This is a genomic window from Nocardia neocaledoniensis, assembly GCF_003182135.1.
Classification (GTDB): domain Bacteria; phylum Actinomycetota; class Actinomycetes; order Mycobacteriales; family Mycobacteriaceae; genus Nocardia; species Nocardia neocaledoniensis.
Genome location: NZ_QGTL01000001.1, coordinates 113,488 through 948,687, shown reverse-complemented (window position 1 = coordinate 948,687; position 835,200 = coordinate 113,488). Strand labels below are relative to the sequence as shown.

The following is an 835,200-nucleotide window of genomic DNA, read 5'->3' as shown; positions in this document are numbered from 1 at the left end:
TTCGGTTGTGGCCCCGGGGTTTCGGGGCCGCTTCGTTCGATGAACACACTCTGTCCGGCCGTGCTGACACGGACCTGACGTCACGCTGACAGCCGTGCTGACACGGTCACGCGGTGCCGGAGTGCCACTCGCGGGAGCGTGATCTGGGTCTCGGGGGCGTGAGGTCCGTGGGAGGTCGGTGTCTTCCTCGTACAAGGTGTCACAGCTGGTAACGAGGAGAACGATGACGAGCAGGGTGCGAGTGGCGGCGGTGCAGGCCGAGCCCCGGTGGCTGGACCTGTCGGCCGGAGTGGACCAGGTCATCGCGTTGATCGAGGCCGCGTCGGATCAGGGAGCTCGGCTCGTCGCCTTCCCCGAGACCTTCGTGCCCGGTTTCCCGTGGTGGATGTGGCTGCCCGCGGTCCAGTGGGACGGCGACATCCTGGCCAGGTACCACGCCAATTCGATGGCCGCCGACGGCCCGGAACTCCGGGCGATCCGCTATGCCGCGCGTCGGCGCCGCATCCACGTCGGACTCGGCTTCTCCGAGCGCGCCGACAAGGGCGCGTACATGTCCCAGGCGTTGATCGACGACGAGGGCGCCATGGCGGTCTCCCGCAAGGCCCTGCCCACGGCACTGGAACGCACCGTCTTCGGCACGGCCGTGCGGCGGCCGCTGGTGCGCGACACCGCCCTCGGCCGGATCGGCGTTCTCGGCGGCACCGATCATTTCCTGCCCGGGGTGTGCGAGGCCATGCACCAGGCGGGCGAACACATCCACGTGGCCTCCTGGCCGGGGTTCACCGTTGCCCGCGGCGGCACCGAAACCGATGTGGAGCAGCTCAGTACCGCCGCCTGCCGCCGGTACGCGCGGGCGAGCCGCAGCTATCTGATCGCGCCGACGGCGGTGGTTCCGCTGCCCGGATGGCAGGCCGCCGACGCGGGCCGCCCGGATGTGCTGCACGGCCGCAGCGGCGTCGCCCGGATCCTCGGTCCCGACGGCCGCGACCTCGCCACGCCGCTGGCTCCCGACGAGGAGGGCCTGCTCGTCGCCGACCTCATCGTCGCCACCGCCGCCGACCGCCCCGCCGCCGACCGCCCCGCCTCGCCCGGCACCGACCGCGCCCTCGCTTGACCCGACCGATGCTGAGCGTGCCTAGCGCTCCGGTGTGGCCTCGTGCCCGGGCCGCCCGTGCGTACGGCGATCTTCCTTCATCTCGGCCTCGTACAGATGCGTGCGGCCGTCGACGAGCGCGTCCCTGATCTCGCGCTCCAGCTCCCGGAACCGCGCGTAGTAGCCCTCGTCGTACTCCTCCACGATCTGGAAGGTCCACCGCCCCGGCAGCACATTGCGCCCGACCAACTCGGTGGCGAGCCGGTCGGCGAGCTCACCGTGCCCGGCGTCGCGCAGCATGTCCACCGCCTCACCGAGCGCGAGATCGGCGCCCCCGGTGAGCTGATGAAAGCTGTAGAGGTGCCCCCGCGCACGCTCGGTGGTCTCCAACGCCTCGGACAGCTTCCCCACCGCGGCCACGGTCGCCGTGTCGACCCCCGCCGGCCGCTGATGCCGCCCCGCGGGCTGCTCGTTGTCGGTCATGACAAAAGGCTATCGCCGTCCGTCCCCGCCTGTCGCCGACGGGCTCGCGCAGGATCGATGTAGAGCCGAACACCCCAGCAGTATCAAGTCCCCACCCACTTCCGCGAGCGTACCGGCGAATCCGCGCGAAGCTGGATCCTTCACTGTTGCCGGAGCAATGAGCCCGGAGGTCGCGGGCCCTGGTCGCGTGCGACGGCAGGCGGCTCGGTAGCGGGTCGCGATCGATGCCGGTCCGCCGCGGACATGGCCCGCCACCGGCTGGGGCTGTGCCCGAACCGGGTGCGGAACCAGCGGGAGAAGTTGCCCGGTGAGGAAAAGGCCAACAGGTCGGCGATCTCGGTGAGAGCGTGGCGACGGCTGGCGACCATGTGCTCGGCGAGCTCGGCCCGGGTGGAGTCGACGAGCGAGGTGAACGTCGCGCCCTCGGCGGCGAGGCGCCGGTGAACGGTCCGACGGTCGACGCCGAGGCTGCGGGCGATCTGGTCGACCGAGCAACGTCCGGTCGGCAGCAGCAGTTCGATGAGTTCGCGGACGCGTTCGGAGGTCGTCGTCGCCGGGGCGGCCCGCGGCGCGTTGACGATCTGCTGTGCGTACGTGCGCAGCTGAGGGTCCGCCATCGCATTGGGCGCGTCGAGATCCGCGGTGTAGACGAGTATTCCGTTGAAGTCCTGATCGAAGCCGACATGCGGCCCCAGCACGCGGTGGTGGGTGCTGCGGTCGCGCGGCGCGGGGTGGGTGAAGCGGACTTCCAGCGGCTGCCAGGTGGGCCCGAGGAATCCGCGCATGAGGCCGTGCAGGATGCCGACCGCGAGCTCGATGGCCTGCCGGCTTTCGCCCGGAACGCCGAGATCGAGACTGAGCCGCAGGGTGGCGATGTCGTTGTGCTCGGTGATCCCGGTGTGCAGGGATTCGTTGAACATGTGCTCGTAGCGGGTCATGATCCGCAGCGCGCTGCGCACGTCGGGTTCCTCGCGGATCACCATGCTGAGCGGCCCGAGATTGGCGAAGCGGCGCCGCTCGGCCAGCCGCAGACCGATGTCCTCGTGCCCGGACGCGGCGGCCGATCGTTCGAGCAGGTCGGCGATCGCGGCGGCGGGCACCCAGCGGTCCTGCACGCTGAGACCGGCGGGGTCGAGTCCGCCCGCCCGGAGCAGGGCTACCGGATCGAGCCCGAGCGATCGACCGAGGTCGACGAAACCATGGATGGCCGCGTAGCGGGCGAGCGGCTTCACGCGATCTCCTATGTCCCGAAATGAATAGAAACTCGTCCCCACAGGATAAGCATCGGGGCGTGAGCCGAAATACAGTGGTTCCCATCACAGTGCTGGTGATCGGCGAATAAGGCGAGATCGCGCCCCCGAATTCGGCACACCAACGTCGACCGCACCCACGCCCGTGCGCTCGACCGACGAGGAGATCTGTTGTGGCACAAGCTGTTCGCTTCTACGAGGTCGGTGGCCCCGAGGTACTGCGCTGGGAGGACGTCGAGGTGGGGCACCCCGGCCCCGGCGAGGTGCGGGTCCGGCACGAGGCCGTCGGGCTGAATTTCGCCGACACCTACTTCCGCACCGGTCTCTACCCGGCCCCGCTGCCCGCGGGCATGGGCGTCGAGGCGGCTGGGGTGATCGAGGAGGTCGGCCCGGACGTCACCGGCTTCGCGGCGGGGGACCGGGTCACCTACACCGGCAGCCCGCTCGGGGCGTACAGCACCGAACGGGTGATGCCCGCCGAGCACCTGATCGCCCTGCCCGACGGGATCGCCTTCGACACCGCCGCGTCGATGACGATGCGTGGCCTGACCACCGCCTACCTGCTGCGCCGGATCCATCCGCTGCGCGCGGGCGACACGGTCCTGCTGCACGCCGCGGCAGGCGGCGTCGGGCTCCTGTTCGTCCAGTGGGCGAAACTGCTGGGGCTCACCGTGATCGGCACGGTCTCGACCGAGGAGAAGGCCGAGGTCGCCCGCGCGCACGGATGCGATCACGTCATCCTCTACACCCGCGAGGACGTCGCGGCACGGGTGCGGCAGATCACCGGCGGGGCCGGCGTGCCGGTCGTCTACGACAGCATCGGCGCGACCACCTTCGCGACGTCGCTGGATTCGCTGGCGCGGCGCGGACTGCTCGTCTGCTTCGGCACCGCCTCAGGTCCCATCCCGCCGATCAACGCCATGCAGCTGGCGGTGAAGGGCTCGCTGTTCGTCACGCGCCCCGCGCTGGCCGATTACATCGCCGATCCCGCCGAGCGCGCCGAGCTGGCCGGTGAGCTGTTCGCGCATGTCGCGGCCGGGCGCATCCGTGTCGAAATCAACCAGCGCTACAAGCTTTCCGACGCCGAACAGGCCCACCGCGACCTGGAGTCGGGCCGCAGCGTCGGCTCCTCGGTCTTCACCCTCTGATCCCGGCGACACCACTGGAGGACAACGATGACAACCTTTGCCGGATCCATCACCGCGACGCCACTCACCTGTTCCATCGGTGCCGAATTGGTGGACGTGGATCTCGCACGAGTCGCCGCCGACGATTCCCTCTTCGCCGAATTGCGCGCGCTGCTCCTCGAATACAAGGTGCTGTTCGTCCGCGATCAGAACATCAGCCGCGCCGACCATGTCGCGCTGGCGCGGCGATTCGGTCCGCTGGAGGACCACCCCGTCCTCGGCAGCGACCCCGATCACCCCGGGCTCGTGCGCATCTACAAGGATCTCGACAGCCCGCCCGAGCATTTCGAGAATTCCTTCCACTGCGACGCCACGTGGCGGGAGAACCCGTCGATGGGTTCGGTCCTGCGGTGCGTGCAGGCGCCGCCGGTCGGTGGCGACACCATCTGGGTGAACATGGCCGAGGCGTACCGGTGCCTGCCCGAGTGGGTGAAGACGCGGATCGAGGGCCTGCGGGCCCGGCACAGCATCGAATCGAGTTTCGGCGCGGCGATGCCGCAGGACCGGCGGCGCGATCTCGCCCGGCGGTATCCCGATGCCGAGCACCCGGTGGTGCGCACCCATCCCGAAACCGGGGAGCGCGTGCTGTTCGTCAATTCCTTCACCACGCATCTGGTCAATTACCACACCCCGGACAATGTGCGTTTCGGCGCGGATTACGCCCCCGGTGCCGCCGAATTGCTGCATTACCTGATGCGGCAGGCCACCGTTCCGGAATTCCAGGTGCGCTGGCGCTGGACGGAGAACAGCTTCGCCATCTGGGACAACCGCTGCACGCAGCATTACGCCGTTCAGGACTACTGGCCCGGGGTCCGCAAGATGGAGCGCGCGGGCATCGTCGGCGACAAGCCGTTCTGAGCTTCCTTTCGCACACCTCTCGACTGTTTCGATACCGATCGGAGAAAATCTTGCATTTCCACGACGATGCGCTGTTCCCGGAAAACCAGGACAGGCTGGTCATCACCTGCGCGCCGTACGGCCCGGAATGGGAGCCCGACGATTTCCGCGAGGACCTGCCGCTGACCATGGAGCAGCACATCCAGCAGGCAGTGGACTGCTACGAGGCGGGCGCGTCGGTCCTGCACATCCACGTCCGCGAGCTGGACGGCAAGGGTTCCAAGCGACTGTCGAAGTTCAACGAACTGCTCGCCGGGCTGCGCGAGGCGGTGCCGGACATGATCCTGCAGGTCGGCGGATCCATCTCGTTCGCGCCGGAAGGCGAAGGCGCCGACGCGAAGTGGCTCTCCGACGACACCAGGCACATGCTCGCCGAGCTGGACCCGAAGCCGGACCAGGTGACCATCGCGATCAACACCAGCCAGATGAACATCGTCGAGCTGATGACCGAAGACGACATCGCCGGCACCTCGATCCAGCGTCCCGAACTGTACGAGACGTATCGCGAGATGACGGTGCCCGCGGGCCCGGCGTGGGTCGAGGAGCACCTGCGCCGGCTGACCGCCAACGGCATCCAGCCGCACTTCCAGCTCTCCAGCATTCCGCAGCTCGAGACCGTCGAACGGTTGATCCGGCGCGGCAAGTACCTGGGCCCGCTCAACCTCACCTGGGTGGGCATCGGCGGCGGCTTCGACGGCCCCAACCCCTACAACATCATGAACTTCATCCAGCGGGTGCCCGACGGGGCGTGCCTGACCCTCGAGACCCTGATGCGCAGCGTGCTCCCGGTCAACGCCATGGCCATCGCGCTGGGCCTGCACCCCCGCTGCGGCAACGAGGACACCCTGTGGGGTCGCAGGGGCGAGAAGATGAAGTCGGTGGATCAGGTGCGGCAGCTGGTGCGCATCGCCCAGGAACTGGGTCGCGAGGTCGCCGACGGCAAGCAGGCGCGCGACATCTACCGGATCGGCGAGCAGTACGCGAGCGTCGACGAGACCCTCGCCAAGCTCGGCTACGCCCCCAACCGCAGGCCCGGCCAGGTCGGCTTCACCCAGCACGCCTGAGCATCTGTCTGTTCACCAGCTCCGGTGCGTCTCCACCGTCTCGACGCACCGGGTTCGTAGGAGCACCGATGAAGTTGCACACTACCGCCGCCGGAGCGGCAGACGACACCGTCGCCGCCCCGGTCGAGGCGATTCGACACCCCGGACCACGTCGGCGCTATCCGTGGGTCGTCTTCCTGCTGGCCTTCGGCCTGCTGCTGGCCGACTACATGTCCAGACAGGTGCTGAGCGCCGTCTTTCCCTTCCTGAAAACCGAATGGGCGCTGTCCGATTCGCAGCTGGCCTCGCTCACCAGCGTGGTCGCGCTCATGGTCGGCATTCTCACGCTGCCGTTGTCGGTCCTGGCCGACCGGTGGGGCCGGGTGCGCAGCCTGGTGCTGATGGCGGTGCTGTGGAGCGCCGCGACCCTGTTGTGCGCCGTCGCGGCGAACTACGAGCAGATGCTGGCCGCTCGCTTCCTGGTCGGTGTCGGTGAGGCCGCCTACGGCAGTGTCGGGATCGCCGTCGTGCTCAGCGTTTTCGCGCCCCGGATGCACGCCGCGCTCAGCGGTGCGTTCATGGCGGGCGGTTCGTTCGGGTCCGTCCTCGGTGTGGGGGTGGGTGGGGTCGTCGCCGTCCAGTTCGGGTGGCGCTGGTCGTTCGCCCTCATGGCGGTGTTCGGTTTGCTGCTGGCCGCGCTGTTCAGCGTGGTCGTCAGCGAGCCGCGGCTCGCCAGGAACGCGGCCGACCAGCCCACCGACGCCGCGCCGCTCGGCACCGGCTTCCGAGCTCCGGTCTCGACGCTGTTCACCAATCCCGCGGTGCTGTGCGCCTACGTCGGCAGCGGTTTCCAGATCTTCACCGCCGCGGTGCTGCTGTCGTGGATGCCGAGCTTCTTCAACCGCACCTACGATCTGGCGCCGGACCGGGCCGGCGTGGTCGCCTCGGTGTTCGTGCTGCTCGTCGGCTCGGGAATGGTGTGCTGCGGCATGATCACCGACCGGGTCGGTCGCGACGACATGTCCAGGAAGTGGTCCGCGGCGATCGTGTTCTGCACCCTCTCGCTGGTCTGCCTCGGCATCGGCTTCGGCCTCGGCGACGGTCCGGCACAGCTGCTGCTGATCGGAGTCGGCGCCTTCTTCTCGGGCGGCTCGTCGGGCCCGACCGCGGCGATGGTCGCCAATCTGACGCACAAATCGGTCCGCGCCTCCGCGTTCGGCACCTTGACGCTGGCCAACAGCCTGCTCGGGCTCGCCCTCGGTCCGTTCGTCGTCGGCGTGCTCGCCGACCACATCGGCCTCGGCGCCGCGCTGCGCCTGACTCCGCTGGCCTACCTGCTCGCCATCGCGGCGCTGCTCCTCGGCAGACGGGTCTATCCGGCCGGGCTGCGCGCACTGGCCGCCGTCGAACCGGCACCCGGGCACTGAACTCGAAAGGAACCACCGCACACCATGAAAGACTCCGCTGACCACACCGTCGTGATCGTGCCGGGACTGCGTGACCATGTGCCCGAGCACTGGCAGACGCTGCTCGCCGAACGCCTGGACCGGGTCCGCACGGTCCCGCCGCTCGAGCGCGACAAGCTCAGCCTCGCCGCGCGGGTCGCCGCGCTCGACGTGGTCGTCACCGCGATCGACGGTCCCGTGGTGCTGGTCGCGCACAGCGCCGGGGTACTGATCACCGTGCACTGGGCGCAGCGGCACCGGCGACCGGTGCGCGCGGCTCTGCTGGTCACCCCGGCCGACCTGGAATCCGCACTGCCGAAGGGGTATCCGACCGCCGACGACCTGGCGGCGGGTGGCTGGAATCCGATCCCCAGGGGACGGCTGCCCTTCCCCAGCATCGTCGCCGCGTCCACCACCGACCCGCTCGCGTCGTCGCGGCGGGTGGCGGGCATGGCCGAGGCCTGGGGCAGCCGCCTGGTGGATCTCGGCGATGTCGGTCATCTCAATCCGGCTTCCGGCTACGGCGAATGGCCACGGGCGCAGGAACTGCTCCGCGAGCTGATCGCCTCGACCGCGCCCGACACGGCGGCCGCGCGATGAGCGAAGTCGTCGCCTCGGCGGCAGCGGCGGTGGCCGACATCGCCTCCGGTTCCCGCGTGGCCGTCGGCGGGTTCGGGGTGTGCGGCATTCCCGACGCGCTCATCGCGGCGTTGGCGGCCAGCGCCGTCACCGACCTCGAGATCATCTCCAACAACTGCGGCACCGACCGGATCGGGTTGGGAATCCTGTTGCGGAACAAGCAGATACGGCGGGTGATCGCCTCGTACGTAGGGGAGAACGCGGAGTTCGCCCGGCAGTACCTGGCCGGCGAGATCGAAGTCGAGCTGACGCCGCAGGGCACCCTCGCCGAGAAGCTCCGAGCGGGCGGCGCGGGTCTGCCCGCCTTCTTCACCCCGGCCGGTATCGGCACGCCCGTCGCCGACGGCGGCCTGCCCTGGCGGTACGCGCCCGACGGCTCGGTCGCGATCTCATCGCCGCCCAAAGAGGTGCGCACGTTCGGCGGCCGCTGGGGCGAGCGGCGGTACGTGCTCGAGGAGGCGATCACGACGGACTACGCCCTGGTGCACGCGCTCGTCGGGGACACCGACGGCAACCTCGTCTTCGACAAGGCGGCCCGCAATTTCAATCCGGACGCCGCGATGGCGGGCCGCGTCTGCATCGCGCAGGTCGAACATCTCGTGCCCGCGGGCGCGATCGACCCGGCCGGGGTCCACCTGCCGGGCATCTTCGTCGACCGCATCGTGCACACCGGCGTGCAGACAAAGCACATCGAGAAGCGCACCGTCGCCAAGGAGAAATGACATGACCACTGCCGCAACAGTTGTCGGCTGGACGCGGACCCACATGGCGGCCAGGGCCGCCCGCGAGCTGCGGTCGGGGGAGTACGTCAATCTGGGTATCGGGTTGCCGACGCTGATCCCCGATCATCTGCCCGCGGGCGTGCGCGTCACCCTGCATTCGGAGAACGGCATCCTCGGCACCGGGCCGTACCCGGACGCGTCGGAGGTCGATGCCGATCTGATCAACGCGGGCAAGGAAACCGTGACGGTGCTCGCCGGGGCGTCGTTCTTCGGCTCCGCGACCAGCTTCGGGATGATCCGCGGCGGCCACATCGACACCGCCGTCCTCGGCGGCATGCAGGTCTCGGCGGCAGGCGACCTGGCCAACTGGATGGTCCCGGGCCACATGGTCAAGGGCATGGGCGGGGCGATGGACCTGGTCCACGGCGCGCGGCGGGTGATCGTGCTCATGGAGCACACCGACAAGAACGGCGGGCCGAAGATCGTGCCGCGCTGCACGCTTCCGCTCACCGGCGAGCGGGTGGTGCATCGGATCATCACCAACCTCGCCGTCATCGACGTCCTCCCGCGCGGGCTGGCGCTGCGGGAATGCGCGCCCGGCGTCACCGAAGCCGAGGTGAGGGCGGCCACCGCCGCCCCGCTGTGCGCCTGACCGGTACCGACCCTTCCCCGAAAGGCTGATCTGTGTTCAATCTCGCTGCCCTGCTGGAGGACACGGCCTTCCGCCAACCCGCCGACGAGGCGGTGGTGCTCGGCGCCGAGCGGTTGACCTACGCCGAGCTGAACGCGCGCGCAGGCCAGGTCGCGTGCCTGCTGACGGCGCGCGGGCTCGAACCCGGCGACAAGGTGGCGCTCTCGTGCCCGAACCTGCCCGAGTTCGTCGTCATCTACTACGGCATCCTCAAAGCGGGCGGGGTCGTCGTCCCACAAGTACCCGCGCTCGATCGAGTTCACCACCGAACTGCCGATGACCGCCGGCGGCAAGATCCTCAAACGCGAGCTCGCCGAGCGGAACCCGGCCACCGTCCCGGCCGGATGACGCCGCGCACGGACCGTCGATGCCATCGACCGCGAGGCCGCGCCGCCCACGGTCGCTCCTACCGAAACACGGGACACCTCGAATCATGCTCCAGCCCCCTGCGTCCGACCTGTCGAGCCGGGCGTCCGCGCCGGCCGAACCGGCACCTCTCTCGCGTGCGGTGCGCGCGCGCCGATGGGCCGGCGAGTACGCGCCCGGGTTGCTGCTCGCCGCCGCTGTCGTCACGGCGATCCTGCTGTTCACCAGCCGGTACTCCGTCATCAGCCCGCTGCTGGCGGCCATCCTGGTCGGGGCGATCGCCGCGAATGTCGTCGATATCCCGCAACGTCTGCGGCCCGGACTGCAGTTCTGCGCCAAACGGCTGCTCCGGATCGGCGTCGCGCTGCTCGGCGTGCAAGTGACCTTCACCGACATCCTCGGCCTCGGCCCCGCGACCCTGGTCGCCGTGCTCGTCGTGGTGGTCGGGGGCATCGGCGGCACCATGGTGCTCGGCCGTGCGCTCGGCATCGGATGGACCCAGCGACTGCTGATCGCCTGCGGGTTCTCCATCTGTGGCGCTGCCGCCGTGGCTGCCGCCGACGGCGTCGTCGACGCCGACGAGGAAGAAGTGCTGACCTCGATCGCGCTGGTCGTGGTGTTCGGGACGCTGTTGATCGCGATCCTGCCACCCGCGGCGCACGTCCTCGGGCTGGACGCGGCGACCAGCGGGGTATGGGCGGGCGCCGCCGTCCACGAGGTCGCCCAGGTGGTGGCCGTCGGCGGGGCACTCGGGGGGACCGCGCTGACCGTCGCGGTGGTGGTCAAGCTCGCCCGCGTCGTCCTGCTCGCCCCGGTGCTGGCGGCCGTCAGCTGGCACATGCGGCGCGGCCGGACCGACGAAACGGTGGATGCGGGCCACCGGCCACCGCTGGTGCCGATGTTCGTGCTGGCCTTCCTGGCCTGCGCCGCGGTGCGCTCGACCGGTGTGATCCCGGCGGGCCTGCTGGAGATGGCCCGCGACGCGCAGACCCTGCTGCTCACCGCGGCCATGTTCGCGCTCGGCACCGGTGTGAAGGTGCGGTCGCTGGCGCGGATCGGGCCCCGCCCGATCCTGCTCGCCGCCGGATCGACCGTGTGGGTGAGCTCGCTGGCATTGGCAGGCGCGCTGATCGCGACCCACTGACCTTCGTCCCTCGGCCGTCCGGGATCAATCCGGTCACGACCGCTGCCCGACTCGTTCCGACGTGGTCAGATGGAGCTATCGGTCGGCTCTAGACACCAGGTCCGGCCGTGCAATGTCGAGGCGTGCTGACTGCTTCGAGATGGTGAGTTGCCGTCTGATGAAGTCTCGTCCCCACAGCGTGGAACTCGTCCTCCCCGACACCGGCGAAACCGAAGACCTCGGCCGGCGGCTGCAGGCCGACCTCGACCTGCGCGCCGACGCGGTGATCTTGCACGTCTACGGTGAGGCCGATGCCTACACCCGGCCGCGCTGGCGGGCCATCCTCGACGCCGCCGTCGGCGCGGCGACACCACGGGGCCGCCTGGTGGTGGATGTGAGCGCGATCCAGTTCATCGGCTGCCGCCCCATCCTCGACCTGGCCGAGCGCGCCCAGCAGGCCTCGACCGGCGGTGTGCGGGTCGTGATGTTCAACCCGTACGCTGGCGTGGTCGATCGTGTGATCGCCATCGCCGGGCTCTCGGCCTGGCTACCGATCTACCCCACCCTGGCCGAAGCGCTGAACCCTCCGGTACCGGTGCGACCGGTCGTGCCGACGCCCGGATCCGGGTAGCGCCCCACAGTTGTCGGCTGACCGAGCATGTCAGGCGTGCGCGGCGACTCGGCGATCGAGGACAGTCAGCGCGAAATCGGCCCAGCGAATGTTCTCCTGCTCGAAGGAGATTCCGCGCATCAGCGTCAGGTAGGGCCCCACGCGCTCGACTTCCTCGAGGTAGGCCTGCTCGGTGCGACCCGCCAGCATGCGGGTGCGCAGACGTTCGTAGCGGGCGAGTTTGGCGACGCTCCAGTCCCGCCGTTCGGCGATCGCGGCACGCACCGCGGGCGCGGTCTCGGACTCGACCGCCTGGACCTTGACCATCATCTCGTCGCGGATGGCCGTCGGCTTCGACGCGGCCTCGAGGAATTCGACCAGGGCGGCGTGACCGGCCTCGGTGATGGAGTGCAGGCGCTTGTTCGGCCGGCGTTCCTGCTGGACGACACGGGTCGCGAGGAGCCCGTCGGCCGACATCCGGTCCAGCTCGCGGTACAGCTGCTGGGGTGTGGCGATCCAGAAGTTGGCCAGCGACGCGTCGAAACCCTTGGCCAGGTCGTAGCCGGAGGCCTCGCCGTCGAGCAGGGCGGCCAGGATCGCGTTGCGTAGTGCCATGCCCGAACTCTATCACTTCGGGTTATTCAACTTGGTGACCATTCCACTGTGGACATCGGTGATTGAGCTCGTTACTGTTCGAGTTACTTAGTCAATAAATTTCTTATGAGAGGAAGTCATGCATCCCTTCCGAGCGGCCGTGGAAGCCCGTGACGAGGCCGCCATCGAGGCCCTGCTGGCCGAGAATGTCGTGTTCACCAGCCCGGTCGCCTTCACGCCCTACCCGGGCAAGGCGATCACCGCCGCGATCCTGCGGGCCGTCATCCGGGTGTTCGAGGACTTCCGCTACGTCCGCGAGATCGGCGGCGACCGCGACCACGCGTTCATCTTCGAAGCGACGGTGGACGGCAAGAAGCTCACCGGCTGCGACTTCCTGCACTTCGACGAGCAGGGACGCATCGATGACTTCATGGTGATGGTGCGCCCGCTGTCGGCCGCCCAGGCCCTGGCCGAACGGATGGGCGAGCAGTTCGAACGGATCAAGGCCGAGGCCACCGCCGAGATCCAGCGGCAGGCGGCCGGGGCGTGACGACTGCCTTCCACCCCGGCGGCTGCCTGACCGCGGCGTCGACCTGCGCGAACGCGCTGACCAGGGGCTGCCTGCCGGGCACGGTCGTGGCCCGTTCTGACACGATGGCTGGGTGATCGAGGCACTGCACTCCGCGCGAGACAAGGCACGGCGGCTGCCGGGTGCTGTCTGGTATCTGGCGGTCGGCGGTGTCACCTCGCTGCTCGCGTTGTTCGCGGTGGTCGGGCTGCTGATCGTCGGCGCGTTCTGCCTGATCGGGGTGGGGATTCCGGCGCTGCCCGAGGCCGTTCGGCTGGTGCGGCCGCTGGTGTCGTTCGACCGGCGCAGGGCGGCGGGGTATCTCGGCGAGCAGGCGGTGCGGGCGTATCAGCCGTTGACCGGCGGCTTGCGGCAACGGGTGGCGACAGTGTTCACCGATCCGGCGAACCGCCGGGACTTCGGCTGGCTGGTCGCGCACGCGCTGACCGGCATCTACCTGGCGGTGTTCGCCATCGCGCTGCCGCTGAGCACCCTGGCACAGCTGGCGATCCCGGCGTTCTGGCAGCGGATGCCGCCGGGGCAGGAGTTCGCCAGTTTCGGTTTCGCGGTCGACTCCTGGCCGAAGGCGATCCTGAGCGTCTTCCTCGCGATCCCGGTGGCCCTGGTGACCCTGCAGCTTCCGGTGGCCGCGCGCTGGCAGGCGCTGGCCACCCGGGCGATGCTGAAACCCACCGAGGACGCCCTGCTGGCCGACCGGGTCGCGGCCCTCACCGCGACCAGGGCCGCGGCGCTCGACGCACACGGCGCCGAACTGCGCCGGATCGAGCGCGACCTGCACGACGGCGCGCAGGCCCGGCTCGCGGCGGTGATCATGCAGCTCGGGATGGCCGACCAGCTGCGCGACCAGGACCCGGACACCGCGCGGGAACTCGTGCGCAAGGCACAGGACACCGCGACGGCCGCCCTGGCCGAGCTGCGCGATGTGGTGCGCAACGTCTATCCGCCGGTGCTCGCCGATCGTGGCCTGGCCAGTGCGGTCGCGGCGGTGGCAGCCCGCAACCCCATCCCCTGTGTGCTCGATCTCGGCGAGGTGGGCAGACTCCCCGCCGCCGCGGAGGCGGCCGCGTACTTCGTCATCACCGAGGCGCTCACCAACGCCACCAAACACTCCGGCGCCACGGCGATCTCCCTGGCGCTCGGCGGGACGCCCGAGCTGCTCACCGTCGAGATCCGCGACGACGGAGTCGGCGGCGCCGTGGAGATCTACGACGGTGGGCTGGCCGGTATCCGGCGCAGGGCCGAGGCGCTCGACGGCCGGATGGTGCTGACCAGTCCGCCCGGTGGCCCTACTGTGGTGCGGGTGGAGTTGCCGTGCGGATCATGATCGCCGAGGACGATGCCCTGCTGCGGGAGGGTCTGGTCCTGCTGTTGAGCACGGCGGGCATCGAGGTGGTCGCCGCCGTGGACAATGCCGACGACTTCCTCGCCGCCGTGGCCGCGCAGCGCCCGGACGCGGTCGTCGTCGATGTGCGCCTGCCGCCGACCTTCACCGACGACGGGTTGCGCGCGGCCGTCAAGGCGCGGGAGCTGCACCCCGGACTGCCCGTGCTGGTGCTGTCGTCCTGGGTGGAGGACAGCTACGCCGCGGAACTGCTCGGTGACGGCATGGGCGGCGTCGGCTATCTCCTCAAGGAGCGGGTCGGCAAGGTGGATCGCTTCCTCGATTCGCTGCGCCGGGTCGCCGCGGGCGGCACCGCGATGGACCCCGAGGTGATCTCGCAACTGCTGGTGCGGCGCAAGGCCGACGACCCGATGGCCGCGCTCACCGCCCGCGAGCGCGAGGTGCTCGCGCTGATGGCGGAGGGGCACAACAACGCGACCATCGCCGAGCGCCTGGTGGTCAGCGAAGGCGCTGTGCACAAACACATCCGGAGCATCTTCGCCAAGCTCGGGCTCGCCGCCGACGAGGTCGGGCACCGCCGGGTGCTGGCCGTCCTCGCCTATCTGAACGCGTGAAGCCCTGAACCACTGGGGGTTCAGGGCCGCACCTGGTCCCGGTCAGTCGGCCCGGCAGGTCAGGTCGCCGGCGGGCAGGGTGCCGTCGCGGAAGTAGGTGTTCACCGCCGAGTACACGCAGGAGTTCGGGTAGCGCCCGAAGATCCAGTGGATCGGCACATCCTGGAGGGTGACCATGCGCGAGGCGCTCAGGTCCTCGTGCAGGGCGACCGCGCCGTCGTAGGCGGTCCTGGTGTCACCGGTGGACTGCACGATCAGTGCGGGCACCTGGTTGTGGACCACCGTGGCCGGTTCGGCGGGCTCGGCCCAGAACGCGCACGGGGTGATGTTGTTGGCGAACCCGGCGAACACCGGCTGGGTGGCCCTGGCGGCGTCGATATTGCGCTGGTAGAAGGCCGGATCCCGGGGCGCGGCGACGTCACCGCACATGATCGCCATCTGGGCCGAATTGTCGTTCGGCCGCGCCTTCATCGCGAATCCTAGTGTGGCGTCCAGTGTCTCGTCCGGCTGGACCGAGGCGCCTGCCGCCGCGTCGGCGATGGTGCGGAGTTGACCCGCGAGCATCCCGTACTGTTCCGGGCTGTCGAGCCCGACGAACAGCACCACCGGCAGCCAGTGTTCGTCGATCTCGTACTCGCCCACCCGGATCGGCGAGGCCGCGGCCTGTTCGATCAGGTTCTCGACCACGCCCCGAACCTCGGACCGGCTCGTGCCGAAGTGATATTCCCCGTCACGCGCGGCGACCCAGTCCGCCCACAAATCGAGCGCGGCCTCGTTGGCCGGGCCCATCGCCCGCATCATCTCGACCGTGCCGTAGGCCTCCGGATCGGCCGCGCTGTCGAGCACCATCCGGTCGCTGCGGTCGGGGAACAGCTGCGTGTACACCGCGCCGAGGTAGGTGCCGTACGAGGTCCCGAAGTAGCTGATCTTCTCCGCGCCGAGAACCTCGCGGATGAGGTCCATGTCGCGCGCGGTGTTGCGGGTGGTGATGTGGGGCAGGCGATCTCCTTCGGTGGCGGCGCAGCGGTCGGCGAGATCGCGGTGTGTCGCCGCCGATTCCGCGAAGCCGTTCGCGTCGAGGCCCGCCGACTGCAGCCCGAAGCCGATCGGCCACCGGCAGTCGACGGCCGAGGAGCGTCCGACGCCGCGCGGATCCATGCCGATCAGGTCGTAGCGGGCCCGTACCTCCGGCGTCATCGCCTTGCCGACGTCGACCATGAAGTCGAGTCCCTCGCCGCCGGGGCCGCCGGAGTTCGACAGCATCACACCACGCTGCGGGTCGGTGCCGGCGATCCGGGAGATCGCCACCGTGAGCGTGGCGCCCTCCGGGTCCGCGTAGTTCACCGGCACGGTGACCTCGGCGCACTGCGCTCCGGCCTCGTCCAATTTCGGTGTACCGCAGGCTTTCCATGCCAGCTGCTGACCGGTGAGCCGATCCGGGATCGCGGTGTCCGGTTTCGCTCCGGCCTCGGGGCCGGCGCAACCGATCAGACCGGCACAGACCGCCAGGGCGGTCGCCGTGGCCGCCAGACCTTTCACGCGTTTCACAGTTTCTCCTCGGAAGTTGTTCGGCCGCACCCTGTTCGGGGGCCGGTGGCACCACGTGGTCACGAGGCGCACAGGGCGGCATCCAGCAGCTTGTCGACCGCGTCGGCCTGTGCCTCGGTGCTCGGCAGCTGGTTGACCGTGACGGTCACCGCAGTGCCCTCGGCGGTCACGGCGTTGCGCGTCGCGAAGCCGACGATGCTGCCGCCGTGGCCCCACACCTGCGTGCCACACGATGTGGTCCGCTCGATCAGCGCCAGGCCGTACCCCGCGCCCGGCATGCGGTCGAACGGCACGGTGCGCTGCATCTCGGCCAACTGCGCCGGCGGGAGCAGTTCTCCGGACAGCAGGGCGGTGAAGAACCGGTTCAGGTCGGTCGCGGTGGCGACCATGTCGCCCGCGGTCGCGGCCCACGACGGGTCGAAGTCGGTGAAATCGACCGGTGCGCCGTCGATCTGGTGGTACCCGCGGGCGTGCGGGCCGCGGATGCCGGTTTCGCGGGCCGCGGGCACATAGGTGTCGCGCAGGCCGAGCGGTTCGAGGATCCGGCGCCCGATCTCGTCGGCGGCCGCATTGCCCGTGACCCGCTCGATCAGCAGACCGGCCAGCAGGTAATTGGTGTTCGTGTACACAGATTTCGCACCCGGCTCGAACTGCGGCGGCATCGTCATCGCCCGGCGGACCAGGTCGGCCATCTCGAAGTGCTGCCACCGCAGCGCTTCGTCGTCCGGGTCGAGCTGTTCGGAGCTCTGGGTGGTGATGTCCGCACCGGAGCCGACGTAGTCCGGCACTCCGCTGGTGTGCTGCAACATCTGTCGCACCGTGATCCGGTTGCCGTCGTTGCCGTTGCCCCGCACCACCCCGGGCAGGTAGCGCTCGATCGGTGCGTCGAGATCGATCTCGCCCTCGGCGACCAGCTGCATGATCACCGTCGCCACGTAGGTCTTGGTGTTGCTGCCGATCCGGACGCGCGCGTCGTCCGGGAAGGGCGCACGCGTGCCGAGGTCGCCGACGCCCGCGGTGAACGTGCGATGGCCGGCGGGGCCGTCGATCACCACCTGCACACCGGGGAACCCTTGGCCCACCACCGTGTCCATCGCGGTGGCCACGGCGGGCGGTGGCGTCTTCGCCTCGGTCACCGCGTCCACCGACGTCTCACCGCACGCGGCCACGGCGAGCACCGCGCCGGTCACGACGACCGCGAGTACCGCTCTACCGGAGTTGCGCCGAAATGGGTTCATGAGCAGTGTCTTCCTCCTGTTCGAGTCGCGGAAGCCATTGCGTTCCCGACGATTCGAGCCTAGGAATCCCCAGGTCGCGCGCCCATGCCGCGCGCACCCGAAAACCGGGTAGCGCCTGCCGGGCCCGCGTGGTGGTGCCAGCACCACCACGCCGGTGAACATCACGGCGTGAGCGACGCACCCGACCGGCACCGGAACCCACACTGGCGTGTGCCGTGGAATCGCCGCGACATATCCGACGCGGCGCCCCGTCGCCCTCGAAAGCGTGTGGGGTCCGGCGGTGTGGGACGGCAACACCGCGACCAGCTACCTGACGCTTCGGCAAGCACTTCGACCTCGGCACTTGCGCTCATCTTGGTCTGTTGCTAAATAATATCTATGCCGGATGGCAGAGATAATCTGAAGACTGATGGCTGGTTTCGATCAGCCCGGTAGCGACGAGGAGGTGATGTGTATCGAGCGAAGGACTCTTCCGATGAGTTCGACTCCCCTCGAGTCCGGTGGCCGAACCCTGGCGGGGGCTCGGCCACCGGCTCCGACACCGTCCGACAGCGAAATTCGAGGAGGATCCGATGACCGTCTTACCGACCGCCACCCAGGCCGACCACGCCGACCAGGAGACCTTCGTCTTCGACGCCGACCGCGAGTCGGGCCTCGATGTGGCCGCGGTGCGGGCCGGTGAGTCCGCGCACGGGCTCGCCGCCGCTGATCTGTCCGACCGTATCGACCAAGCATGGAGCGTTTCCTGTGTCGACGACGACCTCTCTTGCCTCGCCTACTGACCCGCACCGCCACGCCGGTACCGACTCCGTCGCCTGGCAGCCCGGCCGGGTCGACTGGTTCGACGCCGAGAAAGGCTTCGGGTTCCTGGCACCCGACCGCGGTGGGTCCGCGGTGTTCTGCGACTTCACGGCCATCGACTCGCCCGGCTACAAGACCCTCCGTGCCGGGCAGCGCGTGGTCTTCACCGTGACCGACACCGGCCGTGGGCCCGAAGCCGTCCGAATCCTGACCTACGACGAATCCGCCATCGACGCCTCGTCCGCTCGGCTGTCGAGGGCGAGCAGGCGCTCGTTGTCACGTCGGACCCGACGAGCACTGGCTGCCTGACCCGGCGGCCGATGCCGCGACCACCAAGGTGATCGTCCCGCCGGCAGCTGCGCGAGCAGGCCGGATCCGCACCCCACTCGAGGATGGAGCTGTGACCGAATCCGATTCCGCGCAGGCGGGCCACGACGACGAGCGGTTCGCGCGCGCCTACCGGCCCGCGCACGTCGGGACGTTCACCTTCTGGTTCACCACCGGCCGCTGGGAATGGTCGCCGGAGGTCTACCGGATGCACGGTTACGTCCCCGGCGAGATCGAGCCGACCACCGAACTGCTGCTCTCCCACAAACATCCCGACGACCGCGACGTCGTGGCCGGCCTGATCGACCGCACCATCGCCGAAGGCGCTCCGTTCTCGAGCAGGCACCGCTTCCTCGACACCGCCGGTCGCGTGCACGCGGTGATGGTGCTCGCCGATCGTGTCCTCGACGACCACGGCGAACCGGTGGCCACCACCGGCTACTACCTGGACCTGTCCGACACCGTCGACGCCGCGGCCGCCACCGCCGCGGGCGAGGCGGTCGGCGAGGCGATGACCGGCGTCGTGGCCGCCCGCGCGGTGATCGAGCAAGCCAAAGGCGTGCTGATGCGCATGTACCGCATCGACGCCGACCAGGCATTCAAGGTGCTGGTGTGGCGATCCCAGGAAGCCAACATCAAACTCCGCGACATCGCCGCCCAGGTGATCGCGGACCTGAAACTGGTCCCACCCCCGCCACCGGAAACCCTGACCGCCTTCGACCACCTGCTGTTGACCAGCCACGAACGCATCGACCCCGACCGCAACACCTGAGCGCCCCGATGACCGGATCCCGGACACGGACCCGGCCATCGGTGGAGCCCCGAGATCTTGCCGTCGGCGAGACGGCGAATCCCGGCTGACGACTACGCCGAGCTGGTCGCGAGTTCCGCGTTCGCGGCGGGGCGGCCATCGGTGGCATCTCGTGAATCCGGCCGCACCAGCCACAATCCGGTGCACAGAGCGGCGACGAGGGTGACGGCGCCTGCCACCACGAAGGCGTTGTCGAGTGCGGTCTCGAAGGACGCGCCGCCTGCTTGCCGCGTGCGGACGACGGCTCCGAGGACCGCGACGCCGAGCACCGCGCCGATCTGCCGGGCGGTGCTGCTGATGCCGGAGGCGAGGCCGCCCTCGTGTGGGCTGACCGCCTGGATCGCGGCCCCGGTCAGTGGGGACATGGTCAGCGCGAAGCCGATGCCGATGACTCCCAGTCGCCACCAGACATTGCCGTAGCCGGTGTCGGCGTGCACCGTACCCAGCGTCACCAGGCCACCACCGGCCAGCGCCAGACCGGTGGTGGTCACGACGCGGAAGCCGTACCGGGCGGCGAGCCGACCCGCGTACGGGCTGACGATCACCATGGCGAGCGACAGCGGCAGGGTCTGCAGGCCGGCCCGCAGGATCGAGCTGCCCTGGACGTACACGAAGAACTGGGAGAAGAAGAACGACGAGCCCATCAGCGCGAACCCCACCACGATCATGGCGGCGTTGGACACGGTGAACAGCTGCTCCCGGAACAGCCGCAGCGGCAGCATCGGTGCGCGGCGGCGCGCTTCCACGACGAGGAACGCGGCGAGAAAGACCGCGGCGACGGCGAAGGCGCCCAGGATCGGTGGTGAGGTCCAGCCGCGGGCACCGCCCTCGATCAGTCCGTACGTCATCGCCCCGACCCCCAGGGCGGACAGCGCTGTGCCCGGGATGTCGATCGCGGGCGAGTTCGGATTGCTGGTCTCGTCGAGAGTGCGCAGACCGACCACGAGCAGGACCGCGCCGATGGGCAGATTGACCAGGAAGATGGCGGGCCAACCGAAGGCGTCGGTCAGTATGCCGCCCGCGACGGGGCCCGCGGCCAGGCCGATTCCGCTGAGTCCGGCCCACAGCCCGATCGCCTTCACGCGTTCCTGCGGCACCGGATAGGCGGCCGCGACCAGTGCCAGCGAGGCAGGGCTCAGCGCGGCGGCCCCGACGCCCTGCAGCACCCGGCCGGCGAGCAGCCAGCCGAGCGAGGGCGCGAACGCGCACAACGCCGACGCGAGGGTGAACACCGCGACGCCGGTCAGATATACCCGTTTGCGGCCGAACCGGTCGGCGAAGACCCCGCCGGACAGCAGCAGCATCGCGACCACCAGCACGTACGCGTCGACGATCCACTGCAGGCCGGTCAATTGAGTGTGCAGTCGGTGCTGCATATCGGGCAGCGCCGCCCCCACGATGGTGTTGTCGAGCAGCACCATGAACTGGCCGAGGCAAGCCACCGTGAGCAGCACTGCTCGCTGCGCTCGGCCGTGTACGGCCTTCGCCGTTTCACCCATCCGGGTATCTCCCATCGCTCGACGCATCGGGCCGCCCGCGAGGCGGCCGACACTAATGCAGTTGTGACTGCGTTAGTGGACGGTAGCGGGCAGTGCGCACAAACGCAAGGCCGACTGCGTTAAGGTGTCGGCATGACTGATCGACAGCGGGCCGCACGACCCGGCGGTCGCAGCGCTCGCGTCGGCGCCCAGGTACACGAGGCGGCCACCGCCCTGATCCGTGAGCGCGGCTACGGCAACTTCACGGTCGGTGAGGTCGCGGCACGTGCCGGCGTGGCCGACAGCAGCATCTACCGCCGATGGGGCAGCTTGGAGGCACTGCTCGCCGACGTGACGCTGACCAGGCTCAACACGCAGTCGCCGATGCCCGACACCGGCAGCCTCGAGGGTGATCTGCGCGCCTACGCGGCGAATGTGGCACGCGAGATCACCGGACCCGACGGCTTGGCGGTCGTTCGCCTGGCCGTCGCGCTGTCCAGCAACGGTCTCGACGGTCAGCAGCCTTTCGCCGAGCTCGGCGCCGAGCGGATGCGGCAGCTGCAGACCATGCTGGATCGTGCCCGCGATCGGGGCGAGCGAGCCCCCGACGCGACGGGCGTGCTCGACCACATCCTGGCCCCGATGTACATCCGCGTCCTGTTCGGCATGGTCCCGCTCACCCCGGACTACCTCGACGGGCTGGTCGACCGACTACTGCTGTGACGCAAGCCTTTCCGCCACCGGAGGCGGAAACGGCCCCGTTGCCTCCGGGGCCGGCGTGCGGTGGCTGGGTGGGGAGACCCCTATTCCGGAAGGATGACCGCCGCGGCACCGGAGTCACCCTTCGGGTCGACGCCGCCGTGTGTCGCGCGCTCTAGGGTGTGTCCATGCTGGACGAACGCCTGGTGCGATGGTGGGCGTGCCACCCCGTACGGGCCGACGCTGTCATGGTGTCGGTACTGGTCGTGCTGTGCGTGGGCGCCGGTCTGCTGGTGGACGCCGACCTCGACTACTACGTGTTCTCGGTGGCGCTGCTCGGCCCCCTCGCGGTGCGGCGCCGGTGGCCCGAGGCGTCGGCGGCGATCATCGCCGTGGTGGCCTTCGCCCAGTGGGCGAGTGTGCGCGCCACCACCGGCGCGTTGCCCGCCGATGTCGCGGTGCCGCTGGCGATCTTCACCCTCGCGGCCCACGGCGCGCGATGGGCAGGCCGCGCCGGTCTGCTGGCGGGTCTGCTCGGGGCGGCGCTCGGCGGCTGGAGCTGGCCGCAGCTGCCGATGCCCCCGCTCGCGCATGTCCTGGTGGGCGTCGCGCTGGCCGGGATCGTGGTCGCGGCCTGGCTGGCGGGATCCTGGCAGCGGTCCCGGCGCGGGGAAATCGCGGCGCTGACCCGGCACGCGGTCCTGGAAGAACGCACCCGCATCGCCCGCGACCTGCACGACATCCTCGCCCACTCGCTGGCTGTGGTCATCGCCCAGGCTGACGGCGGCCGCTACGCCGCCCGCGCCGACCCCGGGCAGGCGATCGAGGCGCTGGCCGCCATCGGTGATCAGGGACGGGCCGCCCTCGCCGAAACCCGCCGCGCCATCGGGGTCCTGCGCGAAGAGCCGCACACCGACCCCGATCCGGCCCCCGCGCGCGGTGTCGCTGACCTGTCCACCCTCGCCGCCGACCTGCGCGCCGCGGGCTTGCCGGTGGACCTGACCATCGACCTCGCCGGGCCGCCACTGGATGCCGGGCTCGGTTTGCTCGTCTACCGCATCGTGCAGGAAGGACTCACCAACGTGGCCAAACACGCGGGACCCGGTGCGCGAGCGGAGGTCTCGGTCCGCGGCGACGGGTCGCGGCTGCGCATCGAGGTCACCGACGACGGGCGAGCGGGCGAACACGGCACGCGCCCCGGCTTCGGGCTGATCGGCATGCGCGAGCGCGTCGGCGCCTACGGGGGCAGCGTGCGGCTGCGGAGCCGGGCGCAGGGCGGGCACCGGCTGACCGTGACCGTTCCCGTCGGGCGCCGATCATGATCAGCGTGCTGCTGGTCGAGGACCAGGGCCTGGTGCGGGCGGGCTTCCGGATGGTGGTCGACTCGCAACCCGACATGCGGGTGATCGGTGAAGCGGGCGACGGCGCGACCGGGGTGGACGCGGCGGCGCGACTCACCCCGGACGTGGTCGTGATGGACATCCGGATGCCCGGCGTCGACGGCGTCGAGGCGACCCGCCGGATCATGGCGGCACCGGACCCGCCCCGGGTGCTCGTACTCACGACCTACGACGTCGACGACTACGCGATGGCCGCCGTGCGCGCCGGGGCCGGCGGCTTCCTGCTCAAAGACGCTCCGGCCGAACACTTCTTGGCCGCCATTCGCTCGGTGCACGCCGGCGACGCCGTGCTGGCCCCCTCGACCACCCGGCGTTTGCTGCACCTGCTCGCCCCGGCGGTCGACCCAGCGGCCCGCGAGCTGGTGTCCACGTTGACCCACCGCGAGACCGAGGTGCTGCGGATCCTGGCCACCGGAGCGTCCAATGCCGAGATCGCCATCGCCCTCGGGGTGGGGGAGGGAACGGTGAAAACCCATGTCCGCCATATCTTGACCAAGTTGGCCGCCCGCGATCGAGTACGGGCGGTCATCGTGGCGCACGAAGCGGGGCTCGGCTAGTCCTCGTCGCGCGTGCAGGTGACGTCGGCCGCGGGCACTGCGCCGTCCAGGAGATAGGCGGTCACCGCCGAGTCCACACAGGCCGAACGATCGAAGAGGTACACGCCGTGCCGAAACGCCTGCCGCAGCGTGACGGAACGGGCGGCGGGCATGGCCGCTGCGAGCGCGTGCCTTCCCGCCGCGGGCGCCACCGGATCGCCCTCGGCGCCGACGAGCAGCGCTGGCGTGTCGTTCGCGATCACGGTCGCGGGTTCGGCGGGTGGGACCGGCCAGAACGCGCACGGGCCCGGGTGCCTGGCGAGGGCGCCGAACAGCGGCTCCGCGTCCCGGTGGTTCGTGATGTCGACGGCGTAGTCGGCGGCCGGCCGGGCCGCGCGGTCGGCGCACTGATTGGCCACGGTGGCGCTGAAACCGAACTCGGGTGTCACGCCGGTGTCGGCGTAGAGCGCGAGTTTGGCCGCCAGGGCGGGTGGCGGGTCGATCGGCAGGCCGTCGGCCGCGTCGGACAATGCCCGGAACTGGTCGGTGAAGGCGGTGTAGGACTCGGTGGAATCGTCCACGGTGAGCAGCAGTCCGGGCACGAGTTCCGCGGTGACCGTGACCCCGCCGAGGACGATCGGCTCGACGGCGATCCGCGCGATCAGAGCGTCGACGGCACCCAGCACCGCTGCCGTGGTCGCGCCGAGTCCCAGGTCGGCGTCCCGCTCGGCGGCCCAGCGCGCCCAGTCCGCCAGCGCCGCGGCATCGGCGGCGGCGGTGTGGCGGGTGAGATCGGGACCGGCGGCATTCGGATCGAGGGGGCTGTCGAGGACCATCCGGTCGACGCGGTCACCGAACAGCTGTGCGTAGACAGCGCCCAGGTAGGTGCCCCACGACCAGCCCAGGTACGACAGCGAGGACTCACCGAGCAGGGTCCGCAACATGTCCAGGTCGCGGGCCGCGGCGCGGGTCGAGGCGTGCGGCAGCAGGTGGCGCCAGGGGACGCAGCGGTCGGCGAGGCCGCGGGCGGTGTCGAGCGCGCGCCCGACACCGGCGCCGTCGGTCGGCGCCGCCTGCGCGAGGCCGAGGTATTCGCCGGTCGGCCAGCCACATTCGAGGGGCGAGCTCGCGCCGAAGAAGCGCGGGTCCATGCCGACCAGGTCGTAGCGTTCGGCCAGCTCCGGTGCGGCGGCACGGCCGCCCTCGGGGCCGTCGAGCAGCAGGGCGACCCCGTCACGGGACGGCCCGGGACCGCCGGTCTCCACGACGAGCGTTCCGAGCCGACGGGCGGGATCGGTCGCGGGCCGTCGCGCCACGGCGATCGTGATCGTCGCCCCAGCTGGGTCCGAATAGTCCACGGGCACAAAGAATTCACCGCACCGGGCGCCGACAGCGGCCAGCCGGGCACCGACCGGATCGTCGTCGCCGACGGCGCAGTCGTGCCAGGTGACGCGTTGGTCGCGGATCGACGTCGGCAGCCCGGACGACTGTTGCTCCACCGGTGCGCACGCGAGCGACGCCGCTCCGCACAACACCATCGCCACCGCCGCCGACCCGAGCTCATATCTGGAGAAAGTCACAGGTCGACGGTATTTTCCGGCCGGGCACCGGGTCGTCTACCCGGAGAACGAGATCCGTGGGGACCAGCCTCGTCCGCAAGGCAGAGGAGCGGTCGTCCGGGCTGGTCGGCTAGCTGGAACCGGGCAGCAGTCCCGCCGAGCCGCTGCCGAGCCGCGCGTCGCCGGTGATCTCGACGACGAGGGTCTTCGTGGACGAACCCTGGGTGGCCACGATCGTGTACGTCCCCTTGGCCGGCGGACGCCAGGTGCCGCGGACCGCGCTGCGCTCCCGGTCCGGATAGTCCAGGCGCTCAGGCGAACTGAGCTCGCGCCCGTTGATCGTCACCGTCGCGGGCAGCGCGTAGTCGGCGCCGAACATCCGGGCCATGATGCTGCAGTTGGCGCCCACGTAATCGCAGGCGACGGGTACTTCGCCGCTGTCCCAGGCATAGATGGTGATGTCCTCCACCTCGGCCGAGGCCGCCGGAGCCAGGGTGGCCGGGATCAGCGCGCCCGCGAGGAGGGCTGTCAGTCCTGCGATTCGCATGGTTCGGAGTCCTTCGCATCGGTGAACGCAGCTCCGGCGCTCGACCGGGAACTGCTTGAAGCGGTAGCGTTCCACACTTGCCGAAGGGCGGGTACCCCGAAAACCCAGGGCTGGACAGCACGGAGAAACGGGTCCGGGGGCGACCCGAACCCGCTTCTCCGGAAACCCGGTTACTTGCCGAAGGCCTTCTTGACCTTGTCCGCGGCATTGCCGACAGCGTCCTTGACGTCTTCGACCGCCTCCTTGACGGCCGACTCGGCCTGATCGGCCTTGCCTTCGGCGCGCAACTGGTCGTCACCGGTGACCGCGCCTGCCGCCTCCTTGGCCTTGCCGCCGAGGTCGTCGGCCTTGTTGCTGATCTTGTCGCTCAGAGACATCGGAACCGTCCTTCGAGTTGGTTGCGTCGTTGTGTACCGACGTAATGGATGGACACCCCACAACTCGGGATCGCACGCTCACCGGACCGAGACGCTGCTCACAGCCGCCGGTCTACGGTCTCCGGCGGATCACTGGCCGGGTTCCCAGACCGATGGCCAGTCGCGGCCACGGAACGCCGCGTCGACGCCGCCGTCGACGAACACCACCGACCCGACGAAATAGCTGGATTCCGGTCCGAGCAGGAAAGCGACCAGTGCGGCGACTTCCTGTGCGGTGCCGCCTCGCCCGGCGGGCACCGTGGCCAAAAAGCCCTCCATGGCAGCGCCGATGAGCGGGTCCTTGCGGCCTTCCTGGGTCATCGGGGTGTCGATGATGCCCGGTGCGACGGCGTTGAGCCGAATGCCTTCCTTGATGTAGCTCGCCGACTGTGCCCGCGCGTAGTAGGCCAGCGCCGCCTTGGTGGCGGGATAGGCCTGGATGGCCGCCAGCTCACCGAACGACGCGGCGACCTCGTTCGCTTTCGCCTCGTCGTGATCGAGGCAGGCATCGGCGAGTGCGACGGGCCAATTCGGTTGTGTCGTCGTCGAATTCGAGCTGACCAACACGACGGAGGGGTTCTCGCCGGCGGCGAGCAACGGCCGCAGACCTTCCAGGAGGTCGATGGCGCCGAAGTAGTTGACCCCGATCATCCGCTCGGCCGACCTGCCGGTGGCGGCCGCGAGACCGGCGAAGGGGACGAACCCGTCGAGGCGGCCGTCGAGCAGGTCGGTGGCCTGTGTCACCGCCTCGGCCCGGCCCTGCGCGGTGCTCAGATCGACGGTGATGTCGGCGTTGCGAAGGTCGATACCGATCACGCGGTGACCGTCGGCCTCCAAGCGTTCCTTGGTGGCGGCGCCGATGCCGGACGCTGCTCCGGTGATGACGTAGGTGCTCAACGGCTTCCTCTCGGAGGCGGGGTCGGGGTAGAAGCCCAGGCTATCGGCGCGCGACCGCCCCACCCGTGATTCCTCCCACTGGGAGGGAGGAAGTCGTGACGGTGTACACCGCCGCTTTCCACGATGCCGCCGGTCGCCCTCGCCGGATGGCGATCGCACCGCAGAACATTCCTCCCACTGCGTGGACACGCCGGTGTCCGGCCGCCCGGCTCAGGAATAGCGTTTCGGCGGCTGCCACCAGCGACCTCGCGCGCACATGCTTCCTCGTCGACCTCGCCGAGGGGACCGAACAACGATGGGATTTCGATGACAACCAATGAATCCGTGGTCGGCTCCGGTGCTCTGTCGACCGGCGTCGTCATTACCGGTGGCGCCTCCGGAATCGGCCTGGCTACCGCGCGGGCCCTCGCCCAGGCCGGGCGCCCGGTCGCGCTCTGGGATATCAACCAGGCCAAGGCGGTTTCCGAAGCGGCCCGAATCGCGGACGAGTTCGGATGTGCGGCAGTGGGGGTGGGGGTCGATCTGAGCGATCCCAGCCTTTACGCCGCGGCGCTGCGCACGACCCGATCGGCGCTCACCGATATCGGCGGCCTGGTGCACGCGGCGGGCGTGGTCGATACGGGGTCGCTCGACGGCGTGACGGTGGATGTGTGGGACCTCGGGATCAATACGCACCTGCGCCCGCTGATCCTCCTGATCAAGGAACTGCTCCCGGACTTCGAGGCCAACCCCGGTTCGGCGATCGTCGGTATCGCTTCGATCAACGCCACGCTCGGCAACGCGGTCAACCCGGTCTACTCCGCGGCCAAGGGCGGCATGCTGTCGATGGTTCGTTCCCTCGCCGACCGCCTCGGACCGGCCGGGATCCGCATCAACTGCGTCTCCCCGGGCCAGATCCTCACTCCGATGCTGCAGCCCACCGTGGACGCTCTCCCGGCGGGTGCCTTCGAACGCCGCATCCTTCTCGGCCGCCTCGGCCACCCCGACGAAGTGGCGCGGGCAGTCCGCTTCCTGTTGTCCGCGGAGGCGAGCTACATCACCGCCGCCGAACTCGTCGTCGACGGTGGCAACATCTCGTCGCAGCGAATGTGATAATCCCGCGGGCAACCGGGAACAGCTCGGGCTCGGTGCGGGCGGCGACCAGCAGTTCGAGCCAGACGGTGTTGATGTCGCTGCGAATCTGCTTGCGGATCAGGTGCATCAGCGTCGCGAGACCGACCGGGTGGGTGATGCTCTCGGGCACGCGCAGCTCGGTGACGACGGCCAGGTGGCGGCGGCTGACCTCGCCCGCCGCCGCCACCAGGTCCATGCGCGAGTCGAAGTGCCGGAAGACGGCCGCCTTGGAAACGCCCGCGCGACTGCTGATCTCACCGAGCGGGCCGGACATCCAGAATCCGCCGCGGCTCGACAACCACCGATTACCGGGACAGAGTATTTCGTGGACCTGAGCCGCATGATCGGCGCACGGTGACGACATTCCCGCCGCTCTCGATGTCTGGGAGGCGAGGTTGCTGCCCGAGGTGGCCAAGCGACAGGCGTTGGCGCGGAAGGGAATCAGCCGTTTCGCCCCGCCGTCACGTGCACAGGTGTGGGCGGGCGAGATGATGCTGCGCGCCATCCAGCTCCCCGGCGTCCGCGGCCTGGTCCGACCAACAACTAGCCACCGTCCGCTCCGGCGGGGTTCAGCGGACCTACAAGCTTCGCGGCCGGGTGCGGGCGCTGGGAGGGGAGCCGCAGGCGCCGCGGTTGGTGACGGCCCTCGACCCCACGACTTTTGGGGCGACCTCGCGTCCGTGCGCTGCGGTATCTTCCATGCGATCGCCGTACCCTCGTCGGCGCGTGAAGAAAGCACACATCACATGGTCAACAAGTCCATTGCGGCCGCGACACTCTCGTTGAGCGCCGCCACCCTCTTCGCGGCACCGCAGGCCGCCGCCGAACCGGGCAGCTGGGGCGCTGTTTCCCTGAGCTCGTGGGGCAACGTCTACGCGATCTCGGTCAACCATCCCACGGAAGCCGACGCCATTCGAGCCGCCGACCGAGCGTGCAAGGGGCAAGGCATCATCGACTGCCGCATGATGGTGACGTTCGCGAACGGCTGCGGTGCGGTCGTGACGAGTCCGCTCGCCATCGTGGCGGGATTCCCGATCCTGGGCTTCGGTAAAGGGGCCACCCCGGCGGAGGCCTACGCGGACGCCACCCGCAACCTCCCCACCGGCACCGGAAGCGCCGGCTCGTTCGATGGCGACCACGCCTGCACCCAGCCCTGATCCAGTTCCGAGGGTCTTCGACCGCTCGGGGCGTCTACCGCGGATCGTGGTGGCGGCAGCGGCCGGCGAATACGCGCGCGAGGCTGTGTTCGAGGACCGCTCGGCCTGGCGCGGATTCGCCGCCGAGGAGCTGAGTCGTTGCCAGGCCCTGGACCGTTGCGAGGAGTTCGCACGCCGTCAGGTGCTCGTCGGTGGCCGGGTCCACCTCACCACATGCCTTTCCGTTTTCGATGACCCTGCTGAGCCGGTTCTGCATCGGTGGCCAAGCCGGTCGCCGCGACGGTCACCGTCGAACTGGCCCGGCAGGGTGTGCTGCGGCTCGACGATCCCGTTCGGGCTCACTTGCCGGGGTTCGACCTGGCGGATCGGAACTCCGCCGCCGGGATCACCATCCGCGACCTGCTGCAGCACACCAGCGGCTTGCCGTTCGGTGCGCCGCTGCTCGACCGCGCCGACGCGGGGCGACGGCCTGCGGACGTTCTCCCGGCCCTCGCGTCGATCAAGCCGCAGTCGCCGCCAGGAACGGAGCATCTCTACAGCAGCCTCAACTACCTCGTCCTCGCCGCCGTCATCGAGGCGACGACCCGACGCTCCTACGCCGAGGTGCTCGCCGCCACCGTGGGCCGCCCCCTGCGCAACGGGATCGTCGCCACCGCCGCGCAGGCGGCGACAGTACCCAGCGGACACCGATTCGTCGCGGGCAGGCCGGTCAGGATGAATACCGGGTACGACCCGGCAGGTGCCGCCTACGGATACCTCGGCGGTTCGCTGACAGACCTCACCAGGTTCGCCACAGACCAGTTGCGCCCGAAGGATCCCGCGATCACCGCCCAGTTGCACGCGCCAGGCAGGCCGACCGGACTCGGCGAGCACTACGGATTGGGTTGGCGGATCAGTGATCTGCCCGATACCGGCCAGGCCGTGGTCATGTTGCAGAACGTCTCCGGGTTCTTTCACGAGTCGGCACTGCTCGCCACTGCCCAGGGCGTCGCGGGTCTGCTCGCGAACGAGGAGCCGTCCGCTGTCGCTGTCGACCCGATGTACCTGCCGGCGGTCGGCGTGCTCGCGGCTCTCGCGCTGACCTTGGCTCGCACCGGTCGAACCCGATCCTGTCCGCCCGAGCGTCGGCCGCTCGTGATGATCGGGTTCCGTGCCGACCGGGACGCCAACGGGTTGGCCGATCAGATTGCCGGGAGAAACCAGGTTCGCAGCGCCGCCGCGATGGCCTGCCGGTCCGCGGAATCGAGCCGTGTCGACGCGCTCGCCCACGCTACGTAGCCATCGGGCCGCAGGAGTAGCGCGGTCGGCGAATCACCATGCGGGAGCGCAGTCACGATGTCGAGGTGATCGCGCCATCGCGACAGCGTGCGCGCCAGGTCGTGATCGTCGGTCAGGTCCAGGACGAGCGGCCGCGCGGTCCTGGTCAGTTCGGCCAATCGGACGGTCTCGTCGGCAGTGGTGGTCAGTGTCAGGTCGGGAGCGAATCGGCCGATCATGGGGTGGCTGGCAGGTACACCCATGTTGTAGCGGACGTCCGTGCCCGCCGTGAGTTCGGCGAGTCGCGCGACGGTGTCGGGGTCGCGCAGCAGTTCGGTGAACAGTTCGCGCAGTGCCGTGACGTCACTGCCGGGCGCGATCAGCGCGGCTTGGGCTTGGGCGTAGGTGACCATGCGGGACGCGGCTGCTCGGCGTTCGGTGTCGTAGGTCGCGAGCAGCCCGCTCGGCGCGTCGCCACGGATCTCGGCGGCGAGCTTCCAGCCGAGGTTGGCCGCGTCCTGCAGGCCGAGGTTGAGGCCGGGACCGCCTCCCGAGGTGTAGATGTGCGCGGCGTCGCCGATGAGGAACAGCCGGCGGTGGTCGTGGAATCGGCCGGCGAGCCGGGTGTTACCCCCGCTGAGCCTGCGCAGCACGTGTGGTCCGGTGCCGGCGGGTGGGTCAAGGGGCAGATCGGCGGCGAGGACCCGCCGGACACTGGCTCGCAGCTCCGCCAGGCTCATCGGCGCGTCGGTGGCGGCCTGGTCCCATTCCATAGTGCTGATCAGCGGGGGCCGGCCGGGGAGCGGCGCGTAGGAGAAACCGCCGTGTTCGGTGCGAATCGGCAGGAACGGAGCGATGGCGCCGTAGCCGGGCACGGTCAGCACCCCGGTCAACGCGTCAACCCATTCGCTGGGGACGGTGGCGTTGGCCGCGCGGCTGGTCGTCCGGTCGTAGGTGACTCCCGGAAATTCGATCCCGGCGAGGGCGCGGGTGCGACTGTGCGCCCCGTCGGCGCCGACGAGGAAGCTGGCCCGGAGCTGGTAATCCCCGTCCGGCCCACTCACCTGGGCGGTCACGGCGGCGTCGTCCTGCGCGAGCCCGACGAGTTCGTGCCCGCGTCGGATGTCGGCGCCGAGTTCGATCGCGCGTTGCTCCAGCACTTGGGCGATGTGATGTTGCGGCGCCGCGAGCGCGTGGATCGGGCTGTCGTCGAGCAAGCTCAGGTCCAGTGCCATCCCGGCGAACATGAAGTAGGCGGAGTTCGGTTGTGGCGGAGCCGGACTGCCGCTGAGTCCCTCGAAGAGACCCCGGTTGTCCATGAGCCGCACGACCTGCCCCAGTAGTCCGTTGGCTTTCGGCTCATCGCTCGCCGCGGACTGGCGCTCGAGGACAACCGCTGTGATCCCCGCCAGGCCCAATTCGCAGGCCAGCATGAGCCCCGTTGGGCCACCTCCGGTGATGACCACGTCGACGGTCATGGGGTTTCTCCTTTGTGAGTGGGATGTCGTCAGACTAGGAACAAAACTTGCGTGCACGCAAGTTTGCGTGCACGCAGATTGCATGGAATGCTGGTCACGTGGCAACACGACGGACCGGTCTGCGCGAGCAGCGGAAGCAGGCCACCAGGGCGGCGCTGGGGATGGCCGCGCTGCGGCTGGCGCACGAGCGTGGCCCGGACAACGTCCGCGTGGACGACATCGCCGAGGCGGCAGGCGTCTCCGCGCGGACCTACAACAACTATTTCTCCAGTCGCGAGCAGGCGATCGTCTCCGCCGTCACCGCCGAACGCGAAACACGTATCGCCGCAGCCATTTCCGCCAGGCCCGGGGTCGGTCTCGCCGACGCGGTCATCGACGCGATCACCGACCAATACACCACCCATGGCGCGTCGGATCGCGATCTACTCCTGATCACCACCCATCCCGCGCTGCGCGAGGCGTTCGTGCGCGTCGCGACCGCGATCGAAGCCCCCATCGCCGACGCGATCGCCGAACGCATCGGCGACGCCGACTCGACCACCGCCCGCGTGCTGGCGGCCAGCGTGACCGCCGCGGTGCGCATCGCCATCCAGCAGTGGCTGCGACCGGCACCCGCCGCCAGCAGCCTTGTCGTACCGACCGGCGAGTTGTCCGACCTGCTCCGCGCCGCGCTCGCGCCGCTGGCTCCCGCGCTCGACATCGCCGAGGAACGAACTCGCCGATGAGCACCCCGATGAACCCGCACCCACTGGTCGGTGCCGGAGGCCACCTGGATCACGTGCGATCTGGTTGGCCGAGCGCGGGTTGGGATTTCGCGACACCAGCGGTCGCGAGGCCGGGGGTGTCGATGATCGGATATCGCGATGTGGTCGGCGGCAGGGTTGACCTTCGAGTCGCCGCCACTACGGCCGTTGCCATCGTGATCGAGTTCGGGGGAGGCGATCTGATCGTTGACGACACCGGCGGACGACAGGCGTTGGGGGCATTCGTTGTCGGCCTTCCCATGGATACCGCGCGGGTTCGCGCCGAACGCGCGCAATGCGTTGAGGTACGACTGTCGCCCGTTCTCGCGTATCGCCTATTGGACACCGCACCAAAGGATTTGGGTGCAGGAGTGATCTCGGCGGAGGCACTGTGGGGCGGCCGGGTTCGGCGACTTCGTGAGCAACTCACGCTAGCCGACACCTGGGGTCAGCGGTTCGCGCTCACGAACGCGTTTCTCGCCCAGGGTACGCACGCGCGGCGGGCGATCGACCCCGAAGTGATCGCCGCGTGGCGTCTCGTACTCGACTCCGGCGGCCAGGTGCGAGTCGACGCGCTCGCCGCGTCCCTCGGCTGGAGTCGCAAACGACTGTGGTCGCGGTTCGAAGCCCAGATCGGCCTGACGCCCAAGCGGGCGGCGATGCTGGTCCGATTCCGCCGGGCGGTCGACGGTCTGCTCGCCGGTCGGCCCGCCGCCGACGTCGCCGCGGCGTGCGGGTACACCGACCAGGCCCACCTGAGCCGGGATGTCGCGATCTTCGCCGACCGCACGCCTGGCGCGCTCCAGACCGGCAAGCTGCCCGCTGTCGCGGTGGGTCGTCATCGGGCATGGGGAACATTCTTCCAATCCTCAGCCGGTCCCCTCGGTCGATAGTGGGATCACCTCGGGCGTGAGTCGCCGGCGAGGTGATCACTCGAGATCGACGAGAGGACAATGCCGTGACCGATACCCTTGGCCATCAGCGACCATCGACCACTTCACCTGGCGCACCGAACTCAGTGGGCACCCGTGTTCTGCTCGCCTGCGGCATCGCGGCTCCGGTACTCAACATCGTTGTGCTGCTGGTCCTTGGCGCGATCCGCCCCGATTACAACCCGTTGGTGGTCCCCGACAGCAACCTCGAACTGGGACCCGGCGGATGGATGCAGATCACGAATTACATTGTGACCGGGTTGCTTCTGCTCGCGTTCGGCGCGGGGCTGCGGCGGGTGGTGCCGACCGGGCGCGGCGCGACCTGGCTATCGATCCTGCTGTGCGCGTATGCCCTCACCTTCGTCGCCATCGGCCCGGTCCTGCCCGACCCGTCGCTTGGCTACCCGGTCGGCGAACCGGAGACGCTGACGGTGCACGGTGCGGTGCACAGTCTCCTCGGCATAGTCCAGTTCGGGTCGCTCACCGCAGCGTGCTTTGTACTCGCCGGCCGCGACAAGGCGCGGGGAAATCATGGTTTGGCCAGGTATTCGACCGTCAACGGGATGCTGGTCGCCGGCACCTACATCGCGTTCGCCCTGGTCGCCAAGCTGGTCGAGGGCGGCCCGGCGGGTCTTATCGAGCGGCTCGGGCTGGTCGCCTGCGGAAGCTGGATCGCCGTGTTGGCCATCCGCATGATGAGGCGGCCCACGGGAGATCAGAATGGACCCTCCACATTCGTTGGATCCCAAAGCCCGCCTGCTTCGCCGCGGGCGAGATGGTCGGCATAAACGCCGACCTTCCAGGTGATGACGGAACGGCAGTCCTCCAGCGCCTTGATCTGAGCATCGACGCGCTGCCGGTGGGTGTCGAGGAGTCGCAGGCGTTCAGCCTCATTGCCCGGACCCTGACGGACCAGCTCGGCGAACCGTTTCAGGTCCGCCAGGGGCATCCCGGATTCTCGGAGCTTGACGCAGATCAGCAGCCAGTCGACATCGAGGTGGGTGTAGCGCCGCCGTCCGCCGGTGGTGCGCCCGACCGGACCGACCAGCAGACCTTCGCGCTCGTACAAGCGCAGCGCATGCACACTGAGCCCGGTCCGCGCCGCCACCTCACCGATCCCCAGCGAATTCTTCTCATGCGGCGCGGTCGTCGTCACACCGAGCAGTCTACGACTTGATCTAGACCTCGCTCTAGATCGTAGCGTCGGCGCCATGACCGTTATTGATCAGCAGCCACTCGCCTCCCCCTTTTCGGCCACCAGCACAACAGAAGACGTCATGGCCGGTCTCGACCTGTCCGGCAGGACCGCCGTCGTGACCGGCGGCTATTCCGGGCTCGGTCTCGAAACCACCCGCAGCCTGGCCGCAGCAGGAACACATGTCCTCATTCCGGCACGCCGACCCGACATCGCCCGCGCCGCGCTCGCGGATGTGCCGGGCTGCGAGGTCATTCCGCTGGATCTGGCCGATTCCGAGAGTGTGCGGGCCGCCGCCGCGCGCATCCGGGAGTCCCTCGACCGGCTCGACCTCCTGATGGCTGTCGCGGGCATCATGGCGACCCCGGAAACCCGCGTGGGTCCCGGCTGGGAAAGCCAACTCGCTACCAACCACCTCGGGCATTTCCTGTTCACCTGCGAGCTCTACCCCCTGCTGGCCGCCGCCGACGGCGCGCGTGTCGTGGTCAACAGCTCCGCCGGGCATGCACTGACCGGCATGCGATGGCACGACCCACACTTCCGTACCGGCTACGACAAATGGCTCGCCTACGGCCAAGCCAAGACCGCCAACGTCCTGTTCGCGGTCCATCTCGACGCACTCGGTCACCATGACGGAGTGCGGGCGTTCGCCCTGCACCCGGGCAAGATCATCACCGGCCTCCAGCGCGAGATGACCCGGCAAGAACAGATCGACCGCGGATGGGTGGACGAACACGGCACCGTGATCGGAGCGGATTTCAAAACGCCCTCGCAAGGTGCCGCCACGGGTCTGTGGGCTGCCACGTCCGCGCTCCTGGACGGCCGGGGCGGACTGTACCTCGAAGACTGTGACATCGCTCGTATCGCCGATCCCGACCAGGACATGGACGACGGGGGCGTTCGTGAGTACGCCATCGACCCGGACGCGGCCGGCCGGCTGTGGGACCTGTCCATCGCGGCCACCGGGGCCACGCCCATCACCCGGTCGCGTCGCCGTGTCAGGAATACAGATAGGTGATACACGTGTTGAGAATCCTGGGTAAATCGTAGAAAAATCGTAGAGAGCAGGGGTGGACCCGAAAGATGCCCAGGTCAGCGGTGGGATAGGCTTTGTCGGTCATGAAGTCGGCTTTTACGGGTCCGGTCAACGGTGCGCCCACTACGGTCTACCTCGATCACGCGGCGACCACTCCGATGGTGCCCGCCGCGGTCGAGGCGATGACGGCTGCGCTGGGGACGGTGGGTAATGCCTCGTCGTTGCACGGATCCGGGCGGGCGGCGCGACGGGCGCTGGAGGAGGCGCGCGAGTCGATCGCGGCCGATCTGGGGGCGCGGCCGTCGGAGGTGATCTTCACCTCCGGGGGGACCGAGAGCGACAATCTGGCCGTCAAGGGCATCTACTGGGGGCGCAGGGCGGCCGATCCGCGGCGCACCAGGATCGTCACCAGCGCGGTCGAGCATCACGCGGTGCTCGACGCGGTCGAGTGGCTGGAGAAGCACGAGGGCGCGCGGGTCAGCTGGCTGCCAGTCGACGCCGAGGGGGTCGTGTCGGCGCAGGCGCTGCGCGCGGAACTGGCCGAGCACGCCGACGAGGTGGCGCTGGTCAGCGTGATGTGGGCCAACAACGAGGTCGGCACCATTCAGCCGATCGCCGAGTTGGCCGCTGTCGCACAGGAATTCGACGTCCCGATGCACAGCGACGCGATCCAGGCGGTGACCCAGCTCCCGATCGATTTCGGCGCGAGCGGGCTGGCCGCGCTGAGCGTGGCCGGGCACAAGGCGGGCGGTCCGCACGGCATCGGCGTGCTGCTGCTGGGCAGGCAGGTCCCGTGTGTGCCGCTGGTCCACGGCGGCGGGCACGAGCGCGACCTGCGCTCGGGCACCTCCGACGTGGCCGCCGCGGCCGGGATGGCCGCCGCGCTGCGCGAGGCCGCCGGCGACCTGCCCGAGCGGACCGAACGGCTGCGTGAGCTGCGTGATCGGCTGATCGCGGGGGTGCGGGACGTGGTGCCCGACGCGGTGCTCAACGGTCCCCTGGACGAGCGCAGGCTGCCCGGCAACACCCACTTCACCTTCCCCGGCTGCGAGGGCGACTCGCTGCTCATGCTGCTCGACGCCGCCGGTGTCGAGTGCTCCACCGGGTCGGCCTGCAACGCGGGCGTGGCCTCGCCGAGTCATGTGCTCATCGCGATGGGGGTGGAGCCGTGGCAGGCGCGCAGTTCGCTGCGCTTCTCGCTCGGCCACACCTCGGCCGGGACCGATGTCGACACGCTGGTGGCCGTTCTTCCGCAGGTCATCGAACGGGCCAGGGCCGCGGGCCTGGCCGGCGCTAGAGGAGGTGCCTGATGCGAGTACTCGCCGCGATGAGTGGTGGCGTCGATTCGGCGGTGGCCGCGGCGCGGGCCGTCGACGCCGGTCACGAGGTGGTCGGGGTGCACCTGGCGCTGTCGGCGTCACCGGGCACGCTGCGCACCGGATCGCGCGGTTGCTGCTCCAAGGAGGACGCCGGTGACGCGCGGCGAGCCGCCGACGTGCTCGGCATCCCGTTCTACGTCTGGGACTTCGCCGACCGCTTCAAGGAAGACGTGATCGACGATTTCGTCGCCGCCTACGCCGCGGGCGAGACGCCGAATCCGTGCCTGCGCTGCAACGAGAAGATCAAGTTCTCCGCCCTGGCCGACCGGGCTCAGGCGCTGGGCTTCGACGCCGTGGTCACCGGTCACTACGCCCGGCTCGAGGACGGTGTGCTGCGCCGCGCCGTCGACGCCGACAAGGATCAGTCCTACGTGCTCGCGGTGCTCACCGCCGAGCAGCTCTCCCGTGCCATGTTCCCGGTGGGCGACACCCCCAAGCCGCGCATCCGTGAGGAAGCGGCGGAGCGGGGCCTCGCCGTGGCGAACAAGCCCGACAGCCACGACATCTGCTTCATCCCCTCCGGCGACACCCGCGCCTTCCTCGGCGCCAAGATCGGCATCCGGCCCGGCGCGCTGGTCGACTCGGACGGCACCGTGCTCGGCGAGCACGAGGGCGTGCACGGGTTCACCGTCGGCCAGCGCAAAGGCCTCGGCCTCACCCACACCGCCGCCGACGGCAAGCCGCGCTACGTCACCGGGATCGATCCCGATTCCGGCACGGTCAAGGTCGGCTCGGTGGAGGACCTGCAGGTCGACGTGATCACCGCCGATCGCGCCGTCTGGACCTCCGGCGTGCGTCCGGCCGAGCCGGTCGAGTGCGTCGTCCAGGTGCGCGCCCACGGCGGCACGGCGCCCGCCGTGGTGACCCCCGAGGGCGAGGGCTTCGTCGCCCGACTGTGCGAACCGCTCACCGGCGTCGCCAAGGGACAGGCCATCGTGCTGTATCTGCCGGATGCCGAGGGCGGCGACACCGTGGTCGGCAGTGGCACCATCAACGGCACCGACCGTGCCGGCGCGTCGGCGGAGCCGGTCGACGCGTCGGCCTGACCGTCGTCCGAGCCGAACCTCTCGCCACACCCGCTGTAACGATGACACGAAAGGTGTTGAGCGCGTGACCCTCTGGCGCAGCGAGCACAGCCCGGAGACCGCCGCACCGGAACCCGTCGACCCGCTCGTGGGTGGGATCGCCACCGGGATCGGTTCCTGGCCCGGCACCGACCCGCGCGAAGCCGCCGCGACCGTCATCGGCGAGCTCGGCGATCTTCCGCACCTGGTCGAACTGCCCGCTCGCGGTGTCGGCGCCGACATGATCGGGCGGGTTTCGGCGCTGCTGGTGGACCTGCGTTTCGATTCGACGACCCGCGGCTACCGGCTGGCCGATCGTCCGGGCGCGGTCTCGCGGCGGGCTCGCGATCTGCTGCGCGTCGACCTCGATGCCCTCGAAGAGGCTTGGGAGACAGCGGGTCTGGCTGGTTCGGGCCGGGCGCTCAAGGTGCAGGCCGCCGGTCCGCTGACGTTGGCGGCCGAGGTGGAGCTGCCAGGGGGACACCGCGTGCTCAGCGATCCGGGCGCGGTTCGTGACCTCTCGGAGTCGCTCGCCGAGGGCCTGGCCCAGCATGTCGCGGAGATCCGCAGGCGGCTCGGTGCCGAGGTCGTCGTGCAGCTCGACGAACCCCGCCTCACCGCCGTCCTAGACGGGTCGCTGCGTGGTCCGAGCATCCTGAACACCATCAGCGCGCTGCCCGAACCGGAGGCGCTGCACATCCTCGACACCGTGATCGGCGGAGCATCGGCTCCCGTAGTGCTGCACAGCTGCGCGACCCGCCCGGCCATCGGCACCCTGCGCCGCACGGCCGCCGCGGCGATCGCCCTCGACGCGGCCGCCATCGTCACCGCCGATCTCGACAGCCTCGGCGAAACCCTGGACGCCGGAAAGAAACTCGTCCTCGGACTGGTTCCCACGGAAGCTCCGGCCACGCCGCCGACCTGGCGCACCATCACCGAACCCGGCGCCCGCCTGATCGACCGCCTCGGCTTCCCCCGCCGCGTTCTCGCCGAGCAGATCCTGGTGACCCCGTCCTGTGGCCTGGCCGGCGCACCCCTGTCCTGGGCCCGTCAGGCACTCACCCTCGGCACCGAGGCGGCCCGCGCCTTCGCCGAGGACCCGGAGTCGATCAGCGGCGAATAGGGGCGCGGACCCACGACGACGTCGTGGGCGCGGCCCCGAATAGCCCCTGCGACGTGCGGTTACGGTCGTCGGAAGTGTCGGTGCCCTCGACTAGTCTTCGACAGGTGAGTGACAGCGAGAGCGTGGTTTCCGTGAGTCCCGAGGGCGCGACCTCCGAGCAGCGGGTGCGCTGGCAGCAGCTGGCGGACGAGGTGCGCGAGCACCAGTTCCGCTACTACGTGCGCGACGCGCCGATCATCTCCGACGGCGAGTTCGACACCCTGTTGCGCGAGCTGCAAGCACTCGAGGACGCCCATCCCGACCTGCGGACCCCGGACTCGCCGACCCAGCTGGTCGGCGGCGGGTTCGCCACCGAGTTCACCGCCGTCGACCATCTCGAGCGGATGTTGTCGCTGGACAACGTGTTCGACTACGACGAACTGCGCGCCTGGGCGGCTCGTGTCGAGGCCGAGGCGGGCTCGAATCCGCACTATCTGTGCGAGGTGAAGATCGACGGCGTCGCGCTGAACCTGGTGTACGAGAACGGCAAACTCACCCGCGGCGCCACTCGCGGAGACGGGCGCACCGGCGAGGACGTCACCCTCAACGCCCGCACCATCGAGGACATCCCGGCCGAACTCACCCCCCATCCGGACTTCCCGATCCCGGAGCTGCTCGAGGTGCGCGGCGAGGTGTACTTCCGGCTCGAGGACTTCGAGACGCTCAACGCTCAGATCGTCGCCGAGGGCAAACCGCCGTACGCGAACCCGCGCAACACCGCCGCCGGCTCGCTGCGCCAGAAGAACCCGGCCGTCACCGCCCAGCGCAGGCTGCGGATGATCTGCCACGGTTTCGGCCGGATGGAGGGCTACCGGCCGCAGTCCCAGCACGAGGCCTACCAGGCGCTCGCGGCGTGGGGTCTGCCGGTCTCCGAGCACACCCGGCTGGTCGAGGGCATCGACGCCGTCATCGAGCGGGTCGCCTACTGGGGCGAGCACCGCCACGACATCGAGCACGAGATCGACGGTCAGGTGATCAAGGTCGACGAGATGGCGCTGCAACGCCGCCTCGGCTCCACCTCTCGCGCGCCGCGCTGGGCGATCGCCTACAAGTATCCGCCGGAGGAGGCCACGACCACCCTGCTCAACATCGAGGTCAATGTCGGCCGCACCGGCCGGGTCACCCCGTTCGCCGTGATGGCGCCGGTCTCGATCGCCGGGTCGACCGTGTCGATGGCGACCCTGCACAACGCCTCGGAGGTCAAGCGCAAGGGCGTGCTGATCGGCGACACCGTCACCATCCGCAAGGCGGGCGATGTGATCCCGGAGGTCCTCGGGCCCGTCGTCGACGCCCGCACCGGCGACGAACGCGAATTCGTCATGCCGACGCACTGCCCCAACTGCGGCACCGAACTGGCGCCGGAGAAGGAGGGCGACGCCGACATCCGGTGCCCCAACCAGCAGTTCTGCCCGGCCCAGCTGCGCGAACGGGTGTTCCACCTCGCCGGCCGCGGCGCCTTCGACATCGAGGCGCTCGGCGACAAGGCCGCCGACGCGCTGCTGCGTTCCGGCGCCATCATCGACGAGGGCGACCTGTTCGACCTCGACGAAGAACGCCTGCTGTCGGTGCCGCTGTTCACCAATCAGAAGGGGCAGCTCACCCAGAACGGGCACCGCCTGCTGGAGAATCTGCGCACAGTGAAGGAGCGGCCGCTGTGGCGGGTGCTGGTCGCGCTGTCGATCCGGCACGTCGGCCCGACCGCGGCCAGGGCGCTGGCCGCCGAATTCGGCAGCCTCGAGCGCATCGAGGCCGCGACGGTCGAGGAGCTCGCCGCCACCGACGGCGTCGGACCCACCATCGCCGCGGCGGTCGGGGAGTGGTTCACCGTCGACTGGCACCGCGCCATCGTCGACAAGTGGCGCGCGGCGGGTGTGCGGATGGAGGACGAGCGCGACGAGTCCATCGAACGCACTCTCGAGGGGCTGTCCATCGTCGTCACCGGCTCGCTGCAGACCTTCACCCGCGACGGCGCCAAGGAGGCGATCCTGGTGCGCGGCGGCAAGGCGGCGGGCTCGGTGTCGAAGAAGACCGCGTTCGTGGTGATCGGCGACGCGCCCGGATCGAAGGCGGCCAAGGCCGAGGAACTCGGCGTGCCGATCCTCGACGAGGACGGCTTCCGGCGGCTGCTCGACGAGGGCCCGGCGGTGACGCCCGACCGGGACGCCACCGACGAGGCGTGAACCCTAGTTCGGGGTGACGGTGACCGTCGCGGAGGTCTGCCCGCGCAGCTGGAACTGGGCGCACTGCCCGTTGCTGATCTCCACGTGACGGCGCAGCTTCTTGCTCTCGCTGTCGATGTCGATCGTCACGTCGGTGCTGGTCATCGAGCACACCTTCGAGACACCGGCCAGCACGTAGGTCTGCGTGCCCGCGCCCTGACAGACGTTCGTCTCGTCGCCGAGGAACACCCGGGCGGTCCCGTTCGGGCACGGGTCGGCGGCCGCGTTCGGGGCGCCCAGCAACACCACCGGCACCGCCGCGCCCGCGGTCACCGCCGCGACGACCACGCCGCGCACCATCATCCGAGCAGTCATCACGCGCACCCATCCTCGTCATCGTTCGACACCTGGCGGCCGGTGTGACCGCGGTTGTCCAGCATGCTAGTAGCTCGCGGGAGAACACGCCCGGTCATCGCCGGAGGGGGCGCACGCCCCTAGACTTCGCACGGACGCGGGCGATTCGCCGGGTTCGGGCCGATGCGGTCCGCGGCGGCGTCCCCCAGGCCGGCAAGTTCCGAGAGGCGGTACGACCCCTTGCTGCGTAGTTTTCAGGTGACCAATCACGGATCGCTGGCCGAGGCGCAACAACTGCGGCTGAGCAAGGCGGCCGGGAGCTCGGTGGCCGTGCCGGTGACGGCGGTGCACGGGGTGGCGGCTTCGGGGAAGACGAGCCTGGTCGACGCGCTCGCCCAGATGCGCGACGCGGTGCTGCACTCGGTGAGCGGCTGGGACCCCTACGCCGGGCCGGTGCGCAGGCCGCACCTCGGATTCGCCGACCGCCCCACGGAATTCGTGGCGGGCTTCGTCGCCGAAGGGGTGCCCTACACCTACGGCTTCCGCCTCGACAACGCCGATGTGATCGCGGAGTGGCTCTACACGCATCCGCGCTCGCGCAAGCGGATCGTGTTCGAGCGCACCGGCGATCAGGTCAAGATCGGGCCCATGTTCGAGGCCGCCCGCTACGGTGTCGCGGCGCTGGTCCCGCTGGTGCGGCCCAACGCGTTGCTGCTGAGCTTGGCCGGACAGCTCTACGCCGAGGCCCTGGTGCCGGCGTATCGGTGGTTCGCCGCGAACCTACGCGTGCAGCAGGGCGAGGCCGACACCGACGCGCTCGCCCACGATCTCGGTAGCCACATCTCGCGCTCACCCGACAACGCCGCCCGCCTGCTGATGCTGCTGCGCACGGCCGACCTGGGCATCGAGGACCTGCTCGTCGCCGAACACGATCCGATGTACGCCGACTATCTGCGTGACCTCGACGCCGAGATCGCAGGGCTGACGGGGCAATTCGAGCACGGCGGCGCCGACCCGATCCTGGTGGAGCGGGAGCTGAGCACCCTGCGGGCGGCGCGCGACGCGCTGTATCGCCGGATGGTGGATCGCCGCGGCGCCGGGCTCAGCCTGGTCCACGAGGGTGTCGACGTGCCGTTCGAACTGGCCGACGAGTCCACCGCGACCAGGTCCCTGCTGCGGGTGCTGCCTGCGATGCTCGAGGCCCTCGACACCGGTCAGGTCCTCGCCGTCGACGACCTCGGCGCGGGGCTGCCGGTGGAGGAGACCGACCGGCTCGTGCAGCTGTTCCAGAACCCGGAGACGAATGCCCGTGGGGCGCAACTGATCTACACCACCGCCAACCGCGCGCTGATCGACCGCAACAACGGCCGCTCGCAGCGCACCCGCACCGCAGTGTGGCAGTTGCGCCGGGAGCGGGGCGTCAGCGAACTCACGCCGCTGTGACGCCGCCCCGTGGCGGCGCCGTCCGCGCAGGTCGGGGCCTACCATGGGAACCATGCTCGAAGTGGTGATGGCGGCGGCCATGGTGACGATGTTGCTCGTGACGCTCGGCGCCGTGTTCGCGCATCGGTTCGGCCGCGGCGGCGGGCAGGCGGTCGAACAGGGTTCGCTGATCATCACCGGGGTCAGCCCGCTGCCCGCGATGACGGGTGAGCACTACGTGACGATCACCGGCGCCCTCGTGGGCCCCTCGGTGCCGGAGCGGGTGGTGTACCGGCGCTTCGCGTGGGACGCCACCCAGTGGCCGTCGATCGGTGAGCACCTCGTCGTCGTGTACCCGCCGCGCAATCCGGACAGGTGGGTCGCCCAGCATCCCGGGTTGCGTTCCTACCTCGGGTCGTGACCGCGCCATTCGAGTCAGACATGGGTGAGTTTCAGATCACAGGCGCCGGGGTGGGATCATGCCTGTATGCAGGGTAACCACCATCGAACCCCCGGCGACGGCCTCCTCATCCGGACCGCCAGAGCCGACGAATTCGCCGCTGTCGCCGCGCTGACCGTGCAGGTGTACGTGGGCGACGGTTACGTCGACCAGGACGACAGCTACGTCACGGAGCTGGCCGATGTCGGACATCGCGCCGCCGAGGCCGAAGTGCTCGTCGCCGTGCACGAGGGCAAGGTCGCCGGTTCGCTCACCGTGGCCGCGCCCGGCACGCGCTACGCGGAGATCGCCCTGCCGGGCGAACTGGAGTTCCGCATGCTCGCGGTGGCCAAGGAGGCGCGCGGTCTCGGTGTCGGCACGGCGCTGGTGCGCGCGGTGATCGACGAGGCGAAGGCGGGTGGCTATTCGGCCGTGGCGTTGACCACCATGGGCACGATGGTCGACGCGCACCGCATCTACAAGCGGCTCGGCTTCGTCGGTGTGCCGGAACGCAATTGGTCCACCGGCGACGGGCTTCCGCTGTACGTGATGCGGCTGGCGCTCAGCTGAGCACGGTGGCGACGATCCCGGCCAGATAGCCGAGCCGCGCCACCTCCGAGGGCCGGAAGTCCGGCCCGCCCGGGCGCCCGAGCAGCAGTGACTTACCGGTGTTGCCCAGCGGCGCGGCCGCGAGCTTGGTGTCCATGTCGCGCCAGATCTGCGGCACCCACTCGGCCTCGCCGTCGAGCCACGACGGCTTCTCCAGCGGCATCCACGGCGCCGAACCCGCTTGCGTCTCAGGCGCACTCGGACTCCCGACGACCCGGTACGCGCCCGCGGGGCCCATGCCGATGATCGTCGACCAGCCCACCCGCAGCACGCGCGGCACCCCGTCGACGAGCACCTGCATCCGATCGTCGCGGGCGCTCGCGACCTGGTCGATCAGCTCGAGTTCGCGATGGGTGTCGAGCACCCCGGAGTAGGGCCGGATCGAGTCGACGCTCACATCGTGCACGGATTCCGCGGCGGTGATGAGGGTGTCGGGCAGGGCGCCGGTGGGGACTTCCACCACGAGGTCGTCGACGGCGAACCCGGCGCCGCGCTCCACGACGTCGAGCGAGAGGATGTCCGCGCCGACCCCGCCGAGGGCGAGTGCGAGGGAACCGAGGCTTCCCGGTCGATCCGGAAGTTGCACGCGGAGCAGGAATGACACGTGCGTTCCTTTCCTAGGGCCGGGTGGTCCGAGACGAATACCCGGTGACGCAATACTTACACCCCCGAACGCGGGTTCTCGACTCGAAGTATGCGCCCATCCGCACGACATGCGCGAACTTTCGAGGGAGGTGGTGGTGCGGGGGCCGGCCCGGTCGGCGCGGGACGGGTGCGTCCGGAGCCCCCGGACCCGCTGACTAGGCTGTACCCACTACTGCCTAAACCGAAGCCGAAAGGGGTCCCGCGGTGCCCGCAATCTCCCGCGACGAGGTCGCTCACCTCGCCCGGCTGTCCCGGCTGGCGTTGACCGACGCCGAACTCGACCAGTTCGCCGGTCAGCTGGATTCGATCCTCAGCCACGTGCGGACCATCTCCGAGGTCGCCGCCGACGTCCCCGCCACCGCGTCGCCGAATCCGACGACCAATGTGACCAGGCCCGACGTGGTCGTGCCCGGTCTGACTCCCGAGCAGGCGCTGGATCAGGCGCCCGCCGTGGAAGAGCAGCGTTTCCTGGTCCCGCAGATCCTGGGAGAGGGCGAATGACCGAGTTGACCCAGCTGTCGGCGGCCGAGCTGGCAGCCAAGATCCACGGTGGCGAGGTGTCCTCGACCGAGGTCACCCAGGCGCACCTGGATCGCATCGCCGCGGTCGACGGTGAGCTCAACGCCTTCCTGCACGTCGCCGGGGACCAGGCGCTGGCCGCGGCCGCGGTCGTCGACTCCGCGCTGGCCGCGGGCGAGACCCCGGCCTCGCCGCTGGCGGGAGTTCCGTTGGCGCTCAAGGACGTTTTCACCACCACCGACATGCCGACCACGTGCGCGTCGAAGGTGCTCGAGGGCTGGATGTCGCCGTACGACGCGACGGTCACCACGCGGCTGCGCGCCGCGGGCATCCCGATCCTCGGCAAGACCAACATGGACGAGTTCGCGATGGGCTCCTCCACGGAGAACTCCGCCTACGGCCCCACCCGCAACCCGTGGGACACCACCCGCATCCCCGGCGGCTCCGGCGGCGGTTCGGCGGCGGCGCTGGCCTCGTTCCAGGCGCCGCTCGCCATCGGCACCGACACCGGCGGCTCCATCCGGCAGCCCGCCGCGGTCACCGCGACGGTCGGCGTGAAGCCCACCTACGGCACCGTCTCGCGCTACGGGCTCGTCGCCTGCGCGTCGTCGCTGGACCAGGGCGGCCCGTGCGGTCGCACGGTGCTCGACACCGCGTTGCTGCACGAGGTGATCGCCGGACACGATCCGCGCGACTCCACCTCCCGCGACGTGCCGGTGGCCCCGGTGGTCGCCGCCGCGAAGCAGGGCGCCAACGGTGACCTCAGCGGCGTGCGCGTCGGCGTGGTGCGCGAATTGCATTCCGACAGTTACCAGCCCGGCGTGCTGGCCTCCTTCGACGCCGCCGTCGCGGTGCTGAAGGATCTCGGCGCCGAGGTGATCGAGGTGTCGTGCCCGAACTTCGAGTACGCGCTGTCCTCGTACTACCTGGTGATGCCCTCGGAGGTGTCGTCGAACCTGGCGCGCTTCGACGCCATGCGCTACGGCCTGCGCGTCGGTGACGACGGCAGCCACAGCGCCGACCAGGTGATGTCGCTGACCCGTGAGGCCGGTTTCGGCCCCGAGGTCAAGCGCCGCATCATCATCGGCACCTACGCGCTCTCGGCCGGGTACTACGACGCCTACTACGGTCAGGCGCTCAAGGTGCGCACGATGATCGCGCAGGACTTCGACCGGGCCTACGAGCAGGTCGACGTGCTGGTCTCGCCGACGAGCCCGTTCACCCCGTGGAAGCTCGGCGAGAAGGTCGACGACCCGCTGGCCATGTACCTGTCCGACCTGTGCACGCTGCCGACCAACCTGGCCGGGCACTGCGGCATGTCGGTACCCTCGGGGCTGTCGGCCGACGACAACCTGCCGGTGGGCCTGCAGATCATGGCGCCCGCGCTGGCCGACGACCGGCTGTACCGGGTGGGCGCGGCCTACGAGCTCGCGCGCGGCGCACTGCCGGTGCCCGCGGCGGTCTGACCGACGAAGACGAACGGGGTGCGCGGGGCCGGATCGGCCTGGCGCACCCCGTTTCTCAGATCTCGGTGGTCCGCTTCGCGACGCCGGCGGTCATCGCGGTGAAGCCGGCGCGCAGGTGCTTGCCCAGGGCCAGGGTCACCACCGGGCTCAGCCAGCCGGCCAGCGTGAACCGCGATTCGTAGCGGCAGCGGTCGGCGCCGAGCGGCACCACGGTGTGCGAGCGCAGGCTGTGCAGCGCGCCCGCCGGCACCGGCTTCATCGTGTAGCTGAACTCGGAGCCGGGGGTGTGGCTGCGGATCCATTCGCGCTGGGGTCGCTTGTTGCCGCCGAGGTTCACCTTCATGTCGATCGGCTCGCCCGGGACCAGGGTGCTCGCGGCCTCGTAGCAGAAGGTGTTCCATTCGCCGTAGCGACCGAAATCGGTGAGGACCTGCCACACCTTCTCGGCGGGGGCGTCGATCTCGATCGTTTCGTCGATAGTCAGGGCCATGCGTGAAAACTAGGACATGTTCTAATTTTCGGCAAGCGGATCAGATCAGGCGACGGCGTCGTTTCCGCAGCGCATCGATGATCACCGCCGAGGCGGCTGTCGCCGCGAACAGCCCGAGCACCGTGCGCGCCAGTGGCCACAGGTTCGGCCGGTCGGCCGGGTCGGTCTCGGCGAAGACGTTCTCCACCACCGGGGCGCCGTACTCCTGGCGCCGCGAGTTCACATCGACCGCGGTGAACGCGATGTCGGCCATCACCCCGCAGCGGGCCCGGGAGAACTCGTCGTCGCGCAGCTCGCAGGCGGCGTGGATGCGGCGGTTCAGCGCCGCGTCCACCGACCGACGGGCCCACGGACCCAGCGGCTCGTCGACCCGCTCGGCGTAGCGAAGCATGTCGTAGCCGAGGTCGTGCGCCTTGCAGGCCGCGGCGAACTCGGCGGGCAACGTCACCGGCGAAGAGCAGCTGCCGTTCGGGTTCAGCAGCAGACCGTCCTGCTGGGCCGGGTCGTAGCCGAACTTGTAGCCGAAGTCGCGCGGGATCAGCGAGGTGGCGTCGGGATCGTCGTCGGTGAGCGCGCGGACCACCGCGGCCGCCGCGGCGTTCTCGGTGCCGCCGGGGGTGGTGCCCATCGCGCCGGGCGCCGACATGACGACCGCGGCGGCCATGGCCACGCCCGCGGTGCACAGGGCGACCCCGCTACGGCGGCGGTGCGTGGTGTCGGACGCGGAGGCGGCGGAGACTGCGGTACGGGCACGGCGGGCGGCGGGTACCGGGCGAAGCGGGGTGTTCATGGCCTCCGACGGTAAGGAGCGGGGCGCGCGGCGGGCATCCCGCTGCGGACCGGTTCTCGGGACGCGCGGGCGGGTGACCCGGCGCCGGGGTCACACCAGGGTAGGGGGTCCGATTTGGCACGTGGGTATGAGGTCCGCCGACCGGGCGGTTCGTAGGCTCGTGCCATGCCTGGACAACTGCGCCCCGCCGCGCGCCGAATCGCCGCGCGCACCTGGTTCGATATCGGGACCGTCGCGGTCGCGCTGATCCTCTACAGCATCGCCTGGCCGACCCTGTTCGTCACCCACGAGGTGCCCGCGCCGCTCGCGCCGCTGCTCGCGGCGCTCGCGGTGTTCCCGATCCTGTTCGTGCGGATCAACCCGGCGCTCGGTTGGGCCATCTCGGCCGGGGCGGCGCTGCTGATCTCGCTGGCGTTGTCGTCCACCCCCGGTAACGACGTGCCGTTCCAGGTGGTGCACATCATCGTGCTGTTCGTGTTGCTGTTCGCGGTGGCGCTGCGGGCCGCGGTGCCGATCGTCGTGGTCGCCTGGGCGGCGCAGTCGATGCTGTTCGCCACCACCATGCCGGGCTCGGCCGCCGGACCGCTGTGGGGCTGGCCGATCGGGTTCGGCGCGCTGGCGCTGTTCGGGTATCTGGTGCGGACGCTGCTCGCCTCGCGGCGCAAACTCGAGTGGCAGGAGGAGGTCACCGAGGTCGAACGCGCGCGGCGGGCCATTCTCGAGGAGAAGGCGCGCATCGCGCGTGACCTGCACGATGTCGTCGCCCACCACATGTCGATGGTGGTGGTGCAGGCCCAGACCGCGCCGTACCGGATCGCCGATCTCGATCCGGCGGCGCGGACCGAGTTCGAGTCCATCGGCGCCACCGCGCGCACCGCGCTCAACGAGATCCGCGGCATGCTCGGGGTGCTGCGCAGTGACGGGCAGCTGCCCGAGCACGCGCCCCAGCCGCGCGCGGTCGACGTGCCCGAGCTGTGCGCCTCGGCCCAGCGAGCCGGGATGCCGGTCGAGTGGACGGTCACCGGTGCGCTGGAGTCGGTCCCGGAGACCACCGGGCTCACCGTGTACCGCGTGGTGCAGGAATCGCTGGCCAACGCGGCCAGGCACGCGCCCGGCGCCCCGGTCCTGGTCGCGCTCGCCGTCGGGCCCGGCGCGGTGACGGTGACCGTCCGCAACGCGCCCTCGGCCACCGTGGCGCGACCCGGCCTCGGCGGCGGACACGGTATCGAGGGCATGCGTACCAGGGTCGAGGCGGTCGGCGGCGAACTCGCCGCGGCGCCCACCGCGGACGGCGGCTTCGAGGTCGCCGCGAAACTGCCCACCCCGTAGGCGTACTCGTCCGCGCGCGGGCCGAGGATCCCGCGCGCCTACTAGGGTGGTCGAGTGGCTATTACCGTTTTGATCGCCGACGACCAGGCGATGGTGCGGCAGGGTTTCGGCGCGCTGCTGGCCGCCCAGCCCGACATCAGCGTCATCGGTGACGCGGCCGACGGGCGGATCGCCGTGGCCGAGGCCAAGCGGTTGCGTCCCGACGTCGTCCTCATGGACGTGCGCATGCCCGAGATGAACGGGCTGGAGGCGGCCCGCGCGATCCTCGCCGCCGGCTTCGATCCGCCGGTGCGCGTGCTGATGCTCACCACCTTCGACATCGACGACTACGTCTACGAGGCGCTGAGCCTCGGTGCGAGCGGGTTCCTGCTCAAGGACGCGCCCGCCGAGGAACTGGTGCGGGCGGTGCGGGTGGTCGCCGACGGCGAGGCGCTGCTGGCGCCGACCATCACGCGCCGGTTGATCGCCGACGTCACCCGGCGCCGCAGCACGGCGCGTACCCCCGCCGCGCCCGCGCTGGCCTCGCTCACCCCGCGCGAACGCGAGGTGCTCGAACTGGTCGCCAAGGGGCTGTCGAACACCGAGATCGCGGCCGCGCTGTTCGTCGCCGAGCAGACGGTGAAAACCCATGTCTCCAAGGTCTTCTCGAAGCTCGGCCTGCGCGACCGGGCCCAAGCCGTGGTGCTGGCCTATGAATCCGGCCTGGTCGTCCCCGGCTGAGCCGGTGGGCTCAGCGCGGGCAGACGCCGCCGCGCAGCTCCGGCAGGTGCCGGGCCAGCAGCAGGGCCATCCGGTCCAGCAGCGCGGTGGTGTCGTCGAAGGTGCCCGAATCCGCCTGCGCGGCAAGGGCGACCGCCAGCTGACCGCTGCCCACCGGCACCAGCCCGAACTGGCGCACCGTGTACACGCCGGTGTAGTCGTCGGGGCCCCAGCCGCCCTTGAACTCGGTGTTGTCGAGCAGGCCGAGACCCCAGCCCTGCTCGGGGGTGATCTCGCCCATCAGCTTGGTGACGACCTCGGTCTGTGGCAGACAGGGCAGCCGCGAGGCGAAGCGCACCTGATTGGCCAGCGACCACTCGGTGCCGCCGAAGGAGGTGTAGTCGAGCTCGGTGCGCACGCTCTGCTTGCCCGCCGGGATGTCGCCCGCCTCGTCGAGCACCTGCTGCACGGCCGCCGCCGCCTCCTCGCCGTCACCGAGGGATTCCCACAGCCCGTAGGCGGCGTCGTTGTCCGACACGGTGATCGCGGCCTGCACCATCTCGAAGATCGACTGGTCCTGATCGTGGCGCAGCGCGGCGACGGCCAGCGGCACCTTCATGGTGGACCAGGCGATGCCGGTGGTCCAGTCGCCGTAGATCGTCATCCGGCCGCCGCCGACCGGCATCAGCGCCATCCCGACCTGGCCGGGCAACTGGGCCTGCAACTGGGTGAACTCCGCGGTCAGCGAGTCGGGCCGCATGATCGACAGGCCGGGATTCCCGGCGTCCTCGCTGCGCACCGCGACCGTCGGGGCACGCACCGCGGCCGGGGCGTCCGGCAACGCGCACGAGGCGCTCAGCGCGGCCGACACGAGCACCACACTGTGCAGCAGCCTGCGAACGACCGCTGCCCTCCCTATGGAATTCACCACCGGATCCTCCCCACCACCCACTGCGCGTCGGCGCTGATCTCCGGCGGTGCAAACTACTCGTCGAGCGCGTCCGGACGATCCCGGACGACTGATGGCAAGTTTCACCGATTTTCGGCGAGAATTCGAATGAACGTGGTCACACGCGGTCGCGGGTGCCATGCTGGTCCGCCACGGAGGCCGGAAGGGGGTCGCAGTGCTCGAGATCGGTGAGGTGTTCGCCGGGTTCACCGTCGAGCGGATGCTCGGCCAGGGCGGCATGGGCACGGTGTACCTGGCCCGGCACCCGCGGCTGGACCGGTTGACCGCGCTCAAGCTGCTCAATCGGGACCTGTTCGCCGACGCCCGCATTCGCGCGCGGTTCGAGCGGGAGGCCGACCTGGCCGCCGGGCTCGACCATCCCGGCATCGTCACCGTCTTCGACCGTGGCGCCGAGGGCGAACAGCTGTGGATCAGCATGCAGTACGTCGACGGGATCGACGCGGCCACCGTCGACCCGATGACCTTGCCGCCAGAACGGGCCGTGCAGATCATCGAAGGGGTCGCCGACGCCCTGGACTACGCGCACGGCAGGGGAGTGCTGCACCGCGACGTGAAGCCCGCCAACATCCTGCTGGCCCGCTCCAGTGGCGGCCAGGGCGAGCGGGTGTTCCTCACCGACTTCGGGATCGCCCGGCTGCGCGCCGATTCCACCCACCTGACCCAGCAGGGCATGTTCACCGCGACGCTGGCCTACGCCTCGCCCGAACAGATGACCGGCGCCGAGCTGGACCACCGGTCCGACCAGTATTCCCTGGCCTGTGCCCTGTACTGGCTGTTCACCGGCATCGCCCCCTTCGATTCCCCGGATCCGAACGAGATCATCCGCGGCACCCTGCACCTGCCCCCGCAGCCCTTGGCCCTGCGCCGCCACGGCCTACCGCCGGCCCTCGACGCGGTCCTGGCCGCCGCCATGGCGAAACACCCCGCCGCCCGCTTCGACTCCTGCACCGCCTTCGCCAAGGCGGCCCGCAAGGCCCTCACCTCCAACACCCCACCCGTCCTGCCCCGGCCCACCGCGTACTACCCACCCCCATCGGCCGCCGGTCCGTATCCACCGGCCGCGCCCGGATATGCCTCCCCGCCGGTCCAGCCGAGGCAGGCTGCCCCGCCACCGAATTGGGGACCTGTCGCGCCACCGGCACCCGCCGCCCCACCACGCGTGCCCGCCGCACCGGCACCGCCGCACCCTGGCCCCGCTTCGCCCGCACCGCCGCCCCCGGGTCCCGGTTCGCCTTCGCCTCACCCGAGTTCCGCTGCGCCGGGGCCGCAACCGGGCTCCGGTTCGCCTGTGCCGCAGCCTGGATCGGGTTCGCCTGTGCCCCAACCGGGTCCCGCTGTGCCAGGTCCGCAGCCTGGGTCGGGTTCGCCTGTGTCGCAGTCGGGTTCCGTTGCGCCGGGGCCGCATCCGAGTCCCGGTTCGTCTGCGCAGGTTCCGAGCTCACAGCGGCCTGCACTGGTCGCCGACCACCCTGAATCCGGACACCCTGGGGCGTACAACTCCCAGGCGCCGGTCGCGCCGGCTGGGGCGCATCAGCCCCCGACGCAGCCGCCACCGGTGCCGCCTGTGGGGCACCCACAGGCCGACGCGCAGGTGGCGGCGATACCTGCTGTGGGGCAGCGGCATTCGTCCGCGCCCGCGGGTGACGCGCCGTCGGTCGCCGCCGCTCCGTCGCAACGGGATGGTCGGGAAGGGGCGGCGTCGGTCGATGGCGGAACCGGTGCCGTCGGTGATCGCGGCGGGCGGGCCGAATCGGATCCGTCTGCCGCGAGCGGCGGACCGGCAGCTGGTCGGCTGGGCACTGCGGCCGACGAGCCGGCCGAGACTCCCGAACCGGCGCGGGCCGGCGACGGTCGAGAGGTGGCAGGCGATCACTCCGCGGCGGCCCGCCCCGACGGATCCGAGTCGGCGGTCACCGATGTCGTGCCGATGCCGGACTCCGCACGGTTGGCCGCGAATGCGAACGCGCCGACCACAGTCACCACGATCGCGGCCTCGGCCGGTACGCCGCATCAGGCCGACAAGTCCGGTGCCCCTGCGGTTTCCGGAGCCGACGCGAAGCTCGCCGACGCGGGTGGCGGCACTGGCACGGCCGCTGATTCGGGCGCTTCGCCCGGCTCGACGCCGGGCTCGATCGCGGATGCGGGCGGTGCTTCGTCCGAGGAGTTACCAGATTTCGGGGAGCCGGACGCGGCTTCCGATTCGGCAGGCGGCGACGGTTCCGGGGTAGCAGGGCGTGGTGCGACCTCCGGTGCGCCGGGTTCTGGGTCCGCCGGGGTGGTCGTCCCGGGATCCGGGGGCGACACCACGGACGGTATGCCGGCTGATTCTTCCGGAGCTCCGGCGACAGACCACCGCCAGGAGGTCGGTGGTGCCGCCGCAGTCGTCGACGGCCCTCCGAGCGGCAGTGTCGACGTGGGTGGCGGTGCCGACTCAGGCGACAGAACTGCCACGGTCGTAGGCGGCGACGGTGCCGATGGCGGCATCGGCGAAGGGCGTGGCGCGGCTGGCGGCGGTAGTGGCGTGGACCGCCCAGACAAGCCGTTCGACATGGGTGATGACGCCGCCCGGCAAGAACATCAGCGAAGCCCCGTCGATGCCCTGGGTGGCGCGGACGTTCCGGCCGACGCTCGTCGCGGTACCGGGGGGCCGGGGCGCGGCGCGCACCCGTACCCCGCGCCTCCTCCGCCCATGGGCCGGGCTCGGCCCGGTCCGCGGCTGCCCGTGCCGAAGCGGATGTCGGGCCTGCACCGGCTGGGATGGTTGGCGCTCGTCGGCCTCGTCGTGGCGTTGGTGGCGCTGCTGGTGGCGCTGGTCGCCGTCGTGGTCGGTGGGAACGACGAAGACCAGGCGCCCGATGCGGCCGCGGCCGGCCCGCCGTCGAGCTCCGCGACGACAGTGGGGGATTCGTTCGCCAAGAGCCGGCGGGTGTTTCCCACTCTGGTCCCGCAGGGCGTCACGGGAGAGGGGCCGGGCTATCGCGGTGCGCGCTGCTTCGCGGTGCGGTCCGTGAGTGAGCTGGAGTGGAAGGAACCGGCGCTGCAGTGGAATCCGATCAGCGCGGGCTGGCAGTGTGAACGCACCGACAACAACGCGGGGTCGGTGAGCTACCTCGTGCTCGAGTACCCGTCCGCCGCGCACGCCAGGTCGGTGGTCGAGGCGCTGCCCGCCGCGGTCCGCTATCCCGGCGACAAGGACGGCGTCGAGTTCGACCTGCGCCGGTGGGTGGTCCCCGATCCCTCCAGCGCTCGCATGATCACCGCGCACCAGGTGATCGGTTTCCCCGAAGACGACCTGCGCGCGAACTACCTCATCGCCGTGAGCCGCCGCGGCAGCAGCGGCACCGCCGGCGCCCCGCGCCCCTCCGCCCAGGACGAGATCATCGCCTGGTGGGAGGACGTTCCACTCTGACCATCGTCCGCTAGAACCCGAGGAGAGCCGTGAAACTGCTCGTCACCGGCGGCGCCGGATACATCGGCGGCGTGACCGCGCACCGACTCGTCGACGCCGGGCACGATGTCCACGTGCTCGACAACCTGGCCACCGGCTTCCGGGAGAACGTTCCCGGCGCGGCGACGTTCCACGAGATGCCGGTCCACGAGGTCGCCGAGATCCTCACGCCCGCGGCAGGATTCGACGGCGTGCTGCATTTCGCCGCGTCCATCGAGGTCGCCGAATCGGTGCGGAATCCGGAGAAGTACTGGCACAACAACATCGAGGGGTCCTTGGCCCTGCTGCGCGCGATCCGGCGCGCCGCGGTGCCGCGGCTGATCTTCTCCAGCACCGGCAGCATGTACACCGGCGACGGCCGGACACCCTTCGACGAGGACGCCGAGGTGCGGCCCAACAACCCCTACGCCGCCACGAAATTCGCCGTCGATCAGATGATCGCGGGGGAGTGCGGCGCCTCGACCACGCTGGGTGCCGCGTCACTGCGGTACTTCAACGCCTCGGGCGCGGTCCGCACGGCCGACGGCGTCGCGCTGGGCGAACGGCACGATCCCGAATCGCATCTGATCCCGATCCTGCTGCAGGCCGCCGACGGCCAACGAGCCCGGTTCACCCTCTTCGGCACCGACTATCCCACCGAGGACGGCACCTGCGTGCGTGACTACATCCACGTCGCCGATCTCGCCGACGCGCACCTGCTCGCGCTCGACGCGGTCCGGCCCGGCGAGCACGAGGTGTTCAATCTGGGCAACGGCCGCGGGTTCTCCAATCGCGAGATCATCGACGCCGTGCTCGCTGTGACCGGCGCCGACTTCCCGATCGATGTCGAGGACCGGCGACCCGGTGACCCGGCGGTCTGCGTCGCCTCCTCGGCGAAAGCGCACCAGCGGCTCGGCTGGGCGCCGCGCCGGACGGACGTCGCGGAGATCATCAGCGATGCTTGGGAATTCCATCGCGCCATGCTGACGGGCGCCACGCGCTAGCCCCTCGTCGCGGTGCCACCGGCCGGACCGGTGACACCGCGACAACCGTCAGTCCACGGCCAGCGCGGCGACGATCGGCATCCGCGCCGCGCGGAAGGCGGGCGGAATCGACCCGAGCAGCGCGAGTCCCAGGGCGACGATGCCGTACACCAGTAACAGGGGGCTCGGCCGGTAGACGATGTCGATCGTCATGGCGTGGCCGATGGCGACGGTGCCGAGATACTGCACCCCCACGCCGATCACAAGACCGATGGCGGCGCCGATGAATCCGATGCCCGCCGCCTCGGCGAGCACCGAGCGCAACAGGAACTTGCGGTTGGTGCCCATGGCGCGCAGCACGCCGAGTTCCCTGCGCCGCTCCAGGACCGACAGCATCAGGGTGTTGAGCAGGGCCACCGTCGCCACCAGCACCACGATCCACAGGATCATGTTGCTCATCGCCGCGCCCTGCTGCACGCCCGAGGAAATGGCGTTCACCATGTCGGCGCCGGTCGCGACGTAGTACTCCTCGGGGACCAGTGCGCGCACCGCCGCCTGGGCCGTCGCGGGGTCGGCGCCCGGGGCGTACTCCACCGACAGGATGGTCTCGCCGGGGCGCTGATACCACTCCCGCATCTGATCCAGGTTCATCATCACCACGCCCGACACTGCGGTGAAGTACGGAATCACCTGCAGGACAGGCACGGTCCGTGCACCCGACGGCGTGGGCATGGTGATCTCGTCTCCGGCGGCCACGTGCATCGACCGGGCGACATCGCGCGTCACGACCACACCCTCGCGGCGCTCCATCCGTTCGACCACGGCCGGGTCGACCGCGCTCAGCCTGCTCTCGTCGGCCGTCGGCGGGTAGCCCTGCACCATCACCCGCCCGGTGCCGACGGTCGCGAACGCCATCTGCGCGGGTCGCACCGACGCGACGCCGGGCACCGCGGCCACCTTCTCGCGCAGTTCGGGCGGCAGGATCGGGCCGGTCGGGAACTGCTCGACGGGGCTGCCGCTCACATAGAGATCGGTGTCGGCCAGGCTCTCGAACGATTCGGTCGCCGAGTCGACCATGTTGCCCGACGCGCCACCGAGCGCCACCACGGCCGCGACGCCGATCATCACGGTCATCGCGGTCGCCCACACCCGGCGGGGCGCGCGTTCGAGCGTGGTGGCGCCGAGTGCGCCGGGTGCGCCGAACCAGCGGGCGATTCCGGCGGCGCCGCGCACGATCGGGCCGGTGGCGGCGAAGCAGAGCAAGACCGCCGCGGCGAACGAGGTCGAGATGGCGCCCAGCGAGATCCGTCCGAGGTCCAGGAAGGCCAGCGCGACGGCCACGCCGACGAGGCCGAGCCCGCCGGCCAGCGCCGCCCAGCGCAGCACCGCGTTGTCGGCGGCCGAATCACTGGCCTCCACCGGCGCCAGCGCCTCCACCGGCGCCACCTTGTACACCTGACGCGCCGCGATCGCCGCTGCCAGCACGGTCGCCACCACGCAGGCCACGATCGCCGCGGGCACCGCGTAGTTCGGCACCATGAACTCGGTCCGCGACTCCACCGACTGCACGATCGCCGCAGGCAGTCGCTCGATCGCGAACCGGCCCATCACGGCCCCGATCGCCGAGCCGATGGCGCCGCCGATGAGCCCGAGCAGCGCCGCCTCGACCAGCAGGTCGCGCACCATCGGCCCGCGCTGCCCGCCGATCGCCCGCAGCAGCGACAGCGTCGGCCTGCGCTGGGCCACCGCCATGCTCATCGCGTTGTAGATCAGGAACGCCGAAACCATCAGCGCCGCCGCCGAAGACATCAGCGTGGAGTACCGCAGGATCTGGATCGCGCCGCCGGCCTGCGCCGTCCGCAGGCTGGGCTCGGCGACCACGGCGCGCCCGTCCACGGCGGCCGTGAGATCGGCCCGCAGCTGCCCGATGTCGGTGCCCGGCTTCGGCAGGATCTGCACGGAGTCGAGCCGATCGACCCGGTTGGTGAGCAACTGCGCGAGCGGCAGCGGGGCCGCGATCAGGTGACCACCGTTGAGCCGGTTGGTCGCCTCGTCGTCGAGCACGCCCGCCACCGTGCCGGTGCCCCAGCCGATCGGGATGCTGTCGCCCACCTGGTAGCCCATGGCGGCGCCGACCAGGACCCCGCGCGGCGTGCTGACCAGCTTGGCCGTGTGCTCGGCCATCGGACCGGCCAGATCTCCGCCCAGCGCGGCGACATTCGCGTCGGCGCCGACCAGCATGGCCCGGTCGGGACCGGCGCCGAGCGTCGTGCGCAGCATCGGCACCGCTGTCGCGACGCCGGGCGTGGCGCTGATCCGGGTGAGCAGGGACTGCTCGAAGCCGGCGTCGGTGATGCCGGTGATCTCGAGTTCGGCCGCGCCGGCCAGGCCCTGGGTGAGCCGGTCCACCGAGCCGGTGACCGAGCCGGAGATGCTCAGCACGGCGACCAGCAGCGAGGCCGACACCGCCATCACCGCCGTCGACATGACGGTGCGGCCAGGATGGCGGATCAGTTCACCGATGTTGAACAGCCGCAACCGATCCCACATCGCCGCGATCATGCGTCGACCCGCGCTGCCACGACGTCGTCGGCGTCGATGCGGCCGTCGTGCAGGGTGATCACCCGATCGCAGTAGGCGACGGCGCCCATGTCATGGGTCACCATCACGACCGAATTGCCCTGCGCGGTGATCTCACCCAGCAGTTCCAGGATGGACGCGCCGGTCTTGGAGTCCAGGTTTCCGGTGGGCTCGTCGGCCAGGATCAGCGGCGGATCCATGATCAGCGACCGCGCCACCGCGACGCGCTGCATCTGCCCACCGGAGAGCTCGGCGGGCCGGTGCTGGGCCCGATCGCCGAGACCGACCAGTTCGAGCAGCTCCAGCGCGCGCGGCTTGGCCTTGCGTAATCCGGTGCCGTCCAGCAACTTCGGCACCGCGACGTTCTCCCAGGCCGACAGCGTGGGCAACAGGTTGAAGAACTGGAAGACGAAACCGACCTGTTGCAGACGGAACGCGGCCTGGGCGTCTTCGTCGAGACCGCCGATCTCGGTGCCGCGGAAGCGGATCGAGCCCTCGTCCGGCTTGTCCAGCGCGCCGAGCAGATGCAGCAGGGTGCTCTTGCCGGAACCGGAAGGCCCGATGATCGAGGTGAACTGGCCCGCCTCGATGCGCATGCTCACCTCGTCGAGCGCGCGTACCCGCTGTTCGCCGACGCGGTACTGCTTGACCACTCGCGTCAGCTCCAGCATCGGCGAATCGTTGTCCGGCATGTTCTTGGCCCCCAGGGGTTTTCGGTCGGATGGGAATGGTCAGCGCGCGAACGCGCGGGTACGGGTAGTCTGCCCGGTCGAGGCGTGCGCGTCGAGAAGAGCGCGCAGCGCGGGCTGCTCGGCGGCCAGTTCCAGATAGGCCTCCACCGCCGAATGTCCTTCGATCTCGGCTTGTTCGAGTTTGGCGCGCAGGTGGTTGTTCCAGCGGTAGGCCAGGGCTTGCAGGAGGCCGTCGATCCCGCCGAAGAGTTCGTCCAGCCCCGCCAGGCCGGTGAACAGCTGGGGGTCGCGCGGGTCGATCGAGGCCCTGGCGAGCACGGTGTGCACGATCTCGGTGCGGCGGTGCTGATCGGTCCAGGTCATGGGCTTCACCTTCCGTGAGCGGTGTCACTCACGCTACGGCCGCGCCGGGCCGGAATCGTCGTGCCCGGGACCCGACTTCTCCTCCTACCCGGGTAGGAGACCGCGCCCGTTCGCGGGACGATGACGACCGCCCGGCCCGGCGGCTAGCCTTACCCCATGGAGGTGAGTCACGCCCTTCCCGCGAGCACGGCGGGCCCGCACGGCCGCTGGCGGCGGCTCGCGGACCGGCCGCGGGAGGGGATGCGACGGCTGCTCGACGTCGTTCGTGAGCGCATCGAGTCCCTGCCCTACGACTACCCGCCCGCCGTGATCATCGGGGCCGACCTCGCCCTGCTGGTGATCACCGGCGCGGCCGTGATCCAGCGGCACTCCTACTTCCCGAGCCCGCTGCCGCTGGTGGCGATGGCCACCGCCTTCCTGCCGATCCCGCTGTTCGCGATCTTCGGGGTGAAGCCGCATCCGGCGCTGTTGAAAGGGTCGGCGCTGCTCTCCTGCGGGCTGTTCCTGCTGCAGCCGGTCAGCGCCGATTTCGCGCCGTTCGTGCTGGTGATCGTCGCTGGAGAGGTGGCGGCGGTCGCCTCGCGCGGGATCACCGTAGGGTTCGCGCTGCTCGCGATCCTCGAGCTGGTCGCCTTCGACCTCGCGGGCCACGTCCAGTGGGGGAACGCGGGGCAGCGGTTGCAGGGGCTGCCGATGTACGTGCTCGGCATCGTGCTCGGTGTCTTCGTCGGGGTGTTGCTGCAGTATCAGCGCCGGTTCCTCTATCAAGAGCGCGAGAACCAGGCGATTCGCGCCGTACAGGCCGCCGACGAGGAACGGCGCCGGATCGCCCGCGAGGTGCACGACGTCATCGCGCATTCGCTGTCGATCACGCTGCTGCATCTGACCGCGGCCCGGCGCGCGCTGCAGACCGACGACGACGTCACCGAGGCGGTGGACGCGCTCGTCGACGCCGAACGCCTCGGCCGACAGGCGATGGCCGACATCCGCCGCACCGTCGGCATGCTCGACACCAGCCCCGCGCTGCTGCCCCCGGAACCGAGTGCGGCCGACATCGACGAACTCGTCGGCGACTTCCGGCGGGCCGGACTCGACGTCGAATACACCCGCACCGGCGACCTGACCGTGGTCGAGGGCACCGTCGGGCACGCGCTGTACCGGATCGGGCAGGAGTCGCTGGCCAACGTGGCCAAGCACGCGCCCGGCGCCGCCGCGACCGTTCGGCTCGACGTCGCCCCCGAGCTGGCGACGCTGGTGGTGACCAACCCGATGCCCGTCGGTCCGCCGCCCCGACGCGATGTCGGCATGGGCCTGCGCGGCATGCGCAAACGCACCGAACTGCTCGGCGGCCGCATCAGCGCGGGCGTCGCCGACGACGGGTGGACGGTGCGGGCGAGCTTCCCGCTGAAATCCGGGGCGTGCTCGACCATCACCGCGCTGCTGCCCGGCCTGCTCAAGACCAAGCCCCAGGAGGACACGTGACGGCCGCCGCGCCGATCGACAACCCGGTGACGGTGCTCGTCGTCGACGATCAGGAACTCGTTCGGGGAGGTCTGCGCCGCATCCTGCGCCGCCGCGACGGCTTCACCGTCACCGAATGCGCCGACGGCGACGAGGTGGTGGCCGCGGTCGCGGCCGAGCGCCCCGACGTGGTGCTGATGGATCTGCGGATGAAACGGGTCGGCGGCATCGATGCGACGCGGTTGCTGCGCGCGCGTCCCGACGCGCCGCCGGTGCTCGTGCTCACCACCTTCGACGATGATCAGCTCCTCTCGGGTGCGCTGCGCGCGGGCGCGGCCGGCTTCCTGCTCAAGGACTCGCCCGCCGAGGACCTGATCCGCGCGGTGCGCACCGTCGCCGCGGGCGGCGCGTGGCTCGACCCGTCGGTGACCGGTCGCGTGCTCACCGCGTACCGCACGGTGCGACCGACCGGTACGCGCAGCGATCACCGGCTCGGCGACCTCACCGCGCGCGAGTACGAAGTGCTCGAACTGATCGGGCGCGGGCGGGTCAACAGCGAGATCGCCGCCGAACTCGGCATCTCCGAAGTCACCGTGAAAAGCCACGTAGGACACATTTTCGGCAAGCTGGACCTGCGTGACCGAGCCGCCGCCATCGTGTTCGCGTTTGACCACGGCGTGGTGACACCGGGAGAATCCTCCTTCTGACGAGCAGGTCTTCGGGCATGCCAGAAGTGGGAGGCGGACGCTGGTGCAGGCACCTGGGTCACGGACGGGGAGCAGATTCGGCCCGTACGAGTTGCGGTCGATGCTGGGCAAAGGCGGAATGGGCGAGGTCTACGAGGCCTACGACACCGGCAAGGACCGGGTGGTCGCCCTGAAGTTGCTGGCACCCGAGCTCGCCCAGGATCCCGCCTATCAGGTCCGGTTCCGGCGCGAGTCCCAGGCGGCGGCGAAACTGGCCGAACCGCACGTCATCCCGATTCACGACTGGGGCGTGATCGATGGGGTGCTGTTCATCGACATGCGCCTGGTTCCCGGCACCGATCTGCGGACCGTCCTGCGCGCCGGCGGGCCGCTCAGCCCCGACCGGGCGGTCGCGGTGGTCGAGCAGATCGCGGCCGCGCTCGACGCGGCGCACGCGGGCGGGCTGGTGCACCGTGACGTGAAACCCGCCAACATCCTGGTGACGCCCGCCGATTTCGCGTATCTCGCCGATTTCGGCATCGCCCACACCGAGGGCGACAGCGCGGTGACCCAGGCCGGGATGGCCATGGGCTCCTACATCTACATGGCGCCGGAACGCTTCGACGTCGGCCCCATCTCGGGCCGCGCCGACGTCTACTCGCTGGCCTGTGTCCTGCACGAATGCCTCACCGGCGCCGCACCGTTCCCCGCCGCCAGCATGAGCGTGCTCATCCGCGCCCATCTCTCCGAAGCCCCGCCCAAGCCGAGCACCCTGCTGCCCGGCCTGCCGTCGAGCCTCGACGAGGTGATCGCGATCGGCATGGCCAAGGACCCCGCCGACCGCTACGCCAGCGCGGGCGAACTCGCGGTCGCGGCCAGGGAAGCGCTGGTCGCCGCGATCCAGGACGGCCTGCCGATGCGTGGTCCGCAGGGCGCCGGGGCGATGGGTGTGCCCAGCCCGGGTACCGGCGCCGCGGCGGGGGCGGCGGCCTTCGGCGCGGCCGGTGCGCGGAACCCGGTGCCGGGCAAGGCGCCCGAGGGCTGGAATCTGCCCGGCGGCGTGGGGACCGGTGGTCATCCGGTTCCCGGTGGTCAGGGTGCGCCCGGCGGTGGTGGGACCGGCGGGCGGGGTGTGCCCGGTGGTGCCGACGCTGGACAGGCCGGGCCCGTGGGTGGGGGCAGCGGTAGTCATGAGGTCCCGGGTGGTCGGAAGCTCGGTGGCGCGGATGCTGGTGGTCGCACTGTGTCCGGTGGGCGGAAGGTGCCCGGCGAGGGTCGTGGGACTGCCGGTTCCGATGACGACAACGCCGACGCCGTGCCGACGCCGACCGGGGAGTTCCGCGTCGTCGGCGCGGTCACCGCGACCGGCGGCATCGAGACCTCGCGCAGCCAGACCCAGGCGACCGGCGCGCAGCCGACGCTGATCATCCGGCCGCCCGCGAACCCGGAGACCGCCGGCTTCCAGCGTGTCCCGGCCGAGGGCACCGGCGAGGTGTCGATCCCCGCGGTGATCCAGCCGACGGGCCCCGCCGAGATCCGTCCCGACGACACCTACTTCACGCCGCTCCCGCCCGCGGACGCCCCGGTCGCGCCGGAGCCGCCGCCCGCCTACACCCCGGATCAGGGCCTGCCCAAGATGCGCCCGTTCCCCGACGCCCACCTCTACGAAGGCGCCCAGCCCGGCGCCACTTCGGGCCCGGTGCCGCAGACCCCGTACCCAGCCCCGGCCGGCTTCGCCGACGCGACCCCTTCGGGCCCGGTTCCCCAGCGCGCGGCCCCCACCCAGCGCTACGCGGGCCCCCCGCCGGAGTACGTCGACACGGGCCGCTCCAACCCCAACCCGCGCTTCGGCCCCAACGCCGACGCGACAGCCGCAGGCGGTCCGGGTGCGGGCAGTCCCTTCGGCGCACCCGATCCCGTGCGTCCCCCGCTCGACGGCGCTTCCGGCCCCATCCCGCAACGATCGGCGCCTACCCAGCGCTACCAGGGCGGTCCACAGGGCTCGGCCGAATTCGGCGACAACCCCGAGGCCCCCTTCGGCTCGGATCCCGCCGCGCCGAACCCGTTCCCGGACAACCGCTTCGGTGCCGCGAACGGCCGGGGCGGCCCGTTCGAGTCGGATCCTGATGCGCTGAACTCAGCCGCGGGCAACCGATTCGGCGCCGCGAGTGGTCCGGGCGGTTCGTTCGGTTCGGATCCTGATGCGCCGAATCCGGTCTCGGGCAACCGCTTCGGAGCCGCGAGTGCGCCGGGTGGCCCGTTCGGGGCTGATCCCGGTGCGCCGGGGGCGGCTCCGGGCGGACCGTTCGGCGCCGGACCCGAGGGGCATTCCGGTCCCGTGCCACAGCGATCGGCGCCCACGCAGCGCTACTCGGGTGACCCCCGGGTCGGGGAGTACGTCGACTCCGGGCGTTCCAACCCGAACCCGCGATTCGGCCCCGGTGGTCCCGAATCCGAGTCTCCGGCAGGCGGGTTCGCTGACGAGGAGCCGCCGTTCGGGGAGGCCGGCGCCCCGGACGCACGCTTCCGCGCGCCCGACTCCAGCTCCGACGCCCGATTCGCGGCTCCTGCGGGGATGTTCGGGGAAGAGGATTCGCCGCACCGCTTCGGCCCGACAGAGAAGTTCGGCGGCGAAGACGATCGCTTCGGTTCCGCGCCGGACGGTTTCGATGACGACCGCACCGCACAGCCCGCGCGGTTCGCGTCCGGCCAGGACCGGTTCGATGACGACCACGACCGGCCCGGCCCGGACTCCCGCTTCGGCGCACCGGCCGGTGGCTTCGGTGACCCGGATCGATTCGGCGAGCCGCAGTCCGGCGCGCCCGACCGGTTCGGCGCCCCGACCGAGCAGTACCGCGGCGTGCCGGGCCAGGGGGAGGACCCGCGCAGGGTCGCGGCGACCAGGCAGTACGGCGGCCAGGAGGGCCCGGCCACCGAGCAGTACGACCCGGCCGCGTTCGACGCGCAGCGATCGGCGCCGACGCAGCACTACCAGGGCGCCTCGCCCAGCGGTGAGCCGTTCGGCGCGCCGGATCCGCAACGCGCCCAGGCCACGCAGCAGTATCGCGGTGGCGCCGCGCCGTTCCCCGCGCACCAGGCCCCGTCGGACGAACCGTACGGCGGGCAGGAAGCGTACGCGCAGTACGACGAGAACAATGCCTACGGTGATCACGCCTACCGCGACCCCGCCTACGGCGCCGACCCGTACGGCCCGGACCCCGGGTACGCGGAACCCGCCTGGCAGCAGCGGGATTCGGGCCGGAACAAGGCCCTGCTGCCCATCCTGGTCGGTGTGCTCACCGTCGCGGTGCTGGTCATCGGCGGCGCGATCGGCTGGCGGCTGATGTCGGGCGGCGATTCGGCCACCGACACCGCCGCCGCGCCCAGCTCGGCGGCGCCGATCGGTGGCGGGGGAGCGGCCACCACGGCCCCGCGCGCCACCACGGCGGCGCCGACCACTTCGGCCGGGCCGGTCACCCTGCCCGCCGGCGCGCAACCGTGCGAATCCGGCTCCACCGGTGGCGCTTTCGGCAAGGCCGCGATCGGCAGCACGGTCACCAGCTGTGGTTTCGCCGAGGCGGTCCGCGCGGCGTACGCCAGCGGCGGCAGCGCGGCCGGTCCGCGGTCCGTCGTCGCCACCAGCCCGGTGACGGGGCGTACCTACACGATGGACTGCACGCCGGCGGGCAAGCTCGTCACCTGCACCGGCGGCGAGAACGCGGTCGTCTACGTCTACTGACACGCCTCGGCCGCGGCCCCGTAGGGAGCCGCGGCCGGTCACCGCTCAGCTGGACCGCGTCACAGTGACTTTCACGCTCTTCATCAAGGGCTGGTCGCTCTCGGTGCTGTAGTCGCCGATCGCGCACAGTGCGTTCATCTCCGGCATGTACCCGGCGGCGCAGCCCGCCGGGATGTCGTAGGGAATCACCTTGTACCGGTGCAGGGTCCGGGTCGATCCGTCGCGGGCGGTGCTGGTGATGTCGACCTCGTCGAACTCGCGCAGGCCACGTTCGCGCATGTCCTCGGTGTTCATGAAGATCAGCGTGCGCAGATTCTTCACGCCGCGGTAGCGGTCGTTGTCGGAGTAGATGCTGGTGTTCCACTGATCGTGGGAACGCTGGGTGGCCAGCGTCAGCACGCCCGGCGGGTTGGTGATGTCGGGCAGAGTCGCCGTGGAGAACTCGGCCTTGCCCGAGGGCGTGAGGAAGATCAGTTCGCGGGCGGGCTGGCGGATGCGGAAGCCCAGCGGCAGCCGGACCCGGCGGTTGTAGTCCTCGAAACCGGGCAGCACCTTCGACATGGTGTCGCGGATGCGGTCGTAGTCCTCGATGTAGTACTCCCACGGCGTCTTCGTCTCGGGCAGTGCGGCTTTCGCGATGCCGGCCAGGATCGCCGGCTCCGACAGCAGATGCGGTGACGCGGGCTTCTTCATGCCGCGCGACATGTGCACCACCGCCATGCCGTTCTCCATCGAGGTGATCTGTGGCCCGCCGCGCTGGATGTCGCGTTCGGTGCGACCGATGCAGGGCAGGATCAGCGCGCGCTTGCCGTGGATGACGTGACTGCGATTGAGCTTGGTACTCACATTGACCGTGAACCCGCACTTCTGGAACGCCGCGAAGGTGTAGGCCGCGTCCGGGGCCGCGGCCACGAAGTTACCGCCCATGCTGAGGAAGAATTCGAGCTTGCCCGCCCGCATCGCCTGGATCGTGGCGACGGTGTCGTAGCCGTTCGCGCGCGGCGGGTCGATCCCGCACACCTGCGCGAGCCGGTCGAGGAACTCCGCGGTGGGGTTGTTGTCGATGCCGCACGTCCGGTTGCCCTGCACATTGCTGTGCCCACGCACCGGTGACGGCCCCGCGCCCTCACGGCCCAGATTGCCGCGCAGGAGCAGCACGTTGACGATCTCGCGAATCGTGTCGACGCCGTGTTCGTGCTGGGTGATCCCGAGGCACCAGCTCATCACGGTGCGGTCGGCGTCGCAGTAGATCCCGGCGGCCTTGCGGATCTCCTGTTCGCTCAGCCCGGACTGGCGCTGGATCTCGGCCCAGGTGGTGGCCTCGACCTCGCGCACATAGGCGTCGAAGCCGACGGTGTAGCGCTCGATGAACTCGTGATCGAGCGCCTTCGGGTCCGTCTTCGCTTCCTCCAGTACGTGTTTGGCGATGCCGCGCAGCAGCGCGAAGTCGCCGCCGATGCGCACCTGCAGGGTCATGGTGCTGGTGTCGGTGGCGCGGAAGGTGGCCATCGCGGCGAAGTCGTGCGGGATGATCGTGTTGCGCGCGCCCGCCTCGACCAGCGGGTTGACGTGCACGATCTGCGCGCCGCGCTTGTGCGCCTCGGCCAGCGCGGTCAGCATGCGCGGCGCGTTGGAGGCCGCGTTGATGCCCATCACGAACAGCGCGTCGGCCTTGTCCCAGTCGTCGATGTCGCAGGTGCCCTTGCCGGTGCCGAGCGCCGCCTGCAACGCGCGCCCGCTCGCCTCGTGACACATGTTGGAGCAGTCGGGCAGATTGTTGGTGCCGAATTCGCGCACCATCAGCTGGTAGAGGAAGGTGGCCTCGTTGCCCAACCGGCCCGAGGTGTAGAAGGACGCCAGATTCGGATCGGGGAGTTCGCGCAGCGCCTTGCCCGCCATTTCGAACGCGTCGGGCCAGCTGATCGGCACGTAGTGATCGGTCGCGGCGTCGTAGACCATCGGGTGGGTGAGCCTGCCCTGGTCCTCCAGATCGTGGTCGCTCCAGGTGGCCAGCTCGCTGACGGTGTGCTCGGCGAAGAACTCGGGGGTGCAGCGCTTGTGCGTCATCTCCCAGGTCACGTGCTTGATGCCGTTCTCGCACACGTCGAGCATCAGGCCGTCGGTGGCGTCCGGCCAGGCGCAGCCGGGACAGTCGAAGCCATGTTTGGGGTGGTTCATCTTGAGCACGGCCTTGGTGCCGAGCAGGGGCTCGTGTTCGTCGAGCACCATGAACTTGCCGACCGACAGCGCGGCGCCCCACCCGGCCGCCGGATGATGGTAGGGCTTGAACTTCGGCACCGCGGCGCGGTCGGCGTCGCCGCTCGGCCCGCTGTCGGGGTCATACGGGGTGTACGGACCGTCAGCCATGACATCTTCCCTTCGACGTTTCAGCGGTGCTGCGGGTCGAGATTCTTCGAAGCCTGTCGGTGTTCCGTCTGGGATTCTCGCCGCCCGAGGTCACGGGACGGCGTAGGTCCGGGCTCGACCCACCGCCATCGCGCGTGTCGCGGTTCGATTGTCGGCCCGCGCGACCCGGCAGGTCCAAGACCGATTTCCGAGCACTCGATAGGTTCGGGTTATCACCGCAGGTCCGTTCCGAAAAATAGACTCTGACCTGCGCAGAAGCGGTTTGACGACGGTGTGGTCAGTCGGTGACGATGCGATTCCAGACCCCCTGAACCGATGCCGGAGGACCCCTTGCCCACCACCCGAACCCGGGCGCGCCCGCTGATTCGGCGGACCGGCATCGACATCGACCATCTGCCCGCCGCCCGGGTGTTCGTCGGCCTGGCGATCCCCGGCCTGCTGCTCACCGCGGCGGGCCGCACCGACCTGCTCATCTACGCCGTGTTCGGCTCCTTCACCGGCATGTACGGATTCGCCGAGGCGCAGCGGCAACGCCTGATCCACCAGAGCGAGGCGGCGGTCATGCTGGTCGGGGCGGTCGGCGCGGGCATCGCGCTGGCGCGCTGGCACGCGCCGCCGGTCGTCCTGGTCTCGGCGGTCGCGGTGTTCGCCGCGGTCGCCTCGCCGGTCACCGACCGGCTCGGGCTGCGCCCCGAGGGGCCCTTCTTCGGCATCTTCGCCTTCGGCGCGATCGCGATGGTCGCCGGCCAGCAGCCCGATCCGCTCGCGGCGCTGCTGATCTGCGCGATCACGGCGGCGCTGTGCGTGGCGGTCGGCTATCTCGACTGCACCCGCCGCGCGCGCCGCGCGGGGGCCTGCGTGCTGCCGGTGAGCATCGCACCGCACCGCACCGGTCGGGTCTCGCTGGTCCAGTCCGGCCGCTACGCGCTGGCGATCTCGATCTCCGGCGGCATCGGGCTGCTGCTCGGTGTCGGCCACGCCAACTGGGCGATGGCGGGCGCCGCCGTCCCGCTGGCCGCCGCGACCTCGCGCGACCGGATCTCGCGCGGCCTGCACCGGGTGCTCGGCACCTTCCTCGGCCTGGCGGTCACCGCTCCGCTGCTGCTGCCGGGGCCGAATCCGACGGTGCTCGCGCTGGCGATCATCGCGCTGCTGTACCCGACCGAGCTGTTCATGGCCCGCCACTACGCGCTCGCGCTCGGGTTCTTCACGCCGCTGATCATGTCGATGACCGAACTCGCCGCGCCGACCGATCCGCGCACCATGCTCACCGAGCGCGCCGTCGACACGGTGATCGGTGTCGCGGTGGGAATCGCTGTGGCGCTCCTGATCCGCGAACCGGCGCCCGGGTTCCCGCCGCAGGTATGCGAACCGATGCATACTGGCGTCATGGCTGACGACAACCAGTGGTACTACTGCCTCAAGCACCGCACCGCCGAGCAGGGCAAGACCTGCTGGTACGGCGACCGGATGGGCCCCTACCCCGATCAGGCGACGGCCGAGCGCGCGCTCGAGATCGCCAAGGCGCGCAACAAGGCCGCCGACGACGAGGACGACTGACCCGGGGGCGCATGTTCCGGCAACTCGAGTACTTCGTCGCCCTCGCCAGGGAACGCCATTTCGCGCGCGCGGCCGCGGCCTGCTACGTCTCCCAGCCCGCGCTCTCGGAGGCCATCCGCAAGCTCGAACGCGAGCTGGGCGTGCCGCTTGTGCGGCGGGGGCGAACCTTCGAAGGACTCACGCCCGAGGGCGAGCGGCTCGTCCTGTGGGCCCGCCGGATCCTCGCCGACCGTGACGCCCTCGAACACGAGGTCACCGCGCTGCGCACCGGTCTCACCGGTGACCTGCGCATCGGGGTGATCCCGGCGGCGTCGGGCACCGTCACCCAACTGACCGACCCGTTCTGCGCCGCGCATCCGCTGGTGCGGGTGCGCGTCGAGACGAGCCTGCGCTCGCGCGACATCGTCGAGCGGATCCGCCGCTTCGAGCTCGACGCGGGGATCGTCTACGCCGACGGCGTCGACACCGAGGGCCTCACCGGCCTGTCGCTCTACGAGGAACGCCACGTCCTCGTCGCCGGGGCCGAGCTGCTCACCGGCCGCGCCGACACGATCAGCTGGACCGAGGCACTGCAACTGCGGATGTGCCTGCTGCCCAAGGGAATGCGTGGCCGCCAGCTCATCGACAGCGCGCTGGCCGGGCGCGGACTCGTCGCGTCGCCGCAGCTGGAGAGCGACTCGGTGGCCACCCTGCTCGAGCACGCGCGCACCGGTCGCTGGGCCTGTATCGTCCCGCAACCCTGGGTCTCGACCCTCGGGCCCACCGCGCGGGTGCGGGTCTTCGAGCTCGCCGACCCCGCCGTCACCGCGCGGATCGCGCTGGTCACGACGGCCGTGGAGCCCGCGTCGGTGCTCACCACCGCCCTCGCCGACACCGCTCGCGAAACCGACTTCACTCCCGGCGATCGAATTCAGCTATGAGACGGCAATCCTTCGGTAGGGTCCACGGACATGAGCGCCCGATTGCCGCAATCCGCTCTCACCCGCCTGGTCGTGGCGGTGCTCATCGGCCTGTCGGCCGGCCTGATCGTCGGGATCTGGGCCGAGCCACCGCTGGGCGTGCTCGCCGGAATCGTCTTGGCCGCCACGGCTTTCGTGGTCTCGGGCTGGCTGGTGTTGTGGCCGATGAGTGCGCTGCGCACCAGGGAACTCGCCCGTGCGGAGGACTTCCAGCCGTTCGTCGAGGAGCTGTCGGTGGTCGCGGCCGCGCTCAGCGGGCTCGTCGGCATCGTGGTGGTCCTGGTGTTGCGCAATTCCGGCTCCGGCGACATCGCCGCGGCGGCCGCGCTCGCCGGGGTGTTCATGTCCTGGGCCGCGGTGCATCTGATGTACGCGGCGCGCTACGCCTTCATCTACTACCAGGAGCCGACGGGCGGGATCGACTTCAACATCGAGGCCGAGCCCAGCTACCGCGACTTCTTCTACTTCAGCTACAACCTCGGCATGACCTACCAGGTCTCCGACACCAACGTCACCGACGAGACCATCCGTGCCGTCGCGCTGCGGCACTGCCTGCTGTCGTACGCTTTCGGCACGGTCATCCTCGCGACGACGATCAACCTCGTCGCCGGTTTCGCGACCGGCTGAGGCGAGACCGCCACCGAACCGATCGGCAGCCCAGATGAGCAGAGTCACCGCACGGCGCAAGACCACCCGGCTGTCGCCGACCGGCCGCATCCAGCGACCCGACACCCTCGCCGTGGAGGAACCGCTGGAGATCCGCGTCGACGGGCAGTCGCTCACGGTCACCATGCGCACCCCTGGCGACGACATCGATCTGGTGCACGGATTCCTGTTCGGCGAGAACATCATCGGCTCGGCCGACGATCTCGTCACCGCTCGCTACTGCGCCGGGACCGACGAGAACGGCCGCAACACCTACAACGTGCTCGACGTGCGCCTGCGCGCGCCGGTGCCGCTGCACACCCGCAACTTCCTCACCACCGGCGCCTGCGGACTCTGTGGCAAGACCGCGCTCGACGAGGTGCGCACCCACACCCGCTACCCGATCCGGCCCGACTCCGGCACGGTCGCGATCGACACCCTGGCCGAGCTGCCGGGGAAGCTGCGCGCGGGCCAGAAGCTGTTCGAGGCCACCGGCGGCCTGCACGCCGCGGGCCTGTTCACCACCGACGGCGCCCTGCTCGCCCTGCGCGAGGACATCGGCAGGCACAACGCGGTCGACAAGGTGATCGGCTGGGCGGTCCGCGAGAACCGGATCCCCGCTGCCGAGCTGATGCTCGTGGTGAGCAGCCGGGCCTCCTTCGAGCTCGCGCAGAAGGCCGTCATGGCGGGCATCCCGATCCTGGCCGCGGTTTCGGCGCCGAGCTCGCTCGCGGTCGATCTGGCGGCCGACTCCGGGCTCACCCTGGTGGGATTCCTGCGCGGGGAAACGATGAACATCTACTCGGGTGAACACCGTCTGACCTGAGCGTTTCGTACCCGCGGTGGGCGATCGGCAATACTGCCCAGTACGGTGTCGGGATCGCCAACCCGGCGCCGAAGCCCGGGGGAGTCTAGAAACGAAGATGCTTCACATGATGACGAAAGATCGGCGTCCGGTCCGGACCGCGCTCGCCGCGCTGCTGGGGACCGTCGCCCTGCTCACCGCGAGCTGTGGCGACGATCCGAAGCCCGCGCCGACCCAGCCCACCAGGACGAGCGCCGCCGCGGTGGATCCGGGCGGGGGCGCCGGAAGCTTCTCGATCGCGCTCCCGGGCAGTCTGGCCGCCGATTTCGCCACCCTGCAGCAGGGTTTCCGCGGGGGTGTCGGGCTGGCGATCATGCCGGTCGGCGGCGACAAGATGGTCACCTTCGGCAGCTGGACCTCCGGACCCGCTTGGTCGACGATCAAGGTGCCGCTGGCCATCGCCGCGCTGCGCAACAACGCTTCCTACAGCGCCACCGCGAGCTCGGCCATCACCGCCTCCGACAACGGCGCCGCCGACACGCTGTGGCAGTCGCTGGGGTCCGGCGCCGACGCGGCCGCGGCCGTGGAGGGGGTACTGCGCGAGGGCGGCGACACCAAGACCACCGTGCCCACCCAGCGCACCCGCGCCGACGCCTCGATCTACGGCCAGGCCGAATGGACGCTGGCCGACCAGGTGCGCTTCGCCTCGCGACTGCCCTGCATCGCGCAGAGCCAGCGCGTGGTGGGGCTGATGCAGCAGATCGTGCCGAGCCACCGGTGGGGGCTCGGCGCCTTCACCAGCGCCGAATTCAAGGGCGGCTGGGGTCCGGACCCGTCGGGCAAATACCTGGTCCGCCAGTTCGGGCTCATCGATTCGCCCTCGGGCCGGATCGCGATCGCCTTCGCCGCGCAACCGGATTCGGGTTCGTTCAACGACGGCATGACCATGCTCGACAAGATGGCGACGCTGGTCTCGGGGCACCTGGACGAACTGGCCGGAGGTCACTGCGCCTGATGGCCGCCGGTGCGGCAAGATGAACGCCATGCGCATCGGAGTCTTGACCGGAGGCGGAGACTGTCCAGGGCTGAACGCGGTGATCCGGGCGGTGGTCCGGACCGCGAACGGCCGCTACGGCGACGCGATCGTCGGCTTCGAGGACGGCTGGCGCGGCCTACTCGAGGATCGCAAGATCCGCATCCACAACGACGACCGCACCGACCGGCTGCTGGCCAAGGGCGGCACCATGCTCGGCACCGCGCGCACCAATCCGGATGTGTTGCGCGCCGGGCTCGGCCGCATCCAGCAGACCCTCGACGACAACGGGATCGACGCGCTCATCCCGATCGGCGGCGAGGGCACGCTGACCGCGGCGAGCTGGCTCTCCGACGAGGGCGTGCCGGTGGTCGGCGTGCCCAAGACCATCGACAACGACATCGACTGCACCGACGTCACCTTCGGCCACGACACGGCCCTCTCGATCGCCACCGAGGCCATCGACCGCCTGCACACCACGGCCGAATCGCATCAGCGTGTGATGCTGGTCGAGGTGATGGGCCGCCACGCCGGTTGGATCGCGCTCAACTCCGGCATCGCCGCCGGCGCGCACCTGACCCTGGTGCCCGAGGAGCCCTTCGACGTCGCCGAGGTGTGCGCGATGATCAAGAGCCGCTTCCAGCGCGGCGACAAGCACTTCATCTGCGTGGTCGCCGAGGGCGCCCATCCCGCACCCGATTCCGGGTTCGCGCTGCGCGAGGGCGGCATCGACGAATTCGGGCACGAACGGTTCACCGGCGTCGCCCAGCAGCTCGGGTCCGAGATCGAACGCCGCATCGGCAAGGAGGTCCGCACCACGGTCCTCGGCCACGTGCAACGCGGCGGCAGCCCCACGCCCTACGACCGCATCCTGGCCACCCGCTTCGGCGTGCACGCCGCGGAGGCCGTGCACGCCGGGCACTTCGGCCAGATGGTCGCCCTGCACGGCACGTCCATCGGGCTGGTGCCGCTCTCGGAGGCCACCAAGCAGCTCAAGCGGGTGCCGGCGGAACGACTCAGCGAGGCGCAGGCCTTCTTCGGCTGAGATGTCGGTGCGCGTCGGTACCGTGGCGGTATGCGCCCCGGTCGAGTGATCGTCACGGTTCTGTTCGTTGTCGCCGCGCTGGTGGCGGGCTGCTCGGGATCCTCGAACGAGCAGGCCGGTCCCTCGGTCCTCGGGCCGTGGCACGGCGACCTCGTCGCGGGCGGTCAGTCCGTCTCGATCGGGGTGAGCTTCGCCGCGGACGGCTCGGCCACCATCGACATCCCGGTCCAGGGTGTCCGCGCCGCGCCGTTGAAAGACGTGCGCACCGATCCGGATCGCGTCGAGTTCACCATGCCCGACGTGCCGGGCGACCCGAAGTTCCACGGCAAGCTCGCGGACGAGCAGCTCACCGGTGAGTGGGTGCAGTCCGGGCAGAGCGCGCCGCTGGTGTTCACCCGCGGGCCGGTCGCGGGTACCAGCAAGCCGCAGGACCCGGTGCCGCCGTACCCGTATCGCAGCGAGGACGTCAGCTACTCCAGCGGAGACGTCACGATCGCGGGCACCCTCACCGAACCCGAAGGCACGGGCCCGTTCCCGGCGATGCTGCTGATCACCGGCAGCGGCCCGCAGAACCGCGACGAGGACCTGATGGGCCATCGCCCGTTCCTGCTGCTGGCCGACACCTTCACCCGCGCCGGCTACGCGGTGCTGCGCGTCGACGACCGCGGCGTCGGCGGGACCAGCGGAAACCTCGACCAGTCCACCTACGACGACCTCGCCGACGATGCCGCCGCCGGCGTGGCCTTCCTGCGCGCCCGCCCCGAGATCGACCCGGCGAAGGTGGGTCTGTTCGGGCACAGCGAGGGCGGGTATCTGGCGCCGCTGGTCGCCGCGCGTCCCGACAGCAACGTGGCCTTCACCGTGCTGATGGCCGGTCCGTCCGTGGTGGGCGGTGACGTGCTGATCGAGCAGAACAAGATCATCATGGCAGCCGAGGGCGCGCCCCGGTCCGACATCGACGCCCAGATCGACTACCTCACCCGCTGGACCGGCCTGCTGCGCGCCGGCGACACCGCGGGCGCGAAGGCCTACGCCGAGCAACACAACCAGGCCCAGCCCGAGGACAAGCGCGCGCCGCAGGAAGCCATCGATTCCTTCAGCACCCCGTACATGACCTCGTTCGTCACCTACGACCCGAAGCCGGCGCTGGAGGCACTGCGGATCCCGGTGCTCGCCTTCTTCGGCGGCAAGGACCTCCAGGTGCCCGCGGCCCAGAACGAGGGGCCGATGCGGGCGAATCTGGCCGGCGCCCCCGACCCGACCGTGCACACCTTCCCCGACGTCAACCACCTGATGCAGCCCACCCAGACCGGCAAGCCCAGCGAATACGCCACCATCGAGACCACCATCGACCCGGCCGTGCTGACCTACGTCACCGACTGGCTCACCCAGCACATCCCGGTCCGGTAGGGCTTACATAGACTGCTAGGCATGAGCGCACCCACGGTCGAGTTGATGGATTACGCCGATGTCATCTCCCGGTACGAGCCGGTGCTCGGCATGGAGGTCCACGTCGAGTTGTCCACGGCGACCAAGATGTTCTGCGGTTGCCCCACCGAATTCGGCGCCGAACCCAATACCCAGGTGTGCCCGGTGTGCCTCGGCCTGCCCGGCTCGCTGCCGGTCGTCAACGAGAAGGCCGTCGAGTCGGCCATCCGGATCGGCCTCGCGCTGAACTGTTCGATCACCCCGTGGGGGCGCTTCGCGCGCAAGAACTACTTCTACCCCGATCAGCCCAAGAACTACCAGATCAGCCAGTACGACGAGCCGATCGCCACCGAGGGCTACCTCGACGTCGTGCTCGACGACGGCTCCACCTTCCGGGTGGAGATCGAGCGCGCGCACATGGAGGAGGACACCGGCAAGTCGCTGCACGTGGGCGGCGCGACCGGGCGCATCCACGGCGCCAGCCACTCGCTGCTCGACTTCAACCGGGCCGGGGTGCCGCTGATCGAGATCGTCACCAAGCCGATCACCGGCGCCGGCGAACGCGCGCCCGAGGTGGCCCGCGCCTACGTCACCGCGCTGCGCGAGGTGCTGCGCTCGCTCAACGTCTCCGACGTGAAGATGGAGCAGGGCTCGCTGCGCTGCGACGCCAACGTCTCGCTGATGCCGATCGGCGCCGAGGAGTTCGGCACCCGCACCGAGACCAAGAACGTGAACTCGCTCAAGAGCGTCGAGGTGGCCGTGCGCTACGAGATGCGCAGGCAGGCGGCCGTGCTCACCGCGGGCGGCGAGATCGTGCAGGAGACCCGCCACTTCAACGAGGCCGACGGCTCCACCTCCGCGGGCCGCCGCAAGGAGACCGCCGAGGACTACCGCTACTTCCCCGAGCCCGACCTCGAGCCCGTCGCCCCGTCCGCGGACTGGGTCGACGAGCTGCGTGCCACCATCCCCGAGTACCCGTGGCTGGTCCGCGCGCGCATCCAGGCCGAGTGGGGTCTGTCCGACGAGGTGATGCGCGACCTGGTCAACGCGGGCGCGCTCGACCTGATCATCGCCACCGTCGAGGCGGGCGCCCCGGCCAACGAGGCCCGCTCCTGGTGGGTCGCCTACCTGACCGAGAAGGCCAAGGAGCGCGAGGTCGCCCTCGCCGACCTGCCGATCACGCCCGCCCAGGTGGCCGCGGTGATCGGGCTGGTCGAGGCGAAGACCGTCAACAACAAGGTCGCCAAGCAGGTCGTCGACTTCGTCCTCGCGGGCGAGGGCGAGCCGGCCGCCATCGTCGAGGCCAAGGGCCTGGGCATGGTCAGCGACGACTCGGCCCTGCAGGCCGAGGTCGACAAGGCCCTGGCCGCCAACCCCGACATCGCCGAGAAGATCCGCTCCGGCAAGGTCCAGGCCGCCGGCAAGATCGTCGGTGACGTCATGAAGGCCACCCGCGGTCAAGCCGACGCCGCCAAGGTCCGCGAACTGGTCCTGGCCGCCTGCGCGTAGCTGGATGCGACAACGCCCCCACCGGAATCCGGTGGGGGCGTTCGCTTTCCTAGTCCGGTCCGCCGGCGCCGCCCTGCGGGGGCGGGATGCGGACGACGCGGTCGTCGAATTCGCCGGGCTCGCCGTCGGTCTTGTTGATCGTGGTCACCCAGACGCTGCCGTCGGCGCCTGCCGTGGCGCCGAGGAGCTTGCCGTACTTGTCCTGGGCGATCAGGGTGGGGGCGGTGGTCACGGCGAAGGTGTTGGCATCGGCGCCGACCGCGGCCAGGGCCTTGCCCTCGCTCAGGGCGACCGCGACGCCGTCGCCGGTGGCGGTGCACCCGCCGACGCCCGGCCGATCGGGCCAGGTCCAGGAGACGGTCAGCGCGCCGTCGGTACCCAGGTGCTGGAGCCGGTCCTCGGCGGCCGTGCGATCGGTGACCCACATGCCGTTCTTGCCGTCGCGGCAGATGTCGCCCGCCGTGCCGATACCCGAGGCCACCACCTGCGGGGTGTTGGTCCCTGACGAAGGTGATTCCAGCCGAAGCAGTTTGCCGCCGAGCGAGCCGGGATCGGCTGCGGCGCCGGGGTTTCCGGCATCGCCGGTGAGCACCATCAGCTGGGTCGGGGTCGCCCACTCGATGGCGCCCCGATTGCCGGTGGCGCCCTTGGGAATTCCGGTGAGGATCTCCTTGGGCGCGCCGCCGTTCTTCGACAACCGGACGACCCGGTTGTCGCTGCCGGTGGTGATGTAGGCGTACATCAGCCCGTCCTCGCCGAAGGTGGGCGAGAGCGCGATGTCGGAGATGCCGCCGTCGCCGGACCCGTCGACCGCCACGCTGGCAACCTCCACCGGCGCGGGCTGCGGCGTGCTCGCGTCGACCGGGGTGACCTGCAGGATGCGGCCCGTCTTGCGCTCGGCGACGAGCGCGCCGTCGCCGAGCGGGATCAGCCCGGCGCCGGAATCCAGACAGGTGGCGATCACATTCGGGTCGGGGTCGATGCACGGCCCGGTCGGGCGCGGCACCTGGGAGGGGGAGTCCTCGGGTTTCTTCGGCTGCGCGTCGGACCCACCCAGCGACGGTTCGGTGGTGAACGGACTCGACGCCGACTCGTCGAACCGTGCGCACCCGGCGACCAGCACGGCGCCCAGCGTCAAGCCGACTACCACGCGTCCCGCGAAAACCGAACTCATGGGACAGACGTTACCGGCACCCGTGGGGGCCGGACACGCCTGATCCGGGGAAGGGCAGCACTCGGCGGCGGCACGTCCTATGGTGAGTCGGTGAGCGCGAAGCCGAATGACACACCCGACGCCGACGGGTCGTCGCAGCCCGGACCCGCAGCGTCGTCGGCGGGCCAGCCGGTGACCAGCCCGTACGACTCGCCGACCACGCAGATGCCGAAACCGGACCTGCACAAGGACATTCCACGCACCGACGAGGACCTCGGCCTCGACCCCGGCGACGAGGTGCCCCTCGCGGGCGACGCGGACGACGACGCCGGCTACGGCTACGCGTCGATCCCGCCCGCGGCCGCCGCCTCGGCGGGCTCGGTGCGGCTGCAGCGCCGCAATCGAGAAGCGCGCCGCGGCACCCTCGATCTCGGCCTGTTCGTGCTACGCCTGGTCGTCGGCTACACCTTCATCTACCACGGCCTGCAGAAGCTGACCGGCTGGTTCCACGGCCCCGGCCTCGACGGCACCAAGACGATGATGGAGAGCGGCGGCTGGGATTACCCGACGCTGTCGGCGGCCCTGGTGATCGCGGGCGAACTGGGCGGCGGCATCCTGCTGGTCCTCGGACTGGCCACCCCGCTCGCCGCGGGCGCCGTGCTCGCGACGATCCTCACCGCGTGGATGTGGAAGCAGGGCATGGTCCCCGGCTTCCAGTACAACGCCGCGACCCCCACCGGCGTCGAGATCGACACCATCCTGGTCGGCGCCGCGGCCGCGATCATCCTCACCGGTCCTGGCCGCTGGTCCTTCGACCGCGGCCGCGGCTGGGCGACCCGCCCCGCCTACGGCTCGTTCACCGTGATCCTGCTGTCGATCGCCGCGGCGATCGCGGCCTACTGGTTCCTCCACGGCGGCAACCCGTTGACAGGCATCGGCCCGTTCAACTGAGCCCCGACGGCTGCGGCGGCGCGGGTTCGGCCAGGTGCGCTGTCATCGTGGTGCGCATATCGGCCAGGAACGCTTCGAACCGCCGCAGTTCCTCGGGGGAGTATTGGCCCATCACCTCGTCGACGACCCGCGCGCCGAGCGGCCCGAAGAACTCGTCGGCGAGTTCCTGAATGCGGGCGGTGCTGCGCAGCGTGATGACGCGGCGGTCGTCGTGTTCCCGGCTGCGCACGATATGACCCGCGTGCTCGAGCCGGTTCAGCAGCGCCGTCGTCGCGCTGTTGGACAACGAGATCCGTTCGCTGAGCCGGGCTGGTGACAGCGTCCCGCCGCGCTCCTCGGCGGTGAGAATCTCGATGAGCGCCTCGGCGTCGGTGGCGTGCAACCCGAGCCAGGCCGCGAACCGCCGGGTGAATTCGCGATAGTTCGCACCGTAGGCCCGCAGGCCCTCGTGGAGTCGTTCGTGCTGGGCGCGGGCGTCCGAGCGGCTCATGGGTTCCTTTCGCATCGTTTGACATCCTATTGCCCGGAATCTACTTTGACCATGGAATTATTCCACCATGGAAATAGGAGTATGCGATGAGTCCGGGTGTCTCCGTGCGCCGATGGCTGGGTTTGATCGCGATCGCCCTCGGCGTCGCGCTGATCGTGGTCGACACCACGATCGTGAACGTGATCATCCCGTCGATCATCGAAGACCTGCAGACGGGTTCGACCGAAGCGCAATGGATTCAGGAGTCCTACGCGATCGTGTTCGCGGCACTGCTGCTGGTGGTGGGGCGGATCGCCGACATCGTCGGCGCGCGCAGGGTGTTCGTCGCCGGTGTCGTAGTGTTCGGCGCGACCAGCATCTTGGCCGGGCTCGCTCCCGGCGGCGGGCTGCTCGTCGTCGCGCGGTTCCTGCAGGGCGCGGGAGCCGCGATGATTCTGCCGACCTCGCTGGCCCTGCTCAACGCCACCTTCACCGGCAAAGCGCGTGGTCAGGCGTTCGCGGTGTGGGGATCGACGATCGGCGCCGCGGCCGCGCTCGGACCGCTGCTCGGCGGCTGGCTGGCCGAACACGTGTCGTGGCGCTGGGCGTTTGGCATCAATGTGCCGCTGGCGGTGCTGATCGTGATCGGGGTGCTGGCGTGCCTCGCGCCCTCGCCGAAGGTGGCGGGCCGGCTCGACGTGCTGGGAGCGGTCCTGTCGGTGGCCGGGCTCGGCCTGCTCGCCTTCGGCCTGGTCGAAGGCCGCACCTACGGCTGGATCAGCACAGTCCATCCGCTCGGGATCGGCGGCCTCACCTGGGGCAGCGGGCCTTCGCCGGTGCTCGTCGCGCTCGTGCTGAGCGTCCTCGCGCTGGCCGGGTTCGTGGTGCGGCAGGTGCTGCTACGGCGCGGTGCCGACGCAGACAAGGCGCTGATGGACCTGAGCCTGTTCCGGCTGACTTCGTTCCGCAACGGCAATGTCGCCACGCTGATCATCGGGCTCGGCGAGTTCGGCATCGTCGCGGTCATGCCGCTGTGGCTGCAGTTCACCCTCGGTTACAGCGCAGTGCAATCCGGGCTGGCGCTGGTGCCCATCGCCATCGGGAGCTTCATCGCCAGTGGCGCCAGCTTCGGGATGGCGGGCAAGGCCTCGCCGCTGAACATGGTGCGGCTCGGGCTGGCGCTCGAGGTCGTCGGCCTGGCCGCGCTCGCCTTCTTCGCCGCCACCGACAGTTCCTGGTGGGCGATCTCGCTGATCCTGTGTGTGTACGGCATCGGCGTCGGCTTCGCGACGGCTCAGGTCACCAATGTGGTGCTGGCCGAGATCCCGGAGAACGACAACGGGCAGGCCTCCGGTATTCAGAGTGCCTTCCGTCAGCTCGGTTCCGCGCTCGGCATCGCGGTGCTCACCACGGTTTTCTTCACCACGCTGAGCTCCCAGGTCGACGACGACCTCACCACCACGGGCCTGCCACCGGCGCAGGCGCAGCAGTACGCGCACGCGGTCACCAGCAGCGCGGGCGCGGCGATCGAAGGGTTCGCCGCGCAGCCGCAGACGCGCGAGGTGGCCGAGGCCGGCCGCACCGCGATGACCGCCGGCATCACCCTGGGCGGCTACCTGGCCGCGGGCTTCGTCCTGATCGGTCTGCTCGCGACCGCGCTCATCCCGGCGCGGACGGCCACGGACGACCCATCGAGCAGCCCGCACCCCGTGCACGTGTGACGAAAGCGGAAATCCCCGGCCTCGCGCAGTGCGGGACCGGGGATTTCGGCGTTGTGGGCTACGGCACCTGGCGGACGGCGCCCTTGTCGGCCGACGTCGCCAGGGCGGCGTAGGCGCGCAGGGCCGTGGTGACCGGGCGCTCGCGATGCAGCGGCTGCCACGGGCGCTCGGAGGCGTCCATCTTCGAGCGGCGCTCGGCGAGCACCTCGTCCGACACCAGCACCTCGAGGGCGCGGGTGTGCACGTCGATGCGGATGCGGTCGCCGTTCTCGATCAGGCCGATCACGCCACCCTGGGCGGCCTCGGGGGAGATGTGCCCGATCGACAGGCCCGAGGTGCCGCCGGAGAAGCGGCCGTCGGTGATCAGCGCGCACACCTTGCCCAGCCCGGCGCCCTTGAGGAAGGCGGTGGGGTGCAGCATCTCCTGCATGCCGGGACCACCCGAGGGGCCCTCGTAGCGGACGACGATCACGTCACCGGGCTGGATCTTCTTGCCCAGGATCATCGACACCGCCTCCTCCTGCGACTCGACCACCACGGCCGGGCCCTCGAAGGTGAACAGGTCCTCGTCGATGCCGGCGGTCTTGAGGATCGCGCCGTCGGGCGCGATGTTGCCGCGCAGCACGCACAGCCCGCCCTCGACGGTGTAGGCGTGCTCGAGGTCGCGGATGCAGCCACCCACGGCGTCGGTGTCCAGCGAGGACCAGCGGTTGCTGGTGGAGAACGGCTCGACGGTGCGCACGCCACCGGGCGCGGCGTGGAACAGCTCGAGCGCCTCGTCGGAGGCCTTGCCCGAGCGGATGTCCCAGGTGTCGAGGAATTCCGCGTAGTCGGCGGTGTGCACGGTGGAGACGTCCATCTCGAGCAGGCCGGCGCGGCGCAGCTCACCGAGGATGGCGGGGATGCCGCCGGCGCGATGCACGTCTTCCATGTGGTAGTCCGAGTTCGGCGACACCTTCGACAGGCACGGCACCCGGCGGCTGATCTCGTCGATGGTGGCCAGATCGAAGTCGATCTCGCCCTCCTGCGCGGCGGCGAGGGTGTGCAGGACGGTGTTGGTGGAGCCGCCCATGGCCACGTCGAGGGCCATCGCGTTGCGGAAGGCCTTGGCGTTGGCGATGTTGCGGGGCAGCACGGAGGCGTCGTCGTCGCGGTACCAGCGCGTGGCGATGTCGACGATGACGGTGCCCGCCTTCTCGAACAGCGCGCGGCGCGCCGAGTGCGTGGCCAGCGTGGAGCCGTTGCCGGGCAGGGCCAGGCCGAGCGCCTCGGTCAGGCAGTTCATCGAGTTGGCGGTGAACATGCCCGAACACGAACCACAGGTCGGGCAGGCCGAGCGCTCGACCTCGTCGAGGCCGTCCTCGGACACCGCCTGGTTCGCGCTCGCCGAGATCGCGCTGACGAGGTCCAGCGGCGCGTGTGCGACGCCGTCGACGACCACGGCCTTGCCGGCTTCCATCGGACCGCCGGAGACGAACACGGCCGGGATGTTGAGCCGCATGGCGGCATTGAGCATGCCCGGGGTGATCTTGTCGCAGTTGGAGATGCAGACCAGGGCGTCGGCGGTGTGCGCGTTGGCCATGTACTCGACCGAGTCGGCGATGATCTCGCGCGAGGGCAGCGAGTACAGCATGCCGCCGTGGCCCATGGCGATGCCGTCGTCGACGGCGATGGTGTGGAATTCGCGCGGGACGCCGCCCGCGGCGCGCACGGCCTCGGCGACGATGTCGCCCATGTTCTTGAGGTGCACGTGGCCCGGCACGAACTGCGTGTAGGAGTTCGCGATCGCGACGATCGGCTTACCGAAATCGGAGTCGGTCATCCCGGTGGCGCGCCAGAGGGAGCGGGCGCCCGCGGCATTGCGGCCGATGGTGGTGGTGCGTGAACGAAGCGGTGGCATGGGGGAGTCCTCGTAGTTTCGCTGGGTGCGTCCAAGCGTGCGCGCAGGGGGCTGACCTGCGCCGCACAGTGCGAGTGCGCGGTGCGTCCGGCAACCTTCCACGTTACTCCGGCGCGCGGTGGTCGCGTCGCGCCGGTGGGGCGTGCAAGGGCGATGGAACCGGGCTCGAGGCGGGAGTGTCGCTCCGGAGGGTGTCGCCGCGGTGGTGCCGTCGGCGCGGGGTGCCCGGGTGCCGTCAGCTTACCGGTACAACAGCGCCGCGCACCGTGCCGATTCCCACAGTGACCGAGCCGACGCTCAGTCCTGCTCGCCGGTCTCCTCGGTCTTCGCCTCGGCTTCGGCCCGCTCGGCCGCGCGTTCGGCCGCGATCCGCTCGGTCTCGGCCTGCTCGGCGGCGCCGAACACATCGGGCAGGCGGCCGCCCGAGGCGTCGATGAGCTCACGCAGCCGGTCGTAGCCCACGGCGGGCAGCTTCACCTCGGAATCGTCGGCCAGGCGGGCGCGCACGTAGCCGCGCTTGGGGATGCTGATGCCCTTGACCTGCGCCCAGTCCAGGTGCTTGGAACCGAACATCGAGCTCAGGTCGAGACCGGCGTCGGAGATCGTGGTGTGCGTCCTGATCACCCAGACGATCGCGATCACGGGGAACAGCAGCAGCCACCACAGGCCGACCGGCCAACCGACGAACGGGAAGAACACGCAGAACGCCAGCACCAGCACGCCGATGTAGGCCAGTTTGGGCACGCCGATCACGCGCACGCCGGGCGTCGGGGTGCTCGGCTTGCGCGGCACCAGCAGCCAGACGATCACCGCGGCGGGCACGATCAGCCCGATCCGCAGCCCGAGCGACCAGCCCTGGACGGTGCCGACGACGACGAAGGCGAGGTAGGCGAGCACCACCGCGCCGATCGCCGCGAGGCGCCCCGGTCCGGCGCCGCGCAGACCGCCGGGCCGCGTCGGGCGACCCGTATCGGTTCCCGCGTCGGTGGTGTGGGACGATTTAGCCGGTGGCACGGACTGATGCGGTGATGACACCCTCCTATCCTCGCATCCTGGTACACGGACCCACGCAACCACTCGCATCCCACATAATGGGATGCAGAGAGTAGTCTGTTTGACTCTTCGGTTCACGCGCGCATAACGTCGTGTGCGTGATCAGAAACGAGTTGCTCGTAATCGGCCGGCGCGTCCAGCGTTGAGCCTGACTATCTGAGTCGAATACGTCAGCTCGCGTTGCGACGCGCCACCCTCGAACAGCCCTGTGCTGGTCGGGGGATTTTTTATGTCAAGGCACCGCGTGTTCAGGCACACCAGTGTTGTCCGGGGTCAGAACGACAAAGTTAGGAACGAAGACGGTGAGTGCACCAACCGCACGACCCGGGCCATCGGCCCGCAGGTCAGCGCCTTCGGCCGGCCAGCCCTCCGCTGGCGGCCCGGCGACCAACCCCACCCGCCGCCAGGTCGCGCCCGAGCGCGTCACCGGCGCGCAGTCGGTGGTCCGGTCCCTCGAAGAGCTCGACGTCGACACCGTATTCGGCATTCCCGGCGGCGCGGTCCTTCCCGTCTACGACCCGCTGTTCGACTCCACCAAGGTCCGCCACGTGCTCGTGCGCCACGAGCAGGGCGCCGGTCACGCGGCGACCGGCTACGCGCAGGCCTCCGGCAAGGTCGGGGTGTGCATGGCCACCTCCGGCCCCGGCGCCACCAACCTGGTGACCCCGCTGGCCGACGCGCAGATGGACTCGGTCCCGATCGTGGCGATCACCGGTCAGGTGGCCTCCAGCCTGGTCGGCACCGACGCGTTCCAGGAAGCCGACATCTCCGGCATCACCATGCCGATCACCAAGCACAACTTCCTGGTCAAGGACCCGATCGACATCCCGCGCATCCTGGCCGAGGCGTTCTACCTCGCCGCCTCGGGTCGCCCGGGCGCGATCCTGGTCGACATCACCAAGGACGCGCTGCAGGCCCAGACCACCTTCTCCTGGCCGCCGGAGATGCGCCTGCCCGGCTACCGCCCGGTGACCAAGCCGCACGGCAAGCAGGTGCGCGAGGCCGCCAGGATGATCCTCGAGGCCAAGGCGCCGGTGCTCTACGTCGGTGGCGGCGTCATCAAGTCCGACGCCTCGGCCGAGCTGCTCGAGCTCGCCGAGCTGACCGGCATCCCGGTCGTCACCACCCTGATGGCGCGCGGCGCGTTCCCCGACAGCCACCGGCTGAACATGGGCATGCCCGGCATGCACGGCACCGTGGGCGCCGTCGCGGCCCTGCAGAAGTCGGACCTGCTGATCACCCTCGGCGCCCGCTTCGACGACCGCGTCACCGGCCAGCTGGACTCCTTCGCGCCCGCCGCGCGGGTCATCCACGCCGACATCGACCCGGCCGAGATCGGCAAGAACCGTCACGCCGACGTCCCGATCGTGGGCGACGCGCGCGAGGTGATCGTCGAGCTCATCGAGACCCTCAAGGCCGATCCGCAGGCAGGCGCCGCGCCGCTGCTGAACCTCACCGAGTGGTGGGCCTACCTCAGCGGCATCCGCGACAACTACCCGCTGGGCTGGAAGACCCCGACCGACGGTTCGCTGTCGCCGGAGTTCGTCATCGACGCGCTGGGCCGGCTGGCCGGTCCCGAGGCCGTGTACTGCGCCGGCGTCGGCCAGCACCAGATGTGGGCCGCGCAGTTCATCAAGTACGAGAACCCGCGCACCTGGCTCAACTCCGGCGGCCTCGGCACCATGGGCTACGCCGTCCCGGCCGCCATGGGCGCCAAGATGGGCACGCCGGAGAAGGAGGTCTGGGCGGTCGATGGTGACGGCTGCTTCCAGATGACCAACCAGGAGCTGGCCACCTGTGCCGTCGAGGGCGTGCCGATCAAGGTCGCGCTGATCAACAACGGCAACCTCGGCATGGTCCGCCAGTGGCAGACCCTGTTCTACGAGGAGCGCTACTCCAACACCGATCTGGGCACGCACACCCTGCGTATCCCCGACTTCGTCAAGCTGGCCGAGGCACTCGGTTGCGTCGGCATCCGCGTGGAGAAGGAAGAGGACGTCGAGCCCGCGATCCGGCAGGCGCAGGCGATCAACGACCGTCCGGTCGTGATCGACTTCATCGTCGGCAAGGACGCCCAGGTGTGGCCGATGGTCGCCGCGGGCACCAGCAACGACGAGATCATGTTCGCCCGCGGCATCCGCCCGCTCTTCGACGAGGACGAGGCGGTCGCCGAACCGGCCGTCATCCACGAGGCGATGGAGCGCGAGCAGGCGGCATTCGAGAAGGGCAACCAGGAATGAGCACAACCCACACCCTGAGCGTTCTCGTCGAGGACAAGCCGGGCGTGCTGGCGCGTGTCGCGAGCCTGTTCTCGCGCCGCGGCTTCAACATCGAGTCGCTGGCCGTCGGTGGCACCGAGATCCCGGAGATCTCGCGCATGACCATCGTCGTCACCGTCGACGATCTGCCGCTCGAGCAGGTCACCAAGCAGCTCAACAAGCTGATCAACGTCATCAAGATCGTGGAGCAGGACGCCGACGCCTCGGTGGCCCGCGAGCTGATCCTGGTGAAGGTGCGCGCCGACGCCTCGGTGCGCACGCAGGTGATCGAGGCCGTGCAGTTGTTCCGCGCCAAGGTGATCGACGTCTCGCCCGACGCGCTGACCATCGAAGCGACCGGCACCCGCTCCAAGCTGGACGCGCTGCTGCGGATGGTCGAGCCGTACGGCATCCGCGAGATCGTGCAGTCGGGTGTCGTGGCCGTCGGCCGCGGGCCCAAGTCGATCACCGCGACCCGCTGACCAGCGGGCCGCAACCCCCGCGATAAATTCTTCTCATCGAATTCACCAGAAGGGACCAACCAAGTGGCAGTCGAGATGTTCTACGACGACGACGCTGACCTGTCGATCATCCAGGGCCGCAAGGTCGCCGTGATCGGCTACGGCAGCCAGGGCCACGCGCACTCGCTGAGCCTGCGCGACTCCGGTGTCGACGTCCGCGTCGGCCTGGCCGAGGGTTCGAAGTCGCGCCCGAAGGCCGAAGAGGCCGGGCTGACCGTCGGCACCCCCGCCGAGGTCTCCGAGTGGGCCGACGTGATCATGGTGCTGGCGCCCGACACCGCGCAGGCGTCGATCTTCACCAACGACATCGAGCCGAACCTCAAGGACGGCGACGCGCTGTTCTTCGGCCACGGCCTCAACATCCACTTCGGTCTGATCAAGGCTCCGGCCAACGTCACCGTCGCGATGGTCGCCCCGAAGGGCCCCGGCCACCTGGTGCGTCGTCAGTTCGCCGACGGCAAGGGCGTTCCGGCCCTGATCGCCGTCGACCAGGACCCGACCGGCGAGGGCCAGGCGCTGGCGCTGTCCTACGCCAAGGGCATCGGCGGCACCCGCGCCGGCGTCATCAAGACCACCTTCAAGGAAGAGACCGAGACCGACCTCTTCGGTGAGCAGGCCGTGCTCTGCGGTGGCACCGAGGAACTGGTCAAGACCGGTTTCGAGGTCATGGTCGAGGCCGGCTACGCGCCGGAGATGGCCTACTTCGAGGTCCTGCACGAGCTCAAGCTGATCGTCGACCTCATGTACGAGGGCGGCATCGCGCGCATGAACTACTCGGTGTCCGACACCGCGGAGTTCGGCGGCTACCTGTCCGGTCCGCGCGTCATCGACGCCGACACCAAGGAGCGCATGAAGGCGATCCTCAAGGACATCCAGGACGGCACCTTCGTCAAGCGCCTCGTCGCCAACGTCGAGGGCGGCAACAAGGAGCTCGAGGGCCTGCGCAAGGAGAACGCCGAGCACCCGATCGAGGTCACCGGCGCCAAGCTGCGCGGCCTGATGAGCTGGGTCGATCGCCCGATCACCGAGACCGCGTAAGTTCCGCGTCTTCCCCCGAGGGGCCCGTTCGCCGTTGGTGCGAGCGGGCCCCTCGGGCGTTTGCCTGGGGCGGGTTCGGCGCGGATCCTTGCTGTTGGGCGGCGGTAGCGCGAGACTTGCTCGATGACGAACCGGACGGTGGCGGATTTCGCGGGCGAGGCGGCGGAGCAGGGGAAGGCGGCGCGGAAGCGAGTCTCGCGGTCGCGGCTGGGGGAGTGGGGCGCTGGGCCGGATCGGGAGGATCCGGTGGCGATCCTGGAGCGGCAGGCCGCGACCAGGGTGCCCGAACTCGTGCCGATCCGGTACGCGCGCATGCGGCAGTCGCCGTTCACCTTTCTGCGCGGGGCGCCCGCGATCATGGCCGCCGACCTGGCACAGGGCCCCAACACCGGGCTGACCGTGCAGCTGTGCGGCGACGCCCACCTGTCGAACTTCGGCCTCTACGCCTCCCCCGAACGGCGGCTGATCTTCGACGTCAACGATTTCGACGAGACGCTGCCGGGACCGTTCGAATGGGACGTCAAACGACTGGCCGCCAGCGTGGCCGTCGCCGCCCGCGACAACGGCTGCGACGACGAGCGCGCGCGCACGGCGGTCGAAGCCGCCGCCCGCGGCTACCGCGAGACGATGCGCCAGCTCGCCGAGACCGACAGCCTGACCGTCTGGTACGAACTCGTCGATGTCGACGACGTCGCCGAGCTCGTCCAGAAGACCAAGGCGCGCAAGAAGTTCGACAGGACGGTGACCTCCGCGCGCAACAAGACCAGCCTGCAGGCGCTGAACAAACTCACCGAACCGGACGCGGAGGGCGTCCCGCGCATCAAGAACCAGCCGCCGCTGCTGGTGCCGATCGAGTTGGCCACCGAGAAGGAGGTCAACGACGTCTTCGGCGACTACCGGCGCAGCCTGCCCGACGAGCGGCGTGCCCTCATCGACCGCTACCGGCTGGTGGATCAGGCGATGAAGGTGGTCGGCGTCGGCAGCGTCGGCACCAGGTGCTTCATCGTCCTGCTGATGGACAAGGAGTCGGGCAGCCCGCTGTTCCTGCAGGTGAAGGAGGCCGAGACCTCGGTGCTCGCGCCGCATCTGAAGCCGAGCAAGTATCACCATCAGGGCCACCGGGTGGTGGTGGGCCAGCGGTTGATGCAGTCGGCCAGCGATGTCTTCCTCGGCTGGGCGACCGGTCCGGCCGGGCGCTTCTTCTATTGGCGTCAGCTGCGCGACATGAAGGGGTCGGCCGATGTCGCCGGGATGACCCACGGTGAGCTGGCGCAATACGCGGCGCTGTGCGGTTCGGTCCTGGCTCGCGCGCACGCCCGCTCCGGCGACCGCGTTGCCATCGCCGCCTATCTCGGCGGTGGCGACGGATTCGACCGGGCGATGGGCGAATTCGGCCTGGCCTACGGCGACCAGACCGTCACCGATCGACTCTCGTTGCTGGCGGCGATCGACTCGGGCCGGATCACCGCGGCGCAGCACGCCTACTGACGGGGCTGTCACCGACGCCGCGGTCCGCCGTATCCGGGCCCCACCTACACTGGTTACCGATGAGTAAGTTCTTTTCCTCGGTGGACCAGGTGACCGACCGGCTGAGCGCGGCCGGGTACCTGCCGTCCCTCGACATCGCGACCGCGGTGTTCCTGGCCGACCAGCTCGGCAAGCCGCTGTTGATCGAGGGTCCGGCCGGTGTCGGCAAGACCGAGCTCGCCAAGGCCGTCGCCGCCGCGGTCTCGGCCGAGCTGATCCGGCTGCAGTGCTACGAGGGCATCGACGAGGCGCGCGCGCTCTACGAGTGGAACCACGCCAAGCAGCTGCTGCGCATCACGGCCACCTCCGGTGAGGGCTGGGAGGGCACCCGCGAGCACGTGTTCACCGAGGAATTCCTGCTGTCGCGGCCGCTGCTGGCGGCGATCCGCAATCCGGACCCGACGGTGCTGCTGATCGATGAGCTCGACAAGGCCGACGTGGAGATCGAGGGCCTGCTGCTCGAGGTGCTCAGCGACTACCAGGTGAGCATCCCGGAGCTCGGCACCGTCACCGCCGTGCGCAAGCCGTTCGTGCTGCTCACCTCCAACGCGCATCGGGAGCTGTCCGAGGCGCTCAAGCGGCGCTGCCTGTACCTGCACATCGACTATCCGACGGCCGAGCTGGAGAAGGCGATCGTCCGGCTGAAGGTGCCGGAGCTGGACGCGGCGCTCGCCGAACCGGTGGTGACCACGGTGAGCGCGCTGCGGCAGCTGTCGCTGCGCAAGGCGCCCTCGATCGCCGAAACGGTGGACTGGGCCAGGACGCTGGTGGCGCTGGGCACGCGGACACTCTCGGCGGGCGTGGTGCGCTCGACGCTGGGTGTGCTGCTGAAGTACCAGTCCGACCATCGGCTCGCTGTCGAGCGTCTCGCACTGGATGGGCCCGATGACGGTCCGCGTTGAGTTCGGCGGCGATGTGCCCACCGCGGACCGGCTGGTCGACTTCGTCGGCCTGGTCCGCGAACACGGCATCCACGCGGGACCCAGCGAAACCGTCGACGCGGCCGCCGCGATCGTGGTTCTCGGCACCGCCGACCTGGCGCTGCTGCGCTCCGGCCTGGCCGCGTGCCTGCTGCGCCGCAACGGCCAGCGCTCGGTCTTCGACCAGCTCTTCGACCTGTTCTTCGGCGGTGGCAGGCCGGCGCCGCGGCCGGGCGCCGATCCCGATTCGCTGCGGGAGCGGGTGACTGCCGCGCTGGTGGCGGGCGAGGACAACGCCGAGCTGGCCAGGGAAGCGCTCGACACCTTCGGCGCCTACGGCGGCGCGGGGGAGACCGCGGGTCGGGTGAGCGGGGCTTCCGGCGCGGGCTGGTCGTCGTATCTGACGATGAAATCGCTGCGCCCCGACGAGATTTCCGAAGAGGTCGCGCAAACCCTCGGCGGCGCGGGACAATTCGACGCCGCCGTGCACACGATCGAAGCGCGTCGACGGGTCGACCGGTTCCGCGCGGCCGTGCAGGCCGAGGCCAGACTGCGGTCGGCCGAGCTGCGCGGTGTCGAGAACATCGCGCGTCGCGGTGTCGAAAGTGCCGGGGACAGCGTCGATTTCCTCGGTGCGCGCTCGCAGGACCTGGCCGAGATGCGCCGGCTCGTGCATCCGCTGGCCCGCAAGCTCGCGACCCGCCTGGCGGTACGGCGCAAGAAGGCGGTTCGCGGCCAGATCGACCTGCGCCGAACGTTGCGCCGCTCGATGGGGACCGGCGGCGTGCCGATCGATCCGGTGCTCCGCGCGCGCCGCCACGGTCGCCCGGATCTCGTTGTGCTGGCGGATGTCTCGGGCTCGGTCAGTGGTTTCGCCGAGTTCACGCTGCAGCTGGTGCAGGCGCTCCAGGACCAGTTCAGCCGGGTCCGCAGCTTCGGCTTCGTCGACACCTGTGCCGAGATCACCGGCTATTTCACGCCGGGCGAGCCACCGGCTCCGGGTTTCGCGCAGGACATCGTGCGCGAGGCGGGTGTCACCCGGTTCGGCTCCAGCAACTACGGCGAGGCGTTCCAGGGTTTCGTCGACCGATATCTCGACGCGGTCGGCCCGCGCACCTGCGTGCTGATCCTCGGCGACGCCCGCACGAACCGCACCGACCCGAATCTGGCTGCGCTGGAAGCGATCTCCGAGCGCGCGAAGGCGGTGTACTGGCTCAATCCGGAGCCGTCGCGATCATGGAACACCGGCGATTCCGCGGCGCAGGCCTACACCGAGGTCGTCACGATGCACGAGTGCCGCAATGTGCGTCAGCTGGCCGAGGTGATCGGCAGACTCCTGCCCGCCTGAGCGGGCTCCGGCGATGCGGTGAGCTGCCCCGGGCCGGGCAGCTCACCGTGGCCGGTGGTCATCGCGACGACAGTCGCACGACCGCGTACTCGTGCTCGCTCTTGGCCTGGTACTTGCCGTAGCGCGGCTGCTCGGCGGTGATCGCGTCCCAGGCTTTCGCCCGTTCCGCGCCGGTGAGCACCTGGGGCACGACCTGTCGCGGGGACTCGCCCGGCAGTTCGATGCTGGCCTGTTCGGGGTGCGCCAGCAGATTGCGCTGCCAGTCCGGGTCGCCGTTCTTGCCGCCGGAGGCGACCAGCAGCCAGGTGTCCTCGCCGCCGGGGAACCAGGAGATCGGGGTCTGGCGCGGTGTGCCGGTGCGGCGCCCGACGGTGTTGAGGATCAGCACGTTCATCCCCATGAAGGTGCCTTTGCCGTTGCGGATCTTGCGGTTCATCCTGGCGTTCATCTTGTGCTGCATCCACCGGGAGAAGCCCCCGTGCGAGGTGTCGGCCATCGGTCTGTCCTTTCTGGTGAAGGGGGCGTCAGCCCCAGGCGCCCGCGATCTGGCGGGTGGTGGCGTTGAGCCGGTTGAACATGTTGGTGACGCCGATCATCAGCACGATAGAAGCGAGCTGACGTTCGTCGAAGTAGCTGGCGGCCGCGTCCCAGACCTCGTCGGTGACCGCGTTGGGGCGATCGGCCATGCGGGTGGCGGCCTCGGCCAGTTCCAGCGCGGCGCGCTCCTCGTCGGTGAAGTACGGCGTCTCGCGCCAGGCCACGACGGTGGCCAGCCGCTCCTCGGACACTCCCGCCTTGCGGGCGGTCTTGGTGCCGCCGTCGACGCAGGCGCTGCAGCCGTTGATCTGGCTGACCCGCAGGTGCACCAGCTCGAGGATCTCGCCGTCGACGCCGCCGGTCTGCACCGCCTTCAGGACCTGCTGGATCGGGCCCATGGCGTCGGTGAGGACCATGGCGGGGTTCTGCATCCGGGACTGCATGATGTTCTCCTTCGTCGTGTCGTCTCCGCTGTTCGCGGTGTGTCTCAATAACAGCCCGAGCGGCACGGGAACACGATGCCTGTGGGACACTGTGGGACAGTGAAAAACGGCCCTGACCTCCCACTTGTCCGTGGGAAATCAGTCGTACCGGGCTGGGACGATGGAGTGGGAACGGTGGTTGTGCAACAGCAGGCGCGGGCGTATCCGCAGGACGAACTCGCCGCGCGCCTGCGCATGATCCAGGAGTTGTCGGGCCGGGGCGTGCGCGCGCTCGCCCGCGACACCGGGCTGAGCTCGTCATCGCTGTCGCGCTACCTCAGCGGTCAGACGGTGCCGCCGTGGCCCGCCGTGCTGGAACTGTGCCGCCTGGTCAAACGCGACCCGCGGCCGCTGCGCCCGTTGTGGGAGCGGGCCGCCAACCCGCTGCCCGCGCCGCCGAAGACGAGCCGCCAGGTGCAGCCGCCCAGCCCGCCCGCCGACGCGCCGCGGCCCCCGCGCAACGATCTGCCCCGCGACATCCCCGACTTCACCGGCCGGGCCGAGGCCCTCGACGCGGTCCTCGCGGCCGTGCGCACCGATCGCGTGGTCGCCATCGACGGGATGGCCGGGGTCGGCAAGACCTCGCTGGCCGTGCACGCCGCGCACCGCCTGGCCGCCGACTATCCCGATGCCCAGCTCTACCTCGACCTGCACGGCTTCACTGACGGCCGGCAACCGCTCGACCCCGATGCCGCGCTGCGCTCGCTGCTGGCCGCGTTGCAGGTGCCCTCGGAGAAGATCCCGCAGGGCGAGGACGTGGAACAGCGGGCCGCGTGCTGGCGCTCGGAGCTGGCTCAGCTCAAAGCCGTTGTGGTGCTGGACAATGTCGTCGACGCCGACCAGGTGCGGCTGCTGCTGCCCGGCGCCGGCGACTCGGTCGCGCTGATCACCAGCCGCAACCGGCTGCTCGGGCTCGACGAGGTGCCGCCGGTGACCCTCGACGTGCTGTCCGCGGCCGAGAGCGCCGAACTGCTGGCCCGCGCCAGTGGCGACGGGCCCGACGGACGCCTGGCCAAGGACCCCGACGCCGCCGCCGAAGTACTGCGGCTGTGCGGACATCTGCCGCTGGCATTGCGCCTGGCCGCCGCCCGGTTGCGGCATCGGCCCGGCTGGTCGGTCGGCATCCTGGTGGAGCGCATGGCGGAGGGCCCCAGCGAATTCGACACCGCCTTCGGCATGTCGGTGCGTCAGCTCAACCGCGACCAGCGCAGGCTGTTCCGGTTGCTCGGCCTGCTGCCCGGCTCCTCGTTCACCGACTACGTGGCCGCCGCGCTGGCCGACATCCCGCTGCGCACCGCGCGGATGATGCTCGAGGAACTGCTCGACGCGCACCTCGTCCAGCAGCCCGCCGAGGACCGCTACCGCCTGCACGACCTGGTGCACCAGCACGCCCGCCGCGCGACCCTCGACCAGGACTCGCAGGCCGATCGGGACCGGGCGCTGCTGCGCGTGCTCGACTACTACGTGCACACCGCGGCCGCCGCCGACGCCGCCATGCCGTTCCTGTCACCGGGCCGCCCGGTCTCGGCCGGATCACCGCCGGCCGAACTGCCCCGCTTCGCCGACAAGAACACCGCGTTCCTGTGGTTCGTCTCCGAGTACACGAACCTGATGTCGGCGTTCTACGCGGCGGTCGCGGCCAGGGCCGACACGCACGTCTGCGAGCTGCCGCGCTTCATGCGCGCCTATTTCGCCCGCCGCTGCGGCACCACCCATCTCAACGCGCTGTTCGAGCAATCCCTGTCCGCCGCACAGCATCTCGGCGATCCGCTGCAGCTGGCCGAGGCGCACAGCGATCTCGGCTTCGCCCGCTACAACGCGGGCCGCATGGCCGAGGCCGCCGAGGCGTACGCCGCCGCCGAACCGCTGGTGAGCGCGGCGGGCGACACGCTCACCGAAGCCGAGCTGACGATGCGTCGCGCCCAACTCCATTGGGACGAGGGCGATGTCGAACGTCCGCTGACCCTGTTCCGGCGCGCGAGCGAGCTCTACACCGCCGCCGACTGTCCGATGGGTGCCGCGCACGCGATCGCCAGCGAGGCGTGGGCGATGCTGCAACTCGGTCAGCGCGAGCAGGCCGCCCAGCTGGCCCGCCGCGCGCTCGACATCCCGCACGCCGACCCCGCGTGGCCGCCGTCGCTGCCCGCACGGATCACCCTCGGCGTGTCCATCGCCGCCGACGAACCCGAAGCGGCGCTGGAACATCTGGCCGAGGCGCTGACGCTGGCCCGCGAGGACGGCCACAAGCACAACGAGGCCTGGTGTCTGAACTGCCGGGGCGTCGCGCTGCGTCAGATGGGCCGCTACGACGAGGCCCTGGACAGTCACCGCGCCGCCTTCGCCCTGCTCGACGAACTGTTCGAGGAGCACTGGAAGATCCACTTCCTCAACGGCTATGCCGAAACCTGCCGTCTCGCAGGGCTTCCCGATGAATCGGCGCGCCTGTATCGCGAAACTCTCGACCTGGCACCGCGACTGGGCTACCGCTTCGAGGAGGCGATGGCGCACCAGGGAATCGCCGAGGTGCTCGACGACCCCGCCGCCGCGGCCGATCACCGCGCGGCGGCCGAGGCCATCCTGTCCGAGCTCAGCCCATCGACTTCGCCCCGTCCAGCGCTTCGCGAATGATGTCGGCGTGGCCGGTGTGCTGCGCGGTCTCGGACATGATGTGCATGAACGTGCGCCGGGCACTCCAGCGCGCGCCGGGTTCGAACCACGGCGCCTCCGGCAGCGGCTGACTCGCGTTCAGGTCGGGCAGGGTGCGCACGAGCTCGTCGGTCCGCGCGGCCACCCGCTCGTACTCGGCGAGCAGGCCCGCGAGGGTCTCGCCGGGCAGCATGCGGAAGGCGTCGGACCAGGCGGCGAGCTGTTCCTCGGTCATCGAGTCGAAATCGGGGGTGGCCGCCGGGCCTTCGACGATGAACTTCGCCCAGTTGGCCTCGACCGCGGCCACGTGCTTGATCAGCCCGCCCAGGCACAGCTCGCTGACGGTGGTGCGCAGCGCGGCCTGCTCGTCGGTCAGGTCGCGAGTGGTGTTGCGCAGGAAGAAGCGGTGCTTGCCCAGCATCTCCAGCAGGTCGGTGCGTTCGGTGTCGAGAAGCGTCTCTGAAGTCATGAACCCAAGGTAGAAACCATTGCGGCCAGTTTCTGTCCGCAATGGCGGCGATACTGGAAAACATGGCCGACACGAGCGCACGCACCCTCCGTCTGCTGTCGTTGCTGCAGACCCACCGCTACTGGCCCGGCACGGAACTGTCCGAGCGCCTGGGTGTTTCGGCGCGCACGCTGCGCCGCGACATCGACCGGCTGCGCGAGCTCGGCTATCCCGTGCACGCGCGCCCCGGCGTCGACGGCGGCTATCAGCTGGCCGCCGGCGCCGCGCTGCCGCCCCTGGTCCTCGACGACGACGAGGCCGTCGCCATCACCGTCTGCCTGCAGGCGGGTTCGCAGGGCGCGGCCGACGGCCTGGCCGAACCGTCGGTGCGGGCCCTGGCCAAGCTCGTCACCGTGCTGCCCACCCGCCTGCGCCGCCGCGTCGACGCCCTGCGCGCCATGACCATCTCCACCGCCTGGAACGCCGTCCCGCTCGCCGACCTCGACCCGGCCGTCCTCACCGACCTGGCCATGAGCTGCCGCGTGGAGGAACGCCTCACCTTCACCTACACCGCCGCCGACGGCCGCACCAGCACCCGCGAGGTCGAGCCCCACCGCCTGGTCTCCCTCGGCCGCCGCTGGTACCTGGTCGCCTACGACCTCACCCGCCACGACTGGCGCACCTTCCGCGTCGACCGCCTCTCCGACTCCCACACCACCGGCGTCCGCTTCCGCCCCCGCGACCTCCCCGCCGCCGACGCCGCCACCTTCGTCCGCGACGGCATAGGTTTCGGCCGCACCCTCTACACCGTCCACGCCGACCTCGAGGCCCCCGCCCCCGACATCACCACCCGCGTCGGCCGCTGGTGCACCGTCACCCCCCTCACCGCCACCCGCACCCACATCGAGATGACCGTCGACAACCTCGACTGGCCCCTCCTCGTCCTCGGCCGAGCCGAAGCCCCCTTCACCATCCACGAGCCCCCGGAACTCCTCGCCCGCGTAGCGGAATGGGGCGCCCGCTTCACCGCGTCGGCCTAGCGGTACTACTCCGACATCGTGTCCACAGCCTTGCCGATCCGATCGAGGCTGGTGGCGTAGCGTTCGTCGACGGAGACACGTGCCGACACGATCTCGACGATCTTCTGACCGATGCTCTCCAGTTCGTCGAGACTCGCGAGGATGTCGCGCTTCCGCAGGAACGCCAGATCGATCAGCGCCGGCCCGGTCTTCCATCCGTCATTGGCCTCGGCGGCGGGGGCGATCTCGTCGAATTGTGTCTCGACGCGGGCCCTGGACTCGCTGCTGTTCGTCGAGATCGCGCTACCCGCCTGCGAGGCGGTCGCGGGGTCGATGCAGATGTCGCCCATGGTTGTTCCTCTCAGATCCTGGCTGCGCAGGGGTGATACCCGGGTGACGCGGGTTCGTTCGGTCCTGGAGAAACAGTCGCGAAGGTGACCAGTGCCGCGTACAGGCCGACGACGATGAAGGCGATGCCGGCAGCCAGCAGGCCGACCGGCTTCCATCGGGATGTACTGCGCGCGACCGACACGGCAACTGCGATGAGCAGTACGGCCGTGCCGATGAGCAGACCCGCGCCGAGCGCGTTGAGCAGCACCGCGCCGCCGGGCACGTCGACGGTCTTCGCGCAGCGAGTGGCAAGCAGTTCACGTTTGCGGTCGTCGAGCATCGCATCCGCCGCGACCAGCGCGCCGATCGCGCCGAGGAATGCGGCCGCTGCGGCACCGAGGGTGATCTTCGGCTGACGCGCCACTACCAGGTCTCCTTGGGTCGAATGACGCGGATGTTCTGGGTGCCGCCGTCTTGGTTCGCGAAGCCGACGCGATCGGTGAGACTGAAGTCTTTCCCATTCGTCGTGTGCTGGGTGTAGAGAACGTCGCCATTCGGCAGAACTCCGGTGACGATCGCCGTGTGGTGAGCTTCGCCAGGGGAGTAGCTGCCCACGTTCTGTGTGTGCTCCCAATAGATCACGTCGCCTGGCTTCGCGCCTTGGACGCCGACGTCCTGTGCACCGTTGTCCAGGAAGAACTTCTTCTGCGCCTCGGCGTTGTACCACGTGTCGGTATAGCTGAGCCCCTGTAGCGATCCCGGGCCCGGCGGATCGAAATCCATCCCAGCCGTCCGGCTGTAGTTCCAGCCGTCGTCGTCGGTGGTGAGCGAGCCCTTCGAATCCAACCCGGCCGCCGACATCGTCGTGGAGACGAAGTTCGCGCAGTTGTTCTCGAAGATATCGATCGAGGTGTCGTTCGCGTGCGCGCGAGCGAATTCGACCGCCTTCACCGCGTTGTAGCCGTTGGATCCCTCGAGCTCCTTCTTGACGTTCTCCGGTATGCCATCGAGATTGTGCAGTTCGACAGGGACCGCCAGCATCAGGTCCTGCCGCCGGTCCACCGGTAGCGAGTTCCACCACTGTGCGACGACATCGGGGGACTGCCCGGCGGGAAGCGTCTCGCGGATGGCGTCGAGCGCGTCGGTCACCGCGGCTGATTGCTGCTTGATCGCTTCGTCGAGCGAGCTGCTATCGACACTGATGGCGAGTTTCCGCAGCGCGCCCGCCACCTCTTCGTCGGCTCGCGTCGCGGCATCGACGGCATCTTTGATCAGCGCGTTGCAGCGCGTGCGATCGTCTTCGGCAGCATCGGGATCATGATGATCGGCGGGGACGACGAATGCTTCGCCTTCCAACTGCAGTCCGGCGACGGTCCCCGCCGAGATCGCCGAACTCGCTTGGGACTGCGCGATACGTGCCGCGTCCTCCAGCGTGTCGAGCGCGGTGACAGCTCCGCGTAGGAGGACGCCGATCTCCTCGAGCTTGCCGGTGACTCCAACGATTCGGCCGCGCACGATCTCACCGAGATAGTCCGGCCACGATTCTTCCAATCGGCGGGTGCCGTTGGCGTGGATCTCGGCTACCGCCTCTTCGCAGTCTTTCGCCGCCGCGAGGAGGTCGTTCGCCGCCGCCTGCCACTTCCCGGGGTCCGCGTAGCGTAGTTGGTGCAGATTCATTGCGTTCGTTCATATCAGACGCCGTGTGCTTTCGTGGACCAGGCGCCGATGCCTGCCCAGCAAGGCGAGCAGGCCACGAGTCATTCAGTCGACGCTGCCGAACGCGCCGTGGGGCAGCAGGTGATGCAGCCACTTGCGCAGCGGATTCTGGCCGAGGTGCAGGCCGTTGTCGTCGTGCCGGCCGCGGTCGACGAATTCGGTGGAGGTGGGCGCGGAGGACGGCTGCGCGGAGGCCTGACCGGCCACTCCGGCGACGCGCCGGCTTTGCCGGCGTCTACCTCGGGCCGTATTGCGGCGGATGGCCCGGATGCCCCTTAGGCGCGCCATAACCCGGCACAGCCTGCGGTTGGGCCTGGTAAGGAGAGTTGCCCGGGTGGTACGCCCCGGGAGGCATTCCGTACGGCTGCGCCCCCTGAACAGGCCACCCTGGACGAGTTCCCTTGCACCACCGACGAGTCGACGGCAACACCGCGAGAGTGAACGTGACCAGCGGGAACACCATCACCAACAGCGAAATCGCCCAGGGAATCTCGACATAGGCCCCGAGCATGCTGTCCACACTCGTGTTCCCGAAGATCGAACTCTGCCCGCTGATGATCGGAAGGTCGTACTCCAGACTCAGCACGAGCCCCGTGAACGCCCCGAGCAGATACGCCACGATCACCCCGAAACAACCCAGCGCCACCAGCGTCGGCCCCGACCCACGCCGCCCGAACACCTGCGCCGCCCCTACGAGCAGCATGACAGCGGCCACGAGATCGATCACGAACGACACCGCGACCACGATCGATACCCATCCGGGCATGAACCCCCACCCGAACACCGGACTGTCGAAGCGCACCGTGTTCACCACGTACATGAGAACCCCACCGAGCCCGGCCAGGCCACCAACAGTCGCCAGTATCGCCGCGGTCACCGCCGTCCCTCCGGTGGCGGGACGCTGGGCGGGAGCGGGATACATGGTTCCTCCTGGAATCGACAGCCGCTGTCCCGAGTACCCACTTTCCCGACATCCATGTCGCGCCGGCGATCAACCCTGCCGATACCGCTGCTTGCGCCGACGATGGAAGAACAGCTGATCGACAGCCACCGGCGCGACCATCGCGGTGATCTCGGCCAGCCGCGTGTCGTACTGATGCTCGGTGATGCACCGATGCAGATGTGCCCGCCGTTCCGGCCCCAGCCCCGCCCACACGGCGCCGAACCGAGCGCGCGCGTCGTGCCCGGCGACGGCGACCACATCGAGTAGCGCGGGCCAGCAACCGGTTTCGGTCGCCCGCGCGGGCAACTCGGCGACCGCGGCGTCGGACAACGCGGCGAGCGAACAGCCGACGATCGTCTTGAATCGCTCGTCCATGCGGGTGGTCAGTGTGAACAGTCCCCGCCAGCACCCCGCGTCGTCACGACCGTCCAGTGTCCGGACCATCCCCGCCGCGACCCCGGCATTCTCGAACACCGGGTTCCCGACCAGCGTCCACAACCCCAGCGGCGTGAGATGCCCTGCCATGGTGAGGAATTCCGGCACCGCGCCGACCCGCAGCGCGTTCATGACCAGCAGGGCGACATCCCGCGGCCGGGCGTTGCCGAACAGCACATCACCCACCCGGCTGATCACGTCGGTGTCGCACCGCGAGAACACCGACAGCGCCGCGTGCTGCAGCGCCGGCGTCCCCGAAAGGACCGTCTGCGCCATCCGCGGCACCCGCCGATACGGCCCGTCGAGCAACTGCCGGACGACGGCGCTGAGAATCGCCACGTCGTACGCGTACGCCGCCGAATGGATCAGCCCCGCGTCATCGTGCACCCCCGCCTCGACCGCCGCGATCAATTCCGGTGTCGCGCACGACAAGAACGGCCCCGCCGTCACATAGTCCCGCCGCCGCAGCAACTCGTTGACGATCTCGACCACGGGTTGCGTCGGCGCCATGTCCGCGATCTGCTCGATCGCCCGCGGATCCAGATACGGCGCGCAATCGGCCGCGTACCGCGGATCCAGCATCGTCAACGTCTCCGCCGCCTTCACCGGATGCTCCACACCCACCGCGCCCGCCGCCCGCCCGGTCGTCATCGGCGGAACGAGCTTCTGCACCAACGGAATCGAGATCGACAGCGGAATGAACGGCACCAGCGCGCTGATCCGCCGAAACGTCTCGGTGTGCTGATCGAACAGCACCCCCGAGATCTGCTGCTGCAACTCGTGCAACCGATCCGCCCCCAGATAGCGCAGATGGTGCACCCGCTGCGGATGCACATGCAGCGTGCGGGCCAGCAGAATCAACTGCGCCCGCGTCGTCAGATCCGTCATCGCCCCCCGAACATGATCTTCTTCGTCACCGCGCGCAACGGCCGCGGCAACGCCCCCATGATCGAGTCGATCGACTTGTCCAACGCCTTGGCCTCGAACGTCACCGCCGACCGCATCAATTCGAACAGATCCCGCGCCTCCTCAGCGGGCAGCCCCTGCAACGCGGGCAACGTCTCCGGCGCGCCATCACCCCGGTCACCTCGAACAACCATGTGACTCCTGAACAACGCGCGACTCTCCCCCCGAGCATGCCGCCCCACCTGGCCCCTGGCCAGTACTTCACCAATATCTGTGCGTTACAACGAAAATTCCGGCACAGATACATGTGAACCGACGTCCCACCGACGATTGTGCTAAGCAATACCTCGCGTGCTGCCACCTTGCTTCCCGGATGTCTGGTTGCCGATGTCGGTACCGTGCACCGAGCTACGGTCGCCCACATCCGACCCACCGACCTGGAAAGCCCCATCAACACATTTTCTGATCGTGGCTACAGAGTGCAGCGGGCCATACATCAGTAATACTCGGCCAGCGCTTTATCGTGCGGCAGGTCGGAACGGCCGGGCCGAACTGCCGAACCTGGCGGTCCGCCCGAGGATGTCCCGAGCCAAGGTTCGTACGGCCGCACTACGTTCCAACGTCGCCGAACTGCAGGGGACTGTTGAGCTTTCAGAGACGCCCGCCGAACTACGCACAGTGCAACCGTTCGGCTGAACGGTTCTTCCGATTCACGTGGCAGCGGTCAGCGCCTGCCCAATCCGCTTCGCCATCAGGGGCGGCACCGCGTTGCCGACCTGTCGTGCCTTCGATGTCAGGGTCCCCGCAAACCGGAAGTCTCGGGGAAAGGTCTGGAGGCATGCAGCTTCCCGGACGCTGATCGCCCGATGCTGCTCTGGGTGTCCGAATCGTCCGTTGGAGTAGGAAATGCACCGGGTCGTGAGTCCCGAAGCAGCGCGGTCCCACCACATACGGCCATACGTATCGGTGTGGCCACCGTGTCCGGTATGGCACGGAAGGACGAGCTCTTTGGTCCAGTTGCGGCGATCTCCGCCTTCCGGTGTTGACCGGATGCGCAGCTTATTGATCTCGGACAGCCGCATAGTCGCATGGTCTGGGTCGTCGGGATGCACGTCTCCGTCGAGAATCGGAGGCAACGTCTCGATCGCCTGCCGCACCGTGGCCATCGGCTTCCCTCCTGCAATGACGTGGGTGGGCTTCGGTAGAGCAGAGCTGCCGATACGTGAAGCGACGATTACGAGTCGCTTGCGTTCCTGTGGGACACCGAATTCCAGTGCGCGGAGAATGCTATATTCCGCAATGTAGCCCGCCTCAGTGAGGGCTGTCATGAAATCCTCAAGTGGTCCTGACTTCTTGGGGTTCTGCAGCCCTGGAACATTCTCTACTACTACAAACTCTGGGCGTAACGTAGTCACAAATCGGCTAAATTCATAGAGTAGATTTCGGCGAGGGTCCTGGTCGGTAGTCGTCCTATTCTGTCGAGAGAACGGTTGGCATGGTGCACATCCAGCAAATAGTGTCGGACCTTCCGGCATAAGGTCTCTAATTTGATCGATCTCAACCTTGCGAATATCAGACTCAATGAAAGTGGAGCCTTCGAAATTGTGTCGGAATGTGGCCGCAGAATCTGGATCAAAGTCTATGCCTGCAGTGATGTTCATGCCGGCGTCTTTGAATCCCTGGCTAGTTCCGCCGCAACCGGAAAAGAAATCGATGACCGAAACATTTTTCGGATCCATTATAAACTCCCAATGAAGTCGTCGACCGTGCGGCGGATTTCGCTCATTGTCGCACAGTCGCCGGGGACACGCCGAAGGGCCTGCAGCTGGAAGGTGTGAATCGTGGTGCCGTCCGACTTGCCGGTCTGGGCCACTGTGTAGTCGCGCCACGAAGCCTTGCCGTTCGCGCTGGGCGTGGTCTCTGTCTGGTTGCCTGGGTCTAGGACACGGTAGTCCCAGAGGAATGCCTCCGGGGTCCAGCACGGGAGGAACGCCACGAAGCGCCGTCTCCACTCCAGCGTGCATTTGACCGACTCGGCGCGGTGCACAGCGCTCGTAGGATCGGACGCACTGAACGGTAGCTGTGGCCCGCCCTTACATTTGAAGGTCTTACCGATCTCCGCCTCTAGCTCGCCCGGAGGGATCTCGTCGACTGGCCTGGGCGGATCTATGGCCTGGTCACCGTCTAGTAGCAGAAGGAGGTCGGTTCGCTTCTCGTGTGCCCACATCGGCACGTAGTAGCTCCACAGCGTGTCGGCGCCGCCCGGCAGGAACTTGATCTGAACCGCGTCTCGGCGGGGATGGCCTTCAAGTGCCTGCTCCACCAGTTCGGCCGCCAGTCTATCTTCGACGACGATCGTCGGGTGCTCGTAATGCGCGCCGATTGCGTCGAAAGCGAACTGAGGAGCCGAATTTTGAACCGGGATATCAACCTTCCCGTCGACCGCGCGGACTGTTAGTACTTTGACTGCAGTCGGAGGCAACTCGCGAATCATCTCTGAAGAATGTGTTGCGAAAATGATCTGATGCTTGTGTACTTTGGCAGCTTCGATAAGATAGTTCACCACCTGACGTTGAGCGTAAGGGTGGAGCGAAACTTCCGGTTCGTCAAGCAAAATTAGCGACTTCTCTTTGGCGCTACTGATGCGGTGGACCAACAGTGCCACCGCATATTCTCCGCTTCCTGCAAAAGCTTCGGTATATTTCAACCCATCGGGTGACTCCAGGATAATTGTCCAACCACCTGGGCGTCCGAAATACCGATGGCGAATGAGTCGAATTCGGGAGTACTTTCTGCCAAGAATTCTCTCGACCCACACTCGCTGTTCTTCAGGCATGTCCAGAAGGGGCTGCATGATTCGCTCAACCTTGAACCAGACGTCGGACTCAAGCGAATTCTGTAGTGCTTTTGAAAGTCGGGACGTTCTGTTGCGTACGGACTTCTTTCGTGCATTTATGAGGTTCAGCTCTTCTTGCGTAGATCCGATATCAAATGGTATGTCGGCATGGTTCATGGCCCAGTCGAAAGCGGAGAGTTGAGATCGGAAGTCGAGGTAGAGAACGTCCTTCGAGATTGTAGCCCAGCGGGTTTTTGAGGCGTCCCCGTCGATCATCGGTATTGTCGGATCGAATCGTTCCATATTATCCGGCGCTGTGGTTAGTGGCCGGCTGGGTTCGAAAAGGTCAGGGTCTGCGACCGGTCCCGAACGGGAGTCTCGGCGCCGGCCGATGCGCGTCTTGATTACCTCTACAATTCCGTTGGAGCTCTTCGAGTAGCGGCCGTAAATGAATCGGTGCCTTTGGCTCGGCGGAATCTCGTCGACGGCTGTACCAAACCAGTAGCGGCCGAGGTCATTGCCGCGTGGGCATCCCTGTAGCGCCCGCAGAATTGCAGATTTGTTCGATCCGTTCGGTCCGGTTATAGCCGTGATGGGGTGGTTGAACTCAATCAGGAGGTTGGTCGACAAATTTCTAAACAATGGGAATCTGATATGGCGGATGGCTGGCTCGAAAGCCGAGCCCTGCCACATCTTTGCGAGAGTTTCATGCTCGGCTCCGTGCATCGTTGCCCCCTGGTGTCCTGTGTCGAGTCAACCCCTGCGCAACATGAAAGCTGCGGCGTCACGAAGCAACTTACACCCCCAGCCGTCGTAGGCAACAGCGGAATGCGGCACTCCCATCGAAGCGAAAGTTCCTCTCCGGTCGGTAGTTCCAGCCGGTTAGGCACTGCTGGGGGCGGGTGAGCTCAGGTTACGCCCGTACTCTGTGCCGGCAAAGATGAATGCCTCCGGACGCACGGTCAGTCCCGGTCGTTTTGGTCGTACTCATTCCGCCGCGCGGCGCCCCTCGGTCGGGGCAGGGCTGTGCGGTAACAGATCCGGAACATCAGCGGTGCTGACCTGGTGCCAATACTGCCAGCCGCGATGGCGCTCGTCTGAGTCCGCTCCGACCGTTAGTTCCTGAGGACCCGGTCGGCGGCGCGCAGCCTGCGGCCGAGGCCGCCGGTACTCCTGGCGGCTATGGCTGGCGCCGCGTTCCGGCAAGCGAATCATGTTCTCGGTCTAGCCGGGCGCTCAGCGGCAGCAGGTGGGATCGGCGGAGACTCACGCTCATCGGCAGACACATGGTCCGGTCTGCTGGTGCCATCTGTGGACCCGTCCATCGGTGTCTGCCCAGCTGCATAGAGGATCATTGCATGCTGTGTCAGCGCCGAATCGCGCACGGCCTCAAGTGGAGGTCCGGCGAGACCGCCAACTCGGCGTCGAACGCTACTCTTGGGCAGGTCGCAGACATTGTGGCAGTTAGGGGTGGCGATGGGGATCGAATCGGATCGTCTTGCGCACAGTTTGCTTCATACGAATCGGCTTGCCTCGATCGAGCTGTGCGCGGGCGCGGGTGGGCTGGCGCTCGGGTTGGAGCAAGCCGGATTCGACCCTGTGCTGTTGCTCGACAATCGAGACGTGGCGTGCGAAACATTGCGGGCGAATCGCCCTCGATGGAATGTTCTCCACAAGGACCTGCTCCGCTTCGAACCCAGAGTCGATCTGCCGGGGCGCCCGGAGATCGACCTCCTCGCCGCCGGATTACCGCGCGTGAAGTCCGCGGCTACCGCGTCGCGACCCCGGGGGAGTGGCTGGGAGCTGGAGCTTTTCGAGACCACCGCGCGGTTGACAGTGGAACTGCGCCCACGCGCGCTGCTGCTCGAAAATGTTCCTGATCTGCTGAAACGGGAGGAATACGCGTCGAGTCGCCGTCGGGTCGCCAAGCATCTCGAAGACGCCGGATACGAGTATTGCTGGCTGCTGGTGGATGCCTGCGATTTCGGCGTACCGCAGCACCGTGAGTACGCGGTCATGGTGGCCCTTCGTGAGGGCGGTGTCGACAATTTCGCGGCGAATCTTCGGCCGATCCCACCCGCTCCGGGACTGACCGTCGGAGCGGTCCTTCGTGGGTCGATGAGTGCGCGGGGGTGGAAGCAGGCTACCGAGTGGGCGGCTGGCGCCGACGGGATCGCGCCGACGATCGTCGGAGGGTCATGGGATCGTGGGGGCGGTGACCTCGGCCCGCAAGGCTCGGTCCGCGCCTGGGCGAAGTACGGCGTCAACGGGCGCGCGCTCGCCGATGACGTGCCCTCGGCATCGTTCGTCTGGGACCCTTCGCAGGGGGCGGACCACAAGGTGAAGCTCACTGTCGATCAGGTGGCCGCACTGCAAGGGTTCCCGCCGTACTGGACCTTCGAAGGTCGAAAAACGGCCAGGTATCGGCAGGTGGGCAACGCGACTCCGCCACCGTTCGCGCATGCCCTCGGCCTGTCCCTGAGATCGATCCTGTCCGGTAGCTGACTGTCGGTGTCGCCGGCCTGCCGCGCGGCTAAGATCTCGTGTCATGCCCACCGACCATCGCGAGCCGACGCTGCCACGCCGAGCCGACATGGTCGATCTGTTCGCGGGACCCGGCGGTCTCGATGTCGCCGCCCGGTGGCTGGGCCTGGACGTCTACGGATTCGAGTGGGACCGCAATGCCTGTGCTACGAGAGGCGCCGCCGGCCTGAACGATCGCTCTCACGATGTCCGGGACTTCGGTCCTGAGGACGTGCCGGGGGCGTGGATCCTCGCGGGCGGGCCGCCTTGCCAGACCTTCACGGTCGCTGGTTCCGGGGCGGGCCGCAAGGCACTGGACGAAGTCCTGAGCTACGTCGACCGCATGGGTGCAAACGACGACGTGTCCGATGATCTCGCCAGGCTCGAGGACGAGCGGACCGGTCTGGTGCTGGAGCCCCTGCGGTGGGCTTTGGAGGCGTACGGACGCGGGGACCCCTACAAAGTTATTGTGCTGGAGCAGGTTCCGGCCGTGCTGCCGATTTGGCGACGCATGGGAGATGTCCTGAAGGGGATCGGCTATCAAGCTACTGCTGAAGTCTTGCGCACCGAACAGTTCGGTGTCCCGCAGACGCGCAGGCGGGCCATTCTCGTAGCGAGCCGCGTCGGCGAACCCGAACTACCGAAGCCCACCCATCGGCCATACCGAAAGGGCATCGATCGCGCCCAGGGCGAGGTGGAGCAACTGCCCTGGGAGACGATGGGTTCTGCCTTGAATCGTGGCTACGATTTCCAGGTCATCTCCAACTACGGCACCGGTGGGGACCCGAAGGTACGGGGGCGCCGCACGTCCCGGGAACCCTCGGCGACCGTCACGGGCAAGATTTCGCGAAACCAGATCGTCGACAGCACAGGTTTTCCGTGTCCACGGTTCAGTCTGGCCGAGGCCGGTCGGCTCCAGACCTTCCCGATCGACTACCCGTGGTCGGGGAACGACATCGCGCAGCAGATCGGGAACGCCATCCCGCCGGTTCTGGCCTTGCATGTGTTGTCGGCGGCGCTGGGCAGTCAGGTGAGCCACGAGGAAGCGGCGAAGGTCGTCGATCGTCCCTGGCTGGACACCCGCGACTCGGCTCCGCTCGATCATCTGCAGCGGATGGGCCTGCTGTTCAACTGAGGGTGTAGCGAACCGCCTTTGCCCACCGATAGCCCCCATCGACCGGGTAACAACTCTCGAACTCGCTTCCAACTGGTCGTACCGAGCCGATACTGTTACCCATAACACGGGGGATTCAAACCTCCCATCGTCTACTGAGGGTAAATGCGCAGGTGGGAGTCCGATGACTGATGTGATCGATGGGCAGTACGACTTGTACAAGGCCCTCTTGGACAAGTACTCCCCGGCCGAAGCGATCAAGCAGCTGCGGCTGTTCGCTCCTTCGGAAGACATCATCAAGCGGATCATGGAGCGCTACGACGAGGACATGGTTCGGATCAAGGAGATGCGAGAGCCGCACTCCGTGGTGATCGACAACTACGAAACCTGGTACCCGGGTCCGCATCCGGGTGACAAGCTGTGGCCTGCGATCGAGGAGCATCTCCTCGAGCAGGGCTGGCCGAGAGATCCCGCCATCAACAGTCTGGACGACTCGTCCACACGAATCGTGTCGTTGTTGCAGCATCCACGCAAGAACGAGTTCTCCACGCGCGGGCTCGTGGTCGGTTACGTGCAGTCCGGCAAGACCACCAACTTCACGGCCGTGATGGCGAAGGCCGCGGACCGTGGCTACAAATTGTTCATCGTCCTGGCCGGTATCCACAACGGGTTGCGTCGTCAGACGCAGGCGCGTCTCATTCAGCAGCTGGTGCAGCCGAACCCTACGCTGTGGACGCAGATCACGGACCTCGATCGGGACTTTTCGCCGACCGCCAATCCCGCGAGTTTCTTCGGCAAATCGAACAAGACCCATGTCTTGTGCGTGGTCAAGAAGAACGCCTCGGTGTTGCGCAAGCTCGTCAAGTGGCTCGGCGATGCCTCGGAGTACCTGGCCGACTGTCCCGCGTTGATCATCGATGACGAGGCCGACCAGGCGACTGTGGCGACGAAATCCATCAACCCACTGATTCGAGGAATCCTCAACACGCTGCCCAAGTCGGCCTACGTGGGATACACGGCTTCGCCGTTCGCGAACCTGCTCATCGATCCTTCCGCCGATGATCTCTACCCTGAGCACTTCATCGTGAACCTGCCCAAGCCGCACGGACATTTCGGCACGGAGGTCCTGTTCGGCCGCTACGCCCTCGACGGAGAGGACCCGACAGAAGTCGATGACGGGTGGGACATGATCCGTACGGTTCCCGACGATGACGTGGAATTCGTCAGGCCCAAGTCCCGGGCAGACGCCGACGAGTTCTACCCGGTGATCACCGACACTCTCCGTCGGGCAGTGCTGTACTTCTGGCTGACCACAGCTGCCCGCAGAGTCCGCGGAACGGGAAATCCCCACTCCACCATGCTGATTCATACCAGCGTGCGCACTTCCGTGCACAACAGCTTCCGTGATCCACTGTTGCTGTTGCGTTCCAAGGTCGGGAACAACCTCGCGGATTCTTCCCTTCGCGCCGAGCTGCGCGAACTGTGGAAGGAGGAGACCTCGCGGGTCCCTGCCGACGAATTCGGAGAGAAGCCTGTCGCATTCGAAGAACTCGAGGCCGAACTTTCTGGCGTACTGCGCGATTGTCGCATCGTCATGGACAACTCCGAGAGTACGGACAGGCTCGACTACGAGAACGGTCCGATTGTGGCTATTGCGGTGGGCGGCAACACCTTGTCGCGTGGCCTCACGCTGGAGGGGCTCTCGGTGAGCTACTTCGTTCGTGCGGTGTCCACCTACGACACGCTTCTTCAGATGGGTCGCTGGTTCGGTTACCGTTCCGGGTACGCGGACTTGCCACGAATCTGGATGACCGAAGAGCTGGAAGATTGGTTCCGACACCTCGCGACGGTCGAGACAGAGATGCGGCGGGACATCGACGTCTATATGACCGAGGGCAAGACGCCGATGACCTTCGCGGTGCGACTGCGAACACACCCATCACTGCGGGTGACCGCTGCTGCCAAGATGAAGGATGCGGTAGCCGCGATGGCGTCGTACGGTGGCCAGCGGGTGCAGACCCGCTATTTCCGTATGGACGCGGACTGGCTACTCGGCAACCAAGCAGCGGCGAAGAACCTCGTGAAGTCCGCGCTGGGGGCCAGTCAGGCGGAAGGAAATGGTGCCGACGGCCGTTATCTGCTTCGCGACGTGCCGAGCGAGTACGTTCTGGACTTCCTGCGCGACTATCAGTTCCACGAAAAGTCGCAGGAGTGTGACGCGAAGCTGATGAGTGGATACATCGAAAAGCGCATCCGCAACGCAGGCACGTTGCGGCGATGGAACATCGCTGTGGTCGGCAAACCTGCTGCGGCGGAGCAGGATATGTTCGACTTCGCTCCAGGAGTCAGCGTGGGTCGGATCGTTCGTTCTCGGTTTGCTTCCGGCGTGGACCACGCGGACATCAAGACACTGATGAGTCGCCGGGATGCGGGTCTGGATCTGGACGGGATCACCTCCGCCACACAGGAAGGCGACATCAACAAGGCGCGTAAAGCGCAGCAGCCGGATGTCGGTCTTCTCGTGTTGTATCCGATCGACAAGGTTTCCGAGCCGGAGCCGGCCAAGAACAAGCGCGAGCCGTTGAACGCGCCGGAGCATGTGATCGGCGTCGGTCTGGTGTTCCCCTCGCCCGCCAACGACGACAGCACTGTCGCGTGGGAATCCGACTACATCTCCGCTGACCTGTCCGGCGTCGAGATCGAAGAGGAGGACTTCAGCGCCCTCGACTCCGAGGACCTCTGATGATGAACGATCTGACGAGTGTTCTCGATGATCAGTGGCGTCGCCTCGAACGGCGCCCGAAAGTCGAAGCAGCTGTCGTCGCGGTGTCCGAGTTGCCGGTCCTGACGGCGAACGGATCGCTGGCGGCGGGACTGGACAGGGACGGGAACCGACATCTTCTCGTGCCTATCGGTGCGCACCAAATCGTCCGCAAGGGCTTGAACGGTCCGGTGTTGCGGCTCACCAAAAGGGCGTTGGAGCATGACAGGCGGCTGCAGGACTATGCCGACCTCGTGTGCCTTCGGCGGGATCTGGACGATATCTTCGCGACCCTGTGCGCTGACATCCTCATCGCCACCGAAACCTCGCCTGAGAATCCGGTGAAGGTACTGCATCGCGTGCTGGATCGTTGGCGGGCGTTGTTCCTCAACCCTGGTCCACCGCTGGGAGCCCAGCAACTCGCCGGACTTTTCGGCGAGCTGGTCGTTCTGGAACTCCTGCTCGAACACGACAGCGGCGCGATCCGATCGTGGAAGGGGCCTTCCGGCTACCAGCACGACTTCGCGACAGCCGCGGGCGCGCTGGAGGTGAAGACCTCCACGAACGCGAATGGGCGATCCGTGCGTATTCACGGGCTCGAACAGTTGGAACCACCGCTGGACGGTGTGTTGGGGCTTGTCTGGCTCCGGCTGGAAGCCGACGCTCACGGCGGTATCAGCTTCCTCGAACTGATCAAGCGCGTGCTCGACCTGTCGGACGACGAGAGTGAGATTCTCGCCCGGCTGGCGGCCGCCGGGTACCGCGCAGCGGACAATGACCACTACGCGCACACGCGATACTCGATCAGCGAACAGCGTTGGTACAACGTCGATATCGCGTTTCCGCGACTGACAACGGTTGACCTGGCCGCCGCGGCGATCTCCACCAACGTGCGCAACGTCGACTACACGATCGACCTCTCCGGAGATTCGCCCGCACCGATGGAAACCCACGATGTCGAGAGGCACATCAAGACGATGCTCGAGGAAACCCGATGACGGCACCCGCATGGCTGTCCCAGGCGTTTCCGCCGGAAGGTGCGAGCGCCGCAGAAGGCATCAGAAACCAGTTGGGCAAGCCCGAATTGGACCACCTGACGATCCTGGTCCGCGAGTCCGCACAGAACAGCTGGGACGCTCGCCGAGGCGACGGCATCTCTGTCGACTATCGAATCGACCTGCAGACGGTCAGTGCGGCGGACGCTCCCGCCTGGCGCGACAACCTGTTGCGCAACGCGCCATCGAAGCAGCGCCTCCCGCTCCGTGATGCGCTGCAGCAGCCCACGATCCGTGTGCTGTCGATCTCCGACCGGGGAACGCGTGGGCTCGGTGGGCCGACACGGGCTGACGCGGTCACCGATCAGGGCCGCGACTTCGTGGCCTTCCTGCGCAACATCGGTGAGCCTCGTGACCGGGCCTTGGGCGGAGGCACTTACGGGTTCGGCAAAGGCATCCTCTATCTCGCCTCCGGATCGGGCACGATCCTCGTTCACACGCGCTGTCAGTACGAGGGGCGATACGAGACTCGGCTGATGGCCGCGGCCCTGTGGAAGAGCTACGACGCGAAGGAAGGCGATCGCGAACGGCGCTACACGGGTCGCCATTGGTGGGGAGACGTCTCCGGCGATGTCATCGAGCCACTGGTGGGTGCCGAGGCCGACGCGATGGCGCGCAAGCTGGGCCTCAGACCGTTCGGAGCCACCGAAACCGGAACGACGATCTCGATCCTCGATCCGAACCTCGACGGCAGTGAACCCGCCGATATCGCGCGGTACCTGGCGGAGACCATCGCCTATCAGCTCTGGCCGAAGATGCTGCCAGACAACAACGGTGTTGCGCCGATGCGGTTCACGGTGACCTGTGACGGCATCGACTATCCCGTTCCCGATCCCGCTCGGATGCCGACGTTGAGTTTGTTCGTAGAGGCGTACCGGAAGATGGTCGGAAGTGGTGCCGAAGAGCTTTTTTGCCGGCGCCCGAAACGGCTTCTGGGGCGCTTCGGTCTGCATCAGACTGTCGCGCTTCGGTTCGAACCCAGCGATGCCGAACACATGGCAGGCTTCGAGAGCGGCATGGTCCATCACGTGTGTCTCATGCGCCCGGCGGAGCTGGTGGTCACCTATTGGCCGGGGCCGAAGCCTGCGAGTGAAATCGCCGCGTACGCAGGTGTCTTCCGGGCGGATCACGAACTCGATGAAGCGTATGCGAAGGCTGAACCGCCGACGCACGACAATTGGAACTATCAGTCCCTCGATCACCCTGAGTATTCGTTCGTGAAGATGACGTTCACACGGATGAAAGAAGAGATCGACAAGGTCATCGGTCCTCGGGGGAGCAGCGGTGTCGAGGTGGCGCAGGTGTCGCTTGGCGCCGCCAGCGATCGTCTGTCGCCGTTGGTCGGCGGGGCATGGGGGATCGGCTCGGCCACCGCCTATGGGAGGCCCGGCGACATCGCGCCGCAGCGGCAGGTGCCGAAGCGGCGTCCTAGCGGCAGACGAGTCGATCCCGTCGATTCCGATGATTTCGAGGCTGCCTCGGGGGCCGAGTTCGGGGGCACTGATTCGTCGGGGCCGAGTACCCACGCGGGTTTCGATGCCGGCAACTCAGCGGAGTCGGCTTCGCGGCAGCCATCCGCACGGCGGCGTCGCCCGAAGATCGAATATGTCGGCGATCCCGAGCCGGACGAGCTATGGGGGCACGGCGTGGTGATCCAGCGGTTCAAACTCCCCGTACCAGTTCCGCAGCGGGTGAGCGCTGACGTCGCTGTTGCATTGACCAGTGACGGCTCCCTCGAGATGGAGCCGCCCACCGGAGCCGACATGCCGGGGCTTGTCGGCTGGGAAGATCCGTCCGGTGCGGTGCATGAGACCCCCACCTACGTAATAGAAGGCGGGGATGGCAGCGTGTGGAAAGCGATCGTGAAGCCTGCCGCGGATACGATGACCGACATCGTCCTCTTCACCGAGGCGGTTGTCTGATGCCCAATCGTGTTCTGTCTTACAAGAAGCCGTCCGCTGCGGTCGTTCAGGCCGGCGACTGGTTGTTGACTGTCGGTGTGAACGAGATGTCCTTGCCGGACCACCTTCCCCACTGGGACTACCAGACGAACTTGTCTCTACGGCGGGTCGTCAAGGTCGATCTCGAGCGAGCATTGGCGGAATCGACGCTCGCTCCTGGCACCGAGCTGGCGTTGGCCGCGGTGTGGACATCGACCGGGTCCAAGTTGCGCGGAACCCTGTCTCGCGTGATCGTGCCCGCCGACGGAGAGGTGGAGTTGCGTGCCGACCTCGTCGGCGCGGATCTGGGTGGTGTTCTTCTTCTCGACACCGCGCTTGTGCTCGCCCGCCGCAGACGGGGCGCCGACAGGCCGGTCGCGCCTCGTCGTGGCGGCTCGGTGCTGTGGAACGACAGCAGCCATATCCGTCTACAGGGCGACGCTCCCCAATTCCCCATCGCGATAGTCGATTTCGACCGCACCAACTATCCGGGCGACGCGGCCTGGCATCTCGAGATCGGCACAGACCTCGACGTCGCGACAATGGGTTCGCTGCTGCTCCTGGTCAATGAGAAGAAGACCCTCATCGCGGAAGCGCTGCAACGCGCGGGCAATCCGCGGCTGCAAGACAAGATGGCATTGTCGATGCTGTATTCGGATGTTGCACGAACCATGGTCGACCACGCGCTGCGGATCAGTGAGTTCGACGACGAGGCCAACTACCTCGAAGAGACCTTGGGCGCCACCCTCCAGGAACTTTTCGGTCGCCTGTTTCCCGGTCGCTCCATCACCGATGTGCGCCTGGCGGCGCAAGAATCGCCCAACCTGTTCGCGTCGCAACTGCAGGCCGCGGTGAAGATCTTCGAGGGGGTCGTATGAGCCTGTTGTATCCGCGGCTGCTTCGGCACCGTGCCAAACTTCTTGCGGGCGAGTACAAAGAACTCGGACCGAACGAACTGAACAGTCGGTGGTCTCTCGCCGACAGTTCCGCGGTATTCGTCGCGACCGGCGGAACCCGGATTGATCAGGGCAAGCTCCAGGTGCTCCGCGAGATTGTGGTCGATCTGGCCAAACAGTCCGGGTTCCCGCTCCCACCGGACGGCCGACAGAAAACCACCTTCGACTTGGCGCTCGCCGTCGCACTGCACCGCGAGATGCGCATTTCGCCCGCCGAGGCGGCATCCGGCGATGTCTGGGCATTTCTGGCACTGGTCGTGCTGCCTGATGTCGCTCATTGGCGCTACCCCAAGCCGCCTGGCGACCGCGTCCTCGGCACCGACCTCACCCGCCATGTCCTGGGCCGGATGTGGTGGCGTGCTCAGCTCGTCTACGACCCCGCCGCACCCGAGCCATACAGCGCCCTGCATGTCCTCGGCGAAGCCGCCTTCGACCAGATCTACGCTCGGCGTGCCGCCCTCGGTGGTAGCCCTCGTCTTATTCAGTCGATCCTGCGTACCTGGAAGCAGATGAACTTCGCCGGGACAGATATCACGGAACGGGACGTCCTGCGCGACTTCCTCAAAAGGTTGCTGCGACTGGCCCCGTTCGTCGTCTTCGAGGCGCTGGATGACCAAGCCTTGGACGAGGAGTTGCACGAGATCGCGCAGGAAACTGTTGTCGGCTATCTGTCCGCGGTCGGACAACTGACTGGAGATGAGCTCAGGTCCCGCGTAGGGCGGGTCTTCGTCGACGCTGCATTGCCGGTCGCTAGGTAGGCGGACTCCGCAGGTATGGGCCCTGATAGCGGATCCGCTATCATAGGGGAATGAATGAGGCCGGTAGCCCTCCGCAGACAACCGCCGGGCGGTTGGTGCACGAGGCGCGGCGGCGTAGGCGGTTGTCGCAGCGTGAGCTGGCCAAGCGTGCGGGGGTTGCGCAGTCGACGGTGGCCACGGTTGAGGCGGGGCGGCGGCAGCCGTCGTTTGCGATGGTCGAGCAGTTGCTGGCGGCCGCGGGGTTCCGGCTGGGGACATCGTTGGTGAACGCTGTTCGTCCGAGCGTGCTGCTCGAAGAGCACCGGGCGGAATTCGAAGCCGTGCTGGCCCGCTACCCGGTCGCCAATGTGTGGTTGTTCGGGTCGGTCGCCCGTGGCGAGGACCGGCCGGATTCGGATGTGGATCTGCTCGTGGAGTTGGCGGCTGGGGCCTCGGTGCTGGACATTCTCGAGCTGGACGCCGAGCTCGGTGAACTTCTCGGTTGCCCGGTCGATGTCGTGACGACGGTGGATCTGAAGTCCAACGAGCTGCTTCGTCATGGCGTCGAGCGCGGTCCGAAGCGGCTCGCCTTCGCCGCATGAGTGACGAACGGACAGATCAGCGACTGCTCTATGTCGAGGCCACGCTGAAGGAGATCGCCGAACTCGCCGCGCGGGGTCGCGCCGCCTTCGATGCCGATATCGCGGTGGCCCGAGCATGCCAGTACAGCGTGATTCGACTTGCCGCCGATCTGGACCGGCTCGGAGAAGAGTGGCTGGCGGACCATCCAGATGTTCCATGGCGGCTCATCAAGGGGATGCGCAATCGGATCGCGCACAGCTATTGGCTCGTAGACGACGACATCGTGTGGGCGGTCGTCGATGTGCATGCTTCCGAACTCCACCGGTCCTTGGCGGCGGAGATCGACGTGGCGCGTGCTCGATGGGCGGCAGAGTAGGGACGAGCAGTCTCACGAACTCTGGCGCACCTTGATCGCATCCCTCGAGATGAGGACGTCGTATTCGCCGGGGGTGGCGATGACGGCGTTGCCGTAGGCGGACTTGACGAAGGGGGAGGTGTACCAGGATCCGGAGTTCATGTCTTCGAAGAAGTCTCGGTCGCCGCCGTTGAGGAAGAGGTGGTCCTGGGTGGGGGACTTGCCGTCGAGGCGTTGGCCGTAGAGGCGGGAGATCTTGTAGCCGGAGTGGAAGCCTAGGGCGTTGACCCAGGGGTGGAGTTCGACGATGTTGGCTTGGAGGACCCAGAGGTTGCCTTCGACGCGGTGGGTCGAGGTGGTGTCGGGAGCGCCGTCCTCGCTGAACAGGGTGAGTTCGATGTCGAGTTGGGCGTCTTGTCCGGCAACGGGTTTCGCGATGACGTGGGCGGCCTTGATCTCGCCGGTGAGGCCGAGGTAGGTCTGGAGGAGGGTGGCGATCCAGAGCAGGAGGACGGCCACCAGGAGTAGTGCCAGACCGGGGAGGCCACGGGCGGCGACGGCTTTCGGGCCGCGGTGGCGCCGGGCCGCGAGCACCGCGGCGACCAGCAGGGCGAGGGCGAGGGCGATCAGGAGGAGCAGGCCGATCTGGGCGAGCCCGAAGGTCACCGGGAAACTCATGCACTGGGTATACCCCGAAATCGGCTGTGATAGGGGCGCTCTGGCGGTTCTCGGTAGGCTGTCACAGTGGCGAAGTATCGGGTGCTCGTCGGGGTTCATCTGGTGTTGCTCGACGCGGACGGCCGGGTGCTGTTGGGGCGCAGACTCGGGACCGGGTTCGGTGACGGGTTGTTCCACGTGCCCGCGGGTCATCTCGAGGCGGGGGAGACGGCGGTCGCGGGGCTGATCCGGGAGGCGGGCGAAGAGGTCGGGGTCGAGATCGCCGCGGGGGACGTGAAATTCGCGCATGTGCTGCACAGTCACGAACGGGTGCAGATGTTCTTCGTCGTGCGGCGATGGCGGGGCGAGGTGAGCAATCGTGAGCCGGACAAGTGTTCGGAACTGCGCTGGTTCGCCGTCGGTGAATTGCCCGCGGACATGGTGGAGTACTGCCGTGTCGCGCTCGACGCCGTGGTGGCCGGGCGGACGTTCGCCGAATTCGGGTGGCAGGACGCCTGATCAGCTCGGTTCGGGGCGGTGGCGGAGGAGCAGGGCGATGACGACGGCGCAGCAGCAGGCCATCACCAGGGCGATGACCGCCGGCGTCGCGTCGCGATGGACGTCGGCGGTGCGGTACCAGGTCGACGAGTAGGCCAGGTGGCCGAAGCGGTTGTCGCTCAGGGCGACACCGAGGGACGGGACGAACAGGATCGAGAGGCCGACGGTGGCCGAGGCCGGGCTCGCGGGGACGGCGCAGCCGACGCAGTAGCCGCAGACCGCGCCGAGAGCGAGGCAACCGAGCGCGGCGATCCAGTTCGCCGGTGGCTCGATCACATCGGTGGCGAGGACGAACACGGCCAGCGCGACGACGGCGGCCGCGGCGAACAGGGGACGCGGACCGCGCCGGCCCGCCAGCAGTCCGGCACCGACCGCGACCACGGTGCCCATGTCGATCCACCCCGAGCGCGGCAGGGTGATGACGAGACTGCCCGTGACGGCGAAGCCGGTCATCAACAACACCAGCACGCCGTCGCGCTCGGGCAAGATCAGCGCCGCCACGGTGGCCGCCGCGACGACCACCACGGCGCCGAGAAGCAGGGGCAGCACGTGAGGTTTGCTGTCGGCCAACGCCAGTGACGTCGTCAGAATGGTCGAGAACGCGATGACCGCGGCGAACACCGGCGCCAGCGGGATCGCGGTGTCGAGGAGGCGGTGCGGTCGGGTCTCGGCCGTGATCGCGAAGTAGCCGAGCGCGAGCACGCTGGCGCCGATGAACCACAGCGGCAGCGTGCCCGCGAGGACGCCGGCGAATCCCGCCGAGGACTTGTCGGTGGGCGTCTCGGTGAGATCGCCGAGGACGGTCGCGCTCGGCACGGCGAACAGGAAGACGGTCCGCAGCGGCGGCTCGTCCCAGACCGCGACCGCCAGCGCGCCGAGCGCCGCGCCGGCCAACAGGGCGTCGACGAAATTCAGGGTGGCCAGCGAGAGCCCGGTGACCTGGGTGGGATCACTGTTCGGGGCGAGCGCCAGGTGGCTCAGCAGAATCCCGGACAGCGCGATCAGCGCCGTCCACCTTGCCGTGCGGGCACTGCCGACCGCCACGGTGATCGCCGCGGTGATGACCGCGACGAATGCGCCACCGGTCATCGCGCGAGGGATGTTGAACACCAGCAGGTCCAGTCGGCGCGAGGACGCCAGTGCGGCGAAACTGATCGGCAGCATGATGGCCAGCACCGCGACCGACGCCGCGACGAACACCGTCAGCGCTTCGGCGGTGGTGCGGACCTCGCCGCGGGTGGGGAACTTCATGGGATGCCCGCCGCGGCGCGCGGCCGGGTGTCGCGGTTCGTCGCGCGCCGCTGCTCGTCTGTGTGCACGAATCTCCGATCCGGCCGAGGCGTCAGTCCAGGAGAGACCATGCGGGAGTCTATCGAGGTCGCGGGCCCGCGATCGGCTCCTCGGCGCGGCCAACGAACGTGTCGCGACGGCACCCGGTCACCCGGCGCGCGGGGCGGGCGGCCCGGGCATGCGACCATGGACGAATCAGCATGTCAGGCAAATGATTCGGAAGGCTGGTCGATGGCGAGCGGCGTGGTGAGCTGGTTCGACAGCGGCAAGGGATTCGGGTTCATCACCCCGGACGCGGGCGGGGCCGAGATCTTCGTCGAGTACACCGACCTCGTCGGTGCGGGTTTCCGCACCCTGCGAGCCGGTCAGCGGGTGGAATTCGATGTCAGGGAGACCCGGCGTGGTCCGGAAGCGCACCACGTCCGGGTCCTCTAGCGGTCAGTAGACGGCGACGGCGTAGATCGCGAACCCGGTCGCGGCCAGCGCAGCGACCGCGCACACGGCCAACAGCCGGGTGCTGAGCCGATGCAACCGGTCGTGGCGGGCCCGCAGGACGAAGAAGCTGCCCGTGGGGTTGCCGTCGCCGATGAAATGCGACGCGGTGTGCGAGGCGGTCAGGGCGTCGGTCGCGCGGGATTCGGCGATCGAGGCGGCGAGCAGGGCGACAGCGCCGATCCCGGCACAGAGCGCGGCCACGATGATGAGATTCAGCAAGTTGACCCCCGGTGAGACTCGGCCGAGCCCGGGCTCGGCCGGTGATTCGCTACCTCCTGATTGTCCCAGCGGGGTACGACAAGTTCGGGCGTCAGTTCTGGCCGCTCGGCCAGAAGCGACTGGCGCGCTGGCCGTGGACGGGCCTGGTCAGGTTGGGGTCCTCCGCCTCGGTGATGCCGACCTGCATCAGCAGGATCATGGTGACCATGCTGATGCTGACGATCAGCGGAGTGAGCAGCTGGGACGCGGTCGCGCCCGCGGCGTGGGCGACATGGGCGCTGGTGTGCGCGCTCATCGAGAACATGCCGGTGTAGTGCATGCCGGTGACCGCCACGCCCATGAGCAGGGCGGCGCCGATCGTCGCCATGATGCCGTGGATGTGCAGGGCGAACCACAGCGCGGCCGTCGCGGCGACCACCGCGATCACCATCGACAACGCCACCACCAGCGGGTCGTAGACGATCTCGATGTCGGTCTTCATCGCGTACATGCCGGCGTAGTGCATCGCGCCGACTCCGAGACCGGTGATCGTGCCGCCGACCGGCAGCGCGGCGCTGTCCCAGCTGCGGCGCACCACGATCGACAGGCCCAGCCACACCACCGCCATCGCGACCGCGGCACTGAACAGGGTGATCGGCACGTTGTATCGGATGGTCGCGCCGTGCACGGAGAAACCGAGCATCGCGATGAAATGCATGACCCAGATTCCGGTACCGCCGAGTGCGATGGCGGCCGCCGTCAGCCAGCCGCCGTGGTTACCGGAGGCGCGCGAGCGAACCATGCAACGTAGCGCCAGCATCGACCCGAGGACGGACATGAGATAGGCCAGCAGCGGGGTGATCCAGCCGTAAGTGAAATGGTTGATGTCCAGCACTATCTGCTCCCTTGCGCGCTACTCCGCGAGGTGTTCACTGCCTCACGAACACGGAAAATACGCTGGTAGAAAATTTGCCGTACTGGGTTTCGTCAAATTTCTAGGGGCGGTGACGCCGTGCCGCTCGCGGGGCATAGAGGAATCGATGGTGAAGCGGGGCGGTCGGTTTCACCGGATGCGCGCGGAGAATGTGGCATCCGCGCCGCTACCACCTCGGCATACGCCGAGCATCCGGCATGGAGTGTGTGAGCGTCCCAGCCTTCGGCGGGTCGGCGTTGGGTTCCTCACAGTCGACCGAGACGGGTGTGGCTGAATTCGTCGGATCATGGCATTGTTGTTGGGGAGACCGGGACCGGACTATTAGGACCTGGCTCGTCTACAGAAGGTTTAGAAATGGCTCAGGGCATTGTGAAGTGGTTCAACAGCGAGAAGGGCTTCGGCTTCATCGCGCAGGACGGCGGCGGACCCGACGTCTTCGTGCACTACTCGGCTGTTAGCGGCTCGGGCTTCCGCTCCCTCGACGAGGGTCAGCGTGTGGAGTTCGAGATCGGTCAGGGCCAGAAGGGCCCGCAGGCGCAGGACGTTCGCGTCATCTAGTTCCTGCGCTGACCAGCGTATGAGTTGAAGCTCCGCACCGGACCGGTGCGGAGTTTCTGCGTTCCGGGGGTCTCGTCAGCCCGCCGCGAGGGCCTCCGCGCGGAAGAACTCGTCGGTGATCGCCCGCGCCGCGGTCAGGTCGCGGGGGTCGCGGGAGGCGAACACCGCTGTCGCCGTGTCGAATTCGGCACGGATGAAGGCCGCGATCGGAGCCGGGACCGCGCCGGTGCCCATTTCCCTGGTCCGCGACTTCAGATCCGTCAGCTCGGTGACCGCGGCGACGAAGTCGGCGGGCAGTTCGCACTCGGCCAGCAGCGTGGGCAGATGCATCGGCGCCACCGCAGCGCCGGGATGCTCGCGCAACCAGCGCAGCGCCATCGCGGGCCGCAGCGCGTAGAACACCTTCTTCAAGCCGCCGTTGCGCTCGAACAGCGCGTACTGACGCGCGCCCAGGTGCAGGTAGTGCCGCGCCACCCGGTCGCGATCGGCCACCTCGGCCGCCACCTCGCGCAGCCGGGCGCGAAACGCCGCGTCGCCGCGATAGACGATGGGTGACATCAGCCACTCGATCAGCACCGCGTTGCCCTGCACGAGCAGGCGCAACGCCTTGGCCAGATCCCAGCCGTTCACATCGAGCAGCCCCACCAGCGGGGTCTCGATCACGTCCCGCGTGCGCCACGGCGACAGATAGGTTTCCAGGCCCGCCACGTAGACGAAGCGACAGTCGTAGTCGGAGTCCGGCGAGGGGAAACCCCAAGCACGGCTGCCGCTTTCGATGGCCAGGCGGATGGTGACACCGTGCTCGGCCGCCACCCGGTCGAGCTCGGTGTCGACGGCGGCCACCACGGCCGGATCCATCGAGGCGGGGACGGTGCGCAGGGACATGGCGTGATGGTAGGCGGCGCGACGCCCAGGGTTCACCCGGTTTTCGGCAGGGGGGTAAGGGCAACCGAACCTCGCCGACTATCCTGGTCGGCGGTAACTGCCGACCCCTTTCTTCCCCAGGAGTACCCCACAGTGAGCCAAGCAGGCCGTCCTGTAGTTCTGATCGCCGACAAGCTCGCCCAGTCGACCGTCGACGCGCTCGGTGACGGTGTCGAGGTTCGCTGGGTCGACGGCCCCGACCGCCCGGCCCTGCTCGCCGCGGTGCCCGAGGCCGACGCGCTGCTCGTGCGTTCCGCGACCACCGTCGACGCCGAGGTGCTCGAGGCGGGCAAGAAGCTCCAGATCGTCGCCCGTGCCGGCGTCGGCCTCGACAACGTCGACGTGCCCGCCGCCACCGAGCGTGGCGTGATGGTCGTCAACGCCCCGACCTCCAACATCCACACCGCCGCCGAGCACGCCGTCACCCTGCTGCTCGCCGCCGCGCGCCAGATCCCGGCCGCCGACGCCACCCTGCGCGAGAAGACCTGGAAGCGCAGCAAGTTCAACGGTGTCGAGATCCTCGGCAAGACCGTCGGCGTCATCGGCCTCGGCCGCATCGGCCAGCTGTTCGCGCAGCGTCTCGCCGCGTTCGAGACCAAGATCGTCGCCTACGACCCCTACACCTCGCCCGCGCGCGCCGCCCAGCTGGGCATCGAGCTGCTGAGCCTGGAAGAGGTGCTCGAGCGCGCCGACTTCATCTCGATCCACCTGCCCAAGACCCCCGAGACCAAGGGCATGCTCAACGCCGAGACCCTGGCCAAGACCAAGCCGGGCGTCATCATCGTCAACGCCGCGCGCGGTGGCCTGATCGACGAGCAGGCGCTGGCCGACGCGATCAAGTCCGGCCACGTGCGTGCCGCCGGCCTGGACGTGTTCGAGACCGAGCCGTGCACCGACAGCCCGCTGTTCGAGCTGCCCGAGGTCGTCGTGACCCCGCACCTGGGCGCCTCCACCGCCGAGGCCCAGGACCGCGCGGGCACCGATGTCGCCAAGTCGGTGCTGCTGGCGCTGGCCGGTGAGTTCGTGCCGGGCGCCGTGAACGTCACCGGTGGCGCCGTCAACGACGTCGTCGCGCCGTGGCTGGACGTGGTCCGCAAGCAGGGCGCGCTGCTGGGTGCCATCGCCAACGAGCTGCCCGTCAGCGTCGAGGTGCAGGTCCGTGGTGAGCTGGCCTCGCAGGACGTGGCCGTGCTGGAGCTGTCCGCACTGCGCGGTGTGTTCTCGGCGCTGGTCGAGGATCAGGTCACCTTCGTCAACGCCCCGGCGCTGGCCAAGGAGCGCGGCATCACCGCCGAGGTCACCACCGCCACCGAGAGCCCGAACCACCGCAGCGTCGTCGACCTGCGCGCCGTGTTCGGCGACGGCTCGACCCTGAACGTGGCAGGCACCCTGACCGAGCCGAACCTGGTCGAGAAGATCGTCAACATCAACGGTCGCAACTACGACATGCGTGCCGAGGGCCTGAACCTGGCCGTGCTGAACTACAGCGACAAGCCGGGCGCGCTGGGCAAGATCGGCACCAAGCTGGGCGAGGCCGAGATCGACATCCTGGCCGCGCAGCTGAGCCAGGACGTGGACGCCGAGGGCGCCACCGTGGTGCTGCGCGTCAACCGCGAGGTGCCCGCCGAGGTGCAGACCGCGATCGCCGAGGCCGTCGGCGCCGCCAAGGTCGTCCTGGTCGACCTGGCCTGAGTTGTGACGTCCCGGTCTCCGGGACATCGGCAGCTGCGCGCCGTCACCCCACGGTGACGGCGCGCTCCTGTATCCGCGGCGCGGCTCGATCCGCCCCGACTTCGAACGGAGCTTGTTCATGAAACTCGCAGTCATCGCCGGTGACGGCATCGGCCCCGAGGTCATCGCCGAGGCGCTCAAGGTGCTCGACGTGGTCTCGCCGGGCGTCGAGAAGACCGAATACGACCTGGGCGCGGCCCGCTACCACCGCACCGGCGAGATCCTGCCGGAGTCGGTGCTGCCCGAGCTCAAGCAGCACGACGCCATCCTGCTCGGCGCGATCGGCGATCCGTCGGTGCCCAGCGGCGTGCTCGAGCGCGGCCTGCTGCTCAAGACCCGCTTCGCGCTGGATCACCACGTGAACCTGCGTCCGTCGAAGCTGCACGCCGGCGTCACCAGCCCGCTCTCGGGCAACCCGGACATCGACTTCGTCGTCGTGCGTGAGGGCACCGAGGGCCCCTACACCGGCACCGGTGGCGCGATCCGCGTCGGCACGCCGCACGAGGTGGCCACCGAGGTCTCCAACAACACCCGCTTCGGCATCGAGCGTGTGGTCCGCTACGCCTTCGCCACCGCCCAGGCGCGCCGCAAGCACCTGACCCTGGTGCACAAGAACAACGTGCTCGCCTTCGCCGGTTCGCTGTGGCAGCGCACCGTCGACGAGGTCGCCGCCGAGTTCCCCGACGTGCAGACCGCCTACCAGCACATCGACGCCGCCACGATCCACATGGTGACCGATCCGGGCCGCTTCGACGTGATCGTCACCGACAACCTGTTCGGCGACATCATCACCGACCTCGCCGCCGCCGTCAGTGGTGGCATCGGCCTGGCCGCCTCGGGCAACATCGATGCCTCGGGCACCAACCCGTCGATGTTCGAGCCGGTGCACGGCAGCGCCCCCGACATCGCGGGCCAGTCCAAGGCCGACCCGACCGCCGCGATCCTGTCGGTTTCGCTGTTGCTCAACCACCTCGGCAACACCGAGGGCGCCGCGCGCATCGAGTCCGCCGTCGCCAAGGACCTGGCCTCGCGCACCGGCACCGCCTCCACCGTCGAGGTGGGCGACCGGATCGCCGCCATCGTCTGAGGACGCTGAGAGCGCGATCGGCCCGTGTCGTCATGTGACGACACGGGCCGATCTGTTTCCTGGTGAATCCTCAGCGGTGCAGCGTGTTTCGGCTTCGTGGCGAAACGCGCGGCGGTGGCGTCAGTGTCGTCGGTCGCGGGGGACCAGGGGGACCGCGGCGACGGCCGCCACGGCGGCGAACGCGAACGCGGTGGGGTAGTTCGTCGCGGTGATCAGAGCGCCGAAAACCGGAGGGATGGCGGCGATGACGAGGTTCTGGCCGGTGTTCTGGATGCCGAGCCCACGGCCCGACCAGAACGGACCGGCGATCTCGGCGACGGCGGTGAAGGCCAGCCCGTTGTCAGACACCGAGACGACCGAGGCGATGACCATCAGCGGCACCGCCACCCACCACCAGCCGGTCCACGCGGTCACCGCCAGCGCCGCCATCGACACGACCGCGGCGATCGCCACCTGCCGCAGCGGCGTCAGCCTGCTGCCGACCCGATCCGACCAGGCGCCCGCGCCGATCCGGCCTGCGGCGCCGAGGAATTGGGTCACCGTCATCAGCGTGCCCGCGGCGGCCAGCGACCAGCCCAGGTCGCGGTGCAGCCAGATCAGCGCGAAGGTCCACAGGGTCGCCTGTGGGAAGACCAGCAGAATCGACACACCGTGGATGCGCCACAGGGTGGAGTCGCCGCGATAGGGGTTGGCGCGGTCGGCGGCCTTGGTGGGTGGACGGGGCGGGTCGACGATCCCGACCAGGCAGCCGACCGCCGCGATGCCGGCCAGGAGCGCGGGGACCAGCAGCGCGGCCGGGATGCCGTACTGCGCGGCGACCCACGGAATACTCAGTGCGCCCAGGCCGACGCCCAGCGGCTGCGCCGTCTGCCGGATGCCCATCGCCAGGCCGCGGCGCTCCGGCGGGAACCAGCCGACGATCACCCGCCCGCTGGCCCCGTTGGAACTGGCCGCGCCCACGCCGCCGAGCAACAGCAGCGCGCCGAACGCGTACGGATTGTCGACCAGCGCGGCGCCGACACCGGCGGCGCACATCAGCGCCGTGCCCGCCACCAGCACGACGCGTTCGCCGATCCGGTCGACGACATAGCCCCACGCGATCAGCGTGCACACCAGGCCGACGGTCGGCAGCGCCACCAGCGCGCCCGCGGCGGCCAGCGAATCACCGCGCGCGGTGAGCGCGGGCAGCAGGAACGGGGTGCCGTGGATGAACATCGAACTCGCGGTCTGCGCGAAGACGCCGAGGGCGAGCATGAGCCAGCGTCTGCCGTCGCCGATTTGGGGCACCTCGACCGTCGGCCGCACCTCTGTCACGATTCTCACCTCGCCCGGATTGCACGATTGCATCTCATTATTTGAGATAGATGTCTCAAGGCTTGAACATCAGTGCTCACGCTACACCGGTGACCGCTGAATCGTGCCCTCGATTTCGGTGTCTGACAGATCACAGCCCGCCGGCGTCGCGCCGACGGCGAATCCCGCACGCGGGCAGCGCCTTCGAATCACAACCGTGTGAGTTCTCGCACGGCGATACGGGTCGGCTGTCGTCGCGTGCGCGCCGCGTCACGGGCGCGTTCGGGCAGGTGAGCCCTCCTCGATAGACTCCGGGGCATGCGCTTAGGTCGAGTTGCCAGTCCGGATGGAGTCGCGTTCGTCAGTATCGAAGGCGAGGGAAGCGATGCCACCGCCAAGGAGATCGCAGAACATCCGTTCGGCAATCCGACGTTCACCGGGCGGAGCTGGCCGCTGGCCGATGTGCGCCTGCTGGCGCCGATCCTGGCCAGCAAGGTGATCTGCATCGGCAAGAACTACGCCGCCCACGCGGCCGAGATGGGCGGCGAGGCGCCGGTCGACCCGGTGATCTTCATCAAACCGAACACCTCGATCGTCGGCCCGAACGCGCCGATCATCATGCCGCCCAGCTCTTCCCAGGTCGACTTCGAGGGCGAGCTGGCCGTGGTCATCGGCCGTCCGTGCAAGGACGTGCCCGCGGCCAAGGCCGCCGAGGTCATCCTCGGCTACACCGTCGCCAACGACGTCACCGCGCGGGACCAGCAGCGCCACGACGGGCAGTGGACCAGGGCCAAGGGCTACGACACGTTCTGCCCGCTCGGCCCGTGGATCGAAACCGCGCTGGACCCGGCCGATCTGGAGCTGGTCACCGAGGTCGACGGTGAGGTCCGCCAGCGCAGCCGCACCTCGCTGTTCCTGCACGACATCCCGAAGATCATCGAGTGGGTGTCGGCCGTGATGACCCTGCTGCCCGGCGACGTGATCCTCACCGGCACACCGGAAGGCGTCGGCCCGCTGCAGGCCGGGCAGAACGTGTCGGTCACCGTCGAGGGCATCGGCACCCTCACCAATCCCGTTGCCACCAAGCGCTGATACCGCGGAGAGAGAGTCATGACTGAAGTACGGGTCCGTTTCTGCCCGTCGCCGACCGGGACGCCGCACGTCGGCCTGATCCGCACGGCACTGTTCAACTGGGCGTACGCCCGCCATCACGGCGGCACGTTCGTGTTCCGCATCGAAGACACCGACGCCGCACGCGATTCCGAGGATTCCTACCAGGCGATCCTCGACGCGCTGCGCTGGCTCGGGCTGAGCTGGGACGAGGGGCCCGAGGTCGGTGGGCCGTACGAGCCCTACCGGCAGTCGCAGCGGCGCGATCTTCATCTCGACGTCGTGCGCAAGCTGGTCGAGGCGGGGGAGGCCTACGAGTCCTTCTCCACGCCGGAAGAGGTGGAGGCGCGCCATCGTGCCGCGGGCCGCGACCCGAAACTCGGTTACGACAATTTCGACCGCGATCTGACGGCCGAGCAGATCATGGCCTACAAAGCCGAGGGGCGACCCGCGGTGATCCGGTTGCGGATGCCCGAAACCGATCTCAGCTGGAACGATCTGGTGCGTGGGGAAACGACCTTCAAGGCCGGGACCGTGCCCGATTTCGCACTCACCCGCGGCAGCGGCGATCCGCTCTACACGCTGGTGAATCCGGTCGACGACGCGTTGATGAAGATCACGCACGTGCTGCGCGGTGAGGACCTGTTGTCCTCGACACCGCGTCAGCTCGCCCTGTACGCGGCGCTGCAGCGTATCGGGGTCGCCGAGTTCACCCCCGAGTTCGGTCATCTGCCATTCGTGATGGGTCAGGGCAACAAGAAGCTGTCCAAGCGCGACCCGGAATCGAATCTGTTCGTCCACCGGGATCGCGGATTCATCCCCGAGGGTTTGCTGAATTACCTCGCGCTGCTCGGCTGGAGTATCGCCGAGGACCGCGACGTGTTCTCGATGGCGGAGATGGTCGCCGCGTTCGACATTTCGACCGTGAATTCGAATCCGGCCCGCTTCGATCAGAAGAAAGCCGACGCCATCAACGCCGAGCAGATTCGATTGCTCGAGCCGGGTGATTTCGGCCACCGGCTGCGGGAGTACCTCACCGCGCAGGGGCATATCGGCGCCGAAATCGACGAGAAGACCTTCCTGGCGGCGGCCGAACTGGTGCAGACCCGCATCGTGGTGCTCGGCGACGCGTGGGATCTGCTGAAGTTCCTGTTCGTGGCGCCGGCGGAGTTCGCCGTCGACCAGGCCGCCGGGAGCAAGAACCTCGGCGCCGAGGCCGATCCGGTGCTCGACGCCGCGATCGCCGCGGTGGAGCCGCTGACCGAGTGGACCACCCCGGCCCTGGAAGAGGCGCTGAAGAAGGCGCTGATCGAGGATCTGGGGCTCAAGCCGCGCAAGGCGTTCGCGCCGGTGCGGGTGGCGGTGACGGGCTCGCACATCAGCCCGCCGCTCTACGAATCGATGGAGCTGCTCGGCCGCGAGATCTCCCTCGACCGGCTGCGCGCGGCGCGGGGTTGGGTGCCCACGCCGGAGTGAGTGCCTCCGGGGCGGGGTCCGGCCCCGCCCCGGAGCCGGAAAACAGCCAAAAATAGGCTTCTGACCAGGCGATTTGTAGTTTACCCCACTGTGTTTGGTAATCTTCTTCTCGCCGCGGAACACGGCCTCGCAACACCGACAACCACTCGGTGAGATGGGGGCCGAGCGTTTCCATCCTTGGGGTATGGTGTAATTGGCAACACAGCTGATTCTGGTTCAGCCATTCTAGGTTCGAGTCCTGGTACCCCAGCAAGGTTTCACTTCGGTGAGATCGTCCTGGCCCCGTCGTCTAGCGGCCTAGGACGCCGCCCTCTCAAGGCGGTAGCGCGGGTTCAAATCCCGTCGGGGCTACGAAGAAAGACCCCCGGTCGATATTCGATCGGGGGTCTTTCTCGTTCACAGCCTCTTGTGCAGTGCCTCGGCGGCGGCGACCAGATCCGCGGCCCAGCGCGCGCCGGGCCTGCGTCCCATCCGATCGATCGGACCCGACACCGAGACCGCGGCCACGACGGCGCCGGCCGCGTCGCGCACCGGGGCGGAGACGCTGGCCACACCTTGCGCGCGTTCCGCGGCGCTCTGCGCCCAGCCGCGCTTGCGGACCTCGGCGAGCGCCCGGTCGCCGAACACCGCGTCGGCCAGGACGGTGCGCTGTAACTCCGGATCGGCCCACGCCATCAGCACCTTCGCCGCCGAGCCCGCGGTGAGCGGTAGCCGCGAGCCGACGGGCACCGTGTCGCGCAGGCCAACGGGCGGCTCCAGGGCGGCCACGCAGACGCGCGCGTTGCCGTCGCGGCAGTACAGCTGCACGCTCTCGCCGGTGATCTCGCGCAGGCGGGGCAGAATGGCCCCTGCCGCCTCCACCAGTGGATCGGTGGCCCCCGCCGACAACTCGGTGAGGGCGGGGCCGGGCCGCCACAGCCCGTTGCCGTCCCTGGCCAGTAGCCGGTGCGTCTCCAGCCCGACCGCCAGCCGGTGCGCCGTGGCGCGGGGCAGGCCGGTGCGGGTGCACAGGTCGTTGAGACCACATGGCTCGTCCGCGACGGCGTAGAGCACCGCCACGGCTTTGTCGAGAACACCGATACCGCTATGCTGTCTCATAGAACGATACTAACGTCTCATATCTTGAGATACCAAGTATGTCCGTCGAAAGGTGATCAAGCAATGGCCGAGCGCGCCCGCACACTGGCCGAGAAGGTGTGGGAACAGCACGTCGTCGTCCCTGGCGAAGGCGATGGTTCCTCCCGTGAACCCGACCTGATCTACATCGATCTCCACCTCGTGCACGAGGTGACCAGTCCGCAGGCCTTCGACGGGCTACGGGCGGCGGGCAGGCCGGTGCGCCGTCCCGATCTCACCATCGCGACCGAGGACCACAACGTCCCCACCGTCGACATCGACAAGCCGATCGCCGATCCGATCTCGCGCACCCAGGTGGAGACGCTGCGCCGCAACTGCGCCGAGTTCGGTGTGCGCCTGCACCCGATGGGCGACACCGAGCAGGGCATCGTGCACGTCGTCGGCCCGCAGCTGGGCCTGACCCAGCCGGGCATGACGGTGGTGTGCGGCGACAGCCACACCTCCACCCATGGCGCGTTCGGCGCGCTGGCCATGGGCATCGGCACCAGCGAGGTCGAGCACGTGCTGGCCACCCAGACGCTGTCGCTGCGGCCCTTCAAGACGATGGCCATCACCGTCGACGGCGAATTGGCGCCCGGGGTCACGAGCAAGGACCTGATCCTGGCCGTGATCGCGCAGATCGGCACCGGCGGCGGCCAGGGCTATGTGCTGGAGTACCGGGGCGAGGCGATCCGCAAGCTGTCGATGGAAGCGCGGATGACGATCTGCAACATGTCCATCGAGGCGGGCGCCCGCGCAGGCATGATCGCCCCCGACGAGGTGACCTACGAATTCCTGAAGGGCCGCCCGCACGCGCCGCAGGGCGCCGACTGGGACGCCGCGGTGGCCGCCTGGGAGGCGCTGAAGACCGACGAGGGCGCGGTTTTCGACGCCGAGGTGCACATCGACGCCGACGCGCTGACCCCGTTCGTCACCTGGGGCACCAACCCGGGCCAGGGCCTGCCGCTGGGCGCGAACGTCCCGGATCCGGCCCAGATCGCCGACGAGAGCGAGCGCGACGCCGCCGAGAAGGCGTTGCGCTACATGGACCTGACGCCGGGAACGCCGCTGCGTGAGGTCAGCGTCGACACCGTTTTCGTCGGTTCCTGCACCAACGGGCGGATCGAGGATTTGCGCGCGGTGGCCGATGTTTTGAAGGGACGCCACGTCGCCGACGGCGTGCGAATGCTGGTCGTACCCGGGTCGATGAAGGTCAGGGCGCAGGCGGAAAAAGAAGGACTCGGCGAGATTTTCACCGCCGCCGGTGCGGAATGGCGCCAGGCGGGCTGCTCGATGTGCCTCGGCATGAATCCCGATCAGCTCGAGCCCGGCCAGCGCTGCGCCTCCACCTCGAACCGTAATTTCGAAGGCAGGCAGGGCAAGGGTGGCCGCACCCACCTGGTCTCGCCGCTGGTGGCCGCCGCGACCGCCGTCCGCGGAACCCTGTCCTCGCCCGCCGATCTGGCCTGAGCGCCCGACCTCCACGATCGAAGGAGAATCGTTATGGAAGCCTTCACTGTTCACAAAGGCATCGGGGTGCCGCTGCGCCGGTCCAATGTCGACACCGACCAGATCATCCCGGCCGTTTACCTGAAGCGGGTGACCCGTACGGGTTTCGAGGACGGCTTGTTCGCCGGTTGGCGGGCGGATCCGGACTTCATTCTGAACACCGAGCCGTACTCCCGCGGCAGCGTCTTGGTCGCCGGACCGGATTTCGGCACCGGGTCCTCCCGGGAGCACGCGGTGTGGGCGCTGTCGGACTACGGCTTTCGGGTCGTCATCTCCTCGCGTTTCGCCGACATCTTCCGGGGGAATGCGGGGAAGGGCGGCCTGTTGGCCGCGCAGATGTCACAGAACGATGTCGAAATGCTGTGGAAGCTGATCGAGGAACAGCCCGGTCTCGAATTGGTTGTCGACCTCTCCGCGCGCACCGTGACGGCGGGAACCGTCGTGTTGCCGTTCGATATTGACGACTACACCAGGTGGCGTCTGCTGGAGGGTTTGGACGACATCGGGCTCACGCTGCGGCAGGCCGCGACGATCGGCGAGTTCGAAAAGGCTAGGCCGTCATGGAAACCCGTGACGCTGCCGGAGCCTATTTCGCAAGCGTAATCACCACCGACGATTGGCGGCGCATCCCCTGGGGGCGGTAGCTGGACGTGTGCTAAACCACATGAATTTTGGCGTGGCACATAGACTCTTGCCCAAACTGGGTTTACCGTGGTACCTAGTCGGTCCGACGACGGGCCATTAGTCTGCGGAGGATTCAATGAACAAGGCGGAACTGATCGACGTTCTGACCGAAAAGTTGGGTACGGACAGGCGCACGGCTACTGCGGCTGTCGAGAACGTGGTCGACACCATCGTTCGCGCCGTGCACAAAGGTCAAAGCGTCACGATCACCGGATTCGGTGTGTTCGAACAGCGCAAGCGTGCCCCCAGGGTTGCCCGCAACCCGCGTACCGGGGAAACCGTGAAGGTGAAGGCGACTTCGGTCCCTGCCTTCCGGCCCGGTGCTCAGTTCAAGGCGGTGATCGCGGGCAAGCAGAAGCTGGCCGCGTCGGGACCCGCCGTGAAGCGGGGCGTGAACGCCCCCGTGGCGGCGAAGAAGGCGGCAGCCAAGAAGACGGCGGCCAAGAAGACCGCCGCCAAGAAGGCGACGCCGTCGAAGGGCCCCGCCAAGACCACCGCCCGTAAGGCAGCCACCAAGGCCCCCGCCGCCAAGAAGACCACGACGACGACGGCCGCCGCCAAGAAGACCGCCGCCGCCAAGAAGACCACGGCGGCAAAGAAAGTGACCGCGGCCAAGAAGGCGCCCGCGAAGAAGGTGACGGCGGCCAAGAAGACCACCACCGCCGCCGCCAAGAAGACCACGGCCGCCAAGAAGGCCCCCGCCAAGAAGACAGCTGCGAAGAAGACTGCCGCCCGTCGTGCTCGTTGATGTTGATCCCGCCGCAGCGGGATCAGGTCGGGGAATGTGCACGTAGGCCGCATCACCCACCACTGGACCGAGAACGGCCCCGGGGATTCCGGGGCCGTTTCGGCTGTTTCGGGGCGGGCCGCTCAGGCTTTGACGAATCCGGTCGTGAGTGCGCGGTCCAGATGGTCGGCCGCGACCAATCGGTCGTCGGTGAACGACAATGCCCAGACGCTGCCCTTGCGATTGCGCGCGGGCGGCAAGCTGAGCTCACCCCGCTCGGCGAGCCATTGCACGAGATCGGGAATCACCCCGCCCTGACTGCACACCACCGGTACGCCGTGATCGGTGATCAACGACAGAAATCGTTGCCGCGCCGCGTCTTTCGCTGAATCGTAACCTTGCTCGGAAAACATTGGCTCGCAATTGATTTCGACGTTCAGCGCTTCGGCCAACGGGGTCACGGTTTGCACGCAGCGCAGCGGATCGGCCGAGTGGATCTCGGATGCCCCGAACGCCAGCAGATTCGGCGTCAACGCCTTCGCTTGGGCGGCGCCGGCCGGTTCCAGCGGGCGCTCGGCATCGGGTCCGTCGAACTTGCCGCGCTTGCCCGCCTTCGCGTGGCGAACCAGCAGCACCGTCGCGGTGCGCGCGGGCAGCCGGGCGAACATCCGCACGACCTGACGGTCCATCGGATACGACAGCTGGTCCATCACCCGGTCCAGCGGGTACCAGCGCAACTGGTCGACCTCGGCGTTGACGGTGAACTCGCCCGCCTTCGCCTCGGCCGCCCAGTAATAGACCCGTTTGAGCTGGCGGTGGCCAGGGATCGGATAGGTGACGTGCCCGAGGAACCGGCCGAGGGAGCACGGCAGGCCGGTCTCCTCACCGACCTCTCGTACCGCGGCGACGATCGGCGTCTCCCCGGGATCGAGTTTGCCCTTGGGCAGCGACCAGTCCCCGTACTTCGGGCGGTGGATCACCGCGATCTCCGGGCCCTTGTCGCCCGCGCGCCACACCAGCGCGCCCGCCGCGTGGATATTGGCCCGCACACGGGGGTCCCGCATGGACAGCCCTGTGCCGTCGCTCACTGCTGATCGGGGCGTCGCAGGCGCATGAGGAACTGCTGATGATCGCGGACCTGCTCGCCGTCGGCATCGCTCGGGCTGGCCTGCCATCGACCGTCCGGGCGTAGCACCCAGCAGCGGGTCATCGGGTCCAGCGCCGAATCGAAGACCACCGAGAGCTGTTCGGCGAGGCGGGGGTCCTTCACCTGGACCATCACCTCGACCCGGCGGTCGAGATTGCGGTGCATCATGTCGGCGCTGCCGATCCAGGTCTGGGCCTGCGCGCCGAACTCGATCACCCGGGAGTGCTCGAGGAACCGGCCCAGGATCGAGCGCACCTCGATGTTCTCGCTCAGCCCCGGGACGCCGGGGCGCAGGCCGCAGATGCCGCGCACCACGATCTGGACCGGCACACCGGCCAGCGAGGCCCGGTACAGCGCGTCGATGATCTGCTCGTCGACGATGGCATTGGCCTTCAGCCGGATTCGGGCGGCGGTATCGCCCTGCTCGGCCAGTTCGATCTCGCGGTCGATCCGCTCGATGATGCCGTCGCGCACACCGAGCGGGGCGACCATCAGATTGCGGTAGTCCTCCTTGCGGGAGTACCCGGTCAGCGAGTTGAACAGGTCGGTCAGATCGGCGCCGATCTCCGGTGCGGCCGTGAACAACCCGAAGTCCTCGTAGAGCCGGGCCGTCTTCGGGTTGTAGTTGCCGGTGCCGATGTGGCAGTAGCGCCGGATGGTGGACCCCTCCCTGCGCACCACCAGGCAGGTCTTGCAGTGGGTCTTGAGGCCGATCAGGCCGTACACCACGTGCACACCCGCCTGTTCCAGCGCGCGCGCCCACTTGATGTTGGCCTGTTCGTCGAAGCGGGCCTTGATCTCCACCAGCGCGACGACCTGCTTGCCCGCCTCGGCGGCCTCGATCAGCGCGTTGATGATCGGCGAGTCACCGGAGGTGCGGTACAGGGTCTGCTTGATCGCCAGCACCTGCGGGTCGGCGGCGGCCTGCTCGATGAAGCGCTGCACGCTCGTGGAGAACGAGTCGTACGGGTGGTTCACCAGCACATCGCCCTCGCGCAGCGCCGAGAAGACATTGCGCGGGGTCTCGCGTTCGCCGAAGGCGGCGGGGGTGGCCGGAACATAGGGCGCGTCTTTGAGATCGGGCCGGTCGACGCCGTACACCTGCATCAGGCACGACAGGTCGAGCAGGCCGGGCACCTGGATCACGTCGGCCGGGTCGACCTCGAGTTCGCGCAGCAGCAGTTCGAGCATGTGCTCGGTCATGTCGTCGGAGACCTCGAGCCGCACCGGCTTGCCGAAACGGCGCCGTGCCAGCTCGCGTTCCATCGCCTGCAGCAGATCCTCGTCGCGGTCCTCGTCGACCTCGAAGTCGGCGTTGCGGGTGATCCGGAACGAATGGGTCTCCACCACGGTCAGCCCGGGGAAGAGCAGGTCCAGGTGGGCGGCGATGAGCTCTTCCATCGGCAGGAACGCCGCGATCGCCGAGGGCGCCGCGGTGCGCCGCACGCGCACGAAGCGATCGACGTTGTCGGGCACCTTCACGCGGGCGAAATGCTCACCGCCGGTGTCGGCGTCCTTCACCGTCACGGCCAGATTCAGGCTCAGGCCCGAGATATAGGGGAACGGGTGGGCCGGGTCGACGGCCAGCGGGGTGAGCACGGGGAACACCTGGTCGGTGAAATAGCCCGAGAGGCGCTGGCGTTCGTCGTCGTCGAGGTCGGCCCAGCCGATCAGGTCGATGCCGTGGGCATCCAGTGCCGGATCGACGTCGTCGATGAACACGCGGGCGTGCCGCGCGGCCAGTTCCTGGGCGCGCGCCGCGATCATCTCGAGCTGTTCCGACGGTGAGCGGCCGTCGGCGGAGCGGACCGACAGTCCGGTCTCGGCGCGACGTTTCAGTCCGGCGACGCGGACCATGTAGAACTCGTCGAGATTCGAGGCGAAGATCGCCAGGAATTTCGCGCGTTCGAGCAGCGGCAGGGAGGCGTCCTCGGCGAGCGCGAGCACGCGGGCGTTGAAGTCCAGCCAGCTGAGTTCCCGGTTGAGGTAGCGATCCCGGGGCAATCGCTGGGTGGTGGTGTCGGAGCCCGCGCCGTTGGCGGCCGCGGGTGGCGGGGAAATCGGGGCCTGCTGCTTGATGGTTTCCGTATCGCTCACGCCGTCAATCATCCCCTACATACCGAGCAGTTCGCAGTACGACATCGGCGGACTCACACCGTGGACTCGGCCGTGGCGACCGGCTAGCACACCGTCCGCACGGGATCGCCGCTGTGCGCGGGCAATCCGAACGCGCGCAAGGTGGCCGCGGTGTGGGTCCCGACTCCGATCCTACGGACCGCGTCGAGGTCCGCGGGGGTGTCGACATCGCAGCGCAGCCCTGGCCAGTGCCCGGTGAGCGCGTGCGCCCCCGCCGCGCGGTGGGCGCGGGCCGAATCGGCGCCGAAACGCGGCGCCAGTTCGGCGGCGGTGTCGCGCACGAGCAGGGCCGCGGTCCCGGTGCCGGTGTGGTCGACGACGACCGAACGCACGCCGTGCGGCGCCACGGTGAGCAGATCGGCCAGTTCGGCGGGGCGCAGCGCGGGCAGATCGGCCTGCAGGGCCAGCAGATGGGCCGGACCGTGCCGATCCCGCACGTCGGCGGCGCCGGCGGCCAGCGCGGAGTTGAGCGGGTCCGGTGCGCCCGCGGGCTCGTCGATGACGTGCGCGCCCAGCGCGGCGGCACGGGCGGCGACCAGCGGATCGGGCGTGACCACGGTCAGCGACAGCACCTCGGGCACCGCCGTCGCGGCGACCACCGTGTCGGCGAACATGGCGAGCACGAGCCGCTCCCGCTGTTCGGGACTCAGCATGTCGGCCAGCCTGCTCTTGGCCCGATCGATGTGCTTGACCGCCATCACGGCGTGCACGGTGTGCGGACGCATGTCCTCAATCCTTGCATGGCATATTGAGCAGATGACGAGGGCGGCGGTTATGGGCGCGGGGTCGTGGGGCACCGCGTTCGCGAAGGTGTTGGCGGAGGCGGGGACCGAGGTCACGATCTGGGCCAGACGCGACGAGGTGGCCGAGGCGCTGAACAGCGAACATCGCAACCCGTTCTATCTGCCCGGCGTGCAGTTGCCGCCGGTGCGCGCCACCGCCGACGCCGGGGCCGCGCTCGACGGCGTCGACCTGGTGGTGCTCGCCGTGCCGTCGCAGTCGCTGCGCGCGAACCTGGACCGCTGGAAGGGCGACATCGGACCCGACGCCACCCTGCTCAGCCTGGCCAAGGGCATCGAGACCGGCACGCTGCTGCGGATGAGCCAGGTGATCGAGGAGGTCACCGGCGCCGACCCCGGTCGCGTCGCGGTGCTGTCCGGGCCGAACCTGGCCGGCGAGATCGTGCAGTGCCAGCCGACGGCCACGGTGATCGCCTGCATCGACCCCGAGCGGGCCGAGGTGGCGCAGCGGGCGTGTGCCACCGGCTACTTCCGGCCGTACACCAACACCGACGTGATCGGCTGCGAGATCGGCGGCGCGTGCAAGAACGTCATCGCACTGGCCTGCGGGATCGCCGCCGGAATGGGGCTCGGCGACAACACCATCGCGAGCCTGATCACCCGTGGTCTCGCCGAGGTGATCCGGCTCGGCGTGGCGCTCGGCGCGCAGCCGGTCACCCTGGCCGGGCTCGCCGGCGTGGGCGATCTGGTGGCCACCTGCACCTCGCCGCTGTCGCGCAATCGCTCCTTCGGCGCGGTGCTCGGCGCGGGCGGGTCGATGCAGGCCGCCCAGGAGGCGACCAATGGCCAGGTCGCCGAGGGTGTGAAGTCGTGCACATCGGTGCGCGCGCTGGCCGCGGCGCATCAGGTGGAGATGCCGCTGACCGACGCGGTGCACCGGGTGTGCCACGAGGGACTTTCGGTGAGCGAGGCCGTCGGCAGTCTGCTGGGCCGCCGGATCAAACCCGAGTAGGGCGATAGCGCCCCACGCCGGTCAAACCGTTACGGTGACGTTCATGACGAACCGGATCAAGGTGGCCGTGGTGTTCGGCGGACGCAGCAGCGAGCACGCCGTCTCGTGTGTGTCGGCGAGCAGCGTGCTGCGCAACCTCGATCCCGCGCGCTACGAAGCGGTACCCATCGGCATCACCGCCGAGGGTGGCTGGGTGCTCGCCGACGGCATCGGCGAGCTCGCGCTCAGTCACGGTTCGCTGCCCGCCGTCGACGCCACGGGCACCGCCCTCACCCTGGCGGCCGACCCGAGCCGCTCCGGCACCCTGGTGGCGCTCGACGACGCCTCCGCCGCGCTCGGCCGCGTCGACGTGGTGTTCCCGATCCTGCACGGCCCGTTCGGCGAGGACGGCACGCTGCAGGGCATGCTCGAACTGGCGGGTGTGCCGTACGTCGGCGCCGGTGTGCTGGCCAGCGCCGCGGGCATGGACAAGGAATTCACCAAGAAGTTGCTCGCCGCCGAGGGGCTGCCGGTGGGCGTGCAGGTCGTGCTGCGGCCCGGCACCGCCACCATGACCGCCGCCGAACGCGAGCGGATCGGGCTGCCCGCGTTCGTGAAGCCGGCGCGCGGCGGGTCGTCGATCGGCATCACCAAGATCACCGACTGGGCCGAGCTGGACGCGGCCGTCGCCGCGGCGCGCGAACACGACCCGAAGGTGATCGTCGAATCGGGCATCATCGGCCGCGAAGTCGAGTGTGGCGTCCTGGAATTCGCCGACGGGCAGGTCCGCGCGAGCGTGGTCTCCGAGATCCGGATGCCCGACGCCGACGCCGCCGCCCCCGAGTTCTACGACTTCGCCACCAAATACCTCGACGACGTCTGCGAATTCGACGTGCCCGCCAAGCTCGACGACGACGTGGCCGACCAGATCCGCGAGCTGTCCATCCGTGCGTTCCGCGCGCTGGACTGCCAGGGACTGGCCCGCGTCGACTTCTTCGTCACCGCGGACGGGCCGGTGATCAACGAGATCAACACCATGCCGGGCTTCACCCCGATCTCGCAGTACCCGCGGATGTGGGAGGCGACCGGGATCGACTACCCGGCGCTGGTGTCCACGCTGATCGAGACCGCCATCGCCCGCGGCACCGGCCTGCGCTGAGTTGTCGGCGGCCGGCGCCGCGCTCGAACTACAGCTCGCCGGGAGTCGGTTCGCGGGCGGGGAGCTGGGCGCTGATGATGTCGGAGATGTTCTGGATGGCGCCCGCGCCCGAGCCGTCGGGGACGGTCAGGGCGATGTAGGTTTCGCGGTCGACGGCGAACCAGGTGCCGACCTTGCCCACCTCGTCGCGCACCTGGAACCACTGCACGCCGTTGACGACCTGTAGCGGGGACGCGCGGTTGAATTCCAGGGGCCGGTCCAGGCCGCAGCGCAGCACGATCGGCTCGCCGCCGTCGGGGTGCTGCCAGGCGCGGGTGGCGGGCGGGGCCGGCTCGACGAGGGTCGACTTGGTGTAGTCGCCGAGGTCGGCCGGGAGGGCGGGCAGCAGGGCCTGGCAGGCCGGACCGTCGGCCGCGGGGGCCGGGACGGGGCCGAGGGCGAGCGGTTCGCGCTCGACGGGAGCGCGCAGGGCGATGACGGCGGCGACCAGGACGCCGACGATCAGCACCACCGGCAAGGCGACCGCCGTCGCGATCAGCGCGGGGGAGTACGACGGCGACGAATCGGTTTCCGCGTCGGTCTTCACGTCCGTGTCCGGCGCCTTACCGTCCGTGTCGTCCGCCGCTGCCGGGTCCGACGAATCCGCCGCCATAACCGCCTGGTCCTCTCCGTTGTGTCCGATCGCCTCCGAAAGGGTACCGTCGTGGCGATTTCGTCGGTCGTCAGGACAGTGGGAAGGGGCCGGTCATCAGCGAGGACAGCCGTCCACGGACGGTGCGTGAGCTGGGCGAGTTCGCGGTGATCGACCTGATCAACGCGGGCAGGGAGCAGGCCGCGCACGTGCTGCTCGGGCCGGGCGACGACGCCGCGGTGATCGCCGCGCCCGACGGCCGCTTCGTGGTGAGCACCGACATGCTCGTCGAGGGCAGGCACTTCCGGCTCGACTGGTCGAGCCCCGTCGAGATCGGTCGCAAGGCCATCGCGCAGAACGCCGCCGACATCGTCGCCATGGGGGCGCGTCCCACGGCGTTCGTCGTCGCGCTCGGCTGCCCGGCCGACACGGCCGTGCCGGTGATCACCGGTCTCGCCGACGGGCTCTGGACCGAGGCGAGCCGGGCCGGTGGGTCCGTCGCGGGCGGCGACCTGGTGCACAGTGAACAGCTGGTGATCTCGGTGACCGCGTTCGGCGATCTCGGTGGGCAGGCCGCCGTCACCCGCTCGGGCGCCCGCGCGGGCGATGTCGTCGCCGTCGCGGGCGAGCTCGGCTGGTCGGCCGCCGGCCTGGCCGTGTTGTCCAGCGGCGCCGACCTTTCCGCGCCCGCCTTCGCGCATGCCCTTGCCACGCACCGTGTTCCGCGGCCGCCCTACGCCGCCGTGCTCGACCTGACCGGCGAGGTCGGGCCGACCGCCCTCACCGACGTCTCCGACGGACTGCTCGCCGACCTGGGACATCTCGCCGCCGCCTCCGGCGTCGCCGTCGACGTGCACAGCGCCGCGCTGGCCGATCCCGACCTGGCGGCGGTGGCGCGGAGCCTGGATGCCGATGCGGCGCAATGGATTCTGGCCGGTGGTGAGGATCACGCCTTCGCCGGAACCTGGGCCGCCGGTACCTCGCTGCCGCCGGGCTGGCGGCCGATCGGCGTGGTCGGCGCGGGCAGCGGCGTCACCGTGGACGGCACCGAGCCCGCCGGCGGCACCGGCTGGGAATCGTTCCGTGGGGCGGACGTCACACCCACCGGCCGGAAACGATAGGTTGTGCGGTCATGGGTGCCAAACCACTGTCGGAGATCATCGATCCGGGCTGGGCCCGGGCTCTGGAGCCGGTCGCCGACCGCATCACCGAGATGGGCGAATTCCTGCGCGCCGAGAACGCGGCGGGCCGGGGCTATCTGCCCGCGGGAGAGAACGTGCTGCGCGCGTTCCGTCGTCCCTTCGACGCGGTCCGCGTGCTGATCGTCGGCCAGGACCCCTACCCGACACCGGGACACGCGATGGGGCTGAGTTTCTCTGTCGCGCCCGATGTCTCGCCGGTGCCGCGCAGCCTGTCCAACATCTTCGCCGAGTACACCAAGGACCTCGGCTTCGATACGCCGAGCTGCGGTGACCTGAGCCCGTGGTCGGATCAGGGTGTGCTGCTGCTGAACCGGGTGCTCACCGTCACCCCGGGCACCCCGGCCTCGCATCGCGGCAAAGGCTGGGAAGCGGTCACCGAGCAGGCCATCCGCGCCCTGGTCGCCCGGGACGAGCCGCTGGTCGCCGTGCTGTGGGGCCGCGACGCGGGCTCCCTCAAACCCACGCTCACCGCCGCCGAGATCCCCTACATCGAATCGGCGCACCCCTCACCACTGTCGGCCTCGCGGGGATTCTTCGGTTCGCGGCCCTTCTCGCGGGTCAACGAACTGCTCGATGAACTCGGTGCCGAGCCCGTCGATTGGCGGCTGCCCTGACCCGGGGCGTCGTCCGCACGAAAGAAAAATGATGAAGGAGCACAACCCGATGCACATCACCACCGTTCGCGCCGCCGTCGCGACCGCCGCCGTCGCCGCCGCCCTCACCGCGGGCGCCGCCTCGGCCAACGCGGCCGGCCTGGCGCTCGAGCCCTACAACGAGCAGGCCGCGCCGGTCGCCACCACCCAGATCGGTGAGGAGTGGACCTCCACCGGCACCTCCACCATCTCCTCCGGCGTGAACGCGAAGGTGACCTGCCTGCTGCAGAACACCTTCAGCGCCCTCGGCGCGGCCTGCTGACGCGCAGTCAGTTCAGCCCGAGGTAATCGGGCTTGCGCTTGGCGACGAAGGCGTCGACGCCTTCCTTGCCGGTGCTGTTGTTCGCGGCGGCGGCGATGCTGTCGCGTTCGGCGTCCAGCTGCTGGTCCAGTGTCGCGGAAGGCGACTGGGCCAGCAGCTTTTTCATGGCCGCGTACGTGGCGCGCGGACCGGCGACGAAGCTCTGGGCCACGCGCAGGGCCTCGGCGCGGACCTCGTCGTCGGCGACGGTGCGGCTCAGGATGCCAAGGCGCACGGCCTCGTCGGCGTCGAGTACCGCGTCGGTGAGCAGGATCTCGGCCGCGCGACTCGCGCCGACGATGCGGGGCAGCAGCCACGACATGCCACCGTCCGGGCTCAGGCCGATGCCGGGGTAGGCGGGGCGCAGCTTGGTCGAGGGGCCGCCGATGGCGATGTCGGCGGCGCACACCAGGCTCATGCCGGCGCCCGCGGCCCAGCCGTGCACCGACGCGACGACCGGCACCGGGGTGGCGGCCAGCGCGCGCACGAAGTCGTGCAGTTCCGATGCCAGCTGGTGCAGGTAGGCGCCACGATCCTCGGCGCCGGCGAAGTGGTGCACGTTGCCGCCCGCGCAGAAGTTGGCGCCGGAACCGGTCAGCAGCACGGCGCCGACGTCGGGGTCGAGCGTGCGCAGTGCCTCGGTGCCCTGGTTGATCAGGTCGAAGTTCATCGAGGTGCCCGCGGCGGCGGTGGCGATGGTCAGCTGCAGCACGCCGTCGACGAGGGTGACGGCGGTAACCGGTTCGGTGGTACTCATGGCTGCACCCTAGCGAGGGCCGCGCCGCCACAATTGTTCGGGCAGCAGGGTGAACGGGTCGACGCGGCGGACGCCGGTGTCGGTGAAGCCGTGCCTGCGGTAGAAGGCGTGGGCGCGCGGATAGTCCGCGAAGACCCACAGTGTGCACGGCGAGTCCGGGGCCGCGGCGTCGATCAGGGCGTCCGCGACGCCGCTGCCGTGCCAGGCGGCGCGGACATAGAGCGCTTCGAGTTCGGTGGCCGTGGCGGCGGCGAAGCCGATGAGGTCGTCACCGGACAGCGCGATCGGCAGTCGATGGGCGCCGTCGGTGCGGCGCCGTTCCCACGTCTGCGCGGAGCGATCGAGATCGAATCCGGTGAGCACGTGGCCGGGCACGAGGGTGTCGTAGGCCTCACGCCAGGTCGCGATGTGGCAGGCGGCGAGTGCGGTGACCCGGTCGGCGGTCAGCGACGTGATCCGCCAGTCGGACATCGGGCTACCCGCCGACGACAAAGCCCCGGATCACCCACGCGGGGTGCCGGGGCACTGTCGGCAGAATGTACGGGCTGAGAATCAGCCGCGGACGACCTTGCCCGCCTTCAGGCAGGAGGTGCACACGTTCATCCGGCGGGTGTTGCCAGGGGCAACCTGCGCACGCACGGTCTGGATGTTCGGGTTCCAGCGACGGTTGGTGCGCCGGTGCGAGTGCGAGACCGACTTCCCGAAACCGGGGCCCTTGGCGCAGACGTCGCAAACGGCAGCCATGTCGCGAGCTCCTTCATGTCATAAGCGGTCAGCGCGCACGGATGCCCGCTGTACCGGAAACTGATGTCGTCAATGCCTTGCCGACTCGCGTCGGCCAGCGCAGACCGGGATCGGCCGCGCGAGGCAACCCTGCAAGGGTAGCTGGCCGGGCCGTGATCTTCCAAACCGGGTGTCCCGGTCGACACGCCGGGCACGGCCCGGATGACGGGCCCGTCCGCGCTCAGCATACCGCTGTCGGCCGCTGCCGCTAACCTGGCGTGCGTGCTCGGCGGGCGGGCACGTGGAACGGGGAGTGAGGTGGCGGTGTCGCACGTGCGGGAGGCGCTCGACGGCGCCGAGCTGCTGGCCTGGGCCCGAACCTGCCGCACCGACCTGGAACTGCGCCGCGCCGAGATCAACGCCCTCAACGTGTTCCCCATCGCCGACTCCGACACCGGCACCAATCTCCTCGCCACCATGCGGGCGGCGGTCGCGGCGGCTGAAGCGGCCTTCGACGCGGCGGCGGAATCGGCCTGCGACGCGGCGCCGACGGCCTGCGACGCGGCGCCGACGGCTGGCGGTGCCGTGCCGGTGGCTGGCGGTGCCGTGCCGGTGGCTGGCGGTGCCGTGCCGGTGGCTGGTGATGCCGGAGCGCGGAGCGGCTCCGACCCTGCGCTGTCGGCGCACGAGGTCGCCAAGGCGCTTGCCCGCGGTGCGACGACCGGCGCTCGCGGCAACTCCGGCATCATCCTCTCGCAGGTCATGCGTGGGATCGCGGAAGCGGTCGGTGACGGCCCGCTGACCGGAGACCGGCTGCGCACGGCTCTGCGCCGGGCGGCGGTGCTCGTGCGCACCGGGCTCAGTTCCCCCGTCGAGGGAACGATCCTGACCGTCCTCGACCGCGCCGCGGTCGCCGCGGCCGAGTCGACGGACCCGGTCCTGGCGGCCGTGGCCCGGTCGGCGGCCGAAGGCGCAGCCCGCGCGCTGAACGAGACGCCCACGCAACTGGGCGTGCTCCGCGCGGCGGGCGTCGTCGACGCCGGAGCCCGCGGCCTCCTCGTACTCCTCGACTGTCTCGTCGGCCAGATCTGCGGCGAAGCACCGACCCGCGACCCCTATACCCGTGCCGGATCCGGCGACCGTCGGGCCCCCGGTGCCGATGACCGTCCCCGCCAGGCCGACGGACCGCACACCCCCGGCACGGCGAGCGCCGATCCGCCCACGGTCGTCGCGGCGCCGGCGACGACAGCGCGCGGTGCGGCTCCGGGAACGACAGCGGACGGCGTGGTGGCTGCGACCGGCACTGCTGGGCGGTCTGCGACGGGTGGGGCCGATGCAGACGCGGGGTTTGCGACGCGGGCGAGTGGGACCGAAGCAAGCGGGCGGTCCGCGATGGGTGGGGCCGACATTGGCGGGCGGCCTGCGGCGGAGGAGGCCGATGCTGCCGCGCGGCTTGCGGCGAGTGGGACCGACGCCGGCGGGCGGGTGGCGGCGGGTGGGATCGTTACTGCCGCGCAGATTGCGGCCGGTGTAGACGCTGCGTCGTCACGTGCCGCCGATCTCTGGGACGAGCAGGAACGGTCCGACGACGCCGACCCGCATTTCGAGGTCATGTATGTGATCTCCGGGACCGATGAGGTGGCGGCTGGTGGGTTGCGAGATCGGCTCGCCGTGCTCGGTGATTCGGTCGTCGTGGTGGGGGATGGGGACAGCACCTGGTCGGCGCATGTGCACTGCCGGGACGCGGGGGCCGCGATCGAGGCGGGGTTGGCGATCGGCACGCTGACCGGCATCCGGATCGAGAGCTTCGCCGTGACGGCGCCGCACGGAGGCGCGCATCACGACATCGCCTCGCCGTCCTCCTGTGACGGCGACGGCGCGCACGGCTCCGTCGACGGGGCCAGGCACGCCACTCACGGAGAGGCGGACGGCCGTCCGCTCGGCGCAGCGGACCTCGCCGCGCCTGTCCCCGGCGGGTTCGCGGCCGACACGGACTCCGTCGGGACCGCCGTCCAGATACCGGGCAACACTGGAGCCCACCCGGCGGACGGCGGGCACGCGGCCACGAACCACCTCGCCGACCGCGGCATCCTCGCCGTGGCCTCGGGTGCCGCCGCCGCGAGCCTGTTCGAGGACGCGGGCGCGGTGGTGCTGCGCGGCGACCGGCAACTCGACACGACCGCGCTGCTCACCGCGATCCGCGCCATGCCCCATCGCGAAGTCCTCGTTCTGCCGAACGGGGCGTTGCCCGCGCAGGAACTCGTCGCCGCCGGTGTCGCCGCCCGTGACGGGTCACGTGACGTCTTGCTGCTGCCGAGCGCGTCGATGGTGCAGGGGCTGGCCGCGCTCGCGGTGCACGATCGGGGACGGATCGCGGTGGACGACGCGTTCGCGATGTCGGAGGCGGCCGCGACCACCCGGTGGGGCGCGCTGCGGGCGGCCCGGGTGCGCGCGCTGACCATGGTCGGAATGTGTTCGCCCGGTGACGGTCTCGGCCTCGTCGGCCACGACGTGGTGGTGATCGACCCCGATGTGGTCGGCGCAGGCCGCATCCTGCTGGACCGGATGCTCGGTCTCGGTGGCGAATTGGTGACTCTGCTGATGGGCGCCGACGCCGGCCCCGAATTGGGCGCGGTCCTGGCCGAACATGTGACGGCCGGTTTCCCGGGTGTCGAGGTCGTGGTGTATTCCGGTGGGCAGCAAGCGGATCTGGTGCAGATAGGGGTCGAGTAGATGGCGACGTTGAGTGACCGGCTCGATCACGTCCTCGGGGTGAAGGCCGCCGACCGGCTGACCGAGGCGTTCGACATGACCACGGTCGAGGACCTGCTGCGCCACTATCCGGTGCGCTACGCCACCCAGGGGCAGCCGCTCACCGAGGAGGAACCGGAGGAGAGCGCGCACATCACCGTGATCGGCCGGATCACCAAAACCGAACTGCGCCCGATGAAGAACCGCCGCGGCTCCCTGCTGAAGGTGCAGCTCGACACCGGTGCCGCCCGCCCGATCGAGGCCACCTTCTTCAACGGCGACAAGGTGCGCTACCTGGTGAAAGAGGGTGTGCGGGCGATGATGTCGGGCACCGTGCACTGGTGGCGGCCCGACCGCTGGAACCTCTCGCACCCCGACTACCTGATCCTGCCCGACAAGGCCGAGGCCGGCGTCGAGGAGCTCACCTCGGTGCGCGGCAGCGGGGCGCTGCGCGGGCTCGCGCAGAGCGCGAAAGGCGCGGGGGGAGTGGACGCGGCGTTCTTCGAGCGGGAGTTCGTCCCCGTGTACCCGGCGACGGCGAAGGTACAGAGCTGGGACCTGCTCGCCTGCATCCGCCAGGTCCTCGACCAGCTCGACCCCATCGAGGACCCGCTGCCCACCGAGCTGCGCGAGGACCGCGGGCTGCTCGAGGTCTCCGACGCGCTGCGCCTGATCCACCTGCCCGAACACAAGCTCGACATCGAGAAGGCCAGGGACCGGCTGCGTTTCGACGAGGCGCTGGCCCTGCAGCTGGTGCTCGCCGAGCGCAGGCACGAGGTGGAGGGCCGCACCGCGCCCGCCTGTCCGCCCGCCACCGACGGGATCGCGGCCGCCTTCGACGAGCGGCTGCCCTTCGAACTCACCGAGGGCCAGCAGCAGGTGATCGACGAGATCTCCGCCGACCTGTCCCGTACCCGGCCGATGCATCGCCTGCTGCAGGGCGAGGTGGGCTCGGGCAAGACGATCGTCGCGCTGCACGCCATGCTCCAGGTGGTCGATTCCGGTCGGCAGTGCGCCCTGCTTGCACCGACGGAAGTCCTCGCCGCCCAGCACTATCGCTCACTGCGGGCGATGCTGGGCGAGCTCGGCACCGCGGGTGAACTCGGCGCGGCCGAACACTCGACCAAGGTGGTGCTGCTCACCGGATCGATGTCGACGGCGGCCAAGAAGGCGGCCCTGCTCGACGCGGTGACCGGCGAGGCGGGCCTGGTCATCGGGACCCACGCCCTCATCCAGGACGCCGTGGAGTTCTTCGACCTCGGCCTCGTCGTCGTCGACGAACAGCACCGCTTCGGCGTCGAGCAGCGCGATGCGTTGCGGGCCAAGGCCAAGAACGGCATCAGCCCGCACCTGCTGGTGATGACCGCGACGCCGATTCCCCGCACCATCGCCATGACGACCCTGGGCGACCTGGAGACCTCCACCCTCACCCAGCTGCCGCGCGGCCGCTCCCCGATCGTGTCGAGAGTCGTTCCGCGCAAACTGCATCCGGGCTGGGTGGATCGCGCGTGGGAACGGATTCTCGAGGAAGTCGGCCAGGGCAGGCAGGCGTATGTGGTGTGCTCGCGGATCGGCGAGGATCCCGACGCGCCGCCGGCCAAGGGCAAGAAGTCGGCGGAAGAAAAGGAAGGGCCGACCACGCAGGCCGCCGTCGACATGTACGAGACGCTGCGCGCCGGGCCGCTGGCCGGGGTCCGGGTGGGGCTGCTGCACGGCAGGCTGCCGTCCGACGAGAAGGACCACGTCATGCGGCAGTTCAACGACGCCGCCATCGATGTCCTGGTGTGTACGACGGTCGTCGAGGTCGGCGTCGACGTGCCGAACGCGACGGTGATGGTGATCGTCGACGCGGACCGGTTCGGCGTGAGTCAGCTGCACCAGCTGCGCGGGCGCATCGGGCGTGGCGAGCATCCCGGTCTGTGCCTGCTCGTCACCGACGCCGCGCCCGGCGGCACCGCGATGGCGCGGCTCGAGGCCGTCGCGGCGACCACCGACGGTTTCGAACTCTCGGTACTCGACCTGCGTCAGCGCCGCGAGGGCGACGTGCTCGGCGCGGCCCAGTCCGGTACCGCGCGTTCGCTGCGCCTGCTGTCACTGCTCGACGACCTCGAAGTGATCACCGCCGCCCAGGAGCTGGCGCGCCAGGTGGTCGCCGAGGATCCCGGACTGGTGCGCCATCCCGGTCTGGCCGGGATGATGCACGCGGCCGTCGACGGCGAACGCATCGAATACCTCGCCAAGTCCTGAACGCTCAGCGCGGCAGGCGCGGATACGGCAGATCGGTGCTGGTGTGTTCGGCCACGGCGAGCGGCCGCCCGATCTGCGGGAAGGCGCGCTGCGGGCACGCGGCGCGCTCGCACACCTTGCACCCGGCGCCGATCGGCACCGCCACCTGCGGGTCGTCGAGTTGCAGACCCTGTGAGTACACCAGCCGGTCCGCGTATTCGATATCGCAGCCGAGCCCGATGACGAAGTTCTTCGCCGCCGCGCCGAAGCCCTGCGCGGTGGTCGGGGTGGTGCGGGCGATCCACAGGTAGCGGCGGCCGTCGGGCATCTCCGAGATCTGGGTGAGGATGCGACCGGGATGCGCGAACGCCTCGTGGGTGACCCACAGCGGGCAGCTGCCGCCGACCCGGGAGAAATGGAACGCCGTGGCGGACTGCCGTTTCGAGATGTTGCCCGCCCGGTCGGTGCGGACCAGGAAGAACGGCACCCCGCGCTGACCCTGCCGCTGCAGGGTGCTGAGCCGGTGGCAGACGGTCTCGAAGCCGACCTCGAACCGCAGCGAGAGCAGGTCGACGTCGTAGCGCAGTTCCTCGGCCGAGCGCAGGAAGCGGCCGTAGGGCAGGATCAGCGCGCCAGCGAAGTAGTTGGCCAGCCCGACCCTGGCCAGCGTGCGGGATTCGCCGGTGAGCGCCCGTGATTCGGCCAGCACGTTGTCGATCTCGCGGCCGTAGAGCAGCAGTCCGAGGGTGCCCGCGATCTGGAAGGCGCGCTGACCGGGACGCAGCCGCCGGGCCAGGGTCAGCGTGCGGGTGTCGGGGTCGTAGTGGCGTTTCGGGATGCTCGGGTCGGCGCCGTCGCCGCGCACGAGCACCGTGACGCCGGCGCGCTCCTCGGCGACTCTGGCCAGTTGCCGGTCCAGCGAGCCGATGCTCAGGCCGGATTCCTCGAACAGCTGCTCGGCGGCGTGATCGAGCGTCGCGATGTGATTGCGGTGGTCGTAGAAGAAGTCGCGCACGTCCTCGTACGGCATCGGGGCGCCGGGCGCGCCCGCGTTGCTGTCCACCCGCGAGGACAGCAGATCGAGCTGATCGGTGGCCGCGCGCAGGCGGCGGTGCATCGCGATGACGATCCGCGCCACCTCGGGCAATCTGGTCGCGAGCTCCTCGACCTCGGTGATCGGCGCGGTGTCGCCGCCGCCCGCCGCCTCGACCAGGACCTCGTGCAGGTCCGAGACCAGCCGTGCGTCGGAGTCGGCAGCGAAGAACTGCACGTCGAGATCGAAGGTCGAGTTCAGTTTCAGCAGAACCGGAATGGTGAGCGGGCGTTGATCGCGCTCGAGCTGATTGAGATAACTGGGCGAGAGATCCAGCGATTTCGCCAACGCCGCCTGAGTCATCCTTCGTTCTTCACGCAGCCGTCGAAGCCGGGCCCCCGCGTACATCTTCCGCACGTCGGAGATCCTAACGCTCCGAGTTCGCAATGTTCGCTCTAATGGACGATCGCGTGCGGAGAAGTCCAGTCCTGCAAGGGATTTTACCTGTGTCTACCCGTGCGTAACGTGCGAAGCGCCGAATCGGGGCATGCGGGGCGGGGCCCGCCGGTCGATGCGGGCCTGTCTCGGGTGTCGGGGCAGCCGGTCCGGTGCGTGCCGCGCGGTTGCCGAGGGAGTACCCAGAGCGAACGGGTATCACCGTATCAACTTCGGCCCGAGCACCGCCCCGGACGGCGGAGGTCCGTCCGGGGCGGTTCGGCTCAGCGCAGCGCCACGGCCGCCGTCACCAGGTTGCGCAGGGCGGCCTCGACCTCGAACGGCCCGCGCGTCTTGAGCCCGCAGTCGGGATTCACCCAGAGCCGTTCGGCGGGAACGGCGTCGAGAGCCGCGCGCAGCGAGGCGGTGATCTCCTCGACCGACGGGACGCGCGGGGAATGGATGTCGTAGACACCGGGGCCGACCCCGAGCGCGAAGCCGGCCGCGTTGAGATCGTCGAGCACCTCCATGTGCGAGCGGGCGGCCTCGATCGAGGTCACATCCGCGTCCAGACCCGCGATCGCCGAGATCACCTCGCCGAACTCCGAATAGCACAGGTGGGTGTGCACCTGGGTGGTGTCGGCGACGCCCGCGGTGGCCAGCCGGAACGCGTCCACCGACCAGCGCAGGTAGGCGGGCTGGTCGCTCACGCGCGGCGGCAGGAGCTCGCGCAGGGCGGGCTCGTCGACCTGGATGATCCGCGCGCCCTGGGCTTCCAGGTCGACGGTCTCGTCGCGGATGGCGAGGGCGACCTGCCTGGCGGTCTCGGCCAGTGGCTGATCGTCGCGGACGAACGACCAGGCCAGGATGGTCACCGGTCCGGTGAGCATGCCCTTGACCGGCTTGTCGGTGAGCGACTGGGCGTAGCCGATCCACGACAGTGTCATCGGCGTCGGCCGCGAGACGTCGCCGAACAGGATCGGCGGGCGCACGCAGCGGGTGCCGTAGGACTGCACCCAGCCGTTCTCGGTGGCGGCGAAACCGTCGAGGAGCTCGGCGAAGTACTGGACCATGTCGTTGCGTTCGGGCTCGCCGTGCACCAGCACGTCCAGACCGAGCCGCTCCTGCAGGGTGATCACCGCGGCGATCTCGGCGCGCATCCGGCGCACGTACTCGGTCTCGTCGATCTCGCCCTTGCGCACGGCGGCACGGGCCCGCCGGATGGCCGCGGTCTGCGGGTAGGAGCCGATGGTGGTGGTCGGCAGGAGCGGCAGGTCGAGGTGGTCGCGCTGGCGCGCGCGTCGCTCGTCGGCGGGTGCGCGGGTCAGGTCGCCGTCGTCGAGCGCCGCGATCCGGCCACGCACGCGCGGGTCGTGCAGGCGCGGGTCGGCGCGGCGCGACTCGGCGGCCGCGCGAGCGGCGGCCAGCTCGGTGGCGACCGCGGGCGTGCCCTGGGTGATCGCGGTCGCGAGAACCCTGATCTCATCGACCTTTTCGGCGCCGAAGGCGAGCCAGGAGCGCAACCGCTCGTCGAGTCCGGTCTCCGGGGCGAGCGAGTACGGCACGTGCAGCAGCGAGCACGAACTCGCCACGGCCACCGCGCCCGCGCTGCCGAGCAGGGTGCCCAGCGTGGCGAGCGCCGCGTCGAGGTCGGTGCGCCAGATGTTGCGGCCGTCGACCACCCCGGCGACGACGAGGGTGCGCGCGAGGGCGGGCAGGGCGGCCACCGCGGCGAGGTCGGTGCCCGCCGTGAAATCGAGGGCCACACCGTCGATCCCGGTGTCGGCGAGCGCGGCCAGAGCGGCGTCGGGATGCCCGAAGTAGGTCGCCACCAGGATCGCGGGGCGGTCGGTCGCGGCCGCGAGTTCGGTGTAGGTCTCTCGCAGGAGCGCGATCTCGGCCGCGGTCAGGTCGGTGACCAGCGCCGGCTCGTCGAGCTGGACCCAGTGCGCGCCCGCCGCACCCAGCCGGGCCAGCAGCTCGCGATACAGCGGCAGCAGTTCCGGCAGCCGGTCCAGGGCCGGGCCGTCGGCGGACTTGGCCAGCTTCAGGAAGGTCAGCGGTCCGATCACCACCGGACGGGCGGGTACGCCGAGCTCGATCGCCTCGGCCAGCTCGGCGAGCAGCTTGTCCGGGTGCAGAGTGAAGGTGGTGCTCGCGTCGATCTCGGGGACCAGATAGTGGTAGTTGGTGTCGAACCACTTGGTCATCTCCAGCGGCGCGACCGTCTCGGTGCCGCGGGCCGCGGCGAAATACCGGTCCAGCGGATCGGTGATCGCGTCGACGCGCGGCGGGAGCGCGCCGAGCAGGACGGCGGTGTCGAGCATCTGGTCGTAGTAGGAGAAGGTGCCGACGGGAATCGAATCCAGTCCGGCCGAGCGCAGTTCGGCGTACTGCGCGGCGCGCAGCGTGCGGGCGACAGCGTGCAGCTGCTCGGCGTCGGCGCGGCCCGCCCAGTAGGACTCGATGGCGCGCTTGAGTTCCCGGTTCGGGCCGATCCTCGGCAGGCCGAGAACCGTTGCGGTGAAGGGAGAGTGCGAAACAGTCACGGAGATTCTCCAGTGTCTCGTGCGGGAGCCGCCGCCGTACTCAGGGCGCACGTCGACACCTCCGGGACCCGTCGCGCGGGCGCGGCGGGTCGGCACAGGTGGTCCGCGCGCCCGATCCACGAGGCGGTGGCCGCCGGATACGGCGTATCCGGCACAGTCGGCAGGTCTTCGGACTCGCCGGCACCGGTCGTGTGATCGACCGACCTACTGACCGTCGCTTCCCAGGTGTCGTGCCCAGTGCTGATGACGGTGGTCGTTCCGGCATACCGCTGCGGGACAGTCCCGGATTCCCACCGGGTTCCCTCTCCGCCCGGCGCGATCGTGCGTGTCCGGGCGTCGACGCCCGCGCGGGAGGTCGGGGCTCCGACTCTTCCACCGCGCCGGCGAACCAGCTGCGTCACCCAGCATAGGCCGCGCGGACGCCCGCGGCGAGCGCCCGGCCCCTCGCCTGGGTGCTGACCTGCGCGGACCGCCCGCACCGCCGACCGGTCGGCACGGTGAGATGTGACGGCCGGGTGAACGCAACTTCGCAGGTGGGCCGGTGTGCGGTGTGAAGATTGCTGCGAAGCCACCTTGCGTGCCGGTGGTCCGGTCACGTCCGGGTACCGTGGTCCAATGTTCTCGAAAGTCTTGGTCGCCAATCGTGGTGAGATCGCCATTCGCGCCTTCCGCGCGGCATACGAGCTAGGCATCGGAACGGTCGCGGTGTTCCCGCACGAGGACCGCAATTCCGTGCACCGGTTGAAGGCGGCCGAGTCCTACCAGATCGGCGAGGAAGGACACCCGGTCCGGGCGTACCTGTCGATCGAGGCGATCATCGACGCCGCCAAGAGCGCCGGTGCCGACGCCATCTACCCCGGCTACGGCTTCCTCTCGGAGAACCCCGACCTCGCCGCCGCCTGTGAGCGCGAGGGCATCACCTTCATCGGCCCCTCGGCCGCCGTGCTCGAGATGGCGGGCAACAAGGCCACCGCCATCGCCACCGCCAAGGCGGCCGGTCTGCCGGTGCTGAAGTCCAGCGAGCCGAGCGCCGACATCGACGCCCTGCTGGCCGCGGCCGAGGAGTTCGAGTACCCGATCTTCGTCAAGGCCGTCGCCGGCGGCGGTGGCCGCGGCATGCGCCGGGTGGCCGCGCCCGAACAGCTGCGCGAGTCGATCGAGGCGGCCTCGCGCGAGGCCGAGTCGGCCTTCGGCGACCCGACCGTGTTCCTCGAGCAGGCCGTGGTGAACCCGCGCCACATCGAGGTGCAGATCCTGGCCGACCAGCACGGCAACGTCATGCACCTGTTCGAGCGCGACTGCTCGCTGCAGCGCCGCCACCAGAAGGTGATCGAGCTCGCGCCCGCGCCGAACCTGGATCCCGCACTGCGCGAACGCATCTGCGCCGACGCGGTGGCCTTCGCCCGCCAGATCGGCTACAGCAACGCGGGCACCGTGGAGTTCCTGCTCGACGAGCGCGGCAACCACGTGTTCATCGAGATGAACCCGCGCATCCAGGTCGAGCACACGGTCACCGAGGAGATCACCGACGTCGACCTCGTGCAGTCGCAGCTGCGGATCGCGGCGGGAGAGACCCTGGCCGACCTGGGTCTGAGCCAGGACGCGGTGGCCATCCGCGGCGCCGCGCTGCAGTGCCGCATCACCACCGAGGACCCGGCCAACGGCTTCCGCCCCGACACCGGCCGCATCACCGCCTACCGCACGCCGGGCGGTGCGGGCATCCGCCTCGACGGCGGCGCGAACCTGGGCGCCGAGATCGGCGCCTACTTCGACTCGATGCTGGTCAAGCTGACCTGCCGCGGTCGCGACCTGCCCGCCGCGGCTGCCCGCGCCCGGCGCGCGCTGGCCGAGTTCCGCATCCGTGGCGTCACGACCAACATCCCGTTCCTGCTGGCGGTGCTCGACGATCCCGACTTCCAGGCGGGCCGGGTCACCACCTCGTTCATCGACGAGCGCCCCGAGTTGCTCACCTCGCGCGGCTCGGCCGACCGCGGCACCAAGATCCTGAGCTACCTGGCCGACGTCACCGTCAACAAGCCGCACGGCGAGCGCCCGACCACGGTGTACCCGTACGACAAGCTGCCCGCCATCGACATGACCGTCGAGCCGCCCGCCGGTTCCCGTCAGCGCCTGCTCGCGCTCGGCCCGGAGGGCTTCGCGAAGGCGCTGCGCGAGCAGAAGGCGCTCGGCGTCACCGACACCACCTTCCGCGACGCGCACCAGTCGCTGCTGGCGACCCGCGTGCGCACCAACGGCTTGCTCGGCGTCGCGGGCCACGTGGCCCGGCTGACCCCGGAACTGCTCTCGATCGAGGCATGGGGCGGCGCGACCTACGATGTGGCGCTGCGGTTCCTGCACGAGGACCCGTGGGAGCGCCTGGCCGCGCTACGCGAGGCCGTCCCCAACATCTGCCTGCAGATGCTGCTGCGCGGACGCAACACGGTCGGCTACACGCCCTACCCCGAGCAGGTGACCCGCGCCTTCGTCCAGGAGGCCACCGACACCGGCATCGACATCTTCCGCATCTTCGACGCGCTCAACAACGTCGACCAGATGCGGCCGGCGATCGCCGCCGTCCGCGAAACCGGAACGGCCGTGGCCGAAGTCGCGCTGTCCTACACCGGCGACCTGCTCGACCCGAACGAGTCGCTCTACACACTGGACTACTACCTGAAGCTGGCCGAGCAGATCGTCGACGCGGGCGCCCACGTGCTCGCGATCAAGGACATGGCCGGCCTGCTGCGCGCGCCCTCGGCGGCCAAGCTGGTCACCGCGCTGCGCTCGAACTTCGACCTGCCGGTGCACGTGCACACCCACGACACCCCCGGCGGCCAGCTCGCCACCTACCTCGCCGCCTGGCAGGCCGGCGCCGACGCGGTCGACGGCGCGTCGGCGGCGATGGCGGGCACCACCTCCCAGCCCGCCCTCTCGGCGATCGTGGCCGCGGCCGCGCACACCGAGCACGACACCGGCCTGAACCTGCAGCACGTGTGCGACCTCGAGCCGTACTGGGAAGCGCTGCGCAAGGTGTACGCGCCGTTCGAGTCGGGCCTTCCCGCGCCGACCGGCCGCGTCTACACCCACGAGATCCCCGGCGGTCAGCTGTCGAACCTGCGTCAGCAGGCCATCGCGCTCGGGCTCGGTGATCGTTTCGAGGAGGTCGAGGCCAAGTACGCGGCCGCCGACCGGCTGCTCGGCCGCCTGATCAAGGTGACCCCGTCGTCGAAGGTCGTCGGCGACCTGGCCCTGGCCCTGGTCGGCAGCGGCGTCGACATCGAGGACTTCGCCGCCGACCCGGGCCGCTACGACATCCCGGACTCGGTCATCGGGTTCCTGCGCGGCGAACTCGGCACCCCCGCGGGCGGCTGGCCGGAGCCCTTCCGCAGCAAGGCGCTGGCCGGGCGCAGCGAGCCCAAGCCGGAGACCCCACTCACCGCGGCGGATCAGGCCGGGCTCGACGGCACCTCGCAGGAACGCCGCGACACCCTCAACCGGCTGCTCTTCCCCGGCCCGACCGCCGAATTCCAGGCGCACCGCGACAAGTACGGCGACACCACCGGCCTGTCGGAGAACCAGTTCTTCTACGGCCTGCGGCGCGGCGAGGAACATCGCGTGCAGCTGGAGAAGGGCGTCACCCTGCTCATCGGCCTCGAGGCGATCTCCGAGCCCGACGAGAAGGGCATGCGCACCGTCATGTGCATCATGAACGGGCAGCTGCGCCCGGTCGCGGTGCGTGACCGGTCCATCGCGTCCGAGGTGCCCGCGGTGGAGAAGGCCGACAAGAACAACCCCGGCCACATCGCGGCGCCGTTCGCCGGCGTCGTCACGCTGGCGGTGTCGGAGGGCGAGGAGATCCACGCGGGCGACACCATCGGCACCATCGAGGCCATGAAGATGGAGGCCGCCATCACCGCGCCGCGCGGCGGCATCGTCGGCCGGATCGCCACGGCCAAGGTGCAGCAGGTCGAGGGCGGCGATCTGCTGGTGGAACTGGCTGCGCGCGAGTCGGAATGACGCGCATCGTCGCCGGGACGGCGGGCGGGCGGCGCCTGAAGGTGCCGCCCGCCGGTACCCGGCCCACCTCGGACCGGGTGCGCGAAGCCCTGTTCAGCGCGATCGACGCACGCCTGGACCTCGACGGCGCGCGGGTCGTCGACCTGTACGCGGGGTCCGGCGCGCTCGGCCTGGAGGCGCTCTCGCGCGGCGCCGCGCACGCCCTGTTGATCGAGTCCGATCGCAAGGCGGCGGCGGTGGTGCGCGCCAACATCGCCGAACTCGGCCTGCCCGGCGCCGAACTGCGCCTCGGCGCGGTCGGCTCAGTGCTCGCCCACGCCGCGCCCGCCGCGTACGACCTGGTCTTCTCGGACCCGCCGTACGAGGTGAGCACCGAGGACGTGGTCGCCGACCTGGTCGCGCTGGCGAGCAACGGCTGGCTCGCGCCCGACGCGCTGGTGATCGTGGAACGGTCCATCCGCTCACCCGAAATCACCTGGCCCGCAGGCTATGCGGCGCTGAAGCCGCGCAGATACGGGGAGACCAGAATCGAGCTCGCCGAGTTCGGTGCTAGCGTCTGAGCCATGGCTGCTGCACTGTGCCCCGGCTCCTTCGATCCGGTGACCAACGGTCACCTCGACGTGTTCACCCGCGCGGCCGCGCAGTTCGACGAGGTGATCATCACCGTCATGGTGAACCCCAAGAAACAGGGCATGTTCACCGTCGACGAGCGGATGGACCTGCTGCGCGAAGCGGTCGCTCACCTGCCCAACGTGCGCGTCGCCTCGTGGCAGGGCCTGCTGGTCGACTTCGCCAAGCAGGAAGGCGTCGGCGCGATCGTCAAGGGCCTGCGCGACGCGGGTGACTTCGGCTACGAGCTGCAGATGGCGCAGATGAACCACAAGCTCGCGGGCGTCGACACCTTCTTCATCGCCACCAACCCCTCGCTGAGCTTCCTGTCCAGCTCGCTGGTGAAGGAGGTCGCGGCCTACGGCGGTGAGGTCAGCGACATGCTGCCGCCCGCCGTCCACAAGCGGCTGCTCGACCGCCTGGCCGAGCGGCGCGGCTAGAAGACCAGGCCGCGCAGGGCCAGGAAGCGCATCCCGCCGACGGCCGCGGTGATGGCGAGGACGGCCAGCGCCTGGACGGTGTCGCCCAGGCCGGGTGCCCAGACGCCGAGCGCGGCCAGGCCCGCCGTGGTGATGCCGAGACCGAGCAGCGCCAGGCCGCCGCCCTCCCACTGCGCCGTGAACCAGGTGACCCGGTCGGCGGCGTGGAAGGTGAGCTGGCGGTGCAGTTCGTTGGCGATGACCGTGCTCACGACCGAGCCCGCGACATTCGCGATCAGCGGGCCGACGCCGTGCATGGCGAAGAACAGCAGCACATAGGCGATGTTGCTGGACCCACCGACCAGGGCGAACCGGATGAGCTGGGGGAGGGCACGGTCGCCGCGCAGGTAGGTCAGCGTCCGGTCGACGCGCGGGCGCACCACGGGTTTGGTGGGGGCGAGCGCGGGGAATGGACCGACCCAGGGTGTGACCATGCCCGGAAGGTGCGACACCGAGATTCTCGGTGTTTCCAGAACGGTCATGGTCGACTCCGATCGCAATGAACGAGCGTCGAGGAGTACAACAGCAGAAAACGTGTAGTGCTTCCCGGCGGACGGCGTTGTCGTGCCTCCCGATGGTAGCGGAAGTGGAGGGCTGCACTCCACTTGATATCGGTGCGATCTAGGACACTGTCGCGACACACCGCGACGACATTCGGAACACGCGCGTCGGCCGGGCAGACTGGGCCGGGACGGCAGCGGTTTCGCCGGGATTCAGCAGGAGGGTAGTGAGCATGTATCGCGTATTCGAAGCACTCGACGAACTGGTCGCCATCGTCGAAGAGGCGCGCGGCATCCCGCCGACCCGCAGCTGCATCGTGCCGCGCGGTGACGTCCTCGAACTGCTCGACGATGTCCGCGACGCCCTGCCCGGCGAACTCGACGACGCCCAGGACGTGCTCGACCACCGCGACAAGATCGTCGGCGACGCCCGCACGGGCGCCGAGGCCACCGTCACCTCGGCCAACGAGCAGGCCCGCACCACCATCGAGTCCGCGCGCGCCGAGGCCGACCGCATCCTCGCCGAGGCCAAGGCGCACGCCGACCGCATGGTCGCCGAGGCCACCACGCACGCCGACCGGCTGGTCGCCGAAGCGCAGGCCGAGGCCGAGCAGGTGATCGCCGACGGCAACGCCGAATACGACGAGCTCACCGGCCGCGCCCAGGTCGACGCCGACCGGGCGATCCAGGCGGGCAAGGACTCCTATGAGCGTTCGGTCGCCGACGGCAAGGCCGAGCAGGCCAGGCTGGTCGCGCAGACCGAGGTGGTGCGCGCGGCCCACGCCGAGTCGGCCCGCCTGATCGACACCGCCCAGGCCGAGGCCGACCGGGTGCGTGCCGAATGCGACGACTACGTCGACGAGCGCATGGCCGATTTCGGCGGCAGGCTCGCCGAAATCGAGGAGACGCTCAACACCACCCGGCGCACGATCACCCGCGGTCGGCAGCAGATGCGCGGCGCTCCGGCGCCGGAATATCCCGAGTACGCGGCTGACCACCGGCGCTGAGCCCGTCGCGCGTTTTGAGTTCGGGCGGGGTCCTGCCGTACTGTTGAGTGGTTGCCCAAATCCCCTCAGAAGTGAGTGAGTCAGTGATGTCCGCCGGTTCCGGTTCGCCGTCGCGTCCGCACAAGACCCATGGTCCTGTGTCCGACGCGGGCTTCGTGCTGGATGTCCGCAGTCTCGGCCGCAGGCCGGGAACCATGCGGGAGCTGCGGCGCACGGTCACCGACCACGAGCGGCTGGGTCTCGACCTGATCGCCATCCCGGCCGACGCCGCGGTGGAACTCGACCTGCAGTTGCAGGCCGTCTCGGAGGGTGTGCTGGTCACCGGCACGGTGTCCGGGCCGACGGTCGGGGAGTGCTCGCGCTGCCTCGAACCGTTCGACGACCAGGTCGAGATTCGTCTGACGGAGCTGTTCGCGTATCCGGACAGCACCACCGAGCAGACGACCGAGGACGACGAGGTCTACCGCATGGAAGACGACCTCATCGACCTCGAGCCGGTGATCCTCGACGCCATCGGGCTGGAGCTTCCGCTGCAGCCGCTGTGCACCACGGACTGCGCGGGCCTGTGCCCCGAGTGCGGTGTGCGGATGGCGATTGCGGGTCCTGATCATGGGCATGAGATACTGGACCCTCGCTGGGCCAAGTTGGCGAATTTCGCCGCAGAGGCGCCCGGCACCGGCGACCCCGCTGAGGGTTCCACCACCCCAGACCGATCCGCACCCGTGGCAAACGATGCCCACGTGGCCAGCGAAAACACAGAGGAGAAGTAGCCGTGGCTGTTCCCAAGCGCCGGATGTCCCGTTCCAACACCCGGTCGCGGCGCAGCCAGTGGAAGGCCGCCGCGCCGACCCTGGTCACCTGCCCGAACCGTGCCTGCGGTGAGAAGACCCTCCCGCACATCGCGTGCCCGTCCTGCGGCACCTACAAGGGCCGCCAGGTCACCGCTGCTGTCTGATTGTGACAGCCAGCAAAGACAACGCGGGTTCGGTCGATCACGCCGACCTGCTCACCGCCCTCGGTGTCGACGTACGACCGGAGCTGCTGCGCCTCGCGCTGACGCACCGGTCGTACGCGTACGAGAACGGCGGTCTGCCGACGAACGAGCGCCTCGAGTTCCTCGGCGACTCGGTCCTCGGCCTCAGCATCACCGAGCGGCTCTACACCGAGCACCCGGAGAAGTCCGAGGGTGAGCTCGCCAAGCTGCGCGCCAGCGTGGTGAACATGCACGCGCTCGCCGAGGTCGCTCGCGGTCTCGGCGACGGCGGACTCGGCAAGCACCTGCTGCTCGGCAAGGGCGAAGAGCTCACCGGCGGCCGCGACAAGCCGAGCATCCTCGCCGACGGCATGGAATCGCTGCTCGGCGCCGTGCACCTCGAGCACGGCATCGAGGTGGCGCGTGGTGTCGTGCTGCGCCTGTTCGCCGAACTGCTCGAGCGCGGGCCCCGCATGGGCGCCGGCCTCGACTGGAAGACCAGCCTGCAGGAGCTCACCGCCGAACGTGGCCTCGGTGTGCCCAATTACGAGATCACCTCCACCGGCCCGGACCACAACAAGGAGTTCACCGCCACCACGGTGATCGCCGGTCGTCCGTACGGGCAGGGTGTCGGCCGCTCCAAGAAGGAAGCCGAGCAGAAGGCCGCCGGGACCGCCTACAAGGCGCTCACCGACGAATCCGTTTCCGAGGCGTGACCACGCGGGCCCGCACGGGCATGCCCGGCAAGGTGGCGTGAACCGTGCCCGAACTCCCTGAAGTCGAGGTGGTCCGGCGCGGTCTGGCCGAGCACGCCGTCGGTCGCGTGATCGAGAGCGTCGCCGTCACCCACCCGCGTTCCGTGCGCAGGCATATCGCGGGCAGCGCCGATCTGGCCGCCCGTCTCACCGGTCTGACCATCGAGAGCGCGCGCAGGCGCGGCAAGTACCTGTGGCTCACCTTCGACGAGCCCGACACCGCCCTGGTGGTCCATCTGGGCATGAGCGGGCAGATGCTGGTCCAGCCCGCGGGGGCGCCCGTCGAGAAGCACGCCCACATCCGTGCGACCCTCGACGACGGCAGTGAACTGCGTTTCGTCGATCAGCGCACCTTCGGCGGCTGGGCGCTGGCCGAGCTCGTCGAGGTCGACGGCACGATCGTGCCCGACCCGGTCGCCCACATCGCCCGCGATCCGCTCGATCCGCTGTTCGACACCGAGGCCGTGGTCGCGGCGATCCGCGCCAAGAACACCGAGATCAAGCGGGTCCTGCTGGACCAGACGGTGGTCTCCGGCATCGGCAACATCTACGCCGACGAGGCGCTGTGGCGCGCCGGTCTGCACGGCACCCGCGTCGCCGCCGAGCTCACCAGGCCCGTCGTGCGCAAGCTCCTGGCCGCCGTGACCGCGGTGATGACCGAGGCACTGGCCGTCGGCGGCACCTCCTTCGACGCGCTGTATGTGAACGTCAACGGGGAATCGGGGTATTTCTCCCGGTCACTGGCCGCTTACGGCCGCGTGAACGAGCCGTGTGACCGCTGCGGCACGCTGCTGATCCGCGAACAATTCATGAATCGTTCGTCGTTTTCCTGCCCGAAGTGTCAGCGGAAGCCGCGCCGCCGCTGATCCGGGCGCGCTACGGTTTCTCCTGACGGGTCGTACCGGACCGGGTCCGTGCAGGAGGACGTTATGCGCAAGCTGACTTATTTCGTGGCATCGACGATCGACGGGTTCATCGCCGCCGAGGACGGCACCGTGGACTTCTTCCCGGTCGGCGGTGACCACGTGCCCGCCATCACCGCGCAGTATCCCGAGACGCTGCCCACCAAGGTGCGGGAGGCGCGCGGCATCGCGGCGGGCAACATCTACTTCGACACCGTGATCATGGGCCGCAAGACCCACGACTTCGGTGTCCGTACCGGCACGGCGAGCCCGTACGAGCATCTGCGCCAGTACGTGGTGTCGACGACGATGCCGGAATCGCCCGCCCCCGGTGTCGAGGTGATCGCCGAGGACCCGATCGGCGCCGTGCGCGCGCTGAAACGGGAAGCGGGACTGGGCATCTGGCTCTGCGGCGGCGGCGAACTGGCGCAGACCCTGCTGCCCGAGATCGACCAGGTGTTCCTGAAACTGTTCCCGGTGGTGCTCGGCACGGGGCGGCCGCTGTTCGGCGGCGGCGCGAGCCTGCCGACGCCGGAACGGTTCCGGGTGATCACCAGCCGGGTGTACGCCGACGGCGTCGCCTTCCTCAAGTACGGCCGGATCGCCTAGGCCATGACGGCGGCGGCGGGCCCCGGCCCGGTGGCGGCGCTGCGCGAGATCGGGTTCTGGCTCGAGCGCTCGCGGGCGGAGACCCACCGGGTGAAGGCCTACCGGCGCGCGGCCGATGTCGTCGCGGGCCTGACCGAGGACGAACGGGCCGAGCGCGAACGGGCGCACAGCTGGCGCGACCTGCCCGGCATCGGCCCCAAGACCGCCGCCGTCATCGAACAGGCCTGCGCCGGAGCGGTTCCCGACTATCTGGCCGACCTGCGTGGCGCCGCGAAACCTATCGGGCCCGCCGGTGCGGCGCTGCGCGCCCAGCTGCGCGGCGACCTGCACACCCACTCGGACTGGTCCGACGGCGGCAGCCCGATCGGCGAGATGATGAGGGTGGCCGCCGCGCTCGGCCACGAGTACTGCGCGCTGACCGACCACTCGCCGCGCCTCAAGGTCGCCAACGGCCTGTCGGCCGAGCGCCTGCTGCGCCAGCTCGACGTGATCGCCGAACTCAACGACGAACTTGCGCCGTTTCGCATCCTCACCGGCATCGAGGTCGACATCCTCGACGACGGCACCCTCGACCAGCGCGCCGATCTGCTCGAGCGCCTCGATGTCGTTGTCGCCAGCGTGCATTCGCACCTGCGCGACGACAGCGCCACCATGACCAACCGCATGGTCTACGCCGTGGCCAACCCGCACGTCGACATCCTCGGCCACTGCACCGGCCGCCTCGTCGAAGGCGGCCGAGGCACCCGCCCCGAATCCGTCTTCGACGCCGAACTGGTCTTCGAGGCCTGCCGAAAATACGGCACCGCCGTCGAGATCAACAGCCGTCCCGAGCGCCGCGATCCGCCGGGGCGCCTGATCGAGCTGGCCGTCGAGATGGACTGCTACTTCAGCATCGACACCGATGCCCACGCGCCGGGCCAATTGGATTGGCAGGGTTACGGATGCGAGCGCGCGCTCGCCCACGGCGTGCGGGCCGAGCGGGTGATCGACACGTGGCCGGTCGAGGACCTGCTCGCGTGGTGCGCGTCGACGTCGGGGTGAAGACTCGCCGAACACCTGGCGTCGTGCGGCGCCATCGCGGATTCTCCTGATAGACAGTCGGATACAGGTATCCGGGGTGAGGGGGAGTGCGTGGGTGGGTTCCCGGTCGAGATCGTGCTGTCGCTGCTCGGTCTCGTCGTGGCGACGGCGACGTTCCTGCGGGAGTTCGTGTTCGTCGGGCGCAAGCGGCTCGGCTACCGCGTGCAGATGAACACCCCCGCCAGCCGCGTCCAGCTCACCGACGCCAACGGCGCGGCACCGGTGGCCGATCCGGCCGCGCAGGCGGCGGTTCCCGCGGCGACGCCGGATCCCGCGGCCCCCGACGCCGCGACACCGACCCCCGATCCGGTGTCGGTGGTGCTGATCCGGATCGAGAACTACGGCACCGCGGTGATCGAGAGTGGCGACTACGACGTCGACGACACCCCACGACTGCTGTTCTCCCGCCACAAGATCCGGGCACTGGAGGTCACCGAGCGGATCTCGCGCCGCGGCGAATCGCTCGCGGTGCTCAACGACGGGTTGCGCGAGCTCGCGCCCAGCGTCGGCGCGGACAACACCTCACGCATCGTGCTGCCCAAGGAACGGCTCGAGCGCGGTGAGCACTACAAGCTGCTGGTGGTACTCGAGGGGCCTGCCCCGGATCCACTCGACGCCAACGCGAAGAAGGTCGTCGACCGAGCGGGCAGCCTGAAGGGCGGCCAGTTCGTGGTGACGACCAGCCGCTCCCGGCGCGAACCCGCGTTGCTCGGGCTCAGCGTGTTCCTGGCGCTGGTGGTGATGGTGCAGTTGCTGGCGACCGTGCTGCGCGGCGACCCGCCGCCACGTGACTGCGCGGCGGGCTCGCTGACCGTGGTCGGCTCCACCGCCATGGCCCCGATGATCCGCAAGGCCGCCCAGAACTACGAGAAGACCTGCACCGACGCACATTTCACCTTCGCGTTCAACGGCACCGAACCGGGCTTGCGCACGCTGACCACAGCGGGGCCGACACAGGAGACGCTCGCCATCGGCGACGGCTCCAAGGGCACCTCGTTCGCGGCGCTCACCGAGATCCCGCTCGCCCGCGCGTCGTTCTCGATCGTGACCCATCCCGGCGTCGGGCTCAAAGACCTGACCACCCAGCAGATCCGCGACCTGTACCGGGGAAACATCAGGAACTGGAACGAGATCGGCGGGCCAGACCTGCCGGTGGTGCTGATCGACCGCACCGCGGGCTCGGGCACCCGCCGCGCGCTCGAGGCCCGGCTGCTCGAGGACAACCGGAAGGTCTTCCGCTACGCCAGCTGCGTCGGCATGGCTCCCGGTGGCGAGCAGTGCGAGGTCGACGTGACCGAGGAAGTGGTTACCTTCGTTGCCAAAATCCCCGGCGCGGTGGGCTATCTGGAGACCTCGGCCGCCACCGACGCGGTCGCGCCGGTCTCGATCGACGGCGTCCAGCCGACCCAGGACACGATCCGGCTCGGGTACTACCGCTTCACCGGTATCGAATACGCCTACACCCACGGGCCGGTCGCCGGTGATTCGCTGGTCGCGCAGTTCCTCGACTACCTGATTCGGGGTAAGGCCAGGCTCACCATGATCGAGTTCGGCAACATACCGTGCGTAGACCCGGTGGAACCGAAATTCTGTACGCCGTAGACCGGCTCTGACGGCGGAATCTCCTGTCCCGGCTGCCATTCCCCGCCACGAATTCTCAGCAACCGACTGGTTTACTCCGCGGTAGCGGGGTACTTTTCTCTACGGCCCCTCTGATCAGGCGGGCGCCCCAGCGGCGCGCTCCACGTCTGGCCAGGCCAACCATGCCCCATGGACGGCGGTGCAGCTCTCGTCTCCACCTCCGCCGAGGCGGCCATCTCTTGTTCGCGCAAGTGTTGCGAGGTTGTGTCCCTGGAAGGAAGGTCATGAGTGCAGACATGTCGGCAATGTCGCCGGCCGGGTTCTCCACGTCCGATCTCTACTCGATCGAGCACAACGGTGGCCCACTGCGGATCGCGATGGTGGTTCCACCGTATTTCGATGTTCCCCCCAAGGCCTACGGCGGCGTCGAGGCCGTAGTCGCCGATCTGGTCGATTCGCTCTGTGAGCGCGGCCATCACGTCACCCTGTTCGGTGCGGGCGAGCCGGGTACCAAGGCGAACTTCGTCCCGCTGTGGGACCGGATCGTCCCGGAACGACTCGGTGATCCGTTCCCCGAAGTGGTCCACGCGCTGCGGGTGCGCCGCGCGATCGAACGCCTGGCCGAGACCGAGGGCATCGACCTGGTCCACGACCACACGTTCGCCGGCCCGCTCAACGCGCCCGCCTACGCCGATCTCGGGCTGCCGACGGTGGTCACCGTGCACGGTCCCGTGCAGGACGACTGCTACCGGTACTACCGGGAACTCGGCAAGGAGTGCTCGCTCGTCGCGATCAGCGACCGGCAGCGCGAACTGGCGCCGGACCTGCGGTGGGTGGGGCGCGTGCACAACGCGCTGCGGCCCGAGCTGTGGCCGTACCGGGAGCAGAAGAAGGATTACGCGCTGTTCCTCGGCCGCTTCACGATGGACAAGGGTCCACATCTGGCGCTGGACGCCGCCCACGAGGCCGGAATACCGCTCATCCTGGCGGGCAAGTGCTCCGAGGCGCCCGAGAAGGCGTACTTCGAGGAGTACGTGCGCCCACGGCTGACCGCCGATGATCACGTGTTCGGGCTCGCCGACGCGACCGACAAGCGTAAACTCTTGTCCGAAGCGCGGTGTCTGCTGTTCCCGATCCGGTGGGAGGAGCCCTTCGGCATGGTGATGATCGAGGCAATGGTCACCGGTACCCCGGTGGTCGCGTTGCGTGGGGGCGCGGTGAGCGAGGTCCTGGTCGACGGTGTCACCGGACGGATCTGCGACGATCCGGCCGAGCTGCCCGGCGCCATCGCCGAGGTCGCCTCCTACGACCCGGCCGCCTGCCGGGCCTACGTGGAAGCCAATTTCGGCGCCGACACCCTCGGCGGTGGCTACGAACAGGTCTACCGGCAACTGTTGGCCGAGACCACGATCGGGTACGGCGACGCCTTCGCGCTGCCGCTGCCCGTCGGGGCGGCGATCAGCGGGCGCGCATGACCCTGAACAGCGAGTCGCCGAGCCCGCTCAACGCGGGGGAACCCGCCGGGCTCGGCGGCAACGGAGGCAATGTCACCCTGGTCGAAGGCGGCACCTTCAGCCTGTCCGATCGGCTCGGCGACATCGAGCCGGGCAAGCCGCAGGGGTTGTTCTTCCGTGACGCCAGGGTGATTTCGCGCTGGGAGCTCATGATCGACGGCAAGCGGCCCGAGCCGCTGTCGGTCCTGAGCCCCGAGGCCTTCGCGGCCCGGTTCGTGCTGCGGCGACCGCCGCAGCAGGGCCGGGCTGACAGCACACTGCTCGTGGTGCGCGACCGGCTCGTCGCCGAGGGCATGCACGAGCTGATCACGTTGGAGAACATGAGCCGCGAGGCCACCGCCGTGGTGCTCGAGCTGCACGTCGACGCCGATTTCGTCGACCTGTTCTCGGTGAAGGAAGGCCGGATGGGCGGGCACCGGGCGGAGATGACGACCTCCGACGGTGAACTGCTGCTGCACGACCGGGCCGACCTGTCGCGCGGGCTCGCGCTCACCTCCACGATCGAGCCGATGGTGTTGCCCGGCACCATGATCTGGCGGGTGGTCGTGCCCGCCGGTGGTCGCTGGCAGACCGAGATCACGGCCCAGCCCGCGGGGGCGGCGCAGCGCCCGCAGATGCAGGGCACGCCGGGCGAGCGGTACCGGGCCAGCGAGCCGGTGCGCAAGATCCAGGCGTGGCGGGCCACCGCCACCGACATCACCGCCGATTCGGCCCTGCTCAACCGGATACTGCGCCGCAGCGAGAGCGATCTCGGCGCGTTGCAGATCCATACCGATACCGGCACCGGCAGGCCGTTCGTCGCGGCGGGCGCGCCATGGTTCATGACGTTGTTCGGCCGCGACTCGCTGCTCACCGCCTGGATGTCGCTGCCGCTGGAAACCGATCTCGCGCTCGGTACCCTGCAGCAGCTGGCCGAGTTGCAGGGCCAGACAGTGGATCCGCTGGTGGAGGAGGAGCCGGGCCGGATCATGCACGAGATGCGGCGTGGTCCCGCGGTCGGGCAGGTGCTCGGCGGCCAGATCTACTACGGAACCGTCGACGCCACACCGCTGTTCGTGATGCTGCTCGCCGAATGTCTGCGCTGGGGCGCCGAACCGGCCTCCATCGCGACGCTGCTGCCCGCGGCCGACGCGGCGATCGGCTGGATCACCGACTTCGGTGATCGCGACGACGACGGCTTCGTCGAATACGTGCGCGCCACCGACCGCGGCCTGATCAACCAGGGCTGGAAGGACAGCTTCGACGGGATCAACGACGCGGCGGGCCACATCGCGCAGGCGCCGATCGCCCTGTGCGAGGTCCAGGGCTACGTGTACGCGGCCTACCTGGCGCGGGCCGAACTGGCCGACGCCTTCGACGATCCCGCGCTGGCCACGCGGATGCGCGAACGGGCCGCCGAGTTGCGGACCAAGTTCGCCGAACAGTTCTGGCTACCCCAGTGCGGCTGGTACGCCGTGGCACTGGACGGCAGCAAGCGCCAGATCGATGCCTTGACCAGCAATGCCGCCCACTGCCTGTGGTCGGGCATCGCGACCGACGAGCACGCCGAGATCCTCATCGCGAATCTGGCCAAGGCGGAGATGGATTCGGGTTTCGGGCTGCGCACCCTGGCCTCGAATATGGGCGCCTACAACCCGATGAGCTACCACTGCGGGTCGGTGTGGCCGCACGACACGGCGATCGCGGTCGCCGGGCTCATGCGGTATCAGCACGTGCCCGGCGCGGTGGAGCTGGCGACCAAGCTGGCGGGCGGTCTGCTCGACGCCGCCGCCGCGTTCGACGGCCGCCTGCCCGAATTGTTCTGTGGTTTCCCGCGCGCCAGGTTCGCGGCGCCGGTGCCGTATCCGACCTCGTGCTCGCCGCAGGCGTGGGCGAGCGCGGCGCCGTTGCTGCTGGTGCGCTCGTTCCTCGGGCTCGATCCCGATGTGCCCGCCAAGACGCTCACCCTGCGGCCGCAGATCCCCGAGGCGTGGGGCTGCGTCCGGATGTCGGAGTTCCGGCTCGGTGACGCCACCGTCGGGCTCGAGGTGTGCGGGTCGGCGGTGACGGTGACCGGACTGCCCGACGGCTGGGCGCTGATCACCGACGAAGACCAGTAGCGACTCGGGGCCGGATCCGTGCCGGGTCCGGCCCCGAGTCGGTGCGTCAGCCCTGGAACGGGAAGCGCTCGTCCAGTGCGAGATTGAGCTCGACGACGTTCACGCGCGGCTCACCGAGGAAACCCAGGGTGCGTCCGGCGGTGTGCGCCGCGACCAGCTCGCTGACCTGCTCCGCGGTGATCCCGCGGACCCGCGCCACCCGGGCGACCTGGATGGCCGCGTACTCGGGGGAGATGTGCGGATCGAGCCCGCTGCCGCTGGCGGTGACCGCGTCCGCGGGAACGGCGGCGTCGACCGGTGCGTCGCCGAGGATCGGGATGATCCGCCCGACCGAGTAGTCCTCGCCCTCCTTCGCGCATTCCACCGCCGCGCCGCGGAAGGTGCTCAGGAACGGCCGCGCCGGGCACAGCTCGTTGACGCTGACGACCTGCGCCGGCCGCGACACGTCGCCGTCGTCGTCACGCGGGCCGATCACCGAGAGCACCGCTCCCACACCGTCTTTCGTGCAGAACTGCCGGGCGCCGTCGACCCCCTCACGGTCGCCGACCTCCTTCGAGCGGGTGCACACGGTGGTGAGCAGACTCTTGCGGGCGGGCGTGTCGACGATGTCCTCCGGGCCGAGGTTGCTCGCGGCGGTGGACAGCGGGTCGTAGCCGTCGCCCGCGGCCGACGGGCGGCTCTGGAAGTACTGCGTCATGGCGTTGCCGTCGGCGTCGGTGAACGACTGCCCGATCAGGCTGGAGCCCACCAGTTTTCCGTCCCGCTCGATGAGCGAGCCGTCGGCCTTGTCGTTCAGCCCGGGCAGCTGCGCCACCGCGAACACCGCGACGGGATACACGATTCCGGTGATCACGGTCAGCACGAGCAGAGCGCGCAGGGCGGCCAGGTGCTGGCGGATCCAGGTTGACATACGCATTTCAGGACATCCCGGGGAGGAGTTGGACGAGCAGGTCGATGATCTTGATGCCGAGGAACGGCGCGATGATGCCGCCCAGGCCGTAGATCGTCAGATTGCGGCTCAACAACGTCGAGGCGTTGCTCGGCCGGTAGTCGACACCGCGCAGCGCCAGCGGAATCAGCGCCACGATGATGATCGCGTTGAAGACGACCGCGGACAGGATCGCCGACTGCGGGCTGGCCAGGCGCATGATGTTGAGCGCGTCCAGGCCGGGGAACAGTGCCACGAACAACGCCGGAATGATCGCGAAGTACTTGGCGATGTCGTTGGCGATGGAGAACGTGGTGAGCGCGCCACGAGTGATCAGCAGCTGCTTGCCGATCTCGACGATCTCGATCAGTTTGGTCGGGTCCGAGTCCAGATCGACCATGTTGCCCGCCTCTTTGGCGGCCGAGGTGCCGGTGTTCATCGCCACGCCCACGTCGGCCTGGGCCAGGGCGGGCGCGTCGTTGGTGCCGTCGCCGGTCATGGCGACCAGCCGGCCGCCGTCCTGCTCCTTCTTGATGAGGGCGAGTTTGTCCTCCGGCGTGGCCTCGGCGAGGAAATCGTCCACGCCCGCCTCGTCGGCGATCGCCTTGGCGGTCAACGGATTGTCACCGGTGATCATGACGGTGCGGATGCCCATCCGGCGCATCTCGTCGAAGCGTTCGCGCATGCCCTGCTTGACGACGTCCTTGAGGTGGATGACGCCGAGCAGACGCGGGGTGCCGTCCTTGACCTCACCGACCACCAGTGGCGTGCCGCCCGAGGCGGAGATGCCGTCGACGATCTCAGTGGCCTGCGCCGGCACCGAACCGCCTTGGGCGCGAACCCATTCGGTGACCGCACCCGCTGCCCCCTTGCGCAGCTGGTGCCCGTCGGCGAGATCGACACCGGACATGCGGGTCTGCGCGGTGAACTCCACCCAGGTGGCCCCTGGCAGTTCGCCCGCCGAGCGTTCCCGCTTGTTGAACGCCTGCTTGGCGAACACGACGATCGAGCGCCCCTCCGGCGTCTCGTCGGCGAGGCTGGACAGCTGTGCCGCGTCGGCCAGCTCGTCGTCGGGAATGCCCGGCATCGGCACGAATTCGGCGGCCTGGCGGTTGCCGAGGGTGATGGTTCCGGTCTTGTCCAGCAGCAGGGTGTTCACGTCACCGGCGGCCTCGACCGCGCGGCCCGACATGGCCAGCACATTGCGCTGCACGAGGCGGTCCATGCCGGCGATGCCGATGGCCGAGAGCAGCGCGCCGATGGTGGTCGGGATGAGGCAGACCAGCAGCGAGACCAGCACGATGCCGGTGATGCCGTGTGCGTCCAACGCCGAGGTGTCCGGCACCCCGGGGTTGTTCGACTTGGCGAAGATCGCCAGCGGCTGCAACGTGGTCACCGCGAACACGAAGATGATCGTCAGCGCGGCCAGCAGGATGTTGAGCGCGATCTCGTTCGGCGTCTTCTGGCGGCTGGCGCCTTCGACGAGGGCGATCATCTTGTCGATGAAGCTGGCGCCCGGCTCCTGGGTGATCCGCACGACGATCCGGTCCGAGAGCACCGTGGTGCCACCGGTGACCGCCGAGCGGTCGCCGCCGGATTCGCGGATCACCGGCGCGGATTCGCCGGTGATGGCCGATTCGTCGACCGAGGCGATGCCTTCGACGACGTCGCCGTCACCGGGGATGACCTGTCCGGCTTCGACCACGACGTAGTCGCCGCGGCGCAGTTCGGGAGCGGCGACGCGCTCCTCGACGATGCGGCCGCCGGGGGTCCAGTCGGCCAGCCGGCGGGCGACGGTGTCGGTCTTGGCCTTGCGCAGGGTGTCGGCCTGCGCCTTGCCGCGTCCTTCGGCGACGGCCTCGGCCAGGTTGGCGAACACGACGGTCAGCCACAGCCAGACCACGATCGCCCAGGCGAAGAAGCTCGGATCGGCGATCGCGAGGATGGTCGACCACACCGCGCCGACCTCGACGATCAGCATGACGGGGTTCTTCCACAGCGTGCGCGGATCGAGTTTGCGCAGTGCGTCGGGCAGCGAAGTGAGCAGCAGCTTCGGCTCGAGGACGCCCTTCTGCACGCCCTTGGTCCGGTGCTCGGGCCGCGGCGCGGCCGGTGTTTCGAGGGTGGGACTGGTCATTTCAGTGAATTCCTTCGGCGAGCGGCCCGAGCGCGAGGGCGGGCAGGAAGGTGAGCGCGACCAGGATCACGGTCACGCCGACGACCATGCCGACGAACTGCGGCCGGTGCGTCGGCAGCGTGCCGATCGACGCGGGAGTGGAGCCCTGCTGGGCCAGCGAACCGGCCAGCGCCAGCACGAAGATGATCGGCAGGAACCGGCCGAACGCCATCGCGAGGCCGAGGGCGGTGTTGAACCACTCGGTGTTGCCGGTGAGACCGGCGAAGGCGGAACCGTTGTTGTTGGCCGCGGAGGTGAAGGCGTACAGCACTTCTGAGAGACCGTGCGGCCCGCTGTTGAGCATGCTCGCACGCTGGCCGGGCATGGCCATCGCGATGGCCGTGCCGATCAGCACGATCAGCGGGCTCACCAGGAAGTAGGAGGCGGCCAGCTTGATCTCGCGCGGAGTGATCTTCTTGCCGAGATACTCCGGCGTGCGGCCGACCATCAGGCCCGCCACGAACACCGTGATCACGGCGAGGATCAGCATGCCGTACAGGCCGGAGCCGACGCCGCCGGGCGCCACCTCGCCCAGCTGCATGTTGAACATCGTCATCAGGCCGCCGAGGCTGGTGTAGGAATCGTGGAACGAATCCACCGCGCCGGTCGAGGTGAGCGTGGTCGAGGCCGCGAAGGTGGCCGAGTTCGCCACGCCGAAGCGGGTTTCCACGCCCTCCATGGACGCGCCGATCGCGGTCGGCACCGTGCCGTGGTGCTGCAGCTGGAACAGGTTGGTCAGCCCGACGCTGATCAGCGCGATCGTGCCCATCACCGCGACGATCGCGAAACCCTGCTTGCTGCTGCCGACCATCCGGCCGAAGGTGCGCGGCAGCGAGAACGAGATCACCAGGAGCAGGAAGATCTCCAGGAAGTTCGTCCAGGTGCTCGCGTTCTCGAACGGATGCGCCGAGTTGGCGTTGTAGAAGCCGCCACCGTTGGTGCCGAGTTCCTTGATGACCTCCTGGCTGGCCACGGGGCCGCCGGTCAGCATCTGCTCGGTGCCGCCGATGGTCTGGGCGAGCTGATCGTGCAGGTGGAAGTTCTGGATGAGGCCGCCGGCGACCAGCACGATCGCGAAGACGAACGCGATCGGCAGCAGGATCCGCAGGGTGCCGCGCACCAGGTCGACCCAGAAGTTGCCGAGGTCACCGGTGTGGCGGCGCGCGAAGCCGCGCACCAGCGCCACCGCCACCGCCATGCCGACGGCCGCGGAGACGAAGTTCTGCACCGCCAGGCCGGCCATCTGCACCAGGTGGCCCTGGGTGGACTCACCGGAGTAGTTCTGCCAGTTCGTGTTCGTCACGAAGCTGACGGCGGTGTTCCAGGCCAGCGCCGGCGTCAGCTCGGTGCCGGGGTCGTTCAGGTGCAGCGGCAGCGCACCCTGCGCCAGCTGGAAGAAGAACAGGAACAGGATGCCGACCGCCGAGAACGCCAGCACGCTGCGGGCGTAGACCGGCCAGGTCTGCTCGACCTCCGGTTTCGCGCCGATGGCGCGGTAGATCAGCCGCTCGGCGCGGGAGTGCTTGTCACTGCTGTAGACGCGGTACATGTAGTCGCCGAGCGGCACGTGGACCAGGGCCAGCGTGATGACCAGGGCCGCGACGAACGCGATCCCCGCTGTTGTCGTGTTCACCTAGAACCTCTCGGGGAAGAGCAGCGCCGCGACCATGTACACGGCGACGAGAACGGCCAGAGCCAGACCGACAAGGTTCGCGATCACAGCTTCTCCACCCCTCGCTGGATCACGCCCAGCAGCGCGAAGATCGCCACGGTGAGCACCGTGAACACCACGACAGACATTTCCAACCTCCTTGCGCTCCGACGTGGAGCGCCTAGTGAGTGAAACTCCGGAAGGGGGCTCGGCGTGGTTTCCTTACGACTCCTTAGCGCCGGGCGGCACGGCCTTTGCGGAATGTTGACGCCGACGGCCGCGGCCGGTGTGAGGATCCCGTCAAGGCGGGCCGGTTAGCCGTCAACACGCCGTAAAGATCGAGGTCGGAGCCGGTGCGCGGCGGTAGAAAGTGAGGCGCCGGTCCCGCGATCGTCGCGGCCGGTCCCGTTCACGGAAAGAAGGATCGCGGTGTCTGCAGTGACCATTGCGGTGATCGTCGGTTTCGTCGCCGCGCTGCTGGTGATCAGGGCGCTCGGGCGGTGGAACGCCGCGCACGCCCCGATGACGGTGATCGATGTGTTGCCGGTCCGGCCGACGGCCGCGGCCCCGCGACACGCGATGATGGACAGGTGAAACGCGGACAACTGCGCATCTACCTCGGTGCCGCGCCGGGCGTCGGCAAGACCTACGCCATGCTCGGCGAGGCGCACCGGCGGCTGGAACGCGGACGCGATGTGGTGGCGGCCGTGGTGGAGACCCACGGCCGGAAGAAGACCGCCGAACTGCTCGAGGGCATCGAGCGGATTCCGCCCAAGCTGATCGCCTACCGGGGCACAGAGCTGCCGGAACTCGACGTCGACGCCGTGCTGGCGCGCAAGCCCGCCGTCGTGCTCGTCGACGAGCTGGCGCACACGAACGCGCCGGGCAGTGTGCACGAGAAGCGCTGGCAGGACGTCGAGCAGTTGCTCGCCGCCGGCATCGACGTCATCTCGACGGTCAACGTGCAGCACCTGGAGAGTCTCAACGACGTCGTCCAGCAGATCACCGGGATCGAGCAGCGCGAGACCGTCCCCGACGCGGTGGTCCGCGGCGCCGATCAGGTCGAGCTGGTCGACCTCACGCCGGAAGCGTTGCGGCGCAGGCTCTCCCACGGCAACGTCTACGCCGCCGACAAGATCGACGCGGCCCTGCGCAATTATTTCCGCCCAGGCAACCTGACCGCGCTGCGCGAACTGGCGCTGTTGTGGCTGGCCGATCAGGTCGATGCCGCGCTGGCGAAGTACCGGGCCGATCACAAGATCACCGAGCTCTGGGAGGCGCGCGAACGCGTGGTCGTCGCGGTCACCGGTGGGCCCGAATCGGAGACGATCGTGCGCAGGGCGGGCCGGATCGCCTCGAAGTCCAGCGCCGATCTGGTGGTCGTGCACGTGGTGCGCGGGGACGGGCTGGCCGGGGTCTCCACCGCGCGGATGGCCAAACTCCGCGAGCTGGCCACCGGCCTCGGCGCCTCGCTGCACACGGTGACCGGTGACGACGTCCCCACCGCGCTGCTCGACTTCGCGCGCGAGGTCAACGCCACCCAACTCGTGCTCGGCACCTCGCGGCGCTCGCGGTGGGCCAGGATGCTCGACGAGGGCATCGGCTCCACGGTCGTGCAGCGCTCGGGCAAGATCGACGTGCACATGGTGACCCACGAGCAGGCCCACCGCGGCCTGCGGATGCACTGGCTGCGCCCGCGCCGACCGGTCGCGTCCTGGCTGGCGGCGATCGTCGTGCCCGTCGTGGTCAGCGTGCTGTGCGGGTGGCTGCTCGACGGCACCCTGCAGCTCGGTGGGCTCAGCGCGATCTTCGTCGTCGGCGTCGTCGCGGTGGCGCTGTTCGGCGGTGTCGTGCCCGCCGGGCTGTCGGCGCTGCTCTCGGGGCTGCTGCTGAACTGGTTCTACACCGCGCCGCGCTACAGCCTCACCGTGGCCGAGCCGGACAATGCCGTGACGGTGGTCGTGCTGCTCATCGTCGCGGTGGCGGTCGCGGCCCTGGTGGACATGGCGGCCAAGCGAACGATGCAGGCGCGCAAGGCCTCCCGCGAGGCCGAGCTGCTGACCATGTTCGCGGGCTCGGTGCTGCACGGCGCCGATCTGCCGAAGCTGCTCGAGCAGGTGCGCGAGACCTACGGACTCCGCGCGGTGAGCCTGCGGTGCGGCGACCAGGTCGTCGCCTCCGTCGGGCCGACGGCGCCGACGAGCGGATCGGAGGCCGACACCGTCATCGAGGCGGGCGACGCGCGCAGTCAGCTGCTGCTGGCAGGCCGCTCGCTCAGCGCCGCCGACCGGCCGGTGCTCAACGCGGTCGCCAATCAGGCGGTCGGGCTGGTGCGGCAGGCGAGGCTGGCCGAGGAGGCGGGAGCCGCGGCCGCGCTGCTCGAGGCCGACCGGCTGCGCCGGGCGCTGCTCTCCGCGGTCAGCCACGATCTGCGCACGCCGCTGGCCGGGGCCAAGGCCGCCGTGTCGAGTCTGCGCAGCGACGACATCGAGTTCTCGGCCGAGGACACCGGCGAGCTGCTGGAGGCCATCGAGGAATCGGTCGACCAGCTCACCGCGCTGGTGGGCAACCTGCTCGACTCCTCGCGGCTCGCGGTCGGCGTGGTCACGCCGCAGCTGCGGCAGGTGTACATGGACGAGGCGGTGCATCGCGCGCTGGTGAGTGTCGGGATGGGCACGCGTGGCCTCCGTCGGGCCGCGATGGACCGGGTGAAGGTGGACGTGGGCGAGGTCTCCGTGCTCGCCGACAGCGGACTGCTCGAACGCGTCCTGGCCAATCTGATCGACAACGCGCTACGGCACGCCGGGCGCGACACGCCTGTCCGGGTGACCGCCGAGCACGACGGCGACCGGGTGTCGATCGCCGTCGTCGACGTGGGCCCCGGGGTCCCCGCCGGAACCGAGGAGCAGCTGTTCGAGCCCTTCCAGCGGCTGGGTGACCGCGACAACACCACCGGCGTCGGACTCGGCCTCTCGGTCGTGCGCGGATTCGTCGAGGCGATGGGCGGCACCGTCCGCGCCGAACCGACGCCGGGTGGCGGGCTGACCATGCTGGTGGACCTGCCCGCGGGCGCCCCGGCTCCGGTCGAGGATGTGGGCGGTCCCGATGGCGCCGCGCAGTGACATACGAGGAAAGTGAGGACATGGGCAACACATCGGGGACCGACGCTGCGCCGCCGGGATCGGGGCCCGGCCGTCGGCGCGACACGCCGGCACACCAGGGCCAGGCCCGCGATCGCGCGGACACGGAGCCGGCTCCGGTCAAGGTACTGGTGATCGACGACGAACCGCAGATCGTGCGCGCGCTGCGGATCAACCTGTCGGTACGCGGGTACGAGGTCATCACCGCGGGCAACGGGGCCGCCGGGCTGCGCGCCGCCGCCGAGAAACACCCCGACGTGGTGATTCTCGACCTCGGTCTGCCCGATATCGACGGTATCGAGGTGCTCGCCGGGCTGCGCGGCTGGACCTCGGCGCCGGTGATCGTGCTCTCGGCACGCACCGACTCCGCCGACAAGGTCGAAGCGCTCGACGCGGGCGCCGACGACTACGTCACCAAGCCGTTCGGCATGGACGAGCTGCTGGCCCGGCTGCGGGCGGCGGTCCGGCGCGGGGCGACGGAGGTCGAGGCCGCCGATCCGGTGGTCGTCACCGACGCCTTCACCGTCGATCTGGTCGCCAAGAAGGTGACAAAGCGGGGCGAGCCGGTCCATCTGACGCCCACCGAGTGGGGCATGCTCGAGATGCTGGTGCGTCATCGGGGAAAGCTGGTGGGGCGCAAGGAACTCCTGCGCGAGGTGTGGGGCCCTGCCTACGCCACCGAAACGCACTACCTGCGTGTCTATCTCGCCCAGCTGCGGCGCAAGCTCGAGGACGACCCGGCCCACCCCAAGCACTTACTGACCGAAGCGGGGATGGGGTACCGGTTCCAGGAATGAGACCGGTCGCGGGATTTCGTGAGTACATGGGTAACTCCATGTACTCGCATCGGGTAGCTTGCGGTTGGTGTTGTTGTCAAGAGCAAACGGGGTTGGGTGAGCATGACGCCGTGACCCCCTGACCTGCGGATATGCTGCACGTTCGCGGCTCATGTGGGCGACATTGATTGGTAGTGTTGGCGTCAGTGAACGTCGTTGGTCGACATCAGACATTAAATGGCAGGTTTGATGACAAGCGACGACGGTTCGGCGGCAACCGCTCCGTGCGCGGGTTGAATGGCTGGGACGATCTAATGGGCGTCGGCCCATGACGGCGCTCACTGCGGCCTACTAGCGTTACAACCAAATCCTCCGCCGCTGGGCCGACGCCACCGGCGCGTCCCGCGCCGACATCATCGAACGATGGCTGTTCGAATCCGCCGCCCGCCACGCACATCCTGACTAGAGCCACCGACCACGCTGCGACGGAACGGAACACAAATAAGCTCACAGACCGAATCAGAGAATGTCCAAACATCCTCGTCGGCCGACATTTGATGGAGCGCGTGTGTAGCCTTGCCCTACAACATTTTTGGAAGGGGATGGGGATGGATCCGCTGACGATTATCGTGACCGCGTTGATCGCTGGTGCTGCTGCGGGTGGGCAGGACGCGGCGTCTGCGTTGGTGCGGGATGCGTATGTGGCGTTGCGGCGTCGGGTGGTCGGGGACGGCCACGACGAGTCAGTACTGACCGCGATCGAGGCGAACGAATCGGCTGCAGGCGCCGATCGTGCGGCCGTCGAGGCCGCAGTGGTGCGGGCCGAGGTCGTCGAGGACGCCGAAGTTCGGACGTTGGCGCAGCGTGTACTGGACGTAGCACCGACCAAGCAGGTGTACAACGATCTGCGGCACGCTCAGGGTGTGCACGCTGGTGACAGCGGCACGATGAACGTCACCTTCCACAACCACACCACTGAATAGATTTCACGGCTCGATACCGTAAGTGTCGCCGAATCTTTCGTGGATTCGAGCGGGTCGAGACTGTGGTGTCGGCGCGCAAGCCAGTACGGCCGCTGAAGGGGAACGATGGATCTGGAACCTGCCGATGGGCTTGACGACCCGGGGATATCGGTAGGAGGCGCGCAATCAGTCGATGCCCGTCACAGCCAAGGCGTGGTAATCGGTGACCACACCACCGCGAACGTCACGATCTACAACAACTACCAGGGCGTGCTGGATCGGCCCGCGCCTGGCCCCATGATCACCTCTGGCGGCCGTGTCGAGTTCCCATATCGCGGTCTGAGCTGGTTCGACGAGCACGACGCACCCCTGTTCTTTGGTCGCGAGCACGCCATCGCCGAGGTGATGGACCAGTTGGAGGCCGCACTGACCGAGCCGCGGATCGTGGCGGTGGGCGGGGTCTCCGGTTCCGGAAAGACCTCGCTAGTCCGTGCCGGGGTCTTACCCCGTATCCGTGCCGGCACCCCGACTGGCCTACCGGGTGCGCAAGAGTGGCCGCGGTCGGTGGTGTTTAGCCCTGGCAGCTCCCCGGTCAAGGATCTCGCGTTGGCGACGGCCCGCGCGACCACCGGACTCAGTGCGGTGTCGCTGCAACAGGAACTCGAACGAGATCCTAGGTCGTTCGCGGTCACCGCCGCCCAAATTGCAACGACCGGCACGGCATCGGGAGCGTCGCAGAATCCGAGTCGTCGATTGTTGGTGGTGATCGATCAGTTCGAACGGATCTATACCCAGTGCACCGACCACGCCGAACGGGAACGATTCGTCGCTGCCTTACATGCGGCAGCCACCTGCCCGGATACCGAGACCGGGGCACCGGCGGCGTTGGTGCTGATCGTGGTACGTGCTGATTTCGAGGCCCGTTGCGCCGAGCTCGACGGCTTGGCCGACACGATCCAGAGTCGTTGCCTGCTCACCTCGATGACCGAGCTCCAACTCCGCCTGGCCATCACCGAACCCGCCAAAGCAGCCAAATCACGAGTCGAAGACGAACTCACCGACCACCTCATCCGCGAGGTCCGCGCTGCCTCTCGCACCGCCGACAACACCACCAGCGGACCGATATCCGGCGCCAGAGTACTGCCATTGGTATCCGACGCTCTCGACCGAGCCTGGCGTCAACACAGTGGCGACACCCTTACTCTGGCCGACTACGAAGCAGTCGGTGGCATCGACACCGCCGTCGCCCGAGCCGCCGACGCCGTCTACACCGATCTCACCCCGCGACAGCAACTGATCGCACGCAAGGTGTTCACGCGGCTGACCGTCGTCGGCGCGGACGGCACCGACACTGCCGACCGTGTCACACGCACCGAGCTCACCACCACCACCGGAGACGACGCGCGGGATGTAGAAGCGGTGCTGGAGGCATTCGCTGACCAGCGTCTGATCACGCTGGGTATTGGCACCGTCGAGATCAGCCACGAAGTCCTCCTCGCGACCTGGCCTCGGCTGCGCGACGAATGGCTCGCCGATACCCGCGCCGACCGTACGGTCCTTACTCGCCTACACACCGCCGCCATCACCTGGAACAGTGACGCCCGGGACAAGGCCCACCTCTACACTGGCAGCGTTCTGGAGACCGCCACCGCAACTACCACTCGCACGAACAACGACCCACGCCACCACCACCGGCTCTCGGACCTCGAGCAGGAATTCCTTGCCGCTTCGACTCACGCTGACCGGCGCCGGACCCTGCAGCGACGCGCCTTCACGGCTGTGCTGCTGTTCCTCGTTGTCGCCCTCACCATCGTCGCAGGAGTCGCGGTCCAACGAAGCCGAGAAGCGGACCTGCAGACCCGGATCGCTGTCGCTCGTGACCTGATCGGCCAAAGTCAACTCCTCGCCAACACCAAACCCACCGCCTCCCGCCTCGCCGCCCTGACCGCATGGCGCGTCCACGCCAGCGACGAAGCCCGCGCCGCCATGCGAGCTGCGGCGCTCAACCCACTGCCAACCGGGCGCGAGCTCCTCGGCACCACCGGCAACAGCCTGGTATTCCACCCCGACAGGGAGATCGCCGCCACCTACAGCGATGCGGGCCACCTGGTCCAGCTGTGGAATACCGCCACCGGTACCCGAATCGCCGAACTACCCGGCACCACCGGCAACAGGCTGGTATTCCACCCCGACAGGGAGATCGCCGCCACCTACAACTCCTCCAGCGACGGCGGCGCCCTGGTCCAGCTGTGGAATACCGCCACCGGTACCCGAATCGCCGAACTACCCGGCACCAACGGCAACAGCCTGGAATTTCAACCTGACAGGGAAATCGTCGCCACCTACAGCAGGCAGGGCCTAGTCCAGCTGTGGAATACCGCCACCGGTACCCGAATCGCCGAACTACCTGGCACCAACGGCAACGACCTGAAATTCCACACAGACAGGGAGGTCGTCGCCACCTACAGCGACGCAAACCTGGTCCAGTTGTGGAATACCGCCACCGGCATCCGAATCGCCGAACTGCCCGGCACCACTGGCGACGACCTGGAATTTCAACCCGACAGGGAGGTCGTCGCCACCTACGACTCCTCCGGCGACGGAGGCGCCCTGGTCCAGCTGTGGAATACCACCACCGGCATCCGAATCGCCGAACTACCCGGCACCAACGACAACAGCCTGGAATTCCAACCTGACAGGGAAATCGCCGCCACCTACAGCCCCTCCAGTGACGGAGTGGTCCAGCTGTGGAATACCACCACCGGTACCCGAATCGCCGAACTACCCGGCACCACCGGCAACTACCTGGAGTTCCACCCCAACAGGGAGGTCGCCGCCACCTCCGGCGGGCGGGGCCTGGTCCAGTTGTGGAATACCGCCACCGGTACCCGAATCGCCGAACTACCCGGCACCAACGACAACAGCCTCGTATTCCACCCCGGCAGTGAGGTCGCCGCCACCTCCAGCCGCTCCAGTCACGGAAGAGGCCTGGTCCAGCTGTGGAATACCGTCACCGGTACCCGAATCGCCGAACTACCTGGCACCAACGGCAACGACCTGGAATTCCACCCCGGCAGTGAGGTCGCCGCCACCTCCAACACCTCCAGCGACGGAGGCCCGGTCCAGCTGTGGAATACCGTCACCGGCATCCGAATCGCCGAACTACCTGGCACCAACGGCAACGACCTGGAATTCCACCCCGGCAGTGAGGTCGCCGCCACCTCCAACACCTCCAGCGACGGAGGCCCGGTCCAGCTGTGGAATACCGTCACCGGTACCCGAATCGCCGAACTACCCGGCACCAACGGCAACAGCCTCGTATTGCGGCCCAACGGCAAGATCGCCGCCACCTACAACTCCGGCAAAGAGAGCCTGGTCCAGCTGTGGGACCTTTCAATAAATCGAAGTGTGGAAAAACTGCCGCCCGGGCGCTATCCGAGATCAGTCAGCTCCGGCGGTGAGGTCGTCGCCACCTCCAGCGACGCAGGCCTGGTCCAGCTGTGGAATACCGCCACCGGCATCCGAATCGCCGAACTACCCGGCACCAACGGCAGCCGCCTGGAATTCCACCCCGACAGGGAAATCGCCGCCACCTACAGCGATGCGGGCCACCTGGTCCAGCTGTGGAATACCGCCACCGGCATCCGAATCGCCGAACTACCCGGCACCAACGACAACAGCCTCGTATTCCACCCCGACAGGGAGGTCGCCGCCACCTCCAGCGACGTAGGTCTGGTCCAGCTGTGGAATACCGCCACCGGTACCCGAATCGCCGAACTACCCGGCACCAACGGCAACAGCCTGGAATTTCAACCTGACAGGGAAATCGTCGCCACCTACAGCAGGCAGGGCCTAGTCCAGCTGTGGAATACCGCCACCGGTACCCGAATCGCCGAACTACCTGGCACCACCGGCGACGACCTGATATTCCAACCCGACGGAGAGGTCGTCGCCACCTACAGCCGCTATATCGACGGAGTCTCCCTGGTCCAGCTGTGGAATACCGCCACCGGTACCCGAATCGCCGAACTACCTGGCACCACCGGCAACGACCTGATATTCCAACCCGACGGAGAGGTCGTCGCCACCTACGACTCCTCCGGCGACGCAGGCGCCCTGGTCCAGTTGTGGAATACCGCCACCGGCATCCGAATCGCCGAACTACCCGGCACAATCGGCAACGGCCTGGAATTCCACTCCAAAGGGGAGGTCGTCGCTACTTACAAATCCTCCAGCGACGGAGTCTCCCTGGTCCAGCTGTGGAATACCGCCACCGGTACCCGAATCGCCGAACTACCCGGCACCACCGGCAACTACCTGGAGTTCCACCCCAACAGGGAGGTCGCCGCCACCTCCGGCGGGCGGGGCCTGGTCCAGTTGTGGAATACCGCCACCGGTACCCGAATCGCCGAACTACCCGGCACCACCGGCAACGACCTGAAATTCCACACAGACAGGGAGGTCGCCGCCACCTACAGCGACGCAAACTTGGTTCAGTTGTGGAATACCACCACCGGCATCCGAATCGCCGAACTACCCGGCACCACCGGCAACTACCTGGAATTCCACCCCGATCGCGCCGATATCATCGCTACCGAGGACTTACGTAAAGGCTTCACGATATGGGATGTCGCCGCCGAGCGCGCAATCCTGCAAATCAACGACGACGACACTATTTTATTCAGTGAAGACGGCACCACTCTCATCGCTATCGCACCCGGCAGTCCCGCCAGAATATGGGATATCAGTGTCACCGCCGAGAATGATGCACTCGTCAAGTATCTATGCGCATGGCGCGCACAGATCTCCGCACCGGACCAGTGGGACCAAACCGTTCCCCCGAACCTGAGGGCTGGACTTTGTGAGTAGTCCCGTAACCGATGGATGAGTCTCATCACTAAACGTCAACCGGAAACGGACGGCCCGACAGAATAGGGGCTATGACCAGCGGCGGCACCTCAGGCAAGTACATCGGTAACTCGCCGGGCACGCCCAGAGCTTTTGTGCCGGCGAACCGCCGGCCCGGTGTCCGAGTCTCGCGGATTTCACGACCGGCCAGAGTCGCGGGGAGGCGGACATGCCAGGATCAGGGTTATGGCTGAGCAGAATGTGACCACCGCGCCCACCGAACTGTGGGTGGAGCGCACCGGGACCAGGGCGTACACCGGACGCAGCAATCGTGGCGCCGAGGTCCTGATCGCCTCGCAGGGCGTGGAGGGCGCGTTCACCCCGGGTGAGCTGCTCAAGATCGCGCTGGCCGCCTGCACGGGCCTCAGCTCCGACCTGCCGCTCTCGCGCCGTCTCGGCGACGACTTCGACGCCACCATCCGCGTCTCCGGCGACGCCGACCGCGAGAACGAGCTGTACCCGCAGCTCGACGAGGTCTTCGAGCTGGACCTGTCCGAACTCGACGAGGCCGCGCGCGAGCGGTTGCTGGTCACCGTGCAGCGCGCCGTCGACAAGGTGTGCACCGTGGGCCGCACCCTCAAGGCGGGTACGAAGGTGACGCTGAACTTCGCCATCGACGCATGAGCGAGGGCCCGGTCCGGTTGAGTGCCTGGGTGCACGGGATGGTGCAGGGCGTGGGGTTCCGGTGGTGGACCCGCTCGCGCGCACTCGAACTCGGGCTCACCGGCTACGCGCGCAATCACAGCGACGGTCGCGTGCACGTCGTCGCGGAGGGACCACGAACGGTGGGCGAGAAACTTCTCGAACTGCTACGGTCCGGCCATGCGCCTGGTCGGGTCGACCTGGTTGTGGAAAGCTGGGAGCCCGCGCGGGGCGATACGACGGGATTCGAGGAGCGCTAGTGGTGACTTCGGGGGCTAGGGGGCGGCAGCGGTGAGCACACAGAACCCTGGTCCGCCCGATCAACCGGAACAGCCGCCCAGCGGTGGCACCGGACGATCACCGCACCAGCCGCCGGATCCCGGCGCGGGCTGGACACCGCCCGATCCCGGCGCCGGCTGGCCGCCGATGCCGCAGCAGCCGCCCGCCGCACCGCAGCCGCCCGAGGGCGCGCGGCCCGGGCGCGTGTCGCGGCAGGAGCCCGGCGTCACCGAACCCCGGCCGCCGACCGTCGCCGAGGCGCGGGCCAGGGACAAGGCGCGCAAACAGGCCGAGCAGGCCCAGCGCGCGGCCGCCGAGGCCGCGGAGGCCAAGCGCCGCACCAGGAAACGCGTGATGATCGGCGGCGTGGCCGTCGTCGGTGTCGCCGCCCTGGTCGGCGGCGGCTACCTCGCCTATCGCGCGGTCACCGCCCCGGACCAGGTGACGGCCTCGTGTGTGCAGATCGACCAGAACGGCAACGAGGTCGTCGTCCCCGACGACAACTGCGGTGACGGTAAGACCAACTTCCGCAGCGACTCCAGCCACGGTGGCGCGGGCAGCCTGATCCTGCTCGGCTGGCCGCAGTACCGGTACCACTACGGCGGCACGCCGACCATCGGCAAGCCGCCCGTCGGTGGCAGCTCGGTGAAACCACGCAACGCGACCATCACGACCAAGAGCGGCACCACGATCCAGCGCGGTGGCCTCGGCAGCAAATCGACCGGCGGGAGTGGGTCCTAGTGCGACGGGTGGCGAGTACGCCGCGACCGGGCTGGCAACAGATCATCGAGAGCCAGGGACTCGTCTACGGCGCGCCCGGCCGCGATGCCAGCGGGCAGCCGCGCCCGTACTGGGACGAATCGGTGCACTACGAGTTCTCGATGGACGAGATCCTCGCGCTGGAGGCCGATGTCGAACTGCTGCAGTCGATGTGCCTGCACGCGGTCGAGCAGGTGGTGCTCACCGAGCGGTTCGCCGACTTCGGTCTGCCCGACTGGAGCTGGGGCCCGATCACCGAATCCTGGCGCCGCAGCGACCCGTACGTGTACGGGCGCTTCGACCTGCGCTACGACGCGCGCCGCCCGGCCAAGCTGCTCGAGTACAACGCCGACACGCCCACTTCGCTGCTCGAGGCCGCGATCATCCAGTGGCACTGGCTGCAGCAGGTGTATCCCGGTGGCGACCAATGGAATTCGCTGCACGAGAAGCTGGTGGAGCGCTGGACCGAGCTGCGCGACGTGCTGCCCGGCACCGAACTGCACTTCACCTGGTCGGGCGCCGACGCCACCGGCGAGGACAACGTGACCACCGCCTACATGCAGGAGACCGCCGCCGAGGCGGGCTTCGACACGGTCGCGCTGCCGATCGAGGAGGTCGGTTTCGACATCGAGCTGAACCGGTTCGTCGATCTGGCCGAGGCGCCGATGGAAGCGGTGTTCAAGCTGTATCCGTGGGAGTGGATCCTCGACGACGACTTCGGCAAGCGCGTCGTCGCGAGCATCCCCGAGACCACCTGGATCGAGCCGCTGTGGACCACGCTGCTCAGCAACAAGGCGATCCTGGCGATCCTGTGGGAGATGTACCCGGGACATCCGAACCTGCTGCCCGCCTACCTGGACACCCCCAACGAGCTCACCGAATACATCCGCAAGCCCAAGCTCGGCCGCGAGGGCGCCAACATGACGATCGTCGGTCCGGGCATGGAGACCGCGACCGGCGGCGTGTACGGCGCCGAGGGCTACGTCTACCAATTGCTGGACCCGCTCCCGGAATTCGACGGCATGCGGCCCGTGCTCGGCGCGTGGGTCGTGGGTGACACCGCCGCCGGTCTCGGCATCCGCGAGACCGCCGGGCTCATCACCGACGACGGCGCCGCCTTCGTTCCCCATCGCATCGTCGACTGACACCTGACCCCCGCACACACTGTTCGAAAGGACCACCATGACCGCCCTCGCCCTGGAATCGGGTTATTGGAGCGCGCTCGGTGAAGGCGTCGGCGCCATCATCCTGTACTGCCTGATCGGCCTGGCGCTGATGCTGATCGGCTTCTTCGCCATCGACCTGACCACCCCGGGCAAGCTGCGCGACCTGGTCGTCGCGGGCAAGCCCAACGCGCTGATCGTCTCGGCGGCGGGCATGGTGAGCATGGCGTTCATCGTCGTGTTCGCCGTGCTGGCCACCGGCGGGGTGAACAAGCTGTCGGAGGGGCTGATCGCGGCGGTCGTGTACGGCCTGGTCGGCATCGTCGCGCAGGTGGTCTCGGTGCGGGTCATCGAGAAGGTCACCGGCATCGACATCGGCCGCACCCTGCACGCCGACACCTACACGCCGGAGGTGCTGGTGGTCGCCGCCGCGCACTTCGCGCTCGGCCTCGTGGTGGCCTTCGCCATTCTGTGACCCGTTACCGGGGTTGACATCACACAGTGGAGGGTGGACGCTGGTTTCAGCAGTCCACGCAGGTCGGTGAACGAGAGGATCTCGGCATGGACATCACCCCCGGTACCCGCGCGTCCGATGCCGAACGCAACGCGATCGTCGCCCAGCTGGGCACCCACCTCGCCGACGGCAGGCTCGACCTGGCCGAGTACGACCAGCGCGTCGCCAAGGTCTACGCGACCGCCACGCGCGACGAACTCGCCGTCGTCCTGTCCGACCTCCCCGAGCTGACCAAGCAGCAGGGCGCCACCTCGGTACCCGCCAAGCCCCCGCGCGTCCCCGTCTGGCAGCGCATCGAGGCGGGCAGCTGGCTCGGCGTGAGCGTGATCGTGCTGGTCATCTGGGGCCTGATCTCGCTCACGGCGGGGGAGCTCACCTACTTCTGGCCGATGTGGGTGATCGGACCGTGGGGCGCGGTGCTGCTGTTCCGCGTCATCACCGGCTGGGAGGCCACGCCGGGCACCCAGACGCACCTGCGTCAGCTGCAGAAGCAGATGAAGCACGCCCAGCACATGGATCCACACAACCCACACCGCCCGCACTGAGCCGGTTCGCCATCGGGCACGTGCCGGTGGCGCGACGCGTCACCCCCGCACCTACCGAGGCCATCGGCGCCGTCCGATAGTCTGACGCGAGTACATGGGTAACTCGTCGGGACGGGCTACCTCGACCCGATACACGACCGCCAGCCGCGTGCACAAGCCTCCCCGCACCTGAGTCTGGCCCGAATCGCGGAGAGGCGGGGGAGCTCTTGCATCTGAAGAGCTTGACGTTGAAGGGCTTCAAGTCCTTCGCGTCCGCGACGACGCTGCGCTTCGAACCCGGGATCACCTGCGTCGTCGGGCCCAACGGCTCCGGCAAGTCCAATGTCGTCGACGCGCTCACCTGGGTGATGGGCGAACAGGGCGCCAAGGCGTTGCGGGGCGGCAAGATGCAGGACGTCATCTTCGCCGGCACCAGCGGCCGCGCGCCGCTCGGGCGCGCCGAGGTGACGCTCACGATCGACAATTCCGACGGCGCGTTGCCCATCGACTACGCCGAGGTCTCGATCACCCGCCGGATGTTCCGCGACGGCGCGGGCGAGTACGAGATCAACGGCAGCAGCTGCCGCCTGATGGACGTGCAGGAACTGCTGTCGGACTCCGGCATCGGCCGCGAGATGCACGTCATCGTCGGCCAGGGCCAGCTCTCGGCGATCCTCGAATCGCGCCCGGAGGACCGGCGCGCGTTCGTCGAGGAGGCCGCGGGCGTGCTCAAGCACCGCAGGCGCAAGGAGAAGGCGGTCCGCAAGCTCGACGCGATGCAGGCCAACCTCGCCCGGCTCACCGACCTCACCACCGAGCTGCGCCGCCAGCTCAAGCCGCTCGGCCGCCAGGCCGAGGTGGCGCGGCGCGCGCAGACCGTGCAGGCCGACCTGCGCGACGCCAGGCTCCGGCTGGCCGCCGACGATCTGGTCACCCGGCGCGGCGAGCTGGAATCCCAGCTCAGCAAGGAGGCCTACGCCCGCGAGCAGCAGATCAACGTGCAGTCCGAGCTCGACGCCGCCAATGCCGCGCTCGCCCAGCAGGAGTTCCAGCTCTCGCGGTTGAGCCCGAGCGCCGAGGCGGCGGCCCAGACCTGGTTCCAGCTCTCGGCGCTGGCCGAACGGGTTAACGCCACCATCCGCATCGCCGGTGACCGGGCCAGGCACCTGCACACCGAGACGCCCATCGGCACCGGCCGCGACCCCGACCAGCTCGAGGCCGAGGCCGACCGGATCGAGGCCGAGGAAGCCGAACTGCGCTACGCGGTCGAGATGGCCGCCGAGACCCTCGAGGCCGCCCGCGAGGCGCTGGCCGACCGCGAACACGCCGCCAAGGCCGCCGAACAGGCCCACCTGGCGGCCGTGCGCGCCATCGCCGACCGGCGCGAGGGCCTGGCCCGGCTGACCGGCCAGGTGGAGACGCTGCGCACCCGCGCGCAGTCGGTGGACGCGGAGATCGCCCGGCTCTCGGTCGCGATCGCCGACGCCAGGCACCGCGGCGAGGCCGCGCAGGTCGAATACGACTTCGTGCAGGACGAACTCGGCGAGCTCGACGCGGGGGAGAAGGGTCTCGACGCCCAGCACGAGCACGCCGTCGCCGCCCTCGACCTGGCCGACGAGCGCGTGCGCGAGCTGCGCGAACAGGACCGGGAGGCGAGCAAGCTGGTCGCCCGGCTCGGTGCCCGCATCGAGGCGCTCGGGATGAACCTGGCCCGCAAGGACGGCGCGGCCTGGCTGCTCGAACACGGCGTGAGCGGGCTCGGCGACCGGCTCTCGGCCCGGCTGCGGGCCGAGAGCGGCTACGAGGCCGCGGTGGCCGCGCTGCTCGGCCCGCTGGCCGACGCGATCACCGCCGAAACCGCCACCGCCGCCGACGCGGCCGTGCGGGAACTGCGTTCGGGTGACGGTGGGCGCGTGGCGTTCGTCTTCGCCACCGACGGCTTGGTGCCCGGTGAGCGCGACAGCCTGCCCGCCGGCGCGCGCTGGCTGGCCGAACTGGTCGACGGGGCCGAGGCGGTGCGGCCCGCGCTGGCCGCGCTCACCGCGGGCGTGGCGGTCGTCGACGATCTGGCCACCGCCACCGAACTGGTCGCCCTGCGCCCGGAGCTGCGGGTGGTCACCCGCGACGGCGATCTGGCCGGCTCGGGATGGCTCGTCGGCGGCTCCGAGCGGATGCCGAGCCAGCTCGAGGTGCAGGCCGAGATCGATGCCGCCACTGCCGAATTGGCGGCCGCGCAGCGCCGCGCCGAGGAGCTGGAGGCGGCGCTGGCCGGCGCGCTGGCCGAGCAGACCGACCGCAAGGAGTCGGCCGACCACGCGCTGATGGCGCTGCACGAATCCGACCAGGCCCTGCTCGCGATCTACGACCGGCTGGCCCGCGTCGGCCAGACCGCCCGGGCCGCCCAGACCGAGGGCGAGCGGCTGGCCACCCAGCGCGCCGAAGCCGAAGCGGCCAGGGAGAAGTCGCTGGCCTCCCTCGCCGAACTCGAGGACCGGCTGCGTCACGCCGAGAGCGAACACGACGGCGGCGACGAGGATTACGGGTCGGCGGGCACCGAGACCGCGGGCCGCGCGCGCGAGGAGGCCGCCGCCGCGCTCGCCGAGGCCCGCACCATGGAGGTCGAGGCCAGGCTCGCCGTGCGCACCGCCGAGGAACGCGCGGAATCGGTGCGCGGCAAAGCGGATTCGCTGCGCCGGGCCGCCCGCGCCGAACGCGACGCCAGGGCCCGCGCCGAACGCGCGCAGGCCGCGCGCCGCCAGGCCGCCGCCGTCGCCGCCGCGGTCGCCGAATCCGGCGCCAAGGTCGCGCGGGAGCTCGAACAGGTCGTGGCGGCCGCCGCGGCCCGGCGCGACGAGCTGGTGCGCAGGCGTGGGGAATGCGCCGCCGCGCTGGAACAGGTCAAGGAACGCGCGCGGGCGCTGACCACCCAGCTGGCCCAGCTCACCGACGCCGTGCACCGCGACGAAGTGGCCAAAGCCCAAGCGGCGCTGCGCATCGAGCAGCTCGAGACCACCATCTCCGAACAGTTCGGCATCGCGCTGGGCGATCTGGTCGCCGAGTACGGCCCCGATGTCCCGCTGCCGCCCTCGGCGCTGGAGATGCAGGAGTACGAGGCCGCCAAGGAACGCGGCGAGCAGGTCAGCGCGCCGCAGCCGATGCCCTACGACCGCGCCTCCCAGGAACGTCGCGCCAAGCGTGCCGAGAAGGACCTCAGCACGCTGGGCAAGGTGAATCCACTGGCGCTCGAGGAGTTCGCGGCGCTCGAGGAACGCTACAACTTCCTCGCCACCCAGCTCGAGGACGTCAAGAACGCGCGCAAGGACCTCCTCGACGTGGTGGCCGAGGTCGACGCCCGCATCCTGCAGGTGTTCACCGAGGCCTACGCCGATGTGGAACGCGAGTTCGTCGGGGTGTTCGCGAAGCTGTTCCCCGGCGGCGAGGGCAGGCTGGTGCTCACCGACCCCTCCGACATGCTCACCACCGGCATCGAGGTGGAGGCCAGGCCGCCGGGCAAGAAGGTCAAGCGGCTGTCGCTGCTCTCCGGTGGCGAGAAGTCGCTGACCGCGGTCGCGTTGCTGGTCAGCATCTTCCGTGCGCGGCCCTCCCCGTTCTATGTGATGGACGAGGTCGAGGCGGCGCTGGACGACACCAATCTGCGCAGGCTCATCGGCCTGTTCGAGCAGCTGCGGGAGAAGAGCCAGCTGATCGTCATCACCCACCAGAAGCCGACCATGGAGATCGCCGACGCGCTCTACGGCGTGAGCATGCGCGGCGACGGCATCACCCAGGTGATCTCGCAGCGTCTCAACCGGGCCGACGTCGCGGACGCCGATCCGGTCGGCGCGCCCGCCTAGTCCCACTGACCGAGATTGTGAAATTGCAACACATCTGACCCTTCGGCGGCGCTGTTAGCGTCCCGCAGATGAAACGTGTTACAGCATTCGTCGTCGCCGGGCTGGCCTCGGCGCTCCTCGCGCCCCTGCCCGGCGCCGCCGCCGACACCGGGTCCTCGTCGTTGTCGGGCGGTGGGTCGTCCAACGGGTCGTCCTCGCTGTCGGGCGACAAGTCGGAGTTGCCGCCCTACTCGCAGTGGATCAGCGAGATCACGCCTGTCGTCGCGGAGGCCAAGTCCTATTTGACCACTCGTCTGCCCGGCGCGGTGAAGCCCGCGATCGTATTGGACATCGACAACACCAGCCTGGAGACCACCTACAACACGGGCCTGATCATTCCGGCCATCCAGCCGGTGCTCGGCCTGGCGACCTGGGCGAAGCAGCAGGGCGCGGCGATCATCTTCGTCACCGGTCGTCCCGCCCTGGTCAACGCCTACTCCGAAGCCAACCTGACCTCGGTGGGCTACCCGGTCGACGGGCTGTACGGCAGCGCGCCGACCACGCTGTCGGCGGGCAATGCCGGGCTGGCCGAGTACAAGACGGCCAGCCGGGCCGACATCGAGAGCCAGGGCTACACGATCGTCGCCAATATCGGCAACAGTCCCTCGGATCTGTCCGGCGGTCACGCCGAACGCACCTTCAAGTTCCCGGACTACGACGGTGCGCTGAACTGATCAACGCGGGGAATTCTCGTCGCGTCCCTCGGTACTCGGTGCTTCGGGGTCGCCGGCCATCCGGCGTCCGTCGCCTGTCGGGCGCCGGTCGATCGCGACGACGGCGGCCGCGATCGCGGTGGCGAGTGCCGCGATCGCGGCCGTCGCGGTCCAGCCGAACCACGTCACCGCGGCCGCGCCGAAGGCCGTGCCGAGGCTGCCGCCCACGAAGTACGTCACCATGTACGCGCTGTTGTAGCGGGCGGGCGAGGCCGGGTCGATGGCCAGCACCGTGCTCTGGTTCGCGACCTGGGCGGCGAACAGGCCGGCATCGAACAGGGCGAGGCAGACGAGCGTCACCACGGTGTCGGTGAGGCCGACGCCCAGGCCGAGCGCCGCGGCTCCCGCCACCGCGAGGCCGAGCAGGATCACGCGGCGCGGACCCACCCGGTCGGTCCACGTGCCGGCGATCCGCGTCGCCGCGATGCCCGACAGCCCGGCCAGGGCGTACAGGCCGATCCGTTCCGCGGAGTAGGAGAAGGGCGGCTCGGCGAGCGCGACCGCGAGTCCGCTCCACACCGCGCAGAACGCGAAGAACCACAACGCGCCGCGAACCGATGCGCGCCGCAGCGTGGCGTCACGCACCAGCAGCCCGGGTAGGGAGCGCAGCGTCGCGAGGTAGCCGCGCTCGGTCGCGCGCCGCGCGGTCGGCACCACGGCCAGGCACCCGAGCGCGACAGCGGCACAAGCGGCGGCGAAGGCCAATTGAGTTCCCCGCCAGCCGATCTCGTCGGCGAGCCACCCACCGACGATCCGTCCCGCCAGAATTCCCGCCGAGATCCCCGCGGTCACGATCCCGAGAATCGTCGCGCGCCGCTCCGGCGGGGCGAGCCGGGCCGCCACGGAGCTGAGCCCCGCGCCCACCGCCGAACACGCGCCGATGATCCCCATCAGCAGCCCGAGCTGCCACGCGTCGGCGACCCACGCGCACACCACCGACGCGACGGCGAGCACCCCGAACTGGCCGGCGAGCACCCGCGCGGGCTGGAACCGATCGACCAGCGGAACCAGGAGCGCGAGCCCGATCAGATACCCGACCGGCCCACCGGCCAGTGCGATCCCCACGGTGGCGATCGAAGCCTCCACCGAGCCAGCCACCTGCGCGATCGCGGGTTGCAAGGGATAGATGGCCGCGGTCCCCAACGCCGCGGCCAGCGACAGGAAGAGCACCACGGGGGTACCGAGCGGAGTTCGGGGACACGTCGTCGCGACGAGTTCGGTCTTCATGTCGACCGACGCTAGAAATCCACCGCCCCGACCGCTGGCGGAATCCCGACGTCACCGTCGCGCTGCCCGCTCCCGGTTGTCCTCGACCTACCTCGGGTGGCTGGGGTGAACAGCGGCGGGCCGGGTCGGCGTCAAGGGGCGGGGGTCGGGGTGTTCAGCCGGGCCAGGATTGCGGTCGCGCCAACGGAGTTCAGCCAGTCGGGCAGGGTCGTGAGGCCTGGGTACAGCTGTCGGAGCGCCGGCAGGTCGGCTTGCCAGCCGCCGGATTCGCGGATCAGGCGCCAGGTGTTGCCCAGTTGGGGGCCGATGGCTTCGGCTTCGGCCTCGCTGATCTCCCGGTAGCGGATCTCGCGACCGGTTGCGGCGCTGATCGCGGCCGCCGCGGCGACGGGGGTGACGGCGTCGCTCGCGAGTTCCAGCGCGCGGCCGTGCCAGGCTTCGGGATCGGCCAGGGCGAGGGCGGCGAAGGCGGCGATGTCGGCGAGGGCAATCATCTGCAGCGGGCGGTCGGCGGGGAACAGGTGCGGGTGCTCGCCGTTCGCGCGGACGCCGTCGACAGGGGAGCCCTCGAGCAGGTAGTTCTCCATGAACCGGACCGGTCGCAGCAGGGTGTGGCGCAGGCCGGAGGCGTGGATCGCGTCCTCGATCCGCCGCTTGCCGTCCTGGCCCCACGAGTCGGCGGCGCCCATGGTGGCTATACCGGAGAAGACGATCTGCTCGACACCCGCCGCGCGGGCGGCCTCGACCATGGCGATGCCGCGCCGGGCCTCGTCCCCGGCGGTCCAGCCGGCGGACCGGTATTCGGCTGGTGGGATGAGGAATACGGCCCGGGTGCCCGCGGCGGCGGTGCGCAGCGACGCCGGGTCGTCGAAATCGCCGATCGTCAGCCGCGCACCCGCCTCGGCGAGCGCGCGAGCCGCGGGCGCGGCCGGATCGCGGACGAGGGCGCGGACCGGGTGACCGTCGGCGAGAAGTTTGCGGGCGGTGGCCCCGCCCTGCTTGCCGGTGGCGCCGGTGATCAGGACGGGCAGTGCGGATGACATGCGGACGAACTCCGTTTCGTTCCCTACAATCGGGTCGGTCGACCCGTATTCCGGACGGTACGGGCGGGCCGCCCCGGTCGACCAGGTGTGGTGCAGGAAGGCGTAACGAAATGACCGCCGACAGTCGCGTCGAACCCGCGCTCAGGGCCGACGCCCGGCGCAACCGGGCCCTCGTGCTCGCCGCCGCGCAGCGGGCGCTCGCCGAGCGCGGCGCCGCCGTCTCACTCGCGGAGGTGGCCCGCAGGGCCGGGGTGGGTGCGGGCACCGTCCACCGGCACTTCCCGACGAAAACCGATCTCCTGGAAGCGGTGATGCAGCAGCGGGTCGACCGTCTCGCCGCGCTGGCCGGCGAGCACCTCGCCGATCCGGACCCCGGAGCCGCCTTCTTCGCGCTGTGCACGCACGTCATCGTGACCACTCCGGGCAACAAAGACCTGTGTGACCTGGTGCAGTCCGACGACGGCTGGCCCCGCGCATTGCTGCGCGGGGCGGGCAACCGCTTCCAGCGCGCCCTCGGCGCACTGCTCTCGGCCGCCCAGCGTCAAGGATCGGTGCGCCCCGATGTGACCGTCGCCGAGGTGCTCGAGCTGTTCACCGGATGTGTTGCGATCCAACGACTCCGGCCCGTCGGCAGTCCGCCCGCGCCGAGCGTCGTCCTCGTGCTCGAAGCCCTGCGCGCGCATCCACGATCCGTGACGGAACCCGCCCGCGCCGACCGTGACGAAACCCCTCGCCGTGACGAAAGTCCGGCTGTGCCGACCTGTCCCGTCTGCGCCGGACCGGTGCGCCGATCCGGCACCGGCCGACCCGCGCGCTACTGCTCACCGGCCTGTCGGCAGAAGGCCCACCGGCGACGGCACCCCGCGCCTACAGCAGATCGCTGACGTCGTCCGGGACGTCGACCGCGTATTTGCGGAGGATGTCCATGGAGATGACCTCCAGCGCGTTCTCGTGGGTCGCGGCCAGCACGACCGGGGCGGCGACGCCGTCCTCGTGGGCGTGCAGCCAGCGCACGGCGACCACGCACCAGCGATCACCCGGTTGCAGGCCGGGGAAATTGTTCTCGGGTCGCGGAGTACTGAGGTCGTTGCCGATGGATGCCTGATGCTCCAGGAATTCCGCCGTCACGACGGTGCACACGGTGTGGCTGCCGAGATCCTCCGGACCGGTGCTGCAGCAGCCGTCCCGGTAGAAGCCCGTGAGAGGATCGGTGCCGCACTCTTCCAGCGGCCCCCCAAGCACGTTTCGATCGGTCACGTCGCCGATCCTATGGGTCGAGCGCCAGAAGTTCCGCAGGACAACGAATCTGTAGTGTTTCCCCGGCGCGGCGAGTCGCCGCCGATTCGCCGCTCGACCCGCCGCGCCGACGCCGCCGACGTGCCGTGATGCGCTGACCAAATAGACTCGGCCGGGTGAGTTCGCAAGCGTGGATCCTGATCGCCGCGATCGCCGCCGTTGTGCTGGTGGCGCTCGTCGCGGGTTTCGTCCTGTACAAGCGGCGCCAGATCTCCTTGGCGCCGCCGGAGCCGGACAAGGAGCTGACGGACCGGTCCGGCGGATACACCGCCTCCGGTGGTTTCAGTTTCAGTCAGGGTGGGTCGGCGGCCACGGTGCCGCGCCCCGATCCGGTCGTCGAGCGCACCGATGACGAGGGCCAGCCGCATGTCGGCGACGACGCCGCCGTCCCGCGCGACGCCCCGCGCCGCGGCATCACCGACGTGCCGCTGCCCGAAGCCGACGTGCAGGGCGCCGAGCCCCTGGTCGTCCCCGACGACCTGAGCTCCCTCGACACCACCGAGACCGCGCCGACCGATACCGCGCCCACCGACACCGCGCCGACCGACACCGCTCCGGAACCGGCGCCGACCGACACGGCTCCGGCCGACACCGCCCCGACAGAGCCCGCCCCCGCCGACACCGCTCCGGCCGAGACCGCGCCCACCGAGGCCGACGCGGTCGCCACCGAGATCGAGCACATCGATCCCACCACCGGCCGCCTCGAGCGCCTGCGCGGCCGCCTGTCCCGCTCCCAGAACGCCGTCGGCAAGAGCCTGCTCGGCCTGCTCGGCGGCGGTGACCTCGACGAGGACTCGTGGGAGGAGATCGAGGACACCCTCGTCCTCGCCGACATCGGCACCGCCAGCACCGCCAAGATCGTCGGACGCCTGCGCGAGGAGATGGCCTCGCGCAGCGTCCGCACCCCGGAGCAGGCCCGCACCACCCTGCGTGACGTGCTGATCGAGGCGCTGCGCCCCGAACTGGATCGCTCGATCCACGCCCTGCCGCACGCCGATCACCCGGCGATCCTGCTGGTCGTCGGCGTGAACGGCACCGGCAAGACCACCACCACCGGCAAGCTGGCCCGCGTGCTCGTCGCCGACGGGCGCCGGGTGCTGCTCGGCGCGGCCGACACCTTCCGCGCCGCGGCCGCCGATCAGCTGCAGACCTGGGGTGAGCGCGTCGGCGCCGAGACCGTGCGCGGCAAGGAGGCCGCCGATCCGGCCGCCGTCGCCTTCGACGCCGTCACCGCGGGTATCGATCGCGGCGTCGACGCCGTCCTCATCGACACCGCGGGCCGGCTGCACACCAAGACCGGCCTGATGGACGAGCTGGGCAAGGTCAAGCGCGTCGTGGAGAAGAAGGCCGAGGTCGACGAGGTCCTGCTGGTCCTGGACTCCACCGTCGGCCAGAACGGCCTGATGCAGGCCAGGGTGTTCGCCGACGTCGTCGACATCACCGGCGTGGTGTTGACGAAGCTGGACGGCACGGCCAAGGGCGGCATCGTCTTCCAGGTGCAGCACGAACTCGGCGTGCCGGTGAAGCTGGTCGGCCTCGGCGAGGGCGCCGACGACCTCGCGCCGTTCGAGCCTGGCGCGTTCGTCGACGCGCTGCTCGGCGGCACGCAACAGTAGAACCGCCTACGGTGCCCGTCCGATCCCCGCGATCGGGCGGGCACCGCTTGTTTTCCCGGCGAAAGCCCACGTCGGCGCGCACATCCGCACCGACCTCACGGTGAGCACATACCTGCTGGTCTACCGCCTGAAACGTGGAAGCAACACAACAGCGCCATCCGTTCACGCAGGTGAAACACCACAGCTCAACGGATGAAACACCGAGTGGCGACCCTTCTGTACAGGTCCTTTTGCCGGAATCGGCGGGGCCCGAGATGAGGAGGAACACAAGGTGGCATTTCCCGTAATCGGCGCGCCCGACGCCGGTGACACCGCATGGATGCTGACGGCGTCAGCACTCGTGCTGTTGATGACGCCGGGCCTGGCCTTCTTCTACGGCGGTATGGTCCGTGGCAAGAATGTGCTGAACATGATCATGATGAGCATCTCCGCGATGGGTCTGGTGACCATCCTGTGGTGTCTCTACGGCTTCTCGGTGACCTTCGGCGACGACAAGAGCAATCTGCTCGGTGACCCGCTGCAGTACTTCGGCCTGAAGGGCGTCTTCGGTGGCCAGTACCTGGCCACCACCGATCCGGAAGCCCCCGCGGGCATCCCGCTGGCGGGCACCATCCCGCTGTCGGTGTTCGTGGCCTTCCAGCTCATGTTCGCGATCATCACCGTCGCACTCATCTCGGGCGCGGTCGCCGACCGCCTGAAGTTCGGTTCGTGGCTCCTGTTTGCCGGAATCTGGGCCACCGTCGTCTACTTCCCCGTCGCGCACTGGGTCTTCGCCTTCGACGGCATCACCGCCGAGAGCGGCGGCTGGATCGCCAACAACCTCAAGGCGATCGACTTCGCCGGTGGTACCGCGGTGCACATCAACGCCGGCGCGGCCGGTCTGGTCCTGTGCCTGATCCTCGGCAAGCGCAAGGGCTGGCCCAAGACTCCGTTCCGTCCGCACAACCTGCCGTTCGTCATGCTCGGCGCCGGTCTGCTGTGGTTCGGCTGGTACGGCTTCAACGCCGGTTCGGCGGTCGGCTCCAACGGCATCGCCGGTGCCACCTTCCTCACCACCACCATCGCCACCGCGGCCGCGATGCTCGCCTGGCTGCTGGTGGAGAAGGTCCGTGACGGTCACCCGACCTCCCTGGGCGCGGCCTCGGGCATCGTCGCCGGCCTGGTCGCGATCACCCCGGCCTGTTCCTCGGTGAACGTCGTCGGCGCGCTGGTCATCGGTGTGGTCTCGGGTGCGCTGTGCGCCCTGGCCGTCGGCCTGAAGTTCCGCTTCGGCTTCGACGACTCGCTCGACGTGGTCGGCGTCCACCTCGTCGGTGGTCTGGTCGGCACCCTGCTGGTCGGCCTGGTCGCGACCGCCGAAGCTCCGGCGGCCGTCGACGGTCTGTTCTACGGTGGTGGGGTCGAGCAGTTGAAGCTGCAGGCCGTCGGTGCCTTCACCGTTCTCGCCTACTCGCTGATCGCGACGGCCGTCATCGCGTACGCGATCAAGTTCACCCTCGGCCTGCGCGCGAGCGAAGAGGGCGAGTCGGCGGGCCTGGACGAGTCCGAGCACGCGGAAACCGCATACGATTTCACTGCTGTGGGTGGCACGGCACGCTCGCTCGTCAAGGAGGCATGACGAACATGAAACTGGTTACGGCAATCGTCAAACCGTTCACGCTCGAAGATGTGAAGACCGGGCTGGAACAGGCCGGTGTGCTCGGCATGACCGTCAGCGAGGTCCAGGGCTACGGCCGCCAGAAGGGCCACACCGAGGTCTACCGCGGCGCGGAGTACTCGGTGGACTTCGTCCCGAAGGTACGCGTCGAGGTCGTCGTCGACGACGCGTCGGTCGAGAAGGTCGTCGAGGTGATCGTGGAGGCCTCGCGCACCGGCAAGATCGGTGACGGCAAGGTGTGGGTGACCCCGGTGGACACCATCATCCGCGTCCGCACCGGCGAACGCGGAAGCGACGCACTGTAATTCGGGAGCGCCATCCGGCGACAACGATCGAGCGGCGGCCCCGCTCCCACCGGAAACGACCGGTCGGGGCGGGGCCGCCCGCATGAATGGCGGTGGGACTGTGGCACAACAGAACGGCGGTATTCAGCACAACGGGGCGGCCGACCTGGTCAAGGCCAGGGCGCAGCTGCTCGAGGGGGCGGGCACCCGCAATCCGCGGCTCGATCCGGAATCCCTGCGCTCGGCCCTGGTCGATCTGTTCGAACTGTGGCTCACGAGCAAGGGCAACGAACTGGGCATCACCGCCGACAGCGGCCTCGCCGTCGTCGCGGTGGGTGGCCTCGGCCGGCGCGAGATGCTGCCGTACTCCGACCTGGACCTGGTGCTGTTGCACGACGACGTCGACCCGGCGGTGGTCTCGGAGGTCGCCGACCAGCTCTGGTACCCGCTCTGGGACGCCCACATCAAGCTCGACCACAGCGTGCGCACCGTGCCGCAGGCGCTGCGGGTCGCCGCCGACGACCTGATCGCGGGGCTCGGCCTGCTCGAGGCCAGGCACATCGTCGGTGACGAGGACCTGTCCAACCTGCTCATCGGCGGCGTGCGCCGGGAATGGCGGACCGGCATCCGGTCCCGTTTCGACGAACTCATCGCCCAGACCAAGGCCCGCTGGCAGCGCAGCGGCGAGATAGCCCACCGCGCCGAACCCGACCTGAAGAACGGGCGCGGCGGCCTGCGCGACATCCAGCTGCTCGACGCGCTCGCCATCGCCCAGCTCACCGACGCCATGCCGGGCCTGGGTCCCGAGGTCCCCGGCGGGGGACTGAAGCAGGCCCATCGCAGACTGCTGGACGTGCGGACCGAACTGCACCGCGTCGCCGGGCGCGCCCGCGACCAGCTGCGCGCCCAGGACGCCGACGAGATCGGCGCCGCGCTGCGCATCGGCGACCGCTTCGATCTGGCCCGCACGCTGAGCGATTCGGCCCGCACGGTGAGCTACTCCACCGATGTCGGCCTGCGGACCGCGGCCAACGCGCTGCCGCGCCGCGGCCTGGCCAGGCTGCGCCGCATGCCGGTGCGCCGACCACTCGATGAGGGGGTGGTCGAGCACGCCGGCGAGGTGGTGCTGGCCAGGGACGCCCGTCCGCAGCGCGACCCCGGCCTGATCCCGCGCGTCGCGGCGGCCTCGGCGCAGACCGGCCTGCCGATGTCGGCGACCACGCTCAACCGGCTCTCCGAGGACGCCCCCGAACTGCGCGAGCCGTGGCCCAAGGACGCGCTCAACGACCTGCTCGTGCTGCTCGGCGCGGGCCGGGGCAGCATCGACGCCGTCGAGGCGCTGGACCGTACGGGTCTGTGGGGCAGGCTCTTCCCCGAGTGGGGCGCGGTCCGTGACCTGCCGCCGCGCGACGCGCTGCACACCTGGACCGTGGACCGGCACCTGATGGAGACGGTGGCCTACGCGAGCGGCCTGAGCACCCGGGTCGCCCGCCCCGACCTGCTCATCCTCGGCGCGCTGCTGCACGACATCGGCAAGGGCAGGGCGGGCGACCACAGCGTCGTCGGCGCGGAACTGGCCACCCACATCGGGCGCAGGCTCGGCCTGTGGCCCTCGGACGTGCGCACGCTCAGCGCGATCGTGCGCCACCACCTGCTGCTGCCCGACACCGCGACCCGGCGCGACCTCGCCGATCCGGAGACCGTCCGCTTCGTCGCCGACGCCCTCGACGGCGACGTCGGCCTGCTCGAGCTGCTGCACGCGCTGGCCGAGGCCGATTCGATGGCGACCGGGCCCGGCGTGTGGGGTGAATGGAAGGCCGCGCTGATCGGCGATCTCGTGCGGCGCTGCAAGCTCGTCATGGCGGGCGAGCCTCTGCCGCAGCCGGAACCGATCGACCCGGCCCTGCTGGACAAGGCCCGCGCGGGCGGCGTGCACGTCACCCTGACGCCGGGCGAGAGCAAGCACACCTACGTCGTCACCGTCATCGCGCCCGACGAACCCGGCCTGCTCTCCGACGCGGCGGGCGTGCTGGCCCTGCACGCGCTGCGGGTGCTCTCGGCCGACCTCGGCGGGGCGGGGGACTCGGCGGTCAACACCTTCGTCGTGACACCGAAGTTCGGCGATCCGCCCGACGCGGGCCTGCTGCGCCAGGAACTGATCCGGGCGACCTCGGGTGCGCTCGACCTGTCCTCGACACTGGCCAAACGCGAAGGTGAGGCGGTAGGCGCCGGTCCCGGACCCTACGCGCAGGCCGCCCCGCGCTTGATCTGGTTCGACACGAGCGTGCCGGGCCAGGTGATCCTGGAACTGCGCGCCGAGGACCGGGTGGGCCTGCTCAGCAGGCTGGCCGGGGTCTTCGCCACGGCGGGCGCGAATGTGCGGTGGGCCAAGGTGGTGACGATGGGTTCGGCCGTGGTCGACGCCTTCTGCCTCGATCTCGGCGACGCCGACAGTCCTCAGCTACGCGCCCGCATCGAGAAGGCCGTCCTGGATGTGGTGCCCCGACCGGCGCCAACGCCGCCACCGGCGGAGAACGCAGCCGACTGAGCGGTAGGACACATTTTCACCACCGATTGCTATCAGGTTGCCCCGCAATGAGTCCGCGTTGCCCGATAAGTCGCGGATGGACCTATAGCATTCGAAAGGTCTGGCTGTCACCCGTCCAGAGGGGAGCAGATCCGTGGCTATCGAAGTCGTGTCCGCATCGATGATGACCAGCGACGCCACCGCGCACATCGCGCGGTGCGTCGGCGGTGACCTGTGGGTTGTTTCGTGGCTACCGGGACGCACCCTCACCGGGGCGCAGGCACTGGCGGCGATGACCATCGCCTCCACGACCTCCCACCACGAGGACAGCCCCGACGCCGAATGGCAGCGCATCGAGACACTCGCCCGCGAACTCGGCCTCACCGGCAGGGAAGCGGTGTATCTGGTGAACATCGAGAATCACGAGTTGCGCCGCAGCATGCCACCGCACGTGCGCCACCGGGAATAACACCCATTACCCTGGGAGGGCAATAGAGGTCCCTTTCAGATCAGGAGCGCGATCGGTGTTCGAATCCCTGTCCGACCGGCTTACCGGTGCACTGCAGGATCTGCGCGGTAAGGGGCGGCTGTCACCGGCCGACATCGACGCCACCGCGCGCGAGATCCGCCTCGCTCTCCTCGAAGCCGATGTCGCGCTGCCCGTGGTGCGCGGCTTCATCACCAACGTCAAGGAACGCGCCAAGGGCGCCGAGGTCTCCGCGGCGCTGAACCCGGCGCAGCAGGTCGTCAAGATCGTCAACGAGGAGCTCGTCGGCATCCTCGGCGGCGAGACCCGCAGGCTCAACCTCGCCAAGAACCCGCCGACGGTCATCATGCTGGCCGGTCTGCAGGGCGCCGGTAAGACCACCCTGGCCGGCAAGCTCGCCAAATGGCTGAAGGGCCAGGGGCATCAGCCGCTGCTGGTCGCGTGTGACCTCCAGCGCCCCGGCGCGGTCACCCAGCTGCAGGTCGTCGGTGAGCGCGCGGGCGTGCCCGTGTTCGCTCCGCATCCCGGCACCTCCGTCGGCGGCGGCGAGAATCCGCTCGGTATCACCGCGGCCGACCCCGTCGGCGTGGCCAGGGCCGGTGTCGAAGAGGCCAAGTCCAAGCAGTACGACGTCGTGATCGTCGACACCGCGGGCCGCCTCGGTATCGACGCCGAGCTCATGCGCCAGGCCGCGGGCATCCGCGACGCCGTGCAGCCCGACGAGACGCTGTTCGTCCTCGACGCGATGATCGGTCAGGACGCGGTCAGCACCGCCGAGGCCTTCCGCGACGGCGTCGGCTTCACCGGTGTCGTGCTCACCAAGCTCGACGGCGACGCCCGCGGTGGCGCGGCGCTGTCGGTGCGCAATGTGACCGGCGCGCCGATCATGTTCGCCTCCACCGGTGAGAAGCTCGAGGACTTCGACGTCTTCCACCCCGACCGGATGGCCTCGCGCATCCTCGGCATGGGCGACGTGCTCACCCTCATCGAGCAGGCCGAGCAGGTCTACGACGCCGAGCAGGCCGAGGCGACCGCCCGCAAGATCGGCAGCGGCGAGCTCACCCTCGAGGACTTCCTCGATCAGATGCTGGCGATCCGCAAGATGGGTCCGATCGGCAATCTGCTCGGCATGCTGCCCGGCGCCGGTCAGATGAAGGACGCCCTCGCCGCGGTCGACGACAAGCAGCTCGACCGGGTGCAGGCCATCATCCGCGGCATGACCCCCGCCGAGCGCGACAACCCGAAGATCATCAACGCCTCCCGCCGCCTGCGCATCGCCAACGGTTCGGGCGTGCAGGTCTCCGAGGTGAACCAGCTCGTCGACCGCTTCTTCGAGGCCAAGAAGATGATGGCCATGATGGGCAGGCAGATGGGTCTGCCCGGCGCGCGGCGCGGCAACAACAAGAAGGGCAAGAAGGGCAAGAAGGGTGGCCGCGGGCCGACCCCGCCCAAGAACCGCGGTGGTTTCCCCGGCATGCCCGCCGGGATGCCGGGCCTGCCTCCGGGCATGGACCTGTCGAAGATGCCGCCCGGACTGGACCAGATGCCGCCCGGCCTCGAGGGCATCGACCTCTCCCAGCTGAAGTTCCCGAAGAACTGATAGACAGACAACGCCCGCGACCGAATTCCGGTCGCGGGCGTTGGCGTGTTCCGGCTCAGATCACGCCGGGGATCAACGCCTTTCGGTTCGCCGGGTAGTCGGCGAACTTCTCGCGGTACCAGCGATGGGTCGCGAACGCGCGGGGCACCAGGTTGCCCGCGGTGATCAGGAAGATCGCCACGCCGGCCAGCGACCAGGTGAGCAGCGCGAACCCGGCCCACGCGATCAGCTCGCCGAGATAGGCCGGGCTGCTGACGAAGCGGAAGCCCCCGCCGTGCGGAACGCGGTACTCGGCGGCGCCGGGGTCGTCCTTGTCGCGCAGGTTCCGCACGATCGATTCCGACCGCACCAGCAGCGCGAACCCGCCCAGATACACCACCAGCCCGATCAGGAACCGCGGGTCGGTGAGCCACGCGGTGCTGTACTGGTTCTTGTAGTCGTTGCTGAAGAAGGCGCCGTTGAGGTACCCGTGCAGGGCCGTCACGAACACGCCCGCCCCGACGACCGACACGTTGAAGGTGCTCTTCTTGCCCGGCACCTGCCGAATCGAGAGCGGGAAGAACCAGCCGCGATTGCCGTAGTGCAGCACCCAGATCGCGGCCAACACCAGCGGAACGGGCTCGAAGCGGTCGGGGCCGCTCAGGTAGAAGACCGCGAACACGACGGTCGCGGGCAACTCCATCAGCCACCAGCCCAGCTTGGGATTGAGATTGAAGCCCACCGCGTTCGAGGCGAAGCGGCCGTACGGGCTCTGCGCGAACAACCCACCCACGATGACGAACGCGGCGAAGGCGAAGGCGATGGCCAGCACCGTGTCGTAGGTCGTGTTCCCGGTGTACCAGTCCATCGAGATCCTCTGTCCAACAGGCGCCTGCCACGATCGGCGACGCAAAACTAGAACACGTTCTATCATGGATGGCGCAGGGGGCGAGCGATAATGGAGGACGCACATGCCGGTCGACCGGACCGCTGAAGACCTGCTGGCGGCGGTGCTGGCATCCCCGCGTGCCGTGGCGGCGCACGACAAGGCCGCCTGGGTCGGTCTGTTCGCCGACCAGGCCGCCGTGCACGACCCCTACGGTTCCCGCGAGCACATCGGCCCCGAGGCCATCTCGCGTTTCTATAACGTGTTCATCGCGCCCAACGACATCGCCTTCCGGGTCGAGCGCGACATCGTCGCCGGGCACACGGTCGTGCGCGACCTGCACATCGAGACGACCATGTCGACGGGCGCCACCGTCTCGGTGCCCATGCACCTGCGCTACGACCTGGTGGCGACCGACGGCGGCTGGCGGATCGCGCGGCTCGCCGCGCACTGGGAACTCGGCGTGATGATCGGACGGCTGGTGCGCACCGGCCCCTCGGGGATGCTCGCGGGCGCGAAGCTCGGGCCACAGCTGATCGGTGAGCTCGGCGTCGGCGGCGCGCTGGGCATGATGCGCGCGCTGCGCGGCATCGGCGGCCGGGGCAAGCGGGCGGTCGCGGCGCTGTTCGCGGCGGCCGCGTCCGGTGACGTCGACGGCGTGCGGGCGCTGCTCGACGAGCGCACCGTGCTCGAGCTTCCCGCCGGGAACCCGCTCTCAATCGCGGACTTCGCCGACCGGGCGCGCGGGATGACGTGGGACAAACTGATCGCCGCGGGCCGCACGGTGAGCGCGAGCGTGCGCATCGGCTCCGCGCGGGGCATCGCTTTCGTCGACTTCGCGGCGGACAGCCCACGCATCACGGCCGTGCGGGTCTTTCTCGACAGCAGCCCGAGCGCCGAGTAGCGGCCGCTCCGCGCGGTCGCGAAAGCTGTGTGTTGCCGATCTCGAGCGCGTCCGGTGCGGAGCGTGGAGTCCACTGGTCGCGCGGCTCGCATCGGCGGTGAGGCCTGCGGCGGGAGACCCGCATCGGGTGGTGACGCGATCGGATGGCGCCCGTGTGCGTACGCGGATCGGGCGCGGTAGGTTCGGATCCAGGCCGACGTCTGGAGGTTCGTGTGCATCTGCGTGGTGTGGTTCTCCCCGGTGATTCCGAACGTGACCTCTGGGTCGTCGACGGCGCCGTGACCTTCGAGCCGGTGCCCGGAGCCGAAACGCTGTGCCGCACAGGGTGGATCGTCCCGGGTCTGGTCGACGCGCACTGCCACGTCGGCATCCGCTACGGCGGCGGGGACGAGACCCACGACGGCGCGATCGAGCAGGCCGAGACCGAACGCGACGCGGGCGCGCTGCTGCTGCGCGACGCGGGCTCGCCGATCGACACCCGCTTCATCGACGAGCACGCCGAACTCCCGCGCATCATCCGCGCGGGCCGCCACATCGCCCGCCCGAAGCGCTACATCCGCGAACTCGGCATCGAACTCGACGACGAGCGCGACCTGCCCGAGATCGTGGCCGAGCAGGCCCGCTTCGGCGACGGCTGGGTCAAGATCGTCGGCGACTGGATCGACCGGTCGGTCGGCGATCTGCGCCCGCTGTGGAGCGACGACATCCTGAAGCAGGCGATCGACGCCGCCCACGCCAACGGCGCCCGCGTCACCGCGCACGTCTTCGGCGAGGACGCCCTGCCGGGCCTGATCAACGCGGGCATCGACTGCCTCGAACACGGCACCGGCCTCACCGACGACACCATCGAACTCATGGTCGCCCACGGCACCGCGCTGGTCCCGACCCTGATCAACATCGACACCTTCCCCGGCATCGCCGACAGCGCCACCAAGTTCCCGGTCTACGCCGCCCACATGCGCGACCTGCACCGCCGCGTCCGAGACACCGTCGGCAAGGCCCACGAGGCCGGTGTGCCGATCTACGCGGGCACCGACGCCGGCGGCTCCATCCGCCACGGCCGCATCGCCGACGAGATCGCCGCCCTCTCCGGCGCAGGCCTCTCGCCCCACGACGCCCTCGGCGCCGCCTCCTGGAACGCCCGCACCTGGCTGGGCCGCGAGAGCATCGAAGAGGGCGCTCCCGCCGACTTCGTCGTCTACGCGGAAGACCCGCGCGCCCGCCCCGCCGCTCTCACCGACCCTCAATGGGTGGTCCTGCGCGGCCTGGTCGTCAAAACCCCCAACCCGGTCACCGGCCACCGCTGAGCGCGCGGGTCGCACCGGGCTTCGGGCGCGGGTCCAGCACCGCGAACCCGGCGGGCGATTTCGGGTGGACGGTGCCGGTCTGGCACAATGGTCAACCGTCCTTCCTGGACAGTGTCAGCCCGTCTCCGGTTACGTACCGCGCGGCGGTCACGCACTCCATGCGCGAAACCGGACCCGCAGACCATGTGGGTCGCCGAATCGCGTGGTGACCAAAACTATCGAAAGAGGCAGATCAGCATGGCTGTTCGCATCAAACTCACCCGCCTGGGCAAGATCCGCAACCCGCAGTACCGCGTCGTCGTCGCGGACGCCCGCACCCGTCGTGACGGCCGGGCCATCGAGTCCATCGGCAAGTACCACCCGAAGGAAGAGCCGTCGCTGATCGAGATCGATGCCGATCGCGTCGCGTACTGGCTGTCCGTCGGCGCGCAGCCGACCGAGTCGGTGCAGCGCCTGCTGGAGATCACCGGCGACTGGCAGAAGTTCAAGGGCCTGCCGGGCACCGAGGGCACCCTCAAGGTGAAGGCCGCCAAGCCGTCCAAGCTGGACCTGTTCAACGCCGCGCTGGCCGCCGCCGACAACGAGCCCGTCGCCGAGGCCGTCACCCCCAAGAAGAAGGCCGCCAAGAAGGACGAGGAAGCCGCTGAGGCTCCCGCCGCCGAGGCTGCCGAGTAATGACTGCCGTTGTTGCCGATGCCGTCGAACATCTGGTTCGCGGCATCGTCGCCAACCCCGATGACGTCCGCGTCGAGCTGATCACAGGCCGCCGCGGACGCACGGTCGAGGTGCACGTCCACCCTGAGGACCTGGGCAAGGTGATCGGACGCGGTGGCCGCACCGCGACCGCGCTGCGCACCCTGGTCGCCGGTATCGGCGGCCGCGGTATCCGGGTCGACGTGGTCGACACCGACGCCTAGATGGAACTCGTCGTAGGTCGGGTCGCCAAGTCGCACGGTGTGCGCGGCGAACTCGTCGTGGAAGTGCGCACCGACGAGCCGGAACTCCGGTTCGCGCCGGGCGCCACCCTGCACGGCAGGATGCCGAAAGCGAAAGCGACCCGCGACTACACCGTGAAGTCGGCCCGAGAGCACTCGGGCCGGCTTCTGGTGTTCGTCGAGGGCGTCGACGATCGCACCGCCGCCGACGCGCTGCGCGGGATGCTGTTCGTCGTCGACAGTGAGTCGCTGCCGCCGTCGGACGACGACTCCTATTACGACCACGAACTCGAGGGCCTCGAGGTCCGGCTCACCGACGGCGCCGTGGTCGGCGAGGTCACCGAGGTGCTGCATTCGGCCGCGGGCGAACTGCTGTCGGTGCGCGCCGCCGACGACGGCCGCGAGATCCTCATTCCCTTTGTCACCGCCATCGTGCCGACCGTGTCGATCGCCGCCGGACTGGTGGTCATCGATCCGCCCGAGGGCCTGCTCGATCCGGAGTAATTCGTGCAACTCGACGTCGTCACGATCTTTCCGGAGTACCTGGAGCCGCTGCGCACCGCGCTGCTCGGCAAGGCCGTCGACAAGGGCCTGATCTCGATCGGTGTGCACGATCTGCGTCGCTGGACCCACGACGTGCACAAGTCCGTCGACGATTCGCCCTACGGCGGCGGCCCCGGCATGGTCATGAAGCCGACCGTCTGGGGCGACGCGCTCGACGAGGTGTGCCCCGACGACGCCCTGCTCGTCGTCCCCACGCCTGCGGGGGTTCCGTTCACCCAGGCCACCGCCCAGCGCTGGTCCACCGAGCGGCATCTCGTGTTCGCGTGCGGCCGCTACGAGGGCATCGACCAGCGCGTCTTCGACGACGCCGCCCGCCGCGTCCGGGTGGAGGAGGTGAGCATCGGCGACTACGTGCTCATCGGCGGCGAGGCCGCGGTGCTGGTGATGACCGAGGCCGTGGTGCGGCTGATCCCCGGTGTCCTCGGCAATCAGCAATCCCACCAGGAGGATTCGTTCTCCGACGGCCTGCTAGAGGGCCCGAGCTACACGCGTCCGGTCTCCTGGCGCGGTCTGGACGTGCCGCCGGTCCTGCTCTCCGGTGACCACGCCAAGGTGGCCGCCTGGCGGCACGAGCAGGCGCTGGAACGCACACGCGCGCGGCGGCCCGATCTGTTGCCGGAGTAGCGGTCGTCAGGTCGTGGCGGACCTGGTGGTGATGCAGAACGGGTGACCGGCCGGGTCGAGCAGCACCCGCCAGCGCGGATCCTGTTGCACCGGAGCGGGTTTGGCCCCGATCGCGAGGGCGTGCTGTTCGCACAGGGCCAGGTCGGCATCGGCGGCGAGTTCCAGCTGCACGGCGGCGCTGCCCGGCCACTGCGGCGGGTAGTAGTTCTCGACGCGTTGCGCGGCCAGGGTGAGCCCGGACGGAATGCGGATGCCCACGCTGTGCGCGTCGTTCCACAACACGCGGCCGCCGAGCAAACCCAGATAGAAGCGGGCGAGGGTCTCGGGGTCGTCACAGTCGAGCGAGACACCGGCCAGGTGGAAAGGCTCCGTCATCGGACCGACGGTACCGGTCCGAACGGGCATCGAGATTGTTTTGTCGCAAAGACAATTGGGTATTCACCTGGGTTGTTCGCTGTGTAGGAGTCCACGATGGGGATTGCTCATTCCATCCGGAACGGGTTCGGCGATCGCTGTGCACCACCTGTCGGCGATCAGGTCGTCGATGCGCGCAGTTCAGACCTTGTGTCCCTTGCGAATTCGCGGCGAGGCGGCATGGTCGCGGTGCGGATGCCGTCGGCGAACCCGGGCATACGGGACATCACGGCGACGGCCGATCCGCGCGGCCCTGTCGCCGGAGCGCTCGATCGGCGCGTGACGGATCCCACATCAGGGCAGCAGCCGGTGCCGCCGGGCGAGCGCGACCGCTTCGTGTCTGGTGCGCGCGTCGAGCTTGCTCATCGCCTGCCGCAGATAGCTCTTGACCGTTTCGGGCCCGAGTGAGAGCCGCAGCGCCGCTTCCTGATTCGTACAGCCCAGTGCGATCTGAGCGAGCACGTCGAGTTCGCGGCGCGACAACCGCGGCACCGCCTCGCTGGACTCGCCGACGAGCACGCCGGTGAGCCGGTCGCAGAGACCGGCGAGCCGATCGCGCAGCGCCGCGTCGCCCGCGTCGGCGGCCAGGGCGCGCAGGTCCGCGTGGATCCCGCGCAGCTCCTCGGTGACCTCCGGGGTCGCCGACGGCGCCGGTGCGGTGAGCTCGAGCAGCCGCACCCGCCGATCCACCTCGTCGCGGATCGCGATCTCGGCCGCGAGCCGCCTGCCCGCCTGCACGATCACCTCGGTCGTCCGATCACCCAGCGGGCTCGTGCCGCGGGTCGCCGCGTAGAGCACGGCGCGCGGCCGGTCGGCCACCACGACCGGCACAGCGACCACCGAGCGCAGGCCCTCGCCGACGACCGGCCCGTCGTAGTGGTGGGTGATCGAGGAGGCGCCGCGATAGTCGGCCACCGCCGCGGGCCGGTGATGCTCCATGACCTGGCCGCCCAGCCCGGAGGTGCGCAGCACCGTGAGCCCGCGCAGCCCGGTGGTGACGGTGCCGACGAACTCCGTGAGCAGCAACGCGTCGTCGTGGACGGGCCCGCCGAAGACCACCGGGACATTCGCCCGGCGCGCCACCCAGCGGATCTCGGCGCGCAGCGCATCGCCGTCGCGGGGACGCAGCAGGGAAGTGGCCGACATGGTCACCCCTTTTCGGGGGTAGTAGCGAACGTGAGGTGTGCCACATTCTAAGGGAGACCTGGCGGCCCGGCCCAGGGTGTTGAGGAGAACTGCGATGACTACCGACCTGGACGCGCGCGTACGCGACCTGCTCACCCGCTACGACGCACCGGAGGCCTGCGCGGCCCAGCTGCTGTGTGATCGGCATCCGGCCGAGGGGATCGCCTTCACCGTCGTCGAGTCGGACCTGAGCGCGCACGACCTGACCTACGGCGAACTGCGCGAGCGGTCGGCGCGCTTCGCAGCCGCCCTCGCCGAACTCGGCGTCGGCCCCGGCGATCGGGTGGCCACGCTGATGGCCAAGTCCGCCGACCTGGTGGTGGCGCTGCTGGGGATCTGGCGGCGCGGGGCGGTCCACGTGCCGCTGTTCACCGCGTTCGCCCCGCCCGCCATCGGCTTCCGGCTCGCCGCGAGCCGTGCCGCGGTCGTGATCGCCGACGCCGACCAGGCCCCGAAGCTCGCGAGCGAGGACATCCCGGCCGACCCGCGGCGCCGGACGATCGTCGTCGGTGGGGACGCGGTGCCCGGCACGCTCTCGTTCGCGGATCTGCTCGCCGCGCACGAGCCCGACGACCCGCGCGCCGAACCGGTGGCGGTCGGCGGTGACGGCCTGCTCGTCCAGCTGTTCACCAGCGGCACCACCGGCACGCCGAAGGGCGTGCCGATCCCGGTGCGCGCGCTCGCCTCGTTCCACGCCTACCAGGAGTTCGCCCTGGACGTGCGCCCGGAAGACGTCTACTGGAACGCCGCCGACCCGGGCTGGGCCTACGGCCTCTACTACGCGATCCTGGCGCCGCTGGCCTCGGGCGGGCGCAGCCTGCTGCTGCACGCCGGGTTCTCCGCGCCGCTCACCCTGGAGGTGCTGCGCCGCTTCGGCGTCACCAACTTCGCGGCGGCGCCGACGGTGTACCGGGCGCTGCGGGCGGGCGCCGCGCCCGAGGGGATCACGCTGCGGCGGGCGTCCTCGGCGGGCGAACCGCTCACCCCCGACGTGGTGGCCTGGTCGGCGCAGTCGCTGGGCGTCGCCGTGCGCGACCACTACGGCCAGACCGAGCACGGCATGGTCATCTGCCACGCCTGGCATCCGGAGCTGGACCGGCCTGCCCCGCTCGGGTCGATGGGCGCCGAGCTGCCCGGCTGGCGCTGCGCGGTCCTGTCCGACGACGCCGATGTCGAGGCGGCGCCGGGCGAGATCGGCCGCGTCGCCATCGACACCCACCACAGCCCGCTGCTATGGTTCCTCGGCTACCTCGACGCCCCCGAGCGCACGGCCGACCGCTTCACCGCCGACGGTCGCTGGTACCTGACCGGCGACGTGGGCTCCCGGGACGCCGACGGCTTCTTCCGCTTCAGCTCCCGCGACGACGACGTGATCATCATGGCCGGCTACCGGATCGGCCCCTTCGAGGTCGAGAGCGTGCTCGTGCTGCACGACGAGGTCGTGGAGGCGGCCGTGGTCGGCATGCCCGACGAACTGCGCGGCGAGGTGCTCGAGGCGTTCGTGGTGACCCGTGACGGCGTCGGGGGGAGCCCTGAGCTGGCGGCGCAGCTGCAACAGCTGGTCAAAGACAAGTTCGCGGCCCACGCCTACCCGCGAACCGTGCACTTCGTGGCGAGTCTGCCCAAGACTCCCAGTGGAAAAGTGCAGCGATTCCTGCTGCGCGGCAAGGAGAACCGCTGATGTCCGAACTGAGCTACACCCATGGACTCGCCGATGTCGCGCTGCTCGGCGACACCATCGGCGCCAATCTGGATCGCACGGTCGCGGCGTTCCCCGGCAACGACGCGCTGGTGGACCGTCCCACCGGCCGCCGCTGGACCTACCGCGAGCTGGGCACGGCGGTCGACGCCGTCGCGACCGGGCTGGCCGCGCGCGGCATCGTCGCGGGTGACCGGGTCGGGATCTGGGCGCCGAACTGCGCGGAGTGGTTCCTGGTGCAGTACGCGACGGCCAAGCTCGGGGCGATCCTGGTCAACATCAATCCGGCCTACCGGACCAGCGAACTCGAGTACGTCCTCGGGCAGTCGGGCGTGCGCATGCTGGTCGCCGCGCCCGAGTTCAAGACGTCGAACTACGTGGCCATGATCGAGCAGGTGCGGCCGACCTGCGCGGCGCTGGAACAGGTGCTGATCCTGGGCACCGACGAGTGGCGGGAGGTGGCCGACACCGCGCCCGACACCGACCGGCTCGCCGCGATCGCGGCGACCCTGTCCGCCGACGACCCCATCAATATCCAATACACCTCGGGGACAACCGGTTTCCCGAAGGGCGCGACGCTGAGTCACCACAACATCCTCAACAACGGCTTCTTCGTCGGCGAACTCTGCGGGTACACCGAGGCCGACCGGATCTGTGTGCCGGTGCCGTACTACCACTGTTTCGGCATGGTCATGGGTAATCTCGCGGCGACCTCGCACGGCGCGGCCGTCGTGATCCCGGCCCCGTCCTTCGACCCGGCCGCCACCCTGGCCGCCGTCGCCGCCGAACGCTGCACCTCGCTCTACGGTGTGCCGACCATGTTCATCGCCATGCTCGCCGAACTCGACGCCGGGGCGACCCCGGACCTGTCGAGCCTGCGCACCGGCATCATGGCGGGCTCGCCGTGCCCGGTCGAGGTGATGAAGCGGGTGATCGATCGGATGGGCATGGCCGAGGTCTCCATCTGCTACGGCATGACCGAGACCTCCCCGGTGTCCACCCAGACCCGCCGCGACGACAGCATCGACCGACGCACCGCCACCGTCGGCCGGGTCGGGCCGCACCTCGAGGTCAAGGTCGTCGACCCTGGCACCGGCCGCACGCTGCCGCGCGGCGAGGCGGGGGAGCTGTGCACCCGCGGCTATTCGGTGATGCTCGGCTACTGGGACCAGCCCGACAAGACCGCCGAGGCCATCGATGCCGCCCGCTGGATGCACACCGGCGACATCGGCGTGATGGACGACGACGGCTACCTCTCGGTCACCGGCCGGATCAAGGACATGGTGATCCGCGGCGGCGAGAACATCTACCCGCGCGAGATCGAGGAGTTCCTCTACACCCATCCCGACATCGTCGACGCCCAGGTGATCGGCGTCCCCGACCCGAAATACGGTGAGGAACTGATGGTCTGGCTGCGTCTGCGCGAGGGCGCCACCCCGCTCGACGCCGGCGCGATCCGCGATTTCTGCACCGGCCGCCTGGCCCACTACAAGATCCCTCGCTACGTCCACGTCGTCGACGAGTTCCCGATGACGGTCACCGGAAAGGTCCGCAAGGCCGAAATGCGCGAACTCGCCAGGGAGCTCCTGAGCTGACCTGGGAGTCCACCGGGTGTCGGGGGAGAGCTGTAGTCTCTGCGGACGTGACGACAGCGCCCGAGACCGACACCACGACCATCCTCGCCAGCGTGGGCAGGCGGATCGCCGACGAACTGGGGGTGCGCGAGACCCAGGTCCGTGCCGCCGTCGAACTGCTCGACGGCGGCTCCACGGTGCCGTTCATCGCGCGCTACCGCAAGGAGGTCACCGGTGGCCTCGACGACGCCCAGTTGCGTCAGCTCGAGGAGCGCCTCGGGTACCTGCGCGAACTCGACGAGCGGCGCGGCGCGATCATCGAATCCATCCGTGGCCAAGGCAAACTCGACCCGGCGCTGCACCAGCAGATCATGCTCGCCGAGACCAAGGCCCGGCTCGAGGACATCTACCTGCCGTACAAGCCCAAGCGCCGCACCAAGGCCCAGATCGCGCGGGAGGCCGGGCACGAGCCGGTGGCCGACGCGCTGATCGGCGATCCGACCACCGACCCGGCCGGCTACACCGCCGAACAGCTCGAGGGCGCCCGCGCCATCCTGGTCGAACGTTTCGCCGAAGACGCCGATCTCGTCGGCGAGCTGCGTGAACTCATGTGGAACCGCGGCCAGGTCACCTCGACGGTGCGCGCGGGCAAGGAGGAGGCCGGCGCCAAGTTCGCCGACTACTTCGAGTTCAGCGAGCCCTTCCACAAGCTGCCCTCCCATCGCATCCTGGCGCTGCTGCGCGGTGAGAAGGAAGAGGTGCTCACCCTGCACCTCGAACCCGACACCGAGGAGCCCGAGCCCGGCGCGCGCACCATTTACGAGGGCCGCATCGCGGTCGCCTTCGGCATCGCCGACCAGGGCCGCCCCGCCGACTCCTGGCTGCTCGACACCGTGCGCTGGGCCTGGCGCACCAAACTCCAGGTGAGCCTGGGCATCGACACCCGCATGCGGTTGCGCCAGGCGGCGGAGAAGGACGCGGTCGACGTGTTCGCCGCCAACCTGCGCGACCTGCTGCTGGCCGCCCCGGCGGGCACCCGCACCACCATGGGCCTCGATCCGGGCTACCGCACCGGTGTGAAAGTCGCCGTCGTCGACGCCACCGGCAAGGCTGTCGCGACCGAGGTCATCTATCCGCACAAGCCCCAGGGCCAGACCGAGAAGTCCCTCGCTGTGCTGGCCGCGCTGGTGGCGCGCTTCAACGTCGAGCTCATCGCGATCGGCAACGGCACGGCCTCGCGCGAGACCGATGCCCTTGCCGCCGAACTGATCTCGCGCATCCCCGAGAACAAGCCGACCAAGATCGTGGTCTCCGAGGCGGGCGCGTCGGTGTACTCGGCCTCGGCCTACGCCTCGGCCGAACTGCCCGACATGGACGTCTCGCTGCGCGGCGCGGTCTCCATCGCCCGCCGTCTGCAGGACCCGCTGGCCGAGCTGGTGAAGATCGATCCGAAGTCCATCGGCGTCGGCCAGTACCAGCACGACGTGTCCGAAACGCTGCTGGCCCGCTCGCTGGGCGCCGTCGTCGAGGACGCGGTGAACGCGGTCGGCGTCGACGTGAACACGGCCTCGGTGCCGCTGCTGTCCCGCGTCTCCGGCGTGTCCGGTTCGGTGGCGGAAAGCATTGTGGCGCACCGCGATCAGAACGGCCCCTTCCGCAGCCGCACGGCGCTGCTCGAGGTGCCTCGGCTCGGGCCCAAGGCGTTCGAGCAGTGCGCGGGCTTCCTGCGGATCCGCGGCGGTGACGACCCGCTCGACACGTCGGCGGTGCATCCGGAGGCCTATCCCGTCGTGCGCCGGATCCTCGAGCACACCGGCCGTCCGGTGGCCGAGGTCATCGGCAACACCAGCACGCTGCGCGCGTTGCGGCCCGCCGACTTCACCGACGAGAAGTTCGGTGTGCCGACCGTCAGCGACATCATCGCCGAGCTCGAGAAGCCGGGGCGCGACCCGCGTCCGGAGTTCAAGACCGCCGAATTCGCGGCGGGCGTGGAGAAGGTCGCCGACCTCGAGCCCGGCATGGTGCTCGAGGGCGTCGTGACCAATGTGGCAGCCTTCGGCGCGTTCGTCGACGTCGGCGTGCACCAGGACGGTCTCGTGCACGTGTCGGCCATGTCGCACACCTTCGTCAAGGATCCGCGCGAGGTGGTCAAGTCCGGTGACGTCGTGAAGGTGAAGGTGCTCGAGGTCGACGTGGCCCGGCAGCGGATCGGTTTGAGTTTGCGACTCGACGACGAGCCCGGCAAGCCCGCGCAGGGGGACAATCGTGGTGGCGGCGCACCGCGCGGCCAGGGCCGGGGCCAGGGCCGTCCGCAGGGCGGGCGTGGTCAGGGCTCGGATCGTGGACAGGCGCAGGGACGCGGCCAGGCTCAGGGGCGTGGCGGCAACCAGCGCAGGCAGGCGGCCGAGCCGAGCGGATCGATGGCCGACGCGCTGCGCCGGGCGGGATTCGGCGGCAAGTAACTCGACGGCAGGCGGGCGGCATGCGACGGTGGCTCGAAGACGACGTGATCGCGCACGGCCGCCTGCCCCTGCTGTGCTTTCTGCTCGGGTTCATCCTGGGGTTCCTGGTCATCCGGCTCAGCGTCCGGATGATCAGGGCGAATGTGCGGTGGTGGCCGGGCAACATCAAGGCCGGCGACACCCACATCCACCACATGGTGTTCGGCGTCATCACGGTGCTGCTGTCGGGCATCGGGCTGATCGCGACCGCCGAGGACTCCACCCAGGTCACCTCGAGCGTGCTGTCCGCCCTGTTCGGCATCGGCGCCGCGCTGGTGCTCGACGAATTCGCGCTCATCTTCTACCTGCGTGACGTCTACTGGGAGGAGCAGGGCCGCACCTCGGTGGACGCGGTCTTCGTCGCCGTCGCCGTCACCGGCCTGCTGCTGCTCGGCGTCCAGCCGGCGACCTTCCTCGACTACGACGACTTCCGCGAGTCGCGTGGCATCTGGATCCGCATCGCACTGCTGGCGTCGCTGGTGCTGAACCTGGTGCTGGCCGCCGTCGTCATCGCCAAGGGCAAGATCTGGACCGGTCTGTTCGGGATGTTCTTCGCCCCGCTGCTGCTCATCGGCGCCGTCCGGCTGAGCAGGCCGGGCGCCCCGTGGGCGCGCTGGCGCTACGGTGACCGGCCGCGCACCATGGCCAGGGCGCTCGCCAGGGAACGCCGCTACCGGCGGCCCGCCATCCGGGCCAAGATCTTCATCCAGGACCTGATCGCGGGCACACCCGACGTCGAACACGCCAAGACGGCGGCCGAGGCCGAACTGCAGCGCACGGTTGTCGCGGCACCGCCGGCGCCGCCGCCGCACCCGCATCTGCCGCATCGCAAGCGGGTCGACGAGCCCGTCGACCCGTGACGGGGACCGCCCGATTTCAGCCGCGGCCCCCCGGTCTGGCACAATGAACCGGTTGCCTTGGACGGGTCATGTCCGAGAGCACTCCTGTTCTGAGCATGAACCGGTCGAGCGCGCGAGTGCCGCCAGGTTCCTCTGTTCGCGCAAAGAATCCGAAAAGGTGGAAAATGAACACCCTTGATTTCGTCGACGAGAAGTCGCTGCGTAGCGATGTCCCCGACTTCCGTCCGGGCGACACCCTGAACGTGCACGTGAAGGTCATCGAAGGCTCGAAGGAGCGCATCCAGGTCTTCAAGGGCGTCGTGATCCGGCGTCAGGGCGGCGGCATCGGCGAGACCTTCACGGTCCGCAAGGTGTCCTTCGGCGTGGGTGTCGAGCGCACCTTCCCGGTGCACAGCCCCAACATCGACCACATCGATGTCGTGACCCGTGGTGACGTGCGTCGCGCCAAGCTGTACTACCTGCGCGATCTGCGCGGCAAGGCCGCCAAGATCAAGGAAAAGCGCTGATATTGCGGTAGCTGATTCCAGCACACAGTTTTCCGGTAGCCCGGCGCTCCGACTTCGGTCGGGGCGCCGGGCTACTCTGTTCGGCGTGGCAGACGAAAGTGGGTCGGTGTCGGTGTCCGATTCGGGCGACGAAGGTGGACGGCGCAAACGAGCGCGCGGCGCGAAGAAGCAGCGGCCGTTCTGGCAGGAGTTGCCGATCCTGATCGTGATCGCCGCGGTGATCGCCGCGCTGATGGTCACTTTCGTGGGGCGGCCCTACGTGATCCCGTCGCAGTCGATGGAGAACACGCTGCTGATCGGCGACCGCATCTATGTCGAGAAGATCAGCTACTACGGGTCCGAACCCGGTCCCGGCGATGTCGTGGTCTTCGTCGGCCCGCCGTCGTGGAACGGGCACTACAAGTCGGTGCGTTCCGACAACACCGTCATCCGCGGTGTGCAGAACTTCCTCTCCTACTTCGGCCTGGTGCCGCCGGACGAGAACGACCTCGTCAAGCGCGTCATCGCCGTCGGTGGGCAGACCGTGCAGTGCTGTGATCCGCAGGGCCGGGTCATGGTCGACGGCAAACCGCTCGACGAGCCCTACATCAAGAAGGACTACCCCTGGTTCACCGACCGCCCGAACGCGGTCTACCCGGCCGGGCGCGTGTTCGGCCCGGTGAAGGTGCCCGAGGGCAACCTCTGGGTGATGGGCGACAACCGCAACGAGTCGGCCGATTCCCGCGCCCACGTCAGCGATGATCTGCAGGGCACGGTGCCAGTGGACAATGTGCGCGGCAAGACCGTCTTCAAGATCTGGCCGCCGGGCCGGATGGGTCCGGTCAAGAGCCAGAACGCGCAGGAAAACTGAGACACGGGGACAATCGAACTGTGGGGCAGGATCGGACCAACTGGCCGCCGCGGGTGGTGATGCGCCGGGCCGGGGGACTACGCACACTCGAGGCGGCCCTCATCCGCGGTGGGCTCGGCCCGGTGGCCGGCGTCGACGAGGCGGGTCGCGGCCCGTGCGCGGGGCCGCTGGTGATCGCCGCGTGCCTGCTGGCGCCCAAGGCCTACGACAAGCTGTCCGGGCTCGACGACTCCAAGAAACTCACCGAGGCGGCCCGTGAGGAGCTGTTTCCGGTCGTCCAGCGGTTGGCGCTGGCGTGGAGCGTCGTGGTGGTGCCCGCGTGGGAGATCGACTCGATCGGCATCCACGTGGCCAATATCGAGGGCATGCGCCGGGCCGTGGCGGGTCTGGGGCGTACCCCGGGCTACATCCTCACCGACGGTTTCAAGGTCCCCGGGCTGCCCGCTCCGTCGTTGCCGGTGATCGGCGGCGACGGTACCGCGGCCTGTATCGCCGCGGCCAGTATCCTGGCCAAGGTGACCAGGGACCGGATGATGGTCGATCTCGACGCGCGGCACCCCGGATACGGCTTCGCCACGCACAAGGGCTACAACACGCCCGAGCACACGGCGGCGCTGCGCGCACTCGGACCGAGCACCGAACACCGCCGTTCTTGGCGGAATGTGCGCGACCTCGAGGTGCCGGACGGTAGCCGAGTGGCTCCCCGCGCCGCGCATGCGCGATGATGTCAGCTATGAACGCGGCGCTGCTAGAAGGAGGACTTCCCACCCGATGAGTGCTGAGGACCTCGAGAAGTACGAAACCGAGATGGAACTGTCCCTGTACCGCGAGTACAAGGACATCGTCGGCCAGTTCTCGTACGTGGTGGAGACCGAACGTCGCTTCTACCTGGCCAATTCTGTCGAATTGCGGCCGCAGAACGCCGACGGCGAGGTCTACTTCGAAGTGCGGATGAGCGATGCCTGGGTGTGGGACATGTACCGTCCCGCGCGCTTCGTCAAGCACGTACGGGTGATCACGTTCAAGGACGTGAACATCGAGGAGCTGGAGAAGCCGGACCTGCGGCTGCCCGAGTGATGCCGTCCCGCCCGCCCGTGGTTGTCCACAGGCGGGCGGTTGTCCACAGGTTTGTCGTTCGCCCAGGTCGGCGGACCGATGCCGACGGCGCCGGGCGGCACGCTGGCAGCCATGGCAGACAAGCAGGCGCTCGGCGCATACGGGGAGAAGCTGGCCGCGCAGTATCTGCGTGAGTCGGGCATGGAGATCGTCGCCCGCAACTGGCGATGCCGCTACGGCGAACTGGACCTGATCGTCCAGGATCCGCAGATCACGGCATTCGTCGAGGTGAAGACCCGCTCGGGGCTCGGTTTCGGCGTGCCCGCCGAGTCGGTCACCTTCAGCAAGCAGCAGCGGATCCGGCGGCTGGCGCTGTTGTGGCTGGCCGAGCAGGAAGGGCCGTGGCGCCGGATCCGGTTCGACGTGGTGTCGGTGCTGGTCCCGCGCGGGCACCGGCCCGTCATCGACCACCTGACCGCCGCGTTCTGATGGCTCTCGGACGGGCGCTGTCGGTGGCGGTCACCGGGGTCGACGGCCAGCTGGTGGAGATCGAGGCCGATATCGGCCAGGGCCTGCCCTCGGTGAATCTGGTCGGGCTGCCCGACACCGCGCTGCAGGAGTCGCGCAACCGGGTCAGATCGGCGGTCGCGAACACGGGCGAGAAGTGGCCGGACGGGCGGGTGATCCTGGCCCTGTCGCCCGCGACGCTGCCGAAGGTGGGCAGCGTGTACGACCTGGCCCTGGCGGTCTCGGTGCTCGACGCCTCCGGCGCGGTGCCGGGCGAGCGGCTGGCGAAGACGGTGCTGCTCGGTGAACTCGCGCTGGACGGTCGCGTGCGCCGGGTGCGCGGCGTGCTCCCCGCGGTGATCGCGGCACGTACGGCGGGCTTGCCGACCGTGGTGGTGCCCGCCGAAGCGGTGGCAGAGGCCGGCTTGGTCGAGGGCATCGAGGTGCTCGGGGCGACCAGCCTGCGCGCCGTCGTCGCCTGGCTGCGTGGTGAGGGTGCCCTGCTGGAGCCGGACGGGGTCGTCCCCGGCGCGGTGGTGCCCACCGGGGATCTGAGCGATGTGGTCGGCCAGGACGAGGCGCGCTGGGCACTGGAGGTCGCCGCGGCAGGCGGGCACCATCTGCTGCTGACCGGTCCGCCCGGCATCGGCAAAACCATGCTGGCGCAACGTCTTCCTGGTCTGCTGCCGCCACTGTCGGAGCCCGAGTCGCTCGAGGTGACGGCGATCCATTCGATGGCCGGGTCCCTGTCGGCCGAGCAGCCGCTGATGACCCTCGCCCCGTTCGTTGCCCCGCACCACTCCACCTCGGTGACCGCGATGATCGGCGGCGGGTCCGGCATGGCCAGGCCGGGCGCGGTGAGCAGGGCGCATCGGGGCGTGCTTTTCCTCGACGAGTGCGCCGAGATCGGGACGAAAGTCCTGGAGGCGCTGCGTACTCCGCTCGAGGAGGGCGAGGTGCGCATCGCCCGCCGCGACGGCGTCGCGCGCTATCCGGCCCGGTTCCAGCTGGTCCTGGCCGCCAATCCCTGCCCGTGCGCGCCGGCCCGCGACGTCGACTGCATCTGCGCGCCCCTGGCCCGGCGCCGCTACCTCGGCAAACTGTCCGGGCCCCTGCTCGACCGCATCGACATCTGGGTGCAGATGCACGGCCAGGCGGGCGCTACTTTCGGCGACACGAGGGCGGAGACCAGCGCCACCGTCGCCGCACGGGTGGCCGAAGCTCGCGCGCGGGCCGCGCAGCGCTGGAGCGCCGACGGCTGGGCGACCAATGCCGAAGTGCCAGGCCATATCCTGCGGCAACGGTTCCGGTTGCCCCGCGAGTCGATCGCGCCGATCGATACGGCGTTGCGGCTCGGCCGCATGTCGGCTCGTGGCGCCGATCGCGCGATCCGCGTGGCCTGGACCATCTGTGATCTGCGCGGCGGTGAGGTGCCGAGTGTGCAGGATGTGCTGTCGGCGTTGAACTTTCGTCAGCGTGGTGCGCAGTGAGCGGCGCGTCGGCGAGGGTGTGCCGGTGCCAGCCGCTCCGGGGCAGCGACGATCGGGCGCCGCTCACCTCCACCGGTGACTTCGCCACCATCGGCCGTCCGGCCCGGGCGGCATGCTCGCCGTCGCCGTCGCCGTCGCCGTCGCCGTCGCCGTCGCCGTCGCCGTCGCCGTCGCCGTCGCCGTCGCCGTCGCCGTCGCCGTCGCCGTCGCCGTCGCCGTCGTCGTCGGCTGGGCGGCCCTACGCGGCTACTCACCGCGAAAGACGGTGCGCACAGCTGTGTGGCTGGTCGGCACTAGGAAACGAGCGGTGCGGGTGTGGGTCCTTGTCGCCGTCGCCGATTCGGGATCGAGGGGTGTGGTCGAGGTTGTTGCCGCCGTGGTCGGACACCGAGGCACCCGCCCTGGCGATGCAGCGCACCTCGGCTGGCACCGCGGTGAGCGCGGTGGCGAGGTGACCGGGGTGGTCGATCTCGATGGCGGGGCGGATGATCGGCGATTGGCGTGGGTGTACCTGTCGCGCGTGGTGCAAGGGCCCTGTGCGCCGCTGTCGGCGTTGATCGCGTCGGTCGGCGTGTGTGAGGCCGCCCGTGCGGTCCGCGAATGCGAGCTGCCGGAAGCCTTGCGTCGGCCGACAGCCGCACGCCGCGAACTGGATTCGGCGGAGGCGGATCTGGAGATGATGGCCCGGCTCGGAGGCCGGGTGATCACACCCGACGACGCGGAGTGGCCGCAGTGGCGGATGCTCGGGCTGAACCAACTCGACACCGATCGGGATCGCGAGGGAGCGGTGCCGCTCGTGCTGTGGGCGCGGGGCCCGCTGTCACTACAGGGGGCTTCCGAGCGTGCTGTGGCGATGGTCGGTTCACGTTGCAGCACTGGCTACGGCCTGCAAGTGGCCGGCGAGATCGCTTGCGACCTGGCCGGTCGCGGCTGGACGATCGTCTCGGGCGCGGCCTTCGGTATCGACGCGGCCGCGCACCGGGCGGCACTGGCCGTCGGTGGCTCCACGGTCGCGGTCCTGGCCTGCGGCGTCGACCGCCCCTACCCGGCCCAGCACGACCGCCTGCTCACCGCCATCGCCGACTCCGGGCTCGTCGTCAGTGAATACCCGCCGGGCACCAGTGCGCAGAAGCACCGTTTCCTCGCGCGCAACCGGCTGATCGCGACGTTGGGTGACGGCGTCCTCGTCGTCGAGGCCGGGCTGCGCAGCGGCGCCCGCAACACCGTGAAATGGGCGCGCCGCCTCGGCAGGCCGGCCATGGCGGTGCCGGGCCCGGTCGGGTCCGCGTCCTCGGCAGGCTGCCACCGCATGATCAGGGAGGGCGAGGCACTGCTCGTCACCCGCGCCGAGGACGTCATCGACGAAGCGGGCCCCTTGCGCTTGCCCGCCGCCGACAACGAGGCACCGGACCCCGCCGCGCACCTCCGCGGTGTCGAGGCGGATGTGTACGCTGCCCTCCCTGCGGTCGGCGCCCGCCTACCCGGCGACCTGGCCCAACAGTCCGGACATGACCTCGCCACTGTCCGAGCTGTCCTCGTCAGCTTGGAGCTGGCCGAACTGGTCGGCTGCGATTCCGACGGATGGTTCCGCCTCCGATCCCGGCGTGCCGACAGCCGGTGAGACGTGCCCGAGCCTGTCCATGTGGTCAGGGCGGGTGCGTGCGGGACCGTCGCCGTGGATGGCGGCAGGACGGCTCTCCTCCACGCGGCTTCCGCATCCGCTGAGAACGCCGCGGTGGGACAGGGATGGCGTTGTCTCGGCTGGTCCCACGGCGCCCGGTAGCGCTCGTCGTACCGGGCCACGACTCGAGGGTGGTCAGACCGGGCGACCGATCAGGCAGTGCAGTGTCGACAGCCAGGTGCACGTTCGCGTGGCGGGTGCGTCGTCGACCGTCACGGCCCCGTTCGGGCACAGACAGGACCGTGACCGATCGGCGTTGGCCGGTTTGTTCGCCCTCAGCATGCCTGCGCCACGCCGGCAGGTGTTTCTCGACACCGCCGGGACATCGCTGCCGCCGACCGCGGTGAACGGCGGGTGGGTCTTGTCGCAAGCGAGAAGTGGTGGGGCTGGGCGGTGCTGTTGGCTGCGGCGTGGTGGGTTGCGTGGGGGCGGGGGAGGGGCGACCGTGGGGGGATGGATGTGTTGCCCGATGATCTGACCGCGCTGCTCACCGAGTTCGGGCGGCATCTGCGGCTGGGGCGGAATCGGTCGGCGCACACGGTTCGGGCGTACCTCGGGGACGTGCGATCGCTGCTGGAACACCTGTACGCGCGGTCGCCGGATTCGGCCGTGCGCGAGCTGGACCTGCCGTTGCTGCGGTCGTGGCTGGCAGAGCTCGCGGCAACCGGAGCGGCGCGCACAACTCTGTCCCGGCGAGCCTCGGCCGCAAAGACTTTCACCGCCTGGCTCACCGACACCGGACGGCTCGGTATCGACCCCGGCCTCCGGCTGCAGGCGCCGAGGGCGCACCGGGTGCTGCCCGCGGTGCTGGCGCGTGGCCAGGCCGTCCAGGCGATGGACGCGGCGGAATCCGGGGCGGCTCAACAGGATCCGATGGCGCTGCGCGACCGGCTGATCGTCGAACTGCTGTATGCCACCGGCATTCGCGTGAGCGAACTGTGCGGCCTCGACATCGACGACATCGACCGGGAACGCCGCCTCGTCCGGGTCCTCGGCAAGGGGAACAAGGAACGCTCGGTGCCGTTCGGCGGGCCAGCCGACACGGCACTCGATGCCTGGCTGCGCGCCGGCCGGCCTTCCCTCGTCAACGACCACTCCGGCCGCGCGCTCCTGCTCGGGCAACGCGGCCGCCGCCTCGACCAGCGCCAAGCCAGAACCGTCGTCCACGACACCGTCGCCGCCATCCCCGGCGCCCCCGACATGGGCCCGCACGGCCTGCGCCACACCGCCGCCACCCATCTCCTGGAGGGCGGGGCCGACCTGCGCGTCGTGCAGGAACTCCTCGGCCACGCCAGCATGGCCACCACCCAGCTCTACACCCACGTCTCGGTCGAACGCCTCAAACGCGTTCACGACCAGGCCCACCCGCGCGCCTGAACGCCGACCGGGACGGCCTTGTGCGGTCGGCGCCAAACCTTCCGCCGTCTGCTGCAGAGCGGGGACGGACCCACCGTTACAGCAGAGCCGCCAGGGTATCGGCCTGTGCGCTCAGGTCCGCACTGCGGTCGGTGGCGCCGAGGCGCTCGTATTCGAGTGCGGTGGCGCGTCTTTCGTCGATCTCGCGGCGCACGATGGCTTCGATGTCGGCTTCGGTGAGGTGGCGGCGGCTGACTTCGGCGGCACCGAGACCGATGGCGCTGACTTCCAGCGCACCGGCCTTCACATCCGTGGCGTCGACGGCTTCGGCGTTGTCGATGGCTCCCAGCGCCGAGCGCAGTGCCGAGACCGCGCTGCGGTCACGCGCCTTCATGGCGGGCTTCAGGGCAGCGCGCAGCCGGTCCCGCAGGGCGGGGGCGAGCTGATCCGACGCTTCGGGAGTCATGCTCGTCGAGGGTAATCGGGGTGATCGAGGGGGTCGAGCGAATTCTGAGGCCGGAACTCGGACGGTCAGCCGGTCAACCGATCGAGTACGACACCCCCGACGGCGATGAGTGCCATCACGGCCACCGCCGTCGTCGTGATCGCCACAAGCCGCGCACCCGCCGTCACCCGCCCCTGATGCAGCGAACGACCGCGCGACCACCCGAGCAGACTCAGAAGCAGCGCGGCCGCGGCAGCGACCAGCGGAAGCGCCAGCGTCGGCCAGCCGTCTGCTGTCACTTCATGCGCGAACAGGAGCGCACAGCCCGCCGCCCCGAGCGACGTCCGCCGCCAAGCCAGCGCCGTGCGCTCCGAAGCCAGGGTCGGCGCTGTCACGACAGCACCACCGCACGAGCGCAGGGGACGCCACGTCGCAGAGATGCACGACGGTCAGCCTGCCGTCGGAGGTGACATCGCGGGTGGATATGAGCGCACGATCCGCCGCCTCGATGCCGTGCTCGCGCACCATCGCGAGCGCGGTCGCGTCCGCCGCCGGCCGAATTGTCGGCGATGTGCACCGCCGCGCGGGCACCGTGCGTTCCGAGTCCGGCGTCGGCGGCACGGTCACGACAACGCCACCGGGCCCTCGGGGAGCACAGCGACTCGTGGTCGGGAGCTCGTCGCGCGTGAGCGACCTCCGGCCGCCGCATCCATCCCCCAGGCCAGGTCCCCGGAGACCCGAGCGCATCGGTCGGCCATCCGTCGCCGGCCACCGCGTAGGCGGGGACGAGTGTGCGACCCGGCATGTCGAGCGAGGTATCTCGCCATGCCGGCGCTGTACCGGCCGCGGCCGCCGGAGTCTGCGCGGTCATGACAGCAGCACCGCCAGGCAGGCGAGGACCGCCACGACCGCCACGCCGACGGACAGCACGGGCACCAGGATCGTCCCCGGTAACGGCGCGCCTCCGCGCATGGCGACGTTCACCCGCTGCCAGTGCCGAAATGCCCCCAGCGCCACCGCGAACGACATGATCAAGCAGCTGACGGCGATGATTCCGCCGAAACCCGCGAGCCGGAGTGGCTGCACCAGCGTGTGCACCGCGACGCCACCCGCCAGCAGACCCAGGGCGGTCCGGATCCATGCCAGGAACGTCCGCTCGTTGGCGAGCGTGAACCGGTAGTCGACCTCCCCTTCCCCGTCCTCGGACTCGCCCCCGACCTCGGGCAACACCATCACCACCACCTCCGAAGGTCCATCTTGCCGCCCGCCGGCCCTGCCGAGCCGCAACCGCGCCGACCCGCGCGCGGTGCCGACCGGTCCGGAATCGATCGCAGCCCGAGTGGTGGTGTGCGCTCAACTCGGGCGAGATGTCGGCCTCGGATGATCGACGGGAGAAGGCGAACCCGCGGTCTCGTCAGTGCGATGCGGCTGGTTGTCGATCTCGCGACGTGCTCGCGCCCGAAGGTCGAAAGTATTGCAGCACATCATTTTCCGATTGTGACGATGCGATTCTCGGTAGCGGTCCGGCCAGGCAGCGCGATGGCGAGATCGGTCGCCGGCTCTGCCGCGCCGATGGCGCCGACTTCGCGATGCCGGTCGCTGTCGACGACGGCGACCGACAACAGCGACCTGACCGACGTCGCCACGGGCAGTCGGCGGAGTCCTCGAGTCCGGTCCAGCGCTGCCCCTGCCGGGTGACCAGCCACCGTCCCGCGCGGCGACGGCGTTCTTGCGCAGCTGCTCGACTGGTATGTCTGCGAGCGGCACACCGGATGCCCGCGGCCGGGTGACCCGGCCGCCGCACGACGGAGTACAGGTGAGGCGGCGGACCTGTTGGGCTGACGGAGCCGCCTGCCGAAACAGAGGAACCCACGCCGCTGGGCAATCCGTAGGTGATCCTGCCGATCGGTTCAGTGACTGTTGGGCAGCGTCTTCAAGTAGCGGTGGGCGAACCAGCGCTGGAACCCACGGGGGATCGGTCCGCCGAGCCGGGTGTACCACGCGCCGGGGCGCGAGAACGCGGTGACCAGGCCGTGGACGGACTCGTCGGTGGGGTCGTATTCGACGGCGAACAGTTCCTCGCCGATCTCCGGGTGGCCGGGCAGCGTGCCGTAGGCGAACCCACGACGGTTCGGCTCGTGTAGCACATAGACGATGCGGCAGGGGGCGGTGATCCCGATCGGGCCGATGCCGAGCCGCACCGTCAATGCCGTACCCGCTTCGGCGGTTTCGGTGTCGGCATGCTGGAAGATGCCGACTCCCTTCTGCATTCCGAAGTCGAAGATGTGCGCCGCCGCCCGTTCGAACAGGTCCCGGCCGTGGCCGATCAACCGCCGATGCCGGAGCTGTTGATATCCGGCCGGGAAGGACGTGCGCGTCGCGCCCACGTCGGGATAGGTGAACGGCACTCCGTTGTCGGCCATGGTCCGATTGTCGCCTCGGCGCCGCCGACGACGCCACCAACTCGTGCGAGCGCTTCGTCACGTCACCCGGCCCGGTTCCACGGCGTTCCGATCTTGCCCGCCGTGCGGACGGCTGTCTCCCGCGCCGCACGCGTGGTTCCTGCGGCGCTCCCCTGCGTCTCGCCCCGGCCGAGTGTGAGCGGTTCACAGAGTGGTGGCCAGCGTGTTCAGGTAGCGGTGGGCGAACCAGCGTTGGACGAGGCGGACCAGCGGCTGCCCCAGGCCCACGTACCAGGTGCCCGGCCGCGAGAACGCGGTGATCAGGCCGTACACCGTGTCATCGGTCGGGTCGAATTCGACGGCGAACAATTCCTCGCCGATCAGCGGATGGCCGGGCAGTGTGCCGTAGGCGAATCCGCGTCGGTGCGGTTCGTCGAGGACATAGACGACGCGGCAGGGGGCGGTGACGCCGATCGGCCCGAATCCGATCCGCACCGTCAACTCCGTACCGGCCTGCGCCTTTTCGCTGTCGGCGCCGCGGAAGGCGCCGACATCGCGCTGGATGCCGAACGCGAGGACGTGCTCGGCACTCCGGTCGAAGAGGTCGCGGCCGCGGCCGATCGCGCGCCGAAGCCGGAACACGTGGTAGCCCGTGGGCATCTGCGCGCGGGTGGCACCTGTTTCCGAGTAGGTGAAGGGTGCTGAGGACGCTGCCATGTCCCGATTGTGGTCCCGGTACCGCGGCTTCGGACGAGCAGTGCCTCAGGTCACCATCGGTTTCAACCGCACCGGCACCTCGTGCAGCAGGCCGAGCGGGTCGACGTACTCGCGTCTGCCGTGCTCGGACGCTTCCCGGCGCGCGCCCCAGTGCAGGCAGGCGGCGGCCGGACACCCCTCGTGCCCGGCCACCAGCGTGCCGATCGGAGTTCCCCTGGTGACCCGCGCGCCGACCGAGACCTGGGGCTCGACCGGCTCGTACGTGGTCCTGAGTCCGCCCGCGTGATCGATCGACACCACTGATTTGTCCGCCACGACGCCGGCGAACACCACGATGCCGTCGCCGGCCGCCAGTACCGCCTGGCCTGCGGAACCCGCCAGATCCACGCCGCGATGTCCCGGCAGCCAGTTCCGTTCCGGCTTGTCGAACCGTCGCTCCACGGTCGGCCGCGGCCGCAGCGGCCACCCGAACGCTCCCGGTTCCGCCGCCTCGGCGACGGCCGTCCCGGCGAGCAGAACCAGGACCAGCGCCAGCATCGCGACAGCGGCGCGCACCAGCGCCACCACCGTTCGGCCGCTGCCCGAGGAAGAAGTCTGGGCCACCACGCTCCTGAAGCGCCGGCCGCTGGCCCACGCCGTTGATGGCGGGCGGCCAGGGCGGCGGCGGGGATCGAGCGGCTGACCGCCGGCGGTGCCGCAGCGGTGATGACCGCGCCGCGAGCGGCGGCGCCGGTGCTTGCCCATGCCTGGACTCAGCGGTGCGGGCGCGGTGTCGGTACACGCTGCGGCGTGGCCAGCGCGCGCACCAGGTCACGCAGCACCGCGGGCAACCCCGCCGCCGAGCCGGTACCACCGCCGCGCACGACGATCTCGACCTCGACCGGTGCGGCCTCGCCGCGTGCCGAGGCGGGCGGCGCGGTGGCCAGGTCGTGGACGGTGATCCGGACCGGCACGGGTCGCGGTGTCGGCTTCGGCGTGGGAGCCGTCGTCGACGGACCACCGGAACAGATCGGTGCGTGTCGTGGACGCTCGACGGGGCCGGGGACCGCCTCCGATGGGGTGCCGGAGCACACCGGTGCAGCGGCAGCCGATTGCGCCGTGGCGGGCGCAGCCAGCGCTCCCAGAGCGCATACCAGCGAAAACGTCGAGATCAGGGTGCGTGCGAAGATGTTCATGCCCCAACTCTCGACGGCGAACGACCTCGCCGGGCGACGCGTTCGCCGATTGGGGACAACTTCACCGGATGTGGATATCGCGCACTTCACCGCGGCGGACGGCGGGCGATGCGCGGGGGCGATTTCTGCCCTGGCCACGGTCCGCGTAGACTGATCAACGCGGTTTGTGCTCAGCAGCATGTGCACGGCACGGACCGACTTCGCGCGCCACCTGTGCTCGTCCATCCGGTCGTCGCTCGCAACGCAGACGTCCGAGAGGGCTGATCCGCGCGAGTTCTCCAGCGGATGAACAGTGGAATCGTCGGCTGGTCCCGGTTTTCCGATCGGGTCCGGCGGTTTCGGTGGCGCCAGGGCAGTCGATCGCCGATCGACTGCGGCAACCGGCAACGAAAGAGAGATACGGGAGCTATGGCTGTCGTAACCATGAAGCAGCTGCTCGACAGCGGCGCGCACTTCGGGCACCAGACTCGTCGGTGGAACCCGAAGATGAAGCGGTTCATCTTCACCGACCGCAACGGCATCTACATCATCGACCTGCAGCAGACGCTGACCTACATCGACAAGGCCTACGAGTTCGTCAAGGAGACCGTCGCCCACGGTGGCACCGTCCTCTTCGTCGGTACCAAGAAGCAGGCCCAGGAGTCGATCGCGGCCGAGGCGACTCGCGTCGGGATGCCCTACGTCAACCAGCGCTGGCTGGGTGGCATGCTCACCAACTTCTCGACCGTCCACAAGCGCCTGCAGCGCCTGAAGGAGCTCGAGGCCATGGAGCAGACCGGTGGCTTCGAGGGTCGCACCAAGAAGGAAATCCTCATGCTCACGCGTGAGATGACCAAGCTGGACCGCACCCTCGGTGGTATCCGCGACATGGCCAAGGTGCCCTCGGCCATCTGGGTCGTCGACACCAACAAGGAGCACATCGCCGTCGGCGAGGCCCGCAAGCTGAACATCCCGGTCATCGCGATCCTGGACACCAACTGCGATCCCGACCTGGTCGACTACCCGATCCCGGGTAACGACGACGCGATCCGTTCCGCCGCTCTGCTCACCAAGGTCGTCGCCTCCGCGGTGGCCGAGGGCGTGCAGGCCCGCGCCGGCCAGGCTTCCGGCGACGCGAAGCCCGAGGCCGGCGCCGGTGAGCCGCTCGCCGAGTGGGAGCAGGAGCTGCTGGCTCAGGCGACCCCGGCCGCCGAGGCCGCCGTCGAGACGCCCGCCGAGGCCGCGGCCGAGGTCAAGGCCGACCCGGCGCAGCACACCCCGGCCGACTTCTGAGCTGATCGGTAGCTCTACGTTCACCTTGCCGGCCCTTCTGAATTCAGAAGCGGTCGGCAAGGTGGTGTAAACCCCCAAGCACCCCACACACGAGGAGGCTCGCCCCCGATGGCGAACTACACCGCTGCTGACGTGAAGCGGCTCCGCGAGCTCACCGGCTCCGGCATGATGGACTGCAAGAACGCGCTGGCCGAGTCCGACGGCGATTTCGACAAGGCCGTCGAGGTGCTGCGCATCAAGGGCGCCAAGGACGTCGGCAAGCGCGCCGAGCGCGCGACCGCCGAGGGTCTGGTCATCGCCAAGGACGGCGTCATGGTCGAGATCAACTCCGAGACCGACTTCGTCGCCAAGAACGCGGAGTTCCAGGAGCTGGCCGACGCCGTCGTCACCGCGGCCGCCGCCGCCAAGCCCGCCGACCTGGACGCGCTGAAGGCCCTCAAGCTGGCCGACAGCACCGTCGACGAGGCCGTGCAGGCGCTGGCCGCCAAGATCGGCGAGAAGCTGGAACTGCGTCGCGTCGTCTCCTTCGACGGCCCGGTCGCCACCTACCTGCACAAGCGTGCCTCGGACCTGCCGCCCGCCGTCGGCGTGCTGGTCGAGTACGAGGGTGAGGGCGACGCCGCCGCCGAGGCCGCGCGTGCCGCCGGCATGCAGGTCGCCGCGCTCAAGGCCAAGTACCTGACCCGCGAGGAGGTGCCGGCCGACATCGTCGAGAACGAGCGCCGCATCGCCGAGCAGACCGCGCGTGAGGAGGGCAAGCCCGAGGCCGCCCTCCCGAAGATCACCGAGGGCCGCGTCAACGGCTTCTTCAAGGACGTCGTTCTGCTCGAGCAGGCCGCCGTCACCGACTCCAAGAAGACCGTCAAGGCCCTGCTGGAGGATGCCGGCGTCACCGTGAAGCGCTTCGCCCGCTTCGAGGTCGGCCAGGCCTGATCCGGCCCGACGAGAGCCCCTCGGGAGCAGCGCACGTCTGCACCCGAGGGGCTCTCGCCGATTCCCGGCGGCGGCCGAGGGGGTCTTGTGCGGTGAACAGAACCGGATAAGGCAGGATGGATGCCGCTTCGCCTTGCTGTGCGGCCGATTCGCGTGCCCGCAGTTCGACCGATCTCGACCTCGCCGAAGGAGACGACCACCCATGACCGACCCGGGTAACGACCGCCCTGGATACCGCCGGGTGCTGCTCAAACTGGGTGGGGAGATGTTCGGCGGCGGTGGGGTCGGCCTCGATCCCGATGTCGTGCAGACCGTGGCCGAGCAGATCGCCGAGATCGTCGAGACCGGCGTGCAGGTGGCCGTGGTGATCGGCGGCGGCAACTTCTTCCGCGGCGCCGAGCTCGAGGAGCGCGGCATGGAACGCGCCCGCTCCGACTACATGGGCATGCTCGGCACCGTCATGAACAGCCTTGCGCTGCAGGACTTCCTGCAGAAGCAGGGGGTCGACACGCGCGTGCAGACCGCCATCACGATGGGCCAGGTCGCCGAGCCGTACCTCCCGCTGCGCGCCAAGCGGCACCTCGAGAAGGGCCGCGTCGTGATCTTCGGCGCCGGTATGGGCATGCCGTACTTCTCCACCGACACCACGGCCGCCCAGCGCGCGCTCGAGATCGGCGCCGACGTGGTGCTGATGGCCAAGGCGGTCGACGGCGTGTTCGACGCCGACCCCCGCGTGGAGAAGAACGCGAGCATGTACACCGAGATCACGTACAAGGAAGTGCTCGAAAAGGGCCTGAAGGTGGCCGATGCCACGTGCTTCAGTCTCTGCATGGACAACCAGATGCCGATTCTGGTGTTCAATTTGCTGACCAAGGGCAACATTGCCCGGGCGGTCGCCGGTGAACACATCGGCACCCTGGTTCGGTCCTGATCCCGTCCCGCGACAGGACGACGATGACGACGCTGTGGAGGAATCGGTCGTGATTGATGAAGCGCTCTTCGATGCCGAGGAGAAGATGGAGAAGGCCGTCTCGGTGGCGAAGGACGATCTGGGAACCATTCGGACCGGCCGCGCCAACCCCGGCATGTTCTCGCGCGTGGTGGTCGACTACTACGGCTCGCCGACGCCGATCACGCAGATGGCGAGCATCACCGTGCCCGAGCCGCGCATGGTGGTGATCAAGCCCTACGAGCAGAGCCAGCTCGGCCCGATCGAGAACGCGATCCGCAACTCCGACCTGGGCGTGAACCCCACGAACAACGGTGACATCCTGCGGATCACGGTGCCGCAGCTCACCGAGGAACGCCGCCGCGAGATGGTCAAGATGGCCAAGGGCAAGGGCGAGGACGCCAAGGTCTCGATCCGCAACGTCCGCCGCAAGGCGATGGACGAACTCGGCCGGATCCAGAAAGATGGCGAGGCGGGTGAGGACGAGGTCGGGCGCGCCGAGAAGGAGCTCGACAAGACCACCGCCAAGTACGTGGGCCAGATCGATGAGCTGGTCAAGCACAAGGAAGCCGAACTGCTCGAGGTCTGAGCGCAGATCTCGCCAGTCCCGCTCGTGCGGGGGATGAACGGAACGACGAGTTGAGCGACGGGACAATCGTGGCCGAAGACGCCGCCGCCACGGGAGCGGCACCGGAGCCGATGCCGGATCAGGTCGACCCGACCGACGCGGCGACGCCGACACCACAGGTCGACGAGCCTGCCGAACCGCAGGCGCCGGCGTCGCGGGCGGGCCGCAACCTGCCCGCGGCGCTGGCGGTCGGCCTCGGCCTCGGGCTCTCGCTCATCGCGATCCTGCTGTTCGTCCCCAAGGTCTTCATCGGCGTGGCGGGTGCCGCGGTCGGTGTGGCGACCTGGGAGGTCGCCAAGCGGCTGCGTGAGGCCGATGTGCTGGTGCCGCGGATCCCGCTGCTGGTGGGCGGTCAGGCGGTGTTCTGGCTCGGCTGGCCGTGGGGTGCGCGCGGGGTGGTCGGCGCGTTCGCCGCGACGGCACTGGTCTGCATGGTGTGGCGGCTGTTCGATCACGGCCTCAACACCGCGCCGAAGAACTTCCTGCGCGACACCTCGATCGCGCTGTTCACCCTCACCTGGATCCCGCTGCTCGCGGCGTTCTCCACGCTGCTGCTGCTCGAGCCCGACGGCAACCTGCGGGTGCTGACGTTCATGATCCTGGTGGTGTGCTCCGACGTCGGCGGCTATGTCGCCGGGGTGCTGTTCGGCAGGCATCCGATGGTGCCCGCGATCAGCCCGAAGAAGTCGTGGGAGGGATTCTGCGGTTCGCTGGTGTTCAGCGTGATCGGCGGTCTGCTGACCGTCACCCTGCTGCTCGAGGCGAACTCGATGATCGGTGTGGTGCTCGGTGTCGGCCTGGTGGTCGTGGCGACCTGCGGCGACCTGATCGAGTCCCAGATCAAGCGGGAGCTCGGCATCAAGGACATGGGCACGATGCTGCCCGGCCACGGCGGCATCATGGACCGGCTCGACTCGATGCTGCCCTCGGCCTTCGTGTCCTGGCTCGTGCTCAGCGCCCTGCTGTAAGCTCAGGGCTTCTTGGCGGCGTGGCGCAGCTGCAGGATCCGGACGCCGCCGACCAGGCCCATCACCAGCGCCCCCGCGATCACCGACAGCAGCACCGTGATGCCGAGCGGCAGCGAGAAATCCCAGAAGAACAGGGTGACCTTCGCCTGGTCCAGGTTCTGGATGATGAACACCAGCAGGACGATGCCGATGATCGCCGCCGCGAGCAGCCCGGTCCAGGTGTAGCCGGTCCGCGATCCGTGGACGCCCTTCGGCGTGACGCGCTTGACCGGGACCTGCTCGTCCCTGCGATGCTTGGCCGGTGGCTCGGCTTTCGGCGTCGTCGGCTCGTGCGCCGCGGCTGACGCACCGGATTCTGCGTTGGTGGACATGGTTCGATCATCGCCGACGGCTATCACCGGTGCACGCATCTTCTCGATAACGGCGTTCGGCGTGGCGGCCCGGCCATCGGGCGCCCGTCGCCGTTTGGGACAATGGTGAAATTATGGCCACCTCCCTGCCCCTCGTGTTCGATGCCCCGCGTCGCGGTATGCCGCCGCGCCACCTCGCCGATCTGGACGCGGACGAGCGCAAGGTCGCGGTGCAGGAGCTCGGCCTGCCCAAGTTCCGCGCCGACCAGCTGGCCCGCCAGTACTACGGCCGCCTGCAGGCCGATGCCGCGCAGATGACCGATCTGCCCGCCGACGTGCGCGAGAAGGTCGGTGCGACGCTGTTCCCACCGCTGCTGTCGGTGGTCCGCCACCTGGCCTGCGACGAGGGCGACACCCGCAAGACGCTGTGGCGCGCCCACGACGGCACGCTGTTGGAGAGCGTGCTCATGCGCTACCCCGACCGCAACACCCTGTGCATCTCCAGCCAGGCGGGCTGCGGCATGGCGTGCCCGTTCTGTGCGACCGGTCAGGCCGGTCTGAACCGCAATCTGTCGACGGCCGAGATCGTCGACCAGGTGCGGGCGGCCGCCGCGGCGCTGCGCGACGGTGAGGTGCACGGCGGCCCCGGCCGGCTGTCCAACATCGTCTTCATGGGCATGGGGGAGCCGCTGGCCAACTACAAGCGGGTGGTCAACGCGGTCCGGCGGATCACCTCGCCCGCGCCGGACGGTCTCGGCATCTCGCAGCGCTCGGTGACGGTCTCGACCGTCGGCCTCGCGCCCGCGATCCGCAAGCTGGCCGACGAGGACATGTCGGTGCGCTTGGCCGTCTCGCTGCACACGCCCGACGACGAACTGCGCGACACTCTGGTGCCGGTGAACAACCGCTGGTCGATCGCCGAGGTGCTCGACGCCGCGCGGTATTACGCGGACAAGTCGGGGCGGCGCGTCTCGATCGAGTACGCGCTGATCCGCGACGTCAACGACCAGCCGTGGCGGGCGGACATGCTCGGCAAGAAGCTGCACAAGGCTTTGGGTCCGTTGGTGCACGTGAACCTGATCCCGCTCAACCCGACCCCGGGCAGCGAGTGGGACGCCAGCCCGAAGCCGGTCGAGCGTGAGTTCGTCCGCCGCGTGATCGCCCAGGGCGTCTCGTGCACGGTGCGCGACACCCGCGGCCAGGAGATCGCCGCGGCCTGTGGTCAGCTGGCGGCCGAGGGCTGAGTCGAACAGCCGCCCAGGGGATCAGTGGCTGGCGGTGACGGGCAACCGTGACAGCGCGGCCGCGGTGGCGGCGATCACGCCGACGGGCGTGTCGACGAAACCGTCGATCATGACCAGCGATGACAGGTAGGTCTTCCTGTTCATCCGGCACAGCCGCGCTTCCCAGGCGGGGAGCTGCCGCAGGTAGTGCTCGTCGTCGTGAAGGATGAACGCGATGACCTGACGCTGGTCGCTCGCCGTCGCGCGCAGCGGGAAAACCCTGATCTCGCGCACCGATTCCCATGCCACCTGGGCGCGGCGATGTGGGTAGTGCAGTCCGTGCGCGTCGAGGATTATGCCTCGATCGGTCGTCGTCCCGGTCAGCAGATAGCCCGTGTAGGCGAGCACCGGCACCGCGGCCAGCCCGGCGCCGACGGCCAACCACGGCATCGACCACACCGCGCCGGCGATCAGCAAGGCGACGATCACGATCAGGTAGGGCGCCATCATTCTCAGCGCGCCTGCCCGGGAGACTCTGATCGCCAACGCCTCGGACGACGTGCCCGGCACGGGTTCTCGCGGAGTTCCGTGACTGACGTTGAGTATCCGGGTCAGCGCGAGTTTGCGGCGGGCGGCCAGGACCACGTAACCGACGGCCGCGAGCACGAGAAAGGGTGCGAGGTCGGAGACGGACCAACCGGTGACGGAGCGAGTCGCCGCCAGTCCGATGCCTCCGATCACCCCGAGCGGCACCGCGTACACGACCTGGCGGGCGATCGGGGCTCTGAGTTCGCCTTCCGCATAGGCTCGCGCGATCCGATCGACCTCGGGATCGGTGGCGGGTTCGCCGCGCAGCAGTGACCTTCTGGTGGCGGCGTCCAGCTCGCGCCAAGTGTTCATGAACTCCCTCTTCCAGCGGAGGAACCCTACCTGCTGCCGACGGCACGTGCCGGTCGAGGACCTGATTCGGTGCGGCCGTCAGGTGATGATGCTGGGGGTGGCGAAGTCGTCGTAGGGGAGTGGGCCGTCGACGAAGGCGTTGACGGTCATCGATCGGAGGGTGATGTCGCCGCCGTGGTTGTCCAGGAAGGCGATGTCGGCGGCGTCGCGGCCGGTGGCGATGCGGACCAGGCTCGAGCGGGGCGCGAGGCAGGTCGGGTCGAGGGTGAGCCAAGCGCCGCCGACCCAGGCCTCGGCCACCGCGTGGAAATCCATCGGCACGCACCCGGGTGCGTAGACCGCGGCCACCCGGGCTGGCACGCCGACCGCGCGCAGCAGCGCCACCACCAGGTGGGAGAAGTCGCGGCAGACGCCGGTGCCCGACAGCAGGGTCTCCACCGCGCCGTCGATCGGCGCGCTGCTGCCCGCCACGTATGAGATCCGCCTGCCCACCCAGGCCGCCACCCGGGCGGCGACATCCGGATCGACGATGCCGTAACCGAATTCGGCGGCGGCGAAGCCGAGCAGCTTGTCGGACTCGGCGTAGCGGCTGGGACGGCGATACAGGGCCACGTCGTAGTCGCTGGCCACGTCGGGGACGGCGGTGCCGAACACGGTCGCCTGATAGTCCAGGCGCAGGGTGCCCGCGCCGACCTCGAGGACGTGCAGCCGGGAGTGATGCGGACCGATCAGCTCGCGCGGGACGAGGAGCTCGCCGTCGAGCACGCAGGTCAGGGATTCGACCAGGTCGATGCCCGGTTGCCGGGCGACGGCGATCTGCCATTGCAGGATCGTGTCGGCGTGCACCGCGATCTCCAGGGCGGCGGAAACGTCACGTTTCACCGCCACAGCCTGACAGGTGAACGCGACCGCGGCGACTCGAACACGCAGCGGGCGCACCTTGCCGCCGAGGCGTTACCCGCGCGGGACCGGAACGAGGCCCGCATCCGAGATCGTTGACTATGGCGCGCGAAACAGCCTCTGTCACAGTCACTCTCGAGCTCGAAGCGGGCAATGCCTCGCTCATGATCCTCGGCAAGATGCTCGGCCCCACCGGTGTCCCGCCGTTCGAGGTCAAACGCCGCTACGACGCGGCGACGGCCGATCGGCGCGGGGAGATCATCCCCGCGGTCATCACCATCGATGCCCGCAAACGCTGGACCATGCGGCTCAAGACCCCGCCGACGGCATCGCTGATCCGCACGGCGCTCGGCACCGGCGGGTCACCGCAGCCCGGGCACAAGCGGGTCGGCGCGCTCTCCCGAGAACAATTGCGCCGCATTGCCCTTCGCAAACTCCCCGACCTCAACACCACCGATGTGGAGGCGGCGATGCGGATCGTCGCAGGCACCGCTCGATCGATGGGCGTCCGCATCGAGGAGTGACGGTCGGGTCGGCCGCGCTAAGTTGGTGACTGCCGAGTCGACGGGCATCCGTCCTCGGCCCGGCACCGATCGGCGAGAACAACGGGGGAGACATGCTTGCGACGGGGGACGTCTTCGCCGGCTACGCGATCGAACGGCAACTGGGGCGCGGCGGGATGGGCTCGGTGTACCTGGCCAGGCATCCCCGGCTGCCGCGCCAGATCGCCCTCAAACTGCTGAACCCGGAGCTGTTCTCGGACAACGAGATCCGCGCCCGCTTCGAGCGCGAGGCGGATCTCGCGGCCCGCCTGGAGCACCCGAACATCGTCACGGTGTACGACCGCGGTGTCGACGACGGTCGTCTGTGGATCAGCATGCAGTTCGTCGACGGGGTGGACGCGGCGGCCATCGACCATCCCGTCCCGGCGGAGCGGGCCCTGCGCATCATCGAGGGCACCGCGGCGGCGCTCGACCACGCGCACGGCAACGGCGTCCTGCATCGGGACGTGAAGCCCGCCAACATCCTCCTCACGGGCACCGACGGCCAGGAACGGGTGTTGCTGACCGATTTCGGGATCGCTCGGCCCCGTGACGACGTGCATCACCTGACGCAGACGGGCACCTTCACCGCCACCCTCACTTACGCCTCACCCGAGCAACTCACCGGCGCCTATCTGGACCATCGTGCCGACCAGTACTCCCTGGCCTGCACGCTGTACTCGCTGCTCACTGGGGTCACCCCCTTTGAGGCGACGAATCCGGTCCTGGTGATCCAGGGACATCTGCAGGCACCGCCACCATCGCCGCGCGCTCATCGGCCCGACCTCCCAGTGGCCCTCGACGCGGTGCTCGCGCGCGCCCTGTCGAAGCGGCCGGCTGATCGTTTCGATTCGTGTGCGGAATTCGCCGCCGCCGCGCGATGGGCCTCGAGCCGCAACGATCCAACCGCTGACCGCGCGGACGCACTCCCGCCCACGGCTGCCTCCGTCTCCGGTGCGCGGGCGCGGAGCGGGCTCCCCACGCCGCCCCGGCACCTCACCGCGGCGCCTCGGCCCGCAGTCTCCGGCCGTAAGTCGAGGCGGTTCGCGACGATCGTCGTAGCAGTGGCTGTCTGTGTGACAGCGATCGCCGGCGCGGTGTGGTTCTGGCCGCTCGGGGGCGCACAGGATCCCAAGCCCTACGAGCGCGACATTCCACGCGGTCACCAGGATCTCGCCGCTCTGGTTGCGGCGTTCCCCGGCATGCTGCCCGCAGAAGCCGTCCAAACCAGCTCTGCGGCTGCGGGCGGTCAAACCCGCGACGCGGAGATCCTCCGGGTGGGTCCGGGTCGTGGCACCGACTGCACCGGAATTCCTGGCTGGTTGCCCAGTCCGCGCAGTGAGGGAGCGCTCCGCGCGCTCGATGGCTGGCTGGCACGTTGGCAGTGTCTGAGTCCCGACGACGACGCGTTCGCCTTTCGCTTCTACAGTTTCGAGTCGGCTGCGGCGGCGAAGGCGGCGGTGGACGGCTTCGTGGCCCAGTCGACCGATCGTGGCTCCGTGACTGTCGGTACGCGGCAGGAACGCCGCTTGTTCTATGTCGACCAATACAACGACGAGAAATCGGCCGTTCTCGCTACTTTCACCGGTTCGGATCGCGAGCGATTCGTGCTCTTCGCGTTGCCTATGAAGTACGGCAACAAAGGGCAGAACCAGCCAGGGCTCGACGATCTGGTTACTCGGCTTGCCAAGGCCCCGCTGTGAGAACTGATACGGTCCTCAGCCGGAGGACAGGCGTGATGCGGGGGAAGCGTGGTTTCTGACGGAACGGTCTTCGCCGGGTACACGATCGACCGCCAACTCGGCCGTGGCGGAATGGGATCGGTGTATCTGGCCCGGCACCCGCGCCTGCCGCGGCGGATCGCGCTCAAGCTGCTGAATCCGGAGCTGTTCTCCGACAGCGAGAGTCGTGCGCGGTTCGAGCGTGAGGCGGATCTGGCCGCGCAGTTGGAGCATCCGAACATCGTCACGGTGTACGACCGAGGGATCGACGGTGGGCACCTGTGGATCAGCATGCAGTTCGTCGACGGGGTGGATGCGGCGACCATCGAACATCCGGTCCCCGTCGAGCGGGCTCTGCGCATCATCGAGGGGACCGCGGCCGCGCTCGACCACGCGCACCGCAACGGGGTCCTGCATCGGGATGTGAAACCGGCCAATATCCTGCTCGCCGACAACGACGGCAACGAACGCGTGCTGCTGACCGACTTCGGCATCGCGCGGCCGCGCGACGACGTGCATCACCTGACGCAGACGGGAACCTTCACCGCCACCCTGGCCTACGCCTCGCCCGAGCAGCTCACCGGTACCCACCTGGATCACCGCTCCGATCAGTACTCCCTGGCGTGCACGCTGTACGCGCTGCTCACGGGGACGACGCCGTTCGAGGCGACCAACCCGGTCCTGGTGATCCAGGGCCATCTGCAATCGCCACCGCCCCTGCTGCGGACCCATCGGCCCGACCTCCCCGAGGCTCTGGACGGCGTGCTCGCACGAGCGTTGGCGAAGCGGCCGGCCGATCGGTTCGACTCGTGCGCGGAATTCGCGGCCGCTGCGCGCCGCGCGGTGCAGGCCGGCGTTCGTCCGGGGAACGCCCCACACCCGGTGAGCCCGGCACCGCACCCGGTACCGCCGCGGCATCCCGGATTCGCGTCGCCCGCGCACCGGCCGACACCGGGCCGGTCCACGGGCCGGCACGTCGCCGTGACGGTGGCGGCGGTGATCGTGTGTGCGCTGACGGTGGGTGTTGGAATCTGGGCTTGGCAGGACGAGGACACCTTCGTCGCGGAGATCCTGGGACGGACGCCCGGCCACAAGGAACTCGCCGCACTGAGCGACGCCTACCCCGCGCTGCTGCCCGGCGGATCGGATGACGGCGACGGGTACGAGGGCCGTTCGTGCACGGCCGCGCGGGGATACGAGCGCTACGAACAACAGTGGATGCGCAGATTCGACGGCTTCTCGGCGAAGTGGCATTGCACGATCAGCCCGCTCGACGGCACGCACTACGCCGTCCTCGCCTATCCCACCGCGGAGAAGGCGGCCGAAGTGGTCGGCCGCTTCCTGGCCGAGACCGACGACCGCGGCCAATCGATGAGCGGCACACGGACCGATCGCCTCCGTGCCCGCAAAACGGTCGAAATGGGCATCTACGAGGGCTCGGCGATACTCGCCACCGATTCGGCGCCCGGACGCGAGCGCTGGGTCCTGCTCTTCTACTACGACGCGACCGGTCCCAACCAGGCCACGCTGCGCGACACGATCGAGCCGAAACTGCGTGGTGATGTCGCCCGCTTCCCGTTGACCTGAGCGCAGCGACGGTCCGGTGTTCGACCGGCGCGGCTTTGATAAGGTCCAGCGCGTCGGACGACGAGCGAGATTCGGGGATCTGGGTGGTTTCGGAGGGGGCGGTCTTCGCCGGGTACACGATCGACCGCCAACTCGGCCGTGGCGGGATGGGGTCGGTGTTCCTGGCTCGGCATCCGCGCCTGCCGCGCCGGATCGCGCTCAAGTTGTTGAATCCGGAGTTGTTCTCCGACAACGAGATCCGTGCGCGGTTCGAACGCGAAGCGGATCTGGCCGCGCGGTTGGAGCATCCGAACATCGTGGCGGTGTACGACCGCGGTGTCGAGGACGGTCATCTGTGGATCAGCATGCAGTTCGTCGACGGTGTCGACGCGGCCACCATCGAGCATCCGGTCCCCGCCGAGCGGGCGTTGCGCATCATCGAGGGAACGGCGGCGGCGCTCGATCACGCGCACCGCAACGGGGTGTTGCATCGGGACGTGAAGCCGGCCAACATTCTCCTGGCCGAGGCCGACGGCAAGGAACGGGTTCTGCTGACAGACTTCGGGATCGCGCGCCCCCGGGACGACAGTCATCAGCTGACGCAGACCGGGACCTTCACCGCCACGCTGGCCTATGCCTCGCCCGAGCAGCTCACGGGCGCGCACCTCGATCATCGCTCCGATCAGTATTCCCTGGCGTGCTCCCTGTTCGCCCTGCTCACCGGGGTCGCGCCGTTCGAGGCGACGAATCCGGTGCACGTCATCCAGGGGCATCTGCAGGCACCGCCGCCCTCGCCGCGTGCGCGCCAGCCCGATCTGCCTGCCGAACTGGACGTGGTACTGGCCCGAGCGTTGGCGAAGCGGCCGGCCGACCGGTTCGACTCGTGCGCGGAATTCGCCGCCGCCGCGCGTCGGGCGCTGAGCGGAGCCGGCGCGCAGCCGACGGTGTTCGCGGCACCGTCGATGCCGCAGTTCCCGCAAGTGCCGGGGGCGTATCGGGCGCCCTATCCTCCCGCACCGCAACATTACTCAGCGCACCCGCCGCATGTGGATCCTCGGCGGCCGAATCCGGGACGTCCGGCGCCGCGCAAGGGCGGCCGCCTCGCGCTCGCGCTGGTCATCGCCGTCGTTGTCGTGCTCGGTGCGGCCTACCTGGTCGCGCGGGCGGGCGGCACCTCGCTGCTCGGGCTGACCGAGTCGCAGGCCCGCCGCGACCTCGCCGCGATGTCGTCGGCGTTTCCCCAGCTGCTGCCGCCCGCGGAGCCCGGCAGCAGTTCGTCGTCGAGCTCGTACGCGCAAGGTAACGGCTACGGCGACCGCGCGTGTGATGCCTACGCCGACACGAAGTATCGCGCCGAGGTCATGTGGGAACTGACCTTCCAGGCGGCCGAGGCCAAATGGGCGTGCGAACCCAGCGACGTCACCGCTACGGCGTACTCACTCTACGGTTTTCCCACGGTGGAGTCGGCGAAAGCCGCGATCGCGCAGTTCCAGCGGGAGACCACGAGCGTGGGGAGGGCGACCTCCGGGACACGCACCGACGATCATCGCGCGATGTACTACAACGGCCAGTACTCGATGTCGGTGGTGGTGTCGACCTTCAGCGATCCGGGGCGGGAGCGCTGGGTCCTCGTGTTCAATCACGGGTGGGCGATGTCGACGCTGGACAAGGACATGCCGGTGTTGCTCGCGGACATCGCGTCGTTCCCGCTCGGCTGAGTCGCGCGGGCAATGCCCGCGACGCCGCGAACGCCGTTTTGGTAGGGTCCAGCGCGTCGGACGACGAGCGAGATTCGGGGGTCAGAGTGGTTTCTGACGGGACGGTGTTCGCCGGATACACGATCGACCGGCAGCTGGGCCGTGGCGGGATGGGGTCGGTGTATCTGGCCAGGCACCCGCGGCTGCCGCGGTGGACCGCGCTGAAACTGCTGAATCAGGAGCTGTACTCCGACGCCGAGATCAGGGCCAGATTCGAGCGGGAAGCCGATCTGGTGGCCCAGCTCGACCACCCGAACATCGTGACCGTGTTCGACCGCGGCGTCGAGGACGATCAGCTGTGGATCAGCATGCAGTACATCGACGGCGTCGACGCCTCGGCACTGGACCCGCGAACATTGCCGCCGGACAGGGCCGTGCAGATCATCGGCGAGACGGCCGCCGCGCTGGACTACGCGCACCGGGCCGGCGTGCTGCACCGCGATGTGAAGCCGGGCAACATCCTGCTGGCGCGCTCCAACAGCCAGGAGCGGGTCTACCTCACCGACTTCGGCATCGCCCGGCTCCGCGACGATTCCGGGCACCTGACCGAGACCGGCTCGTTCACGGCCACCCTCGCCTACGCCGCGCCGGAGCAGCTCACCGGCGCCGCCCTCGATCACCGCGCCGACCAGTACTCGCTGGCCTGCACCCTGTATGTGCTGCTGACCGGCACCGCGCCCTACGAGGGGACCAGCCCGGCGGCCGTCATCACCGGTCATCTGCAGGCGCCGCCGCCGCCGATCAGCCCCCGCCGCGGCGGGCTGCCGCCGGTCCTGGACTCGGTGATGGCCCGCGCGCTCGCCAAACGGCCCGCCGACCGGTTCTCCTCGTGCGAGGAATTCGTCGACGCCGTGCGCCGGGCGATGCGCACGCCGACCACCGGCGCCAGGCCGCTCGCCCAGCCCACGTCGGGCGCGCACGTGCAGCCGTTCGTCGGGATGGCGCCGATGCGCCCGGTGAGCGCGCCGGGGATGCCGGTGGCCCCGCGACCTACGCCCGGTCCGCAGCCGATCTATCAGCCACCGCGTCAGCCGGTCCCGCCGCGCCCCGTGACGCCGGCCGCCTGGCAGGCGCCCGCGATGCGTCCCCCGGTTCCACCGCCCGCGCCGTCGAGCAGCGGATGGGGCTCGATCCTCGGCACCCTGCTGATCGTGGCCGCGATCGTGGGGTGTGTGCTCGGCGTGGTGTGGTTGCTGACGAGCCTGTGAGCGGTGCGCGGCGGCGCGCGCAGGGTGCCATATCCTGGTCAGAATGAGCGACTTCGATGTCACCGCCGCCGACTCCATCGACCTCGCGCGGCTGCGTCGCTTCGTCGCCGTCGCCGAGGAACTGCATTTCGCGCGGGCGGCCAAGGGCCTGCGGATCTCCCGGCAGAGTCTGAGCGCGACCGTCATCGAGTTGGAGAAAGAGCTCGGCACAAGGGTTTTCGTGCCTGGCGCGTCGCCGACCCAGCTCACCGAGGACGGCGCCGCACTGCTCACGCACGCCAGGGATTTGATCAGCGCGCGGGAGCAGGCCGAACGCGAGCAGAAGCCGAGCGCGCCGGCGAGCCTGCGGGTCGGGTTCGTGCCGGGCGTGACGGTGACGAAGTGGGCGCGCGTCTGGGGCGAGCGGCTGCCCGATCATCCGCTCGAGGTCGTCGGGATCGCACAGGCCGAACAGGCGGACGCGCTGCGCGAGGGCCGGGTCGACCTGTGCTTCGTCCGGCTGCCGATCGACACGGCCGCGCTGCACACGATCGCGCTGTGGCGCGAGACGCCGGTCGCCGTCGTGCAGAAGGACGACGCGCTCTCGCTGCTGGACACCATCAGCCCGGCCGACCTGGCCGACGAGCGGATCCAGGACGGCGCCGAGATCGACAAGGCCGCCGACACCCTGGCCCTGGTCGCCGCGGTGGGCGGCGCGACGGTCGTGCCGCAGTCGATCGCCCGGCTGCACCACCGGCGCGACCTGGTGTACCGCCCGATCAGCGACACCGAGTTCACCGAGATCGCGCTCGCCTGGCCCGCCGGGGCCGACAACGCGCTGATCGAGGAGTTCGTCGGGATCGTCCGCGGCCGCTCGGCCAACAGTTCGCGCGGGGCGGTGGCCGCCGAACCGGCGCGGCGCGCACCGGCGAAACCGGCGCGCAAGCAGACCGCGCGCAAGCCGGTCGCCAAGCAGCAGGGCAGGGGCAGGAAGCCGAACGCCCGGCGCGGTCGCTGAGACACGAAAACGCCTGCGGCGCCGGGGCGCTCGCAGGCGTGGTCGAGGGGACCGAGGACTACCTCGGAACGCGCTTGGTGAGCGAGTCGACGACCATGATCGCGGCCAGCAGGGCGGCCAGGCCGATGAGGAAGATGTCCTCGACGTGGCCCTGGTGGTTGCCGATGGTCATGCCGAGCAGGGCGACCACGACGATCCAGCCCGCGATGCGGAAGGTCTTGTGCGACTCGCCGCTCCAGCCCCATGCGGCCGAGGGCACCTCGGCGGGGTCGACGCTGGTGGCGACGGCGCGCTCGGTGCTGGCTTTTTCGAGGTCCGTGGCGGCCACGATCGCTCCTTAGGGCTCGAGTTCTGGTTGGGCGAGTGAGCATATCGTGGCATACGACCGTTCGTCGTAGCCAGCAGCCCTGCCACAATGGGCCCGTGTCCCACCCAGCAACGCGTGCCGCACAAGGCCACTCCACGTCCACCGATCGGGTGAAGGTGCTGCTCCTCGGCAGTACCGGGTCGATCGGGACCCAGGCGCTCGAGGTGATCGCCGCCAATCCCGACCGCTTCGAGGTCGTCGGCCTGGCCGCGCGCGGCGGGAACCCCGCCCTGCTCGCCGAGCAGATGGCCGCCACCGGTACCCGCAATGTCGCCGTCGCCGATCCCGCCACCGCGCAGGCGCTCGACCTCGACCTCGGCGGCCCCGACGCCGCGACCGAACTCGTGCGCCGCACCGAGGCCGATGTCGTGCTCAACGCCCTGGTCGGCTCGCTGGGCCTGGAACCCACCCTCGCGACGCTCGCGGCGGGCACCCGGCTGGCGCTGGCCAACAAGGAATCGCTGGTCGCCGGCGGGTCGCTGGTGACCCGCGCGGCCGCGCCGGGCCAGATCGTGCCGGTGGACTCCGAGCACTCCGCGCTCGCGCAGTGCCTGCGCGGCGGGCGGGCCGAGGAGGTCGACCGGCTGATCCTCACCGCCTCGGGCGGCCCGTTCCGCGGCTGGACCACCGAGATGCTCGAGGCGGTGAACCCCGCCGAGGCCAAGACCCATCCGACCTGGTCCATGGGCCCGATGAACACCCTCAACTCGGCCTCGCTGGTGAACAAGGGCCTCGAGCTCATCGAGACGCATCTGCTGTTCGGCGTGCCCTACGACCGCATCGACGTCACCGTGCACCCGCAGTCGATCGTGCACTCGATGGTCACCTTCACCGACGGCTCCACCCTGGCCCAGGCCAGCCCGCCGGACATGAAGCTGCCGATCGCGCTGGCGCTGGGCTGGCCCGACCGCATCGCCGGCGCGGCCGCCGCCTGCGATTTCGGCACGGCCGCCACCTGGACGTTTGAGCCGGTCGACGACAAGGTCTTCCCCGCGGTGCGGCTGGCCAGGCAGGCGGGAGAGGCGGGCGGCAGCGTCACCGCGGTCTACAACGCCGCCAACGAGGTGGCTGTCCAGGCCTTCCTCGACGGCGAGATCACCTTCCCCGCCATCGTGCGCACGGTCACCCAGGCGGTGGAGGCCGCCGATCGCTGGCACGCCGAACCCGATACCCTGGACGACGTCCTCGCGGCCGACCGCTGGGCACGGGAGTACGCCGCGGATGTGATCGCCGGGGCCGCTACGCCCTGACCCGGCGGACACGACGGGACCACCACGTTTTCGGCCGCCTCGCGTCCGAGGAGCGAGACGGAACGCCGAAGGCGCAGTCTCGCGCCTCGGACGCGAGGTCACGAGGCCGAAAACCGCGGCGCCAGCCGCCAAAGACTCAGGAGCCTGATGGTATTCGCGCTGGGGTTCGCACTGTTCGCCCTCGGTATCACGATCTCGATCGCGCTGCACGAGTGCGGGCACATGTGGGCTGCGCAGGCCACCGGCATGAAGGTGCGCCGCTACTTCATCGGATTCGGGCCGAAGGTGTTCTCCTTCCGGCGCGGTGAGACCGAGTACGGCCTCAAGGCGCTGCCGCTGGGCGGGTTCTGCGACATCGCGGGCATGACGGCGCTCGACGAGCTCGAGCCGGAGGACGTCGACCGGGCGATGTACCGGCAGGCGACCTGGAAGCGCCTGGTGGTGATGTTCGGCGGCATCGCGATGAACTTCCTGCTCGGCTTCATCCTGCTGGTGGTCCTGGCGATCGGATGGGGGCTGCCGCAGCTCGAGCAGCCCCCGGCCACGGCGCTGGGAAACATGAGCTGTGTCGCGCAGGAGACGCCGGAGAAGACCCTGGCGCCCTGCACCGGTGACGGGCCCGCCCAACGCGCCGGGCTCCGGCGTGGTGACGTGGTGAAGGCCGTCAACGGTGTCGAGGTGACCACCTGGGCCCAGTTCCAGGCCGAGACCCAGAAGCAGACCGGCACCTTCACCTACACGATCGAGCGAGCGGGCGAGACCCTCACCGTCCCGGTCACCCCGGAGCGGGTCATGCGGTCCCCGAAGGAGGGCCCGGCCCGTGAGGTGAGCGCCGTCGGCGTCGGCCCCGACACAGTCGCTCCTCCCGAGCAGTACGGACCGATCGCCGCGATTCCGGCAACCATCTCGTTCACGGGCGACTTCTTCGTCGAGACCGTGAAGTCGTTGGCCAAGATGCCGCAGAAAGTGACAGCGCTGTGGGAGGCGGTCACGGGCGGCGAGCGCGATCCGGAAACTCCGGTCAGCGTCTACGGCGCCAGCCGTATCGGAGGCGAGACCGCCGAGCGTGGTCTGTGGGGTGTGTTCATCCTCGTGCTGGCCAGCCTCAACTTCTTCCTGGGGGCGTTCAACTTGTTGCCCCTGCTGCCGCTCGACGGTGGGCATATCGCGGTCGTGCTATATGAGAAGGTTCGCGACACCATCCGATCGTGGCGTGGCAAGGCGCCAGCCGGACCAGTTGATTACTTGAAACTTCTCCCGGTGACCTATGTCGCGGTGGTGATCGGTGGCGCGTTCATGCTGCTGACGCTCGCGGCCGACATCGTCAATCCGATCACGCTCGGTCCCTGATCATCGTCGCCAGGGGATTCCAACCGTGTCGTGAAGCGGTAGTTCTGACTCCCTCCTTCCGGGGTTCATGCCCGCAGCCAACGCCAAGGCCTCCGCCAGCGTTGGCTTACCACTGCTGTTCTCACCGACCAGGAAGATGAGCCCCTGTCCCCACTGTGGTCGTGGGGCGAACTGCTCATCGGTCAGCCGACAGCGACCTTGCTACCGTGTAGGCGCGGTTGAGTGCTGGTCGGTGGGTCGAGTTGGTCTGCTGTCGTGCCCCTCACAGGGCGGTGGGTCACCCCGCGCGACTAAGCTCGGCAGCGAGACCACCGCCTCACACCGACACGTACACGAAAGAAGGCAGCCGACCGTGACCAGCACCATCGGATTGGGGATGCCCGCCGCTCCCGCTGCTGTTCTCGCACCCCGGCGCAAGACCCGCCAGCTGAAGGTGGGCAATGTCGGTGTGGGAAGTGACTCGCCGATCTCCGTGCAGTCGATGACGACCACCAAGACCCACGACGTGAACGCGACGCTGCAGCAGATCGCCGAGCTCACCGCGTCCGGCTGCGACATCGTCCGGGTGGCGTGTCCGCGCCAGGAGGACGCCGACGCGCTCGCCACGATCGCCAAGAAGTCGCAGATACCGGTGATCGCCGACATCCACTTCCAGCCGCGCTACATCTTCGCCGCGATCGACGCGGGCTGCGCCGCGGTCCGCGTGAACCCGGGCAACATCAAGGAGTTCGACGGCCGGGTCGGCGAGGTCGCCAAGGCCGCGGGCGCGGCGGGCATCCCGATCCGCATCGGCGTGAACGCCGGTTCGCTGGACAAGCGGATGCTGGAGAAGTACGGCAAGGCCACCCCGGAGGCGCTGGTCGAGTCGGCGCTGTGGGAGGCGAGCCTGTTCGAGGACCACGGCTTCGGCGACATCAAGATCTCGGTCAAGCACAACGACCCGGTGATCATGGTGGAGGCCTACCGGCAGCTGGCCGCGCAGAGCGACTACCCGCTGCACCTGGGCGTCACCGAGGCAGGCCCGGCGTTCCAGGGCACGATCAAGTCGGCGGTCGCGTTCGGCGCGCTGCTCAGCGAGGGCATCGGTGACACGATCCGCGTCTCGCTCTCGGCCCCGCCCGCCGAGGAGGTGAAGGTCGGCGGCCAGATCCTGCAGTCGCTGAACCTGCGCCCGCGCAAGCTCGAGATCGTCTCCTGCCCGTCGTGCGGACGCGCCCAGGTGGACGTGTACACGCTGGCCGACGCCGTCTCCGCCGGCCTGGACGGCCTCGAGGTGCCGTTGCGGGTGGCCGTGATGGGCTGCGTCGTGAACGGTCCCGGCGAGGCCCGCGAGGCCGATCTCGGTGTCGCTTCCGGCAACGGCAAGGGCCAGATCTTCGTCAAGGGTGAGGTCATCAAGACCGTGCCGGAGGCGCAGATCGTGGAGACGCTGATCGAAGAGGCGATGCGCATCGCCGAGGAGATGGGTGAGCAGCCGGGCGCCGAGCCCGTCGTCACCGTCGGCTGACCTTCGGGCCGGATTCGGCGGTCCCGTACCGTTCGGCGCGTATTCGTGGCAGGCTGGTGCCGTGCGGAGTCTGCTGGAGCCGACGCGACGGTCCAAGACCACCCCCGCGCGCCCGGTGTCCGTGCGAGACCTGGGCGAGGTGCTCCGCGTCCTCGACTCCGACCCCGTGGCGTCGTGCATGATCGCGGCGCGCGTGCAGGAGTTCGGTCTCGACGCGCGCTCGGGGCTCGGTGAACTCTGGAGCCGCGGCGGTCCGGCGGATTCGCTGTGCTTCTCCGGCGCGAACCTGGTGCCGCTGCGCGGTGACCAGCAGGCGCTGCGCGCGTTCGCCGACCGCGCGGCGCGGTGGCCCCGTGTGTGCTCCTCGCTGGTCGGCCGCCAGGAACTCGCGTTGCCGATGTGGGAGATGCTCGCCCCCAAATGGGGACCTGCCCGGGACCTGCGCGCCGAGCAGCCGCTGCTCGCGCTGGCGGCGCCCGCCCTGGCCGACCCGGACAAGGGCGTGCGCCGGGTCAGGCCCGACGAGATCGACCGCTACCTGACCGCCGCGATCGCCATGTTCATCGAGGAGGTCGGGGTCGACCCGCGCGCGGGCGACGGCGGCCGCGGCTATCGGCGCCGGATCCAGAGCCTGATCGAATCCGGCAGGGCCTGGGCGCGTTTCGAGGACGGCGTGGTGGTCTACAAGGCCGAGATCGGCGCGCTCTCGCGGCGCACCGGCCAGATCCAGGGCGTCTGGGTGCATCCGGACTTCCGTGGTTCCGGCGTCGGCACGGCGGGCACCGCGACGGTCGCCAATGCCGTTGTGGCGACAGGTCGTACGGCGAGCCTGTACGTCAACGACTACAACCGCATCGCCCGACGTGCTTACAGCCGTGTGGGATTCCGCCAGATCGCCACCTTCGCGACGGTGCTCGTCGACTGATCGGCGGGCGTGTACGGCGCCGTCATCCGGGGTTTGCCGCCCGGTCGCCGCTACCATCGGTGCCGATGAGGACACCGATGGTAACCACATTCGCGGTGGCCGCCCTCGCGGTGGCGGCGACCGCCTGCTCGGCCGGCCCGCAGGGACCGGTCCCCGCCGCGGAAGCCTTCGCCGAGGCGTTCGCCGAGCGCGACCTCACCGCCGCTGCCGGCTTGACCACCGCGCCCGAGAAGGCCACGGCCGCACTGACTTCGACCTGGCAGGCGCTGCAGGCCGAGAAACTCGAGATCCGCACCGGCGACGCCCGCGTGCAGGGGGACACCGCGACCGTCGACTACACCTACGCCTGGACCCTGCCCAAGGGCCGCCAGTGGACCTACACCGGCGAACTGCAGATGGGACGCAGCGGCGGTCGCTGGCTGGTGCGCTGGACCTCGGCCGACATCCACCCCAAGCTCGGCGACACCCAGAGCATGGAGCTGCGCACCGCACCCGCGCCCCGGGCCAGGGTCAACGAGTCGGCGGGCAGCGATGTGCTGGTGCCAGGCAAGGTGTCGCGGGTGCGCTTCGACGTGGCGGCCGCGCCGGAGCCTGATCGGGTCGCCGGTGCGCTCGCCGCGGCTCTGAGCCGCATCGATCCCGTCGCCTACACCCCACAGTCGATCCTGGACGCGGCGCGCCGGTCCGGCGGAGCGTCCACGGTGATCCTGCTCAGCGAGTACGAGGCGGAGACCATCGGCAGCGAGCTGATCGGCCTGCCCGGCGTCACGCTGACCCAGGAGTGGGACATGGTGCCCACCGACCGCAAGTTCGCGCCCGACCTGCTCACCCAGGTCCGCAAGACGGTGATCGCCGAGGTCGACGGCAAGGCGGGCTGGAGCGTGGTCACCCGCAATGCCAACGGCGCCGATCTCGATGTCCTGCACGAGGTTCCGGCCCAGCCCGCGCCCTCGTTCGCGCTCAGCATCGATCGGTTCGTGCAGAACTCCGCGCAGCACGCGGTGGATCTGCGCACCGAGCAGACGATGATGGTGGTGATCCGTCCGTCGACCGGGGCGATCCTGGCGGTCGCGCAGAACAAGGCGGCCGACCGCGACGGACCCGTCGCCACCAGCGGCCAGTACCCGCCGGGCTCGATCTTCAAGACGGTGACGGCGTCGGCCGCGATGGCCGCCGGCATCGCGACGCCGGAGACGGTGCTGCCCTGCCCGAGCCGGATCACCATCGGGGAGCGCACGATCCCCAACTACAACCTCTTCACCGTCGGCGAGGTGCCGATGGCCAACGCCTACGAGCGCTCGTGCAACACCACCTTCGCGCGCCTGGCCAGCAGGCTCGAACCGACCGCACTCACCGAGGCCGCCGCCCGGCTGGGCGTCGGACAGGACTACGCGGTGGAAGGGCTGCCGACCATGTCGGGCTCGGTGCCCCCCGCCGAAGATCTCGTGCAGCGCGCCGAGGACGGCATCGGGCAGGGCCGGGTGGTGGTGAGCCCGTTCGGGATGGCGGTGATGGCGGCCGCGGTCGCGCACGGCTCGGCGCCGGTGCCGTATCTGATCGCGGGCCGCCCCACCGAGGTCACCGGTGACCGGCCCGCGATCGACCAGGACGTGGTCGAGGGCTTGCGCGCGATGATGCGCATGGTGGTCACCGGCGGCACCGCCGAACGGATCAGGGACCAGGGCGAGGTGTACGGCAAGACCGGTGAGGCCGAGGTCGACGGTGGATCACACTCGTGGTTCGTCGGCTACCGGGGCGACATGGCGTTCGCGACCCTGCTGGTGAAGGGCGGCAGCTCGGACAACGCCGTCGCCGTGACGAGGGACATGTTCGCCGCGCTGCCACCCGGCTACTGAATGGCCGCCCACACCACCGCGAGGGAGCCGCTGTCGGAGTGGTCGGTGGCCGCTTCGTGCAGGACCCCGTAACTGGCGACGGGCTCGGGCGCGGCGCTGGTACTCGCGCGGTCGAGCAGGTCGATGGCGGCCGCGCCGCCGAGGATCATTCCGGCAGTGGTCAGAATCAGAGTGGAACGCCTCATGTTTCGTCTCCCTCGTCCAGGGTATCGACGTGCTTTCCCGGGCAGCCTTTCGTCTGTGTTCTGGAGGTTTGCTGTGGGTAGAACCGTAGAGCGGTCGGCGCCGGTGCGACAGACGGCAGCGGCAAGCGTCACGCAATTGTTGCGTTATGTGCGGGCGCGTTCGAACACAATCGCTATCCGCCCGTGATGAAAAGGTGAATGATCGGTATCGATCACGCGAACGCGCAGCTCAGTGGCTCTGTGTGGGTAATTAACCGAATTCGGCCGCGGTCACGAACGTTGCAGAGTCGCGGCCAGATGGTGTTGAAGTGTTTCGCCGACGGCGGCCATGCGCAACGTGTAGTCGATGGTTTCGCCGGTGACGTGGAATGAGCGTCCCACGGCGGTAACCTGTTTCGCCGATCCGCTCAGCCCGATATTCGTCGAGTTCAGTTCGAGCCGAATTCCGTCGACCGTTTCGGTGATCGTGCCCTCGCAGATCTCGGTGATCCCGGTGGGGTGCGCGAGCAGCAGTTCGACGCGGCCGGGCGCCGGGCAGCGCAGGTAGCCGGTCTCGGCGTGCAGCGGCCTGCCGTCGTCGGCGGCCTTCGTGCGCTGCCGGTAGGTCAGGAACGGCCTGCCGAGGTGCCCGAAGGTGATCTCCTCGAGGTAGTCGAACGGCGCGATGGTCGGGTACTCACCGTGACCGCGACCGCGCCAGCTGCCGAGCAGCGGGGCGAGGGCGGCGATATCGGGATGCGGGGCGACGGGCGGAGCTGGTTCGACCACGGCGACAGCCTAGACCTGCCCCCGAGGTGACGGTCACGCCACGCCGACGCCACGGTCAGGCTAAGGTCAGCGTCGCCTGAAACGCCGTCCGGCGCAGGGTGAAAGGGAGAAGGAACGTGAACGGACATGTGCGGGGTACTCGCGGAGTGCGGTCCGGGCTGATGCGCGGTGTGGTGGTCGGCGCGGTGCTGGTGCTCGCCACCGCGTGCTCGGGGAACGAGTCCGGCGGCGACGGGGTCACCGCGGTCGAGGGCAACCGCTACAGCCAGACGAACCTGGCGGCGAACAAGGACTCCTATCACGCCCAGTTCACGTTCCCCGAGATGGTCAACGCATGGGGGCTGGCCGACCGGCCCAAGGGCGCGGGCGGTCACTTCTGGGTCGGCGCGGGCGGCAAGTCGTTCCAGTTCGTCGGTGACGTGCACACCTCCTCGGAGCAGAAGCTGCAGAAGCTCGCCCAGGACCAGTTCAAGCTCGTCGGGGTGCCCGGCGCCGACGCCGACACCTCCGACAAGAGCGCGGGCAAGGTCACCGGTGTGGTGTTCAACCCGGCCCCGATCAACTCCGACCTGTTCGGCGTGCGCGACCAGTGGGTCGACGTCGACGGTATGCCCGTGCCCCTCGGCGGCTCCGCGCGGTTCATCCTCGCCACCGACTCCGGCAAGCTCTCGGCCTGGACCGAACAGGCGCCCGACGGGGTGACCGTGCGCCGTGACGGCGGCGCCAACCAGGTCTTCGACGGCTCGGCGCAGGGCATGTCGTTCTTCGGCATCGCGCTCGCCCCCGCCGGCGACAAGTTGCTGGCCGCCGACTTCGGCGCCGACCCGCAGATCCGCACCTTCGACAAGTTCTGGCAGCCGGTGGCCACCACCGGTTTCGCCAACCCCTTCGCCACCGGCGAGGTGATCGATCCGGCCACTCCGGAGAAGGGCAAGAAGGTGGTGCCCGGTGATCCGGCGCCGTTCAACGTCACCACCGTGGGCAGCCGCGTCTTCGTCTCCTACGCCGTGACCGAGCCCGACGGCAAGGACCCGAAGAAGTTCGCGAAGGGGGAGGCGGCCCTGCTCGACGCCGCGGCCGACAAGTCCGCGAGCGGCAAGCCGGACCGGGGCAAGCTCGCCGAGTTCGACGCGGCGGGCAAGCTCGTGCGCATCATCGACGACGGCGGCAGGCTCAATGCGCCGTGGGGCGTGGCGATCGCGCCGTCGAACTTCGGCGCGCTCTCGGGCAAGCTGCTCGTCGGCAACTTCGGCGGCCTCGGCCGCGTGCTCGCCTACGACGACACCACCGGCACCTTCGTGGACTACCTGCGCGACGACGAGGCGAAGCCCGTCGAGATCCCCGGCCTGCTGGCGCTGCGCTTCGGCAACGGCGACACCCTCGGCGACGCGAACGCGCTCTACTTCACGGCGGGGCCCGCGGACGCGAAGGACGGCCTGTTCGGCAGCCTGCGCGTGCAGTGATCGGCCAGGCGGAATGACCGATTTCGTTCCGCCTGGCAACGATGTACGGGACAGTGGTGGCGGGATGATTGCCCGAGGCGCGTGACCCGCGCGGCGACGGCGTCGTTCCGCCGCACGCGAGGACACCCGCACCCGTGGTGTCGTGCCCGATCGGAGGTAGCCGGATGAAGGTTTCGAGCGATGACGTCGTCGGTTCGGCGGGCAGCGGTGCGACGCGGCGCGCGGAACCGGCGAGGCTGCTGCCCGGACGCGATCTGATCCTGGCGGCCGTGCGTGGTTTGCCACACGATGACCACCCCCTGCTCGACGCCGCGGGCGAGCTGGCCGTGCTGCACGAACTACGGGAGCGGACGCCGCTGAGCGAGGCGGCCGCCCTCGAGCGACGGCGGACCCGGCTCATGCGTGCCATCGACCGCTGGGCCATCCTGGCGGCGCCGGTGCCCCACGCCGCGGCCGACGAGCACTGTGAGACCCTCGGCGGGCTGGTGGACCGGATGGCCGGGCACAGTGCCCAGGCCTTCGGCGCGCTGTCCGGTGCGCCCGAGGCGGTCTACTACGACGAGTGGGTGCGCCTCGACGATCTCGCCGACAGCTATCAGCGGCTGGTCGACGATCTGTGCGCCGGCGTTTGCCGCCTGCCCGCGCATACCTACTGATGCCCCGGAAAGTGTTGGCACGTTCCCTGTTTCGGCCGACGTATCCTGTGGTGTGAGCACGCACGGCGACACGGACGGTTCCCCGGGGGACCCGGCGTGCGCGTGGCCGCGCCGACGCGACTGTGCGGCCGAGCCCGCCGGCGACGGGCGCGCAGGCGCCGCGGCGCTGTCGGTCGTGTTGCCTCTGCGCCCACGCGGCGGGCCGGTCGTCGGCACGCCCCTGTTCTGTCTGGCGGGGGAGGCGGTGCTCGCCTGGAGCTTCGCCGCACTGCTCGGGCACCTCGACCCGGCCGTTCCGGTCTACGGATTGCAGCCGCCCCTCGCGGCGTCCGACGGCCCGCCACCGCGCACGGTGCGCGATGGCGCCGCCCGGTATGTCGCCGAGATCCGGCGGGTCGCGCCGCACGGTCCGTATCAGCTGGTCGGCTGGTCCGCGGGCGGGTTCGTCGCGCACGAGATCGCGCGGGTGCTGCGTGCCTCGGGCGAAGAGCTCCGGCTCGTCGTGCTCGGCGCCGATCCCGGAAGGCCGGGCGTCGTCGCGGAATCCGGCCCGACCGCGGGGGAGTTCGTGGCCGGATTCGGTTCGGTGTTGGGCACGGGCCCGGAGACCGGCGGCCACACCACCGAGGAGACGGCCGCTCTCGTGGTGTCCGCGCTCGCCGGAACCATCGAACTCACCGGCGCCGACCTCGACCGCATCGCCGCGGCGGCCGGGGCGGCGGCGCGGCTGACGGCCGGGCACGAACCGGCGATCCTGCCCGGCGACATGACGGTCGTCGTCGCGGGCCGCACGCCCGCGGTGGATCCCGCCGCGGTACGGCGGAACTGGCGGCCCTATGCCGACGGCACCGTCACCGCGATCGTGCTCGACGCCACCCACGACGAACTGCTCGACCCGGTCTGCATGCCGGCGATCGCCGAGGCGCTCGCGATGGCCGAGCCGCCGGTGCGATCGGCCCGCTGACCGCTATTTCTGCTGCTCGGCGCGCGCGGCGATGTCGTCGCGGGCCTGCTGGATCAGCGCGGCCGAGTCGCGCGGGCTCAGCGCCATGGCGCGCAGCTGGTCGAAGATCACGCCGAACCGGCGGATCTCGGAGTGGCCTTCCACCAGATCGTGCACCGACATGCTCTCCACGTACACCAGCTCGGGGTCGACCGGGTTGCGGAAATCGAGCAGGGTGAACGAACCGGCCATGCCGGGGTGCGCGCCCGCGTCGAAGGGCAGCACCTGCAGGATCACGTTCTTGCGCTTGGTCTCGAGCAGCAGCCGGTCGAGCTGGCCGATCATCGTCGCCGGGCCGCCGACGACCCTGCGGATCGCCGCCTCGTCCATCACCACCCACAGCTCCAGCGGGTCGTCCTTGGTCAGGTTGACCGCGCGGTCCATCCTGGCCTTGGCCCTGCTCTCCATCACCGACGCGTCGAGGCGCGGCATCGAGGTGTCGATCACCGCGGCGGCGTAGTCGAAGGTCTGCAGCAGGCCGGGCACAGTCGAGGTCTGGTACTGGCGCGCGGAGAGTGCTTCCGCCTCGAAGTTGATGTAGGTGGCGTACACATCGGAGAGCGCGCCTTCGTAGGCGTGTGACATCCCCGGTTTGAGTGCGTCGGTGAGCAGGCTCAGCGCTTCTTCGCGTGTTTTGTCGGTGACCTGATACAGGTCGAGCATCGCGCCGAGAGTGCGGCGCTGCGGGCGGGCCTGAGCCATTTCGATGCGATAGAGCGTGGTCACGTTGATGCCGGTACGAGCGCTGACATCTTCCTTGGTGAGCCCGGCGCTTTCGCGCAACTCGCGGAGCATCGCGGCGAGCCGACGGAGCCGGACGGTCAGTGTCGTGCGCTTGCCTGCCATGGTTCCCCTTCGCCTCTGGCGCGCTTGGTGATTCGCATTATTGCGCTGTGCGGCCCGGATGTCACGCGAACGGCCCTGATGGGCTCGATGTGACCACAGCTTCTGTCAGGGTGGCTTTACTGCAGGAGTGACAACGCAATCTTGCGTTTCGCCATGGGAGCGAGCATGATCCAGATAGCCTGGTTGCGAGCAATCCGAACAGAAGACCGGGATAACCGAATCGAGAGCCAATCATGTTGGTACACAAATCTTGGGTGTCGGGTGAATTCGGGGCGTTGCGATGAGCGCGCCGGTGATGGGGGTACTGCCGACTGCGCCGCAATTGTTGTGCGCATTCCAGGGCAGGCGTTTTCAGGATCGTGAATTGTTGCGCTCGGCGCATGCGCTCGCCGAGCTGCACGAGCGGCGGGCACAGGTGCGTGACGCCGCGTTGATCGCCGAGATCGACTGCCGCCGCAGCGAACTCGTCGACGACATCAACGACTGGATCGTGCAGGAGATCCCGCTGCACCGCAGCGGAGCGTCACTGCACACGGAGAGCCTGGGCGCCGTGGTCGACCGGATGGCGCGCAGCTGGGTCGACGCCAACCAGGCCATCGATCTGGACGGGGTGCGCAGCGACAGCACGCATAAGCACTGGTACCACCTCGCCGAACTGGTCGACGGCTACACCGACCTCGTCACCGATGTGGCGGGCGGCAGGCGAAGGCTGCCCGAGCAGTAGTTCCGTCACGTGTGCTCGGGTGACAGCAGCGCCTCGAAGGCGATCCTGTCACCCCGGTACAGCGAGCGCACCCGTTCGATGGGCGCTCCCTCCGCATCGACGCTGCGCCGGTGCAGCAGCAGCATCGGCAGCGCCGTCGTGCATTCCAGCAGACCGGCCTCGCGCGGCGCGGCGAGTACCGTCTCGATCCGTTCGCGCGCGCCGGCGAATTCGACGCCGGTCGCCCGGATCGCCGCGTACAGCGAGGTCGTCGGGTCATAGCCGCCGCGCAGGTCGGCGAAGCGGTGCAGGGGCAGGTAGGTGCTCTCCAGCCCGATGCGCTCACCGTCGGCGAGCAGTACGCGTTCCAGATGCATGACCAGGGTGCCGGGTTCCAGCTCCAGGTCGGTGGCGGTCTCCGCGTCGGCGGGGACGTCCTCCCAGGCGACCACGATGCGGCCCGGTGTGCGGCCGAGGCTGAGCGCGCCCTCGGTGTAGGAGCGCAGCGACAGCGGCTGGGTGAGCTTCGGCCTGGAGACGACCGTACCCCGGCCCTGTCGGCGAATCCTGCCCTCCACCAGCAGCTCTCGCAGTGCTTGGCGCACCGTCTCGCGGGCGACGCCGAACCTGGCGGCGAGGTCGCGTTCGGAGGGCACCGGATCGCCTTCGGCGAGTTCGGCCAGGATGGCGTCGATCTCGGTGCGAACGAGGAAGACCTTGGGAACTCGGGTCGTCGTGGCCGGTGCGTCCATGGTCCCAGCCTACCCGTATTGGTCTATACCAATTGTTAACCCAGCGTTCGCTCCCGCCACACCCATCGGTCTAGACCATTTGTCACGATCGGTGGCATGCGATTGGTCATCATCGGAGGCGGGATCCTCGGCACCGCACACGCCTGGGCGGCGATCGCCCGAGGACACGAGGTCGTCCAGCTCGAACGCGAGCGGGAGGCCCGTGGTGCGACGGTCCGCAATTTCGGTCTGGTCTGGGTGTCCGGGCGGGCCGCGGGTGAGCTCGCACTGACCCTGCGGTCGCGCGAGCTGTGGGAGGAGATCGGCGGCCGCGTCGCCGGTGTCGGCTTCCGCCCGGCCGGCTCGATCACGCTGGCCCGCACGCCCGCCGAACTCGCGGTCGCCGAAGCCGCCGCCGCGGGAGCGACCGCGACCGATCGTGGCTTCACCCTGCTCGAGCCCGACCAGGTGCGCGCGCTCAACCCCGCGCTGCGCGGCAAATACCTCGCGGGACTGCACTGTTCCACCGACGCCGCGGTCGAGTCGCGTCAGGCGCTGCCCGCCCTGCGTGCCCACATGGCCGCGAGCGGGCGCTACACCTTCCATGAGGGCACCGAGGCCAGGTCGGTGCTCGACACCGGGTCGGGCGCCGTCGTCGTCGACGACCAGGGCCGCAGGCACGAGGCCGACCTCGTCGTGCACTGCCCCGGCGCCGCGCACTCGGGGCTCACCCGCGAACTCGCCGGCGAGCTGCCGGTGCGCCGGGTGCGCCTGCAGATGATGCAGACCGCGCCGCTGGACGAACCGCTGACCACCGCGATCGCCGACGGCGACAGCTTCCGCTACTACCCGGGTTTCGCGGGCGCCGAGGTGGATTCGCTCGCCGCCGAACAGTCCCAGACCGCCACCGCCGCCGAGCACAAGATGCAGCTGCTGTGTGTCCAGCGCCTGCACGGCGGCCTGACCATCGGCGATACGCACGAGTACACCGAGCCGTTCGCCTTCGACGTCGACGAGGCGCCCTACGAGCACCTCACCGAGGTCACCGAGGAGTTGCTCGGCCGCAAGCTGCCGCCCGTCGTGCGGCGCTGGGCCGGCGTCTACAGCCAGAGCGTCGATCCCGACGCTCTCGTCACCCGGGTGCGCGCCGACACCAACGTCTGGGTCGTCACCGGCCCCGGTGGGCGCGGCATGACGCTCGGACCCGCCCTCGGCGAGCAAACCGCCGACCAGCTCGGACTGTGAGGAAGACCATGCCCGACAACACGATTCAGCTCGCGGTGCTCGACATGGCCGGGACCACCGTGGCCGACGGCGGCCTGGTGCTGCGTGCCTTCGAGGAGGCGGCCACCGCCGCCGGGATCGAGACCGAGGGTCCGCGCCGCGAGGCGGCCCGCCGCTACGTCGTCGACACGATGGGCCAGTCCAAGATCGAGGTGTTCCGCGCCCTGCTCGGTGCCGAGGACGCCGCCCGCACGGCCAACCTGGCCTTCGAGGCGGCCTACGACAGCCTGGTCGACGAGGCCGACATCGCGCCGATTCCCGGTGCGGTCGAGGCGATCACGGCGTTGCGCGCCGCGGGGGTGCGGGTGGCGCTGACCACCGGCTTCAGCCGGACCACCCAGGACAAGCTGCTCGCCGCGCTCGGCTGGGCCGACCTGGTCGACCTCACCCTCGCGCCGTCGGACGCGGGCCGTGGCCGCCCGTACCCGGACATGGTGCTCACCGCGGCGCTGCGCCTCGGCGTCGACGCCGTCGACCGGATCGCCGTGCTCGGCGACACGACCAGCGACATCGCGACCGGCCTGGCCGCGGGCGCGGGCATCGTCGCGGGCACCCTCACCGGCGCGCACACCGAGGAGCAGCTGCGCGCGGCGGGTGCGACCCATGTCGTCGCCTCGGTCGCCGACTTCCCCGCGCTGGTGCTGGCCTCCTGATCTTCCGTCCCGGCAGTCCGCCGCGGCGTCACTCCTGCGATCCACCGTCCCTGCGATTCCCCTCGACAACGAGACGAAAGTTGCTGTAATCGTGCGTACTTCCTTCACCGCGCGCCGCCTGTCCAGGGCCGCGCTGCTGCTGGCCGGCGTCACCGCCGTCGCGTTCACCGCGGCCTGTGGTGGCACCGGCACCGAATCCGCGGACGGCAAGACCGTCACCGTGTACTCCGCCGACGGCGTCGGCGGTTGGTACAAGAACCGCTTCGACGAGTTCACCAAGGAGACCGGTATCGCGGTCAACCTGGTCGAGGCGGGCTCGGGCGAGGTGGTCAACCGGGTCGACAAGGAACAGTCCAACCCGCAGGCCGACGTGGTGGTGACCCTGCCGCCGTTCATCCAGAAGGCCAAGCAATCGGGCCTGCTGCAGCCCAGCGGCATCGACACCGCCGCCGTCCCGGCCACCGACAAGGACGCCGACGGCACCTACGTCACCATGGCCAACAACTACCTGTGCTTCATCGCCAACCCCGCGGTCGACGCCTCGGCGCTGACCTGGGACGACCTGCTGAAGCCGGAGTACAAGGGCAAGCTGCAGTACTCCACGCCCGGCCAGGCCGGTGACGGCACCGCGGTGCTGGTGCTGCTGCAGCAGCTGCGCGGCAAGCAGGGCGCGCTGGACTACCTGACCGCGTTGCAGGCCAACAATGTCGGCCCGTCCTCGTCCACCGGCAAGCTGCAGGCCAAGGTCGACAAGGGTGAGCTGCTGATCGCCAACGGTGACGTGCAGATGAACCTGACCACGGTCAAGGAGAAGGGCTCGAAGTTCTCGGTGTTCTTCCCCGCCGCCGACGGCAAACGCTCCACCGTGTCGGTGCCGTACATGATGGGCCTGGCCAAGGGCGCGCCGCACAAGGACGACGCCGCCAAGCTGATGAGCTTCCTGCTCGCCCCCGACGCGCAGAGCAAGCTCGGCCCCGAGGCCTTCGCGGTGTCGGCGCGCACCGATGTCGCCGCGCCCGCCGAGGGCGGCCCGGCGGCCACGATCAAGGGAGTCGAGGTCGTTCCGGTCGACTGGAACAAGGTGCTGAGCGAGCTGGACGCCGATCTCGCGGCGTACCAGAAGGCCACCGGTAGCTGATACCGGCGCTGCGACAAGGGAGTTGACGATGTCCGACGGCGAGGTCCGCATGAAGTCCGCTACCGCCGCCCAGATCGGGTCGGCCACGACGAACGAGCCCGCGATCGTGTTCGACCGGGTCGGGGTCAGCTACGGCAGGGGCCGCAAGGCCGCCGTCGCACTGGCCGATTTCACGCTGCGCGTCGTCGTCGGCGAGACCGTCGCGCTGCTCGGGCCGAGCGGGTCGGGCAAGTCGACCGCGCTCAAGGCGCTGGCCGGCTTCGTCCGGCCCACCTCGGGCGCGGTCCGGCTCGGCGGCCGCGACGTCACCGATCTCTCGCCCGCCAAGCGCGGCATCGGTGTCGTCGTCCAGTCCTACGCGCTGTTCCCGCACATGACCGTGCACAGCAATGTCGCGTTCGGGTTGAAGTCGCACCGGGTGCCGCGCGGTGAGATCGACGCGCGGGTCACCGAGGCGCTCGAGATGGTCGGGATGGCCGGGTACGCGAAGCGGCTGCCCCGCGAGCTGTCCGGCGGGCAGCAGCAGCGCGTGGCGATCGCCCGCGCGCTGGCCATCCGGCCCAGGGTGTTGCTACTCGACGAACCCCTCGCCGCGCTCGACGCACAGCTGCGCCATTCGATGCTCGGGGAACTGCAGCAACTGCGTAAGGCGTTGCCGGACACGGCGATGCTGTACGTCACCCACGACCAGGCCGAGGCGCTGGCCCTGGCCGACCGGATCGCGGTCATGCGCGATGCCCGGCTGGTCGACATCGACACCGCCGAGAACCTGTGGCAGCGTCCGCCCACCGACTTCACGGCCGCGTTCCTCGGTGGCGCGAATCTGGTGCCGTGCACGGTGAACCACATCACGGGCACCGCCGCGCTGGTCACCGCGGGCACCCGCACCCTGCGCGCGGAGGCGCCCCGGCCCGGCGTCGGGCGCGCCGACTGGGCGCCCGACGATCCCGCGCTGCTCTGCATCCGGCCGCACACCGTGTCGGTCGGCGCCGTGGGGGAGCGGGATGCGCTGCGCGCCACCGTCTCCAGTGTGGTCTGGCGTGGCGCGTCGACGCGAGTCCTGCTCGCGGTCGAGGGCCTGTCCGAGGAGCTGGCCGCCGATGTGCCGGGACATTTCCAGGCCGAGGTGGGGCGCGTCGTCGGAGTGCGATTGCCGGACTCGGCAGGCGTGCTGATTCCCCGCGCCGTCGGAGCACCGTCATGAACTACCCGGTGGGACGGCAGGATCTGACGATTCGATCGCCGCGGCTCGGCGCGGTGCCGGGCCGGATTCGGCGGGCACCGCTGACATCGGCCGTGGGACACGCAGCGGCTCAGGTGGGCCGTGAGAACACCGGCGGTTCCGAAGCGCTGTCCCGCCCGGTTCCCGCTAACGGTCGTCCTGTCGCCCCGGAGGTGACGCGATGACTGTCGCCGCGGTCTCCGCCCCCCAGGTCGAGCCGGAAGGCCGTGTGCCGCAACGCTCCTGGCTGCCGATCCTGTGGACTCTGCCGCCGGTGCTGGTGGTGCTCGGCATCGCCGGATACCCGATCGTGCGGGTCCTCACCGAGTCGACGCAGACGCCGACCGGTCGTGGCACCGCGCTGTGGTCGGACGTGCTCGGCTCGGCGGCATTCCGGGACGCGTTGTGGCGCACGGTGTCCATCGCGGTCTGCTCCACCGTGGGCTGCCTGGTGCTCGGCACATTCCTGGCCATCGTGCTCGCGTTCGTGCCGTTCCCCGGATCCGGGGTGGTCGGCAGGTTGATCGACACGATTCTGACCCTGCCCTCGTTCCTGATCACCCTCGCCTTCACGTTCCTCTACGGCACGGCGGGCGCGGTCAACGCCCTCCTCGCCGAATTCACCGGCGCCACCACGCCGGTGATCGACTTCCTCACCACCCCACTCGGCGTGATCCTGGCCGAGATCACCTACTTCACCCCGTTCGTGGTGCGGCCGGTGCTGGCCGCGTTCGCGCAGATGCCCCGCGAACAGCTCGACGTGGCCGCCAGTCTCGGCGCCTCGCCGTGGCGGGTGCTGCGGCAGGTGGTGCTGCCCGAGGCCTGGCCCGCGCTCGCGGCCGGCGGCAGCCTGGTGTTGCTGCTGACGCTCAACGAGTTCGGCATCGTCCTGTTCACCGGAGCCAAGGGCGTGATCACCCTGCCCGCGCTCATCTACACCCGCGGCATCGTCACCTTCGACCTGCCCGGCGCCGCCGTGCTCGCCTCGGTGCAGGTGCTGCTCTCGCTGACCCTGTACCTGACCTACCGAATCGTCTTCGCGCGATTCACCCGTTCGAAGGGGGAATGATCGTGCTCCTCTGGACTCCCCGGGGCAAGGCCCTCGTACTCGCCGTGTTCGCGGTGGTGGTGACCGTGGTGTTCGTCGCGCCGATCGCCACCGTGGTCGCCGCTGCCCTGGCGGGCAGCTGGACCGGTCCGCTGCCCTCGGACCTCGGCTTCACCAACCTGGGCAACGCCCTCAGCGGGGAGCAGGCCGCGAGCCTGTCGGTCAGCCTGCAGACGGCGCTGTTGGCGAGTGCGGTATCGCTGGTCGTCGGTACCTGGGCGGCGCTGGCCTCCCGGGAAGCGCCCGGCTGGCTGCGCAAGGTCACCGACGCGGTGTTCCACCTGCCGGTCGCGGTGCCGTCGGTCGCCGTCGGGCTCGGCGTGCTCATCGCGTTCAACGAACAGCCGCTGCTGCTCGGCGGCACGAAGTGGATCGTGATTCTCGCGCACACGGTGCTGGTGCTCGCCTACGCGTTCAGCGCGGTCTCGGCGGCCCTGGACCGCCTCGACCCCGCCTACCGCCAGGCCGCCGAGTCCCTCGGCGCGGGCCCGGTGCGCGTGCTGTGCCAGATCACCCTGCCCCTGCTCCTGCCCGCCCTCGGCGCCGCGGCCGGATTGGCTGTCGCCCTGTCGATGGGCGAACTCGGAGCCACCATCATGGTGTACCCCGCCACCTGGAAGACCTTGCCGGTCAGCATCTTCGCGCAGACCGACCGCGGCGAGGTGTTCGACGCGGCGGCGGGGACGACAGTGCTCGTCGCGGTGACGCTGGTGGTGCTGGTCGTGCTCGGGAGGGTGCGCGGACGCGCGGCACTGCGCTAGGAGCATGCCGCGCCGATGGGAATGCCATGCGGCCCGGCGTGTTTGTCGACCTGGTGTCGCCGGGCCGAGCCGGTCGCGGCGGAAGTCCGTTTCCCGGTGGACGACCCGGCCCGGTTCGCGGCGGCGGCGAAGTCTCCGGTCACAGCAGCGCTGCCGCGTCGACGGCAGTGAGGCCGCCGTCGACGCGCAGGTCGTGGCCGTTGACGTAGGCGGCGTCGGCGGAGGCCAGGAAGGCGACCGCGGCGGCGACCTCGTCGGCGGTGCCGACGCGACCGGCGGGGGACAGGCTCGCCGCACCCTGCTGGGCGGCGTCGGAGAGTTCGGCGCGGAACGCCGGGGTGTCGATGTAGCCGGGGCTCACCGAGTTGACCCGGATGCGGCGCGGCGCCAATTCGGCGGCGAGCGTGCGGGCCAGGTTGTGGACGGCGGCCTTGCTCGCCGAATACAGGGCCGCGCCCGGCACCCCGCGGTGCAGGCCGAACGAGGCGTTGATGACGATCGCCGCGTGGTCGGGCATGATCGGCAGTGCCTTCTGGATGGTGAAGAAGGCGGCCTTCAGGTTGGCGCCGATGACCTCGTCGAACAGCGCGCCCGTGACCTGGTCGATCGGCTGGAACGCGCCGATCCCCGCGTTGGCGAACAGCACGTCCAGCCGCCCGAACCGCTCCGCCACGGCGCCGACGAGATCGTCCACGGCGGCGAGGTCGGTGATGTCGCCCGCCACTCCGTGCGCGTCGCCGCCGAGTTCGGTGAGTGCCTGGTCGAGGCGATCCTTGTCGCGGCCGGTGACCACGACCCGAGCCCCCTCGGCGAGCAGCCGCCGCGCGGTCGCCAATCCCATTCCGCTGCTGCCGCCGGTGATGAGTGCTGTCTTCCCGTCAAATCGAGAAATGTTGTGCGTCATGCCTTCAGCGTGATCCGTGCGGGCTCCTGGAGGCAGTGCGCAGTTATCGGGGGAGTACCACCACCAGGCTTCCACGCCGATCGCCTCCTCCGGCGTATCGGCGACCGGTGCGTCCGCTCTCAGCCGCCGACCAGCGCGGTCCGTCGAGGACCACACGTGGTCGTCGCTCTCGGTCCGTCGCGGACCACACGTCTCGTCGCTCGGTCCGTCGCGGACCGCGCATAGTTGTCGCTCTGGGTCCGGCGCGGCTCGCGGGCGTCCGTCGACCTCGGCACCTTGCCGACCATGTGCAGGGTTCGCCGACCCGTCAGGCCGACTCGCTCAGGTGTAGATGCGGGCTGCCGATGAGGCGTTCGGCCGTGTCGGTACCGGGCCTCGGGTTGTACAGCACCAGAGACCAATTCGGGTTGTCGGCGACGGTCAATGTGGTCGCGTCGAAGTGCAGCTCACCGAGCTCGGGATGGCGCAGGGCATTGACCGCCTGCACGGGAACGTCGACCTCGTGGCGGTCCCACAGCGCGGCGAACTCCTGATCGACAGCGGCGAGTTCGCGTGCCACCCGGTGGAATTCGTCATCGTGTGGGGCGAGCGCGGCGTCGGCGCGGTAGGCGGCCACGACACCGGGCGCCGCGGCCTCCCACAGGTCGGGCAGACCGCGATAGCGGGGACTGGTGAAGAAGGTGACCAGGCAGTTGTGCGGTTCCCCGTCCGCGCACCCGAAGACGCGTCCCGCAAGGGCGTTGAACGCGAGAATGTTCCAGTACCGATCCCGCACCACGGCAGGCCCCCGCTCCCACCCGTCGAGCAGTTGCCGGATCTCCGCGGTCACCTCCGCCCCGACAGTCCCGCCGGCGGGCGGCGGATTGAGCCCGGCCAGCAGATACAGATGCCCCCGCTCCGGCTCGCTCAACCGCAACACCCGTGCCACCGCGTCGAGCACATCCCCCGACACGGTGATATCCCGCCCCTGCTCCAGCCACGTGTACCAGGACACCCCCACCCCGGCCAGCATCGCGACTTCCTCCCGCCGCAGCCCAGGCGTCCGCCGACGTCCCGCTACGGGCAATCCCACCTCACCCGGCCCGATCCGCTCCCGCCGCGACCGCAGGAAATCGCGCAGTTCCGCGCGCCGCCGAGCTGATGCAGTGCTGACCATGCCCTCAACGGTAAGTCACCACGCCCTTCGCTGATCGCGCTCGGCTGGGGGCGTCTGCCGCATCCGGTCGTGGTCGGCCTGGTCGGTGCGGACGAGGAAGCCGGGACTGGGCGGATACTCGTCGGTCGGTGGCGCCGGCAGGTGACAACGGCGCGTCCGGGGCAGTTCGACCTCGACCAGCTTGCCCTCCTCGAGCATCCACAGGCCGAAGCAGTCGTCTTCCTCGTCGTGGATCAGCACCTGAACGCTCTCCGGGCGCGGCCAGGGCAGTGCCTCGAGGTGCGCGAAAAGTCCTGTCCGGGGCCGCATCCGCTCGAACTCGACGGCCCAGCCGATCCCGAAGGAGCCGGGCCACTGGCTCTCGATCGGTACGAAACGCCCTTTCCAGCTGCGGCGTTCGTCGTCCCGGGTGAGTGGCTCCATGACATCCTGAGCGTCGAGCGCCAGGACGATGACCTCCGCGAATCTGCTCATGCCCGCGATTGGATCACGCATCGCGCCTGTCTCCCAACGAATTACCGGTCGGTGGTGCGGCTGGTGAAGTCGAAGGAGTCGCCGTCTATGCCCCAGGAGATGATGCGGTCGGGGTGGATGCGGATGAGGGCGCGTTCCTGGTGGGGGAAGGGTGGGTCCTGGTCGTCCAGGGTTTCGGCGGTGCCGCGGATTTCGATGCCGCGGATCACGTAGGGGTCCAGGGAGACCTGTTCGTCGACGACGAAGGAGACACGGCTGCCTGCCTCGACATTGCGGTACTTGCGGCTGGTGCGCATGCGCATGCCGCCGATGTCGATGGTGCCGTCGGGGTTCACCCGGTAGCCGGTCGGATTGTTCTGGACGGCGCCGTCCGGTGCGACCGTGGCCAGGCGGCCGAGGCCGGCCGTGGCGAGGAACTGCTGCTCGTTGCTGGTGAAGGACATGTCGGTACTCCTCGGTGGGTTCGATCTCAGAACAGGATGAGCGCGGCGCACAGGCCGGCCAGGGCGACCGCTTGCAGGGTGACGCGGTACTTCAGGATGCTGTCCCACTTGTCCTGCAGCGCACGGGCATCGGCGGGAACGACGCCGCTGCGCGCGGCGGCGGTCTGCCTGGTGTTGATCGGCTTGGCGACGCGGACATAGAGGGCGAGCCAGGCCAGCAGGGCCACGACCGTGATCCCCGCCGCGACCGCGGCGCCGAACTGCTCGGCCCACACCGCGATCAGCAGCGTGAGCACCGCGGTGACGACGCCGCCCGCGCCGAACACCGGCATCCGGCGATCGCCGTAGTAGTGACCCCACCCCGCGCTCATGGTCACGGTCGCGTCGTCGAGACGGCGGTAGACGGACCTGGTGATCAGCGCGCAGCTGATGTCGGTGCCGTAGACGACGGCATTGGCGAGAACGGCGACGGCGGCGATGACCTGGCCGGTGACAACGAGCATTTCGGCTTCCCTCTCCCGTGTTCTAGCATCGCTAGAAACTGGAGCAACGGTAGCACCGTGATCGCGAATCTGTCTAGCGTTGCTAGATTTCGGGGTCGGCGGCGGCTACGGCGCGATGTCGGCCCGCGGGCTTAGGCTGAGCGCGTGTCGGTACTGCCTCTGATCTTCACCGCGGGCTGGGCCAGCGGGATCAACGCGTACGCGGTGGTGTTCCTGCTCGGGCTGTTCGGCCGGATCGGGTGGACCGACGACGTGCCGCCCGGGCTCCAGCGCACCGATGTGCTCGTCGCGGCCGGGGTGTTGTTCCTGATCGAAGCAGTCGCGGACAAGATCCCGTATCTCGACTCGTTCTGGGACGCCGTGCACACCGTGGTGCGGCCCGCCTCGGGCGCGGTGGTCTCGGCCTTGATCGCGGGACAGGACGATTCGCTGCCCACGCTGTTCGCCGCGGCGGTCGGCGGCACCACGGCCCTGGCCAGTCACATCGTCAAGGCCGGGACCAGGATGGCGATCAACACCTCGCCGGAACCGGCCTCCAATATCGTCGTGAGCACCGTCGAGGACCTGGGCGTCGGCGGTGTCCTCACGCTCGCGGTGTTCTTCCCGGTCCTGGCGGCGGCGATCGCCGCGATCCTCCTGGCGGTCGGCTTGTGGGTGGTCTACCTGTGCGCCAGCAGGATCCGGCGCTATCTGCGCCGTCGACGGGAGCGCCGGGCCGCCCGGCGGGGCGATCCGGCGCTCGAATAGTCAGCTCAGGTGCGGCGCGATCTTCGTGCCCAGCAGATCGATCGAGTGCAGCACCTGGTCGGGCGGCAGCGTGCCGACGCTGGTGTGCAGCATGAATCGGTCGAGGCCGAGGGTGTCGCGGATATCGGCGATCTTGCCGCCCACGTAGTCGGGGGTGCCGACGAACAGGGAACCGCTCTGTGAGCGCAGGGCGTCGAATTGTTCGCGCGTCATCGGGCCCCAGCCGCGCTCGCGACCGATCGTCGACATCGCCAGCGCGTACGGTGCGTAGAAGTCCGCGACCGCCTGCTCGTCGGTATCGGCGACGTAGCCGTGGGCGTGCACCGCGACGGGCTGCTTCTCGTGCCCGCCCTCGGCGAGCGCCCGGTGGTACAGCTCGACCAGCGGCTTGAACCGGTCGGGCTGGCCGCCGATGATCGCGAGCGCGAGCGGAAGTCCGAGCAGGCCCGCGCGGATCACCGACTCGGGGCTGCCGCCGACGGCGATCCACACCGGCAGGGGGCGACCCTCGGTGCGCGGGTACACGGTGGCCTCGCGCAGGGGTGGACGGAACCGGCCCGACCAGGTCACCGGGTCGTCCTCGCGCAACCGCAGCAGCAGGGCGAGCTTCTCCTCGAACAGGTCGTCGTAGTCGGCGAGGTCGTAGCCGAACAGCGGGAACGACTCGGTGAAGGACCCGCGTCCGGCCATCAGCTCGGCGCGACCGCCCGACAGGCCGTCCAGCGTCGCGAAGTCCTGATACACCCGCACCGGGTCGTCGGAACTCAGCACGGTCACCGCGCTGGTCAGCTGGATGCGCTCGGTGCGCGCCGCGGCGGCCGCGAGGACGACGGCGGGTGCGGAGGCCGCGAAATCCTTGCGGTGGTGTTCGCCGACGCCGTAGACGTCCAGGCCGGCGGCTTCGGTCGCGACCGCCTCGTCCACCACCTGCCGCAGACGTTCGGCGGCGGTCGGCGCGGGCCGGTCGCCGGTGGGGTACAGCTCGGCGAAGGTGGTCAGCCCCAGTTCCATGTGAACCTCTTTCGGGTCGCGGTTGGCTACCGGATCAAACGGACCGTGGTCCGCAATGATTCCCGGGCGGAAATAGGGGTGGATGCGGATTATCTATGACAAAACTATAGTGGCCGGTATGACCGCCCTGGCGCCCACGCGCACCGAACCCGACCTGTCCTTCCTGCTCGATCGCACCAGTCACGTCCTGCGCACGCAGATGGCCGCCGCGCTCGCTGAGATCGGGCTGACGGCGCGCATGCACTGCGTGCTCGTGCACGCGCTGGAGGCGGAGCGCACGCAGGCGCAGCTCGCCGAGCTCGGTGACATGGACAAGACGACGATGGTCGTCACCGTCGACGCGCTGGAGAAGGCGGGTCTCGCCGAGCGCAAGCCGTCGAGCGTCGATCGGCGCGCCCGCATCATCGCGGTGACGCCCGCGGGCGCCGAACTGGCCGCGCGCAGTGCCGAGATCGTCGACGGCGTGCATCGCGCCGCCCTGGACTCGCTGCCGAAGACGGAGCGTGACACGCTGCTGCGCGCGCTGAACCACCTGGTCGAGGGCCATTTGTCGACGGCGGTGGAGGCCGCGCCCGCGCGCCGTGCCCGCCAATAGTCCGTTATAGATTGTCTGCAACGAAACTATCTAGTACGGTCATTTCTATGACCAGTACGCAACGCGTCGCGCTCGCGGTCCTGTCGGCCGCCACACTGATGACCATCCTCGACGGCAGCATCGTCACCGTCGCCATGCCCGCGATCCAGGACGACCTCGGCTTCACGCCCGCCGGTCTGAGCTGGACGGTGAACGCCTACCTGATCGCCTTCGGCGGTCTGCTCCTGCTCGCGGGTCGCCTGGGTGACCTCGTCGGCCGCAAGCGGATGTTCCTCACCGGCACAATCGTTTTCACCCTCGCCTCACTGCTGGCCGGCGCGGCGACGAGCCCGGCCGTGCTGGTCGCCGCGCGCTTCCTGCAGGGCGTCGGCAGCGCCATCGCCACCGCGGTCGTGCTCGGCATCCTGGTGACGATGTTCCCCGGACCGCGCGAACGCGCCACGGCCATCGGCGTTTTCAGCTTCACCGGCGCGGCGGGCGCCTCGATCGGGCAGGTGCTCGGCGGAGTGCTCACCGACGCGCTGAACTGGCACTGGATCTTCCTGATCAACGGGCCGATCGGGGTACTGACCCTCGTGGTGGCGGTCAAGGCGCTGCCCGACGACAAGGGGCTGGGCTGGGCGGCGGGCGCCGATGTGCTCGGGGCGGTGCTGGTCACCGCCGGATTGATGCTCGGCATCTACACCGTGGTCGAAGTCGAACGCTACGGCTGGCTCTCCGCGCACACCCTGGGGCTCGGCGCCGTGGCCGTCGCGCTGCTCGCCGCCTTCGTCGCCCGGCAGGCCACGGCGCGCCATCCGCTCTTGCCACTGCGTATCTTCCGCTCCCGCACCGTGTCCGGCGCGAACGTGGTGCAGATGCTGACCCTGGGCGCCATGTTCGCCTTCCAGATCATCGTCGCGCTCTATCTGCAGAAGGTGCTGGGCTACAACGCCTCCCAGACCGGGCTGGCCATGCTGCCCGCCGCGGTCGCGATCGGCGGGGTGTCGCTGTTCGTCTCGGCCCGGCTCATCACCCGCTTCGGCGGCCGCGCCGTCCTGGTCACCGGGCTGGTGCTGCTGCTGGCCGGAATGCTCTGGCTCACCCGGCTTCCGGTGCGGGCCGACTACGTCGTCGACGTGCTGCCGATGATGGTCGCGATCGCCGGCGGCGGTCTGGTGCTGCCCGCCCTCACCGGCCTCGGCATGTCGGGCGCCGCCGCCGACGCCGCGGGCCTGGCCTCGGGGCTGTTCAACACCAGCCAGCAGGTCGGGATGGCGATCGGGGTGGCGGTGCTGTCCACCCTCGCCGCGTCGCGGACCACCGCCGAGCTCGCCGCGGGCGCGTCGGAGGCGACCGCACTGACCAGCGGGTACCGGCTGGCGTTCACCGTGGCGGCCGGACTGCTCGCGGCCGCCCTGCTGGTGAGCCTCACCGTGCTGCGCCGCCCGCGAGCCGTCGCCGCCCCGGCGCCGGAGGCCGCGGTGGTGGCCTGAGCTTGGACATCGGCGGTGCGCGCGGCAAGCTGGTGGTGACGACGCGCACCGCACCACGGAAGAGGCGACCATGACCTCGATCGACGACCCACACGACGACCTGACGGTCACCCCGCCCAAGACCTGGGCGGCGGGGGTTCCCGGTGTGGCACACGCGCTCGAGTACGCCCTGGCGCAGACCTCGCCCGCGCGGACCGCGCTGACCCTGCTGAACATCAACCAGACCAAGGGGTTCGACTGCCCAGGCTGCGCCTGGCCCGAGCCGAAGCACCGGCACAAGAACGAGTACTGCGAGAACGGCGCCAAGCACATCGCCGACGAGGCGACCACCCGGCGCGTCACCGCGGACTTCTTCGCCGAACACAGCGTGGCCGAGCTCGACGGCAAATCCGACTACTGGCTCAATCAGCAGGGCAGGCTCACCGAGCCGATGGTGAAGCGCCCCGGCGCGACCCACTACGCGCCGATCGGCTGGGACGAGGCCTTCGACCTCATGGCCACCACGTTGAACGGCCTCGAATCGCCCGACGAGGCGCTGTTCTACACCTCCGGACGGGTCAGCAACGAGGCCGCGTTCCTGCTGCAGCTGTTCGCCCGCGCGTTCGGCACCAACAACCTGCCCGACTGCTCGAACATGTGCCACGAGTCGAGCGGCTCGGCGCTCAACGAGACGCTGGGGGTCGGCAAGGGCACGGTCTCGCTCGACGACATCCACCAGGCCGACCTGATCTTCGTCGTCGGCCAGAACCCGGGCACCAACCACCCGCGCATGCTGACCGCGCTCGAACAGACCAAACGCAACGGCGGCGCGGTGATCGCGGTCAACCCGCTGCCCGAGGCGGGGCTGATCCGGTTCAAGAATCCGCAGGTGCCGCGCGGCGTGATCGGCCGCGGCACCGAGATCGCCGATCAGTTCCTGCAGATCAGGCCCGGTGGTGACCTCGCGCTGTTCCGGATGCTCAACCGGCTGCTGCTCGACGCCGAGGACGCGGCGCCGGGCACCGTGCTCGACCACGAATTCCTCCGCACCCAGACCAACGGCTTCGACGCCTTCGCGGCGCACGCCCGCGCGATCACCTGGGACGAGGCGCTCGCCGCCACCGGCCTCACCCGCGCCGAGATCGAGCAGGCGCACCGGCGGGTGCTCGGGGCGAAGAAGATCATCGTGTGCTGGGCGATGGGTCTCACCCAGCACAAGCACGGCGTGCCGACCATCCGCGAGATCGTCGACTTCCTGCTGCTGCGCGGCAATCTCGGCCGCCCCGGCGCCGGGGTGTGCCCGGTCCGTGGCCACAGCAATGTCCAGGGCGACCGGACGATGGGCATCTGGGAGCGGATGCCGCAGTCGTTCCTCGACGCGCTCGGCGCCGAATTCTCCTTCACCCCACCCGCCGAGCACGGCCTGGACTCGGTCGGCGCGATCCGCGCCATGCGCGACGGCCGGGCGAAGGTGTTCTTCGGTGTGGCGGGCAATTTCGTGCGCGCCACCCCCGACAGCGCGGTCACCGAAGCCGCGCTGCGGCGCTGCGCGCTCACCGTGCAGATCTCCACCAAACTCAACCGCTCGCACACCGTCTGCGGGGAGACGGCGCTGATCCTGCCGACCCTGGGCCGCAGTGACCGCGACATCCAGGCCGGCGTCGAACAGTTCGTCACCGTCGAGGATTCGATGAGCGAGGTCCACGCCTCGCGCGGGCGCCTCGATCCGGCCTCGCCGCACCTGCTCAGCGAGGTCGCGATCCTCGCGCGGCTGGCGCGGCGGACGCTGGGGGAGAACCCGGCGATCCCGTGGGCGGAGTTCGAGAACGACTACGACTCCATCCGCGACCGGATCTCCCGCGTGGTGCCCGGCTTCGAGAACTTCACCGAACGGGTCGCCCGGCCGGGCGGACTGCGGCTGGTCAACCCGGTCAACACCGGCGTGTACCGGACCGCGAGCGGCAAGGCCGAGTTCACCTGCAACGAGCTGACCTCGCTCGAGGTGCCGCCCGGGCATCTGCTGCTGCAGTCGCTGCGCTCGCACGACCAGTGGAACACCATCCCGTACGCGGCGAACGACCGCTATCGCGGCATCCACAACGCGCGCCGGGTGGTGATGGTCAATCCGGCCGATCTGGCCGAACTCGGCCTGGCCGACCGCGACACCGTCGATCTGATCAGCGTCTGGCACGACGGCGTCGAGCGGCGGGCGGAGAACTTCGTCGTCGTGGCGTACCCGGCCAGTCGCGGTTCGGCCGCCGCGTACTACCCGGAGACCAATGTGCTCGTGCCGCTCGACAGCGTCGCCGACATCAGCAACACCCCCACCTCGAAGGGGATCGTCGTCCGGCTGGAGCGGGTGACGGCGCGCGCCTGACGGACATGGATACACTCGCTGCTATGTCCGTGCGCACCCGTCAGCCCCTCGTTCCCGGCATCCAGACGCCGATCCGGGACGTCCCGCGTTCCATCGAGCGTCCCGAGTACGTGGGGAAGAAGACCGCCGTGGAGGGCAACGAGCCCTGGGTGCAGACGGCCGAGACCATCGAGAAGATGCGGATCGCGAGCAAGATCGCCGCCCAGGCCCTCGCCGAGGCGGGCAAGGCGGTCGCGCCGGGTGTCACGACCGACGAACTGGACCGGATCGCGCACGAGTACATGTGCGACCACGGCGCCTACCCGTCGACCCTCGAATACAAGGGCTTCCCCAAGTCCTGCTGCACCTCGCTCAACGAGGTGATCTGCCACGGCATCCCCGACTCGACCGTGATCGAGGACGGCGACATCGTCAACATCGACGTCACCGCCTACATCCACGGCGTGCACGGCGACACCAACCGCACCTTCCTCGCCGGTGACGTCGACGAGGAGGTGCGCCTGCTGGTCGAGCGCACCGAGGAGGCCACCAACCGTGCGATCAAGGCGGTCAAGCCGGGCCGCGCGCTCAATGTGATCGGCCGCGTGATCGAGGCCTACGCCAACCGCTTCGGCTACGGCGTCGTCCGCGACTTCACCGGCCACGGCGTCGGCCCCACCTTCCACAACGGCCTGGTGGTACTGCACTACGACCAGCCCAACATCGACACCGTCATCGAGCCCGGCATGACCTTCACCATCGAGCCGATGATCAACCTCGGCGGCATCGACTACGACATCTGGGACGACGGCTGGACCGTGGTCACCAAGGACCGCTCCTGGACCGCCCAGTTCGAACACACCCTGGTGGTCACCGAGACCGGCGCGGAAATCCTGACCTTGCCGTGAGCCCCCTGCGCGGCGCCCTGCTGATCGCCGGCACCACCTCCGACGCCGGGAAAAGCGTGGTGGTGGCGGGGATCTGCCGCCTGCTGGCGCGCCGCGGCGTCCGCGTCGCGCCGTTCAAGGCGCAGAACATGTCGAACAACTCCGTCGTCACCCTCGACGGCGGGGAGATCGGGCGCGCGCAGGCGTTGCAAGCCCGCGCCTGTGGGCTGGAGCCGAGTGTGCGGTTCAATCCGGTGCTGCTCAAGCCGGGCAGTGATCGGCGCTCACAGCTCGTGGTGCGGGGCAAGGCGATCGGCACGGTCGGCGCGCGGGACTATTTCACCCGCCGCCGGCAGTTGCGGGAGGTCGTCGCGCACGAACTCGCCTCGTTGCGTAGCGAATTCGAGGTGGTGATCTGCGAGGGCGCCGGGTCGCCCGCCGAGATCAATCTGCGTGCCACCGATCTGGCGAACATGGGTCTGGCGCGCGCGGCGAACCTGCCGGTTCTCGTGGTCGGCGACATCGATCGCGGGGGCGTACTGGCGCATCTGTTCGGCACCGTCGCGGTGCTGGAACCCGAAGATCAGCAGCTCATCTCGGGATTTCTCGTCAACAAGTTCCGTGGCGACGTCGCGCTGCTTCAGCCCGGCCTGGACCAGCTGACCGCGCTGACCGGCCGCCCCACGCTCGGCGTGCTGCCCTTCGCCGAAGGCCTGTGGCTCGACGCCGAGGACTCGCTCGGCACCGTCGCGGGCACCCCGGTCGGCCGCCCCGGCCCGCCGCACGGCACCGAGTGGCTCACCGTCGCCGCCGTGCGGCTGCCCCGCATCTCCAACTCCACCGATATCGAAGCGCTGGCCTGTGAGCCCGGTGTGGCGGTGCGCTGGGCCGACGGTCCCGACCAGCTGGTCACCGCCGACCTGGTCGTCCTGCCGGGCTCCAAAGCCACGATCTCGGATCTGGAATGGTTGCGCGCCAAGGGGATCGACGAGGCCCTGCGCGCCCGCGCCGCCGCGGGCCGCCCGATCCTCGGCATCTGCGGCGGCTATCAGATGCTCGGCCGTCGCATCGTCGACGGGATCGAGCACCAGCCACCGACCGCGCCCGGGCTCGGCCCCGCCGCGGTCCCCGCCCGCATCGAGGATGCCGGGGCGGACCCTGCTCCCCACTCACACACCTGCTGCCGCGAGGGAGGCGACCCCGACTTCGACGTTGCGGCTGTCGGCAGCGCCAGCACGGCCCAGATCGGCGCCGGCCCAGCGTTTCCCGATGGCGGCGCGGCGACCGTCACCGAACCCTGCCTCGCAGCGGGTCTCGGATTGCTCGACCTGGAGATCGAATTCGCCGACCCGAAGATCGCCCGGCAGGTCACCGGACACTCCGGCCCGATGCCGGTGGGTGGCTACGAGATTCATCACGGCCGGGTCCAGCACAGCGGGGACACTCCCTGGTTGACCATCGACGGACAACCCGAAGGCAGTGTTCGCGAAGCGATCTGGGGCACGCACGTGCACGGGCTGCTGGAGTCCGACACCTTCCGCCGCGCCTGGCTCACCGAGGTGGCCGCCCGCGCGGGCCGCACCGGGTTCCGCCCGGCCCCGGACACCTCCGTGGCCGCCGTCCGCACCGCGCAACTCGATCTGCTGGCCGACCTGATCGAACAGCACGTCGATCTCGACGCTCTGGACGCCCTGATCGCGCGCGGCGCGCCCACCGACCTGCCGGTGATCCGGACCGAATCGGCGGGCGTCGTCACCGGCTGAGCCTCAGCGGGTCGTGTAGCCACCGTTGGCGAAGATCGTCTGGCCGGTGATCCAACCACCCTCGGACACCAGGAATTCGACCAGCGGCGCGATGTCGTCGATTCTGGTCAGCCTGCCGCCGAGGGCCTGGGACTTGTGGAACTCCACGCGCTCCGGGGTCTCCTGCGGATAGAAGAACGGGGTGTCCATCGGGCCGGGGGCCACGCTGTTGACCGTGATGCCCCGGTCCGCGAACTCCTTGGCCGCGGCGCGGGTGAAGTGTTCCACGGGGCTCTTGGCGCCGGCGTAGGTGGCGTAGCCGTCGGTGAACGCCGCGAGCAGCGAGGTCACAATGGTGACGATGCGACCGCCCTCGTTCAGCCGCCTGCCCGCCTCCCGCAGGAAGAAGAACGCGGCCTTGGAATTGATGTCGAACATCGCGTCGTATTCGTCTTCAGTGGTGTCCAGGATCGGCTTGCGCAGCACCTTGCCCACCGTGTTCACGGCGATGTCGACGCGGCCGAACGCGTCGTACGCGGTGTCGAACATGCGCGCCACATTCGCGGGGTCGGTCAGGTCGGCCTGGAACTTCACCGCCTCCACCCCGGCGGCCCGCGCGGCCGCCACCGTCTTGTCGGCGTCGTCGGCGCTGGCGTCGCTGTTGTAGTGGACGAGGATGTTCGCGCCGTCCTCGGCGAGGGTGGTGCTGATGAGCCCGCCCAGGTTCTTCGCGCCCGCGGCCACCACGGCGACATTTCCGGTCAGCACGCCTGTCATCGGTCGAATCCTCTCGTCGGTGTCTGTGTTCTCGACGCTAGGGATCCAGCTGACAAAGGGGAAACAGTAGTTTTCGATCTTTCGACAAATCTGATTTGTGGGTAACGTGGCGGTATGTCCACTCCGATGTCCGGCGGCCGACCGTTGGACCTGTACCGCCTGCAACAGTTCCTCGCCGTCGCCGACCATGCCGGATTCACCAGTGCCGCAACGGAACTGCACCTGACGCAGCAGGCCGTCAGCGCCGCGATCGGTCAGCTCGAGCGGCAGCTGGGGGTGAGCCTGTTCGACCGGAGCGGCCGCAAGCTGCGCACGACCGAGGCGGGCGCCGTGCTGCGCGAGGGCGCCCGCGTCCTGCTCGCCGCGGCCGCGAGCCTGGCCGAGCGCACCCACGAGGCGGGGACGGCGGCGCCGCGGCCGTTCGTCATCGGGCATACCCCGGCCGTCACCGCCGAGGAGGTGTACCTGCTGCTCGAGCCGGTGCGCGCCCAGCTCCCCGAGGTCTCGGTGACGGCGCGGGAGGTGTTCCCCGACGCCCTGGCCCGGGCTCTCTACGACGGCGAGATCGACCTGGCCCTGCGGCGCGGCGTGGCGATGCCACCGGACCTGGCCTCGGCCGTCATCGCCTACGACCCGGTGCGGGTCGCCGTGGCCGCCGGCCACCGCCTCGCCGATCGCGAGCGGGTGTGGATCGACGACCTGCGCGCGGAATCGATCATCGTCTGGGCGCCGCCGGGCAGCTCGTTCTACACCGATTTCCTGCTGAGCACCTGCCGCAGAGCGGGTTTCGAGCCCACCTTCGTCGTCAACCGTGTGCAGGGCACCCCGCCGGTCACCGCCGTCGCCGACAACGACCACATCGCCTTCGTCACCGCGCCTGCCGGTCCGGCGCTCGGCGGCCGCGTCACCGTGGTCGACCTGGTCGACCCGCCGCTGGCGCCCACCCAGGCGCTCTGGCTGCCGCACACCGTCTCGCCGATCCGCGACCTGCTGACTGTGCGGCGCCCCACCCGCTCGCCCGCGCTGTGACAGGGTCGGCAATTTCGCCGCCAGGAGCGGGGAAACCGCAGGACACGCGGCGAAACCGACGGGCCGCGGGAAGCGGAACGAGCTGCCGCGTTCAGGCGAGCCGTGTACCGTACACCGGCATGAAATCTCGGCGGATCACGGTCGGTGACCGAGCTTGGACGGTGCGGGTCGACGGCCCCCAATCACGGCACAATGTGCTGCTGCTGCCCGACGCGGACGACCCCGCCGACGTGTTCGATCAGGTGTGCGCGCGGCTGCACGAATCCGACCTGCAGACGGTCGTCCCGGAGTCGGTCGAGGGGCTCGACCCGGCGGCGATCCACGCCATCCTCGACGAGCTCGAACTGCCCTACGTCAACGTCGCGGGCCGTGGGGCAGGCGCGGAGCTGGCCTGGCGGTTGTGCGCGGGCCGGTTCGGGCGGTTCATGAGCCTCGTCGTCGCCGATCACGGCCATCCGGCGGTGGCCGACGCCGAGGGCAACGCACCCGACGCGGCCTGTCCGCCACTGGAGTTGCCGGTCACCATGCTCGTCACCAAGAGCCTGCCCCGCGCGACCGCCGACGCGTCGGGCCGCTTCGTCTACGGCGAATTCCGGGTGGTCCCGCTCGAAGTCGACAACATCGCCACCGAGGGTGCCCACGAGCTGGCCACCGAGATCGTGCTGCGCACCAGCCTCTGGTAGCCGGAGCGCGCCGCGCGGGATCGCCCGCGCGGCGCCTGCCCGGCTAGGACTTGCGGTAGGTCGCCAGCCAGTCGAGCCAGTTGTCGGTCTCCTGGAAAGCGTTGGCGCGCACCGCTTCCGAGGACAGGAACACGTCGTGGCGGGCGCCGTCGATCGGGACGATCGTGGTGCGCTCGCCCAGGCAGCCTGCCCAGCGCTGGATCTGCTTGACGTCGAGCACGGCGTCGGCCACGTCCACCGCGGCGCTGTGTTCGCGGGCGAACTTGGTCAGCCGCGAGCGCAGGATCAGCGCGGGCACGCCGATCGCCAGGCCCTGGTGCAGCCGCGCCTGGCCCCGCCGGATGGCGCGCAGCCAGCCAAGCCGCACCGGCTCACCGGTGAGCGGCTTCCAGTCCAGGTTGTAGTCCCACTCGCCCGCGCGGGTGTGGTGCAGGCTGTCGCCGTAGGCGGTGCTCACGCCCATGCCGGGCAGCTGGGCGAAGGCCCGCACGCGGCCGACGGCGTTGATGATCGGAGTGCCGACGGTGCGGTAGAACGACGGGCCCTGCAGATCGAACCAGGGGCTGTTGAGCACGAGGCCCGCGACGCCCGCCGCCGCGCTGCCGCCCGCGGCCTCGAGCCGGTCCAGCCACAGCGCGGCCACCAGCCCGCCGGTCGAGTGCCCGACGACGAGCACGTCGTTGCCGGTCTCGGCGCGCGCGATCCGCAGCGCCTCGTTCAGCTCGACGTCGTAGAGCGCCAGATCGCTGACGAAGTGCGCGCTCTGCCCCTCGCGCCGCGAACGGCCGCATTTGCGCAGGTCCAGCGCGTAGAAGCGATGCCCGCGGGCCGCGAAGTGCTGGGCCAGGTGCTCCTGGAAGAAGTAGTCGGTGAAGCCGTGCAGGTACAGCACGGTGGGTTCGGTGGACGGCGCGTCGGCATCGGGCAGATAGCGCACCAGCGTGGCCACCACCTCGCCCTCACCGTCGGGATCGGTGCCGAGGGGCAGCGTGCGCTGTTGGTAGTCGGTGCCGAGGACATCGGGTTGCCACTGCTCATCGGTCCGCGCGGTGCCGCCGACGGGATCGAGTGAGGTTTCGTTCGTCACACCGCTCAATCTATCGCGCGGTCATCGCGACGTGCAGTGTTGGTTTACATCACATTCGGTAGGTCGGTTGCGGTACTCCGAACGCCTGAGGTGCACAATTGGCTTCAGGTGAACGACGGGTAACCTACCCCCGGCGGTTCACCGCGAGTCGCCCCGAACACCAAAGCGCCCGCGCCAAGCGAACCCACCGCGAGGTGGGTGGCTGAGAAGGACAAGGAAGTCGATCTACCCGTGCCGAACGCTGCGAAGACTGAAAAGACCGATGTAGTTCTCATCGGCGCTGGCATCATGAGCGCCACGCTGGGCGCGCTGCTGCGGCAGCTGCAGCCGGAGTGGACGATCTCGGTGTTCGAGCGGCTCGACGCCGCCGCCGCGGAGAGCAGCGACCCGTGGAACAACGCGGGCACCGGCCACTCGGCGCTGTGCGAGCTCAACTACAGCCCGCAGAACGCCGACGGTTCGGTCGACGTGAGCAAGGCCGTCGACATCAACGAGCGCTTCCAGGTCTCGCGTCAGTTCTGGGCCTCGGCCGTCGACAACGGCGTCCTCGGCGACCCGAGCCGCTTCATCAACCCCATCCCGCACGTCAGCTTCGTGCACGGTGCCGACAACGTCGACTACCTGCGCAAGCGCTACGAGGCGCTGGCGCCGCACCCGCTGTTCCGCGGCATGGAGTACATCGACAGCCCCGACGAGTTCAGCGCGCGCCTGCCGCTGATGGCCAAGGGCCGCGACTTCAGCGACCCGATCGCGCTGAACTGGACCGACGGCGGCACCGACATCGACTTCGGCGCGCTCACCAAGCAGCTGCTGGCCTACATCGGCTACTCCGGCGGCGAGATCGCCTTCGGCACCGAGGTCCGCGACCTCGCCAAGCAGTCCGACGGCTCCTGGAACGTCACCGTGCGCAACCTGCGCACGTTCCGGTCCCGCACGCTCAACGCGAAGTTCGTCTTCGTCGGCGCCGGCGGCGGTGCGCTGCCGCTGCTGCAGAAGTCGGGCATCAAGGAGGCCAAGGGCTTCGGTGGGTTCCCGATCTCGGGCCAGTTCCTGCGCTGCACCAACCCCGCGCTGATCGACCAGCACGAGGCCAAGGTGTACGGCAAGGCCGCCGTCGGCGCGCCGCCGATGTCTGTGCCGCACCTGGACACCCGCGTGATCAACGGCACCCAGGGCCTGCTGTTCGGCCCCTACGCCGGCTGGACCCCGAAGTTCCTCAAGGACGGCTCCAACGCCGATCTGTTCAAGTCGATCAAGCCGAACAACATCGGTTCGCTCGTCGGCGTCGGCCTGACCGAGATGGGTCTCACCAAGTACCTGATCAGTGAGCTGCTCAAGTCGCAGACCGGCAAGGTCGGCGTGCTCGAGGAGTTCATGCCGCGCGCCGAGGGCCGCGACTGGGAGCTGATCACGGCCGGTCAGCGCGTGCAGGTCATCCGGCGCAAGGGCGCGGGCGGCGTGCTCGAGTTCGGCACCGCCGTGATCTCGGCCGAGGACGGCACCATCGCCGGTCTGCTCGGTGCCTCGCCAGGCGCCTCGACCTGCGTCACCGCGATGCTCGACGTCATGCAGCGCTGCTTCCCGCGCGAGTACGCCGACTGGACCCCGCAGCTCAAGCAGATGATCCCCTCGCTGGGTGTGAAGCTGTCGGAGAACCAGGCCTTGTTCCAGGAAGTGTGGGACTGGACCTCCAAGTCGCTGAAGCTGGATCGCGCCGCCGCCCCGGCGCCCGAGGGCGCCGCGCACTACGCGCAGGTCTGACGGCGGGTCGCCGATGTCGACGGTCGTGCTGAAGCGGGCATGGGCGGCGGATCTGGACACCGCCACCCTGTACGAGCTGCTGCGACTGCGCGTCGACGTGTTCGTCGTCGAGCAGGAGTGCGCCTACCCCGAGCTGGACGGTCTCGACCTGCTGGCCGAGACAAGGCATCTCTGGCTCGAGGACGAGGGCGCGATCGTCGCCACGCTGCGCTTGCTCGAGGAGCGCGTCGACGGGGAGCGCGGCTTCCGCATCGGCCGGGTGTGCGCGGCGAAGACCGCGCGCGGGCGCGGCTACAGCACCCGGCTGCTGCGGGCGGCCCTGGCGGAGACCGGCTCGGCCACGGTCCGGCTGAACGCGCAGTCGCACCTGGTGGACATGTACGGCAAGTTCGGTTTCGGCACCGATGGTCCGGAATTCCTCGACGACGGGATCCCGCACGTGCCGATGCGGCGCGGGTAGCGACTGTCCGCACCGGGCCGAGAGCGCGCGCACGTGCGGACTCTGTGCTACGCGCTCAGCCGTGGTCACGCCGCGCGTTCTGTGCGGACGATGCCCGCGCGTCGGCGGTGACCGGGCCGCGAATACAGTGGGGTCCGTGCCTGGTTTTGCTGATGTCGCCGCTGGTCCGCACGCTGCCGCTCGTTCGGCGGGCGAGGCGGGGTTCCCGTTCTCGGCGGTCGTCGGGCAGGAACGGCTGCAGCTGGCGTTGATCTTGTCGGCGGTACACCCCGGGATCGGCGGCGTGCTCGTGCGCGGCGAGAAGGGAACGGCCAAGTCCACCGTGGTGCGCGCGCTCGCGCAGTTGCTGCCGCCGGTGGTCGACGAGAGCGGCGCCCGGCCCGCGCGGCTGGTGGAACTGCCGGTCGGCGCCACCGAGGACCGCGTGGTCGGCTCGCTCGACCTCGAGCGCGTGCTGCGCGACGGCGAACAGGCTTTCCGGCCCGGTCTGCTGGCCGCCGCCCATCACGGCGTGCTCTACGTCGACGAGGTGAACCTGCTCCACGATCATCTCGTCGACGTGCTGCTCGACGCGGCCGCGATGGGCCGGGTCCACGTCGAGCGCGACGGCGTCTCGCATTCGCATCCCGCGCGCTTCGTGCTCGTCGGCACGATGAACCCCGAGGAAGGCGAACTGCGCCCGCAGCTGCTCGACCGCTTCGGGCTCACCGTCGATGTGGCCGCCTCCCGCGAGGTCGACGTGCGCATGGCCGTGGTGCGCAGGCGCCTGGACTACGAGGCCGACCCGGCCGGGTTCGCGGCCCGCTACGCCGCCGCGGATCAGGATGTCGCCGAACGGATTCTGAACGCGCGCGACCGGCTGCCCGAGGTGGCCCTGGACGACGCCGAGCTGCGCCGGATCGCGGCGCTGTGCGCGGCGTTCGACGTCGACGGGATGCGTGCCGACCTGGTCGTCGCCCGTACCGCGGCCGCGCACGCGGCGTGGCGCGGCGCCGACCGGGTGAGTGAGGACGATGTGCGGGTCGCCGCCGAGCTGGCGCTGCCGCATCGGCGCAGGCGTGATCCGTTCGACGAGCCGGGGATCAGCGAGGAACAGCTCGATGACGCGATGCGGCAGGCGGCCGACGAGGTCGAGAAGGCCGCGGAGAACGAGGGATTCGACGCGTCGTCCACGGAGGACCAGGCGGGGGCAGGTCCGGACACTGATCCGAGGCAGGGAGACGGTGCGTCCGGCGATCGCGGTACCGCTTCGGACGGCGGCCCCGCCGACCGCGCCGACTACGGGCCCGCGAACACTCCGGATCGTGATCTCCGCGACGATGGCGGTCCGGAGGACGGCCGCTCGGAGCGCGGTCCCGATCCCGACGACAACGGCCCCGACGACGGCGGCCCCGACGACGACGGCCCTGACGGCAGCGGTCCCGACGGCGGCGGCCCGAACGGCGGCGGTGGCGCCCGGCCCATGGCCGAAGGTGTCTCCGGCGCACCGACTTCGGCCGCCAGGCCGGCGCCCCGCTGGGAGGTGCCCGGCATCGGTGAGGGCGCGCCCGGCCGCCGCTCCCGGGCCCAGACCCGCTCCGGCCGGGCGGTGCGCCCCGACACCGACACCTCGACCGGCCTGCACCTGCTCGGCACCGTGTTCGCCGCCGCCCCACGGCAATTCGAGCGCGGCAGGCTCAGTGGTCCGCTGGCGCTGACCGTGGAGGATCTGCGCGGGGCGTATCGCGAAGGGCGGGAAGGGAATCTGGTCGTCTTCGTGGTCGACGCCTCCGGGTCGATGGCCGCCCGCGACCGGCTCACCGCCGTCACCGGCGCCATCGTCACCCTGCTGCGCGACGCCTATCAGCGGCGCGACAAGGTGGCCGTGATCAGCGTGCGCGGCAGCGAGGCCGAACTCGTGCTGCCGCCGACGTCCTCGGTCGACATCGCCGTACGCAGGCTGGCCGGCCTGCGCACCGGGGGCAAGACGCCGCTGGCAGCCGGCCTGCTGAAGGCGCGCGAGGTGATCGCCCGCGAACACGTGCGCGACCCGCGCCGCCGTCCGATGCTGGTGCTGCTCACCGACGGCCGCGCCACCGGCGGCACCGACCCGCTGCCGCGCGCCCGCGCTGCCGCCCGCCTGCTGGCGGGCGAGGGCCACACCGCCATGGTGATCGACTGCGAACGCGGCATGGTTCGCCTCGGTCTCGCCGCCGAACTCGCCCGCGACCTGCGCGCCCGCTACCTGCGCCTGGAAGAACTCACCGGTGACACCGTGGCGGACGCGGTCCGGGGCCGCTCCCCGGTCGGTCGCGCCGCCTGACGGCGCGGCGGGAAGGGTCCGGGTCCGCTTCCGGGTCGGTCGCGCGGCCTGACGCCGCAGCGCGGCGGGAACACCCGGCGCTCTCGTCGGATCTGTCCGATGCCTGCCGCCTCGAACGCCGGAACGTCCGCGGTCCGGCTGGCGGTGCGCGACTGCCGTCGTTCGCGGCTCGTCGTGCCGAAGGTGCGGCGAACGAGCGCGGCCTCGACGGCTGACCGGTGGGTCGCGTCGGCGCCGGGGCGATCAGGCGGGCGAAGCGGGCCCTGATAGAACAGTGGGCAGGCTCGGCCGATGGGTGCCGGGACACCGAACGGAGGAGATGTCGTGCCCAAGGGTGTTCCCGAGGTGGTGCCGGAAGACGGTCTGACGACGCGTCAACGCCGCAATCAGCCGGTGCTGGCCGTGCACACCGGGCCGGGCAAGGGCAAGTCGACGGCCGCGTTCGGGATGGCGTTGCGCGCCTGGAACCAGGGCTTCGACATCGCGGTGTTCCAGTTCGTGAAGAGCGCGAAGTGGAAGGTGGGGGAGGAGGCCGCGTTCCGCACGCTCGGCACCCTGCACGAGCAGACCGGCGCCGGCGGCGCGGTCGAGTGGCACAAGATGGGCGAGGGCTGGTCCTGGACCCGCAAGCACGGCACCGAGGAGGACCACGCGGCCGCCGCCCTCGCGGGCTGGCAGGAGATCTCGCGCCGCCTCGCCGCCGAGCAGCACCGCTTCTACGTGCTCGACGAATTCACCTACCCCCTGAAGTGGGGCTGGGTCGACATCGACGAGGTCGTCGAGACCTTGACCAACCGGCCAGGCAACCAGCACGTGGTGATCACCGGCCGGGACGCGCCGCAGGCGCTGATGGACGCGGCCGACCTGGTCACCGAGATGACCAAGGTGAAGCACCCCATGGACGCGGGCCGCAAGGGCCAGCGCGGCATCGAATGGTGAGTGCCGTCGTCATCGCCGCCCCGGCGTCCGGCAGCGGTAAGACCACGCTGGCCACTGGACTCATCGGTGCGCTGCGGCGGGCCGGGCATCGGGTGGCGCCGTTCAAAGTCGGCCCCGACTACATCGATCCCGGCTATCACGGACTGGCGGCAGGGCGGCCCGGCCGCAATCTGGATCCTGTGCTGGTGGGCGAGGAGCGCGTGGTGCCGCTCTACCGGCACGGCGCGCACGGCTGCGACATCGCGGTCGTCGAAGGCGTGATGGGCCTGTTCGACGGGCGCATCGACGAGAACCGCGCCGCCGCCGTGGCCGAGGGCTCCACCGCGCAGGTCGCCAGCCTGCTCGGCGCGCCCGTCGTGCTGGTGGTCGACGCGCGCGGCCACTCCCAGAGCCTGGCCGCGCTCCTGCACGGCTTCGCCACCTACGACTCCTCGGTGCGCCTCGGCGGGGTGATCCTCAACCGCGTCGGCAGCGAACGGCACGAACAGGTCCTGCGCGCCGCCTGCGACCGCGTCGGCCTCCCGGTCCTCGGCGCCCTCCCGCGCCTGGCCGAATTGGAAGTCCCCTCACGGCATCTGGGCCTGATCCCCGCCGTCGAACACGGCTCGGCGGCAACCATCGCCGTGGCCGCGATGACCGACCTCGTCGCCGCGCACATCGACCTGCGCGCCGTGGTGGCGCTCGCCGCAGCGAACACTCGAGGCCCCGCCTGGGACGCCGCCACCGAAGTCGCCGAGTTCCTCGGTGCGGCAACATTTTCGACTTCTGCCGCGACCCGACCCGCTGCTGCAGCGACCCGACCTGCTGCTGCAGCGACCCGACCCGCTGCTGGCGCAATCCCGTCGGCTGCTGGCGCGACCCCGTCGGCTGCCTCCGGAGGTGCGACGGGTTCGCAAGGGCGTGCCGCGAACGACGCCGCTGCCGAACCCGCGGACTCGGGACCGCGGGCGGGCACTGGGGCGGTGCCGTCCGCCGCGAACGTTGAGCCTGTCGGTGCGGCGGACGAGCCGGCACGCCGACCGGGGCCGAGCAGCCTCGGCCCCGGGCCGATCATCGCGATGGCCGGGGGTCCGGCGTTCACCTTCGGGTACGCCGAGCACCGTGAGCTGCTGACGGCGGCGGGTGCGCGGGTGGTGGTCTTCGATCCGCTGACCGACGAATTGCCCGAGGGCACAGCGGGTGTCGTGTTGCCGGGCGGATTCCCGGAGGAGCACGCGGCAGAGCTGTCCGCCAATGCCGGCCTCCGGTCGGCGATCGCCGAGGGCGCGCGCCACGGGCTGCCGATCCACGCCGAATGCGCGGGCCTGCTGTACCTGACCCGCTTCCTCGACGGCCACCCGATGGCAGGCGTCCTCGACGCCGACGCCGAATTCGGCCCCCGCCTGACCCTCGGCTACCGCGACGCCGTGGCCCTGCACGATTCGGTCCTGTGGCGCGCCGGCACCCGCGTCCGCGGCCACGAATTCCACCGCACCCGCCTCGTCAGCGCCCCCACCACCCCCGCGGCCTGGGGCTGGCGCCTCACCGAATCCACGACGGAGGGCGCCGTCATCGCCCAGGTCCACGCCTCCTACCTACACACCCACCCCGCCGGCAACCCCGAAGCCATCACCCGTTTCGTCACCGCCGCAAGCCGATTCGGCCGAGCATGACGAAGCCGGCCCGGTCGCTCCACACGGCGACCCGAGGTGGCGAGCCGCGCGGACCGGCCGGGTGGAACCGTGATGTGCACGGTTGACCCGGCCGCGCCGAAGGTCCGAGGTCCGGTCGCCGCGAATGCGGGTGCCGTAGCCCCATCCAGCCGCGTCGTCGAATCGGGTGAGCCGGCCACGGCCGCAGTCGTGACGACCGCGGATGACCCCGCTGCGGGCGCGGTCGTGGCGATCGCGGACGATCCCGCCGCGACAACCGCGGCCGACTCCGCCGTGACAGCCGTAGGCAGCCGCGCCGCGACAACCGGGAGCCGTCCGGTCGCGACGACCGCGGGCGGCCCCGCCGTGGCGATCGCGGGCGCTCCCGCCGTGGCGCCCGCGGCCGACCCCGCCGTGACAACCGCGGGCGATCCTGCCGCGACAACCGCGAGCCGTCCGAGCGGGACCTGCGCTGCCGACCCGAGTGTGGGCGACCGGCCGAGCGGCCCGCCGGGTGCCGCCACTGAGGCAGACGGTTCGCGCGTGCCCGGTGGCCCGGTGCGCGTGGCCGTCGGCGTCGGGGCGCGACCCCGCGCCGCGGCGGAGTCGATTCTGGCCGCGGTACGCGCGGTAGCGGGCACGACCGTTGTCGGGTGCCTGGCGACGATCGATCGACGCGCCGGTGATCCCGGAATCCTCGCTGCCGCACGGGAACTCGGAGTCGTGGTCCGTGGTTTCACCGCCGCTGAACTCGCCCGGGTCGAGGTCGGCCACACGTCGGAACGCACTGCCGCGGCGGTGGGGACGCCGAGTGTCGCCGAGGCGGCCGCTCTGCTGGCAGGTGGGGGTGAACTCGCCCGTGCGCGCACCGTGGTCGGCGGGGTCGTCGTCGCGGCGGCGTACCTCGAGGTGTCGGATCACGCGAAACCGCCGTGGTAGTCGCGGGTTCCTCGGTGAGCCGGCGGGGAGCGCGGAGGTGCGCGAATTAATTCGGTGGGCAAGCGCGTTCGCGCTCGCTAATCTCATTTCCAGCAGTCGCACGGCGGACCGGATTCGGTCGGTTACCACTTCGGATGGAGATGTCGCAGGTTCGAATCCTGCCCGGCCCACGAGGGTCGGTAGCTCAGCCTGGTAGAGCACTACGTCGGTCGAAAACACACGCCCGCTGTGCGATTGCGACGTAGAGGAACAGGGCGGACCGGATTCGGTCGGTTATCGGTAACGACCTTCGGGTCCAGCGGGTTCAATTCCCGCGGCGGAAAGAGATTTCCGTTTTCCCGGCCGTCACCACACGTCCGCCCGTTCCCCTCGTCCACCCATGCCCCGGCGGGTCCCGGGGCCGAAACGTCAATGCCTATCCCAGTATCGGAGGGGGGAAACCATGGACATCCTGTCGCGCTTCTCTCGTCGCGCCACGCCGCAGAACGAGCCCGCCGATCGTGGCCAGGTCGTGAACAACGCCGGCGGCTACGTCTTCGAGATCACGCCGCAGGCCCGCGTCCGGCGCTTCCTCACCCTCGGTACGGAGGGCGGAACCTATTACGTGCGTGCCGCGGCACTGACCGCCGACAACGCCGAGTTCCTCGTCGAGTACGCGGCCGAGCACACCGCGGAGCTGGTGCGTGAGGTCGTCGAGATCTCGACGAGTGGCCGGGCGCCGCGCCCGAACCCGGCGCTGTTCGCGCTCGCCGCGGCCGCCGCGCTCGGCGATCTCGAGGGCCGCCGGGCCGCGCTCGCGGCACTGCCGCTGGTCGCCCGCACCGGCACCCACCTGTTCCTGTTCGCCGGCTACGCCGAGCAGTTCCGCGGCTGGGGCCGCGGCCTGTCGCGCGCGGTGGCGAACTGGTACCTGGACAAGCCGGTCGACGACCTGGCCTACCAGGTGGTCAAGTACCGCCAGCGGGAAGGCTGGACGCACCGCGACCTGCTGCGCCTGGCACACCCGGCCGCCACCGACGACGCCCGGCGCCGCCTGTTCGACTGGATCTGCGGCCGCACCCCGGATCTCGACGGCCTCTCCCTGGTCGACGGTTTCCAGCGCGCCCAGACCGCACCGGTCGAGCGGGTCCCGGAGCTCGTGCGCGAGTACCGCCTCAGCTGGGAGATGCTGCCCGACGCGGCGCTGAACACGCCCGCGGTGTGGGAGGCCCTGCTGGACAACGGTATTCCGCAGACGGCGCTGCTGCGTCAGCTGCCGCGCCTGACCCGGCTCGGCCTGCTCGATCCGCTCGGCGCCCGCACCGCGGCGATCTGCGCGCAGCTCACCGACCCGGCGCGGCTGCGCAAGGCGCGCGTGCACCCGGTGTCGGTGCTGATCGCGCTGCGCACCTACGCCGCGGGGCGTTCGGCGCGCGGCGCGGGCGAGTGGACGCCGTCGGCGCCGGTGGTCGACGCGCTCGACGCCGCGTTCTACGCGGCGTTCGAGACCGTGCGGCCGACCGGACTGCGGCACCTGCTCGCGCTCGACGTGTCCGGCTCCATGACGAGTCCGATCGCGGGCCTGCCGCTCTCGGCGCGGGAAGCGTCGGCGGCGCTGGCCCTGGTCAGCGCGCGGACCGAACCGCGGCACGAGATCGTCGGGTTCACCTCAGCGAGCGGTTGGCACGGCGAGTCCCGGCTGTCCCCGCTGTCGATCTCGCCGCGGCAGCGGCTCGACGACGCGGTGCGCGCGGTCTCGGACCTGCCGTTCGGCGGGACGGACTGCTCGCTGCCGATCCTGCACGCGCTCGAGCAGGGCATCGAGGTCGACGTGTTCTCGGTGTACACCGACAACGAGACGTGGGCGGGCTCGGTGCACCCGCACCAGGCGCTGGCCCGGTACCGGCGCGAGGTGAACCCGCGCGCCAAGCTGGTGGTCGTCGGCATGACGGCGACGCGGTTCAGCATCGCCGACCCGGCCGACGCGGGCATGCTCGACGTGGCCGGTTTCGACGCGGCCGTCCCGTCGCTGCTGGCCGACTTCGCCACGGCCGCCTAGGAAATCGGAGCCGCCGCGACCTCGTTGTCGCGGCGGCGCCTCTCCTCTCGCGCGAGAGGTCTCGGCGCTCAGGGCGCGACCGAGGACCAATCGGCGAAACCGGTGGGGTTGTGGCGGCCCATCGAGGCGTGCTCGAACAGGCCCCAGCCCTCCGCGTCGCCGCAGCGGGCGTAGCCGATGTGGTCGATCACGCCGTAGGGGGTGCGGGCCACGACCGCCGGGTCGGTGAGGTCGTAGGCGCTCGACAGCGACCAGTCCCGGCCCATCCAGCGGCCGTGGGTCCAGTCCGGGTCGGGCCCGTACCCGCAGCCGACGTGCAGGGCGATGCCGGGACGCGATTCGACGAACACCTCCAGCGGCTTGCCGTCGGGTGTGGTCATGTCCAAGCGCACCGACACCGGATGCCGGGTGCCCGATTCGTACACGAAATGCATTCGGGGCCAGCCCAACTGCTCCTTGCGGCCGTCGTGCCAGATGCGCACCGCGTTGTTGAGCGTGCGGGTACCGTCCGGTTCCTCCTGCACGATCACCACGATCGCGAACTCCTCGAACCGCAGCGGCGCGTACAGCCACCAGAAGCCGCCCGCGCCCTCGGACGCGGCGCGTCCCGGCGGTTCGGGTTCGCCGGAGGGCCGGATTCCCCAGGAACGGTCCCGGCTGCCCGTCCAGGACGCCGGATCGACGGTGTAGTCGGTGCCGTCGACGGCGAGCGTGCCTTCCCACGACCCCAGCTGGGCGAAGCGGGAGGCCTCGATGATCGGGCGCGTCCCCGACAGGATCAGGTGCGGCTGCTCCTGCACGGCCGGATGCGCGCCGGTCCAGGTGAGATCGAAGCCGAGATCGGGATGCTCGCAGATCACCCGCAGCTTGCGCAGCGGCTCGATCACCTCGATCCGGTAGCCGCCGACGGCGGTGGTCAGATCGCGCTCGACGAGCGCGTCGGAGAAGCGCACGGCCCGCTGGCTGGTGCCGTGACGCACCGTGGCGAAGGCGTCGACCACGCCGAGGTTCGGGTACACGCCGAACCCGGTGATCAGCATGGTGTCACCGGCCGGGTCGAAGGCGTTGAAGTAGTAGCGGTCGTAGAAGTTGCGGTCGCTGGTGGCCACCCTGGCCAGCGACAGTGGGGTCTGATGGACGGGGTATTCGTCCAGCGGGACGGGCATGATCGCGGTCATCGTCTCTCCAGTCAGTCCCACTCGTAGGTGCCGTCGAGCAAGGCCTCGAGGCTGAGCCGGTGCATCACGTAGTCGTCCGGGTCGTCGGGCACGGTGTCCTCGCCGAAGTGGATCATCCGGCACTTGATCCTGGCCATCACGATCGCGTGCCGCAGCGCCGCGTAGACGATGTAGAAATCCAGGTTCCGAACCGAATGTCCGGACAGCTCCTCGTATTTCGCGACCACCGCGTCCCGGCGCAGGAAGTCGGGCAGGCCCGGCTGGTCGAAGCGGGTGGCGATGTCCTGGAAGAAGCGGTGGATGAAGATGATCCAGCCCAGGTCCAGCTCGCGCGGGCCGAGCGTGGCCATCTCCCAGTCGAGTACCGCGGCAGGGGTGAACCCGTCGAACAGGATGTTGCCCGGCCGGGCGTCACCCCAGTTCAGGACCTCGGGGCCGGGGTCGGCGGGCCAGTGGGCCTCGAGCCAGTCGAAGCTGCGCTCGATGAGCGGCACCCGGACCCCGTGGTCGGTCAGCGCCCACGCGTACCAGGCGCGCTGGGCCTGGAAGTGCCTGCGCAGCGCCGAACCCTCGCCGTCGAGCAGCGGGAAACGCCGGGCGGCGTCGTCGATGGCGTGCACCTGGGTGATCACCTCGACCGTCGCGTCGGCGATGCGGGCCCGCTCCTGCGCGGTGGCGTCGAACAGCCAGCCGAAGAACACGTAGGGCGGATTGTCCGAGGGCGCCCTGCCCTCCACCTTCTCCATCACGAGAAACGGGGAGCCGAACACGGATTCGTCGGTCTCGAGCCAGCGCAGCGGCGGCACGGCGACCGTCGAGGCCGCGGCGACGCCGGACATCACCTGGTACTGCATCGGCAGGTCGTAGGACTCGAAGACGGGGAACGAGCCGTCCTCGGGCGCCATCCGCAGCACGAACGACCCGCTCTCGGCCGTCTCGCCGGTCTGCCATCGCGCGTCGAAGAGAATCGTGGTGCTCGACATGCCGCCCGCCGACGGCTTGCTCAGGTTCTCCACCGTCACGGGCGCGCCGACCTGGCCTGTCAGCCAGCGCGCCAACTGCCCGGACAATTCGTCCAGATCGCGCGCGCTGACAGTGAGCGACACCCGCGCGGCCGGGTCCTGATCTTCGGACATGTGTGCGGTACCCCTGTCGCCGAACTGTAACGTGTGTCACTTCTGGGTACCGGACAAGATACCGGAATGTAAGGGCCGCGTCGGTGATCGAGACTCGGGGTTGACACCGCCGAAGATCAGGGTTTCCCCGGACGCGCCCCACCGCCCTCACCGATTAGCTTGAGTAACAAGATAACTCGATGAGGAGGCGTGGGTGACCGCAGCGACGACAGAGCGTGCGACCAGCGACGACGTGAGCCCCGCCGCGCCGCCGCCCGCCTGGCATCCGATCACCCGGATCGCGTTCCGGTTCACCGTCGCCTACCTGGGACTGTTCTGCCTGTGGATGGCGCAGATCACCTTCGTCTTCCTGGGCGCCCTCGCGCGGCAGTTGCCCGAGGACGCCATCGCGTGGCAGATGATGTCGCTCGCGCCGGTGAGTCGCTGGATCGGTGAGCACGTGTTCGGGGTCGAGGCCGAGCTCACGATGAACGGCAGCGGCGACCAGGCGGCGATCTGGATCCAGTGCGGCCTGGTGCTGCTGGTCGCCCTGCTGGTCACGGTCGTGTGGTCGGTGCTCGACCGCGGTCGCGTGGCCTACCCCCGATCGCTCAGCTGGTTCATGACCGCGCTGCGGCTCTGCGTGGGCGGCCAGATGCTGTTCTACGGCTTCGCCAAGCTGATCCCCACCCAGATGCCCGAGCCCGCGCTCACCACGCTGCTCACCCGCGTCGGCGACCTGAGCCCGATGTCGATGCTGTGGACCCAGGTCGGTTCCTCGCCGGTCTACGAGATGTCGCTCGGACTCGCCGAGGTGCTCGCCGGCCTGTTGCTGTTCTGGCCGCGCACCGCGACCCTGGGCGCGCTGCTGAGCGTGGTGAGCATGGCGCAGGTGTTCCTGCTCAACCTCACCTTCGACGTGCCGGTGAAGATGCTGTCCGGGCACCTGCTGCTGATGAGCCTGGTCCTGCTCGCTCCGCAGGCGCGCCGGCTGGCGAATGTGCTCGTGCTGGAACGTGCTTCGGGGCCGGCGACCCAGCCGCCGCTGTTCGGCTCGGCCCGGGCGAATCGGTGGGCGAGCCTGGCGCAGGTCGCACTCGGCCTGTGGATCGTGGGCGGCTGCGTGTACCTGGGCATGGATTCCTGGCGCGAGTACGGCGGCGGCGCACCGAAACCGGAGCTGTACGGCATCTGGGAGGTCGCCGAGTACACCGTCGACGGTGACCAGGTGCCCGCGCTGCGCACCGACGAGACGCGCTGGCAGCGCCTGATCATCGACACCGGCGGCGCCGCGTACCAGCGGATGGACGACACCCTCGTCCCCGCGACGGCCACCACCGACCCGGCCGCGCCCACATTGACCCTGACTCTGCCCGCGTCGCCGCCGGATTCGGCGCCCGCGCCGTACGCCACCCTCACCGTCGAACGACCCACCGAGGACCGGCTCGTGCTGCGCGGCGACGTCGGCGGCAGGGCCACGACGGTCACGCTGAGCCGCACGGACCTCGACAGGTTCCCGCTCCGCGGCACCGGGTTCCGCTGGGTCCAGAACAACCCGTACGTGGGCTGAGCCGCCGCCGGCACAGTCGCGGTGTGTCGGCGGCCGAATTCGGCGGCGTCCACGGCACGAACTAGGCTCGTCCACTGTGCCGAACACGTCAGACGCCGTAGAGAACCAGCCCGCCGGGGACCCGAACTACCTGGTCGGGCTCGATCTGCGCGGACGCAGGGTCGTCGTGGTCGGCGGCGGGACGGTCGCCCAGCGCAGGCTCGGTCTGCTCGTGGCCTCGGGCGCCGACGTCCACGTGATCAGCAGGGCGGTTACGCCCGCGGTCGAGGGCATGGCGACCGCCGGGCAACTCACCGTCACCCTGCGCGCCTACGCCGACGGCGATCTCGACGACGCCTGGTACGCGATGGCCTGCACGGACGAACCCGAGACCAACGCGGCAGTCGTCGCCGAGGCCACGGCGAAGCGGATCTTCTGCGTCCGCGCCGACATCGCCCGCGACGGCACCGCCGTCACCCCGGCCACCGCCCGCTACGACGGCCTGACCCTCGGCGTGCTCGCCGGTGGCGCGCACCGCCGCTCGGCCGCCGTGCGCAACGGCCTGCTCGAAGCGCTGCAATCCGGCGTGGTGACCGACGATTCGGAACCGGTGACCCCCGGCGTCGCCCTGGTCGGCGGCGGACCCGGCGATCCCGACCTGATCACCGTGCGCGGCCGCCGCCTGCTCGCCCGTGCCGACCTGGTCGTGGCCGACCGGCTGGCCCCGCCGGAACTGCTCGCCGAACTGGGCCCGCACGTCGAGGTGATCGACGCCGCGAAGATCCCCTACGGCCGCTCGATGGCACAGGAGGCGATCAACCTCGCCCTCGTCGAGGGCGCCAAGGCGGGCAAGTTCGTCGTCCGGCTCAAGGGCGGCGACCCGTACGTGTTCGGCCGCGGCTACGAGGAACTCGAGGCCTGCGCCGAGGCGGGCATCCCGGTGACGGTCGTGCCCGGCATCACCAGCCCGATCTCGGTCCCCGGCGCCGCGGGCATCCCGGTGACCCATCGCGGCGTGACCCACGAGTTCGTCGTGGTGAGCGGGCACGTGGCGCCCGATCACCCGGATTCGCTCGTCGACTGGTCGGCGCTGGCCAAGCTGCGCGGCACCCTCGTGTTGATGATGGCGGTCGAGCGGATCGACAAGTTCGCCGCGGCCCTGCTCGACGGCGGCCGCGCGGCCGACACCCCGGCCGCGGTCATCCAGGAGGGCACGCTGCGCACCCAGCGCGTGGTGCGCGCCGACCTGGCGACCGTCGCGGAGAAGGTCAGGTCCGAGGGCATCCGACCGCCCGCGATCATCGTCATCGGGCCGACTGCCGGTTTCGGGCTGGACTAGCTTCGCGGCCCGCGCACCGGTGCGTTGCCGCGGTGCCAATTACACTGCCACGTTGTGCTCGATAAACCCGCTGCGACGATGCAGTATCCGGTGACGAAGCGGGCCTTCGGCCTCGCCATCCTCGTACTGAGCGGCCTGCAGCTCATGGTGGTGCTCGACGGCACCGTCGTGATCTTCGCCCTGCCACGGCTGCAGGAGGAGATGGGGCTGTCCAGCTCCGGCAGCGCGTGGACGGTGACCTCCTACGGCCTGACCTTCGCGGGCCTGATGCTGCTCGGCGGCAGGCTCGGCGACGCCTTCGGCCGCAAGCGGATGCTCATCTACGGCGTCGGCCTGTTCACCGCCGCCTCGCTGGCCTGCGGGCTGGCCACCGGCGAGGCGATGCTGCTGATCGCGCGCGCCTTCCAGGGTGCGGGCGCCGCCATCGCGGCGCCGACCGCGTTCGCGCTGGTCGCCACCACGTTCGCACCAGGACCCGCCAGGAACCAGGCGATCGCGATCGTCGGGTCGATGGCAGGCATCGGCTCGGTCGGCGGCCTGGTCGTCGGCGGTGCGCTCACCGAGTTCTCGTGGCGCTGGATCTTCCTGATCAACGTGCCGATCGGCGCGCTGATCGTGCTCGGGGCCGTCTACAAGCTCACCGACACCGTGCACCAGCGCACCCCGCTCGACATCAAGGGCGCGATCCTGGGCACCCTCGCGTGCGCGACCATCGTGTTCGGCGCGACCGAGGGCCCGGCGATGGGCTGGACCAGCCCGATCATCCTCGGCTCGCTGATCGGCGGGTTCGCGCTGCTGGTGATCTTCGTGCTCACCGAGCGCCGCGAGGCCGATCCGCTACTGCCCTGGTCGCTGTTCGACAGCCGCGACCGGGTCGCCACCTTCGCCCTGATCTTCCTGGCCGGCGCGGTGCTCGGCGCGATGACGTTCTTCGTCGCCCAGCTGCTGCAGAACGTGCTCGGCTACAGCCCGCTGCAGGCCGGTCTCGCCTCGATCCCGTTCACCATCGGCATCGGCGTCGGTGGCGCGGTGGCCTCCAAGGCGGCGCTGGTGATCGCGCCGCGCTGGCTGCTCGCGGCCGCGGCAGCCGTGCTGGCCTGCGGCCTGTTCTTCGGCTCGACCCTGGACCGGCACGTGCAGTACCTGCCCACGCTGCTCGCGCTGCTGCTGGTGATCGGCTTCGGCGTCGGCGTGGCCATGGTGCTGGCGCCGCTGTGTGTGCTGGTCGGGGTGCCGCCCTCGAACATCGGCCCGCTCTCGGCGGTCGGCCAGATGTTCATGAACCTGGCGACCCCGATCGCGATCGGCCTGCTCAGCCCGATCGCGGCCTCGCGGACGCTGTCACTGGGCGGCCGCGACGGGCTGGCGGCGCAGATGAACCCCACCGAGATCGACGCGCTCAACAGCGGCTACACGCTGGTGCTGCTGGTGTGTGCCGGGCTGGCGGTCCTGGCCGGACTCGTCGCGCTGACGCTGCGCTACACGCCCGCGCAGCTGGTGCAGGCCCAGCACGCCCAGGAAGAGGCCCAGCGCAGCTGAGCGCGCCGGGCCTCGCGGTCAGAGGCGGCCCGCGACCCGGCGCGGGGTGACGCGCACGATCACGCGCTCGCCGTCGTGCACGGAGGCGGGGTTGAACTCGCGGTAGGGCTTGCCGGTGTACTTCAGCGACATCTCGTCGGGCAGCGCCCGCTCGGGATCGGGGACGGTGGTCGCGGTGCCGCGGATCTCGGCGTAGAGGAACGGGCGCTCCGGCGGGTTCACCATCACCGTGATGCGCGGATCACGGGCCAGGTTCTTGGCCTGCTGCCGGTCGACGGTGGTGGAGAACACCAGCTCGTCGCCCTCGCGCTTGATCCAGACCACGGTCAGATGGGGGTGCCCGTTGGCGCCGACCGTGGCGACGGTCGCGTACACCTTCTCCTCGTCCAGATACGATTTCAGGTCCTCGGACAGCACTGCGGTATCAGTCACATTCCAGACGAACGCTTTTCGGTTCCCGGCCATTCCGGTGAACGGGGTTGTCGGCCCGCGCCGGTCCGCCGACACTGGAGTGATGTCGTCGCCGTCGCTGGATCTGCTCGACCGTTGGACCGCGCTGGCCGGGGTGGACTCCGCCGCGCTCGGTGCGGGGATCATCGCCCGCTACGCCGAACCCCACCGGCACTACCACACCCTGGAACATCTGCGCGCGATGCTGACGGCCATCGACGAATTGGCCGAGCACGCAACGGATATCGACGCGGTCCGGTACGCGGCCTTCTTCCACGACGCCATCTACGCCGTCGACCGCGCCGACAACGAGGAACGCAGCGCCGACCTGGCTCGCGACGTCCTCGAATCCCTCGACGCCGCACCGGAACTCGTCGACGAGGTGGTGCGGCTGGTGCTGCTCACCCGCGGCCACGACTCCGAAGCCGGCGACGCCAACGGCGCCGTGCTCTGCGACGCCGACCTGGTCGTGCTCGGCGGTGACGCCGCGAGCTACGCCGCCTACGCCACGGCCGTGCGTACCGAATACGCCCACGTCCCCGACGACCTGTTCCGCGCGGGCCGCGCGGGCGTGCTGCGGGCGCTGGCGAATCAGCCGGTGCTGTACCGCACCGCGACCGCCCGCGCCCGCTACGAGGAGCGGGCGCGGGTCAATCTCGCCGCCGAACTGGCTCAGCTCACCGAATGAGCTCCCGCGCTCACAGCGCGGCGAGCATCTTCGCGGCGAGGTCAGCCGAGGACGCCGGGTTCTGGCCGGTGTAGAGGTTGCGATCGATCTCGATGTGGGGCGCCCACGGCTCGCCCTCGCGGTAGTCGACGCCGAGGGCGACGAGGCGGTCCTGCAGCAGCCACTTCGCCTTGTCGGCCAGACCGGCCTGGGTCTCCTCGGCATTGCTGAAACCGGTCAGCCGGTAGCCGGCGAAGGGGGAGTGGCCCGCGGGATCGGCGGTGGCGAGCAGCGCGGCCGGTCCGTGGCAGACGACGCCGAGCGGCTTGCCCGAGACCAGCGCGGCGGACAGCAGCGCACCGGAGGCGGGGTCGACGGCGAGGTCTTCCATCGGGCCGTGGCCGCCGGGGTAGAAGACCGCGTCGTAGTCGGACAGGCTGACCTCGTCGAGCGAAACGGGGTGGCGCAGTGCGGGTTCGGCGGCCGACAGGGCGTCGGCGACCGCGGCCGCGCCGTCGGGGCCGCCGTTCACGTCGGGGGCCAGGCTCGCCTTGTCGACGGTCGGGACGACGCCGCCGGGAGTGGCGACGGTGACGGTGTGACCGGCGCGGGTGAACGCCTCGTAGGGTGCGGCGAACTCCTCGGCCCAGTACCCGGTGGGGTGCGCGGTGCCGTCGGCCAGGGTCCAGTGGTCGGCACCGGTCAGGACGAACAGGATGTGTGCCATCGGATTCCTACTCCATTCGACAGGGGGTCGGCGGCCGGGTCACCGACCGCCGAAATCCACGCTAGGTCCGGTGGAATCCGCTGACCAATAGGATGGCCGATATGAGACATAGGCAAGCCGATGGCTCGATGGATCTGGTGCAGCTACGGACGTTTCTCGCCGTGTATCGCACCGGATCGCTGACGGCGGGCGCCGCCCAGATCGGCCTGTCTCAGCCCACGGTCACCGCCCAGCTCCAGGCGCTCGAGCGGCACCTGGACAGGCCGCTGTTCGAGCGGCTTCCGCGCGGGGTGGCCGCCACCGCCGCCGGCCACGAGCTGGCGGCGCGGGTGAGCGCACCGCTCGAGGAACTGGAGGCGGTGGTCAGCGGCACGGTCACCGAGCGCGCCGCGCCCGATCCGCCGGTGCTGCTCGGCGGTCCGGCCGAGATGATCGCGGCGCGGGTGGTGCCCGCGCTCGCGCCCCTGCTCGCCGACGGGGTGCGGCTCGTGGTCCAGCCCGGCCTCACCGACGACCTGCTGGCCGAATTGCGTTCGGGCACCCTGGATCTGGTCATTTCCACGGTGCGCCCGCGTGGGCGCGCGGTGCTTGCCGAGCCGCTGGTCGACGAGGAATTCGTGCTCGTCGCGGCGCCCACGGTGGCCGCCCGGATCGATCTCGGGCGGCTGCGTGCCGAGGGGCCCGGTGTCCTCGCCGGGATCCCGGTCCTCAGCTACGCCACCGATCTGCCGATCCTGCGCCGGTACTGGCGGCACGTCTTCCAGACGCGGCTCGAGGTGGAACCGACGCTGGTCGTCGCCGACCTGCGCGCGGTGCTGTCGGCAGTGCTCGCAGGGGCCGGGCTGAGCGTGCTGCCGCGTTACCTGTGCGAACGGGAGCTCGCCGAGGCGAGTCTGGTGACGCTGCTCGACCCCGACGATCCGCCGATCAACACCGGATTCCTCGCCCGCCGGGTCGGCGCACCGCCGCGGCCACACGTCGACCTGGTGCGCACCCAGCTGCTGACCGCCGCCCGCGCCTGGCGAATCCAGGGCTGACGGCGTCCACCTGGGTCGATACTTGACATGCAAGCTGGGGCTTGCCTATCGTTCGCAGGGAGACGACGGGAGGAGCGCGCACCGTGACCGATATCTTCACCGCGCTCGCGGACTCGACACGCCGCGCGCTCCTGGACGAACTGGCGGAACGGGACGGGCAGACTCTGTTCGAACTCTGCGCCAAGCTCGCCACCAAGCACGGGATCAGTTCCTCGCGGCAGGCGATCACCCAGCACCTGGGGATGCTCGAGGCCGTGGGGCTGGTCACCACCCGTCGTGCCGGCCGATACAAGTTCCATCACGCCGACTTCGCGCCGCTGCGCGCGGTGTCGCGACGATGGCCCATCCCCCAGGAGGACACATGATCCGCATCGGAGTGACCAGCGTCTTCGTCGACGACCAGGACAAAGCCGAGAAGTTCTACACCGACGTGCTCGGTTTCCAGGTCAAGGACCGGGTCCCGCTCGGCGAGTTCGACTGGCTCACGCTGGTCTCGCCCGCCGACGTCGACGGCACCCAACTGCTGCTCGAACCCGACCAGAACCCGATCGCCCAGAACTACAAGACCGCGCTCACCGCCGACGGCATCCCGTGCATCGTCTTCACCGTCGACGACCTCGAGGCCGAATACCGCCGCCTGCTCGACCTCGGCGTCCTGTTCACCCAGCCGCCCCAGCCGATGGGCGCGGTCACCACCGCCGTCTTCGACGACACCTGCGGCAACCTCATCCAGCTCATGGGCGCCCCGGCCACGGCGTAGGCGCCCCTGATTCTCCGGTCTGGCACCGGGAGTCGATGGACGGCAGTGTCCTCCTTCGGGTCGGTTCGATCGGAGGAGACAGATGAAAGACGCGTTGACACGAGGACTGGTGGCCGGTGCCGCCCTCGCCCTGCTCGGTGCGGCCGTGGCCGGGCCGGCGACGGCGCAGTCGCCGGTGCGGTCGGCGGAGGTGGTCGTCGATTCCGGCAGCGCGAATTCGTTCGGGCAACTGCTGTATTCGGTGCTGAGCGTGACCGGTTCGGCCGAACTGGGCCGGGCGATCTTCGATCCGCGTATCGGGTGCGATATCGCGGGCTGCGAACCGATCTGGTTCGGGTCGGCGGGCTGACGACAGCCGTTCGAGGGTCGGCCGACCGTGATCGGCCGGCCCTCGAACGCAATTAGGTGATGACGAGAAGTTCGGTGGGCGAGGCGATTTCGACGCGGAGGCCGGACTTGGCAGCCACCCGGGCGACACCGCGGATGTCGGTCGGCTCGGCGCGGGTGAGGACCAGTGCGCGGGCCAGCAGGCCCTTGTGATGCTTGTTGAAATGGCTCACCACGGTGCGGGAACCGTCGGGGTGCTCGGTGAGCACGTTGGCGGTGATCGCGTCGGGCACCCGGCCCAGTTGCTGATAGGTGCCCGACCGCAGGTCCACGACCAGTTCGCCGGCGGCCTCGGTGTAGAGGGCATCGGGCAGGGCCTCGCGCCACAGCGCCGACAGCGTCGGCAGCCCGGGCAGTTTGGTGCCGCCGGACAGGCGATAGGCCGGGATCGGATCACCCGCGCGCACCGCCCCGAACAGTGCCGAGCCGATGCCGAGGCGCGCGTATGCCTTGGCCCGCTGGGCCTTGGTGAAGGACTTCGCGTCCAGCGCGTCGTAGAGCACGCCGGTGTAGCGCTCCAGCGCGGGCCGCGTCGCCGACGTGCGCAGGCTCGCGTTGCGGGCGACCTCGGCGTCGGCGCCCTTGCCCAGACCGAGGACCTGCGCCGAGCGGGCCGGGTCGGCGGCCAGCTGCACCACCTCGGTGATCAGCTTGTCGCGCACCGCGCCGAGCTGCGGCATCGCCAGGTCGGCGAGGTCGAGCGGGGCGCCCGAGCCGCCGTCGGACTTGGTTTCGGAGGGAGGTAGCAGCACCAGCACGAGCGTCAACGGTAATCGCCGCCGCGCGAGCGACCGCGTCCCGCCCCGGCGCGGCGGTGGCTCAGCGCACCGCTTCCAGGAACTTGCGGGTCCGCTCGTTCGTCGGCGCCTCGAAGATCTGCTCGGGTGGGCCCTGCTCCACGATGCGGCCCGAGTCGAACATCAGCACCCGATCCGACACCTCGCGCGCGAAGCGCATCTCGTGGGTCACGATCAGCATGGTGATGTCGGTGGTCTCGGCGATGGTGCGCAGAACGTCGAGCACGTCGCCGACCAGTTCCGGGTCCAGCGCCGAGGTCACCTCGTCGAGCAGCATCACCTTCGGATCCATCGCGCAGCAGCGCGCGATCGCTACCCGCTGCTGCTGACCGCCCGAGAGCTGCGAGGGATGCGCGCGCGCCTTGTCGGCCAGCCCGACGACCTCGAGCAGGTGCATCGCCCGGTCCCTGGCCTCGGCCTTCGACTTGCCGAGCACGTGCACCGGCGCCTCGGTGATGTTCTCCAGCACCGTCATGTTCGGGAACAGGTTGAACTGCTGGAAGACCATGCCGATCTTGGTGCGCACCGCGCGCAGATGCTTCTCCTTGGCGGGCACCAGTTTTCCGCCGCGTTCGGTGTGCGTGAGCGGTTCGCCGTCGACCCAGATCACCCCGTCGGTGATCGTCTCCAGCGTCATCAGCAGGCGCAGGATGGTGGTCTTGCCCGACCCGGAGGGTCCGATCAGCGTCACCTTCTCCCCGCGCCGCACGCTGAAATCGAGTTCGTCGAGCACGACGAGGTCGCCGAAACGCTTGACCACCCGATCGAATCGGATCATCTCGTCAGTAGTAGGCAAGGCGCTTCTCCAGTCTTCTGATCAGCACGGAGGTCGGGTAGCTGGCGACGAGGAAGAACACGCCGGCCAGGGTGATCGCCTCCAGATAGGCGAAGTTGCGCGCTCCGAACTGCTGTGCGGCGGTGACCAGTTCGACCACCGAGATGGCGAACAGGAACGGGGTGTCCTTGAACATCGAGACGGCGTTGGTGCCCAGCGCGGGCAGACTGGCCCGGATCGCCTGCGGCAGCACCACCGCCCGCCAGGTGCGCAGCGGCGGCAGCGACAGGGCCCGCGCCGCCTCCCACTGCCCCTTCGGTACCGCCTCGATCCCGGCCCGGTACACCTCGGCCAGATAGCTCGAATAGTGGATGCCCAGCACCGTGATGCCGATCTGCAGCGCCGAGAACTGGGTGAGCAGCGTGTAGGCGAACAGTAGCTGCACCACCAGCGGGGTGAGCCGGACGAACTCGCTCGCCGCGTGCACCGGCGCGGCGATCCAGCGCGGCGTCGACTGCCGGACGATCGCGATCAGCAGGCCGAGCACCGCGGCCAGCGCGAACCCGAGCAGCGTGGCCAGCAGGGTGATCTGGAATCCGTCCCAGAGCACCGGCAGGGCCTCGCGGGCGCGCTCCCAACTCCATTCCGCGGTCATGGCGCCACCTTCGCGTGCGCGTCGTCGGGCGCCAGGCTCAACACTTCCTTGAGCGTGGCGCCCCGGCCCAGCTTCCGTTTGGCCCGCGTCTCGAGCATGTTCATGCCGAGTGTGAGCAGATAGGCGAGGACGAAGTAGATCAGCAGGCCGATCCCGAACGAGAACAGGGTGTCACCGGTGGTCTTGCGCAGCGTGCCGATCTCGTAGGTGAGATCGTGCAGGGTGATGTAGGAGGCCAGCGCCGTGCCCTTGAGCAGGTGCACCAGCAGATTGGTCAGCGACGGCAGCATCAGTGCCCAGGCCTGCGGGAACAGCACCCGTCGCATCCGTTGCCACGGACTGAAGTTCAGTGCCACCGCCGCCTCGAACTGCGCGCGCGGCACCGCGTTCAGCGCGCCGCGCACCACCTCGGCACCGTAGGCGCCGTAATTCAATCCGAGCGCCAGGATGCCGCAGAACACCGGGTCCAGCTTGTAGCCCAGCAGCGGCAGCACATAGAACAGCCAGAAGATCTGCACCAGCAGCGAGGTGCCGCGAAAGAACTCGATCAGGACCCTGGCGCCGCCGCGGACCGCGAGATTGCGGAACCTGGCGGCGATGCCGAGGACCAGGGCGAGGACGAACGCGAGCAGCGCACCGCCGACGGTCAGCTCCAGCGTGACCACGACGCCCTCCCGGATCGCCGGGAGAGCATCGCGCAACGCGTCGAGATTGCTCATCGCTCAGGTCAGATCTCGCCCTTGCACAGCTTGGCCGTCGTGTACTTCGGGTCGGGCAGCTCTCGCTCGGTGAACCCGAACTCGCCCACGATCGACAGGTACTTGTCCTTGTCGGAGGTGATCTTGGCCAGCTCGGCGTTGTAGGCCGCCAGCAGGTCGGGGTCGGAGGTGCGGAACACCGTGCCGCCCGCGCCGATCTGCGGCTTGCCGTCGATGACGGCCACGAACGACGGTGTCACGTCGACGGCCGCGTTCGGCGTGTGGCTCTTCAGCCAGTTCAGCGAGATCGCGGTGAGGGCGAACACGTCCGCGCGTCCCGAGGTCACGGCGTCCATGCCGTCCTGCGGGGTGGCGACCTGGGTGGCGTCGATGCCGAGTGAGGCGGCGTAGTCGGACTCGATGGCGCCGGTCATCGCGGCCATCTTCGCGCCGCTCGCCTTGATCGATTGCATATCCGACAAATTCATCGGATTACCGGGCTTCACCATGAGTGCGGTGGTGTACATGAATTCCGGTTCGCTGAACGCGGCCTGTTCACAGCGTTTCGGCAAGATCGACATTCCGGCGCTGACGGCATCGAATCGATTCGCCTGCAGACCGGGAATGAGGGCGCCGAATTCGGTCTGCACGCCGTCGACGGTCTTGATGCCGAGGTTGGCGAAGATCGCCCGGTGCAGGGCGACGGTGGCGCCGGTCAGCTGGCCGTTCTGGTCGAACGAGTAGGGTGCTTCCCCGGCGAAACCCACGGTGATCGCGCCCTTGTCGCGCAGGGACTGGAGTAGCTGACCGCTCTCGGTGGTCTCGGTCTTGGTGCACCCGGCGAGCGCCGCCGCCACGAGCGCGGCGCCTGCGAACACCGCTGTACAGCGCCGGCGCAGTGGCTTGTTCTCGGCCATATCGGACCTCCCGCAAGGGTAGCCTTCGTCGTGCAGGTCAGCTACCGTTTTCATTTATGAAATGTGAATTCACACGCAAATTAATCTAGTCGCCGAATATCGGATCGAGCGCGCTACGTTATCGCTTTGTTATCTGCTGATTAGGCGATGAAACAATTGGGTAGTCTGATGTGCCGCGCGGTGTGCCGACCTGGCGCGGCGGCCCGGTGGTAATCCGCTGTGAGCTTCGCCGGACCAGGGGCTACGCTGTGGAGCCGTGATCACCCGCCTCTCCCGACTGTTCCTGCGCACCCTGCGAGACGATCCCGCGGACGCCGAGGTGCCAAGCCACAAACTGCTCGTCCGCGCCGGCTACGTCCGCCGGATCGCGCCGGGCGTGTACTCGTGGCTGCCGCTGGGCCTGCGCACACTGCGTCGCATCGAGGACGTGGTGCGCCAGGAGATGGACGCCACCGGCGCCCAGGAGATCTCGCTGCCCGCCCTGCTACCGCGCGAGCCCTACGAGACCACCAACCGGTGGACCGAATACGGCGACGCCCTGTTCCGGCTGCAGGACCGCAAGGGCGGCGACTACCTGCTCGGTCCCACCCATGAGGAACTGTTCGCGCTCACCGTCAAGGGTGAGTACAACTCGTACAAGGACCTGCCGGTCACGCTGTACCAGATCCAGAACAAGTACCGCGACGAGGAACGGCCCCGCGCCGGCATCCTGCGCGGACGCGAGTTCGTGATGAAGGACTCCTACTCCTTCGATCTCGACGACGACGGCCTCGCCACCAGCTACGCCACCCACCGCGCCGCCTACCAGCGCATCTTCGAACGCCTCGGCGTGAAGTACGTGATCGTGGCGGCCACCTCCGGTGCCATGGGCGGCAGCGCGTCCGAGGAGTTCCTCGCCGAGAGCCCCGTGGGTGAGGACACCTACGTGCGCTGCGTCGAGTCCGGCTACGCCGCCAACGTCGAAGCCGTGGTCACCCCGGCGCCCGCGCCGCTGCCCATCGAGGGGCAGCCCGCCGCGGTCGAATACGACACCCCGAACACGCCCACCATCGCGACGCTGGTCGACTGGGCCAACGAGGCGAAGGTGCTCGATCGCGCCGTCACCGCCGCCGACACGTTGAAGAACGTGATGGTCAAGCTGCGCCACCCCGACGGCAAGACCGAGATCCTCGGCATCGGCATCCCCGGCGACCGCGAGGTCGACGACAAGCGCCTCGAGGCCGCCGTCGAGCCCGCCGAGGTGGAGCTGCTCACCGAGGCCGATTTCGCCGCCAACCCCTTCCTGGTGAAGGGTTACATCGGCCCGAAGTCGCTGCAGGCCAACGGGGTTCGCTACCTCGTCGACCCGCGTGTCGTCGAGGGCACCGCGTGGATCACCGGCGCGGACGTGTCCGGCAAGCACGTCGTCGGGCTCGTCGTGGGCCGTGACTTCACCCCCGACGGCACCATCGAGGCCGCCGAGGTCCGCGACGGCGATCCCTCGCCCGACGGCGCGGGCCCGCTGGTGGCCGCGCGCGGCATCGAGATCGCGCACATCTTCCAGCTCGGCCGCAAGTACACCGACGCCTTCGACGTAGACGTGCTCGGCGAGAACGGCAAGCCGGTCCGGCTCACCATGGGTTCCTACGGCGTGGGCGTCTCGCGTCTGGTCGCGGTCATCGCCGAGCAGCAGCACGACGAGAAGGGCCTGCGCTGGCCCGCCGAGGTCGCCCCGTTCGACGTGCACGTGGTGATCGCCAACAAGGACGCCGCCGCGCGCGAGGGCGCCGAGCAGGTCGTGGCCGGACTGGACAAGCAGGGCCTCGAGGTCCTCTTCGACGACCGCACCGCCTCGCCCGGCGTCAAGTTCAAGGACGCCGAGCTGCTCGGCATGCCCTGGATCCTGGTGATCGGCCGCGGCTGGGCCGACGGCAAGGTCGAACTGCGCAACCGGTTGACCGGTGAGGCCGAGGAGATCCCGGCCGAGGACGCCGTGGCCGCGGTCACCGCGAAGATCCGCGGCTGACCCTCGACTCGACGAACGCGCCGTCCCGGCCCGGGGCGGCGCGTTCGCGTCTGCGGCGAACTTACGCTTACGTAGGGGAAACGTGCAGGTAGGGCCGGTGTGGTGACGCGGCGGCGCTGCTAAGTTACCGGCATGACAAGTTCGCCCAGCCTGCTGTTCAACCCCGCCACCTACGACCCTCAGCATTTCGATGCCGAGACCCGGCGGCTGCTGCGAGCCACCATCGAGTGGTTCGAATCCAAGGGGAAGGCGCAGCTGCTGGCCGAGGACCGGGCCGCGGTGTGGGTCCAGGAGTTCCTCGACTTCGTCGCGAAGGAGAAGCTGTTCGCGACCTTCCTGACCCCGGCCGCCTACGCCGACGGCGACCCGAACAAGCGCTGGGACGCCGCCCGCAACGCGGCGCTCTCGGAGATCTTCGGCTTCTACGGCTTGGCCTACTGGTACGCCGAGCAGGTCACCATCCTCGGCCTCGGCCCGATCTGGCAGAGCGACAACGAGATCGCCAAGCGCAAGGCCGCCGCGGACCTCGACGAGGGTCAGGTCATGGCGTTCGCGCTGTCCGAGCGTGAGCACGGCGCCGACATCTACAACACCGACCTGATCCTCACCCCGAGCGAGCCGGGCAGCGCCGACGCCGAGGCGGGCATCCTGTTCCGGGCCGACGGCGAGAAGTACTACATCGGCAACGGCAACGTCGCCTCGATGGTCTCGGTGTTCTCCCGCCGCGCCGACGTCGAGGGCGCCGAGGGCTACGTCTGGTTCGCCGCCGACAGCCGCCACGAGAACTACCACCTGATCGACAGCGTCATCCACGGGCAGATGTACGTCAGCCACTTCCGGCTGGAGAACTACCCGGTGACCGCCGCCGACCTGCTGCACGAGGGGCCCGAGGCGTTCTCGGCCGCGCTCAACACCGTCAACGTGGGCAAGTTCAACCTCTGCCACGGCGGCATCGGCATGGTCGAGCACTCGTTCTTCGAGGCCATCACCCACGCCAACAACCGCATCCTCTACGGCAACCCGGTCACCGACTTCGCCCACGTGCGCGGCAATTTCGTCGAGGCCTACGCCCGGCTGATCGCGATGAAGCTGTTCAGCGACCGCGCGGTGGACTACTTCCGCAGCGCTTCGCTCGAGGATCGTCGCTACCTGCTGTTCAACCCGATGACCAAGTCCAAGGTCACCTCCGAGGGCGAGGTCGCGATGACCCTGCTGCTGGATGTGCTGGCGGCCAAGGGCTTCGAGAAGGCCACCTACTTCGCGCAGGCCTCGCGCTACATCAACCACCTGCCCCGGCTCGAGGGCACGGTGCACGTGAACGTGGGCCAGATCCTGAAGTTCATGCCCAACTACTTGCTCAACCCGAAGGAGTACCCGGCGATCGGCACCGACCTGGCGCCCGGCGACCAGGAGTTCTTCTGGCGGCAGGGCCCGGCGCGCGGCGCGGGCAAGGTGCAGTTCGCCGACTGGACCCCGGCCTACGAGCAGGCCGCCCAGGTGCCCAACGTGGCCCGGTTCTACGAGCAGGCCCAGGCGCTGCGCACCCTGCTGCTCACCGCCGCGCCCGACGCCGCGCAGCAGAAGGACCTGGACTTCATGCTGACCATCGGTCACCTGTTCTCGACGGTGGTCTACGGCCAGCTGATCCTCGAACAGGCCGAGCTCACCGGCCTGGATCGCGATGTCGTCGACCAGATCTTCGACTTCCAGATCCGTGACTTCAACACCCACGCGACCGCCCTGCTCGGCAAGCCGTCAGTCACCGAGGACCAGCGCGCCTGGGCTGTCGGCGCCCTGCACAGCCCGGTCGCCGACGCCGAGCGGTTCGACCGCGTGTGGCAGCAGGTGGAGTCCTACGACGGCGCGTACGCGATGCGCCCGTAGTCGGCCGGGGTCGCCGGCGCCGCGGCCCACCGCCGGCGGCGCTGACCGGGCCGACAGGCCACCGTCGGTTCGCGGCCCGGTCGCATCGGGCGCCGGACCGCTCACGTGGCCTGTCGGCGGTCGGCGCCGGGCCCCTGTCGAGCCGCGTGACCACGTCGGCGGAGCGGCCGAGCGTCGATCACACCGCGGCGCGGCCGGGGAACGTCGTCGTCACGGGGGTCGCGCCGAGGATGGCCTGCCAGCGCGCGCGGCGTACCGCGGCTTCGGTGAGCGCTTCGGTCGCGGCGGCGCGCACCGATTCGTCGGAAGCCCACTCGACCACCGTGTACCACGCTGCCGCACAATCGGATTCGACCGCCACGGCCAGGTGGGCCGCCGGGATCGGGTCGTCGACGGGGAACGGCGGAGTGTACGCCGCGCCGGGGGCGGCGGGCGCCGTGCCGCTCGCCTCGAGCAGTTCGATGGTGGCGTCGCGGCGGGCGCGATGCGCGGCGCCGAACTCGGCGACCAGGCGGGCCCGGTCGGCGTTGGCGTAAGCCGCGATCACGCCGTAGGAGTAGACGGCCGCGTACTCGCGGTCCAGCGCGGCCTGCAGGGCCTGGCGTTGCTCGGTCATGTCAGCAGGACTCCCGCCTGGGTGGCGCAGGCCGCGCTGATCGAGGCCAGCAGTCCTGCGCGGTAACCGGATTGGGTGCGCGCCGCCGTGGCCGCCGACTGCTGCGAGCGGACCAGCTGATCGCGCAACTGGGCGAGCGTGAGCGGCTGGGTGGGTGTCGCGGCGACCGAGGCGGGCACCGACCGCCCGTCGGGGCCGGGCACGAGCACCTCGCCGGTGCGATGCACGGGCGTGGTGCCGTCGCCGTACACGCCGATCACGCGGTCGATCTCGGTGCGCAAGGCGTCGGCGTGCGCACCGCGCTCGGTCGCGATGGTGGTGAGCGCGGCCTGCGACTGGGGGGCCAGCGCGATCGCCGCCTGTGCGGCCGCGGCGTCGGCACGGGCCAGAACCTCTTGCGCGGCAAGTGGATCGGGGGCGTGCACGGTGTCGTCCTCGGCGCAGGCCGTGAGAACGGCGAGCGCCGGAATCGTCGCGGCGCTGCCGCCGAGGACACGCAGCATCGCGCGCCGCGGCCAGACGGCGGGCCGGATCGGGGGCCTCGGGGCAAGGGCAGCGTCGTGGTGTGCGGTCTCGGCGGGAACCCGACCCACCGCACGGCGATCCGTTGTCGAACCCGTGGTGGGGTGCGGCGCGGTGCGCCGGTACGCCGCGTGGGTGGACACCGCCGCCGCGGCCGAATCCCGGTGTGCCGGTACGGTCGACGCCGAGGTCGGCGGAGCGGGCGGTGGCGTCGGTCCGGGGTGCTGCTCGGCGACCAGGCGCGACGACTCGCTCGTCATCGGGCGGGATTCGTGCCGGTCGGAGCGCATGCCGGAAGGTCGCCCGGCGCTCGGCGGGGCGGTATGGCGGAAGGGCACGAGCACCATCGTGCCAGATCCGCGGCGGCGCACTCGCCGGTGTCGCGACACGATGGGCACGCCGACCCGGACCGGTGCGCGACGGCCGTCCGCTGGTCCTTTACACTCTCGGAGCGCGTTACGCTAGACCTTCGGCGTAGAAATTTCCGATCGCGTCACAACTGAACCAGGAGCCGCCCATATGCCGATGCCCACCGAGGAAAGGGTGAGCCAGCTCGTCGCTGAGCTCGTCGCACGCCGGGGATTCGACCTCGAGGGCGTCGCGATCACGTCCGCGGGCAAAGACGAATTGGCGCCGGTTCGGTTGAAGGTCACCGTCGACAGCGACGGTCCGGCCGATCTGGACGCCATCGCCGAGCTCAGCCGGGAGATGTCGGCGCTGCTCGACGAGGCCGCCGACTCCGGCGACGCCGCCTACCTGCTCGAAGTCACCACCCCCGGGGTCGACCGGCCGCTGACCGCCGAGCGGCACTGGCGCCGGGCCCAGGGTCGCAAGGTGAAGGTGACGCTGCGCGAGGGCGCCGAACCGGTCGAGGGCAAGGCGCGCTTCGAGGCGCGCGCCGGGGTGCTCGCCGACGACGGGACCATCGCCCTCGTGCTCGGCGGCAAGAACAAGCCGCACCGCGTGCACGTGCCGCTCGCCGACATCGCCACCGGCGTCGTGCAGGTGGAGTTCAACCCACCCGGCGCCGCCGAACTCGAACTGGCCGGCGGCATCGCCGCGGGCCGACCCGTGCCGGGCGAAGAGCCCGCCGACCTCGCCGCTGCAGGCCAACACAGTGACTCTCCCACCGAAGGGGTTGCGGAATGAACATCGAAATCGAAGCTCTGCGGGCGATCGTCGCCGACAAGGGCATCCCGATCGAGACCGTGATCTCGGCGATCGAGTCGGCGCTGCTGACCGCCTACCGGCACACCGAGGGCCATCAGCCCAACGCCTACATCGACATCAACCAGAAGACCGGCGTGGTCCGGGTGATGGCGCGCGAACTCGACGCCGACGGCAACCTGGTCTCCGAATGGGACGACACGCCTGAGGGTTTCGGCCGCATCGCGGCGACCACCGCCCGCCAGGTGGTGCTGCAGCGGCTGCGCGACGCCGAGAACGAGAAGTCCTTCGGCGAGTTCTCCACCCACGAGGGCGACATCGTGGGCGGTGTCGTCCAGCGTGACGCCAGGGCCAACGCCCGCGGCATCGTGGTGGTCCGCATCGGCAGCGAGGCCAACGGCGCCGAGGGCCTGATCCCGCCCGCCGAACAGGTGCCCGGCGAGACCTACGAGCACGGCGACCGGATCAAGTGCTACGTCTACGGCGTCTCGCGCGGTCCGCGCGGTCCGCAGATCCAGCTCTCGCGGACCCACCCGAACCTGGTGCGCCGGCTGTTCTCGCTCGAGGTGCCCGAGATCGCCGACGGGTCGGTGGAGATCGTCGCGGTGGCGCGCGAGTCCGGGCACCGCTCCAAGATCGCGGTGCGCTCGACCGTGCCCGGCGTGAACGCCAAGGGCGCGTGCATCGGCCCGATGGGCCAGCGCGTGCGCAACGTGATGAGCGAGCTGGCGGGAGAGAAGATCGATATCATCGATTACGCCGAGGACCCGGCGACCTTCGTCGGCAACGCGCTCTCGCCGTCGAAGGTGGTTTCGGTCACCGTCGTCGATCCGGAGGCCAGGGCGGCCAGGGTGATCGTGCCCGACTTCCAGCTGTCGCTGGCGATCGGCAAGGAGGGCCAGAATGCCCGCCTGGCCGCGCGTCTGACGGGTTGGCGCATCGATATCCGCAGCGACGCGGCCCCGGAGCAGGGCGGCAGCATGCGGCCGGAGGCGCACCGTAGTTGACGAAAACGCGGGAATCCCGGCCCCCGGATGACATGTTCGTAACTTCGAGAGGGGAGGGGTTCGTCGTTATGACCGGGTCACCGGTAGAGTGGGGGGAAGACCGGCCCGCGCAATCCGTGCGAACCTGTATCGGATGCCGTCAGCGCGAGCCGTCTGCCGACCTGTTGCGGATCGTGGCGCGGCATCGGGACACCGGTTCGACCGGGGTCGCGATCGTTCCCGACCCGCGGCGCAGACTTCCCGGACGGGGTGCCTGGCTGCACCCCGTTTCAGCTTGTCTGCGTTCCGCAGAGCGGCGCCGAGCATTCGGCAGAGCCCTACGAGTGTCCGGAAATCTGGATATCTCAGCCCTGGAGCAGTACCTCGAGAACAGGCACGAGCACTCATGAGCACACCGTGAAGCACCAACGATGAACGTCCATCGGAGATAACCCGAGGTCGTGCGGGCCGCCGTCCCCTTACACGGTGGCGCTGCTCGGCCTCTCAGTGAGGAGAGCAGTGGCAGGCAAGGCCCGCGTGCACGAGTTGGCCAAAGAACTCGGTGTCACGTCCAAAGAACTACTCGCGAAGCTCAAGGAGCAAGGCGAGTTCGTGAAGTCGGCGTCCTCGACGGTGGAAGCACCCGTCGCGCGTCGTCTGCGGGAATCGCTCGCGTCGAAGTCCGCCCCGGCGGGCGACGCGAAGCCGGCGGCCCGTCCCGGACCGTCCCAGGCGGCCCGTCCGGGCGCCAAGCCCACCCCGGGCGGTCCTCGTCCGGGCCCGCGTCCCACCCCGGCTCCGGCCGCGGCGGCGACCCCCGCGGCACCGGCCACCCCGGCGCCCGCCGAATCGGCCCCGGCCGAGCCGAAGCCGGCTCCGGCCGCCAAGCCCGCCCCGGCCGCCGCGCAGCAGTCGGCTCCGGCCGCCAAGCCCGGCACCCCCGGCCCGCGTCCCGCCCCCGGCGCCCCGCGCCCGGGTCAGCCGCGTCCGGGTCAGCCCGCGCCGGGCGCCCAGGCGCCGCGTCCCGCCGGTCCCGGCCCCAAGCCGGGTCCGAAGACTCCGCGCGTCGGCAACAACCCGTTCAGCTCCGCGCCCGATCGTGAGCGTCCCGCGCCGCGTCCGGCCCCGCAGGGCGGCCCGCGTCCGACGCCGGGTCAGGGCGGTCCCCGTCCCACGCCCGGTCAGGGCGGTCCCCGTCCCGGTCAGGGCCAGGGTGGCCCGCGTCCGGCCGCCGCGCAGGGCGGTGCCCCGCGTCCCGGTGGTCCGCGTCCCACCCCGGGTTCGATGCCCCCGCGGCCGAACCCCGGTGCCATGCCCCAGCGCTCCGCGCGTCCGGGTCCGGCGGCCGGTGGCCGTCCGGGTCGTCCGGGCGGTGCGCCCGGTGGCGCCGGTCGTCCCGGTGGCGGCGGTGGCGGCTACCGCGGTGGCGGTGGCGGTGCCCCCGGTGCCGGCCAGGGTGCCGGTGCGCCCGCGGCCGGTGGTTTCCGTGGTCGTCCCGGTGGCGGCGGCGGTCGTCCGGGTGGTCCCGGTGGCCGTGGTGGCGCGGCAGGCGCGTTCGGTCGTCCCGGTGGCGCTCCGCGTCGTGGCCGTAAGTCGAAGCGGGCGAAGCGCGCCGAATACGAGAACATGCAGGCGCCCGCCGTCGGTGGCGTGCGGCTGCCCCGCGGCAACGGCGAGATCATCCGTCTCGCCCGTGGCGCGTCGCTGTCGGACTTCGCCGAGAAGATCGACGCGAACCCGGCCGCTCTCGTGCAGGCGCTGTTCAACCTCGGCGAGATGGTCACCGCGACCCAGTCGGTGAACGACGAGACCCTCGAGCTGCTCGGCAGCGAGATGAACTACGTCGTCCACGTCGTCAGCCCCGAGGACGAGGACCGCGAGCTGCTGGAATCGTTCGATCTCACCTACGGCGAGGACGCCGGCGGCGAGGACGACCTCGAGCAGCGTCCGCCGGTCGTGACCGTTATGGGTCACGTCGACCACGGTAAGACCCGACTGCTGGACACGATCCGCAAGGCCAACGTCCGTGAGGGCGAGGCCGGTGGCATCACCCAGCACATCGGCGCCTACCAGGTGCTGACGAACCTGAACGACGAAGAGCGCCTGATCACCTTCATCGACACCCCGGGTCACGAGGCGTTCACCGCCATGCGTGCCCGTGGCGCGAAGGCCACCGACATCGCGATCCTCGTGGTCGCGGCCGACGACGGCGTCATGCCGCAGACGGTGGAAGCGATCAACCACGCCCAGGCGGCCGACGTGCCGATCGTGGTGGCGGTCAACAAGATCGACAAGGAAGGCGCGAACCCGGACAAGATCCGGCAGCAGCTGACCGAGTACGGCCTGGTGACCGAGGAGTACGGCGGCGACACCATGTTCGTCGACATCTCCGCCAAGCAGGGCACCAACATCGACGCGCTGCTGGAAGCGGTCCTGCTGACCGCCGACGCCTCGCTCGACCTGCGGGCCAACCCGGACATGGACGCCCAGGGTGTCGCCATCGAGGCGCACCTCGACCGCGGCCGTGGCCCGGTGGCCACCGTGCTCATCCAGCGCGGCACGCTGCGTGTCGGCGACTCGATCGTGGCGGGCGACGCCTACGGTCGCGTGCGCCGCATGGTCGACGAGCACGGCGACGACGTCGAGGCGGCCCTGCCGTCGCGGCCCGTCCAGGTCGTCGGTTTCACCTCGGTGCCCGGCGCCGGTGACAACCTGCTCGTCGTCGACGAGGACCGGATCGCTCGCCAGATCGCCGACCGCCGCAACGCGCGCAAGCGCAACGCGCTGGCCGCGCGCAGCCGCAAGCGGATCAGCCTGGAAGATCTGGATGCCGCCCTGAAGGAGACTTCGGAGCTCAACCTGATCCTCAAGGGCGACAACTCCGGTACGGTCGAGGCCCTCGAAGAGGCCCTGCTCGGCATCGAGATCGACGACGAGGTGCGGCTGCGCGTCATCGACCGCGGTGTCGGTGGCGTCACCGAGACCAACGTCAACCTGGCGTCGGCCTCGAACGCGATCATCATCGGCTTCAACGTCCGTGCGGAGGGCAAGGCCACCGAGCTGGCCAACCGCGAGGGCGTCGACATCCGGTACTACTCGGTGATCTACCAGGCCATCGACGAGATCGAGAAGGCCCTCAAGGGCATGCTCAAGCCGATCTACGAAGAGGTCGAGCTGGGCCGGGCGGAGATCCGCGCGATCTTCCGTTCGTCGAAGGTCGGCAACATCGCCGGTTGCATGGTGCTGTCGGGTTCGGTCAAGCGCAACGCCAAGGCGCGCCTGATCCGCGACGGCCGGGTGATCGCCGAGACGATGACCATCTCCTCGCTCAAGCGGGAGAAGGACGACGCCACCGAGGTGCGCGAAGGTTACGAGTGCGGTATGACCGTGACCTACAACGACATCAAGGACGGCGACATCATCGAGGCCTACGAGCTGCGCGAGAAGCCGCGCGACTGATATCGCACACCGTTCCGCACGCCGCATCCGAGGTCTTCGGGTGCGGCGTGCGGTCATGCGGGCGAATCCCATCTACCAGGAGGTGAGCACCGCTGTACATCGGTGCGCTCGAATTCGATCTACTGCTCGGTGACGTGCACTCGCTCAAGGAGAAGCGGTCGGTGATCCGCCCGATCCTGGCCGAGCTGCAGAAGCGTTTCGCGGTGAACGCCGCCGAGGCCGGAGATCAGGACCTGCACCGCCGGGCACTGCTCGGCGTGGCCATGGTCAGTGCGGAAACCGGGCACCTGAACGAGGTGCTCGACAAGTGTGAGCGGCACGTCGCCGCCCGTCCGGAGTTACAGTTGCTGGCAGTACGCCGCCGGATCTTCGGACCCGAAGACTAGAGGGAGGTACCGCCATGGTGGATCAAGCCAGGGCACGCCGACTCGCCAAGCGGATTTCCTCGATCGTGGCCACCGCGATCGAGTACGAGATCAAGGATCCGCGGCTGCGGTTCGTCACCGTCACCGACGCCAAGGTGACCGGCGACCTGCGGGAGGCGACGGTGTTCTACACGGTGATGGGCGAGACGCTCGACACCGAACCCGACTACGCGGCCGCGGCCGCCGGTCTGGACGCGGCCAAGGGCGTGCTGCGATCCAAGGTGGGTGCCGGAACCGGGGTGAAGTTCACCCCGATCCTGTCGTTCACGCTGGACAGGGTCCCCGACGCGGCCCGCGAGATGGAGGAGCTGCTGGCCAGGGCCCGCGCCATCGACGACGAGGTCGCCAAGGTCGCGGCCAACGCCACCCACGCCGGTGACGCCGACCCGTACAAGTCCGATCGCGACGACGACGGCGACGAGTAGCCCGGCATGGACGGTCAGGGCCCGGCGCCGGTGGTCGGCGTGGCTGCGCGGTGTGCCCGGGCACACCGCGGTGCGTGGCCGGTAGCTCGCGTGGCTGTGCGAGCTCGCCGAATCGACCCGGCATGACGAGCGTGCGCGACGCGACCGTGCTGGACGCGGCCGTCGCCGTGCTGGCGGCGGCGCGTTCGGTGACGGTGCTGTGCCACGTGCAACCCGACGCCGACACCATCGGGTCAGGGCTGGCACTGGCGCTGGCGCTGGATCGCCGGGGCGTGCCGGTGACCGTGTCGTTCGCCGAGCCCGCCGAACTGCCCGCGTCGCTGCGCACCCTGCCCGGCATCGAACACCTGGTGCCGCCCACGGAGGTGCCGCGCGAGGTCGACCTGCTGATCGTGGTCGACTGCGGTGCGCGCAGCAGGCTCGGCGCGCTCGCCGACCGTTTGCCCGGTGCGTCGGCCACGCTGGTGATCGACCACCACCGCGCCAACGAGGGGTTCGGCACCGTCGACCTGATCGACGAGACCGCCGCCTCGACCACCGAGCTCGTCACGCGGCTGCTCGACGCGTGGGGCGTGCCGATCGACGCCGAGATCGCGCACTGCCTGTTCGCGGGCCTGGTCACCGATACCGGGTCGTTCCGGTGGGCCCGTCCCGGTTCGCACGGCCTGGCCGAGCGGCTGCTCGCCACCGGTATCGACGGCACCGAGATCACCCGCGTCCTGCTCGACACCCATCCGTTCTCCTGGTTGCCGATGCTGTCGAAGGTCCTCGCCTCCGCCGTGGTCGTGCCGTCGGCCGCCGGGGTGGGGCTGGTGTACGCGCTCGTGCGCGCCGCCGACACCCACGAGGTGGGGCCGGAGGAGGTGGAGAGCGTGATCGACGTCGTCCGCACCACCTCGGAGGCGGGGATCGCCGCCGTCTTCAAGGAATCGCGCGGGCAGAACGACCGCTGGACGGTCTCACTGCGGTCCCGCGATTCGGCGCCGGGGACCGCCGACGGCGTCGATGTCGCGGCGGTCGCGAGCACGTTCGGTGGTGGCGGCCACCGCTTCGCCGCGGGCTACACCACGTACGGGAGCGCGGGCGATGTGGTGCGCGCGCTGATCGCCGCACTCGGCTGAGCGCTGGATTCGCTGGTCGCGAGCCGGATTGCTCGCGGCATGGTTCACCAGCGGCGGAGGGCGGGTGGTGTCCTCGGGATCCGCACGACCCGGCACCACCACCGTCGCGGTCAGCTACCGCATTGTGCGCCGGTCTCGGCCGGTGTGCGGGCCCGGGTCAGGGCGTGCCGATCAGCCGACCGGTTCCGGCCGCAGTCGCCGAACCAGCGGCACGCCGAGAATCGTTGCCGCCCCGCACAATCCGAACGCCAGTGCCGGTAGGTCGACCAGCAGGCCGGTGACACCGGCGACGAGGAGACCGCCGAGGTTGCCCGACATCCAGATCAGCCCCGCCGCGGTGCCCTCGGCCGTTCCGGTGTGTCGTTCGGCCATGGCGAGCACGATCGGCAGCGCGGGCAGCAGGGTGAGTCCGATCAGGACGAAGGCCAGAAACCCCGTGGCCAGACCGGGCGCGACGGCGACGAGCAGACAGGCGAAGGCGCTGGCCGTGAGTCCGACCATGACCGCGGGCAGTTCGACGCCGCGCCGCAGCACGGCCACCGGCACGACCGCGCACCCGATCACACCCGCCACGACATTGATCAGCAGCGCGACACTGGCGGCGTCGGCGCTCACCCCGGCGGGTTCGAGCAGCGCCTGGCCGTAGGTGGCCAGGGCGACGAAGGTGCCGAAGGGGAAGAACACCGCGGCGCACAGCCGACGCACGTAGCGGTCGCGCAGGGTCGTTCGCAGGACCGTCAGCGGGGAGCCGGTGCCGTTCGGCGAACGGGCGAACGCGCCCGCGACGGGGCCCTGCTCGGCAGGTGTTTCCCGGCCGGGGACGGAACCGGTTGCGTCGTCACCGCCTGCGCTGGTACTGGTTGTGCTGGAATCGGCGGCGATGGACCCGTCCGCGCTGGAACCCGCTGAGGCGCAATCCTCTACACGGTCGTCACCGGCGGCGTGAGCGGAATCCGCCGCGGAGACCGCAGTCGTGGCGAAAGGCGACCGGGTGGCCGCGTCGGTGCTCGAGGGAGGAAGCCCGGCCCTGCCGCGGACTTGGCCGGCGGGGATCGTTGATGTGGCGGCCTCGGCGGAGCTCGGGGGCAGGCTCTCGGTGGCGCGCCCCAGTTCGGCGGTGAGGAGCACAGCCGCCGCGGTGGCGAATCCGGCGCCGAGGGCGGTCAGCGTCCACAGCTGATGCTCGGCGGGGAAGGCCGCGCCGAGGACGAAGGCCGCGGCCATGCCGGCGAAGGTGCTGGCGGTGCCGACCGCGATGCCGGTCGCCCGGTCCTTCTCGGCCAGATAGTGCCCGGCGATGCCGGTGATCGCGTTGAGGACGAGCGGCTGGGCCACCGCGACGATCGTCTGGCCGAGCAGCGCCACGAGGAATCCGTCGTGGAGCAGGCGCAGGTCGGCGCCGAGCGCGGTGAGCGCCGCGCCCGCGATCAGGGCGGGCCGGAACCAGCGATCGAGCAGGATGCCCGCCGGTATCGCCAGGACCACGTAGAGCAGCGGGAACATGTTCGCCAGCCAGCCGACGGCGGATTCGGAGACGCCGAAGTGCTCGGCCGCGACCGTCGTCACCGGCGCGTAGGTGAGCCACACCAGCTGGGTGGCCGCGCCGACCAGGGCGAACGCCGTGATCAGGCGCCATCGGTTCGTCATCGCGATGTCCTCGGTACTCCGATGCGGGTCAGGTCGCTCAGTGGACCGGACAGACCAAAGCTGGGCGAGTGACCAATAGTGCCGCGTCGAGGGCAGGCGCGCACGATTTCACCGAATCCGGCAGTGGTCCGCCGAGCGTCGGGTCGCGGGGGCTCGACCGGCCACAGGTTGTTCGGGCAGTCACTCCGGGCTGCCGCCCAATGGTTTGCCACCCGCGCTCAGAGGCGAACCGGTCCGGCGGTCACGTCGCTCCATTCGCGTCGGTGCCGTGTGCGACCATCGGCGGACGCGGCGCGGGAGGCGCCCCGGGACGGGAGGGACGGGCGTGAGTTCCACGGTGGAGCGGGAGGCCGAGGTCGGGCCGCGGCGGATTCTCGGAATCGCGCTACCCACCCTCGGCGTGCTGGTGGCCGAACCGCTGTATCTGCTGTTCGACATGGCGATCATCGGCCGGTTGGGGGCGCTGGCGCTGGCCGGGCTCGCGGTCGGCGGCGTGATCGTCGGGACGGTGAGCACGCAGCTCACCTTCCTGTCCTACGGCACGACGGCCAGGGCGGCGCGCAGGCACGGCGCCGGGGACCGGGCGGGCGCGGTCGAGGAGGGCATTCAGGCCAGCTGGGTGGGTCTCGCGATCGGTGTGCTGATCCTGGTGGTGGTGCAGGTGTTCGCCGGGCCGTTGTGCGCGGCGATCGCCGGTGGCGGTGAGATCGCCGGCGAAGCGCTGATCTGGGTGCGGATCGCCCTGTTCGGGGTGCCGCTGATCCTGCTGTCGATGGCGGGCAACGGCTGGATGCGCGGTGTGCAGGACGTGCGCCGCCCGCTCATGTATGTCGTCGCGGGGCTGGCGCTCTCGGCCGTGCTGTGTCCGGTGCTGGTGTACGGCCTGCTCGGCGCGCCGCGGCTGGAGCTCGCGGGTTCGGCGGTGGCCAACGTCGCCGGTCAGCTCGTTTCGGGCGGATTGTTCGTGTACGCGCTGCTGCGGGAACGGGTTTCGCTGCGGCCGCGGCCCTCGGTGATGCGTGCGCAGTTGGTGCTCGGCCGCGATCTCATCGTGCGCAGCCTCTCGTTCCAGGTGTGCTTCGTCTCTGCGGCGGCGGTGGCCGCGCGCTTCGGCGCGGCCTCGGTCGCCGCCCATCAGCTGGTACTGCAGTTGTGGAACTTCCTCGCGCTCACGCTCGATTCACTGGCCATCGCCGCGCAGACGCTCGTCGGCGCGGCGCTCGGCGCGGGCAACGCGCGCGGTGCCAAGGGAATCGCGCGCCGGGTCACCGGCTGGTCGGAGATCTTCGCGCTCCTGCTGGCCGCCGCCTTCGCCGCGGGTGCCGGCGTGATTCCGCTGCTGTTCACCGACGACGCCCAGGTCCTCGATCGCACCCACGTCATCTGGTGGTTCTTCGTCGCCATGATCCCCGTCGCCGGTGCGGTCTTCGCGCTCGACGGTGTGCTGCTCGGCGCAGGCGACGCCGCGTTCTTGCGCACCGCCACCCTCGCGGCCGCCCTGGTCGGCTTCCTGCCGCTGATCTGGCTCTCGCTCGTGTTCGACTGGGGCGTGGCGGGCATCTGGTCCGGGCTGGTCGCGTTCATGCTGCTGCGCCTGCTCGCGGTGGTCGCCAGGGCCCGCTCCGGCCGCTGGGCCAGGGTGGGCGCCGACGTCCCGCGCGGCGCGGCCTAGAGAGTGGCGCTCGTCACACCTGGGGCCGCGATCGTCCGGGCGCACTACCGTCGAAACGGTCGACTTCGAGCCGGTGATGGAGGCGGAGCAGTGCGTGGCGTGATGTCCAGGGGTATCGGTCTGCGGTTGGTGACGGGCGCCGCGGTCCTGCTGGCGGGGGCCGGGCTCGGCGTTCCCACCGCGCAGGCGGCGCCGGAAGGCGCGGGCGCGCTGCTCGGGCACCTCGAACAGCCCGCGGGCTGGGGTGACTGGTCGCGCGCGGCGATCGTCGACTACCGCACCGAGGGGCCCACCGGCGGACTCATCAACGGCGCCGGTCTCGTCCTGCTGCCTGATACGCCCGCACCCGCGGGCGGCTATCCGATCGTCGCGTGGGACCACGGCACCAGCGGCCTCGGCCCACAATGCGGCATCACCACGAACAAGGCGGTGCACGAGCGCCCGCTGCTGCAATCGTTCCTGGATCGGGGCTGGGCCGTGGTCGCGCCGGACTACCTCGGACTGTCCGCCGGATCCGACACCGTGCACCCGTACCTGCACACCCGCACCGAGGCGACGGCCACGATCGACCTCGTGCGCGCCGCCCGCGCGGCGGAGCCGGGCCTGTCGAAGACCTGGGCCGTGGTCGGCGGCTCGCAGGGCGGGCACGCCGCGCTCGGCACCGGCAACCTCGCCGGGGACTACGCGCCGGAACTGGACTTCCGCGGCACCGTCGCCCTGGCGCCGGAATCGAACTTCGAGCAGATCCTGTCCCGGCTCGACCCGCGCGTGCCGAATCTGCCGATCGTCGACGAGCTGGTCGGCCCGTTCGCGGGCATTCTCGCCGGACTGCGCGCGACCCGTCCCGATCTGGACGTGAACGGCCTGCTCAGCCCGCGCGGCCGCGAGGTGGTCGACGCGATCGCCACCAGCTGTGTCGAGGACTTCGGTGACGTGGTGGACGGCGCGTCGATCGGTTCGTTGCTGGCGCGCCCGGTGGAGGCCGAGGGCGTCGGCGCGGCTCTGCGCGACTACATGGTGGTGCCCACCGTCGGCTACCGGCAGCCGATCCTCATCGTGCACGGCGCCGCCGACACGGTGGTCCCGCTGCCGATGAGCTACGCCCTGCTCGCCCAGATGCGGGCCTCGGGGACGGCGGTGGAGTTCGGCCAGTACCCCGGCGGTCATCCCGAGATCGACGCGCAGGCGCGGCCGCGCGTGCTGTCGTTCGTCGCGGGCCTGTTCGACGCCTGAACGGCCTCAGCGCGGATACGGGCTGAGCATGTCGATGAACCGGATGTCGAGGTCGCGGCTCAGGTAGTCCATGCGCGAGTCCCAGAACTCGCGCATGTGCGGCAGCGCCAGGTGCTTGTCCAGATCCTCGCGGCTGCGCCACACCTCGTAGAACGCGAACACCGACGGATCGGCGCTGTCGACATGGAAGTGGTACTCGAGGCAGCCCTCCTCGGCGCGAGTGGGTTCGACGAAGGAGAGCAGCAGCTCGCGGAGTTCGTCGCGGCGCTCGGGCTTGGGGTGGGCGAAGCCCATCAGGGCGAAGGTCTCGGTCACGCGGCTCTCCTGGGTATGGTCGTTTCCGTACCTTCGTGACCGTAAGCGGGCAGTAGGTACGATGCAAGTCGTACCTAACGGAGGTGTCATGGCGGAGGCCGAAGAACTCGAACTGGGTGCGGTGCTGGCCGCGCTCGCCGACCCGCTGCGCCGCCGGGTGATCACGCTGCTGGCCCTCGACCCGGACGACGGCGACCGCAGCTGCTCGTCCTTCGAACTCCCGGTGACCAAAGCGACGCGCACCCACCATTTCCGCGTGCTGCGCCAGGCCGGCCTGGTCCGGCAGATCGACTACGGCAATCGCAGCACCGTCGCCCTGCGCCGCGCCGATCTCGACGCGCGCTTCCCCGGACTGCTCGACCTACTCGTCGCCGAAGGCCCGTGACACGGCCGCAACGGCGGCCCCCAGGCGGCCCCGCGCGCGGGTGTGCCACTGTGGACAGGTGATTCCGAAGTTGATGGCGGTCAGTGATGTGCACGTGGGACATCAGGGCAACAAGCCGATCGTGGAACAGATCCAGCCGGATTCGCCGGAGGACTGGCTGATCGTCGCCGGCGACGTGGGCGAGAAGGCCGACGAGGTCCGGTGGGCGCTGGACCTGCTGCGGCAGCGCTTCGCCAAGGTCATCTGGGTGCCGGGCAATCACGAGCTGTGGACCACGCCGAAGGACCCGGTGCAGATGCACGGGGCCGCCCGCTACGAGTACCTCGTGGCGATGTGCCGCGACCTCGACGTCGTCACCCCCGAGGACCCGTTCCCGGTGTGGACCGGCTCCGGCGCCGAGCGGTACGGCGGCCGCGTCACCATCGCGCCGATGTTCCTGCTCTACGACTACTCGTGGCTGCCCGAGGGCACCTCGACCAAGGCCGAGGGGCTGGCTGTGGCGCGCGAGCGCAATGTGGTCGCCACCGACGAGTTCCTGCTGGCCCCTGACCCGTACCTGACCCGCGACGCCTGGTGCCACGCTCGCGTGCAGTACACCCAGCGCCGCCTCGACGCGCTGGACCCGGAGACCCCGCTGGTGATGGTGAACCACTTCCCGCTGGTCCGTCAGCCCACCGACATCCTGTTCTACCCCGAGTTCTCGCTGTGGTGCGGCACCGATCTCACCGCCGACTGGCACACCAGCTACAACGTGGTGTGCTCGGTCTACGGGCACCTGCACATCCCGCGCACGACGTACTACGACGGCGTCCGCTTCGAGGAGGTCTCCCTCGGCTATCCGCGCGAATGGAAGCGGCGCGGCATGCCCGAGCCCCTGCTGCGCCAGATCCTGCCCGAACCGGTCTACGCCGAGGGCGAGCTCAACTCCTGGGGCGGGCATTTCCGGGTGACCCCGGAGATGGAGGCCGCCGCCGCGGAGATGCGCGCCAAGGCGGATCGGAGGCGCGGCATATGACAGCGATTTGCCTCGGGCATCGACGACTGATTTGGTGATGAACATGGGTAACTCACCGGGTACGGGCGAACTGTCCGCCTTCCGTACCGCCAGCCGCCGAACTCGCCGGTCGAGCACTCGAGTCCGGCCATGAGTCGCGGGGAGGCGGGCTTGCTCGAGAACATTCTGCCTGCCGGGGTGGCCGCCGCTGAACTGCTGGCGTACCCCGAGGACCTGAAGGCGCACCCGGCCGAAGAGCACCTCATCGCGAAGTCGGTCGAGAAGCGCCGTCGCGATTTCATCGGCGCCAGGCACTGCGCCCGGCTCGCGCTCGAACAGCTCGGCGAGCCGCCGGTGGCGATCGGCAAGGGGGAGCGCGGGATGCCGCTGTTCCCCCGCGGTGTCGTCGGCAGCCTCACGCACTGCGACGGCTACCGCGCCGCCGCGATGGCGCACGCGCTGCGCTTCCGTTCGGTCGGCATCGACGCCGAACCGCACGGCGAACTCCCCGAGGGCGTGCTCGATTCGGTGAGCCTGCCCGCCGAGCGCGACTGGCTGGCGAGCGCGCCCGCCGACGGCCTGCACCTGGACCGGCTGCTGTTCTGTGCCAAGGAGGCCACCTACAAGGCGTGGTTCCCGCTGACGCTGCGCTGGCTCGGTTTCGAGGACGCCCACATCACCTTCGAGATCGATTCCCGCACCGCCGATTCCGGCTCGGGCACTTTCCACACCGAACTGCTCGTGCCCGGCACGACGAACGACGGCGGCGCCCCGCTCACCGGGTTCGACGGCCGCTGGCTGATCGCCGACGGGCTGATCCTGACCGCGATCGCGCACGGCTGATGGCGGCGCGTACCTCGGCGGTGGGCCAGCTGGGCGGCCTGGTGATCGTCGACAAGGACGGCGGCTGGACCAGCCACGACGTGGTGGCACGCAGCCGGAAGCTGTTGCGCACCAAGAAGGTCGGGCACGCGGGCACCCTGGACCCGATGGCGACCGGCGTGCTCGTGCTCGGCGTCGAACGGGCCACGAAGCTGCTCGGTCAGCTGATCCTCACCAGCAAGGCCTACACCGCGACGATCCGGCTCGGCCAGTCCACGATCACCGATGACGCCGAAGGCGAGGTCGTCGCGACCACGCCCGCGGGCCACGTCACCGACGAGCGGATCGCGGCCGGGGTCGCGGCGCTGACCGGCGACATCGAGCAGGTGCCTGCCACCGTCAGTGCCATCAAGATCGATGGGGAACGCGCCTATGCCCGCGCCCGCGCCGGCGAGGACGTCCAGCTGGCCGCCCGCCCGGTCACGGTGTCGCGCTTCGAGGTGCTGGCCCGCCGCGACGTCGACGACTTCGTCGATCTGGACGTCGAGGTCGACTGTTCCTCGGGCACCTACATCCGCGCGCTGGCCCGCGACCTGGGCGCCGCGCTCGGCGTCGGCGGCCACCTGACCGCGTTGCGTCGCACCAGGGTCGGCCCCTTCACCCTCGAACACGCCCGCACCCTCGACGAACTCGCCGCCGCCGCCGAAGCCGAAAAACCCCTGCTCAGCCTCGACATCGACGCCGCCGTCCGCACCGCCTTCCCGCACCGCGACATCGACGCCACCCAGGCCGACGACCTGCGCAACGGCCGCTGGCTCGACCCCGTCGGCATCAAGGGCGTCTACGCCGCCATCGACCCCGCGGGCCGCGCCATCGCCCTCCTCGAGGAAAGCGGCAAACGCGCCTCCTCGGTCATGGTGGTCCGTCCCCAGGGCATCGGCGACTGACCTCGCGGATGCTCGTGTGCGCCACCGTCTTCGAGTGGTCGCCCGAGCGCGATGCGGGACCGCTCGCCCGGAAATCATTGCGCGGGAAGGAAAGAACCACTCCCGGCAGCCGGAAACGTAGAGTGGTGGCACGGTCGTTGGTGCGGACTTCGCCGACCGTGGGGAAGGGGAGAACGCGATGAGTGCGGAATCGGTGGACACGTTCGCGCTGTGGGACCGGGACGGGGACGGGCAGGTGTCGGTGGACGACATCGTGGCCGGCATCCACGCCGCGGGCATCGAGGTGGATCGCGACGCGGTGGAGCGGATGGTCGCGGCGGCCGACACCGACGGTGACTTCCTGGTCTCGCGGGCCGAATTCGACGCCGCGGTGGTCGCGGGGCGGATCGAGGTCACCGATGCCGACGCCGCGTTCCGGGTGTTCGACGTGAACGGCGACGGGCGCATCTCGGTGACCGAACTGGACTCGCTGATCCGTCATGTGGGCGGCGGCCTGATCGAGGAATCGGCCGGTGCGCTGCTCGCCGCCGCCGATCAGGACGGTGACGGGTATCTCTCGCTGCCGGAATTCCGGGTGCTGCTGGACTTCCTGTCCCGCTGAGCAGGCCGGCTCGCCGCGACCGGTCCTGTCCAGCGGGAATGCCTGTCAGGGCCACTGGACCAGGGCTAACGGCGGCCGCGCGGGCGGCGATAGCTCGGACATATGGCTGTCGTGTCCGAGGGGTGAGCCATGGTCGCTGCGCGCAAGGTCTGGATCGGGATCGTCGCCGGGGTGGTGACGCTGCTCGTGGGCTGCTCGGCCGGGAACGAGGCGTCGCCGGGCTCGACGAGCCGACCGGTCACCACGTCGGTGGTGACGGTGCCGCTGGCCGCACCGCCCACCGACGATCCCACCGTCGCGCCGGTGGATCCGGTCACGCCCACGCGCGTCACCACCCCGGCCCCTCCCGGACCGCCGCCGACGCCCGCGACCGGCACCATCGCGCTGCGCACCGAGACGCTCTCGGGCGCACCCGTCCCGAACGTGCCCGTGTGGATCGGCCTGCGTCAACCGTGCGATCCGGCCGGCCACGACATCCCCGTCGGCGAGACCACCGAGACCCAGCGCCAGGACGCGGTCACCGGCGCCGACGGCCGAGCCGTCTTCACCGCACCGGTCGGCTGCTACCACTACGGCATGACCGCCCCCGCGGGCACGAACCCGGTCCCGGAGGGCATGCACGCGGCCTTCCTCACCACGGGCGGGCAGACCGTCGACGGAAAGCTGCGCTTCCAGGACGCGGCGGGCCCCTGCCACCCCGACGGCATCTCCGCCGACCTCGGCCTGCTCGACAACGCCACCGTCGGCTGGTGCGACGGCACCTGGGCGGTGATCTCCTTCGACACCCCCGGCGACAACCAGCGCATCGTGCGCCGCGCCGGCGGCACCTGGACCACCTATGTGCTCTTCCCGCACGAGGTCTGCTGGAGCACCGCCGAAGCCGACGGCGTCCCGGCCGCGCTGCGCGACTACTTCACCTGCTGATCGCGGCTAGGCGGTCAGCCAGATCGCCTCCGCCGCCAGGGTTCCCAGCTCGGTGGGCGCCTCGGCCGCGCCGATGCGCACCGCGATGGTGCCCGCGAAATCGCGACGCTCCTCGACCGCGATGGTCGTGTCCAGGGCGATGCCGACCGAGTCGAAGTAGCGCAGCATCTCGGGGTCGGAATCGGAGATGCGCGCGACCCGGCCCGACTCGCCCGCCGCGAAATCCGACAGCCTGCGGGCCGGGGGAGTGGGGACGGCGCCGTCGACCGAGGGGATCGGGTCGCCGTGCGGATCACGGTCGGGGTGGCCGAGTTTCGCGTCGATGCGCGACATCAGCAGCTCCGAGACGGCGTGCTCGAGCACCTCGGCCTCGTCGTGCACCTCGTCCCAGCCGTAGCCGAGTTCGTTCACCAGGAAGGTCTCGATCAGGCGGTGCCTGCGCACCATCGCCACGGCGGCGCGGCGGCCGTGCTCGGTGAGGGTGATCGCGCCGTAGCGCGCGTGCTCGACCAGCCCCTGATCCGAGAGCTTGCGGACCGCCTCGGACACGGTCGAGGCCGACACGCCGATGCGCTCGGCGAGCAATTTGGTCGACACCTTCTCCTGCGACCACTCCTGCGCGGTCCAGATGACCTTCAGATAGTCCTGTGCGACGGCGGACAATTCGGGCGCGAGTGTGGCGGTGGCGGCGAGTTCGGCCTGTTCACCGGGCTGTGTCGACGCTCGGCGGGTGGCGACCTCTCGTTTACCTGGCACATCATTGATGTTAGGCATCCCTGGCCCGAATCACACATCGGCGAACCGGCACGGCGTGGCCGAAACGCTTTGCGTAGGCTTCGCTCTGTGCAGAGATGGCGAAGTCTCGACGATGTGCCCGCCGACTGGGGGCGCTGCGTCCTCACGATCGGCGTGTTCGACGGCGTGCATCGCGGACACGCGCAGCTGATCAGCCGCGCGGTGGCCGCGGCGCGGCGCCGCGGTGTCCCCTCGGTTCTGATGACCTTCGATCCGCATCCGATGGAAGTGGTGCGGCCGGGGTCGCATCCCGCGCAGCTCACCACCCTCACCCGGCGGGCCGAGCTCGCCGAGGAACTGGGCATCGATGTGTTCTGCGTGATGCCGTTCACCCACGAGTTCATGAAGCTCACCCCCTCGGGGTACGTGCACGATCTGCTGGTCGAGCGGTTGCACGTGAGCGAGGTCGTGGTCGGGGACAACTTCACCTTCGGCAAGAAGGCCGCGGGCACCGTCGACACCATGCGTGAGCTCGGGCAGCGGTTCGGCTTCTCGGTCGACGGCGTCACGCTGCTCGGCGAACACGCCGTCACCTTCTCCTCCACCTACATCCGAGCCTGCGTCGACGCGGGCGACATGGCCGCCGCGGCCGAGGCGCTGGGCCGCCCGCATCGGGTCGAAGGCGTGGTCGTGCACGGCGACGGCCGTGGTCGCGGCCTCGGCTTCCCGACCGCCAACGTCGCGCCGCCGATGCACGCCGCCATCCCCGCCGACGGCGTGTACGCGGGCTGGTTCACCGTGCTCGGGCCCGGCCCGGCCATCGGCACGGTGGCGCCGGGCGAGCGGGCCATGGCGGCGATCTCGGTGGGCACCAACCCGACCTTCTCCGGCCGTTCGCGCACGGTGGAGGCGTTCGTGCTCGACGGCGAGGCCGACCTGTACGGCCAGCACGTGGCGGTGGACTTCGTCGAGCAGTTGCGCGGGATGCGCAAGTTCGACACCGTCGACGACCTGGTCGAGGCCATGGGCCGCGACGTGGAGAGCGCGCGCAAGGTGCTCACCGCCGCCGACGCCTGAGGGCCGGTTCGAGGCGTCGATCCGGGTCGCGTACAGTGGATCCTCGGGTTTGCTGCGGTCCGCGGTGGCGCCCACCCCGGGTAACCGGATCTTCGAGCGCGGAACTGAGAATAGGAGTCGATGCCGCATGGCGCTGACCACTGAGCAGAAGTCGGCCATCCTGGCCGAGTACGGCCTGCACGAAAAGGACACCGGCTCGCCGGAGGCGCAGATCGCGCTGCTGTCGAAGCGGATCTCGGATCTCACCGAGCACCTCAAGAAGCACAAGCACGATCACCACACCCGGCACGGCCTGCTGGCCCTGATCGGTCGTCGTCGCCGCCTGTCGAAGTACCTGCAGGCCAAGGACATCGAGCGTTACCGCTCGCTGATCGAGCGTCTCGGCCTGCGCCGCTGACCTGGATCGACACGCCTCCCCGCTGAGGCGGTGACTCGATAGCCGACGAGAAGACGTACACTCTTCTCGTTGGCTATTCGTGTATTCGGCGACCATGGGGTTTCCGCGTGCACTACAACATGTGACAGCCGTGTGCATCCGTCCGCGTGGCGTCGGTCTTCGGTAGTGGCCTTTCGGCAGGCATTTCCCGCCGCCGTCGGGCTTCGATCGATGATCGCCTCCGCGTCGCCTCTTCTGGAATGTTCCAGCCAGGGGGATACGGCCGGGTGCTGCGCGTGGCAGCCAGGAGGGTTCCCACGTGTCCGTGTCCGGTACGGCTGACGAATAGCTGGTTCGCGCCCACATGGTGCTGCGCTCCGGCGAGACGAGAGGTCGAGAGAAGAAATATGACGCAGACAACTGAACGTACTTCGACCGCGGTCGAGGTCGAGCCCGGTGTTTTCGAGTCGGTCGCGCTGATCGACAACGGCACCTTCGGCACCCGCACCATCCGCTTCGAGACGGGCCGCCTGGCCAAGCAGGCCGCGGGCTCCGTGGTCGCCTACCTGGACGACGAGACCATGCTGCTGTCGGCGACCACCGCCGGTAAGCACCCCAAGGACCAGTTCGACTTCTTCCCGTTGACGGTCGACGTCGAAGAGCGCATGTACGCCGCGGGCCGCATCCCCGGCTCGTTCTTCCGTCGCGAGGGCCGCCCCTCCACCGACGCGATCCTGACCTGCCGCCTGATCGACCGCCCGCTGCGCCCGTCGTTCGTCGACGGCCTGCGCAACGAGATCCAGGTCGTGGTGACCGTGCTGAGCCTGGACCCGCAGGACCTCTACGACGTGGTGGCCATCAACGCCGCCTCGGCGTCCACCCAGATCTCCGGCCTGCCGTTCTCCGGCCCGGTCGGCGGCGTGCGCGTCGCCCTGATCGGTGGCCAGTGGGTCGCGTTCCCGACCGTGGAGCAGCTCGAGGGCGCCGTGTTCGACATGGTCGTCGCGGGTCGTGTCACCGAGACCGGTGACGTCGCCATCATGATGGTCGAGGCCGAGGCCACCGACAAGGTCATCGCCCTGATCGAGGACGGCGCGCAGGCGCCCACCGAGGCCGTCGTGGCCGAGGGTCTCGAGGCCGCCAAGCCGTTCATCGCCCGCCTGTGCCGCGCGCAGTCGGACCTGGCGACCCTGGCCGCCAAGCCCACCGAGGAGTTCCCGCTCTTCCCGCCGTACGCCGCCGACGTGTTCGAGGCCGTCGAGGGCACCGCCAAGCGCGAGCTGAACGAGGCGCTCTCGATCGCCGACAAGCAGGCCCGCGAGGCCAAGATCGACGAGATCAAGCTGGACGTGCTCTCGCGTCTGGGCGAAGACTTCACCGGTCGCGAGAAGGAACTGGGCGCGGCGTTCCGCTCGGTCACCAAGAAGCTGGTGCGTCAGCGCATCCTCACCGACGGCTTCCGCATCGACGGCCGCGGTCTGGCCGACATCCGCGCCCTGAGCGCCGAGGTCGCCGTGATCCCGCGCGCCCACGGTTCGGCGCTGTTCGAGCGTGGCGAGACCCAGATCATGGGCGTCACCACCCTCGACATGGTGAAGATGGCCCAGCAGGTCGACTCGCTCGGCCCGGAGACCACCAAGCGCTACATGCACCACTACAACTTCCCGCCGTTCTCCACCGGTGAGACCGGCCGCGTGGGTTCGCCGAAGCGCCGCGAGATCGGCCACGGCGCGCTCGCCGAGCGTGCGCTGATGCCGGTGCTGCCCTCGCAGGAGGAGTTTCCCTACGCCATCCGTCAGGTCTCGGAGGCGCTGGGCTCCAACGGCTCCACCTCGATGGGTTCGGTGTGTGCCTCCACCCTGTCCCTGCTGAACGCCGGTGTGCCGCTCAAGGCGCCGGTCGCCGGTATCGCCATGGGCCTGGTGTCGGACACCGTCACCAACGACAAGGGTGAGGACGAGGTCCGCTACGTGGCGCTGACCGACATCCTCGGCGCCGAGGACGCCTTCGGCGACATGGACTTCAAGGTCGCCGGTACCCGCGACTTCGTCACCGCCCTGCAGCTGGACACCAAGCTGGACGGCATCCCCTCGCAGGTGCTGGCCGGCGCGCTGAACCAGGCGCACGACGCCCGCACCACCATCCTGGACGTGATGGCCGAGGCCATCGCCACCCCGGACGAGATGAGCCCGTACGCCCCGCGCGTCACCGCGATCAAGATCCCGGTCGACAAGATCGGCGAGGTCATCGGCCCCAAGGGCAAGATGATCAACCAGATCACCGAGGACACCGGCGCCAACATCTCCATCGAGGACGACGGCACCGTGTTCGTCGGTGCGACCGACGGCCCGTCGGCGCAGGCCGCGATCGACGCGATCAACGCGATCGCCAACCCGCAGCTGCCGAAGGTCGGCGAGCGCTTCCTCGGCACGGTCGTCAAGACCACCGCCTTCGGCGCGTTCGTCTCGCTGCTGCCGGGCCGTGACGGCCTGGTGCACATCTCCAAGCTGGGTCAGGGCAAGCGCGTGGCCAAGGTCGAGGACGTGGTCAACGTCGGCGACAAGCTGCGCGTGGAGATCGCCGACATCGACAACCGCGGCAAGATCTCGCTGATCCCGGTCGAGGACGAGGCCGCCGCGGCCGACGCTCCGGCCGCCGAGGCCGAGGACGCCGCCGCCGAGTAAGGCTCCGGTAGCTCCACCCTTCGCGAAACCCCTCGCCGTCTCGCACGGCGGGGGGTTTCGTGCTGTTCGGGGCCAGAGGGCGAAAGTGTCCTGAATCACTGGGATGCAACGTTGATGCAACGTTGTTTCACATAGTGTTGCCGGACACAGTGCGCCGCCGGGTGGACGGCCGCCGCGACACCTCGGACTCTCGGCTTACGCCGAGCCGGATGCGGACGGTTTGCTGGTCCCCGCGCGAAGCCGCCGAATTTCCCTCCCTCCAAGATTTTAGTGGAATCTGGTCCGGTTTATTACTGAACCGAATACGCTTCAGTCGTCTGCGGGCATGGGTGCCGGGTGGTGTGGTCGACGATGGAGGTCGGAGAGATAGCCGAGTCATAGCTGTCGGGAATGTATCCCCACGGCGGCGAGCCGGAGCGTGCTGATCGTGTCAGAGCCGATCGCACGGGATACCGGTGTGAGAGGGCGGATTTCGGGCAGGGTGCCCGAGGTTGGCCGCCCGCGCCGATTCTGTTACCCCGGTGGGCCCGGGGAGTTCGAGAGTTGTTTCGCGGCCGCGCGGCCTCCCCCTGCGGTCGGTAGATGGAAGGCAGTCCAGATGACCAACACCACTCCGGCGCGCGCGGGAACAGAGCAGTTGGCGGCGCTGGTGGCGGCGGTCGCTGTGCTGGAGCCGACGCGGATCGCGGTGGAGTTCGGTGCGACGTCGGTGTCGTTCGCCGACCTGGACGCGCAGCTCACGACCATGGCCGAGCTGACCGGTGGCGCGCTGGACCCCGAGACCCTCGTGCAGGTGGTGCTGGCCGAACTGTTCCCCGGTGTGGTCGACGCGGCCGACGGGACCTTCGGCGCCCTGCTGGTCGCGCTCGCCGACGAGGCGATGGCGGTCCTGGGTCTGACGGTGCCGACCGCGCCGACGCTGGTCGACCGATTCACCGAGCAGGTGGACCGCACCCCGGACGCCGTCGCGGTGCGCTTCGGCGACACCACGCTGACCTATGCCGAATTCGATACCAGGGTGCGGGCATTGGCCGCCCGGCTGGTGGACCTCGGCGTCGGTCCGGAGGCGCTGGTCGGGCTGGCGATGCGGCGCGGTGTCGAGCTGATCGTCGCCGTGCACGCGATCGTGCGCGCGGGCGGCGCGTACGTGCCGCTGGATCCGGATCACCCGGCGGAGCGGCTGCGCTACGTGCTCGAGGTGGCGCGGCCGGTCGTGGTGGTGACGCGCGCCTGCGACGAGCCGGAGCTCACCGGGTGCGCGGTCCTGCGCACCGACGACGTCGACTGGTCCGCGGCGCCCGAAGTGGTCGACGGCGGCGCCGTCGCGGGCAACACCGCCTACGTCATCTTCACGTCGGGGTCCACGGGCCGGCCCAAGGGCGTCGCCGTCACCCACGGCGCCATCGTGGCGAATCTGGACTGGCGCCAGCGCCGGTACCCGCTGTCGGCGGCCGACGTGGTGCTGCAGAAGACGCCGTACACCTTCGACGTGTCGGTGTGGGAGCTGTTCTGGCCCTTGCAGATCGGCGCCGAACTGGTGGTGGCCGAGCCCGGCCGCCACGGTGACCCGGCCTATCTGGCCGCGCTGATCGCCGAGCGCCGGGTGAGCGTGACGCACTTCGTGCCGTCGATGCTGGCGGCGTTCGTGGGTGAGCTCGCCGAGTCGCCGGTGGATCTGTCGTCGATGCGGCTGGTCTTCGCCTCCGGTGAGGCGTTGCCCGCCGCCACCGCCGCCCGCCTGCGCGCGCTGTCGGGGGCCGCGCTGCACAATCTGTACGGACCGACCGAGGCGGCGGTCGACGTCACCGCACACGAGGTGACCGCCGCCGACGAGGTGTCGGTGCCGATCGGCGGTCCGGCCGACGACACCGGTCTGCTGGTGCTCGACGAGAACCTCGACCGGGTGCCCGCCGGGGTGGTCGGCGAGCTGTATCTGTCGGGTGTGCAGCTGGCGCGCGGCTATGTCGCGCGGCCGGGGCTGACCGCCGACCGGTTCGTGGCCAACCCGTTCGGTGCGCCCGGCGAACGGATGTACCGCACCGGTGACCTCGTGCGTGAGCTGGGTGGTGAGCTGGAGTACCTGGGGCGCACCGACTTCCAGGTGAAGCTGCGCGGCCTGCGGATCGAGCTCGGGGAGATCGAGGCGGTGGTGGCCGCGCATCCGCGCGTCGGCAATGCCGCGGTGATCCTGCACCGGCACGCGGCGGGGGAGGCGCTGGTCGGCTATGTGGTCAGTGTCGACGGGGCGGAGCTCGACGAGGCAGAGCTGGCCGCGCACGCGAAGGCGTCGATGCCGGAGTACATGGTGCCGTCGCTGTTCGTCCAGCTGCCCGCCATGCCGATCAATGCCAGCGGCAAGCTCGACCGCAAGGCCCTGCCGGAGCCGGACTTCCGGGCGGCGGCGGCCGAGTTCCGTGCGCCGGAGACCGCGACCGAACGCGCGGTGGCCGAGCTGTTCGCCGAGTTGCTCGGCGTCGAGGCCGTCGGCGCGGACGACGACTTCTTCCGCCTCGGCGGCAACTCGCTCATCGCGACGCGCGCCATCGCCCGGTTGCAGGCGGGTTTCGGTGTGCGCGTGGATGTCCGGGACTTCTTCGACAGCCCGACCGTCGCCGTGCTGGCCCAGCTGATCGACGACGGGCAGGTGGACGACCGCCCGGCGCTGGTGGCCGGACCCCGTCCCGAGGTGCTGCCGCTCTCGCCCGCGCAGCAGCGGATGTGGTTCCTGAACCGCTTCGATCCGGACTCCGGCGCCTACAACATCCCGATCGCGGTGCGCCTGTCCGGCGCGCTGGACCTGGCGGCGTTGCGCGCGGCGGTGGGCGATTTGCTCGCCCGGCACGAAGTCCTGCGCACGGTGTATCCCGAGATCGACGGGGTGGGCACGCAGCACGTCCTCACGCCGGAGGAGGCCTTGGCCGCGCTCGCCGCCGAGGCGCGCTCGGTGGGAGCTCCGGAAGTCGTGGACCACGGTGGCCGCCGCCGCGCCGCGAACGGCACCGCGACGTCGACCGGAGCGACGGCGCAGGACGACTCGATCGGCGCACGTACCGAGGCCGGTGCTGATTCCGCCGCCGAGCGGGGTACGTCGTACCGGAGAGCCGAGCACGCCGGCGTGTCCGGGGACGACGGTCTCGGCGGGTGGCCGGGATCGGGCGTCGCGGTCGGCCTCGAGGGCCCGGTGGAGACCGGCTGGCCCGACGCGGGGGTGGCGATCGGCATCGAGGCCGCGTCCGTCCTCGGGAGTGCGACGGCGGACCTCGGTTTGCTCACCCCGATTCGCGTTGCCGCCGAGGATCTTCCGGCGGAGCTGGCGGCCGTGGTCGAGCGCGGATTCGATGTGACGGTCGCGCCGCCGCTGCGGGTGCGGCTGTTCGAGGTCGACGGTGACCAGGTGCTCGTGCTGGTGGTGCATCACATCGCCGCCGACGGCTGGTCGGCCGGGCCACTGGTGCGCGACACCATGGCGGCCTATCAGGCCCGGACGGGTGGCGTCGCCCCTGCGTGGGCGCCGCTGCCGGTGCAGTACGCCGACTACGCGCTGTGGCAGCGCGCGCTGCTCGGCGCGGAGGACGACCCCGACTCGCGCGCGGGCCGCGACATCGCCTACTGGCGAGAGACACTCGCGGACCTGCCGGACGAGACGAGCCTGCCGACCGACCGGTCCAGGCCCGCTGTGGCGTCGATGCGGGGCAGGCGGATCGAGTTCGAGCTCGACGCCGACCTGGTCGCCGCGCTGAATTCCCTTGCCGCCGAGCAGGGCGCGACCTTGTTCATGGTCCTGCACGCGACGCTGTCGGTGCTCCTCGCGCGCCTGTCGGGCAGCGCCGATGTCGCGATCGGCACGCCGGTCGCCGGTCGTGGCGCCGCCGAACTCGACGACGTGATCGGCATGTTCGTCAACACGGCGGTTCTGCGGACCCGGGTGGACGGCGCGGAATCCTTCGCCGAGCTGCTCGGCCGCGTCCGCGCCGACGATGTCGCGGCGTTCGCGCACACCACCCTGCCGTTCGAGCGGCTCGTCGAGGTGCTCGCCCCCGCGCGCTCGGCCGGGCGGCATCCGCTGTTCCAGGTGGCGCTGTCGCTGCTGAACCTGCCGCCCGCCACCTTCGAGCTGCCCGGCCTGCGCGCCGCCGCCGTCGACCTGCCCTACGACATCGAGAAGTTCGACCTCTCGGTGACCCTGCGCGACACCGCCACCGGTCTGTCCGGCGAGTTCTCCTATGCCACAGATCTGTTCGACGAGCCGACGGTCGCCGCCATGGTGCGCCGCTTCACCGGCCTGCTCGCCGGGATCGCCGCCGCGCCGACCACGGCGGTCGCCGACCTGCCGCTGCTGCTCGACGGTGAACTCGCCGCCCTCACCACCCGGCACGGCGGAACCGTCACGCCCGCACCGCTTCTCCCCGAGCTGCTGACGCGCGCCGCCACAGACCCCGCCGCGATCGCCCTCCGCGACGGCGACCGCACCCTGACCTACGGCGAACTCGACGCCACCGCGACCCGGCTCGCGGCCCGGTTGAGCGCGCGCGGCATCGGCCCCGGCGACATCGTCGCGGTGAGCATTCCCCGTTCGGCCGCCTCGGTGAGCGCTGTCTGGGCCGTGGTGAAGTCCGGCGCCGCCTTCCTACCCGTCGACCCGAACTACCCCGCCGACCGGATCGCCCACATGCTGTCGGATTCCGGTGCGGCAGCGGGCATCACGGTCACCGAGCTGCTAGACGGCCTGCCGGGCACGGTCGACTGGCTCACCCTCGCCGCCGACGATCACGCCACCCACGGCGTAGCGGACGACCCCGCCGTGGGTGACGCGGCCGTCGATGCCCGGCGCGGCGACTCGGTTCACCCCGGGATGTACAGCCGCGCCCTGGATCCGCGCGATCCCGCCTATGTCATCTACACCTCCGGCACCACCGGTCTGCCCAAGGGTGTGGTGATCCCGCACGGCGCGGTGAGCACCTATGTGTCCGTGCAGGCCGGGCGGTACCTGGCGGCGGCGGACGCGCGCGTGCTGCATGTGGCCTCGCCGTCGTTCGACATCTCGGTCGCGGAGCTGCTGCTCACCGTCAGCGCCGGCGCGACCATGGTGGTCGCGCCGCCCGGTGTGTTCGGTGGGGCGGAGCTGGGTGACCTGTTGCGTGCCGAGCGGGTGACCCATGTGATCATCACACCGTCCGCGCTCGCGACGGTCGACCCGACCGGGCTCGACGCGCTGCGCGTGGTGGTCGTCGGTGGTGAGGCGTGCCCGGCGGAGCTGGTCGCGCGGTGGACCGCCGCGATCCCGGGCCTCGTCTTCCGCAACGGATACGGCCCGACCGAGACGACCATCGTCACCAACATCAGCGAACCTCTCACCGCGACAACGCCGATCACCCTCGGCGCGCCGGTGGAGGGGACCACCGAATTGGTGCTCGACGAGCGGCTGCGACCGGTGCCCGTCGGCGTGGTCGGTGAGCTGTACATCGCCGGCGCACAGCTGGCGAACGGCTATCACCGCAGGCCCGTGCTGACGGCGGGACGGTTCGTCGCCAACCCGCACGGCGCGCCGGGGGAGCGGATGTACCGCACCGGCGACACCGTGCGCTGGGTGCGGCGCGACAGTGGCCACGATCTGGAGTACTTGGGCCGCAACGATTTCCAGGTGAAGGTGCGCGGCTTCCGGATCGAGCTCGGTGAGATCGACGCCGTCCTCGCCCGGCACGCCGCCGTGGATTTCGCGGCCACCCTCGGCCACCGCACCGAGGCCGGGGCGACCGTGTTGGTGTCGTACGTGGTCCCGGCCGCGGGCGCCGCCGTGGACACCGGCGCGCTCGTGGCGCACGTCGCCGCCCATCTGCCCGCCCACATGGTGCCCGCCGCGATCGTCGCGCTGGACGCCGTGCCGTTGACGCCCGTCGGCAAGCTGGATCGGTCCGCGTTGCCCGCACCCGTCTTCGAGACCGCGGTCTACCGTGCGCCCGAGACGCCCGCGGAGCAGGTGGTCGCCGCCGCGTTCGCCGAGGTCCTCGGTGTGGCGCGGGTCGGTCGCGACGACGACTTCTTCGATCTCGGCGGCACCTCGCTGCTCGCGACCCGGCTGACGGCGCGCCTCGGCGCCGACCTCGACCTGCGGGTTCCGGTCCGCCAGCTCTTCGACACATCGACGGTGCGAGCTCTCGCCGGCACCGTGGATCGCCTGCGCGGCACCGGCTCCGGACCCGCGCTCGTCGCCGGGCCGCGGCCCGAGGTGCTACCGCTCTCGCCCGCGCAGCAGCGCATGTGGTTCCTCAACCGATTCGACCCCGGTTCGGCCACCGACAACATCCCCCTGGCCGTGCGCCTCACCGGCGACCTCGACCTGAACGCGCTGCACGCCGCCCTCGTCGACGTCCTGCACCGCCACGAGGTCCTGCGCACCCGCTACCCGGAGCGCGACGGCCACCCGATCGCCGAGATCATGGCCGCCGACGGCCTGCTACCGGAGGTCCTCCCGCGCGTCGTCACCCCGGACGCACTCCCCGATGCCGTCCGCGACGCTGCCACCACCGGCTTCGACCTGACGATCGACGCCCCGATCCGCGCCACCCTCCTGCGCGTCGCCCCCGGGCCGACAGCAGCGGCAGGTCTGGCGACTGCCGACCCGGACGGCGGGGCGGTCGGCGCCGGCAGCGCGGCCGACGCGCCGGTCAGCGAACCGACGGATGCGGCGGGACTCGCGACTGCCGACGCGGAGCACGGGGCGGTCGGTTCCGGACTGGCGAAGGCTGTGGTCGGTGGTGTCGTGCCGACCGCCGACGCCGAATACGTGCTGGTTATCGTGCTGCATCACATTGCCGCGGACGGCTTTTCGTTCGGGCCGCTCGTGCGGGACGTGCTCGTCGCGTACGGCGCGCGGGCGGCGAAGGAGGCGCCGCGGTGGGCGCCGCTGCCGGTGCAGTACGCCGACTACGCGCTGTGGCAGCACGCGGTCCTGGGTGACGCGGCCGACCCGGAGTCGGAAGTGGCTCGGCAGCTGGCGTTCTGGACGCGGACGCTCGCCGGTGTGCCGGAGCAGCTGGAACTGCCCACGGACCGGATCCGGCCCGCCGTGGCCTCGCGTCGCGGCGACACCCACCCGGTCACGATCGATGCCGGCACGCACCGCGCGCTGGCCGAGCTCGCCAGGGCGCACGGTGTCACCGTGTTCATGGCGGCCCACGCTCTGTTCGCGGTGCTGTTGGCGCGGCTGTCGGCGACCACCGACATCGCGATCGGCACGCCGGTGGCGGGGCGTGGTGACCGGGCGCTCGACGATCTCATCGGCATGTTCGTCAACACCCTCGTGCTGCGCACGGACGTCGCGCCGGGCCTGCCATTCGCCGAGCTGATCGCGCGCGTGCGCGAGACCGACCTCGCCGCCTTCGGGCACGCCGAGGTGCCGTTCGAGCGGCTCGTCGAGGTGCTCGACCCGGTGCGCTCGACCGCCCGCAATCCGTTGTTCCAGGTGATGTTGTCCCTCAACGAGGACACCCCGCGCGCCGCCTCGCTGCCCGGCCTCGCGGTGAGCGGATTCGAGCTCCCCACCGGTGTCGCCAAGTTCGACCTGGAACTCGCGCTCACCGAGCATCGGGACGAATCCGGTGCCCCCGCCGGGATTTCCGGTGCGTTCGTCTATGCCACCGACCTGTTCGACCCCGCCACGGTGGCCGGGTTCGCGGCCCGCCTGCACCGGCTCCTCGACGCCGTCCTGATCGACCCGGCCCGCCCGGTCGGCGACATCGACCTGCTCGACGCGAGCGAGTCCGCCGAGATCCTCACCGCATGGAACGACACCGGCGCGGCCTTCGATCGGACCGCGACGCTGCCCGCCCTGTTGGCGGCCCGCGCGGCCGAGACGCCGCACGCTATCGCCGTGGTCGTCGATGCCGACCCGGCGGAGCGCCGGGCCGGGAGTGCGGGGCTCGGCGCCCCGGGTCGGTCGGCAGCAGCGACCGTGTCGCAGACGATGGAGTCGCTCGGTTCCGCCGCGGAGTCCCATGACGCGGCGGCCGATCCCCGTGGCGAAGGCGCGGACGGCCAGCTCCCGCCCGGGAGGCGCGGCGCGGTCGAGCGTGCAGGCCGAGGGCGACAGCACGGCGTCGAGGAACGTGCCGAAGGTGGTGAGTCCGACTCCGGCGCAGCGGAATACCTCACGCTGACCTACGCCGAGTTCGCCGCGCGGGTAGCGCGATTGGCGCGGCATCTGATCAGCCTCGGCGCGGGCCCGGGCGCGGTGGTCGCGATCGCGCTGCCTCGCGGAATCGACCAGCTGGTGGCCGTGCACGCGGTGCTCGCGGCGGGCGCCGCGTACGTCCCGGTGGACCCCGGTCATCCGGCCGACCGGATCACGTACGTCCTCGAGACCACGGCACCGGTCTGTGTCCTGACGGCCACCGAACAGGCCGCGCCCCTGGGTGATTCGGCCCTCGCGCTCGACACGCTCGACCTCTCGGACCTGCCCGACCACCCCATCGCCGACGACGAACGGCTCACCCCGCTGCGTCCCGACCACCTCGCCTACGTCCTGTTCACCTCCGGCTCCACCGGCAGGCCGAAGGGCGTGGCGGTGCCGCACCGGGCTGTGGTGAACCAACTGCTCTGGCTGCAAACGGAATACACGCTCACGGCGGACGATGTCGTCCTGCAGAAGACCCCGTTCACCTTCGACGCCTCGGTGTGGGAGCTGCTGTGGCCGTTGCAGGCCGGCGCGCGCCTGGTGCTCGCCACCGCCGACGGTCATCGTGACCCCGCCTACCTGGCCGAGGCCACCGCCCGGCACCGCGCGACCGTCGTGCAGTACGTGCCGTCCGTCCTGGCGGCCGTCGTCGCGGAACCGGCGCCGCGGGATTCGCTGCGCCTGGTCTTCGCGGGCGGCGAAGCGCTCACCGCCGACCTGGCGCGGCGGGTGCGTGATGCCTCCGGGGCGCGGGTCGTCAACCTGTACGGCCCGACCGAGACCGCCATCCAGGTCACCACACACGAGGTGGGCGCCGAGCCGAGCGCGTCCGTGCCGATCGGCTCTCCCGTCGCCAATACCCGTGTGTACGTGCTGGATTCGCGATTGCGTCCGGTCCCGGCCGGCGTTCCCGGCGAACTCTATGTGGCAGGCGCCCAGCTCGCCGACGGCTACCACGCGCGCTGCGACCTCACCGCTGAACGCTTCGTCGCCGACCCCTTCGGCACCGGCGAACGCCTCTATCGCACCGGCGATCTCGTCACCTGGCGCACCGGTCCCGAGGGGCCCGCCCTGCACTACCTGGGCCGCACCGACTTCCAGGTCAAACTGCGCGGCCTGCGCATCGAACCCGCCGAGATCGAGGCGGCGCTGTCCGCGGTCCCCGGCGTGCGCCGCGCCGCCGTCCTCGTCCGCTCGGACGCGGGCCGGCCCGACCAGCTGGTCGCCTACGTCGTCCCGGCCGGCGCACGCTTCCACGCCGACGCGGAAGGTGCGGCGGATCCGCGGCACGACCCCGCCGCCACGCGCCTGGCCGGTGCCGCGGGCTCGCTCGCAGACGGACACGGTGCTGCGGACTCGCTGGTCGGTCCTGCCGGTGGTGCGGGGGCTCAGCTCACGAGCAGCGCGGCGGCGAGCCCGGCACCGACTGCCACGGAACTGGACGCGGCAGTGGCCGCTGTCCTGCCCTCGTACATGGTGCCCGGGGCCTACGTCTTCCTCGACGAACTGCCGGTCAACTCCTCGGGCAAGCTCGATGTCCGGGCACTGCCCGCGCCCGACCTGCCCGAACGCGAATACCGCGAGCCGGTGACCACCACCGAGCGGATCGTGGCGGACGCCTTCGCCGGGGTGCTCGGCGCGCAGCGAGTGGGCGCCACCGACGATTTCTTCGCCCTCGGCGGCAACTCACTGGTCGCCACCCAGGTCGCGGCCCGGCTCGGCACCGCGCTGGACGCGCGGGTGCCCGTGCGTGAACTGTTCGAGGCGAGCACGGTCGAGGCTCTCGCGGCCCGGCTGGACACCCTGTCCGGGACCGGCAGCAGGCGTGGTCCGGTGGCGGGCCAACGCCCGCAACGGATTCCGCTCTCTCCGGCCCAGCAGCGGATGTGGTTCCTGCACCGCTTCGACCCGGAGTCGACCGCCTACCTCATCCCGGTCGCGATCCGGCTCAGCGGTGACCTCGACAGCGCGGCCCTGCGCGGCGCGCTGGGCGACCTGGTGGCCCGGCACGAGACGCTGCGGACGACCTACCCCGAATTCGACGGGCAGGCCACCCAGCACGTCGGCGCGCCGTTCGTGCCCGACCTGCCCGTCACCGAGCTCACCGCCGACGCGGTACCGGCCGCGGTCGCCGCCGCGCTGACCGGTGGCTTCGACATCACCACCGAGGTGCCGGTGCGCGCCCGCCTGCTGCGGGTGACCCCGACCGAGCACGTGCTGGTCCTCGTCGTGCACCACATCGCCGCCGACGGCTGGTCGATGGCCCCGCTGACCCGTGACCTGGTGACCGCCTATGCCGCCAGGGCCGCCGGCGCCACCCCGCGGCTGCCCGCGCTGCGCGTGCACTACGCCGACTACGCGCTGTGGCAGGTCGAAGGACTCGGCAGCGCGGACGATCCCGACGCGCCGCTGGCGCGCCAGCTCGCCTATTGGACCGATCGGCTCGCCGGTCTCCCCGACGTGCTCACCCTGCCCGCCGACCGCCGCAGGCCGCTGATCGCTTCCCAGCGCGGCGGCACCTTCACCGCCGGTTTCGACGCCGAGCTGCACCGCGGGATCGACCAGCTGGCCCGGTCCCGGCGCGCGACCCCGTTCATGGTGCTGCACGCCGCCCTCGCGGTCCTGCTCGCGCGCCTGTCCGCGGGTTCCGACATCGTGGTCGGCACGCCGGTCGCGGGCCGTGGACATCGGGAACTCGACGAGATCGTCGGCATGTTCGTCAACACGCTGGTGCTGCGTGCCCAGGTCCCCACCGACGCGCCCTTCGCTGCCGTGCTCGACCAGATCCGGGCGAATGACCTCGATGCCTTCGAGCACGCCGACGTGCCGTTCGAGAGCCTGGTCGACGCCATCAATCCGGCCCGCTCGCAGGGCTATTCGCCGCTGTATCAGGTGTCGTTGGCGCTGCAGAACCAGCGCGTCGGCGACTTCGAACTGCCCGGCCTGACCCTCTCGGGAGTCGAGCTGCCGGACGCGCCGATCGCCGTCGACCTCGACTTCACCTTCGTCGACCACTACGCCACCGACGGCGCCGCCGCCGGCCTCGACCTCGAACTGCGCTACGCCACCGACCTCTTCGACGCGGGCACCATCGCCGACCTGGTCGCGATGCTCGAACGGGTGCTGCGCGCCGCGGTCACCGCACCGGGCACCGCTGTGGGCGATCTGCCCCTGCTCGACGGCGCCGAGCGCGCCGCACTGCTGGCAGGCCCGCACGGCGACCTCGTCCCGCTCGACCGGCCGCTCGCCGAACTCGGCGTGCGCGCGCCACTGGCCGCGCTGCTGCTCGACGCCGCCGCCGCGCGTGACCCGCACGCCGTCGCCGCCGTGGCCGACGGCACCGAGATCACCTACGGCGCGCTGGCCGCGCGCGCCAACCGCCTCGCCCGCAGGCTGATCGAATGCGGCGTCGGACCCGAGACCGCTGTGGCCGTCGCGGTGCCCCGCGGCATCGAGCTGCTGGTCGTCCTGCACGGCGTGCTCGCCGCGGGCGGCGTCTACGTGCCGATCGATCCGGCCCAGCCCGCCGACCGCATCGGGCATGTCCTGGCCACCGCCGCGCCGCGCCTGGTCGTCACCGCGCATGCGGGCGACCTCGACCATGTCGACAGCGGCATCCGATCCGCCACCGCCTCCGTGCATTTCGCCGCGGCCTCCCGCTCCGGCTTCGCGGTGCTGACCGTCGCGCAGCTCGAGGACCCGGCCCGGCCGCCCGCCCACGGCGGTCCGGTCACCGACGCCGAACGGCTCGCACCACTGCACCCGGACCACCCGGCCTACGCGCTGTTCACCTCCGGGTCCACCGGTCTGCCCAAGGGCGTGCTGGTCTCGCACCGCGCGGTGGTCAACGAATTGTGCTGGCTACGCGGCGAATACGAGCTCACCTCGGCGGATCGGCTGCTCCAGCGCGCGCCGCTGACCTTCGACGTCTCGCTCTGGGAACTGCTCTGCCCCGCGCTGCTCGGCGCCACCCTGGTCCTGCTGCGGCCCGGCGGTCACCTCGACCTGGCCTATCAGGCCGCGGTGATCCGCGAACAGCGGGTCACCGTGGTCGAAATCGTGCCGTCGGTGCTCGCCGCCATGCTCGCCGAGGGGCTCGCCGAGGACCTGCGCGGGCTGCGGATGCTGCACGTGGGCGGCGAGGAACTGCCCGCCGCGCTGGCCTCGACCGTGCTCGCGACCCTGCCCGGCGAGCTGCACAACACCTACGGCCCGACCGAGGTGGCGATCACCAGCACCTTCCAGCGGATCACCGCGCCGGTCGAGCGGACCGAGCTGCCGATCGGCAGGCCCACCTGGAACGTGCGCGCCTACGTCCTCGACGAGCGGCTGCATCCGGTGCCCGCCGGGGTCACGGGTGAGCTGTATCTGGCGGGCGACCAACTCGCGCGCGGCTACCTGGGCAGGCCGGAGCTGACCGCGGATCGGTTCGTCGCCGACCCGTTCGCCCCCGAGGACGCGGCGGGCACGCGCATGTACCGCACCGGTGACCTCGTGCGCCGCGATCGCGACGGCGCGCTGGTGTACCTGGGCCGCAACGACTTCCAGGTCAAGATCCGGGGCTTGCGGATCGAACTGGGGGAGATCGAGGCCGCTCTCGGCGACGCCCCCGGCGTCACCCACGCGACCGTGGTCCCGGCCACCAACGACGCAGGCCGCCAGTGCCTGGTGGCCTATGTCGCCGGCGCCGTCGACGTCACCGTGGTGCGCGCGCACGTCGCCGCCAGGGTGCCCGCCTACATGGTCCCCGCGCACCTGGTGGTGCTCGACACCGTCCCGCTCAACGCCGCGGGCAAGCTCGATCGGGCCGCCCTGCCCGCCGCCGATCTGTCCACCACGACCGCCTACGTGGCGCCGCGACCCGGCCCGCAGACCGTGCTGGCCGGTGTGATCGCCGATCTGCTCGGGCAGTCGCGCATCGGCGCCGACGACGACTTCTTCGCCGTCGGCGGCAACTCCCTGCTCGCCATGCGCCTGGTCGCCCGCGCCAACGCCGCGCTGGGCAGCGCCCTGGACGTGCGCGATGTGTTCGACGCGCCGACCGTCGCCGGCCTGGCCGAACGCGCCGTCGGCAGCGCTGAGCAGCTGCCGCCCTTGGTGGCCGCCGACCCGCGCCCGGACCGGATCCCGTTGTCGCCGGCGCAGACCCGGCTCTGGCTACTGAACCGCATCGACCCCGGCTCGGCCGTCTACACCCTGCCGATCGCGTTGCGCCTGACCGGCGACCTGGACACCGAGGCGCTGTGGGCGGCACTGCGCGACGTGCTCGCCCGGCACGAATCGCTGCGCACCGTCTTCCCCGAGGACGGCGAAGGGCCGACCCAGGTCGTCCTCCCGGTCGAGAAGGTGCTCCCCGACGCCACCGTCCGCCACGTCGCCGATCCGGCCCTGGCGGACACGGTCCGCGAGATCGTCGGAGCGGGCTACGACCTGACCACGCAGCCACCGGTGCGGGTCGCACTGCTGCGCACGAGCCGCGCCGGTGCTCCCGGGCCGTCGGCGGTCGCGCGAGCCGACCACGGCGCCAGCGTGCGGAACGACGTCGCGGGCGCGCAAGCAAGGCGCACCGGTGCCGCGGTCGAGACCGTCGTGCGAGATGGTGCGATGGTCGTGGGCACCCCGCGCACCGGCGCGGTCGCCGACGGTGCCGGGCGAGGCTGGCGCAACGGAGCGGCGACAACGCACGGCACCGCCGACGGCGGGGGCGGCCACCATGACGAGGCGCGGGCAGCCGAACACGTGCTGGTGCTCGCGGTGCACCACATCGCCGCCGACGGTGTCTCGACGGTGCCGTTGGCGCGGGACCTGATCACGGCGTACGCGGCCCGCAGCACCGGGACGGCGCCCGGGTGGGACCCGCTGCCGGTGCAATACCCCGACTTCGCGCTGTGGCAGCACGCGGTGCTCGGCGACGCGGCAGACCCGTCGTCGCGGCTGGGGCTGCAGCTGTCGCACTGGCGCGACGAATTGGCCGGGCTCGCACCGGTGCTCGAGCTCGCCACGGACCGGCCGCGGCCCGCGGTGCGCGGCGGCGCGGGTGCGGCGGTCGGCTTCGAGGTGCCCCCCGGCGTCGTCGCCGGGATCGAGGAACTGGCGCGTCGGCACGGCGTGTCCACGTTCATGGTGGCGCACGCGGCGTTCGCGGTGCTGCTGTCGCGCCACGGCGCAGGCTCCGACATCGTGGTGGGCACGCCGGTGGCGGGCCGGGCCGACGCCGCGCTCGACGACCTCGTCGGCATGTTCGTCAACACGCTGGTGCTGCGGACCACGGTCGACGGCGACGCGGGCTTCGCCGAGCTGCTCGCCGCGGTGCGCGCCGCCGACCTGCGCGCCTTCGCCCACGCCGACCTGCCGTTCGAGCGGCTCGTCGACGAGCTGAATCCGGTGCGCTCCACGGCCTATTCGCCCCTCGTGCAGGTGATGCTGGCGTTCGAGCACCGCGACGACACCGTGATCGACCTGCCGGGGCTGCGGGTCGAGGCCTACGACCTGCCCGCCGCGACAACACAGTTCGACCTGTCCCTGGCGCTCACCGAGACCGGTGCGGCGGGCGAGCCCGGCCTGCGCGGCTGGCTGCGCTATGCCACCGACCTGTTCGACGCCGACACGGTCACCGCCTTCGGCGACCGCTTCGTGCGCGTGCTGGCGGCGGTCGTCGCCGACGACACCGCGCCCGTCGGGGAGATCGACCTGCTCGCTCCCGCCGAGCTCGCCCAGCTGGCGACCTGGAACGACACCGCGGCGCCCCTGGACACCGCGGCGACACTCGACGCCCTGTTCACCGCGCAGGCGCGTCGCACACCCGACGCCGTCGCGCTCGAGTTCGAGGGTGAACGCCTCGGCTACGGCGAGTTCGCCGCACGCGTCGCCCGGCTCGCCCGCTGGCTGATCGGCGCGGGCGTCGGTCCCGGCGCGATCGTCGGTGTCGGCCTGCCGCGCGGCCTCGACCTGCTCGTCGCGATCTACGCGGCGCAGGCCGCGGGCGCCGCCTACCTGCCGCTGGACCCCGACCACCCGGCCGATCGCACCGCGCACGTCCTCGCCACGGCGGCACCGGTTCTCGTGCTCGCGGGCGCGGACTTCGCGGCCCCGGTCCCCGTGGTGGATCCGGCGGGCATCGACCTGGCCGGGTACTCGGCGGAGCCGGTCACCGACGCCGACCGGCTCCGGCCGCTGCGCGGCGCCGACCTGGCGTACGTGCTGTTCACCTCGGGCTCCACGGGAATGCCGAAGGGCGTCGCGGTCACCCACACCGCGATCGTCAACCGGCTGCGGTGGATGCAGGACACCTACCGGCTCGACGCCACGGCCACCGTGCTGCAGAAGACCCCCATCACCTTCGACGTCTCGGTCTGGGAACTGTTCTGGCCCTTGCAGATCGGTGCCACGCTGGTGATCGCCCGGCCCGACGGGCACCGCGATCCCGCCTACCTGGCCGAGGTGATCACCCGCACCGGTGTGGACGTCGCGCACTTCGTGCCGTCGATGCTGGCCGCCTTCCTCGCCGAACCGGCTGCCGCGCACTGTGTCTCGCTGCGCCAGGTGTTCGCCTCCGGCGAGGCGCTGCCCGCCGCCGACGCGCAGCGGCTGCGCGCCCTGCTCCCCGGCGTGGCCGTGCACAACCTGTACGGGCCGACCGAGGCCGCTGTCGACGTCACCTTCCACGAGGTCACCGACGCCGACACCGTCACCGTGCCGATCGGCGCGCCGGTCGCCAACACCGCCCTGCACGTGCTCGACGCGCGCCTGCGCCCGGTGCCGATCGGTGTGCCGGGCGAGCTGTACCTGGCCGGCGTCCAGCTGGCCCGTGGCTACCTGAACCGCCCCGACCTGTCCGCCGACCGCTTCGTGGCCAACCCGTACGGCGAGCCGGGGGCCCGCATGTACCGCACCGGCGACCTCGTCGTCCGCACCCGGAGCGGGGAACTGGAATACCTGGGCCGCACCGACTTCCAGGTGAAGCTGCGCGGCCTGCGCATCGAACTCGGCGAGATCGAGGCCGCGCTCGCCGGGCTGGAGGCCGTCGACCGGGCCGTGGTCACCGTGCGCGACGACGGCACCGGCGACTACCTCACCGCCTACCTCGTCCCGGCGAACGACGACGCGGACGCAGACCGGAGCCGTGTGGCAGACCAGGGCAGCGACGCGGCGACCGCGGGCGTCGTCGATGGGACCACCGGCCAAGCGGGAGGTTCCGCCGGTCGAGACGGCCGCGTGGGCGCCGGCGACGTGGCCGGCCTCCGCGTCCCCGTGGAGAACTCCACCGGCACCGGGCGCTCGATCGACCTCGACGGCGTGAAGGCCGCCCTGCAGCGGATTCTTCCGGCCTACATGGTGCCCAGCGCCTTCGTGGTGCTGGCGGAGCTGCCGGTCAACTCCTCGGGCAAGCTGGACCGGCGGGCACTGCCAGCGCCGGAGCTGGTCGCCCGCGAGTTCCGTGCGCCGGCAACGTCTTCGGAGCAGGTCGTGGCCGCGGTGTTCGCCGAGGTGCTCGGCCTCGAGCGGGTCGGCGCCGACGACGACTTCTTCGACCTCGGCGGCAATTCGCTCCTCGCGACCAGGGTTGCCGCGCGGCTCGGTGCCGCGCTGGATCGGCAGGTGCCGGTGGCCCGGATCTTCGAGGCGCCCGCGGTGTCCGCGTTGGCTGCGGTGCTCGAGACCACCGCGGCGACCGGTCGACGGGCGCTGGTCGCCGGGGAGCGGCCTGCGCGGATCCCGCTCTCGCCCGCGCAGCAGCGCATGTGGTTCCTCAACCGGTTCGATCCGGAATCGGCCGGATACAACGTGCCGATCGCGGTGCGGTTGACCGGCGCGGTCGACCTCGCGGCGGTGGCCGCGGCCGTCGACGATCTCGTCGAGCGCCACGAGGTGCTGCGCACCTACTACCCCGAGACCGCCGACGGGCCGGTGCAGCACATCCTGCCCGCCGCCGAAGCCGGTGTCGCCCTGCGTGTTCAGCCGATCGCCGCCGACGACGTCGTCGACGCGGTGACCGCGCTGGCCGCCACCACGTTCGACGTCACCGCCGGCGTGCCGTGGCAGGTCGTGCTGTACCGGATCAGCGACGACACCGCCGTCCTGGCCGTGGTCGTGCACCACATCAGCGCCGACGGGTCCTCCGTCCCACCGCTGGTGCGCGACCTGATGACCGCCTATCTCGCCCGCAGCGAGGGCCGCGCGCCGCGGTGGACGCCGCTGCCCGTGCAGTACGCCGACTACGCGCTCTGGCAGCGCGCGGTCCTCGGCGAGGAGACCGACCCCACCTCCGTCGCCGCGCGTCAGCTCGAGTTCTGGCGCGGTGAACTCGCCGATCTCCCCGACGAACTCGCCCTGCCGCTGGACCGGCCGCGGCCCGCGGTGCGCACCCTCGCCGGCGGCACGGTGCCGGTCACGGTCGACGCCGCGACCCACGCCCGCCTGAACGAGCTCGCCAAGGCGGCGGGCGCCACACTGTTCATGGTCGTGCACACCGCGTTCGCGGCCCTGCTCGGCCGGCTCTCGGGTAGCGGCGACATCACCGTCGGCACCCCGGTCGCCGGACGCGGCGAGGCCGCGCTGGAAGACCTGATCGGCATGTTCGTCAACACGCTGGTGTTCCGCACCCGCCTGCGGGCGGGGGAGACGTTCGGCGAGCTGCTGTCCCGGCAGCGCGGCACCGACCTCGCGGTGTTCGCCAACGCCGACGTGCCGTTCGAACGCCTCGTCGAGGTGCTCGATCCGGCGCGCTCCACCGCCAGGCATCCGCTGTTCCAGGTCGGGTTCTCGTTCCAGAACTTCGAGCGCGCCGAGCTGGCCCTGCCCGGGATCACCGTGTCCGCGGTCGACACCGACAGCGCGCTGTCCCAGTTCGACCTGCACCTCATCGTCAGCGACGAGCACACCGCCGACGGTGCGGCCGCCGGCATCACCGGCGTCCTGACCTACGCCGACGACGTGTTCGACACCGAGACCGCGGCCTCGATCGCGGGCCGCCTGCAGCGCCTGCTCAGCGCGGTGGCCGCGGCGCCGGACACCGAGCTCGACGCGCTCGACGTGCTGGAACCGGCCGAGCGCACCCGCATCCTCACCGCGTGGAACGCCACCGCGCACGAGGTCGACCGCGCGGCGACGCTGCTCACGCCCTTCCGGGCACGGGCGCGCGCCAATCCGGAGGCGACCGCGCTGGTGTCCGAGGACATCACGATCACCTACGGCGAGCTGGACGCTCGCGTCAACCGCCTCGCCCGGTACCTCACGGCTACGGGCGTCGGCCCCGACGCGCTTGTCGCACTGGCGATCCGACGTTCCGTCGACCTGGTCGTCGCGATGTACGCGGTGGTCACCGCGGGCGGCGCCTATGTGCCGATCGACCCCGATCATCCGGCCGACCGCATCGCCCAGGTCCTCGACACCGCGCGCCCACAGCTGGTGCTGACCACCGCACGAGACGAGTTCGACAGTCCGGCCGCGGAGCTCGCGACCGGCGGCTCACGTGTCGTGGTCCTCGATGACATCGATCTCGCCGGGCTGCCGGACCACCCGGTCGCCGACACCGAACTCCGTGCACCCCTGCGGGATTCGAACCTCGCCTACGTCCTGTTCACCTCCGGCTCGACCGGCAGGCCCAAGGGCGTGGCCATGAGTCACGCGGGCATCCGCAATCAGCTCGCCTGGCTGCTCGAGCGGTACGAACTCGACAGCGGTGACGTGTATCTGCAGAAGTCCGCCGCCACCTTCGACCTGTCGGTCTGGGGCTACTTCGCCCCGCTCGGCGCGGGCGCGACCCTGGTGCTGGCCTCCCCGGACGGACACCGCGACCCGCTGTATCTCGCGGAGCTCGTCGCGGCGCGGCGGGTCACCGTCGTCGATTCCGTCCCGTCGATGCTGTCGCTGCTCGCCGCCCACGCCACCGCCGAGCACCTGGCGAGCCTGCGGCTGGTCCTGGCCATCGGTGAAGCGCTCACCCCGGACACGGTAACCGCGCTGCGGGCGAAAACCGCGGCGGCCGTGCACAACCTGTACGGCCCGACCGAGGCGGCCGTCTCGGTCACCGCCTGGCCCGCCGACGCGGCGACCGGGCCGACCGTCCCGATCGGGGTGCCCGGGTGGAACACCCGCGTGTACGTCCTCGACGAACGGCTGCGTCCGGTCGCGCCGGGTGTCGCCGGCGAGCTGTACCTCGCGGGCGAGCAGCTGGCGCGCGGCTACCTCGGTCGCCCGGATCTGTCCGCCGACCGCTTCGTCGCCGACCCGTTCCCCGCTGTGCCCGGCGGCGGCCCCGCATCCGGCGCGCGCATGTACCGCACCGGCGATCTGGTGCGCTGGACCCGCGACGGCGTGCTGATCTACCTGGACCGCATCGACTTCCAGGTGAAGTTCCGCGGGCAGCGCATCGAACTCGGCGAGATCGAGACCGCCCTGCGGTCGCTGCCCGGGGTGAGCCAGGCCGCGGCGGTGGTGTCGGCGAGCCCGACGGGCGACCGCCTCGTCGGCTACGCCGTGCCGACGCCCGACGCCGAGCTCGACCCGGCGCGGCTGCGGGCGGGGGTGGCGGCGGTGCTGCCGTCGTACATGGTGCCGTCGGTGATCGTGGTGCTCGACGCCTTCCCGCTCAACACCTCCGGCAAACTCGACCGGAAAGCCCTGCCCACACCGGAATTCGTCGCCAGACCGTTCCGCGCGCCGGTCACCGCCGCGCAGCGGGCCGTCGCCGAGGTCTTCGGCGCCGTCCTCGGGCGTGCGCACGTCGGCCTCGACGACGACTTCTTCGACCTCGGCGGCAACTCCCTCGTCGCCACCAGGGTGGCGGCCCGCCTCGGCACCGCCCTGTCGACCAGGGTGCCGGTGCGGACCCTGTTCGAGGCGAGCACCGTCGCCGACCTGGCCGCCGTGCTGGCCCACCGCGCCGGCTCGGGGGCGGGCCTCGCGCTGACGGCCGGCCCACGCCCGCACCGGGTTCCGCTGTCGGCGGCCCAGCAGCGGATGTGGCTGCTCAACCGCCTCGATCCCGACTCGGCGGCCTACAACATCCCCATCGCGGTGCGCCTGCGCGGCGACGTCGACGCCGGCGCGCTGGCGGCGGCCGTCACCGACGTGCTCGACCGCCACGAGGTGCTGCGCACCGCGTACCCCGCCGTCGACGGCATCGGCCACCAGGCAGTGTGGCAGTTCGTGCCCACCCCGGTGGTCGAGACCGTCGACCCGATCGCGGTACCCGCCGTCGTGGCCGCCGAGATCGGCCGCGGCTTCGACGTCACCGCCGCCCCGCCCGTACGGGTGCGCGTGCTGCGGTGCGCCCCCGACGAGGTGGTGCTGGTCGTGGTGATCCACCACATCAGCGCCGACGGCTTCTCCGCCGGGCCGCTGCTGCGCGACACCACCGCCGCCTACCTGGCCCGCCGGGCCGGGATCGAACCGGGCTGGGCGCCACTGGAAGTCCAGTACGCCGACTACACGCTGTGGCAGCGCGCGGTGCTCGGCGACGAGCGCGATCCCGCCTCGCTCGCCGCCCGGCAGGTGCGCTTCTGGCGCGCCGAACTCGACGGTCTGCCCGGACTGCTCGAACTCCCCACCGATCGGCCGCGTCCGGCGCTCGCGTCGCATCGCGGCGCGAGCGTGGACGCCGTGGTGGCACCGGAGATCTGGCAGCGCGCCGGGCAGCTCGCCCGGCGGGCGGAGGCCAGCCCGTTCATGGTCGCGCACGCCGCCCTGGCCGCGCTGCTGGCCCGGCTCAGCGGCAGCGCCGACATCGCGATCGGCACCCCCGTCGCCGGTCGCGGCGACGCGGCGCTCGACGACCTGGTCGGCATGTTCGTCAACACCCTCGTGCTGCGCACCGCGGTCGACCCGGCCGCGTCGTTCACCGATCTGCTCGGCCGGGCCCGGCGCGTCGACCTCGACGCCTTCGAGAACGCCGACGTGCCGTTCGAGCGCCTCGTCGACGTGCTCGACCCGGTGCGCTCCACCGGCCACAGCCCGCTGTTCCAGGTGATGCTCGCGTTCCAGAACCTGGACGCGACACCGGCCGAGGTGGCCCTACCCGACCTCACCGTCACCGGCCTCGACACCGCGACCGCGGTCGCCAAGTTCGACCTGGACCTGGTCCTCACCGACACGGCCGAGGGCGGCTGCGCCCTGAGCCTCACCTACGCCACGGACCTCTTCGACGCCGCCACCGCGGACCGGATCGCCGCGAGTTTCGTGCGGCTGCTCGACGCCGTCACCGCCGATCCGGACGGGGCGATCGGCGAGGTCGACCTGCTCACCGAGGCCGATCGGGCGATGCTCGACACCTGGTGCGACACCGTCGTTCCGGTGTCCGGCGCGGTGTTGCCGACCGCGTTCGACCGTCAGGTCGCCGCGACGCCCGACGCCGTCGCCCTCACCGACGGCGACGCCGATCTCACCTACGCGGAGTTCGGCGCCAGGGTCAACCGGCTCGCCCGCCACCTCGTCGCGCAGGGTGTCGGCCCCGACACCGCGGTGGCGGTGGCCGCGCGGCGCTCACCCGATCTGCTGGTCGCGGTGCACGCGGTACTGGCGGCCGGCGGCGCCTACGTGCCGATCGATCCCGACCATCCGGCCGAGCGGATCACCCGGATCCTGCGGATCGCCCAGCCGATCTGCGTGCTCACCACCAGCCGCGACGCCGCCGACCTGCCCGCCTTCGACGCGGACCGCAGCGGCGGACTGCCCTGGCTGGACGTCGTCGAACTCGACGCCCTCGACCTCACGGCACTGCCGAGCGGCCCGCTCACCGATGCCGAACGGACGCAACCGCTGCGCCCGGAACACACGGCCTACGTGATCTTCACCTCCGGCTCCACCGGCCTGCCGAAGGGCGTCGGCGTACCGCACCGCGCGATCGTCGGCCACCTCGACTGGATGGCCACGGAATTCGGCTTCGCGCCCGGTGACACCGTCCTGCACAAGACCCCGATCACCTTCGACGCGTCGATCTGGGAACTGCTCCTGCCGCCGCGCGTCGGCGCCCGCACGGTCATCGCCCGCCCCGGCGGCCACGGCGACCCCGCTTACCTGGCCGCGCTCATCGCGCGGCACGGGGTGGACACCGCGCAGTTCGCGCCCACGCTGCTGGCCGCGTTCCTCGCCGAACCCGCCGTCGACGCGGGCGCCCAAGGCGGGGAGTGGCTCTCCGACGACGCGCCGGAGCACTCGGGATCGCGAGGCCGTCCGGCGTCGCTGCGCAGGGTGTTCGCCGGTGGCGAGGCCCTGCCCGCCGCCTCGGCGCAGCGCGCCCGGGCGATCCTCGGTGCGGACGTGATCAATCTCTACGGTCCGACCGAGACCACCGTGCAGGTCAGCACCCACGTCGTCGGCGACGACGATCAGCTGACGGTCCCGATCGGCGGCCCGGTCGCGGGCACCACCCTGTACGTCCTCGACGCGCGGCTGCGGCGGGTGCCGCCGGGTGTGGTCGGCGAACTGTACGTCGGCGGCGGCCAACTCGCGCACGGCTATGTCGGCGCACCCGAGCTCACCGCGGAGCGGTTCGTGCCCGACCCGTACGCGGGACCCGGCGCCAGGATGTACCGCACCGGCGACCTGGTGCGGCTGCGGATCGGCGAGAACGGTTCCCCCGCACTCGACTACGTCGGGCGCGGCGACCGCCAGGTCAAACTCAACGGACAGCGCGTCGAACTCGGCGAGGTCGAGGCCGCGCTGCTGCGGCAGGCCGGAGTGGCTCAGGCCGCGGCAGCGGTGGTGTCCGGGGTCGGCGCCGACCGGCTGGTCGGCTACGTCGTGATCGGCGCGGATTCGCCAGGGGCGCAGGCTGATCCGGCCGGCCTGCGGGCCGCACTGGCCGCCGAACTGCCCGGCTACCTGGTACCCGCCACGGTGCTCGTCCTCGACGAGTTCCCCGTCAACACCTCGGGCAAGCTCGACCGCGCCGCCCTGCCGCTCCCGCACCTGCGGCAGGCGGCCTACCGTGGCCCGATCACCGAGACCGAACGCCTTGTCGCGACGGAATTCGCCCGGGTCCTCGACCTGGACCGAATCGGCATGGACGACAACTTCTTCGACCTCGGCGGCAACTCGCTGACCGCGGTCCAGCTGTCCGCGCGGCTGAGCGACGCGCTCGGCGTCGCGGTGCCGGTGGCGTGGTTCTTCACCGACCCGACCCCCGGCGTCGTCGTGGAACGCCTGCGCGCCGCCGACGAGACGGCCGACGACGCGTTCGCGGTCCTGCTGCCGCTGCGCGCGGGCGGCCGCGGCGCCCCGCTGTTCTGCATCCACCCCGTCGGTGGCGTGTCCTGGTCCTTCGCCGGGCTGACCCGTCATCTCGACCCCGAACGGCCCGTCTACGGCCTGCAGTCCCCGGCCCTCACCGCCGCCGAACCGCTGCCGGAGACGATCGAGGACTGGGCGCGCCGCTACATCGAGGCCATCCGCACGGTGCAGCCCGAAGGGCCGTACCACCTGCTCGGCTGGTCGCTGGGCGGGCTGCTCGCACACGCCGTCGCCACCGGGCTCCAAGCCGACGGCGAGCAGGTCGCGAGCTTGGCCATGATGGACAGCTGGCTCGGCGCCGAACCGGCCCAGACCCCCGCGCCGACCATCGGTGACCTGCTCGGCGGCCTGGCCGGCGACGACCTCGACATCGGCTGGGACGAGCTCGTCGCGACCGACCTCGGCGGCCCGCTGGCCGGGCTCGACCGTGCCCGGCTCACCCGCGTCATCGACGCGGCCACGGCGTCCATGGCGATGGTCGACGAATACCGGCCGCGCCGCTTCGACGGTGACCTCGTCTACTTCGCGGCGACCGTCGACGATCCCACCGGCGCGCGCGGCGCGGCCACCTGGACGCACGCCGTCACCGGCACGGTGCACCGGCACGGCATCGACGCCACCCACTGGGCGATGGCCGGGGAGCGGGCGCTCGCGCGGATCGCGGCGGTCCTCGACGGCGCCGAATCCGCTCTCGCCCAGCGCGACCAGGACGAACCGGTGAACGGCGCGGACCGGACCGCGAGGGCCGATGCGCGGGCGGGGGCGATGGGCGCCTAGAATCGCTGAGCCAGGCCGTCGTGCCTGCTGCCTGACACCGAGGCATCCGCGCACGTCGCCCGCACCTGTTTTCGAGAGGTTGAGAACCCATGCCAGCACAGCCGTCCGGTGGGATCGGGTGACGAAGCCACAGTTGACCGAGTCGAATTCCGAATCCGCCGACAGCATCGGCACCGACGGGGGCGTGCGGCGCACCGTGCTCCCCGGCGGGCTGCGCGTGGTCACCGAGCACGTGCCCGGTGTGCGCTCGGCCTCCATCGGCGTCTGGGTCGGTGTCGGCTCCCGCGACGAGGGTCCGACGGTCGCCGGCGCGGCGCACTTCCTCGAACACCTGCTGTTCAAGGCGACACCCACCCGCTCGGCCCTCGACATCGCGCAGGCCATGGACGCCGTCGGCGGCGAACTCAACGCCTTCACCGCCAAGGAACAGACCTGCTACTACGCCCACGTCATCGACGAGGATCTGCCGCTGGCGGTCGAACTCGTCTCCGACGTGGTGCTCAACGGGCTGTGCCGGAGCGTCGACGTCGACGTCGAACGCCAGGTGGTGCTCGAGGAGATCGCCATGCGTGACGACGATCCCGAGGATCTCGTCGCCGACTCCTTCCTCACCGCCCTGTTCGGCGACCACCCCATCGGGCGGCCCGTCATCGGCACCGTCGAATCCATCGAGGGCATGCGCGCGAGTCAGCTGCGCGGATTCCATCAGCGCCGCTACCGGCCCGACCGGATGGTCGTGGCCGTGGCGGGCAACGTCGGGCACGAGCGCACCGTCGAACTGGTGCACCGCGCGTTCGCGTCCCGGCTCGACACCGCCGCCGAACCGGCCCCGCGCCGTGAGGGCTCGTTCCGGGCGCAGGCCGCGCCCGGCCTGATCCGCATCAACCGCGACAGCGAACAGACCCACCTGGTGTTCGGCGTGCGCGCGTTCGGACGACACGAGGGACAGCAGCGCTGGCCGCTGTCGGTCCTCAACACCATCATCGGCGGCGGCCTGAGTTCCCGTCTGTTTCAACGCATCCGGGAGGAGCGCGGCCTGGCGTACTCGGTGTACTCGAGCGTGGACACCTTCGCCGACACCGGCGCCTTCTCGGTATATCTGGGCTGCCAGCCCGAGAACCTCGCCCAGGTCGCGACCCTGGCGCGCGACGTGCTCGCCGACGTGGCGGTCAACGGGGTCACCGACGCCGAATGCGCCCGCGCCAAGGGGTCGTTGCGCGGCGGGCTCGTGCTCGGGCTCGAGGATTCCGCCTCGCGGATGAACCGGATCGGCCGCAGCGAACTCAGCTACGGCAACCACCGCAGCGTCTCGGCGACGCTGGCCCGCATCGACGCCGTCACCACCGACGAGGTCAGCGCCATCGCGCGCACCCTGCTCGCCCGGCCCTTCGGCGCCGCGGTGGCCGGACCCTATCAGCGCACCCGCGATCTGCCCGCCTCGGTCCGTAAACTCGTGGAGCGCTGAGGAATTCGCGCTCAGTCCGCGGTGGCGCGGTTCGCGGCCTCGACGACCGCGGGCAGCAGGCCGGGGAGCGCGCGCGTCAATTCCTCGGTGCGCAAGCGCTGATAGGTCTGACCGTCGATGGTCATCCGCTCGATCAGCCCCGCCTCGCGCAGGATCTTGAAGTGGTGGGTCGCGGTGGATTTGTTGATCGCGTCGTAGAGCGCCGCGCACCGGACCGGGCCGCCCGCGTTGGCCATCCGGCGCACCATCTCCAGGCGCACCGGATCGTGCAGGGCACTCAGCACGGCGGGCAGCCCGGCGACCGGTGCGGTCGGCGCCGGGGGAAGACCGTTAGCCTGAGTCATGATCTACCTCACTCGGGGGTTTGATACTCATCATACTCGGCGTACGCTCGACACCGTTCGATGGTTATCAAACTCACCTGATGGGGGCTGCGATGGCGGCGACAACGATGGCTCCGGCCGAGTCGGGACAGCGCTGGGCGTACGGGCTCGTGCTGGCGGCCACCGGCGTCGCGCTCGGGGTCTCGGGAGCGCCCGCGCCGCTCTACGGCATCTATCAGACCGAATGGCACCTCTCGCCGCTCACCACGACCATGGTGTTCGCCGTGTACGCGGTGGCCGCGCTGGGCGCGGTGCTGGTCTCGGGCCGGATCTCCGACGTCGTCGGGCGCAAGCCGGTGATGGTCGGCGCGTTCGCCACGATGATCCTCGGCCTGGTGGTCTTCCTGCTCGCCGACTCGGTCCCCATGCTGCTGCTGGCCAGGGCGCTGCACGGCGCCGCGGTCGGCGCGACCGTGGTGGCCGGCGCGGCCGCGTTGCTCGACCTGCGACCCGAGCGCGGCGCGCGGTCGGGACAGCTCAGCGGGGTGGCGTTCAATGTCGGCATCGCGATCGCGGTACTCGGCACCGCCGTGCTCGCCCAGTACGCGCCCTCGCCGCTGCGCACGCCGTATGTGGTCATCGCGGTGATCTGCCTGGCCGCGGGCGCCGGGATCCTCGCCGTCACCGAGCCGCACACCGCCCGGGTGAAGGCACGGATCACGATCGCGAAACCGGCCGTGCCGCAAGAGATCAGGGGTGACTTCTGGTTCTCGGCCATCGGCGTGATGGCGGCCTGGTCGGTGCTGGGTGTGCTGCTGTCGCTGTACCCGTCGCTGGCCGCGGCCAAGACCGGCGTGCACAACCTGGTCTTCGGTGGCGTCGTCGTCGCCGGGACCGCGCTCGCCGGCGCGGCGGCGCAGCTGTTCGCCACGCGGATTCAGGCCAGGCGCGCCGCGATCTTCGGTGATCTCGGCATGGCCGCCGCGCTGCTGGCCACGATTCCCGCGCTGGCCAGCGCGCAACCCGTCGTCGTCGTGCTGGCCGGACTGGCGCTGGGTGCCACCTTCGGCCTCGGTTTCGGTGGGTCGCTGCGGCATCTTTCGGAGGTCGTGCCCCCGCATCGCCGGGGTGAGACCATGTCGGCCTACTACCTGCTGGCCTATTCGGCCCTGGCGTTGCCGACGCTGGCGGCGGGCTGGGCGGCCACCACCTGGGGCCTGACGACCGTGTTCCCGTGGTTCATCGGCCTGGTCTCGGTGGCCTGTGTCGTCGCCGCGCTGCTCGGGCTCCGGGGAACCCGAGCAGCGTCCGGGGACTAGGCGGGCCAGCCGCCGTAGGGCACGGTGATCAATTCCATGAAGTGGCCGTTGGGGTCGAGGAAATAGACCCCGCGGCCACCGTCATTGTGATTGATCTCGTTGACCCCGTGTTGTTGCGGATCCGCCCAGTGATCCAGCTTGTAGCGCTGGATCTTGGCGTAGGCGGCATCGAATTCCGCCTCCGAGACGAGAAACGCGTAGTGCTGCGGCTGGATTTCGGAAACATGCGGAGGCACCTTCGCGAGATCGAAGGTGACGCCGTTGGCGACGGGGATCGGAATGAACGGACCCCACGCTGTTCCTATGTCCAACCCGAGGATGTCCGCCCAGAATTCGGCGGTCTCCCGATTATCGCGACATCCGACAATGGTGTGATTGAACTGAACTGGCAGTGGATTTCTCCTTGTTCGTGATGGCGCCGACCCTGGGCACGGTACGAGGCGGCCGACAGGAGCACCATCACCACGGCCGAGGTTAGCGCCCGGATCCCGGATCGCGCAACGGCGGCGCGGGGTAGCGTCGCGCACATGAGGATTCGTGGAGCCGTCCTGGAGACCATCGCCGCGCCTGCGCCGTTCGCCGAATCACGGCCGATCACCGTGTGCGACCTCGATCTGGCCGCGCCGGGGCCCGGTGAACTGCTGGTGCGGATCGAAGCGGCGGGGCTGTGCCATTCGGATCTGTCCGTCGTCGACGGCAACCGGGTGCGGCCGGTGCCCATGCTGCTCGGGCACGAGGCCGCGGGCGTGATCGAGACCGTCGGCGAGGGCGTCACCGATGTCGCGGTGGGGCAGCGGGTCGTGATGACCTTCCTGCCGCGCTGCGGCGACTGCGCGGGCTGCGCGAGCGGCGGTCGCACCCCGTGCGTGCCCGGCAGCGTCGCCAACAACGCGGGCGAACTGCTCGGCGGTGGGCGCAGGCTGCATCGCGACGGCGCCGAGGTGCATCATCACCTCGGGGTGTCCGGTTTCGCGACGTACGCCGTGGTGGACCGGCGCTCGGTCGTCCCGGTCGACGACGACGTGCCGCCCGAGGTCGCGGCGGTCCTCGGCTGCGCGGTGCTGACCGGTGGCGGCGCGCTGCTCAACGCGGCGAAGCCGGGCGAGGGCGACCGGATCATGGTCGTCGGGCTCGGCGGCGTGGGGATGGCCGCGGTGCTCGTCGCCGTCTCGCTCGGGCTGGGCGAGGTGATCGCCGTCGACACCGTGCCCGAAAAACTGCGGCTGGCAAAGGAATTCGGCGCGAGCGCCGCGTACACACCCGCCGAGGTCGCGGATCAGGGCGTCCTGGCCGACGTGGTGGTCGAGGCGGCGGGGAACGTGCGCGCGTTCGAAACGGCCGTCGCCGCCACCGCGGCCGGTGGCGTCACCGTGACGGTCGGACTGCCCGCCCCCAGCGCGACCGCCACGATCTCGCCGCTGGCGCTGGTCGCGCAGGGACGCACCATCATCGGCAGCTACCTCGGCTCGGCGGTGCCCGAGCGCGACATCCCCGAGTACGTCCGCCGCTGGCGGGCCGGCACCCTGCCGCTGGAACGGCTCGTCTCGGCGCGGATCGGGCTCGACCAGGTCAACGAGGCGATGGACGACCTGGCGGCCGGCGCGGCGCTGCGCCAGGTGATCGTGTTCGGCTGACCTCGGCGCCGGGGCACCCGCCGCTGCTCGATAGGCTTGACCACAAGCGAGGACGAGGCGAGGAGAAGCGGGTGACCATTCGGGTCGGAGTGCTCGGAGCACGCGGCAAGGTCGGACAGGCGATCTGCGCGGCCGTGGAGGCGGCGGCCGATCTGGAGCTGGTCGCCCAGGTCGACAAGGACGACGCGCTGGCGACGTTCACCGAGACCGGTACCCAGGTCGTCGTCGACTTCACCCACCCCGACGTGGTGATGGGCAACCTGAAGTTCCTCATCGAGAACGGCATCCACGCCGTCGTCGGCACCACCGGGTTCGACGAAGTCCGCCTCGCCGAGGTGCGCGGCCAGCTGGCCCAGCGCCCCGAGGTGGGCGTGCTGATCGCGCCGAACTTCGCCATCGGCGCGGTGCTGTCGATGCGGTTCGCCGAGCAGGCGGCCCGGTTCTTCGAGTCGGTGGAGGTCATCGAACTGCACCATCCGAACAAGGCCGACGCGCCCTCGGGCACCGCCTACCGCACCGCGGGCCTGATCGCCGCGGCTCGCGCCGAGGCGGGCGTCGGCGCGAGCCCCGATGCCACCAGCACCGAGCTCGAGGGCGCGCGTGGCGCCGACGTCGACGGTGTGCGGGTGCACTCGGTGCGCCTGGCCGGCCTCGTCGCGCACCAGGAGGTGCTGTTCGGCACCCAGGGCGAGACCCTCACCATCCGCCACGACTCCATCGACCGGAACTCCTTCGCGCCCGGTGTGCTGCTCGGCGTGCGCGAGATCGCCGGCCGCCCCGGGCTGACCGTCGGGCTCGACCCGTTCCTGGATCTGTGAACGCCGCCGAACCCGCCGCGCGACGACCCGACCGCCAGGTCGTGAAGATCCTCGCGCTGGTGGCGTTCCTGGTGCTGGCGCTGGCCTACTACTTCATCCGGCTCGGCAGCCTGGCGATCGCCTACATCGCCGGCGGCGAGTTCGCCGGTGTGGCCCTCGGTATCGGGATGCTGCTGCTGCCGATCGTCGGGATCTGGATCGTGTGGGCGACGCTGCAGGCCGCGTTCGCCCACCAGCGCCTGGCCCGCCGGATCGATGAGGAGGGCCTCGAGGTCGACACCTCGCAGCTGCCGCGCCGCCCCTCCGGCCGCATCGAACGTGCCGCCGCCGACGAGCTGTTCGCCCGCATCAAGACCGAATGGGAGGGCGACCCGGACAACTGGCGCTCCTCCTACCGCCTCGCCCGTGCCTACGACTACGCCGGTGACCGCACCCGCGCCCGCGAGACCATGCGCCGCGCGGTCGCGCTGGAGAAGCTGGAACGCGAGGCGTAGTGGCCCGGCTGCTGCTCATCCACCACACTCCGTCGCCGCACACGCAGGCGATGTTCGAGGCGGTGCTCGCGGGCGCCACCGATCCGGAGATCGAGGGCGTGGAGGTGGTGCGCCGCGCGGCCCTGGCCGTCACCGCCGTCGACGTCCTCGAGGCCGACGGTTACCTACTCGGCACCCCGGCCAACCTCGGCTACATGAGCGGCGCCCTCAAACACGCCTTCGACACGTTCTACTACCCCTGTCTGGACTCCACCCGCGGCCGTCCCTACGCGCTGTACCTGCACGGCAACGAGGGGACCGAGGGCGCGGAGGCGAGTGTCGAGCGGATCACCACCGGCCTGGGCTGGCAGCGGGTGGCGGCCGCGGTCGCCGTCTCCGGACCGCCGGGCAAGGCGGATCTGGAACGGTGCTGGGAGCTCGGCGCGACCGTCGCCGCCGGGCTGATGGGGTAGCCGCCCCGAATGCTGGTGGGCTGACACACGCTGGGCCGATGCGGTACAACTCGACTCCTACGTGTCGTGGATGGTGTTTCAGGATGGGGAGTGGTTGGTGAGCGAGTTGGAGCGGACTCCGCGGGTGCGCCGGATCGGTCTGGTCGAGGACCATGAATCCGTCGCGATCGGGCTCGCCGCCATGCTCGGTCCCGAACCCGACCTGGACCTGGTCGCCACCGCCGACAGCGTGAGCGGGCTGCTCGCGAGCACCGACGCGCTCGACCTGGTGGTGCTCGATCTGCGCCTGCCCGACGGTTCCTCGCCCGAGGACAATGTCACCGCGCTGCGTGAACGCGGCATCGAGGTGCTCGTGTTCACCGGCGCCGACAACGCGTTCCTGGTGCGCTCGGCCGCCAAGGCGGGCGTGCTCGGCGTGCTGCGCAAGTCCGAGAGCGTGGCCACCGTGGTCGCCGCGGTACGCAGGGCCGCCTCCGGCGAACAGGTCGTCACCACCGACTGGGCCGCCGCCATCGACGGCGACCCGCAGCTGTCCGACGTGGGCCTGAGCCCGCGCCAGGAGGAAGTGCTCATGCTGTACGCCTCGGGGGAGAAGGCGTCGCGGGTGGCCCGGCTGACCGGGTTGTCCGAGCAGACCGTCAACGACTACCTCGGCCGCATCCGGCAGAAGTACGCCGACGCGGGCCGCCCGGCGCCGACCAAGACCGACCTGTACAAGCGCGCCGTCGAGGACGGCTGGCTGCCGGTGCCGGAACGACAGCAGCGCACGTGACCACCACGGTCCCGGCGCCCGCCGCCGTGGGCACCGAACTCTCCCGGGCGGCGACCGACCAGATCCTGCGCAGGCTCGGCATGGTGATCGGGGTCGGCGCGATGATCGTGATGACCCTGGAACTGCCCGCCGTGCTGATCCAGCCGCTGAACCGGTCGCTGTGGCCCGAGGTGCATCTGGTCGGGGCGTACCTGCCGTTCGCGCCGCTGGCCCTGGTGTCGGCGCTCGGACCGGTCGCCGCGATCCGGCGCGTCGCCGCCGCGGCCGCCGGCTGCTATCTCCTGGCGACGGTGCTGACCCCGCTGGTGTACTCGGTCGTCTCGATCGGCTCGTTCGCGTCCTGGCCGTATCGCGGTCTCGCGCTCGGCGTGATGGCGGGTGGGCTGGCCTGGTCGGGGCGGGCCGCGACGGCCTTCGCCGCCCTGCTCGCGGTGGCCACGAGCGTGTCCAATGCCGCTGTGGTGCCAGACAGTTCGGCCTGGGCGCTGTTCGGTGACATCACCAGGGGACTCGGCGTGGGCGCGCTGTTCCTGTGGTGCGTGGTCTACGCGCGCACCGCCGCCGACCGGGTCGACCGGGAAGCGGTGCGCCAGCGCAGCAAGGCCGCGACCGTGGCCGCCACGGCGGCCAGGGAACGCGAGGGCGCCCGCTTCGCCGCCCTGATCCACGACGGGGTGCTGTCCACCCTGCTCGAGGCCTCGCGCGCGCACGAGTCGTCGACGGTGCTGCGCGCACAGGCCGCGCGCACCCTCGACCAGCTCGAACAGGCGCGCAGCGCCCCGGAGATCGACCATCTCGACGCCACCGCGGCCGTCGAGTTCCTGCGGGCGGCGGTGCGCGAGGTCGACCCCGACGTGCCGGTGCGTGCGGCCCGGCGCGGCGCCGATCTGCGCCTGCCGCTGGAGGCGGCCCAAGTGCTGGGCGCTGCGTTGAGCGAGGCGGTGCGCAACAGCCTGCGCCATGCCGGGGTGCCGGGGCGTCCGGTACGGCGCACGGTGGCCGTCACCATCGCCACCGGCGGTATCCGGGTGGTGCTCACCGACGACGGCGCCGGTTTCGATCCGGCGCGCGTGCCCGTCGACCGGATGGGGATCGCGGGCAGCATCCTCGGCCGCATGCGGACCCTGGCGGGCGGCGCCGCCTTCGTCGAATCGTCGCCGGGCAACGGGACCGTGGTGACGCTGGTCTGGGGCAGCCATGGCTGACCGGGACCGTCCCTTCGGCATGCGCGACCTGTTCGGCCTCAGCGACAGCATGGCCTGGCTGTTCGTGCTGATCTTCGAAGCCACCATCGTGCTGTACCTGCGGGTGAACTTCGACATCGCGCCGCCGGTCCCGGCCGCGGCGGCGCTGGCGTTCATGGCGGTGGCGGCGCTGGTCGTGCTGGTGGTGCCCACCGACCCGCTGCCGTGGCCCGCCACCGTCTACGTGGTGTGCGCAGGCCCGGCGGCCATGGCGCTGACGGTGCCCTGGATCGAGAATCCCTCCGGGTTCTCCCATCAGCTGTGGACGGCCTACCCGACCTCGTATCTGCTGGCGATGCTGGTGCTGCGCGGACGGATCCTGGCGGCTTGGGTGGGCGTGGCCGCGGCCGCCACGGTGCTCATCACCATGGGTGTGTTCACCACCTGGCACCCCGAGACCGTGGTGCGCGCGCTGACCCCGATCGCCACGGTCGGGGCGGTGACGGTGTTCATGGCGATCCTGCGACCCACCCAGCGCTCACTGCGCGCCCTGCGTCAGCAGGCCACCGAGCGCGCGGCGACCGAGGCGGCGCTGGCCGCGGCCACGGCCGAGCGCGACCGGCAGCTGGCCCGGCTCGACCGGGTCGCGCGGCCGATGCTGGCCCGGATCGCCGAGGGCGCCCAGCTCACCGCCGCCGAACGCGAACAGTGCCGGTTGCTCGAAGCCGAGCTGCGCGACGGATTGCGGGCCCCCGACCTCGCCACCGAACGCCTCAGCACCGCCGCGCGCCGGGCCCGCGCCCGCGGCGTGGAGGTGACGCTGCTCGACGACGGCGGCTTCCGCGATGTCCCCAGCTCGGTGCGCCACCAGGTGCTCGACGCCGCGGTCGGCGAACTGGAGACCGCGACCGGCGGCAGCGTCACCGTGCGGGTGCTGCCGGTCGGTCGCCGCTGGGTGGCGACGGTGCTGGCCGCGGCGCCGACGGGGGACCGGCGCACCGAGATCGACACCGCGGGCGAGATCCGGGTCTCCACCTGAGCCGCGCCGACCTGTCGGACCCCTGTGCCAGGCTGGACCCATGCAGCGGATGAATGCGGCGGCGGCGCGGCGGATCGCCCTGGCCGCACAGGGTTTCGGAAAACGCCGACCGGCCAACCCGAACCGGCGGGCCGTGCTCGACGTGGTCGCCAGAACCCGTCTGCTGCAACTGGATTCGGTGTCGGCGGTGGTCCGCGCGCACTACGCGCCGATCTTCAGCCGGATCGGCCCCTACGACCGCACCCTGCTCGAGCGGGCTGCCTGGAGCGACAGTCCGCGCGCCCGGCGCGGGCTGGTCGAATACTGGGCGCACGAGGCGGCGCTCATCCCGGTCGCCGACTGGCCGCTGCTGCGCTGGCGGATGGCCGAATACCGCCACGGCCGCTGGTCGGGGATGCGCAAGGTCGTCGAACGCAATCCCACCCTGGGCAAGGACATCCTCGACGTCGTCACCGAGGTCGGCGCGGCCAGCGCGGGCGAGATCGAACGCCACCTGGAACTGGACAAGCCGCGCCCCAAGGGCACGTGGTGGAACCTGTCGGACACGAAGATGATCTGCGAGCAGCTCTTCGCCGCGGGCGAGCTGTCCATCGCCCGCCGCGCCGGCTTCACCCGCCACTACGACCTCACCGAACGCGTCGTCCCCGCCGACGTCCGCGAGCGCGAGATCGCCGAGCCCGACGCGGTGCGTGAGCTGATCCGCCGCTCCAGCCGCGCCCTCGGCATCGGCACCGAGACCGATCTGCGCGACTACTACCGGCTCAACCGCCGCCAGAGCGCCCCGGCCATCGCCGAACTCGTCGACGCGGGCGAACTCCTCCCGGTCGAGGTGGCGGGCTGGGACGCCCCGGCCTACCTGCACCCCGAGGCGAGCACGCCGCGCCGCGTCGCCGGCGCCGCTCTGCTGTGCCCGTTCGACCCGCTCATCTTCTTCCGGCCGCGCACCCAGCGGATCTTCGACTTCCACTACCGGATCGAGATCTACACGCCCGAACCCAAACGGGTGCACGGCTATTACGTCTTCCCGTTCCTGCTCGACGGGCAGCTCGTCGGCCGGGTCGACCTGCGCGCCGAGCGGGGCAGCGGCAGGCTGCTCGTCCCCGGCGCCTTCGCCGAACCCGGCCACGCCACCGCCGGGACCGCGCACGCGCTGCGTGGCGCGCTCCGGGAGATGGCCGACTGGCTCGAGCTCGACGAGGTGGTCATCGGCGAGCGCGGTGACCTGGCGCCGCTGCTGTGAGCGCGCCGCTCACCAGCCCTTGGGGCCCCCGCCGCGCATCTGGTCCCGCAGCGCGCCGCTGACAGCGCCCGAGAGCCACGAGTTCAGCGACTGCCCGTTCTGCGCCGCCGCCTCCTCGGCCTTGGACTTGAGCTGCTCGACCAGCCGCAGGGTGACCCGGCTGATATCGCCGGTCATCTCCTCGAAGGTCGGTGGTTCGTCGGAACCCGACGGCGTGTTCTTGCGCACGTCGGCCACCGCCTCGGTGCCCTCGAGCCGGACGTGCACCATGCGGTCACCGAGCTCGGTGCTGATCTCGGCGGCCAGCTCCGACAGTGCCGACAGCAGCACCAGCCGGCTCGAACTCTCCACCGCCGCGGCCAGCGCGGCGGCGGTGGCCTGCGTTTTCTCGTCGCCGAGAGCCGCGGCGGCGATCAGTTCCTCGCGCAGCCGCGCGGTATGAGCGTTCAGATCCATGACATCAGTGTGATGTCGAAAGTGACATCACGCAAGGGTGGTCATGATGTCATCGATAAGGCGTATGGTGTCGAAAGGCGGGCACCGGCAGCCGCTTCGGCCGCTAGGGTGTCGAGGCGCATCCGGGGACCGGGTAGCCTTTCTGACCATGACGAACGGTGAATCGACGCCAACGGAGCTGCACGCGTCCGGCACGGTAGGTGTCGCGATGGTGACCCCCTTCAGCGCCGCGGGCAAGGTCGATGTCGACGCCGGGGTGGCGTTGGCCGCGCGCCTGGTCGACCGGGGCGTCGATCTGCTGGCCATCTCCGGCACCACCGGTGAGTCGCCGACCACCACCGAATCGGAGAAGTCCGATCTGCTGCGCGCCGTCGTCGACGCCGTCGGCGACCGGGCCACCGTCATCGCCGGCGCGGGCACCTACGACACCGCGCACTCGCTGGAGTTGGCGCGCGCCGCCGAGGACGCGGGCGCGCACGGCCTGCTCGTCGTCACCCCGTACTACTCGCGTCCCACGCAGGAGGGGCTGATCGCGCACTTCACCGCGGTCGCCGACGCCACCTCGCTGCCGGTGACGCTCTACGACATTCCGCCGCGGTCGGTGGTGCCCATCGCCATCGACACGATCCGCCGCCTCGCCGACCACCCGAACATCGTCGCCGTCAAGGACGCCAAGGGCGATCTGGTCTCCGGTGCCGATCTCATCGCGACCACCGGCCTCGCCTTCTACTCCGGAGACGACGGGCTCAACCTGCCCTGGCTCTCGGTCGGCGCCACCGGTTTCATCAGCGTGATCGGGCACCTGGTGCCCGATCGCCTGCGCGAGATCCACCAGGCCTACACCGCCGGTGACGTGGTCCGCGCCAAGGAGATCAACGCGACACTGTTGCCGCTGTTCGCGGCCATGACCCGCCTGGGAGGTGTGGCGATGTGCAAGGGAGCTCTCCGATTGCTCGGTGTCGAGGTGGGTGAACCCCGGCTGCCGCAGCTGATGCCGACCCCGGCGCAGCTCGACGCGCTGGCCCTGGACCTGCAGGCCGCGGGGGTGTCGGCATGACCGAACCGCGCAGGCCCCGTCGTCGTTCCGCCAGCCGCGCCGCGGGCGCGCCCGAGCCGGCTCCCGTCGCACCGGCCGCCGAGCGGCCCGCGGCGGCCGAGGTCGTCCCCCCGACCCAGCCGGCCCCCGAACCGGTCGCCGAGATCGCGGCCGAGGCCGAGCTCGTCGTGGCCGCCGAGGACGGCACCGACCTGATCAGCGTGCCCGCCGAACAGGCCACCGCGCCGAAGAAGACGAGTTCGCGCCGCGCCAAGAGCAAGCCGGCCGCCGAGCAGGCGCCGCAGCAGCAGTCCCGCGGCGGCGGCCGCGGGCGCCAGGGCGGCGGTCGCGGTCGTGGCGCCGCGCCCTCGGCCGAACCGCGGGAGAAGGCGCCGCAGGACCGCCTCGGCGCCCCGCCGAAGCTGGCCAAGAACGGCCTGCGCGTGTTCGCCCTCGGCGGCATCGGCGAGATCGGCCGCAACATGACCGTTTTCGAGTACAACGGCAAGCTGCTGATCGTGGACTGCGGTGTGCTGTTCCCCGAGGACCAGCAGCCCGGCGTCGACCTGATCCTGCCCGACTTCCGGCCCATCGAGGACCGGATGGACGACATCGTCGCCATCGTGCTCACCCACGGTCACGAGGACCACATCGGCGCGGTGCCGTTCCTGCTGCGCAACCGCCCCGACATCCCCGTGATCGGCGCCAAGTTCACCCTCGCGCTGGTCGCCGCCAAGTGCCGCGAGCACCGGCTGCAGCCCAAGCTGATCGAGGTCGCCGAGGGCGAGACCACCGTGCACGGCCCGTTCGAGTGCGAGTACTTCGCGGTCAACCACTCGATCCCCGACGCGATCGCCGTCGCCATCCGCACCGGCGCGGGCGTGGTGCTGCACACCGGTGACATCAAGCTCGACCAGCTGCCGCTCGACGGCCGTCTCACCGACCTGGCCGGCTTCTCCCGCCTGGGCGACGAGGGCGTCGACCTGTTCCTGGTCGACTCGACCAACGCCGAGGTCCCCGGGTTCGTCACCCCCGAGCGCGAGATCGGCGGGGTGCTCGACAACGTCATCGGCAAGGCGCGCAACCGCGTCATCGTCGCCTCCTTCGCCAGCCACGTGCACCGCATCCAGCAGGTCGTCGACGTGGCGCAGAAGTACAACCGCAAGATCTGCTTCGTCGGCCGCTCGATGGTCCGCAACATGCAGATCGCGCAGGACCTGGGCTACCTGACCGTGCCCGACAACGTCGTCGTCGATCTCGACGCGGCGGCGAACCTGCCCGGCAACCGTCTGGTGCTGATCTCCACCGGTTCCCAGGGCGAGCCGCTCTCGGCGCTGGCGCGGATGGCCCGCGGCGACCACCGCCAGATCAACATCCGCGCCGACGACCTGATCGTGCTGGCGTCCTCGCTGATCCCGGGCAACGAGAACTCGGTGTTCGCGGTCGTCAACGGCCTGGCCCGGCTCGGCGCGACGGTCATCACCCAGCAGAACGCGAAGGTGCACGTCTCGGGCCACGCCTCCGCCGGTGAGCTGCTGTACCTGTACAACGCGGTGCGTCCCACCAACGCGATGCCGGTGCACGGCGAGTGGCGGCACCTGCGCGCCAACGCCGCGCTCGCCGTGGCGACGGGTGTGCCCGAGGAGCGGGTCGTGCTGGCCGAGGACGGCGTGGTGGTCGACCTGGTCGACGGCATCGCCTCGATCGTCGGCCGGGTGCCGGTCGGACACGTCTACGTCGACGGTCTGTCCGTCGGCGACGTCGGTGAGTCGACGCTGTCGGATCGCCTGGTGCTCGGCGAGGGCGGATTCATCTCGATCACCGTCGTCATCGACGCGACCACCGGCAAGGCGGTCAGCACCGAACTCAACGGCCGGGGCTTCTCCGACGACCCGACCGCGCTCAGCGGCGCGAACGAACTCGTCGAGGCCGAGCTGCTGCGCCTGGCCGGTGAGGGCATCACCGACACCCACCGCATCGCCCAGGGCGTGCGCCGGGTCGTCGGCCGCTGGGTGGCCGACACCTACCGCCGTCGCCCGATGATCGTGCCGACGGTCATCGGCGTCTGATCCGAAGACACGAGAACCGCCGGGCGACGATGTCGTCCGGCGGTTCTCGTTGGGTGGCGTCAGGCCTGGCAGGCCGCGGAGTCGAGCTTGGCCGACTTCACGATGTTGCAGGTGAACACGTGCGACACGCGCCAGCCGCCCTCGGACGCGACGAATTCCACGGTCGCGCCCTGCACCGGGGTGCCGTCGATGGTGACGTCGGCGGGCGCCTTCACCTTGCCGTCGGCGGGCGAGCCGACACTGGTGATCTTGGCCGTGACGTTGTTCTTCTTGGCCGCCTCGACGAACTTGTCGACGAGGTTCGGGTCGCGCTCGGCGTCCTCGATGAGCGTGGCCTTCTCCTCGGCGCTCAGCTGACCGGCCATCGCCTTGTCCAGGCGCGCGTTGAGCTCCTCGACCGTCGGCGCGGGCAGGTTCGGCACCGGCGTGGTCATCGGGGCGTCACCCTCCTGGGTGCCCTCGACCTTCTTGCCGTCCTCGAAACCCGCGCCGGCGGCGGTGGTCGTCGCGGCCGCGGTGCTCGACGGCTCGTCGCTGCTGCACGCGGTCAGGCCGAGCACGGCGACGGCCAGCGTCGCGGCGGCCGCCACGGTGATCATGCGGTTGTTCACTGGTCTCCCCAAATGAGATGTGCGCCGGAGGATCGCTCCGGCGGGGCGGTGGCGGCTCAGACCTCGTAGCCGGAGGTGCAGTTCCAGTTGATGATGGTGGCCGCGCCGCGGTTGGCGTTGATCGCGTTGCGCTTGGCCGCCCGCAGCGAGGGCGCCGAGGCCCAGCTGTAGGACCGGCTCGACTCGGCGAGCGCGCCGCAGCCGTTGCGCCACGACACCTTCACATCGCAGCCTGCGCCCCCGCCGCTGCGCTGGCAGCCCGCGATGGCGGCCGACTCGGCCGCGGCGTAGCTGCCGTAATTCGCGGTGATGCTGGAGGCGCCGTTGCGCGAGAGCGCGAGCGCGCCGTAGTTGTCGGCCTGCGCCTGCGCGGGCGCGATGTGGCCGGCCAGCAACGCACCGACCGTCGCGGTCATGACCGCCGCGCCGGTGAGAACTTTCTTCACGTGATTCCCCTCGTATTCCGTCCACACCCGGTGGACCAGGTGTCAACGTACAGACCCGGCGGTCCCCGGCGCCAGCGCTCGCGCGCGGATTCGGGCCCATCACAAGGGAACTGAAAGGATTCCCTTGGCGGGACGCGGCGAACGGCGCGCGAAACGCGGTCGCCGCGCGAGATTTCCCCGCGCTGACCGGGGCCCCGCGACCTGCGCGTCCGGGTGAGATCAACGTCGCAACCGGGGTGGGACCAGTGTTGCGGATGGTCCGGACGGTGCCTGAGCGGCTAGCCTGATGGTCATGGCAGGTAAGTCCCGCAGCACCACGACCTCTCGGGCGCGGGCGGGATCGAGCAGGGGGCAGACGCCGTCCGCGCGATCTCGTTCGACGACTCCGCGAGCGTCCGCGGCGCCGCGCGGACGCGCGACGCCCGCCCGCAGGCCCGCGCGGCGCGCGTCGAACACCGCGCCGCTGGCGGTGATCGGGCGCGGTGTCGGCAGCGGCTGGACCATGCTGGCGCGCGGTGTCGGCGCCACCACCCGCACGTTGAGCCGTGCCGGCGAGATCGAACACGGACATCGGCGCGACGGCATCGGTCTGGCGCTCATCGCGGTGAGCGCGATCATCGCGGCGGCCATGTGGTTGTCGGCCGGTGGTCCGGTCGGACGCTTCCTCGAAGACATCGTGCGCGCCGTCGCGGGCACCGCGGGCGGCCTGGCCCCGCTGCTGTTCGTCGCCCTCGCCGTGGTGCTCATGCGCACCGAACCGCATCCGGAGATCCGGCCGCGGCTGGTCCTCGGCGGACTGCTCGTCGTGCTGCCCGCGCTCGGGATCTGGCATCTGGCCGCCGGATCGCCCACCGACGCGCAGGGCCGCTCGCGGGCGGCCGGTGCGCTCGGCTACGCCATCGGCGGCCCGCTCGGCCAGGGGCTCACCCCCTGGCTGGCCCTGCCGATCCTGTTGCTGGCCATGGTGTTCGGCGTGCTGCTGCTCACCGGGACCACGGTCCGCGAGGTGCCCTCGGCCCTGCGTGACTACTTCGGCCTCGGCGAGCACCACGCCGACGAGGACCCCTACGATCCGGCCAACTACGACGCCGACGGATTCCCGGTGCACCGCAACCGAACCCGCCGCCGCGGCCGGACCCCCGACGACAACTACCCGCCCGACGAATTCGGCGGCTCCGACGCGCTCACCGAAACGATCGGCGAGCCACCGCTGCGCGATGCCAAACAGTTGCGCCTGGACGAGGAACCACCGGCGCCCGACCCCGCGCCCAAACCGGCGCGCCGCAAGCCCGCGCCCGCCAAGGTCGTCGACCAGACCCCGCCCCCGCCGCCGGAGCCGGAGTTCGTCACCGACCGCGTCGTCGACGGCGACTACACCCTGCCCCCGCTGACGCTGCTGCTCGACGGCGATCCGCCCAAGAAGCGTTCGGCCGCCAACGAATCGATGATCGAGGCGATCACCGAGGTCCTCGTGCAGTTCAAGATCGACGCCGCCGTCACCGGTTTCGTGCGCGGCCCGACGGTCACCCGCTACGAGGTCGAGCTCGGTCCCGGCGTGAAGGTCGAGAAGATCACCGCCCTGCATCGCAACCTGGCCTACGCGGTGGCGACCGAGAACGTGCGCCTGCTCGCGCCGATCCCGGGCAAATCCGCCGTCGGCATCGAGGTGCCCAACTCCGACCGCGAGCTGGTGCGCCTGGCCGACGTGCTCAAGTCGCCGCACACCCGCAACGACCACCATCCGCTGGTGATCGGCCTCGGCAAGAACATCGAGGGCGAATTCGTCTCGGCGAACCTGGCCAAGATGCCGCACCTGCTGGTGGCGGGCTCCACCGGTTCCGGTAAGTCGAGCTTCGTGAACTCGATGCTGGTCTCGCTGCTGCACCGGGCCACCCCGGAGGAGGTCAGGATGATCCTGATCGACCCGAAGATGGTGGAACTCACCCCGTACGAGGGCATTCCGCACCTGATCACGCCCATCATCACCCAGCCGAAGAAGGCCGCCGCCGCGCTGGCCTGGCTGGTGGAGGAGATGGAGCAGCGCTATCAGGACATGCAGGCCAACAAGGTCCGCCACATCGACGACTTCAACAAGAAGGTCAAGTCGGGCCAGATCACCGCGCCGCTGGGCAGCGAGCGGGTGTACCGGCCGTACCCGTACATCCTGGCGATCGTCGACGAGCTCGCCGATCTGATGATGACCGCGCCGCGCGATGTCGAGGACGCGATCGTGCGGATCACGCAGAAGGCACGTGCCGCGGGCATCCACCTGGTCCTGGCCACGCAGCGGCCCTCGGTGGACGTGGTCACCGGCCTGATCAAGACCAATGTGCCCTCGCGCCTGGCCTTCGCGACGTCCTCGCTCACCGACTCGCGCGTCATCCTGGACCAGCCGGGCGCGGAGAAGCTGATCGGTATGGGCGACGGCCTGTTCCTGCCGATGGGCGCGGGCAAGCCCACCCGTCTGCAGGGCGCCTTCATCTCCGACGAGGAGATCCAGGCGGTCGTCGAATTCAGCAAGACCCAGGCCGAACCCGAGTACCAGGAGGGCGTCACCGCCGCCAAGGCGGGCGAGGCCAAGGACGTCGACCCCGATATCGGCGACGATATGGACGTGCTGCTGCAGGCGGTGGAGCTGGTGGTCACCTCCCAGTTCGGGTCCACCTCCATGCTGCAGCGCAAGCTGCGCGTCGGCTTCGCCAAGGCGGGCCGGTTGATGGACCTGATGGAGACGCGCGGCGTCGTCGGACCCAGCGAGGGGTCCAAGGCCCGCGACGTCCTCATCAAGCCCGACGAACTCGACGGGTTGCTCTACTCGATCCGTGGTGGCGACCCCGGCGGCGCCGAGGACGACTGAGTCCGCGCGCCGGTCGGCACGCGTCGCTGGTTTGCTCTGACCGTGCCGGGGCGAGCCGGCGACGAACGAGGAGGGACCGTGGCTCACCGCGGAGTCGAACCGCGCGCACGGGCCTTATGAGAGCCCGTCGGCGCCTGCGTGAGCCGGAAAGAGGGACGTGTGATCGCCCCTGGCCGTGGGGATGTCAGGGGTCGTCGAACGCCCGCGCGAGTCAGCGCGCGAGCGGTGCGGTGGGGGAGCCTGGGTCAGGCCGGGACGAAGCCGGTCAGGAGGCGACGCGCACGCACGAAGGGCGATGCGGCAGCGCGGCATCCGGAGCCGGCCGGGACATGTCGACACGGCGTTCGTACTGCGCGGTGGATCCGATCACGGGAGGCTCCTCTCGGGATGCCGGGGTGGGTGGGACGATGCGTCGACGGTAGCAGCGCGGCGCGCTCGGCGACATCGAATTTTCGACGCGCCGACCGGGCCGTGCGCAGGTCAGCACCCGTGTGTGTGAAATCATGGCGGGCAAGCGTTCCGCAAAGCCGACTGAAACGGACATTTCGGGCATGATGGACGGCATGAACTCTATCGATCGGACCACCACATGCAGGTGACCACGCTCGAGTGGGTGATCACCGGCCTGGTGATCCTCGGCTTGTTCGTCTTCGACTTCTTCGCCCACGTGCGCACACCGCACGAACCCACGTTCAAGGAATCCGGCTTCTGGTCGGCGGTCTACATCGGCCTGGCCCTGGTGTTCGGCCTGTACGTGGCCTGGAAATGGGGCGGCACCTACGCGGGGGAGTACTACGCGGGCTTCGTCACCGAGAAGGCGCTCTCGGTGGACAACCTGTTCATCTTCCTCATCATCATGAGCACCTTCGCCGTGCCGCGGATCTACCAGCAGAAGGTGCTGCTCATCGGCATCGTGCTGGCCCTGGTGATGCGCGGTGTCTTCATCGCCGTCGGCGCGGCCGCGATCAGCGCGTTCAGCTGGGTGTTCTACCTGTTCGGCGCGTTCCTGATCTACACCGCGATCAAGCTGCTGCGTGAGAGCGGGCACGAGGTCGAGCACGAGGAACAACGCGACAGCCGCATCGTCGCGCTGGCCAAGCGGGTCCTGCCCACCACCGACAAGTACGACGGCGACAAACTCGTCACCACGATCGACGGCAAACGGGTGGTGACCCCGCTGCTGCTGGCGCTGCTGGCCATCGGCTTCGCCGACCTGCTGTTCGCGCTGGACTCGATTCCCGCCATCTACGGCCTCACCGAACAGCCGTATCTGGTGTTCACCGCCAACGCCTTCGCCCTGATGGGCCTGCGGCAGCTGTACTTCCTCATCGGCGGCCTGCTCGACCGCCTGGTGTACCTGTCCTACGGCCTGGCCGCCATCCTGGCGTTCATCGGCATCAAGCTGGTGCTGCACGCGCTGCACGAGAACACGCTGCCGTTCGTCAACGGCGGTGAGCACGTGAGCGTGCCGGAGATCTCGACCCCGCTCTCGCTGAGCGTGATCATCGGCATCCTGGTGATCGCCACGGTGGCGAGCCTGCTGAAGACCCGCCGCACCACGTCCTCCTGACCGCACGCTGCCCCGGAACCGCGACGGTTCCGGGGCAGCGCTGTGTCAGCGGGGCCTCACTCGCTGAAGGCGCCCATCACCGGCAGCCATTCGACCGCGCGCACGGCCTCGATCAGGCCCAGCTTCGCGAACGGGTCCTCGGCCAGCAGCGCGGTCAGCGACGGCTGGTCCTCGGCGCGGAAGATCAGCAGCGCGCCCGTCCCGTCCGGGTAGGGACCACTGGTGAGCACGGTGCCCGCGTCGACCAGCGCGTTGAGGAAGGCCCGGTGCTCGGGACGGTGCGTGGCGCGGTCGGCGGCGGTGGCCTCGGTGTAGGTGTAGTGCACGGCGAAGATCGGCACGGCGGTATCGCTTCCTGGTGAGTGCGGGATTCAGAGGGTCAGCAGCATGCGGGTGTTGCCGAGGGTGTTCGGCTTCACGTAGCTCAGGTCGAGGAACTCGGCGACACCGGTGTCGTAGGACCGGCACATCTCGGCGTACACCTCGGCGGTGACGGGCGTGCCGTCGATCTCGACGAAACCGTGCCTGCCGAAGAAGTCCACCTCGAAGGTCAGCACGAACAACCGCTGCAACTGCAGCTCGCGCGCGACCGCGACCAGCCGGTCGACCACCGCGCCGCCCACCCCGCGCCCCTTCACCACCGGATCGACGGCGACCGTGCGAACCTCGCCCAGATCGGCCCACAACACGTGCAGCGCGCCGCAGCCGACGACCGCGCCGTCGAGTTCGGCGACCCAGAACTCCTGGACGGATTCGTACAGCGTCACCAGGTTCTTCTCGAGCAGGATGCGGCCCGCGTACTCGTCGACCAGACGCTTGATCTCCGGGACGTCGCTGGTTCGCGCTCGTCGGACGACCACACCGGAAACAGGCGCCGCAGTGGGCGCGACGGGATGCGCGTCGCTTGTCGAACCACCCAGTGGTCCCCGTGAGGTCATGGGGTGCACAGTAGTCGGCCGGGTTACCGATAGTCTGAACGTGTGCCGCACATCCTGTCGATCCGCTCACCGCATCGCGCCGGGCTCGTCGACCGGATCGCGTGGTGCGGCCCGCGCGAGCAAACCGCGCGCGAAACGTGTGGATTTCGGCGCAGTGCCGGTGAATGCCGAGAGGGCAGGGCATGAGAGGTCAGCGCCTGGAGGCGGCAGCGTGTGTAACCACGGAAGGCGCCCGAGCATGCCGAATGTGCGCAGCATGAGCGTGCGACCCGAAGAGATCGATCGCGGGTGGGAGGCGGCGCCACCACGTCCCGGGCACGAGCGTGCCGACGGGCAGGTTCCGCTGCTCAACATCGCGAACGTGCTGACCATCGCGCGGATCGTGCTGGTGCCGTTGTTCGTGCTCGCGCTGTTCGCCGAGGGGGGTCACGACACCCGCTGGCGGGTCATCGCCGCGGCCGTGTTCGGCCTGGCCGCCATCACCGACCGCTTCGACGGGCAACTGGCTCGCAAATACGGTCTGGTCACCGATTTCGGCAAGCTCGCCGACCCCATCGCGGACAAGGCGCTGATCGGTTCGGCACTGATCGGCCTGTCCGTTCTGGGCGATCTGCCCTGGTGGATCACCCTGGTCATCGTCGGCCGCGAACTCGGCATCACGTTGCTGCGGCTGGTGGTGGTCCGGCGCGGAGTCATCCCGGCCGGGCGGGGCGGCAAGCTCAAGACCCTGGTGCAGTCGTTCGCCATCGCGCTGTTGTTGCTGCCGCTGTCGGGGGCGTTCGAGACCGCGGGGATGTGGCTGATGTACGCCGCCGTCGCGCTCACGGTGCTCACCGGTCTGGATTATGTCGGCCAGGCGGCCCGGCTGTGGTTCGCCGGGGGCCGCGCGCGCGGCGAGTCCCGCGGATGAGCGATCCGCTCGTCGACGGCGCGCCGGTCGCGGAACTGGTCAGGGCCATGAACACGGCCGGGCAGACGGTCGCCACCGCGGAATCGCTGACCGCGGGTCTGCTCGCCGCCACGATGGCCGGGATACCGGGCGCCAGCGCGGTGCTGCGCGGCGGTCTGATCGTCTACGCGACCGACCTCAAGAGCCGCCTGGCCTGCGTCGACGCCGACACGCTGCGCCTGGACGGACCCGTCGCCGCCTCCACCGCCGAGCAGCTCGCGGTCGGGGCGCGGCAGTGCTGCGGCGCCGACTGGGGCGTCGGTCTGACCGGGGTCGCCGGACCCGATTCCCAGGACGGGCACCCCGTCGGGACGGTATACCTCGGATTGGCCGGTCCGCGGCACAGCGAGGTGGTCCGGTTGAAACTGCACGGCGACCGGTGGACGATCAGAATCGGTGCGGTACACAGCGCCGTGCGGGAGTTGCTGCGCTGTGTGACGACGAACTAGCCGCGGCCGGGAACCACCGGCCGATGCTCGACGTTGTGCCAGAAAGAGGTGAACACCGCTACGGCGGTGACACGAGGTGGAGGAGAACGAGATGACGCTGCTGCGGGAGGCAATCGGGGACAGTCTGCGGCGTGCACGTCTCGCCCAGCATCGAACGCTGCGCGAGGTGTCCACCTCGGCGCGCGTGAGCCTCGGCTATCTGTCGGAAGTGGAGCGCGGCCGCAAGGAAGCCTCCAGCGAGCTGCTCGCCGCCATCTGCGAGGCACTGGACGTGCCGCTGTCGCGGGTGCTGTGGGACGTGAGCACCATCATGGCGGGCGCCGACGGCTCGGCGCCGCGCGAACCCGCCCTGACCGGCCCGGCCACCGAGCGCGAGGCCGAACCGGCCCCCACCGAACCCGCCGCGGCGCCGGAGACGGCCTCGGCGAGCCTGTCGGCCGAGGGCCCCCGGATCGGCATCGCCGAAGACACCCGCATCGTCATCCCGGCGCCCAGGGCCGAGATGCTGGTACTGGTGAAGGGAATGTGACGCGGCGAACCACGTGCCGGACGCGCGAGACGCTGCACACCGCTGGTGAGAACGGATAGATTCTCATCAGGCGTCGAGTGGGCCGGTCACACCGGCCCGGGTGCCGCATGGTGAAGGATAAGCACATATCTGGTGCGTGACGGTCGCGCACCACCAGTCGCACGAGCGACGCACAGATGGAGGCGGGATCAATCGATGGCTAATCCGTTCGTGAAGGCCTGGAAGTACATGATGGCCCTCTTCGACTCCAAGATCGAAGAGCATGCGGATCCGAAGGTCCAGATTCAGCAGGCTATCGAGGAGGCGCAGCGTCAGCACCAGGCGCTGTCGCAGCAGGCGGCATCGGTGATCGGTAACCAGCGCCAGCTGGAGATGAAGCTGAACCGTCAGCTCGACGAGGTCGAGAAGCTCAACGCCAACGCCCGCCAGGCCGTCACGCTGGCCGATCAGGCGTCCGCCGCGGGCGACACCGAGAAGGCGATCCAGTACACCAACGCCGCCGAGGCGTTCGCCGCCCAGCTGGTCACCGCCGAGCAGTCGGTGGAAGACCTCAAGGTGCTGCACGACCAGTCCCTGCAGGCCGCCGCGCAGGCCAAGAAGGCGGTCGAGCAGAACGCGATGATGTTGCAGCAGAAGGTCGCCGAGCGCACCAAGCTGCTCAGCCAGCTCGAGCAGGCCAAGATGCAGGAGCAGGTCTCGGCCTCGCTGCAGCAGATGGACTCCACCCTGGCCGCGCCGGGCTCCACGCCCAGCCTGGACGCGGTGCGGGACAAGATCGAGCGCCGCTACGCCAACGCGCTCGGTTCGGCCGAGCTGGCGCAGAACTCGGTGCAGGGTCGCATGCTGGAGGTTCAGCAGGCCAGCATCCAGATGGCAGGCCACAGCAAGCTCGAGCAGATCCGCGCCTCCATGCGCGGTGACGCGCTGCCCACCGGGAACAACGCCGCGGCGATCGATCCGGCCAAGCAGCAGCAGCCCGCCCAGGCCCCGCAGATCAACAAGGGTCAGGCCGCGCAGCAGTAATTTCGGAGCGCCGGCGCGCTCGAGTTCGCGGCCCTCCAGTCCCGTCGATCAGGCACCGGTGCTCGCTCGTTCGTCGCCTACGCATCGGCACCTGATCGACGGGACGGGCCGCGAAGCGCCGCTGACGCGGGAACCCCCCTCGGGGTCGGGTTGTCCGGGGCTGGGTTCGGTGGCGAGCGTGGCGTCCGGCGGATACAGGTCGTGCCTGGCTTCGAGGCCATCCGGTCCAGCCGGCGGTGCTTGTCAGGGGTCGGTGGTAAACCTGGGGGCGCTGCGGGTGTTTCGAAGCGGCGGAAGGATGAGGACATGAGCGGGAGAACACGGCGCGAGCGGGCCGAGATCGTCGATCCGGCGGCGCTCGCGCGGTCGACCGCGTCCGGCGGGGTCCCCGCGACACTGCGGGAGGTCGGCGAGCAGGCGATGGTCGCGGTGCGCCGCTGGGCCGACCCGCGCGAGCGGGAACTGCGCCGCAGGCGCCGGGTGCGCAGGCGCAGCTTCCAGCTCGGTACGGCCTCGGGTATCACCACCGTCGGCGCCGTGGGGCTGGCCGTGGTGTCGGCGCCCGCGTGGGCCGTCGTCGTGATCGGCGGCGGCGCCGTCGCTTTCGTCACCGGAACCGCCCTGAGCGCCCGCCGGTATCTGCAATTGCGCGGGCAGCCGCTGCCGCAGGCGGCGTTCGTGGCCCGCAAGTCGCCCGGCCTCCGCTCGGCCGCCCGTGGCCCGATCCAGCGCCTGATCAGGGCCGAACGGGCACTGCACGGCCTCGGCGCCCAGATCGCGGCCACCCGGCGCCTGCCCGAGGACGAACTGCGCGACCTGCTCGACACCGCACGCTCCGGCGCGGCCGCCCTGCACGCCCTGGCCACCGACATCGTCGCGATGGAACAGGCCGCCGACACCGTCGGCCGGGCCAACCCGGAGACCGTCACGGCGCTGAAGACCACGATCACCGGGGTCCTCGCCCGGCTCGAGACCGGGGTCGTCGAATACGAACAGCTGGTCGCCGCCGCGGCCCGGATCCTGGCCGTCCCCGAGGACACCGTGGTCGCCTACCAGTTCCACGGCATCGTCGCCGACCTGCGCGAAGCCGCCGACCGGCTCGACGGCTGGGCACAGGCCCTGACCGATCTCGCCGATCGCCCTGTCGGCCCGCGATAGCGCCACGCGCGCACCGGCATCCGGCCCCGCCGCCCGCGCGACGGGGCCGGCGTCGTGTCAGGCGATCGTCTGGCGCAGGGCGTCGAGTTCGGCCGCCCGCGGATCGGCGACCGTCGAGGACTCCGGGGTGTCGAACAGGCGCACCAGCTTGGTGTCGGGCTCGAACGCGGGCCACCCGGGATCGCCGTCGGTCGCGAAACGCACCCAGGCCGTGTGGATCTCGTCCGCCAGCGCCTGCGGCGGGTTCGGCCCGGTGATCGAGTGCGCGTCGGCGAGGACGTCGAAGACGAACGGCACCTCGAGCACATGGCAGGCGCCCAGGTCGGGAAGCCCGGTGGGCCAGGCGAATTCGTACATGTGCGTCGGTGCGGCGGCGGCGTTGGCGGTGGCGAAGTCGACCGTGCCCGCCCGGAAGCACCAGTCGGTGAGGATCGCGTTGAAGATCTCCGCCGGAGTGGCGTCGGGCCGGTGCGTCGAATACGTCCGCGCCACCGCGGGATCGATGCCGTAGCGGGTGAGGACCAGCGGCAGCGTGTCGGCGGTGACGGCCGCGGTGATGCCGGTCGGCACCGTGAAGAAGCGGAACTCGTCGGCCGTGGTGCCCGCGATGAGCGGGACCGCCCGTTCGGGATGGGCGGCCAGGACCTCGGTCGGCGCGCCGGGCACGATGTCGTCGTCGATCACCGGGAACAGGCTCATGATGCCCATGCCCTGCTGGATCACCGAGGCGCCCCAGCGGCGCGGGTCGGGGTCGGTCATCATCGCCAGCGCCACCGCGTTCTGCGTGGTCCGCAGCTGATCGGGGCCGAGTTCGCCGAAGGCGGCGGCGGTCGGCGCGATGTCCAGCTCCGCGGCCAGCGCGGCCGCGACCAGGCGCGCGTCCTGCGGGTCGGCGCCGACAGCGCCGTTGCCGCTCTGCATGATCGCCCGGCGGAACAGCCCGGTGGCGCGTGGCGCGGCGATCAGCGCCGCCACGCTCATCCCGCCCGCCGACTCGCCGAAGACGGTCACATTGTCCGGGTCGCCGCCGAACGCGGCGACGTTGTCGCGCACCCATTCCAACGCGAAGATCTGGTCGTGCAGACCGCGGTTGAGCGGGGCGCCGTCGAGCGCGGCGAACCCCGAGATCCCGAGCCGGTAGTTGACCGACACCAGCACCACGCCGTCGCGCGCGAACGCCGAACCGTCGTAGATCGCCCTGGCGTTTGAACCGCGCACGAACGCGCCGCCGTGGATCCACACCAGCACCGGCAGGCCGCTCGCCGTCGGGTCGGGTGTCCAGACGTTCGCGTTGAGGTACTCGTCGCCGGGAATCCCGTCGCTGCCGATCAGCGCGTGGATCGGCGCCGGATAGGGCGACTGCGCACAGGTCGCGCCCATTTCCGTGGCCTCGCGGACTCCGGTCCAGGCCGGAGCGGGTTCGGGCAACCGGAAGCGCCGCGCGCCGACCGGTGCCGCCGCGTACGGCACGCCGAGAAAGCGGGTGACGCCCGCCTCGGTGCGGCCCCGGATCGCGCCGCCCGCGATCGTGACGATGGGTTCCATGGACTCCTCCTCGCGCTGTGGCCCTGATTATGGGTGCGGAGCCGGTCCGCGGGTGCGGTTTCGGCCACGACCCCGCCCGCGGTCTCGGGGTGAACCCTGATCTCCACCCGGATATCGCTGCTGACCTGGTGATTTATCACTCCGGTGCTGGCAGCATCGGAGATGTCGGATCGCCGGACGGCGGCCGGGGAGTACAGGCGAGGAGCACATCATGGTCTTCAAAGTCATCGGCATCGTCGTGGTCGGTCTGATCGCGTTCTGGATCGTCAGCGCGCTGATCAAGGCGCTGCTGCCGGTCCTGGTCATCGCCGCGATCGGTACCGGGGTGTACCTGCTGTACAAGGCGATCTCCGGCAGCAACGACAGCGGTCCGCTCACCAAGGTGTGAGCAGCGCCCTAGCATGGGGCGGGTGGAGCAGCTACCCGAGGACTGGCAGCGCGGACTGGTGATCGTCGCGCATCCCGACGACATCGAATACGGCGCGGCCGCGGCCGTCGCCCGGTGGACCGGACAGGGCAAGGACATCCGCTATCTGCTCGCCACCAGGGGCGAGGCCGGGATCGCGGGAATGCCGCCCGCCCAGGCGGGTCCGCTACGGGAGGTCGAGGAGCTCTCGGGCGCACGCGAAGTCGGCGTGCACACCGTCGAATTCCTGGATCATCCGGACGGCCGGGTCGAGGCGGGGCTCGCCCTGCGCCGCGACATCGCCGCCGCCATCCGCAGGCACCGCCCGGAGATGGTGGTGCTGTTCAACTTCGGCGACACGTGGGCGCCCGGCTTCGTCAACAGCGCCGATCATCGGGCGGTGGGCCGCTCGGCGATGGACGCGATCTCGGACGCGGGCAACGAGTGGATCTTTCCCGAGATCGCCCAGCTCGAACCGTGGTCGGCAAGGTGGGCCGCGGTGATCGGTCCGGTCGCCACCCACGCCGTCGACGTGGGCGGACAGCTGGACAAGGCGCGGGCCTCCCTGGCCGCGCACCGGCGATACCTGCAGGTGCTGAGCTCGGTGCCCGTCGAGCAGCAGGTCGACGAAATCGTCGCCATGGCAACGGGTCCCAAGGAGGGTTTCCCGGCCGCGCACGCCGTCGGCTTCGAGTTGTTCACCTTCGCCGGGTGAGATCGTGACCGGTCGGGCCGGGGCGGGATCGGCATGTGGCAGGCTGGCCGCATGCGAGTAGCTGTGGTGGCAGGGCCCGATCCAGGGCATGCGTTTCCCGCGATCGCGCTGTGCCTGCGATTGCTGGCGGCCGGGGACGATCCGGTGCTGTTCACCGGTCCCCGCTGGATGGACGCGGCCAGGGCCGCGGGGATCAGCGTGCGCAGACTCAAGGGCCTGGCTCCGCGCCCGACCGACGACGACACCGACGCGGGCGCGCGGATTCACGAGCGTGCCGCGCACATCGCCACCGAGAACCTGCCCGAGCTCAGCGCCATGCTGCCGGACCTGATCGTCTCGGACGTGCTCACCGCGGGCGGCGGCATGGCGGCCGAACGACTGAGCCTGCCCTGGGTCGAACTCTCCCCGCATCCGCTGTATCTGCCGTCGAAAGCGTTGCCGCCCATCGGCAGTGGCCTCGCGCCCGGAGAAGGGGTGCGCGGCCGGGTCAGGGACGGCGTGCTCCGTACGATGACCGCCCGCGCCGTCAAGGCGGGCAACCGACAGCGCGGCGCCGCCCGCGAATCCATCGGCCTGCCCGCCGAAGACCCAGGTCCCGCGGCGCGGCTGGTCGCCACGCTGCCCGCGCTGGAAGTCGACCGGCCGGACTGGCCCGCCGATACGCACGTCATCGGGCCGCTGGTCTGGGAACCGACCGACGAGATCCTGCCGCTCCCGCCGGGCACCGAGCCGCTGGTGATGGTGGCGCCCTCGACGGCGCACACCGGCGTCGCGGGTATGGCCGAAACCGTTCTGGAGGGCCTGGCCGGCCTCGGCGTCCGCGCCGCCGTCTCGACGCTCGACACCCCGCCCGCCGAGTTGCCGGACTGGGCCACCGCCGGACTCGGACGCCAGGACGCCCTGCTCGATCAGGCCGCGGTGGTCGTCGGCGGCGGCGGGCACGGTCTGCTCGCCAAGTCGCTCTCGGCCGGCGTGCCCGTCGTGACGGTGCCCGGTGGCGGCGACCAATGGGAACTCGCCAATCGTGCTGCCCGCCAAGGTAGTTCGCTGTTGGTGCGGCCACTGACCGCCGCCGCCGTCGGCGAGGCCGTCGCGCGGATCCTGGCCGAACCCCACTTCACCGCGGCGGCGCGGGCCGCGGCGCGCGGGGCCTCGGACGTGGCCGACCCGGTGGCCGTCTGCCACGCGGCGGCCGCGACCCGCGCCGCTCAGGACCTCGGCAACCCCAGCTGAGCGCAGGCGAGCAGGGCGACCTCGATGTCGAGCCTGCGCTCGGTGAGCGGGTGCCCGAGCACCTCCTCGGCCTTGCGCACCCGGTAGTGCACCGTGTTCTTGTGCACGTGCAGGCGGGCGGCGGCGTCGGTGTAGCTGCCGCGCGCGTCGAGGAACACCCGCACGGTCTCGCGCAGCCGGGCGGCCGCCTCGTCCGCGCTCATCAGCCCGCCGAGCACGCGCCGCGCCCAGTGCTCCACGTCCGGGACGCGGTCGGCGAACAGCCCGGACAGCGCGACATCGGCGTGGCGGGTCACACCGCGCGCGCGGGCGGCCACCGCCACCGCGCGGGCGGCCTGCGCGTCGCGGAAGCTCTGCCGGAACCCGTCGAGGCCGGCGGCCGGATCGCCCACGGCCATGGACAGGCTCGGTAGCGCCCGCAGGTCCCTGGCCAGGCGTTCGGTGTCCAGGGTGGGCCGTGCGGTCGAGGCCAGCCAGATCCAGCGCGTGTGCTCGTCGACCTCGACCGCCATCTGCGCCCGGCCCCACACCGTGGCCAGCACGCCGGTCCCGGCCCGCAGCGCGCCACGGGGATCGGCGGTGCCCGGCGGGGTCCAGAGCAACACGAACTGGTGCCAGTTGCGCAGGGAGGCCGACAGCATCTGTTCGGCGGAGGCCAGATCGAGGTCGTCGGCGTCGAGGACAGCGCGGACCTGCGCGGCGCGCGCGGCGTCGGTGCGCGCGTCCCAACGGCGGCGCTCGCTCTCGAAGATGTCGATCAGCCCCTCGATCACCTGGTCGATGTAGCCGTTGACCACGCCCGCGACCCGCGCGGCGGTCGCCAGCGCGACCTGGGTCGGCGGCGCCAGCTCGGTCAGCAGCGTGATGACCCACTGCACGAACATGTGCTCACCGAGCCGGTAGGCGCGCAGCAGCGCCTCGAGTGAGAGGTCCTGCTGGGCGAACAGGCGGGCGTACTCGGCCGCGGCGGGCGGCACGGTGATGTCGTCGGGCCCGATGGCGAGGGTGAGCATGTCCAGGATCGCGGCGAGGTTGGCCTCGGTACTGGCGACCATGAGCCGATGGATCTCGTCGTCGTGCCGGAACTCGGGGATCATCTCGGCGAACATCGAGGTCATCACGGGGGTGCGCCGGTCCAGGTCGCCCTTGATCCGCCCCGCCACCTCGCGGACGAGAGCGTCGTTGTCGTGGGCCATGGGCGCCGACAGTACCCCCTCGGACGGCGCGCACCACCGAGTTTGTACCCGTGGCACAACACCGGCCGACAACGCTGGTCTCCCGGCCCGTAGCCGGTGCCAGGCCCGGACCCTACCGTGAATTCTGTAACCCAGATCACAACCTCTCCGGTGAGGAATCATGCGACACATCGCCGAATTACCCGATGCCCGAGCGGCTTTCGCCCCCGACGCGCCGTGCGTGGCCGACGAGCACACCGCGCTGTCGAACGCGGGGTTCCGCGATCGGGTGCACGCCGCGGCCGCCGTGCTGCACCGGGCGGGCGTGCGGCCCGGCGACGTGGTGGCGATCGTCCTGCCCAACCAGGTGGACCTCGTGGTCGCGTTGTTCGCCGCCTGGCGCCTCGGCGCCGCGGTGACCCCGGTGAACCCGGGCCTGACCGACGACGACATCCGCTACCAGCTCGACGATTCCGGCGCCGCGGTGGTCGTCGGCGCGCCGGAGCGGGCCGGGGTCACCCTGGACGTCGCCGCCCTCGCGACCCCCGCCGGTCCCGTCGCCGCGGCCACCCCCGCGGACGGGCTCGCTCTGATCATCTACACCAGCGGCACCACGGGGCGGCCCAAGGGCGTGCTGCTCGGTCACGACAATCTCGCCGCGATGTGCGCGATGATCATCGAGGCCGTCGGCCTCGACGAGACCGAGCACAGCCTGCTGGTGCTGCCACTGTTCCACGTCAACGGGATCGTGGTCAGCGTGCTGTCGCCGCTGCTGGCCGGCGGGCGCACCACGATCGCCGGGAAGTTCTCGGCCACCCAGTTCCTCGGCCTGGTCGAACGGGTGCGCCCCACCTACTTCTCCGGTGTCCCGGCCATCTACGCCATGCTCGTGGCCCAGCCCGCCGAGCCGCGGCCCGATCTGTCGTCGCTACGGCGGGTGATCTGCGGTGCGGCGCCCCATGCCCGCCGAGTTGATCGCCCGCTTCGAGGACCGCTTCGGCGTGCCGATCGTGGAGGGCTACGGGCTGTCGGAGGGCACGTGCGCGTCGACGCTCAATCCCGTCGCCGGCCCACGCAAGCCCGGCACGGTCGGCCTGCCGTTGCCCGGTCAGACGATCACCATCGTCGACATCGACGGTGATCCGGTCCCGGACGGCACCCCGGGCGAGGTGGTGATCAGCGGCCCGAACATCATGCGCGGCTACCTGGGCAAGCCCGAGGAGACAGCGAAGACGGTGCGTGCGGGCCGCCTGCACACCGGCGACGTGGGCTACCTCGACGCCGACGGCTACCTGGTCCTGGTCGACCGGATCAAGGACATGATCATCCGCGGCAGGGAGAACCTCTACCCCAAGGAGATCGAGAACGCCCTCTACCGGCATCCCGCCGTGCACGAGGCCGCGGTGGTCGGCCGGCCGGATCCGGTGCTGGGCGAGGTACCCGTCGCGCACGTGGTTGCCGCGCCCGAAGCACGAGTCAGCGCCGAGGAATTGACCGCGCACTGCCGGGACCTGCTGGCGGCGTTCAAGATTCCCGCCGCGATCGTGCTCACGCCGGAACTGCCGCGCAATCCGGTCGGCAAGATCGACAAGAAGCGGCTGCGGGCGCTCGCCGAGTAATTCACCGAACGACACACACATTTCGGTTGCGGTCGAGCGCGCCCGCGATCGGTCGAGGAAAGGAACGGACAATGGGGTTCAAGACACCTGATTTCCCGCCGGTGGACACGGCGACATTTCTGGATCTGCCGCTGCGGGAACGAATGCGGACACTGGCGCTGCACTGGGTCGAATACGGCTTCGGTTCACCGAAGATGATCCACACGGTCTACGTGCTGAAATTGTTGGTGCTGTATATCTTCGGCGGTGTTCTCATCGCGACGGCGACCTCAGGGGCCGGGCCGTTCTGGGATATCGGCGCCTGGTGGAACGAGCCGATCGTCTACCAGAAACTGGTGCTGTGGACGGTGCTCCTCGAGGCGATCGGCGTCGCCGGATCCTGGGGGCCGCTCGCGGGCAAGTTCAAGCCGATGACCGGTGGCCTGCTGTTCTTCGCGCGCCCCGGCACCATCCGGCTGCGGCCCTGGCACCGGGTGCCGTTCACCAACGGTGACACCCGCACCGCGCTGGACGTGCTCCTCTACGCCGGTTTCCTCGCCACCCTTTCCCTGGCACTTCTCGCGCCCGGCCGAACCACTGCGGCACTGCTGGAACGACTGCCCGACAACACCTCCGGGCTGGTTCGCCCCGCCCTGCTGATCGCCCCGGTCGTGCTGTACATCCTGTGCGGGCTGCGGGACAAGACGATCTTCCTGGCCGCGCGGGGCGAGCAGTACCTGCCCGCGCTGGTGTTCTTCGCGGTCCTGCCGTTCACCGATATGATCGTCGCGGCCAAATTGCTGATCGTGATCGTGTGGGTCGGCGCCGGGGTGTCGAAATTCGGCAAGCATTTCACCAATGTGGTGCCGCCGATGATCTCCAACAGCCCCTCGATGCCGTTCACCTCGATCAAGCGCGCGCACTACCGGGATTTCCCGCGTGATATCCGCCCGTCCGGGGTGGCCTCGTTCATGGCGCATGTCGGCGGCACCACCGTCGAGGTGATCACCCCGATCGTGCTGCTCTTCTCGACGAACCACTGGCTGACCTTGGCCGGGGCGGCGATGATGGTGGTGTTCCACCTGTTCATCACCTCCACCTTCCCGCTGGCGGTTCCGCTGGAATGGAACATCCTGTTCGCCTACCTGACGGTGTTCCTGTTCCTCGGTTTCCCGAACGCCGACGGCTACGGCGTCTTCGACATGTCCTCCCCGTGGCTGACCTTGGCGATCGCCGCCGCGCTGGCCTTCTTCCCCGTGCTGGGCAACCTGCGTCCCGACCTGGTCTCATTCCTGCCGTCCATGCGCCAATACGCCGGTAACTGGGCCTCGGCGCTGTGGGCCTTCGCGCCGGGCGCCGAAGCCAAGCTCAACACCCTCGAGCATCGCCCGACCGTGAATCAGCTCGATCAGCTCATGGCCATGGGCTATGAACCCGCGGTCGCCGAGATCACCATGCAGCAGACCATCGGCTGGCGCTCCATGCACAGCCAGGGGCGCGGCCTGTTCTCGCTGCTGTACAAGCACATTCCCGACCTCGACCGCTGGACCGTGCGCGAGGCGGAGTTCGCCTGCAACTCGCTGATCGGGTTCAACTTCGGCGACGGGCACCTGCACAACCTCGACCTCATCACCGCCGTCCAATCGCGCGTCGGCTTCGAGCCCGGCGAGTGGATCGTGGTCTGGGTGGAGTCGCAGCCCATCCACAAGGGCACCCAGGAATACATGGTGGTCGATGCCGCGCTGGGGGTGATCGAACGCGGCACCTGGAACGTCGCCGACGCGCTCGAGGCACAGCCGTGGTTGCCCGACGGTCCGATCCCGCTGCGGGTCACCTGGCGCCGTGAAGACGTGGCCGACACGGCCGCGCCGGTGACGCGCCCCGCGGTCCAGCCCGCCGAATAGCCTGGTATCACCCCGGACCCGACGAACGAAGGACGAGTCGATGACAACGGCGACAGTGGTCGGCAGCGGACCCAACGGGCTCGCGGCGGCGATCACCCTGGCCAGGGCCGGGCTGACGGTGACGGTGCTCGAGGCGGCCGACACCATCGGCGGCGGCACCCGATCCAGCGAGGCGATCGTGCCCGGCCTGCTGCACGACCACTGCTCGGCCATCCATCCGATGGCGGTCGGCTCGCCCTTCCTGCGCGGGATCGATCCGGGGCGCTACGGATTGCGGTGGGCGCACGCCGAACTCGACTGCGTGCACCCGCTCGACGACGGCAGCGCCGGCGTACTGCACCGCTCGGTCGCCGCGACCGCCGACGGCCTCGGCGCCGACGGCGGGTTGTGGCGGCGCCTGTTCGAGGGGCCGGTCGCCGGGTACGAGCAGACCGGCGCCGACATCATGCGGCCGCTGCTGCGGATCCCGCGCCATCCGGTGCGACTGGCGCGCTTCGGGATTCCCGCGACCGCGCCGGCCACCTGGCTGGCGGCGGCCTTCCGGGGCGAGCCGGGGAGGGCCCTGTTCGGCGGTGTCGCCGCCCACGCCTTCCATCCGCTGAACCGGCCGTTGAGTGCCAGCATCGGCCTCGGCATCCTCACCGCCGGGCATCGGTACGGGTGGGCGGTGGCCGAGGGGGGATCGCAGCGAATCGCCGACGCCATGGCGGCGGCACTGGGCGAGCACGGGGGCAAGATCGAGACCGGCGTGCGGGTGGACTCGCTCGCCGACCTGCCGCCCTCGGAGATCGTCGTCTGGGATCTCGCGCCGACCGCCGTCGCGCGGATTCTGGGCGACCGGCTGCCCGCCCGCGTCGCGCGGGCCTACCGCCGGTTCCGCTACGGGCCCGGTGCCTTCAAGGTGGACTTCGCCGTGCAGGGCGGGGTGCCGTGGACGGCGGCGGCGGCGCGGCGCGCGGGCACCGTCCACCTGGGCGGCACGTTCGCCGAGATCGCGGCGGGGGAGCGGGACATCCATGCCGGGCGGATGCCGGAGCGGCCCTTCGTCCTGGTCGGCCAGCAATACCTCGCCGACCCGGCCCGCTCGGTCGGTGACGTGCACCCCGTCTGGACCTATGCCCATGTGCCCCACGGCTACACCGGCGACGCCACCGGCGCGATCATCGCCCAGCTCGAACGGTTCGCGCCGGGCTTCCGCGAGCGGGTGGTCGGCATGTCCACGTGTTCCACGGCCGAATTCGCCACGGGCAACCCGAATTACGTCGGCGGCAACATCATGACCGGCGCCAAGGATATTCCGCAGCTGGTCTTCGGTCCGCGAAAGACCCTGCAGCCCTACGACATCGGCGTGCCCGGTCACTACCTGTGTTCGGCGGCGACACCGCCGGGACCCGGCGCGCACGGCATGTGCGGAGCCAACGCCGCCGAGCGGGCACTGCGGCGGTTGCGCTGATCCAGCGCGATCGGCCTGGTCGCGGGACCGGGCCGCGGGGCGGGGCATTGCGCCGAGTGCGCTGACACCGCGCGATCGGCTTGGTCGCAAGACCGTGCTGGGGGTGTGCGCAGCGCTGAGTACGCGCGACACAGCCCGGTGGGTATGGTCGCCGGGGCGAGGCATTGCACCGAGTGCGCTGACACAGCCAGGTCGCGGGACTGTGCCGCGGGGTGCCGTGACATTGGGCTATTCCGGTGGCGTGGCCGTGGGGGGCAAGCCACCGGATGCCGCGCCCCTCGCCAGCTGATCCGCCGCCGGTGCGGTGGGCCGCGGTCGATGGCAGGGCTACCGGGAGTCCACGCCGCGCGGGCCGGTAGGACGTCTCGGGCGCGGTGGCGGGCGATCGCCGCGCGGTGACGCGGGTCGCCGGGCGCGAGTATCTTGGGAATCGTGCGATTGACCGAGTTCCACGAGCTGATGCACACCGAGTTCGGCGTTCACCGGGCCGACGCGATGCTCGCCGATCATGTCCTTCCGGCCCTGGGGCGCACCGGCGCCGATGCCATCGAGGCAGGTGTCGATCCCCGCGACGTGTGGCGCGCGCTCTGCGCCGAATTCGATGTTCCCCGATCACGATGGTGAGCAGGACATGGCCGTGACAGCAAACCCGGGCACCGAGCGGCCCTATCGCTTCGACGAACGGCTGCGGATGATCCCGGCCGACCCCGAGACCCTCGCGGCCAGGGTCGCCGTCGCCGATCCCGGCGATTTCGGCGGGCTGCGCAGGCTCGGCATCGCGCTGATGCTGCTCGGCCGCCACGAGGAGGCACTGGACCGGCTCGACCAGGCGCTGGCGCTGGCCGACACCGAGGGCAGACGGATCACCGTCTGGATCAACCTCGCCGACGTGTACCGCTACCAGGGTGAGGCCACCCGCGCCGAGCTCCTGTACCGGCGCGCGCTCGAGGCCAGTCGCGCCCTCGACGATCCCGAACTCGTCTCCTTCGCCGCCCACCACCTGGGCAAGTCGCTGGCCGAACAGCACCGGCCGAACGAGGCGCGTGACCTGCTCAATGTCGCCATGCGGCTGCGGGTGGCCGAGGGCGATTCCGAACTCATCGAGTCCACCCGCGCGGCCCTCGACCACCTCGCGGAGCTGGCACTGCCGCTGCCGCCGCCGATCGCCGCCCTGCTCGGCGAGACGCCGGCCTGGTCCGACGACCACGAAGGCCGTGGCGGCAATCTCGTCCGCGCCGGGGGCTACTGGATCAAGCGCGGCCCGCGTGCCGTGGCCGAATACGAGCGCCTGAACTGGTTGCGGGACAACGGCATCGCCGTGCCCGAGGTCGCCGCGTTCGCCGAGGACGTCCTGGTGCTCGCCGACACGGGCACGCGATCACTCGCCGAGGCCACCGGCGACCCGGCCGAGGTGGGCGCCCTGCTCGGCCGGACCCTGCGCGCGCTGCACGAGCTGCCCGTCGCGGACTGCCCGTTCGACGCCCGCCTCGAGGTGACCCTCGCCCAGGCGCGGCGCAATGTCGTGGAGGGTTTCGTCGACAACGCCGACTTCGACGGCGACCACCGCGAGCTCACGCCCGAGACCGTCCACGAGCGCCTGGTCACCCAGCGTCCGGACGGGGAGGATCTGGTCGTCACCCACGGCGACTTCACCCCGGGCAATGTGCTGGCGGGCGGGACCGTGATCGATGTCGGCGCCCTGGGCAGGGCCGATCGCTACCGCGATCTCGCGCTGGCCGAACGCGACCTGTCCGGTGACTTCGGCGTCGAGGCGGTGGTGGCCTTCTTCACCGCCTACGGGCTCACCGCGCCCGAGCGCGCGAAACTCGACTACTACCGGCTGCTCGACGAACTGTTCTGAGCACCGCTCAGCTGGTCTTGGCGTAGTGCCGGGCGGCTTTGGTGCGATTGCCGCAGGTCGCCATGGAGTGCCAGCGGCGGGTGCCGTTCTTGGAGGTGTCGTAGAAGAACAGCACGCAGTCGGGGTGGGCGCACTGGCGGATCCGGTGCGGCGCCTCGGCGATCAGGTGCAGCAGGTTGTCGGCGGCCAGCCAGCCGGGCAACCAGGCCGGATCGGTGACCTCGGGAACCGAGCGCGGGCCCTCGTCGGTGAGTTCGCGGCGCAGTCGCCCATGTTCCAGCACGCGGTTCAGCGCGGCGTACTCGCCGCTGGTCACCGCCGCGTGCACGGCGTCGCGCGCGGCGTGCAGGGCGTTGAGCGTGTGTTCGTCGACGGGGACGCGGTCGGCGAGATCGGTGAGTTCGAGCCACAACCGCAGCCCGTCGAGATCGGTGAGCAGATCGCCCGGCGCCGCGCCCGCCCACCGGGTGTTGAGCAGGTCCAGCGCCGGCGGTTCGCCGGTGTGCGGACGGGGATCGCGCATGCCTGAGGCTACCAACTCGACTCCTGACCACTGTCGTGTCCGCACGGGTTGACGGCCGTGCCCGGTCACCCTACTGTCTAACCTGTAAACAACGGTTAGATAGTTAAGATTCCGGGAGGGTTCCCCGTGCGACCGCCACTGCCCCCGTTCGACCTCGACTCCGCGCGCGCCAAGGTGCTGGCCGCCGAAAACGCCTGGAACACCAGGGATCCCGAACGGGTCGCCGCCGCGTACACCGAGGACTCGGTCTGGCGCAATCGCGACGAGTTCTTCACCGGCCACGCCGCCATCGTCGAGTTCCTCACCCGCAAGTGGTCGGTCGAGAACGGCTACGCGCTGCGCAAGGACCTGTGGGCCTTCCACGACAACCACATCGCCGTGCGCTTCCAGTACGAATGGCACGACGAGGCCGGGCAGTGGTGGCGCAGCTACGGCAACGAGCAGTGGGAGTTCGCGCCCGACGGCCGGATGGCCCGCCGCGAGGCCAGCATCAACGACGTCCGCATCGCGGAATCGGAGCGCCGGATCTTCGGCCCCCGTGCCGAGGGTGACGACTCGGTCCTGCCCCAGCGGTAGGCGCCGGCCGTTGATCGGCGTCGCGACAGGCCGCCTGCTCCGCAACGCTCGACCGGCGCGCTGTCTGTGGCGCGGCCGGTGACGAAGACGCGCTCCGCGATCTCAGTCGACGGGCGGACCACCCGGTGGCGACCCTGACGCCAACTCCTGCGGTCGGGCTCGGCCCGCGTTGAACGCGAGACGGGTGGCGAGTGCGGTGACGAGATCGCGACCGGCCGGAGTGGGCCACGATCCCATGGGCGTGCACTGTGCGCTCGCTGTGTCGTCCGTGGCGGTCCGTGTAGCGGATCGAGATCGGTCGGTGGTGACGCACCGCGTCGGCGATGGTGAGCAGCATCCCCGCCGCCGGTGTGCCGAACTCGCCGGGGCGGTCCGTGAAGGCGAGCACGTCGAGGAGTGTGACGAGCCGTTCGGCGAGGCGCTTGGGCAACACTCGCCGGATCTTTCCCGAGGCTGTCTCGTTCGCGGTGTGTTGTGCCGTCGTCAATCCGGCTCGGCGGCCGAGGATCAGGCCGAGCAGGACGGCCAGTGCTTCGTCGTCGCTGAACATGAGCGGCGGCAGTCGGTATCCGGGCGCGAGGCGGTAGCCGCCGTATCGGCCACGCACTGATTCCACGGGCACGTCCAGGGCGGTCAGATGATCCACGTATCGCCGCACGGTACGTGGGTCGACGCCGAGGCGGCCCCCGTCACCGCCGCGGCCATCGACAGGGCGGCACGCGCCGACGGCGACGACTCGGTCCCGCCTCCGCGATAGGCGCTGGGCTGTCAATCGCTGGGTCGTGGTGGGTGTCGTGCGTGTCCCCGGGCGCGTCGCTTGACTCGAATGGGTGTTCGACTAATCTGGGCGCCAGAACTTGTCGGTGCCGGCCTCTACTGTGGGCGCCAACCAGAGAGACACTCACCTCGAGAAGGGGACCACATCATGGCACCGCAGGCCTACGATCGCGACAAAGCGCTGGAGCTGGCACTGGCGCAGGTGGAGAAGAGCTTCGGCAAGGGCGCGGTCATGCGCCTGGGCGAGGAGGCCCGCCAGCCCATCTCCGTCATCCCGACCGGCTCCATCGCGCTCGACGTCGCGCTCGGCATCGGCGGTCTGCCGCGTGGTCGCGTCGTCGAGATCTACGGCCCGGAATCCTCGGGTAAGACCACCGTCGCCCTGCACGCGGTGGCCAACGCCCAGGCCGCGGGCGGCGTCGCCGCCTTCATCGACGCCGAGCACGCGCTCGACCCCGACTACGCCCGCAAGCTGGGCGTCGACACCGACGCGCTGCTGGTCTCCCAGCCGGACACCGGTGAGCAGGCGCTCGAGATCGCCGACATGCTGGTGCGCTCCGGCGCCATCGACATCATCGTCATCGACTCCGTCGCCGCCCTGGTGCCGCGCGCCGAGATCGAGGGCGAGATGGGCGACAGCCACGTCGGCCTGCAGGCCCGCCTCATGAGTCAGGCGCTGCGCAAGATGACCGGTGCGCTCAACAGCTCGGGCACCACCGCCATCTTCATCAACCAACTACGCGAGAAGATCGGCGTGATGTTCGGCTCGCCCGAGACCACCACCGGTGGTAAGGCGCTGAAGTTCTACGCCTCCGTGCGCCTGGACGTGCGCCGCATCGAGACCCTCAAGGACGGCAGCGACGCGGTCGGCAACCGCACCCGTGTGAAGGTCGTCAAGAACAAGGTGAGCCCGCCGTTCAAGCAGGCCGAGTTCGACATCCTCTACGGCCAGGGCATCTCCAAGGAGGGCTCGCTCATCGACATGGGCGTCGAGCACGGCTTCATCCGCAAGTCGGGCTCCTGGTACACCTACGAGGGCGATCAGCTGGGCCAGGGCAAGGAGAACGCCCGGAAGTTCCTGCTGGAGAACACCGATGTGCGCGACGAGATCGAGAAGAAGATCAAGGAGAAGCTGGGCATCGGCGCCGATCTGACCGCCGAGGCCGACGCACCTGCCGACTTCTGAGTCGATGCGCACGCCGAACTCCGGCCGCGCGCCCCGCGACTCGGCCGATCCGGTCGAGGACATGCGACGACAGCTGGCCCGCCTCGGAATCGAGGTGCCGCCGCCGTCGCTCGCGGAGCCGCGCGGGCGGGAGCCGGCTTCCGAACTCGTCCGTTCGGCTCGTGACGAACGAGCCGTCCCGGACGCGAAGGGAATTCGGTCGGGTGCGGGCGATCCGCAGCGCGCGCACCCGACCGGATTCGCCGAAGGTGATCATTCACCCCATTCCGCTGCGCGGACTGTGGATGATCATGAAGAGTGGGGGAGCGAGGCACGACCTCGCCGTGCCCGCCGCGGACGCAGATCCGCGCGGCGCGAGGAAGACTCCCTGTCGACCGGCGTCGGTGGTGACAATGGACGACAGGTGGATCCGGTGGCGGCCGGATCCCAGCCGGGAGAGCCCGACCGGCGAGCCGGCACACGCCGGCTCGCCCCGGGCGACCGGCCCGCGGCGACCGTCGACCAGGCCAAAGACGCCTGCCTGAACCTGCTGGCCGTGCGTGCGCGCAGTCGTGCCGAGCTGGCGAAACGGCTCGGGGAGAAGGGCTTCCGGGTCGAGGTGACCGAGGCGGCGCTCGATCGGCTCGCCGAGGTCGGCCTCGTCGACGACAGTTCCTTCGCCGAACAGTGGGTACACGAACGGCACACGTACTCCGGTCGGGGCAAACGCGCGCTGCAGCGCGAACTCCGCGACAAGGGCGTCGCCCCGGCCGACGCCGAGAACGCGCTGGCGGTCGTCACCGACGACGCCGAACGCGCCCGCGCGACCGACCTCGTCCGCCGCAAGGTGCCGACCCTGCCGCGGGATCTGGACCGCGACAAGGCGGTTCGCCGACTCGTCGGCATGCTCGCCCGCCGTGGCTACGACCAGTCGACCGCCTTCGCCGTGGTCTCCGCCGAACTCGCCGAGGCGGGTTTCGTCCGGGCGCCGTCGGAAGCCCGCCGACCAGGTTCGGGGCAGCCGGAGGTTCCGGCGCCGGGAGACGCCGATGCCGAGGGCAGTGGGGACGACGGGATGCACGCCGAGGACGACGGCGTCGACGGACGTCGGGAGGAGGATGTGCGTCAGGGCGCCGGACCGGCCCGTCGGCAGGCCGGGGGCTGGTCGCGCGGCGGGGGTGGGTTCCGCGCCGCGACGCCGACCGCCGACGTGGGCCCGGACGACGCCGAGCCCGACGACACCGCGCGCCGTCACCGCGCACGCCCTGTCCCCGGGGACGAACAGGACGCCGTGGACCTGGTCCGCCGCAAACTCCGCGCCATGCCTGCCGACCTCGGCCGCGCGAAGGCCACCCGCCGCCTGGTCGACATGCTCGCGCGGCGCGGCTACGACCCGTCCACCGCGTATGCGGTCGTGAAAGCCGAACTGGCCGAACAGGGTCGCTGAGTTCGACGCGTGCGGTCGGGCCGCACCCGATGACTCCGGTCGACCGGGCGGGGGAGTGTCAATCGATCGGCGGCTCGAGCGTGATCCAGTAGCGCCGGGCGGGGCCCAGCGCGGTGTCGCGGATCCCTTCGAGGACGCCGCCCTGGCGCTGGATCGTCGTGGCGGACGCGATGTTGTCCGCGGCGCAGACGAGCAGGAGCCGGTCGATGCCCAGTTGCCGGGCGTGGTCGATCATGCGCTCCAACGCCCAGCCCGCGAGTCCGCGGCGACGGGCCGACGGGCGGATGCCGAAGCCGATGTGGCCTACGGACCGTACGTGGTCGTCGAGGTCGTGGCGCAGCGCGATGCCACCGAGCACCCGGTGGTCGTCGACGATCCAGCGGTAGGTCGTCCGCCTCGACTCGTCGGCCAGCCGGTGCACCCAGGTGGCGAAGCCGACGGGGGAGACGACGTCGTCGGCCGGGGTCAGCCCGAACCCGTCCTCGTGAGGGCCGGGACCCCATTCGGCGTGTGCGTCGAGCCAGGCGCGGCGCAGCCGCGTGGTCGGTGCGATCAGGTCGGGCACCTCGCGACTGTAGCCAGTCGGCCCGGCCCACGACGGGGAACGTGGACGATGCGGCCGAGGGAACTGTGGAGCGGGAGAAGTGAACCGCCGCGCGGGGGAGGAACGCGGCGTAGGATGGCTCGGCGCCGATGAAACCTGGTTGTGCGCAGGCGGATTGGGCGCCGCACGGTGTGGCGGGGTGTGGGGACGGGGTGTTTCACCCGTGGATGGGGTGGGCATTCCGGGACAGGGCCGCGTGCGGCCGCCGGACGACGGGGAGGTGGACCCTGGACGCGTTGTGGACGTTCGTGGTGAACCGGCGGGAACAGTTGCTGGTCGATTCGTATCTGCACGTGTCGGCCGTGGTGCAGTCGCTGGTGCTGGCCACGCTCATCGCGGTCCTCGTCGGCGTGCTGGTGTACCGGAGCCCGCTCGGGTCCGCCGCCGCGACCGCCACCGCGGGTGCCATCCTCACGGTCCCGTCGTTCGCGCTGCTCGGTCTGCTGATCCCGTTCCTGGGGCTCGGTGTCGGGCCGACGATCGTGGCGCTGGTGCTCTACGCCCTGCTGCCGATCCTGCGCAACACGGTGCTCGGGCTCTCCGCCGTCGACCCGGCTGTCGTCGACGCGGCGCGCGGCGTCGGGATGAACCGGCTGCGGTTGCTCACCGCCGTCGAGCTGCCGCTGGCCTGGCCCTCGATCCTGGCAGGCATGCGGGTCAGCACCCAGATGATCATGGGCATCCTGGCCCTGGCGGCCTACGCGAAAGGCCCCGGGCTCGGAAACCTGATCTTCTCGGGGCTCTCGCGCCTCGGCAGTCCCAACGCGGTGCCGCAGGCACTCACCGGCACCGTCCTCATCGTCGTGCTCGCACTCGCGCTCGACGGCGTCTTGCTTCTGCTCGGACGGCTCACCATCTCGAGGGGAATCCGTGACTGACACCGAAACCACCATCGCGAGCGGGACCGGCGCGGTCTCCGGCGTCGAGATCGTCCTGGACCGCGTCACCAAACGCTATCCGGAACAAGCAGATCCGGCGGTCGACGAGGTCTCCCTGACCATCCCCGCCGGCGAGATCGTCGTCCTGGTCGGTCCCTCGGGCTGCGGCAAGACCACCACGATGCGGATGATCAACCGGCTGATCGAGCCGACGTCGGGCACCGTCACCATCGGTGGACGCGACGCCGCCTCGATCGACGCCGACGACCTGCGCCGTGGCATCGGCTACTCCATCCAGCAGGCCGGGTTGTTCCCGCACCTGACCGTGGCCAAGAACATCGCCACGGTGCCCGGGCTGCTCGGCTGGGATCGTCGGCGCACCACCGCCCGTGTCGACGAGATGCTCGAGCTGGTCGGACTCGACCCGGGCGTGTACCGGAACCGCTACCCGCGCCAGCTCTCCGGCGGTCAGCAGCAGCGCGTCGGCGTCGCGCGCGCGTTGGCCGCCGACCCGCCGGTGCTGCTGATGGACGAACCGTTCGGCGCCGTCGACCCGATCACCCGCGCGCTGCTGCAGGACGAATTGCTGCGCCTGCAGGGCGAACTCGGCAAGACCATCGTCTTCGTCACCCACGACTTCGGCGAAGCCGTCAAACTCGGCGACCGGATCGCCGTCCTCGGCGACCGCTCCCGCATCCTGCAATACGACACCCCGGCCGCGATCCTGGCCGCGCCCGCCGACGACACCGTCGCCGGCTTCGTCGGCGCCACCGCCACCATCGACCGGCTCGGCCTCGCCGTCCTGGCCGACCTCGAGCTGGCCCAGGGCGTCGCCGTCGAGGCGGACACCGCCCCGGCCGAGCTGGCCGCGACCCTACGCGCGAGCGAGCACGACTGGGCCGTCGTCCTCGACGAGCACCGCCGCCCGCTGCGCCGCGTCACCGAAGCCGAACTCGCCCACGCGGATTCGCTCCACGATCGCGGCACCCCGATCAGCGCGACGGTACCCGCCGACGCGACACTGCAGGACGCCCTCGCGATCCTGCTCACCGAACGCACGGCGTCCGCCCTCGTCGTCGACGGCGGCGGCGCCTACGCGGGACTGGTCACGACCGACACATTGATCCAGCACCTCGCGGCCGCGAGCACCACCGAAACGGCGTCGGCATGACGGCCGCGACCGCTCAGCCGAAGCCGCTCGTTGACCGCCCCGCCGCCGTCGCCGCACCGGCGGCCCAGCGCCGCGCCGAATTCCTGCGCCTGCTGGTGCAGCCGGTGATCGTGCTGATCCTCACCGTCGGCGTGCTGGTGTGGGCGTTCCGGCGCGACCTCACGCTCACCCAGCAGGCCAGCGTGAACCCGGGCAACATCGCCACCGTCACCTGGCAGCACGTGCTGATCACCGCGGCCGTGGTGCTGATCGTGGTCGCCGTGGCGGTGCCGCTGGGCACGCTGCTCACCCGGCCCCGATTCCGCCGTCTCGCCCCGATCTTCGTCGGCATCGCCAATATCGGGGCCTCGGCGCCCGCCATCGGCCTGATCGTGCTGTGCTACCTGATCACCCGGACCACTGGCTTCTGGGTGGGGGTGGCGCCCATCGCCTTCTGCTCGCTGCTGCCGGTGCTGCGCAACACGATCCTCGGCTATCAGGAAGTGGATCCCGCGCTCGTCGACGCCGGGCGCGGGCAGGGCATGTCGGCGGCACAGGTCCTGCGGCGCATCGAGTTCCCCCTCGCCGTGCCCTACATCCTGGCCGGTTTGCGCACCGCGCTGGTGCTGGCGGTCGGCACCGCGACACTGTCGTTCCTGGTGAGCGCGGGCGGGCTCGGCATCCTGATCGACACCGGCTACAAACTGCGCGACACCGTGACGCTCACGCTGGGCGCGGTGCTCGCCGTCGCGCTGGCGCTGTTCGTCGACTGGCTCGGCGCGCTGGCCGAACAGTTCCTCGGACCGAGGGGGTTGCGGTGAGGATCACCCGATGGGTACGCGGGCTGGTCCCGGTAATCGGTGTCGTGCTACTGGCGAGTTGTGGCCTGCAGTCCGGTGGTTCGGTGCCGCTGCCGGTGGGGCCAGGCAGCATCCGGCCGGTCCCCGAACTCGACGGCGTCGCGGTGACGGTGGGCTCCAAGGACTTCACCGAGGCCAACATCCACGGCTACCTGATCGAATTCGCCCTCACCGCCGCCGGCGCGAACGTGCGCGACCTGACCAACATCCAGGGCTCCAACAGCCTGCGGGACGCCCAGCTGCTCGGCCAGGTCGACATCGCCTACGACTACACCGGCACCGGCTGGATCAACTACCTGGGCAACGAGACACCCGAACCGGACGAGCGCCGCCAGTTCGAACTCGTGCGCGACGCCGACCTCGCCCAGCACAACATGGTGTGGACGGCCATGGCGCCGATGAACAACACCTACGCCCTCGTCACCAGCCGTCGCACCGCCGAGGAGACCGGGGTTCGCACCCTCTCGGACTACGCGGCGCTGATCGCGAAGGATCCCGCCATGGCCGCCACCTGTGTGGGGACCGAGTTCAACGTGCGCCAGGACGGCTACCCGGGGATGGCCCGCAAATACGGTATCGACGTGCCCAGGGTCCAGAAGCAGATCGTCCAGGATGCGCTGGTCTACCAGGCCACGGCCGACGCGAATCAGTGCCGCTTCGGCTCGGTCGCGGCCACCGACGGGCGCATCCCCGCCCTCGACCTGGTATTGCTGGTCGACGATCGCGGCTTCTTCCCGAAGTACAACGCCGCGGTGGTGATGCACGGCGACTTCGCCGCCGCGCATCCGCAGGTCGCCCAGATCATGGCGCCGATCTCGGCGCGCCTGACCAACGAGGTGATCACCGAACTCAACCGCCAGGTCGACATCGAGGGCCGCGAACCCGCCGACGTCGCCCGCGACTGGATGGTCGCCGAGGGGCTCGTCACCCCGGGCTGAGGGACTCCACGCCCGGGGCCGGTGGCCGAACTGTGACCGCCGCACCGTCGAGCGCGGCGGCACCGCAGGGCCATGATGGACAGCGGTGGCCGGGACCGGCCGCCGCTGGCGCGGAGCGGTACGGGGGATCCGCTTCCCGAACGGGAGGAGACGCATGGCCAACGAATTCCGCAAGGTGACGGTCCTCGGCACGGGAGTGCTCGGTTCCCAGATCGCCTTCCAGACCGCGTTCCACGGGTTCGACGTCACCGCCTACGACATCGACGACGAGGCCCTCACGGCCGCCAGGAAACGCTTCGACGGCCTGGCCCAGGTGTATCAGCAGGACGTGGACGGCGCCGACGCGGACAACACGGCGGCGACCACGGCCGGGATCACCCTCACCGCCGATCTCGCGACCGCCGCGGCCGAGGCCGACCTGATCATCGAGGCCGTCCCGGAGGTCCTCGAGATCAAACGCGACCTCTACGAGAAGCTCGGCACGCTCGCCCCCGAGCGGACCGTGTTCGCCACCAACTCCTCGACGCTGCTGCCCAGCGACATCGCCGACTACACCGGACGGCCCGATCGCTTCCTGGCGCTGCACTTCGCCAACCACGTGTGGAAGTTCAACACGGCGGAGGTGATGGGCACCGAGCGGACCGATCCGGCGGTGTTCACTGCGGTGGCGGCGTTCGCGAAAGCCATCGGCATGGTGCCGATCGAACTGCACAAGGAGAAGGCGGGGTACGTCCTCAACTCGCTGCTGGTGCCGTTCCTCAACTCCGGCATCGAACTCGCCGCGGGCGGCTACGCTGAACCGGCTGCGGTCGACGAGACCTGGCGCATCGCGACCGGCGCGCCGATGGGTCCGTTCCAGATCCTCGACATCGTCGGGTTGACCACCCCGTACAACATCCTGATCAACGGCAGCGACGCCCACAAGAAACTCGCCGCCTGGCTCAAGGAGAACTACATCGACAAGGGCAAGCTCGGCGCTGCCACCGGGGAGGGGTTCTACACCTACCCGAAGTAGCCCGGCGCGGACACGACAGTGGCCCGGTCCGTGCGGACCGGGCCACTGTTCGCTTCGTGCTACTTCTTGCCGATGTCGACGCCGGGCGCTGCGTCGGTGACGATCGAATCGGCGGCCAGGACGGCGCCGCCCTTCTTGCGCCGCGACCGCAGCCGCTTCTCCAACGTGGTGGCCAGGAAGGTCAGCGCGATGTTGAGCGAGATCATGATCAGCGCGACAACCATCAGCGCGGGGATCGTGTTCTGCTGCGACGCGCCCTCCTGCTGCGCCGAACGAACCAGCTCCACATAGGTGATCTGGTAGCCGAGCGCGGTGTCCTTGAGGACGACCACCATCTGCGAGACCAGCGCGGGCAACATCGCCGTGACGGCCTGCGGCAGCAGGATCAGCCGCATCAGCTGCGACTTGCGCAGACCCAGCGCCACCGCGGCCTCGGTCTGCCCCTTGGGCAGCGAGCGGATACCCGCCCGGACGATCTCCGCGATGACCGAGGCGTTGTAGATGATCAGCGCGATGACCACGGCCGCCAGGGCCAGATCATCGGAGCGGAACACCTTGTAGTCGCCGAACACCGCGAACAGGAAGATCATCAGGATCAGCACCGGGATCGCACGCGCCAGTTCGACGATCGCGCCCGCGGTCCAGCGCACCCACCGGTGATCCGACAGCCGCAGGATGCCGAAGATCATGCCGAAGATCAGCGCGCCGACGATCGAGATCGCCGCCGCCGTCAACGTGCCCTGCAGACCGGGCAGCAGATAGGTCTCCCAGACACCCGAGTCCAGGAACGGTTCCCATTTGGCCGCGGTGAACTGGCCCTTCTCGTCGAACGCGTCGAACAGCACCCAGCCGAAGGCGACCAGCGCGAGCAGGACCAGCACCGAGTAGATGCCGTGCCTGACCCGGGCCTTGGGGCCGGGCGCGTCGAAGAGAACCGAAGCGCTCGCACTCATCGGGCCACCTCGTATCGCTTGGCCAGCCAGCCGAAGAACAAGCCGGTCGGCAGGGTGAGAATGACGAAGCCGAGCGCGAAGATCGCACCGATCGCGAGCACCGCGGCCTCGTTCTCGTTCATCGTGCTCATCAACAGGGCGGCCTCGCCGACACCGATCGCCGAGGCGATCGTGGAGTTCTTCGTCAGCGCGATCAGGACGCTGCCCAGCGGCGCGATGACCGCGCGGAACGCCTGCGGCAGCACCACCAGGCGCAGGTTCTGGGCGAACCCGAAGCCCAGCGAGCGCCCGGCCTCGGACTGGCCCAGCGGCACGGTGTTGATGCCCGAGCGCAGCGATTCGCAGACGAAGGCCGCGGTGTAGACGCTGAGGCCGACGATCGCCCAGCGGTAGTTGTTGTCCGCCAGCGAATCACCGGCCAGCTTCCAGCCGAGCGTGGTGTAGAGGCCCAGCGAGCAGAACACGATGATCAGGGTCAGCGGGGTGTTGCGGAAGATCGACACGTAGGCGGTGCCGATCCAGCGGGCCACCGGAATCGGGGACACGCGCATGGCCGCGACGAGGGTGCCGATGACCAGGGCGCCGATCGCCGAGAAGAACGTCAGCTTGATGGTCACCCAGAAGGCGTCGAGGATTTCGGAGTCATACCTCGAGATCAGGTCGAACACGGACGCGCGTCCTCCGATCGATGTGAAAGGGCAAGCGGGAGTTCACCGCCGCGGTGGCTTCCGGGCCACCGCGGCGGTGTCGATCAGTAGCGGTCGACGGTCGGCGGCTGCGGGATCGCGAAACCGGTTCCGGCGAAGGACTTCTCCAGCGCCGCCTTCCAGGCGCCGTCGGCGATCATCGCCTCGATCGCGTCGTTGATCTTGCCCCGGCCCTCCGAATCGCCCTTCTTCAGGCCGATGCCGTAGTTCTCGGTGGTGAAGGTCTTGTTCACCAGCTTGTAGGTGCCCGGCGCCTGCGCGGCGTAACCGGCCAGGATCACGTTGTCGGTGGTGACCGCGTCGATCGCGCCGCCACGCAGCGCCTCGATGCACAGCGAGTACGTGTCGTAGGTCTGCAGTTGCGCCTGCGGGTAGTTCTTCTGGATGTTCTGGGCCGGGGTGGAACCCTTCACCGAGCACACCTTCTTGCCCGCCAGCGAGTCCGGGCCGGTGATGTCGGTGTTGTCGGCCCGCACCAGCAGGTCCTGACCCGCGACGTAGTACGGACCGGCGAAATCGACCTTCTGCTTACGCGAATCGGTGATCGAGTAGGTGGCGACGATGAAGTCGACCTGACCGTTCTCGATCAGCGTCTCGCGCTGGCCCGAGGGCGCTTCCTTGAATTCGATGTTCTCCGGCTTGACGCCCAGCTTCTCGGCGACGTACTTGGAGACCTCGACATCGAGGCCGCTGTAGGTGCCGTCGGTGTTGCGCAGGCCGAGACCGGGCTGGTCGAACTTGATGCCGACGGTCAGCTTGCCTTCCTTGGCGTGGTCGAGCACCGAGCCCTCGTCGCCGCCGCCGCAAGCGGTGAGCGTGGCCGCCAATGCCAGTGCCGCGGCGCCGATTCCGACCCGCATCGCACGATTGATCCTCATCGAGTGTCCTTCTCCTGGTGATGGTGTGAGTGGGCTCAGTGACTGAGAATTTTGCCGAGGAAGTCCTTGGCGCGGTCCGAGGTGGGCGCGGTGAAGAAGGTCTCCGGCGCGGTGTCCTCGACGACCTCACCGTCGGCCATGAACAACACCCGGTCACCCGCCCGGCGGGCGAAGCCCATCTCGTGGGTGACGACGAGCATGGTCATGCCCTCCTTGGCCAGGGAGACCATCACTTCGAGCACCTCGTTGACCATCTCCGGGTCCAGCGCCGAGGTCGGCTCGTCGAACAGCATCACCTTGGGGTCCATCGCCAGCGAGCGGGCGATGGCGACACGCTGCTGCTGGCCACCGGACAGCTGCGCGGGGTACTTGTCGGCCTGGTTGGCGATGCCGACGCGGTCGAGCAGGGCGAGGGCCTTCTTGCGCGCCTCGTCCTTCTTGACGCCGCGCACCTTCAGCGGCGCGAGCATCACGTTCTCGAGAATCGTCTTGTGCGCGAAGAGATTGAACGACTGGAACACCATGCCCACCTCGGCACGCAGCGCGGCCAGCGCCTTGCCCTCGGCGGGCAGCGCGACGCCGTCGATGGCGATGTCACCGGAGTCGATCGGTTCGAGTCTGTTGATGGTGCGGCACAGCGTGGACTTCCCCGAGCCCGAGGGGCCGAGGACGATCACGACCTGCCCGCGGGGCACGTCCAGGTTGATGTCGCGCAGAACGTGGAGCTCACCGAAGTGTTTGTCCACGTTGCGCATCGAGATCATCGGCGGCGCGCCGGCAGTGGCTGCGGCGTCGGCCTTCCCGGTCGCGGGTGCGGCGTCGTCGGTCATGGTCAGAAACCTTAGGCGTTCTTCGGAGATTTGCCCCGCTTTCCGTGACTCGCCGTCGCGGCACGCCGAGATGACACCCGCCGGTAACCTGGGCGCCGCTTGCTTGCCGCGCAGGCCACAGCGGTGCGACGGTGACCGCGCCGCAGGCCCGTGCGCTGGTGGCCGTACCCTGTACGGGTGGATTCGAACGGACAGGACGCGACGGAGCGCACGGTGACCCAGGCGCGCAGTTACGAGGTCCGCACCTTCGGCTGCCAGATGAACGTGCACGATTCCGAGCGCTTGTCCGGCCTGCTCGAGGACGCGGGCTATGTGAAGGCCGACCCCGACCAGACCCCCGATCTGGTGGTCTTCAACACCTGCGCGGTGCGCGAGAACGCCGACAACAAGCTCTACGGCACCCTCGGTCACCTGGCTCCGGTCAAGCAGGGCCGCCCCGGCATGCAGATCGCCGTCGGCGGCTGCCTGGCGCAGAAGGACCGCGAGACGGTCGTGCGCAAGGCACCGTGGGTCGACGTGGTGTTCGGCACCCACAACATCGGCTCGCTGCCGGTGCTGCTGGAGCGGGCCAGGCACAACGAACAGGCCCAGGTCGAGATCCTCGAGTCGCTCGAGGCCTTCCCGTCGACGCTGCCCGCCAAGCGCGAATCGGCCTACGCGGGCTGGGTGTCGATCTCGGTGGGCTGCAACAACACCTGCACCTTCTGCATCGTGCCCGCCCTGCGCGGCAAGGAGGTCGACCGCCGCCCCGGTGATGTGCTCGCCGAGGTGCAGGCGCTCGTCGACCAGGGCGTGCTCGAGGTGACGCTGCTCGGCCAGAACGTGAACTCCTACGGCGTGAACTTCGTCGACCCCGACCAGCCGCGCGATCGCGGCGCCTTCGCTCAGCTGCTGCGAGCGGCGGGGCGGATCGAGGGACTCGAACGCGTGCGCTTCACGTCCCCGCATCCGGCCGAGTTCACCGACGACGTCATCGAGGCGATGGCGCAGACCCCCAATGTCTGCCCGCAGCTGCACATGCCGTTGCAGTCCGGCTCGGACCGCGTGCTCAAGGCGATGCGCCGCTCCTACCGCAAGGAGCGCTTCCTCGGCATCATCGACAAGGTGCGGGCCGCCATGCCGCACGCCTCGATCACCACCGACATCATCGTCGGCTTCCCCGGCGAGACCGAGGAGGACTTCCAGGAGACGCTGGACGTGGTGCGCCGGGCGCGCTTCACCAGCGCCTACACCTTCCAGTACTCCAAGCGGCCCGGCACGCCCGCCGCCGAACTGCCCGATCAGCTGCCCAAGGCGGTCGTGCAGGAGCGCTACGACCGGCTGATCGCCCTGCAGGAGCAGGTGTCGCTGGAGGCGAACCAGGCCCTGATCGGCACCGAGGTCGAACTGCTGGTGGCCGAGGGCGCGGGCAAGAAGAACGCCGCCACCGCCCGGATGAGCGGCCGGGCCCGCGACGGCAGGCTGGTGCACTTCCGGCCCGGCGACGCGGCGGGCATTCGGCCCGGCGACCTCGTCACCGTCGACATCACCGCGGCGGCGCCGCACCACCTCATCGCCGACGGCGTGGTCAAGTCGCACCGGCGCACCAGGGCAGGCGACGCGCACGAACGCGGCGTGACGCCCAAGACCGAACCGATCGGCGTCGGCCTCGGGCTGCCGAAGATCGGCGCGCCGGTCACCGTCGAGCCTGCCGTCAGCGGCTGCTCCACGGGATGCTCGGCGTGAACCCTCCCGCCGAGGAGCCCGAATCTACTACCGGGAGTAGTGGGTCGGACGCGAGCGCGGTTCCCGGTGATGGCACAGTGGAACCCGGCGCGCCCGCGCCCAGCGACGACCAGCCTGCCGACAGGAGTGACAACGCGGTGAACCGGGTGGACGAGGACCAGGAATTCGAACAGTTCCGCGGCGAACTCGACGCGGTGGAACGCCGCATCGCCGGGGAGATCGACCCCGGCGCGCGGGCGCTGGTGGTGGCGGGCGCGGTGTTCGCGCTGCTGATCTCGCTGGTGCTGCCGACCGCGGGCACCGCGCGTGGCTTCGACGTGCTGCTCAACACCGACGCCGCGCGGCTCGAGCACATCGGGCTGCCCTCGCGGATCTTCGTGTGGCTGGTGATCGTCTTCGGTGTCGGCTTCTCGCTGCTCGCCCTGACCACCCGACGCTGGGTGCTGGCCTGGCTGGCCTGCGCGGGTTCGGCCGTCGGCAGCGTCTTCGGCGTGCTCTCGATCTGGCACCGGCAGACCCCCGGCCTGGGCAACTACGAGGGCGCGGGCCCCGGGATCGGCCTGATCCTCGGCACGATCGCGATCATGGTGCTCACCTTCCACTGGGTGCGCGTGGTGTGGAGCCGCACCGCGGTTCAGCTGGCGGCCGAGGAACAGCGCCGCAATGCCGCGCGTGCGGCCGAGGAACGCGACCGCAAGCGCCTGACCGGCGAATAGGTCCCCGAGAACGACGAAACCCCCGACCGGATCGGTCGGGGGTTTCGTGTCTGTCGGCTACCTGTTGCTGACGGCGCCCTCGGCGGCCTCGGCCCATTCCCGCCACTGCTTGGCCTGCTCGAGCGCCTTCTCCGCGTCGCGCTTCTTGCCCGCCGCGGTGGCCTTGGCGGCCTGCTCCTCGAACTGGGCGACCCGCTCCCGGAACTGCGCCGCGCGGGCCACGGCCTCCGGATCGGTGCGCCGCCACTGCTGGTCGGCGGCATCGCGCACGCGCTTCTCGATCGCGCGCAGCTTGCCCTCGAGCTCCTGCATCCGCTCGCGCGGCACCTTGCCGATCGCGTCCCACTTGTCCTGCAGTTCGCGCAGCGCGGCACGCGCGGCGTCGAGCCCGGTAGCCGGGTCGATGTGCTCGTAGGCGCGCAGCAGCTCTTCCTTGGCGGTGGCGTTGTGCTCGAACTCGGCGTCGCGTTCGGACACCGCCGCGTTGCGGGCGGCGAAGAACACGTCCTGCGCGCTCTTGAACCGGCGCCACAGCGCCTCGTCGGCCTCACGCGGGGCGCGTCCGGCGGCCTTCCACTCGGTGAGCAGATCGCGGAACACCGCGGCGGTGCCGGACCAGTCGGTGGAGCCGGACAGCTCCTCGGCGCGCACGCACAGCTCTTCCTTGCGGGTCTTCGCCGAGGCGCGTTCCCGGTCGAGCTCGGCGAAGTGGGCGCCGCGGCGGCGGTTGAACGCCTCACGGGCCTTGGAGTAGCGCTTCCACAGCGCGTCGTCGACCTTGCGATCCACGCCGCGGATGGACTTCCACTCGTCGAGGATCTCGCGCAGCCGATCGCCCGCCGCCTTCCACTGGGTGGACTCGGCGGCGATCTGCTCGGCCTCGGCGGCGAGCGCCTCCTTGCGCTCGGTGTGCTCGTGCCTGGCGCGTTCCTTCTCCTCCTTGGCGTGCGCGGCGGCTTCCTCGGAGTGCTCGGTGATCGCCTGCAGCCGGGCGGCCAGGCCCTCGATGTCGCCGATCACGGCCGCGGTGGGCAACGACTCGGCCAGCGCGAGCGCGGCGGCCTTGGTCTTGCGCGCGTCGGCGCCGGCGGCGAGCCGGGCCTCGAGCAGGGCGACCTCGGTGGCCAGGTCGTCGAAGCGGCGGCCGAAGTGCTGCAGCCCCTCGGCGGCGTCGCCGGCCTGCCAGGATCCGACGACGCGCTCGCCGTCGGCGGTCTTCACCCAGGCGGTGCCGTCCTCGTCGACGCGGCCCCATTTGCTCGGGTCGGTGACGGTCGGCACGACGACGGGGTGCGGGTGCGGTTGGTCGGGGCCCGGCGCCGGTTTCACGGCGTGCGGCTTCGGCGCGCGTGCGGGCTTGCCGCCGGGCTTGGGGGTACCGGACGGTCGCGGGCCCGGACCGGGGGTGGGCTTCGCGGTTCCGTTGCTGTCGGTCATTGCTCTCCGTCCCTGCCGCGCGTCACGGCTGCCTGGTTACGCCCTAGCACATCCCATTGAACCCGGTCCGGGCCGAGGAAACCATCGATCCGAGGGATCGGATGCCGGATTTCCTGGGATTTCGTCCCGAACGGCGGGGGTGGTCGCACCAGAAAACACTAGCAATCTCGGCGGGCATCGCCGCGCCGGACACTCGCGGAGCGCACCCCCGCCGGAGTGCGGTGGATGCCGGACGATGCCCGCGCTACGGCTACGGTTACGGCGTGTTCTCGATAGCGGCCCTGGTCCCGTCGCCGCCGTTGCTGGTGCCCGAACTGTGTGGGCGTCCCGGCGCGCCGGGCGGCGATCCCGACGACCCCGTCGCGGTGCTGCGCGCCGCCGCCTTGGACGCGGCCACCGCGCTCGCCGCGTCGGCCGCGCGCTGGACCGTCCTCGGCGTCGGCGCGCACGACCAGAACTTCCCGTCCACGACCAGAGGGACCTTCCGCGGCTTCGGCGCCGACGTCGTCGTCGGGCTCGGCCCCGCGCCGCGCGAGCCGGCGCCGGCAGACGCCCAGCTTCCGCTGCCGGTCCTGATCGCCGGATGGTTGCGGGAGCAGGTCGCGCCCGGGGTCGAGGTCACCGCGCGGCTGCTCGCCGCCGACACCGCGCCCGCCGAATGCGCCAGGATCGGCACCGCGCTGCGCGCCGAACTCGACGCCGACCCGGCCCCGCACGCGGTGCTCGTCGTCGGGGACGGCGCGGCCACCCTCACGGTGCAGGCGCCCGGCTACCTCGACGAGCGCGCGGCCCCGGAGCAGCAACGCGTCGACGCCGCGTTGCGTGCCGGTGCGCGGGCCGGGCTCGCCGCGCTCGACCCGGCGCTGTGCGCGGATCTGCTGATCGAGGGCAGGGCCGCCTATCAGGCGCTGGCCGGACTGTTCGCCGCCGATCCGGCCGATCCGCGGGTGCGTACCCTCTATCAGGCCGCGCCCTTCGGGGTCGGCTACGACGTGAGCGTGTGGCAACCGGGTGGACGGGAAGGGATCGAGCTGTGACGAGCCGGCAGGTGCGTCCCGTCGCGGTCGTCGGACCGACGGCCACCGGGAAGTCCGATCTGGCGCTGGATCTGGCGCAGCGGCTCGACGGCGAGATCGTCAACATCGACGCGATGCAGCTCTACCGCGGCATGGACGTGGGCACCGCGAAGCTGCCGGTCGCGCAGCGGCGCGGGATCACCCACCACCTGCTCGACGTCCTCGACGTCACCGAGACCGCGACCGTCGCCGCGTATCAGAGCGCCGCGAGCGCGATCGTCGAAGACCTCCTGGGCCGCGACCGCACGCCGGTCATCGTGGGCGGCTCGATGATGTACGTCCAGGCGCTGCTGGACCAGTGGGACTTCCCCGCGACCGATCCGGAGGTCAGGGCGCGCTGGGAGGCGGTGCTCGCCGAGGGCGGCGTGCACGCGGTCCACGCGGCGCTGAAGCAGGCCGACCCGGTCGCCGCGGCCACCATCCTGCCCACCGACGGCCGACGGATGGTGCGCGCGCTCGAGGTGGTCGAACTGACCGGACAGCCCTTCGCGGCCTCGGCCCCGACCATCGGCCCGCCGCGCTGGGACACCGTCATCCTCGGCGTCGACCGCGAGACCGCCGAGCTGGACGCCCGCATCGAGCGGCGCACCGCGCTGATGTTCGACACCGGCCTGGTCGAGGAGGTGCGCGGCCTGCTCGAGATCGGGCTGCGCGACGGCCAGACCGCCCGCCGCGCGATCGGCTACGCCCAGGTGCTGGCCCATCTCGACGGCGAGTACGACCTCGCCCACGCCCGCGAGCGCACCCTGATCGGCACCCGCCGGTACGTGCGCAGGCAGCGGTCGTGGTTCCGCCGCGATCCCCGGGTGACCTGGGTCGACGGCGCCGATCCCGAGCTCGCCGCGACCGCGCTGGCACTGCTCGACGACCAGATGGGACAGACAGCGCAGTGACGCGACGAGTGAGCACCCGCAACGCCTCGGTGCAGGTGTGGCAGGCCTACCTGAGCAACCGGACCAAGCGGCATCGCGACGGCCGGTTCCTCGTGCAGGGCGTGCGCCCGATCACCCAGGCGCTGGCCAACGACTGGCCGCTGGAAACGCTGCTCTACCGGCTCGGCGGGCCCGACCTGTCGAGCTGGGCGCGCGAGGTCCTCGACACCGCCGAGGTGCCGCAGGTCGGGCTGGTGCCCGAACTCATGGCCGAGCTGGGGGAGAAGTCGGCCAGTGCACCGGAGATCGTCGCGGTCGCGGTCTCGCGGCAGCCGGAGCTGGCCGACTACGCGCCGGGCGAGCCGGGCGAGGACGCCCCCGTCGTCGTGGTGTTCGACCGCCCCAACTCGCCGGGCAACCTCGGCACGCTGATCCGCTCGGCCGACGCCTTCGGCGCCTCCGGGGTGATCGTCACCGGGCACGGCGCCGACCAGTTCGACCCGCAGGCGGTGCGGGCCTCCACCGGCTCCCTCTTCGCAGTACCCGTCCTGCGCGCCCCGGGACCCGCCCAGGTGCTCGAGTTCCGGGACCGACAGGTCGCGCGCGGCATCCCCACCCGCATCGTCGGCACCGACGAGCACGCGCCGAGCACCATCTACGACTACGACTTCACCGAGGCCACGATCCTGGTGGTCGGCAACGAGACCTCCGGGATGAGCACGGCCTGGGCCGAGGCCTGCGACGACCTGGTGACCATTCCGATGGGCGGCACCGCCAGCTCGCTCGGCGCGCCCTCGGCCGGGGCGATCAGCCTCTACGAGATCGCCAGGCAGCGGCGCACCTTCGCCCGGTAGCGCGCCGCTCGACGGCGGGGAGGACAATGGTCGGCGTGTCCGACATCGAATTCAGCAAGGGCCACGGCACCGAGAACGACTTCGTCGTGCTGCCCGACCCGCAGGTCCAGCTCGACCTGACCGTCGATCGCGTCGCCGCCCTGTGTGATCGGCGCCGCGGGCTCGGTGCCGACGGTGTGCTGCGCGTGGCCCGCGCGGGCGCCCTGCGCACCGCGGGCGTGCTCGAGGCGCTGCCCGAGGGCGTCGGTGCCGACGACTGGTTCATGGACTACCGCAATGCCGACGGCTCGATCGCAGAGATGTGCGGCAACGGCGTGCGGGTCTTCGCGCACTACCTGGTGGCGTCGGGGATGGAGTCGCGCACCGAGTTCGTCGTCGGCAGCCGCGCGGGCGCCCGGCCGGTGGTGGTGCACGCCGCGGGACCGGTCGACGGCGAGGTGACCGTCGACATGGGCGTGGTCCGCGAACTCGGCCCCTCCACCGCGACGCTGGGCGGCTGGGCACTGGCGGGCATCGGCATCGACGTCGGCAATCCGCACCTGGCCTGCGTCGACGACACGCTCACCGCCGAGGCGCTGGCGAAGCTGGATCTCACCGCCGCGCCCGGCTTCGATCCGGATCTGTTCCCGCACGGGGTCAACGTCGAGATCCTCACCCCGCTCGACGCGGGCAACGCCGTCGACATGCGCGTCTACGAACGCGGGGTCGGCGAGACCCGCTCCTGCGGAACAGGCACCGTCGCGGCCGCGGCCGCCGCCCTCACCGCCGCGGGCGTCGCGGTGGGCACCGGGTCGGGCGAGGTGACGGTGCGCGTGCCCGGCGGGCAGGTGCTGGTCGGCATCGCCGCGGGACGGGCGAGCCTGCGCGGCCCGTCGGTGCTGGTGGCGGCCGGTGCGATCGGCCGGGAGTGGTGGGACGCGCGGTAGCGGGATAACCGGATGCGTCCTGTCACCGTGACGTGGCAGCATGGAGGTTGTATGACGACATCTGAGAACCCCACAGAACCCACCTCGACCGAGTACACCGACCCGGCCGAGCCTGACGTGACCGCCGATCGCGGCGACGTCGACGACGCGCTGGCGCGGCACGCGGCCCGCATGCAGCGCCCCGGCTGGTCGGCCGAACCGACCGTCGGCGAGATGCAGCTCGACGAGCGTTCCTCGCTGCGCCGCGTCGCCGGTCTGTCCACCGAACTCACCGACATCACCGAGGTCGAATACCGCCAGCTGCGCCTGGAACGGGTCGTGCTGGTGGGTGTCTGGACCACCGGCAGCGCCGCCCAGGCCGACGCGAGCATGGTCGAGCTGGCCGCGCTCGCCGAAACCGCGGGCTCGGAGGTCCTCGAGGGCCTGATCCAGCGCCGCGACAAGCCCGACCCGGCCACCTACATCGGTTCCGGCAAGGCCGAGGAACTGCGCACGATCGTGCTCGAGACCGGCGCCGACACGGTCATCTGCGACGGTGAGCTCACCCCGGCGCAGCTCACCGCGCTGGAGAAGGTCGTGAAGGTGAAGGTCATCGACCGCACCGCGCTGATCCTCGACATCTTCGCCCAGCACGCCACCTCCCGCGAGGGCAAGGCCCAGGTCGCCCTCGCGCAGATGGAGTACATGCTGCCGCGGCTGCGCGGCTGGGGTGAGTCCATGTCCCGGCAGGCCGGTGGTCGCGCGGGTAGCAACGGCGGTGTGGGTCTGCGTGGTCCCGGTGAGACCAAGATCGAGACCGATCGCCGCCGCATCCGCGAGCGCATGGCCAAACTGCGCCGCGAGATCCGCGAGATGAAGACCGCCCGCGACACCATGCGCGCCAAGCGCGCGGGCAGCGGCGTGCCCGCGGTCGCGATCGTCGGCTACACCAACGCGGGCAAGTCCAGCCTGATGAACGCCCTCACCGGCGCCGGCCTGCTGGTGCAGGACGCGCTGTTCGCCACCCTGGATCCGACCACTCGCAGGGCCGCCCTCGACGACGGCCGCGAGATGGTGTTCACCGACACCGTCGGTTTCGTCCGGCACCTGCCGACCCAGCTGGTCGAGGCGTTCCGCTCGACGCTGGAGGAGGTCACCGGCGCCGACCTGCTGCTGCACGTCGTCGACGGGTCCGATCCGCTGCCGCTGGAGCAGATCAGGGCCGTGCGCGAGGTGATCACCGATGTGATCAAGGAGCAGGGCACCGCGGCGCCGCCGGAACTGCTGGTGATCAACAAGATCGACGCGGCCGACCCGAACGAGCTCACCCGCCTGCGCGGGCTGCTGCCGGAGGCGGCGTTCGTCTCCGCGCACACCGGCGCGGGCGTGGAGCAGCTGCGCGAGCGGCTGTCCGAGGTGCTCGGCGGACTCGACGTCGAGATCAGTGTGCTGCTGCCCTACAGCCGCGGCGATCTACTCGCGCGCATCCACGCCGACGGCCGGATCATCTCCTCCGACCACGAGGAAGGCGGCACCAGGGTCCGCGCGCGGGTACCGCACGCGCTGGCCGCCGCGCTGTCGGAGTACGCGCACGCAGGCCCGGCGGAGGTCGTCCCGAACTGAGCCGACCAGTGGGATTTGCCACATGGTCGCGGTCAAGATCGATGCGACACAGTCATTTTCCGGCGCTATGGTCGATTGTCGACAGCAGGAGGGTGTTATGTCGAACGACCAGCGGGGTGCACAGACAGTGAGTGGGAACAACAGCGGGGGATCGGTCGGGCAGGGCGACCGGATCCTCTCCGACAACGCACCGCTGAATCCGTCGCCGAGCGAATGGGAGATCCGGGCGTTCGAGGCGGTGTTCGCGCCGGTGCGGGCCTGGGCGAGCCCGCGCTTCTACGGCCTGGAGAACATTCCGGCCGAGGGGCCGGTGCTGATCGTGGCCAACCACAATCTGCTCGGCGGGATCGACGCGCCGCTGCTCATGCCGGAGATCCTGCGGGCCAGGGGCAGGCTGGTCCGCGGCCTGGCCGAGCACGTGCTGATGGTGCCCGGCGTCCGGCACCTGCTGCACCGCTTCGGCGCGGTGCGCGGGACCAGGTCGAACTGCCTGGCACTGCTCGAGCGTGGCGAGGCGGTGGTGGTGTTCCCCGGCGGCGGCAGGGAGGCGATCCGGCGCAAGGGCGAGAAGTACGCGCTCAAGTGGGACAACCGCACCGGCTTCGCGCGGATGGCCATCCAGGCGGGCGTGCCGATCGTGCCGCTGGCGATGATCGGCGTGGACGACGCGTTCGACATCGTCTTCGACGGGCAGCATCCGGTGATGCGCCCGCTGCGCTGGACGTGCAGCCTGCTCGGCATCAACCCCGAGCTCAATCCGCCGATGGTCAAGGGCATCGGCCCGACTCCGCTGCCGCGGCCGGAACGCTTCTACTACTCGGCGGGCACGCCGATCGACCCGACGCCGTGGCTCGAGGCCGAGGATCTCGACACCGCGGCCGCCGACCTGCGCGATGTCGTGCGCAAGAGCCTGGAGGAGGAACTGCAGTTCCTGTTCTCCGAGCGCGAGCGCGATTCCGGCCGCACCCTGGTCGGGCGACTGCGCGGGGCACTGCCCTTCTGAGCGTCGCCGGGCCGGAATGCCGCCGGTCCGGCCTGCGTTACCCGCTATACGGACTCGAGTCCGGATAGCGGGAAGGTGGACGACGATGACGACGGCGCAGGTACGGGTGATACCGGGTGGCGATCGGGCGCACTGGTGGAACGCCTGGCTCGACTCCCGGCAGTCGTTTCCAGCGACCGGCAACTTCGTCCTGGAGGACAACGCGCACGGGCTGCTGCTGGTGCACAACGAGGACGTCGTCGCACCGGGCGAGGGCTTCGACACCCATCAGCACCGCGACACCGAGATTCTCACCTGGGTCCTGGAAGGCACCGTGGTGCACCAGGATTCGGCGGGCCACTCCGGCGTGATCCGGCCCGGACTGGCCCAGCGGATGAGCGCGGGCACCGGCATCCGGCACTCCGAGCGCAACGGGGCGGGCTACCGCGAACGCGACAGCCTGCACGTGGTGCAGATGTGGATCCCACCGGACACGCAGGGCGTCTCGCCGAGCTATCGGGAGCTCGACATCGACGGCGACCTGCGCGGCAACGAACTGGTGCCGGTGGCCTCCGGCATGCCGCGCCACCGCGGCGCCGCCGCGATCGGACTGGGCAACCGGCACGCCACCTTCCATGTGGCGCGCCTGGAACCGGGCCGCGCGATCACCGTGCCGGACGCGCCCTACGGGCACGTGTTCGTGGCCCGCGGCAGTGTCGACTTCGAGGACCACGGAACCCTGACCCAGGGCGACGCGGTGCGCCTGACCGCGGCGGGCGGCCATCGCGTCACCGCGGTGACCCCCGCCGAACTCCTGATCTGGGAGATGGACGCCGGCGTGCGCTGACCGGTCAGACCTTGCGGATGACGGTGACGACCTTGCCCAGGATTTGCGCGTCGTTGCCCGGGATCGGTTCGAAATGCGGGTTGTGCGGCATCAGCCACACGTCCTTGCCGCTGCGCTTGAACGTCTTGACGGTGGCCTCGCCGTCGATCATCGCCGCCACGATGTCGCCACCCTCGGCCACATTCTGCTGGCGGACCACGACCCAGTCGCCGTCGCAGATGGCCGCGTCGACCATCGACTGGCCGACGACCTTGAGCAGGAACAGCGATCCGTCGCCGACCAGCTCGCGCGGCAGCGGGAACACGTCCTCCACGGCCTGTTCCGCCAGGATCGGCCCGCCGGCGGCGATGCGGCCGAGGACGGGGACGAAGGTGGGGGTCGGCCGATTCGCGTCGACCTCGTCGACGGACTCCACCGGGAGCGCGGTCACGGAGCGGACCGCCTCGTCCAGGCCGCGGACGTTCACCGCGCGTGGCCGGTTCGGATCGCGGCGTAGGTAGCCCTTGCGTTCGAGTGCCCGCAGCTGATGTGCCACCGAGGAGGTGGAGGTGAGGCCGACCGCGTCGCCGATCTCGCGGATGCTGGGCGGGTAGCCGCGCTCGGTGACCGAGGTCCGGATGACCTCGAGGACCGTGCGCTGACGCACGGTGAGATCCGCTCCGGATCCCGATGTGACGGTGCCGGTAGCGCTTTCGTCACCCGTGTCGTCTGTGTGGGTCACCGTGTCCCGCCCTTTCGCTGGTCGAATTCGCTGTTCCGAGGTTAGTCGCGCCACGCCGAACTATCAAACATCTGTTCGAGCATGTCGGGCGTTTCGTGCTGACATCGCCGTTCTCGCGTGGTAGAAATCGAACATCAGTTCGTCGCACAGATGTTCGAATGGCACACCACCCCGGAGGTTCTTCCGATGAGCACAGCGACCGGCGCCCTGCAGTCCTACGACCACACCGCCTACCCCGAGCCCGCCGTCCGGCGGCGCCGTTCGGCCCGTGCGCGGCGACCCTTCTCGCTCGTGCGCGGCGGCGATGCCGTCGCGCGCCGCGCGCCGCGGGAGCTCCCGCGTCCCGCACGGGAATCGCGGCCCGAGCGGCCCCGCCCCGAGATCTCGCGTGGTCCCGCCGCCGAGGTGTTCGCCGGCTACGGCACCGCGGGTCCGGCCGCCGCGCGCGCGGTCCTCGTCGAAGCCTCGCGCAGGCCCGCCGACGCGGCGCTGGACATCGCGTTCGCCACGGTGCCGCGCACGGATTCGCCCGCGCCCCGGGTCGCGCGCCCGGCGCGCGCCGATCGTGGCCCGCGCGTGGCCGGGCGGCCCGCGGCGGGCGCCCTGTACGGCCGGGTCGCGGGTGTCGGCCCCACGCGCGGCGCGCATCCGGTACGCCGGGTCGAGCGCGCGCAGATCGGGTTCGCCACCCTGGCGGTGGTCGCGCTGGCGACCGCGTTGGTGGTCATGGCCTTCCTCGGTCTCGCGCACGTGCGAGCGGGGAGTTTCAGTGATCGCGTCGAGCCGATGGGGTCGTCGATCTCGCAGTCGGAGGGCGCTTCGTCGGCAGTGCTGTCCGAGACAGTTCGATAACGTCAAAAAGCCTGCGCAGGACCGGTTTTCGCGCCGTTTTCGGCAGCCGATCTACGATCGAACTGATCGAAAAGCGCCCACAGAACTAGAACACGTTGCTAAGTTGACGAGCATTCTGAGCCGGGGCAGGTAGGGCCCGCGGCCGAACTGGATGCGAGGTCACGGTGCGCCGCTGCTCTATCGCCCTGTTGCTCAGCCTGATCCTCGGCGCGCTGCTCGCGCCCGCTGCTCGCGCCGTCCCCGCGTACGCGGACTACCTCGACCTCCCCGCGGTCAATGCCGAGGGCGAGTTCGGTGGAGGTCTGCACCCGGCGCTGCCGCTGAGCGCCCCGCCGCTGCTCGCCGCCCTGGAGGAGGCCAGGGCCGACGGGATCGCACCGGCCCGGTACGGCACACTGCTGCACCAGTATTGGCTCGTCGTCGCCACCGACAACGCGGGCATCGACCTCGCGAGCTGGGAGCCCTATCGCGGCGTCGCCGCCAATGCCGCGACTTTCCCGCAGGTGTATGTGAACTACTTCCGCATCGCCGCCGCGCGCCCGGACTTCTACTGGGCCGGGCTGGCCGGGCTGGCGGGCGGTTCCTTCGCCTCCGGATTCTTCGATCTCGGCGACATCGGCGGTCTGCTGTCGGTCGGCGGTACCCACGAACTAGGCAGCACGGTCGCCGACCTGCTGCGCGTCACCCCGCCCGAACTCGTCGCCGCGCTCCCGGCCGACATCGGCGGGCTGGCCACGCTCGGCCCCCGGCTGAGCGCCGCCGATCTGGCCTGGTACCAGACCAGGTTGATGATCATGCAGAAACACATCTTCCTCGACCTGGTGCCGATGCATGAGGCGTACCTCGCCGACGGAATGGCCGGGATCGACGAGATGCGCGCCGCGGGGGTGATCAACGACCACGTCCGCACCGCGTGGGTCGGCATCGACAGCGGAACCGACGAGGGCCGCGCCGACGCGCTGGTCCGGATGGCCGACCGTGAACAGAACGAGATCATCGCCGACCAGTGGGACGTGACCGCCGCCGGACGCGACGGCATGGGCAGGGTCATGACGTATGTGACCACCGTCGGCGGCAAGGCCGCGGTGCCCGGCACCCGCGCGCCGGGGCAGTACGACCCGGTGACGGTGCGCGCCGGTGCGCTCGGCCTGCGGGTGCCGCTGCCCGACTTCAACTGGGCCGACCGCGACACCCGCTGGGCCTACATCGTCGACGACCTGCTGCCCCGCCATCTCGAGCTCTGTCTCGACCGGGCGCGGGCGCTGTCGGTGTTCCGCGAACCGTTCCAGGCCAAGCTCGACCGGGGGCGGATGGTCGCGCGGCTACCGGAGTTGATCACCGATCTCACCACGCAGTGGCAGGTGGTGCAGTAGTGACAGGTATTCTGTCAAGTGCCATGGAGTAGCGTCGCATCGACGAAGGAACCCTCGGATGCATTGCCCGTATTGCCGACACCCTGACTCGCGAGTCGTCGACTCGCGGGAAGTCGAGGAGGGCACGGCCATCCGCCGTCGGCGGTCGTGTCCGTCCTGCGGTCGCCGGTTCACCACCGTCGAGACCGCGATCCTGTCGGTGGTCAAGCGCAGTGGCGTCACCGAGCCGTTCAGCCGGGAGAAGGTGATCGTCGGCGTGCGGCGCGCCTGCCAGGGCCGCGAGGTCGACGACGACGCCCTGAACCTGCTGGCCCAGCAGGTCGAGGACGCGGTCCGCGCCAAGGGTTCCCCCGAGGTGCCCAGCCACGAGGTGGGCCTGGCCATCCTCGGCCCGCTGCGCGATCTCGACGAGGTGGCTTACCTGCGCTTCGCCTCGGTGTACCGATCCTTCACCAGCGCAGCCGATTTCGAACGCGAGATCACCGAGATGCGCAAGGCGCGCACCGCCGCCGTCGCGGACTGAGCCGGGCGCTCAGCGGCGGATCGCGCTGATCGCCTTCTCGATCCGCTTGGTGGAGACCGGATACGGCGTGCCCAGCTTCTGCGCGAACAGGCTCACCCGCAATTCCTCGATCATCCACCAGATCTCGGTGACGTCGCGGGCGTGGCGGCGACCCTCCGGCAGACTCCGGACCAGCTTGTCGTAGGCGGCGAGCATGCGATCGACCTCGACCATGCCCTGTCGATCGCGGACCGCGGAGCCGGGCAGTGATTCGAGGCGTTGCGCGGCGGCGAGCAGGTAGCGGGGGAGCTCGCGCAACCGGACCCGGCCCCATTCGGCGACGAAACCGGGGAACAGCAGGTCGTCGAGCTGGTGGCGGGCGTCGTCGGCGATGTCGGATTCGACGGTGTCGGCCAGGGCGGCGCGGGCCCGGTGCGCCGCCGCCAGGACGGGCACGACCGTGCGGATCAGGGCGGTGACGGCGCCGGTGAGCTGGGGTCGCACGGTGGCGACGAGCCGGTCGAACTCCTCGGGCGTGTGGACCGGCCCGCCCGCGGCGGCGATGAGCTCGTCGGCGGCCGCGACCCGGCAGTCCTCGACCAGCTTGTCCAGTGACCCGTCGGGATTCTGGCTCAGCGACAGCCGGTCGGCCGCGGGGAGCCCGGCGGTGACGGCTTTGGTGGAGGTCGGCACGGCGGCCAGCAGCAGGGTGCGCACCCCAGCCCGCATGGCGGCGGCCTGGGCGGCGGGGGAGCTGAGCACCCGCACGGCCACGCCCTCGCCTTCGGGGACCAGCGCCGGGTATCCGGTCACCGTCTGCCCGGCGACCTCGCGACGCACGGTAGGGGCCACCGATCCCAGCGACTCCGAGGTCCACACGGTCGCGGGCGCGCGTTCGGCGCCTGCGGTCGCGCGGGCAACCGAAGCCGAAACCTGTTCGGCCAGCAGCGTTTTGAGCTGGGCGAGATTCTTGCTCTTGGCGAGCACCTTGCCGTGCCGGTCGACGGCGGCGAAGGTCATGCGCAGGTGGTCCGGCAGTGCCGTCGGGGCGAGGTCCTCGGCGGTGATGGTGACCGAGCCGAGACGCGAGAGCTCCCTGGCCAGGCCGGTGCGCAGCGGCTCGGCCCGGGGTGTGAGCTCGCGCAGGGCGGCCGCGGCGAAGTCGGGGGCGGGAACGACGGTGCGGCGCAAGGCCTTCGGCAGGGTCTTGATGAAGGCGGCGGCCAGTTCCTCGCGCATGCCGGGCACCAGCCAGTCGAAACCGACGGCGCGCACGTGCGCGAGCTGTTCGACCGGAATCCGCACGGTCACGCCGTCGTCGTCCTGGCCCGGCTCGAACTGGTAGGTCAGCGGGAAGCTCAGTTCGCCCTGGCGCCAGGCGTCGGGGAAATCGGTGGGATCCAGCGCCGCCGCCCCGGCGTTGACCACGGTCTCGGTCGAGAAGTCCAGCAGCGCGGGATCCTGGCGCTCGGCCTTGCGCCACCAGCTGTCGAAATGGCGGACCGAGACGATGTCGGCGGGGATGCGCCGGTCGTAGAACTCGAACAGCACCTCGTCGTCGACGAGGATGTCGCGGCGGCGGGCCCGGTGCTCGAGATCGGCGACGTCGTCGATCAGGGCGCGGTTGCGGGCGAAGAAGCCGTGCCGGGTCTGCCATTCGCCCTGCACCAGCGCGTGCCGCAGGAACAGCTCGCGGGACAGTTCCGGGTCGATGCGCCCGAAATCGACCGGGCGGCCGGTCACCAGCGGCACACCGTAGAGCGTGGCGCGCTCGTAGGCACGCGCCGCGCCCCGCTTGGCCGACCAATGTGGTTCGGAGTAGGTGCGTTTCACCAGATCGCCCGCGAGCCGCTCGGCCCATTCCGGCTCGATCTTCGCGGTGATCCGGCCCCACAGCCGCGAGGTCTCCACCAGTTCGGCGGCCATCACCCAACGCGGCGGCTTCTTGGCCAGCGAGGACCCGGGAAAGATCATGAACTTGGCGTTGCGCGCACCGAGGAACTCGCGCGACTCGGCCTCCCGCACGCCGATGTGCGACAGCATCCCGGCCAGCAGCGCCTGATGGATCTGCGCGCTGGGCCACGGCATCGCCTCGTCGGCGGCCTCGGCGGGCTGTCCCGCACGGGCACCGTCGCGGCCCTGTCCATCGCGGTCCGCACGGCCACCACGCCTGCCGCGACCGGCCTCCGCCCCCTGTGCCGAGCGCGATGCGTTGTCGCGCGCACCGGATCGGCCGGAGCGCGAAGACCTCTCGGACGATCCGCTCGTGGACGCCGCGTCCGACGGAGCGCCCGCGCTCGCCGAATCCGCAGGCGCGCGTTGCGGTTTCGCGGAGCCGCGCCCGCGCCGGGAGCGAGTCGCCCGCTGGTCGTGCTCTGCCGGGGAACCCCCGGGCTCGTTCCAGCCCAGGCCGCGGGTGATGGTGCGCAGCTGACCGTGCAGGTCCTGCCACTCCCTGATCCGCAGGTAGTGCAAGAACTCGTCGCGGCACATGCGCCGGAACTGGTTGGACGACAGCGACTTGCGCTGTTCCGTCAGGTAGTCCCACAGACGCAGGTAGGCCAGGAAGTCCGAGCCGTCGACGGTGAACCGCGCGTGCTGGGTGTCGGCGGCCTGCTGATGTTCGACCGGGCGTTCGCGCACGTCCTGGATCGACAGCGCCGCGACGATCACCAGTACCTCGTCCAGGCAGCCGTTGCGGTGCGCTTCGACCAGCATGCGCGCCATGCGGGGGTCCACCGGCAGCTGCGCCATCTCCCGGCCGATGGCGGTGAGCGAGAGATGTCCCCGCGAGTCCGCTTCGGCGTCCACGGTTTTCGAACTCCCGTGGGCGAGGGCACCGAGTTCCTCCAGCAGGGCGATGCCGTCGCGGATGGCGCGGCGATCGGGGGCCTCGACGAACGGGAAGCTCTCGATGTCGCCCAGGCCGAGCGCGGTCATCTGCAGGATGACCGCGGCCAGATTCGTGCGCAGGATCTCCGGTTCGGTGAACGCGGGCCGCGACTCGAAATCGTCCTCCGAGTAGAGGCGGATGCAGATGCCGTCGGCCACACGGCCGCAGCGGCCGGAGCGCTGCCGCGCCGAGGCCTGCGAGATCGGCTCGATGGGCAGACGCTGCACCTTGGTGCGCATCGAATAGCGGGAGATCCTGGCGGTGCCGGGATCGACGACGTAGCGGATGCCCGGCACGGTCAGCGAGGTCTCGGCGACATTGGTGGCCAGCACCACGCGGCGGCCGGTGTGCGGCGCGAACACCTTGTGCTGCTCGGCGGCCGACAGGCGCGCGTAGAGCGGGACGATCTCGGTGCGCGCGAGTCTCAGGTCCCGCAGCGCGTCGGCGGTGTCGCGGATCTCGCGCTCGCCCGACAGGAACACCAGCACGTCGCCGTCGCCCTCGGCGAACAGCTCGGTGACCGCGTCGGCGATGGCGTCGGTGGGGTCACGGTCGACGACGCGGGTCTCGTCCTCGTCGTCCCCGTCGGAGCCGGGCAGCTCCAACGACAGTGGGCGATAACGCAGTTCGACCGGATACGACCGGCCCGACACCTCGACGATCGGGGCGGGCGTGCCCTGCGCGTCGGCGAAGTGACGGGCGAACAGCTCCGGATCGATGGTGGCCGAGGTGATGATCACCTTGAGATCGGGGCGCTGGGGCAGCAGCTGTTTGAGATAGCCGAGCAGGAAATCGATGTTGAGGCTGCGCTCGTGGGCCTCGTCGATGATGATCGTGTCGTAGCGGCGCAGCAGCCGGTCGCGCTGGATCTCGGCGAGCAGGATGCCGTCGGTCATCAGCTTGACCAGGGTGCGGTCCGAGGCCTGATCGGTGAAGCGGACGGTGTAGCCCACCACATCGCCCAGCTCGGTGCCCAGTTCCTCGGCGATGCGCTCGGCGACGGTGCGCGCGGCCAGCCTGCGCGGCTGGGTGTGCCCGATGGTGCCGCGGATCCCGCGCCCGAGCTCGAGGCAGATCTTGGGGATCTGGGTGGTCTTGCCCGATCCGGTCTCACCGGCGACGATCACCACCTGGTGCGCGGCGATGGCCTCGGCGATGTCGTCGCGGCGCGCGGAGACCGGCAGTTGCTCGGGGTAGCGGATGGCCGGAACCGCCGCGCGGCGAGTGGCCACGCGGGTCTCGGCGGCGGCGATCTCGGCGTCCAGCGCGGGCAGATCATCGGGGCGCGCCCGGTCGAGCTTGCGCCGGAGCCGGTGTTCGTCGCGCAGCGAGACCTCCGCCAGGCGGGTGCGCAGCGCGCGGGTTCCGGTGCTAGCTGTCCTGGTCATTGCGTGTACCAGCGTAGCGAAGGCCGCCACCGGTTTTTCCCGCGCGCGGTCGATGCGCGCCTCGCCGAGACCAACGACACACCGCGTCCCGGCTCGGATATCTCGCGCGCGTCGGCCCCGCGGGCGCGACGCGGGCGCGAAGCGACGCCCGACCTGCCCGGCGACGGCCCCGGGACGTGCGAAGATCCCGGCACAGGTGGTCGAGCCGGAGCCACCGCGCGTGAGCGGTGAGCGCCGACCGGCGAGAACGGAGGCAGCATGAGCGCATCGACCGGTACGCCGCCGTGGGTCCGGGCCTATCGGCTCGGATTCGCCGTCCTCGGGCTCGTCGCGCTGCTGTGGATCCCGCTGCGCAACATGGACTCGGCCACGTTCTCGCTCACGAACTTCCTGAGCTACTTCACCATCGAGTCCAACGTCCTCGCCGTGATCGTCCTGGCGATCGGGGGCGTGCGGGCGCCGCAGAGCGAACGCTGGCAGATCGTTCGCGGCGCGGTGACCCTCTACATGCTCATCACGATGGTGGTGTACGCCGTGCTGCTGGCCAACATCGACGTGATGCTCACCGACAAGTGGATCAACGACATCATGCACCGCTACCTGCCGCTGGTGCTCGTGCTCGACTGGCTGCTGGTCGCGATGCCGCGGCGGTTGCGGGTGAGTCCCGCGCTGATCGGCCAGTGGTTGATCTTCCCGTTGGTCTACGGGATCTACACGCTGATCCGCGGTCCGATCGCCGACTGGTATCCGTATCCGTTCATCGACCCGCGCGGGCAGGGGTACCTGTCGATGGCCCTCGGCCTGGTCGTGCTGACACTGGTGTTCGCGATTCTCGCGGTTGCCGTGGCGTCGCTGGGGGATCTGCGCGCGTGGTGGCGGGATCGCCGGTCCGCGGACTGAGACATCGGTGGGTACGGCGAGCGCGCCAGGAGCAGTTCGGGTAAGTGTGGAGCCATGAATGCGCTCTGGCATGGATTCGCCGATATGGGTGCCGTCAACCGTGACGGCGCGTTCGTCGTCGCCCGTGGTGACGGTGCCTACGTCTACGACACCGCGGGCACGCGGTACCTCGACGCCACCGCCGGGCTCTGGTTCGCCAACGTCGGCCACGGCCGCGCCGAGATCGCCGACGCGGTCGCCGCGCAGTTGCGCACCATCGCCCACTACTCCAACTTCGGTGACCTCACCGAGCCGGCGACCCAGGAACTCGCCGAGAAGCTGTCGACGATCGCGCCGGTGCCGGGCAGCAAGATCTTCTTCACCTCCGGCGGCTCGGACTCGGTGGAGACCGCCGCCAAGCTGGCCCGCCGGTACTGGCACGAGCTCGGCCGTCCGTCCAAGAAGATCCTCGTCGGCCGTCGGCTGGCCTATCACGGCATGCACTACGCGGGCACCTCGATCGGCGGCCTGGCCGGTAACCGCGAGGGCTACGGCGAGCTGGTCGCCGACACCCGCACCGTCGAATGGGACGACGCGAAATCGCTGCTCGCCCTGATCGAGGAGATCGGCGCCGAGCAGATCGCGGCCTTCTTCTGCGAGCCGATCATCGGCGCGGGCGGGGTGTACCTCCCGCCGGAGGGCTATCTGGCCGAGGTCAGGCAGATCTGCCGCGACAACGACATCCTCTTCGTCGCCGACGAGGTCGTCACCGGGTTCGGCCGGATCGGCGGCTCCTGGTTCGCCTCCACCCGGTTCGGTCTCGAACCCGACCTCGTCACCACCGCCAAGGGCTTGACCTCGGGCTATGTCCCGATGGGCGCGGTGTTCATCGCGCCGCGCCTGGCGGAGCCGTTCTTCGCGGGCGGGGTCTGGTGGCGGCACGGCTACACCTACGGCGGGCACGCGGGCGCGGCCGCCGCGGCGCTGGCCAACCTCGCCATCGTGGAGCGGGAGGGGCTGCTGGAAGAGGCTGCGCGCCTGGAGAACACGCTGCACGTGGCGCTGGCACCGCTGGCCGAGCACCCGCGGGTGGCAGAGGTCCGCAGCGGTCTCGGCGCCGTCGCCGCCGTGCAGCTGGCGGACCCGACCGAAGGGCCCGCCCTGGTGAAGACCCTGCGCGAGCACGGCATCTCGGGCCGCGCGGCCGGGCAGGGCGCCATGCAGATCTCGCCCTCGTTCGTGATGACCGACGCGCAGGTCGCCGACCTCGTCGAGGGCTTCACCCGGGCACTGGGCTGAGCCGATCCGGGGTCAGTCGCCGTGCGTCGGGCCCCGGTGCAGACGGGCCGCACGCGCGTTGAGATAGCGCTGTTCGGGCACACTCGCGGTGAGTTGGGCGGCGCGCCGGTAACTCTCGAGCGCCCGCTGGGCGTCTCCGGTCATCTCCAGCAGATGCGCGCGCACGGCATGGGTGCGGTGGTGCCGGGCCATCGCGGGATCGTCGAGCAGGGGCGTCACCAGCGCCAGACCGCGGTCGGGACCCTCCGCCATACCGACCGCGACCGCGCGATTGAGGGTGACGATCGGACTCGGCGCCACGCGGTCCAGCATCGCGTACAGCACGGCGATCTGCGCCCAGTCCGTCTCCGCCCAGGTCGCCGCCTCGGCGTGGACCGCCGCGATCGCGGCCTGCAGCTGGTATCGGCCGACGGGTCCGCGCGGTAGCACCCGCTCCAGGATCGCCACGCCCTCGGCGATTGCCGCCCGGTCCCACTGCTCGCGATCCTGCTCGGCCAGCGGAACCAGCTCGCCCGCGCGCAGCCGCGTCGCCGACCTGGCGTGGGTGAGCAGCATCAGCGCCAGCGCCCCTGCCGCCTCGTCGTGTTCGGGGATCGCGGCGTGCAGACTCCGGGTCAGCCGGATCGCTTCGGCCGAGAGCTCCCGGTCCACCAGCGCGTCACCGGCCGAGCGGGTGTGGCCCGCGACGAACAGCAGGTGGCACACGTCGAGCACGGCCGCGATCCGCTCCGGCAGCTCGGCGCGTGCCGGCAGGGTGAACCGGGCGCCCGCGGCGCGCAGTGTCGCCCGCGCCCTGGTCAGCCGCTGGGTCATCGTCCGTTCCGGGACGAGGTAGGCCGCCGCGATCCGGGCGGTCGACAGCCCGCCGACGGCGTGCAGGGTCAGCGCCACCTGCGACGGACGGCTCAGGCTCGGATGACAGCACAGCAGAAGCAGTCGCAGCGTGTCGTCGGCCTCCGCGCGCTCCGCGTCGGCGGCCGGGGCCAGGTACGCGTCGGCGGGGTTCGCCGTCGCCACCGCCTCCTCGCGACCCGACCGCGCCCGGTCGGCCCGCACGCGGTCGATCAGCCGTCGCGAGGCGACGGTGATCAGCCAGCCCCGTGGGTCGGCCGGGGTTCCGTCGCGGTCCCACTGCGCGAGCGCGGCCGCCGCTGCCTCCTGCGCGGCGTCCTCGCAGTCGCCGAGATCGCCGTGCCTGCGCAGCAGGGCGGCCAGGACGTACGGCGCCTCGTGCCGCCACACGTCCGCGACCACCCGCGCCGTCACTGCTCCTCGCCGCCCGGCCACATCATCGGCCGCAGTTCCACCGTCTCGCCGGGGCCGGCGAACCGCGCCACGATCTGTTCGGCCCGCGCCGAGCTCTCCACGTCGATCAGGAAGAACCCGGCCAGATGCTCCTTGGCCTCCGAATAGGGCCCGTCGCTGACCAGCGGTTTGCCGTCGGCCCAGCGGTAGAGCCGCGCCGACTCGGGCGCGGCCAGCGCCTCCCCACCGAGCAGTTCGCCCCGCTCCTGCAACTCGCCGAGCAACTGCTCGAAGTCGGCGCCGACGCGGTCCCGCTCCGCCTGGGACATCGTCTCGTACTCGGGCAGGTAGTCGGAGGTGGGATGCCCCCACGGGCGGGGGTTGGAGTGGATCAGGATCACGTACTTCATCACGGCTCCTTCGCTTTCGCGGATGCGTCCGGTCGACCCATCCTCACCCAGAACGTCGGAGCCGAGGCGGCGATGTCGACATCGCCGGCGGGCTCAGGCCGGATCGAGTTCGCGGGTGAAGAACCGGCTGTACGGATCGAGCACGTAGTCCGCGAACGGACCACACTCGACGAAGCCGTGCCGCAGATACAGCCGCCGCGCCGGCGCGAAGAAGTCCTCGGCGCCGGTCTCGAGGCTCAGCCGGGTGTAGCCACGGGCGCGCGCCTCGCCGACGATCTCGGCCAGGACGGCGGCCGCGACCCCGCGCCCGGTGAATCCCTCGGCGGTACGCATGGACTTCACCTCGCCGTGCCCGGCGTCGAGCGCTTTCAGCGCCCCGCACCCGGCGAGGTCCTCGCCCACCCAGGCGCTCCAGACGGTGATCGCCGGATGGCGCAGGGCGGTCAGGTCGAGGGCGTGCATGCTGCAGGCGGGGGAGTTGGCGGCCATCTCGGTGTGATGACCGGCCAGCAGGTCGCGGATCGCGGCACCGGCGAGATCGTCGACGGTGACGCGCACCGCGGCACGGGTGGGGGTGTCGGGCATCGCTCCATGATCCGACACGACGGCCGCGACCGCGCGCTGGGGGAAACGCCACCCGCGGACGCGCCCTCGGTGCGAGCATGGAGGGGCTCGGGTGGGCGAGTCGAAGGTGGTGGGGTGTGGCCGAATTCGTGCAGCAGTACGCAGTCGTGCGCTGGCCGGTCGTCGCGGCGTTCCTGCTCGCGCTGGGCATCGTCGCGGTCCGGCTCGCTCGCGGGCGCACCGACCACCGGGCCGACGCCGCGGCCGACAGCGCGCATCTGCTCATGTGCCTGGTGATGCTGGCGATGCTGGTCTTCCCCGCCGCCACCCACCCGCACGCCGTGCGCGGCCTGCTCACCGCGCTCACCGTCGCGTTCGCGATGCTGCTGGCCGAACGCGTCCTCGGCCTGCGGGCGGGAACCGCCACCGGCGACGGCGTCGCGGCCCTGGGCTATCACACCCTGGCCGCGGCGGCCATGCTCTACGCGATGGCCGGGCACGACACCGGGCACACGGCCGAGGGGCCGAGCTGGCCCGCCGTCACACTGGCCGTTCTGTTCACGCTGGACGCGGTGCTCGCCCTGGGCACCGCGCGTCACGGCGGGCGCTGGCACCGGTTCGCGCACCCCGCCGGCGCCCACCCGCTGACCTCGGCGCTGGTGCCGCACGTGGTCATGGATATCGGTACCGCGTTCATGCTGATCGCCGCGATCGGGCGGTGAATACCGATCCACAACCGCCCGGGCTGCGAATTGCCGTTGTGCGGACAGGAATTCGACGATGAACCGGCACCGCCGACCCGGCCCGGTGTCGCGCGCCGCGCAGCCCGCCGTCGAGTCGTCCTGCGGCGCCGAGGATCGCGACGCGGTGCGCGAGCTCTACCGCGCCACCGGCGCCGCGGCCTTCGGGCTCGCGCTGCGCGTGCTGCACCGCCGCGGCTCCGCCGAAGACGTTGTCCGCGAGGCCTATCGGTGTCTGCGCGCGGCGCCGCGCCACGTCGACGGGAAGAACGCCGCGCCCGCGTCGTCGTCCGCCGCGCCCGCACCCGCCCCTGATCTCGGAACGCCCTGGGGCCGTTCGGCATTCGTGGCCGGTCTCGGCACGACCGCGCATCGGGGGCCGGACGACCTCGACCCGCCGGTGGCCGAGGACGCGGTCGACAGCGAGCACTGCTGGCTGCTCGCGCAGGTCCACCGGCTCGCGGTGCGGCGGCTGCGACTGGACCGGAACGACACCGACGACCTGCCCTGGCTCGCGGCCGCGGCCCGGCTCGGTTTCGCCGATCCGCTCGACAGTCACTGCGAGGTGTTCGTGCTCGCCTATTACGGTGGCCGCACCTACCGGGCGATCGGCCGGGAACTAGGGCTGCGCGTTCCGGTGGTCACCCGGCTGCTGGCCGACGGTATCGAGCGCCTTGCCGAACAACGCGCCGCCGAGCTCGCGGTGCCGCAACCGGCAGCCCCGCCCGGCTCGCTGCTCGCGCTCGCCGACGCCTACGCCCTCGACGCGGTCGCCGAACTCGAACATCACCACATCGAGAACAAGCTCGCCGCGACGCCCGCGCACCGCCTCGACCGCTTCGCGGCGAGGGTCAACGGCGTGCACGAGGTCCTCGCCCGGCTGGCCGTCGACGACCAGCGGACACCGCCACGGCAACTCGAGGCGCGGATCCTCGCCGACCTCGGCACCGAGCCGCCCCGGCGTGGCCACTGGCCGAACCGGCCGCCCTGGTTGCGCAGGCTCGGCGGCGCGGGGGAGTGAACGTCAGAGCACGACGGTGTGGTCCTCGGCGACCCTGCCGCCGAGCCGAACCCAGCCGTCGGAATCCCACTCGGTGTAGAGCTGCGAACCCTGGCCCTGGGTCACCACCAGTCCGCGGCGCAGCTGTCCGGTGAGCGCGACCGCCGCGGCGCCGGTCGCCTCGTCCTCGGCGATGCCCATGGCGGGGGCGAACATCCGCGAGCGCAGGGCACCGCGGGTCTCGTCGGTCCAGGTCCAGAAGTAGTGCTGGCCCTCGCTGAAGTCGTCCGGGCGCAACAGCGCCAGTTCCTCGGGCGTCTCCAGCTGGTGGAAGGCGAACTCCGGCGCCCATTCCGCGCGGGCGGTGATCCAGGTGATCCCGTCGGTCTGGTCGACCGCGACCGGCCCCGCGGGCACCTGCAACGTGTGCACCGGCATGCGCTGCGCCGCGAGCCACCAGGCGGTGCCGACGCTCGGATGTCCGGCGAAGGGCAGTTCCACGGCGGGGGTGTAGATGCGGACGCGGGCCACCCCGTCGACGGGGTCCTCGACGACGGTCGTCTCGCTGAATCCCAGCCGCGCGGCCAGTTCCTGCTTGTCGAGCGCGACGACGTCGCCGGCGCGCGCGATGCCGAGCGCGTTGCCGAGCCCGCCGGCGGCATCGGTGAACACCCGGACGACCTCGACCTGCACATCGGGGGCTTCTGGCGCATCGTGTGCGTTCATGATCACGAGCGTACCGGCCGGGTCTCGGCCCCGGCGGCAGCGTTTTCGCGCGGGTCGTGACTGTGGGAAACGATCTCGGCCCCGACCGGTGGGACCGGTCGGGGCCGAGTGGAGCGGGTGGATCAGACGGCGGCCGCGGCCAGCGCCTCGGTGGACTGCACCGCCTGGCCGACACCGGCGACGATCGCCGCGGCGCGCAGCGACTCGAAGATCACCTCGCGCGACACACCGGCGTCGCGCAGCGTCTTCTCGTGCGCCTCGAGGCAGTGCGCGCAGCCGTTGATCGAGGACACGGCGAACGACCACAGCTCGAAGTCGGCCTTGTCGACCCCCGGGTTGCCGATGATGTTCATCCGCAGCCCGGCGCGCAGGTCGTCGTAGCGACCCTCCAGGAACGCCTTGCCCCGGTAGAACACGTTGTTCATGCCCATGATCGAGGCCGCGCCCAGCGCCGCGTCGTACGCCTCGGCCGAGAGCGTGTCGGCCGCCTCCTCGGCGATCTCGCGCAGCGTGGTGGCCGAGCGGGTGGCCGCGGCCGACGCGAGCAAGGTGCCCCACAGCTGCTGCTCGGTGAGCACCGTGGTGCGCGCGAGCGAGGACAGGTTGAGCTTGAGGTCCTTGGCGTACTCGGGCAGCGAGTTCTTCAGGTTCTCGATGCTCATGTGGGGACTACCTCCGGGATCTGAGATGTGATGGGGGAGAAGCGAACCTGATCAGACGCTGGCGGAGAGCAGCTCGCCGGCGTTGATGGTCGGGTCGCCCTTCTTCCAGTTGCAGGCGCACAGCTCGTCGGACTGCAGGGCGTCGAGCACGCGCAGCACCTCGTCGACATTGCGGCCGACCGAGCCCGCGGTCACGGAGACGAACTGCACCTCGTTGTTCGGGTCGACGATGAAGGTGGCGCGGTCGGCGACGCCGTCGGCGTTGAGAACGCCGGTGGCGGTGGCCAGTTCACGCTTGAGGTCCGACAGCATCGGGAAGGGCAGGGTCTTGAGATCCTCGTGCTGGGCCCGCCACTGGAAGTGCACGAACTCGTTGTCCACCGAGGCGCCGAGGACCTGGGTGTCGCGGTCGGCGAACTCGTCGTTCAGCTTGCCGAACGCCGCGATCTCGGTGGGGCACACGAAGGTGAAGTCCTTGGGCCAGAAGAACACGACGCGCCACTTGCCCGCGTGGTCGTCGCTGGTGATCTGGGTGAAGTAATCGTCGGGCTGCTGCGCGTCGACCTTCGACAGGTCACCTCCGATGACGGCCTTGAGGTTGTATGCCGGGAACTGGTCGCCGATGGTCAGCAGAGCCATTACGCGTCTCCTCATTCGTGGTGTTGGCGCTCATCGTGTGAGCTCGTGGTGATCTTGCCGAAAGCGTACTGAAAGGTAAAGCCGATCGCTCGTCGTACACTGATAGGCGTGACTGATCAGACTTATCAGCCAACCCTCTCGCAGCTGCGTGCGTTCGTCGCCGTCGCCGAATACCGGCATTTCGGCACCGCCGCAGCGCGTTTGACTGTGAGCCAACCCACGTTATCGCAGGCCCTGGCATCACTGGAAAACGGACTCGGGCTGCAGCTGATCGAGCGCAGCACGCGGCGGGTGCTCGTCACCGCGGCGGGGATGCGGCTGCTGCCGCAGGCGATGGCGACCCTCGAGGCAGCCGACCGATTCGTCGCCTCGGCCACGGGCGACGGGCTGGGCGGCGTGCTGCGCCTCGGCATCATCCCCACCGTCGCGCCGTACGTGTTACCCGAGCTGCTGCCCGAGTTACGCCGCAAGCTACCGAGCCTGGTGCCCCAGGTCGTCGAGGACCAGACCGCCCGGCTGCTCGACGCGCTGCGCACCGGCGTCCTCGACGTCGCGCTGCTCGCGCTGCCCACCGACGCGCCCGGCCTGGTCGAGATCCCGCTCTACTCCGAGGAATTCGTACTCGTCACCCCGCGCGGACACGAATTGGCCGGGCGCACCGACCTGTCCGTCCCCGCCCTGGCCGACCTGCCGCTGCTGCTGCTCGACGAAGGCCACTGCCTGCGTGATCAGACGTTGGAGGTGTGCCGTACCGCCGAGGTGCATCCGGGCGCCGTCGGCGACACCAGGGCCGCCTCGCTCACGACGGTGGTCCAGTGTGTCGCGGGTGGACTCGGCGTCACGCTGGTGCCGGAGATGGCCGTGGCCGCCGAGACCGCGCGCGGCACCCTCGACACCGCGCGCTTCGCCGATCCGGCGCCGGGCCGCACGATCGGGCTGGCCTATCGCGCTTCCTCCGCGCGCGCCGAGGATTACGAATATCTGGCCGCGGTCATTCGTTCGAAGCGGCCGTTCTAGATATCATCTGTTCGCACGACGCCATTCCTGGCCCCGAGTGCTTTGGTGAATACGGTGACGGTCCCGCCATGGGGCCGGCACGTCGAAAAAGTTCATCTGTAAGGAATGGCCATGTACAAGTTCCGTTCAACCATCGCGGTGCTCGCTTGTGCGCCGTTGATCGCTCTCGGTGCCGGCGTAGCCGGCGCAGCACCCGCGGCGGACCCTGCCCCCGTCCCCGTCGCACCGGTGCCCGTGCAGGTCGAGCCCGCCGTGTTGTCGCCGTTCATCACCATCCCCGGCGCGCTGCTGACCTGTGTCCCGCTGCTGGTGACACTGCCCATCCTCTACCCGGTGTGCGTGGTCTGACACGCCGATGATCAAGTCAAGGAGTAATCGAGGCACTCCCGCACCCTCGTGCGAGAGTGCCCCGAGGGCATGGGCTCGCGGGTGGCTCCTCGCAGCCGCGCTGATGCTGGTATGGGCGAGCGCCGGGACCGCGCACGCGGCCGCGCCGGTGACGCTCGGTGGTGGTTCGGGCATCGTCTTCGACGGTGGCGCGACATGCACACTCACCACGATCGGCTACGACGGCGCAGGTCAGCTCGTCGGCTTCACCGCGGCACACTGCGCGGAGGCCGGCACGGGAGTCGCGGCGGAGGCTGATCAGGAGGCCGGGAACGTCGGCACGGTCGCCTTCGTCAACAGCGATCTCGACTACGCCGTCATCGGGTTCGACGCGGGCCTGGTGAATCCGGTGAACCGGGTCGGCTCGACCTCGATCACCGGGATCGGGCTGCCCGCGCAGTTCCCGGTCGTCGCCTGCAAGGAGGGGCGGACGACGGGACAGACGTGCGGTCTGGTCTACGGCGACGTCTTCGGCGGCGCCACCTGGACGCTGACCCAGATCTGCGTGGCGGTCGGTGACTCCGGCGGTCCGGTGGTCGTCGGCTCGACGCTGGTGGCGATCGTCAACGGCTACCTCGCGGTGCCGTGCCTCGGCCCCCATGTGGGCGCAAATTTCACTCGAATAATGGATGACGTCAATGCGCGCGGTGGGCCGGGAGTAGGTTTCCATCCCATTTGATCCGCCGATTTCAGGGCGCGGAAACAGCGGTGGTCAACAACAAACGAACCAATTCGGCCTGCCGATGCGTTTTCGTTTTCGCGAAGATATGTTGCAGATGCGTGCGGGCCGTGAATACCGAGACCGAGAGCTGATCGGCGACGGCCGGTAATCCGTCGCCACGCAGCACGCCGAGGGCGACCAGCGTCTCCGCCTCGGTGAGGCCGTACAGGTCGTGCAAGGCTTCCGGCTGCGGCTCCGGATCGAGTTCGGGGTCGACGATCAGCAGCAACGCCGCGCGATGCCACGGACTGTCGCCGGACAGCCCGTCCAGTGGCGAGACCCGCACGGCCAGCGGCCGCCGGCCGGACGGACGGGCGAGCGCCACATTGCCGCCGTCCTCCTCCGCAGCAGCCTGTTCGATCAATCGGCGCAATCGCTTGTGCACCGCGGCCGGGGTCGCGTGCAGGCGTCCGGCCGCGTCGACGGTCAGTCCGTTGCCGCTGTGGATGAGCCGTTCGGCCATGGAATTGGCGAAGACCAGGGCCGCGTCGGCGGTGACGATCAGGACCCCGTAGTGCGCTTTCTCCAGGGTCGCGAGCGCGAAGGCGCGCTCGCGCGACAGCTCGACCAGCCTCGACTGGGTGCGCAGCGCCCCGCGCAGGTGCGGCACGAGCGCGCGCAACAGCGTGAGCTCCGCGGGATGACCGGCGATGGCGGCGTGATCGGGCATGGTGAGACAGATCCACGAGGACGGCTGCTCGTCGCTGAGCCGGGCCAGGAAACTGTTCGCCAGCCCGTTCGCCTCGGGACCGAGCAGAAGGTCGCTGGTGGTGGCCGTGCCGGCGGGGAGCCGGTGCAGGTGATCGGCGACCAGGTCCAGCGGCGCGGGAAGGTCGGCCGCGCCGTTGCCCGCGGTCCGGACCGCCCACCGGCGGGTCTCGGGGTCGGCGAGGACGAGGATGCCGCGCGCCGCGCCGAAGGTGTCGGTGATCTCCCGGATCACCGCGTCCCAGCGATCCGGGTCGCCTCCCGCGCCGTAGATCGCGGCGATCAAGTTCGAAAAACGTTGTAGCGCAATCGACATGATGGCCCTTCCGGCCACGGGTAGTCGGCGCGTCGCCCTTGTGCGGCGACGGCTGGACGTGCGGAACCCAACTCAGAATCCTAATCGATCTTCCGGTACGGCGGAATGGCCGAGGGCCGCTCCGGGTGCGCCCGCGAGCGCCTCACCTGCTAACTTTGAACGTCGTTCAAGTCAGTGTGTAGAGGATGTTCGTCGTGCCCGAAGTCGAGAAGTCCCCGAAGCCCGCGGCCGGATTCGCCGCGCGTGAGTTGGCGCAGGTCGCGGTATTCGCGGCGCTGATCGCCGCGCTGGGGCTGCCGGGCGCCATCACCGTCGGGTTCAGCGGTGTGCCCATCACCCTGCAGACCCTCGGCGTGATCCTCACCGGCGCGATCCTCGGCCCGCGCAAGGGCGCCGCCGCCGTCGCGGTCTTCATCGCGCTGACGATGATCGGCCTGCCCCTGCTCTCGGGCGGCCGCACGGGGCTGACCGCGCTGGCCTCGCCGACCGCCGGCTATCTGATCGGCTGGATTCCCGCGACGCTGGTCATCGGATGGCTGACCACGCTGATCCTGCCGAAGTACCCGCTCGTGCCCGGCCTGCTGATCAACGCGCTCGGCGGGATCGTGGTCATCTACCTGTTCGGCACCGCGGGTCTGCTGGTGCGCACCGATCTGGGTGTGTGGGCGGCGATCTCGTCGAACTTCGCGTTCGTGCCCGGCGATCTGGCGAAGGTCGTCCTCGCGACGGTCGTGGCCAAGGGCGTGCACCGCGCCTATCCCGGGCTGATCGCACGGTGAGGCCGGCCCGATGAGCGAGATCGTGCTGACGGGCGTCGGTCATCGCTTCGGTGAGCGGGTCGTGTTGCGCGAGATCGACCTGCGGATCACCGAACGCCGCGTCGGTCTGATCGGCGCCAACGGCTCGGGGAAGTCGACGCTGGCGCGCATGCTCAACGGCCTGCTGAAGCCCACCGAGGGCACCGTGACCGTCGACGGCGTCGACGCCGCGCGCAAGGGCGCGCAGGTGCGCCGCAAGGTGGGCTTCGTCTTCACCGATCCCGACACCCAGATCGTGATGCCGACCGTCGCCGAGGACCTCGCGTTCTCGCTGCGCCGCAGCGGGCTGGGCCGGGCCGCGGTCGCGGAGCGGGTGGCGCGGATGCTGGAACGGTTCGGGCTCACCGCGCACGCCGACCATCCGGCGCACCTGCTCTCGGGCGGGCAGAAGCAGCTGCTCGCGATCGGCTCCGCGCTGATCCGCGAGCCCGAGGTGATCGTGGCCGACGAGCCGACCACGTTGCTCGATCTGCGCAATGCCCGGCGCGTGTCGGAGGCGCTGAACTCGCTGGACCAGCAGGTCGTCGTGGTGACCCATCAGCTGGCGCTGCTCGACGGCTTCGATCGGGTCGTGGTGCTGGACAACGGTTCCGTCGCCTTCGACGGCGCCCCGGCCGACGCGGTTGGCGCCTACCGGGCCCTGGTCGAATGATCGGCCTCTATCACCCCGGCGACTCGCTGCTGCACCGCGCGCCCGCCGGGGTGAAGCTGGCGCTGCTGGTCGCCACGATCGTCGCGATGACGGTGTGGGTGCGCGGGCTGCTCGGCATGGCCTGCGTCGTACTGGTCGTCGCGGGACTGTTCGCGCTGGCGCGCATTCCCTGGCGGGTGGCCGTGGCCCAGGTGCGCCCGGTGCTGTGGATGACGGCGATCATCGGCGTCTTCCAGCTGCTGACCACCACGCCGGTGCGGGCCGTGGTCGTGTGCGGCGTGCTGCTCGTCTCGGTCGCGCTGGCCGCGCTGGTCACGGTGACGACCCGGGTCACCGATCTCCTCGACGCCCTGCTGCGCGCGCTGGCCCCGCTGCGTCACGTCGGGGTGAACCCGGAACGGGTCGGTCTGCTGCTCGCGCTGGCGATCCGGTGCGTGCCCCTGCTCGCCCAGATCGTGCACGACGTGGCCGAGGCACGCCGGGCCCGTGGGGTGTCGTGGTCGGCGACGGCCCTGGTCACGCCGGTGTTGGTGCGTGCCTTGCGGACCGCCGACGCGATGGGCGAGGCGCTGGCCGCGCGCGGTGTCGACGACGACTGACCCTGCACTCTTGCCATTCCTAGACGACCGGTCGTATAGTTCCTCGCATGGCACGACCACGGCGTAGCGACGACACGCGAGCGCTCCTCATCGAGGAGGGCGCGATCGGGCTGCTGGCCAACGGCTATCACGGCACCGGCATCAAGCAGGTGCTCGACAAGGTCGGGGTGCCCAAGGGCTCGTTCTACAACTACTTCGACAGCAAGGAGGGCTTCGCGCGCGCGGTGATCGAGCACCACTCGCTGTGCGTGCAGCGCTCGCTCGCCGAGGCGTTCGCCGGGGCGCCGGACGCGCTCACCGGCCTGCGCCGCTTCTTCGCCGCGCTGACCGAGGATTTCGTCGCCGCCGATTACACCGGCGGCTGCCTGATCGGCAATCTCGGCGGCGAGCTGGAAGGCAGTGATCTGCTGCGGACCGCGCTGTCGAGCGCGTGGGCCCGCTGGCGCGATGGCGTCGCCGAGGCGCTGCGGACCGCCCAGGCCGAGGGCACCGTCCGGGCCGACATCGACCCGGTCGAGCTGGCCGACCTGCTGCTCGAATCCTGGGAGGGCGCGGTCATCCGGATGAAGATCGACCGCACCGTCGAGCCGCTGGAGAAGTGTCTGCGGCGGCTGCTCGACGACTACTTCCGTCCCTGACCGACCGCTCCCGCGTTCGGTACCTCCCCACTGTCGGTCGCCCATTCAAAGACGACCGGTCGTATTCATTTCGAAAGGATCAGGCGAATGTCCACTCCGAAGACGGTCATCGTGACCGGGGCATCCAGTGGGATCGGTCGTGACGTCGCCCGCGCCTTCGTCGACCGCGGTGACGCGGTCGTGCTCGGCGGCCGCGACGCGGCCAAGCTCGCCGAGGTCGCCGCCGACCTCGCGGCCCCGGACCGGGTGGCCACGGTGGTCGGCGACATCGGTTCGCCCGCAACGGGTTCGGCGTACGTGGCAACCGCGCTCGACCGGTTCGGCCGGGTCGACGCGCTGATCAACAGCGCCGGTGTCTTCGGGGCGACCCCGTTCGTCGACGTCACCGAGGCCGAGCTCGACCGCTACCTGGGCGGCAATCTCAAGGGCACCTACTTCACCACCCAGGCGGTGGTGCGCCACCTGCTGGCCCAGGGCGAGGGCGGCAGCGTCGTCAACATCGGCACCGTCCTCATCGATCACGCGATGACCGGGCTGCCCGCCTCGGCCGCGCTGATCAGCAAGGGCGGCGTGCACGCGCTGACCACCAGCCTGGCCGCCGAACTGGCGCCCGCGCGGATCCGGGTGAACGCGGTCGCCCCCGGGATCATCCGTACCCCGCTGTTCGGCGACGGCGACGAGCGCGCCGCCGCGGGCGCCGCGCTGCTCGGCCGGATCGGCGAGGTCGCCGACACCACCGCGGCCGTGCTGTATCTGACCGACGCCGAGTTCGTCACCGGCCACATCCTCCCCGTCGACGGCGGGTTCATCTCAGGTAGAGCGGCGTAGAAAGGACAACCACCATGCCGTACGTGAATATCAAGGTCACCGACGAAGGGGTCACCCCGGAGCAGAAGGGGCAGCTGATCAAGGGCGTCACCGATCTGCTGTTCGAGGTGCTCGGCAAGGCCCCCGACAGCACCTACGTGGTGATCGACGAAGTGCCGCTGACGGATTGGGGCGTCGGCGGGGTGAACGTCGCCGAGTACCGGGCACAGCGCGCCGCGCGCGACTGAGTGCCACGGTGCGCCGGGCGCGGGTCTGCCGCGCCCGGCACACCGTCGTTTCAGGCCGGTTCGTCGAATGGCACCGAGGCGTCGAGGGCGAACCAGCCCATCGGGATCCGCTGCGCGCGGGTGCGGAAGTAGCTCGGGCCAAGCCACAGATCGGGCTCGACCTCGCGCAGTTCGTCGTAGATCCGCCGGGCGGGCCGGCGCGAGCCGACGCGCGGATCGTCGTAGTCGAACAGCACCGCCGCGCGCCCGTCGAGCACGGAAGCACCCACCGTCGCCACGAAATTCAGTGCCCGCATTCCTCCGAGCAGACGGAAGACGTTGTGGCCGAAGGCCACTCCGCCGTCCACGTGACGAAACGATTTCGCCACCCAGAAATACGACGGCCGCGCCATCACCGGCCCGAGTACCCGCTCGGCGGACCCGGGGAACGACCGCATCGTCACATCACCGTCGAGCCGCGCGAAGTCCTTTGCGGTCACCTCGGGCGCCTTGTCGAACAGGGCGCGGAACTCGGTGAGTCCGGCCCGTGAGAGGGCGTCGAGGCGGGGGCGATGGCCCGACGGCGAGCGGACCGGCATCAGGCCGTCGGCGGACAACGGTGTCGGCGTCATGGGCGGACTCGATTCTGTCGAAGCTGTGCATCTTGCATACCAACCTTCGACCTCCCGCCGCATCGGAATCGGCGGCCCGGTCCGTCGAGACGACGAAGGCGGCGACCCGGGATCCGGGTCACCGCCTTCGTCGTCTGTCGCGAGCGAGCTCAGCCGCGCAGGGAGTACGGCTCGATCGCGCCGCGCTCGAGTGCGCGGGCGTCGATGGTCTCGGCCCGGTAGGGGAGCAGCGCCAAGCGGTCGGCCATGCCGCGCACCGGGTTCTCGATCTTCTCGTTCAGGCCGAACAGGAAGGTCCACTCGTGCTCGTCGCTGCCGTAGGGCACCACGGTCGCGAACTGTTCCTTGAACCGGCCCCACGAACGCTTGAGCGTCTCGTTGCGCCACATCGTCGCGCAGCCGGCCTGGGCGGTCAGCACGCCGCCGGGCGCGAGCAGTGCCTTACATCGCGACAGGAACTCCGCCTCGTAGAGCCGGTTGTGCTGGGCGTCCTCGACGCGCTCGTCGGGCAGATCGATGACGATCACGTCGTAGCGGGTGCCCGCCTCCTGTGCCTTGGCCAGGAAGTCCCAGCCGTCGGCGTAGTGCACATGGATCGGGCCCTCGCCCGCCACGGCCGCGGCCAGCTCCTCGCTGGTGTAGCCGTAGGGCAGGTGCTGCGCGCACAGCTCGACCTCGCGCTGGTCGATGTCGACGTGGTCCACCAGCGTCGCCCCCGCCGCCACCGACATCTGCGAGGCCACACCCTCGCCGGAGCCGATGATCAGTACCCGGTCCAGCTTCTCGGCCAGCACGAACGCCGGGACCATCATGGCCTCGTGGTAGGTGAGCTGAGAGAACTCGGTGGACTGGCGATCGTCGTCGGAGAACAGGGAGATGCCCTGATCGGTCCGCGCGATCACCATGTGCTGGAAGGGGGTGTGGGTGTCGACGATCACCTCGTGCAGATCCCAGATCCGGGTCAGGCCGTCGCCCACCGGTTCGTAGATCTTCTCGGCGCCGTGGCCGCGCTGTACGACCTGCATCCGAACATCCTTGGGAGACAACTTGTCTCGCAGGAGTTCGACCGCCTTCGTCGCACCCGCGCCGATGCTGCCGCAGGTGAAGACGTCGACGAAGATGTCGCCGGACTCCGGATAGGTGTGAATCGAGGCGTGGGACTCCGACAACAGGGCGAGGACGGTCACCCCCTGCGGTTCGAACTTCTTGTGAACGACATCGCAGATGGTGACGCCCGCCGCGATCAGAGACTCACGCAACGCCGATTCGAGTCGTTCGAGATCGTCACACAGGTCTGTGTCGACACCACCGAACTCGGCCAGCACATGCCAGCCGGTGAATTCCGCCGTCATGGGCAAACTCACTCTCGCTCAGCGCCCGAGACATGAACGGTCAAGGGCGGAAAACCATTGAAGGACACCGACGAATAACTCGCGGTATAGGCGCCGGTGTCGAGGATCTGGATCTGATCACCGGCTCGCAACGTGGTCGGCAGAAGGACCTTCGTGCGTTGATACAGTACATCGTCGCCGTCGCAGGTCGGACCCGCGACCACCGCCTCGGCCACCGGATCGCCGTCGCGATCGGTGACGAAACGGTAGGCGATGTACTCGTTCTCGGTCTCGGCCATGCCGTTGTAGCGGCCGATGTCGAGATACACCCAGCGCCGGCCGTCCGGCGCGACACGCACCCCGACGACCTCGGCGTGAATCGTGCCCGCGTTGCCCACCAGCGCGCGGCCGGGCTCGACGACCAGGCCGGTGGACTCGGGCAGGAACTCCGCGGCGGCCGCGGTCATGGCGGCGGCGATCGCGTCGAGTTCGGGGGCCGCGTCGACGTAGGAGATCGGCAGACCGCCGCCCACATTGACCGCGGCGACCTGAATGTCCTTGTCCGCCAGAGCTGTCACGATCTCTCCCGCCTGCCGGATACCGATCCGCCATGCGGTGGGATCCAGCTGCTGGGAGCCGACGTGGAAGTACGGGCCGCCGACGACCAGGCCCAGATCACGAGCCCGCACCAGCAGCCGCAGCGCCTCGTCCGGCGCGCAGCCGAACTTGGTGCCGAACGGGGTCAGCGACTGCGGCGCCGCGGACAGGAACCGGCACTCGACCTCGCTGCCCGGGGCGTGTTCGGCGATGCGCAGCAGGTCGTCCTCGGTGTCGAAGGCGTAGCGGCGCACGCCGAGGGCGAAGGCGCGCGCGATGTGGGCGCTCTTCTTGATCGGATTGCCGTAGCAGAGCTTCGCCGGGTCGACGCCCAGTCGCAGCGCCTGGTCGATCTCGCCGATGCTGGCCACGTCGAACTCCGCGCCCTCGGCGTCGAGCAGGGTGAGCAACTCGTCGACCGGTGCCGCCTTCACCGCGTACCTGATCCGGGTGCCCTGGCTGCGTCGTGCCGACACGGCGGCGGCGAGGGCTCGGTAATTGGCACGTACCCGCTCGGGGTAGATGACAAGGTACGGGGATTCGGGCATAGTTGAACTTTCGGTCGGCGGCCGGGAGAGAGTATCAGCGGCGCCTACCCAACAACGAATCCGTCAAACATTCGTCATAGTCACCCCGCCGTGACTGTGACCTCGTCGAACACCACCTCGCCCGCGGCATCGGACTCCTCGAGATCCACGATCGCCGTCAGCGCCCAGCCGTGGTCGCCCGCCGGGTCGTCGAGCACCTGCCGCACGTGCCAGAATCCCGGCCGCTTCTCCACCTGGAACAGCTGCGGGCCGCGCGCGTCCGGGCCGGTGCCGATCGCGGTGTACTCCGCGAAGTAGGGGGCCAGTTCCTCGGCCCAGTCGGGGCCGGTGCCGAGGTCGTCGAGCTCGTCCCAGCGCTGCCGGGCCGCGAGCTCGACCCGCCGGAACATCGCGTTGCGCACCATCACCTTGAAGGCGCGCTCGTTGGCCGAGATGGGGCGCACCGACTCCGCGCCGAAGGCGAGCTGCTCGGCGTCGTTCTCCGCGCCGGGGTTGGTCAGCTGCTCCCACTCGTCGAGCAGGCTCGAGTCCACCTGGCGGATCAGCTCGCCCAGCCACTCGGTGAGATCGTCGAGCTCCTCGGTGCGCGCCGCGTCGGGCACGGTGCGGCGCAGCGCCCGGTAGGCGTCGGCCAGGTACCGCAGCACCACGCCCTCCGAGCGGGCCAGCTCGTAGAAGGAGATGAGCTCGGCGAAGGTCATGGCGCGCTCGATCATGTCGCGCACCACCGACTTCGGTGACGGGGCGAACTCCGAGACCCACGGATGCCCGGCCCGGTAGGTCTCGAACGCGGGCTCGATCAGCTCGGCCAGCGGCTTGGGCCAGGTGACCTCTTCCAGGAGCTCCATCCGCTCCTCGTACTCGATGCCGTCGGCCTTCATCTCGGCGACGGCGGCGCCGCGCGCCTTGTGCTGCTGGGCCATCAGCAACTGGCGCGGGTCCTCGAGGGTCGCCTCGATCAGTGAGACGACATCGAGGGTGTAGGTGGGGCTTTCGCGGTCGAGCAGTTCGAACGCGGCCAGCGCGAACGGCGACAGCGGCTGATCGAGGGCGAAATCGCGTTGCAGGTCGACCGTCAGCCGGGCCATCCGGCCCTTGGCGTCGGGTTCGGAGAGCTGTTGCACCACACCGGCATCGCGCAACGCGCGGTAGAGCCGGATCGCGCGCAGGATGTGCTTGCGCTGGGCGGCGCGCGGCTCGTGGTTGTCCTCGAGCAGGTGCCGCATCGCGTGGAAGCAGTTGCCCGGACGGGCGATCACGTTGAGCAGCATCGCGTTGGTCACCGAGAAACGGGAGACCATCGGCTCCGGCTGGGCCGCCACGAGCCGGTCGAAGGTCTCCTCGCTCCAGGACACGAAACCTTCGGGCGGCTTGCGGCGCTGCACCTTTCGCTGCTTCTTCGGATCGTCGCCCGCCTTGGCGAGCAGGCGCGCGTTCTCCACCTCGTGCTCGGGCGCCTGCACCACGACGGTGCCCATGGTGTCGAAGCCGGCGCGGCCCGCCCGGCCCGCGATCTGATGGAATTCGCGAGCCTTGAGCCTGCGGGTGCGCACGCCGTCGTACTTGGTGAGCCCGGTCAGCAGCACCGTCCGGATCGGCACGTTGATGCCGACGCCGAGGGTGTCGGTGCCGCACACCACCTTCAGCAGCCCGTCCTGGGCGAGCTTCTCCACCAGCCTGCGGTACTTGGGCAGCATCCCCGCGTGGTGCACGCCGATGCCGTGCCGGATCAGCCGCGAGAGCGTCTTGCCGAAACCCGAGGCGAACCGGAACTCGCCGATCGCGGCGGCGATCGCGTCCTTCTCGGCGCGGCTGGCGAAGTTGACGCTGGTCAGCGCCTGCGCGCGCTCGAGCGCGGCGGCCTGGGTGAAGTGCACGACATAGACCGGCGCCTGGTGGGTGGTCACCAGTTCCTCGATGGTCTCGGTGATCGGGGTGCGCACGTAGGAGAAGGTCAGCGGGACGGGGCGCTCGCTGCCCGCCACGACGGCGGTGGGGCGGCCGGTGCGGCGTTCGAGATCGGTGGCGAAGAAGTCGACCTCGCCCAGCGTCGCCGACATCAGCAGGAACTGCGCGCGCGGCAGTTCGATGATCGGCACCTGCCAGGCCCAGCCGCGATCGGGATCGGCGTAGAAGTGGAACTCGTCCATCACCACCTGGCCGACCTCGGCATCGGCGCCCTCGCGCAGCGCCAGATTCGCCAGGATCTCGGCGGTGGCGCAGATGATCGGGGCGTCGGCGTTCACGGCCGCGTCGCCGGTGACCATCCCGACGTTCTCGGCGCCGAACACCTCGCACAGCGCGAAGAACTTCTCGCTCACCAGCGCCTTGATCGGCGCGGTGTAGTAGCTGCGCTGCCCGTTGGTCATCGCGAACAGGTGCGCGCCGACCGCGACGAGCGACTTGCCCGATCCGGTCGGCGTGGCCAGGATGACGTTGGACCCCGAGGCCAGCTCCATCAGCGCCTCGTCCTGCGCCGGATACAGGGGAGTGCCCTGCTCGGCGGCCCACGCCGCGAACGACTCGTAGAGCGCGTCGGCGTCGGTCCCTGGTATCTCGAGCAGGTCGGTCAGATCCACTCCGACCACCCTAGTGGGTCGGTGGTTCAGTCCTCGCCGTCGGCGGAGGTGTCGCCGTAACCGCCCTGTTCGGCCAGGAAACGCTCGAATTCGGCGCCGAGCTCGTCGCCGCTGGGCAGCTCGCCGTCGCCCGCGAGCAGGCTCGACTGGCGCTCCTGGGCGGTGACGAAGCTGTCGTACTGGCGTTCCAGCGCCGTGACGACCGTCTCGACCTCCTCGTTGCCCGCGATGTGCTCGGCCACCTGCTCGCGCACCCGCGCCGCCGCCTCACCCAGCGCCGCGAGCGGCAGCTCGAGGCCGGTGTTGTCGGCCACGTTCTCCAGCAGCGTCTGGGCCGCCTCGGGGTAGTCGGTCTGGGCCAGGTAGTGCGGCACGTGCACGGAGAACCCGAGCGATTCGTGCCCGTGCTGGGCCATCCGGAACTCGAGCAGCGAGGACGCGCTGCCCGGCACCTGCAGTTCGCCCGGCCAGCGCTGGTGCTCGCCGATCAGCGTCCGATCCGAGGAATGCGCGGTGACGCCGAGCGGACGGGTGTGCGGGATCGCCATCGGGATCGCCGAGAGCCCGATCGTGCGGCGCACGCCCAACTGCTCGGCCAGCAACCGCACCGCGGTGGTGAACTTCTCCCAGCGCAGATCCGGTTCCAGACCGGCCAGCAGCAGGAACGGGGTGCCCGCGGTGTCGCGCAGGGCCCACAGGTTGAGCTCCGGCTCGGCGTAGTCGGAGAAGTGATCGGTCTTGAACGTCATCAGCGGGCGGCGCGAGCGGTAGTCGAGCAGCTCGTCGACGTCGAACGAGGCGACGAGCTCGGATTCCAGGCTCTCGCGCAGGTGCGTGGTGGCCAGGCGCACGGCGTGCCCGGCATCGGTGAAGCCCTCGAGCCCGTGCACCAGCACGGGACCGGCGCCGTCGTCCGCCGACAGCTGCGGTGCCGGGAACTCCAGCTCGTACATGTGCGACTGATCGTCCATCGCGTACTCCTTCCTGCGCGGTCCACCAACGCTCGCGGCGGGGGAAGCGGCCTCCATTGTCCCCCACGCGAGCAGACGCCACGCACACGGCCGGAGGACGGCTCGTCCTGTTGCACAACAGCTCCGCCTGCCTCGGCATTCCCGCGCGGCGTGGCGGTCACGCGCGCCCCGCTCCGGTGCGGCACAGTGGGTGGGGTGAACGTGGCGGAATCGGCACCGCCCGGGGCGACGGCCCGGGCGCTCGTCGGCGTGGTGGCGCTGTCTCTCCTGGCGCTGACCGGCTGTGGGGAGCGGATCAGCGGGACGCCGGTCGCCCAGAGTGTGACGGCCGTGCGACACGTCGACGGCGCGCTGGCCGATCTGCTGCCCACCCCGCAGCGCTTCCCGGCCAGGTACCCCGCCGTCGTGCTGCCCCCGCAGGCCGCGGCCGCCGCCGCGGGTGATCTGGACGGGGTCGGGGCGGGCGCCACCGTCGACCCGGCGAACTGCACGCCGCCCGAGACCGACGCCGAGGGCGAACCGGCCTCGGTCGCCGTCGGCAACGACGACACGCACCGGGCCACACTGACCGTCGAACTGGCCAGAACCACCGAACAGCTGGCCCGGCTGCGCGATCGGCTCGCCGGCTGCGAACGGATCAGGGTCGACCGCGCCGGCGCCTCCGCCACCGTCACGACCGCCGTCGACACCGTGGTCCCGGCCGGCGCCGACGACGCGATCTCGTTGCGGCGCACCGTGACTCCCGACATCGGCGGCGCCGGGCTGACCCAGACGATGCAGACCTCGGTCGGCCAGATCGGGGACGTGCGGATCACGGTGACCTCGATGACCTTCGGCGCCGGCGAGCCCGACCGGGCCGCGGTCGACGAGCTGTTCGCGACGGCGGTGCGCGGGGTTCGCGGCGGCTGAGGCGCCTACCACGCGGCGGTGACATCATCGCCGCGGCCGCCGCGCCGCGACCGGGATCGCTCCACAGGTCACGCGGTGTCAACAGGGCGGGGAAAAGCCCAGGTCGCCGCCGCGGCGCGGGAGCGGCCGCCGGGCACCGTGGAGCCATGACGCCCTCGACGAACTCGCCCCGCCGCACCCACCGCACCGGACTGTTCCCCCGCGCGCTCGCCTGCGCCGAATCCACCCCCGCCTACCCGGCCGAGCGACCGCGGCGACCGCTGCGGGTGGACGATCCCGGCGAGCTCATCGCCGCCCTGCCCGCGATGCTCGGGTTCGTTCCCGAACGCTCCCTGGTGGTCGCCGTGCTGCACGAGCCGGGCCGCACCGGCGCGGCCGCGATCGAGGCGATCGTGCGGTTCGACCTGGACGGGGTCGGCGATCCGCGGCGCGTCGAGCAGTTCACGGCGTGCGTCGGTTCGATCTGCGTGCGCGAGCGGGCGAACACGGTGCTCGCGATGTTCATCGACGAGCGCGTCGAGGCCAGGGCGGTCCAGGCCCTGCGCGCCGCGTCCCTGCTCGAGGCGTTCGGTGACGCGGGGATCGCGGTACGCGGCGCCTGGACGGTGCCCGGGATCGTGGCGGGCGCGCGGTTCCACAGCCTGTTCGACCGGACGGCGGGCGGTGTGGTGGGCGATCCGGCGGCCTCACCGGTCGCGCTGTCCCACGTGCTCGACGGCAGACAGATCCGTCGTTCCCGCGGTGAGCTGACCGCGCTCGTCGGGCCCGACCCCGCGCTGTGCGCGCGGGTGAACACCTGGCTGCGCCCGGCGGTGACGCGGTATCGCCGCGGGCTGGCGGCCGCCGAACGGGCCGGACGCGGCCCGGTGTTCCAGCGGCGCGCGCTGGAGTGGGTGTTGTGGCAGATCGCCGACACCGAATCCGGCGTGCCGCGCGCCGACCGGGAACTGGCGCGGCTGGCCGCGACCCTGCGCGATCGCCCGATCCGCGACGCCATGTACGGCCTGGCGCTGGGCGATCACGCCGAGGCCGCCGAACAGCTGTGGGTCCAGCTCGTCCGGGCGACGCAGGGCAGCGATCGCGCCGAGGCCGCGGCGCTGCTCGGCTTCAGCGCCTACGTCCGCGGTGACGGCCCGTTCGCCGGGATCGCCCTCGCGGCCGGCATCGACGCCGACGCCGACCATGCGATGGCGGTGCTGCTGGAGACCTCGTTGCAGAGCGGCCTGCGCCCGGAACGGTTGCACACCCTGGCGCTGTGCGGCCGTCAGGTGGCGGCCGATCTCGGCGTCGACCTGGGCCCGATCGACCTGTGAGAGAGTCGATCCGGGCCGGGGTCAGCGGGCGCTGTGGGCCTTGTCGCCCAGGGAACGCAGGAATTCCCAGGCGTCGGTGACGATCTCGTCGAGGTCGTTGTGCTCGGGGCGCCAGCCCAGTTCGCTGATCGCCCGTTCACTCGAGGCGATGAGCACGGCCGGGTCGCCCGCGCGGCGCGGCGCGTCGATCGCCTCGACCGGCAGCCCGGTGACGCGCTCGCAGGCCGAGATGACCTCGCGCACCGAGAAACCCGTGCCCGAACCCAGATTCAGGATGCGGTGGGTGCCCGGCTGCGCAGAGGACAGCGCCAGCAGATGCGCCTGCGCCAGATCGCGGATGTGGATGTAGTCACGCACGCACGTTCCGTCCGGCGTCGGCCAGTCGGTGCCGTACACGGAGATGGCCTTGCGGTGGCCCAGCGCCACCTGCAACACGAGGGGGATCAGATGCGTTTCCACCACGCGGTTCTCGCCGAGACCGGCGTAGGCGCCCGCCACGTTGAAGTAGCGCAGGCTGGTCGCGGCCAGGCCGTGCGCGACCGCGTAGGAGGTGATCGCGTGGTCGATGGCCAGCTTGCTCGCGCCGTAGGGATTGGTGGGGCGGGCGGGGGAGTCCTCGGTGATCGGCACCTGCTCGGGCTCGCCGTAGACGGCCGCGGTGGAGGAGAACACCAGTCGCGGCGTCCCGGTCTCGCGAATCGCCTCGAGCAGGGTGAGGGTCTTCACCACGTTGCCGTGCCAGTACTTCTCCGGCTTCTCCACCGACTCGCCGACCAGCGACTGCGCCGCGAAATGCAGGACGCCGTCGAAGGATTCGGCCCGCAGCAGGGCAGGCGCCGCCTCGGCGATGTCGCCGTCGACGAAACGCGCGCCCGCCGGGACGCCGTCGGCGTTACCGGTGGAGAGATCGTCGACGACGACGACCTCGTGACCCTGTTCGAGCAGGACGGCGGCGCACACGCCACCCACGTACCCGGCGCCGCCGGTGACCAGAAGCTTCACGACTCAGACCAGCCTCACCTGGACGGCGTGCGCCATCTCCTCGGACAGTTCGAACCCGCCGGCGTGCCCGGGCACCGTGATCAGCACCGCACCCGGCTTGGTCTCCACGCTGACGCGCGCGTCGGGCACCACGCCGGCCTCGCGCAGCCGTCCGATGACCTCGGGATCGGTCTGGATGTGCTCGGCGAGCCTGCGCACCACCACGGCGTGCAGCGTGCCGTTGGGCAGATCGGAGAGCCGGACGAGCTTCTCCTCGGCGGCGGGGACCTCGCCGAGACCGAGTTCGTCCAGGCCGGGGATGGGGTTGCCGTAGGGCGAGGTGGTCGGGTGGTTGAGCACCTCGATCAGGCGCCGCTCCACCTCCTCGCTCATCACGTGCTCCCAGCGACACGCCTCGGCGTGCACGTTCTGCCAGTCGAGGCCGATGATGTCGACCAGCAAGCGCTCGGCGAGCCGGTGCTTGCGCATGACCGCGACCGCCATCGCGCGGCCCTTGTCGGTCAGCTCGAGGTGGCGGTCGCCGGCGACGAGGAGCAAGCCGTCGCGTTCCATCCGGGCGACCGTCTGGCTCACGGTCGGACCACTCTGCTCGAGCCGCTCGGCGATGCGCGCCCGCAGCGGCACCACGCCCTCCTCCTCGAGGTCGTAGATGGTACGGAGATACATCTCCGTGGTGTCGACCAGATCCTTCACCTGTTACCCCTTCGTCGGCATGATTCTACCCACGCGCGAACGCCGGTCCGCCCGTCGGACCAGCGGCCCTATTTCTACTGCATGTCAACGCCACACGGGGCCCGCTGCTTCCGGCTAGCGTGGCGACCATGGTCACGCCGCCGCGCAGCACTGAGCCGGGCACCGTCGTGTGGACCGAGCGATTCCTCGGTTACACCTGGACGCCGGAGCATCCGATGAAACCGGCGCGCTTGAAGTTCACCATGTCGCTGGCCGAAAGTCTGGGTGTACTCGACGGTGTCGAGCGGCTCTCGCCGGAATCGGCCACCGAGACCGACCTGCTGCGCGTGCACAGCGGGGCCTATATCGAGGCGGTGCGTCGCGTGGGTGACGGTCCGCCGACGCCGGAGGACACCGCGTACGGCCTGGGGACGGCCGACAACCCGGTCTTCCCGCACATGCACGAGGCGGCCTCGGTCATCGTCGGCGGAACCCTGGCCGCGGCGCGCGAGATCGCCGCGGGCCGCACCAGGCGGGCGGTGAGCATCGGCGGCGGGATGCATCACGCCATGCCGGATTCGGCGGCGGGGTTCTGCGTCTACAACGATGCCGCGATCGCGATCTCCTGGCTGCTCGACCACGGCTTCGACCGCATCGCCTACCTCGACGTCGACGTCCACCACGGCGACGGCGTGCAGCGCGCCTTCTACGCCGATCCGCGCGTGCTCACCGTCTCGCTGCACCAGCATCCGGCGACCCTGTGGCCCAACACCGGCTGGCCGACCGAGACCGGGCACGGCGCGGCCGAGGGCACCTCGATCAACCTGCCGCTGCTGCCCGGCACCCGGGATGCGCAGTGGCTGCGGGCCTTCCACGCCGTGGTGCCCGGCGCGGTGGCCGCGTTCCGGCCACAGATCATCGTCAGCCAGTGCGGGGTGGACACCCATCGCGAGGACCCGCTCGCCGATCTGGAACTCACGGTCGACGGTCAGCGCGCCGCGTTCCTGGCCATGCGCGAGCTCGCCGACCGCCATGCCGAGGGCCGGTGGCTGGCCGTCGGCGGCGGCGGGTACGGCGTGGTGCGGGTGGTGCCCCGTGCCTGGACCCACCTGATCGCGGCGGCCCTGGACCGCCCATTGCCGCCCGAGACGCCGGTCCCGGCCGACTGGATCGACCAGGTGCGCGCCGCGTCGCCGCGCGTGCAGCCACCGGCCAGCATGAGCGACGGCGGGGACACCGCCTACCGGCCGTGGGACGGTCCCGGCGGCACACCGGAGATCGGCGACGCCGGCCAGATCCGCGCCCAGCGGGCCGTCGACACCGCCATCACGGCCACCCGGCGGGCGAGTTTCGGCCTGCTCGGCCTCGACCCGGAGGACCCTCGTGACTGAGCCGCTGCTGCCCGACACCCCCGACACCCCGGCGAATCCGCCTGCGCCGCCGCAGCATTGGAACGCCGACGTGCTCGCTGCCGACGGTGGCGTGGTACGGGTGCGTCCGATCATGCCCACCGACGACGCGGCCCTGGCCACCTTCCATACCGGGCTCTCCGATCGGACGCGGTATCTGCGCTATTTCGGTCCGTACCCACGGATCTCGGCGAAAGACATGTACCGCACGACCCATGTCGACTACCACGACCGGGTCGGGCTGGTCGCCCTGCTCGGCGACGCGATCATCGGGGTGGCCCGCTACGAGTTGCTGGATCGGGAGGGCCCGCGCGCCGCCGAGGTCGCCTTCGTCGTCGCCGACGAGCACCAGGGACGGGGGCTGGGCTCGATTCTGCTCGAGCACCTCGCCGGGGCGGCGGCCGAGAACGAGGTGGTGGCGTTCGTCGCCGAGGTGCTCGCCGAGAACGAGGCGATGGTGACGGTGTTCCGGGAAGCGGGCTATCAGCTCCAGCGCAGCCGCGACGGCGCCGAGGTCCACCTGGAATTCGCCATCGACCCCACCGAAGCGCTGCGCACGGTGCGGGATTCGCGGGAGGCCGCCTCCGAGGCGCGCAGTGTCGGAAATCTGCTGGCGCCCGGTTCGGTGGCGGTGATCGGCGCGTCACCGGAGCGGACCAGGGTGGGCGGCGCGGTGCTGGCGAACCTGCTCGCAGGCGGCTTCAGCGGACCGGTGTTCCCGGTCAATCCGCATCGGCGCTCGGTGCGCGGGGTGCGCGCCTACGCGACCGTGCGCGAGATCCCCGACGAAGTGGATCTGGCAGTGGTGGCCGTGCCGCCCGCGGCGATCGGCTCGGTGCTCGACGACTGTATGGCCAAGGGCGTCAAAGGCCTGGTGGTGCTGACCGCGGGCTTCGGCGAGACGGGACCGGCGGGTCTGGCCGCCGAGCACGACCTCGTCGTCGCCGCCCGGGGCCACGGCATGCGCGTGGTCGGGCCGAGCGCGCTCGGCATCGCCAACACCGACCCGGCCGTCGGCCTGAACGCCACGCTCGCGCCCGTGCTGCCCGAGCGCGGCCGGATCGGCTTCTTCTGCCAGTCCGGGCCGCTGGGCGCGGCGATTCTCGGCGAGGCCGCCGCCCGCAATCTCGGCCTGTCGACCTTCGTCTCGGCGGGCAATCGCGCCGATGTCTCCGGCAACGATCTGCTGCAGTTCTGGGACACCGCGGCCGACACCGAGGTGATCCTGCTCTACCTGGAGAGCTTCGGTAATCCGCGCAAGTTCTCCCGGCTGGCCAGGCGGGTGGCACGTGGCAAGCCGATCGTGGCCGTGAGCAGCGGCAGGCTCGCCGCCGGGACCGACATGGACCGCACCGTGGTGCGCGATCTGTTCACCCAGGCCGGGGTGATCCAGGTCGACTCCATCTCCGAGCTGTTCGACTGCGCCGCGCTGCTGGCTTGTCAGCCGCTGCCGCGCGGCCCCCGGGTCGCGGTGGTCGGCAACAGCGCCGCGCTGAACTGGCTGGCCATCGACGCCGCGCAGAGCGAGGGCCTGCTGGTGCACCGGCCCGTCACCGCCGTCGACCGCGGCCCCGGCGCCCGCCCGACCGAGCGCGGCCCGCTCGGCGCCACGGCGGGTGGTCCGGTGGACCTGGGACCGGAGGCCACCCCGGCCGACTACCGCGAGGCCGTGCTGGCCGCGCTGCGCAGCGACGAGGTCGACGCGGTGATCGTCGTCGTCGCGCCGCCGGTGCCGGTCCCGATGGGCGGTTTCGCCGACGCGCTGCGGGCGGCCTCGGCGGCCGCGCCCGATCGCGACAAGCCCGTGCTCACCACCTTCGTCGCCGAATCGGGCATTCCGAAGCTGCTGGCGGTGCGCACCACCGGCGGTGCGCCTGCCCGTGGATCGATCCCGTCCTATCCCGATCCCGAGCGCGCGGCCAGGGCGCTCGCGCGCGTCGAGCGGTACGCGCGCTGGCGGGACCGGCCGGTCTCGCCGGTGGTCCGGCCGCCCGGCATCGACACCGCGGCCGCCGCGGCGCTGGTGCAGGGCTGGCTCACCGAGTCGGGTGGCCGCTGGCTCACCGACGAGGAGACGGTGCGGTTGCTCGGCTGCTACGGCATCGAGGTCGTCGAGTTCCGGGCGGTGCGCGACGCGGAGCAGGCCGTGGCGGCCGCGGCGGAGCTCGGCTATCCGGTCGCGGCGAAGGCGACCGGGGAGTTGTGGCGACGCCGCCCCGACCTGATCGGGGTGCGGCTGGACCTGTGGGGGCCCGACGCGGTCCGCCAGGCCTACACCGATCTGGTGACGATCTGCGGTGATCCACTGCTGCACGTGCAGAAGATGGCGACCAAGGGCGTGGGCTGCGTGCTGCGGGTGACCGACGACCCCTCGTTCGGTTCGGTGATCGAGTTCGGCCTGTCCGGCCTGATCATCGACCTGCTGGGCGACCGCGCCTACCGTGCGCTGCCGCTGACCGAGGCAGAGGCGAACGCCCTGATCGACGCGCCGCGCGCCGCACCGCTGCTCTCGGGCGGGCCGGCCGGACCCGCCGTCGACAAGGCGGCACTGGCCGAACTGGCGCAACGCATTTCGGCGCTGTTCGACGATCTACCGGAGATGCGGGAACTCTCGTGCGATCCGGTGCTCGCCGCGCCCGCCTCGGCGGAGATCATCTACGCCCGGGCCCGGATCGGTCCGGAGCCGAGCCGGTTCGACACCGGTCCGCGCCGGCTGGCGTGAGCAGGCCGGACGGACGAACAACGCCGACCGGCTCGCGACCCCGGAGGGGAGGGGGCGCGGACACCGGTCGGCGTTTCGGAAGACGACCCCCGTACAAGGGCCGTCGGGTCTGCGGGATCAGCTGGCGTAGGCGCGCAGCCGATCGGCGCGCTCACCCTTGCGCAGCTTGGACATGACCTCGCGCTCGATCTGGCGGACCCGCTCGCGGGACAGGCCGAACAGCTTGCCGATCTGGTCGAGGGTGCGCGGCTGGCCGTCGTCGAGGCCGAAGCGCAGGCGGATGACCTGCTGCTCGCGCTCGTCGAGGGTGGCCAGGACGCTGCGCACGTCGTGGTGCAGCAGGCCGGCGATCACGGCGCTCTCGGCGGAGGTGGCCTCGGAATCCTCGATGAAGTCGCCCAGCGGGGCTTCCTCGTCGTTGCCGACGGGCATGTCCAGGCTCACCGGGTCGCGGCTGTGATCGAGCAGATCGGCGATCTTCTCGACCGGGATGCCCGACTCGGCGGCCAGCTCGGCGTCGGTGGCCTCGCGGCCGAGCTGCTGGTGCAGTTCACGCTTGATCCTGGCGAGCTTGTTGACCTGCTCGACCAGGTGCACGGGCAGCCGGATGGTGCGGCTCTGGTCGGCCATACCGCGGGTGATGGCCTGGCGGATCCACCAGGTGGCGTAGGTGGAGAACTTGAAGCCCTTGGCGTAGTCGAACTTCTCCATCGCGCGGATGAGTCCGAGGTTGCCCTCCTGGATCAGATCGAGCAACGGCATGCCGCGGCCGGTGTAGCGCTTGGCCAGCGACACGACCAGGCGCAGGTTGGCCTCGAGCAGATGCGAGCGGGCGGACTGCCCCTCGCGGACCAGAATCGCCAGGTCACGCTTGCGGGTCGCGGATAACCGCTTGCCGGTCTCGAGCAGGTGCTGGGCATACAGGCCCGCCTCGATACGCTTGGCCAGTTCGACCTCGTCGGCCGCCGTGAGCAGTGCCGTGCGGCCGATTCCGTTCAGGTACACGCGTACCAGGTCGGCGGCCGGGCTCTGGGCGTCGATATCGGACTCGCTGGGGCGCACACGAGTAGTGGCGGGGCTTGTCATGACTTGCCTCCTGTCGGTGGTGTCTCACTCCGATCAACGGACCCGACTTAGAGAAAGTTCCCGATCCGATCGGCGATAAACCGCTCTGAGCTGCGGGTTCCCACCTAGACGGCTGAGAAGTTCCTGAGAAGCTCGCCGTCTCGGAACCGGCCACCACCGACGTCGCGGCTCAGACGGGTCGCACCAGTCCGTGGCGGACCAACCCGGCCACCACGCCCAGCGCCTCGGCGGCGAATTCGGGGGTGACCTGCTCCGCACCGTCGGCGAGGGCCAGCAGTTCGAGCAGTTCGTACAACGGCAGACCATCCGGTCGCATTCCCGCGACCAGGGCCGCGGTGGCGTCGTCGACCTCGTGTTGCCAGCGGGGTCCGTCGCCGCGATGCAGCCGCGTCACCCGCTCGTCCCAGCCGTTCTCGCCGGGCAGGTAGATCCGTTCCAGCGCGGTGGCCGGGCTCGGCGCGAACCGGGAACTCCAGGCGAGGTTCTCGTCGGCGGCGACGGCGCGCAGCCAGGCCGAGCGGGCGAAGTAGGGCGCCACCTCGCCGCCGAGCGGGTCGTCGAAGCCGTGCGTGAGGTCCTCGGCCATCAGCTCCGTGGGGCCGTCGATGGCGTGCAGGTAGACGAACCCGAAGCCGATGCCTTCGACGTCGGCGGCTTCGAAGGCCGCCAGCCACTGGTCGGCGCGTTCCTGGGCCGCGGGATCGCGGGGGTCCAGGCCCGCGTCGCGCAGCCAGGTACCCACGTAGAGGGCGGGATCGGCGACGTCGCGCTGCACGACCCAGGCGTCGACGCCGTGGGCGGGGAGCCAGGAGGACACCCGCTGTCGCCAGTCCTGCCCGTCGACGTGCACCCACGCCGCGAGCATGGCCGCGGTGCCGCCGGGCGCGAGCAGTTCGGGGGCCTGGCCGATGACGAGTTCGCTGGCGCCGTCGAGCGCGAGCCCGGAGTCGCGATAGGTGTGCTCGATGCGGGCGGGGCCGACCACGAACGGGGGATTGGCCACGATCTGATCGAACCGGCGTCCGGCCACCGGTTCGAACCAGGAGCCTTCGAGCAGTTCGATGTCGAGCTCGTTGAGCGCGGCGGTGGCCTCGGCCAGCCACAGTGCCCGCGCGTTGACGTCGGTCGCGGTGACGCGCCCCGCGTAACCCGCCGCGTGCACGGCCTGGACGCCGCAGCCGGTGCCGAGATCGAGCACCGTGCCGACGGGCTCGGTCGGGGTGGCCCGCAGCAGCGACAGGGACGCGTGGCCGACGCCGAGCACGTGGTCCTCGGTGAGGGTGCGCCTGCGCATCGAGTCGTCGAGGTCGGACAGGATCCAGCGGGTGCCCGACCCGGCGTCGAGCGGGCGCAGGTCCAGGGCGGCCCTGACCTCGTCGCCGTCGCGCACCAGCAGGCCGGCCGCGACCGCGTCGTCGATCCGCACCGGCGCCAGCGCCGCCGCCACCGCCCGTTCGGGCAGCGCGTCACCGAGCAGCAGCAGCCGGACCAGGGTGCCCAGCTCGCCCGCCGCGCGTGCCGCCCTGCGCACCGGCACCGGCTCCGACCGGCCCAGCGCGGCGTGCGCGTCGGCGCCGAGCGCGTCCAGCAGGGTGTCGGCGTCGTAGCCGACCCGGGTCAGCGCGGTGCGCAGGTCGGGGCACAGTGCGGTGAGCAGGGAACCGGTGGCGGTGGGCTTCGTAGGCACCCGATCACTCTGCCAGGGCGCGTCCGCGCCGGAACCACCAGCTGGGCCGGCGCGTCGGGGGCTCAGGCGCGCGGGGTGAAAAGGCCGGTGTAGGGATCGCGGGCGGTCACGCAGTAGACGCTGTCGCCGGGGTCACGCAGGACGATCCAGTGCTGTTCGGTGGCGACGCGGGTGGCGCCCAGGGACTCGTGCCAGGCGGCGGTGGCGGCGATGTCGGCGGAGGCCACGTCGACGTGCGCGCTCGCGGGCCGTGGATCGTCGAGCCGTTGCAGCAGGAACTGCAGAGGCTTGCCGTCGCCGCGCAGGCGGCTGAATTCGGGACTGCGGGTCTGCAGCGCGCTCCAATCGGTGACGGCCCGCCAGAAGGCGGTGTCGACGGCCACGTCGGCGGCCGCCAGGTCGAGGCAGATCTGATCGAGCCGGGTGACGGTGCCGTCGGGCGCGGTCGAGACCGTGACCGGCCCGTCCCCGTCGCGCCGGTAGGGGGTGAAGCAGAAGGTCTGTCCCGCGGGCGTTTCGAGCACGGTGTAGTCCTGCGCCGTGGTGACCACGCGGGCGCCGAGCGCGGTCGCGCCGATGACGGCGGCGGAGACGTCGTCGACATCGAGGTCGAGATGGATGCCGCCCGCGTCGCCGACGGCCTGCATCTTCACCCACGCCGGGCCGGTTTCGGGCAGCAGCGTGACGAATTCGCCGTGCGCGCCGCGTGGCGGGGAGACCGCCGATCCGGTGACGGTCGCCCAGAATCGCACACTGTCGTCGAACGACGCGGCGGGCCGATCCAGGAACGCCCACATCCAGCGAATCATCGTGCCTCCCATACCTCCGCCGAGCCGGTCACGGTCGTTCCGGCACGTCCTCGCCCGAATAATGCCTGGGCACAGCGCTTTTCGCGCACCAGCCGCAGGGTTGGGCGCGCGGGATGCGCGAGGACGTGCCCCAACCGAACGCTAGGTCACCGGGGCACGCGCTGTCGACCCGATTCCCGGGCGTCGAGCGTGGGCGGCGCCGGCTGGCAGGATATCGATGAAAGATGGCATCACGGCCACTCGATCGGGCGATGGCGATCCGGCACGCTACTCGGATGACCGACTTGCGCGCCCCCTCGAGCCCGGCCGGTGACGACCCGGTCGATCCCGGCACCGCGACGCCGGAGCCCGCGGGCGGGTTCGCGACCGACGATCGGACCCGCCTGCACCCCGCCTGGATCGTCGCCGGAGTCGGCTTCGTCGCGCTGCTGGGCGCCGCCGCGTTCCGCTCCGTGCCCAGCGTGCTCATCGACCCGCTGCACGCCGAGTTCGGCTGGTCGCATGCCACCATCTCGACGGCCGTCTCGCTGAACATGCTGCTGTACGGCCTGATCTCGCCGTTCGCGGCGGCCCTGATGGATCGTTTCGGAATCCGCCGGGTGGTCTGCGCCGCGCTGGCGCTGATCGCCGCGGGCAGCGGGCTCACGGTGTTCATGACCCAGGCCTGGCAGCTGGTGGCGACCTGGGGACTGCTCGTCGGGGTGGGCGTCGGGTCGATGTCGATGCCGTTCGTCGCGACCATCACCGGGCGCTGGTTCGTGCGCAGCCGCGGCCTGGTCACCGGCGTGCTCACCGCGGCGGGCGCCACGGGCCAGCTGATCTTCCTGCCGCTGGTGTCGATGCTGGCGCACGAGCACGGCTGGCGGGTGCCGTCGCTGATAGTGTCCGGTGTCGCGCTGGCCGTCGTGCCGCTGGTGTGGTTGTTCGTGCGCGACTACCCCAGCGACGCCGGGGTCAGGGCCTACGGCGCAAAGCCCGGATCCGCGGACGGCCTGCGCGTGCCGAGCACCGGCGGTGCGGGCCGGGCGCTGCGGGTGCTGGCCGAGGCGGCGCGCAAGCCGGGGTTCTGGCTGTTGGCAGGCGGTTTCGCGGTGTGCGGCGCGTCGACCAACGGACTGGTCGGCACCCATTTCGTCAGCGCGTCCCATGATCACGGGATGCCGCCGACCACGGCCGCCGGGCTGCTGGCCCTGATCGGGGTCTTCGACGTGGCGGGCACGATCGCCTCCGGCTGGCTCTCCGACCGCGTCGACCCGCGCTACCTGCTGCTCGGCTACTACTCGCTGCGCGGCCTGTCGCTGCTGATCCTGCCCTCGCTGCTCGCCCCGCACGTCGAGCCGAGCATGTGGGTGTTCATCATCTTCTACGGCCTGGACTGGATCGCGACGGTGCCGCCGACGGTGCTGCTGTGCCGGGAACTGTTCGGCGCCGACGGGCCCATCGCGTTCGGCTGGGTCTTCGCCGCGCACCAGGTGGGCGCGGCGATCGCGGCCACCGGCGCGGGGCTGGTCCGCGATCTGCAGGGCTCCTACGACCTGGCCTGGTACCTGGCCGGCGGGCTGTGTGGGATCGCGGCGGTGATGTCGGTGCTGGTGCGCAGGCCGGACCGGTCAGCCGTCGATGGCCCGGTGCGGGCGTGAATCGAGGGCGGCCTGATTGCGACGGCCGTCCCAGCGGCTCGGTTCGTCCTTGGTGCGCGGGGGCCGGTCGTTGGCGATGAGCACCGCGATCCACGGCAGCGGCACCGAGGCCACGATGATCAGGATCGACAGCAGCGGATTCTCGAACATGCTGTAGGCGACCGCGGCCAGGATCAGGCACGGAATGCGGAAGGCCATGATGAACGTGTAGCGGCGCACCCGGGCGCGATGCTGCTCGTCGAGCGAGGGCGCCGCCTCGGTGATCAGCACGGGGTGCTTGGCGTCGGCGCCGGGGAAATAGCCGCGCGAGGAGGGCGCGGCGGGCATCGTCACCTCCGGGTCCGGTGTCGGCTCGTCGGCGCCGGAGGGCTCGCCGTAGGACTGCATACCCCGAGTCTTCCACTCGCCGCCGACGAGCGCACACGCGGCTGGTCAGCGACGCACCCGCCGGATGCGGCATCATGGAAGGCGTGAGTACAGACACTCTGGTACGCCCGGACACCACGACCGACGAGACGACCGGCGACGACGTCCCCAAGTTCTTCCACTACGTGAAGAAGGACCGGATCGCCGAGAGTGCCGTGATGGGCACGATGGTCGTCGCGCTGTGCGGTGAGGTCTTCCCGGTGACGCGCTCGCCCAAGCCCGGCTCGCCCGTGTGCCCGGACTGCAAGAAGATCTACGACGGTTTGCGCAAGGGCGACTGAGCCGCCTCGGTGACCGGCGCCGCCCCGGCGGCGTCGGCGGTGTCCGCACGCTCGTCGTCACCGCGCACCTGGTTGCTCAGCCACTCCTTCACCTGCTCCATCCTGGTGGCCCGCGCGGGCCAGAACTCCTGCACCGCGGCGTTGAACTCCGCGCCGAGGATGAGCGCGAAGCCCAGGAAATAGGTGAACAGCAGAAACGCGATCGGGGTGGCGAGCGCGCCGTAGCTGACGCCGGTCGCGGTGATCCAGGACAGATACCGCCGCAGCAGGTCGCTGGCGCCCATGAAGAACACGCCGGCCACCAGCGCGCCCCCGAACAGCCGATGCCACGGCAGCGACTTGTGCAACGCCAGCTTGTAGAGCGTGGTGAGCCCGACGATCAGCAGCAGACCGACGATCGGGTAGTAGAAGGTGTCGATCAGGCGCAGTCCCGGCTCGCGCCAGGCCTCGGGCAGCACCCGGCCGATGCGGGTGGGACCCAGCGCGATCACCGGCAGGATCAGCACCGCCGCCACCAGGAACTGCACGTACAGCAGCAGCGCGAAGATCCGCTGCCACACCGGGTGCCGGGCGTCCTGCTGGTCGTGGGCCTCGGTGATCGCGTCGACGAAGGTCGCCATCGCCGAGGAACCCGCCCACAGCGACAGCACGAAACCGACCGAGACCACCGCGCCACGCCCGCGGCCGAGCACGTCGTCGACGGTCGGTTCGATCAGGTCGGTGACCACCGAGGGACTGAAGAAGTCGCGGCTGAAGGCGATGATCTTCGCCTCCACGATCTGCACCGTGTCCGGCCCGAACAGCCCGCCCACATAGCCGAGACTGCCGAGCAGTCCCAGCAGCAGCGGCGCCAGCGACAGGGTCTGCCAGAACGCGGCCGCCGCCGACTTGGCGAAGATCGAGTCGTTCCAGGCCTTGACCGACACGCGCGCCACGAGTCGCCACGCCGTGACCACCCAGCGCACCCACCAGCGATGTTCGCGGGGGCGTTGCCCGGTGGTCCCGGCTCCGTCGAGGGGCAGCGCTGTCGCACCGCCGGACTCGTGCGTCCGCGGTGGGTGCGCCGCATCGGCTGCCCGGACCTGGTCATTGCTCATGTCGTGTCCAGCATCCCGCACGAAACGCGACGATGGGGGACGGGCCGGGCATCGTGTCGGCGGGTAACAGGTAAATGGCCGGTGACCTCGCACGCGGTTGTGATGCCTGTCGCGCACCCCGCGTCGGTTTGGCGACACGCCGTACCGGGCGGCTAGGGTCGTGTGCGTGACTGGGTCGGGTGGCGCCGCTGCGGCGAAGGATGCGGGTACACCGGGCGATTCGGCGACGGGGGGTGTATCGGGGGGAACCCTGCGCGCCTGGCAGCGCCGAGCCCTGACGAAATACCTGGCCACCAAGCCACGCGACTTCCTCGCGGTCGCGACGCCCGGCGCCGGTAAGACCACCTTCGCCCTGCGCGTTGCCGCGGAGTTGCTGGCCGACCGCACGGTCGACCAGATCACCGTCGTCGCGCCCACCGAGCACCTCAAGCACCAGTGGGCCGCCTCGGCCGCCCGCTCGGGCATCCAGCTCGACTCGCGCTTCTCCAACTCCACCGGCGGCACCTCGGGCGACTACCACGGCGTGGTGGTGACCTACGCGCAGGTCGCGGCCCACCCCACCCGGCATCGGGTGCGCACCGAGAACCGCCGCACCCTGGTGATCCTCGACGAGATCCACCACGCGGGCGACGCGAAGAGCTGGGGCGAGGCCACCGAGGAAGCCTTCGGTGACGCCACCCGCCGCCTCGCGCTCACCGGAACCCCGTTCCGCAGCGACGATTCCAAGATCCCGTTCGTCACCTACGAACCCGACGAGGCGGGCTTCCCGCGCTCGCGCGCCGATCACTCCTACGGCTACGCCGACGCCCTCGCCGACGGCGTCGTGCGCCCGGTGGTCTTCCTGGCCTATTCCGGTGACGCGCACTGGCGCGACAGCGCGGGCGAAGAGCACACCGCCCGCCTCGGCGAGCCGCTCAACGCCGAACAGACCGCGCGCGCCTGGCGCACCGCGCTCGACCCGGCCGGCGACTGGATCTCCGCGGTGCTGCGCGCCGCCGACGTCCGGCTGCGGCAGCTGCGCGCCTCCGGCATTCCCGACGCGGGCGGCCTGGTGATCGCCACCGACCAGGAACGTGCCCGCGACTACGCCGAACTGCTGGAACACATCTCGGGGGAGAAGCCCGCCGTGGTGCTCTCCGACGATCCGCAGTCCTCGAGCCGGATCGGCGAGTTCGCCGAGGGCACCCAGCCGTGGATGGTCGCGGTGCGCATGGTGTCCGAGGGTGTCGACGTGCCGCGCCTCGCGGTCGGCGTGTACGCGACGAGCGCGTCGACGCCGCTGTACTTCGCCCAGGCCATCGGCCGTTTCGTGCGTGCGCGCAGGCCCGGCGAGACCGCGAGTGTGTTCCTGCCCTCGGTGCCGGTGCTGCTCGATCTGGCCGCCCAGCTGGAACTGCAGCGCGATCACGTCATCGGCAAGCCGCACCGGGAGAAGAACGCGCTCGACGACGAGCTCCTGATCGACGCGAACAAGACCAAGGACGAACCGGGCGAGGAGGAGAAGTCCTTCGTCGCGCTGGCGGCCGACGCCGAGCTCGACCAGGTGATCTACGACGGATCCTCCTTCGGCACCGCCACCTTCGCCGGCAGCGACGAGGAGGCCGACTACCTGGGCATCCCCGGCCTGCTCGACGCCGACCAGATGCGGGCGCTGCTGCGGGAACGGCAGACCCGTCAGCTCGCCGACCGCAGCGCCCAGGAGGCTGCGCCCGCGCCCGCCGCGGTCGCCGAACGCATCGCCACCTCCGACAAGCTCGGTGAGCTGCGCCGCGAGCTCAACAGCCTGGTCGCCATGCATCACCACCGCACGGGCAAGCCGCACGGCGTGATCCACGGTGAGCTGCGCCGGGAGTGCGGTGGTCCGCCGACCGCCTTGGCGACCGCCGACCAGCTGAGCGAGCGCATCGCCGCCCTGCGCCGCCAGTAGCGGCGCGCACCGCGGTCCGATCCGCCCGCGGCAGCGTGCGGTCGGGAGCGCGGACCCGCGGTCGCGACGCGTGATCCGAGCACTCCGGCCGGAGCGTGGCCGCGCGGTTCGCCGTCAGTCGTGGGAAACGTGCGCGCTCTGCGCTGTCACCGCGGGCGCGAGAACCTCCAGCGCGCTGTCGACGGCGGCGCTGAGTTCGGCGTGGCCGACGCCGTCCCTGGCCTGGATCGACAGGCCGAACAGCACCGTGCTGAACAGCGCGGCCAGCGCCGCGGTATCGGTGCCGGGTCGCAGATCGCCCTCGCGGACACCGCGGTCCAGTCGGACCTGGATGTCGGCGGTGGTGTGGCGCCGGGCCTCGACGAGGAAGTCGCGGACCGAGGCCGTCCTGGTCGTGTAGGTCGCACCGGCCAGCACGACCATGCAGCCGTGCGGCAGATCGGGGTCGGTGTAGGTGGTGATGTTGTCGCGCAGCATCGCCGCGATCGCGGCGTAGGCCGTGGGTTCCTCGCGCAGGGCGCGGGCGGTGCGGGAGCCCTCGGTGCGGCCGTAGAGCTCGATGGCGGCCCGGAACAGGGCCTCCTTGTCGCCGAAGGCCGCGTAGAGGCTGGGGGAGTTGATGCCCATGGCGGTGGTGAGATCGCTCATCGACGCGCCGTCGTAGCCGCGTTCCCAGAACACCTCCATCGCGCGCCGCAGGGCGACGTCACGGTCGAAGCCGCGCGGGCGGCCACGGTCTGCCATGAGCTCCCTTTCCGTATCGATCGTCGAATATACCCCGCTCAGATATTTCTGTATCGATCGGTAAGAAACTCTTGACGCCAGGCCGGGCGATGCGCTTGGCTCTTTGTGTATCGATCACTACAGAATTGGAGCGTGCAGATGACGAGCAACACCGTCGCCCTGGTGACCGGCGGCAGCAGGGGGATCGGCGCCGCCATCGTCCGCAAACTGGCCGGCGCGGGCGCCGACGTGGCGTTCACCTACCAGCGCGACGAGGTCGCGGCGAAGGCGGTGGCCGCCGAGGTCGAGGCGCTGGGTCGGCGGGCGCTGCCGTTGCGCGCCGACAGCGCCGACGCCGCCGAGGTGGTGGCGGCCGTCGAGCGGACCGCGCGCGAGCTCGGACGGCTCGACGTGCTGGTCAACAACGCGGGTATCTTCCCGGCCAAACCGTACGAGGAGTTCGGCGTGGAGGAGATCGACCGCGCGCTGAACATCCACGCCCGTGCCCCGTTCGTCGCGGGCCAGGCCGCGCTCGCGTACCTGGGCGAGGGCGGGCGGATCATCTCGATCGGCTCGAACCTGACCGATAGGGCGTTGTTCGGTGGGATCGCGCTGTACAACCTGAGCAAGTCGGCGCTCAACGGCTACACCAAGGCGCTGGCCAGGGAACTCGGGCCGCGTGGGATCACCGTCAACCTCGTGCAGCCCGGTCCCACCGACACCGACATGAATCCCGCCGCCGGCGACCACGCGGCCGGTCAGCGGGAGTTCAACGCGCTCGGGCGTTTCGGCGCGCCCGAGGACGTGGCCGATCTGGTCGCGTTCCTGGCCGGGCCGTCCGGGCGCAGCGTCACCGGCGCGATCATCACCGTCGACGGCGGCACCAACGCCTGATCATGCCCCGGTCAGGGCGTCCGCACGAAGAACTGGCTCGGGTCGAGGCTGTTGACGGCGGTCCACCGGGGTGCCTGCGCAGGCGCCCCGTCCTCGGCGGTCGCGTCGAAGAAACCCTGCAGTTCCAGTGCGAGACGCGGGTTCTCGTCGACCTGCCGGGCGATCGTGTACAGCACGGCGAGCACGTGCACGCAGCGCGCGGTCCGCGCCGAACAGGAACAGTCGGTGCTCACCAGCGTCGGGGCGGGTGAGTGCCCGGCATCGACCAGGGCACGGTGCATCTCGTCGGTGAGCACCGACGGGTCCGGGATCACCGCGGCGATCGCGGTGACCGCCGCGCGGCTCAGCGGCGCCACCTCGACGTGGGCGACCGAAGCCTGGCCGCCGCGATGCAGGTGCGCGCGAACCGTGCGCGCCTCGATCTCGGTGCGCACGCCGTCGTTGCGGGCGATGCTGCGGGCGCGGGGGAGCAGCGGTTCGGGGCGGGTCTGGCGCAGCGGTTCGGCCAGGCGCACCCAGTCCTTGCCCCAGGGGGTGTAGCCGAATTCGTTGTCCGGCATCAGTTCTCTCGCTTCCGTCGCAGGATGTCGACGAGGGCGTCGTCGTCGAGCCGGGCCAGTTCGGCGATGCCCGCCGCATCGGACAGGTCGGTCAGCGCCGACTTGCGGGTGTGCATCGCCGCGATGTGTTCCTCGACGGTGGTGGCGCTGGTGAGCGTGGTGACGGTGACGGTGCGGGTCTGCCCGATCCGGTGGGCCCGGTCGGAGGCCTGCGCCTCGACCGCCGGATTCCACCAGCGGTCGAAGTGGATCACGTCGGCGGCGCGGGTGAGCGTGAGCCCGGTGCCCGCGGCGCGCAGGCTCAGCACGAGAACCGGTGGGCCGTCGGGTGCTTGGAACGCGGTGACGATCCCGGCGCGCTGGTCGGCGTCGAGCCCGCCGTGGAAGAACGGCGCCTCGATCCCGAACTGCTCGGCGAGGTGGCGCACCAGCAGCTCGCCGGTCTGCCGGTACTGGGTGAAGATCAGCGTCGGGTCGCCGGTGTCGAGATTCGTGCCGACGATGTCGGCGCACAGGTCGAGTTTGCCGGAGCGGCCCGCGAGCTCGCCCAGGTCACCGGAGACCAGGCCGGGGTGGTTGCACACCTGTTTGAGGTGGGTGAGCGCGGCGAGCACCCGGCCCTGCCGTTGCAGACCGGAACCGAAGCCCTCGTCGAGCGCCTCGGCCAGCACGGCGTCGTACACCCGTTCCTGCTCGGCGGTCAGATCGCAGAGCAGATCGCTGTGGATCTTGGCGGGCAGCGAGGCCGCCACGTGGATCTTCTTGCGGCCGAGCACGACCGGCTCCACCGCGTCGCGCAGCCGGGCGGCCGCGCTGGCCGACCCCTCCTCGATCGGTTTGACGAACCGGCGCCGGAACTGGGTCCGGTGCGCGAACAGCCGCGGCACCGTGAGATTCAGCAGTGCGAACAGCTCGTCGAGATGGTTCTCCACCGGTGTGCCGGTGAGGGCCACCTTGGCCGCGGCGGGCAGGGCGCGCGCGGCCTTCGAGACCTGGGTGCGCGGGTTCTTCAGCGCCTGCGCCTCGTCGAACACCACGGTCGCCCACTGCTGTTCGGTCAGTGCCGCGCCGTGTAGCCGCAGCGTCGGATACCCGGTGACGACAACGGCTCCCGCTGTCGCGGGCACGTCGCCACCCCGCCAGGACACCGCCTTCAGTCCGGGCGCGAAGCGCGTGATCTCGTGGACCCAGTTGCCCACCAGCGAGGTCGGGCACACCACGAGCTGTGGGCCGTCCACCGCGCGTCCGGTGAGGAACCCGATGGTCTGCACGGTCTTGCCCAGGCCCATCTCGTCGGCCAGGACCGCGCCGCCGTACGCGTCCACCGTCTCGCGCAGCCAGCTCACTCCGCGCACCTGATAGGGCCGCAGCGTGGCATCGAGCACCTCGGCCACCTCCGCGCCGACCACCTCGGTGTCGCGGAGCACGCGCACCGCCCGCTCGGCCGACACGATCGCGCCGCCGACCGCGTCGGGCACGGCGTGCGCCGCGATCGGCAGCGTTGACGCGCCGACGGTGGCCGACAGCGCGGTCGCGCGATCGATCCCACGTGGATCGGTCCCGGCGGCGGGGCCGTGGTCCGGCGCGCGCGTCGCGGACGCGTCGGCCGGCCGGCCGGTGGACTCGTCCGTGGCCGCGAGCAGAGCGCGCCAGGCGTGCGCCGACGGCGCGAGGTCGGCGTCGGGCACGGTGGCCAGTTCGGTCGGGGTCACCACCGCGGCCGCGATCTCGATCGGCGCGATCGCGCCGCGGTCGCCGACCGGCAGCGCCAGGGTCAGCAGTTCGGGATCGCCGACGTCATCGGGTGCGGGCCCGGCGCCGTGGCCGGTCCAGGTCCACAGCGCGAACAGGTGACGGTCGGGGAGGTAGGTGGCCTGGGTGGCGGGCAGGGCGTTCTCCTCTGAACGGGCAACACGAACAACCGAACAACGTACACTGTACTGAGTTTGTTCCCGAGTGCCAGAAAGGACGGGACCGGTGCCCACCCACGGCGAGGAGAATCCCACCGCGCAGGCCACCCGGATCGTCGAGCTGCTGTGGCGGCACGCGCTGCCCGCCAAGCCCGGCGCGCGCGGCCCGAAACCCACCCTCTCGGTCGACGCCGTGGTCGCCGCGGGCATCGCACTGGCCGACCGCGACGGCATCGAGAAACTGACCATCCGCGCGGTCGCCGCCGAACTCGGCCTGCGCGCGATGAGCCTCTACACCTATGTGCCGAGCAAGGACGCGCTGGTCGTGCTCATGGTCGACGCCGTCGCCGCGGGCGACCCGCCGATCCCGGACACGCTGCCGGTCCGGGATCGGATGATCGCGATCGCCGCGGGCGTGCGCGCCGAGCTGCTCGCGCATCCGTGGCTGCTCGAGGTGTCGCCGTGGCGGCAGGTGCTCGGTCCGGCGAGGATGCGCCGCTACGAGAACCAGCTGCGCGCGATCGAGGACACCGGCCTGTCCGACCTCGCGATGGACCGGGCGATCGCGGTGCTCACCGACTTCGCCACCGGCAACGCCCGCCTCGCCGTGGCGGCGGCGGGCGCGGCCGCTCAGCTCAGCGACGCCGACTGGTGGCAGGTCCACGGTCCGCTGTTGGCGCGGGTGATGCCCGCCGAGGACTTCCCGCTGGCCGGGCGGGTCGGCACCGCCGTCGGCGAGCACCACCAGGCGCCGGCCGACCCCGACGGCGCCTTCGAGTACGGGGTGGCCACCCTGGTCGACGGCATCCTGGCCGACGCGCGCGCCTGAACGAGGCGGCCCCGGACACACGAACAGCGGGCGCCGGAATCCGGTCGCCCGCTGTCGGGATGTTCTGTTGTCAGATGTTGTTGTTTCGGACGCGAGGAGTGGTCAGAGAGCGGGGGCTGATTCCGTGTCGATCACGGCTTCGAGCTCGCGCAAACGGTCCATGTGTTCATTCGCGTGGTGCTGGCAGAAGAGCAACTCGCCACCCGCGGGAAGAACGGCACGCACTCGGGCAGCCGCCCCGCAACGATCGCAACGATCGACCGCGGTCAGTGGGGTGCTGGTCAGGGTTCCTGGCATGACTCCTCCGTCCCGGCTCCCGGCGCTGCGTGGCCGTTCGCCTAGGTGTGGGCCCCGTGGTCACTCCACGTGGCTCGCGTCCGCTACTTCCCAGCAGTGGTACGACTACTTTGTCAGACGATCGGGGTTCAGGCTTTGTTCCCGGAAGTGAATCTTTGTGTTTTCGATAACACGACCTGCGGTTTCGCGGAAAGCGAACAGTCGCTGGTCACCGTCTCGAGCACTCGCCGATCACCCGTGGCGCCGTCTGTCCCACCTCCTAGTCACTCCTGCCACTCATGGGTGTGATCGCTCGCTGCGGTGTTGCTCGTTACGCGCGATCTTGTGACAGGGTCTTCGTCGTCCGAACCTGTTGTCTACCGGGAGATTACCCGTGATATCCGACACCCACACGCTTGTTCATCTGTGTTCTTCCCAAGAATGGGAGCAGGCCCGCGCCGCCGGGGAACGCAGGCCGCCGTCGCTGGCCGAGAGCGGCTTCGTCCACCTGTCCACGCCGGCCCAGGTCCATCTGCCCGCCAACCGGCTCTACGCCGGACGCACCGACATGATGGTGCTGTGGCTCGACCCCGACCGGCTCGCCGGCGAGGTGAGATGGGAGCCGGGCGTGCCGAGCGCTCCCGCGTCGATGCTCTTCCCGCACCTGTACGGACCGCTCCCGGTCGCCGCGGTGCTCGCGGCCGAGCCGTACGCGCCGGGACCCGGCGGCGCGTTCACCACGCCCCGGCGTGGCGAGGTGTCGTAGATCACGATCGGCGGACCGCTCGGGACTACCCTGGGCAGGGTGAACGTCGACGTCACAGCGCTACCGGGGATCGGAGTGCGCAAGGATTTCGAAGTCAGGTCGGGCCGCCGCGTCGGCGTGGTGGCCCACCGCGACGGCGACATCGATCTGATCGTGTCCAAGTCCGACGACCCGGACGCGATCGCCGCGCAGATCCCGCTCTCGACCGACGAGGCGTCGGTGCTGGCGAATCTGCTCGGCGCGCCGCAACTGGTCGCCAAGCTCAACGACGACCATCGCGACCTCCCCGGGATCACCACCCGCCAGCTCGCCGTCCTCGACGATTCCCCCTACGCGGGCCGCACACTCGGCGAGACCGCCATGCGCACCCGTACCAAGACCTCGATCGTCGCGGTGATGCGCGCCGGTCAGCTGCACCCGTCGCCGGGCCCGGACTTCACCTTCACCGAGGGTGATCTGCTCGTGGTCGTCGGCACCCCGGACGGCCTCGACGCGGCCGCGAAGATCCTCACGCACGGCTGACCGCCGTGACCTCGCAGGCGCTCGCTCTGCTCGAACTCGGCGTGATCTTGTTCGCGCTCGGGATCTGCGCGCGGGTGGCCGGCCGGTTCGGCATGTCGCCGATCCCGCTGTATCTGCTGGGCGGGCTGGCGTTCGGGCGCGGTGGATTCTTCGAGCTCGAGGTGGCCACCGAGTTCGGGCACCTGGCCGGGGAGATCGGCGTGGTCCTGCTGCTGTTGCTGCTCGGGCTGGAGTACACCGCGCCCGAGCTGATGACGGGTCTGCGGCGGTCCTGGGCGGCGGGCGTGCTCGACCTGGTCGCCAACGCGCTGCCCGGCGCGGCGGTGGCGCTGATCCTCGGCTGGGGGACGGTCGGGGCCGTCGTGCTCGGCGGCGTCACCTACATCTCGTCCTCGGGAATTGTCGCCAAGGTGCTCGACGACCTGGGCCGCCTCGGTAACCGCGAGACGCCCGTGGTGCTGTCGATCCTGGTGTTCGAGGATCTGGCGATGGCGGTGTACCTGCCGATCCTGACGATGATGCTGGCCGGGCTGAGCCTGCTCAGCGGACTGGTGTCGCTGGCGATCGCGCTCGCCACCATCTCGGCGGTGCTGATCGTGGCGCTGCGGTTCGGTCGATTCGTCTCGGCGGTGGTCGACAGCGTCGACCGCGAGGTGTTCCTGCTGCAGCTGCTCGGCGCCGCGTTGCTGGTCGCCGGTGCCGCGTCCGCGCTGAACGTCTCCGCCGCGGTCGGTGCGTTCCTGCTCGGCATCGCGATCTCCGGATCCACCGCGCACGAGGCCGCCCGGCTGCTGGAACCGCTGCGCGATCTGTTCGCCGCGATCTTCTTCGTCGCCTTCGGCCTGTCCATCGACCCGGCCGCCGTGCCGCCGGTGTTCGGCTGGGCCGTGGCGCTGGCCGTGGTCACCACCGGCACCAAGATCGCCGTCGGCTGGTGGGCGGCGAGCAGGCAGGGGATCCGGCCACTGGGCCGGGCCAGGGCGGGCGCCGCGCTGGTGGCCCGCGGCGAGTTCTCCATCGTCATCGCCGGTCTCGCGGTCGCCTACGGCAAGGCCGACGCGCGCCTGGCCGCCCTCGCCTCGGCCTATGTGCTGCTGATGGCGATTCTCGGGCCGATCGCGGCCAGGATCGTCGAGCCGGTCGTCGAGTTCGGCAGGGGCCGAACCGGACTGGCCGCGAACTGATCAGTCGACGATGCGCCGCGGCCAGGCGCCGACACCCTCGTAGGCCAGCTGCTCGGTGCGGTACTCGATCCGCTCGCCCGGAAGCGGAACGGGCATCGGCGCGCCGTGCGTCGGCTGCCCCGCGGGCAGCGGCGGCGCGGGCGGCGGCACCGGCATCGGCGCGACGGCCTGCGGCGCGGGCGGGTTCGGCCGGGTGCGCGGTTTCGGCTGGTGCCGGGAGGTCAGCCACATCCGCGGCAGCGCCTCCTCGTTCTCGATCTCGGTGAGGCTCACGCTGATCAGCACCAGCATGGTGACGATGCTGCTCACACCGATCAGCGGCGCCAGCAGATCCATCGCGCCCGAGCCGGAGGGCGGCGCGGCATGGTGGTTGGCATGGGCGTGCATGGCGGCCATGCCGGTGTAGTGCATGCCGGTGACGGCGACGCCCATGATGATGGCCGCGCCGACGGTGGCGAGAAAACCCTTGACGCGCAAGGTGAACCAGAGCGCCACGACCGAGGCCACCACCGCGATCACCAGCGACAGCGTGACCAGGCCCGCGTCGTAGGAGACCGTCGCCGTCGACTTCATCGCGTACATGCCGGTGTAGTGCATGGTGCCGACGCCGAGGCCGGTGATGGTGCCGCCCGCCAGCAGCGAACGCAGCGTGGGCTGGGGCTTGTTGACCATGAACAAGCCGATCCCGACGACCACCATCGCGGTGATCGCGCTGAAGAGCGTGAGCGGGATGTCGTAGCGGATCTCGCTGCCGCGGATGGTGAATCCGAGCATCGCGATGAAATGCATGACCCAGATGCCGGTTCCGCCGATCGCGATCGCCGCGCCGATCAGCCAGCCCACGCGGCCCTCGACCGCGTTGCGGCCGCGGGCGGCGCACTGCAGACCCAGCAGACAGCCCGTGACGGACATGAAATACGCGAGAACAGGGGTGATCCAGCCGTAGCTGAAGTGATAGATGTCGAGCACGCCGCGAAACCCTCAATGCCGATTACCGCAGCCGGGCGGCGGTAGAACGAAAAGCTTGGTGCCCGACGATACGGGCCGAATCGTGAATCCGGAGTGTTCACAGGGCGATTCGGCGGTGTGGGTTTGATCACGAAACGGTTACCGTGTTCGGTTTATTGGGAATACCAACCGCTCGGAATTCTCATTCGGAAACAAAAAGAGGCCCGCTTCCATCCGGGGGACGGAAACGGGCCTCCTGCGCTGTGCGCTAGTCGAGGTAGTCGCGCAGGACCTGCGAACGGCTCGGGTGGCGCAGCTTGCTCATCGTCTTCGACTCGATCTGGCGGATGCGCTCACGCGTCACGCCGTAGACCTGGCCGATCTCGTCGAGGGTGCGCGGCTGACCGTCGGTCAGGCCGAACCGCAGTCGGACCACGCCCGCCTCGCGCTCGGACAGGGTCTCCAGCACCGACTGCAGCTGATCCTGCAGCAGGGTGAAGCTCACCGCGTCGACCGCGACGACGGCCTCGGAGTCCTCGATGAAGTCGCCGAGCTGGCTGTCGCCCTCGTCGCCGATGGTCTGGTCCAGCGAGATGGGCTCACGCGCGTACTGCTGGATCTCCAGCACCTTCTCCGGCGTGATGTCCATTTCCTTGGCCAGCTCCTCCGGCGTGGGCTCGCGGCCCAGATCCTGGAGCAGCTCGCGCTGGATGCGACCGAGCTTGTTGATGACCTCGACCATGTGCACCGGGATACGGATGGTGCGGGCCTGGTCGGCCATCGCGCGGGTGATGGCCTGGCGGATCCACCACGTGGCGTAGGTCGAGAACTTGTAGCCCTTGGTGTAGTCGAACTTCTCGACCGCGCGGATCAGACCCAGGTTGCCCTCCTGGATCAGGTCCAGGAACGCCATGCCGCGACCGGTGTAGCGCTTGGCCAGCGAGACGACCAGGCGCAGGTTGGCCTCGAGCAGATGGTTCTTGGCCCGGTTGCCGTCGCGCACGATCCAGTTGAAATCGCGGCGGGTGGTCACCGAGAGCTTCTCGCCCGCCTCGGCGAACTCGCGCATCTTCTCCGCGGCGAACAGGCCGGCCTCGATCCGCTTGGCGAGTTCGACCTCCTCCTCCGCGTTGAGCAGCGCGACCTTGCCGATCTGCTTGAGGTAGGCGCGCACCGAGTCTGCGGAGGCGGTGAGCTCGGCGTCCTTGCGGGCCTGCCGCAGCGCCTCGGACTCCTCCTCGTCCCATACGAAATCGCCGGAGGCCTTGTCCTTCTCGGAGGGCTCCTCGGTCTCGGCTTCCTCGGCGGTGTCCTCGGCCACCTCTTCGACGAGCGCGTCGCCGTCGGTGAGTTCGTCCTCGGAGACCTCGAGATCACCGAGATCGTCGAGTTCGATCGACTCGTCGTCGAGCTGCTCGGCGCCACCCTCGGCCGCGGTCGCCTTCTTGGCGGCGGTCTTCTTGGCCGGAGCCTTCTTGGCGGCAGCCTTCTTCGCCGGAGCCTTCTTGGCAGCGGCCTTCTTCGCCGGGGCCTTCTTGGCGGCGGCCTTCTTGGCCGGAGCCTTCTTGGCCGGGGTGGTGGCGTCGGCGTCGGCGTCGGCCGAGTCGGCGGTCTGACGGGTATTCGTGGCTACCACGTACGCCCTTTCGTGACGGTCTCGTGCGGCGTCACGCCAGAGTGATGTTCCGGCGGAGCGGTCGGTCGGGTTGCACCGGCGGTGCGTCGGTCGGCGGGCGACCGGCTGCGGCCGGAAGGTTTCACCGGCTCACCGCCGGACGTGTTCCATTGTAACGATCCAACCAGGGTACTCATGGCACGATGCCACCGAGGCGTTGCGTCGCCCCGCGCGCCGGGCTACGGTGCGATGCCGCCCTCGATGGCCATCGCCGCGCCGACGATACCCGCGGTGTTCTTCAGAACGGCCGGAATCACCGGAGTTCGGTTGGTGAGCAACGGAATCCACTGCTCGTGATCACGGCTGATGCCGCCGCCCGCGACGATCACCTTCGGCCAGAACAGGTCCTCCATGTGGCGCAGGACCGTGCTCACGCGCTGCGCCCACTGCGGGTAGCTCAGCGCCTCGCGGTCCTTCACCGAGGCGGCGGCCTGGTGCTCGGCCTCGGCGCCCTCGACCACCAGGTGACCCAGTTCGGAGTTCGGCACCAGGGTGCCGTTGTAGAGCAGCGCCGAGCCGATGCCGGTGCCGAAGGTGAGCAGCAGGGTGAGGCCGTCGAGGTCGCGGGCGGCGCCGTAGGTGTCCTCGGCCAGGCCCGCCGCGTCGGCGTCGTTGAGCACCGTCACCTCGCGCCCGCCCAGCGCCTCGGCGAACAGGGCGCGCGCGTCGGTGCCGATCCAGCCCGGATCGATGTTGGCGGCGGTCATGGCGTGGCCGTCGAGGACCACGCAGGGCATGGTCAGGCCGACCGGCCCGTCCCAGCCCGCCTGGGCGACCAGTTCGGCGACCGCGCCTGCGACGGCGTCCGGGGTCGACGGCTGCGGTGTGGCGATCTTGATCCGGTCGTGGGTCAGCAGGCCGGTGGCCAGATCCACCTGCGCGCCCTTGACGCCGCTACCGCCGATATCGATGCCGAAGGCGTGCCCTCGAGCAGACATGGTTCAACCCCTCGCTGGTCCGGTCGATGTGCCTGACAAAGAGTAGCGGGTGTCACGTTCCGGGCGAGTCGACCCGGCATGTGATGGCATGGAGTGGTGCCCGAACACACGAGCTCCGAGACCATCGCCCCCACCGTCGCCGCCGATCACGACGAATTGCGTTCGCTCGCCGTGGAACTCGCCGAAGCTGCGGCCGCGCACGTGCGTGCCCGCAGACCGCAGGTGTTCGCCGCGGACGGTCCCGCCGCGGGCGCGGTCGCGACCAAGGGACACGTCACCGACCCGGTCACCGTCGTCGACACCGAGTCCGAACAGCTCATCCGCGCGCTGCTGGCCGAGCGCAGGCCCGCCGACCCGATCCTGGGGGAGGAGGGCGGTGGTGACGTCGGCGCGAGCGCGGCGGGGGCCGTCACGTGGGTCGTCGACCCGATCGACGGCACCGTCAACTTCCTCTACGGACTGCCCGGCTACGCCGTGTCGGTGGCCGCGGTGCGCGACGGCAGCCCGGTGGCGGGCGCGGTCGTCGACGTGGCCACCGCGACGACCTACAGCGCCGCGCTCGGCGGTGGCGCCCACGCCGTGCGCGCCGACGGCACCCGCACCAGACTGCGGTGCGCGCGCGAGGATTCACTCGCGGTGGCGCTGATCGGCACCGGCTTCGCCTACGGGGCCGCGCGCCGCGCGAAGCAGGCCGAACTCCTGGCGGCGGTGCTGCCGGAGATCCGCGACATCCGCAGGCTCGGCGCGGCGGCCATGGACCTGTGTCATGTCGCGGCGGGCGAACTCGACGGCTATTACGAACACGGGCTCAACGCCTGGGACTGGGCCGCGGGCGCGCTGATCGCCGCCGAGGCGGGCGCGGTGGTGCGCGTCCCCGATGTCACCGTGGGCGGCGCCGCCGGGGAGCTGACGGTCGTGGCGGCGCCGGGGGTGGCCGCCGATCTGTCCGCGCTGTTGACGCGGGTCGGCGCGACCACCGCGTTGCCCGACTAGGACCGGCGGGCCGTCAGCACTGGACGGTGCGGGCGGCCTCGAGCAGATCGGGATCGATCGAGGACGAGCTCGCCCCCGGCGCGAGATTCTTCAGTGCCCGCAGCACGGCCTCCGCGTCGGCGCCGGGGCGCAGCGACTCGCCGAAGCCGAGGCCGAGGACCAGGTCGACGCTGTCGTCGGTGCGCGGATCCTCGATCAGCTCGGCGCACGGCGCGGCCAGTTGCACCGAGGCCGCGGCCGGCCGGCCGTTCACGCCGAAGCGGATCTGGCCGGTGCAGTTGAGGTCGCCGTTGACGTAGACCGGATCGTTACCGACTTGTGTCCCCGGCGCGCTAGCGAAGCCGAGGTCGCCCAGTGCGGTGGCGATGTTGCCCGCCTGCCCGCTCTTGCCGTTGGCGTTGAAGACGCGCACCTTGGACTCCGACAGGGCCGCCGGGTCCACCTCGTCGAGGCGGGAGGGGCCCACTCGGGTACCGAGCGGCGCGGGCTGGGCCGCGTTGGTGGCCGTCGGGGTGCTCGGCGCGTTGCAGGCCATGGGCTCGTTGCTGTCGTCATGGGTGCGAAACGCCGTGATCCAGACGAACAGGCTCACCAGAGCCAGCACGAGGACGAGCGCGAGCCAGAGCTCGGGCCGCCGCCGCGGATAAGGGTTGCCGTCGCGATCGGTCGCGCTGCCTTCGGTGATCAGTGAAACCACGCGCTCACTCTACGAGTTCGGCGGCCACACGCCCGCGCCGGAGGTCTCGGCGAGTTTCCCGCCAGGTGAAGATTCGTCGTCGGTTTCGACTCGGCCGGGATTTGATTGCGACATTTGTCCGTAGGTCCGCTATTGTCTGCCCGCCCAGATCGAATAAACACCGGTGAAACGGTGCACGGTCGCGGGAACAACCAGGGCATGTCCTGCGTTAACCGAACGCTGTCGGAGTAGATCTTCGCCGATCGACCCTGATAGGCGAGTCGGTGTACGTGTGAGGTGCACCACCGGCGGGGCGGGACGAAGGCCGAATCCCTACGGGGTCTCGGTCGGCGAACCGATCCGGGATATACGGAGTAAGGACTGAGGGGAAGACGACATGGCAACCGACTATGACGCACCGCGGCGTACCGAATCCGACGAAGTGTCGGAGGATTCGCTCGAGGAGCTGAAGGCCCGCCGCAACGAGGCGCAGTCCGCCGTCGTGGACATCGACGAGTCCGATACGGCGGAATCGTTCGAGCTTCCCGGCGCGGACCTGTCCGAGGAAGTACTCAGCGTTCGGGTGATCCCGAAGCAGGCGGACGAATTCACCTGTTCGAGCTGCTTCCTCGTGCACCATCGCAGCCGCTTGGCCAGCGAGAAGGGCGGCCAGCTGATCTGCATGGATTGCGCCGCATAACGAGAAGAGACGAGGGTCAGCCCGCGCTCGGGAGTCCGAGCGCGGCCAGGACCCGTTCGGGCCTGCGCGTGCTGATCAACCAGTACGGCGTCGGGTCGTCCGGGTCGTCGAGCACCAGCAGGGCCATCGGCCCGATCCAGGCGCGGTGCTGGACATAGGCGGCGGGGTCGAGCTGACGACCCAGCGCCGCACTCTTGGCCGTCGGTGCGACGGCCGCCGCGCGCGCGACGAAGCTCACCGGCAGGTGGGCACGGTCGACGCGCAGTTCCGCGGCACCGTCGGGCGCGACGGTGACCTCCAGCCGATGCCTGCTCATCCACAGCAGGATCCAGACCGGCACCGGCGCGAGCAGCACATAGGGCAGCCACGCGCGCAGACCGGGCGCGCCCATGTGGATCTCGGCGGCCAGCAGGCCCGCGATGGCGAAGCCGATCGGCCACCACCACAGCGGCACCCACAGCCGCTCGCGGTAGGGCGAGGCGGCGCGTGTCACCGGCTCGCGGTGGTCGGTGTCGGTGGTGTCGGCGGTCGTCGAACGGGGCTGGTCGGGCACCTGTCCAGAGTAGGCCACCGAGCCGGGGCGGTGACCGCAAGGTCGGGCCCTCGAGCGCGTAGGCTCGACCGATGTGAACGCACTTGCACCGATTCCGCTGCGGCGGCTCGATCCCGGCATCCCTGTGCCGACGCGTGCCCATGAAGGCGACGCGGGCGTCGATCTCTGTACCACCGAGGACGTGATCATCGAACCGGGCGAGCGGGTGCTGGTCGGCACCGGGATCGCGATCGCGCTGCCCGTGGGGACCGTCGGATTGATCCATCCCCGGTCCGGGCTGGCCGCGAAGGCGGGACTGTCGGTGGTGAACACCCCCGGCACGGTCGACGCGGGCTATCGCGGCGAGATCAAGGTGTGCCTGATCAACCACGACCCGCGCACCGCGATCGAACTGCGCCGTGGCGACCGGATCGCCCAGCTGCTGGTGCAGCGGGTGGAACTGGTGGAGTTCGCCGAGGTCGACGATCTCGACGACACCGCACGCGGAACCGGTGGATACGGGTCGAGCGGCGGGCACGCGAGCCTGGCCGGCGAGGAGGCGTAATGGGTCTGTTCGGCAAGAAGAAGCAGCGCCGTCACGACGAGGAGGTCGTCGACTTCGACGAACCCCGCTACGACGACGCCGAGGACTTCGACGAGCTCGACGGCTACGACGAGGACGAGTACGACACCGACGAGTTCCCGCGCCCCGACTTCGCGCGCCTCGACTTCGACGACGCCCCCACCGACGAGCGGATCTACGGCAACTTCGATCACCAGCCCGACGCCGCCGCCGGACCCTACGACATCAGCGAGGTCTCCGACGAGGTCATCGCCCAGCGACTCGACCTCGGCTCGGTCGTGATCCCGCTGCCGCCGGGCGGCCAGCTGCAGGTGGAGATGAGCCCGGACGGCACCCCGCAGGCGGTGCACCTGGCCACCGAGCACGGCAGGCTCACGGTCTCCGCCTACGCCGCGCCGAAATCGGCGGGGCAGTGGCGCACCGTGGCCGCCGACCTGGCCGAGTCGCTGCGCGCCGACGGCGCGAGCGTCGCGGTGGAGAAGGGCCCGTGGGGTCGCGAGGTGAAGGCCATCACCGAGGGCGCCGACCTGCGCTTCATCGGTGTCGACGGGCCGCGCTGGATGATCCGGCTCGTCGCCGCGGGCCCCTCGGGCGCGGTCGACGATCGCAGCCCGCTGATCACCGCGGCGCGCGCGGTTCTCGCCGACGCCGTGGTGCGCCGCGGCTCCGAGCCGCTGCCGGTGCGTGATCCGCTGCCGGTGGTGCTGCCGCAGGAACTGGCCGAGCAACTCGCGGCCGCGCACCAGCAGCAGGTGCAGGCGCAGCAGCAGGCCATCGCCGCGCAGGCCGCGGCCGCGCAGGCGGCGCCCACCTCGGCACTGCCGCCGAAGCTGCCCGACGAGCCGCGCCGCGGCGCCGACGGCTCGGCCATGCAGCAGCTCGGCCTGAACTAGAAACGCCCGCGGCCGGTTCCGCCTACCAGGCGCCGCCGGCCGCGGCGAGCTCGGCGAATCCGGCCCGGCCGAGCACCGCGGGATCGGCGCCGAGTTCGGCCAGCGTCACCTTGTGCAGCCGGGCCTGCGGCAGTGTGGCCGCCCACTGTTCGGCCACCGCGATCGGGTGCACCGGGTCGTCGCTCGCGCCGACCACGGCCACCGGCGTCTCGACGCGCGCGAGCAGTTCCGGGGTCGGCCAGGCGTAGGCCGCCGCCTCCTCGAGCGCGTCGGGCAGGTGCGGCCACTGCCCGCGCCAGGACTGGGTGAGCGCCTCGGCCAGCCAGGGCGGGCTCGACGCGCGCATGCGGGCGATCACCGCCTCCAGACCGTCGGCGCGCAATTGCCCGGCGGTAACCGAGGCGCTCGACGCCGCTGGGCAGTCGGCGGTTTCGGCGCCGGTCCACGCGGGTAATGCTGTGATGACACCGACCACCGCGGTGCGGTGCTCGGCAGCCCAGTCGAGCGCGATCGCGGCACCGAGTGAAATGCCTGCGGCCAGGACCGGACCGCGTGCCGCCACGGCGTCCAAAGCCGCGGTACAGCTCGCGATCACGGCCCGCGGATCCGGCTCGACGGCCTGGAACGCCAGACCGGCGGCGGCGGCCGCGGGACCGAAAGCCCGTGCGGCGAAATCGGCATCGGAGCCGGTTCCGGGCAGGGCGACCACGGTGACCTGGGGTGGGGTGTACATCACGGACCGAGCGTAGCGGCCGAGGTGTTTGCCCAACTACAGTGGCGGTGTACGGCCAACTAGCGGGAGAAGCGTGCCATGTCGTCATCCACGGGCGGACGCAAGTCGGGATCGGGTCCGGACTCGGGATATTTTCGTCGACTCGGTCGCCGTCTGACCGCCGACATCGATCAGCTCGACGCCGAGGAACTGGCGGAGACCGCCGACGCCTCCGGCGCCCGGCGCGCCGCCGACTGTTGTCGCGGCGAGGAAGCCACCATCCTGGGCAGGCTCCGCAGTGTCGAGGCCTGTCCGAAGTCGGCAGGTGCCACCGTGCAGGCCGAGTTCTTCGACGGCACCGACGCCATCACACTCGTCTGGATCGGGCGCAGGCGCATCCCCGGGATCGAGCCGGGCAGGCGCATCATGGTCCGTGGCCGCGTGGGTGACCGCGACGGCCGCAAGGTGATCTTCAACCCCTACTACGAATTGCGCGGGAACAGCTGACGTATGCCCACCAGCGACGAGTACCACCCCGCCGCGGACTCCGAACCCACCGTGGTGCTCCCGGTGGCGACCGACCTCCCGGCCGACCCCGTCGACCCCGCCGTCGACGGTGAGGTGGCCCGCACCGAGCAGACCCTGCTCGAGCAGATGGGCGGCTTCAGCGGCCTGATCTACTCCACCCTGCCCGTGCTGGTGTTCGTGCCCGTGAACACGGTCGCCGGGCTCACCGCGGCCATCTGGGCGGCACTGGGGGTGGCCGCCGGCGTACTCGTGTGGCGCCTGTACCGGCGCAGCCCCGTGCAGCCCGCGATCTCCGGTTTCCTCGGGGTCGGCGTGTGCGCGTTCATCGCCTACCGGATGGGGGAGGCCAAGGGCTTCTTCCTGTTCGGCATCTACACCAGCCTGGTGTACGCGGGGGTGTTCGCGCTGTCGATCCTGTTCCGGTGGCCCCTGGTCGGGGTCATCTGGGGCGCGCTCAACGGGCACGGCACCGGCTGGCGCGCCGATCGGCGCATCCGCAAGCTCTACGACCTGGCCACCGTGGTGTGGGTGGTCGTGTTCGGCGCGCGCTACCTGGTCCAGTCCCAGCTCTACGACACCGACCACACCACCTGGCTGGCGGTGGCCAGGATCGGCATGGGCTGGCCGCTGACGGCGGTGGCCCTGGTGATCACCGTGTGGGCGGTGCGCCGGGCCGGCCACCTGCCCGTCGAGAAGAGTGATTCCGCCGCTGCCGGAACGGATTCCGCGCGCGCCTGAAGGGTGGGCGCGGGGGCGCCGGAGGTGGGGAAGTACCCACCCTGGGGTGCCTGGTCGCCCGGTCCGGATCGTCGCACGATCAATGCGTAACAGAAATCGCAGTGATCGTGAGAGGACCGGCGACCATGATGGCTACCGAGCATCGCCCCCGCGGCGCATCGAAGAACACGACCGCCGCCGTGCTGTCGGAGAGCAAGCGCATCGGAGCCGAACTCGACGCTCTCATCGCGCCCGCCGCGGCCGGTGACCGCGAGGCCATCGCCGAGATCGTGCGCCTGGTGCACCCGCTGGTGCGGCGCTACTGCTCGTCCCGGATGGGCGCCACCGGTCATCTGACCGTCACCGCCGACGATGTCACCCAGGAAGTGCTGATGGCCACGGTCACCGCCATCCCGCGCTACCGGGACCAGGGCAAGTCGTTCCTGGCCTTCGTCTACGGCATCGCCGCCAACAAGGTCTCCGACGCGTTCCGGCGCGCCAAGCACACCGCCTACCCGGTGGCCGACGTGCCCGACACCGCTTCCGGCGCCGCGGGACCGGAGGACTGGGCGCTGGCCATGGAACGGCGCGCGGCCACCCACGAACTGATGTCGGGGCTGGCCCCGAACCATCGCGAGGTGCTGGTCATGCGGATCGTGCTCGGCTGGAGCGCGGCGCAGACCGCCGAGGCCATCGGCACCAGCCCCGGCGTGGTGCGGGTGATGCAGCACCGCGCGCTGAACAAGCTGCGCGCGCAGCTGAAAGTGGCCTGAGCTACGGCTTGATCCCGTGGGTGGCCAGCGTCAGGCGCAGGTCTTCCTCGGCTTCCACCGAGGTGACGAACAGCAGCTCGTCCTCGCCCTCGAACGGGTCGTCGGGCTGCGGCACGATCACCCGCCCGCCGCGCAGGATCGTCACCAGCGCGGTGTCACGCGGCATCACCAGCGTGCGCACGGGTTTGCCCGCGAGCTGGGTGTCCGAAGGCAGGGTGATCTCCACCAGGTTGGCCTGGCCCTGCCGCAGCGTCATCAGCCGGACCAGATCGCCCACCGAGACGGCCTCCTCGACCAGTGAGGCCAGCAGGCGCGGCGTGGAGACCGCCACGTCGACGCCCCAGGAGTCGTCGAAGAGCCATTCGTTGCGCGGATCGTTGACCCGCGCGACCACCCGGCGCACGCCGAACTCGGTCTTGGCGAGCAGGCTGTGCACGAGGTTGGCCTTGTCGTCGCCGGTGGCCGCGATGACCACCTCGTAGGTCTCGAGCTCGGCGTTCTCCAGCAGCGACAGCTCGCAGGCGTCGGCGTGCACCCAGACCGCGTCGGGGATCGCGGCGGGGTCGATGTGATCGAGCTGACGCTCGAGCAGCATCACCCGATGCCCACCCCGCAACAGTTCCCTGGCGATCGAGCGCCCGACGGCGCCCGCTCCGGCGATGGCAACCTTCATCTCGCTCAGTCCTCGCTCGCCGGGGGCTTGACGGCCAGCGCGACCGCCTCACCGACACTGCCCGATGTCGCCGCGACGTACACCACGTCCTCGGCCTGGACGATGGTCTTGGCCTCGGGCAGCAGGCCCTGGCCGAAGCGCAGCACGAACGCCACCCGCACCCCGAGCGCCCGCTCCAGGTCCCGGACCGTGCGACCGGACCAGTCCTCGTGCAGGGTGAGCTGGGTGATCGCCACCGCGCCCGTCGGGTCGCGCCAGGTGGTGGTGGAGTTGTCGCCGATGAGGCTGCGCAGGAAGCGGTCGGTGGTCCACGGCACGGTCGCGATGGTCGGGATGCCGAGGCGCTCGTACACCTCGGCGCGCTTGGCGTCGTAGATCCGCGCGACCACGCGCTCGACGCCGAACATCTCCCTGGCCACCCTGGCCGAGATGATGTTGGAGTTGTCGCCGGAGCTCACGGCGGCGAAGGCGTCGGCGCGCTCGATTCCCGCGCGGGTCAACACATCCCGGTCGAATCCGACGCCCACCACTTCCTGCCCGGTGAAACCCTCACCCAACCGGCGGAACGCGCTGGGATCGCGGTCGATCACCGTGACCTCGTGGCCGACCCGGACCAGGGCGCGCGCCAGCGACGAGCCCACTCGTCCGCACCCCATGATCACTACGTACACCGTGCACCCTCGTTCCTGGCCGTGGCATCCCGGCATGGACCGTACCCGCCGGATGTCCCCTCGGCCATTTTCCCCTCGCCGAGCCCCGGCAAACAATCACGACACCCGCGCCGATGCGCCGAACGTGGGCGCGAACCGGCCGATGAACTCCTCTATGCTCAGCCCGGTGTCCAAGTTGACGACGGCAGCGAAGCGTTTGCTGCTCGGCAGGCCGTTCCGCAGCGATTCGCTCGGCCATACCCTGCTGCCCAAGCGGATCGCCTTGCCGGTGTTCGCCTCCGACGCGATGTCCTCGGTCGCCTACGCGCCGGAGGAAATCTTCCTGGTGCTGTCCGCGGCGGGCATCTCGGCCTACCTGTACGCCCCGTGGGTCGGCCTGGCCGTGGCGTTCGTGATGGCGGTCGTGGTCGCCAGCTACCGGCAGAACGTGCACGCCTACCCGTCGGGCGGCGGTGACTACGAGGTCGCGACGAAGAACCTCGGTCCCACCGCGGGCCTGACCGTCGGCAGCGCGCTGCTGGTCGACTACGTGCTCACGGTGGCGGTGTCGATCTCCTCGGCGGCCTCCAACATCGGCTCGGCCGTGCCGTTCGTCGCCACGCACAAGGTGTTGTTCGCGGTGGTGGCGATCGCGGTGCTCACCGCCATCAACCTGCGCGGTGTGCGCGAGTCGGGAACCGCCTTCGCGATCCCGACCTACGCGTTCATCATCGGCATGGCGGTGATGCTCGGCTGGGGCCTGTTCCGGACGTATGTGCTCGGCGACGACATCCAGGCGGCCTCGGCCGGATTCGGGCTCGAAGCCGAGGACGAACACCTCTACGGCATCGCGTTCGCCTTCCTCATCGCGCGGGCCTTCTCCTCCGGCTGCGCGGCCCTGACCGGTGTCGAGGCGATCAGCAACGGCGTGCCCGCCTTCCGTAAGCCCAAGTCCCGCAATGCCGCGACCACGCTGTTGCTGCTGGGCAGCATCGCGATCGTGCTGCTGATGGGCATCATCATCCTGGCGCAGAAGATCGGCGTCGTGTACGCCCACGACGAGTCGAATCTGATCGGCGCGCCCGCGGACTATCACCAGAAGACGCTGATCGCGCAGATCGCCGAGACCGTCTTCCACGGCTTCCCGATCGGCTTCTTCTTCATCACCATCGTCACCGCGCTGATCCTGGTGCTGGCCGCCAACACCGCGTTCAACGGTTTCCCGGTGCTCGGCTCGATCCTGGCGCAGGACCGGTACCTGCCGCGTCAGCTGCACACCCGCGGCGACCGGCTGGCCTTCTCCAACGGCATCCTGTTCCTGTCCGGCGCGGCCATCGCGTTCGTGGTGCTGTTCGGCGCCGAGGTGACCAAGCTCATCCAGCTCTACATCGTCGGCGTGTTCGTCTCGTTCGTGCTGAGCCAGACCGGCATGCTGCGGCACTGGACGCGCCTGCTGCGCACCGAGACCGATCCGGCGCAGCGCGCGAAGATGAAGCGCTCGCGGGTGATCAACGCCATCGGCCTCACCGCGACCGGCACCGTGCTGATCATCGTGCTGATCACCAAGTTCTTCGCCGGCGCCTGGATCGCGATCCTGACGATGGTGGCGATCTTCGTCGTGATGAAGCTCATCCGCAAGCACTACGACTCGGTCTCGCGCGAGCTCGACGAATCCGATTGGGACGGCGTGCTGCCCAGCCGCACCCATTCCATCGTGCTCGTCTCCAAGCTGCACCTGCCGACCCGGCGCGCGCTGGCCTACGCCCGCGCGACCCGGCCCGACACGCTCGAGGCGGTGACGGTCAACGTCGACGACGCCGACACCCGCAAGCTGGTGCGCGAGTGGGAGAACAGCGAGATCAACGTGCCGCTGAAGGTGGTCGAATCGCCGTACCGCGAGATCACCAAGCCGGTGCTCGAATACGTCAAGCGGGTGCGCAAGGACGCTCCACGCGACGTCGTCACCGTGTTCATCCCCGAGTACGTGGTCGGCCACTGGTGGGAGCAGGTGCTGCACAACCAGTCGGCGCTGCGGCTCAAGGGCAGGCTGCTCTTCGAGCCCGGAGTGATGGTGACCAGCGTGCCGTGGCAGCTGAGTTCCTCGACGCGGGCCAAGCAGCCCGCGGACGTGAACGCGCCCGGCTCGGTGCGGCGCGGCTTCGAACAACCGGGACGCCGGCGATGAGCGAGTGGCGCGGACAGGAGTTCGAGATCCGGCTCGGGCCACCCGGGCACGGCGGGTTCTGCGTCGGTCGCCACGAGGGCCGCGTCGTGTTCGTGCGGCACGGATTGCCCGGCGAGCTGGTGCGCGCGCTGGTCACCGAGGACCGGGGCGGCTCGTTCTGCCGGGCCGACGCCGTCGAGATCATCGAGGCGTCCCCGGATCGGGTGCCCGCGACCTGTCCGGTCTCCGGGCCCGGTGGCGCGGGTTGCTGTGACTTCTCCTTCGCCACGCCCGCCGCGCAGCGGGCGCTGAAGGCCACGGTGGTGGCCGAGCAGCTGCGCAGGCTGGCCGGCGTGGAGCGCGAGGTGACGGTCGAACCGATCGGCGACCCCGAGGAGACCGGCGGCTGGCGCACGCGGATACGGCTGGTGGTCGACGGCGACGGCCACGCCGGGGTGCACCGCTACCGCAGCACCGCCGTGCTCCCGGATCTGCGCTGCCCGCAGCCGGTGGCCGGCGCGCTCGACGGTGTCGCCGATCGGCGCTGGACTCCCGGCGCCGACCTGGTCGTCGCGGTCGACGGTGACGGCGTGCGCCACCTCGTGGAACTGGCGGCTGTGCCCGACACGGCGCAGGCGGGCGGCAGGCCGGACACCCCGCGCGGCGCCGGTCGTGGGCGTGGTCATCGCCCGGCGGGCCGGCGTGGTCCGGCCGCCGACGAACGCGGCGCCGTCCGCGATCGGGCGGCCGCGCGCAAGTCGGCCACCAACGCGCCCCGCGAGGAATGGGTGCTCGCCGGGTCGGGACGGGCGGTGGAATACGTCGCCGGGCGGCGCTGGGAACTGGCGGCGACCGGCTTCTGGCAAGCGCATCGCGGTGCGGCGCAACGCTATTCGGACCTCGTCGCCGAGTGGTCCGGGCTCACGCCCGGCGGTTCCGGCTGGGATCTCTACAGCGGGGTCGGGGTGTTCGCGGCGCGCCTGGCCGAGCAGACGGGGCAGACCGGGGCGGTGGCCGCCGTCGAATCCGCGCGCTCGGCCGTCGCCGACGGCACCGCCGCCCTGCGTGATCTGCCCTGGCTCGACCTCAGCGCCGACCGCGTCGAACGCTGGGTCCGCAAGGCCACGGGCACCCCGGATGTCGTCGTCCTCGACCCGCCCCGCGCGGGTGCGGGCAAGGAGGTCGTGGCCGCGGTGACCGATGCCGATCCTCGCCGCATCGTCCACATCGGTTGCGATCCGGCCGCGTTCGCCCGCGACCTCGGCCTCTACCTGGACGCGGGCTACCACCTCGCCGACCTGCGCGCCTTCGACGCCTTCCCCGCCACGCACCACGTCGAATGCGTGGCCCTGCTCGACCGCTGATCCGACCGCCCGACCGTATCCGCTCACCGGACCGGGTGGCCCCGATCGACCGCTGGTCCCGGCGGCCGACGGGCCCGCGATGTTCGCGAGTGACGGCCATCGCCGGCGCCCCGCTCGCCGACCTGTGCCGCCAGAGGTCAGTTCAGTGCCCAGGTGACCCGGACCACCGCGGCGATCTCGGTCTCGCCGGGCACCACCGGCACCGGCGAACTCGCCTTGGCCATCAGCAGCGGTGCGCCGTCCATCTCGGCGCTGATGTCGTAGCCGCGCGGCAGCGGGGACGCGACGTCCTCGGTGATCTGGACGATCTGCCCCAGGGTGACGCCGGCGCGGGCGGCGTACTGCTCGGCCTTGGCCTTCGCGTCGTCGAACGCCGCGTCGCGGGCCTCGCGCACCAGCGGCTCCGGGTCGGCGATGCCGCGGGTCAGGCCGCCGAGACGGACGTCGTCGCCGCCCGCGGTGACCGCGGCCGCGACCGTCTCGGCGGGCTCGGTGCCGGTGCCCTCGCGCAGCGACACGCTCAGTCCGGTGGAGGCGAGGTAGCCGGCGATCTCGCTGCGGCCGTTGTCGGTGTAGACGGTCTCGGTGCGCACGCTCAGCCCGCTGGTGGCCATGTCGGCGTCGCTCACCCCGGCCGCGCGCAGGGCGGTGACCACGGCGGTGACCCGCTCACCCGCGCGTCCGTAGGCGGCCGCGACGGTGTCGGCCCGCGATTCCACCGACAGCGTGACCCGGATCAGGTCGGGGACGGCGCGCACGCTGCCGCGCCCGATCATCGTGGTGCTCGCCTGCCAGGACTTCTTGCCCACCGCGGTACTCCTGTCCGTCGAAGGATGCTGTGCTGCCCAACGTCTCGGGGCGGGCCGGGGTTCCCGCGCTCAGTAGTTGCCCGCGCTGCCGGAGATGGTGCGCACCGCCGCGTCCATCTGCGCGTAGGCGCCCGCGGCGAGTCGTTGCAGCAGGGCCAGTTTCAGCTGCGGATGTCCCTGGGTGAGCTCGTCGAACACCTCGGGGCGCATCACCGCCACCCGCACCGGCGTCTCGGCGACGATCTCGTTGACGAACGGTTCCCCCAGCAGCATCGGGATCTCGCCGAACGTCATGCCCGCCGACAGCGTCACCAGCCGGTGCACCCGCCCGTCGGTCCCGGGGAAGGTGACCCGGACGCGGCCGTCGAGGATCAGGAACAGGCCGCAGCGCGGATCGCCCCGGTCGGCGATCACCTCCCCGCGCGCGAAGGTGCGTGGCTGGAAGTCGGCGGCCAGGCGATCGCGGTCGGCGGGGTCGAGCCCACGCAGCAGCGGATGGTCGGCCAGATCGATCGAGGTGCGCGCGATCGTGCCCGGTGGGCGGTGCCGGGCCAGGACGATGTCCTCGCACCATTCGGTGGCGGTGTCGCGGTCGATGAACACCCGCCCGCGCGGATCGTCGGGGTCGAGGCTCGACGCCTCGTGCCCGAGCTTGGCCTCGGGGTCGACCAGCGCCACCCGGCTCCCGCGTTTCACCAGTTCGGCCTGCAGCGCGTCGAGCATCTCGCGGGCGACCGCGCTCACCTCGCCGACCCGGCGCAGATCGATCACCAGCGCGTCGAGCGCGCCGACATTGCCCTCGATGGCGCGCACCGCCCGTTCGGCGCCCGCGAACAGCAGGTCGCCATGCAGTTCGTAGACCCGGGCCCGCTCGCCGTGCGCCGCCAGCACCTCGGCGTCGGCGGGGGAGCGGCGCAGCCGCGACGGCACCTGCGCCACCGTGTACTCGGCACGGATGGCGGTGCGCGCCGAGCGGGTCACGTGACAGAAATGCAGTTCCAGCCGCCGCGACAGCTCCCGGCAGGCCGCGACCCCGCGCACGCTGTTGCCGTGGCCGTCCAGCCGCGGCGAGTACACCGAGATCCCCAGCTGGCCCGGCAGCACCGCGATGATCCCACCGCCGACCCCGCTCTTGGCGGGCAACCCGACCGTGGTCACCCAGTCACCGGCGGCGTTGTACATGCCGCAGGTCGTCATCACGCTGAGCACCCGCTCGGTGAGCGCGGCCGAGAGCGCCCGCTCCCGCGTCCGCGGGTTCACCCCGTTGTCGGCCAGGGTCGCCGCCATCACGGCCAGGTCGGCGCAGGTGACCTCGATCGAGCACTGCCGGAAGTACCGGTCGACGGCATCGTCGGGGTCCACGTCGATGATGCCGACCGAGCGCAGCATGTAGCCGATCGCGCGGTTGCGGAACCCGGTGCGCGCCTCCGAGATGTAGACCGCCTCGTCCATCTGCAGCTCCCGGCCCGCGAAGCGGGAGTAGCAGCGGCGGACCCGTTCGAACTTGTCGGCGGCGTCGCGTCCGGCGATCAGCGAGGCCGCGGTGATCGCCCCGGAGTTGATCATCGGGTTGCTGGGGCGCTGGGTGTCGGGCTCGAGGCTGATCTCGTTGAACGGTTCGCCCGACGGCTCGACATCGATGTGCGCCGCGACGCCGTCGAGGCCGCGATCGGCCAGTGCCAGCGCGTAGGTGAACGGCTTGGAGATGGACTGGATGGTGAATCCGGTCGCGGTGTCGCCGACCTCGTAGACCAGCCCGTCGGCGGTGGCCAGGCACAGCCCGAACGAGTCGGGCGGCACGGCGGCGAGTTCGGGGATGTAGTCGGCGGGCGCGCCGGAGGTGTCCTCGCGCAGCGCCGCGTACACCTCGTCGAGCATGCTCGCCACGACACCGGGATCGACACCATCGGGTTGCGCCACAGCGTCACTGTAGGGCGCGGTGCGGACCGCTCGGCGGGGACGCGCGGGGAGATAGTCCTCACAGCCGCCACGGTGCCGCGCCGCGCCCGGATCGCCCAGTTCAGCGGGCCTGCGACGGGGTGTGCGGGGCGAGGAAGGCACACCGGTGCGCGGGGCACGGGAGGGGCCGCGAGCCGGAGCCGCTCGCCCGGCCAAATACACTGGGCGGATCACACTGTAGTCCGGAGGGAGCGAGTTCAGGTGGGAGTGCTGTCGCGGGTGGATTCACCCGAAGATCTGCGCCGGCTGAGCGTGCCGCAACTGCGCGACCTGGCGGACGAGATCCGCGAGTTCCTGGTGCGCAAGGTCGCCGCCACCGGTGGTCATCTCGGCCCGAACCTGGGCGTGGTCGAACTGACCATCGCCCTGCACCGGATCTTCGACTCTCCGGCCGATCCGCTGATCTTCGACACCGGTCACCAGGCCTACGTGCACAAAATCCTCACCGGCCGCAAGGACCGGTTCGACTCGCTGCGCATGCGCGACGGCCTGTCTGGCTACCCGAGTCGCGCCGAGAGCGAACACGACTGGGTGGAGTCCTCGCACGCCTCGGCCGCGCTGTCCTACGCCGACGGCCTCGCCAAGGCGTTCGCGCTCACCGAGCAGGACCGCACCGTCGTCGCGGTCGTCGGTGACGGCGCGCTCACCGGCGGTATGTGCTGGGAGGCGCTCAACAACATCGCGGGCGCGCCCGACCGCCCGGTGGTGGTCGTGGTCAACGACAACGGCCGCTCCTACGCGCCGACCATCGGCGGCCTGGCCGACCGGCTCACCGCGCTGCGCACCCAGCCCGCCTACGAGCACGCGCTGGACGCGGGCAAGCGCATTCTCAAAAGCATTCCCGCCGTGGGGGATTCGGCCTACTCGATGGTGCACGCGCTCAAGGCGGGCATCAAGGACGCGGTGAGCCCGCAGGAGCTCTTCGGCGATCTGGGCATGAAGTACGTCGGCCCGGTCGACGGCCACGATCTCGTCGCGCTGGAGGCGGCGATGCGGCGCGCCAAGGACTTCGGCGGTCCGGTCGTGGTGCACGTGGTGACCCGCAAGGGCAACGGCTACGAGCACGCCGAGAACCACGTCGCCGATCAGATGCACGCCTGCGATCCGATCGACCCGCTCACCGGTCGCCCGCTGGCGGGCAAGAAGGCCAAGGGCTGGACGGCGGTGTTCTCCGAGGAACTGGTCGAGCACGCGGCGCGGCGCGAGGACATCGTCGCCATCACCGCCGCCATGCCCGGCCCCACCGGTCTGGCCGCGTTCGGGGAGCGCTTCCCGGAGCGCATGTTCGACGTCGGCATCGCCGAACAACACGCGATGGCCTCGGCCGCGGGTCTGGCGCTGGGCGGCATGCACCCGGTGGTGGCGATCTACTCCACGTTCCTCAACCGTGCCTTCGATCAGCTGCTGATGGATGTGGCGCTGCTGAAGCAGCCGGTCACAGTCGTGCTCGATCGCGCCGGCATCACCGGCCCCGACGGCGCCAGCCACAACGGCATGTGGGACCTGTCGCTGCTCGGCATCATCCCCGGCATCCGCGTCGCCGCCCCGCGCGACGGCGCCACCCTGCGGGAGGAACTGGGCGAGGCGCTGGCCGTCACCGACGGTCCGACCGTGCTGCGCTTTCCGAAAGGCAGTGTCGCCGAGGACATCACGGCCGTCGAGCGGCTCGACGGGGTCGACGTCCTGCGCCTGGCGGTGCCCGGGGCCGGTTCGGCCCAGTCCCAGCACGGCGACGTGCTGATCGTGGCGGTGGGCTCGTTCGCCGAGACCGCGATGCGGGTCGCCGAACTGCTGGACCCGCAGGGCATCTCGGTCACCGTGATCGATCCGCGCTGGGTCATCCCGGTCTCGGACACCCTGGTCAAGCTGGCCGAGAACTACCGGCTCGTGGTCACCGTCGAGGACGGTGGCCTGCACGGGGGCATCGGCGCCACGCTCTCGGCGCGTCTGCGCGAGGCCGGCCTCGATGTGCCGACCCGCGATCTCGGTGTGCCGCAGCAGTTCCTGGACCACGCCGCGCGCGGGGAGATCCTCGAGGACCTCGGCCTCACGCCCGACGCCATCGCCCAGCGCATCGGCGGCTGGCTCCGCTCCCGCTGACGTCCTGACTCGCCCGGTGGCCGCACCGGGCGAGCACACGCTACGGGCGGCGGGCGACGACCGCGAAGTTCAGCGGGATCCGCGGCTTCCCCGCGGCCAGGGTCCAGCCCTGCTCGCAGGCGACGAGATCGGGAAACGCGGGCCAGTCCATGTACGGCAGCTCGTGCAGCGCCTCGATGATCAACCCGGCCGAGAGCAGCGCGCCGACGATCTCACCGAGGTCGTGCCGCCATTCGTGATTGGTGGTGTGCGCGATCGTCCCGTCGGAATCCTCGGTGTAGGTGCCGCTGTCGGAGTAGGTGCGCACCCCGCCGCCCGCCAGGTAGTCGTCGTTGATCTCCCACGGTTGGTGATCCATGGCGCCCAGGACCGGGTGGTCGTCGCGGAGGACGAACAGGCCGCCGGGTGCGAGCAGGTCGTGGATCGAGCGGGCCCACGCGGTGAGTTCCGGCAGCCAGACGATCGTTCCCGCGCTCGTCACGATCGTGTCGAAGCGGCGGTCGATCAGCGTCGAGGCGCGCCGCGCGTCGCCCTCGACCCAGGTGATGTCGCGTCCGGCGGCGGCGGCGATGCGTGCGGCGTGCCGCAGCGAGTTCGGGGAGAGATCGAGCCCGTGTACCTCGACGGCGCCCAGCCGCGCCCACGACACCGTGTCGGTCCCGATGTGGCATTGCAGATGCAGCAGCGACCGGCCCGCGATCCCGCTCTCCGACAGGTGCGGCGCCAGGACCGCGAGGTCGTTGCGGACAACCGTCGAGACCGCGGCCGGGTCGGCCAGGAAGGCGTCGACGTCGTACATCCGCGAGCGCGCGTGCACGTCCGCGCGGTCGTCCCAGTTGGCACGATTGGCGGCGATCTCGGCTTCGAGCACGGCGGTCCTCTCGACAGGTGGCGGCGGGCGTGCCGACGCTACCGTCGAGGAGGTGCCGTGGTCGACCGGTTTTCGGGCCAGGCCCCCGGCCTGCGGTGGGCCAGCCACCGCCCGGTGGCGGGCAGGAAGGTGCGATCGAGGTGATGACCGAAAGCACGAGGGTGCCCAAGCCGCTCAGCGCGATCAGGACGCGGGAGATCTTCTTGCGCGCCGGCATCAGGATGCCGCCGATCAGCATGACCAGCGAGCACAGCGCCGAGATGCTGTACTCCAAACCGTCTGGGACGTAACCCGTCGCGCGGAGGTCCGGCTCAGGCGGTGCCGTGGACCGGTGAGAACTCCTGCTCGGGCCGCCCGGTCGTGCCGTAACGCAGCCGCATGCGCAGGTCACCGGCGGTCACCAGAGCCGCGAGGTAGCGCTGGGCGGTGGCCCGGGAGATCCCGATGGCGGTGGCGATCTCGCCCGCCGACATCGGCTCGGCCGCGCTCTGTACGGCCCGGAGCACGAGATCGCGGGTGGGGGAGGGCGCGGTGGCCGCCCGGTCGGCGGCGGGCGTGGCCGGCCGCAGCGCCTCCCACGCGGCGTCGACATCACGGGCACCGATCTCCGGCGCGGCCAGGATGCGGCGGTAGCGCGCGTAACCGGCCAGCCGGGCGGCCAGGACGGTGTGATCGAACGGCTTCACCAGATAGGCCAGCGCGCCCGCCGCCGCGGCCGCGCGGACCGTCGCCGACTCGGTCGCGGCGGTCAACATCATGGCGTCGCAACGCAAGTCGCGAACCAGCTCGAGCCCCGACCCGTCCGGGAGGTACACGTCCACCAGTGCGAGGTCGAACGCGTCGGCGGCGAGCGCCCGCCCCGCCTCGGCCACGGTGTTGACCACGGCCCCGACCGTGAATCCCGGGAGCGCGCCGACGATGCCGGCGTGCATGTTCGCCACCCGGAAGTCGTCGTCGACGACGAGCACGCGGAACTCGGTCACGAGGATTCTCCTTCGCTCAGCACACCCGGCAGGCGCGCGATGAACTCCGCTCCGGTCAGTTCCCGGTCGGGCGATCCGGCCGAGGCCAGCCACACCGCCCCGCCCAGCGCGGTCGCCACCTGCCGCGACAGTGCCAGCCCCACCCCACGCCCACCCGGCACCCCGGCGCCGGTCTTGGTCGACATCCCGTCGGCGAACAGCGCGTGCGCCAAGCCGGGCGCCACCCCGCGCCCGTTGTCCGCGACCGTGATGTGCAGGGTCGAACCCTCTTGGACGAGTTCGACTTCCACCAGCCCCGCGCCAGCACGCACCGGGCTGGTCGCCGGCTCGGCGCGCCGTGCCAGCGGAGGGTGCGCGGCCGCCGCGCCGGGGACGAGCCGACCGCTCGGCACCGGATCGTTCGGCCGGGTGGTCGCGTCGCCGGCCGCGCTCCCGGCATCGGGAGCGCCCGCCGGCTGGGGCGCCGTGCTTGGCGCGCCGGTGGCGATCCGCACCGGGCGATGCGCATCGCGCACCGCGTCGATCGCGTTGTCGAGCAGATTGCCCAGCACGGTCGTGACATCCACGGGGGCGAGCAGATTCGCGTCCACCCAGGTACTCGGGCCGAGCCGCAGCCGCACGCCGCGCTCCCTGGCGTGGGCGGCTTTGGCGGCGAGGAAGGCCTGCAGGTAGGGGTCGCGGACGGCGTCGATGCCAGGCATGGCGGCGCCGAGCGGGCCGGAACCGAGCAGTTCGTCGATGTGGCGCGCGGCCTCCTCTGGCCGGTCGCCGTGCAGGAGCCCGCTGAGCAGGTGCAGCCGGTTGGCGAACTCGTGGCGCTGGGCGCGCAGCACGGTGCTCATCGAGCGGACCGCGTCGAGTTGCCTGGTCAGCGATTCCACGTCGGTGCGGTCCCGTACGTCGAGTACCGCGCCCAGCGCGCGCCCGTCCCGGCTGACGGTGCGCGCGGTGACCACCACGATCCGGTCACCCACCGCCGCCTGCACCGGCTGACCGTCCGCGGCGCGGAACACCTCGAGCACGCGCGGGGTCAAGCCGATCGCCTCGACCGGCACCCCGGACGCGCCGCCGATGCCGAGCAGGCTCCTGGCCTCGTCGTTGATCACCGTCGTCCGCCACCGCGCGTCCACCGCGACCACGCCGATCCCGATCCCGTGCAGCACCACGTCTTGTTCGCGGACCAGCTCGGCCAGTTCCGCCGGTTGCAGACCGAGGGTGAGTCCGTGCCAGCGCCTGGCCAGCAGCACCGAGCCCGCGACGCCCGCGAGCAGCGCGCCGAGCACCAGCAGCCCGGCCCGGCTCAGGTCCCTGGTCAGCTGCTCGCCCACGGCCGCGGTGGAGATGCCGACGCTCACCTCTCCGACCACCCGTTCCGAGCCCGGTTCGCGCACCGGCACTTTCGCGCGCACCGAATCCCCGAGCGTGCCGTGCTCGCTGATCACCACCTCGGCCCCGCCCAGCGCCTGGGACGGATCGGTGCTGACCTGCTCGCCCAGCCGGGCCGGGTCGGGGTGGGCCAGCCGCAACCCCACGTCGTCGGTGATCACCACGAACAGCGCGGCCGTGCGCTGCCGTGCCGCCTCGGCGGTCCGTTCGAGCTCGCCGGCCGCGAGTTCGGCGCGCAGGGCCGCGTCGCCCGCGAGCGGCAGCGCCGCGTACCGGGCCACCTCCGCGCGCACCATCGGGTCGCCGGCGACGGTCCGCGCGATCGCCAGCGCCCGCTGCCCGTACTCGGCGGTGAGCCGCTGATCGCTGAGGTAGGCGAACACCCCGAAGGCCAGCCCCAGGGTCAACGCGACCAGCGCGACCTGCAGCAACACGATCTGCGTCCGCAGCCGGACGCCCCGGGGGAACAGCCTCACCGGCTCAGTGTAGGCATCGGCCGTGACCGTGAGCACAATGCGCACAACCCGCGAATCGCCGCTTGCGCCGGTTGTGCGCACAAGCGCGCGCCTTGTGACCCAGCCCACTTATCTTTCGACTGCGGCCGCAGATCACCTCCGAGCGGCGACGGACACAGGAGCAGCAATGAGCAATCCACTCATCGAACTGCGGGGGGCGACCAAACGCTTCCCCGGGACCGACGGTGGCATCCACACCGCGGTGAAGAACATCGACTTCACCGTCGCGGCAGGCGAATTCGTCGCCGTGGTCGGCCCGACCGGATGCGGCAAGTCCACCACCCTCTCGCTGGTGTCGGGGCTCGAGCCCACCTCGGCGGGCCGGACCCTGGTGCGCGGCAAGGATGTCGAGGGCATCCCCGACGGCATCGGCTACATGTTCCAGCAGGACGCGGTGCTGCCCTGGCGCAGCGTCCTGGACAACGTCGCGCTCGGTCCACGCTTCCGCGGCGAGTCGAAGGCTGCCGCCAAGGCGAAGGCCGCCGAGTGGGTGCGCATCGTCGGCCTGGCCGGGTTCGAGGACTACTACCCGCACCAGCTCTCCGGTGGCATGCGCAAACGCGTCGCACTGGCCCAGACGCTGGTGAACGAGCCCGAGATCCTGCTCATGGACGAGCCGTTCAGCGCGCTCGACGTGCAGACCCGCCAGCTCATGCAGGACGAACTGCTGCGGGTGTGGGCGGGCACCGATGCCGCGGTGATCTTCGTGACCCACGACCTCGAGGAGGCGATCGCCCTCGCCGACCGCGTCGTGGTGATGACCGCGGGCCCCGCGACGGTGTGCGGCGACTTCCGCGTCACCCTCGAACGCCCGCGCGATGTCGAAGAGGTGCGCCTCACCGAGGAATTCCGCGACCTCTATCGGGAAATCTGGGAAACGCTGCGCGACCAGGTCGAGGCGGCTCGCACGAAGGGAGCGACCCGTGTCGCTTGAGACGATGGACAAGATCGCCGTCACCGCGCCGGAGGTCGAGGCGGAGTCCGAGGACCAGATCCTGGCCAGGGTCAAGGCGAACCAGCGCAGGTCGAAGCTGCGGGTGTGGGGCCTGCGGGCCGCGCTGGTGGCGCTGTGGCTGGGGTCGTGGGAACTGGTCGCCAGCGTGTGGATCGACCCGTTCTTCTACTCCAAGCCCTCGCTCATCTTCGACCGCCTGGTCGAATGGTTCACCGAGGGCACCCAGTTCGGGTCGATCTGGCTGCAGATCTTCACCACGGTGCAGGAGGCCGTGCTCGGCTTCGCGATCGGTACCGTCGCCGGCATCGTGCTCGGCACCCTGCTCGGCCGCAGCCGCTACTGGGCCGACGTGCTCGCCCCGTTCATCAAGGCGCTCAACGCCGTTCCGCGCATCGTGCTCGCCTCGCTGTTCATCATCTGGTTCGGCCTCGGGCTCTCGTCCAAGGTCGCGACCGTGGTGGTGCTGGTGTTCTTCGCGGTGTTCTTCAACGCGTTCACCGGTGCGAGGGAGGTCGACGGCAATGTCATCAACAACGCCCGCATCCTCGGCGCGAGCAGGCGCCAGATCCTCGGGTCGATCGTGCTGCCCAGCGCCACCACCTGGATCCTGTCGAGCCTGCACACCGCGTTCGGGTTCGCGCTGATCGGCGCGGTCGTCGGTGAATACGCCGGTGCCAGCAAGGGTCTGGGTCTGCTGATCTCCAACGCGCAGGGCACCTTCGACGCGGCAGGCATCTACGCGGGCATGATCATCATCACCGTGGTCGCGCTGATGGCCGAATGGCTGATCGGCTTCGCGGAGAACCGCCTGCTGAAATGGCGCCCCTCGCAGGCACAGTCGGGACACGGGGTGTAGACGATGAGATACCGCAAGCCAATCGCGGTGGCCCTGCTCGCGATCAGCTCGCTGCTGCTGGCCACCGGCTGCCGCGACTCGCGCTCGATCCCGATGTCGGACGGCAGGCCACAGATCACCATCATGGTCGGCGGCCTGGAGAAGGTGATCTACCTGCCCGCCATGCTGGCCCAGCAACTCGGCGCCTTCGCGGCCAATGACATCGACGTGAAGCTGCTCGGCGAGCAGTCCGGCGCCAGCGCCGAGACCGCGCTGCTCACCGGGGACGTGCAGGCGGTGGTCGGCTTCTACGACCACACCATCGACCTGCAGGCCAAGGACCAGTGCCTGCAGACGGTCGTCCAGTTCGCCGACGTGCCCGGCGAGGTCGAGCTGGTCTCGACCGCCGACGCCGCCGAGATCCGCTCACCCGCCGATTTCCGCGGCCGCAAGCTGGGCGTCACCTCGCTCGGCTCCTCGACCGACTTCCTCACCCAGGCCCTGGCCGGGCAGGCGGGCCTGAGCACGTCGGACTACACGCGGGTGAAGGTCGGCGCCGGCCAGACCTTCATCGCCGGCATGAACCACGACGGGATCGACGCGGGCATGACCACCGACCCCACGGTGGCGAAGATGGTCGAGTCCGGTGACGCGCGCATCCTCACCGATATGCGCAACGAGGAGGGGACGCGGGCGGCGCTCGGCGGCCTGTATCCCGCGTCCTCGCTGTACATGAAGTGCGACACCGTCGCGGCGCATCCGGAGATCGTGCAGAAGCTGGCGGCCGCCTTCGTGCAGACCCTGCGCTGGATCGACACGCACACCCCGGAGGAGATCGCCGCGAAGATGCCCGCGCAGTACGCGGGCAGCGATCCGGCGCTCTACGTGCGGTCGATCCGCGACTCGATCGGCATGTTCAACGGCGACGGTCTGATGAAACCCGAAGGCGCCCAGAATGTTCTGCGCATCCTCGGTCAGTACTCCCGCAATGTGGCGCCGGTTCGCGAGCGCATCGATCTCGCGGCCACCTACACCAACCGGTTCGTGGAACAGGCCAACCGGACCGCGCAGTAGTCACCTCTCGACCCTGCCGCCACGTTCCGGCGGTGGGGTCGAGGCGTGCGCTCAGCTGTTGGCGGGCGTGAGCGCCTTGGTCAGCGCGGGCACCGCCAGACGCCGCTGCCACGGCCGCGCGCCACCGGCGCGCAGGAAGGTCTCGATCGTGGCCGAGAGCTGATCCGGCTCACCGACGTCGGCGTAGTCGGGCAGCCCGTCCCAGCACAGGCGGCGGACGAGATCGGGGGAGAGCAGGTTCTCCACCGGGATGGCGTACTCGGTGGACAGTTCCCCCATGGCCGCGCGGGCGGTCGACAGCCGCGCCGCGGCCGCCGGATCGCGGCGTTCCCAGCGGTTGGCCGGGGGTGGACCGTCGAAGGGCAGCGTGAGCGGCGGCAGTTCCTTGTCCGGCAGGGTGCGGCCCCGCTCGACCGCGGCGAGCCAGTCGCGCGAGTAGCGGCGCTGCCGTGGCCCGCCGAAGACCGGCAGGGTGCGCAGCTGGGCGATGCTGCGCGGCTCGCCGGTCGCGGCGGCGACGATGGCGGAGTCGGGCAGGATGCGCGCGGGCGCCACGTCGCGGGCGCGGGCGAGCTCGTCGCGGGTGGTCCACAGCTCCCGCACGATGGCCAGCTGACGCGGGCGGCGCAGAGTGTGGATCCCGGAGGTGCGCCGCCACCGGTCGGCCTTCGGCGCAGGCGGGTCCATGGTCCGGACGTGCTCGAATTCCTCGGCGGCCCAGTCGATCTTGCCCTGCTCGGTGAGGTCGGCGGCGACGGTGTCGCGCAGTTCCAGCAGCAGTTCCACATCGAGCGCGGCGTAGTTGAGCCACTCGTCGGGCAGCGGACGCGTCGACCAGTCGGCGGCGCCGTGGCCCTTGCGCAGGGAGCGTCCGAGCAGGTTCTCCACCATGGCCGCCAGCCCGACGCGCTCGTAGCCGGCCAGGCGACCGCCCAGTTCGGTGTCGAACAGGCGGGCCGGGCGCAGGCCCAGCTCGGCCAGACCGGGCAGGTCCTGGTCGGCGGAGTGCAGCACCCACTCCAGCTCGTTGATCACCTCGGCCAGCGGGGTGAGCGCGTCGGTGACCGGGATCGGGTCGATGAGGAAGGAACCGGCGCCCGCGCGCCGCAGCTGGATCAGGTAGGCCCGGGCCGAGTAGCGGAAACCGGACGCGCGTTCGGCGTCGACGGCCAGCGGGCCGGTGCCCGCGGCGATCGCGGCGGCGGCCGCGGCGACCTCGTCGGCGGTCGCCAGCACAGGTGGAACCCCCTCGGCGGGGGCGAGCAGGGGCTCTGCTGCGGTGGGTTCCTCGGCGACCGGCATAACCGTGAACTCTACGTGGCGGTCAGGGTCGATCGGTGCGGGTATACGACTCCGGTCGCAAATGGGTGATCCCGGCGGGCGGCAATCCGGCGGCGAACGCCAGCACCTCACAGAACGCTTCCACATGGCGGCGCATCTCGGTGTTCATGGCCGTCCACGACGCGCGCAGCTCGAGCTGATGCGCCCGCGGCGGGCCGGCGATGTCGCCGTAGCGGACCGAGCTGGTCGCGGTGACCGTGCCGCCGAGCGCGGTGAACGGCTCGCCGCGCGACTCCAGCGAGTCGACCAGCCAGCTCCACGCCACCTCGGGCAGCAGCGGGTCGGCGGCGAGGGCGGCGTCGATGTCGGCCTGGATGTAGGCCACGAGCCGGAAGACGCCGTGCCAGGCCTCGTCGCCGTCGGGGTCGTGCAGCAAGATCAGCCGGCCGAAGGCGTCGCCTTCGGAATCGATCGGTACCACGGCGCTGTCGGGGTGCGTGACCTCCGCTCCGAGCGCATAGGAGAACGGCGCCAACCGTTGCGGGGGACGGATAGGCGCCAGCTCGATTCGAGGGTGCACTGTTGCGGTGCCCATCGCATCGACCGCCGCCCGGAAAGAAGCAGGCTCGCGGGGCGTTCCCCCGGTCGGTGCGGCGCCGTCGCGGATGTCGAGCGGTGTCACGAGGAGCAACGGTAGACCGTTGCCCTCCGGCGCGGGCGGAGGCGCGCCGCCAACCGCGTCCGCGTGCGGGCTGCGTTGCGCAGCGCGCATTCTCGGCGTCGACGTGATGCACGATGTGCGACGGCGGCGGGTGTCTGTCGTCATCGGGCTGATTCGTCCGGGTTCGGCTCCGCAGGGGACGACGGGACCGGCCCGACGCTTCCCGGAGCCGTCGTCGCGCGCTCGCCGGGCCGGCCGCGATCCGCGGACGGGGATACCGACCCGCCGCGCGATGCTCGCGTGCCCGGTGGATGACCAGGTGCGCGCCCGGGGCCGTGCCGCTGTCCGCTTAGGATGAACGCGATGAGCACTTACACCCGCCGCCGGTTGACCGATGCCCCCTTCCTGGCCGCCGCCACCGGCGCGACGCCGACCAGGCGGCCGGTCTGGTTCATGCGCCAGGCGGGCCGGTCGCTGCCGGAGTACCGGGAGCTGCGCAAGGGCATCGGCATGCTCGAGTCGTGCTTCGACCCGGAGCTGGTCTGTGAGATCACCATGCAGCCGATCCGCAGGCACGGCGTCGACGCGGCGATCCTGTTCTCCGACATCGTCGTTCCGCTCAAGGCGGCCGGGATCGACCTCGACATCGTGCCCGGCGTCGGCCCCGTGGTCGCCTCGCCCGTGCGGACCGAGGCCGATGTCCGCGCCCTGCCGCGGTTGCGGCCGGAGGAGGTCGGCGCGGTCACCGAGGGCGTGCGCCTGCTCACTGCCGCACTCGGCGACACCCCGCTCATCGGTTTCGCCGGCGCCCCCTTCACCCTGGCCTCCTATCTCGTGGAGGGCGGGCCGAGCAAGCATCACGAGCGCACCAAGGCGATGATGCACGCCGACCCGAAGACCTGGCACGCCCTGCTCGGCGCGCTCACCGACATCACCATCGCCTTCCTGCAGGCCCAGCTGGCCGCCGGGGTCGACGCGGTGCAGCTGTTCGACTCGTGGGCGGGCGCGCTGTCGCTGGCCGACTACCGCGAGTACGTGCTGCCGCACTCGGAGCGCGTCTTCGCCGAGGTGGCCGCGGCCGGCGTGCCGCGCATCCACTTCGGCGTCGGCACCGGGGAACTGCTCGGCGCGATGGGCGAGGCGGGCGCCGACGTGGTCGGTGTGGACTGGCGGGTGCCGCTCACCGAGGCCGTGCGCAGGGTCGGCGCGGGGAAGGGCCTGCAGGGCAACCTCGATCCCGCGATCCTGTTCGCCGGATTCGACGCGGTCGAGGCCGAGACCCGCCGCATCGTGCGCGAGGCCGACGAGGCGATCACCCTCGGCGCGAGCGGCCACATCTTCAACCTGGGCCACGGCGTGCTGCCCGACACCGATCCCGGTGTGCTGACCGCTCTCGTGGAACTGGTGCACTCGCTGTAGTTCGCACGTACTCCCGGGCGGGCCGCGTGGGACGTGGTGTCGCGACGGCGACGTCGGCGGGTGACCACGGCGCCTCGTCCTGCGGACCGGTCCGGCCGGGACCCAGGCGGCGGTTCCGGCTGACCCGTGGTCGACCGTGGTGATCCCGGCGACATCGCACAGGCGCGTGGGTCCGCCGGGGCGATCACGACTACGGTCGAGGCATGCGGATCGCGGTCATCGGTGGTGGTATCAGCGGACTCGTCGCGGCGTATCGGCTGCGGCAGCGGCTCGGCGCCGAGACCGACATCGTGGTGCTGGAACAGGGGCCGCGCCTCGGCGGGGTGTTGCACACCGGCGAATTGGCCGGGGAGCCAATGGATCTCGGCGCCGAAGCTTTCGTCGGGCGCAGGCCCGAGGTCATCGAGCTGATGGCCGAACTCGGCCTGGACGATCAGCTGGTACGTCCCGCGGGCAAGCGGCCGCTGGTGTGGGCTCAGGGCGCGGCGCACCCGCTGCCGGGGCGCACCCTGATGGGCATCCCGACCGATGCCGAATCGCTGCGCGGGCTCGTCGACGAGGCCACCCTCGCGCAGGTCGCCGCCGAGCCGGAGCGGCCGCTGCGCTGGGAGCCGGGCGCCGACGTCGACGTGCAGAGCCTGGTCGCCGACCGCTTCGGCCGCCAGGTCGTCGAGCGCAGTGTCGACCCGCTGCTGGGTGGGGTGTACGCGGGCATCAGCGCGTCGATCGGGGTCAGGGCCGCGCTGCCCGCCCTCGCCGCGGCCCTGGATCGTGGCGCGACGAGCCTCACCGAGGCCGTGCGCGCGGCCATGCCCGCGCCGAGCACCGAGCCGGTCTTCGGCGGCCTGCGCGACGGCTACGGCGCCCTGCTTGCGGCGCTGACCGAGGCGGCCGCGCCCCGCGTGATCACCACCGTGGCGGGTACCCGGGTCGCGCGCGCCCCGCGTGGCTGGGTGGTCGACCCGCTCGGCCTCGTCGACGCTGTCGTCGTAGCCACCCCGGCGCCGGTGACCGCGCGCCTGCTGCACCACGCGGTCCCGGCCGCCGCCGAGGCCGCGGCGGGCATCGCCCTGTCGTCCTCGGCGTTGGTCGCCATGGCCCTGCCGCGCGACACGGCCCTGCCCGACAACTCCGGCATCCTCGTCGCCACCGGAGAACCCTTGCGCGCCAAGGCTTTCACTCTCTCGAGCCGCAAGTGGCCGCATCTCGCCGCGCGTGACGTCGCGCTGGTGCGCGCCTCCTTCGGTCGCTTCGGTGACGACTCGCCGCTGACCTGGTCCGACGACGACCTAGTCGCGGCCGCCGTCGCCGACCTGTCCACGGTGACCGGCCTCGCGATCACCCCGGTCCAGTCGATCGTCCAGCGCTGGCCGGGCGGCCTGCCCCAATACGCCCCCGGCCACGCCGACCGCGTCGCCGCGATCGAAGCGGCCGTAGAGCCGCTGGACGGCCTTGCCGTGGCGGGTGCCTACCTGCACGGCGTCGGCGTTCCCGCCTGCGTCGCCACCGGCACCGCCGCGGCCGAGCGCATCGCCGGCGCGGTGGGCGCCCGCGTCGACTGACGCCGCCAGGTCGCCCACGCCGCACCGCGTGACGCGCCGCGTTCACCCGGTTGCGGAGGATTCGCGGTGACCGAAAATACGCACGCGCGGACGTAATAGATCGCACCACGTCACGGCATCGGAATCCCGTGTTCGCGCCGATAGTCTCGACGTCATGCAGCTCTCGCCCTCGACCGACATCGCGTTGCGGGCGGTCATGCGGCTGGCCGCCGGTGACGACACGGGCGGCCGGATCACGACCGGGATCATCGCCCGTCAGGTCGGCGCCTCGCCACGGCACACCTCCAAGGCGATCGCCCGCTTGGTGGCGATGGGGCTGGTCGAGGCCCAGCGGGGCCGGACGGGCGGCTTGACGCTCACCACCGCGGGCCGCGAGATCGGACTCGGCACGCTGGTGCGCGACCTCGAGGGCGACCGCGAGATCGTCGAGTGCACCGGCGAGCACCCGTGCCCGCTCATCGCGGCCTGCCGGTTGCGCAGGCTCCTCGCCGAGGCGAAGGCGGCGTTCTACGCCGAACTCGACCGCTACGTCGTCGCCGACCTGGTCGCCGGGCCCGCCGGACGTTTGCTGCAGCTGCTCGCGCATCCGCGCGCGGGCATCGGTGATTCCCAGGAGTGAACCATGACCACACCCGCCCACCGCGGCGCCCCCGAGCTCACCCCGGCCGAGGCCGAGACCGTGCGCGCGACCCTGCCGCTGATCGGCGCGAACATCGACCGGATCACCGGCACGTTCTACGCGACCCTGTTCGAACACCACCCGGCGCTGCGCCGCGACCTGTTCAACCGCGGCAACCAGGCCCAGGGCAGCCAGCAGCGTGCGCTCGCGGCCTCGATCGCCACCTTCGCGGGCTACCTGGTCGACCCCGCGCTGCCACATCCCACCGAGTTGCTGGCCCGGATCGGCCACAAGCACGCCTCCCTCGGCATCACGCCCGACCAGTACCAGGTGGTGCACGACAACCTGTTCGCCGCGATCGTGGCGGTGCTCGGCGCCGACGTCGTCACCCCGCCGGTCGCCGCGGCGTGGGACAGGGTCTACTGGATGATGGCCGACGCGCTCATCGACCTGGAGAAACAGCTCTATGTCGGCGCGGGCGTCGAGCCCGGCGACGTGTTCCGCCGGGTCACGGTGACCGAGCGCGCCGACGATGCCGCGGGCACCGCCGTCTTCACCGTCGTCGCCCCTGACGGCGCCGACCCGCTCCCGTATTTCCTGCCGGGACAATACCTTTCGGTCGGCGTGCGGCTGCCCGACGGCGCGCGTCAGCTGCGGCAGTACAGCCTGGTCAACGCGCCGGGCGGGGGAGTACTCGAATTCGCCGTCAAGCGGGTGCGGTCCGCGGCCGGGTGCCCGGCGGGCGAGGTGTCGAACCACTTGCACGACACCGTCCACGCCGGCGACGAGCTCGAGATCACCCTGCCCTTCGGCGATCTCGCCGTCGACCCCGACGCCGCCACCCCGCTCGTGCTGATCTCGGCGGGCATCGGCGCCACCCCGATGATCGGCGTCCTGGAACACCTCGCGGCCCGGAATCCGGACCGCCCGGTGCGGGTGCTGCACGCCGATCAGGCGTCCGGCACCCATCCCCTGCGCGATCGCATGCGCGCGCTGATCGGACGGCTGAACGCCGCGAGCCTCGATCTCTGGTACACCGAACCCACCCCGGGCGCGCACCGCGGACTGCTCGACCTCGGCGGGATCACCTTCGCGCCCGACACCGAGTTCTACCTGTGCGGCGCAACGGGTTTCCTGGACGCGGTCCGCGCCCAGCTCGCCGCCGCAGGCGTGCCGGCGCGGCGCATCCACCTCGAACAGTTCACCCCCACCGACTGGCAGGCGCTGAGCTGTCCGGTGTGAATCCGGCGTGTCCGGAGGTCGCGGTGATAGCGATCGGGCATGATCGCTCGCTGTGACCTCCGCCGACGCGAAATCGCACCGCTTCCTCTACCTCGACCCCGACCTCGGTCCGGTCGAATACCAGGCCGATCGGGTCAGCGCTGTCGTCTCGATCTTCGGCACCGACGAGCACCGGCCGTGGCGAACGGACCGGCCCACCACGAGCTGACCGGCACGACAGTGGCACGATAGGAACCATGGCGCGACTCGACTATCAGGCTCTCAACTCCACCATCCGCTACCTGATGTTCTCGGTGTTCCAGGTGCAGCCGGGTGTGCTCGGCGACGACCGGGCAGCGGCGATCAAGGAGGCGCAGGCCTTCTTCGACGGTCTCGCCGACAAGGGCATCGTGCTGCGCGGCATCTACGACGTGGCCGGGCTGCGCGCCGACGCCGACTTCATGCTGTGGACCCACGCCGAACGCGTCGAGGACCTGCAGGCCGCCTACGCCGACTTCCGCCGCACCACCGAGCTCGGCCGGGCCAGCGCGCCGGTGTGGAGCAACGTGGCGGTGCACCGCCCCGCCGAGTTCAACAAGAGCCACATCCCGGCGTTCCTCGCCGGGGAGGACCCGGGCGACTACATCTGCGTGTACCCGTTCGTGCGCTCCTACGAGTGGTACCTGCTGCCCGACGAGGAGCGTCGCAAGATGCTCGCCGACCACGGCAAGGCCGCGCGCGGCTACCCCGACGTGCGCGCCAACACCGTCAGCTCGATGGCGCTGGGCGACTACGAGTGGATCCTCGCCTTCGAGGCGCCCGAACTGCACCGCATCGTCGACCTGATGCGTGACCTGCGCGCCACCGAGGCCCGCCTGCACGTGCGCGAGGAGATCCCGTTCTTCACCGGTCCCCGGGTGGAGATCGACAAGCTGATCACCGCACTGCCGTGACGAAAGAAGGCCCGGTCGCCGACCGGGCCTTCGCTCATTCCGCCTTGGGCTGCAGGCGCAGGGCGATCGAGTTGATGCAGTACCGCTGGTCGGTGGGGGTGGGGTAGCCCTCGCCCTCGAAGACGTGGCCGAGGTGGCTGTGGCAGTTCGCGCAGAGCACCTCCACCCGGCGCATGCCGAGGGAGTCGTCGGCGCGCAGGATCACCGCGTCGGAGTCGGCGGGGTCGAAGAACGACGGCCACCCGCAGTGCGAGTCGAATTTCTCGGTGCTGCGGAACAATTCGGCGTCGCAGGCGCGGCAGGTGTACACGCCTTCGGTCTTGGTGTCGGTGTACTCCCCGACGAACGGCCGCTCGGTGGCGGCCTCGCGGAGCACGGCGTATTCCTGCGGATCCAGTTTCGCCCGCCACTGCTGCGGCGTCAGCTGGATGCGCGGCGTGGGCAACGAAGTATCGGAACTCATCACTCCACGCTAATAGGTTCGGCCGGTGCGCGCCGCGAGGATCGCGTCACGCACCGGCCGACGCCTATTTCAGCGCGGGTTCGCGGTCCCCGGCGGGCTCCTCCGGGGTCACCGGGTCGTCGTCGGAGTCCGGCGCGGCCACGGTCCCGGCGACCGGCTTCGGCTCGTCGGCGCCGTCGCGGGAGTCGGGCGCCGCGGCCATCCACGCCGGGTCGATTCCGAAACGCAGCCTGCCCTCGCGGCGCGCGGCCAGGTACCGGTCACCCAGCACACAGAACACGACGACCAGCAGCAGACCCCAGCCGAAGGTCACCCGCAGGTACTCCAGCGAACGGCCGATGCTCTGCCAGCGATCCGAGAGCCACTTGTCGTAGGTCATGAACCCGAAGATCGCCAGCCAGGCGGGCCAGTTGCGCAGCACCGAATTGCGCAGCACCACCGACATCAGGAACGGGAACAGCATCATCGAGTAGTACATCTGGCCCAGCGAGAGCAGCAGGAACGACGCGGTGAGCAGCACACCCGAGGAGGTGGTGACGAAGAACAGCTCGTCGTCGCGGTAGTAGCGCCACAGCAGCCACAGCGTCACCAGCACCAGCGCGGCCATCACGGCCTGGGTCACCAGGATCAGCCAGTGCGGCAGCCCGTAGTAGGCGCCGTTGCCGCCGATCGAGCTGTTGAAGTAGTCGCGCGTCTCGGCCAGGTAGGGCACGACCCGGGTGAAGAACTTCTCCGGATCCGCCGACAGCGGCCAGGCGATCGCGGTGAGCGTCAGCGGTACGCCGAACGCGGTGATGAAGACCTTCCACTGGCCGCGCGCCGCGGCGACCAGCAGCAACGGCGCCAGCGTCGGTTTCACCGCGATGCTCAGGCCGAGGGCGACACCGGCCCACAGATCCCGCCGCCGCAGCAGCAGGTGGATGAACGCCATCTCGGCCAGCAACAGGCAGCCGTTGACGTTGGTGAACACCAGCGTGTTGGTCACCGTCTCGGAGGCGAACATCGCCAGCAGCAGCGCGGGTGCGGCGACCGAGCCGATCCCGAACTTGAACAGCCGCAGCAGCAGGTACCAGGCGATGAGGATCGCGAGCGCGTTGAGCCCGATGAACAGCCATCGGGACAGTTCGTACTCGATGACCGCGACGGGCGCGATCAGCAGCGTTCCGCTCGGGTAGTAGAGGTAGTGCGGGTCGACCGACGAGAAATCGGCCGTGTACAGCGGCCTGCCGTTCAGGAACTCGAACGAGGCGTTGTAGACCGGTCGGTAGTCGTCGGTGACGAAGCCGTTGATCGCCTTGATGAACACACGGTTCAGCACCGTCATGACCGCGAACGGCCAGAGCGCGAACTTGATCACCTCGGCGGAGGTGCGAGCGGTACGAGGCTCGAGCTGTCGGAACAACACTGGGGCACGGTACACCGGATCGGGTAGCGATGGTGTCGCCGGACCCGTCCGACGCGCCGGAACGGGGGCTGCGCGCGCGCCCGGTCAGGCCGGGCAGGCGCCGCCGTCGGCGGGCAATTTCGCCTCGGCGAGGTAGTCGGTGACCGCCTTCTGCGCGCACCCGGAGTGCGCGATCACCGGATGCCCCCAGCCCTGCCAGGTCATCGTGGCGTGCCGGGCTCCCGCCGAGCCGAGCGCGCCGGTCACCGAGCCGGCGGCACTGCCGACGACCGGGTCGGCCGCGCCGGCGAACACCAGGACGGGCAGGTCGAGTTCGGACGGCAGCGGCGGCGCGGTCGAGACCGGCCAGGCCGAGCAGACCATCAGTTCGATGGCGGCGGTCCGGCCGAAAACCGGATATTTGCCGGCCCAGGTCTCGGTGAGCTCACGGGCCTTGTCCGGGGTGGGCGGTTGCTGGCTGTCGGTGCAGCGGTTCACGAACTCGCCGTCGGAGGCGATCGCCGCGGATTCGCGGGTGACCAGGGCGGCCAGCGGCGCGCGATCGCCGCGGTCGGCGGCGGCGAGGATGTCGGCCAACGCCGTCACCCGGGTGGCCTGGTCGCCGCGCGGGCTGGACAGGAAGCCGGTGAGCGCGGTCGAGAGGTCGGCGGCGGAGATGTCGCCCAGCTCGCCTGCGGTCGCCTTGGTCATCAGGCCGGTCACCGTCGCGCGCGGGTCGGCGCCGAGCGCGCAGGCGGCGGCCTTGCAGCGTTGCGCGAAGGCGGTGAGGGCGGCTTCGGCGCCGGTGACGGCAGCCTCGGCCATCGTGGTCGCGTCCGCGCCGACCGGTTCGGGGGAGTCGAGTACGAGCCGGGCGAGATGGTCGCCGTAGCGACGGGCGTAGCTGAGCGCGACCTTGCCGCCGTTGCCGGTGCCGACCAGGTTGATCTTGTCGACCTGCCACTGCTTGCGCAGCTGCTCGATGTCGTCGGCGGCGTGCGGTGCGTCGAAGGTGCCCTCGTAGGGCTGCAGGAAGTCGCGGCAGGCGATGGTGGCGTCCTGGCTGTAGCCGGCGACCGCGCCGACCTGGTCCTTGCTGCCGACACCGAACTGGCCGAGATCGGTCATCACGGCGCGCAGCTGAGCGGGGATGCAGTCGATCGGCTGGGAGGCGCCGATCCCGCGCCGGTCGACGGCCACGATCGGCTGGGCCGCCAGCAGTGCGCTGTTGGGGCCGACGGCGAGCCCGGCGAGCGTCGCGGCCGAGGAGCGGTCGGCGCCGGAGGTGAGCACCAGCGGCGCGGCGTCGGCGGGCGTCTGCGGCAGCCGGGCGCGCAGGGCGCCCGCCCGGAACGTGCCGAGCACGGTGCCCGCGGTGTCGATCGGGGTGGAGAAGTCGGCGCACTCGAGCACCAGCCCCGCGGGCCCGGGACCCAGATCCAGCGAACCCAGGGTGGAGGCGGTGCAGTCCTTCCAGGCGAGATCGGTCTTGGGCGCCTCGGCCTTGGCGAGTTCGGGCGCCGCGGGCGCCTCGGTCTGCGCGCCACCGGCGCCGGGACGCTCGACGGCGACGACGGGCCGATCCGACGGTCCCGCCCCGCACCCCGCGAGCATGATCGACAGTGTCGCGGCCGTCACCGCGGCCCGAGTCCAGCGCATGGGCTACACACTGCCAGGTTCGGCGGCAGGTTTCATCGACGGGCCCATCGGGCCAGGATCGTTCCGTCCTCGGCCAGCACCAGCTGCTTGCGGCTCATCGGGGTGTCGAAACCGCTCGCCGACAGCGAGATTCGCCCGCCCGCGCCGCCGACCAGCCGGGGCGAGGTGGTCAGGCACAACTCGTCGACCAGGTCCGCCTCGGCCAGCTGCCCGAACAGATGGGGGCCGCCCTCGCACAGCACCCGCTGCAGGCCGCGCTCGGCGAGCACGCGCGGGATCGCGGCGGGCATGATCGCGGCCTCCCCGGCCACCACCACCTCGGCCCCGGCCCGCGCCAGCGCGGCGACCGCGTCGGCGTCGGCGTGGGCGGTGGTGATGATCAGCGGCGCCACCTCGGCGTCGGTGAACAGCTTCGCCGCCGGATCCAGCCGGGCCGAGGCGGTGACCACCGCGATCGGTGGGGGCGTGCCGTCGGCCGACCCGCCGATGCCGTGCTGGAAGTGCGCGCGGCGCCGCGCCGGATCCGGGTGCGCGCCACCGTAGTTCTCCGCGCGCACCGTGCCGGCCCCGACGACGATCACCTCCGCCAGCTCGCGCAGCAGCGTGAACACCCGGTGATCGGCCTCGGTACCGAGCCCGGCCGAGACACCGTCCACCGTGAACGACCCGTCGACACTGTTCACGAAGTTGGCCCGCACCCAGGGCCGATCCAGCTGCCGCGGATAGGCGTAGCACCTGGCCAGTGCGTCGTCGTCGAGGTCTGCGAGCTGGGTCACATTGTGGATACGCTGCATAGGGACTGATGCAACCACGTCCGTACGATTCGTTCATGCAAGAACGCCTCGTCGATCGCCATCCGGAGGTCCCGGCCGACCAGCTCGTCGCGCAGATGGTGCCACCGCCCATGTTCGACGAGGTCAGCTTCGCCTCCTACATTCCCGACCCGAAGGAACCGAGTCAGGCGGCGGCGGTCCGCAAGGCCGAGGAATTCGCCGGTCAGGTCGCCAAGATCCACAAGGCCGGGTCGAAGAAGAGCCTGTTCGGCAAGAAGAAGGCCGTTACCGGCGCCGGGCTCTACCTCGACGGTGGCTTCGGCGTGGGCAAGACCCACCTGCTGGCCTCGATCTTCCACAGCGCGCCCGCGCCCAAGTCGTTCGGCACCTTCGGCGAGCTGACCAACCTGGTCGGCGCGCTGGGCTTCGTCAACGCCGTGGAGCGTCTCTCCGGCAACAGCCTGCTGTGCATCGACGAGTTCGAACTCGACGATCCGGGCGACACCACCATGGTCTCGCGCCTGCTCACCGAGCTCTCCGCCGCGGGCGTCTCCATCGCCGCCACCTCGAACACGCTGCCCAGCCAGCTCGGCGAGGGCCGCTTCGCCGCCCAGGACTTCCTGCGCGAGATCAAGAAGCTCGGCTCGATCTTCGAGCCGGTGCGCGTCGACGGTCCCGACTACCGGCACCGCGATCTGCCGCCCGCCCCCGAGCCGACCTCGCCCGAGGTGCTGGCCGAACGGGCCGCCGCCACACCGGGTTCCACCCTCGACGACTACGACGCGCTGCTGAAGCACCTGAGCACGCTGCACCCGTCGAAGTACGGCGCGCTCATCCACGGCGTGAGCTCGGTGTTCATCTCCGGTGTGCACCCGGTGACCGACCAGGCCGTCGCGCTGCGCATCGTGGTGCTGGCCGACCGGCTCTACGACGCCAGCATCCCGGTGACGGTCTCGGGCGCCAAGCTCGACGAGATCTTCTCGCAGGAGATGCTCGACGGCGGCTACCGCAAGAAGTACCTGCGCGCGATCTCGCGTCTGCTGGCGCTCTCGCGATTCGAGGCCGCCGCGGCCTGAGCGGCGCGCACGGAGTATTTTCTGAGACCGACCGTGTCCCGGTGTCGTCGAAGGAGTTCCCCGTGACCCGCAACCGTCGTACCGTCCGGGCGGGCCTGGCCGCCGCGACCGCCGTGGCCGTGGTGTTCGGTCCGGTCGCCGGCCAGGCGCTGGCCGAGCCCGCGGGCACCGAGTCCGCGGTCGTCGACCGCTCGCTCGGCCTGTCCGCGGTGCAGAACGCCAGGGACGCGGGCGGTTACGTCACCACCGACGGTCATCGGGTGCGCACCGGCCTGGTGTTCCGCACGGGCGCGCTGGACAAGGCGACCCCGGAGGACCTGGCCCGGCTGAGCGCACTCGGCGTGCGGGTGGTCGACGATCTGCGCACCGGCTACGAGCGCGCTCTCGGCCCCGACAAGCTGCCCGCGGGTGCCGTCGGCCACTCCTACGACGTGATCGGCCAGGCGTCGCCGCTGATCCTGGCGGGCGCCCTGGTGGGCGGTGAGGGCATGTACCGCGCCTTCATCACCGCGCCCGGCGCGAACGAGGCCTTCGCCGCGGTGCTGCGCGACATCATCGCCGCCGACGGCGCCGGGGTGCTGTTCCACTGCAGCGCCGGCAAGGACCGCACCGGCTGGGCCTCGGCGGTGCTGCTCACCGTGCTCGGCGTCGACCGGGCCACCGTCACCGCCGACTACCTCGCCTCCAACACCTATCGCAACGCGGCGCCCACCGACCCGCTCAACGGCGTGCAGCAGAGCTGGCTCGACGGCGCCTTCGACCAGGTGGACCAGTCCTACGGCAGCTTCGACAACTACGTGCGCGCCGGTCTCGGCCTGACCGAGGACGAGGTCGCCGCGCTGCGGTCGGCGCTGCTCAGCTGAGCGCGCGCTCGAACACGAAGTCGGCGTGCACCTGGTTGCCGACGGTGAACGTCTTGGTGCCCACCCGCGCGAAACCATGCTTGCCGTAGAACTTCTGGGCGCGCTCGTTGCTCTGGTTCACTCCGAGCCAGATCGCCACGGCGCCTGCCTCGCGCGCGGTGGCGACCGCGGCCGTCATCAGCGCGCCGGCCACGCCGCTGCCGTGATGGCCGGGCAGCACGTACATCTTGCTCAGCTCGACCACCGCGCCCGGCCGCACCTGCGCGGCGACCTCGGGATCCTCCGGCCTGCCCGCGAGGAGCATGGCGTAACCGACGATCTCGTCGCCCTCGACGGCCTTGAGCACGGTGCGCCGCGGATCGGACAGGTATTCGCCGAACCGCTCCCCGGAGAGCATCTGCTCGAGGAAGATCTCGATATCGCCCTGAGTGGCCTCGGGCGGACAGGCCAGTGGGAAGGTCGCGGCGGCGACATCGCTGAGCTCCTCGGCATCCCAGAGCCCGGCCCGATCGACGACGACGGAACTGTTGGTCATAGTTCCAGTACAGCACGGGTCGCCCCCGCGGCGGTGGCATCGCGACCGCCGTCCCGAGTACTCTCCTCGCCATGACGAGCGGTAGCCGCATCGGGATCGTCGGTGCGGGAGTTGCGGGTTTGGCCTGCGCGAAAGTGTTGAGTCGGGCGGGGTTCCCGGTCGAGGTGTTCGACCGTGCCCCTGACGTCGGAGGTGTGTGGAGCGCCACCCGTCGGTATCCGGGCCTGCGCGCGCAGAACAGCAAGTTCACGTACCACTTCAGCGATCACCCGATGCCGGAGGACTATCCGCGCTGGCCCGACGGCCAGCAGATGCAGGCCTACCTCGCCGGCTACGTCCAGCACTTCGGCCTCGCCGGGCAGTTGCGCCTGGGCACCGAGGTGGTCGCGGCCGATCCGGTGGACAGCGGCTGGCTGCTCGAGGTCCGTGACGCCGACGGTGTGCACCGGGCGTCCTGCGATCACCTGATCGTGGCCAACGGCGTCTTCAGCGATCCGGTGCTGCCCGAGCTACCCGGCGCCGACGCGTTCCGGGCCGCGGGCGGGCGCATCTGCCACGTCTCGGACTTCCACGACGCCGAGTGGGCGCGGGACCGGTCGGTGGTCGTCATCGGCTACGGCAAGTCGGCCACCGACGTGGCCGAGGCCGTCAGCCACCTCGCCGACGAGACCAGTGTGATCGCCCGCAGACTCACATGGAAGATGCCGCGCAAGTTCGGCGGCGGCCTCGACTACGAGCGCCTGCTGTTGACCCGTTTCGGCGAGGCGCACTTCGCCTCCCGCGAACCCCGCCGCGCCGAACGGCTGATCGACTCGCTGAGCCTGCGCGAGGCCAACATGGACCTGCTGCAGGAGCGGGTGACCCGCAGGCTGAAGCTGCGCGAACTCGGACTGCTGCCCGAGGGGCGGTTCGAGCAGATCGCCACCAGCAGTGCCGCGCTGGCGACCGAGGGCTTCGCCGAGCAGGTCGAGGCGGGCCGGATCGCGGTGCACCGCGACACCGAGGTCACCGATCTCATCGGCGGTCAGCACGGCCCGGCGGTGCGGTTGTCCGACGGCACCCTGAAACTGGCCGAGATCGTCATCTGCGCCACCGGATACCGGCAGGAGGTGCCGTTCCTCACCCCGTACGTGCGCCGGGCCCTCACCGACGACGTGGGCGCCTTCCGGCTCTACCGCAACATCCTGCCCGTCGACGTGCCGAACCTGACCTTCGCGGGCTACAACAGCTCGCAGGTGAGCGCGCTGGGCGCCGAGGTCGGCGCGCACTGGATCGCCGGGCTGCTCACCGGAAAGTTCGTGCCGCCCATGGCCGAACAGATGAACTCCGAGATCGACGAACGGCTGGCGTGGTCGCACGAGCGCAGCGAGGGCAGGCACGCCCAGGGCGCCTCGGTGAGCCCGTTCTCGCTGGCCAACATCGACGAGATGCTCGACGATCTGCGCACCCCACTGCCGCTGAGCAGCAGGCTGGCGCAGTGGGTACGCCCGGTGCGGCCCGCGACCTACCGCCGGGTCCTGCGCGAGCGCGCGGTGCCGGTGCCCGCGCCGCCCGCACCGGCGCCGATTGCCGAGCGGTAGCCGACACGCCGGATCGGCGGCGCCGCGACACTTGGTGGCGACCGTCGCGTTGGTGATAATCCTCGCGTGGACGCGCTGGATCTGAACTTGCTGCTCGCTCTCGACGCACTGCTCGACACCAACAGCGTCACCGAGGCGGCCCGGCGTCTGCACACCTCGACCTCGGCGATGAGCCGCACCCTCACCCGATTGCGCGCGGTCCTCGGCGATCCGCTGCTGGTGCGGTCGGGACGCCAGCTGGTGCCGACGCCGCGGGCACTGGAACTGCGCCAGGACGTGGCGGGCCTGGTCGAGCGGGCACGGTTGCTGCTGACCACCCGCGACGGTGACGAGCCCGGCCGCACCAGGGATTTCGTCGTCCGCGTCGCCGATCCGGTGGCCGTGCGGCTGGCCGGGCCGCTGCTCGCCGCGGTCCGCGCCGAACTGCCGGGGGTGACGGTGCGGCTCCTCGCCGCCGACCCCGCCGACGCCGCCGTCGCCCTGCGGGACGGCCGGGTCGACGTCGAGGTCGGCATGATCGGCCGGACCGACCCGGAGACCGTCGTCAAACGCCTGTTCGCCGACCGCTGGGTGGGTATCGCCGCCGCCGGTCACCCGTTCGGCGCCGAGCGGCCCACGGTCGCCGCCTACGCCTCGGCGCCGCACCTCGAGGTGTCACCCACCGGCCGCACGCACAGCCCCATCGACGACCGCCTGGCCCTGCACGGTCGCACCCGCCGCGTGGTCGCCACCGTCCCCGATTTGTCCACCGCGCTGCTCACGGTCGGGTCCACCGAACTGGTCTGTCCCGCACCGGAACTGCTGTCGCGTCCCGCCCGCGCGAGCCTGGGCCTGTCCATGTTCGAGATCCCCCTCCCGCTGCCCGCCCCGGTGATCGCCATGGCGTGGCATCCGCGCAACACCGCCGACGCGGGCCACCGCGCCCTGCGCGAGCTCATCGACGCCGTCCTGCGCGAGTCGACGACACCGGACCTGGTCGCGGTCGAAGCGGTCTGAGCCGCCGGTCAGGGGAACGACGAGCTTCGCCAGGTCAGGACGAACAGCGCCATGCGGGCCACGAGGAGAAACGTCATCACGAGCCCCGCGGCCGCGACGAAGCGCGCGGCCGACGCCCAGTGCCGGCCTCGCGCGGAGTCGACGCGGGTCGTTCCCACGGCGCCGAGCGCGAGCGCCGTCCCGCCCGGAATCGCGGGCAGGAGCGTATAGATCAGCGGCCCGGTGAGGGTGGTTTCGAGCGGATCCCACGGACAGGGGATCTGGGCTGTGACGACAGCCGCCGCCACGGCGGCAGCCGCGAGACCGAACGCGAGGTAGCCCACCCACTCGGACCTGAGCCACGCGCGCAGCGCCGGAAGAGACGGCGGCACAGGCTCGGTCATTCCGTGCTCGCGATCGTGGTCGCCATCGACAGGAGTAGTTCGAGCGCGTAGCGCACGGATTGATCGAGGACTTCGGCCGGGTCGCCGTCGAACTGGCGGTGGCTCGTCTCGACGTGGTCGCGCGAGCACACGCAGAACCACACCGAGCCCTCGGGCTCACCGTCCTGGGGTCCGGGACCGCCGACGCCGGTGGTGGCGACGGCGAGGTCGGCGTCCAGCAGAGAGCGGACGCCCTCGGCCATGGCCCGCGCCGCGACCTCGGAGACCACCGGCACATCGGGGACGTCGAGGACGCGTCGCTTGACCTCCGTGGAGTAGGCGATGACCGCGCCGCGGAACCACACCGCGGAATCCGGGGCGGCGCCGAGGGCCGCGGCCACATTGCCCGCTGTCAACGATTCGGCGACGGCGACCGTCAGCTCCTGGCGTTCGGCCAGCTCGGCGAGTTGCTCGGCGATCGTGGTCATGGTCTCCTCCGGCGGTCGGGGACCCGTTTCGGACGGGAACGCGCGGGTATGTTCGCCGTGGATCCAATCACAGACTGCCACCGGGGACGGGATGTCCGAGCTCCCGACCGGCGGGCGGGCGGTTGCCGGGTCCAGTGCGCCGGTGGCGCTGCGTGTCGACGACGGACCGGCAACCGCCATCCAAACCTCCGATCGCGCCGCGGGCGCGGCCGGTCAGCCGGCGTCCGTCGTCGGCGGGCCGAAGACGTCGCGACGCCCCGGTGGCAGCCCCGCCGAGCGCTTCAGCTCATCGAGCATCGCCTGCAGCTTGTCGACGTGCGCCCGCTCGATGTCGAAGGCACGATACGTCCCGGTCACCGTGATTCCGGCGGCGTCGGTCGCCGTCGGCGGGGCGGGGTCATTCGACACCCGATCGAACGGGCTGGTCTGCGCGCCGCCCGCCGCGACCGGTGCCCCGAAGTCGGCCGTCCCCGGCTGATCCGCCACCGAGCCCGTGTCGTTCGTGAACGATGGCCCGTCGGCGAGTCCGCGGCTGTCGGATGACGGGGTGTGGCCGGTATACGCGCGCTCGTCCGCTGGGGCCTGGAAACTGGCCGGCGCGGTGTATCCCGAGGGCCCGGCACTGTCCGCCGCGCTGGTGAGCGAGCCCGGAGTGAACCCTGCGGGTGCGCCGGAAAGCCCGGTTCCCTGGCTCGCCGCGGCCTCGGAACGCGTATCAGCCGACGGGTTCCGCGAGGGGGCGGTGAGATCGGCAGACAGCGGGATCCCCGTCGGGGAGGTCTCGCCGAGGGACCCGCGTCCGGTCGACATGTCACCGGTGGACTCGGACCGCGCTGTCATCGAACGGCGCTCAGCCGCTTCGTCCGCCGCGCCGGAACCTGGCGCGCGGTCGCCCACGGAGAACCGCGCCGGTGCCGTGAAGTCGGCGGTGAGGGGCAGCGCGCCGTCGGCGGAGGCGGCGTGATCCGGTGCGGATGTCCGCGAATCCGGGCCGGTCCCGATACCGGAGTTCGCGCCGCGGACGGACTCGAGCGGTCCGCTCCCGGGTTGCGTGAGCTCCACGGTGGCGGAGAAGCCGGACAGTGCGGTGCCGGCGCCGTTGTTCTGGCCGTTGACCAGCGAATCGGCCGGGCCGCGGTCGGCCGCACGGGTGTCGGCAGGCACGGTGGAGTCCGCGGCCTGAGGGAAAGCGGAGTTGCGCTCCGGCGAACCGACGGTCGACGCCGTGATCCCCGTGGGGACCGGGGGCGCGGCCGGGTCCGTGATCTCGGCGGGCGTCGGCCGGGTCTTCGGCACGGAGAGCCGTGCCGGGGGTGCCGCGGGCGATGCGGTGGAGGGGGCCGAGGGTAGCTGGCTGCGTGCGTCCCCGCCGGTGAAGCCGTTGCGGTCGTGGCCGTTCCGGACCGGAGGTGTGGCGGTCAGGGTGTCGTCGTCGGCGAACGTCCAGTGGATGCCATTGGCGGAGCCACCCGGCCCGAGCTCCGTGCCCCGCGTTTCGGCTGGTCCGTGCGCATGGCCGTTCACCCGCTGTGCCGGCCCACCAGCCTGCGCGGAGCTGTGAGCTGACGCCTCAGTTCTCCGATCGGGCGAACCGGCCGACCGAGGCGACGCACCCACCGCCTGTGCGGATCCGCTCATCTGCTGTGCGGGCGCACTCACCAAGCCGTCACCGAGCCCAGCCGATCCGGTCCGGCGCGGTGAGGATTCGGCGTCCGCAGCGATCCTGCCCGCCGGCCTGGCCCGCTCCACCGCGATCTCCGCCGACCGATGCCCACCGGTGCGCCCGTCAGAGTCGGCCTCCGCCGTATCCGGAATCTCGGTGGCCTCGGCCGAGGCAGCAGCGCCGACGGTCTCGGGAACAGCGGCCTCGACCGGCGCAATCGGCCGGTGCCCACCACCGTCGCGCCCGTCGGCGGCAGTTCGCATCTCGCGTGGGGTCGCGGTGTCGCTCGATTCCGCGGGTTCGAGTCCACGGACGGAGTCTCCGAACACGCCGGCCGCGGGCTGCGGGTCGTGCAGCGTGACGCCGCCGACCGTGGTCGTCCCTGCGGTGTCGAAATCGTCAGCGGTCGTCCCCGCGGTCTCGAATCCGACTTGGCGACCGCTGTCCGACTTCGCGGTAGGAAGCGCCGCCTTCTCTGCAGCCGCGACCCCGTTCAGCACCACAGTGCCGTTTGGGCTCGGTTCCTCCGCCACGACCTGGCCGCCGCTCGGGACGCGCTGGGAATGGCCTGTCCCCGCGCCGTTGAGCTCCCGCCCGGCGTCGAGCGCCACGCCGCCCCCCAGCGCGGCGCCGTTTCGGCCCTCCTCCCGCGCACCGTGCGCGGCGGCGCCGTTGCGCCGGGCAGCGCCGTTGCGCCGCTCGGCGGAGGCGGCGTCGCGGGCCGCGCCCATGTCGTGCGCGAGCGTCGTCGACACTCCGCCGGACTCTCCGGACTGCTCGGATCGCGCGTCGCCGCCGGGCGCCGAGAACGGTGACCAGGACCCAGCTTCCGCCGACGAGGCATCCCCGGCGGCTCGCGGAATCGGGGCGACCGTGAGCGGCCATGTCGGATCACCGAGGTGATCGGTGCGCGGGGACCGCCGTTCCAGCGGTGGCCGCGCCGCTTCGTCGGCGTGCTCCGCCTCGGCAGCCGCGCGTTCGGCAGCCTCCCTGACCTCGCGGCGACTCGGGGTGCTGCGCCCCGTGCGCGGCGGCGTGTCACCGCCGTCGAGGGCGTCGAGCCGGGAGCTCAACCGCGAAATGTCCTGTGACGCATGGAATGCCCAGGATTCGAGCCGGTGGATCCTGGTCTTCTCGGGAAGATCGTCGTCGGCGGGGAAGGTCGGCACCTCGTGCTGCACCCGGGCGGCGACGATATCGAGCTTGTCACTGACCTCACGCAGTGCCGCGGCGATACTCGCCAGCATCGACCCGATGGACTCGTCGTGCTCAGCGTGGTTCATGCACACCCTACTTCCCGTGCTCGGCGAGCGTGCCCGCCCCGGCCGCAGCGATCATATCCACCGTCGGCCCGCTCCGTCCGGGCGCGATGGCCGCCGGACGGATTCGGCGACGCGCCGAACCGATTCGTAATCCGGACGAAAAGGACCAGCAACAGGCCGGGTATGTGTATCGAAATGATCAAGATCTCGGCGTCGTTCTGCGACGTTGGCACAATGAAATGGCTTGATATACAAGCGGAGTCGCGTATGTGATGTCGATCACCGATCGGTGACGCACCCGAGCGCGGGTCAAGGGGGCTGGCGGCGTGTCGGCTGCTGCGGGAACCTGGACACACGACGTGGGCGCTGGCACACGTCAGGGTCCCGGGTGAGGGAGTGATGGTGTGAGGACGAAGCGGCGGAGCGACACCAAAGTCGCGTGTGGACGACGGGCGCTGCTGGACGAACTCGGCATCTCCGAGGGCACCCGGCGCGCGGCCCCGGAGCGGACCGGCTACGGCTGCGGCTGCCCCGAATGCGTGGCCAGGCAGTGGAATACACAGCGCCTCGAGCACTGGATCTGTGGTCGTCTCACGGCGGCGGGCGCCGACGAGGCCCAGGTCGACGCCCGCGTCGACGACATCCCCGTCGATGTCTACTGGCGTCGCGGCGAGCGCCGCTGCGTGGTGGAGGTGCGCACCGGCCCGCTCGACATCACCGCCGCGCGCGCCCACCGTGAGCGGCTGCGGGCCGCCGGGATCGACGACGTGCTGTGGGTCTGCCCGCGCGGCTACTGGGTGCCGCTGGTGCCCGCGGTCGGCATCGCCGACTTCGCGCCCGCGTCCGCCGACTACCGCATCGACCAGGGCATGTTGGCGGCGGGGGAGTCCGGGTTCGCGACGGCGTCGCGGGCGAGCTGGGAACTGCGCGATGTCCTCGCGGGCTGGGTGAACGGTGAGATCCACTGGGGACACGTGGATCTGATGACAGGAGGGTGGGCCGAGGTGGGCACCTGGGAACGGCATACCGGGGCGCAGGCCGCCCTGATCGAACAGCAGCGCAAGCAACTGCGCGACCAGCGGGTGGAGCTCGCGGTGTCGCGGCAGACGGTGCGGGACAAGCAGAAGCTGGTCTCCCGCCTGCATCACCGGATCGATCGGGCGGGCGTGAACGCCGACGCCGAGGCCATCACGCTGGCGGGCGTGCGCAGCGAGCTCGTCGCCCAGCAGCGGATCGCGGCCGGTCTGCGGGCGACGATCGCGCGGATGGACCGCACGATCAATCAGTGGCAGTGGCTCACCTGCTGCGCGATGCTGCTGTGCGTGACGCTGATGGCGGGCGCGATGGTGATGCGCTGAGCCGCATCGGCGTTCGTTCCCACCGCCAGTCGTTGCGCAACACCAGCCCGGCCAGATCGAGCAGCTCGAGACCGGTCTCGGCGCGCAGCGCGTCGAGACCGCGGCGGTCGTAGGGGCCGTGCGCCAGCTCGGCCGTGAGGCGCGCCTCGACGGCGGGATCGGTCGGGCGGGCGCGCAGCGCGGCTTCGTCGAGGGCGCTGCCGGTCCAGACGTGCCAGCCCCAGCCGTTGGCGTGGGCGTGGGCGCGGCCGAGCTCGCACTGGACTCGGGTGTGGTGGAAGGCGATCCGGCCCAGCGGGACGACGTCGATCAGCGCGATCCGCCCGTCGGTGAATTGCGCGGCGACGGCCGGATAGTGCACCTGGTCCTGCTCGCCGAACCGGTAGGTGAGCGCGGCCGGTTCCTCCTGGAAGGCGGTCACCCTCGGATCGGCGTCGAGGCTGCGCAGGAGGCGGGCGGTGAGCGCGGAGTCGTAGGCCACGTCGCGGCCGATCGAGGCCAGATAGAACCGGCCGCGGCCGTCGTCGTCGCCGTCGGCCACCCGGGCAGAGGCGGTGGGCAGCGGTGCGGACGGGCCGCTGCCCCAGCCGATGCCGTCGAGCAGCGCGTGGAGGTCGTCGGTCTCGTCCAGCGGTTGTAGTTTGGCCAGGATGCTGGCGGTTTTCTTCTGCCACCCCAGGATTCGCTGCATCACGTACCCGGCGACCCGCTTGGCATCGGTCTGGTCGTGCCCGGCCAGGCGCAGCTTGAGGTAGGACCACTCCATCGCCACGAGATCGGTGTCGGTGGCGTAGGTCTCGGCGAGCAACGCCCGGACCAGCCGCAGATCGCCGTGTTCGCGCGGGTAGCGGCGGGCGAACACCGCGGCGCTGCGATGCCCGGAGCGGGCGGCTTCGCGCAGGAGCTGGCCCACGGCCTTGGCGTAGAGCTGACGGACCCGGTCGCGGGCCAGGTCGTAGCGGGCACCGATGCGGGTGAGGGTTTCCGGGCGCTGCCCGCCGATGCCCAGCCGCAGGGCGATGATCCTGGCGTCCCTGGCGGCGCGCTCGGCATGCTCGACCAGCAGTTCGGCGACCAGTTCGTCGAGCTCCTCCAGCTCGAAGGACACCTCGGCGGCGATGTCGTGGTCGAGTTCGCGCCCGCTCCCGGCTCTCACTGGCCATCCTCCCGCTCGGCTCGCTGTGTCGGGTCAGCGTAGCCGGGGCCACCGACACCGCCCGTTCAGATCGCGGTGATGTATTCGCCGTAGAACAGGCACAATCCGATCGCCGACGCGATGCCCGCGAGCACCCAGAACCGGATGATCACCGCGGTCTCCGGCCAGTTGTTGAGTTCGAAGTGATGGTGGAACGGCGCCATCCGGAACAGCCGGGTGTGCGTCGTGCGGAACACCACGATCTGCAGCAGCACCGACAGGATCTCCGCGACGAACAGCGCGCCCAGCACCACCGCGAGCAGTTCGGTGCGGCTGGTGATCGACAGCCCCGCCACCAGCCCGCCGAGCCCGAGCGACCCGGTGTCGCCCATGAAGATCTTGGCCGGCGCCGCGTTCCACCACAGGAAGCCGATGCACGCGCCCGCTGCCGCGGCACTGACCACCGCGAGATCGAGCGGGTCGCGCACGTTGTAGCAGCCGCGGCCCGGGTCGAGCTCGCACGAGTTCTCGAACTGCCACAGTGTGATCACCACGTACGCGCCGAGGGTCAGGCTCATCGAACCGGCGGCCAGCCCGTCCAGGCCGTCGGTGATGTTGACCGCGTTCGACCACGCCACCACCAGCAGGCAGATGAACGCGACGAAGATCAGCGAGGTGAAGGCGATGGTGTTGATGTCACGGACATAGGAGAGGTTGTTGCTCGCCGGGGTGAGGCCGGTGGCGCCGGGGAAGCGCACCACCAGCACGGCGAACACCACGGCCGCTCCGATCTGACCCAGGTACTTGCCCGCCGCCGTCAACCCCAGGTTGCGGTGTTTGCGCAGCTTGATGGAGTCGTCGAGGAATCCGACCATGCCGAGCGCCGAGGCCAGCAGCAGCACGAGGATGCCGGAGGCGCTGGGTCCGGGCGCGTCCCAGAGCAGCCCGATCAGATGCGAGCCGAGAAAGCCCACCCATACGCCCGCGCCGATCGCGAGTCCGCCCATCGTCGGGGTGCCGCGTCTGGTCTGGTGACTGGCGGGTCCGTCGATCCGGATCTCCTGCCCGAACCCGCGCCGGGCGAACACCCGGATGAGTACCGGGGTGAGGGTGATGGTCACGAACAGGGCGATCCCCGCCGACAACAGGATCTGCCTCAACTGCTCGCCTCTCCCTGCCGCCGTCCACCGCGCCACCACCGGCCGGGCGACGCCGAGTGCCGATCCTAGGGGAGTGCGGTCCCGGTCCGGCAAAGGAGTGACCTGGGTTACATCGGGCGACCTGCCCCGGAACAGCAAGAAGGCCCCGGTCGAAACCGGGGCCTTCTTGTGGTGCGCGATACTGGGATTGAACCAGTGACCTCTTCCGTGTCAGGGAAGCGCTCTCCCGCTGAGCTAATCGCGCGAGGTGGAGACGGGAATCGAACCCGTGTGCACGGCTTTGCAGGCCGTTGCCTCACCACTCGGCCACTCCACCGCGCAAAGGAGGATGGCATAATGCCTAACCTACCTCTCGAGCGGATGACGGGATTCGAACCCGCGACCCTCACCTTGGCAAGGTGATGCGCTACCAGCTGCGCTACATCCGCATTCACACTCCGGAGTGGCCGGCCTGGCGGCTGGCTGCTCTCCGTGGTGCGAGAGAAACATTAGCCGACGGTCGGCGCAGACTACAAATCGGCTGGTAGATGGGCCTAAATGTGAATTACAGGCCTGTTGTTCGCCCCTCCGGTCGACCATCCGGTGTCGAGAACGTGAACCCGCGCCGACGCATCGTCTCCGCCGAGCCCCCGCGCGGCCCGAACCTCCCGTTCACGAGGCGATTTGGTGTCACCAGGGTGCACCGTGCTAATGTTCCATCTCGTTCGAGAGGCGCCCCCGAAGCCCCTCGCGCACAGTTCGGTCCCATAGCTCAGCGGGAGAGCGTCCGCCTCACACGCGGAAGGTCGCTGGTTCGAAACCAGCTGGGACCACCACCGAAAAGCAGGCCATGATCATGGCCTGCTTTTCGCGTTGGTGGAGTCTTTCAGGCCGAGTACCGGTAGGTCGAGTAGGTCAGATAGCCGTCGTCTCCGCCCTGGTAGTAGGTCGATTCGTCGTCGGGCGCGAGTGGTAGGTGGTTGCGCAGGCGTTCGACGAGGTCGGGGTTGGCCAGGAAGGCGCGGCCGAAGCTGATGAGGTCGGCGCCGAGTCCGAGCCAGTGTTCGGCCTCTGCCAGGCCGGTCTGTTTCGGTCCCATCGGCAGGACCGGGTTCATGATGAGGGTGCCCGGCCACGCGCGCCGCAACTCCAGCAGGACCTCCTCCTCGGCAGTCGCCTCGAGGTGGATGTAGGCGGGTTCGAGCCGGACGAGCTCGGTGAGCAGTTCCCGGTAGAGCGCGGTCACCTCGGTTTCCTCGACGCCCCAGAACACTCCGCCGGGGGACAGGCGGATGCCGGTCCTGGACGCGCCGATCGCGTCCACGGTGGCGGCGACCGCCTCGACGGCGAACCGGACGCGGTTGCGGACCGGACCGCCGTACCGGTCGGTGCGCAGATTGGCGTTGCTGGAGAGGAACTGCGAGATGAGATATCCATTGGCCCCGTGCAATTCGACCCCGTCGAAGCCGGCGTCGACGGCCCGGCGCGCGGCCACGGCATAAGAATCGATCTGTTCGGGGATCTCGGTGAGATCGAGCGCGCGCGGGACCGGGGTGGGCTGCGGGCCGGTAGGGGTGAACACCTCGCCGGTGGCGGGGACCGCGGACGGGCCCACCGGCCGCAGTCCGGTGGTGTCGGGGTGGGAGACCCGGCCGCCGTGCATGATCTGGGCGAAGAGGCGCCCGCCGTTGACGTGCACCGCATCGGTCACCTGCCGCCACGCCGCGACCTGCGCGTCGGTGTGCAGCCCCGGTGTGCCCGGGTTCGAGCGCCCGACCGCGTTCGGGTGGGTGCCCTCGCCCACGATCAATCCCGCGCTCGCCCGCTGGGCGTAGTAGCTGGCCATCGACGGTGTCGCCAGGCCGTCCGCGGTGGCACGCACCCGGCTCATCGGCGCCATCACCACGCGGTTGGGTAGTACCAGGTCACCGAGCCGTGCGGGCTCGAAGAGGGAGGTCATATCGCTTCTCCAGTAGTCCGGGTCGCCGTGCGTCGACGACGCGATCTACGCTAAAAGCTGACATGGATGTGAGAGGCAACCGTCTGTGTCGTGGATCACGAGGAGGTGGCTGTGCGGATCGGTGAGTTGTCCACACGGACCGGGGCGAGCGTCCGATCGCTGCGCTACTACGAGGAACAGGGCCTGCTGACCAGTGCCCGAAGCTCCAGCGGGCAACGGCATTACACCGCCGACCACGTCGACCGCGTACACCTGCTGCGCCGCCTGTACGCGGCGGGCCTGTCGAGTCGCACGATCCTCCAGCTGGTGGTCTGTGTCGACGCGCCCAGCGAGGAGAATTCGGACGCCGCCTACGAGCGGATGGGGCACGAACGCGACCGGCTGACCGAACACATCGCCGAATTGGCCCGCGCCCGCGACGCTCTCGACGAACTCATGGACGTCAACCGAGCTCACCACGCGCGCGTGACCGCGGAGTCCAGGGCGGACGCGGTGATGCGCGCCCGCTGCGACGCTACCCGCCTGGCCGAAACCGGCTGAGCCACACCGTGGTGCCCTGCTGCGTGGAAGCGCGGGTGGGCGTCACTTCGAAGCGTCGCCAGACCGTGAAGCGGAGTCGGTGGTTGTCGGGTGGCGTGGTGTTGTGCATACTGGGCGACATGACTTCCAGTCGAAAGGGCGTCGAGCGCCCAGGCCGTTGAGCCGCACGCCGGTCCTCGCACCGGCTTCCTCGCTCGATCGAGCGGAATTCCTGACTGCTTCGCCGCGTGTCCGCGCGTCCACCACCTGTCGTGACGATGCCCGGCTGCGCCTGTGGGCGCGGGTGCGTGATTTCGCCGTGCCGTGGTCGATGATCGAAACTGCCACTGCCAGAAGGCGAGTCGGCGATTGGGTCGGTGCCTGTGCCGCGGCCGGGGTGGATGTCGACCTCGACCTGCGCGCCGTGGCGCGGACGCACGGCCGTGACCTGGCGGCGCGCGTGCGCGACGATCTGCGGCATCTGGCGCCGGATCTGCTGCGCTGGCATCTGCCCCGGGTGGCGCCCGACGGCCTGGTGCGGCCGGGCCTCACGATCTCGCTGGCCAGGTACGGCGGAAGCTGTTCGGAGCGAACGGAACCCGTCCACCTGGTGGTGCGGACCGCGCCCGCGTGGGCGGACGCCGGACAGCGGATCGCGCTGACGTTGTGGGACGGGACCAACCCGGGTCTGCACCCGCATCCCCGCCCGGATCGGCGGTATCGGCTCGATCTGCACCGTCACCTGTGGGACGCGCGCCGCGCCCCTGAGCTGCGAAGCCGTTGCGGCACAGGCTGTTGCGACGAGGAGTGGACGGCGTCGGTGCCGGACGGCTGCGCTGTCGACCGCTGGGCCGCCGAAGCGGAGATCCTGCTGCGCGCCGAGCGGCGCACCGGCCCGTTCCTGGTCCGGCTCGGTGGACGGCACCGCGTGGTGCTCGAACACCACGGTGGGGGACTGCGGCGCGCGACGAACCATCCGCGCGCCGAAACCTCCGCGCTCCCGGTGCTTCCGGACGCCGCGACCCGCGTTCTTCCCGACCTGGCACTGCTCGGATCGGGTGCGATCACCCTGGACCGGCTGCATCCGCTGGTCGCCGAGGCGCTCGAACCCGGCTACACCAGGGCTGGACGCCCTCGTGACGACCAGGCGAACGGGCAGCAGACCGTGGTGGTCTGCCGGGGCGAGCGCCACCGTATCGGCCTGGTAGACGGGGTGCTGTCCGCGCTGGACCACGACCCGGCCGAGCTCCGGCGGGAGGAGCTGCTGGTCGCGTTGACCGGTACGCCGCTGCCGTGTCTGCGGGTCATCGACGCGGCGCACCGGCACCCGTACTGGCTCACGGGCGTCCGCGAGCGACTCGACCACGGCGACACCGCGGGCGCGCTGGCCGTGGTCGAAGGCCTGCTCGGGACGGAAGCGGTCCTGCGCGACGGACCCCTGCGCGACGCGCTCGAGTCCAGCGCGCGCCGCCGCGTCACCTACGGCCTGTTCCGCGCCGGCCTCCCCGCCCCCGGCCGCGCGGCTCCACCGCAACGGCGTCGCCGCGGCGACCGTCGCACACGACCACGCCACGCGTCGGAGCGCTGACGCTGGGTCGCACCGGGCGCACCGCATTGCGGCGAGCTCTGTGCCTCCGAAGCAGCGGCGGACGTCGCACGCGGCCGCTCCACGCGTCGGAGCGCTGACGCCGGGGCGACTGGGCGCACCGCACCGCATCGAGCTCCGTGCGCTCCATCGCAACGGCGTCGACGCGGCGACTGTTTCGAGCGGCCGCGCCATCCGTCGGAGCGCAGACGCTGGGCTGCGCTGCACGCACCGCTCAGCGGCGAGCTGCGCTCCACCGCAACGGCGCCGACGTGGCGACTATTGCACGCCGCGCCACGCGTCGGGGCGCTGACGCGCCGCACCGGACGTACCGCACTGCGGTCAGCCGCGTGTCCGCGGCAACCGTGGTCGGGCGGTTGCTGCGAGCCACATGGTGGCCGGAGCCGCACCGCCACCGACTCGCTCGTGGACCTGAGCACTCTGATTTCCGGCCCGCGCGTAGCCGCTTCCGTCTCCGACTCTCCCACCTCTCTCCCACTGAAACCCCACAACCCCAAGGTGATTGACACATGAACGCACACACCCCCGCCCCCGCCGGCCAGCTCCGCATCGCCGACGAACTGCTCACCCTGCTCGCCGAGGTCCGCACCGAACCGCGCGCCGACACCCGGCTCGACGCCTTGACCCTCGCGGTCGCCGCCGACCTGCCGGTGCTGTTGTGGGGCGAGCCGGGCATCGGTAAGACCGCCGCGCTCACCCAGCTCGCCGAGTCGCTCGACCTGCCGCTCACGACCGTGATCGCGAGTGTCCATGAGCCGTCGGACTTCTCGGGGCTGCCTATCATCGGTGACGATCCCGCGGCCAACGGTGTCCCCATGGCGCCGCCGGACTGGGCGGTGCGCCTGGTGCGGGCCGGGCGCGGGCTGCTGTTCCTCGACGAGCTGTCCACCGCACCGCCGGCGGTCCAGGCCGCGTTGCTGCGCCTGGTTCTGGAACGGCGGGTCGGCGCGCTGCGCCTGCCGCCGGGCGTGCGCATCATCGCCGCCGCCAACCCGCGCTCGTCCGCGGCCGACGGCTGGGAACTGAGCGCCCCGCTGGCGAACCGCTTCGTGCACCTGCCCTGGGCCCACGATCACGATGTGGTCGTGCGCGGGCTCGGCGGCACCTGGCCGCGCGCGACCCTGCCCCGGCTGGATCAGGAAAAGCTCGGGGAGTCAGTCGTTTTCGCGCGTCGCGCGGTGTGCGGGCTGCTAGCGGCCCGGCCCAAGCTCGTGCACCAGATGCCGACCAGCGAGACCCGCAGGGGCGGGGCGTGGGCGTCACCGCGCAGCTGGGACATGACCGTGCGGCTGGTCGCCTTCGCCACCGCGGCCGGTGCGAGCCGGGACGTGCTGTCGCTGCTGGTCCGCGGCGCGGTCGGCGACGGCCCCGGCTTCGAACTGCTCACCAGCATCGACCGGATGGACCTGCCCGACCCCGAGGACGTCCTCGCCGACCCGGCCGGTGCGGACCTGCCCGAACGCGGTGACCTGCGCCAAGCCGTGCTCGACGGTGTCGTGGCCGCGGTGCGCAAGCGTCCGGACCGGTCCCGCTGGAACGCGGCCTGGCGGGTGCTCGTCCGGGCCGTCGAGACCGGGCCGCCGGACCTGGTGGTCGTCCCGGCGACGACGCTGGCGACCCTGCGCCGCGACGACTGGGTGGTGCCCGCCGCGATCGAACAGCTCGCCGGGGTGGTGGCCGTCTCCCGGTCCGCCGACGACGCCGCCCGGGTCGGGGCGGGGGTGGGCCGGTGATCGAACTCGACCTCGAACGCCTCTACGCCGCCCGGCTGCACGCGGTCCGGGCCAGGCCGTACCTGGCGAGCGCCCTGTACGCGCTGCACATCGTCGAATCCCACCGGGTGCCGACGATGGGTGTCGACCGCCACTGGCGCTGCTACGTCTCGCCCGCCTATGTGGCGCGAAAGACCGTGGCGGAACTGGCTTCCGTTCTGGTGCACGAGGTGTCGCATCTGCTGCGCGATCACCACGGCCGCAGCGACCGGTACGCCCGCGCGCACGACCTCACCGGCCGGGCCGAACGACTGCGGATGAACATCGCCGCCGACGCCGAGATCAACGACGACGTGTTCGGTGACGGCCTGGTGGTGCCCGAGGGCATCGTCACCCCGGCGCTGCTGCGTCTCGACGCCGGCAAGTTGATGGAGGACTACCTGCGCGAGTTCACTCTCGGCCACCTCACCCAGGACTTCGCCTGGCTCGACTGCGGCAGCGGCGCCGACGGCATGGACCGAGAGTGGGACCTCGGCCCCGACGGGGCCGACGGCCTCAGCGAACAGGAGTGCGAGGCGGTGAGATTCCGGGTGGCCCAGGGCATCAGCGGCCGGCGCGGCGACGCGCCGAAGAGCTGGCGGCGCTGGGCCGAGGACACCCTGCACCCGCCGCAGCCGTGGCGCGACCTGCTCGGCGCGGCCATCCGGTCGGCCGCGGCCAGCTCTGGCCGCGGCGCCGACTACACCTACGGCCGTCCGGCCCGGCGCTCGGCCGCCCTGCCCGGCACGGTCCTGCCGAGCCTGCGCCGCAACCCGCCACGGGTCAGCGTGGTCATCGACACCTCGGCCTCGGTCAGCGACACCGAATTGGGCAGCGCCCTGCTGGAAGTGGCGGCCATCTCGCGCGCGGTCGGCGGCCGACGTGACCTGCTGTCGGTCCTGTCCTGCGACGCCGCGGCGCAGGTCGCCTACCCGCTGTGCCGGGCCGAGCAGATCCCCCTGATCGGTGGCGGCGGCACCGATCTGCGCGCCGGCTTCACCAAGGCCCTGCGCACGCGGCCCGACGTGATCGTGGCACTGACCGACGGCTATACGCCCTGGCCGAACCGGCCGCCCTGTCGCACCGTGGTCGGGCTGTTCCGCCGCGCGGACCATGGCGACGAGGACGACCCGAATCACGTCCCGCGCACGCCGCCCGCCTGGGCGCGCGTGGTCGACATCGGCTGAGGCCTACGCCCCGGCGACCTGCCGCCGGGCCCGCAGCCGCGGCGCCGCCAGCATCGCCAGGCCGGAGAACAGGAGCCCGGCCAGCGGAATCAGCGGCAGGTAGGACACCCAGACGATCGGCTCGGGCAGCGACAGCGCCACGACCGTCGCCAGCACGGTGACCAGGAAGACGATCCCCGACCAGCGATGCACCAGGCGGACGCGCCCGGCGCCGGTGGCGGGTGTCGCACGCCCGCGGCGGAAGACCTGCACCAGCATGACCAGCCCCGACAGGGCCAGCGCCGCCAGCGGGATCAGCGGCAGGTAGGAGAACCACTGCGGTCCGCTCAGCGCCAGCGCGAGCACGGTGACGACCAGGATCGCGGTGAAGACGATCGCCGACCAGCGATGCGTCGGTCGAACCCAGGAGGTGTTCATCGAGAGACCCTTTCGTGTATTCCGTCGAGGACAATGTTTCCTGCGGGCCGCGGGCCCGCGCTTCTCGATTCCTGACCGTTCCGGTGTCCGTCCACCCTGACGTATTGCGTGTGGTGCACGTCACGGTTGGATCGCGATTCGCCCCATTCGCCTCGAGGACTTTCCCAAGGCTTGGGTAGTTCTTTACTATTGACGCGACCCTGTGTCCTGGGTCAGATCTCGCAGCTCAGCATCAATTGCCAGTGCATGTTCGACCGATGAACCGGGCGCCGACGCGGCCCCGGCGAAGGAGAATGATGACCGACAATGATCCGGGCCCATCGCTGAAATCTGTTCTCCAGCACGATCTTCCAGCATCCGTTGTGGTCTTTCTGGTCGCGTTGCCGTTGTCGCTCGGTGTCGCGCTGGCGTCGGGGGCGCCGGTCGTCGCCGGGTTGATCGCCGCGGCCGTCGGGGGAGTGGTGGCCGGATTACTCGGGGGTTCGGCGATCCAGGTGAGCGGGCCGACCGCCAGTCTCGCCGTCGTCGTGGCCGGGGCGGTGCAGCAATTCGGCTGGGCCACCATGTGTTTCATCACCATCGGAGCGGGACTGCTGCAGATCCTGTTCGGGCTCAGCCGGATCGCGCGGGCCGCGCTCGGTATCGCCCCGGTGGTCGTGCACGCCATGCTGGCCGGCATCGGCGTGATCATCGCCCTGCAGCAGGTGCATGTGCTCCTCGGCGGTACCACCGTCAGCTCGCCGTGGGCGAGCATCGTCGCGCTGCCGCGCCAGGTGATGTCGGTGCAGAAGGGCGACCTGTTCGTCGGCCTGCTCGTCATCGCGGTGCTGGTCGGCTGGCAGTACCTGCCGCGCCGGGTGCGGGTCGTGCCCGGTCCGCTGGTCGCGGTGGTCGCGGCCACGGGGGTCTCGCTGGTCCTGCCGCTCACGGTCGAACGGGTGCGCCTGGACGGCTCGCTGCTCGACGGCATCGGCCTGCCCGGGCTGCCACACGGTGGGTGGGCGCCGATCGCGCTCACCATGCTCACCGTCGCGCTCATCGCCAGCGTGGAAACCCTGCTGTCGGCGGTCGCGGTCGACAAGATGCGCCCTGGTCAGCGCACCGATTTCGATCGCGAGCTGCTCGGTCAGGGCGCGGCCAACATGGCCTCGGGCGCGCTGGGCGGCCTGCCGATCGCGGCGGTGATCGTGCGCAGCATCACCAACGCCAACGCCGGCGCGCGCAGCAGGGCCGCGACCGTGCTGCACGGCTGCTGGATCCTGGTGTTCGCGATCGCCCTGGTCGGGCTCGTGCGCCAGATCCCGACCGCCGCGCTGGCCGGGCTGCTGGTGCTGATCGGCGTGCAGCTGGTGAAGCTGGCCCACATCAAGCGGGCCCGCCGCACCGGCGACCTCTACGTGTACCTGGTGACCGTGGTCGCGGTGGTGTCGCTGAACCTGTTGCAGGGCATGGTGATCGGCCTCATCGCCTCGTTCGCGCTGCTGCTGTGGCGGGTCGTGAAGTTCACCATCGCGGCGGTGCCGCGCCCGGACGGCACCTGGCTGGTGCGCATCGACGGCACCTGCACCTTCCTGGCCGCGCCCAAACTCACCGGCGAGCTGGCCAAGGTGCCCGCCGGTGTGGACGTGACGGTGGAGCTGAGTGTGGACTTCCTCGACCACGCGGCCTGTGAGCTGCTCTCCGAATGGGCCGACGCTCGCGAAGCCGCCGGTGGCGCAGTCGATTTCGTCGAACTCGGCACCGCGCGGATGGCCCGCGCGCAGGACGGACCACCCGAACACGGCCATGCCCGCAAGGCGGTCGACGAGGCGATCCGGCCGTGGCGGCGCAGCGGCGGCGTCGACCCGATCGCGGCAGGCATCGCGGCCTACCATCGCGGCCACGCGCACCTCATGCGCCCGCACCTGGACGGGCTGCGGCATCGGCCCGACGCCGACACCTTCTTCCTGACCTGCGCCGACGCCCGCGTCGTACCCAACGTCATCACCAGCAGCGGCCCCGGTGACCTGTTCACCGTCCGCAATGTCGGCAACCTCGTCCCGGTCGGTGGGAGCGATGTCTCGGTGGAGGCGGCGCTGATCTACGCCCTGGACAAACTCGACGTGCGCTCGGTGGTGGTCTGTGGGCACAGCGGCTGCGGCGCCATGGAAGCGCTGTACGGGAAGGTGCAGGCCGGGCCGGGGCTCGACGACTGGCTCGCCCACGCTCAGCCCACACTGGCGGCGTTCCAGCAGGGTCACCCGGTCGCCGAGGCGGCGCGGCTGGCCGGGTTCGGTCCGGTCGACCAGCTGGGCATGGTGAACGTGGCGCGGCAGGTGCAGACGCTGGCCGACTATCCAGCGGTGCGCGCGGGCATCGAGGAGCGCGGCGTCGCGGTGTCCGGGCTGTTCTTCGACCTCGCCACCGCCAGGGTGATCGAGGTGACCGTCGACGGGATCACCGAATTCGGTGCTGCCAGAAGCGGAGTCGCGGCCGAGCCGGTGTAGGCGCACTGATGTGTGTCACACCACAGCGGCCCCGCCGTTATGGCGGCACCCACTCTTCTTCCGGCACACTGGCTTTGCCAAGTCTTTACCAATACTGTGGTGACACCTCGACCCGGTCCGCCGTCGCACCGGGATTCGCGTGCTTCATCGCTGGAGAAGCTGTTCCGCGGTCACTCGACCGCACATGACACGTAGATCGTCCATCGACCACGGCTGTGCCGCGTCGCCGAAGGAGAACCATGTCAGTAGCGAACGACCTAGCTCCCCCGCTCCACCCGGCGCCACCGCCGGCACCCGCGCCACCTTCGTACTGGCGCGACACCGTGCTCCGCCATGATCTGCCCGCCTCGATCGTGGTCTTCCTCGTGGCCTTGCCGCTCTCGCTCGGCATCGCCGTCGCCTCCGGCGCGCCGGTCGCCGCGGGCCTGGTCGCCGCCGTGATCGGCGGCATCGTCGTCGGCCTGTTCGGCGGCTCGGTGCTGCAGGTCAGCGGTCCCGCGGCCGGGCTCACCGTCGTCGTCGCCGAATCCATCGCGCAATTCGGCTGGCGCGTCACCTGTTTGATCGTCGTCGGCGCCGGACTGTTACAGATCCTGTTCGGCCTGAGCCGGATCGCGCGCGCCGCACTGGCCGTGGCGCCGGTGGTGGTGCACGCGATGCTCGCCGGCATCGGTATCACCATCGCGCTGCAGCAGATCCATGTGCTGCTCGGCGGGTCCTCGCACAGTTCGGCCTGGCGCAACATCGTCGAGCTGCCCGGTCAGCTGATGTCGCTGCACGGCGGCGGCGTCCTCGTCGGCGCCGTCGTGATCACGGTGATGCTCGGCTGGAAGTACATGCCGCCCAAGCTGCGCGCCGTGCCGGGACCCCTGGTCGCCGTCGTCCTCGGCACCCTGCTGTCGCTGGTCCTGCCCGGCGGTGTGGAGCGGATCGTATTGAGCGGCTCGCTGTTCGACGCGCTGCAACTGCCCGAACTGCCCTCGGGGAACTGGTCGGCGGTCGCCATGATGGTGCTCACCATCGCCCTCATCGCGAGCGTCGAGAGCCTGCTCTCCGCCGTCGCGGTGGACAAGATGCACACCGGACCGCGGACCGGGTTCGACCGCGAGCTCATCGGTCAGGGCTCGGCCAACGTGCTCTCCGGCCTGGTCGGCGGCCTGCCGGTCACCGGCGTCATCGTGCGCAGCGCCACCAATGTGCAGGCAGGTGCGCGCAGCCGGGCCTCGGCTGTCCTGCACGGCTGCTGGATCCTGCTGTTCTCCGTGGCGCTGGTCGGCCTGGTCGAGCAGATCCCGATGGCCGCGCTGGCCGGGCTGCTCATCGTCATCGGCATCCAGCTCGTGAAACTGGCCCACATCCGGCTGGCCCGGCGCACCGGCGACCTGCTGGTGTACGTGGTCACCGTGGGCTCGGTGGTGTTCCTCAACCTGCTCGAGGGCGTGATCATCGGTCTGGCACTGGCTTTCGGTCTGCTGCTGTGGCGGGTCGTGCGCGTGCAGGTCTCGGCCGAACCGCTGCCGGGGGACGCCCGCTGGCTGGTCCGGATCGACGGATCGTGCACCTTCCTCGCCCTGCCGAAGCTGTCGGCCGAGCTGGCGAAGGTCCCCGCGGGCGCCGCGGTGACGGTGGAGATGACGGTCGACTTCCTCGACCACGCCGCGTTCGAAGCCATCGAGTCCTGGCAGCACCAGCAGGAAAGCGGCGGCGGCCGGGTCGATTTCGTGGAGATCGGCAGCGCCAAGATGGCCGACACCCCCGCCGCGCCGCCCGCGCGCGGCTTCGGCCGCGAGACCTGGGACCAGCTGCTCGGCCCGTGGCGGCACCAGAAGTCCGGCAGCGACGCGCTCGCCGCGGGCGTGTCGGCCTTCCACCGCAGCCACGCGCACGTGGTCCGGCCGCACCTGGACGAGCTGCGCGACCGGCAGGACCCGGATTCGTTCTTCCTCACCTGCTCGGACTCGCGGATCGTGCCCAATGTGATCACCTCGAGCGGGCCCGGCGACCTGTTCACCGTCCGCAATGTCGGCAATCTGGTGCCCACCACCGCCGACGATTCCGTCGAGGCCGCCCTGGTCTTCGCGCTGGAGGAACTCGCGGTGCGCTCGGTCGTGGTGTGCGGGCACTCCGCCTGCGGGGCGATGAAAGCCGTGTACACCGGGGCCGAGGGCGAGGGCGGGCTGAGCTCGTGGCTGCGCCACGCCGCCCCCAGCCTGGAGCGGTTCCGCGCCGAGCACCCGGTCGCGCTGGCGGCACGGGCGGCCGGCTTCGACGAGGTCGACCAGCTGAGCATGGTCAACGTCGCCGTGCAGCTCGAGACGCTGCACCGGCATCCGGCCGTGCGCCGGGCGGTCGCCGAGCGCGGGGTGGCGGTGTCGGGATTGTTCTTCGACATCGCCGGCGCACGCGTCATCGAGGTGACCGCCGACAGCGTGCGCACCCTCGACGACCGCGCCGAGGAGCCCGTCACGGCGTGATCCGCGGTGCCGTCGGCTCGTACTCTGGAACGATGACGAGCAAGCCGACCGCCGACCCCACCGACGCCCCGGCGGACTCGACCGCCGGGGCGCCGGGCTTCAAGGAGCGCTGGCGCGCCTTCCGCGCCGGGATCGAACACCGCCCTACCCTGAACCTCGGCTACCGGATCGCCGTCGGCGTGGTCGGTGGGCTGGTATTGCTGGTCGGGATCGTCACGATCCCGTACCCGGGACCCGGCTGGGCGCTGGTGTTCGCCGGATTCGGCATCCTGGCCACCGAGTTCGTCTGGGCTCACCACACCCTCACCTGGGTACGGGGCAAGTACCGGATCGTCATGGACTGGTACACCTCCCGTGGCTGGACGATCCGGATTCTCGGCGCGGTGGCCACCTTCGCCCTCGTCGTCGTGACGCTGTGGCTGCTCGGCACATTTTCGATGGTCGCAGGGTGGATCGGAGTCGATTGGCCATGGTTGCGCAGTCCCCTGATGTCGTGAGCACCGTCCCCGGACGCCTGCTCATCGATCCCGCCTGGATCTCGGCCCGGATCGGTGAGATGAGCCGCGCCTGGGGCACCGACGCGGCCCGCGTCGGCGGCACGCTGTGGTGGTGCATGGTCGCCTCCGCGCTGGTCGACCAGATCACGCGCGCCCACGCGGTGGGCGCACCGGCCCCGGTCGCCGCGCTCGACGAGCTCGACTGCGAGGTCAGGCCCGACGGCGGCGTCGAGCACGTGTGCTTCCGGTCGACCGGCGACACCGAGACCGTGGCCGCCGCGCTGCGCGAGACCCTGAACGCCGTGATCCCCCAGGTGGCCGCCGTGTCCGGGGCGGGCGTGCCCGCGCTGTGGGCCGTCGTCGCCGACGCGATCGGCAACCGGGCGCTCGACGCGGGCGCGGGCGAGGCCGGGTCCCGGCTGGCCGCCGAGGTCGGCGGGCGCCTGCCCGCGCCGCGCTTCGTCACCGTCGGCGAGCGCACCTTCGTCAAGCGGATCTCCTGCTGCCTGGTCTACGAGGTCCCCGGCTGCCAGATGTGCACCAGCTGCCCGAAGCGTCCGGCCGCCGAGCGCGCGGCCCTGCTCGCCGAAGCCTGATCCGCGCGACCGGAAATCGCGCGGTGGCGGGCCGCCAGTAGGATCGTGCACGCGTGGGAAGACCCACGCCCACCGACGTCAAGGAGAGCATTCCCGTGACCACCTCTGCACCCATCAGTCCAGTCGCCCTCGTCCGGGTGCCGGCGGGGACTACCGCGGGCGCGGCGGTGCGGGACGCGGGGCTGCCGACCAAGGGCCCGGACACGATCGTCGTGGTCCGCGACGCCGAGGGCGCGCTGAAGGATCTGTCCTGGATTCCGGAGGTCGACGCCGAGGTCGAGCCGGTCGCCGCGAACACCGAGGACGGTCGCAGCGTGATCCGCCACTCGGCCGCGCACGTGCTGGCCCAGGCCGTGCAGCAGGAGTTCCCCGACGCCAAGCTCGGCATCGGCCCGCCGATCAAGGACGGCTTCTACTACGACTTCCGCGTCGACCGGCCGTTCACCCCCGAGGATCTGGCCAAGCTGGAATCGCGGATGAAGAAGATCGTCAAAGGCGCGCAGCGCTTCTCGCGGCGCGTGGTGGAGATCGACGAGGCACGGGTGGAACTGGCCAAGGAGCCGTTCAAGCTCGAGCTGATCAGCGACAAGTCCGGCATCGACGACCCGGAGATCATGGAGGTCGGCGGCAACGAGCTGACCATCTACGACAACCTGGACCCGCGCACCGGCGAGAAGATCTGGGGCGATCTGTGCCGTGGCCCGCACATCCCCACCACCAAGTTCATCCCCGCCTTCAAGCTGACCCGCAGCTCGGCCGCCTACTGGCGCGGTGACCAGGACCGCGAGGACCTGCAGCGCATCTACGGCACCGCATGGGAGTCCACCGAGGCGATGGAGGAGTACCTGCATCTGCTGGCCGAGGCCGAGCGCCGCGACCACCGCAAGCTGGGGCTCGAACTCGACCTGTTCAGCTTCCCCGACGAGCTCGGCTCGGGTCTGCCGGTGTTCCACCCCAAGGGCGGCATCATCCGCAAGGAGCTCGAGGAGTACTCGCGCAGGCGCCACATCGACGCCGGCTACGAGTTCGTCAACACCCCGCACATCACCAAGGGCCACCTGTTCGAGGTCTCCGGACACCTCGACTGGTACCGCGACGGCATGTTCCCGGCCATGCACCTCGACGCCGAACTCAACGAGGACGGCACCGTGCGCAAGCCCGGCCAGGACTACTACGTCAAGCCGATGAACTGCCCGATGCACAACCTGATCTTCCGTGCGCGCGGCCGCTCCTACCGTGAGCTGCCGCTGCGGCTGTTCGAGTTCGGCTCGGTGTACCGCTACGAGAAGTCCGGCGTGATCCACGGCCTGACCCGCGTGCGCGGCATGACCCAGGACGACGCGCACATCTACTGCACCAAGGAGCAGATGCACGCGGAGCTCACCACCACCCTGCAGTTCGTGCTGTCGCTGCTCAAGGACTACGGCCTCGACGACTTCTACCTCGAGCTCTCCACCAAGGACCCGAAGAAGTTCGTCGGCTCCGACGAGCTGTGGGAAGAGGCCACCGAGACGCTGGCCAAGGTGGCCGAAGCCTCGGGCCTCGACCTGGTGCCCGATCCGGGCGGCGCCGCGTTCTACGGCCCGAAGATCTCCGTGCAGGCCAAGGACGCGCTGGGCCGCACCTGGCAGATGTCGACCATCCAGCTCGACTTCAACCTGCCCGAGCGCTTCGACCTGGAATACACCTCCTCCGACGGCACCAAGCAGCGCCCGGTGATGATCCACCGCGCCCTGTTCGGCTCGATCGAGCGGTTCTTCGGTGTGCTCACCGAGCACTACGCCGGCGCCTTCCCGGCCTGGCTCGCACCGGTGCAGGTCGTCGGCATCCCGGTGGCGGAGAACTTCGCCCCGCACCTGGACGCGGTGATCGAGCGCCTGCGCGACGCGGGCGTGCGCGCCCAGGTCGACCGCAGCGACGACCGGATGCAGAAGAAGATCTTCAACCAGACCGCGCAGAAGGTGCCGTTCATGCTGCTCGCCGGCGCGCGCGACGTGGAGGCGGGCGCGGTGAGCTTCCGCTTCCGCGACGGCAGCCAGGTCAACGGCGTGCCGGTCGACGACGCCGTCGCCACGATCCTGGCCTGGATCGGCAACCGGGAGAACACCTCGCCGACCGCCGACGGGTTCGACGTGGTCTCCGCGGCGGTTCCCTCATGAGCGACAGCTTCGCCCCGGAGGCCGGGTCGATCGTCGACACCGGGGCGGGCCAGCCGGACCGGCTGCAGCGGCTCTGGACGCCGTACCGGATGTCCTACATCACCGGCGAGGTGAAGCCGAAGGACGCCACCGGTCATCCGTTCACCGACATCCCGAAGATGTCGGACGAGGACGGGCTGATCATCGCCCGCGGCGAACTGGTCTACGCGGTGCTCAACTTGTACCCGTACAACCCCGGGCACATGATGGTGGTGCCGTACCGCCGGGTCGCCGACCTGGAGGACCTGACGACCGCGGAGAGCGCGGAGCTGATGGCCTACACCCAGCAGGCCATCCGGGTGATGAAGCGGGTCTCGCGGCCCGCCGGGTTCAACGTCGGGCTCAACCTCGGTGGTGTGGCCGGTGGTTCGCTGGCCGACCACCTGCACCAGCACATCGTGCCGCGCTGGGGCGGGGACGCGAACTTCATCACCGTGGTCGGTGGGGTGAAGGTGATGCCGCAGTTGTTGCGCGAGACGCGTCAGCTGCTGGCGGAGGCGTGGGAGGAATAACAACCGTGCTCAGCTTCTTCGGCCGCCAGACGTTTGCGAAAGCGACTGCGCCGCTGGGCAAAGCGCTCGTCGGGACGGGGCTCACCCCGGACGCGATGACACTGATCGGCACCACCGCGACGATCGCGGCCGCGGTGACCCTGTTCCCCTCCGGACACCTGTTCTGGGGAACGATGGTCATCTGGCTGTTCGTCATGTTCGACATGCTCGACGGCGCCATGGCGCGGGCGCGCGGCGGCGGCACGAAGTACGGCGCCGTTCTCGACGCCACCTGTGACCGGGTGGCCGACGGCGCGATCTTCGGCGGGCTGGCCTGGTGGGCGGTCTACCACGAGCACAGCAAGTCGCTGTTCGCGGCGACGCTGGTCGTGCTGGTCACCTCGCAGGTGATCTCCTACGCCAAGGCGCGCGCCGAGGCCAGCGGGCTCTCGGCCGACGGCGGGCTGATCGAACGACCGGACCGGCTCGTCATCGTGCTGGTCGGCGCCGGATTCGCCGGCATCGGCGGGCACTGGGGCGTCGAGTGGCTCACCTGGGCCGTGTACGTGGCCATGTGGGTGCTGGCGGTGCTCAGCATCGTCACGGTGTTCCAGCGGGTGCTCGCGGTGCGCAACTCGCCGGGCGCGCGGGTGGTCATCCCGCCCGCGCCTGCGCCCGATTCGGCGGAAGGGTCGGCGCCGTGACATTCACCGAACGGCTGAGCGACTGGGGGTACGCCGCAGGCTGGCGGGTCGTGCGTTCGGCGCCGGAAGGTCTGGTGCGCAAGGCGTTCGACCTCGGCGCCGACCGCGCCGTCAAGGGCGGCGGCCCGGTGCAGTTGCGGCGCAACCTGGCTCGCGTGCTCGGGGTGCCGCCCGAGCAGGTGCCCGAGGACCTGTTGCGCGCCAGCATGCGCTCCTATGCCCGGTATTGGCGCGAGGCGTTCCGGCTGCCGAGCATGGACCACACCGCCATCGACTATCACGTCGGCGGTCTCGAGCACCTCGACGCGGCCCTCGACGACGGCCGCGGCGTGATTCTGGTGCTGCCGCACTCGGGAAACTGGGACATGGCCGGGGTGTGGCTGGTGCAGCACTACGACACCTTCACCACCGTGGCCGAGCGGCTGAAGCCGGAGTCGCTGTTCGAACGGTTCGTCGCCTACCGGGAAAGTCTCGGTTTCGAGGTGTTCCCGTTGACCGGCGGCGAGCAGCCCCCGTTCGAGGCGCTCGCCGAGCGCCTGCGGCAGAACCGGATCGTCTGTCTGATGGGCGAGCGCGACCTGACCGGCAAGGGGGTGCCCGTCGACTTCTTCGGCGAGCGCACCTGGCTGCCCGCGGGCGCGGCGAAACTGGCCATCGAGACCGGCGCGTCGCTGCAGCCGGTGCACGCCTGGTTCACCACCGAGGCCGACGGCACCGAGGGGTGGGGCCTGAAAACAAGTGCGCCACTGGATGTCTCCGGTGGCGTCGCGGCGACGACGCAGTTGCTGGCCGACCGGTTCGCGGCGAACATCGCCGAGCATCCGGCCGACTGGCACATGCTGCAACCGCTGTGGGAGGCGGATCTGTCCCCGGAGCGGTTGGCGCGCATCGCGGCGTACCAGGGCGGTGGCGCGCGGTGAAGATCGGCATGGTCTGTCCGTACTCGTTCGACGTGCCCGGCGGCGTGCAGGCCCACGTGGTCGAGCTGGCCAGGGTCTTCCTCGAACGCGGGCACAAGGTGAGCGTGCTCGCCCCCGCCTCCGACGACACCCCGCTGCCCGATTTCGTGGTGTCGGCCGGTCGTGCGGTGGCCATTCCCTACAACGGGTCGGTGGCGCGGCTCTCGTTCGGTCCCATGGCCTACACCCGGATCCGGCGCTGGATCGACAGCAACGACTTCGACGTGCTGCACATCCACGAGCCGAACGCGCCGAGCCTGTCCATGCTCGCCCTCAAGATCGCCGAGGGCCCGATCGTGGCGACCTTCCACACCTCGACCACGAAGTCGTTGGTGCTGAGCACTTTCCAGGGTGTGCTGCGGCCGTACCACGAGAAGATCAGCGGCCGGATCGCCGTGTCGGAACTGGCGCGACGCTGGCAGGTCGAGGCGCTGGGGTCCGACGCGGTGGAGATTCCCAACGGCGTCGACGTCTCGGCCTTCGCGCGCGGTCCGCTGCTCGACGGGTATCCCCGTGCGGGCAAGACGGTGCTGTTCCTCGGCCGCTACGACGAACCGCGCAAGGGCATGGAGGTACTGCTCGGCGCCCTGCCCACCCTGGTCGCCCGCTATCCCGACGTCGAGATCCTCATCGTCGGGCGCGGTGACGAGGACCGGTTGCGCCGAGAGGCCGGTGTGCACGCCGGGCACCTGCGGTTCCTCGGCCAGGTCTCCGACAGCGAGAAGGCCGCCGCGCTGCGCAGCGCCGACGTGTACGTGGCGCCGAACCTCGGCGGGGAGAGCTTCGGCATCATCCTGATCGAGGCCATGGCCGCGGGGACGCCGGTGGTCGCCAGCGAACTCGACGCCTTCCGCCGCGTGCTGCGCGACGGGACCGCGGGCCTGCTCACCCCGATCGGTGACTCCGCCGCGCTGGCCGCCGCGATCGATACCCTGCTCACCGACGACGACACCCGCGAGCAGCTGGTCCGCACCGCGACCCAGGTCGTCGCCGAGTACGACTGGCCGGTGGTGGCCGAGCAGATCCTGCGGGTCTACGAGACCGTCACCGTGGGCGACAACCGGGTCAGGGCCGCCGGATGATCACCTTCTCCGCGACGACGGTCCTCGTCCTCGGCCTGATCGCGCTGCTCGTGCTCGCCCTCGGCGTGTGGGCCTACTCCACCGCCAACCGGCTCGACCGCCTGCACGTGCGCTCCGACCAGTCCTGGCAGGCCCTCGACGCCGCGCTGGCCCGCCGCGCCGTGGTGGCGCGGGCGGTGGCGATGGCCATCGGTGGTCCGGTGAGCACCGATCCGCACCGCGCCGAGAAGGCCGCCCAGCTGGCCTCGCTCGCCGATCGGGCCGAGCGCGCCGACCGGCGCGAGCGCGAGACCGTGGAGAACCAGCTCTCCGCGACGCTGTCGCTGGTCGACATCGATCAGCTGCGCCCGCAGCTCGTCGCCGAACTCGCCGACGCCGAGGCCAGGGTGCTGATCGCGCGCCGCTTCCACAACGACGCCGTGCGCGACACCCTCGCCCTGCGCACCCGCAGGCCGGTCCGCGTCCTGCACCTGGGCGGTACCGCGCCGCTGCCGGAATACTTCGAGATCACCGAGCGGGCCACGCCCGCCGCGTCGACCGGTCTCGAGGTGCACACCACCCGCACCTCCGCGCGCGTGGTGCTGCTCGACGAACAGGACCGGGTGCTGCTGCTGCGCGGCCACGATCCGGTGCTGCCCGAGGTGGCGTTCTGGTTCACCGTCGGCGGCGGCGTGGAGCCGGGGGAGAGCCTGCGCGAGGCCGCCGTGCGCGAGGTGTACGAGGAGACCGGCCAGCGCGTCGACCCGGCCACGCTGCGTGGCCCGGTGTGGCGGCGGGTGGCGGTGTTCCCGTTCAACGGCGAGATCATCCGCTCCGAGGAACTGTTCTTCGTCCTGCGCGCGCCCCGCTTCGAATGGCGCCCGGCTGACCTCAACGCGCTCGAGCGGCGCACGATCACCGACCACCGCTGGTGCGCTCCCGCCGACATCCGCGCGCTCGACGCGCAGGACGAGGCGGTCTACCCGTACCACCTCGACGAACTGCTCGCCGAGGCCGTGTCGGCGGCTGCCGACGACACCGAACCCGTCGTACGCTCGATCCGCTGAGTTTCCTCGCGGCGGTGGAGCCACTCCGCCAGGGCGGCCGTCCGCTGTCGCTCTGGATGCGTGGCGCTACCCCACGGGGGTGGTGCGATCGTTCGGATTCCGGGAGCGGTGCCGGGACGTCGGCCACGGTGGTCGAGGGCCGAATGGGTAATGCGGGTACGCAGCGACGATCGGGAGGCGGTCGGTGGCTGGACGGGCCAGGATGGCGGTGTCGACCGGTGAGGTGCTGGGGTTTCGGCTCCGCGCGCATCACCTCGCTACGCGGTGTCACGATCTCCTCGCGGCCGCCGGTGCGTGCGCGGTGCAGAACAGTCCGCCGGGGTCGGCGCTGCTCGCCCTGCACGCCCGGGTCGATGACGTCACCCCGGAAGGCTTCGATCGGCTGGTGGCTGACGAGAAATCGCTGCTGCAGACCTGGAGTCTGCGCGGCGCGCCGTTCTTCTTCCCGACCGTCGACGCGCCCGTCTTCACCGCCGGCGTCCTCCCGCCGACCGAGGCCGGGCGGCTGCACCTGATCAACGGGGTCGAGCAGGCGCTGCGCACCCTGGACCTCGGCCTGGACGAGGCGGTCGACCGCACCGCCGACGCGATCGGCCCGGTGCTGTCCGGTCGCGCCATGGCGATCACCGAACTCGGCGAGGAGGTGGCCGCGCGGATCGCGGAAACGTTGACGAAGGCCCGCCGTGAGGCCTGGCGGGAGCCGGGACCATACAGCGCGAACCAGCCGCTGGGGGAGGCGGTGGTCCACTTCTGCGTGCGGATCCTGACCTTGCGCGGGACCGTCTGCCTGGCGCCGCGCAGCAAGAACACGGCGCCCTTCGTCCTGCTCGACGAATGGCTGGGCGAACCGCTGCCCCGGACCGAACCGGGTGAAGCCCGCGCCGCGCTGCTGCGCCGGTACCTGCGCTGCTACGGACCGTCGACCCGCGAGGATTTCGCCGCCTGGCTGGGGATCGACACCACGGACGCGGATCCGTGGTGGGAGTCGATCGCCGATGAGCTCACGCCGGTCGACTTCGACGGACGTCAGACCTGGATCCTCGCCGAGCACGTCGACGATCTGCGATCCGCTGACGCCCGCGGGGTACGGCTGTTGCCGCCCGGCGATCCGTACACCCAGATGCGTGATCGCGCCACCATCGTCGACCTGAAACATCAACGGGCCGTGTGGAAATCGGTGGGCGCGCCCGGTACGGTCCTGGCCGACGGCGCCATCGCGGGAATCTGGCGGCCCCGCAAGCGCGGCCGCGTCCTGACCGTCACCGTCACGCTGTTCGCACCGCTCCGCCCCGCGCTCCGCGCCCAGCTGCGCGAGGAAGCGCGACGCGTGGCACAGCTGCGCGGCGCCGACCGGGAGGACGTCGAGTTCGACGACATGCCGGACTGACCGGCGACGGAGCTGATCGATGCGCGCCCGCTGCGAGGAGCGGCGTCCGCCCCGGGTGGGATGTGCCCCCGGCCGTGTGGGTGGTCAGGCGTTGAACGGGTTCAGGAGCCGCCGGGCGCGGAGTCGTAGAGGGCGCGCAGGGTGGTCGCGGTGTGGTCGTCGAGGGGATAGAAGAGTTCGACGGCGAGTTCGGCGAGGGTGACGTCGGCCGGAGCGCCGAAGGTGACCATGGTGCTGAACAGGCGGAGTTCCCCGGCTGGGGTGTCGATACGCAAGGGGACCGCGAAGGGGCCGACCGGGATCGGGGCGGGGCTGGGAGCGTCGTCCACGGGGAAGGGATAGGCGCTGACCTCGTCGTAGAGGGCGCGCAGGACCGGGTCGCCGGTGGCGCGGACCTGCCGCAGCAACCGTTCGAGCAGGTAGGTGCGGACCTCGAGGAAATTGACCATGCGGACCGTCGCGTCCGGCGGGTCGGGGGTCAGGGCGAGACGGTAGACATTGGCCGGCCTGCCGGTGGGTGCGGTGGGCGCGGCCTCGCTGAACAGGCCCATCGCCCGATTGGTGGTGACCACGTTCCAGTGCCGATCCACCGCCACCGCGGGATACGGTTCGTGCGCGGCCAGCACGGTCTCCAGGGCGGTCCGGGCGCCGTCGGCATCGGTGTCGTCGAGCCCGGTCTCGCGGTACTCCGGGGCGAAACCGCCCGCGAGCAGCACCGTGTTCCGTTCGCGCAGTGGCACATCCAGCGTCTCGCACAACTTCAGGACCATCGCTCGGCTCGGCTTGGCCCGGCCGGTCTCCACGCACGACAGGTGGCGCGCCGAGCTGTCGGCGGCCAGGGCGAGGTCGAGCTGACTCATCCGCCTGTGCTGTCGCCACTCGCGCAGCAGCGCACCGACGGGACTGTCGCGAGCCGGACTGTTCACCGTGCCAGGGTAGGCCCGCCGCATCATCCGCTCCATGACCCAGGAGGTCATTGAGCCGATGACCCACCGCTGACAGCGTGGTCGGCATGACGATCGAGAGCACACCCGACCACACCGCGACCGCCGAGCAGGCGGTGCTCGACCTGCTCCACCGCCAGATGGACGCCTGGGCCGCCGGCGACGGCGCCGCCTTCGCGGCGACGTTCACCGAGGACTGCGACTTCGTCTCCGTCATCGGCGAATTCCTGCGAGGCCGTGTGGAATTGGCGATCGAGATGCAGCGCGGGTTCGACGGGTTCATGCGCGGCACCCGCCTGGCCGAACCGCTGCGGCGCACTCTGCGGTTCCCCGCTCCCGACACCGCCGTCCTGATCACCCTGACGCCACGCCCGGCACCGCCGGACGCGCCGGCCGGCCCCGAACGATCGATCCAGACCAGGGTCGCGGTGTGCGCGGCGGGACGGTGGCTGTTCACCAGCTTCCACAACACCCATGTCCGGGTCTGAGGCGACCGCGAAGGTCGCGGGGGCGTCCCATAATCCGCTGGATCGCGGTGCCCATCGCCGTTAGAGTGGCGGCGTGAATTCTCCGGAGGCGTCCAGAAGGTAGCCGTCCGGCCTGCGGGCCGGGCGGCGTTGTGCGCGTACGTGTCCCACCGCGCCGGTGCGGCACGTCTCGTTCGCGACGCCGGACAGCCGATTTCCTCGCGGCAGGGTCTCCCGGCCCGCCGCGTCCTCTCGGACGTCTCGCGTGCGGGGCGTCCCGAAGTCCGGAGAATGGATCACTCATGCCCATCGGGGTTTTCGTGCTCGCTGTCGCGGTGTTCGCGCAGGGCACCTCGGAATTCATGATGTCGGGATTGCTGGCGGCCACGGCCGCCGACTTCGATGTTTCGCTCGGGACCGTAGGGTTGCTGACCTCGGTGTACGCCGTCGGCATGGTGCTGGGCGCGCCGACGATGGCGGCCACCGCGGGCCGGTGGCCGCTACGGCGTTCGGCCACCACGTTTCTCGCGCTGTTCGCTCTCGCGCATGTCGCCGCCGCCGTCACGACCGACTTCCCGGTTCTCGTGGGGACGCGGGTGCTCGCCGCGGTCGCGAACGCGGGATTCCTCGCGACCGTGCTGGCCGCGCTGCCGGGACTCGTCGGCCCGGCGCTGATCGGCCGGGCCACCGCCGTCGTCGTGTCCGGGGTGACCGTGGCCTGCGTCGCGGGTGTCCCGGCGGGAACGCTGCTCGGCCAGGAGTGGGGCTGGCGATCGGCCTTCTGGGCTGTCGCCGTGGTGAGCGCCGTCGTGCTGGTTCCGGTGGCCGTGCTGGTGCCCCGTGACGGTGCAGGCGACCGGACGCGAGGTCGGTCGATGCGGTCGGAGTGGGCCGTGCTCGGCCTGCGCGAGGTGCGGGTGGCCGTCCTGGCCGGGGTGCTGGTCAATGCCGCGACCTTCGCCGCGTTCACCTATCTCGGCGCCGTCACCGCGCGGACCACGGGCGCCGAGAGCCGCTGGATCCCGGCGGTGCTCGCGCTGTTCGGGCTCGGCTCGTTCGCCGGGGTCACGCTGTCGGGCCGCTACGGCGACCGCCACGGCCGCGCGATCATCGCCGCCGGGACCGCCGGATCGGTCGGCGCCTGGGCGCTGGCCGCTGTGACCGCGCACACGATCGCGGGGCTCGCGACCATGACCCTCGTCACCGGCGCCGTCGCGTTCGGCGTCGGCTCCGCCCTCATCGCCACGATCGTCCGGACCGCCGCACCGACCGCGCCGCGCCTGGCCGGCGCCCTGGCGACCACCGCGCTCAACATCGGCGCGGTCCTCGGCCCGATCGCGGCCGGTGTGGTCGTCGACGCGGCCGGAACCCCGGTCGCGGCGCTGTGGTGCGCGAGCGCGGCGGCCGCGCTCGCCGCCGCGGTCGTGCTCGGCGACCGCGTCCGGCACGGCCGCGCGGACGTCACCGTGCGGGTCGAGGCGCACTGAGATCCGGGCCACTCGAGCAGGCCAGCGGCGGTCCGGGATCGGATCGCCGCTGGTCGTGGCAAGGCCAGTGGACTTCAACTGGCTATGAAGGCCGATTCCGGGCGGCTCTAGAATCGACGTGTCCATCCCGAGCGACCTGATTGGCGCACATGACACAGGAGACAGCCGTGACTACGCCTGAGACCACCACCACCGTCGGCACCGCCCGCGTGAAGCGCGGCATGGCCGAGATGCTCAAGGGCGGCGTGATCATGGACGTGGTCACCCCGGAGCAGGCCAAGATCGCCGAGGACGCCGGCGCGGTGGCCGTCATGGCGCTCGAGCGGGTCCCGGCCGACATCCGCGCCCAGGGCGGCGTCTCCCGGATGAGCGACCCGGACATGATCGACGGCATCATCTCCGCCGTGTCCATCCCCGTGATGGCCAAGGCCCGCATCGGCCACTTCGTCGAGGCGCAGATCCTGCAGAGCCTGGGCGTCGACTACATCGACGAGTCCGAGGTCCTCACCCCCGCCGACTACGCCAACCACATCGACAAGTGGAACTTCACCGTCCCCTTCGTCTGTGGCGCCACCAACCTGGGCGAGGCCCTGCGCCGCATCACCGAGGGCGCGGCCATGATCCGCTCGAAGGGTGAGGCCGGCACCGGCGACGTCTCCAACGCCACCACCCACATGCGCACCATCCGCGCCGAGATCCGCCGCCTGACCTCGCTGTCGGAGGACGAGCTGTTCGTCGCCGCCAAGGAGCTGCAGGCGCCCTACGAGCTGGTCCGCGAGGTCGCCCAGACCGGCAAGCTGCCGGTCGTCATGTTCACCGCCGGTGGCATCGCCACCCCCGCCGACGCCGCCATGATGATGCAGCTGGGCGCCGAGGGCGTGTTCGTCGGCTCCGGCATCTTCAAGTCCGGCAACCCCGAGCAGCGCGCCGCCGCCATCGTCAAGGCCACCACCTTCTACGACGACCCGGACGTCCTGGCCAAGGTCTCCCGCGGCCTGGGCGAGGCCATGGTCGGCATCAACGTCGAGGAGATCCCCCAGCCCCACCGCCTCGCCGAGCGCGGCTGGTGAGCTGAGACCACCGACCATCCAGGTCCTCCGGCGGGCGTCGTGCGTGTGCACGGCGCCCGCCGCCGTCTCGCGCTTCGCTCGGTGATCGGCACCCCCGGCGGTCACCGCCGAGCGCACCCGCGCACTGGCCGCCCGGATGGTCACCGCACTCACCTGAGGCCCGCAAAGATGCCGAATGGGCGTACCGTACAGTCGGTCTGTGACCGCGCTCGACTTCTTCTTGCTGGTCGTCGCGGGATTCTTCACCGGGCTGGTGGGTTTCGTCACCGGGATGGCTTCGATCGTGTCGTATCCGGCGTTGCTGGCCGTCGGGCTGGCGCCGGTCGCGGCCAATGTCACCAACACCGTCGCCATGGTGGCGGTCGGGGTGGGTGCGACCGCGAACTCGGGGCGTGAACTCGCCGACCGGGGGAGCACTCTGGTGCGGTGGGCCGTGCTCGCGGCGCTCGGCGGGTTGCTGGGCGCGCTCGCGCTGCTGGTGGCGCCCGCGGGCGCGTTCGAGGTCGTCGTCCCGTTCCTGGTCGCGGCCGCCTCGCTCGCGCTGCTGGTGCAGCCGATCGTGCGCCGCCATGTGGGTGAGCTCCAGTCGCCGTGGATCGTGCCCGTCGGCATCCTGCTCATCTCCGTCTACGGCGGCTACTTCGGCGCGGGGGCCGGGGTGATCTACCTGTCGATGATGCTGCTGTGTACCTCCGAATCCCTGTGGAGCGCTTCGGTGCTCAAGAGCTTCCTGCTCGGCATCGCCAATCTGGTCGCCGCCGTCGGTTTCGCGGCGTTCGGTCCGGTGCACTGGGGTGCGGCGCTGGCGCTCGGGGCGGGCGCCTTCGTGGGTGGCTGGTGTGGGCCGCCGGTGGTGCGGGTGATCCCGCCGAACGTCTTGCGGGTCGCGGTCGGCATCTGTGGGCTCGGCTTGGCTGTCTATCTCGCGCGGTAGCGGACCGTCACCTGTCGCGCCGGTCGGGTGATGTGTCACGTTTCGTGATGTGATCGGTGCCGGAGACGACCGCTCGGCGACCCCGCCGGACGTACCGTGACAACGGTGCACCACACTGACGTCGAAATCGCTGTCCGCGCAACAGAAGTCGCCTCGGAACTGATCCGTTCCGCGTACCTGGCTCCCGTCACCCGCTACGCCAAGGAGGGTGACGACTTCGCCACCCAGACCGACCTGGCCGCCGAGCGGGCCATCCTCGGCGTCCTCGCCGAGGCGCGCCCCGGTGACCGGTTCCTCGGCGAGGAATCGGGGTTCACCGGCGCGGCGGGCGCCGACCGCACCTGGCTGATCGATCCGCTCTGCGGCACCCGCAATTTCGCGGTCGGCACGCCGTCGGTCGCGGTGAACGTCGCGCTGCGGACCGGATCGGCCGTCACCGCCGCCGCCGTCGGCGCCCCCTTCGCCGACGAGGTGTTGTGGACCGACGGCGAGGGCGCTTTCGCCCGCCGCGACGGCGTCGACCAGCGATTACGCCCGGAGGCCGACAACCGCCTCGTGGACGTCGATCTCGACGGTCCCTTTCCCTGGTCGACTCCGGCCCGGCTGCTCGACGCTCCCGCATTCGCCGAGGCGTTCCATCCGCGTGTGCTGTCCACCTCGCTGGCCCTGGTCTGGGTCGCGGCGGGTCGCCGCGCCGCCTACGTGACCGGCGGCGACGTCAGCGACAGCGTCCATTTCGCCGCCGGGATCGCCGTGTGCCGGGCCGCGGGCTGCGTGGTTACCGGTCTGGCCGGACAACCCCTGGACACCGCGCCGCACGGGCTGATCGCCGCCGCCGACGCCGAGACCCACGCCCGGCTGCTCGCCGCGATCGCCGCCCTGCGCTGACACCACGCCGGCCGCGAATCCCTGTGCGGTGCCGGAGCGATCGGCCGGCGGGATCACAGAGCATCGTGGCCCCGTTCTCAGAGTTTCCACACCATCGCTGGGTAGCGTCCGGGCTGTGGCATCGAGGCCTGCGTCGTGTGGCGCGGGTCCGTGCCGTCGCCCACCGGGCGAGAACGCCGACCCGACGTAAGGACGAGTGGATGAAGTTTGGGAAGACCGGACGTGTCGCGATCGCCGGCCTGGCCGTGGTCGCCGCCCTGGGCCTGAGCGCCTGCAGCGACGACAAGGGCGACAAGCCCGCCGCCAAGACCACCACGAGCGCCAAGACCACCGCCGCCGCGGCCGCGAACCTGCCCGCCGTGCCGACCGTGGAAGAGCTGAACCAGCAGCTCACCACCGCGCTGGACCCGTCGATCCCGAACGAGCAGAAGCTCGACTTCGTGCAGGGCGGCTCCGCCGACCCGGAGCTGCCGAACCGCCTCGCCCAGGCCGCCCAGGACGCGGGGGCCCAGGTGCAGGTCACCGAGGTGACCTCCTTCGGTGACAGCGTGAACGCCAAGGCCAACTTCACCCTCAACGGTCAGACCAACGTGGTCGACGTGCCGTTCGTGGCCGAGGACGGCAAGTGGAAGGTCCAGAAGTCGTGGGCCTGCACCATGCTGACCAACCTGGGCCAGCAGTCGGTCGCCTGCGCCTGACCCACCCCGCGACGCCCCGGCCGGATTCCGGTCGGGGCGTTCGTGTGTCCGGGCCCGGCCGTTCAGCCGACGCGTAGCGCCGCCCGGTCCGGATGATCCCAGCGCACCGTCCAGGTGGCGGTCTCCGGGTTCTCGGCGGCGTGCGCGCGCAGGGCGGGCAGTGTCCAGTGCTGATCCGGCGGCGTGCGCCGCAGCCCCGCCTGCTCGCTCAGCTCGAGCCGGAGGGTGAGATCGACGTCGAGGCCGCGCCCGAGCAGCATCGGCCCGGCCAGCACCACGACGAGGTCGGCCTCGGCGTCGCGCACCGCGGCCCGCGCGGAGCGGTCGCGCTGCTCGTCCCACAGCGCGGGCAGCCAGCGCCCCGCCGAGCGTAGCGGGTCGAGGATCTCGCGGCGCACCGCGGCGTAGTCGAACCACGCTGTGCGATAAGACCATTCGTCGTCGCGACCGTACTCCATCCGCAACGACGCGGGCCGCACGAACGCGTGCAGCGAGACCACCGCCGCCGAGCGGCCACGCGTGTGGAGCGCTCCCGCGATCAGGTCGGCCAGCTCGGCCGGCGCGGCCGCGTCGGCGCCGTCGACGGCGAGTACGCGGTGCCCCGGCAGCTCGGTCAGCCGGTCGGCGACGAGACCCGCCATCGTCGCGGGCGAGGTGGGGGTGAACGACGGCATAGACCTATCACAGCAAATTCCGGGCCGCCGCGCCGAGCCGGGCAGACCGGACAGTCGGCGACGGGATAATCTCGAGCGCATGGCGACTATCGAAGAGGCGCTCGAGATCGAGCAGCTGGAACGGGACATCTTCCGTGGTGCGGCCACCGAGTCCCAGCTGACGCGCACCTTCGGCGGTCAGGTCGCGGGCCGGGCCCTGGTCTCGGCGGTGCGCACCGTCGACCCCGCCTTCCAGGTGCACTCGCTGCACGGCTACTTCCTGCGGCCGGGCAACCCGGAGGAACCGACCGTCTACCTGGTCGAACGCATCCGGGACGGCCGCTCCTTCTGCACCCGCCGGGTCACCGGCGTGCAGGACGGACAGGCGATCTTCACCATGTCGGCCTCGTTCCACCGCGGCGACGAGGGACCCGAGCACCAGGACGTGATGCCGCCGGTCGACGGGCCGGAGGGCCTGCCCGACGCCAGCGTCAGCATGAGCCCCGAACGGCTCTGGGCGATGCGCGAATGGGAGCACTGGGACATCCGCGTGGTCCCGGCCGAGCAGGTCACCTCCCGCGACGGCGTCGTCTCCCAGCAGCAGGTGTGGTTCCGGTACCGGCATCCGCTGCCCGACGACCCGATGTTCCACGTCTGCACCCTCGCCTACATGAGCGACATGACCCTGCTCGGCTCCTCCAAGGTCGCCCACCCGGGCGAACCCACCCAGGACGCCTCCCTCGACCACGCCATGTGGTTCCTGCGCCCGTTCCGCGCCGACGAATGGCTGCTCTACGACCAGTCCTCGCCCTCGGCCGGCTTCGGCCGCGCGCTGACCGGCGGCAAGATCTGGGACCGCGAGGGCAACCTGGTCGCCGCGGTCGTCCAGGAGGGCCTGATCCGCACCCCGCGCCACAAGTAGGCGTGGGCCGGAACCGATGCGGGTGGCCCGCCGCACCGGTCCGGCATTCCCGGCCGGCCGGCCGGGGTCTCAGCTCACCTGGACGCGCAGGTGGCACACCACGGTGTCGGGCATCTTGCGCAGGACACGTTCGAGCTCGTCGCTGCGATGGCTCGGCAGGATACGCGCCCAGCCCGACGGCGGATCGATCTCCGCGATGACGACCACCTTGCGTCGGCCCGCGAAATGCGCACGGACGTAGGCGGCCACGGGTCCGCCGACGGTCGCGTCGCTGTTTTCGAGCATGACCAGGGGGACTTCGGGATGCCACGCCTCCCACGCCTTGGCGAACGCCGTCGCCGACTCCGTGGGCAGACAGACGTGCACCGCGGTGACGTCGTCACCGATCGACATGGCCGCCGACAGCGCCTCCCGGCTCAGCTCGCAGACCTCGGCGATCGGCACGATGATGGCGGTGCCGGTGCGGCGCGGTTGCGCCGGCAGCACGCCGGCGATGCCACGGTGATGTCCGATTCTGATGTAGGCGTTGCGGATTCGCTCCATCCCGACCATGAGCGCTGGCAGGACCAGCACGATCAGCCAGGCGCCTTCGGTGAACTTCATCGCGGAGGTGACGATCGCGGCGACGAAAGTCAGCACGGCGCCGAAGCCGTTGAGCGCGATCCGCCACCGCCAGCCTTCGCTCCTGGCCTGCCACCAGTGCCGGACCATGCCGGTCTGCGCGATGGTGAAACCGACGAACACGCCGATGGCGAACAGCGGGACCAGGACGTTCATCGTGCCCGCGGCCGCCACCAGCAAGACCGCGGCGCTCACGCCGAGAGCGAGCACGCCGTAGCGATACACCTGGCGCGGCGTCGCGACGGCGAAGCGGTGCGGCAGGCAGTTGTCGTCGGCGAGCAGCCGGGTCAGCGTCGGCAGGCCGCCGTAGGAGGTGTTGGCCGCCAGCGCCAGCAGCACGACCGTCGCGAACTGCACGACGTAGTAGCCGACCCCGTGACCCAGCGCGGCCTCGGTCAGCTGCGAGAGCACGGTGGTGCCCTCGATCGGCTGCAGTGAGAACTTCTCGATCAGGACCGCCAGCCCGATCAGCATCGTGCCGAGCAGCAGCCCCAGCGCGACCTCGGCCCGCTGCGCACGCTCGACTCGGGGTTCCTGGAAACCGGGCACCGCGTTGGCGATCGCCTCCACGCCGGTCAGCGCCGCGCACCCGCTGGAGAATGCCTTGAGCAGCAGCAGGACGCCCACGGTGTGGATATCGCTCACCGCCGCGGTCCCGGTGGTGACGGCGGCTGGCTCCGAGCGCAGCAACCCGCCGATGATCACCACGAAGATCCCCGCCACGAACACCGCCGTCGGCACCATGAACGCACGGGCGCTCTCGGTGATGCCGAGCAGGTTCAGCGCTGTGATGCCGACCAGCACCGCCGGGCAGATCCAGATCGTGTAGTCGTGCAACGCGGGGAACGCCGAGGTCAGGGCCGCGACACCGGCGGCGATCGACACCGCCACGTTCAGCACGTAGTCCACGATCAGCGAGGCCGCCGCCAGCAGGCTGGTGCGGTGCCCGAGGTGACGCTTGGCCACCGCGTAGGCGCCACCGCCGTTCGGGAACGCCGCGATGACCTGGCGATAGGAAGCGATGAGGACCGCCAGCAGCGCGGCGATGGCCAGCGTCACCGGGAGGGTCATCCCGAGGCCCAGACCGCCCGCGGTGGCCAGCACCAGGACGATCGCCTCGGGGCCGTAGGAAACCGACGCCATCGCGTCCAGGGACAGACCGGCCAAACCGGTCGAGACGGTGAGCCCGCGACGGTGTGCGACGATCGGCGCTGGTCCGGAGCTCCTGCGCGGCAGAAGTGCAATCACACACCGAGTGTCGACCGATCCGGGTGAACGCACCCCGGCGTTGACGGAATGTTGACGAAGACCGTGAGCGGGCGCACACTAGCCCGCCTCGTAAGCTCAGCGGCTGTGAACGCAACCTCGCCTGCCGTCCGGCCGACCATCGGTGTCCTCGCGCTCCAGGGTGACGTGCGCGAACACGTTGCCGCGCTGGACCACTGCGGTGCCGACGCGGTGCTGGTGCGGCGCGAAGCCGAGCTGGCCGCCGTCGACGGCCTGGTGCTGCCCGGCGGCGAGTCCACCGCCATCTCCAAGCTGCTGCAGGCCTTCGAGCTGCTCGAGCCGCTGCGCGCGCGGCTGCGCGACGGGATGCCCGCCTTCGGTTCCTGCGCGGGCATGATCCTGCTGGCCTCGGAGGTCCTCGACACCAGGCCCGACGCCCAGCACCTGTCGGGCATCGATATGACGGTGCGCCGCAACGCCTTCGGGCGCCAGGTCGATTCCTTCGAGACCGACCTGGAGTTCACCGGTCTCGACACGCCCGTGCGGGCGGTGTTCATCCGCGCGCCGTGGGTCGAGCGGGTCGGTGACGGCGTCGAGGTGCTGGCGCGGGTGCCGCACGGTCCGGCGCAGGGTCGCATCGTCGCCGCCCGGCAGGGCAATGTCGTGGCGACCTCCTTCCACCCCGAGGTGACCGGCGATCTGCGGGTGCACGAACTGTTCGTCGACCTCGTTCGTTCGGCACGGTAACGCCCGCGTCCACGGGCGCGCGTGGTCCGAGTAGGCTGGATCGAGCTTGTCCGCCCGGGCAGACGCGCAACCGACCTGAAGGAAGTAGGGCATGAGCGGCCACTCCAAATGGGCCACCACCAAGCACAAGAAGGCGGGAATCGACGCCAAGCGCGGCAAACTCTTCGCCAAGCTGATCAAGAACATCGAGGTGGCGGCCCGCACCGGTGGTAGTGACCCTGCGGGTAACCCGACGCTGTACGACGCCATCCAGAAGGCGAAGAAGTCGTCGGTCCCCAACGACAACATCGAGCGCGCCCGCAAGCGCGGCGGCGGCGAGGAAGCCGGCGGCGCCGACTGGCAGACCATCATGTACGAGGGCTACGGCCCCAACGGTGTCGCCGTGCTGATCGAGTGCCTCACCGACAACCGCAACCGCGCCGCGGGCGAGGTGCGCGTCGCCATGACCCGCAACGGCGGCAACATGGCCGACCCCGGCTCGGTGGCCTACCTGTTCGGCCGCAAGGGCGTGGTGACCCTCGACAAGAACGGCCTGTCCGAGGACGACATCCTCGAGCACGTGCTCGACGCGGGCGCCGAAGAGGTCAACGACCTCGGCGAGTCCTTCGAGATCATCAGCGAGCCCGGCGATCTGATCGCCGTGCGCAGCGCGCTGCAGGCCGCGGGCATCGACTACGACTCGGCCGAGTCGGGCTTCCAGGCCTCGGTCTCGGTGGCCGTCGACGTCGAGGGCGCGCGCAAGGTGTTCAAGCTGGTCGACGCGCTCGAGGACAGCGACGACGTGCAGAACGTCTACACCAATGTCGAGATCTCCGACGAGGTGGCCGCGCAGCTCGACGACGAGTGAGTTTTCGCGAACAACGCGCAGCCCCGGCCGGGAACGGCCGGGGCTGCGCGCGTTTCGGCTAGGCCGCGCGGTAGTACTCGGCCATGGCCGGGTAGTAGTCGGCGAAATCCGGGCGCGCGGTGTTGGTGCAGGCGGCGACGAACATGTCGGCGTAGTACTCCCACCCCGGCCCGATCCGCGGGATCTCCGCCAGCTGGTACTCCGAGGTGAGGTGGTGCACCAGGCGCACCTCGGTGGCCGCGCCGGTGTCGAGCAGCGCCACCTCCAGCCGCCACACGCCGATCTGATCGGTCGAGGACAGGCCGAGCCGCAGGGGTGGGGTGCAGTCGTCGATGTGCATGGCGGTCCACGGCCGGCCCTCCTCGAAGCGCATCCGCACCTGGATGGTGTTGCCCGCGCCGGGCTCGCCCTCCCAGGTGCCGTACCAGCCCTCGGTGAGATCCGGGTCGGTCAGCCGTCCCCAGACCTCCTCGATGGGCAACCCCAGCGAACGGGCGATCACCAGATCCCGGCCCTCGGGCGTCGACACGATCTCGCCGGTGGGTGTGGGCATGCGCGGTCCTCCTCGACTCGGTGGCGCGTCGATCTGCGACGAGGTCGACGGTACGCCGACCGGCGATGCTCGCGCGTCCGGCGCGGCCAGCACAATGGACCCATGACGCGAATCGAGGCAGTGCGCGGGGACATCACCGAACAGCGGGTCGACGCGGTGGTCAACGCCGCGAACTCCTCGCTGCTCGGCGGCGGCGGCGTCGACGGCGCGATCCATCGCAAGGGCGGCCCCGAGATCCTGTCGGCCTGCCGCGACCTGCGCGCCTCCCACTACGGCAAGGGCCTGCCGACGGGGCAGGCGGTGGCCACCACCGCGGGCCGCCTGCACGCGCGCTGGGTGATCCACACGGTCGGCCCGGTCTGGTCGGCCACCGAGGACCGCTCGGCCCTGCTGGCCTCCTGCTACCGCGAATCCCTGCGCGTGGCAAGCGAACTCGGCGCCCGCACGGTGGCCTTCCCCGCCATCTCGACCGGCATCTACGGCTGGCCGATGGACGACGGCGCCCGCATCGCCGTCGAGACGGTGCGCGCGGCCGAGGCGACCGTCGACGAGGTGCGGTTCGTCCTGTTCGACGACCGCGCGCTGGCGGTGTTCACCGCGGCGCTGGGCTGAGCCCCTACCGCGGCGAACTGATCTCCCTGACCTCGCGCAGGTGCTGTTCCATCGCCGCGGCCGCGGCCGGGCCGTCGTGGGCGTCGACCGCGCGCAGGATCTCGGTGTGCCCGTGTACGGAGATCCGGCGGCCGAGGCGGGTGCGGTGCGAGAGCACGCGGGTGTGTCGCGTCCATTCCGTGGTCATCGTGCACAGCGTCACCAGCAGGGGATTCTGGGCCGAATGGGCGAGCAGCGAATGGAATTCGATGTCGAGCGCCATCGACTCCTCGGGGCCGAGCGACTCGTGGGAGCGCTCGAGGACTTCGTGGAGCGACAGCAGATTCGATTCCACGGCCCGCTGGGCGGCGAGCTGGGCGATCCGTGGTTCGACCAGCTCGCGCAGCTCGGTCGCGTAACCGAGTTCGGTGTCCAGGTCGGCGAGATTGTCGTGGAGTTCGGCCGCGCCCCGGGCGAGTTCGGTGACGGTGCTGCCGCGCCCCTGCCTGCGCTCGACCAGTTTCTTGGACTCGAGTTCGAACATCGCCTCGCGCAGCGAGGATCGGGAGACCTCGAGCGTGGCGGCCAGTTCCCGCTCCGGCGGCAGGCGATCGCCCGCGCTCAGTGTGCCGTCGATGATCAGCCGTTCGAGGTGCGCCGCCACTTCGGCGCTCACGCTGCCGGTGCGGCGCCGGAGCGGGGGGATGGACGCGGCGTTCACGAACGGACTCCCTCATCAGGCGACATTGGTCCGGCCAATCCTATCCGAGCGGTGTCACGCGAGCCCGTATTGCGGGGGCGTAAAGGCTCTGTTACTTGAGTTTCTCCCGGTAGCAAGGCGTTTCGTAGTGGCATACCGTTATCGCATCAGATGGTCGGACCAATGTTCGGCATCGCGCGTAGACAGCGGAGGGGACCACTGTGACCGCAATGGCAGGCGACCAGATCGCGGCAGCATTCCCGGTTCTGCAACAGGGGGTCGGCCTCGCCCCGGGGACGACCTATGTGCCCGCGGACCCGGCGCGGGTGCTCTGGGGCAGGCTCCCGAGGCGTGGTGACATCCCGGTGACGACGGTGGCGCCGGGCACGAGCGTCGTGATCGACACGATCAGCCACGAGGGCCTGCTCGAGGACCAGGGGTCCGACCCCGTCGGCTACTTCGGCGGTCACGGCGTGGCCAGGGACCAGGTGCTCGAGGACGCGGTCGAGGTGGTCTCGCGGCGTAGGCGCGACACCGGCGCGGGCCCGCACGTGGTGACGGGGCCGATCGCGGTCGACGGGGCCCGACCGGGCGACCTGCTCGCCGTCCGGGTCGAGCACCTGGCCCTGCGCGCGCCCTACGGCGTGATCTCCACGCGGCACGGCCGCGGCATGCTGGCCGGCACCGCCCACGACGGCTCCTACGGACAGTTCTGCGCGGTGACCGGCACGGCCGACGCGTGGTTCGGCACCATGCCGATCGCGCCGGACAGTCCGCACCTGGCGCGGTTCCCGTTGGCGCCGTTCCTCGGCATCATGGGCGTGGCCACCGACACCGAGGACCGCGCGCACTCGGTACCGCCCGGCGCTCACGGCGGCAACATCGACATCAAGCTCCTCACGCCCGGCGCGACACTGTTCCTGCCGGTGCAGGTGCCCGACGCGCTGTTCTACGTCGGTGACCCGCATTTCGCCCAGGGTGACGGGGAGGTGGCGCTCACCGCGCTGGAGGCGCCGCTGCGGGCGACCGTCCGGCTGGATCTGATCCCGGCCGAGCAGGTCGCCGATCTCGGGGTCGGCCCGTTCGCGGCGGGTCACGGCCTGGTGATCCCGACCGGGCTCGATCCCGATCTCGACACCGCGCTGTCGCTGTGCGTCGGCCACGCCGTCGACTTGCTGGGCACGCTGTTCGAGACCGATCCCCGCCGCGCCTACCTCTATCTCAGTGCCGCCACCGATTTCACCGTGTCCCAGGCGGTCGACCTGACCCGGGGCGTGCACGGCAAGATCCGGATCGCCGACTTCGCGCACACCGCGCGCACCGAGCTGGCCCGCTACGTCCTGGAGCGGGCCCGGTGAGCGCGCCGGCACGCGACGAGGTCGACACCACGGTGTGGCGCGAGGTCGGCGCGCCGCTGGTCGCCGCGACAGCCACCGGCCCACTGACCGGGCACACCGTGGCGGTGAAAGACCTGTTCGCGGTCGCCGGCCATGCCCGCGGTGCGGGGGTCGGGGACTACCTCGCCGAGCGCGCACCCGAACCCAGGCACGCCACCGTCGTGGCCGTCCTCCTCGCGGCGGGCGCCGATGTCACCGGCATCGCCACGACCGACGAATTCGCCTACAGCATCACCGGCGGCAACGGGCGCACCGGGATGCCGGTGAATCCCGCTGTCCCACAGCGAGTTCCGGGTGGATCGTCGAGCGGACCGGCGGTCGCCGTCGCCCGGGGCGAGGCGAGTATCGGGCTCGGCACCGACACCGCGGGCTCCATCCGGGTGCCCGGCGCGTACCAGGGCCTCTGGGGAATCCGGACCACCCACGGCAGTCTGGACACCACCGGCCTGCTGCCGCTGGCGCCGTCGTTCGACACCATCGGCTGGCTCGCTCGCGACGCCGCCACTCTCGCCGCCGTCGCCGACGCGGTGTATGCCGCGCGGCCTGCTGCAGCCGACACGGGCCGACTCGTGGTCGATCCGGCATTGTGCGCCGCCGCGCCGTCGTCGGCCGAGCAGTGCCTGTGGGCCGCACGCGAACTCGGTGCCGTACCGGTCGCTCTCGGCGCCGAGCTGGACCGCTGGTTCGGTGCCTTCCGGACCGTGCAGGCGTACGAGGCGTGGGCCGCGCACGGCGACTGGATCGTCGCCCATCCCGGCGCCCTCGAGCCCGAAGTGGCCGACAGGTTCGGCTGGGCGGCAACGGTCACCGCTGAGGGTGCCGCCGCCGCACGGAATCTCCTGGCCCGCGCGTCGGCGCGGATCACCGATGTCGTGGGCGACGGGGTGCTGCTGCTGCCGACCACGGCCGGCCCGCCCCCGTATCGCGACGCCGACGCCCGCACTCGCGATGCCGCGCGTACCGCCACCCTGCGCCTGACCTGCCTCGCCGCGATCGCGGGCCTGCCCGCGGTCACCGTGCCGCTGCCGCGCCGCGACGGGCTGCCCGTCGGGTTGTGCCTGCTCGGCGCGGCCCATACCGACCGCGCGCTGATCGGGCTGGCCGCCCGGTGCGCCCCGGCCCTCACCGGTTCCGCCTGACCGCCCGTTCCCACGACCCCGCCACCCCGTCGGCGTGGTCCCGGCATCGCGGGCGGCGGCGCCGGACTTCCGAGAGGAATCATCATGAAACACCCATCGCGCCACCTTCTCTCGGCGCTGTTCACCGCGCTGACGCTGGTGCTCGGACTGACGGCGTGCATCGCCACACCCGACAGCGCCGGCGCGGGAGACACGATCAAGATCGGCACCCTGCGCGGCCAACCCCACCTCTACGCGCCCTACTTCATGCAGCGGTTCGCGCCCGCGGGCACCACCTACGAGATCGTGCTGTTCGAGAACTCGCCCGACATCAAGAACGCGCTCGCCTCGGGCGCCGTCGACTTCGGTGTCCTCGGCGCGCCGTCGATGCTGGCGGGCAGCGCGGCGGGTCAGGACGTGCGGATCGTGGCCTCGGCGGCCAACGGCGGTTCGGCGTTCGTCGGCAAACCCGAGATCGCGACGCCGAACGACCTGCGCGGCAAGAAGATCGGCTTCCCACCCGGATCTTCGCAGGAGATCGTGCTGAAGCTGACCCTGCGCGCGCACGGCCTCGACCCGGCCACCGACGTCCAGCTCGTGAATCTGGCCTACTCCGACATGGCCAACGCCTACAAATCCGGCCAGATCGACGCGTTTCTCAGCGCCGAGACCGCGCCCTCGATCGTCAAACAGCTCGGCGCGCACTCGATCGTCTCGCCCTACGACACCCCGATCGGCGGAGTGAACATCGTGTTCGGGACCAGGGGCGCGCTCATCGAGCAGGACCGCGACCGCGTCCAGCAGACCGTGCGCAGCTTCGTCCAGGCCATCGAGTTCATGAAGGGCGATCACCAGGCATGGGTCGACGGGCTGGTCGACACCTTCGGCCTGGACCGCGCGATCGTCGAGACCGCGACCGGAAACGTCTGGCTGCGCTGGGAACTCGACGACGAGTATCGCGGCCGGGTGGGCGCGCTCGCCGAGCAGATGCTGGCCTTCGACCAGCTGTCCGAAGCGCCCGACATGACGAAGGTCTTCGACACCGGGTTCCTCGCCTCGGCGGGCGTCGGACGATGACCGCCCTCGACGCCCCACCGACGGCGCGACCGACCGAGCGGACGACCCTGGCGACCGGCCGCAGGCGCGTGATGCGGCTACCCAGCCGGGTGGTCACGGCGCTGTGGGCGCTGCCGGTCCCGCTGCTGCTGGGGCTGCTGTGGGACTGCGGCGTAGCCGGCGGCTGGACCCTGCCCTTCGGCATCCAGATGCGGTTCCTGCCCACGCCGTACGAGGTGGCTCGGCGGCTGGCCGACCTCGCCGTCGGCGGCATCGTCGACGACACCTACAGCGGCACCCTCTGGCTGCACCTCTACGCCAGCACCCTGCGGGTCACGCAGGGCTTCGCACTCGCCGCCGCCGTCGCGATCCCACTCGGCATCGTCATGGGCCGCTCCCGGCTGGTGTACCGGATGCTCGAGCCCACCATCAACCTCGTGCGCCCGATCCCGGTCACCGCCTGGGCGCCGCTGTCGCTGCTGATCATCGGCTTCGGCGACCGCTCGACCATCTTCCTGGTGTTCCTGGCTGCGGTGTTCTCGATCCTGCTCAACACCATCGCCGGGGTGCGGGCCGTCCCGGAACGGCTGCTCGAAGCCGCCGCGATGCTGGGCACCCCGCCCGCGCACACGCTGTACAAGGTGGTGCTGCCCGCCGCGGTGCCCGGCGTCGTCGCCGGACTGCGGATCGCCCTCGGACTGTCCTGGGTGATCCTGGTCGTCGGCGAGACGGTGGGCATCCGGGTGGGCCTCGGCGCCCTGATCACCCAGGCCAGGGAGCAGTCGCGGACCGATCTGATCATCGCGGTGATGATCGTGATCGGCCTGGCCGGATTCCTCGCCGACCGGCTGCTGATGCTGCTGGTGCGGCTCCTCGCGCGCCGCAGGCCCCTGCTTCCGTGACGACACAGACAGGAACAGCATGAAGATCTACTCCACGCGCCGTCGCCCGCATCGCCCGGCGCGGATCGCCGTCGCCGGACTCGGCAAGCGCTACCCCGGGGCGTCCGGCTTCGCCGTCGACGGTGTCGACCTCGACATCGCGGCGGGTGAATTCGTCTGCGTGGTCGGGGCGAGCGGGTGCGGCAAGTCGACGCTGCTGCGCATCCTGGCGGGCTTCGAGGAGACCTCCACCGGCACCGTCACCGTCGGCGACGAGCCGATCAGCGGGCCGGGGCCCGAGCGCGGGGTGGTCTTCCAGGACTACGGGCTCTTCCCCTGGCTGACCGTCGCCGAGAACATCGCCTACGGACCGAAGCAGGCCAGGATGACCCGCCCCGACATCCGTGAGATCACCGACCGCTGGCTCGACACCGTCGGCTTGACCAGGGTGCGCACATCGTTTCCGCACCAGCTCTCCGGCGGTATGCAGCAGCGGGTGGCGATCGCGCGGGTCCTGGCCAACAGTCCCGCGGTGCTGCTGATGGACGAACCGTTCGGCGCCCTGGACGCGCTCACCCGCACGGATATGCAGGCGGAACTCAAACGCATCCACCGGGAGACCGCGGTGACCGTCGTCTTCGTCACCCACGGCATCGACGAGGCGGTGTACCTCGCCGATCGCGTGGTGGTGATGGCCGGTGGCGCGGCGCACGGCAACGCGGGGCACGTGCGGGAGATCGTCGAGATCGACCTGCCCGCTGAACGGGACTCCACCACACCGGAATTCAACGCCTACAAGCGGCGTATCGACGCGCTCGTCCATCAGGGAAACCACACCACGGTCTGATCGCGGGTAGTCGCGGCCGAGCGTGTCCGTGGGGCCTGGGTCGGTCACCGCACCGGCGCCGGCCGCAGGATCTCGGTCGTGCGGGTGGTGCGGGCGACGATCCGGCCCGCCTTCACGACGTAGCAGCGGTCGGGGCGATCCAGCAGGGCGTCGGCCACGCGGTGGGTGCCGAGGACGACGAGGTCGGCCCGCGCGCCGACCCGGATGCCGTGCCGATCGCCGATGCCGAGCAGGGCCGCGGCCTCGGTGGTGGCCATCGCCAGTACACGGCGCAGATCCGCCGGGCTGCCGAGGTGACCGGTCTGGGCGAGGAACAGGCCGATGTCGAGCAGGTCGGCGTTGCCGTAGGGGGTGAAGGCATTGCGAATGTTGTTGGAGGAGTAGGCGGTCGTGACCCCGGCCGCCCAGAGTTCACGGACCGGTGCGATCCCGCGGCGCACCGCGGTCTCGTCCGCGCGGCCACCCAGATGCATGTCGGTGGCGGGCAGCGGGACCACCGCGACCCCGGCCTCGGCCAGGCGCGCCATCGTCGCCCGTCGCTCCCCGGGCGGGCGGCCCGCGAGGGAGGTGACGTGGCCGATCGCGACCCGGCCACCGAGGCCGGCGCGCTCGGTGGCCGTGGCGATGTAGTCGGCCATGGCGAAGCGCGGATCGGTCGCGTCGTCGGCGAAATCGGCGTGGATGTCCACGGGGACATCGAATTCGGCCGCCAGCTCGAAGACCAGGTCGACGTGCCGCTCGCAGTCGGCGACATCGGCTTCGTTGTAGGAGCACCCGCCGATCACGTCCGCGCCGCGCCGCAGCGCCGCGCGCAACAGCTCCAGCGTGCCGGGCGCGCGCAGGATGCCCTCCTGCGGGAACGCCACGATCTGCAGATCGATCAGGCCGCGGTACTCCGCGCGCAGATCGACCAGCACGTCCACCCCGAGCAGCCCGACGATCGGATCGACATCGGGGTGCGCCCGGAGCGCGGTGGTGCCGTGGACGATCGCTTGGTCGAGCACCCGCCTGGCGCGCGCCGCCACATCGGTGGCGGTGAAACCACGCTTGAGCTCCCCGGTGACCGCGATGGCGCCCGCCAGGGTGTCGTCCGGTGCGACGGCCTGGGTGGCCAGCAGCGCCTTGTCCAGGTGCACATGCGGTTCGATCAAGCCGGGAATGACAACCCTTGCGGCGCAGTCGATCTCGGCCGCCGACCGGCACCGCAGCGCCGGCTCGACAGCGGTGATGATCCCGTCGGAGACGGCGATGTCGACGGGCTCGGCGTCGTCGGCGACGCGGGCGCGGCGCAGCACCAGATCGGCCACGAGAACCTCCTGAAACGCGGGGACCATCTTTGTATACGACGGCTGTGTTTCCGGGGGAGGCGGCGGATGCTGCGGGTGTGTTACGCGTCCGTGGAACGGCCGCGCAGGCGATAGGCGGATTCGGCGTGCGCGATGTGCTCGGCGACCACCGCGCGGGCCCGCTCGGCGTCGCCCGCCGCCAGCGCGGCGCAGATCTGTTCGTGCTCGTGCCAGGAATCCTCGGCCCGGCGTGGCAGCTCGACCGCGTACACCCAGGCGATCTTCCAGCTGAGCTGGGTGATCAGCTGGGTCAGCAGCGCGCTGCCCGACGCCTCGGCCAGCACCTCGTGGAACCGGCTGTTGAGCCGGGCCAGCTCGTCGAGCCTGCCGTCGCGCACCGCCTCCTGGCCCAGCGAGGTGAGTTCTTTGAGCCTGCCCAGCTGTTCGGGGCTGCGCCGGGTGGCCGCGCGGCTCGCGCACAGCGGTTCGAGCAGCGCGCGGATCTCGAGCAGATCGGCCGCCTCGGCCTCGGTCAGCTCGGCGACGAAGGTGCCCGCGTACGGCCGGGACGAGGCGAAACCCTCGGCTTCGAGGGTGCGCAGCGCCTCACGCACCGGGACCCGCGAGACGCCGTAGCGCTCGGCGAGGGTGTCCTCGGTCAGGCGCTGACCGGAGACGAAGTCGCCGCGAATGATGTCGTCGCGGATGGCCCGGCAGACCTGCTGCGGCGTCATCCGGCGCACGGTGCTGCTCACATCGCCTCCAGGGTCGATCGCGGAAGAGTGCCGCGCTGTTCGTCTACGATCCGCGGCCGTTCTCCCTCGAATCTACGGCACGACACGGCCTGAGCGGCTGGTGGCACGGCTCACCAGCGCTCGCGGAGACCTGGCAGGCGTGGTCGTATACGATCGCGACACGCTCTTCGGAAAGGTTGTCATGGATCCCGTGCACATGGCCCTGCTGCTGGCCGCGGGTGTCGGGGCAGGTTTCTGCAACGCCATCGCCGGTGGCGGCAGCCTGCTGTCGTTTCCCGCCCTGCTGGCCTTCGGGCTGTCGCCGGTGACCGCGACCGTCACCAATGCCGTCGCGGTCTGGCCCGGCTACCTGGGCGGTGCCGCGGCGCTGCGTAAGCGGACGGAAGAGTACCGGGAGCTGCTGCCCCGCCTGGTGGTCACCGGGACCGCGGGCGCGCTGGGCGGTGTCCTCGTGCTGCTCGCCGCGCCGCCCGCGGTGTTCGCGGCGCTGGTGCCGTACCTGGTGCTCGGGGCGACCGCCCTGTTCGCCGCGCAGCCGTGGCTGTCCCGCAAACTGGCCGTCCGGCAGTCCGATTCGCGGCTCATGCTGTTCGCTGGATTGTTCCTCGGTGGTGCTTACGGCGCGTATTTCAACGGCGGGATGGGGATCGTCCTGCTGACCGCGCTGGCGCTCGGGCTCGACGCCTCGGCGCAGCTGCTCAACGGACTGAAGAGCGTGCTCACGGTGGCGGTGTCGACGACCGCCATGGTCGCGGTCGCGCTGTTCGGGCCGGTGCACTGGCTCGCCGTCGCGATCCTGGCGCCCGCCTGTCTCGCCGGTGGTGTGCTGGGCGCCCGGTTCGCCGATCGCCTGCGGCCCACGGTGTTCCGCGGTGTCGTGATCGTCTTCGGTGCCGGGGCGGGCACCGCCATGTTGCTCACCGCCTGATCAGGGCGACCGTTCCCGAGGAGGAGCCGAGATGACCGAATTGCTGTTGCGTGGCGGCAGGCCGTGGAACCCGGGCGTCGCGCCCGAGCTCGCCGACATCCACGTGGTCGACGGCCGGATCGCCGCCATCGGCGCCGACCTGGCCGCGCCGGCCGCCGAGGTGATCGACCTCGACGGCGCGCTGGTGTTGCCCGGCCTGGTCGACACCCACTGCCACCTGGACAAGACCTTGTGGAGCGGGCCGTGGGTGCCGAACACCGGCGGCCGCACCCTGGCCGGGCGCATCGCCAACGGGGAGAGCCGCCGCGCCGAGCTCGGCCTCCCGAATGTCGACTACGCGGGAAACCTGCTCGCCGCCATGATCGCCGCCGGGACGACGCATGTCCGCAGTCATGTCGACGTCGACCCCGAGATCGGGCTCGCCGGGGTGGAGGTGGTTCGCGCCGCCGCCGAACGGCACCGTGACCGCGTCGACGTGGAGCTGGTCGCCTTCCCGCAGGGCGGTCTGCTCCGCCGCCCCGGCACCGCGAAGCTGCTCGAAGCGGCGCTGGCGGACGGTGTGGAGGTCATCGGCGGGCTCGATCCCGCCGGTTACGACGACGACGCCGCAGGCCACCTCGACCTCGTCTTCGGTCTGGCCGAGCGCTACGGCGCGAAGATCGACATCCACCTGCACGACGGCGGTTCGCTCGGCGCCTGGCAGTTCGGCCTGATCGTCGAGCGCACCCGCGCGCTCGGTCTCGCGGGCCGGGTCACCATCAGTCACGCCTACGCCATGGGGCAACAGGAGCCCGATGAGCAGCGCCGCATCGCGGAGGAGCTCGCGGCCGCCGGTGTCGCGATGGTGACCTGCGCGGTCGGCGAGGCCCCGGTGGTCCCGGTGCGGGTGATGGCCGGTGCCGGAGCGACGCTGGCGCTGGGCAACGACGGCATCCGTGATCTGTGGACGCCCTACGGCGACGGTGACATGCTGCGCCGGATCAGCACCGTCGCCTACCGGGACCGCCTGGTCGCCGACACGGAGATCGAGCTGGCGCTGCGTGCCGGAACCCACGGTGGCGCAGCGGTTCTTGGCCTCACCGAGTACGGGCTGACGCCCGGCGCGCCCGCCGACCTGTGCGTCGTGGACGGCCCCACCCCGGCCGCCGCCGTGGTCGCGCTGCCCCCGCGCAGGCTGGTGTTCAAGCGCGGCCGGATGGTCGCCGCGAACGGTGCGCTGCTCGCCGCCGATTGATCGTATACGAAACAAGCGTGTAATCCGCCGGACCGCGATCGGCAATGACCGGCCACTACAAATAGTCCATGAGCGCATCGGCTTCCACCGCGTCGCCCGCCGCCGACTCGTATACGAGAATCGACCGCGGTCGCGACCCCGAACCGGCCCTGGCCTTCGACGGCGTCTCCCTCGTCTTCGGTGACGGCACCCGGGCACTGTCCGATATCGACCTGCGGGTCAGGCCCGGCGAGTTCGTCTCGCTGGTCGGCCCGTCCGGCTGTGGGAAATCGACGCTGCTGCGTCTGGCGGCCGGCTTCGAACAGCCGACCACGGGTGCCGTCGCGGTCGGCACCACCAGGCTGGGCTACGTCTTCCAGGAATCGACCCTGCTGGCCTGGCGCAGCGTCGCCGCCAACGTCGAGCTGCCCGCCGAACTGGCCGGAGTCGACCGGGCCACCCGCCGCGCGGACGCGCGGGACGCGATCGCACGGGTCGGCCTGGCCGGATTCGAGAAGCACAAGCCCGCGCAGCTGTCCGGCGGCATGCGGATGCGGGCCTCCATCGCCAGGGCGCTGACCCTGCGGCCGGAGCTGTTCCTGTTCGACGAACCGTTCGGCGCGCTCGACGAGATCACCCGGCAGCGACTCAACGAGGAGGTCGGCGCGCTGTTCCGGCGCGACGCCTTCGCCGGTGTCTTCGTCACCCACTCGGTGAGCGAGGCGGTGTTCATGTCGACCAGGGTCGTGGTCCTCACCGGCCGGCCGGGGCGGGTGGCCGCCGAGATCGCGGTGCCCTTCGACTTCCCCCGCCTGCCGCAGCTGCGCTACACCCCGGAATTCGCGGCGATCTCGGCCGAGGTGTCGGGCGCGCTGCGCGGCGCCGAACAGGAGGTCGCCGCATGACCGCCGTCGTGGTGTCCGGTGCCGGACTCGACGCGGCGACACCGAAGCTCCGCCGCCGCTGGCCGTTTCGGATCTCGCCGATCCGGGTGCTCGCCCCGATCGTGGTGTTCGTCGCCGTGCTGGCGTGCTGGTCGCTGGTGAGTCACGTCCTGCTCGACCCGCAGTCGCGGTTCCTGCTGCCCGCCCCGGAACAGGTGATCGCGAAGGGACTGCTCGATCCGGTCGCGCGGACCGCGATCGTGGCCGCGCTGTGGTCGACCGTGCAGGTGGCGCTGGTCGGGCTGGTCGTGGCGATCGTGCTCGGGGTGAGCTTCGCGGTGGTGATGAGCCAGGCGCGCTGGGCCGAGTACTCGCTGTATCCGTACGCGGTGGTGCTGCAGACGATTCCGATCCTCGCGGTGGTCCCGCTGTTCGGGTTCTGGTTCGGCTACGAGTTCTCCAGCCGGGTGATCGTCTGCGTGATGGTCTCGTTGTTCCCGGTCGTCACCAACACACTGTTCGGCCTGAAATCGGTGGCGCCCGCCGAGCACGACCTGTTCACCCTGCACGGGGCGAGCCGATGGCAGCGCCTGGTGAAACTGCAGCTGCCCACCGCGCTGCCCGCGATGATCTCCGGCTTCAAGATCTCCGGCGGCATGGCGATCATCGGATCCATCGTCGCCGACTTCTTCTTCCGGCAGGGCGAACCCGGCATCGGCCGGATGATCGACGTCTACCGCCAGCAGCTGGCCACCGAGGAACTGCTCACCGCGCTGCTGCTGTCCTCGCTCGTCGGCCTGATCCTGTTCTGGCTCTTCGACTTCCTGGCCCGGCGCGTCGACAGAGCGCAGGGCCTGCGCCGCGACGCCTGACCCCGACCGCCCCACCCTCCTCATCGCTCGACCCCGAAGGAACTCCCGGTGCAGAAACATCTCCTCGCCACGGCCGTCCTGGCCTGCGCCACCGCGCTGACCGCCTGTACGAGCGCGACCTCCGTACCGGCACCGACCGGCCAGGGCGCACTTGCCGGGATCTGCCCGGCGACCGTCGTCATCCAGACCGACTGGTACGCCACCCCCGAGCGGGCCGCCGCCTATCAGCTGGTCGGGCCGGACGGCACCGTCGACGTGGCGAAGGGCGCGTACTCCGGTCCGCTCGGTGACACCGGCGTGAATGTCGAAGTGCGCCTGGGTGGTCCGTTCCTGGGTGGGCAGCCGGTGCCCGCCCAGATGTATCAGGATCAGAGCATCACCCTCGGCTTCGTCCCGACCGACGACGCGGTGCGCGCCGCCGCCAAGTTCCCCGTCACCGGGGTGTTCGCCTCCCTCGATGTGAACCCGCAGATCGTGCTGTTCGACCCGGCGACCTATCCGCAGGTCAGTTCGTGGAAGGACGTGCCGGGCACGGGTGCCCCGGTGGTCTACAGCGAGGGCAAGCTGTTCATGGACTACCTGATCGCGCACGGCGACGTGTCCGCCGCCCAGGCCGACGCCTCCTTCGACGGCACCCCGAGCCGCTTCGTCGCCGAGCGGGGCAGGGCGATGCAGCAGGGCTATGTCTCCAACGAGCCCTACCGCTGGGAGCACGATGTGAAAGGCTGGCTCAAGCCGGTGAAATCGCTGCTGGTGCACGAATCCGGCTACGAGATCTATCCGCACGCGTGGTCGGTGCGCAGCGGCGAACTGGACGCGCTGGCACCGTGCCTGAGCAAGCTCGTGCCGCTGCTGCAGCAGGCGCAGGTCGACTATGTCCGGAATCCGGAGCCGGTCAACCAGGCGTTGCTGCGCATCGCCCGGACGATTCCGGACGGCCCGCCGATGACCGAGGGTGGCAACACCGATTCGGTGCGAGTGCAGCTGGCGCAGAAGATCGTCGGCAACGGGCCGGACGCCACCCTGGGCGATTTCGACACCGGCCGCGTCGACCGGGTGATCAGCGCGGTGACACCCATCCTGCGCAAGCGCGGGCTCGAAGTACCCGACGGCGTAACCGCCGCCACGATCGTCACCAACCGGTTCGTCGACCCCGCGATCGGATTGCCGACCACGCCGTGAGGCCGCCGGCCTGCTCGACCTGAACGAGCGTAAGCTCGTCGCCGATCCAGCGCGGGTCTGGGGCGAATTCGCGAAGGATCGCGCGCTGCTCGGCCTGGCGTGATCAGGGAGGGGTGCCCGTGTCGCTGGCCGGGGCCGGCGGGCGGATGCTCTAGACTTTCGAACAATTGTTCGCGTCTTCGAAGGGGCTGCCGGTGCGGGTGATGGGCGTCGATCCGGGGCTCACCCGGTGCGGGCTCAGCATGGTCGACAGTGGGCCGGGGCGCAAGGTCGTCGCGCTCGACGTGGGGGTGGTGCGCACACCGGTCGACGCGGAGCTGGCGCTGCGGCTGATGGCCGTCGCCGACGCCGCCGAGCACTGGATGGACACCCATCAGCCCGAGGCGGTCGCCATCGAACGGGTCTTCGCGCAGCACAATGTGCGCACCGCGATGGGCACCGCGCAGGCGGGCGGCGTGATCGCGCTGGCCGCGGCCCGGCGGGGAATCCGGGTCGCCTTCCACACGCCCAGTGAAGTGAAGGCCGCCGTCACCGGCAACGGCACCGCCGACAAGGCCCAGGTCACCGCGATGGTCACCCGGATCCTCGGACTCCAGGTCGCGCCGAAACCGGCCGACGCCGCCGACGCGCTCGCGCTGGCGATCTGTCATTGTTGGCGGGCGCCGCTGCTGGACCGCATGGCGGCCGCGCAGGCACAGGCCGACGAGGTCCGCCGCCGCTACGAGCAGCGGCTGGCCGAACAACGAAAGGTGGTGCGCCGGTGATCGCGTCGGTACGCGGCGAGGTGCTCGAGATCGCGCTCGACCATGTGGTGATCGAGGCCGCGGGGGTCGGCTACCGGCTCAATGTCACCCCGGCGACGCTGGCCGGCCTCACCCGGGGTGAGGAGGCCAGGCTCTACACCGCGATGATCGTGCGCGAGGACTCGATGACGCTGTTCGGCTTCGCCGACACCGAGGCCCGCGATCTGTTCGGCCTGCTGCAGACCGTCTCCGGGGTCGGCCCGCGCCTGGCCATGGCCGTGCTGGCCGTGCTGGAACCCGAGGCGCTGCGCAAGGCGTTGGCGGAGAGCAACGTCGCCGCGCTGACCCGGGTGCCCGGCATCGGTAAGCGCGGCGCCGAGCGCATGGTCGTCGAACTGCGCGACAAGGTGAATCTGGTGCCGGTGCCGGCGGGCCCGCCCGGAGCGCAGGCGGCGCTCACGCCGGTGCGCGAACAGGTCGCCGAAGCGCTTGTCGGCCTGGGCTTTCCGGCCAAGCAAGCCGAACAGGCCGTCGACACGGTCCTGGCCGATCAGCCCGCCGCCACCACCTCCGTGGCCCTGCGTGCCGCCCTCGGCCTGCTCGGCAAGAACAGGTAGGTCATGGACGACGACTTCGCGCCCGAGTCCTTCGACACCGACGACCCCGCGCTCACCGCGCAGTTCCTGCAGTCCGACGGCGAGACCGAGACCGGCCTGCGCCCCACCTCGCTCGACGATTTCATCGGCCAGCCCCGCGTCCGCGAACAACTGGCCCTCGTCCTGCGCGGTGCCAGGCAGCGCGGCGCCACCCCCGACCACGTGCTGCTGTCCGGCCCGCCCGGACTCGGCAAGACCAGCATGGCGATGATCATCGCCGCCGAACTCGGCACCGCCCTGCGCATCACCTCGGGTCCCGCGCTGGAACGCGCGGGCGACCTGGCCGCCATGCTGTCCAACCTCGTCGAGGGCGATGTGCTGTTCATCGACGAGATCCACCGGATGGCCAGGCCCGCCGAGGAGATGCTGTACCTGGCGATGGAGGACTTCCGGGTCGACGTGGTCGTCGGCAAGGGGCCGGGCGCGACCTCGATCCCGCTCGACATCGCGCCGTTCACGCTGGTCGGGGCCACCACCAGGTCCGGCGCGCTTACCGGCCCGCTGCGCGACCGCTTCGGCTTCACCGGCCACATGGACTTCTACGACCCCGGGGAACTGCTGCGCATCCTGCAGCGCTCGGCCCGCATCCTCGGCGTCCGGATCGACCAGGACGCCGCCGCCGAGGTGGCGGGCCGGTCCAGGGGCACCCCGCGCATCGCCAACCGGCTGCTGCGCCGTGTGCGCGACTTCGCCGAGGTACGCGCCGACGGCGTGATCACCCACCCGATCGCCATGGCGGCGCTCGAGGTCTACGACGTGGACGCGCTCGGCCTGGACCGGCTCGACCGGGCCGTGCTCGGCGCGCTGGTGCGCGGCTTCGGTGGGGGACCGGTGGGCGTGTCCACCCTCGCCGTCGCCGTCGGGGAGGAAGCGGCCACCGTGGAAGAGGTGTGCGAACCGTTCCTCGTGCGCGCCGGGCTGGTCGCCCGCACGCCGCGCGGCCGGGTCGCGACCGCCACGGCCTGGGAGCATCTCGGGCTGGTGCCGCCGCCGGATCTGGTCATCGGCGCGATCGAAGTGCGTGGGCGCGAACCGCACCCGTCGATGGACCTGCTGGACTGAACCCGGTGGGCAGGTCGCCGCGAGGTCGTCTACTGTCGGCCGGGTGGCAGTCCAAGCGGTGGTGCAGCGCCTCCCCGAGCCGTTGCGTTCCCTGCTCCTGAAACATCGGGAGCTGTTGAAGTTCGCGGTCGTCGGTGGAATCACCTGGTTCATCGACACCGGGGTCGTGTACGCGGTGAAGCTGACCGTGCTCGGCGAGAAGCCGCTCACCGCGCGCCTGCTCGGCGCGCTGATCGCGACCATCGCCTCCTACATCCTCAACCGCGAATGGTCCTTCCGCACCCGTGGGGGCAGGCAGCGCAGCCACGAGGCAGCCCTGTTCTTCACCGTGAGCGCGCTCGGAATCGGCGTCACCATGATCCCGCAGGCCGTCTCGCTGTACGTGCTGAACCTGCGTGTGCCGCACGTGGATCCGGTGGTGCAGGCGGTCGCGAACTTCGTCTCCGGGCAGATCCTCGGCGTGCTGCTGGCGATGGCGTTCCGGTTCTGGGCGTTCCGGCGCTACGTGTTCCCCGACGACCTGCGCGAGGCCGAACTGCACAGCATCCAGGGCTGATCAGTGCCGCCGCTCGGCGTGCTCGAGCGCGGTGATCACCAGGTCGACGAACGCGTCGACCTCCTCGCGGGCGTAGCCGCGGGTGCCGAGACGGGTGTCGGTGAAGCGCACCCCGCGCACGTCCTCGGCGGTGAGACTGCCCGGACCGTTGTGGGCCAGCGTCGCCGCGACCAGATCCAGGAACGCGTCGACCTCTTCCTCGTGGTAGCCGCGCCGCCCGACGGCCGAGAGGCTGAACTGCATGCGGTGCACGTCGTCGGGGGAGAGCATCTCGGCGACGTCGTCGCCCGGGCGCGCGGCGGGGACCGGGGCGCCGCCCTTCTGCCGGTGCTCGAGTTCGGTGCGGACCCGGTCGAGGAAGTCGTCGACCTGATCGGCCTGGTAGCCGCGCCCGCCGAAGCGCGGCGCCCCGAAATGCACGTGGCGGATGTCGTCGGCGGTGAGAACGCCCTGTCCGTCGAGCGTCGCCGAGACCAGTTCCAGGAACGCGTCGACCTCGTCGGCGTGGTAGCCACGGTGGCCGAGGGTGGGCATGGCGAAGTGGGTACGGCTCACATCGTCGGGCGTCACAGCGGTCATTGTGTCAGGATTGCCCTTCTATCCCATGGCTTTTCGTCATGGCTCGCCCATCGCGAACGCCCCCGATGAACAGCCCTCTGACGGCGTGACTGTACACCGCCGTCAGGCACTGTCGCCGTGGACTGAATAATGTGTCATCCTGTAACAGACACAATGTCGCACGTGGAGGTTCGTCGTGGCACCTCAGTTGGACGCGATCGTGGTCGGGGCGGGTTTCGGCGGCATGGGAGCCGCCATCGAACTCGACCGGCTCGGGTTGCGGAATTTCGTCATCCTCGAGCGCGAGGACGACCTCGGCGGGACCTGGCATGTGAACCGGTACCCCGGGCTGGCCGTCGACATCGCCTCGGTCACCTACTCGTATTCCTTCGAGCCCAATCCGTACTGGTCGCGCCTGTTCGCCCCGGGCGCCGAGCTCGAGAAATACGCCCACCACGTCGCGCGCAAATACGACCTGAGCCGCCGCATGCGCTTCGGCACCGTCGTCGACGGCGCGCGCTGGGACGACGAGAACCAGCAGTGGACGGTCTCCGTCGCCGGGGGCGAGACGCTCACCGCCCGCTATCTGCTCACCGCGACCGGGTTCCTCTCCCAGCCCTACACCCCGCCGTTCCCCGGGATCGAATCCTTCGCGGGCAAGATCATCCACACCACCGCCTGGGACGACGACTACGACCTCACCGACCGCAGGGCCGCGATCATCGGCACCGGTGCCACCGCCGTGCAGCTGGTCCCCGAGGTGGCCAAGCGGGTCGCCGCGCTCACTGTCTTCCAGCGCACTCCCATCTGGGTGGTGCCCAAGGTCGACGCGCCGATCCCCGGCGTGGTGCAGGAACTCTTCGCCAAGGTGCCGCTCACCCAGAAGGCGGCCCGGCTGGCCAACACGGCCATGCTCGAAGCGCTGATGGTCGTCGGCGTGCTGCACTACGCGCAGGCCAAACCGCTCAACTCCGCGGCGGCGGCGCTGGCCAAGGCGCACCTGTTCGCCCAGGTGCGTGACAAGAAGACCAGGGCCGAGCTCACCCCGCACTACGACTTCGGCTGCAAGCGCCCGACGTTCTCCAACACCTACTTCAAGACGTTCAACCAGCCGCACGTGCGCCTCGAGACCAACTCGATCGATCACGTCGAACCCGACGGCATCGTCACCGCCGACGGCCGCAAGACCGCGATCGACACCCTGCTGCTGGCCACCGGCTTCAACCTGTGGGACGTGAACTTCCCGGCCATCGAGATCATCGGCCGCGACGGGGTGAACCTCGGAAAGTTCTGGCGCGACAGCCGCTTCCAGGCCTACGAGGGCATCACGGTGCCCAAGTTCCCCAACTTCCTCAGCCTCAACAGCCCCTATTCCTACAGCGGGCTGTCCTACTTCACCACCATCGAGGCCCAGATGAAGCACATGGGCAGGCTGTTCACCGAGTTGTTCCGGCGCGGCGAACAGACCTTCGAGGTCACCGAGCGGGCCAACGCCGAGTTCCTCGACCGGGTGACCGACAAGCTGGGATCCTCGGTCTTCTACGGCGGCGACTGCTCGACCGCGCGCAGCTACTACTTCAACCAGCACGGTGAGGCGGCGCTGCTGCGCCCGACCAGCACCCTCAACGCTCACCGCGAGGCGGTCGCCTTCCCGCTCGACGACTACGCCTTCGGCCGCACCGCGTGAGCGGCGCGCGGACGCGCTGATCGGTGTCCGGTGTGTCGCCGGCGCGCGGAACTGGCAGACTGTCAGGCGTACTTGCACGTCCACCACTGACTAGGGACTGACTTCGACGATGGACTTCCTGTTTCCGCTGCTGATCCTCGCCCTGCTCGTGCCGATGTTCTTCGGCATCCGCAAACAGAAGCGGGAGGCCGAGAAGGTCGCGTCCATGCAGGAGAGCCTGAAGGTCGGTGACCAGGTGGTCACCACGTCGGGCCTGTACGGCACCGTCGTCGACCTGGACGACACCACCGTCGACCTCGAGATCGCCGAGGAGGTCGTCACCACCTGGCTGCGCCAGGCGATCCGCGAGGTGCGCGCCGACGAGTCGGTGGTCGAGGAGACCGCCGCGACCGACACCGCGGCCGAGGCCGTCGTCGAGGAGTCCGCGGAGCAGACCGAGACCCGGCTGACCAAGGACTGATCCACTCCCTCTCGCCGGTGCCGGCGCGCCGCCGTGGCGCGCACCCGGTGCGGGCATCGTCGTGCCCACCCGTTCCGACCTCGACTTCCGCCTAGGAGATGACCTGCTGTGCCACCTTCCCAAGGATCGGCGCATCCGTTCCGGCTGCTCGGCGTCTACGCCGCGCTGCTGGCCGTGATCTACGCGCTGGTGTTCTTCACCGGTGACCATTCCCCCACGCCCAAGCTCGGTATCGATCTGCAGGGCGGCACCCGCGTCACCCTGACCGCGCGCACCCCCGACGGCAGCAGGCCGAGCCAGGACAGCCTGAAGAAGGCGCAGGAGATCATCGAGAACCGTGTCAACGGCCTCGGCGTCTCCGGCTCCGAGGTGGTCATCGACGGCGACAACCTCGTCATCACGGTGCCCGGTGAGGACAGCCAGCAGGCTCGCGCGCTGGCCACCACCGCCAAGCTCTACATCCGCCCCGTGCTGGCGGCCACGCAGCCGCAGGCCGGTGGCGCCGCGCCGCAGGTCCCGCCGGCCCAGGGCGGCACCCCGCAGGCCCCGGCCACCGACGCGCCCGCGCCCGCCGAGTCGACCGCGCCGACGCCCGGCGAGGCCCCGGCCCAGGGCGAGCCGACCACGCCCGCTCCACAGTCGCGGGTGTTCCCGGCGCAGGCGCCGCCGACGCCCACCCCCGCGCCCGGTGGTGACCTGACGCCCCAGCAGCAGCAGGCCAAGGAGATCGCCGACGCCAAGGCGCTGCGCCAGAGCACCGACCAGTCCGTGCAGCAGGTCGCCGCGGCGAGCCTGGACTGCACCAAGCCGGACCCGCTGGCGGGCAACGACGACCCGGCGCTGCCGCTGGTCACCTGCTCGCAGGACGGCACCGAGGTGTTCCTGCTCGGCCCCAGCCGCATCGACGGCCAGGAGATCGCCGACGCGACCTCCGGCCTGAACTCCCAGCAGGCGCGCCACGAGGTGAACCTGGAGTTCAAGGGCAGCGGCACCGACGCCTGGGCCGATCTGACCGGCGAATACGTCAACAAGCGGGTCGCGTTCGTGCTCGACTCGAAGGTCGTGAGCGCGCCGCAGGTGCAGCAGGGCCCGCAGCTGGGCGGCCGCACCTCCATCTCCGGCAGCTTCACCGCCGACAGCGCGGCCGAGCTGGCCAACACGCTGAAGTACGGCTCGCTGCCGCTGTCGTTCCAGACCTCCGAGGCCGAGACGGTCTCGGCGACGCTGGGCCTGTCCTCGCTCAAGGCGGGCCTGCTCGCCGGCGCGGTCGGTCTGATCGCGGTGCTGCTGTACTGCCTGTTCGTGTACCGGATGCTCGGGCTCATCGCCGGGTTCTCGCTGATCGCGGCCGGCGTCGCCGTCTACGGCATCATCGTGCTGCTCGGGCGCTGGATCGGCTTCACCCTCGACCTGGCCGGTATCGCCGGTCTGATCATCGGTATCGGTCTGACCGCCGACTCGTTCGTCGTGTTCTTCGAACGCATCAAGGACGAGATGCGTGAGGGCCGCAGCTTCCGCTCGGCCGTGCCGCGCGGCTGGGCCAGGGCCCAGCGCACCAACCTCTCCGGCAAGACCGTCAGCCTCATCGCCTCGGTCGTGCTGTACCTGCTCGCCGCCGGACAGGTGAAGGGCTTCGCCTTCACCCTCGGTATCACCACCGTCCTCGACGTGATCGTGCTCTACCTGGTCACCGCACCGCTGATGATGCTCGCCGCGCGCTCGCCGTTCTGGGCGAAGCCGTCGGTGAACGGTCTCGGTTCGATGCAGCAGATCGCCAGGGAACGCGGCGCGGGCCAGGTCCGGCCGAAGGAGATGTCACGATGAGCAACGACCGACCCACCGAGGAATCGGTGTACCTGGACAAGGCCGAGCCGTCGCAGAGCCCGAAGCACGGCTTCTTCGAGCGCCTCTACACCGGCACCGGCGGCTTCCCGATCGTCAGCCGCCGCAAGCTGTTCTATTCGCTGGCGGCGATCCTGCTGCTGATCTCGGTCCTGAGCATCGCGGTGCGCGGCTTCACCCTCGGCATCGATTTCGCCGGTGGTTCGCGGATCCAGCTGCCCGCCGCGGGCGATGTCACCAGCCAGCAGGTCGAAGACGTCTACTCCCGCACCCTCGGCCACGGGCCGGTGTCGGTGCAGGAAGTCGGCTCCGGCGGCTCCGCGACCATCCAGGTGCGCTCGGAGACCCTCGACGCGGCGCAGACCGAGCAGTTGCAGAACGCGCTGTTCGAGGAGTTCCAGCCCAAGGACTCCACCGGGCAGGTCACCCGCAACGCGATCAGCATCGCCGAGATCAGTGAGACCTGGGGTGGCCAGATCACCCAGAAGGCGCTGATCGCGCTGGTGGTGTTCGTCGCGTTGACGATGATCTACATCGCCATCCGCTTCGAGCGCGACATGTCGATCGCGGCGATCGTGTCCCTGTTCTTCAACCTGATCGTGACGGCGGGCATCTATTCGCTGGTCGGCTTCGAGGTGACGCCCGCCGCGGTGATCGGTCTGCTCACGATTCTGGGTTACGTGCTGTACGACAACGTGGTGGTCTTCGACAAGGTCGAGGAGAACACCCGCGGCGTGCTGCACCTGAACAAACGCACCTACGCCGAACAGGCGAACCTGGCCGCCAACCAGACCCTGATGCGCTCGATCAGCACCACCGTCATCGGCATCCTGCCGATCATCGGCATGCTGGTGATCGCGGTGTGGCTGCTCGGCGTCGGCACGCTCAAGGACCTCGCGCTCGTGCAGCTGGTCGGCATGATCGTCGGCGCCTACTCCTCGATCTTCCTCGCCGTGCCGGTGCTGGTCTCGATCAAGGAGCGCTGGGGCCCGGTGGCCGCGCACACCAAGAAGGTGCTCGCCAAGCGGGCCGGGGGCGACGTCGGGCACCGGGTGCCGGTCGGCGCCGGGGCAGGCGCCACCCGTGGCCCCCGGCCGAGCGACGCGTCCGCGCCGCGCGCGGGCGCGCGGCCGAGCGGGAAGCGCCACAAGAGGAGGAACTGACGGCGAGAGCAGGGGGTCTCATCATGCGACGCGGCACGATTCGACTGATCACCGTGGCGGCCACCGCGGCCGTCGCCACCGGCCTGATGGCCGGGTGCTCGAGCAAGAACCAGGTGCCCTCCATCGGGTACGCCGTCGACGCGGCGGTCGCCAGCTACAACGGCGGCAGCACGCTCGGGGCGAGCAGCGGGTCCACCGCGGTGTTCGGCCGGGTGCTGACCGGGTTCTTCTACACCGGCCCGGACGGCCAGCAGGTCGCCGACACCGACGCGGGCACCGCCAAGGAGGTGCCCGGCGAGACACAGACCGTGCAGTACCGGCTCAACCCGGACGGGGTCTACTCCGACGGGGTCGCGACGTCCTGTGACGATCTGGTGCTGGCCTGGGCGGCCCGCTCCGGCCGCTTCACCCGCCCCGGCGACCGCGGCCCCGTGCCGCTGTTCGACGCGGCGAGCACCGCGGGCTACGAGGACATCGAACGGGTCGACTGCCAGCCGGGCTCCAAGGACGCCACCGTGGTGTTCCGCCCCGGCAGGCACTACCTGCCGTGGCGGACGCTGTTCACCGCCGCCGAACTGATGCCGGCCCATGTGGTGGCGCAGGCGGTCGGGCTGCCGAACGTGGTGAACGCGCTGCAGACCGGTGACGGCGCGGTGCTCGGGCGGATCGCCGACTTCTGGAACTCCGGCTGGACCATGAAGCCGGGTTCGCTGGAGCTGACGAAGTTCCCGTCCTCGGGGCCGTACCGGATCGAATCGTTCAGCGCGAGCGACGGTCTGGTGCTGGTGGCCAACGAGAAGTGGTGGGGCGCCGCCCCAGCGACGAGCCGGATCGTGGTGTGGCCCAAGGGCACCGACTACGCGGCCAAGGCGAAGGAGAACGCGCTCGGCGTCGTCGACGTGGGCGCCGGGTCGGTCGCCGACCTGTCGCTCGACGGCTTCGACGAGCAGACGATCGCGAGCCGTGGTGCCGAACAGCTGGTTCTCGGCACCGCGGGGGTCTTCGGGCCGCTGGAAGTGCGCCGGGCGTTCGCCCAGTGTGTGCCGAGGCAGGCGCTGTTCGACACCCTCGGCAAGGCGGGGGAGCCGCCGAAGTCGGGGCTGGGCGCCGGCCCGTTGAACGCTCATGTGGTGCAGCAGGATTCGCTGTACTATCCGGCCGTCATCGGCGCCGCCGACCAGTACAAGGGCGCCGACGTCGCCGCCGCCACCGCCACCCTGGCCTCGGCCAAGGCCGCGCAGCCGACCATTCGCATCGGTTACCAGGCGCCCGACGCACGGCGCGCGAAGACCGTGGCCATGATCGCCGAGTCCTGCCGGGGCGCGGGGATCACCGTGGTCGACGCGGGCGCACCGGATTTCACCCCGGCCAAGCTGGCCGAGGGTGCGGTCGACGCCGTCCTCGGCGGCACCGCGTCGGTGCCGGGCCCGGCCGGGTCGGCCACGGGAGTGGCCGCGTTCTCGGCGTTGCGGGCCGGTAGCGGACTCGATGTCGGCGGCTTCGCCAACGGTCGCTACGATGCCATCACCGATCAGCTTGCGGGAGAGGCCGACTCGACCGCGACGCTGAATCTGCTCACCGAGGCCGAGAACCTGCTGTGGGCGCAGCTACCGAGCATCCCGCTGTTCGCCACGCCGCGCACCATCGCGTTCGGCGCCGGCATGCAGAACGGGATCGCCGGGCCGACCCAGGCCGGAACCGGATGGAACATGGATCGCTGGGTGTTGCAGCGATGAGCAGTGGTGGCAGGCACGCGGAGCGTGGCCGTGACGGAGAGGTGTCGATGAGCAAGCACGCGGTGGTCGAGTCCGACGACCAGGTCAGCGAGCGGAGCGGCAAGGCCGCGGACGCGGTGCATCGGCTGACCCGCTGGCACGATGACTTCCCCACGCCGGGTGTGCGTTTCGCGGATCTGACCCCGGTCTTCGCCGACGCCGAGGGCTTCCGCGCCGTCATCGACTGCCTGGCGGCCGTGGCCCCCGACGTCGACCTCGTCGCCGGCGTCGACGCGCGGGGCTTCCTGCTCGGCGCCGGTGTCGCGGCCACGCTCGGCACCGGGGTGCTCGCCATCCGCAAGGGCGGCAAGCTGCCGCCGCCGGTGGTCTCGCGCGAGTACCAGCTCGAATACGGCTCGGCCGCCCTGGAGATCCCGGCCAACGGCGTCGAACTCACCGGCAAGCGCATCCTGCTGCTGGATGACGTCCTCGCCACCGGCGGCACCCTGGCCGCCGCGGCCGCGCTGTTCACCGAGGTGGGCGCCGAGGTCGTGGCCGCCGCCGTCGTCCTGGAACTCGGTTTCCTGAAGGGCCGCGAACACCAGGGCGACTACCCGCTCACCTCGATCATCGAGCTCTAGCGGCTCAGCGGAGCGGCCCGGCGCGGAGTAGCCGGGCCGCTGTGGCGGAAAAGACCTTGGCATCGCGTGGCGGCTGATGTTAGAAATGATGGGTCTTGTTCCCGGCGATCGGAGTCGTGCGTTGATTTCTTGAGGTAGCGCTTCCGGACGGTCCGCATTACGCGCACCGTGTATCCGTCGCACCTCCAGGGGATCCGCATGGCAACTCTCTCTTTTTCCGATCTCACTTTTCATTGGCCGGACGGCACCGTCGTCTTCGACGGCCTCGACGCCGTCCTCGGGCCGGGCCAGATCGGGCTCGTCGGCAGCAACGGGGCGGGCAAATCCACCCTGATGCGGCTGATCGCCGGGGAACTGCGCCCGCTGCGCGGGTCGATCACCGTGCCGGGACGCCTCGGCTACCTGCGCCAGGACCTCGGCATGCGGACCGGGCAGCGGGTCGAGACCGTGCTCGGCATCGCCGAGGTCAGGGCCGCGATCCAGCGCATCGAGCGCGGTGCGGGCGAACCGGAGGACTTCGACACCGTCGGGGTGCAGTGGCAGATCGAGGACGAGGCGATCGCGCTGCTGGGCAAGCTCGGCCTCGACTACGTCGCCGGATCGGTCGCCGACCTCGACCGCACCCTCGACACGCTCTCCGGCGGCGAGACCGTGCTGCTCGGACTCGTCGCGGAACTGCTGCGCGAACCCGACGTGCTGCTGCTCGATGAACCCACCAACAACCTCGACGTGGTCGCGCGCACCCGCCTCTACGACGTGATCCGCCAGTTCGGCGGCACCGTGATCGTGGTCAGCCACGACCGGGAACTGCTGGACCGGATGGACGGCATCGCCGAGCTGCGGTCCGGCGAGATCCGGTCCTTCGGCGGCAATTTCAGCGCCTACGAACGGATTGTCGAACAGGAACAGGAGGCGGCGCGGGCAGCGGTGCGCGATGCCCGCAGCGACGTCCGCAAGCAGGCCCGCGAGTTGGTCGAGGCGCGCACGAAACTGGATCGCAGGCAGCGGTTCGCGCAGAAGGCGCAGGAGTCCAAGCGGGTGCCCAAGATCGTGGCCGGGTTGCGCAAGAACGCGGCCGAGGTGTCGGCGGGCAAACTGCGCACCAGCCACATCGAGAAGCTCGAGAGCGCGCGCGAAACCCTCGACCAGGCCGCGGAATCGGTGCGCGCGGACCGTGAGATCCGCATCGACCTGCCCGACACCAGGCTGTATCCGGGCCAGGACGTCGTGACGCTCGAGCGGGTCCGGCTGGCCAACGGGCCGGTGGTGGATCTGCGGGTGAGCGGACCGGAACGGATCGCGCTCACCGGACGCAACGGCGCGGGCAAGACCACTCTGCTGCGCCGGATCGTCGAGGAGGGGCCCAAGGTCCCGTGGCGGTTGCTGCCGCAGCGCCTCGACGTGTTCGACGAACAGCGCAGTGTCTTCGACAATGTCGCCGACGCGGCGCCGCACGCGTCCCCGGAACGGATCAGGGGACAGTTGGCGCGCTTCCTGTTCCGCGGCGCCGATGCCGACGTCGCGGCCGCGGCCCTCTCGGGCGGTGAGCGGCTGCGGGCGGCGCTGGCCACGCTGCTGCTGGCCGAACCCGCGCCGCGCCTGCTGATGCTCGACGAGCCGACCAACAATCTCGATCTGCCCAGCCTCACCCATCTCACCCAGGCGCTGGCAGGCTTCGAGGGCGCGTTGATCGTGGTGAGCCACGATCAGCGTTTCCTCGACGACATCGGGATCACCCGCACCCTCGAGCTCACCCCGGACGGCCTGGTCGAGGCGGGCTCCTAGAACCCGGCGGCGCGGCGCACGACCGCCGGGTGCCTGGCCATGGCGGGTCCGAGCCACAGGGTGAAGGCGAGGATCGCGCCCAGGGGGCGCAGGTGTGGGCGCAGCCGTCGGATGCGCCCGTCCGGCGCGAGCTCGAGCACCAGCGCCTCCGTCAGCGGGAAGGGTCCGAACCGGGCCTCGCCCAACAGGACTCGCGTGTCGCCGGTGCCGACGGTATCGGCCCAGCGCAGGTCGCGCAGTGTGCGGTAGATGATCGTCAGCAGCGGAGTGAGGTCGGCGCGTCCGCGAAACACCATGCGGCCCGAGATCGGCGAGACGAGCTCGGCGTCCTCGGTCATGGTGTCGAGCATCGCCGGAATGTCGTTGTCGACGGTGGCCCGTCGAAACCGGGCGACGTACTCGCCCGCAGGGTCCTCGGTCATGGGCGCATCAGGTCCTCTCCCTCGAGTACAGCCGTCCCCACGACCGTAAACAGCTAGCTTGCAAAAAGCAATGGACTACGATGTCGGGTATGGCCAAGGTGGAACTCGCGGATATCGCGTGCTCGATCGCCCGCACGGTGGGCATCGTGGGGGAGCGGTGGACCCCGCTGATCCTGCGCGACCTGTTCGTGGGCATCACCCGCTTCGAGGACCTGCGCCGTGATCTCGGCATTGCCTCGAACGTCCTGGCGGACCGGCTTCGTACGCTGCGCGAGCATGACATCGTGGAAACCCGCGTCTATCAGGACAACCCGACCCGCACCGAGTACGTGCTCACCGAACGCGGCCGTGACCTCTACCCTGTCCTGGCCATGCTCGTGGCCTGGGGGGATCGCTGGCTCGCCACCCCGGACGGCCCACCCGTCACCGTCGTCCACCGCGACTGCGGCCACACCACGGAGGGTGTCGTCGTCTGCCGCCACTGTGCCGGCCCCCTCACCGCCGCCAACGTCACCTGGCACCCCGGCCCCGGCGGCCGCCCCGGCCCCGGCGCCTCCCTCGTCGGTGGATACCTGACACCCCTACCCGAGGCGCTGTCTCGGGACGCGGAGTGAGGTCAGTCCAGGAGGTCGGTGGCCCGGTTGACTTCGAGTGCCAGGCGGAGCCACTTCTGGAGTTGATCGAGGTCGTCGCAGCTCAGGATGCGATGCAGGAACATGCTGCCAAACCCCGCAGTCGCGGACCTCGGTGGGTACGGCGATGCCGCGGGCGTCGAGGACTGTCAGAACTGATTTGGCCTCGCCTCGCGCTCTTGACGTTCGTTGTTTTGGTTGAATAGACTAAAAGTACGACGAGTTGAGAGGGAGTGATTCTGGTGGGGTACGGGAATTGGGATGACAGGGCGTATCGGGCGGGGAAGACGTTTCGGGCGCGGGCGGGGGAGGACGACTTCGGGTATACCGCGCGGATGCGGGAGCGGGCGTATGACACCTGGTGTGCGCATCCGGCGCTGGATCCGTTCGGGGTGGGGGTTCGCGAGTGCCGGGATTCGGCGGAGCACGGGAACTCGCTGCCGGTGGCGGTGCTGTTCGACGTCACCGGGTCGATGGGGCGGGTGCCGCGGATCATGCAGGACAAGCTCGGGAAGCTGCACGGGCTGCTGAAAAGCAAAGGCTACGCGCAGGATCCGCAGGTGCTGTTCGGCGCGATCGGCGACGCCGACACCGACCGGGTGCCACTGCAGGTGGGGCAGTTCGAATCGGACAACCGGATGGACGAGCAGCTGCGCTCGATCCTGCTCGAGGGCGGCGGAGGCGGGCAGAAGTCCGAAAGCTACGAGCTGGCAGCCTATTTCATGGCCCAGCACGTCGCGACCGACGCGTGGGAGAAGCGGGGCAAGCGCGGCTATCTGTTCGTGATCGGCGACGAGCTGAACAAGCCGCGCCTGGCCGCCCGGCACATCAGGTCGGTCATCGGCGATCACGTGCGCCGCGATGTGTCGGTCGAGTCGATCTACCGGGAGCTGGCCGAACGCTGGCACGTCTACTACATCCTGCCGAATCAGTCTGCGTACTACCGCGATCCGGAGATCGCCGAGCACTGGGCGGGCCTGCTGGGCCAGAACTTCCTGAAGCTCGACGACCCCGGCGCGGTCTGCGAACTGATCGCGCTGACCATCGGGCTGGGCGAGGACCGCGTCGACGTCGACACCGGCCTGGCCGATCTGCGCGATGTCGGCTCGGTCGACGAGGCGGACGCGGTGGGCCGCGCGCTCGGGGCGAAGCCGGTCAGCAGCGTCCGCGCGCTGCCGCCCGGCAAGTGATCGATGAGAAGCGAAGGAGCACAGCCATGTTCGACAGGGAGCACCTGGTCGTCGTCGACCTCGGCTTCGGTGACGCGGGCAAGGGCGCGACGGTCGACTGGCTGTGCGCTCCCGAGGCCGATCTCGGGGTGGCGGCGGTCGTGCGGTTCAACGGCGGCGCGCAGGCCGCGCACAATGTCGTCGCCGACGGCCGGCACCACACCTTCGCCCAGTTCGGTGCGGGCACCTTCCACAGCGTGCCGACGCTGCTGTCGCGGCACATGCTGGTGGAGCCGATGTCGCTGGCCGCGGAGTCCGAGCGGCTCGCGGCGCTCGGCGTGCGCGATCCGCTGGGGCTGCTCACCGTCGACGGGCGGGCCCTGCTGACCACGCCGATCCACATCGCGGCCAACCGTGCCCGCGAGGACGCGAGGGGTTCCTCGCGGCACGGTTCCTGCGGCCGTGGCATCGGCGAAACCGCGTGGTACGCCCTGGCGCACGAGGCGCCGACGGTCGCCGACTGCCGCACGCCCGCCGTCCTGCGGGCCAAGCTGGACCGGCTGGCCGCGCACTACGAGGCGCTGATCGGGCCGAGCGCGCACCACTACGAACCGATCGAGGAGCTGGTGCGGATGTACCGCGACTTCGCCCGGGCGGTGCGGATCACCGAGGGCGGTGCGCTCGCGCGGGCGGCGGCGCGGGGCAGGCTCGTCTTCGAGGGCGCGCAGGGCGTGCTGCTCGACGAGTGGCGTGGGCTGCACCCGCACACGACCTGGTCGACGGTGGAACCCCGCAACGCCCGCGCCATGATCGCCGGAATCGGCGGTACCGCACGGGTTCTCGGTGTCACCCGCACCTACATGACCCGGCACGGCGCCGGTCCGCTGCCGACCGAAGCGCCGCTGGGCATTCCGGAACCGCACAACGGCGCCGGGCCCTACCAGGGCGCGTTCCGGCAGGGGCACCTCGATCCGATCCTGTTGCGCTACGCCGTCGAGGTGTGCGGCGGGATCGACGGGTTGGTGGTGAATCATCTCGACGTGAGCGGAAACGACTGTGCGGCAGCGGCATACGAGACGCGAGCGGGAAGGATCACCGAACTCGTCCCGGGCCGGTGGCGTGATCTCGAGCACCAGGAACGCCTCACCGGCCTGCTGTCGGCGGCGACCCCGGTGCTCGAACCCGTCGACGGTGATCCGGCGGACTGGCTCGCCCGCCGGCTCGGCGCGCCGGTCGTCCTCACCGGTCACGGACCGGAACGCCGGGATCGTGTGCCGCGCGGGCCGGTACTCGGCCCTGCCCCGGTGGCCGCGGGCGCGCGCACGGCGTGAACGCGGTCGCGTGCCCGACACCGTGTGCCGGAGGAGATCCGCGCGGCGGACCCATGGGATGGGAGGTTCCCATTCGGCGCGCGCATCCGGCAGGATGGCACGACGTGGAGCAATCCGTCGTATCGATCGATGTCGTCACGTTGCGGTGCTGGGAGGCCGACAGCGCGGTGCGCATCGGGATCGCCGCCCGCGAGTTCGAGCCGTTCACCGGTGAACTCGCCCTGCCCGGCGTGCTGCTCGGCCGGGGCGAACGGCTGGCCGACGCCGCGCGGCGGGCCGTGCACACCAAACTCGGTGTGCCGGTCGAGGCGATCGGCGCGGTCGGTCAGCTCGTCACCTTCGACGAGCCGCACCGCGATCCGCGCGGCCCGACGCTGTCCATCGCGATGTGGGCCGTGGTCGCCGAACACGAGGGCCCGGCCGACTGGGTCGAGTTCGACGCGGTGCCCCCGCTGGCCTTCGACCACAACCGCATCGTCGACACCAGCCGCGGCCTGCTCGCCGCGCTGCTGTGGAAGGACCAGAACCTGACGCGCGCCCTGGCCGGCGCCGAATTCCCCGCCACCCGCGCGGTCGACCTGAGTACCTCGCTGCACGGCGCCCGCCCCGATCCGGCCAACCTCAACCGGACGCTCGCGGCGATCCCGGGACTCGAGCGCACCGGCGAACGGCGACGGGTGAAGGCCACCGGCAGGCCCGCGGTCGTCTGGGCCTTCACGGACTCGGCGGCCTGACACGACGTGCGTCCACCGCGAGGTCGTAGACCGCGTAGGTGCGGCGCAGTACCGGGTAGGAGACATTGCGGACGGGGACACCGCCCTCGGTGCGTCCGCACTCGCTGCCCGCGTGCGCGTGGCCGTGCAGGGCGAGGGTGGCGCGGCCGGCGTCGATCGCCTCGCCCAGGGCATGACAGCCCAATCCGGGATAGATGGACTCGCGCTCACCCGCGAGTGTCTCGACCACGGGGGCGAAATGGGTCAGTGCGACCCGGGTGGCGCAGTCCAGGCCGTCCAGCGCCTGCCGCAGACGCCGCGCGTCCACCGGACCCCGGCGCATCCGGGCCCGATGCTCGGCCGACCCCCGCTCCGGATCGCCGGGATGCCCAGGGAATCCGCCCGAGCCGCCCATCACACCGGCGATCCCGATCCGGTGCCCGCACAGCGTCAGGACCGTCGAATCACCGTCGAGGACAACGACTCCGGTGTCGGTAAGGCGTCGCGTGATGAACTCGCCGCGGTTCTCGTCGTGGTCGTGATTGCCGAGGACGGCGACCACCGGAACGGGGAGATCGGCGAGTTCGGCGCACAGCAGCTCGGTGTTGGCCACGGTGCCGCCCTCGGTGAGATCGCCGGCGAGCAGCAGCAGGTCGGCGTGCCGGTCGAGGTCGAGGAAGCCGGGCCGGAACTTTCCGGCGACGGCGGGTCGCAGGTGCAGATCGGCGGTGGCGGCGAGACGGAGCGAAGCGGTGGTCCCCACCCGCCAAGGAGGCCACAGCGGCCCGCGGCTGTCAACGCGATTGCCGGTCCACCACAGGGGGTGGGCGGACCCACCCTGAGGGTTCGACAGCCCGGCCCTGAGGGCACTTCCGGGCCGCCGCGGGGGCGCGCAGAGTAATAGCCAGCCCCGAAGAACCCGCCGCGGAAGGACGCCATGCAGGCCAGCTACGTACACCACGTCCGGCAGCAGTTCGAGCGCTACGGGGACGATCGCCGCTACGTCTACCTGCGGGAATCCGGCCGCGAGCTGGTCGAGGACGCCGTCACCTACCGCGCGCTCGACCGCGACGCCCGCGCGTTCGCCCAGTGGTTGTCGCAGCGCCCCGAGGCCACGCGCCCGGTCGTGCTGCTCTACCTGGACGGCATGGCCTTCCTGCGCGCTTTCCTCGGTTGCCTCTACGCCGGCGTCGTCGCGGTTCCCGCGCCGCTGCCGCACGAGGAGCGGGCCGCGCACCGGGTGCGTGGCATCGTCGCCGACTCCGGCGCCGAGCTCGTGCTCACCACCGCCGACTTCGCCGCACTCGTCGAGACCGCCACCACCGCGACCGTGGTCGCGACCGACCAGCCGCTCGGCGACGCCGACGCCTGGCGGCTGCCCGACCTGGACCCGGGCACGATCGCGTTCCTGCAGTACACCTCGGGGTCCACCGGGACGCCCAAGGGCGTCGTCGTCACGCACCGCAATCTGCTGCACAACGAGGCGGCGATCGCCGCGCGGGGGATCACCGCCGACTCGACGGGCGTCAGCTGGATTCCGCAGTTCCACGACATGGGCCTGATCGGCATGCTGCTGGGCGCCGCCTACGCGGGCGCGAACCTGGTGTTCATGGCGCCGACGACGTTCATCAAGCGCCCGGTGCGCTGGCTGCAGGCCATCGACCGTTACCGCGCGACCTACACCGCCGCCCCCGACTTCGCCTACGACCTGATCCTGCGCCGGGTCGACGACGAGCAACTCGCCGCGCTCGACCTGAGCAGCCTGGAAGCCGCGCTGAGCGGCGCCGAGCCGGTGCGGGCTCGCACGATCGAGGCCGTCCTCGCGCGGTTCGCGCCCGCCGGGCTGCGGCCCACCGCGTTCCTGCCCGCCTACGGCCTGGCCGAGGTGACCCTGCTGGCCGCTTCCACGCGGATCGGGTCGACCCCGGCGTACTACGACCGGGCGGGCGACGCGCCGTTGGTCAGCTGCGGTCACGCGGCCGACGGCATCGAGATCCGGATCGTCGATCCCGCGACCGGCGCCGAACTTCCGGACGGCGCGACCGGCGAGATCTGGGTGCGCGGGGACAGCGTCGCCGCCGGGTATTGGAACCGGCCTGCCGAGACCCGCGCGGTCTTCGACGCCCACCTCGGTGCTGACGGGCCGTACCTGCGGACCGGTGATCTCGGCCTGCTGCGCGGCGGCGAGCTGTTCGTCGCGGGCAGGCTCAAGGACCTGCTGATCGTCAACGGCCGCAACATCCATCCCGCCGATGTCGAGGAACTCGTCCAGGATCTGCACCCCGCCCTCGCGGGCAACGCGGGCGCGGTGGTCTCGGTCGACGTGCGCGGCCGCGAGCGCCTGGTCGTGATGCAGGGCGCGCGCCCGGAACTGCTCGGCGACAGCACCCTCGCCGACCTGAGCGCGACCATCAAGCGCGCGGTGGCCCGCGGATTCGACGTTCCCGCACCGAACGTCGTGCTCCTCGCCGCCCGCTCGGCTCGCGCGGTGCATCGCACCACCAGCGGCAAGGTTCAGCGCGGCTCGATGCGCGCGGCCTTCCTCGCGCACGGCCTCGAACGGGTGCTGCACGAGGACCTCGAACCGGCGCTCGACCGCGCGCTGACCGTCTGATCGCCTCGAATCATCCAGGAGCCCAGCATGTTCCGCACCACCGCACACCCCCCGTCGACCATCCAGGACTGGCTCGTGGAGCGTGTCGCCGACTACACCGACCGCGCCACGCACCAGGTGGATCCGTCCGTGCCGCTGGCCGAACTCGGCATGGACTCCGTCTCGGCGGTGTCCCTGTGCGGCGAGATCGAGGACCGCTGGTACGTGGAGATCGACCCGACGCTGGTCTTCGACTACCCGACCATCGTCGCGATCGCCGGCTTCCTCGCCGACGAGTTCGCGGTCGCGGCATGACCGACATCGCGATCGTCGGCATGGACTGCCGCTTTCCCCAGGCGGCCGATCCCGCGGCGCTGTGGCAGTTGCTGCTCGACGGCCGCGACGCGATCTCGACGGTCCCGGCGAACCGCTGGCACGCCGAGGACTTCCACGATCCGGCGGGTGGGCCGGGCACCATCAACACCCACCGCGGCGGATTCATCGCCGACGCCGACGCCTTCGACCACGAGTTCTTCGGCATCACCCCGCACGAGGCCGAGACGATGGACCCGCAGCAGCGGCTGTTGCTGCAGGCGAGCTGGCGCGCGTTCGAGGACGCCACCCTCGATCCCCGGGCCCAATCCGGTTCGCGCACCGGCGTGTACATCGGCGTGATGGCCAACGAATGGGCCAACCTGCGGATGTCGGACTACGCGGCGATCACCCCGCAGCACGGCTCGGGCAACGGCTACTTCATGACGGCCAACCGGCTGTCTTATCAGCTGGATCTGCGCGGACCGAGCCTGGCGGTCGATACGGCCTGCTCGTCGTCGCTGGTCGCGGTCCATCTCGCCTGTGCCGCACTGGCTTCCGGCGAGTGTGAGCAGGCACTCGCCGGTGGCGTGAACCTCGTGCTCACGCCCGCGGTCGGGGTGTTCTACACCCAGGCCGGACTCTCGGCGCCCGACGCGCGCTGCAAACCCTTCAGCGCCGACGCCGACGGGATCGTGCGCGGCGAGGGCGTGGCGGTACTGGTGCTGCGCCGCCTGGCCGACGCTCAGTCGGAAGGGTTGCCGATCTACGCGGTGATCAAGGGCAGCGCCGTGAACTCCGACGGGCGCAGCAACGGCATCACCGCGCCGAGCCGATGGGCCCAGCAGCAGGTGATCGCCGAGGCGTCGCGCCGGGCGGGCGTCGAGGCCGGGGCGGTGGACTTCCTCGAGGCGCACGGCACCGGGACCGTCCTCGGCGACATGATCGAGGTCAAGGCTCTGGGCGCGCTGCACGGGCGCGACCGCGCGCGGCCCTGCGGAATCGGTTCCATCAAAGGCAATCTCGGCCATACCGAAGGCGCGGCGGGGGTCGCCGGACTCATCAAGGTCGCGCTGAGCCTGCACCACGGCGTCGTCGCGCCGACCCGATTCGCCGACCGGGAGAATCCGCGCCTGCAGCTGGCCCGGCACGGACTGCGCCTGCTCGCCGAGCCGATGCCGCTGGCGGGGCCCGCGGTGGCCGGGGTCAGCGGCTTCGGCATCGGTGGCACCAACGCGCACCTCGTGCTGGCCAGTGCCCCGGTCGACGAGGCGTCGGCGCCGGGTGGCGGCGGGGTGCTCACGCTGTCGGCCGACAGCGCGAAAGGTCTGGAGCGCAATGCCGTTCGCTTCGCGGCAGCACTGCGGTCGATGCCGGCGGATCGGTTCGCACAGGTGTGCTGGACGAGCAATCGGGTCAAGTCGACCGGTCGTCATCGGCTCGCGATCGTCGCCGCCGACCGCGACGCGGCGCTCGCTCGCCTGCGCGCCGGCGCGGAAACGGGTGTGGCGGGGCAGGTTCGGGTCGGTTGGCTGTTCACCGGGCAGGGTTCGCAGTTCGCGGGGATGGCCAGGCGCCTCGACGCGGACAGCGGCGCGTTCCGGCGCGCGCTGCGCACCGTCGACGCCGCGATGGCGGGCCCGCTCGGCCGTTCGGTACGGGCGCTGCTGCTCGACGACACCGCCCACGTCGACCGCACCGAACTCGCGCAACCGGCCGTCTTCGCCATGGAATACGCCCTGGCGCAGGCACTCGCCGACGCCGGCGTGCGCCCCGCCTGGGTGCTCGGCCACAGCATCGGCGAGTTCACTGCCGCGGTGGTGGCGGGTGTGCTCGACCTCGCCGACGCCTGCCGGCTGGTCGTCGCCCGTGGCCGCGCGATGCAGCGGTTGCCCGAGGGCGGCGGGATGCTGGCGGTCCGCGCGCCGCGCGATCGCGTCGCCGATCTCCTCGCCGGGGAACCCGAGATCGCCGTGGCCGCCGAGAACGGGCCGCGGGATCTGGTGCTCGCCGGCGCCTCGTCCGCGCTGGGCCGGATCAGGACCGCGCTCGGTGAGCGCGCGGTGATCTCCAAGCCGCTGACCGTGTCACACGCCTTCCACAGTCCGCTGATGACGCCCATGCTGGCGGAATTCGCGGTCGTCGCCGCCGAATGCGACTATCGGGCACCCGCGCTGCCGGTCTATTCGACCGTGCGGGGAAGGCGCCTCGCGGCGGAGGAGACGATGGACGCCGAGTACTGGGTCGAACACGTCGGCGCCACTGTCCTTTTCGGTGACGCGCTGGCCGCGGCCGTCGCCACCGACCCCACCCACCTCGTCGAGATCGGCCCGCGGCGCATGCTCACCCCGCTGGTCGGGCGCGACCTGCTGCCGCGCTGCCTGGCGCCCAGCCCCGGACCCACCGCGACCGGCCGCGAACTCGCCGAGACCGTCGCCGCGCTGTACCGCGACGGCCTCGATCCCGACTGGGATCACCTCTACGAGCCCGCGCAGCGCGTGCGCCGCCGGCTGCCGGGCTACGACTTCTCGACCGAACATCGCTTCTGGATCGAACCCACCACCCTCACCCCACCCGCCACCCCGGCCGAGGACACCACCATGGACCAGATGATCGCGCTCTTCCGCGAACAGAACGCGCTGCTGGCGAGCCTGGCCGCGGGCGCCACGACCGAGGCGTCGGCCGTCCCCGCTCCCGTCGCCCCGGCGCGGAGCGCAGCGACCCCGGGGCAGCGGGGGACCGGGGCCACTGCCACCGACATCGCGCCGGGCGGCGCCCTGGACGGCCCCGCCGCCGCCGACGTCGTTCGCGCGGAATGCGGACGGGTCAGCGGATATTCCGTCGAGCGGCTGCGCGACACCGAAACTCTCACCGGCGCACTCGGATTCGACTCCATGATGCTGGCCGATCTGTTCGGCGGGCTGATGCGCAAGCTTCCCGGCGTGCGGATCGACCCGTCGTGGCCGAGCGCCGCGACGACGCTGGGTGACGTCGTCGCGTACGTCACCGCGCAGGTAGCCGGCGAACCCGGTGAGGGCCAGCGCATTTCCGCGACCTTGCCGGCCACCGCCGGACACGTCGTGCCCGAACCGGCTGCCGGCATCGCCGCGACACGCCGCGCACCGTCCGAACCGGAGGCCGGCGCCGTCACCCCGGAGTACCGGATCGCCGACTTCCCGGAGGTGCGGGCGATCGAGGACCGCCTCACCGGCGCGGCCGCGCTGGGCCTGGACAATCCGTACTTCCTGGTCAACGACGGCGTCACCCGCGACACCTCGATGATCGACGGCGTCCCGGTGCTGAACTTCTCCAGCTACAACTATCTCGGCCTCTCCGGTCACCCGGCCGTCGTCGCGGCCGTGCAGGACGCCGTCGCCCGCTACGGCAGCTCCTGCTCGGCCAGCCGGGTGCTCTCCGGCGAGAAGCCGGTGCATCGGGAACTCGAGGCCGAACTCGCGGCGCTGCTCGGCACCGAGGACGCCATCGCGCTGGTCGGCGGCCATTCCACCAACGTCACCATCATCGGGCACCTCGTCGGCCCCGACGACCTGGTGATCCACGACAGTCTCGCGCACGACAGCATCCTGCAGGGCTGTGTGCTCTCGGGCGCCACGCGACGGCCGTTCCCACACAACGACCACGCTGCCCTGGACCGGCTGCTCGACGAACTCCGCCCCCGCTACCGCCGGGTCCTGATCCTCATCGAGGGCGTCTACAGCCAGGACGGCGACATCCCCGACCTGCCCGCGATCATCGAGATCAAGAAGCGGCACCGGGCGCTGCTCATGATCGACGAGGCGCACAGCATCGGCGTGCTCGGCGCGCACGGCGGCGGCATCGGCGAGCACTTCGGCGTGGACCGCGGCGATGTCGAACTCTGGTCGGGCACCATGTCGAAGGCGCTGGCAGGCTGCGGGGGATACGTCGCGGGCAGCGCGGAGCTGATCCGCTTCCTGAAATACACCACGCCGGGATTCGTCTACAGCGTCGGCATGACACCGATGAACGCCGCCGCCTCCGCCGCGGCGATCCGGCAACTGCGCGCCGACCCGACCCCGCTGCGGCGGCTGCGCGACAACGCGCGACTGTTCCTGCGCCTGGCCCGGGCGGCGGGCATCGACACCGGCGACAGCGCCGACACTCCCATCATCCCGTGCATCGTCGGCGACTCGCTGCGCACGATGCGGCTGTCGAACACGCTGCTGCGCCGGGGCGTCAACGTCAATCCGATCATCTATCCGGCGGTGCCCGAGGACCTCGCGCGACTGCGCTTCTTCGTCACCGCCTGCCACACCGAGGCGCAGATCCGCGAGACCGTCGCCGTGCTCGCCGAGGAACTCGCCGCGTGACGACGCGACGCAAGGCGCCGTTGGCCTCTCGTTCAGGCGGACGACCGGGGCGCGCGGAGCCGATGAAACGTCGATGAACACGGCCGCGCGCGCCCGGCGGGTCGAGCGCGCGCGGCGCATGGTGAGGACATGCGCGAGCTGTCGGCCCCCGCGAAGGTCCTGGTGGCCGCGGCCACCGCCCTGCTGACCATTCCACTGCTGTGCTCGGCGGCGGGCTCCGACACCGCCTTCGACGACCCCGTTGCGCCCGTCGTCGGCGCCGCCGCGTTCGGGGTGCCCCTGGCGGGCAGGCCCGGCGCGGTCGCGAAGGTCGTCGTCATCGGGATCGACGGCCTGCTCTACGACAAGGCCGCTCACACCCAGGCCCCGCGCCTGCGTCACCTCGCCGCCCAGGGCCTGCTCTCGCGCGGGCACATCGACGGCCACCTCACGATCTCCGGGCCCTCCTGGGCGAGCGTGCTCACCGGGGTGTGGGACACCGCGCACGGCATCACCGACAACACCTTCGACGCGCGCCCGTTCCTGGCCCATCCCAGTGTCTTCACCCGGATCGAACGCGCCGACCCCGCCCGGCACACCGTGTCCATCGGCACCTGGCACCAGATCGCGACCATCGCCGCCAGCGGTGAGCGGCGCGCCGACCTCGCCCTCACCACCGCGCCGGACCCCCGCGACACCGACGAGTCGCGCACCGACGCCGCCACCGCGACCGAGGTCGTCACCGCCATCGACCGCACCGGGCCCGACCTGGTGTTCACCCACCTCGACCAGATCGACCTGGCCGGACACCGGCACGGCGCGGCCTCGCGCGCCTACCTCGCGGCCATCCGCCGCACCGACGAGCTGGTCGGGCGGATCGTGGCGGCCGTCGACCGGCGCGCCGCCGCGCACCCGGACGAACAGTGGACCGTGCTCGTCACCACCGACCACGGCCACCTGCCCACCGGCGGACACGGCGGCCAGCGGCCCGAGGAGACCGCGAACTTCGTCATCGCCCGTGGTGCGGACTTCACCCCCGGCACCACGACCGGCGCGCACACCCTCGTCGACATCACCCCGACCGTGCTCGATCTGCTGGGCGTGGCGGCGGGACCGCTGGACGGGCACAGCCTGCGCACCCCGCCCGCGCCCGCCGACGAACGCTGACGATCCGCAGGTCGGCGGCCGATTTCCGGTCGCGTCCCGACCGTCTCACGCTTGTGACCGCGGGGAATCGAACACCAGGTCGGTGCGGGGACTAAAGTTGGTGGTCCGGGCGGTTGCAGCACTCGGCCGACGTGGTCCGAATGCAGCGTGAGAGGCGGTGGCATGACTCGACAACTCGGCGAGGCGAAGGTTGGGCAGGAGTCCACCGGAGCCCCGCGGACCAACGGCACCCCGGCGACCCCCGAGCCACCCAAGCAATCCCCGACCGCGTCGGTGCCGAGTTCGGCCTCGCGGCGCGTGCGCGCCCGCCTCGCCCGCCGGATGACCGGTCAGCGCGGCATCGCGGCGGTCAAGCCGGTGCTCGAACCGCTGGCCACCGTGCACCGCGAGCTGTACCCGAAGGCGAATCTGGCGCTGCTGCAGCGCGCCTTCGACGTCGCCGATGAGCGCCACGCCAAGCAGTTCCGCAAGTCCGGCGACCCGTACATCACGCACCCGCTGGCCGTGGCCAACATCCTCGCCGAGCTCGGCATGGACACGACCACGCTGGTCGCGGCGCTGCTGCACGACACCGTCGAGGACACCGGCTACTCGCTCGACCAGCTCAAGGAGGAGTTCGGGCAGGAGGTCGCGCACCTCGTCGACGGCGTCACCAAGCTCGACAAGGTCAATCTGGGCGCGGCCGCCGAGGCCGAGACGATCCGCAAGATGATCATCGCGATGGCCCGCGATCCGCGCGTGCTGGTGATCAAGGTCGCCGACCGGCTGCACAACATGCGCACCATGCGCTTCCTGCCGCCGGAGAAGCAGGCCAAGAAGGCCAAGGAGACCCTCGAGGTGATCGCGCCGCTGGCGCACCGCCTCGGCATGGCCACCGTCAAATGGGAGCTCGAGGACCTCGCGTTCGCGATCCTGCACCCCAAGAAGTACGACGAGATCGTGCGCCTGGTCGCCGACCGCGCGCCCTCGCGCGACACCTACCTGGCGAAGGTGCGCGCCGAGATCGTCAACACGCTGGCCGCGTCGCGGATCAACGCCGTCGTCGAGGGCAGGCCCAAGCACTACTGGTCGATCTACCAGAAGATGATCGTCAAGGGCAAGGACTTCGACGACATCCACGACCTGGTCGGCATGCGCATCCTGTGCGAGGAGGTCCGCGACTGCTACGCCGCCGTCGGTGTCGTGCACTCGCTGTGGCAGCCGATGGCGGGCCGGTTCAAGGATTACATCGCCCAGCCGCGCTACGGCGTCTACCAGTCGCTGCACACCACCGTCGTCGGGCCGGACGGCAAGCCGCTCGAGGTGCAGATCCGCACCCACGACATGCACCGCACCGCGGAGTTCGGCATCGCGGCGCACTGGCGCTACAAGGAGACCAAGGGCAAGCACTCCGGGGACGCCGCCGAGGTCGACGACATGGCCTGGATGCGGCAGCTGCTCGACTGGCAGCGGGAGGCCGCCGACCCGGCCGAGTTCCTGGAATCGCTGCGCTTCGACCTCAAGTCACCGGAGATCTTCGTGTTCACGCCCAAGGGCGATGTGATCACGCTGCCGCAGAAGTCCACGCCGGTCGACTTCGCCTACGCGGTGCACACCGAGGTGGGGCACAAGTGCATCGGCGCCAGGGTCAACGGGCGGCTCGTCGCGCTGGAACGCCAGCTCGAGAACGGCGAGGTCGTGGAGGTCTTCACCTCCAAGGCGCAGAACGCGGGACCGAGCCGGGACTGGCAGAACTTCGTCGTCTCGCCACGCGCGAAGGCCAAGATTCGCCAGTGGTTTGCCAAGGAGCGGCGCGAGGAAGCCCTCGAAAGCGGCAAGGAGCAGATCTCCAAGGAGGTGCGCCGGGTCGGGCTGCCGCTGCAGCGGCTGATGAGCGTCGACGCCATGACCGCGGTCGCGCACGAACTGCACTACTCCGACATCTCCGCGCTCTACACCGCCGTCGGCGAACACCAGGTCTCGGCCCATCACGTGGTGCAGCGGCTCATGGCCCAGCTCGGCGGCATCGGTGACGTCGAGAACGAGCTGGCCGAGCGGTCGACGCCGTCCACCACGCCGGCCAGGCAGCGGGTCACCGGTGACGCGGGCGTGCTCATTCCCGGTGCGCCGGGGACCGTGGCCAAGCTGGCCAAATGCTGCACGCCGGTGCCGGGCGACGAGATCATGGGTTTCGTCACCCGCGGCGGCGCGGTGAGCGTGCACCGCACCGACTGCACCAATGCCGGGTCGCTGCAGGCGCAGTCGGAGCGGATCATCGAGGTGGAGTGGGCGCCCTCGCCGTCCTCGGTGTTCCTGGTCGCCATCCAGATCGAGGCGCTCGACCGCACCCGCCTGCTCTCCGACGTGACCAAGGTGCTCGCCGACGAGAAGGTCAACATCCTCTCGGCGTCGGTGGCCACCCACGGCGACCGCGTCGCGATCAGCAAGTTCACCTTCGAGATGGGTGATCCCAAGCATCTGGGGCACCTGCTCAACGTCGTGCGCAATGTCGAAGGCGTGTACGACGTCTACCGGGTCACCTCCGCGGCCTGACCCACGTTCACCGGCCCGGGCACCAGCGAATGTGCCCGGGCCGCTTCGTGTCATCGCGCGGCATCACTTCGCCAGGAAGTTGCTGGCTCTCAGCGGGTTTGCTGGGGCAGTGAAAGGGCCAGTTAGGGCAGCGGTTCGATAGGCCGGAATCTGTTACGGTTTAGTGCGTTTCAACGCTCCACTGGTCAGCCTGAAATGGACTGTGATGCGGATCGATATGGCTCGGTGCTCGGCACGGCTCGCGGGGACGATGATCGCGTCCACCGTCGCCTTCGCGTCCGTATCGACAGGTGTCGCCCACGCGGACGAGAAGTCGACCGACGCGCCGTCCACGCACGTTTCGATCTCGGCGTGTCCCGCACTGTACGCCTTGGGGATTCAGGGCACGGGAGAATCGTCTCCCGACGCGGCGACCAGTACCGACACCGGCATGCTGTCCACGGTGTTCCGCCCGATGCTGGCCGCGGCCGCCGATCCGGGCCTGGTCGACCGCGCCTACGTGCCCTACGAGGCGGGTTTCGGCGGCGCCGTCCCCGGTGGGGTGGTGCCCTACAGCGAATCCGTCGCGGGCGGGCTCGAACGTCTGCGGTCGATGGCGACCCAGGTGATCGAGCGCTGCCCGCAGTCACGGATCGGTGTGGTCGGCTATTCGCAAGGCGCCCACGTTGCCTCGCTGTTCGCCCAGGAGGTCGGCGCGAACCAGGGCGCGGTGCCCGCCGACAAGGTCGCCGCGGTCGCCCTGTTCGCCGACCCGACCCGTGGCGCGAACGCCCCGCTCTTCCCCGGCGCGCCCGACCGCACCGCCCCGATCGCCGCGCCGGGCACCTCCGGTGACGCCCTCGACGACATCGCCGCCGTCCGCCAGGCGCCCGCACCCGGCGGCGGGCTGGGTAACCAGACCGAGCAACCCGCCGACTTCGGCACGCTCACGGGCCGGGTCGCGAGCTTCTGCGCCACAGGCGATCTCGCGTGCGACGCGCCGCAGGGCGCACCGCTGCTGCGCGCGGTGACCAACCTGGTGAGCCAGGTGAAACTCTCCGGCGGTGATCCAATCGGCTCGCTGGTCTCGATCGCGCAGGCGCTGGCCTTCACCTCCATCAAGACCGCGACGACGGTGGTGAACGAGGACATCTCCGGCAGCACGCTCGCCGATGTGTCGCTCTCGCCGAAGAAGTCGATCTCCGAGCGTCTCGCCGACGCGGCCGACCCGCGCAGCACGCTCGACGTCAACGGCGCGCTGCAGGCGCTGCTGAAGGTCGGCATGATCGGGCTCAACGCGGTGCACACCGTGGTCAAGAGCGTGCTCAACCCGGCGAGCATCGCCGAATTGGCCACGGCCACATTGTCGAACCCGCTGGTCGGGCTCACTGTGCTCGGTACCAAGCTGGCCGGCGCCGTCCCGCAGCTGGTGCCGCCGACCACCGGTGTGCGGCTGGTCAACGAGGCGTTCACGGCCGTCACCCAGAACATCACCGACAACCAGGAACTCCTGGACGTCTCCACCTGGGTGCGCTATTGGGACACCACCCAGCGCCACGACGCGTACTCCCGCATGGGCGTGGGCGCCGACGGCGCGACCCCGACCAGGTACGTGGCCGACTGGTTCGCCGCCCTGGCCCGCGACGCGGCGGGCACCTCGGGCAGCGGCGCGGTGCCGCTCGGTGGCTCGGACCAGCGCGGTGGCGGAATCTTCACTTCCCCGACCGGCGCGTCTACGACACCCGAACCCTCCGGTGGGGGACAATTTCCGTTCGGGACAGGAGCCGATGGCGCCTCATCCGGCGGCGCGTCGACTCCGCCTGCCGCGTTACCCGGAACCACCGCTCCCACCACCCGCCCGTTCTCTGTGAACTGATCACCGAGAGGTCTGACATGCGAATCCTTGTGCCCGGCGTCGCGGAAAGGGGGAAATGTTGAAGTCGTACAACGAACTGTCGCGCTGGTATTCGGCGCTCGAACCCGAGACCGACGCAGCCGACCCTGCGCGCCAGGCCACCGCCGAGGCGGCGGGCGAGGACGACGGTCCCGACCGATATTCGCAGCGCCCCGAGCGCGCCCCGTCCGCCGCACCGGCCGCCGAGCTCCCCGAGCCGGCGCCGGAGATCGTGGCGGGCGGTCCGCCGGAGCAGAAGATCGCCCTCGATCCCCGTGCCTTCGCGGACGCCGAGCCGCTCCACCCGGCCGCGCCCGCGTACCCCGGCGAATTCGAGCAGGCGCCCGAACCGGCGCCGGCGCCGCCCGCCGAACTGGCCGCGCGCCGCAGTGAATTCACCGGCGGCTGGTCGGACTGGGTCGCCGAACCGGCGCCGGGCCCCGACGACGACTACGACGCCGAGCTGGTCCAGTTCCCCTGGCCCGACGCCGCCGACGACGACTACGACGAGGCCAGGGTGCTCGAGCCCTCGGGCGCGCTGCGCGACAACCGCAGGGCTCAACGGGCCTGGATCGTGCTCGCGGTATCGGTGCTCGTGCTCGTCCTCGCCGCCACCGGGGTGTTCTTCCTGCTGTTCGGCCGCGACACCGCCAAGCACGCGGCGCCGCTGCACTTCACCGCGGGCAACCTGACGGCCGACACCCCGGGCGCGTGCCCCACCGAACGCACCGAGACGGTGCTGCGCAGCAACGAGGCGGGCGGCACCGCGTCCGGCCCCGACGCCGTGCTCGCCTTCCAGCACGCCTACTACGTCGCTCGCTCCGGCGAGCTGGCCAGGTCGGTCGTCACTCCCGACGCCGCGGTCTCGCCCGCCGCCGTGATCCAGCGCGGCATCGATTCCATCCCGATGGGGACCACCCACTGCGTGCGGATCACCACGGTCGCCGAGAACCGGTACACCGTGGAGGTGACCGAGTTCCGGCCCGCCGGGGCGCCGGCCACGTACACCAAGCAGTCGGTGCGGACCGCGCAGGTCGGCGATCGCACGCTCATCACGGGCATCGCGGCAGGGTAAGGAGCAGAGGCGATGACAGACGACTGGAGCCGATGGCTCGACGACGCCCCCGAGGGGGAGTCGTGGGGCGAGGGGGCGGGTGATCCGGCGCCGGTCGTGCGGCTGCGGCGCAAGAACCGCGACCGCGCGGGCGGTGGACACCGACCGATCCTGGTGGTCGGCGGGTGCGGCGGCGCGGGCACCACCACCACGGCGCTCGGGCTGGCCGCCGAGCTGGTCACCGAGGGCGCGGCGACGGTGGCGGTCGACGCCACCGCGGCGGGCAGCGATCTCGCGCTGCGCGGGGCCGACAAGCACCTGCACCCGGTGAACCTGCAGTCCTGGGTCTACGGGCGCGGCGACGACGAACCGGCGCCGCTCGAGGAATGCCTGTCGCGCTCGACCTCCGGGTTCGGGCTGCTCTGGCGCGATGCCACGCCGCTGCGCAGGCGCGCGACATATCTCACTGTCGCCAGGGCTTTGGACGCCGGGGGGTACACCGCGGTCTACGACGGCGGCAACCCGATTGCCGGACGGCAACTGCGTCCCCTGCTCGACGACGCCGACATCGCGCTGGTGCTGGCGATTCCGGCCAGGGTCGACGCGGCCAACCGCCTGCGGGTGACGCTGGAATGGCTCGACGACCACTACGGCGACGACGGCGCCGGCGTCGTCGCCGACACCACCATCGTTGTCTCGCACCAGTATTCGCACGACGACTCGCGCGTTGCCGAGCATTTGCGCGAGCATCTGTCCGGCTGGGTGCGCGAGGTCGTGGAGATCCCCTACGATCCGCATCTGGCCCGCGGTGAGCTGGTTCGGCACGCCGAGCTGGCCGAGACCACGCGTGCGGCATATGGGCGGTTGCTCGCCGGGGTGGCATCATGACGGCCGCTATGAATCTTCGTCGTCGTCGTGAACCGGCGCCCGCCGGTATCGGGGTCGTCGCGCCGCCGGAATCGTTGCGCGCGCCGATCTGGGAACGTCCGGTGCCCGGGGTGGGCCGGGCGCCGCTGGTGTGGCTGCTCGGGGTGCACGGCGGTTCCGGCGCCACCACCCTCGCGCATGTGCTCGCCCCCGCTGCCGACGCCCGTGGCCGCTGGCCCGGCGTGTTCGAGCGCGAATCCCCCTATGTCGTCCTGGTCGCGCGCGAGACCATCTCCGGTCTCACCCGCGCGCACGATCTGCTGCGCCAGCACCACGCCGGGCTCGCAGGCCCGTCGCTGGTGCTCGGCCTGATCACGGTCGCGGCGCGGCCGGGACGGGTGCCGCCGGAGATCCGGCGGTACCGGGACGTGGTCGGCTCGCTGGCCGGACACGTCTGGCAGGTGCCGTGGATCGAGGAATGGACCCTGGTGGAGTCGGAGGCGTTGCCGGTGTGGTCACCGGGCGACGAGATCGCGCCGCGCAAACGCCGGGTCGATCCGCTCGACGAGGTGCCCGCCGAGATCGGCGAGCTCGGTACCGATCTGGTCGCCGCCATCCGTGCGAGTATCGATACGTCCGCGCCGGGGGAGGGTCGATCATGACCGCCGGGCGCTCGGGCCGCCGGTGGTGTACAAACGTGTGTCGGCGTCGAAGTGTTTGTGGCACAACACCTTTACAGTGGGAGAAAGGCACCCGATGAGCATGATCCTCCTCGCCGTGCAGGACACGTACGGCACTGTCCTGGCCCAGGTGGGTAATCCGACACCGGAAGCTCCTCCCGGCTCGGAGAAGATCCTGCAGCTGGTGCGGTACCTCACCTGGTTCGTGCTGCTGTCGGGCATCTGCGGCATCACCTACGCCGGCGGCAAGTTCGCCTGGGAGCGCTGGACCGGCGGCGGCCTCGAGTCGCCGAAGATGGTCGCGGGCGCCATGATCGGTGGCGTCGTGGCGACCAGCGCGGGCACCATCATGAACGCGGTCATCGGTACGTGATCACTGTGCTCGCCTACAAGCAGATCCCGGCCGACGTGCTGGCGCCGATGATGCAGCTGCTCAACTGGCTGCTCTGGTTCGTCCTGCTGTCGTGCCTGGCCTGGATGATCCTGTCCGCGGGCCGGTTGTGGATCGCGTTCCGTTCCGATCTGGCCGTCAACGACGCCTCGCACGGTGTGCTGATGAGCCTGATCGGCGCCGCGGTGGCCAGTACCGCGTCCGGCATCGCGCTGGCGTTCCTGCCGGCGTGAGGAGTGGTGCCATGACGCGCCCGGTCGCGGTCGGTATCGCGCTGCTGGCCGCGGCGGTGGGCTGCGGCCGGGGCGGCGAGACCGGCCCCGACCTGTCCGCCACGCCGACCGGGGTGCGGTGGCAGGACTACCAGGGCATCCCGCTGCCGCGCACCGAACAGGGTCCGGCCAGCGAGACAGGCGGCGCCGCAACGGGTTTCGAGCATTCCCCGCGCGGGGCCGGACTGGCCGCCCTGACCCACACCATCCGGTTGTCGGTGGCGCCCGACAACCAGTGGGCGGCGGTGGTCAACCAGGAACTGGTGCCGGGCCCGGCCAGGGACGAGTGGGCGATCAACCGGGTGCAGCTGTCCATCACCGGGCCGGCCGCGCCCGAGTACGCGCCGAGATTGTTGGGTTACAAAATCACGGAATATCGTGACGAACAGTCCAGGGTAGAGGTGTACACGGAGTATTCGGACCGCTCGCGGGCGGTCAACCACACCACGGTGAGCTGGTACGGCGGGGACTGGCGACTGCGGTTACCCGATCCGCTGTCCACCGACCGACCCGTCGACGCCATCGACGAATTACCCACCGACATCGTGACATTGGAGGCACCGAGGTGAGCGAGAAGGAGCCGGGCGCGCGCGACCGCGCTTCCTTCGGCATGATCGCCTCGGGTGCCCTGCTCGCCCTGATCCTGGTCGTCGGCGCGGTCGTCTACTTCACCAGCGGCGGCGACGCGGCCACCGACGCCGCCCCGCCGCCCGCGCAGGCCGCAGGCGGAACGGGTTTCGCCGATCCGGAGATCGATGTGCTCGGCCGCCGGGTCGACATCCCGAACAATCCGGCGGGCCAGCCGCTCGAGCAGGTGCCGGGAACCCAGCGCACGCCCGTGGATTCGGACTGGCTCACCGCCGCGCCGGTGGGCACCAACCGACCGCACGGCTGGCAGCGGGTCTACGGCGCCTCGGTGCCGTTCTCCACCTCCGACGGGCCGACCAGGATCCAGAACGGAATGGCCGTCGGCTACGCGCGGACCCCGCAGGGCGCCGCGCTGGCCGCGGCCCAGATCACCTACCGGCTCAACGCGCGGCCCGCCGACCGCGCGCTGTACGTCACGCAGGTGCGGGCCAGCACCGCGCAGCTGGCGGCCTACGATTCGGCGCTGTCGAGCGACCGGCTGCCGGAACAACAGCCGGAGAAGGTGACCCGCTACTTCGTGGCTTCCGACGCGTTCAAGATCGATGACTACGCCGACGACATGGCGATCGTGCGACTCGCCTCCCGCGGCCCGGTGATCGACGGTAAGCAGTTGTACGCCGCCATGCGGATGATCGTGGTGTGGGACGACGGGGACTGGCGGCTCAAGCCGTCGACCACGACCAACACCCAGACCGAATACGTGGAATCGCTGGCGGGGTGGACGAAATGGTGAGCATCGGTGTACAGCACAGCCCGGATCGATTCCCTGCGGACCATCGAGGGGTGCCAACAATGCTGAGGCGGATCGTCACTATTTTCGCGGTGATCTTCACCGTGATGCTCGCGACGCCGACCGTGGCCTACGGCCAGCAGTACGGCTTCGACCAAGCGTGCAACGAACTGCACGACACGCTCGACAGCGTCGCCATTCCCGGTGTCTCCCTCGGTGACGCGGCCTCGGCGGTGTGCAAGGCGGGCAACGCCGCCACGCACCCCGGCGACGCGGCGACCGCGGTGAAGGACAAGGCATGGGACTCCACCTTCGGCAAGGTGGTCGACTCGCTGATGAAGGGCCTCGGCGAGGCGCTGATCCTGGCGTTGACCTTCTGGATGAAGGTGCCCAACGAGGCGGTGAGCGATTCGGGCGCCCTGTTCACCAAGATCAACGACTACACGTATCAGATCCAGATGCTGTTGTTGATCGCCTCGGTGATCATCACCGGCGGCAGATTGGCCGAGGCCAGACGCGGGGCGGCCGTCAGCGAGGCCGCCGAGTCGTTCCGCCTGTTCGCCCGCGTGGTGTTCAGCTCGTGGATGCTCGGCGCGGTGATCGTCGCGGGCACGCGCGCCTCGGACAAGTTCTCCGAGTGGATCATCCAGGACGCCACCGGCGGCAATGCCAAGAACATGGCCGAGCTGATGGTGAAAACCAGTAAGTTGCAGGCCTTCTCGCCGGGTCTGGTGCTGATCATCGCGATCGTCGGCCTGCTCGGCGCGCTCGCCCAGATCGTGCTCGCCATCGTGCGGCAGGGCCTGCTCGTGGTGGCCGCCGGCGTGCTGCCGCTGGCCGCGGCCGCGTCGGCGACCGGGACCGGAAAGCAGTCCTACCAGAAGCTGATCGGCTGGATCATCGCCTTCATGCTGTTCAAACCCGTCGCGGCGATCGTGTACATGATCGCGTTCACCACCGCGGGCCACGTCGACGAGACCACCACCTCGGGCGGTCTGCCGGAAGGCGAACAGGCCCAGCGGATGCTGGTGGCGCTGGTGCTGCTGTGCAGCGTCGCGTTCGTGCTGCCCGCGCTGATGCGCCTGGTCGCGCCCGCCGTCGCCACGGTCGGCACCGGTGGCTCCGGTCTGATGGTGGCCGGTGGCACCGCGGTCGGCGCGATGGCGCTCGGCGCGATCGGTACGAAAGCGGTGGCCTCGCGACCGGCCGCGGCGCCCGGTTCGGCGGGCTACTTCGGCAGCGCGGCGGGCGGTACCCGGCCCGGCGGTGCGGGCGGCACCGCGGGCGGACGATCGCCGCGCGGCCCCGCGCCCACGCCGCCACCCCGGGGTGGCGGTGGCGCGGCGGCGCCGCAGCCCACGTCCGGTTCGGTGCCCTCGGGGGCCGCGCGCGGCGTGGTCGCCGCCAGGGCCGCGGCGGGCAGCGCCCAGCGCGCCGACCAGTCGGCGGGCGACCTCGCCGGTGACCGCTGGGCGAATCGTTCACCCGACCTCGGCAGGAGCACGATTCCGCGATGACGACCACCTCGACCGACACCTACGAGCGGCGCTCGTACGGGCTGTGGCAGAAGCCGCGCAGCGCGGGCCTCTTCGGCCTGCGCTGGGAAGAGACCGTGATCGGTTTCGTCGTGGTGATCGCGGCCCTGATCAGCGCCATGGTCGGTGGGTTCAAGTGGGGCTTCGTCGTCGGCGGCCTCGGCGCGCTGGTGATGGTGCCCCTGGTGTGGCGGACGGGGGGCCGTTCGGGCTATGAGACGGGACTGATGATGTTCAACTGGATGCGCTCGCGCAAGAACGGCGAGCACGTGTACCGCGGCGGCCGGTTCTCCCGGATCCCGGGCGGTGTCACCAAGCTGCCCGGTCTGCTCGCGCCCTCGAAGCTCTATGAGGGCATCGATGCGGGCGGCTACCACTTCGGGATGATCCACCTGCCCGCGTTCGCGCAGTACACGGTGGTGCTGCGGGCCTGGCCGCAGGGTCACGAGGCGGTCGACCAGCCGGTCATCGACCGCTGGGTCGCCGCGTGGGGCACCTTCCTCGCCTCGGTCGGCCAGACCAGCGACATCGTCGCGGTGGTACCGGTGATCGACACCGTGCCCGAGACCGGCAACCGCCTGCTCAACGAGGTCTCCACGATCACCCGTCCGGAGGCGCCCGACCTGGCCCAGCAGGTGATGTACGAGCTGGCCACCGAACTGCCGCAGGAGCGGGTGCAACTGCTGCCGCGCGTGGCGATCACGTTCAAGGCCACCACCGCGGAGCGCCGCAAGAACCCGGCCGAGGAGGCCGTGGAGATCGGGCGCAGGCTGCCCGGCATCTGCGCCGCGCTGGCCGAGGCGGGCGTGCGCGCGCAGCCGATGTCGGCCGAGGAGGTCATCTCCTTCATCCGGCGCAGCTACGACCCCGCCGCACAGGCCGACCTCGAGGTCGCCGCGGCCGATCCGGGCGGGCACGGCCTCGGCTGGGACGACGCCGGTCCGGTCTCGCACGACGAGAAATGGGACCACCTCATCCACGACGGTGGCCGCTCGGTCACCTGGGAGATGGACGCGGCGCCCGAGGGCGCGGTCGACGAGCGGGTGCTGCAGCGGCTGCTCGCGCCGAATCCCGAAGTGCCGCGCAAGCGCATCGCGATCGTCTACCGGCCGCACTCGGCCGCCGACGCCGCGGAGATCGTCGACGACGACTTCAAGAACGCGCTCGTCGCGCAGCAGAGCGAACGCGGTGTGGTCTCGGCCGCCGCGACACTGCGGGTCGGCGCGACCCAGCAGGCTCGTGAGGAACAGGCCCGCGGACACGGCGTCACCCGCTTCGGCGCGCTGGTGACGATCACCGAGCCGCTGCGCGGTGACCTGCCGCGCATCGAGGCCATCACCCGCGACCTCTCGACGCAGGCCCGGCTCAAGATCCGGCGCTGCTACCGCTACCAGGCCGCGGCGTTCGCGGCCTCGCTGGGTTGCGGCGTCATCCTGCCCGAGCACGCGACCATTCCGAAGGCATTGGCGGGGTGAGGCGATCATGGGACGCGACTTCGACGACATCGCGCTACGGCCCGTCCACCGGCCGCCCCGCATCCGCGGGGAACGCGAGCCACGACCGGTCGGGAGTTCTTCGCGCGTGAGCGACGATGTGCTCGGCCTCGAGGAGCGCACCGAACGCGCCGACCGCGAGTCGGCGCGCGGGACGTCCACGGCCGACGAGCACGAACGTCGCCCGCGCGCCGCGGAATCGGGCGGCCGCTCCCGTGCCGACGAGGCACGCCGGACCGCCGAACGCGGCGAACCGGCCGGCCGGCCGAGGGAGAACCGCAGGCCACCCGAGGACGCGCCGCGCGGGCGGCGCGGCGACGCGGGCCGCGGTGACCGTCCCGGCGCGGGGGAGCGGCGGCCACGGCCACGCCCCGAGGCCGAGCGTGCCCGCCGCGACCGCGGCCTGCGGCCCGAGGACCACGGCCCGCGTCTCGATCACGAACGGGCCATGAACCCCCGGCGCAAGCAGCGCCCGGCCGAGCCGGCGAAGCCGGTCAAGCCTGTCCGCCAGCCCAAGGCCGACCGTCCCGACGACCTCGCCGACCGCGCCATGGGCGCGGGCCGGTCCAAGGCGAAGGGCAAGCCGGAGCGGCGCAAGCAGTCCGGTCCGCCGCTGCTCGACGACGCCACCCGCGCCCGCTACGAGATGATCGCCCGCGAGCAGTCGGGCCTGCGCGCGGCCTGGGCGACCTTCCGCATCCACACCGACGACCTGCGCCGCAACAACGCCCAGGCCCGCAGCGAGGCCGTCGTCAGCGACGGATTCGACCGCACCACCGCCGAATTGACCGACCGCGGCTACTCCGGTCCCGGCGGCGGCAAGATGAACGTCGTCGGCCGCCCGGTCGAATACCGGGCCACCACGGCGCAGATCGCCGGGCTGTGGCCCTGGTCGGTGGGCGCGGGCGCGCCGCTGATCGGCACCCCGCTCGGCTCGCACCTGCACACCGGCGCACCGGTCTGCTTCGACCCGATGAACTGGTTCATGCGCGGCAGCTTCATCACCGCGCCCAGCCTGTTCGTGCTCGGCCTCAACGGTTTCGGCAAGTCCTCGCTGGTGCGCCGGATCGTGCTCGGCGGGATCGCCCAGGGCATCACGCCGCTGATCCTGGCCGACGTCAAACCCGACTACCGCAAGATGGTCGAACTCGTCGGCGGCCAGGTCATCGACCTCGGCTACGGCCACGGCAAGCTCAACCCGCTGGCCGCGGGCGTGCTCGGCTCGGTGGTGCCCCGGCTCGACGAGTTCCCCGCGCTGCAACGGCAGGTGCTGCAGGACCTGCGGGCCAGGCAGGTCACCCTGATCGCCGGTCTGGTCGAGCTGGTGCGCGGCGCCAGGGTCGCCGACTTCGAGGAAACGCTCATCGCGACCTCGCTGCGCATCCTGTACCAGCCGGGCAGCGGCTACACCCCGGACAAGCCGCCGATCATGGAGAACCTGCTGGAGGTGATCGTCGGCGGCGGCGCCGAACTGATGCTCGACGCGGGCGCCGACAACGACGACGAGTACCAGAACGCGATCAAGAACCTGCGCCGCTCGTTGCGCGCGCTCACCCAGGGTCCGTTCGGCGCGATCTTCAACGGCCAGACCTCGGTGCCGATCGACACCGGCGCCGTGGCGGTCTGCATCGACGTCTCGCACATCCCCACCGGCGACAAGAAACTCAAGGCCGCGGTCATGCTGGCCTGCTGGGCCGACGGGTTCGCCTCGGTCGAGGCCGCGCACGTGCTCGCCGACGCGAAACTCGGCCCGCAGCGCTACTTCCAGGTCGTGATGGACGAGTTGTGGCAGGTGCTCGGCCTCGGCGACTTCATGGTCGACCGCGTCGACGAGCTCACCCGTCTGCAGCGCGGCCTGGCCACCGCGCTGATCATGATCAGCCACACCATCAAGGACCTGCAGGCCCTCGGCTCGGACGCCGCGATCGCCAAGGCGATCGGCTTCCTGGAACGCGCGCGCGCCAAGATCTTCGGCGCCCTGCCCGCGGAAGAGATCAGCAGGCTCGATTCCACTGTGCCGTTCACCTCCGCCGAGCAGGAGATGGTCACCGGCTGGTCGGCGCCCCAGGCCCTCACCGGCGAGGCGCTGCGCCCCGGCCAGCAGCGTCCCTCACCGCCGGGCACCGGCAAGTTCCTGCTCAAGATCGGTGAGGACCGCCGCCCCGGTATCCCCTTCCACATGGAGTTCACGGTGTCGGAGAAGGAAAGCGGAATCCACGACACGAATCAGCGGTTCAGCGAATTCGGCGACGCCCCGCGCGCCGCGGGCGAACCGTCGACGAACGGAGGCCGGCAATGATGCCGCACCGGTCCTACCGCAGGGTCTCGCCCGAGGTCCGCACCGCCGCGGTCGAGCAGGTCATGGCCCTGACCGACAAGTTGCGCAGCGAGTCCGAGGCCTGCCGGGTGGTGGCCGAACAGATCGGCGTGCACGCGAATTCGGTGCGCAACTGGGTGCGCGCCGCCGAGGGCCCGAGCCTGGAGCGGATGGACGCCACCGCGCTGCGCCGCAAAGTGGTGCTGCTGCAACAGCAGCTGGCCGCCGCGGCCGAGATGAACCGCACCCTGGCCGACACCCTCAACGAAACCCGGCGCCGGACGTGAAGATCGCCGCGGCGGCCCCGGATCCCGGCGCCCGGCGCGGAACGCCAGGAGGCGGCCGGTGAACCTGCGCACCATGACGATGTCGGCGTTCGGCGCCGTCATCGGGCTGATCGCGCTCGTGCTGGTCATCGTGCTGCCCGCCTCGGACGAGACCTGCGAGACCGGCGACGTGCTCGACGGGTCCTCGGCACCCACCCTGCCCCAACTCGGCGGCGACCTCCCCGGCGATGTGCGCGCCGGCGCCTCGACGACGACCAACCCCGCGGTCACCGGCACACCGTCGCTGGCGGCGGGCGTCGGCCCGCTGCGGCGCACCCTGCCGCTGGAGACCGGGACCTTCACCGTCTCCGACGTTTTCGGCTCCCGCGGCGGCGATCACAAGGGCATCGACATGGCCGCCGCCGACGGGACCACCATCTACTCGGTCTCCGACGGCCGGGTCGTCGCCGCCGGGCCCGCGTCGGGATTCGGCAACTGGATCGTCGTCGATTCCGTCGACACCAACGGGCGCGCCTTCTCCGCCGTCTACGGCCACATGTGGGACCACGGCGTGAAGGTGCGCACCGGTCAGACGGTCACCGCGGGGCAGCCGATCGGGATGGTCGGCTCGGCGGGCGAATCCTCCGGCCCGCACCTGCATTTCGAGATCGTGCCCGGCGGCCGTTTCACCGGCGGCCGCCAGATCGACCCGATGCCGTGGCTCGACGGCGCCCCGACCCCCGATGTCGGTGGGGCGCGGGCCTTCTCGATCGATCCCAGTTGCGTGCGCGGATTCGGCAGCGCCGGTGGCGCGCTCGCCGACGGCAAGGTGCCCGCCGAACTCGAGATCTGGTACCGCAGGGCGGGCGCGGTCTGCCCCGAGATCTCCTCCTCGCTGCTGGCCGCCCAGGCCAAGCAGGAGTCGGGCTTCCGGCGCGGTCTCACCTCGCCCGCCGGCGCGCAGGGTCTGGCCCAGTTCCTGCCCGGCACCGCGGTGAGCATCAATCCCGACGACGGCAAACCGTATGTCCTCGACGCCGACGGCAACGGGACGGCCAGCGTCTGGGACGACGGTGACGCGATCATCGGCCAGGCGCGCTACATGTGCGCCCTCGCGCACAAGATCTCGGGCTGGATGGCCGAGGGCCGGGTCTCCGGCGATCTGGCCGCGCTGACGCTGGCCGGCTACAACGCCGGTGAGGGCGCCGTGCTCGCCTCCGGCGGCATGCCGAATCAGTATGCGGCGCACTACTCCGAGACTCGGCCCTACGTCACCAACATCCTGGCGATGGAACCGCAATATCGCGCGCCCGGCGCCCAGGGCCGGTTCACTCCCGAACCAGGCGGTGGCGGCGCGCAGATCGTCGAGGCCGCGCACGACTGGCTCGGCACCCCGTACGTGTGGGGCGGCGGTGGCGTACAGGGGCCCACCGGCGGCGGTTTCGACGGGCCGGGCCTGACGGCCGCGGCGGTGTTCGCGGCGTCGGCGGGCGAGGTGACCCTGCCGGGAACGGCCGAGCAGCAATGGGAGTCGGGCCGCGAGGTCCCGATCGCCAAGGTGGCGGCCGGTGACCTGGTCTTCAGCGGATTCGGGCCGAGGGGCCCGTCGAAGGTCGGGATCTACGCGGGCAACGGCCAGATGATCCAGGCGGTGCCCGCGTCGAGCGGTGGCGGCGGTGGTGGCGTCGTCGAGGTGGCGGTGCCGGGTGACGCGCGGGCGAGGAGGGTGTTGTGACCACACGGCGGCGCGCACCGGAGATAACCTGGTGGGAGAGAACACGAATCCGCACGATCCCGGCGGTGATGCTCGTGGCGGTCCTCAGCACGGTCGCCGCATGTGGCGGTGACGCCGATACCGCGCGCTCCGACGGCGCCACCTCGACGACTCGGCTGCTCGATGCCGCCGCGCCGGTCGACCCGACGACGCCCGACGGCGTCGCGGTCGTCGCCCTGCGGGAGATCTACACCTGGAACCCCACCACCGAGGAACCGGGCGACTCGGTGCAGCGTGCGCGAAAATGGCTGGGGCCCAGCATGATCCGTATGCTGGACAGCTCGGACGGGGTAGCCGGGACACCGAAACCCTCGCTGCAGTGGGCCGACTGGGGCAAGGCGAAGGCGCACGTCGAGGCGTTCACCTTCGCCTCGGGCGAGCCGGCGCCGACCGGCGCGGATCCGGCCGTGGCGCAGTACAAGATCGGCATCGAGCAGACGGTCGTCTATCCGAACGGGCGGTCCGAGGAACTACCGCCGAGCACGGTCATCGCGACCGTGGTGCAGACGCCGCAGGGCTGGCGCCTCGACGCGTTCCGCTGAGCACCCACCACCATCCGACAAGGTCCACAAGGAGGCACACGTGGCGAAGAAGAAGGTGACGGATCCGGCCGCGGTCGGACCCGACACGACGCTGATCCTGATCGTGTTCGGCTTTGCGACGCTGATCACCCTCGCCGTCGCGCTGCACCTGGGCAACGCGCTCTCCGTGGTGCCGCAGAACATCCCGGTGAACCCGATCGCCGTGGTCGCCGACCTGGCCCGCGGCAAGTTGCAGTGGCCGCGCGCCTCGACGGTGATCGTGATCTTGGTCGTGCTCGCGGTGATCGCGTACGTGGTGATCCGCAAGCAGCTCAAGAAGCGGGCGGTGAAGGGCAGGCTCTCGATCGACGACAAGGCCGACCACATGGGCACCGGCAGCGCCATCGCCTCGATCACCGAGGCGGGCGTGCGGGAGAAGGCCAAGGACCTCGGCGTGCGTCTGGGCACCAACGACGCCCCCGGCGTGCCGATCGGGGTCGCCGTCGCCGACGGCACCCCGCTCTACGGCTCCTACGAGGACCTGCACCTCGACATCTGGGGCCCGCGCCAGGGCAAGTCGACCTCCCGGGTGATCCCGGCGATCCTGTCGGCCATCGGCCCGGTGCTCACCACCTCCAACAAGCGCGACGTGGTCGACGCGACCCGCAACGTGCGCGAGGCCAAGGGCAGCGCGACCTTCGTCTTCGACCCGCAGGGCGTGGCCGGGGAGCGGCCCGGCTGGTTCTGGGATCCGCTGGCCTGGGTCGACCACCGGCGGGAAGGGTGCGAGATGCGCGCGGCCCGCCTGGCCGGGCACTTCGCCGACGCCGAGAGCGGTGGCGCCGACACCACCGACAGCTTCTTCGACCCCGAGGCCGAGGACCTGCTCGCCGGGCTCTTCCTGGCGGCCGCGATCGCGGGCAAGCCGATCACCCAGGTGTGGGAATGGGTGACCAACCCGCAGAACAGCGAGCCGATCGAGCACCTGCGTGGCGAGGGGCACGACTTCACCGCGTCCGGCCTGGCCATGCAGTACAACGCCGAACAGCGCACCAAGAGCGGCATCTTCGGCACGGCCAAGAAGATGGTGCGCTGCCTGCAGATGTCGAACGTGCACCCGTGGATCACCCGCGGCGCCGGTGACCGCCTGCAGTTCGACGAGCTCGAGTTCGTCGAACGCAACGGCACCCTCTACTGCCTCTCGCTGGAGGGTCGCGGCTCGGCCGCGCCGCTGGTGAGCGCGCTCACCGAGGCCGTCATCGACGTCGCGATGCGCAAGGCGGCGATGTCGTCGGGCGGCAGGCTGCCGATCCCGCTGCTGGCGGTGCTCGACGAGGCGGCCAACGTGGTGCGCTGGAAGGACCTGCCCAAGCAGTACAGCCACTTCGGCTCGCGCGGCATCGTGGTGATGACGGTGCTGCAGTCGTGGGCGCAGGGCGCGCGCTGCTGGGGCGACGCCGGCATGAGCGCGCTGTGGTCGGCGGCCAACATCAAGGTGCTCGGCAGCGGCGTCGACGACATGGCGTTCCTGCGCGACCGCTCCGAGGCCATCGGCGAATACGACTCGATCTCGTCGTCGATGTCGCAGTCGGGCAGCAGCAAGAGCTACTCGCGTTCGCTCAGTTCCTCGGTGACCTTCACCGCGCAGGGGCTGGCGACGCTGCCCCGCGGCCGCGCGGTGGTGTTCACCTCCGGTCAGCCCGCCGTGCTGGTCCGTACCGTGCCGTGGTGGGAGTCGGAGTACGCCGAGGCGGTGAAGCAGTCGATCGAGTACAACGATCCGACCCGCAAGACCCGCATCGACGATCTCATCGGCACCCCCGTGCTGTCCCAGTCCACCCCGCCCGATCAGATCGGTGACATCGAGGAGGTCAAGCCCCTGTGAACGACCAGACGCAAGCCGCGCGCGACATCACGAACGGGTACGACACCGTCTTCGAGTTCGTCAACGAGTACCTCAGCAAGGTGTACAGCAGGCAGGTCACCGACATCAGCGACACGGTGTGGTGCCCGGAATGGTGGCGTCACCCCGAGGCGGCCGTGCGTCTGCACGCGCTGTGGCAGGCGTGGGAGCATTTCCGCCTGCAGGGCGGACCGGGGATCAGTGTCTGGTTCCTCGACCACGCCGACCCGCACATGACGAAACTGTTCGATCCGCGCGGACCGTTCAAATACTGCAGTGTGCGCAACGGGCACAAGAAGATGCTCGATCCGCTGCCCTTCGAGGAGCCGGTGGGCGGGGATCGGGATCAGTTCACCGATCCCGATGTGCAGCGCACGATGGGCAAGACCAAGCCGTTCTAGCGGCGGACCGATCGGGGGCCGCTGTGACCGCCCCCGATCGGTGGCTCAGCGCCCGCGTTCGAGGCCGCGCGGGTCGATGGCGCGTTCCATCCCGGCACGGCGGGCGCCGGCGTTGGTGCGGCGGATCGCCTCCTCCGGCGAAATGCCCTGGCCCATCTCGACCAGCATTCGCACCTCCGCCAATTCCGGTGCGACACCGGCCCGTTGGAGATGGGCGGCGATGGCTGCGCGCCGCTCGACCGAGTCGTAGCCCACCTGCGGCACATTCGCGCCGACCGACGCCGCGGTGCTGGTAGCGGTGCTGGCGAACGGGGAGGACGGGTCCTTCTCCAGGCTGAGCCCGCGTGCCTGCGTCGCCTTGTTGCCGACCGACATCATCTGGACCAGCTCGATGTTGCGGGGGTCCTTGGCCTTCAGATCGCGCGCCTCGCGGACCTGGAGTTCCCTGGCTTCCTTCATCTTCGCCTCGACCGCCTTCGCGCGGGCCTCGGCTTCCTTCTGCCCGTGTTCGCGTGACTTGAGCGCGACGAGAGTGGCCATCTGCAGCATGGTGCGCATCATCGCCGCAGTTTCGCTACCGATGTCGTCGAGTTCCGCCATGACTGCTCCCCGATGCGGCTGTGGAAGTGGACATCTGAGACTACCGCGCGAAGGACACGACCGAAACACGACGGGCCGGACGCCGAGGTGGCGTCCGGCCCGTCGTGGGTCTGGCGGTGGTCTCAGGCCACCTTGACGCTGGTGAACGAGATCGGCATGGCCGGTGCGCCGTCCTCGGCCCCGCCCTTCACGCCGGCGCCCGCGACCTTGTCGAGGGTGGCCAGGCCGGCCTCGTCGATGGTGCCGAAGATCGTGTAGTTCGGGGGCAGCTGGGTGTCACCGAAGACCAGGAAGAACTGGCTGCCGTTGGTGCCCTTGCCGTCGGGCGTGGTGCCCGCGTTGGCCATCGCGACCACGCCGCGCTTGTAGTTCACCGGCTGCTCGAGCGCCGGGTCGCCCGCGGGGAACACGTCGGTCGGGTATTCGTTGTCGAAGGTGTAGCCGGGGCCGCCCATGCCGCTGGCCTGCGGGTCACCGCACTGCAGGATGCCGAAGCCGGGGCTGGCCACGATGCGGTGGCAGCTGGTCTTGTCGAAGTAACCCTGGTTCGCCAGGCTCACCAGCGAGTTGACCGTGCACGGCGCCTGCGCGCTGTTGAGCGTCAGCCCGATCGGGCCCTGGGTGGAGTCGATGGCGACCTTGACCTCGGGACCGTCGGTGGCGACCGAGGTCGTGGCCGGCGCGTTGACCGGCTTGGCGGCGGGCTCGGTGCTCGCCGGGTAGGCGCAGTCGACGGTGGCGGGCTTGGCGGCCGGGGGCGGCGGGCCGGGCAGGTCGAGCGGGGTGTTGACGAACGTCGTCGTCGGCACCTGCGACGAGGATTCGGCAGTCGTGTCGGCGTCCTCGCTCTTGGTGAGGAAGTACACGCCGGTCACGGCGGCCGCGACCACGATGACACCGAGGACCGAGCCCGCGATCATGAGGCGCTTGCGCTTCTTCTCCTGCTCGGCCCGTCGTACCAGCTGACGCTCCAGCTTGCGCTTGGCCGCCGCCCGTCGCTGTTCATTGCTCGGCACTACCGCGTTCCTCCCGTGTCGTCGAATTCGTCTAGAGGGTAACCGGTTGGACTCCGGGGGCGCCCGTGGGGAAAACTGGGTGATCGTGACCAAGACCAGCAGCTTCACCGCCCCGAAGGGGGTCCCGGATTACGTGCCGCCCGGATCGGCCGAGTTCGTCGCCGTGCGCGACGGCTTGATCGATGCCGCCCGACTGGCCGGGTACGGACATATCGAGCTGCCGATCTTCGAACAGACCGCCCTGTTCGCCCGGGGTGTCGGCGAGTCGACCGACGTGGTCAGCAAGGAGATGTGGACCTTCGCCGACCGCAACGGCGAGAGCTTCACCCTGCGGCCCGAAGGCACCGCGGGCGTGATGCGCGCGGTCATCCAGCACGGGCTCGACAAGAGCGGTCAGCTGCCGCTCAAGCTCTGCTACGCCGGACCGTTCTTCCGCTACGAACGCCCGCAGGCGGGCCGGTACCGGCAGCTGCAGCAGGTGGGGATCGAGGCGATCGGCGTCGACGATCCCGCGCTCGACGCCGAGGTCATCGCGGTGGCCGACGCCGGTTTCCGCGGCCTGGGCCTGGACGGTTTCCGGCTCGAGATCACCTCGCTCGGCGACGAGACCTGCCGGCCGCAGTACCGCGAGCTGCTGCAGGAGTTCCTGTTCGGTCTCCCGCTCGACGAGGAGACCCGCCGCCGCGCCCAGATCAACCCGCTGCGCGTGCTCGACGACAAGCGACCCGAGGTCCGCGAGCTCACCGCGAACGCGCCGCTGATGATCGACCACCTCTCGGAATCGGCGAAGACCCACTTCGAGCAGGTGCTCGCGCACCTCGACGCGCTCGGCGTGCCGTACGTGGTGAACCCGCGCATGGTCCGCGGTCTGGACTACTACACCAAGACCACCTTCGAGTTCGTGCACGACCAGCTCGGCGCGCAGTCCGGCATCGGCGGCGGCGGCCGCTACGACGGGCTGATGGCCGAACTCGGCGGGCAGCCGCTGTCGGGCATCGGCTTCGGCATCGGCGTCGACCGCACGGTGCTGGCGCTGGCGGCCGAGGGCAAGACGGCCGCCGACCCGGCGCGCTGCCAGGTGTACGGCATCGCCCTGGGCGACGCCGCCAAGGCGCGGCTGGTCGCGCTCGCCGGGGAGCTGCGCGGCGCGGGCATCAGCGTCGACCTCGCCTACGGCGGACGCGGCATGAAGGGCGCCATGAAGGGCGCCGACCGCTCCGGCGCGAAGTACACGCTGGTCCTGGGCGATCGCGATCTCGAGGAGCACGCGATCGGAGTCAAGGAGATGGGCACCGGCGAGCAGCGTCAGGTGCCGCTCGGCGAGGTCGTCGGGGTGCTGCGCACCGCGCTCGGGCACTGAGCCCACCGGTCCACGGCGCGGTACTCTGACCGCGCCGCGGACCGGACGGGCCGGGGTGGAGAGGGACAGGGTGGACGGGAAGTCCGCGGCGGCGCCGGTCGGCATCGACCTGGTGGCGCCGGAGGTGTTCGCGCCGATGCTGCGCAGGCTCGCGCTGGGCGCGCTCGCCGTCGGCATCGTGGTGACGCTGGTGTCGGCGATCTGGTTGAGCTGGCCGTACGCGATCGTCCTCGGGCTGGTCGTGGCCGTGCCGACCATCGGGTACGTCGTCGCGTTCCGGCGTCGGCGGATGTGGTTGAGCGGCACCGTGATCCGCGCGCATCGGCTGTTCGGGGAGCGTCGGGTCGACCTCGCCGACGCGACCGGTGTGCAACTGCTGGTCTTCCCCGGCCGGCTGAGCCGGATCGTGCTGAAGGTGACCGTGGGATCCGAGATCCAGCTGATCCCGCTGGCGATGTACACCGACGCGGGCAGCGGCCGCGAACTGCACCTGCTCGGCCTGCGCTCGCTCGCCGACGCCCTCGCCGCGAGCGAACTCGCCGCGGCGGTGTCGATCTCCGACGTGCTGGTGCAGCAGTTGCGCGCCGAGGCCAGGGACGCCGCGCTGGGCGAGCGTCCGCTCTATCGCGGTGTGCGCCTGGTCCGGGACAAGGACGCCGTCGCCACGGTCGTGCTCACCGACGCCGAGGTCGCCTCGCTCGTCTGAGCATCGCGTCCGGGTGGCGCTCGGCGCGCCGGGATCGTCGCACGGCGCCGCGTCCGACGGCGGGCGCCCTTCGTCCTCATCCGAACAGGGCGAGTTGGGGGTCCGCCGGAGTGGGCGTCGGCGCCGCCGGTGTCGTACGGCCCTGCGGACGTCGCAGATCGTAGGCGTCGAGCAGGGGATTCACGCGCTCCCGTAACCAGGTGGCGTAGGCAGGGGTGACATTGGCGCCGCGGCCGTAGAGCTGGCGGTAGCGGCGGATCAGGGCGGGATGCTCGGTGCCCAGCCACTCGAGGAACCAGTCGCGAGTGCTGCCGCGCAGATGCATGGGGAAGGCGACGGCGCTGGTGGCGCCCGCCTCGGCGATCGCGGCGAACAGGGCCTCCAGGTGCGCGGTGCTGTCGGTGAGGCAGGGGATCACCGGCGCCACCATCACGTGCACCGCGAACCCCGCGTCGGCGAGCGCGCGCACCAGCTCCAGGCGCGCGCGTGGTGCCGGCGTGCCGGGTTCGAGCCCACGGTGCAGATCCATGTCGAGGATCGCGATCGAGACCGCGACGCTGACCTCCACCCGCCGGGCCGCCTCGGTGAGCAGCGGCAGATCGCGGCGCAGCAGCGGGCCCTTGGTGAGGATCGAGAACGGCGTGCCGGCGTCGGTGAGGGCGCGAATGATGCCCGGCATCAACCGGTATCGGCCCTCGGCCCGTTGATACGGATCGGTGTTGGTGCCCAGCGCGACCGCCTCGCGCCGCCAGGACCGGCGGCCGAGCTCGCGGCGCAGGACCGCCGCCACGTTGGTCTTCACCACGATCTGGGAGTCGAAGTCACGCCCCGCGTCGAGATCGAGGTACTCGTGGCTGCTGCGGGCGAAGCAGTAGCGGCAGGCGTGTGTGCACCCGCGCATCGGATTGATCGTCCAGCGGAACGGCAGCGACGAGCTCTCCGGCATCTTGTTCAGCGCGCTCTTGCACAGCACCTCGTGGAAGGTGACCCCGTCGAATTCGGGCGTGCGGACCGAACGGACCAGCCCTGCCCGGGTCAACCCGGGCAGGGCGCCGTCCTCGACGTCCAGAGTCTGCGCTTGCCACCGCACCCCTCGAGTCGAACACGCGTTCGAAACGATGTCAAGCTTCCGGCCTCGGCGGCGGTGACGGCCGCGGCGTGGGGGCTGTGGTCAGACGGTGCGCGGTGCGCGCAGGAAATCGACCAGGTCGGCGACGGTTTCCGCGGTGGGGCGCGGATGGTAGCCGAGTTCGCGTTCGGCCTTGCCGTGGTCGACGATCGGGGCCGACAGGATGGCGCCGAGGGCGGCCTTGGACAGGATGTCGGAGCCGAAGCGCTTGCCGATCGGCTCCACGATCGGCAGGACGGCGCCGAGGGCCTTGGCGGGAATCGCGAAGCGCGGCCCCTTGGCGCCGGTGCGCGCGGCGGCCATCCGGCACAGGTCGAGCAGCGATGTCATGTAGCCGCCGAGCAGGTAGTTCTCGCCGGTGCGGCCCTTCTCGCCCGCCAGGATCAGGCCGTGCGCCACATCGCGCACGTCCACCAGGTCGAAGCCGCCGCCGATCATCACCGGCGTCCGGCCGCGCATCGCCTCGGCGGTGACGGTGTTGAGGCGCGAGAGCCGGTCGGGATGGTCGACCGGGCCGTAGACGCCCGTCGGGTTCACGATCACCGCGTCGAGACCGCGCTCGATCACCGTGCGCAGCTCCTGCTCACCCGCCCACTTGGACCGGTCGTACACCGGCAGGCCTGGATCCGTGGAGCGGACGGTGGTCTCGTCGATGTGCCCCGCCCGGTACTGGTCGAACGCGTGGATGGAGCTGGTGTGCACGAAACGGCGCACCCCGACCTCGAGCGCCGCCTCGGCGGTGACCCGCACGCCCTCGGTGTTCACCCGCCACGCCAGATCGTTCTTCTCCGCGAGCGTGATCAGCGCGACCAGGTGGTAGACGACCTCGGCGCCCGCCAGGGCCGTGCGCATCGACGCCGGATCGAGCACGTCACCGGAGACCCAGGTGACGGCGGGATCGGAGATGGTCGGCGCGGCACGGTCGATGGCCACCACTTCGTGGCCTCGCTCGAGGAGCTGCGGGATCAGGTTGGAACCGAGGTAGCCGGCTGCGCCGGTCACTGCGACCTTCATTCCGCCGAGGATATAGAACATGTTCTAGTTTTGAAAGTGAATGCCGCAGATCGGAGCCGACACGGGTCGATCCGGGTCGGGGTATTCGGCTATATTTGGCGCACTGCGCCCTCGGGCGGCCGCGTCGGGAGTTTCGCGGCCTCCGATCGCGGTCTCAGAGCAGCCTTTTCACGACGAGTTGGGGGATTCGCATGACCGATCTCTCGGTGCAGACCGATGCCGTCGCCGCCTTCGCGGGGACGAATGCCGCGGTAGCGGGAGACATCGCCGCCGCGGGCATCAACGACGCGGCGGCCAACGTCGCCGCGATGACCCCGGTGTTCGGGCTCATCGGCGCCGACTACCTGGCGATGTTCGCGGTCGCGCAGGCCTTGCAGGCCAAGGACATCAACGACCTGTCCGCGAAGTTCTCCAAGCTGTCCGACGCGGCGTTCACCTCCTCGGTGCAGTTCGACGCGACCGACGTGGCCAACGCCGCCGATCTCGCGCGCCAGGCCGCCGGGATCGGAGGCGCGGCATGAAGCCGCTGAGCACCGGCGATTCGGGCGTCATCACGCCCGACACCGCGATGGCCACCGCCGACGCCGCGACGCAGTCGGCGCTGGGCGCCGTCCCGGTCGACTACACCGATCAGGCCATCCTCGACGTGCCGCTGATGCAGCTGCCCGAGGACGTGGTCACCGCCGAGGATCCGGTCTTCACCCTCGCGCAGAAGATCACCGAGGAGACCCAGCAGGCCGCCGTCTCGCCGGCGGGCCTGTCCGGGCTGTCCGGTCTCGGCACGGGGGACGTCGACGCGCAGGACATCCTCTCCGGCGTCTCCGCCGACGCGTCGGCGGCGCTGAGCGGCGCCCAGACCGCCGTCGGCCAGGCCGCCGGACCCGCGCTGGCCGCCGCGCAGACGGCGTTCGATCAGGCCAAGAGCGCCTTCACCGGCGCCTCGACCGGGGGCACCGGCACCTCCGGCGGCGCCGCGAACTCCGCCGCCGCGACCACCCTGACCGAGGACCCTGTCGCCGCGCTCATGAACGGGATCTCGATCCCCGCGTTGCCGGGCATCGACACGCTGTTCGACCCGATCCTGCAGCTGCTCAACAGCTTCGGCACCGGCGTGTTCGGCTCGCTCGACCCCACCAGCATCCTGAGCCAGTCGTCCTCGCTGATCGAATCGGCGATGACCGTGGCCCAGGGCGGTCTCAAGACCGTGCAGCAGCTGTGGGAGGGCGAGTCCGCCGACGCGGCGACCACCGCCAGCCAGCAGGCGCAGGTCGAGGGCCAGGAGACCAGCCAGCGCGGCTTCGACATCGCCGCGCTCACCGAGCAGGCCGCCGCCGTCGTCCAGTCGGGCAACGCGCAGCTCTCGGCGATCGCCACCACCTTCGCCGCGCAGGCCACCGCGCTGGCGCCGACGATCATGCTGCCGCCCACCCAGGCCACGCTGATCGGCTTGGCCACCGAGCATCTCGGCTCGGCGGTCACCGTCGTCAACACCACCCGCGGACAGCTGGCCGGACACACCGCCCAGCTCAACGGCGCGGTGTCGCAGCTCGCGGCGCAGAGCGGCCTGCCCTCGCCCGAGGAAGCGCTGTCGGCGGTCTCGGAGAACATCGGCGAACCGCTGCTCACCCAGGCCGAGAGCGCGCTCAGCGGCACCGGTGACGACACCACCGCCGCGGCCGCGACCGGCACCGGTTCGCCCACGACCACCCCGGGCTCCACCTCGGCCGCCGGCCTCGGCACCGGGGGTACGGGCGGCTCCGGCGGTGGCAGCGGCGCCGCACTCGGCGCGCTCGGCACCGCGCGGGGCGGCTCGGGTGGCAGCGCGGGCGGCGGCGGTACGCCGAGCACGGGCACACCCAAGGCGACCACGGCCGTGCCGGGCGCCACCGTGCCCGGCGGGCGCGTGATGACCGCGGGCATGGGCACCGGCACCGGCCTCGGCACCACCACGGGCACCGGCACCGGCGGCTCTGGCTTCATGGGCGGCGGCGCGGGCGCGGGCGCCGGCCAGCGCAACAACGACGACGAACACGGCCGCACCGTGCAGCCCTACCAGAGCCGCACCGGCAACGACGACCTCACCGGCCCCCTCGGCGAATCCACGCCCGAGGTCATCGGCGCGGTCCACGAGGACGAACGCGACGCCGACGAAGACCGGTTCTGAGCGAACACGACGCCGCCCCGGGAACCGGAGGGTTCCCGGGGCGGCGTCGCTGTACGGTCAGCTCTTCTTGAAGGCGTCGACCAGCTTCTTGGTGAGGTCGGCGAAGCGCTTGCGCGCCGCCTGCTGGTCAGGGTTGAGGCCGTCGGTGGAGTCGGGGGAGTAGACGACCAGGTGCGCCTCGCCGTCGGCGTCCGCCGGCATGAGATCGATGATCTGGGTGCCCTTGCCCTCGCCGGCCGGAATGCCGAAGTCGACCTCCTCGAGCGCCTCGATCTCCGCGCGTGCGGCCGAGAGCACGTCGGCGGGCACGGTGCCGGTCACCTGCTTGGCCGCGGTCTCGGGCTTGCGGTCCTTGCTCACCGCGTCCGGGGAGTGCACGGCCTTGCCGTCGGGGAAGACCTGCAGGACCGGCCGCAGGTCGGTGCGCTGGGACCAGCCGTCGGGGATCGTGGTGACGCTGATCAGGGGTAGCGGCGCCGGATCGGCATGGGCGACGGCGCTCACGCCCGGCAGGGCGAGAGCGCAGACGAGCAGTCCGGTCATGGTCAGGCGCATGGGTTCCCCTCGATGAAAGTCGGTGCGACGGCGTCGCGTTCGGGGGTCAGCGTAGCCCGGGCGGGTTGTTCAGGTCACCCGCGGAATAGGTGTCGCACGCCTTCACCGAGCCGGTCTTGTATCCGGCGAGGAACCACTTCTGGCGCTGCTCGGACGAACCATGGGTCCACGACTCGGGATTCACCCCGCGACCGGCCGCACGCTGGATGCGGTCGTCGCCGACGGCGTTGGCGGCCGAGAGCGCGTCGCGGATGTCGGTGTCGGACAAGGGCTTCAGGAACGGCTGGCTGCCGCCGGGCGCGTTCTGCTTGTCGGCGTAGTAGGCCCAGATCCCGGCGTAGCAGTCGGCCTGCAGTTCGGTGCGCACCGCGCCGGATTCGGCGCCCTTGGGATCACGCTGGGCGCGGCCGATGTCGCCGAGCTGGTTCTGGATGTGGTGGCCGACCTCGTGCGCCACCACGTACTCCTGGGCCAGCGGTCCCGCGCTCGCGCCGAAGCGGTCGGTGAGTTCCTGGAAGAAGCTGGTGTCGAAGTAGGCGGTCTGGTCGGCCGGGCAGTAGAACGGGCCGACGTCACTGGTGGCGTTGCCGCAGCCGGTGGCCACCGCGCCGGAGAAGAGCACCAGCTTCGGCTCGACGTAGCGCTTGCCGGTCTGCTTCGGTAGTTCCTGCGACCACACCGCGTCCAGGCTCTGCGCGGTGAGCACCACCCGGCAGTCGACGTACTTGTTGGCGTCGGCGCCGGTCTTGCAGTGCGCGGGCGTGCCCGCGGTGCCCTGCTGACCCGCCTGCTGTTCGTTCTGAGCGCCGGTGAAGTTGCCGAGCACCGAGCCCGGATCGCCGCCGAGGAGCAGGGTGAGCACGACCAGGATCAAGCCGCCGGCGCCACCGCCGAGCGCGAGCTTGCCGCCCATGCCCGGACCGCCGCCGGAGGAGGCCCGACCTGGGTCGATCTGCATACCTTCGTTGAAGGTCATCGCCGTACTCGCCTTCGCTAGGTTGACCAGCTGTCCTGCAGCATGATTCACCGCCCCGGACGCGACTGACGGCGGGCATGCGTCACAAGCTTGACACGGCGACCGCGATATCGGTTTCCACTCGGGGATCGTGTCTCACTACGATGGCAGTGCACCTGGTCGTCTCCGCCGGTGCGACGACTCGTCGAAAGGAATACCGTGCTGCGCACCCACTTGGCTGGTTCGCTGCGAAGCGAGCACGCCGGTCAGACCGTCACCCTCACCGGCTGGGTGGCCCGGCGTCGTGACCACGGTGGGGTGACCTTCATCGATCTGCGCGACGCGTCCGGCGTCGCGCAGGTGGTCTTCCGCGAGGGCGAGGCGGCCGAGCAGGCCCACAAGCTCCGTGCGGAATTCTGCGTGCAGGTCACCGGTGTGGTGGAGCTGCGGCCCGACGGCAACGAGAACCCGGAGCTGCCGACCGGTCAGATCGAGGTCAGCGCCTCGGAGCTGATCGTGCTCAACGAGAGCGCCCCGCTGCCGTTCCAGCTCGACGAGACCCCTGGCGACGAGGCCCGCCTCAAGTACCGCTACCTCGACCTGCGTCGCGAGGGCCCCGGCCACGCCATCCGGCTGCGGTCCAAGGTCAACGCCGCCGCCCGCGAGGTGCTGGGCCGCCACGAGTTCATCGAGGTGGAAACTCCGACCCTGACGCGCTCGACTCCCGAGGGCGCCCGCGACTTCCTGGTCCCCGCCCGCCTGCAGCCGGGCAGCTTCTACGCCCTGCCGCAGAGCCCGCAGCTGTTCAAGCAGCTGCTCATGGTCGGCGGCATCGAGCGCTACTACCAGATCGCGCGCTGCTACCGCGACGAGGACTTCCGCGCCGACCGTCAGCCGGAGTTCACCCAGCTCGACATCGAGATGAGCTTCGTGCGCCAGGAGGACGTGATCCTGCTGGCCGAGGACATCCTGGTCGCGCTGTGGAAGCTGGTCGGCCACGACATCACCACGCCGATCCCGCACATGACCTACGCCGAGGCCATGCGCCGCTTCGGGTCGGACAAGCCCGACCTGCGCTTCGGCGTCGAGATCACCGAGCTCACCGACTACTTCGCCGACACCCCGTTCCGGGTGTTCCAGTCCGAGTACGTGGGCGCGGTCGTCATGCCGGGCGGCGCGAGCCAGCCGCGGCGCCAGCTCGACGCCTGGCAGGAGTGGGCCAAGCAGCGCGGCGCCAAGGGCCTGGCCTACATCCTGATCAACGAGGACGGCACCCTGGGCGGCCCGGTCGCCAAGAACCTGTCCGACGCCGAGCGCGAGGGCCTGGCCAAGCAGGTCGGCGCCGAGCCCGGCGACTGCGTGTTCTTCGCCGCGGGTCAGACCAAGTCGAGCCGGGCCCTGCTGGGCGCCGCGCGCGGCGAGATCGCCCGCAAGTGCGACCTCATCGACCCGAACGCCTGGGCCTTCGTCTGGATCGTCGACGCCCCGATGTTCGAGCCGACCGCCGACGCCACCGCCAGCGGCGATGTGGCCCTGGGCTACTCGGCCTGGACCGCCGTGCACCACGCGTTCACCTCGCCCAAGCCGGAGTCGATCGACACCTTCGACACCGACCCGGGTTCGGCGCTGGCCTACGCCTACGACATCGTCTGCAACGGCAACGAGATCGGCGGCGGCTCGATTCGTATCCACCGCCGTGACGTGCAGGAACGCGTGTTCAAGGTGATGGGCATCGACCACGACGAGGCCCAGGAGAAGTTCGGCTTCCTGCTCGACGCCTTCTCCTACGGCGCCCCGCCCATGGGCGGCATCGCCTTCGGCTGGGATCGCATCACCGCGCTGCTGGCGGGCGAGGACTCCATCCGCGAGGTGATCGCCTTCCCGAAGACCGGTGGCGGCGTCGACCCGCTCACCGAGGCGCCCGCGCCGATCACCGCGCAGCAGCGCAAGGAGGCGGGCATCGACGCCAAGCCCGAAGCCAAGGGTGAGGCCAAGCCCGCGGCCGACGCGAAAGCTGTTGCTGCGGAGAAATAGCGCGCACCACGGGGACCCGGTACCTTCTGGTCTGTTCACGCGCCGCGCCGCGGTGCCGACCGGAAGGGCCACTCGTGCTCCACCTGCGTGTGATCTCACCGCCCGAGCGGACCGACGCCCTGATGGAGGTGCTCGCGGCCGATCCCGGCGTCACCCACGTGACGCTCGCGCGCGGCGTCGCCGTCGAGCCCGCCGGTGATCTGGTGCAGGCCGACGTCGCCCGGGAGGCCGCCAACGCCGTGCTCGCCGACATCAAGAAGCTCGGCCTCGTGCACAGCGGCGGCATCACGCTCGGCCCGGTCGAGACCGTGTTGTCCGACGCCGCCGAGCACGCCGTGCACGAGGCGCCCGGCGACCCGGACGACGCGGTGGTGTGGGAACAGCTCCAGGCAGAGACGCACGAGGAGTCCTCGCTCAACGCCACGTTCCTGGCCTTTCTGACGATCGCCTGCCTGCTGTCCTCGATCGGCGTGGCGACCAACTCGGCGGTCACCATCGTCGGCGCCATGGTCGTGGGCCCGGAGTTCGGGCCGCTGGCGGCGCTGTCGGTGGCGCTGGTGCGGCGGGAGTGGCGGCTGGCCCGGCGTTCGCTCATCGCGCTGGTCTTCGCGTTCCCGTTCGCCATGGCGGTCACCGCGCTGGCCACGATGATCTGGGAGAAGATCGGCTGGATCACCACCGCGGGCGTGCTGGACGCGCACAATGTCGACTTCATCTACCAGGTGGGACCGTTCTCCCTGGTGGTGGCCCTGCTGGCGGGCGCGGCCGGCATGCTCTCGCTGGTCACCTCGAAGTCGGCGGCGCTGGTCGGCGTGTTCATCTCGGTGACCACGGTGCCCGCCGCCGGATACGCGGTGGTGGCGGCGACGATCGGGGAGTGGCAGCGCGCGTTCATGTCGGTCGGTCAGATCGCGGTGAACCTGCTCGGCATCGTCGTCGCCGGGGTGCTGGTGCTGTGGCTGCGTCCGCGCGCGGGCAACGAGGACGGGCCGTTCGAACGGTTCAAACGCGCGATCGGCATGCGCACCCTGCCCGGGCGCTGAGACCCGCGCTCAGATCCGGGCGACAGGTCCGGCGGTGAGCACCCGGTAGCCGTAGGTGACCGCGATCGCGCACACCGGACCGGCGACGAACAACCCGAGCCCGCACAGCACCAGGCCGACGGCGGTGACCAGCGAGATCGTCAGCGCCAGCAGCAGCGCGGCCCACAGGTTGTTCACCACCAGGATCGCGCTCGCCTTGATCGCTTCCAGCGGACCGTAGTCCTGATCGATGACGAAGTGCAGCGAGAACATGCACAGGAACCCGACCACCAGCCCGGGCAGCAGGCACAGCGAGGACGCGAGCAGCGTCGCCGCGAAGGCCAGCAGGGCCGTGAGCAGGACATTGCCCGCGTTCACGAAGCGGAAGAACGATCCGAAAGCCGGTGGGTATCCGTCGGTTTCGTAGAGCGCGCCACGGATCATCACCGCCTGCAGCAGCCACAGGGCGACCGCGACGAGCAGGAACAGGAACAGCACCGTGAACAGCGAAGTGGGATCGAAGATCTGGACGATCGCGAGGACGGCCAGATAGATGAGCACCCCCACCGCCGTCACGCCGAGCCACGGGCCCGGATTGGCGCGGAAGCGCTCCCAGCCGTAGCTCAGCGACCGCCCGACATCGAGGGTCTGTGTTTCCGGCTGGTAGTAACCCTGCGGCTGCCCGCCGCCGGTACCCGACACGCCGGGCGCGGGGGTGACCGGATAGCCCCCGGTGTCCGGTTTCGCCTGCGGCGCGGGGTAACCGGGACCGGTGCCGGCCGGACCGTACTGCGGGGTCGCCGGACCGTACTGCGGGGCCGCGTGGCCGGTGCCGGCAACCGGCGGGGCGGGCTCGAGCGGCTCGTCGCCGTACTGCGCGGCGCCGGGGCCCTCGAATTGCGGATACCCTGCGCCACCGGCCATTCCGTGCCTGCTCGGGCCCTGGCCCGTGGCGGGCGGCTGACCCGGTCCCTCGTGGCGGCCCGTGCCCTCGGCGAACTGTCCGCCACCCCCGGATCGCGGTGGCCCACCCGGTGAATCGCTCGATGCGGCGTACGGTGTGTCGGTCACTGTGGTAGACCTTTCGACTCAACCGGTTTGCGGTGTGGCGCACAGCAGTTGACGATGAGAAAACCCGACGGCGCACTGGTGTGTCAAGCGAACAGGCACACCCGGCGCAACCCTGGCTCCAACACGCCGAGCGACGCGGAAAGGTTGTGTAACCGCTCGCTAGAAGTGACCAGGTACGAGTAGCTTGAGAGGCGATGACCGCACTATTGGCCGAACGCGCCGCCGACGTCGTGTCCGCAGCACAACAGTTGCTCACAAAGCGAATGGGTGCTCCGGTGAAGCTGAGTGATCCGATGGAGCTCAGTGGCAGTGGCAGGACGACAGTCCTGCGGGTGCGTGTCGCGGAGAACGCTTTCTCGTTGCCGCGCACGCTGATCGTGAAACAGGTGCGCGGTACCGCCTCGGACCGCGTCACCGGTGGCATGGCGCCCGGAGTCGCCAGCATCGATGCCGCGTTCCTGCGCGAGGCGGTGTCCTACCAGTTCACCACCGCGCTCAGTCGCGAACAGCGCCCCGGCGCCTACCTGATCGCGCACAGCGTGCCGGACCGGCTGCTGGTGCTCTCGGACCTGGGCGAGAACGCGCTGCTCACCTCCGTGCTGCAGACCCGCGCCGAGCCGGGCACTCGGAACTCGCTGATGGCGTTCGCGCAGGCGCTGGGCCGGATGCACGCGGCGACCGTCGGGCGCGAGCCGGACTTCGTCGCGCTGATGCGGCGGGTCGACTCGGCGCATCGCGTCGACGGCATCGCCCAGCAGGCCCAGGCCGCGATCGCCGATGTGCCCGGTCTGCTGCAGACCGAACTCGGCATCGAGGTCCCCGGCGAGATCGCCGAGCGCATCGTGCACGGCAATCGGTTGTTCACCGGCGGCCGCTACCGCGCGTTCAGCCCGTCGGACCTGTGCCCCGACAACGTGATCATGAACGACGAGGGCGCCCGCTTCCTCGACTACGAGTGGGGCGGATTCCGCGACGCCACGCTCGACATCGCCTACGCGCTGGTCTCGTTCCCCGGCTGCCTGTGCGATTTCGAGTTGTCGCGCAGCCGCGCCCGGGAGATGGTGGAGGCGTGGCGCTCGGCCGTGGTCGGGGTGTGGCCGTCGCTGGCCGACGACACGGTGCTCGCCGAACGGATCCTGGAGGCACGCCTGATCTGGGTGTGGCTGTCCACGTACTGGTTCCTGCCCGCCGACCACACGCGCATCGCCACCGCCCGCGAACACGGCCTGTCCGTGCCGCGCTCGGAGGCGCTGATCAACCGCTGGTCGGCGCTGGCCGAGGATGCCAGGGTCACCGGGGACGACGCGGTCGGCGACTTCGCCGAACAGGTGTCGGCGATGCTCGAGGAACGCTGGGCCGAGTAGCGAGCTCCCCACTTCCCGGCGCGACGGGAGTACCGTCGCGGTGGTCCGAGGAAGTAGGGAGCAGCAGTGCCGAATCCGGTCAGCGTCACCGTCGTCCGCAAGCAGTGGCTGACTCCGCACCTGGTGCGGATCGTCGGCGCCGTCGGGCCGGAGTTCACTCCGAACGCCTTCACCGACGCCTACGTGAAGCTCGTCTTCCCGCCGCCGGGCGTCGAGTATCCGGAACCGTTCGACCTCGACGCCGTGCGCGCGACACTGGGCCCGGAGAGCCAGCCGGTGCTGCGCACCTACACCGTGCGGTCCTTCGACGCCGCACGACGCGAGATCAGCATCGACTTCGTGGTGCACGGTGACGACGGCATCGCGGGGCCGTGGGCGCGTGCGGTCGAGCCGGGCGCGCGCTTCTGGTTGAACGGACCCGGCGGCGCCTTCGCGCCCGACCCGGCGGCCGACTGGTACCTGTTCGCCGGGGACGAGTCGGCGCTGCCCGCGATCGCGGCGGCGCTCGAGGCGGTGCCTGCCGGCGCGCCCGCGCTCGTGTTCGTCGAGGTGGGCGGCGCCGAGGACGAGATTGCGCTCACCTCACCCGGTGACCTGCGCCTGTCGTGGGTGCATCGCGGCGTGTCCTCGGACCTGATCCCGGACGACCTCGCCGGCGAGCACGCGCCGCTGGTGGCCGCCGTCCGCGCGGCCGAGTGGCTGCCCGGCCAGGTCCACGCGTTCGTGCACGGGGAGGCGGAGGCCGTGATGCGGCACATCCGCCCCTACCTGCGCAAGGAACGCGACGTGGCGCCGAAGTGGTTCTCGATCTCCGGGTACTGGCGGCGCGGGCGCTCCGAGGAGGGTTTCCGCGAGTGGAAGCGCGCGTTCGCCGCTGAGGGGCCTGAGGCGGGCTGAATCGCGGTTTCACCCGGTCAGCGCCGAGCGCTTGCGTAGCAGGTGGGCGCGTTCGACGGTGTTGTCGGTGAGCAGCAGCGCGGCCTCGTAGGCGACGATCGCCTCCTCGGTGCGTCCCACCTCCGCCAGGAAGGCGGCGCGGGCGGCGTCGAGGTAGCCGTAGGTCGCCAGCGCGGGCTCGTCGCCGATCGGGCGCAACAGGGTCAGCGCCTGGGCGGGATCGCCGGACAGGCCGACGGCGATCGCGTGGTTGAGCCGGGTGACCGGCGAGGGCCACACGCGCAGCAGCAGCCGGTAGAGCCCGATGATCTCCGCCCAGTCGGTGTCGGCCCAGGTGGGCGCCTCGTCGTGGACGGCGGCGATGGCCGCCTGCAGCGTGTACCGATCCGTGTGCGGCAGCGCCTGTTTCACGAGGGCGATGCCCTCGGCGATGGCCGCGTGGTCCCAGCGGGCGCGGTCCTGGAATTCGAGGGTGATCAGCTCGCCCGTCGCGTCCACCCTGGCCGCGCGGCGGGCGTCGGTGAGCAGGATCAGCGCGAGCAGCCCGGTGACGGCGGGGTCGTCGGGTACCAGCGCGTGCATCATCCGCGCGAGCTGGCGGGCGCGGCCCACCAGATCGGTGCGGACGAGCTGCTCGCCGACGGGCGCGGTGTGGCCGGTGGTGAACAGCAGATGGATGACCGCGCAGATCGCGTCGAGCCGGTGCGGCAGCTCGCGCACCGACGGCACCCGGTACGGGATCGCGGCGACCGCGATCTTCTTCTTCGCCCTGGTGATCCGCGCGGCCATGGTCGTCTCGCTCACCAGGAACGCCCGGGCGACCTCGGCGGTGGTCACGCCGCAGACCAGCCGCAGCGTCAGCGCCACCTGCGCCGGGCGGGCCAGCGCCGGATGACAGCAGGTGCTGATCAGCCGGAGCCGGTCGTCGGGGATCGCGGGGCCGTCGAGGTCGGCCATGGCCAGGTCGGCGGGGTCGGCGACCGGTTCGTCGACGACGAGTCGCGGCAGCGTGCGGCGCAGGGTGCTGTCGCGCCGCAGCAGGTCCAGGCCGCGCCGCCGGGCCACGGTGGTCAGCCACGCGCCCGGTCTGGCCGGCACGCCGTCGCTCGCCCAGGCGGTCAGCGCCGCGGCATAGGCGTCCTGTACGCATTCCTCGGCCAGGTCGAAATCGCGGACCAGCCGCACCGTCGCGGCGAGCACGAAGGCCCATTCGCGACGGTGCGCCTGCTCGACGGCCGCGGCCGCCGCCGTTGTCACGGCTGCGGGAAGACCTTGATCGGGCGCACTTCGACGCCGCCGGTCGGGGCGGGCACCTGCGCGGCGAGCGCGATCGCCGCGTCCAGGTCCGGCGCCTCGATCAGGTAGTAGCCGCCGAGGGCTTCCTTCGCCTCGGCGAAGGGGCCGTCGGTGATGACGACCTCGCCGTCGGCCTCGTGCCGCAGCGACGTCGCGGTGCCGGTGGGCTGCAGGGCGTGGCCGCCGAGGTTGGCGTCGCCGGCGAGCTGCTGGAAGGCGCGGTGCGCGGTGAGCATGTCACCGAGCTCGGCGGGGGACATGGCGGCGTAGGTGGCTTCGTCGCCGTAGATCAGGACCAGGTACTGGCTCATGAGGGCACTCCTTCGGATCTTCGGCTGCCCGCTCGTCGGGTGGCCGTACAGTTCCGACGGGCGAGTGCGGCCGCGATCGACAGCCGCTGCGAGAAATTCTGCGCCGATTTCCGTGGAGCCGGGAGGGTCCCGCGCTCAGTGCACCGGTCGCGGCTCCACGCGACCGCCGGACGGCACCGCGAAGGAGACGGCGTGGCGCACGCCGGTGGCCGGATCGTTGACGTCGAAGACGTAGAACCAGTCCATCTTCGCCTGCTCCGGCGTCACCTCCAGCACGCCGTAGCCGTGCGAGTCCAGCTCCACGTAGCGCAGATGATGGTTGGCGGTCTTGATGGCCTCCTCGGCGGGGACCGAGGCGGTGCGTGGCGGCACCTTCAGCAGGTCGCCGACACTAGAGGAGGTGATCGACGGGACGACGAATTCCGCGCCGACGGTAGGTCCGCCGGGGTAGTTCGCGGCGTCGAGGGGCAGGTCGGCGGCCCAGGAGGTGTGGATGTCGCCGGTCAGGAACACCACGTCGCCGATCTCGTTGTCGGCGATCGCGCGATACAGGGTGGCGCGGTCGGCGGTGTAGCCGTCCCATTGGTCGCCGTTGACGGTCAGACCGCCCTGCGGCAAACCGAGCAGCGAGGTGATGGCGTCGGTGGTCGCCGGCTCGAGCGGCGGAAACACCACGGGGGCGACCATCACGGAGTTGCCGATCAGCTTCCATCGGGTGGGCGCGGACACCAGACCCGCGGTGAGCCACTCCATCTGGGCCCGGCCGGTGATCGTGCGGGCGGGATCGTCGGCGCGGCGCCAGCCCGCGCCCGGGCCCGCCTCCTTGTCGCGGTATGTCCGCAGGTCCAGCATCGACAGCTCGGCGAGGGTGCCGAACCGCAACCGGCGGTAGATCCGCAGGCCGCCGTCGGCGCGGTCGGCGCGCACCGGCATCCACTCGAGGTAGGCCTGCGTGGAGGCGGCCTTGCGGTCCTGCCACGGGCCGCTGACGGCGGGATCGTGGTGGGAGGAACCGTCGCGCCAGGAGTTGTCGGCGGATTCGTGGTCGTCCCAGGTGCACACGAACGGCACCGCCGCGTGCAGGGCCAGCAGATCGGGATCGGTCTTGTACTGGCCGTGCCGGATCCGGTAGTCGGCCAGGCTGACGATCTCGTGCACCGGATCGTGCGCGCGGACCGCACCGCCGCGCCCGGTGTACTCGCCGCGCCCGTACTCGTAGAGGTAGTCGCCCAGGTGCACGACGGCGTCGAGGTCGCCGCGCGCGGCCAGATGACGGTAGGAGGCGAACCAGCCCGCCTCCCAGTTCGAGCACGACACCACGCCGAGACGCAGTCGCTCGACGTCGGTGTCGTCGGCCGGGGCGGTGCGGGTGTGGCCGACGGGGGAGGTCTCGCCCAGGGCCGTGAAGCGGTAGACGTAGTCGGTGCCCGCGGCCAGCCCGGTCGCGTCGACCTTCACCGTGTGGTCGCTGTCCGCGGTGGCGGTGGCCGTCCCGGAAGCGGCGATCCGGGTGAACGACTCGTCGGTCGCGATCTCCCAGCGGACGGTGGCCGCGTCGCCCAGCCCGGAACCCGGGGTCGCGTCCTCGGCCACGGTGACCCGGGTCCACAGGATCACCGCGCCCGGCAGCGGATCGCCCGAGGCAACACCGTGCCGGAACACCGTGCCCGACGCGTGGGCGGGCGCGGCGGTGAGCAGCGCGGCCGCCGCTGCCGCGGTGCCGCCTTTGAACAGGGTGCGACGAGCGAACTGTCCCACGACGACCTCGGTGTTTTCGACCACGATCAGCGATCTCATCCCAGCGCGGCCCGCCGCGCAAGTCGGACACGCAAGAATTGGTCAGCCGTTCAACTCGCGGACCTGTCCGAGGGCATCGGTACCCTGCTCGACGTGAGTGACAGCCTGTTCGACGTGCCCGGTGCCGACCCCGCGCCCGCGCAGGGGCTCGACGCGGTGGTCCGGCGCGACCCCGGGGCGCCCCTGGCGGTCCGGATGCGGCCGCGCTCGCTCGACGAGGTGATCGGCCAGCAGCACCTGCTCGGTCCCGGCTCGCCGCTGCGGCGCCTGGTGGAGGGCTCCGGCGCGGCGTCGGTGCTGCTCTACGGCCCGCCGGGGACCGGGAAGACCACCCTGGCCTCGCTGTTGTCGCAGGCCACCGGCCGCCGGTTCGAGGCGCTGTCGGCGCTGTCGGCCGGGGTGAAGGAGGTCCGCGCGGTCATCGATGTGGCCCGGCGCAGGCTGACGGTGGGGGAGCAGACAGTCCTGTTCATCGACGAGGTGCACCGCTTCTCCAAGACCCAGCAGGACGCGCTGCTGGCCGCGGTCGAGAACCGGATCGTGCTGCTGGTCGGCGCGACGACCGAGAATCCGTCGTTCTCGGTGGTCTCGCCGCTGCTGTCGCGCTCGCTGGTGCTGCAGCTGCAATCGCTCACCCCGGCCGACATCCGGTCCGTGCTCGACCGCGCGATCGCCGACGAGCGCGGCCTGGCGGGGGAGTACACGGTCACCGACGAGGCGCTCGACCACATCGTGCGCATCGCGGGCGGTGACGCGCGGCGCGCGCTCACCGCCCTGGAGGCCTCGGCCGAGTCCTCCCTCGACGGTGTCGTCGACGTCGCCTTGGTCGAGGCCAGCGTCGACAAGGCGGCGGTGCGCTACGACCGCGCGGGCGACCAGCACTACGACGTGATCAGCGCCTTCATCAAGTCCATCCGCGGTTCCGATGTCGACGCCGCCCTGCACTACCTGGCCCGCATGCTCACCGCGGGCGAGGACCCCCGCTTCATCGCCCGCCGCCTGATGATCCACGCCAGCGAGGACATCGGCATGGCCGACCCGATGGCCCTGCAGACCGCCACCGCCGCCGCCCAGGTGGTGCAGCTCGTCGGCCTCCCCGAGGCCAGGCTCGCGCTGGCCCAGGCCACGATCCACCTGGCCACCGCCCCGAAGTCCGGCGCGGTGACCTCGGCGCTCGGCGCGGCGATGGCCGATGTCGCCGCGGGCAAGGCCGGCGCCGTGCCGCCGCACCTGCGCGACGGCCACTACGCGGGCGCCGCCGCGCTGGGCAACGCGCAGGGCTACCGGTTCCCGCACAACGCGCGCGAGGGTGTGCTGGCCCAGCAGTACCCGCCCGACGACCTGGTCGGCACCGACTACTACGAGCCGACCGACCACGGCTTCGAACGGGAGGTCGGCGGCAGGCTGGGCAAGCTGCGCCGCATCGTGCGGGGGAAGTAGGCGGGTGTCGCCGAGACCACCGACTCCGGCGCAAAACCGGTGGAATGCAGGCGGTAGGCTGGACTGCTGTGCAGACCCACGAGATTAGACGGCGTTTCCTGGACCATTTCGTCCGTGCCGGACACACCGAGGTGCCCAGTGCCTCGCTGATCCTGGCCGACCCCAACCTGCTGTTCGTCAATGCGGGCATGGTCCAGTTCAAGCCGTATTTCCTGGGCCAGGAGGCGCCGCCGTACTCGCGCGCGACCAGCGTGCAGAAGTGCGTGCGCACCGGTGACATCGACGAGGTGGGCGTCACCACCCGGCACAACACGTTCTTCCAGATGGCGGGCAACTTCTCCTTCGGCGACTACTTCAAGGAAGGCGCCATCACGCTGGCCTGGGAGCTGATCTCCAAGCCGCAGGAGGAAGGCGGCTTCGGTTTCGATCCCGAACGCATCTGGGTCACCGCCTACGAGTCGGACCCGGAGGCGGCCGAGATCTGGCATCGTGTCGCGGGAATCCCGAAGGAGCGCATCCAGTTCCGCGACGGCAAGGACAACTACTGGGACATGGGCGTGCCCGGTCCCGGCGGCCCCTGCTCGGAGATCTATTACGACCGCGGCCCCGCCTACGGCAAGGAAGGCGGCCCGGTCGCCGACGAGGACCGCTACCTCGAGATCTGGAATCTCGTCTTCATGCAGGACATCCGCGGCGAACTGAGCCCCAAGCAGGGCCACCCGCCGGTCGGCTCGCTGCCGCGCAAGAACATCGACACCGGCATGGGCGTCGAGCGCGTCGCCATGCTGCTGCAGGGCGTGGAGAACGTCTACGAGACCGACCTGCTGCGCCCGATCATCGACAAGGCCGAACAGCTCACCGGCCGCTCCTACGGCGTCGAACACGCCGACGACGTGCGCTTCCGCGTGATCGCCGACCACGTCCGCAGCTCCGCGATGCTGATCGCCGACGGCGTGAACCCCGGCAACGACGGCCGCGGCTACGTGCTGCGCCGCCTGCTGCGCCGCATCGTGCGCTCGGCCCGCCTGCTCGGCGCCGAGAAGCCGGTGATGGGCGAGCTGATGAAGGTCGTCTCCGACCTGATGTCGCCGTCCTACCCGGAGCTGGCCACCGATTTCGGCCGCATCGAGACCGTCGCGGTCGGCGAGGAGACCGCCTTCCTCAAGACGCTCAACACCGGCGAGACCCTCTTCGACAACGCCGCCACCGCGGTGAAGTCCAAGGGCGGCAAGCAGATCGCCGGCGCCGACGCCTTCGCGCTGCACGACACCTACGGCTTCCCGATCGACCTCACCCTCGAAATGGCCGCCGAGGCGGGCCTTTCGGTGGACGAGGAGGGCTTCCGCTCGCTCATGGCCGAGCAGCGTCAGCGCGCCAAGGACGACGCCCAGGCCCGCAAGCACGCGCACGCCGACCTGACCGTCTACAAGGAACTGGTCGACCGCGGCGCCACCGAGTTCACCGGCTTCGACGAGCTCACCTCCGAGGCGAACGTGCTGGCCCTGATCGCCGACGGCGTGCGGGTGCCCGCCGCGCAGGCAGGCCAGGACGTCGAGGTCATCCTCGACCGCAGCCCGCTCTACGCCGAGTCCGGTGGTCAGATCGCCGACCGCGGCACCATCACCGCCTCGGGCCTGAAGCTGCGCGTGAACGATGTGCAGAAGATCGCCAAGAAGCTGTGGGTGCACAAGTCCACGGTCGAGCAGGGCCAGATCACCGAGGGCGATGTGGTGCTCGCGCAGGCCGACCCGGCCTGGCGCCGCGGTGCCACCCAGGGCCACACCGGCACCCACATGGTGCACGCCGCGCTGCGGCAGGTGCTCGGCCCCAACGCCGTGCAGGCCGGTTCGCTGAACAAGCCCGGCTACCTGCGCTTCGACTTCAACTGGCAGGGCGCGCTCACCGAGCAGCAGAAGGCCGACATCGAGGCCGTCTCCAACGACGCGGTCGGCGCCGACTTCCAGGTCAACACCTTCGTCACCGATCTGCCCAAGGCCAAGGAGATGGGCGCGATGGCGCTCTTCGGCGAGAACTACGGCGACGAGGTGCGCGTCGTGGAGATCGGCGGCCCGTTCTCGATGGAGCTGTGCGGCGGCACCCACGTCGAGCATTCCTCGCAGATCGGCCCGATCACCGTGCTCGGCGAGTCGTCGGTCGGCTCGGGTGTGCGTCGCGTGGAGGCCTTCGTCGGCCTGGACTCCTACAAGTACCTGGCCAAGGAGCGCGCGCTGCTGGCCGGTGTGGCGTCCTCGCTGAAGGTGCCCTCCGACGAGGTGCCCGGACGCGTCGAGCAGCTCGTGGAGCGGCTCAAGGTCGCCGAGAAGGAACTCGAGCGCACCAAGATCGCCGCGGTGCTGTCCTCGGCGGGCACGTTCGTCGAGCAGGCCGAGCGGGTCGGCTCGGTGCTGCTGGTGGCCGCGGCGGCGCCGGAAGGCGTCAACGCCGGTGACCTGCGCACCCTGGCCACCGACATCCGCGGCCGGTTCGGCAGCGATCCGGCGGTGGTCGTGCTGCTCGGCAATGCCGACGGCAAGGCCCCGTTCGTGGTGTCGGTGAACAAGGGCGCCCAGGATCTCGGGTTCAAGGCGGGTGACCTGGTCGCCAGCTTCGGGCCGAGCATCGCCGGTCGCGGTGGCGGCAAGCCGGAGATGGCGCAGGGCTCGGGGTCGGATCCGTCGGGTATCCCGGCCGGTCTGGCCGCGGTCCGTGCCCGGGTGGCCGAACTGGCCGCCTGATGGCCGCCGACACCGGCGCCACCGACCAGGACGCGGCCGACCGCCCCGACGCGGCGACCGATCCCGGTCGCGGGCGCCGGATCGCGATCGATGTCGGCAGCGTCCGGATCGGTGTCGCCTCGAGCGATCCCGACGGCATCCTCGCCACGCCCGTGGAGACCGTGCCGCGCGCCAAACCGGCGAAATCCGGTGGGCGCGCGGCGGGCCCACCCGCCGACATCGCAAGAATTGCCGAGATCGTGTCGGAGTACGAAGCGGTCGAGGTGATCATCGGTCTCCCGCGCACGTTGCGTGGTGAAAACGGCACGGCGGCGACCATCGCGCGTCGGTTTGCCCGGGAGTTGCGCAGGGTGATAGACCCGATTCCGATACGCCTTTCCGACGAACGTTTGACTACGGTGTCTGCTGCACGTGCGCTGCGCGACAGCGGGGTTCGCGCACGTGGCCAGCGGCAGGTGATCGACCAGGCGGCAGCGGTGTCGATTCTGCAAGGATGGTTGGACGAGCGGAGTTCGGTGTTGAAGGACGCGACAGACACGGCACACGGGGTCGGAGACGACGCATGACCGACCGATGGGCCAGGGCCGAGGAACGCTACCGGGCGCGGGAGGCCGATCGGCGCTACCCCCGGCGCGACGACTGGGGTCTGGACGCCCGCACGGCACGTGCGGAGCCCGAACCGGATCCGGCGCACTGGGACGACGATGACGACACCAATGTCATCCCGCGCTACGAGGACGAGGTCTACGACGAGCCGGAGCCCGAGCCCGAGCCGGTCGCTCCGGCGCGCAGGCGGCCACCGGCGGGCCGTGCGCCCGCAGGCGGCAGGGCGGCTCCAGCGCGTGGTCGCGGCCCGTCCGCACGTGGCCGGGAAGGCGCTGGGCGCGGCAAGGAACCGGCGGGCCGCGGCAAAGCCGCCTCGGGCCGGAGCAAGCGGTCGCGGATCGCCTCGCGCAAGGCGGCCGAGCGTAAACGACGCCGCCGCAACCTGTGGGCGGTCGGCGCGGTGCTCGTCGTGCTGTTCGTCGCGGCGGCCGGCTTCGCCGGGTACAAGCTGATGAGCGGCTTCACCCCGCCCGAGGACTTCGCGGGACCGCCCGGCGCGCCCGTCGTGGTCCAGGTGCACTCCGGCGACACCGCGACGCAGATCGCCGAGTCCATGAAGGAGAAGGGCGTCGTCGCCAGCGCCGAGGCGTTCTACGAAGCGGCCGTGCGCAATTCGAACATGAACGGCGTGCAGCCCGGCTTCTACGCCGTCCAGCAGAACAGTCCCGCCGAGCACGCGGTGACCACGCTGGTGTCCAAGTCCTCGCGCGTGGGCAACCTCGTCGTCTCCGAGGGCCGCCAGCTCCACGACCAGCACGACGTGAACACCGGCGCCCGCAAGGAAGGCATCTACACCAAGATCGCCGCCGCCAGCTGCATCGGCACCGCCCCGGCCGCGAAGTGTGTCACCTACGAACAGCTCGACGCCGCGGGCGCGAGCACCGACCTCGCCGCACTCGGGGTGCCGGACTGGGCCAAGCAGTCCGTCGCCGCCGCGCCGGACCGGCGCAGGCAGCTCGACGGCCTGATCGCCGCGGGCACCCTGGATTTCGATCCCAGCGGTGGCCCGGTCGACATCCTGCGCCAGCTCATCACCACCAGCGCGGCGCAATACGAATCCACCGGCCTGCTGCGTTCGGGCGCCACGAACCAGCTCGACCCGTACCAGACGCTGATCGCGGCCTCGCTGGTCGAGCGCGAGGCGCTGCCGCCGGACATGCCCAAGGTCGCGCGGGTGATCGTCAACCGGCTGCGCATCGATCAGCCGCTGCAGTTCGACTCCACGGTCAACTACTCGCTCGACAAGACCGAGGTCGCCACGACCGACGCCGACCGCGCCGAGGTCACGCCGTGGAACACCTATGCCATGTCCGGGCTGCCCGCCAATCCGATCGCCGCGCCGTCGCTGAAAGCGCTGGAGGCGATGGAGAATCCGGAGCCGGGCACCTGGCTGTACTTCGTCACGATCGATCAGAAGGGCACCACCCTGTTCACCGAGAGCTACGCCGAGCACCTGCGCAACATCCAGAAGGCGCATCAGAGCGGCATTCTCGACAGCGGGCGATGAGCGTGGCCGAGGCGATGACGGTGCGCAGAGCCGCGGTGCTCGGTCAGCCCATCGCGCATTCGCGATCACCGCAGCTGCACCTGGCCGCCTACCGCGCGCTGGGTCTGGACTGGACCTACGAGCGGATCGAATGCGATGCCGCGATGCTGCCGGGGCTGGTCGGGGGCCTCGGACCGGAGTGGGTCGGGCTGTCGGTGACCATGCCGGGCAAGGAGGCGGCGCTGGCCGTCGCCGACGAGCGCACCGAGCGGGCCGTGCTGGTCGGTTCGGCCAACACCCTGGTCCGGACCGAGGCGGGCTGGCGGGCCGACTGCACCGATGTCGACGGCGTGCTCGGCGCGTTGCGTGGCGGCGGCGTCACCACGCTGGACGAGGCCGTGGTGCTCGGTGCGGGCGGCACGGCGAGGCCCGCGCTGTTGGCGCTGGCGGACCTGGGCGCGAAGGCGGTGACCGTCATCGCGCGCGACGCGGGCCGGGCGCGCGGCGCGCTCGACCTGGCCGAGCGGCTGGGGATGCGGCCCACGGTGGTCCCGCTCGACGCCGACCGTGTGCGGGCGGCGTGCGCGTCGGCGGGAGCCGTGGTGAGCACCGTGCCCGCCGAGGCCGCTGCGCCGATCGCCGAGGCCGTCGCCGTCGCGCCGGTGGTCCTCGACGCCATCTACAACCCGTGGCCGACCCCGCTGGCCCACGCGGTCGACGCGGCCGGGCACACGGTGGTCAGCGGGCTGCAGATGCTGCTGAATCAGGCCTACGGGCAGGTCGAGCAGTTCACCGGTCAGCCGGCCCCGCGGGCGGCGATGGCCGCGGCGCTCGACAGCTGATCCACGGAATTGATACCTGTTCTAGTTTTGACCGGCTAGGGTGTTGCACATGACCGCTTGGGTGTTGCGTGCGACCGTCCTCGGCGCGTTGGTCGTCGGGCTACGGCTGCTGCTCGGATTCGCGATGGCGTTCGCGCCGACCTTCGGCCTCGTCTGGCGGGTCGCGTGCCTGATCGTGATCGTGGGCGTCGCCGCGGTGTGGGGCATGCGGGACGGCCGTTCGGCCGCCGCCGTCGACCTCACCGTGCGCTGGATGGCCGCGGGCGCCGTCGCGGGGCTGGCCAGTGGCGCGGTGTGCCTGGTCCTGGATCAGATCCCGGGCGTCGAACTCGGCGACTCCGGCGCGCTCTTCGAGCTGACCTCGTCGGCGGCGTTCATCATGCTGCTGATCTTCCTGCCCGCGCTGGCCGGCGTCGCCTTCGGCCGCCGCCGGGCCCGGCGGGCTCCCGAATCCGCCGCGCCGGTTACTCAGCCCGAGTTCGCCACGGCCTGAGCGTTATCCGTGTCGAGTGCCCGGCAGGCCGTCCTGCCGGGCACTTCGCCGTCTCAGAGCAGGATCGGGCCGCCGGTGGACGCCTCGCGGGCGATCGCCGAGTAGGCGGCGGCCAGCAGCGACGGGTCGGGACCCTCGAGACGGCCCGGCTTGGCCAGCCCGTCCAGCACCACGAACCGCAGCACACCCGACCGGGTCTTCTTGTCGGTCTGCATCGCGTCCATCAGCTGGGGCAGCGCGTCGGCGTCGTAGCTCACCGGCAGGCCGACGCTCTCCAGGATGGTGCGGTGCCGGTCGGCGGTGGCGTCGTCGAGGCGCCCGGCCAGCCTGCCCAGTTCGGCCGCGAAGACCAGGCCGACCGACACGGCCGCGCCGTGGCGCCAGCGGTAGCGCTCGCGGCGCTCCACGGCGTGGCCGAGGGTGTGCCCGTAGTTCAGGATCTCGCGCAGGCTCGACTCCTTGAGGTCGGCCGCGACGACATCGGCCTTGACCTGGATGGCGCGCCGGATGAGCTCGGGCAGCACGTCGCCGGTGGGGTCGAGGGCGGCCTCGGGGTCGGCTTCGATGAGGTCGAGGATCACCGGGTCGGCGATGAATCCGGCCTTGATGATCTCGGCCATGCCCGCCACGATCTCGTTGCGCGGCACCGTCTCCAGGGTCGCCAGGTCGACCAGCACGGCGCTCGGCTCGTGGAAGCTGCCGACGAGATTCTTGCCCGCCTCGGTGTTGATGCCCGTCTTGCCGCCGACCGCCGCGTCGACCATCGCCAGCAGGGTGGTCGGCACGTGCACGATGCGCACCCCGCGCATCCAGGTGGCGGCCACGAACCCGGCCAGGTCGGTGGCGGCGCCGCCACCGAGGCTGACCACGGCGTCGTTGCGGGTCAGGCCGATCCGGCCGAGGACCTCCCAGCAGAAGCCGGCCACGGCCAGGTCCTTGCCGTCCTCGGCGTCGGGGATCTCGATCCGGTGCGCGTCGATCCCGGTGTCGGCCAGCGCCTTGCGCACCACCTCGGCGGTCTCGGCCAGCGGCGGCTGATGGAAGATCGCCACGGTCCGCACGGCATTGCCGGCGGAGACGGCCTCGACGAGATCGCCGAGCAGTCCGCGGCCGATGATCACCGGATACGGGTCGGCGGTGCGTACCTGAATGGTCGTCGGCTCTGTCACGTGCGCTGCTCCGATTCTTTCTGGTCGTTGGTCTCGCTTCGCCCCCGTCGGCGCGGCCGCTTCCGGCGCGCCCGCTCCCCGGCCTGGTTCGCCGAGCGATCCGCGTCCCCGGCCTGCCCCACCGCCCCGCGGCGACCGCTGGTGGTGCCGCCGGTCTCGTTCCCCGCGCCGCCGACACCGGATGCGCTCCCTGCACCTCGTGTGCCACCGGAGCCCTGGGTACCGGTGGTGCCGGACGCGCCGCCGGAATTCCGCGCGCCGCCGGAGCTCTGCGTATCGGTGACACCGGGTGCGCTGCCGGAACCCTGTGGGCCGCCGGAGCTCTGAGTGCCGGTAGTACGGGGTGCGTTGCCGGAACCCTGTGGGCCACCGGAGCCCTGAGTGCGCAAGGCTCCGGACGTGTTGCCGGAATTCCGCGCGCCGCTGGAGCTCTGCGTACCGGCGGTGCCGGATGTGCTGGAGGAACCCTGGGCGTTGGCGGCCGCGGACCGCAGTCGCCCACCCCGTCGCGAGCGGGCGCGGCGGGGGCGGCGGCTGCCCGTCGCGCGCGTGCCCGGCTCGCCCGGCTGGGCACCGGTTCGCTCACCGGCCGTGCTCGCGGCCGTGTTCGCCTCGGCACTGCCGTCGGCCGCCGCCTTGCTTGCGGGCGCGGAGGTTCCGGACCGGTCGACCGTGCCCGGCTGAGCGGTGGCCGCGCGGCGCGCGGCCGCGGCACGGGCCCTGGCGCGTCGGCGCGCACGAGACCGGTTGCTGCCGACGCCGGGCCTGCTGGTGACCGAACCCGTTGCCGCCGTAGCGGTTCCGGTGCCGCGCTGGGCGTCGAGATCGGTCCGCACCGATTCGAGGCCGAGCTTGGCCAGGATCATCCGCACGACCCGGCCGGGACTGCGGCCGTCGGTGCGCACGCGGACGGTGGCGACCTCGCGGTACAGCGGGCGCCGGATCCGCATCAGCTCCCGGTACTTGGCCGCGGGGTCCGTGCCGTTGAGCAGCGGACGGGCATTGCTGGATCCGGTGCGCCGAAGTCCTTCGCCCACACTGATTTCCAGGTAGACCACCGTGGCCCCGCGCAGCACTTCCCTGGTGCGCGCCGACAGCACGGAACCGCCGCCGAGAGAGACGACGCCGTCGTGCTCGAGCACCGCGCGGCGCACCACGTCTTCCTCGATCCGCCGGAACGCCGGCTCCCCGTCGGTCGCGAAGATCTCCGGAATCCCGCGCCCGGTCTCGGCCTCGATCCCCGCGTCGGTGTCGAAGAGCTCCACCCCGAGCTCACGCGCGAGCTTCCGCCCGATCGTCGACTTCCCCGACCCCGGCGGCCCCACCAGCACGATCCGGGCCCGTGGGCTGTCCCCGGCAGGTTCGACGGTGCCCGCTTCGGCGTCGAGGTCCGAGGCGCTGTGTGCTTCGGCGTCGGCGGGAGCGTCGATGGTGGTGGCGCTGCCGGCATCGGCCTCCAGGGGCATACCGACGGCGCTGTCCCCGCCGGCGTCGATGCCGGCGGTCGTGTCCATGTCCGCGGAGTCACCGTCGGTGTCGTTCGTTCCCGGGTTCGCGGCGATGTCGTTCGCTCGGGCTTCCGCGCGAGGACCAGCGGCGGTGTGACTGTCCGCGACGGCACTCGCCGTGGAGTCGCCGGTGGCCGGGGCGCGCGTGGGAGTGCCTGCGGTGCGGTCATTTTCAGCCCCCGCGAGCACGCCCGGGGACGTGCCGTCCTCGGAGGCGCCGGCTTCCGCGCCGGGAGCGGGCTCGTCCACGACCCGGTCGGCTGCCGGGTCCGCGTGGGCGGTCGGGTGCGGTGCGGTGTCGGGTCGGGGAGCGCCGACGTTCGGTGAGGGGCCCGCGTCGGTGTCCTCCGCGGCCCCCTGCTGCCCCTGCCCGGTCACGGGATACGGCTGTCCGCGGGCACGTGTGGGCGGTTGCCGATCCGCTTGACGTAGCTGGTGATGTTGTCGACGGTCTCGGCCAGCGAGTCGCCGCCGAACTTCTCCAGCGCGGCCTGGGCGAGCACCAGCGCCACCATCGATTCGGCGACCACGGCGGCCGCGGGCACCGCGCACACGTCGGAGCGCTGGTGGATGGCGACGGCTTCCTCGCCGCTGGACATGTCGACGGTCGCCAGCGCGCGGGGCACGGTGGAGATCGGCTTCATCGCGGCGCGCACCCGCAGGGCCTCGCCGTTGGTCATGCCGCCCTCGAGCCCGCCTGCCCGATTGGTGGAGCGCAGCACGCCGTCGGGACCGGGCCGCATCTCGTCGTGTGCCTGGCTGCCGCGCCGGCGCGCGGTCTCGAAACCGTCGCCCACCTCGACACCCTTGATGGCCTGAATGCCCATGAGCGCGGCGGCCAGTCGCGAGTCGAGCCGCTGCTCGCCGCTGGTGAAGGAGCCGAGTCCGATCGGCAGGCCGTCGACGATCACCTCGACGACGCCACCGAGGGTGTCGCCGTCCTTCTTGGCCGCTTCGATCTCGGCGATCATCGCCGCCTCGGCGTCGGCGTCGAACGCGCGCACCGGGCTGGCGTCGATGGCGTCGAGGTCGTGCGCGCCCGGCGTGACGCCGGTGGTGTTGGCCGCGGTGCCGATCGAGACCACGTGCGAGATCACCTCGACGCCGAAGGCCTGGCGCAGGAAGTTACGCGCCACGGTGCCCGCGGCGACGCGCGCCGCGGTCTCCCGCGCGCTGGCCCGCTCGAGCACCGGCCTGGCGTCGTCGAAGTTGTACTTGAGCATGCCCGAGTAGTCGGCGTGGCCGGGACGCGGACGGGTGAGCGGCGCGTTGCGCGCCATGCCGGCGAGCGCGGTCTCGTCGACCGGGTCGGCCGACATCACTTCGGTCCACTTCGGCCACTCGGAATTGGCGATCTCGATCGCGACCGGACCACCCATGGTCCGGCCGTGGCGCACGCCGCCGACCAGCGTGACCTTGTCGGCCTCGAACTTCATGCGGGCGCCGCGCCCGTAGCCGAGCCTGCGGCGCGCGAGCTGTGCGGAGACGTCGTCCGATGTCACCTCGACTCCGGCGACCATCCCTTCCAGGAGGGCGACGAGAGCGGGACCATGGGATTCTCCGGCAGTTATCCAGCGCAACACGCCGACCATCTTCCCATGTCGGCGCGCGTGGTCGGGCACGCGGTCCGACGTGACGAGCGGCACGCTGGTGGCGCGGCGGGCCGCGCGGTGGCGACCACCGCCCCGATCGTGGTGCATCGGCTCGCTCCGCGCGGCTCGCGGGTCAGCGGTGTGCGGCACCGCCCGGCGCGTCGGCGCGGCGTTCGGGGCGTCGTCGGCGCCCGATTCCCGCCCCACCGATGCGGACATCTCGAACGGCTGCGCGCTCATGCCAGCGCCATCGCGGTGACCGTCGCCAGGCACATGGCCGGCCCGTGGGGCACCACCCGCCCGGCGACCCGCCGACGGCACTCGTCGCCGTGGCCCCGGGCGGCCCGCAGCCGATCCCGTCCGAGGACGAGGACCGCGGCGAGGGCCGTGAGCAGCGGTGCGGCCAGCGCGGCCCACACCCAGGCGGTCGCGCCCGCGAGCGCGGCGGCGCCGCCCAGCGAGACCGCCAGCTTCACATCCCCGGCGCCCAGCGCGGCGGGGGAGAGCAGGTGCGTGACGAGATACGGCATGGTCAGCAGCGCGGCGCCGATCACCGCGGTGGCCGGTTGCCCTGTGTACAGGGCGTACAGGAACACCGCGGCGGCCCCGACGCCGGTGAGGGCGTTGGGGAGCCGCCTGGCATGGACATCGATGACGCCCAGCAGCACACACCAGGCGATGAGCAGGCAGAACGCGGCAGTGGTCATGTGTCGATCGTGCTGGGCGCAGCCCGCCCGATCCAGGTCGCGATCGCGAATGTGGACAACTCCGGCCCCTGTGAATATCCACATGGTCAATTTCGGGTCGACCGACGCGCCCACCGCGCGGAACGCGCCGCCGACGTGTCGTCGGTTCAGCGGTAGCGTTGACCCATGTGTGCTGACTACACGGGCCCAGACCACGCGGCACGGCGTGGCGCCCTGCGGAGCCTGCTGGTGGAGAACGGCGTCGACGCGCTGCTGGTGACCGATCTGGTCAACATCCGCTACCTGACCGGCTTCACCGGCTCGAACGCGGTCCTGCTGGTGCACTCGTGGGACATGCGCGGCGCCGAGGAGCGCACCGTCATCGGCACCGACGGCCGCTACTCCGCGCAGGTCGCGGCGCAGGTCCCGGACCTGCGGGCCGAGATCGCCCGCGCCACCGCGCGCCGCATCCTGGAGCTGGCCGGTGAGTGGCAGCTCGGCCGCGTCGGCTTCGAGAGCCATGTGGTGACCGTCGCCGAGCACCAGTCGTTCGTGGAACAGCGGACCGGCCTGCAGCTGGTTCCGACGAACGGCCTGGTCGAGCAGCTGCGCATGGTCAAGGACGCCTACGAGATCGCGCAGCTGCGCGCGGCGTGCGCGGCGGCCGACGCGGGCCTGGCGAGCCTGCTCGAGCGCGGGCTGCTGCGCCCGGGACGCACCGAACGGCAGGTCGCCCGTGATCTCGAGTGGGCGATGTTCGAGCACGGCGCGGAGGCCGTCTCGTTCGAGACCATCGTCGCCACCGGGGTGAACTCCGCCGTCCCGCACCACCGCCCGACCGGCGCCGTGCTGGCCACCGGCGACTTCGTGAAACTCGACTTCGGCGCGGTCGTCGACGGCTACCACTCCGATATGACCCGCACCCTGGTGCTCGGCCGCCCCGCGGACTGGCAGCGCGAGATCTACGACCTGGTCGCCCGCTCACAACGGGCCGGCAGGGAAGCGCTGAAGCCGGGGGCCGGGACCTCGGAGGTGGACGCGGCGGCGCGGGTCGTCATCGAGGAGGCCGGGTACGGGCCGCAGTTCGTGCACGGCCTCGGACACGGCGTCGGCCTGCAGATCCACGAAGCGCCGGGAGTCGCGAAAACGAGTACCGGTACACTTCTTGCTGGCGTGGCGGTGACCGTCGAACCTGGTGTGTACCTTCCCGGCCGCGGCGGGGTCCGGATCGAGGACACGCTCGTGGTCCGCGAGGCGGGCCCGGACCTGCTCACCCTCACCAGCAAAGACCTGACCGTCGTCGAGTGACGCCGGTCCCAGAGACCGCAGTAACGAACGAGGAGATCCGAGGACAGTGGCGGACACCAGCGACTTCAAGAACGGCCTTGTGCTGAAGATCGACGGTCAGCTCCAGCAGATCGTCGAATTCCAGCACGTGAAGCCGGGTAAGGGCCCCGCCTTCGTGCGGACCAAGCTGAAGAACGTCGTGTCCGGCAAGGTCGTCGACAAGACCTTCAACGCGGGCGTCAAGGTGGAGACCGCGACCGTCGACCGTCGCGACATGACCTACCTGTACCACGACGGTACCGACTACATCTTCATGGACGGCGAGACCTACGACCAGATCTCCATCCCGGAGGCCACCATCGGTCAGGGCGCGCGTTTCCTGCTGGAGAACATGGGTGTGCAGGTCGCCGTGCACGAGGACGCGCCGCTGTTCGTCGAGCTCCCCGTCACCATCGAGCTGCTCGTGCAGCACACCGACATCGGCCTGCAGGGCGATCGGTCCACCGGTGGCACCAAGCCCGCCACCCTGGAAACCGGCGCCGAGGTGCAGGTCCCGCTGTTCATCAACACCGGTGACAAGCTGAAGATCGACTCGCGCGACGGCAGCTACCTCGGCCGCGTCAACGCCTGATCGTGACGGACTCCCCGGCAGACAAGAAGGGCTCGTTCAAGAAGCTCGGCGCGCGCCACAAGGCGCGCCGCCGGGCCGTGGACCTGCTGTTCGAGGCGGAGGCGCGCGACGTCGACGTCTCGGACCTGCTCGCCGAACGCGCGGAACTGGCCACCCGTGACCAGAGCGTGGCGCCGGTGCACGCCTACACGGGCGTGCTCGTCGAGGGCGTCGCCGACGACCTGGACCGGGTCGACGGCACCATCGAGGGCTACCTGCAGGACTGGACGCTGGCGCGCCTGCCCGCCGTCGACCGGGCGATTCTGCGGATCGCGGTGTGGGAGTTGTTCCACGCCACCGACGTTCCGCCGGTGGTCGCGGTCGACGAGGCCGTCGAGCTGGCCAAGGAGCTGTCCACCGACGACTCGCCGTCGTTCGTGAACGGTGTGCTCGGCCAGGTCGTCCAGGTGGCGCCGCAGGTGCGCGCCGCCGCGGCGGCCACCCGTGCCGCGCGGCCCGCCCCGGAGGACCGGGCGTGAGCAACAAGTACCTCGTGATGGTCATGCGCACACCGGCTTTCGAAGAGTCCGTGGTCGAACCGCACCGCGAGTTCCTGCAGCGTCTCCTCGCCGAGGGGCAGCTGGTGGAGAGCGGGAAGTTCACCGACGGGACGGGCGGCGCGTACGTCGTGTCGGCCGAAAGCCTGGACGCCGCAACGGCGCTCGCGCACACCGATCCGCTGCACACCACCGGTGCGTCGGATCTGACGATCTTCGAATGGGAGATCACGCTCTCGGCCTGATCCCCGAACCGCGACAGCCGCATGCCCTTTCGGGTGTGCGGCTGTCGTCGTTCCCGACGGCCTCCGCCGGTGGGTGTACGGGAAACCGGCGGAGGCGCGACCGTCGCCGGGTAGCGCCGGTGTCGGGCGTGCGCGAGGCACCCGGTGATCTTGCTACCTCGAGTGCGCTCGAGGTCAAGCGCGTCAGCGGTCGGCGTGGACCAGCGGCGCGAGGAAGCCCGTGACCTGAGCGGTAGACGGCTGACCGAGCCTGCGGCCGAGATAGTCCGGCGCGTCGGCCGCGCCACGGCAGCGATCCGGGTCGGTGTTGGCGGGGTCGGCCGAATAGCGTTCGCCGGCCATGGTCGCGCGCGCGACCTCCCGCCCCGTGCGCAACTCGTAGACGGTGACCTCGTAGGTCGCCCGGAACAGGTTGACGGTGCGCCCGATGGGTTCGCCGGGCGCGGGCGGATACTGGCAGGTCACCACGAGGTCGCCCAGACTCACCTGCTGCATGCAGGCGATGAGCTGCACCGAGGAGGTGTCGCTGGGCCGCCACGCGCTGGACTCGCTCGTCGCCACCATGGTGGCCAGCTCGCCGGACAGATAGATCGGCCGCGCGCCGTCGCGCTGATACTCCGCGGCATTGGGGAACGGTTTGCGGTCGCCACACATCCGGTCGTAGTCCGACATCTCGAACCGGCTCGCGTTGACCGCCGTGATGGCGAAGAACCCGGCCCCGAACAGGACGATGAACAGGATCAGTCCCACGCCGGGACCGATCCGCACCCACGCCCGGCGCCGCGGACGCCGCTCGCGGACCGGCGTGTTGCGCCACCGGTCGAGCAGGGAGGGCCCGCTCGACCGTCCGCCGACGCGTTCCCGCACCCGGCTCGACAGGGACTGCCGTGGGGCGCGCCGATCCTGCTCGACCCACTGCGACCAGTGTTCCGAGCTGTCGTACTGCTCGCCGGACTCGTACTGCTCACCGGTCCCGTACTGCTGGGCGGGGCGAGGGTCGCTCGACGACTGCGCCGACCAAGCTGCGGCGCTCGCGGCACCGGCCGCTGCCCCGAGCCCGGCCGCTGTCGCGGTCGCAGCGGACGATCGCCCGCGATGGGAGGGTTCCGCCGGCTGTTGCCACGAGGCGTCCTCGCCGTCGCGGTCCGGTTCCCGGCCGTCTTCGCGCGCGGTGTCGTGCGTGGTGGCGATCTCCGATGGTGCCGGGAGGTCCGGCTCGCCCGATCGCCCGGCCGTCGGCGACTTGATGAGCGAAACGACGTCGGGCTCGGACTCTGCGGTCCGTGGGCCGAGACTGCTCGCGACCGAGGGCTCGGTGGATTCACGTGATGCGACGGATTCGCTCGGAACCGCACCGTGGCCGGCGGTTTCGCCCGCTGTCGCGCCATCGGTGCCCGCGCCACCGGTCCCGTCCGGATCATGATGCGAGTCAGGCGTTTCCGTGGACGAGGGTCCCGCTCCCGGGTCATGGTGCGAGGCTGGGGTTTCCACGGTCGAGGATCCTGTCGCGCTGCCCTCGCGTGCCTCGTCTTCTGCTTTCTGACGGGTGGCATGGGGCCCTTCCGCGTCCGCTGCCGCCACTACACCGGCGGCCGCATCTGCTGTTACCGCGGCTGGCCCCGCACCTTCTGCCGCAGTCGCGTCGGGATTTGCCGGACCCGCAGCGTTGCTGCCGGCTTCGCCTACAGGGCCCGCAGTCGAGACCGGGGCCGGGGGAGTGGGTACGCCATCAACCGGCTTGGTGGCTCCTGCTGTCGCCTCCGCCGCCTCTCTGCCTGGTGGGACGTCTGCTCGGGTCGTATCGGTCTCCGGCGAAGCAGGTTCCGCGGATCCCTCGGCCTGTGGGGTGGAGGTTTCCTCCGCGCTCTTCCGGGCGGCGGATGCGCCTGCTGCTGCCACGATCGCGCCGCCCGTCGCCGTGGCAGCGGCGGCTTGGCCGGCGGACGTTCCGAGGAACCGACTGCCGCTCTCGGCAGTCTGCGAACCATCGGTCGTCTCGCGGTGGTCATCCGCGGGAGCGGTGTCTGCGGGCGCTACTTTCCCGGCCGCGTTCCCCTGACCACCGGGACCGGCTGAGGCGGGCTCGGCATCCACGGTGCCCGTCGCCGACTCCGCGCCATGGCTCCGGCCGTCCGCGTCGGCTCCGGATGTGGCGTGGCCCTTCGCGGGTTCTTGCCGCGCTGTGTTGACGCCGTGGGTCTCCCCGGCAGAACCAGCGACCCGCGAGCGGTCATCGACGGCGGCCTCAGCCGCAGCGGCCCCGTTCACCGACCCCGACGCACCCGCATCAACCGCTGACCGGTCGTCGGCACCGGTACCCGCTTCGGGGTCCTGGATTCGCTGTTCCCTGTCCGGCTCGCCCGACCTGCGGGGCCGATGCGCGAGTCGATCGATCGCGGCGAGGAACGCCGGCGCGCTCGCCCGGATACTCAGCGGCGACGTGGCGCCCGCGTCGGCGCGAACCGCCGAGGTGTCCTTCTTCTCCTCCTGCTCGGGGGCGGTCGGGGCGGGGCGGCTGCTGGTGGTCGGCGCGAGGCGGGCGGGGAATCCCTGATCCGCCAGCTCGACCCGGCTCGGCAGCAGGTGGGCGAGGTTCAATGCGTCGAAGACCCGGCGCACGTCGTTGACGCTGAGCCGGACCGTGCGTCCGGTCTCAGCGTGGAAGTAGTCGTGCAGCGCGGACGCATCGTCGCGGTCGATCAGCACCGCGCGGTAGCCGTCGGCGATGCGCGATTCCTCGAGGGTGATCCGCGAACCGGGCTGGGGGACCAGCACCACCACCGCGTTCACCCAGCCGAAGATGCCGGACTGTTGCAGCAGGTTCTTGGCGGCGAACACCTGCCGCCGCACCTGGACGAACGGATTGGGCACCCGGACGGCGTGATAGAGCGCGGCCTCCGTGCCGTCGACCGTCCACGGGCCGTTCGGCGGGGTGGCGAGCGTGCCGTCCTGGCGGGCGGTGAACCCCTTCACCTCGATGACGGTGGCGCCCTGCGGCGTGCACACGAGCGCGTCGACCTCGACGGATCCGCCGCGGCTCTCCGGCACATGGCAGCGGAAAACCGCGATACCACCCGCCTCGGACGTCCAGTCCCGGATCGCCGCCGCGACGACCTCTTCTGCGCCTTCGAGCTCGGATTCGTCCGCGACAACGACGATCACCACGACCCCCTGTGCAACCGAATGCGGACCCTACCAGGATACGACCTGGATCAGCCACACCGAAACCGAATCCTGTTGCCGAGCAACGAGATCGGCAACCCCGATTTCCGCTCTCGCCGCGCGACCTCGCCGTCGGCCCGCTCATCCGCCCCGGACCACGCCCAACCAGACGAAATCGCGGGCCCTGGTCACCGCCACGAACTGCCGCCGCATGGTCAGTTCGTGACGCTCACGCTCCGCGTCGGTCGTCGGGGGCGCGGGTTCGGCGAACGGGTGGATGACGGCGCGGAAATCCAGGCCCTTGGCGCGGTAGACGTTGCCGACCTTCACGCCCGCTTCGTCGTCGGCCCCGTGGAACTGTTCCATGTTCTGGGTGGGGATGCCGCCTCTTTTGAGCGCGAGCAGCAGCCGGTCGGCCTCGAGCGTGGTCATGGTGATGATCGCGATGTCCTCGTCGGCGACCCCCTCGGCACGCAGCCTTGCGATCTGGGCGATCACGGCGCTGGGGAGGTCGTCGGAAGGTCCCGCCCAGTGGTCGACGCGGCCACCGGGCAGCGCGGTTTCGGCTCTCGCGAGGAGGTGGCCTTCCTCTGGCTCCAGATCCCGGATCGACGCGGCACCGGGCAGCGCGGCGGCGAATTCGACGATGGCCCTGCGATTGCGGTAGTTCTTCGTCAGGATCTCGCTGCGGCCGACGACGCGGATACCGGCGTCGATCAGCCGCCAGCCACCGGCATAGATCCGCTGCTGTCCGTCGCCCACCAGCAGCAGCGCGTCGGCCGCGTTCCCGGTGAGTTCGCGCACCAGCCGCAGACTCTGAACGGTGATGTCCTGGACCTCGTCGACGACCACCATGGCGTACGGCCGCTCGAGCGGTTCGGCGCGAAGCTGATTCAGCGCGAGGGCGATCACATCATTGGCGTCGTGGAACCGGGCTTCCAGGCGGAGACGCTCATACTGCCGGTAGAGGTCCCACACCAGCTCACGGCTGCCTTCGTGCAGTGCCACCCTTCTGCCGCGGCGCAGCAGACCGGCATAGTGGGCGAAGTCGTCGAGGCCGAGCCCGCGACCCTTGATCACGCGGTCGATCTCTTCCCGCCAGTATCGAATGTCGACGGAGATCTCGGCGAGCGGTCCGTGGGCACCCGCCCGCGACCAGGCCTTGGCGAACGCGTTGTCCGCCTGATCCATGTCCATGGTGACGGGGATTCGCCGACGCACGAGCAGCTCCCGCGCCCACGCGTGCAGGTTCGTGAACTCCGCACGGTGGGCCGTGTGTGGCGAGAGCCGCGCGAAAGCGGTCTTCTGGTACGGCGGCAGATTCTTGACCAGCGTGGTGTACAGCAGCGGCCCCGTCGAGCGCCGCGACCGATACGCCATCCGATGCAGGGCGAGAACGGTCTTCCCCGTCCCCGCCGGCCCCACGATCCGCGCCGGACCGTTGTAGTTGCGCGAAACCAGCGCGTTCTGCGCGGGATCGAGAAATGCCAACCACGACGGGAACGGTTTCGACAGCGCCTGGGTGACCTGGTCGGCGCGCAGATCGGCGGCCGCGAGCAGACCGTCGGTCTCGGCGGCCCGCGCGGGGACGACAGTCGGGATCAGCTGATAGTCGGTGCTGCGGCGGCCGGTGTGCTCGGCGAGCGCGTCGACCGCCGCGGCCGTCATGACCCGGTCGCGGGTGAGCAGGGAACGCAGGGTCGCGTCCGTGGTGACGACGAAACGGCCGTCGGTCGCCGGCTGCCGCCCGACCGGCAGGACGAAGACCAACTCGACCGTCTCGCAGACGAATTCGTTGCCGTGCGGCGCGATGGTGACCCCGGCGAACAGCTGTTCGGCCTGGGCGCGGAGCCTGCGGATCTGCGCCGCACCGGGCAACTCGTCGACGATGTTCAGGGCGAACACGCCGCGCGGACCGAGGAACAGCCCGTCGCATCGGCTCGCGGGCGCGGGCTGGGAGCGGTGCAGCAGCAGTCGCCACTGCCTGCGGCCGTCCAGCAGCAGGGCGGTGTAGACGTTCTTCGACCGGCCCGGCAGTTCGCCGACGGCGTCGGAGATCTCGGATTCGATCCGCAGGCGCAGGATTTCTCGATCATTGCTGGATGTCATCTCGGCCACCCCCACCCGGTCCGCACCGCTCCGCCATATCGATTATGGTCGAATCGCCAAGTAACAGAGAGGGTTTCAGCCGGACCGGCCTCGATCGGCTACGGGCGCAACAGCACCGCGCCGAACGCCGCGCGGTCCTCCAGCTTGCGATGCGCCTCGGCCGCGGCATCCAGCGGCAGCGTCGCATCGATGTCGACACTCAGCAGGCCACGTGCCGCGGCGTCGAGCGCGGCCGAGCGCTGGGCGGCGACGGTGCCGAGCCACGCCGCTCCGGCGCAGCCGGTGAGGGTGAGCCCGCGCAGAATCAGGTCGGCGGCGCCGAGCTGCGCGGGGGCGCCGGCGAGCCAGCCATAACTGAGGATGCGCCCGCGCAGCGGGGTGACATGGTCGAGCAGCGGTGTCAGGGACTCCCCGCCGATCGAGTCGAACACCACGTCGACGGTGCCGCCGGACAACACCTCGCCGAGGCGATCCGCCCAGTCCGGCGTGGCATGGTCGAGCACCGCCGCCGCGCCGTGTGCGCGCGCCAGCGTGGCCTTCTCCGGGCCACCGGCGGTCGCGATCACCCGGACCCCGCGCGCCGCGCAGAGCTGGACGAGGCAGCTGCCGACGCCGGTCGCGCCCGCCTCGACCAGCACGGTCTCACCGGGTGTGAGGGCGGCGGTCGCGATCAGGGCCAGGGCGACCGATCCCGGCATCTGGATGGCGGCCGCGGCCTCCGTGCCGAGGCCGTCCGGAATGAGCGTCACCGAATCCTGATCGGCGGCAACAAGTTCGGCGTACGCGCCGAAACCGCTGGTGGCGGCGACGACCCGCGCGCCGAGCAGCGCGGGGTCGACCCCGGCACCGAGATCGACGATCGTGCCCGCCGCTTGGAAACCGAACACCGCGGGCAGCGGCGCGGGGAACGGAAACGCGCCCGCGCGCACCTTGGTCTCGGGGTAGAGCACGGGCACGGCCGACGCGCGGACGAGGACCTGCCCCGCCGCGGGTGCCGGGTCGTCGAGGTCACGAGGCGCCAGCACCTCGGGTGCGCCGGTCGTGGTCATTACGATTGCTCGCATCAGAACTCCATAAGTTGACTAGCGGTCCAGATATCCGAACGATATGGACCGTCGGTCAACTTGTCAACGGATCGGCTGTGCCGAGGAAGCGATATCGATGACCGAGCCGCGCCCCACCGAACGCGCCGACGCTGCGCGCAACCGCCGAGCGATCCTCGACGCCACCGCCGCGCTGCTGGCCGAACACGGCGCGGCGGGAGTCACCATGGACCGGGTCGCCGCGGCCGCCGGCGTCGGCAAGGGGACGATCTTCCACCGGTTCGGCAGCCGGGCCGGCCTGCTGTACGAGCTCGTGGCCGAGGGTGCGATCGCGCTGATGACCGCGGTGTCCGACGGGCCGCCACCACTCGGCCCCGGCGCGCCGGCCACCGACCGGCTACTGGCCTTCTTCGACGCCATGACCCGGATGGTCACCGACGATGTGGAGCTGATCGCCGCCTACCAGGCCATGCCGCCGCATCCCCGCAGTGCCGAGTTCCACGCGTTCTGGGCCGAGCACGTCACCACGCTGTTGCGTGAGGTGCGCCCGGACATCGATGCCGAGACCGTCGGCGCGCTGCTCCTGTCGACCCTCGGTGGGGAACTCGCCCAACAGCTGGCGAGGGCGGGCGAGGTCGACCGGCTGCGGGCGGGCGTGCGTGAACTCGTGCGCTCGGTGCTCGAGGCCGCGTGATCGGTCGAGTGGAACCCGGTGTGGCCGAACGCTGTTCCGGTCAGCGCACCCCGCGTGGACGGAACTGGATGCTGATGCGCGGGCCGACCGGGCGGGCGGTTTTCGGCACCGCGTGTTCCCAGGTGCGCTGACACGCGCCGCCCATCACCAGCAGATCGCCGTGTCCGGCGGTGAACCGCACGCTCGATCCACCGCCGCGCGGGCGCAGCAGCAGGGCGCGCGGCGCGCCGACCGAGACGATCGCGACCATCGTGTCGTCGGTGGCTCCCCGCCCGATCGTGTCGCCGTGCCAGGCGACGCTGTCGCGCCCGTCGCGGTAGAAGCACAGGCCCGCCGTGCGGAACGGCTCGCCGAGTTCCTCGGCGTAATGGCGGGTGAGCGTGTCCCGCGCGGTGACGAGGATGCGGTCGGGGAGCGGGTCGTGTTCGCCGAAGAACGACACCAGGCGCGGCACGTCCACCACGCGGTCGTACATCGGCCTGCGTTCGGCGTGCCACGGCACCCGCTCGGCCAGTCGCTCGAACACCTCGCTCGCGCCGCTGAGCCAGCCGGGGAGGAGGTCCACCCAGGCCGTCGCGTCGAGCTGGGTGCGCTGGATCGTCTCGATCGGACCCAACGCAACCGCCTCACCGTCGAACAGTGAACCTTGCAGGGGCAGCGACATGGCCGTCAGTCTACCCCGTGTTCGAAAATGTGTTCGAATAGCTCACCAATAGTCGTGCCGTCGTCCGTCGGTGTCGGCGACGAACACGACCGCGTCTGCGCCCGCCAGGTCGGCGGGCTCCAGCGGGATGTGGCCCGGCAGGATCGGCGCGTCCGCGGTGGTCGACGCGGGGAGCGCGGCGCGCAGCGCGGGTGCGGGGAACAGGGTGCGGCCCGTGGTGGCCGCGGCGAGCAGTCCCTGCAGTGTGTCGGGCGTGCTCTGCGGCTTGGCATCGGACGCGAGGAAGGCGTACCGGTCGCCGAGAACGCCCGCGACGAGAGCGCCGGCACTGCACCAGCGGACCGCCGTGTCACCCATGGCCATGGTGGAGACCGCGCGCTGCAGGTGCACATTGTGGGCGAACACCAGGCTCGGGCCGCGTTCCTGTTCGGCCGCGCGCACGGCCAGCAGGTTGTCGGCCATCATCTCCGTGCGCAGGCTGAGCAGGGTGGCGAACCGATCGGGGCCGAGGTCGGCCATGGCCGTGTGGAAGCGCAGCAGGCCCTGTGCGGTGCGCGCGTGCGCGACGGCCGAGGCGTGATCGGCCGGGTCGAGGAGCGGCGCCGCGCGGCGCAGCGCGCTGGCGACGTCGTCGGCGACCAGGCGCAGGGCGGGCACCCGGTCGGAGTCGCCGATCGAGGCCGACGGGTCGTAGATGCCCGCCGGGTTCGTCCAGTCGGCGTCCTCGCCGAGCAGTGTGTCCAGGTCCTGGGCGGAGGCGGGGCGCAGGGCCACGGGCAGGAGGTTCACGGCCGAGGTGAGGGAGTGTCGCGGGCTCGGCACGTCGGTCTGCTCGAGCGGCGCGTCGAACCCGTGGAACCGCACGCGGTCCCGCGGCGCGCGCTCGGCGTTGTGGGTGCGCAACCACGTGACGAGCTCCCGGTTGCCCGGGACCGCGCCGAAGCGGTGGCTGAACCCGGTCGCCAGCACCGTGTCCAGGTCGGCCGCGCCGCCGTTGACGTAGTCGTCGACCACGGACGCGGTGAAGTAGTCGGTCTCGAGCACGATCGAGCGAAACCCCCTGGCGACGAGATGGGCGAGAAGTTCGTTGCGCAGCAAGGGAAACGCGGCGATGCCGTGGGTCGGCTCGCCGAGCGCGAGGATGTCGAGCGGTCCGGGGCGGGCGGCCAGGAATTCGTCGATCGTGCGGCCGAGCGCGGCCTGATCGTGGAGCGGGTGACCGAGCGATGTGCAGGCAGACATGTTCTCCTCTTTCGGAAGGTCCTGCCCTTGAACAGTATCGTTGAAGGTTCGATTGAAACTTTCCCCGAGAAGTACCAGGTGGTGGATGGTAAACCTTCAAACGGAGGTCGGGACCCTGCGGCCGGTTGATCTCGCCCGCGAACACGGACTGTCGGCGCAGGCCGTCCGCAACTACGACGACGCGGGCGTGCTGCCCCCGGCCGACCGCACCGCCGCCGGCTATCGGCGGTACACGCCGCTGCACGCCCAGGCACTGCGGGCCTTCCTCGCCCTGCGCGCCGGGCACGGCCATCAGGCGGCGACGGCGATCATGCGCGCGATCCATCGCGACGATCCGGAGACGGCGTTCCGGCGGATCGACGCGGCGCACGCCGATCTGCTCGACGAACGCGCGACCCGCGCCGACGTCGCGAGCGCGCTGGGCGCCCTGTCCGGTTCCCCACCTGCCCCGCTCACCGGCCCCGCGCTGACCGTCGGGGAACTCGCGCGCCGCATCGGCGTGCACCCGGCAACTCTGCGGACGTGGGAAGCGGCGGACATCCTGCACCCGGACCGCGACCCCTCGACCGGCTACCGGCACTACGGACCCGACGCCGTGCGGGATGCCGAGATCGCGCGGCAACTGCGTCGCGGGGGATACCGCCTGCCTCAGGTCGCGCAGTTCGTGGCACGGTTGCGCGCGGCGGGCGGACCGGAGGCGCTGACCGCGTTCCTGGACGCCTGGCAGCACCGCTTGGTCACGCGGAGCCGGAATCTGCTGGCCGGTGCGGCCCAGCTCGACAGGTATCTGACGGCGCGCGATGCGGATCGACTACCGGAATGAGAACTCCCCCCGCCCCTTCCAAGGTATAGCCGACCCGGGGGCTTGCCGCAAGGCCCCGGGTGTCCTGCACAATCGCTCGTCGACAGTTCGGACCAGTGGATATGGGAGTTACACGAGTGCGTGAGATGAAGACCGACGTGATCGTCGTCGGCGCTGGACCTGCCGGACTGATGCTCGCGGGAGAACTGTCCCTGGCCGGAGTGCGGCCGATCGTGCTGGAACGCCGCGCCGTACCCGGTACCGCGCACAAGGCCAGTGGCCTGGGCGGACGGATTCTCGACATGCTGCGCTACCGCGGCCTGCTCGACCGGTTCGCGGCGGTGGGCACCCCGATCGCGGCGCCGATCTTCCCCTTCGGTGGGATGCACATCGATTTCACGAGCCTCGCCGACGGGCCGATGGACGCGATGGGAATCCCGCAGGCGCGGGTCGAGGAACTGCTGGCCGAGCGGGCGGGCGAGCTCGGTGCCGAGATCCGTCGCGGGCACGAGGTGGTCGCGCTGGACCAGGACGAGGAGCGCGTCACCGTCCGGATCGAGGGGCCGGAGGGTGCCTACACGCTGACGGCGCGGTATCTCGTGGGTTGCGACGGCGGCCGCAGCCGGATCCGTGAGCTCGCCGGGATCGCCTTCCCTGGCAACACCTTTCCCGAGGTCAACCGACTCGGCATGGTGAGGGTGCCGGACACGGTGCCCGTCCGCGACGACGGCGGCCTCGACCTGCCCGGCTACGGCCCGATCTCGCCGGGCTTCACCCGCACCGAACGCGGCGTGTTCGCCATCGGCCCGGTCGATCCCGCGCAGCGGACGATGTTCTTCCAGACCACCGAGGAAGACCGCACCGAATACGACAACGACGACCCGCTGACCCTGGCCGAACTCGCCGCCAGCGCCCACCGGGTCCTCGGCGCCGAGCTGCCCCTCGGCGATCCGATCCGCTTGTCGCGCTATCAGTTCCAGGCCCGGCGCGCCGAGCGCTTCCGGTCCGGCCGCGTGCTGCTGGCCGGCGACGCCGCACACCTGCTGCCCGCCACCGGCACGGCCCTCAACGTGGGCATGCTCGACGCGGTCAACCTGGGCTGGAAGCTCGCGGCCACCGTGCAGGGCTGGGCGCCGGCCGGGCTGCTCGACAGCTACCACGAGGAACGGCACGCCGCGGCGGGCCGGGCACTGCAGCAGACCCGCGCCCAGGCGGCGCTGCGCCGCGGCCAGGACGAGGCGGCCGACGCGTTGCGCGCGGTGTTCCAGGAACTGTTCGCCGACGAACCCGCCCTGCGCAGGCTCGCAGGCATGATCTCCGCCAACGACGTGCGATACCCGGTGCCCGGCGCCGACGCGCACCCGCTGGCAGGCACGTTCGCGCCCGATCTGCCGCTGCTCACCGATCAGGGCGAGACGAGTGTCGCCGAGCTGCTGCACGCGGGCCGTCCTGTCCTGCTCGACCTCGCCGACCGCGCGGAACTGCGTGAACAGGTGCGTGGTCGCGAGCCGCGGATCGTGATCGTCACCGCCAAGACCGAGGAACGGCCCGCCGACGCGATCCTCCTCCGCCCTGACGCCTTCGTCGGGTGGGCCGCCGCCGTCGACGAACCCGCCGACACCGCGGCCACGGGATTGCGCGACGCGTTGGACCGGTGGGTCGGGCAGCCCTGACCGTCGGCGGGGAACACGCGTTGATTTCGGGCGAGAGCTGTGGATTACTCCTGGGATGAATGCGATATCGACGTCTGAGCGGTCGCGTCGGACCGCCCTCCCGGGCTGGTCCGTGCCGCTGGTGTTCGTCGTCGCGGCGACCTCCCAGTACGTCGGCGCCGCGCTGGGCGTCTTCCTGTTCGACACGACCGAACCGGCGACCGTCGCGTGGTTGCGCGCGGCGGCGGCCGGCGTCGCCCTGCTGGCCTGGCGGCAGCCGTGGCGCGCCCGCTGGACGCGGCGGGGGATCGCCGTCGCGGCCGGGTTCGGCGTCGTCACGGTGGCGATGAACATCGTGTTCTACGAGGCGATCGCGCGGATACCGCTCGGCACCGCGGTGGCCATCGAATTCCTCGGCCCGGTGGCCGTGGCCACGCTGGGGTCCCGGCGGGTCAGGGATGTGCTCGCGGTGCTGCTCGTCGCCGTCGGCGTGGTGTTGCTGGCCGGGGTGCAGTTGGATGTCGAGCCCGTCGGGGTCGGTTTCGCGCTGGCCTCGGCCGTGCTGTGGGCCGGCTACATCATGGTCGGCAAGCGGGTCGCCGACACGGGCGACGGCCAGGACTCCCTGGCCGTCGGCATGGCCGCCGCCGCGGTGCTGCTCGCGCCGTTCGTCCTCGTCCCGCAGGTGGCGATCGACGCGTCCGTCTTCGCCGATCCCCGCACCTGGCTGCTCGGGCTCGGTGTCGGCGTCCTGTCGAGCGCGATCCCGTACGCCCTGGACCAGGTGGTGCTCACGGCGGTCGGCCGCGCCCGCTTCGCCCTGCTCCTGGCGCTGCTGCCCGCCACGGCCGCCGTCGTCGGCGCGATCGCGCTGAGTCAGCGCCTGTCGGTCGCCGAACTGGCGGGGATCGCGCTGGTCATGCTCGCGCTGACGATCACCGCCCTGCCCACCCGTCAGGCGACCCCGGAACCACCGGCGCCGCTGTAGCGGAGCGCTACCGGATCCACGCGAGGATGTCGACGGCGATGTCGGTTGCGGCCGAATGCATCTCGTCGTCGGACAGGTCGAGGTCGCCCATCATCGACAGGCTCCAGCTGATCGCCAGCAGCGCCTGCCTCGCGTGATAGACATCCAGTGGCACGTGCTCGGGAGCGGTCATGAGGTCCGCCAGCACCCGGAACTGATAGCGCAGGCCCGCCCCGAATCCGAGGTCGCGGAAGGCGGGTTGGTTCTCATGCCAGAAGCGCACCATGTCGCGACCCAGGCTGTGCAGCAGCGTGCTGTAGCGGCGCAGAATCTGTTCGGCCCGTTCGGGTCCCGGCGGGGCCTGCTCGGCCCAGCTGACGATGTCGTCGATCCCGCGCCGCAGATCGTCGGACAGGCTGACGACGATGTCTTCCTTGGTGCGGAAGTGGTAGTACAGCGCCGCCTTGGTGACGCCGAGACGCTCGGCGATCTCACGCAACGAGGTCTTCTCGTAGCCGCGCTCGGAGAACAACTCCATCGCCACCGCGCGAATGCGCTCTCTGGTGTCGCTACGACGTCCGTCCACCTGGTTCCTTCTGCTTGACGACCGGCTAGGAGAAGCCTACCGTCAGGACACGACCGAGATACCTAGCCGGTCGGCTAGTTAGTTGGGAGGGTTCATGGCACACGCACCCCCTGCGGGAGTGGCGCTGACGGCAATCGGTGTCGCGCTGATCAGGGAGCGGGAGTCCCGCAGACCGGACCGGCTCTACGACGACCCGCTGGCCGCGGCGTTCGTGGCCGCGGCGCGCGAGGACTTCCACCGCACGGTCGACGGCGCGGCCAGGTGGTCGAGGGTGGAGTCGCTGGCCGAGCAGTTCTTCGCCGGACGATCGGTCGGTGTGCGGCTCGTCGACGACCGGGTGGCGGATGCCGTGGCCGCGGGATGCCGCCAGATCGTCCTGCTCGGCGCGGGATTGGACACCCGCGCCTTCCGGATGGATCTGCCCGCCGAGGTCACCGTCTTCGAACTCGACCTGCCGGAACTCTTCGCCTTCAAGGAACCGGTGCTGCGCGCGGCAGGGGCCCGGCCGACGGCTCGACGGCACGTCCTGCCGATCGATCTGCGCGCCGAATGGTCGACCGCATTGCGCGCGAAGGGTTTTCGTGCCGATCTGGCGACCCACTGGATCGACGAGGGCGCGCTCGGCTATCTGCCCGTCGCGGAGCATCGCCGGGTCCTCGCCGACCTGACGGCGCTGTCGGCGCCGCGCAGCCGCTTCGGCCTGAGCCGTTTCGTGGTCGACCACGACGCGCCGCCCTATGCCGAGCTGCGCCGGCTGGTCGCCGGCGGCACCGGGGCGGGGGATGTCGAGCGCCCGGGCGAGCGGTGGCTCGCCGAGCACGGCTGGCGCACCGAGTTCGTGGCCTGGGACGACATGATCGTGCCGCTCGGCCGGGACGTGGCAGTCGGCGATCCCGACGTGGGGGTGGTGCTCGCGGTGCGTGGCCACGCTTGACCCTGACGTAGCGTGAGGGTCCACGCTGCTCTCATGAACGCACCTCATCCCGCTTTCGAGATCAGTCCCGTCCCTGTTCCCGGCCCCGATGCCGTCGCGCCGGAGCCGTCTCGCGGCATCTACGGCATGCCGATGTTCGTCACCGTGCCGACCGCCGACCTCGCGGCGTCGTCGGATCTGTGGATCAACGGACTCGGGTTCATCGAGTTGTTCGCCGCGCCCGGGCACGTGATCCACCTGCGCCGCTGGGCGTTTCAGGACGTCCTGTTGGTCCCGGGGGAGCGGCCGGCGCACGCGCCCGCGATGACCGTCAGCTTCTCGTGTGTCCTGTACGAGCTCGAGGAGATCGCGGCGGCCTGCGAGCGGGTGTCGCCGGGGTGCACGACCGGTCCTCGGACGATGCCCTGGAATTCGGTCGAGCTGGAGGTCAGCACGCCGGAGAACATCCGGGTGATCATGACCGCGGCGCGGCCCTACGATCCCGACAGTCCCGAGGCCGAGCACCTGCGGTCGATCGGGATCCAGGCGCCGGAGTGATCACGACGGTCCGGCACGGCACACTGGATGACGTGTCGGAACCGCTCACCGTCGGCGCCGCGGCGGAACTGCTCGGCGTGACGACGCGTACGCTGCACCACTGGGACGCGGTCGGGCTGGTGCACCCGTCCGACCGCACGCCCGCCGGCTATCGCCTCTACACCGCGGCCGACCTGGTGCGCGCCCAGCGTGTCACCGTCTACCGCGAACTCGGTGTCCCCTCGACGAGATCGGCGACCTACTGGACGCACCCACCGCCGACGCCCTCGCCACCCTGCGCCGCCAACGCGACGACCTGCGCGCCAAGACCCGGCAGCTGCGACGGATGACCGCCGCGGTCGACCGGATGATCGCGGCGCGGGAGTCGGGGCTGCTGCTCTCCGCCGAGGACCAGATCGCGATCTTCGGCGCGGACTGGCAACCCACCTGGGTCGACGAGGCCCGCGATCGGTGGGGCGACACACCGCAGTGGGCCCAGTACGCCGAACGTGCGGCGGAACGGTCCGCGCAGGACTGGCAGCGCATCGCCGACGACACCGCCGCGCTACACGCCGACCTCGCCGCTGCCCTGCGCGCCGGCGTCGGCCCCGGCAGCATCACGGCCGACCGGCTGGCCGAACGGCATCGCGCGTCGATCGCCGTCTATTTCGACTGCACCCACGCGATGCACGTCTGTCTCGGTCGCCGCTATGTCGGTGACCCCGAGTACCGGGCGTTCTACGACGCCATCGAGCCCGGCCTGACCGGCTGGCTGAGCGCCGTCATCGACGCCAACGCGCGGGCACACGGCGTCGATCCGGAGACGGCGACCTGGGCCGAGGGTGGCCCGAACCAGCTGTCACAGTGATGATCCGGCGGCTACTTCCGCCGTGTGCCTCCGCCGGAATCCGCCTGTGCCGCTGGATATCCGACCTCACCCGACGAACCCGTACACCAGCGCGGTGAGTACCAGCGCGGCGAGCGCGCCGACATCAATTCGTGCCACCTGCAGCGTCCGCGCGTTCAGCTCACCGGCACCGATCGTCGCGACGAGGACGAGAAACGAACCGGTACTGACGATCCCGGTCGCGATCATCGCCACCCGGATCGACGGCACGAACGCCCCGACGATCAGCCCGATCCCCACCAGCGCGAGCAGGACCGCCCGATGCCGCAGCAACAACTCGAGATCCCGGTTCGGCACGTCGGTGCCGTAGGCCGTCGCGGCCCGCGCCGGTGCCACCGCGACCACCCCGGGCAGCACATGCACCGTCCCCACCACCACGAGCAACACCGCACCGATGACCTCGCCGACCATGCGTCCACCCTTTCCTCCGACACCGTTCGTGCCAGGATGGCGGATATGGGCGCAGCGCCACTTCCGGAAACGTGCCGAACCTCGGCGACGGTGTGGCTGTGGGCCGGGCACGCGCTCTACCGGGGCCCGTCGCTGCGGCTGGACCGCCACGCCGGGGCGGTGGCCTGTCTGGCGGTCGGGCTCGACGCGTCGTTCACGATCGAGGCCGACGCGATCGGCGCGCGCACGGTGCGCAGCGTCCTGGTTCCACCGCGTACGCCGCACCGGATCGTCGCCGACGGGCGCATGCTGTTCTGCTACCTCGACCCCGGCTCACCCCGTGCGGCGGCCTGCCGGGCCCGGATGCGCGAGGACATCGGCGGATTCGGTGTCGCCCATGTCGAAGAATCCGCATTGATCCGGCGCGCCGACACCGCGCCCGCCGACCTGCTCACCCTGGCGTCCGGCACGGAACGTACCGCCCTCGATCCTCGGATCGCCGCCGCGACCGCCCTCCTGTGCGCCGACCCGGCCGCGTCGATCTCCGCCGCCGACCTCGCCGCCGCGGTCCATCTGTCGAAATCCCGGCTGCTGCATCTGTTCTCCGCCCAGGCCGGCACCACCTTCCGCCGCTACCGGGTCTGGGCCCGCATGCTCGCCGTCGGCCGGGCGGTGGCCGTCGGCGCCGACCTCACCACTGCCGCGGCGGCCGCCGGTTTCGCCAGCCCCTCCCATTTCAGCGACACCTTCCATGCCCTGTTCGGCCTGACCGCCGCCGACCTGTTGGGATCCGGCGCCCGCATCGTCGTCGAGGAAACCGGTTTGCTTCTCCCCCAAGGGGAGGCGGCACGCTGAGCGCCATGGACGACGACACACTGTGCACGATCGGGCAGGCGGCGGCGCGAACCGGGCTGACGGTCAAGGCGATTCGCTTCTACGCCGATCGTGAGGTCGTGGCGCCGACCATGATCGACCGGGCGGGTCACCGCCGCTACGACGCCGCCGCTCTCGCCCGTCTGGAACTGGTGCGCACGCTGCGCGCTCTCGGGATCGATCTCGCCACCGTGCGCCGGGTGCTGGCCCGCGAAGCCTCGATGGCCGAGGTGGCGGGGGCCCACGCCGACGCGCTCGACGTGGAGATCCGGACCCTGCGGGTGCGACGAGCGGTCTTGCGGGCGGTGGCCGCCAAGGAACCGACTACCTTGGAGATGGATCTCATGCACCGACTCGCCGCTTTGTCCGCCGCCGAACGACACCGGCTCATCCAGGAATTCGTCGATGACACCTTCGGCCGCCACGCGGGCAACCCCGCCATGGCCGACCTGGTCCGCGCGGCGGTACCCGAACTGCCCGACGATCCGACGCCGGACCAGCTCGCCGCCTGGATGGAGCTGGCCGAATTGGTTCGGGACGAGGAGTTCCGTGAAGCGGTCCGCGGCATGGCCGAATATCAGGCACGCGAACGCGCCGCCGGTGACGCCACCGGCCTGCATCACGAACTCACCACCGAGGTCCTGGCGCGGGTCGGCGCGGCCGTCGAGGCCGGAATCGCCCCGGACTCGGCCGCCGCGGCCACCGTGGTGGACGCGCTCACCAACCGTTATGCGATCACCTTCGGCCGTCCCGACGACCTGACGCTGCGCCGCTGGATCCTCGAACGGCTCGAAGTCGCCGACGACCCACGCGTGCACCGCTATTGGCGTCTGCTCGGCACTGTCAACGGCTGGCCCGAGCAACCGGACCCCGCTCCGGTCTTCACCTGGTTCGCGCGAGCCCTGCGCGCGGCCACGCCGTGACGACAGTTCAACCACCCTGGGTCGGACAGTTCTGGCCTCTGGCGCCCGACAAGCATTCTCACCAGCGGGAACGCCGGAATCCGCCTTCGGAGTCGAGTACTTGTCCGACGATCCAGCGGGCCTCGTCGGAGGCCAGCCAGGCGATCAGGCGGGCGGGGTCGTCGGGTGTGCCTGCCCGGCCGCGGGGGAAGGCCGCGTGGACGGCGTCGACGACGGCGAGATCGCGGTCGGCGGTGGCGGCGGAGAGGTAGCCGGTGTCGACGGGGCCCGGGTTGACCGTGTTGAGCAGGATGCCGTGGTCGATCAATTCGTCGGCGACCGTCGGGGTGAGCCCGGCCAGCACCGATTTCGCCGCGGCGTAGGCGATTTCGCCGCGCATCGGGCCGAGGTGCTGACCGGAGGTGAGCCAGAGGACGCGGCCGCGATCGTGGACCGGATCGGCGTCGGCCCGATAGTGCCGGGCGAACGCCTGGGTGAGCAGCAGGACCGAGCGCGCGTCGACGGCCCAATGGTCGTCGAGCATGGCGGCGTCGACGTCGAGCAGGGAGCCGTCGCCGCCGCTGCGCGCGTGGTTGGCGACCAGGATGTCGACCCGGCCGAACGCCGACATCGCCGCGTCGAGCACCCGCTGCGGCGCCTCGCGGTCCGCCAGGTCGACCGCGAGATCGGCCACCTCGGTGAGCGCGGCGAGCTCCCGGCACAGTTCTGCGGTGTCCTCCGCGCCCCACGGCTGGTCCACGTCGTGGGGCGCCCAATGCGTGAGATACAGCGATGCGCCCCGTTCGGCCAGCCGGCGGGCGACCGCGAACCCGATCCCCGCCCGGCGGCTCGCGCCCGTCACGATCGCCACCCGGCCGTTCAACCCCTGCGATTCCACAGCGGGATTGCACCCCGGCTCCGCGCCGGCCCGCAAGCACTTATCGCGCGTCCCGCGTCCCCGGGGCCGGAAATCGCTGTGATCACCGCAGTTTCGCGCGGCGTGTGATCACAGCCGCACGCCGACGCGCGGCACGCGGTCCGTGTCGGCGCTCACAGGTGGGCCTACCTGGTCAAAGAGGTGTCGCGACGCTGATAGGGTGGAGCGCGAGTTAGACATCCTTTAACGGACCGTCCGGTGAGGCGGGGAAGGAGGTCGGCATGGCTGTGCCCGAACGGGCGGCCAAAACCGGCGCGGGCGAAACATCGCAGCGGCACACTCCGGAGTGGGTGGCAGCCGGCCGCGAACTGTTGTCGCCGTCGGACGTGCAACGCACCGTCGCGCGCATCGCGCATCAGATCATCGAGAAGACCGCCCTGGATTCCGGCGACGCCGACGCTCCCCGGGTGGTTCTCATGGGCATCCCGACCCGCGGCACCACGCTGGCGAACCGGCTGGCCGCCAAGATCGAGGAATTCTCCGGCGTGCGCCCCGCGCTGGGCTCGCTCGACATCACCCTCTACCGCGACGACCTGCGCACCCGTCCGCACCGCCCGCTCGAGCGCACCTCCGTGCCCGACGGCGGCATCGAGAACGCGCTGGTCGTCCTCGTCGACGACGTGCTGTTCTCCGGCCGCACCGTCCGCTCGGCCCTCGACGGCCTGCGCGACCTCGGCCGCCCCCGCGCCGTCCAGCTGGCGGTGCTGATCGACCGCGGGCACCGCGAGCTGCCGATCCGCGCCGACTACGTGGGTAAGAACGTGCCGACCTCGCGCGCCGAGGACATCTCGGTCCTGCTGACCGAACACGACGGACACGACGGTGTGTACCTGCACCAGGAGGGGCAGCAGTGAAGCATTTGTTGACGGTCGCCGACCTGGACCGCGGCACCGCCACCGAACTCCTCGACGAGGCCGAGCGCTTCGAACAGGCCCTGCTCGGCCGCGAGGTGAAGAAGCTGCCGACCCTGCGCGGCCGCACCGTGATGACGGTGTTCTACGAGAACTCCACCCGCACCCGGGTCTCGTTCGAGGTCGCCGGCAAGTGGATGAGCGCCGACGTGATCAACGTGAGCGCCTCGAGTTCCTCGGTCTCCAAGGGCGAATCGCTGCGCGACACCGCGCTCACCCTGCACGCGGCGGGCGCCGACGCGCTCATCGTGCGGCACCCGGCCTCCGGCGCCGCGCACCAGATCGCGCGCTGGATGGAACAGTGGGCGCGCGAGGAGAACCGCGCCGCCCCCTCGATCATCAACGCGGGCGACGGCACCCATCAGCACCCCACCCAGGCGCTGCTCGACGCGCTGACCCTGCGTCAGCGCCTCGGTGACATCGAGGGCAAGCGGATCGTGCTGGTCGGCGACATCCTGCACAGCCGGGTCGCCCGCTCCAACGTGCTGCTGCTGAACACCCTCGGCGCCGAGGTGGTGCTGGTGGCGCCACGCACCCTGCTGCCGGTGGGCGTCGAGAGCTGGCCGTGCCGGGTCGCGACCTCGCTGGACGCGGAACTGCCCGGCGCCGACGCGGTGATGATGCTGCGCGTGCAGGCCGAGCGGATGAACGGCGGCTTCTTCCCGTCGGCCCGCGAATACTCGATCAACTACGGACTGTCCGAGCGGCGGATGGGCCTGCTCGACGACGCAGCGGTGGTGCTGCACCCCGGTCCCATGCTGCGCGGCATGGAGATCGCGTCGGCGGTCGCCGATTCCCCGAAAGCGGCAGTCCTGCAACAGGTGACGAACGGAGTGCACATGCGAATGGCCGTGTTGTTCCGGCTGCTCGTCGGCACCCAGGAGGTAGTGGCGTGAGTGAGCTGCTGATCAAGAATGTGCGGCCCTACGGTGAGGGCGAGCCAGTGGACGTGCTGGTGCGCGGCACCGTCATCGCCGAGATCGCCGCGGGCATCGAGGCACCGGCAGGCGCCGAGGTGATCGAGGGCGAGGGCCAGATCCTGTTGCCCGGCTTCGTCGACCTGCACACCCACTTGCGCGAGCCCGGCCGCGAGGACACCGAGACCATCGAAACCGGTTCGGCCGCAGCGGCGCTGGGCGGCTACACCGCGGTGTTCGCGATGGCCAACACCAGCCCGGTCGCCGACTCGCACGTCATCACCGATCACGTGTGGCGGCGCGGCCAGGAGGTGGGCCTGGTCGACGTGTTCCCGGTCGGCGCGGTCACCGTCGGGCTCGAGGGCAAGCAGCTCGCCGAGATGGGCACCATGGCGGCGGGCGTCGGCCAGGTGCGGATGTTCTCCGACGACGGCCACTGCGTCTACGACCCGCTGATCATGCGCCGTGCCCTCGAATACGCGAACTCCCTCGGCGTGCTCATCGCCCAGCACGCGGAGGAGCCGCGCCTGACCAAGGGCGCCGTCGCGCACGAGGGCCCCAACGCCGCGCGGCTCGGCCTGGCCGGCTGGCCGCGCGCCGCCGAGGAGTCGATCGTCGCCCGCGACGCGCTGCTGGCCCGCGACGCAGGCGCCCGCGTGCACATCTGCCACGCGTCCACGGCGGGCACCGTCGAGCTGGTGAAATGGGCCAAGTCCCAGGGCATCTCGATCACCGCCGAGGTCACCCCGCACCACCTGCTGCTCGACGACTCGCGCCTGGAGACCTACGACGCGGTCAACAAGGTGAACCCGCCGCTGCGCGAGTCCGCCGACGTCACCGCCCTGCGCCAGGCGCTGGCCGAGGGCGTCATCGACTGCGTCGCCACCGACCACGCCCCGCACGCCGAGCAGGACAAGTGCTGCGAGTTCGCCGCCGCCCGCCCCGGCATGCTGGGGCTGGAGACCGCGCTGTCGATCATCGTGCAGACGATGGTCGCGCCCGGCCTGCTGGACTGGCGCGGCGTCGCGCGGGTGATGAGCGAGAAGCCCGCCGCGATCGTCGGCCTCGACGACCACGGCCGCCCGATCGCGGTCGGCGAACCGGCCAACCTGACGCTGGTCGACCCCGACGCCGAGTGGACGGTGCGCGGCGCCGAACTGGCGAGCATCTCGAACAACACCCCGTTCGAGGACATGACGTTCCCGGCGCAGGTGTCAGCCACCGTGCTGCGCGGCCGGGTAACTGCCCGCGAGGGCAAGGCGGCCGGGATCTAGGAGGCCAGGAACGTGGAGAGAATTCTGTGGGTACTGGGGTGTCTGGTCTTCTTCCTGGTGTGCCTGTGGCTGATGTACCGGGCCTGGCAGAAGAAGGCCGCGCGCCAGGCGGGGCGGATCGGCGAACTGCCGACGGTGCCCGCCGAACTGGGCGCTCAACTGCTGGAACCGACCACCGGCCTCTACCTGGGCAGCACCCTCGCGCCCAGCTGGCAGGACCGGATCGCGGTCGGTGACCTGGGATTCCGGGCGACCGCGGAACTGACGCGGTTCGAACGCGGAATCCTGCTCGAACGCGACGGGGCGACGCCGATCTGGATTCCGCAGGAATCCCTGACGGCCGTGCGCACCGAACGCGGACACGCGGGCAAAGTGATGACAGAGAATGGTGTGCTGGTCATTCGCTGGACGCTGCCGACCGGAACCGAGATCGACACCGGATTCCGGGGCGACGACAAGACGGTGTACCCGGCGTGGACAGCGGATGCGACCAGGGTGACGACGGGAGACGACGAATGAGCAAAGTGAAGGCAGCTCTCGTGCTGGAGGACGGCCGCGTGTTCCGCGGTACCGCCTTCGGCGCCGAGGGTCAGACCCTGGGCGAGGCGGTGTTCTGCACCGCGATGACCGGGTACCAGGAGACCCTGACCGACCCCAGCTACGACCGCCAGATCGTGGTGGCCACCGCCCCGCAGATCGGCAACACCGGCTGGAACGACGAGGACGACGAGTCCGGCAAGATCTGGGTCGCCGGCTACGCCGTGCGCGACCCCTCGCCGATCTCGTCCAACTGGCGCGCCACCGGCACCCTGCAGGACCAGCTCGACAAGCAGAACGTGGTCGGCATCGCCGGCATCGACACCCGCGCTGTCGTGCGCCACCTGCGCACCCGCGGGTCGATGAAGGCGGGTATCTTCTCCGGCGCCGCCCTCGCCGCCGACGACGAGCTGCTGGCCCGGGTCAACGGCCAGCCCTCCATGCTCGGCGCGGATCTGGCCGAAGAGGTCAGCACCGACGGCATGTACACGATCGAGCCGGTCGGTGACCACCGGTTCACCGTCGTCGCGGTCGACCTCGGCATCAAGACCAACACCCCGCGGATGTTCGCCGAGCGCGGCGTGCGCACGCACGTGGTGCCGTCGAACACCTCCCTCGACGACATCCTGGCGCTGAACCCGAACGGCGTGTTCCTGTCCAACGGTCCCGGCGACCCGGCCACCCAGACCGGCGCGATCGCACTGACCCAGGGTGTGCTCGAGCGCGGGATCCCGCTGTTCGGCATCTGCTTCGGCAACCAGATCCTGGGCCGGGCGCTGGGCCGGAACACCTACAAGATGAAGTTCGGCCACCGCGGCATCAACATCCCGGTCGTCGAGGCGGGCACCGGCCGCATCTCCATCACCGCGCAGAACCACGGCTTCGCCCTCGAGGGCGAGCAGGGCGAGGTGTTCGACACCCCGTTCGGCAAGGCCGAGGTCTCCCACATCTGCGCCAACGACGGCACCGTCGAGGGTGTGCGACTGATCGACGGTCGCGCCTTCTCGGTGCAGTACCACCCCGAGGCCGCCGCAGGCCCGCACGACGCCGCATACCTGTTCGACCGTTTCGCCGGTCTCATGGAAGGAGCCTGATGCCTCGCCGCGAGGATCTGAAGCACATCCTGGTGATCGGCTCTGGCCCGATCGTCATCGGCCAGGCGTGCGAATTCGACTACTCGGGTACCCAGGCGTGCCGGGTGCTGCGGTCCGAGGGACTGCGCGTGTCGCTGGTGAACTCCAACCCGGCGACGATCATGACCGACCCCGAGTTCGCCGACTCCACCTACGTGGAGCCGATCACCCCGGAGTTCGTCGAGAAGGTCATCGAGAAGGAGCGCCCCGACGCCATTCTCGCCACCCTCGGTGGGCAGACCGCGCTCAACACCGCGGTCGCGCTGCACGAGCGGGGGGTGCTGGAGAAGTACAACGTCGAGCTGATCGGCGCCGACTTCGACGCCATCCAGCGCGGTGAGGACCGGCAGAAGTTCAAGGACATCGTCGCCAAGGTCGGCGGCGAGAGCGCCCGCTCGAAGGTCTGTTTCACCATGGACGAGGTCCGCGAGACGGTCGCCGAGCTTGGCTTCCCGGTCGTCGTGCGCCCGTCGTTCACCATGGGCGGCCTCGGCTCGGGCATGGCCTACAACCACGAGGACCTCGACCGCATCGCCGGCGGCGGCCTGGCCGCCTCGCCGACCGCGAACGTCCTGATCGAGGAGTCCATCCTCGGTTGGAAGGAATACGAGCTCGAGCTGATGCGCGACGGCCGCGACAACGTGGTCATCGTCTGCTCCATCGAGAACGTCGACCCGATGGGCGTGCACACCGGCGACTCGATGACCGTGGCCCCGGCCATGACCCTCACCGACCGCGAGTACCAGAAGATGCGCGATCTCGGCATCGCGATCCTGCGCGAGGTCGGCGTCGACACCGGTGGCTGCAACATCCAGTTCGCGGTCGATCCGAAGGACGGTCGCCTGATCGTCATCGAGATGAACCCGCGCGTCTCGCGCTCCTCGGCGCTGGCGTCCAAGGCCACCGGCTTCCCGATCGCCAAGATCGCGGCCAAGCTGGCCATCGGCTACACGCTCGACGAGATCGTCAACGACATCACCAAGGAGACCCCGGCCTGCTTCGAGCCCACGCTCGACTACGTCGTGGTCAAGGCGCCGCGGTTCGCCTTCGAGAAGTTCCCCGGCGCCGACGGCACCCTCACCACCACCATGAAGTCCGTCGGTGAGGCCATGTCGCTGGGCCGCAACTTCACCGAGGCCCTCGGCAAGGTGCTGCGCTCGCTCGAGACCAAGGCCGCGAGCTTCTGGACCGCCGAGGACGGCACGTGGGCCCCGGCCGACGCGAACGACCCGGCGTCGGTGCGCGAGGCCGTCGAGGCCATCCTCGCCGACCTGCGCGTGCCGATCGAAGGCCGTATCTACCAGGTCGAGCGGGCGCTGCGCTTCGGCGCGAGCGTCGAGGAGACCGCCGCCGCCTCCGGCATCGACCCCTGGTTCGTCGCCGAGGTCGCTGGTCTGGTCGCGCTGCGCCAGGAGATCCTGGACGCGCCGGTCCTCGACGAGGACCTGCTGCGCCAGGCCAAGCACTACGGCCTGTCCGACCGTCAGCTCGCCGCCCTGCGCCCCGAGCTCGCCGGCGAAGCGGGCGTGCGCTCGCTGCGCCACCGCCTCGGCGTGCGGCCGGTCTACAAGACCGTCGACACCTGCGCCGCCGAGTTCGAGGCCAAGACGCCGTACCACTACAGCTCCTACGAGCTGGATCCCGGCGCCGAGTCCGAGGTCGCGCCGCAGACCGAACGCGACAAGGTGATCATCCTCGGCTCGGGCCCCAACCGCATCGGTCAGGGCATCGAGTTCGACTACTCGTGCGTGCACGCCGCGCAGACGCTGTCGGCCGCGGGCTACGAGACCGTCATGGTCAACTGCAACCCCGAGACCGTGTCGACCGACTACGACACCGCCGACCGCCTCTACTTCGAGCCGCTGACCTTCGAGGACGTCCTCGAGGTGTACCACGCGGAATCGGAGTCGGGCACCGTCGCAGGCGTGATCGTGCAGCTCGGCGGCCAGACCCCGCTGAGCCTGGCGCAGCGGCTCACCGACGCCGGTGTGCCGGTGGTCGGCACCTCCGCGGCCGCCATCGACCTGGCCGAGGACCGCGGCGAGTTCGGTGACGTGCTGGTCGCGGCCGGCCTGCCCGCGCCCAAGTACGGCACCGCCACCACCGTCGAGCAGGCGAAGAAGATCGCCGCCGAGATCGGCTACCCGGTGCTGGTCCGCCCGTCCTACGTGCTGGGCGGGCGCGGCATGGAGATCGTCTACGACGAGACCTCGCTCGAGGGCTACATCTCCCGCGCCACCGAGCTCAACCCGGAACACCCGGTGCTGGTCGACCGCTTCCTGGAAGACGCCATCGAGATCGACGTCGACGCCCTGTGCGACGGCGAGGAGGTCTTCCTCGGCGGCGTCATGGAACACATCGAGGAAGCCGGCATCCACTCCGGTGACTCCGCCTGCGCGCTGCCCCCGATCACCCTGGGCCGCAGCGACATCGAGGCCGTGCGTCGCTCCACCATCGCGCTGGCCAAGGGCATCGGCGTGAAGGGCCTGCTCAACGTGCAGTACGCCCTCAAGGACGACGTGCTCTACGTGCTCGAGGCCAACCCGCGCGCCAGCCGCACGGTGCCGTTCGTCTCCAAGGCGACCGCGGTGCCGCTGGCCAAGGCCTGTGCCCGGGTGATGCTCGGCGCCACCATCGCCGACCTGCGCAAGGAAGGCATGCTGCCGCCCGAGGGCGACGGCGGCCACGTCCCGCTGGACGCGCCGGTCGCGGTGAAGGAAGCCGTGCTGCCCTTCCACCGGTTCCGTCGCGCCGACGGCTCCGGCATCGACTCGCTGCTCTCGCCGGAGATGAAGTCCACCGGTGAGGTCATGGGCATCGACGCCGATTTCGGCACCGCCTTCGCCAAGAGTCAGGCCGCGGCCTACGGCTCGCTGCCGACCGAGGGCACCGTGTTCGTCTCGGTCGCCAACCGCGACAAGCGCGCCATGGTGTTCCCGATCAAGCGCCTGCACGACCTGGGCTTCCGCATCCTCGCCACCGCGGGTACCGCGGAGACGCTGCGCCGCAACGGCATTCCGTGCGAACAGGTGCGCAAGCACTCCGACCCGGAGGCCACCGATCCGGCCACCGGCATGCCGGAGGCCTCGATCGTCGAGCAGATCCGCGACGGCGAGATCGACATCGTGTTCAACACCCCCTACGGCAACTCGGGCCCCCGCGTGGACGGCTACGAGATCCGCACCGCCGCGGTGGGCGCGAACATCCCGTGCATCACCACGGTGCAGGGCGCGGCCGCGGCCGTGCAGGGCATCGAAGCCGGCATCAACGGCGGCATCGGGGTGCGGTCCCTGCAGGAACTGCACTCGGTGCTGCGTGGCTGACATGCACAGCTTCGGTCATCGGTTGCGGCACGCGATGCGGCAGTTCGGCCCGCTGTGCGTCGGCATCGACCCCCACCCCGGGCTGCTCCGGGCGTGGGGGCTGTCCGAGGACGTCGACGGGCTCGAGGCGTTCGCCGAGATCTGCGTCGAGGCCTTCGACGGCCGGGTCGCCCTGGTCAAGCCGCAGGTCGCGTTCTTCGAGACCTACGGTTCGGGCGGTCTCGCGGTGCTCGAACGCACGATCGAGGTGCTGCGCGCCTCGGGCACCCTGGTGCTGGCCGACGCCAAGCGCGGCGACATCGGCTCCACTATGGACGCCTACGCCAACGCCTGGCTCGGGAACGGGCCACTCGGCTCGGATGCCGTCACGGTCTCGCCGTACCTCGGTTTCGGGTCACTCGAGCCGGCGCTGAGCCTGGCGCAGGCCAATCATCGCGGCGTGTTCGTCCTGGCGGCGACCTCGAATCCCGAAGGGGCGCAACTGCAGCGGATCACCGCCGCGGACGGGCGCACGATCGCGCAGACGATGGTCGACGAGGCCGCGGCCCGCAACACCGGGCACGGCTTCGGTTCCGTCGGCGTCGTCGTCGGCGCGACGCTCACCGAGGCGCCGGACCTGTCGAACCTCAACGGGCCCATCCTGATGCCCGGTGTCGGCGCGCAGGGCGGGGGAGCGGACTCCATCCGCGCCCTGGTCCCCGCGGCGAATCTGGCGGCCGTCGTGCCCAACGTCTCGCGCGAGGTCCTCGGCGCGGGCCCGTCGGTGACGGCCCTGTGCGACAAGACCGCGCGCCTGCAGGAGGAGTTCGCCTTCCTGCAGTCCTGATACCACGAGCCACGGAGCCGCCGGTGCCACGAACACCGGCGGCTCCGTCGTCGTGCCCTGACCCGACCGCGCCGTGTCGCGAAGCCGCCGAGCGCGCGCCGCGCTCAGGCACCCCTGGGCTCGGGCACGCCGGCCCGCGCCCGCCACCAGCCCAGCGCGCCGACGCCGAGCGGCACAAGGAGGGTGAGGAACCCCGACACCGGCATGTAGGCCAAGCCGGCGCCGGTGGTGACGGCCAGGGCGGCCAGTACTGGGAGCGGGACGAAGCCCCGCGCCCGTTCCAGTTCGATCATGGCGAGCCCGAGACCCACCCCGATCACCCCGAACAGGGTGAACCAGAACGACAGTTCGGAGTCCTGGCCGCCGCGCACCCAATCAGCGATACCCAGGACGGTGTGGACCCCGGCGATGAACACGACCGCGGCCCCGGCGAGGGGGAATCTAGTTCTTGAATTCATATTCATAAACTGTGCCACTAGGCTGACCCGGTGGCAAGACCCCGTCTCTTCACCGACGACCAGGTGCTCGACGCGGCGCGCGATCTCCTCGCCGATCCGGCGATCACCCGGCCCGCGATCACCGCCATCGGCAAGGCCGCCGGCGTGCACACGGGGTCGATCTATGTGCGTTTCGCCTCACGTGACGAACTCCTCGCGCGGCTGTGGCTGCGCTCGATCCAGCGCTTCCACGTGGGTCTGCTCGACGCGCTGGCGGGGCCGTCGCCGCTGCTGGCCGCGGCGACCTATCTACCGCGCTACTGCCGCGACCACCCGACCGAGGCCAGGGCGATGAAGATGTTCCACCGCGAGGAACTCCTCGAGGTCGGGCCCGATGACCTGCGGTCCGCGATCGCCACCGTCAACGACGCCATGAACGCCGCGCTGCTGGCGGCGGTGGTGACCGAATTCGGCGCCGCCGACGAGCATGCGACGGCCGTCGCCGAGGTCGCGGTGAAGGCCATCCCGTACGGCCTCGTGCGTGATTACATCGCCCGCGCGGCGCCGATTCCGGACTGGATCGACGAGGTCACCGCGACCGCCACCGGCGCGGTTCTGGACCGGTTTCGTTCCCGATCGTGACGACACGCGGTACGAATTCGCGCGACACGCGGGGAAATTCAGGAAACCCCCTGGTCGCGACGCGCCCGGTTTGCGGGGCCGGTGGGGACCGCTCGCGCTATCCGATGGCTAACATCGCCCATATCGGTAAAACCGCAGGTGGAGATGTATTTTTCGGATTCGGCGGTACGATCGGTGCGGAGGAATCGGTGGTCACCGCATCGGGCCCGCGCGCCCCATACGGCATGCGTATTCGTGCCCTGACCTGGGGGTCGGGTTCGCAATCGGCGCGCACCGTGGGTACGGTCGCACAGACCGTCCGGGTAACCGGCGGTAGATCTAGCAATGAACGATGAGACGGAGGAACCCGTGGCCCTTCCCCAGCTGACTGACGAGCAGCGCGCCGCTGCTCTGGAGAAGGCGGCTGCCGCTCGCCGCGCTCGGGCAGAGCTCAAGGAGCGCCTGAAGCGTGGTGGCACCAACCTGAAGCAGGTCCTCACCGACGCCGAGTCCGACGAGATTCTCGGCAAGATGAAGGTGTCGGCGCTGCTCGAGGCTCTGCCGAAGGTGGGCAAGGTCAAGGCTGCCGAGATCATGACCGAGCTGGAGATCGCCCCCACCCGGCGGCTCCGTGGCCTGGGCGACCGTCAGCGCAAGGCGCTGCTGGCTCGCTTCGACTTCGACGCCTGATTCAGGTGGTCGAACACACGCGGAAGGGTCGGCTGGTTGTACTGGTCGGCCCCTCGGCCGTGGGTAAGTCCACGGTCGTGCGGTGCGTGCGGGAACGCCTGCCCGAACTGGTTTTCAGCGTGTCCGCGACGACCCGGGCCCCTCGGCCCGGGGAAGTCGACGGCCGTGACTACCGTTTCGTTTCCCGAGCCGACTTCGACGCCATGATCGCGGCGGACGAACTGCTCGAATGGGCGGACATCCATGGGGGGCTGCAGCGCTCTGGCACCCCCGCGGCCCCGGTGCGGGAAGCACTGGCGGCCGGACACCATGTGTTGCTCGAGGTCGATCTGGCCGGCGCGCGCTCGGTCCGGCAGGCGATGCCGGAGGCACTGCTGGTGTTCCTCGCGCCGCCGAGCTGGGAGGAACTGGTCTCGCGCCTGCGTTCGCGCGGCACCGAGACGCCCGAGGTGATCGAGCGCCGACTCGAGACCGCCCGGGTCGAATTGGCGGCCTGTGACGAGTTCGACACGGTCATCGTGAACAGCGAGGTGACGACCGCCTGCGAGCAGTTGGTATCGTTGTTCGTTAGCACAAATTCGAGTTCTTGACCCACTAACCCCGCAGGAGCCTCCCCTAGTGAGTACGGACATCGCAGCCGCGCCCGCGTACGACACCCCGATCGGCCTGACCAACCCGCCGATCGACGAGCTGCTCGAGCGCACGTCGTCCAAGTACGCCCTGGTGATCTACGCGGCCAAGCGCGCGCGTCAGATCAACGACTACTACAACCAGCTCGGCGACGGCATCCTGGAGTACGTCGGCCCGCTCGTCGAGCCCGGCCTGCAGGAGAAGCCGCTGTCGGTCGCCATGCGTGAAATCCACTCCGACCTGCTCGAACACACCGAGGGCGAGTGACAATCTCTTTTCCGGAGGCGTAGAGACCATGCGGATCGTCGTCGGGGTCGGCGGGGGCATCGCCGCCTACAAGGCGTGTGCCCTCGTTCGCCGGTTCACCGAGACCGGCCATCAGGTGCGGGTGATTCCCACCGAGTCGGCTCTGCAGTTCGTCGGTAAGGCGACCTTCGAGGCGCTGTCGGGACATCCGGTCAACACCGGTGTGTTCGCCGACGTGCCCGAGGTGCCGCATGTCCGGATCGGCCAGGAGGCCGATCTCGTCGTCATCGCCCCCGCCACCGCGGATCTGATGGCGCGCGCCGCACAGGGACGCGCCGACGATCTGCTCACCGCCACCCTGCTGACGGCCCGATGTCCGGTGCTGTTCGCGCCCGCGATGCACACCGAGATGTGGGAGCATCCGGCGACGGTGGCCAATGTCGCGACGCTGCGCGCGCACGGTGCCAATGTCATGGAGCCCGCGTCGGGCCGCCTCACCGGCACCGACACCGGCCCGGGCCGCCTGCCCGAGCCGGAGGAGATCTTCGGACTGGCCTCGCTGCTGCTCGAGCGCGCCGACGCGCTGCCCCGCGATCTGACCGGCCGCCGCCTGGTGATCACCGCGGGCGGTACCAGGGAGCCCCTCGACCCGGTGCGTTTCCTCGGCAATCGCAGCTCCGGCAAGCAGGGCTACGCCCTGGCCAGGGTCGCCGCTCAGCGCGGCGCCCAGGTGACCCTCATCGCGGGCAACACCATCGAACTCGCGCCCCCCGCGGCCGTCGAACTCGTCCACATCACCACCGCCGACCAGCTCAAGACCGCGGTCGACAAGCACGCGCTCGGCGCCGACGCGGTGATCATGGCGGCGGCGGTGGCCGATTTCCGGCCCACCCACGTCGCCGCGGCGAAGATCAAGAAGGGCGTGGACGAGCCCGACGTGATCCCGTTGACCAAGAACGAGGACATCCTCGCCGGCCTGGTCGACGCCCGCACCGACGGCAGGCTCGCCGGTACCGCGATCGTCGGCTTCGCGGCCGAGACCGGGGACGAGAACGGCGACGTGCTCACCCACGCCCGCGCCAAGCTGGCCCGCAAGGGCTGCGACCTGCTCGTGGTCAACGCGGTCGGGGAGGGCAAGGCCTTCGAGGTGGACACCAACGACGGCTGGCTGCTCGGCGCCGACGGCACCGAACAGGCCCTCGACCACGGGTCCAAGGCGCTGCTGGCCAGCCGGGTGCTCGACGCGCTCGTTCCGCTGTTGCGCTGACCGATCACGCACGAGAATTGTTGTGCGGCAACGATTTGCCGCGCAGTCTAGTGCGAACGGACGAGATCGGTGGGCGGGTTCGCCGGTTCGGTGAACAGTCCGGGTCAGTCTGTGTGCACTCCGCCACCTCGTCGGTGGTTTGGAATAGTCTGGATACAAGGGTTGTGCGGTAGCACCCGAGAGTTACCGTCACAAGCCGATACGAGTAACCCGTTGAGGGAGAGGGAATAACTGTGCGTACGACAGGTAGTCGGCTATTCACCAGTGAGTCCGTAACCGAAGGTCATCCGGACAAGATCTGTGACGCGATCAGCGATTCCATCCTCGACGCCTTGCTCGCGGAGGATCCGGGCAGCCGGGTCGCGGTGGAAACCCTGGTGACCACGGGTCAGGTCCACGTGGCGGGCGAGGTCACCACCTCGGCCTACGCCGACATCCCGCGGATCGTGCGGGAAAAGGTTCTCGAGATCGGATACGACTCCTCCGCAAAGGGATTCGACGGCAACTCCTGCGGTGTCAACATCGCGATCGGTGCCCAGTCGCCCGATATCGCCCAGGGCGTCGACACCTCGCACGAGGCTCGCGTCGGCGGCTCCGACGACGAGATCGAGCGTCAGGGCGCCGGTGACCAGGGCCTGATGTTCGGATACGCGACCACCGACACCCCGGAGCTGATGCCGCTGCCGATCGCGCTTGCGCACCGGCTCTCGCGCAAGCTCACCGAGGTGCGCAAGTCCGGCGTGCTGCCGTACCTGCGGCCCGACGGCAAGACCCAGGTCACCATCGAGTACGACGGTGACAAGCCGGTCCGCCTGGACACGGTCGTCATCTCCACCCAGCACGCCGCCGACATCGACCTGGACAACCTGCTCGCGCCCGACATCCGCGCGAAGGTCGTCGACGCCGTCATCGGTGACCTGGAGCTGCCGTCGCTGGACACCTCCGACATCCGCCTGCTCGTGAACCCGACCGGCAAGTTCGTGCTCGGCGGCCCGATGGGCGACGCGGGCCTGACCGGCCGCAAGATCATCGTCGACACCTACGGCGGCATGGCCCGCCACGGCGGCGGCGCGTTCTCCGGCAAGGACCCGTCGAAGGTGGACCGCTCGGCCGCCTACGCCATGCGCTGGGTCGCCAAGAACGTCGTGGCCGCGGGCCTGGCGGAGCGCGTCGAGGTGCAGGTCGCGTACGCGATCGGCAAGGCGGCGCCGGTCGGCCTGTTCGTCGAGACGTTCGGCACCGAGAAGGTCGACCCGGCCCGTATCTCCACCGCCATCTCCGAGGTCTTCGACCTGCGTCCGGGCGCGATCATCCGCGACCTGGACCTGCTGCGCCCGATCTACGCGCCGACCGCGGCCTACGGCCACTTCGGCCGCACCGATGTCGACCTGCCCTGGGAGCACACGGACCGCGCCGACAAGCTGCGCGCGGCCGTCGGCCTGTAGTTCCCACGGCCCGCGTGGCAGCGGACGAGACACAGACAGCAGCGGGACACCCGATCGCTCGGGTGCTCCCGCTGCTGTCGCCTGCGCACCTCGACCGCGATTTCGACTATCTCGTCCCGCCCGAACTCGACGAGATCGCGCAGCCCGGCGTGCGGGTCCGCGTCCGTTTCGCTGGCCGCCTCGTCGACGGCTACCTGCTCGAACGGCTCCCGCGTACCGACCACACCGGCAAGATGATGACGCTGGAACGGGTCGTCTCCGCCGAGCGCGTGCTGACCCCCGAGATCCTGCGCCTGGCGACCACCGTCGCGGCTCGCTACGCGGGCACCCGCGCCGACGTCCTCCGCCTGGCCATCCCGCCGCGCCACGCCCGCACCGAGAACGGCCCGGCCACGCCCCGCCGATCCCGTTCCGCGGCAACGAAATCCGCCGTGTCAGCGGAGCAGGAGCCCGGACCCGATGAAGCGCCGAGTGCGCACCCGGCCGACAGCGCGAGGGCGGCCGAAGGCGACGCGGCGGGAGATGGCGACGAATCCCGGGAGGGTGAGTCGACCATCGCGCCAGGACAGTCTGCCGCTGAGGAATCGGTGGCCGGCCGCGCGGCGGCGCAATCGGCAGCGGGTGATGTCGCGGCAGGGCCGGTGGTGGCCGGCGTGGCCGCGGTGGGCGGTGCCGCCGCTGGGGCGGCGGGAAAAAGTGGCGGCGCGGCGGAGGTCGATACGTCGGCGTGGGGGCGGTATGTGCACGGTGGGGCGTTCGTCGCGGCGTTGCGGGACGGGCGGGGGCCGCGGGCGGCCTGGCAGGCGCTGCCGGGGGAGGACTGGGCGGCGCGGCTGGCCGAGCTGGCGGCGACGGTGGCCGCAGGTGGGCGCGGCGTGGTGCTCATGGTGCCGGACCAACGGGACCTGGACCGGTTGCTCGCCGAATGTGTTCGGCTGGTGGGGGATTCGGCGGTCGGGCTGTCGGCGGGGTTGGGGCCCGCGGCGCGGTATCGGCGATGGCTGTCGGTGTTGCGTGGGCAGGCGCGGATCGTGGTCGGTACGCGGGCCGCGGTGTTCGCGCCCGTGCGTGACCTCGGCTTGATCGCCCTCTGGGACGACGGCGACGACACCTACGCCGAGCCGAGGGCGCCGTATCCGCACGCCCGCGAGGTCGCGATGCTGCGCGCCCACGAGACCGGCGCCGCCTTCGTCGCGGCCGGCTTCGCGCGGACGGCCGAGATCCAGGCCGTCGTCGAATCCGGATGGGCGCGTGATCTTCTCGCCGAGCGGCAGGTCCTGCGCGAGGTGATGCCGCGGATCAGCGCCCCCGGTGACACCGACTTCGCGTTGGAGCGCGACGCCCTGGCCCGCTCGGTGCGGATGCCCGGTGTCGCCTTCGCGGCCGCGCGCGCGGCGCTGCGGGAGAACGCGGCGGTGCTCGTACAGGTGCCGCGGCGCGGGTACGTGCCGTCGCTGGCGTGCGCGAAGTGCCGCACCCCGGCGCGCTGCAGGCACTGTCACGGTCCGCTGGCCCTGCCGCAGTCGACCACCGGGGAGGCGGCGAGCCCGCAGTGCAAGTGGTGCGGCATCACCGAGGCGGCCTACCGCTGCCAGGCGTGTGGCGCCCGCGCGCTCCGGGCGACCGTCATCGGCGCGGCCCGGACCGCCGAGGAACTCGGCCGGGCCTTCCCCGGCGTCCCGATCCGCGGCTCCGGCGGCGGGGAGGTGCTCGACACGGTCGAGCCGGGCGCCCAGGTGGTGGTCGCGACCGTCGGCGCCGAACCCCTCGTGCCGGGCGGGTACGGGGTGGCGCTGCTGCTCGACGGCTGGGCCCTCCTCGGCCGCGCCGACCTGCGCGCCACCGAGGACACCCTGCGGCGCTGGCTGGGCGCGGCGGCGCTGGTCCGGCCGCGCGGCCAGGTGATCGTGATGGCGGAGCCGTCGCTGCCGACGGTGCAGGCCCTGGTGCGCTGGGACCCGGTCCACCACGCCGCCGCCGAACTCGCGGCCCGCGCCGAGGTCGGCTTCCCGCCCGCGGTCCGGCTGGCCGCCATCGACGGCACCGCGGCCTCCATCGCCGAATTGCTCGACGTCGCCCAGCTTCCCGAGCACGTCGAGGTGCTCGGCCCGGTCCCGCTGCCCCCGACCGCGCGCAAACCGTTCTCCGGCGCCGAAGAGCCCGCCGACGTCGAGCGCATGCTGCTGCGCGTCGGCCGCACCGAGGGCGCCCCGCTCGCCCGCGCGCTCACCGCCGCCCGCGCCGTCCGCAGCTCCCACCGCTCCGACGCCCCGTTGCGCGTCCAGATGGATCCGGTCGACATCGGCTGACGTGACCGTGCACGGGCTTCACCGGCACCGGCTTCGGGTGCGGCTTCTGCCCCGACTGCGATTTCGGCGCCTGCTCCGGCTCGGGGCACCACTGATGGGGTTACCGCTCGATGGTCGGGTCCGGGGACGGCGATGTTCGTGGTGGCGTATGGCCTGTCCGAGTGCTGTTTGACACGTGTTCTAATCGACGTTCGCGAGGAGAGAGGCGAGCGGTGGAGTTCTTCACGGTACGCGACGGTTCGTATGTGGCGAGTGAGCTGGCGATCAGCCGGTGGTCGTCGAAGCAGCTGAACGGGGTGGGGGTGTGCGGTCTACTGGCGAAGGAGGCCGAGAAGCACAGTCCCGGAGAGGGATTCGTGCCGGCCCGGTTCACCGTCGACCTGTTCCGCCCGGTGCTGAACGAGCCGATCACACTGCGCAGCGAGGTGGTGCGGGCGGGCAATCGGGTGCGGGTGGTCGATTCCTGGATCATGCAGCACGGTCAGGTGCGGGCCAGGGCGACGGTGCTGTATCTGGCCGCCACGGACAACCCGCCCGGCGAGGTCTGGGAACCCATGCTCTCGCTACCCGTCCCGGAACGCGTGCTGGACGACCCCGAGGGCGCCCCGCCGCTGCTCAAGTGCGGTGACGAGGACTGGACCACCGATTTCTCGGCCGTCCAGAACGCCGGACGCAAGGTCGCCTGGCACAACCTGCCGCCGCTGGTGGCGGGCGAACCGTTCTCGCCGTTCCAGCGGGCGGCCGCGATCGGTGACGTCACCAACCTGGTCTGCCACTGGGGCTCCGAGGGCGTGGGCTACATCAACACCGATGTCACCCTGACCCTGTCGCGCCTGCCCGTGGGCGCGGAACTGGGCCTGCAGGCGCTCGATCATGTCGCGTCGGCGGGTGTCGCGGTCAGCACCGCCACGCTCTACGACCGGGCCGGGCGGCTCGGCACGTGCGTGATCACCGCGCTCGCCAACGCCCGCCGCCAGGTCGACCTGGCCGAACTGGGCGATCAGGCCGCGGCCCTGCAGAGCTGAGCCGCCGGGTCGCGCCGATGAATCCGGGCGGCTGGTGCCGTCTGCATTGTCGACACCCCGCGCGGGGTGGTCGACCGCCCCTGTCCGGCGGCCGGAACCCAGCGCGTGTTCCACCCGAACGGAGGCGGCCGTGACCGAAACGCTGCAGCGCGAACAACTCTGGGCCCTCGCCCATGCCGAGCGGGCGGCGCTCGCCGCCGACCTGACCGGGCTGCCGGCCGAGCGGTGGGCAGTCCGCTCGCTGTGCGGGGACTGGACCGTCGAAGAGGTGCTCGCGCACCTCACGGCGGGCGCGAGCATCGGCCGGTTCCGCTGGCTGGCCAGCGTGCTGCGCGCCCGCTTCGACTTCGACCTGCACAATGCCCGGCAGGTTGCCGCCCATCGCGGCGCGACACCCGCCGAGACCCTCGACCGCTTCCGGGCGATCGTCGACACCTCGACGGGAGCGTCCGGACATACCGCGGCCTGGCTGGGCGAGGTCGTCGTCCACGGCCAGGACATCCGCCGCCCCCTAGGTCTGCCCACCGCGCCCTCGATCGAAGCCGCCACCGCCGTGGCCGAGTTCTTCGCGAGCCGCGACTTCACCGTCGCCAGTCGCAGCGCGATCGACGGCCTGCGCGTCGAAGCCACCGACGGCCCCTTCGCCACGGGCACGGGCCCCTTGGTCAGCGGCCCGACCATCGCGCTGGTCATGGCCATGGCCGGGCGCTCGGCCTACTGCGACGACCTCACCGGCCCCGGCCTGCCCACGCTGCGTGATCGCGTGTCGCACTAGCGGGCCCGCACACCGGCACCGGGGTGCCGGTGTGCCCGAACCCCTCAGGCGAACATCGCTCGATGACGCAGCGCCCACTCGGCGTACGAGGTCGCCTGCCGGCCGAGCACCCGTTCGATATCGCCACTGACCTGCTGCTCATCGGCGGTGGGTGAGCCGAGGATGTCGAGCGTGTGGTCGGCGACGGGTTCCGGCATGAACCGCAGCATGTTCTGCTTGGCCTGCTCGCGGGTGAGTTCGACGAAGGTGACCGGTGCCTCGACGGCCGCGGCGAGCGCCGCCGCCTGGTCGCGCGGGGTCACCAGGGCAGGCCCGGTCAACGTGTACGCCTGACCGGCGTGGTCATCGGAGGTCAGGGCCGCCGCGGCGACCGCGGCGATGTCACCCGGATCCACGGCGGGCAGGCCGACCTCGCTGAACGGCGCGGCCACCTGGCGCTGCGTGCGCACGGATTCGATCCAGGCGAACGTGTTGGAGAAGAACCCGCCGGGCCGCAGCGCGGTCCACGCCAGGTCGGACTCGGCCAGCGCCTGCTCGAAGGCCCGCGTGCGGGCATATCCGGCCGACTCCGGCCTGGTCACCGCCCCCTGCGACGACACGAACACCACGCGGCGAACCCCGGCGGCGGCCGCGGTCTTCAGCAGCTGGGCCGGCTCGGGTCCGGTCATCAGCTGTTCACCGGTGATGAGCAGGAACAGCGCCTCCGCGTCGCGCAGGGCGGGGGAGAGGCTGTCGAGGTCACCCAGATCGGCGGTGACGTGCTCCACCCCCGCGGGCAGCTCGATCGGGGCGCTGCCACGGGAGACGGCGCGCACCGCTTCGCCCGTGTCCGCGAGTAGACCGACCAGCCGGCGGCCGATGTTGCCGGTGGCTCCGGTGACGACGATCATGAGAACTCCTTGAGTTAGTTGGCTGACTAATAAGAACGTAGCAGGGCCACGCGGCCGCTGTCTATAGTTAGTTGCATGACTGACTCAGTGGCGCAGAAGAAGCCGAGGACGGGGAAGCGGGAGCGCCTCGTCGAGGCGGCCGCGCGCGTCTTCTACGAGCGCGGCGTCGAGAAGACGACCATCGCCGATATCGCGCAGGCGGCCGACGTGCCGGTCGGCAACGTCTACTACTACTTCAAGACCAAGGACCAGTTCGTCCAGGCGGTGCTCGAGACGCACGCGGGGGTGTTCGCCGGGATCATCGCGGCGATCGAGCCGCTGCCGACCCCGCCCGAGCGCTTGAAGGCCATGGTGCGCGGCTGGGTGGAAGAGCGCGACCAAGCCGCGCGTTACGGCTGCCCGACCGGGTCGCTGGCCGCGGAGTTGGACAAGCGCGACGACGCGTTCGGCGGCGCACCGGCGCGGGTGATGGGTCTGCTCATCGACTGGGCGCGCACCCAGTTCGCCGAGATGGGCAGGCCCGACGCCGACGAACTCGCCATCGCCTTCGTCGCCGCCTATCAGGGAATCTCCTTGCTCACCAACACCTTCCGCGATCCGGAGCTGATGGTGACCGAGGGTGCGCGGCTCGAACGCTGGATCGACGAACTCGCGGGCCGCTGAGTTCATTCGGCGGGTTGCCACCCGGAGCACAGCAGGTCGATGCCGGTGATCAGGTCGTCGTCGGCGGTGAGGAAGACGCGCTGTTCGGCGATCCTGGCCGGCCCGAGACCGTGCTCGGGGCACATACGGACCAGCCAGTGCGCGGCCAGCTTGCCGCCGCGCCGGTCGCGGCCGGAGTCGAGGACGGCGAAGGTGTCGAGGCCGCCGAACCAGCCGTGGAATCGGTCGATCACGGCGCCGGGGCCGACGGCGTCGAACGGTCCGGGTGGGATGAGGCCGCGCAGGCGCACCTCAGGGGCCAGGCAGGCGGTCATGGCGGGGAAGTCGCGATGGGTCAGCGCGTCGAGGAAGCGCTCGGCGACCGGGGTGTGGGTGGGGATCGAAGTGGTCATAGGGGAAGTGTCGGCCGTTCGGGGCCGCGTGACATCGGGTGATCACCCGATCTTCGTGCGCTGATCCTCGTCGCCCAGCAGCCCGTGGCGCATCGCGAACACCGCGGCCGAGCCGCGACTGTGCACCCCGATCTTGGTGTAGATGTGCTCGACGTGGCTGCCCGCGGTGCGCGCGCTGATGCCGAGCGCCCGGCCGATCTCCTTGGTCGTCCGCCCGCGCACCAGCAGTGCGAGGACGTCGAGCTCGCGGGCGGTGAGGCCCGCGACCTGCGGTCGCCGCCGGGGACGACGGCCCTGGGCGGCGGCCAGCACGGCGGCCACCGCGTCACCGTCCAGGCGGCCGGCGGTCACCTCGGCACGCAGGATCGCGGCCCGCTCGTCCGGGTCGGCGGCCGGGCGGTGCGGGCGGTCTTCGCTCAGCGCGCGCAGCATCTGCGCGGCCGCCAGAATGCGGGCGGGTGCGGGCAGCATCGACCCGGGGAGTCCGCGCGGATAGCCCGAACCGTCCATCCGCTCGTAGACCATCGACGCCGGGCCCGCGAGCGCGGCCAGGCGCGGGCTGCGCGCCAGGATCCGTTCGGTGAGATAGGGCACCATGCGGACGCGTTCGCGCTCGGCCGCGGTCAGCGGTCCCGGCTTGTTCCAGAGTCCGGTCGAGACGCCGATGGTGCCGAGCCTGCACACCAGCGCGGCCCGGTGCACCGTGCGCGCCTGGTCGGCGGACAGCCCGTATTCGCGCGCCGCGGCGCTGGCCAGCGCGGCCACGGCGCGCGAATGACCGAGGAACCAGGTGGCTTTCGCGTCCGCGTAGTCGGCGAAGACCGCGAGGACCTCGGTGAGCTCGGCCTCGGGGATCGGCCGGTCGAGTGCGGCGCAGCCGTCGATCACCGCACGCCACGCGTCGACCCGGTCGAGGCCGTCGAGCAGGGCCGCGTCGTCGCGGAGGCACAGCGCGACCAGGTCGGGGTCGAACTCGGTTCCGCTGCGCGCGCGCAACATGCGCGCCGCAGCGGCGACGCCGCCGGTCCTGGTGTGGACCTCGGCGTCGTCGGCGATGTGCACCACGCGCATCACCGTCGCGATGGCGTCGCCGCGCAGTCCGGCCGGGACACCGCGACCGTCCCAGCGTTCGAACGCCTGCGGCAGGGCCGTACGTACGGACTCGGGCAGCGCGAGCCGGTCGGCGATGTCGGCGGCGGTGCGGCAGTGGGTGAGGAAGGAGTCCATGCTGTCGCGGACGCCACCGGCGAGGAACCGGCTGGTCACGGTGATCCGGCCCAGGGCCGAGCCGTCCGTCGCGAGGTGGCCGAGCAGGAAGCCGACCATGGGCAGGCCGGCCTTGTCGATGTCGTAGCTGTCGGCCCTGATCCGCAGATCGTCGCCGAACCAGCGGGCCATCTCGGGAGAGTCGGCGACGCAGCCCACCCACGCGAGCAGCGAAATGTAGTACACCGCAGCGCGATCGGCGTCGGCGAGCCCGGCCGCGGCGGCCAGCCGGGTCGCCAGCACGGTCTGGCGGAGCACGTGCTCCTGCGGCTGGCCCAGACCGAGGTCGGTGGCCAGCGACAGGGATGCGACCAGTTCGGCCAATCGCATCGGCCGGGCGGGCTCCGTCATGGTGGATTCAGATTACTCCTTGCATTCGATGCATTGCCGATATATCGTCGATAGTGTCAAGAACAACGCGAGAGCCTGAGGAGGCTGTCATGCACAACGCAGAACATCGAGAATTCGGAAAGTTCGGTCGTGGTCGTGGACCGGGGCCGGGGGAGTTCGGTCCCGATCGGCGGCAGTTCCGCCGGGGTGGGCGACACGGGCACGGTCCCGACTTCGGACCGGGCTTCGGTCCCGGGTTCGGGCCGGGTTTCGGCCCGGGCTTCGGTCGCGGCCGCGGTCGCGGCGGGCGGGGCAGGCGGGGCGACGTGCGCGCCGCGGTCCTGCTGCTGCTCGTCGAGCGGCCCATGCACGGCTACGAGCTGATCCAGCGGATCCGCGAGCGCAGCGACGACATCTGGCGTCCCAGTCCCGGGTCGATCTACCCGGCGCTGGCCCAGCTCGAGGACGAGGGCCTGGTGCTCATCGAGAAGGTGGCCGGTCGCAAGACCGCGCAGCTCACCGACGAGGGCAAGGCCTATGTCGAGTCCCATCGCGAGGAGCTCGGTGACCCGTGGGCCGAGGTCAAGGACGATATCGGCGCCCAGGCGCTGGATCTGCGCGGCCTGGTCGGCCAGGTGATGGGCGCGGTCGGGCAGGTGGCCCAGGTCGGCACCGCCGAGCAGGCGGCCAAGGCGGCCGAGGTGCTCACCGAGACCCGGCGGGCGCTGTACCGCATCCTCGCCGAGGATGACATCGCACCGGAGAACGACGCCACGGACGAGCGGTGAGCTCGCGGTGGCCGGGCCGAACGCGCCCTGCCGAGCACCACACTGTGCTGCGGCAGGGCGCGCGGGCCGGGTGGACCAGGGATCAGGACACGCTGACCGAGGAGCTGATCGCGGTCATCAGTTCCTCGATGTTGTCGTGCAGCGCGCGCCCGGCGATCGGGTCGAGCATGGCGGCCAGGCTCGGCATCCCGAGATCGAACTCGGCGGCGAAGCTCACCACCGTGTCCGCGCCGTCGGCCTGCACCTGCCAGCGGCCCTCGAAGGCGACCAGGTCCCCGGCGACCTGGGTGAACGAGTAGGTGCGCGCCTCGGCGTCGAAGAAGTCGCGTTCGGTCCAGCGCAGCGCGCCGTCCCGGAACTTGACCTCCCAGTCGCTGGTCGCGGCGGCGCCGTCGGCGTCCCAGCGGACCTCGACCTTCTGCACACCGTCGGCGATCTCGGGGTAGCTGTCGAGGTCCTTGAGCTGGGTGAACACGATGTCGGCGTCGATGTTCTCGATGCGACGGCTCAGCGAAACAGTGGGCATGGCAATCAATCTCCTGTGATCAGACGTGGGACAGCAGAGCGGACAGCGACAGATCGAGAGCGGACAGGACCGTGCGTTCCTGGTCCTCGGTGAGCACGGCGGGCGGGCTCAGCCGCACCACCGACCCCGCGCCGAGCGAGTGGTTGACGATCACGCCGCGCGCGAGCAGGTCGGTGACCAGCTCCCCGGCGAGATCCGGGCGCAGGAACTCGATGGCGATCAGCAGACCGCGCCCGCGCACCGCGCGCACGGTCCGGCCGACGTGCCGGGCGCACATCGCGGTGACCTCGGCCAGCATCCGCTCGCCCAGCTCCGCCGCCCTGGCCGCGACATCACCGTCGACCAGCGCGCGCACGGTCGCGACGACCGCCGCCGACGCCAGCGGCGAGCCGCCGAAGGTCGAGGAGTGCAGCGTCGGATCGTCGGCGAAGGGGCGGAACGCCTCGGCGGTGGCCAGCACCGCCGACACCGGCACCACGCCACCGGAGAGCGCCTTGCCCACCAGCAGCACGTCGGGGCGATCGATCTCGGGCTGATGTGCCCACATCGTGCCGGTGCGGCCGAGCCCGGTCTGGATCTCGTCCACGATCAGCATCGCCTCGTGGGTGCGGCACAGTCGCTGCACCCCGGCCAGGTAGCCGGCCGGCGGCAGGACGACCCCGCCCTCGCCCTGGATCGGCTCCAGGATGACCGCCGCGTCGCCGTCGGCCGCGATGAGCTCGGCTTCCAGCGCCGCCAGGTCGCCGAACGGCACCGCGGTGGCGGGCAGCAGCGGCTGGAACCGCTGCTGGTACTCGGCCTTCGGGGTCACCGCCAGCGCGCCGGTGGTCTTGCCGTGGTACCCGCCGAGCATGGTGATCAGCCGCGACTTGCCGTGGGCCCTGGCGATTTTCAGACCGAGCTCGGTGGCCTCGGCGCCCGAGTTGAGGAACTGCACGGCGTCGAGGCCCTCGGGGGCGATCGAGGCCAGCGCCCGCGCCGCCTCGGCGACCCTGGGCTCGAGCAGCAGTCGCGTGGCCAGCGGATGCGTGCGCACCTGCTCGACCACCGCGTTCACCACCGGCTCCGGGCAGTGCCCGAGCAGGAACACCGCGTACCCGCCACAATCGATGAACGAGCGGCCGTCGGCCGTCTCCACGATCGCGCCGTGGGAGGCGACTTCGACGGGTGCGTGGACGAATTCGGCCAGCGCCGCCCGGCCCCGGCCCAGGTGGGCGCGGGTCAGTTCGACGATCTCGGCGCGCTCCATCATGCCGCCACCGTCTCGGGTAGCCAGTACGCGCGCACGGTGCGGGTCAGCAGGTCGCGCGCGGTCTCGGCGGTCGGCTCGATGCCGGCGAACGGGCCCTTGCCGAGGCTGGACTCGAACGGGGCGTCGGTGAACAGCGAGGCCATGGCCAGCAGGTTGTCGAACTTGTTGCGCGCCTTGGCGTCGAGCACGTCGCCGAGGGCGGGCAGGATCAGCCGCTGGACGGCCTCGATCTCGAAGTAGCGCGGGGTGGTCAGCTCGATGCCCGCCGCGCCGTAGAGCTCACCGCACAGCGCGACGATCTCGCCGGTGGCGACGGCGTTGTCGCCCGCGGTCAGCCAGTACTCCGCGCCGTCGAGATCGGCCGTGGCGAGCCGGGCCAGCGCCGCGGCGACCATGTCCTGCGCGAGGAAGTCCACCTGGGCGGTGTCGCTGAACGGCACGAACGGCAGCGCACCCTTGACGTAGGCGCCGAGGAAGGTGTGCAGGCCCTGGTGCCGCACGATCTTGCCGGTGGCCGAATCGCCCATCAACAGCGACGGCCGGGCGATCACGTAGTCGATGCCCGAGGTCCGCACCGCGGCCTCGCCGTCGATCTTGGAACGCAGGTAGTCGTCGCGGCCCCCGGCGCAGCCGGTGCCGGTGACGACCTTCGCCGACTCGGCCCTGGCCACGAACGACGAACTGGTGTGCACGATCCCGGCGCCCGCGACCTCGCAGAACCGCAACACGTTCCGGGTACCGGTCACGTTGATCGACCGGATGGTCTCCTCGTCGCGGTTGAAATCGACCATGGCCGCGACGTGGATGACGCGGTCGACCTCGTCGGCGATGCGCGCGTAGTCCGCACCGAGGCCGAGATCGGGCTGCCGAATGTCACCGCTGAGCCAGGTGACGCCCGCCCGTGCCGCCCCGGTCTTGCTGTGTCCGAGCGCGTAGATCCGATGGCCGGCGAGGAGCTCGACGAGCGCCCCGCCGATGACGCCGGAGGCGCCGGTGATCAGGAAGGTGGATTCACGGTTGGTGCTCATGTTCCCTCCACTCCGAGCGGTCGCCGCGAGCGAGCTCGGGCGACGTACCCGTAGAAGCTGCTTGATCCGAGATGCGGATGCGTTACGCCGTTGTGACCCCCGCGAAATCCAAAGTAACGCAACGGATTTCGGTAATTGGGAACGTAGAGGTGAACAGTCGGGGGCGGGTGGGTGATTTCCCGGCGCGGTCGGTGTGGCTGTGATCCAGGCGTGTCGGATCGGCAAAAGCGCACGTCGACGACGCCCGATGCCTGGGCACCGGACGACGTCGACGTGGCCGAAAAGCCGTCAGGCCGTTACGGGTTCACTCACTGTTGGTTTCGGTGCGGTCGGCTGCGGCAGCGACTCGCCTTCGATGTCGACGTGGGGGAGCAGGCGCTCGAGCGGGCCGGGCAGCCACCAGGCGTGGCGCCCGAGCAAAGCCATGACGGCCGGAATGAGCGTCATCCGCACGATCAAGGCGTCGAACAGCACGCCGATGCCCATCGCGAAGCCGATCGGCCCGATCATCGTGTTGTGGCTGAACAGGAATCCGGCGAAGACCGCGATCATGATCACCGCCGCCGCCGCGACCACCCGCACGCTGCTCGCGTAGCCCACGCGCACCGCCTCCAGTGCCGAACCGCGCCCGTGCACATGCGCCTCGCGCATCCGGGAGATCAGGAACACCTGGTAGTCCATCGCCAGCCCGAACAGCACGCCGATCAGCAGGATCGGCAGGAACGCCAGGATCGGCGCGGGCCGGTGCACGTTCAGGACCGAGCCGAGCCAGCCCCACTGGTAGACCGCGGTGGTCGCGCCGAGTGCGGCCGCCAGGGACAGCAGGAACCCGAGCGCCGCGGTGAGCGGCACCAGCAGTGACCGGAACGCCAGCGTCAGCAGCGCCAGCGCCAGGCCGACCACCACGATCAGGAATGGCACCAGCGCGCCGGAGAGCTTGCGCGCCACATCGATCGCGATCACGGTCTCGCCGGTGAGGTGCAGGGTGGCGTCCTGCTCGGCCCGCAAGTCGGGACCGGTGTCGCGGATCGCGCGGACCAGGGTGGCGGTGTCCTCGGAACTCGGTGCGGTCGTGGGGATCACGACGAACTGCGCGGTGTCGCCCGCCGCGTTCACCTCCGGCGGGAACACCGTCGCCACGCCCGGCAGCGCGCTGATCCGCTCCACCGCGGCCTGCGTCTGCGCCTGGATCCGGCCGGCCTCGCCCTCGACCACCGTGACCAGCGGGCCGTTCAATCCGGGCGTGTACGCCTGCGCGAGCACGTCATAGGACTTGCGTGGCACGGTGTCGGTCGGTTCGTGCCCGGCGTTGGGCAGCCCGAGCCGCAGATCCAGCACCGGCAGCGCGAGCACCGCCAGTACCGCGACGCCTGCCAGCAGTGTGGCGACGGGACGGCTGGTGACGGCCTGGCCCCAGCGGTTGGGACGCTTGGCGCCCTCGATCGCGGTCAGCCCGCGGCCCCGCGGGATCAGCCGAGCTCCGGCGAAGCCGAGAAGCGCGGGCAGCAGCGTGATGGCCAGCAGCACCACCACGCCGACGCTGCCCGCGGCGGCCAGGCCCATGCCGGTGAGGAACGGGATCCGCGCGATCGCCAGCCCGCACAGGGCGATGAGCACCGTGGCGCCGGCGAAGACGACCGCGCTGCCCGCCGTCCCGGTGGCACGGGCGGCCGATTCGCGGACCGGCAGGCCCTCGGCGAGCTGCTGACGGTGCCGCGAGACGATGAACAGGGTGTAGTCGATGCCGACGGCGAGGCCGAGCATCAGCGACAACGCCAGCGTCGCCGAGGACGCGTCGAACAGCGTCGACACCGCGACCACACCGCCGGTCCCGATGCCGACACCCACCAGCGCGAGCACGATCGGCAGGCCCGCGGCCAGCAGTGACCCGAAGGTCACCAGCAGCACGCCCATCGCGATCGCCACGCCGACCGCTTCGGCCGGGCCGACGAACGAGGCTTCCGAGTAGTACGGCCCACCGGTGAGCATCGGGCGCAGGCCCTGAGCTTCCAGCCGGGTGCGCACCGTGTCGACGGCGGTCTTCGCGGTGGGGTTCACCGGGTCGGCGAAGGTGATGTCGACGAAGGTGACGTCGCCGCGCTCGGCGACGGCGAGCGCGGCCGGCGTGATGCCGTCGATGCCAGGGGTGCCCGACAGCGTCGACAGTTCGGCGTCGAGCTGGGTCAGCGGCAGTGGCTTGCCGTCGGGCGCCCGGACGACGAGGCGGGCCGCGCCCTCGCCCGGGGTGGTCGGCGCGCCCTTGCCGAAGCTCTCGATCAGGACCCGCTGGGCCCGGTCGGATTCGGTCCCGGGAATGTCGAATTTGTCGGAGACCTTGGCGCCCAAGGTGATTCCGACCAGGGCGACGACGGTGGCGAGGAGTGACCAGGCGGCGATCACCCACCACGGATTTCGGAAACAGAGATCGCCGAGGCGATGGAGAGCGCGAGCCATGGTTACCCCTCCAGGGTATTTAACCTACAGATGGCTGATTACCTACACATGTAGGATAGGGTCGATGGACCGGCGGACGTCAACGTGTCGCACGACACAGGCGACGACAGATGTGAAGGTGGAGAAGTGATTCGAGTGCAGCCGGACCAGCGCAAGCCGACCTCCGACGACCCGCGGGTGCTCCGCAGTCGCGGTCTGCTCCAGGACGCCATCCTCGAGCTGGGGCGGGACGGGCCGGTCGACGGCATCGCGATCTCCGACATCACCCAGCGCGCCGGCGTGAGCCGCAGTACCTTCTACGACCACTACACCGACAAGGAGACGCTGCTCGCCGACGCCATCGAGCGGCACGCGCTCGACGCGGGTGTCTCGCTGCGCGCGGAGGGTCTCGGCGGCGGGCTACCGGATCAACCCCCGCAGTTCCTCATCGACTACGTGCGCCACATCGCCGATCACGCACAGCTGTACCGCAATGTGCTCGGCGCGCACGGGTCGGCGGCGGTGCACGCGCGACTGGCTCGCAGTATCGCGACGATTCTGGTCGACGGCATCCGGCTGCTCGGTGAGCACGCGCCGGTGGCCGCGGTGATCCCGGTCGAGGTCGACGCCGCCGCGCTGGCGGGCGCGATGCTCGCGGTCATCGCCTACTGGCTGGCGGAACTGCCGCAGACGCCGCCGCCGGTGGTGGCGGAGTGGATCTGGGAGGTCCTCACCCGGGAATGAGCCGTGGGCTGCCCGCGTCGAGGACGGCGAGTACCTCGGTGGCGGCGCGCTCGCCCGAGGTGAGCGCGCCGTCCATGTAGCCGTTCCAGACCGTCGCCGATTCGGCTCCGGCCCAATGGATCCGGCCGATCGGCGCGCGGACGGCGTCGCGGTAGGCGGTCCAGCCCCCGGGCGGCAGGTAGCCGCCGTAGCACCCCCTGGTCCACTCCTCCTGGCTCCAGTCCTTCTCCAGGTAGCGCAGGGGTTCCGCGGCCGCGGGGCCGAAATGGCGGGCGAAACAGCCGAGGACCTCGGCACGGCGCTCGGCCGGGGACAGCTGTCCGAGCCTGCGCGCGTGGTTCGCCTCGAGAAAGCCGAGCAGGACGCCCTTGGCGGCGTCGGGCGGGGAGTTGTCGTAGCAGAGCTTCACCGGGCCGACGTCGCTGGTGGCCTGGCCGTTGAGACCGTCGCGCCGCCAGAACGGCTCGGGATAGACGGCCATGCACTTGATGACCGACCCCTGAACGAACCGCTGCGCCACCTGATCCCGGTGTCCGGGCAGCGGCGGGTCGTAGCTGATCCGCGCGGTCAGGGTGGGTGGGATGGCCACGATCACCGCCCGGGCGCGCACGGTGCGCCGGTCGGCGACGACGGTGACGTCGAGGTCGGTGGTCTCGATCCGCCGCACCGGATTCGACAGCTCGACCGCCGCGCCCAGGCGCCGCGCCATCTCCTCGGCGATGCGCTGGGTGCCGCCGACCACGCGCCAGTGCTGGGCGCCGCCCGTCGTCGAGGTGAGCTGATCGATGCCGCCGCCGGAGCGCAGATAAAACAGGAAGTGCAGCAGCGAGAGGTCGGCCGGTTCGGCGGCGAAGACCGCCTGGCACACCAGGGCGCACACGTCCCGGCCACCCTGGGTGCGCACATGCCGGCGCAGCCAGGTGTCGAGGGTCTGGCTGTCCCATTCAGCGGCGCGGGGCGCGGTCCACGGCGCTGCCGGCGGAACCTTGCGCGCCATCCGGTCCAGGCGCAGCTGGGCCTGGGCGACATCGGCGAGCACGTGCGGCGGCAGCGCGGGGATTCGGCCGCGGTAGCGCTTGGACCGGCCACGGAACTCGACGAGGGTGTCGCCGTGCTGATGGGTGGCGTGCAGGTCCAGGCCGAGTTCGGCGACGAGGTCGAGCACACGGTGCTGGGTCGGTCCGATCCACTGGCCGCCGACCTCGACGATGTGCTCGTCGTCGATCGGCTCGTTCAGTGTGCGTCCGCCGACGCGGTCGCGGGCTTCGAGCACGAGCACGCGGTGCCCGCGATCCTAGAGTTTCGCGGCGGCCGCGAGTCCGGCGAGCCCGGCGCCGACCACCACGACATCACAAACGTCCGGTCCCGTCACGACGACCCTCCGGCGAAGTTTTACTGAACGATTGTCCAGTTCAAGGATAGTTCGGGCGGGGCCGACCGGGACCGGAATGCCGAAGGTCGCGGCGTGTCGGGGCCGTGTCGCGTCGACCCCGAAAATTGGGGGCAAAGATTACCCGGTTTCGAGGATGCGAAACCCACGCCGGTGGGGTACTTGTTTGGGATATGGAACAGCGGAATCGGTTGTGGGGTTGGGGAATGGCACAAAAGCGACGCGCGGGCGCGCTCGCGGTGGCGGTCGTCGCGGCGTTCGGGGTGCACGCCGCGGCACCGGTCGCCGCCGCGCCCGCGGGCTACCGGCCCGCCGTGGTGCCGACCGAGGCCGGGCCGCGGCAGAGCGACCATCTCTCCGCCGCACGGTATATCGACACCCATCCCGCCGCTGTTCCGTTGGGGGTCAACGACTTCGGCTGTCGGCCCACGGCGGCGCATCCGCGTCCGGTGGTGCTCGTGCACGGTACCGACTCCAGTGCCTACTCCGACTGGGCGGGGATCGGTCCGCAGCTCGTCGACGCGGGCATGTGCGTGTTCGCGCTGAACTACGGCGGCGCGCCGGGGGCCGACACCTACGGCACCGAGGACATGCGGATCAGCTTCGCCCAGCTCGCGGCGTTCGTCGACGACGTGCTCGCGGTGACCGGTGCGGCGAAGGTCGACCTCGTCGGCTTCTCGCAGGGCGCCAACGTCAGCAGGTACTACGTGAACAAGCTCGGCGGCGCGCCGAAGGTCGGCACCTGGGTCGGGCTGGCCTCGCCGAGCTACGGCGGGGTCATGTACGGGCTGGTGCCGGTCGGGCAGGCGATTCCGGGGATGATGGACGTCTACGCCAAGGTCACCTCGACGGCGGCGGTCCAGCAGGCGCAGGGCGAGCCGCTGATGGTCGAGCTCAACGCCGGTGGCGACACCGTGCCCGGCGTCCGGTACGTGACGGTGGGCAGCCGGGTCGACGAGATGATCCAGCCCTTCGACAACATCGCCCTGCACGGCGCCGGCGCGGAGAACCTCGTCCTGCAGGATCTGTGCGCCGACGACATGACCGGGCATTTCCACCTGGTCTACGACCCGTTCGTGCAGCAACTGCTGCTGCGCGTCCTCGACCCCGAGCACGCCCCCGCGCCCGTCTGCCGGCCGGTTTCCCTCGGCACCGGCATCCCGCAGGTGATCATCGCGGGCAACTCCTGACGACTCGGTCTCCTGTCCTCTCGTAGGCTGACATCCCCCGTGGAGGACAGGAGGCCCCGGTGTCCGACGAGACCGTGCCCGCGTTGCTGGCCGAGCTGGCCGCGCTCGACAACCCGAAGATCCGGGCCGTGAACGAGAAGCACGGCGACGATCACGGTGTGAACCTCACCGAGCTGCGTGCGATCGCCACACGGCTGAAGACCCGGCACGAACTCGCCCGCGAGTTGTGGGCGACCGGCGACACCGCCGCCCGCCTGCTGGCGCTGCTGATCTGCCGCCCGAAGTCCTTCGACCGCGCCGACCTCGACACCATGCTCCGCGAGGCCCGCACCCCCAAGGTGCACGACTGGCTCGTCAACTACGTAGTCAAGAAGCATCCGGCGGCCGAGGACCTGCGGCAGTCGTGGCTCGCCGATCCCGACCCGGCGGTCGCGAGCGCGGGTTGGGCGCTGACCAGCGACCGCGTGGTGAAGCGGCCCGACGGGCTCGACCTGGCCGGGCTGCTCGACGTCATCGAGGCCGAGATGGCCGACGCGCCCGACCGGCTGCAGTGGGCGATGAACACCTGCCTGGCCCAGATCGGGATCGAACACCCGGCGTACCGGGCCCGCGCCGTCGACATCGGCGAGCGCCTGAACGTGCTCGCGGACTACCCGACCCCGCCGAACTGCACCTCACCGTTCGCGCCCGTCTGGATCGCCGAGATGGTGCGGCGGCAACAGGCCTGAGGAGCGGTCCATAGAATAGGACGACCGCCCATCGTCCAGCCGGGAGCCGCCGCGTGACCATCCAGCCCGTTCGCCTGTTCGGCGATCCGATTCTGCGTTCCCGTGCGGATGCGGTGACCGAGTTCGGGCCCGAGCTGGCCCAGCTCGTCGCCGACCTCACCGAGACCATGCACGACGACGGTGGCGTCGGGATGGCGGCGCCGCAGATCGGCGTCGGGCTGCGGGTGTTCGTCTACGACACCGGCGATGCCGCCGGACACGTGGTGAACCCGGTGTGGACGGCGATCGGTGACGACGAACAGGTCGGGCCCGAAGGCTGCCTGTCGATCCCCGGCGTCCGCTATGACGTGCGCCGCGCGCTGCGCGTGCACGTCACCGGTGTCGACCAGACCGGCGCGCCGGTCGAATTCGAGGCCACCGAATTGCTGGCGCGGTGTGTGCAGCACGAGACCGACCACCTCGACGGTGTGCTGTTCATCAACAAGCTCGAGCCCGCCGACCGCAAGGACGCCATGCGCGCCATCCGCGAATCCGACTGGTTCCGCGCGGGGATCACCGTTCGCGAGTCCAGCGGTGTCGGCGGTGGCCACTGATGCGTCTGGTCTTCGCCGGAACTCCCGAACCCGCGGTGCCCTCGCTGCGCAGGCTGATCGAGAGCGAACGCCATGAGGTCGTCGCGGTGGTCACCCGGCCCGACGCGGTCGCCGGACGCGGGCGCAAGATCATGCGCTCGCCGGTCGGTCAGCTCGCCGACGAGCACGGCATCCCCGTGCTCACCCCCGCCAAGCCCGCCGACCCCGAATTCGTCACCGCGCTCACCGAGCTGAACCCGGACTGCTGTCCGGTGGTCGCCTACGGCGCCCTGCTGCCGCAGCGCGTCCTCGACATCCCGCGGCACGGCTGGATCAATCTGCACTTCTCGCTGCTGCCCGCCTGGCGCGGCGCGGCGCCGGTCCAGGCGGCGATCGACGCCGGTGACGACATGACCGGTGCGTCGACCTTCCTGATCGAGGCGGGCCTGGACACCGGCCCGGTCTACGGCGTGATGACCGAGCAGGTCGGTGTCACCGACACCGCGGGCGAGCTGCTCGCCCGGCTCGCCGACGCGGGCGCTGTCCTGCTGGAGAAGACCCTCGACGGAGTGGAAGACGGGACCCTGCGCGCGGTGCCACAATCCGCCGACGGCGTGTCCTACGCGCCGAAGGTGACAGTGGAGGCGGGCCGGATCCGCTTCGACGAGCCCGCCCTGGCCATCCACCGCCGGATCCGCGCCGTCACCCCGGCGCCGGGCGCGTGGACCGAGATGAACGGACTGCGCCTCAAGCTCGGTCCGGTGGAGATGGTGGAGGAAACCTTGCCCGAACGCGAGATCGAGGTGCGCAAATCCGGCGTCTTCGTCGGCACGGCCACCACCGCGGTCCGCCTCGGCCAGGTCCAGCCCCCGGGCAAGAAGATGATGAACGCCCTCGACTGGGCCCGCGGCGCCCGCCTGGCTCCCGGCACGGTGATCGGATGAGCGCCTCCGACCGCAGGCGTCGCCGCGAAGCCGACCAGCGCTCCGGCGCCGCGCCCCGCGACGACCGCAAGGTGACCGGCAAGAACGTCGACGGCGGCTGGGCGGCGCGCGCCGCGAAGGGCGGCGGCACCGTTCCCGCGGGCGAGGACCGCCGCGCGGGTGCGGATCGTGGCGGCTCCCGCGCCGGTTCCACCGGGTCACGCCGCACCGACAGCCCCCGTGGCGGCACCGAGGACCGCCGTTCCGGTGCCGGTCGTGGCGGTGCCGAAGCGCGCGGGAACGACGCCACCGATGAGCGCCGCTCGAGTGGCGATCGGCGCTACGGCGGGAGCCGTGGTGCCGCGGATCAGCGGCGGCAGGGCGCCGAGCGCCGCGATGCGGGAGAGCGGCACTTCGGTCCCGATCACGGCGACGCCGACCGTCGGCGTCAGGGCACTGATCGCGCGGGTGACCGCCGATTCGGTGCCGAGCGTGGCGGCATCGAGGACCGCCGTTCCGGTGGTCGGGCCGACGCCGGTGAGCGCCGTTTCGGCGGCGGCGGTGAGCGTCGTTCGGGTGGTGCCCGGGGTGGCTCAGCGGTCGGCGCGGGCGGTGTGGGTCGGCGCGACGATCGTTCCGGCGGCGGCATGGGGGAGCGATCCGGCGACGGCGGCGCGCGGCGTTCGAGCGGTGGACGCGGTAATTCGGCCGGCGGCGTGGATCGGCGTGATGGTCGTTCCGGTGGCGCGCGCTCGGGTGGGCACGGCCGATCCGGCGCGGAACGTGATGCGCGTGCAGGGGATTCGCGTGGTGGTTCTCGCGCGGGTGCGGGGGCCGGGCGCGATACCCAGGGTGGTGCGCGGGCCGGCGGCGGGCGGCGGGGCGAGCGGGCCGATCCGAGTGTGCCCAGTCCGCGCAAGCGGCGCGGGGAGCCGGTGGATCCGGCGCGTGAGGTGGCCCTCGATGTGTTGCGCGCGGTGCGGGACCGGGAGGCCTACGCAAACCTGGTGCTGCCGAAGTTGTTGCGCGAGCGCAAGATCAGCGGGCGCGACGCGGCGTTCGCGACCGAACTCACCTATGGCGCGTGCCGTTCGCTCGGCCAGCTCGACGCGGTGATCGCGGCCTGCGCGGGCCGCCCGGTCACCGACATCGACGGGCCGATCCTCGACATCCTGCGGCTCGGCGTCTACCAGCTGCTGCGGACCCGGATCGGCGCGCACGCTGCCGTGGACACCTCGGTCGACCTGGCCAGGTCCGAATTCGGCCAGGGGCGTGCGGGTTTCGTCAACGCGGTGCTGCGGCGCGCGGGGGAGAAGACGGCCGACCAGTGGGTCGCCGAACTGGCGCCCCCCGACCCGGTCGGCGCCCTCGCCTTCGAGTACGCGCACCCGACCTGGATCGCCCAGGCCTTCGCCGACGCGCTCGGCGCCCGCGCCGGGGAACTGGCCGACCTCCTCGCCGCCGACGACGCACGCCCGCTCGTGCACCTGGTCGCGCGGCCCGGCGAGATCACCGCCGAGGAACTGGCCCTGGTCACCGGCGGCGAGGAAGGTCGCTGGTCGCCGTATGCCGTGTACCTCGACGGCGGCGACCCGGGTCAGCTGGAGCCGGTCCGTGAGGGCATCGCCGCCGTGCAGGACGAGGGCAGCCAGCTGGTGGCCCTCGCGCTCAGCCGGGCCCCGCTGCACGGCCCCGACCAGGGGCGATGGCTGGACCTGTGTGCCGGGCCCGGCGGCAAGGCCGCGCTGCTCGGCGCGCTCGCCGCGATCGACCTGTTCACCGTCGACGCCGTGGAACCGGCCGAGCACCGGGCCGAGCTGGTCCGCAAGTCGACCAGGGACCTGCCGGTCACCGTGCACGTCGCCGACGGCCGTGACAGCGGTCTGACCCCTGGCTACGACCGCATTCTCGTCGACGCGCCGTGTACCGGCCTCGGCGCTCTGCGCCGTCGCCCCGAGGCGCGCTGGCGGCGGACCCCGGCCGATGTTCCGGAACTGGTCACCTTGCAGCGCGAACTCCTCGGCGCCGCCTGGGATCTGCTGCGCCCCGGTGGTGTGGTCGTGTACTCCACGTGCTCACCGCACCTGTCCGAAACCCTGGGCGTCGTCGGTGATTTCGTCCGCCGCTCCGGCGCCGAACAGCTCGACACCAGGGAATGCCTGCCGGGCGTCACCGAACTCGGTGACGGACCGTCGGCGCAGCTGTGGCCGCACCGACACGGCACCGACGCCATGTTCATCGCGGCGCTGCGCAAACCGCTCGACTGACGGGACGTGATCGCGGGTGGCCTGGGCCCGCCGGCGGCCGGGTCCGCAGTCGGCGGCCCGGTGGTCGCGCGACGCCGAGGAGAGGCCGTGAAAGTTTCTCTCCGGCAACGACTCTCACGGTGTGCGCCCCGCCGTGCTCGGATGGATCGATGCGAGCACGGCAGAGCGCCTCACACTCCGGTGAGCGCGCCGTCGATCCGGCGCAGCAGCCCCGGCCACCCGCGCCCCATCCCCTCGAACGCCGCCTTCCCCAGCGGCGAATCGAGATCGAAGCCGGCGTGCTCGAGCAGCAACCGGGTACCGGTGCCCTCGGGACGCAGCTCCCAGGTGATCGTGGTGCCGAGCGAACCGGGCGCGAAGCTGTAGCGCAGCAGTCGCTCCGGTTCGACCTCGAGGACCTCGCACTCCTGGGCGCCCCATTTCCCCATGTCCAGGGTGAACCGGTGGCCGACCACGGGGCGGACGTCCCCGGCGGCCCACCACTTCGCGTGCAGCTCGGGTTCGGTCAGTGCCCGCCAGACGGCCGCGGGCGGATGCCCGAGGAACTGATCGCAGCGGATGACGCTCGGTTCGGTGGTCGTCATGGATTCTCCTCGTCGAGTAGGTCGCGCAGCGCGCCCATCCGGGCGCGCCAGTAGTGCTCGAACGGGTGCAGCCACGCGCCGACCTCGGCGAGTGGGTCCGCGTCGAGGTGGTAGTACCGGTGCCGCCCCCGCGGCTCCTCGCGCACGAGCCCGGCATGCCGCAGCACTGCCAGATGCTCGGACACCGCGGGTCTGCTCAACGCGAATCGACCGGCCAGGTCGCCCGCCGCGCGCGGGCCTTCCCGCAGCGCTTCGAGCAGCTGACGCCGGACGGGGTTGGCCAGGGCGCTGAAGACATCGACTGCTACCACGCTCACCACTATGCGTCGGATAGTTCCGACATGTCAACTTTTCCCGACATGTCGGCGCGACATTCGTCCAAGCGCGGGGTCGTCGCGCGAGCGCAGAATCGATCCATGGCGATGACATGGGAACAGGTGGTGGGCGTGGCGACGGCGTTGCCGGGCGTCGCGGAGGGAACCTGGTGGCGCTCACCCGGGCTGAAAGTCGGCGGCAAGGGATTCGCGCGACTTCGCGACGAGGCGGAAGGCGGGCTTGCGCTGCTGTGTGAGATCCCGGAGAAGGAAGCCCTGCTGGCCTCCGGCGATCCGGCGTTCTACACGACCCCGCACTACGACGGGCATCCGTTCATCCTGATCGATCTCGCGGTCGTCGACCCGGATCAGCTGGCCGAACTCGTCGACGCGGCATGGTGGCTGCGTGCTCCGGCCCGGTTGCGGCGGGAGCGGCAGGGCGCGTAGGGACGCCGTTGTCCCGCGGCGCGGCCGTCAGTCCCGTTCGGACAATTCGCGCAGACGCGCAAGGGTTTTCGCGAGGATGCGCGACACGTGCATCTGCGAGATGCCGAGCTGGGACGCGATCTGGGTCTGCGTCATGGACTCGAAGAACCGCATGGTCAGGATGCGCCGCTCGCGCTCGGGCAGGCCCGCGAGCAGCGGGCGCACCGCGATGTACTCCTCGACCCGGTCGAACTGCGATTCCTCCTCACCCAGGGTGTCCAGCAGGGAGGCGTCGCTGTCGCGACCGACCGAGGCGGCGTCGATCGAGGTGGGCTGATAGGCGTTGCCCGCGATGACCGCCTGGGTCACCTCGTCGGGGTCGACATCGAGTTCGGCCGCGATCTCCTTGGCCGTGGGGGAACGGCCGAGCCGCTGCGAGAGCTGGTCGACCGCCGCGCCGATGCGAAGATGGGTCTCCTTGACTCGCCGCGGCACCCGCATCGCCCAGGTGTTGTCGCGGAAGTAGCGCCGGACCTCGCCCATGATCGTCGGCACCGCGAAGGACAGGAAGTTCGAGCCGCGACTGAGATCGAACCGGTCCACCGCGTGCACCAGGCCGACCCGCGCCACCTGCGACAGATCGTCGAACGGTTCGCCGCGCCCGCTGAACTTCCTGGCGATGTGATCGGCCAGCGGGATGCAGCGGTTGATCAGCGCGTCCCTGGCGATCGCGTGCTCGGCACTGCCGGGTTCGGTCGCGGCGAGACGCTCGAACAGCGCGCTCACATCGTCGTATCCGGAGACCGGCTCCTCGGTCTCGTCGTCCTCGGTCTCCGCCTCCACCGGGTTCTCCGGCTCGGCGGGCTTGTCCGCGGTGGTCTCGGTGTCGGTGCTGCTGTCCTGGTCGGGCGCGTGCTCTTCGGTGGTGTCCTCGCCGCGCACTACGCCTTCCCCCGGACCCGACGGAATCGGACCGTCGTCGGATATCCGGCCACGGCCGCGTCGTAGCCCTGCTGGTCGGCGCTCACCTCGTCGCTGAGCGTGCGCAGCACATGCCAGCCGAAGCTGCGCTGGTCCGGCATGCCCTCCGTGCCCGCGACACCGTCGACCCGCACCAGCAGTTCGGTGTCGCCGACGAGGAATTCGCAGGTGAGCTGCGAATCCGGGGCCGCGATCGCGATCAGCGTCGAGCAGACCTCGTCCACCGCCAGGCGCACGTCGGCGACCTCGTCGAGGGTGAAATCGCTGAGCAGGACCAGGGTTTCGGCCAGGCCGCGCAGGATGGGCAGCTGGTTGAGCGAAGCTGCTACGCGAATCTCCACCGGGGCACTGAACAGCCCTTGTTCCGCCGAAATATTGGTCACCCTATGCAGGCTACCCACATCCCCCCGGGGCAATCACCATTTGGTCGCTACACTTGCGCGCTGTGTCCACACCGACGTTCTCCCGCCCGGCGAAGCCGATGATCGCCCCGTCCATCCTGTCCGCGGACTTCGCGAACCTGGCCGCTGAGGCGGCCGCCGTCGAAGGATGCGACTGGCTCCACGTCGATGTCATGGACGGCCATTTCGTGCCGAACCTCACACTGGGCCTGCCCGTGGTGCAGAGCCTGCTGAAGGCCACCGACATCCCGTTCGACTGCCACCTGATGATCGACGATCCGGGCCGCTGGGCGCCGGGCTACGCCGAGGCCGGCGCCTACAACGTCACCTTCCACGCCGAGGCGACCGACGACCCGATCGCGGTGGCCCGTGACATCCGCGCCGCGGGCGGCAAGGCGGGACTGTCGGTGAAGCCGAAGACGCCGATCGAGCCGTACCTGGAGATCCTGCGCGAATTCGACACCCTGCTGGTGATGAGCGTCGAGCCCGGCTTCGGCGGCCAGTCGTTCATTCCCGAGGTGCTGGAGAAGGCGCGGATCGTGCGCAATCTGGTCGACGCGGGGGAATTGCGGCTCGTCGTGGAGATCGACGGCGGCATCAACACCGACACCATCGAGCAGGCCGCCGCGGCGGGTATCGATTGCTTCGTCGCGGGATCGGCGGTCTACAACACCGCCGATCCCGGGGCCGCCGTGCAGACGCTGCGCAGCATGGCGACTGCCGTCTGGCAGCCGTAAACGGCGAATTCGGTTACAGGGAGCGGAGTTTGCGGGTGCCCAGCGCCCGCGCCGCCTCGATCACGGCGTGCAGTGGCGGCCGGTTGTCGGCCGCCTCCGGCGCCTGCACCCAGGTGCGGTACCCGGTGCGCTCGTCGTCGGGGGAGGGCAGCACGATCTGGCTGCCGTGGCACGCGACCGTCGCGTAGAGCCGGAACAGTTCGGCCGAGGCGGTGGTGGTGAGCGTGTCGGGGCGGCACGGGCCGGTGAGGAAGGTCCAGCGCCTGGCCCTCGGATGCGCGACGACCGGACCCGCGATCGCGGCCTCGCGCAACCGGGCCTGCACCCGCTCGCCGAGATCACCCGGCATGGTGACCGCGCCGTAGTGCGCGCCGATCTGCAGCAGAATGCGGCGCGAGTCCGGCTCGATCGTCGCGGGCAGGTGGAGTTCCCGCCGATAACGCACGCAACGAATTTCCAGCGCGGAATCCAATAATGTGCTCACACGGCACCCCCACACGTAGCGAACTTGTTGTGACCCACAGTTGTCTGTCTTCCTGGAGTGGTGGACTAGCCCTGGGTCGAACTCCCCGTGGCGGCATCGCCGCGGGTCGGATGCGCCGCCGCACCGGCCGGGTAAGCAGTTGAACGGCGGGAATCGGCGACATAACAATATTGCGTCAATGGCGGGATCGGCGCAAGCATTCGAATCATCGTGTTTGCGAGTTCGGCATTCCTGGGTAAAGCAAGGATAGGACCGCCGTCGGAATGACCGCGACCGGTTCTTCGAAAATTCGATTGAACGATTACCGCCGGATTGATTAACGGCGGTGTTCAGTCGTGCCGACCTGCTTTCACCGCCGAATCGATGACGCGTCGCTCTTTTCGGCGAGGTCTTCGTGCCCACGGTCGGATCCGACCCCGAGTCGATGGTCCGCACAGTGCCCGCCACTAGGCTGTGCGGCGAACGGGTACCGCCGGGAATAGCGGCCGCGCACCCGCTGTTGGCCCATCGGGGTACAGGAAGCGACAAGGGAGTCAGGCATGTTCACAGGGATCGTCGAAGAGCTGGGCGAGATCGTCGCCACCGAACAGCTGACCGACGCCGCCCGGTTGACGATCCGCGGCAAGCTGGTGACTTCCGATGCCGGGCACGGTGATTCGATCGCCGTCAACGGGGTCTGCCTCACCGTGGTCGACGTCGTCGACGGCGACAGTTTCACCGTCGACGTGATGGCCGAGACCCTGAACCGGTCGAGCATCGGCGCGCTGACCGTCGGCTCCCGGGTCAACCTCGAACGCGCGGCCGCGCTCAACAGCAGGCTGGGCGGTCACCTCGTGCAGGGACACGTCGACGGCACCGGCACCGTGCTCGCCCGCACGCCGTCGGAGAACTGGGAGGTCGTGCGGATCTCGCTGCCCGACGCGATCGCGCGCTATGTGGTGGAGAAGGGCTCGATCACCGTCGACGGCGTCTCGCTCACCGTCTCGGGCCTCGGCCGCGACGCCGAGCCCGCCGCCGACGGCGCCACGGACTGGTTCGAGGTCTCGCTGATCCCGACCACCCTCGCGCTCACCGTCCTGGGCACCGCGCCGGTCGGCACCACGGTGAATCTCGAGGTCGACGTGATCGCCAAGTACGTGGAGCGACTCGCGCAGCGCGGGTGACCCAGCAGACGGGATGCGGTCGCCGGAACCCCCGATCGCAGGCCGTAATGTGGTAGCCAGTGCCATCCCCGGCAACCCGCGGCGTCAGCCGCCAAGAATACGGAGCAAGCAGACGTGACCAGGTTGGACAGCATCGAGCGCGCGGTCGCCGATATCGCGGCCGGTAAGGCTGTCGTCGTCGTCGACGACGAGGACCGGGAGAACGAGGGCGATCTCATCTTCGCGGCCGAGAAGGCCACCCCGGAGCTGGTCGCGTTCATGATCCGCTACACCTCCGGCTACATCTGCGTGCCGCTGACCGGCGACGACTGCGACCGCCTCGGGCTGCCGCCCGCCTACGCGATGAACCAGGACAAGCACGGCACCGCCTACACGGTCTCGGTCGACGCCCGCGAGGGCATCACCACCGGTATCTCCGGCGCGGACCGCGCGGTGACCATGCGCCTGCTGGCCAGCGCCCAGGCCAAGGCCGACGACTTCACCAGGCCCGGCCACGTGGTGCCGCTGCGCGCCAAGGACGGCGGCGTGCTGCGCAGGCCCGGTCACACCGAGGCCGCGGTCGACCTGGCCAGGATGGCGGGGCTGCGTCCGGCGGGCGTGATCTGCGAGATCGTCAGCCAGAAGGACGACGGGCACATGGCCCGCACCGACGAGCTGCGCGTCTTCGCCGACGAGCACGATCTGGCGATGATCTCGATCGCCGACATGATCGCCTGGCGGCGCAAGCACGAGAAGCACGTCGTGCGGGTGGCCGAGGCGCGCATCCCGACCGCGCACGGCGACTTCAAGGCCGTCGGCTACCAGAGCATCTTCGACGAGGCCGAGCACGTGGCGCTGGTCCGCGGCGACATCGCCGACGGCGAGGACGTGCTGGTGCGCGTGCACTCCGAATGCCTCACCGGCGATGTCTTCGGTTCGCTGCGCTGCGACTGCGGCCCCCAGCTGGACGCCGCGCTGGAGATGGTTGACCAGGAGGGTCGCGGTGTCGTGCTGTACATGCGCGGGCACGAGGGCCGCGGCATCGGCCTGATGCACAAGCTGCAGGCCTACCAGCTGCAGGACACCGGCCGCGACACCGTCGACGCCAACCTCGACCTCGGCCTGCCCGCCGACGCCCGCGACTACGGCACCGGCGCGCAGATCCTGGTCGACCTGGGCATCCGTTCGATGCGGCTGCTCACCAACAACCCGGCCAAGCGGGTCGGGCTCGACGGCTACGGTCTGCGGATCACCGAGCGGGTGCCGATGCCGTTGCGCGCCAATGCCGAGAACCTGCACTACCTGCGCACCAAGCGGGACCGGATGGGGCACGACCTGGTCGGCCTCGACGATCTGGACCTCGGCGAAACCGCGCAGTGACCACCACTTCCGAAAGGTAGCAACGATGAGCGGCACGGGTGTCCCGTCCTTCGCGCTGGCACAGGCCACAGACGTCCGGCTCGGCATCGTCGCCTCGCGCTGGCACACCGAGATCTGCGACACCCTGGTCGCCAACGCGGAACGGGTCGCGAAGGAAGCCGGCGTCGAGCACATCACCGTGGTGCGCTGCGCCGGCGCCATGGAGCTGCCGGTGGTCGCCCAGGAGCTGGCCCGCACGCACGACGCCGTCGTCGCGCTCGGCGTCGTGATCCGCGGTGGCACACCGCATTTCGAGTACGTGTGTGACGCGGTGACCGCGGGGCTGACCCGGGTGTCGCTGGACGCGGCCACCCCGGTCACCAACGGTGTGCTCACCACCAACGACGAGGAACAGGCGCGCGATCGGGCCGGGCTGCCCGGTTCGGCCGAGAACAAGGGCGAGCAGGCGTGCGCCGCCGCCCTCGACGCCGCGCTCACCCTGCGCGCGCTGCGATCGGCGTGACCGTGCCGGTGGTACGGACCTGGCGACGCGGCGCGGGCGCTCCCGAACCCGGTGCGGAGTGGGAGCTGGAGGTGCGGCCCCGCCGGGCGGTCCGCACCGCCGTCGTGGTGGCGATCGTCATCCTGGTCTTCTTCACCGCGGGCGGGATCCTGCTGCGTACCGGGTCGACGGGCGTGAACTTCCGGTTCGCCGACCAGATCGCGATGGTCCTGATCGGCGTGATCGGCGCGGGCGCGGTTCTGTTGCTGACCCGGCCCCGGGTCCGCGCGGGCGCCCGTGGCGTCTCCGTCCGCAACATCCTCGGCGACCACGAATACCCGTGGGCCTACATCCGGGGCGCCTCGTTCCCCGACCGGAAGTCCTGGGCCCGCCTCGAGCTGGCCGACGACGACTACGTCCCGATGCTGGCGATCCGCTCCAACGACAAGGCGTACGCCGCCGACGCCATCGAGCGCTTGCGCGAACTCGGCGCCCGCTACTCGGCCACCGAGGACTGAACCGGGCCGGTCGAACACCGGCCCGGTGCCGCGCGAGCTAGCGGGTGTCGCCCAGGACCGCGCCTTCGCGGCGGGGATCGGCGCCGCCGGTCCAGCCGTCGGTGCCGTCACGCTGCAGGGCGCTCAGGCCGCTGGTCTGCGGTGCCACCGACACCTGGTGGCCCATGGCGCGCAGCCGTTGCACGAGGGGATCGTGATCGCCGTTGTCGGTGGCGTCGATGGCCGGATGCTCGCCGCCGATGCCGGTGACCGGCGTGTTGCCGGCGCCGAAGGCCACACCGGAGACCGCCTGCTGCGGATCGACGCCCCAGTCGAGGACGTTGACCAGGGTCTTCACCACGAACTGGATGATCACCGAGCCGCCGGGGGAGCCGGTGACGAGGGCCAGGTCGCCGCGATCGCCCGCGTCGTTGCGATCGAAGACCAGCGTCGGCGCCATGGAGCTGCGGGGCCGCTTGCCCGGCTGCAGGCGGTTGGCGACCGGGGTGCCGTCCGGGTCGAGCGGGTCGCTCGCGAAGTCGGTGAGCTGATTGTTCAGCAGGAACCCGTCGACGAAGTGGAACGAACCGAACGCCGACTCGACCGTCGTGGTCATCGCCGCGGCATTGCCGTACTTGTCGACCACCGAGATGTGGCTGGTGCCGTGCTCGGGCGGCTGCGGGCCGTTGCCCAGCGGCACCGGACCGAGATCGCCGGGCTTGGCGGTGCCCATGCTGCGCTGCGGGTCGATCAGCGTGGAACGCTGCTTCAGGTACTGCGGATGAACCAGGGACAGGGCCGAATTACCGGGCAGCGGAACGAAATCCGGGTCGGCGACGTACTTGTTGCGGTCGGCGTAGGCGAGCCGCTCGGCCTCCGAGATCAGGTGGACGGCCTGCGCGTCCGGGCGCCCGCCGTTGGCGTCGAGCTCCTGCGGACGCAGCGCGGCGAGGTCGAAATTGGCCAGGATGCCCAGTGTCGCGGCGACCGTGGTGCCGCCCGAGGACGGCGCGGGCATGCCGCACAGCTCATACTTGCGGTAGCCGGTGCACAGCGCGGTGCGCTTGATCGCCTGGTAGTTCGCCAGGTCGGTGGTGGTGAGCTGACTCGGCGTGCGCCCGCCCGCGGTGCTGCCCGCGGCCTCGACGATGTCCTGCGCGATCGCGCCGGTGTAGAGGGCCTGCGCGCCGTCGGTGGCCACGGCGGACAGGGTCTTCGCCAGCGCGGGGTTGGTCAGCAGGGTGCCCGACTTCTTGGGCGCGCCGTCCGGCTCGAGGAAGTAGCTGCGCGCGCCCTCGTCGGCCGCGAGGTCCTTCGCGGACTCGGCGATCTGCCCGGCCAGGCGCGGGCTGATCTCGAACCCGGCGTCGGCCAGGTCGATCGCGGGATCGAACAGGTCCTTCCACGCGGTCGTGCCGTGCTCGCGGTGGGCGAGTTCGAGCATCCGCAGCACCCCGGGGACGCCGATCGAGCGGCCGCTGGCACGGGTGTTCGGCGCGGGCTCGGTGCGGTCGGTGTCGCTGACCCAGCGCAGGTAGTTCTCGGTGGCCGCGGCCGGTGCAGTCTCGCGGCCGTCGTAGGCCTCGACGGTGCGCGACTTCGCGTCGTAGTGCACCAGGAACGCGCCGCCGCCGATCCCGGAGGCCTGCGGTTCGACCAAGCCGAGCACCGCCTGCGCGGTGACCAGCGCGTCGGCCGCGGTGCCGCCCTCGCGCAGCACCCGACACGCGGCCTCGGTGGCCAGCGGATTCGCGGTGGACACGGCGTAGGTGCGGGTGCGCACCGCGGTCATGTCCGAGCGGTAGCCCGACGCGATCTCCGGGTTGGTGCTGAGGTTCTGCGAGGTCGGAGCGCCGGTGGCGGGTGCGGCCGAGACGGGGGTGCCGTTCGGTGTGCTCGTGCACTCGGCGGCCGCGTTGTCCTCGGACGAACAGCCCGTCAGCAGTCCCATGGTGAGCAGACCGGCCGCCGCGGCCCCGATCCACGTCTGTCGCCTTGGCGTCATCCTGGCAGCGTAACCCCGCCCGGCCCGACGGGCCGCCCTTTTCCCCACCACGAGGCGGCGGCGCGACGGTGACGGCGGCGCGAATGTTCGGTGGCCGAACCGATTTCCGCCGGGTCGCCCGCGCGGTGCTCGCTACCCTGGCGACATGGATATCGACGCGGTGCTGTTCGACTTCTCCGGCACGGTCTTCCGGCTCGAGGACGACCGGACCTGGGCCGACGAGCTGATCGACGAGGCGGGCGCGCCGTTCGACGTCGCCGCGAAAGCCGAAGTGCTGCGGCGCATGACCGCCCCGGTGGAACAGTTCATGACCTTCGACGCGGCGGGCCAGCACGCCTGGGACCACCGTGACCTCGACCCGGCGCTGCACCGGCACGCGTATCTCGAGGTGCTGCGCGGCTCCGGGGTTCCCGACCACCAGGCGGGCAGGCTCTACGAACGCCTGATCGACCCCCTCGCGTGGACCCCGTATCCCGACACCGGAACGGCCCTGGAATCGCTGACCGCCCACGGGATTCCGATCGGGATCGTCAGCAATATCGCCTTCGACATCCGGCCCGCCTTCGCCCGGCACGGCTGGACGGAGTTGATCGGCGCGATGACGCTGTCCTTCGAGGTCGGCGCGATCAAGCCGAGCGCCGAGATCTTCCGCGACGCCATCGACCGCCTCGGTGTCGCGCCGGAGCGCGTCCTGATGATCGGTGACAGCGCCGAGGCCGACGGCGGCGCGACGCTGCTCGGCGCCCGCTTCGCCCTCGTCGACCCCTTGCCGACCGCCGATCGCCCGCGCGCGCTGATCGACGCGCTCGCCGCCCACGGGATCCCCGTGGGCGGCTGACTCCCGAAGGTCAGCGCTCGCGGGTGAACCAGGCCTTCGCGGAGGGCCGCAGCAGCAGGGCGAGGATCGCGCCGTTGGCGACGATGCCGACCGCGCCGGGCGGCAGGCCCGTGAGGATGCCGGTGCTCGACACCAGCGCGGCCAGCGCGGCGAGGGCGACCGCCGCCTGCCTGACCCGGTCGCCGCCGCGCCCGAACAGCAGCGACAGCGGGGCCAGCGCGAGGCTGGGGAGGTAACCCGCGACCAGGGTGCCCAGCGAGCCGTCCGTCCCGAGCGCGACCGTGAGCACGATCAGCACCATCCCAACCAGCGTCGCGACCAGCGCGATCAGCCGGGCGCCGCGGACCGTGCCGGGCATCAGGCCGGGCGGCGGCGCCTCGTCGGCGTAGCGGTCGTCGAGGGGTGTGGGCAGGGCGGCGGTGGCGTCGGTCAACGGTGGTCCTTTCCGGAACGAATCCGGACATTCACGGTACACGGGCGGACCAGCCGGTCCGGTCGGGTCGGTGAGCCTGTCGGACCGGGTCGATAGGCTGGACAGGTGGCAGATCCCGCGACGTACCGGCCGGCGCCGGGCACCATTCCCGTCGAACCCGGTGTGTACAAGTTCCGGGACGCGCACGGGCAGGTCGTCTACGTCGGCAAGGCCAAGAGCCTGCGCAGCAGACTGAACTCCTACTTCGCCGACGTGTACTCGCTGCACCCGCGCACCAAGCAGATGGTGACCACGGCCGCCAGCGTGGAGTGGACGGTCGTCTCCACCGAGGTCGAGGCGCTGCAGCTCGAGTACAACTGGATCAAGGAATTCGATCCGCGGTTCAACGTCCGCTACCGCGACGACAAGACCTACCCGGTGCTCGCGGTCACGCTGAACGAGGAGTACCCGCGCCTGTTCGTCTACCGCGGCGCCAGGAAAAAGGGCGTGCGCTACTTCGGTCCCTACGCGCACGCGTGGGCGATCCGCGAGACCCTCGACCTGCTGCTGCGCGTGTTCCCCGCGCGCACGTGTTCCAACGGAGTCTTCAAGCGGCACAACCAGATCGGGCGGCCCTGCCTGCTCGGCTACATCGACAAGTGCTCGGCGCCGTGCGTGGGCAGGGTCACCGCCGACGAGCACCGCCGGATCGTCGACGACTTCTGCGACTTCCTCTCCGGCCGGACCGACAAGATGGTGCGCGCGCTCGAACGGCGCATGCACGAGGCCGCCGAGGACCTCGACTTCGAGACCGCGGCACGCCTGCGCGACGACGTGCAGGCCCTGCGCCGCGCGCTGGAGAAGCAGGCGGTCGTGCTGGGCACGGGCACCGACGCCGACGTGATCGCCTTCGCCACCGACGAATTGGAGGCGGCCGTGCAGATCTTCCACGTCCGCGACGGCCGGGTCCGCGGCCAGCGCGGCTGGGTGGTCGACAAGTCCGGCGACGCGCTCGACGTCGCCGAATCCGGCACCGAACTCGCCGCACTGGTCGAACAGTTCCTCACGCAGTTCTACGGCGAGCAGGCCGCCATGGCCGACCAGAACGCCGACGCCGAGGTGATCGTCGTCCCGCGCGAGGTGCTCGTCCCCGAACTGCCCGCCGACGCCGTCCAGATCCAGCAGTGGCTGAGCGAACTGCGCGGCTCGGCGGTCTCGCTGCGGGTGCCGCAGCGCGGCGACAAGAAGGCGCTCGCCGAGACGGTGCAGCGCAACGCGGGCGAGGCGCTGGCCCAGCACAAGCTCAAGCGGGCGGGCGACCTGACCTCCAGATCACAAGCGCTGCAGGACATCCAGGACTTCCTCGACCTCGACAGCGCGCCGCTGCGGATCGAGTGCGTCGACATCAGCCACGTGCAGGGCACCGACGTGGTCGCCTCGCTGGTGGTCTTCGAGGACGGCCTCGCCCGCAAATCCGACTACCGGCACTACGCCATCAAGGAGGCCGCGGGCGACGGGCGCTCCGACGACGTCGGCAGCATCGCCGAGGTGACGCGCCGCCGCTTCGCCCGCCTCGCCCGCGACCGGCAGCAGGTCGCCGAGCTCGAACCCGACGAGACCGACGAGCCGAGCTCGCGGCGCGGCGTCGATCCCGCCACCGGCAAACCGCGCCGCTTCGCCTACCCGCCGAATCTCTACGTGGTCGACGGCGGGGCGCCGCAGGTCGCCGCGGCCGCCGAGGTGCTCGACGAGCTCGGCATCACCGACGTCGCCGTCATCGGGCTGGCCAAACGCCTCGAAGAGGTATGGGTCCCAGGCGAACCCGACCCGGTGATCATGCCCCGCAACAGCGAGGCGCTGTACCTGCTGCAACGCGTGCGCGACGAGGCGCACCGCTTCGCCATCACCTTCCATCGCAGCAAGCGCTCGCGCCGGATGACGGCGTCGGCGCTGGACTCGGTGCGCGGCCTCGGTGAGGCAAGGCGCACCGCGCTGGTCACCCATTTCGGCTCGGTCGCCCGGATCAAAGACGCGACCGTCGACGAGATCACCGCGGTGCCCGGCATCGGCGTCTCCACGGCGAAGGCGGTGCTCGAAGCACTCAACAGCCCGTAGTGGGGGCGGGGCGGATCACAGGACGCAAGATTGCGAGTGCCGTACGTTGTGTGTCTGCGCCCGATACCCGAACCGGTGCGGGATGATCGAAAGGCACCCAGAAACGGATCCGGTAGGACATGACACGCGTCGAATCGAACAACAATGCGGGGGCGGCACCCGGGAAGGCCGGGTCGGTCTCCGACACACAGCAGCCAGTGGAAGTGGTCATCGTCACCGGTCTGTCCGGTGCGGGCCGCGGTACCGCCGCACGTGTATTGGAGGATCTCGGCTGGTACGTCACCGACAACCTGCCGCCCGAGCTGATCGGGCGGATGATCGAACTCGGCGCCGCGGCCGACCCGCCGATCAGGCGGCTCGCCCTGGTGATGGATGTGCGCAGCCGGTTCTTCACCGGTGACCTCTCCGGCGTCACCGAGCAACTGCGCGGCATGGGCATCCGCACGCGCGTACTGTTCCTCGAGGCCTCCGACGACGTGCTGATCCGGCGCTTCGGCTTCGCCAGGCGCAGGCACCCGTTGCAGAGCGACAGCCCCGACGGCACGCTCTCGGCGGGCCTGACCGCCGAGCGGGTCCGGCTGGCCGCGGTGAAGGCGGCGGCCGATGTCGTCATCGACACCACCGAGCTCTCGATCCATCAGCTGCACCGCAAGCTGGAGGAGGTCTACGGCGCGGGCGCGCCCGCCGCACTCCAACTGACCGTGCAGTCCTTCGGCTTCAAGTACGGTGTTCCACTCGACGCCGACATGGTGTTGGATGTGCGATTCCTGCCCAACCCGCACTGGATTCCCGAACTGCGGGAGCACACGGGCCAGGAATCGGTGGTCAGCGACTACGTGTTGTCGAGGCCGGGCGCGCAGGACTACCTGTCGACCTGCCACCATCTCGTCGACCTGACCACGACCGGATACCGCCAAGAGGGGAAGCGATACATGACGGTGGCAGTGGGGTGCACCGGCGGCAAACATCGCAGCGTCGCGATCGCCGAGGCGCTCGGTGAACGCATCGGCGCCGATACCGGGCACGCGGCGGTGGACGTCGTCCGCGTCGTGCACCGGGATCTGGGGCGCGAATGAGTGGCTGGGAGGCCGATCCAGCCGTCGTCGCGCTGGGCGGCGGCCACGGGCTCTACGCGACCCTGACCGCGGTGCGCAGGCTGACCAGGCGGATCACCGCGGTCGTGACGGTGGCCGACGACGGCGGGTCCTCCGGCCGCCTGCGCGGTGAGCTGGGCATGCTGCCGCCGGGCGACCTGCGGATGGCGCTGGCCGCGCTCGCCGAGGACGGCGACGGCGTGTGGGCGACCACGGTGCAGCACCGCTTCGGCGGAACGGGCGCGCTGGCCGGTCACTCGGTCGGCAACCTGATCCTGGCCGGGCTCACCGACGTGCTCGGCGACCCGGTGGCCGCGCTGGACGAGGTGGGCAGGCTGCTGCGGATCACCGGCCGGGTGCTGCCCATGTCGCCGATCCCCCTCGACATCGAGGCCGAGGTGTCGGGGCTGGAGTCGGACCCGCGGATCGGCCGGTGCGTGCGCGGCCAGGTTGCGGTGGCGACCACGCCGGGTAAGGTCCGGCGGGTGCGGCTGATTCCGTCCGATCCGCCTGCCAGCCCCGAAGCCACCTCGGCCATCGAGCACGCGGATGTCGTTGTGCTGGGCCCGGGTTCGTGGTTCACCAGCGTCATTCCGCATGTGCTGGTGCCGCACCTGCACGACGCGCTCGTGCACACCAGGGCGCGCAAGGTGCTCGTGTTGAACCTGGCGGCGGAGCCGGGGGAGACGGCCGGGTTCTCCGCCGAACGTCATCTGCATGTATTGTCCCAGCACGCACCGGATTTCGCGGTCGACGACGTGCTCGTCGACTCGGCGTCGGTGCCCGAGGGGCGGCAACGGGAACATGTGGCAAGAGCCGCCGAACAGTTGCGCGCACGGGTAACGTTCTGCGATGTCGCCGAGCCGGGAACGGATCGGCATCATCCCGGAAAACTAGCCGCCGCACTGGATCAGCTGATCCAGCAGCCGCGGCCGCAACTGGCAGGGCTTCGAGTCGAGGGACGGCACACGGGATCGGATGTGCGTTCCGGGTCGGTGGGAAAGGAGCGCGTCTCGTGGCGATGACAGCCGAGGTGAAGGACGAGCTGAGCAGGCTCGTGGTGTCGCAGGTCAGCTCGCGTAAGGCGGAATTGTCGGCCTTGCTGCGGTTCGCTGGCGGTCTGCACATCGTCGGGGGCCGGGTGATCGTCGAGGCCGAGGTGGACATGGGGTCCATCGCGCGGCGGTTGCGCCGGGAGATCTTCGAGCTCTATGGATACGGCTCCGATGTGCACGTGCTCGGCGCGGGCGGGTTGCGCAAGACCTCCCGCTACGTCGTGCGGGTGTCCAAGGAGGGTGAGGCGCTGGCCCGCCAGACCGGGTTGCTCGATGTACGCGGACGCCCCGTGCGCGGGCTGCCCGCGCAGGTGGTCGGCGGCAGTATCGGCGACGCCGAAGCGGCCTGGCGTGGCGCGTTTCTGGCGCACGGTTCGCTCACCGAACCGGGCCGGTCCTCCGCGCTCGAGGTGAGCTGCCCCGGACCGGAGGCGGCCCTGGCGCTGGTCGGCGCCGCGCGGCGGCTCGGCATCACCGCCAAGGCGCGGGAAGTCCGCGGCACCGATCGCGTGGTCGTCCGTGACGGCGAGGCCATCGGCGCGCTGCTCACCCGGATGGGCGCGCAGGACACCAGGCTCACCTGGGAGGAACGCCGGATGCGCCGCGAGGTGCGGGCCACCGCCAACCGGCTCGCCAACTTCGACGACGCCAACCTGCGCCGCTCGGCGCGGGCGGCCGTCGCGGCGGCGGCCAGGGTGGAGCGCGCGCTGGAGATCCTCGCCGACGACGTGCCCGACCATCTGGCCGCGGCGGGCAAGCTGCGCGTGGAGCACCGGCAGGCCTCGCTCGAGGAACTCGGCCAGCTGGCCGACCCGCCGATGACGAAAGACGCTGTCGCCGGTCGCATCCGGCGGCTGCTGTCGATGGCCGACCGGCGCGCGAAGGATCTGGGCATCCCCGATACCGAGTCGGCGGTCACCGCGGAGCTCCTCGACGACGCCTAGAGGCCCGCGCGGCGAACGTGTGGGGAATCCGACGTTTTGGGCAGAGCGGTCATGCATGACCGCTCTGCCCTTTACTCTGGGCGTTCCTGGAGGTCAGGGGCCAGGGACTCACAAACCGCAGGTGGGTGTCGGTGGGGTTGGGTCGACTACTACTGTGGTTACCGTCGGAATGAATCCGCTTGAAAGCTGAGGAGCGATAACGTGACTGTCCGGGTAGGTATCAACGGCTTCGGTCGTATCGGACGTAACTTCTTCCGTGCGGTGGAGGCGCTGAAGGCTGTCGGCAAGACCGATATCGAGATCGTCGCGGTCAACGACCTCACCGACATCAACACCCTCGCCACCCTGCTGAAGTACGACTCCATCCTGGGTCGTCTGCCGCAGGACGTGTCGGTCGACGGTGACACCATCGTGGTCGGCGAGCAGCGGATCAAGGCGCTCGCGATCAAGGAGGGCCCCTCGGCGCTGCCGTGGGCCGACCTGGGCGTCGACGTGGTCGTCGAGTCCACCGGTATCTTCACCGCCGCCGAGAAGGCCAAGGGCCACCTGTCGGCCGGCGCCAAGAAGGTCATCATCTCCGCGCCCGCCACCGGCGACGACATCACCATCGTCATGGGCGTCAACGATGACAAGTACGACGGCACCCAGAACATCATCTCCAACGCCTCGTGCACCACGAACTGCCTCGGCCCGATCGCGAAGGTCCTGCACGACTCCTTCGGCATCGAGCAAGGTCTGATGACCACCATCCACGCGTACACCCAGGACCAGAACCTGCAGGACGCGCCGCACAAGGACCTGCGTCGTGCCCGCGCCGCGGCCCTGAACATCGTGCCCACCGGCACCGGCGCCGCCAAGGCCATCGGCCTGGTGCTGCCCGAGCTGCAGGGCAAGCTCGACGGCTACGCGCTGCGCGTTCCGGTCCCGACGGGCTCGGTCACCGACCTGACCGCGACCCTGACCAAGGCCGCCACCATCGACGAGATCAACGCCGCGATGAAGGCCGCCGCCGAGGGTCCGATGAAGGGCATCCTGAAGTACAACGAGGACCCGATCGTGTCGAGCGACATCGTCACCGACCCGCACTCCTCGATCTACGACGCCCCGCTGACCAAGGTCATCGGCAACGAGGTCAAGGTCGTGTCCTGGTACGACAACGAGTGGGGTTACTCCAACCGCCTCGCGAACCTGGTCGATCTCGTCGGCAAGTCGCTCTGACGCGATGACGGTCAAGACACTCCAGGATCTCCTGGCCGAGGGTGTCGAGGGTCGGGGCGTACTCGTGCGCTCCGACCTGAACGTCCCCCTCGACGACAACGGCCAGATCACCGACCCGGGCCGCATCATCGCCTCGGTGCCGACGATCCAGGCGCTGGTCGAAGCGGGCGCCAAGGTCGTCGTGATGGCGCACCTCGGCCGCCCCAAGGGCGAGCCCGACGCCAAGTTCTCGCTGGCCCCGGTGGCCGCGAAGCTGGCCGAACTGCTGGGCCGCAACGTCCAGCTGGCCGGCGACGTGGTCGGCTACGACGCGCTCTCGCGCTCGGAGGGCCTGACCGACGGTGACGTGCTGTTGCTGGAGAACGTGCGCTTCGACGCGCGCGAGACCAGCAAGGACGACGCCGAGCGGGCGAAGCTGGCGGCGGCCTACGTGGAACTGGTCGGCGACGACGGTGCGTTCGTCTCCGACGGTTTCGGTGTGGTGCACCGCAAGCAGGCCTCGGTCTACGATGTCGCCCAGCTGCTGCCGCACTACGCGGGCACCCTGGTCGCCGCCGAGGTCGACGTCCTGCGCAAGCTCACCGAGGACCCGGCCCGCCCGTACGCGGTGGTGCTCGGCGGCTCCAAGGTCTCGGACAAGCTGGCCGTGATCGAGGCGCTGGCCCCCAAGGTCGACACCCTGGTGATCGGCGGCGGCATGTGCTTCACCTTCCTTGCCGCACAGGGCCTTTCGGTGGGCACCTCGCTGCTCCAGGAAGAGATGATCGACACCTGCAAGGGGCTGCTCGAGCGCTTCGGCGACGTGCTGCACCTGCCGGTCGACATCGTCGCCGCCGACAAGTTCGCCGCCGACGCGGAATCGAAGACGGTCGCGTCGACGGAGATCCCCGACGGCTGGATGGGTCTGGACATCGGCCCCGAGTCGGTGTCGCGGTTCGCCGCGCTGCTGACCGAGGCGAAGACGGTGTTCTGGAACGGCCCGATGGGCGTGTTCGAATTCGAGAACTTCGCCGCGGGCACCCGCGGGGTGGCCGAGGCCATCGTGACCGCGACCGGCAAGGGCGCGTTCACCGTGGTCGGCGGCGGTGACTCGGCCGCTGCCGTGCGCACGCTCGGTCTGCCCGACGACGGCTTCTCGCACATCTCCACCGGTGGTGGCGCGTCCCTGGAATACCTGGAAGGCAAAGAGCTGCCCGGTATTTCGGTGCTGGAGGGCTGAGCGATGGCAGCACGCAAGCCGCTCATCGCGGGCAACTGGAAGATGAACCTCAACCACCTCGAGGCCATCGCGCTGGTGCAGAAGGTGGCCTACGCGCTGCCGGAGAAGTACTTCGCGAAGGTCGACGTGTCGGTGATCCCGCCGTTCACCGATCTGCGCAGCGTGCAGTCGGTGGTGGAGGGCGACAAGCTGCTGCTCACCTACGGTGCGCAGGACGTGTCGGTGCACGACTCGGGCGCCTACACCGGCGAGGTCAGCGGCTCGATGCTGGCCAAGCTGGGCTGCACCTTCGCGGTGGTGGGGCACTCGGAGCGTCGTCAGTACCACAACGAGGACGACGCGATCGTGCTGGCCAAGGCCAAGCAGGCGCTGAAGAACGAGATCACCCCGATCGTCTGCATCGGTGAGGGTCTCGGGGTCCGCGAGGCGGGCACGCACGTCGAGTACAACCTCGAGCAGCTGCGTGGTTCGCTGAAGGGCCTGACGGCCGAGCAGATCGCGCAGGTCGTCATCGCCTACGAGCCGGTCTGGGCCATCGGCACCGGCAAGGTCGCCTCGGCGGCCGACGCGCAGGAAGTCTGCGGCGCGATCCGGGCCGAGCTGGCCGAGCTGGCCTCGCCCGAGGTCGCCGCGACCGTGCGCGTGCTCTACGGCGGCTCGGTCAACGCCAAGAACGTCGGCGAGCTGGTCGGTCAGCCCGACATCGACGGCGCCCTGGTCGGCGGTGCCTCGCTCAAGGCGGAGGAGTTCGCCACCCTGTCGGCGATCGCCGCGGGTGGCCCGCTGCCCTGATCGGGAGCTGAACACCCTGTCGAAAGGCCGGAAACCCCAGCGGTTTCCGGCCTTTCGCGGTCACTGGGCGTGCAGGACGAGGCCGTAGCCGTTCTCGTTGCGGATCGTGAGGGTGTCGGCGTCGACGGTGGCGGTGGTCTTGCCGTCCAGGGCGCGCAGCACGTCGTTCTCGACCTCCATCACGTCCGGACCGCACATCATCTTGGTGGTGCCCACGGCGAAGGCCACCGCGTCGCCGGGGCCCACCCCCGCGGTGCCCGACATCCGGTTGCAGCCCGCCAGCCCGTTGACGGTGCCGCCCTCGCCGATGGTGAGGTTCGGCCGCACCTCGTCGAGAGTGGTCGACCGGACCTGGCCCTGCGGGGTGAGCAGGGTGGTGACGATCCAGGTGGTCCCGAGCAGCGGCTTGTCGGGGGTGACGATCTTCTTGTCGGTGAGGTGGACGGTGACGGTCTCGCCGGTGAGGGTGAGGGTGTCGCCCTCGAGCCGCCAGGCGGGACCGGATTCGAGGAACGCGGTCTGCCAGGCGTCGGCGTTGCCGCGATCGCCCGCGCAGGCCATCAGGGTGCCCGCCATCGGCGAGGTGGGATGCAGGACATGGTTGCTCAGATCGACGGTGCCGCTGCTGGTGTTGCAGCCGGAGTTGGCCGAGACGCGGCCGTCGGCGAAGGTGAGCGTCATCGGACCGCCGCCGGGGATGGCGCCGCCGATCACCTCGGTGGAGATGTAGGTGTGGCCCATCGGGGTCGCGGTGTCCGCCGGCTCGTTGCCGGAATCGGACGAGGAGCAGGCCGTGGCCGCGGCGACGGCGAGCACACAGAGCGCGGCGAGGCGGAGCGGGGATGCCGACATGGGGCCATCGTAGTGCGACCGGCGTCGTGCCCGGTCGTGGTGCGCGCGGTCTCGCGTGGCGTCGCGACCCGATCGCCGGGGATATGCTCGGCGGGTGACGAGCGTGGCGACGGGACCGGTGTCGACGTGGGCGCCGTTGCGGTCGCCGGTGTTCCGGGCGCTGTGGATCGCGCAGCTGGTGTCGAATCTGGGCACGTGGATGCAGACGGTCGGCGCCCAGTGGATCCTGGTCGACGCGCCGAACGCGGCGGCGCTGGTGTCGTTCGTGCAGACCGCGCTGGCCTTGCCCGTCATGTTGCTGTCGATCCCGTCGGGCGTGCTGGCCGACCTGGTCGACCGGCGCAGACTGCTCCTGGGCGCGCAGTCCGGCATGGCACTGGCCTCGCTGACTCTCACGGTGTTCACCGCCACCGGCCACACGACCCCCGCGGTCCTGTTGACCCTGCTGTTCCTGCTCGGCTGCGGGCAGGCGCTCACGGCGCCCGCGTGGCAGGCGATCCAGCCGGAACTGGTGCCCCGCGACCAGATCACCTCCGCCGCGGCGCTGGGCAGCATGAGCGTCAACATCGGCAGGGCGGTCGGGCCGGCGGTGGCGGGTGTGATCGTCTCGATCGCCGGACCGACCGTGGTGTTCGCCTTCAACACGCTGTCGTTCGTCGGGATCGTCGCGGTGCTGGTGGTGTCGAAGTGGCCGACCCGGCCGCGCACCCTGCCCACCGAGCGCCCGCTCGCCGCGCTGCAGGCTGGCACCCGGTTCATTCGCGCCGCGCCCGCGATCCGGCGGGTGCTGTTCCGCGCGATCCTGTTCATCGCGCCCGCGAGCGCGGTGTGGTCGCTGCTGCCGGTGATCGCACACGACCGGCTCGGGCTGGCCTCCGACGGCTACGGTCTGCTGCTCGGCGCGCTCGGGTTGGGCGCGGTGTGCGGGGCGCTGGGCCTGTCCCGGCTGCGGGTGCTGTTCACCCCGACCCAGCGCCTGGCCCTGGCCGCGGTGCTGTTCGGGCTCGGCGCGGTGGCGACGGCGCTGGTGCCGAGCGTGCCGATCGTGCTGGTGCTGCTGGTCGGCGCGGGTCTGGCGTGGCTGCTGGCCATGTCGACCCTGAACTCGACGATGCAGTTGCTGTTGCCCGCGTGGGTGCGCGCACGTGGGCTGTCGGTGTACATGCTGGTGTTCATGGGCGGGCAGGCCATCGGTTCGCTGCTGTGGGGTCTGGTCGCCGGCGCGTACGGCGCGGTGGCGGCGCTGCTGATCGCCGCCGTGCTGCTGGCCTGCTGCGCGGTGAGCACGCTCTGGTGGCCGATCTGGCACAACGTGGAGGACATCGACCTGTCCCCGGCGGCGTTCTGGCCCGAACCGCAGCTCGTGGTCGAGCCGGATCCCATGGACGGGCCGGTGCTGGTGATGCGCGGCTACGATGTGCCGCCCGCCGACGTCGCCGCGTTCACCGAGGCGATGGCCCTGGTCGGGCGGTCCAGGCAGCGGACAGGCGCGATGGAATGGCGGCTCTACCGTGACGTCGGCATCCTCGACCGGTTCGTCGAGGCGTTCGTCGTGCGGTCCTGGGCCGAACACATGCACCAGCACCAGGTGCGGCTGACCGCGCGCGACCGGGAGATCGAGCAGACCGTCGCGCACTGGTCGGCGGGACCGGAGACGGTGTCCCACCTGGTGGCGGTCGAGCCTGGTTAGACCCATCCGGCGTCGACCCCATAGGATGGACGCCATGTCGCTGTTCCTCGATATCCTCCTTGTGATCACCAGCGTGCTGTTGGTGCTGCTGGTGCTGCTGCACCGCGCCAAGGGTGGCGGCTTGTCCAGCCTGTTCGGTGGCGGCGTGCAGTCGAGCCTGTCCGGCTCCACCGTCGTCGAGAAGAACCTCGACCGGGTCACCATCTTCGTCGGCCTCGTCTGGCTGATCTCGATCCTCGGCATCGGCCTGGAGATCAAGTTCGCCTGAGTTCGTGCGCCTGCGCCCCGCCGGTCCGCGCCGGTGGGGCGTTCCTTCGTTGTCAGCCAGGCTGTGTCACGCGCAGCGCGGCCGCCTCGATGTCGGCCTCGCCCAGCAGGACGGTGTCCGCGGCCGGTCCGAGCGGGATGAAGCTGTCCGCGCTGGTGACGCGCGCGAGTGCACCCCGATACCCCGCGTCGATCAGCGCCGCGTACACCGATTCGGAGACGCCACCGCCGCGCCGGGTCTCGTCGGCGACGAGCACGCGGCCGGTCGCTTCCGCGTGCTGGAGCAGATCCTCGACCGGTAGCGGGTTGAGCCAGCGCAGATCGAGCACCCTGGCGTGGACGCCCTGCGCGGCCAAGCGGTCCGCCGTCCGTAGCGACATGGGCACGCCGTTGCCGAAGGTGACGATCGTGAGGTCGGCGCCCTCGCCGTAGACGCGCGCGCTGCCGATCGGGACGTGCTCGGAAGCCGGTGCGGCGAGCCAGGATTCGTCCCCGGGACGCAGATCCCTGGTGTGGTACAGCGCGATCGGCTCGACGAACAGGCACACCCGCCCGTCCACCCTGGCCGCGGAGACACACGTGCGCAGCATGGCCGCGGCATCGTCGGCGCGCGCGGGCACCGCCAGCACGAGACCGGGAATGTCGCGCAGCGCCGCCAGCGAATCGTCGTTGTGGAAGTGGCCGCCGAAACCCTTCTGGTAGGCGAGTCCGGCGATGCGCACCACCATCGGATTGCGGTACTGCCCGTTCGAGAAGAACGACAAGGTCGCCGCCTCGCCACGGATCTGGTCGGCCGCGTTGTGCACGTAGGCGAGGTACTGGATCTCGGGGATCGGCACGAAGCCGGCCAGTCCGGTACCCAGCGCGGTGCCGAGGACGGCCTGCTCGTCGAGCAGCGTGTCGAACACCCGGCGCGCGCCGAAACGCTTCCGCAGTCCCTTGGTCACGCCGTAGACCCCGCCTTTGCGGCCGACGTCCTCGCCGAAGACCAGGACGTCAGGATCTCTGGCCAGCAGCTCACCGAGGGTGTGGTTGATCGCCTGCGCGAGTGTCATCGCGGGTGGGGGCGCCGCGACTCCGGCGGCCTTGTCCTCGATCACCTGCGATCCAGCGCGCCGCCCGTCCGGTCCGGCGGTTTCGGTCGACGCGCCTGACCGCAGTACGTCCGCGCGCACCACCTCCGGCCGCGCGGGGGCGAGCGGGGCGACCACCGCCGCCGCGGAGTCGAGGCGCGGTTCGCGCACGACCTCCTCGGCCACCGCGCGTACCTCGGCGCCGATACGGTCGTAGCGGTCGAGCAGTTCCGGTGCCTCGGCCAGACCCGTGGTGTGCAGATAGCGGGCCGTGCCGAGCAAGGGATCCCGGGCCAGGTCGGCGGCCAGTTCTGCGGGACCACGATAGGCCGCCTCGACATCGGAGCCCGCGTGCCCGCCGAGGCGCACCGTGCGCAGGTGCAGGAACACCGGGGTCCGCCAGGTGCGGGCCAGCTGGACGGCGTCTTCGGCGGCGCCGAGCGCGTCGGGCAGGTCGCAGCCGTCGGCGGCCAGATAGGTCAGTCCGGGACGGGGGCCGTAGGCGCTCTCGATCCAGTCCGGGGGAGTGGGGACGCTGATACCGAGACCGTTGTCCTCGCAGACGAACACGATCGGCATCGGCACGCCCTGCGCGGCCGCGTGGACCGCGGCGTTGATCGCACCGGTCGCGGTGGAATGGTTGGCCGAGGCGTCACCGAAACTGCACACCACCACCGCGTCGGCGGGCCACGGGCACCGAATCCCGTGGCGCGCCGCGCGATCCAGCGCGAACGCCAGCCCGACCGCGCGCGGTAGCTGGGAGGCGATGGTCGAGGTCTGCGGAATGATCGAGGCGGCCTTGCTGCCGAACACCTTGTGCCTGCCGCCGGAGATCGGATCGGCCGTCGCCGCGACCACGCCGAGCAGCACGGCTCGGATGGGATCGAGGCCGGGAATCCGCCGGCAGCGCTGCACGAAGAACGCCCCGGATCGGTAGTGCAGCAGCGCCGGGTCGTCGACCCGCAGCGCGGCGGCCACCGCGGCATTGCCCTCGTGCCCGGCCGAGCCGATGCTGTAGTAGCCCTTGCCCGCCGCGCCGAGCCGTCGCGCCGCCAGGTCGAGATGCCTGCTGGTGGCCTGGGATTCGAACAGGTCGAGCGCGTCGGCGGCGGTGAGGGCGGGCGTGGCGTCGGAGCGGGCGTAGACCGCGAGCCCGGTCAGCGCGGTCCGGAAGGCCGTGTCCATGTCGAGCGAACTCCGCACCATCGCACCCACTCCTCGCCCGCCGTCGATTCGTTCAGCATCCCGATGCTAGGCGCTCGGCGGGCGCTGCCCGGGGTAATCGGCGCTCAGCCGGGCGGGCTGACGTCGAAACGGACGTCGTGGCGCAGCAGCCGGCTGACCGGGGCGCCGAACATCCGATGGACCGTCTCGCTGAAATGGGACGGCGTGGCGAAGCCGGCGTCGACGGCGCAGCGGGTGAGGTCGTGGCCCTCGGCCATGCCGCGCAGGGCGTGGATCATTCTCGCCCACTGCTGATACCGGCGGAAGGTCGTCCCGCACTGCTGGGCGAACAGGCGCAGGAAATGCGAGGTCGACAGGTCGAGCCGGGCGGCGACCAGCTCGGCCCGGAACGTGTGCCGAGGGTGCAGGCGGATCGCCGCGGCCACCGCGTCGATCCGCGGATCGACCGGCCGCGTCCGGCCGGCGACGAGCAGGCCGAAGATCGCGTCCGGGTCGACCTCGGGGCCGGCGCACAGCTCGATCAGCTCGCGTTCGCGGCGGTGCCCGAGCCCGAAAGGCCCGACGGCGCTGGTCATCTCGGCGGCGATCGCGGCCGCGGGCGAGTCGACGACATCGACGAACATCAGCAGGATCGGGTCGTCGCGCGAGTTCACCCGGTGCACCGCCCGCGCGGGAGCGAGCGCGCTGCGGGTCCGGATCTCCCCGTGCGTGGCGGTCTCGAGGACGAACGGCCCGGTCAGCCCCACGCTCAGCACCGCCACCGAGGTCGAATGCGGATCGACGCCCAGCTCGCGCCCGAGATAGCCGGCATGGCCGGGACGGATCCAGACCAGCGGCGACCGCGCGAGACCGCACGTTTCCGAAAGCGCGCCGCCGGGCCCAGCTGGCACCGTTGCGCTACACCGATCCATCAGGAGGACCCGTCATGCGAGGCACCATTCCCCGGCGAATGCGGATTCTGGCCGCACTCCGTCCCGAACCCGACTGGGACACGATCACCCCGGCCGATCTCGTGGAACTGCGTGCGGCGCAGGCGAAGGTGCTGCGCTCGCCACTCGGCGCCGTGGTGCGCGGCAGGACCGATCGGGGCGCGCTGATCTCGACGCGGACCCTCGAGCTGCCGGGGCGCGCGGTCGACGTGCGCGTCCACCGGCCGCGCCGCGCCGAGGGCGTGCTGCCGTTGGTCCTCGCCTTCCACGGCGGCGGGCTGATCGTCGGGACGCCCGTCCAGGACGACTGGCTGCTCAGCCACCTGGCCGCGCGCTGTGGCGCCGTGGTCGTGTCGGTGGACTACCGGCTGGCGCCCGAACATCCGGTCCCCGCGCCGGTGCACGACGCCTACGACGCGTTCGCCCACCTCGTCGACCGGGCCGACCAGTGGGGGATCGATCCGCACCGGGTCGCGCTGCTCGGCTCGAGCGCGGGCGCCACCCTCGCGGCGCTCACCGCGATCCACGCCGTGGCACAGGGTCGCGCGGTGCGCACCCAGGTGTTGATCAACCCGCAGCTGGACTGGACCGACGCCACCTTCGAGTACCCGTCGTTCGGCGAGAACGCCGACGCCCCGACCGCGACGCCCGCCAATTGCCGTGCCGCGCAGCGGATCGCGCTGCCACCGTCGTTCGACCCGGCGTCGATCTCGCCGCTGTACCACCCCGACCTCGCCGGGGTCGCGCCCGCGCTGATCGTCTCCGCCGGGCTCGACACCCTCGAGGACCACTCGCCCGCCTACGCCGCCCGCCTGCGCGCGGCGAACGTGGCGGTGACGCTGACCCGCCACGCCGAGGCGACGCACGCCTTCCTGAGCATGCCGGGCCTGGTCCCCGCGGCGCGGCCGGCGCGCGCGGAGATCCGCACCCATCTCGTGGACCGCCTGGCAGAACGGGCGCGGGTCCCGCGTTGAGCGGTCAGCGCGCGGGGGCATCGGTCGGCCAGAGGGCACGCAGCGGGCGCAGGCCGTCCTCGACGTACTCGGCGACGGAGCGGTCCTCGCCGTCGAGGAACCACTGCTCGAGCGCGGCGAGATAGCCGAAGATCAGCGCGTTGGTGGCGACCCGGGCCTGCGCCTCGGTGAATCGGCCGGTCGCGGCGAGTACCGGAGTGAGCCGCTGGCTCGTCCGGTCCGCCGAGGCGTAGGCGGCGCGGCGCACCGAGGGCTCGGTGAAGTGGTAGCGCAGACTACGTCGCCACGGGCTCGGATCGGCCGCGTCGGAAGCCGATGCGGCCGGCGCGGATTCGTACTCGCGGACCGAGGCGAGCAGGCTGCCGACGGGGTCGCGCGCGTCGACGACACGTTCGAGGTCGGCATCGCTCAGATTGTCGAACTCGTCGGCCACGATGATGCCCTCCTTGGTGCCGAAGAGCCGGTAGACCGTCGACGGGGAGACCTCGGCGGCGGCCGCGATCTCGTCGATGGTCACCGCGGCGAAGCCCTTCTCGTCGAACAGGTCGAGAGCGCGTTCCTGGACGGTGTGCATGGCCTTGAGCCGCCACCGTTCGCGAAGTCCGGTCATGCGAGCAGGTTATCAGGAAGTAACTCTCTCTAGACATTGACTGTCTGAAACGAGAATCGTAGAGTCACTCGCTACAGACAGTGACTTTCTGAACTGGGGTGTGCGATGACGACAATCGAACGTGCCGAGCAGGCGGTGCCGTCCGCGCCGCCGGACACCGGGGGACTCGCGACACTCGTGCGCCCGCATGCCCCCGGCTTCGTGACCGTGGTGGTCCTGCAGGTCATCGGCGCGGTCGCGGGGTTGGCGCCGCTGCTCGCGGTGGTCGAGGTGGGCCGGCTGCTGCTGTCGCCGGGGCCGGTCGACGCGGACCGGGTGTGGGCGGCCGTGGCGATCGGCGCGCTCGGGCTGCTCGTGCGGCTCGTGTTCACCGCCGCCTCCTCCGGCCTCGGCCATGTGCTCGACAGCCGGGTGCAGCTGTCGTTCCGGCGCAGGCTGGCCGCGCACCTGGGGCGCGTGCCGATCGGCTGGTTCTCCCGGCGCCGGACCGGCGAACTGGCCAAGGTGGTCGGCGACGACGTGAGCGCGGTGCATCCGTTCTTCGCGCACGCGCCCGGCGAGCTGGTCTCGGCGTTCGTGGTGCCGCTGGTCTCGCTGGTCTATCTGCTCACCGTCGACTGGCGGCTCACGCTGATCACGCTGGTCCCGGTGGTGCTCGCGGTGGCGCACGTGCCGCTGCTGATGCTGCCCGCCAGGGAACGCGAACAGCGCGAGTTCGACGCCGCGATGGGCCGCATCGCCGATTCGGTGGTGGAGTTCGTGCAGGGCATCGCGGTGGTCAAGGCCTTCGGCGGCGGCGACCGCGCCCACCGCCGATTCCGCACGGCCGCCGACGAATTCGCGGACACCTTCCTGCGCTGGGTGCGCGGCCTCGCGCCGATCGCCGCGGGGATGCAGCTGGCGCTCTCGCCGCCGTTCGTGTTGCTGATCGTGCTGATCGGCGGGACCGCCCTGATCACCCGGGGCGGGCTGGCACCCGCCGATCTGCTGCCGTTCCTGCTGCTCGGCCTCGGCCTCACGGCGCCGGTCGCGGCCCTCGGACACGGCTTCGACGATCTGCAGGCGGCAGGCCGCGCGGTCGGGCGGATCCGCGACGTGCTCGCCGTCGCGCCGCTGCCCGAACCCGCCCGGCCGGTCCCGCCGCGCGGGCACCGGGTGGAGCTGCGCGAGGTGCGGTTCGGCTACGACCCCGCCCACGAGGTGCTGCGTGGCATCGACCTGGTGCTCGAGCCGGGCACCGTGACCGCGCTGGTCGGGCCCTCCGGCAGCGGGAAATCCACGCTCGCCCAACTGCTTCTGCGGTTCTTCGACCCGACCGACGGCGCGGTGCTCCTTGGTGGTGTCGATCTGCGCGAGATCGGCGGTCAGCGGCTCTACCGGTCGGTCTCGTTCGTGTTCCAGGACGTCCGGCTGCTGCGGGCCACGGTGGCCGACAACATCGCGCTCGCGGTGCCGCACGCCGACCGGGCACAGGTGATCGAGGCGGCACGGCGGGCGGAGATCCACGACCGGATCCTGGAGCTGCCGCACGGCTACGACACCGTGCTCGGCGAGCAGGCCGGGCTGTCCGGTGGTGAGGCGCAACGCCTCGCGCTCGCCCGCGCCCTGCTCGCCGACACCCCCGTCCTGGTGCTCGACGAGGCCACCGCCTTCGCGGACCCGCGCACCGAACAGGCCCTGCGCCGTGCCGTGGCGAGCGGGCGGGGCGATCGCACCGTGCTGATCATCGCCCATCGACACGAGACCATCGCCGACGCCGACACCGTCGTCCTGCTCGACGGCGGAGTGATCGTCGAGCGCGGCGCACCCGCTCAGCTCACGGCAGCGGGTGGCCCGTTCGCCGAGTTCTGGCAGACCCATCGAGGAAGCGAGTTGTCATGATCCGCACGTTGCTCCGCGTGCTCGGCCATCAGTACGCCGGTCCGGTCCGCCGCGCCGTGGTGCTGATGAGCGTCGCCGCGGTGGTGGAAGGACTGTCCTATCTCCTTCTGGTACCCGTGCTCCGGGAACTGTTCGGCGGCGAGCCGGCCCGCGCCTGGCCCTGGCTGGTCGCCTTCGGCGCCGGCGTCGCCCTCTACGCGGCACTGCGCTATCTCGCCGATCTGGCCGGGTTCCGCGCCGGAACCACGCTGCTGCGCGGGACCTATCACCGGCTCGGCGACCATCTGGCCCGGCTGCCGATCGGGTGGTACGGGCCGGAGCGGGTCGGTGAGGTGTCGGCGCTCGCCAGCCGCGGCGTCCTCGAGGCCATGGGGGTGATCGCGCACCTGCTGGCGCCGTTCGTCACCGCTACGCTGACCCCGCTGACCATCGTGGTCGTCATGGCCGTCTACGACTGGCGGCTCGTAGTGGCCGCGCTGCTCGCCGTCCCGCTCGTCGCGGCGATCCAGGCCTGGTCGGGGCGCGCGATGGCCGCCGCCGACGCCGAACGCCACGACCGTGATCAGCGGGCCACCGGCCGCGTCATCGAATACCTGCAGGCCCAGCCCGTGTTGCGGGCGGGCGGTCGGGCCGCGGAGCGCTTCGACCTGCTCGACGACGCGCTGCGCGGCATCCAGCGCTCGACCCACCGCTCGGTGCGATCGGCGCTGCCCGGCATGGTCGGGCTCACGCTCGTCGTGCAGGCGATGTTCACCGTCCTGCTCGCGCTCGGCGTGTACCTCGCGCTCGGGGGCCGCATCGGCGTCGCGGAGGTGCTGGCGATGCTGGTGCTGGCCGCGCGGTGCGCCGAACCGCTGCTGTCGCTGGCCGATCTCGGCGGCAAGATCCGCAGCGCCCGCTCTCAGCTGGACCGCCTCGACGACCTGCTGCGCACCGCGCCGCTGCCCGAACCCGCCGACCCGATCCACCCCGACCGCCACGACCTGGCCTTCGACGCCGTCACCTTCCGGCACGAGGACCGCACGGTGCTCGACGGACTCACGCTGACCGTGCCGCAGGGCGCCCGCTACGCGATCGTCGGCCCGTCCGGCGCGGGTAAGAGCACGCTGCTGCACCTGCTCGCCCGGTTCCACGACGTGCACGCGGGCGCGGTGCGGCACGGTGGCGTCGACGTCCGCGACATCGACACGGCGACGCTGATGGCGCGGGTGGCGATCGTGTTCCAGGACGTCTACCTGTTCGACGGCACGATCGAGGACAACATCCGCCTCGGCCGCCCCGACGCGAGCACCGCCGAGGTGCGCGCCGCGGCGACCGCGGCGCGGCTCGACGAGGTGATCGAGCGACTGCCCGGCGGCTGGTCGGCCGCGGTCGGTGAGGGCGGCGCGCTGCTCTCCGGCGGTGAGCGCCAACGGGTTTCGATCGCCCGCGCGTTGCTGAAGGACGCTCCGATCGTGCTGCTCGACGAGATCACCTCGGCGCTCGACCCGGCCAACGAGGCCGCCGTGCACGCGGGCATCGAACGGCTGATGCGTGGCCGCACCGTCGTGATGGTCGCACACCGGCTCAACACCGTCCGCACGGTCGATCATGTCGTCTTCCTCGACGGTGGGCGGATCGCGGAACAAGGCACGCACGACGAACTGCTCGCCGCGGACGGCCGATACGCCGAGTTCTGGCACCTCGCGACGGCCCCCGTGTCCGGCGGCTGATCGCACGGGCCCTGCCGCCGCGGCGCCCGTGCGCGATCGGCCTGTCGCGCGGATTCGTGTCGGCCGAGGACGCCGGTGTCCGGCGGCCGATGCCCAGGGGGAGGCAGCCGCAGCCGTCGACAGGCAGGGCCGACCGGTCCGCGCGGCCGCCGGTGAGGCCTTACACCGGTGCCTCGGCAACCTCCCGCGGCACCACCCAGAGTGCCTCGGCGGCAGCGCAGAGTTCGCCCTCGCGGGTCGAAAGAGCGACGCCCACCGTGAATTTGCGGCCCTCGCTGCGGATCGCCCAGGCGTGCGAGAGGTATTCGGCACCGGCCAGGACCGGTTGGTAGGTGGTGGCGGTGAGGGCCGCGGTCACCGCGCCGCGGGCCATGTCCTGGAACACCCAGGCGGCGATGCCACCGGGGCAGTCGAGGGCGGACCAGACGATCTCCGGCGGTAGTTCGCCCTTGTCGTCGGCGAGACCCTGATCCGGCGTCCAGGCCGCGGCGACGACCGGACGATCCGGCACCGGCCAGGGGAACAGGCGAAGGCCGTGGCCGGGCGCGCACTCCACTCCGCAGCCGTAGCAGTCGGTGACAGGCCGCTGCCGGCTCGCCAGCGCGGCCTCGACCGCCCGCTTCGCCGCCGACCACGAGGGCGGTGGCGGCGCGGTGGGGCTCGACCCGTCCGGGGCGGAGCGGGCAAGGACGGTGCCGTCGGTATCGGTCAGCGCCACGTGGCCCGGTTCGGTGACCGACAGCGTGATCGGGGTGCCGACCGGAACCGCGCGGCGGAAGTCCACCCGGACGGTGCCCGCACCGGAACGGCGGGCCAGCATCCCGGCCACGTAGCCGCCGAATGCCACCTGCGGATAGCCGTGGATGTGCTCCGGAACGGTCACCGTCTCGGACTGGATCATGCTGTGTTCACCCTTCGGCCGGTCGACTGAACTCGACGATATCGATCGGCCGCGGGGCGCCCCGCGAGGGGCCCACGTTCCGGGCCCCTCGCGAGCGGTCGCCTACTCCTCGTCGAGCAGGAGGTCGGAGGCCGCGGCCTCGTCGATGACCCAGGTGGTCGACTCGATGCCGACCGCGCCCGCCGCGGGAACGTCGTCGGGGGAGGCGCCGTTGACGGCGGCGGCCACGGCGGCCGCTTTGCCCTCGCCGCTCACCACCAGCATCACGTGCCGGGACCGATGCACCGCGGGCAGGGTCAGGCTCACCCTGGTCGGCGGCGGCTTCGGGCAATCGTGCACGGCCACCACGTAATCGGTCTGCTCGCGGACGGCGGGGGAGTGCGGGAACAGCGAATTCATGTGCCCCTCCGGTCCCATGCCGAGAACGGTCAGGTCGAACTCGCCGCGCTCGTCGAGCTCGGTGTGCACGAGCTGGGCGTAGGCGGCGGCCGCGGCCTCCGGCGACCCGTAGGTGCCGTCGGACGCGGCGATCGGGAACACGTGCGCCGGATCGAGCGGCACATGGTCCAGCAGCGCCTGCCTGGCCTGCAGCTCGTTGCGGTCGGCGTCGCCGTCGGGGACGAACCGTTCGTCGCCCCAGTAGACGTAGAGCGTCGACCAGTCGATGGCGCCCGGGTTCGCCCGGACGCGCTCGAGCAGCCGGATGCCGTCGCTGCCGCCGGTCAGCGCCACCGAGGCGGTGCCGCGTTCGGCCTGGGCGGCGACGATCACGTCGACGAAGCGCTCGGCCGCGGCGTCGGCGAGCAGGTCGGCGTCGTCGTGGACCTCGATCGTGTCGGCGGGGAATTCGGCGCCGAGCTCGTCGTGCACGTCGATGTGGTCACTCATAGGTCACCTTCTCGATTCCGGCGAGCGCCTCGGCGTAGATCTCGTCGGCGTCGAGCCGGCGCAGTTCCTCGGCGAGGCAATCGCGAGTTTCCCGGCGCGCCAGCGCGATTCGCTGGTCGGGTTCACCGGTGCGGGTCAGCGTTGCGGTTCTGCCCAGTTGCGGTCTGCTGATCGCGATCGAATCCGTGCCGCGGTGCACCTCCACCCGCAGCTCACCCGTCCGGCGGCGGACGGGACAGTCCAGGCGCGAGGCCAGCCAGCCGGCCAGCGTGTCCAGCGCCGGTTCGCTGGCCAGTCCGGACACGGTCACCGAGGTGACCGGCTCGAACGGCGGTTCGTCCAGCGCCGCGGCCAGCAGCGCCCGCCAGTAGGTGATGCGGCTCCACGCCAGGTCGGTGTCGCCTGCCGCGTAGGAGTGGCGGCGCTTCTTGATGGCGGCCTGCGGGTCGGGCGCGAAGGTGGCGTCGGTGATCCGGCGCTTGGCCAGCTTGCCCACCGAGTCCAGGGACGGGAACTCCGGCGCGCCCCGCGGCCACCACGCCACCACCGGGGTGTCGGGCAGCAGGAACGGCGTGACCACACTGCTCTCGTGGTTCACCAGCGGACCCTGCAGCCGCAGCACGATCACCTCGGCCGCGCCCGCGTCACCGCCGACCCGGATCTGCGCGTCGAGGCGGGCCTCGGCGTCGCGGTCGCCGCGGGCCAGCACGATCACCCGGCAGGGGTGCTCGCGGCTGGCGTCGTTGGCGGCGTCGATCGCGTCCTCGGCCTCCGACGAGTCCAGCGTGCACACCACCAGCGTGAGCACCCGGCCCTGGGTGATGACGCCGTTGGTCTCGCGCAGCTGCACCATCCGCTTGCCGACCTCGACCGTGTTCGTGTCCGGCATGTCGACGATCACGGGCGCCGCCATTCCCGCCCGCTGCGCGCGAGCATCTCCTCGGCCGAGGCGGGACCCCAGGTCCCGGCCTCGTAGGGTTCGGGCTTGCCCTCGGCGGCCCAGTGCGTGAGCACGGGATCGAGGATGCGCCAGGACAATTCGACCTCGGCGTTCACCGGGAACAGTGACGGCACGCCGAGCAGCACGTCCAGGATGAGCCGCTCGTAGGCCTCGGGGGAGGACTCGGTGAACGCCTCGCCGTAGCTGAAGTCCATGTTCACGTCGCGCACTTCCATGCCGGAGCCCGGCACCTTGGAACCGAAGCGCAGGGTGATGCCCTCGTCCGGCTGCACGCGGATGACCAGCGCGTTCTGGCCGAGCTCCTCGGTCATCGTCTGGTCGAAGGGCAGGTGCGGCGCGCGCTTGAAGACCACCGCGATCTCGGTGACCCTGCGGCCCAGGCGTTTTCCGGTCCGCAGATAGAACGGCACCCCCGCCCAGCGGCGGTTCTCCACGTGCACGGTGATCGCGGCGAAGGTCTCGGTCCGCGACTGCGGGTCGAAGCCCTCCTCCTCGTGCAGGCCGACCACGTGTTCGCTGCCCTGCCAGCCCTCGGTGTACTGGCCGCGCGCGGTGGTCTCGTCCAGCGGTTCGACGAGCTTGGTGGCCGAGAGCGCCTTGATCTTCTCGGTGGTCAGCTGCTGGGGCTCGAAGGAGGTGGGTTCCTCCATCGCGGTCAGCGCCAGCAGCTGCAGCAGATGGTTCTGGATGACGTCGCGGGCGGCGCCGATCCCGTCGTAATACCCCGCGCGCCCGCCCAATCCGATGTCCTCGGCCATCGTGATCTGCACGCTGTCGACGTAGTTCGCGTTCCAGATCGGCTCGAACAGTTCGTTGGCGAAGCGCAGCGCGAGGATGTTCTGCACCGTCTCCTTGCCGAGATAGTGATCGATGCGGAAGACCTGCTCCTCCGGGAACACGCGGTTCACCAGCGCGTTGAGTTCCTTCGCGCTCTCCAGATCGTGGCCGAAGGGCTTCTCGATCACCACCCGCCGCCACGGCAGGTAGCCGTCGGCGTCGACGCCGGTGGGCTGGGCGAGGTGGTGCTCGGAGAGCTGATCGAGCACCACGGGGAACATGTTCGGCGGAATCGACAGGTAGAAGGCGTAATTGCCGCCGGTGCCGCGAGTCTCGTCGAGCGTGCGCAGGGTGTCGGCGAGGGTCGCGAACGCGACGTCGTCGTCGAAACTGCCCTGCACGAACCGCAGCCCCTCGGCCAGGTTGTCCCAGACCTCCTGGCGGAAGGGCGTGCGGGCGTGCTGTTTCACCGCGTCGAGGACGACGGCGGCGAAGTCCTCATCGGCGTAGTCGCGCCGGGCGAAACCGACCAGGGCGAAACCAGGGGGCAACAGCCCCTGGTTCGCCAGGTCGTAGATGGCCGGCATCAGCTTCTTGCGGGACAGATCTCCGGTGACACCGAAGATCACCAAGCAGCACGGGCCCGCGATGAAGGGGACCCGTTTGTCTCGTTCGTCGCGCAGCGGGTTGTGCCACAGCCCCGCCGCCTGATCCGTCGATGCTGTGCCGGCCATCGGGTCAGTTGCCCCCCGCCGCCGCGGTCAGTTCGGCGGTGGTGGCCTCGAGCAGTTCGTTCCACGCGGACTCGAACTTGTCGACGCCCTCGCGCTCGAGCAGGTCGAACACGTCGGCCAGGTCGACGCCGACCGCTTCCAGGTCGGCGAAGACCTGGGCGGCCTCGACGGCCTGGCCGCCGAGGGTGTCGCCGCGGACCTCACCGTGGTCGGCGAAGGCCTCCAGGGTCTTCTCCGGCAGGGTGTTGACCGTGTTCGGGCCGACCAGCTCGGTGACGTAGAGGGTGTCCGGGTAGTCCGGGTTCTTCACGCCGGTCGAGGCCCACAGCGGCCGCTGCCGGTTGGCGCCCTGGGAGGCCAGGTGGTTGTAGGTGGAGGTGTGCGCCCCACCGTCGAACACGTCCTGGTACTCGGCGTAGGCGAGGCGGGCGTTGGCCACGCCGGCCTTGCCGCGCAGCGCCAGCGCCTCCGGGGTGCCGATGGCGTCGAGGCGCTTGTCGATCTCGGTGTCCACGCGGGAGACGAAGAACGACGCGACCGAGTGGATCTTGGCCAGGTCGTGGCCGCCGATCTTGGCGTTGCGCAGACCGTCGAGGTAGGCGCCCATCACCGCGCGGTAGCGCGGCACCGAGAAGATCAGCGTCACGTTGACGCTGATGCCCTCGCCGATCACCGCGGTGATGGCGGGCAGGCCCGCCTCGGTGGCCGGGATCTTGATGAACAGGTTCTTGCGGTCGACGATCTTCCACAGCTCGATCGCCTGGGCGACCGTCTTGTCGGCGTCGAAGGCGTAGCGCGGGTCGACCTCGATCGACACGCGGCCGTCGACGCCGTCGGTGGCCTCGAACACCGGGGCGAGCACGTCGCAGGCGGCGCGCACGTCGTCGGTGGTCATGGTGCGGATCGCCGCGTCGGCGTCGGCGCCCTGCCCGGCGAGCTCTTTCAGCTGGCCGTCGTAGTCGTGGCCCTTGCTCAGCGCGGCCTGGAAGATGCTCGGGTTCGTGGTGACACCGACGACGCTCCTGGTCGCGACCAGGTCGGCGAGATTGCCGGACTTGATCCGATCACGGGACAGGTCGTCGAGCCACACCGAGACGCCCGCGGCCGAGAGCGCGGCGAGATTCTCGTTCTGTGCCATTGGTTTTACCCCTTCACCTTGTCGGTCGAACGCAGCGCGGCGGCGACGACGGCATCGGCGGTGATACCGAACTCGGAGTACAGCTTCTTGAAGTTGGCGGAGGCGCCGAAGTGCTCGATACCGACGACCTCGCCGGCGTCACCGACGAATCGGTGCCACGGCATCGCGATACCGGCCTCGACGACGACCCTGGCGCGCACCGACGGCGGCAGCACCTCGTCGCGGTAGCCCTGCTCCTGCGCGTCGAACCATTCCACGCACGGCATCGAGACCACGCGGGTCGGGATGCCCTGCTCCTCCAGGGTAGTGCGCGCGGCCACCGCGAGCTGGAGCTCGGAACCGGTGCCGATGAGGATCACCTGCGGGGTGCCGGTGGAGGCCTCGGCCAGCACGTAGCCGCCCCTCTTCACGCCCTCGTAGCTGGTGCCCTCGAGGGTCGGGACGTCCTGGCGGGTCAGCGCCAGCGCGGACGGGCCGTCCTGGTGCGGGGCCTCGTGCACCGAGAAGTGCGAGGTGTGCTCGTCGGAGTCGCGCTCGAGGACGGTGCGCCAGGCGTGCACGGTCTCGTTCGCGTCGCCGGGGCGCACGACGTTGAGGCCGGGGATCGCGCGCAGCGCGGCCAGGTGCTCGATCGGCTGGTGGGTGGGGCCGTCCTCGCCCAGGCCGATCGAGTCGTGGGTCCAGACGTAGATGGCGGGCACCCGCATCAGCGCGGCCAGGCGCACGGCCGGGCGCATGTAGTCGGAGAACACCAGGAAGGTGCCGCCGTAGGGGCGGGTCGGGCCGTGCAGCGCGATGCCGTTGAGGATCGAGCCCATCGCGTGCTCACGGATGCCGAAGTGCAGGGTGCGGCCGTAGGGCTGCGCCTTCCACATGCCGGTGGAGATCGACTCGGGGCCGAAGCTCGGCTGGCTGGGCATCGTGGTGTTGTTGGACTCGGCCAGGTCGGCCGAGCCGCCCCACAGCTCGGGCAGCGCGTCGGCGACGGCGGCCAGGAACTTGCCGGAGGCCTTGCGGGTGGCCATGCCCTTCGGGTCGGTCTCGAAGGTGGGCAGCGATTCGGTCCAGCCCTGCGGCAGCGAGCGGGTCTGCAGGCGGTCGAACAGCGCCTTGTTCGACGGGTTGGCCGTGGCCCAGGCGTCGAAGTCGGTCTGCCACTTCGCCTTCGCCTCGGCGCCGCGGGCGAGGGCCTTGCGGGTGTGCTCGATGACGGCCGGGTCGACGTCGAAGGACTTCTCGGGATCGAAGCCGAGCGCCTTCTTCACGGCGGCGACCTCGTCGGCGCCCAGCGCCGCGCCGTGCACGCCGCCGGTGTTCATCTTGTTCGGCGCGGGGAAGCCGATGATGGTGCGCAGGATGATGATCGAGGGCTTGGCGGTCTCGGCCTTGGCGGCCTCGATCGCGGCCTCGATCGCGACGACGTCCTCGCCGCCCTCGACGACCTGCACGTGCCAGCCGTAGGCCTCGTAGCGCTTGGCGACGTCCTCGGTGAAGGCGATGTCGGTGTCGTCCTCGATGGAGATCTCGTTGTCGTCGTAGATCACCACGAGGTTGCCCAGCTGCTGGGTGCCCGCGATCGAGGAGGCCTCGGCGGTGACGCCCTCCTGCAGGTCGCCGTCGGAGGCGATGGTGTAGATGAAGTGGTCGAACGGGCTGGTGCCCGCGGGGGCGTCCGGATCGTAGAGGCCGCGCTCACGGCGGGCCGCCATGGCCATGCCGACCGCGGAGGCCAGACCCTGGCCGAGCGGGCCGGTGGTGATCTCGACGCCGTCGGTGTGCCGGAACTCGGGGTGGCCCGGGGTCAGCGAGTCCCACTGGCGCAGCTGCTCGAGATCGGTGAGCTCCAGGCCGAAACCGGCCAGGTAGAGCTGGACGTAGAGAGTGAGGCTGGAATGCCCACAGGACAGCACGAACCGGTCGCGGCCGACCCAGCGCGGCTCCGCGGGATCGTGGCGCATGGTGCGCTGGAAGAGGGTGTAGGCGACCGGCGCGAGGCTCATCGCGGTGCCGGGGTGCCCGTTGCCCGCCTTCTGCACCGCGTCCGCGGCCAGGACACGGGCGGTGTCGACGGCCTTGGTGTCGAGGTCCGTCCAGTCGCTGGGGTAGTTCCGCTGAGTGAGGGCGCGAATGTCGTCTGTGACTGACACGACCGTGGTTCTCCTGACCTAGGTTTCGTCGACGGCGATACATGGCAGCGGCGATGTGGATGTCGTACGGACCGCACGCGGCCTGGGTGCGTACCGATGTACACCCCTACCCTAGTGGTGGAGCTCCACGGGACCGGCGCGAACCCTGGTTGTGAGTCTAGAGTGGAGCGGCGACACCGTTCGCGGTGTCGGTGGCATCGCCCGGCGCGTCGGGCGATGGCTCGCCGACGTCACCGTTCACCTGCGCGTCGGCGCGGGTTCACCGCCGTGGGCGGCCTCGAGGGCGCCGTGACGGGGCCCACGGTGGCGGGGGCCTGGCGTGGAGCGGCACCGGCGTGGGTCTACCATCGTCTGTAGTAGTGGCCGCGCCGCAGCCGCGCGCTGCTGGTTCCAATGCCGGATGCGAAGCACAGCGTGCGAGGAGAAACAGTGCGGATCGATCCCCAGCCGGGTAGTAGCGGTGCGCACACTTCCTCGACGGCGCTGGCCGACCGGATCACCGGCGACGGCCTCGTCGCCAAGATCGTGCGCAAGCCGCTGGCCTACATCGCGCTCACCAAGCCCCGGGTCATCGAGCTGCTGCTCGTCGCCACCATCCCGACGATGCTGCTGGCCGATCGCGGCACCGTCGACATCCGGCTGATCCTGGTCACCCTGTTCGGTGGCTGGATGGGCGCGGCCAGCGCCAACACCCTCAACTGCGTCGCCGACGCCGACATCGACAAGGTGATGAAGCGGACCGCGCGGCGGCCGCTGGCCCGCGACGCGGTGCCGACCAGGCACGCGCTCGTCTTCGGCGTGGCGCTCGGCGCGATCTCGTTCGGCTGGCTGTGGTGGCAGGCCAATCTGCTCAGCGGTGTGCTGGTGGTCGCGACGATCCTGTTCTACGTCTTCGTCTACACCAAGGGCCTCAAGCGGCGGACCTCGCAGAACGTGGTGTGGGGCGGCGCCGCGGGCTGCATGCCCGCCCTCGTGGGCTGGTCGGCCGTCACCGGCACCATCGGCTGGCCCGCGATCGTGTTGTTCCTGGTGATCTTCTTCTGGACGCCGCCGCACACCTGGGCGCTGGCCATGCGCTACAAGGAGGACTACCGCGCGGCGGGCGTGCCGATGCTGCCGGTGGTCGCCACCGAGCAGGTCGTCACCAAGCAGATCGTCATCTACACCTGGCTGACCGTGCTCGCGACCCTGGCGCTGGTCCCCGCGACCGGCGTCATCTACGCGGCCGTCGCCCTGGTCGCCGGCGCCTGGTTCCTGCTGATGGCCCACCAGCTCTACGCCGGCGTGCGCCGCGGCGAATCCGTGAAGCCGCTGCGCCTGTTCCTGCAGTCGAACAACTACCTGGCCGTGGTCTTCTGTGGCCTCGCTGTCGACTCGGTGCTCGGCTGGACGACCCTGGGCAGCCTCGTCGGCCTCTGAATCCTCGCGCAACGACAGCGGCCGGGCGGTGAACGCCCGGCCGCTGTCGTGTTCGGGGCTACGGCAGCAGGACGATCGAGCCGGTGGTCTTGCGCGCGGCGAGATCGCGGTGCGCCTGGGCCGCGTCGGCGAGCGGGTAGGTGGCGCCGACGCGCAGGTTCAGGGTGCCCGTAGCGATGCCGTCGAAGACATCGGTGGCGCGCCACAGGAATTCGGCGCGGTCCCGCGTGTAGGCGCCCAGCGAGGGACGGGTCAGCCAGAGCGAACCGGCAGGGTTGAGGCGCTGCGGGTCGAACGGGGGGACGGCGCCGCTGGCCGCGCCGAACAGGGCGAGGGTGCCGCGGACGCGCAGCGAGGCGAGGCTGGCCTCGAACGTGCTCGCGCCGACGCCGTCGTAGACCGCGGCGACGCCGGTCCCACCGGTGAGCGCGCGGACCCGGTCGGCGAGGTCGTCGCCGTAACGCAGCACCTCGGACGCGCCCGCCGCGCGCGAGAGCTTCTCCTTGTCGTCGGTGGAGACCGTGGTGATCACCCGCGCGCCCTTGGCGGCGGCCATCTGCGTCAGCAGCAGGCCGACACCGCCCGCGCCCGCGTGGATCAGCACCGGGTCGCCCGGCTCGGGCCGGAACACCGATTCGACGAGGTAGTGCGCGGTCATGCCCTGCAGCAGCGCGGCCGCCGCGACGGTCGTGTCCACGCCTTCGGGCACCTTCACGGCCACCGCAGCGTCGACGGCGACCCGGTCGGCGTAGCTGCCCGGCGCCGCCGCCCACGCGACCCGGTCGCCGACGGCGAACTCGGTCACCTCGGCGCCGACCTCCGCGACGACGCCGGTGCCCTCCGAACCGGGAACATAGGGCGTCTGCTGCGGATACAGGCCGGTGCGGAAGTAGATGTCGATGTAGTTGACGCCGACGGCCTGGGTGTCGACCAGCAGCTGACCCGGCCCGATCGGCGGATCGGCCACCTCCACGTACCGCAGAACCTCGGGACCACCGTGCTCGGAAACCTGAATCGCATGCATGAGTCCCCTTTGTACACCCCGTGTTCGACGCCACTCGGGGGTGGACGCGCGACTACCGGCCGGTAAACTCCCCGGCATGAGTGCAACCGCCGCCGCCCCCGCCGCCGTGAAGGTGCCTGCCGAGGTCGAGAAGTCCATCGTCAAGTTCGTCGCCGAGCACGGTGGTTCGGGTACGGCCGTGCTGCAGTACATCGGTGAGCAGGGCGTCCGGATCACGCTGGTCGGCGCCGACGGCATCCTGGGAGACCGGGTGGTCGCGGATCTGGCGACCGCGAAGGCGATCGTGGAGAAGGTCGACGGGCTCACCGAGGCCGACGAGTGGAACCGCGAGCTGGTCTCCGTGGTCACCCCGACCGCGTCGCACTGGAAGAAGATGGCGGGCTGGGTCGCCAAGCAGACCCGTTTCCCGAAGGCCCGCAACGCGGACCTGTTCGCCGGCGCCTGAGCGCGGCACCGAACGACAACTGCCCGCGATCTCAGTGATCGCGGGCAGTCGTGTGTTTCGGGTCAGGACACCGCGGGCGCGGTGACGCCCGCGGGCGCCTCGACCTTCTCCCTTGTCCGCAGCGAAGCCCACAGCGCGGCCGTGGCCGCCGTGCACGCCGCCGCGCCACCGACGTGGATGGCGACGAGCGCGGCGGGCACATCGGTGAAGTACTGGACGACACCCACCAGCGACTGCGACAGCACCAACCCGAGCAGCACGAACAGCCGCGTGCGGATCGCCGGAGTGATCCCGACCGCGAACAGGCCGAACGCGAGCCCGATCAGCAGCGCCAGATAGCCGACGAGCAGCTGCGAGTGCAGGTGCACCAGCGTGACGATCTCGACCTGCAGCCGCTCGACCTGGCGCTCGATGCTCTTGTCGCCCGCGTGCGGTCCGGCCGCGGTGACCAGCGTGCCCGCGATCAGCACGCCCGCCAGCGCGACGCCGCTCAGCGCCGTCAGCCAGCGCAGGGGAGCGGGCACCTGCACCGTCTCGATGCCGTCGTCGGGCTGGGCGATCTTGGCGTAGAGCACCACGGCCAGCCACACCATCACCATCGACGCGAGCAGGTGCACCGCGACGGTCCACCACAGCAGGCCGGTGCGCACGGTGATGCCGCCGATGACGGCCTGCACGACGGTGCCGCCCGGCATCAGCCACGCGTAGACCCGCACGTCCTTGCGCCGGCGCGCCCGCAGCACGGCCAGCACGATCAGCCCGGCGAACAGCGAGACGACGAAGGTGAGCAGCCTGTTGCCGAACTCGACGGCCTGATGCAGGACCGGCACCTCCGACACCCCCACGGGGGTGAAGCTGCCGGGGAAGCATTGCGGCCAGGTGGGGCAGCCGAGGCCCGAGGCGGTGACGCGCACGATGGCGCCGGTCACCGAGATGCCGGCCTGGGTGAGGACGACGGCGGCGGCGATGAGCAACTGCACCCGCAGTGAGGGCAGCGGCAGCCGGTCGACGAGTCGCATGAAGGCGCGATACAGCACGTCACGATGGTACTGGCCGCCCGATCGCGACCGATACCCGGGCTACTACGGTGCGTCGTTGATCACGTCAGCTGAACCGGAACAGCCGGGTCGCCAGCGCGCCGCACACCACGCCCCACACGGCGAGCACCGCGACGCCGAGCCAGTCGACCGCACCCGACAGCGCCGCTTCCAGCGCGAAGGCCAGCGCGCCGGAGGGCACCAGCCGGACGAGCACGGTGAGCGCGGTCGGCAGCGAGTCGCTGACCAGCACCAGGCTGGCGATCCCGAGCATGACGAACCAGAAGATGTTGGCCAGCGCCAGCACGACCTCGGCCTTGAGCGTGCCGCCGAGCAGCAGGCCCATCGCGGCGAAGGTCGCGGTGCCGAGCGCGATCACCAGCGCGCCCAGCGCGAGACCGCCGAGTCCGGGCCGCCAGCCCAGCGCGACACCGATCAGGCCGAGCAGCAGCGCCTGCAGCACGACGACGATGAGCACCGCCGCGCACTTGCCCGCGATCACGCCCCAGCGTGGCAGCGGGGTGGCGCCGAGCCGTTTGAGCGCGCCGTAGCGCCGATCGAAGCCGACGGCGATGGCCTGGCCGGTGAACGCCGTCGACATGACCGCGGTCATCATGACCATCGGCACGACCTTGTCCACCCGGTGCTCGCCGAACTCGCCGAACGGCAGCAGGGTGAGCCCGACCAGCAGGGTGATCGGGATGAACATGGTGAGCAGCAGCTGCTCGCCGTTGCGCAGCAACAGCTTCAGCTCGAGCGCCGTCTGCGCGGCCAGCATCGCGGCGCGGCTCGCGGGGCGCGGGTCGGGCGTGAAGGTGCCGGGCAGGAACCGGCTGGTGGTCTCGGTCATCCGCGCAGATCCCGTCCGGTCAGTTCGAGGAAGACGTCCTCGAGGCGGCGCTGGTCGATCCGGATGTCGGTGGCCAGCACGTCCATCCTGGCGCACCAGGCGGTGACGGTGGCCAGCACCTGCGGGGTGATCTCGCCCTCGATCAGATAGGTGCCCGGCGTGGTCTCGCGCGGCGAGAAGCCTTCCGGGAGGGCCGATTTCAGCAGCGCGATATCGAGTTTGGGTGGGGCGCAGAAGCGCAGCTGGCCCGCGGCGCCGTGCGCGGTGACCTCGGCGGGGGTGCCCTCGGCGACGATCTGCCCGTGATCGATGATCACCAGCTGATCGGCGAGCTGTTCGGCCTCGTCCATCATGTGTGTCGTGAGCACCACGCTCACCCCGTCGCGGCGCAGCGCGTCGATCAGCTCCCACACGATCAGCCTGGCCTGCGCGTCGAGGCCCGCGGTCGGTTCGTCGAGGAACACGATCTCCGGGCGGCCGACCAGGGCGCAGGCCAGCGCGAGGCGCTGCTGCTGGCCGCCGGACAGGCGCCGGTACGGCGTGCGGCGGTGCTCGCTCAGGCCGAGGGTCGACAGCAGCCAGCCGGGATCGATCGGGTCGGCGGAGTAGGCGGCGACCAGGTCGAGCATCTCGCCCGCGCGAGCGCCCGGGTAGGCGCCGCCGCCCTGCAGCATCACCCCGATCCGGGGACGCAGCTGTTCGGAGTCGGCGATCGGGTCGAGCCCGAGGACGCGGACCGTGCCCGCGTCGGGACGCACGAAGCCCTCGCACATCTCGACGGTGGTGGTCTTGCCGGCGCCGTTGGGACCGAGCAGCGCGAACACCTGGGCCTGCTCGACCTCGAACCGCAGGCCGTCCACCGCGGTGGTCGCGCCGTAGCGCTTGACCACACCGTCGATGCTGACAGCGGGGCCGGGGCGTGTCTTCACGATGTCACACGGTAAGCCGTGCCCTGCTGTGACTCAGCCGACACCCCCGGCTGCGCGCGCCAGGGCAGGGTGTGCCGGGTGAGGGCGTAGAACAGCCCGAAGCAGACCGCGGCGGCCAGTGCGGCGCCGATGATCTGGAAGACCTGGAACTCCGCGCCGCGCGGCATCACCAGCATCGAGACGACCGCGGAGAACGCGACCGCCGGGACGCGGAACACCGGCTGCGTCGCCCAGGCCGCCAGCGGCACGATCGCCCACAGCAGGTACCAGGGCTGGACCACCGGGAACAGCAGCACGATGGCGCCGAGGGCCACGCCGAGCGCGCCCACCGGGTGCAGTCGGCCGGTGCCGGTCGCAACCAGCATGCGAATTGTCACGAAGGCCGCGACCAGGGCCGCGATGGGCCGGGTGATCGACAGCAGCGCGGTGGTGTGATCGCCGAGTCCCAGCAGCACGCCGCCGAAACCGGTGATGATGCCGATGACCGTCGGCAGCGACATCCAGCTGCGCACCGCGCTCGCCGTGTTGAGGGTGAAGACCCAGCCGAAGCCGAGACCGCTGGCCCAGCTCACGAAAAGCGTTGTCACCGCGGCGATCACGCCCAGGAGTAGGGCCGCTTTCGCCACCGCCTTCAGGTCGCCGCCCCAGCGTCTGGCCAGTGCCATGCCGACGAAGCCGAGCGCGATGATCGAGGTGAACTTCACCGACGACGACAGCGTGATCACCACCGCGCCACCGATCAGCAGCCCATAGGCCCTGGCATCGAACGGCGCCGTGATCGGCCCGGTCAACCGGTCGGGCTTGCCGCCGTCGCCGTAGATCGCCCGCAGCATGAGTTCCACGCCCGCCAGCATCAGGCCCAGCATCAGCGCGTCGTTGTGCACGCCGCCGACCAGGTGGAACAGCACCAGGGGATTGGCTGCGCCCAGCCACAGCGCGCTGACCGGCGCCACGCCACAGCGCACCGACAGTCGCGGCAGCGCCCACACGATCAGCGCCACCCCGGCCAGGGCCAGCAGCCGATGGACCCACACCCCGGCGATGATGTTGTCCCCGGTCAGTTCCGCGATGCCGCGCCCGATCCAGAGGAACAGTGGGCCGTAGGGCGCCGGGGTGTCGCGCCAGATGGTGGGCACGTTGTTGGTCAGGACGTTGTCGATGCCGAGGCCGGCGACGGGACCCTCGTCGTACGGGTCGATGCCGCGTGCGGCGATCTCGCTCTGCGCCAGATAGGAATAGACGTCGTTGCTGAACATCGGCGGCGCCACGCTGAGCGGGATGATCCACAGCAACAGCGTCCGGTCCAGCTGCGAGCGGGTCAGCCGGTGGATCGGTGACCCGGCCAGCCCGCCGATCGCGAAGCGGCCCAGCAGCAGCCACGCGCCGATCACCAGGACGGTGCCGAACATGCACATCGCCAGCGAGCCGGTGTGCGCCCGTGCGAAGATGCCGAAGACCCGCATGCCGGAGACCGGGTTCTGGTGCACCGGCTGCGCGCCGATGCCCAGCGCCGCGATCGCCATGAGGACGGCGCCGGTGGCGCCCATGAGCCGGATCCGGTCCAGTTGCGCGCGCTCACGCTTGTCGAGGCCGGGGACCTCGCTCTCGTCGCGGTGCAGCACCGCGACGGTGTGATCGGGCGCCGGTACGTCGAACCCGAGAGCCCGTCTACCGAACGCCGATATCTTGCGCGCCGCGCCCTCCAGTACCGCCACGAGGAGCGAGCCTAGTGTGGTCGGCCGCCAGGAGCGGCGTTCCGGTCGGTCCCTCGCCGTCGACCAGCGCGAACGGTGGTCAGCGCGGCGGCGGCGCCGGGATGTCGACGGGGGCGCTCACCCGGACGGGTATCTGGGGGATCTCGTCGCGCGTCAGCAGCGTCGCCACGCCGGTGGCGACCAGGCAGGCCGCCGCCACCGCGGCCAGTGCCGCCCAGCCGATGCGCCGGGCGGCCTCCTGGGTGCGCGCGGACAGCCAGCCGGGCACGAACAGGATGCCCAGCGCGGCGAGCGTGCCCGCCGCGAGCCCGCCGAGGTGACCCCACAGCGAGATGCCGGGCAGCGAGAAGCTGATCAGCACGTTGACGCCGATCACCACCAGCATCGGCGTGGGGCTCTGCCGCAACCGGATCAGGGTCACGGTGACCGCGCCGAACAGGCCGTACACCGCGCCCGAGGCGCCCGCGGTCGCGGTGATCGAGTCCGACAGCGCCATCACCGCGGCCGAACCGCCGAGCAGCGACACCAGGTAGACGCAGGCGAAGCGCGCCCGGCCGAGCACCTGCTCGAGATCGCGGCCGACGACATACAGCGCGAACATGTTGACCAGCAGGTGGATCGCGCCGTAGTGCAGGAAACCCGACCCGATCAGCCGCCACCACTCGCCGTCGGCGACCAGCAGCGGAACCAGGACGAACTCCCGGAACAGGGCCGAGCCGCGATAGTTGTCCATCGCGCTGCCTGCCTGCGCGGCCGTGATCACGTAGACGAGCACATTGATCGCGATCAGTCCGTAGGTGACCACCGGGAACGTGGCGCCCGCTCGCCCACCGCCGACGGTGCGGACCGGCCGCACCTCGCTCTGTCCCTGCCGCACACAGTCCACGCAGTGCTGGCCGACCGCGGCGGGGCGCAGGCAGTCCGGACAGGCGGGCCGTCCGCAGCGCGTGCAGGCGAGTCCGGTCGGTCGATCGGGATGACGGACGCACGTGGGCGCGGGCGGGTTCGACACCCGACCATCCTGCCACGGCCGACCGGCCGAGGCGGCCTCCGCGCTGGACTGTTGACCATGTGCGCGGGCGCGATATCCCGGTGGTTCGCGCCCGCGGCGAGGTGTGCGATGGGTCACCCCCGGGCGTGGTGCCGCGCCGCGTCCGAGGGCCGCACCTGGGGTTTTGCCGGTCCCCGGCCGCCGAGGATGATCTTCGTCGCAGGTCAGGGCACCCTTTGTCAGGCGACCCTTATTAGATTTAGGGAACGAATTCCGCCACACTTGTGTTGTGAAAACCGTGGGTTTGCGGACAGACGTGGACGGGACCGGTCGTAAGACGACCGGCGCCCGCTCGTCCGCCGGTCCAGCGACGACCGCGCACGAAGGGCAGACCAGGGCGGCGATCGTCCAGTTGCTGCTCGAAGAGGGGCCGATCACCGCGACCGCCATCGGCGCCGCGCTCGGCCTCGCGCCCGCGGGCGTGCGCAGGCATCTCGACGCGCTCATCGACTCCGGTCAGGCGCGCGCGAGCCGATCGGCGCCGTGGCAGCAGAAGGGCCGGGGCCGCCCGGCCAAGCAGTATCAGCTGACCGCGGCGGGCCGGGGCACCCTCGGCCACGCCTACGACGATCTGGCCGGGGCGGCGATCCGCCAGCTCGGTGAGATCGGCGGCGACGCGGCCATCGAGGAGTTCGCGCGCAAGCGCGTCCGCACGATCGTCGACGGCATCGAACCCGTCGGCGGGCACACCGCCCCCGAGATCGAAGCGAAGGTCACCGAGATCGCGGACGCGTTCTCCGACGCGGGCTTCGCCGCCACCACCCGCCAGGTCGGCGCCGGTGTGCAGATCTGCCAGCACCACTGCCCGGTGGCCCACGTGGCCGAGGAGTTCCCGCAGTTGTGCGACGCCGAACTGGACGCTTTCCGGGACCTGCTCGGCACCCACGTTCAGCGACTTGCGACCATCGCCAACGGCGATTGCGCCTGCACCACCCACGTACCGCTGGTCGCGCTCCCGAAAACAGCTGCCACCCCATCCGCCGCACAGCCCGCGGCGGGACGAACGAACGACTCCGGAAGGAGTGCCGAATGACGACGACCACCGACCAGGTGCAACCGCTGACCCAGGACGAGACCATCGCCTCGCTGGGCAACTACGGTTACGGCTGGGCCGATTCGGATGTGGCCGGTGCCAGCGCGCAACGCGGCCTGTCGGAAGCTGTCGTTCGCGACATCTCGGCCAAGAAGAACGAGCCCGAGTGGATGCTCGACATCCGCCTCAAGGCGCTGCGCATCTTCGATCGCAAGCCCATGCCGAACTGGGGTTCCAACCTCGATGGCATCGACTTCGACAACATCAAGTACTTCGTGCGCTCGTCGGAGAAGCAGGCCGAGAGCTGGGAAGACCTGCCCGAGGACATCAAGAACACCTACGACAAGCTGGGTATCCCCGAGGCCGAGAAGCAGCGTCTCGTGTCCGGTGTCGCCGCGCAGTACGAGTCCGAGGTCGTCTACCACTCCATCCGTGAGGACCTGGAGAAGCAGGGCGTCATCTTCCTCGACACCGACACCGCGCTCAAGGAGCACCCGGAGATCTTCCAGGAGTACTTCGGCTCGGTGATCCCCGCGGGCGACAACAAGTTCTCCGCGCTCAACACCGCCGTGTGGTCGGGTGGCTCGTTCATCTACGTGCCGCCGGGCGTGCACGTCGACATCCCGCTGCAGGCCTACTTCCGGATCAACACCGAGAACATGGGCCAGTTCGAGCGGACGCTGATCATCGTCGACGAGGACGCCTACGTCCACTACGTCGAGGGCTGCACCGCGCCGATCTACAAGTCCGACTCGCTGCACTCCGCGGTCGTCGAGATCATCGTGAAGAAGGGCGGCCGCTGCCGCTACACGACCATCCAGAACTGGTCGAACAACGTCTACAACCTGGTCACCAAGCGGGCCAAGGCCGAGGCGGGCGCCACCATGGAGTGGGTCGACGGCAACATCGGCTCCAAGGTCACCATGAAGTACCCGGCGGTCTGGATGACCGGCGAGCACGCGCACGGCGAGGTGCTCTCGGTCGCGTTCGCCGGCGTCGGCCAGCACCAGGACACCGGCGCGAAGATGCTGCACCTGGCCCCGCACACCTCCTCGACCATCGTGTCGAAGTCGGTGGCGCGCGGCGGCGGTCGCGCGTCGTACCGCGGTCTGGTGCAGGTGAACAAGGGCGCCCACGGCTCCAAGTCGACCGTGAAGTGTGACGCGCTGTTGGTCGACACGATCAGCCGCTCCGACACCTACCCCTACGTCGACATCCGCGAGGACGACGTCACCATGGGCCACGAGGCCACGGTCTCCAAGGTGTCCGAGGACCAGCTGTTCTACCTGATGAGCCGCGGTCTCACCGAGGACGAGGCGATGGCGATGGTGGTGCGCGGCTTCGTCGAGCCCATCGCCAAGGAACTGCCGATGGAATACGCGTTGGAACTGAACCGGCTCATCGAGCTGCAGATGGAAGGGGCCGTGGGCTGATGTCGTCGCTGGGCGTGAAGGGCGCCGTCGAGGCCGAGAACCCCGACAAGCCGACGCAGAACCCGGGCGCCGCTCCGGCCGTCAACAAGGGCGAGGTGTTCACCTCGTTCGACGTCGACCAGTTCGAGATCCCGTCGGGCCGCGACGAGGAGTGGCGGTTCACCCCGCTGCGCCGACTGCGCGGCCTGCACGACGGCACCGCCGTGCGCGACGGCGTGGCCGTCGTCGAGGTGAGCCCGGTCGACGGCGTCACCGTGGAGACGGTGGACCGCACCGACGCTCGCCTCGGCGAGGGCGGCACCCCCGCCGATCGTGTTGCCGCACAGGCCTACTCGGGCTTCGAGCAGGCCACCGTGATCTCGGTCGGCGCGGAAACCGAAGTGGCCGAGCCGATCACCGTGACCGTCACCGGTCCTGGCGAGGGCAAGACCGCCTACGGTCACCTGCAGGTGCGCCTGGCGAACTTCGCCGTGGCCACGGTGGTGCTCGACCAGCACGGCAGCGGAACCTATGCCGAGAACGTCGAATTCGTGCTCGGTGACAGCGCCAAGCTGACGGTCATCGCGGTCCAGGAATGGGCCGAGGACGCTGTGCACACCACCGCGCACCACCTGCGCCTCGGTCGCGACGCCACCGTCAAGCACACCTCGGTCACCCTCGGCGGCGACCTCGTGCGCCTGACCGCGCGCGTCGACTACGCGGGTCCCGGCGGCGACGCCGAATTGCTCGGCCTCTACTTCGCCGACGCCGGTCAGCATTTCGAGCAGCGGCTGCTGGTCGATCACTCGGCGCCCAACTGCAAGTCCAACGTGCTGTACAAGGGCGCGTTGCAGGGCGATCCGAAGTCCCCCAAGGGCGATGCCCGCACCGTGTGGATCGGCGACGTGCTGATCCGCGCGGCCGCCGAGGGCACCGACACCTACGAGGCGAACCGCAACCTGGTGCTCACCGACGGCGCGCGCGCCGACTCGGTGCCGAACCTGGAGATCGAGACCGGTGAGATCGCCGGTGCCGGACACGCGAGTGCCACCGGCCGTTTCGACGACGAACAGCTGTTCTACCTGCGTTCGCGCGGTATCCCGGAGGATGTCGCCCGCCGCCTCGTCGTGCGTGGCTTCTTCCACGAGATCGTCCAGAAGATCGCGATCCCCGAGGTGCGAGAGCGGCTCGAGACGGCCATCGAGGCCGAGCTCGCCACTGTCGGCATCTGACCCCACTCACTCCCACGAAGGAATTCGAATTCGATGACCACCTTGGAAATCAAGGACCTGCACGCCGAGATCACCACCCCCGAGGGTGAGTCGAAGCAGATCCTCAACGGTGTGAACCTGACCGTGAAGTCCGGCGAGACGCACGCCATCATGGGCCCCAACGGCTCGGGCAAGTCCACGCTGTCCTACGTGATCGCCGGTCATCCGAAGTACACCGTCACCCAGGGCACCATCACCCTCGACGGTGAGGACGTGCTGGAGATGTCGGTCGACGAGCGCGCCCGCGCCGGCCTGTTCCTGGCCATGCAGTACCCGGTCGAGGTCCCCGGCGTCTCGATGTCGAACTTCCTGCGGACCGCCGCCACCGCCGTACGTGGCGAGGCGCCGAAGCTGCGCACCTGGGTCAAGGAGGTGAAGGAGTCGATGAAGGAGCTCGACATCGACGCCGCCTTCGCCGACCGCTCGGTGAACGAGGGCTTCTCCGGTGGCGAGAAGAAGCGCCACGAGGTGCTGCAGCTGGGTCTGCTCAAGCCGAAGATCGCGATCCTCGACGAGACCGACTCCGGCCTCGACGTCGACGCGCTGCGCATCGTCTCCGAGGGCGTCAACCGCTACAAGGAGCGCGAGAACGGTGGCGTCCTGCTGATCACCCACTACACCCGCATCCTGCGCTACATCCAGCCCGACTTCGTGCACGTGTTCGTCGGCGGCAAGATCGTCGCCGAGGGCGGCTCCGAACTGGCCGAGGAACTCGACGCGAACGGCTACGTGCGCTTCACCTCCGCGACCGCTGGAGCCTGACATGACCGCTACGGTGCCCGCCCTCGACGTCGCCCGGATCCGGGCCGACTTTCCGATCCTGAACCGCACGGTCCGGGACGGGAAACCGTTGGTGTACCTGGATTCCGGTGCGACCGCGCAGCGTCCGCTGCAGGTGCTGGACGCCGAGCGTGACTTCCTGCTCACCCGCAACTCGGCGGTGCACCGCGGCGCGCACCAGCTGGCGGAGGAGGCGACCGACTCCTACGAGGACGCCCGCGTCGCCATCGCGCGGTTCGTCGGCGCCGACGCCGGGGAGATCGTGTTCACCAAGAACGCGACCGAGTCGCTGAACCTGGTGGCCAACGCCTTCGGTGACGACCGGTTCCCGCACCACGTGGGCCCCGGCGACGAGATCGTCATCACCGAGCTCGAGCACCACGCCAACCTGGTGCCGTGGCAGGAACTCGCGCGCCGCACCGGCGCCACGTTGAAGTGGTACGGCATCACCGATGACGGCCGCATCGACCTGGACTCGCTCGAACTGTCGCCCGCGACAAAGGTTCTCGCGTTCACCCACCAGTCGAACGTGACCGGCGCGGTCGCTCCGGTGGCCGAATTGGTGCGCAGGGCGAAGGAAGTCGGCGCGCTGGTCGTGCTCGACGCCTGCCAGTCGGTGCCGCACATGGCGGTGAACTTCCGTGAGCTCGGCGTGGACTTCGCCGCGTTCTCCGGCCACAAGATGCTCGGCCCGATGGGTGTCGGCGGACTGTGGGGCCGGCGCGCGCTGCTCGAGGAGACCCCGCCGTTCATCACCGGCGGGTCGATGATCGAGACCGTCACCATGGAGAAGACCACCTACGCGCCGCCGCCGCAGCGCTTCGAGGCGGGCACGCCGATGACCTCGCAGGTCGTCGGGCTGGCCGCCGCGGTCCGATACCTGGAAGACCTCGGCATGGACGCGATCGCCGCGCACGAGCACGCGCTCACCGGCGCCGCGCTCGAGGGGCTGCGCGGCATCGAGGGCGTGCGGATCATCGGCCCCACCGAGAACGTGGACCGCGGTGGCGCGGTGGCGTTCGTGGTCGACGGGATCCACGCCCACGACGTGGGCCAGATCCTCGACGACCAGGGTGTCGCCATCCGCGTCGGGCACCACTGCGCCTGGCCGCTGCATCGCAAGTTCGGCGTCGCCGCGACCGCGCGGGCGTCGTTCGCCGTCTACAACACCCTCGACGAAGTCGACGCGCTGGTGCAGGCAGTGCGGAAGGCTCAGACGTTCTTCGGAGTTGCATAGAACATGCGCATGGAGCAGATGTACCAGGAAGTGATCCTGGACCACTACAAGCACCCGCATCACCGCGGGCTGCGGGAGCCGTTCGGCGCCGAAGTGCACCACGTGAACCCGACCTGCGGTGACGAGGTGACCCTGCGCGTGCACCTCGACGACGCGGGTGAGGTCGCCGACGTCTCCTACGACGGTCAGGGCTGCTCGATCAGCCAGGCCGCCACCTCGATCCTCACCGATCAGGTGATCGGGCTGCCGGTGCAGCAGGCACTGAAGGTCGTCGACTCCTACAGCGAGATGATCTCCAGTCGCGGCACCGTCGAGGGCGACGAGGACATGATCGGCGACGGCATCGCACTCGCGGGCGTCGCCAAGTACCCGGCGCGCGTGAAGTGCGCACTGCTGGGGTGGATGGCGTTCAAGGACGCCGTCGTGCAGATCGCCTCGGCCGAAGATGCCAAGCCTGCCATGGGAAATGGGGAAGCGTGATGAGTGAGACACCGGCCGCCGAAGCCACCGGAACCGCGCCCGCCGAGGTGGAGCTGACGCCCGAGCAGATCCAGCACCTCGAGGATCTCGAGGAGGCCATGCGCGATGTCGTCGACCCCGAGCTCGGTATCAATGTCGTCGATCTCGGCCTGGTCTACGGCATGTCCGTCGACGACGAGAACATCGCCACCCTCGACATGACGCTCACCTCGGCGGCCTGTCCGCTGACCGACGTCATCGAGGACCAGTCCCGCAACGCCCTGGTGCGCAGCGGCCTGGTCGAGGACCTGAAGATCAATTGGGTCTGGATGCCTCCGTGGGGCCCGGACAAGATCACCGAGGACGGCCGCGAACAATTGCGCGCCCTCGGCTTCACGGTTTAGTTCCCGTGCGAAAGCCCGGATCCCGATGGGGTCCGGGCTTTTTCGTTTTCCCGGACTTCCCGCGTGTGGTTCGCCGCCGGTTCGGCCGGGACGGGGATCATGGGGGAATGACGGAGCCGAACCGGAATGTCGCCCAGGCGCGGGGCAAATTGGCGCTGGCCGGTGGGCTCGCCGCGGTGGTCCTCGCCCCGGTCGCCGCCGCGGTCACCGCGGCCGTCTATCGCTTTCCGGTGCCCCTGGTCGGCTACACCAGCGGCGTCGGCGGCGCCCTCACCGCGGCCGTCGGCAGCCTGTTCTACCTGGTGCTCGGCGGGGCGCTGGTGCTCGCGGTGGTCGGTGCGCTCGGCGGTGTTCTGGTCACGTGGGGAAATCCGGTCGGCACGCGCCGCAATTATCTTCTGGCCATAGGGTCGGGAATGGTGGCGGCAATTCTGGGTGCGCTCGGACTGGCGTTGCTCGAGTACGTCGTCGGTCCGTGGTGATGTAAACCTCTGACGGGTGTGATTCTGCTCAATTCTGTTGGACGCCCCCCGATGTTCGGCGATGATCTTGGTGCTCCGGCTTGCGGGGCATTTTCCAGAGGAGACAGTTCGATGAGTTTCATGGGTAAGGCCGGCCTCGCCGTAGCGGTGTTCGGCCTTGCGGCCGGATCGGTGTTCGGTGCCGGTGCGGCGAAGGCGGAGAGCCTGCACGGCGTGATCGCCCTCAGCCCGGCCGCGATGGAGTACACCGTCAGCGTCAACCAGACGCGCTACGACGACGCCTACAACGAGGCGATGTCGCTGTGCGACGCCGCCGACTGCGAGATCATGGTGACCTGGACCGACGGCTGCGCCGCGATCGTGGACAGCACCGACGGCTTCGCCGCCGCGGTGGGTCCGAACTCGGAGGAGGCGAAGGCCTCGGCGTACCGCAAGCTGTCGGAGATCACCCCGACCGCCCTGCTGGCCAACGTCGGGTCGTCGCAGTTCAGCGGCGCCGAGGTCATCGACGTCGTCTGCACCGCGAACGCGCGCTGACCGAACACGGTCGATGACGGCCCGGATCCCCGAGGATCCGGGCCTTTCGTGTGTTCTAGGCCGGTTCGGGCTCGGCGACCGTGGCGATCCAGGCGCCGATCATGTCGGCGGTGTGCTCGATGACCACGTCGCGGTCGAGCCCCTCGTCCTCCATCTCCACCGAACGCAGCGCCGTGGCGAACCCGGCGTTGAGCACGATGAACGCCATGATGTCGATGTCGACGTTCTTGGTCGGGCCGAGCAGATGGATCAGGTACAGCTTGATGATCATGCGCAGCCGCGGCTCGAATTCGGGGATACCGCTGCCGTAGAACTGCAGATCGGCGACGAGCGCGCGGACCAGCGGGCCGTTGGCGACCAGAATCTCCACCGCGATGCGGATCACGTCGGCCACCGCGTCGCGCGGCGTCAGATCGGCGGCGACGGTGAGCAGACGGCTGTACCTGTCCTCCACCTGCAGGAACAGCCCGTCGGTGAGTTCCTTGACGATCTCGTCGCGGTCGGTGAAATACCGGTACAGGGTGCCGATGCTCATGCCGGCCTCGGCGGCGATCCGGTTGGTCGAGGTGTTGCCGATCCCGCGGGCGCCGAAAAGCTGAGCGGATACCTCGAGAATGCGCGTTCGGGTCTCCTTGGCTCGATCCTGTTTCGGACGTTTGCGCTGCTTGTCGGCGTGCGGTGGCATTGGTAGACCTCGGTCGAAAGAGGAGTAGAAGGTGAGTAGTCGCTCATTCTAGAGTCATGATCACGAAGAAGCCGCGGTGTTGGCCATCACAGGGGCCCGCGTCGCGGAAGCAGAACCACCGACGGCGCTGCCGGTGCGGTGTGGAAGGAGCCGACGATGATGACCATCCCCGTGGACCCGGCGCCGATGTGGCAGCCGCTGCGCGATGTCCGGACCCTGACCGGCAAGCTCGTCGGCCACTTCGTGGACAGCGTGGCCACCTGCCGGACGCTGCCCGGTGACGCGATCTCCGGCGACGTCACCGCGGTCACCCGGCTGTGCCTGGAGATCGTGGGCGGGATGCTCGACGGGCGGGACGAGACCGAACGCCTGAACAGGCTCTCGATCGCCGCGGCGGGCTGGGCGCGCGAGGGTGTGCCGATCGACACCATCCTGCACGCCTTCCACGAGGGCTTCCGGCTCGGATTCGACGCGGTGTTCGCCGAGGCGACCCACGGCGATCGGGCGGCGATGATCGAGGGCTTCCGGCGCGCGGTCGCGATGTCGGACCTGTTGTGCACCACGGTGACCCGCGCCTACATCCGCGAGCACCGCGACATCGCCGGCGAGCACCACACCGCGGTGCACACGCTCACCTCGGCGTTGCTCGCGGGTCAGCCGACGGTGACCATGGCCAGGGAGTGCGGGATCTCGGTGGCCGACGCGTATTCGGTGCTGGCGCTGTCGATCCGGCGGCGTGCCGAGGGCGACGATCCGCGGGTGAACGCGGCCGTCGCCGCGCGGCGCACCCTGCGCCGGGTGCAGGCGGCGCTGGCCCATCACGGCGGCGACGAGGTGCTCTCGCTGCTGTCGGTGGACGGCGGCACCCTGCTCATCCCCGCCGACCTGATGGACTCCGACGCCCTCGACGCACTGGTGGCGGCGCTGTCGCGCGCCGCTCGCGTGGCGGTGACGGGCGCGCTGGTTCCCGCGAACACCGAGGACATCCCCGCCGCGGCCGAGCGCGCGCACGAACTGCTCGACATGGTCGAGCGCCTCGACTGTGCCCCCGGTCTCTACCGCTTCGGCGACCTGGCTCTGGAGTACCAGCTCACCCGTCCCGGCCCCGGCCGCGCGCGCCTCGGCGAACTCCTCGCGCCGCTGGACAACCACCCTGAGCTCTACGAAACCCTGCGCGTACACATCGCCAACAACATGAACCGTCGCCGCACCGCCCGCCTGCTGCACATCCACACCAACACCGTGGACTACCGCCTGCGCCGCATCGCCCAGCTCACCGGCCTCGACCCCACCCAGGGCTCCGGCCTCTGGCAACTCCGCTCCGCCATGATCGCCCGCAGCTTCCACACCGGCCCCACACTGGAGGCCCGCCTGGCCTGACCCCGAATCTCGCTGGCGCACAGGCACACTCCCCGTATATGGTTCACTTGACCAAAACTGGGAGGTTTCATGACCATCGAGACGGTGGACGACCTGCGCACCGCGATCGCGCGGGGCCTGACGCCGAAGTACCTGGCGTTCTGGGGCCATCGACCGCGACCGGACGGCGCGATCGGCGCCAGCTGCCTGAGCCAGTGGTGGCCGGCGACCTTCGCCGTCGACGGCGTCGAGTTCGCCACCGCGGAGCACTACATGATGTGGCGCAAGGCCATGCTGTTCGGCGACGAGCGCACGGCCGGACAGATCGTCGCGGCGGCGCACCCCGGCGAGGCGAAGACGCTGGGCAGGCTGGTCCGGGATTTCGACGACGCGGCGTGGCAGCGTGCCCGGTTCGGGATCGTCGTCGCGGGTAGCGTGGCGAAATTCGGGCAGAACGAGGTACTGCGCGACTACTTGCTCGGCACCGGGGAGCGGGTGCTCGTCGAGGCGAGTCCGCGCGACCGGATCTGGGGGATCGGGTTGGCGGCCGGTGATCCCCGGGCCGCCGATCCCGCGACGTGGCGGGGGCTCAACCTGCTCGGGTTCGCGCTGATGGCGGCGCGGGCCGCGTTGTCCGCGTAGCGAAGCTGTCGGTGGGGGTTGTTAGTCTGGGGCGGCCGGTGGACCGGGAGGATTCGCCGGCGGCTTGCTCGGGTCGGCTTTCGTTGTGGGGTCGACATTTTCGATGGGGAGAATCTCTGATGTCTGTTGTGGGCAGGTATGCCCTGGGTGCGGTCGCGGCGTGCGCGGCCGCCGCGTTCACCGTCGTCACGGCCGGTCCGGCCGGTGCGGCGGAGAGCGGCGTGGCGATCGCCGAGGCGCCCGGATACACCGCGGTCTCGCGCGACGGCGGGTTCCAGGCGGCGTCCGGTGATCTGTACGGCGCGCTGGCGTTGTCGTCGCAGGAGGCCGTGGTCGCCTCGGCGGTCAACTACGGCAGCTGGGAGGCGGCGAGCCAGGCGGCGCTGGCCGAGTGTGGCGTCTGGGACTGCCAGGTCGTCGTCGAATTCCGCAATGCCTGTGGCGCGGTCGCGCAGGGCGCGGACTTCCGGTTCGGCTGGGCGTGGGATCACTCCCAGGCCGCGGCCGAGCGGGCGGCGGTGGACGTGCTGGGCATCAGTGCCCCGCCGTTCCCGGATCCGGGCTCGGCCTCGCCGCGGGCGGCGAGCGTCATTCTCTCGGCGTGCACGTCGAACGTCTGACCGAAGACGAAGAGCGGGGCAACCGACGACACCGTCCGTTGCCCCGCTTCTCCTTTCGGTGGACACTCAGCGGCGCAGCACTTTTCTGGCCAGCGCGTTGCCGAGGAACTGCACACCCTGCACCCCGGCGATGATGATCAGCGTCGCCACGATGGTGACCTCCCAGTCGAACTGCTGGTAGCCGTAGACCAGCGCGAAATCGCCGAGCCCGCCGCCGCCGACCGTGCCCGCCATCGCGGAGATGTCGACGATCGCGATCACCACGAAGGTGTAGCCGAGGATCAACGGGCCCAACGCTTCCGGGATCAGCAGCGTGAGAATGATCCGCAGCGGCCCGGCGCCGGCCGCCCGGGCCGCCTCGAGCACACCCGGCTCGACCGTGACGAGGTTCTGCTCCACGATCCGCGCGATACCGAACGTCGCGGCCACGATCATCACGAACAGTGCCGCCTCGCTGCCGATCGTCGTGCCCACCACCTCCAGGGTGATCGGGCCGAGCGCCGCCAGCAGGATGATGAACGGAATCGGCCGCACCACGTTGACCAGCACATTCAGCACAAGATGAACTGGCCTGTTCGCCAGCAGTCCGCCCTTGCGTGTGGTGTAGAGCGCGGTGCCGAGGATCAATCCGAGCGTTCCGGCCACCACGAAGGTCACGCCGACCAGGTAGACGGTCGTGCCGATCGCCTCGAACAAGGTGGGGCGCAACTTCTCCCAGTTCGTCTCCATCAGCCCGCCTTCCGTTCGAGGTCGGCGACCACCCGGTCCACGGCGTCGTCGGGACCGTGCAGCGCGAGGGTGATGCTGCCGAACGTCTTGTCCTGCAGGGTGCTCACACCGCCGTAGACGATCTCGAACCGCACCTCGGCGGCGGTGGCGGCGGCCAGCGCCGCACCGATGCCGCTGTGGTCGTCGACATCGACGGTGACCAGCCGTCCGCCGTGCAGCTGTTCCAGCCTGGCCCGCTCGGCGGCGTCGGGCCGGTTGTGCAGCACCGTCGCGACGAAGGACTGAGTCGGCGCCGCGACCGGGGCCGCGAAAACGTCGAAGGTGGAAGCCAATTCGACGATCTTGCCCTCGGCCAGCACCGCGACCCGGTCGGCGACGGCGCGGATCACGTCCATCTCGTGGGTGATCACCACGATCGTCACCCCGAGTTCGGTGTTGATCTTGCGCAGCAGCCGCAGCACCTCACCGGTGGTCTCCGGGTCCAGCGCGGAGGTGGCCTCGTCGGCCAGCAACAGCGACGGCGAGGTCGCCAGCGCCCGCGCGATCCCGACGCGCTGCTTCTGCCCGCCCGAGAGCTGATCGGGGTAGGCGCGCGCCTTGTCGGTGAGCCCGACGAACTCGAGCAGCTCGGCGACCCTGGCCTTGCGCTCGGCCCGTTTCCATCCCGCCACCTTCAGCGGATATTCGATATTGCCCGCGGCGGTGCGCGAGCGGAACAAATTGAACTGCTGGAACACCATGCCGATGTCGCGACGCAGCCGCCGCACCGCCGACTCCGGCACTCCGGTGATGGGGGTGCCGGAGATCGTGACGGTGCCCGAGGTCGGCTTCTCCAGCGCGTTGATCAGCCGCACCAGCGTCGACTTGCCCGCGCCCGAATAGCCGATCACCCCGAAGATCTCGCCCTGCTCGATCCGCAGGTCGATGCCGTCGAGGGCGACATGGCGATCCGCGCCGCCGCCGAATACCTTGGAGACCGAACGGAATTCGACAGCGGCCGCGGCCGCGCTCACTTGTTCGCCCGGATGCCCTGCTGCACCCGGTCGAGGATCTGCTCGAGCTCGGCGCCCGGACGGGTGACGGCCACCGCGGTGTTCTTGGTGACCTCGGCGTGCGCGGCGGCCACGGCCGGGTCCTTCCAGATCTCGACCAGCTTCAGCAGCGTCGGATCGTTCTTGTCCTCGGCGCGGGTGACGATGACGTTGATGTAGGGCTCGGCGGCCGGGTTCTTCGGGTCGTCCTTGTACAGCGCCGACTGCGGGTCGATCCCGGCGCGATCGAGGAAGGTGTTGTTGATGATCGACCCGTCGACGGAGGCCAGCGACAGCGCGGTCTGCGCGGCGTCGACGGGGGTCACCCGGACCTTGGACGGGCCCGCGTCGATGTCGGCGGGCGTCGGCTGGGCGGAGGTGCCACGCAGCTTCAGCAGCCCGGCGGCCTGCAGTACGAACAGCGCGCGGGCCTGGTTGGTCGGATCGTTGGGGATGGCGATCTCGCCGCCGGTGGGGATGTCGGCCAGCGCCTTGTGCTTCTTGGAATACAGGCCGAGCGGCACGATGTAGGTGGCGCCGATCGGGGTGAGGGTGTCGGAGCTCGCCACGTTGTACTGCCCGAGGAACTGCAGGTGCTGGAACAGGTTGACGTCGATCTGCTTCTGCGACAACGCGGCATTGGGCTGCTTGTAGTCGGAGAAGTTGGTGACCTTCAGCGTGATGCCCTGCTCCTTCGCCTTCTGCTCGAAGACCTCGAACGCCTTGTCCTTGTCCGTGGTGCCGATGCGCACGACGGTGCCGGACTCCGCCTCGCTGGAACCGCAGGCCGTGAGGGTGAGGGCCGCGGTCGCTACCAGGACCGGGATCGCCAGTACCCGACGGAATTTCACTATGACTCCCGAATTGCTCGCTGTGGGTGAACCCGGTCATCCAAGCCGCGCGCGACCCCCGCCGACAACGGTTCGATTCGCCTCGAGCACAACCCTCGCAAACTCCTGGACGGTCGTCTAACTTGCCGACAATGCGAATCCTGCGCCGCCTGTCGGCGATTCCGGTCCTGCTCGCGCTCGCCCTGGGCGCGACGGCCTGTGGGAACGATCACCCCGACGACGTCGTGCGGATCGGAGTGAACGACATCGCCCAGCCGCACTGGGACATCTACCGGGCCAAGGCCGCCGAGCAGGGCATCACCGTCGAGTTCGTGAACTTCACCGACTACAAGCAGCCCAACCCGGCGCTGGCGCAGAAGCGGGTGGACCTCAACAAGTTCCAGCACGTGCGGTACCTGGCGAACTACAACGTCGCCAACAACGACACCCTCGTGCCCATCGGCGCCACGGAGATCTTCCCGCTCACGCTGTATTCGAAGAAGCACACCTCGGTGGCCGACATCCCGCGCGGCGGCCAGATCACCCTCAGCAACAATCCGGCGCAGCAGGTGCGCCCGCTGCTCGGCCTGGCGGCGGCGGGACTGATCGTGCTGAAGGGCGGGGCCACCTGGGACTCCAAGATCGAGGATGTCGACACCGCGGCCTCGAAGGTCTCCCTCACCGCGATCGATCCGACCCTGACCGCGCAGTCGCTCGACAGCGTCGACGCCGCCTTCGTCGACGACACCTTCGCGGGACCGGCCGGGCTCACCCCGCGGCAGGTCATCTACACCGACGACCCGGAACGGCCGGAACTGAAGCAGTACATCAACGTCTTCGCCGCGCGCGCCGAGGACAAGGACGACCCGACCCTGCGGAAACTGGCTCAGCTCTACCACGATCCGGACGTCGTCGCCGCGGTCCGGGCGGAGACCGGCTACGCGGGCATCTTCAAGACCAACGATCCGGCCGATCTGCAGGCGACGCTGCGGGAACTGGAGGACAAGTTCCGGAAGTAGCCGTCAGCGGCGGGGATGCTCGACCGAGAGGCGGCCGCGGCGGATGAGGTCGTGGCGGGTGGTGGCCGACATCGGGGGCAGGGGCTGGTCGCCGGTGCCGGACTCGTCGGGGTTCGGGCGGACCAGCAGGGTGACGGTCGCGGCCGGGACGAAGCCCGCGCTGGTCATCAGGGCGCCGGAGGCGCTGTTGCGGTCCTCGACGTCGGTGACGATGTGGCGGGCGCCGCGGGCGAACAGCGCCTCCGAGCACACATCGACGAGCCTGCGGGCGATGCCGTGGCCCTGCATGTCGGGCGCGACCGCGATCCACTCCAGGTAGGCCCAGTCGTCGCGATGCTCGAACTCCATCGAGCCGAGCACGAAACCGACGACGCGGTCGGAGTCCAGCGCCACCCAGCAGGCGTTGTCGGGGCTGTCCAGATGCTCGGCGACGGCCGTCAGCGACCACGACGTGTACGGCTTGGTGGTCGTGTCGAACACCTGGTGGCCGAGGTCGAGGACTTGACGCAGGTGTCCCAATCCCATCGGAACGACAGCGATCGCGAGGTCCATGGGCCCAGTGTGCCCTACGCCCCCTTGCGGGCGGCGGTCTTGCTCGCCGTGGATTTGCTCGCGGTCTTGCGCGGCGCGGCCTTCTTGGCGGCGGACTTCTTCGCCGCCTTCTTCGGCGCCGGTTTCTCGTCGGCCTCGCGGCGGCCGCTGGCCTCGAGGCTGCGCTGCAACGCCGCGACCAGGTCGACGACCTCGGCATCGGGCGCCTCGGCGGGTTCGGTCGCCTCGGCGGATTCGACCTTGCCGGTGCCGCTGGCGATCGCCTCGTCGAGCACCTTCTGCAATTCGATCTGATATTCGTCGGTGTACTCGCTGGGATCGAAATCACCGGACATCGACTCGACCAGCGTTTCGGCCATCTTCAATTCCTGCGGCCGCGGCGCCGGGGCGTCGTCGAGCGAAGGGAAGTCGACCGCGCGCACCTCGTCCGGCCACAGCAGCGTCTGCAGCACGAGCACGCCCTCGCGCACCCGTAGGGCCGCCAGCCGGGTCTTCTGCCGCAGGGTGAAGTGCACCAGCGCGGTCTTGTCGATGCGCTCCAGCGTGGCCGCGAGCAGCTGATAGGCCTTGGGCGTCGAGGAGTCGGGTTCGAGGTAATAGCTCTTGTCGAACAGGACCGGATCGATCTGCTCGGACGGCACGAATTCCAGCACGGGGATTTCGTGTTTCTCGGCCGCGGGCAGTTTCGCGAAATCGGCGTCGGTGAGCACCACCTGGTCGCCGTCGGGGGAGACGTAGGCCTTGTCGATATCGGAATACTGGATGGATTTGCCGCACACCTGGCAGACACGGTCGTATTTGATCCGTCCGCCGTCCTTGGCGTGGACCTGATGGAACCGAATATCGTGGTCCTCGGTCGCGGTGTAGACCTTGACCGGGACATTGACCAGCCCGAATGCGATCGAGCCCTTCCAGATCGATCTCATAGCCCCATCATTACCGATAATTCACGGCGGGGCGAGCGCACGGCACCGAACCGCCGCCGGTCCGTGACGCGGCGGTGCTTGAAAAAGTGGCGTCTGATCCAATCGTCGGGTGAACGGCGAGGTGATCATCTGCGGACTCGGCCCGGCCGGGCGCGCGGTCGCGCATCGGGCGCTGGCCCAGGGCCGGGCGGTCACGGTCATCGATCCGCGGCCCGACCGGGTGTGGACGCCGACGTACGCGGCGTGGGCCGACGAGTTGCCCGGCTGGCTGAACCCCGCGGTCGTCGCCGCGACGGTCCGGGAACCGACGGCCTGGGCGATCGGTGAGCATCGCCTCGACCGCGCCTACCAGGTACTCGACACGCCGGCGCTGCAACGGGCGCTGACCGTCGACGGCGCGCGGGTGATCGCCGACCGGGCGGTCGAGGTTAATACGCGCCGCGGGCGGGTGACCACGGCCGCCGGGCAGGTCCTGACCGGGCGGGTGATCGACGCGCGCGGACTGGCCCGATCGCCGCGCCGGGCCGAACAGACCGCCTACGGCATCCTCGTGCGGCGCGACCGGCTCGACCCCGAGCCGCCCACCCTGTTCATGGACTGGCGGCCGGACAACGGCGCCGACCCCGGCGCGCCGCCCTCGTTCCTCTACACCGTCCCGCTCGGCACGGAGTTCCTGCTGTTCGAGGAGACCTGCCTGGCGGGCCGCCCCGCCCTCGGCCTCGACGAATTGCGGCGCAGGCTCGACCACCGGCTCCGCGCCCGCGGGATTCCCGTCACCGGCGCCGAACCCGTCGAGCGGGTGCGCTTCCCGGTCGAGGGCGGACGCCCCGGCCACGGCCGTTTCGGCGCGGCGGGCGGGCTGATCCACCCCGCGACCGGCTACAGCGTGGCGGCCTCGCTGCGCGCGGCCGACGCCGTCGCCGCGGGCGCGACGCCGTGGACAGCCAGGGCCCGCGCCGTGGCGGGCCTGCGCCGGGCCGGGCTGCGGGCACTGCTCACCCTGCCGCCGCACGAGACGCCCGTCTTCTTCGAGGCGTTCTTCGGTTTGCCCATGCCGTCGCAGCGCGCCTACCTCTCGGGAACCGACGATCTGGCCGGCACCCTCGCGGCCATGCGCGCGCTGTTCACCGCACTGCCGCCGCGCCTGCGCCGCACCGTCGCGACGGCCGTGGTCGGCGGCGTCAGGCCCTGACCCGACCCGGTGGCTGCCGCCGCGAATCGCACAGTGGCACAGGGCAATCGGCGCCCTGATGCCTGCCGGGGCACCGACGGCGGACGACGGCGCGCGACCGACGCGCGGCCGGTCGCCCCGCCGGCGGGCGACGCGGCCCTCGGGGCCGGTACGCGCACCCGCCCCGAGGGCCCGCGCACGCGCCACGATGTTGCTACCATCGCCGGGCGAACGCGCCGACCCGCCAACAGGTTCGGGCCGCCGAGGCGGACCGGCCGGTGATCGGCCGCCGCCCCGCAGATCGAGGTGCGCGAGCGCGCGAGGCGTGACGAGTAAGGGGTATATCCGGTGTTCGAATTCACCAGGCGGCGCAGCCGCTGGGTGCTCGGGGTTTTCGCGGTGCTGGCGCTGCTGCTCGGCGCGCTCGGCGCCACGCTGTTCGAGCGGGTGGAGGGCGGCGGATACACCGATGCCGGCAGCGAATCCAGCCGCGCGCTCGAGGTCCTGCGCGACGAGTTCGGCCAGGCCCCACCGAATCTGCTGCTGCTGGTGGAGACCGAGGACTCGGTCGACGACCCCGAATCCACCGCCGCCGCCACCGCGCTCGTCGCCAACCTGCAGGAACGCGACGGCGTTGCCGAGGTGCTGTCGTACTGGACCACCCACCAGCCCGCGCTGCGCAGCGTCGACGGCAAGCAGGGCATGATCCTGGCGAGCGTGCTCGGCACCGAACGCGAGGTCGATCTGCGCGTCGCCGCCATCGCCGACGAGCTCACCGGACAGCAGGGCACCCTGCAGGTCCGGGTCGGCGGCTTCGCGATGCTGCTGCACGAGACCGTCGAACAGAGCAAGAGCGACATCGTCAAGGGCGAGGCGATCGCGTTCCCGCTCACCCTGATCGCGCTGCTGTTCGTCTTCGGCGGCCTGGTCGCGGCCGGCCTGCCGCTGCTCGTCGCGGTCGCCACGGTGCTCACGACCATGGGCACGCTGTGGCTGCTGACCCTGTTCATCCCGCTGTCGGTCACCGCGACCAACGTGGCCACCCTGCTCGGGCTCGGGCTCGCCATCGATTACAGCCTGCTGGTGGTCAACCGCTACCGCGACGAACTCGCCGACGGCCGCGGCCCGGCCGGCGCCGTCGCGACCACGCTGCGCACCGCCGGACGCACCGTGGCCTTCTCGGCGCTGACCGTCGCCGTGGCGCTGGCCGGTCTGCTGTTCTTCCCGCAGCTGGCCATCCGGTCCATGGGTTACGCGGGCATCGTCGTCGCGGCGCTGGCCGCGACCGTCTCGCTGACCGTGCTGCCCGCCACGCTGCTGCTGCTCGGCACCAGGATCGACAAGGGCCAGCTCGGCTGGTGGTTCCTGCGGGCGCCGCGCCCCGCGCCCGGCGAAGGCGCCTGGCACAAGCTCGCCACCGCGGTCATGCGCAAGCCGATCCCGATCGGGCTCGCCGTCACCGCCGTGCTGCTGTTGCTGGGCGCGCCGTTCCTCGGGGTGAAGCTGGGCTTCCCGGACGAACGCACACTGCCGGAATCGATGAACTCCCGGCAGGTCACCGAGATCGTGCAGCGCGACTTCGGCGAGAGCGACCAGAACACCCTCGTCGCGGTGCTGCCCGACAGCGCCTACAGCGCGGGCGGCCTGGACGCGATCGCCCGCGAGATGTCGGACCTGGACCACGTCCGCCGGGTCGACACCGCCACCGGCAGCTACGCCCAGGGCGGCCTGCTGGCCGAACCGACCGCGGCCGCCGCCCGGTTCCGCGCGGAGCGCGCGGTGTACCTGTCGATCGTGCCCGCCACCGCCGACAGCGACGAGCTGTCCGCGCTGGTCGAGCGGGTCAGGGCGGTGCCGACGCCGAGCACGCTGCTCGTCGGTGGCGTCGCCGCGGCCAATGTCGACTCCCTCGCCGCCATCTCCGACGCGCTGCCGTGGGCACTGGGCTTCGTGCTGATCGTGATGCTGATCGTGCTGTTCGCGCTCACCGGCAGCGTGGTGCTGCCCGTGCTCGCGATGGTCCTGAGCGCGTTGAGCCTGACCGCCACCTTCGGCGCGCTGGTGTGGATCTTCCAGGACGGTCACCTGTCCGGGCTGCTCGGCTTCACCGTCACCGGTGACCTGGCCGCCACGGTGCCGGTGATGTTGTTCGCCGCCGCGTTCGGTCTGGCGATGGACTACCAGGTGTTCCTGCTCGCGCGCATCCGCGAGGAGTACGACGGCACCGGCAAGAACGAGACCGCCGTCGCGCTGGGGCTCGAGCGCACCGGGCGCATCGTCACCGCCGCCGCGATCCTCATCTCGCTGGTCTTCCTCGGGTTCCTGGCCTCCGACATCACCTTCATGAAGGCGTTCGGCATCGGCCTGCCGCTGGCGGTGCTCGTCGACGCCACCCTGGTGCGCGGCATCCTGCTGCCCGCCGCGATGAAGGTGCTCGGCGACGCCAACTGGTACGCGCCGGACTTCCTACGCCGGTTGCACGACCGGTGGGGCCTCGACGAGGGCGGCGCGAGTCGGTTGCCGAAACACGATGTGCCGGTACGTGATCCGCTGGGTGTGGTGACCGCGGGCCGAGCGGAGGCCGCCGCGGAGCCGCTGGTGCTCGATCCGCTCGCGCGGGCGGAACAGGCGCGGGCCGAGGCGGCGCGCGCCGAGGAGGCAGGCGACGGTCTGGCGAGCGCGACCGGTCGCACCGAGACCGCCGACTGACCGCGACCCCGCCCGCCCAAGGTGGCGGGCGGGGAATGCGCACGACTCAGATGCCGCCGGTGGCGAGCAGGCCGCCGTCGACGCGCACGCAGTCGCCGGTGATCCACGCCGCCTCGTCGGAGACCAGGAACGCGATCAGCCGGGCGACGTCCTCGGGCACGCCGAGCCGCTTCAGCGGGTACACACTCGCCGCCCGCTCCTCGTCGGCGGAATACAGCGCGTCGGCGAACTTCGTCTTCACCACGCCCGGCGCCACCGCGTTCACCCGGATCTTCGGGCCCAGCTGCCACGCCAGCTCCTCGGTGAGCCGGATCAGCGCCGACTTGGACGCGCCGTAGGCCGAGATCACGCCCGAGGACCGGATGCCCGCCACACTGGCCACGTTGACCACCGCGCCGCCGTGCTCGGCCATCCACGCCCGGTACGCCTGCTGCACATAGCCGAGCGAGGCGACCACGTTCACGTCGAAGATCTTGCTCACCGCACCGAGATCGGCGTCCATCAGCGCGCCGTAGACCGGATTGATGCCCGTGTTGTTGACCAGGATGTCGAGCGAACCGAACTCCGCGACAGCCCTGGCGACGGCCTCGGCGCGGGCGTCGGCGTCACCGGCGTTGCCCGCCAGGGCACTCACCTGCCCCGCGTGGCCGAGCGCGCGCAGCTCCTGCGCGGCGGCCTCCAGCGGCTCGGGTTTGCGCGCGGTGATCAGCACGTTCGCGCCGCGGCGCATGAGTTCGGCGGCGGTGGCGAGGCCGATGCCCCGGCTCGCTCCGGTGACGAGGGCGGTCCTGCCCGCTAGGTCGGTTGTCATGGATCGAGAGTAACCACGCTCACACCGGGCGGCGCCGGTTCGGTGGCCGAGTTCGGCGTCGGTAAAATGGGTGGTTCTCGCCGAGCCCGACGGTGCACGATGGGTCGGTTCGGCGCCCACCTTTCTTTCCGACACGAGGAGAAGCCTGTGATCACGGCGACCGACCTGGAGGTCCGGGCCGGAGTCCGCACCCTGCTCTCGGCCCCGGGGCCGGCGCTGCGGGTGCAGTCCGGCGACCGGATCGGACTGGTCGGGCGCAACGGCGCCGGCAAGACCACCACGCTGCGCATCCTGGCGGGTGAGGGCGAGCCGTACGCGGGAAAGATCGTGCGCTCCACCGATATCGGCTACCTGCCGCAGGACCCGAAGGAGGGCGATCTCGACGTGATCGCCCGCGACCGGGTGCTCTCGGCGCGTGGTCTCGACACGCTGATCCGCGACATGGAGAAGCAGCAGACGTTGATGGCCGAGGTCGTCGACGAGAAGGAACGCGAGAAGGCGATCCGCAAGTACGGCAGGCTCGAGGACCAGTTCTCCTCGCTGGGCGGCTACGTCGCCGAGAGCGAGGCGGCCCGCATCTGCAACAGCCTGGGCCTGCCCGACCGCGTCCTCGGCCAGCAGCTGCGCACCCTGTCCGGTGGTCAGCGTCGCCGCATCGAGCTGGCGCGCATCCTGTTCTCCGCCTCCGACGGCTCCGGTGGCCGCTCCGACCGCATCCTGCTGCTCGACGAGCCGACCAACCACCTCGACGCCGACTCCATCACCTGGCTGCGTGGCTTCCTGCAGAACCACGACGGCGGCCTCATCGTGATCAGCCACGATGTCGAGCTGCTCGAGGCCGTGGTGAACAAGGTCTGGTTCCTCGACGCGGTGCGCGGTGAGCCCGACGTCTACAACATGGGCTGGAAGAAGTACCTCGACGCCCGCGCCACCGACGAACAGCGCCGGGTGCGCGAACGCGCCAACGCCGAGAAGAAGGCGAGCGCGCTGCGTCAGCAGGCCGCCAAGCTCGGCGCCAAGGCCACGAAAGCCGCTGCGGCACACCAGATGGTGCGTCGCGCCGAACGCTTGATGTCGGAGCTCGACGACGTGCGCGTGGCCGACAAGGTCGCCCGCATCCGCTTCCCCGAGCCCGCGCCGTGCAGCAAGACCCCGCTCATGGTGAACAACCTGACCAAGCTCTACGGCTCGCTGGAGATCTTCACCGGCGTGAACTTCGCCGTGGACAAGGGCAGCCGCGTGGTCGTGCTCGGCCTCAACGGCGCGGGCAAGACCACCATGCTCAAGCTGCTCGCCGGCGTCGAGACGCCGACCTCGGGCGGGATCGAGCAGGGCCGCGGCCTCAAGGTGGGCTACTTCGCCCAGGAGCACGACACCCTCGACGACCAGGCGACGGTCTGGGAGAACATCCGGCACGCCTCGCCGGACGCGGGGGAGCAGGAGCTGCGCAGCCTGCTCGGCGCGTTCATGTTCACCGGCCCGCAGCTGGAGCAGCCCGCGGGAACCTTGTCCGGCGGTGAGAAGACCCGTCTCGCGCTGGCCGGGCTGGTGTCCTCGGCGGCGAACGTGCTGCTGCTCGACGAGCCGACCAACAACCTGGACCCGATCTCGCGCGAGCAGGTGCTCGAGGCGCTGCGCACCTACGCGGGCGCCGTCGTCCTGGTGACCCACGATCCGGGCGCGGCCGAGGCGCTCAACCCGGAGCGGGTCATTCTGCTGCCCGACGGCACCGAGGACCACTGGTCCAACGAGTACGCCGAGCTGATCGACCTCGCGTGACGCGCCCGACCGGTGTGTCGGGCGTGAAACGCTGTGTCGGGAGGGAACTCGCGGCCTCGGAGTGAGTTCGATCACTGTTTTCGTTGATCACCGCCGCCGGAGTGTCTAGCCTGGAATCAGCTGCTCGGCGACTCGGAGGAAGCCATGAGCGACAGTGCGAGACAGGCCGCGAGATCGGCCAAGGGCAAGGCGACGATCGGCAAGGGCGCGCTGGGCAAGGGCACGCGCGTCACGGGCAAGTCCCGTGACCGGCTGCAATCCCAGTTGAAGAAGCAGTACGAGGCGGGCGCGAGCATTCGCTCACTGGCCAGGGCCACCGGCCGCTCGTACGGCTTCATTCACAACGTGCTCGTCGAATCGCACGTGGAGTTGCGCGGCCGCGGCGGCGCGAACCGGCGCAAGAATCCGGCCGACTGAGGAGCGGTCACCAGCCGGGTACGGCACCGTCCCCGCGCACCAGCAGGTGCGCCAGGCTGGTGAACAGCGGCAGCCCGGTCTTGATCTCCAGGTAGGCGAACTGGCCCTGCGGGTTCACCTCGAGGAAGTAGTACTCGCCGTCGAGGCCGAGGCGCAGATCGACGACGCCGAAACTCAGCCCGAGCGCGCCCATGAGAGTGGCCAGGGACTTGCTGACCGAGGCAGGGAGCCGGTCGGGCGCGAACCCGACCGAGGTGTCGAGCCGGGAATCGACCCGCCCGACACCGGCCTGCGAATCGATGCGCACCGTCCATTCGACGCCGTCGACCCAGACCACCCGCAGATCGCAGGTGGCCTCGACGTAGTCCTGGAACGTGGTCGGCGTCGACCGGATCGTGCCGAGCCTGCTCAGCTCGGGCCTGGTGACGATCCTGGTCTCGGAGAATTCGCCACGGCCGGTGCCGGTGCGCTTGTACACCACTGGGCCGGAACGGGATTCGACGAAACTGCGGGCCTCGTCCGGATCGTTGGTGATCAGCGTCTCCGGAATGGTGAAGCCCGCCCGCTGCGCCGTCTCCAGCTGGACGATCTTGCGGGCCGCCGTGCGCTCGGCGGCCGGGTCGTTGACCCAGTAGGCGGGGATCGACCAGAGCATGCCCTGGAGGAAACCGTCGCACTCGGCCTGGCGGAACGCGTCGTCGGCGGCGCGCACGCCCTGCGGGACCCGGCACGGATGGGGCCTGCGCCACCAGACCGCGCGCACGTCGTCGAGACCGTGGATGTGCGCGAGGGCGCGGTTGGTGCCCGCCTTGTCGAGCCGGAAACTGCCGGTCTCGGTGGGGAAGTCGCGCAGGTCCAGCCGGATCGGGTCGAGCCGGTGGTGTTCGCGGAGCGTGGCGGCCAGCGCATCGGCGTGCAGGTCGTCGGATTCGGAGACGATGAGCACCGCGTCGGTCGCGCGTTCCATGACCCGTGACCGTTTCAGTCGAGACTGTCGCAGTTGATGCCGTCGCGGAAGGTGAACGTGGCACCGGTGACGCCGCCGCGCTCGGCGATCCGCAGCTTGGCCGCCCAGGTACGGGTGGCCTGGGCCAGCAGATCGTCGCCGAGGGCCTCGGAGGGATCGGTGGCCAGGGTGATCGGCCGGTCGACGAGATCGACCCGCATACGGCGCGTGAAATCGGCGGTGGCGCCCGGCCGGATGTCCACGTGCACCTGCCGTTCGCCCGCCCCGGCGTGATCTTCGGTGAGCCGCAGGACATCCCGGCGGTCGAAGGTCCACGTTCCGTCGTCCACGCGCACCGAGATGTCGCGATCGGACTCGGCCACCAGCAGTCCGCGCAACGCCGGGCCCCGATGCCGGGGCGACGCGGTAGCGGGGAGGTGGATGGCGTCGGTCATGGGCACTCACTCCGATCTTCTCGTCTGCTCGCGATTTGCCAGAACCCCCGAAGGTGCTTCGGATCATAGCGTGCGCGCGGGCGTCGCCGAGGGGGTTCGCGAGATTTGCGGAGTGCCGGGCAAACCGCCGAGCGGCGCGTGATCGCCTAGCGGGAACAGAATTTCGGACAACCGGGACGCAGATCGGCGCGTCACCTCGGCAATCGATCAGCTATCGCGCCGGGCGGCGCGACGGCCAGCGTCGCCCCGGAATTGCTGGGGGAGGCGGACCGTGTCGCGCGGGTCAGAGGCCGAGCAGCTCGGGGTGTTCGGCGAGGTCGCGGAAGTGTGCGGCGGGATCGGCGATCAGCTTGCGCTCGGTCAGATCCATCGCACCCGCCACCACCGTGATCTCCGCCGACACGGTGCCGTCGAGCTTGAGGATCTGGTGGTGGAAGCGGAAGACCTTCCCGCCGTCGAAGTCGAGTTCGCAGGTCACCGTGATCTCGTCGCCGCCGCGCAACTCGCGGCGGTACTTGATCGTCGACTCGAGTACGACCGCGCCGATGCCGCTGGCGAGGAACTTGTCCTGGGGGATACCCGCAGCGCGCATCAGCTCCCAGCGGGCGTGCTCACCGTACTGGTGGTAGACGGCGTGGTTGAGATGACCCTGGGTGTCGAGCTCGTAGCCGCGGACGAGGACCGGTACGGAGAACGTCATACGCCGTAGAACCGCGGGCTCGCGCGTGGTTGTTCCCGTTTCGGGTGCAATCTCGGCCACAGTCGTGGCGTTCCGGTATCAGCGGCGCTGGGCCTCGCGTTCGGCGCGCCAGGCGGGCACGTCGAGGAAGTGGTTGTCGAATTCCTCTTGGGCGGAGAGGAATTCGTCGTGCGTGGCCTCGCCGCGGAGGAGGCGGTCGAGCAGGCGGAAGTACTCGAAACGCTGCACGCCGGGCATCAACGCGATGAGGATGCGCGCGCCGCTGTCCGGTGTCGCGCCGAAGGCGTGCGGCATGTGCCGGGGGACCACCAGCGAGCCGCCCGCGCCGACGGTGAGGATGTGGTCGCCCGCGAGCACCTGGAGCTCGCCGTCGGCGACATAGAACAGCTCGTCGGAGCGGGTGTGGAAATGCGGCGCCGCGCCGTCGGCGCCCCGGTCCATGGTGACCTCCAGGGTGCTCACGGTGCCGTCGCTGGCGTCCGCGTCGGTGAGCAGGCGCAGGCGGACGGAATCGGTGCCGAGGGTCTCGGCCTGCTCCGGCAGGCAGAGGGCGATGTCGCGCTGGTTCGTCATGGCAAGTCCATTCGCTGGTTGATAATTCGCCACCGAACTATATCTCAGCGAATAGAATCGTGTCCATGGATGAACCGGACGCCGTCGACGCCATCGCCGCCCAGTGGCGGCGCGAGCGACCCGACCTGGATCTGGCGGCGATGGCCGTCTTCGGCAGGCTGGGCAGATTGATGACCGTGGCGCTGGCGCGGATCGAGGCGGTGTTCACCGAACACGGCTTGCGGCGTGGGGAATTCGACGTCCTCGCGGCGCTGCGCCGCGCGGGCGCGCCGTTCGAGCTGAACCCCTCGGTCCTGGCCGACACCCTGATGCTCTCGCGGGCGGGCATGACCGGCCGGATCGACCGGTTGGAGGGGGCGGGGCTGGTCCGGCGCATCGCCGACGCGGCCGACCGCAGGGCGGTGCGCGTCGCGCTCACCGAGGAGGGCCGCGAGCTGGTCGACCTGGTCGTCGGCGACCATGTCAGGAACGAGACGGCGATGCTGTCGGTCCTCGACCCCGCCGACCGCGAGGCCCTCGACCGCATCGCTCGAATCCTGTTGCGCGGCTTGGAGAACTAGCCGATCCCCGGCGGCGCAACTATCACCGGGCAAGATCCCGGCGCGCGCAATCGGCGCTCAGGATTCCTTGCGGCGCACCGAGGCCTCGACGAGATCGAGGACGGCGGAGAGGTTGTCGTCGGTGTGGCCCGAGGCGATGCGGGCGATCAGGCCGTCCAGGACGAGGTCGAGATAGCCGAGCAGGACGTCGGTGGGCACGTCGTCGCGCAGCGCGCCCGCGGCCTTGCGGCGCTCGAGGCGGGCCAGGGTGGCCGCGGTGAGCTCGGCCGAGCGCTGGGTCCAGCCCGCGCGGAATTCGGGATCGGTGCGCACGCGGCGCGCGATCTCGAGCCGGGTGCCCAGCCAGTTGAATTCCTCCGGGCGCGCGAGCATGTCGCGCATGACCTGCACGATGCCCTGATTGGCCGCGACCTCGGCCATGCGCTCGGCGTCGTCCTTGGCCAGCGCGAAGAACAGCGCGTCCTTGTCGCGGAAGTGGTGGAAGATCGCGCCGCGTGAGAGGCCGATCGCCTCTTCCAGGCGGCGCACCGTGGCGCCCTCGTAGCCGTATTCGGCGAAGCAGCGCCGCGCGCCGTCGAGGATCTGGCTGCGCCGGGCGGCGAGATGGTCGTCGCTGACCTTGGGCATGAGTCCTCCAACGGGGATACACCGACCCCCGCCCCGGAGACCGAGGCGGGGGCTGTGGCATGACGGGCACTCTGGTCGAGTGCCCTGTGGCGCAACGCTATTCGAACATCACGCCACCGGGAACCGGACTGGTCAGCCGCGGATCATGTTGCGCAGCACGTACTGCAGGATGCCGCCGTTGCGGTAGTAGTCGGCCTCACCGGGGGTGTCGATGCGCACGACCGCGTCGAACTCCACCTTCGAGCCGTCTTCCTTGGTGGCGGTGACCTTCAGGGTCTTCGGGGTGACACCCTCGTTGAGCTGGGTGATGCCCGCGATGTCGAAGGTCTCGGTACCGTCGAGGCCCAGCGAGGACGCCGACTGACCGGCCGGGAACTGCAGCGGGATGACGCCCATGCCGATGAGGTTGGAGCGGTGGATGCGCTCGAACGACTCGGTGATGACGGCCTTCACGCCCAGCAGGCTGGTGCCCTTGGCGGCCCAGTCACGCGAGGAGCCCGAACCGTACTCCTTGCCACCGAGCACGACCAGCGGGATGCCCGCGGCCTGGTAGTTCTGCGAGGCGTCGTAGATGAACGCCTGCGGGCCACCGGGCTGGGTGAAGTCGCGGGTGTAGCCACCCGAGACGTCGTCGAGCAGCTGGTTGCGCAGCCGGATGTTGGCGAAGGTGCCGCGGATCATCACCTCGTGGTTACCGCGACGCGAGCCCAGCGAGTTGTAGTCCTTGCGGGCCACACCGTTGGCGTCGAGGTACTGCGCGGCGGGGGTACCGGGCTTGATCGGGCCGGCCGGCGAGATGTGGTCGGTGGTGACCGAGTCGCCCAGCAGCGCCAGCACGCGGGCGCCGGTGATGTCGGCGACCGGCGACGGCTCCATCTGCATGCCGTCGAAGTACGGCGCCTTGCGGACGTAGGTCGACTTCTCGTCCCACGCGAAGGTGTCGCCCTCCGGGGTGGCCAGGTTCTGCCAGCGCTCGTCACCGTCGAACACGGTGGCGTAGGACTTCTTGAACATCTCCTGGTTGATCGCCGACTTGATGGTGTCGTCGATCTCCTGCGGGGACGGCCAGATGTCCTTCAGGAAGACGTCGTTGCCGTCGGCGTCCTGGCCGAGGGCGTCGGTCTCGAAGTCGAAGTCCATGGTGCCCGCGAGCGCGTAGGCGATGACCAGCGGCGGCGAGGCCAGGTAGTTCATCTTCACGTCGGGGGAGATACGGCCCTCGAAGTTACGGTTGCCCGAGAGCACCGCGGTGACCGAGAGGTCGTTGTCGTTGATCGCGGCCGAGATCTCCTCGGGCAGCGGACCGGTGTTGCCGATGCAGGTGGTGCAGCCGTAGCCACCCACGTAGAAGCCGAGCTTCTCGAGGTAGGGCCACAGACCGGCCTTCTCGTAGTAGTCGGAGACGACCTGCGAACCCGGCGCCATGTTGGTCTTCACCCACGGCTTGGTCGACAGGCCCTTCTCCACCGCGTTGCGGGCCAGCAGGGCGGCGCCCAGCATGACCGACGGGTTGGAGGTGTTGGTGCAGGAGGTGATGCCCGCGACGACAACGGCACCGTGGTCGAGGACGAAGTCGCCACGCTCGGCCGAGCGCACGGTGACCGGCTTGGACGGCCGGCCCTGGGCGCCGTTGGCGGCCGAGTGGGCGGGCGCGGAGGCGTCACCGGCGTGACCGGCCGACACCGCGACGGGGTCCGAGGCGGGGAAGGTCTCGTCGACACCCTCGTCGAGCGCGGTGTAGTCGCCCACGTAGTTGACGATGTCGGAGCGGAAGGCGCTCTTGGACTCGCTGAGCAGGATGCGGTCCTGCGGGCGCTTCGGGCCCGCGATGGACGGCACCACGGTGCTCAGGTCCAGCTCCAGGTACTCCGAGTAGGCGGGCTCGTTGTCGGCGTCGTGCCACATGCCCTGCTCCTTGGCGTACGCCTCGACGAGCGCGAGCTGCTCGTCGGTGCGGCCGGTCAGGCGCAGGTAGTTGATGGTCTCGGAGTCGATCGGGAAGATCGCCGCGGTGGAGCCGAACTCGGGGCTCATGTTGCCCAGGGTGGCGCGGTTGGCCAGCGGGACCTCGGCCACACCCTTGCCGTAGAACTCGACGAACTTGCCGACCACACCGTGCTTGCGCAGCATGTCGGTGACGGTGAGCACCACGTCGGTGGCGGTGACGCCCGGCTTGATCTCACCGGTCAGCTTGAAGCCGACCACGCGCGGGATCAGCATGGAGACCGGCTGACCCAGCATCGCGGCCTCGGCCTCGATGCCGCCGACGCCCCAGCCCAGCACGCCCAGGCCGTTGACCATGGTGGTGTGCGAGTCGGTGCCGACACAGGTGTCGGGGTAGGCCTGGCCGTTGCGGACCATGACGGTGGGCGCCAGGTACTCGATGTTGACCTGGTGGACGATGCCCATGCCCGGGGGGACGACCTTGAAGTCGTCGAAGGCGCCCTGGCCCCAGCGCAGGAACTGGTAGCGCTCGCCGTTGCGCTCGTACTCGAGCTCGACGTTGCGCTCCAGCGCGTCGGCGCGGCCGAAGACGTCCAGGATCACCGAGTGGTCGATGACCATGTCGGCGGGGGAGAGCGGGTTCACCTTGCTGGGATCGCCACCGAGGGTGGTGACGGCCTCACGCATGGTGGCCAGGTCGACGATGCAGGGCACGCCGGTGAAGTCCTGCATGATCACGCGCGCGGGGGTGAACTGGATCTCGACGCTCGGCTCGGCCGAGGGGTCCCAGTTCGCGATCGCGCGGATGTGGTCGGCGGTGATGTTCGCGCCGTCCTCGGTGCGCAGCAGGTTCTCCGCCAGCACCTTCAGGGCGTAGGGCAGCTTCTCGGTGCCGGGAACAGCCGAGAGACGGAAGATCTCGTAGGAGTTGCTTCCGACCTCGAGCGTGCCTTTGGCGCCGAAGGTATCAATCTTCGTCACGTCAGCTCCACTCATGTGTGAGGGTGTGCCGCCGGCGGGGCTGTGCCGGCGACTCGCGTCTTCGGAGGGGGTTCCGGCGCCGTGAGATGCCGGTTTCCTCGCCGCACAAGTCTAACAGTACGCTTGTCCTAAGAAATACGCGGGGCCGCCCGAGCGTGGCGTGCGGACGTGCCCGCGCGCGCCGTCGCGTACTGTGCCTGTCGAGCGAGTCGGGGAATGACGCGTTGACGCTCACTCTGCAGTGTTGGCTGCCCGTCGCGACCGAGGCGACTGTGGCTCGACAGACCGGATGGAAGATGACCGTCTTGCACACCTTTGCGCCGATGGCCGCGGAACTGCCGCCGAATACCGTGCTGAGCAGTGTCGAGTCCGATCTCGCCGACAATCATGTCGCCGCTCCCAAGGGTGTCGATCAGGAGAAGCTGGCGGCGATCGTCGCCGAGGCGCGATCCGAGGGGATCCCGCTGAGTGTCGTTGTCGTTCCCGGAAACCCAGGGCACGACTCGAGCCTACGTGACCTGGCCACCGAGGTGGGCGAAAGTACCGAAGGCACCGTCGCGGTCTTCAGCGACGACTGGATCGGCACGCACAGCGACAGCATCAGCAGGGTGCGGCTGGAGTGGGCCGAGGACGGCGCCAAGTACAAGGGGAATCATCCCGAGGTGGCGGTGCGGGCCTTCGTGGACCGGCTCGAGCAGCCGGAGGGCGTGTCCTGGGGCTTGATCACCGGCATCCTGCTGACGCTCACCGCGCTGGTGATCGCCGGCCTCTACGTCGTCAAGGTCCGGCGCGGTCCCGACGTCGACGCCGCACCGGCCGAACTCGACTCCACCAGGTAACTGGTCTCACTCCAGTCACATTTCCAGACCTTTGGTCTGTTTCTTCTGGGTGAACGCTGTCTTCGATCAGGCTAATTCCGGGCAATCACCTAATCGCGTCCCCGACGTGCTGTGGCAGATGTTTCCTTCGGGAACTATGTGTCGTACGGTGACGGTGATCGTGATCGTGAAGGACGAGGTACAGGGGGCATTGGTCGACTGCTGAGGTCGATGGGGTGGGCTGATGCGCCGGTGGCGTTGGACGAGTCGAGTCACTCGGAGGTGCCGTGCGCAATGCGGGCAGGCAGGACGAACCAGGTCTATTACGGATAGCGGCGGGATTGCTCATGGCACTCGCGCTGCTGGCGAGCGCGGGACCCGTCGCGGCGGTGCCGCCGCCTCCACCCAATCCCTCCGACGGCGAGATCGCGGGCGCCGACGCCCAGGTCGACGCCCGCGTCGGCGAGATCGGCGCGCTGATCAACCGCGTCGCCGCGGCCGATCAGCAGCTGCGCGCCCTCGACGACGTCCTCGCCGCCAAACGCGAGGCGGTCAACCAAGCGCTGGTCGACCTGCAGTCGGCCCGCGACGCCGCCGACGCGGCCGCGGCCGCGGTCACCGACTCCCAGGCGCTGCTCGCCGACGCGGGCGCGAAGGTCGACGGCGCGCGTCGCGACTTCGACCAGCTCGCCACCCAGGCCTACGTGCGCCCGGTGAACAGTTCCGTCGTCACCTACCTGGCGTCCTCCTCGCCCGACACCGCGATGGATCGCGCGCAGGTGCTCGGCATGGTGTCGAAGAACCAGCGCCAGGTGCTCGACGACCTGCGCCGCACCCAGATCGCCCAGGCCAACCAGAACGCGGCCGCCCGCCAGGCCAAGGCCGACGCCGACAGCGCCGCCACCGCCGCCGAGCAGAAGAAGAACGCCGCGCAGACCGCGATGACGGTGGCCAAGTCCGAGTACGACACCCAGGCGGCCACCCGCGACAACCTGCAGCGCGACCGGGCCGCGGCCCAGTCGGCGCTCGACGTCGCCCGCGCGACGGTCGCCGGCCTGCAGAGCCAGCGCGAGATCTTCCTGTCCTGGGACGACCAGCGCAAGGCCGAGCTGACCGCGCTGCTGGCCGCCGCCAACGCCGCCGCCGCCAGGGCCGCCGCCGACCAGGCCGCCCGCGACCGGGCCGCCCGCCTCGGCGAGGGCCAGCGGCCGCACACCGAACTGGAATCCACGCCCGCCTCGCCGCGCAAGACGAAACCGAGACCGACCACGCCGCAGGTCACCGGGTCGGCCGCGATCGAGACGGTGATCGACCGGGCCATGTCCCAGCTGGGCGTCACCTACGCGTGGGGCGGCGGCGACGAGGACGGACCGACCCTCGGTATCCGCGACGGCGGCACCGGCGACGCGCACGGCGACTACAACAAGGTCGGCTTCGACTGCTCGGGGCTGATGCTCTACGCCTTCGCCGGGATCGGCGTCTCGCTGCCGCACTACAGCGGCTATCAGTACAACGCGGGCACCCGCGTCGACGTCGAGGACCGTGAACGGGGCGACATGCTGTTCTGGGGACCCGGCGGCAGCGCGCACGTCGCCCTGTACCTGGGCGACGGCACGATGATCGAAGCGCCGGAATCCGGTGACGTCGTGAAGATCTCGCCGGTGCGCGAGGACGGCATCATGCCCTACGCGGTCCGCATCGTCACCGAGTGAGGCGGACCGCGGTGCCCGTCCGCGGCCAGACCGCGGTGTGTGTTGGTGCTGCGGGGGAGACCGGCCGTGATCCCGGCGCCGGTCAGGTCACGGCGACCGAGGTCGCGTAGACGATGACATTGGCCAGGTAGCGGCCGTGGGCCGGGTCGAAGGTGCCGCCGCAGGTGATGAGGCGCAGACGGGCGGTGCCGTCGTCGGCGAACACCCGATCGGTGGGGAACTGTGTCTTGTCGACCGATTCGGTGCGGTCGACCACGAAGTGCGCGGTGCGGCCGTCGGCCCTGGTCACCCGGACCTCGTCGCCGGCCGAGAGTTCACCGAGCCGGAAGAACACGGCGGGCCCGCTGGTCGAATCGACGTGTCCGAGAATCACCGCCGGGCCTGCCTCCCCGGGGCTCGCGCCCGGCTCGAACCACGTCGCGCGCGCGAAATCGTCTGGCGCGGCGAGTGATCCGCTCGCGGTTGTGCCGCTGCACCCCGGGCTGGTGTCGAGTCCGATCCGCGGAATCTCCAGCCGCACCGGCGCTGAACGGTCCAACGGTGCGGCCGCCACGACACCGCCCGGCAGCACCGTGTCGGTGTGCGCGGGCGGCGGGTCGGCCTGGTGCGGGCCACGGGTGGCGGCGGTGAACAGCACCACCGCCACCCCGGCCATGGCCGTCGCGACGACGCCGCGCACCATGCGCGCCCTGGGCGCTCGCCGCTTCGCCGCGCCGAGCGTCCGGGCCGTTCGCGCTCGCGGCTCCGCCGTGCCGATCGGCTCGTTCATGCCCGATGGCGCCGTCCCGCGCGCCGGTCCCGCGTCAGCGTGACCGCGGCGCCGAGCAGTGCCAGCACGCCGAACCCCGCCAGCATCAGTCGGTTGTCGGTGAATCGCCCACCGGCGCCGGTCTCGGGCGCACCCGACGGAGTCCCGTACGAACTTCCGGCGCGATCGGTCGCCGCCCGGCTGTGCTCCGGCGTGATACCCGCCGTCGCGTCATCGCGCCCGCCGGTCGGCACGGAGCCGCCGGCACTGCCTCGGGGTGTCGCCTGCTCGCCCGGCGCCGGCGAATTCCCCGGAGCGGTGTGCTCGCCCGGCCTGTCCGAGGTCCCCGGCGCGGGCGTCGAGAGACCCTGCGACGAACCGGCCCCCAACGCCGCACCGCCGAGCGCCGCACTACCCGCCGCGGCGCTCCCGACCGCCGCGCTGCCGACTCCGGCACTTCCTACGGCTGCGCTGCCAACTCCGGCGCTTCCTACGGCTGCGCTGCCAACTCCGGCGCTGCCGAGTGCCGCGCTGCCGGTGGTTGCGCTGCCGAGTGCCGCGCTGCCGGTGGTTGCGCTGCCGAGTGCCGCGCTGCCGGTGGTTGCGCTGCCGAGTGCCGCGCTGCCGGTGGTTGCGCTGCCCAGCGCCGGGCCGCCTGTCGCCGCGCTGCCGGTGGCTGCGCTGCCGAGTGCCGCGCTGCCGGTGGTTGCGCTGCCCAGCGCCGGGCCGCCTGTCGCCGCGCTGCCGGTGGCTGCGCCGCCTGTCGCCGCGCTGCCGGTGGCTGCGCTGCCCAGCGCCGGGCCGCCCGCCGCCGCGCTCCCTGTGCCGAGGAGCAGCGCGAGGGTTGCCAGGCTGCTGCCCAGTCCGCCGGCGCTGCCTGTCGCGAGTGCGCCCGCGCTCCCGGTACCGAGCGCGCCGGCGCTCCCGGGGCTGAGAAGGGCGCCCGAGCCGAGTGCGGCGCCGCTGCTGAGCGCGCTTCCGGTGTCCAGGAGTGCGGTGAGTGCGCCGAGCCCGGTGGCGCTGCCGGTCGCGGACCCGCTCGATCCGAGCAGGCCGGTGGCGAGGGCGCTGCCGGTTCCGAGGGTCTCGGTGCTGCCGGTGGCGAGCCCGCCCGAACTGCCTGACGCGAGCGCGGTTCCGGCATCGAGTGCCGACGAGCCGGCGGCGGCCGACCCGCTACCGGCGCCGAGTGCTTCCGTGCTGCCGGTGGTGAGGGCGCCCGAGCTGCCTGACCCGAGCATGGTTCCGGCACCGAGTGCCGCAGACCCTGCAGCGGCCGATCCGCTGCCGAGTCCCGATGCGCTGCCGGTCGCCGTCTCGGCTCCGGTACTGCCTGTGCCGAGGCCGAGTTCGGTGCCCACGGAGCCACCGGGGTCGGCACTGCCGGTCGCGGCGGATCCGGCTCCGGAACTGCCTGTGCCGAGGCCGAGTTCGGTGCCAACGGAGCCACCGGGGTCGGCGCCGCCGGGCGCGGCGGACCCGAGGCCCGCCGAGCCGGTGTCGATGCCGATCGAGCCGATGTCGGGCAATACCAAGGGTTGCGCGTTCGCGAGGGGAGCGACGGCGAGGCCGAGGGCGGCGACGGTGGCGACGGCCAGCAAACCGCGGGACAACCGGAGAGGGGGAGAGAACCGCATGGAGATCACCTTTTTCGACGGGAAACCTCCGACGAGCCGGGAGTGCGGCGCTGAACTGGACCGGCATCCGGAGATAAGCCATGGAACCGCTCAGCCGTGTGGATAAATACCCCCTGAGCTGTGTGTCCAATGACACTGACGCGCCCTGTCCTGCGCTGACCTCGGCCTCGGCGTCCGGTCGATTCCCAATCGTTACCCTGGCTAGCCATCATGACGCGGATCATGTTGCCCATAGGTTGCTGAGTGGTTTGCGGCGCAGGGAACGCACCCCGCGTCGCACGGTGCGGTCGGCGTTCGACATGCGTAGGGTGACGGGCAACCGGGGCCGGGTGATACGACGAATTCGCGTCCACTCCTGGCCGGTTGCGGCGCGCCGGGCTGTTACCTGGAATAGTTGGTGCCGCACGCACAGGACCAAAGCGAAAGCGGGGATGTTGGTGACTTCGACGGAAGGTGTGAGCGGGCCGAAGCTGGCGAAGGACGCCGGTACGGCCGCGCCGAGCACCCTGGAGCGTGACGTCCAGACTCTCGAGAAGGCGATCTACGAGGTCAAACGGGTCATCGTCGGTCAGGATCGACTGGTCGAGCGGTTGCTCGTCGGCGTGCTGGCACGGGGTCACGTGCTGCTCGAGGGTGTGCCCGGTGTGGCGAAGACCCTCGCGGTGGAGACCTTCGCCAAGGTGGTCGGCGGCTCGTTCTCCCGGGTGCAGTTCACCCCCGACCTGGTGCCCACCGACCTCATCGGTACCCGCATCTACCGCCAGGGCCGCGAGGAGTTCGACACCGAGCTCGGCCCGGTCGTCGCCAACTTCGTCCTCGCGGACGAGATCAACCGCGCGCCCGCCAAGGTGCAGTCGGCGCTGCTCGAGGTGATGGCCGAGCGGAAGCTGTCGATCGGCGGCAAGACCTACCCGATGCCCGATCCGTTCCTGGTCATGGCGACCCAGAACCCGATCGAGAGCGAGGGTGTGTACCCGCTGCCCGAGGCGCAGCGCGACCGCTTCCTGTTCAAGGTCGTCGTCGACTACCCCTCGGTCGAGGAGGAGCGCGAGATCATCTACCGGATGGGCGTGACCCCGCCGGAGCCCAAGCAGATCCTCGCCCCCGAGGACATCATCCGCCTGCAGAAGCTGGCCGCGAACGTCTTCGTGCACCACGCGCTCGTCGACTATGTCGTCCGTGTCATCACCGCGACCCGCACCCCCGCCGAGTTCGGCATGAACGACGTCGCCAACTGGATCTCCTACGGCGCCTCGCCGCGCGCCAGCCTCGGCATCATCGCCGCGGCGCGCTCGGTGGCGCTGATCCGCGGCCGCGACTACGTGGTCCCGCAGGACGTCGTCGAGGTGATCCCGGATGTGCTGCGTCACCGTCTGGTGCTGTCCTACGACGCGCTCGCCGACGAGGTGACCCCCGAAGAGGTCATCAAGCGGGTCCTGCAGACCGTCGGTCTGCCGCAGGTCGCGCCGCAGGCCGTCGGCGGCCAGGCCGCCCCGCAGCAGCCCGCCGTGCCCCAGCCGCCCCAGCAACAGCCCGTGCCGCAGCCGGCGAACGGGCAGCAGTCCCAGCCCGCCGGCCACGTCGCGCCCCAGTGAGTGCGCCGGAACCCGTTGTCCGCGTGCCCACCTCGTCCCACGCGCCGCCGTCGTTCCGTGCCGGGGAACTGACCGACCCGAAGCTGGCCGCCGCGCTGAAGACCCTCGAACTGACGGTGCGGCGGCGGCTCGACGGTGTGCTGCACGGCGACCATCAGGGACTCATCCCGGGACCGGGTTCGGAGCCGGGCGAGGCGCGGCTGTATCAGCCGGGTGACGATGTGCGGCAGATGGATTGGTCGGTCACCGCCCGCACCACCCATCCGCACGTGCGGCAGATGATCGCCGACCGTGAGCTCGAGACCTGGCTCGTGGTCGACCTGTCGTCGAGTCTGGATTTCGGCACCGGCCGGGTGCAGAAGCGCGATCTGGCGATCGCGGCCGCCGCGGCGATCACCCACCTCACCTCCGGCGGCGGCAACCGCATCGGCGCCGTCGTTGCCACCGGCCAGGACCTGGTGCGGATCCCGGCGCGCAGCGGCAGGCTGCACGCGCAGACGATGCTGCGCGGCATCGCGACCACCCCGCACGCCCGCGACGGCGTGCGCGGTGATCTCAAGGCCGGCATCGAGTCGCTGCGCAGGCCCCAGCGCAAACGCGGGCTCGCCGTGGTGATCAGCGACTTCCTCGGTGACGTCGACTGGCAGCGCTCGCTGCGCGCGATCTCCGCGCGCCACGATCTGCTCGCTGTCGAGGTGCTCGATCCGCTCGATGTCGCCCTGCCCGACGGCGGTGACGTGGTGCTGCACGATCCCGAGTCGGGGCACACCAGGGAATTCAGCGTCACCCCCACGTTGCGCGCCGATTTCGCGGCCGCGGCGGCAGCCCAGCGCGAGCAGGTGCAGCAGGCGCTGCGCAGCTGTGGCGCGCCGGTGCTCTCCCTGCGGACCGACCGGGATTGGATCGCCGACGTGGTCCGGTTCGTGTCCACCCGGCGCCACAGCCTCGGCGCCCCGAGCGGGCGGGTGCCTCGCCAGTGAGTATTTCGCATTTCACGGCCGTCGTCTGGCTCGGGTTCCTCGCCGTCGTCGCCCTGCTGGTCCTCGGCTATGTGCTGGTGCAGCGCGCCAGGCACCGGCGGATGCTGCAGTTCGGCAACATGACCGTGCTGGAGAAGGTCGCCCCGTCGCGGCCGAGCCCGATGCGGCACGCGCCGATCGCGCTCATCCTGGCCGGTCTGGTGCTGCTCACCATCGCCGCCGCCGGGCCCACCGCCGTGCAGAAGGTGCCGCGCAACCGCGCGACCGTCGTGCTGGTGATGGACGTGTCGCTGTCGATGGAGGCCACCGACGTCGAGCCCAACCGCCTGCAGGTCGCCCAGCGCGCGGGCAAGGAGTTCGTCGACGGCCTGACCCCTGGCATCAACCTCGGTTTCGTCACGTTCGCCGGTACCGCCTCGGTGATGGTCTCGCCGACGACGAACCGCGAGGCGGTCAAGCACTCGATCGACAACATCAAGCTGGCCGAGCGCACTGCCACCGGCGAGGGCATCCTGACCGCGCTGCAGTCGATCGACACCCTGGCCGCCGTGCTCGGCGGCGCCGAGACCCCGCCGCCGGCGCGGGTGGTGCTGATGTCGGACGGCAAGCAGACCGTGCCCGACGACAAGGACGTCGACAATCCGCGCCACGCCTTCACCGCGGCGCGGCTGGCGAAGAACAAGAACATCCCGGTCTCCACGATCTCCTTCGGCACCGAATGGGGCACCGTGGAGATCCCGGATTCCGACGGCAAGGGGTCGCAGCGGGTCAAGGTGCCCGTCGACAACGCCTCGCTGCAGGAGATCGCGAAACTGTCCGGCGGTGAGTTCTACACCGCGTCGTCGCTGGCCGAACTGCGCGCCGTCTACGACACGCTCGAGGAACAGATCGGCTACGAGACCACCAGGGGCGACGCGAGCAGGCCGTGGCTGCTGTTCGGCATGCTGTTCGTCACCGCCGGTGTCGTGGTGAGTTTGGTCTATCGTCAACGCCTGCCCTAGCACTGCAGCCCCGCGTTGTGAGTAGTCGCAACGGCGCGACCCTGACGCGGGGCACACGAACCGGAACAGATAGGTTGGACCCTATGTCGAACGTCACATCCCGCTCGGTCCTGGTGACCGGCGGTAACCGCGGTATCGGTCTCGCGGTGGCTCAGCGCCTGCTCGCCGACGGCCACAAGGTCGCCGTCACCCACCGTGGATCGGGGGTGCCCGAGGGCCTGTTCGGTGTGAAATGCGATGTCACCGACAGCGAGTCGGTCGACCGGGCGTTCACCGAGGTCGAGGAGCACCAGGGTCCGGTCGAGGTGCTGGTCGCCAACGCGGGCATCACCGACGACACCCTGCTGATGCGGATGACCGAGGAGCAGTTCGAGAAGGTCGTCGACGCGAACCTCACCGGTGCGTTCCGCTGTGCCAAGCGGGCCAACCGGGCCATGCTCCGCGCGAAGTGGGGCCGCATGGTCTTCCTCGGCTCGGTCGTGGGCATGATGGGCCAGGCGGGGCAGATCAACTACGCCTCGTCCAAGGCCGGTGTCATCGGCCTGGCCCGTTCGGTCACCCGTGAGCTCGGTTCGCGCAACATCACCGCCAACGTGGTCGCGCCCGGCTTCATCGAGACCGACATGACCGCCGACCTGCCCGAAGACATGAAGGACATGGTCGAGAAGTACATTCCGCTGCGGCGCGTCGGCCAGCCCGAGGAGGTCGCCGCCGTGGTCAGTTTCCTCGCTTCCGAGGACTCCCGCTACGTCTCCGGCGCCGTCATCCCGGTCGACGGCGGCATGGGCATGGGCCACTGACCCGCTGACCGACTTCCCGCGGCGCCGAACCGGTCGCCGCGTCCACGAACGCAGGAGAACCGAAAACCCATGGGCGGACTGCTCGAAGGCAAGACCATCCTGATCACCGGCATCATCACCGATTCCTCGATCGCGTTCAGCGCGGCGGCGGTCGCGCAGGAGCAGGGCGCGAAGGTGATCATCACCGGCATCCCCGAGCGGCTGCGGCTGATCGACCGCATCGCCAAGCGCCTCCCGCAGGAGGTGCCCCCGGCGATCCCGCTGGACGTCACCAACGAGGAGAACCTGGGCGCGCTGGCCGACGCCCTGCGCGAGCTGGCCCCCGAGGGCATCGACGGCGTGCTGCACTCGATCGCGTTCGCGCCCAAGACCCTGATGGGTCCGGACGCGGTGCCGTTCCTGGAAGGACCCGGACCCGATGTGGCCAAGTCCTTCGAGATCTCCGCGTGGAGCTACGCCTCGCTGGCCCGGGCCGTGCTGCCGGTGATGAACGAGGGCGGCTCGCTGGTCGGCATGGACTTCGATCCGCGCGTCGCGATGCCGTACTACAACTGGATGGGCGTGTCCAAGGCCGCGCTGGAGTCGGTGAACCGGTACGTGGCCCGGGAAGTGGGCTACGCCAAGAAGATCCGCTCCAACCTGATCGCCGCGGGTCCGGTGAAGACTCTCGCCGCCAAGGCCATCGCGGGCACCGCCACCGACGACGCCAAGCAGCTGCGCCAGCTCGACGAGTACTGGGACGGCGCGTCGCCGATCGGCTGGGACGGCGCCGACGCGCGTGCCGTGGGCAAGTCCATCGTGGCGCTGCTCTCGGACTGGCTGCCCGCCACGACCGGCTCGATCATCTACGTCGACGGCGGCGCGAGCCACAACATGTGGTTCCCGGAGAACTTCACCAACTGATGGTCGACGGCCTGCTGCTGCTGTCCTTCGGCGGTCCCGAGGGCCCCGAGGACGTGATCCCGTTTCTGGAGAACGTCACTCGGGGCCGCGGGATCCCGCGCGCCCGGCTCGACGAGGTCGCCCAGCACTACCTGCACTTCGGTGGCGTCTCGCCGATCAACGCGCTGAACCGGCAGATCATCGCCGCGGTGGAGGCCGAACTCGACGCGGCCGGGCTAGACCTGCCCGTCTACTTCGGCAACCGGAACTGGCATCCGATGGTGGAGGACACCGTCGCCACGATGACCGCCGACGGCGTGCGCTCGGCCCTGGTCTTCCCGACCTCGGCCTGGGGCGGGTACTCGGGCTGTCGCCAGTACGACGAGGACATCGCCCGCGCCCGCGCCGCCGTCGGGGAGGGCGCGCCCGAGCTGGTGAAGTTGCGCCAGTACTTCGATCATCCGCTGCTGATCGGGTCGTTCGCCGACGCGATCACCGCCGCGACGGCCACGCTGCCCGCCGACCGCCGTGCGGGCGCGCGCCTGGTGTTCACCGCGCACTCCATTCCGGTCTCGGCCGACATCGCCGCCGGGCCACCCGCCGACGGTGGGCGGCTCTACAGCAGGCAGGTCACCGAGGCTGCCCGATTGTGCGCCGCCGCAGCCGGTTTCACCGACTACGACGTGGTCTGGCAGTCCCGCTCCGGCCCGCCGCAGGTGCCGTGGCTGGAGCCCGACATCGTCGATCATCTGGACGTGTTGCACGGAAAGGGAATCGACGCCGTCGTCGTGTGCCCGGTCGGCTTCGTCTCCGACCACCTCGAGGTGATCTGGGACCTCGACAACGAGGCCGCCGATCGCGCCGCCGAACTCGGCATGGCCTTCGCCCGTGCGGCGACACCGGGCACCGACCCGCGCTTCGCGCGCATGGTCGTGGAGCTGATCTCCGAGCGCGTCGCCGGGGGAGACGTGCGCGAACTCGGCACCGTCCCTGGCTACGGCTGCACCGTCGACGGTGCCCTGTGCGCGCCGGGCTGCTGCGAGCAGCCGCCGCGCCCCGTGCGCTCGTGAACACAACCGGATAACCATTCCCCTGTTCGGCGGGGTGTGGAGGGTAGGCTTTTCGCCAGTTGTGCTCGACAGATCGGAGGACTTCCGATGCGTTCGACAAGGCGACGGGCGGTATCCCTGCTGGTCGTGGCTACCGCCACGCTGGGTCTCAGCGGCTGTGGCGGTGACTCGGGCTACGAGACCGGCGCCGCGCCCACCCAACCACCCATCACCCCGGCCATGGTCGACGAACTGTGCGAGATCCTCGACGCCCAGCAGGGCACCTGGAAGGCGCTCGGCCCGCAGGTGGCCGAGGTGGCGTTCACCGGCGTCATGAAGCTGTGGACCGAACAGAACACCGCGGCCAATGCCGCCATCTCCTACGACCGGCACATCGTCGACACGGTCACCAGCCAGACCTGCCCCGACGTGCGCACCGACACGCTGCAGGTCCTCGACCAACCCGACATGAAGACCGCCATCGGCGGAATCTGAACCGGCACTTGCCACTTCCGGCGACCGTCGCGCTAGCATCGGCACGCAGACTTTCGTGGAAGTGGGGGATCTCGTGAGGGGTGGGTTGATCCGGTTCGGCGCCGTCGACCGGCTCACGGCGGTGAGCGTCGACGTGCTGGCGCGCCGTGGCGGGCGTGGTCGCGGCGGTCGCGGTGATGGAAGTGCGCTGCCGACATGGGTGATGGTCGCCGTCATCGCGGTGGTCGCGGTGGCGGTCGTGGTGGTGGCGATCGTCGTGTACCGCTACACCTCGCGGCAGTCCGCCGCCCAGTACGAGGCGCTGAGACAGCGTGTGCCACAGCAGTTTCAACCGGAGCACGGGAATGCCGCCGCGCATGTCCCGGGCCGGGCACCGTCGCGCCCAGCGTCGGCGCCGACCACGGCACCGGGAAGTCCCGGCCCGAGTCTCCGCTGAGATCAGCGGGGCGGACCCGCGGCGGCGTGCACCGCCGCCAGCCTGGCCTCGCGAATGGTGTTCCACAATGGGCGCAGCAGCGACTCGTGCGCGCCGATCGCCGAGGCCGAGGTCGGCGCCGAGGCCGGTTCGTGCTGGGCGACGGTGAGAATGGCCGCCACGTGGTCGGCCGTGTCGAGAATGCGCTTGGCGCGCAACGGGATCGAATCGGGGTAGGCGTGCCGGGAGTAGGCGGCCAGCTGCGCTTCGATCTGTTCGCGGGGGTCGGCGTCGGAGGCGCCGACCGAGGTGGTGTGCAGGCGCATGAGCGCGTCGGCGGCGTCGCGGACGGATTCGCGCATCGTGTACTCGGCCTCGCCGAGGGACATGTCCGGGCCGACGACCCGCGGGATGTCGACGCTGTACACGGTCCACTGCAGGACCTCGTCGTCGGTCCAGTGCGGGATCAGGCCGGTGCCCTGCTCGCCAGGAACGCCGAGGAGCAGCCCTTCCTCGGCGTCGACCGCGTCGGCCGCGAAGGCGGTACCGATCGGGAGCCCGCGCACATCGCCCGGCGCGGGCAGCACCAGGCGCAACTGCGCGCCGGGCGGCGCCATCGCCTCGCGGATCACCTTGAGCAGCGGCATCACTCCGGTGCCTGCGGCCTCGCCGCGCGAGGTCCACGGCAGGTCGCTGCGGCCGCCGGTGACCGGGTCGCCCGCGGCGAGGGTGTGACGCGCGGCCCACGTGTGCAGCGCCTCCAGCACGTCATCGGGCGCGCTGGTCCCGGCCAGCCACGAGCCGGCCCACAGCGTCAACGTCGCACTGGGAGAGCACATAATCATCGAGCATAAAGGTTCGCCCGGATTCGCGTACGGACGATGAGGGCCTGTCTGACCTGCGGGTGGTCTAGTCGGGTTCGGTGACGAAGTCGATGAGCCGCTCGACGGCGCCGATGAGCGGCGCCTCGAGATCCCGGAACGAGTCGACCGCGTCGTACACCCGGCGCCAGCCCTGCTGCGGTGTTCCCCAGCCCAGGCGCGCGCAGATCCCGGTCTTCCAGTCCTCGCCGCGCGGCACCGTCGGCCAGGCCTCGATGCCCACCGCGGCAGGACGTACCGCCTGCCACACGTCGATGAACGGATGGCCGGTGACCAGCACGTGCGGGCCCAGGCCGGTGGTCAGCTGGGTCTCCTTGGACCCGGTCACCAGATGGTCGACCAGCACCCCGACCCTGGCGCCGGGGCCGGGGCCGAACTCGGTGAGGCGGGCGCCGAGATTGTCGAGGCCCTCGAGATGCTCGACGACGACGCCCTCGACCCGCAGATCATGGCCCCACACCCGCTCGACGAGGGCCGCGTCGTGCACGCCCTCCACCCAGATCCGGCTGGTCCGGGCCACCCGGGCGCGCAGACCTTCGACTCGGGTCGAGCCCGACGCGGACCGAGAAGTCTGCTTGGGCGGGGCCGCGGTCGGCCGCACCAGGGTCACCGGTTTCCCGTCGATGAGGAAGGCCGCCTCGCGCAGCGCGAACAGCCGGACCGCGCCGCGGGCGTCCTCGAGTTTCACGAACTCGCCGTCGTAGCTGCGGTCGAAACCGACTACGGCACCGCAGAATCCGCTCGCCGCGTCCTCCACCACCAGGTCCCGCTCGGCGCTGACCTTCGGCACCGGAGTCTTCTTGGTCCGCTGATGCCCGGAAAAGATGTCGCCGTACCCGCCACGTGCACTCACCTCACGAACGTACCGCGACCGGACCGTCACCCGGTGGACCGACGCCGCGGCGATCGGGTCCTGCGTTGGGCGGGTGCGTAGTTGGGGTCGTGCCCGCTGCGCGCGCCCGGTTCGCCGGGTGCCGCGAGACCGCCCGCCACGGGCCGATCACGGCTAGGCTGGACCTCGTGGCCGCAATAATCTGGCTGATCGCGGGCATCGTCCTCGCGGCGGCGGAAATGCTCACCGGGGATCTGACGCTGCTCATGCTCGGTGCCGCCGCCCTCGGCACCGCGGGCGTCACCGCCGCCGCCGATCTGCCGCTGTGGGGCGACGCGCTGGTCTTCGGCGGCGTCGCCGGCGTGCTGTTCCTCGGGGTGCGGCCGGTGCTGCGCCGCAAGTTCGGCACGCCGCCGCCGATTCCGACCAATGTCGATGCGCTGCCGGGGAAGTCGGCGCTCGTGCTCGAACAGGTCGCCGCGCATTCGGGTCAGATCAAGCTCGGTGGCGAGGTGTGGACCGCGCGCCCGCTGGACCCGGATGAGGTGTACGACGCCGGCCTGACCGTCTATGTGATGAAGATCGACGGCGCGACCGCCGTCGTCTGGAAGGGTCCCTAGAACATGGTTGCCTTGATCGTGGCCGCCGTCCTCGTCCTGTTGGTCGTGGTGGTGGTGTTCAAATCGATCGCTCTCGTTCCGCAGGCCGAGGCGGCGGTGATCGAGCGGCTCGGGCGCTATTCGCGCACCGTGTCCGGTCAGCTCACCTTCCTCGTCCCGTTCGCCGACCGGGTGCGGGCGAAGGTCGACCTGCGTGAGCGGGTCGTGTCCTTCCCGCCGCAGCCGGTGATCACCCAGGACAACCTCACCCTGCAGATCGACTCGGTGGTGTATTTCCAGGTCACGAGCCCGCAGGCCGCGGTCTACGAGATCAGCAACTACATCGCCGCGGTCGAGCAGCTCACCGTCACCACGCTGCGCAACGTCGTCGGCGGCATGACCCTGGAAGAGACGCTGACCTCGCGCGATCAGATCAACAACCAGCTGCGCGGCGTCCTCGACGAGGCGACCGGCCGCTGGGGTCTACGTGTGGCCCGGGTGGAGCTCAAGTCCATCGATCCGCCGCCGTCGATCCAGGAGTCGATGGAGAAGCAGATGAAGGCCGACCGCGAGAAGCGCGCGATGATCCTCACCGCCGAGGGCACCCGCGAATCGCAGATCAAGACGGCCGAGGGCGCCAAGCAGGCGCAGATCCTGTCCGCCGAGGGCGCCAAGCAGTCGGCGATCCTGTCGGCCGAGGGTGAGCGGCAGAGCCGCATCCTGCGCGCCCAGGGTGAGCGCGCCGCGTCCTACCTGCAGGCGCAGGGTCAGGCGAAGGCGATCGAGAAGGTGTTCGCCGCCATCAAGAACGGCAAGCCGACACCGGAACTGCTTGCCTACCAATACATGCAGACGCTGCCGATGGTGGCGCGCGGCGACGCCAACAAGGTGTGGCTGGTGCCCAGCGACTTCGGCAAGGCCCTCGAGGGTTTCGCGCAGAACTTCGCCACCAAGGGCGAGGACGGCGTGTTCCGCTACGAGCCATCGCCCGAGCCGGAGCAGCCGGTGAAGATCGAGGACGACTCCGATGTCGCCGACTGGTTCGAGACGGCCTCGGACCCGAAGATCGAGCAGGCCGTGCGCGCGGCGGAAGCGACCGCCCGCACCCCGGTCGAGGGCTTCGAACCGCCCCGGCCGAAGGCGCCCCCGGCCGTGCCGCCCTCGCTGCCGACCCCGCCGCCGGTCGCGCCGGAGCCCGAGCGTCCGGACGACCCGTACGGCCGTCCCTGGCAGCCGCCGCAGCACGGCTGATCGGCACACGGAGCGAGTAGACGTCGGCCGCGCCCCCGGATCCGGGAGCGCGGCCGACGCGCGTGCGGAGCCGTCAGGTCCGCGCCGTCGCGCTGTCGCTGCTGAGTTCGGCGGCGCGGTCGGCGACGGCGGTGCCCAGCTCGGCGGTCGTCGCGCTCCCGCCCAGATCCGGCGTGCGGACCGCTCCGTCGGCGAGGACATCACAGACGGCCCGGTCGATCGCGGCCGCCGCCGCGTGCTCGCCCAGGTGCTCCAGCATCATGGCGCCGGCGAGGATCTGCGCCACGGGATCGGCGATCCCGAGCCCGGCGATGTCGGGCGCACTGCCGTGCACGGCCTCGAACATCGACGGCGCGTCGCGCGCGGGATTGATGTTGCCCGAGGGCGCCAGGCCGAGACCGCCGGTGACGGCGGCGGCGAGGTCGGACAGGATGTCGCCGAACAGGTTCGAGCCCACGATCACATCGAGGCGGTCGGGGTGCAGCACGATCTCGGCGGCGAGCGCGTCGACGTGCATCTGGCGGGTCCGCACGGCCGGGTACTCCGCGGCGATCCGCTCGAAGACGCTGTCCCAGTAGGGCATCGAGTGGATCAGCCCATTGGACTTGGTGGCCGAGCAGAGCAGGCCCGAGCGTTCGGCCGCCCGCTCGAACGCGTAGCGGATGATGCGTTCGCAGCCGGTGCGGGTGAACACCGATTCCTGCAGCACGAATTCGTCCGGCCTGCCCGGATTGTGGATGCCGCCGATCTCGGAGTACTCGCCCTCGGAGTTCTCGCGCACGATGAGCAGATCCAGGTCGGCGGCGGTGCGGTCGCGCAGCGCCGACTCGGTGCCGGGCAGCAGCCGCACCGGCCGCAGGTTGACGTACTGACCGAAGGCGCGGCGCAGCGGGATCAGCAGGCCCCACAGCGAAACATGGTCGGGCACACCGGGAAAGCCGACGGCGCCGAGGAAGATCGCGTCGAAACCGGCCAGCCGTTCCACTCCGTCGGCGGGCATCATGGCGCCGGTGCGCAGGTAGTTCTCGCACGACCAGTCGAAGGTGGTCCAGGCGACGCCGGGCAGGACCCGGTCGATCACCTTCACCGCCTCGGCGGTCACGTCCACGCCGATCCCGTCGCCCGGAATGGTCGCGATCCGGTAGTTGCCCACGCCTGTCTCCCTACACCTTGACGCCGATGTATTTGATCTCGAGGAATTCGTCGATGCCGACGGATCCGCCCTCCCGGCCGAGGCCGGACTCCTTCACGCCGCCGAACGGCGCCGCCGGATTCGACACGACCCCTTGATTGAGGCCGACCATGCCGGTCTCGAGCGCCTCGCACACGCGCAGCCCGCGGCGCAGGTTCTCGGTGAACACGTAGGCGACCAGGCCGTACGGGGTGTCGTTTGCGCGGGCGACGGCCTCCTCCTCGGTGTCGAAGGTGCCGATCGCCGCGACCGGGCCGAAGATCTCGGTGTGACACAGCTCGGCGTCATCGGGCACGTCGGTGAGCACCGTCGGGGGGTAGAAGGTGCCGGGCCGGTCGGTGACCTGCCCGCCGAGGAGTACGCGCGCGCCGCGCCTGCCCGCGTCGGCGACCAGCCGCTCCACCTTGGCGACCGCGTCGGCGTCGATGAGCGGCCCGACGACCACGCCCGGCTCGGTACCGCGCCCCATCGGCAGGGCCGCCATGCGCTCGGCCAGCCGCTCGGCGAACGCCTCGGCGACGCCGCGCTGCACCAGGATCCGGTTCGCGGCGGTGCAGGCCTGCCCGATGTTGCGCATTTTCGCCGCCAGCGCGCCGTCCACGGCCTCGTCGAGGTCGGCGTCGTCGAACACGAGCAGCGGGGCGTTGCCACCGAGCTCCATCGAGGTGCGCATCACCGTGCGGGCACACTGCTCGAGCAGCAGCTTCCCGACCGCGGTCGAGCCGGTGAAGGAGAGCTTGCGCGACCGCGCGTCGGCGATGAGCGGAGCGATCAGCGCGCCGGGATCAGCGGTGCTGACGACATTGACCACCCCCGCCGGCACGCCCGCCTCGGCCAGGATCGCCGCCAGCGCCAGCATCGACAACGGCGTCTGCTCAGCGGGTTTCACGACACAGGTGCAGCCGGCGGCCAGCGCGGGCGCGATCTTGCGCGCGCCCATCGCCATCGGGAAGTTCCACGGCGTGATCAGCAGGCTCGGCCCGACCGGCTGCCTGGTCACCAGGAAGCGTGAGCCGCCGGCCGGCGCGGGCAGATAGCCGCCGTCGAGCCGGACGGCCTCCTCGGCGAACCAGCGGAAGAACTCGGCGGCGTAGGCGACCTCGCCGCGCGCTTCGGGCAGCGGCTTGCCCATCTCGAGGGTCATCACGAGGGCGAGCCGGTCGGCGTCGGCGAGCAAGGCGTGGTGGGCGCGCATCAGGATGTCGGCCCTGGCGCGCGGTGGCGTGCGCGCCCAGTCGGCCTGGGCGGCGGTGGCGGCGGCGAGCGCCGCGAGTCCGTCCGCCGGGCGCGCGTCCGCCACCGAGCACAGGGTCCGGCCGGTGGCGGGGTCGAGAACGGGCAGGGCGACGGGGGAGTCGCGCCAGGCGCCGTCGATGAACAGGCCCTTCGGCACGCTGTCGATCGCGGCCCGCTCGGCGGCGTCCAGCGGTGCCTCGTGCTCACGCAGCCCTGTGCTGCCCCCGGACTCGTCCATGCGCTGCCCTTCTCCCGACGCGGCGGATCAGCCATTGCTGTGACCCCTGCCGCCATGTTATGCATATTGTCAACAATCCGACAATAGACAATCAGGGGAGCGTTCATGACCGCGTTGTCTCCCGTCCTGAAGCAGGCCACCCCCGTCCAGGTCGACCACGGCGCGGGCTGCTACCTCTACGACACCGACGGCCGCCGCTACCTGGACTTCACCGCGGGCATCGGCGTCACCAGCACCGGTCACTGCCATCCCGCCGTGGTGGCGGCGGCGCAGGCGCAGGTCGCGCGGCTGATCCACGGTCAGTACACGACCGTGATGCACCGGCCGCTGCTCGAACTCACCGAACGCCTCGGCGCGGTCCTGCCCGAGGGGCTGGACGCACTGTTCTTCGCCAACTCCGGCAGCGAGGCGGTCGAAGCGGCGCTGCGGCTGGTCCGCCAGGCCACCGGCCGGCCGAATGTGATCGTCTTCCACGGGGGTTTCCACGGCCGCACCGTCGCCGCCGCGACCATGACCACCTCGGGCACGCGCTTCTCAGCGGGCTTCTCGCCGCTGATGTCGGGCGTGCACGTCGCGCCGTTCCCCACCGCGTACCGGTACGGCTGGACCGAGGAGCAGGCCACCGACTTCGCGCTGCGCGAGCTGGACTACCTGTTCGCCACCCTCACCTCGCCCGCCGAGACCGGGGCGTTCGTCGTCGAGCCCGTCCTCGGCGAGGGTGGCTACATCCCCGGCAACACCCGGTTCTTCCAGGGCCTGCGCGAACGCGCCGACCGGCACGGCATCCTGCTCGTCGTCGACGAGATCCAGACCGGCTTCGGCCGCACCGGAAAGTTCTTCGGCCACCAGCACTTCGGCGTCCGGCCCGACGTGATCACCATCGCCAAGGGGCTGGCCAGCGGGTTTCCGCTCTCGGGCATCGCCGCCTCGCGCGAGCTGATGGCCAGGGCCTGGCCCGGCTCGCAGGGCGGCACCTACGGCGGCAACGCGGTGGCCTGCGCAGCCGCCGTGGCCACCCTCGAGGTGATCGAGTCGGAGGGTCTGGTCGACAACGCCGCCGCGCGGGGGACCCAACTGCTGTCCGGCGCACGGGAACTCGCCACCAAGGCGGTCGGCGACGTGCGCGGGCTCGGCCTGCTCGTCGGCTCCGAGTTCACCACGGCGACCGGCGAACCCGACACCGAGACGGCGACTGCCGCCCAGCGGCTCGCGGTCTCGAAAGGGCTGTTGCTGCTGACCTGCGGCGCGCACATGAACGTCGTGCGGATGATCCCGCCGCTGATCGTCACCGACACCCAGATCGAGGACGCGCTGGCCATCTGGTCCGACGTACTCGCCGAGCTCTAGGCCACCGCGCCGGGAAGCAGGATCCGATGGCCCGCTACATGAGTATCACCCTCACCAAGGCCGGCGTCACCTGCCGGGCCCGGCTGCTCGACGACGAGGCGCCGGCGACGTGCGCGGCGGTGTGGGACGCGCTCCCCCAGGAGGGCGACGCGTTCCACGCCAAGTACGCCCGCAACGAGGTCTACACGCTGGTGCCCCGGATCGGCGCGGCACCGCGACGCGAGAACCCCACCGTCACACCGATTCCCGGCGACGTGTGCCTGTTCGACTTCGAACCGTGGGAGATCGGCAACCCGGCCTACGGCTACGAGCCGGGGTCCGCGGCCCATCACGCCCAGGGCGCCACCGACCTGGCGCTGTTCTACGGCCGCAACAATCTGCTGATCAACGGCGACCTCGGCTGGGTGCCCGGCAGTGTGTTCGCCACCATCGAGGACGGCCTCACCGAGCTCGCCGCCGCCTGCAACGGGCTGTGGTTGCGCGGCGTCGAGGGGGAGACACTGGCCTTCGCCCGAGCGTGAAGTCCGCGGTGTCTCCGTGGCGCCGCCGGGCGGGCTCCGGCGGCGTCCTGGTGCACGCGGTGCCACCGACCGGCCGGGTCAGGCGCTCAGCACGTGTTCGGCGTGCCGGGCGACCGCGAGGACCAGGTCGTCGGAGTGCCGCGGCCCCACGATCTGCAACCCGACCGGCAGCCCGGTGCGGGTGCGGCCGACCGGAATGCTGATGGCGGGCTGCTGGGTCATGTTGAACGGATAGGTGAACGGCGTCCACTCCGGCCACCCGCCGAGTCCGCTGCCCGGGGGCACATCGTGCCCGGCGGCGAATGCCGTGCCCGGCATGGTCGGGGTGATCAGCACGTCGAAGGCCATGTGGAAGGCGCCCATGGTGATGCCGAGTTCGGCGGCCACGTGGCGGGCGTCGAGATACTCGACGGCGCCGACGGATTCGCCGCGCGCCCACACCGCGCCCAGCCCAGGATCGACCCGCGCCCTGGTGCCGGCGGGGTACTTCGACAGCATGGTCGCCGCACCCGCGGCCCACAGCGTCTCGAACGCCTCGCGCGGATCGGCGAAGCCCGGGTCGACGGCGTCGATGACGAGGTCGGCCGCGGCCAGCGCTTGCACGGCGGCGTCGACGATCTCGGCGACCTCCGGGTCGACGGTGGCGTAGCCGAGCGTGGCGGAATAGCCGACCGACAGGCCGCGGACATCGCGCTGCATCTGGCTGCGGAAGGTGGTGAGGGTCGGCGCGAGCGCGGTGGGGTCGCGCGGGTCGGGCAGCGAGAGGATGTCCATCAGCAGGGCCGCGTCCTCGACGGTGCGCGTCATCGGTCCGGCGTGGGCCAGAGGCCCGAACGGGCTGGCCGGGTAGAGCGGGATCCGGCCGTGCGTCGGCTTGAAGCCGACGATGCCGCAGAACGAGGCCGGGATGCGGATGCTGCCACCGCCGTCGGTGCCGACCGAGACCGGTCCCATGCCGGCCGCCACCGCTGCCGCGCTGCCGCCGGACGAGCCGCCCGCGGTCGTGCGCGGATCGGCGGGATTGCGGGTGATGCCGGTGAGCGGGCTGTCGGTGACGCCCTTCCACGCGATCTCCGGCGTGGTGGTCTTGCCGAGGAACACCATCCCGTCCTCGCGCAGGCGGGCTGCCACCGGGCTGTCCACCAGCCACGGCCCGGCCGCGTCGACGGAGGTGGAGCCACGCAGCGTCGGCCAGCCCTCGGTGAGGAAGATGTCCTTGATGGAGATCGGCACGCCGTCGAGCAGACCGCGCGGATTGCCGGAATGCCAGCGCGCCTCGGAGTCCTTGGCCTGCACCAGGGTCCGATCCGGGTCGACCAGGCAGAAGGCGTTGAGTTCGCCGTCCCGGCTCGCGACGGCATCGAGGCAGGCCTGCGTGGCCTCGACGGGGGACAGCTGCCCGGCGGCATACGCCGAGACCAGCTGGACCGCGGTCATGGCGGTGGGATCGGCGGGCGGGTCGAGGTCGGGCTGCGTCATGGCGGGCTCCTTCAGCCGGGCACGTACCCGAGCGTCTTGTCGACAACGTTGTGCAGCGGCCGACCGTCGGCCCATCGGCCGAAGTTGTCGGTGAACGCGCGGACGATCTCGGCGCGCCAGCCATGGAAATCACCCGAGTTGTGCGGCGTGAGAACCACATTCGGCAGATCCCAGAGTGGGTGTCCGGCAGGCAGCGGCTCCGGGTCGACCACGTCGAGCGCGGCCGCGGCGATGGTGCCGTGACGCAACGCGGCGACGAGATCGTCGGTAACCACGAGTTCCCCGCGGCCGACGTTGACAAACCTGGCGTGGGGTTTCATCGCGGCGAACGCGGTGGCGTCGAACATCTTCCTGGTCCGCTCGGTGAGCGGCGCGATCGCGACGACGTAGTCGGCGGCGGGGAGTTCGGCGTACAGGTCGGCGCTGACGGTGCCGAAATCCGGATCGTCGTCGCGTGCCCGTCGGCCCACCGCGCGCACCCGCATCCCGGCGGCGCGCAGCAGACGCGCGGTGGCCCGCCCGATCGAGCCGGTGCCGACGATCAACGCCGTCGCGCCCGCCACACGTTCGGACTCCCGGTGCCGCCATTCGTGCCTGCGTTGCAGGCGCATCGATTCCGGCAGATCCTTGGCGAAGGCGATGATCTGACCGAGCACGTACTCCGCGATCGGGCCGTCGAAGACGTTGCGGGTGTTGGTCACCACCACCTCGGAGGCGCGCAGCTCCGGGAACATCACCGGGTCGACGCCGACGCTGCCCATGTGCAGCCAGCGCAGCCGGTCGGCGGCGTGCCACGCGCCCGGCACGGCCGGACTCTGGAAGTCGTAGACGAACAACACCTCGGCGCCACGCAACGCGTCGGCGAGCCCGGCGGCCTCCGTGTAGCGCACCACGGCACGATCGGCGACGGGGGCCATGAGGTCCGATGCGGGCACACTGTCACGATGCAGGACGGTGACAATCGGCCCCTTTTCCACGTTGACACCGTACGAGCAGATCGTATGATTGTCAACAATCCGATCGTGTTCAGCGTCCTCGGAGGTCTGCCCGGCTGAGCGCGAGAGGGGCCACAGTGGAGTTCACCTTCCCGGAGATCGACGGGCCGGTGGCCCAACGGGGTATCGGCATCATCGCGCCGTTCGACCTGGCCCTCGAGCGCGAACTGTGGCGGTGGGCGCCGCTCGAGGTGAGCCTGCACCTGGCGCGGACGCCCTACGAACCCGTGCCGGTCTCGCTGGCCATGGCCGAGCTCGTCTCGAATCCCCTGCACCTCACCGCGGCCACCCACAACGTGCTGCACGTGGAGCCGGAAGTCGTGGCCTACCTGTGTACTTCGGGCAGTTTCATCCACGGCCTCGCCTACGAGCGTTCCCTGCGCGAGACCATCTGCCTGGCCGGGGCCCCCGACGCGGTGACCACCTCGGGTGCCCTGGTGGAGGCCATCCGGCACCTGAACATCACCCGGATGTCGGTCATCACCCCCTACGACGAGGTGCTCACCGGCCGCCTGCACGATTTCCTCGCCGAGGCCGGGTGCGCGACGATCCGCTCCGATCACCTCGGGCTCGGCGGCGGCATCTGGAAGGTCAACTACCGCACCATCGCCGAACGCATCCTCGGCGCCGACGACCCGCGCTCGGAGGCCATCTTCGTCAGCTGCACCAACCTGCCCACCTACGACGTGATCGAGCCGCTCGAACAGGCACTGGGCAAGCCCGTGCTCACCGCCAACCAGCTCACCATGTGGTCCTGCCTGGGCCGGATGAAGCTGCCCATGATGGGCCCGGGGAAATGGCTGGTCAATGTCTTCTGACCACGACACCCGCGATCGGAGAACGCGATGCCCGTAGCCACCGTCGGATTCATCTACCCCGACCACGCCGCCGAGGACGACTACCCGCGCGCCGCCGCCCTTCTCGACGCCGCGCTGCCGGTCGCCCACATCTACGGCACCGACCTGCACGCGATTCCCGAACTGCTCGATCTCGGCAGCCCGGAGAAGCTGCGTCACGGCGCCGAACTGCTGGCCGCCAGCGCGCCCGCGGCGGTCGTGTGGGCGTGCACTTCGGGCAGTTTCGTGTACGGGCCCGAGGGTGCGCGCGGCCAGGTCGACGGGCTGGCCGCGGCGGCGGGGGTGCCCGCCTCCAGCACCAGCTTCGCCTTCGTCGCGGCAGCGCGCGCCCTCGGCCTGCGCCGGGTCGCGGTGGTGGCCAGTTATCCGGACGAGGTCGCGCGGTTGTTCGTGGACTTCCTGGCCGACGCGGGCATCGAGGTGGTGTCGATGACGAGCGCTGGGATCGACACCGCCGCCGAGGTCGGCACACTCACCCCCGACGAGGTCCTCGCGCTGACGGTCGCCAACGACCATCCCGAGGCCCAGGGGCTGCTGATTCCGGACACGGCCATGCATACTCTCGAAGTGCTCCCGAAACTCGAGGCCGCGCTGGCCAAGCCGGTGCTGACGGCCAACCAGGTCACCATCTGGGAGGGACTGCGGCTGGCCGGGGTCAGGCCGGACGCCGCCGGCCTGGGAGCGCTGTTCGCCGAGGGAGGCCGCCATGTCGATCACTGACTTCGAACCGGTCAATCAGCAGTCGACCGCGGAGATGATCGCCGAGCGCCTGCGCGCGGCGATCATGCGGGGCGCGCTGGCGCCGGGCAGCCAGCTCGGCGAGACCGATCTGGCCGCCAGTTTCGGCGTCTCGCGCGGACCGGTACGCGAGGCGATGCAGCGTCTCGTGCAGGAAGGGCTGCTGTTCAGCATCCGCAATCGCGGCATCTTCGTCATCGAACTGGCCATCGACGACGTGGTCGACATCTACCGCGCCCGTACCGCGCTCGAGGGCGGCGCGCTCGAGCTCATCCTCGACGGCCGTCGCGAGATCGCCTATGCCGCATTGCGACCCAGTGTCGAGGCGATGCGCGAGCGGGCGGCGGCGGGTGACGCGCCCGGTGTCTCCGACGCCGACCAGGAATTCCACGAGGCCCTCGTCGGTGCGGCCGACAGCCCTCGCCTCGTCCGCGCCGCGCGCACCCTGCTCATCGAGACACGCATGTGCCTCGGCGCCCTGCAGACCACCTATCCCGACCTGCGCGACCAGGCGCGCGAACACGTCGAGCTGCAGGAGGCGATCGGCGCCGGACCGCCGGATCGAGCGCGCGCGCTGCTCGTGGAACACATGCACGACGCGGTCCGCCGCCTCCGCGACCGCTAGGACACGAGCCGCAGCGCGCGCCGCTGGCCGTCTCTGTGCGTCCGGGTTGGTTCAGTGGGGGAGGGGCAGGAGCTCCACGAGGGTGCCGCGGCCGGTCCCCGGGGGCAGGACGGCGAGGGCCTGGCAGCCGATGAGGCCGGCGAGGTGAGGTGTGTGGGCCGGCCCGGTGCTGCGCCAGACGCCGCCGATCTGCTGGTGAACCGGGACGATGCGGGTGGCCGAGCCCTCCATCACGCCGGCGTCGGAGAGCCTGCCCCACATGGTCGGACCGGGCGTGCGCTGGGTGAGTGCGTCGACCACGGCGGGGCCGACGGCGAGCAGTGCGGCGACGGCGGCCAGCGGATTGCCGGGCAGCCCGAGCAGCACGCGGCCGTCGGGCAGCTGGGCCACCAGCGTGGACCCGCCGGGCCGGATCGCCGCGCGCTCGACGACGATTCGCGCGCCGAGGTCGGCGAGCAGGGCGCGCAGGTGGTCGGCGGCGCCGCGGCCGGTGGCGCCGACCATCACCACGAGGTCGGCGTGCGATTTCAGCGACAGCCAGGAGCGCAGCAGGTCGCGTCCGTCGGCGAGATGCCACAGGCCGGTGCTCTCGATGTCGCAGCAGCGCAGGAACTCCGGCAGCACGGGGCCGAGCGAGTCCCTGGTCTCGCCGGCGCCGAGCGGGCCGACGGCGCGGATCTCGTCGCCGGTCATCACCACGTCGGCGCGCAAGGGACCACGCACGGTGACCGTCTCGGCTTCGGCGCTCAACGCGGCCGAGGCGAGCGCAGGCGAGATGCGCGTGCCGGCCCGTGCCAGTTCGACTCCGCTGTCCCAGTGCTCGCCCTGGCGCCGGGTGTCGTCGCGCACGGGTGCGCCGGGTGAACGCATCACCACCGGGTTGCCCGCCACGGTCGTGGTGACCACGTGCTCGTCGCGCAGGGTGGCGGTCGTGCCCAGCGGGGTGGCGGCGCCGGTCGCTATCCGTACTGCCTCACCGGGCGCGAGCACCACCGAACATCCGCGCCCCGCGTAGCGGACCTCCTCGTGCAGCCGCCACCACGGCCCCGGCCCGGCCACCGCGTAGCCGTCCATCGCGGCGCTGTCCACCCGGGGCAAGGGCGTCCCGGTGGTGAGCGCGGCGGCCAGTGTCGCGCCGACGGCATCGGCCACGGGCAGTTCCCGCACCCCGACCGGCCGCAGCCGCTCCGCGATCCGCGCACGCACCTCGGCCAGCCCACACCCCACCGCCGCATCGACCACACCCACGCGTGCGCTCACCACCACGTCCACCCTCCGCCCACAGTTCACCGACGATCCACCCCATCGTCGACACCCCCCATTACCTGCGATTTTCCCCCCAGTTGCCCCCCGATGACGATGTCCTCACCCCACCACCGCACCCCCGGTGCGGGTTCCGGGTCAGGGGGTGAGGCCTCGGGTGGTGAGGAGGACGCCGAGGTAGCCCAGTTCCTGGCTCTGGGATTGGGCCATGGCGCGGGCGGATTGTTTGACCGGGCCCGTGGGGAGGAGGGTGTCGGCGGCGCGGGCCATGGTGATGCCGCCGGCGTGGTGGCGGTACATCAGGCGCAGGAACAGGGTTTCGGCGTCGGGGCCGCGGGCGGCGGAGAGGGCGTCGAGGTCGGCGGTGGTGGCCATGCCGGGCATGGTGGTGGCCGAATCGTGGTGGTGTCCGGCGGCATTCGCCATCCAGGTCATCGGTTGCGACGCGGTGGGGGCCGCGTTCGCGAGCTGGGTCCAGCCGAGCAGGGTGCCCAGCTCCACCCGCTGGGCGTCGGCGATCTGCTCGGCCAGTCTGCGCACCGTGGGATCGGTGGCGGGATCGAGGCGTTCGGTGAGGATCAGCGCCTGCTGGTGATGGGCCGTCATGTCCTGGACGAACCCCAGTTCGGTCGCGCTGAGCACCGGTGCGGCCGAAGCCTTGTCGGGCACCAGCAGCGGCCGCAGGCCCGCGCCCAGCACCAGCAGGAACACCGCGACACCGAGTAGCCCGGCCGCGCGCACCGCCCGGTTCACGACCCGACCGTGGACTGCTGATCGGCGGGCGGGGTGTACACCTCGTTGTCGAGCCGCAACACCATGAACCCGTTGTCGGAACAGGTGACATAGAGCTGATCACCCCGCCACTCCGGCGGCGAGAAACACCAGTCGCTCGACATGTCGCCGAACGCGACATCGCCCGCCCGCGCCGTGAGCACCTGCGCCGGATCGAACAGCCCCTCCGCCATCGCCCGCAGCGCGGCGGGTGCGCTCATCACCGGCACCCCGATGATCGAGGCCAGCGCGTGCGGCGAATTCCACAGTTCCAGGTTGCGTCCGGTCCGCGCCGGCGGATTGAAGTACGCGATCTCGCGGATCGCGCGGGGATCGCGCACGTCGAACACCCGGATACCGGAGGAGATCCACCCGCAGGCCAGCGCCGTCGGATCGTCGGGCCGATCGGCCGCGCAGTAGTGCGATTCGTAGGAGAACGCCGAACCACCCATCGACGAACCGACATTGGCGTCGATGTTCTCCGGCAGATTGACCTCCAGTTTGATCTTGGACACGGCCCGCGGATCGGCGTCGTCGGAGACATCGAGCAGTTTCACCCCGCCGGAACCGCCCTCGTCGACGGTGAACACGTGCCGCACTCCGCCATAGGTCACCGGCACGCTGTGCTGGGTGGCCCAGCCGTCGCTCCAGAACGTCCGGCCCAGATGCGGCACCTGCGGATTCGGATCCCGCCGCTGTACCGCGCTCACATCCAGGACCGTGAATCCGCCGAGCGCGGAGATGTAGAGCCGGTTCCCGTCCGGGCTCACGCCGAGCCCGTGTGCCTCGATCCCGGTGAGGCCCTGCCAGATCACGCGCGGCTGAGACGGATCGGTCAGGTCGATCGCGCTGACGAATCCCGGCGCGATGCCCGAGGCCCAATAGGTGCGGCCGTCGGGCGAGAAGCCGCCCTCGTGGGTCGTGATCGGCAGCGGCATCAGCAGATTCGTGCCGGTGCCCGGATTGAGCAGGCGCGGATGCGCGCAGTCGGAGATGTCGTAGACCGACAGGTACCCGGCGCCGATCCCCACCGGCACGCCGGTCCCGACGAGGAGTTTGCGCGCGGTGTTGACCTTCAAGGTCTCCCAGGTCCCGGCCAGCATCGCCGGCTCGGTGAGGGTCGCGGTGAGCCGGGGATTCGCGGGATCGGACGCGTCGAGCACCTGCACGCCGGGATGCTCGCTGAGCATGGTGCCGGGGAAGAACGACCCGACGTAGGCGCAGTGCTCGAAACTGGTCGAGGTGATCCCGGCCCCGCGGCCGGTGTAGCGGCCCACCATCGACAGGTTGCAGCGGTAGCCCTCGGTGCTGCGTCCGCTGTCGCGGTCGCCCGCGGGGACGTCACCCTGCAGGCCGGTCTCGGGCAGGGACCCCGGGCCGCAGTCCGCGCGCGGGACCGAGGTCCGCCCGACCTCGAGGAACTCGCGGACCGTCCCGGCGAGGTCGGCGACCGGGTCGGCCGCCGCACCCGACGGCAAACCGATGGCTATCAACGCGGCCGTCGCCGCCAGCGCCGTCGCGCGCAGGTATCCGATCCGTCGACGCATCGAGACCTCCCCAACTCTGCGGGCCGGAGCTGACTCAGACAGTTGTCTCCGGTGTTTCGGATGGTAGAGCGTCAGACGCCACCGTGCGGGCGGTTTCCGGGGACCCGTGCGGCTCACGGCCCGCTTCCCGCCTCACCGTCCGGGAAAGCTGTACGGTTGCCTCAGTTTCGAATGGGTATACCTCTTGGGCCGTCTCCGCGACCGGAAAGGACTCGGATTCCATGTCGAACGATGTGATAGGGAGGTCCGGCGACGCGGACCGGACCGAGAAATCGGTAACCGGTGTGTCGCCGGACGAGCCACGGCGGGATCGGCCACGGCTGGACCGACTCGTCTTCAGTGCCACCGCGATCGGGGCGCTGGCGTTCGTCGCGTGGGGCGTGCTGGACGACAAGAGCCTGGCCTCCGCGGCCGGGAAAGCGCAGAAGTGGGTCATCACCAACACGGGCTGGCTGTTCGTCCTGGTCGCCACCGCGTTCGTGGTGTTCGTGATCTGGCTGGCGATCAGCCGCTACGGCCGGATCCCGCTGGGCGCCGACGACGAGAAACCCGAGTTCCGTACGGTCTCGTGGATCGCGATGATGTTCAGCGCGGGCATGGGCATCGGCCTCATGTTCTGGGGCGTCGCCGAACCGCTCTCGCACTTCGTGAACCCGCCGCCGCACACCGCCGCCGCGGGCAGCCCGGAAGCGGCCGAGGTGGCCATGGCCACCACGCTGTTCCACTGGACGCTGCACCCCTGGGCGATCTACGCCGTCGCGGGTCTGGCCATCGCCTACGGCACCTTCCGCAAGGGTCGCTCGCAGCTGATCTCCTCGGTGTTCCGGCCGCTGCTCGGCCGCCACGCGGAGGGCCTGGGCGGGCGCGCGATCGACATGATGGCGATCTTCGCGACGCTGTTCGGCTCGGCCGCCTCGCTCGGCCTCGGCGCCCTGCAGATCGGCGCGGGCATGGAGTTCAACGGCTGGATCGACGGCATCGGCAAGATCGGCCTCGTCGCCATCATCTCCGGCCTGACGGTCGCGTTCGTGCTGTCGGCGGTGTCGGGCATCGAGCGCGGCATCCAGTGGTTGTCCAACATCAACATGGTGCTGGCCCTGGTGATCGCGGCGTTCGTGTTCATCGCCGGACCGACCCTGTTGGTGCTCAACCTGATCCCCACCTCGATCGGCGACTACATCGAGATGCTGCCGACCATGGCCTCGCGCACCGGTGCGAGCGATGAGGCGATGCAGGCGTGGCTGTCGAGCTGGACCATCTTCTACTGGGCGTGGTGGATCTCGTGGACTCCGTTCGTCGGCATGTTCATCGCGCGGATCAGCCGCGGTCGTACCATCCGGCAGTTCGTCACCGGCGTGCTCCTGGTGCCCAGCGTGGTGAGTCTGCTGTGGTTCGCCGTGTTCGGCGGGGCAGGCATCTTCGAGCAGGGCAAGGACGGCGCGCTCACCGAGGCCGACGGATCCGTCGACTCCAACTTCACGCTGTTCCACCTGCTCGATCAGTATCCGATCGTCGGGGTCACCACGGTGCTGGTGATGATCCTGGTCGGCATCTTCTTCGTCTCGGGCGCCGACGCGGCCTCCATCGTGATGGGCACGCTGTCCGAGCGGGGCAGTATCGAGCCGTCCAAGCCGATCGTCATCTTCTGGGGCGCGGCGACCGGCGCGGTGGCGGCGATCATGCTGGTGATCGCCGACTCCGACGACCTCGGCGGCGCGCTCACCGGCCTGCAGGCGTTGACGACGGTCGTCTCGCTGCCGTTCCTGGTGGTGATGGCGGCGATGTGCGTGTCGCTGTACAAGGATCTGCGGGAGGACCCACTGATCCTGCGCGCCGACCGCGGCATCGAGCTCGTGGAGACCGCCGTCGACCTCGGCACCGAACAGCACGACGGTGACTTCTCGCTGGTGACCGAGCCGATGGAGGAGGTCATCGTGATCGAGAAGCCGGTCGATCTCGGCAACGGGCTGGACGCGGAGAAACCGCTGGACCGCAGCTAGGCCGCAGCCCGCTCCAAGGCCGCCGAGAGTTCCGTGCAAGCGAGACGGAGACGGTCACGCAGAACCTCGGCGGACTCGCTGATCGCCGCCTGGGCGCGCACGTATTCCGCGCGCCCGGGCGGCGTTTCTATACGCACCGGCTCGTAGCCGAGGTCGCGCAGATCGTAGGGGCTCGCGCGCATGTCGAGTTCGCGTGCGGTGCAGGCGAGTTCGAAGCAGTCGAGCAACAGGTCCGAGGAGATCAGTGGCGCGAGTTTGAAGCCCCACTTGTACAGATCCATGTTCGCGTGCAGGCAGCCGGGCTGTTCCCGCAACAGCTGATCGGCGCGCGTCAACGGTTCGCTGTTGCGGCCCACCGCCTCGGGGGTGAAGAAGCGGAACGCGTCGAAATGGGTGCAGCGCAACGACATCGACTCCACCACGGCGTCGGTCCCGGCATGCCCGAGTCGCAGCGGCACCTGCTGATGCCGCACCTCGTCGGTCCGGTACACCATCGCCCACTCGTGCAACCCGAAGCACGACAGCTGCGCCGGGCGCGCCGCGGTCGCGTTCAGCAGCCGCGCCACGAACTCGATGGTGTCGCGCCGCTTGGCCAGATACGCCGGATCGGCGGTGAACACCGCGTCACCCACCCGGTGGTACCCGCGCGCCCCGGCGTAGTCGTGCGCGTCGGCCATCCCGATCCCGAACCCCGGATGCCAGCGCCGCAACTGCGACGGCTTGTTCCCGTAGTAGGTGAAGAGAAAATCGATGACCGGATGCGTGGTCCCCGCCGCCCGCCGCTCCAGATAGGGCCCCACCAGCCGATCGAGGCGCTCCCGATGCGCCCGCGCCAGCGCCCGCCACCCGAGCGCGGGCAATACCCGCAGGTCGAGTGCGTGATCGGGGCTGTTGTGCGAGCTCACGTAGTCATTGTCCCGTACAGCTGTGTCCCCATCGATCCACCCCAACCCGGGGCACATGGGGCTCCGTGCCCCCTGTCGATCGGCTACCGCGGACAGAGCACCGGCTCATGAACCGGTCCGGACGGCGTCTTCACCCATCAGATGTTCGCGACCCCAGGCCTCCAAGGGCAGCAGAGCACTGTTGAGGAGCTCGCCCAGCGGGGTGAGGGAGTACTCGACGCGGGGCGGCACCTCGTTGTACACCGTGCGATGGACGATGCCGTCGGCCTCCAACTCGCGCAGCTGCGTGGTGAGAACCTTCTCGGTGACGCCGTTCACCGCACGGCGCAACTCGCCGAAACGGTGAGGGCGTTCGCTCAGCGGCCAGAGGATCATCATCTTCCATTTTCCGTTGAGTACCGACAGGGTGGCGTCGAGTCCGCATCGGTACGTGCCCGGCCTGCGTGTGATCGGCACGATGGTTCCTTCCTCTACCTGTTTGCTATCGCGCAAGTGCGTACCCACTTCACTGTGCGTACTTGTTCGGCCCGGATGTCACGCCAACACTAAACTGCATGTCTGACAACAAAAATGGAGCGCTCACCGTCCTCGGGCTCGGAGACATGGGCGCTGCCCTCACCCGTTCCTGGCTTGCGGCGGGATACTCGGTCACGGTGTGGAACCGCAGTTCCAGGCAGGCTCCGGACGGGGCGGTGGTCGCCGCGACCGCTGCCGACGCCGTCACCGCGAACACGCTCGTGGTGGTGTGCCTGCTCGACGACGCGTCGGTGCGCGCGACCCTCGACGGTGTCGATCTGACCGGCCGCGACATCGTCAACCTGACCACGAGCACACCGGCCGAGGCGCGTGCCCTCGCCGAGTGGATCACCGCCCGCGGCGGGAGTTTCCTGGACGGCGGGATCATGGCTGTTCCCTCCATGATCGGCTCCGCCGACTCGGGTGCGTACGTCTTCTACAGCGGTTCGGCGCGACTGCACGAAACCCATGCCGAGGCCTTGATGGTGCCGGCCGGTGTCACCTACGTCGGGACGGACCCTGGATTCGCGGCCCTGTACGACATCGCCCTGCTGAGTGCGATGTGGGGCATGTTCGCGGGCGCCGCGCACGCGTTCGCTCTCATCGGCGGCGAGGACATCTCACCCGTCGAGTTCGCGCCCCTCATGGTGGCCTACCAGCAGGCGATGGCGGGATACGCCTACGGCACCGCCGCACAGCTCGCCAGCGGGGACTACACGCAGGGCGTGGAGTCGAACCTGGCGATGATGGCCACGACGAACGACACTCTGCGACGCACCGCCCTGGAACAAGGCGTCAGCCCGGCACTTCTCGTGCCCTTCATGACACTGATGGAACGCCGCGTCGCCGAGGGCGGCGGGGACGAGTCGACCACCGGCGTCGTCGACCTCCTACGCCGCTGATCCAGGTCGTCGCGCGTGCTCACCCGGCATTCTCCCGCACCGGTCGGCGCGCTCGAACCGCGCGATCGGTTCCGTCGCCGGGGGGGCACCGCGGGGGTTGACTGTGCCCCGAGGGCATGGTTTCCACTGGTGGCGGCGCACGGGAAAGGGAAGCGATGGCTTGGAGTACGCGACAGCTCGCGGAGCTGGCGGGCACGACGCTCAAGGCGGTGCGGCACTATCACGACATCGGCCTGCTCGACGAGCCCGAGCGCGCCGCGAACGGGTACAAGCGGTACCGGACCGAACATCTGGTGCGGCTGGTGCAGATCAAGCGGCTCAGCGATCTCGGCGTGCCCCTGGCGCAGATCGCGGCGATCGGCCGCGCGGACGAGGATCCCGACGCGGCGATCCGGGTGCTCGACGCCGAACTGGCGGCGACCATCGAGCGGCTGCAGCGGATCCGCGCGGAACTGGCCGTCCTGCTGCGGCATCGCGCGCCGGTCGACGTGCCTGCCGGATTCGGTCACCTCGCGCAGGAGCTGTCCGCCTCGGATCGTTCGCTGATCACCGTCTACTCGCGGCTGTTCACCGCGGAGGCGATGACGCAACTGTCGGAGATGGTGGCGCGGCGCCATCCCACCGACGACGAATTCGACGAGCTGCCCGCCGACGCGAGCGACCGCACCGCCGACGACCTGGCCGAGCGGATGGTCCCGGTGATCCGGGACCTCCAGCGCAGGCACCCCTGGGCCGCCGACCCCGCGGCCTACACCGAACCCGGCGTCGAGATCACCGCGGACACGGTCGGCCAGGTACTGCGCGACCTCTACAACCCGGCGCAACTGCGGGTGCTGCGCCGCATCGAAGCGATCCTGTCCGACGACGGCCGCCGACCCGAAGGAGCCACCCATGACGACGAGTGACACCGAGCCCGAGCTGATCGGCATCGAGGAGTTCTTCGCCGACCCGGAATTCTCCGGCGCCACGATCTCGCCGGACGGCACCCGCCTCGCCTACCGCGCACCCGCGCACGGCAGGCTCAACCTCTGGGTCCGCGGCATCGACGAGGACCACGCGGACGCCGTCTGCGTGACCAACGACGCGCGCCGCGGCATCACCGCCTTCCACTGGACCGACGATCCGCGCTGGCTGCTGTACCTGCAGGACACCGACGGCAACGAGGACTGGCACCTGTTCCGGGTCGACCTCGACGCCCCGGGCGAACCCGCCGTCGACCTGACCCCGATGGCGCCCGGTTCCCGCGTGTTCGGGATCGAACGGTCGACCGAGGTGCCGGGCACCGTGCTGGCGTGGATGAACCGGCGGCCGACGTTCCTAGACACCTTCCGCATCGAGGTCGCCACCGGGGTGACCACCCCGCACCTGGAACAGACCGAACCCGGCACCACGGTCCTGCTGGACCGTGGGGAGCGCCCGGCGTTCGTGTCCCGGCAGGCCGATGACGGCGTCATCGAGTTCCACACGATCGACCCCGAGACCGGGGACGAGCGCCCGCTGCAGCGCATCGGCGGCGCGGAACATCCGGTGGGTGTGCAGCCCCAGCTGGTGACGCCGGACGGCAAAGGCCTGCTCGTCGGCGTCTATCAGGACTCCGACGATCTGGCACTGGTCCGCATCGATCGCGAGACCGGCGAGCGCGAGGTCGTGGCGGCCGTGCCGGGGCACAGCCTGGACATCATGGGCACGATGGCGCCGGATGTGCTGCCGCCCACCGTCTTCCGCAGCAGGCGCACCGGGGAGGTGCTCGCGGCGCGGTTCGTCGGGGATCGGCCCCGGATCGAGGTGATCGACCCGTCCTTCGGCGAGGTCTACGAGCGTCTCGCCGGACTGTCCGACGGCGTGCTCGGCACCCTGTCCTCCGACGAGAGCGAGCGGCGCTGGGTCGCGACCTTCGTCCACGACCGAGACCCGGCGGTGGCCTGGTTCTACGACCACGAGACCGGCGAGAGCAGGCAACTGTTCCGCGCGTATCCGCGCCTCGACCCGGCGACGGCGGCGCCGATGAACCCGGTCGCGTTCGCGGCGCGCGACGGCCTCCCGCTGCACGGCTTCCTCACCCTGCCGGTAGGCGTCGAACCCAGGGACCTGCCGCTGGTGCTGCTGGTGCACGGCGGGCCGTGGGCGAACGACTCCTGGGGACACGACGCCCCGGCGCAGTTCCTCGCCAACCGCGGCTACGCGGTGCTGCAGGTCAACTTCCGCGGCTCGATCGGCTACGGCAAACGCCACCTCACCGCCGCGATCGGCGAATTCGCCGGCGCCATGCACGACGACCTCATCGACGCGGCCGACTGGGCGGTGGCCCAGGGCTACGCCGACCCGGCGCGGATCGGCATCATGGGCGGGTCCTACGGCGGCTACGCCGCCCTGGTCGGCATCACCGTGACGCCCGACTACTTCGCCGCCGCGGTCGACTACGTCGGCATCTCCGATCTGGCGAACTTCCTGCGGACCCTGCCGCCGTTCGTTCGGCCCTACAACGTCAACAGCTGGTACCGGTACGTCGGCGACCCCGAGGACCCGGCCCAGGAGGCCGACATGCGCGCCCGCTCGCCGCTCACCATGGCCGACCGGATCCGCACCCCGCTGCTGGTCGCCCAGGGCGCCAACGATGTCCGGGTGGTGCAGGCCGAATCCGACAACATCGTCGCCTCGCTGCGCGACCGCGGTGTCCCGGTGGAATACCTCGTGGCCGAGGATGAGGGGCACGGTTTCGCCAACCCGGAGAACCAGATCCGGTTCTACCGGGCGGTCGAACGCCATTTCGCCCGCCACCTCGGCGGCCGCGGCGAGATCGGGTGAGCGAGGCGATTCGTCAGCGCACGCGAGGTGGTATCGCTGATAGGTTGCGTGCCATGTCAGCTCCCGGTGCCCCTGAACCCGCCGACACCCCCGCCCCGCCGCGCCGTACCGCCCAGCGCATGCTCGGCGGCGTCGCCCTGATCCTGGTGGCGGCGGGTCTGCTGTACACCGGCATCGACGCGCTCGTGGATCCGGGCGCCGTGGTCGCCGGGTCCTCACGCTCGGCGCGCAGCCCCGACACCGACGAGGAGGCGAAGATCGGTGGTTTGCTGATGTGCTTGTTCGGGCTCACGGTGCTCGGCTTCGGCATCGGCCTGTTCACCAGCAAGACCTCGGTGTCCTCGGCCCTCGGTGTCCCGGCCGATCGCAGCGGATCCGGCCCCCAGAACTAGAACGCGTTCTATAGTCGGTCGCATGGACCTCATCGCGATCGAGGAGATCAAGCGCCTCAAGTATCGCTACTTCCGCACGCTGGATCTCAAGCGGTGGAGCGACTTCGGTGACTGCCTGGCCGCCGACATCAAGGCCAGGTACGGCACCCACGCGATGGGCGACCCGCTGCACTACGACTCGCGCGAGGCCGTCGTGAAGTTCATGTCGGAGAACCTGGGCCCGCAGATCGTCACCGCCCACATCGCCAACCACCCCGAGATCGACGTGGACGGGACCGTCGCCCGCGGCTCGTGGGCCTTCGAGGACACGGTGCTCGTGCCCGACTACAAGATGCGCATCGAGGGCGCCGGGTACTACTTCGACGAGTACCGCAAGGACCCGGACGGGCAGTGGCGGATCACCGCCACCGGCTACGAGCGGATCTACGAGTCCCGCACCTCCCTGGGCGACACCCCGAGCTTCACCCTGCTGGCGAACCGCTGGGACGAGAGCCTGCCGCACTGACCGCGCCGAGTTGTCCTGGCGGCCTGCGCATTCCGTTCAGGCTCCGCGCAGGGGGACCGCCGACGGAGCGGCCGCGACCGTTCCGGTCCGTGGATCGGGGTAGTAGGCGGGGGTGGTGGTCCGGGCGATGAAGTCGTCGGTCCAGCCCACCGCCAGGGTGCTCAGGGCGGCGACGTCGCGCGGATCCGGCCGCCCGCACAGTGCCGTGCCGAGCAGGTCCGAGCTCGCGCCCTCGGCATCGGTGTGCGCACCGTGCGGCAGGCGGACGCCGACGAAGGGGCCGTGTAGATGTGCCTGGACCGCACCGGTTCCGGCGCCGAAGTTGTTGCACAGCGAGGGCGCCGCCGCGACGGTGCGGACCGGGAGTCCGGAGCCGTCGAGACCGGTGAGCGCGCGATCGATGTTGGCGCCGAGAAACGACGGCACCGGGTCGAGCAGGACGACACCGCGCAACCGGGCCCAGGTGCTTGGGTCGGTGCGGCGCAGGTGATCGGCGACATAGGCCACGGCCTCGGCGCCCGCGGAGTGGCCGACGAAAACCAGATCCCCTGGCAGATCGGATGTTTCCCGGCCGCCATGCCGCGCCGCGGCAGCGAGCCCGGACGCGAGGGTCTGGGCGGGGTCGGCGAACAACTCGGCGACGTGTCCGAGGAACCCGGTGTTGTCGCCGAGATTCTGGAGCGTGCACCCGCGGACCTCGAGGAACGGGAGCGAGGGCGCGAACACGAGGTAGCCGCGCTCGGCGAAATCGGTCGCGAGCTCGGCCAGGTGCCCACCACCGCGCGCGAACCCGTGCTGGAGCCAGACCAGGCCGCGGGGGACACCGGCGGGCAGATACCAGTCGGCGTCCTGGTGGACGACGTCGGCGGCACACGGGATATCAATGGTCCCGGAGACGCGGTCGGCATGCGCCGGCGAAACGACCGCGAGCAGTGCCACCGCCGCGAGCGCCGCAGACAGTGCGGACCGGCCGGCAACGAACGCTCCGCGACGGCTCCGAAACAACACGATCTTCGGCATGGCCGCACTCCCCGAGGTCTCTCGCTGTCGAGAATAACGCCGGGGAAAGCTCCGTCACGGCGGATTCGGCTCGCGGTGAGCCGAATGGTGGTCGGGGTGCGGCGCGGGTGGTTTCGTGTGAGCAGTTCTGGTTCGAGCGAAAGGCCACCGCATGTCCGTCGAAGACGCAGCTGTTTCCGCGAGCGGTGTGCGGGTGGTCAAGCTCGGGGCACACCTCGGGGCCAGGATCGAGGGCGTGCGGCTCGGCGCCGACCTGGACGCACGAACCGTCGCCGACATCCGGGCCGCGTTGCACGAGCACAAGGTGATCTTCTTCCGCGACCAGCACCATCTCACCGAGGACGGGCAGTACGAGTTCGCCGAACTGCTCGGCACGCCGACCACACCGCATCCCACCGTCACCTCGGCGGGCGCGAAGAGCCTGGCGATCGACTCGCAGCAGACCAGGTCCAATGTCTGGCACACCGACGTCACGTTCGTCGACCGCGTGCCCAGCGCCTCGATCCTGCGCGCCGTCGCGCTGCCCGCCTACGGTGGCTCGACCACCTGGGCCTCGACGGTCGCCGCGTACCGATCGCTGCCCGCTCCGCTGCGCCTGCTGGCCGAGAACCTGCGCGCACGGCACACCAACCGCTACGACTACGCCGCCGACATCGAGGACCGTCCCGACGACAAGGACCGCACCTACCGCCGCGAATTCGAGTCGACCTACTTCGAGACCGAGCACCCCGTGGTCGAGGTCCATCCCGAGACCGGCGAACGCGCCCTGCTGCTCGGCTGCTTCGTGCAGGAGATCGTCGGCCTGTCCAGCGCCGAATCCCGCGCGCTGTTCCGGCTCTTCCAGGACCGGGTGACCCGCCTCGAGCACACCACCCGGTGGGACTGGTCGCTCGGCGACGTCGCCATCTGGGACAACCGCGCCACCCAGCACTACGCCGTCGACGACTACGACGGCGAGCACCGCAGGCTCACCCGCATCACGCTGGCCGGCGCGATCCCCGTCGGGGTCGACGGCACCCCGAGCACCGTGATCGCCGGCGACGCCGCGGCCTACGCGAGCGCCCCGCTGGGACGCGCGGCCTAGCAATTGACGCGCACCGCAACGCCTTCTGAGCTTCGGGTCCCCGGACCGACGCCCGTCATGGACTACCCTTCGACGACACGTTTGCCCGGTGCTCGCGCGCGTACAGGTCCCGACCGGCCCGACCCGACGAGGGGATTTCCGTGAACCTGTGGAGTTATGTCCAGGGGCGGGGGGAGGTGCTCGCCTTCCTGACCTACCAGCACGCGTCCCTGGCCTTCCAGACCGTGCTGGTCGGTACCCTCGTCGCGCTGCTCATCGCGGTCGCGGTCTACCGGCTGCCGCTGGCCGCCTCGCTCACCCTCACCTCGAGCCGGGTGGCGCTGACCATTCCCTCCCTGGCGCTGCTGGCCCTGCTGCTCGTGCCGTTCGGGCTCGGGGTGGTGCCCTCGTTCCTCATGCTGACCTTCTTCGCGGCGCTGCCGGTGATCGGCAACGCCATCGTCGGCCTGCGCGCGGTGCCCGCCACGGTGGTCGAATCCGCGCGCGGCATCGGGTTGCCGCGCTGGCGGATCCTGCTGACGGTCGAGTTCCCGATCGCCTGGCCGGTGATCCTCACGGGTATCCGGGTCTCCACGCAGATGATCGTCGGCGTCGCGGCCATCGTCGCCTATGTGCTCGGGCCGGGGCTCGGCTCGCTCATCTTCAACGGTCTGTCCCGGCTCGGCGGCGCCAACGCCCTCGAGATGGCGCTGACCGGCACCCTGCTCATCGTCGCGATCGCGCTGGTCTTCGACGCCCTCCTCGTCCTGCTCGGACGTCTCACCATCGCCGAAGGACTGTCATGACCGAGGTGACCAGCCAGCCCACCCCCGCGACGCCCCAGCGCAACGTCACCGGGGCGTCCATCACGCTCGACGGTGTGGTCAAGCGGTACAAGGGCCAGCACAAGCCCGCCGTGGAACGCCTGGATCTCGACATCGAGGCCGGTGACATCGTCGCGTTCGTCGGCCCGTCGGGCTGCGGCAAGACCACCACGCTCAAGATGATCAACCGGCTGATCGAGCCGACCGAAGGCCGGATCCTCATCGGCGGTCGCGACGTCACCCGGGAAGATCCCGACAAACTGCGCCAGTCGATCGGGTACGTCATCCAGTCCGGCGGGCTGTTCCCGCACTGGTCGGTCGCCAAGAACATCGGCGCGATCCCGCGGGTGCTCGGCTGGGACAGCGCGCGCATCGCCGAGCGCACCGAATATCTGCTCGACCTGGTCGGCCTCGACCCCGCCACCTTCGCCGACCGGCTGCCCAAGGACATGTCCGGCGGCCAGCAGCAGCGCGTCGGCGTGGCCCGAGCGCTCGCCGCCGATCCGCCGGTGCTGCTGATGGACGAACCATTCGGCGCCGTCGACCCGATCACCCGGGTTCGGTTGCAGGACAGCCTGATCGCGATCCAGCAGGAACTCGGCAAGACCATCGTGATCGTCACCCACGACTTCGAGGAGGCCACCAAGCTCGGCGACAAGGTGCTCATCCTGTCCGAGGGCGGGCACGTCGAGCAGTACGCGCGACCGGAGGAGATCCTCACCGACCCGGCGACGCCGTTCGTCGAGGAGTTCGTCGGCTCGGGCGCCAAGCTCGCGTATCTCACCGTGTCCCGCGTGCGTGACGTGGAGGTCGACCCGGTCACCACCGCCCGGATCGGCGAACCGGCGCAGACGGTGATCCAGCGGGCGAAGGCGGCGGGCAACACCTGGGTCGTGGTCGTCGACGCGGCGGGACGTCCGCGCTCGTGGCCGTCGCTGACGGAGGTGGCGAGCAAGCCGGAGGTGTCGGACTACCTCGACCGCAGGCTGCCGGTGGTCGCGCAGTCCTCCACGCTCAACGACGCGCTCGACGCGATGCTGGCCGCCAGCCAGGGCGCCACCCTCGTCACCGACGGCCGCGGCGCGGTCGTCGGCTCGCTCAGCATCGGGTCGGTGACCGAGGTGATCCAGACCAAGCTGGCCGAGGGCCACGCCGCCGAGACCGAGCTCTCCTACGAGACCTACGTCGACGGGTCCGACCCAACGCCGACGCCGATCGTCGCCGCCGACGACCTCCCCGGAACGGCCGAACCGTCGTGAACCGATGGCGCCGCGTCCCGGTCGACGTGTGGTTCGAACCGATCGTCATCCTGGTGATCGGCATCGGCTACCTGCTCTGGTACCGCTCGACGTCGTTCACCCCGACCGAACAGGCCGCGCTCGGCTGGACGACGCTGCGCACCACCATCGGGGAGCACATCCGGCTCACGGTCGTCGCCACGGTGATCGTCGTGGTGGTCGCCATTCCACTGGGCATCGCGCTCACCAGACCCGCGCTGAAGCGGCTCGAACCACTCGCGGTGAACATCGCCAATATCGGTCAGGCCGCGCCCGCGGTCGGCCTGCTCGTGCTGTTCACCTTCTGGCTCGGCACCGGATTCCGCACGGCGATCGTCGGTTTGGTCGTCTACGCGATCCTGCCCATCCTGCAGAACACGATCATCGGGCTGCGGCAGGTGGACCAGCGCACCATCGAGGCCGCCCGCGGCATCGGCTTCTCGGCCGTGCGCACGCTGGTCCAGGTGGAACTCCCACTCGCGGTGCCGGTGATCCTGAACGGGGTGCGCACCGCGCTGGTCATCCTCGTCGGCACCGCGACCCTGAGCACGTTCATCGGCGCGACCAGCCTGGGCACGCTGATCACGACGGGGGTCACGCTGTTCCTGCCCAAGCTGCTCATCTCCGGCGCCGTCCTGGTCGGCCTGCTGGCGCTGACCATCGACTGGCTCGGCCGGCTCGTCGAACTGGCCGCGACCCCGCGAGGTATCTCATGAGACGGCTGGTGCTCGCGCTCGGCGCGACGATGGTCCTGCTCACCGGCTGCGGACTGGTGAGTTCCTCGGGGACCTTCCACGACGCGAGCCTGCCCGGCGGTGAACGGCCGCTCGACGGCGCGAAGCTCGTCGTCACCTCGAAGAGCTTCACCGAGGGCGTGCTGCTCGGCAAAATCACCGCGACCTACCTCGCGGCCGCGGGCGCCGCGGTCACCGACCTGACCGGCGCGCCCGGCTCGGCCTCCTCGCGGCAGGCCCAGCTCAACGGCGACGCCGACGTACTGTGGGAGTACACCGGCACCGGCTGGGTGAACTACCACAACCAGACCGAGACGATCGCCGATCCCGACGAACTGTGGCGGCGGGTGCACGACATCGAGCGCCGCGATCACGACCTGGAGTGGCTGGCCCCGGCCAACTTCAACGACACCTACGCCTTCGCCGCGTCGACACCGACCGCAGAGCGGCTCGGGGCGCGATCGCTGTCGGCGGTGGCGGCCCTGCCGGTGCCCGACCGCACCTTCTGTGTCGACGACGAATTCTTCAGCCGCTCCGACGGTTTCCTGCCGATGCTGCAGAAGTACGGGATGCCGTACAACGATCCGAACGGCGTGCCCGCGGGCAACGTCACCCGGATGGACGCGGGCGTGGTGTACACCGCCACCGCACGAAGCGCGCCCTGCAACTTCGGCATGGTGTACACCACCGACGGCCGGGTCAAGAACCTGAACCTGGCGGTGCTCGACGACGACAAGAAGTACTTCCTGCCCTACAGCGGCACCGCGGTCGTGCGCGGCGCGGTACTCGAGCAGCACCCTGAGCTCAGGGAGCTGCTCGGCACCATCTCCGAACGCCTCTCCGACGACCTGATGCAGGAACTCAACGGCCGGGTCGACATCGACGGGGAGGACCCCGCCGATGTCGCCTACGACTGGTTGCGCGGTGAGGGCCTGATCGAATAGTCCGGCACGGCAGCGGGATTCGCCGAGCCGGGGTCAGTTCGTGCCGAATTCCTTGCGGTAGTGCTCGGACAGCGCGGGGTAGTAGTCGTCGAAGTTCACCGCGGCGGGGTCGCGGTCCGTCTCGGCGGCGACCAGGCGATCGAGGTAGTAGTCCCAGCCCGGACCGACGCCCTCGGCCTGGGCGGGGTCGGGCACGTTCTGGGCGAAGACCAGGGTGGTGACGCCGGCCTCCTCGGTGAGATCCAGGCGCAGCTGCCAGTGTTCGGGATCGTCGCCGTCGTGCGGCGACGACGTGGTGATCCGCAGGCGGTGCGGTGCCTCGCACTCGTCGATGCGGAACCCCTCGGCGGGCGTCTCGCCTTCGAACAACATCTGGAACCTCACCTGGCCGCTCGCCGGGTCGCCGGTCCAGGTGCCGAGCCAGCGCGCGAGACGCTCTGGCTCGGTCACCGCGGCCCATACGTCCTCGATCGGCGCGCGGAAGGTGCGCGTCCATTCGCAGTAGGTGCCGTCGGTGTGCTCGCGGCGGTGGCCGGTCGCGGTGGGAGTGGTCATGCTGTCTGCTCCTTGTCGGTCTCGACGCCGGTGCTGCGGCGTTCCCTGGTGGTCCGGCGAACCTCGAGGTCGAGGCCGTCGAGCGCGTGCTCCGGAATCGGGGGCGCGGCGGGCCGCAACCGGTCCAGATAGCGGTGGAGTGGTTCGAGGCCCGTGGCGGCGAGGCGATAGTGCCGTTCGCGCCCGTGCGCTTCGGCGCTGACCAGGCCCGCCTCGGTGAGCAGCCGCAGATGCTTGCTGATCGCGGGTCGGCTGATCGGATACTCCGCGGCGAGGTCGACGACCCGGGCCGGGGCACCGGCGAGTCGTTCGAGCAGGTCGCGCCGCACCGGGTCGGCCAAGGCTTCGAACACGTCCACACCTAATTGGTAACCTATCGATTACCAATCGTCAAGGGGCGCTCGTCGAGAAGGAGAAGGGTGTCAGCGCAGTTGTGGTGCCACCTCCGCGGCGACGAGCTCGAGGTGGTCGAGGTCCGACAGGTCGAGGACCTGCAGGTACAGCCGGGTGATGCCGGTCAGCTCGCGGTAGCGGCCGATCTTGTCGACCACCTCGGCCGGTGTGCCCGCGAGGCCGTTGACGCGCAGCTCGTCGACCTCGCGACCGATCGCGGCGGCCCGGCGGGCCACCTCGGCCTCGTCCCGGCCGACGCAGACGACCTGCGCCGCCGACCGGATGATCTCGTCCGGGTTCCGGCCGATCGCGCGGGCGGCGGCCGCCACGCGCTCGAACTGCGCGACGGCCGTGTCGGGGTCGGCGAAGGGCAGGTTGAACTCCTGGGCGAAGCGGGCCGCCAGCTCGGGCGTGCGCTTCTTGCCGGTCCCACCGATGATCACCGGCGGACGCGGCCGCTGGACGGGCTTGGGCAGCGCGGGGGAGCGCGTCAGCTCGTAGTGCTTGCCGACGAAGTCGAAGGTCGCACCGACCGGGGTCTCCCAGAGTCCGGTGATGATCTCGAGCTGCTCGGCGCAGCGGTCGAACCGCTCGCGCACCTCCGGCAGCGCGATCCCGTACGCCGTGTGCTCGTCGGCGAACCAGCCCGCGCCGAAACCGAAATCCACCCGGCCACCGGACATCTGGTCGACCTGGGCGACGGAGATGGCCAGCACCGCGGGATGCCGGAAGGTCGCGGCGGTCACCAGGGTGCCCAGCCGGATCCGGGACGTCTCGCGCGCCAGGCCGGCGAGGGTGATCCACGCGTCGGTGGGTCCGGGCAGACCGGACACCCCACCCATGTGCAGGTAGTGGTCGGAGCGGAAGAACGCGTCGTAGCCCGCGTCCTCGGTGGCCCGCGCGACGCGGAGCAGATCGTCGTAGGTCGCGCCTTGCTGGGGTTCGGTGAAGATCCGTAGGTCCACGCGCTCCAACGTACCGTGCCCGGGTACTTAGGTTAGGTTAACTTCGTGATAGCTTGCCGGTGATTCCTCGGAGCGGATGCGGTCGTCGGTCGACGCGCGGGCGCCCGAGGCGAGAACCATCGGCGGCGAGTAGGAACCGGACGAGCATGAAGATTTCTGTGGGCCGGATCGGGCTCGTGTCCGCCACTGCGGTGCTGGCGAGCGTGCTCGTCGCCTGTGGGAGTTCGGAATCGGTGCAGGACACCGGGACCGCCGCCGCGGGGGAGGGCAGCACGAGCTATCCGCTGACCCTCGACAACTGCGGGCAGCGCGTCACGATCGACGCACCGCCCCAGCGCGTGGTGTCGCTGGACCAGGGCTCGACCGAGATCCTGCTCTCGCTCGGTCTCGGTGACCGGGTGGTCGGCACGGCGTCGTGGACCGATCCCGTGCGCGAGAACTTGGCCGAGGCGAACGCGTCGGTCCCGCGGCTCGCCGACAACGCGCCGACCTACGAGGTCGTGCTCGGCGCGGACCCGGATTTCGTCACCGCCTCCTTCGGCAGGCATTTCAAGCAGGGCGGCGTCGCCGAGCGCGGCCGCTTCGCCGAGACGGGCATCGCGTCCTATCTCTCGCCCACCGACTGTGACAAGGGCGTCAGCGTCAACGGCGGCGGCAAGCGCACCACCCCGGTGACGATGGAGGCGGTGTATCAGGAGATCCGCGAACTCGCCTCGGTGTTCGACGTGAACGCGCGCGGCGCGCAACTCATCGACGAGCTGCGCCGTCGCGAGGCCGCCGCGCTCGCCGGGATCCAGAAGGCGCCGGTGTCGATGGCGTTCTGGTTCGCCGACACCAAGAGCCCGTACGTGGCGGGCGGACTCGGCTCGGCCAACATGCTCGCCACCTCGGTCGGCGCCACCAACGTGTTCGCCGAGCTCACCGACGACTGGCCCGCGGTCGGCTGGGAGACCCTGGTCGACCGTAATCCCGATGTCCTGGTCCTCGGCGACCTGCTGCGCAACCGCTTCCCCGGCGACCGGCTGGCCGACAAGACCGCCTTCCTCGAATCCGATCCGGTGACACGGGATCTCGAGGCCGTGCGCGCCAAGCGCTACCTCGCCCTGCACGGCGCGGAGATGAATCCGTCGATCCGCGCGGTGGACGGTCTCGAGAAGATCGCCGCGGGCCTGCGCGATCTGAAGGTGCCCAACTGACCGCGCTGCGCGACCGCGCCGACGCCGCGGTCCCCGCGACGGCCGCGGGCCGATCGTGGGTCGTCGGAGCGCTGGTCGTGGTGGGCGGGCTCGTCGCGCTGGTGCTGTCGATCCTGGTCGCCGTCACGCTGGGCCCCGCCGACATCTCGCTGGTCAATGTCCGCGACGTCCTGCTCAACCACCTCGGCCTGGCCGATATCCCGGTGCGCGTGTCGAAGAACGCGATCGTGTGGGAGGAGCGGCTGCCCAGGGCGTTGGTCGCCGCCGCGTGTGGCGCCGGGCTCGGGATCTGCGGTGTCATCATGCAGTCGCTGCTGCGCAACCCGCTCGCTGACCCGTTCGTCCTCGGCATCTCTTCCGGCGCCTCGACCGGAGCCGTGATCGTGGGCGTCCTCGGGGTCGGCGGCGCGGTGCTCGGGCTCTCCGGCGGGGCGTTCATCGGTTCACTGGTGGCGTTCGCGCTCGTGTTGTTCCTGGCGCGCGTCTCCGGCGGGAGCAACGACCGGGTCATTCTGGCCGGTGTCGCCAGCACCCAGCTGTTCTCGGCGCTCACCTCGTTCGTCATCTTCGCCTTCGCCGACTCCGACGAGACCCGTGGCGTGATGTTCTGGCTGCTCGGCTCGCTGGAGGGCGTCCGCTGGGACGATGTCACGCTGTGCGCGGCGGTCGTGCTGCTCGGGACGGCGCTGTGCTGGTACTGCGCGCACATCCTGGACGCCTTCGCCTTCGGCGACGATGTCGCCGCCTCCCTCGGCATCTCCGTCGGCCGGGTCAGGATGCTGCTGCTGGTCGTCACCGCGATCATCACCGCGGCCCTGGTCAGCGTGGCGGGCGCGATCGGATTTGTCGGCCTGGTGCTTCCACACGCGGCCCGGATGCTGGTGGGGCCGCGGCACAGCCGGTTGATTCCCGCGACGGCCGTGCTCGGCGCGGTGTTCATGGTGTGGGTCGACGCCGTCTCGCGCGTCGCCTTCGCGCCGACCCCGCTGCCGGTGGGGGTCGGCACCGCACTGGTCGGTGTCCCCGCGTTCATCGCGATCCTGTTCCGCCGCGGGAGTGTCCGATGAGCCTGCACGCGAACTCGGTCACCTGGAATCGCGGTGGCGCGCTGGTCGTCGACGGGGTGAGCCTGACCCCGGCGCCGGGCGACACCGTGGGCCTGCTCGGGCCGAACGGCTCGGGCAAGTCCTCGCTGTTGCGCCTGCTCAACGGTGTGGTGCGCCCGACCTCGGGCGTGGTGACCCTCGACGGCGAGGATCTCGCGAAGACCCGGCGCAAGGAGATCGCGCGGGCGGTCGCCGTCGTCAGCCAGCACGCCGACACCGATGTCGACATCGCCGTCCGCGATGTCGTGCGCCTCGGCCGCATCCCGCACCGCGGCACCTTCGGCGGCGATCAGGCCGCCGACGACGCCGCGGTGACCGCGGCGCTCGAACACACCGGCCTGACCTCGAAGGCGGACCAGCTCTGGCACCGGCTCTCCGGCGGCGAGAAGCAGCGCGTGCAGATCGCGCGCGCCCTGGCCCAGCAACCGCGCGAGCTCCTGCTCGACGAGCCGACCAACCACCTCGACATCCATCATCAGCTGGAGCTGCTGGCCCTGGTCACGCGCTTGCCGGTGACGAGCGTGATCGCCCTGCACGACCTGAACCTCGCCGCCATGTTCTGCGATACGGTCATCGTCCTGCAGGAGGGGCGGGTCGTGGCGGGCGGCAAGCCCATCGAAGTGCTCACGCCCGAACTGATCGCGCGGGTGTATCAGGTGCGGGCCGAGGTCCTCGTCGACGAGGCCGAGGACCGCCTGTCGATCCTGTTCGAGCCAGGGCCGGTATCGGTCCCCGCGCGCTGAGGCCGCCGCGTGCCGGGACCTGAAACCGCACCGCAGGCCCGGCGTCCGGGCCGGTGGTCGCTGCTGACCGGACTGGCGGCGGCGACACCGTCGGTGCGGCTGCTCGTGCTCACCCAGCTCGCGTTCAACGTCGGCTTCTTCCTGGTGCTGCCGTATCTGTCGGTGTATCTGACCGAGGATCTCGGCCTGCGGGCGGCGTTCGTCGGCGCGGTGCTCGGCCTGCGCACGTTTTCCCAGCAGGGGTTGTTCTTCGTCGGAGGTGCGCTGGCGGACCGATGGGGCGTCAAACCCGTGGTCCTCACCGGATGCGTGTGCCGGATTCTCGGTTTCGCCGGATTGGCGATGAGCACCTCGGTGCCGGGAATCGTGGTGGCCACGGTGCTGATCGGCGTCGCGGGCGCGCTGTTCTCACCGGCGGTGGAGAGCGCGCTGGCCACCGCCGCGGACGGGGCGGAGTCCTCGGGTCTGTCACGCACCGACGCCTTCGCGCTGTTCTCGGTGTGTGGTCAGATCGGCGCGTTCACCGGACCGCTGCTCGGTTCCGTGCTGCTGATGGTCGATTTCTCCGTGGCGTGCCTGGTGGGAGCCGGTGTCTTCGTCGCGATCCTGCTCGCCCACCTGCGCTGGCTGCCCGCGACGCCCGGGGCACACGCCGCCGAGAGCTGGCTCGACGGCTGGCGAGAAGTGATGGCCAACAAGGTTTTCCTCGTCTTCGCGATGGCGATGAGCACCCAGCTGGTGGCCTACAACCAGCTCTATCTGCTGCTGCCGTTGGAGGTCGAGCGCGCGTGGGGGTCGCAGGCGCCGCTGGGCTGGTATTTCGCGCTGTCGTCGCTGTTCGTCGTCGTCGCCCAGGTGCCGGTCACCCGGCGGGTGCGCACCGCCGCCGCCCTGCCCGCCGGGCTGACGGTGATGGCGGCCGGGTTCGTGGTGATGGCCGTGTTCGCCCCGGTGCGGCTCACCGGCGTGCTCGGCCTGCTTCCGGCGGCCGCGTTCGTCCTGCTGCTCGCGTTCGGGCAGATGATCGTCCTGCCGATCTCGCGCGACCTGGTGCCGCGCCTGGCGGGGGAGCGGCGCCTCGGCACGTACTTCGGGGTGCTCGCCTCGCTCGGCGGAGTCGCCGTGCTGATCGGCTCGGTCGCGCTCGGCGCGCTGATCGACCTGCTGCCGGACGGTGCCTGGGGGACGGCCGCGCCCTGGTGCGCCGTGGCCGCGGTCCTGCTCGCCGGGGCCAACACCCTGCGGCGCGGGTACGCCTAGCGCGAGCCCGCGCGGCAGGCTGCCGCGCGGGCTCGGCGCTCAGTCGCTGAGGCGGTGGGTGCCGTCGCGGACGGTGCCGACGAACTCCTCGATCAGGTCCTCCAGCGCCACCACGCCGACGGTGTTGCCGCGACCGTCCACCACCCGGCCCAGGTGGGAGTTGGTGCGGCGCAGGCGGGCCAGCGCCTCGTAGAGGGTGGTGCCCGTGCTCACCGTCGGCAGCGGCCGGATGTCGGTGCGGGGGATCTGGGTGTCGGGTCCCGCGGTGTCGTCGGCCACCTTGTCGAGCACGTCCTTCACGTGCAGATAGCCGACCAGCGAGCCGTCGGCGGCCCGCACCGGGTACCGCGAGAAGCCGGTCTCGCCGACCGCCGCCTCGATGTCGCCGAGGGTGGTTCCGTTGCCGCGCAACGGCACCGAACGCGCCTGGGCCAGCGGCACCATCACGTCGCCGACGATGCGCTCGGAGGTGCCGAGCGCCTGGGTGAGCCTGCGGTGCTCCTCCTCGTCGAGCAGTCCCTCCGAGCGGGACTCGCCGATCATCTCGGCCAGTTCCACCGTCGACACCGTCGCCTCGAGCTCGTCCTTGGGCTCCACCCGCAGCATCCGCAGCGAGATGTTGGCCAGGAAGTTGTAGAGCGCGATCAGCGGGCGCGCGATCCGCAACCACACCAGGTGGACCGGCACCAGCAGCAGCGCCGAGCGTTCCGGCCCGGCCAGCGCGATGTTCTTCGGCACCATCTCGCCCAGCAGGATGTGCAGGATCACCACCAGCGACAGCGCCAGCGTGAACGACACCGGATGCAGCAGCTGATCGGGCATGCCGAGCGCGTGGAACGGCTGCTCGAGCAGATGCGCCACCGCGGGCTCGCCGACGCGGCCGAGCAGGATCGAACAGATGGTGATGCCGAGCTGGGCCGCCGCCAGCATGATCGAGAGGTTCTCGCCCGCCTCGATGACGGTCTCGGCCTTCCGCTTGCCCTGGGCGACAAGGGCTTCCAAGCGGTCGCGGCGCGCCGAGATCAGCGCGAACTCGGCGGCGACGAAGAACGCGTTCGCCGCCAGCAGCACGATGGTCAGCACGATGCCGAACAGATCACCCATGGTGGTGCTCCCGTGCCGCGAGGTGCTCGGCGTCGACCGGGATCAACCGCACCCGGTCGATGCGGCGGCCGTCCATCCGGTCGACCCGCGCGATCCAGCCGCCGCCGGTGCCGCGGGATTCGGGCAGCACCACTTCGTCGCCGGTGGCCGGGATCCGGCCCAGCTGGGTCAGCACGAGACCGCCCAGGGTCTCGTATTCGCCCTCGGGCGCTTCGTAGCCCGTCGCGCGCGACACCTCGTCGATGCGCAGCAGACCCGAGCAGTCCCAGCCGTCGGAGACCCGGCGGACATCGCGTTCCTCCTCGTCGTGCTCGTCGCGCACATCGCCGAGGATCTCCTCGATCAGATCCTCCATGGTGACCAGGCCCGCGGTGCCGCCGTATTCGTCGACGACCAGCGCCACCTGCATGCCGTCGGCGCGCACGCGCTCGAGCACTTCGTCGCCGTCGAGGCTGGCGGGCACGATCGGCACCGCCACCGCCAGCTTGCTCAGCGGGAGATGCTTGCGCAGGTGCGCCGGATGGGTGAACGCCTGCTTGACGTGCACCACGCCGAGCGAGTTGTCCAGGTCGCCGTCGATGACCGGGAACCGCGAGAAGCCGGTGCGGGCGGAGGCGGCGATGAGGTCGGCGATGGTGTCGTCGCGGTCGAGGGATTCGACCTTCACGCGCGGCGTCATCAGGTCTTCGGCGCTGCGCTCACCGAATTCCAGCGAACGGTCCATCACCTGCGCGGTGCGCTGGTCCATGGCGCCACGCAGCGCCGAGGTACGCACCAGCGAGCCGAGTTCCTGCGGGGAACGCGCCGAGCGCAGTTCCTCGGCGGGCTCGATGCCGAGCCTGCGCACGATCCAGTTGGCGGCGCCGTTGAGGAACCGGATCAGCCACTTGAACAGCGCGGAGAACCAGATCATCGGGCCCGCGGTGAGCCGGGCGGTCGACATGGGTTCGGCGATCGCGATGTTCTTGGGCACCAGCTCGCCGTAGATCATCGACAGCGAGGTGGCCAGCACCAGTGCCAGCGCGAGAGCCACGCCCTGCGCGGCGTTCGGGCCGAGCCCGATCGCGTCCAGCAGCGGCGCGATCAACCGGGCGAGCACCGGCTCGGCGATGAAGCCGGTGATCAGCGTGGTGATGGTGATGCCGAGCTGCGCGCCGGAGAGCTGGAACGACAGCGTGTTGTGGGCCTGCTTGACCAGCCGGGACCGCACGTCACCGGCGCGCGCGGCGGCCTCGACGGTGCTGCGTTCCAGGGCGGTGAGGGAGAACTCGGCGGCGACGAACAACGCCGTACCGAGGGTGAGAGCGACGAAACCGATCAGGCTGAGCACGGTCAGCACGTGAGACATCCTCAGCACCACCCGGACACGGCGGTGGGGACGGATCGAACGGACGCTGCGGAAAGGAGGATGCGAACGCCGGGTTTGTCACCCGGCTCCGTAGAGGAACCCTCCTGTGTGGCGCCCTTGGACGCGGGTGACAACTGGATCCTTTCGGTGGAAGAAGACATGCCGATACCGGCAACACCATAGTAATCGTTCCCCACCGATGATGCGTCAGCGGCGCGGTCCGGCCCGCGTGCGGGCCGGACCGGGGTGTTCACCAGCCGCTGGGCAGGGGGCGTCCTTCCGCGAATCCGGCGGCGGATTGCACACCGAGGACGGCGCGTTCGTGGAACTCCGGCAGCGAGCGGGCGCCCGCGTAGGTGCAGGAGCTGCGCACGCCCGAGCAGATGTGGTCGATGAGGTCCTCGACGCCGGGGCGCTCAGGGTCCAGGCGCATGCGCGAGCTGGAGATGCCCTCCTCGAACAGGGCCTTGCGGGCGCGGTCGAAGCCGCTGTCGGCGGCGGTGCGGGCGGCGACGGCGCGCTTGGAGGCCATGCCGAAGCTCTCCTTGTACTTGTTGCCGTCGCGGTCGACGCGCAGGTCGCCGGGGGACTCGTAGGTGCCGGCGAACCACGAACCGATCATCACGTTCGACGCGCCCGCCGCGAGCGCCAGGGCGACGTCGCGCGGGTGCCGCACGCCACCGTCGGCCCACACGTGCACGCCGAGTTCCTTGGCCGCCGCGGCGCATTCGGCCACCGCCGAGAACTGCGGCCGCCCGACGCCGGTCATCATGCGGGTGGTGCACATGGCGCCGGGACCCACACCCACCTTGATGATGGTCGCGCCGGCCTCGGCCAGGTCGCGGGTGCCCTCGGCCGAGACCACGTTGCCCGCGACCAGCGGCAGCCCGAGCCCGAGATCGGCCACGGTGCGCAGGGATTCGAGCATCTTGGTCTGGTGGCCGTGCGCGGTGTCGAGGACGAGCACGTCGGCGCCCGCCTCGGCCAGCGCCTTCGCCTTGGCCGCCACGTCACCGTTGATGCCGACCGCCGCCGCGATCCGCAGTTTGCCGTTCGCGTCCACGGCGGGGGTGTAGATGCCGGCGCGGATCGCGCCGGTGCGGGTCATGACGCCCGCGAGGGTGCCGTCGGTGTGGGTGAGCACGGCGAGCTGGGCATGCGATTCGGCCAGGCGGTCGAAGATCTCGCGCGGGGACAGGTCGACGGGTGCCTGCACGAAATCGGTGACGGCGACCTCGCGCAACCGCGCGAACCGGTCCACATCGGCGCAGGCTCCCTCGGTGACCACACCGACGGGCTTGCCGTCCTCGACCACGATCACCGCGCCGTGCGCGCGCTTGTGCATCAGCGCCACCGCGTCCGACACCGACTGGTCGGGATCGAGGGTGACGGGAGTGTCGGCGGTGAGCGAGCGGCTCTTCACGAACGCGATGGTGTCGGCGGCCGCGGGGATCGGCAGATCCTGGGGGAGCACCACGAGCCCACCGCGCCGGGCGACGGTCTCGGCCATCCGCTTGCCCGCGACGGCGGTCATGTTCGCGACCACGAGGGGGATGGTGGTGCCCGTCCCGTCGACGCTGGCCAGGTCCACATCGAACCTGGACGCGACATCCGTCCGGTTCGGGACGAGGAAGAGGTCGTCGTAGGTCAGGTCATACGGCGGCTGGGGTCCCGGAAGAAATCGCACTTGGTCGATGATAGCGCTGTGAGCGCCGCGGTGTGCGAGGCCTCAGCGCACGGTGTCGGGGTACGGCTCCGCCTGCGACCGGCACAGCCACACGGTGGTCACGCACAGCACGATCACACAGGCGATCACCACGATCAGGCCGAGGCCGCCGGTGCGGAACCGCTCGTCGAGGGCGGTGAGGCCGAGGAACGCCGCGGCCAGCGGTTCGGCCACCGTCGCCGCGGGCAGCGAGGCCACCAGCGGCCCCACCTGGTAGGCGCGTTGCTGCAGGGCGAACCCCAGCAGACCCGCGGCGACCAGCGCCCAGGTCTGCCATCCGGTGAGTACGGCGCCGAGGCCGTCGCCGAACAGCGCGACGACCCGGTCGGTGAGCGCGGCGGCCAGGCCGAACAGGCAGCCACCGGCGAGGCCGAGGGCCAGCGCCTGCTCGGCCGGATCAGCGCGTCGGAACCCGGCCGCGGTCGCCGCCGCCACGACGCCGAGCAGGATCGCCAGGGGCGCCAGCCAGTCGCGCAGCGGCGCGGTCTCGGCACCCGCGGTCGGATGGCCGACGACGAGGAACACCACCAGCGCGGTGACCAGGACCCCCGCGGTCGCCGCGGCCCGGCCGGTGACGCGCTGCCGGTTCAGCCGAGCGGCCAGCGGCAGGGCGAAGACCAGCGAGCACACCAGGATCGGCTGCACGAGCAGCACCGCGCCGAAGCCGAGGGCGAGCACCTGCATGCCGTAGCCGCCCACGTCCCCGACGATCGCCGCCCACCATCGCGGGCTGCGCATCAGCCCGCCGACCAGGGCCTCGCCCTGCGGCACCGCCGCGGCGGCCCGCTGCTGCGTCACCGAGGACACCGCGAACAGCAGCGCGGCCAGCAACGCGCACACGATCGCGAGGAGCGGACGATCCGTCACCTGTCCAGTGTGGCGGATCCGCGCGGCGCTGCCCATGGCGCCGGACCGCGTGTCCGTGCCGGTGCGCGGGGAGCTCGGCACGGCCGGGAGCGCGCGGCGAACCCGCGATCGCGGCGATCGGCCGCGTGGCCGGCGATCGAGCGTGCCTGCGGCCGTGCGCCGGCGACGCACCGGTGCGTTGCCCCCGACTCCGCGCCTGCGAGGGAGGAGTGGCTGGAAACGGCGCGTGGCCGAACCGTAATCGGTTCGGCCACGCGAGGTTTCAGGTGCTGCCGGAATTCAGTTTGCGGTGCGGTTGCGGTGGGTCGCCGAACCCGCCGGACGCGCGGCGCGACGACGCGAATTCGTCGGCGTGTCGCCGCTGCGGGCGTGTCCGCCCGCGCCCGCGGGCTTGCGGCCGCGCGACTCCCCGGATGGCCGGTCCCGGCGCGGGGCGCCGCCCCGGCTGTGACCCTGTGAAGCCTCGGAACCCGGTGCGCCACCGGACCTTCCGCGGCGCGGGCGACCGCCGCCGGGCGACTTGGGCGCGCTCTGGGCAGGCGCGGCGGGCGCGGCCAGTGCGATGCCGCTGGGCTTGCGGGCGCCGGTGATCTCCACCAGGTTCCGGTCACCGGGGCGCACGTCGACGCCGTCGGTCCGCACGCCCGCCTTGCGGGTCATCGCGGCGACGTCCTTGCGCTCCTCGTCGGTGACCAGGGTGACCACGACGCCGTCCTCCCCGGCGCGCGCGGTGCGCCCGGCGCGGTGCAGGTAGGCCTTGTGCTCGGCGGGCGGATCGAAGTGCACCACCAGCGAGACGCCGTCGATGTGGATGCCGCGCGCGGCGACATCGGTGGTGACCAGCACCGGCACCGAACCGTCGGCGAAGGCCGCCAGCGTCCGGGTGCGGTTGTTCTGCGCCTTGCCGCCGTGCAGCGAGCCCGCGGCGACACCGGCACCGCGCAGCTGCTTGGCCAGGCGGTCGGCGCCGTGCTTGGTGCGCACGAACATGATGGTCAGGCCCTCGCGCGCGGCGATCTCCGTGGCGACCGTGCGCTTGACGTTCTTGTCGCGCACGTACAGCAGATGGTGCGACATGGTGGTCACCGACGCCTCCGGCGGCGCGGTGGAATGGGTGACCGGCTGGTTCATGTAGCGCTTGACCAGCTTGTCGACGTCACCGTCGAGGGTGGCCGAGAACAGCAGGCGCTGACCGTCTTTCGGCGTGCGGTCCAGCAGCCGGGTCACCTGGGGCAGGAAGCCCATGTCGGCCATGTGGTCGGCCTCGTCGAGCGCGGTGATCGTCACGTCGGACAGGTCCGCGGCGCGCTGCTTGATCAGGTCGTCGAGGCGGCCGGGGGTGGCGATGAGCAGGTCGACACCGCGCGCGAGCCGGTCGGCCTGGCGCTTGATGGGCGCGCCGCCGACGACGGAGGCGACGCGCAGGCCGAGCGAGAGCGCGGCCTCGTCGAGGGCGCGCTCGATCTGGGTCGCCAGTTCGCGGGTGGGCACCAGGACCAGGCCGCGCGGACGGCCGGGCTTGGCGGAGGCGCCGGTGAGGCGGGTCAGCATCGGCAGGCCGAAGGCGAGGGTCTTGCCCGAGCCGGTCGGGCCGCGACCGAGCACGTCACGCCCGGCGAGCGCGTCGCCGATGGTGGCGGCCTGGATGGGGAAGGGCTTCTCGATGCCCGCGTTGCGCAGGGTCTGTACCAGGGCGACGGGCAGGCCGAGGTCGGCGAAGGTGGCGTCAGGACGCGTGGAGGAGGACAAAATGGCCTTTCGTTGGGCTGCGCATCGCGCTGGAAGATGACCGGCGCCGATGACCCGGAGCCGCGCACGGCGGGCCCGGGGTGCGGCCCAGCAGGAAGGACCGGTCTCCCAGGATAGGCGTCTTCGCGCTCGCGTGGGTAAACAGGCTGGTCAGCCCAGGGTTTGTACCGGTGGTTGTCTGGGTGGTCGGACAGGGCTCGGTAACGGCCGAGCCGGGCGGGGAAAGTGCCGGACGAGAACGACTGATCGGCAGGTCAGCCGTGGAACAGGCGGTTCAGCTCCTGCAGCCACGGCACCGCGACGGCGAGGGTCGGCACCACCAGGATCGCGGCAGAACCGAGGTAGGCGGCCGTGGCGACTCTCACGTCGCCGGTGCGTCCGGCCAGCCGCTGGATGCGGATCAGGGTGGTCGGCCCGCCCGCGGCGAGCGCGCCCTGCGGCGCGGTCGACTTCGCGCACGCGACGAGCGCCCGGGCCAGCGGTTTGGGGCCGGTGACCTTCACCGCGGAATCGTCGGCGAGCAGCTCGATGAGCAGTTTCACCGAGCCGAGGGCGGCCTTGCTGCGGACCACCCGGGGGAAGGCCTCGTGCACGGCGGTGAACGCCTCCAGCACCAGGTCGTGGCGGGCCCGCAGATGCGAGCGCTCGTGGCTCACGATCGCGGTGACCTCGGCGTCGGCGAGGTTGGTGAGGGTGCCTTCGCTGAGCACCACCCGCTGCCGCAGGCCGGGCAGGCAGTAGGCGATGGGTTCGGCGGCGGCGAGCACCCTGATGTCGGCGGCCCGGCGCACCGGGCCGCTCTGATCGAGCAGGTCGACCAGCATGCGGTGCCGGGACCTGCGGCGACGGGTGTGCACCCCCACGCGCACGATGGAGAACATCAAACGGGCGCCGACCATCAGGGTCAGGGCGAAGACCGTGACGTACACCGTCCACAGCGGCAGACCGAGCGCGTCGATCTCCTTGGTGGGGGAGGTGGTCGGCCTACCGTCGGGGCCGGGAACGAGCAGCAGGCTGGCGATGGCCAGCCCGGAGCCGAAGGCGCTGAGCACCGCGGCCAGGGCGATGGCCTGCCACAACACCAGCGCCGCGCGTGGCGTGCGGTGCACCC

Annotated in this window: 769 protein-coding genes, 6 tRNA genes, 6 pseudogenes and 1 riboswitch (1 of these 782 only partly in view); of the genes and pseudogenes, 505 read left to right on the top strand and 276 right to left on the bottom strand. The window is 70.5% G+C overall.

The window, feature by feature from the left end; all coding sequences use genetic code 11:
* Positions 1-223 precede the first annotated feature (223 nt).
* Complete coding sequence (locus tag DFR69_RS04395; protein ID WP_110036032.1) at positions 224-1,114, top strand: nitrilase-related carbon-nitrogen hydrolase; 891 nt, start codon at positions 224-226, stop codon at positions 1,112-1,114.
* A 21-nt stretch (positions 1,115-1,135) separates the two neighbouring features.
* Here DFR69_RS04395 and DFR69_RS04390 read toward each other — a convergent pair whose 3' ends face one another.
* Entirely contained in the window at positions 1,136-1,576 is a 441-nt protein-coding gene (locus DFR69_RS04390) for a hypothetical protein (RefSeq protein WP_110036031.1), read from the bottom strand.
* 140 nt (positions 1,577-1,716) lie between these two features.
* A complete protein-coding gene (locus tag DFR69_RS04385; RefSeq protein WP_110036030.1) occupies positions 1,717-2,808 on the bottom strand; it encodes an AraC family transcriptional regulator in 1,092 nt (363 codons plus the stop codon).
* A gap of 191 nt (positions 2,809-2,999) precedes the next feature.
* Between DFR69_RS04385 and DFR69_RS04380 the strand changes: the two genes are divergently transcribed.
* The 10 genes and pseudogenes from DFR69_RS04380 to DFR69_RS04335 all read left to right on the top strand — a co-directional run bounded on the left by DFR69_RS04380 (position 3,000) and on the right by DFR69_RS04335 (position 11,570).
* The gene (locus tag DFR69_RS04380; protein ID WP_110036029.1) at positions 3,000-3,974 is read left to right on the top strand and encodes a quinone oxidoreductase family protein; all 975 of its coding nucleotides are present in this window, start codon (positions 3,000-3,002) and stop codon (positions 3,972-3,974) included.
* 27 nt (positions 3,975-4,001) lie between these two features.
* Positions 4,002-4,871 carry a TauD/TfdA dioxygenase family protein gene (locus tag DFR69_RS04375; RefSeq protein ID WP_110036028.1) on the top strand — a complete coding sequence of 290 codons (870 nt, stop codon included), beginning with the start codon at positions 4,002-4,004 and terminating at the stop codon, positions 4,869-4,871.
* 50 nt (positions 4,872-4,921) lie between these two features.
* Complete coding sequence (locus tag DFR69_RS04370; RefSeq protein WP_110036027.1) at positions 4,922-5,974, top strand: beta-keto acid cleavage family enzyme; 1,053 nt, start codon at positions 4,922-4,924, stop codon at positions 5,972-5,974.
* A gap of 68 nt (positions 5,975-6,042) precedes the next feature.
* Complete coding sequence (locus DFR69_RS04365; RefSeq protein WP_110036026.1) at positions 6,043-7,380, top strand: MFS transporter; 1,338 nt, start codon at positions 6,043-6,045, stop codon at positions 7,378-7,380.
* Positions 7,381-7,404: 24 nt separating this feature from the next.
* The gene (locus DFR69_RS04360; RefSeq protein WP_110036025.1) at positions 7,405-7,998 is read left to right on the top strand and encodes an RBBP9/YdeN family alpha/beta hydrolase; all 594 of its coding nucleotides are present in this window, start codon (positions 7,405-7,407) and stop codon (positions 7,996-7,998) included.
* The gene (locus DFR69_RS04355) at positions 7,995-8,759 is read left to right on the top strand and encodes a CoA transferase subunit A (protein ID WP_110036024.1); all 765 of its coding nucleotides are present in this window, start codon (positions 7,995-7,997) and stop codon (positions 8,757-8,759) included. Before DFR69_RS04360 ends, DFR69_RS04355 begins: the two co-directional genes overlap by 4 nt.
* 1 nt (position 8,760) lies before the next feature.
* Positions 8,761-9,411, top strand: a complete 651-nt coding sequence (locus tag DFR69_RS04350) for a CoA transferase subunit B (RefSeq protein ID WP_110036023.1) — start codon at positions 8,761-8,763, stop codon at positions 9,409-9,411.
* Positions 9,412-9,443: 32 nt separating this feature from the next.
* Positions 9,444-9,686 (top strand): annotated as a pseudogene (locus DFR69_RS04345) (AMP-binding protein); the annotation flags it as partial.
* A gap of 197 nt (positions 9,687-9,883) precedes the next feature.
* A complete protein-coding gene (locus DFR69_RS04340) occupies positions 9,884-10,960 on the top strand; it encodes a YeiH family protein (protein ID WP_110036022.1) in 1,077 nt (358 codons plus the stop codon).
* A gap of 157 nt (positions 10,961-11,117) precedes the next feature.
* A complete protein-coding gene (locus tag DFR69_RS04335) occupies positions 11,118-11,570 on the top strand; it encodes an anti-sigma factor antagonist (protein ID WP_110036021.1) in 453 nt (150 codons plus the stop codon).
* Between the two features lie 30 nt (positions 11,571-11,600).
* Here the strand turns inward: DFR69_RS04335 and DFR69_RS04330 are convergent, their stop codons facing one another.
* Positions 11,601-12,164 carry a PadR family transcriptional regulator gene (locus tag DFR69_RS04330; RefSeq protein ID WP_110036020.1) on the bottom strand — a complete coding sequence of 188 codons (564 nt, stop codon included), beginning with the start codon at positions 12,162-12,164 and terminating at the stop codon, positions 11,601-11,603.
* A 118-nt stretch (positions 12,165-12,282) separates the two neighbouring features.
* Between DFR69_RS04330 and DFR69_RS04325 the strand changes: the two genes are divergently transcribed.
* From DFR69_RS04325 to DFR69_RS04315, 3 genes are all read left to right on the top strand, one after another.
* Positions 12,283-12,693 (top strand): nuclear transport factor 2 family protein, encoded by a 411-nt coding sequence (locus tag DFR69_RS04325; protein ID WP_110036019.1) that lies wholly within the window; start codon positions 12,283-12,285, stop codon positions 12,691-12,693.
* A gap of 112 nt (positions 12,694-12,805) precedes the next feature.
* Positions 12,806-14,056, top strand: coding sequence for a sensor histidine kinase (locus tag DFR69_RS04320; protein ID WP_110036018.1), 1,251 nt, complete (start codon positions 12,806-12,808; stop codon positions 14,054-14,056).
* Complete coding sequence (locus DFR69_RS04315; protein ID WP_110036017.1) at positions 14,044-14,688, top strand: response regulator; 645 nt, start codon at positions 14,044-14,046, stop codon at positions 14,686-14,688. Before DFR69_RS04320 ends, DFR69_RS04315 begins: the two co-directional genes overlap by 13 nt.
* Positions 14,689-14,730: 42 nt before the next feature.
* Here the strand turns inward: DFR69_RS04315 and DFR69_RS04310 are convergent, their stop codons facing one another.
* Both DFR69_RS04310 and DFR69_RS04305 read right to left on the bottom strand, forming a co-directional pair.
* On the bottom strand, positions 14,731-16,236 hold the full coding sequence (locus tag DFR69_RS04310; protein ID WP_244198072.1) for an alpha/beta fold hydrolase: 1,506 nt from the start codon (positions 16,234-16,236) through the stop codon (positions 14,731-14,733).
* A 59-nt stretch (positions 16,237-16,295) separates the two neighbouring features.
* On the bottom strand, positions 16,296-17,474 hold the full coding sequence (locus DFR69_RS04305; protein WP_244198071.1) for a serine hydrolase domain-containing protein: 1,179 nt from the start codon (positions 17,472-17,474) through the stop codon (positions 16,296-16,298).
* Positions 17,475-18,046: 572 nt separating this feature from the next.
* On the opposite strand from DFR69_RS04305, the gene DFR69_RS35030 reads away from it, so the two are divergent.
* The 3 genes from DFR69_RS35030 (at position 18,047) to DFR69_RS04295 (ending at position 19,374) form a co-directional block, all read left to right on the top strand.
* Positions 18,047-18,256, top strand: coding sequence for a hypothetical protein (locus DFR69_RS35030; protein ID WP_244198070.1), 210 nt, complete (start codon positions 18,047-18,049; stop codon positions 18,254-18,256).
* Entirely contained in the window at positions 18,222-18,584 is a 363-nt protein-coding gene (locus DFR69_RS35475) for a cold-shock protein (protein WP_279629841.1), read from the top strand. Before DFR69_RS35030 ends, DFR69_RS35475 begins: the two co-directional genes overlap by 35 nt.
* A 91-nt stretch (positions 18,585-18,675) precedes the next feature.
* A complete protein-coding gene (locus DFR69_RS04295) occupies positions 18,676-19,374 on the top strand; it encodes a PAS and ANTAR domain-containing protein (protein WP_110036014.1) in 699 nt (232 codons plus the stop codon).
* A 92-nt stretch (positions 19,375-19,466) separates the two neighbouring features.
* On the opposite strand, the gene DFR69_RS04290 is transcribed toward DFR69_RS04295, so the two are convergent.
* Positions 19,467-20,912 carry an MFS transporter gene (locus DFR69_RS04290; protein ID WP_110036013.1) on the bottom strand — a complete coding sequence of 482 codons (1,446 nt, stop codon included), beginning with the start codon at positions 20,910-20,912 and terminating at the stop codon, positions 19,467-19,469.
* Positions 20,913-21,044: 132 nt separating this feature from the next.
* Between DFR69_RS04290 and DFR69_RS04285 the strand changes: the two genes are divergently transcribed.
* From DFR69_RS04285 to DFR69_RS04275, 3 genes are all read left to right on the top strand, one after another.
* Complete coding sequence (locus tag DFR69_RS04285; RefSeq protein WP_110036012.1) at positions 21,045-21,614, top strand: TetR/AcrR family transcriptional regulator; 570 nt, start codon at positions 21,045-21,047, stop codon at positions 21,612-21,614.
* Positions 21,615-21,778: 164 nt separating this feature from the next.
* A complete protein-coding gene (locus DFR69_RS04280; protein WP_110036011.1) occupies positions 21,779-22,912 on the top strand; it encodes a sensor histidine kinase in 1,134 nt (377 codons plus the stop codon).
* Positions 22,909-23,547, top strand: a complete 639-nt coding sequence (locus tag DFR69_RS04275; protein WP_110036010.1) for a response regulator — start codon at positions 22,909-22,911, stop codon at positions 23,545-23,547. The genes DFR69_RS04280 and DFR69_RS04275 overlap by 4 nt, the downstream gene beginning before the upstream one ends.
* Here the strand turns inward: DFR69_RS04275 and DFR69_RS04270 are convergent.
* The 4 genes from DFR69_RS04270 to DFR69_RS04255 all read right to left on the bottom strand — a co-directional run bounded on the left by DFR69_RS04270 (position 23,544) and on the right by DFR69_RS04255 (position 26,945).
* Positions 23,544-25,106 carry an alpha/beta fold hydrolase gene (locus DFR69_RS04270; RefSeq protein WP_244198069.1) on the bottom strand — a complete coding sequence of 521 codons (1,563 nt, stop codon included), beginning with the start codon at positions 25,104-25,106 and terminating at the stop codon, positions 23,544-23,546. The genes DFR69_RS04275 and DFR69_RS04270 overlap by 4 nt on opposite strands.
* Positions 25,107-25,215: 109 nt before the next feature.
* Positions 25,216-25,632: a hypothetical protein gene (locus DFR69_RS04265; protein WP_110036009.1), complete on the bottom strand. Its 417-nt coding sequence runs from the start codon at positions 25,630-25,632 to the stop codon at positions 25,216-25,218.
* A gap of 170 nt (positions 25,633-25,802) precedes the next feature.
* On the bottom strand, positions 25,803-26,009 hold the full coding sequence (locus tag DFR69_RS04260) for a CsbD family protein (protein ID WP_110036008.1): 207 nt from the start codon (positions 26,007-26,009) through the stop codon (positions 25,803-25,805).
* A 129-nt stretch (positions 26,010-26,138) separates the two neighbouring features.
* Positions 26,139-26,945 (bottom strand): SDR family oxidoreductase, encoded by an 807-nt coding sequence (locus DFR69_RS04255; protein WP_110036160.1) that lies wholly within the window; start codon positions 26,943-26,945, stop codon positions 26,139-26,141.
* A gap of 95 nt (positions 26,946-27,040) precedes the next feature.
* Between DFR69_RS04255 and DFR69_RS33820 the strand changes: the two genes are divergently transcribed.
* Complete coding sequence (locus DFR69_RS33820) at positions 27,041-27,265, top strand: hypothetical protein (RefSeq protein WP_146229190.1); 225 nt, start codon at positions 27,041-27,043, stop codon at positions 27,263-27,265.
* Entirely contained in the window at positions 27,252-28,037 is a 786-nt protein-coding gene (locus DFR69_RS04250; protein WP_110036007.1) for an SDR family NAD(P)-dependent oxidoreductase, read from the top strand. Before DFR69_RS33820 ends, DFR69_RS04250 begins: the two co-directional genes overlap by 14 nt.
* On the opposite strand, the gene DFR69_RS04245 is transcribed toward DFR69_RS04250, so the two are convergent.
* Entirely contained in the window at positions 27,982-28,563 is a 582-nt protein-coding gene (locus DFR69_RS04245) for a TetR/AcrR family transcriptional regulator (RefSeq protein ID WP_244198068.1), read from the bottom strand. The two genes, DFR69_RS04250 and DFR69_RS04245, sit on opposite strands and share 56 nt — an antisense overlap.
* Before the next feature lie 241 nt (positions 28,564-28,804).
* On the opposite strand from DFR69_RS04245, the gene DFR69_RS04235 reads away from it, so the two are divergent.
* Positions 28,805-29,215: a DUF4189 domain-containing protein gene (locus tag DFR69_RS04235; RefSeq protein WP_110036159.1), complete on the top strand. Its 411-nt coding sequence runs from the start codon at positions 28,805-28,807 to the stop codon at positions 29,213-29,215.
* Between the two features lie 258 nt (positions 29,216-29,473).
* Positions 29,474-30,493, top strand: a complete 1,020-nt coding sequence (locus tag DFR69_RS04225) for a serine hydrolase domain-containing protein (protein WP_110036004.1) — start codon at positions 29,474-29,476, stop codon at positions 30,491-30,493.
* Here the strand turns inward: DFR69_RS04225 and DFR69_RS04220 are convergent.
* Positions 30,397-31,950, bottom strand: a complete 1,554-nt coding sequence (locus tag DFR69_RS04220; RefSeq protein WP_110036003.1) for an FAD-dependent monooxygenase — start codon at positions 31,948-31,950, stop codon at positions 30,397-30,399. The two genes, DFR69_RS04225 and DFR69_RS04220, sit on opposite strands and share 97 nt — an antisense overlap.
* A 98-nt stretch (positions 31,951-32,048) precedes the next feature.
* Between DFR69_RS04220 and DFR69_RS04215 the strand changes: the two genes are divergently transcribed.
* From DFR69_RS04215 to DFR69_RS04205, 3 genes are all read left to right on the top strand, one after another.
* On the top strand, positions 32,049-32,675 hold the full coding sequence (locus DFR69_RS04215; protein WP_222596497.1) for a TetR/AcrR family transcriptional regulator: 627 nt from the start codon (positions 32,049-32,051) through the stop codon (positions 32,673-32,675).
* Positions 32,672-33,586 (top strand): helix-turn-helix domain-containing protein, encoded by a 915-nt coding sequence (locus tag DFR69_RS04210; protein ID WP_244198067.1) that lies wholly within the window; start codon positions 32,672-32,674, stop codon positions 33,584-33,586. The genes DFR69_RS04215 and DFR69_RS04210 overlap by 4 nt, the downstream gene beginning before the upstream one ends.
* Positions 33,587-33,651: 65 nt before the next feature.
* Complete coding sequence (locus tag DFR69_RS04205) at positions 33,652-34,413, top strand: DUF998 domain-containing protein (RefSeq protein ID WP_167456141.1); 762 nt, start codon at positions 33,652-33,654, stop codon at positions 34,411-34,413.
* On the opposite strand, the gene DFR69_RS04200 is transcribed toward DFR69_RS04205, so the two are convergent.
* Positions 34,341-34,781 (bottom strand): MerR family transcriptional regulator, encoded by a 441-nt coding sequence (locus tag DFR69_RS04200; RefSeq protein ID WP_244198066.1) that lies wholly within the window; start codon positions 34,779-34,781, stop codon positions 34,341-34,343. The genes DFR69_RS04205 and DFR69_RS04200 overlap by 73 nt on opposite strands.
* Before the next feature lie 55 nt (positions 34,782-34,836).
* Between DFR69_RS04200 and DFR69_RS04195 the strand changes: the two genes are divergently transcribed.
* From DFR69_RS04195 to ligA, 5 genes are all read left to right on the top strand, one after another.
* A complete protein-coding gene (locus tag DFR69_RS04195) occupies positions 34,837-35,838 on the top strand; it encodes an SDR family NAD(P)-dependent oxidoreductase (RefSeq protein ID WP_110035999.1) in 1,002 nt (333 codons plus the stop codon).
* A 101-nt stretch (positions 35,839-35,939) separates the two neighbouring features.
* Positions 35,940-37,166 (top strand): cysteine desulfurase family protein, encoded by a 1,227-nt coding sequence (locus tag DFR69_RS04190; RefSeq protein ID WP_110035998.1) that lies wholly within the window; start codon positions 35,940-35,942, stop codon positions 37,164-37,166.
* On the top strand, positions 37,166-38,281 hold the full coding sequence (gene mnmA, locus DFR69_RS04185; protein WP_110035997.1) for a tRNA 2-thiouridine(34) synthase MnmA: 1,116 nt from the start codon (positions 37,166-37,168) through the stop codon (positions 38,279-38,281). The genes DFR69_RS04190 and mnmA overlap by 1 nt, the downstream gene beginning before the upstream one ends.
* Positions 38,282-38,345: 64 nt before the next feature.
* The gene (locus tag DFR69_RS04180; protein ID WP_373867095.1) at positions 38,346-39,422 is read left to right on the top strand and encodes a methionine synthase; all 1,077 of its coding nucleotides are present in this window, start codon (positions 38,346-38,348) and stop codon (positions 39,420-39,422) included.
* Between the two features lie 122 nt (positions 39,423-39,544).
* On the top strand, positions 39,545-41,641 hold the full coding sequence (gene ligA, locus DFR69_RS04175) for an NAD-dependent DNA ligase LigA (protein WP_425271593.1): 2,097 nt from the start codon (positions 39,545-39,547) through the stop codon (positions 41,639-41,641).
* A 3-nt stretch (positions 41,642-41,644) separates the two neighbouring features.
* Here the strand turns inward: ligA and DFR69_RS04170 are convergent, their stop codons facing one another.
* Positions 41,645-41,995 carry a hypothetical protein gene (locus tag DFR69_RS04170; RefSeq protein ID WP_146229189.1) on the bottom strand — a complete coding sequence of 117 codons (351 nt, stop codon included), beginning with the start codon at positions 41,993-41,995 and terminating at the stop codon, positions 41,645-41,647.
* 237 nt (positions 41,996-42,232) lie between these two features.
* Between DFR69_RS04170 and DFR69_RS04165 the strand changes: the two genes are divergently transcribed.
* From DFR69_RS04165 to DFR69_RS04155, 3 genes are all read left to right on the top strand, one after another.
* The gene (locus DFR69_RS04165; protein WP_233000026.1) at positions 42,233-43,417 is read left to right on the top strand and encodes an AAA family ATPase; all 1,185 of its coding nucleotides are present in this window, start codon (positions 42,233-42,235) and stop codon (positions 43,415-43,417) included.
* A gap of 52 nt (positions 43,418-43,469) precedes the next feature.
* Positions 43,470-43,817 carry a hypothetical protein gene (locus tag DFR69_RS04160; protein ID WP_233000025.1) on the top strand — a complete coding sequence of 116 codons (348 nt, stop codon included), beginning with the start codon at positions 43,470-43,472 and terminating at the stop codon, positions 43,815-43,817.
* Positions 43,818-43,883: 66 nt separating this feature from the next.
* Positions 43,884-44,405, top strand: coding sequence for a GNAT family N-acetyltransferase (locus tag DFR69_RS04155; protein ID WP_110035991.1), 522 nt, complete (start codon positions 43,884-43,886; stop codon positions 44,403-44,405).
* Here the strand turns inward: DFR69_RS04155 and DFR69_RS04150 are convergent.
* A complete protein-coding gene (locus DFR69_RS04150; RefSeq protein ID WP_110035990.1) occupies positions 44,398-45,048 on the bottom strand; it encodes an ACT domain-containing protein in 651 nt (216 codons plus the stop codon). The two genes, DFR69_RS04155 and DFR69_RS04150, sit on opposite strands and share 8 nt — an antisense overlap.
* Positions 45,049-45,293: 245 nt before the next feature.
* Between DFR69_RS04150 and gatC the strand changes: the two genes are divergently transcribed.
* The gene (gene gatC / locus DFR69_RS04145; protein WP_067493225.1) at positions 45,294-45,590 is read left to right on the top strand and encodes an Asp-tRNA(Asn)/Glu-tRNA(Gln) amidotransferase subunit GatC; all 297 of its coding nucleotides are present in this window, start codon (positions 45,294-45,296) and stop codon (positions 45,588-45,590) included.
* Positions 45,587-47,074 carry an Asp-tRNA(Asn)/Glu-tRNA(Gln) amidotransferase subunit GatA gene (gene gatA / locus DFR69_RS04140; RefSeq protein ID WP_110035989.1) on the top strand — a complete coding sequence of 496 codons (1,488 nt, stop codon included), beginning with the start codon at positions 45,587-45,589 and terminating at the stop codon, positions 47,072-47,074. Before gatC ends, gatA begins: the two co-directional genes overlap by 4 nt.
* A gap of 55 nt (positions 47,075-47,129) precedes the next feature.
* Here the strand turns inward: gatA and DFR69_RS04135 are convergent, their stop codons facing one another.
* Complete coding sequence (locus tag DFR69_RS04135; RefSeq protein ID WP_110035988.1) at positions 47,130-47,564, bottom strand: SRPBCC domain-containing protein; 435 nt, start codon at positions 47,562-47,564, stop codon at positions 47,130-47,132.
* A gap of 40 nt (positions 47,565-47,604) precedes the next feature.
* A complete protein-coding gene (locus DFR69_RS04130) occupies positions 47,605-48,354 on the bottom strand; it encodes a hypothetical protein (RefSeq protein ID WP_110035987.1) in 750 nt (249 codons plus the stop codon).
* Between the two features lie 165 nt (positions 48,355-48,519).
* Between DFR69_RS04130 and DFR69_RS04125 the strand changes: the two genes are divergently transcribed.
* A complete protein-coding gene (locus DFR69_RS04125) occupies positions 48,520-49,683 on the top strand; it encodes a sensor histidine kinase (protein WP_110035986.1) in 1,164 nt (387 codons plus the stop codon).
* A gap of 54 nt (positions 49,684-49,737) precedes the next feature.
* Positions 49,738-50,403, top strand: a complete 666-nt coding sequence (locus DFR69_RS04120; protein WP_110035985.1) for a response regulator — start codon at positions 49,738-49,740, stop codon at positions 50,401-50,403.
* Positions 50,404-50,413: 10 nt separating this feature from the next.
* Here DFR69_RS04120 and DFR69_RS04115 read toward each other — a convergent pair whose 3' ends face one another.
* Complete coding sequence (locus tag DFR69_RS04115) at positions 50,414-51,310, bottom strand: serine hydrolase (protein WP_244198065.1); 897 nt, start codon at positions 51,308-51,310, stop codon at positions 50,414-50,416.
* Between the two features lie 196 nt (positions 51,311-51,506).
* Between DFR69_RS04115 and DFR69_RS35650 the strand changes: the two genes are divergently transcribed.
* Both DFR69_RS35650 and galE (DFR69_RS04105) read left to right on the top strand, forming a co-directional pair.
* A complete protein-coding gene (locus DFR69_RS35650) occupies positions 51,507-54,761 on the top strand; it encodes a serine/threonine-protein kinase (RefSeq protein WP_208643897.1) in 3,255 nt (1,084 codons plus the stop codon).
* Between the two features lie 29 nt (positions 54,762-54,790).
* Entirely contained in the window at positions 54,791-55,783 is a 993-nt protein-coding gene (galE, locus tag DFR69_RS04105; RefSeq protein ID WP_110035984.1) for a UDP-glucose 4-epimerase GalE, read from the top strand.
* Between the two features lie 48 nt (positions 55,784-55,831).
* On the opposite strand, the gene DFR69_RS04100 is transcribed toward galE (DFR69_RS04105), so the two are convergent.
* From DFR69_RS04100 to DFR69_RS04090, 3 genes are read right to left on the bottom strand one after another with little or no spacing between them, the layout of a single operon-like run.
* A complete protein-coding gene (locus DFR69_RS04100; RefSeq protein ID WP_110035983.1) occupies positions 55,832-58,324 on the bottom strand; it encodes an FtsX-like permease family protein in 2,493 nt (830 codons plus the stop codon).
* Positions 58,321-59,013: an ABC transporter ATP-binding protein gene (locus tag DFR69_RS04095; RefSeq protein ID WP_167456140.1), complete on the bottom strand. Its 693-nt coding sequence runs from the start codon at positions 59,011-59,013 to the stop codon at positions 58,321-58,323. The genes DFR69_RS04100 and DFR69_RS04095 overlap by 4 nt, the downstream gene beginning before the upstream one ends.
* A gap of 60 nt (positions 59,014-59,073) precedes the next feature.
* Complete coding sequence (locus DFR69_RS04090; RefSeq protein ID WP_110035981.1) at positions 59,074-59,397, bottom strand: hypothetical protein; 324 nt, start codon at positions 59,395-59,397, stop codon at positions 59,074-59,076.
* Between the two features lie 156 nt (positions 59,398-59,553).
* Here DFR69_RS04090 and DFR69_RS04085 point away from each other — a divergent pair, with 156 nt between their 5' ends.
* The 3 genes and pseudogenes from DFR69_RS04085 to DFR69_RS04075 form a co-directional block, all read left to right on the top strand.
* Complete coding sequence (locus DFR69_RS04085) at positions 59,554-60,879, top strand: sensor histidine kinase (RefSeq protein ID WP_308633251.1); 1,326 nt, start codon at positions 59,554-59,556, stop codon at positions 60,877-60,879.
* On the top strand, positions 60,876-61,565 hold the full coding sequence (locus DFR69_RS04080; RefSeq protein ID WP_186817455.1) for a response regulator: 690 nt from the start codon (positions 60,876-60,878) through the stop codon (positions 61,563-61,565). The genes DFR69_RS04085 and DFR69_RS04080 overlap by 4 nt, the downstream gene beginning before the upstream one ends.
* Positions 61,566-61,605: 40 nt before the next feature.
* Positions 61,606-62,433 (top strand): annotated as a pseudogene (locus DFR69_RS04075) (serine/threonine-protein kinase); the annotation flags it as partial.
* Between the two features lie 2,895 nt (positions 62,434-65,328).
* On the opposite strand, the gene DFR69_RS04070 reads toward DFR69_RS04075, so the two are convergent.
* A complete protein-coding gene (locus tag DFR69_RS04070) occupies positions 65,329-67,650 on the bottom strand; it encodes an FdhF/YdeP family oxidoreductase (RefSeq protein ID WP_244198064.1) in 2,322 nt (773 codons plus the stop codon).
* Between the two features lie 330 nt (positions 67,651-67,980).
* On the opposite strand from DFR69_RS04070, the gene DFR69_RS35645 reads away from it, so the two are divergent.
* The 8 genes from DFR69_RS35645 (at position 67,981) to gatB (ending at position 76,634) form a co-directional block, all read left to right on the top strand.
* On the top strand, positions 67,981-69,210 hold the full coding sequence (locus DFR69_RS35645) for an FUSC family protein (RefSeq protein WP_308633203.1): 1,230 nt from the start codon (positions 67,981-67,983) through the stop codon (positions 69,208-69,210).
* A gap of 11 nt (positions 69,211-69,221) precedes the next feature.
* The gene (locus DFR69_RS04060) at positions 69,222-70,130 is read left to right on the top strand and encodes a LysR family transcriptional regulator (RefSeq protein ID WP_110035979.1); all 909 of its coding nucleotides are present in this window, start codon (positions 69,222-69,224) and stop codon (positions 70,128-70,130) included.
* Positions 70,131-70,160: 30 nt separating this feature from the next.
* Complete coding sequence (locus tag DFR69_RS04055; RefSeq protein WP_110035978.1) at positions 70,161-70,796, top strand: DUF1345 domain-containing protein; 636 nt, start codon at positions 70,161-70,163, stop codon at positions 70,794-70,796.
* A 34-nt stretch (positions 70,797-70,830) separates the two neighbouring features.
* Positions 70,831-71,640 (top strand): formate dehydrogenase accessory sulfurtransferase FdhD, encoded by an 810-nt coding sequence (gene fdhD / locus DFR69_RS04050; RefSeq protein ID WP_110035977.1) that lies wholly within the window; start codon positions 70,831-70,833, stop codon positions 71,638-71,640.
* Between the two features lie 109 nt (positions 71,641-71,749).
* On the top strand, positions 71,750-72,634 hold the full coding sequence (locus DFR69_RS04045) for a hypothetical protein (RefSeq protein ID WP_244198063.1): 885 nt from the start codon (positions 71,750-71,752) through the stop codon (positions 72,632-72,634).
* 28 nt (positions 72,635-72,662) lie between these two features.
* Positions 72,663-73,697 (top strand): ATP-dependent 6-phosphofructokinase, encoded by a 1,035-nt coding sequence (locus DFR69_RS04040; RefSeq protein WP_110036153.1) that lies wholly within the window; start codon positions 72,663-72,665, stop codon positions 73,695-73,697.
* A gap of 30 nt (positions 73,698-73,727) precedes the next feature.
* Positions 73,728-75,107, top strand: coding sequence for an alpha/beta hydrolase family protein (locus tag DFR69_RS04035; RefSeq protein WP_110035975.1), 1,380 nt, complete (start codon positions 73,728-73,730; stop codon positions 75,105-75,107).
* Between the two features lie 21 nt (positions 75,108-75,128).
* Complete coding sequence (gene gatB / locus DFR69_RS04030; RefSeq protein ID WP_110035974.1) at positions 75,129-76,634, top strand: Asp-tRNA(Asn)/Glu-tRNA(Gln) amidotransferase subunit GatB; 1,506 nt, start codon at positions 75,129-75,131, stop codon at positions 76,632-76,634.
* 49 nt (positions 76,635-76,683) lie between these two features.
* On the opposite strand, the gene DFR69_RS04025 is transcribed toward gatB, so the two are convergent.
* Positions 76,684-77,808: a PQQ-dependent sugar dehydrogenase gene (locus DFR69_RS04025; protein ID WP_110035973.1), complete on the bottom strand. Its 1,125-nt coding sequence runs from the start codon at positions 77,806-77,808 to the stop codon at positions 76,684-76,686.
* 90 nt (positions 77,809-77,898) lie between these two features.
* On the opposite strand from DFR69_RS04025, the gene DFR69_RS04020 reads away from it, so the two are divergent.
* Positions 77,899-78,738, top strand: a complete 840-nt coding sequence (locus DFR69_RS04020; protein ID WP_110035972.1) for a DoxX family protein — start codon at positions 77,899-77,901, stop codon at positions 78,736-78,738.
* Here DFR69_RS04020 and DFR69_RS04015 read toward each other — a convergent pair.
* Entirely contained in the window at positions 78,731-79,243 is a 513-nt protein-coding gene (locus DFR69_RS04015) for a MarR family winged helix-turn-helix transcriptional regulator (RefSeq protein ID WP_244198062.1), read from the bottom strand. The genes DFR69_RS04020 and DFR69_RS04015 overlap by 8 nt on opposite strands.
* Before the next feature lie 71 nt (positions 79,244-79,314).
* Here DFR69_RS04015 and DFR69_RS04010 point away from each other — a divergent pair, with 71 nt between their 5' ends.
* Positions 79,315-80,928, top strand: a complete 1,614-nt coding sequence (locus DFR69_RS04010) for a DHA2 family efflux MFS transporter permease subunit (RefSeq protein WP_110035970.1) — start codon at positions 79,315-79,317, stop codon at positions 80,926-80,928.
* A gap of 58 nt (positions 80,929-80,986) precedes the next feature.
* On the opposite strand, the gene ilvD is transcribed toward DFR69_RS04010, so the two are convergent.
* Together ilvD and DFR69_RS04000 are read right to left on the bottom strand one after the other, a co-directional pair.
* Positions 80,987-82,828 (bottom strand): dihydroxy-acid dehydratase, encoded by a 1,842-nt coding sequence (gene ilvD / locus DFR69_RS04005; RefSeq protein WP_110035969.1) that lies wholly within the window; start codon positions 82,826-82,828, stop codon positions 80,987-80,989.
* A gap of 297 nt (positions 82,829-83,125) precedes the next feature.
* Positions 83,126-83,863: a PH domain-containing protein gene (locus DFR69_RS04000; protein WP_244198061.1), complete on the bottom strand. Its 738-nt coding sequence runs from the start codon at positions 83,861-83,863 to the stop codon at positions 83,126-83,128.
* Between the two features lie 320 nt (positions 83,864-84,183).
* On the opposite strand from DFR69_RS04000, the gene DFR69_RS03995 reads away from it, so the two are divergent.
* The 6 genes from DFR69_RS03995 to DFR69_RS03970 all read left to right on the top strand — a co-directional run bounded on the left by DFR69_RS03995 (position 84,184) and on the right by DFR69_RS03970 (position 91,493).
* Positions 84,184-86,121 (top strand): acetolactate synthase large subunit, encoded by a 1,938-nt coding sequence (locus DFR69_RS03995; protein WP_110035967.1) that lies wholly within the window; start codon positions 84,184-84,186, stop codon positions 86,119-86,121.
* Complete coding sequence (ilvN, locus tag DFR69_RS03990) at positions 86,118-86,621, top strand: acetolactate synthase small subunit (RefSeq protein WP_019048314.1); 504 nt, start codon at positions 86,118-86,120, stop codon at positions 86,619-86,621. Before DFR69_RS03995 ends, ilvN begins: the two co-directional genes overlap by 4 nt.
* 75 nt (positions 86,622-86,696) lie before the next feature.
* Positions 86,697-87,698: a ketol-acid reductoisomerase gene (gene ilvC / locus DFR69_RS03985; protein WP_186817432.1), complete on the top strand. Its 1,002-nt coding sequence runs from the start codon at positions 86,697-86,699 to the stop codon at positions 87,696-87,698.
* A gap of 123 nt (positions 87,699-87,821) precedes the next feature.
* Positions 87,822-89,186 (top strand): DUF2252 domain-containing protein, encoded by a 1,365-nt coding sequence (locus tag DFR69_RS03980; RefSeq protein ID WP_110035965.1) that lies wholly within the window; start codon positions 87,822-87,824, stop codon positions 89,184-89,186.
* Between the two features lie 59 nt (positions 89,187-89,245).
* Positions 89,246-90,127: an AAA family ATPase gene (locus tag DFR69_RS03975; protein ID WP_110035964.1), complete on the top strand. Its 882-nt coding sequence runs from the start codon at positions 89,246-89,248 to the stop codon at positions 90,125-90,127.
* The gene (locus DFR69_RS03970) at positions 90,111-91,493 is read left to right on the top strand and encodes a vWA domain-containing protein (protein WP_110036152.1); all 1,383 of its coding nucleotides are present in this window, start codon (positions 90,111-90,113) and stop codon (positions 91,491-91,493) included. Before DFR69_RS03975 ends, DFR69_RS03970 begins: the two co-directional genes overlap by 17 nt.
* Positions 91,494-91,551: 58 nt before the next feature.
* On the opposite strand, the gene DFR69_RS03965 is transcribed toward DFR69_RS03970, so the two are convergent.
* Both DFR69_RS03965 and DFR69_RS03960 read right to left on the bottom strand, forming a co-directional pair.
* The gene (locus DFR69_RS03965) at positions 91,552-91,989 is read right to left on the bottom strand and encodes a nitroreductase family deazaflavin-dependent oxidoreductase (RefSeq protein WP_110035963.1); all 438 of its coding nucleotides are present in this window, start codon (positions 91,987-91,989) and stop codon (positions 91,552-91,554) included.
* Between the two features lie 28 nt (positions 91,990-92,017).
* A complete protein-coding gene (locus tag DFR69_RS03960) occupies positions 92,018-92,473 on the bottom strand; it encodes a carboxymuconolactone decarboxylase family protein (RefSeq protein ID WP_110036151.1) in 456 nt (151 codons plus the stop codon).
* Positions 92,474-92,647: 174 nt separating this feature from the next.
* Between DFR69_RS03960 and DFR69_RS03955 the strand changes: the two genes are divergently transcribed.
* Positions 92,648-95,140, top strand: a complete 2,493-nt coding sequence (locus DFR69_RS03955; protein WP_244198060.1) for a tetratricopeptide repeat protein — start codon at positions 92,648-92,650, stop codon at positions 95,138-95,140.
* On the opposite strand, the gene DFR69_RS03950 is transcribed toward DFR69_RS03955, so the two are convergent.
* Positions 95,100-95,627: a DinB family protein gene (locus tag DFR69_RS03950; RefSeq protein WP_110035961.1), complete on the bottom strand. Its 528-nt coding sequence runs from the start codon at positions 95,625-95,627 to the stop codon at positions 95,100-95,102. The genes DFR69_RS03955 and DFR69_RS03950 overlap by 41 nt on opposite strands.
* 62 nt (positions 95,628-95,689) lie before the next feature.
* Here DFR69_RS03950 and DFR69_RS03945 point away from each other — a divergent pair, with 62 nt between their 5' ends.
* Positions 95,690-96,646, top strand: coding sequence for a helix-turn-helix transcriptional regulator (locus tag DFR69_RS03945; protein ID WP_110035960.1), 957 nt, complete (start codon positions 95,690-95,692; stop codon positions 96,644-96,646).
* A 5-nt stretch (positions 96,647-96,651) separates the two neighbouring features.
* On the opposite strand, the gene DFR69_RS03940 is transcribed toward DFR69_RS03945, so the two are convergent.
* From DFR69_RS03940 to DFR69_RS03910, 9 genes are all read right to left on the bottom strand, one after another.
* Positions 96,652-96,975 carry a hypothetical protein gene (locus tag DFR69_RS03940; RefSeq protein WP_110035959.1) on the bottom strand — a complete coding sequence of 108 codons (324 nt, stop codon included), beginning with the start codon at positions 96,973-96,975 and terminating at the stop codon, positions 96,652-96,654.
* 11 nt (positions 96,976-96,986) lie between these two features.
* On the bottom strand, positions 96,987-97,379 hold the full coding sequence (locus tag DFR69_RS03935) for a hypothetical protein (protein WP_110035958.1): 393 nt from the start codon (positions 97,377-97,379) through the stop codon (positions 96,987-96,989).
* Positions 97,379-98,632 (bottom strand): amidase domain-containing protein, encoded by a 1,254-nt coding sequence (locus DFR69_RS03930; RefSeq protein ID WP_110035957.1) that lies wholly within the window; start codon positions 98,630-98,632, stop codon positions 97,379-97,381. Before DFR69_RS03930 ends, DFR69_RS03935 begins: the two co-directional genes overlap by 1 nt.
* An 84-nt stretch (positions 98,633-98,716) precedes the next feature.
* A complete protein-coding gene (locus DFR69_RS34325) occupies positions 98,717-98,878 on the bottom strand; it encodes a hypothetical protein (protein ID WP_167456139.1) in 162 nt (53 codons plus the stop codon).
* 28 nt (positions 98,879-98,906) lie between these two features.
* Positions 98,907-99,593, bottom strand: a complete 687-nt coding sequence (locus DFR69_RS03925) for a resistance to Congo red protein (protein WP_110035956.1) — start codon at positions 99,591-99,593, stop codon at positions 98,907-98,909.
* A 69-nt stretch (positions 99,594-99,662) separates the two neighbouring features.
* Complete coding sequence (locus DFR69_RS03920) at positions 99,663-100,937, bottom strand: hypothetical protein (RefSeq protein WP_244198059.1); 1,275 nt, start codon at positions 100,935-100,937, stop codon at positions 99,663-99,665.
* Positions 100,934-101,149, bottom strand: a complete 216-nt coding sequence (locus DFR69_RS33815) for a hypothetical protein (RefSeq protein WP_146229188.1) — start codon at positions 101,147-101,149, stop codon at positions 100,934-100,936. The genes DFR69_RS03920 and DFR69_RS33815 overlap by 4 nt, the downstream gene beginning before the upstream one ends.
* A gap of 516 nt (positions 101,150-101,665) precedes the next feature.
* Entirely contained in the window at positions 101,666-102,694 is a 1,029-nt protein-coding gene (locus tag DFR69_RS03915; RefSeq protein ID WP_110035955.1) for a DNA cytosine methyltransferase, read from the bottom strand.
* Positions 102,694-104,517, bottom strand: coding sequence for an ATP-dependent nuclease (locus DFR69_RS03910; RefSeq protein WP_110035954.1), 1,824 nt, complete (start codon positions 104,515-104,517; stop codon positions 102,694-102,696). Before DFR69_RS03910 ends, DFR69_RS03915 begins: the two co-directional genes overlap by 1 nt.
* Before the next feature lie 750 nt (positions 104,518-105,267).
* On the opposite strand from DFR69_RS03910, the gene DFR69_RS03905 reads away from it, so the two are divergent.
* The 9 genes from DFR69_RS03905 to DFR69_RS03865 all read left to right on the top strand — a co-directional run bounded on the left by DFR69_RS03905 (position 105,268) and on the right by DFR69_RS03865 (position 115,835).
* Positions 105,268-106,296, top strand: coding sequence for a DNA cytosine methyltransferase (locus DFR69_RS03905; protein WP_110035953.1), 1,029 nt, complete (start codon positions 105,268-105,270; stop codon positions 106,294-106,296).
* Positions 106,297-106,339: 43 nt separating this feature from the next.
* Positions 106,340-107,449 (top strand): DNA cytosine methyltransferase, encoded by a 1,110-nt coding sequence (locus DFR69_RS03900; protein WP_208643895.1) that lies wholly within the window; start codon positions 106,340-106,342, stop codon positions 107,447-107,449.
* Between the two features lie 163 nt (positions 107,450-107,612).
* Positions 107,613-110,171: a Z1 domain-containing protein gene (locus DFR69_RS03895; RefSeq protein WP_110035951.1), complete on the top strand. Its 2,559-nt coding sequence runs from the start codon at positions 107,613-107,615 to the stop codon at positions 110,169-110,171.
* The gene (locus DFR69_RS03890) at positions 110,171-111,187 is read left to right on the top strand and encodes a PD-(D/E)XK motif protein (RefSeq protein ID WP_208643894.1); all 1,017 of its coding nucleotides are present in this window, start codon (positions 110,171-110,173) and stop codon (positions 111,185-111,187) included. The genes DFR69_RS03895 and DFR69_RS03890 overlap by 1 nt, the downstream gene beginning before the upstream one ends.
* The gene (locus DFR69_RS03885; RefSeq protein WP_146229187.1) at positions 111,184-113,166 is read left to right on the top strand and encodes a hypothetical protein; all 1,983 of its coding nucleotides are present in this window, start codon (positions 111,184-111,186) and stop codon (positions 113,164-113,166) included. The genes DFR69_RS03890 and DFR69_RS03885 overlap by 4 nt, the downstream gene beginning before the upstream one ends.
* On the top strand, positions 113,166-114,062 hold the full coding sequence (locus DFR69_RS34750) for a hypothetical protein (RefSeq protein ID WP_208643893.1): 897 nt from the start codon (positions 113,166-113,168) through the stop codon (positions 114,060-114,062). The genes DFR69_RS03885 and DFR69_RS34750 overlap by 1 nt, the downstream gene beginning before the upstream one ends.
* Positions 114,059-114,898, top strand: coding sequence for a DUF6339 family protein (locus DFR69_RS03875; protein ID WP_110035948.1), 840 nt, complete (start codon positions 114,059-114,061; stop codon positions 114,896-114,898). Before DFR69_RS34750 ends, DFR69_RS03875 begins: the two co-directional genes overlap by 4 nt.
* A gap of 50 nt (positions 114,899-114,948) precedes the next feature.
* Positions 114,949-115,479 carry a nucleotidyltransferase domain-containing protein gene (locus DFR69_RS03870; protein ID WP_110035947.1) on the top strand — a complete coding sequence of 177 codons (531 nt, stop codon included), beginning with the start codon at positions 114,949-114,951 and terminating at the stop codon, positions 115,477-115,479.
* Complete coding sequence (locus DFR69_RS03865) at positions 115,476-115,835, top strand: HepT-like ribonuclease domain-containing protein (protein WP_110035946.1); 360 nt, start codon at positions 115,476-115,478, stop codon at positions 115,833-115,835. Before DFR69_RS03870 ends, DFR69_RS03865 begins: the two co-directional genes overlap by 4 nt.
* Before the next feature lie 12 nt (positions 115,836-115,847).
* Here the strand turns inward: DFR69_RS03865 and DFR69_RS03860 are convergent, their stop codons facing one another.
* A complete protein-coding gene (locus DFR69_RS03860) occupies positions 115,848-116,492 on the bottom strand; it encodes a hypothetical protein (protein ID WP_110035945.1) in 645 nt (214 codons plus the stop codon).
* A 66-nt stretch (positions 116,493-116,558) separates the two neighbouring features.
* On the opposite strand from DFR69_RS03860, the gene DFR69_RS03855 reads away from it, so the two are divergent.
* Positions 116,559-116,990 (top strand): NUDIX hydrolase, encoded by a 432-nt coding sequence (locus DFR69_RS03855; RefSeq protein WP_110035944.1) that lies wholly within the window; start codon positions 116,559-116,561, stop codon positions 116,988-116,990.
* Here DFR69_RS03855 and DFR69_RS03850 read toward each other — a convergent pair whose 3' ends face one another.
* Positions 116,991-118,280, bottom strand: coding sequence for a hypothetical protein (locus DFR69_RS03850; RefSeq protein WP_110035943.1), 1,290 nt, complete (start codon positions 118,278-118,280; stop codon positions 116,991-116,993). It lies immediately after the preceding gene.
* 270 nt (positions 118,281-118,550) lie between these two features.
* On the opposite strand from DFR69_RS03850, the gene DFR69_RS03845 reads away from it, so the two are divergent.
* Positions 118,551-118,754 (top strand): cold-shock protein, encoded by a 204-nt coding sequence (locus tag DFR69_RS03845; RefSeq protein WP_110035942.1) that lies wholly within the window; start codon positions 118,551-118,553, stop codon positions 118,752-118,754.
* Positions 118,755-118,757: 3 nt separating this feature from the next.
* Here DFR69_RS03845 and DFR69_RS03840 read toward each other — a convergent pair whose 3' ends face one another.
* Both DFR69_RS03840 and DFR69_RS03835 read right to left on the bottom strand, forming a co-directional pair.
* Entirely contained in the window at positions 118,758-119,033 is a 276-nt protein-coding gene (locus DFR69_RS03840) for a hypothetical protein (RefSeq protein ID WP_110035941.1), read from the bottom strand.
* Positions 119,034-119,124: 91 nt separating this feature from the next.
* Positions 119,125-119,907, bottom strand: a complete 783-nt coding sequence (locus DFR69_RS03835) for an MHYT domain-containing protein (RefSeq protein ID WP_110035940.1) — start codon at positions 119,905-119,907, stop codon at positions 119,125-119,127.
* Between the two features lie 393 nt (positions 119,908-120,300).
* On the opposite strand from DFR69_RS03835, the gene DFR69_RS03830 reads away from it, so the two are divergent.
* A complete protein-coding gene (locus DFR69_RS03830) occupies positions 120,301-120,504 on the top strand; it encodes a cold-shock protein (RefSeq protein WP_019048280.1) in 204 nt (67 codons plus the stop codon).
* 75 nt (positions 120,505-120,579) lie between these two features.
* Here the strand turns inward: DFR69_RS03830 and DFR69_RS03825 are convergent, their stop codons facing one another.
* Complete coding sequence (locus DFR69_RS03825) at positions 120,580-121,389, bottom strand: nucleotidyltransferase domain-containing protein (protein WP_167456138.1); 810 nt, start codon at positions 121,387-121,389, stop codon at positions 120,580-120,582.
* A 132-nt stretch (positions 121,390-121,521) separates the two neighbouring features.
* On the opposite strand from DFR69_RS03825, the gene serA reads away from it, so the two are divergent.
* Entirely contained in the window at positions 121,522-123,120 is a 1,599-nt protein-coding gene (gene serA / locus DFR69_RS03820) for a phosphoglycerate dehydrogenase (RefSeq protein WP_054811675.1), read from the top strand.
* A gap of 118 nt (positions 123,121-123,238) precedes the next feature.
* On the top strand, positions 123,239-124,246 hold the full coding sequence (locus tag DFR69_RS03815) for a 3-isopropylmalate dehydrogenase (protein WP_019048277.1): 1,008 nt from the start codon (positions 123,239-123,241) through the stop codon (positions 124,244-124,246).
* Between the two features lie 120 nt (positions 124,247-124,366).
* On the opposite strand, the gene DFR69_RS03810 is transcribed toward DFR69_RS03815, so the two are convergent.
* Positions 124,367-125,500 (bottom strand): MFS transporter, encoded by a 1,134-nt coding sequence (locus DFR69_RS03810; protein WP_110036147.1) that lies wholly within the window; start codon positions 125,498-125,500, stop codon positions 124,367-124,369.
* Positions 125,501-125,857: 357 nt separating this feature from the next.
* Here DFR69_RS03810 and DFR69_RS03805 point away from each other — a divergent pair, with 357 nt between their 5' ends.
* From DFR69_RS03805 to DFR69_RS03790, 4 genes are all read left to right on the top strand, one after another.
* Complete coding sequence (locus tag DFR69_RS03805) at positions 125,858-126,631, top strand: fumarylacetoacetate hydrolase family protein (RefSeq protein ID WP_110035939.1); 774 nt, start codon at positions 125,858-125,860, stop codon at positions 126,629-126,631.
* 18 nt (positions 126,632-126,649) lie between these two features.
* A complete protein-coding gene (gene gltX, locus DFR69_RS03800) occupies positions 126,650-128,125 on the top strand; it encodes a glutamate--tRNA ligase (RefSeq protein ID WP_110035938.1) in 1,476 nt (491 codons plus the stop codon).
* Positions 128,126-128,303: 178 nt separating this feature from the next.
* A tRNA-Gln gene (locus DFR69_RS03795) sits at positions 128,304-128,375 on the top strand.
* 28 nt (positions 128,376-128,403) lie between these two features.
* A tRNA-Glu gene (locus DFR69_RS03790) sits at positions 128,404-128,476 on the top strand.
* Positions 128,477-128,521: 45 nt separating this feature from the next.
* Here DFR69_RS03790 and DFR69_RS03785 read toward each other — a convergent pair.
* Positions 128,522-129,223, bottom strand: coding sequence for an IclR family transcriptional regulator (locus tag DFR69_RS03785; protein ID WP_110035937.1), 702 nt, complete (start codon positions 129,221-129,223; stop codon positions 128,522-128,524).
* A gap of 63 nt (positions 129,224-129,286) precedes the next feature.
* Between DFR69_RS03785 and leuC the strand changes: the two genes are divergently transcribed.
* From leuC to DFR69_RS03770, 3 genes are all read left to right on the top strand, one after another.
* Positions 129,287-130,711 (top strand): 3-isopropylmalate dehydratase large subunit, encoded by a 1,425-nt coding sequence (gene leuC, locus DFR69_RS03780; protein WP_110035936.1) that lies wholly within the window; start codon positions 129,287-129,289, stop codon positions 130,709-130,711.
* 33 nt (positions 130,712-130,744) lie between these two features.
* The gene (gene leuD / locus DFR69_RS03775; protein WP_110035935.1) at positions 130,745-131,353 is read left to right on the top strand and encodes a 3-isopropylmalate dehydratase small subunit; all 609 of its coding nucleotides are present in this window, start codon (positions 130,745-130,747) and stop codon (positions 131,351-131,353) included.
* A 157-nt stretch (positions 131,354-131,510) separates the two neighbouring features.
* Positions 131,511-132,182, top strand: coding sequence for an HU family DNA-binding protein (locus tag DFR69_RS03770; RefSeq protein WP_110035934.1), 672 nt, complete (start codon positions 131,511-131,513; stop codon positions 132,180-132,182).
* A gap of 122 nt (positions 132,183-132,304) precedes the next feature.
* Here the strand turns inward: DFR69_RS03770 and DFR69_RS03765 are convergent, their stop codons facing one another.
* The 3 genes from DFR69_RS03765 to cofC all read right to left on the bottom strand — a co-directional run bounded on the left by DFR69_RS03765 (position 132,305) and on the right by cofC (position 136,169).
* Positions 132,305-133,225: an NUDIX hydrolase gene (locus DFR69_RS03765; RefSeq protein ID WP_110036146.1), complete on the bottom strand. Its 921-nt coding sequence runs from the start codon at positions 133,223-133,225 to the stop codon at positions 132,305-132,307.
* Positions 133,226-133,245: 20 nt separating this feature from the next.
* Positions 133,246-135,417, bottom strand: a complete 2,172-nt coding sequence (locus DFR69_RS03760) for an RNA degradosome polyphosphate kinase (protein ID WP_110035933.1) — start codon at positions 135,415-135,417, stop codon at positions 133,246-133,248.
* 71 nt (positions 135,418-135,488) lie between these two features.
* Positions 135,489-136,169, bottom strand: a complete 681-nt coding sequence (gene cofC, locus DFR69_RS03755) for a 2-phospho-L-lactate guanylyltransferase (RefSeq protein ID WP_110035932.1) — start codon at positions 136,167-136,169, stop codon at positions 135,489-135,491.
* A gap of 31 nt (positions 136,170-136,200) precedes the next feature.
* Here cofC and DFR69_RS03750 point away from each other — a divergent pair, with 31 nt between their 5' ends.
* Together DFR69_RS03750 and DFR69_RS03745 are read left to right on the top strand one after the other, a co-directional pair.
* Positions 136,201-137,196 carry an NAD(P)H-dependent glycerol-3-phosphate dehydrogenase gene (locus DFR69_RS03750; RefSeq protein ID WP_110035931.1) on the top strand — a complete coding sequence of 332 codons (996 nt, stop codon included), beginning with the start codon at positions 136,201-136,203 and terminating at the stop codon, positions 137,194-137,196.
* Between the two features lie 43 nt (positions 137,197-137,239).
* Positions 137,240-138,334, top strand: a complete 1,095-nt coding sequence (locus tag DFR69_RS03745) for a D-alanine--D-alanine ligase family protein (RefSeq protein ID WP_110035930.1) — start codon at positions 137,240-137,242, stop codon at positions 138,332-138,334.
* A gap of 28 nt (positions 138,335-138,362) precedes the next feature.
* Here DFR69_RS03745 and DFR69_RS03740 read toward each other — a convergent pair whose 3' ends face one another.
* Positions 138,363-138,920 carry a DUF3515 domain-containing protein gene (locus tag DFR69_RS03740; RefSeq protein WP_244198058.1) on the bottom strand — a complete coding sequence of 186 codons (558 nt, stop codon included), beginning with the start codon at positions 138,918-138,920 and terminating at the stop codon, positions 138,363-138,365.
* A gap of 161 nt (positions 138,921-139,081) precedes the next feature.
* Between DFR69_RS03740 and DFR69_RS03735 the strand changes: the two genes are divergently transcribed.
* Genes DFR69_RS03735 through DFR69_RS03725 form a run of 3 tightly spaced genes read left to right on the top strand, consistent with a single transcriptional unit; the run spans position 139,082 to position 141,082 of the window.
* Positions 139,082-140,086: a thiamine-phosphate kinase gene (locus DFR69_RS03735; protein ID WP_261774482.1), complete on the top strand. Its 1,005-nt coding sequence runs from the start codon at positions 139,082-139,084 to the stop codon at positions 140,084-140,086.
* 11 nt (positions 140,087-140,097) lie between these two features.
* Positions 140,098-140,781, top strand: coding sequence for a uracil-DNA glycosylase (locus DFR69_RS03730; protein ID WP_110035927.1), 684 nt, complete (start codon positions 140,098-140,100; stop codon positions 140,779-140,781).
* A gap of 49 nt (positions 140,782-140,830) precedes the next feature.
* Positions 140,831-141,082, top strand: coding sequence for a hypothetical protein (locus DFR69_RS03725; protein WP_244198057.1), 252 nt, complete (start codon positions 140,831-140,833; stop codon positions 141,080-141,082).
* A gap of 7 nt (positions 141,083-141,089) precedes the next feature.
* Here DFR69_RS03725 and DFR69_RS03720 read toward each other — a convergent pair whose 3' ends face one another.
* From DFR69_RS03720 to rpmB, 3 genes are all read right to left on the bottom strand, one after another.
* A complete protein-coding gene (locus DFR69_RS03720; RefSeq protein ID WP_110035925.1) occupies positions 141,090-141,878 on the bottom strand; it encodes an enoyl-CoA hydratase/isomerase family protein in 789 nt (262 codons plus the stop codon).
* Positions 141,879-141,887: 9 nt separating this feature from the next.
* Positions 141,888-142,349 (bottom strand): GNAT family N-acetyltransferase, encoded by a 462-nt coding sequence (locus tag DFR69_RS03715; RefSeq protein WP_110035924.1) that lies wholly within the window; start codon positions 142,347-142,349, stop codon positions 141,888-141,890.
* A gap of 81 nt (positions 142,350-142,430) precedes the next feature.
* A complete protein-coding gene (gene rpmB, locus DFR69_RS03710) occupies positions 142,431-142,622 on the bottom strand; it encodes a 50S ribosomal protein L28 (RefSeq protein ID WP_011210730.1) in 192 nt (63 codons plus the stop codon).
* 303 nt (positions 142,623-142,925) lie between these two features.
* Between rpmB and DFR69_RS35725 the strand changes: the two genes are divergently transcribed.
* The gene (locus tag DFR69_RS35725) at positions 142,926-145,334 is read left to right on the top strand and encodes a DAK2 domain-containing protein (RefSeq protein ID WP_425271590.1); all 2,409 of its coding nucleotides are present in this window, start codon (positions 142,926-142,928) and stop codon (positions 145,332-145,334) included.
* Positions 145,335-147,599, top strand: a complete 2,265-nt coding sequence (gene recG, locus DFR69_RS03690; protein WP_110035923.1) for an ATP-dependent DNA helicase RecG — start codon at positions 145,335-145,337, stop codon at positions 147,597-147,599. It begins immediately after the preceding gene.
* Between the two features lie 4 nt (positions 147,600-147,603).
* Here the strand turns inward: recG and DFR69_RS03685 are convergent, their stop codons facing one another.
* Together DFR69_RS03685 and metE are read right to left on the bottom strand one after the other, a co-directional pair.
* Positions 147,604-149,028, bottom strand: coding sequence for a short-chain fatty acyl-CoA regulator family protein (locus DFR69_RS03685; protein WP_186817545.1), 1,425 nt, complete (start codon positions 149,026-149,028; stop codon positions 147,604-147,606).
* A 302-nt stretch (positions 149,029-149,330) separates the two neighbouring features.
* Entirely contained in the window at positions 149,331-151,601 is a 2,271-nt protein-coding gene (metE, locus tag DFR69_RS03680) for a 5-methyltetrahydropteroyltriglutamate--homocysteine S-methyltransferase (protein WP_425271592.1), read from the bottom strand.
* Between the two features lie 136 nt (positions 151,602-151,737).
* A riboswitch (cobalamin riboswitch) is annotated at positions 151,738-151,951 on the bottom strand.
* A gap of 259 nt (positions 151,952-152,210) precedes the next feature.
* Here metE and DFR69_RS03675 point away from each other — a divergent pair.
* From DFR69_RS03675 to coaD, 3 genes are read left to right on the top strand one after another with little or no spacing between them, the layout of a single operon-like run.
* Positions 152,211-155,609, top strand: a complete 3,399-nt coding sequence (locus DFR69_RS03675) for a pyruvate carboxylase (protein WP_110035921.1) — start codon at positions 152,211-152,213, stop codon at positions 155,607-155,609.
* The gene (gene rsmD, locus DFR69_RS03670) at positions 155,606-156,169 is read left to right on the top strand and encodes a 16S rRNA (guanine(966)-N(2))-methyltransferase RsmD (RefSeq protein ID WP_110035920.1); all 564 of its coding nucleotides are present in this window, start codon (positions 155,606-155,608) and stop codon (positions 156,167-156,169) included. Before DFR69_RS03675 ends, rsmD begins: the two co-directional genes overlap by 4 nt.
* Before the next feature lie 3 nt (positions 156,170-156,172).
* Entirely contained in the window at positions 156,173-156,658 is a 486-nt protein-coding gene (gene coaD / locus DFR69_RS03665; RefSeq protein ID WP_110035919.1) for a pantetheine-phosphate adenylyltransferase, read from the top strand.
* Here coaD and DFR69_RS03660 read toward each other — a convergent pair.
* Positions 156,655-157,179, bottom strand: a complete 525-nt coding sequence (locus DFR69_RS03660) for a GtrA family protein (protein WP_110035918.1) — start codon at positions 157,177-157,179, stop codon at positions 156,655-156,657. The two genes, coaD and DFR69_RS03660, sit on opposite strands and share 4 nt — an antisense overlap.
* Positions 157,180-157,430: 251 nt before the next feature.
* Here DFR69_RS03660 and DFR69_RS03655 point away from each other — a divergent pair, with 251 nt between their 5' ends.
* The 10 genes from DFR69_RS03655 (at position 157,431) to DFR69_RS03610 (ending at position 167,717) form a co-directional block, all read left to right on the top strand.
* Entirely contained in the window at positions 157,431-158,204 is a 774-nt protein-coding gene (locus DFR69_RS03655) for a DivIVA domain-containing protein (protein ID WP_110035917.1), read from the top strand.
* A gap of 86 nt (positions 158,205-158,290) precedes the next feature.
* Positions 158,291-158,974, top strand: a complete 684-nt coding sequence (locus tag DFR69_RS03650; protein WP_110035916.1) for a YceD family protein — start codon at positions 158,291-158,293, stop codon at positions 158,972-158,974.
* Positions 158,975-158,976: 2 nt separating this feature from the next.
* Positions 158,977-159,159 (top strand): 50S ribosomal protein L32, encoded by a 183-nt coding sequence (rpmF, locus tag DFR69_RS03645; protein WP_067988453.1) that lies wholly within the window; start codon positions 158,977-158,979, stop codon positions 159,157-159,159.
* A 2-nt stretch (positions 159,160-159,161) separates the two neighbouring features.
* The gene (rnc, locus tag DFR69_RS03640) at positions 159,162-159,893 is read left to right on the top strand and encodes a ribonuclease III (protein ID WP_110035915.1); all 732 of its coding nucleotides are present in this window, start codon (positions 159,162-159,164) and stop codon (positions 159,891-159,893) included.
* 44 nt (positions 159,894-159,937) lie between these two features.
* Positions 159,938-160,798 carry a bifunctional DNA-formamidopyrimidine glycosylase/DNA-(apurinic or apyrimidinic site) lyase gene (mutM, locus tag DFR69_RS03635; RefSeq protein WP_110035914.1) on the top strand — a complete coding sequence of 287 codons (861 nt, stop codon included), beginning with the start codon at positions 159,938-159,940 and terminating at the stop codon, positions 160,796-160,798.
* 63 nt (positions 160,799-160,861) lie between these two features.
* Positions 160,862-161,443 (top strand): dihydrofolate reductase family protein, encoded by a 582-nt coding sequence (locus DFR69_RS03630; protein WP_110035913.1) that lies wholly within the window; start codon positions 160,862-160,864, stop codon positions 161,441-161,443.
* 3 nt (positions 161,444-161,446) lie between these two features.
* Complete coding sequence (locus tag DFR69_RS03625) at positions 161,447-162,484, top strand: PHP domain-containing protein (protein WP_110035912.1); 1,038 nt, start codon at positions 161,447-161,449, stop codon at positions 162,482-162,484.
* 90 nt (positions 162,485-162,574) lie between these two features.
* A complete protein-coding gene (locus DFR69_RS03620; RefSeq protein WP_110035911.1) occupies positions 162,575-164,125 on the top strand; it encodes a PstS family phosphate ABC transporter substrate-binding protein in 1,551 nt (516 codons plus the stop codon).
* A gap of 284 nt (positions 164,126-164,409) precedes the next feature.
* Positions 164,410-165,579 carry a glycosyltransferase family 4 protein gene (locus DFR69_RS03615; RefSeq protein WP_110035910.1) on the top strand — a complete coding sequence of 390 codons (1,170 nt, stop codon included), beginning with the start codon at positions 164,410-164,412 and terminating at the stop codon, positions 165,577-165,579.
* Positions 165,576-167,717, top strand: a complete 2,142-nt coding sequence (locus tag DFR69_RS03610) for an amylo-alpha-1,6-glucosidase (RefSeq protein WP_110035909.1) — start codon at positions 165,576-165,578, stop codon at positions 167,715-167,717. Before DFR69_RS03615 ends, DFR69_RS03610 begins: the two co-directional genes overlap by 4 nt.
* A gap of 46 nt (positions 167,718-167,763) precedes the next feature.
* Here DFR69_RS03610 and DFR69_RS03605 read toward each other — a convergent pair whose 3' ends face one another.
* From DFR69_RS03605 to DFR69_RS03585, 5 genes are read right to left on the bottom strand one after another with little or no spacing between them, the layout of a single operon-like run.
* The gene (locus DFR69_RS03605) at positions 167,764-168,633 is read right to left on the bottom strand and encodes a potassium-transporting ATPase subunit C (protein ID WP_110035908.1); all 870 of its coding nucleotides are present in this window, start codon (positions 168,631-168,633) and stop codon (positions 167,764-167,766) included.
* Position 168,634: 1 nt separating this feature from the next.
* Positions 168,635-170,782, bottom strand: a complete 2,148-nt coding sequence (kdpB, locus tag DFR69_RS03600; RefSeq protein ID WP_110035907.1) for a potassium-transporting ATPase subunit KdpB — start codon at positions 170,780-170,782, stop codon at positions 168,635-168,637.
* A gap of 1 nt (position 170,783) precedes the next feature.
* Entirely contained in the window at positions 170,784-172,454 is a 1,671-nt protein-coding gene (gene kdpA / locus DFR69_RS03595) for a potassium-transporting ATPase subunit KdpA (protein WP_110035906.1), read from the bottom strand.
* The gene (locus DFR69_RS35465) at positions 172,455-172,541 is read right to left on the bottom strand and encodes a potassium-transporting ATPase subunit F (RefSeq protein WP_110035905.1); all 87 of its coding nucleotides are present in this window, start codon (positions 172,539-172,541) and stop codon (positions 172,455-172,457) included.
* Positions 172,538-172,621, bottom strand: coding sequence for a potassium-transporting ATPase (locus DFR69_RS03585; RefSeq protein ID WP_110035904.1), 84 nt, complete (start codon positions 172,619-172,621; stop codon positions 172,538-172,540). The genes DFR69_RS35465 and DFR69_RS03585 overlap by 4 nt, the downstream gene beginning before the upstream one ends.
* Positions 172,622-172,901: 280 nt before the next feature.
* Here DFR69_RS03585 and DFR69_RS34320 point away from each other — a divergent pair, with 280 nt between their 5' ends.
* From DFR69_RS34320 to DFR69_RS03525, 13 genes are all read left to right on the top strand, one after another.
* On the top strand, positions 172,902-173,066 hold the full coding sequence (locus DFR69_RS34320; RefSeq protein ID WP_167456137.1) for a hypothetical protein: 165 nt from the start codon (positions 172,902-172,904) through the stop codon (positions 173,064-173,066).
* A complete protein-coding gene (locus tag DFR69_RS03580) occupies positions 173,063-175,594 on the top strand; it encodes a sensor histidine kinase (RefSeq protein ID WP_110035903.1) in 2,532 nt (843 codons plus the stop codon). The genes DFR69_RS34320 and DFR69_RS03580 overlap by 4 nt, the downstream gene beginning before the upstream one ends.
* A 20-nt stretch (positions 175,595-175,614) precedes the next feature.
* Positions 175,615-176,409: a response regulator gene (locus DFR69_RS03575; protein ID WP_244198056.1), complete on the top strand. Its 795-nt coding sequence runs from the start codon at positions 175,615-175,617 to the stop codon at positions 176,407-176,409.
* Positions 176,410-176,996: 587 nt separating this feature from the next.
* Positions 176,997-177,371, top strand: coding sequence for a hypothetical protein (locus DFR69_RS03570; protein WP_146229185.1), 375 nt, complete (start codon positions 176,997-176,999; stop codon positions 177,369-177,371).
* Positions 177,372-177,476: 105 nt separating this feature from the next.
* Entirely contained in the window at positions 177,477-182,219 is a 4,743-nt protein-coding gene (locus tag DFR69_RS03565; protein WP_146229184.1) for an NACHT and WD repeat domain-containing protein, read from the top strand.
* A gap of 225 nt (positions 182,220-182,444) precedes the next feature.
* Positions 182,445-182,882, top strand: coding sequence for an OsmC family protein (locus DFR69_RS03560; protein ID WP_110035900.1), 438 nt, complete (start codon positions 182,445-182,447; stop codon positions 182,880-182,882).
* Complete coding sequence (locus tag DFR69_RS03555; protein WP_110035899.1) at positions 182,879-183,160, top strand: acylphosphatase; 282 nt, start codon at positions 182,879-182,881, stop codon at positions 183,158-183,160. The genes DFR69_RS03560 and DFR69_RS03555 overlap by 4 nt, the downstream gene beginning before the upstream one ends.
* Positions 183,161-183,383: 223 nt before the next feature.
* Entirely contained in the window at positions 183,384-183,920 is a 537-nt protein-coding gene (locus DFR69_RS03550) for a hypothetical protein (RefSeq protein ID WP_110036143.1), read from the top strand.
* Positions 183,920-185,083: a glutathionylspermidine synthase family protein gene (locus DFR69_RS03545; protein WP_110035898.1), complete on the top strand. Its 1,164-nt coding sequence runs from the start codon at positions 183,920-183,922 to the stop codon at positions 185,081-185,083. Before DFR69_RS03550 ends, DFR69_RS03545 begins: the two co-directional genes overlap by 1 nt.
* 37 nt (positions 185,084-185,120) lie before the next feature.
* Positions 185,121-185,576: a DUF350 domain-containing protein gene (locus tag DFR69_RS03540; protein WP_110035897.1), complete on the top strand. Its 456-nt coding sequence runs from the start codon at positions 185,121-185,123 to the stop codon at positions 185,574-185,576.
* Between the two features lie 86 nt (positions 185,577-185,662).
* A complete protein-coding gene (locus DFR69_RS03535; protein WP_110035896.1) occupies positions 185,663-186,160 on the top strand; it encodes a DUF1707 SHOCT-like domain-containing protein in 498 nt (165 codons plus the stop codon).
* A 206-nt stretch (positions 186,161-186,366) separates the two neighbouring features.
* Complete coding sequence (smc, locus tag DFR69_RS03530) at positions 186,367-189,993, top strand: chromosome segregation protein SMC (RefSeq protein WP_110035895.1); 3,627 nt, start codon at positions 186,367-186,369, stop codon at positions 189,991-189,993.
* A 68-nt stretch (positions 189,994-190,061) separates the two neighbouring features.
* Positions 190,062-190,706, top strand: a complete 645-nt coding sequence (locus DFR69_RS03525; RefSeq protein ID WP_110035894.1) for an HAD family acid phosphatase — start codon at positions 190,062-190,064, stop codon at positions 190,704-190,706.
* On the opposite strand, the gene DFR69_RS03520 is transcribed toward DFR69_RS03525, so the two are convergent.
* Together DFR69_RS03520 and DFR69_RS03515 are read right to left on the bottom strand one after the other, a co-directional pair.
* Positions 190,707-191,972 (bottom strand): MFS transporter, encoded by a 1,266-nt coding sequence (locus DFR69_RS03520; RefSeq protein ID WP_110035893.1) that lies wholly within the window; start codon positions 191,970-191,972, stop codon positions 190,707-190,709. It abuts the gene before it with no gap.
* 131 nt (positions 191,973-192,103) lie between these two features.
* Complete coding sequence (locus tag DFR69_RS03515; RefSeq protein ID WP_110035892.1) at positions 192,104-193,015, bottom strand: NmrA family NAD(P)-binding protein; 912 nt, start codon at positions 193,013-193,015, stop codon at positions 192,104-192,106.
* Positions 193,016-193,125: 110 nt separating this feature from the next.
* Between DFR69_RS03515 and DFR69_RS03510 the strand changes: the two genes are divergently transcribed.
* Positions 193,126-193,899, top strand: coding sequence for a TetR/AcrR family transcriptional regulator (locus tag DFR69_RS03510; protein ID WP_110035891.1), 774 nt, complete (start codon positions 193,126-193,128; stop codon positions 193,897-193,899).
* Here DFR69_RS03510 and DFR69_RS03505 read toward each other — a convergent pair.
* Positions 193,883-194,272, bottom strand: a complete 390-nt coding sequence (locus tag DFR69_RS03505; protein WP_019048221.1) for a DUF2237 family protein — start codon at positions 194,270-194,272, stop codon at positions 193,883-193,885. The genes DFR69_RS03510 and DFR69_RS03505 overlap by 17 nt on opposite strands.
* Positions 194,273-194,427: 155 nt before the next feature.
* On the opposite strand from DFR69_RS03505, the gene ftsY reads away from it, so the two are divergent.
* From ftsY to ffh, 6 genes are all read left to right on the top strand, one after another.
* Positions 194,428-195,927 (top strand): signal recognition particle-docking protein FtsY, encoded by a 1,500-nt coding sequence (gene ftsY, locus DFR69_RS03500; protein WP_110035890.1) that lies wholly within the window; start codon positions 194,428-194,430, stop codon positions 195,925-195,927.
* Between the two features lie 271 nt (positions 195,928-196,198).
* Positions 196,199-197,545 (top strand): ammonium transporter, encoded by a 1,347-nt coding sequence (locus tag DFR69_RS03495; protein ID WP_167456136.1) that lies wholly within the window; start codon positions 196,199-196,201, stop codon positions 197,543-197,545.
* 5 nt (positions 197,546-197,550) lie between these two features.
* On the top strand, positions 197,551-197,889 hold the full coding sequence (locus tag DFR69_RS03490) for a P-II family nitrogen regulator (RefSeq protein ID WP_110036141.1): 339 nt from the start codon (positions 197,551-197,553) through the stop codon (positions 197,887-197,889).
* Positions 197,890-197,971: 82 nt separating this feature from the next.
* Entirely contained in the window at positions 197,972-200,416 is a 2,445-nt protein-coding gene (locus DFR69_RS03485; protein WP_110035889.1) for a [protein-PII] uridylyltransferase, read from the top strand.
* Positions 200,417-200,549: 133 nt separating this feature from the next.
* The gene (locus DFR69_RS03480; protein WP_232999920.1) at positions 200,550-200,864 is read left to right on the top strand and encodes a hypothetical protein; all 315 of its coding nucleotides are present in this window, start codon (positions 200,550-200,552) and stop codon (positions 200,862-200,864) included.
* Positions 200,865-200,919: 55 nt separating this feature from the next.
* A complete protein-coding gene (gene ffh, locus DFR69_RS03475) occupies positions 200,920-202,482 on the top strand; it encodes a signal recognition particle protein (protein ID WP_110035887.1) in 1,563 nt (520 codons plus the stop codon).
* A 55-nt stretch (positions 202,483-202,537) separates the two neighbouring features.
* Here the strand turns inward: ffh and DFR69_RS03470 are convergent, their stop codons facing one another.
* A complete protein-coding gene (locus DFR69_RS03470) occupies positions 202,538-203,329 on the bottom strand; it encodes a phosphatidylethanolamine N-methyltransferase family domain-containing protein (RefSeq protein ID WP_110035886.1) in 792 nt (263 codons plus the stop codon).
* A gap of 103 nt (positions 203,330-203,432) precedes the next feature.
* On the opposite strand from DFR69_RS03470, the gene DFR69_RS03465 reads away from it, so the two are divergent.
* The 6 genes from DFR69_RS03465 to trmD all read left to right on the top strand — a co-directional run bounded on the left by DFR69_RS03465 (position 203,433) and on the right by trmD (position 207,681).
* Entirely contained in the window at positions 203,433-204,251 is an 819-nt protein-coding gene (locus DFR69_RS03465) for a nuclear transport factor 2 family protein (RefSeq protein ID WP_110035885.1), read from the top strand.
* 212 nt (positions 204,252-204,463) lie between these two features.
* On the top strand, positions 204,464-205,558 hold the full coding sequence (locus DFR69_RS03460; protein WP_244198054.1) for a metal-dependent hydrolase family protein: 1,095 nt from the start codon (positions 204,464-204,466) through the stop codon (positions 205,556-205,558).
* Between the two features lie 237 nt (positions 205,559-205,795).
* The gene (gene rpsP / locus DFR69_RS03455; protein ID WP_110035883.1) at positions 205,796-206,233 is read left to right on the top strand and encodes a 30S ribosomal protein S16; all 438 of its coding nucleotides are present in this window, start codon (positions 205,796-205,798) and stop codon (positions 206,231-206,233) included.
* Positions 206,233-206,475 (top strand): RNA-binding protein, encoded by a 243-nt coding sequence (locus DFR69_RS03450; protein ID WP_019048210.1) that lies wholly within the window; start codon positions 206,233-206,235, stop codon positions 206,473-206,475. The genes rpsP and DFR69_RS03450 overlap by 1 nt, the downstream gene beginning before the upstream one ends.
* The gene (gene rimM / locus DFR69_RS03445) at positions 206,476-206,997 is read left to right on the top strand and encodes a ribosome maturation factor RimM (protein WP_110035882.1); all 522 of its coding nucleotides are present in this window, start codon (positions 206,476-206,478) and stop codon (positions 206,995-206,997) included. It begins immediately after the preceding gene.
* 3 nt (positions 206,998-207,000) lie between these two features.
* Positions 207,001-207,681 (top strand): tRNA (guanosine(37)-N1)-methyltransferase TrmD, encoded by a 681-nt coding sequence (gene trmD / locus DFR69_RS03440; protein ID WP_110035881.1) that lies wholly within the window; start codon positions 207,001-207,003, stop codon positions 207,679-207,681.
* Positions 207,682-207,687: 6 nt separating this feature from the next.
* Here trmD and DFR69_RS03435 read toward each other — a convergent pair whose 3' ends face one another.
* Positions 207,688-208,056: a VOC family protein gene (locus DFR69_RS03435; protein ID WP_110035880.1), complete on the bottom strand. Its 369-nt coding sequence runs from the start codon at positions 208,054-208,056 to the stop codon at positions 207,688-207,690.
* A gap of 333 nt (positions 208,057-208,389) precedes the next feature.
* Positions 208,390-209,241 (bottom strand): helix-turn-helix transcriptional regulator, encoded by an 852-nt coding sequence (locus DFR69_RS03430; RefSeq protein ID WP_110036140.1) that lies wholly within the window; start codon positions 209,239-209,241, stop codon positions 208,390-208,392.
* A 94-nt stretch (positions 209,242-209,335) separates the two neighbouring features.
* On the opposite strand from DFR69_RS03430, the gene DFR69_RS03425 reads away from it, so the two are divergent.
* From DFR69_RS03425 to DFR69_RS03370, 12 genes are all read left to right on the top strand, one after another.
* Positions 209,336-210,961, top strand: coding sequence for an AMP-binding protein (locus DFR69_RS03425; RefSeq protein ID WP_110035879.1), 1,626 nt, complete (start codon positions 209,336-209,338; stop codon positions 210,959-210,961).
* The gene (locus tag DFR69_RS03420; protein WP_110035878.1) at positions 210,961-212,574 is read left to right on the top strand and encodes an AMP-binding protein; all 1,614 of its coding nucleotides are present in this window, start codon (positions 210,961-210,963) and stop codon (positions 212,572-212,574) included. Before DFR69_RS03425 ends, DFR69_RS03420 begins: the two co-directional genes overlap by 1 nt.
* Positions 212,575-212,621: 47 nt before the next feature.
* Positions 212,622-215,015 (top strand): Tex family protein, encoded by a 2,394-nt coding sequence (locus DFR69_RS03415; protein WP_110035877.1) that lies wholly within the window; start codon positions 212,622-212,624, stop codon positions 215,013-215,015.
* Positions 215,016-215,035: 20 nt separating this feature from the next.
* Entirely contained in the window at positions 215,036-215,914 is an 879-nt protein-coding gene (locus tag DFR69_RS03410) for a hypothetical protein (RefSeq protein WP_110035876.1), read from the top strand.
* 164 nt (positions 215,915-216,078) lie between these two features.
* A complete protein-coding gene (gene rplS, locus DFR69_RS03405) occupies positions 216,079-216,420 on the top strand; it encodes a 50S ribosomal protein L19 (protein ID WP_019048201.1) in 342 nt (113 codons plus the stop codon).
* An 85-nt stretch (positions 216,421-216,505) separates the two neighbouring features.
* Positions 216,506-217,270, top strand: coding sequence for a signal peptidase I (gene lepB, locus DFR69_RS03400; protein WP_373867099.1), 765 nt, complete (start codon positions 216,506-216,508; stop codon positions 217,268-217,270).
* A gap of 20 nt (positions 217,271-217,290) precedes the next feature.
* Positions 217,291-217,995: a ribonuclease HII gene (locus DFR69_RS03395; RefSeq protein ID WP_110035874.1), complete on the top strand. Its 705-nt coding sequence runs from the start codon at positions 217,291-217,293 to the stop codon at positions 217,993-217,995.
* A gap of 46 nt (positions 217,996-218,041) precedes the next feature.
* A complete protein-coding gene (locus DFR69_RS03390; protein WP_011210678.1) occupies positions 218,042-218,347 on the top strand; it encodes a DUF2469 domain-containing protein in 306 nt (101 codons plus the stop codon).
* Positions 218,348-218,458: 111 nt separating this feature from the next.
* Entirely contained in the window at positions 218,459-218,815 is a 357-nt protein-coding gene (locus DFR69_RS03385) for a YraN family protein (protein ID WP_110035873.1), read from the top strand.
* Positions 218,815-220,323 carry a YifB family Mg chelatase-like AAA ATPase gene (locus tag DFR69_RS03380; RefSeq protein ID WP_110035872.1) on the top strand — a complete coding sequence of 503 codons (1,509 nt, stop codon included), beginning with the start codon at positions 218,815-218,817 and terminating at the stop codon, positions 220,321-220,323. The genes DFR69_RS03385 and DFR69_RS03380 overlap by 1 nt, the downstream gene beginning before the upstream one ends.
* Before the next feature lie 460 nt (positions 220,324-220,783).
* A complete protein-coding gene (dprA, locus tag DFR69_RS03375) occupies positions 220,784-221,944 on the top strand; it encodes a DNA-processing protein DprA (RefSeq protein WP_110036139.1) in 1,161 nt (386 codons plus the stop codon).
* 513 nt (positions 221,945-222,457) lie between these two features.
* Positions 222,458-223,381 carry a tyrosine recombinase XerC gene (locus tag DFR69_RS03370; RefSeq protein WP_110035871.1) on the top strand — a complete coding sequence of 308 codons (924 nt, stop codon included), beginning with the start codon at positions 222,458-222,460 and terminating at the stop codon, positions 223,379-223,381.
* Positions 223,382-223,457: 76 nt separating this feature from the next.
* On the opposite strand, the gene DFR69_RS03365 is transcribed toward DFR69_RS03370, so the two are convergent.
* The 8 genes from DFR69_RS03365 to DFR69_RS03335 form a co-directional block, all read right to left on the bottom strand.
* A complete protein-coding gene (locus DFR69_RS03365; protein ID WP_110035870.1) occupies positions 223,458-223,826 on the bottom strand; it encodes a GatB/YqeY domain-containing protein in 369 nt (122 codons plus the stop codon).
* Between the two features lie 65 nt (positions 223,827-223,891).
* Positions 223,892-224,200 carry a DUF202 domain-containing protein gene (locus DFR69_RS03360; protein WP_167456135.1) on the bottom strand — a complete coding sequence of 103 codons (309 nt, stop codon included), beginning with the start codon at positions 224,198-224,200 and terminating at the stop codon, positions 223,892-223,894.
* A 472-nt stretch (positions 224,201-224,672) separates the two neighbouring features.
* Positions 224,673-225,038: a YidH family protein gene (locus DFR69_RS03355; protein ID WP_110036138.1), complete on the bottom strand. Its 366-nt coding sequence runs from the start codon at positions 225,036-225,038 to the stop codon at positions 224,673-224,675.
* A gap of 251 nt (positions 225,039-225,289) precedes the next feature.
* On the bottom strand, positions 225,290-225,451 hold the full coding sequence (locus DFR69_RS34315; protein WP_167456134.1) for a hypothetical protein: 162 nt from the start codon (positions 225,449-225,451) through the stop codon (positions 225,290-225,292).
* 264 nt (positions 225,452-225,715) lie between these two features.
* Entirely contained in the window at positions 225,716-226,228 is a 513-nt protein-coding gene (locus tag DFR69_RS03350; protein ID WP_110035868.1) for a DUF1990 family protein, read from the bottom strand.
* A gap of 183 nt (positions 226,229-226,411) precedes the next feature.
* Entirely contained in the window at positions 226,412-226,924 is a 513-nt protein-coding gene (locus DFR69_RS03345; protein ID WP_110035867.1) for a DUF1990 family protein, read from the bottom strand.
* A gap of 45 nt (positions 226,925-226,969) precedes the next feature.
* Positions 226,970-227,461: a M23 family metallopeptidase gene (locus DFR69_RS03340; RefSeq protein WP_110036137.1), complete on the bottom strand. Its 492-nt coding sequence runs from the start codon at positions 227,459-227,461 to the stop codon at positions 226,970-226,972.
* 215 nt (positions 227,462-227,676) lie between these two features.
* Complete coding sequence (locus DFR69_RS03335) at positions 227,677-227,877, bottom strand: hypothetical protein (protein WP_110035866.1); 201 nt, start codon at positions 227,875-227,877, stop codon at positions 227,677-227,679.
* A gap of 630 nt (positions 227,878-228,507) precedes the next feature.
* Between DFR69_RS03335 and rpsB the strand changes: the two genes are divergently transcribed.
* The 5 genes from rpsB (at position 228,508) to DFR69_RS03310 (ending at position 232,849) form a co-directional block, all read left to right on the top strand.
* On the top strand, positions 228,508-229,371 hold the full coding sequence (gene rpsB / locus DFR69_RS03330; RefSeq protein WP_019048186.1) for a 30S ribosomal protein S2: 864 nt from the start codon (positions 228,508-228,510) through the stop codon (positions 229,369-229,371).
* Positions 229,372-229,479: 108 nt separating this feature from the next.
* Complete coding sequence (tsf, locus tag DFR69_RS03325) at positions 229,480-230,304, top strand: translation elongation factor Ts (protein WP_110035865.1); 825 nt, start codon at positions 229,480-229,482, stop codon at positions 230,302-230,304.
* Between the two features lie 202 nt (positions 230,305-230,506).
* Positions 230,507-231,235 carry a UMP kinase gene (pyrH, locus tag DFR69_RS03320; RefSeq protein WP_110035864.1) on the top strand — a complete coding sequence of 243 codons (729 nt, stop codon included), beginning with the start codon at positions 230,507-230,509 and terminating at the stop codon, positions 231,233-231,235.
* A gap of 49 nt (positions 231,236-231,284) precedes the next feature.
* The gene (gene frr, locus DFR69_RS03315; protein WP_110036136.1) at positions 231,285-231,842 is read left to right on the top strand and encodes a ribosome recycling factor; all 558 of its coding nucleotides are present in this window, start codon (positions 231,285-231,287) and stop codon (positions 231,840-231,842) included.
* Positions 231,843-231,952: 110 nt separating this feature from the next.
* Entirely contained in the window at positions 231,953-232,849 is an 897-nt protein-coding gene (locus DFR69_RS03310) for a phosphatidate cytidylyltransferase (RefSeq protein WP_110036135.1), read from the top strand.
* A 2-nt stretch (positions 232,850-232,851) separates the two neighbouring features.
* Here DFR69_RS03310 and DFR69_RS03305 read toward each other — a convergent pair whose 3' ends face one another.
* A complete protein-coding gene (locus DFR69_RS03305) occupies positions 232,852-233,220 on the bottom strand; it encodes a LapA family protein (RefSeq protein ID WP_186817456.1) in 369 nt (122 codons plus the stop codon).
* Between the two features lie 113 nt (positions 233,221-233,333).
* Here DFR69_RS03305 and rlmN point away from each other — a divergent pair, with 113 nt between their 5' ends.
* On the top strand, positions 233,334-234,443 hold the full coding sequence (rlmN, locus tag DFR69_RS03300) for a dual-specificity RNA methyltransferase RlmN (RefSeq protein WP_110035862.1): 1,110 nt from the start codon (positions 233,334-233,336) through the stop codon (positions 234,441-234,443).
* Between the two features lie 21 nt (positions 234,444-234,464).
* Here the strand turns inward: rlmN and DFR69_RS03295 are convergent, their stop codons facing one another.
* Entirely contained in the window at positions 234,465-235,322 is an 858-nt protein-coding gene (locus DFR69_RS03295; RefSeq protein WP_110035861.1) for a hypothetical protein, read from the bottom strand.
* 78 nt (positions 235,323-235,400) lie between these two features.
* Positions 235,401-236,204: a transglutaminase-like domain-containing protein gene (locus DFR69_RS03290; RefSeq protein ID WP_110036134.1), complete on the bottom strand. Its 804-nt coding sequence runs from the start codon at positions 236,202-236,204 to the stop codon at positions 235,401-235,403.
* Between the two features lie 119 nt (positions 236,205-236,323).
* On the opposite strand from DFR69_RS03290, the gene DFR69_RS03285 reads away from it, so the two are divergent.
* From DFR69_RS03285 to DFR69_RS03260, 6 genes are all read left to right on the top strand, one after another.
* Complete coding sequence (locus DFR69_RS03285) at positions 236,324-236,746, top strand: uL11 family ribosomal protein (RefSeq protein ID WP_110035860.1); 423 nt, start codon at positions 236,324-236,326, stop codon at positions 236,744-236,746.
* Between the two features lie 92 nt (positions 236,747-236,838).
* A complete protein-coding gene (locus tag DFR69_RS03280; protein WP_110035859.1) occupies positions 236,839-238,467 on the top strand; it encodes a serine/threonine-protein kinase in 1,629 nt (542 codons plus the stop codon).
* 48 nt (positions 238,468-238,515) lie between these two features.
* On the top strand, positions 238,516-240,072 hold the full coding sequence (locus DFR69_RS03275) for a serine/threonine-protein kinase (protein WP_167456133.1): 1,557 nt from the start codon (positions 238,516-238,518) through the stop codon (positions 240,070-240,072).
* A gap of 83 nt (positions 240,073-240,155) precedes the next feature.
* Positions 240,156-241,769 carry a serine/threonine-protein kinase gene (locus tag DFR69_RS03270; protein WP_110035857.1) on the top strand — a complete coding sequence of 538 codons (1,614 nt, stop codon included), beginning with the start codon at positions 240,156-240,158 and terminating at the stop codon, positions 241,767-241,769.
* Between the two features lie 86 nt (positions 241,770-241,855).
* Complete coding sequence (locus DFR69_RS03265) at positions 241,856-243,016, top strand: serine/threonine-protein kinase (RefSeq protein ID WP_186817457.1); 1,161 nt, start codon at positions 241,856-241,858, stop codon at positions 243,014-243,016.
* 43 nt (positions 243,017-243,059) lie between these two features.
* Complete coding sequence (locus tag DFR69_RS03260; protein WP_110035856.1) at positions 243,060-244,013, top strand: LysR family transcriptional regulator; 954 nt, start codon at positions 243,060-243,062, stop codon at positions 244,011-244,013.
* A 58-nt stretch (positions 244,014-244,071) separates the two neighbouring features.
* On the opposite strand, the gene DFR69_RS03255 is transcribed toward DFR69_RS03260, so the two are convergent.
* Positions 244,072-244,341 (bottom strand): DUF2631 domain-containing protein, encoded by a 270-nt coding sequence (locus tag DFR69_RS03255; RefSeq protein WP_110035855.1) that lies wholly within the window; start codon positions 244,339-244,341, stop codon positions 244,072-244,074.
* Positions 244,342-244,436: 95 nt separating this feature from the next.
* On the opposite strand from DFR69_RS03255, the gene dxr reads away from it, so the two are divergent.
* The 5 genes from dxr (at position 244,437) to DFR69_RS03225 (ending at position 251,268) form a co-directional block, all read left to right on the top strand.
* Positions 244,437-245,630, top strand: a complete 1,194-nt coding sequence (gene dxr, locus DFR69_RS03250) for a 1-deoxy-D-xylulose-5-phosphate reductoisomerase (RefSeq protein WP_244198053.1) — start codon at positions 244,437-244,439, stop codon at positions 245,628-245,630.
* Between the two features lie 147 nt (positions 245,631-245,777).
* The gene (locus DFR69_RS03245; protein WP_110035853.1) at positions 245,778-246,980 is read left to right on the top strand and encodes a M50 family metallopeptidase; all 1,203 of its coding nucleotides are present in this window, start codon (positions 245,778-245,780) and stop codon (positions 246,978-246,980) included.
* Between the two features lie 352 nt (positions 246,981-247,332).
* Positions 247,333-248,487, top strand: a complete 1,155-nt coding sequence (gene ispG, locus DFR69_RS03235; protein WP_110035852.1) for a flavodoxin-dependent (E)-4-hydroxy-3-methylbut-2-enyl-diphosphate synthase — start codon at positions 247,333-247,335, stop codon at positions 248,485-248,487.
* A 61-nt stretch (positions 248,488-248,548) separates the two neighbouring features.
* Entirely contained in the window at positions 248,549-249,412 is an 864-nt protein-coding gene (locus DFR69_RS03230) for a GNAT family N-acetyltransferase (RefSeq protein WP_110036132.1), read from the top strand.
* A 77-nt stretch (positions 249,413-249,489) separates the two neighbouring features.
* The gene (locus tag DFR69_RS03225; RefSeq protein WP_110035851.1) at positions 249,490-251,268 is read left to right on the top strand and encodes a penicillin-binding transpeptidase domain-containing protein; all 1,779 of its coding nucleotides are present in this window, start codon (positions 249,490-249,492) and stop codon (positions 251,266-251,268) included.
* On the opposite strand, the gene DFR69_RS03220 is transcribed toward DFR69_RS03225, so the two are convergent.
* Positions 251,262-251,453, bottom strand: coding sequence for a hypothetical protein (locus DFR69_RS03220; RefSeq protein ID WP_110035850.1), 192 nt, complete (start codon positions 251,451-251,453; stop codon positions 251,262-251,264). The two genes, DFR69_RS03225 and DFR69_RS03220, sit on opposite strands and share 7 nt — an antisense overlap.
* A gap of 270 nt (positions 251,454-251,723) precedes the next feature.
* Complete coding sequence (locus tag DFR69_RS03215) at positions 251,724-252,221, bottom strand: peroxynitrite isomerase (protein WP_110035849.1); 498 nt, start codon at positions 252,219-252,221, stop codon at positions 251,724-251,726.
* A gap of 161 nt (positions 252,222-252,382) precedes the next feature.
* Between DFR69_RS03215 and DFR69_RS03210 the strand changes: the two genes are divergently transcribed.
* The 3 genes from DFR69_RS03210 to DFR69_RS03200 all read left to right on the top strand — a co-directional run bounded on the left by DFR69_RS03210 (position 252,383) and on the right by DFR69_RS03200 (position 255,304).
* Positions 252,383-253,684, top strand: coding sequence for a TIGR03118 family protein (locus tag DFR69_RS03210; protein WP_110036131.1), 1,302 nt, complete (start codon positions 252,383-252,385; stop codon positions 253,682-253,684).
* Between the two features lie 164 nt (positions 253,685-253,848).
* A complete protein-coding gene (locus tag DFR69_RS03205; RefSeq protein ID WP_110035848.1) occupies positions 253,849-254,340 on the top strand; it encodes a hypothetical protein in 492 nt (163 codons plus the stop codon).
* A 52-nt stretch (positions 254,341-254,392) separates the two neighbouring features.
* Entirely contained in the window at positions 254,393-255,304 is a 912-nt protein-coding gene (locus DFR69_RS03200; RefSeq protein WP_167456132.1) for a thioesterase domain-containing protein, read from the top strand.
* Between the two features lie 3 nt (positions 255,305-255,307).
* On the opposite strand, the gene DFR69_RS03195 is transcribed toward DFR69_RS03200, so the two are convergent.
* Entirely contained in the window at positions 255,308-256,189 is an 882-nt protein-coding gene (locus DFR69_RS03195; protein ID WP_110035846.1) for a helix-turn-helix domain-containing protein, read from the bottom strand.
* A 364-nt stretch (positions 256,190-256,553) separates the two neighbouring features.
* Here DFR69_RS03195 and DFR69_RS03190 point away from each other — a divergent pair, with 364 nt between their 5' ends.
* On the top strand, positions 256,554-256,913 hold the full coding sequence (locus tag DFR69_RS03190; protein WP_110035845.1) for a DUF4254 domain-containing protein: 360 nt from the start codon (positions 256,554-256,556) through the stop codon (positions 256,911-256,913).
* 5 nt (positions 256,914-256,918) lie between these two features.
* On the opposite strand, the gene DFR69_RS03185 is transcribed toward DFR69_RS03190, so the two are convergent.
* On the bottom strand, positions 256,919-257,644 hold the full coding sequence (locus tag DFR69_RS03185; RefSeq protein WP_110035844.1) for a GntR family transcriptional regulator: 726 nt from the start codon (positions 257,642-257,644) through the stop codon (positions 256,919-256,921).
* Between the two features lie 96 nt (positions 257,645-257,740).
* On the opposite strand from DFR69_RS03185, the gene DFR69_RS03180 reads away from it, so the two are divergent.
* The 6 genes from DFR69_RS03180 (at position 257,741) to DFR69_RS03155 (ending at position 263,789) form a co-directional block, all read left to right on the top strand.
* Positions 257,741-258,868, top strand: a complete 1,128-nt coding sequence (locus tag DFR69_RS03180; RefSeq protein ID WP_110035843.1) for a TIGR03364 family FAD-dependent oxidoreductase — start codon at positions 257,741-257,743, stop codon at positions 258,866-258,868.
* An 8-nt stretch (positions 258,869-258,876) separates the two neighbouring features.
* Positions 258,877-259,560 carry a phosphonatase-like hydrolase gene (locus DFR69_RS03175; RefSeq protein ID WP_110036130.1) on the top strand — a complete coding sequence of 228 codons (684 nt, stop codon included), beginning with the start codon at positions 258,877-258,879 and terminating at the stop codon, positions 259,558-259,560.
* Positions 259,561-259,651: 91 nt separating this feature from the next.
* Positions 259,652-260,698, top strand: a complete 1,047-nt coding sequence (locus DFR69_RS03170) for a 2-aminoethylphosphonate ABC transporter substrate-binding protein (RefSeq protein ID WP_110035842.1) — start codon at positions 259,652-259,654, stop codon at positions 260,696-260,698.
* Between the two features lie 28 nt (positions 260,699-260,726).
* Entirely contained in the window at positions 260,727-261,902 is a 1,176-nt protein-coding gene (locus DFR69_RS03165) for an ABC transporter ATP-binding protein (RefSeq protein ID WP_110035841.1), read from the top strand.
* A 199-nt stretch (positions 261,903-262,101) separates the two neighbouring features.
* Positions 262,102-262,989 (top strand): 2-aminoethylphosphonate ABC transporter permease subunit, encoded by an 888-nt coding sequence (locus tag DFR69_RS03160; protein WP_110035840.1) that lies wholly within the window; start codon positions 262,102-262,104, stop codon positions 262,987-262,989.
* Between the two features lie 2 nt (positions 262,990-262,991).
* Positions 262,992-263,789 (top strand): ABC transporter permease, encoded by a 798-nt coding sequence (locus tag DFR69_RS03155; RefSeq protein ID WP_110036129.1) that lies wholly within the window; start codon positions 262,992-262,994, stop codon positions 263,787-263,789.
* A 139-nt stretch (positions 263,790-263,928) separates the two neighbouring features.
* On the opposite strand, the gene DFR69_RS03150 is transcribed toward DFR69_RS03155, so the two are convergent.
* From DFR69_RS03150 to DFR69_RS03130, 5 genes are all read right to left on the bottom strand, one after another.
* Positions 263,929-264,693, bottom strand: a complete 765-nt coding sequence (locus tag DFR69_RS03150) for a glucose 1-dehydrogenase (protein WP_110035839.1) — start codon at positions 264,691-264,693, stop codon at positions 263,929-263,931.
* A 307-nt stretch (positions 264,694-265,000) separates the two neighbouring features.
* Positions 265,001-265,849, bottom strand: coding sequence for a helix-turn-helix transcriptional regulator (locus tag DFR69_RS03145; RefSeq protein ID WP_110035838.1), 849 nt, complete (start codon positions 265,847-265,849; stop codon positions 265,001-265,003).
* Between the two features lie 15 nt (positions 265,850-265,864).
* The gene (locus DFR69_RS03140) at positions 265,865-266,323 is read right to left on the bottom strand and encodes a hypothetical protein (RefSeq protein WP_110036128.1); all 459 of its coding nucleotides are present in this window, start codon (positions 266,321-266,323) and stop codon (positions 265,865-265,867) included.
* Positions 266,324-266,364: 41 nt separating this feature from the next.
* Positions 266,365-266,766, bottom strand: a complete 402-nt coding sequence (locus DFR69_RS03135) for a PPOX class F420-dependent oxidoreductase (RefSeq protein ID WP_110035837.1) — start codon at positions 266,764-266,766, stop codon at positions 266,365-266,367.
* 26 nt (positions 266,767-266,792) lie between these two features.
* Positions 266,793-267,269 carry a DUF1772 domain-containing protein gene (locus DFR69_RS03130; RefSeq protein ID WP_110035836.1) on the bottom strand — a complete coding sequence of 159 codons (477 nt, stop codon included), beginning with the start codon at positions 267,267-267,269 and terminating at the stop codon, positions 266,793-266,795.
* Between the two features lie 144 nt (positions 267,270-267,413).
* On the opposite strand from DFR69_RS03130, the gene DFR69_RS03125 reads away from it, so the two are divergent.
* Entirely contained in the window at positions 267,414-268,016 is a 603-nt protein-coding gene (locus DFR69_RS03125; protein WP_110035835.1) for a DUF4126 domain-containing protein, read from the top strand.
* Here DFR69_RS03125 and DFR69_RS03120 read toward each other — a convergent pair whose 3' ends face one another.
* Complete coding sequence (locus DFR69_RS03120; RefSeq protein ID WP_110035834.1) at positions 268,017-269,027, bottom strand: LLM class flavin-dependent oxidoreductase; 1,011 nt, start codon at positions 269,025-269,027, stop codon at positions 268,017-268,019. It lies immediately after the preceding gene.
* Between the two features lie 118 nt (positions 269,028-269,145).
* Between DFR69_RS03120 and DFR69_RS03115 the strand changes: the two genes are divergently transcribed.
* The 5 genes from DFR69_RS03115 to DFR69_RS35000 all read left to right on the top strand — a co-directional run bounded on the left by DFR69_RS03115 (position 269,146) and on the right by DFR69_RS35000 (position 276,082).
* A complete protein-coding gene (locus DFR69_RS03115) occupies positions 269,146-269,622 on the top strand; it encodes a MarR family winged helix-turn-helix transcriptional regulator (RefSeq protein ID WP_110035833.1) in 477 nt (158 codons plus the stop codon).
* A gap of 47 nt (positions 269,623-269,669) precedes the next feature.
* Positions 269,670-271,097: a DHA2 family efflux MFS transporter permease subunit gene (locus DFR69_RS03110; protein ID WP_110035832.1), complete on the top strand. Its 1,428-nt coding sequence runs from the start codon at positions 269,670-269,672 to the stop codon at positions 271,095-271,097.
* Positions 271,098-271,167: 70 nt separating this feature from the next.
* Positions 271,168-273,453 (top strand): FdhF/YdeP family oxidoreductase, encoded by a 2,286-nt coding sequence (locus DFR69_RS03105; protein ID WP_110035831.1) that lies wholly within the window; start codon positions 271,168-271,170, stop codon positions 273,451-273,453.
* Positions 273,454-273,476: 23 nt separating this feature from the next.
* The gene (gene map, locus DFR69_RS03100; RefSeq protein ID WP_110035830.1) at positions 273,477-274,340 is read left to right on the top strand and encodes a type I methionyl aminopeptidase; all 864 of its coding nucleotides are present in this window, start codon (positions 273,477-273,479) and stop codon (positions 274,338-274,340) included.
* Between the two features lie 5 nt (positions 274,341-274,345).
* A complete protein-coding gene (locus DFR69_RS35000; protein WP_244198082.1) occupies positions 274,346-276,082 on the top strand; it encodes a cobyric acid synthase in 1,737 nt (578 codons plus the stop codon).
* 3 nt (positions 276,083-276,085) lie between these two features.
* Here the strand turns inward: DFR69_RS35000 and DFR69_RS03085 are convergent, their stop codons facing one another.
* Positions 276,086-276,838: an SDR family oxidoreductase gene (locus DFR69_RS03085; protein ID WP_110035829.1), complete on the bottom strand. Its 753-nt coding sequence runs from the start codon at positions 276,836-276,838 to the stop codon at positions 276,086-276,088.
* A gap of 114 nt (positions 276,839-276,952) precedes the next feature.
* Between DFR69_RS03085 and DFR69_RS03080 the strand changes: the two genes are divergently transcribed.
* The gene (locus DFR69_RS03080; RefSeq protein ID WP_244198052.1) at positions 276,953-277,867 is read left to right on the top strand and encodes a LysR family transcriptional regulator; all 915 of its coding nucleotides are present in this window, start codon (positions 276,953-276,955) and stop codon (positions 277,865-277,867) included.
* Between the two features lie 119 nt (positions 277,868-277,986).
* Complete coding sequence (locus DFR69_RS03075) at positions 277,987-278,550, top strand: hypothetical protein (RefSeq protein ID WP_110035828.1); 564 nt, start codon at positions 277,987-277,989, stop codon at positions 278,548-278,550.
* Positions 278,551-278,593: 43 nt separating this feature from the next.
* Here DFR69_RS03075 and DFR69_RS03070 read toward each other — a convergent pair whose 3' ends face one another.
* Entirely contained in the window at positions 278,594-279,637 is a 1,044-nt protein-coding gene (locus DFR69_RS03070; RefSeq protein ID WP_110035827.1) for an alpha/beta hydrolase, read from the bottom strand.
* 231 nt (positions 279,638-279,868) lie between these two features.
* Here DFR69_RS03070 and mqo point away from each other — a divergent pair, with 231 nt between their 5' ends.
* The 7 genes from mqo to DFR69_RS03035 all read left to right on the top strand — a co-directional run bounded on the left by mqo (position 279,869) and on the right by DFR69_RS03035 (position 289,707).
* Positions 279,869-281,398 carry a malate dehydrogenase (quinone) gene (gene mqo / locus DFR69_RS03065; RefSeq protein WP_110035826.1) on the top strand — a complete coding sequence of 510 codons (1,530 nt, stop codon included), beginning with the start codon at positions 279,869-279,871 and terminating at the stop codon, positions 281,396-281,398.
* A 13-nt stretch (positions 281,399-281,411) separates the two neighbouring features.
* Positions 281,412-281,858 (top strand): GNAT family N-acetyltransferase, encoded by a 447-nt coding sequence (locus tag DFR69_RS03060; RefSeq protein WP_110035825.1) that lies wholly within the window; start codon positions 281,412-281,414, stop codon positions 281,856-281,858.
* Between the two features lie 136 nt (positions 281,859-281,994).
* Positions 281,995-284,160, top strand: coding sequence for a VWA domain-containing protein (locus DFR69_RS03055; protein ID WP_110035824.1), 2,166 nt, complete (start codon positions 281,995-281,997; stop codon positions 284,158-284,160).
* A 324-nt stretch (positions 284,161-284,484) separates the two neighbouring features.
* A complete protein-coding gene (gene cobO / locus DFR69_RS03050) occupies positions 284,485-285,099 on the top strand; it encodes a cob(I)yrinic acid a,c-diamide adenosyltransferase (protein ID WP_110035823.1) in 615 nt (204 codons plus the stop codon).
* Positions 285,093-286,751 carry a cobyrinic acid a,c-diamide synthase CobB gene (locus DFR69_RS03045; protein WP_110035822.1) on the top strand — a complete coding sequence of 553 codons (1,659 nt, stop codon included), beginning with the start codon at positions 285,093-285,095 and terminating at the stop codon, positions 286,749-286,751. Before cobO ends, DFR69_RS03045 begins: the two co-directional genes overlap by 7 nt.
* A gap of 189 nt (positions 286,752-286,940) precedes the next feature.
* Entirely contained in the window at positions 286,941-287,669 is a 729-nt protein-coding gene (locus tag DFR69_RS03040; RefSeq protein ID WP_244198050.1) for a cobalamin biosynthesis protein, read from the top strand.
* Between the two features lie 442 nt (positions 287,670-288,111).
* On the top strand, positions 288,112-289,707 hold the full coding sequence (locus tag DFR69_RS03035; RefSeq protein WP_110035821.1) for a TROVE domain-containing protein: 1,596 nt from the start codon (positions 288,112-288,114) through the stop codon (positions 289,705-289,707).
* Between the two features lie 68 nt (positions 289,708-289,775).
* Here the strand turns inward: DFR69_RS03035 and DFR69_RS03030 are convergent, their stop codons facing one another.
* Positions 289,776-290,885, bottom strand: a complete 1,110-nt coding sequence (locus DFR69_RS03030; RefSeq protein ID WP_244198049.1) for an Rv3169 family protein — start codon at positions 290,883-290,885, stop codon at positions 289,776-289,778.
* An 11-nt stretch (positions 290,886-290,896) separates the two neighbouring features.
* Positions 290,897-292,021, bottom strand: coding sequence for a phosphotransferase family protein (locus DFR69_RS03025; RefSeq protein ID WP_110035820.1), 1,125 nt, complete (start codon positions 292,019-292,021; stop codon positions 290,897-290,899).
* Positions 292,022-292,214: 193 nt separating this feature from the next.
* Here DFR69_RS03025 and DFR69_RS03020 point away from each other — a divergent pair, with 193 nt between their 5' ends.
* From DFR69_RS03020 to DFR69_RS03010, 3 genes are all read left to right on the top strand, one after another.
* Positions 292,215-293,570, top strand: a complete 1,356-nt coding sequence (locus DFR69_RS03020; RefSeq protein WP_110035819.1) for a DoxX family protein — start codon at positions 292,215-292,217, stop codon at positions 293,568-293,570.
* Positions 293,571-293,646: 76 nt separating this feature from the next.
* On the top strand, positions 293,647-294,888 hold the full coding sequence (gene cobA / locus DFR69_RS03015) for a uroporphyrinogen-III C-methyltransferase (RefSeq protein ID WP_110035818.1): 1,242 nt from the start codon (positions 293,647-293,649) through the stop codon (positions 294,886-294,888).
* A gap of 78 nt (positions 294,889-294,966) precedes the next feature.
* A complete protein-coding gene (locus DFR69_RS03010; protein WP_110035817.1) occupies positions 294,967-296,427 on the top strand; it encodes an MFS transporter in 1,461 nt (486 codons plus the stop codon).
* A gap of 18 nt (positions 296,428-296,445) precedes the next feature.
* Here the strand turns inward: DFR69_RS03010 and DFR69_RS03005 are convergent, their stop codons facing one another.
* The gene (locus tag DFR69_RS03005) at positions 296,446-296,859 is read right to left on the bottom strand and encodes a PPOX class F420-dependent oxidoreductase (protein ID WP_244198048.1); all 414 of its coding nucleotides are present in this window, start codon (positions 296,857-296,859) and stop codon (positions 296,446-296,448) included.
* A gap of 82 nt (positions 296,860-296,941) precedes the next feature.
* On the opposite strand from DFR69_RS03005, the gene DFR69_RS03000 reads away from it, so the two are divergent.
* A complete protein-coding gene (locus tag DFR69_RS03000; protein ID WP_110035815.1) occupies positions 296,942-297,565 on the top strand; it encodes an HD domain-containing protein in 624 nt (207 codons plus the stop codon).
* 10 nt (positions 297,566-297,575) lie between these two features.
* Here DFR69_RS03000 and DFR69_RS02995 read toward each other — a convergent pair whose 3' ends face one another.
* Entirely contained in the window at positions 297,576-298,271 is a 696-nt protein-coding gene (locus tag DFR69_RS02995; RefSeq protein WP_110035814.1) for a type 1 glutamine amidotransferase domain-containing protein, read from the bottom strand.
* 101 nt (positions 298,272-298,372) lie between these two features.
* On the opposite strand from DFR69_RS02995, the gene DFR69_RS02990 reads away from it, so the two are divergent.
* From DFR69_RS02990 to DFR69_RS02975, 4 genes are all read left to right on the top strand, one after another.
* The gene (locus DFR69_RS02990) at positions 298,373-299,308 is read left to right on the top strand and encodes a LysR family transcriptional regulator (RefSeq protein ID WP_244198047.1); all 936 of its coding nucleotides are present in this window, start codon (positions 298,373-298,375) and stop codon (positions 299,306-299,308) included.
* Between the two features lie 83 nt (positions 299,309-299,391).
* The gene (locus tag DFR69_RS02985) at positions 299,392-299,673 is read left to right on the top strand and encodes an ArsR/SmtB family transcription factor (RefSeq protein ID WP_110035812.1); all 282 of its coding nucleotides are present in this window, start codon (positions 299,392-299,394) and stop codon (positions 299,671-299,673) included.
* Complete coding sequence (locus DFR69_RS02980; RefSeq protein WP_167456150.1) at positions 299,673-300,068, top strand: VOC family protein; 396 nt, start codon at positions 299,673-299,675, stop codon at positions 300,066-300,068. Before DFR69_RS02985 ends, DFR69_RS02980 begins: the two co-directional genes overlap by 1 nt.
* 82 nt (positions 300,069-300,150) lie before the next feature.
* Positions 300,151-300,417 (top strand): hypothetical protein, encoded by a 267-nt coding sequence (locus DFR69_RS02975; RefSeq protein ID WP_110035810.1) that lies wholly within the window; start codon positions 300,151-300,153, stop codon positions 300,415-300,417.
* Between the two features lie 52 nt (positions 300,418-300,469).
* Here DFR69_RS02975 and yaaA read toward each other — a convergent pair whose 3' ends face one another.
* The 5 genes from yaaA to ehuB form a co-directional block, all read right to left on the bottom strand.
* Entirely contained in the window at positions 300,470-301,213 is a 744-nt protein-coding gene (gene yaaA, locus DFR69_RS02970) for a peroxide stress protein YaaA (protein ID WP_110036124.1), read from the bottom strand.
* 61 nt (positions 301,214-301,274) lie between these two features.
* Positions 301,275-302,030 carry an ectoine/hydroxyectoine ABC transporter ATP-binding protein EhuA gene (ehuA, locus tag DFR69_RS02965; protein ID WP_110035809.1) on the bottom strand — a complete coding sequence of 252 codons (756 nt, stop codon included), beginning with the start codon at positions 302,028-302,030 and terminating at the stop codon, positions 301,275-301,277.
* 4 nt (positions 302,031-302,034) lie between these two features.
* The gene (gene ehuD, locus DFR69_RS02960) at positions 302,035-302,682 is read right to left on the bottom strand and encodes an ectoine/hydroxyectoine ABC transporter permease subunit EhuD (RefSeq protein ID WP_110035808.1); all 648 of its coding nucleotides are present in this window, start codon (positions 302,680-302,682) and stop codon (positions 302,035-302,037) included.
* The gene (ehuC, locus tag DFR69_RS02955) at positions 302,679-303,401 is read right to left on the bottom strand and encodes an ectoine/hydroxyectoine ABC transporter permease subunit EhuC (protein WP_110035807.1); all 723 of its coding nucleotides are present in this window, start codon (positions 303,399-303,401) and stop codon (positions 302,679-302,681) included. The genes ehuD and ehuC overlap by 4 nt, the downstream gene beginning before the upstream one ends.
* An 8-nt stretch (positions 303,402-303,409) precedes the next feature.
* Positions 303,410-304,297, bottom strand: a complete 888-nt coding sequence (ehuB, locus tag DFR69_RS02950) for an ectoine/hydroxyectoine ABC transporter substrate-binding protein EhuB (protein WP_110035806.1) — start codon at positions 304,295-304,297, stop codon at positions 303,410-303,412.
* A 256-nt stretch (positions 304,298-304,553) separates the two neighbouring features.
* On the opposite strand from ehuB, the gene DFR69_RS02945 reads away from it, so the two are divergent.
* Both DFR69_RS02945 and DFR69_RS02940 read left to right on the top strand, forming a co-directional pair.
* Positions 304,554-306,302, top strand: coding sequence for a proline--tRNA ligase (locus DFR69_RS02945; protein ID WP_110035805.1), 1,749 nt, complete (start codon positions 304,554-304,556; stop codon positions 306,300-306,302).
* Between the two features lie 132 nt (positions 306,303-306,434).
* On the top strand, positions 306,435-308,186 hold the full coding sequence (locus tag DFR69_RS02940; RefSeq protein ID WP_110035804.1) for an acyl-CoA dehydrogenase family protein: 1,752 nt from the start codon (positions 306,435-306,437) through the stop codon (positions 308,184-308,186).
* Between the two features lie 178 nt (positions 308,187-308,364).
* On the opposite strand, the gene DFR69_RS02935 is transcribed toward DFR69_RS02940, so the two are convergent.
* Together DFR69_RS02935 and DFR69_RS34995 are read right to left on the bottom strand one after the other, a co-directional pair.
* A complete protein-coding gene (locus DFR69_RS02935) occupies positions 308,365-308,802 on the bottom strand; it encodes a DUF4439 domain-containing protein (RefSeq protein ID WP_110035803.1) in 438 nt (145 codons plus the stop codon).
* On the bottom strand, positions 308,799-309,584 hold the full coding sequence (locus tag DFR69_RS34995) for a hypothetical protein (protein ID WP_244198046.1): 786 nt from the start codon (positions 309,582-309,584) through the stop codon (positions 308,799-308,801). The genes DFR69_RS02935 and DFR69_RS34995 overlap by 4 nt, the downstream gene beginning before the upstream one ends.
* Before the next feature lie 259 nt (positions 309,585-309,843).
* Here DFR69_RS34995 and rimP point away from each other — a divergent pair, with 259 nt between their 5' ends.
* The 7 genes from rimP to DFR69_RS02895 all read left to right on the top strand — a co-directional run bounded on the left by rimP (position 309,844) and on the right by DFR69_RS02895 (position 316,907).
* Positions 309,844-310,473, top strand: a complete 630-nt coding sequence (gene rimP / locus DFR69_RS02925; protein WP_110035802.1) for a ribosome maturation factor RimP — start codon at positions 309,844-309,846, stop codon at positions 310,471-310,473.
* Positions 310,470-311,498, top strand: a complete 1,029-nt coding sequence (gene nusA / locus DFR69_RS02920) for a transcription termination factor NusA (protein WP_110035801.1) — start codon at positions 310,470-310,472, stop codon at positions 311,496-311,498. The genes rimP and nusA overlap by 4 nt, the downstream gene beginning before the upstream one ends.
* Positions 311,499-311,566: 68 nt before the next feature.
* A complete protein-coding gene (locus tag DFR69_RS02915) occupies positions 311,567-311,887 on the top strand; it encodes a YlxR family protein (RefSeq protein WP_110036122.1) in 321 nt (106 codons plus the stop codon).
* A 109-nt stretch (positions 311,888-311,996) separates the two neighbouring features.
* Positions 311,997-314,936, top strand: coding sequence for a translation initiation factor IF-2 (infB, locus tag DFR69_RS02910; RefSeq protein WP_110035800.1), 2,940 nt, complete (start codon positions 311,997-311,999; stop codon positions 314,934-314,936).
* 92 nt (positions 314,937-315,028) lie between these two features.
* On the top strand, positions 315,029-315,322 hold the full coding sequence (locus DFR69_RS02905; protein WP_110035799.1) for a DUF503 domain-containing protein: 294 nt from the start codon (positions 315,029-315,031) through the stop codon (positions 315,320-315,322).
* Positions 315,323-315,336: 14 nt separating this feature from the next.
* A complete protein-coding gene (gene rbfA / locus DFR69_RS02900) occupies positions 315,337-315,786 on the top strand; it encodes a 30S ribosome-binding factor RbfA (protein ID WP_110035798.1) in 450 nt (149 codons plus the stop codon).
* 122 nt (positions 315,787-315,908) lie between these two features.
* The gene (locus DFR69_RS02895) at positions 315,909-316,907 is read left to right on the top strand and encodes a DHH family phosphoesterase (protein WP_110035797.1); all 999 of its coding nucleotides are present in this window, start codon (positions 315,909-315,911) and stop codon (positions 316,905-316,907) included.
* Between the two features lie 171 nt (positions 316,908-317,078).
* Here DFR69_RS02895 and DFR69_RS02890 read toward each other — a convergent pair whose 3' ends face one another.
* A complete protein-coding gene (locus DFR69_RS02890) occupies positions 317,079-318,554 on the bottom strand; it encodes an MFS transporter (protein ID WP_110035796.1) in 1,476 nt (491 codons plus the stop codon).
* A 325-nt stretch (positions 318,555-318,879) separates the two neighbouring features.
* On the opposite strand from DFR69_RS02890, the gene DFR69_RS02885 reads away from it, so the two are divergent.
* Positions 318,880-320,226: an MATE family efflux transporter gene (locus DFR69_RS02885; RefSeq protein ID WP_244198045.1), complete on the top strand. Its 1,347-nt coding sequence runs from the start codon at positions 318,880-318,882 to the stop codon at positions 320,224-320,226.
* Between the two features lie 102 nt (positions 320,227-320,328).
* The gene (locus DFR69_RS02880; RefSeq protein ID WP_110035794.1) at positions 320,329-321,459 is read left to right on the top strand and encodes a lipase family protein; all 1,131 of its coding nucleotides are present in this window, start codon (positions 320,329-320,331) and stop codon (positions 321,457-321,459) included.
* Between the two features lie 6 nt (positions 321,460-321,465).
* Here DFR69_RS02880 and DFR69_RS02875 read toward each other — a convergent pair whose 3' ends face one another.
* Complete coding sequence (locus DFR69_RS02875) at positions 321,466-321,774, bottom strand: putative quinol monooxygenase (protein ID WP_208643891.1); 309 nt, start codon at positions 321,772-321,774, stop codon at positions 321,466-321,468.
* Between the two features lie 88 nt (positions 321,775-321,862).
* On the opposite strand from DFR69_RS02875, the gene DFR69_RS02870 reads away from it, so the two are divergent.
* From DFR69_RS02870 to DFR69_RS02845, 6 genes are all read left to right on the top strand, one after another.
* Positions 321,863-322,159, top strand: coding sequence for an ArsR/SmtB family transcription factor (locus DFR69_RS02870; RefSeq protein WP_110035793.1), 297 nt, complete (start codon positions 321,863-321,865; stop codon positions 322,157-322,159).
* Positions 322,160-322,232: 73 nt separating this feature from the next.
* Positions 322,233-323,174 carry a metallophosphoesterase family protein gene (locus DFR69_RS02865; RefSeq protein ID WP_373867078.1) on the top strand — a complete coding sequence of 314 codons (942 nt, stop codon included), beginning with the start codon at positions 322,233-322,235 and terminating at the stop codon, positions 323,172-323,174.
* Between the two features lie 129 nt (positions 323,175-323,303).
* Positions 323,304-323,996: a 4'-phosphopantetheinyl transferase Npt gene (gene npt, locus DFR69_RS02860; protein WP_110035792.1), complete on the top strand. Its 693-nt coding sequence runs from the start codon at positions 323,304-323,306 to the stop codon at positions 323,994-323,996.
* Positions 323,996-324,922 (top strand): tRNA pseudouridine(55) synthase TruB, encoded by a 927-nt coding sequence (truB, locus tag DFR69_RS02855; RefSeq protein ID WP_110035791.1) that lies wholly within the window; start codon positions 323,996-323,998, stop codon positions 324,920-324,922. The genes npt and truB overlap by 1 nt, the downstream gene beginning before the upstream one ends.
* A gap of 178 nt (positions 324,923-325,100) precedes the next feature.
* Positions 325,101-325,523 (top strand): EF-hand domain-containing protein, encoded by a 423-nt coding sequence (locus tag DFR69_RS02850; protein ID WP_110035790.1) that lies wholly within the window; start codon positions 325,101-325,103, stop codon positions 325,521-325,523.
* Positions 325,524-325,652: 129 nt separating this feature from the next.
* Complete coding sequence (locus DFR69_RS02845; RefSeq protein ID WP_110035789.1) at positions 325,653-326,447, top strand: hypothetical protein; 795 nt, start codon at positions 325,653-325,655, stop codon at positions 326,445-326,447.
* Between the two features lie 6 nt (positions 326,448-326,453).
* Here DFR69_RS02845 and DFR69_RS02840 read toward each other — a convergent pair whose 3' ends face one another.
* Positions 326,454-327,221, bottom strand: a complete 768-nt coding sequence (locus DFR69_RS02840; protein WP_244198044.1) for a metal-dependent transcriptional regulator — start codon at positions 327,219-327,221, stop codon at positions 326,454-326,456.
* A gap of 69 nt (positions 327,222-327,290) precedes the next feature.
* Here DFR69_RS02840 and DFR69_RS02835 point away from each other — a divergent pair, with 69 nt between their 5' ends.
* From DFR69_RS02835 to DFR69_RS02815, 5 genes are all read left to right on the top strand, one after another.
* Positions 327,291-328,259, top strand: a complete 969-nt coding sequence (locus DFR69_RS02835; RefSeq protein WP_110035788.1) for a bifunctional riboflavin kinase/FAD synthetase — start codon at positions 327,291-327,293, stop codon at positions 328,257-328,259.
* Between the two features lie 127 nt (positions 328,260-328,386).
* The gene (gene rpsO / locus DFR69_RS02830; RefSeq protein WP_110035787.1) at positions 328,387-328,656 is read left to right on the top strand and encodes a 30S ribosomal protein S15; all 270 of its coding nucleotides are present in this window, start codon (positions 328,387-328,389) and stop codon (positions 328,654-328,656) included.
* Positions 328,657-329,042: 386 nt separating this feature from the next.
* Positions 329,043-331,319 (top strand): polyribonucleotide nucleotidyltransferase, encoded by a 2,277-nt coding sequence (locus DFR69_RS02825; RefSeq protein WP_110035786.1) that lies wholly within the window; start codon positions 329,043-329,045, stop codon positions 331,317-331,319.
* Positions 331,320-331,917: 598 nt separating this feature from the next.
* Positions 331,918-355,500: a non-ribosomal peptide synthetase gene (locus DFR69_RS34745; RefSeq protein ID WP_110035785.1), complete on the top strand. Its 23,583-nt coding sequence runs from the start codon at positions 331,918-331,920 to the stop codon at positions 355,498-355,500.
* Between the two features lie 133 nt (positions 355,501-355,633).
* Positions 355,634-356,965, top strand: coding sequence for a M16 family metallopeptidase (locus tag DFR69_RS02815; protein WP_110035784.1), 1,332 nt, complete (start codon positions 355,634-355,636; stop codon positions 356,963-356,965).
* A gap of 11 nt (positions 356,966-356,976) precedes the next feature.
* Here DFR69_RS02815 and DFR69_RS02810 read toward each other — a convergent pair whose 3' ends face one another.
* On the bottom strand, positions 356,977-357,309 hold the full coding sequence (locus tag DFR69_RS02810; RefSeq protein ID WP_110035783.1) for an ArsR/SmtB family transcription factor: 333 nt from the start codon (positions 357,307-357,309) through the stop codon (positions 356,977-356,979).
* A 92-nt stretch (positions 357,310-357,401) separates the two neighbouring features.
* Between DFR69_RS02810 and DFR69_RS02805 the strand changes: the two genes are divergently transcribed.
* Complete coding sequence (locus tag DFR69_RS02805; protein ID WP_110035782.1) at positions 357,402-358,607, top strand: MFS transporter; 1,206 nt, start codon at positions 357,402-357,404, stop codon at positions 358,605-358,607.
* On the opposite strand, the gene DFR69_RS02800 is transcribed toward DFR69_RS02805, so the two are convergent.
* Positions 358,604-358,999: a VOC family protein gene (locus tag DFR69_RS02800; protein ID WP_110036118.1), complete on the bottom strand. Its 396-nt coding sequence runs from the start codon at positions 358,997-358,999 to the stop codon at positions 358,604-358,606. The two genes, DFR69_RS02805 and DFR69_RS02800, sit on opposite strands and share 4 nt — an antisense overlap.
* A 135-nt stretch (positions 359,000-359,134) precedes the next feature.
* Here DFR69_RS02800 and DFR69_RS02795 point away from each other — a divergent pair, with 135 nt between their 5' ends.
* The 8 genes from DFR69_RS02795 to DFR69_RS02760 all read left to right on the top strand — a co-directional run bounded on the left by DFR69_RS02795 (position 359,135) and on the right by DFR69_RS02760 (position 366,240).
* Entirely contained in the window at positions 359,135-360,241 is a 1,107-nt protein-coding gene (locus DFR69_RS02795) for an alcohol dehydrogenase catalytic domain-containing protein (protein ID WP_110035781.1), read from the top strand.
* 71 nt (positions 360,242-360,312) lie between these two features.
* Entirely contained in the window at positions 360,313-361,059 is a 747-nt protein-coding gene (gene dapB, locus DFR69_RS02790; protein WP_110035780.1) for a 4-hydroxy-tetrahydrodipicolinate reductase, read from the top strand.
* Entirely contained in the window at positions 361,056-361,553 is a 498-nt protein-coding gene (locus tag DFR69_RS02785) for a hypothetical protein (protein WP_110035779.1), read from the top strand. The genes dapB and DFR69_RS02785 overlap by 4 nt, the downstream gene beginning before the upstream one ends.
* Entirely contained in the window at positions 361,553-362,005 is a 453-nt protein-coding gene (locus tag DFR69_RS02780; RefSeq protein WP_110035778.1) for a flavodoxin family protein, read from the top strand. Before DFR69_RS02785 ends, DFR69_RS02780 begins: the two co-directional genes overlap by 1 nt.
* Before the next feature lie 97 nt (positions 362,006-362,102).
* Positions 362,103-362,777 carry a response regulator transcription factor gene (locus tag DFR69_RS02775; RefSeq protein WP_244198043.1) on the top strand — a complete coding sequence of 225 codons (675 nt, stop codon included), beginning with the start codon at positions 362,103-362,105 and terminating at the stop codon, positions 362,775-362,777.
* Positions 362,774-363,982 (top strand): sensor histidine kinase, encoded by a 1,209-nt coding sequence (locus tag DFR69_RS02770; RefSeq protein ID WP_110035776.1) that lies wholly within the window; start codon positions 362,774-362,776, stop codon positions 363,980-363,982. Before DFR69_RS02775 ends, DFR69_RS02770 begins: the two co-directional genes overlap by 4 nt.
* On the top strand, positions 363,975-365,000 hold the full coding sequence (locus tag DFR69_RS02765) for a hypothetical protein (protein ID WP_110035775.1): 1,026 nt from the start codon (positions 363,975-363,977) through the stop codon (positions 364,998-365,000). The genes DFR69_RS02770 and DFR69_RS02765 overlap by 8 nt, the downstream gene beginning before the upstream one ends.
* Before the next feature lie 40 nt (positions 365,001-365,040).
* A complete protein-coding gene (locus tag DFR69_RS02760) occupies positions 365,041-366,240 on the top strand; it encodes a winged helix-turn-helix domain-containing protein (protein ID WP_110035774.1) in 1,200 nt (399 codons plus the stop codon).
* Positions 366,241-366,249: 9 nt separating this feature from the next.
* Here the strand turns inward: DFR69_RS02760 and DFR69_RS02755 are convergent, their stop codons facing one another.
* Positions 366,250-366,696: a toxin-antitoxin system HicB family antitoxin gene (locus DFR69_RS02755; RefSeq protein WP_110035773.1), complete on the bottom strand. Its 447-nt coding sequence runs from the start codon at positions 366,694-366,696 to the stop codon at positions 366,250-366,252.
* 148 nt (positions 366,697-366,844) lie between these two features.
* On the opposite strand from DFR69_RS02755, the gene dapA reads away from it, so the two are divergent.
* The gene (gene dapA / locus DFR69_RS02750; RefSeq protein ID WP_110035772.1) at positions 366,845-367,753 is read left to right on the top strand and encodes a 4-hydroxy-tetrahydrodipicolinate synthase; all 909 of its coding nucleotides are present in this window, start codon (positions 366,845-366,847) and stop codon (positions 367,751-367,753) included.
* Positions 367,750-369,801, top strand: coding sequence for a ribonuclease J (locus DFR69_RS02745; RefSeq protein ID WP_110035771.1), 2,052 nt, complete (start codon positions 367,750-367,752; stop codon positions 369,799-369,801). Before dapA ends, DFR69_RS02745 begins: the two co-directional genes overlap by 4 nt.
* 59 nt (positions 369,802-369,860) lie before the next feature.
* Here the strand turns inward: DFR69_RS02745 and DFR69_RS02740 are convergent, their stop codons facing one another.
* On the bottom strand, positions 369,861-370,412 hold the full coding sequence (locus tag DFR69_RS02740; protein WP_244198042.1) for a WKL family lipoprotein: 552 nt from the start codon (positions 370,410-370,412) through the stop codon (positions 369,861-369,863).
* A gap of 56 nt (positions 370,413-370,468) precedes the next feature.
* Positions 370,469-370,858, bottom strand: coding sequence for a DUF4189 domain-containing protein (locus DFR69_RS02735; protein ID WP_146229183.1), 390 nt, complete (start codon positions 370,856-370,858; stop codon positions 370,469-370,471).
* Between the two features lie 292 nt (positions 370,859-371,150).
* Here DFR69_RS02735 and DFR69_RS02730 point away from each other — a divergent pair, with 292 nt between their 5' ends.
* Together DFR69_RS02730 and DFR69_RS02725 are read left to right on the top strand one after the other, a co-directional pair.
* The gene (locus DFR69_RS02730) at positions 371,151-373,715 is read left to right on the top strand and encodes a DNA translocase FtsK (protein ID WP_110036116.1); all 2,565 of its coding nucleotides are present in this window, start codon (positions 371,151-371,153) and stop codon (positions 373,713-373,715) included.
* Between the two features lie 589 nt (positions 373,716-374,304).
* A complete protein-coding gene (locus DFR69_RS02725; RefSeq protein ID WP_110035769.1) occupies positions 374,305-375,285 on the top strand; it encodes a TerC family protein in 981 nt (326 codons plus the stop codon).
* A 56-nt stretch (positions 375,286-375,341) separates the two neighbouring features.
* On the opposite strand, the gene DFR69_RS02720 is transcribed toward DFR69_RS02725, so the two are convergent.
* Together DFR69_RS02720 and DFR69_RS02715 are read right to left on the bottom strand one after the other, a co-directional pair.
* Positions 375,342-375,626: a YciI family protein gene (locus DFR69_RS02720; RefSeq protein ID WP_110035768.1), complete on the bottom strand. Its 285-nt coding sequence runs from the start codon at positions 375,624-375,626 to the stop codon at positions 375,342-375,344.
* Between the two features lie 30 nt (positions 375,627-375,656).
* Positions 375,657-376,223: an amino-acid N-acetyltransferase gene (locus tag DFR69_RS02715; protein WP_110035767.1), complete on the bottom strand. Its 567-nt coding sequence runs from the start codon at positions 376,221-376,223 to the stop codon at positions 375,657-375,659.
* Positions 376,224-376,479: 256 nt separating this feature from the next.
* On the opposite strand from DFR69_RS02715, the gene pgsA (DFR69_RS02710) reads away from it, so the two are divergent.
* The 5 genes from pgsA (DFR69_RS02710) to pspM all read left to right on the top strand — a co-directional run bounded on the left by pgsA (DFR69_RS02710) (position 376,480) and on the right by pspM (position 380,331).
* Entirely contained in the window at positions 376,480-377,133 is a 654-nt protein-coding gene (gene pgsA, locus DFR69_RS02710) for a CDP-diacylglycerol--glycerol-3-phosphate 3-phosphatidyltransferase (protein WP_110035766.1), read from the top strand.
* Entirely contained in the window at positions 377,130-377,621 is a 492-nt protein-coding gene (locus tag DFR69_RS02705; protein ID WP_110035765.1) for a CinA family protein, read from the top strand. The genes pgsA (DFR69_RS02710) and DFR69_RS02705 overlap by 4 nt, the downstream gene beginning before the upstream one ends.
* A gap of 91 nt (positions 377,622-377,712) precedes the next feature.
* Positions 377,713-378,150, top strand: a complete 438-nt coding sequence (locus DFR69_RS02700) for a helix-turn-helix domain-containing protein (RefSeq protein ID WP_110036115.1) — start codon at positions 377,713-377,715, stop codon at positions 378,148-378,150.
* A gap of 195 nt (positions 378,151-378,345) precedes the next feature.
* On the top strand, positions 378,346-379,173 hold the full coding sequence (pspA, locus tag DFR69_RS02695; RefSeq protein WP_110035764.1) for a phage shock protein PspA: 828 nt from the start codon (positions 378,346-378,348) through the stop codon (positions 379,171-379,173).
* A gap of 306 nt (positions 379,174-379,479) precedes the next feature.
* Positions 379,480-380,331: a phage shock envelope stress response protein PspM gene (gene pspM, locus DFR69_RS02690; RefSeq protein ID WP_244198041.1), complete on the top strand. Its 852-nt coding sequence runs from the start codon at positions 379,480-379,482 to the stop codon at positions 380,329-380,331.
* Positions 380,332-380,388: 57 nt separating this feature from the next.
* Here the strand turns inward: pspM and DFR69_RS02685 are convergent, their stop codons facing one another.
* Entirely contained in the window at positions 380,389-381,876 is a 1,488-nt protein-coding gene (locus DFR69_RS02685) for a carboxylesterase/lipase family protein (RefSeq protein WP_110035763.1), read from the bottom strand.
* A 211-nt stretch (positions 381,877-382,087) separates the two neighbouring features.
* On the opposite strand from DFR69_RS02685, the gene DFR69_RS34290 reads away from it, so the two are divergent.
* The 3 genes from DFR69_RS34290 to DFR69_RS02675 are packed head-to-tail and all read left to right on the top strand — an operon-like array spanning position 382,088 to position 384,230.
* Positions 382,088-382,264, top strand: coding sequence for a hypothetical protein (locus tag DFR69_RS34290; RefSeq protein WP_167456131.1), 177 nt, complete (start codon positions 382,088-382,090; stop codon positions 382,262-382,264).
* A 22-nt stretch (positions 382,265-382,286) separates the two neighbouring features.
* On the top strand, positions 382,287-382,997 hold the full coding sequence (locus DFR69_RS02680; RefSeq protein ID WP_110036113.1) for a PIG-L deacetylase family protein: 711 nt from the start codon (positions 382,287-382,289) through the stop codon (positions 382,995-382,997).
* A gap of 51 nt (positions 382,998-383,048) precedes the next feature.
* A complete protein-coding gene (locus tag DFR69_RS02675; RefSeq protein ID WP_186817391.1) occupies positions 383,049-384,230 on the top strand; it encodes a glycosyltransferase in 1,182 nt (393 codons plus the stop codon).
* Here DFR69_RS02675 and DFR69_RS02670 read toward each other — a convergent pair.
* Positions 384,206-385,426 (bottom strand): PucR family transcriptional regulator, encoded by a 1,221-nt coding sequence (locus tag DFR69_RS02670; RefSeq protein ID WP_186817392.1) that lies wholly within the window; start codon positions 385,424-385,426, stop codon positions 384,206-384,208. The two genes, DFR69_RS02675 and DFR69_RS02670, sit on opposite strands and share 25 nt — an antisense overlap.
* A gap of 160 nt (positions 385,427-385,586) precedes the next feature.
* Between DFR69_RS02670 and DFR69_RS02665 the strand changes: the two are divergent.
* From DFR69_RS02665 to DFR69_RS02645, 5 genes and pseudogenes are all read left to right on the top strand, one after another.
* Positions 385,587-387,024: pseudogene (locus DFR69_RS02665) on the top strand (class I adenylate-forming enzyme family protein).
* Between the two features lie 71 nt (positions 387,025-387,095).
* The gene (locus tag DFR69_RS02660) at positions 387,096-388,907 is read left to right on the top strand and encodes a DUF3556 domain-containing protein (RefSeq protein WP_110035761.1); all 1,812 of its coding nucleotides are present in this window, start codon (positions 387,096-387,098) and stop codon (positions 388,905-388,907) included.
* Positions 388,908-388,947: 40 nt separating this feature from the next.
* The gene (locus tag DFR69_RS02655) at positions 388,948-390,360 is read left to right on the top strand and encodes a phytoene desaturase family protein (RefSeq protein WP_110035760.1); all 1,413 of its coding nucleotides are present in this window, start codon (positions 388,948-388,950) and stop codon (positions 390,358-390,360) included.
* Between the two features lie 432 nt (positions 390,361-390,792).
* On the top strand, positions 390,793-390,984 hold the full coding sequence (locus DFR69_RS02650) for a DUF3046 domain-containing protein (protein ID WP_110036111.1): 192 nt from the start codon (positions 390,793-390,795) through the stop codon (positions 390,982-390,984).
* A gap of 7 nt (positions 390,985-390,991) precedes the next feature.
* Entirely contained in the window at positions 390,992-392,221 is a 1,230-nt protein-coding gene (locus DFR69_RS02645; RefSeq protein WP_110035759.1) for a phosphotransferase, read from the top strand.
* A 7-nt stretch (positions 392,222-392,228) separates the two neighbouring features.
* Here DFR69_RS02645 and DFR69_RS02640 read toward each other — a convergent pair whose 3' ends face one another.
* Entirely contained in the window at positions 392,229-392,744 is a 516-nt protein-coding gene (locus DFR69_RS02640) for a CGNR zinc finger domain-containing protein (RefSeq protein ID WP_110035758.1), read from the bottom strand.
* A gap of 126 nt (positions 392,745-392,870) precedes the next feature.
* Between DFR69_RS02640 and DFR69_RS02635 the strand changes: the two genes are divergently transcribed.
* Positions 392,871-393,320 carry a nuclear transport factor 2 family protein gene (locus tag DFR69_RS02635; protein ID WP_110035757.1) on the top strand — a complete coding sequence of 150 codons (450 nt, stop codon included), beginning with the start codon at positions 392,871-392,873 and terminating at the stop codon, positions 393,318-393,320.
* Here DFR69_RS02635 and DFR69_RS35830 read toward each other — a convergent pair.
* Positions 393,235-393,657 carry a WYL domain-containing protein gene (locus tag DFR69_RS35830; RefSeq protein WP_244198080.1) on the bottom strand — a complete coding sequence of 141 codons (423 nt, stop codon included), beginning with the start codon at positions 393,655-393,657 and terminating at the stop codon, positions 393,235-393,237. The two genes, DFR69_RS02635 and DFR69_RS35830, sit on opposite strands and share 86 nt — an antisense overlap.
* Between DFR69_RS35830 and DFR69_RS34985 the strand changes: the two genes are divergently transcribed.
* From DFR69_RS34985 to DFR69_RS34975, 3 genes and pseudogenes are all read left to right on the top strand, one after another.
* Positions 393,625-393,930, top strand: a complete 306-nt coding sequence (locus DFR69_RS34985) for a hypothetical protein (RefSeq protein WP_244198086.1) — start codon at positions 393,625-393,627, stop codon at positions 393,928-393,930. The genes DFR69_RS35830 and DFR69_RS34985 overlap by 33 nt on opposite strands.
* A gap of 315 nt (positions 393,931-394,245) precedes the next feature.
* Positions 394,246-395,283 carry a recombinase RecA gene (recA, locus tag DFR69_RS02625; protein WP_019048052.1) on the top strand — a complete coding sequence of 346 codons (1,038 nt, stop codon included), beginning with the start codon at positions 394,246-394,248 and terminating at the stop codon, positions 395,281-395,283.
* Positions 395,284-395,695: 412 nt separating this feature from the next.
* Positions 395,696-396,238 (top strand): annotated as a pseudogene (locus DFR69_RS34975) (regulatory protein RecX); the annotation flags it as partial.
* A 529-nt stretch (positions 396,239-396,767) separates the two neighbouring features.
* On the opposite strand, the gene DFR69_RS02610 reads toward DFR69_RS34975, so the two are convergent.
* On the bottom strand, positions 396,768-397,274 hold the full coding sequence (locus DFR69_RS02610) for a GNAT family N-acetyltransferase (protein WP_110035756.1): 507 nt from the start codon (positions 397,272-397,274) through the stop codon (positions 396,768-396,770).
* Positions 397,275-397,540: 266 nt separating this feature from the next.
* Between DFR69_RS02610 and DFR69_RS02605 the strand changes: the two genes are divergently transcribed.
* The 5 genes from DFR69_RS02605 (at position 397,541) to DFR69_RS02585 (ending at position 402,154) form a co-directional block, all read left to right on the top strand.
* Entirely contained in the window at positions 397,541-398,191 is a 651-nt protein-coding gene (locus tag DFR69_RS02605) for an ABC transporter permease (protein ID WP_110036110.1), read from the top strand.
* Complete coding sequence (locus DFR69_RS02600) at positions 398,184-399,362, top strand: ABC transporter ATP-binding protein (RefSeq protein ID WP_110035755.1); 1,179 nt, start codon at positions 398,184-398,186, stop codon at positions 399,360-399,362. Before DFR69_RS02605 ends, DFR69_RS02600 begins: the two co-directional genes overlap by 8 nt.
* On the top strand, positions 399,359-400,162 hold the full coding sequence (locus DFR69_RS02595; RefSeq protein ID WP_186817393.1) for an ABC transporter permease: 804 nt from the start codon (positions 399,359-399,361) through the stop codon (positions 400,160-400,162). The genes DFR69_RS02600 and DFR69_RS02595 overlap by 4 nt, the downstream gene beginning before the upstream one ends.
* Complete coding sequence (locus DFR69_RS02590) at positions 400,159-401,139, top strand: glycine betaine ABC transporter substrate-binding protein (RefSeq protein ID WP_110035754.1); 981 nt, start codon at positions 400,159-400,161, stop codon at positions 401,137-401,139. Before DFR69_RS02595 ends, DFR69_RS02590 begins: the two co-directional genes overlap by 4 nt.
* Before the next feature lie 154 nt (positions 401,140-401,293).
* Positions 401,294-402,154, top strand: coding sequence for a 3-hydroxyacyl-CoA dehydrogenase (locus DFR69_RS02585; RefSeq protein WP_110035753.1), 861 nt, complete (start codon positions 401,294-401,296; stop codon positions 402,152-402,154).
* 59 nt (positions 402,155-402,213) lie between these two features.
* Here the strand turns inward: DFR69_RS02585 and DFR69_RS02580 are convergent, their stop codons facing one another.
* The 4 genes from DFR69_RS02580 to DFR69_RS02565 form a co-directional block, all read right to left on the bottom strand.
* Positions 402,214-403,107, bottom strand: coding sequence for an amino acid ABC transporter permease (locus DFR69_RS02580; protein ID WP_110035752.1), 894 nt, complete (start codon positions 403,105-403,107; stop codon positions 402,214-402,216).
* On the bottom strand, positions 403,104-403,775 hold the full coding sequence (locus DFR69_RS02575) for an amino acid ABC transporter permease (RefSeq protein WP_110035751.1): 672 nt from the start codon (positions 403,773-403,775) through the stop codon (positions 403,104-403,106). The genes DFR69_RS02580 and DFR69_RS02575 overlap by 4 nt, the downstream gene beginning before the upstream one ends.
* A gap of 83 nt (positions 403,776-403,858) precedes the next feature.
* Positions 403,859-404,692, bottom strand: a complete 834-nt coding sequence (locus tag DFR69_RS02570) for a glutamate ABC transporter substrate-binding protein (RefSeq protein WP_110035750.1) — start codon at positions 404,690-404,692, stop codon at positions 403,859-403,861.
* Between the two features lie 35 nt (positions 404,693-404,727).
* The gene (locus DFR69_RS02565; protein ID WP_110036108.1) at positions 404,728-405,456 is read right to left on the bottom strand and encodes an amino acid ABC transporter ATP-binding protein; all 729 of its coding nucleotides are present in this window, start codon (positions 405,454-405,456) and stop codon (positions 404,728-404,730) included.
* 279 nt (positions 405,457-405,735) lie between these two features.
* Between DFR69_RS02565 and miaB the strand changes: the two genes are divergently transcribed.
* The gene (gene miaB / locus DFR69_RS02560; protein ID WP_222596495.1) at positions 405,736-407,247 is read left to right on the top strand and encodes a tRNA (N6-isopentenyl adenosine(37)-C2)-methylthiotransferase MiaB; all 1,512 of its coding nucleotides are present in this window, start codon (positions 405,736-405,738) and stop codon (positions 407,245-407,247) included.
* 137 nt (positions 407,248-407,384) lie between these two features.
* Positions 407,385-407,963, top strand: a complete 579-nt coding sequence (locus DFR69_RS02555) for an Rv2732c family membrane protein (protein ID WP_110036107.1) — start codon at positions 407,385-407,387, stop codon at positions 407,961-407,963.
* A 57-nt stretch (positions 407,964-408,020) separates the two neighbouring features.
* Here the strand turns inward: DFR69_RS02555 and DFR69_RS02550 are convergent, their stop codons facing one another.
* Entirely contained in the window at positions 408,021-409,400 is a 1,380-nt protein-coding gene (locus DFR69_RS02550; RefSeq protein WP_110035748.1) for a DUF349 domain-containing protein, read from the bottom strand.
* A gap of 263 nt (positions 409,401-409,663) precedes the next feature.
* Between DFR69_RS02550 and DFR69_RS02545 the strand changes: the two genes are divergently transcribed.
* The 7 genes from DFR69_RS02545 (at position 409,664) to DFR69_RS02515 (ending at position 416,559) form a co-directional block, all read left to right on the top strand.
* Entirely contained in the window at positions 409,664-410,437 is a 774-nt protein-coding gene (locus DFR69_RS02545) for a class III extradiol ring-cleavage dioxygenase family protein (protein ID WP_110035747.1), read from the top strand.
* On the top strand, positions 410,434-411,369 hold the full coding sequence (gene miaA, locus DFR69_RS02540; protein ID WP_110035746.1) for a tRNA (adenosine(37)-N6)-dimethylallyltransferase MiaA: 936 nt from the start codon (positions 410,434-410,436) through the stop codon (positions 411,367-411,369). The genes DFR69_RS02545 and miaA overlap by 4 nt, the downstream gene beginning before the upstream one ends.
* A complete protein-coding gene (locus DFR69_RS02535; protein ID WP_110035745.1) occupies positions 411,366-412,202 on the top strand; it encodes a TrmH family RNA methyltransferase in 837 nt (278 codons plus the stop codon). Before miaA ends, DFR69_RS02535 begins: the two co-directional genes overlap by 4 nt.
* 44 nt (positions 412,203-412,246) lie before the next feature.
* Entirely contained in the window at positions 412,247-413,128 is an 882-nt protein-coding gene (gene dapF, locus DFR69_RS02530; RefSeq protein ID WP_110036106.1) for a diaminopimelate epimerase, read from the top strand.
* 171 nt (positions 413,129-413,299) lie between these two features.
* Positions 413,300-414,730 (top strand): GTPase HflX, encoded by a 1,431-nt coding sequence (hflX, locus tag DFR69_RS02525; RefSeq protein WP_233001437.1) that lies wholly within the window; start codon positions 413,300-413,302, stop codon positions 414,728-414,730.
* 127 nt (positions 414,731-414,857) lie between these two features.
* Positions 414,858-415,733, top strand: a complete 876-nt coding sequence (locus DFR69_RS02520) for a lysophospholipid acyltransferase family protein (RefSeq protein WP_244198040.1) — start codon at positions 414,858-414,860, stop codon at positions 415,731-415,733.
* A gap of 85 nt (positions 415,734-415,818) precedes the next feature.
* The gene (locus DFR69_RS02515) at positions 415,819-416,559 is read left to right on the top strand and encodes a pirin family protein (protein WP_110035742.1); all 741 of its coding nucleotides are present in this window, start codon (positions 415,819-415,821) and stop codon (positions 416,557-416,559) included.
* Positions 416,560-416,563: 4 nt separating this feature from the next.
* Here the strand turns inward: DFR69_RS02515 and lexA are convergent, their stop codons facing one another.
* Positions 416,564-417,280 (bottom strand): transcriptional repressor LexA, encoded by a 717-nt coding sequence (lexA, locus tag DFR69_RS02510; RefSeq protein ID WP_110035741.1) that lies wholly within the window; start codon positions 417,278-417,280, stop codon positions 416,564-416,566.
* Positions 417,281-417,466: 186 nt separating this feature from the next.
* Between lexA and DFR69_RS02505 the strand changes: the two genes are divergently transcribed.
* From DFR69_RS02505 to nrdR, 3 genes are all read left to right on the top strand, one after another.
* A complete protein-coding gene (locus DFR69_RS02505) occupies positions 417,467-418,132 on the top strand; it encodes a hypothetical protein (RefSeq protein WP_146229182.1) in 666 nt (221 codons plus the stop codon).
* A gap of 188 nt (positions 418,133-418,320) precedes the next feature.
* On the top strand, positions 418,321-419,505 hold the full coding sequence (locus tag DFR69_RS02500) for a hypothetical protein (RefSeq protein WP_244198039.1): 1,185 nt from the start codon (positions 418,321-418,323) through the stop codon (positions 419,503-419,505).
* A 58-nt stretch (positions 419,506-419,563) separates the two neighbouring features.
* Positions 419,564-420,028 carry a transcriptional regulator NrdR gene (gene nrdR / locus DFR69_RS02495; protein WP_110035738.1) on the top strand — a complete coding sequence of 155 codons (465 nt, stop codon included), beginning with the start codon at positions 419,564-419,566 and terminating at the stop codon, positions 420,026-420,028.
* A gap of 9 nt (positions 420,029-420,037) precedes the next feature.
* On the opposite strand, the gene hrpA is transcribed toward nrdR, so the two are convergent.
* The gene (hrpA, locus tag DFR69_RS02490; RefSeq protein WP_110035737.1) at positions 420,038-424,288 is read right to left on the bottom strand and encodes an ATP-dependent RNA helicase HrpA; all 4,251 of its coding nucleotides are present in this window, start codon (positions 424,286-424,288) and stop codon (positions 420,038-420,040) included.
* 258 nt (positions 424,289-424,546) lie between these two features.
* Between hrpA and DFR69_RS02485 the strand changes: the two genes are divergently transcribed.
* Together DFR69_RS02485 and DFR69_RS02480 are read left to right on the top strand one after the other, a co-directional pair.
* On the top strand, positions 424,547-425,188 hold the full coding sequence (locus tag DFR69_RS02485; protein WP_110035736.1) for a Pr6Pr family membrane protein: 642 nt from the start codon (positions 424,547-424,549) through the stop codon (positions 425,186-425,188).
* 54 nt (positions 425,189-425,242) lie between these two features.
* Positions 425,243-426,466: an aminotransferase family protein gene (locus tag DFR69_RS02480; RefSeq protein WP_110035735.1), complete on the top strand. Its 1,224-nt coding sequence runs from the start codon at positions 425,243-425,245 to the stop codon at positions 426,464-426,466.
* A gap of 12 nt (positions 426,467-426,478) precedes the next feature.
* On the opposite strand, the gene DFR69_RS02475 is transcribed toward DFR69_RS02480, so the two are convergent.
* The 3 genes from DFR69_RS02475 to DFR69_RS02465 all read right to left on the bottom strand — a co-directional run bounded on the left by DFR69_RS02475 (position 426,479) and on the right by DFR69_RS02465 (position 428,706).
* Positions 426,479-427,732, bottom strand: a complete 1,254-nt coding sequence (locus tag DFR69_RS02475; RefSeq protein ID WP_110035734.1) for an RNA polymerase sigma factor — start codon at positions 427,730-427,732, stop codon at positions 426,479-426,481.
* Positions 427,729-428,121, bottom strand: coding sequence for a YciI family protein (locus DFR69_RS02470; RefSeq protein ID WP_110035733.1), 393 nt, complete (start codon positions 428,119-428,121; stop codon positions 427,729-427,731). Before DFR69_RS02470 ends, DFR69_RS02475 begins: the two co-directional genes overlap by 4 nt.
* A gap of 93 nt (positions 428,122-428,214) precedes the next feature.
* The gene (locus DFR69_RS02465) at positions 428,215-428,706 is read right to left on the bottom strand and encodes a GNAT family N-acetyltransferase (protein ID WP_244198038.1); all 492 of its coding nucleotides are present in this window, start codon (positions 428,704-428,706) and stop codon (positions 428,215-428,217) included.
* 116 nt (positions 428,707-428,822) lie between these two features.
* Here DFR69_RS02465 and DFR69_RS02460 point away from each other — a divergent pair, with 116 nt between their 5' ends.
* Entirely contained in the window at positions 428,823-429,407 is a 585-nt protein-coding gene (locus tag DFR69_RS02460; protein WP_167456130.1) for a DUF5134 domain-containing protein, read from the top strand.
* A 58-nt stretch (positions 429,408-429,465) separates the two neighbouring features.
* On the top strand, positions 429,466-430,446 hold the full coding sequence (locus DFR69_RS02455) for an RNA polymerase sigma factor (RefSeq protein ID WP_110035731.1): 981 nt from the start codon (positions 429,466-429,468) through the stop codon (positions 430,444-430,446).
* Between the two features lie 3 nt (positions 430,447-430,449).
* On the opposite strand, the gene DFR69_RS02450 is transcribed toward DFR69_RS02455, so the two are convergent.
* The 3 genes from DFR69_RS02450 to DFR69_RS02440 all read right to left on the bottom strand — a co-directional run bounded on the left by DFR69_RS02450 (position 430,450) and on the right by DFR69_RS02440 (position 432,452).
* On the bottom strand, positions 430,450-431,151 hold the full coding sequence (locus DFR69_RS02450) for a PhzF family phenazine biosynthesis protein (RefSeq protein WP_110036104.1): 702 nt from the start codon (positions 431,149-431,151) through the stop codon (positions 430,450-430,452).
* Positions 431,152-431,273: 122 nt separating this feature from the next.
* A complete protein-coding gene (gene ahpD, locus DFR69_RS02445) occupies positions 431,274-431,813 on the bottom strand; it encodes an alkylhydroperoxidase, AhpD family (RefSeq protein WP_110035730.1) in 540 nt (179 codons plus the stop codon).
* A 51-nt stretch (positions 431,814-431,864) separates the two neighbouring features.
* Complete coding sequence (locus DFR69_RS02440) at positions 431,865-432,452, bottom strand: peroxiredoxin (protein WP_110035729.1); 588 nt, start codon at positions 432,450-432,452, stop codon at positions 431,865-431,867.
* A 108-nt stretch (positions 432,453-432,560) separates the two neighbouring features.
* On the opposite strand from DFR69_RS02440, the gene DFR69_RS02435 reads away from it, so the two are divergent.
* The 3 genes from DFR69_RS02435 (at position 432,561) to DFR69_RS02425 (ending at position 434,535) form a co-directional block, all read left to right on the top strand.
* Positions 432,561-433,469 carry a hydrogen peroxide-inducible genes activator gene (locus DFR69_RS02435; RefSeq protein WP_110035728.1) on the top strand — a complete coding sequence of 303 codons (909 nt, stop codon included), beginning with the start codon at positions 432,561-432,563 and terminating at the stop codon, positions 433,467-433,469.
* A gap of 111 nt (positions 433,470-433,580) precedes the next feature.
* On the top strand, positions 433,581-433,817 hold the full coding sequence (locus tag DFR69_RS02430) for a hypothetical protein (RefSeq protein WP_146229181.1): 237 nt from the start codon (positions 433,581-433,583) through the stop codon (positions 433,815-433,817).
* Positions 433,818-433,920: 103 nt separating this feature from the next.
* Complete coding sequence (locus tag DFR69_RS02425; RefSeq protein WP_110035726.1) at positions 433,921-434,535, top strand: chymotrypsin family serine protease; 615 nt, start codon at positions 433,921-433,923, stop codon at positions 434,533-434,535.
* A 10-nt stretch (positions 434,536-434,545) separates the two neighbouring features.
* On the opposite strand, the gene DFR69_RS02420 is transcribed toward DFR69_RS02425, so the two are convergent.
* Positions 434,546-435,571, bottom strand: coding sequence for a helix-turn-helix transcriptional regulator (locus DFR69_RS02420; protein ID WP_110035725.1), 1,026 nt, complete (start codon positions 435,569-435,571; stop codon positions 434,546-434,548).
* A gap of 215 nt (positions 435,572-435,786) precedes the next feature.
* Here DFR69_RS02420 and DFR69_RS02415 point away from each other — a divergent pair, with 215 nt between their 5' ends.
* The 6 genes from DFR69_RS02415 (at position 435,787) to DFR69_RS02390 (ending at position 439,363) form a co-directional block, all read left to right on the top strand.
* The gene (locus DFR69_RS02415) at positions 435,787-436,380 is read left to right on the top strand and encodes a biotin transporter BioY (RefSeq protein ID WP_186817534.1); all 594 of its coding nucleotides are present in this window, start codon (positions 435,787-435,789) and stop codon (positions 436,378-436,380) included.
* Between the two features lie 10 nt (positions 436,381-436,390).
* Positions 436,391-437,071, top strand: coding sequence for an energy-coupling factor ABC transporter ATP-binding protein (locus DFR69_RS02410; protein WP_110035724.1), 681 nt, complete (start codon positions 436,391-436,393; stop codon positions 437,069-437,071).
* The gene (locus DFR69_RS02405; protein ID WP_110035723.1) at positions 437,068-437,670 is read left to right on the top strand and encodes an energy-coupling factor transporter transmembrane component T family protein; all 603 of its coding nucleotides are present in this window, start codon (positions 437,068-437,070) and stop codon (positions 437,668-437,670) included. Before DFR69_RS02410 ends, DFR69_RS02405 begins: the two co-directional genes overlap by 4 nt.
* A 47-nt stretch (positions 437,671-437,717) precedes the next feature.
* Positions 437,718-438,308 (top strand): TetR/AcrR family transcriptional regulator, encoded by a 591-nt coding sequence (locus tag DFR69_RS02400; RefSeq protein WP_110035722.1) that lies wholly within the window; start codon positions 437,718-437,720, stop codon positions 438,306-438,308.
* A gap of 87 nt (positions 438,309-438,395) precedes the next feature.
* The gene (locus DFR69_RS02395; RefSeq protein WP_110035721.1) at positions 438,396-439,136 is read left to right on the top strand and encodes an SDR family NAD(P)-dependent oxidoreductase; all 741 of its coding nucleotides are present in this window, start codon (positions 438,396-438,398) and stop codon (positions 439,134-439,136) included.
* Positions 439,137-439,150: 14 nt separating this feature from the next.
* The gene (locus DFR69_RS02390) at positions 439,151-439,363 is read left to right on the top strand and encodes a tautomerase family protein (protein WP_110035720.1); all 213 of its coding nucleotides are present in this window, start codon (positions 439,151-439,153) and stop codon (positions 439,361-439,363) included.
* A 50-nt stretch (positions 439,364-439,413) separates the two neighbouring features.
* Here DFR69_RS02390 and DFR69_RS02385 read toward each other — a convergent pair whose 3' ends face one another.
* The 5 genes from DFR69_RS02385 to DFR69_RS02365 form a co-directional block, all read right to left on the bottom strand.
* On the bottom strand, positions 439,414-439,974 hold the full coding sequence (locus tag DFR69_RS02385) for a hypothetical protein (protein WP_110035719.1): 561 nt from the start codon (positions 439,972-439,974) through the stop codon (positions 439,414-439,416).
* 149 nt (positions 439,975-440,123) lie between these two features.
* Entirely contained in the window at positions 440,124-441,326 is a 1,203-nt protein-coding gene (gene speD, locus DFR69_RS02380) for an adenosylmethionine decarboxylase (RefSeq protein ID WP_110035718.1), read from the bottom strand.
* Positions 441,327-441,334: 8 nt separating this feature from the next.
* Positions 441,335-442,450: a type III PLP-dependent enzyme gene (locus DFR69_RS02375; RefSeq protein WP_110035717.1), complete on the bottom strand. Its 1,116-nt coding sequence runs from the start codon at positions 442,448-442,450 to the stop codon at positions 441,335-441,337.
* A gap of 80 nt (positions 442,451-442,530) precedes the next feature.
* Positions 442,531-445,029 carry a DEAD/DEAH box helicase gene (locus DFR69_RS02370; RefSeq protein ID WP_110035716.1) on the bottom strand — a complete coding sequence of 833 codons (2,499 nt, stop codon included), beginning with the start codon at positions 445,027-445,029 and terminating at the stop codon, positions 442,531-442,533.
* Positions 445,030-445,055: 26 nt separating this feature from the next.
* Positions 445,056-446,000, bottom strand: coding sequence for a PAC2 family protein (locus tag DFR69_RS02365; RefSeq protein WP_110035715.1), 945 nt, complete (start codon positions 445,998-446,000; stop codon positions 445,056-445,058).
* Between the two features lie 195 nt (positions 446,001-446,195).
* Here DFR69_RS02365 and DFR69_RS02360 point away from each other — a divergent pair, with 195 nt between their 5' ends.
* Both DFR69_RS02360 and DFR69_RS02355 read left to right on the top strand, forming a co-directional pair.
* Positions 446,196-446,909 carry a hypothetical protein gene (locus tag DFR69_RS02360; protein WP_110035714.1) on the top strand — a complete coding sequence of 238 codons (714 nt, stop codon included), beginning with the start codon at positions 446,196-446,198 and terminating at the stop codon, positions 446,907-446,909.
* Between the two features lie 146 nt (positions 446,910-447,055).
* On the top strand, positions 447,056-448,222 hold the full coding sequence (locus DFR69_RS02355) for a DUF4192 domain-containing protein (protein WP_110035713.1): 1,167 nt from the start codon (positions 447,056-447,058) through the stop codon (positions 448,220-448,222).
* 21 nt (positions 448,223-448,243) lie between these two features.
* Here DFR69_RS02355 and galE (DFR69_RS02350) read toward each other — a convergent pair whose 3' ends face one another.
* Positions 448,244-449,224: a UDP-glucose 4-epimerase GalE gene (galE, locus tag DFR69_RS02350; protein WP_110035712.1), complete on the bottom strand. Its 981-nt coding sequence runs from the start codon at positions 449,222-449,224 to the stop codon at positions 448,244-448,246.
* A gap of 3 nt (positions 449,225-449,227) precedes the next feature.
* A complete protein-coding gene (locus DFR69_RS02345) occupies positions 449,228-449,917 on the bottom strand; it encodes an iron-dependent transcriptional repressor DtxR (protein WP_110035711.1) in 690 nt (229 codons plus the stop codon).
* 128 nt (positions 449,918-450,045) lie between these two features.
* On the opposite strand from DFR69_RS02345, the gene DFR69_RS02340 reads away from it, so the two are divergent.
* Together DFR69_RS02340 and DFR69_RS02335 are read left to right on the top strand one after the other, a co-directional pair.
* Positions 450,046-451,287, top strand: a complete 1,242-nt coding sequence (locus DFR69_RS02340; RefSeq protein ID WP_110036102.1) for an acetoin utilization protein AcuC — start codon at positions 450,046-450,048, stop codon at positions 451,285-451,287.
* On the top strand, positions 451,280-454,027 hold the full coding sequence (locus tag DFR69_RS02335; RefSeq protein WP_110035710.1) for a bifunctional acetate--CoA ligase family protein/GNAT family N-acetyltransferase: 2,748 nt from the start codon (positions 451,280-451,282) through the stop codon (positions 454,025-454,027). The genes DFR69_RS02340 and DFR69_RS02335 overlap by 8 nt, the downstream gene beginning before the upstream one ends.
* Before the next feature lie 117 nt (positions 454,028-454,144).
* Here DFR69_RS02335 and DFR69_RS02330 read toward each other — a convergent pair whose 3' ends face one another.
* From DFR69_RS02330 to DFR69_RS02320, 3 genes are all read right to left on the bottom strand, one after another.
* Positions 454,145-455,113: a sigma-70 family RNA polymerase sigma factor gene (locus DFR69_RS02330; protein WP_110035709.1), complete on the bottom strand. Its 969-nt coding sequence runs from the start codon at positions 455,111-455,113 to the stop codon at positions 454,145-454,147.
* 169 nt (positions 455,114-455,282) lie between these two features.
* Positions 455,283-456,800, bottom strand: a complete 1,518-nt coding sequence (locus DFR69_RS02325) for a DUF7782 domain-containing protein (protein ID WP_110035708.1) — start codon at positions 456,798-456,800, stop codon at positions 455,283-455,285.
* Positions 456,801-456,862: 62 nt separating this feature from the next.
* Positions 456,863-457,609, bottom strand: coding sequence for a VOC family protein (locus DFR69_RS02320; protein WP_110036101.1), 747 nt, complete (start codon positions 457,607-457,609; stop codon positions 456,863-456,865).
* 275 nt (positions 457,610-457,884) lie between these two features.
* On the opposite strand from DFR69_RS02320, the gene DFR69_RS02315 reads away from it, so the two are divergent.
* The gene (locus DFR69_RS02315; RefSeq protein WP_110035707.1) at positions 457,885-459,249 is read left to right on the top strand and encodes an MFS transporter; all 1,365 of its coding nucleotides are present in this window, start codon (positions 457,885-457,887) and stop codon (positions 459,247-459,249) included.
* Here DFR69_RS02315 and DFR69_RS02310 read toward each other — a convergent pair.
* On the bottom strand, positions 459,220-459,576 hold the full coding sequence (locus DFR69_RS02310; RefSeq protein ID WP_110036100.1) for a DUF3099 domain-containing protein: 357 nt from the start codon (positions 459,574-459,576) through the stop codon (positions 459,220-459,222). The two genes, DFR69_RS02315 and DFR69_RS02310, sit on opposite strands and share 30 nt — an antisense overlap.
* Positions 459,577-459,719: 143 nt before the next feature.
* On the opposite strand from DFR69_RS02310, the gene DFR69_RS02305 reads away from it, so the two are divergent.
* Positions 459,720-459,956, top strand: coding sequence for a DUF3039 domain-containing protein (locus tag DFR69_RS02305; RefSeq protein WP_110036099.1), 237 nt, complete (start codon positions 459,720-459,722; stop codon positions 459,954-459,956).
* On the opposite strand, the gene DFR69_RS02300 is transcribed toward DFR69_RS02305, so the two are convergent.
* Positions 459,929-461,053 carry a YihY/virulence factor BrkB family protein gene (locus DFR69_RS02300; RefSeq protein ID WP_110035706.1) on the bottom strand — a complete coding sequence of 375 codons (1,125 nt, stop codon included), beginning with the start codon at positions 461,051-461,053 and terminating at the stop codon, positions 459,929-459,931. The two genes, DFR69_RS02305 and DFR69_RS02300, sit on opposite strands and share 28 nt — an antisense overlap.
* A 250-nt stretch (positions 461,054-461,303) precedes the next feature.
* On the opposite strand from DFR69_RS02300, the gene DFR69_RS02295 reads away from it, so the two are divergent.
* Positions 461,304-462,980, top strand: a complete 1,677-nt coding sequence (locus tag DFR69_RS02295; RefSeq protein WP_110036098.1) for a DEAD/DEAH box helicase — start codon at positions 461,304-461,306, stop codon at positions 462,978-462,980.
* A 114-nt stretch (positions 462,981-463,094) separates the two neighbouring features.
* Here the strand turns inward: DFR69_RS02295 and DFR69_RS02290 are convergent, their stop codons facing one another.
* Positions 463,095-463,724 (bottom strand): TetR/AcrR family transcriptional regulator, encoded by a 630-nt coding sequence (locus DFR69_RS02290; protein WP_110035705.1) that lies wholly within the window; start codon positions 463,722-463,724, stop codon positions 463,095-463,097.
* Between the two features lie 138 nt (positions 463,725-463,862).
* On the opposite strand from DFR69_RS02290, the gene DFR69_RS02285 reads away from it, so the two are divergent.
* Positions 463,863-464,597: an SDR family NAD(P)-dependent oxidoreductase gene (locus DFR69_RS02285; RefSeq protein WP_110035704.1), complete on the top strand. Its 735-nt coding sequence runs from the start codon at positions 463,863-463,865 to the stop codon at positions 464,595-464,597.
* Positions 464,598-464,608: 11 nt separating this feature from the next.
* On the opposite strand, the gene DFR69_RS02280 is transcribed toward DFR69_RS02285, so the two are convergent.
* Together DFR69_RS02280 and DFR69_RS02275 are read right to left on the bottom strand one after the other, a co-directional pair.
* Complete coding sequence (locus DFR69_RS02280; RefSeq protein ID WP_110035703.1) at positions 464,609-465,157, bottom strand: hypothetical protein; 549 nt, start codon at positions 465,155-465,157, stop codon at positions 464,609-464,611.
* Positions 465,157-467,007, bottom strand: coding sequence for a DEAD/DEAH box helicase (locus DFR69_RS02275; RefSeq protein ID WP_110036097.1), 1,851 nt, complete (start codon positions 467,005-467,007; stop codon positions 465,157-465,159). The genes DFR69_RS02280 and DFR69_RS02275 overlap by 1 nt, the downstream gene beginning before the upstream one ends.
* Before the next feature lie 127 nt (positions 467,008-467,134).
* Here DFR69_RS02275 and DFR69_RS02270 point away from each other — a divergent pair, with 127 nt between their 5' ends.
* Positions 467,135-467,896 carry a TetR/AcrR family transcriptional regulator gene (locus tag DFR69_RS02270; RefSeq protein WP_186817555.1) on the top strand — a complete coding sequence of 254 codons (762 nt, stop codon included), beginning with the start codon at positions 467,135-467,137 and terminating at the stop codon, positions 467,894-467,896.
* A gap of 102 nt (positions 467,897-467,998) precedes the next feature.
* Here DFR69_RS02270 and DFR69_RS34970 read toward each other — a convergent pair whose 3' ends face one another.
* Positions 467,999-468,193: a DUF7455 domain-containing protein gene (locus tag DFR69_RS34970; RefSeq protein ID WP_029903635.1), complete on the bottom strand. Its 195-nt coding sequence runs from the start codon at positions 468,191-468,193 to the stop codon at positions 467,999-468,001.
* A 373-nt stretch (positions 468,194-468,566) separates the two neighbouring features.
* Between DFR69_RS34970 and DFR69_RS02260 the strand changes: the two genes are divergently transcribed.
* The 3 genes from DFR69_RS02260 to DFR69_RS02250 are packed head-to-tail and all read left to right on the top strand — an operon-like array spanning position 468,567 to position 470,644.
* Complete coding sequence (locus DFR69_RS02260; protein WP_110035702.1) at positions 468,567-468,938, top strand: DUF952 domain-containing protein; 372 nt, start codon at positions 468,567-468,569, stop codon at positions 468,936-468,938.
* A 39-nt stretch (positions 468,939-468,977) separates the two neighbouring features.
* Positions 468,978-469,460 (top strand): cation:proton antiporter regulatory subunit, encoded by a 483-nt coding sequence (locus DFR69_RS02255; protein ID WP_110035701.1) that lies wholly within the window; start codon positions 468,978-468,980, stop codon positions 469,458-469,460.
* A 5-nt stretch (positions 469,461-469,465) separates the two neighbouring features.
* On the top strand, positions 469,466-470,644 hold the full coding sequence (locus DFR69_RS02250) for a cation:proton antiporter (protein ID WP_110035700.1): 1,179 nt from the start codon (positions 469,466-469,468) through the stop codon (positions 470,642-470,644).
* Here DFR69_RS02250 and DFR69_RS02245 read toward each other — a convergent pair whose 3' ends face one another.
* The 3 genes from DFR69_RS02245 to ppgK all read right to left on the bottom strand — a co-directional run bounded on the left by DFR69_RS02245 (position 470,645) and on the right by ppgK (position 474,205).
* Positions 470,645-471,613 (bottom strand): MHYT domain-containing protein, encoded by a 969-nt coding sequence (locus DFR69_RS02245; protein ID WP_110035699.1) that lies wholly within the window; start codon positions 471,611-471,613, stop codon positions 470,645-470,647.
* 247 nt (positions 471,614-471,860) lie between these two features.
* Positions 471,861-473,228, bottom strand: coding sequence for an RNA polymerase sigma factor (locus tag DFR69_RS02240; protein WP_110035698.1), 1,368 nt, complete (start codon positions 473,226-473,228; stop codon positions 471,861-471,863).
* A 218-nt stretch (positions 473,229-473,446) separates the two neighbouring features.
* Positions 473,447-474,205 (bottom strand): polyphosphate--glucose phosphotransferase, encoded by a 759-nt coding sequence (gene ppgK, locus DFR69_RS02235; RefSeq protein WP_110035697.1) that lies wholly within the window; start codon positions 474,203-474,205, stop codon positions 473,447-473,449.
* A gap of 96 nt (positions 474,206-474,301) precedes the next feature.
* Between ppgK and DFR69_RS02230 the strand changes: the two genes are divergently transcribed.
* Positions 474,302-475,198, top strand: coding sequence for an inositol monophosphatase family protein (locus tag DFR69_RS02230; protein ID WP_110036095.1), 897 nt, complete (start codon positions 474,302-474,304; stop codon positions 475,196-475,198).
* 13 nt (positions 475,199-475,211) lie between these two features.
* Here the strand turns inward: DFR69_RS02230 and cei are convergent, their stop codons facing one another.
* Positions 475,212-475,895: an envelope integrity protein Cei gene (gene cei, locus DFR69_RS02225; RefSeq protein WP_110035696.1), complete on the bottom strand. Its 684-nt coding sequence runs from the start codon at positions 475,893-475,895 to the stop codon at positions 475,212-475,214.
* A 376-nt stretch (positions 475,896-476,271) separates the two neighbouring features.
* Between cei and DFR69_RS02220 the strand changes: the two genes are divergently transcribed.
* Positions 476,272-476,574, top strand: coding sequence for a DUF4193 domain-containing protein (locus tag DFR69_RS02220; RefSeq protein ID WP_110035695.1), 303 nt, complete (start codon positions 476,272-476,274; stop codon positions 476,572-476,574).
* A 16-nt stretch (positions 476,575-476,590) separates the two neighbouring features.
* Here the strand turns inward: DFR69_RS02220 and DFR69_RS02215 are convergent, their stop codons facing one another.
* Positions 476,591-477,067, bottom strand: coding sequence for a DUF3093 domain-containing protein (locus DFR69_RS02215; protein ID WP_110036094.1), 477 nt, complete (start codon positions 477,065-477,067; stop codon positions 476,591-476,593).
* Positions 477,068-477,200: 133 nt separating this feature from the next.
* Between DFR69_RS02215 and dut the strand changes: the two genes are divergently transcribed.
* Positions 477,201-477,671: a dUTP diphosphatase gene (gene dut / locus DFR69_RS02210; RefSeq protein WP_110035694.1), complete on the top strand. Its 471-nt coding sequence runs from the start codon at positions 477,201-477,203 to the stop codon at positions 477,669-477,671.
* A gap of 5 nt (positions 477,672-477,676) precedes the next feature.
* Positions 477,677-478,582, top strand: a complete 906-nt coding sequence (locus tag DFR69_RS02205; RefSeq protein WP_425271591.1) for a DUF3710 domain-containing protein — start codon at positions 477,677-477,679, stop codon at positions 478,580-478,582.
* Between the two features lie 22 nt (positions 478,583-478,604).
* Here the strand turns inward: DFR69_RS02205 and DFR69_RS02200 are convergent, their stop codons facing one another.
* Positions 478,605-479,315 (bottom strand): alpha/beta fold hydrolase, encoded by a 711-nt coding sequence (locus DFR69_RS02200; RefSeq protein ID WP_110035693.1) that lies wholly within the window; start codon positions 479,313-479,315, stop codon positions 478,605-478,607.
* A gap of 78 nt (positions 479,316-479,393) precedes the next feature.
* On the opposite strand from DFR69_RS02200, the gene DFR69_RS02195 reads away from it, so the two are divergent.
* From DFR69_RS02195 to shbA, 3 genes are all read left to right on the top strand, one after another.
* Positions 479,394-479,801 carry an OB-fold nucleic acid binding domain-containing protein gene (locus tag DFR69_RS02195; protein ID WP_110035692.1) on the top strand — a complete coding sequence of 136 codons (408 nt, stop codon included), beginning with the start codon at positions 479,394-479,396 and terminating at the stop codon, positions 479,799-479,801.
* A gap of 3 nt (positions 479,802-479,804) precedes the next feature.
* The gene (locus DFR69_RS02190) at positions 479,805-480,560 is read left to right on the top strand and encodes a DUF3159 domain-containing protein (protein ID WP_110035691.1); all 756 of its coding nucleotides are present in this window, start codon (positions 479,805-479,807) and stop codon (positions 480,558-480,560) included.
* A gap of 128 nt (positions 480,561-480,688) precedes the next feature.
* Positions 480,689-481,312 carry an RNA polymerase sigma factor ShbA gene (shbA, locus tag DFR69_RS02185; RefSeq protein ID WP_110036092.1) on the top strand — a complete coding sequence of 208 codons (624 nt, stop codon included), beginning with the start codon at positions 480,689-480,691 and terminating at the stop codon, positions 481,310-481,312.
* Position 481,313: 1 nt separating this feature from the next.
* On the opposite strand, the gene DFR69_RS02180 is transcribed toward shbA, so the two are convergent.
* Positions 481,314-481,985, bottom strand: coding sequence for a potassium channel family protein (locus DFR69_RS02180; RefSeq protein WP_110035690.1), 672 nt, complete (start codon positions 481,983-481,985; stop codon positions 481,314-481,316).
* A 5-nt stretch (positions 481,986-481,990) separates the two neighbouring features.
* On the bottom strand, positions 481,991-482,656 hold the full coding sequence (locus DFR69_RS02175; RefSeq protein WP_110035689.1) for a potassium channel family protein: 666 nt from the start codon (positions 482,654-482,656) through the stop codon (positions 481,991-481,993).
* A gap of 166 nt (positions 482,657-482,822) precedes the next feature.
* Between DFR69_RS02175 and DFR69_RS02170 the strand changes: the two genes are divergently transcribed.
* Together DFR69_RS02170 and DFR69_RS02165 are read left to right on the top strand one after the other, a co-directional pair.
* Positions 482,823-484,820 (top strand): APC family permease, encoded by a 1,998-nt coding sequence (locus DFR69_RS02170; RefSeq protein ID WP_110036091.1) that lies wholly within the window; start codon positions 482,823-482,825, stop codon positions 484,818-484,820.
* Positions 484,817-486,163: a class I SAM-dependent RNA methyltransferase gene (locus tag DFR69_RS02165; protein ID WP_110035688.1), complete on the top strand. Its 1,347-nt coding sequence runs from the start codon at positions 484,817-484,819 to the stop codon at positions 486,161-486,163. Before DFR69_RS02170 ends, DFR69_RS02165 begins: the two co-directional genes overlap by 4 nt.
* A 137-nt stretch (positions 486,164-486,300) precedes the next feature.
* Here DFR69_RS02165 and DFR69_RS02160 read toward each other — a convergent pair whose 3' ends face one another.
* Both DFR69_RS02160 and glsA read right to left on the bottom strand, forming a co-directional pair.
* The gene (locus DFR69_RS02160) at positions 486,301-486,972 is read right to left on the bottom strand and encodes an SIMPL domain-containing protein (protein WP_110035687.1); all 672 of its coding nucleotides are present in this window, start codon (positions 486,970-486,972) and stop codon (positions 486,301-486,303) included.
* Positions 486,973-487,041: 69 nt separating this feature from the next.
* The gene (gene glsA / locus DFR69_RS02155; RefSeq protein WP_110036090.1) at positions 487,042-488,850 is read right to left on the bottom strand and encodes a glutaminase A; all 1,809 of its coding nucleotides are present in this window, start codon (positions 488,848-488,850) and stop codon (positions 487,042-487,044) included.
* Positions 488,851-489,132: 282 nt separating this feature from the next.
* On the opposite strand from glsA, the gene dxs reads away from it, so the two are divergent.
* On the top strand, positions 489,133-491,031 hold the full coding sequence (gene dxs, locus DFR69_RS02150) for a 1-deoxy-D-xylulose-5-phosphate synthase (RefSeq protein WP_110035686.1): 1,899 nt from the start codon (positions 489,133-489,135) through the stop codon (positions 491,029-491,031).
* A gap of 40 nt (positions 491,032-491,071) precedes the next feature.
* Here the strand turns inward: dxs and DFR69_RS02145 are convergent, their stop codons facing one another.
* A complete protein-coding gene (locus tag DFR69_RS02145; RefSeq protein WP_110035685.1) occupies positions 491,072-491,902 on the bottom strand; it encodes a class I SAM-dependent methyltransferase in 831 nt (276 codons plus the stop codon).
* Between the two features lie 143 nt (positions 491,903-492,045).
* On the opposite strand from DFR69_RS02145, the gene DFR69_RS34285 reads away from it, so the two are divergent.
* Positions 492,046-492,192, top strand: a complete 147-nt coding sequence (locus DFR69_RS34285; RefSeq protein ID WP_167456129.1) for a hypothetical protein — start codon at positions 492,046-492,048, stop codon at positions 492,190-492,192.
* 21 nt (positions 492,193-492,213) lie between these two features.
* Here the strand turns inward: DFR69_RS34285 and DFR69_RS02140 are convergent, their stop codons facing one another.
* Both DFR69_RS02140 and DFR69_RS02135 read right to left on the bottom strand, forming a co-directional pair.
* Positions 492,214-492,885 carry a response regulator gene (locus DFR69_RS02140; protein WP_373867123.1) on the bottom strand — a complete coding sequence of 224 codons (672 nt, stop codon included), beginning with the start codon at positions 492,883-492,885 and terminating at the stop codon, positions 492,214-492,216.
* Positions 492,882-494,747, bottom strand: coding sequence for a sensor histidine kinase (locus tag DFR69_RS02135; protein ID WP_146229180.1), 1,866 nt, complete (start codon positions 494,745-494,747; stop codon positions 492,882-492,884). Before DFR69_RS02135 ends, DFR69_RS02140 begins: the two co-directional genes overlap by 4 nt.
* A 166-nt stretch (positions 494,748-494,913) precedes the next feature.
* On the opposite strand from DFR69_RS02135, the gene DFR69_RS02130 reads away from it, so the two are divergent.
* The 3 genes from DFR69_RS02130 to DFR69_RS02120 are packed head-to-tail and all read left to right on the top strand — an operon-like array spanning position 494,914 to position 497,650.
* On the top strand, positions 494,914-495,720 hold the full coding sequence (locus tag DFR69_RS02130; protein WP_110035683.1) for an ABC transporter ATP-binding protein: 807 nt from the start codon (positions 494,914-494,916) through the stop codon (positions 495,718-495,720).
* A complete protein-coding gene (locus DFR69_RS02125; protein ID WP_110035682.1) occupies positions 495,710-496,597 on the top strand; it encodes an ABC transporter permease in 888 nt (295 codons plus the stop codon). Before DFR69_RS02130 ends, DFR69_RS02125 begins: the two co-directional genes overlap by 11 nt.
* A 3-nt stretch (positions 496,598-496,600) precedes the next feature.
* Entirely contained in the window at positions 496,601-497,650 is a 1,050-nt protein-coding gene (locus DFR69_RS02120) for an ABC transporter substrate-binding protein (RefSeq protein ID WP_110035681.1), read from the top strand.
* Positions 497,651-497,701: 51 nt separating this feature from the next.
* Here DFR69_RS02120 and DFR69_RS02115 read toward each other — a convergent pair whose 3' ends face one another.
* Together DFR69_RS02115 and DFR69_RS02110 are read right to left on the bottom strand one after the other, a co-directional pair.
* Positions 497,702-498,952, bottom strand: a complete 1,251-nt coding sequence (locus tag DFR69_RS02115; protein ID WP_110035680.1) for an HRDC domain-containing protein — start codon at positions 498,950-498,952, stop codon at positions 497,702-497,704.
* A 22-nt stretch (positions 498,953-498,974) separates the two neighbouring features.
* Complete coding sequence (locus tag DFR69_RS02110) at positions 498,975-499,526, bottom strand: DUF3000 domain-containing protein (protein ID WP_233001424.1); 552 nt, start codon at positions 499,524-499,526, stop codon at positions 498,975-498,977.
* Between the two features lie 420 nt (positions 499,527-499,946).
* Between DFR69_RS02110 and hemE the strand changes: the two genes are divergently transcribed.
* The 6 genes from hemE to hemQ all read left to right on the top strand — a co-directional run bounded on the left by hemE (position 499,947) and on the right by hemQ (position 505,366).
* Complete coding sequence (hemE, locus tag DFR69_RS02105; protein ID WP_110035678.1) at positions 499,947-501,011, top strand: uroporphyrinogen decarboxylase; 1,065 nt, start codon at positions 499,947-499,949, stop codon at positions 501,009-501,011.
* Positions 501,012-501,214: 203 nt separating this feature from the next.
* Positions 501,215-502,573 (top strand): protoporphyrinogen oxidase, encoded by a 1,359-nt coding sequence (locus DFR69_RS02100; protein WP_110035677.1) that lies wholly within the window; start codon positions 501,215-501,217, stop codon positions 502,571-502,573.
* 154 nt (positions 502,574-502,727) lie between these two features.
* Complete coding sequence (locus DFR69_RS02095; RefSeq protein ID WP_110035676.1) at positions 502,728-503,192, top strand: RrF2 family transcriptional regulator; 465 nt, start codon at positions 502,728-502,730, stop codon at positions 503,190-503,192.
* A 3-nt stretch (positions 503,193-503,195) separates the two neighbouring features.
* Entirely contained in the window at positions 503,196-504,434 is a 1,239-nt protein-coding gene (locus DFR69_RS02090) for a globin domain-containing protein (RefSeq protein WP_110035675.1), read from the top strand.
* Between the two features lie 52 nt (positions 504,435-504,486).
* On the top strand, positions 504,487-504,642 hold the full coding sequence (locus tag DFR69_RS34280) for a hypothetical protein (protein ID WP_167456128.1): 156 nt from the start codon (positions 504,487-504,489) through the stop codon (positions 504,640-504,642).
* 28 nt (positions 504,643-504,670) lie between these two features.
* Positions 504,671-505,366, top strand: a complete 696-nt coding sequence (gene hemQ, locus DFR69_RS02085; RefSeq protein WP_110035674.1) for a hydrogen peroxide-dependent heme synthase — start codon at positions 504,671-504,673, stop codon at positions 505,364-505,366.
* A gap of 34 nt (positions 505,367-505,400) precedes the next feature.
* Here hemQ and msrB read toward each other — a convergent pair whose 3' ends face one another.
* From msrB to DFR69_RS02065, 4 genes are all read right to left on the bottom strand, one after another.
* Positions 505,401-505,829, bottom strand: coding sequence for a peptide-methionine (R)-S-oxide reductase MsrB (gene msrB, locus DFR69_RS02080; protein ID WP_110035673.1), 429 nt, complete (start codon positions 505,827-505,829; stop codon positions 505,401-505,403).
* Between the two features lie 64 nt (positions 505,830-505,893).
* The gene (locus tag DFR69_RS02075; protein WP_186817504.1) at positions 505,894-507,234 is read right to left on the bottom strand and encodes a glycosyltransferase family 87 protein; all 1,341 of its coding nucleotides are present in this window, start codon (positions 507,232-507,234) and stop codon (positions 505,894-505,896) included.
* 84 nt (positions 507,235-507,318) lie between these two features.
* On the bottom strand, positions 507,319-508,872 hold the full coding sequence (locus DFR69_RS02070) for an alpha/beta hydrolase (protein WP_110035671.1): 1,554 nt from the start codon (positions 508,870-508,872) through the stop codon (positions 507,319-507,321).
* 32 nt (positions 508,873-508,904) lie between these two features.
* Positions 508,905-509,666 (bottom strand): pyrimidine reductase family protein, encoded by a 762-nt coding sequence (locus DFR69_RS02065; protein WP_110035670.1) that lies wholly within the window; start codon positions 509,664-509,666, stop codon positions 508,905-508,907.
* Between the two features lie 35 nt (positions 509,667-509,701).
* On the opposite strand from DFR69_RS02065, the gene zapE reads away from it, so the two are divergent.
* On the top strand, positions 509,702-510,721 hold the full coding sequence (zapE, locus tag DFR69_RS02060) for a cell division protein ZapE (protein WP_110035669.1): 1,020 nt from the start codon (positions 509,702-509,704) through the stop codon (positions 510,719-510,721).
* A 62-nt stretch (positions 510,722-510,783) separates the two neighbouring features.
* Positions 510,784-511,584 carry a tyrosine-protein phosphatase gene (locus tag DFR69_RS02055; protein WP_110036088.1) on the top strand — a complete coding sequence of 267 codons (801 nt, stop codon included), beginning with the start codon at positions 510,784-510,786 and terminating at the stop codon, positions 511,582-511,584.
* On the opposite strand, the gene DFR69_RS02050 is transcribed toward DFR69_RS02055, so the two are convergent.
* Positions 511,577-512,119 (bottom strand): GNAT family N-acetyltransferase, encoded by a 543-nt coding sequence (locus DFR69_RS02050; RefSeq protein WP_110035668.1) that lies wholly within the window; start codon positions 512,117-512,119, stop codon positions 511,577-511,579. The two genes, DFR69_RS02055 and DFR69_RS02050, sit on opposite strands and share 8 nt — an antisense overlap.
* A 71-nt stretch (positions 512,120-512,190) precedes the next feature.
* Between DFR69_RS02050 and DFR69_RS02045 the strand changes: the two genes are divergently transcribed.
* The gene (locus DFR69_RS02045; protein ID WP_110035667.1) at positions 512,191-513,699 is read left to right on the top strand and encodes a flavin-containing monooxygenase; all 1,509 of its coding nucleotides are present in this window, start codon (positions 512,191-512,193) and stop codon (positions 513,697-513,699) included.
* Between the two features lie 66 nt (positions 513,700-513,765).
* Positions 513,766-514,695: a LysR family transcriptional regulator gene (locus tag DFR69_RS02040; RefSeq protein ID WP_110035666.1), complete on the top strand. Its 930-nt coding sequence runs from the start codon at positions 513,766-513,768 to the stop codon at positions 514,693-514,695.
* Between the two features lie 8 nt (positions 514,696-514,703).
* Here the strand turns inward: DFR69_RS02040 and DFR69_RS02035 are convergent, their stop codons facing one another.
* The 3 genes from DFR69_RS02035 to DFR69_RS02025 all read right to left on the bottom strand — a co-directional run bounded on the left by DFR69_RS02035 (position 514,704) and on the right by DFR69_RS02025 (position 518,491).
* Entirely contained in the window at positions 514,704-515,078 is a 375-nt protein-coding gene (locus DFR69_RS02035) for a hypothetical protein (RefSeq protein WP_110035665.1), read from the bottom strand.
* Positions 515,075-515,545, bottom strand: coding sequence for a CinA family protein (locus DFR69_RS02030; RefSeq protein ID WP_110035664.1), 471 nt, complete (start codon positions 515,543-515,545; stop codon positions 515,075-515,077). Before DFR69_RS02030 ends, DFR69_RS02035 begins: the two co-directional genes overlap by 4 nt.
* A gap of 213 nt (positions 515,546-515,758) precedes the next feature.
* Entirely contained in the window at positions 515,759-518,491 is a 2,733-nt protein-coding gene (locus DFR69_RS02025; protein WP_110035663.1) for a hypothetical protein, read from the bottom strand.
* 383 nt (positions 518,492-518,874) lie between these two features.
* Here DFR69_RS02025 and DFR69_RS02020 point away from each other — a divergent pair, with 383 nt between their 5' ends.
* Positions 518,875-519,828 (top strand): hypothetical protein, encoded by a 954-nt coding sequence (locus DFR69_RS02020; RefSeq protein ID WP_110035662.1) that lies wholly within the window; start codon positions 518,875-518,877, stop codon positions 519,826-519,828.
* Here the strand turns inward: DFR69_RS02020 and DFR69_RS02015 are convergent.
* The 5 genes from DFR69_RS02015 to DFR69_RS01995 all read right to left on the bottom strand — a co-directional run bounded on the left by DFR69_RS02015 (position 519,767) and on the right by DFR69_RS01995 (position 522,551).
* Positions 519,767-520,984 (bottom strand): sigma-70 family RNA polymerase sigma factor, encoded by a 1,218-nt coding sequence (locus tag DFR69_RS02015; protein WP_110035661.1) that lies wholly within the window; start codon positions 520,982-520,984, stop codon positions 519,767-519,769. The genes DFR69_RS02020 and DFR69_RS02015 overlap by 62 nt on opposite strands.
* A 65-nt stretch (positions 520,985-521,049) precedes the next feature.
* Positions 521,050-522,123: a phospho-N-acetylmuramoyl-pentapeptide-transferase gene (mraY, locus tag DFR69_RS02010; protein ID WP_110035660.1), complete on the bottom strand. Its 1,074-nt coding sequence runs from the start codon at positions 522,121-522,123 to the stop codon at positions 521,050-521,052.
* A 169-nt stretch (positions 522,124-522,292) separates the two neighbouring features.
* Positions 522,293-522,367: transfer RNA gene (locus DFR69_RS02005), tRNA-Val, on the bottom strand.
* Between the two features lies 1 nt (position 522,368).
* Positions 522,369-522,439, bottom strand: a tRNA-Cys gene (locus DFR69_RS02000).
* 39 nt (positions 522,440-522,478) lie between these two features.
* A tRNA-Gly gene (locus DFR69_RS01995) sits at positions 522,479-522,551 on the bottom strand.
* A gap of 312 nt (positions 522,552-522,863) precedes the next feature.
* Here DFR69_RS01995 and DFR69_RS01990 point away from each other — a divergent pair.
* Positions 522,864-522,938: transfer RNA gene (locus DFR69_RS01990), tRNA-Val, on the top strand.
* Positions 522,939-522,988: 50 nt separating this feature from the next.
* On the opposite strand, the gene DFR69_RS01985 is transcribed toward DFR69_RS01990, so the two are convergent.
* Positions 522,989-524,062, bottom strand: coding sequence for an alkene reductase (locus tag DFR69_RS01985; protein ID WP_110035659.1), 1,074 nt, complete (start codon positions 524,060-524,062; stop codon positions 522,989-522,991).
* A 90-nt stretch (positions 524,063-524,152) separates the two neighbouring features.
* Between DFR69_RS01985 and DFR69_RS01980 the strand changes: the two genes are divergently transcribed.
* The 4 genes from DFR69_RS01980 (at position 524,153) to DFR69_RS01965 (ending at position 529,125) form a co-directional block, all read left to right on the top strand.
* Entirely contained in the window at positions 524,153-524,602 is a 450-nt protein-coding gene (locus DFR69_RS01980; RefSeq protein WP_244198037.1) for a MerR family transcriptional regulator, read from the top strand.
* A gap of 283 nt (positions 524,603-524,885) precedes the next feature.
* Positions 524,886-526,169, top strand: a complete 1,284-nt coding sequence (locus DFR69_RS01975) for a hypothetical protein (RefSeq protein WP_110036086.1) — start codon at positions 524,886-524,888, stop codon at positions 526,167-526,169.
* Positions 526,170-526,696: 527 nt separating this feature from the next.
* Positions 526,697-527,920: an AAA family ATPase gene (locus DFR69_RS01970; RefSeq protein ID WP_110035658.1), complete on the top strand. Its 1,224-nt coding sequence runs from the start codon at positions 526,697-526,699 to the stop codon at positions 527,918-527,920.
* The gene (locus DFR69_RS01965) at positions 527,917-529,125 is read left to right on the top strand and encodes a vWA domain-containing protein (RefSeq protein WP_186817529.1); all 1,209 of its coding nucleotides are present in this window, start codon (positions 527,917-527,919) and stop codon (positions 529,123-529,125) included. The genes DFR69_RS01970 and DFR69_RS01965 overlap by 4 nt, the downstream gene beginning before the upstream one ends.
* 3 nt (positions 529,126-529,128) lie before the next feature.
* Here DFR69_RS01965 and DFR69_RS34740 read toward each other — a convergent pair whose 3' ends face one another.
* Positions 529,129-529,542: a hypothetical protein gene (locus tag DFR69_RS34740; protein WP_208643887.1), complete on the bottom strand. Its 414-nt coding sequence runs from the start codon at positions 529,540-529,542 to the stop codon at positions 529,129-529,131.
* 293 nt (positions 529,543-529,835) lie between these two features.
* On the opposite strand from DFR69_RS34740, the gene DFR69_RS01955 reads away from it, so the two are divergent.
* The 11 genes from DFR69_RS01955 to DFR69_RS01905 all read left to right on the top strand — a co-directional run bounded on the left by DFR69_RS01955 (position 529,836) and on the right by DFR69_RS01905 (position 543,462).
* Positions 529,836-532,028 carry a SulP family inorganic anion transporter gene (locus tag DFR69_RS01955; protein ID WP_110035656.1) on the top strand — a complete coding sequence of 731 codons (2,193 nt, stop codon included), beginning with the start codon at positions 529,836-529,838 and terminating at the stop codon, positions 532,026-532,028.
* A 239-nt stretch (positions 532,029-532,267) separates the two neighbouring features.
* Complete coding sequence (locus tag DFR69_RS01950; protein WP_110035655.1) at positions 532,268-534,502, top strand: SulP family inorganic anion transporter; 2,235 nt, start codon at positions 532,268-532,270, stop codon at positions 534,500-534,502.
* Between the two features lie 32 nt (positions 534,503-534,534).
* Positions 534,535-534,999 carry a TIGR02611 family protein gene (locus tag DFR69_RS01945; RefSeq protein ID WP_110036084.1) on the top strand — a complete coding sequence of 155 codons (465 nt, stop codon included), beginning with the start codon at positions 534,535-534,537 and terminating at the stop codon, positions 534,997-534,999.
* The gene (locus DFR69_RS01940) at positions 534,996-535,595 is read left to right on the top strand and encodes a (2Fe-2S)-binding protein (protein WP_110035654.1); all 600 of its coding nucleotides are present in this window, start codon (positions 534,996-534,998) and stop codon (positions 535,593-535,595) included. Before DFR69_RS01945 ends, DFR69_RS01940 begins: the two co-directional genes overlap by 4 nt.
* Positions 535,596-535,690: 95 nt before the next feature.
* On the top strand, positions 535,691-537,754 hold the full coding sequence (gene thrS, locus DFR69_RS01935) for a threonine--tRNA ligase (RefSeq protein WP_110035653.1): 2,064 nt from the start codon (positions 535,691-535,693) through the stop codon (positions 537,752-537,754).
* A complete protein-coding gene (locus tag DFR69_RS01930; RefSeq protein ID WP_110035652.1) occupies positions 537,751-538,305 on the top strand; it encodes an ATP adenylyltransferase in 555 nt (184 codons plus the stop codon). The genes thrS and DFR69_RS01930 overlap by 4 nt, the downstream gene beginning before the upstream one ends.
* 5 nt (positions 538,306-538,310) lie before the next feature.
* Positions 538,311-538,988 carry a phosphatidylinositol phosphate synthase gene (gene pgsA, locus DFR69_RS01925; protein WP_110035651.1) on the top strand — a complete coding sequence of 226 codons (678 nt, stop codon included), beginning with the start codon at positions 538,311-538,313 and terminating at the stop codon, positions 538,986-538,988.
* Complete coding sequence (locus DFR69_RS01920) at positions 538,985-539,908, top strand: phosphatidylinositol mannoside acyltransferase (RefSeq protein WP_110035650.1); 924 nt, start codon at positions 538,985-538,987, stop codon at positions 539,906-539,908. The genes pgsA (DFR69_RS01925) and DFR69_RS01920 overlap by 4 nt, the downstream gene beginning before the upstream one ends.
* A complete protein-coding gene (locus DFR69_RS01915; protein ID WP_110035649.1) occupies positions 539,905-541,029 on the top strand; it encodes a glycosyltransferase family 4 protein in 1,125 nt (374 codons plus the stop codon). The genes DFR69_RS01920 and DFR69_RS01915 overlap by 4 nt, the downstream gene beginning before the upstream one ends.
* A complete protein-coding gene (locus DFR69_RS01910) occupies positions 541,029-542,075 on the top strand; it encodes an NUDIX hydrolase (RefSeq protein WP_110036083.1) in 1,047 nt (348 codons plus the stop codon). Before DFR69_RS01915 ends, DFR69_RS01910 begins: the two co-directional genes overlap by 1 nt.
* A gap of 301 nt (positions 542,076-542,376) precedes the next feature.
* On the top strand, positions 542,377-543,462 hold the full coding sequence (locus tag DFR69_RS01905; protein WP_244198036.1) for a winged helix DNA-binding domain-containing protein: 1,086 nt from the start codon (positions 542,377-542,379) through the stop codon (positions 543,460-543,462).
* A gap of 101 nt (positions 543,463-543,563) precedes the next feature.
* Here DFR69_RS01905 and DFR69_RS01900 read toward each other — a convergent pair whose 3' ends face one another.
* Positions 543,564-544,388, bottom strand: coding sequence for a helix-turn-helix domain-containing protein (locus tag DFR69_RS01900; RefSeq protein ID WP_261774666.1), 825 nt, complete (start codon positions 544,386-544,388; stop codon positions 543,564-543,566).
* Between the two features lie 86 nt (positions 544,389-544,474).
* Here DFR69_RS01900 and DFR69_RS01895 point away from each other — a divergent pair, with 86 nt between their 5' ends.
* From DFR69_RS01895 to DFR69_RS01870, 6 genes are all read left to right on the top strand, one after another.
* Positions 544,475-544,894 (top strand): SgcJ/EcaC family oxidoreductase, encoded by a 420-nt coding sequence (locus tag DFR69_RS01895; RefSeq protein WP_110036081.1) that lies wholly within the window; start codon positions 544,475-544,477, stop codon positions 544,892-544,894.
* A 281-nt stretch (positions 544,895-545,175) separates the two neighbouring features.
* On the top strand, positions 545,176-546,360 hold the full coding sequence (locus tag DFR69_RS01890) for a Cmx/CmrA family chloramphenicol efflux MFS transporter (protein ID WP_110035647.1): 1,185 nt from the start codon (positions 545,176-545,178) through the stop codon (positions 546,358-546,360).
* Between the two features lie 149 nt (positions 546,361-546,509).
* Positions 546,510-547,430, top strand: coding sequence for a pyridoxal 5'-phosphate synthase lyase subunit PdxS (gene pdxS / locus DFR69_RS01885; protein ID WP_186817437.1), 921 nt, complete (start codon positions 546,510-546,512; stop codon positions 547,428-547,430).
* Between the two features lie 199 nt (positions 547,431-547,629).
* Positions 547,630-548,364 carry a sulfite exporter TauE/SafE family protein gene (locus DFR69_RS01880; RefSeq protein WP_110035646.1) on the top strand — a complete coding sequence of 245 codons (735 nt, stop codon included), beginning with the start codon at positions 547,630-547,632 and terminating at the stop codon, positions 548,362-548,364.
* A 105-nt stretch (positions 548,365-548,469) separates the two neighbouring features.
* Positions 548,470-549,252 carry an inositol monophosphatase family protein gene (locus DFR69_RS01875; protein WP_110035645.1) on the top strand — a complete coding sequence of 261 codons (783 nt, stop codon included), beginning with the start codon at positions 548,470-548,472 and terminating at the stop codon, positions 549,250-549,252.
* Positions 549,253-549,452: 200 nt separating this feature from the next.
* On the top strand, positions 549,453-549,950 hold the full coding sequence (locus DFR69_RS01870) for a WKL family lipoprotein (protein WP_110035644.1): 498 nt from the start codon (positions 549,453-549,455) through the stop codon (positions 549,948-549,950).
* Between the two features lie 62 nt (positions 549,951-550,012).
* Here DFR69_RS01870 and DFR69_RS01865 read toward each other — a convergent pair whose 3' ends face one another.
* Positions 550,013-550,624 carry a nucleoside/nucleotide kinase family protein gene (locus DFR69_RS01865; RefSeq protein ID WP_110035643.1) on the bottom strand — a complete coding sequence of 204 codons (612 nt, stop codon included), beginning with the start codon at positions 550,622-550,624 and terminating at the stop codon, positions 550,013-550,015.
* A 79-nt stretch (positions 550,625-550,703) separates the two neighbouring features.
* On the opposite strand from DFR69_RS01865, the gene DFR69_RS01860 reads away from it, so the two are divergent.
* A complete protein-coding gene (locus tag DFR69_RS01860; protein WP_110035642.1) occupies positions 550,704-551,525 on the top strand; it encodes an acyl-CoA thioesterase in 822 nt (273 codons plus the stop codon).
* Between the two features lie 69 nt (positions 551,526-551,594).
* On the opposite strand, the gene DFR69_RS01855 is transcribed toward DFR69_RS01860, so the two are convergent.
* Positions 551,595-553,394: an APC family permease gene (locus DFR69_RS01855; RefSeq protein WP_244198035.1), complete on the bottom strand. Its 1,800-nt coding sequence runs from the start codon at positions 553,392-553,394 to the stop codon at positions 551,595-551,597.
* Positions 553,395-553,499: 105 nt separating this feature from the next.
* Here DFR69_RS01855 and pdxT point away from each other — a divergent pair, with 105 nt between their 5' ends.
* Positions 553,500-554,120 (top strand): pyridoxal 5'-phosphate synthase glutaminase subunit PdxT, encoded by a 621-nt coding sequence (gene pdxT, locus DFR69_RS01850; RefSeq protein ID WP_110035641.1) that lies wholly within the window; start codon positions 553,500-553,502, stop codon positions 554,118-554,120.
* Between the two features lie 91 nt (positions 554,121-554,211).
* Positions 554,212-554,967, top strand: coding sequence for a YebC/PmpR family DNA-binding transcriptional regulator (locus DFR69_RS01845; protein ID WP_110035640.1), 756 nt, complete (start codon positions 554,212-554,214; stop codon positions 554,965-554,967).
* 58 nt (positions 554,968-555,025) lie between these two features.
* Here DFR69_RS01845 and DFR69_RS01840 read toward each other — a convergent pair whose 3' ends face one another.
* Positions 555,026-555,520, bottom strand: coding sequence for an SRPBCC domain-containing protein (locus DFR69_RS01840; protein WP_110035639.1), 495 nt, complete (start codon positions 555,518-555,520; stop codon positions 555,026-555,028).
* A gap of 102 nt (positions 555,521-555,622) precedes the next feature.
* Here DFR69_RS01840 and DFR69_RS01835 point away from each other — a divergent pair, with 102 nt between their 5' ends.
* On the top strand, positions 555,623-556,132 hold the full coding sequence (locus tag DFR69_RS01835; RefSeq protein ID WP_110035638.1) for an O-acetyl-ADP-ribose deacetylase: 510 nt from the start codon (positions 555,623-555,625) through the stop codon (positions 556,130-556,132).
* 4 nt (positions 556,133-556,136) lie between these two features.
* Here the strand turns inward: DFR69_RS01835 and DFR69_RS01830 are convergent, their stop codons facing one another.
* Positions 556,137-556,832, bottom strand: coding sequence for a FadR/GntR family transcriptional regulator (locus tag DFR69_RS01830; RefSeq protein WP_110035637.1), 696 nt, complete (start codon positions 556,830-556,832; stop codon positions 556,137-556,139).
* A 209-nt stretch (positions 556,833-557,041) separates the two neighbouring features.
* Between DFR69_RS01830 and DFR69_RS01825 the strand changes: the two genes are divergently transcribed.
* From DFR69_RS01825 to DFR69_RS01805, 5 genes are all read left to right on the top strand, one after another.
* Positions 557,042-558,169 (top strand): acetamidase/formamidase family protein, encoded by a 1,128-nt coding sequence (locus DFR69_RS01825; protein WP_110035636.1) that lies wholly within the window; start codon positions 557,042-557,044, stop codon positions 558,167-558,169.
* Positions 558,166-559,347 (top strand): amidase family protein, encoded by a 1,182-nt coding sequence (locus tag DFR69_RS01820; RefSeq protein ID WP_110035635.1) that lies wholly within the window; start codon positions 558,166-558,168, stop codon positions 559,345-559,347. Before DFR69_RS01825 ends, DFR69_RS01820 begins: the two co-directional genes overlap by 4 nt.
* Before the next feature lie 84 nt (positions 559,348-559,431).
* Positions 559,432-560,403 (top strand): ABC transporter substrate-binding protein, encoded by a 972-nt coding sequence (locus tag DFR69_RS01815; protein WP_110035634.1) that lies wholly within the window; start codon positions 559,432-559,434, stop codon positions 560,401-560,403.
* Entirely contained in the window at positions 560,400-561,284 is an 885-nt protein-coding gene (locus DFR69_RS01810; protein WP_244198034.1) for an ABC transporter permease, read from the top strand. The genes DFR69_RS01815 and DFR69_RS01810 overlap by 4 nt, the downstream gene beginning before the upstream one ends.
* 19 nt (positions 561,285-561,303) lie before the next feature.
* The gene (locus DFR69_RS01805; RefSeq protein WP_110035633.1) at positions 561,304-562,110 is read left to right on the top strand and encodes an ABC transporter ATP-binding protein; all 807 of its coding nucleotides are present in this window, start codon (positions 561,304-561,306) and stop codon (positions 562,108-562,110) included.
* 44 nt (positions 562,111-562,154) lie between these two features.
* On the opposite strand, the gene DFR69_RS01800 is transcribed toward DFR69_RS01805, so the two are convergent.
* A complete protein-coding gene (locus DFR69_RS01800; RefSeq protein WP_244198033.1) occupies positions 562,155-563,417 on the bottom strand; it encodes an amidohydrolase family protein in 1,263 nt (420 codons plus the stop codon).
* Between the two features lie 80 nt (positions 563,418-563,497).
* Positions 563,498-564,151, bottom strand: a complete 654-nt coding sequence (locus DFR69_RS01795; RefSeq protein ID WP_208643886.1) for a GntR family transcriptional regulator — start codon at positions 564,149-564,151, stop codon at positions 563,498-563,500.
* 181 nt (positions 564,152-564,332) lie between these two features.
* On the opposite strand from DFR69_RS01795, the gene DFR69_RS01790 reads away from it, so the two are divergent.
* From DFR69_RS01790 to DFR69_RS01750, 9 genes are all read left to right on the top strand, one after another.
* Positions 564,333-565,079, top strand: a complete 747-nt coding sequence (locus DFR69_RS01790) for a sulfite exporter TauE/SafE family protein (RefSeq protein WP_167456126.1) — start codon at positions 564,333-564,335, stop codon at positions 565,077-565,079.
* 31 nt (positions 565,080-565,110) lie between these two features.
* Positions 565,111-566,313, top strand: a complete 1,203-nt coding sequence (locus DFR69_RS01785) for an amidohydrolase (RefSeq protein WP_110035629.1) — start codon at positions 565,111-565,113, stop codon at positions 566,311-566,313.
* A 68-nt stretch (positions 566,314-566,381) separates the two neighbouring features.
* Positions 566,382-567,197: an ABC transporter ATP-binding protein gene (locus DFR69_RS01780; RefSeq protein ID WP_110035628.1), complete on the top strand. Its 816-nt coding sequence runs from the start codon at positions 566,382-566,384 to the stop codon at positions 567,195-567,197.
* The gene (locus DFR69_RS01775) at positions 567,194-568,048 is read left to right on the top strand and encodes an ABC transporter permease (protein WP_110035627.1); all 855 of its coding nucleotides are present in this window, start codon (positions 567,194-567,196) and stop codon (positions 568,046-568,048) included. Before DFR69_RS01780 ends, DFR69_RS01775 begins: the two co-directional genes overlap by 4 nt.
* Before the next feature lie 48 nt (positions 568,049-568,096).
* Positions 568,097-569,230 (top strand): nitrate ABC transporter substrate-binding protein, encoded by a 1,134-nt coding sequence (locus DFR69_RS01770; RefSeq protein ID WP_110035626.1) that lies wholly within the window; start codon positions 568,097-568,099, stop codon positions 569,228-569,230.
* A gap of 194 nt (positions 569,231-569,424) precedes the next feature.
* A complete protein-coding gene (gene ruvC / locus DFR69_RS01765; RefSeq protein ID WP_186817438.1) occupies positions 569,425-569,994 on the top strand; it encodes a crossover junction endodeoxyribonuclease RuvC in 570 nt (189 codons plus the stop codon).
* Entirely contained in the window at positions 569,991-570,590 is a 600-nt protein-coding gene (gene ruvA, locus DFR69_RS01760) for a Holliday junction branch migration protein RuvA (protein WP_110035624.1), read from the top strand. Before ruvC ends, ruvA begins: the two co-directional genes overlap by 4 nt.
* Before the next feature lie 3 nt (positions 570,591-570,593).
* Positions 570,594-571,691, top strand: a complete 1,098-nt coding sequence (gene ruvB, locus DFR69_RS01755; RefSeq protein WP_110035623.1) for a Holliday junction branch migration DNA helicase RuvB — start codon at positions 570,594-570,596, stop codon at positions 571,689-571,691.
* A 43-nt stretch (positions 571,692-571,734) separates the two neighbouring features.
* Positions 571,735-572,247 carry a GtrA family protein gene (locus tag DFR69_RS01750; protein ID WP_167456125.1) on the top strand — a complete coding sequence of 171 codons (513 nt, stop codon included), beginning with the start codon at positions 571,735-571,737 and terminating at the stop codon, positions 572,245-572,247.
* Here DFR69_RS01750 and DFR69_RS35460 read toward each other — a convergent pair whose 3' ends face one another.
* On the bottom strand, positions 572,248-572,826 hold the full coding sequence (locus DFR69_RS35460; RefSeq protein ID WP_110035621.1) for a DivIVA domain-containing protein: 579 nt from the start codon (positions 572,824-572,826) through the stop codon (positions 572,248-572,250).
* 175 nt (positions 572,827-573,001) lie between these two features.
* Between DFR69_RS35460 and DFR69_RS01740 the strand changes: the two genes are divergently transcribed.
* The 7 genes from DFR69_RS01740 to DFR69_RS01710 all read left to right on the top strand — a co-directional run bounded on the left by DFR69_RS01740 (position 573,002) and on the right by DFR69_RS01710 (position 582,098).
* Positions 573,002-574,492: a flavin-containing monooxygenase gene (locus DFR69_RS01740; RefSeq protein ID WP_110035620.1), complete on the top strand. Its 1,491-nt coding sequence runs from the start codon at positions 573,002-573,004 to the stop codon at positions 574,490-574,492.
* Positions 574,493-574,601: 109 nt separating this feature from the next.
* Positions 574,602-574,952: a preprotein translocase subunit YajC gene (gene yajC, locus DFR69_RS01735; RefSeq protein WP_110035619.1), complete on the top strand. Its 351-nt coding sequence runs from the start codon at positions 574,602-574,604 to the stop codon at positions 574,950-574,952.
* Positions 574,953-575,060: 108 nt separating this feature from the next.
* A complete protein-coding gene (gene secD / locus DFR69_RS01730) occupies positions 575,061-576,776 on the top strand; it encodes a protein translocase subunit SecD (RefSeq protein ID WP_110035618.1) in 1,716 nt (571 codons plus the stop codon).
* A complete protein-coding gene (gene secF / locus DFR69_RS01725) occupies positions 576,773-577,957 on the top strand; it encodes a protein translocase subunit SecF (RefSeq protein ID WP_110035617.1) in 1,185 nt (394 codons plus the stop codon). Before secD ends, secF begins: the two co-directional genes overlap by 4 nt.
* Positions 577,958-577,980: 23 nt before the next feature.
* Positions 577,981-579,693 carry an ABC transporter substrate-binding protein gene (locus DFR69_RS01720; protein WP_110035616.1) on the top strand — a complete coding sequence of 571 codons (1,713 nt, stop codon included), beginning with the start codon at positions 577,981-577,983 and terminating at the stop codon, positions 579,691-579,693.
* Between the two features lie 47 nt (positions 579,694-579,740).
* On the top strand, positions 579,741-580,313 hold the full coding sequence (locus tag DFR69_RS01715; protein WP_110036077.1) for an adenine phosphoribosyltransferase: 573 nt from the start codon (positions 579,741-579,743) through the stop codon (positions 580,311-580,313).
* Between the two features lie 198 nt (positions 580,314-580,511).
* Positions 580,512-582,098: an ABC-F family ATP-binding cassette domain-containing protein gene (locus DFR69_RS01710; RefSeq protein ID WP_186817445.1), complete on the top strand. Its 1,587-nt coding sequence runs from the start codon at positions 580,512-580,514 to the stop codon at positions 582,096-582,098.
* Here DFR69_RS01710 and DFR69_RS01705 read toward each other — a convergent pair.
* Entirely contained in the window at positions 582,095-582,520 is a 426-nt protein-coding gene (locus DFR69_RS01705; RefSeq protein ID WP_244198032.1) for a nuclear transport factor 2 family protein, read from the bottom strand. The genes DFR69_RS01710 and DFR69_RS01705 overlap by 4 nt on opposite strands.
* Positions 582,521-582,609: 89 nt before the next feature.
* Here DFR69_RS01705 and DFR69_RS01700 point away from each other — a divergent pair, with 89 nt between their 5' ends.
* The 4 genes from DFR69_RS01700 (at position 582,610) to DFR69_RS01685 (ending at position 586,386) form a co-directional block, all read left to right on the top strand.
* Positions 582,610-583,134: a winged helix-turn-helix transcriptional regulator gene (locus DFR69_RS01700; RefSeq protein ID WP_167456124.1), complete on the top strand. Its 525-nt coding sequence runs from the start codon at positions 582,610-582,612 to the stop codon at positions 583,132-583,134.
* A gap of 260 nt (positions 583,135-583,394) precedes the next feature.
* Complete coding sequence (locus DFR69_RS01695; protein WP_110036073.1) at positions 583,395-584,342, top strand: hypothetical protein; 948 nt, start codon at positions 583,395-583,397, stop codon at positions 584,340-584,342.
* Between the two features lie 26 nt (positions 584,343-584,368).
* Positions 584,369-585,652, top strand: a complete 1,284-nt coding sequence (locus tag DFR69_RS01690) for an adenylosuccinate synthetase (protein ID WP_110035615.1) — start codon at positions 584,369-584,371, stop codon at positions 585,650-585,652.
* A gap of 104 nt (positions 585,653-585,756) precedes the next feature.
* On the top strand, positions 585,757-586,386 hold the full coding sequence (locus tag DFR69_RS01685) for an NUDIX hydrolase (RefSeq protein WP_110035614.1): 630 nt from the start codon (positions 585,757-585,759) through the stop codon (positions 586,384-586,386).
* Here DFR69_RS01685 and DFR69_RS01680 read toward each other — a convergent pair.
* Entirely contained in the window at positions 586,367-587,128 is a 762-nt protein-coding gene (locus DFR69_RS01680; protein ID WP_110035613.1) for a metallophosphoesterase family protein, read from the bottom strand. The genes DFR69_RS01685 and DFR69_RS01680 overlap by 20 nt on opposite strands.
* Before the next feature lie 174 nt (positions 587,129-587,302).
* On the opposite strand from DFR69_RS01680, the gene DFR69_RS01675 reads away from it, so the two are divergent.
* The 21 genes from DFR69_RS01675 (at position 587,303) to DFR69_RS01575 (ending at position 614,022) form a co-directional block, all read left to right on the top strand.
* Entirely contained in the window at positions 587,303-588,979 is a 1,677-nt protein-coding gene (locus tag DFR69_RS01675; protein WP_110035612.1) for a fatty acyl-AMP ligase, read from the top strand.
* Positions 588,980-589,006: 27 nt separating this feature from the next.
* The gene (locus DFR69_RS01670) at positions 589,007-589,273 is read left to right on the top strand and encodes an acyl carrier protein (RefSeq protein WP_110035611.1); all 267 of its coding nucleotides are present in this window, start codon (positions 589,007-589,009) and stop codon (positions 589,271-589,273) included.
* On the top strand, positions 589,270-593,619 hold the full coding sequence (locus DFR69_RS01665; protein WP_110035610.1) for a type I polyketide synthase: 4,350 nt from the start codon (positions 589,270-589,272) through the stop codon (positions 593,617-593,619). Before DFR69_RS01670 ends, DFR69_RS01665 begins: the two co-directional genes overlap by 4 nt.
* A 129-nt stretch (positions 593,620-593,748) precedes the next feature.
* Positions 593,749-594,765, top strand: coding sequence for an alkaline phosphatase family protein (locus DFR69_RS01660; RefSeq protein ID WP_110035609.1), 1,017 nt, complete (start codon positions 593,749-593,751; stop codon positions 594,763-594,765).
* A gap of 162 nt (positions 594,766-594,927) precedes the next feature.
* The gene (locus DFR69_RS01655; RefSeq protein WP_110035608.1) at positions 594,928-597,297 is read left to right on the top strand and encodes a RelA/SpoT family protein; all 2,370 of its coding nucleotides are present in this window, start codon (positions 594,928-594,930) and stop codon (positions 597,295-597,297) included.
* A 205-nt stretch (positions 597,298-597,502) separates the two neighbouring features.
* On the top strand, positions 597,503-599,152 hold the full coding sequence (locus DFR69_RS01650) for a cutinase family protein (RefSeq protein WP_244198031.1): 1,650 nt from the start codon (positions 597,503-597,505) through the stop codon (positions 599,150-599,152).
* Between the two features lie 55 nt (positions 599,153-599,207).
* The gene (locus DFR69_RS01645) at positions 599,208-600,245 is read left to right on the top strand and encodes a DUF8176 domain-containing protein (RefSeq protein WP_110035606.1); all 1,038 of its coding nucleotides are present in this window, start codon (positions 599,208-599,210) and stop codon (positions 600,243-600,245) included.
* A gap of 12 nt (positions 600,246-600,257) precedes the next feature.
* Positions 600,258-601,112: a MinD/ParA family ATP-binding protein gene (locus DFR69_RS01640; protein ID WP_110035605.1), complete on the top strand. Its 855-nt coding sequence runs from the start codon at positions 600,258-600,260 to the stop codon at positions 601,110-601,112.
* Complete coding sequence (locus DFR69_RS01635) at positions 601,109-601,753, top strand: hypothetical protein (RefSeq protein ID WP_110035604.1); 645 nt, start codon at positions 601,109-601,111, stop codon at positions 601,751-601,753. The genes DFR69_RS01640 and DFR69_RS01635 overlap by 4 nt, the downstream gene beginning before the upstream one ends.
* 94 nt (positions 601,754-601,847) lie before the next feature.
* Positions 601,848-602,144 (top strand): hypothetical protein, encoded by a 297-nt coding sequence (locus DFR69_RS01630; protein WP_022566424.1) that lies wholly within the window; start codon positions 601,848-601,850, stop codon positions 602,142-602,144.
* On the top strand, positions 602,141-602,395 hold the full coding sequence (locus DFR69_RS01625; RefSeq protein ID WP_110035603.1) for a hypothetical protein: 255 nt from the start codon (positions 602,141-602,143) through the stop codon (positions 602,393-602,395). Before DFR69_RS01630 ends, DFR69_RS01625 begins: the two co-directional genes overlap by 4 nt.
* Positions 602,396-602,406: 11 nt before the next feature.
* Positions 602,407-603,003, top strand: coding sequence for a DUF8175 domain-containg protein (locus DFR69_RS01620; RefSeq protein WP_110035602.1), 597 nt, complete (start codon positions 602,407-602,409; stop codon positions 603,001-603,003).
* A complete protein-coding gene (locus tag DFR69_RS01615) occupies positions 603,000-603,815 on the top strand; it encodes a DUF8175 domain-containg protein (RefSeq protein ID WP_110035601.1) in 816 nt (271 codons plus the stop codon). The genes DFR69_RS01620 and DFR69_RS01615 overlap by 4 nt, the downstream gene beginning before the upstream one ends.
* A 59-nt stretch (positions 603,816-603,874) precedes the next feature.
* Positions 603,875-605,329, top strand: a complete 1,455-nt coding sequence (locus tag DFR69_RS01610) for a hypothetical protein (protein WP_110035600.1) — start codon at positions 603,875-603,877, stop codon at positions 605,327-605,329.
* The gene (locus tag DFR69_RS01605; RefSeq protein ID WP_110035599.1) at positions 605,326-606,822 is read left to right on the top strand and encodes an SCO6880 family protein; all 1,497 of its coding nucleotides are present in this window, start codon (positions 605,326-605,328) and stop codon (positions 606,820-606,822) included. The genes DFR69_RS01610 and DFR69_RS01605 overlap by 4 nt, the downstream gene beginning before the upstream one ends.
* A 7-nt stretch (positions 606,823-606,829) precedes the next feature.
* Positions 606,830-609,139, top strand: coding sequence for a hypothetical protein (locus DFR69_RS01600; RefSeq protein ID WP_110035598.1), 2,310 nt, complete (start codon positions 606,830-606,832; stop codon positions 609,137-609,139).
* Positions 609,136-609,444, top strand: a complete 309-nt coding sequence (locus DFR69_RS01595; protein ID WP_110035597.1) for a transposase — start codon at positions 609,136-609,138, stop codon at positions 609,442-609,444. The genes DFR69_RS01600 and DFR69_RS01595 overlap by 4 nt, the downstream gene beginning before the upstream one ends.
* A gap of 58 nt (positions 609,445-609,502) precedes the next feature.
* Positions 609,503-611,158: a peptidoglycan DD-metalloendopeptidase family protein gene (locus DFR69_RS01590; RefSeq protein ID WP_110035596.1), complete on the top strand. Its 1,656-nt coding sequence runs from the start codon at positions 609,503-609,505 to the stop codon at positions 611,156-611,158.
* Positions 611,155-611,739, top strand: coding sequence for a hypothetical protein (locus tag DFR69_RS01585; protein ID WP_244198030.1), 585 nt, complete (start codon positions 611,155-611,157; stop codon positions 611,737-611,739). Before DFR69_RS01590 ends, DFR69_RS01585 begins: the two co-directional genes overlap by 4 nt.
* 40 nt (positions 611,740-611,779) lie before the next feature.
* The gene (locus tag DFR69_RS01580; protein ID WP_110035594.1) at positions 611,780-613,603 is read left to right on the top strand and encodes a type IV secretory system conjugative DNA transfer family protein; all 1,824 of its coding nucleotides are present in this window, start codon (positions 611,780-611,782) and stop codon (positions 613,601-613,603) included.
* Positions 613,600-614,022: a DUF4913 domain-containing protein gene (locus tag DFR69_RS01575; protein WP_110035593.1), complete on the top strand. Its 423-nt coding sequence runs from the start codon at positions 613,600-613,602 to the stop codon at positions 614,020-614,022. Before DFR69_RS01580 ends, DFR69_RS01575 begins: the two co-directional genes overlap by 4 nt.
* Positions 614,023-614,067: 45 nt before the next feature.
* Here the strand turns inward: DFR69_RS01575 and DFR69_RS01570 are convergent, their stop codons facing one another.
* A complete protein-coding gene (locus tag DFR69_RS01570) occupies positions 614,068-614,622 on the bottom strand; it encodes a hypothetical protein (protein ID WP_110035592.1) in 555 nt (184 codons plus the stop codon).
* A gap of 122 nt (positions 614,623-614,744) precedes the next feature.
* Positions 614,745-615,638: a peptidylprolyl isomerase gene (locus tag DFR69_RS01565; RefSeq protein ID WP_110035591.1), complete on the bottom strand. Its 894-nt coding sequence runs from the start codon at positions 615,636-615,638 to the stop codon at positions 614,745-614,747.
* Between the two features lie 85 nt (positions 615,639-615,723).
* Between DFR69_RS01565 and hisS the strand changes: the two genes are divergently transcribed.
* Together hisS and DFR69_RS01555 are read left to right on the top strand one after the other, a co-directional pair.
* Positions 615,724-616,998, top strand: a complete 1,275-nt coding sequence (gene hisS / locus DFR69_RS01560) for a histidine--tRNA ligase (RefSeq protein WP_110036072.1) — start codon at positions 615,724-615,726, stop codon at positions 616,996-616,998.
* 70 nt (positions 616,999-617,068) lie between these two features.
* A complete protein-coding gene (locus DFR69_RS01555; RefSeq protein WP_244198029.1) occupies positions 617,069-617,704 on the top strand; it encodes a hypothetical protein in 636 nt (211 codons plus the stop codon).
* Positions 617,705-617,780: 76 nt separating this feature from the next.
* Here the strand turns inward: DFR69_RS01555 and DFR69_RS01550 are convergent, their stop codons facing one another.
* Positions 617,781-618,794: an Rv2578c family radical SAM protein gene (locus DFR69_RS01550; RefSeq protein WP_110035589.1), complete on the bottom strand. Its 1,014-nt coding sequence runs from the start codon at positions 618,792-618,794 to the stop codon at positions 617,781-617,783.
* A gap of 81 nt (positions 618,795-618,875) precedes the next feature.
* The gene (locus DFR69_RS01545; protein ID WP_110036071.1) at positions 618,876-619,847 is read right to left on the bottom strand and encodes an NAD-dependent epimerase/dehydratase family protein; all 972 of its coding nucleotides are present in this window, start codon (positions 619,845-619,847) and stop codon (positions 618,876-618,878) included.
* Between the two features lie 191 nt (positions 619,848-620,038).
* Here DFR69_RS01545 and DFR69_RS01540 point away from each other — a divergent pair, with 191 nt between their 5' ends.
* Both DFR69_RS01540 and DFR69_RS01535 read left to right on the top strand, forming a co-directional pair.
* Positions 620,039-620,368: a type VII secretion target gene (locus tag DFR69_RS01540; RefSeq protein WP_110035588.1), complete on the top strand. Its 330-nt coding sequence runs from the start codon at positions 620,039-620,041 to the stop codon at positions 620,366-620,368.
* A complete protein-coding gene (locus DFR69_RS01535) occupies positions 620,365-622,011 on the top strand; it encodes a hypothetical protein (RefSeq protein ID WP_110035587.1) in 1,647 nt (548 codons plus the stop codon). The genes DFR69_RS01540 and DFR69_RS01535 overlap by 4 nt, the downstream gene beginning before the upstream one ends.
* Positions 622,012-622,068: 57 nt before the next feature.
* On the opposite strand, the gene DFR69_RS01530 is transcribed toward DFR69_RS01535, so the two are convergent.
* Both DFR69_RS01530 and ypfJ read right to left on the bottom strand, forming a co-directional pair.
* Complete coding sequence (locus DFR69_RS01530; protein ID WP_110035586.1) at positions 622,069-622,566, bottom strand: hypothetical protein; 498 nt, start codon at positions 622,564-622,566, stop codon at positions 622,069-622,071.
* Between the two features lie 46 nt (positions 622,567-622,612).
* Positions 622,613-623,542, bottom strand: a complete 930-nt coding sequence (gene ypfJ / locus DFR69_RS01525; RefSeq protein ID WP_110035585.1) for a KPN_02809 family neutral zinc metallopeptidase — start codon at positions 623,540-623,542, stop codon at positions 622,613-622,615.
* A 198-nt stretch (positions 623,543-623,740) separates the two neighbouring features.
* Here ypfJ and aspS point away from each other — a divergent pair, with 198 nt between their 5' ends.
* Positions 623,741-625,555, top strand: a complete 1,815-nt coding sequence (gene aspS, locus DFR69_RS01520; RefSeq protein WP_110035584.1) for an aspartate--tRNA ligase — start codon at positions 623,741-623,743, stop codon at positions 625,553-625,555.
* A 74-nt stretch (positions 625,556-625,629) separates the two neighbouring features.
* Positions 625,630-626,598: a DUF389 domain-containing protein gene (locus DFR69_RS01515; protein ID WP_110035583.1), complete on the top strand. Its 969-nt coding sequence runs from the start codon at positions 625,630-625,632 to the stop codon at positions 626,596-626,598.
* A gap of 9 nt (positions 626,599-626,607) precedes the next feature.
* Here the strand turns inward: DFR69_RS01515 and DFR69_RS01510 are convergent, their stop codons facing one another.
* Entirely contained in the window at positions 626,608-627,648 is a 1,041-nt protein-coding gene (locus DFR69_RS01510) for a DUF2189 domain-containing protein (protein ID WP_110035582.1), read from the bottom strand.
* A gap of 194 nt (positions 627,649-627,842) precedes the next feature.
* Here DFR69_RS01510 and DFR69_RS01505 point away from each other — a divergent pair, with 194 nt between their 5' ends.
* Together DFR69_RS01505 and DFR69_RS01500 are read left to right on the top strand one after the other, a co-directional pair.
* Entirely contained in the window at positions 627,843-629,012 is a 1,170-nt protein-coding gene (locus DFR69_RS01505) for a phosphotransferase family protein (protein ID WP_110035581.1), read from the top strand.
* Positions 629,013-629,078: 66 nt separating this feature from the next.
* Complete coding sequence (locus DFR69_RS01500) at positions 629,079-629,909, top strand: siderophore-interacting protein (protein ID WP_110035580.1); 831 nt, start codon at positions 629,079-629,081, stop codon at positions 629,907-629,909.
* Between the two features lie 9 nt (positions 629,910-629,918).
* On the opposite strand, the gene DFR69_RS01495 is transcribed toward DFR69_RS01500, so the two are convergent.
* The 3 genes from DFR69_RS01495 to DFR69_RS01485 all read right to left on the bottom strand — a co-directional run bounded on the left by DFR69_RS01495 (position 629,919) and on the right by DFR69_RS01485 (position 633,313).
* Positions 629,919-631,166: an RNA polymerase sigma factor gene (locus tag DFR69_RS01495; protein WP_110035579.1), complete on the bottom strand. Its 1,248-nt coding sequence runs from the start codon at positions 631,164-631,166 to the stop codon at positions 629,919-629,921.
* Positions 631,163-631,516 carry a YciI family protein gene (locus tag DFR69_RS01490; RefSeq protein ID WP_110035578.1) on the bottom strand — a complete coding sequence of 118 codons (354 nt, stop codon included), beginning with the start codon at positions 631,514-631,516 and terminating at the stop codon, positions 631,163-631,165. Before DFR69_RS01490 ends, DFR69_RS01495 begins: the two co-directional genes overlap by 4 nt.
* A 135-nt stretch (positions 631,517-631,651) precedes the next feature.
* Complete coding sequence (locus DFR69_RS01485) at positions 631,652-633,313, bottom strand: alkaline phosphatase D family protein (RefSeq protein WP_110035577.1); 1,662 nt, start codon at positions 633,311-633,313, stop codon at positions 631,652-631,654.
* Between the two features lie 93 nt (positions 633,314-633,406).
* Here DFR69_RS01485 and DFR69_RS01480 point away from each other — a divergent pair, with 93 nt between their 5' ends.
* From DFR69_RS01480 to DFR69_RS01455, 6 genes are all read left to right on the top strand, one after another.
* Positions 633,407-634,753 carry a replication-associated recombination protein A gene (locus tag DFR69_RS01480; RefSeq protein WP_186817500.1) on the top strand — a complete coding sequence of 449 codons (1,347 nt, stop codon included), beginning with the start codon at positions 633,407-633,409 and terminating at the stop codon, positions 634,751-634,753.
* Positions 634,754-634,821: 68 nt separating this feature from the next.
* Positions 634,822-637,488 (top strand): alanine--tRNA ligase, encoded by a 2,667-nt coding sequence (gene alaS / locus DFR69_RS01475; protein ID WP_110035576.1) that lies wholly within the window; start codon positions 634,822-634,824, stop codon positions 637,486-637,488.
* A complete protein-coding gene (gene ruvX, locus DFR69_RS01470) occupies positions 637,488-638,054 on the top strand; it encodes a Holliday junction resolvase RuvX (protein WP_110035575.1) in 567 nt (188 codons plus the stop codon). Before alaS ends, ruvX begins: the two co-directional genes overlap by 1 nt.
* Positions 638,051-639,601: an endolytic transglycosylase MltG gene (locus tag DFR69_RS01465; RefSeq protein ID WP_110035574.1), complete on the top strand. Its 1,551-nt coding sequence runs from the start codon at positions 638,051-638,053 to the stop codon at positions 639,599-639,601. Before ruvX ends, DFR69_RS01465 begins: the two co-directional genes overlap by 4 nt.
* On the top strand, positions 639,598-640,422 hold the full coding sequence (locus DFR69_RS01460) for a shikimate dehydrogenase (RefSeq protein ID WP_110035573.1): 825 nt from the start codon (positions 639,598-639,600) through the stop codon (positions 640,420-640,422). The genes DFR69_RS01465 and DFR69_RS01460 overlap by 4 nt, the downstream gene beginning before the upstream one ends.
* Positions 640,423-640,471: 49 nt before the next feature.
* Positions 640,472-640,915: a B-4DMT family transporter gene (locus tag DFR69_RS01455; RefSeq protein ID WP_110035572.1), complete on the top strand. Its 444-nt coding sequence runs from the start codon at positions 640,472-640,474 to the stop codon at positions 640,913-640,915.
* Positions 640,916-640,968: 53 nt separating this feature from the next.
* Here DFR69_RS01455 and aroB read toward each other — a convergent pair whose 3' ends face one another.
* The 4 genes and pseudogenes from aroB to DFR69_RS01435 all read right to left on the bottom strand — a co-directional run bounded on the left by aroB (position 640,969) and on the right by DFR69_RS01435 (position 645,891).
* Positions 640,969-642,084: a 3-dehydroquinate synthase gene (gene aroB, locus DFR69_RS01450; protein WP_110035571.1), complete on the bottom strand. Its 1,116-nt coding sequence runs from the start codon at positions 642,082-642,084 to the stop codon at positions 640,969-640,971.
* A gap of 671 nt (positions 642,085-642,755) precedes the next feature.
* Positions 642,756-643,418 (bottom strand): annotated as a pseudogene (locus DFR69_RS34945) (shikimate kinase); the annotation flags it as partial.
* A gap of 548 nt (positions 643,419-643,966) precedes the next feature.
* Entirely contained in the window at positions 643,967-645,175 is a 1,209-nt protein-coding gene (gene aroC / locus DFR69_RS01440; protein WP_110036069.1) for a chorismate synthase, read from the bottom strand.
* A gap of 245 nt (positions 645,176-645,420) precedes the next feature.
* Entirely contained in the window at positions 645,421-645,891 is a 471-nt protein-coding gene (locus DFR69_RS01435; protein WP_110035570.1) for a prepilin peptidase, read from the bottom strand.
* Between the two features lie 165 nt (positions 645,892-646,056).
* Here DFR69_RS01435 and DFR69_RS01430 point away from each other — a divergent pair, with 165 nt between their 5' ends.
* From DFR69_RS01430 to DFR69_RS01415, 4 genes are read left to right on the top strand one after another with little or no spacing between them, the layout of a single operon-like run.
* Positions 646,057-647,178 (top strand): M24 family metallopeptidase, encoded by a 1,122-nt coding sequence (locus DFR69_RS01430; RefSeq protein WP_110035569.1) that lies wholly within the window; start codon positions 646,057-646,059, stop codon positions 647,176-647,178.
* A gap of 46 nt (positions 647,179-647,224) precedes the next feature.
* Entirely contained in the window at positions 647,225-647,788 is a 564-nt protein-coding gene (efp, locus tag DFR69_RS01425; RefSeq protein WP_110035568.1) for an elongation factor P, read from the top strand.
* Between the two features lie 2 nt (positions 647,789-647,790).
* A complete protein-coding gene (nusB, locus tag DFR69_RS01420) occupies positions 647,791-648,306 on the top strand; it encodes a transcription antitermination factor NusB (protein WP_110035567.1) in 516 nt (171 codons plus the stop codon).
* Positions 648,303-648,569: a YciI family protein gene (locus DFR69_RS01415; protein ID WP_244198028.1), complete on the top strand. Its 267-nt coding sequence runs from the start codon at positions 648,303-648,305 to the stop codon at positions 648,567-648,569. Before nusB ends, DFR69_RS01415 begins: the two co-directional genes overlap by 4 nt.
* A 183-nt stretch (positions 648,570-648,752) precedes the next feature.
* On the opposite strand, the gene DFR69_RS01410 is transcribed toward DFR69_RS01415, so the two are convergent.
* The 3 genes from DFR69_RS01410 to DFR69_RS01400 form a co-directional block, all read right to left on the bottom strand.
* Positions 648,753-651,731, bottom strand: a complete 2,979-nt coding sequence (locus DFR69_RS01410) for an NERD domain-containing protein (RefSeq protein ID WP_167456123.1) — start codon at positions 651,729-651,731, stop codon at positions 648,753-648,755.
* 141 nt (positions 651,732-651,872) lie between these two features.
* The gene (locus tag DFR69_RS01405) at positions 651,873-653,840 is read right to left on the bottom strand and encodes a UvrD-helicase domain-containing protein (RefSeq protein ID WP_146229179.1); all 1,968 of its coding nucleotides are present in this window, start codon (positions 653,838-653,840) and stop codon (positions 651,873-651,875) included.
* A 98-nt stretch (positions 653,841-653,938) separates the two neighbouring features.
* Positions 653,939-654,904 carry a quinone oxidoreductase family protein gene (locus DFR69_RS01400; RefSeq protein ID WP_244198027.1) on the bottom strand — a complete coding sequence of 322 codons (966 nt, stop codon included), beginning with the start codon at positions 654,902-654,904 and terminating at the stop codon, positions 653,939-653,941.
* A gap of 97 nt (positions 654,905-655,001) precedes the next feature.
* Here DFR69_RS01400 and DFR69_RS01395 point away from each other — a divergent pair, with 97 nt between their 5' ends.
* A complete protein-coding gene (locus DFR69_RS01395) occupies positions 655,002-655,577 on the top strand; it encodes a TetR/AcrR family transcriptional regulator (RefSeq protein ID WP_110035563.1) in 576 nt (191 codons plus the stop codon).
* 40 nt (positions 655,578-655,617) lie between these two features.
* Here the strand turns inward: DFR69_RS01395 and DFR69_RS01390 are convergent, their stop codons facing one another.
* Complete coding sequence (locus tag DFR69_RS01390; protein WP_110035562.1) at positions 655,618-656,241, bottom strand: alpha-ketoglutarate-dependent dioxygenase AlkB; 624 nt, start codon at positions 656,239-656,241, stop codon at positions 655,618-655,620.
* A 42-nt stretch (positions 656,242-656,283) separates the two neighbouring features.
* Positions 656,284-657,483, bottom strand: a complete 1,200-nt coding sequence (locus DFR69_RS01385; protein WP_110035561.1) for an erythromycin esterase family protein — start codon at positions 657,481-657,483, stop codon at positions 656,284-656,286.
* A 115-nt stretch (positions 657,484-657,598) separates the two neighbouring features.
* Between DFR69_RS01385 and DFR69_RS01380 the strand changes: the two genes are divergently transcribed.
* The 3 genes from DFR69_RS01380 to DFR69_RS01370 all read left to right on the top strand — a co-directional run bounded on the left by DFR69_RS01380 (position 657,599) and on the right by DFR69_RS01370 (position 660,925).
* Entirely contained in the window at positions 657,599-658,306 is a 708-nt protein-coding gene (locus tag DFR69_RS01380) for a MerR family transcriptional regulator (protein WP_110036067.1), read from the top strand.
* A gap of 125 nt (positions 658,307-658,431) precedes the next feature.
* Positions 658,432-659,958 carry an FAD-dependent monooxygenase gene (locus tag DFR69_RS01375; protein ID WP_110035560.1) on the top strand — a complete coding sequence of 509 codons (1,527 nt, stop codon included), beginning with the start codon at positions 658,432-658,434 and terminating at the stop codon, positions 659,956-659,958.
* A 55-nt stretch (positions 659,959-660,013) separates the two neighbouring features.
* Positions 660,014-660,925 carry an EamA family transporter gene (locus tag DFR69_RS01370; protein WP_110035559.1) on the top strand — a complete coding sequence of 304 codons (912 nt, stop codon included), beginning with the start codon at positions 660,014-660,016 and terminating at the stop codon, positions 660,923-660,925.
* A gap of 7 nt (positions 660,926-660,932) precedes the next feature.
* Here the strand turns inward: DFR69_RS01370 and DFR69_RS01365 are convergent, their stop codons facing one another.
* Positions 660,933-661,490: a TetR/AcrR family transcriptional regulator gene (locus DFR69_RS01365; protein ID WP_208643885.1), complete on the bottom strand. Its 558-nt coding sequence runs from the start codon at positions 661,488-661,490 to the stop codon at positions 660,933-660,935.
* Between the two features lie 94 nt (positions 661,491-661,584).
* Between DFR69_RS01365 and DFR69_RS01360 the strand changes: the two genes are divergently transcribed.
* Genes DFR69_RS01360 through DFR69_RS35635 form a run of 4 tightly spaced genes read left to right on the top strand, consistent with a single transcriptional unit; the run spans position 661,585 to position 663,808 of the window.
* Complete coding sequence (locus tag DFR69_RS01360) at positions 661,585-662,424, top strand: SAM-dependent methyltransferase (protein WP_110035557.1); 840 nt, start codon at positions 661,585-661,587, stop codon at positions 662,422-662,424.
* A 33-nt stretch (positions 662,425-662,457) separates the two neighbouring features.
* On the top strand, positions 662,458-662,961 hold the full coding sequence (locus DFR69_RS01355; RefSeq protein ID WP_110035556.1) for a VOC family protein: 504 nt from the start codon (positions 662,458-662,460) through the stop codon (positions 662,959-662,961).
* A 32-nt stretch (positions 662,962-662,993) separates the two neighbouring features.
* Positions 662,994-663,290, top strand: a complete 297-nt coding sequence (locus tag DFR69_RS35640; protein WP_308633280.1) for a MerR family transcriptional regulator — start codon at positions 662,994-662,996, stop codon at positions 663,288-663,290.
* A complete protein-coding gene (locus tag DFR69_RS35635; RefSeq protein WP_308633279.1) occupies positions 663,287-663,808 on the top strand; it encodes a TipAS antibiotic-recognition domain-containing protein in 522 nt (173 codons plus the stop codon). The genes DFR69_RS35640 and DFR69_RS35635 overlap by 4 nt, the downstream gene beginning before the upstream one ends.
* A 66-nt stretch (positions 663,809-663,874) precedes the next feature.
* On the opposite strand, the gene DFR69_RS01345 is transcribed toward DFR69_RS35635, so the two are convergent.
* Positions 663,875-664,258 carry a hypothetical protein gene (locus tag DFR69_RS01345; RefSeq protein ID WP_110035555.1) on the bottom strand — a complete coding sequence of 128 codons (384 nt, stop codon included), beginning with the start codon at positions 664,256-664,258 and terminating at the stop codon, positions 663,875-663,877.
* Positions 664,259-664,303: 45 nt separating this feature from the next.
* Between DFR69_RS01345 and DFR69_RS01340 the strand changes: the two genes are divergently transcribed.
* Complete coding sequence (locus DFR69_RS01340; RefSeq protein ID WP_167456122.1) at positions 664,304-665,092, top strand: helix-turn-helix domain-containing protein; 789 nt, start codon at positions 664,304-664,306, stop codon at positions 665,090-665,092.
* Positions 665,093-665,097: 5 nt separating this feature from the next.
* Entirely contained in the window at positions 665,098-666,033 is a 936-nt protein-coding gene (locus tag DFR69_RS01335) for a helix-turn-helix domain-containing protein (protein ID WP_110035554.1), read from the top strand.
* A 58-nt stretch (positions 666,034-666,091) separates the two neighbouring features.
* On the opposite strand, the gene DFR69_RS01330 is transcribed toward DFR69_RS01335, so the two are convergent.
* Complete coding sequence (locus DFR69_RS01330) at positions 666,092-666,910, bottom strand: SDR family oxidoreductase (RefSeq protein ID WP_110035553.1); 819 nt, start codon at positions 666,908-666,910, stop codon at positions 666,092-666,094.
* Between the two features lie 260 nt (positions 666,911-667,170).
* Between DFR69_RS01330 and pyrR the strand changes: the two genes are divergently transcribed.
* From pyrR to pyrF, 7 genes are read left to right on the top strand one after another with little or no spacing between them, the layout of a single operon-like run.
* Positions 667,171-667,803: a bifunctional pyr operon transcriptional regulator/uracil phosphoribosyltransferase PyrR gene (pyrR, locus tag DFR69_RS01325; protein WP_244198026.1), complete on the top strand. Its 633-nt coding sequence runs from the start codon at positions 667,171-667,173 to the stop codon at positions 667,801-667,803.
* Positions 667,800-668,756, top strand: a complete 957-nt coding sequence (locus DFR69_RS01320; RefSeq protein WP_110035552.1) for an aspartate carbamoyltransferase catalytic subunit — start codon at positions 667,800-667,802, stop codon at positions 668,754-668,756. Before pyrR ends, DFR69_RS01320 begins: the two co-directional genes overlap by 4 nt.
* The gene (locus DFR69_RS01315; protein WP_110035551.1) at positions 668,753-670,051 is read left to right on the top strand and encodes a dihydroorotase; all 1,299 of its coding nucleotides are present in this window, start codon (positions 668,753-668,755) and stop codon (positions 670,049-670,051) included. Before DFR69_RS01320 ends, DFR69_RS01315 begins: the two co-directional genes overlap by 4 nt.
* 12 nt (positions 670,052-670,063) lie before the next feature.
* A complete protein-coding gene (locus DFR69_RS01310) occupies positions 670,064-670,570 on the top strand; it encodes a PH-like domain-containing protein (protein ID WP_110035550.1) in 507 nt (168 codons plus the stop codon).
* Positions 670,567-671,682 carry a glutamine-hydrolyzing carbamoyl-phosphate synthase small subunit gene (gene carA / locus DFR69_RS01305; protein ID WP_110035549.1) on the top strand — a complete coding sequence of 372 codons (1,116 nt, stop codon included), beginning with the start codon at positions 670,567-670,569 and terminating at the stop codon, positions 671,680-671,682. Before DFR69_RS01310 ends, carA begins: the two co-directional genes overlap by 4 nt.
* On the top strand, positions 671,682-675,044 hold the full coding sequence (carB, locus tag DFR69_RS01300) for a carbamoyl-phosphate synthase large subunit (protein WP_110035548.1): 3,363 nt from the start codon (positions 671,682-671,684) through the stop codon (positions 675,042-675,044). The genes carA and carB overlap by 1 nt, the downstream gene beginning before the upstream one ends.
* Position 675,045: 1 nt before the next feature.
* Positions 675,046-675,870 (top strand): orotidine-5'-phosphate decarboxylase, encoded by an 825-nt coding sequence (gene pyrF, locus DFR69_RS01295; RefSeq protein ID WP_110035547.1) that lies wholly within the window; start codon positions 675,046-675,048, stop codon positions 675,868-675,870.
* A 104-nt stretch (positions 675,871-675,974) separates the two neighbouring features.
* Here the strand turns inward: pyrF and DFR69_RS01290 are convergent, their stop codons facing one another.
* Positions 675,975-676,328, bottom strand: coding sequence for a DUF6463 family protein (locus tag DFR69_RS01290; RefSeq protein WP_244198025.1), 354 nt, complete (start codon positions 676,326-676,328; stop codon positions 675,975-675,977).
* Between the two features lie 30 nt (positions 676,329-676,358).
* On the opposite strand from DFR69_RS01290, the gene DFR69_RS01285 reads away from it, so the two are divergent.
* The 9 genes from DFR69_RS01285 (at position 676,359) to DFR69_RS01245 (ending at position 685,315) form a co-directional block, all read left to right on the top strand.
* The gene (locus tag DFR69_RS01285; RefSeq protein WP_244198024.1) at positions 676,359-676,949 is read left to right on the top strand and encodes a TetR/AcrR family transcriptional regulator; all 591 of its coding nucleotides are present in this window, start codon (positions 676,359-676,361) and stop codon (positions 676,947-676,949) included.
* Between the two features lie 348 nt (positions 676,950-677,297).
* The gene (mihF, locus tag DFR69_RS01280; RefSeq protein ID WP_043653536.1) at positions 677,298-677,618 is read left to right on the top strand and encodes an integration host factor, actinobacterial type; all 321 of its coding nucleotides are present in this window, start codon (positions 677,298-677,300) and stop codon (positions 677,616-677,618) included.
* Between the two features lie 5 nt (positions 677,619-677,623).
* Positions 677,624-678,208: a guanylate kinase gene (gene gmk, locus DFR69_RS01275; protein WP_110035544.1), complete on the top strand. Its 585-nt coding sequence runs from the start codon at positions 677,624-677,626 to the stop codon at positions 678,206-678,208.
* A complete protein-coding gene (gene rpoZ / locus DFR69_RS01270; protein ID WP_373867119.1) occupies positions 678,195-678,515 on the top strand; it encodes a DNA-directed RNA polymerase subunit omega in 321 nt (106 codons plus the stop codon). Before gmk ends, rpoZ begins: the two co-directional genes overlap by 14 nt.
* A 28-nt stretch (positions 678,516-678,543) precedes the next feature.
* Positions 678,544-679,761, top strand: coding sequence for a bifunctional phosphopantothenoylcysteine decarboxylase/phosphopantothenate--cysteine ligase CoaBC (gene coaBC, locus DFR69_RS01265; protein ID WP_110035542.1), 1,218 nt, complete (start codon positions 678,544-678,546; stop codon positions 679,759-679,761).
* A 233-nt stretch (positions 679,762-679,994) separates the two neighbouring features.
* The gene (gene metK, locus DFR69_RS01260; RefSeq protein ID WP_110035541.1) at positions 679,995-681,206 is read left to right on the top strand and encodes a methionine adenosyltransferase; all 1,212 of its coding nucleotides are present in this window, start codon (positions 679,995-679,997) and stop codon (positions 681,204-681,206) included.
* Positions 681,207-681,220: 14 nt separating this feature from the next.
* Positions 681,221-683,515 (top strand): primosomal protein N', encoded by a 2,295-nt coding sequence (locus DFR69_RS01255; RefSeq protein ID WP_482805354.1) that lies wholly within the window; start codon positions 681,221-681,223, stop codon positions 683,513-683,515.
* Between the two features lie 212 nt (positions 683,516-683,727).
* Positions 683,728-684,540 (top strand): thioesterase family protein, encoded by an 813-nt coding sequence (locus tag DFR69_RS01250; RefSeq protein WP_244198023.1) that lies wholly within the window; start codon positions 683,728-683,730, stop codon positions 684,538-684,540.
* A gap of 130 nt (positions 684,541-684,670) precedes the next feature.
* A complete protein-coding gene (locus tag DFR69_RS01245) occupies positions 684,671-685,315 on the top strand; it encodes a maleylpyruvate isomerase family mycothiol-dependent enzyme (protein ID WP_110035538.1) in 645 nt (214 codons plus the stop codon).
* 44 nt (positions 685,316-685,359) lie between these two features.
* Here the strand turns inward: DFR69_RS01245 and DFR69_RS01240 are convergent, their stop codons facing one another.
* Positions 685,360-686,205 carry an SDR family oxidoreductase gene (locus DFR69_RS01240; RefSeq protein ID WP_110035537.1) on the bottom strand — a complete coding sequence of 282 codons (846 nt, stop codon included), beginning with the start codon at positions 686,203-686,205 and terminating at the stop codon, positions 685,360-685,362.
* A 75-nt stretch (positions 686,206-686,280) separates the two neighbouring features.
* Between DFR69_RS01240 and DFR69_RS01235 the strand changes: the two genes are divergently transcribed.
* On the top strand, positions 686,281-686,868 hold the full coding sequence (locus tag DFR69_RS01235; protein WP_110035536.1) for a TetR/AcrR family transcriptional regulator: 588 nt from the start codon (positions 686,281-686,283) through the stop codon (positions 686,866-686,868).
* A 2-nt stretch (positions 686,869-686,870) separates the two neighbouring features.
* On the opposite strand, the gene DFR69_RS01230 is transcribed toward DFR69_RS01235, so the two are convergent.
* Positions 686,871-687,260, bottom strand: coding sequence for a nuclear transport factor 2 family protein (locus DFR69_RS01230; RefSeq protein WP_110035535.1), 390 nt, complete (start codon positions 687,258-687,260; stop codon positions 686,871-686,873).
* A gap of 42 nt (positions 687,261-687,302) precedes the next feature.
* Positions 687,303-688,877 (bottom strand): HD domain-containing phosphohydrolase, encoded by a 1,575-nt coding sequence (locus DFR69_RS01225; RefSeq protein WP_110035534.1) that lies wholly within the window; start codon positions 688,875-688,877, stop codon positions 687,303-687,305.
* 89 nt (positions 688,878-688,966) lie between these two features.
* On the opposite strand from DFR69_RS01225, the gene DFR69_RS01220 reads away from it, so the two are divergent.
* Positions 688,967-689,644, top strand: coding sequence for a PadR family transcriptional regulator (locus DFR69_RS01220; protein ID WP_110035533.1), 678 nt, complete (start codon positions 688,967-688,969; stop codon positions 689,642-689,644).
* 82 nt (positions 689,645-689,726) lie between these two features.
* On the opposite strand, the gene DFR69_RS01215 is transcribed toward DFR69_RS01220, so the two are convergent.
* The 4 genes from DFR69_RS01215 to DFR69_RS01200 all read right to left on the bottom strand — a co-directional run bounded on the left by DFR69_RS01215 (position 689,727) and on the right by DFR69_RS01200 (position 694,904).
* Entirely contained in the window at positions 689,727-690,170 is a 444-nt protein-coding gene (locus DFR69_RS01215) for a type II toxin-antitoxin system RatA family toxin (RefSeq protein WP_110035532.1), read from the bottom strand.
* A 19-nt stretch (positions 690,171-690,189) separates the two neighbouring features.
* A complete protein-coding gene (locus tag DFR69_RS01210; RefSeq protein WP_110035531.1) occupies positions 690,190-691,422 on the bottom strand; it encodes an aspartate aminotransferase family protein in 1,233 nt (410 codons plus the stop codon).
* Positions 691,419-692,450, bottom strand: a complete 1,032-nt coding sequence (locus DFR69_RS01205) for an SDR family oxidoreductase (protein ID WP_110035530.1) — start codon at positions 692,448-692,450, stop codon at positions 691,419-691,421. The genes DFR69_RS01210 and DFR69_RS01205 overlap by 4 nt, the downstream gene beginning before the upstream one ends.
* A gap of 288 nt (positions 692,451-692,738) precedes the next feature.
* Complete coding sequence (locus tag DFR69_RS01200; protein ID WP_110035529.1) at positions 692,739-694,904, bottom strand: MMPL family transporter; 2,166 nt, start codon at positions 694,902-694,904, stop codon at positions 692,739-692,741.
* Positions 694,905-695,030: 126 nt separating this feature from the next.
* On the opposite strand from DFR69_RS01200, the gene DFR69_RS01195 reads away from it, so the two are divergent.
* The gene (locus DFR69_RS01195; RefSeq protein ID WP_167456121.1) at positions 695,031-695,627 is read left to right on the top strand and encodes a TetR/AcrR family transcriptional regulator; all 597 of its coding nucleotides are present in this window, start codon (positions 695,031-695,033) and stop codon (positions 695,625-695,627) included.
* Here the strand turns inward: DFR69_RS01195 and DFR69_RS01190 are convergent.
* A pseudogene (locus tag DFR69_RS01190) lies at positions 695,614-696,909 on the bottom strand (flavin monoamine oxidase family protein); the annotation flags it as partial. The gene DFR69_RS01195 and the pseudogene DFR69_RS01190 sit on opposite strands and share 14 nt — an antisense overlap.
* A 314-nt stretch (positions 696,910-697,223) precedes the next feature.
* On the opposite strand from DFR69_RS01190, the gene DFR69_RS01185 reads away from it, so the two are divergent.
* The 5 genes from DFR69_RS01185 to DFR69_RS01165 all read left to right on the top strand — a co-directional run bounded on the left by DFR69_RS01185 (position 697,224) and on the right by DFR69_RS01165 (position 702,697).
* On the top strand, positions 697,224-698,207 hold the full coding sequence (locus DFR69_RS01185) for an esterase/lipase family protein (protein WP_244198022.1): 984 nt from the start codon (positions 697,224-697,226) through the stop codon (positions 698,205-698,207).
* A gap of 59 nt (positions 698,208-698,266) precedes the next feature.
* On the top strand, positions 698,267-698,935 hold the full coding sequence (locus tag DFR69_RS01180) for a DNA alkylation repair protein (protein ID WP_110035527.1): 669 nt from the start codon (positions 698,267-698,269) through the stop codon (positions 698,933-698,935).
* 53 nt (positions 698,936-698,988) lie between these two features.
* The gene (gene def, locus DFR69_RS01175) at positions 698,989-699,528 is read left to right on the top strand and encodes a peptide deformylase (protein WP_110035526.1); all 540 of its coding nucleotides are present in this window, start codon (positions 698,989-698,991) and stop codon (positions 699,526-699,528) included.
* The gene (fmt, locus tag DFR69_RS01170; RefSeq protein ID WP_110035525.1) at positions 699,528-700,451 is read left to right on the top strand and encodes a methionyl-tRNA formyltransferase; all 924 of its coding nucleotides are present in this window, start codon (positions 699,528-699,530) and stop codon (positions 700,449-700,451) included. Before def ends, fmt begins: the two co-directional genes overlap by 1 nt.
* Before the next feature lie 695 nt (positions 700,452-701,146).
* Positions 701,147-702,697, top strand: a complete 1,551-nt coding sequence (locus DFR69_RS01165) for an RsmB/NOP family class I SAM-dependent RNA methyltransferase (protein ID WP_373867016.1) — start codon at positions 701,147-701,149, stop codon at positions 702,695-702,697.
* A 170-nt stretch (positions 702,698-702,867) separates the two neighbouring features.
* Here DFR69_RS01165 and DFR69_RS01160 read toward each other — a convergent pair whose 3' ends face one another.
* Complete coding sequence (locus DFR69_RS01160) at positions 702,868-703,281, bottom strand: SRPBCC family protein (RefSeq protein ID WP_110035524.1); 414 nt, start codon at positions 703,279-703,281, stop codon at positions 702,868-702,870.
* Entirely contained in the window at positions 703,278-703,601 is a 324-nt protein-coding gene (locus DFR69_RS01155) for an ArsR/SmtB family transcription factor (protein ID WP_208643883.1), read from the bottom strand. Before DFR69_RS01155 ends, DFR69_RS01160 begins: the two co-directional genes overlap by 4 nt.
* Positions 703,602-703,697: 96 nt before the next feature.
* On the opposite strand from DFR69_RS01155, the gene DFR69_RS01150 reads away from it, so the two are divergent.
* On the top strand, positions 703,698-704,042 hold the full coding sequence (locus tag DFR69_RS01150; RefSeq protein WP_110035523.1) for an MmcQ/YjbR family DNA-binding protein: 345 nt from the start codon (positions 703,698-703,700) through the stop codon (positions 704,040-704,042).
* 27 nt (positions 704,043-704,069) lie between these two features.
* Here the strand turns inward: DFR69_RS01150 and DFR69_RS01145 are convergent, their stop codons facing one another.
* Positions 704,070-704,963 carry an RNA polymerase sigma factor SigF gene (locus tag DFR69_RS01145; protein ID WP_110035522.1) on the bottom strand — a complete coding sequence of 298 codons (894 nt, stop codon included), beginning with the start codon at positions 704,961-704,963 and terminating at the stop codon, positions 704,070-704,072.
* Positions 704,963-705,385: an ATP-binding protein gene (locus DFR69_RS01140; RefSeq protein ID WP_110035521.1), complete on the bottom strand. Its 423-nt coding sequence runs from the start codon at positions 705,383-705,385 to the stop codon at positions 704,963-704,965. The genes DFR69_RS01145 and DFR69_RS01140 overlap by 1 nt, the downstream gene beginning before the upstream one ends.
* 98 nt (positions 705,386-705,483) lie before the next feature.
* On the opposite strand from DFR69_RS01140, the gene rpe reads away from it, so the two are divergent.
* Entirely contained in the window at positions 705,484-706,140 is a 657-nt protein-coding gene (gene rpe, locus DFR69_RS01135) for a ribulose-phosphate 3-epimerase (RefSeq protein WP_110035520.1), read from the top strand.
* A 13-nt stretch (positions 706,141-706,153) separates the two neighbouring features.
* Here rpe and DFR69_RS01130 read toward each other — a convergent pair whose 3' ends face one another.
* Positions 706,154-706,585 (bottom strand): hypothetical protein, encoded by a 432-nt coding sequence (locus DFR69_RS01130; RefSeq protein WP_232999565.1) that lies wholly within the window; start codon positions 706,583-706,585, stop codon positions 706,154-706,156.
* A gap of 578 nt (positions 706,586-707,163) precedes the next feature.
* Here DFR69_RS01130 and DFR69_RS01125 point away from each other — a divergent pair.
* The 4 genes from DFR69_RS01125 to DFR69_RS01110 all read left to right on the top strand — a co-directional run bounded on the left by DFR69_RS01125 (position 707,164) and on the right by DFR69_RS01110 (position 710,145).
* Positions 707,164-707,787 (top strand): riboflavin synthase, encoded by a 624-nt coding sequence (locus DFR69_RS01125; RefSeq protein ID WP_110035518.1) that lies wholly within the window; start codon positions 707,164-707,166, stop codon positions 707,785-707,787.
* Positions 707,788-707,901: 114 nt separating this feature from the next.
* The gene (locus DFR69_RS01120; protein ID WP_110035517.1) at positions 707,902-709,146 is read left to right on the top strand and encodes a bifunctional 3,4-dihydroxy-2-butanone-4-phosphate synthase/GTP cyclohydrolase II; all 1,245 of its coding nucleotides are present in this window, start codon (positions 707,902-707,904) and stop codon (positions 709,144-709,146) included.
* Positions 709,147-709,171: 25 nt separating this feature from the next.
* Positions 709,172-709,648, top strand: coding sequence for a 6,7-dimethyl-8-ribityllumazine synthase (ribH, locus tag DFR69_RS01115; RefSeq protein ID WP_110035516.1), 477 nt, complete (start codon positions 709,172-709,174; stop codon positions 709,646-709,648).
* Between the two features lie 2 nt (positions 709,649-709,650).
* Positions 709,651-710,145 (top strand): PH domain-containing protein, encoded by a 495-nt coding sequence (locus tag DFR69_RS01110; protein WP_167456145.1) that lies wholly within the window; start codon positions 709,651-709,653, stop codon positions 710,143-710,145.
* 37 nt (positions 710,146-710,182) lie between these two features.
* Here the strand turns inward: DFR69_RS01110 and ggt are convergent, their stop codons facing one another.
* The gene (gene ggt / locus DFR69_RS01105) at positions 710,183-712,129 is read right to left on the bottom strand and encodes a gamma-glutamyltransferase (protein WP_110035514.1); all 1,947 of its coding nucleotides are present in this window, start codon (positions 712,127-712,129) and stop codon (positions 710,183-710,185) included.
* 145 nt (positions 712,130-712,274) lie between these two features.
* On the opposite strand from ggt, the gene DFR69_RS01100 reads away from it, so the two are divergent.
* Positions 712,275-712,967 (top strand): HAD family hydrolase, encoded by a 693-nt coding sequence (locus tag DFR69_RS01100; RefSeq protein ID WP_110035513.1) that lies wholly within the window; start codon positions 712,275-712,277, stop codon positions 712,965-712,967.
* 10 nt (positions 712,968-712,977) lie between these two features.
* Here DFR69_RS01100 and DFR69_RS01095 read toward each other — a convergent pair whose 3' ends face one another.
* On the bottom strand, positions 712,978-713,400 hold the full coding sequence (locus DFR69_RS01095) for a hypothetical protein (protein WP_110035512.1): 423 nt from the start codon (positions 713,398-713,400) through the stop codon (positions 712,978-712,980).
* Positions 713,401-713,505: 105 nt separating this feature from the next.
* Here DFR69_RS01095 and uvrC point away from each other — a divergent pair, with 105 nt between their 5' ends.
* From uvrC to tpiA, 7 genes are all read left to right on the top strand, one after another.
* Positions 713,506-715,494 (top strand): excinuclease ABC subunit UvrC, encoded by a 1,989-nt coding sequence (gene uvrC, locus DFR69_RS01090; RefSeq protein WP_110035511.1) that lies wholly within the window; start codon positions 713,506-713,508, stop codon positions 715,492-715,494.
* Between the two features lie 119 nt (positions 715,495-715,613).
* Positions 715,614-716,570, top strand: a complete 957-nt coding sequence (rapZ, locus tag DFR69_RS01085) for an RNase adapter RapZ (RefSeq protein WP_244198021.1) — start codon at positions 715,614-715,616, stop codon at positions 716,568-716,570.
* A complete protein-coding gene (locus DFR69_RS01080) occupies positions 716,567-717,613 on the top strand; it encodes a gluconeogenesis factor YvcK family protein (protein ID WP_110035510.1) in 1,047 nt (348 codons plus the stop codon). The genes rapZ and DFR69_RS01080 overlap by 4 nt, the downstream gene beginning before the upstream one ends.
* Complete coding sequence (whiA, locus tag DFR69_RS01075; protein ID WP_110035509.1) at positions 717,604-718,587, top strand: DNA-binding protein WhiA; 984 nt, start codon at positions 717,604-717,606, stop codon at positions 718,585-718,587. The genes DFR69_RS01080 and whiA overlap by 10 nt, the downstream gene beginning before the upstream one ends.
* Positions 718,588-718,788: 201 nt before the next feature.
* Positions 718,789-719,805 (top strand): type I glyceraldehyde-3-phosphate dehydrogenase, encoded by a 1,017-nt coding sequence (gene gap / locus DFR69_RS01070; RefSeq protein ID WP_110035508.1) that lies wholly within the window; start codon positions 718,789-718,791, stop codon positions 719,803-719,805.
* Positions 719,806-719,809: 4 nt separating this feature from the next.
* Positions 719,810-721,024 carry a phosphoglycerate kinase gene (locus DFR69_RS34940; RefSeq protein WP_110035507.1) on the top strand — a complete coding sequence of 405 codons (1,215 nt, stop codon included), beginning with the start codon at positions 719,810-719,812 and terminating at the stop codon, positions 721,022-721,024.
* A gap of 3 nt (positions 721,025-721,027) precedes the next feature.
* Positions 721,028-721,816: a triose-phosphate isomerase gene (gene tpiA, locus DFR69_RS34935; RefSeq protein ID WP_110035506.1), complete on the top strand. Its 789-nt coding sequence runs from the start codon at positions 721,028-721,030 to the stop codon at positions 721,814-721,816.
* A 60-nt stretch (positions 721,817-721,876) separates the two neighbouring features.
* Here tpiA and DFR69_RS01055 read toward each other — a convergent pair whose 3' ends face one another.
* Positions 721,877-722,668 (bottom strand): META domain-containing protein, encoded by a 792-nt coding sequence (locus tag DFR69_RS01055; protein ID WP_110035505.1) that lies wholly within the window; start codon positions 722,666-722,668, stop codon positions 721,877-721,879.
* Between the two features lie 103 nt (positions 722,669-722,771).
* Between DFR69_RS01055 and DFR69_RS01050 the strand changes: the two genes are divergently transcribed.
* On the top strand, positions 722,772-724,358 hold the full coding sequence (locus DFR69_RS01050; protein ID WP_373867017.1) for an MFS transporter: 1,587 nt from the start codon (positions 722,772-722,774) through the stop codon (positions 724,356-724,358).
* A 34-nt stretch (positions 724,359-724,392) separates the two neighbouring features.
* A complete protein-coding gene (secG, locus tag DFR69_RS01045) occupies positions 724,393-724,626 on the top strand; it encodes a preprotein translocase subunit SecG (RefSeq protein ID WP_110036060.1) in 234 nt (77 codons plus the stop codon).
* A gap of 52 nt (positions 724,627-724,678) precedes the next feature.
* Here secG and DFR69_RS01040 read toward each other — a convergent pair whose 3' ends face one another.
* Both DFR69_RS01040 and DFR69_RS01035 read right to left on the bottom strand, forming a co-directional pair.
* On the bottom strand, positions 724,679-726,904 hold the full coding sequence (locus tag DFR69_RS01040) for a thiamine pyrophosphate-dependent enzyme (RefSeq protein WP_244198020.1): 2,226 nt from the start codon (positions 726,902-726,904) through the stop codon (positions 724,679-724,681).
* 83 nt (positions 726,905-726,987) lie between these two features.
* Positions 726,988-727,773: an AraC family transcriptional regulator gene (locus tag DFR69_RS01035; protein WP_167456120.1), complete on the bottom strand. Its 786-nt coding sequence runs from the start codon at positions 727,771-727,773 to the stop codon at positions 726,988-726,990.
* Positions 727,774-727,808: 35 nt separating this feature from the next.
* Here DFR69_RS01035 and DFR69_RS01030 point away from each other — a divergent pair, with 35 nt between their 5' ends.
* Positions 727,809-728,786 (top strand): alpha/beta hydrolase, encoded by a 978-nt coding sequence (locus tag DFR69_RS01030; RefSeq protein WP_208643882.1) that lies wholly within the window; start codon positions 727,809-727,811, stop codon positions 728,784-728,786.
* 4 nt (positions 728,787-728,790) lie between these two features.
* Here the strand turns inward: DFR69_RS01030 and DFR69_RS01025 are convergent, their stop codons facing one another.
* Entirely contained in the window at positions 728,791-729,396 is a 606-nt protein-coding gene (locus DFR69_RS01025; protein ID WP_110035502.1) for a TetR/AcrR family transcriptional regulator, read from the bottom strand.
* A 105-nt stretch (positions 729,397-729,501) separates the two neighbouring features.
* Between DFR69_RS01025 and DFR69_RS01020 the strand changes: the two genes are divergently transcribed.
* Both DFR69_RS01020 and DFR69_RS01015 read left to right on the top strand, forming a co-directional pair.
* The gene (locus tag DFR69_RS01020; protein WP_110035501.1) at positions 729,502-731,277 is read left to right on the top strand and encodes an ABC transporter ATP-binding protein; all 1,776 of its coding nucleotides are present in this window, start codon (positions 729,502-729,504) and stop codon (positions 731,275-731,277) included.
* Entirely contained in the window at positions 731,274-732,989 is a 1,716-nt protein-coding gene (locus tag DFR69_RS01015; protein WP_110035500.1) for an ABC transporter ATP-binding protein, read from the top strand. The genes DFR69_RS01020 and DFR69_RS01015 overlap by 4 nt, the downstream gene beginning before the upstream one ends.
* Before the next feature lie 160 nt (positions 732,990-733,149).
* Here DFR69_RS01015 and DFR69_RS01010 read toward each other — a convergent pair whose 3' ends face one another.
* From DFR69_RS01010 to tkt, 6 genes are all read right to left on the bottom strand, one after another.
* Positions 733,150-733,890, bottom strand: coding sequence for a hypothetical protein (locus DFR69_RS01010; protein ID WP_110035499.1), 741 nt, complete (start codon positions 733,888-733,890; stop codon positions 733,150-733,152).
* 102 nt (positions 733,891-733,992) lie between these two features.
* On the bottom strand, positions 733,993-734,778 hold the full coding sequence (gene pgl, locus DFR69_RS01005; RefSeq protein WP_186817347.1) for a 6-phosphogluconolactonase: 786 nt from the start codon (positions 734,776-734,778) through the stop codon (positions 733,993-733,995).
* Positions 734,771-735,679, bottom strand: coding sequence for a glucose-6-phosphate dehydrogenase assembly protein OpcA (gene opcA, locus DFR69_RS01000; RefSeq protein ID WP_186817348.1), 909 nt, complete (start codon positions 735,677-735,679; stop codon positions 734,771-734,773). The genes pgl and opcA overlap by 8 nt, the downstream gene beginning before the upstream one ends.
* Positions 735,676-737,250, bottom strand: a complete 1,575-nt coding sequence (zwf, locus tag DFR69_RS00995; RefSeq protein WP_110035497.1) for a glucose-6-phosphate dehydrogenase — start codon at positions 737,248-737,250, stop codon at positions 735,676-735,678. Before zwf ends, opcA begins: the two co-directional genes overlap by 4 nt.
* 4 nt (positions 737,251-737,254) lie before the next feature.
* Positions 737,255-738,388 (bottom strand): transaldolase, encoded by a 1,134-nt coding sequence (tal, locus tag DFR69_RS00990; RefSeq protein ID WP_110035496.1) that lies wholly within the window; start codon positions 738,386-738,388, stop codon positions 737,255-737,257.
* A gap of 5 nt (positions 738,389-738,393) precedes the next feature.
* The gene (gene tkt / locus DFR69_RS00985; RefSeq protein ID WP_110035495.1) at positions 738,394-740,535 is read right to left on the bottom strand and encodes a transketolase; all 2,142 of its coding nucleotides are present in this window, start codon (positions 740,533-740,535) and stop codon (positions 738,394-738,396) included.
* 429 nt (positions 740,536-740,964) lie between these two features.
* On the opposite strand from tkt, the gene DFR69_RS00980 reads away from it, so the two are divergent.
* Positions 740,965-741,954 (top strand): heme o synthase, encoded by a 990-nt coding sequence (locus tag DFR69_RS00980; RefSeq protein ID WP_110035494.1) that lies wholly within the window; start codon positions 740,965-740,967, stop codon positions 741,952-741,954.
* Positions 741,955-742,012: 58 nt separating this feature from the next.
* Here the strand turns inward: DFR69_RS00980 and DFR69_RS00975 are convergent, their stop codons facing one another.
* Positions 742,013-742,978 (bottom strand): quinone oxidoreductase family protein, encoded by a 966-nt coding sequence (locus DFR69_RS00975; RefSeq protein WP_110035493.1) that lies wholly within the window; start codon positions 742,976-742,978, stop codon positions 742,013-742,015.
* A 76-nt stretch (positions 742,979-743,054) separates the two neighbouring features.
* Between DFR69_RS00975 and DFR69_RS00970 the strand changes: the two genes are divergently transcribed.
* Positions 743,055-743,423, top strand: a complete 369-nt coding sequence (locus DFR69_RS00970) for a hypothetical protein (RefSeq protein ID WP_110035492.1) — start codon at positions 743,055-743,057, stop codon at positions 743,421-743,423.
* A gap of 62 nt (positions 743,424-743,485) precedes the next feature.
* On the opposite strand, the gene DFR69_RS00965 is transcribed toward DFR69_RS00970, so the two are convergent.
* The 5 genes from DFR69_RS00965 to DFR69_RS00945 all read right to left on the bottom strand — a co-directional run bounded on the left by DFR69_RS00965 (position 743,486) and on the right by DFR69_RS00945 (position 748,966).
* Positions 743,486-744,460 (bottom strand): COX15/CtaA family protein, encoded by a 975-nt coding sequence (locus DFR69_RS00965; protein WP_110035491.1) that lies wholly within the window; start codon positions 744,458-744,460, stop codon positions 743,486-743,488.
* Between the two features lie 67 nt (positions 744,461-744,527).
* Entirely contained in the window at positions 744,528-745,310 is a 783-nt protein-coding gene (locus DFR69_RS00960) for an ABC transporter permease (RefSeq protein WP_110035490.1), read from the bottom strand.
* On the bottom strand, positions 745,307-746,239 hold the full coding sequence (locus DFR69_RS00955; protein ID WP_110035489.1) for an ABC transporter ATP-binding protein: 933 nt from the start codon (positions 746,237-746,239) through the stop codon (positions 745,307-745,309). The genes DFR69_RS00960 and DFR69_RS00955 overlap by 4 nt, the downstream gene beginning before the upstream one ends.
* Complete coding sequence (gene mptB / locus DFR69_RS00950) at positions 746,236-747,954, bottom strand: polyprenol phosphomannose-dependent alpha 1,6 mannosyltransferase MptB (RefSeq protein ID WP_110035488.1); 1,719 nt, start codon at positions 747,952-747,954, stop codon at positions 746,236-746,238. Before mptB ends, DFR69_RS00955 begins: the two co-directional genes overlap by 4 nt.
* A gap of 79 nt (positions 747,955-748,033) precedes the next feature.
* A complete protein-coding gene (locus DFR69_RS00945) occupies positions 748,034-748,966 on the bottom strand; it encodes a rhomboid family intramembrane serine protease (RefSeq protein ID WP_110035487.1) in 933 nt (310 codons plus the stop codon).
* A gap of 277 nt (positions 748,967-749,243) precedes the next feature.
* Between DFR69_RS00945 and DFR69_RS00940 the strand changes: the two genes are divergently transcribed.
* The 9 genes from DFR69_RS00940 (at position 749,244) to DFR69_RS00900 (ending at position 756,620) form a co-directional block, all read left to right on the top strand.
* Entirely contained in the window at positions 749,244-750,038 is a 795-nt protein-coding gene (locus DFR69_RS00940; protein ID WP_279629840.1) for a helix-turn-helix transcriptional regulator, read from the top strand.
* A complete protein-coding gene (sufB, locus tag DFR69_RS00935; protein WP_019047751.1) occupies positions 750,035-751,471 on the top strand; it encodes a Fe-S cluster assembly protein SufB in 1,437 nt (478 codons plus the stop codon). The genes DFR69_RS00940 and sufB overlap by 4 nt, the downstream gene beginning before the upstream one ends.
* Positions 751,471-752,682: a Fe-S cluster assembly protein SufD gene (sufD, locus tag DFR69_RS00930; protein ID WP_110035485.1), complete on the top strand. Its 1,212-nt coding sequence runs from the start codon at positions 751,471-751,473 to the stop codon at positions 752,680-752,682. The genes sufB and sufD overlap by 1 nt, the downstream gene beginning before the upstream one ends.
* A 33-nt stretch (positions 752,683-752,715) precedes the next feature.
* The gene (gene sufC / locus DFR69_RS00925) at positions 752,716-753,483 is read left to right on the top strand and encodes a Fe-S cluster assembly ATPase SufC (RefSeq protein ID WP_110035484.1); all 768 of its coding nucleotides are present in this window, start codon (positions 752,716-752,718) and stop codon (positions 753,481-753,483) included.
* Between the two features lies 1 nt (position 753,484).
* Positions 753,485-754,738: a cysteine desulfurase gene (locus DFR69_RS00920; RefSeq protein WP_110035483.1), complete on the top strand. Its 1,254-nt coding sequence runs from the start codon at positions 753,485-753,487 to the stop codon at positions 754,736-754,738.
* Between the two features lie 3 nt (positions 754,739-754,741).
* On the top strand, positions 754,742-755,218 hold the full coding sequence (gene sufU / locus DFR69_RS00915; RefSeq protein ID WP_110035482.1) for a Fe-S cluster assembly sulfur transfer protein SufU: 477 nt from the start codon (positions 754,742-754,744) through the stop codon (positions 755,216-755,218).
* The gene (locus tag DFR69_RS00910) at positions 755,218-755,601 is read left to right on the top strand and encodes a metal-sulfur cluster assembly factor (protein WP_110036056.1); all 384 of its coding nucleotides are present in this window, start codon (positions 755,218-755,220) and stop codon (positions 755,599-755,601) included. The genes sufU and DFR69_RS00910 overlap by 1 nt, the downstream gene beginning before the upstream one ends.
* A 107-nt stretch (positions 755,602-755,708) precedes the next feature.
* Positions 755,709-756,083 (top strand): hypothetical protein, encoded by a 375-nt coding sequence (locus DFR69_RS00905; RefSeq protein ID WP_110035481.1) that lies wholly within the window; start codon positions 755,709-755,711, stop codon positions 756,081-756,083.
* A 111-nt stretch (positions 756,084-756,194) separates the two neighbouring features.
* On the top strand, positions 756,195-756,620 hold the full coding sequence (locus DFR69_RS00900) for a DUF4189 domain-containing protein (protein WP_110035480.1): 426 nt from the start codon (positions 756,195-756,197) through the stop codon (positions 756,618-756,620).
* A 55-nt stretch (positions 756,621-756,675) separates the two neighbouring features.
* On the opposite strand, the gene DFR69_RS00895 is transcribed toward DFR69_RS00900, so the two are convergent.
* Positions 756,676-757,305, bottom strand: coding sequence for a TetR/AcrR family transcriptional regulator (locus tag DFR69_RS00895; RefSeq protein WP_110035479.1), 630 nt, complete (start codon positions 757,303-757,305; stop codon positions 756,676-756,678).
* Positions 757,306-757,461: 156 nt separating this feature from the next.
* Here DFR69_RS00895 and DFR69_RS00890 point away from each other — a divergent pair, with 156 nt between their 5' ends.
* The 3 genes from DFR69_RS00890 (at position 757,462) to DFR69_RS00880 (ending at position 759,926) form a co-directional block, all read left to right on the top strand.
* On the top strand, positions 757,462-758,685 hold the full coding sequence (locus DFR69_RS00890; protein WP_110035478.1) for a PucR family transcriptional regulator: 1,224 nt from the start codon (positions 757,462-757,464) through the stop codon (positions 758,683-758,685).
* A gap of 69 nt (positions 758,686-758,754) precedes the next feature.
* Positions 758,755-759,306 (top strand): NADAR family protein, encoded by a 552-nt coding sequence (locus DFR69_RS00885; protein ID WP_110035477.1) that lies wholly within the window; start codon positions 758,755-758,757, stop codon positions 759,304-759,306.
* Positions 759,307-759,425: 119 nt separating this feature from the next.
* On the top strand, positions 759,426-759,926 hold the full coding sequence (locus DFR69_RS00880) for a DUF4189 domain-containing protein (RefSeq protein WP_110035476.1): 501 nt from the start codon (positions 759,426-759,428) through the stop codon (positions 759,924-759,926).
* A gap of 66 nt (positions 759,927-759,992) precedes the next feature.
* Here the strand turns inward: DFR69_RS00880 and DFR69_RS00875 are convergent, their stop codons facing one another.
* Genes DFR69_RS00875 through DFR69_RS00865 form a run of 3 tightly spaced genes read right to left on the bottom strand, consistent with a single transcriptional unit; the run spans position 759,993 to position 762,537 of the window.
* Positions 759,993-760,655: a methionine ABC transporter permease gene (locus tag DFR69_RS00875; RefSeq protein WP_110035475.1), complete on the bottom strand. Its 663-nt coding sequence runs from the start codon at positions 760,653-760,655 to the stop codon at positions 759,993-759,995.
* On the bottom strand, positions 760,655-761,668 hold the full coding sequence (locus DFR69_RS00870) for a methionine ABC transporter ATP-binding protein (protein WP_110035474.1): 1,014 nt from the start codon (positions 761,666-761,668) through the stop codon (positions 760,655-760,657). Before DFR69_RS00870 ends, DFR69_RS00875 begins: the two co-directional genes overlap by 1 nt.
* Complete coding sequence (locus DFR69_RS00865; RefSeq protein WP_110035473.1) at positions 761,665-762,537, bottom strand: MetQ/NlpA family ABC transporter substrate-binding protein; 873 nt, start codon at positions 762,535-762,537, stop codon at positions 761,665-761,667. Before DFR69_RS00865 ends, DFR69_RS00870 begins: the two co-directional genes overlap by 4 nt.
* A 131-nt stretch (positions 762,538-762,668) precedes the next feature.
* Here DFR69_RS00865 and DFR69_RS00860 point away from each other — a divergent pair, with 131 nt between their 5' ends.
* Positions 762,669-763,535: a MetQ/NlpA family ABC transporter substrate-binding protein gene (locus tag DFR69_RS00860; RefSeq protein WP_110035472.1), complete on the top strand. Its 867-nt coding sequence runs from the start codon at positions 762,669-762,671 to the stop codon at positions 763,533-763,535.
* A gap of 3 nt (positions 763,536-763,538) precedes the next feature.
* Here DFR69_RS00860 and DFR69_RS00855 read toward each other — a convergent pair whose 3' ends face one another.
* Both DFR69_RS00855 and ku read right to left on the bottom strand, forming a co-directional pair.
* Positions 763,539-764,087: a GNAT family N-acetyltransferase gene (locus DFR69_RS00855; RefSeq protein WP_110035471.1), complete on the bottom strand. Its 549-nt coding sequence runs from the start codon at positions 764,085-764,087 to the stop codon at positions 763,539-763,541.
* A 14-nt stretch (positions 764,088-764,101) separates the two neighbouring features.
* Positions 764,102-765,013, bottom strand: coding sequence for a non-homologous end joining protein Ku (gene ku / locus DFR69_RS00850; RefSeq protein ID WP_110035470.1), 912 nt, complete (start codon positions 765,011-765,013; stop codon positions 764,102-764,104).
* 109 nt (positions 765,014-765,122) lie between these two features.
* On the opposite strand from ku, the gene DFR69_RS00845 reads away from it, so the two are divergent.
* Positions 765,123-766,205: a lycopene cyclase family protein gene (locus DFR69_RS00845; protein WP_244198019.1), complete on the top strand. Its 1,083-nt coding sequence runs from the start codon at positions 765,123-765,125 to the stop codon at positions 766,203-766,205.
* Positions 766,206-766,532: 327 nt separating this feature from the next.
* On the top strand, positions 766,533-768,893 hold the full coding sequence (locus DFR69_RS00840) for an MMPL family transporter (RefSeq protein WP_110035469.1): 2,361 nt from the start codon (positions 766,533-766,535) through the stop codon (positions 768,891-768,893).
* 46 nt (positions 768,894-768,939) lie between these two features.
* On the opposite strand, the gene DFR69_RS00835 is transcribed toward DFR69_RS00840, so the two are convergent.
* The gene (locus DFR69_RS00835) at positions 768,940-769,704 is read right to left on the bottom strand and encodes an SDR family oxidoreductase (RefSeq protein WP_110035468.1); all 765 of its coding nucleotides are present in this window, start codon (positions 769,702-769,704) and stop codon (positions 768,940-768,942) included.
* Positions 769,705-769,851: 147 nt separating this feature from the next.
* Between DFR69_RS00835 and DFR69_RS00830 the strand changes: the two genes are divergently transcribed.
* A complete protein-coding gene (locus DFR69_RS00830; protein WP_110035467.1) occupies positions 769,852-771,483 on the top strand; it encodes an ABC-F family ATP-binding cassette domain-containing protein in 1,632 nt (543 codons plus the stop codon).
* A 144-nt stretch (positions 771,484-771,627) separates the two neighbouring features.
* Complete coding sequence (locus DFR69_RS00825; protein ID WP_232999520.1) at positions 771,628-771,900, top strand: helix-turn-helix domain-containing protein; 273 nt, start codon at positions 771,628-771,630, stop codon at positions 771,898-771,900.
* A 7-nt stretch (positions 771,901-771,907) separates the two neighbouring features.
* Here the strand turns inward: DFR69_RS00825 and DFR69_RS00820 are convergent, their stop codons facing one another.
* The 4 genes from DFR69_RS00820 to DFR69_RS00805 form a co-directional block, all read right to left on the bottom strand.
* Complete coding sequence (locus tag DFR69_RS00820; protein ID WP_110035466.1) at positions 771,908-772,867, bottom strand: MvdC/MvdD family ATP grasp protein; 960 nt, start codon at positions 772,865-772,867, stop codon at positions 771,908-771,910.
* Positions 772,868-772,881: 14 nt separating this feature from the next.
* The gene (locus DFR69_RS00815; protein WP_110035465.1) at positions 772,882-773,301 is read right to left on the bottom strand and encodes a hypothetical protein; all 420 of its coding nucleotides are present in this window, start codon (positions 773,299-773,301) and stop codon (positions 772,882-772,884) included.
* 283 nt (positions 773,302-773,584) lie between these two features.
* Positions 773,585-774,001, bottom strand: a complete 417-nt coding sequence (locus DFR69_RS00810; protein WP_110035464.1) for an acyl-CoA thioesterase — start codon at positions 773,999-774,001, stop codon at positions 773,585-773,587.
* Between the two features lie 78 nt (positions 774,002-774,079).
* The gene (locus tag DFR69_RS00805; protein WP_110035463.1) at positions 774,080-774,574 is read right to left on the bottom strand and encodes a cupin domain-containing protein; all 495 of its coding nucleotides are present in this window, start codon (positions 774,572-774,574) and stop codon (positions 774,080-774,082) included.
* 65 nt (positions 774,575-774,639) lie between these two features.
* Here DFR69_RS00805 and DFR69_RS00800 point away from each other — a divergent pair, with 65 nt between their 5' ends.
* Positions 774,640-775,134, top strand: a complete 495-nt coding sequence (locus DFR69_RS00800) for a MarR family winged helix-turn-helix transcriptional regulator (protein WP_110035462.1) — start codon at positions 774,640-774,642, stop codon at positions 775,132-775,134.
* Between the two features lie 57 nt (positions 775,135-775,191).
* Here DFR69_RS00800 and DFR69_RS00795 read toward each other — a convergent pair whose 3' ends face one another.
* On the bottom strand, positions 775,192-775,761 hold the full coding sequence (locus DFR69_RS00795) for a TetR/AcrR family transcriptional regulator (RefSeq protein ID WP_110035461.1): 570 nt from the start codon (positions 775,759-775,761) through the stop codon (positions 775,192-775,194).
* A gap of 132 nt (positions 775,762-775,893) precedes the next feature.
* Entirely contained in the window at positions 775,894-778,701 is a 2,808-nt protein-coding gene (acnA, locus tag DFR69_RS00790; RefSeq protein ID WP_110035460.1) for an aconitate hydratase AcnA, read from the bottom strand.
* Positions 778,702-778,982: 281 nt separating this feature from the next.
* On the opposite strand from acnA, the gene DFR69_RS00785 reads away from it, so the two are divergent.
* Both DFR69_RS00785 and DFR69_RS00780 read left to right on the top strand, forming a co-directional pair.
* Entirely contained in the window at positions 778,983-779,525 is a 543-nt protein-coding gene (locus tag DFR69_RS00785; RefSeq protein ID WP_110035459.1) for an Rv1476 family membrane protein, read from the top strand.
* A 326-nt stretch (positions 779,526-779,851) separates the two neighbouring features.
* Complete coding sequence (locus DFR69_RS00780; RefSeq protein ID WP_146229178.1) at positions 779,852-781,216, top strand: NlpC/P60 family protein; 1,365 nt, start codon at positions 779,852-779,854, stop codon at positions 781,214-781,216.
* 82 nt (positions 781,217-781,298) lie between these two features.
* Here DFR69_RS00780 and DFR69_RS00775 read toward each other — a convergent pair whose 3' ends face one another.
* Positions 781,299-781,985, bottom strand: a complete 687-nt coding sequence (locus DFR69_RS00775) for a class F sortase (RefSeq protein ID WP_110035457.1) — start codon at positions 781,983-781,985, stop codon at positions 781,299-781,301.
* On the bottom strand, positions 781,982-783,601 hold the full coding sequence (locus DFR69_RS00770; RefSeq protein ID WP_146229177.1) for a beta strand repeat-containing protein: 1,620 nt from the start codon (positions 783,599-783,601) through the stop codon (positions 781,982-781,984). Before DFR69_RS00770 ends, DFR69_RS00775 begins: the two co-directional genes overlap by 4 nt.
* 431 nt (positions 783,602-784,032) lie before the next feature.
* On the opposite strand from DFR69_RS00770, the gene moxR1 reads away from it, so the two are divergent.
* The 8 genes from moxR1 (at position 784,033) to DFR69_RS00730 (ending at position 790,839) form a co-directional block, all read left to right on the top strand.
* On the top strand, positions 784,033-785,196 hold the full coding sequence (gene moxR1, locus DFR69_RS00765) for a chaperone MoxR1 (RefSeq protein ID WP_110035455.1): 1,164 nt from the start codon (positions 784,033-784,035) through the stop codon (positions 785,194-785,196).
* Positions 785,197-785,219: 23 nt separating this feature from the next.
* Entirely contained in the window at positions 785,220-786,176 is a 957-nt protein-coding gene (locus DFR69_RS00760; RefSeq protein WP_110035454.1) for a DUF58 domain-containing protein, read from the top strand.
* Complete coding sequence (locus tag DFR69_RS00755; protein WP_110035453.1) at positions 786,173-787,177, top strand: VWA domain-containing protein; 1,005 nt, start codon at positions 786,173-786,175, stop codon at positions 787,175-787,177. Before DFR69_RS00760 ends, DFR69_RS00755 begins: the two co-directional genes overlap by 4 nt.
* An 83-nt stretch (positions 787,178-787,260) precedes the next feature.
* Entirely contained in the window at positions 787,261-787,977 is a 717-nt protein-coding gene (gene fabG1 / locus DFR69_RS00750) for a 3-oxoacyl-ACP reductase FabG1 (RefSeq protein WP_110035452.1), read from the top strand.
* A 69-nt stretch (positions 787,978-788,046) separates the two neighbouring features.
* Entirely contained in the window at positions 788,047-788,880 is an 834-nt protein-coding gene (gene inhA / locus DFR69_RS00745) for an NADH-dependent enoyl-ACP reductase InhA (protein WP_110035451.1), read from the top strand.
* Positions 788,880-789,929 (top strand): ferrochelatase, encoded by a 1,050-nt coding sequence (locus DFR69_RS00740; protein ID WP_110035450.1) that lies wholly within the window; start codon positions 788,880-788,882, stop codon positions 789,927-789,929. The genes inhA and DFR69_RS00740 overlap by 1 nt, the downstream gene beginning before the upstream one ends.
* Positions 789,930-790,016: 87 nt before the next feature.
* Complete coding sequence (locus DFR69_RS00735; RefSeq protein WP_146229176.1) at positions 790,017-790,403, top strand: hypothetical protein; 387 nt, start codon at positions 790,017-790,019, stop codon at positions 790,401-790,403.
* A gap of 61 nt (positions 790,404-790,464) precedes the next feature.
* On the top strand, positions 790,465-790,839 hold the full coding sequence (locus tag DFR69_RS00730) for a hypothetical protein (protein ID WP_146229175.1): 375 nt from the start codon (positions 790,465-790,467) through the stop codon (positions 790,837-790,839).
* A gap of 2 nt (positions 790,840-790,841) precedes the next feature.
* Here DFR69_RS00730 and DFR69_RS00725 read toward each other — a convergent pair whose 3' ends face one another.
* Together DFR69_RS00725 and DFR69_RS00720 are read right to left on the bottom strand one after the other, a co-directional pair.
* Positions 790,842-791,657 carry a hypothetical protein gene (locus DFR69_RS00725; protein WP_110035447.1) on the bottom strand — a complete coding sequence of 272 codons (816 nt, stop codon included), beginning with the start codon at positions 791,655-791,657 and terminating at the stop codon, positions 790,842-790,844.
* 70 nt (positions 791,658-791,727) lie between these two features.
* A complete protein-coding gene (locus DFR69_RS00720) occupies positions 791,728-792,552 on the bottom strand; it encodes a DUF3097 domain-containing protein (protein WP_110035446.1) in 825 nt (274 codons plus the stop codon).
* Between the two features lie 167 nt (positions 792,553-792,719).
* On the opposite strand from DFR69_RS00720, the gene DFR69_RS00715 reads away from it, so the two are divergent.
* A complete protein-coding gene (locus DFR69_RS00715) occupies positions 792,720-793,151 on the top strand; it encodes an NfeD family protein (RefSeq protein WP_110035445.1) in 432 nt (143 codons plus the stop codon).
* Between the two features lie 3 nt (positions 793,152-793,154).
* Positions 793,155-794,381 carry an SPFH domain-containing protein gene (locus DFR69_RS00710; protein ID WP_110035444.1) on the top strand — a complete coding sequence of 409 codons (1,227 nt, stop codon included), beginning with the start codon at positions 793,155-793,157 and terminating at the stop codon, positions 794,379-794,381.
* A gap of 73 nt (positions 794,382-794,454) precedes the next feature.
* Here DFR69_RS00710 and DFR69_RS00705 read toward each other — a convergent pair whose 3' ends face one another.
* A complete protein-coding gene (locus DFR69_RS00705; protein ID WP_110035443.1) occupies positions 794,455-795,534 on the bottom strand; it encodes a tartrate dehydrogenase in 1,080 nt (359 codons plus the stop codon).
* Positions 795,535-795,544: 10 nt separating this feature from the next.
* Complete coding sequence (locus DFR69_RS00700; protein WP_110035442.1) at positions 795,545-797,047, bottom strand: NAD-dependent succinate-semialdehyde dehydrogenase; 1,503 nt, start codon at positions 797,045-797,047, stop codon at positions 795,545-795,547.
* Between the two features lie 105 nt (positions 797,048-797,152).
* On the opposite strand from DFR69_RS00700, the gene DFR69_RS00695 reads away from it, so the two are divergent.
* Positions 797,153-798,394 carry an aspartate aminotransferase family protein gene (locus DFR69_RS00695; RefSeq protein WP_110035441.1) on the top strand — a complete coding sequence of 414 codons (1,242 nt, stop codon included), beginning with the start codon at positions 797,153-797,155 and terminating at the stop codon, positions 798,392-798,394.
* Between the two features lie 26 nt (positions 798,395-798,420).
* On the top strand, positions 798,421-798,915 hold the full coding sequence (locus DFR69_RS00690; RefSeq protein ID WP_110035440.1) for a DUF3830 family protein: 495 nt from the start codon (positions 798,421-798,423) through the stop codon (positions 798,913-798,915).
* Positions 798,916-798,993: 78 nt separating this feature from the next.
* Here DFR69_RS00690 and DFR69_RS00685 read toward each other — a convergent pair whose 3' ends face one another.
* Both DFR69_RS00685 and DFR69_RS00680 read right to left on the bottom strand, forming a co-directional pair.
* Positions 798,994-800,394 carry an amidase gene (locus DFR69_RS00685; RefSeq protein ID WP_208643881.1) on the bottom strand — a complete coding sequence of 467 codons (1,401 nt, stop codon included), beginning with the start codon at positions 800,392-800,394 and terminating at the stop codon, positions 798,994-798,996.
* Between the two features lie 11 nt (positions 800,395-800,405).
* On the bottom strand, positions 800,406-801,371 hold the full coding sequence (locus tag DFR69_RS00680) for a D-2-hydroxyacid dehydrogenase (protein ID WP_186817407.1): 966 nt from the start codon (positions 801,369-801,371) through the stop codon (positions 800,406-800,408).
* Between the two features lie 95 nt (positions 801,372-801,466).
* Between DFR69_RS00680 and DFR69_RS00675 the strand changes: the two genes are divergently transcribed.
* The 3 genes from DFR69_RS00675 to DFR69_RS00665 are packed head-to-tail and all read left to right on the top strand — an operon-like array spanning position 801,467 to position 803,609.
* Positions 801,467-802,207: a maleate cis-trans isomerase family protein gene (locus DFR69_RS00675; protein WP_110035438.1), complete on the top strand. Its 741-nt coding sequence runs from the start codon at positions 801,467-801,469 to the stop codon at positions 802,205-802,207.
* 27 nt (positions 802,208-802,234) lie between these two features.
* Positions 802,235-802,966 (top strand): maleate cis-trans isomerase family protein, encoded by a 732-nt coding sequence (locus DFR69_RS00670; protein ID WP_110035437.1) that lies wholly within the window; start codon positions 802,235-802,237, stop codon positions 802,964-802,966.
* Positions 802,953-803,609: a GntR family transcriptional regulator gene (locus tag DFR69_RS00665; protein ID WP_110035436.1), complete on the top strand. Its 657-nt coding sequence runs from the start codon at positions 802,953-802,955 to the stop codon at positions 803,607-803,609. The genes DFR69_RS00670 and DFR69_RS00665 overlap by 14 nt, the downstream gene beginning before the upstream one ends.
* 51 nt (positions 803,610-803,660) lie before the next feature.
* Here the strand turns inward: DFR69_RS00665 and DFR69_RS00660 are convergent, their stop codons facing one another.
* From DFR69_RS00660 to DFR69_RS00650, 3 genes are all read right to left on the bottom strand, one after another.
* Positions 803,661-804,869 (bottom strand): molybdopterin-binding protein, encoded by a 1,209-nt coding sequence (locus tag DFR69_RS00660; RefSeq protein WP_244198018.1) that lies wholly within the window; start codon positions 804,867-804,869, stop codon positions 803,661-803,663.
* Positions 804,870-805,010: 141 nt separating this feature from the next.
* Positions 805,011-805,625, bottom strand: coding sequence for a DUF305 domain-containing protein (locus DFR69_RS00655; RefSeq protein ID WP_110035435.1), 615 nt, complete (start codon positions 805,623-805,625; stop codon positions 805,011-805,013).
* Positions 805,622-807,190, bottom strand: a complete 1,569-nt coding sequence (locus DFR69_RS00650; protein ID WP_110035434.1) for an LVIVD repeat-containing protein — start codon at positions 807,188-807,190, stop codon at positions 805,622-805,624. Before DFR69_RS00650 ends, DFR69_RS00655 begins: the two co-directional genes overlap by 4 nt.
* Positions 807,191-807,411: 221 nt before the next feature.
* On the opposite strand from DFR69_RS00650, the gene DFR69_RS00645 reads away from it, so the two are divergent.
* Positions 807,412-809,190 (top strand): BCCT family transporter, encoded by a 1,779-nt coding sequence (locus tag DFR69_RS00645; protein ID WP_244198017.1) that lies wholly within the window; start codon positions 807,412-807,414, stop codon positions 809,188-809,190.
* Here the strand turns inward: DFR69_RS00645 and DFR69_RS00640 are convergent.
* Together DFR69_RS00640 and DFR69_RS00635 are read right to left on the bottom strand one after the other, a co-directional pair.
* The gene (locus DFR69_RS00640; protein ID WP_110036050.1) at positions 809,187-810,059 is read right to left on the bottom strand and encodes a 3-methyladenine DNA glycosylase; all 873 of its coding nucleotides are present in this window, start codon (positions 810,057-810,059) and stop codon (positions 809,187-809,189) included. The two genes, DFR69_RS00645 and DFR69_RS00640, sit on opposite strands and share 4 nt — an antisense overlap.
* Positions 810,060-810,200: 141 nt before the next feature.
* Positions 810,201-810,551 (bottom strand): winged helix-turn-helix transcriptional regulator, encoded by a 351-nt coding sequence (locus DFR69_RS00635; RefSeq protein WP_110036049.1) that lies wholly within the window; start codon positions 810,549-810,551, stop codon positions 810,201-810,203.
* Positions 810,552-810,649: 98 nt separating this feature from the next.
* Here DFR69_RS00635 and DFR69_RS00630 point away from each other — a divergent pair, with 98 nt between their 5' ends.
* From DFR69_RS00630 to DFR69_RS00610, 5 genes are all read left to right on the top strand, one after another.
* Positions 810,650-811,513, top strand: coding sequence for an NAD(P)-dependent oxidoreductase (locus DFR69_RS00630; protein ID WP_110035433.1), 864 nt, complete (start codon positions 810,650-810,652; stop codon positions 811,511-811,513).
* Between the two features lie 155 nt (positions 811,514-811,668).
* On the top strand, positions 811,669-812,418 hold the full coding sequence (locus DFR69_RS00625) for a helix-turn-helix domain-containing protein (protein ID WP_110035432.1): 750 nt from the start codon (positions 811,669-811,671) through the stop codon (positions 812,416-812,418).
* Positions 812,405-814,318, top strand: a complete 1,914-nt coding sequence (locus DFR69_RS00620; RefSeq protein ID WP_186817406.1) for a S9 family peptidase — start codon at positions 812,405-812,407, stop codon at positions 814,316-814,318. Before DFR69_RS00625 ends, DFR69_RS00620 begins: the two co-directional genes overlap by 14 nt.
* Before the next feature lie 53 nt (positions 814,319-814,371).
* Positions 814,372-814,710: a hypothetical protein gene (locus DFR69_RS00615; protein ID WP_146229174.1), complete on the top strand. Its 339-nt coding sequence runs from the start codon at positions 814,372-814,374 to the stop codon at positions 814,708-814,710.
* Between the two features lie 22 nt (positions 814,711-814,732).
* The gene (locus DFR69_RS00610; protein ID WP_110035430.1) at positions 814,733-815,215 is read left to right on the top strand and encodes a nuclear transport factor 2 family protein; all 483 of its coding nucleotides are present in this window, start codon (positions 814,733-814,735) and stop codon (positions 815,213-815,215) included.
* Between the two features lie 36 nt (positions 815,216-815,251).
* Here DFR69_RS00610 and DFR69_RS00605 read toward each other — a convergent pair whose 3' ends face one another.
* Entirely contained in the window at positions 815,252-816,235 is a 984-nt protein-coding gene (locus DFR69_RS00605; RefSeq protein WP_110035429.1) for an alpha/beta hydrolase, read from the bottom strand.
* A 151-nt stretch (positions 816,236-816,386) separates the two neighbouring features.
* Between DFR69_RS00605 and DFR69_RS00600 the strand changes: the two genes are divergently transcribed.
* From DFR69_RS00600 to DFR69_RS00580, 5 genes are all read left to right on the top strand, one after another.
* Positions 816,387-817,319: a TauD/TfdA dioxygenase family protein gene (locus tag DFR69_RS00600; protein ID WP_110035428.1), complete on the top strand. Its 933-nt coding sequence runs from the start codon at positions 816,387-816,389 to the stop codon at positions 817,317-817,319.
* Positions 817,320-817,459: 140 nt separating this feature from the next.
* Complete coding sequence (locus tag DFR69_RS00595) at positions 817,460-818,104, top strand: ABC transporter permease (RefSeq protein WP_110035427.1); 645 nt, start codon at positions 817,460-817,462, stop codon at positions 818,102-818,104.
* Positions 818,101-819,381 carry an ATP-binding cassette domain-containing protein gene (locus DFR69_RS00590; protein WP_110035426.1) on the top strand — a complete coding sequence of 427 codons (1,281 nt, stop codon included), beginning with the start codon at positions 818,101-818,103 and terminating at the stop codon, positions 819,379-819,381. Before DFR69_RS00595 ends, DFR69_RS00590 begins: the two co-directional genes overlap by 4 nt.
* The gene (locus DFR69_RS00585; protein ID WP_110035425.1) at positions 819,378-820,115 is read left to right on the top strand and encodes an ABC transporter permease; all 738 of its coding nucleotides are present in this window, start codon (positions 819,378-819,380) and stop codon (positions 820,113-820,115) included. Before DFR69_RS00590 ends, DFR69_RS00585 begins: the two co-directional genes overlap by 4 nt.
* Complete coding sequence (locus tag DFR69_RS00580; RefSeq protein WP_110035424.1) at positions 820,112-821,077, top strand: glycine betaine ABC transporter substrate-binding protein; 966 nt, start codon at positions 820,112-820,114, stop codon at positions 821,075-821,077. The genes DFR69_RS00585 and DFR69_RS00580 overlap by 4 nt, the downstream gene beginning before the upstream one ends.
* A 33-nt stretch (positions 821,078-821,110) precedes the next feature.
* On the opposite strand, the gene DFR69_RS00575 is transcribed toward DFR69_RS00580, so the two are convergent.
* The 3 genes from DFR69_RS00575 to DFR69_RS00565 form a co-directional block, all read right to left on the bottom strand.
* Positions 821,111-821,632, bottom strand: coding sequence for an SRPBCC family protein (locus tag DFR69_RS00575; RefSeq protein ID WP_110035423.1), 522 nt, complete (start codon positions 821,630-821,632; stop codon positions 821,111-821,113).
* A complete protein-coding gene (locus DFR69_RS00570) occupies positions 821,629-821,991 on the bottom strand; it encodes an ArsR/SmtB family transcription factor (protein WP_110035422.1) in 363 nt (120 codons plus the stop codon). The genes DFR69_RS00575 and DFR69_RS00570 overlap by 4 nt, the downstream gene beginning before the upstream one ends.
* A gap of 63 nt (positions 821,992-822,054) precedes the next feature.
* Complete coding sequence (locus tag DFR69_RS00565) at positions 822,055-822,990, bottom strand: LLM class F420-dependent oxidoreductase (RefSeq protein WP_110035421.1); 936 nt, start codon at positions 822,988-822,990, stop codon at positions 822,055-822,057.
* Positions 822,991-823,136: 146 nt separating this feature from the next.
* On the opposite strand from DFR69_RS00565, the gene DFR69_RS00560 reads away from it, so the two are divergent.
* From DFR69_RS00560 to DFR69_RS00545, 4 genes are all read left to right on the top strand, one after another.
* Positions 823,137-824,186, top strand: a complete 1,050-nt coding sequence (locus DFR69_RS00560; RefSeq protein WP_110035420.1) for an ABC transporter substrate-binding protein — start codon at positions 823,137-823,139, stop codon at positions 824,184-824,186.
* Between the two features lie 77 nt (positions 824,187-824,263).
* Entirely contained in the window at positions 824,264-825,253 is a 990-nt protein-coding gene (locus DFR69_RS00555; protein ID WP_373867057.1) for a FecCD family ABC transporter permease, read from the top strand.
* Complete coding sequence (locus tag DFR69_RS00550; RefSeq protein WP_110035419.1) at positions 825,250-826,035, top strand: ABC transporter ATP-binding protein; 786 nt, start codon at positions 825,250-825,252, stop codon at positions 826,033-826,035. Before DFR69_RS00555 ends, DFR69_RS00550 begins: the two co-directional genes overlap by 4 nt.
* Before the next feature lie 9 nt (positions 826,036-826,044).
* On the top strand, positions 826,045-827,295 hold the full coding sequence (locus DFR69_RS00545; protein ID WP_110035418.1) for an MDR family MFS transporter: 1,251 nt from the start codon (positions 826,045-826,047) through the stop codon (positions 827,293-827,295).
* 39 nt (positions 827,296-827,334) lie between these two features.
* On the opposite strand, the gene DFR69_RS00540 is transcribed toward DFR69_RS00545, so the two are convergent.
* The 6 genes from DFR69_RS00540 to DFR69_RS00515 form a co-directional block, all read right to left on the bottom strand.
* Positions 827,335-828,399 (bottom strand): hemolysin family protein, encoded by a 1,065-nt coding sequence (locus tag DFR69_RS00540; protein WP_110035417.1) that lies wholly within the window; start codon positions 828,397-828,399, stop codon positions 827,335-827,337.
* A complete protein-coding gene (locus DFR69_RS00535; RefSeq protein ID WP_110036046.1) occupies positions 828,392-829,747 on the bottom strand; it encodes a hemolysin family protein in 1,356 nt (451 codons plus the stop codon). Before DFR69_RS00535 ends, DFR69_RS00540 begins: the two co-directional genes overlap by 8 nt.
* A gap of 250 nt (positions 829,748-829,997) precedes the next feature.
* Positions 829,998-831,434, bottom strand: a complete 1,437-nt coding sequence (locus DFR69_RS00530; RefSeq protein WP_110035416.1) for a GuaB1 family IMP dehydrogenase-related protein — start codon at positions 831,432-831,434, stop codon at positions 829,998-830,000.
* A 42-nt stretch (positions 831,435-831,476) separates the two neighbouring features.
* Positions 831,477-832,340 carry a DMT family transporter gene (locus DFR69_RS00525; RefSeq protein WP_244198015.1) on the bottom strand — a complete coding sequence of 288 codons (864 nt, stop codon included), beginning with the start codon at positions 832,338-832,340 and terminating at the stop codon, positions 831,477-831,479.
* 279 nt (positions 832,341-832,619) lie between these two features.
* A complete protein-coding gene (locus DFR69_RS00520; protein WP_110035415.1) occupies positions 832,620-834,089 on the bottom strand; it encodes a DEAD/DEAH box helicase in 1,470 nt (489 codons plus the stop codon).
* A gap of 254 nt (positions 834,090-834,343) precedes the next feature.
* On the bottom strand, positions 834,344-835,200 hold the 3' portion of the coding sequence (locus DFR69_RS00515) for a M56 family metallopeptidase (protein ID WP_110035414.1). 82 nt of this gene lie beyond the right edge of the window; the window shows 857 of its 939 coding nt (coding positions 83-939); the start codon falls outside the window, past its right edge; it ends in the stop codon at positions 834,344-834,346.

Coding starts and splice junctions, on each gene's coding strand:
- DFR69_RS04395 (WP_110036032.1), top strand. CDS start 224: ATGACGAGCAGGGTGCGAGTGGCGGCGGTGCAGGCCGAGCCCCGGTGG.
- DFR69_RS04390 (WP_110036031.1), bottom strand. CDS start 1,576: ATGACCGACAACGAGCAGCCCGCGGGGCGGCATCAGCGGCCGGCGGGG.
- DFR69_RS04375 (WP_110036028.1), top strand. CDS start 4,002: ATGACAACCTTTGCCGGATCCATCACCGCGACGCCACTCACCTGTTCC.
- DFR69_RS04365 (WP_110036026.1), top strand. CDS start 6,043: ATGAAGTTGCACACTACCGCCGCCGGAGCGGCAGACGACACCGTCGCC.
- DFR69_RS04360 (WP_110036025.1), top strand. CDS start 7,405: ATGAAAGACTCCGCTGACCACACCGTCGTGATCGTGCCGGGACTGCGT.
- DFR69_RS04355 (WP_110036024.1), top strand. CDS start 7,995: ATGAGCGAAGTCGTCGCCTCGGCGGCAGCGGCGGTGGCCGACATCGCC.
- DFR69_RS04350 (WP_110036023.1), top strand. CDS start 8,761: ATGACCACTGCCGCAACAGTTGTCGGCTGGACGCGGACCCACATGGCG.
- DFR69_RS04340 (WP_110036022.1), top strand. CDS start 9,884: ATGCTCCAGCCCCCTGCGTCCGACCTGTCGAGCCGGGCGTCCGCGCCG.
- DFR69_RS04335 (WP_110036021.1), top strand. CDS start 11,118: ATGAAGTCTCGTCCCCACAGCGTGGAACTCGTCCTCCCCGACACCGGC.
- DFR69_RS04330 (WP_110036020.1), bottom strand. CDS start 12,164: ATGGCACTACGCAACGCGATCCTGGCCGCCCTGCTCGACGGCGAGGCC.
- DFR69_RS04325 (WP_110036019.1), top strand. CDS start 12,283: ATGCATCCCTTCCGAGCGGCCGTGGAAGCCCGTGACGAGGCCGCCATC.
- DFR69_RS04305 (WP_244198071.1), bottom strand. CDS start 17,474: ATGAACCCATTTCGGCGCAACTCCGGTAGAGCGGTACTCGCGGTCGTC.
- DFR69_RS35030 (WP_244198070.1), top strand. CDS start 18,047: ATGACCGTCTTACCGACCGCCACCCAGGCCGACCACGCCGACCAGGAG.
- DFR69_RS04290 (WP_110036013.1), bottom strand. CDS start 20,912: ATGGGTGAAACGGCGAAGGCCGTACACGGCCGAGCGCAGCGAGCAGTG.
- DFR69_RS04285 (WP_110036012.1), top strand. CDS start 21,045: ATGACTGATCGACAGCGGGCCGCACGACCCGGCGGTCGCAGCGCTCGC.
- DFR69_RS04280 (WP_110036011.1), top strand. CDS start 21,779: ATGCTGGACGAACGCCTGGTGCGATGGTGGGCGTGCCACCCCGTACGG.
- DFR69_RS04275 (WP_110036010.1), top strand. CDS start 22,909: ATGATCAGCGTGCTGCTGGTCGAGGACCAGGGCCTGGTGCGGGCGGGC.
- DFR69_RS04265 (WP_110036009.1), bottom strand. CDS start 25,632: ATGCGAATCGCAGGACTGACAGCCCTCCTCGCGGGCGCGCTGATCCCG.
- DFR69_RS04260 (WP_110036008.1), bottom strand. CDS start 26,009: ATGTCTCTGAGCGACAAGATCAGCAACAAGGCCGACGACCTCGGCGGC.
- DFR69_RS04250 (WP_110036007.1), top strand. CDS start 27,252: ATGACAACCAATGAATCCGTGGTCGGCTCCGGTGCTCTGTCGACCGGC.
- DFR69_RS04245 (WP_244198068.1), bottom strand. CDS start 28,563: ATGGCGCGCAGCATCATCTCGCCCGCCCACACCTGTGCACGTGACGGC.
- DFR69_RS04235 (WP_110036159.1), top strand. CDS start 28,805: ATGGTCAACAAGTCCATTGCGGCCGCGACACTCTCGTTGAGCGCCGCC.
- DFR69_RS04220 (WP_110036003.1), bottom strand. CDS start 31,950: ATGACCGTCGACGTGGTCATCACCGGAGGTGGCCCAACGGGGCTCATG.
- DFR69_RS04210 (WP_244198067.1), top strand. CDS start 32,672: ATGAGCACCCCGATGAACCCGCACCCACTGGTCGGTGCCGGAGGCCAC.
- DFR69_RS04195 (WP_110035999.1), top strand. CDS start 34,837: ATGACCGTTATTGATCAGCAGCCACTCGCCTCCCCCTTTTCGGCCACC.
- DFR69_RS04190 (WP_110035998.1), top strand. CDS start 35,940: ATGAAGTCGGCTTTTACGGGTCCGGTCAACGGTGCGCCCACTACGGTC.
- mnmA (WP_110035997.1), top strand. CDS start 37,166: ATGCGAGTACTCGCCGCGATGAGTGGTGGCGTCGATTCGGCGGTGGCC.
- DFR69_RS04170 (WP_146229189.1), bottom strand. CDS start 41,995: ATGACTGCTCGGATGATGGTGCGCGGCGTGGTCGTCGCGGCGGTGACC.
- DFR69_RS04160 (WP_233000025.1), top strand. CDS start 43,470: ATGCTCGAAGTGGTGATGGCGGCGGCCATGGTGACGATGTTGCTCGTG.
- DFR69_RS04155 (WP_110035991.1), top strand. CDS start 43,884: ATGCAGGGTAACCACCATCGAACCCCCGGCGACGGCCTCCTCATCCGG.
- gatA (WP_110035989.1), top strand. CDS start 45,587: ATGACCGAGTTGACCCAGCTGTCGGCGGCCGAGCTGGCAGCCAAGATC.
- DFR69_RS04135 (WP_110035988.1), bottom strand. CDS start 47,564: ATGGCCCTGACTATCGACGAAACGATCGAGATCGACGCCCCCGCCGAG.
- DFR69_RS04130 (WP_110035987.1), bottom strand. CDS start 48,354: ATGAACACCCCGCTTCGCCCGGTACCCGCCGCCCGCCGTGCCCGTACC.
- DFR69_RS04125 (WP_110035986.1), top strand. CDS start 48,520: ATGCCTGGACAACTGCGCCCCGCCGCGCGCCGAATCGCCGCGCGCACC.
- DFR69_RS04100 (WP_110035983.1), bottom strand. CDS start 58,324: ATGATCGCGGCGATGTGGGATCGGTTGCGGCTGTTCAACATCGGTGAA.
- DFR69_RS04095 (WP_167456140.1), bottom strand. CDS start 59,013: ATGCTGGAGCTGACGCGAGTGGTCAAGCAGTACCGCGTCGGCGAACAG.
- DFR69_RS04090 (WP_110035981.1), bottom strand. CDS start 59,397: ATGACCTGGACCGATCAGCACCGCCGCACCGAGATCGTGCACACCGTG.
- DFR69_RS04085 (WP_308633251.1), top strand. CDS start 59,554: ATGGAGGTGAGTCACGCCCTTCCCGCGAGCACGGCGGGCCCGCACGGC.
- DFR69_RS04070 (WP_244198064.1), bottom strand. CDS start 67,650: ATGGCTGACGGTCCGTACACCCCGTATGACCCCGACAGCGGGCCGAGC.
- DFR69_RS04060 (WP_110035979.1), top strand. CDS start 69,222: ATGTTCCGGCAACTCGAGTACTTCGTCGCCCTCGCCAGGGAACGCCAT.
- DFR69_RS04055 (WP_110035978.1), top strand. CDS start 70,161: ATGAGCGCCCGATTGCCGCAATCCGCTCTCACCCGCCTGGTCGTGGCG.
- fdhD (WP_110035977.1), top strand. CDS start 70,831: ATGAGCAGAGTCACCGCACGGCGCAAGACCACCCGGCTGTCGCCGACC.
- DFR69_RS04045 (WP_244198063.1), top strand. CDS start 71,750: ATGACGAAAGATCGGCGTCCGGTCCGGACCGCGCTCGCCGCGCTGCTG.
- DFR69_RS04040 (WP_110036153.1), top strand. CDS start 72,663: ATGCGCATCGGAGTCTTGACCGGAGGCGGAGACTGTCCAGGGCTGAAC.
- DFR69_RS04035 (WP_110035975.1), top strand. CDS start 73,728: ATGCGCCCCGGTCGAGTGATCGTCACGGTTCTGTTCGTTGTCGCCGCG.
- gatB (WP_110035974.1), top strand. CDS start 75,129: ATGAGCGCACCCACGGTCGAGTTGATGGATTACGCCGATGTCATCTCC.
- DFR69_RS04025 (WP_110035973.1), bottom strand. CDS start 77,808: ATGAGTTCGGTTTTCGCGGGACGCGTGGTAGTCGGCTTGACGCTGGGC.
- DFR69_RS04015 (WP_244198062.1), bottom strand. CDS start 79,243: ATGCGAAAGGAACCCATGAGCCGCTCGGACGCCCGCGCCCAGCACGAA.
- DFR69_RS04010 (WP_110035970.1), top strand. CDS start 79,315: ATGAGTCCGGGTGTCTCCGTGCGCCGATGGCTGGGTTTGATCGCGATC.
- ilvD (WP_110035969.1), bottom strand. CDS start 82,828: ATGCCACCGCTTCGTTCACGCACCACCACCATCGGCCGCAATGCCGCG.
- ilvN (WP_019048314.1), top strand. CDS start 86,118: ATGAGCACAACCCACACCCTGAGCGTTCTCGTCGAGGACAAGCCGGGC.
- ilvC (WP_186817432.1), top strand. CDS start 86,697: ATGTTCTACGACGACGACGCTGACCTGTCGATCATCCAGGGCCGCAAG.
- DFR69_RS03980 (WP_110035965.1), top strand. CDS start 87,822: ATGACGAACCGGACGGTGGCGGATTTCGCGGGCGAGGCGGCGGAGCAG.
- DFR69_RS03975 (WP_110035964.1), top strand. CDS start 89,246: ATGAGTAAGTTCTTTTCCTCGGTGGACCAGGTGACCGACCGGCTGAGC.
- DFR69_RS03970 (WP_110036152.1), top strand. CDS start 90,111: ATGACGGTCCGCGTTGAGTTCGGCGGCGATGTGCCCACCGCGGACCGG.
- DFR69_RS03965 (WP_110035963.1), bottom strand. CDS start 91,989: ATGGCCGACACCTCGCACGGGGGCTTCTCCCGGTGGATGCAGCACAAG.
- DFR69_RS03960 (WP_110036151.1), bottom strand. CDS start 92,473: ATGCAGTCCCGGATGCAGAACCCCGCCATGGTCCTCACCGACGCCATG.
- DFR69_RS03950 (WP_110035961.1), bottom strand. CDS start 95,627: ATGACTTCAGAGACGCTTCTCGACACCGAACGCACCGACCTGCTGGAG.
- DFR69_RS03945 (WP_110035960.1), top strand. CDS start 95,690: ATGGCCGACACGAGCGCACGCACCCTCCGTCTGCTGTCGTTGCTGCAG.
- DFR69_RS03940 (WP_110035959.1), bottom strand. CDS start 96,975: ATGGGCGACATCTGCATCGACCCCGCGACCGCCTCGCAGGCGGGTAGC.
- DFR69_RS03930 (WP_110035957.1), bottom strand. CDS start 98,632: ATGAATCTGCACCAACTACGCTACGCGGACCCCGGGAAGTGGCAGGCG.
- DFR69_RS03925 (WP_110035956.1), bottom strand. CDS start 99,593: ATGTATCCCGCTCCCGCCCAGCGTCCCGCCACCGGAGGGACGGCGGTG.
- DFR69_RS03920 (WP_244198059.1), bottom strand. CDS start 100,937: ATGACGGATCTGACGACGCGGGCGCAGTTGATTCTGCTGGCCCGCACG.
- DFR69_RS33815 (WP_146229188.1), bottom strand. CDS start 101,149: ATGGTTGTTCGAGGTGACCGGGGTGATGGCGCGCCGGAGACGTTGCCC.
- DFR69_RS03915 (WP_110035955.1), bottom strand. CDS start 102,694: ATGGATCCGAAAAATGTTTCGGTCATCGATTTCTTTTCCGGTTGCGGC.
- DFR69_RS03910 (WP_110035954.1), bottom strand. CDS start 104,517: ATGCACGGAGCCGAGCATGAAACTCTCGCAAAGATGTGGCAGGGCTCG.
- DFR69_RS03905 (WP_110035953.1), top strand. CDS start 105,268: ATGGGGATCGAATCGGATCGTCTTGCGCACAGTTTGCTTCATACGAAT.
- DFR69_RS03900 (WP_208643895.1), top strand. CDS start 106,340: ATGCCCACCGACCATCGCGAGCCGACGCTGCCACGCCGAGCCGACATG.
- DFR69_RS03895 (WP_110035951.1), top strand. CDS start 107,613: ATGACTGATGTGATCGATGGGCAGTACGACTTGTACAAGGCCCTCTTG.
- DFR69_RS03890 (WP_208643894.1), top strand. CDS start 110,171: ATGATGAACGATCTGACGAGTGTTCTCGATGATCAGTGGCGTCGCCTC.
- DFR69_RS03885 (WP_146229187.1), top strand. CDS start 111,184: ATGACGGCACCCGCATGGCTGTCCCAGGCGTTTCCGCCGGAAGGTGCG.
- DFR69_RS34750 (WP_208643893.1), top strand. CDS start 113,166: ATGCCCAATCGTGTTCTGTCTTACAAGAAGCCGTCCGCTGCGGTCGTT.
- DFR69_RS03875 (WP_110035948.1), top strand. CDS start 114,059: ATGAGCCTGTTGTATCCGCGGCTGCTTCGGCACCGTGCCAAACTTCTT.
- DFR69_RS03870 (WP_110035947.1), top strand. CDS start 114,949: ATGAATGAGGCCGGTAGCCCTCCGCAGACAACCGCCGGGCGGTTGGTG.
- DFR69_RS03865 (WP_110035946.1), top strand. CDS start 115,476: ATGAGTGACGAACGGACAGATCAGCGACTGCTCTATGTCGAGGCCACG.
- DFR69_RS03860 (WP_110035945.1), bottom strand. CDS start 116,492: ATGAGTTTCCCGGTGACCTTCGGGCTCGCCCAGATCGGCCTGCTCCTC.
- DFR69_RS03850 (WP_110035943.1), bottom strand. CDS start 118,280: ATGAAGTTCCCCACCCGCGGCGAGGTCCGCACCACCGCCGAAGCGCTG.
- DFR69_RS03845 (WP_110035942.1), top strand. CDS start 118,551: ATGGCGAGCGGCGTGGTGAGCTGGTTCGACAGCGGCAAGGGATTCGGG.
- DFR69_RS03830 (WP_019048280.1), top strand. CDS start 120,301: ATGGCTCAGGGCATTGTGAAGTGGTTCAACAGCGAGAAGGGCTTCGGC.
- DFR69_RS03825 (WP_167456138.1), bottom strand. CDS start 121,389: ATGTCCCTGCGCACCGTCCCCGCCTCGATGGATCCGGCCGTGGTGGCC.
- DFR69_RS03815 (WP_019048277.1), top strand. CDS start 123,239: ATGAAACTCGCAGTCATCGCCGGTGACGGCATCGGCCCCGAGGTCATC.
- DFR69_RS03810 (WP_110036147.1), bottom strand. CDS start 125,500: ATGCTCGCCCTCGGCGTCTTCGCGCAGACCGCGAGTTCGATGTTCATC.
- DFR69_RS03805 (WP_110035939.1), top strand. CDS start 125,858: ATGCGCTTAGGTCGAGTTGCCAGTCCGGATGGAGTCGCGTTCGTCAGT.
- gltX (WP_110035938.1), top strand. CDS start 126,650: ATGACTGAAGTACGGGTCCGTTTCTGCCCGTCGCCGACCGGGACGCCG.
- DFR69_RS03785 (WP_110035937.1), bottom strand. CDS start 129,223: ATGAGACAGCATAGCGGTATCGGTGTTCTCGACAAAGCCGTGGCGGTG.
- leuC (WP_110035936.1), top strand. CDS start 129,287: ATGGCCGAGCGCGCCCGCACACTGGCCGAGAAGGTGTGGGAACAGCAC.
- leuD (WP_110035935.1), top strand. CDS start 130,745: ATGGAAGCCTTCACTGTTCACAAAGGCATCGGGGTGCCGCTGCGCCGG.
- DFR69_RS03770 (WP_110035934.1), top strand. CDS start 131,511: ATGAACAAGGCGGAACTGATCGACGTTCTGACCGAAAAGTTGGGTACG.
- DFR69_RS03765 (WP_110036146.1), bottom strand. CDS start 133,225: ATGCGGGACCCCCGTGTGCGGGCCAATATCCACGCGGCGGGCGCGCTG.
- DFR69_RS03760 (WP_110035933.1), bottom strand. CDS start 135,417: ATGATTGACGGCGTGAGCGATACGGAAACCATCAAGCAGCAGGCCCCG.
- cofC (WP_110035932.1), bottom strand. CDS start 136,169: ATGCGTCCGCACACCGTGCACGCCGTGATGGCGGTCAAGCACATCGAT.
- DFR69_RS03750 (WP_110035931.1), top strand. CDS start 136,201: ATGACGAGGGCGGCGGTTATGGGCGCGGGGTCGTGGGGCACCGCGTTC.
- DFR69_RS03745 (WP_110035930.1), top strand. CDS start 137,240: ATGACGAACCGGATCAAGGTGGCCGTGGTGTTCGGCGGACGCAGCAGC.
- DFR69_RS03730 (WP_110035927.1), top strand. CDS start 140,098: ATGGGTGCCAAACCACTGTCGGAGATCATCGATCCGGGCTGGGCCCGG.
- DFR69_RS03725 (WP_244198057.1), top strand. CDS start 140,831: ATGCACATCACCACCGTTCGCGCCGCCGTCGCGACCGCCGCCGTCGCC.
- DFR69_RS03720 (WP_110035925.1), bottom strand. CDS start 141,878: ATGAGTACCACCGAACCGGTTACCGCCGTCACCCTCGTCGACGGCGTG.
- DFR69_RS03715 (WP_110035924.1), bottom strand. CDS start 142,349: ATGTCCGACTGGCGGATCACGTCGCTGACCGCCGACCGGGTCACCGCA.
- rpmB (WP_011210730.1), bottom strand. CDS start 142,622: ATGGCTGCCGTTTGCGACGTCTGCGCCAAGGGCCCCGGTTTCGGGAAG.
- recG (WP_110035923.1), top strand. CDS start 145,335: ATGGCGACGTTGAGTGACCGGCTCGATCACGTCCTCGGGGTGAAGGCC.
- DFR69_RS03675 (WP_110035921.1), top strand. CDS start 152,211: ATGTTCTCGAAAGTCTTGGTCGCCAATCGTGGTGAGATCGCCATTCGC.
- rsmD (WP_110035920.1), top strand. CDS start 155,606: ATGACGCGCATCGTCGCCGGGACGGCGGGCGGGCGGCGCCTGAAGGTG.
- coaD (WP_110035919.1), top strand. CDS start 156,173: ATGGCTGCTGCACTGTGCCCCGGCTCCTTCGATCCGGTGACCAACGGT.
- DFR69_RS03660 (WP_110035918.1), bottom strand. CDS start 157,179: ATGACCGTTCTGGAAACACCGAGAATCTCGGTGTCGCACCTTCCGGGC.
- DFR69_RS03655 (WP_110035917.1), top strand. CDS start 157,431: ATGTATCGCGTATTCGAAGCACTCGACGAACTGGTCGCCATCGTCGAA.
- DFR69_RS03650 (WP_110035916.1), top strand. CDS start 158,291: ATGTCCGCCGGTTCCGGTTCGCCGTCGCGTCCGCACAAGACCCATGGT.
- DFR69_RS03630 (WP_110035913.1), top strand. CDS start 160,862: ATGCGCAAGCTGACTTATTTCGTGGCATCGACGATCGACGGGTTCATC.
- DFR69_RS03625 (WP_110035912.1), top strand. CDS start 161,447: ATGACGGCGGCGGCGGGCCCCGGCCCGGTGGCGGCGCTGCGCGAGATC.
- DFR69_RS03615 (WP_110035910.1), top strand. CDS start 164,410: ATGTCGCCGGCCGGGTTCTCCACGTCCGATCTCTACTCGATCGAGCAC.
- DFR69_RS03610 (WP_110035909.1), top strand. CDS start 165,576: ATGACCCTGAACAGCGAGTCGCCGAGCCCGCTCAACGCGGGGGAACCC.
- DFR69_RS03605 (WP_110035908.1), bottom strand. CDS start 168,633: ATGCGTATGTCAACCTGGATCCGCCAGCACCTGGCCGCCCTGCGCGCT.
- kdpB (WP_110035907.1), bottom strand. CDS start 170,782: ATGACCAGTCCCACCCTCGAAACACCGGCCGCGCCGCGGCCCGAGCAC.
- DFR69_RS03585 (WP_110035904.1), bottom strand. CDS start 172,621: ATGTCTGTCGTGGTGTTCACGGTGCTCACCGTGGCGATCTTCGCGCTG.
- DFR69_RS03575 (WP_244198056.1), top strand. CDS start 175,615: ATGGGCAACACATCGGGGACCGACGCTGCGCCGCCGGGATCGGGGCCC.
- DFR69_RS03570 (WP_146229185.1), top strand. CDS start 176,997: ATGGATCCGCTGACGATTATCGTGACCGCGTTGATCGCTGGTGCTGCT.
- DFR69_RS03565 (WP_146229184.1), top strand. CDS start 177,477: ATGGATCTGGAACCTGCCGATGGGCTTGACGACCCGGGGATATCGGTA.
- DFR69_RS03560 (WP_110035900.1), top strand. CDS start 182,445: ATGGCTGAGCAGAATGTGACCACCGCGCCCACCGAACTGTGGGTGGAG.
- DFR69_RS03555 (WP_110035899.1), top strand. CDS start 182,879: ATGAGCGAGGGCCCGGTCCGGTTGAGTGCCTGGGTGCACGGGATGGTG.
- DFR69_RS03540 (WP_110035897.1), top strand. CDS start 185,121: ATGACCGCCCTCGCCCTGGAATCGGGTTATTGGAGCGCGCTCGGTGAA.
- DFR69_RS03535 (WP_110035896.1), top strand. CDS start 185,663: ATGGACATCACCCCCGGTACCCGCGCGTCCGATGCCGAACGCAACGCG.
- DFR69_RS03525 (WP_110035894.1), top strand. CDS start 190,062: ATGAAACGTGTTACAGCATTCGTCGTCGCCGGGCTGGCCTCGGCGCTC.
- DFR69_RS03520 (WP_110035893.1), bottom strand. CDS start 191,972: ATGAAGACCGAACTCGTCGCGACGACGTGTCCCCGAACTCCGCTCGGT.
- DFR69_RS03515 (WP_110035892.1), bottom strand. CDS start 193,015: ATGTCATCCGCACTGCCCGTCCTGATCACCGGCGCCACCGGCAAGCAG.
- DFR69_RS03510 (WP_110035891.1), top strand. CDS start 193,126: ATGACCGCCGACAGTCGCGTCGAACCCGCGCTCAGGGCCGACGCCCGG.
- DFR69_RS03490 (WP_110036141.1), top strand. CDS start 197,551: ATGAAACTGGTTACGGCAATCGTCAAACCGTTCACGCTCGAAGATGTG.
- DFR69_RS03485 (WP_110035889.1), top strand. CDS start 197,972: ATGAATGGCGGTGGGACTGTGGCACAACAGAACGGCGGTATTCAGCAC.
- DFR69_RS03470 (WP_110035886.1), bottom strand. CDS start 203,329: ATGGACTGGTACACCGGGAACACGACCTACGACACGGTGCTGGCCATC.
- DFR69_RS03465 (WP_110035885.1), top strand. CDS start 203,433: ATGCCGGTCGACCGGACCGCTGAAGACCTGCTGGCGGCGGTGCTGGCA.
- rpsP (WP_110035883.1), top strand. CDS start 205,796: ATGGCTGTTCGCATCAAACTCACCCGCCTGGGCAAGATCCGCAACCCG.
- DFR69_RS03450 (WP_019048210.1), top strand. CDS start 206,233: ATGACTGCCGTTGTTGCCGATGCCGTCGAACATCTGGTTCGCGGCATC.
- rimM (WP_110035882.1), top strand. CDS start 206,476: ATGGAACTCGTCGTAGGTCGGGTCGCCAAGTCGCACGGTGTGCGCGGC.
- DFR69_RS03435 (WP_110035880.1), bottom strand. CDS start 208,056: ATGACGGAGCCTTTCCACCTGGCCGGTGTCTCGCTCGACTGTGACGAC.
- DFR69_RS03430 (WP_110036140.1), bottom strand. CDS start 209,241: ATGTCGGCCACTTCCCTGCTGCGTCCCCGCGACGGCGATGCGCTGCGC.
- DFR69_RS03425 (WP_110035879.1), top strand. CDS start 209,336: ATGACTACCGACCTGGACGCGCGCGTACGCGACCTGCTCACCCGCTAC.
- DFR69_RS03420 (WP_110035878.1), top strand. CDS start 210,961: ATGTCCGAACTGAGCTACACCCATGGACTCGCCGATGTCGCGCTGCTC.
- DFR69_RS03410 (WP_110035876.1), top strand. CDS start 215,036: ATGCGACGGTGGCTCGAAGACGACGTGATCGCGCACGGCCGCCTGCCC.
- rplS (WP_019048201.1), top strand. CDS start 216,079: ATGAACACCCTTGATTTCGTCGACGAGAAGTCGCTGCGTAGCGATGTC.
- DFR69_RS03390 (WP_011210678.1), top strand. CDS start 218,042: ATGAGTGCTGAGGACCTCGAGAAGTACGAAACCGAGATGGAACTGTCC.
- DFR69_RS03385 (WP_110035873.1), top strand. CDS start 218,459: ATGGCAGACAAGCAGGCGCTCGGCGCATACGGGGAGAAGCTGGCCGCG.
- DFR69_RS03380 (WP_110035872.1), top strand. CDS start 218,815: ATGGCTCTCGGACGGGCGCTGTCGGTGGCGGTCACCGGGGTCGACGGC.
- DFR69_RS03370 (WP_110035871.1), top strand. CDS start 222,458: ATGGATGTGTTGCCCGATGATCTGACCGCGCTGCTCACCGAGTTCGGG.
- DFR69_RS03365 (WP_110035870.1), bottom strand. CDS start 223,826: ATGACTCCCGAAGCGTCGGATCAGCTCGCCCCCGCCCTGCGGGACCGG.
- DFR69_RS03355 (WP_110036138.1), bottom strand. CDS start 225,038: ATGGTGTTGCCCGAGGTCGGGGGCGAGTCCGAGGACGGGGAAGGGGAG.
- DFR69_RS03350 (WP_110035868.1), bottom strand. CDS start 226,228: ATGGCCGACAACGGAGTGCCGTTCACCTATCCCGACGTGGGCGCGACG.
- DFR69_RS03345 (WP_110035867.1), bottom strand. CDS start 226,924: ATGGCAGCGTCCTCAGCACCCTTCACCTACTCGGAAACAGGTGCCACC.
- DFR69_RS03340 (WP_110036137.1), bottom strand. CDS start 227,461: ATGCTGGCGCTGGTCCTGGTTCTGCTCGCCGGGACGGCCGTCGCCGAG.
- rpsB (WP_019048186.1), top strand. CDS start 228,508: ATGGCTGTCGTAACCATGAAGCAGCTGCTCGACAGCGGCGCGCACTTC.
- tsf (WP_110035865.1), top strand. CDS start 229,480: ATGGCGAACTACACCGCTGCTGACGTGAAGCGGCTCCGCGAGCTCACC.
- pyrH (WP_110035864.1), top strand. CDS start 230,507: ATGACCGACCCGGGTAACGACCGCCCTGGATACCGCCGGGTGCTGCTC.
- DFR69_RS03310 (WP_110036135.1), top strand. CDS start 231,953: ATGCCGGATCAGGTCGACCCGACCGACGCGGCGACGCCGACACCACAG.
- DFR69_RS03305 (WP_186817456.1), bottom strand. CDS start 233,220: ATGTCCACCAACGCAGAATCCGGTGCGTCAGCCGCGGCGCACGAGCCG.
- rlmN (WP_110035862.1), top strand. CDS start 233,334: ATGGCCACCTCCCTGCCCCTCGTGTTCGATGCCCCGCGTCGCGGTATG.
- DFR69_RS03295 (WP_110035861.1), bottom strand. CDS start 235,322: ATGAACACTTGGCGCGAGCTGGACGCCGCCACCAGAAGGTCACTGCTG.
- DFR69_RS03285 (WP_110035860.1), top strand. CDS start 236,324: ATGGCGCGCGAAACAGCCTCTGTCACAGTCACTCTCGAGCTCGAAGCG.
- DFR69_RS03280 (WP_110035859.1), top strand. CDS start 236,839: ATGCTTGCGACGGGGGACGTCTTCGCCGGCTACGCGATCGAACGGCAA.
- DFR69_RS03260 (WP_110035856.1), top strand. CDS start 243,060: ATGAGCGACTTCGATGTCACCGCCGCCGACTCCATCGACCTCGCGCGG.
- DFR69_RS03245 (WP_110035853.1), top strand. CDS start 245,778: ATGGTATTCGCGCTGGGGTTCGCACTGTTCGCCCTCGGTATCACGATC.
- DFR69_RS03225 (WP_110035851.1), top strand. CDS start 249,490: ATGGTAACCACATTCGCGGTGGCCGCCCTCGCGGTGGCGGCGACCGCC.
- DFR69_RS03220 (WP_110035850.1), bottom strand. CDS start 251,453: ATGAGGCGTTCCACTCTGATTCTGACCACTGCCGGAATGATCCTCGGC.
- DFR69_RS03210 (WP_110036131.1), top strand. CDS start 252,383: ATGCGCGGTGTGGTGGTCGGCGCGGTGCTGGTGCTCGCCACCGCGTGC.
- DFR69_RS03205 (WP_110035848.1), top strand. CDS start 253,849: ATGAAGGTTTCGAGCGATGACGTCGTCGGTTCGGCGGGCAGCGGTGCG.
- DFR69_RS03195 (WP_110035846.1), bottom strand. CDS start 256,189: ATGGCAGGCAAGCGCACGACACTGACCGTCCGGCTCCGTCGGCTCGCC.
- DFR69_RS03185 (WP_110035844.1), bottom strand. CDS start 257,644: ATGGACGCACCGGCCACGACGACCCGAGTTCCCAAGGTCTTCCTCGTT.
- DFR69_RS03180 (WP_110035843.1), top strand. CDS start 257,741: ATGCGATTGGTCATCATCGGAGGCGGGATCCTCGGCACCGCACACGCC.
- DFR69_RS03175 (WP_110036130.1), top strand. CDS start 258,877: ATGCCCGACAACACGATTCAGCTCGCGGTGCTCGACATGGCCGGGACC.
- DFR69_RS03165 (WP_110035841.1), top strand. CDS start 260,727: ATGTCCGACGGCGAGGTCCGCATGAAGTCCGCTACCGCCGCCCAGATC.
- DFR69_RS03160 (WP_110035840.1), top strand. CDS start 262,102: ATGACTGTCGCCGCGGTCTCCGCCCCCCAGGTCGAGCCGGAAGGCCGT.
- DFR69_RS03150 (WP_110035839.1), bottom strand. CDS start 264,693: ATGACGCACAACATTTCTCGATTTGACGGGAAGACAGCACTCATCACC.
- DFR69_RS03145 (WP_110035838.1), bottom strand. CDS start 265,849: ATGGTCAGCACTGCATCAGCTCGGCGGCGCGCGGAACTGCGCGATTTC.
- DFR69_RS03140 (WP_110036128.1), bottom strand. CDS start 266,323: ATGAGCAGATTCGCGGAGGTCATCGTCCTGGCGCTCGACGCTCAGGAT.
- DFR69_RS03135 (WP_110035837.1), bottom strand. CDS start 266,766: ATGTCCTTCACCAGCAACGAGCAGCAGTTCCTCGCCACGGCCGGCCTC.
- DFR69_RS03130 (WP_110035836.1), bottom strand. CDS start 267,269: ATGCTCGTTGTCACCGGCCAGGTCATCGCCGCCGTCGCCGTTCTCGCC.
- DFR69_RS03120 (WP_110035834.1), bottom strand. CDS start 269,027: ATGGAACTGGGGCTGACCACCTTCGCCGAGCTGTACCCCACCGGCGAC.
- DFR69_RS03115 (WP_110035833.1), top strand. CDS start 269,146: ATGACCGCCCTGGCGCCCACGCGCACCGAACCCGACCTGTCCTTCCTG.
- DFR69_RS03110 (WP_110035832.1), top strand. CDS start 269,670: ATGACCAGTACGCAACGCGTCGCGCTCGCGGTCCTGTCGGCCGCCACA.
- DFR69_RS03105 (WP_110035831.1), top strand. CDS start 271,168: ATGACCTCGATCGACGACCCACACGACGACCTGACGGTCACCCCGCCC.
- map (WP_110035830.1), top strand. CDS start 273,477: ATGTCCGTGCGCACCCGTCAGCCCCTCGTTCCCGGCATCCAGACGCCG.
- DFR69_RS03085 (WP_110035829.1), bottom strand. CDS start 276,838: ATGACAGGCGTGCTGACCGGAAATGTCGCCGTGGTGGCCGCGGGCGCG.
- DFR69_RS03080 (WP_244198052.1), top strand. CDS start 276,953: ATGTCCACTCCGATGTCCGGCGGCCGACCGTTGGACCTGTACCGCCTG.
- DFR69_RS03075 (WP_110035828.1), top strand. CDS start 277,987: ATGAAATCTCGGCGGATCACGGTCGGTGACCGAGCTTGGACGGTGCGG.
- DFR69_RS03060 (WP_110035825.1), top strand. CDS start 281,412: ATGTCGACGGTCGTGCTGAAGCGGGCATGGGCGGCGGATCTGGACACC.
- DFR69_RS03045 (WP_110035822.1), top strand. CDS start 285,093: ATGGTGAGTGCCGTCGTCATCGCCGCCCCGGCGTCCGGCAGCGGTAAG.
- DFR69_RS03035 (WP_110035821.1), top strand. CDS start 288,112: ATGGACATCCTGTCGCGCTTCTCTCGTCGCGCCACGCCGCAGAACGAG.
- DFR69_RS03030 (WP_244198049.1), bottom strand. CDS start 290,885: ATGACCGCGATCATGCCCGTCCCGCTGGACGAATACCCCGTCCATCAG.
- DFR69_RS03025 (WP_110035820.1), bottom strand. CDS start 292,021: ATGTCCGAAGATCAGGACCCGGCCGCGCGGGTGTCGCTCACTGTCAGC.
- DFR69_RS03010 (WP_110035817.1), top strand. CDS start 294,967: ATGCAGTATCCGGTGACGAAGCGGGCCTTCGGCCTCGCCATCCTCGTA.
- DFR69_RS03000 (WP_110035815.1), top strand. CDS start 296,942: ATGTCGTCGCCGTCGCTGGATCTGCTCGACCGTTGGACCGCGCTGGCC.
- DFR69_RS02995 (WP_110035814.1), bottom strand. CDS start 298,271: ATGGCACACATCCTGTTCGTCCTGACCGGTGCCGACCACTGGACCCTG.
- DFR69_RS02990 (WP_244198047.1), top strand. CDS start 298,373: ATGAGACATAGGCAAGCCGATGGCTCGATGGATCTGGTGCAGCTACGG.
- DFR69_RS02975 (WP_110035810.1), top strand. CDS start 300,151: ATGAAAGACGCGTTGACACGAGGACTGGTGGCCGGTGCCGCCCTCGCC.
- ehuA (WP_110035809.1), bottom strand. CDS start 302,030: ATGATCCGATTCGATCGGGTGGTCAAGCGTTTCGGCGACCTCGTCGTG.
- ehuD (WP_110035808.1), bottom strand. CDS start 302,682: ATGACCGCGGAATGGAGTTGGGAGCGCGCCCGCGAGGCCCTGCCGGTG.
- ehuC (WP_110035807.1), bottom strand. CDS start 303,401: ATGAGCAATCTCGACGCGTTGCGCGATGCTCTCCCGGCGATCCGGGAG.
- ehuB (WP_110035806.1), bottom strand. CDS start 304,297: ATGGCCGAGAACAAGCCACTGCGCCGGCGCTGTACAGCGGTGTTCGCA.
- DFR69_RS02940 (WP_110035804.1), top strand. CDS start 306,435: ATGACAAGTTCGCCCAGCCTGCTGTTCAACCCCGCCACCTACGACCCT.
- DFR69_RS02935 (WP_110035803.1), bottom strand. CDS start 308,802: ATGACCGAGCAACGCCAGGCCCTGCAGGCCGCGCTGGACCGCGAGTAC.
- DFR69_RS34995 (WP_244198046.1), bottom strand. CDS start 309,584: ATGACGAGCGAGTCGTCGCGCCTGGTCGCCGAGCAGCACCCCGGACCG.
- rimP (WP_110035802.1), top strand. CDS start 309,844: ATGCCGATGCCCACCGAGGAAAGGGTGAGCCAGCTCGTCGCTGAGCTC.
- nusA (WP_110035801.1), top strand. CDS start 310,470: ATGAACATCGAAATCGAAGCTCTGCGGGCGATCGTCGCCGACAAGGGC.
- DFR69_RS02915 (WP_110036122.1), top strand. CDS start 311,567: ATGACCGGGTCACCGGTAGAGTGGGGGGAAGACCGGCCCGCGCAATCC.
- rbfA (WP_110035798.1), top strand. CDS start 315,337: ATGGTGGATCAAGCCAGGGCACGCCGACTCGCCAAGCGGATTTCCTCG.
- DFR69_RS02895 (WP_110035797.1), top strand. CDS start 315,909: ATGACGAGCGTGCGCGACGCGACCGTGCTGGACGCGGCCGTCGCCGTG.
- DFR69_RS02890 (WP_110035796.1), bottom strand. CDS start 318,554: ATGACGAACCGATGGCGCCTGATCACGGCGTTCGCCCTGGTCGGCGCG.
- DFR69_RS02880 (WP_110035794.1), top strand. CDS start 320,329: ATGTCCAGGGGTATCGGTCTGCGGTTGGTGACGGGCGCCGCGGTCCTG.
- DFR69_RS02870 (WP_110035793.1), top strand. CDS start 321,863: ATGGCGGAGGCCGAAGAACTCGAACTGGGTGCGGTGCTGGCCGCGCTC.
- DFR69_RS02865 (WP_373867078.1), top strand. CDS start 322,233: ATGGCGGTCAGTGATGTGCACGTGGGACATCAGGGCAACAAGCCGATC.
- npt (WP_110035792.1), top strand. CDS start 323,304: ATGAGTCGCGGGGAGGCGGGCTTGCTCGAGAACATTCTGCCTGCCGGG.
- truB (WP_110035791.1), top strand. CDS start 323,996: ATGGCGGCGCGTACCTCGGCGGTGGGCCAGCTGGGCGGCCTGGTGATC.
- DFR69_RS02850 (WP_110035790.1), top strand. CDS start 325,101: ATGAGTGCGGAATCGGTGGACACGTTCGCGCTGTGGGACCGGGACGGG.
- DFR69_RS02845 (WP_110035789.1), top strand. CDS start 325,653: ATGGTCGCTGCGCGCAAGGTCTGGATCGGGATCGTCGCCGGGGTGGTG.
- DFR69_RS02840 (WP_244198044.1), bottom strand. CDS start 327,221: ATGCCTAACATCAATGATGTGCCAGGTAAACGAGAGGTCGCCACCCGC.
- rpsO (WP_110035787.1), top strand. CDS start 328,387: ATGGCGCTGACCACTGAGCAGAAGTCGGCCATCCTGGCCGAGTACGGC.
- DFR69_RS02825 (WP_110035786.1), top strand. CDS start 329,043: ATGACGCAGACAACTGAACGTACTTCGACCGCGGTCGAGGTCGAGCCC.
- DFR69_RS34745 (WP_110035785.1), top strand. CDS start 331,918: ATGACCAACACCACTCCGGCGCGCGCGGGAACAGAGCAGTTGGCGGCG.
- DFR69_RS02810 (WP_110035783.1), bottom strand. CDS start 357,309: ATGACTCAGGCTAACGGTCTTCCCCCGGCGCCGACCGCACCGGTCGCC.
- DFR69_RS02805 (WP_110035782.1), top strand. CDS start 357,402: ATGGCGGCGACAACGATGGCTCCGGCCGAGTCGGGACAGCGCTGGGCG.
- DFR69_RS02795 (WP_110035781.1), top strand. CDS start 359,135: ATGAGGATTCGTGGAGCCGTCCTGGAGACCATCGCCGCGCCTGCGCCG.
- DFR69_RS02765 (WP_110035775.1), top strand. CDS start 363,975: ATGGCTGACCGGGACCGTCCCTTCGGCATGCGCGACCTGTTCGGCCTC.
- DFR69_RS02760 (WP_110035774.1), top strand. CDS start 365,041: ATGCAGCGGATGAATGCGGCGGCGGCGCGGCGGATCGCCCTGGCCGCA.
- DFR69_RS02755 (WP_110035773.1), bottom strand. CDS start 366,696: ATGGATCTGAACGCTCATACCGCGCGGCTGCGCGAGGAACTGATCGCC.
- dapA (WP_110035772.1), top strand. CDS start 366,845: ATGACGAACGGTGAATCGACGCCAACGGAGCTGCACGCGTCCGGCACG.
- DFR69_RS02745 (WP_110035771.1), top strand. CDS start 367,750: ATGACCGAACCGCGCAGGCCCCGTCGTCGTTCCGCCAGCCGCGCCGCG.
- DFR69_RS02730 (WP_110036116.1), top strand. CDS start 371,151: ATGGCAGGTAAGTCCCGCAGCACCACGACCTCTCGGGCGCGGGCGGGA.
- DFR69_RS02725 (WP_110035769.1), top strand. CDS start 374,305: ATGCAGGTGACCACGCTCGAGTGGGTGATCACCGGCCTGGTGATCCTC.
- DFR69_RS02715 (WP_110035767.1), bottom strand. CDS start 376,223: ATGACCTCACGGGGACCACTGGGTGGTTCGACAAGCGACGCGCATCCC.
- pgsA (WP_110035766.1), top strand. CDS start 376,480: ATGAGCGTGCGACCCGAAGAGATCGATCGCGGGTGGGAGGCGGCGCCA.
- DFR69_RS02705 (WP_110035765.1), top strand. CDS start 377,130: ATGAGCGATCCGCTCGTCGACGGCGCGCCGGTCGCGGAACTGGTCAGG.
- DFR69_RS02700 (WP_110036115.1), top strand. CDS start 377,713: ATGACGCTGCTGCGGGAGGCAATCGGGGACAGTCTGCGGCGTGCACGT.
- pspA (WP_110035764.1), top strand. CDS start 378,346: ATGGCTAATCCGTTCGTGAAGGCCTGGAAGTACATGATGGCCCTCTTC.
- pspM (WP_244198041.1), top strand. CDS start 379,480: ATGAGCGGGAGAACACGGCGCGAGCGGGCCGAGATCGTCGATCCGGCG.
- DFR69_RS02685 (WP_110035763.1), bottom strand. CDS start 381,876: ATGGAACCCATCGTCACGATCGCGGGCGGCGCGATCCGGGGCCGCACC.
- DFR69_RS34290 (WP_167456131.1), top strand. CDS start 382,088: ATGGTCTTCAAAGTCATCGGCATCGTCGTGGTCGGTCTGATCGCGTTC.
- DFR69_RS02675 (WP_186817391.1), top strand. CDS start 383,049: ATGCGAGTAGCTGTGGTGGCAGGGCCCGATCCAGGGCATGCGTTTCCC.
- DFR69_RS02670 (WP_186817392.1), bottom strand. CDS start 385,426: ATGGCCCACGACAACGACGCTCTCGTCCGCGAGGTGGCGGGGCGGATC.
- DFR69_RS02660 (WP_110035761.1), top strand. CDS start 387,096: ATGGGGTTCAAGACACCTGATTTCCCGCCGGTGGACACGGCGACATTT.
- DFR69_RS02655 (WP_110035760.1), top strand. CDS start 388,948: ATGACAACGGCGACAGTGGTCGGCAGCGGACCCAACGGGCTCGCGGCG.
- DFR69_RS02645 (WP_110035759.1), top strand. CDS start 390,992: ATGGCCGTGACAGCAAACCCGGGCACCGAGCGGCCCTATCGCTTCGAC.
- DFR69_RS02640 (WP_110035758.1), bottom strand. CDS start 392,744: ATGCGCGATCCCCGTCCGCACACCGGCGAACCGCCGGCGCTGGACCTG.
- DFR69_RS35830 (WP_244198080.1), bottom strand. CDS start 393,657: ATGCTGCTCACCATCGCCGACGCGGTGCGTCACCACCGACCGATCTCG.
- recA (WP_019048052.1), top strand. CDS start 394,246: ATGGCACCGCAGGCCTACGATCGCGACAAAGCGCTGGAGCTGGCACTG.
- DFR69_RS02595 (WP_186817393.1), top strand. CDS start 399,359: ATGACGGCCGCGACCGCTCAGCCGAAGCCGCTCGTTGACCGCCCCGCC.
- DFR69_RS02585 (WP_110035753.1), top strand. CDS start 401,294: ATGGCCAACGAATTCCGCAAGGTGACGGTCCTCGGCACGGGAGTGCTC.
- DFR69_RS02580 (WP_110035752.1), bottom strand. CDS start 403,107: ATGAGTGCGAGCGCTTCGGTTCTCTTCGACGCGCCCGGCCCCAAGGCC.
- DFR69_RS02570 (WP_110035750.1), bottom strand. CDS start 404,692: ATGAGGATCAATCGTGCGATGCGGGTCGGAATCGGCGCCGCGGCACTG.
- DFR69_RS02565 (WP_110036108.1), bottom strand. CDS start 405,456: ATGATCTCGATGCGCAACGTGGACAAACACTTCGGTGAGCTCCACGTT.
- DFR69_RS02550 (WP_110035748.1), bottom strand. CDS start 409,400: ATGACCGACAGCAACGGAACCGCGAAGCCCACCCCCGGTCCGGGCCCG.
- hflX (WP_233001437.1), top strand. CDS start 413,300: ATGCAGCGCCCCGGCTGGTCGGCCGAACCGACCGTCGGCGAGATGCAG.
- DFR69_RS02515 (WP_110035742.1), top strand. CDS start 415,819: ATGACGACGGCGCAGGTACGGGTGATACCGGGTGGCGATCGGGCGCAC.
- DFR69_RS02505 (WP_146229182.1), top strand. CDS start 417,467: ATGAGCACAGCGACCGGCGCCCTGCAGTCCTACGACCACACCGCCTAC.
- nrdR (WP_110035738.1), top strand. CDS start 419,564: ATGCATTGCCCGTATTGCCGACACCCTGACTCGCGAGTCGTCGACTCG.
- hrpA (WP_110035737.1), bottom strand. CDS start 424,288: ATGACCAGGACAGCTAGCACCGGAACCCGCGCGCTGCGCACCCGCCTG.
- DFR69_RS02485 (WP_110035736.1), top strand. CDS start 424,547: ATGAGCGCATCGACCGGTACGCCGCCGTGGGTCCGGGCCTATCGGCTC.
- DFR69_RS02480 (WP_110035735.1), top strand. CDS start 425,243: ATGAATGCGCTCTGGCATGGATTCGCCGATATGGGTGCCGTCAACCGT.
- DFR69_RS02470 (WP_110035733.1), bottom strand. CDS start 428,121: ATGAAGTACGTGATCCTGATCCACTCCAACCCCCGCCCGTGGGGGCAT.
- DFR69_RS02465 (WP_244198038.1), bottom strand. CDS start 428,706: ATGCCCGACACCCCCACCCGTGCCGCGGTGCGCGTCACCGTCGACGAT.
- DFR69_RS02455 (WP_110035731.1), top strand. CDS start 429,466: ATGAACCGGCACCGCCGACCCGGCCCGGTGTCGCGCGCCGCGCAGCCC.
- DFR69_RS02450 (WP_110036104.1), bottom strand. CDS start 431,151: ATGAACGCACACGATGCGCCAGAAGCCCCCGATGTGCAGGTCGAGGTC.
- ahpD (WP_110035730.1), bottom strand. CDS start 431,813: ATGAGCATCGAGAACCTGAAGAACTCGCTGCCCGAGTACGCCAAGGAC.
- DFR69_RS02440 (WP_110035729.1), bottom strand. CDS start 432,452: ATGGCTCTGCTGACCATCGGCGACCAGTTCCCGGCATACAACCTCAAG.
- DFR69_RS02430 (WP_146229181.1), top strand. CDS start 433,581: ATGTACAAGTTCCGTTCAACCATCGCGGTGCTCGCTTGTGCGCCGTTG.
- DFR69_RS02425 (WP_110035726.1), top strand. CDS start 433,921: ATGCTGGTATGGGCGAGCGCCGGGACCGCGCACGCGGCCGCGCCGGTG.
- DFR69_RS02415 (WP_186817534.1), top strand. CDS start 435,787: ATGTTCGTCGTGCCCGAAGTCGAGAAGTCCCCGAAGCCCGCGGCCGGA.
- DFR69_RS02410 (WP_110035724.1), top strand. CDS start 436,391: ATGAGCGAGATCGTGCTGACGGGCGTCGGTCATCGCTTCGGTGAGCGG.
- DFR69_RS02405 (WP_110035723.1), top strand. CDS start 437,068: ATGATCGGCCTCTATCACCCCGGCGACTCGCTGCTGCACCGCGCGCCC.
- DFR69_RS02400 (WP_110035722.1), top strand. CDS start 437,718: ATGGCACGACCACGGCGTAGCGACGACACGCGAGCGCTCCTCATCGAG.
- DFR69_RS02395 (WP_110035721.1), top strand. CDS start 438,396: ATGTCCACTCCGAAGACGGTCATCGTGACCGGGGCATCCAGTGGGATC.
- DFR69_RS02390 (WP_110035720.1), top strand. CDS start 439,151: ATGCCGTACGTGAATATCAAGGTCACCGACGAAGGGGTCACCCCGGAG.
- DFR69_RS02385 (WP_110035719.1), bottom strand. CDS start 439,974: ATGACGCCGACACCGTTGTCCGCCGACGGCCTGATGCCGGTCCGCTCG.
- speD (WP_110035718.1), bottom strand. CDS start 441,326: ATGACGGCGGAATTCACCGGCTGGCATGTGCTGGCCGAGTTCGGTGGT.
- DFR69_RS02375 (WP_110035717.1), bottom strand. CDS start 442,450: ATGCCCGAATCCCCGTACCTTGTCATCTACCCCGAGCGGGTACGTGCC.
- DFR69_RS02365 (WP_110035715.1), bottom strand. CDS start 446,000: ATGGACGATCAGTCGCACATGTACGAGCTGGAGTTCCCGGCACCGCAG.
- DFR69_RS02355 (WP_110035713.1), top strand. CDS start 447,056: ATGACGCCCTCGACGAACTCGCCCCGCCGCACCCACCGCACCGGACTG.
- DFR69_RS02340 (WP_110036102.1), top strand. CDS start 450,046: ATGGTCACGCCGCCGCGCAGCACTGAGCCGGGCACCGTCGTGTGGACC.
- DFR69_RS02330 (WP_110035709.1), bottom strand. CDS start 455,113: ATGACAAGCCCCGCCACTACTCGTGTGCGCCCCAGCGAGTCCGATATC.
- DFR69_RS02320 (WP_110036101.1), bottom strand. CDS start 457,609: ATGATTCGCTGGATGTGGGCGTTCCTGGATCGGCCCGCCGCGTCGTTC.
- DFR69_RS02315 (WP_110035707.1), top strand. CDS start 457,885: ATGACCGACTTGCGCGCCCCCTCGAGCCCGGCCGGTGACGACCCGGTC.
- DFR69_RS02310 (WP_110036100.1), bottom strand. CDS start 459,576: ATGCCCGCCGCGCCCTCCTCGCGCGGCTATTTCCCCGGCGCCGACGCC.
- DFR69_RS02300 (WP_110035706.1), bottom strand. CDS start 461,053: ATGAGCAATGACCAGGTCCGGGCAGCCGATGCGGCGCACCCACCGCGG.
- DFR69_RS02290 (WP_110035705.1), bottom strand. CDS start 463,724: ATGGCAGACCGTGGCCGCCCGCGCGGCTTCGACCGTGACGTCGCCCTG.
- DFR69_RS02285 (WP_110035704.1), top strand. CDS start 463,863: ATGACGAGCAACACCGTCGCCCTGGTGACCGGCGGCAGCAGGGGGATC.
- DFR69_RS02280 (WP_110035703.1), bottom strand. CDS start 465,157: ATGCCGGACAACGAATTCGGCTACACCCCCTGGGGCAAGGACTGGGTG.
- DFR69_RS34970 (WP_029903635.1), bottom strand. CDS start 468,193: ATGCCAGGAACCCTGACCAGCACCCCACTGACCGCGGTCGATCGTTGC.
- ppgK (WP_110035697.1), bottom strand. CDS start 474,205: ATGTCTGCTCGAGGGCACGCCTTCGGCATCGATATCGGCGGTAGCGGC.
- DFR69_RS02220 (WP_110035695.1), top strand. CDS start 476,272: ATGGCAACCGACTATGACGCACCGCGGCGTACCGAATCCGACGAAGTG.
- DFR69_RS02200 (WP_110035693.1), bottom strand. CDS start 479,315: ATGTACACCCCACCCCAGGTCACCGTGGTCGCCCTGCCCGGAACCGGC.
- DFR69_RS02195 (WP_110035692.1), top strand. CDS start 479,394: ATGTCGTCATCCACGGGCGGACGCAAGTCGGGATCGGGTCCGGACTCG.
- DFR69_RS02190 (WP_110035691.1), top strand. CDS start 479,805: ATGCCCACCAGCGACGAGTACCACCCCGCCGCGGACTCCGAACCCACC.
- shbA (WP_110036092.1), top strand. CDS start 480,689: ATGGCTACCGAGCATCGCCCCCGCGGCGCATCGAAGAACACGACCGCC.
- DFR69_RS02180 (WP_110035690.1), bottom strand. CDS start 481,985: ATGAAGGTTGCCATCGCCGGAGCGGGCGCCGTCGGGCGCTCGATCGCC.
- DFR69_RS02165 (WP_110035688.1), top strand. CDS start 484,817: ATGAGCGAGTGGCGCGGACAGGAGTTCGAGATCCGGCTCGGGCCACCC.
- glsA (WP_110036090.1), bottom strand. CDS start 488,850: ATGCTCGACGAGGTGTACGCGGCGCTGCGCGAGGACACCTCCGGCGCG.
- DFR69_RS34285 (WP_167456129.1), top strand. CDS start 492,046: ATGACCGAAAGCACGAGGGTGCCCAAGCCGCTCAGCGCGATCAGGACG.
- DFR69_RS02130 (WP_110035683.1), top strand. CDS start 494,914: ATGAGCAATCCACTCATCGAACTGCGGGGGGCGACCAAACGCTTCCCC.
- DFR69_RS02120 (WP_110035681.1), top strand. CDS start 496,601: ATGAGATACCGCAAGCCAATCGCGGTGGCCCTGCTCGCGATCAGCTCG.
- DFR69_RS02115 (WP_110035680.1), bottom strand. CDS start 498,952: ATGCCGGTCGCCGAGGAACCCACCGCAGCAGAGCCCCTGCTCGCCCCC.
- DFR69_RS02110 (WP_233001424.1), bottom strand. CDS start 499,526: ATGGGCACCGCAACAGTGCACCCTCGAATCGAGCTGGCGCCTATCCGT.
- hemE (WP_110035678.1), top strand. CDS start 499,947: ATGAACGCGATGAGCACTTACACCCGCCGCCGGTTGACCGATGCCCCC.
- DFR69_RS02100 (WP_110035677.1), top strand. CDS start 501,215: ATGCGGATCGCGGTCATCGGTGGTGGTATCAGCGGACTCGTCGCGGCG.
- DFR69_RS02095 (WP_110035676.1), top strand. CDS start 502,728: ATGCAGCTCTCGCCCTCGACCGACATCGCGTTGCGGGCGGTCATGCGG.
- DFR69_RS02090 (WP_110035675.1), top strand. CDS start 503,196: ATGACCACACCCGCCCACCGCGGCGCCCCCGAGCTCACCCCGGCCGAG.
- hemQ (WP_110035674.1), top strand. CDS start 504,671: ATGGCGCGACTCGACTATCAGGCTCTCAACTCCACCATCCGCTACCTG.
- msrB (WP_110035673.1), bottom strand. CDS start 505,829: ATGAGTTCCGATACTTCGTTGCCCACGCCGCGCATCCAGCTGACGCCG.
- DFR69_RS02070 (WP_110035671.1), bottom strand. CDS start 508,872: ATGCGCTGGACTCGGGCCGCGGTGACGGCCGCGACACTGTCGATCATG.
- DFR69_RS02065 (WP_110035670.1), bottom strand. CDS start 509,666: ATGCAGCGTATCCACAATGTGACCCAGCTCGCAGACCTCGACGACGAC.
- zapE (WP_110035669.1), top strand. CDS start 509,702: ATGCAAGAACGCCTCGTCGATCGCCATCCGGAGGTCCCGGCCGACCAG.
- DFR69_RS02050 (WP_110035668.1), bottom strand. CDS start 512,119: ATGACCAACAGTTCCGTCGTCGTCGATCGGGCCGGGCTCTGGGATGCC.
- DFR69_RS02045 (WP_110035667.1), top strand. CDS start 512,191: ATGACGAGCGGTAGCCGCATCGGGATCGTCGGTGCGGGAGTTGCGGGT.
- DFR69_RS02035 (WP_110035665.1), bottom strand. CDS start 515,078: ATGACCGAGCCTGTGCCGCCGTCTCTTCCGGCGCTGCGCGCGTGGCTC.
- DFR69_RS02030 (WP_110035664.1), bottom strand. CDS start 515,545: ATGACCACGATCGCCGAGCAACTCGCCGAGCTGGCCGAACGCCAGGAG.
- DFR69_RS02025 (WP_110035663.1), bottom strand. CDS start 518,491: ATGAACCACGCTGAGCACGACGAGTCCATCGGGTCGATGCTGGCGAGT.
- DFR69_RS01985 (WP_110035659.1), bottom strand. CDS start 524,062: ATGACCTCCCTCTTCGAGCCCGCACGGCTCGGTGACCTGGTACTACCC.
- DFR69_RS01970 (WP_110035658.1), top strand. CDS start 526,697: ATGAACGCACACACCCCCGCCCCCGCCGGCCAGCTCCGCATCGCCGAC.
- DFR69_RS34740 (WP_208643887.1), bottom strand. CDS start 529,542: ATGAACACCTCCTGGGTTCGACCGACGCATCGCTGGTCGGCGATCGTC.
- DFR69_RS01955 (WP_110035656.1), top strand. CDS start 529,836: ATGATGACCGACAATGATCCGGGCCCATCGCTGAAATCTGTTCTCCAG.
- DFR69_RS01950 (WP_110035655.1), top strand. CDS start 532,268: ATGTCAGTAGCGAACGACCTAGCTCCCCCGCTCCACCCGGCGCCACCG.
- DFR69_RS01945 (WP_110036084.1), top strand. CDS start 534,535: ATGACGAGCAAGCCGACCGCCGACCCCACCGACGCCCCGGCGGACTCG.
- DFR69_RS01930 (WP_110035652.1), top strand. CDS start 537,751: ATGAGCGACAGCTTCGCCCCGGAGGCCGGGTCGATCGTCGACACCGGG.
- DFR69_RS01895 (WP_110036081.1), top strand. CDS start 544,475: ATGACGATCGAGAGCACACCCGACCACACCGCGACCGCCGAGCAGGCG.
- DFR69_RS01890 (WP_110035647.1), top strand. CDS start 545,176: ATGCCCATCGGGGTTTTCGTGCTCGCTGTCGCGGTGTTCGCGCAGGGC.
- pdxS (WP_186817437.1), top strand. CDS start 546,510: ATGACACAGGAGACAGCCGTGACTACGCCTGAGACCACCACCACCGTC.
- DFR69_RS01870 (WP_110035644.1), top strand. CDS start 549,453: ATGAAGTTTGGGAAGACCGGACGTGTCGCGATCGCCGGCCTGGCCGTG.
- DFR69_RS01865 (WP_110035643.1), bottom strand. CDS start 550,624: ATGCCGTCGTTCACCCCCACCTCGCCCGCGACGATGGCGGGTCTCGTC.
- DFR69_RS01860 (WP_110035642.1), top strand. CDS start 550,704: ATGGCGACTATCGAAGAGGCGCTCGAGATCGAGCAGCTGGAACGGGAC.
- DFR69_RS01845 (WP_110035640.1), top strand. CDS start 554,212: ATGAGCGGCCACTCCAAATGGGCCACCACCAAGCACAAGAAGGCGGGA.
- DFR69_RS01840 (WP_110035639.1), bottom strand. CDS start 555,520: ATGCCCACACCCACCGGCGAGATCGTGTCGACGCCCGAGGGCCGGGAT.
- DFR69_RS01835 (WP_110035638.1), top strand. CDS start 555,623: ATGACGCGAATCGAGGCAGTGCGCGGGGACATCACCGAACAGCGGGTC.
- DFR69_RS01825 (WP_110035636.1), top strand. CDS start 557,042: ATGGCAGGCGACCAGATCGCGGCAGCATTCCCGGTTCTGCAACAGGGG.
- DFR69_RS01815 (WP_110035634.1), top strand. CDS start 559,432: ATGAAACACCCATCGCGCCACCTTCTCTCGGCGCTGTTCACCGCGCTG.
- DFR69_RS01810 (WP_244198034.1), top strand. CDS start 560,400: ATGACCGCCCTCGACGCCCCACCGACGGCGCGACCGACCGAGCGGACG.
- DFR69_RS01805 (WP_110035633.1), top strand. CDS start 561,304: ATGAAGATCTACTCCACGCGCCGTCGCCCGCATCGCCCGGCGCGGATC.
- DFR69_RS01790 (WP_167456126.1), top strand. CDS start 564,333: ATGGATCCCGTGCACATGGCCCTGCTGCTGGCCGCGGGTGTCGGGGCA.
- DFR69_RS01785 (WP_110035629.1), top strand. CDS start 565,111: ATGACCGAATTGCTGTTGCGTGGCGGCAGGCCGTGGAACCCGGGCGTC.
- DFR69_RS01780 (WP_110035628.1), top strand. CDS start 566,382: ATGAGCGCATCGGCTTCCACCGCGTCGCCCGCCGCCGACTCGTATACG.
- DFR69_RS01775 (WP_110035627.1), top strand. CDS start 567,194: ATGACCGCCGTCGTGGTGTCCGGTGCCGGACTCGACGCGGCGACACCG.
- ruvB (WP_110035623.1), top strand. CDS start 570,594: ATGGACGACGACTTCGCGCCCGAGTCCTTCGACACCGACGACCCCGCG.
- DFR69_RS35460 (WP_110035621.1), bottom strand. CDS start 572,826: ATGACCGCTGTGACGCCCGACGATGTGAGCCGTACCCACTTCGCCATG.
- yajC (WP_110035619.1), top strand. CDS start 574,602: ATGGACTTCCTGTTTCCGCTGCTGATCCTCGCCCTGCTCGTGCCGATG.
- secF (WP_110035617.1), top strand. CDS start 576,773: ATGAGCAACGACCGACCCACCGAGGAATCGGTGTACCTGGACAAGGCC.
- DFR69_RS01720 (WP_110035616.1), top strand. CDS start 577,981: ATGCGACGCGGCACGATTCGACTGATCACCGTGGCGGCCACCGCGGCC.
- DFR69_RS01715 (WP_110036077.1), top strand. CDS start 579,741: ATGAGCAAGCACGCGGTGGTCGAGTCCGACGACCAGGTCAGCGAGCGG.
- DFR69_RS01710 (WP_186817445.1), top strand. CDS start 580,512: ATGGCAACTCTCTCTTTTTCCGATCTCACTTTTCATTGGCCGGACGGC.
- DFR69_RS01705 (WP_244198032.1), bottom strand. CDS start 582,520: ATGACCGAGGACCCTGCGGGCGAGTACGTCGCCCGGTTTCGACGGGCC.
- DFR69_RS01700 (WP_167456124.1), top strand. CDS start 582,610: ATGGCCAAGGTGGAACTCGCGGATATCGCGTGCTCGATCGCCCGCACG.
- DFR69_RS01690 (WP_110035615.1), top strand. CDS start 584,369: ATGTTCGACAGGGAGCACCTGGTCGTCGTCGACCTCGGCTTCGGTGAC.
- DFR69_RS01675 (WP_110035612.1), top strand. CDS start 587,303: ATGCAGGCCAGCTACGTACACCACGTCCGGCAGCAGTTCGAGCGCTAC.
- DFR69_RS01670 (WP_110035611.1), top strand. CDS start 589,007: ATGTTCCGCACCACCGCACACCCCCCGTCGACCATCCAGGACTGGCTC.
- DFR69_RS01665 (WP_110035610.1), top strand. CDS start 589,270: ATGACCGACATCGCGATCGTCGGCATGGACTGCCGCTTTCCCCAGGCG.
- DFR69_RS01660 (WP_110035609.1), top strand. CDS start 593,749: ATGCGCGAGCTGTCGGCCCCCGCGAAGGTCCTGGTGGCCGCGGCCACC.
- DFR69_RS01655 (WP_110035608.1), top strand. CDS start 594,928: ATGACTCGACAACTCGGCGAGGCGAAGGTTGGGCAGGAGTCCACCGGA.
- DFR69_RS01650 (WP_244198031.1), top strand. CDS start 597,503: ATGCGGATCGATATGGCTCGGTGCTCGGCACGGCTCGCGGGGACGATG.
- DFR69_RS01645 (WP_110035606.1), top strand. CDS start 599,208: ATGTTGAAGTCGTACAACGAACTGTCGCGCTGGTATTCGGCGCTCGAA.
- DFR69_RS01640 (WP_110035605.1), top strand. CDS start 600,258: ATGACAGACGACTGGAGCCGATGGCTCGACGACGCCCCCGAGGGGGAG.
- DFR69_RS01635 (WP_110035604.1), top strand. CDS start 601,109: ATGACGGCCGCTATGAATCTTCGTCGTCGTCGTGAACCGGCGCCCGCC.
- DFR69_RS01630 (WP_022566424.1), top strand. CDS start 601,848: ATGAGCATGATCCTCCTCGCCGTGCAGGACACGTACGGCACTGTCCTG.
- DFR69_RS01620 (WP_110035602.1), top strand. CDS start 602,407: ATGACGCGCCCGGTCGCGGTCGGTATCGCGCTGCTGGCCGCGGCGGTG.
- DFR69_RS01610 (WP_110035600.1), top strand. CDS start 603,875: ATGCTGAGGCGGATCGTCACTATTTTCGCGGTGATCTTCACCGTGATG.
- DFR69_RS01605 (WP_110035599.1), top strand. CDS start 605,326: ATGACGACCACCTCGACCGACACCTACGAGCGGCGCTCGTACGGGCTG.
- DFR69_RS01600 (WP_110035598.1), top strand. CDS start 606,830: ATGGGACGCGACTTCGACGACATCGCGCTACGGCCCGTCCACCGGCCG.
- DFR69_RS01595 (WP_110035597.1), top strand. CDS start 609,136: ATGATGCCGCACCGGTCCTACCGCAGGGTCTCGCCCGAGGTCCGCACC.
- DFR69_RS01570 (WP_110035592.1), bottom strand. CDS start 614,622: ATGGCGGAACTCGACGACATCGGTAGCGAAACTGCGGCGATGATGCGC.
- DFR69_RS01545 (WP_110036071.1), bottom strand. CDS start 619,847: ATGAAGGTCGCAGTGACCGGCGCAGCCGGCTACCTCGGTTCCAACCTG.
- DFR69_RS01540 (WP_110035588.1), top strand. CDS start 620,039: ATGACCGATCTCTCGGTGCAGACCGATGCCGTCGCCGCCTTCGCGGGG.
- DFR69_RS01535 (WP_110035587.1), top strand. CDS start 620,365: ATGAAGCCGCTGAGCACCGGCGATTCGGGCGTCATCACGCCCGACACC.
- DFR69_RS01530 (WP_110035586.1), bottom strand. CDS start 622,566: ATGCGCCTGACCATGACCGGACTGCTCGTCTGCGCTCTCGCCCTGCCG.
- ypfJ (WP_110035585.1), bottom strand. CDS start 623,542: ATGACCTTCAACGAAGGTATGCAGATCGACCCAGGTCGGGCCTCCTCC.
- DFR69_RS01505 (WP_110035581.1), top strand. CDS start 627,843: ATGACCGCACTATTGGCCGAACGCGCCGCCGACGTCGTGTCCGCAGCA.
- DFR69_RS01490 (WP_110035578.1), bottom strand. CDS start 631,516: ATGAGCCAGTACCTGGTCCTGATCTACGGCGACGAAGCCACCTACGCC.
- DFR69_RS01485 (WP_110035577.1), bottom strand. CDS start 633,313: ATGAGATCGCTGATCGTGGTCGAAAACACCGAGGTCGTCGTGGGACAG.
- ruvX (WP_110035575.1), top strand. CDS start 637,488: ATGGCCGCCGACACCGGCGCCACCGACCAGGACGCGGCCGACCGCCCC.
- DFR69_RS01465 (WP_110035574.1), top strand. CDS start 638,051: ATGACCGACCGATGGGCCAGGGCCGAGGAACGCTACCGGGCGCGGGAG.
- DFR69_RS01460 (WP_110035573.1), top strand. CDS start 639,598: ATGAGCGTGGCCGAGGCGATGACGGTGCGCAGAGCCGCGGTGCTCGGT.
- DFR69_RS01455 (WP_110035572.1), top strand. CDS start 640,472: ATGACCGCTTGGGTGTTGCGTGCGACCGTCCTCGGCGCGTTGGTCGTC.
- DFR69_RS01435 (WP_110035570.1), bottom strand. CDS start 645,891: ATGACCACTGCCGCGTTCTGCCTGCTCATCGCCTGGTGTGTGCTGCTG.
- DFR69_RS01430 (WP_110035569.1), top strand. CDS start 646,057: ATGTGTGCTGACTACACGGGCCCAGACCACGCGGCACGGCGTGGCGCC.
- DFR69_RS01405 (WP_146229179.1), bottom strand. CDS start 653,840: ATGACATCCAGCAATGATCGAGAAATCCTGCGCCTGCGGATCGAATCC.
- DFR69_RS01400 (WP_244198027.1), bottom strand. CDS start 654,904: ATGCGAGCAATCGTAATGACCACGACCGGCGCACCCGAGGTGCTGGCG.
- DFR69_RS01395 (WP_110035563.1), top strand. CDS start 655,002: ATGACCGAGCCGCGCCCCACCGAACGCGCCGACGCTGCGCGCAACCGC.
- DFR69_RS01390 (WP_110035562.1), bottom strand. CDS start 656,241: ATGTCGCTGCCCCTGCAAGGTTCACTGTTCGACGGTGAGGCGGTTGCG.
- DFR69_RS01385 (WP_110035561.1), bottom strand. CDS start 657,483: ATGTCTGCCTGCACATCGCTCGGTCACCCGCTCCACGATCAGGCCGCG.
- DFR69_RS01375 (WP_110035560.1), top strand. CDS start 658,432: ATGAAGACCGACGTGATCGTCGTCGGCGCTGGACCTGCCGGACTGATG.
- DFR69_RS01370 (WP_110035559.1), top strand. CDS start 660,014: ATGAATGCGATATCGACGTCTGAGCGGTCGCGTCGGACCGCCCTCCCG.
- DFR69_RS01360 (WP_110035557.1), top strand. CDS start 661,585: ATGGCACACGCACCCCCTGCGGGAGTGGCGCTGACGGCAATCGGTGTC.
- DFR69_RS01355 (WP_110035556.1), top strand. CDS start 662,458: ATGAACGCACCTCATCCCGCTTTCGAGATCAGTCCCGTCCCTGTTCCC.
- DFR69_RS35635 (WP_308633279.1), top strand. CDS start 663,287: ATGACCGCCGCGGTCGACCGGATGATCGCGGCGCGGGAGTCGGGGCTG.
- DFR69_RS01345 (WP_110035555.1), bottom strand. CDS start 664,258: ATGGTCGGCGAGGTCATCGGTGCGGTGTTGCTCGTGGTGGTGGGGACG.
- DFR69_RS01340 (WP_167456122.1), top strand. CDS start 664,304: ATGGGCGCAGCGCCACTTCCGGAAACGTGCCGAACCTCGGCGACGGTG.
- DFR69_RS01335 (WP_110035554.1), top strand. CDS start 665,098: ATGGACGACGACACACTGTGCACGATCGGGCAGGCGGCGGCGCGAACC.
- pyrR (WP_244198026.1), top strand. CDS start 667,171: ATGGCTGTGCCCGAACGGGCGGCCAAAACCGGCGCGGGCGAAACATCG.
- carA (WP_110035549.1), top strand. CDS start 670,567: ATGAGCAAAGTGAAGGCAGCTCTCGTGCTGGAGGACGGCCGCGTGTTC.
- carB (WP_110035548.1), top strand. CDS start 671,682: ATGCCTCGCCGCGAGGATCTGAAGCACATCCTGGTGATCGGCTCTGGC.
- pyrF (WP_110035547.1), top strand. CDS start 675,046: ATGCACAGCTTCGGTCATCGGTTGCGGCACGCGATGCGGCAGTTCGGC.
- DFR69_RS01290 (WP_244198025.1), bottom strand. CDS start 676,328: ATGAATTCAAGAACTAGATTCCCCCTCGCCGGGGCCGCGGTCGTGTTC.
- coaBC (WP_110035542.1), top strand. CDS start 678,544: ATGCGGATCGTCGTCGGGGTCGGCGGGGGCATCGCCGCCTACAAGGCG.
- DFR69_RS01240 (WP_110035537.1), bottom strand. CDS start 686,205: ATGATCGTCGTCACCGGAGCCACCGGCAACATCGGCCGCCGGCTGGTC.
- DFR69_RS01235 (WP_110035536.1), top strand. CDS start 686,281: ATGACTGACTCAGTGGCGCAGAAGAAGCCGAGGACGGGGAAGCGGGAG.
- DFR69_RS01230 (WP_110035535.1), bottom strand. CDS start 687,260: ATGACCACTTCGATCCCCACCCACACCCCGGTCGCCGAGCGCTTCCTC.
- DFR69_RS01225 (WP_110035534.1), bottom strand. CDS start 688,877: ATGACGGAGCCCGCCCGGCCGATGCGATTGGCCGAACTGGTCGCATCC.
- DFR69_RS01220 (WP_110035533.1), top strand. CDS start 688,967: ATGCACAACGCAGAACATCGAGAATTCGGAAAGTTCGGTCGTGGTCGT.
- DFR69_RS01215 (WP_110035532.1), bottom strand. CDS start 690,170: ATGCCCACTGTTTCGCTGAGCCGTCGCATCGAGAACATCGACGCCGAC.
- DFR69_RS01210 (WP_110035531.1), bottom strand. CDS start 691,422: ATGATGGAGCGCGCCGAGATCGTCGAACTGACCCGCGCCCACCTGGGC.
- DFR69_RS01205 (WP_110035530.1), bottom strand. CDS start 692,450: ATGAGCACCAACCGTGAATCCACCTTCCTGATCACCGGCGCCTCCGGC.
- DFR69_RS01200 (WP_110035529.1), bottom strand. CDS start 694,904: ATGGCTCGCGCTCTCCATCGCCTCGGCGATCTCTGTTTCCGAAATCCG.
- DFR69_RS01185 (WP_244198022.1), top strand. CDS start 697,224: ATGGCACAAAAGCGACGCGCGGGCGCGCTCGCGGTGGCGGTCGTCGCG.
- fmt (WP_110035525.1), top strand. CDS start 699,528: ATGCGTCTGGTCTTCGCCGGAACTCCCGAACCCGCGGTGCCCTCGCTG.
- DFR69_RS01160 (WP_110035524.1), bottom strand. CDS start 703,281: ATGACGACCACCGAACCGAGCGTCATCCGCTGCGATCAGTTCCTCGGG.
- DFR69_RS01150 (WP_110035523.1), top strand. CDS start 703,698: ATGGCGATGACATGGGAACAGGTGGTGGGCGTGGCGACGGCGTTGCCG.
- rpe (WP_110035520.1), top strand. CDS start 705,484: ATGATCGCCCCGTCCATCCTGTCCGCGGACTTCGCGAACCTGGCCGCT.
- DFR69_RS01125 (WP_110035518.1), top strand. CDS start 707,164: ATGTTCACAGGGATCGTCGAAGAGCTGGGCGAGATCGTCGCCACCGAA.
- ribH (WP_110035516.1), top strand. CDS start 709,172: ATGAGCGGCACGGGTGTCCCGTCCTTCGCGCTGGCACAGGCCACAGAC.
- ggt (WP_110035514.1), bottom strand. CDS start 712,129: ATGACGCCAAGGCGACAGACGTGGATCGGGGCCGCGGCGGCCGGTCTG.
- DFR69_RS01100 (WP_110035513.1), top strand. CDS start 712,275: ATGGATATCGACGCGGTGCTGTTCGACTTCTCCGGCACGGTCTTCCGG.
- rapZ (WP_244198021.1), top strand. CDS start 715,614: ATGACACGCGTCGAATCGAACAACAATGCGGGGGCGGCACCCGGGAAG.
- DFR69_RS01080 (WP_110035510.1), top strand. CDS start 716,567: ATGAGTGGCTGGGAGGCCGATCCAGCCGTCGTCGCGCTGGGCGGCGGC.
- DFR69_RS34940 (WP_110035507.1), top strand. CDS start 719,810: ATGACGGTCAAGACACTCCAGGATCTCCTGGCCGAGGGTGTCGAGGGT.
- tpiA (WP_110035506.1), top strand. CDS start 721,028: ATGGCAGCACGCAAGCCGCTCATCGCGGGCAACTGGAAGATGAACCTC.
- DFR69_RS01055 (WP_110035505.1), bottom strand. CDS start 722,668: ATGTCGGCATCCCCGCTCCGCCTCGCCGCGCTCTGTGTGCTCGCCGTC.
- secG (WP_110036060.1), top strand. CDS start 724,393: ATGTCGCTGTTCCTCGATATCCTCCTTGTGATCACCAGCGTGCTGTTG.
- DFR69_RS01040 (WP_244198020.1), bottom strand. CDS start 726,904: ATGGTGCGGAGTTCGCTCGACATGGACACGGCCTTCCGGACCGCGCTG.
- DFR69_RS01030 (WP_208643882.1), top strand. CDS start 727,809: ATGCGAGGCACCATTCCCCGGCGAATGCGGATTCTGGCCGCACTCCGT.
- DFR69_RS01025 (WP_110035502.1), bottom strand. CDS start 729,396: ATGACCGGACTTCGCGAACGGTGGCGGCTCAAGGCCATGCACACCGTC.
- DFR69_RS01020 (WP_110035501.1), top strand. CDS start 729,502: ATGACGACAATCGAACGTGCCGAGCAGGCGGTGCCGTCCGCGCCGCCG.
- DFR69_RS01015 (WP_110035500.1), top strand. CDS start 731,274: ATGATCCGCACGTTGCTCCGCGTGCTCGGCCATCAGTACGCCGGTCCG.
- DFR69_RS01010 (WP_110035499.1), bottom strand. CDS start 733,890: ATGATCCAGTCCGAGACGGTGACCGTTCCGGAGCACATCCACGGCTAT.
- pgl (WP_186817347.1), bottom strand. CDS start 734,778: ATGAGTGACCACATCGACGTGCACGACGAGCTCGGCGCCGAATTCCCC.
- zwf (WP_110035497.1), bottom strand. CDS start 737,250: ATGGCCGGCACAGCATCGACGGATCAGGCGGCGGGGCTGTGGCACAAC.
- tal (WP_110035496.1), bottom strand. CDS start 738,388: ATGGCACAGAACGAGAATCTCGCCGCGCTCTCGGCCGCGGGCGTCTCG.
- DFR69_RS00975 (WP_110035493.1), bottom strand. CDS start 742,978: ATGCATGCGATTCAGGTTTCCGAGCACGGTGGTCCCGAGGTTCTGCGG.
- DFR69_RS00970 (WP_110035492.1), top strand. CDS start 743,055: ATGAGTGCAACCGCCGCCGCCCCCGCCGCCGTGAAGGTGCCTGCCGAG.
- DFR69_RS00960 (WP_110035490.1), bottom strand. CDS start 745,310: ATGACCGAGACCACCAGCCGGTTCCTGCCCGGCACCTTCACGCCCGAC.
- sufB (WP_019047751.1), top strand. CDS start 750,035: ATGACGACGACCACCGACCAGGTGCAACCGCTGACCCAGGACGAGACC.
- sufD (WP_110035485.1), top strand. CDS start 751,471: ATGTCGTCGCTGGGCGTGAAGGGCGCCGTCGAGGCCGAGAACCCCGAC.
- sufC (WP_110035484.1), top strand. CDS start 752,716: ATGACCACCTTGGAAATCAAGGACCTGCACGCCGAGATCACCACCCCC.
- DFR69_RS00920 (WP_110035483.1), top strand. CDS start 753,485: ATGACCGCTACGGTGCCCGCCCTCGACGTCGCCCGGATCCGGGCCGAC.
- sufU (WP_110035482.1), top strand. CDS start 754,742: ATGCGCATGGAGCAGATGTACCAGGAAGTGATCCTGGACCACTACAAG.
- DFR69_RS00910 (WP_110036056.1), top strand. CDS start 755,218: ATGAGTGAGACACCGGCCGCCGAAGCCACCGGAACCGCGCCCGCCGAG.
- DFR69_RS00905 (WP_110035481.1), top strand. CDS start 755,709: ATGACGGAGCCGAACCGGAATGTCGCCCAGGCGCGGGGCAAATTGGCG.
- DFR69_RS00900 (WP_110035480.1), top strand. CDS start 756,195: ATGAGTTTCATGGGTAAGGCCGGCCTCGCCGTAGCGGTGTTCGGCCTT.
- DFR69_RS00895 (WP_110035479.1), bottom strand. CDS start 757,305: ATGCCACCGCACGCCGACAAGCAGCGCAAACGTCCGAAACAGGATCGA.
- DFR69_RS00890 (WP_110035478.1), top strand. CDS start 757,462: ATGATGACCATCCCCGTGGACCCGGCGCCGATGTGGCAGCCGCTGCGC.
- DFR69_RS00885 (WP_110035477.1), top strand. CDS start 758,755: ATGACCATCGAGACGGTGGACGACCTGCGCACCGCGATCGCGCGGGGC.
- DFR69_RS00880 (WP_110035476.1), top strand. CDS start 759,426: ATGTCTGTTGTGGGCAGGTATGCCCTGGGTGCGGTCGCGGCGTGCGCG.
- DFR69_RS00875 (WP_110035475.1), bottom strand. CDS start 760,655: ATGGAGACGAACTGGGAGAAGTTGCGCCCCACCTTGTTCGAGGCGATC.
- DFR69_RS00860 (WP_110035472.1), top strand. CDS start 762,669: ATGCGAATCCTGCGCCGCCTGTCGGCGATTCCGGTCCTGCTCGCGCTC.
- DFR69_RS00855 (WP_110035471.1), bottom strand. CDS start 764,087: ATGGACCTCGCGATCGCTGTCGTTCCGATGGGATTGGGACACCTGCGT.
- ku (WP_110035470.1), bottom strand. CDS start 765,013: ATGAGATCGATCTGGAAGGGCTCGATCGCATTCGGGCTGGTCAATGTC.
- DFR69_RS00835 (WP_110035468.1), bottom strand. CDS start 769,704: ATGACAACCGACCTAGCGGGCAGGACCGCCCTCGTCACCGGAGCGAGC.
- DFR69_RS00825 (WP_232999520.1), top strand. CDS start 771,628: ATGAGCGACAGTGCGAGACAGGCCGCGAGATCGGCCAAGGGCAAGGCG.
- DFR69_RS00820 (WP_110035466.1), bottom strand. CDS start 772,867: ATGGAACGCGCGACCGACGCGGTGCTCATCGTCTCCGAATCCGACGAC.
- DFR69_RS00815 (WP_110035465.1), bottom strand. CDS start 773,301: ATGACCGACGCCATCCACCTCCCCGCTACCGCGTCGCCCCGGCATCGG.
- DFR69_RS00810 (WP_110035464.1), bottom strand. CDS start 774,001: ATGACGTTCTCCGTACCGGTCCTCGTCCGCGGCTACGAGCTCGACACC.
- DFR69_RS00805 (WP_110035463.1), bottom strand. CDS start 774,574: ATGACGAACCAGCGCGACATCGCCCTCTGCCTGCCGGAGCAGGCCGAG.
- DFR69_RS00800 (WP_110035462.1), top strand. CDS start 774,640: ATGGATGAACCGGACGCCGTCGACGCCATCGCCGCCCAGTGGCGGCGC.
- DFR69_RS00795 (WP_110035461.1), bottom strand. CDS start 775,761: ATGCCCAAGGTCAGCGACGACCATCTCGCCGCCCGGCGCAGCCAGATC.
- acnA (WP_110035460.1), bottom strand. CDS start 778,701: ATGAGTGGAGCTGACGTGACGAAGATTGATACCTTCGGCGCCAAAGGC.
- DFR69_RS00785 (WP_110035459.1), top strand. CDS start 778,983: ATGACCGTCTTGCACACCTTTGCGCCGATGGCCGCGGAACTGCCGCCG.
- DFR69_RS00780 (WP_146229178.1), top strand. CDS start 779,852: ATGGCACTCGCGCTGCTGGCGAGCGCGGGACCCGTCGCGGCGGTGCCG.
- DFR69_RS00775 (WP_110035457.1), bottom strand. CDS start 781,985: ATGAACGAGCCGATCGGCACGGCGGAGCCGCGAGCGCGAACGGCCCGG.
- DFR69_RS00770 (WP_146229177.1), bottom strand. CDS start 783,601: ATGCGGTTCTCTCCCCCTCTCCGGTTGTCCCGCGGTTTGCTGGCCGTC.
- moxR1 (WP_110035455.1), top strand. CDS start 784,033: ATGTTGGTGACTTCGACGGAAGGTGTGAGCGGGCCGAAGCTGGCGAAG.
- fabG1 (WP_110035452.1), top strand. CDS start 787,261: ATGTCGAACGTCACATCCCGCTCGGTCCTGGTGACCGGCGGTAACCGC.
- inhA (WP_110035451.1), top strand. CDS start 788,047: ATGGGCGGACTGCTCGAAGGCAAGACCATCCTGATCACCGGCATCATC.
- DFR69_RS00740 (WP_110035450.1), top strand. CDS start 788,880: ATGGTCGACGGCCTGCTGCTGCTGTCCTTCGGCGGTCCCGAGGGCCCC.
- DFR69_RS00735 (WP_146229176.1), top strand. CDS start 790,017: ATGCGTTCGACAAGGCGACGGGCGGTATCCCTGCTGGTCGTGGCTACC.
- DFR69_RS00725 (WP_110035447.1), bottom strand. CDS start 791,657: ATGTGCTCTCCCAGTGCGACGTTGACGCTGTGGGCCGGCTCGTGGCTG.
- DFR69_RS00710 (WP_110035444.1), top strand. CDS start 793,155: ATGGTTGCCTTGATCGTGGCCGCCGTCCTCGTCCTGTTGGTCGTGGTG.
- DFR69_RS00700 (WP_110035442.1), bottom strand. CDS start 797,047: ATGGACGAGTCCGGGGGCAGCACAGGGCTGCGTGAGCACGAGGCACCG.
- DFR69_RS00695 (WP_110035441.1), top strand. CDS start 797,153: ATGACCGCGTTGTCTCCCGTCCTGAAGCAGGCCACCCCCGTCCAGGTC.
- DFR69_RS00690 (WP_110035440.1), top strand. CDS start 798,421: ATGGCCCGCTACATGAGTATCACCCTCACCAAGGCCGGCGTCACCTGC.
- DFR69_RS00685 (WP_208643881.1), bottom strand. CDS start 800,394: ATGACGCAGCCCGACCTCGACCCGCCCGCCGATCCCACCGCCATGACC.
- DFR69_RS00670 (WP_110035437.1), top strand. CDS start 802,235: ATGCCCGTAGCCACCGTCGGATTCATCTACCCCGACCACGCCGCCGAG.
- DFR69_RS00665 (WP_110035436.1), top strand. CDS start 802,953: ATGTCGATCACTGACTTCGAACCGGTCAATCAGCAGTCGACCGCGGAG.
- DFR69_RS00650 (WP_110035434.1), bottom strand. CDS start 807,190: ATGCGTCGACGGATCGGATACCTGCGCGCGACGGCGCTGGCGGCGACG.
- DFR69_RS00645 (WP_244198017.1), top strand. CDS start 807,412: ATGTCGAACGATGTGATAGGGAGGTCCGGCGACGCGGACCGGACCGAG.
- DFR69_RS00630 (WP_110035433.1), top strand. CDS start 810,650: ATGTCTGACAACAAAAATGGAGCGCTCACCGTCCTCGGGCTCGGAGAC.
- DFR69_RS00625 (WP_110035432.1), top strand. CDS start 811,669: ATGGCTTGGAGTACGCGACAGCTCGCGGAGCTGGCGGGCACGACGCTC.
- DFR69_RS00620 (WP_186817406.1), top strand. CDS start 812,405: ATGACGACGAGTGACACCGAGCCCGAGCTGATCGGCATCGAGGAGTTC.
- DFR69_RS00615 (WP_146229174.1), top strand. CDS start 814,372: ATGTCAGCTCCCGGTGCCCCTGAACCCGCCGACACCCCCGCCCCGCCG.
- DFR69_RS00610 (WP_110035430.1), top strand. CDS start 814,733: ATGGACCTCATCGCGATCGAGGAGATCAAGCGCCTCAAGTATCGCTAC.
- DFR69_RS00605 (WP_110035429.1), bottom strand. CDS start 816,235: ATGCCGAAGATCGTGTTGTTTCGGAGCCGTCGCGGAGCGTTCGTTGCC.
- DFR69_RS00600 (WP_110035428.1), top strand. CDS start 816,387: ATGTCCGTCGAAGACGCAGCTGTTTCCGCGAGCGGTGTGCGGGTGGTC.
- DFR69_RS00590 (WP_110035426.1), top strand. CDS start 818,101: ATGACCGAGGTGACCAGCCAGCCCACCCCCGCGACGCCCCAGCGCAAC.
- DFR69_RS00580 (WP_110035424.1), top strand. CDS start 820,112: ATGAGACGGCTGGTGCTCGCGCTCGGCGCGACGATGGTCCTGCTCACC.
- DFR69_RS00575 (WP_110035423.1), bottom strand. CDS start 821,632: ATGACCACTCCCACCGCGACCGGCCACCGCCGCGAGCACACCGACGGC.
- DFR69_RS00560 (WP_110035420.1), top strand. CDS start 823,137: ATGAAGATTTCTGTGGGCCGGATCGGGCTCGTGTCCGCCACTGCGGTG.
- DFR69_RS00550 (WP_110035419.1), top strand. CDS start 825,250: ATGAGCCTGCACGCGAACTCGGTCACCTGGAATCGCGGTGGCGCGCTG.
- DFR69_RS00540 (WP_110035417.1), bottom strand. CDS start 828,399: ATGGGTGATCTGTTCGGCATCGTGCTGACCATCGTGCTGCTGGCGGCG.
- DFR69_RS00535 (WP_110036046.1), bottom strand. CDS start 829,747: ATGTCTCACGTGCTGACCGTGCTCAGCCTGATCGGTTTCGTCGCTCTC.